We start from the raw sequence: 922,746 nt of genomic DNA on the forward strand, positions 1-922,746 counted from the left end.
TAAAGCGATTTTCAAATAGTTCTTTCATGGCGTTTTACTTGATTATAAATCCGATGAACATTCCCAGTGCCATTGCTACTATCATCCCGAGGGCGAAGCCTTTTCCATTGTCATCCTCTTTTTGGATCCCTGCTTCGAATCCCTCTTCATATTTGGCACTGGCGAAGGTTTCGCATACCTGAGTGTAGATGGACATTCTCTCGGCTGGATACAGGTTTTTCCAAGGTTGCCCGTAGCGTTGCTCTGCGACCAGGTCTTTGGCTTTATCGAGTGTCACGGCTGTACCTCCTTTCTTAGCTTGAATTGCTCGCCTACTTGGATGGTGTCGGCACGCTCGAAGAAAAACCAGTTGTAGGTGAAGGTGTGCGGCTCTCCGGAGATGTCCTGAAAGATGATCAGCACACGGGATCCGTCCTTGTCGATGACGGTACCTTCTGGCCGGACGGTGTATTTCCGTGGGGCACATCCGCCCATCAGCATAAGCAGCCACATGATCAGGGATAGCAGCGTGGCGTAAAGAGCTCCTTTTCCATGTCTAGGCATTGGTGGCCTCCTTTCCTTTTTGAGTCGTGAGAATTGAGTCGTGAGATTTGAGAATAACCTCGTTCGATGGCCGGCCATTGGTGGAGAGGACTCTGAATTTTATTACCCAAACCAGAGGGTTTGAATTCCACATTTTGTCATTGTGGATGCTAAACCAGATACTTAGAAATCCATTCATGTAGGAATGGGTGGTTTTATAGATCCCTTTCCAGGTTTCAAATTCGGCTCCCTCGGCTTTTGCGCCCTCTTCCGTAATATCCTGGATCCTTTCCATGCGAATATCTTCCACCATCAGCCATATTCGAGCAATTGATTTTGGCATGTGAATGGATGGTTTCCATTTGATTCCTTTTTCTCGCATGGTTTGTTTCCATCCATCAGGATCACATAGGGATTCTGTTTTAAACCGGGTTACTTTTTCCGGCCATACGCTAAACCCTTCTCTCACCCAAATAATGTCTCCCGGTTTTCCGTAAGGGCATTTCAGGTTATCCCAGAAAATCCATTGGGTGCTCAGCGTGCTCTTGAATACTTGCCAACCAGTTTCACTTTCTCTTTTTACAATCCAGAATTTGCCTGGAGTCTTGTTATATTCCTCTAGACCGGTTAGCCTTCGGGTTTCGCTTTTGGAACCATTTAAGGTAGCAATGACCATATCGGTCTGCATCAGCATAGGGATCTCCTTAATGGTGATATCTGGTGTAAGGTGTAGATCAGCCATGGGCGACCTCCTTTTTCTGGGCGTTTGATTTGTGCCCATTGTTAACCCTATTCAGCACAATGGTTTGTACATTCCTTTTAGGTCTGTCCTCGGAAGGATCTACCTCAGCACTAAAAGCTATGATCAATTCAGGCCTTGGGATGATAAGCTGTTTTTCCGCTTTTCTATCAATCACCAATTCACTTTCTGCAATGAGCGCGTTCAACTGGCCTTCGTCAAAGTCAAAAGCTTCATCAATAAGGATACACTCCGTTTCTTTAGTTACTTGACTGAACCCAAAAGTCGCCCTGTTATCAGTCAAAGCCATTCGGTCTTGCAGACGTACCGTTTTCTTACCCTCTGCCAGTTTATTGGCTAGTCTTGATTTACCTGATCCCTTAGGACCATATATCAGAATGGTGTTTGAATCAGCCATTGGATTCCTCCTTTCTCTTGCCGTTTGACTTATATTCTGTTTTTATCCTTTCACCATGATTGGTGAGCCAATTGCCAAATGCTATTAGTTCATTTGGCGTGAATCGAGTGGAGAAGGAAACGGACAGGGAAATGATTTCCCAATGGCGGGAATGCTCCCATTTTTCCTTCTCCAAAACCATAAGGTTTATGTCCTCGTCCAATCTTTCTTTATTAAAAAAGTGCTCTTCTATAATATGTGCCATGGCTTGAATTATTTATCCCAGCCTTTAAAGGCCCGTTCCTTTTGTTGTTTTTTGACGGTCTGTTTCCCGGTGAGGGTCTTGTTAGAATAGCAGGATTGCATGGCCGTCATAAGCATTAGTCCCACTAGCATTTTGATAAGGTATTTCATCGTTTTATAGGATTTGGTTGTACATTATCCGGTATGGGTAACCCGTGAGGGTTGTCGGTATGGTGTCCGGATCTCTTCACCATACTTATGGGGGAGCTTGTCAAAGTCACCTCTCCGAAACCGGGTTTTATTATTTACCCGGATAACAAAGTCCAGGTAGGAATCCATGCAGTCGTATAATCTGGTTTTGGTGATGTTTAGACTTTCTCCCCGATAGCTTAGATCGAGTTGGTAGATGCCTCCGGTAAATACCACTGGCGGCATTTGGTAAGGTGGTGTGTTGAGGATTTGCGCGATCAGCGTATCCATATTACGGGTTGACATGTTCAGGTACTTTTGTGATTTGAATAAATTCTCCTTTATGTTCATCTGCCATCATGATGATCTGATCACCATAGGTGGTGATTCTGACATCCTTGGCGTCTTTTACCGATACATTCCGGTCATATTCCGTTCGCCACCATTCGAATTGCTTTCCCATCTCCTCCATGTTTTTGAAGGGGCTGTCCGTGGTGATGGTCTCTTCACACATTTCCACCCACCCTAGCAGGTGTTTGAGGGTGGTATTGGTGAGCGATGATTTTTCGTGACGTATTTTCATAGTTCGAAAAGGCTTTTGGTTCTTCTTGCTGCTTTTCTGGCACGCTTGGCATGATGTGACACGCGTTGTCCCAGTTTGTAAATGGTGCGGGTTTCTTCCGTGAACATTACAATGGTCGCCAGTGAGATGATGATGAGGCTGACCATGGCGCGGATATAAAACTTCCTGTCTCCATTAGGGTCGAATGGCAACCCTAGATAGTCCTGTCTTTCTTCTATTGTCATTTTTGAAAAGTGTTGCTTTTGAAAAAGGTATTTTACCGTTAGGAAAGCCGATCCGTAGATTAAGCTCAAGCTCTTCATTGATAGACTTGAGCTCCTTTTTGGTCAGCCAAATCAGCTGAATGGTCGAAAAGGGATTTCCCTTTAGTGTCCTGAGTTCAGTCCATAGCCGCTTAAGGTCTTTTTTAAGGATCCGCTGATCCCGCATTAGTAGGCCAATGTTTGATTGGTACATTTTTGTAGGGATTTGGCTTGATCGATCAGGTTCAGCATTTCCGCGCGTTGGTTTTTGAAATTGCTTTCTGCTGTTGGCAGCAATTCCATGATGTAGCCCTGCACTTGATTGACAGCCCTTAGCTGTACCATATCGCTTTCCCGAGCGTAGTGTCCTGCGATCAGCTTGATCTTGGTGATTGCTTTCGCTCGCTTACCGTTCATTTTGCCAACAGCCTGATAGGCTTTTTCCCTGGCATTGGCGAATTTTTTTAATTGAATACATGCTTTCATACGTGAAAATTACTTGGTTAAACCAAAGCGGTTTTTGATTTCGGAAGTCACGGTAGATTGCCCAATAATTTCGTCTGGTTCGATTTCTCTTAATTGCGCAATCCATTCCTTAATGGCTTCGAGTTCTGGCACGGAAATAGGTGTTTTGTTTACATTATCAGTCAGTTGAGTAAATCTCCTGCGTGACATACCCATTTTCCTAAGTGCCTCCTCGGTGGGCCTTACTTCCTCGATCCCCGCCTCTTCAAATAGTTCCTTTACTCTAATAGCTATCATGTATTTTTAATTTGTTGTACAACAAATACATATTTGTTACGTATCAAAATACGTGAATAATGCGTATAAATACAAGTGATATTTATGTAAAACACATATTTTTAGCGTATCTAATTGATTTACAACACGTTATTTTTGCGTATAGCATGTAATAAAAATGTATGGACGAATTCAGAAGTAAAGTAGCAGAGGGGCTAAGGAAGCTCCGACTGGAACGTGATTACAGTCAGGAGTTTGTAGCCGAAAAGCTCGGAAAGAATGACTATACGGGATATCAGCGCATAGAACTTGGGCGTACGGAGCTGAAGTTTGAAGATGCCTATAAGCTGGCGAAGCTGTATGACGTGACCATGGAGCACATCTTCCATCCTGATAAAAATGAGGGGGGCTTATCTAAGGCCCAAGATGCCGCATTGCCCGGGTACACCAAAAAGAATATGGTGCAGATGATGGTTGCCCTAGATGGCTCAGAAGAGCAGCTAAAGCGGCAATTTGACTTTTTAAAAGGAGTCAATGAGGTCATCAAGGCTCAGATATTTTGAAACCAGTTTTGAAACCAGATCACCCTTTTTGAAGCTGAAACCAAGACACAAAACAGCATTTAACTAATTTACAAGCACTTACATGGGTAAATCGGAAAATCCTCTCGTGCGCACAAAAAGGCCTTTCGGTATTTTCCGGAAGGCCTTTCGTGTTTTAAGAGGATTGGAGCTTGGTTTTAGGGATTAAGGATCAAGCGGAAAAGTTGGGGCTGATAGAACGCTGATGACACAGGCTCAAAAAATGTACGCTGATCTTTTTATATTGGAGGACACATTTCTATTGCTTAATAGAAGAGAAATCCGAATTCTCTATTTGATTCTGGGTGTGCTGTGTATTCCATGAGAAATAAAATCTACTGGCAAAAAAGCGTATAATCAAATTCCAGTTTAAGGAAAAAATCAACGCAAATCTTAATCATCTGCGTCATCAGTGTTCTATAAAAAAAAATCGATTTAGCATATAGTGCAATTGCCTTATTGTTAAAATTGCTTCTTTTGATTGCTTTTGAGTTATTGAATGTTTTTCCGTTTGGTTTTCTTTTTGAGCTTGTTTTAGAAGTTGTGTTAATATTTTTAGTTTTATGGTTTTACTTTTTTAAAAAATTAACTAAATAGAGCTCTCGTTATGTTGTTCGCTTCCCCGCAAACGATTAAATCACCATTACTTATGTTTAGATCCTTTGGCATATCGTCATTTATAAAGTCCCCACTCTTGTTGGTTTTATGGCTGGGTGCAGCCTGTAGTGTTTTTGGGCAGGATAGAGTATTGTACAAGCAGGCAAATGTCCCAACGGCACAGCGGGTGGAGGACTTGCTGGCTAGAATGACACTGGAGGAAAAAGTAGGGCAGCTTTCTACTTTACTCGGGTGGAAGATGTACCAAAAGGACGGAGAAGAGGTGACGGTCAGCAAGGCCTTCGAAGAAGCAGTACAGCAGCGGCATATCGGTATGCTGTGGGCTACTTTGCGTGCAGACCCATGGACGCAAAAGACCCTGACGACCGGATTAAATCCCAGACAGGCTGCCGAGGCGACCAATGCGATGCAAAAATATGCCCTTGAAAATACCCGTTTGGGCATTCCCATGATGATGGCCGAGGAATGTCCCCATGGGCATATGGCCATCGGTACCACTGTTTTTCCGACGTCCATCGGACAGGCAAGTACGTGGAACCCAGCGTTGATCAAGGAAATGGCTGCGGCAATTGCCTTGGAAGCAAGGCTGCAAGGAGGGCATATTGGCTATGGGCCGGTGCTGGACCTTGCCCGGGAGCCTAGATGGTCAAGGGTAGAAGAAACCTATGGCGAAGATCCCTATATCAATAGCCAAATGGGGGTGGCCATGGTGAGTGGGTTTCAAGGAGAGGATGTTGCATCCGGAAAAAATGTGATTTCGACCTTAAAGCATTTTACCGCTTATGGTGTTCCCGAAGGAGGACACAACGGTACCAGTGTGAGTATCGGCCAGCGTGAACTGCACGAGAGTTATTTGCCACCCTTCAAGGCCGCGGTAGAGGCCGGGGCACTTTCGGTGATGACCGCGTATAATTCCATCGATGGAGTCCCATGTACTTCCAACGGTTACCTGTTGAACAATGTGCTGCGGGATGATTGGGGATTTGACGGTTTTGTGGTCTCTGATCTGGGCAGTATCAGTGGCCTTAAGGGCAGCCACCATGTCGCGGCCACCTCGGAGGATGCCGCCAAACTGGCGATCAATGCTGGTGTGGACTCGGATTTGGGAGGGTATGGTTTTGATAAGTATTTATTAGAAGCGATAAAATCCCGGAAAGTTTCCCAAGCAGTGCTGGACCAAGCGGTAAGTAGAGTGCTAAAGGTGAAATTTGAGATGGGGCTATTTGAAAACCCCTATGTGGATCCCGAAAAAGCAGCCAAAGAAGTTCGTTCCACAAGTCACGTTGCATTGGCCAGGAAGGTGGCTCGGGAAGGAATAGTACTCTTAAAGAATGAGGACAATGTTTTGCCGTTAAGTAAAACGTTGAAGAGCATAGCCGTGATCGGTCCCAATGCAGATAATACTTACAACCAACTGGGCGACTATACTGCCCCCCAAGCAGAGGAAAATGTGGTGACCGTGCTGGAAGGCATTCAGGCCAAAGTAGGTAATGATGTTCAGGTCAATTATATCAAAGGCTGCGCTATTCGCGACACCACTCAAAGCCAAATTGCTGAAGCGGCAGCTCTGGCTGCTAAATCTGATGTGGCCGTGGTGGTGTTGGGTGGGTCGAGTGCGAGGGACTTTGATACGGAGTATGAAGAGACCGCTGCGGCTAAGGTCAGTGACACTGAAGAAGGCGAAGTGATCAGTGATATGGAGAGTGGAGAAGGCTTTGACCGGATGACCTTGGAGCTGCTCGGTGACCAACTCCAACTCGTCAAGGCAGTGCAGCAAACCGGGACTCCCGTTGTGGTGGTCTTGATAAAGGGTCGTCCGTTAAACCTGAACTGGATCGATGCAAACGTGCCGGCCATTGTAGATGCCTGGTATCCTGGCCAGGAGGGAGGAAATGCCATAGCAGATGTCCTGTTCGGGGATTATAACCCTTCAGGAAGATTGACCATCTCTGTCCCTAGGTCAGTTGGGCAATTGCCGGTATTTTATAATTATAGAAATCCCCAAAGGCATGATTATGTGGAGGGAAGTGCTGCGCCACTCTATGCATTTGGACATGGCTTGAGCTATGCGGATTTTACTTACACTGACCTGGAAATCACTACATCTGGAAATGCCCGATCCCCTAAGGTGACGGTGCAATTTGAGGTGAAAAATAGCAGCAATGTTGATGGCGAAGAAGTGGTCCAGTTGTATGTGAAGGACATGGTCAGCAGTACGGTGAGGCCTCTCATGTCGCTGAAGCGGTTTGAAAAGGTAATGGTTCCTGCCGGGGGATCCAGAAAGATTTCGTTTACATTAGGAGCGGAAGACTTGCAGGTTCTAGGGCAGGATTTGGAATGGCTGGTAGAACCGGGGAACTTTCAGGTTATGGTGGGACGCTCATCGAGGGATATCCGGTTGGAAGGAGAATTTGTCTTGGAGTGATTATGTTAAACCCGGATTATGCGTCAGGAATCGTAGTGAGAGCTGAAATTGCAAGAAAATCAGTTAGTTTGGAGGTATTAGCGTAGCATCGCTACGGTTATGCCGAAAACTAAAGTGAAACGGCTGATTTTGAAGCAGTTTCAGGTCGTAACAGATAGGCTAATGCATATTCCGGGTTAAACGATGAGGATAGCAAAGGGAGCGTGGGAATTGGTTTGTTAGGAAAATAATTAAAAGATGAATATGAAGAAATGGACAGGGGTAGTGATGGTGTTTGCCATGACTTGCGCAGTATTGGGCTGTGTCAAAAAAGAAAGAGGGAATGCAGCGAAAACCATAGCTGAAGCCAATCTTGTGCAGTACGTGAATCCCTATATCGGCTCGGGAGGTCATGGCCATGTTTTTGTCGGGGCCAATGTGCCTTTTGGCGGTGTACAGCTGGGACCGGTAAACCTTACGGAAGGCTGGGATTGGTGTTCTGGGTACCATTATTCTGATTCGACCATCATTGGGTTTGCCCACACCCACCTCAGTGGAACGGGCATAGGAGATCTGGGTGATGTTTTGGTGATGCCCATCGTGGGAGAGGTAGCAGTGGCCAAAGGTAAGCCAGAGCAGCCTGATACAGGATACTTCTCCTATTTTGATCATGAAAACGAAACGGTGGAGGCGGGTTACTACCGTGTCCACTTGGACCGTTATGATGTTAATGCTGAATTGACCGCCACTGAGCGGGCGGGCTTCCATCGGTATACATTTCCCGAAAGTGAAGATTCAAAATTACTGTTTAACCTGAAACAGGGGATTGGCTGGGATGTGTCCACCAAGACTCATATTGAACTGGTGAACGATACCACATTGACAGGGTACCGTTATTCCAAAGGTTGGGCAAAGGATCAAAAGCTGTATTTCGCCGCCAAGCTATCCAAACCAGTGGCTTCTTTTGAGGTCTTTGATGAGAATAAACCTAAAGAGGGGACTTCATATACAGGGAAACAAATAAAAGCGCTGCTGGGATTCTCTACCACTGCTGATGAGGGCATCCTGCTGAAAGTAGGGGTATCCCCTGTAAGCACAAAAAATGCACTGGAAAACCTGAAGCAGGAAATTCCCCATTGGGATTTTGATAAGACTGTCGCGGATGCCAAGGACAAATGGAACCATGAGCTGAACAAGATTCAGGTAGCAATGGGCGATGAGGTAGCGTTGACCAAATTTTACACAGGACTTTACCACACCATGATTGCTCCATCAGTCTTTAATGATATCAATGGCGATTATGCTGGTGACGATGGCAAAATACGAAACGACACCTCATTTACTAACCTTACCACATTTTCCCTTTGGGATATTTATCGGGGTTGCAGCCCACTGTACACGATTTTTCAGCAGGACAGAATGGAAGATATGGTGCAGTCCATGCTGAAGATTTATGAGCAACAGGGCAAGCTGCCCGTTTGGCACTTGGTGGGCAATGAAACCAATACCATGCCCGGTTATAGTGCGGTTCCTATCGTGGTGGATGCCTATCTCAAAGGGATTCCAATGGATCCAGAACTGGCCTATAAAGCGGTGACAACCTCAGCCATGCGCGATGACCTGGGGCTGGACAAGGTCAAAGAGCTAGGATACATTTCTGCGGACGGGGAGGTAGAGAGTGTCTCCAAAGGCTTGGAGTACGCCTTGGCAGATTGGTGTATCGCGCAGATGGCCAAGGAACTTGGGAAGCAAGAGGACTATGAGTATTACGCCAAAAGAGGGCAGAATTACCGTAATTACTTTGATCCCGAAGTGGGATTTATGAGGGGAAGAATTTCTGAAAAGAAATGGAGGGAACCTTTTAGTCCGTTTACTTCCGTCCATATGAAAGGGGATTTTACAGAAGGCAATGCTTGGCAATATACCTGGTTGGTACCGCAGGATGTCGATGGTTTGGTCGGCCTCCTAGGTGGCAAAGAGGCTTTTGCTGCCAAACTGGATTCGCTCTTCATGGTGGAAGGTGATATGGGTGAAGAAGCTTCCAATGACATCACAGGGCTGATAGGGCAGTATGCCCAAGGGAATGAGCCTAGCCATCATGTGACCTATATGTACGCTTATGTGGACCAATCGTATAAAACCGCCGAAAAGGTACGCTATATCCTCAAAAACCTCTATGCCAATGATCCCGATGGACTGAGCGGCAATGAAGATGTCGGTCAAATGTCCGCTTGGTTGGTGCTTTCTTCATTGGGATTCTACCCCGTGGAGCCTGCAGGAGGAAAATATGTCTGGGGCAGCCCAACGGTAAACGACGCAGTCATTAGAATGGATAATGGAAAAACGCTCGAGCTTACCGTAAACAACAATTCACCAGAGAACATCTATATCCAGGAAGTGACCTTTAATGGTAAGCCGTACAGTAAGCAGTTTCTTATGCATGAGGATATTATAAAGGGAGGAAAATTGGTAGTCGAGATGGGGAACTCCAAGGAATGAGAATCTTACTTTATTGAATAAAAATAGAATTGCTATCGATTGCTCATAATTATGCGTTCATAGGATAGCAGATCCCTTATTGAAGAGAGGCCTATATAGGGGGTGTTCTCTGTATAGTATATATTGTTTTTATAATATATTGAAAACAAGCTATTTATTGTTTTTTTCTGGTAAAGAGATGGCTTAATAATGATATTTGAAGGTCGTGAAATATGGGAAGTAGTTGGGTAAAGGATTTGGATTTTTTTGTATGGATTAATACTGTGTAACTGGTAAAGTATGTGCATATAATTTTATAAAGGAAGAAAAATAATACTTTTTCAAGTAAAAAACACTGATTAATTTTGGATAGCTGATTTTTACTCCCTATAATGCAAACGATTGCGCATGCAATCGATTGCACTTAGCCTTTTTTATAACAATAAACCTCTAAAACAATGGCACAAAATGTACCGAAAAAGCCACTTCCCAAGTGGCTGGTCGAAAAGACCGTTTGTTCAATGAAATGGGGGCTGCTATTTCTATTGGGAATAGGGCTTTCCGTTTCGAGTTTTGCACAAGAAGTGATCACAGGTACTGTGATTGCATCCGATGAAGGAGAGCCCATACCGGGTGCTTCTGTCCTTCTAAAAGGAACCACCACCGGAACTACCACTGACTTTGATGGTAATTACAGCATTGCTGTTCCTGATGGGGAAGCTGTTTTGGTCTTTTCATTTATAGGGTATGAAAAGCAGGAAGTATCAGTGGGCAATCGATCCAAAATCGACATTGAATTAGTATCCAGCTTGACAGATTTGGAGTCGGTGGTCGTGGTCGGATATGGCACCATGAAAAAATCCGATGTGACGGGAGCCATTGCCGGCGTAGACAGTGACCTGATTACAGAGCGAGGGACTACCAGCCCCGTACAGTCTCTCCAAGGAAGTGTGGCCGGTGTCCAGGTGAGCAATAGCACAGGACGATTAGGAGATGGCTTCAATATGACCATTCGTGGTAATAACTCCCTTGCTGGATCTAGTCCTTTATATGTAGTCGATGGAGTGGTCACTAATAATATCGACTTTTTGAATCCTAATGACATAGCTAAAATAGAAGTGCTGAAAGATGCTTCTTCTGCGGCCATCTACGGTTCACGGGCCGCTGGTGGCGTAGTGATCGTAGAGACCAAAGGTGGGACGGATATTCCCGATGCGACTACCTTTTCATTTGATACTTTCTATGGGGTAAAAACCCCCGCTAGGCTACCTGAGATGATGAGCCTGGAGCAATGGAGGGATTATCATATGTCCGCTTATTTGGGTACTGAGAATAATGGCGAAGGAAAGACACCCCAACAATATGAAGATGTCGTATTAGGCCCAAATAACCCCGTATTGGCTGAGCGGTTTAATAACCTGGATGGATTTGACTGGTATGATGCCGTCCTCAGAAATGGTATGCAGACCAATAACCACCTGACCATTTCCCATAGAAGTGGGGCGTCTACCTATAATATTGGTGTTGGTTATCAAAAAGAAACGGGTACCCTGGAGCAAGAAAGCTTGGATAAGTACACGTTTAATATGAACATCAACCAGCACATTAATGACAAATTCATGGCTGGTGCAAATATGGCCTTGTCCCATGGAAACAATCAGCGAGGAAGTGGCAATGCCATGCAGGAAGCTTTCAGGCTAAATCCATTTTTGAGTCCTTATGCCATTGATGAAAATGGTGATGAGATAGTGGGTGAATTATTTCCCCAACCGGGTAAGTTGACGTACCCCAACGGAGACTGGGCAGCGAACAAGACGAGTACCTATAACCCCCTATTGGAGATCGCCAATTCCAGTGATGAGACAAGGAGCTTAAGAGGCGTCGGTAATGCTTATTTGCAATATGATCCACTGGATTGGTTGAGCCTGAAATCCACCTTCTCTGTGGGCTTCAATAACAATAGAAGAGGACGTTCTTGGGGAGCACAGACCAATACGGGAATCAACAATGGTAACTTGCCTTCCTCTGAGGTCAGTTATTATAATAATATGAACACTACCTGGGATAATCAGCTGAACATTAGCAAGTCCATCAACGACCATACGTTTAACTTCTTGGCGCTTCAAAGTATCTTTGTGGACCGGACAGAAACGGCCAATATGTCATCTACCCAGCAGCCTTTCGAAACCGAATTCTATAACGTAGAGTCTGGTTTACAAGAGACGTATAACCTTGGGAATTATTTTAGCAAAAGCCAATTGGCCTCATTTGCACTTAGGTTAAATTATTCCTATCTGGATAAGTACTTGGTGACGGTTTCCAATAGATGGGATGGATCTTCCCTCCTTTCTGAAGGAAATAAATGGCAGGCGTTTCCTTCTGTAGCCCTTGGTTGGAGATTGAACAAAGAAGCCTTTTTGGCCAATTCATCCACTGTTTCTGACCTGAAACTAAGGTTGGGTTATGGTACTGTAGGGAACAACAATGTAGCACCCTACAGAACGGTGAATGCCTTGACCAACCAAACGTATTATGATTTTAATGGAACGGCAGCCAATGGTTGGACGCAAAACTCACTTGCCAATAAAGCGCTGACCTGGGAGAAGACTAAGGAAATCAACGTGGGGGTGGATTTCGGATTTATGATGAACCGCATTACGGGTAGTGTGGATTATTATAACCGGCTTTCTGACAACCTGTTGGTTACTCAAAAGCTTCCTTTGGAGATAGGTTTTAGCGATATTGCTTCCAATGCCGCTTCTGTCCGGAACAAAGGGGTGGAAGTGATGTTGAATACCATCAATGTGGAAAACAGCAACGTGACCTGGTCCACTACCTTTACATTTACCAAAAACACCAATTCCATTGAGTCCCTCTACGGACAATCAGAAGTGGATGATGTAGGAAATGGCTGGTTTATCGGAGAGTCCATAGATGCCCATTACAATTTTATCTATGATGGCGTATGGCAAGCAGGAGAAGATGCCGCAGCCTACAACCAAACAGAAGGTCAGGCTAAAGCCAAAGATGTAAACAACGACGGAGCTATCCATCCCAATGATGACCGGGTGATCCTAGGTTCATCCAATCCTTCCTGGACGGGAGGAATCATTTCCAATCTTCAGGTAGGTAATTTTGATATGAATTTTTCAGTGGCCACCCAGCAAGGAGTATTGGCCTATAGTGATTTCCATAGCAATTTCACCAATGTTACCGATAGAGGACGTCAAAAGCTCGCTTTGCCAGGATGGTATGTTCCCGAAAACGAGGTAGGGATCCCTAGCCAGGTATCCAATGAATATCCTCAGCCCAGAAATGAAGGGCAACACTGGGGCAGTGGAATGGCTTACTATAAAGATGCTTCCTTCGTGAAGATCAATAATATCGGTGTGGGCTATACTCTTCCTGAGACACTGCTCAGCCGGGCCAACCTTAAGAAGGTGCGGGTTTATGTCAATGTGCTGAATCCATTTACATTTACGGATTATGATGGATGGGATCCTGAGTGGGCTGAGGCCAGCTTAGGAGTTGGACGTGTGAGTACGATCACTACCCAGTTTGGCTTGAGTGTTAAATTTTAATCTGAAGAATTGAAAAACAATGAAGAAGATAAATTCAATTTTCGCAATGATCTTTCTGCTAGCCGCTACAGGCTGTGCGGAATTTCTGGAAGAAGATAATAAGTCCAATGTGATCGCAGAGGAGTTTTATGAAACTGCGGAGGGCTACGAGGCTTTGATCAACGCCAATTATTCGGCACTTCGTAATATTTATGGTGATGATCCATGGATGTTTGTATGTGGCACAGACCTTTACCAAGAAGGAAGGGACCGCCCTCCACAAGGACTCAGCAAGTATTTTGAGCTAAACAGCTCTTCATCTGGAGTAGATTTCCTCTATGTAAATTGCTACAAAGCCATTCAGTTGGCCAATTCTGCAGTTTATTATGCGGATATCACCGAGCAGACGGGTGTTACTACTCAGTATTTGGGAGAAGCCCGGTTTTTAAGGGCCAATGCCTATTTTCTGTTGGTTCAGTCATATGGCGGTGTTGGTATGATCACTGAGTATGTGGAGGAACCTATTTTGCAGTTTGACCGATCCAGTGCTGAAGAGGTTTATGCCTTTATCATTTCAGAGCTGGAAGGCGCTATGGGGCAAGTGTCCTCAGGAGCTTATGATGGACATGTAAACCAACGAGCCGTAGAAAACCTTCTGGCCAAAGTACACCTGACCAGAGGGTATGAGGAGTTTGGGACTGCCGATGATTTCTCCAAGGCAGCAGCCTATGCCGATAATGTCATCAACGGTCAAGGACTGAACCTTACTTCCGAAGAATTATGGCTACCGGATAATGATATGAACGAAGAAGTGATTTTCTCGGTACAATGGAGTGCCGGGTCGATCAGTTCTGATCCTACAGGGATAGGGAATAAGCAGCAGAGCTATTTCGGCCCCTATATGGGAGGCTCTGAAGTAGCTGGTGATGCACCGTACAAGACCTACACTACGTTGCCAAATCGATTTGCACTCGATCTTTATGAAGAAGGGGATGAGCGTTGGTATGCTACTTTTATGACGGAAGTGTTTGCTAGGTATTATGATTACTTCGATGTAGATGATCACAGTGGCTTGATGGTAGAGGATTTCTACGAGCCAAGGTGGTTTACGGCACAGGACAGTATCGATTATGTCAGTGCCCATCCGGACGTCGAATACCATTCTTACGGCACGACCGATCCTGATGGAGGGGCTGTTTCCCTTGACCGGGCGACCATGATCGTGAAGAAGTTTGATGATCCTAATTCCCTGTTTGGTGGGGCGAGCAGTACACGGGATTTCATCGTGTCCAGATTGGCAGAGACCTATTTGGTGGCGGCTGAGGCTTATCTGCAAGTGGGAGATCCGTCTACAGGCTTGGACCGACTAAATGTGGTCAGGGAAAGAGCTGGTGTGGCTGATGCTAGCCTTGGAGAGTTTGATATTGACTATATTTTAGACGAAAGAGCGAGAGAGCTTTTGGGTGAGTATCACAGGTGGTTTGACCTAAAGAGAACCGGTACTTTGGTAGAAAGAGCTTCTGCTCACAATAGCTGGATTACTCCTTCTAATTTTGAAGGAGCAAATGGTAATCAGAAGATTCTCAGACCAATCCCTCAAAATGCCATTGACCTTAACCAAAACAAGGATTTTCCTCAAAATCCTGCGTATGAGTAAGGTGACGAAAAGTACTTACCTATAAAAGACGGTAAAACGGGTATACGAAAAGAGGTCGGCCATTATTGGTCGACCTCTTTCTTTATCGTCCTCCTAACGATACCTAATTCCAAAACCTTTGTGCTTTGGTGGCTAGAAAAATGACGCCAATTGGTTACCGAAAATAGTGCTCGGCACTAAAAATCATATCATACCCAACAAACCTTCTGATTTTTTTATCCAAGGTCCATATTTTTAGATCATATGTTTTGGCGCATAGGATGATGATCGAATCGATGAGCACTACCCCATGGTGGACCAATTTGTTTTCTTGGGAATAAATACCCGCACCGAAGGCCAACCCTGGATAATCCAGAAGTTTCATATGGCTAAAAAACTCCATGATGAAAGCGACTTCCTTTTTATGCTTGGCTCCTTGCGCCAGTTCCGCAAAAATAACCTCAAGGCTAAAGGCATTGCCCTCTTGGATGAGCTGGAGCCCTGGCTGGATAAAATCCGGGTTGCCCCTGAAGTACTCGATCCAAACCGATGTGTCTACCAGGACTCCGTTCATTTGCGGTTTTGTTCACGTAGATGATCTGCACCGTAGGAAAATTCCAAAGGCTCATTCACAAGTTGCGATGAGAGATGTTGGATCTTACGCTTGGACAGGTAATCCTTGATCGCTACCTTGAGTCCCTCGGTGATGGTCTTGGCGCCGCTTTCTTTGATCAATTCCTCGATCATTCCATCTTCAATAATGGCTGTAATTTTCATAATCGTGCTTTTTAATTCATGAAAATATACGATCCATTATCGTATGATCCAATTTTTTGACTCCTTTTATTTTGTTAACTGGTTCTTTTTTAGGTGTTTATGGTTTTTTTAGAGTGTGTTTGGTGTTATTTAAACCCGATTTCCAGTTGGTCAGGTAGCAGTTTGAAGGATTTGCGATGCAGTGGGGTGGGGCCTAACTTTTGTATACCTGAACGATGTTGTTTGGTGGGGTAGCCCACGTTTTTCTCCCATCCATATCCAGGGAATTCTTTGGCAAAGCCTGTCATCAGGTTATCTCGATGCACTTTGGCCAATATGGATGCGGCAGCGATACTTGCGTATTTTCCGTCACCTTTTACGATGCAGTCAAATGGGGTGTTGAGCTCGGTCTTGAAGCGGTTGCCATCTATCAATAAATGCTCAGGCTTGACAGCAAGTGCCTGTATGGACCTGGTCATGGCCAAAAAAGAAGCGTTGAGAATGTTGATTTCATCGATTTCTTGTACGGATGATTCGGCCACCGCCCATGCGATGGCCTTTTCTTTGATTTCGTCCACGAGACTTTCCCTATTGGCTTTGCTGAGCTTTTTGGAATCATTAATGAGAGCGTGGGCAAAGTCATTGGGCAGAATCACTGCAGCAGCCACTACAGGGCCGCATAAGCAGCCCCTACCCACTTCGTCGCACCCGGCCTCCAGTCGGTCAGCTTCTAAATAAGGTAATAGCTTCATCGATAACTTTTTCTTCTCTTGGGTAATATTTATGGATCATTTCCGCGATTAGGCCAGTCCATCCCGTTTGATGGGAAGCGCCAAGGCCTTTACCGTTGTCGCCATGGAAATACTCATAGAAAAGCAGATAATCCCTGAAATGAGGATCATTTTGCATCTTTTCATTATCTCCAAAAACCGGTCTCTTGCCATCTTTGTTGCGCATGAAGATTTCAATGTTTCTCAGGGAAAGCTCTTTGGCGATGATATCCAGTGTCACAAACCTACCTGATCCAGTGGGGTATTCGATAGGGAAATCCCCGCCATAGTAATAGTTGAATTTCTTCAGGGATTCCATGATCAGCCAGTTGATAGGAAACCAGATCGGCCCCCTCCAATTGGAATTTCCGCCAAACATCCGTGTATTGGATTCTCCAGGAGTGTATTCCACGGTATGTTTTTCACCATTTAGCTTCATGGAATAGGGATGATCCTTATGGTATTTGGATACAGAACGAATCCCATAATCAGAGAGGAATTCTTCTGAATCCAATAACTTCTTGAGCAGGCTCTTCATTCGATGACCTCTCAACAGGGAGAAAAGGTGACGTTTGTCTTTTCCTGGCTCGATCCAGTTGGAGACGAGTGAGGCTAATTTTGGCTTTTCCTTAAGGAAAAAATCCAGTCGTTTTTTGAACTCGGTGAGGTTTTCATACATTTCCTCTTTGATAGGCTCTACCGCAAAGAGCGGAATGATCCCAACGATGGACCGTACCTTCATCCGCATAGGAGCCGAATCATCGATGTGCAGCACATCATAGAAGAAATTGTCTTCATCATCCCAAAGACTGATATTATCACCGGAGATGTTGTTCATGGCTCCTGCGATATACAGAAAATGTTCCAGGAACTTGGTGGCTGTATATTGATAGACTTTGTTAAATTCACATAAGTCCAGCGAAATTCTCAATAAATTGAGGGAGAACATAGCCATCCATGACGTGGCATCTGCTTGCTCCAGTCTACCGCCAAATTTATCCACATGGCTTCGGTCAAAAAGGCTGACATTATCCAGTCCCAAGAAGCCGCCTTCAAAGATATTCTGTCCATCGCTGTCTTTTTGGTTTACCCACCAGGTGAAGTTGAGCATGAGCTTGTGCATGGCCCGTTCCAGGAATTCCTGGTCACCTTTACCGCCGTTCATTTTCTTGTCCATTTGATAGACCCTGTGTACGGCATAAGCGTGAATCGGCGGATTCACATCGTTAAAATTCCACTCGTATGCGGGGACTTGGCCATTGGGGTGCATGTACCATTCACTTAGCAACAATAGGAGCTGCTCCTTGGCAAACTCCGCATCAAGCCGGGCTAATGGGACACAGTGAAATGCCAAATCCCAAGCAGCATACCACGGGTATTCCCACTTGTCTGGCATGGAAATAATATCGTAGTTCTGAAGGTGTCGCCAGTTATGGTTTCTGCCTTTTTTACGTTCTGGAGGAGGCGAATAGCGGCCAGGGTCTCCTTCCAGCCAGCGTTCTACATTATAGTAGTAAAACTGCTTGCCCCACATCATACCAGCATAGGCCTGCCGCTGAATACTGCGAAGCTCCTCATCCGTAACATGCCCTTGCATATCAAGGTAAAATTCATCCGCTTCATGCAGCCGTTTATCAATAATGTTGTCACCGTCCTTGGTGTCGACAGCCGCATTTTTATGGGCCATCCTGAACGTTACGGTGCTTGATCCGCCCGCAGGAATGGTGATTTTATAGACTGCAGCGGCCTTCGTGCCAAATTGCGCTGGGTTAAGGTGTTGGTCGTTACCTTCCACAATGTAGTCGTTGATGGCGTCTTTTAAAAATTGTTTTTGATTGCCAATGTTATAGAGCTTTTCACGGTTGGTTTCATTGTCACAGAACAGCAGCTCGGGTTCTCCATCGAAGTGAAAGTGATAATTGCCCAATTTGGGGTTGGAGGCTAGGATCCTATTGCTGGCATTCTTACTGAGTTTGGGCAGAAAAGGCTCATGCCCTGTAAACCAGGTTTTTCTAAACCAAATGGTGGGCATTGCCCATATTTCGGCAGCTTCTTTGCCTCTATTGTGGATGGTGGCCCTGGCGACAATGTCCTCATGGTCTTCCTTGGCATATTCGATGAATATGTCAAAATAGGAGTCATCATCAAATATACCCGTGTCGATCAGCTCATATTCAGCATCGTGTTTGCCCCTTTTGGCATTTACATCCACCAATTCCTGATAGGGGAATTCACTTTGAGGATACTTATAAAGCATCTTCATATAGCTATGGGTAGGCGTAGCATCGAGGTAATAGTACAGCTCTTTTACATCTTCTCCATGATTACCTTGATTGCCCGTTAGGCCAAATAGTCTTTCCTTAAGCATGGGGTCCTTGCCATTCCAGAATGCCCAGGCCATGCACAGTTTTTGTTTGTGATCACTGAATCCACCGATACCTTCCTCGCCCCAGCGATAGGCCTTGCTTCGGGCGTCATCATGGGTGACGTTTTCCCAAGCGGCTCCATCTAGGCTGTAGTCTTCCCTAACGGTGCCCCATTGCCTTTCGGTGAGGTAGGGACCCCATTTTTTCCAGTGCTTTATTTTGTCGCTATCTTCTTTAAGTCTTGCTCTTTCTATATTCATGGAATTATCATCAAACCCAAAACCCGAATTTACGAGTTTTGTACAAAAACAAAGTGGCAGAATTGGTTAAGCTTTTACGAAAAAAATGTTTTTTTGATTATACGCTTTCTAGTAAGTAGATTCTATTCCTCTCGGAACGCACAGAGCACCCATAATGAACTAAGACTTTTCTGATATTTCCGTGGTTTCTGTGAGAACTAATTTAATATCTCTGTGATTACTGGTGCCATTGCGGATAAACAAAAGTTTGTTATTGAGAATCAATTTTCCCAGTATTTCCCAAATGCCTTAGCACTTAATAGTGGCAAATTGGCTCAATGTTCTGTGCTTAATTTTGGATAGGTGACAGGAGGATCTTCCTGCCAGTTATTTTGGGATGATAAAATTTTCGTAAGCTTATTTCCCAACTGCTCTTGCCAATTTACAAAATTGGAAGGGGTAATGTTACGTGATTTTAAAAAAAGATCAAACTTTTTGAAATCAAATTCATAATGTGCCATGCCAGCGTTGGCTGCTAGGGCATCCAATGCATTGCATGCTTGTTCATACTGGCCGGCTACAGGTACCATCATGACGGGCTTGTTGTAGTACATCGCTTCGCATATGGACTCAAACCCTGCTGTGCTAAGCAAACCTTTACAACTGGCCATTTTTTCCAAAAATAGTTGTTCATTGATATGGTGAAAAGTAAGGTTTGGACTGGCGTGATAGGGTGAGGGCATGTGCTGTTTGTCCCAGAAGGCTTCGATTTTTATCTCAGGATGTTTTTTGCTGAACGAAATGACTTCGTCTGCATAGCCAGAATTGACCATGTAAGTTAGTATGAAGTCTCCTTGAGTTGTTTTGTGTTGTTTTACCTGAGGCCTTAGGAGAGGGGGAATGACAGAGAGTTTTGTTCCGGGGATATCCGGAAGTGGCCTAAAGGATAGGGCCAATAACTTTTGGGCCCCCAAAGCGGTGATGGCAGTATTGAGCTTGAAGAGTGATTTTTGTAAGGGGGATCCAGTGGCAAAAGGAAAAGAAGGATGGTGGATCAAATACTGGTGTCCAATGGCCCAGAATGCTGCTTTTGGGCGATAGATAAAATTATAAATGCCAGCAAGTAAGTCATAAAAATTGATGATATAGTCGGGCTCATGATGTGTGATCACCCGGTCTATTGTTCGGAGACTGTCGATAAACCGATTGCTCCTAAGAAGATTGTGTTGGATCGTTTTCCGGATATTGATAGACTTTTCGTTCTTATCCGCCACAAAGTTAGGGCTGTCAAACTGCGTGATCGCCGTTTTTAATCCCTTCTGTACAAAATCAGGAAGGGTTCTGCGGTGGCTTTTTCCGATCAATACTTCCGGTATGGAGTGTCCTTGACTGGTCAGTAGCTCAAATAGTGCCAGTGCTTGGGTCATGTGCCCGCGACCCTCACCTTGTACAATAAACACAAATTTCATGATCAAAACCGAAAAGGTGGGATTTCTAAGTCGTCACTTGGTTTTTGATAGGATACTGCCGAATAGGAGTCCCTTTCTTGGATCGGAATGATTTTGTCATCTTCAGTGGGCTTGGCAAAATCGATTTCATTGTAATAAATCAGTTGCCAGTTGCCATCATAGTCCTCCGCTAGTGCACTCATGGTCTCTACCCAGTCCCCAGAGTTGAGGTACTCTACACCATCGATTATCCTTGATTCGGCTTTATGGATATGTCCACAGATAATACCATCACAGCCTTTGGTTTTGGCCATGATCGCCAGCTCTTTTTCATATTTGTCAATGTAGGATACAGCCGATTTTACTTTTCCCTTTACATATTGGGAAAGAGAATAATAAGGAAGCCCTTTTTTTCTTCTGTAATAATTGATCTGGCGATTGAGCCACAGTAAGAAGGTATAGCCGATATCTCCTAAGTAGGCTACCCAGCGGAGATTGGTGGTGATACTATCAAAAACATCTCCATGAAGGATATAATAGGTCTTTCCACAGGATTCGTACATCATGTCCTTTTGGATGGATAGATTGCCGATTTTCAGTGGTAGCACCTGATCGAGAAAGTCATCATGGTTTCCCCTAAGGTAATATACCTTGGTGTTGTCATTGTCGATCATCTTCAGGATACGATTAAAAAATCGCGTATGCTTGCGTTTCCATGTGCCTGATTTTTTGAGTTGCCAACCGTCAATGATGTCCCCATTTAAAATCAGGTTGTCGCAGCGATATTTTTTGAGAAACCGTACGACTTCTTTAGCTTTGGATCCCTTTGTTCCCAAGTGGATATCCGAGATAACGATAGTTTTGAATTGTGTCTTCAATATCTTGCCTGTTTTGCTAGCAAGATATAGAACTGGAATTAATTGATGATGAATGACTTATTATCAAAAAGAGATGTTTTTAGATTAAATTGTATTTTCTTGTGAAACAAATGTTATCCAAATGTTAAAAACCTCGTTTACAGCATGTTTTGTGCTTTTGTAGGGCTTGGGTTTTTGTAGGGATATGGTTTTGTGGAGGGAAGAAGGGGACAGAAGCACAGTAACCGTCTGGCGGTTAGGCATTGAAAATGAGCTTAAACGTGGTTCCTTTTCCCGATACGGATTTTACTTGGATATTGCCCTTATGTCTTCTCATGATTTGTTTTGAAAGGCTAAGGCCGATCCCTGACCCTTTCTTCTTAGTAGTAAAGAATGGGATAAAGATTTTATTGAGAGCTTCCTCTTCGATGCCTTTGCCTGTATCGGTGATTTCTATGATGATTTTTCCTGCTTCGTCGATGAAGGCATGTAGGCGGATGCTTTTGTCTTCCGCTTCTTGAACAGCGTGGATGGCATTTTGGATGATATTGATCAGGACTTGTTCGATGAGTGAGCTGTCAGCAAAGAGAAGGAGGTCCCTGGGTTCTATTTTTTTCTCACAGAGAATGTGGTGCTGATCGATTTGATGCTGGAAGAGAACTGCCAATTGATCAAATAGCTCTTCCAATCTGATGGCTGAAAATTTTGGCACCGGGATATGGGCGAGACTTCTGAAGTCACTTACAAAATCTATCAGCCCTTCACTTCGCTTTTCAATAGTGGATATCCCCATCAAGTAGTCTTCAATGTCAGCTACTGGGACAGCTTGGTCTTTTTCTATCTGTGACTGGATGTCCCCTCTGATGGTAGAGGCCAGTGAAGAGATAGGGGCGATGCTGTTCATGATTTCGTGGGTAAGTACCCTGACCAAGTTTTGCCAGGCTTCCATTTCTTTCTCTTCCAATTCACTTTGGATGTTTTGCAAGGATACCAGCTTGAATTTCACTCCGCGTAGTACCAGTTCGATGACATAGACAGAAAGCTGCATGATGCCATCCTGATGGGCGATTTTGACCAGTTCACTTCCTCCTGTTTTGAGCGTTTGAATGGCATTGTGGAGTTCTTTGTTGACTTGTTCGATTTCCTTGATATTGCCAAGTTGCTCGATGTCGAGCATACGCTTGGCGGCTGTATTGAGGATCTGGATCCGACCATCCTCCTCAAAGGTGATCAGTCCGATACTGAGGTGCTGGAACACCGACCTGAAGTACTGGTAATTGGCCTCTTTTTCGGCCTGGTCTTCCTTTAGCTTGGCCAGAATGGCGTTGAATTCTATGTGGAGATCGTCGGTTTCCGTACCGTCAAATTTTACTGGATAGACCGTCGAATAATTGTTCTGCTTGATATTGTCCAAAAATTGACGCACTTTTTTGAAGCTACCTTCAGCATAATTGATCAAAAATATCAATTGTGCAATGACCAGGATGATAAACAGGGACGTGATGAATACCCCAGAGCCATTGAGGATAGCATACGAAAGAATGAAAAGGGTCAGGGTGAGCAATACCACCCTACCGAGTAAGCCAATTTTATAGTCCATATTTTTCCAGTCTTCTGTATAGGGATGCCCTTGTCAGCCCCAGCTCTTTTGCTGCTTTGGAGATATTTCCCCCATTTTTGTCAATAGCTTTTTGAATGACGTTTCTTTCTACTTCATCCAAATTCAGCGTTCCATTATTACTGACTTTTTCGGTGGTGGGTTTAGAAGAAAGGAAAAAGAAATCCCGGCTGTCCAGTTCGTTGCCCTCTGCCATGATAATGGCCCTTTCTATGGCGTGTTGGAGTTCGCGGATATTTCCGGGCCATGCATAGTGTTGCAGCAGTTGTATGGCGGCAGGTTTGAATCCAGAGAAGTCTTTACGGTACTTTTTTGAATATATTTTCAGGAAATGATTGGCAAGGAGTGGGATGTCATCTTGGCGCTCGCGCAAAGGAGGCAAGAAAATCTCCACGGTATTGACCCTGTATAGCAAATCCTGTCGGAAAGTATTGTCCATCACCATATCGTGCACCTTCATATTGGTCGCACTTATCAGCCGGATATCTACAGGAATGGACTTATTGGTGCCGATACGTGTAACCTCACGTTTTTGTAGAACGGTAAGGAGCTTGGATTGGAGGGGCATGCTTAGGTTGCCGATTTCATCAAGAAACAAAGTGCCCTTGTCGGCCACCTCAAACCGGCCGGCCCGGTCTTCCTTGGCGTCAGTAAAGGCGCCCCGTTTGTGCCCAAACAATTCACTTTCAAAAAGGGACTCCGTGATTGCCCCCATGTCTACGCCTACGAAGATCTCATCTTTGCGAAGGGAACGGTCATGGATGGCACGGGCTATAAGTTCTTTGCCTGTCCCATTTTCGCCAAGGATCAGTATATTGGCATCAGTTTGGGCTACTTTGTCTATGATAGAAAAGATGTTTTTCATTGAAGAGCTCTGTCCGATGATTTCAGAAAAGGGCTTCTTCATGTCCGCTTGCAGCTGCCGGGACTTTTGGGAGATATTATCTACTTGGTCATAGCTTTCTTTCAACTTACATGCAGCACTGAGTGTGGCCAGAAGCTTTTCGTTTTGCCATGGTTTGAGGATAAAGTCAGTGGCGCCTTCTTTCAGTGCTTGAACGGCCATTTCCACATCCCCAAAGGCAGTGATCAGGATTACTACAGCTTTGGGATCGATCTCTTTGATCTGCCGGAGCCAATGGAAGCCTTCTTTACCAGAGGTGGTGTCTTCCGTAAAGTTCATGTCCAATAAGATCACATCGTAGTTGTGGTTATTGACCAAAAACGGAATGCGTCTGGGGTCTTTTTCTATGGTGACCTCTTTTGCATATTTCTTTAAAAGCATCTTTGCCGCAAAGAGCAGGTCTTCGTTGTCGTCTACGATCAGGATTTTGCCTAAGCTGGTGTCTTCCATGGGTGTTTGAGTTTTGTTATGTAGTATAACCTTGGCTTTTGCTGAAATGATGCCATCTTTTATTATTGCCTAATTTAGTGAATTAAAACAGGTTTTGTTGTATTTTGTGTTCAAAAATGAACAAAAATAGGTCGATTTTGAACGGTTTATAAATCTACCTTTGGATTCTTTTTAATCCCTTCCAAAATGTATTACCTTTAGCTTTATTCACAAAAAAGAAATAATTAAATGTCTGTAGCAACTAAAGGAAGTACCGTAAAAGTACATTACACAGGTAAGTTAAAAGACGGAACAGTATTCGATTCTTCTGAAAACAGAGAGCCACTACAATTTACTTTGGGAGATGGTAATATGATCCAAGGTTTTGATACTGCTGTAAACGGAATGGAAGTAGGACAGGACAAGAGCATCACCGTCCCTTGCGCAGAAGCGTATGGTGATAAGAGAGATGATATGATGATCGATGTACCTGTAGAGCAAGTGCCTGCAGACATTAAACCTGAGGTGGGCATGGATCTTTCCATTCAGAACCAACAGGGACAACCAGTGCCTGTAAAGGTAGTGGGGGTTGATGAACAAAAAATCACCTTAGATGCCAATCATCCATTGGCAGGTGAGGATTTGGTATTTGATATCAAATTGGTAGAAGTAGAATAAGAAAGTGATTTCTTAGGATTAAAAAACTAAAAGCCCGGTTTAGCCGGGCTTTTTTATTTTTCCAGTGTGCTGTCCCCTTTGTGATCAGAAGTTACCTTGGTGCTGGCCGTGTCTTGCTTTTTGACACCCTGTGGGTTGGCGTAGATGCTCTTGGTTTTATTGTACTTGGAATTGCCTACTTCCACCACAAATAACTCACTGTTGATATGGGAAAAATCATACGATTTCTGTTTCCCGTCTTTGGGAACGATTGTGTCTTCCATGATCAAATTCCCGATAATGTCAAATATTTTTACCGAAGTGTTATTCTGGATATTGTCCTCTAGGATGATCTTGAATTTTTTGGCGCCTGTGGATTTTAAGTTAAAATCTACATCGGGCTTATTCAGGTTTTTCGGGAATGTGATATTGTTTTCCGATTTTTTGAGGAAATTCTGGGCATAGAATTTTCCATAAGTACCGGGAAGTACCCATAGGCCAATGGCCAGAAAAACAATATGTAAAAGCTTACTTGGTAAATGTTTTCTCATCGGGTCGCAAAATTGCAAAAATCAAACCAGATTTCGAATCAATTTCCTGTTTTTATTGGAAATATTCTAAAAAATCTAGCAATTCTTCTGATTAATATTCGTTAAGGGAGGAATATGGGGGTAAAAGTGCTGAAAATAATTCTTTTTATGCCGATAGTAACCTTTTTGTCCATTGTTAAATATGGTTAAAATTGTGGACGAGGTGTAGAGTCTATTCTATGGTGAACAGATTGTCAGGTAAGTCGTAAGAGCTTACATGGTCTATTGTGTAAAAAGCCACCGTTTCCTTTCCTATTGCCACGGCAGTAGCAGGCTGGGGAAGAGGGGTCTTTTTACTGGCTCCACTGAGGTAATTGGTGATGATGAGCATGTTTTCTTCGATATGTAGGAGATGGTTCCCATGCACAGCTAATTTTTGATCCGTGACAATGGGCAGGTTTCCCAGGTAGTTGCTTTGGTTGTCTAGTAAAAAGATGCCTTTTTCTCCTGCATTGATGAAAACCATATTTTTGGATTCCAAGATTTCCCTTACGGTCCAGCTTCCTCCTGGGATGATCAGGTTGAGTGGCTGATCCTGAAGGACCGTATTTCGCTGGTAGTCCCATTGGAGCAAGTGGTAGTTGGATTCATCAAAAAGCCAAATTTTAAGGTTGTTGCCCAGTGAGGCAGCGCGGATATTGCCAAAATTACTGGATGTCAATCTGGCCGAATAAAGTGGCTTTAAGAACCTGTCCAGTATTTCGATTTGCTGAAGATCCCGGGAAAAGGTGAAAATATTCAATGTCTTCGAGGCTTCAAGCTGCTGGAGCATACCTTGGAAGGATGGAGAATAGAGATTGGTAGAGTCAGGGGATGTGTGGTAGAATACCGTTATATTTCCTTCGTTGTCGGCAGTAAAGAGATTGTCCTCATTGTCGAAGTCTACTAATGAAATGGTGAGGGAATCACAGGTCAATCGATGGCTCCACCGTATCTCTTGGGCTAGAATGACCTTTATGGACAATAGTGTCACAAGCAGTGTAAAGCAGGGCCGTTTCATTCTTCAAAAACTGAAAGTTCAAATTTTTCCCCATCAAAAACACCAAATGTGTATTGGCTTACCCATTCACCAAGATTATAATACATGGAGTTTTTTCCGACTTCCAGTGCCAATGGCAAATGGCGGTGGCCAAAAATGTAATAGTCAAAATGCATCTTTTGCTCCACGTCCTTACAATATTGCCAGAGCCATTCATCGCTACCTTTAAAGGTGTCTTCATTTTTGGCCTGATTGCTGATACGGCTACTTCCTGACCATTTTTGAGCTATCCAGATACCGATATCAGGATGCAGCCATCTGAAAAGGCCTTGGCAAAATTTATTGGTGAAGATTTTTTTTAGCAATTTATAGTTGTTGTCCCCAGGTCCGAGTCCATCCCCATGGCCTATTAAGAATTTTTTTTCGCCTATTTCCAAGGTGATAGGATGATGAAAAACGGGTATGTCCAGCTCTTGGGTGAAGTAATCATTCATCCACAAGTCATGGTTGCCTGTAAAGAAAATAACAGGAATGCCTTTGTCTTTTAGTTGGGAAATTTTGCTGATAAATTTGATATAGCCCTTGGGAATGACCTTGTCATACTCAAACCAAAAATCAAAAATGTCTCCGACCAAGAAAATAGCTTCTGCAGTGTCTTCTATATGGTCCAGCCAGCGGATGATTTTATCTTCTCGCTTTTTACTGGTAAGGTGATCTGGAGCCCCAAGATGAAAGTCGGAAGCGAAATAGACCTTTTTGCCGGATGTAAGTTGGATGTTCATGGAGCTCTTGAAGTGTTCCAAAGGAATGGTGTTGAGTTTAACTGGCCGATGTAGACATGTTTGTCGGTACCAGGCCTGTTTTAGTTCGATTTATATAGCAAATGATTAGCCAAAAATAACAATCTTTTGAGATTAGAAAAACGTAGTCTGGGAGATGCAGGAGGTTAGGCTCCCGAATATAAAAAAAGGCCTTCCATTAGGAAAATGGAAGGCCTTTTTGACTAGTTGATATCATTTACTGTTATTCTTTTTTCTCACTAAGGCTTTCTTCGATATCTGAAGGTCCGCTCTTGGAGTTGGAATTACCAGTGGTGTCTTCATTTTTACTGTCTTTCTTGTCGTCCACTTTTTTGGTGAAGGCCTCATAGGTGGTTTCCTTATCAAAAGGACGCTTGCCAATCAGCTTTTCCAAATCGGACTGGAAGATGATTTCTTTTTCCAATAACTCTTGGGCCAATTTCTCCAGTTCAGGTTTTCGTTGATTGAGGAGTTGCTTAGTCCTGTCATAGGCGAAGCTGATCAGCTTCCTCACCTCTTCATCGATTGTCTCTGCGGTAGCTTCTGAGTAGGGCTTGTCGAATTTATACTCGCTGCCTTTGCTGTCATAGAAAGACACGTTACCGATTTTATCATTCATCCCATAAATAGAAACGATGCTATAGGCCATTTTGGTGACCCTTTCCAGGTCACTAAGTGCACCAGTGGATATTTTGCTAAAGATGATTTCTTCAGCCGCACGGCCTCCTAGGGTCATGCACATCTCATCGATAAGCTGCTCTGTTTGATAGAGGAATTGCTCCTTTGGAAGGTATTGGGCATAACCCAAGGCTGCAATCCCGCGTGGTACGATACTTACTTTTACCAGCGGATCTGCATGCTCCAAGAACCACCCTGCTACGGCGTGGCCTGCTTCGTGATAAGCCACGATTTGTTTTTCCTCCGGAGAAATTATCTTGTTCTTTTTCTCCAGTCCTCCGATGACACGGTCCACGGCATCTTGGAAGTCTTCCATGTCCACAGCTGTTTTGTTTTTACGGGCAGCGATCAGGGCCGCTTCGTTACATACATTGGCTATTTCAGCTCCTGCAAAGCCTGGTGTTTGCGCAGCCAGCTTTTTGGGGTCTATGTCTGAATTGGTCTTGATAGGTGCTAAGTGAACCTTGAAAATAGCTTCTCGTCCTACTATATCCGGCTTGTCAATACTGATCTGACGGTCAAATCGTCCAGGTCTTAGCAATGCACTGTCCAATACATCAGGACGGTTGGTTGCTGCCAATACAATGACGCCTGTGTCGGTGCCAAAGCCATCCATCTCTACCAAAAGCGAGTTTAGCGTGTTTTCGCGCTCGTCATTGGAGCCGGGCATTTGGCCTTTTCCACGTGATCTACCGATGGCATCTATTTCATCAATAAAGATGATACAAGGAGCTTTTTCTTTGGCTTGCTTAAAGAGGTCACGGACCCTTGCTGCACCTACACCGACGAACATTTCCACGAAATCAGAACCTGATAACGTAAAGAATGGTACGCCTGCTTCACCTGCTACGGCTTTTGCCAAGAGGGTTTTACCGGTACCGGGAGGGCCTACCAATAGAGCTCCTTTAGGAATCTTACCACCCAATTTGGTGAATTTGGATGGGTTTTTTAGAAATTCTACGATTTCCTGTACTTCTTCTTTTGCCTCATCTAAGCCTGCCACATTGCCAAAAGTGATCTTCACCTTGTTTTCAGCGTCAAACAACTGGGCTTTGGACTTTCCGACATTGAAGATTTGTCCGCCCGGTCCACTTGGGCCTGCCATTCTTCTCATCATGATCCAGAATAGGAAGAATACCAACAACAAGAATCCAAAACTTCCAAACCAGTTGCCCCAGCTTTCTTCCGCCCTTGTCTTGTAACCGATCTGGTCTTCTTCGGGAAGCTTGGCTTCCAGGGTTTCAAAATCTTCGATAAACTTGTCAACCGATGCTACAGTGACTTTGTAATGCGGCCCTGTAGGGTTGAAGAAGGGGTTTTGGGACTCCAGTTCGTCCTTGTATCGTTGGTTTTGTAATGCTCCTTCTTTGAGGGTGACTTCTACATAGTTTTGATTGTAGATCACCTCTACATTTTTGACATCGTTACTCAGTACCATTTCCTCAAACCGCTTCATGGTGACATCGATCATGGCACTGCGTTGGTTAAACCATGTGATGCCTATCAGCACAATCACCGCAGTGACAATCAGCCACAGCTGGAAATTGGGCTTTTGGGGAGGTTTGGGAATGAACTTTTTATTTTTGTTTTTATCACTCATCGTTTAATAATTAATTCAATGACTTTAGGTACAACGAACTGAAAAAATGAAAGTTTACGATACTTAACTTATTTCGGTGATTTTGGCATCACCCCATAATTCTTCAAGTCCGTAAAAATTTCTTTTATCTTTTAAGAAAATATGCGCCACCACATCAATAAAGTCCACCAAGACCCATTGATTGGTGCTTTTTCCTTCATTTCTCCAAGGTTTTTCTTTATGGGATTTGTAAACTTCTTCTTCTACGGCATCAGATATCGCCTCGATTTGTTTGTCAGATGAGCCAGAACAAATCACAAAAAAATCAGAAACAGAATTGTTAATTTCCCGCAAATCCATCACCACTATATCGGAAGCTTTTTTATCTTCCATTCCTTTTACGATTATTTTACTCAGCTCTTCTGCTGTCATACTTTTTGTTTGTAATTTTACTTTTACTTTTACTTTAGGCGTTACAATAAAAGGTTAAATATCCTTATTGTAAGACAAAATAACTAATTATTTTATGCATAAAATCCTTGCCAATACTGTTTTTCTGGGTAAAGATATCATTTACATGACAGAGTGTCACTCTACTAATGATATAGCCTCTGCCAAAATCAAAGATGGTACCGTAAAGGAAGGCAGTATTGTCCTTACGGATAAGCAAACGAAAGGTCGAGGACAGCGGGGGAACAGGTGGTACAGTGAGCCTGGTAAAAACCTTACTTTTTCACTGGTATTGGCGCCCGTTTTCCTTTCTCCTGGGGCTCAGTTTGATTTGAACAGGATGATCTCAAAGGCGGTGAAAGATGCTCTGAACCGGTATGCAGACGGGATAATGGTAAAATGGCCCAATGACATTGTCCATACCACCCAGGGCAAACTTGGTGGTATCCTGATAGAAAACAGCCTGACACAATCGCGCATAGAAACATCGGTGGTGGGAATAGGTCTAAACCTCAACCAAGTGGATTTTGCCCTTCCTGGCCCTGTCTCCTTAGCCGTTTTGTCAGGTCGTCAGGTGGATAAATGGGAATTGCTGAATGAGATCCTCGTGGAAATCGAAAAACGCTATATCCAAGTAAAGAAAGGGAGAGTGGATAAATTGAGAGAAGAGTATTGGCAGGATCTCTATCTCCGTGAAGAATGGGCCACTTATGAAGATGCCAGCGGAATTTACGAAGGAATGATCACCGGAATTACCCCGGAGGGGAGGTTGATCATCAAGAAAAAGGACGGAAAAGTAAACCAATATGCATTTAAGGAGGTTAAATTTCTGTGAGCGAGGTAATATTTCATAATGTCTTCAGGATTGAGTAAATTTGTAAGCTGAAAATTTTGATAAAAATCATAACTACATGTCAGAAACTAAATCAAAGTACGTCAAGTATAAAGTAAAAGATATTTCTTTGGCCGATTGGGGGCGCAAGGAAATCAGATTGGCTGAAGCAGAGATGCCAGGTTTGATGGCATTGAGAGCCGAGTATGGAGCATCCAAGCCGCTGCAAGGTGCCAGAATAGCAGGTTGTCTCCACATGACCATCCAGACTGCCGTGTTGATCGAGACATTGGTGGAGCTTGGGGCTGAGGTGACTTGGTCTTCTTGTAATATCTTTTCCACGCAGGACCATGCTGCCGCAGCCATTGCTGCTGCTGGCATTCCGGTTTATGCATGGAAAGGAATGAATGAAGAAGAGTTTGACTGGTGTATTGAGCAGACCTTGTTTTTTGGTGAAGATAAGGAGCCTTTGAACATGATCCTGGATGATGGTGGAGATTTGACCAATATGGTATTGGACAGATTCCCTGAGTTGGTCAAGGATATCAAAGGTGTTTCGGAAGAAACCACCACTGGTGTGCATAGGCTTTACGAACGGATGAAAAATGGTACCCTTCCTATGCCGGCCATCAACGTCAACGATTCGGTGACCAAGTCAAAATTTGACAATAAATATGGCTGTAAGGAGTCATTGGTAGATGCCATCAGAAGAGCTACTGATGTGATGCTTGCAGGAAAAGTAGCAGTGGTAGCCGGATATGGGGATGTAGGAAAAGGTTCTGCAGCTTCCTTAAGAGGTGCTGGCGCTAGGGTGATCGTGACCGAAATCGATCCTATCTGTGCCCTTCAGGCGTCCATGGATGGTTTTGAAGTCAAGAAAATGATCAACGCTGCTGCTGAAGCAGATATCGTGGTGACCGCTACCGGTAATAAGGACATTATCACTGGCGAGCATTTCAAAGTGATGAAGGACAAAGCCATCGTTTGTAACATCGGACACTTCGATAACGAAATCGATGTGGCTTGGCTAAACGAAAACTTCGGTGACACCAAAGACGAAATCAAACCCCAGGTGGACATCTATAATGTCAATGGCAATGATATCATCCTATTGGCAGAAGGAAGATTGGTGAACTTGGGCTGTGCCACTGGGCACCCATCATTCGTCATGTCCAACTCATTTACCAATCAGACATTGGCACAAATGGAGCTTTGGGGGAATACCGATCAGTACGAAAACAAAGTGTATGTGCTTCCTAAGCACCTTGATGAAAAGGTAGCCGCATTGCACCTAGGCAAACTAAGTGTGGAGCTGGATGAGCTTACCGAAGACCAAGCCAACTACATTGGTGTGGAAGTAGCTGGTCCATTCAAGCCTGATTATTACAGGTATTAAGCTGACAAATACATATAATGTTTAAAAAAGAAGGCCACTTTCGAGTGGCCTTTTTTAACCCGGATTATGCATTAGGAATCGTAGTGAGAGCTGAAATTGCAAGAAAATCAGTTAGTTTGGAGGCATTAGCGTAGCACCGCTACGGTTATGCCGAAAACTAAAGTGAAACGGCTGATTTTGAAGCAGTTTAAGGTCGCAACAGATAGGCTAATGCATATTCCGGGTTTAATGTAGTACCGATTCTTTTTCTTGGGGTAAGATTGTTGGGACCCTCCGGTAGCGGCCGGGGTAGATATCCTGAGGATGGAGCCACAGAAACGTTTGGTAATAACTTGGGAGAGGTAACCCCAAGTTTGAGGGAGCAATTGATCAGAATGAACCTACAATTTTTTATATTGAGCCTATCACTGCTAATCACTGCTAAAATATAAACGCTATGTCATATCTAAACGGAATGCTCAAACCGGATGCCCTGGAAGGAAAAAATATCCTGATCACCGGTGGCGGGACAGGGTTGGGAAGGTCCATGGGGAAATACTTCCTAGAGCTTGGTGCCAACTTGATCATTACCAGCAGAAAGCTGGATGTCCTCCAGGAAGCAGCCAAGGAACTGGAATCAGAAGTCGGAAGAGGAAAGGTCATTCCGTTGGCCTGTGATATAAGAGCGGTGGAGCAGGTGGAGGCCATGTTTGAAAGCGCCGTGGAGCAGCTGGGGCATATCGATGTGGTAGTAAACAATGCCGCTGGAAACTTTATCAGTCCTACCGAGCGGCTTTCAGCCAATGCCTTCCATACGGTCATCGACATCGTGCTCAAGGGTTCGGTAAATGTAACCATGACAGCGGGTAAGCATTGGATCGACAGGAAGCAACCCGGGACTTTTTTGAACATCGTGACCACCTATGCTTGGACAGGCTCTGGATACGTGGTGCCCAGTGCCACGGCCAAAGCTGGTGTACTTGCGATGACCCGTTCGCTGGCGGTGGAATGGGCCAAATACGACCTCCGCTTCAATGCGATCGCTCCCGGGCCGTTTCCTACAGAGGGAGCCTGGAGTCGTTTGCTGCCGGGGGAGTTGGCTGAGAAATTTGATCCTGCCAAAAGAATTCCGCTGAAAAGGGTCGGAGAGCACCAGGAGCTAGCCAATTTGGCGGCTTATTTGGTGTCCGATTTTTCTGCATATGTGAATGGAGAGGTGATCACCATTGATGGTGGTGAGTGGTTAAACGGCGCAGGACAGTTCAGCCATCTGGATCAGATACCAGAAAAGTTATGGGACCAAATGGAGGCCATGCGTAAAAAGAAGTAATAGATAGGCTAATGCATATTCCATCTAACTTCGGAAGGCTTTTGTACAGCGGAATTTGATATGGCCAGAGGGAGGTGTTGAATTTGTCTTTTAGCCTGAGTGGGGGCAATGTTTTTTGGACACATTCCGCAAGGACTTGCCTCGGGTAAATTGATTACCGAATTTTCCCTATTGTGCCCTATGTGTTTATTGTGGTTATCAAATAAGTAGACTACTTTACTCTTTTTCGATGTCTTGGAATCCGGGTTGAATTTACTCGGAAGATTTACTGGCTACAAACTCCTTGGAGCTGTCAAAGTGAAGACCCAACGTATAATCCCAAGTGGGAAGGTAGTTGTGAATGGTTTTGGGATCTAATCCTGACGTTTCGATAAAATACCATTTTCCACTGGCATCATCAGATACCGCAATCAAAATAACTTGACTGATGATCTCTCCTTTTGGAACGTGGATTTTAGATGTTACAGGAACCAAAGCATGTATTTCCCCAGAGGTATGGGTGACCTTTAACGGTTTGCCGACCTCGAAACTCGTCATTTTCATCCCTCTCATCTTTAGAAGGTCATAAGCATCCGTCAAAGCCTTTTTTAGCCCTTCCTTTCCTCCGGATTTTTTGAGCACCAGGGGTAGGTGTATTCAATAAGCGTTTCATAATCCTCCTCCATATTCGCCTGTGCAAACTCCTCAGCGGCTTTTTGAATCCCGACAGGGGGACTTTGTTGGGCTAATAAAGAAGCCGAGAAATAAAGAAAAACAATGGAAAGGGTTAATAATCTGATCATAAGAGTTTTAGCTTAGGTAAAACAAATGTATAACCAGAAAACCTAAAATGCAAAATTGTTAAAAGTAAGTTGTTTTTAGTTGTGAATTTTTATTGTTCTACAGGGTTTGCTAAAAAATAGGTAATTATATCACCCTCCGCTTCAAAATGTACGTCAATAGGCCTACAACATACTTCGCAATCTTCTATGTACTGTTGTGGACTTACACTCAGGTCCAAAACCATCGAAATAGGAGCAAGACAATGGGGGCAACTAAAATGATGTTCTTTGGTCAGCATAGAAGGTGGATAATTTTGTTTGAAGCGGATCAGGTCGCCATACCTGTGCGCCGTGGTCTTGATAGGCTAATGCATGTTTGGGGTAAAGCACAATTGTGATTTGGTATCACTTTATATGTTTAAAATTTACAAAAATTATATAACTTTATAGCAATAAGGTTATTTATCTTTGTGGTGAGCTTATAAAGCAATTATGCGAAAACTTGTCCAAATAGTGCTGTTGATAATTTATTTCTGCTTCAATGCGGGGATGAGTTATTCCATGCATTATTGTGGAGAAGAGCTGGCAAGGATCAATTTTTTTGCAGAAGAAAAAAACTGCTGCCCGGATGGGGATGAAATGCCTGGTTGTTGTGACGATGTCCCGAAAACAGAGCTCCAGAATTCAGATCAAAGCCTGGCCAAATTGGTGGATATGCATTTTTACAATGCCTCCTTATTGCCATTACCTGACTTGATGTCAGAGATTTTGGTGTGTTTGGCCCAGCAAACTGAAAAATATCCCACCATCCGCCTCCAGAGTGAAGCGCCACCGTCGCTGGTTCCCATACATATCAAGCACCAAACTTTTTTGATTTAGTCATTTTTACTGGCCGTTTTATGGCCCAGCCGGAAAGGTAATGCGTGTCCATTGCCTGTTCTGTGATACGCTTCCTATTTTATCCTAATTATCTTTTAGCATTTAAGTTTTAAGCTATGCTCAATGCTGTTATTAAATTCTTCTTGGAGAATAAGCTGGTTACTGTGCTCTTGCTGGTCGTTTTGGTGGCTTGGGGATTGGTTGTAGTCCCTTTTCAGTGGAATACATCCTTCCTTCCCAGTGACCCAGTGCCAGTGGATGCCATTCCGGATCTGGGAGAAAACCAACAAATCGTATTTACCGAGTGGATGGGGCAATCACCACAAGACATCGAAGACCAGGTCACTTATCCATTGACGACATCACTACTTGGTTTGCCCGGCGTGAAATCCATCCGGTCTACCTCCATGTTTGGGCTGTCGAGTATCTATATCATCTTTGATGACGATATCGAATATTACTGGAGCCGCTCCAGGATATTGGAAAAGTTGAATTCCTTATCATCCAATTTGTTGCCAAGCGGTGTGCAGCCAAAGCTTGGGCCTGATGCGACAGCTTTGGGGCAGGTGTATTGGTACACGCTGGAAGGGCGGGACCAAGAAGGCAAACCTGCTGGAGGATGGGACCTGCATGAACTAAGGTCCATTCAGGATTATTATGTGCGCTACGGATTGGCCGGTGTGGAAGGTGTGGCCGAGGTGGCTTCTGTGGGCGGTATGGAAAAGGAATACCAGGTCGACTTGGACCCTGAGGCCATGAAAGTCAACGGGGTCTCGATGATGGAAGTGCGGGAGGCACTCCAATCGACCAATCAAGCCATTGGAGCCAACACCCTTGAAATCAACCAAGTCGAATATTATGTGCGGGCACTTGGCTTTGTAGAAAACGTTCAGGAGATAGAAGAGACGGTGGTAAAAGCCCCCGATAACGTGCCCCTCCGTATCAAAGATATTGCAAAGGTAAGCATCGGTCCTGCAGATCGGGCGATGAAGGGAATCCTGGACAAGAGTGGTGCAGAGGCTGTAGGAGGAGTAGTGGTCGCCAGATATGGCGATAATCCGATGGAGGTCATCAAGAATGTCAAAGCTAAAATTGAGGCCATTAGTGCAGGGTTGCCTGAGAAAGAACTAGCGGACGGCCGTATCTCGAAAGTAACCATCGTACCTTTTTATGATAGGTCTAACCTTATTCTGGAGACATTGGCCACGCTAAATGATGCCATTTTCCTGCAGATTTTGATGACCATAGTGGTGGTCATGGTGATGGTGTATAATCTACGCGCTTCGCTGTTGATTTCGGCCATTTTGCCCTTGGCGGTACTCACCTGTTTTATTTTTATGAAATACACTGGTGTTGATGCCAATATTGTAGCTCTTTCTGGAATTGCCATTGCCATAGGGACCATGGTGGATCTTGGGATCATCCTCAATGAAAATATCCTTCGGCACATGGATGAGGCACAGGGTGACCGACCCCTGATGATCACTGTTTATAATGCGACCAAGGAAGTGGCGACAGCTATTTTGACAGCAGTCACCACCACGATCGTAAGCTTTTTACCGGTATTTACCTTACAAGCAGCCGAAGGAAAGCTTTTTGGACCGCTGGCGTATACCAAAACCTTTGCCTTGATTTCAGCCTTGCTGTTCACCCTTTTGGTCATGCCGGCATTTGCCCATTGGATATTCGGTATTCAGGGAAAAGGTCATTTCTGGAAAAAATGGGGCAACATGGCTTTGGTGGTTTTGGGTGTTTTAGGCCTGTTCTGGTTGCCGCTGGCGGGAATGGTTTTGATGGGTATCGGTATCAATAACCTTTTGTTGTTTTATAAATCCAATACCTATAAAAAATACCATACCCCGGTATTGATAGCGATCGCGGTACTAGCCGTGTCGTGGTTGCTCGCTACTGCTTGGGCACCATTGGGAGCGAGTGTGGCCCGCTTTACGAATTTTCTTTTTGTTCTACTTGTAGTGGGGATTATTCTGGGGATATTCAGCTTGTTTATCTGGTATTACGATCGCCTCTTGGACTGGTGCTTGGCCCATAAAGGCAAGTTCCTGCTATTACCTGCACTGATGATTTTTATTGGGCTCAATAGTTGGATAGGTTTTGCAGGATTATTTGGATGGGTGGCTGATGGATTTGACCGGGTTGGGTGGAATATCCGGACTACAGCGGTATACAGCAGTTTGGTGCATACATTCCCCGGTATGGGGGAAGAATTTATGCCTGCGCTAGATGAAGGGTCGTTTTTGCTGATGCCGACATCCATGCCTTATTCTGGTGTGGAAGCCAATAAAAAAATCCTACAGCAGTTGGACATGCTAGTGACCAGCATTCCAGAAGTCTCCTCTGTAGTGGGGAAAGCGGGCAGGGCTGAGACGCCGTTGGATCCCGCTCCCATGTCCATGTTTGAGAATGTGATCCTTTACAAACCGGAATTTAAGGTTGATGAAAATGGCCGAAAACGTAGGTTTGCTGTGAATGAGCAAGGTGAATTCCTGAAGGATGAGAAGGGGCAATTGATCCCTGATGATCGTGGGGAATATTACAGACAATGGAGGGACCATATCAAAAGTCCCGATGACATCTGGAGCGAAATAGCCAAGGCGACCAATCTTCCGGGCGTCACATCAGCACCTAAGTTACAGCCCATCGAAACCCGCTTGCTGATGCTTCAGACCGGAATGCGGGCACCCATTGGCTTAAAAGTGTACGGGCCTGACTTGGAGACGATCGCTGACTTCAGTGTCCAGCTCGAAAAATACCTCAAGGAAGTGCCGGGTGTCAAGCCAGCAGCGGTCTTCGCAGACCGCTCTTTGGGCAAGCCTTATCTGGAGATCGATCTGGATAGGCAGGCCATAGCTCGGTATGGCCTGCAGGTGAAAGATGTGCAGGAAACCATTTCGGCAGCATTGGGAGGTGAGAAATTGACTACCACGGTGGAAGGAAGGGAGCGCTATGCGATCCGCGCCAGGTATGCACGGGATTTTAGGCAAAGCCCAGAAGCGATCGAAAGCTTGCTGGTCAATGCTTCTTCGGGCGCTCAGGTTCCATTGGGGGAAATGGCCAGCATCCAATACAGGCAAGGGCCAATGATGGTTCGTAGTGAAGATTCATTTTTGGTGGGGTATGTATTATTGGATAAGCAACCGAATGTAGCAGAGGTTACTGTGGTGGAAAATGCCCAAGATTACCTTCAGGGAAAGATTGATAATGGAGAATTGAAAGTGCCTGGCGGGGTGAGCTATCAGTTTTCAGGATCCTATGAAAATCAAGTCAGGGCTGAAGAAAGGCTGTCTATCGTGATTCCGCTGTGCCTGATGGTGATCTTTTTGATCCTTTATTTTCAGTTTAGGTCGGTGCCGGTTACGCTGTTTATATTTTCGGCCATTTCCATGGCTTTTGCAGGGGCTTTTATCATGCTTTGGTTATATGCACAGCCGTGGTTTATGGATGTGGAGGTGATGGGCAATTCCATGCGGTCGCTCTTCCAAATGAAAACCTATAATTTGAGTGTGGCAGTTTGGGTAGGGTTCATTGCCCTATTCGGGATTGCCACGGATGATGGCGTGGTGATGGCCACTTACCTGCAGCAGCGATTTGCGGCCAACCGTACCAAAACGGTGCAGGAAGTCAGGCATGCGGTAAAAGAAGCAGGTATGAGAAGGATAAGGCCTTGCCTGATGACTTCCGCGACCACCTTGCTGGCCCTCCTGCCAGTGCTGACCTCTAGCGGCAAAGGTTCGGACATCATGATTCCGATGGCCATTCCTTCTTTTGGTGGTATGGCGGTGGCTTTGGTTTCGCTGTTCATTGTTCCAGTTTTATACAGCTGGTGGGAGGAGAGAAAGTTGGTGCCAAATAGTACAATTCAGCAGGATAATCCGGTAAAATAATTCATATGAAAAGGGTAAAGAAAAAAGGTTTCGATAGTAGTAACGTAAGGAAGCTACCTCTTGTGATAGTGGTGTCAGCCATGATAGGCTTGTCATCCTTGGCTCATGGTCAAAGTTTAACGGACTATTTACAGATAGCAGCGGAAAACCATCCAGGCCTCCAGGCAGCATATAGCCGATATACGGCTAGTTTGGAGCGAATTCCCCAAGTGGGGAGTTTGCCGGATCCTGAATTGAGTTTTGGTATTTACTTAAAGGACATGGCTACGCTGATGGGTGACCAAAAGCTCAATGCCTCCTTGATGCAGCGGTTTCCTTGGTTTGGCACGCTCCAAGCTGGAAAGGATGAGGCCAGTTTAATGGCCAAAGCCAATTTTCAGGAATTTGAAGCGGAAAAACATGCGTTGTTTTATGAAGTAAAAACAGGCTATTATCAACTCTATTTACTTCACCATCACGAGATGGTCGCCAATAAGAACCTCAAGCTGCTGCAGCGAATGGAGGAATTGGCGCTGAACAAGTTTAAAGGAGGTACTCCGGGCAAGGCTGGGAAAATGACCGATGTGCTCCGCATACAAAGTGAGCTAAAAGCGTTGGAAGCGCGTATTGCGGAGCTGGAGGACGCTCATGCGGTGGCCCAGGTACAGTTTAACCTATTGCTGAACAGACCTAAAGATGCGCCGATCCATATGGACGCATCTTTTTGGAAACAGGAGTTATTGCTGGATAAGGAGGTGGTGTTGGACAGTATTTTGGCGGCAAACCCCCAAGTAAAGAAACTGGAATGGGAAGGGCAGGCCTACCAGAAAAAGGGAGAAGCGGCTAAGCTAAAGGGGCTTCCCAGTTTTGGGTTGGGGCTAAACTACATGATCAACAGCCCTCGTCAGCCAGCAGGAGCCATAGACAGTCCCGTGGGATATACTCCCGGAGGAATGGGCCACAATATGATCATGCCGATGGTTTCGGTTTCGGTGCCGATTTTTCGTGGAAAATATAAAAGTGCACAGCGAGAGTCGGCCTATTACCGGGAAGCTTCAGCATTGGCAAAGGAAAATCTGGGCAATGCGCTGAGATCTTCTTGGGAAGAACAATATCGGCTGATCCGGGAAGCAAAAAGGAATGTAAAGCTATATGAAGATCAAGTGGTTTTGCTACAAAAAACATTGGATCTGATGATTGCAGATTATAGCAGTGCCACGGGGAGCTTTGAGGAGCTGCTCTCTGTACAGCGACAACTGTTGGATTTTGAAATGAAGACAGCAGAGGAAACGTATAAGAAGCTCCAGGCTTTTGCACAACTAGAATCATTAATGGCCAAAGGAATATCACTATGAAATTTATGAGAGTAAGAAAACAACTTATATTTATTGTCCTTGGTGCCTTTGTGTCAGGTGGGATTATTGGCTGGGCATTGACATCAAATGAGCCTAAGGCCGAAGGGTCCATTGAGCATGATCATAGCGGTGAATCCATTTATACCTGTTCTATGCATCCCCAGATCAAGCAGGAGGAACCAGGGAGCTGCCCTATTTGTGGTATGGATTTAGTGCCGCTTTCTACCCTATCGGACAGCGATAGTGCCGATCCCTATGTGATGACCATGAGTCCTGAAGCGGTGGCCTTGGCCAATATTGCGACTTCTACCTTGAAGACAGGAGGAGCGGCAGGAGGTGGGTTGTCACTCAGTGGAGCCATAGAAGCAGATGAACGGAAGGTAACGACTGTTTCTGCCAATTTTGGTGGTCGAGTGGATGCGTTGTTCGTGGCTTTTACAGGCCAGGAAGTGAAGCAAGGCCAGCGATTGGCCCGTATTTACTCCCCAGATCTGATCACTGCCCATCGAGAGCTGGTGGAAGCCAAAAAGGCAAAGGAAATCAGTCCCAAGCTCTATGAGGCCGCTAAGCAAAAGCTGAAACAGTGGCAATTGACGGATGCCCAAATCAGCAAAATGGAACAAGAGGTAGATTATCAGCCGCATTTTGACATTTATGCCACGACTGCTGGGGTGGTGACCGAAAGGAAAGTAGCGTCTGGGGATTATGTGAGCCGTGGGCAGGTGCTTTTTGAAATTACCAACTTGAGCAAAGTGTGGGTCATGCTGGATGCTTATGAGCACAATGTAAGCCAGGTCGATACCGGAGATGAAATCAGGTTCACGGTAAATGCACTTCCGAGTGAAGAATTTACCGCCAAAGTAACCTTTGTCGATCCGGTCATTTCGCAGGACAGCAGAAGCGCAAAGGTAAGGGCAGAGGTGCGCAATGTGACAGGAAAGCTCAAACCTGGTATGTTTGTCACGGCGACCGTGAAAGCAGACCGGGAGGAAAAGACGGGGATGTTTGTGCCGAGGTCATCGATCCTGTGGACTGGAAAACGCTCCGTCGTCTATCGGCAGGTCGGGGATGAGGAGAAGCCTGCTTTTGAAATGGTGGAGGTAGTACTTGGCTCGACTGTTGGGGATATGCAAGAGGTGCTGTCAGGACTTTCAGAGGGAGATCGTGTGGTGAGCAATGGGGTGTTTGCAGTGGACGGGGCGGCACAGCTGAGCGGAAAATACAGCATGATGTCGCATCCTGAGCAACAACAGGTGGAAGTTTCTTCACATTTTGGAGGTGTTATAGACGAGGTAGTGGCCGCTTACTTGGAGATCAAAAACCAACTCGTAGAAGATCAATCAGCAAAAGGCCCAGCAGGTGATCTGTTTCGGCAGTTAAAAGCAGCAAAAACAGCTCTTCAAGGCTCGGCTTTGGAAACTTGGGAAGAAAGCAGGCGTTCTTTGATGGATGTATCCTCTGCGATCAACCAAACTGCCGATATCCAAGAACAACGTGATTTGTTCATGCGGCTTTCCAATGACATGATCAACCTGCTGGATGTTTTTGGGGCGCCGGGAAAATTACTCTATAAAGATTATTGCCCCATGGCCCAAAGTGATCAGGGAGCTTATTGGCTCAGTGAATTTAAGGAAATCAAAAACCCCTATTTCGGAGCCTCCATGCTTTCCTGTGGAGAAGTCAAAAGAAAATATGAATAGACAATAGAGGTTCTATTGTCACATTAAGCATTATTAATTAAACAACTTATAAATATTACCATTATGAAAAAGTTCAAAGTAGTAGGTTCATTACTGGTGCTGACCATGATTTTGGCAGCCAGCTGCAATTCAAAAAAGCAAGAAGAAACCCATCAGCATGGCATGGAAGCTTCAGAACAAACGCCAGCGACCACCGAGAGTGGAAAGGCATTGGCCTTTAAGGAAGAGAAAAGTGATAAGGTCTTCCATCATTATCTTACCGTAAAAAATGCGTTGGTAGAAGGAGATGCCGCTGCTGCTAGCGAAGGTGCCAAGAAGTTATTGGCCGTAGATGGATTCCAAGGGCAGGAAGCGGCCAAGAAGATAGAAGCAGCTTCTGATATTGCCGTTCAGCGAGACGCTTTTGTGGCCTTAAGCGCATCAGTAGAGCAGTTGGTCGCTTCACAAGTGTCCTCGGGAGCTGTGTATAAACAGTATTGCCCTATGGCCTTTGAAGGAAAAGGAGGGTATTGGCTGTCCGATCAGGAAGCGATCAGGAACCCCTACTATGGGGATAAAATGCTGACCTGCGGTCGCGTGGACAAAGTAATGGGAGAGCTTTAAGCTCCCAGGCGAATCGCTTTTAACCCCATGAAGTTATTTAATTCTGGCAAAAAGAGTCAGGCCGAGCGGAGTCGAGGTCCAACGTCTAGCCTTCGACTCCGCTCAGGCTGACATCACTTTACTAATAGTTTAAAAGCGATTTCCCTGTTTAAGCTCCCTTTTTTTCTTAAACACGGTTTATGCATCGTGGCACCGCTACGGTTACAGTAAAAACTAAAGCGAAGCGACTGATTTTATAGCAATTTCAGGTCGCAAGAGATAGGCTAATGCATATTCCGGATTAAACATCAACTGACCATGGAACATCAAGACCATAATTCTCATAAACAAGAGGAACATCATGATCATGGAGGCCATCACGGGCATATGCTCCAGGATTTTAAAAGGAGGTTCTGGGTATCGATGATTCTAACCGTGCCTGTGCTGCTTCTTTCGAAGATGATACAGGAGTGGGTTGGAATGGAGATTTCATTCTCTGGTGATAAATATGTGCTTTTTGGCTTGGCTTCAGCGATATATTTTTATGGAGGATGGCCATTTTTAAAAGGGCTAAAGGAAGAAGTTCAGCAAAGGAAGCCCGCCATGATGACCTTGATTGCTTTGGCGATTACGGTGGCTTATGGTTATAGCACCGCTGTTACTTTCGGTTTAGAGGGTAAGGGCTTTTTTTGGGAGTTGGCCACCTTGATCGACTTGATGCTGCTGGGGCACTGGATAGAAATGAAGTCCGTGATGAACGCCTCGGGCGCACTGGACGAGTTGGCCAGGCTGATGCCTTCCACGGCGCATAAACTTGGCGAAGGGGGAGAAACAAAAGAAGTGAAGATAGCTGACCTGAAAGCCGGAGACCGTGTGCTGATCAAGCCAGGAGAGAAGATCCCGGCAGACGGGAAGGTGGTAGATGGCAGTAGCTATGTCAATGAAGCCATGCTCACAGGGGAGTCCAAGCCTGTCAAAAAGGAAAAGAATGATGAGGTAGTGGGCGGAGCTGTCAATGAGCAAGGCTCTTTACAAATCGAGGTAAAAAAAGTAGGAGAAGAAGCTTATTTGTCGCGGGTGATTGACATGGTAAAGGGCGCACAGGAAACCAAGTCAAAAACCCAAAATCTGGCAGATAAAGCAGCAGGATGGTTGTTTTATATATCTCTTGGAGCAGGAGTGATCACGTTGGTGGTTTGGTTGGTGTTGGGCAAGGAGTTTGATTTTGCACTGGAGCGGATGGTGACCGTGATGATCATCGCCTGCCCACATGCGCTTGGATTGGCCATGCCGTTGGTGACCGCTATTTCCACTTCGTTAGCTGCCAAAAACGGCTTGTTGATCCGTAATAGGACGGCTTTTGAGCGGGCCAGAAAAGTGACCATGGTGATCTTTGATAAGACAGGGACATTGACTGCGGGGGATTTCGGGGTGAAGACCTATAAGAGTCTCTTGGAGGAGTTTACTGATGAGGATGTCCTCAAGCTCACGGCGGCTGTGGAGCAGAAGTCTGAGCACCCCATTGCCACTGGTATCATGAAAAAAGCGAAGGAGGAAGAACTGGATTTCTCTGAGGCCAATGATTACGAAAATATTACCGGTGAAGGAGTCAAGGCTTCTGTGGATGGGCGACAGGTGATGGTCGTGAGTCCGGGGTACCTAAAAAAACACAAGCTGGAAGTTTCCTCGGAAATCAAAGAGGAGGGCGTAGAAACCTTGGTGTTCTTGTTGGTAGACGACAGTGTGGCGGGCTACTTAAAATTAGCGGATGAAGTCCGGGATTCCTCCCAAACAGCCGTGTCCGCCTTACAAAAAGCAAGTATCAAGGTCCTCATGGCCACTGGTGACAATGAAGCGGCAGCCAAAGCCGTCAGTGGTGAACTGGGGCTGGATGGCTATCATGCAGAGGTGCTGCCAGAGGATAAGCAAGCTATCATCAAGGCTGCCCAAGAAAAAGGAGAAGTCGTCGTGATGACCGGTGATGGTGTGAATGACGCTCCGGCACTGGCACAGGCAGACATAGGCGTGGCCATAGGCTCGGGAACCGATGTGGCGGCTGAGACAGCTGATATTGTTTTGGTAAACAGTGACCCGACAGACCTTTCCGCTATGATCGCCTTTGGCAAGGCCACCTATCAGAAGATGATCCAAAACCTATTTTGGGCCACTGCCTATAATGCCATCGCCCTCCCGCTGGCCACAGGTTTTATACCCAAGCTGATGGTCAGCCCGGCATTAGGAGCTGTCCTTATGAGTCTGAGCACCATAGTGGTGGCGATCAATGCCCAATTGCTGAAGAAGAAGTTTAAGCAGGACTGATCACGAAGTGGGATGGTTTACTGACCCAAAGCGCTCAATGATCGATTTTTCGATTACTTCCCGGTGTTCAGGAGCAGCGATATCCATCAGGGCTACGGCTCTCTGGCGAAGGTTTTTGCCATACAGGTAAGCCACGCCATATTCGGTCACTACATAGTGCATGTGCGCTCTGGTGGTGACCACTCCTGCGCCTTCACGAAGGAAGGGGACGATTTTGGAGGCTCCTTTTTTGGTGGTGGCAGAAAGTGCCATGATCGGTTTTCCGCCCACAGAAAGTGCCGCTCCGCGCATAAAATCCATTTGGCCACCTACACCGGAATAGTGATAGGTGCCGATCGAGTCAGCGCATACTTGGCCGGTAAGGTCCATTTCCAGACAGGAGTTGATGGAAATCACCTTGGGGTTTCTTCTGATTACTGCCGTATCATTGACATAGGCAGTTTCATGAAAAGAAAGGATAGGGTTGTCATTGATCCTGTCATATAGGGCTCTGTTGCCTACGGCAAACGAAGTGACTACTTTTCCGGGATGCTTGTCTTTGTATTTATTGGTGAGCGCGCCACTGTCCATCAGTCCCATGATGCCATTGGAAAACATCTCGGTATGGACACCTAGGTCTTTGTGGTGGTGCAGTGCATCTAAAACAGCATCAGGGATAGCTCCTATTCCCATCTGCAGGGTAGAGCCATCTTCAATGAGTTCGGCAATATGATTGCCTATTTTCAGTTCGTTTTCTCCAATCTTACTGGAATAGTCCACTTCAGGTAGCGGGTCATTGGATTCCACTACATGATCAAATTTGCTCAAATGGATCATGCCATCGCCGTGGGTTCTGGGCATATGAGGGTTGATCTGGGCAATGGTTATTTTTGCTGTTTCTACCGCAGGTTTGGCTACATCTACAGATGTGCCCAAGGTGCAATATCCATGAATATCAGGAGGAGATACATTGACAATGGCCACGTCGATGGGGAGGATATTCCGCCTGAACAGAATGCCTATCTCGCTTAGAAAAATAGGAACGTAGCCGCCATGACTGGAATTGACAGCATTCCGTACATTGGCCGAGACAAAGAGCGAGTTAATATAGAAGCTCTTTTGATAAGGTTCTTCGGTCAATGGCATCTCTCCTAAGGTGGTGATGGAGACGATTTCCACGTTTTTTAGTTCTTGATGGCGTTGGGCAAGTGCATTGAGTAATGTGGATGGTGTGGCAGCACTTCCATGGACAAACACCCTGTCGTTGCTTTTGACTACTTTTACGGCTTCTTCTGCAGTGGAAAATGAAACATTCATATATGTTGGGATTTTGCTAAAAATGGATTTCTATTAAAGTTACTAATTGACTTGTCTTTTACCCAAGATTAATATAATAATATGTTTGTTTTTTTGATTTTTATCATGTGAAAAGATGATGTTAAACATATTTTAATGTATATACATCAATTTTACTATTGTTGAAAACAACTTATACGTCTAAAGCCATTTTCATAGTGCGATCTACTTTTAGGGTGGTGGTTTATAATTGCGGTGGAAAGTGATGTTCGACTAGTCAATTTGTCCTAAAATAAGTTGGGTAAAATTACTATATTCGCATGTGCATTAAAGCGGTAAATTTCCCGAAAGAGGGTTCTTTATGTAGCGATAAAAAGTAAAATGACACCCTAATAAAGTAAATTGGATTATTTTTATGACCCAAAAGGCAAAAGCATATAAGCCCAAACATCACGTCAGAATTGTAACGGCAGCTTCTCTCTTTGATGGCCACGATGCTGCCATCAATATTATGAGAAGGATAATTCAGTCAGCAGGCTGTGAGGTAATCCATTTGGGACATAATCGATCTGTCCAGGAAATTGTTTCCTGTGCTATCCAAGAAGATGCCCAAGCGATAGCGATCACGTCCTATCAAGGAGGCCACACGGAATTTTTTAAATACATGTACGACCTTCTCCATGAAAAGGGAGCAGGACATATCAAGGTTTTTGGCGGTGGGGGAGGAACCATACTTCCAGAAGAAATCAGTGAACTCCAAGAATACGGTATCTCTAGGATTTATTCCCCAGATGATGGACGATCTATGGGGCTACAGGGCATGATCAATGACCTCGTGGAGCAAGCAGATTTCCCATTAGGGAATGATTTAAATGAAGCCATATTACCGGATAGAAACCGCCCAGAAGTAATAGCCCGTTGGATTTCTGCAGCCGAGAATTTCCCTGATGCCTACCAGGAGATGCTTAAAAAGCAAGGTGTTGGAGATAGGGGCAAGTCCGTGCCAGTATTGGGAATAACGGGTACAGGTGGTGCGGGAAAGTCATCCTTGGTGGATGAGTTGGCCAGGAGGTTTTTGGTGGATTTTGAGGATAAGCATTTGGCGATTATTTCAGTAGATCCCTCCAAGCGGAAGACAGGAGGAGCACTGTTAGGGGATCGGATTAGAATGAATGCGATCAATGACCCCCGTATTTATATGCGTTCACTGGCTACACGTCAGGCCAATCTGTCCCTGTCAAAACACGTGAAAGATGCGGTGGATATCGTGAAAATGGCCGGGTACGATCTGGTGATCTTGGAAACATCAGGTATCGGCCAATCCGACACAGAGGTGGCCGATCATGCGGACCTTTCCCTGTATGTGATGACACCCGAATATGGAGCCGCTTCCCAGTTGGAAAAGATTGATATGCTGGATTTTGCGGATGTGGTCGCATTGAACAAATTTGACAAAAGAGGTGCGTATGATGCGCTGAGAGATGTGAAAAAGCAGTTTGTGCGCAATCACGGATTATGGGATGCGAAGGACGATGAACTACCGGTAATCGGTACCATTGCGTCGCAGTTTAACGATCCAGGCATGAATAAGCTTTATCGGGAGCTGATGAACAGGGTGGCTACACTTGGCTCCAATGAATTCACCCCATCAGAAGTCCTGTCAACGGAAGAGTCAGAGAAGCTATTTATTATTCCGCCTTCCAGGACGAGGTACCTGTCCGAAATATTAGAAGAAAACCAACGCTTCGAAAAGTGGGCCAGAGAACAGAAGGAAGTTGCCAATCGTCTCTATGGTATCAAAAAGACACTGCAAACGCTGGAAGAGGAGGGGGCTGATGCCGCATTGGTAGAAAAGTTGGAAACCACTTATGCTGCTGTGTCCGCAAAATTGGATCCTGCAAATCAGCAGTGGCTTGAAGCTTGGGCGGATCAAGTGGAAAGTTACCAAAAAGACCATTTTACATTCTCGGTGCGAGGAAAAGAAATCCGCATACAGACCCATTCCAATTCTCTTTCAGGAACCAGAATCCCAAAAGTAGCCCTTCCCAAGTATGAGGCTTGGGGAGACTTGCTTCAGTGGAAATTCAAGGAGAATGTTCCCGGTAAGTTTCCTTTTACGGCAGGGGTTTTTCCCTTCAAGCGTGAGGGGGAGGATCCTACTCGGATGTTTGCCGGCGAAGGTGGCCCAGAGCGCACCAACAAACGCTTTCATTATGTCTCAAGGGACATGCCTGCCAAGCGGCTGTCGACGGCATTTGATTCGGTGACCCTTTACGGTGAGGATCCAGGCTACCGGCCAGACATATACGGTAAAATCGGCAATTCCGGAGTGAATATATGCTGTTTGGATGATATGAAAAAACTGTATTCAGGCTTTGACTTGGCAGATCCCCGCACGTCAGTTTCCATGACCATCAATGGTCCAGCGGCAACGATGACGGCTTTTTTTATGAATACAGCGATCGATCAGCAATGTGAGCGATACATCCATCAAAATGGGCTATTGGAGAAAGTGGATGCCCAGATTGAAGCGATATATAATGAAAGAGGCGTGGAGCGCCCCACTTACCAAGGTGATATTCCAGCAGGACATGATGGGCTTGGATTGTTGCTATTGGGCGTGACAGGGGATCAAGTCCTGCCAGCAGAAGTATACGAGTCCATAAAAACAGCCACCCTGACCAAAGTCAGGGGTACTGTCCAAGCGGATATTTTGAAAGAAGACCAAGCCCAGAACACGTGCATCTTTTCCACAGAGTTTTCGCTACGTTTGATGGGAGATGTGCAGCAGTATTTTATCGATAAGGGAGTTCGGAATTTTTATTCCGTTTCTATCTCCGGCTATCACATCGCTGAGGCAGGTGCCAATCCCATTACCCAGCTGGCACTCACCCTTTCCAATGGATTTACCTATGTGGAGTATTATGTGTCCAGGGGAATGGATGTAAATGCATTTGCACCGAATCTGTCCTTTTTCTTTTCCAATGGAATTGATCCGGAATATGCGGTGATCGGAAGGGTGGCACGCAGGATATGGGCAAAGGCCATGAAGCTGACGTATGGTGCCGATGAGCGCTCGCAGATGCTGAAGTACCACATCCAGACGTCCGGAAGGTCGTTGCACGCTCAGGAAATAGACTTTAATGACATCCGCACCACCCTCCAGGCCCTGTATGCCATTTATGATAATTGTAATTCCTTGCATACCAATGCTTACGATGAGGCCATTACGACCCCTACCGAGGCTTCGGTGAGAAGGGCCATGGCCATACAGCTGATTATTAATAAAGAGCTAGGTTTGGCAAAGAATGAGAACCCTCTTCAGGGGGCATTTATAATTGAAGAACTTACCGACTTGGTGGAGGAAGCCGTTTATGCTGAATTTGAACGGATCACCGAACGTGGAGGGGTGCTTGGAGCCATGGAGACCATGTATCAAAGAGGAAAAATCCAGGAAGAAAGCCTCCATTATGAGACATTAAAGCACGCCGGTACGTATCCTATTATAGGGGTGAATACATTTCTCTCTTCTGCAGGATCTCCCACGGTGACGCCAGGAGAGGTGATCCGTGCCACTAGAGAAGAAAAAGAAGAACAGATCAAGGCAATTGACAATTTACATAAGAAATATAAAACCCAATCGACAGCACTACTGAATGATTTGAAGGAGGCTGCTGTTGATAATGAAAACCTATTTTCGCAGCTGATGGAGGCAGCGAAGCATTGTTCACTGGGACAGATTACGCATGCCCTCTATGAGGTAGGTGGGCAATATCGCAGAAATATGTGAGAAGGCTTCTTTTGGGAATTAACGATCAAAAAATTTGATTATACGCTTTCTTGCCAGTAGTTTTTATTTCTCGCGGAACGCACAGAAAACCCAGAATGAAACAACGCTTTTCTGAGATTTCCGTGGTTTCTGTGAGGACCTATTTCATATCTCTGTGATTACTGGTATCATTGCGGATATACATATCAAAAAAATAAATTACAGTATAAAAGTTTAATTGAGTAAAGAAATGGCAAAAAGAAATGTGACGGTTACGATGAAGGCGGATTATGAATACGAAGCAGTAAATCCGCAGGGAAATAAGGTGCAGATAGACATGTACGATCCTGAAAAGAAGCAACATCAGTCACCTATGGATTTGGTATTGTCAGCAGTGGCCAGCTGTGCTTCTGTGGATGCGGTGCTGATGATGAAGAAAAAAAGAAAGACAGTGGAAGATTTTAAAGTGGAAACAGAGGGTGACAGAAATGATGGTGTCCCTGCATTTTATAAATCCATTCACATGAAGTTTGTCCTTACTTCTCCTGATGCTACCGAGGAAGAGTTTGCCAAGGTGGTGAAATTGTCAGTGGATAAGTACTGCTCGGTTTCGGCATCCCTTAGTGCGGAGATCAGTTACAGTTCGGAAGTGGTCAGGCCATGAGAGTAATCAAAGAGTTTACCAAAAAAGATATTCGGGTTTCCATCTTTTCATGGAACAATAAATACCTGATCAAATATGAACAAGGGATGATCGAGCAGACCTATAAGGTCAACGAAACGGATATCTTGGAAGAAGGGGATTTGGAGGCTTTTTTTTCAGATAAGTTTTTGGCTGAAATCAATAAAAGATTTGAAGAGATGCACCAATCGCTTAGAAATCAAATTGAAAATATTTAAATTTACTTTCTGTTTAAATATTCATAGATGAAATGTGTTTATTTTGTTCTTGTTTCTTTGGTTTTGCTCTTTTCTAATGGCTGTAGAAATGAGGTGGGGAAAGTTCACCCTGATGGGTTTACTGAATTGGACTCCATTATTAATGTGATGGAAGTAGATTTGCGGCCTTTGGAAGGAGAGATTGAAGCACTAGCGTCAATTACCGAATACCTATTTAAGCACCAAGATGAATTTGTTACCAAGGCTTCAAGAGAAGATTACAAATTGTCGGATTCAGGGGTGATCTATAGAAAGGTGGACAATAAAGAGGAAAGTAGTGTGCACGTTTCGTCTATTTTTAAGAAAAAGAACGAGGTGTATGATCAAATTTATATTACCGAAGCCTTGGATTCAGCTTTCTGTGAGGTGTATTCCAAAATACCTGTAGTCTCTCAGGTGTACTTCAATACGAAACTGCAGATGTGCAGGATATACCCATCCTTGGATGTCTTGAATGTCTTTGACGATGATATGGATCTCACTACATTTAACTTTTACTATATGGCGGATGAGGTAAGGAATCCAGAGAAGAAAAGTAAGTGGGTGGAAGATGTCTATGTGGATCCTGCAGGCCGTGGATGGATATTGTCTTTGATTCACCCGGTATATTATCAGGGGGAGTTGGAAGGTGTTATGGGGCTGGATATCACTGTAAATGATATTATTCAGCGGTTTTTGAAGCATAACAATCGAAAGCTCTTGATCATAGACGCATCAGGTAATATCGTAGCAGGCACCAATGATGCGATAGAGGTGCTTAATTTGCCCCCTTTGAGAAACCATACCTATGTACAGACGATCAATTCGGACAATTTTAGAAAGGAGGATTACAATCTTTTTAAGTCCAAAAGCAAGGAGGTTCGTAAGATGGTAGCAAAATTTTTATTGGAGAAAGACAATGCTTATGAGATGAAGGATGATTACTCCCAGCAGGATTACATTGTTTACTGCAGGCAGATGAATTTGTTGAATTGGTATGTTTTGGAAGTGAAAAGCTGATATAAAAAGAAAGCTCATGAAGTATAAGGAAGGATTTAAGCGATTTCATGTATTGACATTAATCTCGGTAGCTTCATTTATCCTTATATTTTTTTTAGGGTATTTTTTCTATAATACTCTTTCAAATAACTTACTGGGAAGCAGTAGGCAGTTTTTGGGCAAACAAGTGGAAATTGCCTCGAATGAGGTCCAGCGGAGGTTCAACACACTGTATGAAGACCTGACCTACTATACCACTAGCCTAGAGGGGAATTCTCGTATTATGCCAGGTGAAAATTTTAAAATGCAATCCTCCCGTACCCGGCAATTGCTGAATTCATATGGTGCTTTGGTGGATACGCTTTATGTGAAGGTGGATGATGAAATGTGGGCTTATTATTTGCGTGACAATAATTATTTCGAAAGAGTCAATGTTGATCCCCAGAGAAGCTTTTCCGATCCCAATAGGTTAATTGTAGTGAAGTCCCATAAGGAATCGATTACGGTGATGGCTTCAGTGAACCTGTTGGGGTTTATGAACTATTATACGTCCAATCATTACCTGGGAAAGGGAGGGTATAAGTTCTATTTTCGAGGAAATGATGTGATCCCACTTGGGGAAACTGAAAAGGCTACAGGTGTTTCATTGTCCTCAAATACCAAAAGTGAGATAAAAAACGAATATTTGGGTGGGTTACGAGGCGTGTACGAAGGGACGATTGTGAAGAAAAACAGTGCAGGAGAAGAGCAGGAGCTAAAGGCCATCGTTGCGCAATATCCATTTAATTTATTCCCTCTTGAAGGTAAATATGCCATTGTTTTTGCGCAAGATCAAAGTATCATCATCTCAAAGCTGTATAATACCTACTTTCTACTTTTTGCAGGATTGTTTGCGCTGTTGATTTTAGTGATCTACTTGCTGATCAGGCATGGCATCAGTATTGATGACAAGCATGTGGAACTGGAGAAAAAATCACGCCAGATCAATAGATTGTTTGACCAACAAACGATGCTTTTACAGGAAACCAACGGTTTTGTTTATTACCATGACTCCTCTGGGAAAGTTTCCCATGTCAGTGATAATGTCAGTAACGTATTAGGTTTTTCTGTGGAAGAATTTTTGGCAAATAATAAGAGCCAAATAGTAGAAAAGGATTTGAAGCGATTACAGGAAAAGGCCCAAAATGCTATCGGAAACCGAGAGGATTACTTGGGTTTTGAAGTGAGTTTTATCAAGAAGGATGGAACCATTATTAGGACAAAAAATTTTGAACGGCTTTTTTATAATGAAGAGGGTAGTTTTGTCAACAGCGTAGGAATATGCACAGATATTACAGAAAAATATTTGGCAGAAAGAGAGCTGATAAAGAGTGAAAATAGGCTGAGAGCAGTGCTTAACAGTTTGCCAGATATTATTTTTATCTATAACAATCAAGGGGTTTATCTTGATTATTATGTCCAAGAAAACAGTATGTTGGTTGATCCACCTGAGGATTCCCTTGGCAAGCAAATCAAGGATATTATCCCTTCTCCATATGGAGAGAAGATGGAAAACGCCTTGTACCGTGCGTCGAGATCCGGTAAGGTCCAAACAGAGCAGATGACGCTTGACTTGCCATCTGGGAAGAAATTTCTGGAAATCAGGTTCTTTAAGTTGGATGACGAAAGAATGATCTCTGTGGGGCGTGATGTTACTGAGCAGAGGCTTTGGGAAAAAGGGCTCAAAGAAGCCAAGGAAGTGGCTGAAGGAGCCAATAGGGCCAAGTCGGAATTTTTGGCAAGTATGAGCCATGAGATAAGGACGCCTATGAATGGCCTATTGGGGATGATAGGTTTATTGGAGTACACTACACTGGATGATGAGCAAGAAAGCATCGTTAAGGTGATCAAGGATTCTGGTGAGTCCCTATTATCCATCATTAAGGATATTTTGGACTATTCCAAAATAGAGGAGGGGAAGCTGGAACTAGAACTTTCGAGTTCCAAATTCCGGGAGGAACTAAGTAAGGTGATCAATATATTTTCTGGGATGGTAGTGGGCAAAGGACTGACGCTGAATTTGGATATCTCCCCAGCTATCCCACAATGGCTGATCATGGACAATGAAAAACTCAGCCAGATCCTATTTAACATCATAGGAAATGCGGTGAAGTTTACACCAAAAGGAGGTGAGGTGAGTATAAAAGTGTCTGGTGAGCCGATCTTAGATAAGAATTTTATGCTCTATTTCATTGTAAAGGATACAGGGGTAGGTATTCCCCAGTCCAAAATTGATAAGCTGATCAATCCATTTACCCAAACAGGACGGGGGATAGCAGAGGAGAAAAGTGGTAGTGGCTTAGGATTGGCTATTGCCAATAAGCTTATCGAACTCATGGGAGGGAGCCTGCAGATAGAGAGTGAGGTAGGGAAGGGCTCTGAGTTTTCTTTTACTATTTTTGCTCGGATATCCGATAGTGATGAGATAGTGGGACAGGATGAATATGAAAAATATGCGAGCGAAGAGCACAAGCTTTCGAATATTGCTGACCAGTATCCTATGAGTATCCTTTTGGCTGAGGATAATGATATCAACTTAAAATTCATGAAATTGTTGATGAAACAATTGGGGTATACAGTTGATACAGTGTCCACTGGAGAGGAGGCTGTCCGGGCGGTTAGGGTGAAGAAGTACGATATGGTATTTATGGATTACCAGATGCCAGTAATGGATGGCTTGGAAGCGTCCAGAGAGATCAAAAAGATGAAGCAAGGAAAGGATGTCCGTATCATTGGCCTTTCTGCCAATGTGTTTAAGGAGGATATAGATAAGGCGTTTGAGGCTGGCATGGACGATTATCTTACCAAGCCCATCAAAATTCAGGATGTGGTGATGAAAATAAAAGAAAGCTCAGGAATGAATGTATAGGCCTAATTGGCGAGGTAGTATATTAAAAGCAGCGGTCAATTATCTTAATGACCGCTGCTTTTTTATTATAGCTTGGTGTTAATGTCGAATGCTTCGAGGTATTCAGCCACCCTTTTGACAAACATACCTCCCAAGGAGCCGTCGACCACACGGTGGTCGTAGGAGTGTGACAAGAACATTTTATGGCGAATGGCAATGGCATCTCCAGTAGGAGTCTCCACTACCGCTGGCTTTTTGGTAATGGCACCTATCGCTAAAATGGCCACTTGAGGCTGCATGATAATAGGCGTGCCCATTAGGTTGCCAAAGGAGCCTACGTTGGAGATGGTATAGGTGCCGCCAGAAAGTTCATCAGCCGAAAGTTTGTTGATACGCGCTCTTCCTGCCAAGTCGTTGATCTTTTTAGAAAGTCCTGTCAGGTTGAGCTCATTGGCCTTTTTGATGACAGGTACGATCAGATTGCCACTAGGAAGTGCTACCGCCACTCCAATGTTAATGTTTTTCTTTTTGATGATTTTGTCCCCATCCACGGAGATATTGATCATTGGAAAATCCTGGATGGCTTTGGCCACTGCTTCAATGAAAAATGGAGTGAACGTTAAGGGTTCGCCCATTTTCTTTTTGTACTCTTCTTTTACTTTGTTTCTCCACAGTACAATATTGGTCACATCTGCTTCTACAAAAGAAGTCACATGAGGGGCGATGCGTTTTGATTCCAGCATTCTTTCTGCAATCATTTTGCGCATCCTGTCCATCTCAATGATCTCGTCACCGGCTGATACGCTTGGAGTAGCTTGTGGGATGGGATTGGAAGAAACTGATGTACGGTTTTTCAAATAATTGAGCATGTCTTTTTTAGTGACTCTGCCCTCTTTTCCTGTACCTTTTATTTGGGCCAGTTCAGCTTTATTAATGCCTTCTTCTTTTGCAATGCTCAATACTAACGGAGAGTAGAATCTACTGTCTCCCTCCGCTTTTTCTGTAGTTGGACTCACGATAGAAGCTGTCTGTGCAGGTGCTGCGGCGAGCAGTTCTTCTTTTTCTTCTGGCGTATCTGTAGTTGGTGCTTGATTCGGTGTTACTGAAGTGCCTTCTTCTTCGTCTTCCTCAGTTTCTAATAGGGCTATCGGGGCTCCTACAGCCACTACATCGCCTTCATTTGCAAGGATTTTTTTCAGTATACCTGCATGTGAGGAAGGAACTTCCGTATCTACTTTGTCAGTAGCTACCTCTAGGACAGATTCGTCCTGCTCGATAGTTTCTCCTTCTTTTTTTAACCATGTCAAGATGGTGCCCTCAATTATACTTTCACCCATTTTGGGCATTACCATTTCTATAGTTGCCATGTGATATCTATTTAATTGGGTCTATTTCTTGATTTTAAAATTATATTTTAATTTGTTAATCGCAAAATAGGTAGCGCCAAATTATTTAATCGTTTTGGTTTTTATTGACTTTTCGCAACAGGTTTAAGACCGCCAGTGCCGAATATTGGATGTTCAGTGAACGATCGTGTGCCAATTGCAGCTTTTTCGTTTTTACACCACTTTGATCTGCTACTGCTATCCACACTGTTCCGACTGGTTTTTCGGGGCTGCCTCCCCCTGGACCAGCTATTCCACTGCTGGCAAGGCCAAAATCAGCTTTGAATTTTTCACGGACCATGCTTGCCATCTCGATCACCGTGTTTTCGCTAACCGCACCATAGGTAGATAGTGTTTCTTCTTTTACCCCAAGCAGATCAGTTTTGAACTGATTATGATAAGGGATCATGGCACCATTAAAATAATTGCTGCTGCCCGGTATAGCCGTGACCAGATGGGAAATATAACCGCCAGTGCAGCTTTCGGCAATGGCCACGGTCTTTCCAGTTACTTTCAGCATCTTGCCGATGGCTTCTGCTATGGATTCCTGATCATAGCCGTAAATATAGTTTTTTATAAGCGGTTTTACCTTTTCGATTTGGTCATTTACTTCATCTTGGAGGTGAGTAATGTCATCACCAAAGGCAGTGAGCCGTAGTTTTACCTCTCCGAGTGAGGGAAGATAGGCTAGCTTGATGTGTTCGGGAAGTTGGTCTTCCCATTCAGCGATCATGTCTGCAAGCCAACTTTCACCGATTCCTGCCGTCTTGATCACCTTGTGATAGATGACCGGTAGCGTGTATATTGATTTGATTTTTGGGAGGACAAAATTCTCCATGAGGTATTGCATCTCATGGGGCACGCCGGGCATGGACATCCATACACAGTTGTTTTCTTCAAACCACATTCCAGGGGCTGTTCCCCTTTCATTTTTTACATAATGACATTTGGAAGGAAGATGGCCCTGAAGTTTGTTCAGGGGTGTCAGCTCACGTCCTCTTTTCTCAAAAAATGTTTTCACATCTGCTATGGCTTCCGAAAAAGGTGCTATAGTACAGTCAAAAAACTTGGCCATGAGCGGTTTGGTAAGGTCATCTTTTGTAGGTCCCAGCCCGCCAGTGATAAGAATGATATTGGCGCGGTTTTGTGCACTATTGAAGGCATGGAGAATGTCCTGTTCGTTATCACCCACAGTGGTTTTTCTGACTACCCTTACACCGATTTGGTCAAGCTTTTTGCTGATCCAGTAGCTGTTGGTATCCATGATCTGCCCATATAGCAGCTCATCACCAATGGCAATTATCTCTGCAGTGATTTGTTTCATGCTTGTGGAGGATTGACTTTTTGATAAGTAACAAAGGTGTAGTCAAATTGGTTTTTTTCGTCCTTTGTATGGGGTTCTTCAGATATTTTCTTCCAGTTTTCTGGAGAAAATTCAGGAAAAAAAGCATCCCCCTCGGGAGTGCAGTTTACTTCGGTAATAATCATCTCATCTACATAGGGGAGGGATTGTTTATAGATCTCCGCTCCCCCGATCACAAACACTTTTTCCTGGCCACTTTCTTTTGCTATGGCAATAGCCTTCTCTAAGCTATGTACCACAAAATGCCCATCGGGAACTTGATAATCGTTGTTTCTGGTGATCACCACAGAGGTCCTGTTAGGAAGAGGCTTCCCCATGGATTCATAGGTTTTTCTGCCCATGATGATGTAGTGGCCGGTGGTATGTTGCTTAAAATGACGGAGGTCAGCAGAAAGGCGCCAAATGAGTTGATTGTCCTTTCCGATTACATTATTGTTAGCTTTTGCTACGATGATGGATAGTATCAATGCCTTTTGGTTTTTGGATGACACAAGATACCAAGGTTTTTTGAAGCATTAAAAAAGGAGGTTTAAAAAGTTTGCTCCAAAGACAAAGCTTGATTACCAAAAAAAAGCCATGTGTGGGATGATCAAAATTATTTAGAGAGAATTGGAGACCTATAACTTCCACATTGTCAAAATGGAGGAGGCTATTGCCCCTCCATCGCGTTGGCGTATTCGGCCATTTCGAAGTCGAACTTTTCCTTGGTGTTTATTTCAGTGATTTTCATATCCGTGATGCTTTCATCTTCCTTGGATTCATAATGGATTTCGAGGATATCACCATCAGGAAGTTGGTCATAATAGCCTTGGTATTTTTGTTGTACTTTTTTGGAGAAGAGAAAATTGTTTTTTGACCAATAGGAAGCATAGCCTTCTATGGGCTGGGTGCTTACCCAGTAATTGGCGGCATATTCATCGTTTTCTGTTCGATATTCTTCACATGGATAGCCAAGGATAGTTTTGCTGTTGCCCGTTTTGACAATATCAAATTCGACTGAATCCGCATCCATTTTTTCCATTTCTTTATCGGCAGAACTCTCCACCATTTTGCTCCAGTCCATTCCGTAGGCCATGTAGTTTTTTTCGCCTTTTTCGTTTTCCATTAGCAGTACGGACGCATTGTTTTTATGGTCAAAAATCATCACGGTCTTCTCAGCCTCTTTTTCTTGGTTCTCCATTTCTATTCCCCAAAAATCAGCATCACCACTTAGAAATGACCTGAACGTAACCGGCTCGATGTCTTTTCCTTTTTCGTCAGTGCCGGTGATCTCCATGTCCGTGTAGCCAGTAAAATGATAGCTGTCCTCTGTGGCCGCATTCATGTCAATACTGCTGATCACTTTTCCGTAATCGTAATCACCTCCTTCATAATCAGATGGTGGACCAAAAATTTGCTCTAGGTACTTGTCCGTCTGTTTCTGTGCAGCATTTTCCACTTCATTAGAAACGCGACGCTCCACGGCATTTTCCACTCCTTCTTGGGCGGCTTTTTTGAGTTTTTTTAAAAACTGCCCTTGGGAAGGCACTGGTAATAGAAAAATAGCTGAAAGTACAGCTAAAAATAATTTGTCAGTTCTCATAGCTAAGTAGGTTATACAATCTTTTTAAATTACGTAAAAACGGTATAATTTACCAAGGCAAAACGGAGGAAGAGGGGTTAGAATTATTATCCCGTTCGTGGTAATGAGTAAACAAAAAAGGCAGGCTTTCATTAAGCCTGCCAGAACAATGTTAGGTGTCAAAATGTGATCAAAGCTGATCAAAGCTTATTGCCGCGCAAAAAATCTTCGATGTTCATCCTTTTTTTGCCTTGCATTTGTAATTCCTTGATCGCTATTGCTCCATCTCCTGTTTGGAAGTGGAGGTGACTTTTATTGTCTGATGAAAATTCTCCTGGAGATTTCCCCTTTAGGCCATCCACTATAGCTGTGGTGTAAATTTTGCAATTTTTGTCCTGGATGGTCGTCCAAGCAGCAGGATAGGGGGATAAGCCTCTGACCAAGTTATGGATTGACCGGGCACTTTTGCTCCAGTCTATCTCGCCAGTTTCTTTAAATATTTTGGGGGCATGGTGAAGGGCTTTCGTTTCATCTTGCACAAACGTGTCGACTTCACCATTGTCAATCTCTTCGATGGTCTTCAATACCAATTTGGCCCCTCTTTTCATAAGTTTTTCGTAAAGTGTGCCAATATTATCTTCGGGTAGAATGGTTTCTTTTTCCTGAAAGATAATGCTCCCTGTATCTATTTCATGTTTGAGAAAAAATGTGGTGACGCCTGTCTCTTCTTCACCATTGATAATGGCCCAGTTGATGGGCGCCGCACCCCTGTAATTGGGGAGAAGTGAAGCGTGAAGGTTAAAAGTACCTCTGGGGGGCATGTCCCAGACCGCTTCTGGCAACATTCGAAAAGCAACCACTACTTGGATGTCGGCCTTGTACCCTGCCAGTTCTTCCAGAAAAGCTGGTGATTTAAGGTTGGTAGGCTGCAACACGGGGATGTTATGATTGGTAGCGGCTTCTTTTACGGGCGAGGGGATGAGTTTTTGACCCCTTCCCTTGGGTTTGTCAGGAGCGGTGATGACGGCTACTACATTCCAGCCATTTTCCACCAAAATTTCTAAGGACGGCACTGCAAAATCAGGGGTGCCCATGTAAATAATGCGAAGGTCTTTATTCATGCTTGTGGTGTTGAATTGTCGAATGGTGATTTCGAAGTTAGTTTGGGGATATTGGCGTTTTTGATTATACGCTTTCTTGCCAGTAGTTTTTATTTCTCGCGGAACGCACAGAAAACCCAGAATGAAACAACGCTTTTCTGAGTTTTTCGTGGTTTCTGTGAGGACCTATTTCATGTCTCTGTGATTACTGGTATCATTGCGGATATACATATTGGCGTTTACTATTTATAAAGCAAGTATTGTTTTCTCATTATTTTGTAGGCATCCAATTTGTTTTTCCATCCCGCCATGATTTCTTTTTCAGATTTTTCTGCGAGGATATCCTTTCGCAACTGGTCAGTTCCTGCAAGTTTGTCAAAGAAGTTGTTGAAAAACTGCTGGCCACCACCGGATTTTTGGTACATTTCCAACAGGTATTTTAGTGTAAACTGGTGTGAAAGGGGCGTTTCCCTCAAGTCAGTGCCGTAGCAGGTTTTGCCTTCATGGGGAGGATGCTTGCTCATGCCGTTGATGCTTTCAGGCGTAAAGGTAAATTCTCCATATTTCGGGTCTGGGGCGCCATAGACCTGAAAAGGGAAATACGTGCCTCTGCCCACGCTTATATTAGTGCCTTCAAAAAAGCACAAGGAAGGATAAAGTCTAATAGATACGTCATTTGGGAGGTTTGGTGAGGGTTTGATGGGAAGTGAATAATGCTGGCTATGATCCCAATTGGCCACTGGGATGACGGTGATGTCTGCTTTGACTTGGTTTTTTAACCAGCCTTCTCCATTGATCATCTGCGCAAGCTCTCCCATGGTGAGGCCATGAACCACCGGGATGGGGTGCATGCCCACGAAACTTTTGAATGCAGGATCCAGGACAGGGCCGTCAATATAATCTCCGTTTGGATTTGGGCGATCCATGATGATCAGGGGCTTTTGCTGCTCTGCACAGGCTTCCATGACGTAGTGCATCGTGCTTATATAGGTGTAAAAACGCAGGCCTACATCTTGAAAATCAAATACCAAGATATCTATATCCATTAATGCTTCCTCAGATGGTTTTTTATTGGAGCCGTAGAGGGAGATGATGGGTATTCCGGTCTCTTTATCGGTGTCGTTTTTTACCACTTCTCCGGCATCCGCATCTCCTCTAAAGCCATGTTCTGGGACAAATAACTTTTGGACGGTGACACCATTTTCAAGTAGGAAATCTACCAAGTGCTGGTTGCCCTTTTGGGTAAGGACACTGGTTTGGTTGGCGACCAATCCTACTTTCTTACCTTTCAGTAGGGGAAGGTATTTTTCAGGTTGATCTGCTCCTGGCAATATGACGGACTGGTGGGGGAGGGGGGCATTCCCGTTTGCGAAAAGTAGACCCGATTTATTCCATCCCATGAGAAAGGTGGGCAAAAATATCAGGAGAAGTATTAATTTTAGCTGCTTCATATTAATTTGCATTTGAATCTTAACAAAATAAAACACTTCATTGAACCTTTCCTACTTCATTGCCAAAAGAATTAGTTTTAAAAGGACTGGCGGTTTCACTGGAACCATACACCAAATTGCCGTTGCAAGTATCGCCATAGGCCTTTCCATTTTGATTATAGCATTTTTGATCTTAGGCGGCTTTCAGCAGGTGGTTTCTGATAAGGTGTTTTCGTTTACGGGGCATTACCAAGTACATAAGTTTACCTCGCATAATGCCTACGAGAATTTCCCGAGCAGTAAGAAAAGCCAATTTTATACCAATTATACTGAATACGACTATATTCGGCATATTCAGGACTATGCGTATAAGCCGGGATTGCTGAAAGGAGACGAGGAAGTTCAGGGGGTTGTCCTAAAGGGGGTAAGCCATAGCTTTGACCAGAAGGCATTTTCCACTTCCATGGTAGAGGGACGTTTTATCCATTTTGAAGAAGAGGGAAGTGCTTCCAATGAGGTGGTATTGAGTAGGAATATCGCCAATAAGCTGATGCTTACGGTCGGGGATAAAGTGGTCATGTACTTTGTGCAGGATCCACCGCGGTATCGAAGGTTTGATATTGTGGGGATTTATGAAACCTATTTGGAGGATTTTGACGATAAGATGATCATTGGCGATATCCAGACCATCCGAAACCTAAATGGCTGGGAAGATGACCAAGTCGGCGGTTTTGAGGTGTTTCTCAAAAACCCAAAGCAGATTGATGAAAAAGAGGAGGCGCTTTACGAAGTCATCGACTATGATCTCAAAGTCGACAAGGTCACGACCATGTATATACAGATCTTTGACTGGCTGAAATTATTGAACAATAACGTTTACGTTTTTTTAGGTCTGATCCTCTTTGTAGCAGCATTTAATATGATCGCGATTTTGTTTATACTCATCATGGAGAGAACTCAAATGATCGGTTTGCTCAAAGCAATAGGAAGTACCAACAGGCAGATCAGGAGGATTTTTGTATGGAACGGGGTACGGATAATTGGTCGCGGGATGTTGATCGGTAATCTAATAGGTCTTGGTGTAGCTTGGTTACAAGATGCCACGCAATTGATCACATTGGATCCGGCAAACTATTATATGAGCTATGTGCCGATTTTGTGGAATTGGCCCATTGTCATTGGGATAAATGTGCTTATCCTTTTGGTGACCACTTTGGTGCTTTTTATACCTGCCATGGTCATCAGCAATGTCCAGCCCATTAAAGCAATTCGGTTTGATTAGGGAATTCTACTTTGTACTTTGTATATTATACTTCGTGCTTTCTGCGGTATCGGCTCTTTTGTAGGGGTTGAAGAGGCTTTTTATCTTCATGTAAATTACCCCCATGACAGCTTCCCTGAATATATTGGTGGACATTTTGGAGGTTCCCTTCGTTCTGTCGGTAAAAATGATCGGGATTTCGACGATTTTATAGCCCAGCTTCCAAGCGGTAAATTTCATCTCGATCTGGAAAGCATAACCGATAAATTTTATTTTGTTCAATTTTATGCCTTCCAAGACACTTCTATGATAGCACTTGAACCCAGCGGTGCTGTCTTTGATGGGCAGTCCGGTGATAAACTGCACATAGACACTTGCAAAATAGGACATCAATACCCTTCCCATGGGCCAGTTGACGACATTGACTCCTTTGATGTACCGTGATCCGATCGCCATGTCATTTCCTTGGTCTGCACAGGCTTCGTAGAGTTGGGCGAGGTCTTTGGGGTTATGGGAAAAGTCAGCATCCATCTCGAAGATATATTCATAGCCATTGGCCAAGGCGTATTTAAATCCTTCGATATACGCCGTTCCCAATCCCAGTTTTCCGGTCCTTTCGATCAGGTGGATGCGGTTTGGATAGGATACTTTGGCGGCTTTTACTAGACCTGCTGTGCCGTCTGGAGAATTGTCATCGATGATCAAGACCTCAAACTGCCCGGGTAATTCCATGACAGTATAGAGAATGTCCTGGACATTTTCCTTTTCGTTGTAGGTCGGGATGATGACGAGTTTGCTGTGATTCATAATTTAAGTCCCAAAAATAGGACTTAAAGCGGGTTTTCGTATAGTAATTAATAAAAAATCACCATGATGCGCTTCTATTTGTAAAGAGCCACTGATGTGAGCGTTCCATCTGAACCTGACAATTAGGGATGAAAATTTTAGATGGTTTGGGGATTGAGGCATCCGCTGCGGCGGGTAGTAAACCTGCCTAGCAGTTCATAGCCGTTAGGCTAACGCCTGTAAGCTGCTGAAAATCTATCTCCTTGTTGATATCTGTGCTCTTTACAAATGGTCTAGGGGGATTTAAAATCCCCATTATTTCGGTTCGGGATTACAAATCCCGAACAGCTAAATTTGTGTATTTTTGGCCGTTGGTGTACAGGTATCCGCTTAAACTGGCGGCTATGCTCTAGCGGCCAGATAGAATAGAAAACAGCAGCGAAGCGACTGATTTTGTCCTTGCGGCGGATCAGGCCATAATACTTGTGGCCGTGGCGTAGATAGACTAATGCATATTCCAGATTTTAACCTAAGAAGAAATCTGTCTGCCGTAGCGGATTCGTGAGAAGCTTTATTACTGGCACAATTCCAATTTTTCTTGGGCATACTTACTGCCATTTTTGGCTGCTTGCTGCAGGTCAAGGCAAGCTTGGCCGGGGTTGGTGCCCATGGAACAAACAGCTCGTCGTGCCAACGCTTCATAATGATCAGGTTTTTTTCCCAGGACGTAATCAAAATCCTCTTTGGCCCAATCGGTCATGCCCATGCGCATGTAGGCAAAACCACGGTTATAATATGCCTTTAGATTGTCTTTGGCATACATGATGTACATGTTAAACTGGGAAGCGGTAGACATGGGGTCACCCAGGTTGGCTTGGACAATGCCTCTGTAAAAATAGATGGATGCATTTTTTTCGTCGATTTCCCTGGCAGATTTCAGGAATTCATCCGCCGAACGATAATTTTCGTTTTTCATCATGGCACGGCTAAGAAGGATCAATAAATCCACATTTTCAGGGTCTTCCTTGGCTGCCAGTAGTAGGTTCATTTCAGCCCGCTTGTACTCTTCCTGCTCCCAATAGATCTTCCCGATGCCGGCATGGGCCTTTCCGTCTCGGGGCTTTAGTTGGAGGATTCGCTTATAATCTGTCAGTGCTTCGTCATATTCCTCTAGTGCCTCATGGCTCATGGCACGCAGCTGTAGCGCTTCTACGTCGGACATCTTCATGAACAATACCCAGTTCAGCTCCGAAATGGCATCATTGAACTGTTGGTTTTCAAAATGCCTTCTTGCTTGGTTGAAGTCACCACCGCATGAACAGAAAGTCAAAATACAAATGGAAGCAAGTAAAAGTCTCATGTCAAATAGTTTAGTTATAAAACTAATTAAATAGTTTTATTGTATCAATACCCCAAGCCATTCTTTATCAAAGTTTTTTGGGATTTCTGGAAGTTTGCTCAATCCAATTCCGGTGTGCCCTGCGTATATTTTTCCAAACAACAATAAAGAGCCATGATCAAGAAAATTATTATCGGTGCTGGCGTAGTGGTATTGCTGCTAGTCGCCACATTGGCCGTTCACATTTATATGGTGACCAGCAGTCGCCCTGACGGGCCAAACTGGGCCATGAGCCAGATAGACTTTAATGAGGACTTGGATTCTTTAAAATCCGAGAAAATAAAGACGGATCTTTTAGCTATCGAAGGTATGCGGGAAGCGCGCATCAACACCAAATCGGATTTTATCATCTTACTCTACGATCGAAAGCAGCATAATCCCCACGATCTGGTCAAGCAGGTAAATACTGGCTATGAGATACAAGCCTCACTTTTCCAGCCGAGCGAAGACCAACTGGCCGCCAGTTGTCCTGCGATCAACAAGAATTCATTGACCTATAAGCTGGGAAGCTATTTCGAGCAAGTATTTACAAACTAATTATTTCACATAAACCTTTAGAAAACATGAAAAGACTCAATCAATTTTCAGTATTGCTACTGCTCATGACGGCAGTGGTTTTCTGGTCTTGCAACGATAAAGACGACATGGACCAGATCAAAGAGCCAGATGATTCATTTTACGCTACCAAACTGGGCGGCGAAATGAAGGTGGCCGATCCTTCCAACCAAGGGCAACAGATCGAGCAAGGCTACTTAAACCTAAGAACGATCGTAACCGGAACAGTGTTGAAGATCGCCTCAGAAGATAAATATGCTGAGCTTCGACCTTATTTTAATGTATTATTAGCCGAAGTAGGCGCTGATGACATGTCCGGGTTCAATGCATTGGTGAAGGATTTTACCGACCTGCTGGCAGAATCCACTGGTGCCAAAAACTTTACTTATTCTGGGATGAGCATGGTTGATGCCCATAATCCAGAGGCCAATGATCGCATGAATGGCTTGATCGATAATGAGGATTTTGACTTGTTTGTGGAAGCCGTGGTAGAAGTAGCGACAGATGCTGGCTTTGGTGACCAGGAAATCCTAGGACCGGTAGGTGAGCTATTGGAAGGTACTAGAGATGCCATCGTGCAGCGGGAAGATGGCACCATGGTAGACCTTTATACCCGACTGGGTGGTACTGTGATGGTAGAAGATGCAGATGGAAATATGGAAGAGGCCGGTTACCTTCCCCTAAAAGCTGTCGTAACAGAGACGGTACTGTTGGTGGCCAGTGACCCTGAGTTTGAGGAATTGAAGCCCTATTTCCCTGTACTACTGGCTGAAGTAGGAGCAGGAGACATGTCTGGCTTCAATACGTTGGTAGAAAACTTCAGTGACCTGCTAGCGCAATCCATTGGTTCTACAAATTATATGTACGATGGAATGAGCATGGCGGACGCCCACAACCCTGATGTCAATTCAAGGATGACAGGCAGGATCACTTCTGCGGATTATGACCTATTTATCCAGGCAGTAGTAAAAGCAGCAACAAACAAGGGAGTGCCTGAATCTGTTATTGCAGAATTTGGAGCATTGCTGACCAGTGAAGGGCTGAAGGGCGCGATTGTCCAAGGATAATAATAGCTGCCAAGGTGATTTACTAAGTTGCTTGATTACAGTAAAAAAGGCTTTCCAGTTGGGGAAAGCCTTTTTTGTTCCTGTTGCTCTTACGCTTTTATAGCACACCTTTGGTGCTGGGGAGTTGGTTAAGTGCTGCGATATCCCTTTTTACGGCCATCTTGATGGCGCGTGCGAAGCCTTTGAAAATGGCTTCTATTTTATGGTGCTCATTGTTTCCTTCGGCTTTGATGTTCAGGTTGCACTTGGCTGTGTCACTGAAGGATTTGAAGAAGTGGTAAAACATTTCCGTAGGCATATCACCTATTTTTTCCCTGTTGAACTCGGCTTCCCACATCATCCAAGGACGTCCTCCGAAGTCAATTGCGACTTGGGCAAGCACATCATCCATTGGCAGCAAGAAACCATAGCGGTAGATGCCCTTTTTATCACCTAATGCCTTGAGATAGGCTTCGCCCAGTGCCAATGCCGTATCTTCGATGGTGTGATGCTCGTCGATGTGCAGGTCGCCATTGACCTTAATCTCCAAGTCTGTACCGCCATGCTTGCCCAGCTGCTCCAGCATATGATCAAAGAAGGGCAACCCAGTGTCAATAGCACATTTCCCTGATCCGTCCAAGTTGACAGTGATCTTGATTTGGGTTTCTGAAGTGCTTCTTTCTACTGACCCCTTTCGGGCTGGAAGTCGTAAAAATTCATAGATCTCATCCCAAGAAGTGGTGCTTATGGCAGCTCCTTCGGCAGCTTCCTCACCGATGAAGATAGCTTGGGCGCCAAGGTTTTTGGCCAGCTGAACATCGGTTTTGCGGTCTCCGATGACGAAGGAGCGAGCAAGGTCATAATCTCCTTCCATGTATTGGGTAAGGAGTCCTGTCCGTGGTTTTCGCGTGGAAGCATTTTCATGCTCAAAGGTCTTGTCTATGTGGATGGCATCAAAGACTACCCCTTCCTGCTCTAAGGTTTTGAGCATTTTGTACTGGGCAGGCCAGAAGGTGTCCTCCGGAAATGAATCGGTCCCCAAACCATCTTGGTTGGTCACCATCACCAGTTCAAAATCAGTTTCCTCGGCGATCTTTCGCAGGTTGGAAATGGCCTTGGGGTAGAATTCCAGTTTTTCCAAGCTGTCCACTTGGTAGTCTACCGGTGGCTCTTTGATGATGGTTCCGTCACGATCTATAAAGAGTACTTTTTTCATGGTTGTAATGTTGTATAATAATTGAAAGAAGCTTGTCTTAGAACTGCACAAAGGCTACAATTCATATGTGCCAAGCTCGCTTTTTAGTTAGCATTTACGGTAAGGAAATGAGATAATGCCTGGATGAGCCGATCATTCTCTTCCCTAGTGCCCACGGAGATTCTCAGGCATTGATCACACAGGATGACCTTGGAACGATCACGAACAATGACCCTGTTTCCTATCAGGTAGTCATACGCTTCCTTGGCAGCCGAAACTTCCACTAGCAGAAAATTGGCATGGGTGGGATGGATTCTTTGCACACCCTCCATTTTTGTCAACGCTCCAAGCAGGTAGTCACGTTCCTCCAGAATGTCATTCACCATTCGTTGCATTTTGGAGGTGTCATCAAGTGCTTCCAGGACAGTTTCTTGGGTCAGGCCACTGATATTGTACGGTGGTTTGATCTTGTTAAGGATCTTGATGATTTCTACCGACGCAAAGGCCATTCCCAGCCGGAGGGCTGCGAGTCCCCATGCTTTGGAAAAGGTCTGCATGACCAATAGGTTGGGGTAATTGCTTAGTTCATTTGTAAAGCTGGGCTCATCACTGAAGTCAATGTATGCCTCATCCACGACGACCAGGCCATCAAATCCCTCGATGATTTTAAAGATGTCTTGGCGCTTAGCTTTGTTGCCGCTGGGGTTGTTGGGAGAGCAGATGAAGATGATCTTGGTGTTTTCATTCACTGCTTCCAAGATCGCATTGGGACGAAGTTGGAAATCCTCCGAAAGATTGACCCGGTTGATGGTGATGTCATTGATGTCCGCACTTACCTCGTACATGCCGTAAGTAGGGGGCAAGATGATGATATTGTCCTTGCCTGGGCGGCAAAATGCCCGCATAAGCAGGTCAATGGCTTCGTCACTGCCATTACCGATGAAAATCTGCTCAGCAGGAACTTGTTTGATCGTGCTGATTTTTTCCTTTAGTGCATGTTGGTACGGGTCGGGGTAGCGATTATAACTTCCCGAAGTAATGGACCCAAAAGGGTTTTCATTGGCATCCAAGAATACTCCTTCTTTACCGGTATATTCATCCCTTGCGGAAGAATATGGTTTCAGCTGCGCAATGTGCGGTCGAAGCAGTTTGTTCAGATCAAAGGCCATGCTTATTGATTGTCTTTAAGGTATTTTAAACGAATGGAAACGGCGTTTTTGTGAGCATCAAGAAGTTCATTGCCAGCCAATACTTCAATGGTCGGCCCAAGCTTTTGAAGGCCTTTCTCCGTGATTTTTTGATAGGTGATTTTTTTGACAAAGCTGTCCAGCGAAACACCACTGTAATTTCTGGCAAAACCGTAAGTGGGCAGTGTGTGATTCGTGCCGGAAGCATAATCCCCAGCTGATTCAGGAGTGAAGTTGCCAATGAATACCGAGCCGGCATTGACGATTTTTGCCACTACTTCGTCTTCATTCTCCACATTGATGATGAGGTGCTCGGGAGCATAATCGTTGATCAGCGCAATGGCTTTTTCCTGATTGCCCATGACCACGGCGACGCTATTTTCCAGCGCCTTTTTCGCAATGGCTTTTCGGGGAAGGTCTTTGAGCTGTTTGTCCACTTCCTTGATTGCTTTCTTGGCCACTTTAGCGGAGCTGGCCACCAAGACTACCTGGCTATCGATGCCGTGTTCGGCTTGGGAGAGGAGATCGGCAGCGATGAAGGCAGGAACAGCCGTTTCATCTGCATAGACCAATACCTCGGAAGGTCCTGCTGGCATGTCGATGGCAATGCCTTTTTTAGTCGCCAGTTGCTTGGCCGCCGTTACATATTGGTTTCCCGGGCCAAATATCTTGGCCACCTGCGGGATGCTTTCGGTGCCATAAGTTAATGCGGCGATGGCTTGTGCCCCGCCGGCTTTGACGATTTTATCAATACCAATCAAGTTGGCCGTGTAGAGAATGGCTGGGTGGACTTTACCTTCCTTGTTTGGAGGGGTGCAAAGGACAATTTCTTCACATCCTGCAATATTGGCGGGGACTCCTAGCATCAATACCGTCGAAAACAAAGGAGCCGTTCCTCCCGGGACGTAAAGGCCTACTTTTTGGATAGGAACACTCCTGCGCATGCAGGTGACACCTTCCATGACTTCCATGCTCAGGTCCTCTGTCTGCTGTGCCTGATGGAATTTCTCAATATTTACTTTGGCTTGTTGAATGGCGTCCTTCAGGGGTTCATCCACCAGTTCATAGGCTTCATTGATCTCTTCGCGTGTGACCAGTAGATTGTCGATTTCTACATGATCATACTCCAAAGCGAATTTTTTGAGTGCTTTATCACCTTGGCGGCTGACTTTGCGCATGATCGGCTTGACGATCTTTTGGATGTCCTTCATCTTTTGAACCGGCCGGGCCAGTTCTTTTTGCCATTCGTTTTGGGAGGGATTGGTTATGGTTCTCATCTGAAACGTGTCTTTGGGGAGCAATTAAATCACCATTTTTTCTATGGGTACCACCAAGATGCCTTCGGCTCCGGCAGCTCTCAGTTCTTCGATATTTTCCCAGAACTGATCTTCTCTTAGCACCGAATGTACAGAAGACCACCCTTCCTGTGCCAGTGGTAATATGGTCGGGCTGCGCATGCCTGGGATGAGCGAAATGATTTTGTCCAAGGATTTATTAGGGGCATTGAGCAATACATACTTGTTGCTTTTGCCAGTTTGGACAGCATTGATACGGAAAAGTAGCTTTTCTACAATGCCCATTTTTTCACTGTTCAAGCCTTTGTGGCTGATAAGCACCGCTTCGGACTTGAAGATTTCTTCGACTTCTTTTAGCCCATTCATCATCAAGGTAGATCCCGAGCTCACGATATCACATATACCTTCCGCTAAGCCGATGCTAGGGGCGATCTCTACTGAGCCGCTGATTTCGTGGATTTCAGCATTGATTTTCTTGGCCTTTAGGTAATCACCGAGGATTTTGGTGTAGCTGGTGGCGATGTTCTTTCCTTCAAAATAGGAGAGTCCCGGGTATTCCTGGCTTTTAGGAATGGCCAAGGATAGACGGCACTTGGAGAAACCCAGTTTTTTGAGCACATCGACGCTTTTGTCTTTTTCTACCAGTTCGTTTTCTCCCACGATCCCTAGATCCGCCACACCATCGGCCACATAGCCAGGGATGTCATCATCTCGAAGATAGAGAAACTCGATGGGGAAGTTGGTAGAAGTGGATTTTAGCTTTCCGGTACCATTATAGAATTTGATGCCACATTCCTTGATGAGGCTTAATGAATCTTCACTTAAGCGACCGCTTTTTTGGACGGCTATGCGAATAATATTTTCCATGAAATAAAGATACGAATATGAATAGTTCTTTTAAGAAATTCCGTGAATCAATCGGGCTGCAAGATGGCTTGCGTACAGCCTCTGGGGCGATATGTAAATAGTCTTCCTCCTTAGGAGGAATGATGGAAATGATGAACAGTCGCAGTCGGACAAACTGTAAAAAGTGGCATAGCGATGATATTTGATTTGCTGCTGTTCATGATAATGCTACAAAATTAAGCAGCTATCGCTATTATCCAAAAAATGATAACGTTTTTTCGGAGAAATTAATGATTTCTTAAAGAAAAGTCTGATTGATCAAGGAATTATAAACTTTCCGTTCATTTTCGTTTTTGATGGACTTTAAGGTCACTACCGTCTTTTTGATGATTTTTTGGATCATGGCATCCATCACCTGCTCATAGTTGCCGGAAGAGGCTTCACTCATCAGGCGTTGATAGCGATCCATCTCTTCGGATTTGATGGTTTGCAGGGCCGCTTTCATGGAGCGGATGGCTTCCAGGTTTTTGTTGTCGTTCTGCCACTGGACAAACTCTTCCAAGTAAGCGTCCAAAATATGCTTTACGTCTTGTATGCTGGCCTTTTTTTGCTCCAGTGCTGTCTGGGTAACCTTACCAATATCATCCATATCGTAGAGCATGACACCTGGTACATTGGCCACATCAGGAGATATACTCCTTGGCATGGAAATGTCCACTAAGACTTTAAATAGCACATCAGTCGTATCAAAATCATTTTTATCCAAAATGGGAGCGGTCACTGAAGGGGAGGAAATGATAATGTCAAACTGGTGCATTTCACTCCTCAGTTGATCCAAAGGAAAATAGCTCAATGCTGTTTTGAATTTTTCATTGAATTGGGTCACTTTTTCTTCAGTCCGGTTGAAGACGGTAAGTTCGGTATGGCCTTTTGAGCAAAGGTGCTTGCATACGTTTTGCCCCATTTCTCCAAAACCGACAATCGCTATCTGGGTGGATTTAAACATACCTCGGAATTCCTCGATCATATCCACCGCCGCATAGGATGCGGAGCTGATGCCTGCTCGAAATTCAGTTTGACTGGATATTTTTTTATTGGCGCTGAAGATTACCTGCATCAGTCTATGAATGTAGGTCCCGGCAGTTTGCGCTTCATCCGCTAGTTGATAGGCTTGTTTGATTTGCGAGCGGATTTGGGCATCTCCCAGAATTTGAGACTCCAAACCTGCCGATACTTCAAATAAATAACGCAAAACCGTTACTTCGTCATGTTCTTGGGAAAAGGCACCTAAAGCGGTGTCGATGTTCTGCAGTTTGACTTGGCACAAACAGTCAAGAAGGTCATGAGCGCCACTTTTATCGCCAAAATAGACTATTTCAGTCCTGTTACAAGTAGAAATAGCCAATACTTCTTCTACAGACGTTACCTGCTTGGCTTTGTCTAGAAATTGACTCACTTCATTTTGGTTTAGCGCAAAACGCTCTCTAACGGCAATGTCAGTGGTCTTATGGGATAAGCTTAAAAGTCTGAACTGAATCATAATGTCTCTTTCTGATTTGAACCGAAAGCACATTGCTTCCTTCCATTATCGTTGTTTGAATTATGTACGCTGCAAAATGGTGCTTTGGATTTTCTGGATGGGGAAAAACAATTATTTGGAATCTTTTTAAATAATGGTAGCGGTGACGGTTTTCTTGGGCCAAGCCATTAAACCCGGAATATGCATTAGCCTACCTACGCCACGGTGCACAGGGGTTGTGGTCTTAATCTGCTTCAAAATCAGTCGGTTAACTGTTTTTTTTGATTCTGCCTTGGGACCCAGAGCCGTTAGGAAAACACATATAAGTTGCTGAAAATCTATATCCCTATTGATGTTTTTGCTCTTCACAAATGGCCTAGGGGGATTTCAAATCCCCATTATTCCGGTTCGGGATTACAAATCTCGAACAGCTAAGAATCATGCCGTAGGCATGAAAGCTTGGTAACGACCTCGATCAACAGTCCTCTGTAATGTGCTGTAGGTAGGTACATCACATTTGACTAATTAAGCTTTGTCAAAAGCCTGCTTCGGTAGGTTAGACTACAGGGCGAACGCATTTAAAAAAGTATCCCAGCTTGAATATATATCTGCCGTTCCTATGGGCTAAAAATGAGTGGATCTCGCTTGTCCACTGTACGAGCGAACTCATTTTCTTACCCCCATCAACTGTCCCAAAACCGAATGCTTCAACGGTCGAATAATGGACTCACATCGAAGCGACTGATTTTGTCCGTCGCGGCGGATCAGGCCGTAATAGATAGGCTAATGCATATTCCGGGCAATGTCGCTTAGTTAGTGTGTATCTGGAAATATTGGTTTAATTATTTTTCTTGCTAAATTCCAAGATAGTATTCATCTCTTTACCTTTGTTACTTTTTTGCTACAGGTCAAAAAAGTAACCAAAAAACCCCGCCGCTGTGCAGCTATTGGTCTAAAATTAAAACCTTCCCTCATGCAGGCAAACTCCTCCTTTTTAGCTGCCAACATTCTTTTTGGCCAGCATTTCGTCAAACAAGGCTGCCTTCTTGCCCACCCGCTTTTTAATTTCTTAACGCCCAATAGCTGCAAGGCGGATCCATTTTGTATATGTTTTAAAAGTCCATGGATTAAAACCATAATTCTCTCAATGGACGATCCGTATTGGAAAAATCTCTTAACTAAACGACATTGATATTCCGGGTTAAACTTATCTAAATCATTCCCCACTTGGGCAGACAGGTGCGATGCTTTTATTCGTTCTCTAAACCAACTGGTGTCCTTGCTCTTACAGCATTTTCTGCGATAGGCTGCTGCTATTCTATTGTACAAACTTGGAGAAAGTGCCAGCGGCACGATGGATTTAGTAACCTGCGGATTCATCCGCTGGATGTTAAGGCCTCCTCCACCTCCAGAAGGAGTGCCAGCGGCACGGATGATAGCGGCCCTACACGAAATTAATATTAAATGCGTTTGCCTTGGGTTAGACTATGCATATTAACTTTTTGTTCCTGTCCAGTAATCCAGTTGGAATACCTGCTTCGTAAATACTGCTAAAGGTTAAAAAAAAGAATGTTGGTTAATTAAAAAAAGATGCGCAATTCTTCATTTGCGTCAAATTTAGTTTGTGGTTCAATTTTTTAAAATGGAAAAGGAGTGGTTTTTTAAACCACTCCTTTTTTCTATCCCCCTGATTTTTTGGCCTTATAGTTAAGTTGGTGCAGGATGTCGAGGACTTTGTCGCGGTGGTCACCTTGGATGAGTATTTCGCCATCCTTAGCGCTTCCGCCCACACCACATTTGCTTTTTAAGGTTTTGCCGAGGTCTTTTAGGTCCTCTTCCGACCCAATGAAACCATCGATGAGGGTGACTTGTTTGCCTCCTCGGGCTTTTTTGTCCAGCATGACTTTAAGGTTTTGCTGCTGTGGTGGAAGGGTTTCCATTGCTTCTCCACCAAGATGATCAAATTCAAACTCGTCACTGGTAGAGTAGACCACACCATCTCGCTTTTTCCAGTCGTTGTTGTTTTTTCTTCCCATAATCGTTACTTCATTTTCATCGTCCATACAGGCCGCTTGGCGTGGTTGACGACATCTTCCGCAATGCTGCCACTGAGAAGGTGCATAAACCCTGTCCTGCCATGTGTGGCCATGGCGATCATGTCAATATTGTTTTCTTCGGAATATTGGATGATGCCATCTTCCTCCGAATCACTGTTATAGATCTCAAAGGTAACATTATCCAAATGGTTTTTGGCTATGAAATCCTTGATTTTGGCTTTGCTGTCTTTTGAGTTTTCGAAACTGTTTGGAGTGTTGATTTTCACTAGGTGAAGTGAGGCGTTCAAGGTTTCTTGCAGCTTTTTCAGTTGCCCGAAAGTCTTGTTGTTTTCGTCTCCAAAATCACTGGCAAAAAGAATATTCTGGATCGATGACGGTTTGACAGGGCCTTTAATGGTGATGACAGGGCAGCTTGCGTGTCGTACTACCTTTTCGGTATTGGAGCCTATGAGCAATTCTTCCAGACCGCTGGTGCCTTTGGAGCCCATGACGATGAGGTCGGCTTTGATTTCGCCTATTTCATTGGATATGCCAGCATAGGGGTTTCCAAAAGTGATTTTGGTACTGAATTTATAAGGTACGTCTTTCAGCTTTTCTTCAATTGCAGCCACCTGTTCCTTTCTTTTTTCTACCAGCTCTACCATAAATATTTGCTGAAAATCCTCATTCCCCAAGCCCACTTCACCTGTCGTGTTGAAGTTTTGCCCCGTAGGGATTTCAATCACATGAAGTAATTTGAGGTGTCCTTGGGTAAGTGCAGCCAGCTCTTTGGCAAAATCAAAGGCATTCTCTGCTTCTTCGGAAAAATCATAAGGTACTAAGATGGTTTTCATAGTTGTTGTTTTTGATTAAAATGTTACACAATCAAATTACGAAAAAGGCGTAATTATAGCCAGTTTCTGTCATTGTATTCTATTTAACGAATTTCATGCCGAACTGGATGTCAAAAAGGGAATTGAAAGGGGGAGGGGAGTTTAGCATACGGAATCGATTGGGCGAGATTTTGATCAAGAAAAGCTCACTAAGCCCACGCCAAAAGCCAATACCCATAGTAAGGTCGAAATAGCCATTTTTTTAAGGTAGGGGTCCAGCTCCGACGATTTGGTTTTTTGTCCCACGTTTTTTCCTATCCCGACCATAAGCGGTAAGACCAACAGGGCTGCCAATGCACCAGGGGCATTTTCAAGCCAGCTGAAAGCCAGTAGCGAAACATTGCCCAAGATAATCAAAGCCCAATTATAGCGCACAGCTGCTTTTCTGCCAATTCTGACAGGGATGGACTTTTTGCCTGCTTTATGATCGGATTCGATGTCCCTGATATTGTTAATATTCAATACTGCAGTGCTGAAAAAACCCAACGAAAGTGCTGGGAGTATCAAGGTGGAAGAGAAGTCTAAGCTATGTAGGAAATACGTTCCCAAGACTCCTACAAGACCAAAAAAAAGAAATACAGAAATGTCCCCCAATCCCATGTAGCCGTAGGGATTAGCGCCTGAAGTATAATTGACGGCCGCAAAAATGGACAGGAGCCCAATACCAATAAAAGTAAAGAACAGCACCCAGCTCTCCAGCGCAACGTATAGCAGCACAACACCACAGAGGAATGACAAGACGCCCAGTAAAATCATGGCATTTTTCATTTCTGTAGGTTGGATGACCCCAGATTGTACGGCTCTGATGGGGCCTTCTCTATCGTCACTGTCTGCGCCATGAACACTGTCGCCATAGTCATTGGCGAGGTTGGACAGGATTTGTAGCAGTGTGGTGGTGAGAGCCGCCAAAACTGTAACCTCCCAGCGGAAGGTGCCATGAAACCAGGCGATAAAGCTGGCCATTAGAATACTGGCAAGTGCCAAAGGAAGGGTTCTCAATCGAATGGCGTGTAGCCAAGCCTGTTTTTTACTGGTAAGCGTGATATCCACGATTTTGTACGTAAGTGGGGGAGGTTTAATAGTAACTATGACCTGCCAGGTTTCACGAGATAATCCGTTTTACTGTCAAGAGAAACGCTAGCAGGTCCTATCTCGTCGATAAACGAAATGGGATAATTATGACTCGATCAATTTGATGATTTCTTCGTCCATTGGATTGACAGCCGATTGGAAAAAGTGCTTGAGTTCACCATTTTCATCGATGTAATACTTGCAGAAATTCCAGGTGGGCTCTTGGTCGTTCCATCCGTTTTGGGACTTGTCAGAGAGCCACCTGTAGAGCGGGTGCTTGTCCACGCCTTTTACAGATACTTTTTCGAACATCGGGAAGGTAATACCGTAATTCCCTGTGCAGAATTTCTTGATTTCTTCATTGGAGCCAGGCTCCTGTCCACCAAAATTGTTGGCAGGAAAGCCAAGGATGGCGATTTTGTCACCATATTCCTTATTCAGTTTTTGGAGGTCTTCGTACTGTGGTGTGTAGCCGCACTTGGAAGCCACATTGACCACAAGGACCTTTTGCCCTTTATATTGGCTCAGGTCCACTTCTTTTCCATCAATGTCCTTTACGGTAAAATCATAGAATGATTTTTTTGTCTGCATATCTTCTTGGTCAAGGGGTTTTGCTTCTGCTGATGTATTGGTTCCAGTACTGGAGCCTGAATTACACGAGGCTAAAGCGACTATCGAGAGGATGAATATCAGTTTTTTCATAATTACATTTTTTCAGGTACATTTATTCCTAATAACTTCATTCCGGACTGTAAAGTTTTGGCCACCTGTGCGCTGAGTGCCACTCGGAAGCTGCGTACTTTCTCATCCGCTTCACTAAAGATAGAAAGTTCTGCATAAAAGCGGTTATATTCCTTGGCCAAATCAAACATATATTGGGCGATAATAGACGGTGAGAGTTCTTCGCCTGCTTGGGCAATTTTCTTCTCATAATCATTCAGCAGGATGATCAGTTCTTTTTCTGCATTTTCTACTTGCTGCAGTCCTTCAAAGCCTGCTGCAGAATAATCTACACCAATTTGGTTGGCTTTGCGCAGGATTGAAGCGATTCGTGCATGGGAATACTGGATAAAAGGCCCTGTATTTCCTTGGAATTCAATGGATTCCTGAGGGTTGAAGAGCATGCGTTTTTTTGGATCCACTTTTAGTAGGAAGTATTTCAGCGCCCCCAAGCCCAGCATTTCATAGAGGGCTTTGGCTTGTTCTTCCGAAAACCCTTCGATTTTCCCAAGTTCTTTGGTATGGCTTTCTGCAGTGTCCACCATTTCCTGGATCAGGTCATCAGCATCCACGACGGTTCCTTCGCGGGATTTCATCTTGCCGGTAGGCAAGTCCACCATCCCGTAAGAAAGGTGATATAGCCCTTCACCGTAAGGCCTGCCCAGCTTCCTCATGATCTTAAAGAGAACATCAAAATGGTAATCCTGCTCATTGCCCACCACATATACGGACTTGTTGATCTTGAAATCATCATACTTGAGGTCTGCTGTGCCCATGTCCTGCGTGATGTAGACAGAGGTGCCATCACCTCGCAGCACAAGCTTTTCGTCCAGTCCTTCTTCTGTAAGGTTTGCCCATACGGAGTTGTTTTCTTTTTTGAAGAATACTCCTTTTTCGAGTCCTTCATTTACGATGTTTTTGCCTAGCAGGTAGGTGTCTGATTCGTAATAGAACTTGTCGAAACTTACGCCCAGTTTCTTATAAGTAGCATCAAACCCTTCATAGACCCAGCTATTCATGGTTTTCCAGAGGGTGACCGTGTCTTCGTCACCAGCTTCCCATTTGCGTAGCATTTCTTGGGCTTCCAGCATCAGCGGAGCCTGTTTTTTTGCCTCATCTTCAGCAAGTCCCTTTTCAGTAAGGGCTTGGATTTCTTCTTTATAGGCCTTGTCAAATAACACATAGTATTTTCCGGCAAGATGGTCTCCTTTCAGTCCGCCGGATTCAGGCGTTTCGCCATTGCCAAAGTGGAGGTAGGCCACCATGGACTTACAGATGTGGATGCCGCGGTCATTGACCAAGTTGGCTTTGATGACCTCGTAGCCATTGGCTTGGAGGATTTCGGCAACGGAAAATCCAAGGAAATTATTTCTCAAGTGCCCCAAATGAAGCGGTTTGTTGGTGTTGGGAGAGCTAAACTCCACCATGACCTTTTGGTTTTTTGGTGGCAACTGGCCAAGTTGCTCGTTTTGGTAGAGTGCTTGGAAAACAGCCATCCAAGACTGTTCGTTGACAGAAATGTTCAAGAATCCTTTTACCACATTAAAAGCACTTACGGCTTCACAATTTTCGACCAAGTACTGCCCTATTTTTTCGCCGCTATCTTCAGGTTTCATTTTGGTAAACTTCAGGAATGGGAATAGCACAAAGGTGTAATTTCCTTCAAATTCCTTTCGGGTAGGCTGTAAGGCGAGTGACTCAGGGGCCACCTGATGGTCAAAAGCTTGTGCAAATGCTTTACTGATGGTTTCCAGTATCTGTTCTTGAATCGTCATTCTTTTTTATATTATAATAACTTCGTCTGATCCTCTTCGGATCAATTGCGTATTTTTTTTAAACTTAAAAGTTGCTGACAAGGGATTTGGTAGTGGATTCGAGTACTTCAAAGGCGTTTTTGGCCATGATGTTCTCCGAGTCCAAGGTAGGGTTTACCTCCACAATTTCCCAACAGCAAACTCGCTTGTCTTTTATCAATTCCGTATTGAGTTTTATGGCTTCATCTACGGTGAGTCCATCTGGGACCGGAGTCCCTGTACCCGCAGAGATGGCGCTGTCCATGCTATCTACATCAAACGAAATGTAAATTTGGTCACAGTTGCTGAGGATGGCCAATGCCTCTTCCGAAATCTTCACCACGCCATTTTCACGGACTTCTTTGGTGGTAAAGTTTCTGATTCCATGTTTTTTGATCAGGTGGTTTTCGGGTTCTTCGGTATCTCGCACAGCGATATAAACGATGTCTTCCGCATTGATCTTAGGGGAATCTCCTCCGATTTTTTTGATCTTTTCCCAATATTCGATCTCTTCCGCTGTAGGCTTTTTTTCCTGGCACTCGAGGTTGTCCTCTTGTAAACACATCCCTAGCGGCATACCGTGCATATTGCCAGATGGGCTGGTATAGGGGCTGTGGATGTCAGCATGGGCGTCAATCCAAATCACACCAAGCCGCTTTTCAGGGTCGGCAGCCTTAATTCCCATGATGGTGCCCGCAGCCGTCGAATGATCTCCAGCCAGTACAATGGGAAATTTCTTTTCCAAGCGTAGTGCTTTGATCGTGTCATGGACATTCCCTAGGACCTCATAGACCCCATCGACGTATTTGGCGTTTGGGTAGGGGTTGTTTTTCCAGAGGTAATTGTTTGCATCCGGCACATTGATGGGGTCAAATCGGGTGAAGAAATCCGACTTTTTTCCCAAGCTGGCCACTTTTAGCGCATCAATTCCCAAGCTGGCACCCCTAGTACCTGCGGCAAGTTCTGACCGTACTTCTACAAGCTTTATATTTCTCATAATGGGTAAATCTCTAGTTTGTTATATTGGGCAAATCCTTTCAAAGAATTTATTGCCACAAAAGTAGTCAAAATTGTGCATTTATGGGAGAGGGAGGTTCTAAAGGTTGGCAGGTTATAGGGGAATGAGTGGGTAGATCGATCAGGGCGGAAGCATTTTAAAAAAGTATCCCAGCTTGAATATATAGCTGCCGTTCCTATGGGCTAAAAATGAGTGGATCTCGCTTGTCCACTGTACGAGCGAACTCATTTTCTTACCCCCATCAACTGTCCCAAAACCGAATGCTTCAACGGTCGAATAATGGACTCACATCGAAGCGACTGATTTTGTCCGCCGCGGCGGATCAGGCCGTAATAGATAGGCTAATGCATATTCCGGGCAATGTCGCTTAGTTAGTGTGTATCTGGAAATATTGGTTTAATTATTTTTCTTGCTAAATTCTAAGATAGTATTCATCTCTTTACCTTTGTTACTTTTTTGCTGCAGGTCAAAAAAGTAACCAAAAAACCCCGCCGCTGTGCATCTAATGGCCTAAAATAAAAACCCTCCCTCATGCAGGCAAACTCCTCCTTTTTAGCTGCCAACATTCTTTTTGGCCAGCATTTCGTCAAACAAGCCTGCCTTCTTGCCCACCCGCTTTTTAATTTCTTAACGCCCAATAGCTGCAAGGCGGATCCATTTTGTATATGTTTTAAAAGTCCATGGATTAAAACCATAATTCTCTCAATGGACGATCCGTATTGGAAAACCTTCTTAACTAAACGACATTGATATTCCGGGTTAAACTTATCTAAATCATTCCCCACTTGGGCAGACAGTTGCGATACTTTATTGGTCCTCTAAATCAACTGATGTCCTTGCTCTTTCAGCATTTGCCGCGACAGGCTGCTGCTATCCTAATGTACCAACAGGGGTGAAGTGCCAGCGGCACGATGGATTTAGTAACCTGCGGATTCATCTGCTGGATGTTAAGGTCTCCTCCACCTCCAGAAGGAGTGCCAGCGGCACGGATGATAGCTGCCTTACACGAAATAATGTTAAATGCGTTTGCTCTGGTAGCTGGGTGGTGAACATGGATGATATCCTGATGGTTTCGTTTGTCGCATAGAAGGTTGGGTTGGTTCTCTCATTCGTACACTTGGTTTTTAACCCGGAATATGCATTAGCCTATCTATTGCGGTATGAACCTACTTCAAAATCAGTCGCTTCGCTGCTGTTTTCGATTTCACCATAGCGGTGCTATGCCTCAATCTCCAAACAGCCTGATTTTCTTGCAGTTTCAAACCTCATCACGATTCCTAATGCATAAACCGGGTATAAGAATACCTGTATGTTAAAATGTTGGTGTTTATTGTAACGATAAGATAGCTGGAAATGCTGTTTTTCAACATAAAAATACACTAAATTACAAATAAATAATAGGGTTGAGGACGTTCGCAATTCCGTTAAGATTGTAATGGCTAAGGGATATATTAGAGTGAAAAAAATAATTCCCTACAAATTCTATAGGGAAATTAGTTTTTGTAGAAAAATGTTGTACCTTTGAAGTAGTTATTAGCGAAAAGCGGAGTAAGCTCAGTAGCTGATTTATAAAGAATAGGGGAGAGAACAGGCTCTAAGAACCTATAGCAACCTATCCCTCTTATAAGAGAAAAGGTGCTAAATCCTGCCGAAATCATTTGAGGACCTATAAATGTAAAAGCCATGAGACGATCAATTCGAATGCAGAACCTGCTAAAAGAGCCAAAAAGATGTTGTTGCTGATCGCAGCAAATCCGCAGAAAAAATTAACTAGTAACCATCACAAATTAAGAAACCATGACAGCAATAGCTTCTAACTATACCAATTCAGTACAGCAAAACAAAATTTTCAGCTTCCAGTCCGTAAGTAGAAACGAGGCAGTAGAAGCCACTTCGCTGACAGCTTATGATTGGTTGGAAAATAATGAATTTGTCCAGCTACAAGGTCAAGGATCTTTTGGATTCCAGAACTATGCTGATGCCAATAAAAAATTCCAAGCAATCTATTTTACCCTGAAAGGGAATTTGGCAGCACAATATGCCTTTTTCCGTGGGATCGTTTTGGCAGGACAGCCTAAGGAAATTTACCTGGAGAATATCCATGAGAACAGGAGCTTTACCTTGAAATTTTATAAAAAGAACGAGGAAGTAGCGAAGCGATATTTGGAAAAGATTTTCAAAATTGTCAATGAAGAAATCAGGTTCAAGCAAGTGTTAAGAAAAGTACTGGTCAATCAGGAGAAACACCGATTGGAAGAGAAGTTGCTCTTTAATGAATTGAGCAAATAAACATTACGATAAACCATCACTAATAACCATAATAAAAGAACCCTTGTCATTCCGGCAAGGGTTCTTTTTTGGTATGCACTATTCTTCTTTTCGGGTTCAACAGGGAGTTCCTTTGGGATAGTTAATCATCCGTATCATAGGGGCGCCCTAATTTTTAACCCGGATTATGCATTAGGAATCGTAGTGAGAGCTGAAATTGCAAGAAAATCAGTTAGTTTGGAGGCATTAGCGTAGCACCGCTACGGTTATGCCGAAAACTAAAGTGAAACGGCTGATTTTGAAGCAGTTTAAGGTCGCAACAGATAGGCTAATGCATATTCCGGGTTTAACTAAACGGCATTACTTCTGGGTTTTACTTGAGTTCGAGAATAAAATCGATTATCAATCGATTATACGAACGCTAGGTTACTTCCAACCTCCGCCAAGACTACGATAAAGTTCGACGTTGGCAATGGCAAGTTGCGTTTTAAGCCTTACCAATTCCATTTGGTTTTCAAGCGCATCCTCTTGGGCATTGATGATTTCAAGGTAACTTGCATATCCCCCTTGGAAGAGCAGGAATGCATCTTTTACACCTTTATTGGTTACTTCAAGTCGTTCGGCGGCGATGGCGTGTCTTTCTTGAAGCTTTTCAATTGTGACCAAGGCATTGGACACTTCACCGACAGCATTGATGATTTTTTCCTTGAAATCCAATTGTGAAATTTCCCTCTCATTGATAGCAATCAGGTGATTGGTCTTTAGCTTTCTGTTTTGGAATATGGGTTGAAAGATGGCACCATTTAGCATCGCAAAGCCTGCCCCGAGTGGATCTAGGAAATGTTGGATTTGGTAAGAGTTCAGGCCGATTCCTCCACTGATGGTCAGGGAAGGGTATTTCATGGCTTTGGTGATGCCTACTCTGGCATTGCTCACGATGAGGTTATATTCTGAAGCAGCTATGTCAGGGCGGTTTTGGATAAGTGCTATCGGTACACCAGTTTGATAAGTGCTGTCAAAAGTGATGTCCTCCAAATGATGGTTGACATCCAGTTCTTGTGGTGATCTTCCCATCAGTTCATTGAGACGGGTTTCTTGGATGGCATATTCCCGTTCGAGTTCGGGAATAAGGGCTTTTGCCCGTAGCATCTGCGATTTGGTCTGTTGGACGGCTAGAGAAGTGGTCTCACCGGCATCGAATTGCAGTTCTACGATTCTCAGGGTGTTTTTTCCCAATTCATAATTGCGTTTGGAGACAGTGAGCTGTGATTTTAGCATTAGCATGTTCAGGTAGGTGGAGGCGACCTCCGCTACCAAGGCAGTTTGTAAGGCCTTTTGGAATTCTTGGCTTTTCATGTATTCGGCCCTTGCTGCTTCTTTCTGCCATCTCAGTTTGCCCCATATATCCAGTTCCCAGCTGGCCTGTAGTGAAGAAACATATTCTTTCCGCTCCGTATAGAAGGTAGTGGGGATATCGTCACCATGATTCCTTCTCGCCCGATTGGAGCCATAATTATTGTAATATTCAGAATAATATTCCCTGTTGTACTTAAATGGAGATGCTCCCAACGACGGTAAGAAGTTGGCTTTGGATTGCAGGAGGTTTTGATAGCCGATGTCCATTTCCATTCTGCCTTTGCGCATATCCAAGTTATTGTCCAATGCAGAATCAATAAGAACTACTAAAGTGGAGTCCTTAAAAAAATCCTTCCAATTGACCGAAGCCATGTTTTTTTTCCCTTGGAGTAAACTATCACGTAGGCTGTCCCCTCCGTGATAGGTGTCAGGAAAATCGATGTCTGGTCTTTTATAGTTTTGTCCCACTTTGCAGCTGGCCATTACGGCCACGACCAGTGCAAAGGGAATGAGTTTTCTTATTGAATTCATAGGTCTTCTTGTTCAATCGTTTCAATCTTGTAATTGTCCTGGATTTGTTGGAAAATATATGCCAGTACAGGAATGAATATGACTCCCAGTGATATGCCGAATATCATTCCGCCCGCTGTGCCAATACTTACTGATTTGGTGCCTTGGGCGGAAGAACCCACCGAGAACATCAACGGAACCAATCCTGCCGTAAAGGCAAAAGAAGTCATCAGAATAGGGCGGATCCTGAGGGCGCAAGCCTCTATGACGGCATCAGCCACATTAAGGCCTTCTTTCCGTTTTTGGGAGACAAACTCCACGATAAGGATCGCATTTTTTGCCAGTAGACCAACGAGCATTACCAGGCCTACCTGTACATAGATGTTATTATCTATACCAGCAAGGTTTATGAATACAAATACTCCTAAGATACCCGCAGGAAGAGATAGGATTACCGCCATGGGCAGCCAGAAACTTTCGTACTGCGCAGCAAGAATGAAGTAGATCAATACGATGCTGATGATGAATATCATCGTGGTATTGGACCCGGATTTCTTCTCTTCCAAGCTCATTCCTGTCCATTCAAATCCTAGGTTGGCGGGGAGCTTGCTTTCGGTCAATTCTTCAATAACATTCATAGCGTCCCCAGTACTGTACCCCTTTGCAGGAGTAATGTTGATTCTTGCAGCACTGTAAAGGTTGTAGCGGAAGACCGTTTCTGGCCCATAGGTTTCTTCCAGTTTTACAAAGGTGTTCAGGGGTACCATTTCTCCTTGGTCATTTTTTACCATGATCGAATTAATGGCATCAGGTGTTTCCCTGTATTGAATGTCCGATTGCATATATACCATGTACTGCCGAGTAAACCTGTTGAAATCCCCGACCCTGGTCCGGCCAAAATTGGACTGGATGGTGAACATCATGTCCTTGACACTGATGCCCATGGATTTGGCTTTTTCGTAATCGATATTGATTTTATACTGGGGGAAATTAGGGTTGTAAGAGGTGAAGGCTTTTTCAATTTCCTCTTGTTTGGTCAGCTCGGCTATAAATTCATTGATCAGCAGACCAAACTCCCCATAATCTCCATCCGAATAATCCTGAAGAACGATCTGCACACCGTCGAAATTACCAAAACCCTGTACAGTGGGGCGGGGGTAGATGTTGATTTTTGCCTCACTCAGGACGCCCAGTTTGTTGGTAAGGTGTTTGACCAGTTCGCCGATTTCTTTTGGACTTCCTCGTTCACTGATTTTCTTGAGCTTGATATAGCCCAGTCCTGTAGAGGAACTTTCTGAGTCATCCACGATATTGTACCCAGAAACGGTGTTGACACTTGATACGGCTTTTTCTTCTCTCAAGAGTGAATCGGCTTGTCTCAAGACCAGATTGGTACGGTGAAGTGATGATCCCTCAGGCATGGTCAAGGCAAAAATCAGGAAATTATCATCCTCGGTGGGAATAAATCCTTTTGGTGTGGTGGTGGCAAGGAAAAAGGTGAGTCCGGAAACCATGACGAGCCCGCCCATTGTCCACCATTTATGCAGGATGGCCCATTTTACGACTTTGAGGTATTTGTCGGTAAATTTATCAAAAGCACTGTCGAATTTCTGTAGTCCTTTGTCCCGAAGGTTTTTGGCGGTGTATGCGGCACGTGAACTTCGGATCCTTTCTATGAGTGGAATTCTTCTTTTTGTTTTTTTAGGATCTTTTTCTTTTAGGATAAGAACGCTTAAGACAGGGACTAATGTAAGTGCATTGACAGCTGATATCAACACGGCAAAGATGATGGTATAGGCAAACTCTTGATAGAATACTCCCACGGGACCTTCCAAGAAGCCGACAGGTAAAAAAACCGCTGCTATCACGATGGTGATGGAGATAATAGCACCGGTGATTTCTGACATTGCCGCTACCACTGCCTGTTTTACTTTCATCCCTTCATCTTCCATTTTTTCAAAAATGGCTTCAATCACCACGATGGCATCATCCACCACTATCCCAATGGCCAATACAATGGAAAACATGCTGAGCACGTTCATGGTGGCACCGATCATATAGAGGAAAAAGAATGTACCAATCAACGACACAGGGATGGATATGGCCGTAATAATGGTGGCGCGGGTGTTTTGGAGGAAAATAAAAACCACCAAAAATACCAGTATAAAAGCTTCGATGAGGGTCTTCTGGACATGGTGCATGGATTCGTCGATCTGGTCGCGCACACTGTAAGAGATCCGATAGTCCATTCCCTCAGGGAAGGCTTTGGCCTGATCTTCGAGCACTTTTCTTACCGCTTTGTCAATTTCCACGGCGTTGGCACCTTGCTGCTGTACGACATCTATCGTTACGGCAGACATTCCGTCGAGTTTATTGTCACTGGCGTAGTTAGAGGCGCCAAATTCCAGTCGGGCCACGTCCTTTAATCTCAACTGTGTACCATCGTCCTCTGTTTTGATCACCAGGTTTTCGTATTCATCAGGTTCGCTAAAGCGGCCGCTGTGCTTCATTACAATTTCGAAAACCTCATCGGAGTTTTCTCCAAACTTTCCTGGGGCTGCTTCAAAACTCTGGTCCCGCACCTGGTTGTAAACTTCCTTCGGCGTCAAGCCGTAAAGGGCCAGTTTTTCAGGGTTGAGCCAGATGCGCATGGCATAATCCCTAGATCGCAGGATCGACGCCTCTGCGATACCACCTACCCTTTTCAGTTCCCGTCGGATGTTCATCCGTGTATAGGCGTTGAGGAATGTTTCGTCATATACGCCATCACTGTAAATCTGAATGGTCATCAACGAGCCTTTGAGCCGTTTGAGCACGACGATCCCCGCTTCCCTTACTTCTGCAGGGATAGATTCCATGACCTGCGATATCCTGTTCTGGATTTCTACGGCAGCTACATTGGGATCCGTTCCCGGTTCGAAGTACACTGTGGATCGGCCACGGCCAGAGTTAGTGGCTGTGGAGTTGATGTAATTCATGTTTTCGGCTCCGTTAATGGCTTCTTCCAGCGGGAGCAATACTGACTTGGCTACGGTTTCGGCATTGGCACCGGGATAGTATACCTGAACACTGACACTGGGCGGAGCGATTTCAGGGAAACGTTCTACCGGCAGCAGCGAAATACTACCTGCTCCAGCAAGTATGAGAAGAATGGAAATAACCAATGCCAGAACAGGCCGGTTGATAATATTTTTGATCATGCGATTTAGTCTTTATCCAACGAGAGATGAAAGGGAGGTGTATGTCGGGCAGGTCAGGGTGTATGGTTTCCTGTTCCAACCCGTATTTGACAGTTGCCCACCATCCACGTCTTTGGTGAAAATTTTTAAATGATCTGTGTAATCCGTAGTGGGTTTACTCATCAGAGGAAAGCAACTGCCCTTTTTCGAGCGGCTTTACCTTTACACCATCGGTGAGTTTGTCCAGCCCTGAAGTGACAATGCGGTCATCACTTGAAAGACTGGTATCGCTAACAATGTACTTTTTACCTGATCTGCCTTCGATCTTAATTTCCTTTCTATTGACCGTATTATCATCATTCAAGGTGTAGACAAATTTCTTGTCATGTATCGATGCGGTAGCTCCTTGAGGGATCAATATTGCCTCTGGATAAATCTGTTCCATTAGGACTTTTCCAGTATTACCTGACCTTAAAAGCGTGTCAGGGTTAGTGAACCGAGCCCTGAGCGCTATGGAGCCAGTGGAACGGTTGATCTGCCCTGAATTGGCATCGATGGTACCTACTTTGTCATAAATGCTGCCGTCAGCCAAGATGAGCTTTACATGTGGATTCAGTTTTTTGGACGTTGAATCCTTTTTCATCCTTTCGTAATACAAATAATCAGATTCGCTCATTGAAAAGTAAACATATACTTCATGCACATTAGAGAGGGTGGTCAGTGGCTCTGAGTCGGTCTTTTTTACGACGTTACCAATGGACCGCGGTATCCTTCCCATAAAACCGTTTACTGGGGCTTTTATAGTAGTGAATTCTAGGTTGATGCGCATATTGGCTGCCATGGCCTCGGCCTGCTCCAGCGCTGACTTGGCTACTTCATAATCGGCCAATGTGGTTTGCATTCTCACATCTGAGATGACCTCATTATCGATCAGCGGTTGAAGTCGTTCAATTTCAGTTTTCGCTTTTCGAAGTTTTGCCTTTTCCAATTCTACATTGGCCTGTGCATTTTTGAGGTCCTCCATGTAGGGCTGGCTGTTGATTTTGAACAGCGGCTGACCTTTTTCTACAAAGTCACCTTCGTCCACGTAGATTTTTTCCAGAATCCCATCTACTTGAGCTCGGATCTCAACATTCTCCACCCCTTCTATGGAGCCAAGGTATTGATATGACCTAGCTGCCTTTTCCTCTTTTAGTGTCATGACAGGGAGAGGTAGTCCTTCGTCTACTTTTTCTTCTTCTTTACACCCAAAAATCATAAGCCCAGTCAGTAAGATGATGGGCAAAGGGAAATGTTTGAAGCTCATTGCTTGGAGTAACATATTTCGTAACATATTTTTTTCGTGCTTATCTTCCGTATTTTTCTATGTTGGATAGTTGTAATAATCATACCATTAGTTTTAACTGCGTTAAAATAACTTAACTGTTTGGTTTTTAATGTTTTAATTGTTGGTTCGGTTGCCTTGGGCTGTGGAGCAATGGTTGGTAAAGTGTGGAATGATTCCCCAGTTTTTTGGTGGCAATATGGGGATACCAAGTAATCTAAATAAATGTTAAAAAGGTTGTTGGGTTTTTCTTTTTTAAAGCAAATATGCTGCCAAAATTCAATTTTATATTCAAATTTGAACATAAACTGCTGAGCGTGTTAAGTGTGGATATTAGTATTTTGATTTCAGCAATTATTAATGCAATTTTCGAGCATTAAAGCTCTAAACATGCACTGCCCAAATGAACAAATACATTGATTTAATTCAGCAGACTTTTGACTTTCCTACAAGGGAGTTCAAGGTAGAAGATGATAACCTGTTTTTTAATGGTGTAAACCTTATGGAGATCATCGAGGAGTACGGTACGCCACTGAAGCTGACCTACCTTCCAAAAATCAGTGAAAGCATCCAAAATGCAAAGACGTATTTTAACAATGCGATGCAGGCACATGATTATCATGGCAATTATACCTATTGCTACTGTACCAAATCGTCCCATTTTAGCTTTGTGTTGGATGAGGCACTTAAAAATGATATCCATATTGAGACTTCCTCCACATTCGATATTCCTTTGGTGAAAAGCCTCTATGAAAAAGGCAAGATTACCAAGGATACGCATATCGTCTGCAATGGATTCAAGCGAGATTTATATAAACAATATATTTCTGAATTACTCAATGATGGTTTCCATAACTGTATCCCCGTATTGGATAACCTGACCGAAATCGACTATTACCTTGAGCATGTCAAGGTGCCTTTTAAGGTAGGGATTAGAATTGCTGCCGATGAAGAGCCCAAGTTCGGTTTTTATACTTCTCGGCTAGGGGTGAGGTATAAGGATATTATTGATTTGTATGAAAAGAAAATCAAGGATAATCCCAATGTAAGCCTTAAAATGCTCCATTTCTTCATCAATTCTGGAATCAGGGATACGGCGTATTACTGGTCAGAGTTGACACGGTTTATCCAAAAGTACGTGGACTTGAAGGCAGTGTGTCCCGAGCTGGATACCATGGACATCGGTGGTGGATGGCCGATCAAAACCAATGTCTTTTTTGATTATGATTACCAGTACATGGCGGATCAGATCGTAAAGAACATCAAATGGATGTGTGCCAAAAATAATACGGTGGAACCAAATATATTTACTGAATTTGGGAGCTATACCGTGGGTGAGAGCGGTGCAGTTTTGTATTCCATACTGGAAGAGAAGCTCCAAAATGACAAGGAGTTATGGTATATGATCGATGGTTCGTTTATTACCCAGCTGCCGGACAGCTGGGGATTAAACCAGAAGTACATCATGCTGGCTGTGAACAATTGGAAAGAAGAATACCACAATATCAACCTAGGTGGATTGACCTGCGATAGCATGGACTACTATAATTCCGAAGCTCACCAATACAATATTTACCTTCCCAAAAAGACCGAAAAAAAGCCCCAGTACATTGGTTTTTTCCATACGGGTGCCTATCAGGAATCGCTGGGCGGCTATGGCGGGATCCAACACTGCCTGATTCCTGCTCCAAAGCATGTCCTGATCGATAGGGATACCGATGGTACGATCAAGCATAAATTATTTGCAGAAGAACAGGATAGTGAAAGTATGTTGAAAAGACTGGGTTATTGAGGAGAAAGTGTTGAGGCGTGAGATTTGAGACATGAGATTTGAGATTTGAGACTTCCTCCCCGTGGCCGCGGGGAGGAAGGTTAGGTGGGGTGTTTTGGAGCAATGGGGGAACCTAAACGAAATTGGTCAACACTTCTGTCAGTAGGCTTTCTGGCCTTTTAAGTGGTCAAGTTTTTCGCCCTTTAAGCTGAAGTATCCACGCATGCAGTCCGCTGTCATGCAGCTGTGGACGGGTAGAATTCCGAGAATATCCCCTATCTGGATGTTGTTGATCAATTCGTCTGTAGCCTTTATCAATCCATGCTCTTGGCTGATGCTTTTCAGGAAGGAAGTAGTGGCAGGAATGGTCCAGCCTTGCTCGGTCAATAGCACTACTTCACCGTAATTATTGGTACCGTCATTGTTGATCAAGACGTCTTTGGCTAGGTGAATACCTCCGCCATGAATGAGGATTTCCCGTTTTTCCTTCCTGATATCCACTACTGGAGCGGCCAGGGCTACGGCGATGTCGGATTTGTCACAGCTTCCAATACTGGCCTGTGTGAGATCATAGAAAGCAAAATTGCCCGGTCCGATTTCATCGATGCCTTCAAAATCTTCTTCTATCGAACAACTTGGCGTGTCTCCGCTCCGCGTAATCAAGTCTGGAAATTCGTCACAATATTTATCTTTCAGCATTCGCAAGGCAGCTTTAGTTTGACCGTGAATAGCGTGGATGCCTTCCTTATTGGCATGGTAGGTATGGCCAGCGTGGATGTAAAATCCTTTGAAATCGAGTTTGTCCGATCTATTGGCGATCCGCATGATCTCCTCGATTTTTCCAAAATCACTTACTTCTACACCAGCCCTGCCGTACCCTGCGTCTATCTCAATAAAAAATTCTACCGGACTGGTGAGGCGATCGGCGAGTGCCTGCGCCACCTCGGCATTGACCAGCTGGATGGAGATGGAGTGATCCTTTACCAATCTGTTCAGTAGGTTGATTTCTAAAGGGTTAAAGGGAAAGGCTATGTGGATGTTTTTCCAAGACTGGCCAGAAAAATAAGCCGCCATCTGAATGGAAGAAACGGTGATTTCATTGATGCCAAATTCCTTGTACCAATTCCCGACTTCAAGGGATTGGTGTGTTTTGAAATGGGGTATAAGGGCTACATGATGCTTTGCTGCTTTTTTGGCCATGCGGGCAATGTTTGCTTTACATATTGCTTCATTGGCCAATAAGGTGGGCGAAGTAATGGGCTTTAAGAGAGGCATTGGGTTATTTGGCTGTTTCGGTGAGCGTTACTTCTTCTTTTTGAGGAACGGGGACTTCCACGATGTTTTCCAGAAAATCAATACTGGACCGAAGTACACCTTCCCAATCCTCAGAAGTGATACTGGAGCCGATCACGTGATTTCCGGATTCCGGAAAGGCCACTTTTCTTTTTAGCTGTTCGGGAGTGCTGAGTTGTTGGTACATTTCTATCATGGCCGGGACAGAGACTACATCGTCTTGGTGTTCTTTGTCCTTATAATAATAACCTAGATATAAGGGTTGTTTGATTTTTTTGAATGTGGCTTCATCCATCTTACTGTATACGAGCTTGGCCAAACTGATGTAGGCATTGATATGGTATTGCTCGGACCAGTATTTGGCCTTGTCGCCTTCTCGGGGATTCAGGATCACGTGATCGTCATTGGTGCCGAATTGTTCAAATAGCCATCCCTGCCAAGGACTGAAGAACGCTTCCAATTGACTGCCGTAATCACGGATGCAGGGAGAGTAGAGTAAGGTCGCTTCGATATCTTCCCGCTCAGAAGCCAGTAAAACCGTCAATGCTCCTCCCATGGAAGTGCCCACGATGATGACTTTATCGCCAAGTTGCTTACCAATCATAAAGGCCTCTCGGGCACCGTCAGCCAACTTTTCGGCAGTAAGGTACTCAAATGCATTCGGTCGATCGATGCCATGTTCGGGAAGTCTGCTCAGGTAGAGGTTGGCGCCGAAGTGCTCGGCCAGTTTCCTGTGCACGGGATCACCTTCCATCTGACTGGCCCCAAAACCATGGATGTAAACGATGGAGTAGGGCGTTTTGGTTTTTGTACTGTCCGCCCAGATGATGCGGGCTTCGTTGTTGGGCTTGAGGCCTTTTACGGTATCCTCTTTTTGCTGGATATAGGCTTCCAGTTGTTTTAAGTCTGCAGGGACTGTAGGGTAGGTTCCTTTCAAATCACTCAATGTTTCTTTGGGGCCTAGCATGTAGCCAATGGCCAATACGATGGAAATGGAAATAAGGATGGGGAGAAGTTTCTTGAACATCGCTTGATGATGGTTTGGAGTATTAACACTATTTGATTACACGTTTTCTTGCCGGTAGATTTTATTTCTCACGAAACGCAGAGAACACCCAGCATGAAACAAAGCTTTTCTGAGATTTTCGTGGTTTCTGTGATGACCTATTTACTATTTCTCTGATTAGTGGTGTCATTGCGGATTTACATTTAACCCGGAATATGCATTAGCCTATCTGTTGCGACCTTAAACTGCTTCAAAATCAGCCGTTTCACTTTAGTTTTCGGCATTACCGTAGCGGCGCTACGCTAATGCCTCCAAACTAACTGATTTTCTTGCAATTTCAGCTCTCACAACGATTCCTAACGCATAATCCGGGTTTAAAACTAAACTGTTTTGTAAAATTATCCTATCATTAGCCCATTATGATTTATGTCATGTTTGTCAGTAACTGCGTATATGTGCGTAGGTAAATGTTTCTTTTTGACTGCGGCGGCGGGTAATTTTGGTGGAAATCAACTATTGTTAATTATGAAAAGCAATATAAAAATAATCTTCGGTGTCTTGTTTTTAGTGAGCCTAATGACCTTTCGTCAAGGCTATAGCCAAGAAAAAAGTCATCCTCCCACTCAGGCCGTGTATGTTGAGCTTGGAGGGGCAGGCTTGGTTTATTCATTTAATTATGATTTTAGGTTTGATAAATCCAATATGAACTCTTGGGGAATGCGTGTAGGTGCAGGAGGTTATTCGGTAACGGATCAATCCCTCTTGACAATACCGGTTCAGATCAATAGATTATATGGAAATGGGAGGCACTTTTTTGAACTTGGCGGAGGGGCTACCTTTGTGTATTACAGGGACCGATGGGAAGACTATCAAGGTTACTATAATGGACGATCCTATTACCATACTACGGTGGATGAAAATTATTATTGGATTTTGGAGACGGGTGATACGCCTGCTCTGATGGGGACGTTGAATTTTGGATATAGGAAGGTGCCCGAAGATGGAGGGTTCTTATTTGGTGTCAACCTGGTTCCTGCATTTAATCAAAATGGCTTCTGGCCACTTTGGGCAGGGGTACGCTTTGGATATGCTTTTTGATTTTATGCTGAGTTTGTTTAGTTAAGATTTATACCAAACCGAATAGGACGATGAAGAAGGTAATGATCATTGCAATTGGATTACTGTTGGCATTGGAGGTGACGGCACAAGAACGGAAGTCCCCAAGGTCAGAAAACATCTATGCCGAACTGGGAGGCCCAGGGCTGTTTACCTTTAACTATGACACACGTTTCAATAGCGAAAGTAATGGGTTAGGGGCAAGAGTGGGTGTTGGCTATATTGGGGTGGACGGTTATAGCTTACTTTCCATTCCCATAGGGCTCAATTACTTGATGGGTAATGAGGAAGAAGGTAAATATTTTGAAGTAGGTATCAATGGTGCCTATACTTCCTCAAGCGATAATTGGTATGAGGATGAAGAAGACCCCGACGGAAGCCATGTATTGGGTTCCTTGGTTTTTGGATACCGTAAGCAGCCCATGGATGGTGGATTCACTTTTAGAGCGGGACTGTCTCCGTATTTTGGACCCAATTACTTTTTTCCATTTGTGCCCTATGTTTCCTTCGGCTATGCTTTTTAGCGGGATAGGATATTGAAAGATTGTGAAATCGAACGTGATTTTGAAGTGAGGCTCACTCATTTCAAAACTCACTTTTGTAATGTCCACGTTAAAATGAACAATATGAAAAAAACAATTTTACTTCTTAGCTTAACTTTAATAGCATCGATTACTTTTGGGCAAAATTCAACAAATGAATTGACGGAGAAATTTTTTAAAAAATACGAGACCAACACTGATGAAGCGTTTGATTATATTTTCGGAACCAATAAATGGATGGGAGAAAATAAAGATGGTACAGAAAAAGTGAAGTTTCAATTAAGGGAATATGCAAACCTTATGGGGGAATATATTGGATTTGAAAAGCTGTATGAAAAGTCTGTTGGTGAGAGCCTAAAGGTTTCCGTATACTTGGTCAAATACGATAGGCAACCATTAAGGTTTATTTTCAAGTATTATAAGGGAAGAGATAAGTGGAAGCTTTTCAATCTTAAATTTGATGAAAACATTGATGAAGAACTTGAGGAAATTATGAAATACGAATACCTAGTTGGAAATGAAGTCCAATAGGTGGCAATTTGGATGAGGATTTTGTTCCGGAATTCCTTAAAAATCAGCCCAGTACAGCTTCGTTTACTGGGCTGATTTGATATAACGTTTCACTATTTTTTATTTCTCTATTTTTCCATAGGAAGCCAATACCCCTTTGACCATGGCGGCGCTGAAGCCGTGGTGTTCCATTTCATTGAGGCCAACGATGGTGCAGCCCTTTGGGGTGGTGACTTTATCGATGGCTGCTTCTGGGTGGATGCCCTTTTTGATGATGAGCTCAGCGGCACCTTTGACGGTTTGGTTGACGATGGTGTTGGCGGTTTTGGCATCGAAGCCTATCTGGATTCCACCTTGGGTCATGGCCCGCATAAATCGAAGTACATAGGCTATCCCACAAGCTCCCAAAACAGTAGCCGCCTCCATCAGGTGTTCCTCGATGACAATCGAAATACCAATGCTGTCAAAGAGCTCCTTGATGGTTTGCTCTGTCGCTGGAGTGCCATTTTTGCCACAGATGCAGGTGATGGACTCTTGGATATCCGCGGCGATATTGGGCATGGCACGGTATATGGCCATATCTGCTGGCAAGAGCTGGTACATTTCCTCCAAGGTCACTCCTGTAGCCAATGAAACGATGGTTTGTTTGTCAGCAGTGATCGAAGGTGCTATTTCTTTTAGAATTAGCGGGATATTATAAGGCTTCACCCCAAGGATGATCAAGTCAGCATCTCTGGCCGCGGACATGTTGTCAGCTGAAACGGTCACCCCAAGTGGTTGAAGATAGTCAAGGTTTTCAGGGTGCCTTTTGGTTACGATGAGGTTTTTTGCATCAAACCCTTCTGTCCCCAGCAACCCATTGACGATGGAGAGGCCAAGGTTTCCGCATCCGATTATGGCGATTTTTAAGTTTTTCATTTGGTGAATTACAGATTCTGTAAATGGTACTTTTGTGCGTGTAAAAATAAACCAATCATTTGGATGATTATTAGTTGGTGTTGAAAAATATTTTGATTATACGCTTTCTTGCCGGCAGATTTTATTTCTCGCAGAACGCACAGAACCCCCAGAATGAAATACGGCTTTTCTGACAATGTAATAAATGAAAAATGCTCCATGCTCCCTTCGACTAGCAAAGGGAACATGGGGCATGAATTTGCCTTATTATTATGTCAATAATTAACCCGATTTTGAAGCAATTTCGGGTTAAACCAACTTGGCCAAGCTTTCTTCCAAGGCCTTGATTTTGGCTTCGGCATCGGCTTGTTTTTTCTTTTCATTTTCGACCACTTGGGCAGGAGCGTTGTTGACAAATCGCTCATTGCTCAGTTTTTTGGATACTGAATTTAGGAAGCCTTTGGTATATTCCAGTTCTTTCTGGATGTTCTCCTTTTCGGCTTCCACGTCGATTTGCTCATTCAGTGGAATAAAGAATTCATCTGATTTTACCACAAAACTCAGCGCACCTTCCACTTTTGCCGCAAAGTCCACTTTGCTAAGGTTGGCCAGTTTTTTAAGAATAGCCTCAAAGGAAGTGTAGATCTCCTGGTTTTGCGTATTGATGGTGAGGTCAAAGGCTTCTTTAGGTGAGATGCCTTTGGAAGCACGGATGTTCCTCACTTGGGAAACTACTTCAAATACCTGAGCGGCATCGTTGATCAGCTTTTCATCATAGGCAGCTTTGGTAGGCCAAGAAGACACGATCAATGCATCTTTGACATCCCTGCCTTTTACTTGGTGCCACAGCTCTTCGGTAATGAATGGCATAAACGGATGCAATACCTTCATAATGGCCTCAAAGTAGCCCAAGGTCTTTTCGTAGGTCTCCAGATCAATTGGTTTTTGATACTCGGGCTTGATCATTTCGAGGTACCACGAGCAGAAGTCATCCCATACCAGCTTGTAGGTGCTCATCAGTGCATCAGAAATTCGGAACTTGCTGAAATGGTCTTCGATTTCTTCCAATGCTTGGTCAAACCTGCTTTCAAACCACTTGATGGCTGTATGGTTATGGTGCTCCAGGATATTGGAATCCACTTCCCAACCTTTGATCAAGCGGAAGGCGTTCCAGATTTTATTGGAAAAATTCCTGCCCTGCTCTACGAGTTTCTCGTCGAAAGGAAGATCGTTTCCGGCAGGCGAACTGAAGAGCATGCCTGTGCGCACGCCATCAGCACCGTAGTTTTTGATCAGCTCCAATGGATCCGGAGAGTTGCCCAGTGATTTGGACATTTTTCTGCCCTGCTTGTCCCTTACGATACCGGTGAGGTAGACATTTCGGAAGGGCTTTTCTCCCATGTATTCGTATCCTGCGATGATCATTCTGGCCACCCAGAAAAACAAAATCTCTGGGGCAGTGACCAAGTCATTGGTAGGATAGTAGTATTTAAGTTCTTCGTTCTTTTCACCTGTGGTAAATACATCGGTGTCAAAGACAGAAATAGGCCATAGCCAAGAGGAAAACCACGTGTCCAGGACGTCTTCGTCTTGGGTGAGGTCGCTTAAGCTATAGTTTTCATTGTATTTTTCGTTGGCGATTTCCAGTGCTTCTTCAGCAGTTTTGGCCACGACATATTCACCGTTTGGAAGGTAGAAGGCGGGGATTTGGTGGCCCCACCAGAGTTGGCGGGAGATACACCAGTCCCGCACATTGTCCATCCAGCTGCGGTACATGTTTTTGAATTTTGGCGGATAAAGCTGAATGATATCGTCCATTACGGCCTTCAGTGCCGGCTTGGTGATGTCTTCCATTTTTAGGAACCACTGTAGCGAAAGCTTCGGCTCGATTACTGCATCCGTTCGCTCCGAATGGCCCACATTGGAAGTGTATTCTTCTTCTTTTTGTAATTGGTCGGCCTCTTTTAGGAGCTTGGCGATTTTCTTTCTGGCTATGAAGCGGTCTTCACCGACGAGGATTTGCGCCTTATCGTTCAACGTACCGTCATCATTGATGATGTCGATTACTGCCAGTTTATGGCGCAGGCCAATTTCATAATCGTTTACATCGTGGGCAGGGGTCACTTTCAGGCATCCTGTACCAAACTCCATATCTACATAATCATCCTCTACGATCGGAATGGCCCGGTTGATCAAGGGAATCAGGGCTTTTTTTCCTTTGAGATGGGCGAAGCGCTGGTCATTAGGGTTGATGCAGATCGCTACATCTGCCATGATGGTTTCTGGGCGTGTGGTGGCGATGGTCAGGTATTCACCTTCACTGCCTTCGATTTTGTAGTTGATATAATACAGCTTGGACTGGACTTCCTTGAAGATCACCTCATCATCGGATAGGGCTGTTTTGCCTTGCGGATCCCAGTTGACCATACGGATGCCACGGTAGATTTTGCCTTTGTTGTGGAGGTCCACAAAAACGCTGGTTACTGCATCGCTCAGTCCTGCATCCATCGTGAACTTGGTGCGGTCCCAGTCACAGGAGGCGCCCAGTTTCTTCAGCTGCTCTAGGATGATGCCACCGTATTTTTCTTTCCATTCCCAGGCATGGGTGAGGAAGTCTTCTCGTGAAATGGATTTTTTGTCTATGCCTTTTTCCTTCAACAGCGCCACGACCTTTGCCTCGGTGGCAATGGAAGCATGATCTGTACCGGGTACCCAGCAGGCGTTTTTGCCTTCCATGCGTGCCTTTCTCACCAATACATCCTGAATGGTGTTGTTCAGCATGTGTCCCATGTGCAGCACTCCTGTCACATTGGGCGGAGGGATGACGATGGAATAGGGCTCTTTGTTATAATCTACTGTCGAGCTGAATAACTTATTTTCCATCCAGAATTCATACCATTTGGACTCGGCTTCTGCTGGATTATATTTTGTTGAAAGGGACATAGTCAATTTTAGTGTTGTCGCAATATGAATCTATCTCAGAGCGCAAAAATAATAGAAATATCTCTCATGACCTTAAAATCTGAATAATTAAGGTCACCTACAGCCAGAAGTAAACCTGAAAATTAACATGGAGTTTGCAGAATTTGGTTATTCGCTTTCTTTCCAGTTGATTTTATTGCTCACGGAACGCACAGCACAGGGCGAACGCATTTAAAAAAGTATCCCAGCTTGAATATATATCTGCCGTTCCTATGGGCTAAAAATGAGTGGATCTGGCTTGTCCCCTGTACGAGCTAACTCATTTTCTTAACACCCTCATCAACTGTCCCAAAACCGAATGCTCCAACGGTCGAATAATGGACTCACATCGAAGCGACTGATTTTGTCCGCCGCGGCGGATCAGTCCGCAATAGATAGGCTAATGCATATTCCGGGCAATGTCGTTTAGTTAGTGTGTATCTGGAAATATTGGTTTAATTATTTTTCTTGCTAAATTCTAAGATAGTTTTCATCTCTTTACCTTTGTTACTTTTTTGCTGCAGGTCAAAAAAGTAACCAAAAAACCCCGCCGCTGTGCATCTATTGGTCTAAAATTAAAACCTTCCCTCATGCAGGCAAACTCCTCCTTTTTAGCTGCCAACATTCTTTTTGGCCAGTATTTCGTCAAACAAGCCTGCCTTCTTGCCCACCCGCTTTTTAATTTCTTAACGCCCAATACCTGCAAGGCGGATCCATTTTATACATGTTTAAAAAGACGATGGATTAAAACCATAATTCTCTCAATGGACGATCCGTATTGGGAAATCTTCTTAACTAAACGATATTGATATTCCGGGTTAAACTCATCTAAATCATTCTCCCCACCTGGGCAGACAGATGCGATGCTTTATTCGTCCTCTAAACCAACTGATGTCCTTGCTCTTTTCAGCATTTTCTGCGATAGGCTGTTGCTATTTTATTGTACAAACATGGAGAAAGTGCCAGCGGCACGATGGATTTAGTAACCTGCGGATTCATCCGCTGGATGTTAAGGCCTCCTCTACCTCCAGAAGGAGTGCCAGCGGCACGGATGATAGCTGCCCTACACGAAATTAATGTTAAATGCGTTTGCCCTGACGCACAGCACTCCCCGAATGAAATAAGGTTTTTCTGGGATTTCCGGGGTTTCTGTGAGAGCCTCTTTCCCATTTCTGTGATTACCGGTGTCATTGCGGGTATAGATATTGCACAATTTGCCAAAATTGGGCAAATCTTCTTGGAGCCAATCGTCCCATAAGTTTTTTTATACATGGATAGTGTTAATTTTGTAAGAACCAGCAAGTATTCTGACAAAGCCAAACCAGTTAAAACGCGCCCTCCCTGAAAGAGGAAAGGTTGGTTTGGGCTGCAAGGTAACTTTTGACCATACCCTAATCACCGAATGCAAATGAAAGAGCAGAAAGTAAAGGCATTGAAAAGCTGGGTGCAAATCCCAAAAAATTCAGATTTTACTATTTATAATTTGCCCTTTGGCATTTTTAAAAACAAAAGACTTTCCCCCAGAATAGGTATGGCCATTGGGGACAAGATTGTGGATCTACACATTCTTCATCAAGAAGGTTTCTTTTCGTCCATGCACTTAGCAGACGATACGTTTTTACAGGATAGTCTCAATGGATTTATCGCGTTGGGAAAACCCATTACCCGCAAAGTCCGGGAGGTGGTACAGCAGTTATTGTTGGAGGATAATTCAGCACTGAAAGATCATCGAGCCCGCGGTAAAGTAATGGTCAACCGTAAAGAAGCCGTGATGCTAATGCCGGTGAAAGTGGGGGATTATACGGATTTCTATAGTAGTAAGGAGCATGCTACCAATGTGGGGACCATGTTTCGCGATCCAGAAAATGCCCTGATGCCCAATTGGAAACACTTACCAGTGGGCTACCACGGAAGAGCCTCCTCCATCGTTCCTTCAGGTACTCCGATCCATCGTCCAAAAGGACAGTTCAAAGACCCCGATGCCGACAGGCCTTCCTTTGGGCCGAGTAAGTGCTTGGATTTTGAGTTGGAAGTAGCTTTTATCACTGGGAAAAACACCAAAATGGGGGAGCGCATCAAGACCGAAGAGGCCGAAGATAGTATCTTTGGTTTAGTGCTTTTTAATGACTGGTCGGCAAGGGACATTCAGGCATGGGAATATGTGCCCCTGGGGCCGTTTTTGGGCAAAAGTTTTGCCTCCAGCGTTTCTCCTTGGGTGGTGACCATCGAAGCATTAGAGCCATTCAGGACGGGTTCGCCCAGCCCCGAGGAGGATTTGCTACCTTATCTCCAATGCGAAAAGGACCACAGCTTCGATATCAATTTGGAAGTTTTTATCCAGCCAAAAGAAGCAAAAGAAACCCAAGTCTGTCGCTCCAATTACAAATACCTTTATTGGAACATCGCCCAGCAGCTGGCTCACCAGACAGTAAATGGCTGTAATATCAATGTAGGCGATATGTATGCTTCCGGAACGATCTCTGGCCCCACAGAAGACAGCTTTGGATCGATGTTGGAATTGGCTTGGAAGGGAACAAGGCCATTGCGACTGGATTGTGGAGCGGAGCGTTCGTTTATCGAGGATGGGGATACCGTGAAGATGAGAGGTTATGCCGAAAAGGACGATGTCAGAGTGGGATTTGGGGAGGTATGTACAGAAGTAATCCCCAGCAATGGTAAGGATTGACCTAAGGTTTAATTAAAAAAGCAATCCGAACGGTCGGATTGCTTTTTGAAAATATAGACTGATGATTCTTTAGGTTGTTTTTACGCTGTTATTTTTTGCTCAGGTATTTTTTTCTAAGCTGTTTTTTCTCCTTTTTTCCAATGCCCAGTTCTTCTTCCAGCATGGTGTCCACATCACCGTATTTCTCACGGATACCATCCCAAGCAGCTTCCAAATAAGGAGCTTTGACCCCCATCATGTATGCTGCACGTTCTTCTGGAATGCCGTACATTTTCAGTTTGGAATGATCGATTTTACCTACCGCTTCATTGGAGCGAAGGTAATCGGCCATGATGGTGTCCCAGTCAGCTCCCAGCGTGTGCAAGATCAGTGAGGAGGCAAATCCCGTACGGTCCTTACCGGCACTGCAATGGAAGAGCACAACCTCATCCTTTTCCAAGAGGTGATCAAACAAGGGCTTAAAGTCTGTGATATTATCCACAAATCCTTTGTTGGCAGCGATCATCAAGCTGTCCACTTGGTCAGTGGAAAAGCTAGGTCCCGTTAATACTTTCATAAACTGCTGCATGGATTTGGGATCGATATTGCCAATGGGGCTGTTGATCCACTCTGCTCCTAGGGAAGTAGGGATATCGTCTGGTTCACGCTCGATCTCATAGTCAGACCTAAAGTCAATGACGGTCGTGATGCCGGTTTCTGCCAGCTTTTCTTTGTCCTCTTCAGGCAAGCTGGTGAAGCTCCCCGACCGATAGATCAGGTGGTCTTTGAGGGTTTTTCCGTTTGTGGTTTCTATGCCTCCGAGTTCGCGGAAGTTAGGACTTGCCTCCAGTCCCAGGTTTTTCTGGGCATGTGCCGAAAAGGAAGCCAATAGGGCTGTGGTTGCGATGATTGCTTTTACTAATTTCATAATTAATTGGTTTAGAAGATGATAAATCTGATTCCGGCTTGTCCATTGGTTGCGTACCACTCGCTGGAGATGATACGGTCCTTGTTGTCACCGAGGTATTGGGCATAAGGTTCATTGGTCAAGTTCCTGATTTCTGCAAAGGCCTTGATTTTATCCGTGATGGAATAGGCAGCAGAGAAATCTACGGTGAAGTTATTGTCCACATGGACATAAAAGTCAGGACCAAGGTTTTGGTTGATGGTCTCCACGGATGCTCCTCGGAAGTTTCCTGCCAGTCGTAGCATCAGCCCACTTTTTTCATAAAACAAGGAAGTATTGAACAGGTTACTGGATTGGCTAGGCAGCGTGGTGATGTCGGTGGATATGACCGACCCTTCATCATCTAGCCTTGGTACTTCCAGTTCGGAATGGATCCTGCTGTAATTGACATCCACTCCAAACCCGCTCCAAAAGCCAGGTAATGTGCTGAATCTTTTGGTGATGCCCATTTCGAAGCCTACCAAATAAGCACTTTGAAGGTTCTTTGGTTGGGAAACAAGGTAACTGGTGCCATCGATGGTTTCGGCCGATAGGTCGGTAAAGATGAAGTCGTCGATGTCCTTATAGAATACCCCAGCAGTGATCATCCCAATATCTGCAAGGAACCATTCCCCCATCAGGTCAAAATTATTGGAAAAAGTAGGGAGCAATTCGGTATTTCCCCGTGAGATGCGCGGAATTCCTGTCGAGGTATCGATGCTCTCAGAAGGGCTGAGGCTACCGAAGTTTGGCCGGCTAAATGTCCTAGTAAAAGCGGCACGGAGGTTTACTTGTTCTTTGGGACTGTATTTTACATGGAACATCGGAAGGAACGCATTGTAGTCGTTGTCCCTAGAGATCGGGTTTACTTCGTCCGTTTCATCATCGTAGGCAAAGCTGTTCATGGTAAGCTTGGTGAATTCATTTCTAAAACCTCCGATTAGCTGAACTTGGTCCGTGAGGTTATAAGTACCCATGATATAGCCTGCATATACGTCTTCGGTACCGTTATATTTGGTGGTGGCATTGGAAGCAGGAGAGTAGTTGTTGATGTCGTTTGCTTCCATAAATTCCGGAGAGAAAATCTCGAAGGTCTGATCCTGTGGCATTGGCTGGATGGCCAAGTCATCAAACTGTCCATTGAGCTCTTGGAAGAAGGTGCCCGGAGCCGGGAAGTCCATCCGCTGAAATTCACTCAATGCGCGCAACGGCGCAGCGCCCGGAATTCCCAATAGGGCATTGGGCAGGAATACGAGAGGAGTCTGCTGGGCTTCGTTTTTCTTAAACCTGAATTTGCCGCCTGCCTTTAGGGTAAATGCTGGATTTACATCCCAAGTGAAGTTCATCTGGGCCACATTGTCCCGATCCCGTTGATCGATCTGATAAATGATCAATTGCTGCAAAGTCAGCCTATTGGGATCTAGAAAGTCATTTTCATTGGTCAGCTCAGGGTCAAAATTGAGCGGAGTGATCCCTTTGCCATCTGGAGCATCGAAGGCGTTGTAGACGTGTCCGTCAGCAGAGCGGCCACCAAAATCCCCTTCTAGGTTTTGGTAAAACTGCGCAATGGGCAGGCCTTTTAGGTCACTCGGCATGCTTGGTGGAGTATCCAGATTATAGTAGCTGTCGTAGGAGGATAATTTCCAGTCCATCTTGAAGTTGGTGCCCAAATGGTGGTCACCGCCTACTTCATAGCCTTTCAGGTAGGTGCGGTATTCAGATTCCCTGTTACTGTAGCGGTAACGGTTTTCGTCGAATTCATAATACGTTTCATATACAGGACGAATGTCATCAAATTGGTCCTGAACGATTCGGGCAAACAGTTTATGGTCAGCGTTGAATTTGTATTCCAGCGCTGCATTGAGTGCAGTGGTGCGGCGGGTTCCAAAGTACCGTTTGGCGTTCATCGTGTTGATGCTGTACCGCTCAGCAGGGACAGCGCTGTTAAGGTTGTAGTCCAATGCAATTTCGTCAGAAGAGAAATTCCTGTTCCAGATGGATGCGGCCAAGATGATCCCAAACTTATCGTTAAAGAAACGGTCGCCATAGACGATGGATGCATTATAGCTTCCGTTTTGGGATTTCTGGTTGTATCCACCTGCTGCGCTGACATTAAGTGTCCTGTCTTGGGGTGCTGATCGTGTCACGAAGTTGATGGATCCGCCGATGGCATCACCTTCCATATCAGGAGTGATGGCCTTGGATAATTGTATGTACTGGATCATCTCGGCGGGAATGGCGTCCAAAAGCGCATTTCTATTGCCGTTAAAGTTGGAACTGGGCAGCCTGGTACCGTTATAAAGCGTGGAAGACCACGAATAGGGCGTGCCACGGACACTGACCTGATTGGCTTCACCGTGGTAACGGTTTACACTGGCGGCAGGAAGACGCTGTACGGCTTCGGCAGCATTTCTGTCCGGCAATTTACCAATGGCATCAGCGGCAATGACATCCATGATGGCCAGTGAATTCTTTTTGATGGAGATGGCCTTTAGCTGGGAAGGTACCATGGTTCCTTGGATCACGTATTCTTCCAGATCGCCAGAAGCTTCTGTTAGCCGTATATCTCCCAGGGAGTTGGTGCCAGCTTTCAGGTCGATTTCCTGGGTGAGGGTTTCAAAACCCAAATAACTGACCCTTAAGGTCGCTTTACCTGTGGGGAGGTTGGAGATTTCAAATTTCCCGCTAAGGTCCGTTGGGGCTCCTTGACTGGTTTCCATCACCAGTACGTTTACGCCAGGAAGGTAGCCCGTCTGATCGGATACACTTCCTGACAAAGATGCCTGACTTTGGGCCATGGTGTGGGTGGCCCAGATCAGTAAGGTCAAGAATAATGGTAAATGTTTTTTCATGTGCTTAGTGATTTTTCAACAAACCTATAGTTTACAGCTATTGAAGTCGTCCGTGTAAATTTATCCGTACTATTCCAATGAGAAATGTACTGTAAGTTGTTGGTTTATAGTCTTTTATTCATTGTTAATTAATGATTATGAAAAAGTGAAGGACGGATAATTTTAGGGTTGAGGGAGATTTTGGTGATTAATTTGAAGGTTTAATAACCTGAGTTTGATCATAAATTGATATCAATACGGGATTGCTCCCTCCGTCCCCTCGCTCCTCAGTCCCCTCACCCTTCGCCCCTGAGCGAAGCCGAAGGGAGCGAAGCCGAAGGGAGCGAGGGACAATGCAATGAAGCAATCTCCTTTTTGGTATACGAGATTGCTTCGTCATGCTTCGATGGCGAGGAATAGAGCTCGATCGAGCATAGGTAAAATGGCTCAGGTAAAGGCTTATGCGTTGACTTGCAGGGATTTTTTATAATCGCTGGGACTGCGCCCAGTTGCTTCTTTGAAGTATTTGTAAAAAGTGGATTTTGATTTAAACCCGCTTTCATAGCCCACTACGGTAAGGTTATCCTCATTGGGCTGCTGGAGGAGGTTTTTGGATTCTTCGATCCGTGCAGCGTTGACGAATTGGTAGAAGTTTTGGCCTAAGTGGATATTGAGTGCCTGGGTGATCTTTAGCTTGGAAGTATCCAGCTCTTTGGCCAGTTGGTCCAAGTTGAATTCCGGATTAAGGAATGGTTTTTTTTCTAGAAAAATATGGTTGATTTTTTCAATTATGGTAGCGAGCTCTTCACCAGAGATGTTAGAGGTTTTGTATTTGGTCTGCGGTTGGATGGCTATTTTAGAGGAAGGTTTTTCAGAAAGTTTGGAAGTGAGGAGCATGCGCATCCTTATGTGAATGACGCTATAGAACATTACCAACATCAGAAAATAATAAATGTATCGAGTAGTGATGGGGAGTTGTATTTCCCAGATCAGCATTATCCAGCCCGAAATCACCAAAAAGGATAGTATAAGGTTACTGGAAGCGATGAGTCTGGCGATAGTGGCTTTTTGTTTAACTAGAGAATCCTCAATAGGAGTACGGTGAAGTAAGTAGAATGTATACAGGCTATAAGCTGAAAACGATATAAAGACAGTTATCAGCACCCCTTGGTGGTAAAGCTCCATGATGGGTTCTGGGGTACTGTTTAGCAAGAGCATTATGACCATCATAATGTTCAGTCCGAATCCAACAAAAAAGGGAGAAGAATGGGCGATTATTTGGAAAGTGGTGATGCTTTTCTGCCGAATGGACTGTACATAAAAGAATAGTAACGGTCCATATAGAAGGGAAAAACAGCCATGTAATTTATCAAAAACTTCCAGGTCATCCACCATCCAATACAAGAGGCTTTTGTACAAAACATGGATAGTGATAATTCCGAAAAAAAGACTCAGATAAAGATCCTCGCCTTTGTATCTTTTATTCAGATAAATCAATAAGCCACTTGTCAACGCCTGTAATGTTACTACTGCCAATATAATCCCCATAACACCTTGATTTTGCACTATTAAAAACGAGCCCAACTTTTTGGTTTGATTTTTACTCCTTGCCGTGGGTAATAAAGCTGGAATCCCTTGCTTGCTAACTCTCAAAAGTACCTTTTTAAGGTTAATTGGGTGTTAATGATATGTTATGTTTGGTGATGTGATAGTTAGGATATCCCGAGTGAAAGGAAGGGACACACAATTCAGGGCGAACGCATTTAAAAAAGTATCCCATTTTGAATATATAGCTGCCGTTCCTATGGGCTAAAAATGAGTGGATCTCGCTTGTCCGCTGTACGAGCTAACTCATTTTCTTAACACCCCCATCAACTGTCCCAAAACCGAATGCTCCAACGGTCGAATAAGGGACTCACATCGAAGCAGCTGATTTTGTCCGCCGCGGCGGGTCAGGCCGCAATAGATAGGCTAATGCATATTCCGGGCAATGTCGTTTAGTTAGTGTGTATCTGGAAATACTGGTTTAATTATTTTTCTTGCTAAATTCTAAGATAGTTTTCATCTCTTTACCTTTGTTACTTTTTTGCTGCAGGTCAAAAAAGTAACCAAAAAACCCCGCCGCTGTGCATCTATTGGCCTAAAATTAAAACCTTCCCTCATGCAGGCAAACTCCTCCTTTTCTAGCTGCCAACATTCTTTTTGGCCAGCATTTCGTCAAACAAGCCTGCCTTCTTGCCCCCCGCTTTTTAATTTCTTAACGCCCAATACCTGCAAGGCGGATCCATTTTATACATGTAAAAAAAGGCTATGGATTAAAACCATAATTCTCTCAAAGGACGATCCGTATTGGAAAACCTTCTTAACTAAACGATATTGATATTCCGGGTTAAACTTATCTAAATCATTCTCCCCACTTGGACAGACAGGAGCGATGCTTTATTCGTCCTCTAAACCAACTGGTGTTCTTGCTCTTTCAGCATTTGCCGCGATAGGCTGCTGCTATTCTATTGTGCAAACTTGGAGAAAGTGCCAGCGGCACGATGGATTTAGTAACCTGCGGATTCATCCGCAGGATGTTAAGGCCTCCTCCACCTCCAGAAGGAGTGCCAGCGGCACGGATGATAGCTGCCCTACACGAAATTAATGTTAAATGCGTTTGCCCTGACACACAATTGCGGGAATTTTTTATTGCCGCGAAATACCTTATCTTATGACTTTTCTTAAACAGATTTAACTATGAATTTAAAGTCAACTACAATTTTTCTTTTCGTTATTTTTGGATTGACACTATCTCCAGTCCATGCGCAAAATACAGATGAAGTAAGGGTTTACTATGGCGTTGCTGCTGCTGAATTTGTCAGAGCACCAATGTATGGAGGTGGAGGTTATGATAATACCGGGTTCAAGGAATTTGGTCTTAGGTACTTGAAAGGTATTTCTGAACGGTTTTTTATCGAAACAGGCGTGAACTATTCCAGTAGCAATGCAATATTCCATCCTGAGTTTATAGGGGAACCGGTAGAGAGCAAAAAAGAGGAGTTTCACCTTATTTCAGTGCCTATCTATGCTCATTACACATTTTGGCGGCATTTCTTTGTCAATGGTGGTCCCCTTCTGGATTTTGATGCATCCGATAATCCGGATTTTATTGATAAGCAAGCAGGCATTGGATATAGCCTGGGAGTTGGAGGGAAATATGAGTTTCAACAGTTTTCCCTTTTTGTCAACCCCAATTTTAAGCAACACGCTTTATTCCCGTTTCAAAAATCCAGTAACCACCAGAAGCTGACCGAGTTTGGTGTGCAGTTTGGTGTGGGCTATCAATTTTAGGTTTGTGATCAATAGACGTTCAGGTGTTTTCCGAATGGTGGGAATGCATGGAAATCCAATGTTTACTAATCGCGTCCATGTTTTTTTAGGAATCGATAGTGCGAACCCAATGCGGTCAAAAAGGAACCGTTATTGATATAGGGAACATTAAATTCTGCAGCGGTATCCCTTAGCATCTTGGAGATGGCAGGGTAGTGAATATGACAGATGGTCGGGAATAAGTGATGCTCTACCTGAAAATTCAGTCCACCACAAAGGAATGTGGCCGTTTTGCTGTTAACGGCAAAATTCGCTGTTGTCCGCATCTGGTGGATGGCCCAAGCTTCTTCGATATTGTTGTCCTTTTTCGGAACGGGCATTTCAGTTTCTTCCACTAAGTGGGCCAACTGGAATACCAGTCCCAAAACCAGGCCCTCCACCATATTCATCAACAGGTACCCGATCAAAAACTGCCACCAAGTAATGTCCATGACCACCAATGGAATGATGATGAAGAGTGTATAGTACATGGCTTTGTAGGCAAATAAGTTGACGTATTCCCTTTTAGGATGTCTATTGGTATGGGAACCAATGGTTCTTTGGAAGAATTTGAGGTAATCTTTTCTGAAAAACCAGGACAAGGAAGTCAGTGAATACAGCATAAAAGCATAGATATGCTGGAAGCGATGTGCCTTGTTCTTTTTGTCCTTAGGGGACAGTCTGATCAGCCCGGGCGCTACGTCCAAGTCACCGTCATGCCCAATAATATTGGTGTAGGTGTGGTGGATTTTGTTATGGGTGATGCGCCAAACGTATTCACTGGCTCCTATGACATTGAATAAAAACCCCAAAGAGGTATTGATCTTGGAATTGGAAGAATAGGAACCGTGCAGGGCATCGTGGCAGATGTTAAAACCAATACATGCCATGGTCACTCCGAGAAACATTGCCAAAACCAAGGTGATGGGGAGGGAAAATAGCTCCGTTAGGATCAGTACATAAAGGAGAACAAAGGTGGTCAGGTAAATAATGGTCTTGGCTATCATGGGGCCATTGGCCTTTTTTGATAGTTGGTTTACTTCAAAGTAGTCATCTATTCGCTTCTTAACGGTGCTGAAAAAAAGAGAGTTTTCATGATCTATAAACTTTAGGGATTGATGCATAATTCTTGTTTTTTTTGGTTTAGCATTCCTTGTAAATAGGACACTTCGACAGGCCTTTACCCTGAGGGCAAAGTGATTTTTATATAAAGGTGGATTTTGATAAGATCGATGATGCTGACATAGGGTTGTCATTCTTGATCAGTAAATTAGTGGGTAAAGAAAAGTGAACTATGACAAAAACAGCTATTGAAACATTTTGCCCAAGCGGCCGCAAGGATTGGCGTCAATGGTTAGAGGATAATCACCAAACACAAGAGGCTGTTTGGCTTATTCAATACAAGAAGGCAAGCAAAAAAGCCTCTCTTTCATGGGAAGAGGCGGTGGAGGAAGCCCTGTGTTTTGGTTGGATAGACGGCAAAAGAAAATCCATCAGTAATGAAAGTTACCAACAGTTTTTTTGCAAAAGAAAAGCTTCCAGCACCTGGTCCCAAATCAATAAGGAAAAGGTCAAGCAATTAATGGATCAGGGACATATGCGGAAGGCTGGGATGGAGGCTATCGAAACGGCCAAGCAAAATGGATCATGGACCATACTCGATGGAGTAGAAGCGTTGGTCATTCCTGAAGACCTTCAAGTTGCTTTTTCAGGCTATCTAGGGTCAGAAGAGACTTTTTCGGAATGGAGCAAATCCACGAAAAAAATGGCGTTACATTGGATTGTTATGGCCAAACGACCAGAGACCCGTAAAAGACGCATTGACAAGGTCGTGTCCATGGCGTATAAGAAAGAGCGGCCAAAGATCTTTAGGTAACTTGAAAATGCTTTTTCCTATTGAATATTGTAATAAAGCGTTCTTTGTGTGTATTGGGGTTTAGCGTGAATTTATAAGCGCTAGGAAGATGATGGCTGCTAAAACAATGAGATTATTTTTGATGTTCACCATGGGCGTTGCCCATGGCTAAGGATGCTATGCCCTTTCAGGGCTTTTTCATGCTACTTGACTTTTCCAGTTTAAGCAAAAAAAGCCCCTAGAGCAAAACGGAGCTCTAGGGGCATAGGTTCAATAGGCGATTTATAGTGTTTTTGAAGTTTAAACGGATTACTAATCCTCTATAATTTTGGTTCGGCATTGAAAATACCGAGCAGCGGGTATAGCGGTACAAGTATTTCCAATCTCATGTCTACCACCTTATTCCTCACCTCAGGGATTACTCGTGAAATCCAGTTTTTTAAGCCCTTTTTTAATCTCTGGTGCTCCCATGAATAGGTTCCACCCGAGTCCAGAGCGGTGGTTTTCGATCATGGCCACGATGGGACCTTGGTCAATGGCCAAGTACCGTTGTGGGTAATAGTTGGCTTCAGGGCTTAGCGCATCATAGAAGCCATAGCGACCAAAAACCTTTTCTCCATAATTGTAATAAAGGTTTTTTAGCACCTTTAGGGATTCCTGTGGTGTATAGGGCATGGATGAAAGCGCTGCGGTGGGAGTGATGACGCCAAGGTCTTGTCCTGGGCGATGGCCGGCGTAGCCATTCACCGAATAGCTGGCTGTAAGACCCCAGAGGTCTTCTCCGTAGCCTTTGTAGCCATCTTTGTTATCGATGCACCAAGCACGGTTGATCAGCGTATGGTTTTTGTTTTCCTGCCAGTAATTGGCATAACGATCTTCCAAGCCTTTTGGATTGAGGCCATGGTAGGAATAGTGTGCCCAGAAGAGCGGTCCGCCCATTTTTTCGGCGCCATTATGCTTTAGTGTCAGTTTATGCCCATAAGCTTCTACATTCGTATTGATACCGCCACTTCGCGCCCAGCCTTTATGGTAAACACTTGCCGGAACGGAGTGTGTGGGAGAGGCTGCAGCGAGAACGTAGGTGATGAGACATTCGTTGTAGCCTTCGAGAGGGAAGTTCATGTCCCAGCCGTAGTTGGGAGACCAGTGCCAAAAAAGCACGTCTTGGCCACCTTGGGTGTACCAGTCCCATTCCATCTCTCTCCATAATTGGTCGATTTTATGGGCAATGGCTTTTTCCTTTTCGGAGCCGTTTTTATAATATTCCCTCACCGCTAGTAGTCCTTGCATCAAAAAGGCAGACTCCACCAAGTCTCCACCATCGTCCTTCTTGCCAAATGCTTTGACTTTGCCTGTTTTACCATGTAGCCAATGGGGCCACACGCCGTGAAAGCGATCTGCCTTTTCCAGAAAAGTGACCATCTTTTCAAATCGTTCGGCTCCTTCTTCACGGGTGATCCACCCACGGTCAATGCCCGCCAATAAGCCATATATACCAAAACCGGTGCCGCCAGTGGTGACCACGTTTTGATCATTTTGGGGATAGTCCCCGTCGATGTGGATGCGCTCTCTGGCCATTCCGGAGTTTGGCTCGGCTCCTTCCCAAAAATAACGGAAGGTATAATACTGGACCATGTCGATAAGTTGCTCGTCGGTAAGGTCTTTGGTCAGCACTTTGGTGCTGCCGATTTCATTGTGCTCACCATCTGATTCAACGGTAGTGATACGGTAATTTAGTTCCAGGTTATTGCCCAGGTCATTGACAAAATCCATGTACATGGTGTCTTTTACCGTGGCCCTTTTGCTAAAATCATTATTGGCGGAGCTTACCCAAACTTCGTATTCATTTACCCCATCTTGAGATGGCCAGGTAAGTTCTACGTGGCGAGGGTATCCAGTGGCGTTTACGGGACTTTTAGTAGTCGTTTCCTCCTGCGTACATCCCCAAAAGGCCAACATGGCCAATACGAGAGGAATGGGGCTTTTGTAGAGAGTATTCATGATGATGTACAGTTATTTATGTTTTGAGAATAGCCAGGGCAATAATTCCGGCTCGGCAAAAGTCGGATCCCAGGCATTGTGATTGGCTTCTGGATAGAAGCTGTATTTCACGTCAGCTCCTTCTTCTTTGAGTACCTTGTATACCCGTTGCGAAAGGATAGGGGGGACGATATCGTCCTTGCCACCATGGGTGATCCACAGGGAGGTGTGATGGGCGTATTTTTTGGCTAGCGAAAGATTGCCTCCACCACAGATGGCGATGGCAGCGGCATACTTCTTTGGCCACCTTCCCAGTGTCTCGAATGTGCCAAATCCCCCATAGACAGTCCCATGACGTAAAGGCGTTTTTTGTCAATCCGTTCTTTTTTGATCAGCTTTTTGGTCAGTTCGTTGACCAGATCCAGTTGCTCGGAGGGCTGCTTCACAGACTGGCTAAAGTCAGGGTCACCTTTGCCGAAGAGCTCCTTGCGGACGCTGATGTCTATCCAGTACTTGTCCATCGGGCATTGCGGGAAGACTACAATAGCAGGGAACTGTTCTCGATTTTCTGGCGATAGGAAAAGGTCAGCACCATTGGAAAGCTGTTTTTCATTGTCACTTCCCCGTTCGCCAGCGCCATGGAGAAAAAGCACCATGGGGTACTTTTTGCCGTTGTCATAGTTTTCAGGATACAGTATTCGGTAAAGGAGAGAGTCACCTTTATGATTGACAAATACCCGTTTTTCAAATAGCGACTTGTCCTGGGCCGATAATCCACTGGAACTGCAGAGTATCAGGATGGCAACCAGAACCGGAAAATAGGTTTTCAATGTATTCATTTATTAATTGTTTTATAACCAAAAGGAGCACAAAGAGCACGGTAATTTAATTGGAAATAAATTGTCCTTGATCTGCTGTCGTTTCGTTTTTATCGTCATCGGCAGGAAGAATGAGGTGGTCATCCCATCTATCGAAGACGAGATGGCTTCACTCTGTTATTCTCCGTTCGCAACGGTTCTACGATTCTCCAATCTTTCAATCCCCATTTCTACAATTCTCCAATCCCTAGTACGTTCTCTGAAAGCGGTGGTCGAGCTTGGGATGGCGGATAGGTTTTAACGGAATTTGGGTTCCGTCGGTGTTTTCTAGCCAGTCCCAGACTTCGTTCCTAAGTCGCTTGCTTAAGTCCCTGTATTCGGGATCCCTGATCAGGTTATTCATCTCGTAAGGGTCTTTTTGGATGTCGTAGAGTTCGTTGATATCCCAGACGCCTTGGTTAAAGATGTACTTGTGCTGATCTGTCCTCACGGCAAATACCGTGGGTGTAGAAGGATAGGCCATTTCCCAATAGTATTCATAAAATACTTTCTCGCGCCAGTCCACCTCTTTCTGCTCCAAAAGTGGCACGAAGGATTCTCCTTGCATCTGCTGGGGAGTACTGCTCATTCCGGCTACTTCTAGTAAAGTGGGAGCGATGTCTATGTTCATGACCATTTTGTCAATGGTGATACCAGGTTTTACCATTTTGGGGTATTTTACCAGCAAAGGTACCTTCATGGATTCTTCGTAAGCATGTCGTTTATCGATCAGGCCATGCTCCCCAAAGGAAAAGCCATTATCTCCCATATAAACTACAATGGTGTTTTCCTCCAATCCCTCTTCTTCGAGCCAATCCATCACCCGGCCGATACTTTCGTCCAGGGCCATAAGGGTTTCCAGATAGCTTTTATAGAAAACATTAAAAGGAAGTTGGCCATGGTACATATAATCCACTCCATGCCAGCTGTATCGTTGTTTTCTTACCCAGTCTGGGATGTCCTTATAGTTTACTTTGGTTTCTGGCGCCCGAATGATGTCTCCGTAAAATTCACTGCTGTCCGTGGCGGTCAGGTACATGGAAGGAGGAGTCACGATGGGCAAGGTGTCGTACATCCCTTCGTGCCTTTTTGCGGGTTGGAATTCGGAATGAACGGCCTTGTGGGAAAGATACAGCATGAACGGCTCTTCTTCCCCAAGGCTGTTCAGCCAGCCCAGTGCCTCATTGGTCAGCAGATCGGAAGTATAGCTGCCTTCTGGTTGGGGGACACGTTCGCCGTTGATGTTAAAGACGGGGTTATAATAGGTGCCCTGACCGCGAAAACTCACCCACTGGTCAAAACCAGGCTGGGGCATGTCGTCGGTATTGCCCATGTGCCATTTGCCAAAAAAGCCTGTTTTATAGCCCATCTCCTGCAAATACTGCGGGAAAAAGGTCAAATCATCCGGTAAAGGAGCCTGATTGTCCACAATCGTGTGGGTATGGGCATACTGGCCGGTAAGGATGGACGCCCGGCTAGGAGAGCACAGGGAAGTACTCACAAAGGCGTTGTTCATATGTGCCCCTTCTGCAGCTATTCGATCCATGTTGGGGGTTTTTAGACCGGGCACTGCTCCGGTAAATCCCATGAAATCATAGCGGTGATCATCAGAAAGGATAAAGACAATATTGGGCTTTGCTGACTGGCAAAACACTTGGGCACCAGACAGCAAGGCAAAAGCCAATAAAAATAAACTTCTTTTAAGCATAATTAATGAGCTTATAGGTTTTCTTAAGTAAGCATGAAGAATTAATTAAGATCGATAGATGAATCAGCTTTTACTAATAGATCCTACAGTTCTTCAATTCCGCCATTCAACAATCTATTAATCTTCCCAATTGACCTTTTGAGTACTTACTTCACTGGAATTGGTGCCGATCATGATTTCAAATTCTCCCGGCTCAAATACAAAGTCCAAGCTGTGGTTGTAGAATTTGAGGTCTTCTTGGCGCAGTTCAAATGAGATTTCTTTGGTTTCTCCCGCTTTAAGGAAGACCTTCTGAAAACCTTTAAGCTCCTTGACAGGTCGGGTCATGCTGCCCACCAGATCCCTCACATAGAGCTGCACCACTTCTTTGCCGTCGTATTTTCCGGCATTGGTAAGAGAGATGCTGGCGGTAAGGGTCTGGTCGCCATTTAGCTGGTCTGTGCTTAGTGCTAGGTTTTTATATTCAAATTCCGTATAGCTAAGTCCATAGCCAAATGGAAACAATGGCTCATTGGATACATCCAGGTAGTTGGAGCGGAATTTCTGGAACCATTGGCCTTCTGGTAGGGGCCGGCCAGTATTCTTGTGGTTGTAATAAATGGGGATTTGTCCCGTGTTTTGCGGGAAGGTCATGGTCAATTTCCCAGAAGGGTTTACCTCACCGAACAGCACATCTGCAATGGCATCCCCAGCTTCACTGCCCCCAAACCACACATTCAGGATCGCAGGGATGTTTTCTGCTTCCCAGTTGATGGCCAATGGACGACCGGTAAATAGCACCATCACGATCGGCTTGCCCGTTTTGGCCAATGCCTTCAACAGACGACGTTGGTTGGCTGGCAGTTCGATGGTGCTTCTGCTGGATGATTCCCCGCTCATTTCGGCGGATTCACCCATGGCCGCAACGATTACATCGGCTCCTTTTGCAGCTTCTATGGCTTCTTGGATCAATTCCTCCTCGGGTCTGTTGTCCCGATAAGTGGGTTTGCCAAAAACGCTCACCCTGGATTCCAATAGGGAGTCGGCCACCACATTGGCGCCACGGGCTTCTACGATCTTTATATCGTTTCCTACGGCATTTTGGATGCCTTGCTTGAGTGAAATGGACTCCTTAAACCTTCCGGCCACGCTCCATGTCCCTGTCATGTTTTCTGCATTGTCTGCCATTGGCCCGATGAGGGCTATGGTGCCATTTTTTTTCAGGGGCAATACTTGATCCTCGTTTTTCATCAGGACGAAGGATTGGGCAGCTATTTCTCGTGAAACTTGCCTGTTTTCAGCATTGAATATTTCTGTTTCGGACCTTTCTGGGTCACAATAGCGATAGGGGTCTTCGAATAGGCCGAGTTTAAATTTGGCGATCAAGATTCTTCTGCAAGCCTCGTCGATTTGCGCTTCGGTGATCGTGCCTTCTTCTAGGGAAGCCTTTAAGGTGGTCAAGAAGCCTTCGCCCACCATGTCCATGTCCACGCCTGCTTTCAGTGCTTTGGCAGAAACTGTCTTGAGGTCTCCGATTCCATGGGCGATCATTTCATTGATGGCGGTATAATCGGTCACTACGAAGCCATCAAAGCCCCATTCATCACGCAACAAATCAGTCATCAGCCACTTGTTGGCACTTGCGGGGATGCCTTCCACTTCGTTAAAGGCGGTCATCACCGTGCCTACACCTGCGTCCACTGCGGCTTTGTAGGGAGGGAAGTACTCATTGTACATTCGCTGACGGCTCATGTCTACGGTATTATAATCCCTGCCTGCTTCTGGTGCTCCATAAAGGGCAAAGTGCTTGACGCAGGCCATCAGGGTGTTGTTTAGGCTCAGGTCATTGCCTTGGTAGCCTTCTACCATGGCTTTGGCAATCTGAGCGCCCAAGTACGGATCCTCACCACTTCCTTCGGATACACGGCCCCAGCGTGGTTCGCGGGAGATGTCCGTCATGGGCGAAAAAGTCCAGTTGATCCCGTCGGCACTGGCTTCTTTGGCAGCAAGTTGGGCTGATTTTTTGATCAAGTCCATGTCCCAGGTGCATGACAGCCCTAGGGGAATGGGGAAAATGGTTTCGTAACCGTGGATCACATCCATTCCAAAGAGTAGCGGAATGCCCAAGCGGCTTTCTTCCACGGCCACCTGCTGTACATCGCGGATTTTTTTTACGGTCTTGATGTTAAAAAGCCCGCCGACTTTACCTGCTTTTATTTTTTCGGCAATATTGGAACTTGACGCTTGGCCAGTGGTGAAATCACCAGCAGCGGGTAGGTTTAGCTGACCGATTTTTTCTTCCAGTGTCATTAAGGCCAAAACAGAATCTGCCTTTTGAATGGAAGGATCTTTGGCGTATGGTTCAGGTGTTTTGCCTGAGGGCTTAAAGGCCATTATGAAGCATCCGATGGCCAGTATAATGAGGATATATTTTTTCATAGTGGTATTTTTTTGTTCTTCTCAATTCACTAATTGTTGGTCTTTACATCTGATCACTATTTATGCTTTGGTCAGTAACTAAAGCCTAGCCGGTCCAAGCCGCTCTGTACTTCCTGATCTTTCATAAATACTTCCCAAAGCAATCCTGTCCGATGATTTTCGATCATGAGGATAATAGGTCCTTGATCGATGGCCAGATAGGAATCTGCATACCAGTTTTCGGTGATGTTAAAGGCATCATAGAATCCATGTTCTCCCCATAGCTTATCCCCAAGTTTATAATAGAAAAACTGTAGGGCATCCATAGAAGCGTCTGGGGTATAGGGGAAAGAGGATAGGGCAGCCGTAGGCGTGATGACTCCCAGGTCATTGGTGGGAGAATGGGCGCTGTAGCCATTAGGATTGTCGCTGGCAGTGAGCCCCCATACTTCGTCCGAATAGCCAATGAAACCTTTCGGGTTTTGCTGGCAATAGGCTTGGTTGATCAGGCTGTGCGCGGTGTTTTGCTCCCAATAGTTCGCATACTGATCGGAGAGGTTTCTTGGATCCAAGCCCAAGAAGGAATAATGTGCAAAGAACAATGGCCCTCCATATTCATCGCCCAAGGGAAGCTGTTGTTGGAAATAGCTGCTGCCATTTTGGATTTCCCCGTTCCTTGCCCATCCGGATTCATAGACATCCTTAGCGATGGGATGCGTGGGAGAAGCAGCGGCCAGGACATAAACAATAAGGCTTTCAATGTATCCTCGGATCGGGAGGTTTTGTTCCCAACCGTAGTTTGGCGACCAGTGCCAGTAAAGTACATTGCTTCCATCTTTGGTATACCAGTCCCATTCTACGGATTCCCAAAGCTGGGTGATTTTGTCGATCAGTTCATTTTCGGCTGTATTACTACTGTCAAGATAAGCCCTGACGGTCAATAGTCCCTGAACCATAAAGGCTGTTTCTACCAAATCTCCCCCATTATCTTTGGTACTGAAAGGAATGGTCTTGCCGGTTTCGCCGTTCATCCAGTGTGGCCAGGCGCCATGAAAGCGATCGGCAGCCGCCAGAAAGTCCACGATCTTGGTCCATCTGTCAAGGGCCTCTTGTCGGGTAATGAACCCTCTCTCCACTCCAACGATCAAGGCCATCACGCCAAAGCCCGAACCGCCAATAGTTACCGTATTGCCAGCAGTATTCCGCTCTCTGACCAGCCCGCTGGTGGGGTGGGCAAAGTCCCAAAAATACCGAAATGTCTGCTCTTGGACTTTGGTAAGCAACGCTTCTTCGGACAATACGGGGAATTTGGGCGTATCATCTATTGCGGAATAAAATTCACTATTGGTTTCTGTAAATTGCTCTCCATTGCTCCCTTGTAGCCTATCTGAAATTTTCAATGTATAGCGACTGAGATAGGTCAGCGGAGAACTGGATGTGACCGTTACCGTCTGATCATTATCGCTCAATTCAAATTGTAAAGCAGGTGAAGTAGGACCCGATAAGTCGAATGCCCCCGGTAGGGTGGATTCGTTTATGGGGTGGTTAAAAGAAAAAGTAGCTTGAAAATTGACCGGCACTTGCTGGATCCTACCTGTTGTGGTGGTGTCACTTTCCAGAATGGAAGCATTGGTGACGGCTAAGGTGCCGAGTTGGGTTGTGAAATTAAAGGTTGTGCCCATAAATGCGCCACCACCGGTGGAGGTTAGTGAAGTGCCTATTTCCAGCAGGTAAGTTGTGGAAGATTGCAGTGTCCCTTCAGGGGTAATGGTGATCGTTTTATTGTCAGAAAGTAGATGGGCAGAGAATGGTACGGATGCCTGATCACTGCTCAATGAAATAGCTGAAGCAATGCTTGACTGCTTGATCGGGTGAGAAAACGACAGGCTAATGGATCGGTCAATAGCGATATTTTCAGTGATGCCAGTTGGGTCAAGAGAGGTGTCTCCAATATGTGCCCCTGTAAGTTCCAAGGCCACCAGTGTTTCGTCGTCCTTATTACACGCAGTGATAAGAAGAAAAAATAGTAAGGTAAATATAGGTCTCATCATTTTGAGCATATCGAGAATTAAGGAGGGTTCCACTGCTGAAACCCTCCTGATATATATAAAATATTACGGCTGTTCGTCGTCCATGATGCCTTGTACTTCAGTTTGGGACAGTGCCTTATTGAAGATGCGAAGCTCATCGATAAAGCTGTTGTCAGACAGGTGTCCCCATCCTGAAAACCGCGGTGCTCCAGAGCCGATGGACATGATGTCACATCCTTCCCAAGAAATGCCAGGGAAAGTGCCTTGGCTCACTGGTTCACCATTGATATAAACGGCACATTCAGTCCCCGAAATGGAGATAGCGATATGAACCCATTCTCCACTGCCAGGATTAATGTCGGCCGTAGCGCCACCATCAAACCAGTTCTCACCGCTACCATTTCCTACATTTAGTTTGATACGTTGGTTGCTTCCTGCTGCTTCCCTAAAAAGCCTAAACCCGGCTGTACGATTGTTTTGGGCATCAGGGTTGTCAGGGTCTGGTGGGCCGATGACCAAGATACCTGCACGGTCTGGGTTGGCATTTACCTTGTACCAAAGTGACGCACTGAATTCACCCTCTGCTAGGTCAGCAGCAGGGAAAGTAAGGTAAGAGTCAGTAGCACCGGCATAGGCATTGGCGCCCGAAGCACTCTCACCTGCAAAGCCGGGTTCTCCCACTGCGGTGGCTTCGCTTACACTGACCAATTCCAAATATTGACCATCAAAAGGCATATAGAAAACCTCTCCGTCATATTGCGGAATATAATCTTCCGGTTTTTCAAATTCCACTGTATTGGTGGTGGTTTTTCCTGATAAGTCATTGGCAGTGACCGTAAGGGTATGGTCGCCGTTGGTGAGGTTTTCATAAGGCAGCTTGATGGCGGCCTTACGGTAATCCCTGAAATCTGTATAATTGCCAATTTCCTGCCCGTCCATGGTGACGATGATGTCCTGGATCTCGATATCGTCCATTACTTCAAAATCGATGTCGATCGCCATGACATCCTCCGGAACCCACGTCAATGGGCCGGGGTCTGGAAAGTTGATCGCTACTTCAGGAGCAGTCTCATCATCACCTTGTGGTACGGGGGTGATATCATCTATATAGCCGTCATTACAGGAGAGGCTGGCTGCCACTAAGCCTGCAATAAGTATTTTAGAAGTTATTTTCATGTCTTTTGGGTTTGAATATTACCAATGAGAATTACTGATTGCTTGCTTCTTGAAGTTGTGGTAGAATGTCCACCTGATCAAGTGGGTAGGGGAGGAAACGGTCGCCCTCTTGATAGGATCTCCCTTCATAGCTCAGGTCGTCAGTTTGGCCATGCCTTACCAAGTCAAAGAAACGCACGCCCCATTCCATGCCAAATTCAGCGAATTTTTCATCCAGGACATCGTCTAAGGTGACCCCGCTCAAGGTGCCGAGGTTTGCCCTTGACCTCACTGCGTTCACAGCTTCGTCTGCTGACATGACACTGCTTGATGCTCCACTTACGAGTGCTTCGGCATGTACCAAGAGAATTTCAGCGTATCGGATGGCAATCATATTTTTGTTTTCACCATAATTAAATCTCCCTGGTGTCAGTTGGGTAGTGGGCAGATAGTGCTTGCCGCTAAGGAACTTGTACCGAGGGGCGTTGCCAAAGGTGTCGCCATCAGGGGTGACATTAGTGACCCAGTTGGGTAGATCCGCATAATCGGGATCAGCCTCAATGTCACTGATGCCGTCTGGGGTGAAAAGGACAGTAGTCGCTAAACGCTTACGGTCATTTCGATCAAGCATGAATTTAATGTACTTCTCCGTTGGCTCCCAGAAGCCCCATCCACCAGCGGATTCAGGTACAGCAGGTTGCCAACCAACCGCCTGTGGTCCGTAAACTTGCCAAGGGAATTTTTCAGAGGTACCGCTTTCTGCACCGTAATCAGAGTACTGAAATTCCAGGAGATTTTCACTGTTTAGTTTTCCAGGGATTTTGAATAATTGGTAGTAATCCTGTTCGAGCATAAATTCTCCGCTACCGATAATCGTCCCTGTGGCCTCAGCAGTGGCTTGATAATTCCCCATTTCCAAATTGGCCAATGCCTTAACGGCCAATGCGGTGTATCGAGTGACGCCTCCCGTGATATCGGTTCGTTGATTTGGTCGTATATTGGGAAGATTGGGTATGGCCTCGTCCATTTGATCAGAAATGTACTGCATGACATCATTGAAGGGTGTCAGTTCGACTTCATAGAGATCATTGGGGTCAGATGATAGGGGGATGAGGATGTCGTTCCATAATCTGGCCAGTTGCAGCATATTATACCCTTTCATTACTTTGATTTCGGCGATGTACTGTTCTGCGTTGGAGGCACTGGCACCAGCTTCCTGGTATTTCCTGATTTCTTCTATGGCCCCATTCCAGTACATGATGTCAGAGTAAAAATTGAGCCAAGTGGAATTGTATATCCAGAAACTGCGGCCGTAATTGTATTCGTCTGTGTCGAACAGTACCTGTTGGTCACCGGCAGGGTTGACATCATCTCCTCTTACAGATATGAGCGGATAGGTTTCCCATTCAAAGTCATAAAACTTCGCATAGGATCCATTGAGTAGGAGAACCATGTTCTGGGATTGGCTATAGTCGGTATCATCTGCCAATATTTGGTTTTCCAATGGAGCGTTCAGGTATTCACTGCAGGAAAAGGTGGCCGTCAGGGATAATACCATGGCCAAGGTTATAAGTTTATATCTAAATCTTTTCATGACTGTGCTTAGGTTATTGTTTTTAGAACTTAAGGTTTAGGCCCACAGTATACACTGCAGGAATTGGGTACACTTGACGGTCAATGCCGTTGTCCACTTCTGGGTTAAATCCATTGTAGTTGAAGATGGTCAATGGCCGCTCGGCTGTCAATGTGATGCGTGTTTCTGGCATCATCAGCCCCATTACCTCTTTGTCTAAGAGCGAATAAGACATGCGTACATTTTGGACCCTAAAGAATGATCCGTCCTCTACAAAGTAGTCGCTGAAGTTTTGGTTCCACCCTTTGCGAAGTCCAGCAGCTGAAGGGTATTTATTGGAAGTTCCCTCTCCACGCCATAGATTATCGGCAAGTTCTGCGTCTATATTGGTGTCATTGGTAAAGATGATTTCACCTCTTTTTCTGTTCAGGATACTGTGTCCGGACTGCCCTTGGATAAGTACCGAAAAGTCAAAGTTTCTGTACCTAAAGCCCAGGTTGCCACCGTAGGTGAGCTCGGGCAGATAAGAGCCTAATACGACCCTGTCCAGGTCATCGATGACCCCATCGCCATTTTGGTCCTTGAACATAAAATCTCCAGGTACCAATCCTGTTTCATCAATAAAACCTTGGGTGTATCCACTATTGCTGATGTCGGCTTCGTTTTGGAAGACACCGGCTACTTCGTATCCGTAGAAAGCCTGGTAGGGTTGACCGACAATGGATCGCTGACGGAACTCCGCTGATCCAGCATTCAGGTATTCTGGCCCACCCAAGTCGGTAACCGAATTTTTGAGGGTGGCAATATTTCCTCCAATATAATAGGAGAAATCTTCTGTTACTTGGTTTTCCCAATTTAGGCTTACTTCTAGGCCTTTGTTTTGGATTTCGCCTACACTCCTTCTTACAGAACCTCTGAAAAGTGGTTGCAAGACGGTGACCGCAAGGCTTTGGGTGTTTCTGATGTAATAGTCCGCCTCTAAGGAAAGTCTATTCTGGAAAAACTTCGCAGTAAGGCCAAAATTCGTTTCTTCTGTAGTCTCTATCCGATTGATAAGGTCATAAGTAGGGTTTAGCGTGAAGCCCGGTACACGCACATCATTGATGGCCGTAAAGGTGCTTTCCAAAGTGGGCTGGCCTACTGATGGATCTATGCCGTCATTCCCGAGTTGTCCCCAAGAGGCCCTGAATTTCAGGAAGTCGATCCCTTTCACATCAAAGAAATCCTCCTCAGTAGCTACCCAGCCTGCCCCAACAGTGAAGAAGTCTTCACTGTCGACTTGGAATTTATTGTAGTTGTCCATCCGATAGGTGGCATATAGCAGGTACTTTTCCTTATAGTTATAAGCAAGCCTACCAAAATAAGAGAGGTAAAAGATCCGACTTCCGTCGTCAGTGGCCGTATTGATGTCATTGGCTTGGCCATTATTGAGGTACCACAGTTCTTCATTACCAAATGTAGGATTGGGATCCAAATCATTTCGGCTACCGCTGAGTCTTTCGAAAGTTTCACTTCTAAAGGACTGGCCCAGTGTAGCGGTAATGCCATGGTCACCAAAGTAATCCTTATAAGTCAGGTAGTTATCGATGATTTGGTCAAAATATAGGCTATTGGTCCTAGAAATGCCAGATAGTGGGTCTAGGACACCGTCATTGTAGGTGAAGTTTACATTACGGGCATTGATGATGTCCAGTTTGTAATTATAGGCCGATCTGAAGGTTAGCTTGTCAGGGATAAAAGTAAGTTCTGCGTGAAGGTTACCGTTTACCTTATTTACCTTATTTCGACTGTCATTGTAGAGCAGCGGATAGAAAGGGTTTTGCCTACTTCGGTAGCCAAGACGCTGGGCATTGGACAGTGGTACGGGGGTGGCACCATATTCCTCATCATATTTAGGCAAAATAGGTACGGCAAAGTAGGCGTTGAACCACGCTGCGTCTGAGCCTACGTACTGTTTTGCTGAACTGAAGGTGAAATTACCCCCTACGGTGATCCAGTCTTTTACCTTTGAGTCGATGTTTGCTCGGATATTTACCCGTTCGTATTCGTTTCTGGTTTCATTGAGCAATCCATCTTGGCTAAAATAACTACCACCAATAGAGTAGCGCGTTTTGGCACTACCACCGGAGAAGGTCAAGGTGTGGTTTTGTATGGGAGCAGGACTCATGATCTCGTTATACCAGTCAGTGTTGACTGCTGGGATATTGGGGTCTACCCGGCTTCTGCCATAAAACTGCATGGCATTGTCGACAAAGGCCATGTCTGCAGCAGATCCTGTTTCACTGACATACTGGACAAATTGCTGGCTATTGGCCATTTTGAGTATGTTTTGTGGATTTTGGACCCCATAGTAGCCGTCATAGACGATTTCTGCTTCCTGTTCGTATTCACCGGATTTGGTCTCGATCAGTACGACTCCATTGGAAGCCCTGGCGCCATAAATAGCAGATGCTGAGGCATCTTTTAGGACGGAGAGAGTTTTGATATCATTGGAGTTGAGGAAGTCAATATTGTCAAAAAACATCCCATCCACCACATATAGGGGAGCTCCGCCTCCTTCAAAGGAGCCGATGCCTCTTACCCTTACTGTTGGTGAAGCACCTGGGGCACCTTTACTGACGATCTGCACACCGGCTACTTTTCCTTGCAAGGACTGCATAGCGTTAGAACTTGGTGTTTTTACAAGATCATCCGTTTTGAGGGTGGTGATGGCAGAGGTCATTTCCTTCTCGGTCTGTGCACCATAACCGATCACCACTACTTCATCGAGTCCCGTCAACTCCTCTTGGAGGGTGATGTCCAGTTGGGTCCTTCCATCCAATGGGATTACTTGGGGCTCAAATCCGATAAAAGAAAATTTTAAGGTGGCATCAGGTGAACTGACGGTGAGGGAGTAGTTACCGTCCAAGTCAGTGATGGTACCGTTACTGGTGCCTTGTTCGAGGATATTGACACCTGGGACTGGTTCTCCACTAGGGTCTAGAACTTTACCTGTAACATCAGTATCTTGGGCTATCGCGGTGCCGGATATGGCCCAGATGGCCAAAACCAATATCATAGAAAGCTTTCCTATAAAAGGTACTTTGGGTTTCCATGATTCCTTACTTATGCGTAAATGCTCAATCATAAGTGTATAACATTTTGGGTTTTAAGAATAGGTAAAAATCAAACGTTTGCAGAGCGCATTGTTTGATGTCGAAAAGGTATAAGAAAGAAAAATGAGAACGCTAAAAATTGTTAAATTCTTGGTGTTTTTCGAGCCTATTTAGTAGCTGTGGAAGTAGGCGTATTCATGGTTGAGTACTAGTTAAAAACACCTTTTACTGGCCTTTTGAGCGTGTTTCATGAGGTGATGTAACGGTAAAATACTAAACTGCGTAGTTTGCCCATGCGAGCACCTAATTTTACCTTTAGACACGCTCAGGACAGGGGTAAGAAACAGCTTAATTGAGTCAGTGATTTAACGCTTGGCGGGTTATCCCTTGCCCCCTAATAAGGGGGATTTGGCCTTTTTTTGTCTCAAGACTCAAATCTCATGTCTCAGTACTCATACCTCACTACTTATTTCTTCCCGTTTACTTTTTCCTCGGCCATGATCAGGATATCATCCCAATGTGGGTTGTTGATATTGTGAGCTTCGATGTTTTGACGGGTCTTTTTACGGAAATTCCAAACCGTATTTTTGCGAAGTTCCAGCAATTCTGCCAATTGTTCCAATGTTCTTTTTTCCGTGTTAGCAATCAGTTCATAGGTGATATAGAATGCTTTTTCGAGCGGGAATTTGACGCCGTGAAAAATGGTGCCGGCGGTGACCGAGTCAATATGGCCGCATTTAGAGCACCGTCTGGTAAAGAGTTTGGGGCCTTTGGAGCTTTTGGTGTTTCCGCATTGCCTGCATTCATAGCCTTGGCCCCATTTGAATTCCTCCAGATAGCGCAGGCAAGCAGATTGGTCTGGGAAGATGCGCTGAAATTCCTCGAAAGACAGGAGCTTATTGCTGAGTCTAGCTTGGAAGGATTCCTTGATACTGCTTTTGAGTTTCCAGTTGTCCCTGTCCAGCAGGGAATTGATGCGCTTGATTTCCTCGTCTTTATCGGTCAGCTGTTGGTTGTATTCTTCGAGTAATTTGTTTTTGTGTGCCAATTCTTTGGTCCTTTCGCTCACTTTAAGTTCTAGTTCCCGATTGACTTTTTCTTTAAGGGCAAAGTTGTCTTCCATTTGCCGAATGGTCCTGCGCATGGCTCTGTCTCGGTTGTCCTTTAGGATCTGGATACGGTCACCAAGGGCAAAGGTCAGCAATAACATCTCCACTAGAAAGGCCAAGTGGAGGCTATAGTAGACCAGTGTCATGTGGGGGATAATGGCGGCATTGACCAGTACTTTGACCACTACACCAATAAATAACACGCCATAGGCAATCACAAAGAACCGGGCCACTTTATACCCCCTGGACCAGATGTAAATACTGGCTATGAAGATGAAAAAGAAGGGTATGATATCATAGTACCTTATTTCCAGTAATTTAGGCTCCCAGAGCAAGGCAATAAGGAATATGACCGACTTGATCCCCAAGATAATGATCAAGGCTTTGTGTATTCTGGGAGATCGGAAACGTGTGTTCAGGAATTTTATGGAAAACAATATGGCCCACAGCACGATCGAAAAGCTAAAGACACCATTGGCGATTTGGTTCCATTTGGGAGAATTGGGCCAAAGGTACTGGAAGGCGATGCCGTCTACACTAAGGGCGTAAATACCCACGCTGATCAGATAGAACGTGTAGTAGAGGTATTTGGTCTCTCTGATCACGGTATAGACGAGCAGGTTGTATAGGCCAATGATCAGTATCATGCCGTAAAAGACCCCGTAAGTAAAATATTCGTTTAGCGCATAATAGATAAAGCGATTGACCGAGCGAATGGCGATGCGTATGTCTGCTTTTTGGTGGGATTGGATTTTGACGTAATAGTTGCTGATCCCTTCACTGGTGTTTTTTATCAGCAGTTCAAAGTTCTTGTGCTTGAAAGCCCTGGAACCAAAAGGGATGGCGTCCCCCATGAGGATCTTATCATAGCCTCCCCTTCCGTCAGGAGCATAAACCTCTACGACATCGATGGTTTGATCATAGAATTCCATCAGCCACTTTTTGTCACTTTCTGGGGTTTTGTCTATGGAGAGTTTTACCCAATAGGTATTGTCAATATTAAATTTATTTTTGTTGAATGATGGCCGGATCTTGAAGTTTTCCTGAAAATCAGGTTGGATAATGTCCCTAAATCCCAAAGTGCTGGTAGTGTCTTCAAAGAACTCCAACTGGGCAATGGAAAAAATACGTTCGTCGAGGTTATCGTCTATTTTAAGCGTAAAGCTGCCGGAGATCCGCTGTGCATGGACAAGTTGTATGCCGGCAACAACGGTAAAGAGCAGTAGGAAGAGCGTTAAAAGGATTCGCTTCATTAGGCTAGGGTTAGGTTGTTTTTTTAAGGTGATCTTTCCTTAAATTATAGTGCGATAACTACTATTTCTTCCAAAGTTAAAGATTTCTGTTTAGTAGCTGGACGTTTAGTTTAGAAGGATCACATTGGATCGTGCACTTATGATAAAAACAATCGATCCCAAAAAAGTTTCCGTAGGAGCATTTTACCGCTACATGCTGGGCTCGGTTAATTGCCTTCGTGAGCACCATGGAAAGTGCTGGCCAAGGAGCTACTGAAAGACGGTAAGGTTGGAGATGCTTGGTTGGGGTTGTTCCAAGTATTGTAGGTTTGTGTGGTCGTAGTAATTGCCCCTTAAGGGAATAAGTTGATTTTTTATTGGGGGGTGTATGTGTGTTTGTTGAACTAATATCTTTATTTTTGTGTACCTTATATGGTACATTTAAATTTGAGCAATATGTTAGTAATCAGTTCAAGAGAATTTCGGGACAATCAGAAAAAATACCTGGACATGGTGGATAATGACCAGCATATCATCATTCAGAGAGGAAAAGACAAAGCGTATGTACTTTCTCCAGTGAGTGAGTCAGATGAGTATTTTATGGATCCTAAGGTCATGGCTCATGTGAGGGAGGGAATTGCAGACTATGAAGCAGGTAGAGTTGTTAAAATGACCAAAGAAGAGCGGAAAAAAATGCTTGGGCGATGAACTTTGAAGTGGACTTTACTGAAAGGGCGCTTAAGGATATCAAGCGGCATATAAAGTCTGGAAACAAAAGATTGTTGGACAAGTTAGATCAGCTGTTGGATGAACTTGAATATCATCCTGAAACCGGAACTGGAAAACCGGAGAAGCTCAAACATATTTCCGGTTATTGGTCGAGAAGGATAAATAAGAAGCACCGTTTGGTTTATACAATTGACGGTAAGAAGATTGTTGTTACCGTCATTTCTGCCTATGGCCATTATGAAGACTGATGGATGAAATGCTGACGGAATTATACATATTACTTTACGATCTCACTGGTTTTTGAATCCAGCAGTTTTCCTTTTTCGCATTTAAGAATCCTATAGGGGTACTTGTTGAGCAAATCATGGTTATGGGTGGCCATAAGTACCGCAGTTCCCTGTTTGTTGATTTCTTGAAAGAGTTTAAAGATACCGTCGGCCACTTCGGGGTCAAGATTTCCGGTAGGTTCATCAGCTAGGAGAATAGAAGGATGGTTGAGCAGGGCACGGGCAATGACCACCCGCTGCTGTTCGCCGCCGGAGAGCTGATGGGGCATTTTGGTCGCTGCACCGCCCAGTCCGACGCGCATGAGCACTTCTACCATTCTGGTTTTCATCTTGGACTTATCCTTCCAGCCTGTGGCACGCATGACGAAGTAGAGGTTTTCGGCGACAGTCCTATCGGTAAAGAGCTGAAAGTCCTGAAACACAATGCCAAGTTTTCTGCGGAGGAAAGGGACTTCTTTGGTTTTGATTTTTTGAAGGTCGTATCCAACGATTTTGCCATAGCCCATCTTCAGTGGTAGATCGGCATAGAGCGTTTTTAGGAGGGAACTTTTACCGCTGCCGGTCCTTCCGATAAGAAAAACAAATTCATCCTTATCAATGTCAAAGGACACATCTTGTAAAATAGCCGTAATGCCTTGGAAGACGCAGGCTTTGTCAAGGCGGACAACAGGTTCGCTGGAAAATACCATATTTTTAGAATTCTAGCTTTTGTAATTTACCAAAAGGAAGCGCTTTGATCAAGCGTTCCATTTCTTCTTCTTTGCCTTCCAAACCGTATTTTTCCAGGTTTTTGAGCGGACGGTCGGCTCTAAAATAGGCAATAAGCACAAAGTTTTCGTCCCTGATTTGAATGTAATCCGGAATCTTTGCTTTGCCCTTGACCTTAATAATATACATGTAATTGAATAGCTGTGTTAAGAAGACGAAATTTAAATGATAACGCTATGAGATAAAAATATTATGTCAATTTAAATGGGGAATTAAAAAAACCACCACCCCAAACATCAAGGAGATGATAGGATGGTGGAAAAATATAAAGTCTTTGTCAGTTTATTTTCCAGCAGCTTTAGCGTGGTCTGCTAGGAATTTGGCCAATCCAGCGTCAGTAAGTGGATGTTTTAGCAAGCCAGTGATCACGTTAAGCGGACAAGTCACCACATCTGCACCGATTTCGGCACATTTTATCAAGTGCATGGTATGGCGCACAGAAGCGGCCAATACTTGCGTATCGTAACCATAGTTGGCATAAATGTGAACGATTTGCTCGATCAGTTCAAGACCATCAAAAGCGATGTCATCGAGACGTCCGATAAATGGAGACAGGTAAGTAGCGCCTGCCTTAGCCGCCAAGATAGCTTGTCCTGCGGAAAAAACCAGGGTGCAATTGGTCCTGATGCCTTCTTCACTGAAATATTTGATCGCTTTTACGCCATCCTTGATCATAGGGACTTTTACGACAATCTTGTCGTCAATTTTGGCAAGTTCTTTACCTTCTTTGACCATGCCGTCAAAATCGGTGGAAATCACCTCAGCACTTACCTTGTCATCTACGATGTCACAAATGGCCTTGTAGTGAGCTCTTACATTATCGTCTCCAGTGATGCCTTCTTTGGCCATCAGGGATGGATTGGTGGTCACACCATCCAGTACGCCTAGGTCGTAGGCTTCTTTGATTTCATCGAGATTGGCGGTGTCAATAAAGAATTTCATTTGTAAAACGGTTTTTTGGTTTTGATGAATATGGTTGGTCATTGCCTGTGTTGACCGACAATGACAATTAATGCAATGTGCAAATTTTACTAAATATTTCAGTAAAACGCTCAAATAACGTTCATCGCCTTCCTTCTGAAAGCGGTAGGTTAATTGATTAATTTCTTTAGAGTAGTAAAGTTAGGTGTTTATTTTGAAAGATGGCCAAAAATAATAAATGTATTTTTTACATTTATAAGAAATGGCAAAAAAGAAGCGGCATCGCACCGCTACAACCGCCTACCCTTGCTTCCTTCCGGACCTGGGGGATTTGGCAGGAGCTGGTCGTGCCGCTTGAGTACAAAGGTACGGCAAAAACTTTCCCGCACAAAACTACAAGCCAAAATAAATTCTTAATTGGTTTAAAGCCTTCTCAGTCAATCCAAAAAAATGTTTGGCAATATTATTGTAAATATAATCTTGATTAAAAATTTAACGTATTATGAAAAAACTACTATTTATCCTACCCATTTTGGCAATTGCACTTTTTGCTTCTAGCTGTTCATCAATGAAAGGAGCCTCCAACTACGAAGTAGGCATGGAAGAAAGTGACTTTCTTAAAATCCATCCAGAGGCCGTGATCAGTAGCCTGGAAGGAACGCAGAAGACCTATAGGGTGGTAAGGGATGAGCGATTTTATCTCCTTGCGACATTTGAGGATGAACGTCTGATTAAATTGGAGGAAAAAGAATTGCCTCCTTATTGGAATAAAAAAACTGCTCCAACAAAAGAAGAAGAGCAGTAGAAAAACAGCAACTAAGCCAGGCCCTTTAGGTACATGTTGAATTCTAAGGGGCTGCATGGTTCAAACTCATCAACTTCAAGATCATCATAGATTTCTTCATCGAATTCCATGGTGGTCTTTTCTATTTTACCGTCGGGGTGTATAATGAGTTCGATACCGGTAAGGTCAGCAGGGTTCACCTTTACAAGGACTTTATAATCGTCAAAGGTTCTCTTGAAATAGGTAGGGAGATTATCCATAATAATTATGTAGCTGATTATTTATAGGACAAAGGTAACGGATTTTTTGAAGTGTAGAACTGTAAGCACGAAGCAATGAAAGACGATTGTCCTTGTGTGAATTGTGTGAAGATGAATATTTTTGTGAAATTTTATAGTAAATGTTTTTTGCAAATAGAATCCATTTTTATATTTGCCCTGAAGATAAAAAAATGAAACAAATTAATACTCAATATTGGTGGTGGCAAATGGAACTTCTGACAGGGAAGAACAGCTGACCATTGCCTATATGTAAAAGAGTAAAATAATATTATCTCATAAGGCTTGCTGGAATTCCCCGGTAAGCCTTTTTTTATTTTATCCGATAGTTTAACCATGGACACAAGACAAAGATTTAAGATCAACACACGGTACAAGAAACGCCTGGCGGACACCATTACCCCAGTGAGTATTTACCTACAGGTGAGAGATAAGTTTAAGAATCCCATTTTGCTGGAAAGCTCTGACTATCATGGACAGGATAACAGTTATTCTTACATCTGTTTTAACCCGATGGCTACCTTTTCTTTTGATGGTAAGACGATAAAAGAAACCTTTCCAGGAGAGGGGAAGAACCAGTTTGACCTGGTCAAAGGCGAAAAATTGGTCGACAAGCTGAAGGCATTTTCCGCTCGGTTTGAGGAAGAGCCCAATGACTTTAAATTTATCACCAACGGCCTTTTTGGCTATATGCAGTACGATACCGTAGGTAGTTTTGAGGATATTCAGCTCAACAACACAAAGGCATCCGAGGTGCCTCAAGCGTATTATGCGGTCTATAAAAATGTAATTGTAGTGGATCATTTCAAAAATGAACTCCACATTTTTGACTACCATGTCAATGGTGAGGATGATAAGATCAAAGAGATCGAAACCCTACTGAACAACCGCAATATCCCAACCTATTCATTTAAGGTAGAAGGAGAAGAAACCTCTAATTATACCGATAATGAATTCTTGGACATCCTCCGACAGGGGCGTGAGCACTGCTTCAAGGGTGATGTATTCCAGATCGTCCTTTCCAGGTGCTACACCACTGGATTTAAGGGAGATGAGTTCAATGTCTATCGTGCATTGAGGTCTGTTAACCCATCGCCGTATTTGTTTTATTTTGATTACGGTTCTTATAAGGTGTTTGGCAGTTCTCCGGAAGCGCAAATTGTGGTGAAAGGCAGAAAAGCTACAATCTATCCCATTGCGGGGACCTTTAAGCGAACAGGAAATGATCTGGCTGACGCCGAATTGGCTACCAAGCTTTATGATGATCCCAAGGAGAACTCAGAGCATGTGATGCTGGTGGATCTCGCCAGAAATGACCTGAGCAGGTCGTCAGAGAAAGTGGAGGTGGATGTATTTAAGGAGATCCAATATTATTCCCATGTGATTCACTTGGTGTCCAAAGTGACAGGAGTGCTTCCAGAAACGGCCAATCCACTACAATTGGTCGCCGACACCTTCCCTGCGGGGACGCTTTCAGGCGCACCAAAATACCGGGCCATGGAGATCATCGATAAGCTCGAAAATACCAGCCGCAAGTTCTATGGAGGAGCGATAGGTTTTCTTGGTTTCAACGGGGACTTTAACCATGCCATCCTGATCAGGTCTTTTGTGTCAGAAAACAACCAGCTTCGCCTACAGGCTGGAGCAGGGGTGGTCGCCAAATCTTCCATCGAAAGCGAACTCCAAGAAGTGACCAACAAGCTCCAGGCCCTCCGCGTCGCCCTCAAAGCCGCCGAAGAAGTTTAAGAGGGAGTTTGATGGATTAAAAAATTTGAAAATTGTAAGATTGGCAAATTATGGCAAAGATTGACTGCTTTGAGGAATTGGATGTTTGGAGGCATGCTGCTGAAATTGGAATAGAAGTTTATGGTTTAGCTGATGAGTTGCCATTATCTAAAGACTTTAAATCAAGGGACCAACTAATTGGGGCTGCAATTTCAATATCAAACAATATTGCAGAAGGTTTTGAGTATAATAATAACAAGGATTTTATTCGATTTCTAGCGTACGCAAAAGGCTCAGCAGGGGAGTTAAGGAGCCAAGCATTTGTTTTGTACAAAGCGGGTAGGATAAAAGAAGAAGACTATTGGGGTTTAAAAGAAAGCCTTTTAAATATTTCGAAGGAAATTAAAGGGTTTATCAATTACTTAAAGGCATTTGAAAACAATAAAAAATGAGGTGAAGAAAATGGATCTTGGAAAATAAACAATTTTTCAATTTTCAAATTTTTCAATCTTTCAATCAAGATACCATGAAAATACTAGTACTCGATAATTACGATTCATTTACCTATAACTTGGTTTACATTGTTCGTGAGCTGGGGTATGGGGCGGAGATGGACGTCTTCCGAAACGATAAGATCAGTGTGGAAGATGTGGCTGCCTATGACAAAATTCTGCTGTCACCAGGGCCGGGAGTTCCTGCCGATGCGGGTATCATGCCCGAGCTGTTAAGGAAATATGCCAGTGAAAAGGATATCCTTGGCGTTTGTTTGGGACATCAGGCCATTGGGGAGGCTTTTGGAAGTGGGCTAAATAACCTGACCGAAGTGGTGCACGGTGTCGCTTCTGAGATAAAAGTATTGCAGGAAGACCTGCTTTTTGAAGGAGTGCCCAATAGCTTTAAAATAGGCAGGTACCATAGCTGGGTGATCGATGAGTCTACGCTGTCCAAAGACCTGGAGATCACAGCCAAGACCCCAGATGGACAGATCATGGCCGTAAGGCACAAGAAGTATAAAGTGAGAGGGCTGCAGTTTCACCCAGAAAGTGTCCTGACTGACCATGGCAAGCAGATCGTCCAAAACTGGATAAATGACTGATTTTTGTCAGTTAATCAGTAAATTACGCAGTAATTAACCATCATCATTCATACCGAAGCAATTGGCTTTGGGGCAATTAAACAGTCTGATAATGAAAGAGATTCTAAATCACCTAATAGAACATAGGACCTTGGGAAAGGAAGAGGCGAAGGAAACGTTGAAAAAAATCACCTCAGGAGAGTATAACCAAAGCCAAATGGCGGCGTTTATGACCGTCTATATGATGAGGAGTATCACCGTGGAGGAATTGGAGGGATTCCGTGAAGCGATGCTAGAGCAGTGTATCCCCGTGGAGATCGCAGCATATGATGCCATGGACCTGTGTGGTACCGGAGGCGATGGTAAAGACACCTTTAATATCTCTACCCTCTCTTCCTTTGTCGTAGCAGGTGCGGGGCAAAATGTAGCCAAACATGGAAATAACGGGGTTTCTTCCATTTGTGGATCCTCAAATTTATTGGCCCATTTTGGTTATGAATTTACCAATGACATCGATGTGATCCGTAAAAACCTTGATGAAGCGGGGATTTGTTTTCTGCATGCGCCGTTATTTCACCCTGCCATGAAAAATGTGGGGCCTATACGGAAGGATCTAGGTGTAAAAACTTTCTTTAACATGCTTGGGCCAATGGTAAACCCAAGCTTCCCAAAGAAGCAGTTGGTAGGTGTCTTTAGCTTGGAATTGGCGAGGCTCTATGGCTACTTGTATCAAAATAGCCGCATAGATTTCAGTATATTGCATTCACTGGACGGATACGACGAAGTGTCCTTGACAGGAGACTTTAAAATGATTTCCAATGCAGGGGAGCGGGTGATTTCGCCAGAGTCCATTGGCCTGCCCAAGGTAAAGGCTCCGGCCATTCAGGGAGGGACGACCATCGAAGAGTCTGCAAGGATCTTCCATAATATCCTGAAGGGTGAAGGCACTGAAGCCCAAAAGGCAGTAGTTGTTGCCAACTCCGCAGCTGCCTTGGTTACGGCAGATCAATCCTTAAGTTTTGAAGAGGGAATTGCCAAGGCCACAGCATCCCTTGACAGTGGAAAAGCCCTTCAGACCTTTGAAAATTTGGTCAACCCAAAAACCTCCGTTTCATTAGCAAATTCTTAATCCATGAATATCCTAGACAAAATCATCGCACACAAAAAAGAAGAGGTGGCTGAGCGAAAGAGCTTGGTGCCTACCAAGTTGTTGGAAAGAAGCGTCTTTTTTGACAACAAGGTGGTCTCTATGAAGAAATACGTGACTCATCCTGAGAAAACCGGCATCATTGCTGAATTCAAACGAAAGTCACCCTCCAAAGGAGCCATTAACAGCGCTGCCAAAGTGGAGAAAACCAGCATTGGTTATATGCAGTCAGGGGCTTCGGCACTTTCCATTTTGACCGACAAGGAGTTTTTTGGAGGTTCCAATGAGGACTTGGCCACTGCCAGAAAATTTAATTTCTGCCCGATATTGAGAAAGGATTTTATCATCGATGAGTACCAAATTGTCGAGGCCAAATCCATAGGGGCAGACTGCATTCTGCTGATTGCTGCCGCGCTGGAGCCAAAGCGGTTGGAGGAACTGGCCACCTTTGCGCACAAGCTGGGGCTGGAAGTGCTGATGGAAGTGCACGACCAAGAGGAACTGGACCGGTCACTGAACGATCAATTGGATTTGGTGGGGGTGAACAACAGAAGCCTAAAGACTTTTGATGTTTCACTGGATACATCTTACAGCTTGGTGGATAAAATTCCTGATCAATTTGTGAAAATCTCTGAGAGTGGAATCTCTGATCCCCAGACCTTGGTAGACCTGAAGAAAGGGGGATTTGATGGATTCTTGATCGGAGAGAATTTTATGAAATCCATCCGACCTCATCAGGCAGCCTATAATTTTATGAACAAATACCGGGAACTAAGTCCGGATTTCAAAACGGAGGCAGTTTAACGATGTTGGTGAAAGTGTGTGGCATGCGTGATGCGGAAAATATCAGGAGCCTGGATGAAAAAGTCCAGCCAGACCTGATGGGGATGATTTTTTATCCAAAATCCTCTCGGTATGTTGCTGATGCTGCCACCATTCCTTCTACCAAAGCCGCCAAGGTAGGTGTGTTCGTGAATACGCCCATCGCCGAAATCGTAGCCAAAGTCAATGCGTTTGGTCTGGCATACATCCAGCTTCATGGGGATGAAGATGCGGTTTTTGTGGAGGAATTAAAAAAACAGGCTGCTGCTGAGATCATAAAGGTCTTTAGGGTGACCGAGGAAGTAGACTGGACGTACCTGAAAGGTTTTGAGCCACACGTGGCGTATTTTCTGTTTGATACGGAAACGAAGGGATACGGTGGCTCCGGAAAAAAGTTCAATTGGGAGCTTTTGGAAAAATATCCCTTGCAAAAGCCATTTTTGCTCAGTGGAGGGATTCAGGAGGAAAGTGTAGCCGAAATCCAGCACCTGCAGCAAATACAGCCCAAGCTGGCAGGGGTGGATATCAATTCTAAATTTGAGCTTCATGCGGCCTTTAAGGATGTGGACAAAGTTATCCGCTTTGTAAAGGCCTTACAAGAAAATAGATAAGCATTTAAATATAGCCTTCTTCGGGGGGACTTGATAAAACTATGGTTAAAGTAGATGAAAAAGGGTTCTATGGGAAATTTGGGGGAGCTTACATTCCCGAAATGCTCTATCCCAATGTGGAAGAACTTAGGATCAATTATGAAAAAATCACCGAATCGGATGAGTTCAAAGAGGAATTTCATGCGCTTCTAAAAGACTATGTAGGACGTCCGACACCGTTGTACTATGCCAAGCGGCTGTCTGAGAAATATGGTGCAAAAATCTATCTCAAGCGGGAAGACCTCTGTCATACAGGCGCCCATAAGGTAAACAATACCATTGGTCAGATCATTTTAGCAAAGAAGCTGGGCAAGAAACGCATCATCGCCGAAACCGGAGCTGGCCAACATGGGGTGGCTACGGCGACCGTTTGTGCCCTGATGGGGATGGATTGTACGGTCTTTATGGGAGCCATTGACATGGAGCGCCAAAAGCCCAATGTGGAGCGGATGCGTATTTTGGGAGCGAAGGTGGTGCCCGCCACCTCCGGCAGCCAGACCCTCAAAGACGCTACCAATGAAGCCCTCCGGCAGTGGATCAATAATCCTGTGGATACCCATTACATCATTGGTTCTGTCGTAGGCCCGCATCCGTATCCGGAGATGGTGGCACGGTTTCAATCGGTAATCAGCGAAGAAATCAAATATCAGCTAAAGGAAAAAGAAGGCAAGGAAGATCCTGACTTGGTGATCGCCTGTGTAGGTGGTGGGAGTAATGCCGCTGGGGCTTTTTACCATTATTATAATCGCTCTTCCGTTAGGTTAATTGCTGTCGAAGCCGCTGGACTAGGCATAGCATCGGGAAAATCCGCAGCGACTACAGTGTTGGGTACACCGGGAGTTTTGCACGGCAGTAAGACCCTGCTGATGCAGACTGAAGACGGGCAGGTGGTAGAGCCACATTCGATATCTGCCGGGTTGGATTATCCAGGCATCGGGCCTGTCCATGCGCATTTATTTGATTCCAAAAGAGGTGAGTTCTTTGCCGTGGAAGATGAGGATGCGATGAAAGCAGGAGTGGAGCTGAGCAGGTTGGAAGGGATCATTCCGGCTGTCGAATCTGCGCATGCACTTTCCGTATTGAAGCAGGTGAAGTATAATGCTAGCGATGTGATCGTAATCAACCTTTCTGGAAGAGGAGACAAAGACCTGGAAACGTACATCAAGTGGGGAGGGTACTGAGTATAGCGTATCACGTAGTTAGTATCAAGAGTCAAGAGCAAAGAGTAAAGAGCCAAGAATAAAGAGAAAAGACAAGGAGAAGTTGGAGAAGTTGTGTTACCAATCTTCCGATTTTACAATTTCCAATCTTTCAATCAACTATGAACCGAATAGATCAATTATTTAAAGAGAAGCAGGGGAATATTCTTTCCATATATTTTACAGCAGGTTTTCCCAAATTGGAAGATACGCTCGCCATTATGGAGGCTATCGAAGAGGCGGGTGCCGATATCATCGAGGTGGGGATGCCCTATTCAGATCCTGTCGCCGATGGCCCTACCATTCAAGAAAGCAATAAAATAGCCCTTGATAATGGTATGAACATGAAAAAAATGTTTCAGCAGCTGGAGCATATGAGGGAATCGGTGACGATACCAGTAGTGCTGATGGGCTATCTTAATCCGATTTTGCAATATGGCATCGAGGCATTTTGCAAGAAATGCAAGGACGTCGGTGTGGATGGGCTTATTGTGCCGGACTTGCCGATACAGCAATATCAGGATGATTATAAAGCGTTGTTTGATGAATATGATCTTCGAAATACCTTCCTGATTTCTCCGCAGACAAGTGAAATGCGCATCCGTGAAATCGACCAGCAGTCCGATGGGTTTATCTATATGGTCTCTTCCCACAGTATCACTGGGGCAAAGTCGGGTATTTCTGATGAGCAGGAGGCGTATTTTGAAAGGGTAAAAAACATGAAACTGGAAAATCCTCGATTGATAGGTTTTGGCATTTCCGACCATGCTACATTCTCCAAGGCCTCGGCCTACAGTCATGGGGCTATTATCGGCAGTGCTTTCATCAAGGTGCTCAGAGATGCCAAAGACCTTAAGACAGATATCAAAAGTTATATTCAAGCGGTAAAACAGGGATAGTATTGCTGGAGAAAAAAAGTACCAAGAAGCTAAATCAAAGATAGTATCTTACCGTCAACCTGAAGCCTTTCAGTCTCACGACATTATCACCTATTAACCTCCAAACCTTCAAAAACAAGTAAAAATGATCATACAAGTAAAACAGGACATCACCGAAGCACAAAAGGAGAGCCTGATCAAAGAAATCAATCAAGTAGGGTACAAAATCACGGAAGTGATCACCCAAATGGGAACGTACCTAGTGGGGATCGGTAGTGCGGAGTTTGATATTCGTAAATTTGGACATCATGAGGGTATTCAGGATATCCATATCGTGTCCGATGCCTATAAATTGGTTTCTAAAAAGTGGAAAGTAAACCCCACTTCCATTGATTTGGGCGATGGGGTATTCATCAAGGAAGGTGATATGGCCGTGATGGCAGGCCCTTGCTCGATCGAGAGTGAGGAGCAAATCGTAAAAGTGATCGACCACCTGAAGGCCAATGATATCAAGATCATGCGTGGTGGAGTATATAAGCCTCGAAGCAGTCCATATGCATTCCGTGGATTGGGGATAGAGGGATTGAAGCTATGGCATGAACTGGCCAGCAAAGCCGGAATCAAGATCATCACAGAAGTGATGCAGGTTTCGCAGATCGAGGAGATGATGGATTATGTGGACGTATTCCAGGTAGGCGCCAGAAATACACAGAATTTCAACCTGCTGGATGAATTGGGCAAAGTGGATAAGCCGGTAATGATCAAGCGCGGGATTTCCGGTACGATCGAGGAGCTGCTACAGTCAGCGGAGTATGTGTTCTCTGGAGGAAATGAGAAGCTGATCCTGTGTGAACGAGGTATTAGGACCTATGAAAAAGCCACTAGGAATACCTTGGACCTGAATGCTGTGCCAGTGCTGAAGGACAAGTCTCACCTTCCCGTAGTGGTGGATCCATCCCATGGTATTGGTATACGTAAATTTGTTCACCAAATGGCCTTGGCTGGAGTGATGGCCGGGGCAGACGGCATTATCTATGAAGCGCATGAAATCCCGGAAAAGGCCTATTCAGACGGTCAGCAGACACTGGATTTCTCCCAAAGTACCCAATTGACCAGCCAAATCAGGCAAACTTTCGCAATGAGGAAGACGTTTGATTTGTTATAAATCTCGATAGGTACCATTATTGAGCGTGGAACGAAAGTGGCGCGAAGCCATCTCGTAAAATCATGAAATATGTGTGTCCGCATGAACACCAGTAATCAGAGAAAAAGTAAATAGGTCCTCACAAAAACCAAAAAAATCTCAGAAAAGCCGTATTTCATTCTGGGTGTTCTGTGCGTTCAGTGAGAAATTAAATCTACTGGCGAGAAAACGGATACTAAGATTGCGAAACAAGGGATTTTGATTAGAAGAAGTAACTTGTTATCTTTGTGATTCAAGATGAAAAACCTATCCGTAAAATATTACAGCTATTACTACCATTTTCTCCCCAAAAAGGATTAGGTGTAATGCTGTGAGCTTTACTGTAAAAAAATATACAAAGGCCTAATCCTACTCGGGGTTAGGCCTTTTTTATTTTAACCCATTTTCAGAATATACGTAAATTTAAGTAGTACTAACCCAAATATAAGATGGCAGGTAAACCAGCTGATTGGGTCTTCCAAGACCCTCGATTAAAAGAAATGCATCAGGATTATGGTGCTTATACCCAAGAGGATTTTGCAGTATGGAAAACCCTTTACGAACGGCAGATTGTGAACCTTCCCAAAGCTGCTTCACAGGCCTATCTGGACGGTATCAAGGAGATCAACTTTAGTGCTGACCGCATTGCCGATTTTGCTGAGGTAAATCGGATTTTGAGCAAGTCTACGGGATGGGGAGTGCAGGTTGTACCGGGATTGATTGACGATGATTTGTTTTTTGGTTTGCTGAAAAACAAGCAGTTTCCCTCTTCGACATGGCTGCGTAAAATGGAACAGTTGGATTATTTGGAAGAGCCAGACATGTTCCATGATGCCTTTGCGCACATGCCACTGCTCACCAACCAGCCATATGTGGATTTTTTACAGAACCTTAGTGGGATTGCCCTTAAGTACATTGACGATAAGTGGGCGATTCACTTGCTGTCGAGGATCTATTGGTTTACCATTGAGTTTGGATTGATCCGTGAGAAAGGGGAGTTACGGATTTACGGAGCAGGGATTTTGAGCTCTGCCGGTGAAACCAAATTCAGTCTTTCTGATGATCCTGACCATATCGACTATGATGTCAGAAGGATCATGCAGACGGCCTACTGGAAGGATAAGTTTCAGGACAAGTATTTTGTGATAGAAAGTTATGAGCAGCTTTATAATTCCATTCCGGAGATTGAGAAAGTCCTGGCGGAGGAGCTGATTGCCAGTGAAGGAGCTGAAAACGAGTAATAAGGACATGGTGAGAAGTTTTGAGTATTAATCTTTCTGCCAAATAGATTGGATAATACCTTCAAAAATAGGATATAATGTTTATTTTTGAGCTGCGAAAATACAGGCGATTCTATGCTTGTACAGTCAGATCAAAAAGTTCACAAACCTAAGCGATAGACCTCAAATTTTCCTTTGGGACTTTGAGGTCTATTTAGCTTTTAAGTAGTAGTAAAGTAAATGGATGTAGCCATTATAAAATATAATTCCGGGAATGTGCTGTCGGTGCTATATGCCCTAGAGCGTCTCGGGATCAATGCCAAGCTTACCGATGACGTAGAGGAGATCCAGAAAGCCGATAAGGTGATTTTTCCCGGTCAGGGAGAAGCCAGTTCGGCCATGCGGTACCTTCGTGAGCGAAAACTTGACCAGCTTATCAAAGAGCTAAAGCAGCCTTTTTTTGGGATTTGCTTAGGGCAGCAGTTGTTGTGTGAATATTCGGAGGAGAATGATACCGAGTGCTTGGGGATATTCCCTGTGAAAGTGAAGAGGTTTCCGCCGCAGGATAAAGTGCCCCATGTGGGCTGGAATAGCCTGCAGGATACCAAGGGGCCACTGCTGGAAGGGATCAATGAGCATGATTATGTTTATTATGTCCACAGTTATTTTGCTGAAATTCACCCTGAGTTTACCATTGGAAAAACCCATTATATAGAGGGTTTTAGTGCCTTATTGCATAAGGACAACTTCTATGCGATGCAGGCCCACCCTGAAAAAAGCAGCCTGTCAGGCCAAAAAATATTAACCAACTTCTTGAATTTGTGATCATGGAAATCATTCCAGCAATAGATATTATCGGGGGCAAATGTGTCCGTTTGACCCAAGGAGATTATGGACAGAAAAAAGAGTACGCAGACAATCCGCTAGAAGTAGCCAAAAAGTTTGAGCAAGCAGGCATCAAACGGCTTCATTTGGTGGATTTGGACGGGGCTAAAGCAAAGACCATCGTAAACAAAACTGTGCTGGAAAGCATCACATCCAATACTTCCCTTAAGGTGGATTTTGGAGGAGGTGTACAATCGGATGAGACCATCCAAATGGCTTTTGATGCGGGTGCCAGTCAAGTGACGGGTGGAAGTATAGCCGTGAAGAACCCAGTGTTGTTTGAAAGTTGGTTGGTGAAGCATGGATCGGAGAAGATCATTCTGGGAGCAGATGCCAAAAATAGAAAAATCGCCATTAGCGGCTGGGAAGAGACCACCGAAGCAGATGTGGTGGACTTCATCAAGGCCTATCATGCCAAAGGAGCCCATTATGTGATCTGCACGGATGTGGCCAAAGACGGTTTGCTTCAAGGACCTTCGGTGGATTTGTACAAAGAAATCATTCAAGAGATCCCCGGCATTCAGTTGATTGCCAGCGGTGGTGTTGCAGAGGTGCAGGACTTGGAAGAATTGGAGAAGATCGGTGTGTATGGAGCCATTGTAGGCAAAGCTTTCTATGAAGGGCGAATTAGCCTTGAGCAATTGGCGGCTTTTGCGGGGTAGTGATTAGGTTATTTAGTTACTAAGTTATAAAAGTTGAATCGACAGAAGCAATGCTTCGTGCTTCCGAATGCTGATTGTAAAAATATGCTGACAAAAAGAATAATACCTTGCCTAGATATAAAAGACGGCCGCACGGTAAAAGGGGTGAACTTTGTGGATTTGCGCGATGCGGGAGATCCTGTGGAACTGGCCAAAGTGTATTCGGATGAAGGAGCCGATGAGCTGGTGTTTTTGGATATCACGGCGACAGTGGATAAGCGCAAGACGCTGGCAGAGCTGGTGACGCGAGTGGCCAAGGCCACCAATATTCCCTTTACCGTAGGTGGAGGGATCTCTACTGTGGAAGATGTAAAGGTGCTGTTGAATGCCGGTGCGGACAAGATCAGTATCAACTCCGCGGCTGTGAAAAGACCAGAAGTCATTGATGAGATGGTTGCTGAGTTTGGTAGCCAATGCATCGTGGTGGCGATCGATACACGAAATGTGGACGGAGTGGATTTCGTACATACCCACGGTGGAAGAAAACCTACTACGATCCAAACCCAGGCCTGGGCGAAAGAGGTAGCGGACAGAGGTGCAGGAGAGATACTCTTGACCAGCATGGATCATGATGGCACCAAAGCGGGGTTTGCCAATGGGCTGACCAGTGAGATTTCAGCAGCGTTGACCATTCCGGTGATTGCTTCTGGAGGGGCAGGAACCATGCCGCATTTCAAGGATGTTTTCACAGGAGGAAAGGCCGATGCTGCTTTGGCGGCCAGTATTTTCCACTTTAAGGAAATCGGGATTCCCGATCTGAAACATTATTTGGCAGGAGAAGGAGTTACGATGAGGATATAATGTCCGGTGCCGGATGTATGTGGTTGTGCCGAGAGGTGCGCACCGGCACGGTGAAAATTGAGCTTTTAGCTCAAATAATGAGCCGCAGGCTCAATTTTAGTTATCCCGCGGCACAACCGATGGGATAACTGCGAACAGAGGAATGAAATGCTGATAACGCGGACTGAGCAGATGAGCACTGATGATGATATCTGTGAAACCCTGCTTGATCAGCGTCATCTGCATCCTGTTAACTCAATCAATAACGAATAACCGCTTACTCAATAACGAACATTCAATGGAAGAATTAAAGATAGATTTTGAAAAAGTAAATGGCTTGGTGCCCGCCATCATCCAAGATGCGAATACCAATAAAGTGCTTATGCTGGGGTATATGAACGAGGAAGCGCTTAAGAAAACCCAAGAGGACGGAAAAGTGACCTTCTTCAGCAGGACCAAGCAGCGTCTGTGGACCAAAGGAGAGACATCTGGAAATTTTATGCATGTCCAATCCATCAAAGTAGATTGTGATAATGATACATTATTGGTGAAAGCCAGTCCTGTCGGACCAGTGTGCCATACCGGATCTGACACTTGCTTTGATGAAGAAAATACCTCCAAGACTGCTTTTATCGACCATTTACGAGGCATCATCAAAGACCGTAAAAACAACCCTTCTGATTCATCTTATACGGCTTCGCTATTCGCCAAAGGCATCAATAAAGTAGCCCAAAAAGTTGGCGAAGAGGCAGTGGAAATTGTCATTGAAGCCAAGGATGACAATAAAGACCTTTTTATGGGAGAAGCAGCGGATTTGCTTTTTCACTATCTAGTGCTCCTTGAAGCAAAAGGCTATGAGCTCGATGAGGTCATGGATGTCCTTGTCAAAAGACACAAAGCCTGATATCAGTAAACCAAATAAAATTGCTTAAGGATTAGCCAAGGGGGGACGAACCCTGTTTTTATTGGTGTATTCGTGTCCATGTTTTAGTAGATGATATTGACAGGTTTGGTGTTTTTATTCTTGTAGGTGATGGCTGTTTTTTGTCCTTCGATGATTTTGACTACGCGCTTTACAGTTACAATGCTGATAAATACAGAATCTCCTTTATCTAATTGTGAATGATCACTGTAAAGATCTGCTGGAGAAAAAGTAAACTGATTATTCTTGGCTAGCGTGGGGTAGGTTGATTCTGAGTATAAGGTTGGAGTACTTCCATAAACCTCAAAGTTCTCTTTAGGGAGTATTTTTAGGGCAAAGTAGATGCTGTCGGATGGATTTGCTTTAGAGAATGAAATAGTGGTATTTTCAGACCGGGATAAGGTATCAGGATATTTATGAATGGTTACCTGTTGAGGGAGGTCATTCATTTGTACGATATATCTTTGTGATTTATCGCGCGGGATAAAGCTCCATTGCAATTGTGAAGATTCATCTAAGCTGTTTTCTAGCTGCCACATGTTGCCATTAACGTAGTTGTTGTAATTCATCTTTTCTTTTCGAAAAACACTCATATTCTTTCCGTTTAAAGTAGCGTTATAGATGAGGATGCCCTGATAATTAGCGCTAAAACGATTGTCATTAATGTGATAATAAGGCCACTCTTTGTCTATGGTAATGGCATTTTCGATGAATTCAAATTCATTGTCAGTGTGAATGTCATAATGAGCCATTCTAGGGACCATGATGTCGGAAGTGTCAGCATTGACATAGGTTAAGGGTAATGAGCGAGGGATAAAACCGCCTTCCAAAGGTTCATATTTAGGAAGAATTAGTTCAGACTCACACGAAAAAATACTCAAAACAGGTATGAATAAACAAATATAAGTAATTAGTTTCATGGTATAAATAATGTATTGTTAATTACTTTAAATGTAATTATTTTGTTCAAAAAAATAACTTATTACTTTTTTAATACACAGGAAATTCTTTTTCCAGTCCCTCAAAATCGTCAATCATCAACCAGGATGGGGGGAGGGGTTGCTTTCGGCCCAGAGCAGGGAAGCTTCCTGTCTCAATATAGTGGAGGGCTGCCGCTAATCGTGGCTCTGCCGGATCCCCCCAATCGTATGATATGCCGTCTATAGCCTCATAATCTACTGGAAACCCATCAAAGTAGGCTGCCGTGCCATTTGCATTGGCGGTCGAGAAGGTGATGGGAACGAGCTCTACGTTACGCTCCTTGAGGTGTTTGTTAAAGTCTGATATTGGGAAAGCTCCTACAGGCTTGCCATAGGTGTTTTGCCCGACCAATTTGACATCCATATAGGGAGTGAGACAGTTGATCGTGAGTTCACTGGCAGAGGCAGATCCTCCCGAGGTGATGAAGAAAATGCGGTTGAGTGACAGGTTTCCATTTTTCTTAAAAGAGACATTTTCATTCATTTCCCTTTTGTTGCGGTTGTGCTGGTCGGTGTACATGATGGAGCCATCTGCGGTAGCAGGGATGATGCTGTTCATGAGCTGCTCGGCCACGCGGACAGAACCTCCGCCATTATAGCGCAAGTCAATGATCAACTCTGAAATACCCTCTTCTTCCAGCTTGTTCATGGCCTCTTCGACCTCCGTACTTTGGGTGGGTTTAAGGCCTGCTGTGGCCTTGAAGCTATTGTAGACGAGGTAACCTGTTTTTTTGCCATTGACATCTATGGTGGATTGATGTAATAGGGAGTTTGACTGGTAAGCCGCTTTGCTATTGGTGCGTGTAGTGGTCGTCCCGTCTGGCAATTCAAATGTGAAGGTGTTGCTGATACCACTTTCTGCAGGGCCCAGTTGGAAGTTATAGCCAGTGTTGGTTTTGTAATCGTCGATGGGCTTGTCATTGACTCGGGTGATTTTCCAGCCCCTTTTCCAGCCATCCTTACCTGCGGGAGCGTCGTCGTAGACAAATGTAAGGTAAAGGTTCCCGTCTTCGGCAAGCCCCCAGCCAAAGCCATGGCCAATATTTTGGCCTGTGAAGGCCTGGTCAAAAGCATCTGGTGTCGTCAGGTACGACCATCGATCCAATTCTTGGTATTTTAGGGCTTCCAAAAGGTCGTCATACGTCGTGTAGGCATCAAAGTCCACTTTGGAAGGCATCTTGTCGTTCCAGAAATACCATTCCCCCATACTGGCATAAATTCCCGCTTTTACGATGCCGTCTGTAAAACGAGGATCATCGAGGTCATCATGGCATGATATCATGGTCATGATCAACATGACAAGCAGGGGAAGCCTACTAATAGGTGTAAAGGCAGGTTTTTTCATAAGGGATACATCTTCAGGGATAAACGGAGAAAACTGCTTTTTAGATTTATAGTACACTCGGTTTTTCCCGTTTCCAAAAATACTGGATAAATCATTGAAAACTAAAACCTACAGAAAGGTTTTGGTGTTACTACTAATGAGTAAACCAGACAAGACTATGGAAAAGACAACTGCAAAGAAGCCAACCAAAATTGACAAGCGGGCAAAAATCATAGATGCTTATAAAACCTATGTTCTGGAGCATGGTAAGTCTCCGGCATCGGTCTTTAAGTTTACGAAGGAGCTTAAAATGAAAGAAGTAGATTTTTACGCTTTTTTCTCCAGCTTTACCGCTGTCAAAAGAGCCGTGTGGCAAAATATCTTTCAGGTCACTCTTACGGCACTGGAATCCCAGAAAATCTATAAAGAGTATTCGTCAAGGGAGAAGTTGCTGGCATTTTTTTATACGTGGATAGAGGAGTTAAAGCATAATAGGAGCTATTTGCTGGTGCTTTATGGAGCGCATCAGCTTCCCAGCCATTCATTGCCCCAAGAGCTCAAAGGATTTAGAAATGATTTTAAAGAATATGCGAGCGGTGTCCTAGCCGAAGGGGAAGAGAATGAGGAAATCGCTAAGCGTCCTTACCTTAGCGACAAGTATGATGAAGCCTTATGGTTGCAGGTGCTTTTTGTGTTTAGGTTTTGGGTCAAAGACCAATCCGATGGTTTTGAGAAAACCGATGAAGCCATCGAGAAATCCGTGAACCTGGCCTTTGACCTGATGGGAAAGAGTGCCTTGGACACCTTTGTGGATTTTGCCAAATTCCTTTACCAATCCCGTTAACCGATTTTACCAGTGGAAAAGAAAGAACAAGTCAGCATTCCTGTGGGCAAGGTCCAAAGGGCAACAAAATTTATCAAAACCGGTGCTAAGGTCGGGGGAAATTACGTAAAGCATTATGCCCGTAAATTTCAGGACCCGACACATTCACGTGAGCAACTTGACAACGATAATGCAACAGATATATATGGATCGCTGAGCGAGCTGAAGGGAAGTGCACTGAAAGTGGCCCAGATGATGTCCATGGACAAGAACCTATTGCCCAAGGCCTATCAAGAGCAGTTTGCCATGGCACAATATAGTGCGCCACCTTTATCTTATCCCTTGGTGGTCAAGACTTTTCAGAAATATTTTGAGAAAGTGCCGGAAGCCATTTTCGATACGTTTACCCGCTCTGCCGTGAATGCCGCTTCCATCGGGCAGGTGCACCAAGCTACGTTGGATGGGAAGAAGTTGGCGGTGAAGATCCAGTATCCCGGTGTCGCCAATAGTGTGAGTTCGGACCTGAAACTGGTGCGGCCTTTTGCCCTTCGGTTGCTGAATATTAGTGAAAAGGAGCTAAGTCACTATATGGCCGAAGTAGAGGAACGTTTGCTAGAAGAGACAGATTATGAGCTTGAGGTGAGGCGATCAAAGGAAATCTCTTCTGAATGCAGCCACATCCCACATCTGGCCTTTCCCACTTACTATGAGGCACTCAGTTGCGAACGTATCATCACGATGGATTGGCTGGAAGGAAAGCACATCAAGGAATGGCTGCTGACGGATCCTTCTCAAGAAGCAAGAAATCGCATCGGGCAAGCTTTGTGGGATTTCTATCATCACCAAGTGCACGAACTCAAGCAAGTCCACGCTGATCCACATCCCGGTAATTTTATCATGATGGAAAATGGAGACTTGGGCATCATTGATTTTGGGTGTGTGAAAGTGATCCCTGAAGATTTTTACCAAGGGTATTTCAGCTTGATCAAAAAAGAACTGGTCGCCAATAAAGAAGAATTGGATAAAATATTCTATGACCTGGAATTTATTACAGATATGGATTCGGCCGAGGAAAAGGTGTTCTTCAAGTCCATTTTCAAAGAGATGATTTCATTGATAGGAAGACCTTTTCACGAGGAGTGGTTTGATTTTGCTGATGATACTTATTTCGACCAGATTTTCGAACTGAGCGATCGGGTGTCCAATGACAAGATGTTCAAAAAATCAAGACAGGCAAGGGGATCCAAACATGGCTTATATGTGAACAGGACGTATTTTGGCTTGTATAGCTTGCTTAACCAGCTGCAGGCAAAAGTAAAAACGACCAAGCCGGAGTGGTTGAAGTAAGTGAGGTTGTGAGCAAAACTTCCATGATGGAGGAGTTTTGTTGATTTTAAAACAATTTCAGGTTGCTGCCGTGGCAGTCGCCGAGCTAAATGAAAACGCCCGCTTTTTGGTGGTTATTGCACTAAAAAGCGGGCGGAGTAATATGTTTTCGATGGGATGATGGATTGAGCCTTGGTTAAGGCTGGTTATAGCTGATGCGATAAATACAACCGGCCATATCATCAGAGACGAGAAGGCTGCCGTCTGGCAGTTCCTGCACATCCACAGGACGCCCCCAAACTTCCTGGCTGGCATCGTCCAGCCATCCTGAAGCAAATACTTCTTCACCTGCCACCTCGCTGCCGTCAAGTGAGACATTGGTGACGGTATAGCCACTTTTTTTGCTTCTGTTCCAAGAACCGTGTTTGGCCACAAAAATGGATTTTTTGTAGGTGTTAGGGAACATGCTGCCAGCATAAAAACGCATTCCTAAAGGAGCCACGTGAGGGCCTAGCTTTGCTTTTGGAGCCACATAGGCTGCTTGATCTTCGCCGGCCTCCCCAAATTCAGGGTCTTTGACATCTCCTTGGTGCCAGTACGGATAGCCAAAGTGCTGTCCCGCTTCAGTCACGGCATTTAGCTCGCATTCGGGGACATTGTCGCCCATTTGGTCACGGCCATTGTCTGTAAACCAAAGGTTGTTGCTGTCAGGATGCCAGTCAAAGCCCACGGTATTTCGCACGCCATGTGCTACGATTTCCGGTGCTGGGTTGTCAGCATTTACATCCAGGCGCGTGATGGAAGCAAAGATTTCTTTTTCTGGTTCGCAGATATTGCAAGGAGCGCCGATAGGGACGTATAATAGCCCATCAGGCCCAAATGCAATAAATTTCCATCCATGGTGGCCTTCAGTAGGGTATTGGTCATACACCACCTCGAAGCTTGGATCAGTCAAGTGGTTCTTGATATCGGGAAACTTGAGAATACGGTTGATTTCGGCCACATAAAGGTCTCCGTCCTTGTAGGCTACGCCATTGGGAGAATTAAGGTCTTCGGCAAGGGTGTACCGGAAATCAGCTTTGCCATCGCCATTTTCATCGACTATAGCGTAGACGTTTTTTTCCTGACGGTTGCCGACAAAAACGATTCCCTCTTCGGATATGCTCAATGATCTGGCATTAGGGATGTTGGCGGCCCAGACGTCAATCGTGAAATTCTCTGGTAACTGGATGGTTTCTAGCTGTACATCAGCAGAATCCGATGAGATATCCACGCGGTTTTCACCGTCAACAGCTTCGATCGGTTTGAGTTTGTTTCCTTGGTCGGTGTCACAAGAAAATAATAAGATGCTTATGGATAATGCACCAAATAAGGTTTTGTGATATTTCATGCGTTAGGGTTTCTAGTATTTGATAATTCTTGAAGTTAAGAAAAAGCTGAATTTTTTCATCATAATGATTTATAAACGGGAGAATCCTTATTTTTGCAGCATGTTATCCATCAATAATTTATCCTATTACATCGGTGGGAGGGCATTGTACGAAAATGCTTCCCTTCATATCAAACCAAAAGACAAAATCGGCTTGGTAGGCCTCAACGGGACCGGCAAGTCCACGCTGCTGAAAATCATCAATGGAGATTATCTGCCAAGTAAAGGTGAGATTCAAAAAGCAAAGGATTGTACCATCGGTTTTCTGAACCAAGATTTATTGTCTTATCAGTCTGAAGACAGCATTTTGGATGTTGCCTTGGAGGCTTTTAAAGAGACCTTGGCGCTTCAGGACCAAATCGATGTGGTGCTAAAGCAAATGGAAACCGATTATTCCGAAGAGATCATCAATAAACTGGCGCACCTACAGGAGCGGTTTGAGGCGAATGAGGGCTATACGATTAAAGCCAAAGCAGAGGAAGTGCTGGAAGGAATTGGCTTTTCCACAGGTGATTTGAGTAGACCATTGAAGACCTTTTCGGGTGGGTGGAGAATGCGGGTGATGCTGGCCAAGTTGCTGTTGGAGAAGCCGTCATTGCTGATGCTTGATGAACCTACCAACCACCTTGACCTGCCTTCCATCCAGTGGGTAGAAAATTACCTGAAGACCTACGAAGGAGCAGTGATCGTGGTATCTCACGACCAGACTTTCTTGGACAATTGTATCGAGATTACCGTGGAAGTATCCCGGCAATCACTGACTCCGTATGCGGGCAATTACTCGTTCTTTAAAGAACAGAAGGTAGAGCGTGAAGAAATTCAGCAGAATGCCTATGAGAATCAGCAAAAGATGATCAAAGATACGGAGCGTTTTATCGAGCGTTTCCGGGCCAAAGCTTCCAAATCCAATCAGGTACAGTCGCGGGTCAAAGCACTGGAAAGAATGGAGCGCGTGAATGAAGTGGTGAGTGATAATATCTCGGTGAATTTCAAATTTAAGTTCTCTAAACAGTCCGGTCGGGACGTGGTGACATTGGACAATGTGTCCAAGGCCTACGGAGATATCAAGATCCTGGAAAACTCCACCGCTCGTATCGAAAGGGGCGATAAGATCGCACTGATCGGAGCCAATGGAAAAGGGAAATCCACCCTGTTGCGGATCATCGACGGTTCTGAGCCTATTAATGGTGATCGAAGTGAAGGCTATAATGTGGTGAAATCCTTCTTTGCGCAGCACCAACTGGAAGCCCTCAATGTCAATAATGAAATCCTGCAGGAAATGGTACAGGCAGGGAGTGATAAAACCGAAACCGAACTGAGAAACGTTTTGGGTTGCTTCCTGTTTACCAACGATGATGTGTTCAAGAAGATCAAGGTGCTATCAGGTGGAGAGAAGTCCAGGGTGGCACTGGCCAAAACGCTGATATCGGAAGCCAATTTCCTACTGCTCGATGAGCCTACCAACCACTTGGACATGCAGTCAGTCAATATCCTGATCCAGGCCTTGCAGCAATACGAGGGGACCTTTGTGACGGTTTCTCACGACCGGCATTTTATAAAGGGAGTGGCCAATAAAATTTGGTACATCGAAGATCATGAAATCAAGGAATATCTCGGGACATATGAAGAGTATGTTTTCTGGCGATCTCAGCAAGTAGAAAAAGCAGTGTCTAGCGGCCCCAAGAAAGAGAAAGCACCAAAGCCAAAACCTGTACGCTCCAACACGGAGGTGACTCAAGCTAAAAACGACCTAAAGAAGAAAGAGCGTGAGCTCGAAGAAGTGGAAGGACGAATTATGGCGTTGGAAGATGAAAAGACGCAACTGGAAAAGCAACTGGCCGATCCGTCGGTTTTTCAAAACGAAGAAGAGTCCCAAAAAGTAAATAAGGCGTATGGAGAAGTGAAGAAAAAGGAAGAGGAGCTTACGGCCAATTGGGAAAGACTTGCAGAGGAAATTCAGGGCCTTCAGGAAACGGTTTCTTAAACATTACACTTAGATGATTATAAATGCCAGTTCTACTTTACTGTGGAACTGGCATTATTTTTTATCTTGCTTATCGAAAATAACCAAGTTGAAAATGCGGATAGTAATAGTATTGTTTTTTTTGATGGGTAGTCTGTGTTCATTTTGTCTTGCCCAAGAAGCGTTAGAGAACAAGGTGTATGAAGAAAATATACAGACCGTGCAGCTTTATCGCAGTGGAGGAAATAAGGCTTCCCAAATGAATGCTCCTATCATTTCTCTGGGGGGTGGACAATTGGTGTTGGAGTTTGACGACTTGGCCTTTGAGCCTGACAGATATGCCGCCACCTTGATCCATTGTGATGCAGACTGGACACCCTCCGGGCTCAAATCAGCCGATTACCTACAGCGGTACAATGAATTTAATATTACCGAGTACGATTATTCGATCAATACGCGAATTCCTTATGTGCATTTCACTTTTCCTGTCCCACAGGTGACCAAGTCAGGGAATTATATCCTGAAGGTCTATCGTGGCAGAAATGAGGATGAAGTGATCATCACGCGGAGATTTATGGTGTATCAGGACCAAGCCAAAGTAGGTGTGCAGCTACTACCACCTACCATGATAGAGGACCGAATGAGTGGTCAGCAGATCGATATTTTAGTGAACTATGGCGCTAGGGAACTAAAGAACCCATTGGAAAATGTCCAAGTGGTCGTACGTCAAAATCAACGTTGGGACAACGCCAAAGTAGGAGAGAAACCTTCCTTTATCAGGCAGGATAAGAGCCAGTTGGAGTACCGCTTTTTTGCCGGGGAGAATATTTTTGATGCAGGAAATGAGTTTCGTTTTATCGACCTGCGGTATGTTCGGACCACTGGGCGTAACATTGCTTCGATCGAAATGAAAGATGATGTAGTGTATGCTTCGGCTGCGCTAAATGAGCCTAGGAGTACCGCTAGTTATTTTGAATATCTGGACCTGAATGGCCAGTATATTGTGGAGAACTTGGAGCGTGGGAATCCAAAATTGGAAAGTGAATATGTATTGGTGACGTTCAGCGCTGATATGGGCGAGGTCGTCGGGGAACCTTACCTTTTTGGAGCATTGACCAATTGGGGGCGATCTCCACAAGCGAAAATGACCAAAAATGAATCGGGTGGACAATACCGAGCCTCGGTGTTGTTGAAGCAGGGATGGTACGATTATCAGATAGCCGTTAAAAAAGAAGGCGAATGGAATACTTCCTTGGTGGAAGGAAGTCATTTTCAAACTGAAAATGAATACGATGTTTTGGTGTATTACCGGGATTTTGGCTCTAGGTATGATGAACTTATCGGTTATACCTCTATTAATGCCAATAAAAGGCGGTTTTGATATAAGTACGGAGGTAGAAGTATGAAGATAGAAAAACTAGGTACAAAGTAACTTATAATGAGACCAGAGGTGGACTAAGGATGGCTGCGAGGAATGGTGTGGCAGATTTTTACTGTTCGGGTTTTGAAATCCCTAATCGGAATAATGAGGACCTGCGCCGAAAGTATTCCTTTTGGGGGCGTTACTCTTGAGTCAGATTGAATTTACCTGATAAAAAAAAGCCCGGTCAATATTGGCCGGGCTTTTTTTGGGTGTGTTACTCTTGTTCGTCTTCATCTTTTGGACCGGATTGGTCTTGCTGTCTGGATTTGTACGGAACAAATCCTTCCCTTTTGAATTTGTAGGGCTCTGTCCTTTGGCTCGGGGAGTTATTGGCCAGATCAAGCATACCGAAACCTTTGTGTGTAAAGGCTCCCAGTCCGCATTTGAACACGAAATCTTGGACTTCTTCTGCTGCATAAAGTGTAAAAGGCAGGGTGTAGCCTCTTACTTCATACTTCACATCCATGTCATACACGGAATAAATCCTAGCAAATTTCTTTTGCTGTTCCTTCAGCTTATTTACATAATTCATGTCCGGTACCACCTGAAACTTATAGAAAGATTCCATTTGTTCTTGGTTGTACCATCCAGAGCGTTCCATTCTGGTCAAGGTGGATTCGTATAACAAATCCGAGAACTCGTCCGTGTCTGGGTTGATGAATCTTTTTCCAGAATCATCATCGAATGTAGGCGTCAACAGTACCAAAGGAGAGATACAAACAAATTTGTTTGCACTTTCCAATACTGGTTCAGATTCCTTTTCTGTGTACTCGGGGGAGATGATGAGATTTCCCAACTCAATTTTTGGCGTTTTGAACACTTGCTCCAGCAGATAGTCAAGGAAGTCTTCATTGGGTGATGAAAGCACTAAGGTAACTAAGCTTGAGTAATAATGTAGGCCACTTCGACTTACTTTGGTCTGGCCCTTGAGACCAGAGAAGTTGAAGTAATTGTAGTTGAAAAACTCTTCACGACCACCTTTTACAATCAGACCTTTAAGAAACTGGGCCAAAATGTACTGGTGATGAAAGGGTAAATAAGCGCCTTTGTTTTTTAACGAAAATATTAATCTAATTCTCACGGCATTAAAAATGAAATGTTAAACAATAATTAATTTTTAATCCTCTTCTTATATCTGTAACGATATAATAATCAATTCATTCGCAAAATTATAATAAAATTCCAATTTATGTTAAACATTGAACCTAAAATGCATAATATCGCCGTCTTTAACGACATATTCCTTGCCTTCTACAGCGATTTTTCCGTTTTCACGACAGGCTGCCTCGGTCTTAAACATTTCATAATCTGGTAATTTTATCACTTCTGCCTTAATAAATCCACGCTCAAAATCTGTGTGGATCACACCTGCTGCAGCGGGTGCTTTCCAACCTTTTCTGATGGTCCATGCCCTAACTTCCTGCTTGCCAGCAGTGAAGTAAGTGATCAGGTCTAGTAGTGAGTAAGCTGCCCTGATCAATCTGTTGAGGCCACTTTCTTCTAAACCGTATTCACTCAGAAATAATTCCTTTTCATCAATATCTTCAAATTCAGCGATTTGAGATTCTATGGCTGCACAAAGCATAATCACTTCGGCATTTTCATCTTTTACGTTTTCTTTGAGCTTTTCTACATGCTCATTGCCGTTTTGGATGCTTGCTTCATCGACATTGGCGACATACAGCACTGGTTTGATAGTGAGTAAATGGATGTCCCTAATGGCTTCTAAGTCTTCCTTTTCTACTTCTATGGCCCTTGCGTTTTTGCCTTCTTCAAGCCCAGCTTTGAATACCTTTAGGATTTCAAGCTCTTTTTTCGCTTTAGCATCTCCTGACTTAGCTATTTTCTCAACTCTGACAATTTTCTTTTCGACAGAATCAAGATCTTTTAGCTGAAGTTCGGTATCTATTACCTCTTTGTCAAATATTGGGTCTACATTTCCTGCTACATGGACCACATTGTCGTCATCGAAGCAGCGAATTACATGTACGACGGCGTCGACTTCGCGTATATTGGCAAGGAATTTATTGCCAAGTCCTTCTCCTTTACTGGCACCTTTTACCAGACCTGCAATATCTACAAATTCAATGACAGTGGGCATTACTCTTTCTGGATCCACCAATTCTGACAGGATTTTCAGCCTGTTGTCAGGTACGGTCACCACGCCGACATTGGGTTCGATGGTGCAGAAAGGGAAGTTTGCTGCTTCTGCTTTTGCACTGGAGAGTGCGTTAAATAATGTTGATTTTCCGACGTTGGGCAAGCCAACGATGCCACACTGTAATGCCATTTATTCTTTTAACTATTTAATTTTAAATATGCGGTACTCTTTGTAGCCCCTATAGAACTCCTGAATAGAGACCCTGAAAATCGTATAAACGGGGATTGCGAGGATCATTCCGAGCACTCCGCCAATTTTTGCTCCTGCAAAGATAATAACAAATATTTCAAGTGGATGCGCTTTTACAGATTTAGAGAAAATTAACGGCTGCAAAAAGAGGTTATCGGTGAGTTGGACCACTGAAAACACTGCTAAAATCTTCATGACGAAGAAAGGCATTTCTTCTGTGCCAATAAAATCTCCGGTGATAAGCCCCACCAATACACCAAATGTGGCGCCCAGCATGGGGCCGGCATAGGGGATGAGGTTGGCCACTGCTGCAAATACCCCAATGGTGAGGGCGTAGTCCACACCTACGATGGCCAGACCTGTGGAGGCAATGGTGAAGATCGCCGTCATCTGAATGAGCAGTCCTACTAGGTAGTTGGAGAGCAGTCGTTCTACCTTGTGAAAGGTGGCCACGGAAAGCTCAAAGTATTCGTTGGGAACCAAGTTGATGATATTTCTACGCAAGAGGCCGTTTTCTAGGAGCAAAAAGAACGAAATGAAGACCACAGCCAGCACAGTGATCAGCACAGAACTGGTGGCATTGATCAGGCCATTGAGGAAGCCTTGAAAGTTGATTTCACGGATACTGGTGAGGATGGTGTCTTTTACTTGCTCAAAAAGGTGGCCAGGGTTGTTGCTGATTAAATTGAATTTTATCAAAAATGCCTCCACTTTACTGATGGGGCGTTGGATTTGTTCGTAGAGAAATTCGATATTCACATTTTGGATGACTTCCACTTGATCGATAATCAAGGGGATAAACAGCATGGTGATCAGGAAAAGAATCATGCCTATGGTAGCAAAGGAACAAATAATTGCCATCCATCTAGGGATATGATGCCCAAAAACATGGACGCTATTGATTCGATTGGTCATAGGGCGCAAGGCCGCAGCGATGACCAAGGAGATAATTAGGTAAAATGCAATGTTTGAAAAATACCACCCCAGCAGTAACAGGATGATGACAAAGGTCAGGACGGAAATAATAAGTTTCTGCATGCCATAAAAATAAAAAAAGAGATCGAACCCTTACTACTTCAGCAAAAATATTTTGCATAAAGTAAAGTATCCTGCTTAGGCAGGTTTGTCTTTAGGAAAGGTCCGATCTCAAGAATGTTTTTTAAGCAGGACTTAATCCCACTTCAAATCATCGCCGAATTTGTCTTCGGAACTGGCCTCTGCTTCTACCTCATATTGAGAGAAATCAAAGTCGGCCATCAATTCATTTTTGACGTGATCTACGGTATCCTGCAAAGCATTGACGAATTTGTCAAAATCTTCTTTATAAAGAAAGATCTTGTGCTTTTCGTAAACGAAGCTGTCATCACGGACTTTTCGCTTACTTTCAGTAATGGTCAGGTAATAATCGTTTGATCTTGTCGATTTTACGTCAAAAAAGTAAGTTCTTTTTCCAGCTTTTACTTTTCTTGAGAAAATTTCCTCTCTGTCGTTTCCTTTATGCTCTTCCACTTTCCAAAATTTTTAATTACTTGAATCAAGGATTTTAATACGATTGCCAAGTTAAATCAATTCATGATTTAATTTCAAGGTCTTGGAAGGTTTTTTTTTGAATGGGGAGTGTTTTTTTATCTATTAGGCTAAAAATCAGTGTTTTTTTTGATAAAATAGTAAAAATAAAAAGAGTGGCCTTGGCCACTCTTTCGTTTATTCTGCGTGTAGGTATTGTTTCTTTTCCAATAATTCCTCTTCTGACTCTGGATGATCAGGGTCATCTACGCAACAGTCCACTGGGCAGACTGCTGCACATTGGGGTTCTTCATGAAATCCTGTGCATTCCGTGCATTTCCCCGTTACGATGTAATAAAATTCATCAGAAACGGGCTCTTGAGGTTCTTCTGCATCAACTACTGATCCGTCTTCCAGCTTCACTTCCTTGAGCTCAGTACCACCACCCCAAGTCCACTCAAGTCCGCCTTCATAGATGGCAGTATTGGGGCATTCGGGCTCGCATGCACCACAATTGATGCATTCATCAGTTATCATTATTGCCATTATATTCTCCTTTTTTAATTAGAAATACAAAATTAAGAAGCATATAACAATATACCAATACAAATATTGCTACGCTGAATAATTTATAATGAATCTATGTTAATTTTTCGAATTCTACTTTGTAAACTATCTGCTTACCATAAAAGTTCTTTTTTTGATTGCTTTATTTACTATTCTATTTTTATCTATTTATGTAGCTAATTAAGATAGTGCATCAAGCTAGATAAGACTACCAGCTTCTTGGTTAGTTCAATGATATAAAATGATATTGGAAAACCAAACTAATGCATAACCCGAGTTGAAATTTAAACCCGGTTTATGCATTAGGAATCGTGATCGCCTGTCCCGATAGCTATCGGGAAGGTTTGAAACTGCAAGAAAATCAGGCTGTTTGGAGATTGAGGCATAGCACCGCTATGGTGAAATCGAAAACAGCAGCGAAGCGACTGATTTTGAAGTAGGTTCATACCGCAATAGATAGGCTAATGCATATTCCGGGTTAGATGGACTTGCCCTGAGAATATTGGAATGAATTACCCAGTATTATACTCAAAATAGGTATCTTTGTGGCCTGAAACATTTAAACGATTGCCCCATGACCCTTCAGGAGAGAGCAGCAGCATTTGTGGCCCTTGGTAAACGTATCGCCCAAATGTCTGATGCAGCATTTGACGAATTGGCTATTAGCGTAGAAAACAACAATAATTGGTTTACGTCGGATCAAGTGAGATTTGCGTTGCAAGGATTGTCGGCGATGTTGGAGGAGGAAAAAGTGAATGCATGGCTTGGTCGGTATGAACCAAAGGAGGTAGGCATACCAAAGCGAGTAGGTGTTCTTATGGCCGGAAATATCCCCGCAGTGGGATTTCATGACTTGATGATGGTGTTGGTCTCTGGCCATATTGCCCATGTCAAGCTTAGCTCATCCGATCAGGTGTTGATAAAATGGCTCGTAAATGAATTGGTGGATATTGCGCCAAGTCTGGGCGAAAGGGTGGTTTTTGAAGAAATGCTGAAGGCCAAGGATGCTTATATTGCTACCGGAAGTGATAATTCAGCCAGGTATTTTGATTATTATTTTGGAAAGTACCCTAGCATCATTCGCAAAAACAGGACATCAGTAGCCGTATTGGATGGGAGGGAGACAGAGAAGGATTTTCAGGAGTTGGCCAAAGATATTTTTCAGTATTTTGGTCTTGGTTGCAGGAATGTATCCAAGGTTTTTTTGCCCAATAAAGAACTGTTACAAGCCTTTCTTAAAGCCATAGAAGGGTATAGTTTTACATGCAGTCACCATAAATACCTCAATAATTACGAATACAATAAATCCATCTATTTGGTGAATTGCGATCGGCATTTGGACAATGGTTTTCTCCTCTGCAAGGAGAGTGAAGAACTGGTCTCACCAATAGCCGTGCTTTATTTTGAAGAGTATGCGAATACAAAGGAGCTTGAACAAAAGCTGGTGGGGCAACAAGAGAAAATCCAGTGTATCGTCAGTAAGGAAGCTTGGTATCCGTCCAGTGTGGCATTTGGCCAAGCTCAGCGGCCAGAGATTGATGACTTCGCCGATCATGTAGATACGTTTTCCTTCTTGCAAGGACTTTGAATAATCAGTGTTGGTAAGGGGGTGGTTATTGGCCTGTTTTTCCTGAATAAATGGTACTGTTTTGTGAGGCAAAACCAAGGTAAAATCCACCTAAGCAACGGTATAAGGGTTATTTTAAACCCGTATAAATAAGTAACATTACTTAGGTTTTGCTTCTATTTTTCGCCTAAAAATGTATCTTTGCCAACGATTTAAAATGAAATCAAGTTATCACTAAAAATAATTCATTTCAAATGGCATTTGATATAGAAATGATCAAGGCAGTATATGCGAAGTACCCTGAGCGTATCGCAGCTGCCCGAAAGACAGTGGGCAAACCGCTGACTTTAGCAGAAAAAATACTTTACGCTCATTTGTGGGATGGAGATGCTACGCAGGCATTTGAAAGAGGGAAGTCCTACGTGGATTTTGCTCCGGACCGAGTAGCGATGCAAGATGCGACTGCCCAAATGGCACTTTTGCAATTTATGCAAGCGGGTAAAGAAAAAGTGGCTGTGCCTTCCACAGCTCACTGTGATCACCTTATCCTGGCTCAGAAAGGTGCTGAAGAAGATTTGAGGAGTTCACTTACTGCCAGTGGAGAGGTGTTTAACTTTTTGGAATCTGTATCCAATAAATATGGTATAGGTTTCTGGAAGCCTGGTGCTGGTATCATTCACCAAGTGGTATTGGAAAACTATGCTTTCCCAGGAGGAATGATGATAGGTACAGATTCACATACCGTAAATGCGGGTGGCCTGGGTATGGTCGCTATCGGTGTAGGTGGAGCTGATGCGGTGGATGTGATGGCCGGCATGGCGTGGGAACTAAAGTTTCCTAAATTGATCGGTGTGAAGCTGACCGGAAAAATGAACGGTTGGACTTCGGCAAAAGACGTGATCTTGAAAGTAGCGGGGATTTTGACCGTAAAAGGCGGTACTGGCTGCATCGTAGAGTATTTCGGTGAAGGAGCCAAATCACTTTCTGCTACCGGTAAAGGGACGATCTGTAATATGGGAGCTGAAATCGGTGCGACCACTTCTACGTTTGGTTATGACGAGTCTATGGAGCGTTATTTGAGGTCCACTGATCGTTCGGATGTAGCAGATCTTGCCAACGAAGTAAAAGAGCATTTGACAGGAGACGACGATGTATATGCCAATCCTGAGCAATATTTTGACCAAGTAATCGAAATAGACCTGTCCACACTGGAGCCACATATCAATGGTCCATTTACTCCAGATAGAGCTACTCCTGTGTCTCAGATCAGAGCTGAGGCAGAGAAAAATGGATGGCCTACCAAGGTGGAGTGGGGCTTGATCGGTTCTTGTACCAACTCCTCTTATGAGGACTTGTCCAGGGCTTCTTCCATTGCCCAGCAGGCTGTGGATAAGCAGCTGAAGACCAAAGCCGATTTTGGTATCAATCCAGGTTCTGAGCAGGTAAGGTTTACCGCCGATAGGGATGGGCTGTTACAAATCTTTGAGGAGTTGGATGCCACCATCTTTACCAATGCATGTGGGCCTTGTATCGGACAGTGGGCAAGAACTGGTGCTGACAAGCAAGAGAAAAACACCATTGTTCACTCCTTTAACAGGAACTTCTCCAAACGTGCTGATGGTAACCCGAATACCCATGCATTTGTGACTTCTCCTGAGATGGTAGCTGCCATCGCCATTTCTGGTGATTTGGGCTTTAACCCCCTGACCGATACGCTGACCAACGCTAATGGTGAAGAAGTCAAGCTCGATCCTCCAAAAGGTGATGAACTTCCGGAGAAAGGCTTTGCTGTAGAGGACAACGGATACCAATCTCCCGCGGAGGATGGAAGTGGAATAGAAGTGAAAGTAAACCCTGAATCCAAGCGCCTTCAATTGTTGACGCCGTTTGATCCTTGGGATGGTAAAAATATCACTGGAGCTAAGTTGCTTATCAAAGCATTTGGCAAATGTACAACGGATCATATTTCTATGGCCGGTCCTTGGCTGAGGTTTAGAGGCCACTTGGACAATATTTCTGACAACTGCCTGATCGGAGCGGTGAATGCCTTTAACGAAGAGACTAATTCTGTAAAAAGTCAGCTGACTGGTGAGTACGGTCTCGTACCTGCTACCCAGCGAGCATACAAAGCTGAAGGGATTCCTACCATCGTAGTGGGGGATCACAACTATGGTGAGGGGTCTTCTAGAGAGCACGCTGCCATGGAGCCAAGACACTTGGGCGTGAAAGCGGTGTTGGTGAAGTCCTTTGCCAGAATCCACGAGACCAATTTGAAGAAGCAGGGTATGCTAGCCCTTACATTTGATAATGAAGCGGACTATGATAAAGTGCAGGAAGATGATACGATCAACTTCCTTGACTTGGATCAGTTTGCTCCCGACAAGCCGTTGCAATTGGAGTTTATCCATGCAGATGGTTCCAAGGACGTGGTCGTGGCAAACCATAGCTACAATGATGCGCAGATCAAATGGTTTAAGGCAGGTTCTGCACTTAACCTGATCAAGGAACAACAAAAAAACAATGCGTAACACCTAGAAAAGTAACAGTTACTGGTAAAAAGGGCTTGATGATGATTTCATTAAGCCCTTTTTTTATATATATTTAGGTATACTTAATACGATTTTTTATGGATAAAAGGTGTTTACTAATATTGATTTTGTGCAGTTTGTCCTTGACTGCTTTTGGGCAAGCGACAGATACCATTCCCAATAAAGACCAAACGGAGATAGGGATATCGGAAGATGATTTTCCGGACGATGCCCTGAAGCTTCTCGGGGATATTTCCAATGTGGAAAAATACAAATACTATAAAAAAGACAGTTTGGGCGAGTCAGTTTATGAGGCAAAGTTTAAACTAAAAGGGGAGCAGTATGCCGTGCTTTTTGATTCGGTAGGCTCACTCAATAGGGTAGAAGTGACAATTGGACAAAAGGAAATCACCCCTGATGAAAGTCTGTCAGCTATAAAAGAGTACTTTGATGACTCCTTTACGCGGTTCAAGCTGCTGAAGGTGAAAAAGCAGTTTTTGCCAAAAGGGGATGGATTGGAGGTAAATACGGTCATTGAGGCCTTTACAGAGGATAAGGACATGTCTTTTTGTACGGTTAGGTATATGGTGCAGGTTTCTGGAGATGTAGGGAACGGGACGGCCAAACTTTATGAAGTGACTTTTGATAAGGATGGCCAGTACCTGAAAATGGAAAGTGCAGCGATACAAAATATGGATAATATCATTTTTTAGTCCTGTGGTATGAGAAAATTTTTTACAATAGTTTTTTTTCTAATAGTCATCCAAAGTTCTTTCGCTCAGGGACATAAACGTGATTATTTTGGTACGCAGATAGGTACTTCATTTACTTATCCATTACCAAGGGGATGGAAGGCGAACGGGAAGCTGTATACCAGGATATTCTGGGCCAAGGATGGTCAAAATAACGAGGAATTGGGTAAGAATGCTCCTGCCATGGATGTAATCAGGTTTACCTTGGCCGTTGCAAAGAGCCATTCCCCCTTTTTTTCCTATGGCATGGGATACCTTATTGGAGGAGAGCAGGAGTTTGGTGGAGGCTATGACAGGGAAAACCGATTGTTCCAACAGGTGACTTTCTCGCAGCTATTGAAAGGGAGGGCAAGGCTTGCTCAGCAAATCAAGCTTGAGGAGCGCTTTATGGAAAGTGGAAACCGGGTGCGGCTCAGGACCAAATTTTCCTATGAGCTTCCGCTACAGGGCAAAAACCTGGACCCAAGTGAATGGTACCTGCTTGGAGAATATGAGCTACTTATGGATCTAAGAAATAAGCAGGCCCGCAACGCTTTTTTTTACGATAATAGGCTTCAGCTTAATATTGGGAGGTACACCATGAAAATGAAAAAAATCGAATATGGTATTGGGTATTATTTGACCACGATATCCAAATCATCTGATAAAGAGCAGTTTTGGTTTTTACGGTTTGGCTTGTTTTTAAACTGATTATTAGAAAAATACAATAATTAAATATTGTGGGGTATAAATTTTGGTTTTATCCAAATTTTAATCAATTTTAAGTATTCTTCCTTTGTGATAAATGAGACCAACATTGAGCAATACTTTTAGGACTATTTTGGATCAATCTACAGATTTGGTTTTTATTGTAGAAAAACAACAGCCGCACAGAATTGTGTACGGAAACAACTCCTTTTATTCACATATTGGCAATAGATTAGCAGAAAAATCATTGGTGGGAATGAAGGTGGACGGGGGGGCTTTGTCCCTAGAGGAAGAGTTTATTCTGAATTTTGAAAACCAATATTTCTCATTTTTTTTAGAGGAACTCCCAGAAGATGGGCTATACCTATTTCATAGAGGAGCCAAAATCAAAGTAGCCAGTTCTATTGAAAATGAAGAAGCCAATTCTCCTTTGGATGCTAGGGTAGAGGAACAGTTTTTCAAGTTGTTGATCAATAAAGTGCCAAGTGCCAATTTCCAATTGGTAATGGACGGTGAAGGGAAGTTGTGTTTTACCTATTTGAGCGATAGGATCAGGAAAATGCTGAAAGTAGGAGGGGCCAACGAATCATTTACAGGGTTGGATTATTTATTGAGCATGTTACATCCTATGGACGTGGGGAGAGTGCTCAAGTCCATCGTACACAGTACAAGGGTACAGGCTAATTGGGAATGTGAGTTCAGGATAAAAGTAAGGGAAAATATTGAGCCGATTTGGGTGGTAGGCAGGGCTGTTCCCGAAAAAGAAGGGCAAAACATAAACTGGTATGGATTGTTGTTGGATATCACGCCATTGAAAAACCAGCAAATGGCCATGGAAAAAGCCAAGCATGAAGCGGAGATTTCGAGTAAGGTGAAGTCTGATTTTATATCCACTATCATTCATGAAATCCGAACGCCTCTCAATGCAATAACAGGTTCTGTTTATTCACTTTTTGAAGAAGGTTACGCCCCTGTCCAGCGGCCTTTGCTCAACAATATTAATTTTGCTGTAGACAGTCTGATCATCATGGTCAATGACCTTTTGGATTTTCAGAAGACGGAGGCAGGGAAAATCCAACTGGATATGCAGCCTTTTAACTTGAGAGAGCTGCTGGCACAAGTGACGGGTGGGCTTAAATACCAAGCTCATGAGTCCAAAAATTCCCTTAACCTGATTGTCTCAGACCGATTGGATATCGACGTTATTGGTGATCGTTTACGCTTGGCTCAGGTGTTCAACAACTTGATCTCAAATGGCCTTAAGTTTACCCATGAAGGAAAGGTAGATGTTACGGCGACGATGGCAGAAGAAAGTGACCGAGAGCTCCGGGTGTATTTTGAAGTGAAAGACACAGGGATTGGTATAGCCCGCGAAAACCTCAAAAAGGTGTTCAATGAATTTGAGCAAGTGCGACAGAGTTTTGATGTCAAGTATGGCGGTACCGGGCTGGGGATGCCTATTACCAAGAAGCTTCTGATGCTAATGGGCAGCGATATTCAGGTAGAATCCGAGGAAGGGAAAGGCAGCACTTTCTTTTTTGAGCTTACTTTTGTAAAACCAGTTTTGTCCGATCAGGAAAATCAACTACAGTTGGAAGGTAGCCGGGATCCTTATCTACTTCCGAGCGGCCTAAAAGTGCTTTTGGCTGAGGATAATGATGTCAATGCCATTGTGATCATGAAGATTATCAAGCGCTGGGGCATGGAATGTGACCGTGTATGTGATGGAGAAGAGGCGATACAGGCCATGGAGCATCAGGAGTATGATATTATTTTGATGGATATTCAGATGCCCAAGATCAATGGGTGTGTAGCAGCCCGTGTTATTAAGGAGCGTTCTTCTGTACCCATTATTGCGCTGACAGCGGCGTCAAAACAGGAATTTTGTGAATCGGCTGATATCAATAGTTTGGATAGTTTTGTGTCCAAACCCATCAATGCCAAGGAACTCCAAAAGAACATTTATCAACTGGTAACCACTCACATCTCCTGAGCCAGGTCCAGGTATTTTTTAGTTAATTTGATGGATGAATCTTTTTGATTCACCTCTGTTAGGTACTTTAGCGCCAGTGTCTTATCATTTTTGAAATAATAGTATAAGCCTTTGTTTCTTAGCGCATAGAGGTTTTTGCTGTTTTGTTTGAGACTAAAGTTGATATCTTCAATACCGGCGTCCAGTTGATTGTCAAAAAGTAAATATAACCCCCTGTTGTTGTAGAAATAAGCTTGGCTGGAATTAAGGTCAATTGCTTTGTTTACCGATTTAATGGCTGTCGATATGTCGTCTTTTTCAAAAGCGATCAATGACCGAAGGTTGTATATGTTGGCCTCTTTCGGGTTGAGGTTTTCGGCTGTTTCGAGATCGGATTCAGCAGCAGGGTAATTGCCTTCATAGTAGTGGATGGTTGCTTTATTGACATATAGATCGACGATGGACTCGTCCTTTTGGATGGCTTGGTCAAAGGCCTGTAGTGCGGTTTTATAATTGCCCAAGGTCTCTTGGACCAGTCCTCTCAAAAAGTACCCGCGATAATCACCTGGAGCGATGGCGATCAATTTGTCAGCATCCGAAAGGGCATTATAATTGGCGCCATTGTCAAAGTTAGTGAGGCCTCGGTGGTAAAAGGCATCAGCAAATTTAGGCGATAGCGCTATGGTTTTGTTAAAATCACTGATGGCCAATTGGTATTTAGCCATGTCAGCATAGGCAAGTCCCCGGTTGTAGTAGGCATCGGTAAAATCTTCATCTAGGGCTAGTGCTTCATTGTAAAATGCGATGGCTCCTTGGAAGTCATTTTCCAGCATTTTGTTGTTTCCTTTCAATAAAAACCGTCCTTTTTTGTCCTCTACGGAATCGCAGGAGCTCAAGGAAACGATGGCGATAAGGAAGATAAGTAGTGATTTGAGTAGTTTCGTACTGGTAATCATAATGATAAGTTATGGGATAAAGATAATAATTGCTGGTTAAAAATCACTTAAAATCTGTAACCTTTGAATGTTAGGGAAGGTGAACAGGTATATTTGTAATAAGAAGTAGGTGTTTTTATTTAGAGAGAGAATGGCTACTTTTGAGCGTGTTTTGAGGAAACATAGCCATCAGGGCGCTGTTTCTTGCCAAGAATCCCGGAAAGAGATCCGGATCTATTTTCAATCATTAAATCCAAATACAACGATGAGTAAGGTGAAGATTTTTCATAATCCACGATGTGGAAAAAGCAGAGAAACACTTAAAATTGTACAAGAGCAGGTGGCCGAAGAGGAGATAGATATTATAAAATACCTAGAAGAGCCCCCGTCCACTGAGGAGCTGACAACGATTCTTTCTCTATTGGGGATCAAAGCGGAGGAACTTGTCAGAAAGAATGAACAGCTATGGAAAGATAATTTTAAGGGGCGGGAATTTTCCGAGGAAGAATTGGTAAAGGTGATGGTAGAAAACCCTAAATTGATCGAGCGTCCTATAGTGGTCAAGGATGGCAAAGCAGTCATTGGAAGACCTCCAGAGCAGGTGAAGTCTATTTTGTAGTTGTATGAGTCATTAACATCACTTTCCTTGAAAAATCCCAAAAAGCATTGGATCCTCGCTTCTTTTGTGCTCAGTTTACTGTTGCTTATACTGAAGTTTTATACGTATTACCTTACAGGGTCCAATGCCATCCTCACTGATGCGCTTGAAAGCATTGTTAATGTGGTCGCTTCGGGTTTTGCACTGTACAGCATCCATCTCAGCTCCTTACCACGGGACCAAAACCATCCTTATGGTCATGGTAAGGTGGAATTTTTCAGTGCTGGTATTGAAGGGGTGTTGATTATGTTGGCTGGGATGTTTATCATTTATCAGGCTATTGTTGGTTTTATTTTTCCTCCAGAACTGACTTCATTGCCTTTTGGTATGGCCTTGATTGGTGTTTCTGGGCTTGCAAACGGTGTCTTAGGCTACATGCTGATCGGTAAAGGCAAGACATATGACAGCCTGACGCTTGAGGCAGATGGGCGGCATATTTTGACAGATGCTTATAGTAGCTTTGTGCTGATTTTGGGTGTAGGAATTATCTACTGGACAGGAGCAGTGGTCCTTGATAGTATCCTTTCTATCATGTTTGCCCTTTACATCATTTTTAACGGTTACCTGCTGGTTCGCAGGTCGGTAGCAGGCTTGATGGACGAGCGTAACCCTGCATCCATGAGTACAGTGATCAAATTGCTCAACAGGCACCGTAAAAACAACTGGATAGATATCCACAATATGAGGGTTCAGCAGTATGGTGCAGATAAGCACATTGATCTTCACCTGACCCTGCCTTATTATTTTGAGTTGACAAAGGTGCATGACGAAGTGGAGGGAATGGAAAGTGTCTTGGAAAATGGGCTTTCTGGTCATGTGGAGGTGTTTGTGCATGCGGATCCTTGTATTCCTGAGAAGTGTTGCCATTATTGTATGGTGAATAATTGCCCGGTTAGGAAGTATGCCCGAACCAAGAAAATCTCATGGGATACCTCAAATATGACCAAAAACCAAAAACATTATCATGAGCTGATTAGTGATATGGATGAGAATGAATTTTGATGTATTGTTTTATATGAGCCTCCTGAATCTTACACGTAACCAAACTTCGAAAGCAAATTTTACAATGGTTCCATTGCGTGAAAAATCACGGATACATTTATTATTTATGGTGTATTTGATTGGTTTAAAGGGTTTTGTATTGGTGTTTTACTTGTTTATTAGATGAAAATTTCGTAGCTTAAAAGAAAAACGAGATGAGCAGCGATAAAAAATTCAAGGTTTTTCTGGCAGGCTCGACCATCGCTTGGTTAACACTAGTGGTGATGATCATTGTAATGTAGCCTCCAGATAAAAAGGATTATGCCATTGAGCACTGTTCGCCATACAGTAGGTTTTTTTTAAATGGAAAAGATTTTTGAAGGTGAAGAAGCGGGATGTAACGACATCCCGCTTTTTATATATCTGAATTTGGGATTTTTTTAGCTGATTGGGGTATGAAGTTTATTGGGCTTTTTCAATATCATCGAAGAAGAAAAATTGGTTGTAGAAAGGATCATTTGTTAGGATTGATACTTGAGTAGCCAGTAATTGCCGAATTTATCTTGGACTTCACCAACTAATGCTCCCCAGTAGTTTTCTTCAAGCGGAGCGATGAGTAGGCCTCCTTCCGATAGGTTGGACAAATAGGTACGGATTTCATTTTGGCTGCCACAATCGATCATCATCGAAACCGAATTCCCTTTTTTTAATCCATTATCACCTACCATATCTGTTCCGAGGAGTAAGGCCTGCCCATGTCTTAGGGTGGCATGAAGGATGCATTTTTTGAAGGCCGATGGAAGGTTGACTGATAAAGGGGACTCCTCTATGGTTTGAAATTCCAGTGTCCCTCCCAAGCAGGCTTGGTAAAATCGCATGGCTTCCCGACAGTTACCGTTAAAGGTGAGGTATGTGATGATTCTGCTCATAGGACAGCTGAGATTAGTTAGGTTTGATCAAGCAGCACGATATAAAGGTCGGTAATATTATTTCGTTTTTATGAGGTGAAAGACGGCAAAAATAGGGGTTGAACTCGCCATATAATCTGGTTATCTTGTGGCATGAAAAGCGTGTCCATATTAGTGCCAGAATCCTCTGTTATGGAGGCCATTGCCGATCCGAGATATATGTTTGCGGCGGCCAATCAGTTTTTGGTGGCCGCAGGCAGGAAACCACTTTTTGAGGTTCAGCTTGTTGGTATGCACAGGGAGGTGAAACTTGGAGATGGGGCTTTTTCCGTCTTTCCTGACGCGATGTGCGATGAAGTGAAAGTAACCGACCTGATTATCATCCCGGCACTTTTTGGTGATATGAAGGAGTCCATAGCATCCAATGGAGACTTGATCCCATGGATTATAAAACAACATGCCCAAGGAGCCGAAGTGGCATCATTGTGTGTCGGTGCATTTTTATTGGCGGCCACAGGACTTCTGGAAGGAAAGAAATGTTCCACTCATTGGGCATATTGTCAAGAATTCAGGGAGACATATCCGTCTGTAGAAGTAGTGGATGGGAGCATTATTACGGAGGAATGCGGCATTTATTCCAGTGGCGGGGCCAATTCCTACTGGAACCTATTACTGTATCTTTTAGAGAAGTATACTGACCGTGATACGGCCATTTTAGCAGCAAAGTATTTTGCCATTGATATAGACCGGGATAGCCAAGCGGTCTTTGCCATATTTAACGGACAGAAAGACCATAATGATGAAGAGGTGAAGCAGGTCCAAGAATATATTGAAAACCACTATGATGAAAAGATCACGGTAGATCAACTGGCCAGTATGGTGGCTTTGAGCAGAAGGAGTTTTGAGCGACGGTTTAAGCAAATGACTGGAAATACGGTGATAGCATATTTCCAACGTGTGAAAATAGAGGCTGCCAAGAGGAGTTTTGAATCTTCGAGAAAGAATATTTCTGAGGTGATGTTTGATGTGGGCTACACCGATTCCAAGGCCTTTAGAGCGGTCTTTAAGAAAATCACGGGATTGACACCTGTCGCTTATAGAAATAAATACCACAAGCCACTGGTGTCCCCTCAGGGAAATCGCTTTTAACTCCATGAAGTTATTTAATTCAGGCAAAAAGAGTTAGACCGAGAGGACCTGTCTATCCTCCAGGTAAAGTCGAGGTCCAACGTCTAGCCTTCGACTCCGCTCAGGTTGACATCTCTTTACTAACCTGAGCTCGACTTATTTTTAGTATAAAAAGCGTCATTGCGAACCCTTTTTAGGAGGATGTGGGTTGGAAAAGGGTGTGGCAACTCGCCGCGGCGAGCTGCCACGGCATCCACCCGCTCAGACCTCACTCTAAGCCTCGAAGTGCATGTTCCGACCACTGTACGGAAACGGTTTTATAATCGAACTGAGGTTACTAATAATTTAAATGCGTTTGCCCTGCTTGACCCCCGGAATCAGTGCCCCTTAGTTTTTGGTTTTATCTGGCTGCTAGACCATAGCCGTTAGGCTACCGCATGTATGTTGATAAAAATAGGGTGCTGTTTTGTGAAAAAAGTTTTCTTTCTTGATCAGGGTAGGAGCATTTCAAGGTGTCTTATCATCAAGGGTATAGGGGATATACGGAAAACCAAAAAAAGTAATCAATTGATAATACCCAAGGGTTAACCTTATGGCCAAGGATGCCGTTAATCGGTTTTGTTTGTGTTATTTTGCAGGAATTAATACTGAACAGAAAAATTGGTTTTTCGAAGTGAAAACATCTTTGGATATTATTAGTTATAAATTTTTAATAATAAAATTAACCAGACTAATGGGGAAATTTAGGAGAACAAGCCGTGAAGGCCTGTTGAAAAAATTATTGCTTCTAAGCATCTGTATAGGGCTAGGAAGCATTGCTGCGTTGGCGCAAACAAAGCATACGATCAGGGGTACGCTGGAAGATGCTTCCACTGGTGAGGGGCTCATCGGTGCGACAGTATTTGTAAAGGAGCTTAGCACAGGAGGAACGAGTAACGTGTATGGATTTTATTCCCTTACCATTCCAGAGGGAGAATATACGGTAACGTATAGTTTTGTAGGGTACGAATCGGTAACGAAGACTATCTCACTGGATGATGATAAGACCATTGATGTGGAATTGGAGCCTGGATCTGCCGAACTGGAGGAAGTGGTGGTAAGTGCTGAACCAGAGGATGCAAATGTGCGCTCTACCCAGATGGGTGTCAATAAACTGGACATGCGGGAAGTGGAGTCGATTCCGGTGGTATTTGGAGAAAAAGATATCGTAAAGACCATCCAGCTGCTTCCAGGCATCAAAGGCAATGAAGGAAGTGGTGGGTTCTTTGTCCGTGGAGGAAGTGCTGACCAGAACCTGATTTTGCTGGATGAGGCACCCGTATATAATGCCTCCCATTTACTGGGCTTTTTCTCGGTATTCAATTCGGATGCGATCAAGGACCTTTCGATCTACAAAGGTCACATCCCCGCAGAATATGGCGGACGGGCCTCTTCTGTTTTGGATATCAAAATGAAAGAGGGAAACACCAAGAAGTTTGCCGCACAGGGCGGGATAGGCTTGATTTCCAGCCGTGCCACCATTGAGGCTCCGATAGTGAAGGACAAGGGATCATTTGTGGTCTCAGGCAGAAGGACGTATGTAGACCTGTTTTTGAAGCTATCCAATGATGATGATATCAATAAATCCACCTTGTATTTTTATGACCTGAATGCCAAGGCCAATTATAAATTTGGCGATCGTGACCGGGTGTTTGTATCAGGATATTTTGGTAGGGATAATTTTGGCTATGCAGATCTGTTTGGATTTGACTGGGGCAATGCCACGGGGACTATCCGCTGGAACCACCTCTTTAATGACCGGCTTTTTCTAAACTCCACTGCGGTATTTAGTGACTATAATTACGTGGTGGATATTTCTGGAGAAGAAGATGAGGATGATGGCTTTAAGGTGACGTCTTCGATCAGGGACATCAGTCTAAAGGAAGACTTTGAGTATTACATCAATCCAGACAATACTTTGAAATTTGGAGCGGGAATTATCCGTCATAATTTCGTCCCAGGGGAGATTTCGCCGCAAGGAGATAGTTATATCAATGCTCAGACATTGCAGAATAAATACGCTTGGGAAGCAGCGGCCTATGTCTCGGAGGAGCTGAAAGTTTCGCCTTCACTGAGTGTCAATGGCGGTCTCCGCTATTCGTGGTTTGCCCAAACGGGGCCAGGTGAGATATTTACCTATGACCAAGACGGTGATGTGGTGAGCTCCGAAACTTATGGCAAAGGGGAGATAGTGGAGACTTATGGAGGACTGGAGCCTCGACTGGGGATTACTTATATGCTAAATGACGAAACCTCCCTCAAGGCTTCCTATGGGAGAAATAGACAGTACCTGCATCTCGTGTCCAATTCCACTTCAGGCACTCCCATAGATCTATGGATTCCCAGTAGCAACAATGTGCAGCCGCAGATAGCTGACCAGATTGCCATGGGATACTACAGGAATTTTAAGGATAATATGTATGAAACCTCCGTGGAGGTCTACTACAAGGACATGCAAAACCAAGTGGACTACCGTACCGGTGCCGAATTGGTTTTCAATGAAAATGTGGAGTCACAATTGCTTTTTGGGAAAGGTTGGTCTTATGGAGCCGAGTTTCTCCTGCGCAAAAACACCGGAAGGCTGACGGGCTGGGTGAGTTATACCATCTCCAAGACAGAGCGGGAATTTGCAGGAGTCGATTATGGAGAAGTCTATCCAGCCAGCTGGGACAGGCCACATGATTTTTCAGTGGTGGGGATTTACCAACTAAACAAAAAATGGAACCTTTCTGCTTCATTTGTCTATCGCTCAGGCAATGCGGTGACCTATCCGATAGGAAAGTATGAAATGAAAGGAGAAGTGATCAATATGTACGGTAAGCGAAATAATAATCGAATGCCAGATTACAATAGACTGGACATCGGCGCCACGATGAAGCTTAAGGATAACGAGAAGTTTAGCTCTGACCTGAACTTCTCCATTTATAATGTTTATGCCAGAAAGAATGCCTATTCCATTTCGTTCCGCGAAAACAGAAGTGATCCGACGAAAACCGAGGCTGTAAAGATCGCCCTCTTCAGCATTTTGCCTTCAGTAACCTATAATTTTAGATTTAAATGATCATGAAAAAATATATCGGATTAATCTTATTGCTGTCCATTACCTTGATGGGGTGTGAGGACGTGATCGAGCTGGACCTTGATGAAGGAGAGGCCCGAATAGCTATAGAGGGAATCGTTACCGATCAGCCTGGCCCATATACGGTGACCATAACCGAATCAGTAGGTTTTTATGAAGACAATGTTTTTCCTGCGATTAGTGGAGCCCATGTGGAGATATCGGATGATCAGGGGAATACAGAGGTGTTAGTGGAAACCGAAGAAGGGGAGTACCAGACAACTGATCTTCAAGGCCAAAGAGGCGTGACATATACACTTACTGTGGAGCACGAAAACCAGACCTACACCGCCCAAAGCCGTATGCCAGCGGAACAGGTATTGATTGACTCCCTGGGTTTCCGGTTTGAAGAAGAGTCGCTACTTTATGATGAGGGATACTATTTTAAGGCTTATTTTAGGGATCCTCCCGGTTTAGGGGATAACTATAGTTTCAATGTCTTTGTCAATGGAGAGGTGTACGTCTTTGATTTTGATGGTGACATGATCGAAGATGATAATTTTTGGCTTTATAATGACAAATTCACTGATGGGAATGCCCAAGATTATGATTTCCCACATACCCTTGAGGAGGGTGATGACGTTTATGTGGAATTAAGGCATTTGGATAAGTCCACTTATGATTACTATCGCATGCTTGTGGATGTCATCGATGGCGGGGGGATAGCCCCTTCCAATCCTATTTCCAACTTTGGTGACACGGCCTTGGGGTACTTCGGGGCTTTTTCGGTCAGTAGTATAGAGGGAACGGTAGAAGAATAGTTTACCAAGCCGTTCGACAGAGCCTACTTTTTGTCGGACGGCTAGTTATTATCAGTTTCGCTCTAAGCCGTGATGGTGGATTGGAGGATTTCGTGCTACTGGGATGTGACGAATAGTAGAGGATTTTCTATGAGTCGAAGAGGCTTGTGGACAGTTGTCAGTAGATAGGTGGCTACAGCTATAAGCCTGAGTGATTTTAATCATCTTTTTCATTAAACTCACTATCATTTTTTTTTGACCAACTTAGATTGCATAATTTTGTGAGAATTAGTGTGTTTGAAAAGTGGAAAATCACCAATAAACGGCTAGTGGGTATGTTTTCCTAGTTGTTGTAAAAGATAAAATAATGAAGATTTATATAATGATTATCGTGGTTTTTTTTGCCATGGAACGAACCATTGCCCAACAAGATACTACATGGTTTGACAGTGATTGGAAGGAGACGGATAAGGGCGGTGCGTCTTTTTATCGTCCCACCCCCCAACCAAAAGACGAAGGATACTGGATGGTGGATTACTTCGCCTCTGGAGCCAAGCAGATGGAGGGGCTTTCCCTGTCACAAGATCAGGAGGTCTTTGAAGGTACTGTCGAGTGGTACCATGAAAATGGCCAGTTAAAGCAGAAGGCCAATTATGAAATGGGAGTGCTGATTGGGGAATTTGTCACCTACTATAACGGAAAAGCATACGCTACTGCCCAGTATGTGGATGGAAGGGTGTCCAATGGAAAACTACTCACCTTTATCGAGTCCTATCAGTGTTACCGACTTTTGGAATATCAAGATGGTAATCCCATCCACGAAAAGTTGTTTTTGGAAATGCCAGAGAAAGGGATGATTGAGGATAGCCGAATGGTGAAAGGTGAGTCTGGAAATATTTTGAAGATAAATTATTTTGACGGTAAGGGGAATGCCTTGGGTGAGCTTCAGATGGATGCTGATAATACCCAGGATATATCTACTTACGATGGGGTTCAGGTAAACTACTTCTATGATCCTCTAATGAAGAAAAGAGAAGTTTCTTATAAGCATGGAATATTCCAAAAAGGAACAGTGTGGTATCCATCAGGCGGAATCCGGGAAAAGATTCATGTAGATAATGATACGGTTTATACCGTCTATTTTGATGAGGAAGGAATAGAGCTTGGAGAGCTTGTAGGTAGGCAAGAGGCCGGAGAAGGATGGTATGGCCTACATGGTGTTCCTATAAATGGAACCCGGATCAATTTTACGGAGTCCTACTTTCATGAATCACCATCTATTCTAGATATCGAGGAGTTCCGAAATGGAAATGTCATCGAAAGAAAGGAATTTCAAGAAAACGGAAATTTACTGTCGGTGAATATTTATGGTGAGAAGGGGTTGGAAAAGACAGTGTCCTATGATGAAGAAGGGCATGTAGAACATGAGTTGGTCTATAAAGGCGGGGAGCCCTTTGAAGGGACTATGGTGGACCAACAGAAAAATGTGACAACCACCTATGTCCAGGGAGAATTGACCGAACAAATCAGCTACTATGGTGACGGTGCCAAATTTGAAAGTCGGGAAGGCGATGAGAGTGTTTTTTACGATCGAAAAGGAGATATCATAGGTAAGCTGACTTATAAAGAGGATGAAAATGGTAAGAAGAAACCCTATAACGGCACGTTTTATCAATTGAATTACAAAGGAAAACTGTATATAGAAGAAGATTATACTAATGGGGATCGGTCCAGGTATGCTTTCTATAATTCTTCCATTGAGAAGGGTAGGAATTCTAAAGAATCAGAAACATTCTATGATGAAAAGGGCACTAAGACCCGTTATAAATTCTATTATAAAAATGGTGCTTTGAGGGAAGATATCACGTACGCCCGCGGTTATGAAAAGAAGGATGCCAAATTTTATGATAACGAAGGGGATTTACTAGGAGAAATGGCATATCTCCCCAAGAAGCATGGTACTGAATACGAGTTTTTTTCTGATACCAGTGTGGTACGACATATTAAGAAATACGATGAAAGCGGAGAGTTGGTATATAAAAAGAGTTATGCTGAAAATTATACCAGAAGAGATGAGAACGGAAACTATCCAATGTTTCTTGAAGAGGAGATCGATTATAATGGAAAGGCCCGCTTTTATGATCAAGACGGAGGACAGCTAGGGGAAGCAGTCTACAAAGATGGAGCACCGTGGACGGGGGTCGTAAAAAAAGGTACCGTGTATGAATATAGGTTGATACCTTACCAGTTTGGGCAAAAGCAAGGTGAAGAGAAGTTGTTTTTAAATCCGGAAGGTGGTGTGCCCAAGCTGATTGAAAGAACAAGTTATGCAGAAGGTAACCGCCAAGGCAAGCGTTTCACCTACTATCGGAATGGTCAACCCGAAAGCGAGGAAACGTATTCCCGAGGTAGACTGGATGGTGAATGTGTGTATTACAAAAAGGAGGGAGGAGTACGTAATGAAATAGTATATACAGCTGGTGAACCCACAGATGGCTTGCTGGTGTCTTCTGATTACCCAGGGCATACCAAGAAATCATTTTATAAGTCAGGGGATCTTCTGAAAATAGAAGTATGGCAGGATAAGCAGCTGCTTAAGCAGATGGAGACTGATGATAATCAATTACGTGCTACCGTATATGATACTACAGGTATTGAAACGGTAATTTTCAAGGTCTCTGATGTAGAAAATAAGACCGGTGAGGTGATTTATAACCGAGGAGACGGGGTTGTAGAAAAAGGCGTGTTTAAAGATGGCCTGCCAGTGAGCGGTACTTTTTATCTTTCTGAGTTTATGGCTGGCTATCAAAACTCCAAGTGGGATGAGAATATTGCCAAAATAAAACTAGAGACGACTGATGAAGAGTATCGAGTAAGTGCACTGAATGAAGGTGGAGAAGTGCTTTTCTCAGTCACGGAAATGAAGGGCTTAGAAAGTTCTTATTATTTTGAAAAGGTACTGGATCCGTATTCGTTTTATTATAATGTGATGCCGGAGTTTTAAACTTGGCTCAAAGCAATTTCAGGTCGCAATACCTGGCCGTGGCGTAGATAGGCTAATGTATATTCTGGGTTCAATACCGTTTAGTTAGTGTGTATCTGGGATATTGGTTAAATTATTTTTCTTGCTAAAACTCGGTTTAGTATTGAGCTAAGAGCGTAGCACCGCTACGCTCTTAGCTTACTGTTGTTCCGACAGCTATGCTGCGGAACAACTAGCATTGAGTTTTTAACTCAAAACCACTATTCGGTGGTTTGATGGGGAGCTTGGGACGGAGTATCATGGAGGTCTTACTATTATTGGCTCATGAGCATCAATGACACGTGTTGACCTATTTTTTACGTGCACTTTTAAGGATAGTCCTATTAAATTAACATTACTTTTAAAAACACTTCACCATTAATTAATCAGTTCACCAATGCAATCAGGTATTTTTATAATAAAAATAAAGATAATATGGCCATACCTATACGACCCAATAATGATTCATACATGGATTTCAATTTTCATGAACATATCATCAATAACTATCCAACTGAGTCCATTGGAAAAGTAAGGGAGATGGTCATAAAAAAAAATGATTATATCTATGATCCCTCTTCCAAGCATTCGTATCTATATGAGATTTTGGAAGGTGCCGTGAAGTTAGGGAGTTATAAAGAGGACGGAGAGGAGTTTACTTTTGATGTGGTGTTCAAGAATGATTTTTTTGGTGATCTAAAATATTTAAATAGCCAGTTTTTTGAACATTCCAAAGCATTGATAGACACAAGGGTTAGGGTTTATGATCGGGAATTTTTCAAACAGATGGTAATACAAAAGCCACATGTCTCCGAATGGTTTATTTCATACGTGGTAAAAAGGTGGTGCAGTGCCGAAAAGAAGTTGAAAAAACTCAATGAGAAAAGAGCAAGTGAAAGATTGATTTTCCTGAATTCATTCTTTGACATCCAAGTCATGGATATCCATAATACCCCCTATTCGTTGTTAGACCTGCTTACCCAAAAGGACTTGGGAGACATGATGGGAATGACCAGGCAGACGGTGGCCAATATATCCCGTGGTCTTTTTCAAGAAATATAATATGAGGTGCGCCGAAGGTTTTATTAACACACAAAAACCTATTTGGATGTACCTTTTATGAGACAAGTATCTTTTGGTTTATTATCATTTTGTTACCACATAGAGGCATGTTAATTTTTAACATGTGATAGGAAAGTTGACTGATAATTTTGGGAAAAAATTCACCTATTATCACATCACTATGAGTCAAAAGACCTTTATTCAATTTACTACACGGATTGTGTTATGTATGTTGTTTTTGGGAATATCGGCAAAGGCCTACTCCCAAGCGACGAATGCTTCCATTTCTGGAAATGTAACTGACAGCCAAGGTGAGTCACTTGTGGGTGCAGCTATCTTGGTCACCAACAAACAGACGGGCTTTACCGCCTCTGCCATCACCAACATCACCGGAAACTATGTGGTCAACCAACTACCACTCGGTACTGACTACTCCATTACCTGTACATTCCTTGGCTACGGAACCAAAGTTTTCAATGGCTATGAACTTAACCAGGGTGATCGAATAAGACTGGACATCCAGCTGAGCGAAGAAGCACATAGCCTAAGCGAAGTCAGCGTAGTGGCCAATTCCCTTTCCAATAGCATAGACAGGTTTGGGAGCTCTACGGCGGTGACGGCAAAAGACATGGCCACATTGCCTGTAAATGGACGGAATTTCAATTCCTTGGTTGATCTATCGCCCGTGTCCAAGGGAAGTAACTTGTTAGGCCAACTGTATTCATCCACCAATTACACCATTGATGGTATGACCAATAAAAGCCCCTTGTCAAGTGGATCCACCAACAGGGGGCCATTTTCTATTTCGATGGAGGCGATCAGGGAATTTGAAGTAGTTACAAATGACTATGATGTCACCAATGGCCGAAGCGGTGGTGGCATTGTCAGTGCTGTGACCAAGTCTGGTTCCAATACGCTCAGTGGCTCCGTCTTTCTTTACAATAGGGCGGACTGGCTATCCAGTAATTATGATACCCGAGGAAATAAAAGAGAAGATGAGTTTTCCATTCAGCAGTATGGTTTTACCTTGGGTGGGCCCATTATCAAGGACAAGCTTCATTATTTTGTCGCATATGATGGCCAAAGAGATGCCCGGCCATTATATATAGCAGACATCAGGACTGCCGAAGATGAAAACAGGTATAACCTTTCCCAAGAATCACTTGACAGGTACCTACAGATCGGTCGGGACAAATACGGCCTTGCCGACTCACCTCAGACAGGGAGCTTCAGTAAGAAAAGGTACTCTCATACTGCTTTTGCAAGGATTGATTACCAAATCAACCCAGCAAACCTCTTGACGATCAGAAACAACTTTTCACGGGATCTAAATAGCCAAGGGGTCTCGGATAACAGCGCTATCAATTTATATGAAGTATATGGCGACCACCTTTCTACTGCAAACAGCCTAATGGCGTCGTTAAGAACTGAAATAAACAATCAATTGACCAATGAGCTAAAACTCCAGTACCTCTATACGCTAGATGACGGTAGGCCAAATGAACAATTGCCTAGCACCAATATTCCCCGTGCTATTGTCCAACGAGTAGAGTCTGATGTGGATGGAAGCAATGTCAATACAACCATCCAGTTAGGCGGGCAACGATACCTTCCCGAGCGTTTTGAATCGCATGTATATCAGTTGGTCAATAACCTGTATTATACCAAGGGAAACACCAATTTCACGTTTGGGGCGGACTTGCTGCTCAATAACCTGACCTCTCTTGCCACTAGTGAATTTAATGGACGGTTCTATTTTACAGGATTGGAAAATTTTGACAACTTAACCCCATACAGGTATGCAAGGGAAGTAGCTACTGAAGACCCCACTGTCCAACAACGTATTTTTGGAGGCGGGATATATGCTCAAGCGGACACTGACCTTGGCAAAGGCATGAACCTGGTCCTTGGCTTAAGGGGAGACCTCACCAGCTATCAAAACAGCCCGACATTTAACCAAACGGTATATGACGAACTCGGTTTGAGAACTGATGTAAAGACGGGTGGTTTCCAAATCCAGCCACGGTTTCAATTCACTTGGGATATCAATGAAAAGCAACAGGATATTTTGAGAATAGGCGGTGGTGTTTTTGGTTCCGCACTGAACAACTACTCAGATGTGAACAACCTCCAGTTTGATGGTACCAAAATTTTTGCCGTGGACATTACAGGAGACCAAGTGCCTGTACCCGACTTTCCAAGCTACAGAGATGATCCAAGCACAGCCCCGGGCATTGACCTGTTGGAGAACCCGGAAGTGACTCCGATGACCACGATCAATATGAACAGTGAAGACCTCAAGGTACCTACAGTGTATAAGGCAAACCTTATGTACAATAGAATATTCAATGACAGGTTGCGTCTAGGCATGAATTTCATTGCCTCTTTGGCTAGAAATAATTACATGTATGTGGACAGGAATATGGTGGACCAACCATACTTTACCTTATCTGACGAAGGCAACCGTGGGGTATATGTTCCCGCAGCATCCATCAGTACTACCAACGGGAACGCCGATTGGACCCAAGGTAGAAAAACAGATGATATTGGACGGGTACTGGAGCTCAACAGCGAAGGAAAAAACAACACCTATACAGTAGTCATAGATGGAAGCTACCGCTATTACAAAGACGGACAGATCACGGCGAGTTACACTTGGAATGACAGCAAAGACAATACATCATATAATGGAAATGTGGCCAACAGTGCTACGCTTTTCCATATGGTAGTGGACGACCCCAGAGACCTCTCTCGTATGAGTTATTCAAATGGCCAATATCGAAACAAAGTAGTCGTATATGGTACGTTACCATCATTTAAAGGATTTACGGTAGGGGTAAGGTATTCCGGAATAGGCGGAACTCGGTATTCCCTTCGCGTCAACGGAAATGTTAATGGTGACTTTGTAAATTCAAATGACCTGGCATTCGTTTTTGACCCAAGTACTGCAGGCTTATCCGAAAGCATGGTAGAGGGGATGAACAACGTGTTGGCCAATCCTGACAACCTTGCCAAAGACTACATTCGGCAAAGCTTGGGATCGGTAGCACAACGCAATGGAGGCGTAAACGGATACTATGGAAATTGGGATTTACGTGCGACCAAAAAGATCTATTTTGGAGGAAACAGAAAATCAGGTATAGAATTGGGGATGGACATATTCAATATTGCCAATTTGCTTAACAAATCATGGGGAACCAGCAAAAACCTCGGCAACCAGAACCTGCTGACCATCCGTAATTTTGACCCTGAGAGCCAATCCTATATCTACGAAGTTAATCCAAACGTAGGGGTCACTACACCGGGAGGTACTCCGTTCCAGTTACAGCTATCAGGAAAAATATTCTTTTGACCCGTCTTATGCATTAGGAAGCGTAATAGCCTGTCCCAACGATTGTCGGGACAGGCTTGAAACTTCAAGAAAACCAGTTTTCTTGGAGATGGAGGCATTCACTGCAGCGGATCAGGTCGTAATACCTGTGCGCCGTGGCATGGATAGTCTAATGCATATTTGAGGTTTAACCCAGGTTAAAGCTAAAAGAAACACCATTTTCCTTAACGAAAACATCCCTTTTAAAAATCAAATCGAAAGATGAAAAATATAAGATTAAAAAGATGGATGCAGGCCGTCATTGCCTGCATTGCCCTACTGATGTTCCAACACAGGAGCCATGCCCAACATACAGCACTATCTGAGCATGTAGTACTGATATCAATTGATGGTTTTAGGCCTGAGTTTTATTTAGAAAAAGAATGGCCTTCTCCAAATCTCCAAGCGATGGCCAAAGAGGGAGTCAGGTCCCTTGGAGTTACGGGTGTATTTCCTTCCGTTACCTATCCGTCCCATACGAGCATCATCACCGGTTATCCTCCTGCCGTGCACGGTATATATTATAATGCGCCATTTGAGCCTGATGGACAAACGGGGAAATGGTATTGGGAAAGTGAACTGATCCAAGCACCTACACTATGGCATGCCGTACGTGAAAACGGCATGAAAAGCGCCAGTTTCCTATGGCCCGTATCTGTCAATGCCCCTATTGACTATAACATCCCGGAATACTGGAGCCTGGAAGGATATGGAAGAATAGAACCCATGAGAGAAATGGAAAATCCTAAAGGGCTAATGGCCGAAATGGAATTGAATGTACTGGGAAAACTAAATGAAAAGACCTTCAATGGCGATTATCTAAACCGGGAAGACCGGATTGGAGATATGGCCGGATATGTGTTGGAAACCTACCGCCCCAACCTAATTACGGTTCACCTGATTGCAGCAGACCATTTTCAGCATAGTGAAGGGAGAGAAGGCCCCATGGTCTATAAATCAATTGGAGCCATAGATAGGGCCATTGGTAAGATCATGGAGGCTGCGGACAGGGCCGGACTAACGGAGAAAACCACCTATATCATCACTGGGGACCATGGTTTTGTCAATACGCACAGTGCGATTTCTCCAAACATTTGGTTGGTAGAAGCTGGACTAATGGAAAATCAAAAAGACAGAGGGGACTGGAAGGCTGCCTTCCATACCAGTGGTGCCTCGGCCTTCTTGCATTTAAAAGATCAAGACGACCACGAATCCCTAGAAAAGGTGAAAGAAATTTTGAAAAATCTACCTGCTTCTACAAAAAAACTATTTCGGGTAGTCGACAGGAAAGAGCTCGATACGGTTGGGGCTGACCCCAATGCCGTTTTGGCCTTGGCCCCTATCCAAGGTATTAGCTTCTCAAGTGCTACCCAAGGGCCGATCATCAAGCCTGCCGTAGGTGGAACTCACGGGTATTTCCCGGATTTTGACGAAATCGAAACTGGGTTTATTGCTTGGGGAGCGGGGATTGAAGGCAATGTGGAAATTCAGGAAATGAAATTGGTGGATATTGCTGCATTGGTAAACCAGCTTCTTGATCTATCTATGGAGCTACCAGAAAGTACATACTATCCAGGGATGATAAAAAAATAACTGGTATAATCAATTATATAGGAGGCAGGGTTTCCTGTCTCCTTTTCTTTGATAGTATATTTTTCTGCTTGTGCAATACCCCCAAGCCATTGTCTCGGGTTAAAAACCCAAACTTACCTAGCCCCGCAGCCGAGCTGTCGGAACAACAATTGCCTTGGTGGCTTACCTTTTTTAGCCACAAAGTCTCGAAGCCACCAAGAGGGATGAAATGGAGCTTGTCGTGTACTTGGTCTATTACTCTCCAAAATACTTGGCGTCTTGGCGACTTAGTGGCTTCCTATTAATCACAGGAAAATTAAATAGGTGCTCACAGAAAACATGGAAATCTCAGAAAAGCCTTATTTCATTCTGGGTATTCTGTGTGTTCCGTGAGAAATAAAACCTACTGGCAATAAAGCGTATAATCAGGAATCCCGGGTTTAACCCGGATTATGCGTTAGGAATCGTAGTGAGAGCTGAAATTGCAAGAAAATCAGTTAGTTTGGAGGCATTAGCGTAGCACCGCTACGGTTATGCCGAAAACTAAAGTGAAACGGCTGATTTTGAAGCAGTTTCAGGTCGCAACAGATAGGCTAATGCATATTCCGGGTTTAAATGTGTTTGCCCTGTTGTTTTAATGCCTAATCATTTACCTCTTCGCTAAAATCACTACTTTTGCTTTCGACTTGTTTTATTGTGCTAAAACACAAGAAGAACGTATATCGGGCTGGCCTTGCCTTGTTTATGCATTAGGATCGTTATCACCTGTCCGCCTCAGGAGGAGGGCATAGATAGTTCAATGCATATTTCGGGTTCAATTGTGGGCCACTCTTTTTTTGAACCTTATTGATTCCAAATGATTAGTATAACATTCCTAAATAGGCAGTGTATGGTCAACTATTCCATGCTAATATTCATTGTCCTGTGTTCTTTAAAAACAACTGTAATGGCTCAGTCACCTGACAAAAGCCTTTACTTTAAGCAACCTGCCAAAAATTACCTAGAGGCCTTGCCCCTAGGCAATGGGCAGTTAGGGGGAATGGTTTTTGGCAATCCCAATAGCGAAAGGATCGTCTTGAATGAAAAGACCTTGTGGTCCGGAGGAGTACAGGATGCCGATAGGGAAAATGCCCATGTTCATTTGGGTCAGATTCAGCAGTATCTTCTCCAGGGAAAAAACAAAGAAGCTGAACAGCTGCTGCAGGAAAATTTTGTTTCTAAAGGAGATGGGTCAGGCCGTGGAAAAGGGGCAAACGTGCATTATGGCAGTTATCAAACTCTTGGAGACTTATGGATCAACTGGCAGGATACAGCCTCGGCCTATTCTGACTACACTCGTATACTGGACCTGGACAGGGGAGTGGCCACGACGAGGTGGAAAAGAGAGGGGACTTCCTTTTCCCAAATTGGTTATGTAAGCTTGACAGATGATGTGTTGGTCGTCCATTTGACAGCATCTGAGAAAGAGGCCATCTCTTTTTCTCTTGGGCTGGATAGAAAAGAAAATGCCGAGACATACAGCGTGGATACTGATCAGTTGCTAATGCTGGGAGAGTTGCCGGACGAAGACACTACGGGAATGCGGTTTGCTTCGATGGTGAAGATATTTCCAGTTGGTGGTGAGCTCATCCAGAAGGCAGACCAACTGTCCCTGAGGGGAGCAGATGAATGCTTGATCGTATTGGCAGCGGCTACGGACTATGATATAGATAACCCTGCATTACGGGGTGCTGATCCCAAAGAGGAAGTACTTCAAGTTATTAATGACTTTAAACCTAATGGAGCTCAGGCAAGACATGAAAAGGATTTTGGGGCGTTATTTGAAAGGAATAATTTTCAGCTTGATAAGCACGAAAGTAGGGTGGTGAGTCTGAGTACTCCCGAACGGCTTTCTAGGTATGCCGAAGGACATCCAGACAGCCAGCTGCCAGTGCTGTATTTTAACTATGGAAAATACCTTTTGATTTCGTCCTCACAGCCCGGCCAGCTGCCTGCAAACCTCCAAGGAATCTGGGCACCGGAATATCAGGCTCCTTGGAATGGAGATTATCACTTGGACATAAATATTCAAATGAACTATTGGTTGGCAGAGCCGCTCGGCTACGGTGACTTGGCAAAGCCGCTTCATCAATTCACGTCCAATCTGGTGGAAAACGGTCAAAAATCAGCCAAAGCCTATTATAATGCGCCAGGATGGGTAGCCCATGTCATTAGCAACCCTTGGTATTTCACATCTCCTGGCGAGGGAGCCAGCTGGGGATCCACCATGACGGGTGGAGCCTGGCTTACTGAGCATTTGTGGGAGCATTATCGTTATTCCTTGGATACGGCTTTTTTGGCCGCCTATTATCCTGTCCTTAAAGGCGCAGCGGAGTTCCTTTCTTCTGTACTTATCGAAGAGCCTGGGCACCAATACTTGGTCACCGCCCCGTCCAACTCACCTGAGAATGCCTACCTTAAACCCAACGGCTATAAAGGACATACCGTCATGGGACCCACGATGGATATGCAAATCTGCCGGGAGGTTTTTGGGAATACCATTCAGGCAGCCAATATCCTTGGAGAAGATCAGGGTTTGGTCGATCAGCTTACCAAGAAGATGGCGCGATTGGCCCCGAATGAGGTAGGTGAAAAAGGTGATTTGAATGAGTGGCTCCATGATTGGGATGATGCTGATCCACAGCATCGGCATGTTTCGCACCTCTATGGCTTACACCCCTACGATGAGATTACCCCTTGGGGCACTCCCGAATTGGCCAATGCCGCTAAGGCTACCTTACTGCAGCGAGGTGATGGAGGTACGGGATGGAGTAGGGCTTGGAAAATCAACTTCTGGGCAAGATTGGGCGATGGAGACCATGCCTTGGTACTGCTCCGAAAGCTCCTTCAGCCAGCAGCTGGTGACGGGACCAAGATCGTTATGAGCAATGGCGGTACCTATCCCAATTTGTTTTGTGCTCACCCTCCATTTCAGATAGATGGAAACTTTGGCGGAACGGCAGGGATTATCGAGATGCTCTTCCAAAGCCATGGGGAGCAAGAGACCATTCGGCTGATCCCTGCGCTACCTGCAGACGCATCTTGGCAGGCAGGCGAAGTAAAAGGCATGCAGGCAAGGGGCGCATTTACAGTGGATTTTAAGTGGGAAGAAGGAAAAGTGGTCTCAGGAAGAATCACTTCTCTTAAAGGAAGGGAATGTAGTTTGTTATTGCCAAAAGGAATGATGCTTATAAATGAAGAAGGGGCTACTATTGTTACCAACCAACTTGATGGCGACAGTGAAGTAGTATTTGAGACCCTTCCCAATCAAACCTTTTCTTTGATGCCCCTTTAGCCCGGAATCAACGCTGTTTAGTTAAGGGTGTTTTTCCCTTTTAATGTGTATATGAGCTCTTTTTTTACTTTGGCCGCGAATCCCCTATCATCTTGGCGGGTTTGGAAGTGAACTTGGTGTTGACTACGGGGATCGTCCCCTCAGTGAGGGTGATATGTGCTTGGATTACGTCTTTTTTTTGATGCTCAATGGGATCACTTAGTTCGTCATCTATATGGAATTGCTTGGAAGTTTTGATAAATATTTCCTTGGCTTTTATGGTTTCTATTTCTGGTGTAGCGTAGTTGGAGTAGTGAGATTTTAAATAATTGCCTAATTTTTTCCTCTCATGTGCTGCCACCAAGAAAACATCCAGAAAACGGTCATGGCTTACTGCATCCGGGGCTAGCGAAAGTGCTGGTCCCATGCGTTTGGAATTCATGATTTCGACCCATAAGTAGTGTCCCGAATAGTCTCGTGAGTCCAAAGTGATTTCGTAGTTGGAAGGGGTCAAACGGGAATATTCTTTTAGTGCTACCTTCTTGCCTGCCTGGATTTTATTGGTGTCGTCATTATGTTGATGAAGATGATCACTGTCCAGCAGGTTTTTGAATAGCCCCCAGCCGATGGATTCTACAAAATAATAGGAGGTATGAGGAGTCGTTGCCTTCCCGACAGAAAGAGGGTAAAAGATGCCCTTATGCCAAGATTTTAGTGTTGCTGCCAAGTTGTTTTCCACGCACAGTCCATTTGCAATATTATTGGCATTTCCAAAAGGAAGAATGGCAATAGGGTTGGTTATTCCCTGCTTTTTCATTGCTCTGATGATTTTTTCGATGGTACCGTCACCGCCTGCGATGATGAGAAGGTCAGCTGGTGAGTTCAAGGCATGGCGATAGTCGTCCTCTTTGGTGTTTATGGCCAGGATATTGGCGCTGTAGTTGGTCAGGAATGCCAAAGTACTGTCCAGATCAAATTCCCCTTTTCCTGCTGTTGGGTTGTACAATAATGTTATGTCCATTTTAATTAACCTATATAGTTTGTCATTCTGTTCCTGCGATGCTTTATAGCAGCGCATGCATTAGTCTATCTACGCCATGGCACACAGGTACTGCCATTTGATCCGCCTCAGTGGATGCTAACACCTCCAGACTATCTGATTGCGCTTTCACCTCTTCCCGGAATCTTTTGGGGGAGGCTATAACGATTCTTAATGCCTAAATCGAGCTTAGCCGCTTATAAATGGAGAAAAAAGCCCAGGAAACCATCCGGGGCTTTTTGGTTTGCATCATAAAGTGAAATGGAAAATCTACAATACGTTTTTGTTTTCGGAAACGCCATAGTAGGCGTTTACTTTATTTATAAAATCATACTGGGGGCCAGTTGGCCAATTGTCCTTGTCAAATCCCGGGGATTTTTCCAGACTTTCTTTATTTACATCCAAAATAATGACTTCGTCTTGGTGATTGTCCAAGGAAAGTGCCTGCCAAGGAATGGCAAAATACTTACTTCCTAGGTTAAGAAAACCTGTGTCAACTTCCAGTACCACATAAGCGATATGGCCAGTACTTGTTTCTATCATGAGGTCTTTGATACTGCCAATTTTTTCATCCTGTGGCGTCTTTACGGTGGTTCCAGATAGTGAACTGGATGATAAGATCAAATCATTCACTTCGTTTCTCATCGTTTTATGGTTAAATTGGTAAATATTCAGGTACCTGATTATATTCAATACCCATACCAATGAGGGTGGACTTGGTAGGAGGGTAAAATAGCGCAGTATAGGCCCGGTAAGGATGTAGGAAGCCGGGAACACTATTCTGAGAAAAGTGGCACATTGTGGCCAAAGAAAATAGCAGGATCACCCATAAGACCTGTTCTGTTAAGAGCTTTATTATGAACTAACCAACTTACTTAATATAGAAATCCCCGAGAAATATGGAGATCAATTTGAAAATTGACTTGAATGTACTGTGTAAAACCATCGTTAAGGAAATGTTGGAAGAGGAAGGGATTACCTATGAACTCCAATCCTCCACTACAGTAAAGGTGCTATCCTCCCCAAGCGTAGAAAAACTCAATCATTTGGCCCAGCGGATGAAGCCTTATGGGATTACTATCATTGATGACCAAAAGGAGGCAATGGTGCAAAAAATAAAAACCATCATCATCGATATGGTCAGGGGAGAGGGAGGTAGCCTGCCGGTAAATACCTCTTCGTACTTAAGTGAAAAACTGGGGTTTAGTTATGGTTACCTTTCCAATCTTTTTTCTGAAATGACCATGACCACTATTGAGAATTTCCTTATTATGCAAAAGATCGAGATGGTGAAGCACTTGTTGTCCACCCACAATTTAACACTTACCGAAATCGCCTACCAGTTAAACTACAGCAGCGTCGCCCATCTGTCCAATCAGTTCAGAAAGACCACTGGTCTGACCCCATCGGCTTTTCAAAGGATACTGGCCCGAAAGAGAGCAACACAACAGGCCTAAACTGAGGTGAAGTAATCAGGTAATAATATAAAACTGGATGTAAATGATGTAATCCTTTCGCCTGTGTTTGGCTCCATAATTGGATTGTTTGAATATAAAAAGACAATTATGGAAGAAAATAAAGGAAAACCCGGACAGGTACAATCGCACCAACCAGGGAAGGAACATAAAATGGATCCCACACCAGAATACCTCAAGCCTAATTACAAAGGTAGTGGTAAGCTTAAGGATAAAGTGGCCATTATCTCTGGTGGTGATAGTGGAATAGGAAGGGCGGTAGCGGTGCTGTTTGCCAGTGAAGGAGCAAAGGTCGCCATAGCTTATTTGGAAGAAGATAGAGATGCAGAAGAGACCAAACGACTGGTGGAAGAGCAGGGTGGCAGCGCTCTCCTTGTCAAGGCGGACCTCAGTAAGAAGTCTGCCTGTAAGAAGGTGGTTTCGGAAACGCTGGAAACGTTTGGCCAATTGAATATAATAATCAATAATGCCGCCCAACAATATGTGCAGAGACAATTGGAGGATATCGATGAAGAGCAATTGAGGAAGACCTTTGAAACCAATATTTTCTCTTACTTTTTCCTAACACAAGCAGCCCTTCCCCATTTGAGCAAGGGCGATTCTGTGGTTAACACAGCCTCAGTAACGGCGTATAGAGGAAAACCAGAATTGATCGATTACTCATCCACCAAAGGGGCTATAGTAGCCTTCACTAGGTCACTTTCTACCAGTTTGGCATCTAAAAATATACGTGTAAATGGCGTGGCTCCTGGTCCGATTTGGACTCCGTTGATTCCTGCTTCTTTTTCCAAAGAAGAAGTTGGGGAGTTTGGCGTTCATGTGCCGTTGGGCAGACCCGGTGAGCCTTCGGAAGTGGCTCCTGCATTCTTGTTTCTTGCTTCTGATGAAGCCAGCTATATTACAGGCCAGTTTATCCATCCGAATGGCGGTGAAATCCTCAACACGTGATTCGCAGCGCCTTAAGTAATAATGATCCCATTCGTTAATAAACTCAAAAAATCAATAGTATGAAAAACCAACAATTATTTCCTTCAGCGATCTATGAAAATCTTGTGCAAGTGAAGGAAAGTAAACAGAAAGAAGCCAACGACCGGAATGGTTTTAATACCAATGACCGGTCTAGTGATAAAAGAACCGAGGATGTGAATAAAGAAGAAGCCTCCTTTCCAAGTTCAAATGGTAAAACGAAAAATAAAACGTATCCCGAAAGGCCATATGGAAAACGGTCAAAGTAATTTTATAGGATCAAGCCATATTTCTGGGGAACGATAAATTTCTTTATTTATCGGAACAATGATACGCCACCGAGGCTCCAAAATACAACGCAACTATAAATCCCTTTCAGTACAGCTTTCAGTACGCACTTGGTGTCTTTGGGATTATGTGGCCTATTTATATAAACGACCATTCGTGGTTTTACCATTAGCAAACTGGCAGTCCCCAGCTTTTATGCTTGGTCCATTTTATTCTGGGTTTAAGCTGCTATCCACACACCAGTTACCACAAATACAAGCCCTAAGCTGTTCGGGGTTCGCAACCCCGAACCGAGATAATGGGGTTTTAAAATCCCCCTAGGCCATTTGTGAATAGTACATAAATATAGCCAATGGCCCTGCGCTTTACGGTGTATTTTGGCATGGGGCACTTTGGCTATTTTTTTATCCTGTAATTCTTATGGCCTGTCCCCATTACGAGGGCGTTGAAGCAATGTAGCTTCTGGATTTATTCTGATTCTCCAGGAGATTCTTTGATGGTAGCCAGATTACCCTGAAGGTAATCTTCACAAGCAGAGGCACAAGCACGGCATGCTTTGGCACATAGGTCACAATGATCGTGATCATGCTTTTCACATTCATCAGCACATGCTTCACATATCGTTTTACAATAGGCCACCAGTGGTTTTACATTGGAGAAAGAGGTGCTCAATATTTTTGAAACCAAGGAGCAAATGTCACCGCACACTTTACAGTTACGGATACATTCAGCCATACCACTGGGTTCGTCCAGACAAGCATCCGCACAGTAGAAACAAGTGGAAGAACATTCGTTTAGTATTCTGAAAGTTTGGGTATTGATCATAATAGTTGAGGTTTAACCCGGATTATGCGTTAGGAATCGTAGTGAGAGCTGAAATTGCAAGAAAATCAGTTAGTTTGGAGGTATTAGCGTAGCACCGCTACGGTTATGCCGAAAACTAAAGTGAAACGGCTGATTTTGAAGCAGTTTCAGGTCGCAACAGATAGGCTAATGCATATTCCGGGTTTAAGTATACATTCATCATAAATCAAAATCCCTGCCTGCTAGGTCGCAATAGAGATAGTATAGGGAGGCAGTGTAAAAGTTTTTTGTAACATATTGGCAAATGGCAGTTGGGGCTATGTCGTTTAGTTTGATTTCGGTGTGATTATTTCATGAATGCTTTTGCTTTTTAATAGTATGAAAATGTTTTGTCGCTTTTATATTACACTTTGTAGGGAATGGTTCCCATAAAGGATATTAATTATATAAACCTTGGGTAAAATAGTGTAATGTAATGGGGGATATATCAACTTAACTTTATAAAACACTAGCAATAGAGCTAAAGAAATTTTATCCATTCATTTAATTATAAAGTCTTATGGAAAGCATTCTTATCGTTGATAATCAAGTCTCCGTTTGTAATTTGTTAAAAAGATACCTGACCGATAACGGTTATACGGTGGATACAAGCACCCAGGCAACACATGCCATCCAGTTGATGAAAGATAATCATTATCAGTTTGTTATCAGTGATTACCGGTTGCCCAAAATGGAAGGGAATGTGTTTTTTCATATGATCAAGAGTATCAGCCCTAAGAGTAGGGTGATTTTTACTTCCAATCAGGTAAATCTAAAGAATGTGGTCAATATGATTCGGGAGGGAGCTTCAAGTTACTTGGCAAAGCCCTTAAATCCGGATGAGCTGGTGGAAGTCCTGAAACAAAAGCCTAGATCAGTACCCTCCCCATCAGCATCAGAGAAAAAGGAGGCTGCTGTAGAAAAAATGCCAGATTATGTAAATGGTGAAAGTAAAAGGGCCAAAGAGGTAGAATTTAAAGTAGGCAAAGTAGGCCCAACTAACTTTTCGGTAATCTTGGAAGGTGAGACGGGGACAGGAAAGGAATCCTATGCACGATTGATCCATCACTGTAGTGAGAGAAAAGAAAAGCCTTTCGTAGCAGTTGATTGCGGCTGCCTGTCTCGGGAGTTGGCGGGAAGTGAGTTGTTTGGTCATGAAAAAGGAGCTTTTACAGGCGCAGTCACTCACAAGACAGGTTTTTTTGAGATGGCCAATGGCGGCACCATATTTCTAGACGAAATCGCCAATCTCAGTAGTGAGATCCAGATGGCTCTTTTGAGAGCACTGCAGGAGAAGATCATCAGAAAAGTGGGAGGTACCAAGGAGATTCCGATAGATGTAAGAATTATAGCTGCCACAAACGAAGATTTGTTTTCTAAGTCAGGGACAACTGGCTTTCGCGAAGATCTATTTTATAGATTGAGTGAGTTTGTCCTTAAAGTCCCACCACTAAGAGAGAGGGGAGACGATATATATCAGTTCATTGATTTTTTCCTGAAAAAAACTACGTTGGAGCTGGGGCAGAAGGAAACCCCGAGATTTACGGATGAAGCGATGGCTTGTCTTGTTGAATATCAGTGGCCAGGAAATATCCGAGAGCTTAAAAATGCCATCAGAAGGGCCAGCCTTTTTGCCAATAGTAAAAATCTCATCCCTGCCTCTGCACTTCCTGAAATGATCAGAACCAGTAAGCTTAGGAATGCTTCGCTTTCCTTATCCAGGGAGGGCAATTCTGAACCGGTAGGTAAGCAAGAATATAATGAGCGAAAAGACCTGAAATCTGTTGCATTGATGGCTGAATCAGAAAAGATCAAAGAAGTTTTGGAAGATGTAAAATACAACAAGACCAAAGCCGCACAAAAGTTAAACATTCATCGAAAAACACTATATAGCAAGCTGAAAGCCCTTAATATTTCTTATTGACCAAGCCCTTGCTTGCCAGTACCTTTTGGATGCGTGGCTGGAGGAACCACAGCCCAATGGGAAATACCAATGCCATGATAAACTCGCTGAAATATTCAGTCTTATGTGGCTCACGGTTTCTTTCGGCCATTACCAGCAAATAGGCCAGGTGATTTAGACTGATCAACAATAAGGAAAGGGATATAAATAATATGATCGCTAGGATGATGGTCAGCGATGGAGATTCTTCGACGATATCTTTTTGATCGATAAAGTCCTTTGACATAATCCCCCCTGTATGAAAGTAAAAGAGGGCGAGGATACCAAAAACGAACGAGACCAATAGGGCTAATGAAAAAGTGGAACTGGCCGTGATCTTTTTGGTATCCATGGCCTTGCTTAGGTGTAAAATGACCGACCATATCCATAAGTAAAAGGTGATCACACCTATAAGTAGGCCTGCCAAATTGATATTTGACAAAGTCTGAGGAGGCAAACTGGCACCGGATAGGTAGGTGATGTTGGTTCCCAGACTCGTGATAAATGGAATCCCCGCAATGATCAGGAAAATCACGTAATGTTTCATTTTGATCAATAGGTCCATGATATAGTTTGTTTAAACGGGCGTTAATTACATTTTTTCTTTGTGAGATGTGGTGCTCCAAGCCATTAGTCTGTTCCCTATTTCATTTTCGATCCGGAGATTTTCTTTTAGCAGTGGCAGCGCCTCTGTTTGATTTAACTGTCGTGCTATTTCTTCCATCCAGCGATAGGAAAATTGCACCATCGAATTTATGGCTAATATGGCCTGCGATAGCTGAAAATGGTCTTGTGGCAGTCCATTGGTGCTCGTTCCATGAGCGAAACATTGGTCCAAAAGAAAATCCATTAATATGTTTTTCTTGCCACCTATAGGTAAGTCAATGAGCAAAAATGTTTTGTGTAGGTTTTCTATTTGGATGGCCTTACCAAGTTGGAAGTTGGCCAGCAGCTGATCGGGTAGCCACCTGTCATTGTGGATGCGAAGGATATTGATACATTTTAATAACTTCATTTCACCTTGGTGGACTTCCATACACTTGTACATAAACCACTGGTGAAGATCACCATTTGGATGTTCGATAGGATGATGCGGAGTGGGGGCGTCTTCAAAAATCATGGGCATATATTTTATAGTTGGAATAAGGTAGGTAAGTCGATGATATCTGGTTCTTTACTTCCTATCGTTTATACTCTACTCTATGATTACTGCGAATAATAGACCACTTCATAAACTGAATAAAAATATGTTGTCTAATTTTAAAATTAAATGACCCAGAAGATTTGAACGGTAGTGCCTGTTGTTTCGAGGGAGATTTGAAAGGTAGATTTCGAGGATTTTTGGCGGATTAATAGTAGTAAAGGCGAAGTCCTGTTTAAGGCATGTTACAGGGGAGTTACAAATTGTAGCTTTGGATTGACAGCTGCATAATGGAAGGAATATACGTATATATCCAATATTTCGGTGTTTGTGTATGGTTTTGTTGGGTTTTTAATTGAAAGTAAATAAAGTGAATTTTATTATAAAATATTGAATAAATTAAGCGGTACTGGTAAAAAATTACTTGTTTTAGATTTTTTATACTACTAAATTAGACAGCGCCGTTTAAAGACCCTGTGTGTTTGTAAATGCAATAAATCCCAATTCACCATTCACTTTCTATTTATCAGGTCAATTAACCTGTGTGCCGAAAGTGTGATCACATTATTTCTGTACTTAAATTTAAAATTGACCTAATGAACCAAAAGACGATTCGGATATTGTTGGCTGATGATGATGAGGATGATAGAATGATGTTTAGGGATGCCATTATGAAGGTGCCACTGAAGACGCAGGTGGAGACCGTAAATGATGGAGTGGAGCTATTGCAATATTTGGCCAATTCCAGTAGGGATTTACCACATATCCTTTTTTTGGATCTTAACATGCCCAGAAAAAACGGACTGGAATGTTTAAAAGAAATAAGGTCAAAAGAGAATTTACGGGATTTGTCCGTAGCGATTTATTCCACTTCAAATGCGGAAAAGGATGTGGAAGAGGCGTTTGTTAGTGGGGCTAATATTTATATAAACAAGCCGAATGACTTTGGTTGCCTTAAGAAAGTTTTGACAAAAGTACTCTCCGTAAATTGGCAATATGTTACTTCTGGCATGGATAGAGATACTTTTTTATTGAGTGTATGAAGGAAAAATAGGATATGCTTAGACACCTTGGCCGTTCAGAAATCATCCTAAATTTTATATTTATTTCGACTGTTGTATTGTTGGTGGTGATTGCTGGATCCAGCTTTATCCAGCACCAACTGCTCCTCAAGAGTCAAAATGACATCATCCAGTCACACCATTTCAATTACTCCTTGCAAAACCTTATCGTAGAGGTGTCCGATATGGAGTCGGCCGAGCGTGCCTATGTAGCATCTGGGGATAAACGATTTTTAAATAATTATGGAGCTATCAAAGACTCTGTTTATAATACCATACGAGAGATCAGGCAGCTGGCCATTTCGGCCAATGTCCCCCCCGCCACAGTGGATTCACTTCAGTTTATCGTCCAGGGTAAATTGGACCATTTGGAAAAAGTAATTGCATTATATGGTGACGGTAAGACCTTCGTACAGTTACAAGATGAATTTGTAGAGGGTGACAGTCTTATGCGCAATATAAAGACAGCTACCAGTATGATGGGCTATGTGACTTATATGTTGTTTCAAGACAGAAAACAGTACTTGGAAAAAAAGAACAAAGACTCTCCTTATTTCACGGTTATTACTTTTCTGTTTTCACTGGCCTTGTTTACAACGGCCTATTTCAAGATAGGCAATGATTTAAGAAAGCAAAAACGTACGCTTAATCAACTTGAAATTAACCATGAGATCTTCGAGAAGGCCGAGGCAATGGCAGAAACGGGCCATTGGAAATTTGATCCCGAGGAGCGGGAAATCACCCTGTCCAATAATCAATATAGGCTTTTAGGGTATGAGCCGAAGGAGATTTCCCCAGATTTTTGGTTTTTTATCCGTCATGTGGATAAAAAAGACAGAAAGCAGGTCGTAAATGTCATAAGAAAGGTAGAGAGTGGCCTGTCGGCAGAATCCATTGATGTCCGCATATTTACTGCCTCTGGGCAAGAAAAATGTCTTCAAATGGTGATTAAGATGCATGTAGATGAATTTGGTAAGAAAACCGTTATTGGCGTGAACAGGGACCTTACCAAGATCATCGCATCCAAACAAGAGCTTCAGGAGTTGAATAAGAAATTGACTGTTCAGAACAATGCCTATAATAATGCAGAAACAATAGGCCAAATGGGGAGTATTTCCATGGATTGTAATACAGGTCAATTATCCGCATCTGATAACATGTTTGGGTTACTTGGGATGAGCAGTGCGGGAGATCTTTCTGATATTTCAAAATTCAAAGCCTGTATCCACCCAGAGGACCAAGCAGATTTAGAAGGGTATTTTACCTGTAATTCTTCTGCTACTGATCACGACTGGGTGAGCTTTAGGTTGATGAGGGATAGTGGTGAATATATCTATGTAAGTTCTCTCAAAAAAATAGTGGAAGAGTCTTGGGGAAAAATACTGACCACTGTAGTCCGGGACATTACTGCCGAGCGGGAAGCGGAATTGAAGTTAAAAGAACAAAATGCAGAGTTGAAAAAGATCAACGAACAGCTTTCCTCTTTTAATCATATCGCAAGCCATGACCTACAAGAGCCACTAAGGAAGATCCAGACGTTTATTTCCCGTATCAATGAAGACATCGATCAGGTTCCAGAGGACCTGGTCTATTACTTTGTAAAAATCCAAAAGTCTGCTGAAAGGATGCAGCAGTTGATCTTGGATTTACTTGATTTCAGTAGGGTGAGCAGGATAGAGGATGAGTTCAAGACAGTGGCGCTAAATGAGCTGGTGAGTAAATCGATCAATGAAATGGCTGTTGCCATTGAAGAAAAAAAGGGAAAAGTCCATTGCGAAAAGTTGTCAACCATAAAAGTGATTCCTTTCCAGATTATTCAGCTATTCACCAATTTGATCAGTAACTCCCTTAAATATTCTGCTCCAGATAGACCGCCTGAAATCCATGTTTCCGCTAGTCCGGTGAATGAAGAAGAAAGAGCGGCAATAGGTCGTTCAAAACCTGAAAAATTGGTGAAGATCATTTTTGAAGATAATGGAATTGGGTTTGAGCAAGAATTTGCAACGACTATTTTTGAGCTTTTTCAGCGACTGCATCCGAAGACCAGTTACTCCGGAACAGGAATAGGCCTGGCGATATGTAAAAAAATAGTTCAGATCCATCGGGGAGAGATTTTTGCCAATAGTGCACCTGGAAAAGGAACGAAGTTTACGATTATTCTTCCGGAAAATTGAACATTTCTTTATGAAAATGGTGCAAATAATCTATAAAATGATGTAACACATCGTGGGTAAAAACTATTTACCTTCACTTATAAAGATAGGCACAAAAAGATAGTTTGACATAACCAAAAAATGGAGGAATTATGAATAAAATTAGCTTAATAGTAGGTTTAGCTCTTTTTTTATTTGTGGCAGCCTGCGATGAAGGAAATAATAATACAGACCAAGCCTACGAGTCTCCCAATACGGTGGCTCCAGGGCCAAAGACGATAGATATGGATCCTTTTCAAGTGACATATGAGGACATAGAAGAGGAGAATATGAAGCTTGGTGATGATCTCAATAAGCTGAAGGCAGAAAAGTCTGAACGTGCTCTAGGCAATGAAGGTGCTGAGTTTGACCAGTTGGTAAGCCAAGCTGAAGAAAAAGTAAATGACCTAGAGAAGAAGGCCGAGGAGTTTCAATCTGCTGCCGAAGAAGAGCAAAAAGAAATCTATGATGAAATTAAAGAAATGAAAAAGCAGGTAGAAGATAAAATGGATGAGATCGAAAACCGCTTTGATAAAAACAATTCATAAGCCCGTATAGCGTATACGTCCGCCAATTTTACACAGCCTGTAAGATAGGTGTAACTGACAGCTGAATAAGCCCCTCCTTGAATATCAGGTAATGGTAGTTCAGGGAGGGGCTTTTTGTGTCTTAACAAATTGTGTCTTAGCAAAAGTGGGAACGTGAACAGTCCAGTCTTGGCTGAATAGGGATAATGGTAATCATACAAGATCACAGCGTAATGGTGTAATATGTTCGGTACTGTAAATAAGTAAATTGTATTTAAATCTTTACACCGATTTGTGGTGCATCAACCAAAAAAAACAACTAGTTATGAGAAGTATCTTGTATATAATTGTCGTGATTGTATTGATCAGTTGGGTAATGGGTGCCTTTGTTTATGATGTAGGCGGTTTGATCCATATACTGCTGGTCGTAGCCTTGATTGCATTTATTTTATCCTTTATTAAAAGACCCCGCTGATGGCTGGCGAAACCAAAAAGTTAGGGTAGAGCTGTTGGTTGGTGTTTGTCCCCGTAGAATAAATGCTATGACAAGCTACTAACGGATAACAGTGTCCTTGTCAGCAATAATGCTAGGCGCTTACTTGGCCATCGGCCAGGACTCAGCCATATGATAAAAGAGGTTGTCTCAAGTTAGTTAACTACAAGAGACAACCTCTTTTTGTGTTTGCTGTTGATTTAGAGGTTCCACCCAGGTTTAATCTTTATAACCAAGCGGTATTAAACCCGGAATCAATGCCGTTTAGTTAGTGTGTATCTGGAAAATATGGGTTCTATATTTTTTCCTTGGGCAGTTATTTTTCTAGCTAAATTCCTAGGTGGTTTTCATCCCTTTACCTTTGTTACTTTTTTGCTTCAGGTCAAAAAAGTAACCAAAAAACCCCGCCGCTGTGCATCTATTGGCCTAAAATTAAAACCTTCCCTCATGCAGGCAAACTCCTCCTGTCTAAAGCCAAGCAGGCCTATCTAAAGCCCGGTACCTTCTTTAGCTGCCAACATTCTTTTTGGCCAGCATTTCGTCAAACAAGCCTGCCTTTTTGCCCGCCCACTTTTTAATTTCTTAACGCCCAATACCTGCAAGGCGGATCCATTTTGTACATATTTTAAAAGGCCATGGATTAAAATCATAACTCTCTCAATGGACGATCCGTATTGGAAAATATTTTTAACTAAACGGCATTAAACCCGGACTATGCATTAGCCTATCTACGCCACGGCGCACAGGTATTGCGGTCTGAAACTGCTTCAAAATCAGTTGCTTCGCTGCTGTTTTCGATTTCACCATAGCTGTGCTATGCCTCAATCTCCAAACAGTCTGATTTTCTTGCAGTTTCAAACCTTCCCGATAGCTATCGGGACTGGCGATGACGATTCCTAATGCATAAACCGGGTTAATTCTGGGTTGAGGAGGTGGACTGTCTAGCCAGTACCCTCTTTGCTAAGCGATCAAAAGGGATTTATGCTGGCTTATAAGAGAGCTAAACAGGGAGGTCTCCGGCTTCCTCACGCTTCCAAAACCTGTAATTGGCGACAGCCTTTATAAATTGGTCAATTTCACCATTTAGAACAATCCCTTCACTGGCATTTTCGTTGTTGTCAACCAACTGTGCCGAGCGAGTGGATCGCCACAGAAGAGACCCCATGTCATCCATTCCGATTGCCTTGCAATGTTTGAACATTTCTTCCACAAAAAGGACAGCAGCAGGGGTTTTGCTCAAAAGCTCATCACTTTTGGTTCCTTTTGGTAAGTATAGCGCATCAAAAAGTACCGAAGCAGTGGAATGGAGCGTTTTCTGGATATCAATGGATTGGTTGTCCATGGTTTTTATCTTGCCAAGGGTGGGAGCGATGATGGTGATCTTTGCCCCTTCGGATTTTGCCTTTTGCTGTAGTTTTTCGATAGAATCGATATTAATTCCTTCCGCTACCAGTACTGCGATGTTTCGACCTTGGATAGAGTCCGTTGTAATGTGCTCCATGCTGAGTGCGGCGGATTTTTCTATGGAAGGTGAGGCAGGACCGGATTGAAAATCCTCAGGATTGCCATCTGCTGGTATACTTTGGTTCAGCTCATTATCCAGTTTGACGGGTGTTTCTACCCCGATGTGTTTGGCCACTTCATCGGCCAAGTCCATATCGACTTCCTGCAACTGAGCAATCATGCGCTCTTGGATTGCTGGCATGCTCACCTTTCCGAGCTCAAATTTAAGCGCATTGGCGATATGTTTCTTTTCTACCTCGGTTTGGCTATTATAGAACAGCTTGGCCTGGCTATAATGATCATGGAAACTTTTGCTTCGCTCTTTGGTTTTATTTCCTGAAACTGGCTCGGCATAGTGAGCGTAGCCTCCTTCATGCATGGCCGCTTGAAAAGGGCATCCACCGCCTGTTTGATTGGGGTGATAACTGCTCTGGCCAGCGTTTATCGTTTGGCGCATATGCCCGTCCCGTTGATTGTTATGGACTGGAGTAACGGGCCTATTGATTGGGATCTCATGAAAATTGGGGCCACCTAACCTGATCAGTTGTGTGTCGGTATAGGAAAATAACCTGCCCTGAAGTAGTGGGTCATTGGAGAAATCTATACCGGGCACCAAATGGCCTGGATGAAATGCCACCTGTTCGGTTTCTGCAAAGAAGTTAGCTGGGTTCCTGTTGAGGACCATTTTGCCGATGATCTTTACAGGTACCAGTTCTTCAGGAATGATTTTAGTAGGATCCAATAGGTCAAAATCAAACTTATGCTCATCCTCTTCACTTACCAACTGAACTCCCAATTCAAACTCTGGATAGTTTCCATCCTCGATGGATTGCCAAAGGTCCCTTCTCAGAAAATCAGGGTCATTTCCTGAGATTTTCTGTGCCTCATCCCACGTGACAGAATTCACTCCGAGTTTTGGTTTCCAGTGGAATTTTACAAAATGCGGCTTCCCTTCACTGTTTATAAACCTGAATGTATGGATGCCAAAGCCCTCCATCATGCTAAAACTTCTTGGAATGGCCCGATCACTCATCACCCACATGACCATGTGTGTGCTTTCGGGCATTAATGAAATAAAATCCCAAAAGGTATCATGAGCGGAAGCTGCCTGGGGGATCCCGTTATGCGGTTCGGGCTTGACAGAATGGATCAAGTCTGGGAATTTTACGGCATCTTGGATAAAAAATACCGGCATATTATTTCCAACTAGGTCGAAATTCCCTTCTTGCGTGTAAAATTTCACCGCGAATCCCCGCACATCCCTTGCGAGATCTGTAGATCCTTTGGAGCCAGCTACCGTGCTAAAACGGACAAAAACAGGCGTCTGGGTGCCTGCTTCCTGAAGAAAACCAGCTTTGGTATATTCTCCCATATTTTCGTAAGCCTCAAAATATCCATGAGCTCCGGCACCTCTGGCATGTACCACACGCTCGGGAATACGCTCATGGTCAAAATGCGTCATCTTCTCACGGAAATGAAAATCCTCCATGATAGATGGCCCCCTTTGGCCGGCTTTTAATGTGTTTTGGTCATCGTTGATACGGGCTCCTTGATTGGTGGTCAGGAATTGATCCTCCCCATTCGCCGTGTGGGAGTTGAGCCCTTTTTCTTTATCTTTTGCAGAAGACTGTTGATTTTCTTTTTTTGACATAGGTCTGTGATTTAATGGTTGTTAAGTACTGTGTATATTATAAAGTGATTTTTCAAAATATCTGCGGAAAGAGAAGAACGGCACACCGGGATTTAATGTGCAGTAGTCTACTTTCAATAGGTAAAAATTAACGCTATCATCATGCCGATCATGTCCTTATTTTAAGCACAGGAATGGCCAAGGCGGTTTTTTAAATCCATAGGCACGATTAGCTGACAAATTTATGTTTTGCTAAATAAATAAATAGGGTGATAGCATAGGAATGGAGTGTAGCTGATGTGACAAATTGTTGATACCAGGTAACAAACTTCTTGGTGGGTTTGTATTGGTTTTGCCATGTTGAAAAGCGTCTCCAAGTATCAGCTTACTTGTTTCTTGTTGGTTTAGAAAAGCAATAGATAGGCTTATGCCTGTTTTGGTTTAAACTTTACAATATTGGATTGAATTATTGTAATAAAATAGGGAGGGTTTGGAACAGAACTTGGATGATTATACAGAAACTAAGTGAAGTTATCGATCATCTCAATACTGGAGCAGAGAAACCAAAAAATGACCTGTCTTCAAATCCAAGTTGAGAAGTTAACTTGATTATAATGAAAGACTTAAGTGTTGGTCTTTTGTTGCTGGAATTAAGGCTTTTATCAAACTAACCAAAATAAAACAACCATGAGTGAAGCACAAGAAAAAATCAAAGGAAACTGGAACGAGTTGAAAGGAAAACTCAAACAGGAATATGGAGAGCTCACTGACGATGACCTGTATTATGAAGTCGGCAAGGAGGATGAGCTCTTAGGTAGGATCCAGAAGCGTATAGGTCGGCCAAGAGAAGAACTGGAAGGCTTGATCATGCGAACAACGATAAGGTAAGTTGGCCCGCATTATGCAGTAAATAAGCTATTGAGGTTTTAAAATAGCGTTGAACCCCGGTTTATGCATGAGGAATCGTCATGGCCTGTCCCCATCCATAATGTGAGATTCAGGGATTGGGAAGGAGTTTGCTAGGTGATCTTTTGTTGACCATGGTGGAGCTTCTTCATAGAGACAATCGAACCGGTCAGACTGTCTTGTTTTTTTGTGGAAATAATTAGTGCAAATATTTAGAAATGGGGTTAACCTAAAATGAACATGGAAATAGATTCTTATGGTAAATCAATAGAAACGGTGGAGCGGATTTTAAGGCAGCTAAAAAAAGGTAAGGCAGCGCCCGATGAAATCCTTAAAATGACCAAAACCGCAAATGGAGAATTAAAAGGGTGCCTTAAAAAGATAGAATTCTTAGAGAAAGAATTGAATAAATGGGTGGACAGTTCTCTGCTGTGACTTTTGTGTTTTGGACGAAGGATGCTTCCTGATAGTGCCAATGCCGTCGGTGTTGGAGTACTGTATATTGTTGTCGACATCTATGTAGCTAAATATCTGATTGACTGGCAACTGATTTAAAAGCAATTCAGAACTGCAATGCCTGTGCGCCGTGGCTTAGGTAGGCAAATGCCTATTTCCATCTAACTTCGGAAGGCTTTTATAACGTGGAATTTGGTAGGGCTAGATGGAGGTGTTGAACTAGGCTTTCAGGCGGAGTGAGGGCAATGTTTTTTGGGCACATTCCCCAAGGACTTGCCTCGGGTTAATTGATTACTGAATTTTTCCTGCTGTGCCCTCCTATGTGTCTAAGGTGGTTGCCTAATAAGTTCGCTACTTTGCGTTTACGTTACTCTTTTTTCGATGTCTTAGAATTAGGGTTAGGAATTCCTAGGGAAGAAATCAAGCTGAAAATAAATTAAAAGATATGACTATTCTAATTGCTAATGATGATGGTATCCACAGTCCGGGCTTGCGAGCATTGGCAGAAGTAGCTTCTGCTTTTGGAGAGGTGAAAATCATGGCTCCTGACGCAGAACGCTCGTCTACTGGCCATGCCATCACTTCTGGTCGGCCTTTGAGCATGAAGAAAATGGATATTGGTGATTTTGACGCGTACAGGGTAGATGGGACTCCAGCGGACTGTGTTTCGTTGGGGTGTTTCTACTGGGAGAATATTGACGTGGTCCTATCCGGTATCAACTTAGGCCCAAACATCGGCAATGCCATGTGGCATTCAGGGACATTAGCTGCTGCTAAGCAAGGGGTGTTATTGGGAAAGAAGGGCATTGCCCTCAGTACACCGAGTAAGGATGGTAAGTATCACTTTGAAGCGATAAGGCCATTTGTCCAGAGGGTAATGGACTTGTTGCTAGACGCCCAAGCACCGCAGTTGGTGAATGTCAATTTTCCTGCCGACCCAAAAGGCCTGGCATGGACAAAGCAATCGGTGAGGCATTATGATGGGCAGGTAAAACCCGGCGAGGACCCAATGGGAAGAGAACATTTTTGGTACACTGTAGTACCGATAGAAGAAACTGACAAGGGAACCGATCGATGGGCAATGGAGCAGGGGATTGTTTCCCTGACTCCACTACGACTGGATTTGACTGATATGGATACCTTGAAAGCTGTCAAGGATAAAGGGATCTAGACATAATTAGATGAATTCCTTGACATTGCGATGTCATTCATCAATCTACCTTGTACATTTTATTGGCAGCATTGATGTATTCCAGTGGATTGAAGGCAGTGTCAAAGGCGCTTTTTAGGCTGTTTAGTTTGGTTTCCAAGTCACTCATTCTTGGACCGATGTGTTTGGCTTCTTTGTATTTGTCGACCAGGCCATTATACTTACTGATGTTTTCACTGATCCGAAAGGTAATTCCCCCAAAACGGATCTTTAATGATTGGATTTCGGCCATTTCATTATAAAATGTATTCTTCCAGTTTTTGGCATTGACCTCCCTTTCTGTCTTCACCCTCTTGGCAATAATGTTGGTCAGTTCATTAAGGTATTCGTACCGTTGATTAGCATCATTTTCATTGCTATAGCTTCGTTCAAAATCCTTTTGGTCGATGCCTAGGATCTTGAGATTTTTGTCCAGGTTTTGGGCATATAGCTCCTTCAGCTCCTCCAGCTCCGTATCGATGGCTTCCCATTCCGTTTCGATGAGGTTTTTGTCATTGGTGTAAGCGCCAAGCTCCGCCACAAGTTCAAACATCTGTTGGCTTTGTTCTTTCAGCTTTTTATCCCTTTTTCCCAAGTTGTCGATATAATTGGACATCCCCATGAACAGGGCTTGGCTAAAGGTGCCAAAAATAGGTGTCCCAGCGGATAGGTCACCAGTAAGGCTCACCAGATTGGATACAACTGATAGCGATGGGTTTTCCTTTTTGTTGTCCTCTACGTAGGCCTGAAAACCTTTGTACCAGTTATTGAAGCCTGGATACTGTGTGGGGTTTCCGATAGCATCAAGGGTTTTGAAAAAGTCCCGTGCAGCACTGAAGAGGATTAGCGGCCTCAGCTCCCTCTCCATGGAGACCAAGTTAATGATAGCTGACTGGTAATTTCCCTGATAGATATTGAGTTCAGCGTCTTTTTCGGCTTGTTGGAAGTCCTCGATCAGTTTCACCCGCTCGATCAACTTTTCGATTTTTTGTGCTTCACTGCTCGTTTGATTGAGGGATTTGTCCAGCAGCTGGATCCTGTCGTCCAAATCAGAAAGCTTGGTACCCAATTGGTCATCCAAAGAGTCTGTTTTCACTTGGATGCTTTTCAACAGGCTCTGTTTGAGCGATTGCTCCAATGAAACCTTCATGCTGTCTGTCTGGCCAAACGCACGTGCCCCGCTTAGCAGGATGATCAATGTCAAAAGGTAAATATTACTTTTCATACATAACTATTTTCAGTGTAGCTAACGAATTTTGTGCCATAAATACCAGCAATGAAGGGAATTGTAAACATAATTCGTTTTCAAAATTAATACTAAAGACCAATAATAAATGGAAATTTCATTTTCAAGCCAAAGATTTTTGCCAATAAGGCCCTAACTTGTTGATTAATAATGTATAACCAAGTTGCTCATAGAACGGTCCTTCTGTGACAAGTAACTACCCTAGTGAATTCCCCGTACAATCTGAAAGAAAAAATATTTACTTCCCCCATTGATTGTACCTGAAGAAGTGAAATGATAATTTTGTATAGAGGAAATCACTGGATGATTTTCGCCTTGCAATAGTCCTTTTAAAAGAAGTATAAATGGGTTATATTGATTGTAAATAAATACTGCTATTTTGAGATAGAAAACCCAAAATAAATGACGATGAAAGAATTTCCCTGGTTTAAGTTCTACCCCAAATCAATCCCTCAAACGGTAGATGTAGAGGCCTATCCAAGTGTGGTAGGGCTTTTTGAAGAGTGTGTTCAGAAATATGGAGATACAGTCGCCTACGAGTGCATGGGCAAGACACTGAGCTTTCATGAAGTCGACCAGTTGTCAAAGGATTTTGCTTCCTATCTTCAGAATGAACTCAAGTTACAAAAGGGAGATCGAATTGCCATTCAGATGCCCAATTTGCTTCAGTATCCTGTAGCCATGTTTGGGGCGCTGAGGGCCGGGCTCATTGTCGTCAACACCAATCCTCTGTATACCCCGCATGAAATGAAGCACCAGTTTCAGGATGCGGAGATTTCTGCTGTGGTGATTGTGGCCAATTTTGCCAGTAATCTGGAAGAAATCCTTCTGCAGTTGGATGTGAAGCACGTCATCATCACAGAGATAGGCGACCTTCTGGGAGGTCTAAAAGGAGGGATTGTCAATTTTGTGGTCAAGTACATCAAAAAGATGATACCTTCCTACAATTTGCCCCATGCCATAAAGTTCAAGGAAACCCTCAATATTGGCAGTCACTATAGCCTTCAGGCTGTTGACCTTAGCTTGGATGATACAGCCTACCTCCAGTACACGGGCGGCACCACTGGCGTATCCAAGGGAGCCGAACTGACCCATGGGAATATCATTGCCAATATGCAGCAGATCTCGGCTTGGATGAGACCAAAACTAAAAGAAGGGGAAGAACTGGTCGTGACGGCACTGCCCATGTACCATATTTTTGCCCTTACGGTAAACTGTCTGGCCATGCTCAAGATCGGGGCGCACAATCTGCTCATTACCAATCCCAGGGATATGAAAGCGTTTTGTAAAGACCTTCGCAAGCACAAATTCAGTGTAATCACTGGAGTAAATACCCTCTTCAATGGCCTGCTGAACCAAGCGTCCTTCAGAAGCTTGGATTTTAGCTACTTGAAAATTTCTGTAGGTGGAGGTATGGCAGTACAAAAGTATGTGGCCGAAAAGTGGACTTCGGTGACCGGAACCCCATTGGCCGAAGGCTATGGGCTGACTGAGACATCCCCAGTGGCCTGTTGCAACCCGATTGATGGGACAGAGCGCATCGGTACCATTGGGCTTCCTCTTCCCAATACCGAAGTGAAAGTAATAGATGACGAGGGTAATGAACTCCCCAATGGCGAAAAAGGTGAACTCTGTATCAAGGGACCGCAAGTAATGAAAGGCTATTGGAACAGGCCAAAAGAAACCGAAGGTGTCTTGCTCAATGACTGGCTAAAGACCGGCGACATCGCCATAATTACCGATGATGGGTTTATTAAAATAGTGGACCGCAAAAAAGAAATGATCTTGGTGTCGGGCTTTAATGTCTACCCGAACGAAGTAGAAGATGCCATTGCCACACATGATAAGGTCATCGAAGTGGGGGTGATCGGAATGCCGGATAAACAATCCACCGAAAAGGTAATTGCCTATGTCGTGCCCAATGATAACTCCATTACTCCGGCCGAAATCATCAAGCATTGCAGGGAAAGTCTCACCAACTATAAAGTGCCGAGAGAAGTTTACTTTGTGGATGAATTGCCCAAGTCGAATGTCGGCAAGATCTTGCGAAGGATCATAAAAGAAGATCATATCAAAAAATCTGCATAAAAAAATAGTGCTGCACCAATTGCAGCACCACAAGTCAGCTCGACGGTCATGCTGACCAAAGCAAGGTGCTCAACTACCTCCTTCTAAAAGATAAAACCCGCATTCCAAGTTTTGGAGTGCGGGTTTTAGGATAATGATGGATTTTCTCTATTGTCGAAAAGACATTTTACTAGGCAATCCCTTTTTTTATCAAAGCCTTATCAAACACTTACTTCTTGGTCTTTAAAAGCCTTTCTCGGCTTAAGGTTGAGTGTTTGGAAGAGTTTTTTATCCATATCCTCTTCAGGGTTAGGGGTGGTTAGCAGCTTTTCGCCTGCAAAGATCGAATTGGCACCAGCCATGAAGCAAAGAGCCTGTTCTTCTGTGTTCATGCGTACACGACCAGCAGAAAGCCTCACCATGGATTTTGGCATGATGATTCGAGCGGTAGCGATCATTCTGACCATCTCCCAAACTGATACCCGTTCCTGCTTTTCCAGTGGCGTTCCTTCTACAGGTACTAGGGCATTGACAGGAACTGATTCTGGATGCGATGGCAGTGTAGCGAGGGTGTGCAGCATTCCTACCCGGTCATCCAAGTCTTCACCAAGGCCTATAATACCTCCTGAGCATACAGAAATATCTGCTTTACGCACATTGTCCAATGTGCCCAGCCTATCATCATAATTCCTGGTAGTGATGATTTCGTTATAATGTTCTTCACTGGTGTCCAAGTTGTGATTATAGGCGTACAGACCCGCATCCTTGAGCTTTTGCGCTTGCTCTTCGGACAGCATACCGAGTGTACAGCATACTTCCATGCCCATGTTGTTGACGCCTTTGACCATGTCCAGTACTTTGTCAAAGTCCCTGTTGTCACGCACTTCTCGCCATGCCGCGCCCATACAAAAACGGGTGCTTCCGGCGGATTTGGCATCTGCCGCACGCTGGATGACTTCTTCTACTTCGAGTAGTTTGTGCACCTTGACATCAGTATGGTACCGAGCCGCTTGAGGGCAGTAGGCACAGTCTTCAGGGCATCCCCCGGTCTTGACAGAAAGTAGCGTACATACTTGTACTTCCTTTGGGTCATGAAATTCTCGATGCACCGTTGCGGCTTTATACATCAATTCCATAATAGGCATATCAAAGATCTCTTTGATCTCTTCTCTTGTCCAGTTGTTTCTAATTTCAGTCATCAAATTAGGATTTGATTGAGAGCTTAATAAACTTTAAAATTATAATAATTTGGTAAGGATACCGTATTTTTCAAGAGTAAATACATGCTTACTGTCCTTATCGTATTGGCGAACAGTATATTTTCTTCCTCCAAAGGTCAAAGTGAGACACGCTTGGCTTGCTCCAAGTGTCTCCGCTCATGTGTGGTGATGATATCCAAGGCCGTTTCCAAGGGATAAGCAATGAGCTTATTTGCCGGAGATTGGATTACTTGACCTTGTTCTATGGCTGGTCCAAGCTGCGGCAACCACTCTGAAAATGCCGTTTGATGGGCTTCAAAAGCCTTCAGCAAATCTTCATTCTTGACTGAATGGTACTTTGCAGGGTTCCAGACGGGGATGGTCTTGATTTTTTTTGGATTATCGGGTGTTACGGATTTCAGGATCATCTTACCTATCGCCTTGTTTAGAAAGCCGATTTTTCCAATAAAGGGCTTTTGATAAGTCCCTTCGATCACTTTCTTGAAAATAGGGAAATAACTACTGTTGATAACGATGAGGTGTTGGATGTTTTCAGCAATGCTCCATGTGTCAGCGTTGGGCTTTTGGTACAGTTGCTCTGTATCAAGGTGCTGGAATGCACTTAGAAAATCCTGAGTAGTGGTCGCTAGGCTGTTTTGCCAGTAATCTATTTTATTTGTCATCTTGGTAAAAGGGATTGAGAAAACCTTTAGGCTCAAGCCCAGTTAATATTTTGGGACATTTACAGTCAAAATTCGTTATAATGATTGACAATTCATTAAAATTGAGCTGTAAATTTATCCCGGTTTATGCATTAGGAATCGTAATAGTCCTAATAGAGGGACTAATGCGTATTCTGGGTTTGAGACAATGACGAAACCATCATTTGGGACCAAAGCCGCACTTCTGAGAAAGTAGGGCCAGTTCAGGATGTTTGGCCAATTTCCATGGAATGAAATATGCAATTGTAGATATTGAGACGACCGGAGGGTATGGCAGACGCCATCGCATCACAGAGGTGGCTGCCGTAGCCCATGATGGGAGAGAAGTGCTCGGGACATTTCAAACTTTGGTCAATCCAGATTGTGAAATCCCCGGATATATCACTGGTCTCACTGGTATTGACCAGTCCATGGTCCAGGATGCTCCTTATTTTGAGGATATTGCCGAGGAACTGTACACATTTTTAGAGGATAAAATCTTTGTGGCCCATAATGTGAATTTTGATTACCAATTTATCCGGTCAGAGTTTGAGCGGGTGGGTAGGTCATTTGACAGGCCAAAGTTATGCACGGTAAGACTCAGTAGGAAAATTTTTCCCGGCCTAAAATCATACAGCCTAGGCCGTATTTGTGAGCACAAAAACATCGAAATCAAGTCCAGGCACAGGGCTTTTGGTGATGCTGAAGCTACTGCAATACTCTTTGCCAAACTGATCGAGTCAGATGACAATGGAGTCGTCCAAGAGCTCTTAAAAAGGAATTCGGGCGAAGCATTTTTGCCTCCCAACATCACAAAAGAGCAGTTTTTAGAGCTTCCAGAGGATATTGGCGTTTATTACTTTCACGATGCCAATGGCAAAGTCATCTATGTGGGTAAGGCCATGAATATCCGAAACCGTTTCAAAGGGCACTTCTCAGGGGCAAAAAAAGGCAAACAAGGCATCAAGTCACAGATCCACTCGGTGAGCTACCAGTTGACAGGAAGTGAGTTTTTGGCACTTTTAGTGGAAGCTTTGGAGATAAAACGTCACTGGCCAAAATACAATAGAGCCCAAAAAGTAAAAGGCTCACCATGGGGCATCTACAGGTACCAAGATGGGGCTGGTTACGAGCGTTTCCAAGTGGCTAAGATCAATCGCTTTGCCAAGCCACTTTTGGGCTTTCGGTCACATCATGAGGCATGGTCATGTTTATTGGAAAAAATCGAGAAGTACCAGCTTTGCCCAAAGCTCTGTGGCGTCCAAAAAACACCTGCGGCCTGTTATGACCATCAAGTTGGTGTATGTTTGGGGGCATGTTGTGGACAAGAATTACCGGCTACATATAATGCGCGCGTTCAGGAGTGGCTTGGACAAATCAAACAGGAAAAAAACCGATTATTGATCCGAGAAAAAGGGCGAAATAAGGATGAGCAGGCTGCGATCTATTTTGAAGAAGGGGTATTGAGGGCTTATGGTTTTGTCCCAGATGATGTGGATTTTGCTACAGATGAAGAAGTTATTGATAGCTTGGAGCCGGTAAAGCCTGTGTCCGAGACTTCTTCTATTCTGGCACAGTATCTTGCCAATAACCTCATGAAAAAGGTGAGTGTCCTTCCCTGACGATTATAAAAACACTTCTTTTTGCCATGACTAAACCTTGCTGAGTGAAGTCCTTTTAGATAACGTAAAAAAAGGTGGGAAATTTTGAAAAATCAGAACAATTTTAGTCATTAACCTTGATTGATGTAAAATCAGCACAATATATTTTCATATTTTTTACATATACAGAATAATTTTTTATATTAAGTGAAAGAGATTCAAAGCATTGTTTTGTAAACCCAAAATATCTACGATATGAAAAAGTTGTTTTATTTCGTCCTGATTTTCGTTTTTATGTATCGTGGCGCAGATGCGCAGGAAAGCCACCAATACCTGGTGATCGAATTCATCAAGGTGTCTTCAAATCAAATGGTGGATTATTCGGAGAACAAAGACTTCTTGGAAAAAATCTACCAGCAAGCAGTAAAACAAGGGGATGTCCAAGGATGGGACTTATGGTCGCTCCAATCCGGTCCTGATCAAGGAGGATTTCAATATGTCACCATTACTTATTATGATGATCCCGTAAAAATGATGAACGGCATGACAGATGATAATTTTATCAATTATGCCAAGCGGGCTTATTCAGATAAAATGAGCGAAATGGAAATCGCCAAGGAAGTAGAAAAAGTCAAGGCCAATAGGGATCTTGCCATGCGTGCTTACATGACTGTTGTGGCTGAGACAGAGGACAGCTTCAATATGCAGCCCGGCGTACTTGCCTCCTTTGATCTCATGAAAGCTACTGAAGGCCAATTTAACGAGTATGAACATGTCGAGGAAGACCTGTACCAGCCGTTTCATCAAAAGAAAGTCGAAGCCAATATGATGGGGAGCTGGAAGTTTCTAAGGACCGCAGTCCCCATGGGCAGCGAAGCGGATTACACGCACATGACACTTAATTTTTACAACAACTATATGCAGTTCTTCAACTCGATGGAATATGAAGACATGGAAGCTTCCGAAGAACAGCTGGTGGCCATGGAGGAAGGACTGAGCTCCAGAGACCAAAAATGGGTATACATGGCGACATTGGTCAAGGCGATAAGGTAGGGCTGGTATTTTTACCCCCCTTTTTACGCTCTCAAGAAAAACCTGACTTTTCGATAAGTCAGGTTTTTCTTTTTCCCATATAGATATTTTGGCAGGGAGAAAAACAGTCCTATTACTATTGCTCTTTATGGTAACTTAATGAAGTAGTGATAGTCCAAAATTGACAATTGCAGTACTAAATAATAGTAAAATTAGGGAGGCCAAACCTTGAGGTGAAAAGGTAATAATATGACAATCTCCCCTTAATACCCCGATCAAAAGAAAGCCTTAGATTGAAATTCAAAATATACACAATGAGACAATTTTCTAAAACATCCAGAAGAAGCTTTTTAAAAAAATCAGGCATTGCCACAGTAGGTTTTATGGGCCTGTACCAGTTTGTTCAGTCCGGGTCATTTGCCGGGGGAGTAATGGACAATATCGGTTATGGAGCGCTTCAGCCAGACCCAGAGGGCATCCTCAACCTGCCAAAAGGATTTTCCTACAAGATCATATCCAAAGCAGGCCAGCCAATGAGCGATGGCCTTCTCGTTCCGGGCAGCCCCGACGGCATGGGGACCTTTTCCGGTGAAAATGGCAGGGTGCTCATCGTCAGAAACCACGAAATCAGCCCCGATGATTTGGAAAAAGGAGCTTTTGGCAAAGAAAATGAGCTGTACTCCAAGGTCTCCACAGACCTTCTCTATGAAACAGGCAAGGGACAGCTACCCGGACTCGGAGGGACCACAACGATGGTATATGACCCCAAAACCGGAGAAGTAGAAGATGAGTTTCTAAGCTTGGCGGGCACTGTCAGAAACTGTGCTGGAGGTGTCACCCCTTGGAACAGCTGGCTGACCTGTGAAGAATCCACCGTGACTTCGGGATCATACGATGGAAAACTGGACCTTAATCACGGTTACGTATTCGAAGTGCCTGCGCTGGCAGATCGGCAACTACACAAGGCCATTCCGATCAAGGAAATGGGGCGCTTTAACCATGAAGCAGTGGCAGTGGATCCTAAAACCAGTATCGTATACCTCACAGAAGACCGTGGTGATGGGCTTTTTTATCGCTTTATCCCCAACGAGCCGGGAAAACTCTATCGTGGCGGAAAGCTGCAAGCCTTGGTTGTTTCCGGTGAGAAAAGCCGAGACACCAGAAACTGGAGTGATCTTGAGGTCCCTAAATTTCCCAAAAACCAGTCCATGGCTGTAAGCTGGATTGACTTGGACGATATCGATGCTCCTGAAGATGACCTAAGACACAGAGGAGCAGAACAAGGGGCTGCATGTTTTGCACGAGGAGAAGGTATATGGTTTGGTGATGGCGAACTCTACTTTGCCTGTACCAATGGAGGGGAAATTTCCGCGGGCCAGGTATTTCGGTATACTCCCGGAGCTAATGAAGGCCAAGCCAATGAAGCTGAGGCACCGGGGACTCTTGAGCTTTTTGCAGAACCAAACGACAAGGAAATCCTCAAAAGCTGTGATAATGTAGCCATAGCGCCTTGGGGAGACCTGTTGCTTTGTGAAGATGATAAACACCCTTTTGTAGTGGGCATTACACCAGCTGGTGAATATTATAAACTGGCCGAAAACGTAGGCTTCCGAACGGAATTTGCCGGTGGTGTCTTCTCTCCTGATGGAAGTACGTATTTCGTAAATATCCAAGGTGCAGGGCTGACGCTAGCGATCACTGGCCCTTGGAACAACAACGCTTGAATCGATTAAATAGGGTTAAATATTAACTGAGCCGTTTCCATTCTATGGAAATGGCTCTTTTACTCTTTGAGGATTTTAGTGGGCTTTTTGTCTTCATCAATGGCCACCAAGGTAAATGTCCCGCTGATGGCCTTTTCACGACCTTCTTCGTACATCTGCTCAATGAAAATGTCTACTTGGACCTTTAAGCTGGTATTGCCGATATGGATGATATGTCCCACCAGTTCGACGATTGTACCCGCAGGAATAGGGACCGTAAAATCAATTTTGTCACTGGAGACCGTAACCATACGCTGTCTGCTAAAACGTGTAGCAGCAATAAAGGCCACTTCATCCATCATGTGCATGGCCGTGCCTCCAAAAAGCGTGTCATAGTGGTTTACGGTATTGGGAAAAACAGCTTTGAAAATCCGGGTTTCTGCTTTTTTGATCTTCTCTTCTATTTTGTTCATTCTTCTTTTTCAAGTGCCAAAAGATGTGTTATTTCTCCGTTTTTGTTCCACAAAGGAAATATTCGGATCGCACAAATATAGGTAGATTGATTTTTTTTATAGTTCAGAAGCCGGGTTTTAAACGGACTTTCTCCCTGAAGGCCTGTCCTGATGTGTTTTATTGCCAATGGAGAGGTAAGGGGACCTTGCAAAAAAACCGGGTCTTTTCCAATGACATCATGAGGGGCATAGCCCGTCATATGCTCAAAACCTGCATTGACCCAGACAATCTTCTTTTTGAGGTCTGTCAAGACGAGGGCTTGGTAGTGGTGAAGATAAAGATCGGGAAATCCGTTCCAATTGAATTTTCCCTTATAAAAAGCCATTACCTGATGGTCTTTTTCCTGTTTTCCTTTTTCTTTGCCGATTAGAATCGTCGGAGCGAAAATATCCCAGCACTTTAAGGGCGCTTTATAGGGCTGTGGGCGATTTTTGAGATGCTTCATGGTTGAAATCAATTAAACCCGATTTATGGACCTGTCTGACTTAGCTGTCAGGGCTTTGTAATCCCAAGCCGGGATAATGGGGATTTGATATCCCCCTAGGCCATTTGTGAATAACACACATATGACCACCTTTCCCAGCTAAAGTCAATCAAAAAAGGCCTCTTAGATACATAAAAAGGAGGAAATACCCTTAAAATGGTATTGATTCTAGGTTAATTCCGGACAGTTCTATAACTGTCCGGAATGCAGAATTGTTTATTGGGCTGCAAGTTCAGCCGCTACTTCCTTACGAAGTACTTTTGCGGCATTCACCATGCGTTTCAGGGCTTCTTCTGTTTCTTCCCAAGCCCGAGTCTTGAGGCCACAGTCAGGGTTTACCCATAGCTGATTTTGCGGGATCACCGCTTTGGCCTTTTGGATCAATGTAATCATCTCTTCTATCGATGGTACCCTTGGAGAATGAATATCATACACTCCAGGGCCAATCTCATTGGGATAGTTGAATTGACCAAATGCATCCAATAGCTCCATTTGCGAGCGGGAACACTCAATCGTAATCACATCAGCATCCATCGCTGCGATATGGGTGATGATGTCGTTAAATTCGGAATAGCACATATGGGTATGGATCTGCGTGCTATCGGCCACTGCTGAAGCAGAAATCCTAAAGCATTCGACTGCCCATCGTAGGTAATGGTCCCAATCTGCTTGCCGTAGAGGCAATCCTTCCCGCAAGGCGGGCTCGTCTATCTGAATGATATGAATACCGGCTTTCTCTAGATCCTTTACTTCTTCGCGAATGGCCAAAGCAATTTGTTGGCACGTAACTTTTCTGGGCTGATCGTTTCGGACAAAAGACCACTGTAAGATGGTGACAGGCCCTGTCAACATTCCTTTTACAGGTCTGTCTGTAAGGGATTGGGCATACTGGGTCCAGAACATGGTCATTGATGCTGGACGCGTGACATCACCGTAAATGATTGGAGGCTTTACGCAGCGCGAACCGTAGCTTTGGACCCAGCCATTCTGGGTAAAGGCAAATCCTTCCAGCTGTTCTCCGAAATATTCCACCATGTCATTTCGCTCAAACTCACCGTGCACCAAAACGTCCAAGCCTATTTCCTCTTGCCACTGGATGGCTTTTGCTGTAGCCTCTTTAATCCGCTCGTTGTATTGATTTTCAGTCAATACCCCTCTTTTGAGCTGGGATCGCCATTGACGAACTTCTTTGGTCTGTGGAAATGAACCAATGGTGGTGGTGGCAAACAGTGGCAGGTGAAGGTGTTCGTTTTGAAGTTTCGTACGCTTGGAAAATGGGCTTTGCCGCTGACTGTGCGCTGGCGAAAGCTTCGCAACGGCTTCTTGGACGGAAGGCTTGTGAATACGGCTGGAATCGGCCTTGCTGCTTATCGCTGCTTGATTTTCTTCTAGTAGGGCATTGGACTGGGGGGAGTCACTGTCCAGTGTAAGAGTCTTAAGGACCGTGATTTCAGTGACTTTTTGACGGGCAAAGGCCAGCCAACTTTTGATGGTTGTGTCCAATGAATTTTCGTTGGTTTCTTCTTCTAGGTCACAGGGGCTGTGCAATAGTGAACAACTTGGCCCTATCAAAAGGCGGTCGTCATCCTTTTTTTTCTGGGCCTTTTTGATCAGCTGAAGTGATGACTGATAGTCATTTTTCCAGATGTTTCTACCATCGACCAGTCCCAGTGACAAGGTCATATTGCCAGGGATTTTTGATAAAATTGCGTCCAGTTGTTCTGGATGGCGAACTAGGTCTACGTGAAGCCCGCACACAGGAAGGTCAGCGGCCAGTTCTAGGTTGTCCTCCAGCGCACCAAAATAAGTTGTCAATAGTGTTTTGACTCCTGGTACTTGCTTTTTGATTTCCTTATATGCCCACACAAAAGCTTCTTTTTCTTTCTGGTCAAGATCCATTGCCAAAAAAGGCTCGTCCAGCTGCACCCAATTCGCATTTAATGCTTCCAGCTTTTTTAGAATATCGATATAAACTGGTAGTAACTGTTTTAACAAATCAATACGATGAAATCCATTTTCCTTTTCCTTACCCAGTAATAAAAATGAAACCGGCCCCAGCAGTACAGGTTTGGTAAGGACACCCAAGTGTTTAGCTTCTTTAAATTCATCCAGCACTTTGGTGGAGAAAAGTTTGAAGTGTTGTTCTCTGGTGAATTCAGGGACGATATAATGATAATTGGTATCAAACCACTTGGTCATCTCCATGGCAATGATATCAAGGCCGTCCTTCTGGTAGCCTCTTGCCATCGCAAAGTAGAGGTCAAGTTCCGGTTTGTTTAGTTTTGTAAGGATCTCATGATAGCGATCAGGGATGGCTCCTACCGTAAAAGCCATATCCAATACCTGATCATAAAAGGAAAAGTCATTGGAAGGAATGAGGTCCAGTCCAGCATCTTTCTGCAGCTTCCAGTTTGTGATGCGGACTTCAGCAGCAGCTTTCTGAAGATCATTAAGCGGGATTTTTCCAGCCCAGTAAGCCTCGCAGGCTTTTTTTAATTGTCTTTTGCTACCAATTCGCGGGTAGCCAAGATTGTGCGTTAGCATAGTGTTCAACTTTTAACGTGATAAATGGTTCGTCAAAAGCCCTTAGCCAAACTTCACAATGCTTTTGGAATGGCACGGTAAGAAGGTGCTGAGAAATAGACATACTTTTCCCTTGGGCACAGTAATCCCGGAGAAGAAAGAAAAAGCGTGAATACCCGACAGTAGCTTCAAATCGCGAAAGCATTGTCACTCCCATCTGCCGGCTTAGGCAGATAGGTCAATACAGGCAGGTCTCCTGGCTCATGACATTCTTACCGTCCTTCCCATTCTGAAACTGATCAGAACAGTGGACAACAAAGGGCAAGAACTTATTTGGTCACTCACAGTTGCGCGACAGCCCGTGATTTTCACACGGTTCCCTATTATCCCCGACCTTAGTCGGCGACCTATATTGGTGATTGAAGTAAATATGAAAAGAACTTTGGCTGCAAATATAGGAATTAGAATTGGATTTGGTGTAGAAATTAAAATTGTGATGACATATTTAACCCGGATTATGCGTTAAGAATCGTAGTGAGAGCTGAAATTGCAAGAAAATCAGTTAGTTTGGAGGCATTAGCGTAGCACCGCTACGGTTATGCCGAAAACTAAAGTGAAACGGCTGATTTTGAATCAGTTTAAGGTCGCAACAGATAGGCTAATGCATATTCCGGGTTTAACCTATTCCCTGATTTTGGTAGGCCAACCAACTTATCTATGGCCAGCTACGAACCAAAATATCAGGAACCGTGAGCTCCTGACACGATCCCGAAGAATCAAATCCATTCAATCGAAGTTCACCATAGCCAAAAAAAGCAAAGTGGAATTGTATTTTTTTTGTAGATTGGAGAGGAAAATCGAATAAGAACTCAACCTGATTTTATGACATCCACTCAGATAGGTCTTGGCATGGCTGCTCTTGGCCGGCCAGAATACATTAATATTGACCCAAAAGACAAAAGGGATAAATCAGAAGAAGCCTTTTATAAGAATGCATTTGATGTGTTGGATGAAGCTTACCGGTCCGGAATCAGGTACTTTGATACCGCAGCTTCTTACGGAAAAGGGGAATCCTTTTTGTTAAAATGGCACCAAAGGAGAAAACATTCGGATGTGCTTTTTGGCTCTAAATGGGGCTATACTTATACCGCCGACTGGCAGCTTGGCTACCAAGGAAAACATGAAGTCAAAGAACATAGCTTGGAAAAGCTAAAAGAACAATGGGGTTTTTCCCAAAAACTACTTCCTGCGCTGGACATCTATCAGATCCACTCAGCCACCTTGGAGTCAGGTGTTTTGGAAAACACAGCGGTTCTCGAAGAACTCGCCAGTATCAAACGATCTACAGAGGTGAAAATTGGTCTTACTACCAGTGGACCCCAGCAAAAAGAGGTGCTCGAAGAAGCAATGCATATCGCTGTGGAAGACACTCCATTGTTTGATACCTTTCAGGTAACCTTTAATATCTTCGAACAAAGTGCTCTTTCTATGTTAGAAGATGCCAAAACCAATGGTGTGAAGATTATCATTAAAGAAGCTATGGCCAATGGTCGTGTCTTTCCAAATAAAAATTACCCGCATTATGCCCATATTTATACCTTTATCGAGCAGCTGGCCCAAAAATACCAAGTGGGGGTTGATGCCATAGCCCTGCGGTTTTGTATGGATAAAGTCAAACCCGGATATGTCCTTAGTGGAGCCAGTACAGTCCAGCAGGTAAAGGAGAACTTAAAAGCCGCTACTTTTCAGCTTACCACAGGTGAGTTGGAGCAGCTCTCCGAGATGGCAATAAACTCGGAGGATTACTGGCAAGAGCGATCACTTCTCCAGTGGAATTAGAATAGCACTGGTTTATTTTGAAATAGATAAAAAAACTATTTTATTTGCAGCACCTAAAGCGCAAAAGCACTTTGGTCAATTAGGATGATCATGACAATGGGGCATGGTTATCTAAAAAAGTGAGTGTAGCCTTTCACCATAAAGGATAGATGATAATCGGAGTGTAGCGCAGCCCGGTAGCGTACTTGCATGGGGTGCAAGGGGTCGTGGGTTCGAATCCCGCCACTCCGACAAAAACAACAGGTAAAATGACCACCAAACCCCTTCAGATCACATGATTTGAAGGGGTTTTTGGGTTCAAGCGGAAAATCTGGGGGTCTGATGGAACGCTGATGACGCAGATGATTATGATTTGCACTGATTTTTTGCTTAAGTTGGAAAAGACAAGTAGCATAAAAAAGCCCTGAAAGGGCGTAACATCCTTAACCATGGGCAACGTCCATGGTAAATATCAAGAATAATCTCATTGTTTTAGCAGCAATTACCTTCCTAGTGCTTATAAATCCACGCTAAAACCCAATACACACGAATAGCGCTTTATTCCAAAAATCAATCGGGAATAAATTTCAAGAAAGTGTGTCTAAAATTTTTTCCCCCAGAAATATTGCTTGATCCATGGTATGTGTTTTGTGATTATTAAGGCCACGTTTTAAAAAAATCACATATTGTCTTACAGAAACATGGAAAATAGAAATAGGTTTCCGCATCCGTTGTTTTATTTGTTCCCTTTATACGCTATAGGCCTTTATTTTTTGGTTTTGGGTGTTATTAATGCCTATGTGTTCCTAGCTCCTATAAGTATTGCGGCTTTAATGACCATGATCTTACTTCCTGTAGTAAGGAAGTTTGAAAATTGGAAGATTAACCGCTTCTTATCGACTTTCCTGGCCACTTGTTTAGCATTAAGCCTATACTTATCGATGTTCGTCGTTATTTCCTTGCAAGCCAACAGCATCTATGAAAATTGGGATACGGTCAGTGGGAGAGTCCAAAATACGGTACAAAAAGTACAAGAATCTATCTCGGGAATATCAGGTGTAAGTCCTGACAAGCAACTTGAGATTCTTAACATTCCCCCTTCGGCATTATCTTCTGATAGCACCAATGCCGTTAATAGTCAGAAAAGTGAAAAGGACAGTACTTCTAAAAAAGGAGAAACCAAAGAAAGTACCGCTAAACAAAATAGTGGTGTCAAAGCTGCTATTACCAATTTTCTTGACTTTGTTGGTTATTCCTTGCTTACGTTTATTTACATTTTCTTTTTCCTTTTTTATCGAACAAAAATCAGGCTGTCCATTGTCCGTTTTTTTCCAGAAAACCAAAGGGATAAAACCAATAAGATTTTAAATGGGTCATTATCCATTGCGAAGCAATACTTGGTAGGCCGGCTTATTCTGATCTTTTTTCTATGGATCATTTACAGTGTAGGAATGGCCGTTTCAGGGATTGATAGCCCTATCCTGATTAGTCTAATAGCGGCTGCGTTATCTTTGATCCCTTATGTGGGGACGGTAATTGGGTATGTTATTGCGATGATGATGGCGGTAGTGTCAGGAGGCGAAACTGGCCAATATATCGGCGTGTCCATCACTTATGGACTGGCCCAATTTGTGGAAACTTATATCCTGGAGCCTTTCGTTGTCGGGGATAAAGTAGACCTGAACCCTTTGGTGACTATCATTGTCGTAGTGCTTGGAGGGCTGGTCTGGGGAGTCGTTGGGATGGTTATTTCCATTCCCCTTTTTGGCATGTTGAAAATATTGGCCGACCAGGTTACGGTGTTGAAACCGCTAGGTTATTTCCTAGGGCAAGATGATATGGGGAGCAAGGATGATGATTTCTTAGGGGCCATCGCCAAAAAACTCAAAAGGATGTTTAAATAACTTTAGTCAGCAATTACTTTCCAAAAAGACAGGTATTGGCATAGAATCGGTACAAAACCATAATGAACCTTAAACCCGAAATATGCATTAGTCTATCTGTTTAGATCTGAAATTGCTTCAAAATCAGCCGCTTTGCTTTAGTTTTCGGTTCTATCTGGCAGCTAGCCATGGAGCCGTCCGCTGCGGGGGCGCTCACACCTCCAAACTAACTGATTTTAGTGCACTTTCAGTCCTTCTCGATAGCTACCGGGACAGGCGATAACGATTCCTAATGCATAAATCGGATTAAAACCACAAAACATCATGATGACTTTACGATGCATCTTAATTCTTTCTTTATTTTACTGTGTTTCTTGTGGCGGAAAAGTAACGAAAGAAGAAAAAGAAAAAATTTCTAAAGAAGAACCAGATACCGTACAAACGGCAGTAGGTGAACTCATTTTACCTCCCCCTTATTCTAGCGAATCTGTGACCAATGAAAGCAAAATGGTCGACTGGCCTGAAGGAGGCAAACCCGATGCTCCAGAAGGTTTTTCTGTAAGTCTATTTGCCAAAGACCTAAAGCACCCCAGAAATTCTTTTGTGGCACCTAATGGAGATGTTTTTGTCGCAGAAAGCAGTACCAAAAACAGTGCGGATCGAATTACAGTTTTTCAGGATAAGGATAATGATGGGGATTATGAGGTACAAGAAGTTTTTCTCGAAGGCCTTAACCAGCCCTACGGCATATTAGTGCTTGGCGAATACTTCTACGTCGCCAATACTGACGGATTATATCGATATCCCTACCAAGCTGGAAAGGCGAAAATGGAAGCCGAAGGGGAGAAAATAGTAGACTTGCCAGCAGGTGGCTATAATAATCATTGGACAAGAAATCTACTTGCAAGCCCAAACGGGGATAAAATTTATATTTCTGTGGGTTCAGCCAGTAATGCGGGTGAATATGGGATGGATGAAGAAAAGAGACGCGCCCGTATTCTGCAAGTAAATCTAGACGGCAGTGCTGAGATTACCTACGCCAGTGGGCTGCGAAACCCCGTGGGTATGTCAGTCAATCCTCTTACTGGGGAATTATGGACGGCAGTAAATGAACGTGACAAGCTGGGAAATGATCTCGTGCCAGATTATGTTACCAGTGTAAAAAAAGGAGGGTTTTATGGTTGGCCGTATGCGTATTATGGTCCTATTCCTGATCCGCGGATGGAGGGAGAAGCCCCGGATTTGGTCAGTAAAACATTGGTCCCCGATGTGCCTGTAGGTAGTCATACGGCTTCTCTTGGCCTGACTTTTTATACACATGACGCCTTTCCTGAAAAGTACCAAAAAGGGGCGTTTGTAGGGCAGCATGGTTCATGGAATCGCAAAGAACTTAGTGGTTATAAAGTGGTGTTTATTCCCTTTTCGGAAGGGAAGCCTTCTGGCAAACCTGTCGATTTTCTAACCGGATTTATTTCGGATGCTGATCAATCGGAAGTATACGGAAGGCCCGTAGATGTGACACTGATGCCTGACGGCGGGCTATTGGTCAATGACGACAATGGAAACAGGATTTGGCATGTAAAGGCCAATAAATGAACTGTTCAGCTTCTTAGTTACCACCTCCCCATGGTGTTACTTTCAAGTGACACCATGGGGAGAAAGGGAGACGATTGCTAAAATGTCGGTAACTATTTGACCGTATGAAATGTGGGCTGACTTGACTTTTCCCTAGAGTAATAATAGCCACATGGCATTGCTCCATTTTTTTGAGGCCATTGGGGTAGTGGAAGTACAGGTAAGAGAGGTTGTCAATGTCTGATCAGTTAGAAAAGGTCTGGCCGTATAATGTCAGCATTTTGTGCCTGTTTCTTCATCCCGGGGGTTAATCTTCTGTCTGCATTCGCTTTTTGAGCAGTTTTACCCGCTCTACAATGGCATGTTGCGTGATGTCAAAATTGTCAGAGGTAGCCTTTAGGAAATCTTTTATAGCACCTTTATGCGGCTGTATTTTACCATCTGCCAGTCCTACATACTTCAGAGTGGTCCATAGGACATTTTTCAATTCCTTTTTGCTGTCATCTGTCATATAATACTCTACGACTACGGTGTTTTCATCATGCCATAGAATACGGCTCATAATGCGAACCCATTCGCCTACCATGGCCGGTCGGACGTAGGAAATGTTATGGTTGTAAACGACCCATGCGGCCTGGTACTTTTTGATCATGTCAAACATCTCCACACCATATAGCTTAGGTACTTGGTCTTCACGGGCATTGAAATAATAATCAAAGTACTTGGCGTTGTTCAGGTGCCTCATGGGGTCACAGTCCTGAAATCGGATCAGTGACCTGCTTTCTGTTTCTTTGGGGTAGTGTTTATCTGGGTTATACTCAAACATAATTAGTTATGGGGGTATGGTTATAAAACTGTAATGATTGAAAATTATGCTGATTTTGCGTTAGCCTGCTTCATTGGTCTTCGGCTTACTCACTTTACTCTCCACTCAATATCGTTCGCGCAAAATCTGCATGTGATGCCTAAAGTGTCCCGGGATGATATGCAAGAACGAACGAACGCTCATGGTATAATCATTGGCAGTACCTGTGTAGGTGTAGGCTTCTTCGGGCAGGGACCTGAAGAAGCTCCGAATGACGTATCGTGTCAGCTCAAACTCCTCTAAGAGCTCGGCAAGGGGCCTGTCATTGAACTGAGCCGCTTTTACATAGGCTTCCTGATCCATGCCGGGAAGCTCTTGCCCGTCCTTTCTGGCGATGGCCAATGCCCTGAAGAGCATGACCTTTTCGGTGTCGTTGATATGGCCAACGACCTCCTTGAGGCTCCATTTTCCGTCTTCGTAGCCTTTGGTGGCGTCTTCCTCCGAAACTCCTTCAAAATATTTCCTCAATTCCTCTACCTGAGAAAGCAATAGCTCCTCGACATTTTCCCCACGGACTTTTGAGACATAAGTGTCGTAGAACGGGCCATATTCGTCCACTTCTGGAATAAGTTTTTCGTTCATGTAATTATTTTTTTATTTCTGGATCAATAGTATAAATTTAACCTAAACTAACACTTTAGCCTTCCTATCATGAAGAAAATTTTATTGGTATTCACTTTCTTTCTCCCTTTTTCGACGATTGCACAGGTGCAAAGTATTCATCGTAACACCAAAATCGAGACCATGGTTCAGGAGATTTCTCCGGTCAAACTGGAAGAATATATCCAAGGTTTGGTGAGTTTTGGTACACGACATTCGCTGAGTGAGGAGGAAGAAGGGCGAGGCATTGAAGCCGCCAGGCAATATGTGCTGTCCACGTTTAAATCTTTCGAGGCAGCATCAGAGGGAAGGCTGAGCTCCAAGATCGATTATTTTACGGTGGAGGTAGACGGGAGAAGGATCCCTGAGGATGTCCGCATGGGCAATGTCATGGCTACACTGAAAGGAACTGATCCAAATGACGATAGGATGTTCATTGTCAGCGGGCACTTGGACAGCCGTGTTTCGGATGTGATGAATGCAGAAAGTGACGCTCCGGGAGCAAATGATGATGGCTCTGGAGTGGCTGCACTTATGGAAATGGCCCGGATCATGAGCAAAAGATCTTTTTCGGCCACGGTTATTTTCGTGGCAGTTTCCGGTGAGGAGCAAGGACTTAAGGGAGCTGCCCACTTGGCCAAGAGGGCCAAAGAAGAAGACTGGAACTTGGCGGCAATGGTCAATAACGATATGATCGGTAACAGTGCTTCCAGCGGCACCAAGTTGCGGGACAATACCCGTGTAAGGGTGTTCAGTGAAGGGGTGCCACTTTATGAAACTGACGAAATGGCCAAGCTCCGCCAATACACCAATGGTGAAAACGACAGTAAGTCCAGACAGCTCGCCCGCTATATCAAAGAAGTCGGTGAGCGCTATGTGGACCAGCTTGAAGTGAAGTTGGTGTACCGTAATGACCGTTTTTTACGAGGGGGTGACCATACACCGTTTTCTAGGGAAGGCTTTACGGCAGTGAGGATCTGTGAATACAATGAAAATTATACCCAGCAACACCAGGATCTTCGTACCGATGAAGGGGTGGAGTATGGGGATTTGCCCGAGCATATTGATTATGAATACCTTCGTAAAAACACCGGTATAAACCTGGCCGTTTTGGCAAGTTTGGCTTTGGCCCCATCGGTGCCGCAAGAGGTGGGGATTGATGTAAGCCAGCTGACCAATAACACCACCATCAGGTGGGAGGCACCTGAAAATGGTAAGGCAAAAGGATATTATGTTTTGATGAGAGAAACCAGTTCCCCCGTTTGGGAAAAGAAGTTTTTTACTGATAACACTTCGCTCACACTTCCCTACAGTAAGGACAACTATTTCTTTGCGGTACAAGCTGTTGGGGAAGGAATGGTGGAAAGTAGGGCCGTTTTCCCCAAGCCGGTACGGTGATAGAGAAGGTGCTAAGAAGGAAGGAGGAATCCGCAGGTTCCAAGATTTATCGTACCGCTGGCGCTTTACCGCAGTTTGAACATTAGGAATAGCAACTGGCACAAAATCAAAGTAAGGCAAACCAATTCGTTCTCGTAAACCCAACCACTTAATGTGAAGGATGCTCCATGGCCTAGATTTTTTACCTACTTTTTCATCAATAGCCTGCCCCGAAAGCTTTCGGGGGAAAAAGTAGGAAAGTCCAATAAAGCATATGAAGTTAAATTCCATAGGAACAGCAGATATATTCACACTGGGATACTTTTTTAAATGCGTTTGGCCTAAAGGGGTGTCCTGCTTTCCTTGTATCTCAAAGGGAGAATCTTATCTTTACCCTTGCATTTTCGTAAATGCATGGAATGACAATAAAAAGCGAAGACAACACATGAACCCATTATTGGAAAAGTTCAATACGCCGTTTGATACGGCGCCATTTGATAAGATCAAAAACGAAGATTTTTTACCTGCCATAGAAGAGGCGATAAGTGAGGCCAAAGCAGAGATTGGGGAAATCAAAGCTACCGATAAGCCTAGTTTTAGGACCGTTATTGAGGCATTGGATCGCTCAGGAGAACGCCTGGATATTGTTTCCAGTATTTTCTTTAACCTCAACGCCGCAGAGACCAACGACGAGATCCAAAAGCTGGCCAGGGAAATTTCGCCCATACTTACGGCATATTCCAATGATATCCTCTTGGACCAAGAGCTTTTTGGGTTGGTAAATGAGGTCTTTCAGCAAAAAGAAACGCTTAAGCTGGATGAAGAACAGGAGACATTACTGGATAAAACCTACAAGTCATTTGTTAGAAACGGAGCTAATCTGTCCGAAGGAGACAAGCAAAAACTGAGAGAAATCGACAGGGAACTGTCTCAAAAAAGTCTTGCATTTGGCGAAAATGTCCTGTCGGAAACCAATAAGTACGAGTTGGTAGTAGAAAAGGAGTCGGATCTTGCCGGTTTGCCGGAGGCTGTAAAAGAGGCTGCTGCACAAACAGCTGCCGAAAAAGGGAAAGAAGGCAAATGGGTGTTTACTCTGGCATTTCCCAGCTATGTGCCGTTCATGACCTACGCCGAAAATAGAGAACTCCGCAAAGAGCTTTTCTTGGCCTATAATACCAAGTCCTGCAAAGGAGATGAGCTGGACAACCAGCAAATCATAAAAGAGATCTTGGAGTTGAAAAACCAGCGTGCCAATTTACTGGGCTATCCGCGTTATGCAGATTTTGTACTGGAGGAGAGGATGGCCAAGAGTGCTCCTGAAGTCCAGAAATTCCTCGGGGACCTCCTTGAAAAAGCAAGGCCAAAAGCAGAAGAGGAGCTGAAAGAGTTGACCGAGTTTGCTAAGAAGCAGGGAGGACCGGATGTACTCCAGAAGTGGGATTTCGGTTATTATTCCGAAAAACTCAAAAAGGCTAAGTTCGAGGTGGATGACGAACTGACCAAGCCTTATTTTGAGTTGGAAAATACCATCCAAGGGGTGTTTAAGACTGCTGCAAGGCTTTACGATTTGGAGTTTGTCAAGAATGAATCCATCCCAGTTTACAATGATGAGGTAGTGGCCTATGAGGTGAAGGATGCGAAAAGTGGCAAGCACTTGGCCGTCTTTTATGCCGATTTCTTTCCGAGATCAGGCAAGCGTAATGGCGCTTGGATGACCGTGTACCGCGGCCAGTCCAAAGTCAATGGTGAGGATAAACGCCCTCAAATATCGATTGTGTGCAATTTCTCGCGGCCTACCAAAAGTACTCCCTCGCTCTTGACCTTTAATGAGGTGACCACCTTGTTTCATGAATTTGGGCATGCGCTGCACGGAATGCTGGCCAATGGCACCTATGGCTCACTTTCTGGAGCAAGTGTTTATTGGGATTTTGTGGAGCTGCCGTCACAGATTTTTGAGAACTGGTGCTATGAAAAAGATTGCTTGGATCTCTTTGCCCGCCACTATAAAACCGGAGAAAAGATTCCTGAGGAACTGGTGGAGCGGATTAAAAATGCAGCCAACTTCCATCAAGGCTATCAGACCTTACGTCAGGTGAGTTTTGGGTTGTTGGATATGGCCTACTATAGCGCAGATCCAGCGGATGTTGGTTCGCTGTTTGAGTTTGAGAAAAGTGCCATGGAAGCGACAGAGCTGCTGCCTTCAGTGGAAGGGATCATGATGTCCACTTCATTTTCCCACATCTTCCAAGGGGGCTATGCAGCGGGGTATTATAGCTACAAATGGGCGGAAGTGCTGGATGCCGATGCGTTCGAGTTGTTTTTGGAAAATGGCATTTTTGACCCTGTTACGGCACAGTCTTTCAAGGAAAATATTTTGTCTGCTGGTGGCAGGGTGCATCCTTCCATTTTGTATAAGCGTTTCCGTGGAAGGGACCCAAAACCAGATGCATTGCTAAAACGAGCAGGGTTGATTTAATACACTTGCAAAATTCTATGATAAGTGAAGCTATCTTCTTGGTGAAAGGTGGCTTTACTTTTTTGATGCCACACCCTTTTCCAACGCACATCCTCCCAAAAAGGTGTCGCTTCCTAATGACGGCCCTTGGTGTGCCTGTTTTCCAGCCGATGGTGGAGGGCGTTAAGAAAGGGGAGTTGGCTCGCGTCGTGGAACAGCGAGACCCACTCACTTTTAGGCCGTAGCCATCGGGTGGAAATTAAAATGGGTGACGGATCGCTGTCGTAGGGTAAATCCATGTTACATTTTAAAAGGGATACCACCGGCCTAGATTTTTTTCTTTGCTTGATACCTGTTTTATATAGAGGACAGATGGCGCAGGTTTTTGCTGATTTTTACCAGTTTCTGTGACGTTTTGCAAAAGAAGAAATGTTTAATCAAAATAAAGTAGCTGTTTACTGGTTGTTTTACATGGGATTACCATTGAAAATTTGGCAATAAAACTACCTGTTTTGAGGGTCTTGTTTTACTGATTTGCTATAGAAATCGTTGCCTGATTATTGATAATGTAAATTTTAAATATTTTTGTTGATATTATTTGAATTAATTGCTGCTGTTGTTAACTTTGTAACATAAGGAAAAGACAAAAGGTCTTTTAGATACTGTAGGGTGATGAAATTGGCAGACATGCCCCCCTGTCTCGGGGGTGGGGAGTTTGGGATAAAGCAAACATGGAGCTCGTGTTTTGCCTAACTGCCCCGTGGAGGTTCGAGTCCTTCTCCTACAGCAGGTTATTTTGGGTTTATTGTTAATTGACTAAAGCTATGAGATTTTGTTTCATAGCTTTTTGTTTTTATAGCGGTCGGATGTAGATGTTTTTCCATCGGACGCTCATTGGCGTTTCTTTTTTGCCTACACCATGTACTTGCAATCCAATAAAACCTTCCGGATTGTCGGCATACCTTTCGGGATCATAGTCTAGGTCTGCGACCAATTGGCCGTTAATCCATGTTTTGATGCTTCTTCCGCTGGCTATTATTCTATATTGATTCCATGTGTCATTTTTGAAATAGCTATGGGTGTTTACCTTGGGGTCGTCGGACTGTGGTTCGGGAGATTGCCAGCCACCAGCTGCTTCACCATAAATATAGCCTGCCTGGCCGGGGCTTTGCTCGATTTCGACTTGTGGGCCATACACCCTGCCACCATATTCCTCGCCTTTCAGCTTTGCCCTGATTTGCACTCCTGAATTAAAGAATTGGTCATATTTGACCATAAAGGTCAATTCAAAGTCTTTAAACTCCTCCTCCGAGCATAAAAATGTGTTGGGGCTATTGGGAACAGTGGTTCCGACGATTGTCCCATCTTCTACCTTGTAAGCCGCCTTGCCGCTTTTCTTGGTCCATCCATTGAGTGTTTTGCCATCAAAGAGGAGTTGCCAACCTTCTTGCTGCTGCTTTTTAGAAAGGTGATTGTCTTTGTTGTTGAATGGGATGGTGCAAGCCAGCGTCGTGATGCAAACGATGATCGCCAGTAAGGGTGCTAATTGTTTTTTCATGGTTATTTTGGTTATTGGTTATATGATTATCCACAATGATACCAGTAATCACAGGAAAATTAAATAGGTGCTCACAGAAAACATGGAAATCTCAGAAAAGCCTTATTTCATTCTGGGTTTTCTGTGTATTCCGTGAGAAATAAAATTTACTGGCGAGAAAGCGTATAACCAAATTTGGAGAATATTGATTGAAAATAAAACGAAATAAAGTAAATAGTCAATAAAAGATGTCTTCGAAGTGCCTGTGAAGCTGTCTGATACTTTTTATTCACTGATGCTTGTATTACCGATTTCAAAGTTGTTGGGACGCTTCTTCACTGGAAATGGTGCTATTCCACTTTTTTGTAGATGAAGTCCATGATTTTTTCAGGATAGTTGCTGATAAATAACCTTTTTTGGGTGACCAGTCCGTCAGCATTGTAATTGTAGTAAAACCTTAACCGTTTTTCTTTGATAGTGGGTTCTCCTTCGTCGTTGTATTGGGTTTCAGTGATGGTGAGTCTGGTGGGATTGTTTTTGGGGAGGAAAGGAATGTGATCAATGCGAATTGGAAACATTTCAGCTTGTCCACCATAAAAGGTGATGTCAAGAAGATCAACATCATTAAAATTAAGAGCTGAGTAGGGGGTGGGGTGATCGTCATAAGCAGTGAAAACGATATTGTATTTGTATTTTAAACCTTTCCCTTCCCGTCCATCTATGCTTTCTGTATTGATCGTTGAAATGTTACCAATGCTGTCAAGTGTTATGAGTGTTCGCACGGTATCTACTCGGGCATCATGTACCTTCCTCAGTTGTACTATTTCCCTTACGTTTTTATGATATCGGTAAAATCCCTCTATATGAAACCTATCTACTTTTGACCAACTCAATCTTCCTTTTTCATCATACCTAAAATGCCTGATAGTTTCTTCTATATTGGAATCTATTCTGAAAGCACTGTAGGGCATGGCACTTTCCAGTTGGTTGTGCTGATTATAATGAAGTGCCAGCGTGTCTCTGTTATCATAGGATGAATCTTCATATTTGGTCCAACTTGCTACAGAGATAGGTCTATAAAGTGAATCATATTGAAAGGTTTTCTTGGTCAAGCCTCCTATCCAAGTGACATTATAGGATAGGTCGGCTTCGATCAGTAGCCACTCGGGCTTTTCCGGGTTTATAGGGACTCCAGGGGTGGTGGGCAACAAATCACAGCCTGTCATCAGTAAAAATGTGCAAACTACCAAATAGTGGCGTGCAGTTTTGATCGCATTTAGCATAGCGGATAGTTTTTGTGAATAAGGTAGTTGTAATGTTGGTAGAAATAAAATTGACGTAAGTAGGTTGTTTTAATATGTATATCAACTGTAATTTTTTCGGCAGTTTTATTTTACCGATTGGACATTGTAATTTGTGGTCTGAAAAGTAAACTGATAGTATGAAACCTTTGCTGTTCAAAATCGCCAAGACCAATGAAGAAGCTGTACGGATTTTACAGGAGGACTATCCTTATTTTTATGACAAGTGGCATTACCATGTGGAGACCCAGATCATGGTGATTGTGGAAGGGGAAGGTACTTATTTTATCGGTGATGCCATTGGCCACTTTAAAGCAGGGGACATTTTTATCCTTGGATCTAACTTGCCCCATTTTTTTAGAAGTGAGCAGCAGTATTATCAAGGGCTTTCCACCCTGCATTCAAAGAATATTTCGGTGCTTTTTGCTTTGGAATCCATGGGGGAGCGAATGCTGGATCTTCCGGAGTTTTTTGCCGTGCGAAAGCTATTGGAACGCAGTAAACGGGGGCTGATGCTAGAGGGAGATATGAGAAAAAAGATGTTTGATGCTGCCCATGTCATGGCAGGGAAAGAAGGTTTGGAGCGTATTATTTACCTGTTTGACCAGCTTCACAGTTTATCGATAAGCAATGAACTTAGGGCACTGAGCCATGTTAATTTTGAGCCTGGCCCATTGCCTTCCGATACCAAAAAAATCAATGGGGTGATTCGCTTTATCATGGAGAATTTCTCTAAAGAGATTACCGTTTCGGATGCCGCCAATGTAGCCAACCTCAGCATTCAGGCTTTTTGTAGGTACTTTAAACTGCATACAAGAAAGACTTTTTCTCAGTTTCTAAACGAAATAAGAATTGGGCACGCATGCAAGCTCCTGATAGAAGATGGATATAGTAAAAAGGAAATAGCCTTCCAAAGTGGCTATGATAACATTTCTTATTTTAATAGGCAGTTCAAACAAATCACTTCCCTGACTCCTTCTGAATATGCGAGGGCTCATCGGATCAATCATAATCAAGCCAGTTAATCCCGGAATATGCATTAGCCTATCTATTGCGGTATGAACCTACTTCAAAATCAGTCGCTTCGCTGCTGTTTTCGATTTCACCATAGCGGTGCTATGCCTCAATCTCCAAACAGCCTGATTTTCTTGTAGTTTCAAACCTCATCACGATTCCTAATGCATAAACCGGGTTAATGGGGTTGTTTTGGGGTTTAACCCAGGTTCTCAGACATCCATAAAGAACAACATTAAGTAGCTAACTTATTTCAGAACCACATTAGGCACACAGGGCACAATAGGGAGAATTCGGTAATCAATATACCCTGTACTTTTAGATGTGATATTTATACCAGCTGGAGGAAGGTAGCAAGCGACTTAAAAACGTGTTTTATTTAAATAAAATCGCTTTTGGTCAATATAGCTGATGGCCTTAATCACATTAACCCGAGGCAATGCCTTGCGGGATGTGTCTAAAAGCAATCCCCTCACGCAAGCTGAAAGCCTAGTTCAATACCTCCCTCTAGCCATGGACGTGTTATCAAAAGCCAATTAATTGGTAATATTTTCTATTTTTAGGTGATCCTATGCAAAAAATTATAATTCTTACCATCTTCCTCCTGTTTCTAACCACCAAATGCCCTCCTTTTGTCTAGTTTTACTTAGTGGCAATGCCCATAAGGGGCTCGCTGTGCAGTAAAATATCATCATTTACCACTATGATCATGAAACATTCAAAATTACTTACCGCATTCTTATCGGCATTAGTGATGCTGATGAGTAGCCAGTATCTCGTGGCACAAGTAAAAAGTGACTATGATAAGGATACTGATTTCGATCAATACAAGACCTATTCTTTTGAAGGATGGCAAAAGGAAAGTGACCAACATCTGAATGAATTTGACAAGAAGCGAGTCTTGGAGTCGTTGAAATCGGAGTTTGCGGCTAGGGGGATGGTGCATGATGAGGAGAATGCTGACGCCAAAATCGCCTTGTATGTGGTGCTGGACCAAAAGACAAGTACTACGGCCTATACTGATTTTATGGGCGGGTATGGTTATGGTCCGCGATGGGGCTGGGGCATGGGGGCTGGTAATGTTTCCGCAACCACCACCTACAGTAATAATGATTATACCGAGGGTACCCTGGTCGTAGATATGTATGATGGCAAAAGCAATGCCTTGATCTGGCAAGGGATATTGACCTCTACGGTGACCGAAAAGCCAGAGAAAAGGGAAAAGACCATCCCTAAGAATATCAAAAAACTCATGAAGAAATTTCCGGTAGATAAAGTAAAATGATCCATAATTTTTAATCAACATCATCAACTTAAACTATGCAGACTATGAAAAAGGTTACGCTGATTTTGTTTCTAGGGATGTTCGTAGGTGGGGCTGCTTATGCTCAGGAGGAGCGGGTGGTCCTAAAAAAAGTAAGCGAAAGTGAAGTGCCCGCCGAAGTGGTAGAAGCCATTAAAAAGGATTTTCCCCAATCGGTGGTGGACCAGATCAAGATTTTGCCTGCTGATGGAATTGATGGCTGGAAGGTGACAGATGTGCAAAACACCATGTCACCAAATGATGAGATGAGCTATTATGCGATTGATTTTTATGGAGATGGCGTTTCTGGTGAAGTCTTGTATGATGAGGATGGAAATATGATTGTTTATAAAAAGGTCATTACCAACGAGGCCTTGCCACCATCAATCAGAAACCATATAGGGACGACCTATTCTGGATGGGCGTTTATAAAGGATAAGGAAGTGATCAAAAAGACCCCTAATAGCGCCACCGATGTATATACCGTCGTGATCAAAAAGGGCAAAGAGAAGAAAATACTTCACTATGATAGTGCTGGGAATCCCCTCGATTGAGATTGATCAAGTACAATGGCCGTCGTGAAGGTGGCCGTTGCACTTATTTTCAATGGGCAAAAGGTGCATAATGGATGAGTTACTTTTAGATCCCCAGCATGTTGGAGTGATAGAGGTGATTTTTTTCTGTTGCCGATTTGCCGACCATTTGACCATGACACCATTCAATTTCCGAATAGTAGGGAATAAACGATTATATTGATGAAGAGACTTTTGCCGATACTTTTATGTTTGTTGATTTGGTCACTGCCCAGCATTGTCCAAGCACAAAAATCCAAAAAAAAATTCAGTATGAAAGTCTTTAAGGATTCGCTGGATGGTCAATTGGATATGAGTGATTTTTTGATTGACTTCCATGGGTTTATTCCCGTGCCCCAACTGATTACCGAGCCGGCTGTGGGGAGTATTGGAGGGGTCTTTACGCCTATATTTATCCAACCAAACAAGCACCAGGAAGAAGGTAGGTACATACCGCCTGATATCACGGCGGGATTTGTGGGCTACACAGCCAACAAATCCTGGGGGTTTGGGGCAATAAGAATGGCCTCACTTCCCAAGCACCATTTGAGATATCGCGTGGCGGCATTTCATGGAGATGTCAATATGGATTTTTACAGGACACTTCCCATCGTAGGAGAGCGAGAACTGGGGTTTAATCTACAGACCAATGGTTTTTTTGTATCGCTGCTACGGCAGATTGCGGACACTGAGCTTTATATGGGCTTGGATTATTCCTTTGCCCATATCAATGCCAGTCCGGATTTTGGAATAAGCGAGTTGCCGGAATTTATAGAGGACAAGGAGCTGAGCAGCAACTTAAGTACCATCAGCCCAGATATACAGTATGATAAACGTGACAATGTATTTACCCCTAATAAGGGGATTTACCTGGTGTCTACCTTCCGCATCAATGCCAACTGGACAGGGAGTGACTATGACTACCAGAAGCTGAACTTAGCAGGATTTAAATTCTTCCAGCCCAGTCCCAAATGGGTGAGTGGCGTCAGGCTGGAAGGCTTATGGCAATTTGGCGATCCTCCGTTCTATGCAAATCCTTTTGTGGATATGCGCGGCGTTCCCATGGCCCGGTACCAAGGAGATCAGGTGTATATGTTGGAAACCGAGCAGCGCTATGATTTTAGCTTGCGGTGGAGTGGGACGCTGATAGCAGGACTGGCCAAAGCACCAACAGCTGAAGTTAATTTTAATGCTTCCGAGTTGATCTATACCTATGGAGCGGGATTTCGCTACTTGTTGGCCAGGAAGTTTGGCCTTCGCACAGGTGTCGATGTGGCATGGTCCAATGATGATTTTGGTTGGTATATCGTCTTTGGGCATGCTTGGAACAATAGGAATTGATGATAAAGAAATATAGAGTCAATAATAGATAAGTTGGTGTTAAACCGGGTTAAATGATTAGTGATATGAAAAGTAAACAGGATTTAATTGCTCTTTTTTGCGGATTGGCTCTTTGCCTAGGTTTGGTTTCGTGCTCATCAGAAACGGAAAAAATTTCTGAAGAACCGACCAACTCCAGGGAAATTGCTGGCGCAAGTGCAGCCCTTCCTTCTTGGAATGATGGGGATACGAAGCAGGCCATAATAGGTTTTGTGGAAGAGGTGACCAATTCCGAGAGCCCCAATTATATCAAGCCAGAAGACCGTATAGCCACTTTTGATAATGACGGCACGCTATGGTCAGAGCAGCCGGTTTATTTTCAGTTTTTCTTTGCCATCGACCGAATCAAGACCATGGCTGCAGACCATCCCGAGTGGAAAGACCAACAACCGTATAAGGCGATTCTAGAAAAGGATATGCCGGCACTGATGGAGCAGGGCAAGGCGGGTCTGCTTAAGGTCGTGATGACCACGCATGCGGGAATGACTACAGATGAATTTGAAAAAATCGTTTCAGATTGGATTGCTACGGCAAAACATCCCACCAAAAACCGCCCCTATACTGACCTGATCTTTCAGCCCATGCTGGAGTTGGTGCAGTACCTCCATGCGTATGATTTTAAGGTGTTTATCGTCTCAGGAGGAGGCATCGAGTTTATGCGGCCTTGGGCAGAGGAGGTTTATGGCATACCTAGGGACCGGGTCGTTGGGAGCAGTATCAAAACTGAATATGACTATAACGATGGCCAGCCCATCATCAAAAGGCTGCCTGAAATTGACCTGATCGATGATAAGGAAGGAAAGCCCATAGGCATCCATCGGTACATTGGTCGGAAGCCGGTTTTTGCAGCAGGCAATTCTGATGGGGACCTTCAGATGCTCCGGTGGACAGCTGCCAATTCGGCAAAGAGTTTCAAGCTGTATGTACACCATACAGATGAAGCACGGGAATGGGCCTATGACCGGGACTCCCATATCGGGACATTTGACAAGGGCTGGGACGAAGCCAAGGAAAAAGGTTGGACACTTGTGGACATGAAAGAAGACTGGAAGGTCATCTATCCCCATGAGCTGGATTCAGTAGATTGATTAAACCCAGCAAAGGTTATTTGCTCTTATTAAAATGGTTCATGGAGGTTAAGGTGAGAAAGATATCGGCATTATTCGTACTGTTATTTTTGTCTTGGTCAGTGATGGCTCAGGAGACAGAAGAGAAGACATCTGTGGAGCTGTCACAGCAAGTGATCAACCCTGCTACGTTAGCTTGGCAACTTCAGCTAGAGGAGTTTGGGATTTTCAAGACCAATAATGCAGATGGCTTTGCCCAGAATTTTCGTCTGAGAGGCATTATCCCTTTGGAGAAGGGAAAGCTGCTGCCTTTCCCACAGCTTATCCGGGTAATTGCTTTTTTGAATACGGCTCCAGGAGGGCCTACAGGCTTGGGAGATATTACGATCAATCAGTTCTTTATCCTTGCCAAAGAGAGCTGGGGACAGTTTGGGGCGGGTTGGAATTTGCAGATACCTACTGCCACCTCTCCTGAGCTAGGGTCTCCACAGTGGGAGCTAGGGCCTGCTTTTACGGTGACCTTTACGAATCTGGGCAATTGGCAGATGTACTGGATCTGGCAAAATTTCTTTTCGATCAGCCATAACAGTGAGTATGGCAACCGAAATGTCACCGCCCTCCAACCGAATATTTTCTATACCTGGTCAAATGGCATATACGCTGGTATGGAGCCATTGTGGCAATTGGATTATGAAACGGGAAAAGTAGCCATTCCACTAAACCTGCGCCTTGGCTATGTCTGGGCAGGAAAGCTAAAGTACAATGCCTATATCGAGCCGGAATTTATGGCTTATCGCTCTGAGGGGTTTCCGTATAACCAAAATGACTTTGGGATTCGCCTCGGCTTCCGATGGTATCTTCCCATAAAATCGAATTAATGTTCTAACTGAAAAACGACAAAGCAATTGATCGCTTCAAGTGTTGACCTATGATAAACCGCAATGAGTATGAAACCAATAATCCAACTTAACTCGACAATGCACAGAGGACGGTTGCCGCCTTCCTTGTCACCTCGCAGGAGGTTTTATGTCCGCTAGACCTGCTTTCAAAAAGGGAAAGAGGACTAGATATGATTTTAAAAATAACGCTTACCTAAAATTAAACAACGATGAAGTTACGAACTATTTTATCCTTTTTGGCCGTCGGCGGATTGGCCGGCCTGTCTTGGGGGTGTTTGCCTTCAGGGCCTGATTATGTGGAGGACATGGATATTGTCTACACCACGTATCAGGAAGATTACGATTTCCAGTCCAAGAGTACGTATTCCATGCCTGATCAGATCGTGACCGATGTAAAGGTCGATGACGGTGACACTACTTATGTGTATATGGATGCGAAGTTTGCCAATCCCATTCTATCGGAAATCGAACAGAATATGGAAAGTTATGGCTGGACACGAGTGGGGGTGGAAGAAACGGCTGATATGCTACTGATGCCTGCGGGTACTTCTACTACCAATTATTACTATTACTGGTGGTATGACTGGTGGTGGGGAGGATATTACCCCGGCTGGTGGGGCTGGTATTATCCGCCATATTACCCAGTCAGTAGCTATACGACAGGATCCCTGATCTTGGTGCTCACAGATCCCAGTGCTGCCGAGACCAACCCGATCAATAAGTCAAATGCGGCTTGGCTATCTGTCAGCAACGGTATCCTTACCTATTATAATGACATAGAAAGGGTGACTGACGCTATCGACCAGGCTTTTGACCAATCTCCTTATCTGCAAACCCAATAATTCTTAGCGCAATGAAAAAAATAGTGATAATGCTTGTTTTGGGGCTATTTGTTTCCCTCCAAGCTTCCGCACAAGAGAGTAAGGTGACCTTATCATATCCCATCGGATTTGCCATAGGTGACGTGAGTGATTATGTAAAACCTAGCAGCTTCAGAGGAATAGCGATTGATTACAGGAAAATGATCAATGACAATGTAGGGGTGGGTTTTTCTACGGGTTGGAACGTGTTTTATGAAGAATTGGCCTATGATACGTATGAGTTTGAAAACCAGGCCGTGTCCGGTAAGCAATACCGCAACAGTAACCATGTGCCCATTTTGTTTAATGGAGCATATTATATGGAGCCACGGGCGGCGGTCAATCCATTTGTCAGCGTAGGGATAGGTACGGTGTATACACGGAGAAATACAGATATGGGACAGTTTACCATGGAGCAAGAAGCTTGGAATTTTGCATTGGCACCTGAAGTGGGCATGCTGATAGAGTTTGCCAGTGGATTTGCTTCATCAGTATCGGTGCAGTATTACAATGGCTTCCAAGCGGGAAACGAACTGAACGATCCCCAATCCTATTTTGCACTTAAGATAGGTTTTGAGTTATAGTGACTTTCTGTTCCCTATTAATACCAAATCATAGAAAATAAAGATAAACACGGTGGAATGGCTTATTGTCCATTCCACTGGTTCTTGTAGAAGTACGTACTGTTTGCGCATTGTGAAATGGCCAATGGGAAGTGCGCAAGCCGAGTTTATCCATTTTACCTATTTTATAACTAATTAAAAATAATCCATACTATGAATACAGGAGCCAATCGCTTAGAAAAAACCATTCGCCAATGGTACATATTGTTTATTGTCGGCCTTGTTTTTATCGGGCTAGGCGTGTATACATTTGTGACACCTGCGAAGGCTTATTTGGCATTGTCCATTGTTTTTAGTCTGTCATTCCTTATCACAGGTTTAGGGGAAATTTCCTTTTCATTGATTAATAAGCGGATTTTTGATCGTTGGGGATGGATTTTAGCATTTGGGTTGCTAAATTGTCTAGTGGGAATATTATTGCTCAGCCGTCCAGAGGTGTCCTTGGCTACCATGCCACTTTACCTTGGTTTTTTAATTTTGTTCAGATCAGTCGGCGCCATTAGTTATGCCTATGAGATTAAGCAAATGGGAGTTACTGATTGGTCAGGAGTACTTTCACTAGGAATCTTAGGAGTGATATTTTCATTTATTCTTATATGGAACCCTATTTTGGGCGGCCTTACGATAGTGAGCTGGACAGCACTGTGCTTTTTATCCATCGGGATTCTCAGCGTTTATTTGTCTTTACAGCTGCGTAAGTTTGGTAAATGATAGTATTGAAAATAAAATAAATCAACTACTTAAAATAAAAAAAATGAAGATTCGCCTTATTACTTTGTTCTTTCTGGCTTCTATATTCTCTATGAAGGTTTATGGTCAGGAGAGTGGCGCGCCCCAAAGTGCAGCCCAGGCCAATAACCCTTTGGCCAATATGACTGCATTGAATTTCCACAATTATTATATTCCCCGCTTGACAGATGCTCCTAAGGATGCCTATTTGAACAATGCCTGGGTGCGGTTTGCAAAACCTATTTCCGAAGGGAAATGGCTGCTCAGGGTGTCTGCGCCACTAAATACAACTGGCATACCCGATCCTGTAGATGGGACGGTCAATTCAATTAATGGCCTAGGGGATGTCAATGCTTTTATGTCCTATAACTTTGTGTCCAAGCCGACCGCCACTGTTGGGATAGGGCCAAATCTCACCGCTCCGACAGCCAGTGAATCTGCCTTGGGAACTGGCAAATGGCAAGGTGGTTTTGCGATGGTCGCTTTTATTGCGAAGTCAGCCGTCTTTCAGTTTGGTGGACTGGTGACATGGCAGACCTCTTTTGCGGGTGACAGTGACCGTTCCGGTACCAATGTAGCAGCCGTTCAGCCCTTTTATTTCTGGCAGTTAGGAAAAGGAACCTATCTTCGCGGAGCCCCCATTTGGGCATTTGATTTTAAAAATGACGCCCTTTCTGTGCCCTTGGGCCTCGGTATCGGGAAAGTAGTAAAGGTGGAAAACACGATGTTTAACTTATTTATCGAGCCACAATACTCCTTACTACATGCAGGTACACAGCCGCAGTTCCAGTTATTTACTGGGATCAACTTGCAGTTTATGGGGAAATAGAGCCAAGAATACCAGAAATTCGATTTTGGTTTTACGTAACTGACCTGCCAAGGAGTGTGCAAAACCCTTGGCAGGTTTGTCCTATCAGCTAGTAATCGTACATTTGAAACGGATCAAATTTACGCTTCATGCACAATCACGTAACAATCACATATTGCACCCAGTGTCGTTGGATGCTCAGGGCGGATTGGATGGGACAGGAGCTGCTGACGACTTTTGAAGAGGAGCTGGATGAGCTTAGCCTTCGTCCTGGGACGGGCGGTGTCTTTGAAGTAGAGGCCAATGGCCAATTGGTCTGGTCACGCAAAGAGAATGGCCGGTTTCCCGAAATCACCGAACTAAAGCAAGTGGTGAGAGATGTGATCGCCCCTGACAAAGGCTTGGGGCATGCGGATAGGAAAGAAAAATGATTGATATGAGTAATTTTCAACAGCCTTAAAGGCTAATCCTGCTTTGTTTTGGGTATTTTAGAACTCCTTCCTATCGACAAAAAAGCCTGTCCAAATGGAATGCCTTAGCAAAGTGCGCAGTCATTCGCCATGGGGATTTTTTAAAGCAACTGTTGAATTTGACAAAATAGGGCAATGTAAACAGCCATAAACTAAAGGAGGGTATTTTGCTATTTGATAGGAAGGATGTTTTTTATAAATACGATAATTACAGATAGTTTAATTTAAAGTACATTTTTATATATTGGTAATAGCGAAGTGATTGTACTACTACTTTTTCTGTTCTGAAGCCTTCATTTACCACCGAGAATTCACCATTTGTTTATTTGCAATTTTATCTTTAACGAGTAATTTTGTTACTCTTGAGTAATTTTTTTACTCTTATTTTATGGATATCACGGAGTGTGATTGACCTGGCGAAGCTGTACTTGGGAAGAAAAAAGTCAAATTCAAAGAGGCAGGAACCGATCAAGAGCATCAACAGCTATTCAACTTAGAAGATCAAACCATTCAACGACCCACCTTGGAACCAAAAATAATTGAGCCATCGAAAGGATGGAAATTGGTAGATTTTAAAGAGCTTTGGAGATACAAAGACCTGCTTTATTTCCTGACCTTGCGGGGCATCAAGGCGCGTTACGCACAGAGTATCTTGGGAGTGTCCTGGGCGATCATCCAGCCACTGTTTACGACGCTGGTATTTACTGTGGTGTTTGGCAACCTTGCCAAAGTGGATTCTGACGGGATGCCTTATGTGCTATTTTCCTACTTGGCGCTGTGGCCGTGGAATTATTTCTCTGGCACCCTCACCGAGTCAGCCAACAGCCTTATTGCCAATTCCGGGATGATCACCAAGGTGTATTTTCCAAGGATGGTGCTGCCACTGGCCTCGATATTTTCCAAGTTGTTGGACTTTATCATTGCCTTTTTGGTGGTCGTGGGGTTTTTGATCTATTTTCAGGTGATGCCGGGTTGGGGATTGGTTTTCCTGCCACTGTTGATTGTCCAGTTGCTGCTGACGTCTTTGGGCATTGGTATGATCCTGTCCGCTATGGCCGTGCAGTACCGCGATGTCAAGCATGCACTGACTTTTTTGGTGCAGTTGCTGATGTACACCGCACCGGTGGTCTATAGCACGACGGCCGTACCTGAAGTTTACCGTCCATTTTATATCCTGAATCCCATGGTCGGGGTGATCGAAGGCTTTCGCGCGGCCTTCCTAGACCGTCCGCTACCTTGGGAATGGATCTGGCCTGGAGCAGTAGTGGCTATGGTGCTTTTTGTCTTTGGGATGTTTTATTTCAGACGGATGGAGCGGGTGTTTGCAGATGTGGCGTAGGGGAGAGTACAGCGTAGCTAGATGCAAGTATCCAGTAGTGGGATAGGAGTAGTGAGTCTTGAGATATGAGTCTTGAGACTTGAGATTTGTACAATGACAATGAGCTTTGTTTAGTGATAACAGATGGAATGGCACTAATTTTATAGCCTTGGAAATAAGAAAGGATAATGAACGAAGAAAATAATGTTTTCCCGACCGAATTTAAGATTCGTCAGTATGATCGGGCAAAGCTATTGGAGCAGCAGCCTTTGTTGATTTGGTTTACGGGGCTGTCAGGGTCAGGGAAGTCTACCTTGGCCAATGCCACAGAGTTTGCGCTACACCAAAAAGGGCTGAAAACCTATCTTCTGGATGGTGATAATTTGAGGTCTGGGCTGAATAAGGGGTTGGGGTTTTCGTCGGAGGATCGGATCGAAAACCTCCGCCGGGTAGGTGAGGTGAGCAAATTGATGCTGGATGCAGGTTTGATAGTGATTGCGGCTTTTATTTCACCCTTCAGAAAAGAGCGTGAAATGATCAAGGAGCTGGTAGGTAAAGAGAACTTTATAGAGATCCATGTGAGCTGTCCCCTCGAAGTGTGTGAAAAAAGGGATACGAAAGGCCTCTATCAGAAAGCAAGAAAAGGGATCATCAAGGATTTTACTGGCATCGATTCCCCATATGAGGCTCCCATAGAAGCAGACCTGAAGGTGGATACGGACAGCAAGACTGTAGAGGAATGTATAAATAATATTGTAAGTGCCATTGGGAAAAGATGTCAAAGCTATGGTCATAATATCAGCTAAGAGGAACACTTTGGAGAATAAGCGATAGTGGGAAAAAGTATTATCCAAGTAGAAAACTTGTCTAAGCGTTACCGGCTAGGCCTTAAAGAGAAGCGGTCCAAGACCTTGGCCGGACAGGTTGGCAATATCATCAAGTCCCCATGGGAAAACTTTCAGCGGCTTCGGAAGTTGAGCAAGTTTGGAGAAGAGGATGAATCGGTTTTTTGGGCGCTGAAGGATATCAGTTTTGAGGTGAAGGAAGGGGAAGTGCTGGGCATTATCGGTAAAAACGGTGCGGGTAAATCGACCTTGCTCAAGATACTGTCCCAAATCACAGAACCTACTTCAGGTAAAATCACCCTGAATGGCCGTGTGGCCTCTTTACTGGAAGTAGGCACTGGCTTTCACCCTGAGCTGACCGGTAGGGAAAATATCTATATGAATGGAACCATCCTCGGTATGACGAGGCGAGAGATCGACCGGAAATTGGATGAAATCATTGACTTTTCGGGCATAGAAAAGTTTGTGGACACACCGGTAAAGTTTTATTCCTCGGGCATGAAAGTGCGTCTAGGTTTTTCGGTGGCAGCTCATTTGGAGCCGGAGATTTTGATCATCGATGAGGTGCTGGCCGTGGGGGATTATGAATTTCAGCAAAAGTGTCTCGGAAAGATGGAGGATGTAAGCAAGAACCAAGGACGGACGGTGCTCTTTGTGAGCCATAATATGGCGGCAGTGCAGAATTTGTGTAGTAGGGGGATATTAATGGGAAATGGCAAACTGCACTTTGATGGAGTAACAGAAGAGGCATTGAAAAGCTATATTGGAGGCAATACCAGTACATGCTTTTTGGATTTGGAAAATGCCCATATCAAAGGAGAAGGGAACCAAAAGATAAAATTAAAGTCCATTAATCTCTCTAGCCGTTTGGATGAAGATATACCGGTATTCCCGAGGAAAGATGTGTATATTTCGCTGGATGTAGATTTTAAAGAAGGCTTTAAAAATCAAGGAGAGAGGATAGATATTCGGATTGATAACCGACTGGGACAACGACTTATTTGGTGTAGCACAAAAGCCGATAACAGGCTAAAGTTGGGGACGGGAAAAATAACTTTCAAAATCCCCCAATGCCCATTGGTTCCCGATGAATATGTCCTTACAGTATTTATTCACGATGGACATGATGTGGCCAATTGGTACCCTCAAGTAATGAATTTTAAAGTGGAAGAAGCAGCATATTTTGATTCTGGGATGACCATTCCTAATGGACAAACCAGCTTTATTTACCCTTTTGAACTTACTAATTCCTAAAAATGATAAAAAAAATAAGAGATAAACTGTTTGGAATAAGTAAACTAGGCTATTTGATCTCCGAGGAGGGAAAGCGGAACAGGGAGCTTTCCAGCTATAATATGAGAGAGCTGAAGGCGATTGAATTCCTTAAAGACTACTTTCCTGAAGGCTTTCTTTTTGAAACTGGTTTTTCTCTGTCTTTTCAGACGATACAGCACATCATCAATGATCTTACTATTTATAAGCCCAAGGTTGTTCTTGAATTTGGTTCGGGACTTTCTACCCAAATACTAAGCAATTACATCAATAAGCATCAGCTTAGTTGCAAGCTTATAAGTATAGATGATGATCAAGAGTGGCAGGATAACTTAAAGCAGGCTTGTAAAGGGGTGGATTTTCACACTTTTACACTGAAGGATGATCATCCCTATTCTTATGGCGGAAAAGGAAAATGGTTTGACATTCCCAACAACCATGCAATCAATACAGTTGAATTTGACCTGATCATCGTGGATGCACCAAAAGGAGGGCTATGTAGGCAATCCAGAATTGGTTTTATTCCTTTTGTCAAAGACAAGCTTTCGAATTCTCCGATCGTTTATTTGGATGACACACATCGTCAGGAAGAGCAGGAAATTGGCCATTTTTTGGTGGAGACCATCCCAGCGTTTGTAGGCAAGATTAATGGGTTCAATTACACAAGGTATTCTTTTGGGGATAAATTACATACTGCACCTTCATGAATAGAGAAGCTCCTTTGGTTTCCATTCTGATCCCAAATTATAATAAAGCACCTTATATAAGGGAAACATTGGACTCTGTGCTAAACCAGACCTACCAGCACTGGGAGTGTATTATTGTCGATGATCATAGCACGGACGAATCATGGGAAATTCTAGAAGAATACTCTGCTAAGGATGATAGGTTTAAAGTTTTTCAAAGACCAGACCATTTAGCAAAGGGAGGGAATGTATGTAGGAATTATGCTCTTAGATTATCGCTAGGGGAATATATTCAGTTTTTAGATTCTGATGATATTTTAGCACTGACATGTTTGAACGAAGAATGTCGTTTTGTGAAAAAATATCCCCAAAAGGATTTTTTGGTTTTTAATTCTGAATTATTTGATAAAAGTCCTGGTGATTTAGGTGTTTTATGGAATATCGATAAAGAAGAAAATGATTTTTATAGGTATTTGAAAACAGATGGAGTTTGGCAAACAGCTGGAGCTCTTTATAAGAGAAGTTTTTTTTTATTGAATTTAGCCTTCAATGAAGATCTTTCTATTTGGCAAGACTTTGACCTTCATTTTAGGGCCATATTGGTGTCAAAGAATTACAAGAAACTTCTAGGTCTTAAACCTAATATTTTCATAAGAAATGGGCTTGAAAATTCTATAAGTAGGACTAAAGATAGAAAGGTTGTACTTGATCAGTTAAAAAATAGGTTTATAATATATTTATCGTTTAAAGAATTGATAAGGAAGGGAGGGCTTGATTTTGATAAACCCGGCTATTTTATATATAAATCCGTTTGTTTTTGGTTTGCGGCACAGTTTTATGTTAAATATGGAAGATGGGATGGTTTTATTGAAAGCCTTAACCAACTAAGGAAATCTCAAAATCTACCATTTTATAAATGTGAATTATATAAGGTTCATTGTTTGATGCTAAAGGTGGCTAATAGGTGGAGGCCTATGAAGAAATTGTTAGTGTTTTTAGGGGGAATAAAATAACGCTTGATTTTTTTATTCAAAGGGAAAATACAATGTGGAAGGAAAGAATGGAGGGACATGTATTGTAAGTTTACTTCTTTACTGAACTTTTTGATTACACTATACAAACCATCAAAGAGGAAGTTTATTCCAACAGGTTATAATGGTGATAAAAAAGCTCTTATTGATATTTATACTATTGCATTTAACAATGCTGAGTTTATCAAAAACCAGATTTTACTTATTAAGTTAAGGTTTAAGGATCCCCATAAGCATTTTATAATAGATAACTCATCTGATGTTTTGATTAGGGAAAAACTTATTAAAATATGCAAACAGCACCAAGTCGCATATATTGGGCTTCCCACAATCAACTATAGTCCCAATAAATCACATGCAATGGCGATGCATTGGACTTTTGCCCATCTCATAAAGAAAAGAAAACCCAAGTTCTTTTGCTTTCTGGATCATGATATATTCCCAATTAAAGACTTTTCGTTTTTAGACAAAATGAAAAATGGAATTTACGGAAGAATCATGCATTTATATACCCAGAATGGATATGTCGAGCAAATATCGAATAGCTACCCATATTGGTCTATTTGGGCTGGCTTTTGTTTCTTTGATTATAAATTATTTAAAGATATTAAATCATACAAGATTAATTTTTTTTCAAAGAGATTTGAAGGGAAGGGTTTTTTAGATACCGGAGGAGGACTCTGGGAGAAAATTTATTCGAAAATTCCTTATCCAAAAAAAATGGCAAATTTTGAAGTTTTGAATTTCAGAGAGGGAGCCAAGGAGGATCTTCAATCGAGTTCTTTTGAGCTTATTGATGGCTGGATACATTTTGTGAGTTTATCTAATTGGAGGCCCACAAGCAATTTAGAAGAAAAGATTGAAAAATTTAATGAAATTATTGGGAAGTTGGATAACTAAAATTAAAACTTTTGAAAAATATAATATTTACCCTATGTTCTAATAACTATTTGGCACATGCAAAAGTGTTGGGAACATCCATTAGAAAGCATGCTTCTGACTGTCATTTTGTAATTGGCCTTGTTGACCAATGGGATCAAGAGATTGATTATTCCATTTTGGGTGCTGAAGTGGTGAAATTTGATGCCATAGGTGCACAGGTTTTTCCAGAAATGCTTGGGCGTTACAATATTATTGAATTTAATACAGCGGTAAAGCCATTTTACATTGAATATTTCTTCAATAAGTACGGTGGAAATACCAAGGTGTATTATATAGATCCGGATATTAAATTGTACCACTCTATAGAGTTGCTTCATCACTCTCTCGACTTGCACCCAATAATAGTTACACCTAATCTAACTGTGACACCTGATAAGGTGGTGACAGGTGAATTAGCCTCTTTAAGACATGGTATGTTTAACTTAGGGTTTATAGGGCTGAAATGCTCGGAAGAATCAAAGGTTTTTGTACAATGGTGGAAGGAAAGACTTCAAAATTACTGTAAAATAGATAAGGCAAGAGGCATTTTCGTAGATCAAAAATGGGTTGATTTAGCCCCTTTATTCTTCGATAATATTTATAGCATTAAACATCAAGGCTGTAATATGGCATGGTGGAATTTCTCCGAAAGGGATTTAAAAAAAGACCACAATGGGTATTATGTCAATATTCCAGAACAAAGGCTGATTTTTTTCCACTTTAGTGGGTTCGACCCAAATGGTAATCAGACTACCGTCCGTATGAATAATCATTCCTTTAAATTGGAAGACTATGTTGAATTAGACGGCATTTTTAAAGAGTATGCAGGTGAGTTAAAGGAAAATGATTATGACAACATCTCTAAGTTAGTGCCGAAATTAGCTTTTTACAAGAAACCAAACGGCATGAATGTCAAGATCAGAAGACGACTTGGATGGATAAGGAAGGGGCTTTTCGGAAAGGTGTAAGATGCTAGGAATAAGTGTAGTAGTGTGCACATGTAATGGTGCCAACCGCCTGCCAGTTACCTTACAGCACATTTGCCAGCAAAGGTGTACGTATAGCTGGGAATTGATTGTGGTGGACAATTGTTCGACAGATAATACTACAGCCGTGTGCACATCTTTTCTCAAAGACAAGGAAATCGATTGGGTGATTGTACATGAATCTCAGCCAGGTCTGGTGAATGCTCGGCGGTGCGGACTAGAAAAAAGTAAATACGATTTCATTCTTTTCTGTGACGATGATAATGCTTTGAATGAACAATATTTACACTATGGGGTTAGCTTGATGGAACAAAATCCTCAGATTGGTATATTGGGAGGTTTTGGAGCGGCAGTCATTGAGGGGGGAAAGCCTGAGTGGTTTGACCAGTACAGCCACAGTTATGCTGTTGGGAAACAGGCATTATCTAACGGTAAAATAAGCTCTTCTAAAGCAGAAGTTTATGGAGCGGGAGCAATAGTTCGAAAGGAGCCAATATGGGAGTTGTTGCAAAGAGGTTTTGAAACAGTCATGGAGGGAAGGACTGGAAAGAAATTGGGAGCAGGGGATGATGTAGAATGGTGCTACATCTTCCAGCTATTAGATTATGAGATTTGGTTTGATGACAGGTTGCTATTTGATCATTATATTTCAGCGTCCCGATTGACATGGGAATATTATTTGAATCTTAAGGCAGGAATCGCCTCTGGTTCTGGTTTACTATATCCGTATGGTTTGTTGTTGGATGCAAAGAGAGTAAATGTACCTCCATTTTGGAAGGCATACTTGGGTAGAACCCTTATAAGTTTGCTGGTTTGGCTAAAATCTATTTTTATGGTGTCAATTCCAATAAAGGTATCTTCCCAACGGAGATTGGCCCATCGGATTATCACTGCTCGATGTAGGGCATACTTGGTTGATGCTATCCGAGCCAAAAGACATTTTGATCAATTAAAACGGAACTTTCAGTAATTTATTTCGTGGAATCCCAACCTTTTTTTTCAGTTATTATTCCTGCATTTAACAGGGGCCATATTATTGGCCGGGCCATAAGTTCGGTTCTAGGTCAGTCTTTTCAAAATTTTGAACTTATTGTAGTTGATGATGGATCACAGGATAATACAGGAGAGGTAGTAAAGCAGGTTGGAGATGAACGTGTAAGATATTTTTACCAAACCAATAGTGGAGTTTCAGCTGCAAGAAATATAGGTGCCAATGTGGCTAATGGAATAAATTTAATTTTTTTAGATAGTGATGATGAATTAGGTGAAGAGGCTTTGGCAAAATTTAATTCAGTCATTCATCGAGGTGAAGTTATACAGTTTGGGTTTGTGAAAGTTAATGAGACCTCATCGATTTTAAAGTATCCTGAAAAAAATAAGTTTATGAGTAAGTTACCGGGGAGTTTTTGTATAAAACGAGATGTTTTTAAAAGTATATCGGGTTATGATGAACGTTTGGCCTACAGTGAAAACACAGAAATGTTTCATCGGTTGAGTTTAATAGGGGTAAGGATTCATGAGGAACAATTTATAAGTTTAAGATATTACGAGAGTATCACAGGAGGGTCAAAGAACAGACACAATAAAATAGCTGGATTAAAGTATATTTTAAAGAAGCATGATAAGACAGTAAGTAAAAACGTGAAATTTTTATATAACCAGATCATCGGGGTAGAGAGCTTCAAGGTTGGTGATTACCAAATGGCAAGATACTATTTGTTTAAAGCATTAAAAATTCATCCGTGGGCATGGAAATGTATAATGAGAATATTGAACACCTATATAATTCAAAGTTCTCAAAGGATATGTAGTAAAACAGAGAAGAATTGACACGAATAGGAGGTTTTTTAATTACTTACAACCGACCTCAGATAGTGGTAGAAACAATTTTAAGTCTCGAGGCGCAAACACAACCTCTTGAGGTTATTTGGATAATTGATAATTCATCTAACTACAATACAAAGGAAAGTGTATTATCTCTGCACAACCCAAAAATTCGGTATTTTAATGTAGGGTACAATGCAGGACCAGCTGGGGCTGCAAAAATAGGTCTTAACCTGTGTATAAAAGAAAATTTAGATTGGATTTACTGGGGAGATGATAATGATCCACCTGTATTTCAGGATTCATTTGAAAGACTATTAGGGGAAGTATCAAAGGAAACAGATAGATGTTCAATTGGGATTGTTGGTACGGTAGGACATTTCTTTGATAATAAGAGAGGGGTGATCAACAAGACTTCCCTAGATTTACTTTTGGGAAATGGTTTATTGGAGGTGGACAGTGTGGCAGGAAATATGACCATGATGGTTAATAAACGGGTTTTAGAGGCTGGTATATATCCAGATCCCACTTTGTTTTTTGGGTTTGAAGAACTGGATTTTTGCCTTAAGGTAAAAAGGAAAGGCTTTGGAATCTATGTTGATAAGGTACAATTTAGAGAACTAAAGAATTATTTTAATAAAACGGGTGCTAACAGAAGTTTCTATAATAAAAAGACTTTAAATAGTTTGCCAAGGGAATATTATACTGTGCGTAATTTGCTTTTCATTGCGTCCAAATATGGTTTTAAAGAGATGAAAGTAAGGTTGATTATAAAGTGTATGGTTAAATCACTATTTGGGTTTAAATATGGGTTTAAATATGGAGTTGAAAATGCAAAATATTTATTAATGGGGCTATTTCATTTTTTGATGAACAAAAAAGGGGGCACTATGACACTAAAGAATGGACTTTAAGATTTCAGTCATCATTCCGGCATATAACCGAGAAAAATTTATCGGCAGGGCGATAGAAAGTGTACTTGAACAAAGTATTCAGGATTTTGAATTGATAATTGTCGATGACCAATCCTCAGATGATACGCTCAGAGAAATTGAACGCTATACTGATGAGAGGATCAAAGTGATCCAGACAAAAAAAAACGGAGGGAACGCTGTAGCCAGAAACGAAGGGATACTGAACTCATCTGGTGAGCTTATTTTCTTTTTGGATAGTGATGATTTTTACACTAAAAATTTTCTAAAGGAAATGATTCATTTTATTCATGAAAATGGAGACCATGATTTTTTTTGGTGTGGAATAAATCTAGTCGATGAATCAGCAAAGAAGTTTGGAGAGCAATTTTGGATCCCCAAAGATACGTTGCCTAGCAATACTTTCTTTGATTCATTACATATCGGTACAAATAACGGTATTTGTTTCAAAAGGAAGGTGTTCGATACCATAGGGTATTTCGATGAATCCATCCGTGCAGCAGTTGACCGAGATTTTCTTCTGAGGGTTTCCGCTTTTTTTTCTGGAATTGGATTCAAGAAATTTTTGGTTAATTGCACCATTGGAAGACATGATTCGGTGAGAAAGAATTACATGAATCAAGCCAATGCATATCATGCAATTGCGCATAAACACAGTTCTATAATAAAAAATAAACGCTCTCGAAAAAAGAAATGGTTTCACAAATGTATGTGGTTACATTTTTATGCAGGAAATAAAGAAAGGGCTGTGACTTATTTCTTCAAAATACCGTTTAATTTAACCTCAATTTTTCTCTTTTTTCTTTTTCTTTTTCTTCCATTGTCTGTTGGAAGAAAAATACATCGAAAATTTGGCAGTAAAGGTATCAATCAGTGAAAGTACTTTATCTCATAGATACATTACAAACAGGCGGGACTGAGAAGAGTTTGTTGTCTATCGCGAGGAGATTTAAAGAAGTGACTCCTTATTTCTGGGTGATCTTTAAGGGAAATCATCGTCTATTAACTGAATTTCTTGAAGCTGGAATTATTGTAAAAACTTGGGACTTTTCGACATCTAGCTCGAGCAGCAAAATTGCTAGGAAATTGAATAAGTCTATTGCAGAACTTAAACCAAATATTGTTCATGCCTCTTTGTTTCGTTCAGAAATGATATCAAGGAAACTGCAAGGAGATTTTTTATTGGTGAACAGTTTGGTTAACAATTCATATCACTGGAGGAGATATAGAAAACTACCAATTACCTCTTTTTTTTCACTGCTAATCGTTCATATGAGGGATTATTTGACTTCTTCAAATGTGGATTACTGGTTTTCCAATTCTCCTTATTTGAGTGAAGTCCATCAAAGAACTTTAGGTATACCAAGTTATAAAATAGTTAACATTCCTAGAGGAAGGTCAAGGCAAGAATTTATCCCTCCAAGGACAAAACATCAAGACAAAACTATTTTTATTACCGTGGGAAGGCTTATTCCCCGAAAAGGTCATTCGGAGTTACTAAGGGCTTTTGGGCATATTTTAGAGAAGTCTCCTACATCAAATCTTTGGGTCGTGGGAGAAGGCCCTGATTTGGTTAAGTTAAAAGCTTTGGCAGAGAAATTAAAAATAAGCCATAACGTGACTTTTTGGGGGGATAGCAACAAAGTTCCTAATCTTCTTTCAGAAGCAGACTTTTTTGTGTTCCCAAGCCATTATGAAGGTTTGCCAGGAGCTTTGATAGAGGCTATGTTTTCCAAACTACCTATTATTGCTTCGGCTATTCCTGAAAATGAATCCTGTGTACCTCTAAATAGTGGGCTTTGGTTCGAAGTATTTAACTGGAAAGACATGGCAAGGAAAATGGAAAAGGCAATTGAAATTGAAAGTTGGGAGGCCATAACAAACGAAGCCTATAGCCATGCTATGGAAGTATTTGATGCACAAAATGTTTCAACACAATACGAAAATGCATACAACGAACTTTTTGAAATTCCTTATCAAAAGAAATGAGAATTGTTCATTTGATCCAAAAGCCACAACTTCGAGGAGCAGAATTGTTTGCGGCTCAATTAGCCCAATGCCAAATGAGGAATGGACATGAAGTTTTATTGGTTTGTGTTTTTCGTGGAAAGGCATCGTTTCCCTTCGAGGGGGAGATAGTTTGTATTGACTGCAAAGAGAAAAATAGGTTTTGGGAAATTAGGGGATGGAGAAGGCTTAGGGATATAATAGCCCATTTCAGGCCTGATATAGTGCAGGCAAATGCATCCGATACCTTGAAGTTTTCGGTTTTTAGTAAGATGATTTTCAAATGGGACACACCAATTGTCTATAGAAATGCCAACAAAATCAGCGATTTTATAAAAGGAAAGAGCCACTTAACATTCAATAAATTTTTATTTAGTAAAATCAATGGAGTCATTTCTGTTTCCATAGGCTGTAACCAAGATTTCAACCATTGTTTCAATAGCTTGAACATCCCAAATTGTACCATTCCTAATGGAGTGGATTTTGGTGAAATGGATAGAAAGCTGCAGGATGAAGTTCCAAATACACTTAGAGAAAAAGAATATGTACTGATGGTGGGAGCTTTCGTAAAAGAGAAAAACCATATAGGATTACTTCACATTTTTAATGAAATCCATAAGAAATTTCCACAGCTGTACTTAGTGTTTGTTGGAGCAGGAAAATTAGCGGCTGAAATAAATAGTCAGGCTGCCAACATGGAGAGTGCTGATCGGGTTTTATTTATGGGAAATTTGGATAACGTCCTCCCTGTTATGAAGAATGCTAAGGCCTTGCTGGTTCCCAGTAAGATAGAAGGATTGCCGGCGGTTATATTAGAGTCGATGTACTGCAAAGTTCCCGTAATAGCGTATGATGTAGGAGGAATCAGTGAAGCCGTATTGCATGATGAGACTGGCTTTTTGGTACCTTTTGAAAACAGGAATCTTTTTAGAAACTTACTGGAGAGGGTTTTATCGGATAATCATCGGATACCTTCAGACATCTTGGATAATGCCAGAACAAAAGTGATCACCCACTTTAATATTAATGTCCTTGCCCATTATTTCCTCACCTTCTATCAACAAATAACTGACACCAAAAGAGCGTGACTTCCCCAAAGAAAACCCGTATTCTCCACCTGATAAAATCCCTTGGCAGGGGAGGGGCCGAGAAGCTGATTCCTGAAACTGCAGCATTGCATGATAAGGAGGAATACTCCTTTTATTGCCTTTACTTCCATCATCGGCCTAATAGCCTTATCGATGAACTGGAAGAGGTGGGAGTGAAAGTAAGCTATTTTCCATCCTCCAATCTTGCGCTTCCGCTCCAAGTCGGTAAGGTGGTGGAGTTTGTGAAAAAAAATCAAATTGACATTATTCATTGCCATTTGCCTTGGGCGGGAGTGCTGGGCAGGTGGGTAGGCCAAAAGACCGGCGCCAAGGTCGTCTATACCGAGCACAATATGTGGGAAAGGTACCATCCGCTTTCCCGTAGGCTAAATAAATTGACCTTTGGATGGCAGCAGGGAGTGATTGCAGTTTCCGGGGAAGTAAGGAATAGTATTTTAAGACACTATAAACCGACCGTTAATAGCCCTGAGATCAAGACAATACCAAACGCGGTAAATACAGAGAAATTCCAGAAAGATCTGATAGGGAAAGGTAGCATCCGAGAGAAGTTTGGAATACCTAATGATGCTCCCGTAATAGGTCAAGTGGCCGTTTTAAGGAGCCAAAAAAGGCTTGATCACTGGATCGCCGTGGCAAAGGAAATTGCCCAATCCCATCCCAGCGTTCATTTTTTATTGGTAGGTGATGGACCGGAAAGGGAGTTGGTAGAAAGTACTATTGGAACAGGTGATTTTGCATCGAAAATACACTTGGCGGGAGCGCAAGAAGCTGTTATTCCTTATCTTTCTGCCATGGATGTTTATATGATGACATCGGAGTTTGAAGGATTGCCAGTGGCAATGCTGGAGGCCATGTCGTGTGGATTGCCTGTGCTGAGTACTGAGGTTGGAGGAATTAGGGAGGTGATAACCGACGGAGTGGAGGGGATGCTATGTCCAAAAGACCATACAGAAAACTTGGTTTTTGCCGCTTCTACGCTGTTGACAGATCCGCTAAGGTGCCAAGAAATGGCCAAGAGGGCCCGCCAACGGGTGATCTCCCATTTCAGCATGAAACGGATGGTAAGGGACTTGGAGGAGTTTTATCAAGAAGTGCAAAAGCTGAGCTAGGCTTTCAGCCTGCATAGAGATAGCTCACTGTTCACACCCCAAGGTGTTGCCTTGGGGTGAGATGCTATAAGGCTTTCAGCCATTGCTGTATGTCAGATTTAGTGTTGATTGACAATGGTACAGTCCAAGTCTGTGGTAATCTTTGGTATTCAGACGAATGTAATTTCCCCCTGAAAGGGGAATTCAAATCAGCCCAATGGATCCCATTGGGTTTTAAATGTGTGAGGAACTTGCTGCGCCCTGTAAGGGCAAATAACTTTGCCTTTAAGTTGAAAAGGGAGGCAAAGTATTTAGCTAGGCTTTCAGCCATTGCCGAATGTCAGAATTAGTGTTGATAGACAATGGTACAGTCCAGGTCTGTGGTAATCTTAGGTATTCAGACGAATGTAATTTCCCCCTGAAAGGGGAATTCAATTCAGCCCAATGGATCCCACTGGGCTTTAAATGTGTGAGAAATTTGCTGCACCCTGTAAGGGCAAATAACTTTGCCTTTAAGTTGAAAAGGGAGGCAAAGTATTTAGCTAAGCTTTCAGCCATTGCCGAATGTCAGATTTAGTGTTGATAGACAATGGTACAGTTCAGGTCTGTGGTAATCTTTGGCATTGAGACGAATGTAATTTCCCCCTGAAAGGGGAGTTCAATTCAGCCCAATGGATCCCATTGGGCTTTAAATGTGGAGGAATTCGTAGCGCCCTGTAAGGGCAACTAAAGCCTTGGTCCATGATAATTGGAAAATTGTAATGATAGAACAAAGCCAAAAAACAACTATTATCAGTAAATGATAGGCGGGATCATTTTGATCGGGATACTTTACGCCGTGAGCCTGTCGCTATTGCAGAGGCTGAAACGGAAGTATAGGACACTGAGCATCCGTACCATGACCAACCTGTATTGGTACCATATGCTTTTTGGGCTTATTTATTATACCTATGCCATTTTCCGGAATTCAGATTCCCACGCATATTTTCATGATGCGGCCACAGCCGAAAGTTGGTGGAAACTCTTTTCCCACGGCACCCATTTTATCGAATGGCTAGCAGTCCCTTTTGTGCAGTACCTTCATTTTAGCTATGAGATGATGATGGTACTTTTCGCTTGGACGGGATATGTTGGGTTTGTCTATTTCTATTTGTTTTTCAAGGAAAACCTACGATCAACTATTAAATTCCGTGGGTATGATGCTGTTAATTTGTTGATGTTTTTGCCCAATATGCACTTCTGGACGTCCTCATTGGGAAAGGGAAGCCTGATTTTCTGTGGAATAGGGCTGTTGGTTTTTGGGCTTTCATTACCTGCGAAAAGAAAAGTGTACATTGCTTTGGGAGGACTGTTGACCTATTTTGTGCGTCCACATATCTTTTTTGCCATTATGATAGGTATGGGGATGTCATTTATGCTGGGAAGAGAAAAGATGCCCATGTACCAGAAGGTTTTGATCGCCATCGGTGGGATAGGCATATCAGCATTTATTTATGATGAATTATTGGTGTTCCTTCGCTTGGATGAGGACAATGTGCTGGAGAGTTTTATGAACAATACGGCATTTATTGGAGGCCAATTGCAGCATGCAGGCTCGGCGGTGGATATGCAGAGCTATAGCCTGCCCGTAAAGCTGTTTACCTTTTGGTTTAGGCCGTTGTTTTTTGATGCTCCCAATTTCCTAGGGATCTTTGTGTCATTGGAGAACCTCCTGTACCTGGCGTTTTTTGTGAAACTCTTCCAAAAAGGATTTTTTAGATTTATCAAACAAGCTTCCGCAATGATCAAAATGTCGGCGGTGGTGTTTTTGAGCATTTCCTTTTCCATGACCTTCATCATGTCCAATTTGGGCATCATCATCCGTCAAAAAAGCATGATCATGTATTTCATGTTTTTTGTCATTGTGGCTTTTCTGGATTGGAAAAAAACCGAGGCAATTAAAAGAAGAATGAAGCGGATCAAACGAATGAAAAAAAAGGAGCATTTAAAGGTCCAGAAAAGGAATTACTTTCCTGATCATTTAACAAACTAGCACCATGTCTTTCTTGGTAATATCACTGGATTTTGAACTGCACTGGGGGATTTTTGATAAGGTTTCCTTGGCGGAGAAAAAGGGAGATTTCAATAGGACAAAAGCCGTCACCCCGAAGGTTTTAGAGGCGTTTGAGCGTCATGGAGTGGCCGCGACTTGGGCTACGGTAGGTATGCTGCTGACCGAAAGTAGCGAGGAATGGGAGCATTATAGTCCCGAATATTTACCTACCTACCAAAATCCACAGCTATCCCCATATCATTGGATCGCACAACATGCCTACGATCCAGCAGTTCACAGTGGCTTTTCGTTGGTGAAACAACTATTACAAACCCCCAATCAGGAACTGGGAAGCCATACTTTTTCGCATTATTATACTTGTGAGCCAGGGCAACAGCTGGAGCAGTTCAGGTCTGACTTGAAGGTGGCCAGAAGAATTGCCCAGGAAAAATGTGGAGTGCACCTTCAGTCCTTGGTGTTTCCCCGAAACCAATTTGACCAGAACAGCCTGAAAGTATGCAAGGATGAAGGTTTTAGCGTGGTCAGGGTAAATCCTTCCAATTGGTTTTGGAAGGATCCGCAGCATGCGGGGATTATGGATAGGATTTTCAGAACGGGTGATACGCTCTTGCCGCTTGGTAAAAGGACTTCTTTTCCTACAAGGTCAATACTAGGTAGCAAAGATTCTCCAATCCAATTGCCTGCATCGCGTCTTTTAAGACCTTATAGTATGACTAGCAAACCATTAAACAAAGGCCGGATAAACCGGATCATCAGTGAGATGACTTATGCAGCCAAGCATAATTTGGTTTACCATTTATGGTGGCATCCTCATAATTTCGGCAATGCTCCACAGGAAAGTATGCAGGAACTCTACCAGCTGCTGGACACTTTCACTAAGTTAAAGGACCAATATGGGATGCGTTCCGTCAATATGGGGCAATTGGCAGCGGAGCTGAAGGCTTAATTGGAGCCCTTGATTTAATTTACTTGATCGCTTCGGTGGAAGGTTAGCAATTTAAGCCTTAATTTGTGCACCGATCAGTGGTGCCTGTGGGGCAAAATCTCACTTCGCAGCGCTGATCGCTTACCGTCAATCCAAAAAACCATAAAATGAAGAGATTTTCCCTAACCATCCTTTTTATAACGTTATCCCTTTCGGGATTTGCTCAAGAAACATCCTATACCACCAAGCAAAATATTCCCTACTACGATGCGGGCGTTCGTGAGAGGGATGATTATATCGAAGAGCGTTGTGTGCTAGACCTTTATTTTCCATCCGATAAAGAGGGTTTTCCTACAGTCGTGTGGTTTCATGGAGGAGGGTTAAGTGCAGGACAGAAGGAGATTCCTGAAGCATTAAAGGAAAAGGGGATCGCTGTGGTAGGGGTGAATTATAGATTATATCCCAAAATAGGTGCTCCCGTGTACATTGAAGATGCCGCGGCGGCCATTGCATGGACGATGAAGCATATTGAAGCTTATGGAGGCGATCCTTCATTGGTTTTCTTGTCCGGCCATTCGGCTGGAGGTTATTTGGCGGCGATGGTGGGGATGGATAAAAAGTGGTTGGCCAAACACGGCTTGGATGCCAATGATCTAGCAGGATTGATTCCTTTTAGTGGTCATATGATCACCCATTTTACCGTAAGAGAGGAGCGTGGAATTGCCGGAACGCAGCCCATCATCGATGAGTTGGCACCGCTCTATCATGTGCGACCGGATGCTCCGCCGCTGCTGCTGATTACGGGTGATAGGGAAATGGAAATGCTAGGAAGGTATGAAGAAAATGCTTACATGATGCGCATGATGAAAGTGGCCGGCCATCAGTCAACTACCCTTTTTGAAATGGACGGCTATGGCCATAACATGACCCATCCTGCCTTTCCGTTGCTGCTGAATGAAGTGAAGCGGATTGTTGAAAAACAGGAATTGAAAGATTGACCCGTTTCTTGAGTTACTGAAGGAAAAACAATCTATTGATCCTACTTTTCCAATTCCCGTTTTCTTGAAATGTAGCTCGTTCCGTTATTTTACACCACAATAAATACGAATAGGGTAATGTAGATAAATTCCATTTGCTTCCCTGCTTGCATCGATCCCTAAACGGTTTACATCGATGTCATTTTGGATCATTTCTCTTAATTTTTTGGTATCCACTGCAAAAGATGCATCGAGCTGTTGCTCTAGCCCAATCTTCATGCGGTATTCATAGTTTTTGATGGCTTTCAGTCCAGAAAATTTCATCAAATTGTCCAGTTCTCGATGGGATAACGCGGCCGTATGAGAAGTGTCACGGATCTTTTCCATAACATTGTAATGGTCTACTTTGCTTTCAGGAAGGCATACATCGGCCACTATGACCCGCCCTCCGGGTTGACATACCCTGATCATTTCCTGCAGTACTTTGTCGGGTTCCAGAAAGTGGTGAAAAGAGAACCTAGAGACGACTACAGAAAATGCCCCCTCCTCAAAAGGCAGTGGATTCGCGTTGCCAAGATGCCAGACAATATTTTTGAGATTCATCTTGTTATGCAGCCGTTGGGCCTCCTTCAGCATTTCTGTTGTAATATCTATTCCAGTTACCTTTCCTGCAAATCGGGCAAATTCACAAGCTACCATTCCAGTGCCGCAAGCTACGTCCAGCACACTATCTTCTGATTTTACCGCTGCCATTTGCACCAGTTTATCCAATGCGTTTCGATGGCTGGAAATGGAAGAATACCCTTTGGCCTGTTGTGTAAATTGGCGTATAACTCGATCTTGATGTCCTTTGTTGTCCATATTGTATCAATTTTTAGTTGTTTCACAAAGTAAGTAAAGAATCGAATTGTCTTAATTACTATATTTAGCCAATGAATACAGATTATAAGACAATCATCTCAGTGGACTTAGGTTTTGAGGTCAACCCTAATAGGCCCATCACTTCTTTTTCCAGATTTTTGACCGAGGCCAAATGTGGAGAAGTACATGCGCATCCCAGGGCGCAGCTTCTTTTCGCTTCCGGTGGAATAATGAAAGTAGCGGTGGAAAACCAATTATGGATCGTTACACCCGTGCAGGGCATCTGGATTCCCGGAGGTCGCCAGCACCAAGTTTTTTTTCCTGAAAATGTCCAAGTAGCCACGTTATTCATCGACCCAAGTTTTAGCCCTTCCTTATCGACAGATACCTTCGCGTTTGAGCTTTCTGTATTCTTAAAGTGCCTGGTCAAAAAAAATGGTGGCTTTTGGAAACCCATCTTCTAGCTCCCCAGAACAATGGAGATTGGCGGGTGTTTTATTGGACGAGATGGCGTTGATCAGCCCCTCTGTCACTTTTTTACCGACAAGTGATGATCCGCGTATCAAACGGGTAACTGACCAAATTATCCATAAACCCGCAGCTAACCCAAGCCTAGAAGAAAGTGCAGAATTGGTATGTGTAAGCCCAAGGACACTATCTCGACTGTTTTCCAAGTACCTGGGCATGGGATACGGAGAATGGAAGACCAGATCAAAGATGGTAGAAGCCCTTAAACTCTTGGAAGAAGAGGTGCCTATTAAAACTATCGCTTACCAACTGGGCTATGAAAATGCTAGTTCATTTATTTATGCCTTCAGAAAGCAATTCGGGAAGTCTCCAGGTAATTATTATCATAAGTAATTTTTTATCAGTTAGCTTATGCCTAGGGTCGCCGATTTAGAACGAATTTTACCTGCCTCATTCATCCAAATATCCGAGCTTAAAGGTGGAATTGGTCACATGTTCTGCCCGTAGGAGGGAATCCATTTTTTGGATAATGGCGGGGTGCTGGTCAGCCACATCGGTAGTTTCTCCCAAGTCTTTTTCCAAGTCGTACAGTTCAATGGCTTGATTGCCCTCTCGAATATCCTTTCTTACTGCTTTCCACTTGCCCATTCGCACCGCTTGTTTTCCAGCTTCACCATGGTATTCCCAGTAGAGGTGAGGGTGTTTTTGCTGCTCGTCATCATTTCCCAATATCGTAGGGAGCATGGAGATGCCATCGCCATGCTCAGGAGCTTTGGTGCCAGCAAGGTCTGCAAAGGTGGCCGTAAAGTCCCAAAAAGCAGATGGATGGTCATTGGTGCTGTTTGCTTGGATGCGTCCGGACCAGCGCATGATCAGCGGTACCCTGATTCCACCCTCGTACAAGTCTCTTTTGATGCCTTTTAGCGGGCCATTGCTGTCAAAAAACTCCGGATCTCCACCACCTTCGATGTGCGGGCCGTTGTCAGAAGTGAAGATGATCAATGTATTATTGGCTATGCCAAGCGAATCTACTGTTCTCATGATTTCACCCACTTGGTCATCCAGTACTTTTACCATCGCTGCAAAAGCTGCATGGGGTTTTTCTTGGGAACCCAATCGCCCTTTCCGAAAACCTGGACCTTCATCTGTGCCCTTATAAGGTTCTCCTTCCGTAAGCTTCCCCTCAAAAACAGCCATTTCTTCTGCTGGTGCGAGCAGCTCAGCATGGGGAAGCGGAGTGGGGAGAAAGAGGAAAAATGGCTCCTTTTGGTTAGCCTGGATAAACTTCAAGGCTTCCTGATGCATCAATTCGGGAGAATATGCACCAAATTTTCCGTTGTCGTTTCCATGGAGCATGATTTTTTCCTGATTGTTCCATAAGTGGTCGGGGTAGTAATTATGGGCAAGTGACTGGCAGACATAACCGTAAAATTCATCAAATCCTTGGTTATTGGGCTCTCCTTCGGTATCAGGGCCGCCAAGACCCCATTTGCCAAAGGCACCAGTGACATAACCGGCTTTTTGTAGCATCTCCGGCATGGTATGGATGGAGTCGGCGAGTGGAAACTGCCCCTCTCTTTGTCGGAAGCCGTAAGGCGAAGGATCTAGGCTTCGGTTGTCCCGGATGGCTACATGGCCAGTGTGCTGTCCTGTCATCAACGTGGCGCGAGAAGGCGAGCACACAGCAGTGCCTGCATAATGATCGGTAAACAACATGCCCTGTGTCGCCAAGCGGTCGATATTGGGCGTTTCGAACTTTTGCTGCCCGTAACAGCTCACATCCGCATAGCCAAGATCGTCGGCAAGGATAAAGATGATATTGGGAGGAGTCTCCGGTTGGGGTGGTTGCTTTTCGTTGGAAGCATTTTTGCTTTGGCAAGCCAGCAGTGTAGCTACTGCCAAGCATGTAAAGAACAGGCTATTGTTAGGTTTCATAATTGGTCATTTCAATTATTGAATTTAGACTTTACCATTTACTTCATTGTCCTGCACTGTGATGACTTTTTTAAGGCTAATCGTACCGGGGCGCAGCCCTCGGTACAACCGAAATAATTTAGATGCGTTTTACCTAACCCCAAATACCACGTACCACATACCACATACCACATACTACATACTACATACTACATACCAAATACCAACGAATCGGTACTATCTTCCCCCTTTCCTCTAATCATCTATCAACGGCATGATCATAATATCACTTTCGGTCAGCAAACTGGAATTGAACAGCAGCCATTTGCCGTCCGGGCTAATAGAATGATGGGAATGTGCTTCACTGGAAAAGGGGCTTTTGCTGGTGAGGCGGTGGCCTGTGGTCAGCAGTGTCGTATGATTGGGCTGGCCGTATTCGATGAGGTAAATATCGCCATTGAAGGTGTCGCCGACGATCCATTTTAGGTCCGTCGTACCGGCAGTATGCCAATATCCTCCCCAGTTCTGTTGACCGTGAAAGGTCAGTTTGTCCGTGCGGATATTCAATGAATAAATGCCATTATCCCCTTTTTGCAGCCTGTCCAAGTGTCCCATGACATTGAAGCCAATGTGGTCTTGGTCAAGGAACACTTCATGGGTTACCCAAGTCTCATCTGACTCATGATAGAGGGGGCGATTGGTTACTTGTCCATCGCTGTCGATGCTGGCCATCCAGATCCGTTGTGGAGCATCTCCGCCTGTTTCCCAGCAATACATCATTTCACCAGTTTTGTAGGGGTTGGCTTGTAAATGGCCAATTCTGAAAGGAACAGTAAGCACCTCGGAGATATTCCCCGAAGCCAGGTCCACTTGATAAATAGAGGATTCACCGTCCATTACCCGAGTGGAAAAATATAGGCTTGCTTCATCATGGTCCAAGGCCATCCCGTTGGGGTGTAGGTGTTGGTCTATTATCCCAATTACTTTTTCGTAGGAGGATTTATTGGCCACGTCACCAGCATCGCTGTCTTCCAGCAGAGCGTTCAGGTCTAGCCTTATCAGGGAATCGTTACGGAAGTGATAGGCATGGTTTTTCTTCCAGCCAAGGTGAAAACTGCTTCCATCATCTCCAGAAGCAATCTGGGTGATTTCATGGTCGTCCACCGAGATGGCATAAGTCAGTCCTTTTCCCGAGCGATCCGATCGGAAAACAATGTGTTTTCCATCAGGTGTCCACTGGGGGTGGGTTTGGTAGATTTTGGAGTTTTGATGCCTGGAAGTGGTCAAGGCGATGACCTTTTTTCCAGTCACTTCATCCTCAAACGTGAAACTCTCAGCGGGAAACCGCTGCCCAAAGGCATTGGCGCCGACCATGTCAAAGGTCTTGTCCACCTCACTTCTGGCGGAATAATCCTTCCCTGCTACGGTCTGTGCATGTACAAAATGGGCCCCAGAGAGGCCCATGATGATACTGCCCGTTACCATGAGTTTTTTCATGGACAGGGCAGAAAGGTTGGTGGTTAATGGTTTTATTTTCATTGGTATCCTGGGTTTTGTTGTAGGTTAGGATTGGCGTCGATCGCTGTGGTGGGGATCGGGTAAAGTGTCCGGAATGGTTCGGAAGCTTCCTTAAATTCCCATGCGTCATTAAACTTGCCAAATCGGATCAAGTCCCTTCTTCTGGCCAGCTCAAAGGCCAATTCGCGACCTCTTTCATTCAATATATCTTCCAAGGAGACGGTAGAAAGCGTGGAGGCATTGCTTCGTTCCCGGACTTGGTTCACCAAGGTGGTTGCTTCTCCCATATTTCCCTGCCTTGCCAAGGCTTCCGCTTTGATCAACAGGACGTCTGCATAGCGAAAAAAGGCAATGTCATTGCTGGCATTTCCGCCATTGGTGTTGGGGTCTATCCCCCATTTTATCCATTTGATGCCTGCGTTCATAGGTTGGTTTCTGATGCCGGTGGCAGGGATGATTTCGTAAGGAACCGGGCCTTCTGACGAAGAGCCTTCGCGGTAAAGGTTGCTGTTATTGTCCGGTACTATTCGCTCCACCATCACTACTTCTCCATTTCGAGGGTCTTTCATGGGGCCATAGCCAAGAAACATGTCTTTCCTGTGATCTTGGTCTTCGTAAAGGTCAAAGATGGAGGGTCTGGTGCCAAAGCCATTTTGTGGGGTGTAGGGTAATCCAAACAAGCCTCCGCTGATCCCTGGAAGTACTTTCTGAACCAGTGGATGGCCGATCCCCCCTGGGATATTGGGCGTGTAGATGCCACCGAAAATAAACTCTGCGTTTTCTTCATTGTCATGGACAAAATTGTCAAAGTAATCCGGCAGCAACTGATAGGCTCCCGAGTTGATGACCATGTCGGCATATGTTATGGCTTTGTCCCACTGAGCAGTGCCGGTATACACTTCTGCATTAAGATAGAGAGTTGCCAAGAGCGTATAACCTGCCTCTCGTGTAAAACGTCCGTAGTATTCGCTTCCCACGTCAGTTTGGGAGGGAAGGTTGGGCAGGGCGGTTTCCAGTTCGGAAATGATAAAATCCACCACTTCTGCTCTCGTATTTTGCGTGGGTAGGCTTAATGGATCCACTTTTGGAGCGGTGAAAATAGGGACATTGCCGTACAGGTCGACCAAATAGAAATAGGCAAAAGCCCTTAGCGCCTGCAATTCTGCCCTTGGCCCTTCGATGCCTTCCAGTCCAGAAGCGTCCAGGGCGTCAATCAGCGCATTTGCTTGGCCAACGGTGCCAAATAGGGTGTTCCAAGTGCCTGCAATATAAGCGTGGGTGGCGTCCCATTCATGCTCCATCAGCTGTTCAAAATCACTGTTGGCCCACCAGCCTTGGATTTTGCCATGGACGACCACTTGGTCAGCTGATAGTTCCAGGGTTCTGTATTCTGCACCCATTCCGGTGATCTGTGCAAAATTACGGTAAACTCCTGACAGCGAAGACAACACTTCTTTTTCATTGGAGTAAAAAGTCTCCGGTGTGTAGATGGAGTACACTTCTTCGTCAAGCGAGCAGCTTCCCAATGTGCCCAGTACCAATGCCGAAGCGAGGGTAAGCGTTTTTTTATAGCTATTGATAATATTTTTCATTGTAAGTTGATTTTAACGGTTTTAAGATCACTTTCCTTGGCAAGAACTATCAGAAGGCAAAGCTTCCTCCCAGCATAAACACACGAGGACGCGGATAAGCCAAGTAATCGATACCAATGGCAGCATTGCCACCACCGTTTGTATTGGTCCTTACTTCTGGGTCAAAACCACTGTAGCCGGTAAGCACAAAGAGGTTTTGGCCAGTGACATAGAGTCTTGCCCTCTTAAGAAAGCCAAGCGCCGAAACATCGAAGTTGTAACCAATATTAATATTGTCCAGTCTCAAATAACTGCCATCTTCAATCCACCTTGAGGAGAATTGGGCGGTTTGGTCCCTGCTTACTCCAGAATTTAGGGAGGATTCAAGGATGTTGATACCGGGAGTGGAATTGGTGTAGGAAAATTCCGCTGCGGTGTTGTTCAATACATCATTGCCCACTACGCCCCGAAGGGTCAATGAAGCGTCAAAGTTGTTCCAAGTAAAGCGATGCGTCATCCCATAGATAAAGTCTGGGTTGGCATTTCCGATTACCACAAGGTCAGCACCATCTACCCCGTCTTCGTCCAAGTAGGTTTCCATACCATTTTCATCCACCCCAGTGTACTGACGCCCATAGAAGGTGCCCAGTGGCAATCCGGGTTTAATGATTTGTGAGAAATCCTTTGGGGTGATCACACCTGAGAGGGGGGAAGTCCTGATTTCATCCCGCGAAAACTGCTCGTTGGAGAGGGAAGTCACTTCGTTGCGGTTGAGGGAGAAGTTGACGTTCATGTTCCAAGTGAACGGACGATCGATCATCAGGTCGGCATTCAGGGAGAGTTCCAGCCCTTTGTTTTCTACCTCGCCTACATTGGCCCATTGGGTGTTGACCACCGAAGGAGCTGCTGTGGAGAATTGGAGTAAAAGGTTGTTGGTGTATTTCTCATAGTAATCAATGGTACCGCTCAGACGGTTTTCCCAAAAGCCAAAATCAACACCAATGTTCAGCTGATTGGTCTGTTCCCATTGCAGGTCGGGGTTGGCATAATTGGTGGGAAGGACGCTGGGAATGGCCTCGCCGCCCAAAACATATACGGCTGATCCCGCGATCCCCAGTTGCTGGCGATAGAGGTCGTTGGGGATTTCTTGGTTACCGGTCACCCCGTATCCCAGGCGCAGTTTCAGCTGGTCAAAGGCACTAGATTTCATGAAATTCTCCTCTGCCATGTTCCAGGCAAATGCCCCGGAAGGAAACAGCCCCCATCGGTTGTTTTCACCAAACCGACTGGAACCATCATTTCTCAGGGTAAGGGTAAATAAATAACGGTCCTTTAACCGTAGATTGGCTCGGCCAAAGACTGATGCAAGTCGGTTTGCGGACTTGTAGGAGGTATTGGAAAGGATATTTCCAGATTGGATCAAGTTCCATTTTACAGAAGAAGAAACAAAATTGTTGGCTTCTGTAAACGTATATTCGGTCACAAAGCGCTGAAAGGAGTATCCACCAAGCAGGTTTAGGTTGGTGTTATTGCCCAGGTCTTTGTTGTAGGTCAAGGTGGCTTCCATGACCGAACTGTAATTTTTCAATTTATTGATGGAAGCTCTTCCCCCGTCAGTTTCCCCAGAAGGGTGAGTAGCGGGCATGTTGGTGAATCGTTCCACGTATTGGTCATTGTGGCCCATGTTTACCCTAAAGGTAAGTTCGTCCATAATGTCAAAAGCCACATCCACATTTCCCAAAAAGAGGTTGGTGTTTCGCTCATCGTCTACCTCTACCCATGATACTGGGTTGATGCGAAGCTCGCCGATTTGGTAATATGAGCCATCAGGATTGGTGACCGGTAGGGTAGGAGCCCATCGGATGGCATCTTTCAGGATATTGCCGCCCTCGTTGTTGATATTTGAAGAAATGGGTGTGTTGTCCTCAGCGGTTTTGCCATAAGTCATATTGACACCCAGTCGTAACCTACCTTCCAGTGCTTTGTGCGTTCCGTTAAATCGGGCGGTGTATTTTTTCAGGCCAGAGGAAAGCAAAATTCCTTGCTGGTCAGTATAGCCTAGGGAAGCTCGGAAAGTACTGGCAGCAGAACCACCGCCAAAAGCGACATTGTGGTTTTGACTCACAGCCGTTCTGAAGATCTCATCCTGCCAAAAGGTGCTGGCACCTTCATCTGGGTACACCAAGTCGTTGGATTCGGCATAATTCCGATATTGGTCTGCCGAAAGTACGGGCAATGTTTTGCGGATGTTGGACACTCCGACGTAGGTGTCATAGGTGAGTGTCTCTCCACCGCTTTTGTTTTTAGTGGTGATGATGATGACGCCATTGGCCCCTCTGGAGCCATAAATGGCCGTGGCAGAGGCATCTTTCAGGATGTCGATGGATTCGATATCAGAAGGGTTGATGGAGTTCAGTGGATTGGTGCCTTCAGATGAGAAGGGTGAACTTCCTTGCATGGAAGACACGAAATTATTGGCAGAATTAAACTGCATGGGCACCCCATCGATGACGTATAGTGGATCGTTGCCTGCAGAGATGGAGTTGACTCCCCGGATCCTCACCGTGGAGGCTGCCCCAGGCTGGCCACTGTTTTGAGTAATGTTTACGCCAGCCACTTTGCCTTGCAAAAGCTGTTCAGGAGCCACGGACATGCCCGTGTTGAAGTCCTTTTCACCTACAGAAGCTACTGCTCCGGTGATGTCTTTCTTACGCTGGGTGCCATAACCCACCACGACTACTTCGCCAAGCTGTTGAAGATCGGCTTCCATGGTGATGTTTAGCGTGGCCTGACTCCCCACTTCCACTTCTTGTTTGACAAATCCGATCGAGCTGAAGATCAAAACAGCTCCTTGATCAGGAACTTCAAGCGTAAATTTTCCGTCGATGTCTGTGACGGTTCCTGTGCCTGAACCTTTTAGCAAAATGCTTACACCAGGAAGTGGGTTGTTATCTTCACTGGAAACGACAGTACCAGTGATCACTTTTTCCACCTCACTCATACCGCTTATAGCAGTCAATGGTGTGTGGATCTTAGTACTAGCATAGGCATCCGAAATGCCCAAACTACAGGCCGTGGATAGCAAAGCGAGCACACCTTGCCTCCATGGCAATCTTAGGGTAATTACTTTTTTCATTGGTTAATTGGGTTTAATGATAATTGATTAACCTTACTTTTTACATCACCCAATGTATCCAATGATTTTAAGGAATCTGTTCTGGACTGTGATGTATAATAAATGAGTATAAGTGGTTAAAAATGATTTTTTTTGGCGTGATATAAGTGATGAAGGGTGTGTTGGGTGTTTGATATTTATGGTTATCCGCAATTACAGGAAAATTAAAAAGGTGCTCACAGAAAACATGGAAATCTCAGAAAAGCCTTATTTCATTCTGGGTGTTCTGTGCGTTCCGTGAGAAATAAAACCTACTGGCAATAAAGCGTATAATCAGATTAATATTTAGCATTCCTAGTCCCATACCTCCAAACTAGCTGATTGTCCTCTCCTGAAAATTGAGGTAGAACCTCAATGCTAATCGTACCGGGGCACAGCAGGGCAAATGCATTTATACCTGCCGTTACTATGGAACTTACCCTTTTATGTGTAGCCATTTTTGGTGCAGGTGACATTCTGCACCTTCTATATGATCCTCCGCCAAAGGCGGATTGGAAATCATGCGCAGTCGCTAACTACAAAACCCATACTATCCTTTTTCCGATATAGGCCAACCGCCATACTTGCGCAGAAAGGTGCGACGGTTTATTTGCCCCCCAAAAATCAACTAATCATTCTTTCAGCCTATCCCGCCATTCGGCAAGATAGGCTACTACGGTTTCCAATGTACAAATCGGGGCAAAGTGCCAGCGGCACGGATGATAGCTATGCCTACACGAAAATTGTTTTCTTTCGATACACTAAACGCATTTGCCCTGCAGGGCACAGCCCTCGGTACAACTGATTCCGTTTTTACTTTATTCTTTGCTCTTGGTTCGTTCTTCTTTCTTTACCATCCATGCCCCGGCAAGAAGAGGGAAGAGCATAAAGAGGCTTTTCATGCGCATCATGATGCCTAGATTGCTAAGAATGTTCATATAGACCAGTGAAGATGCGAAGAAGAGTAGCAAGCCAAATTTCAAAAATAGGGGTAGGCTTTGCCAATTGCGCCATTGACTTTTTATGATCATTGTGGTAATCCCTACCATCAAAATGAGGTTTTCAATGGATGCGAGAAAGGAAGTGATATTATGTGCGTCCCAAAACAACGGCCTGAACCAAAAGGTAAATAGCCGCATCAAAAATGAATAGTCGGCCATGTCCACGGAAGACCCGACACCTTTACCGGAAAGCATGGAAAATTGCTGTTGGATGATTTGTTGGATGGCCGCTAAGCTGAAATGCTCCATTCCCACGTACCAGAGCAATGCTGGAAACGCTGCCAGTGCCAGCAGCGAGCAGGATATTCCCCACCATAGCCTATATTTCTTGGAAGGACCAAACAGCAATGCCGCACCACCAAAACTAATGAGTACCAGCCAAGCGAAATAAGTCCTGACCATAAAGATCAGCACCAATCCGATAAAAGCTCCCGTCCACTTTTGCTGACTGATCCCTTTCATGATCAAGACCAAGGCAAAAAAACATAGCGCTTCCTTCCCTATTCCCCCCGTCCAAAAGTGGAGGTTGGGGAGATAAAGGATATACACGGGCCAAGGCAAGCCGAGAAATGGTTTCATGCCTTGATGGTCCGTAGTCAGCTTTAAGAATAGCCACCTGAAGCCTATAAAGCTGAGCATGGAATACAAAAAGAACCCAGAGAGCATATCCCATCCAAAGTAGCGAGAGGGAATATAGTTTAGCCAATACATAAAAGGATAGCCTATTCCGAAATAATCCCACCATCCGTTGGCATCTGGGTTGGCCAGCGGGCCGTTAAGGTTCCAGTAAACGATGGCATCCCCGCCAAAAGCCATTACATACCGATAAAAGAAATAGCTGAATCCAAGGTGATAGATGAGTAGGATGTGCAAATGGAGGGTTTGCTGGGGTGTACAGCCATGCTTTTTTCCCAAGTAGTGATTGGAATAATGTAGCAGTAAACTCAACGTAAGTAACAACAAAGCCTGAATCATAGCGGTGGCAATAACATCCCGTACAAAAATCAGGTATTGCAATGGAAAAAAATAGCAGAGGCTAAAATATTCCCCTTGATTCCCCCTATTTTAGGCCTATGCATTTGAGAGAAGCAAAGCCAACAGATCAGGAGGCGATAGTAGATTTATTAAAACGCTCCTTGGGAGAAAGTCTCTTGCCAAAGAGCGTGGCGCTATGGCGGTGGAAGCATGTGGACAATCCTTTTGGGGAATCCCCGGTACTAGTGGCGGAAGAACAAGGGGATATTGTCGGAGTGCGTGCTTTTATGCAATGGGAATTTTCGCAGAGAGGACAGAATATCAAGGCACTAAGGGCGGTGGACACAGCGGTTCATCCTGATTATCAAGGTAGGGGTATTTTCAAACAACTGACCGATAAATTGGTTCAGGAATGTAGTGAGGAGGAATTTCAATTTATTTTTAATACCCCCAATGCCAAAAGCATGCCCGGCTATATCAAGATGGGCTGGCAAAAGCGAGGGAATTTACCGCTAAAAATGGCTTTGGTAAGGCCATTTGGGGTATTTTCCGGAAGGAGCGCTAGGGAGTCTACGGAAGTCATGCAGCAGGAGTGGCCTGAGAGGTTACTGGCCAAGGTTCCTTATAGTGCCGATTCGGTTGGGCTGCAGACACCTATTTCTCCCGAATATATGCACTGGCGATACGTAAAGAATCCGCTATTTCGGTATGGGTGGTTTTCTGATGGGGAAAGGTACCTGTGCATTTTCAGGATAAAAGCACATCGGCGATTTCAGGAGTTTCGGATATGCGAATTACTTCCATTGGATGCTGATCGTCAGTTTGCTGATAAAGATTTTAACAAACAATTAAAGGAGCAGGTGAGAAATTATCACACAGCTGTCATCACATTTTCCGGGGAGTCATCTGTTCAATTTCGTTCATTTGGGAGGTATCGGTTTTTCCGCCTTTCCAAAGGCCCCTTGGTGACCCTGCGGAACTTGGGACTGGAGAAGGAGCAGTTTGAGGGGTTACTGATGCCGAATGGCATAGCATTTAGCTTGGGGGATCTGGAGCTTTTTTGAGGAATGCTTAAGGAGGTATTTATCGTTTTATTTTGGGGAAAATGTATGGTCTAATATCACTTGTTGTGGGGATTTATTTTATACTAATCCAATTTTTTTCATTTTCCAAAAGCATTTTTCCGTGACATTAATGTCAATTGAGGCATCATGTGCATCATCAAAATCTTCTCCGAATAATTTCATGTGTAATTCTGATAATTTAGGCCACTTATAGCCATAAAGTCCTGGTAGCCTACAATAATTAGTCGATGATTGCATAGTACATAGTTTCCTCTTTCTATTAAAACCACTTTTAATTTTTTTTCTCAATAATTCTGCTCCTATAATTTTCTCATCAAAACCGATGTTGTGAGCAACTAGAAAGTCTGAACGTTCAACTAGCTCATTAAATTTGGTTAAAACTGTTGAAAGATCTTCTCCTTCATTGTTTGCTCTTTCTGTCGAAATTCCGTGTACTCTGGACGCATCTCTTGGGATTTTAAAGTTTTCGGGTCTAATTATAAAATCATCAGTTTCTACACGATTTCCTTTGGCATCACATAGAATCCATGCTATTTGAATCATTCTAGGCCAATTATTCAAATCCGTTACTGGTGCTTTCCAATTCCGCGGTAGTCCTGTGGTTTCTGTGTCAAAAAATAGATACATATTTTCGTTTTATTTATTATGCTAAATTTTCTTGCATTACGCACCCTGGTCTAGTATGAGAATTGTGGCGGATTTGAAACAACTAATTTTTCCTTAATATACAGACCTTATTTATATTCACTTATTTTTTTAGCGATAAAACCACTCTTTTATATAGATTTTCGGTGTATCCAGCATGGACATCAGGTAGTGATGATACCAAAATAATTCAACAGGTGAAAAGCCTGTACTGATGGTTATAGGCGAAGCCCATACCTGCGATGGTGCTTTGATAAGCTTAGTAAGTAGGTGTAAGGTGCTCCCTGTCAGAGGGCGACAAGCGTGTTGTACTTCCCCTAACTTAAGAGCATTGAGAGGAGTGTAGTGGGGCCGTCGGCTCGACTGTTCGTTCTCTCAGTTTTAATTTGGCGAATGGAGTCCGATTTTATTTCCCTCTGAGTCGTGGAAAATGGCAAAAAATCCACTTTCATCAGCGTGAGGTGTTTTTGGGGTAATGATATTTCCACCATTCTTTTCTACTTTGTCAAGAATAGTTTGCAGGTTATCTCCGCCATTGAAGTAAATAGTAACTCCGTTGGCGGAAGGTTCGTAGCCTTCTCCTTTCATAATTACTCCTGTCACCATTTGGTCGTGGTAGGGGAATAGCCCCATTTCCATTTCTGGGAAATCTAACCTTTCAATTTCTACTCCTAAAATTTCTTTGTAAAAGGTGATGGCCCGTGAAATGTCCGTTGCTGGGATTTCAAAAATTGAGATGTAACTGTTCATGTCCTTTACGCTTTTTGTATTTGTTTCCTTAGTTTGGCTAGATTCGGAAATTGAAGAATTTTTGTTTTTACAAGAGCCAATGATTACTATCAAGGCAATAATTGCAATGCCTATTTTTTCTTTCATTACTAATTAGTTGTTGACGGGACAATATTAGCAGTAGAAAGTCGCTTGAAATTGTAAAAATGCGACACGCAGAATTATTTGTAAAAAAGAGCAGAAAGAGCCAGACTTTCGTGTGCGAGAAATTCTTTGGGATTTATTCCCGTAAAATCCCTAAAGTCTTTTATAAAGTGTGCTTGGTCAAAATATTCACTTTTATAGGCAATATCGGTCAGGTTTTTGGACTTTTGGTCGAGCAACATTTTTAAAGCTGTCTGTAGTCGAATTACCTTTCCCAACTGTTTAGGACTAACCCCAATTTGCTTTCTGAAGTTTCTTTCAAGTTGCCTCCGTCTGGAAGGGTTATCTTTAAAAATTGATGTTATTGAAGTACTTCCGTTGGTAGATAAAAGGGCGTCAACGGTGTTTTTTACAATAGAATTAATTGTTTTTTCGCTATTAAGCCTGTTTAAAAGAAAATTTTCGATAATGCTTATCCGTTGTGCTGTGTTTTCTGCTTTGAATATTTTTTGTTCCAAACCATCTGCGGTTTCTATTCCAAAAAGTTGTTTCACTGGCGTTTCTTTATTTACCAAGTTTTTGATTGGTTCAGAAACAAAATTGGCAAAACCATAAGGATAAAAGCGGACAGCAAATGTATTGACGAATCCTGTTGGTTCAATGTAAAAAGGTTCAATTGTTTGTCCGAGTACCATTGCACGAGGTTGAAGTATAAATTCATTTTCGGAAGTGTACCGCTTTATATCGTCTCCGAGAATAAACGCCATTTCAATACAACCGTCAGGGACTATTCGTTGTTTTTGCGGTTCAGACTGTTTGGGCACTTCTAACGTCCAATAGCAGCTAACAAGCGGCTTTAAGTCAATATGTGCTTCGTATGTTTGATAGTTCATTTATCGTTCGGAAGTTACCTAGAGTGACGCTTAATGGTACTTGGCAAAGAAACGTTGGGCTTTTGAAGTGATTCACTGTCCACAGAAACTGAAGTTTTGCAAAATGAAAAAACTTTTATGAATGCCTTATCATAGGTACCGGAAAGGGGGGCTGTAATGAACAGTATTCCTTCTTTATGAACCGCTGTATATAGCCTGTACTGATGGGTGTCGGAAAGACCCGTTTAGATTATCCTAATTGGCCGATGGGTACGGTGGTACTTTGATAGGCTCTGCAGACCTGTGTGAGCTTCACCCTGAGCCAATGGGCCCATGTTGGGCTGCACGATTACCATGCATTTTATTTGTTAAATTTTCCTTTTCTCTTGTTCAAATCTCGCGCTATATGATGAATTGTTAGAATACTTACAGATTCTTCAGATTTTCTTCGATAAATAATTCTGTAATTACCTTCTACTAGTTCCCTGATATTGGGGTCATTTATCTCAGGTGTAATTTTTCCAGCACGAATTTGCTCTTTGAGCCTTGATTTTGTAATCATATTCTTAAATTCAGTAGTTAAATTTACAAAAATATCATCAATACAATTGTAAATACATGCTAACGTTTTACATATAGCTTGCAGCGGTTTCTGAGTGCTTTCTTGCTTTCCGAAGCCAAGCACGTGGTAAGGTGGTATGGAGTGATCCATGCACTGAAGTAAGTCAGACTGTGGTGTCTGAACTGACGAGCAAAGCCTGTCCCGGCAAAACGGGAAACCAAATGCCGGGGCTATGAGGTTCCATGGGGTAGCACATCATGCCAAAATCCATAGCACTGAAAAAGGGACAGCACCATAATAGTAGATGTGGCAGGATAAGCAGGACAATGAGCTATTTCCCATCGTGGGTTTATGGCTCTCGACTTTCTTCTTGATTTTGCTTATTGCCTATTTTTGTGATTTCTACTTCAACCTGTTCTGGGTTAAGGGCAAGTCCATAATTGTCAAGTAGATAACTTTTAGCTACATCAATGTTTTCGAAAGGAAATTTTAATTCAAAATATCCATTTAATTTGGTCTTATCAATGACGAAAATTTCGAATCTATTTTCCAATTCATCCACTAAATCTTGTATAGTGATGCCATTTCCTTGCCAGGAGGTGCCGTTTGAAGAGGTTCCTTTTGCAGAATAGACTTTTGTCGTGTCAACTGCATTATTAATAAAGAGGTTATTATTTGATACCTTCAGGACATAACCTTCTACTTCCTTTTTCTCAATAGTCAGTTGATAATCCAATTCATGCAATAATGATCTGGTTACTGCAGCCCTTCTTTCATTATGGGGCAAATCCTCAGGGAATTTAAAGCGAACATCGTAGCGGTTTTGGTCGGCAACTGAAATCCTGCTTTTGCTTTTTTTGAGGAGGAAGGTTAATATTTCGTCAAGCGGTTGGTTGGCGATGCTCAATTCCCAGGAATTGGATTGCATACCAACTACCGATCCGTCCAAGTATTCATTTTTAGTGACAGTGATGGGGTAGAGATGGTTGGTGTTTAATTCTTTGTTTGGGGCTGGATGCTGTTGATCCGCCATCACCTGCGGGTAATACTTCTTGTGGAGCAAAGCATCTATCATATCGCTGGTAAGAAGTGAAGGATGCCCTCTCCACTTCAAAATCCCATTTTCATCAATTAAAAATGTCGTTGGATAAGCATTTACTTCATAGTTGTTTATAGTTTGATAGGCTGTATCAGTTCCTACAGACGCCAAAATTTTCTTTCTGGATAGGAATTTAGATACATCGTCCTCATTTTCATAGGTGAGGGCAATAAATGAAATGTTTTCATTTTTGTATTTTTCCGTAAGGTCGTTCAGATGGGGAATAGTATATACACACGGAGCGCAATTCGTAAACCAGAAGTCCAAAACAATCGCTTGACCTGTTGTTTTCAGTTCATCGCCGTCGGCATTATTTACCCAGGTATCCACGACAATGGCAGGAGCTTTCTCTCCAATATGCACTTGGGCATAAGCATTAACGACTGCTAAAAATAATATATTTATTAATATTGTTTTTTTCATAAAAGCCATATTTTATTCTGGGTATTTTGTGCTTTCTGTGAGGGATAGAATCTACTGGCAAAAAAGCGTATAATCAACATAGATAAAATCGTTCACTTCTGTTTACTATTAGATATTCTCGAAAAGTACCGAATCTTTAGGTCTTAAAAAAATACCCCAAATTTGGTGTTTCCCAACATTCAATTTATCCACACATTAAAATTCCATTAGAAATGAACCATTATTTGCAATTTCCCGTCCATACTACTTAATATTGATTGGAAATATATACCCTTTAAGACAGATCAGTGAGAAAAATATTGCTTGTAGAAGACGACAGCCGTGTCAGTGCATTTATCATAAAAGGCCTAAAAGAAGAGGGCTATGATGTAGCCCTTGCCATGGACGGAAAGATGGGCCTTCAAATGGCACTTCAGGGCAATTATGACCTGATCATATTGGATATTATGATTCCTGAGATGAACGGAATAGAAGTCTGCAAGGAGATCAGAAAGCAGGATGCCACTGTCCCAGTACTTTTTTTGACTGCCTTGGGAAGTACCGAAAACGTGGTGATGGGATTGGACAGCGGGGCAGACGATTACCTGTCCAAACCATTTAAATTCATCGAACTGCTGGCAAGGGTGAGGACCTTGATGAGAAGGTCTTCCTATAGCAGTGGAAGTGAAAGTAAGTCCGAAAATACGTATAGGTTTGGTGATTTGGAATTGGACGATGATACCAAGACGGTAACAAGGGATGGAATGACCATTAGCCTGACCTCTACCGAGTACAGGTTGTTACTGATGTTTATGAAAAATCAGCGAAGGGTGCTTTCCCGCATTGATATTTTGGAGGAAGTTTGGGGAATTGATTTTGACATGGGCACCAATGTGGTGGATGTTTACGTGAATTATTTGAGAAAGAAACTGGAAAAATACAATGGCTCTCGCCTTATCCAGACGGTCATAGGAATGGGATATGTATTAAAAGAAGCAGAATGAAAACGCAGAATAAAATCGTCTACGTCCTATTGATCGTATTTTTTAGTTATACGTTATTGTTCAGTGGATTTATTTATTATTCGATTTCCAATTATGCTTTTACGGATTTTTATAAGCGACTTGAGATCAGGGCGATTACCACGGCCAAGTCCCAGTTGGAGAATGAAAGCGAGGGAAATATCATTCGAGAGCTGAGGCAAGAGTACCTTGAAGTGCTTCCCGATGAGGAGATAAAAATGTACAAATTGCCAGAAAACGGTGAATGGCAAGGGGTAAGCGGACTTGAAAAGTTCAAAAGTGGCTTTATTGAAGAGATATTGGAGGATGGTACCAGTATGTATAATGACAGCCGGACTTTTTTTTATGGCACTACTTATACTACGGTGGGAAAGGCCACCTATTTGGTCATTATTTCTGCCGAGAACTATTTCATCACGCACCATGTGCACTATTTGCGGAACCTTTTGTTTACTTCCTTGGCGATTGCTTTTGTGATCATATTGGTGGTGGCATTTTTGTTTACCCGTAAATACATCCAGCCGATCAATGACATCATCGAAAAGGTGAAAGAAATCAGTTCTGAAAATCTCCACCTGAGGCTCAACCAAAAGTCAAAAAATGATGACACCATCTCCCAGCTTGCACAGACGTTTAATGACATGCTGAACAGGCTGGAGACCTCTTTTGAGACACAGAAAAACTTTATCAGCAATGCCAGTCATGAGCTGAACACCCCCTTGACGAGTATTATCGGTGAGGCTGATGTGACCTTAAGCAAGATAAGACGACCGGAAGAATATATCATGTCGCTACAGACCATTTTGGAGGAGGCCGAGAAGCTGGATAAAAAAACCAAAGCCTTGCTCATGTTGGCCCAGACAGGTTTTGATGGCAAGCGGCAGAAATTCAATATGCTGCGTACCGATCAGCTGATCATGGATGTCAAAGATACCGTCGAAAAGATCTATCCAGGGAGTAAGATCAGCATCGATTTTAGCCTATTGCCGGAGAACCCTTATAAGCTGAAAATCAATGCCAATGAAGCTCTCCTTCACCTTGCCCTCTCCAATATTATCCTGAATGGTTGTAAATATTCCGATTTTAGCCCAGTGCATGTGGCCTTGGGCGTCTCTGAAGGAAAGGTAATTGTCATTGTAAAAGATGAAGGAATAGGTATACCGGATACAGAAATGAAGTATATCTATGATCCCTACTTTAGAGCTTCCAATACCAAAAATCACGAAGGATACGGCATTGGGTTGCCGTTGGCACGGAATATCGTCCGAATGCACAGGGGGGAACTAGTAGTCACCTCTACAGAAAATGAAGGAACTACCGTGCAAATCACCCTTCCCTGTTTTTTTACATCCCAAGAAATCAATGAAGGTAAAGCCGAGCAAATTGTGAAGGCTTATCATAAGGACCGGAATAACTTCCTGAAAAACCAAAGTCATTAGCCCGTAGGCAATGATTCCAGGAGGAAACAACCCGATAGGATTACGTGGCAGCCTGTTTGACCAATATTCTAATCCCATCCTAATCTCATTCTTAGCCCCCTCTAATTGGCAGGGTGTAGTTTTGCTTACGATCATAAAAACAATGTGATAGATGAGAAAAACAGTGCTAATACCAACTGACTTTACCGTAAAATCTTTGAACTTGGTGAAATCTGCTCTAAATGCCAATGATGATTGCCAATTGGAAATCATTCTTTTACATGGAATATATCTTCCTGATTCTATCTCAGAGCTATTGTTTTTTAGGAAGAAAGAAGTCATTCGGAAACTGGAGAACACGGCTTTTAAAGAATCATGTGAGCTGTTACTGGGCAAGTATGGTTCGCGCATCGAGAGCATTAGTGCAGACTTGTTTTCTGGTTATAACCAATCGGCTTTTGAGAATTATCTGGAAGGGAACAGGGTGGATGAAATCTATGCTTTTTCAGAATACGATTTTAGGGCTTGCCATAAGCGAAGCTTTGACCTGATGCCACTGATCGAAAAAACAAGCGTACACCTTACCAAAGTAAAATGGGTGGACCATGGGAGAAGACATGACCTTGACAAAAATCAGTTGGCAGCCCTCTTTTTCGGGCATTTTAGTCCATCATAACCAAACTATGCCATGAAGATAAAATTGATGTATGCCGGGGTGATTGTATTGCTATTTGGGGTGGTGATTACCCTAGTGGCCAATGATGTCAGCCCTGAACGAAAGCTGATCGGAAAGTGGGAGGAAGTCATGTGGAAGTATGAAAAACTTGATAGTCCTGAGGGCAATGTTTTGGATTCATTTCATATTAACGATCAACTAAAGCAAGAAATAAGCAGAGAGCTGGTAATCCACAAGGCAGAAACCTGGGAGGTGAGGCCTGACGGAACCATTCTATTGCATAAGAAAGGTGAGGAGGTAGATGAGTTGCATTGGCGGTTAAAGGGCCGTGGGCATGTGCTAAAACTGTTTGGCCACGGAGATAGTCTGGAGCATTACCAGATCCAGCAACTTACGGATGACACCATGGAGATCCATTTCAATTCAGATTTGCAGGCACGTGGCATCATCAAAATGGTCTTCGTAAAAGCTAAAAATTAAAACCAATGCTCAGAAAATTCAGCAATAGTAGAACGCTAAGCGATAATATTAAACTGGGGAGCTTGACAGCTTTTTCTGCAGGAATGGTCAATGTGGTCTCTGTGATGTTGTTCTTCGCTTTCACTTCTAATGTGACAGGCCACTATGCGGTCTTGGCTGAGGAAATAGCCAAGGGAAACTGGTACCAGGCCGGTGTGGTGGCTGCATGGATCATGTTTTTCTTCCTTGGTGGGTTTACCTCCAATTGTATCATTATCCATTTCAATAAAAATTACACTTATTTATCACATGCTGTTCCTGTGATTTTGGAGATCTTATGTCTACTGGTTGTGGGCACTTATGTGCAGTTTTATTATGCAGAGACATTGCTTGAAACCGAATGGTTGGTGGGCTTGATGCTCTATGCTATGGGTCTTCAAAATGGCCTGACTGCAAGTATTTCCAATTCTGCAGTCAAGACAACACACTTGACAGGTTTGACCACGGACCTGGGCATGTTATTTTCCATGTTTACCAAGAAGGAATACCGTCAAAATCCACAACTGAGAGGCAAGCTGAAGATTCAAATGTCCATAATGGTCAGCTATTTATCCGGCGGTATTACGGCAGGGTATATTTATATGACCATTGCTTATAATGTCTTTTATATCGTTTGTCTATTCCTCTTGGTTGTCATTGGCTATGATTACTATAAATTGAAATATTATGAACTGGTCAATCGGCGTGAGCTGAGAAGTAAAAAAGATCATTACAGATATATAGCACCAAAGAATAAAAAGAAAGTCCTCGAAAAAGCCTGAACATATGATGGTGGTAGTCAAAAGACAGGCTTAGTTCAGACACCTGCGAGTTATGTTACTTGTAGGTGTTTTTTTATTTTCTTTTTAAAACCATTTAGTTAAGGGCTATGGAGTATCACCAAGTTTTACTATTGCCTAAAAAACGCCATGCCGTAGGCATGAAAGCTTGGTAACAGTCATGACCATCAGTCTTATGTAATGTGCCGTAGGTACATTACATTTTTTACCGCATGCACCATTATTTTAGTGGTGGAGAGGAGGTGAAGGGAGTTATTCTATCATCAGCACTTTTTTGATCACATCTTGCTGTTCGGAATCATCAGCCATGATCATAAGCGTATCGTTTCCTTTGAGCTCTGTTTCGCCATTGGGCGTGATGAACTTTCCGTTCCTGCTGATCAAAACGATAAGGCAGGTGCTTGGAAAACCAATTTCAAGGATTTTTTTACCTATTACCCCTGCGTTTTCGGGTAGGTCCACTTCGATCAGTTCATTTTTGACATCCTCGGAGAGTTCTATGTCCAGCAGTGATTTTTTCTTAAGTCCTTCAGGAAGAGCCAGTCCTAGGATCTTGGCCGCCAGCGAGAGGGTGGTGGCTTGTACGGCTACAGAAGTCAACACGATAAAGAAAACGATATGGAAGATTACATCTGACATCTCCACACCATGAATCATGGGAAAGGTAGCAAAGACAATAGGTACCGCCCCCCTGAGTCCTACCCATGATATAAATAGCTTTTCCTTGAAGTTATATTTAAATGGAAGCAGTGTCAGGAAGACACCTAGAGGTCGGGCGATCACTATAAGGAATATTGCTGCTGCCAGAGCCAGGCCAATTACCGGAAGCATCTGAGAAGGGAAAACCAAAAGCCCCAATGTGATAAACATCACCACCTGCATGAGCCAAGCAACACCATCAAAAAACTTCATCATGCTCCTTTTATGCAGCATTTTTCCGTTGCCTACGGTGAGGGCACAGATGTAAACCGCCAAGAAACCATTGCCGCCTAATAGATCCGTCAGGGTATAGGTGAGCATGACCAGAGAAATCATCAGCACTGGGTACAGTCCTTCCGTGTCTAGTTTTATTTTATTTACAATAAGGACAATCCCCCTTCCGATTAACCATCCCAAAAGTGCACCAACGATCATTTGTGTGAAAAACATGGGGATAATTTCCTTTATCGAAAAATCTTGAATGGTGATCAAGCTGGTCAATGAAATCGTCAGAAAGTAGGCCATCGGGTCATTGCTCCCACTTTCCAGCTCCAATAATGGACGGAGGTTTCCTTTCAGCCCGATGCTTTTGCTTCGTAAAATGGAAAATACCGCAGCGGCGTCAGTAGAGGAGACGATCGAGCCGAGTAAGAGGCTTTCTAGTAGTGTAAGGTCTGAAATCCAATAAACGAAACCTCCCAAGGATATACTGGTCAGTAATACCCCTATGGTGGAGAGCGAGATCCCTTGTGCCAAGATGGGCTTTACAGAAGGCCATTTGGTATCTAGACCACCAGAAAAAAGGATAAAAGTAAGGGCAATAATACCCAAAAACTGTGTCAATGAAGGATCATCGAAAACGATCCCACCAATACCGTCCGAACCCGCCAACATACCTACGCCGAGGAATATCAACAGCGCAGGAATGCCTGTTTTGCCTGAAGTCTTACTTGCTATTACCCCGGCAAAAAGTAAAAGGGAGCTGATCAAAAGGTTGTTTTCGGTTGTAAGAATCATAAATAGGTATGGTAAAGAATCGAAATAATTCATGAATTTAATAAACTGTCGGTGCAATACGGTTTATGTGGAATTGTTTTTTTGTGGTGTCAATTCGGGCGAAAAGAATTATGGTAATAATTGATCAATTTTGACTAGATAGTTTTTGCAACATTGTTTCAATAATCGTGTTTTGTTCTTATATTTGCAATATTGTTGCATTAACTAAAGATGATGTTGTCTGTTGGATTGGTATTTCTTATGATGGTAAAGATGGGATATCCCACCTATACCTTTGATGCGCCTCTGGAGCAGAGGGATGTTTTTTTGGGGAAAAGGAAACCTGAATCCGTTTTCCGTGATACAGTCATCGCCGATAAGTCGCTCAAAACCTATGACCTGGAGGGTGTTACGATATCCGACGAGGGCTTGGGACGAGAGAAGGAAGAGTCCTCTAATATTGCTTTTATCAAACAGGATTATATTCGTGAGCATAGAGGGGGGAGTTTGATGAAGTCTTTGGAGAAGCTACCAGGTATCAGCACCATCGGCATAGGCTCTGGTGCCTCCAAGCCTTTGATCAGGGGATTGGGCTTTAACCAAGTAATGGTGGTCACCAATGGGATCAAACATGAAGGGCAGCAATGGGGGGCAGATCACGGACTGGAGGTGGACCAATATGCCGTGGATGAATTGGTCATCGTCAAAGGACCTGCTTCTATCCGCTACGGTTCAGATGCCATTGCCGGGGTGGTGGATATAAGAGACCACTCGGTTCCTGAAAAGGGGGAAATCGGTAGCACCCTTTCCTTCGGAGCTAAATCCAATAATGGATGGCTGGGTACTTCAGTCAATACATTTGGTCGAATGGGGCACTGGTATTATGACGCCCGGGTTACCTATACAGATTATGGCGATTTTAGGGTGCCTGCGGATACAGTTTATGTATATGATTTTGGTGTTTCCTTAGATAATAATCGGGTTAGAAATACCGCAGGAAGGGAAATGGACTGGACGGCGAGAATCGGTTATGTGAGTGAGCGCTTTCGCAATAGCATTTCCCTGAGCCGAGTGGCCACGAAGTCTGGTTTTTTTGCCAATGCCCATGGACTGGAGCCGCGAAATGTAGACGAAGAATTACATGACCAATCCGGAAGTGACATGTTGCTGCCTCGCCAGGAGGTGCAGCATTATAAGGCAATAGACAGGCTTTCCTATCGCTTTGCAAATCATCTTTTGGAAGCTGATGTTGGCTTTCAATTTAATAAGAGAAAGGAGTGGAGCCAATATGTAAACCACGGTTTTATGCCTCCCAATTATCCCGCAGAGCTTCAAGCTCCTTCTACCCTTGAAAGGGCTTTTGATAAAAAGGTATATAGCCTAAACCTCCGTGATGAATGGTTTCTCGACCGTCATCAATTGCAGCTGGGGCTGAGCGGCGAGCTACAGAAGAATGAAATAGGTGGCTGGGGATTTTTGATCCCAGGCTTTACACAGCGGTCAATCGGTTTCTATGCCTTGGATAAACTAAAAATCAACAAGGAATGGCGGGTGCAGGCTGCGGCAAGGCTAGATCACAGCCATATCCAAATTGATTCCTATCAGGACTGGTTTCCTTCTACTGAAGAGGAAGTGGCAGGACCCGAAGATTACCTTTTCAGGGCAGAGGAGACTTCCAGGACTTTTAATAGCCTAGTGTGGTCAGTGGGGTTTAATTATGTTCCCGGACAGTGGAGTTTTAAGGGGAATGTAGGGACTAGTTTTAGGGTGCCCATAGCGAAAGAGCTCGCAGCCAATGGAGTAAACTATCATTATTACAGATTTGAAAAGGGAGATGCTGACCTTTCTCCTGAGCGGTCTTTCCAAGTAGATTTGGGTGCAGCATGGGAGCATGAAAAATGGAACGTGACGTTCAGCCCCTTCTTTAATTATTTCAGCAATTACATTTATCTCAATCCTTCAGCCGAGTACGATTATCTGTACGGGGCAGGAAATCAAGTGTTTTATTATACACAGGCCCGAGTCAGCAGATATGGTGCTGAACTTTCGCTACTCCATCGGATCAATAATTCCTTCGAGGTGCAATTGCAAGGAGAGTATGTATACAGCGAACAACTCAATGGTGATAAAAAAGGATATACGTTGCCTTTTTCACCACCACCATCATTATTGGCCAATGCTACCTACAAGCCTGCCCTTGATTTTGGCATGGGTGCACCTTATTTGGCCCTGGATTTTCGTGTGACGGCCAAGCAGCAAAACATCGTTCCCCCAGAGAAAATCACACCAGGATATCGAGTGGTTGATTTACGAATGGGAGGACAGTTTAGGGTGTTTAAACTGCCCTTGAAGGCTGATATTCAAGTACGCAACCTGCTCAATACCCGGTATATGAGCCATACCAGTTTTTACCGATTGATCAATCTACCAGAGCAGGGCAGAAGCATTAATGTATCCTTTCAATTAGAAATATAACGTACGATGAAAAAGAAAAAGTACCTAGGAGTAATCATGTTGTTGGCTCTTGGCTGGCTTTCGACGGCCTGTTCTATCGAGGAGGAAAACCCTGAGTTACCTGTGCCGACTGCAAAGAATGTAGAGATTGGTTATGATAATAACAAGCAGGGCATTATAGGAAAGGACTTTCACTTCAACGCTGATGTACAGGCTGGCGATAAAATAGCTGCAGTTGCTGTGCTCATTCAGCAAAAGACCGATGAGGAATTTGAAGATGAGTGGTCGCTATCTTTGGAGTGGGAGGAATATGAAGGATTAAAAAATACGACTATCCATAAGCATTTTACCATTCCGGATGATGCCATAGCAGGCAACTATGATTTCATATTTACAGTAGTTGACACCAATGGAGAAACGCTGGAGTTGGTGGAAGATTTTATAATATTAACTGAATAGATTATGAACTATCGTGATATAAGAAATATTCCCTTGTTCGTATTGATGATTACTTTGGCGGTATCGGGATGCGAAATGAATGAAGATGAAAAAGATGTGGATCCACCCGTAATCGACAATACATTTGCCGGTGCATTTCCCACCCAGTGTGCAGTAATTTCCCGTGGAGCGTCTTTTGAGTTGAAGGTAGTTTTTAGGGATAATATGGAGTTGGGCAGTTACAGTTTGGATGTTCACCATAATTTTGACCACCATACACATAGCACGGAGGTTAATGATTGTGAAATGGATCCTGTCAAGAGTCCCGATAATCCATTTTTGTTGATAGATACCTACTCAATTCCATCAGGACTCCAAACCTATGAAGCTGTTCAGCAAATAGCAGTGCCGGCTGATGTGGATCCGGGAGATTACCATTTTATGATCAAGGTGACAGATAAGGAAGGTTGGCAAACGATCCAAGGAATCAGTATCAAAATCAACTGAACCCAATAAAAAAAGCATAGAAACACAAGAAATGAACTTTACAGCCCCCAGTAAAGAGGGATTGCTGTGCCAAAAAATTTAATTGCAACTATATTGCATTTTTATTTTGAAAACAATCAATTTTAAATAACAAACACAAACAGATTTATTATGAGACAAGTTACTAAAGGGCTTCTAGCGCCAGTGGTTTTGGCTTCGGTTTTTACCTTTTCATGTACAGATGACGAGGAACCGATCATCGCTCAAGAGGGTGTCGAGAAGGCCAATTTGGTGTTTACGGAGATCGAAGGAGACGACCACCTCAGCGCCCATGGGGACCATTTTCATGGGCTAGATGAAGGGACAGAAGGGGAGTCTTTCGTAGTTGAATTTGATGCGGATGGACATGCTGTCAGTGGAGGGCATCTTCATCTGCATGCGGATGGTATCTACAAGATGGAGCTTCAGGCATGGGACTATGAAGGGAATCGAGTAGAGGAGGATTTTATTAAGGACAAAGCTACTGCCGACCTGTACAAAGCCTTTTTAGTAGGTGGTGATTTGGTGCTTAATCCGGATACTGAGGATGAAACAGGGGCTATTTTTCAGCCTAGGGAAAAGGAATATGCAGATGGTACTGCTGTGGATGGTAAGTATGAAACTACAGGTGTACTTAGCTATTTTACCATAGGAGAAGCCAACGAAGGAGAGACAAAGGCGGTGGATTTTGTCCTTCGTAAGTTCAATGATGCTGCTACCAAGTCACTGGTAGAACGTGTGGACTGGAATGCTGAAGACTATGCGGAGCGATTTGCAGGTGAAGATGTATTGACCTTGGAGTTTGAGATCCATGCCGAGCACGAAGAGGGCCATGAAGAAGAAGGTCACGACCATTAATAACCTCAGTTCGATTATAAATTCGTTTCCGTACAGTGCGGAACATGCACTGCGAGGCTTAGGGGGGAGATTTGAGGGGTGGAAGCCGTGGCAGTCTTCGTATTTGGGGATTGCCACACCCTTTTTCAACCCACATCCTCCTAAAAAGGGTTCGCAATGACGCTTTTTATACTAAAAATAAGTCGAGCTCAGGTTAATAGGGGATAAGCTATTGTTTTGGTTAGTTGAAGTGGAAAAGGCCGGTCTTGTTTGGGGCCGGCAATTTTTTTTTCTGCCAACTTAATCATTTGTTAACTTCTTTTTGATCATTGGAGATAGCTGTTGGTATATATTTGTATCTTTATTTACTTCATTAAACCATTTTAGCGCGCAATATTTCTGCTTATTACATGGTAAAACCAAATTGTAGTTTGCCATAAAAACAGTGATAAAAAGAAATATAGGATAAGGGAAAATGGGGTATAAATCAGAAATTACCATGATAAAAACAGCACTCGTCAGTTGCCTTATTTTCCTTGTGTCATTTTCCGCTTTTTCACAGCAAAAAGCAGCATACAAGTTTCACTCCCATAATGATTATTTGCAGTCGGCTCCTTTTTGGACTGCTTACGCCAATGGTGCCGCTTCCATAGAAGTGGATGTCATCCTACAAGATGGCCAATTGATGGTGGCCCATGAAATAGAAACGATCCAGCCGGAAAGAACCTTGGCGTCACTTTATCTTGACCCCATCCGTCAAGCCAAAAAACTAGGGATAGGCCAACTGGATTTTCAATTGCTGGTGGATATCAAAACAGCTGCTTACCCGAGTATGAAGGTACTGAAGGAGGTGTTGGAGGGCTACGATGATATATTGGCCATTCCTGGTAAACAAACAGGGGTAAGGGTGGTCATATCGGGAAACAGACCCGCAGTCGAAGATTATGACCAATATCCTCCTGCAATTCTGTTTGATTACCAACATACAGAATTCCCTGAAAACTTGCCGTGGCAGAAAATTGCCTTGGTAAGCCTCCCTTTCCAGCGGTTTTCTGAATGGAACGGCAAAGGGCGATTGGTACATGCTGAGAAAAAGAAATTGGATGAGTTGATTGCCAAGGTCCATGCAGTGGACCGCCCAATTAGGTTTTGGGGAGCACCCGACAGCAAGACAGCTTGGAAGGCTTTTGCTGATATGGGAATAGATTATATCAATACGGATATGCCCTTTGAAGCCAGTGAATACCTGAAAAGTCTGCCCCAAAATGTGGTAGGCAGTAGTCATAGGCATAATATTTATCATCCAAAATATGAAGTCGATGGAGCTACTGTTCCGGTCAATCAGATCATTCTGATGATCGGTGACGGGAATGGGTTGGCGCATATTTCTGCAGGAATGTATGCCCACGGCAATGAGCTAAACCTTACCCAGCTGAGACATATTGGTCTGGTAAAGACACAGGCAGCGGATGATTTTACGACTGATTCTGCCGCTGGAGCCACCGCCTTGGCGACTGGACATAAGGCCAATAACAGGGCCATTGGTTTTTCACCCGAGGGAAAGGCGTTGTCCAATCTCCCCGAACTATTGGAAAACTACCAGTTTAATTCTGGGATTTTAACAACTGACCACCTCACAGGGGCTACGCCGGCTTCGTTTTATGCGCACTGTGAGGATCGGGGCATGACGGTTGATATTGCGAATGATCTGCGGGAGAGTTCGTTGGATCTTTTTATCGGTGGTGGCAAAAATGATTTTTTACTGCAGGGAAGAGACTTGATCGCTCCATTGAATCAGGCAGGTTTTACGATCGTAAAAAGCCTCGAAGAGTTGAATGATCCTGCCATTGGTAAAGCAGGATATTTTGCCAGTAATCAAGGGTTGCCTACGGTCATGAAAGGGAGGGAAGGTTTTCTAAAGACCGCCGCAGAGCAATCCCTGGCCTTTTTGGGTAATAAAGAACAGCCTTTTTTCCTATTGATTGAGGGATCCATGATTGATACCGGAGGGCATTGGAACAGTGCTGAAACGGTGGTGGAAGAGGAAATTGACTTTGATGAAGCGGTGGGAGAGGTGATCGCCTACGCAGATGCGCATCCCGGTACATTGGTATTGATTACTGCTGATCATGAGACTGGAGGAGTTACGCTACCCCAAGGAAATATGGGCAATGCTGAGGTGGAACTGAATTTTGACACCAATGACCATACAGGTATCATGGTGCCACTGTTTGCTTATGGAGCGCATTCCGGGGAGTTTATGGGAGTATATGAGAATACAGAAATCTTCAAGAAGATAATGCAGCTTGTGGACCAATACCACGAGCGGTAGGGGGAAGTGGTCATGCTTGGATGCCCAGCGTGTCAGTCTGTGGGGCTACCTTTTACAGCCAACCTCCACCCAAGATAGGCAAAAGGCATATAAGCCAAACCAATGTCCAGTATTCCAAACCAAGCTGGAAGGGGCAGTAAGATGATGGTAATCATTCCACCAATCATAAAACAAAAGCCAACGATAAGAGCGTAGCTTATTTTGTGACTGACCGCAATAAGTGCAGTCAGAAGGGAGCCAGCAAGAGTGCTTATTGCGTGGGCAATGAATGGAATCAAAAAATGCCTGATCTCAAATAATGGCAAAGCCATTTTGAGATTTTCCATGGTTGTGAGATCCATTTCGGCAGGAAATGATACGAACATACCGCTGTTCATGACAAGCCCCATATTGATCGCATTACCCACGGTCAACCCAACCAGTATGCTGATGATATTTCTAGGAGCCATATTCATGAGGAGAGAGTACAGTCTCTGTAAAAGCGCCGAGATGCAGAAATTATTATCATTGGAACAGTGTTTCGGTGTATGTCAATAGGCTTTTATCCCCCCATTTTCCATGGCCTGGAATGACCAATTGGAGGGTTGGATAGGCGGCAGTGATTTTGTTTACTGTAGTCGGCCATGCCGTGATATTGGCATCTTCCAGATTGCCCTTACCGGCACCATCAGCTTTGACCAAGCAGCCACCAAAAAGCACCTGGTCATCTGGGAAATAGCCGATGACATTGTCTTCTGTATGTCCTTCTCCAAAATAGTGGACAAAAACCGATCTACTGCCGACTTTTAGTGCCAATTGATCCTGAAAACCCATTTTTGGTTGGGGGAAGCCATGTTGGGATGCGAGCGAAAGGGTGTTTTTGAAAGCATAGGAAGGGATTTCTCTGGCGTGGAATGCTTCCAGGCCTCCTAGACAATCCATGTGAAAGTGGGTTGCTACGACTGCCTTGATTTGAAGTTTTTCCCCCTCCAGAAAGGTGATGAGCTCCTCTGCTTCGTTAGAAGTGCTTGGGGTGTCAAAGATGATCGCTTCACCATCACTGATCACGATCATGCCATTGCATTCTACCTTACCGAAGCTATCGGTATCTAGGAAGGAAACATGAACATAGGTGTTGGGACGGATTTGTTTGATGATCAGTTGGTCCGAAGTGTAAATTTCTTTTTCCGTGTAGTTGGTATGTTGATCCTGTGATAACTGCTCATGTGATTTTTCACTCTTCCCACTGCAAGCGGAAAGGACCAGTAATAAGGCTGCAATAATGAGTTGACGATTCATTTTTAACTATAATTGAGTGGCTAATATCATAAAAATAATACCTCACCCCATTAGTTACTAGTAACTAGTAAAAAAGCATAAAAAAAAGCATCCGCCGCAGCGGATGCTTTTTTTTATGCTTTATAAAGATGGGTTTTATTCACGAATCTGCCCATCACCAAATACATAATACTTGTTGGTGACCAGCTGCTCTAGTCCTAGTGGACCACGGTGGTGAAGCTTGTCTGTACTGATAGCCAGTTCTGCACCGACTCCCATTTGACCTCCATCGGTAAATCTGGTGGAGGCATTATGGTAAACAGCAGCACTGTCCACTTGTTCCATGAATTTGGCCGCTTTCTCCTTATCGGTGGTCAATATAGTGGCAGAATGTCCACCACTGTATTTGTTTATTTTAGCGATGGCTTCATCTATTCCATTGCTTTTACCGATGAGTGCTTTTAGCGCCAGGAATTCTTCATACCAAGTGTCCTCTGATGGGACCTCCTTAGCGCCGTCCAGAGAACCTACCAGTTCTTTTTCGGCTACAAGTTCTACTTTATATTCTGCTAGGTTCTTGGCCAAATCAGCTAATTTGGATTCGAAATCAGGCAGTTTTTCATCAACCAAAATTTTATCAAGGGCATTGCAGCCGGAGATTTTGTCAGTTTTGGCATTGATAATCACTTTTTTGGCTTGTTCCCAGTCGGCATCTTCAGCTACATAGGCGAAGTTATTGCCTCGTCCACTTACGAGTACTGCACATTGGGCATGCTCTTTCACAAAGGCAATTAACCTTTCTCCTCCTCTAGGCACGATAAGATCGAGCTTTTCAGATGGGTTTTTTAGGAACTCTTGTGTTTGCTCCCTGTTAAGGGTAAACAGCTCAATCCAGTCTTTGCTCAAACCATTTTCCTCAAGGGATTCGTGCCAGCACTCTACTAAGACCTTATTGGAATGGACTGCCTCCTTACCACCTTTGAGGAGGATTTTACTGTTGGCTTTAAATGCCAGGACAGCAGCTTCAATGGTGACGTCAGGACGGGATTCATAGATGATCATTATGGTGCCAAATGGCGCAGTACGGTTAATGATCTCCAGTCCATTTGCCAGTGACCTCTTAGAGATTTCCTTTCCTACAGGGTCTTCTTGGTCTTTCACTTCCTGAACAGCTTGGATCATGCCGTCTATTTTGGCGTCATTTACGACGAGCCTGTCATAGAGTGCTTGATCATCTCTCTGGAAAGCCTCCAGATCAGCTTTATTGGCTGTCAGAATTTTTTCACGGTTTTTGTCGATGATTTTGATCATCGACGCCAACACGTCATTTTTTTTCTGTGTGCTTAATATTTTCATGTCTATGGTGTCTTTTTATGGTGTTTACGGTTTCTAAAACAAAAGGTGACGCTTAGGCAGTAGAAATGCCCCATATACCATTAATCGATAGAAACCTTGGTGCCTACTTCTTTGCCATCGACGATGTCAAGGATCATATTGTCAAGATTGCCGTTGGCAATATAAGTAGGGATGTTTTTTCTGGCGGCTTCTTTGGCTACATGGAGCTTCGACTTCATGCCGCCTCTACCTTCTGCTTCTCCCTTGGTGGATTCCTGGATAAAGTGTTCTACTTTTTCGTCGGTTCCCACATGGGCGATTCTTTTGGTGTTTTCATCATCTGGGTGACCATCGTACAGTCCGTCGGTATCAGTGAGCAGAATCAGCATATCGGCATGGATAAGTTCTGCTACGAGACTGGCCAACTCGTCATTGTCCGTAAAAGTGGACATGGAAAGAGAGACTGCATCATCTTCATTGGCAATGGGGATAATGCCTTCAGAAAGCAATCCCTCATAGCAATTGATCATGTTTTCCCTATGCTTGCCCGGGTCAAAATCCCTCTTGGTAGCCAATACTTGGGCGCATCGCATGCCATAATCTTGGAAGATATTGTAATAGTGTCTCATCATTCGGGGTTGGCCCACGGCAGAGAACACTTGTCTTCTAATGATTCTATCCTTGATTTTTACCTTACTTCCCAAGACTTCTTTGCCAGCGATGACAGATCCTGAGGACACAAGGACGGACATGATACCTCTTTCATAAAGTATGGCGATTTGATCGACCATCTTTTTAAGGACGTTATTGACAATACGATTATCTCGGTTGGTCATCACATTGGTACCTACCTTTATGACGATCCTTTTAGGTGCATCAGTTTTATCCATTTCTGTATTCTTTACCAAGTTCAACAGCTCTGTTAAATGCAGCGTATGCAGCTTCTTTGATCATTTCTTTGACATTGTTGTCTTCCATAGAGTCCAATGCTGCCCGTGTAGTGCCACCTTTGGAGGCTACCCTGTCCATCCATGCTTCTGGATCGAGGTCAGAGGAACCGAACAATTCTACTGCACCGGCAAATGTTTGTTCTACCAAAACCCTGGAATCGTGTTTGGAGAATCCCATTTTTAGAGCTGCTTCCAGCATGGATTGCATAAAATAGAAGATGTATGCAGGCCCACTTCCAGAAATACCGGTGGAAGCATCGATGTCGTTTTCAGTGTCCAGTTTTACAGAACGTCCCGTAGTATCGAGAAGGTTTTCTACAGTGGATAATTCCAATCTGGATACTTCATCAGATGCTGTAAAGGATGTCAACCCTTTGCCTACTTGTGCGGGTAGGTTAGGCATGGCACGAACCACTTTTTTTCGCCCAAGCCCTTCTTGAATAGCTGCTATAGAAACCCCTGCCATTAGTGAGATGAATATTTGTCCCTCAGCAGTGAGCTTTCTCATGCTTTCCATCAGGGAGCTGGCGTGATATGGTTTTACAGCAATAAAAATCACGTCGGCAGCTGGAACGCACTCTTCAAGCTTTTCAAATACCGCAAAGTGACTTCTTTTTCTTAGCTCTTCAGTCTTTTCTTTGGAATTGTCAAGGATCATAAGGTCCTTATCCTTTAAAAATTTTGATTTGGCGATTGCCTCAGCGTATGTCAAACCCATATTGCCACCACCGATTACAAGAACTTTCATATTTTTTTAGAAAGGTTTTTATTTAAAAACAGGGACTATCCCTGTCGATCTTCTTTTACCCTAATGCCACAATCTTCGTGCAGGGATCATAATTTACAAAAAAAGTTAATTACAATCGCTATTTAATTGTTAAATCAGCATGACGGGCATAGTTTTATTGATAAAAATTTATAAATATGAATCGGTTATGTAATTATATGGCTGTTGGTTTGTATTGTTTTGCGACGATCTTGTGAGGCTGAAAATTCGTCAGTGTTCAAAATAAAATGGCAGAAAACACCTAACTTGAGCAGGACATTTTGTCACTTTTCGCTAATTTTTATGTTTTTTTACCTGTTGGGGGACGTAAGAAATGTGCCGCGAATTGATTGCGAATAGGGGCGTAAGACGCTTGCGGCAGAGATTACTGATAAAAACGTAGCCCTACTTTTACATCCAATCGCAACAGACCTTCTTTACTGTCTTCTTCTAGGGGGATGGTCCGTGTATTGATACCGTCAGTATAGGTTACTTTCGAAAGCACCCCAGTGGTCAGTATAAGCCCAAATCCAAGGGCGAAATTTTGTGCAATTCCAATGTCACAGGAAGCATCTAACATTGCTCCCAAAGTACCGCCTTTTAAGGTGAAGTCACCGTCATAGGAGGTGTAGGCATTGTCCTTGTACCCTAGGTAACCAAGAGAAACACCGAGTAGGAAATAGTTTTTGTCATTATTGGTATACCTGCTGTAGTAGGTCGGCCCCATATAACTGACAGTGATGTCATCTTTCAGGCCAGGAGCTTCGCTTTTTGACCTGAAGCTGCTATAGGTAATTCCTAAGCCGTTTTGGCTGGGAAAAAAATATTGGCCTTCTACCATGAAGTGATGCCCGTTTTTAAGGTCTTCAGCATAACTGCTTCCGGAGATGGACTCATGGCTTTTGGATAATCTCCTGCTGTAGCCACCGCTTATCCCAAACCTCCAAGCGTTCTTGGCCTTTATCTTGGGAGATTTTTCAGCCTTCTTCTGCAAATAGCTTCTTTCAGTGTAGGAAGTTACCTTTTCTGGAGGCATGAAGGTGTCGGTGTCTAGGCCTTTTTCGTCAATTGAAAAATCGACGGTGCCGTTTTCGACTTTGGAGATAGTGGATTGAACAGAATTGCCCGTATTGGTTGCCAATAGGTTTTGGGCATGCGAATTTAAGGATATACTAAAAAGTATCCCTAGTAGAAAAAAAGTTCTCATGTAGTTTCTTTTTATTTAATCTTGAAAATATGGCTCTAAAAATAAGGAAAATCTAATAGAAAAGCAAATTTGGTGTAATTACCGAAAAGGAATAATTGTGTAGGAGAAAAAAAACTGCCCCAATATTGGCCCTGTTTTGTCTCGCTTTTTTTAAAAGCTTCGGCAAAGGTGCCTACCATTGGGGCAGCTGTAGTTACTAAGTTCTGTATAGACTAGTTTACTGATTCGTCTATTTCTTCTTTGGTCTCTTCTGCTTTTTTCTCTACGTCATCAGCAGCGTCATCAACGGCTTCGCCAGCATCTTCCATAGTGTTTTCTACGGCATCACCAGCTTCTTCCATTTTGTCTTCTGCATCGTTTTTGTCATTTCCACAGGAATATAATGAAAGCATTCCTGCTACTGCGAATAATGCTAATACCTTTTTCATAGTCCTCAATAATTAAAGATTAGTGTTTAGATTCATTGTAGTATGTTACAAAGCTTATACCAACTTTTGATTATGGGGATAATTTTTCGAATTCTTAATAATTAGACACAAGAGGTCTTTTAATGAAATTTTGTTCTTTATCATCTTTATGTCATCCCGTAGGTCTTCTAATTCATAATGTGGGCTAATGTAAAGAAGTTGTGACGTTGATCTGCTCATAAAATAGTGAAAATGAGAAAAATACCATAAAAGTGGTATTTTATGACAGTATAAAAAAACGTAACTTAGTGTTAACAATGCCACACATTTAGCACCACATTTTTAGAAAAGGGTCTTCCTCCTTTTGCTATCCTTTAAATAGCATGAATTGTTCTTACCGGTATTTGTCCACGCCCATTAGCCGCAAAAGAGAGGATCGCCCCATGTTAGGTTTTGGACCCAATAGATAATGCTATGGTAAATCGGTGGAATTTGATGGAATATGTAGCCGACCGTTACGGTAAAGTGCAGCCTGTCTTCGAAGAAGCTGCCCGGAAGCTGCAACAGGTAAAGGCCAAAGAGATACCTCTCCTGAGCTTAGAAGATGACCTGGAGAGGATAAAGCTCAGAATGGCCCGTGAAGAAGGTGAAATACCCATCATTATGGAGCGTATCAATGGCGGGGTGGACTTTCAGGACAGTTACATATTGGAGATGCTGTCCAAACTGTCCAAGGCCGTATGTCGGATTACACAACATGGGAGTGCATTGGGTACGGGATTTTTGATTGCCGATGGTGTGATCATCACCAATAATCATGTGATCGACCACCCTTCTGTTGCCAATGGAATGCTTGCAGAATTCAATTATGAACTGGATGAAAATAAAACAATGAGGAAGAGCTTTTCTTTTAAGCTTGATCCTGGCAGCTTCTTTCTTACTTCCTCCTATATCGCTGATCCGGAAGTGCCTTATTCAGGGCTGGATTTTACTATGATTGCTATCGGAGATGATCAAGACCAGGTACCAATATCGACCATAAAACCCATTTTCTTGGATGGGGTAAGAGGGAAGATCATTAAAGGTGAATCATGCGTGATTATCCAGCATCCCCAAGGAATGCCCAAAAAGATTGTCCTAAAAAACACGGCGTTTTTCTCCGAAACCCGCACCCGGATTGTTTATGAAAGTGATACCTTGCCCGGCTCTTCAGGGTCCATGGTGGTGGCATTGGGTACGGGAGAGATAATAGCCCTGCACCATGCTGGCCTTCCGAGGACGGACAGTCAAAATAGGATCCTTACCAGGGCGGGTACTATTGCCACAGCCAGTACGCCAGATGGTGAGATCGACTGGATTGGCAATGAAGGGATCAAAATCAGTAGGGTGATCGATGCGCTGGCAAATGCCGATTTGCCAAGCGAGATGCAGGAAATTAAAGAAAAACTCCTTCAAAAGACGGAAAAAACCCAAGGAGAAATCAAAACTGGTGGTGACCGAAACGAGGCCACTTTTCATGAAACACCTGCCCTTCCCAATTCTTCCAAGCAAGCCCCCAAGAACCCCATGTCAACACCTTGTCAAAATAAACAGGATTTTATATTTACTGCAAAATACACCCCCGACGAATTGGGCGCAATAAAGGGGCTACTGCTCGCCAGGTATGGTGAAGAGCCTGTTATCAAATTGTCGATGCCTTCTTTTGCCTCCTTAGGAAATGTAGAACTGTTTTCACTCAGTGTACCTGTATGTGGCAATATCGAAGATGAAGCAAGAAGCCTCAGTACCATTCCGGGAATTATCAATGTAGAGACCGACATTCCCTTACAGTTGAATTCAAGTGTGGATAAGACTTCCAGGCCTTCCTCCCAGTACGAAGGGATTGTGGAGGAGGGATACAATGCTCCCAATGAAGACGACTTTTTGCGAAAATACCGTGATGAGCGTCAAAGTAACTATGTAGTAGGGAAATCTGTGATGTATCACCGAAAATGGAACTGGTACGCAACGGCTTTTGATAAGGTGCTGGCCGACGATAAGGCCGTCTCCCCCACAGATAAAGGCATCAGGATAGTCCAGTTTGATACTGGGTTTACCGATCATAGTAAGATTAGAGGAGGTTTTGACAAGGAGTTGGATGTTGACTTTGTGGATATTGATGATGAGGCAGAGGATAGTTTTACAACAGGTATTTTAAAGCATCCCGGCCATGGTACACGGACGGGGAGTTTGCTTATGGGGAAGGAGATTACGTTGCTCCCAGGAAATGGTAACAGTGGTCTGCTCAGCACTTTTGATTTTAAGTTGATCCCTTATCGTCTATGCAAAAGTGTGATCTTGATCCGTCGGCAGCAGGAATTGGCCAATGCCCTAGACCTATGCATGTCACAACGGTATCCGATTATTTCCATGAGCCTGGGATTGCCGCCTACTTTGGCAACGGCAGTCATGGCGAAGAAAGCCTATGATGCAGGGGTGATTTGGTGCTGTGCTGCCGGCAATGTGGTGCAGGTAGTAGTGGCGCCTGCTGTCTACCCAGGAACCATCGCCGTGGCAGCATCTAACCCAATGGATGAAGAATGGAAAGGTTCCAGCAGAGGTAGTACGGTGGACATTACCGCTCCGGGGGAAGATGTCTATGTGCCGATTTTTTTGAAACCGTCAGGTGGTGGCCAGCCAGGTGAAGCTTTTTTCTATGGCAATGGCACTAGTTATGCCACTCCCCATGTGGCGGCGGCAGCTGCCATGTGGTTGGCCAAATATGATGACACCCTCTGTAAAAACGAGTACGCAGGATGGAGAAAAGTAGAAGCTTTCAGAAAGGCATTGGAGGTTTCGGCCAGAAGGAAAAACAAGCTTCCCCGTGTGGGATTTGGCCATGGGATCCTTGATGTGGAAAAACTCCTGAAGACGCCCCCTGAGACCCCTGATAAGTTGAAATATGCCTATGAAAATACCGAGGATGGCAGGCTGAATGAGGTGACACAGGCATATGGCGAGATGGTCAAAACGGTTTGGAACAAAATTCACGGGTGGGTCTTTGGTGTCAAAAGGGGAGGACAGGAGTCCTTTATCACTGATAAACAAGTACTCACGCCTTACTCCAAAATGCTGGAAAAGGAATTGTGGCCAGGGCAGTCATCTACATTGGAATCTTCCTCAGCACCGTCACAGGATGAATTATTGGCTCTTTTTTCCAAAGTGCACCATAAAATTGAATCACAATTAAAGCAATGAGCCATGCAGAAGATATTTGATTTTCACTTTCACCTGCTGTTTAAACATTATATAGCAGACCCAAAACTAAAGCTGGATGTTGATCAGGGATTTAAAACATCGGGCGTGGCCAAGGTCCTCAATGAGCTTGTGGGAGGTTCTTTTGATAGCCAATCGTCACCCTCACAGGTAAAGGAAAGTCCGCTTTTCCTTGGGGTCATATCCTTAAGTAGTGTGGAGTATGCGTTTGCAGAACGCATATTGTCTATTTGTGGTAATGATTTTTCGTTTATCCTTCCTGTCAAACACCAAATTTTTGATCGAATCAAACAGCATCAGACCACGTATTGGAAGGACTTTATGGGAATAGTCGCCCAGCACCGCAAAAGCATGCCCAAGCTTGCTAAAGCTCCATTCTCCATTGAGTTTTTGAAAAGAAATGATTTTAAAGGTAAATCTATTGAGGCAATAGAAAGCGCACTTACAGACGGGAACAGGCGCAGTTTTGCCTTGGCCATCGAAGGAGGGCATAACCTTTCGGACGTCCCCTCAGGAAATGAACAATCGATCCTGTCAGCAAATCCCCATCATCAGATGAAAACGCTTCAGGAAATGAAGGACTTCGATTTTATGTCTATCAACTTATGCCACTTGAGTGATATTCCTGAGCAGCGGCTCGGGGGATTTGCCCAAGGTGTCAATAAACTGTCACAAAGAGCTTTTAAAAGTGATTACTTCCTTCCTTCTGTAGGACTTGGGTTGACAGAATTAGGAAAAAAACTTATAGGGCAGTGTCTTTTGCATCCTGAAAGACCCGTGTTAATAGATGTAAAGCACATGAGCCTGTACACTCGGCTGGAATATTACAGGTTTAAGGATCGTTTGGCCCAGGATTCACCGGATGTGGCACGTTTGCCGGTTATTTCGAGCCATACTGGTTTTACCTTCACTTCCATTGACCAATATCTTAACAGTCAACGTTACAGGTCCTATGTGAATGAGGGGGACAGTGGGAAAGAAGCGATGATCGAACCTGAAAACCGTAAGATCGGACGTACCGATGATAAGATTAACAAGGGACTCTATGCTAATCCTTGGACCATTAACCTGTTTGATGAGGAAATTGCGGAAATAATGGCTTCTGGAGGAATGATGGGCATTAGCCTTGACCAACGGATACTGGGTGCTTCTAATCCGGCGATGGATGCTGTTCGTGATCACTATTACGAAAAAGAGCAAGTAGCTTATTATGAATTCAAGAAACTGTTCAAGGAAGGACGGTTACCGGGGGAAGAGGGATTTATCCAAGCTTTGGGGATAGCGCCCAGTAAAGAGGAACGGCACTTCATGCTGTTGTGCATGCATATAGTCCATGCGGTGAAGGTGGGTTATGATAAGTTGCCTTGGCATGAAGGAACTTCGCCTTGGGATCATATCTGTATCGGGTCGGACTTTGATGGGCTGATTAATCCGATCAATGGCTATGAAAACATCACCAAGATGGGGAAGTTGGGCAAAGACCTCAGGCACTACTTGCCTCTTGCGGACAAGTTCCATTTGTATGATAAGGACCTTACCGCTTTACGGTATAATGAAGATGGATCGGTAAATGAGGATTTCCTAAATACTGCTATTGAGAAATTTACCTATAGGAATGGGCTAAGGTTCATTGCCCGCTATTTGACCAATTGGTCCGAAAAAGAATGGGAAACAGCCAAGAAGAATGCCACTTCCGCTGAAGCACATTCTTCTTAGAGGTTTTTATCGTTGATCAATGGGGGATGCAAAAATAACCGTATTCCCCAGTTGTCAATGGCTGTTTACAATTCCCAGCCTAGGCCAGTTTGAAGGACGTAATCCGCTTTTCCAGCACCTTCGACGGGTTGGTTGTCAAAGTTCAGTGAGAATCCGACTTTTACGTACAAGTCTAAGGGAAGATCGTATTTGGTGTCGATATTGTAGTCCACCCGCCATCTGCCACCTTCTGTAATCCCTGGGTAAACGGTTCCCCGCGTTAGGAGGGTCAGATCGCCAATATCATAGAGGTTAAGCTCTGCACCGAAATAAGCCTCCATACTGTTTTTCTTTGGATCTTCGGTGGTATAGACTTCATTAAGGTAGGAAACACCCGCTTCTACACCGAAATAGGAGTCATTGGTATGAACGATATATTTACCAAGCCCGGCAGAGAAAGTGCTCCTGACATCTATCAACTGCTCGGTATTGGAGAGATAGCCGTAGTTAGCGGGAACATAGAAATCCTTGGGAAGGAATTTTTTATAATTGAGGTTGGCATCTTCCCTTCGTGTGGGCTCGACTTCATCTTGGTTTGACCGGATGAGGTTATAGCCTGCACTGGCTGACCAGCTGGACGCAACATAGCCCAACGCACTCCTGATCCCTGCTTGCGTGAAGTTATTGGCTTTGGTAAAGCTATAGCTGAAATCCACAGAGGCGGACAATCGACTCCAGAAATCATTTTCATACGTTTTGAAATAAACGATGTCCTCTATCCTCACCTTCATACTGTCCCCAGAAGTGAGGTGAAGGGTGACGTGTGTAGGGTCGTAGGTCCAGAGTGATCCGTTGTGCCGTTCTCCTGACATCAATGTGATCAGGTAGTTTTGCTTGGAGTAGACTTGTTCTACTTCCTGCCATTCGATCTGAAAATCGCTGTCACTATAATCTGTTTCTATAGTGATCACTCCTTTGTCAAGTGATTTTATCTCACCGACAATGACGTTTTGATTTTTGAACACCAACGAATCCCTTACATCAGCAATGGAAGTCTGGTAAACACCTATCAAAAGAATAAGAAGGGTAAATAACTTTTTCAAAACAATGCTTATTTAAATTTTACTAATTGGTAATATTCGGTCATAAACAGTAGCTAAACTGTACCTGATGCTTATTTATTGGGGTTTTTCATGAAGCCTGGAAAGCGATAATTTAGGTTGAGCAAGAACTGGCTCCTTTTGCCAAACACGCCGAGCTCACTCCTTAACATGATATTTTTGTTGAATTGGTACTGCGCACCCAGAATGATGTTAAAAGGGGAAGCTACTTTCTTGTCTAGCGTGTAGTCAACGACAGCATTTCCGGGGTCTATACCATTGGATATATCCTCCATTTTGTCAATGATCTGATTGGCCACGACACGCTGCCCAGGGGGCAAGGTAGTGGCCCAGTCACGCATATAATTGATCAATCCCCCTTCACCAATCTCAGGGAAGATTTCCTGAATGTTGATGCTTCCTTTGGTGTCATTGGAAATGGATTGATAAAATACCCCTGCCCATACAGAAAGGGATTTTTCCGGATTAGAAGGGTTCAAAATAGAGTGACCCAATCGGAAACTACTGTTAAAAGCCGGGATGGGCTCCACCACCACATCCACATCGACGAAGTTGTAGTTATTGTCCCATGCCATCCAAAATGGACCGACAGCACCGCTAAGTGTGGCTCCCAATCCAAATGAACTTGCCTTGAAATGCTGGTTTGTCTGTAGCCCAATCGGTTCCAATAAACTGACATTGGTATCGGTGGTACCACCGCCGATCATGCCGTAAAGGTTCAAGAAAGGCAAAACCCAGATATCCGGACGGATCGTGTAGGCATTGGTCGCTGCTGTGGTGGGGCCAAAGGTGATGAAATCGCTAAAGTCCAACTGTTCACTTCCATTGAAGCCCAACAAAATGGACTGGATGACAATTTCCTGTGTTTGGGTAAAATAGATACCGCTGATTCCATATCCATATGGAAGGTCATAGCCTTTTTTATAGGCTTGTTTCCCAAGGATGGGGAATGTATAAGGCCATTCCATGGTCTTTAAGCTGTCAAAATAAGGCTTATAGTAGGGGTTTTCCGATTTGTTCATTCCCTGTGCGGAAACCGCGCTTGCGATACAAAGTAAAAGGAGAGATAATATTCCAATTTTATACCATTTCATGATCATTGGTTTAGTTTACTTTAATTAATAGGGTGTTTTGACGGCGTCTTTTTCTGCTTTTCCGGCACCGATAGGGATGCCTACGCTGAGGTATAGTGATCGGTTGTAGTGATCATTTGGCATCGATTTATTGATGTCCACCATGCCTAGGTAATACCGAATGCCCAAGTTCATCCCGTGTCCTTTCATCAGGCGGTAACCTATTCCAGCCGTCATCCCAAAGTCCAATCGCTTGAAGTCATTTTTGATTTTACGCTCATATAAAAGATCATCATCTTCCAGAATGCTGTCCGAAAACTCGTCAAACCCTTTATGGAGCCAGCCCAATTGTGGGCCTGCTTCTACGTAAAACTGGCTGTTTTTAAATTGGTATTTTACCAAGGCCGGGATATTGAAATACCCTAGTTTTCTTCGTACAGTAGCATTGGTCAAGAGCTGATCAAGCTCATCGTCACCTAATGGATAAGAAGGGAGGGCTTTGGCTCCCATGGTGGATTTTACGATCACTCCCGTGTGCAGCTTGAGCCGTTCCTTTAGATAAAAGTCAAAATAGAACCCAAGGTGCAGCGCATTGGCCATGTCCGAAGAGGGAGGGCCGTGCAGTTGGCTGAAGGCGATGCCGCCATCCAGTCCAAATTCGATTTTGTCAGAGTTCAGCTTATCCCCGAACAGCAATGAAATCAGCACTTGTCCATGGGCCATTTGGGCCATGACAAATAGTGAAAAGGTGGTTACTAAGTGTTTTTTTATACTGAAATTCATTTATGATCGACGCTTCAAATGTTCCTTTATGAGATTATAGATCCCCGCTTTTGGCATCTTCTTTCATGTCTTCATTGGCAAAAATGGCCATCTCCACCCGTCGGTTTTTGACCCGGTTTTCTTCGCTGTCATTGGGATACTTGGGCTGGGTTTCTCCATACCATTTTTCCACAAGTCTGGCTTTGTCCACTCCGTTTTGTGCCAAAAAAGCAGAAACGGCTTTTGCCCTTTTTTCCGAAAGCTGCATATTGAACTCATCCGATCCGCTATCATCAGTATGCCCTTCGATCAGGATATTGGTGTCAGGATATTTCTGGAATACGGGAATGGCGTTGAGGAGGTCTTCCTTGTAGCTGTCGCTGAGGTTGGCAGAATTGATATCAAAGACCAAGCTGGCATCAAAGGTGACGTTGATCCCTTCATTTACCCGCTTTACCTCAGCTGTTGGGATGGCCTGTTGGAGCTCTTTGGCTTGCTGGTCCATCTTCCTCCCGATCAGGTTGCCCGCAGTACCGCCAATGGCAGCTCCCGCCAGAACTCCCCATATACTTCCCTTGGATACGGCTGCTCCCACGGCTGCACCACCCGCTGCGCCAATGGCCGTTCCTTTTTGTTGATTGTTCCAGTTGGCACAGCTGGCCATAAGCAGGACGATGATTGCGTAAATGGTTAACTTTTTCATAGTGAGTGTTTTAGTTGTGATGAGTCTATTGGCAAATCATGGCCGAAAACATATCCATGCTCATGTCCTTCCAGCCTAAGTCCAGCCCTTTTTGGATGTCAGCGCAAAGGGTGGTTTTTTCCGCTGCGGTCATTTTATTTTTAAGTTCTTGGACCTTAGTGGTGCCGTACTTGTTTTCCATCTTTTTTAGGCCCACTTGTGTCCTGCTCTGGTAGATATCAAGCGGGTCATGCCCGTGGTCCAACGCCTCGTCATAAGCGGCGTATGCCTCGTCATATTGGTTATAATAAAGGTGTAAATCCCCCTTTTGGATGATGATGTCCGTGTTTTCTGGAGCTAGGCCAATGGCCTTGTCCAAGTAATACATGGCAGAATCCTCCTCGTTGAGCTGACGGGCATATACCCTGGCCATTAGCGCGTAATTATTGGCCCTCTCTGAGGTGTTTTGGTTTTTTTCTGTCAGTTCTATTACTTTGGATAATTCCTGCTTCGACCCTTCCGCATCACCTAGGTGCTGGAGCGCAATGCCTTTTTGGAAGTGGCCTTCCAGACTTCTGTCCTTGGTGACATCAAGAGCATAATCTGCTTCCTTGATGGCGTTTTCATATTGCCCCAAGTTATTGTAGGCTTCGGCTTTGGCTACTGCTCCTTGCTCTTTGGCATCTTTGGTTTTACAGTTTCCGGTAAACTCATCCAGTTTTGCCAATGCCTCCGTATAGGATTCCTGATCCAGCAGTGCATTGGCTTCCGCCAATGTTGCCCTGCATTTTTTTCCCATCGTGAAGGTTTGGGCACTGGCGCTGGCTATTAAGTAGGGACTTAATAATATGCAAAGGGTTAGTAAATAAGGTTTCATACTGAATTGGTCTATAAGTGTTGGACTAATGCGTATAAGGTACTTGGTCTAAGGGCTATTGTGCTCATTGGTCTGCGTCTTGTACATCCGCTACTTCATATTTGTTTTTATTATCTACCTGAACAGGCTGATAATAGGTTTCACCATATTTCACGTAAGTTTGGTCGCCTACCTTTACTTCTTCGGCGCCTTCTGGAAGGTTGGTGACCACGGCTCCGGACGTAGGAGGAACCACGGTATAGCCTTCATCAGACTTTTCGTAATACGTCCCGCCGTAGTAGTAATTATTGGTGGTTTCATTGATCACCACTTGCTCTGATCCACCTGGGATGGTTTTTACAGTGGCACCGGATGGTGCTTCCACGACGGTATAGCCATTGTTGGACTCTTGGTAAAAAACTCCTTCATCATAATGGTATTTTTCATTTTCTATGGAAATGACTATAGCGGTGGCGGCCAGACTTGCTATGAAAAAGCCCCAAGGATGCCATACCGGCCCCCAATAATACGGTGTGTATGGATGGTAATAGTAGGGGTGATAACAGAAGAAACTAAATCCACCGTAACGATAGGGTGGCCTAGGATATGGGCGTGGGTTACGAATGACTACTGTGCTTCGTCTGTTGACATTTCGGCGGACGTTTCTATTGACGTTAATATTGGTGCTGTTGTCAATATTGACGCGGTTATTATTACCTACTCTGTTATTACTTTTTACATTAGATACCCGGGTATTGTTGTTACGGCTGTTATTGTTCCGGACGTTGGTGTTTCGATTAGTATTGTTTCTTTGATTACCGATATTCGTGTTAGTTCTATTCCTGGTGTTGTTGGAATAACTTCGGCTTTGGAGATTGGAAGGGCGGGACGGAGATCTGGTGGCGCCTCCATTGATGCTGCGGTTGCCGGATGGCCTAGCAGCGGCTCCTCCTCTGGACGCTCCCCCTGAGTGACGGAGCCGTTGGGCCTCAGCGATATCAGGAAGTCCCAGCATGGCAATGATTCCACAAAACAAAAGCAAATTGGATAGTTTTTTCATTGTGCGTTTCATGATGTGTTCAATTAATGGGGTTTTGGAAGTATGGAGATGAGTCTGGCACCAGGAGGTGGAGTGAATTCAAATATTGAAGGTGGCAGGTCGGGATTGATTTTCCATTCGTGGAAAGTGGCTTCATATTGTGGTGCCAAGGCTTTTTCTTTATCAGTGATGATTAACTTTACCGGTAGGTTCATGGCGTCGTTGGCCACCCATATTTGGACATTTTGTTTTTCATTACTGGCAGCGATGTGAAAACAGTCCTTTCCTTCCACGTACTTATTGCCCAAGTACACCAACGTGTCAAAATGGTCCAAAAGGTCATCCGTAAGAGTGGGGTAAAAGAAGTCCGCAGCCGGAAACTCCACTCCATATTGATAATTCATAGAATCGATCATGGAGATAATATTGTCAGGAGCATGGACAGTGGTGTAGTTGTTTTCACTATACGAATAGTGCGTGAAGAATTCCCCGTTATAAAAGAATCCCCGGTGACCCTTGTGGCCCTTCTGATGCACCAGCATTTTGTCCGGGCCTTGCATGAACACTTCGTTTTCGGTGTGCTCCTTTGTGTATTTTACATCTGCTGCCGGCTTGTCGGTGGAGGTGGATAGCTGGTAGCTGCATGATTGTAAGTCACCGATCACGGCACTCATGTGATCAAGGATAAATACCGCCACGGAATCTATTTTTTCCCCCTGGGCAAAGCTGCTGATAGGAAGGATGAGATAAAATGCCAATAATAGTTTTTTCATTGTGAGATCGACTTTTAGGACCTAAAATTTACTCTTGCGAGATGATTTTATGCCATTGCGCTATATATACATTAAGGTAAGAAGTATTTGGCTGGTTGGCTTATCAATAAAATGAGTACATGCCAACTTTTATATATTTTGGCATGCAATGACTTAGCGCCGGCTGCGGTACTTGAGTACAGAAGTAAAAGTGCTTGTTTTGTAAACATTATTTAGACTTAGAAGAAATGCTTGATATAGTCGGATGGGTTATATCCCGTATGTTTTTTAAAAGAAGCAATAAAACTGTTTCTATCCATGAAGCCACTCTGTTTGGCAAGCATGTCCATTGTCATGTCGTGATAGGCTTTTTCCTTGATGATGTTTTGGCTATATAGGATACGCTTGATATTCAAGTATTCATCAAATTTCAGGTTTTTGCTCCTTAGGTAAGCGCGAAGTGAGCTTGAGCTGATACCTATTTCCAGCGCTAACTTGTCTACGGTGATGCCATTATTTAGGTAAGGGCGGTGTCTGGAGACGTACTTTTCTATTTTTTCTTCTTCATAAGAAAGAGGCTGTTTACTTCCCTCTAGGCTTTTGGCTACTAGGTTTTGATGGAGTCTATCTGAAAAATCCCTTGCTTTGATGTCTCTGATGCCGAACAGTAAAAAGGGCTGAAAGAATAATGATAGACAAAGTAAAAAGCCACTACAGACCTCAATGATGGAGGGATGTAAGTAGGCCGGGACCTGTATGCCTCCTAAAGTAATCAGGAAATAAGGCAAAAATAGCAGCACTTGGAGAGCCAGGTAGCTGACAGTCCATTTTAGCCAATGGGTATTGATATGGATAAAACCTTTCTTGCTCACCGCCATTAACTTCAGGATCAGATTGACCTCCATGATCCAATATGCGGTGATTTGAAAATGAATAAGGAGAAGTGCCAGATCCGAAAAGGCATCCGACCTGTTCCCAGAATGGTAGATGCTGATAATTCCCACGGTCACTGGCAGGATTAAGTGGACAATTACCGACCTGTTAAAATTGGAATAGGCCAAGGTGTGGAAATACAGGTAATTGAGCGGTAAAAATAAGGACATGCTCACTAACATCCCTGTTTTACTGATGTGGTAGAGGTGGGTGTGCTGATCAGAAAGACCGAAGAACTGAAAAGTATGCCAAAGAAACAACGCCAAGAAGGCCAAAGAAAGGATCCTTTTGGTCTTTTTTTGGCCTTCTGCTACATTGGGGTACCACCAGAGGATCACGGTGATCATGATCGAGGTGACTGCCACAACGAATAGCATTGAAGTATAAAAGGTCAAGTGTTCTGGCATTGGTAACTGATAAATAAACTAATGGGTTGATAGCCTTATTTAACGATGTCATATGTGATTTACCAGAAGGGGATATACTATGTGTACTGGTGAATGATTCAGAAAACATCATTTGGTTAAATTTAAAAAGTTGTTGTCTTATTATTGACAGATATAAACGTATTGATGCCAAGAATTATAATGTTGTGAAAATCAGTGGGGATTTATAATAAAATGTGCTGGGGCAAGCCAGTGGACATCGTCAAAAAATGATGTGTTGACCTGGCGTAAGGCTTTTGTATTTACTCCAGCTTCCCAAAGCACTGAAAAAGTAAAGCAAATGCCAGCAACTGATAGCTCTTAGGGCAATAGAGGGTATGGTCAACTACCTCTATTGCTTTTTATTTATAGTCCTTGATGAATTCAGAAGGTGTTTTGCCTACCCATTTTTTAAAAGCAGAGGTAAAGGAATTTCTGTTGGAAAAGCCACAGTCATAACCAAGTGCCTCCAGCGTAATGTTCTTCCATTCACCTTCCTTGATTTTTTGTTTGCAGTACTCTATTCGGTATTTATTTAGAAAATCATTGAAGTTTACTCCTTTTTCTTTATTGATAAATGAACTGATGATATAAAGCGGCACATCCAAGTCATCGGATAGATCCTTCAGGTTATAGCCTTGATTGAGGTAAGGGGTGTTGTTTTGGATATGCTCAGAAAGCTTGGAGTCCAATTCGATCATCCTGGTTTTGCTGAGGAATTTAGAAGAGTAGCTGTCGACTTTTTCCTGTTGAATAACTTTCGCATTTTCTGTTTGAATGTTATTGGCAGGCGCTAGGACTTCTGTGAACCCATATAAGATTTCTGGCTTGCAAAATAGGTACCCAGCACAAAAGATGACACAAAGTGCTCCCCCTATTTCACTGAAATCGGCATAGATAGACATTTCAAAGGGGTTGTAACTATGGACAAAATAAGGGTAAAACAGCAAGAACTGAATGCTACAAAAGAAAAATAACCAATTTACTGCATGGCTGTTTTCTTCTTTTATATCTGCATCACCGTGCTTGATAAAGGAGATAATAATCCATACCTGCAATAACCAGTAAATACCAAAAACGATATGGTATATGATCACATTGACTTCATTGGGGATCATGATTAAGGTATGTGCTGCAAGCTGGCTACTTACTCCATCGAAAATTTGTTCTTGGAGAAGGGCCAATTGTTTTTCATAAGGAAGTATGAGGTAAGGGATGTTATTGATAAGATACAGGGCGAAGGGTATGAAATGAAGCACATCCTTTAGCCGTGGAGATTGCTTGTTCAGAACGGACCTTACATATAAATAGGCCATTGGCATAAACAAAAAGCAAATGACACTTCCAATACTGTAGGCAATAGGGATTTTTAGAATATACTCACTTTGTATAAGCGTGGCATATACCAAACTAACCGTCAATACGAAAAAGGACCAGCTGAGCAGTTTGCGTGATTGGTTTTTCCGGTTGGGAAAAGCCCACAATATGGCGATGGTGATTACTCCCACTGTGATGGCCAGTAGGTGGGTCAGAATGATAGGGGCAAAGTCAAAGTTCATGGTCCAAAAAAGCTTAGGTTAATAATAACAGTTAATATATCTGTTCTCTTAGAGGAGGTGTTGGTGTGGTGTTCAGATTATTCTATTGTATTATATTGGTTTTTTCGTGTATCTGGTTAATTTAAAGTTTTCTGTTCTTTAATTTTATGTTTGTGCATTCTTTACAATTATTTTTTGATTAAAAATAGTAAAATATATAGATAAAGTCGGTTAAATACAAATAAAATTACCAGTTACTGTAGTGTATATGATGACCCTTTATAGTCGATTAATAAATCGAGGCAAATATACAACACTGTTAAGTTATAAAAAATATTTAAATTTTTAATGATTGTGCATTATAAAAATCTGTTTGCTATAGGGTACTGAAATGATGAATTATGTGGATATATAGTAGGATTTAATTTTTTTAAGCAGGTACTAAGTGGGCTTAAATTGGCGATTAACGCATAAATTGCAAGATATTTTGCAAAGTTTTAGCGAATTATTCCAAGTATTGTCATCACTTGCTTTTGAATTTAAATTTTTTAGGAAATATTGACAAAGACCTTTTGTGTTGAAATCAGTTTTTAGGCCAAAAGGTGATTTTAATTAGTGAATTGTTCTTTACTCTATAATGGAGAAGTTAAACTATTGGCATTCAACGAAAAGCTGATTTCTCCCAGTACGCATTGATTTCAATCCAGATTATGCATTAGGAATCGCTATAGATAAGCTAATGCATATTCCGGGTTCAACAGATAAAAAGGGAAAATGAACGGGAAAATATCCCTTTCTCTCAAAACTATTTATGCTTATGGTTGTGGTTCGCAATACGCTATTACTTTTCATGATACTTTTTGGCTTGGTAAGGATGCCATCTGCTAATGCACAATTCATTACTACGGACATGCAGGTCAGCATGGTGGTCGATAATGCCTCTCCTAATGTCGGTGACAATGTCGTATTTACGTTGACGGTCCAAAATGCGGGAGATTCACCTGCGTCTGGGGTGATTGTTACGAACACCTTGCCCAATGGGCTCAGCTATGTCAGTGATAATGGTGGTGGTGATTATGACCCATCCACAGGAAATTGGGGTCTTGGGATCATGGGAGCCGGTGCCACAGCATCCTTGCAGATCGTCGCCGAGGTCAATCCTAAAGGTAATTATACAGCATCCGCATCAGTAAGTGCCAATCAGAACGACAATTTCCCTGGCAATAATACTTCCAATGTCACATTATCCCCGATTCCTGTAGCGGCTACTTCTATCACACAGACTGTATCCACCACTAGCCCTCAGATAGGTGAGGAGGTTACTTTCACGATAACAGTGGATAATGCAGGCCCCTCTACGGCTACAGGGCTTCTGATGGCGGGCAGCTTGGGAGATGGGTTGGAGTATGTGTCCAGTAATTCCAGTTCCGGAAGCTTTGATCCTGATGCAGCGACTTGGCAAATCAATGATCTGAGCGCTGGAAACCAAGCCACCCTTAATATAGTGGCGTTGGTATTGCAACCCATTTCGCAGAATACTTCCTATCAGCTAGAAGCAGCCATCACCAACCAAAATGAACTGGATCCTGATACGGATGACAATACCTCATCTGTCACCTTATCGCCTCTAGCCAGCCCTTCATGGGAGATTGATAAATCAGCTAGCGATGACAATTATGCGGTTCCGGGTGACCAAGTGGGATTTGAGATTCGCTTGGAGAATACAGGCAATGTGAATATCAGCAATGTACAGCTCTCCGATGAGCTCGTAGACGCTGCTCCCGTGCTGAGCAGTGGGGACAGTAATGGTGACGGCGTTTTAAATCCCAGTGAGACATGGATATATACGGCCACCTATACGGTTACCCAAGAGGATATTGATAATGGAAATATTACCAATGCCGTATCTGCCCAAGGGACGCCATTGGATGGAGACCTTACCGCTGCAACTGATGAAGCCACCGTAGCAGCCCAACAAAATCCCAATTGGGTGCTGACCAAAACCAGCGCCACTTCACCCAATGAATATGCCGATCCAGGTGATGTGGTGACTTTTGATTTTACATTGGAAAATACGGGGAATGTTTCCATCTCGGAGGTGGATCTCACCGATGCCCAAGTCAGCGAGGGGCCTTCCTACCTTGGTGGAGACCTGGATTCGGACCAAGTACTGGATGTGGGAGAAACGTGGACTTTTGCCGCCAGCTACACCGTGACACAAGAAGATATTGACAATGGCAGCTTCACCAATTCCGCCACGGCTTCAGGAACTCCCGCTGGAGGCGACCTTGATCCTGCCAGTGATAACGAAACCATCGATGCGGTACAAAACCCTTCTTGGACGTTGACGAAGTCAAGTACTTCTTCCCCTAACGAATTTACCAATCCTGGAGAGGAGTTGTCTTATCAGATCATCCTTGAAAACACAGGGAATGTTACTATCAGCAACGTGGATGTAAGTGATCCTTCTGCCAGTAATGGGCCGGATTTGATAGGGGGAGATGACAATGGTAACGGAGTACTCGATGTGGGAGAGACCTGGACATTGGAGGCTACGTACACCGTTACACAAGCAGACATCGATGCTGGTGAGTATACCAATACTGCGACTGCATCAGGGACACCCGCAGGAGGTGACCTGACGGATGTAAGTGATGATGAAACGGTCCCAGCAGTACAAAATCCCTCTTGGGCCATCGAAAAAAACGCCACCACTACCGGTGGGTATACCAATCCCGGGGATGTGGTCGATTATGAAATTACGGTAACCAATACGGGGAATGTGTCCATCGAAGAGGTAGCTGTACTTGATGGAAAAGCCTCCAATGGGCCTGTTTACGTCTCAGGAGATGGTGACAATGATCAGGCCTTGGATGTGGGTGAGGAATGGGTATTTAGTGCCAGCTATACGGTCACACAGGAAGATATCGACAACGGTAGCTTCACCAATACCGCTACAGCGACAGGGGATCCTGCAGGAGGGGATTTGGAAGATGTGTCAGATGACGAAACGGTCCCTGCTATCCAAGAGCCTGCTTGGACGATAGAAAAAAGCACTGAGGAGATCAATTATACCCAAGTAGGTCAAGTATTGAGTTATACCATCGAAGTGACCAATACGGGCAATGTTTCTATTTCGGGCATTAATGTGACAGATCCCCAGGCCACCAACGGCCCTACTTATATCTCGGGAGATAGTGGAGGGGATCAGGTCATGGCTCCAGGGGAAACCTGGCAGTTTTCGGCTACCCATGAGGTGACCCAAGATGACCTGAACAATGGCTCATTTACCAATACCGTGACGGCAGATGGAAATCCTGCTGGGGGAGAGCTGGACGATGTAAGTGATGAGGTGACTGTTCCTGCGGTAAAAGACCCCGCCATCCGTGTCCTTAAAGTCTCTGATAAAAGTGGCTATAGCCAAGTGGGAGAAGAAATCACCTATACGGTTTATGTTCAGAACAGTGGAAACGTATCGCTTTCTGATGTCACTGTTACTGATCCATTGACGGATTTTACCGATAATATTGATATCATCAATTCCGGGGAAATCATCGAGTTTACGACTACGTACACCGTTACCCAAGAAGATATTGACAATGGAAGCATAACGAACACCGCTTCTATCTCAGCCACCGACCCCGATGGCAATGAACTGCCCAGCGAGGACAGTGAAATCATCAATGCATCCCAAACTCCCAAAATTTCACTAAGCAAAAACACCGACCAAACAAGCTATGATGCGGTAGGAGAGGTAATTACCTATGAAATCGTAGTGGCCAACACGGGAAATATCACCATCGAAAACCCGGTAGTCGACGATCCACAAGCCACTACCGGACCCACGTACACCTCCGGGGATGATGATGGGGATGGAACGCTGGATGTAGGAGAATCATGGGTGTACACCGCCACCCATGAAGTGACCCAGGAAGATATCGATGCGGGAAGCTTTACCAATAACGTTACGGCCAATGGTGATCCAGCTGCAGGCACCCTAAAAGAAGAAACGGCCAATGAAACAGTGGATGCTGATCAACTGCCGGAATGGGGCATTACCAAGACCAACACCAACCCATCCAATTCCTACGCCCAGGTCGGTGATGAACTTACCTATGATATTGTAATCGAAAATACCGGAAATGTCTCTATCAATAATGTGAGTGTTTTTGACCCCAAAGCTACTTCCGGCCCCACTTATGTGTCAGGTGATGACACCAATCCGGAGGTCTTGGATGTGGGAGAATCGTGGACATATCAGGTCACTTATACTGTTACCCAAAATGATATTGACAATGGCGGCTACACCAATACAGCTTCTGCCAGTGGCAATAGCATAGGAGGTACATTGCCTGAGGTCTCTGATGATGAAACTGTTCCTGCTGAGGTTTTACCTAGCTGGGCGATCACCAAAACCGCCGCTCAGCCTACTTACCAGACGGTAGGCGAAAATGTAACCTTCACCATAGAGGTGGACAATACCGGGAACACTTCCATTCTTAATCCAGTAATAGACGATCCATTGGCCACTTCTGGGCCGACTTACCAATCTGGAGATACGGATGGTGACGGACAGATTGACCCGGATGAGACATGGACCTATCAAGTGACTTACCAGATCACCCAAGAAGATATCAATAATGGCAGCTTTACCAATACGGCCACTGCTTCAGGAGACCCTAGCAATGGCACCTTGGATGATGTCACAGACGAGGAGACCATCGATGCGGTGCAGATATCCGAATTGAGCATTGATAAATCGGTCGATCCATCCACTTATGACACTGCCGGTGAGCAAATCCAATTCACGATCGTGGTGACCAATACCGGTAATATGCCGCTCAATAATGTGGTGGCTACTGATCCTATGCTGGGCGTAAATGAGTCCATCGGCACCCTCCAACCAGGCGAAAGCAGGACCTTCACGGTGCCTTATATCGTGACGCAAGAGGATGTGGACAACGGTAGCATCACCAATACCGCCTCGACCAATGGACAGGACCTGGACGGAAACCCACTAGAGGACACAGACGATGCTACCGCCAATGCTGACCAAAATCCATCCGTTTCTATTGAAAAGTCACTTGGTGACCAAGGGTATACGGGTGTAGGGGATGAACTGAACTATACCCTCACGGTCACCAATACCGGAAATGTCACCTTGACCAATGTGGTGGTAACGGACCCTCTTACTGGCTTAAATCAGACCATCCCTGAGTTGGCTCCAGGGGAGACGGTGGAAATACCCGTGACCTATATTGTGACACAAGCGGATGTGAACAATGGCTCTGTGACCAACACCGCTGAGGTGACGGCTGATGACCCTACAGGACAGCAGGTCGATGACGATGAAGTGACCATTAATGGCGGAAAGACTGGCCAGGTAAATCTTATCAAAACTGTCGATGAAAGTGCCTTCTATCAGGCTGGTGATACTTTACATTATAATATTGCTCTGGTCAATACTGGTAATGTGGACATTACCGATGCCACGGTGACAGACCCCTTGACTGGATTTACTGAAGATATTCCGCTATTGGAGGCGGGAGATACACTTTTGTTTACGACAGAGCACATCGTCACCCAAGAAGAGGTAGATGCTGGTACAGTGGTCAATACAGTGGAATTTGATGGGCTGGATCCCGATGGCAATGAGGTAGTCGATACAGATGAGACCACTACCAATGGTGCCAAAAATCCAGAACTGACCGTGAATAAGTCCTCTGTACAGGATGAGTATACTGATGGAGAGGTGATTACTTATAACATCACGGTGACCAATACGGGCAATGTGACCTTGACCAATGTGGTCGTTACCGATCCGCTGACAGGTATGAATGAAACCATACCGACCTTGGCACCGGGGGAGACAGTAACCTTCACCGAACAATATACCGTCACAACAGCGGATGTGACAAATGGATCCATTACCAATACTGCCACTGCTGAAGGCCAAGATCCAGACGGTGATGATGTGACCGATGGTGATGACAATACCATACACCCATCTGGTGAAGATAGACCAGAGCTTAGGGTCATTAAAGAATTGGAGGAATTCGGGTATAGTGATGATGGTCAAGAGCTCCATTACACCGTGACTGTTATCAACTCGGGGAATGTCACCTTAACGGACATCACCGTTACCGATCCGCTCACAGGATTGAATACCACCATTGCCTCCTTGGATCCTGGTGAAAGTGAGGTGTATGAATTGACCTATACTGTTTCGCAAGAGGACGTAGACGATGCGGTGATTTCCAACACCGCCACAGCCGAAACCTCCACTCCAGAGGTGTTGGCAGATAGTGATACCAAGATCATTTATGGGACGCAGACTCCGGATATTGAACTCAGAAAAGGCGTCCGTGAAAAAGGATATAAATCGGTAGGAGATGTTTTGAACTATGCCATCCTTGTAAGGAATGAAGGTAACGTGACGCTCAGCAATGTAGAAGTGACGGATCCGACCATGGGGATTGACCAAACTTTTGCCACGCTGGCTCCCGACGAATTGCAGAGGATTGACTTCACTTATACGGTTGTTCAGGAAGATTTGGACAGGGGGTACGTAGAAAATATTGCCGATGTTACTTCTACGGCTCCTATGGGAGAAGTACTGATGGACCAGGATACCGTCAGGATCTCTGCTGCCCAAAATCCGCAGTTAAGCTTTGAGAAATCCGCAGCTGAAGCTTCCTATGCAGCTGTTGGTGATGAGATCAATTATACCATTACTGTTAGCAACACCGGCAATATTTCTTTCTTTGACTTAGTGGTTACGGATCCGTTGACAGGCTTGGATACCAATATTGGCACCCTTTCCCCTGGGGATGTGGAGCAGGTAACAGCCACCTATACGGTTACCCAGGAGGATTTGGATAATGGCAATGTGACCAATTCAGCCGCAGTGGATGGGGTCGATTATGATGATAATCCGGTCAATGAGACCAGTACCGTAGTGGTGCCTGCTGTACAAAACCCTCAATTTACCGTTACCAAAACACCAGATATCAGCGAATTTGATCAACCCGGACAATTGATCAATTATGAAATTACCGTCACCAATTCCGGCAATATAACCATCAGCAATGTAAATGCATCCGACCCTCAGGCGGCCAATGGTCCAGATTACCAGTCGGGTGATACCAATGATGATGGCATCATGGAAGTGGGCGAAACCTGGACTTATTCGGCAGATTATACGACCACACAAGAAGACGTGGACAATGGTGGCTTTACCAATACCGTTACCGCTTCCGGGACTCCTGCAGGAGGTAATCTCTCCAATGGAACGGCCTCTGCGACCGTTTCAGCTGTGCAGAATCCATCTTGGACAATTGTGAAAACCAGTACTACTTCACCTAATACCTACAGTAACCCCGGTGATCAGCTGACTTACGAAATTGCCGTGCAAAATACCGGTAATGTTTCTATCAGAAACATTACGATTTCTGATCCTGGAGCGGATAGTAGTCCCGTTTTGGAAGGAGGGGATACTGATGGAGACATGGAATTGGATGTGGATGAAACTTGGGTCTATGAAGTAGCCCATGCTGCGACACAGGCGGACTTGGACGCAGGAAGTTATAACAATACAGCCACTGCCTCAGGAAATCCCGCGGGTGGATCCTTGGCCGATATCAGTGATGATGAGACCGTTCCGGCCGCGTTAAACCCTGCTTGGACACTTACAAAAGTCAGTACGACACAGCCCAATTCCTTTAACAGTCAGGATGATTTGCTGATTTTTGAATTGCAGTTGGAAAATACCGGTAATGTCACCATTAGCGAAGTCCAGTTATTGGATGGACAGGTCAGCGAAGGGCCTACCTACAGAGGCGGAGATGTGGATCAGGACAATCAATTGGACGTTGGTGAGACGTGGAATTATTCTGCCAATTACAGAACGGTGCAGGCAGATGTGGACAATGGGGAGTTTGTCAATACCGCTACAGCCTCGGGAACAGTAGCCGCCGGAAGCTTAGAAGATGCCACAGGAGAAGCGATCGTCCCAGCCATCACCAATCCTCAACTGACCATTACAAAATCCGTAGAGGAAACAGGATTTACCGCTCCTGGCGAAGTACTTAATTATACCATTACGGTGACCAATACGGGTAACCAGACCATTGCCGAAGTAGAAGTCCTCGACCCATTGACAGGCTTGACAGAGACCATTCCTTCCTTGGCGCCAGGAGAGGTGTATACTTATAATGAGACCTATACCGTTACCCAAAATGACCTGGATGTCGGGTCTATAGAAAATACGGCCTCTGCCACGGGACTGGATCCTGACGGCAATACGGTTACCAGTGAGGATATCGAAGTGATCAATGGCTCCCAATCACCTGCACTAGACCTGATCAAAGGTGTTTCAGAAAATGGATACATTAACGCAGGAGAGGTGGTCCATTATACCTTGGTCACCCAAAACACCGGCAACGTCACCTTGTTCGATCTCACCATCGTAGATACCTTGATCAACCAAACCATTGAAATTGACCAATTGGATCCTGGGGAAAGGCAGCGCTTTGACGAACCATATACGATCACACAGGAAGATGTGGATAGAGGGGAGATCGCCAATACGGCCACGATAACCGGTACCGATATCAATGGCAATGAATTGACGGATTCAGATTCAGAACTGCTTATAGGGACGCAATTGCCAAGCATGTCAGCTTCCAAGGCCAGCTCCACCAATAACTATGACGCAGTGGGTGACACCATTCGCTATACGTTTACGCTGACCAATACCGGCAATGTCACCCTCTCGGATGTGTTGGTCGATGACCCTAATGCAGAAATTACCAGTACCAATCCCGTAGCCTCCATTGCACCAGATGAAAATGTGGTACTCAATGGCATTCACATAGTGACACAAGAGGATCTCGATGCAGGGAAATACACCAACCAAGCTACGGCAATAGGTGACGATACAAATGGAAATCCCATCAGTGCAACGACGAACAGGGTGACCGTACCGGCCATCCAAAACCCACAATTGACGGTTACCAAATCAACCACAACGGGCGAGTACGATGAGGTAGGAGACGTGATCGACTATGCCATCACGGTGGAGAACACAGGAAATGTGACCATCTCCAATATCAATGTGACTGATCCCAAGGCTGACTTCCTCGGCAGCACTAATATCGCCCAATTGGCACCAGGGGAATCCATCACACTGGATGCCCAACACGTAGTGGTACAGGCGGATTTGGATGCTGGGGAATACGTCAATATCAGTAAGGCGACCGGTAAGGATCCAAACAACAAAAATGTCACCGACAACTCCAATGAGGTAGTCGTTCCCGCTATCCAGAATCCCGCAATGGAAGTGGTCAAGTCTTCCTCCAAGACTACCTATAGCACAGTAGGGGAATCGATACCGTATACCATTGTGGTGACGAATACCGGTAATGTGACCATGCATGATATAGAAGTGACGGATCCAAAAGCCGAAATTATTTCTGGTAGTCCAATAGCAAGCTTGGCCCCAGGTGCATCGGCAGAGATCAGTGCCGAACACGTGGTGGTGCAGGCAGATATAGACCAAGGTAGCTATACCAATCAGGCCACGGCTACCGGCAAAGACCCCTTGGACAATTCCCAATCAGTAGTCTCGAATGAGGTGACCTTGACAGCTATTCAGACTGCTTCCTTCGAAATTACAAAAGCTACTACCACACCGGTTTATGAAGCCGTTGGCGATGTGGTTCTTTATGAACTGGAAGTGGTAAACACCGGAAATGTCACCTTGCACAATATTGTGGTGACAGATCCAAAAGCCGAAATTACCAACGGTAGCCCTATCACCACACTCTCTCCTGGAAAAACAGCCCGTGTCACTGCCGAACATAGCATTACCCAAGCAGACCTGGATGCAGGTAGCTATACCAACCAAGCGACCGCTTCGGGATTGGATGTCAATGACCAGCGGATCACCAATACGTCCAATGAGGTGACCGTTACGGCCATCCAGTCTCCAGAAATAACGGTCACCAAAACGGCCTCACCACTAAATTATGAAGCAGTTGGAGAAGAAATCGCCTATACGATAGTGGTGACCAATACCGGTAATGTGACACTTTCAGCGGTCACTGTAGAGGATCCCTTGACGGGGCTGGATGAGTCGATCACTACTTTGGCACCAGGAGAGCGCGAGACTTATGAGTTTACGATTACCATAGACCAAGCGGACTTGGATCAGGGAGAAATCACCAATACGGCATCTACCACTGCCTCGGATCCAAACGGTCAGGAAGTAAGTGACAGTGACGACGCAATTGTCTCTGCCATCCAAAACCCAGCGATTGAGCTCACCAAGGAAGGGGATAGGTCCTCCGTGTTTGAGGTGGGCGAGCGCATCAACTACACCTTCACGGTAACCAATAGCGGTAACCTGACACTCTCTGATGTGGTGGTGAATGATCCGCTGACGGGCTTGAGTGAGACAATCGAGGTATTAGATCCAGGAGAAACGCTGACGTTTAACGACAGCCATGTGGTCACCCAAACGGACATGGATAATGGCCGAATCCCCAATACCGCTACAGCTAGCGGTACCGCTGCCAACGGAACGCTGGTCAATGATTCGGATGACTTTTTGGTGACGGCCGATCAGATCAAAGCAATCGAGGTGACCAAAGAAGGAGACCGCTTCACCTATGATGAGGTCGGTCAGGTGATCCAATATGAGTTGGCTGTCACCAATACCGGAAACGTGACACTGAGCAATGTCACCTTTACCGATCTACAACTTGATTTTGAACAAAACCTGGGTGAATTAGCACCGGGGCAGACCAAGACTTACACGGCCTTGGAATATGAGCTTACCCAAGCTGACCTGGACAATGGCAGCTTCCTAAACACCACCACGGCCACTGGCGAGGCCCCAGATGGAGAAACGCTCAGTGATGAGGATTCCTTTGAGGCGGATGCGTTGCAAGCTGGTGCCATTGGAATAGAAAAATTCGGCACACCGAGGTACTTTACCAAGGCCGGTGATCAAATCACCTATACCGTTAATGTGATCAACCAAGGTAACGTCACCTTGACCAATGTAACGGTCATCGATCCTATAACAGGACTTAATGAAACGATTCCGAGTTTGGCACCTGGGGAGTATGAAACCTTCAATACTTTATATGTGGTTTCCCAAGCGGATGTTGATAACACCACCTTACTGAATAGAGCTACAGCGACAGGTCAAATGCCCGATGGAGAAGAGGTAAGTGACTTTGATGAATTCCGCGTTTATTCCTACAGTGTCCCCGCCATAGAAATTACCAAAGAGCCAAACGTAAACACTTTTGCAGAAGCAGGCGATGTCATCGAATATACCTTGAGTGTAGAGAATGTAGGTAACCAAACACTAACTGATGTAGTGGTGTCCGATCCATTGACGGGCTTCAGCCAGACCATAGCGACTATGGCTCCTGGCCAAGTTGAAACGTTCAGCACCACTTACACCACCACCCAAGAAGACGTGGACAGACGTGAGCTGGCCAATACGGCGACGGCGACAGGAACTGCTCCTGATGGGGACATGGTGACTGATGAAGACCGTGCGGTCGTTGTTCCTTTATGGTCTGCCAGCTTGGATCTTCAGAAAACTGCGGATCCGCTATTGATCAGTCAAGCTGGGGAGGAAATCACCTACACATTTGTCCTTACCAATACCGGCAATATTACCCTCACGGAAGTCAGGATCTCGGATTCCTTGATCGGGGCGGAGCAATTGGTAGGCACCATGGAGCCAGGCGCTTCACAGACTTACACGGTTACCTATCAAGCCACCCAAGCCCAAATCGATTATGGTAGAATAACCAACGTGGCCACTGCCACAGCGGTGGCTCCAAACGGCCAAAGTGGAACGGTAGAGGACCGGGCTATAGTCTTGGTAAGGCGATCGGGTGAAATCCAAGTCACGAAGACTGCTGATATAGGTACTGTCAATGCGGCTGGGGAAGAGATCAATTATGAAATTGTGGTGACCAATATCGGAAATGTAACCCTCACAGATGTGGTCGTAACAGACCCGCTTACGGGGCTTACTGAAACGATTCCAAGCATGGATCCTGCACAAAGTGAACAGTTCTCCACCACCTATACGGTCACCCAAGAGGACATGGATGCAGGCGAAATAGCCAATACGGCCATTGCCAACGGAACTACACCTGCCAATCAAAATGTAAGTGATGCGGATGAGGAAAACGTACTCGCAAAACGATCAGGAGAGATTACTGTAGAGAAACTCCCTCAGCTTCCATCCTTTGCTTCGGTAGGGACTACCATTCCGTATGAAATAACCGTAAGCAATAACGGGAATGTTACCCTTACCGATGTCATTGTAACGGATCCCCTTACGGGGCTGAACCAGTCGGTGGGCACGATGGAACCTGGCGCTAGCCTGACCTACAATACAGCATACCTAAGTACCCAAGCGGACTTGGACAATGGTGTGGTGACCAATGTGGCCACTGCCGAGGGGAGAACACCCAATAGTTATCTTTTGATCGATAGGGATACCGCAAATGTCCCTGCAGAGCAAACTCCAAGTCTTGAGCTTGTGAAAACAGCCGATGTGGATGAATATTCCTCAGTGGGTGAAGTGATAAACTACACCCTGACGGTGACCAATACAGGAAATGTTTCCTTGACCAATGGAAGTTTGACAGACCCATTGACGGGCATCAACCTCAATGGAGGGGAGTTGGCTCCAGGGGAGACCAAGGTCTTTACTGCTTCTTACACAGTCACCCAAGAAGACCTTAACAGAGGTAGTATCACCAATATTGCCACTGTCAGGGGCAATACTCCGTCAGGAGACCGTGTGGAAGATGAGGATACATTGGTGATCAATGGCATACAAAACGCAGCCATTGACCTGACCAAAGGAAGCAGTATCGGTAATTTTGATCAGGCAGGTGATGTCATCAGGTATTTCCTTACAGCGGTCAATACTGGTAATGTGACGCTCAATGAGGTGACGGTAACCGATCCTTTGACAGGCTTGGACGAGGTGATAGGGTCACTGGAACCGGAAGAGCGAAAAACCCTCGTCACACGATATACTGTGACACAGGCTGATATGGATGCAGGGCAAGTGGTGAACGATGCAGTGGTCATCGGGACTGCGCCCAATGACCAAACAGTTACGGATAGTGCATCGGTAGTCGTCACTGGCATTCAGACAGCTGATATTTCACTTATAAAAACCAGTGATGTAAACGAATATGACCAAGTAAATGATGTAATCAATTATTCCCTTGAGGTACACAATACCGGGAACGTTACATTGGCCCCTGTCCAAGTTACGGATCCGTTGAGCGGTACAGACCAAGAGATCGGAGAGCTATCACCAGGGGAAACGGTCACGGTAGATGCATCTTATACTATTGTACAGGGAGATTTGGATGCCGGATCGGTGATCAATAATGCAGCTGTAAGTGGACTTTCTCCCGCAGGAGATGAAGTGTCAGACGAAGATAGCGTTGAGGTGCTTGCCGTCCGCAACCCCGCAATTCAGTTGGATAAAACCGCCAATGTCACAAGCTTTGGTGAAGTAGGACAGATCATCACCTACACATTGGTGGCGACCAATATAGGTAATGTGACGTTGGAAGAAGTCGTCATTAGCGATCCCCATAACAGCTTTACAGATACCGTGGGTATCTTGGCTCCTGGCCAGCAAGTGGAGGTCACCAGTACCTACATGGCCACACAAGTAGATATGGATCATGGTAATATTACCAACCATGCAGTTGTGACCGGAGTGGGTCCTTCAGCTACACAAGTAAGTGATGAAGCCACCGTGGTAATTCCTGCAGATCAGTTAATAGAGCTTTCCCTGAATAAAACAGCAAATCCGAAGACTTATGCTGCGGAAGGGCAAGAAATCACTTATACCTTGTCCGTTACCAATGAAGGAAATGTCACTCTCCATAATGTCCTAACGGATGATCCACTAAGTGGCTTTAGTCAAGTTACGCCACAATTGGCACCGGACTCTACAGTTACCTTCACAGTGCCCTACACGATCACCCAAAATGATCTTGATGTAGGTACTGTGGTCAACGAAGCCACCGCCCAAGGCAATGCTCCTGATGGCACGCAAGCAGCTGACACAGACATGGCCACGATCATTGCGAAGCAGGCTCCTGGTATCGAGGTAGTAAAAACGGCCTCCCCAAAAACCTATAGTAGCCCAGGGGAAGTAATTACCTATACCATCGGAGTGACCAATATCGGAAATGTCACCTTACAGGAGGTCAATGTCGATGATCCGCTCACAGGTTTGGATAGTTTTGTGGTTACATTGGCACCTGGTGAAAGTCGCACGTATACTACCAGCTATACGGTGTCACAGGCAGATATAGATGGAGGAATTGTAGAAAATACGGCCATGGCAGATGGGAAATCACCTAGTGGCGAAAGGGTGTTTGACGAAGATACTGAAGAGGTGGATGCCTTGAGGGCCGGAGCCATTACTATTGATAAGACGGCTGATCCCAAGATTTTTGATGCCGCAGGAGATGTGGTGACCTACACCATCACCGTAAGCAATGCCGGAAACCTTACCTTGACCGATGTGGACATAGTAGATGATAAGGTAGGGTTTAACGAGAGCATCCCCGGTCTTTCCCCTGGCCAATCCGAAAGCTACACACTCGATTATACCCTTACCCAAACAGATATTGATGGGGTGATTGTGGTCAATACCGCTACAGCATCAGGACTGACACTGGATGGGCAGGAAGTGGAAGACGTGGATAAGGCCACCATCGTGGCCCGCGGGGAAGGAGCCATAGAGCTGAACAAGTCCGCCTCCGTAAAAATTTACTACGCTCCAGGAGAAGTGATTACCTACACCTTGACAGTGGAGAATATCGGGACCGTCACTCTTACTGACGTGACGGTCAATGATCCGCTAACTGGTTTTGACCAGACTATTGGTGGGTTAGCTCCCGGTGAGGTGCAGACTTTCACGGCCGATTATACCGTTACCCAACAGGATATTGACAATGGAAGAATCATAAATGTCGCTACTGCGGAAGGATATACACCGACCGATCAATTGGTGCAAAGCGACGACCGGGCCTTGACCGAATCGGTGAGAACCGTGGATTCTGGAAAAATAAGTGTAAGTAAAACCGCAGCTACCCAAACCTTTGATGAAGCAGGTGATGTGATCAATTACCAAGTGGTGGTGACCAATGCAGGCATCGTGACCCTTACCGATATTCATGTGACGGATCCATTGACGGGCATGGACGAAACAGTACCGACCATGGCTCCAGGAGATACCATCACCTATACCACTAGCTATTCCATTTTACAAGAAGACCTGGACAGCGGTGAAGTGACCAACTTGGTCTACGCCGAGGGCACCACACCAATAGGAAGAGTGGTAGAAGACACCGATGATGCACGCGTGAGGGGATTACAAGCCTCAGCCATTCTCTTGGAAAAAACAGCTGATCCTATGGTGTATTATGAGGTGGGGGATGAAATCACCTATACGTTGGTTGCCTATAATATTGGAAATACCACCCTTTCGGATGCTGAGGTGAGTGATCCGTTGACGGGCTTTGTGAGTACTGGTGAGGTCATTGCTCCGGGGGACTCGGTGCTTTATACGACCACTTATGCCATCACCCAAGAAGATATCGATGGAGGAAGGGTGATCAATACGGCTACTGTGACGGCCGTTGATCCTGGACAGGTGGAGATTACCAGCGAGGATGAAGCTAGGGTAACTGCGCTGCGATTGGGAAGGATGAGTATAGAAAAAACCAGCACGACCACCAGCTATGATGAAGTAGGGGATGTGATTGACTATACAGTGACAGTGACCAATATTGGAAATGCTACGCTTAGTAATGTGACCATCAAAGATCCTCTTACTGGAATGGATGAGCAGGTACCTCAGTTGATCCCGGGGCAAGAAGTAATATTTACTACTGAATATACGGTCAGCCAAGCTGATCTTGACCATGGAGAGGTCCACAACACAGCCACGGCCAAAGGATATACGCCGATAGGTAGGCAAATAGAAATCAGGGACGACGTTTTGGTTCCAGCACTGGAAAATCCCGCTATAGCGCTCACCAAGACTCCTGATGTAGTAGAATATAGCGCCGTGGGAGACCTGATAAACTACACCTTGGAGGTGGTCAATACCGGAAATGTGACCTTGTCAAGTGTTGCGGTGACCGATCCGTTGACTGGGCTAGACCATAATGTGGGGACATTGAGTCCTGGTCAACGCGCTGCTGTCCAAAGTACCTACAGGATTTTGCAGGCGGATATGGACAAAGGCTCTGTGTTCAATACCGGCCATACCAGTGGGGTATCGCCAAGTGGAAATACCATAAGAGAGACGGCAAATGCTGAGGTATTTGCGGTACAAGAACCGGCTATAAGCTTAGTGAAAGAAGCCAATAAAGATACTGTGAGCCAAGTGGGCGAACGGGTGGTTTATTCCCTTACCGTGACCAATACCGGTAATGTATCCTTGTATGACCTAGCGCTGATAGACTCTATGACCCGCTTTAGGGAAACAGGTGCGGTAATGGCGCCGGGAGTGACGGTGACGCTACAGGCCTCCTATGAAGTTACCCAGGCTGACCTTGATGCTGGAAGTATTCAGAATGTAGCCTTTGTGGAAGGGCTTGATCCAAACCAAACGCCTGTGACCGATCAGGATACGGCTATGGTAAATGTGTTCCAGATCCCTTCTATTTCGCTCGAAAAGTCTGCCGATAGGGATACCGTCTATGAAGCAGGCGAAAATATCCTTTACTCCCTTACTGTAATCAATACCGGTAACGTGACCTTGGAAGAAGTGTCCATAACCGACCCTCTGACAGGAATGGATGATGTGATCGGTGTTCTCCAGCCAGGAGAAAGCACTACCCTGGAAAGTAACTATGCCAGTACACAGGCAGATATGGATGCCGGACAGATCAATAATACGGCTGTAACCCAAGGGACATCCCCTGGTCAAGTGATAGTAGAAGATGAAGATTCCTTCCAGATAGTAGCCGCACAAACAGCCAATCTATCACTTACTAAAACAGCCAGTCCGACCACGTATAGTGAGGTGGGAGAAGTAATAACCTATCAGCTGATTACTACCAATAAAGGAGCGGTAAGCCTTGCTCAAGTAACGGTGCAGGATCCCCATACAGGCCTAATGGAAGAAATTGGTGGTTTGGCTCCGGGAGATACAAGCTCCCTGACGACGACCTATACCATAACCCAAGAGGACCTGAATAATGGCAGTGTGACCAATATCGCCACTGCAAGTGGTCTGCCTCCAAGTGGTGTAGCTATCGAAGTGCAGGATTCGGCCAAAGTCAGTGCCCTACAACATCCACAGATTAACATAGAGAAATCCGCTGACAAACCAATCGTGTACGAAGATGGCGAAGTGATCACCTATACTTTAGTCGTGAGCAATACGGGAAATGTGGATTTAACAGAGGTGTCCGTGGAGGATCCGTTGACGGGATTGGACGAAACCATTCCGGGGCTTGCGCCAGGAGATACCATTAGCTTTACGGAAGCATATACGGTGACTGTTGTTGACCTGGCCCGTGCCCTTCCGATAATTAACACTGCCACGGCAACAGGGCAGGGGATCAATGGTGAAGAGGTGGAAGATACAGACCAGGCGACAGTTCAGGTCGGTTGTGAAGATAATACGCTCCTAACTGGTCGTGTCTTTGACCAGGGCAGTGATTTGCCGTTGAGCAATGTCCCAGTGATTTTGGTACCTGAAAACAATGAACTTGGAGAAGGATTGATGGTGCTGACAGACGATGATGGCCAATACGTTTTTGAAGGAGTGGGAGTAGGTCGGTATACGTTGCAGGTCTTCGATAGGAATTTGAACAAAACCCAAGAACTCTACCCGGTGAATGGCAACTCCAAGGTCATCACTGTTCAGAACTGCGGCTATCTGACGTTTGATTTCCCTTATGCACCTTCAGGAATCCCTGTGATCAATGGCTACGTTTGGTATGACCTGAACAGTGATGAGGTCCAAAACGAATGGTTTGACGCTAATGGGGATGGACAAGTTACCCAAAACTCATTGACACCGAGAGCAATCGTCGATATCAGCTCTTGGGAGTGGTTCGACTTCAATGGTGACGGAAGCTATGAAGGTCCTGAAAACGAAGGTGAACTTAATAAGGCCGGCTTTGGTAATCCTCAAGGAGCCAATATCGAAATAGAAGGACCGAATGGTTATTTCCGTAAGGCGACCATAAATGCCTACGGTTTCTGGCAGCATGCTCTTGAGAACGCTGATCCTTACGGCGAATACACCATTACATTGGTTCCTGACAGTACTTTTGCTCGAAACGGCATAGGGCTGGCCGCCACAGGACTGGTGTCAATGCTGCCAAATAGCGGGGCGAGGCTTTCTGCGATTCAGGAAAACTTGATCTGTGAGTTTACTACTGAGCAAGTACTGGCCAAGATGGTCACACCTGGAGACGTTCCGGATTTTGACTATGGTTTGAGCTGTAGATTGGAGGAAGAGGAGATCATTGCCAATGATGATGATTTCGGAGAATTCGTCCTTAGCTATGATGCGGTCATGGGCAATGTACTGGACAATGACTTATTCAATGGTGAGTCTGCTAGGCCGGAAGATGTCACGATAGTGGTCACTGATAATGATGGGCTTTTGGGGCTCAATGTGGCAGATAACGGAAACCTCACTGTGGTGCCGGGAGTCAATGAACCAAGGAACTATGAATTGGCCTACGATCTATTGGAAACTGGTGATGAGGAGAATTTCGATGCTGCCATTATTACTATCACGTTGGTGAATGATGAAGTGGACCTGGCCATCACCAAAACGTCTTTTGATGCAGCCATATATGAAGGTGATGAGTTTGAATATGAACTAGTGGTGACCAATAACCATGATACGGACGCTACCAATGTCATCATCAGTGATGTGCTGCCGGATGAGTTGACCTATTTGGGGTCTGATATAAGCACCAGCAGTGATGATATCGTAGTCAATACCAATGTAAATGGCCAGCAGATGGCCTGGGCAATGCCGTCACTTCCTGTGGGTGGTGTGGTGACCATTACCATACAAGTGGAAGCGGGCAGTCCAGCGATGATCACCAATACGGCTGAAGTAGAGGCGTTTGAAGACGATGTTAACCCGGATGATAATACCGCCACGGACATCAATGAGATCAATCCATTCAGGATACCAAATGTGATCACACCAAACAATGACGGTGACAATGACACCTTTGAGGTACTGGGACTGGGCAAGTTTGACACCAATAGGATCACGATTTTCAATAGGTACGGTGACCATGTGCTGGAGCAGGAAGATTACCAAAATGATTGGGATGCTCCGGGACAAGCGGCGGGTACTTATTATTACATTCTCTTGTGCTATGATGAGGATGGTACCGAACATGAGTTTAAAGGTTGGATACAGGTAATTAAAGACTAGACGATGAAAAAGCTGTTACAAATAATCACGTTTGCTTTTGGACTGGGAATGATGACAATCATTTCAGGTTATGCCCAACAATTACCACAATTCAGCCAGTACATGTTCAATGGCCTACATATCAACCCAGGATATGCAGGCTATAAAGGTGAATCTTATATCCAGTCCACCTACAGGAGTCAGTGGGTCAACTTCCCAGGGGCTCCCAAAACCTTTACCGTTACGGGTGATTTCAGTGCCAATGAAGGTACGATGGGGTTTGGCTTTTCGGTGTTGAGTGATCGACTAGGCCCCGTCACGACCAATGGGGTTTTACTGACCTATGCTTATCGGATACAGACGGGCATGCGGTCATTTTTGGGCTTGGGAGTAAGTGCCGGGGTATCAGAATACGCCATTGATGGCTCCATGCTGGATCCCAATGATCACCCAGATACTGAGCTACCAGTGGGAAGGGTGAACTTATTTACACCTAATATGAACGCTGGGATTTTCTTTAACACCCCTCGGTTTTATGCTGGACTGAGCATGTATAATTTAGTGGGTAAAAAGTCCCTCGAGAGGGAGGATATTGCCTTGGCCTACCATGACTTTCACTACTATCTGACGGCAGGAGCGATCCTTCCGATCTCCGAAAATGTCCAGATAAAACCCTCGTTTTTGATCAAAGAAGTAAAAGGTGCCCCCACGAGTTATGACCTGAATGCCATGTTCTTGTTTTTTGAAAGGGTATGGCTGGGCGGCTCCTACCGCTCCAATATGAAATTGGGCAAAGATAATTTGCCTGAAAACCTAAGCAACAGGAATTCCCTCGCCATGATCATTGAGTTTTTTGCGACCAATAATTTACGCATTGGCTATGCTTATGATCATAATCTTAATGTGCTGGACAGCTATCGCAATAACTCACACGAAATTTCGATAGGGTATTATATTTCTCCTAAAACCACCAGAATGCGCAACCAGCGTTGGTTTTAACCCAGCTTCTAAGACACCGAAACAGAGTAACATAAAACAGCTAACTTATCAGACAACCCCATTAGGCACATAGGAGGGCACGATAGTGGAAAATCCATAATCAATTTACCCAGTACTTTTAGATGGGATCGTTACACAAGCTGATGGAATTTTGCCAGAGCCTTATAAACGAGTTTTATTTTAAATAAAATGGATTTAGTAATTCCTTATTTATTTTGGTAAATAATTGATGGTTAATGGATTATTTTGTTTGATCTCTGGTGATTATTGATTAAATTTTACTAGAACACGGTCTAGGGACTTTTCCAACTATTTTTCCAATGCATCTTTCAATGAACGGTTACTATGAAACGATTTGTGGGACTTTTGGTCGTTGCCATGGTGTTGGTGTTGGTTCTGGTATTTATTACCAATCCTGAATTGATATCAACTATCTGGCTTTACCTGGTAGGCTTTATCGGGTACATTGTGGCATTGGGCGAAAAGGGCTTTCGATCGGTCAAAAAGGCCTTTATAAAGGACGAACCACCAAAGAAACCAAGTAGCGCAGTCTTGCCGCAGCTGAAAAAGACGCCAGACTCAGCCGAAGTGGACAAGTTGGAGCAAAAGATTCACCAATTGGAAGGGCAGCTGGGGGCCGCACAGCAGGAAGGGAAGCCATTGGCCGCTGGGACGGTGACGGTTTTGCGTTATATGGATGATGGTGAGACGACGTTGGGATTGCTGTTTCTTCGCAATAAATTTTTTGCCTACACCTTGGAGGATACTTTCAGGGTGGAAAAAGTGAAGCATGAGACACGGATACCGGCAGGTAAATACCAGTTGGATTTTAATAGGCAGGTTACGCCCATGACGGAGAGGTACCGCCATCGTATGCCATGGTTTGATTTCCATTTGGAGATCAAGGACGTTCCTGATTTCAGTCAGATTTGTATCCACATAGGCAATACCCATTCCGACACCAGCGGATGTGTTCTGATTGCCGATGGGGTCAGTGCAGGTCTTCCCAGGTCGATAGTCCAATCGACCTTGACCTATGAGAAATTTTATAAAATTATCCACGGCTTATTGCAGACCAATGAGCAGGTAACCATCCAGGTTCACGACGAAGACTGGATCAAGAAAAGTAAAATTGCCACCATATGATACAGTTTATTTCCAAACATCGCCTTCCCATCATTCAGGTCATCACCATCATCGTGATGATCCTGCTCTTGGGGATATTTGTAGCGCCTATTTTTAAGGGCTATATGTTTTTAGCTGTAGGGATCATCATCGTCATTGGTATGGGGATGATCTATGGCGTCATTGCACGGTATTTTAGGACCCCCGATGAAAAACGAAAGATCTATCGGAATAAGTACCATGATGTGTTTTTTAAAGGAACGGTGATTTTTGCCATTTTGCTGGCCGTGTTGGGGATTATGTATGGCTTTATTTCCTATGTAGAAGGGGGAAACCCCTATCGGATTGTAGGATTGCTGATGACAGTGATATGGGTAGCGGTATTTATGATCTATTTTGTTTGGTCGGTTTATTTTTACAATATCAATTATGGCTTAACAGACGAGGAGTGGGAAAAGATAGCCAAGGCCAAAGAGATGAGTGTTTATGGAGTGGAGCAAGTGGATTCGGAAATTGCAGAACCGTTATACAATCCCTACAGAAGCCAGACCTTTGGACTTCCTCCCGGCACGGTGAGGGGAATGATTGCATTTACGTTGTTGATTGGTGGGATGTCCCTGCTGATCAGTAGCTATGGTATGGACTATATCACCAATGCAGAAATGGCGCTAAGGGCAAAACAATTTGAATTTTTTGAGACGGCCTTCTTGATGATGATCGCTTTTTATTTTGGGGACAGGTCATTAAAATACTTACGGGATCGCTGGGCCATTTCCTCAGACAAAAGCAAAGAACCGCCTTCAGCTCCGACGGACAGTAGCCCGAGCACTTCCCCGCAAACTTCTTCCACTGCCCATTTTGATTTTCCTGTTTCTGATCCGGTAGGGATGGATGATCAGGCATTTCGAGAGGAGGATTTGATATTCAAAGAAATCAACCAGCCAGAAAGTGCTTCCAAGCCATTGACAGGCCTGAAGAAAGCCTTGCTCAAGGGACCCGAAATGATGGAGTCCATGGGGTCGGCCTATGTCCAGATCAGGGACAATACCACACAGAAAGTCTTGGCTGACGAAGAAATCAAGGAGGCTTTGGAAAAGCTATGGAATGAAAAGGAGATCAAATTGTCCTTTCCGGTGATCAAGGCAGTAGTGGCGGTAGAGTCCTCGGGCAGGGGACACCTACCGGATGGAAAGGCCAAAATACTCTTTGAAGGCCATAAGTTCTGGTATTGGCTCAGCAAAGTGGGCAAGACCCAAGCCGAGCTAGAGGAGCTCCAAAAGCAGTATCCCGATATCGTATACCCATCATGGTCCAGGGAGCATTATCTCTTGGGAGCCGAGGAGTATAAACGCTTGGAGAAAGCCAAGGAAATATGCAAGGGGATCAATGATAAAGCTGCGGTATATTCAGCTAGTTGGGGGTTGTTCCAGATCTTGGGCGAAAACCTGGACCATTATATCAAAGGAAGGAATTACAAGGATTGGAAGGATTTTGAGCAGAAGCAACATGAAGCTGAAAGTTATCATTTTTTGGACTTTTTGGCATTTATACAGACCAAAAAACTCAATGGGAAGCCATTGGTAAGCTTTATTTCAGAGGAGAATAACGGGAATTATGATTGGGCTTCCTTTGCCTATGGCTATAACGGCCGTGGTTATAAAATGAACAACTATGACAAAAAGCTGGCTGCTGCCTACCACCGATTTAAGTCACAAGGAATATGAAATGCTGTGCCACATATTGGTCTTGGCTGTTAGTGATGGTGTTTTTGTCCGGCTGCAAGAAAGACGATCGAGCCATGGTGGTGGGCAAGATCCAGCAGGCGAGTGACCTGGCCACCACGGAGTTTTTGATCGATAAGGTAGTCTTCGGTACCAAGACGAAAAAGCTCCTGTTTTTGGATATTAGCCAAGCCCGTTTTTTGGCCTATTCCAAAGCCAGCGTAAAGACTGGGGTGGACCTCAGCAGTCTCAGTGCTGAAGATGTCACGATCAAAGGAGAGATGATTTCGCTTAAGCTCCCTCCGATAGAAGTGGTTAATTTTTCCTATCCACCTGCTTCGTTTCGGGAGGACAGTCTTATCTCTGACACCAAGGCTTTCCTGAATACCATAAGGGTAAGAGATCAGGAGGAGTTTTTTAGGCTTGCAGAGCTGGATATACGCTCCAATTTGCAATACATGGGGATCGTCAAAACCTCTCAGCAGCACACCCGAAAAATGTTTGAAACCTTGCTGAAATCCCTGGGGTACCGAGAGATCTACATTGCTTTTAAAAGTGATGACCTACTGATCCCTCAAGTGAACCTGTTGGAAGAGCCTGACCAATTAGTCAACCCATGATAAGCTTATTGGTCAAATATTGGCGATTAATTATTGATATCCTGCTGGTATTCGCCTTGGTGATCCTGTTGTTTTGGTGGAATCCCATGGGGATTTTTGGAGGAGGACTACGGCTCGAAGATACCTCTAATCTGGTCACCGAGGTCAATGAAATCCAAGAACTGGTCACTGCCGAGTACTATGGAGAGGTCATCTCCTCTATAGAAGAAGCCCGTCTCAATCCCCTGGAAGAAGAGGAAATCAAAAACCAAGTAGCGCTGCTTTATGGAGACCTCTTAGTGGCCCTCCAAAATCTAAGGGATTTTCAGGATATTCCTGTGGACCAAAGAGTAGACGAGTACAGGGAAGGGGAGAAGACCAGCAGTTGGAGGAGGAAAGTAAAACATGATGTGGACAGCCGAAATATCCTGGACAAATTGGAGTATCTCGAAAGCTTGGAGGAATTGACCATTGATCCTTATTATTCCAGTCTGGTGGGGTTTTTATGGCGTCATTTGGACGGTAAAAATTTGGATGATCTTCCTAGTGACCGGGATATTGGTGCTACGTTATTGGTGCTCTACCGTAACCCTGCCTTGCACTCCGTGCTGGAGAAAAACTGGGGTAAGTTTATGGAAGATTTTTATTACCAATTTCAGGAATCCTTGAGCAGGAGGGAATCCCGTAAAAAACTGACGATGATCGGTAGGGGTTGGGTGAAGGCTGGTTTTGATTTCAGTGAGCTGGGGCCCGAATCCATCGTCTATTATAAGGAAAGCGGTATTGTTCATCTGATCGGTATAGCGCCAAAAATACTGAATGCGGATATCAATCCATGGTTTGTTCCAGAAAAGGGCATTCCGGGCTTTCAGATTTTGGACGATCGTGGTCCTGTAGATTTTCATGATGCCAAAAGGGTAAAACAATATTGTATCGAAAAACTGACCGTTCAGGCCTATCAGGCACGTATTTTGGAGAATGCCCACCAGCAAGGCCAAGAAACGTTAAAGGCTTTTTTCAGCTTAGTGACTGGAAATAAAATCGAGCAGGTCATATTTCACAGTAGCCCATTTACCTCTTTTGCGAGGGAAGTGGGGCGGGATGAACTGATTACCTATGCGGAGGCGTTTATGTTGGATTCTTTATTGGAGCTAGAGGTCCGTAAAATCGACTCGTTGAGCAGCACTGTCCACAATCGGTCTGTCAATGGGGGCTTTGCGGACGAGAATAGGAAGGTGGTAAAGCAGCTGTTAAAGGACTTGGGGAGATATCCATATCAAGAGGGTAGTTATCCATTTGGTTTTTTCTCCAAGCTGACAACAGACATTGCGGCAGATAGCCTGCTTGATCGGCAGGAGGTGGAGCTTTTGAAACAGTTGAGGTATTCGCTTGATTTTGGTGATGTATTGGATGAGATTTCATTAAAGGATTCGAGTAGTAGGGTGGATTATTGGGTGGAGAGCGCATTTGATTATTGCCGCCAATACAATGAGATGATCACCCAACTCAAAGAAGGAGGAGTTTTGCCAGAGCCTTTCGATACGGTCAGGGTTGTATTCAGGGAATTCCACCCAGAAAATTACCTGGACAGTGTCCGTTTGGTAAGTTACGGGCATATTGATACTGATTCAATTGAACTGATCTATAGTGATCGGTTGGCCTATAGTCGGTTTTATCAAGGGTTGTTTTATCCATTTGAGCCAAAGTTTATTGATTTGGAGCATTTCATTGGAGCAAAGGGGGAGGGATACGATTCAGTGATCTATCCCAAAAGCAGAAGGCTTCCGGCCTTGGATTCCGGGGTTTGGATTTATGACCAGAAAGTAAACGATAAGTATGCCTATAAGTTGACGGTAAAGCCAGAGAGTATGCTTGCTAAAGCCCTTTATCGTGAATTAACAGATGAACGGCTGCTTTATACTTCGGACACGGCATATTTTGGAATTGGTAGGCAGCAATCGTTGCCCGTTGATAGTTTGGACAGCCAAGGTGTTGTTTTGAGCCAATTTCAAACTGCGGAGCTCCAAGCTTTTGTGAGGACACTATTAAGAACAAGGCAACAAGAGCAAAACAAGGGGTTTGTGCAGAAGACCACCGACTGGTTAAAATCAAGGGCATCTTCTTCAGACCCAAAAAACCTGTATGTTGGTAAAAAAGGCATATGGTTTCAGGAGTGATTATCCTGTATCTTTCTTAGCGGAAACCAATTCAAGACTTTTGACGATGATAACTATCCCTGAATGTTTTTACAGAATTAGCGTAAAGGCACTTATCCTAGACGAGGAAGGTCGTTTTTTATTGATAAGAGAAGATAATGGAATGTGGGATTTGCCCGGTGGAGGTTTGGATCATGGTGAATTGCCACACCAAGGATTAAATCGGGAAATGCAGGAGGAGATGGGGATTGTTCCGGAGGTTATAGCTGATGATCCAGCGTTCTTTTTCACTTTCACCAATCCCAAGGGATTGCCTGCTGCCAATGTCATCTACCGAGCCAAGATTTCTCAATTGGACTTTATCCCTTCTGCGGAGTGTGTAGCTCTTCGGTTTATTGGATTGGAGGAAGTCGAGAACCTAACAGTTTATCCAAATATCCCGATTTTAGTACGTTTACTACGTGAGGTGGAGAGCAGAAAGTAAAGGGTGTAACTCCTGCCTTGGTTATTTGCCATGGCAGGAGTGGGCTTATTTTGATAATTTAATCCTTAGTGCGGCATTGAGTCCTATAATCAGTTCGTCGTTTTCATCAAACCGCTCCCTGTAAAAAGAAAAGGCAGGATCTATGACATCATAATCATCGGCATACCAGATCCACGAGGCACTTGGTCCGGCCACAAACTGGACACGAGGGCTGAGGTTGGCTCCAATATTAAAACTTGCCCGGGTAATGTTGTTTTCGGCGTGGACCTGATATTGGTAATATGCCTCTGGATTTATGAAAAATACTGGACCAACAGAGATAATGCTTCCCAAACCAGCACCGACGGCAAATTCATCCTCAAAATCAGGGTTGAAGGATCCGTTAAAAGTGGTGTAGAAGGCCGGGATGCCAATTTTTACAGACAGGTTATAGGGGAACAATTCGTTATAACTAACCTCAATGGCCTGATAGCCTCCTTTTCTTACGATGGACAGAAAACCGATAGGTAGCCCACCTTTTTTGAGGGAATCGGCATAGTTTACGAATCCCAACTGCAAGGTACTGAGTTTTCCAGTAGTATTGACAAAACCAATTTGGGCTCCTGTCACTTCTTTTGGATTGAGGTTGACAAAGCCCAGCTGAGCACCGTTTAGTTTTCCGGTGGAGGTATTGATAAAACCTGCCTGAAGACCGGTAGACTCATGCACTTGCGTATTGATAAAACCTAGTTGGGTGCCGTTGACTGAATCAGTACTGGTATTGATAAAGCCTGCTTGCATGCCGTTTACAGGGCCATTGGTGGTGTTTACAAAGCCGACTTGTAGGCCATTTTGATACGCTCCGATGGTATTGACAAAACCAACCTGTGCGCCAGTGAAAGCTCCGCTATTGGTGTTGATAAAGCCAATTTGGGCACCTTTATGGCTTCCTATGGCATTGTTGACAAAACCGATCAATGGGTAATTAAAGCCCTCTGGAGCTTGGTTGTACATGACAGTATAAATGGGAATAGAGTCGTTTTGCCCATATGACCACTGGCTGATCAGTACCGATACAGCTACTAATAAGGTTCGAATAGTTTTCATGAATATTGATTATTATTGCTTTGTATCTAAGACACGCCAGGACGACATTACCCTGACAGGTTTTGAAAAAAAGTATCAAGAAGAAAAAAAGCAGCCTTCTTGGCGTAGAGGTTATTTTGATGGCTTGATGGCTTATTTTATTGCCACGAAGACACGAAGTCACCAAGAGGTGAGTTGGGAAGTGTCATGCAGTGGGTGCCCTTATTGCAAAAAAACCTTAGTGCCTTGGCACCTTTGTGGCTTAGTTTATTGCCACGAAGGCACGAAGTCACCAAGGGGGTGAGTTGGGAAGTGTCATGCAGTCGGTGCCCTTATTGCAAAAAAAACCTTAGTGCCTTGGAGCCTTTGTGGCCTACCCTTAATAGCAGACTAAAACAGTGAAGATACCACTAAGCTAACCCGGTGAATGACCCCTATTGTGCCCTATGTGTCTATGAGGTGAATCTAAAATCGTAAAAGCAGTGGTATTGCGTTAAAGACCCAATGTTCGTGGTTCAGCAGCACAGCTGTCGGGACAACTGGCGCCAAGTGATTGGCAGCTAGATAATGACGAATTGCAACCCGACACTCAAGCCCATATACCAAGCCTGAACGGCTGTGGCATTGGAATTGTCTTCGATGACCCAGCCGGGGATGTGGTTTTCTTCAGGATTTTGTCTCATCAAGAAATTCAGCGAAGGACCACAAAACAGTTTGATGTTTTTATGTGGAGAGAAAGCAGGTAGCAATTTCATGGATGCTAGGCTAAGGGTAGTTTCTGGAGGGCCAAATGAAGTTCTCGATACCAATTCCCCATCCAGGTCAAACCACTTCGTATTGACCAAATGGAGGCCAAGGCCGGCATCTATTGCCCAGTTATAGGTGCGATCTTCTGTGGCATGGGCAAGGCCGACAATTCCATAACTGTAAGTACCACCAGTCCGAACGGTAAACATAGAATATTTCAACTCATCATAACCTAGCGTAAAGCTTTTTTCGCCAGTTTTGATGATATTGATAAGACCAATGGGATAAGCGCTTGAGTCGGCTATGTTCAGGAGAGAGGTGAGTTGGAAGCCGGTGACGTTTTTGCCGATATTGATCAGTCCCGATATTTGGTTGTCGGTGTTTCCTTCACTGATGTTCATCAAACCGGCCATTTGGAGGCCTGTGGAGGAGGCTGCTTCATTGTAGAGTCCGGCCAATTGAAAGCCGGTAAAAGGCCCTGTGTGATTATAAAGGCCTGCTGCCTGAAAACCAGAGGCTTTTCCCAATGCCCTATTGGATAATCCGGCCAGCTGGACACCCGAAACATTTCCTCCCACAAGATTAAAAACACCTGCCACTTGTAGGTAGTTGGCGTCTTTACGGTTTATATTGAAAATTCCGCCCAATTCCACACCGTTGGTGCCAGCAGTATATCCACCGATAATATTAAAAGAAGCATGGTTGATGGTCTGGCTGTTCATCATCCCATGAGTGCTCAGCCGAGGAACCAAGGACACTTGGGCGGGCATTTCAGCGAAGAAATTACCGATATTCAAGCCTTGCATTTGCTGTCTAAAGCCGATCATCATCCGACCAAAAAAGGTGCTTTGGAGGTTTTGCTCGTCACCGTTTGGGTAGTAGTGCAGTTTGGCCTTTTTTCGGGAAGCTTCTATGTCAAAAGGAGGAAGAAGCATAAAGGTGGTGTCACGATAATCTTCCTTGCTGACCGTGAGAAGTACCGATTCGTTGGGATCCTTTAGCTTTAGCTCAAAATAGCCGTTCTTGTCGGTCATGGAAGACGTAAGCATCGTTTGCTCATAGACACTTGCATAGGCGATCAGTTCATTGCTATTAAGGTCCTTGATTCTGCCTTTTACTATCCAGTTATTGCCTATTTGCTCATCATCGCCCTCCTCCAAGTATAGTCGGTTGGGGGCATAGCGGATGACGATGTACCCAGGGGTTTCGATAAACTCATAGCGGTCACCGAGCATTTTTACCAATAGATTTCTGATGTTTCCATCATAACCGGCTACATTTACCATACTGTCTTCAGGCACAATATCGCTGTTGTAGGAAAAGAAAAAATCTTGGTTTTTGCCGGCCTCCTGTAATGCCTGGCCTATCGTCAGGTTTTGTTTGTTGTCTAAAGCAACTGGTTTATCCAAATTCCCTTGGGCCAATATGGTGAAACTACACCCCAAAAGTAACGTAAACAGCACGAAAATGCGTTTTATGAGCCTTATTAAAGCCATGTTTCTGAATGTCGGTTATTTGATGATAATTCGGTGAGGCTTTCGGATCACTGTCAAACCAAAAGTGGCTTTAAGTACTTCCAGGTTGTTTTCCAACGAATCGTTTTTGAAGGTAGTAGTTAGCGGTAAATTACGCAAGCGTTCGTTTAAAAGGATGATATTGGCACCGTAGGCTTCGTTCAATACCTCTATCACACGCCAAAGTGGAGTGTCATTGGCTTCGAAATAATCACCGACATAATAGCTGTACAGTTCATCTTCAGCCGTGGAGCTGGTCAAGAGGCCCTTGACTTGGTTGATCAGAAGCTTATCGCCGGGTTTGAGAACCCGTTCCTTGTCTTCATAGTTTACCCTTACAGCACCTGACTGAAGGATCACTTCTACTTGTTCACCATGTTTTTTTACGTTAAACTTCGTCCCAAGTACAGTGATTTTCACTTCTCCCGCCTGTACTTGGAAGGGGCGGTTTTCATTTTTTTCCACCTGGAAAAAAGCCTCTCCGTTAACTAGCTTGGCCTTTCTTTCTTTGTTGAAGATCGATTGGTTAAAAGCCAATTGGCTGGACTTGTTCAGCGTAATGACGCTGCCATCAAAGAGGGTGTCAGAAACGGTTTTTTGTTCGGAAGCCAAATGGATATTGGAAAGCAGGGCATTATCAGGTTCCAAAAAGCGCACATACACGAAGGCAGTTGCTATCAAAAAAACAACCGCAGCAGCAGCCACTTGGTACCAAGGGTAGAGGCTGACGTGTTTTGTTGTTTGGGGTGAGCGATGATCTCTTCTTTTAAGGAAATCCTGCCAGGCTTGCTCCGTACTTATTACTTTGGAAGGACGTACGAACTGGCTTTTTTCCCAGACGTATTGGACCCTTTCATATTTTTTTTTGTGATTGGGGTGTGCCGCTATCCATTGTTTGATTTCCTGATTCTCCGCTTGATCAGTCTCCTCAAGGATGTATTTTATCAATTTGCTTTCGTCCATAAGATCAACTATTGGTAAACAGGATAATTAGTAAGGGAAGGAAATCCGCCAATTCTACCCTAAGGTGTTTTAGCGCTTTGCCCATGTGCGTTTCTACTGTTTTTACGGATATGCCCAGTCGATCAGCGATTTCCTGATATTTTAGGGTTTCATACCTGCTCAATAAAAACACCTTTCGACACTTTTCAGGCAAGCCTTGCAGTGCTTTTTTCAGGGCATCCATAAGCTCGTGGTCCTGGCCTTCATCCATTTGGAGACCATTGTCGTTTATTTGGTGTAGGGTGATATCTTGGTGCTTTTGTTTCACTTTCTGGTGCCTGATATGGTTCATGCTATCCCGGTAAACCATCTGGTACAGATAGGCTTTTAATGAGGAAGTTATGGCGATGCTTTCGCGCTTTTCCCAGATTTTCAAAAAGACGGTCTGTACGATTTCCTCTGCTTCGTCCTCGTCTTTGACCAGCATACAGGCATAGGCATACAGGGCTTGAAAGTGACTGTTGAAAGACGTTTCAAACAAGACTTCGTCTATTGGTACACTGATCGCATTTTCGGAAGAATACGCCACCTGGTAGGGATTAAATGTTCAGTTAAATTTACTTGTTTTTATTCCTTATATAAATAAGACACCCAAATAATAGTGTACCCTGAGTGGGGAATGAAAAAAATATAAGTCCCCGGTTATCTTGGAAGTGATCAGTCGTGATTTTCCCACCAGTTGTTAGGTGTACCCAAGTCGTCCAGCGTCCATATAGCACCTAGGGATGGTGTGAAAATAGCCTGACCGTGTTCTTTGGCGGCTTGGACAAAACGTTGGATAGGATCTTTCCAGTGGTGCGGAGCCAGGGCAAAACCTCCCCAGTGAATGGGTACAAGCACCTTGGCCTTGGCGTCGAGGCCTGCTTGGATGCTTTGTTCCGGAAATAGGTGGATCTGTGGCCAGTGTTTATAATATTGGCCACACTCTACAAACATCAGGTCAAATGGCCCGTATTTATCACCAATTTCTTTAAAATGATCGTCATAACCACCATCACCGCTGTGGTAAATGGTGTGGTCGGCTGTCTGGAATACAAACCCTCCCCATAGCGACTGCGCCCGGTCAAAGGCTCCCCTGCCAGCAAAATGCCTGCTTGGGGTATAGGTCATTTGGATGCCATTAAAATCAACTTGGTCCCACCAGTCCAGCTCCGTAATGTGCGATTCGTTCAGTCCCCATTTGGACAAGTGACGCGCCACTCCAAGGGCCACAAACCATTGGTCGACTAGGGGAATGAGCTTTTTGATGCTGTTGAGGTCCAAGTGATCATAATGGTCGTGAGTAATCAGGATGGCATCGATCTGTGGGAGTGTATCGATGATGTCCATGGTGCTGTCACTGAAACGCTTGGTTTTGATCGGTGCTATGGGGGAGGCATCATCGCCAAACATGGGGTCTATCAAGATGTTTTTGCCTGCTAGCTGAAGCAGCAATACCGAATGACCGTACCATACGAATTTGGGTTTTCGGTCGTCATTATGAAATTGATCCGGTGCAAATGGCTTGATGGGCAATGCTTTTTTAGGCATTCTGATTTGTCTAATGGAAAAATTGTCCTTGAGCATTTCTGGGAGATTTCCAAGGCTAAACCCCATAAGGGTGGGCGAAAGGTTATGGAATTTATTGTTCTTCCATGTCAGCGACGCCTTGAATTTTTCTACGTCTTTTTTACGTAATGATGCCCCAAATTGTGCTTTTAATGACATATATATGTTTATTTTAGGAAAAGTAATGAAATTGGTATAAGTTCACGAAAAGCAAACTAGAACCACAAATAGTAGTTTCTTTTTTGATTAACCACTAAAAGCTAAATGTAGTTTACATATACGCCAACAGTTTTTATTATGTTGTATAAAGCGCTGATAAAAAAAGGATATCGTCCTTTGACCGACAATATACGGGAATTACTGTCTATGATGGGTTTTGATGTCATTGCGCCTAGTTCAGAAAAGAATTCAGCGTCTGATACACAGGAAAAGCCAGACTTGGTGGTGGATATGGTAGATGAAGAACTTCCTTATGAGGAATTTATGGAAATCTATGGTGGTTATCATTCTACAGGTATACCGACGATCTTGATTACCGATACCGAGTTTAACAGTAACTTGGTCAATAACCTACCTGATGGCAGTGACATTTCGATTTTATCACGGCCCTTTACTTACGAAAAGCTCAAAAAAGCAGCGATCCCCAAAGTGAAAAAGAACGATCCCAAATAAATACCAGTGGGGCCAAACGCCATGAACACAGCAATGGTTTTGTCATGCGGAAGGAGTAAGTTGCTGCAGTTTTTTTGACTGTTTTACTAATCCAAATTTATTGTGGGAAATACTGGGCTCGAACCAGTGACCCCTACCTTGTCGAGGTAGTGCTCTAAACCAACTGAGCTAATTTCCCAAGAAAATAAAAACCCCGGCTTCCCGGGGTTTGTGGGCCCACCTGGGCTCGAACCAGGGACCCTACATCGCGAGTAAAGGTAATAATATTATTTTTTAAAGCCAAATATGCTTATGTGTCTAATCATCAGTGGTTTGTAAAATTTGGTTTGTTGTCTTTTTGCCTGTTTTTATATTTTAGGGCTATTCTTTTTACCAATTTATTATTTTCTATATGTCAGATAATAAGAGTGTTAAGGTAGAAAAGTGAGTTGTTTTGTCTTTGGATCTTTATATAAGAAGAACAAAGTCCAATTGGCTATTCCCTTTGAAGATTATTATCTACTCTGTACATACTAAGAAAAACATGTATTATGGGACAGGCCATGATATGGGAGTGGTATCTAATAGCCTGTCCCAAATACCTGGCAAAAACTGCCTTCAGGTATTATTCGTTAATGAGATTTTGTTAGTGATAGGGTGAAATGCAGACGAACGTATTCTCCGAGAGGTTGTGATTGCGGAGGTCTTTACACATAGATATTAACAACGATAAATGAGGAGTCTACTGCCTTCGGAATGGTTATGAATTTAGACGGAAAGCATAAATCATATTGTGTGGTGGGTGTTGTTTATTAGAGGTAAATATATCAATACCTTGTGATGAAGAATACATTCAAAAATAGGAAAACCTTATGAAAGTAAATTCATCATCCCTTATCAAAGAGTTAAAAACCAATCTGTTAAAAATGAAAGATTCTCTTTCAAAGAAACAAAAGTGAACATTCCCTACCAACTATTAAATGTTATAAATTCCTATACACCCCATTTTAATAGATTTTTATTTTGCTATCTAATAAGAACATCCGTCAGGTTAAGTAGATATTACTTCCATAACAATGCATTACGTTTTGGCAAAAGCAAGATGTAGTTTTGTATACAAAACCCTCTTTTCAGCCTCTCAAGTCGGTGGGAAAGGTGCTCGGGACTCGCAGCCTTTGGATGGGGGTGATGGTTGATAGTACCTCAGTCAGGATGGTCGGAATATTGGGGAAACATGATTACTGTTCCAAGGTTATTTTTTCCAGGGGACTTCAAAATTGCCGATAGGTGCTGCCTCAATCCATTTTCCCTCAATAGATAATAACGCGTTTTTGGAAATAGGACGGTGAGGGGGTAGGTCTAAATATTATATGGTATAAATAATGAAATGCTATTGATTTTATCTTCATAAATGAGCAATTCAAATAATAAATTTACTTTTATTTGAATTTGGCTTACTATAAAATTATATTTTCATTATGTTTAAGTAACGCTATTAGAACAACACCTTGAACCAAGGAGCCCCTTAGGTTCCCAAGCCTTATTCCCAAAGTGGCCTGCTTAGTATTTTAAGCACATCATTGCTTTTAGCCCCAACCCTTTATTGTACAAGCTATGCATGAATATTCTAATGAAGAAATGCAGGAATTTTGGGATCGCTTTGTGAAAAATGGAAAGCAATCCGATTTTAAAACCATATACGACCATTATTGGATGAGGATGTATAAGGTGTCTTTGAGTATTTTAAAAGATAAAAGCCTCGCAGAAGATGTGGTGCAGGATATTTTTACCATGCTCTGGAACAAAAGAGATGGTGATGCGCAATCCATTTATCAAATAGGGCATTATCTAATGCGGTCTACCAAGCTTAAGGTATTCCAGTACCTTAGAAATAGTAAGACGCGAAATGAACACCTGAAAAGAATGGATAAGCTTCTTTTGGTGAATACTGTAGAAGAAACAGTCGCCTTTAATGAGACGAGTCTCATCCTAGAACAGTGCATTGGGCGATTGCCAGCCAAATGCCGTAGGGTATTTACGTTAAGCAGAATTGAAAATAAATCAAATCAGGAAATTGCAGAGATTATGGAGATTTCGAATAAGACCGTTGAAGGACATATAACAACGGCTCTTAAGGCCCTGCGAAATGAGTTTACGGCTTATGTAAAGACGAGTTGAATTATTTACAGTAACGTATAGAATGGGGCATTAGAAAATTTTTTTAGATTTTTTTCAAGGGGTAGAGCTAGCGAATGGAACCTACTTATAAATAGCTGAAGTGAAAGAAGAAGATTTCAATAAATTATTGGAAAGGTACGTAGAAGGGAGCCTTTCTCCAGAAGAGTCCAAGCTTTTAGACGAATTCTTTGATTCCTATTTAGAGCAGGAAGATGAGGGGATGGGATCAGGTACAGCGCTAGAGAGGACCAAGGAGACGATGTTTCAGAAAATCACATCAAAAGGTAATAAGGAGGAAGTAGTTCGTAAGGAGCGAATACCTACTTACATGTTATTGGGTCTATTGGCCATTATCCTTTTGTTGTGGACTGGAAGCACGCAGCTATGGAACCAAGATACAAAATGGATAGTAGAGACAGCTCCATTCGGAGAGAATAGGTCGATTGTATTGGACGATGGCACAGAGGTGTTCTTAAATGCAGGAAGTACACTTACATATCCAGAACGGTTTCAATCCAATAAGAGGGAGGTAAGGTTGGAAGGCGAGGGGTTTTTTAAAGTGACTCCTGATAAATTAAGGCCATTTGAGGTGATTTCCGGACAATTAAAGACTACTGTACTGGGCACAAGCTTTAATATAAAGGCTTTTCAAGAATTCCCAATAACCGTATCGGTACTTACCGGAAAAGTGAAGTTGAGCGAAAACGGTCAATCTGTTGATGTAGAAAGTGGGTGGCAATCGGTATTCAAAGGCGTGGACCAAAAGTTTAGCCTGTCCCAAACTGATGTGGAGAAGTCCATTCTATGGAGAGAAGGAGTGATCTCTTTTCAGGATACAGAATTAATAGAAGCATTAGAGGTCATAAAACGCTATTATAACGTACATTTCCAGGTAAACTCTCCTTTGCCAACAGACAAATACATCACTGCTGAATTCGATCAAGAACCTCTACCAAATGTGCTACAGACCTTTAAATATGTAATGGATATTGACTATAGCTATATCAATGATTCCACCATTTTGATAAAATAACTAGCCTATGAAACATAAAAAATGAGGTAGTCAAACTTTGCCAAGTCTTCGGACTACCTCATCACTTATTTAAGTTTAATTAAACTCGAACAAAACTATGCAAATTTATTTACCTAACCAATTAAAAATTGGATTGGCCGGGGGGATTGCGTCCTGTTTACTTGTCCTGCTTATTATTCCCCTTCAGGCAACTACTTACTTGGATAAGTGGGGATATCCCCGCCAAACCGTATCCATAGATGTAAGTGAGAAGTCCTTATTGGAGATTTTTGATACTATTGAATCAAAATCCGATTACGTTTTTGCCTTCGACAATAAAAACCATGATTTCAGAGCGGTTCGCTTAACATTGAAATTTGATCAAGCGCTTATCGATGATGTTTTGAGGTCCATTGAACAAAAAACCGCTTTCGAGTTTAACCGGATAAATAAGGTTATCTCGGTCAGGAAAAAGCGAGTAGATCAGCCATATTTGGAAAGGGATCTGAAAGGGTTGGTGAAAGATGCATTGGGAGAGACTCTTCCGGGAGTCAACGTCATGGTCAAAGGAACAACCATGGGGACTGTAACTGATATTGATGGAGAATTTTCAATTTCCATCCCAGATGAAGAGGAAATCATATTGGTCTTTACCTTTGTAGGTTTTGGCAGCCAAGAGATTGCTGTGTCCGACCAATCTTTTTTGGAAGTGGTCATGGAGGATGATGTCCAGGGACTGAACGAAATTGTGGTCACTGCCGCAGGGATAGAGAGGAATTCAAATACCTTGGGTTATTCAGTATCCACACTGAATTCCGATGAAGTTTCCCAAAGGAACGAGCCTGATCCTATCCGGTCATTAACGGGGAAAATTGCCGGGGTCAATATCCAAGGTGGAGGTGGAGTAGCTGGTGGTACCACCAATATCACCATTCGAGGAAATTCTTCCCTTGGAAATAACAACCAACCACTTTTTGTCGTCGATGGGGTTCCTTTTGACAATTCGTCTTTTGGTCCAGTTGATGGCGAGAACCAGACGCAGTCAGCACAATCGACTACCAACAGAAGTTTTGATATTGACCCGAATAATATAGCCAGCATGACTGTACTTAAAGGAGCAGCAGCAGCGGCACTTTATGGTTCTAGAGCGGCAAATGGTGCCATAATTATTACTACCAAGACAGGTTCGACAGGTAGAAAAGGATTTGAAATCACCTTTAATTCTTCTTATTCACAAGAGCGTATCTCAGGTTTACCGGAATACCAGCGGGTATTCGGACAGGGAACCAGTTGGGATTATCGTCCTGGAGTATATGGATCATACGGAAGTCCCTATTCCAGTAGGGAGACCATCCCTCATCCACTTAGCCCTTCTTATACCTCCGAGGACTTTCCGGAATTTTACCAAGCTGACGGTGTGACCCCTTTGGAAGTGCCGTATCAGTCCTATGCCGGAGAAAGCCAGAAGGATTTCTTTAGGGTAGGAAACTTATTGGAAAATGCCATTTCCATCAATACCGGGAACGAGAAGGGTGGTTTGATGATCGGGGTCAGTAGGATGGATAATAAGGGAATAGTTCCCGGTAACGAAGTGAGTAGGACCTCATTTAATGTGGGGGGAAATGCAGACCTTGAGAACGGATTTTACGTAAGGGGAACCATCAGTTATGTAAAGACCAACCAACAGTCCCCTCCAATTGGAGGAAGGTCTTCGGTTATGGAGAACTTACTTTACCTCGCCAACAGTTATGATCTCACCAATCTTCCCTATGAACATCCTTTAACGGGAGACAATGTGTTTTACCGGGCAATCGATAACCCTTATTGGTCAGTAGAGAATAGTTTGTCCACCAGCGAGGTAAACAGGTACTACGGCAATATTTCTCTCGGAAATCAAATCACCCCTTGGCTGGATGTCAAAAATACCTTTGGCTTCAACGGTTATACTGATGAGCGCACCAGCGTATTGGGGCAAGGGTCAAGCAGGTATGCGCCAGGTGCGATCAATACGGACCATATTTTTCGGCAAGAACTGGACAATACGCTTTTGGTAACCGCCGAATTAAATCCCACTGAAAATTGGTCGTTCAGGGCGATTCTTGGGAATAACATCAATCAACGGTTGACCAGAAGGACAGCTTTCCAAGGAGACCAGATCATTGTTAGGGGGATTGACGATATTCGGAATACCACAACAATTACATTAGCGGATATTCCCAATAACCAAGCACTGGTAAAGCAACGTTACTATGCTTTCTTTGCTGATCTTACCTTTGATTACAAGACTTTCGCATCCATTAATTTTGTGGGAAGAAACGATGTTTCTTCCACGTTGCCAGCAGAAAACAGAAGTTACCTGTATGGTGGCGTTAATGGTTCTTTTGAGTTTACCGAGGCATTCAACCTAAACGGAAGGACGGTTAATTTTGGTTCATTGAGAATAGGTTATACCAAGGTAGGTAATGAGGCACGCCCCTATCAGACCATTAATGTATTCAATGCCAATAGAGAATTCGGAGGACTCGGCTCTCCTTTTAGCAATGCCAATAACTCCAATGTGAGTACCCAGACTATGTCTGACCTGATGACCAATAGTGAGTTACAGCCTGAATTCATCACCGAGTTTGAAGTAGGTTCGGAGATACGGTTATGGCAGAGTCTGGTGACCTTGGATGTTACTTATTATAACAAGAAAAGTACCTCCCAGATTTTTGTGGTGAATGCAGCCCCGTCATCAGGTTACCTTACCCGGATAATCAACTTGGGAGAAACATCGAACAAAGGTGTGGAAATAGGGCTATCCGCAAGTCCATTGATGTCTGACAATGGTTTGAACTGGAACATAAATGCCAATTTTACCAGAAACAGGAACAAGGTTGAGGATATTGGTGATTTTGCCCAATTGACCTATGGTGGGAATGTCCACATCGCAGGAATGCCCTATGGGATGATCTACGGAACGGGCTATGCCAGGGACCAAGACGGGGAAATACTGGTCAACCCCCAAACAGCAAAGCCTATTGCTTCTGCGAGCAGCATTCCTATCGGTGATCCCAATCCTGATTTTATGCTAGGGTTTAGCAATTCTCTTTCATGGAGGGGGATCAACTTCAATTTCCTGTTCGACTGGAAGCAAGGGGGAGACATCCTGTCAACGACTATCGGACAGATGTATGCAAGGGGAATGATCAAGGATTCAGAAGATCGGCCCCATATGATTCATCAAGGAGTGATGGGAGATGTGAATACAAGGACCCCACTGTTGGATGAGAATGGAAACACCATTCCCAATAATACTGCTATCAGTTATAACGAGTACTTTTTTAGCTCAGGTTTTGGTCCGGGGGGGCTGGATGCGGCCAATGTTTTTGATGCCACGGTCATTCGTTTAAGAGAGGTCTCGTTAGGCTATGAATTTCCAAAAAGTCTTTTGGCTAGTACTCCTTTTGGAAGTGTAAATATTTCTTTGAGCGGCAGGAACCTATGGTATTTGGCACCAAACACGCCCGAAGCGATGAACTATGACCCTGAATTAAGTACCTCTTCCTCAAATAACATGGGATATGACCAATTGGGGGTGCCTCCTACAAAAAGGTATGGTGTCAACTTAAGCGTAAGTTTCTAATCATAAAAATAAGATGATGAACTACTTTAAATTTATTAAAACAACCATAAGCATTGGAACTTTCATTTTGGGATTGTCCTCATGTGAAGAGTTTATTGATATCAATGCTGATCCCAGCAATCCGACCGTTCCGGAAACGAATCTGCTCCTGCCGGCAACACAACTGGCTATAGTTGGGAATTTTGACGGGGTGAACCGGGGCGCATCAGCGGTGGCCCAGCATCGGGCATCGGGAAGCTTGAATCGATACAACCAAACCGGTGCCACCTTCGAGAGCTCTTGGATTGGTTTTTACACTGAGGCCATTCCAGACCTTGAAACGATCATCCTTCAGGGCAGCGTAGAAGAAAATTGGGGGTATGTGGCCATTGCGAAACTCCAAAAAGCCTTTTTGTTTAGTGTAATCGTGGACTTATGGGGAAATGCACCCTATTTCCAAGTGGCAACGGAACCTGACCCGGTCTTTGATGATGGTGCAATTATCTATGAGGACTTAATGACCTTGGTGGATGAAGCCATGGTAGATATGGAAAGGGACTTTAATGTGCTGAGTTCTTCGGACCTGTTTTATCAGGGCGATAGGGGGAAATGGGTGAAAATGGCCAATTCCCTAAAACTTAAATTGTTACTTCAGACCAGGAATGTCGACCCTGCGGCTTCGCGTGCGGGCATACTTGAACTGCTGGAAAATGGAGAGTTCATTAACGATAATGAAGACGATTTCACCTTTTTGTATGGAAGCAATACCGCTCCGAATTCCAGGCATCCATGGTATGCAAATGGATATTCTACTAGCAGGGATGGGTATATGAGCATGGTGGTAGTGGACAGGTTAAAGGAACAGGACGATCCTCGCCTGCGATATTATATCTTTCGGATTGACGAAAATGCAGGTTTGGCCAATTCACAAGTGGGAGAAGGGTATTATGGTAGATATCCTGGTGATGGCACCTCCTCACCGGCAGATTTGACCACAAGGGCCATTACCGGTCTTTATCCGGCAGCTGGCCTGTACGATAATGGAGTGATACCCTCCTTGACGGAGGACAATATCTACCTCAATAATATTGGGGCGGTAGAAGGGGCCTCCTCCAATTCATTTATCAATGCACTGTTTGTAAACGGTGATGGTACCGGAGCAGGTGTCCAACCCTTTATTACCAACTGTATGGTGAAATTTTATAGGGCTGAGGCAGCACTCACACTTGATACCGGTGAGGATGCCGGTGAGTTGCTTCGTCAAGCAGTTGAGAGCCATTTTGAGACCATTAACGAAATGTCGACATCGTTTCCTGTTTCCCCAGAGTCTGTACAAGGATTTATTGACAGGTTATTGGAAGAGTTTGACGCTGCCGATGATCAAGGGAAAATGGAGATTTTAATGATGCAAAAATGGATTGCCATGTATGGTAACGGTGTCGAGTCATATAATGACTATAGAAGGACGGGACTGCCCGAACTGGAACCGTTAATGGCCCCATTAGATGTTTTTCCAGAGCGGTATTTCTATGCAGAAACAGAAATGACTTCAAACCAGACGGTGCTTGGTGACAGGGAACAGATCCAACGAAATCAACAGATTACACCGGTGTTTTGGAAGGAATGATGAATTGATGTTTGTACAACTAATTTAAAGAAAATGAACTATTTAAAACATATAAAGGCGTTGCCATTACTGTTATGTTTATCGGCATGTACTTCTGTGGACTATGACTGGGAAAAGTTTAAATTGGCTGGAACCCCTAGGGTCACCCTAGACACGGAGGCTTCGGCATTGCCTACCTTCCAAACCGCCAAGGTGTCGTTTTTCGATATGTCCCAGCCCAATTATGCGTCCGATCAACAATTTGAATGGAGTTTGGACTACTATGATCAAGAAGGCAGGGTAGAGGTCACGGAAATCCAAGTTTATTTAGGGTTTTACAAAGCCGAATCCACGGTTCCAGCTTATCCGATTGTCCTTTCACATGCCGAGGTGAACCCTACCGAAAGCCAATTTCCCCTGCCGAGTATAATAGAAGAAGGAGATATGCTTTTTGACCAGGTGACCGAATTTCCAAAATCCTACAGCTTTACGGCCTCAGAACTTGCCGATCTGGTAGGTATGGACCTGTCGGAGATCGGTGAAAATGATTATTTCCTCTTCAAGTTTACACTGACCATGAGCGATGGGACTACTATTGTTACTTATAATTATAAGGATTGTGACGAAGCAAGAGGAGAGCGGTGTGACTGTAGGGTGGGGGCAAGGTTTAAGAATGCTCCTGAACAGTAATAAGTGCCTATTAGCCAAAAAAACATTGAAATACACTACAACCATAAAGCTATGAAAAAAACAATGATATTAGCGATTTTCCTTCTTTCTTGGAGTTTAGCCAAGCCGGCCATGGCCGATATTACGAAGGAAAAGGCCATAAAGACAGATACCGCCTACTTTAGTACGCTGAAATTTAGAAATGTCGGTCCCACAAGAGGAGGAAGAGTGACTACTGTCGCTGGAGTGGAAGAAAAGCCGGGTACCTTTTATATGGGTAGTACCGGTGGTGGGGTATGGAAGACTGATGATTATGGGGTCACTTACCATAATCTTAGCGATGGATATTTTTCCTCACCTTCTATAGGAGCTATTGCCATCTACCAAAAAAATCCCAAAATTATCTATGTGGGAACAGGATCTGATGGTCTGAGATCCAATGTGATCGCTGGGAAAGGAGTTTATAAAAGTAATGATGGTGGAAAAAGTTGGGAGCATATTGGCTTGCCCAATGCAGGGTTGATAGGGGCTGTTGAAGTGCACCCAGATAATCCCGAAATTGCCTTTGTGGCCGCTATTGGCCAACCATTCCAGCCCAACGAAGACAGAGGTGTTTATAAAACCGTAGATGGGGGAAAAAATTGGGACAAGGTTCTATTCCACTCCGATACAGTCGGGGCTGTCGATCTGGAGTTTGCACCTGATAATTCTGATATTGTCTATACGGCATTATGGAGGGCCGAACGAAAACCGTGGACTGTAATCAGTGGAGCAGACGGTGTTGGCGGTGTATACAAATCAACGGACGGTGGAAAAACTTGGGAGAAAAAGACCTCGGGATTACCTACTGGGTTAATTGGTAAAATTGACCTGGCAGTATCGAAGGCAGACCCCAACAGACTTTATGCCCTAGTGGAAGCACCTGGTGAAGAGGGGGGACTATATCGCTCCAATGATCGGGGCGAGAGTTTCGAGTTTGTCAGCAATAAGGATGGTCTTCTCGACCGCCCATTCTATTACACCAATATCGAATCCAATCCAAAGAATGCCGACGTAGTGTTTTCCATGTCCACCCGGTTTTATAAATCAGCTGATGGAGGGAAGAACTGGAAAATGATGAGAACGCCCCATGGGGACAACCATGACATCTGGATACATCCACAGGACACTTCTTTGTTTATCCAGGCAAATGATGGAGGAGTAAATGTGACCACAAATGGTGGCAAAACCTGGTCTTCCCAGCACAATCAGTCCACTGCAGAGCTATATCAAGTGGAAGTGGATGACCAATACCCGTATTGGCTTTACGCAGGCCAACAGGATAATACCACCATAGCTGTACCAAGTGTCCCCCCTTACAGCGCACCCGCCGGGCCACAAGGGTATTGGTTGAGTGTAGGTGGATGTGAAACAGGGCCAGCCGTTCCCAAGCCAGGAGATCCAAATATTGTGTTTTCCAATTGCAAGGGTAGGTTTGGCGTATACGATAAACGGACCGGTCAAGAGCAACAGTTCTATGTTGGCGCTACCAATATTTATGGACATAGCCCGGATGACCTTACCTATCGTTTCCAACGGGTCTCTCCGGTACATGTCTCTCCCCATGATCCCAATACTGTTTACCATACTTCCCAGTATGTCCACCGTACCAAGGACAACGGGATCACATGGGAACAGATCAGCCCGGATTTGACTGCAAATGAACCGGACAAACAGGTTATTTCTGGAAGCCCAATAACCAGGGATGTTACTGGTGAAGAATACTATAGTACGATTTATGAAATCAATGAATCGCCCCTAGAAAAAGGTGTGATTTGGGTGGGAGCCAATGATGGACCGATACATGTAACACGAAATGATGGGAAAGACTGGAAAAACGTTACGCCAGAAGGACTTCCGGAAGGAGGAAGGGTGGACTGCATTGACCCAAGTCCTCATCAGCCCGGAAAGGCATATGCGTCCATTTTAAGGTACCAACTTGGGGATTGGCATCCCTATATATTCAAAACAGAGGACTATGGTGAAAGCTGGGCCCTGATTACCAATGGCGAGAACGGTATTCCCCAAGATTTCCCCACAAGAACCGTTAGGGAAGATCCTGATCAAGAAGGTGTCCTGTATGCAGGTACGGAATATGGATTGTTCCTGTCACTAAATGATGGTAAGGACTGGCAGCCGTTTCAACAAAACCTTCCGATCACCCCAATAACTGATATAAAGGTGTTTAGGAAAGACTTAATTCTCTCCACTATGGGAAGGGGATTTTGGATCATGGATAATATTTCCCCTGTCCATCAAATTGCCGAAGCCAAAAATACCGATGGCCCTTTTCTTTACCAACCCAAGGATAGCTATCGGTTTCATTACCGAGCCAATGGAGAAGAAAGTACCCCTCATTATCCGGACGCTGGCCTAGCATTGGACTATTTTCTTCCAGAAGGAATTAATGGAAAAGTAGGGATAGAAATTGTCGATGGATCAGGTGAGGTAGTAAGGAGTTTTACCAGCAAAGAGGAGGGCACCGAAAAGGAAGAATCCGATATGTCCACTAACTTTTACTTTAGGGATGTTCGTTCTGAAGTAGGTGCTGAACCGGGCCTTCACAGGTTTCAATGGGATTTGAAGTACCCCGGGCCATGGGATGAAGATTCAAGTAGGGCCTTCCAAAGAGGACCAATGGTCGCTCCAGGGAAGTATCAGGCCCGGTTGACCGTTAATGGGAAAACCATTAGCCAATCTTTTGAAGTGATGGCTGACCCCAGGCTAGAAGATGTTTCGCAAATGGACATGGAAGCCCAAGTGGCTTTGGTGAAACGGATTGTTGAACTCGAATCAGCGGTGAAAAAGGTAGCTGCAAAATTAAAAGAACGAAAAAATACACTTTCAAACGATAATAGCAGGAAAGCCGAAAAGGAACTGGAAAAGTTGGATTGGGTAGAGAGCCAGTTGGAGACCGCAGAAGGTACTTACAGGCAGCCGATGTTGATTGCCCAACTGGGATACTTAAGATCTATGTTGGAACGCGCTGATCAGCGACCAGGAAAAGATGCCTATGATCGATACGAGGAATTGAGTGGAGAGTGGGAAAAAATCTCCTCTGATCTTGATGAAGTGAATATCAATGAAGCTGAATTGGGAGGTATGGCCAAGGATTAACCGTTAATTCAACCTTTTATTTTAACCTTTATATGTTTTGAGGTTCCCCAATTTCGGTTGTGGGAACCTTTTTTAATCCATCGATGAACATAGAAATAATGTTATGCTGTATCTGTTAAAATCGGGAAAGATCGTAAATACCTTAAGAAACTACAGGAAATACCACAGGTGGATAGGGGTGTTTTTATCCATGTTCATTTTGATCAGTTCACTGACAGGGATATTACTCTCTTGGAAAAAACAAAGCGACCTGATACAGCCACCTACACAATTGGTGAAGCAAGAAACCAATGAACCTTGGCTTGCTATTGAGGAAATGGAAATGATAGCAAGTCGAGCCCTGAAAAAGCACCAACCTGAAATCCAAAACAAGATAGATAGGATAGATATCCGTCCGGGTAAAGGGGTCGCAAAGGTACTCTTTGAGCAAGGATATTGGGAGGTTCAACTCGACGGTTATAATGGAGGGGTGCTATCGGTAGAGAGGCGGTATTCGGACCTTATAGAACAGTTGCATGATGGATCTTTTTTTGGTGAGAATTTTAAGCTTTTGGCCATGAATGTCCTGGGGACAGGACTGGTGGTTATGGTAATAACAGGCCTGGTATTATGGTATTGTCCAAAAATAGTCCGTAAACGGAAGAAACATCCTTTTCGGTAATAATCGGCCACTTGTTAAAGATGGAAATTTAAAGCTACAAGGAAATTTCGGCCCGGTCCTGATATTCCTGCGCTATAAGGACGGTAACGCTGATCGGTTATGTTTTCAAGGCCTATGGTAAGGAGTAGATTTTTGCTCACGGCGTAGGTTCCTTTTAGGTTTATCGTATACCAAGATGGGCTATAGTTGTTCCCATTTTCATCCTTGGCATAAATTTCATCTTTTGTCTGCTCCCCAATGGCAAGGTCCTCAAAGTTCCGTTGTCCTTGGTATATCGCCATCAATTCTATGTTGACTTTGTTATGGCCGTAACTAATTGCCGACCTTCCAAAGAAGGGAGGCGCATGTCGGGATGGGCTGACATTTCCTTCGTCGAGTTCTTCTGTCCCCCGTTGATGATTCAGTCGAGTGGAGACGTTTAAGTGAAGGGGAAGTTCCACGTCCATAGAAAGTTGAAAACCATATACCTTGGCAAAGGCAGCGTTTTGAATGGCCTGCACCTTGCTCATTGTGCCATCATAAAGGATACTATCTTGCCCATCCAGTTGGTAATCCCTTCTGACCATAGCGTTTTCCAAAAGCGTATAATAAACCGCTGCATCGAACTTTATGGCTTCGCCTATCTGGGTGGTTGTTCCAATCTCGAGGTTATAGGCATATTCGGACCTAAGCGATGGGTTTGGCACCACTACTGCACCAGGTTCCGAGTCGAAAACCTTTCCCATATCATCCACGTTCGGTGACCGGAAAGCTGTTGCTAAATTGGTCCTGAAACTGGTGTGTTTACCAGAAGCATAGACCAGGCCTATGTTACCGGTGAGTGCTCCATGGTCTATTGTGGCAGACTTGAAGGGGAAATTATAAAAGGTAGTATCAAATGCGGCGGTAAGCAGGTAACGATTATAACGTATGCCGCCCTGCATGGTAATGGCTTGTCCTATAGGGTGTTCGGTGCTGACAAAGGCAGCAATGGAATGCCAGTCCGATTTTGGATAACGTGAAGCCCCAAGAATCGAGCTACCTGTTTCTATATCCTGGTCGAACCCTTGGGAATTTACATGGTCATATACATGTTCCACTCCATAATAAAGTGCCCCGTTGTTATTGAGGTATTTAGAAAAATCGAGGTTAAGTGAATAGGCGTCTACGCGCTCCCTCCTTATTTCACGTGTAATATTGTTCAATGACCTGCTAATTCGACTTTCCCCAAACCGTTGATGGGCAAGTCGGATGCTTATCTTATCATAGAGTTTTTTCGGGCTAATGTGATTTGCTTCCAAATGGTTCATGATCCATTTTTGGGGACCATAGTTCCATTCACCATATCTGGGAAGTCCATCTCGCATTCTGTTATGGCGGTCGTATCTACCATACTGGGAGGTGTTGGAGTAGTGAAAACCATACTGTAAATCCCAATTATTGCCAGGGCTATATCGTACTTTCTGCATGATATTTATTTGAGAGTACCCTGATGGTAGTTGCATTAAGGGATCATCCTGCTGAACGACGCTGTCCTTTCCATTGATCCGTGCCACATAAAAAGGTTTTAAATAATCTTCTGGCCCCTTACTGCCTTGTTTGAGATCATCATAATCAGACACAGTCAAGCTGGTTGCTGTTGCCCATTTTTGGCCTGAAAAGGTTATATCTATATGTCCTGTCCGTTCATTGTTAGCTGATGAATGCCTGAGGGTGGAGTTTACATGCCAAGCGTTTTTTTTATCATCGTGATAGGTGGGCGTCAGTGTGGTGAAGTTCATGACACCACCTATAGCATCACTTCCATAGATGATTGACCGGGGACCGAAGAGTACTTCTGTACTTTCAATTGCGAACGCATCCAAGGAAATGACGTTCTGTAAATTGCCGCTCCTGAAAATTGCATTGTTCATGCGCACACCGTCAATTGAGTATAATAGCCTGTTGGTAGAGAATCCCCGGATCATCGGACTTCCTCCGCCCAACTGGCTTTTTTGGATAAAGACTTCTCCAGTTGTGGCCAAGTGGTCAGCAGCAGTTTGGGGTTGATGAAAAAGCATATCTTCCTGGGACAGGGAAGTCACCTTAAATGGAATATTGTCGCTTAACTGTGTCCATTTTGACCCTGAAACCACGACTTCAACCAATTCCACATCCGATGGTTCCAACCGGACAATAAAGTTAATGGATCGAAGTTGGTCGATGCTCAGTTTTTGCGGGCTGAACCCGGTAGCCCTGACAATGATGTATTGGGATTTGGACGAAAAGGGCAATTGGGCCCTGCCAAAGGTATTGGTTAAACCCTCCTTGAAAGTTGCTGAAGATATTATCAAGGCATTCTCAATGGGGTTGCCTGTTGATACGTTCAAGACTTCCAACGTTTGACAAAATCCGAAACGCACGGCAACTATAAGAAGGGCTAAAATGAATATTCTTTTTGACATGAGGTGTTTTTTAATAGGATGAATAAATACCTCCCATTGCTGGGTCAAAAAGAAAGAAGTTGGAAAGTTGGTGTTAGGTAGGCTTTCTTACTGGAAGTATGGGTTTACAGGATGTCATAGCGAAGAAATGCAATTAGTCCAAGATATGGAAAATAAAAATGTAATAAAATAGGTGATCACTTACAGTGGAGGTTTTGTTCTTTCAATGGTTCTTGGCAGGTTTGGATGGAATTATGTTTTGCCTTCCAATAAGCACTGTAATGAATAAATTAAAATTCTTGTTAAAAACCGAGGGTAGGAAGTGATTCAGGGAACCTATAGATGAAAGAAAGAATGTTGATTTGGTTTAAGTAGGTTAAAAAAGAGTGCTCTTAAAGAGATGAAAGGAGGATGTCTTAAGCAAATTCCTTTATCAAGGTTGGGCGCTCTTTTTTATAGTTTCACGCTCATTATATATGGCTTTGATAGCCTAAAGACATTCAAAAAAAGTAAATCCGCCAAAAGATTACTCCCCGCATTGGATGATGAGTATAGAGCTAAAATCCTTAAATGCTAATAGCGATTTCCGTGGTAAGTTGTATTTTATTAGGGAAGAGATAGAAAATTGGATAACGTCAAAACAGAAATCAAGCAGAATAGAAGGGGTGTTTTTAATCCTATCCGAAACTATAAGGATCGTGGGTTTAAAAAGAAGTAATCAGATACGCTATAAAGCTGGAAATTGCACACCGTGGCATGCCCTCAATATGGTCCAAGGTTTTGATTTTAAAAATACTATGAGCTTTGCGTTGCTAAAAATTAGATAACATGAAGCCCATTAACTTTTAAGTCAATTGGTGTCAATCTTTATATTTAAACAAATGTAATTCATTAATTTACCATTAAATCAATTACAAAAACGATAAAACATGAAGTTCGCAATTGTTGATGGTAAGAAAATGGAGGCCAATAAAGGTTTAAAGGGTATTTGTCCATGTTGTAAATCGGAAGTCTTTGCCAAATGTGGCGAAGTAAAAATTAATCATTGGGCACATAAACGTAATTGTGACATCTGGTGGGAAAATGAAACGGAATGGCATAGACAATGGAAAAATCATTTTCCGGAAGATTGGCAAGAAATTATACAGTTTGACCGAAACGGTGAAAAGCACATCGCCGATGTAAAAACAGAAAAAGGTTGGGTACTGGAAATTCAGCATTCATATATCACAGCTGAAGAACGGAATTCAAGAACCCATTTTTATTCTAAATTAGTTTGGGTAATTGATGGCTTAAGAAGAAAAACTGATAGAATACAATTCCAGAGAATTTTGGAAGAAAGTTCTAGAGCCCCAGTTGGCAACGTTAATATCCGGAAGATAAACTTTCCAGAAGAATCTCGACTTCTAAAAGAATGGCTTAATTGTAGGGTACCAGTATTCTTTGATTTTGATAAATCGGGATTATGGTTTTTACTTCCTCTACATATTAAAGATGAAGCCTACTTGATAGATTTTTCTCGGGAAGAATTTATCAAAGTTCATAATAAAGAGGGATTTGACGAATTGATGAATGAAATCATTCCAAATATCCGAAATATGATAGTTGAGTATAAGAGGAAAATTTCTAATCGGTCTGTCAATGACCTGCTTAATCCTAGAAGAACAAATACTAAAAGACGTCGATTTTAAATCTCTAATAAAAGCACTGGAAACCAAATAATGGGCTGATCCTGAATGTATAATCGGGTGATGTTGCCATCGATCGGGCTATCCCGACCACAGCAAAATATCCGCCGAAAATACCTGACTTTTTGACCTCAACCCTTCCAAAATACAAATGAGAAAAATGGCTTTCCCATAATCACCTCATCCGCAGCACTTGTTCGTTCAACACTGCATCCATGTTCGGCCGTTCCGGCCACACAAATGCTTAGTTATTGTAGCTAGTTTTTTATTAGACATCTTGACTATATTTTTTTGTCGTAAATTTTGGTTAACCGAATATACAGGTTTATCAGCTTAGGTTGAAGTTTTGAATTAAGAAAAATGTCAACGTTTTTGTCACTTCCATGATTTGTGATTATTTGTTTTAGTCGAGCATTAATATTGTGTAGGTCTTCGTCTTTTCTAATTCTTTTTATTTTCAAATTTTCTTGAATATGTTCGTAACCATTCTGAAAAATATGGCAAACACCGTGTCTTCTATATTCTATGTAATCTTTTTCCTCTTTTGATAATTCATGTTTAATTTCATTTAGTCCGTCTATAAGTGAGTTATACCATTCTCGCTTATTTTCATTGTATCCTTTTTCTAGACTTTGCAAAACTTTAACGGCAAAGACTAATCCTTCTGTAAGTACTTCATAAAGTTTTATGTAAAACATTTCTTGATATATGAAGTCCCAATTTTTTGTAAGTTCATTATTAAGATAAAAAAGAGACTTTAACCACTGCTCAAACTGCGCTTGCTGGACAAAGGTTTTGATTTTGAAATCTCTTAGAAATTCATCTTTAGGAAATCTATCCATTTTGGTTTAGATTGGTGAAATTGCCTACAACGCTTGTATAAACGTAACTCCATTAATTTTTATACCCACATACAAGCGGATAATTTTTAAAATTAAGCCTTCCCCACTTTCCAAAATATCCCCAAACAAGGTGTTTTCAGTAAAGGGATGCTGCGAAATCAATGGTTTATTTATCCCCCAACGGGTTGTCTGGGCAAATAAAGACTTTGGAAACGCCGCGGCCATGGCTAGGTGAGTGTGTGGTTGCATATTGAGTAGTAGTGTTATTTGTCAAAAAGCGGCTATCGCCAAATCAAATATAGAAATTTTTAACATTTTCAAAAATACAAGAAGGCTTTGAGTACTAATTACCCCTAAGAATTACTACAAAATTTGAGATCTATTAAATTTAATTAGGATCAATTCTTTACTACAAAAAACTAGGGAAACCGAATTTTACCAGAGACAGAGAAGAGACAGAAAATTGGATAAATTCAAAATAGAAATCAAGCAGAATAGAAGAGGTGTTTTTAATCTTATCCGAAACTATAAAAACCGCGATTTTAAAAAAGAAGTAGCGAAATCTTATATTATTATACCGCCCTAACTATCAATCGATTACTACATTGTTTTACTTATCAAATCCTTGACTTTCAGCTATCCGAAATCAGGTGCAGTTTTTTGCAAATATTTTGCAAATAAAAAAGCCACTTACAATTTTTAATCGTAAGTGGCTGATTTTCAGTGGGCCCACCTGGGCTCATATTATGAATACTTTTAAAGGTTTTTAAACTGTTTTTTGGATAATTGTTTTAGTTTGGTTTAAATTTGGTTTCAAAGTATTTAAAACTATTCGTTTTTTTAGTCGCTTAAATATTCGCTATGAAACCAGTAAGTGTAGGTTTTAACCTCGATAAAGCAAGTAACATTCAAAGTGGTCTTCGTGCCAGATTCTCCTATAAAGGTAAGCAATTCCTTTACAGCACCGGTATAATTGTACTGTCCGAAAATTGGGAGAAGTCTAAGCAAAGGATGAACCCTAAAAAGGAATTTGGCTGGGAGGTCAATGACCAGTTGGATGAAATTTCGAAGGTCATTAAAAAGGTAGTGATAAGTCTATATATCCATAAATCGGACGTTATTACCAGTAAGCAAATGAAATTTCTTATCGATGCTGCACGACAGGCAAAACAGGAAGAAGCCAAACCTGTCAGCAGCACCAATAGTGTCAAGGAGTTTTTTGAAGATTGGATAACAAAAAAATCTAAAGGGAAGGACGGATACTTTAAGCGCAGGTGGAAAACCACCGTAAATAATGCTTTAGAAATCTATCCATTGTTACGGTTTACTGATATTAACGAGGCTTTCTTTTCTGATTACGTGGAGAATCTGGCGGATGTAGAGCAGAATGTTAACAACACGATTAACGGAAAGGTCAAGCGAATGCAGCAACTATGCAGGGAGGCAATGAAATACGGATATACCGTAAATCCACATTTCAATGATTTCCGTTTCCCTGGTGAGAAATTACCACCGGTATACCTAACCTGGAAGGAGGTTGAAAAGATAGAACAGCAGGATCCGGACTTTTATTCTGATGCATTCCTTTTCCGGTGCTATACTGGTGTTAGATTCTCGGATATGAAAAACCTAAATCAATACATGATCCAAAAAAATGGAGGTAAGATGGTCTTAAGGTTTGATATCGTGAAGCAAAGAAAACACCACTTGATATTCCTTCCCAAACAAGCTTACAACCTATGGAAGCGGAATGACTTTAATTGGTCCCGTAATAGAAACCAGACCGAGAACGAGCAAATAAAGATCATCGCCAAGCGTGCCAAACTCAGGAGGCTTGTACAGATCATGAGGCACCGTAACGATAAACTAGAAGTAAAACAGTCCCCTATCTTCGATATCATAAGCACACACATGGCCAGACGTACATTTGCCAGGGAATGGTACGAACGGGGCGGGGATCTTAATAAACTTAGGGAGTATCTAGGACACGCTGAACTTGCAACGACACTGAACTATATAGGAGTAGAAAATGATGAGGTAAATAACGAGGCTAGTAGGTTGTTCGGGTGATATTACTTGATATTGTTCAGGTCTTCAATAAGCTCAATTATTCTATCTGGAAGGGAGTGGTTGTCACTTTCTTTTTTGAGTTGTTTGGCAATTCTTAAAAACTGGTCATTCTCAAGGACAAGGTCCCTGTAATGTTCATTGCTATGTGCAGCATCCCGGACAATGTCCTGTATGTATTTCTTTATATCTGATAATTCATTTTGAAGGTTCTTATATATAGATATATTAGGGTCTGATAATATTCCTGATGATTTTTTTATACCAAACAGATCCTTGAGTTGCTTAAAGTTCTCCCCTTTTGGCTCGCTTTTACCCAGCTCCCATTTTGACACACTTTGTGTGGACACTCCTAGGTATTTCGCCAATTCTGATTGGCTCCATCCTTTATTCTCCCTTGCGTTTTTTATCTGCTCAGGAAGTGATTTATCATAGGTTTTAGTCATTATTTACACTTTTGGTTTAAAAAAGTTGAATATTAGTTGTTTTTTAGTTGTAATACCTGTATGTTTGATACATGCTATAGACGCCATAGCACTCATAAAGGTTTTAATAATTTAAAATTGATATAAAAATGGTTGAAAAACAAGATTCTGAAAAGAGAGTTGCGCAGCAGGTAAGAATTTGGCTTTCCCCTGATGAATACGCCAAGCTTAATGAATTGAAATTCAAGGAAAAAAGGATTCATCAAGAGACAAGAGACTTCGCAAAGGAACTGATATTAGAAGGTATCAGTAAGAGGGATAAAAAATAGACATATTTTTTTGTCCTTATCATCAACTAAAATAACCTAAAATCAACCAAAAATACATCGTTATGGAAACTTTAACATATCTAGGCTATTTCCTAGCAGCCTGTTTCTCAATCCTATTTTTTGTGTTCAAACCAAGGAAAAGTAAAGGATGAGATTTTATTACAGATATCGGTCTGGATTTATGGCCATGGCAGTAAGTATGGCCTTATCCCTTGGTTTTGTGAGTGTGATATCCTCGTACGTTCCAGGAATTAAACTGGAAACACTAAGGAGAAAAGGAAGCCGTAGGGCCAGAAGGTTGTTTGACTTTGAATGGGAGGAGGAAGATGAATAGATTAAGCCTTAGACCCAAATCACAGGAGATCCTTTCTTTACTGGATTACATTGGCCTAAAGGACAATGTGAGGGTTCAGCTTAATAAACTCTCTCCTGATGTAATAGGCGAAATAGCTGGATACTTCAAATTGAAGGTATACACGCCTGAGGACCACCCAATGGATTTCTATTTCTGCAAAGGATATTTTGATCCTAGTGGTAGGGTTATTCCCACGAAGCGAAATTCAACTGGTAGTTTCTCCCTTAGCTCTGTAAGCAACCTGCCACAAGAAATATTCCTATGAAATGGAGTGGTACCGATAAGGTAATTATGAGAGTATACTACCCAATAAAAGGTATCGGATGGATGGTTAAGGTACTTGGTAGGAGTGAAAGCACTATCAGGAACCGAGCGACTAAAATGGGGCTTCAAAAGACCAACGAGTTTAAGAGAAACATTTACAGAGAGGTTTATGAAAACAGGAAACGTACTGGTAATAGAATACGACCAGCTTCCTTTGCTCGCAAGAGAACTTGCGGGGATGATCAGGAACGAAATTGAACGGGAAGACAATGATATTTATCTAACTGCCCGCCAGCTATCGGAACGTATACCAGCCATGAGCGAGGACAAGATTAAGCGCCAGATCAGGGCAAAAAAATACGGTAAGAAAATGAGTGACAACGGGGTACTTGTTGCCCGACCAAGTGAAGTTTTGAAATATAACAAACTCAATTGAAATGGACGCAATAGACAGAATAAAACATGAGCTTAGCGTGGAGGTGAAACAGGCTTTCCACCATATCAATTATGGCACTGAAAGGCTTGTCGAATTGGACATGATTGCCCAGAAGGCAGGAATGCAAGTGAACTGGCAAGACCAGTGCTTAAAGGAAATCCAGCCAGAGGACAGTGTTATCCTTAAGGTTGATTTTAACAGGCAGAAAGCATGAGATCCCAATCAAAGACCCTACGTGATGAATTCCTTATCGTATGGGGTGTTGTAGGAGGTTTAAGCAGCGTAACCACTGCCATCATTATCAAGTTAGCTACTTCCTATATCAAGGAGATTATTTTAACTATATCCTCAATATTATGACATCAGAAACAAGATCGGTCCTTACCGAAAAAGCGGTAAAGGAGATTATTCCTAACAGGTTGAAATGGTATAAGCAGTTAAGTCTAAAACCAGAGATGAAAAGAAAAATAATCTTGGTTTCAAAGAAATACGGACTTAATCCTGAAACCTTAACCAAAATAGTACATGGCTGAAATGACACTTATTACAGTAAAAGACAGGGTAGCCCAGAGGAACGGATTTAGAGACTGGTCCCATTTCCTTTTCAATAAGCCTACAATTGAAAAAGTTCTAATCTTCAGTGACCAAATAGCAGAGCTATATGCAATGAATAAGGCCGTGGAGGCAACCAAAAAAAGGGATAATGGCCAATAACATTTGGATAGATCACCTACAAAAGGTAGAAGAAGTAAGGGAGCTTCAGCGTAAGTATTTCGAGACCAAAAGCAAGTTGTACTTAGCAAAGTCAAAGGTTGCTGAGGTGGAACTGGATCAGATGACCAGGAATTTAAAGAAAATAGCAATTGAAAAAGGTATGTATAATTAGAGGGTAATATTTTTTTACCCTATTTATCAACCAAAAGTTGAATTTAGTTTATGGAAAGTTTGTATAGACAAAAGTACCAAGATAAAAAGCTAAGCTGGCTGTTGGAAAAAGCTCAAGAAGCCTTTAACAGGTATATCAGAAAGAGGGATAACAACAACCCTAGAAAGGGATTTTTCACATGTATATCATGCGGAAAGGTAAGGGATGAAAAGTACCTTCAAGCTGGCCACTATATGCCGGCAGGATCCAACGCTCCTGTAAGATTTGACGAAATGAACGTACATGGGCAGTGTGTAGAATGTAACACCTATCTGCATGGTAATCAGGAGGCATACAGAAGGGGCCTAGTAAGGAAGTACGGAGAAGAGGCGGTGGAGGATCTGGAACTTAAAGCCAAACAGATGTGGAAATGGTCCAGGCCTGAAATAATAGCAATCATTACAGATTACAGGGCAAAGGTGAAGGAGGTGAACTATGACTAATATGAATAGCAACGAAATTAGAATAGGAAACCTGGTTTACCCGAAAGGATCATCCACCCTATCCCATGTCACCGGAATCTTTGAAAACCTATGTTGCCTTTCTGGAATAAATAATAAATATTCCAAGCACTACCTGTTTGAACAAATCTCTCCTATTGAATTGTCAGAAAGTATACTGGAAAAATTCAAGTTCAAGAAAGACGAACATGGGTACTGGTGGATAGAATTTGATAGAAGGTACTTATCACTGATCCCTAGTCAAGATGGATATTGGTACCCTGTTCTGGTCCAATGCCCTGAAGTATCATCAGAGAGCGAGCAACATGTATCAATCAACAGGATCAAATACGCACACCAAATACAGAACCTGTTTTTCTCCATTTCACACCTAGAGTTAGTTTTTGAAACCAAAATACAGATAAATGAAAACGCTAAAAATTAAGCAAGACAATGTGGTAAATGCTTACCAGTCCGCTGATCAGGAGGGCAAAAAGCTTTTGGAATCCCTTTTCCCTGGACAATTCTTCTCCATGGAAGCGATCAAGACTTTTGAGGATCTATGCAGGATAGCCGGTGTAGATCCTAAAGACTATGAATGTGGTGACCCATTTCTAACTGCCTGTAATAAACTGCAGCTAATTTACCGTGTATTCAACCAAGGATGGGAACCCGACTTTTCAAACTTGTCAGAATGGAAATACTACCCTTGGTTCAAGTATAATGCGGGTTCCGGCTTCTCGTACTACGACTACGATTTCACGTACTCGGACACGGACGTCGGTGCCCGCCTTTGCACGGACACGGCCGAAAAGGCGGAGTACATAGGTAAAACCTTCGCTGACATTTACAACGATTTTCTAACCATCAAATAACCCATATCATGGATATCAAAGACCAAATCAACAGCTATGAGGATGCTTGCAAAATCCTCGATCGAAAGCCTCTTACCTTGGAAGAATTCTCATTCCTTCCAGAATCGGAAAGACAATCTTTTTATTCCCTTCACAGGATCCGAACTGGTATTGAGGCTATCAATGAAGGACATGTGTTTGATTGGAATAACTGGGATGAAAGTAAGTATTACCCATGGTGGGACCTGGAAACCTATAATGATGATCCTGCGGGTTCCGGCTTCTCGTACGGCGACTGCGCTTCCGCGGGCACGTGCGCGAACGTCGGTGCCCGCCTTTGCACGAGAACACGGGAACACTGTGGCCACATAGCGAAGGTGTTTTTTGAAGACTACCGCAACTGGATAAAGCAATAACAAACCAGGTTGTATACTGTCTGTGCTGTCCGTTCCGAGTGCAGGTTCCAGCTTCTCGTACAACGACTACGATTACACGAACACGAACACGAACGTCAGTGCCCACCTAAGCAATTCCATGACAGTATAGACCTTGCCAACAGTGCAAAAAATCACGAGTACAGAAGGGGCTTTGGTATCAACAGAGAACAAGACCCTAAAACAGCAAAGGCAATGAAGAGACTGAATAATCTATTTGATAAAGTGGTAAGCATGGAAAACCTTCAGCTAGCAGATCAATTGGCCAGTAAGGGAAGTCAAAGCAATACGGGGTGAAGGTTCATAGGGAGAACCAAGAATCAAACCTTATACTTCTTCATCGGATGTTACTGGACGGATCATTTAGGACCTCAGAATACGACACCTTTAAGGTTTACGAGCCAAAGGAACGTGAAGTATTCCGTCTTCCCTACTTCCCTGATAGGATTGTCCACCACGCCATTATGAACATCTTAGAACCGGTATTTGTATCCACCTTTGCGGCTGATAGTTACAGCTGCATCAAAGGGAAGGGAATACATGCAGCTCAAAGGGCCGTGATGAAAGCCCTCAAAGATGTACCAGGTACAAAGTATTGCCTAAAGATGGACGTAAAGAAATTCTACCCGTCCATTGACCATGAGATCCTAAAAACCCTGCTCCGGAAAAAGATTAAGGACACTCGGTTACTATCCTTACTGGATGAGATCATAGACAGCACCCCTGGCATTCCAATAGGGAATTATCTGAGCCAGTATTTTGCAAACTTCTACCTCACCTATTTTGATCACTGGGTAAAGGAAGTGCTGAGAGTAAAACACTATTTCAGGTATGCTGATGATATGGTAATCCTTGCTGACAATAAGCCTTATCTACATCGGCTCCTATCGGAAATAAGCACCTATATGAATGACCGGTTAAAGCTACAGGTTAAATCCAATTACCAGGTATTTCCAGTGGAGTCCAGGAGCATTGACTTTTTAGGATACAGGTTTTACCACTCCCATACCCTACTCAGGAAATCAATCAAGAAAAGCTTTGCCAGGAAAATTGCCAAAGGTGCCTCCAAACAGGTTTTAGCTTCCTATATGGGTTGGGCCATTCATTGTAACAGTAATCACTTAATTAAAAAATTAACAAATGACCGCGCAAAGATTCAGTGATTTTGGGATAAAGTCCCCATCACAGGTTTTCACTGGGGATAAGGTTAAAATATTCAGGATCCTAAACAGGGAGATACAAGTATGTGACTATCGTATTGAGCCTTCCAAGTATTCCGAGGGTGGTAAATGTCTCTACCTTCAGATAGACGTGGAGGGTGTTAAGTCAGTGGTATTTACCGGGTCCAATCACTTGATACAACAGATTGAAATGGTACCCAAAACAGGCTTCCCATTCAACACAACCATTATACAAGAAGATCAGCGCTTTGAATTTACTTGATATGAGACTAACACAAAAACAAGAAAAGGTAATCCAGTTCATAGTAGATGGACGTGGAGAAATTACGATATCAGAGGCGGTAACCTTAATAGGTGACCAATACCACAACCAATCAAAGTATGTGGGCGAAACCCTAAGCAGGATGGTTCGTAGGGGTGTCCTTTGCCGTGTTCGTAGGGGTGTGTATAAGCTGGCCACAAAGGTTAGTGGTAAAAAGGATACGTATGTGGTCAGTCCATCACAAACGAGGTTATTTGAACAAGTGGAGGCCGCATCATGACTAGAGAAGCATTGATAAATTTTTCATCCAGCAAGTCACTTTCAAGACTATACGTTGATTCTAGAGGAAAACTTTGCTTTGATGAGGAACCAAAATTTTTCTACATCGATCTTTTTTGTGGTGCGGGTGGAGTGAGTTCAGGTATAGTTAGAGGCGGTGGTAAGGTAATATATTGCATTAATCATGACCCCCTGGCCATCGCAAGCCACAGAGCTAACTTGCCTGGTGTATTCCATGCTACTGAGGATATAAGAACATTTAATTTGACCCCATTAATTAGGGTAGTTGAATTTATCCGGAAGAAGAATCCAGGCGCCTTTATCTGCCTGTGGGCTTCTCTGGAATGTACCCATTTTAGCAAAGCAAAAGGTGGTGAACATAGGGAGGCTGATTCCCGGACTTTGGCTGAACACCTTTATCGGTACATTGATGCACTCGACCCTGATTACATTGATATCGAAAATGTTGTGGAGTTCATGAGCTGGGGACCACTTAGAATGAAGTGTGCCAAAATGCATAAACATAAGTGTGATCTCAGCTTTGACAGCCGATTTGCTTACCAGTATGAAAAGAAAAAAAGGGGTAAAAAGAAAAGAATAGCTTGCGAGGAATATCATCCGGATAGATGCGAGTTGAAAATGAAGCATATCCCTCATTACAAAATGGTACCTAAATCACGGGATAAGGGTAGGGATTACGTTAGATGGTTCCAGGATATTTGCGAACGGTTTGGTTATGACTATGATTATAGGATCCTGAATAGTGCTGATTATGGTGCAGTGACAGCACGTACACGGTATTTCGGACAATTCAAAAAACCTTTTCTTCCATTCACTTGGCCAAAGGCGACTCACGCAAAGAACCCAAAAAATGAAGGTCTTTTTGGTAGTTTAAAGCCCTGGAAAGCTGTTCGGCCAATGCTAGATCTAGAAGATGTGGGGAGGAGTATTTTTGGCCGGAAAAAAGAACTATCTGAAAACACGCTGAAAAGGATATATGCCGGTTTGGTGAAGTATGTAGCTGAAGGAAAAGAGCCGGAATTCATTATGAAATACCTTTCCAACGCTCTTAAGACCGGTATTTCAAACCCTGTAGATTTGGATAATGTGGCTCCGACCGTTACCACTCAGAACCGATTAGCTTTTGTTAATGCTCAATTTATAGCAAAACACTTCTCTGGAAAGCCGCATCAAAAAGTACATCCATTAAGTGAGCCGGCCAGAACAATTACAACGTCAGCAAATCAAAGTCTAGTTTCTACCGAATTTCTATTGAAGTACCATGGGACAGGTGATAATGTTCTCCCTATGTCAGGGCCTTCAAGTACAATTACGACTAAAGATAGGATGGCAGTTATTTGGCTTGATAAGCAATTCCGTAGCGAACTAAATCACCAAGACATAGATCGACCTGCAGGTGCAATTATGACAAATGACAAGCATTGTAAAATGACTGCCGTTTGGGTTGATAAGCATTACAGCGGTAAACACAATCACCAATCAGCTGATATGCCTTTAGGATCTATTTTAACAAAAGACAAATACGCAAACATTCAATGCTTTGTCATGAATCAGTTTTCTGGTGGTGGTCAACATAGTTCAGTAGATAAACCTTTAGGAGCAATCACAACAGTACCGAAATCTAATGTAATCCAAGCTGAAAGGTTCCTTTTCAACCACAATTACAGTAACGGTGCAACAGATATCGATAGCCCGGCACCAACCTTATTGGCTAGCAGAAAGCATTACTATTTGCTCAATCCACAATACCAGTCCAAAGGAGGTGACATTGACCGTCCATGTTTCACTCTTATTGCCCGTATGGACAAAATGCCTCCATATTTAATGGAAGCTGACAAAGGTGAAGGTGATGCGGCCATAATCATATACGAAGATGACTGTGAAACAATGAAGAAAATTAAGCTTTTCATGGCCATTCACGGAATATGTGATATTAAAATGAGGATGCTTAAAGTGCCAGAGCTTTTGAGGATTCAAGGATTTGGAGATAAATATATTCTGAAAGGTACCCAAACTGACCAAAAACGGTTCATTGGTAATTCCGTGGAAGTAAACTTGGCGAAATCTAAAGTTGCTGAAAGGATTAGGGTGTTTCAAGAAATGTATAGGCAATACCAAAACCAGCATGTAGCATAAAAGAAAATAAATCAAAATCAAAAACATGGACTATAGAAAATTAATCCTATCCGGCAATCTAGTATCAGATGCCGAGGTAAAGCAGAGTGAAAAAGGAAATTGGACGGCTTTTAAAATAGCCTGTAATCCAACGAAAGAAGAAACGGTGTACTACTCCATAGCCATCAATGGAGATAAGCTTGCAGAGTGGCTAAAAAAGGGTAAAAAGGTAGTAGTAGAAGGTACTCCCCATGTGGAGGCAAAACAGAACAAGTACAATGTAACTGAAATTTACCATTCCGTGAAGAATGCACGGGTAACCATGATGTAGTATGCAAGTAACAAAAGAACAATTTCACGGGAATGACATGTCCCGAGAAGAAGCGGAACGCCTGTACAACGAGAACTCAAAAGAAGCTCAGTCATTAGGTAGAAGATCAATCCGGGAAATGAGGAAAAAAGAAGGTGCACCCAGTTTTTCTATGAGAATTAAAAAAATGTTTAACGTTAAAAATCAAGTAAAATGAACTGGAAAGAAATGAAAGAATTTTGCGAAAAACTTAATGAAAATCAGTTAAGTAAGAATGTAGTATTATGGAGGGAGGATGAAGCAATCACTGATATTCACCCAATGCAACTAGAAGAAGATCATTACAGAGAACATGACTCCATCTATTGTATGCCTGAATCAGAAGCAAGGGAAATCGTAAAAGGTGAGCCGGAGTATCCAAATGGGTTAAGCGACATGAAAAAGGTTTATGAAAAAGGGCATCCTATTTTATGGGAGAAATTTTAACTCAAAATGTACAAACAGATGAATCCAAGAGAATTAAGAATAGGAAATCTATTTCGTGACCGCCAAAGTGGTGATATCATTGAGGTAGTTGAATTGAATGAAAACACTATAACCTTTGATGCAGGTAAGTGCCTTGAATCCGGGTGGCAAGCGGAGCCAATAGCATTAACAGAAAAGTTGTTACCGAAACTAGGGTTTATATGGTGTACTGGTAGGCATGGCGAATATTACATGCATGAACAACAGGAGTTGTTTAGGGTTTGGAGACATTCTGAAGGTTCATTCGGAATTGGACGAAAAGACTTGGAATCAAAAGATAGAGAGTTTAATACTCACTGGATGACATTGAATTGTAAGTATGTTCATCAGTTGCAAAACCTATTTTATGACATTACAGAATTAGAGCTATATGTAAAGGAGGTTAAAAATGGCTAAGTACAGACACGTACATTGCGAGTTCTGGAATGATGAAAAAGTAGAGCTAGAGATGACACCAGAGGATAAGTACCTCATGTTGTATTTACTCACCAATGACAGGACGAATAGCATAGGGATATACCCTATTACATTCAAGAGAATGGCTTACCAAACAGGATATAGTATGGAGAGTGTTAATAACATTGTGGAAAGACTTGAGAGATTGAACTTAATAAAGTATGACCATGACCACAAAGAAATTTGCATTCTAAATTGGGGAAAATGGAACCTGAAAAAGGGAGGAAAACCGGTGGAGGATGCAATCAAAGTCGATCTTCAAACGGTTAAAAATAAGTCGTTTATATCAATTTTACTTGATAGTATTGATAATAAAAAACTTGTTCAAAAGGTGATTAGTGAACTTGGTCATCACGATACGTCCACGATACGTCCACGATACGTGGACAAAACTGAAACTGAAACTGAAACTGAAACTGAAAAGGAAAACAAAACTGAAACTGAAAAGGAAAACCAAAAAGAAAAAAGGGAGGCGGATAAACCGCCTATCTATGAATCCTTATTAAGTTATAGTTTTAAGTTATTTTCTGAAAGTTCAATAGAGGGTGTTTTCTTTGAAAAAATGAAACAGCTACATGAACTGAATGATGAACAGGTTTCTGAAGCTTTTGTTAAATGGAAAGCTAAAAAAGAAGCTGTTGGAGAAGAGTTTAAAACGAAAAAGCATTTGAAAAATTCTTTCAATAAATTCCTTGATTACAATGCTAAAGAATTTAAATCAAGTGGAGGGGCCTCTAGTGAAAGTTTTGAGGACTTAGTGGCTGAAATGGAACGCCATGCGGCTAAGACAGAAGGGAGGAGGTTATGAACAATCAAGAATTGACAGAGGCTAGAAAGCTTCTATTGAACTGGTTGGAGAACAAACTACACGCCTATTCCGGTCTTAGGCAAAAAGAGAAGATGTCCAAGCAAGAGAAAATGGAATGGCCCATCATAACAGAGGGTGCGTACAAAGACAAGGCGTGGATGACTATTGGGAGGCTTGATCTAATCCTTTCCCGAGGGTGTAGTGGAGATTACGGTGATTTTACAAGCCTAAATAGGAACACTCTTCGGTCATGGGTCAATCAATTCTACAGGGACAACCAGAATGACCTGGACAAGGAAATGAGAAAAGAAATAGCTAAAACTAGGTCAGAAAGGGAAAAAGAGGTGGAATACTGGTACGAACTAGGACTTAGGAAATTCAAGGAAACTTATACTAGACTTAAGGGAGAACTGAAAGGAAAGGAGGATATATCCTATCACTCCATACCTCAAGACATAGAGTACGCTGATGTGTGGTGGAAGGTGTTTGAAGAGGCTGGTTTGATTGGCTGTACCCCTGAGATAATGGACGGTATGTTGAAAGCTCAACAAAGGCAAATGGATGCAGAGGTAAACAACAATAAAGAATTCCACACCACAGTACATCCTATGAGCGTTACCAAGCGAGTGAATAATATTCTCGTGCGTATGGAGGTAGCCAAGTGGATTATGCAGGATGTTGATATTGATGATTTGTTCAGAGAGTTTAAAGTCGAATCAATTAGGAAAAGAAATTTTTTCTCTGATTTATCAACTAAAAGTTGATATTAGTTTAAATAAAGTTGATATTTAACACAACAATCGTAGTAGATATGCCTACCATAAACACAAAGCAAGTCAAAGTCCCATGGGTGACACCCGCTAGAAAGAGTAAGAAGAGCTGGGGTTTTGATACACAATTCTACAGAAGAAAGAAATGGATTAATCTGCGTAGATTCTTCCTATCAAGAAACCCTTTCTGTGCTGAATGTGAGAAGAATGGGGAGTTAATAAGTGCTACTGTTGTTGATCATAAAATACCAAGAAAGGAGCGAAAAGATCTGGAATATGAGCTTGATAATCTACAAGGATTGTGCGAATCATGCCATAATTCAAAGAGTTCAAGAGAAGGGAGGGGCGGTCAAAATTCTAAAAATGGCCCTTCCCTGAACCGATGAGCTTCCTTTTTTTCACACACATGCAAATCTGACAAATTGAAATACCATGGCAGGAGGAAGACCAAGACAACCGGACGAGCTGAAAAAACTGAAAGGAACTTTGCAACCATGCAGGGTCAATCAGGAAGCCCCTAAGACATTACCGGGAATACCGGAAGTGCCCTCTGGCCTTGACCACATGGGAAAAAAGGCATTTAAGGAAATCTGTGAAGACCTTTACCAAATGAAGGTCATAACCACCCATGACAGGCATATTCTTTACCAAGCTGCTGAGGCGCTAAGTGATTACAGGAGGTACAAGAAAACCTTGAAAAAAGTAGGTGAGGTTTACGAGAACACCAACCGTAAGACCGGCATCACCCATTACCATGCCCGTCCAGAAGTGAAGATGAAGAAGGATGCATGGGAACAATTTCACAAATGTCTTACCCAATGTGGGCTTACCCCAAGTATGAGGGCTAAGGTTAAGGTAGTGAAGAAGGAAGAAGAGAACCCTTTTGAAGCAATGATGAACAGTTGATGCAAGCAGTTGACCAGTACATATCGGAAGTACAGAGCGGTGAGATAGTTACCTGCAAATGGGTGAAGCTTGCAGTAGAGAGACACTTGGATGATTTGGAGAATGGTGGAGAGCGTGGTTTGGTTTTCGATCCGTCAGCAGGTGAAAGGGCCATCAAGTTCTTTTCTTTCCTGAAGCACTACAAAGGGTCATACGCAGGTAAGCCCTTTGAGCTGTTACCATGGCAGCAGTTTATAATCTTCGTTCTTTATGGCTGGAAACTCACATCAGGAGAACGTAGGTTTAGGTATGCTTACGTGGAAGTGTCAAGAAAAAACGGAAAGACCACATTCGCTTCCGGTCTTTCCCTTTATTCGCTGATAATGGACAGGGAGGATGGAGCAGAGGTGTATACATCGGCTACCAAGAGGGACCAGGCGAAGATTGCTTTCAATGATGCCAAGGCCATGACCGAGAAGTCCCCCCATCTTGCCAAGTACATTGATGTTTACCAACATAACCTGCATGTGCTCGCCACCCACTCCAAGCTTGAGCCGCTTAGCTCAGACCAAAATACCCTTGATGGACTTAACCCCCACTTCGCCCTGGTCGATGAATACCATGCCCACAAAGATGATGGCCTATACAACGTACTGAAATCCGGCATGGGGTCCCGGACACAACCCATGTTGTTCACAATCACCACAGCAGGATTCAATAAGATGGGACCATGTTACGCTCTTCGTAAGACCTGTACGGAAATACTGGAAGGTGTAAAGCAGGATGATAGCCAATTTGCCATCATATTCACGCTTGATAAAGACGATGATTACACGGACGAAAAGGTATGGATCAAGGCAAACCCTTCACTGAACCATTCTATTTCCATCCAATGGCTTAGACAGGAAGTGATTCAGGCAAAAAACAACCCTACACAGCTGGTCAATCTGCTCACCAAGAATTTTAACGTTTGGACGGATGCATCAGAGGTATGGATAGAGGATAAGAGATGGTTAGAGTGTGCTGGGGAAATTGACCAAAACGATTTGGAATATGATCCGGCCTACGGAGGTCTTGATCTTGCAGCTGTCAGGGATATCAATGCCTTTTCCCTGGTATTCCCAGTGGAAACCGTAGGAAAGTACATGACACTTACCTGGTACTGGATACCTAAGGAAACCATGATGGAACGAATTAACCGAGACGGTGTGCGATATGATCTATGGGTAGAAGAAGGGTGGATTATCGAGACAGAGGGGAATGTAACCGACTACAGGAAGATCAAACAGGACATCATGGATTTATGTGAACGATTCAATGTAGAAAAAATAGCCTTTGATCGCTGGAACTCAAGCCAGCTGATTATTGAGTTAACAGAAGAAGGGCTCGAGATGTATCCATACGGACAGGGGTTTGCCAGTATGTCACAACCTACCAAGACCTTGGAAACTTGGATCATGTCCCAGGATATTGTGCATGACAGTAATCCAGTGACCAGGTGGATGCTGGGCAATGTGGAATTAATGAGGGATGCAGCGGGGAATATTAAACCAGATAAGGCGAAATCCCAGGAGAAGATTGACGGAATAGTATCCATCATCATGGCCATTGGTGTAATGCTGGCCGATGGTGCGGACATGGCCAATACCGGTCCATCCAAATACGACAAAGAGGAAGGGGGCCTCATTTCCATATGACAGAGGAAATGATGTTGGTCCCCAAGAGGGTTTTAAAGATGGTGTCTGTGGATGGGTTTATCAGCTGCTACTATTCGATGATGAAAAACAGAAACACAAGGGAAGAGGCGTATGAATCCTGTGAAGATCTGCACGAAAAGTACTTTGGAAGGCGGAAATACAGCGGATTTGATTCTTTTAAAAAGATTTTATATCGTAAAATAAACAGAAAATGACACCTCAAATCATTCTAATAGTCATACTTGGAATGTTGATCTACAGCAAGATCAAGCGTTCCAACCAGTCAAAAAAGCACCAACAGGAGCTTTTTAATATCATTTTGGGAGAAATCATACTCATAATCTTACTGATATGGGGAGGTTTCTTTAATTCATTGTGGCCATGGTAGCCCTTTACGCTGTTACCAGTCAATGGCATGGATGGCTAATTGACATTCATAGATCCGATACGGGGGATAAACTTTTTACTATGATTTTCCCACCGGAGGGATGCTAATCGCATAAGAAGGTGGATTTTTTAAACTTTTTTTCAACAAAGGGAACAATGTCCCCCCTAATTGGAAAATCATTACCCTAAAATTGGGTAATGAAAATTCAAAAGACCATAATCAGTGCCGGAAGGACAATACTTAGAAGTGTTGGAGACACTGTTTCCAGTATTTCTGGATTGATCACTCCCGAAGGATGGTTAAAGGATTATTTCATGATGGGCATTGCTTCCAGTGGAGTGCCTGTCAATGAAAAAAGTATCAACCAAATAACCGCTTGGACTTCAGGTGTTAGGTTGATTGCAGAGACCATAGGCTCTTTGCCCTTACAAAATATAAGAACAAGTGGCGATAGGCATATAAAAGAGAAGTCCGACATATGGTTTTTGATGGCCAGAAAGCCTAACAGCTTCATGACCTCTAATATATTCTGGGAACTGGTTGCAAAGTACTGTATCCATCGTGGAAATCACTTTTCGGTAATCATCAGGAACAATGACTATAAGGTTCAGGAGGTAATTCCAATACATGAGGACAGGTCTGTAGATGTGATATTCTCCAACAACAGGAAATACTACCGTATATCCGGCATTTCTGAGATTCTTGACCAAGATCAGGTACTTCACTTTATGGCCCTTGGGGATGGAATCAAAGGGATTTCACTGATTGAATACATCGCCACGAGCGCGGGGATTACCCTTGCTTCGCAGAAGAACGAAGCAACTTTCTTCAAAAACGGCTCCCAGCTTCAAGGGGTATTGGAACACCCTAAGCAATTAAAGAAAGAATCAGCGAACAGGTTGCGAAAAGACTGGCACCAGATCTACCATAATCCAGAGGGAAGTGACAACAGGGTAGCCATTCTGGAAGAAGGTATGACCTATAAAACAATCTCCATTGATCCTGCAGCCGCTAAGTTGCTCGATACATTGAAGAAAGGAAATATTGACGTGTCTCGAATTCTTAGACTTCCGCCATATATGCTCATGGAAATGGACGGAGCGACCTATTCCAACATCGAGCACCAAGGTCTTGAGTTTGTCAAATACACTCTTACTACCTGGTTATCCAGATTTGAGCGTGAGATGTGGGACAAGCTTTACACGGAAAAAGAAAAGCGTTCGGATGAACTAAAATGGAAGTTCAATGTAGAAGGGCTCCTAAGAGGTGATTTCAAAACACGAATGGAGGGTTACCGGGTGGCGATAAATGCGGGGCTTAAATCTCAAAATGAATGCCGGGCCCTAGAGGATATGGATCCTTTCGAAGGAGGTGACAGGCGATGGATACAAATGAACATGATGCCCCTTGACAAGGCCGACCAGATTCTAAACAGGTCTACAATCGAAGAACTACTCAAAAAAGCACAGGAAAATGAAGAAGCCAATAATTAGATATTTCGAGCCTGAGATAAGGGCTGTCAATGAAGAAGAAAGATCTGTGGAATTTGTGATTTCCACTGAGCAGCCCGACACCTATGGTACGGTGTTCCTGGCGGATGGTGCAGAAACGGAGCGGTATTCGAAAAACCCCGTCTTTACCTACCAACATGATGATTGGAGCAGCGACCCGGACATTGTTTTGGGTACATCCGAAATCAGGCAGGAAGGTAAATCATGGGTTGCCAAGGCATTTTTTGAAAACCCAGAGGAGACAAAGAACGAACTGGCGGATAAGGTTTTCAGAAAGATAAAGGCACAGACCCTTAGAATGGCTTCCATTCTTGCAGTGCCTACAGAGGGATCGTTCGGGGCAAGTGACAGAGGTGAAGACCCTGACCTATTCTACTTCAGGAAATGGGAATTTTTTGGGTGGTCCGTGGTGGTCCATGGTTCCAATCCGGGAGCGCTGGCCAGAAGTGCAGAGGAAATAAAGTTTATCGAGGAACATACTCCCGATCAAGATAAAAATCAAAGAGTGTCATATGACGACTTTGACGCTCGAATCTTCAACATAAACAAATCAATAACAGGATGAAACGAACATCAAAAGTAATCATCGAAGAGAGAGCAGATAAATATGATGCTCTGGAAGCCTTGAACCAAAAGCGAAAGGACGAAAAAAGGAACTTCACGGAAGAGGAAGTCACCGAGTTTGAAGACTTGGAGAAGGATATCAGCAGCCTAAATGAAGAGCTACGGACGGTTCAGGCTCAGGAAAAAGCGGACGCCATTGCAGCAGCCCGTCAGGCAGGAAATCCGGTAAACAAAAGTTTTTCGGAGAAGGAAGAAAAGGATATGTCCCAATATTCTTTGCGTAAAGCCCTGTTGTCACTTACTTCTCGACATGAAAAGCTAGAAGGTATCGAGCTGGAAATGCAACAGGAGGCAGAGAAGGAAATGAGGCAATTCAGTAAGTCTCTTAGCGGTGACTCTATCGCCATTCCTTCCCATATGATGGGCAGATTGTTCGCAAAGCGTGACATGACCGCTACCGGTGGTACTGACGGTAACCAGGGAGGCCTTACCATCGAGAACGAGGTAAGGGGATATATCGAGGCTCTTCGTGAAAGGTCGTTGGCCCTTCAGTTGGGCTGGGACTTTATCCCTGGTCTTGTAGGCAACTTTGATATGCCAAGGGAAAATGCCTTGTATACTCCCGGATTCAAGACGGAGAATGCAGCAGCGGATGAAAGCAATCCTACCCTGACAAAGGTTTCTTTTGCGCCAAAAAGGGCAACTGGTTTTGTGGACATTTCCAAACAGCTTCTTATCCAAAGTGCTGTGGGTATCGAAATGCGAATTCGTACGCAAATCCTTAGAGGACATGCTGAGCTTCTTGACAGGGTGATCTTCAATGGAGATTCAGGCGAAGATGAGCCAGTAGGTATATTGAATGATCCTGATGTTACCGGTGTGGCCATCGGTACGAATGGTGGTGCCATGACCAAAGCCACCTTGGATGAACTTATCCAAGTGATCGAGGAAGCAAAAGCCTGGAACGACAACACCCGTTTTGTCACCTCTCCTATCGGTAAGCGTCACATGAAGAATGTGAACATCGATTCAGGTTCCGGAAAGTTCCTTTGGGAACGAGGTAACACCTTGGACGGTGTGGAGGCGTTTGCAACTACCCATGTACCAAAAGACCTTGCCAAAGGAACCGGTACAGATCTTACCGCTTTGATCGGTGGTGATTTCAGGGGTGGACTTGCCGGACAGTGGGGCGGTACAGAAATCACGGTAGATCCTTACACCCAAGCGGTGAACGGCCTGGTTAGGTTTGTTCCTTGCCAGTATGTGGATTCCCATGTGATCAATCCGAACCTTTTCAAGGTAATCAAGGACATTGATCCTGCATAGTTAACGGGCCTTCGGGCCCATTAAACCCTTAAATCATGCCAAAAATCAAAGTAGAGATAGTAAAACCAATTGGAGGATTGGGGTATTTCAAGGGAGATACCGCAGAGATCGAGCAGAAAGAAGCCGATAAATACCTCAAAAAGGGAATGGTAAAAGCGGTTATGGAAGGCGCTAAAACCACTGTAACGGTCAAAAAAGAGGCCGCTAAAGGCAAAAAGTAATGGAAATAGTAGGATTCAAACTGAAATCGAAGGACTTCACGGGAATTTTAACCCGTGATGAAGCGAAGGAGCACCTTCGTATTCCTGCCCCTGACACTTCGCAGGATGACCAAGTAGACCTTTACATGTCCGCGGCCATCGCCCATGCTGAAAGTGAAATGGAAAGGAAGCTCAGTTTGACCACCTACGAATTCAAGATAAAGCCCGAAAGGATATCCTTTGCCCTGCCCTATCCGGATTTTAAGTCTATCAGTAAGATGGTATCGGTTTCGGGTGGTACTTCTACCACTCTTTTCGAAGAAGGCCAGCCTGGTGACCTTTCCGATTTCATGGAAGTGGACGACTTCAGGGAGTTGGCACAGTTGACCATATTGGATTACCCGGAGGACTCGGATTACCTGGTGATCACAGTAAGTTTCCAAATGGATCCTTTGCCGCTGAATGTGCTTCAAGCCATAAAGATGATCATCTACCACTGGTATGACAACAGAAGCGAAGTAGAAGTGGGCAGGACGGCCAATCAGGTCCCCATGGCTGCCAAGCGTGTGTTTGAACTCGAACGTTTTTACAGGTTCTGATATGGCGTTTGACAAGTTCATAGAATTCTCCCAACCGGTAACGGTAAAGTCAGCTTCAGGAATGGAAACGACCACTTTCCAGAAGCTTGATATCCCCAGTTACGGGGAACTGGTCACCAAGCCGGGCGGAGAGAAAAACGAGGGAAAGCAACTGGTAGCCAGTAGGCAGGATACCTTTAGGATCAGGTACAGAGCTGACATAAATGAAACATTCATTATGGAAGTCCTGGGAACAAAATACGATATCTATTGGATTGAGCCTGAAAACAGACGGGCATATATCCAGATCACCGCTACAAGGAAGGACAATGATAGGTAACTCCATATACGCACTGTTAATGGCCAATCCTGTAGTAGACACTTACGTATCTGACAGGATATATCCGGTACAGGCACCGCAGAGGGACATGGGCAACCTGATCATTTATGGGATTGCCGGAACCAAACCAGAGGAGACCAAGCAGGGTCCCAGCAAGGAAGACTGGGTAATGGTGGACATAGTGGTCTATTCAAAGGACTATGACGAGATGCACACCATTGCAAAGGCCGTGCGTGAAGCTCTGGACTATCAGAACGGAACCATTGCCGGTAATGAAATATCCAATATCGTATTTGAGGATTACAGTGATTCCTGGCAGACAGACCGGGAATGTTATGAAGGATTATTGCAGTTCACAGTCATATCGAAACCATGAAAGTAAAACTCTTAACAGACATCAAATCCAAATCACTCAAACGGGTAATCCTGAAGGGTGAAGAGGTCACGGCCGAGGATCTAGTGGCAAAGGTCTGGATCAAAAAAGGCTATGCAACGGAAGTTCAACCTACTAAAGACAAAAAATCATGAGCTACAACGGAACACAAATACTGATCAAGCTCGCCACGGAAGCCATCCTCGGACAGACCAGCTCCAACCTGGACCATACCTGGGACATGATCGAGACCACCACGAAACAGTCTACGGCTCGGGCTAAGACCTACGAGACGGGGGAAAACGGGTGGACGTCATCTTGTGAAACCAAACTAAACATCACTGAAGGGACGGCGCTGAAAGAATTAATGGACGCTGCCGACTTAGGAACCGCCCACGACTTTGAATCCGGTTCGGGAGTAGTGGACAGCATGACCACCACGGGACAGGTGCTGATTTCTGGAATCAGTATTTCAGAACCCCAAAATGATGTAATCACAGTGTCCTACACCCTTCAGGGAACAGGGCCGGTAACCAGAACAATTGAAGCAGTATGATAAAGGAAGTCAAATTCAATGGGGAAAAGAAAACCTTGAAGCTTGGATATAAAGCTATCAAGGCAATGTCGGACGCCCAGAAAAAAGGGATGTCTGAAATGGAGGTAATGGAGACAGCTGCTTTAGCTGGGTTTCAGTCTGCAGATAGGTCAGAAGGCCGTGACCTTACCACTCATGAAGAGTTGTTGGACTGGCTTGAAGAGGATGATGATTTCTTTTGGGAAATACAAAAAGCCCTTGAGGAATTTAGCGAAAATTTTTCCAACCGGGCGAAGGCGAAGGAGGAGAAAGGATAACACTGGACCAGTACCTGGACGATTGTCTAGGTGCTGCCGTCCAGATGGGTGTATCATATTCCGAATTCTGGCAGATGTGCCCGGAAGAATTCAAGGCTATCGAGAAAATTTGGGAAAGGAAGTACAGGGAACAAATGGAACTATGGAGGTTACAGACCTATTACCAGGCGGCCCACTTCTTTGACCCTAAGAAACCCACTCCTACCCCGCAGAATTGGCACCCGTTACCCTGGGACAAACAGAAAAAGAGCGAAACGCCTTTTTACACCATAGAGGAACGGATAAGGATTTTCAAAGAAAGAGGTAGAGAAGATTGGATACCTAAACACTGGTGGAATGAGCTTGGAAGTGCAGGGTCTGGAACAATGGACCAAGGAAATGAAGGGATTGCCGGAAAAGCTGAAGCGTAAAAAGCTGCTACAGCTGATCCGTAAAGTCACTGGCCCCGTAGAGAAGGCCGCTAAGCTTGAAGTCCAGATGATAGAAAGACGGGCATGGACAGAAGAAGGGAGGGCGACTACCGGAAACCTAGAGGCTTCAATCGGAAGGATCAGAGGTAAATCCAAGGAGTTTCCCAACATCCAAGTAGCACCAAGGGCGAAGGGAAAGTTTCAAGGAGGGCATGGTCATTTGGTTCATTTCGGAACCAAGAAGCGATATGGAAGCGCACGAAGAGGGTTGAGCGGAAGGTATTACCGTGGGGCCGTAAAGCCAAATCCATACATGAAAAGGGCATTTGACAAGACGTTTAACCAATCCCGTGCCCAGTTCGAAAAGGACATGGCCAGATATTTACAACAGGAGCTTAATAAGCTCGAAAAAATGAGAGCAAATGGCGTTAGCTAATGTAAACCTAAAATTTGGTGTAAACCTTAAAGACTTTTCCAGCAAGCTCCAAAATATGGAGAAGAATGTGGAGAAGTTTGGAAATAACCTAAAGAAGGTCGGTGGAGGTCTTACAAAGGGACTTACTGCCCCGATTATTGGAGCTACAGCAGCAGCTACAGCATTAGCCATAAAGGTCGGTGGAGTAGCGGACAGGCTTTTGGACCTTGAACAGATCACCGGCATTAGTACGGACTCGCTTCAGGAATATCAGTATGTGGCCAATCAAGCAGGTGTAAGCACCGAATCCGTAAGTGCGGCAATGGAAGGGTTGACCAGGAGGATCATGGACCTTGAAGAACCTTCCAATAAAGCGGGGATAGCCCTTAAAGAACTGGGAGTGTACGTGAGAAATGCCAACGGTGAACTGAGGACGGGCGACCAGATAATGGACGATGTGATCAATTCATTAGCTGACATGCAGAACCCCGTAGAACGCAATGCTTATGGCGCCAAGATATTTGGAGGAGCATGGAAAGATATGGCTCCTATCCTGAGTATGGGTACCAAAGGTATCAAGGCGGCACGGGAAGAGGCTCATCAACTAGGTATTGTCATGTCCAAGGATAGTTTGAATGGATCAAATGCATTTAGAATGTCCGTTGATAGACTGAAAGCTACTTTTGATGGTTTGTTAAATCAAATGGGAGCTTCATTCGCCCCTATGCTCAATGACACCATCATACCTTTGATCGATGACTTTGTTGTCCCCGCTTTCAGGGCTTTTGCTGGATTTATAAAGAGGATCACGGACGGGTTTAATTCCCTTTCCCCGGTAGTCAAGAACATTGCTTTAGTAGTCACCGGGTTGGTTGCCGCCGTAGGGCCGTTGCTGACAGGGTTGGGAGTACTTACTATGACAGTAATTCCAGCCCTTAAAACTGGTATAATGGTGCTGACCACAGTGTTTTCACCGTTGGTACTAAAAATAGCTGCAGTAGTAGCCATAGTTGGTGGTCTTGCCTTAGTAGTAAAGGGAGTTATTGACAGTTGGGAAACAGTTAAGACTTATTTTAGTCAGTTGTGGGACAGGATAAAGCTATTTTTCATAAAGGGAGTGGCAGGAACATTGGAGGTGTTCAATAAATTCACCTCTGCAATTGGGCTGGATTTCTCGGACACTATAGACGGTCTTAGAGAAAAGTCAAAAGGAATGCAGGAAGCCCTGGACGCTCAGCCAGTGGTCACCCTAGGCGATGTGTTTTCAGAGGTGGGAAGTAGTATTATGAATACATTCACCTCTCTTAAAGATAGTGTAACCAGCTCTATGAGCACTACCAGAGAGGAGGTTACTAAAACCACGGAAGCTGTGAAAGGTTTAGGAGGAGCTGTACAGTCCTTGACATCTTCCGGATTAGGTGATATATCAACAAGCAGTAATAGAAAGTCTATGCTTCCAGAAATCGATGTGGATGCCTTTAATGAAAAACTAGACAGCATTAAACTAGCTGTAGTCAATAAAGGTCACCAAATCAATGACGCAATAGTTTCTTTTAACCAGCAGGCTAGCAGCATAATTACGGGGTCCATCGGATCAACCTTTAGCCAAATAGGGACAGCTATTGGAGAAGGTTTCGTGTCAGGTGAGAATGCCTTCAAAGCTGCTGGTAAATCACTATTAGGATCCCTAGCTGGAATTATGAGCCAGATTGGTGAATTGATGATAGAGTATGGCGCTTTAGCTATCGTGAAAGCCAAACTCGATGCATCAATGGCTATTCCAGGAGCAGGATTTATCACTGGCCCCTTGGCAATTGCTGCAGGTATCGCCCTAATATCTGCCTCTGCGGCCGTTGGGGCAGTGGCCTCCGGTAAATCATCGGGTTCTAGTGGTGGAGGTGCATTAGGCGAAGCCACTAACGTCTCAGGTATGAGAGCAATGGGAGGAACTGTGTCAGCTGGAAATTCTTATATTGTTGGCGAGCGTGGCCCTGAAATTTGGAAAGCTAGTGGTCATGGTAAGATAATACCTAACAATAAACTGGGAGGTTTAAACGGTCCTTTGTTGATCAGGATAGTAGGTGAATTTATCCAACGGGGTACAGACATGGTTGCCACTATTGATCAGACAAAAATGGTTTACGGTAGAACAACCTAAATCCCGGTAACTGGCGTAAGGAGAAATCCAAGTCCCTTACCGGAAACACACCTTTAGCTCAGTTGGCAGAGCAGTGGACTCCAAATCCATGTGCGAGGGTTCGAATCCTTCAGGGTGTGCGGCTAGATGAATGGTTATTTTGGTTAAAGTAAAAAGCCTCGGATAACACCGAGGCTTTTTTGATATCATTTGTTTATTCGCTCTTTACTATTTCCAAAACACGCCCATCCTCCTTAGATACTCTAGCAATAACAGCTTTCAAAATTTTCGCATTAAAAGCGTTCGTTGCTCGGTATTCCATGTAAACCAATAAATGGTCATCCTCTTCCTTGTATGTGGTTTTTACATGTTCAAAGCTTTCAGGATCATTCAATCGGTCTTCAATGTAATATGATAACATGAAATGCATTCCATCCGATGGGGAGAATTGATCATCGATATTCTTTTTGGATTGTTCTTCCGGGGTTAGTGGCTCTTCGTTGCCTGTACACAGAACAACCAGGACACTGAAAATTATTATAATCCCCAAACATCCTATACAGCTCCTTTTGTAGTCTTTTTTATCGCTCATAGGTTGGTAATTATAATCCTGAATCTAATCCAATAGCAATAATAATCCCCGCCAATACCACTACAATTAGGTATGCCCACAAGAAATTAGTAATTACCGTTAACCGGTCCCTGCACTCTACGGTACTGATTAGAATTTTCTCTTGTAGTTCACGGTCAGAGAGTTCTTTTATAGTTTTTTTCTTTTCGCTCATGATTTTAAAAGTCTACGTTAGAAGTACTAATATGCTGGTATAGGCTTGAAGCTAAGTTTTCCATGTCTTTCATTGCTTCTTCTTCAGTATACTTTGGAGCTGTACTCATTTCATAATAGGCCCACTCTTGGGGTGTTATAGATATTCTAACTTTATCATCCTTTACGCGGATATCAATAATAGAATAAACCCTGCTGTCAGATGTAGTTCCATATAGACCAGTGGAAACACCTCCGGACATTAAGTATTTCCCCATTAAAACTCCATCCTCTTTATCACTATGCTGGATAACACTTTCAGCATCATTAAAAGTTTTAATCATCCATTCATTTGCCATTAAGAAAAGATCATCCTGGGAGGTATCCAATGATTCGTAGACCTGTACATATGGTCTATCTTCCATGTTAACAACTTTTGCAGACATGCATGATGACAGTAAAATGATTGAAGTAGCGAGTAGTAAAATTTGATTTTTCATAAATGAGTAGAGTTAAATTGTCAATAAAATGCCAATATAATAAAAAAGGAACAATGTCCCCCCCTCCCTACCCCGCCTAAGTCTAATTTAGCGATATGGCTTATGGACTAAGGTATATTCTTGAATACGACAACAAGTTTGGCACGTGCCGGGACGAGATATACACCCGTGACTTTGAAGGCGCTGCCCAGTACATAGATGGGGGTGCCGTCCCTTTCCTGTTGACCAGGAACAATAGCAAGGATATCAAGCAGCATTTTAAAGGCTCTGATTCCACGATATCACTTTTGTCCAATGTCTCTAAATACTACTTCGATCTATTTGAGGGAGACGAACGCCAACACAAGCTTATACACAAGGAACAGGGTGTGGAGGTATGGAGTGGATGGCTCACACCTGATCTGTTCAATGAAGCATACAAGACAGCTCCTTACGAGACAAAGATAAAGGCCACAGACGGCATTGGAGGGCTTAAGGAAATACCCTTGCCAGATATCACTGCAGACGAATACAGCAGCACGGCTACGGAAAAGGACGTGGTAATAGCTTGCCTGGGAGAAACCGATCTAGAGTTGGACGTGGTAATAGCCGCAAACCTTTACAGTGCCGGCATGACCGACACGGATTGCCCACTGTCACAGAGCTCTGTTAATATGCAAGCTTTTCTAAAGGATGAGGACGGTGAGGAAGACGTACCTATGAGCTGCTATGAGGTATTGGAAAAGATATTGAAGTCCTGGAATGCATTCGTGGCACAGGTGGACAATAAGTGGCATATCATACGCTGGCCAGAGCTTTATGGTAGCTCCATAGCATTTAGGAGATTTGGCCATACGGGAACGCTTTTGGAAAGTGGAACCCATTCCCTTACCAAAACCTTCAATTCGGAAGGAATAAAGCTTAACGGGGCCATGCTACAGACCGATCGGGCATACAAAAAGTTAAGTGTGTCCCAGAATTTTGGTAATATCCTTGGATCAGAGTCCGGTCAACTGATCCCGGACACCAATTTCAATGACTGGAATTTGGAATACCAGGGACCGGTGGCCCAGTTTGGATCCGTATGGAAACTTAACAAATGGACCTACCACGGTATTAATCCCTTTATTAACGAGGACAATGGAGAAGTAAGAAGGGTATTACAGGACTCCGAAACGGGATGGAATACCTGCCTGATCTATAATGCATTGTTGGACTTTCCGGACAATCCTGCCTATGAGGTGTACTTGCAATCCACTCCTGTGTCGATTAAGAAGGAAGTGGAGAATGTAATCGCATTAAGTTTTGATGTGCAGTGTGCCACTAAGGGTTCTAATAACGTGCTTGTAGATGCATACTTTGTAATAGGCGTGCAGCTCGGTACAAAATGGCTTGGTGTAGACGGGAACGGTGGGTATGAATGGAAGAACACGAAGGAATACATCTCATGGAAAGTGGGGGCGACCTATCGATGGGAGGCAATAGACCTTGGTAACCTTCCCGTGCCTGAGGATGGCGACCTATCAGTTAGGATTTTTCCTATTGTGCAGACAGGATCAACCGCCAAGACGGAGTATGTATCTGTGTGGAGCGGGTTTAGGTGTACACTTGTTAATAATCCCGCTCTGATCAACAAGAAGGTTTATTACAAGACGGTAAACCCTGAGAACTTTACTACTAAGCTTGATGATATCTCCTTGGAACTAGGCGACGCCAAAACAATAATGTCGCAGAATGCCAAGATTGTGGGTGGGACTTTTACCGAGGAATGGCACCGAAAGGGTATTTCGGAAACAGAACCACTGGCAAGGCTTATAGCCCGGGAATACCTTAACCAGTACCAGGCGACTACCTATAATATTCTTGGAGGAAATACCCGAACAGGGCTTCATATATTCGCTAATTATCAAGATCTGGATAATGAGCCAGATAGGTATTTCATACTAGGAGGTGGTACCTACGATGCAAAGCAAAGTGAATGGAGGCCTGATTTCTTGGAAATCAACCAGGTCGAGACCTCTCAGGCTATTTTACCGTACGAGGAGGCTTCTGAAGATCAGGGTGTCCCTTCTACAGGCCCAGAGTCCTCGCCTGATCCAGAGACTAGTTTTTCATTTAACCTGCCTGACGGAACTATTCCCCAGGTACAGGATAGTCAAATGACCGAAAGCGGGGCTAGGGTAGTATATGACGAAGGAGGTGAGTTGGAGAGGTTTGAGTTTGATGGCCGGGTAAAAGCTTTAGATGCTATCGAACCTGAAGAACTTTTACCGAAAGGACAGGCTGAAAGTATTTTCTACACCCAAGAAGAATTAGATAATTTCTTTGCTGGAAATGTACCCATATCCGGATACAATAAGGATAATTGGGATGAGGCTTACAGCTGGGGACCTCATTCCGGGGTTTACATACCATTATCTCAAAAAGGGATAGCTAATGGAGTGGCAACATTGGACGGAGGAGGTAAAGTCCCCATTAACCAACTTCCCAACGCTATAATGATATACAAGGGAGTATGGAATGCAAGTACGAACACCCCTTCATTATCAAACGGTACAGGTGAAGCAGGATGGACTTATAAAGTTACTGGGGCACCAAGTCCGGGAGTTAACTTTGATTTTGGTTCGGGTAATGTCCATGTGGAGAACGGGGATTATGTAATCTACAATGATAGTGGGGAATGGGAGAAGTCGGATAACACGGATGCTGTTACCAGTGTATTCGGAAGGACAGGGGTAATCACCGCTCAATCTGGTGACTATTCTGCTTTTTACGAGCCTATATTCACCAAAAACACAGCTTTTAACAAGAGTTTCGGCACGTCTGCAGGAACGGTAGCGCAGGGTAATGACAGTAGAATTTTGAATGGCCAGACGGCTTTTGGTTGGGGCAATCATGCGTTGGCTGGTTATCTGACGAGTGCGGATCTGAATGGCTATGCTACGGAAAGTTGGGTAACATCGCAAGGCTATGCAGTATCCGGTACCGGAGGCGGTCAGGTGCGAACCAATACCCAATTGGATGCAAGATACCAGTTATCGGGCGATTATGTTTTTTCCAGACCCCAGATATCAAGTGGAAATGCTTCTGATGGCGGGACAATTACGGGAGTGACTAATTACACACTATTTACTTCCTCAGCCACTAATCTGCCACTTGCGGAAACCATATGGGTTCAGACTATCCAAAATAGCAGCGTGTCTGCTACAAGTGTCCAAATTGGAATTACCCAATCTGCCAACAGGTTTTTCTTCAGGTCTGGTAACCTGTCCTTAAATCCAGGCACAGCTTGGAGAGAGATGTGGCATTATGGCAATCTATTGAACCCTGCTACAGAATCATGGGTGACATCACAGGGTTATCTAACGAGTTCTGACCTGAATGGCTATGCAACAGAATCTTGGGTTACCTCTCAGGGCTATGCGTTGGATTCTGCGGTTATACATAAGACTGGCGATGAGACCAAAACCGGTGTATTGTGGGGAGCTTCATTCTCACCATTCCGAATTAAAGGGACTGGTTCAGGAGTTAGCAATGTCGGTTACTTTTCAATATATGAGATCGACGGGTCTACCAGGCAAGCATTTTTAGGATTTGGATCATCTTCTACGGGTAGTTTAGATATCAGGAATGATGTATCAGGATCAACTATCCGTCTTCTCGAATCTGGGGGGGTTAATGGGCTTCAGTATTTGGATGGAATTTCAAATCGGACAGTATGGCACTCTGGGAATCTTTCCAGCCCAGCGACCCAGAGTTGGGTGCAAAGTGGTTACGAGCCAAAATTTTCTAAAAACACAGCTTTCAATAAGAATTTCGGCACGTCTGCCGGTACGGTGGCGCAGGGTAACGATAACAGGATTCTGAATGGCCAGACGGCATATAGTTGGGGGGATTTCCGAGACTACGGTTTAGGTTATGCTGTTGTTTATTCGGACTTAAATACAGCTGGGCAAGGATTCTTTTTGGCACCTACTTCGGCAACCGGTGCTCCATCAGGGGCGGTTGGTAACCTATGGGGTATAACTCATATTGGAGGCAGCTCAAGAAGGGTTCAGGAAGTTATGTCAGGTGGTAATTATGAAAGCTGGCAAAGGTACTATGATGGCAGTAGTTGGTCGCCTTGGTATGAAAAGGCCACAATAGGAACAGGATCTGGACAGGTTAGAAATAACGGGCAACTTGATTCTAGATACCTCCAATCTTCCGACCTGACCAGCTATGCAACAGAAAGCTGGGTAACATCACAAGGCTATGCAGTATCCGGCACCGGAGGCAGTCAAGTCCGAAATAATACGCAGCTGGATGCGAGGTATTCACAAAAAGAATTTGTGGCCCCTCTTTATAAACAAACATTACTGCCAATTGCTAATGGATCGAGCCAAACTGTGAGTCTTAATGCAGGGCAGTCAGAAGGTACTTGGATTCTTGCTTTTCTCGAAGTAGGCGGGGATGAGTATGTTAATGTGATCCACACACGTATTAATTCTTCAACATCATTTGTCAATGTTATTGGAAGTTCTGCTGGATTGACAGCTACTCCTGACGGACAAGCAATAAGAATAAGCAACACATCTGGTGTAACTATAGAACTTACATTATCAGATATAAAACTAATCTAATCATGAAAACAATCAAAAAATTACACAAATCGAACGCTCTAAAATTCACATTTCCGGACGCTGTGCACGTCTTCAATAAAGCGGAAATCCGAGAAGCAAAAGAAGATGGCACCACTGACATTTATGTCCAGCATAAAGTATATGCCGATCAGGAGGCACTGGATGAAGGGGCTTCACAAGTGGATTTCGCTGGACAGGTGGTCACGGTGAGTACTAAGGAGCTGGAATCATTTTTAAATCTAATCGAATCTAAAATCAAATAATCATGGCAAAAGCGACAAAAAGAAAACTAACCTCCTTGGAAGTCTTCAGAATCAACACAGGACTGGAACAGATCACGGAATTAAGGCTGGATCCTCTGGTTGGGTATGATGCAGTGGACAATCTCGAAGAGACAAGCAAGCCAGCAAAGTGCCACCAAAAGGCCATGCAATTGGCGTTTGAAAAGTTCGCAGAAAAAGTGACCAAAAATAACGGGGAGGAAGAAATGGAAGTGCCCTTGCACAAGCGTGAGGAGTATGTGGTATACGTGGAAGAAATCAACAACAAGGAGGTAATTCTTCCCCTTACTTATCTTCCCAAGTCCGTTTTGGTGATCAAGGATGGGGACAAAGAAGTGTTATTGACGGGGTTATATAAGCTACTGAAGCCCATCATAACATAAAATTTTATTGAAGAACTACTACTAAAATAAACAATGACTAAAGAGGAAGCTTTGAAGGCATGGAAACAGAAATTTGCACTTAGAATTCTGGGAGGTATGGCCCTTTTGGGACTCACCTACCTTCTAGCTATTTCTTTTATGAAGATCCCTGAAGGAAACGAGCGGATCGTGGACACTACACAGGGGTTTGTAATGGGAACATTGCTGAGCAGTATTATCAGCGTCCTGACTTCATATTTATTACCATCAGAAAAAGAAGATGAAGAAAGAAAAAATCCTAATATATAAGACCTTGATTACCGGGGTTGTTGCTATCATAATGATATCTATGACGATCATGGATATCATTATATCAAACAAGGTGAAAGAATTAATAGCACTATTGAACCCATGAGACTGACAAAGGAAGGTATAGAGTTAATGAAGGAGTTTGAAGGGCTGAGACTAGACGCTTACCAGGACGTTGCAGGTGTCTGGACAATCGGTCATGGCAACACTTATTACGAGGACGGAAGCAAGGTAAAGCAGGGTGATAGGATCAGTAAGGCACGATCGGAAAAATTGTTTATCAATATCGTTGAGGGGTTTGCTGAAGGTGTTCGAGGAGCGATTTTACAGCCAATAGGCGCTAAACCATTCAGCGCGTTGGTTTCATTTGCCTACAACGTAGGACTGCAAAATTTCCGGGACAGTACTTTACTGAAGAAGGTTAATATCAATCCAGAAGACCCTTCTATTAGGTCTGAGTTTATGAGATGGAATAAGGCTGGCGGAAAGGTGTGGGATGGGTTGACAAGGAGAAGGAAAGCGGAAGCAAATTTGTATTTTGATGAGTAGCAAATTAATCATATTCACCTTGGGGGCCATCGCAGCTGCGGCAGTAATGCGAATATTCTTTTGGCCGGAGATCACCGAGCGGGAAGAGGTCACATACCGTACCGAGACAAAGACGGATTGGATACGAAAGGACACCACTATCTACCATTTCCAAGATTCTCTCAGGATACTGGAAGTGGAACGGTACCGGGAGCCCAGTCCGGAGCCTGAGAAGTACGACAGCATACGCCATTATCAAGGAAGCGACCCCCATCTTTACGGCAGAGTAAACTGGAAGGCCACGACCGGAGGATACCTGCAGCACTTGGAGATCAACCCGGTCCTGGACATTCCAATCCGAACGGTTACCAATACCATCGAGCGAAATACAACCAAGGTGATGCATCCGAAAGGATTATACGCTACAGGTGGAATTAGTTCATATTTTAAATACTCAGTCGGGGCTACCTATCTTAACAATAAATCTCTGATTGGCTACGAATACACCCCACAGTTAGATCTTCATGAAATCAAGGTAGGTTTTAAGGTGTGGTAATCGGATATGGATTAATTTTTAGTCGCCAATCTACTCGTAAATTAAAGCAAAAAGCCTCATATGTATCATACGAGGCTTTTTAGTGGGCCCACCTGGGCTCGAACCAGGGACCCCTTGATTATGAGTCAAGTGCTCTAACCAGCTGAGCTATAGGCCCTTAAAGCATTTGTTGAGTGATTGTTCCAAGAATGGATCATTACAAATCCCTTCCCGAAAAGCTTCAATCAGTTTTCCTTGCTTTTGGGACTGCAATGTTACATATTTGATTCCAAAACAACAACATTTGCCCGTATGAAAATAGATAAAAACATTGATTTTTTTGTGTTTGACCTTGGCGGGGTCATTATTGACTTGGATATTCCTTTTACGATCAGCCAGTTATCCAGTTACCTGGACGGGGATGGCAATGATGAGCTCGGGAATTTTATGGCCCACCCTGTACACCATGCCTTTGAGAAGGGCGAAATCAGTGAGGCCATCTTTAGGGATGAAATCAGAAGGTCCTTTAACAAAGAATGGACTGACCGGGAAATCGATGCTATCTGGAATGGAATGCTCAAAAATATTCCGATGCAAAAAATAGAACTGTTAAGGGAGCTCAGAAAGACCCATCCCGTTTATATGCTCTCCAATACCAATGGTATCCACTTTAAAAAAGTAGAGGAAATCTTGCTGAACGACACTGGAATTGATCGCTTTTCTACACTTTTTGACGAGTTGTTCTTGAGCCACGAGATGGGGTGTAGAAAACCGGATGCGGTGATTTATGAAAAAGTATTGGAAAAAGTAGGTATGCCTGCTGAAAAAGGTGTATTTTTCGATGATACTGCACCTAATTTGACAGGGGCACAAAAAGTGGGACTTAATACCGTCCACATTAATCACCCAAATGCGTTAATGGATTATTTCTCGGATGTACACTAAAAAAGAGTACTTACGTCATCTTTTATTATTTATTGTCACCTTTATTTGTACCACTTTAGCAGGTGGTGAATGGTTATTTGGCAGAAGCGTGCTCTCCAGCGAAAAGCCGCTGACATGGGAGTATTTTGTCCGCTCAATGGCATTTTCCATTCCTTTTATCGGGATATTATTGGTGCACGAACTGGGACATCTTTTTACTTCTCTTCGGTTAAAGGTGAAAGCCTCGTTGCCTATTTTCTTGCCGTTTTGGCTGGGATTTATGGGGATGCCCTCTATTGGTACCATGGGAGCTGTAATCAAGATGAAAGCCTTTGTCAATAGCCGAAGGAAATTTTTTGATATCGGTGTTGCTGGACCGCTTGCTGGCTTTGTGATTGCATTGGCCGTGCTCTTTTTTGGGTTTACCCATCTTCCCGAAGCCGATTTTATCTATGAGATCCACCCCGAATACATGGACCCCGATTACGATCCTGATCAAGAGGAAATCATCAATATCCAGCTGGGCCAAAACCTGCTGTTTTATGGAATGGAAAACCTATTGGCTGATCCTGAGAAAATGCCAAACATGAGCGAGGTGATCCACTATCCTTACCTTTTTGCTGGTTATCTGGCCTTGTTCTTTACTGCATTGAACCTTCTTCCTATCGGCCAATTGGATGGAGGCCATATTATTTTCGGACTGTTTCCAAGGCACCATAAGCAGATTTCCCTGGTTTTTTATATTGCCTTTTTGTTCTTTGCAGGGTTAGGGGTGGTCAATCCGTACCTTGAACCCACCTATCTTTATATTGCATTGCCCATATATATTGGCTTCCTGTATATTTGTTTTAAGAAATCCGGTTTTCCGAGACAGACCAAGTGGACCATTGTGCTCGCCATTGTCAGTATCCAATATGCACTCACCTATGCATTCCCCCACTTGCAAGGATATGAAGGGTGGCTACTCTATGCATTTTTGCTGGGGAGGGTGCTTGGTTTGGAACATCCTCCAGTCCAAGATGGTACACGCCTTGATAGACCAAGAAAAATAGTGGCATGGGTGGCTATCATTATATTCATTATCTGTTTTACACCAAGACCCTTTATGATCTCCTAAAAGCCTTACGATTACCTTTACCTGAATAAATACGACAATAAAGAACACCTACCTAACCATTCTTTTCAGCTATACAAAGAGATTTTGTTTTTATCTGTATTTTTATCCCGTTAATACCTTTATTGATGTAGTTTGTGTTTTATGAAAAGGTGTTTTACGCTGGCGGAAGATAATAATGGCCTGAGCTCGACTTATTATTTGTATTAAAAATTCATTGCGAATGCAGTGATAGGGGAGTGAAGCAATCTTTCCTTTGGAGACGGTTTTATAATCGAACTGAAGTTGTCGCAGGCAATGGTTGCGGGTGTAGCATTCCTTTTTGCCCTACCTGACTAAATACAGCTACACAACATTGGTTTACAATTAACTTTTAACCCGGTCTATGCATATTCCGGGTTTAACCTAAAAAAACCTGGAGAAATGAAACTATCAGCTGTGAGTGGGTATTGTTGGACCTGGATAAGCAAGAGGTTCTCCCATGAAGTTACGGAGGAAATGGACTATTCCATTCCCCAAAACTTACATAACTTGTCCAATGATGCCGGAGTTATCATTCGTGCCAAAATGCTCCAAAAACATGCACTAAGGCTGTTTTATATGATTCCGGAAAAGCACCGTTCATCGAATTTGGCCCGAGATGTTGATCAAATGAGCAGAATACTGGGGAGCTACCTGGGAGCCAAAGCGGGTAGTCGTTCCGTTTTTATAAAGACCCCCAACTCCCCGTACGCCCGATTGCTGCCTATGAATGATTACCTGGAAGAGCTGAAGGGTAAACTTCCCCAACTGGAACAGCAGCTTCAAGCACTCGAAACCTCCCTGTTGATATTGAAGAGGAGTTCCTTTGAAAATTATGATACAAAATGGCTCCAATTATCTCCCTTTCTTATGCGTAGTATGTTGGAAGCCGGCCGCTCTCCAAAATGCTTCCTGAACACAAGACACCTCCGTCTGAAGCTAGAAGAGGCGCAGTCGATTACCAATCGCCTGGAAGGCTTGCATCATTTTGATCAACTTACACATCTGGAAGTAGTGGGTGCACTTGATGATCCAAGGGAGTTTAATGAACTTACGGTGCTCCCTGAGCTCCAATCACTCACCATTGAAAAAGGTCCCAAAATCAAATGGCCGGAAAAACGACTTTCCATCAAACAGTTTCCTAATCTACAACAGCTTACCATTAGGCAGGCCAATCGATGGGAAGATTATCAGTTGATTTTTTCACTGTCAAGGGTAGAAAGGTTGACGTTGATGAATTTTTACCCAGAAAATCTCAAAGACATCATTAATATCCGTTGCTTGGAGCAATTTAAGGAGATCAATATTCATTTCACGACTTCTTTTCAGCTTTCCGCTTGTACCAATCCCCTCATCCGAAACCTGATCAAGCATTACCAACTATACACAGCTGTTCATCTCTTTCCCGCAGCGTCACCTACCAATTTACCTTGATAGCTGAGTCTATGCGAAACAGGTATGACGACTGTCCAGTTAGGTAGCCTTTGTTACTTTTTGACTTGAAGCAAAAAGTAACAAAGGTAAAGGGAAGAAATCCCCCTATGCTCTCCTATGTGCCTAATGTGGTTGTCAAATAAGTTAGCTACTTTATATTGCCTTCTCAAAGTGCCTTCTTAAAGTCTTAGGATCCGGGTTTAATTCTGTTTTGACGTGTTGTTATTTTACCTGTCGGAATAGTTAAAGGAAAATCCTATGGAGAGATAAGGCCTGATCACTCCATCTTTGGTGTTGGAGGAGAGCCCTCCCGTAATAGGTCCCAAAAAGGAGTCAAGTGTCAAATCAATTCCATAGCCCCAAATTACCTGATTGGAAAAGAAGTTGTCAAAATCAAACTCACTGACATCAGAAATAGGGGTGTGTTCGCTATGTCCCAGTAAGTTGGTTCCTGCTCGAAAATACAGGTTTTTCATTGGCAACCATTGGAAGTTGACCCCTAGTTTCCCGAAATTTTCAGCCGTAAGTTCAGCATAGTTAAGTCCCCAAGCGGGCATATCGTTAAAATCTACCCGCTGGTACCCTCCAAGGGTAAACTCACTGAAGCTGAAGTCTTCTTCTTGGTTAGAAAGAGTGATACCAAGTGCCACGGTAGGACTTATCTGAAAGCGGTCATTTACTGGGAAGAATTTTACATAATTAAAAAACAAGGAGATAAAGCCATTTGGGGTGATGGTTTCGATGGTTTCATCGAGCACTTCTTTTGGGATTCTTACCGTTTCACCGCCCAGTTCATAGGTCAGGGTGTCGATTCCCTTTTTTAGCTTTATCTGATAGTCACTATAGGCCCTATACACGCCTTCAAAGATTGTCTCAGCACCTGCTGTGGGGTAATTGCGGTCATTGAGGGAGTTTCTGGTATGTAAAAACCGGACGCCCATATAAGTGTAATAGGCTCCGCGAATCTCGGAAGGAATGGCGATATTAAAACTGGACTGTGCCCTAGCGCGTTCATAGAATCCTCCTACCCAAAAACTTTGCTTTAGCGAATGAGTCGTAAGGATATTAGCACTCAGATGTGTTTCTCTGTTCAAGAATAAATCCTGTTTGACACCATCTTCATATTCTGGGATTTGCTTAAAAAGATAATTGTACCGCAGGTTTAGCGCATAGTTTTTTTCGCTCCCGAGATATTTATAATGGTCTATTCTAAACTTGGGATTTTGGGAGATATCCAATATGCCCAAGGTTCGTGAGGGCTTGCCCAGGAGGTCCCGCATGGTAAGGTTAAGGAGGATTCCCGCAGAAAACAGGTTGTCATAGTGAAAGGCTCCATTAAGGATGGTGTTGTGTTTTTCCTTGGTCTTGATCAATAAATCGTAATGTCCCGATTCGGTAGGTTTTAGGTTGTAATCGACCTTTCTGAACCCGTTTACACCGAATACCCTGTCGATACCCGAAAGGAGTTCTGATCGCGATACGGTGTCCTTCGGGGCAATGTCCAATCTGGACCTGACCAGTTCATCAGAAAATAGTCGATTGCCTTTTATAGAAATATCACTTATACGGATGGGGTCGGCTTTCAGCCCTATGCCGGGGTTTTCTTGGTGTATCCCGAGACTGTCTGCCAGCTCTTCAAAAACGGGCTTATTGGCTTCGCCAGCAACGTGGCCAAGTTTCAGTATTTCCTTATAGCTGCTGAAGCTGGCCGTATTGTAATTTTCCAAATCCGGTTTGATGTACACATCACATACAGCGATGTTGTCTGCCAATTTCCGATATGAACTGGCCATGGAGATCTGCATCAGAATGCTGGAAAATGAATCCAGCTCCTTGGGATCCACAAAATCCTCATCGCCCACATTAACGCCAATAATAATATCAGCCCCCATGTCTTTGGCCACATCCACAGGGAAATTATTGACCACACCGCCATCCACTACCATCGTGCTGTCCAGGTCAAAGGGCGTAAAGGCCGAAGGTATGGCAATGCTCGATCGGAGTGCGTCCGGCAAATAACCGGACTCGATCACGATGCCTCTTCCCGTCCGTAGATCTGTCGTGACACAACGAAAAGGAATAGGGAAATCATCAAAATCCTGGAGTCCTATAGAAGGCCAAGTATAATAATGTAATGTTTCCGATAATTTCTGCCCCTCTATCAGTCCTGTAGGGACCGCTATTTTTCCCTTTATGACTGGTAGCTCAAAAAGGTACCTGTTATAATACTCCTTTTCCTCGAATGCAATGGTGTTAAAACTCACCCTATTGGATACGATCAAATCCCAATCGGCCTTCATGATGATGGATTCAAGTTCATCGGCATTGTAACCAATGGCGTAGAGTCCACCTATCACTGCGCCCATGCTGGTGCCTACCACGTAATCCGGCCGGATTCCTGCTTCCTCCATGGCCTTGATTACTCCTACGTGTGCCATTCCTTTGGCTCCGCCACCACTGAGCACCAAGCCTATTTTGGGTTTGCTGGATTCAGGACCCGCCTGTCCATGCAGCACCAGAGGACACATCACGCAAACTGCCCAAATAAAAATCTTGAATTTAAGGTACATGTTGGTTTAAAAGTCAATATGTATAAAGCTAACCAAAAGACTTTAATTTTAAAACACTCCATAGCGATGAAGGTGTATTACAAAAAGAATAATAGGTAGTTGTCTATCAATTCCGGGTTTAAAGATGGGGGATAATAAAATAAACCTAGGTTTGGCCTGTGTTTTTAAGTGTCAATACGTAATTTTAACCCGATTTATTTCAAATAAGTTAGCTGCTTTACGTTACTTTCTCAAGGTCTTAGAATTCAAGTTTAACAAAAATCAAACGGTTATGAAGTTAAAAGTAAACGCTCGCTTCTGGGTAGAAACCGATAAAGGTCCCTTTTTGGGGTTTGGTAGGGTGGAACTCCTTGAAAAAATCGGAAAGTTGGGATCCATATCCAAAGCAGCTTCCTCGATGAACATGTCCAATCGCCAAGCTTGGCACCTTGTGGATTCCATGAATGCCAAAACCCATGATCCACTTGTAATTACCCAGACTGGTGGCAAAGGTGGCGGAGGAGCCCAATTGACTCCCGCAGGTGAGAAAGCCATTAATATGTTTCGGAAATTGGAAAAAGAGATGAGTGAATATATTGACCAAGCTACAAATAATCTTGACTACTGATTTTTTTTATGACCGTTATGCTATCTAAGACATAATGAGGTGGCTAAAGCAACTAAAAAAACAGAAAAACCAATGGATAAATTAAGATGGATCCCCTTTATTGTCCTATTTTTGGTGAGTTGTCATCAAGAAAGGCATGAAGAAATTACCATCGCCACTGCTGCCAACATGCAATTTGCCATGGAGGCTTTAATTGCCGGATTTGAAAGCCAAACGGAGACGACTTGTCAAATGGTGGTCAGTAGTTCTGGTAAATTGACCGCCCAAATAAAGGAAGGTGCTCCTTATGATGTATTTGTGTCGGCCAATATGAAGTTTCCTAAGGCCATTCAAGAAGCGGGCATGGCCTATTCGCCTCCGGAAATTTATGCTTATGGGGAATTGGTCCTGTGGACTGCCGATAAGAACAGAAAGGTGACCTTGGACATGCTTACTGAGCCTATGATAAACCATGTGGCAGTAGCCAACCCCAAGACCGCACCTTATGGGAGCGCTGCAGTGGCCTTGCTTAAGGAAAAGGGGCTATATGGTCAAGTGGAGCATAAGCTGGTGTACGGGGAAAGTATCTCCCAAACCACCCAATACATCCTGTCAAATGCCGCTGAAGTGGGATTTACAGCAGGTGCCGTCGTCAAATCACCCAGTATGAAACACAAAGGAAGCTGGGTAGCTATTGATAGAAAGGATTATCCTCCCATCGAACAGGGAGTAGTCTTGATCAAAAAACAGGGGGAACCCAAGCCCGGTGCGGCCCGATTTTACGACTATCTTTTTTCCCAGAAGGCCAAAGCCATCTTACGGGAATTTGGCTATCAAGCTCCAGGGCAAGCCCATTGAAATGAAACCATTATCCAAATAGACTGTCAGTAATCACTTATCCATCTTAATGAACCAGTTCCCAGGTCATATTACCACCATCAAAAGTAGCGGGCAAATGTCCATTGTCACGGTTCGTCTATCTGATCTCATCGCTATTCAAGCACTGGTCATAGACACGCCTGATACGGCCGACTACTTAAAAGAAAAGGGGCAGGTAGACGTGTTGTTTAAAGAGACTGAGGTGATTGTCGCCCTGGAAGAAGTAAATTCACTGAGTATTGAAAACAGGATTGTTGGGAGCATAGAGGAAATCAAAGAGGGTACCCTCCTTAGTCGATTGGTCATCAGAACAGCTATCGGAAAGGTAGTGGCGCTTATCAGCACTTCTTGCGCTCAGGCGTTGGGGCTGGAGGTCAAGACCACTATCAATGTCATGGTGAAATTAAATGAGGTGATATTAGCACCTATTTCATGAATTGGATACCTATCATATTGACGCTAAAACTGGCGCTGATTACCACAGTGGTGCTTTTTGTTTTTGCATTACCGTTGGCATATTGGCTGGCAGAAACCAAGGTAAAGGCCAAACCAATCATCGAGACCTTGGTAAGTATGCCCTTAGTGCTACCTCCGACGGTATTGGGGTTTTACCTATTGGTGGCTTTCAGCCCCCAAAATACCTTTGGTAATTGGCTGGAAGAGGTGTTTGGGCTAAGGTTTGTATTTACTTTTAGTGGGCTAGTGGTTGCCTCATGTATTTATAGCCTTCCTTTTATGGTACAGCCGTTACAGTCTGGGTTTTCCAGCCTTCCCAAAAGTATGAAGGAAGCAGCGATATTGCTGGGCAAAAGTAAATGGAACATCATGAGAAAGGTCCTATTGCCCAATATTAAGCCTTCTGTGTTGACGGCCTGTATCCTGACCTTTGCGCATACAATGGGGGAGTTTGGTGTGGTGCTGATGATCGGCGGCAATATTCCCGGAAAAACCAAAGTAGCTTCCATTGCAGTTTATGATGAAGTAGAAAGTCTTAATTATGCGGCGGCCAACCATTATTCGTTGATTTTGGTCTTGCTTTCTTTTGCTACATTGTTCATTGTCTATTGGTACAATGGAAGCTATCTCAAACATCTGGGCAAATGATAGACCTAAAGCTAAAAAAGACCTTGGCATCGGAAGGATCCGAAATGGTGCTGGATATTGACCTGAAGGTGGAGAGTGGCCAGCTGGTGACCCTGTATGGTCCTTCTGGGGCTGGTAAGACGTCCACACTGCGGATGATCAGCGGTCTTACTGTTCCGGATGAAGGAAGGCTCACGGTAGATGGTGAATGTTGGTTTGATGCTGCCAAGTCCATCAACTTGGGGCCGGGGAAACGCAAACTGGGCTTTCTGTTTCAAGATTATGCCCTTTTTCCGAATATGAGCGTAAAGGAAAACATCCGTTTTGCATTAGCCAAGGATGCTGAAAAAGATTATTTGGAAGAATTAATTCACACCATGGACCTCATACACCTCCAGGGCTTGCGGCCAGATCAACTTTCTGGAGGACAAAAGCAGCGCACTGCCCTTGCACGTGCTTTGGCAGTGAGGCCCAGTGTATTGTTATTGGATGAGCCGCTTTCTGCCTTGGATCAAGATATGCGCGAAAAACTCCAAACCTATATTTTAAAACTACACCAAAAATTCCAGCTGACCACGATCCTAGTGAGCCATGACCCAGGTGAAATCTTGAAGTTATCGGATCAGGTGATTGAGCTGGACAATGGAAAAATCACCAAAATATGCTCGCCTCAGCTATTCTTTGGTACTGGTCTTACCAGTGCCAAATTCCAGTTTAGTGGTGAAGTCATCCGATTGTATGAAGAAGATGTGGTCTATATCGTTCACGTAAAAATCGGCAATGAAATGGTGAAAGTCGTCAGTGACCTTGAGGAGGCCCGTGCATTGAGAATAGGAGATAAAGTACTGGTAGGTTCCAAAGCCTTTAACCCCATAATTCAAAAATTATGACGACCATGACCGTCCCTTCATGTACATTTGGATTGGCAGTGGTGTTCATGGGGACATTCTCCCTGCTCACTCTTGACTGAACGGTTTTGATCCTTGGTAAAGACAAGTTCAATCAACACAGGGTAAAGCTTACTTCGTTTTTGCTTCCAGTCGGTCTTTTACATATTCGATTTGGTGTTTTCCATGGGCTTTGGGCTGGCCATCTTCGCCGAGATTGACCATGATGATTTCATCGATGGTAATGATGGTTTGCCGGGTCATTTTGTTGCGGACTTCACACTTCAGGGTAAGTGAGGTCTTTCCGAATTTTACTGGCTCTATGCCGATCTCAACGATGTCATTAACACGTGCAGAGGCCATAAAATTGATAGAGGAGATGTATTTGGTGACGACATGTTGGTTTTCCAATTGGATAATGGCGTATAATGCGGCCTCTTCATCTATCCATGCCAATAAGCGGCCTCCAAACAATGAATTGTTGGCGTTGAGATCTTCTGGTTTGATCCATTTTCTAGTGTGAAATTTCATGTTTTTTGTCTTTACGCTTAAACAATGCTGTTTCAGGAATAATTTCATCATTCAACAAAAAAAAACCGCCGCTGTGTATCTATTGGCCTAAAATTAAAATCCTCCCTCATGCAGGCAAACTCCTCCTGTCTAAAAACTAGGTTTACCTGTTTAAAGCCAGGTGAACCTATCTAAAAGCCAAGCAGGCCTGTCTAGCAGCGAGATAGACAAGCCTGCCTTCTTGCCCATCCACTTTTAATTTCTTAACTAAACGAGGTTGAGCCAGAATGATGAGCCCTGCTGAGTCAAAATGGTTTAGCGACCAGTCCATGACCAAGTCCAGTTTAGATTGACCGCAGGGATCAGGTAGTGAATTGGTCAGTAAGAAGTAAGTCGCTGCTTGGTCATCGTCTTAGGAATCAGAAAGTTTGTACTGATGATCATAGCAGAATATCTCTTAGTCCGACTACATTTTCGAGGATGTAATCTGGCTCGGCTGTTTTTAGCTGGTTGGCATTTTGAGCTCCACTCAATACGCCAACTGTCAGGCCGCATTTTGCATTTTTGCCTTCTAGGATATCGATGGTAGAATCCCCCGCTTTCAATACTTCCTCAGGATTGGAAATGGTGCAGATGTCCATGGCTTTTAGGATCATATCCGGCCCTGGTCTGCCTATGGTCACATCGTCTGCCGTCACAAGGCCGTCGATGTCTTTTCCGATCTCCCAGTTAAGTTTGGTAAGCAGTGAGGATGCTGTTTTTCTGTCATAACCTGTGTTGAGGACCACGGCGATCCCTGCACTTCGGAGGGCTTCCATGGTTTCCTTGACCCCCGGAAAGGTTTTGACGTCCAATTGCTCGTAGGCAAGCTTTAGCTCAGGTTTGAAATTGGCGAAAGCACTGGCGGCCGTATCGGTTACGTTTTCGGTATCGGTGCAGGCCACAAGTACATCGGTGATGGCTTGGTGTTTTTCTTTTCCAGCACCGTGTTCCAGGACTTCTTCTAAGGAAACATGGAAGCCTTTATCGTTGATTACCTTTTGGACGGTTTTGTACACTACATTATCTTCGTCCACGGTGGTTCCTGCCATGTCTAGAACGACTAGTTTGATAGTTTTCATATTGTTAAGTTAAATAAATTCTGAATATTTTCTTTGGCATACCCTGCACTACCGGTCATGCCTTTTCCACCTATCCCCGTGACAATGTGGATATGCTCATCGACGGTGGCTTGGAATAGATCCTTGGTCTTGCACTGGGAATACATACCATACCAGCGGTGTGCGATTTCGTAAGTGGGGAGATCGATGATTTCCTTTGCTTTCTGCACCATAAAATCGTCGATTGCCATGTCCATGCCGTGGCCGAGGTCATCGATGTCCTTGGCATCAGCATATTGGTGACTGTCTCCGAGGATGACCGAGCCGTCAGTGGCCTGTTTGAAGAGGATGTGGATGCTCCATTTTTTTTCGGGAGAGCCCTGGGCTTCGCGGCTTTTGATAGCCGAAAATGACGGACACTCACTGAAAGATTCATACCTCCGAATGGAGAGTCCTGTCAGGACCGATCCGGGGAGATGGTAGCCGGAGCCTTGGGGTTTGGTCTGCATCATTTGCAGTTTGGAAACCTGTAGGTCACTTTGGGCAAAAAGTGCTGGGTAGAGGATTTTGAACTCCCTTCCGTTACAGATGACCACTTTGGAGGCTTTCAGTTTATGGCCACAGGCTGTCTCCACGTTCACGATGTTGCCAGTATGTTCGCAGGATGTGACGGTTTTGGCGGTGTAGATTGCTAGTTTCTTTTCGGTCTTCAGAAATTCCAACAGCCGATGAATCATAATGCGAGGCTCTACGGTCACCTCTTCTGGATAGAACAGTCCCCCTTTGGCATAACTACTTTTTAGGCCTGGGTAATTGTCCAGACAGGCCTGTTTGTTCAGCAGTTCAGAAGCATAGCCATTTTGATTATTGATGGCATGGAGTTCTTCGATGAGTTGCATCTCATCCTCATCAGAAGCAAGGTAGACTGTTCCGTTTTGGCGAACAGAGATGTCAAACTGGGACTGGAGGTCCTTATAGATGCGCAGGCTCTCTCGGCCATAATTCTGCCATTTGGTATTCATGCCCGATGGGACTACTTGTCCGAAATTCCGGGTAGTGGCGTCTTGCGGTGCTTTGTCCTTTTCGATCAGTGCCACTTTTAGCCCCGCCTCTAGGGCATGATAAGCATGAAATGCGCCTAATACGCCACCTCCAATTACTATTAGATCGTACATGTTGAATTGTTTTTTAAAAAAGATTTCTTAAATATTTTTATAGTTTAAAGTGATGCGTGAGATGCTATGGCTTGATGCCTACCCGGTAATAGCCCCCTTCATTGCCTGCTTCGAATGCGGAATCCAGCTGTCCAAGAGGGAATTCTTTTCCTACGAGGCTTTCAAAGGGGTATTTTGATGCTGCAGCAGTGAGAAACTCAATGGCGGCGGCCAGATCTTCGGGGATGTAATTGTGCAGCCCCTTGATGGTGAGGAGGTTTCGGACCAGGTATTCCGCATTGACCGATAAGTCCCTTTGCGGAAATACAGCACCCACCAGTACGATTGTCCCTCCAATTCCCAGTAATTGAACACATTTTTCCATTGCTTCAGGTACTCCGGAGGTTTCGATAATGACATCTATTTCTCCATGGGTATCGATCAATTCCTTGCTTTCTAGCCCTTCAAATAGGAGGGTGTGATCTGCGCCAAAAGCCTTAGAAAATGCTACTTTTTCCGGGTCCAGGTCCTGGGCCCATACCTGTGCAGCACCGTTTTCTTTTGCCATGGCGCATGCAGAAAGCCCAAGCATCCCGACGCCATTGACCAGTACGTTTTTACCTTTCAGGTTACCGGCAAGCCGGAGTGCACCAGCGATGGTGGCATGCGTGCAGTTTAGCGGAGCGGCTTCTTTTTCGGTGAGCGAAGAAGGTAGCCTAAAAATGGTCGTTCCTTTTCTTAGATGACAATGGCTGGAAAACCCCCCGTTCAGTTTGTATGTTTCGTTCATCTGCTCGTGGCCATACTTATAGAGCGCCTCTGATTTTTGGGGAAACCCTTTTTTTGAAGTGGGAGACAGCGGATCGTGGGCATAGACGGACCAGGTGATCTTGTCCCCTACCTTCAGTGGTGAGCCAAAGAAGTCTGTAACTCCTTCCTCCGCCAGCGCCTTGATAATACCAATGATCTCATGGCCCAGGATGCTATGTCCACAGGATTGTCGGCGGCCATAAAAAGTATGTAGGTCACTGGCGCAGATCGTTGCATAGTGGTTTTTTACAAGTAATTCACCTTCTTTTAATTGCGGTAGATCTATGGTAGCCGGTGAAAAAGGAGTATTGGCGTCCATAAATACCATTGCCTTTGCGGTTGTTGATGCCATGTTTTATTCGTAATTATCGTAATTCTATAAAGTAGATGACCAAGATGATGGCATCGGTTTTTTTGGTATTGACCGGCACATGGGGGAAATTTCCGTTGAAAAACAAGCTGTCCCCTTCTTCTAGGTCAAATGTGTGCTCACCGAGTTCGTATTTTAAGGAGCCTTTCACCACATAGAGGTATTCAAAACCGTCCGTAGATACCCTTTCGCGCTGGGAATTGCCCCTGATGGTCAACAGGGAGATTTCCATGGAAGATCGTTCTATTTTATGGTTAAGGATCAGTTCATAGTCAAAGCCTACAGCTGCTTCTTCTTTTTTGATGGATTGGTATTGGCTACGCTTTTTGAGTAGGTAACCGGGAAATTCCTTGTCACCCTTAAGGTCGGCAAAGAAAGCATTCAGGTCCACATCCAATGTGCTGAGGATTTGGATCAAAGAGGGGAGGGTAGGGAATACCCTTCCGTTTTCTATCTTGCTGAGCATGGCAATACTGATCCCGCTCTTGTCGGCCAGTTCTCCGAGCTTTAAATTGTGCGATTTTCGGATGTCTTTTATTTTGGCACCAATCCAGCTGGTGAGGTATTCAGAATTCTCCATAATGTACTGTTTTATCGTATCGTGAAAGTACGGCTGATTTTCCTTATATGAAAATTCGGTTGAGGGATGCAATGTCGATATATTTTTCCTTATATGAAAATTAATTTCCCTTAATGAAATATTAACGCTATGATAATACCTTTAATAGCCTAGCAACCACCCGTTAAATCTACCTTTGAAGAAGGATTAGGGTGTAAATTCATGCCTATATTTTAATCGTTAGGAAAAATAACATGACTAAGCTAAATAGAATTTCCATTACCAAGACGGATTTGTTGCTCATGGGGGCGGCATTTATGGCTTACACGGGAATGTATGCAGTGAGGAAGTCCTTTTTGGCAGGCCAATATGAAGGAATGGAACTCCTGAGTGACTTTCATTTTAAGACGCTGTTGATCATCAGTCAAGTGGTGGGTTATATGTTGTCGAAGTTTATAGGCATTAAAGTGGTATCAGAATTACCGGTCCAAAAGCGCTTTGCGGCGCTTGTGGGGTTAGTGGGGTTTGGGTTATTGATGCTCTTGTTATTTGCCTATGCTCCGGTTTGGCTTAAGCCTATTGCCATGTTTTTTAATGGACTTCCCTTGGGGATGATTTTTGGATTGGTGCTGGTTTACCTAGAGGGGAGAAAAAATTCAGAACTGTTGGTGGCGGGATTGAGTGCGACATTTATTTTCTCCACGGGCTTGGTCAAGACGACAGGGGTATGGCTGATGCAGGAGTACCAGGTAAGTGAGGCCATGATGCCCTTTGTGACGGGAGCGATTTATTTTCCAATGTTTGTTCTGGCAGGATACGGGCTTAGTAAAAGTGGCGGGCCGACAGAGAGTGATAAGCTGCTAAGGACAGAAAGGGTTCCAATGAAAAAAGCAGAGCGAAAAGAGTTTCTGCGGCAGCATGGTTCTGCTTTTCTGGGTTTGGTGTTGATCTATGTAGTATTGACCGTGATCAGGGATTTTCGCGACAATTTTATCGTTGAATTCTGGGAGGAATTAGGGCTTTCCGGCCAGCCAGAGTTGATTACATTGACGGAGATCCCCATTGCCTTGATCGTTTTGGTCATATCGGCACTGGGGATTTTGATATTGGATAATAGGAAAGCCTTTAATATTGGGATGGGGATGACAGTGCTGGGAGCTGTTTTGATGCTGGTGTCCACGGTCATGTTTAAAATGGGTCTGATCGGGGCTGTTGTTTGGATGGTCAGTTCTGGTTTTAGCGTTTACCTTCCCTATATCTTGTTCCACTGTCTGTTGTTTGAACGTTTTATCGCAGTACTGAAGTACAAAGGGACGGTGGGGTATTTGTTTTACATAGCAGATGCCTTTGGTTATTTGGCCAGTGTGGGCATTATGATTTTCAAGGAAACCATTCCCTATCACTATTCCTGGGTGGGATTCTTTACCAAGATCAATTTCATAGGAGGTTTGCTCATCGTCTTTTTGGTGGCTGTTTCTATGCTGGTGGTCAATACTGATATCATCAAGGTGAAATTACGAAAGCTATATGGCGCATCGATCAAAGGATAAACCAAGGGCCGAATGGCCATAAAAGTTCTAAAAAGAAAAATTGACAACTATGTAAGAGGTTAGCCAAGAATCTTAAACCTGCGAACCTTTACCTGTTAAAAATAAATGTCCACCTATAAAATATGCCTATGTGAAATCACTCCTTACTCTATAAATGCATGAAGCCCGAAACTTAGAAATTCCGGGCTCCTGTTAAGCTAATTTGTTCCAGTCGGCGATCGACCAAAACCTCGACTGGATGAAGTATCATTTAATGCGAAACATTAAAATCTAATTATCAAAGATATGAAAAAAAATGTATCCCGATTTCTCATTCCCATGAGAATCTTGAAGACATTGGCTTTTTTTTCGTTAATAGGGCCATTATGTCTTTCTGCAAGAGCCGATCGGTTCGATGCACCTTTCGATTACCAAGCCACTAAAAACGTTACTGTCTCAGGGACGGTGGTGGATGAGAATAATTTACCGCTCCCAGGTGTGACCATTTTGGTAGAAGGTTCCGGTAAAGGTACGGTTACTGATCTGGATGGGAAATATCAAATTACTGTTCCCGAAGGTACCCAATTGACATTTTCATTTATTGGCTATACCAAACAGAAAGTAGCTGTTGGGGGGCGAAATATTGTCGATGTCACATTGGAGGAAGATGCCAAGGCCTTGGAAGAAGTAGTGGTTATTGGCTATCAGGAGGTAAAAAAAGAGAACCTGACGGGAGCCGTGGACCAAGTGACCTCTGAGGTGTTGAGTGATCGTCCGATCAGGGATTTGGGACAGGGGCTAAAAGGCCTAATTCCCAACTTGAACATTGGCCTTACTTCTGGCGCCCCGAATTCTACAGCGGATTTTAATATTCGTGGTTTTACAGGAATGAACTCCAAAGGCGCTCCGCTGATATTGGTAGATGGAGTGGCTCAGGATATCAATACGGTGAATCCGGAGGATGTGGCCAGCATCTCGGTGTTGAAAGATGCCGCATCTTCGGCTATATATGGTTCGAGGGCGCCTCATGGTGTGGTTTTGATCACTACCAAATCAGGAAAGGCCGGAGAAATGCAAATCAATATATCTTCTAATGTTTCTTTTTCCCAACGTATCGGTTTACCAGAAGGGATAAATTCTGTAGAATTTGCAAATGCTTGGAATGATGCTTTTGTCAATGCCCAGCAAGCGCCCTACCACAGCGAAGAAACCATTGCTAAAATGCAAGCCTATCTCGACGGAACAAGTGATATAAATGCGGCAATTGACGTAGGTAATGGACGTTGGGGCGCTTGGGGAGACTTTCAGTTTGGTAATACCCAATGGCAAGATGCAGCGTATCGGGACTGGCAGGTCAATCAAAAGCATACCGTCAGCTTTAGCGGGGGGGCAGAAGATGATAAGCTGAATTACTATGCCAGTATTGGTTGGAACCAAAACCAAGGCATTATGCATGAAATGCTCACTGACCAATTTAATCGGTACAATGCCACCCTGAAACTATCCACAAAAGTGAATGATTGGTTAGGGCTGTCATTAAACAATCGGTACAGCAGAAGTGTTTCTGATCGGCCAAGCTACGGGAGTGGAGATTATGGTTTTACCGAGATGGTCGGGGGACGTGTATGGCCGACTGTGCCTTTTTACAACCCAGATGGTAACATGCCTTATAACAATCCTATTTTTAGGTACATGGAAGAGGGGAATGCATTGGATACCAAAGATGATTTTTGGACTACTGCATCCATTGATCTCACACCGGTAAAGGGATTGTTGATTAAAGGATCTTACTCTTTCAATACGTACTCAAGGGATTACTCCAAGGCGCATAACCACATCACGGCCATTACCGATTATACGGACGAAGAAGGTACTTACTGGTACAACGAGTGGGCCTATCAGAATTATCCTAACAGTTATGAATCCCGGTTCAATAGAGAGAATTACTCCCAAATTGATCTTTATGCCAATTATGATTTGAGCATCAATGATCATAGTTTTTCGGCTATAGTAGGTTACCAACAGGAGCTAAAACAGTTGAAAAGCCTATATGGTTATAAGACCAATTTGATAACAGAAGATATTCCTTCCCTAAGTACAGCGATTGGTGAGGCGCCTTCAGTAGATGATGACCTGAGCCATTGGTCAACTAGGGGATATTTTGGAAGATTGAAATACAACTATAAGGAAAAGTACCTGATCGAATTCAACGGTAGGTACGATGCCTCTTCCCGCTTTCCTACAGATACGCGTTGGGCATTTTTCCCATCTGTTTCAGCAGCATATAATATTGCCAATGAAGATTTTTGGTCGGTTGAGCAGATTGGATTACTAAAGATACGCGGATCATATGGTGAATTGGGCAACCAAAATGTCTCGAACTATGCCTATTTGCCGACCATGGGGGTGACGGCCAAGACCCAAAATGTCCTTGGTGGTAGCAGGGTTCCAGCAGTGAGAATACCTGGTTTGGTCAGTCCGGATATAACTTGGGAAAAACCAAGGACGCTGGACATCGGGATAGATATAATGGCCTTTAACGATCGTTTTTCCATTACTTACGATTGGTACCAAAGAACTATTTACGACCAAATCGGCGTAGCCGAAGAGTTGCCGGAGGTTTTGGGGACTAGCGCTCCACAAAGGAATAATGCAGTTTCAGAAACTAGAGGTTGGGAACTGTCCCTAGGGTGGAGAGATAATGCAATATTGGCTGGTAAAGGGCTGAACTGGGGTGCCCGCTTTATTGTGTCTGATTACATTGGCTATGTCGTGGACTATGAAAATGCTTCCGGGTCAATGAACGGGACATGGACACCTGGAGAAAGGTTTGGTGATATTTATGGCTATAAGGTGGATGGCATCGCTTCAAGTAGTGCTGACTTTACCAACAATGCCTCTCTTCACCGGTTGTACAGTGATTATTGGTTTCCTGGTGACCTGGTCTATCAGGACTTGGATGGCAATGGTATGGTAGGTAATGGCACAGACAGCTGGTATAATAAAGGTGATTTGGTAAAACTAGGAAATTCCTCTCCAAGATATACTTATGGGGTTACTTTAACGGCTGATTGGAATGGGTTTGATATGCGGATGAACTTTGAGGGGGTTGCTAAGCAGGATCTTTGGTTCTCGGGTCTGTACTATCAAGGTATAGACACTGGTGGGAGTATGTGGTTTTCTACTTTTATGAAACATAGTTTGGACTACTGGACTCCTGAAAATACAGGAGCTTATTTTCCGAGACCATATATGTCCAGTCAGTACGGGGGTAAGCTAAAAACCAACGATCAAATGCTCACCAATGCTGCTTACCTACGGTTCAGGACTTTACAGATGGGCTATACTTTTCCAAGGGTAATGATGAACAAGCTATTTATAAAGAAATTACGGGTGTTTACCTCTATTGAAAATGTGGGCTTGCTAATGAACAAGTCCCATGTGAAGATTGATCCGATGTTGTTGAACAACAGCGGAGGTAGGACATATCCCCCACAGCGTACTTTCAGCGTGGGACTTAATTTGACATTCTAAGCTATAAAAACTAATAGACATGAATAATTTTATGATCACTAGGCTTCTGGCCTTGGTAGCTTTCGTTGCCATGATGAGCAGCTGTAATGAAGACTTCTTGGAAAGATATCCACAAGATGAGATATCCGATGCGGTTTATTGGACCACGGAAAAAGACCTGGAAAATTATGTAAATGGCTTATATGACATTCTTCCTTCCTACAGGGGATATGCGCCGAAATATGCATGGGAAAATGGAACTGATAATATGATCGGAGATGATAGAGGGGTGTCCATGATCAATGACAGGATTTGGAATATGGACGGAGATGCTCCCGCAAGTAGTAGTACTTGGAATGGTGGCTACGATAACCTCAGAAAAATCAACTATTTTCTAGAGCAAAAAGATAAGGTTGGTGAGGATGTCCTTGCCAATGCAAGTACTCAACACTATATAGGTGAAGCTTTGTTCTTCAGGGCTTGGGTGAACTTTGACCTACTGAAATCCTTTGGAGGTGTTCCTTATATTGATAAAGTACTGGGGACTGAGTCTGAGGAATTGTACACGACTAGGATGGGGAGAAATGAGTTTGCCCAAAAAATCATTGAGGACCTGGATGAGGCGATTCAAAAATTGCAGTGGAGCGGCAATGGGCCAGCTGCGGTATCCATGAGGATTACCAAAGAGGCAGCATTGGGGTTCAAAACCCGGGTAGCACTTTTTGAAGGTTCTTGGGAATACTATCATGACAAACATGACACGCCCTTTAATGCTGAAGGGCAGAATGGGGCTAGTTTCCTTAACCAAGCTATTGATGCCAGCCAAGAGTTGATGGGGTATCTTGGTGAAAATATCTATAGTACTGACTATAGAACACTGTTTAATCAAGACCACTATTATGATATACCCAGCGTATTACTGTACCGCGAGTATTTGCCAAGTGACGGGATTGGTCATAGGTGGTGGAATTACAATGGTGCAGGCGGTGGAGGAATAGGCCTTACCAAATCCCTGGTGGATGATTACCTTATGGCAGACGGAACACCTATCGAGATGAGCGTTGATTATCAAGGAGATGAGCGCCTGGAACTTGTAGTGGCGGGTCGTGATCCGCGATTGGCGCAAACGATTTATCATCCTGGTCAGGGAACGCTGGGAGAGATCATTGGCTCCTCATATGAAGGGACAGCCCCGGGGATTACCAGTACGATCACCTATTACAAGTGTTCTACAGGTTATTTTTGCTATAAAGGTGTGGCACCTCAGGATGCAGTATATAGTGGTTCACCTGCTGGACAAGGGTTGATTTATCTAAGGTATGGTGAGGTGCTCTTGGCCAATGCAGAAGCCAAGGCTATTTTGGGTACGATAACACAGTCCGATTTAGATCAAACGATCAATGTGCTCCGTGGACGTGTGGGAATGGCTCCATTAGATATGGCTGTAGTTGCTTCCTGGGGTGGTGATTATCAGAAACGCTATCCCAATGAGAGTAACCTTATCAATGAAATCAGAAGAGAGCGCAGGGTGGAATTGGCAATGGAAGGGCAGCGTTTTGACGATCTTCGGAGATGGGCATCACTGGATCAACTGATCGGGTGGGTGCCTCGTGGAGCTAAGGGGCAGCAGTACCTGGATTATGCAAATTCTCCTGAAGGCCAATCAGTGGGGTACTCCTTGAGTCCTGCTGATATTTACACCGACAGTAATGGGTATTTACTGCCTATTGGTCACAGGTCTGATTTTCAGGAGGGAGGTACGGGTTTCGTCTTCAGTGCTGAGAGAGATTACCTGAGTGCTATTCCCAGGGCTCAGATCGTGTTGTATCAAGAAAAGGGAGGAGTCAGTTTAGCGCAAAACCCTAACTGGAATTAAGTATTAACAAAACCTTAAATGTTATGAAAAATAAAATTGTATTGGTGGTCTTGGCGCTTGCTATGGTTTCTTGTGGGCAGCGGGTAGAGCTCGATGAAGGTCAGTGGGGCGTTCATGCTGATATTACTAGCGGCGCATTCTTTTATAAATGGGAGTTGAATGACATTACGCTAGCAGAAGGAGATGTAGAAGGAGCCAGAAGGGAAGATGTCACGGTCTCTACTGATGTAAATACCGAAAATCAACAGGTAGTCACCACTATTAATGCCGAAGAGGACTTGAGTAGAATGGCGTGCTATATCTATCATGATGGAGTGAAAGTAGAACCCCTTGCTGGTGCTCCCGCGCTTGGAGTAGTCAGTGATTATTCCACAGGTGAATTTACCTATAGGATTTATTCTGCCAACGGGGAGTTTAAGGATTGGACGATTGTGGTTACCCAATGATAGTTTGTTTGTTTGGATTGGAGAAGGTGGTCAGCCTGTGATTATGGGCTGGCTCCTTCTTTTTTGTTGATTGTTAATTTAGCGTATGATGAATAAATGTAGAGGTATATTGGTTTCTTGCTTTGCGATGGTTTTGGCTACTTTTAGTATTCAGCCCTCACTGGCGCAACTTACGGGGCGAGTGACGGTGGCGGAGAAAGATGATAGCGTGGCTGAAGCACAGGGCTATGCCGGAGCGGTAGTTTCCGATGGTTTCCATGTGGTGGAGACAGATGAAAAAGGTTATTTTACATTGTCTGGATGGGAGAAACAACAGTTTGTGACTATTTATCCAAGTGCAGACTTTTCTGTTGGAGAAAGGTATATTGCTATAGAGGAAGGTCGGGATGACTACAGTTTTGAAGTTTCTTTAAAAGCCGTTAAAAAAACGGTTGATTTTATTCAGATCAGTGATACAGAAACATTTGAGTACGGAGGCTGGGTGGATGACCTGAAGCAATATATAAAGGTTCACCAGCCTGATTTTGTGGTGCATACAGGGGATATTTGCTATGAGTCAGGCATGAAGTGGCATAGCGAAAACATCACCCAAAAAGAATTGGGAGTTCCTGTTTATTATTGTTTGGGAAACCATGACTTGATCAAAGGCGAGCGTGGAGAAGCTTATTTTGAGTCAAAATTTGGCCCTGCTTGGTATGCTTTTGAAGCAGGTGGGGTCGTGAATGTCATTACGCCAATGATGGGCGGCGACTATCTTCCCGGCTTTGATCATGAGGATATTGGCGGTTGGCTGGAAAACTTATTTAAGGTATACGGTGAAGAAAAAACCAAATTTTTCTATAATCATGATTTGTTGACAAGTGGAGACACATTTGAATTTAAAATCAACGAAAATAACGCAATAATACTCAATGATTATGGTCTTAAAGCATGGTTTTATGGTCATCACCATATGAACATGGCCAAGGAGCATGGAGAGGCAGGTGTCCGTTCCTATGGTACTTCTTCCATGCCACAGGGCGGGATAGATCATTCCCCATCTTCTTTTAGGGAAGTGAGTGTAGATCAAGATGGAAATATAAAAAGTAACATGAGATGGACCTATTTAGATCGGGCTATTCAAATCAATAATCCTTCTAATGGGACCGCTGTGATAAATAAGGAAGGGGAGCTTTCTTTTTCTGTAAATGTCTATGATACCGGAGCAGATGTGGACAGTGTCATTTACAGTGTTTGGGGAGCAGAGGGATTTAATTGGTCAAATTCTCTTGATACCGGTGTTTGGGCGAAGATGGGCCAGTTTTCGGATTGGAATTGGCGGGCAGATGTGGAGCTGGACACTCTCGGTAAACATACCTTGGTGGTAGATGCGTATCTGAATAGTGGTGAGGTACTCCATCGCAAAAGCACTTTTCAGGCTGTTTCCAGCAATGTAGTTGAAGAGTTGTCTGGTGATTTGGAATGGCCAAACCTTGGCGGGAACGAATCCCATGATGCTGTAAGTGACCAATCCTTGGCGCTTCCCTTTCAGTTGGCATGGACGAAAAATATTGGCAGTAATATATTCATGAGTTCACCTGTGCTTTATGATGACTATGTACTTTCCTCCAGCTTCGATGATGGCAATGCGACGAATTGTTTTATCGTTTGTTGGAGCGGCAAAACCGGGGAAGAGAAATGGCGCTTTTCTACTCGTAATGGGATCAAAAACCAAATGGTTGTTGCAAAAGGGATGGTTATTGGTACAGATATGGAAGGTTATACCTATGCGGTAGATATTGCATCTGGAAGAAAGGTATGGGAGAGGGATATTGGATATGACCGTAAGTATGGCTTCGTTTCAGGTATTGTGACAGATGGGGAAGTTGTCTATACAGGTTTTTCTGAGAGCCTCACTGCATTACAGGTTACTGATGGAACGCCATTATGGAAGGCAGATAAAAACCGGGGAGGCTATGGAACTACGGCCACCATGACATTGGCAGGGGATGTATTGATTGTTAACCGCCAATGGGGAGGGATAGACGCTTTCCGGAAAGTTACGGGAGAGCATCTCTGGACCCGAAATGATGACGGCCTACGTTTTCGAGATGGTGTTTTGACATATAAGGAAGGGAGTCTTTGGGTGGCAGAGCGAAGTAGTTTGACTACTAATAAGCTTCATGAGATAGCGCCTGCAACAGGTAAGACCTTGACTGTGATGGAAACGGGAATGACCAATACGGGGACTTCGGCACCTATCGTTACCGGTAATAAGCTCGTCATCGCAGGTGCACACCCCGGAATAGCGGCTTTTGATAAAATTCAAAAGAAACAACTTTGGGAATTTCAGGTGGATAAAGCGATGTTTTATACACCATCATATTTTGAAAATCAAGAGCAAAGTATAGAAAGCACCCCGGTTTTGGTGGGGGATTTATTGATCTTTGGTGCAATGGATGGAAATGTCTATGCAGTTAATGTCCATGACGGAAAATTACTGTGGAAAACAAGACTTGGAGCACCTGTGATGACTACAGCTGCCATTTCTTCCAATGGGTTTTACATCAGTGATTTCGCTGGGAATATTTATTGTTTTAGGTCCAAAGAAAGTAACTGAGCCTTGTATAAAGACTTGAAAACTGACCGAGGTAATTCGGGTCGGTTTTCAGGTGTTTTTAATTTACCCGCATTCCAGGATTTGGAAAAAAGTGAACAGAAAAAACACCGCTATGCAGGTGTTGGGCTATGCCTTTAGCTGTTTGGGATTTGAAATCCCGAACTGGCCTAGGGGGGGGATCCCCCTAGGCCATTTTTGAATAGCACAGGCATCAATAAGGATACAGGTTTTCAGCAACTTACATGCCCGTATCGGAATATAGGACACCTAAAGGTGAACTCCCTTGATCCACTTAGGCTAACTCATGCTGCGGTTTCGCTAAAAAACCTTCTGTCCTGTATGGTTATTTATCTTGGATAATCTCATCAGGAACCTTCCCGATCCAAGCCTCTGGTGTTTGTGCGATGTCGAACAGGTGGGCGATGATCGCTGCTGTGTTTGTGTTAGAATTCGGTGTAGTAAGTTCAAAACCTTTCTTGATGCCCGGCCCCTTGATCATCCATGGGACTTCCATTTCTTGAGGGCTCGTTCCTCCGTGACCATTGCCTACCCCACCATGGTCTGTAAATAAAAGGAAGTGAGTGTTTTGGTACAAACCTTTCGCTTTTAATTGCTTCACAAACTCGCCAATCTTATTGTCGACTTCCTCGATGGCCGTAATGTATTCTGGAGACATCCACTGGTGCCGGTGTCCGGCATGGTCTACGTGCACGGAATAAAGGAAAGTCAAGGTGGGGAGGCTTTTGTTATTTTCGATAAAATCCAATGCGGCTTGATAGTTTTCCGAATATTCATCATTCTCCTCAAAATTCACCTCATCCAAATAGGTTTGGTTAATGGGGTTGATGAGGCTTTTCCAGTTGTAATAATAGGCTGTTTTTATGTTGGGGACTTGGTCTTTGACGATTTTAAATATAGAAGGGAAATAGCCTTCTGCATCCATCTCCTGCGGTTCGAGTGAATGGTTTTCTTTTTTCCATCCATTTTCAAATACGCCATGTTGTTCTGGGCCTGCTGCAGTAAGATGGCTCGTCCAGTTTGGCAGTGTTACGGATGGCATGACAGTTCTGGTGTTAAAGGAAATAACCCCATCTTCGAAAAGGGAGTCAATATTGGGATGCGCTGCTGTCTGAAAGCCTTCTACGCTAAGACCGTCCAAACCTAATAGAATGACTCTTTTGGGAGATTTTTTTTCTGTACTGCAACCTACAAATAATAGGACGAAACTTATCGAAAGAACAAGGGCGATGCAATTGCCTGATAGTGGCTTCATAAGACAGGGTAAATTCATTTTATTTTCTTTTAAGGAAAAATTGTTTCTGTAAAAGTAAATATAATTGTGTAAATGGAATATGATTTAGTTTTATCTAACTGTTAAATTGTTGTTATATTGTTTGTGATTATAAATTAGTTGTAGGATGATATTTTTTAAATCGTAGTTTTCCATATAGGAAGCTGCCTATTTATAATGTTTTTAGTTTCTTTTAAAGAAAATATTTCGACTTATTATTTTTATTACATTATATTTTTCGTTTAATTTCATCTTTAATAGCGTAGGTGAAAAGTTTGGTAGGGAACACCCATGACTGATGACGATGCATAGAGAAGGACGTCGAGCAGGTAAAACTTTATGCCTGGAATATACCTTAGCCTATCTACGCCATGTCGCATGCTCACACCTCCAAACTAACTGATTTTCTTGCGCTTTCAGCTCTTTCCGAAATCTGTCAGGACAGACTACGACGGTTCCAAATGCTTAAACTGGAGTTAAGCAATAATTGATAACAAACTATAACTTAACTGTATATGAAATTGAAATTGGTAGGATTGCTGTTTTGCTTTTGCGTGGGTGTGGCAGAGGCGAAAATAGGGCTTACATCAACTATTGCCCGAGAGGGGGGAGCAACACCTGATTTTCCCAATATTGTTTTTTTCTTTGTTGATGATATGGGCTGGCAGGATACTTCCGTTCCTTTTTACACGGAGAAGACTTCCCTAAATCAACGCTACCATACACCCAATATGGCGCTTTTGGCACGTCAAGGGATGAAATTCACCCAAGCTTATGCCAGTGCTGTTTGTTCTCCATCCAGGGTCAGTTTGATGACAGGAATGAATGCAGCCAGACATCGGGTAACCAACTGGACATTAAACAAGGATGTGTCGCCGGACATAGAAAATCCGGTAGTCGAACCACCCAAATGGAATGTAAATGGCCTTAGTCCAGACCCTTCTGTACCTTACACCGTCACGGCCAAAACCTTGCCTTCTTTGATGAAAGAGGCAGGCTATCGTACCATCCATGTCGGAAAGGCACATTTTGGCGCAAAAGGCACACCGGGAGAAGAGCCTTTGAACTTAGGTTTTGATATCAATATTGGTGGTCATGCCGCTGGAGGTCCAGGGAGTTATTTAGGTATACATAAATTCAGCGCTGACTGGAGGGACCCGGGAAACCATATATGGGATATTCCCGGATTAGCGTCCTACCATGGTCAAGAAATTTACCTGACCGAAGCACTGACACGGGAAGCCTTAAAGGAAATTAGTAAGTCGGTGGAGACAGAGCAGCCATTTTATTTGTACATGTCCCATTATGCCATTCATGCTCCTTGGGAGAATGATGAGCGATATTGCCATAAATATATTGCCCAGGGGCTTAGCGAAGATGAAGCCACGTATGCTTCCATGATTGAGGGTATGGACAAGTCTCTTGGTGATATTATGGAGCACTTGGAGCAATTAGGCGTTGCCGATAATACCATTATTGTGTTTATGTCCGATAACGGTGTTCATAAACAAATGCCACAAAATAAGCCCTTGAGAGGCCATAAGCTCAGCCCCTATGAAGGAGGTATTCGTGTGCCGCTATTGGTGAAGTGGCCTGGAGTGGTCAGCCCGCAAACAGTTAATGATGAATATGTCATTATAGAAGATATATTTCCTACCTTTTTGGAAATGGCAGGTCTTAGGAAATATGCCCAGAAGAGCGTTGATGGGAAGAGTTTCGTCCATAAGCTGAAGGGTAAAACCTCCTCCCGGCAACGGCCATTATTGTGGCATTATCCCAATACGTATTATAATCCGCCCTACAGTGTGGTCAGGCTGGGGGGCTGGAAGCTGATTTATCATCACCAAGACCAAAGAATGGAGCTTTTTAATATCAACAAGGATATAGGGGAAACTACCGATTTGAGTAAGGTAGAAGAAGCTAAGACCAAAGAAATGGCTGACTTGATGACCAAACTCCTCAAAGACACCAAAGCACAGATGCCTATTATAAAAGCCACTGGCGAAAGGGTCCCTTTTCCCAGTGAGTTGACTTTATCCTCCTATGTGCATCAGTCACTATTGCGGTCTGGCTCCCCTTCAAAACCCGTCGATAGGCAGCTGTTTTGGGGATCAAGTTCTTCCCGGTATCCGCTGGGACAGACCATGCCGATTCTTAATGCCTCAACTGGGTTTAATCAAAAGAATTTAACTAGATGAATATGAAATTGTCTTTAATAGTGTTGTTCGTTTTTTTTGGGTGTCAGTTAGCTTCTGCCCAGACCTATGTCGAGGTTCAGGATCTGACGATTTCCCTGAGTGAACAAACGTATGCTGCTCCGGTAAAAAACCAGGCAGTGACCGGAGAGCAATTGTCCATAGGTGGAGAAGCCTTTGAAAAAGGCATTGGGGTTCATTCCCACTCGGTGATCAAAATAAACATGAACAATGGAAGCCACTTTTCTGCCAAAATTGGCATTAACGATTCCAAAATTGACTATGAATCAGAAGTAGTAAAAACTATACCACTTACAGACGGTAAGCGGGTTTTTTATGAGGTGACTTCCAGTAAAAAGCAATTTATTGGTGTTGAGGGTGAAAGCGGATCAGTAGATCAGGGGACTGTTATATTTAAGGTGATCCATAATGGAGAGGAAATCTACAGCAGTGGCGTCATGCGCAGAGGAGACAAAGCCAAGGAAGTCAACTTGGATGTAAAGGGAGGTGTACTGGACTTAGTAGTGGAGGATGCCGGAGATGGATCAAGCGGTGACCACGCTGTTTGGGCTGATCCAAAAATCGACTACTTTGAGATTGCTCCCGTTATCATTCCCGGAGATTTTGTAAGCGAAAAAGTAGAACAGAAAAGTGATATCAAGGCAGCTTTACGGGAGAAATTAATGAGGCTGGATCCAGTGGAATTGCCCATCGATCAGCCTAGCTATGATTGGTTGATTGATAATTCAAAAGCCAAGGCACAAGTATATAGAAACGGAAAAGATCACCTGGTCCTGAGCAATGGGTTGATTGCACGGACGTTTACCTTGGTTCCCAATTTGGCAACGATAGATTATTCCAACCTGATGACAGGAGAGACTTTGCTACGGGCTGTATCCAGCGAGGGGGTATTGACCTTGGACGGAAGAAGTTACGATATTGGTGGTTTGAGCCCACAGCCAGAGTATGGCTATACGTTAATGAAATGGACTGACCAGTTGACCGCTACCAATAATAGTTTCCAAATTCAGGATTTTGAAGTGAAGGAAATCACCGATCGACTAGCATGGAAAAGGACTCGCTGGGCCATGAACGAAAAGATGCCCACCGGCAAAGAAGTAGTGTTTACCCTTTCCAAGAATGATATTTTGGTGAAGGTGCACTTTGCTCTGTATGACGGGATACCTACACTTTCCAAGTGGATAGAGGTCATCAATGATAGTGATCTGATGGTGCAGCTGAACAGTTTTAAGCTCGAACAGCTGGCCGTGGTCGAGGGAGAAAACCTAGTGGGAACGCCCGACCATTGGGTGACACCCAACCTCCATGTGCAAAGTGATTATGCTTTTGGCGGGATGCAGCAAAAAACATCCCAGAAGACAACGTATTGGGAGAAAGACCCCCGCTACACCACGCAGACCAATTATCCCATGAACGTTCCTTGCCTGCTGGAAGTCAAGCCGCCCTTGGGACCCGAGACGGCCATTGCTGTCAGTGACACCCTGACCACTTTTAGGGTATGGGAAATGCCAATGGATTCAAAAGAAGAGGAACGAAAAGGTTTGTTTATCAGAAAAATGTACCGGACCATTTCACCTTGGACTACTGAAAACCCCATTTTTCTCCATTTGACCTCTACAGATCCCGAGGTAGTCAAAACGGCAGTGGACCAGTGCGCTGAAGTAGGCTATGAAATGATTATTTTAAGTTTCGGGAGCGGAATGGACATGGAAGATGAGTCCAGTGATAACTATGCGAAGTTCAGCCAGCTCAGGGAATATGCCAATGCCAAAGGGATCGAGCTGGGCGGTTACTCCCTATTGTCCAGTCGGTGGATCAGCGAGGAAGTGGACGTGATCAACCCAGAAACGGGCAAGAGAGGCGGGATGATCTTTGGCTCATCACCTTGCTTGAGCAGTGAATGGGGATATGAGTATTTCCGCAAGGTCAAGAAGTTCTTTGAGAAGACCGGAATGCAGGTATTTGAGAATGACGGATCCTATCCGGGGAATGTCTGTGCATCTACATCGCATGCCCACCATAATGGGCTAGGTGATTCGCAGTGGAAGCAATATGCCCAAATCCAGGGGCTGTACAAATGGATGCGATCGAAAGGCATTTATATGAACGTTCCTGATTTTTACGTCAATTCGGGAACCAATAAAACCGGAATAGGGTACAGGGAAGTCAATTGGTCATTGCCTCGCGAAAGGCACTTGATGCATGGACGACTGAATATTTACGATGGACTTTGGGACAGGACACCAAGTATGTGCTGGACATTTGTCCCTTTGACCCAATACCACGGTGGAGGCGCTGTGGCTACCCTAGAGCCGCTGAAGGACCATCTGGAGGATTATGAAAATCACATGATGCAAAACTATGGGTCCGGTGTCCAAGCTTGTTATAGGGGGGCGAGGTTATATGATGCCCCAGAGACCAAAAAACTGGTCAAGGAAGTGGTGAGGTGGTACAAGGAATATAGGCATATTCTTAACAGTGACATCATTCACCTGAGAAGACCATCTGGAAAAGACTGGGATGGGTTTTTGCATGCCAATCCAACTACGAAAGAGAAGGGCCTAGCCATGTTCTTTAACCCTACCGACCGGGACATGGAGCGTGAGATCAAGCTTCCATTGTACTACACAGGACTTACGGATGTGGCAAAAGTAAGGGAAAAGGAAGGAGATAGTAGGGCTTACACCTTGGACCGAGCGTACCGTATCCGGTTACAAGTTACTATTCCTGCCAATTCCTATACTTGGTATGTTATAGAGTAAGGTCGGTGCCCTGGGCAAGGACATGCTCCGTGGATGATCCATAAACCGGATTTATAGAACCTATTCGGGATTTAACTTAGTTTTCTGGTGGAGATATAGGGCACGATAGGGTAGACATCTTTGTTATCAGCTACGCCCATTTGTTTTGGGGAAGGTCCTACGAAAGAGGATTTTTTCCCTTTTATATTGATTTTTCCGTTTGAAGCAATGGTGATGGTGGCCCATAATGGATCCTTATACGGCGCAGTGTATTTGATCCAAGGATAGTTTTCGTCGACTTGTTCAGAGTAGCGTACGGTTTTGTACTGGTCACCTAGCCAGTAGTAGCTTGCGCTGTTGATCTGGACGTAATGGATGTCGTTGATCTTGTTAAAATAATCTTGGTGGTGGTGACCAGAAAGGACGAGGATTACTTTTTGGAAGCCTGCGTTGGTGTTGGCAGTCTCCAGGAGGTACCTGACCGCCATTCCGTTTTCGATACCGTATCGCTCATTGTCCAATCCTTGATGACAGCAGACGATGGACGGTAGGTTTGTTTTTTGGAGGTCATCTACCAACCAGTCCATTTGGCTGGGAGAGATATACCGGGCATAGCCCTTTGGCCGATCTGAGCTTTCGTTATGTTCATTTCCATCCAAAACGACAAAGTGGAAACCATTTTTGTCAAAAGAATAGTAATTGCCCTTGGCTTCCCAAAACTCCACGACTTGGTCCTTACTGAATCCTCCATCTGTGTCGTGATTGCCAATGACGTGGTGCTTATCACCAGAGAAGGTGTTCCATGCATCCAACAGCGGTTGGTTGGCTGGTTTGGGGACGCAGAAATCTCCCAGCTGAATGATAAAATCTGGCTGTTGTTCCTTCATGTCCCCGAGGAAAGCTTCCAGTCTTTTTTGTCCATCATGCATGATGTCATGGTGCAAGTCAGTGATGACTCCAAACGTAATGTTACTTTTGCGAGTAGGGGAGACAGCATGTGCCGATGGTCTGAAGGTCAGGCTTACTGCTCCCAATGTGCCTAGCTTTATGAATTCTTTTCTGTTCATTTTTTTCTTATAAGGAAAATTAATTGCGATAAATATATAAAAATTTATTTTTAAGAAAAATAATTTACTTTTAAGTAACTATTATCAAGACATAATACCAGCTTCCGGCACGACCGGCTCACCGTTACTTTGACAACTTTTATAAACCTTGGCTAGCGGCGGATGTTTTATTTTCGTGAAACAAGGAGATTACCCTATCTTATTAATGTTAATATAAATTTTTCAATAGTTGACTAACTACAAACCATATAGCATCAACTCGGATCCTACAAAACAACAATATTATGAAAAATGCAAGCCATACTTTTAGTGCAATAATAATAGCAGGACTCCTAGTCGGATGCGGCAGTGACAAAAAAAGTGAAGATGGAGCAGAGACAGTAAGTGCAGGGAGTCCGGTAGAGGTTGAGAATACAGCTTTTCCCGAAAAAGTATTTTGGGGAAGTCAGCATTTACATACGGCCTGGTCTGCAGATGCAGGTGCCTCGGGTACGAGAGTGGGGCCTGAGGAAGCCCTTCGCTTTGCACGGGGAGAGGAAGTCATTAGCAATACCAAACAAAAGGCACAGTTAGCAAGGCCGTTGGACTGGATTTCCATCACCGACCACTCAGATGGAGCCGGGGTGATCAATGCCATTATCGAAGGAGAGCCCGCTGTCATGGACGATCCTATAGTGGCACAGTATCATGAAGACATTAATGCCGGAGGCGAAAAAGGAAAAGCAGCCATGATGGACATCATCAATAGGCAAGCGACCAACAGCCTTCCCGAAATATTTACAGACCCTGAATTTGCCAAGTCCAATTGGGACAGGAACATTGATATTACAGAAAAGTATAATGAACCAGGCAAATTCACCGCATTGATTGGTTATGAATGGACTTCAAATTATGGTGGTGGCAATAACCTACACAGAAATGTCATTTATCGTGATGGTGCAGATATTGCCAAGCAAATGGCACCGATGACCACTTTTGATTCAGAAAACCCAGAAGACCTCTGGAAGTGGATGGCCAATTTTGAAAAGGTCACTGGAGGCGCTGTGCTGGCCATACCGCATAATGGAAACATGTCCAATGGGCTAATGTTTCAAGAAACGGCTTTTGATGGCAGTCCCCTTACGGTAGAGCTTGCCCAGTTGAGGAATAAATACGAAGTACTCTACGAAACCACCCAGGCAAAAGGCACCGGGGAGACCCACCCACTATTATCTCCCAATGATGAATTTGCGGATTTTGAAATCTGGGACAAGGGGAATCTCGTGTTAGTACCCAAAAAAGAAGGCATGATCGAAAACGAGTACATTCGTCAAGCTTTGCAAAACGGGCTTAAAATAGAAGAGAAATTGGGGGTAAATCCATTCAAATATGGGCAAGTAGGTGGTACAGACATTCACACAGGGCTAAACACAGCCGACGAAGACAACTTTTGGGGCAAATATGCCAATGAGGAACCAAGGGCAGAGCGGGCAACCGAAAAAGCACTGGATTTCCCATCGGGCTTCATCATGGCATGGAAACTGGGAGCTTCGGGCTATGCGGGCATCTGGGCCACTTCCAACACCCGTGAAGCACTATGGGACGCTATGAAACGTCGGGAAACCTACGCCACTACAGGGCCTAGGATGACGGTGCGCTTCTTCGGAGGGTTTGAATACACAGAAGCGGACCTTAAGGCCTCCAATATGCCAGAGATAGGATATCAAAAAGGCGTACCAATGGGAGGCGATATAAAAGCAGATGGCGACAAGGCACCGACTTTTATGATCCATGCACTTAAGGATCCTGAAAATGCCAATTTGGATCGGGTACAGGTCATAAAGGGCTGGCTGGATGATCAAGGTGGAACCCACGAAAAAATATACAACGTAGCTTGGGGTGATAGTGATAAACGCACGCTCGACAGCAGTGGGAAACTTCCGGACGTTGGAAACTCCGTAAACTTGGAAGAGGCTACTTGGGAAGATTCCATCGGAGCTGGGCAACTCAAAACGGTTTGGACAGACCCAGATTTCAACCCTGAGCTTTCTTCATTTTACTATGTTCGTGTCATCCAAATCCCGACCCCCAGGTGGACTCTTTATGATCAAGTCCGATTTGATGTGGAATTAGGTGATGAAGTACCGCTTACATTACAGGAGAGAGCCTTTACTTCACCTATCTGGTACCATCCTAACTAGTGGACTTTTATTCGAAAGTAGATGTAATCACATAAAAACCCACCTCATCATGAAGTCATTCCTTTATTTGCTTTTCCACACGATTCAACACTGATTCTTAATCATAAAGCCAATTCACCATGAAAACATCACCACATTATGTACTTGTCCTATTAACGAATGCTTTGGTACATCAGGTATTAGAATGAAAGTACGCCTATTTGCAGGATGGAATTTCTCGGCCGATGAATTAAAACAAAACGATTGGGTGAAGCAGGCCTATACGAATGGCGTGCCAATGGGATCCGATTTGCCGGCAGGCACTGGTAACCCTAAGTTTTTGGTCCAGGCACAAAAAGATCCAGACTCTGGCAACCTTGACCGAGTACAAATCATTAAGGTAACGACCAAAAATGGCCAATCGTCAGAAAAAGTATATGATGTAGTTTGGAGCGGTGACCGCAAACCGGATGCAAAAGGAAAAGTGCCCGCCGTTGGCAATACCGTTGATCTGGAAACGGCCACCTATACCAACACAATAGGTTCTGGAGAATTGATTGGGTATTGGGAAGACCCCGACTTTGACCCTACCGCTTATACTACCTATTACGCTAGGGTACTGGAAATACCAACCGAGATGGAGCACCCAACTTGCCGTTAAAAACAATCTTCCATTAAGTAAAACAGTTCCCCCAGTCATCCAAGAACGTGCATGGACCAGCCCTATTTGGTACAGCCCTAAATAAAGATCAAGAAGGCTTCTATTTTCACATAAAGACTTTAGATAAAACCACCACAAAATTATATGATTACACTACTATGAAAAAATGGATAAAAGAGCCACTCATACATTTTATGGCCTTGGGAGCGATCATTTTTTTGCTGTTCAGCCTAGTGAATACATCCGACGGAGATGAACGCCAAATCGTCATCGATGACGATAGGCTCGAACATATCAATGCGCTTTGGGAAATCCAATGGAAACGCCCGGCCACTCCAACAGAAATGCAGGGCCTGATCGAGAATTACATCCGTCAGGAAGTACTGTACAGGGAAGCACTTAGGATGAACCTGGATCATAATGATGAGGTGGTCAAGCGACGGTTATCCCAAAAAATGGAGTTTATGGCAGGCGATTTAAACAAAATAGTTGAACCTGTCACCGAAACCAAACTGAAAGCGTACTTTGAGGCGCATAAAGAAGACTACCGAATTCCCCCAACCTATTCGTTCGAACATGTCCTGATCTCAGCGCAGGACCACGACAATCCAAAAAACTATGCCACAGCACTTATGGCAACTGTAGATGCCAGCCAAATGGCATCCCTACAGGGAAAAGGTGACCATACCATGCTGCCTTTGCGATTTGAGAATGCAGGTATGGCGACTATTTTAAAGAATCTTGGCAGTGTATTTTATGATGGATTGGATCCATTGCCCCGTAACCAATGGGCAGGACCTGTGAAATCTGGATTTGGACATCATTTGGTTTTTATCACCAATAAGACAAATGCACGTATTCCCGAATTGGCAGAAGTAAAGGATAAGGTGATCCGCGATTACGAATACACTACAGAAATGGCCACTAAGGATGCAGTATATCAAGAGATGAAGGACAATTATGAGGTGGTCGTATCTTCGGAGGAATTAAATGCCGACCAGATAGCCTCCTTACTCGCTAACTTGCATACCCCATGAAGCCTATAATCCGTCTATTTATCGCCTTTCTTTGTGTCGTGCTTCTTCAGCTGGAATCCAAGAGCTGGGCCCATGAAATACGTCCAGCTTATCTACAGATCAACCAAACATCCGAAAACACCTATCAGCTGCTTTGGAAAGTCCCCAGAAGGGGAGATATGGTGATCAGTCTTCGTCCAGTTTTTCCTGATGATTTTACCCTGACCGAGGCAGGAAGCAGGGTGATGTCAGAAAGTGCCGTGATTTTTCATTATACCCTTACGGGCAAACAGCCCCTTGAAGGCAATGAATTAAAAGTCCACAACCTGAACAAGACACTGGTGGATGTCTTAGTGAATGTCAATTACCAAAACGGGGAAAAAGTCACCTTGATGCTTAGCCCAGACAGTCCCAGCACCATGATCCCCGGAGAAACCAAAAAATGGGATGTAATCATGACCTACACCATACTGGGAGTGGAGCATATCTGGTTTGGAATAGACCATTTATTGTTTGTTCTGGCACTGATCATCATAACGGTTGGCTTTAAAAAAATCATCAAAACCATCACGGCCTTTACCCTGGCGCATAGCATTACCTTGAGTATGGCCGTACTTGGTGTGGCCAATTTACCAGGACCGCCAGTGGAAGCGGTAATTGCCTTGAGTATTGTTTTTTTGGCCTCTGAGATCATCAAAAAGCTCCATGGCGAAGAAACATTGACGAGCCAAAAACCTTGGATAGTGGCTTTTACCTTTGGCCTTCTTCACGGCTTTGGCTTTGCAGGAGCCCTAGCGGATGTTGGCTTACCACAAACGGAGATCCCTTTGGCCTTGGCATTTTTCAATATCGGGGTGGAAATAGGGCAAATTATTTTTGTCTTGGTGATCTTAGCCGTACTAAAAGCCCTCTCCTTCAAAAGAGATTGGCCATTGGTACTTAAAAAAGTCCCTGCCTATGCGATCGGAGCCGCGGCGGCATTTTGGACCATAGAACGGATAGTTGGGTTTTGGTAGTGAGTAGTGATCACTACCTGGGAAAGTTTTGGAAACAAATCATTATGTTTGAATAGATTTTTGGAGGGATACCATTTTAAAAACATACACCTTTAATAGAAAAACCATTAGTTAGATGACATCTAGATCGGCTTTGACCACTAAGCGGGAAGCTTTGTCTCGCGTTATTTTTGGCTGTTCATTTTTTCTTCTTACCACCGCAGCAGTTGGACAGGATCTTCGGGGAAGAATAAGGGATCAGCAGAAAGCACCCATAGATGGTGCCTACATCTATCATTCTTCAGGAAAGCATGCCCACAGCAACAGTCTCGGGCGCTTTACCTTATCCCAAATAGAAAAAGGAGATACCCTCTCCATTACCTATACCGGCTACGAACCTGTGCGGTATATCGTCGGGGATCCAGACGATAATGTGACCATCCAGCTTAAGGAAAAAATCCTTTCCCTGGATGAAGTAACGGTATCTCCTGACCTCAATGCCATCAACCTGTTTACCGACATCAACCTACAAACCAATCCTGTAAATAGCTCCCAGGAATTGCTACGACGGGTGCCGGGACTGATCATTGGCCAGCACGCTGGGGGAGGTAAAGCAGAACAGATTTTCTTGCGTGGCTTTGATGTCGACCATGGGACGGACGTTAATATCACCATGGATGGAATGCCCGTAAATATGGTTTCACATGCACATGGTCAGGGCTATGCCGATCTCCATTTTATCATTCCGGAAACGGTCAATAAACTTGATTTTGGAAAAGGCCCCTACTATGCCAATCAGGGCAACTTTGCCACGGCTGGTTATGTCTCCTTCAAGTCCAAGGACCGCTTGGATCAAAGTCAGGTGAGGCTCGAAATGGGGCAGTTTAATACCCAGCGCTTCCTGGGCATGTTCAATGTCCTGAATACAGAAAAGCACTCTGCTTATCTGGCCTCAGAATACCTGCTCACCGACGGTCCTTTTGAAAGTCCCCAAAACTTTGACCGCTTCAATATCATGGGCAAGTATTCAGGGCAATTGGATAATAATGACCAGCTTTCGATCAGCTTCTCCCATTTTACCAGTAAATGGGATGCCTCTGGGCAAATTCCCCAAAGGGCAGTAGACAATGGATCCATCAGCCGGTTTGGGGCCATCGATGATACGGAAGGTGGACAGACAAGCCGCTCCAATTTATTGCTGAATTACACCCATCAAGTCAATGACGCGGCCTATATCACCAATACTGTCTATTATACGCAGTACGATTTTGAGCTGTTCTCCAATTTCACTTTTTACCTAGATGATCCTGTGTATGGAGATCAAATCAGGCAATTTGAAGACCGTCAGCTTTTTGGGGCTTCCAGTGAATACAACCAGTCTTTTAATGCCGGCTCGATGGATGGCCTGATTCAGGCTGGGGCTGGATTCAGGAGTGACCAAAGTAAGGATAACGAACTTAGTCATACCGCAAACAGAAAAACCCCCTTGGACACCATCCAGCTTGGAAACATTTATGAAACCAATATGTTTGGGTACATCAATGCCGAATTTAAAAAAGGGAAATGGTCTTTTAATCCTTCCATTCGATTTGATCAGTTTAAGTTTAACTACGTGGACCGTCTGGCGTCGGCTTATGAAACACAGGAAGAAAACAAAGGGATCATCAGCCCGAAACTCAATGTGCTATACAATCAGTCCGAGACCCTTCAGCTATACCTCAAAGCAGGAAAAGGTTTTCATTCGAATGACACGCGCGTAGTAGTGGCCGAAAATGGCAAGGAAATCCTGCCTGCTGCGTACGGTGCCGATATCGGCTTTATCTGGAAGCCATTCCCTAAATTACTCATGAATACGGCGTATTGGTATTTGTTTTTGGAACAGGAGTTTGTCTATGTAGGAGATGCAGGAATCGTCGAGCCATCAGGCAAAACACGGCGCGAGGGCATAGATTTAAGTTTACGTTATGAGCCCATCAAGGGGCTTTTCTGGGATTTTGATATGAACTATACCCTTGCTCGTGCCATGGATGAGCCGGAAGGAAATGATTATATTCCTCTGGCACCTGATTTTACCATCACCTCAGGGTTAAGTTTTGTGGGCAACTCAGGGTTTTACGGTGGAGCGCACCTGCGTTTTGTAGATGACCGACCTGCCAATGAAGATAATTCGATAGTAGCGGAAGGGTACACCGTGGTGGATATGAATGCTGGATACCAATGGCGTACCCTCGACTTTTCGATCAACATCCAGAACGTGTTCGACACCGAGTGGAACGAAACCCAGTTTGCTACCGAATCACGGCTGATCGATGAACCAGCCCCGGTAGAGGAAATACACTTTACGCCAGGTACACCATTTTACTTTAAGGCTTCGGTTGCCTATAGGTTTTAGTAGTCCCCCTCTTTTTCTGGCAAGAGGTTTTGTTAAGGCAACAAGCATGACAAAACCTCTTGCCCTAAAGATTCTCGACACTTATTAACCTCAGTTCGATTATAAAACCGTTTCCGTACAGTGGTCGGAACATGCACTGCGAGGCTTAGGGGAGATTTGAGGGGTGGAAGCCGTGGCAGCTCGCCGCGGCGAGCTGCCACACCCTTTTCCAATCCACATTCTCCTAAAAAGGGTTCGCTTTTAATACTAAAGTTAAGTCGAGCTCAGGTTATTAATGTCTGTGCTATCCACAAATGGCCTAGGGGGATTGCAAATCCCCATTATCTCAGTTCGAGATTACAAATCTCGAACAGCTAAGCCGCTAAGTGGCGCTTATGCGCATAAATAGGAAGAAATGCCCTCAACTAAACGGCATTAATTTCAGGGTCAAACACATTATTTTTTTTAGGTAAGTTCGGAAAAATCGACCTTTCTTTCGATTCTACAATCAGGCTTGTCATAAAATCACTGTTTTGGTAAAAGTTGACAACTTTTATAATACTTGGCTAGGGGAATATTGATTTTGTTCAAGTAGCGGCTCCTTGGTGTTAACTTAGATTATTACCTCTCCATGAGGTAGGTACTTTTACATCGGTGCGTATCAGCAATCATAAAAAACTTTATTGAATTAAATAATTAGAACCATGAAGAAAATAACGATCATATTTTTGCTTTTGTTTGGAGCAACGGCAGTTCAAGCTCAGGATAAGTCCAATAAACTGCCCTATAATGATCCTGAGTTTCATGGTGAAATAGGACGGACATACAAGGACTCCGAGATGGACTGGCCTGATTTTCCCGAGCCCAAAGAAGGAGCCCCTAACGTCATCGTCATTATGCTGGACGATGTGGGTTTTGGGATGACAAGTACTTTTGGTGGGTCAGTTCCTACGCCGCATTTGGATTCATTGGCTGCGCAGGGGTTAAGGTATAATCGTTTCCACACCACGGCCATCTGCGGACCAACGCGGGCTGCACTGCTCACCGGTAGAAACCATCACAATGCCGCCACTGGGTTTTTGGCCGAGTGGGCGACAGGCTATCCGAGCTATAACACCCTTATCCCCAGAAGTACGGCTACTATGGGAAAAGTACTCAAGTATAACGGTATGAACACCTCGTGGTTTGGCAAAAACCACAACACCCCTGATTGGGAAACTTCCGCCGCGGGGCCGTTTGATCGTTGGCCAACGGGTCTGGGTTTCGATTATTTTTACGGGTTCAATGCTGGGGAAACGGATCAATACAACCCGGTGATTTTTGAAAACACCTTACCCGTAGAGCCCGAAACCACCCCAGAGGAAGGCTACCATTTTATGACCGATATGACCGATAGGGCCATTTCTTGGCTGCACAGTCAAAAGTCACTGGCACCGGACAAACCTGTATTTATGTATTTTGCACCGGGAGCCATTCATGCCCCTCACCATACCCCTAAAGAATGGCGGGACAAGTTTAAAGGGAAGTTTGACCATGGTTGGGACAGGGAACGGGAAATAATTTATGCCCGTCAGAAAGAAATGGGCGTGATCCCCGCGGATGCGAAACTTTCGCCACGCAATGAAAATATAGACACATGGGCATCGCTGTCCGATGATGAGAAAAAATTCTACACGCTGCTACAAGAAAATTACGCTGGTTTTATGGCCTTTACCGATCATGAAATTGGGCGTTTGCTACAGACCATTGGGGAGCTGCCCGATGCTGATAATACCCTCGTCATTTACATCGTCGGAGACAATGGAGCCAGTACAGAAGGTGGCTTGGAAGGCACCTTAAACGAAATTAAGGCACTGAATGGCATCCAAAGTAAATTGGCCGATAATCTGAAAAAAGCGGATGAAATAGGCGAACCCGGATCAGAGCCGCACATTCCGGTGGGCTGGGGCATGGCGGCCAACACCCCATTTCCTTGGGCAAAACAAGTGGCCTCACATTTTGGCGGTTCACGAAACCCTATGGTGGTATCCTGGCCAAAAGTCATCGAAGACAAAGGAACCATCCGTTCTCAATTTCTACATGTGATCGATGTGATGCCAACCATCTTGGAAGCTACAGGCATGGAAGCACCAGCCTACGTGGACGGTGTCCAACAAAAGCCATTGGATGGAAAGTCCTTTCTGACCACTCTTACGGATAAAGACGCTCCGGAAATCCGTAAAACACAATATTTTGAAATCTTATCGAACAGGGCACTCTATCACGACGGTTGGGTGGCTGCGCATCAGCATACCTTGCCATGGAGACAGGATATTGCTCCTGGATATGAAAATGAAACATGGGAACTGTACAACATCAAAGAAGATTTTTCGGAAGCCGTAAATGTTGCGGATCAGTACCCTGAAAAACTAGAAGAACTGAAAGCAATGTGGGAAGAAGAGGCTAAAAAGAACCATGTATATCCCCTTGACGATCGGGGTGCTGCAAGGCTTTCGGTTCCCAAACCTTCACTAACGGAAGGGAGAACGTCGTTTACCTTTTATGAAGGGGCTACACGGATACCGGAAACCGTAGCCCCAAATACCAAGAATACCTCCTGGTCCATGGAAGCCATGCTGGAAACAGCGGCAGGTAACAAGGACGGTGTGGTCAACGCCATTGGGGGATCCAGCGCTGGTTACGTGCTGTATGTACAAGATGGGTACCCCACTTTCCTTTATAATTTCTTCCAAGATGAAATCACTACGATCAAATCCACAAAGAAACTACCCGATGGGCTGGCATCATTGAAAGTGGACTTTCAATACGATGGAGGTGGCCGCGGCAAGGGAGGTGTTTTCACCCTTTATATGAACAATGAAAAAGTAGGTGAAACCCGCGTAGATGCCACTGTCCCCGCCCGGTTTGGGATAGATACTTTTGGTATTGGTGAAGATACAGGGTCGCCTGTGACTACTAATTATGCGGCGCCCTTTGTTTTCCAGGGCAAGATCGCAGAAGTGAATATCGAATTGGAAGAATAAGGAATCTAGGAAGAGAAAAGTACCCCATACAAACTAAAGTAAATTACTGACAAATAATGAAGAAGATCACAATTTCACTGATTCTAGCCTTGGGCATTACAACTGTCAGAGCCCAGGGGCAGACTGTTCCATTAAAAAGTGCAACGCTAAAAGGTGACGAAACCATCGAAACGTCGATTGGAGACATAGCGCTTATCGATAGTTATTTTGATACGGAAGCTTCCGATAGGCTGTATGACGAAATGGACTACCAGCGGGCCAGCCAAGCGTGGATTTGGGGAATGCCCATGGTGAGTATGATTACCCAGAAAAACGGGCTGGAGGAGAAATACGGTCTTTCGTCAGAGCATGATATTGCCGTGCTGAAATCGCTGAAGGAAAAACGAGGAATTGTCACTGGAAACCTTACAGTGCCTTATATGTTCGGGTATGTAGACCTAAAGAAAAGCCCGGTTGTTTTTGAATATCCAGCAGGAGCTACGGCCAGCGGCTTTGTGGATATATGGCAACGTACCGTGACAGACATCGGTCAGACTGGGCCTGAGAAAGCCCAAGGGGGAACCTTCATCATCGTGGGCCCCGAAGATGATGTTGAGAAATACAAAAAACCAGGAGTATATACTTACCAAAGTGTTTCAAATTTTCTGGTGATTGCCCTGCGGATCCTTGACCCTTCTCCGGCGTATTATGAGAAGTTTAAAAGTGAATTCAAAATGGGTCATGTCGGCGAACCATTGAAAAAATTCAACTATATCGAAGACAAAGATGTAGAATGGAGTGGGACGGTGCCACGCGGTATTGATTTTTGGGAAACCCTATCGGACATCATCGATCATGAACCTATCAGGAAGATCGATAAACCGTGGACGGCAATGCTATTGCCGCTTGGCATAGAAAAAGGAAAGCCCTTTGACCCGACAGAAAGACAAAAGGAGATCCTTCTGAAGGGAGGAGCCATGGGAGAGTTGATGGCCAGGAATATTCAGGTAAACCCGCGATATACCAAGCCTTGGTGGGAAGGTACTTCTTGGTACAAAAGCTACGATTTTTCGGTGCCTCAAGAGACCGACACCCGCTTAGAGCTTGACGAGCGTACCACTTGGTTTTATGAGGCCGTCTACAGCTCCAAGGGAATGGTAAATCCCCCTGTGGGAGCAGGGCAGGTCTATATGACCAGCAAGCGCGACAATAATGGCGACCTGTTAAGAGCGGACAAGACCTATGTACTCCATGTACCTTCGGATGTGCCGGTGAAGCAGTTTTGGTCCGTAACACTCTACAGTGAAAATACCCGCAGGCCCTATGACAATGGCGGCACGGAGCTCAAAGACGTGACCTTGGGAAGCCGCAGCCAGCAGCTACAGAAAAATGCGGATGGCTCAGTGGATATTTATGTAGGCGCCAAGTCACCTGCTGGCAAGGAAAGCAATTACCTGAAAACGGTAGGAGATGACGGCTGGTTTGTGTATTTCAGGTTATATGCACCGCTTGAGCCGTTCTTTGACAAGAGCTTTAAGCTTCCCGATTGGGAGATCGTAGAATAGTGAACGTTCTTCTGGGCTGTGAGAAATATCTCAGCGCTATAAAACCATCAACATCCAAATGAAAAGCATGAAACGAATTATTATTTTATTTTTTCTGGTATGGGGTACTGTATCAGTGCAAGCCCAAGAAGCTGTAAAGCCTTACCGTGTCACCGAATATATCCAATGGTATCCGGCCATAAAGCAGGCTGAGATGAGGGACAAGTGGTTAGAGGATTATGAATACGGTGAATGGCAATTTACGGGAATGGTGACGGCAAAGGACCGGACGGTGGTGACACCACAGGCAGATGTGAACTACGGATATTCCTGGTTCAATATTTCCAATGAACCGGTCGTCATCACCATGCCTGATTATGACAAATATTACTCCCTGTCCATTTTTGATATGAATCATTATATGGAAGTGAGGGTAAAACCTGACAAGCCCGTTGTTGTACGTTTGCCACATCAAAAGAGCCCCATTAAGGATGCCCATGAGGTGGTTTTACAGACCTACCAAGGGTTGGCGTTTACCCGTCAAGTTATTGTAAACAATGCAGAAGAGGTAATGGGCCTGGCTAAGAAGATCACCATCACAGGGGGAAATGGAGATTACCCGTTTATTATACCTGACTTTACCAAGGAAGAAGCAGCTGCAGGGTTAGCAGAAATTAAGACTGCAGCAGCATCATTGGAAGGCGGAACGAAGTTATTTGGTTCTGTTTACGAAGGGGTCGGGAATTTGGACAGGGCCTTGGGCGTATTTTATGGCCAGCTTGGCACTCAGGCTCGGTATGCAAATTATCAGCTGTATGCTACTGACGCCAATGGCCAACCATTAAGTGGAAACAAGTCCTATGAAATCACCATTCCGTCGTCTGGAATGATCAAAAACGAAAATGGCTATTGGTCAATTACCGTTTATAATGCAGCGGACAAATACCTTATTCCAAACCAAAAAGAGGTCTATAATGCAAGCTCCTATTCCTCATCAACCAATGCAGATGGAAGCGTTACCGTCCGCATCAATCCAGAGGGAAATGGAGCGAATGCCATACCCACGGAAAGTCAGAATTGGTATTGTGTCTTGAGGGTATATGAGCCCACCGATAATATCCAATTCCCAGACATGACTACGCTAAAATAAGGCTTTATGAAGAGAGCAATCATACATCTATCACTAGCAAGCGCCTTCCTAATAACGGCATGCCAACCGCAAGAAGAGCAGCAAGCAAATGAAAAAGGAACTGATTCATCATCGGATATTGCACTTCATAGTGCAGCATTAAAAGGGAATGAGGACATCGACACTCCTTATGGAGATATCCAGTTAAGGGACAACTACGTGACCAAAGGAGAGGATGTCTTATTTGATGCGATGGACTTCCAACGCGCCAGTCAAGCCTATATTTGGAGCATGCCGATGGTGTCCTTTAAGCAATGGCAGTTGGCTCAAGCCAAGACATTTGATGCCAATAACCTTGGTGATTTTGTGGTGTATGTCACCTTAAAGGAAAAACGGGGCATCGTTACCGGAAACCTGACCACACCCTACGTCATCAATTTTCTGACCCTCAAGGACGGTGCTATTAAAGTAAAAGTACCCCCTGGGCAAATAGCGGGGATGTTCCTTGATGCTTGGCAAAAGCCTGTGGCTGACATCGGGCTCACAGGTCCCGACCAAGGCAAGGGAGGCACTTATATCGTGGTGGGGCCAGAAGACGACTTAGCAAAATATAAAGGCCAGGCCGATTACGTCATCCAGTCAGAAACAAACAATATCTTCATTGGTATCCGCTTGCTCGACTCCTCTCCGGATTTTGAAAAGAAAGTCCAGCAAGAAATGAACGTAGCCCGAGTAGGAGATGCATTTAAACCCATTCGGTTTATAAAAAATGTCGACAAGGAATGGTCAGCCACTGCACCCCGGGGATTGGACTACTGGGAGCTCCTGAGTGAATTGTACCAAGAGGAACCTGTACGTGAGCAGGACAAGGTTTGGGCGGCCATGCTGGAGCCATTGGGCATCAAAAAAGGCGAACCCTTCAACCCCGATAAAAGACAGAAGAAAATCTTGCTCGAAGGGGCGGCTATGGGGGAACTGATGCTACGCAACTTACAGACCAACCCGCGGGTCACCAAACCTTACTGGGACAATACGTATTGGTACAAGTCATTTGATTTTTCAGTCCCCCAAATCACAGATTACAAAGTGGAGCTGGACGAAAGATCCATATGGTTTTATGAAGCAGTCACTTCATCCAAGGGCATGGTAAACCCCACTCCAGGCGCTGGGCAGGCATATATGACCACCAAGCGGGATGGCCAAGGCAACCTTCTCCAAGCCGATAAGACATATAAGCTCCGGGTACCTGCAGATGTGCCGGTGAAGCAGTTTTGGTCCGTAACACTCTATAGTGAAAATACCCGCAGGCCTTATGACAATGGCGGCACGGAGCTTAAGGACGTGACCTTGGGAAGCCGCAGCGAGCAGCTACAGAAAAATGCGGACGGTTCAGTCGATATCTATGTAGGTGCCCAGGCACCTGACGGTAAAGAAAGCAATTACCTGAAAACGGTGGGTGATGATGGGTGGTTCGTCCTTTTTAGGCTGTACGCTCCTACTGAGCCTTTCTTTGACAAGAGCTTTAAGCTTCCCGATTGGGAGATCGTTGAATAATCCTTTTGAATCTATAAACTTCCTGAACAAAGAGCAATAATTATGAAGACAGTTGCCAAACAATTCGCATACAGCTTACTGGTGGTATTAATAGCCTTAAATGGCTGTACGAACAGTAAAAAATCAGAAAACGGTACGGGAGATATTACTTCGGAAGCAAGTGAGAGCAAGACTGTAAATGACGATAACTACGTCATTGCCGAAACAGACTGGAACTGGAATATCCAGCAATCCACAACCCCCATAAACGAATGGCTTCACAAAGAGCCCGTCACCATGAAAAACCAAACGATAATTCGCTCCAATGCGGACGTGGTTTATTCTTTGGCCTTGGTGGATGTAAGGGATGGCGCTACGTTTTCGATACCAGAAAGGGAAAATGGAGCAATGCAGTTGATGCAATTAATAGATGAAAACCATTTTACCGTGAAAGTCATCTTTGCCGGGGAGTCGGCCACATTGACCCCAAAAGACCTCAATAGTGGTGAATACGTTTATATTCTTGCCAGAACAAGGATCTCTGACGACTTGGAAGAAACCAAAAAGGCCCAAAAAAGCATGGTCATCGATGCCAAGTCGGCTGTTCCCTACGAAGGCAAAGGGTATAAGCCAGAAGAAGTGGAAGCCTATCGAAATAAGCTGATCAAAGACGTCACCGAAGATCACTTGGAAATCGTTGGTGCCAAAGGATTTGGAGAAAAACCATCCGATGTGGACAAGGTAAATTACCTTCACTGCGCTGCGATGGGCTGGGGTGGATTACCTCCAAAGTACGCCCAATACACGGCTTTGATAAAAGGCCAAGGCTCTGGAGAGAAAAACCAAACGCTTACTTTTCCCAAACCCGATTTGGATTACGAGAAAGGAGGCTTCTTCTCTATTACCACCTATAATTCAGAATCATGGATAGGCGAAGAAAATTTCTATATCAGTATGGACAGAATGAAGGACAACGGCGACGGCACCATGACTGTGGACTTCAACTCAGACACTCCTTATTCTGTCACTGTCTCTGAAGGTTGGAATGGTACATTACGCTTGTACCTGCCAGTGGACGCGGAGAAGACCATTGAGGAAATCAATCATTTTGTGAACATTCCTATCACCAAGAAATAATAGTGGAACGAGTGGGGTGTGGCGTAGAGGTGCGTATTTAGATAAATTATCAGGAGTCAAGGGCCTCTGCTCTTTACCAAACCCCAAAGGTGCTAACTAGGCTTAGCAATGAATTAAAGCAGGACTAATTAATTATAAACAACATCATAATGAAAAAGGCAATATTGTTTTTGTTTTGTGCCACTGCATTTGTACTGACGAATTGCAGTCAACAGAAAAAAGAAGGGGAAAGTAAAGTCGACGCTGCAGAAAGTACAGCTGAAACTTCCAGTGTTAGTGTGACCAAGGAAAACTTTGCCTTGGCGATGTGCGACCTGGCGATGCAAAAGGAGTTTGCGCAGGGAGCCGACAATACTTGGAACCACCACCGCAAGCCCATGCCGTTGGATGAGCAGCCAGCACCATTGATGAACAGGGATACCAACTATTCCTTTGCGATACTCGATGGAAGAGGGGATATCGCCATTACCTTGCCCGAGACGGATGGACGCTATATGTCACTGCACATCATGCAACATGACCATGTGACCTATAAGGTTTTCTATGGTCCGGGAAGATACGTGATCCCAGCTGATGAGACCAGTGATTTTTTCTATGCCAATGTACGCACCCAAATTGACGCCAGCGATCCAGAGGATGTCAAAAAGGTGAATGGATACCAGGACCAATTGAAAATTGAATTTCTGAACGGCTATAAGCCTGAATCATTCCAGGTGACCAACTGGAACATGGAGGAGTTCAAGCAACAGCTCAACCATTATATAGCAATCGCCCAGAAAGAAGGCGTACTCGGAACGATGGGAACCGTGGGGAACCCCGTCTCCACAGAGGACAAAAACAGGGGTGTAGCCATCGCTACTGGTCTTTTGCCCGATAAGGATGCCGTGTACTTTACCGAGCAATACGATGTGGACAAAGACAAAACCTACAAGGTAACCTACCAAGTGCCGGAGATGAAAGATCCGGACCTGGGATTTTATTCGATCACCATTTACGGAGCCGATCAGCATTTGAAAACAGACAAGGGATCTATCATCAGCGATGACAAGATCACACTTAACCCAGATGGCAAAAGCTTTGACCTGTATTATGTGCCGCAAGACCAGTTTGATGAAGCCGACTACGCCAATAAGGTGCTGGTGCCGTCCAAGCCATTTTGGATTTGTTTCCGTGTGTACATGCCCAGTGAGTCGGTTGTCAACGGAGGTTTCGCACTGCCTACTTTAAAATAAAGTGACATTGGCCTTTTATCATTATCACAAAAACGCTTAGACTATCATGAAAAAATTAAGCACCCTATTTATCCTTTGCCTGTCAGTAGTATTGGTGGCATGCAATGGTACAAAAAAGGACGAAAAGGAATCGACTAAAGACAATACCACCGTGGCTGCTGCTTCCGAGGAGAAGAATGAGGTGGACACAGGAGTAGGTAAAAATGGAGAAGCTTCATCGGTAAATCCCGCTTTCGTAGACCAAGGTGGCGAAGAGGTGAACATGGAGAATGTAATCCGCGCCGAAACAGCCAAGTACCTTGCCGCCGAAACCATGATCAGCGGACCAAACAAATTCCGACATGAGCGCAATGGAATAGACCTGGAAAATCAAACCGTCATTCGTTCAAACTTTGACGCGATTTATTCCTATGCGGTGTACGATGTGTCGGGAGGGTTGGAAATCTCCGTGCCAGAATATGACTTGTACCAAATTGTGCAGGTACTGGATGAAAATTCGGTGACCATCGGTGTGGTGTATCCCGGAGAAACCAAATCGTTTACCAAAGATGACCTGAGCTATGGTGATCATGTGTACCTCTTTATGCGGACCAGACCAAGGACCTATGACGAAAAGGGCATGGAAGAAATGCGCAAGCGTCAAGATGCGGTAACAGTAGAGGCAGGTTCGGCCAACCCTTATGGATCGGAAGTGAAATACGACGTCACCTCGTTCAACAAACTCCGCGGCGACCTGATCAAAAGGGCCATTACGGAAGGAGTGATCGAAGAAGGCTTCATTGATGATATTGATGATATCAAAACCCCTCAATACCAAATGATCAATACCGCGGGCTGGGCAGGGTTACCGGCCAAACATGCCTATTATTTTGTGGTATTACCAGGAGATGAAGGAGCCAAAAACGGCGAGCACAGCTCGGTGACTTTTGAGGAACCGGATTTACAATACGACCGTTCGGCTTACTGGTCGATTACCATCTATGATGAGCAAGGCTGGGTGGTCACCAACCCTTTCAATACCAACTCTACCAAGGCTGTCCCTAATGAAGATGGAAGTATCACCCTTAATTTTAACGGTGGAGAAGATGCGATAAACAATATCAAAGTTCCCAAAAACTGGAATGCACTGTTCAGGTGCTATCTCCCCTCATCTGTACCGAGCATTGTGGAATACAGAAAGGATTTTGTAAAGAATCACAAGGTACTCACAGTAGAATAAGGACATTGGTATATCCCAATTTACCTTAATGACTGGAGTGATCGATCAACTCCTCTTCCGTTACATCGGGAAGAGGAGTTTTTTATAGGTTTTATATTCAAAAAACATTTATCTGTATCTGAAATTTAAATAAATTGATAAGATTGGTTTTTTAAAGATTTTGCAAAAACATTGTGTAAAAATTATGAAATACGAAACCAAGGTTATTTTTATCGAAAAAAACGAAAATTTTTGGAGATGTAATGCCTAACGAGTACTTTTGGTGCTCGTTAGGCAAAGCTGCTTTTTTTATGTTAGATTCTTTGATTACATCCAAGACACGACTGCGATTATTGGTGAAGTTTTTCATCAATGCAGACAACCATAGCCATCTGCGTGGTTTTGCCGAGGAATTCGGAGAATCCACTAATGCCATAAGAAAGGAGCTGAACAATCTGTCAGAAGCAGGGTACTTGCAGAAGGCTTCCCAGAAGAACAGGATCAGTTATAGCGCAAACACCCACCATCCCTTGTTCGATTCCTTACAGGACATTATTCGCAAATACATCGGTTTGGACACCTTGGTAGAAGAGGTGCTAAAGCGCATGGGCGATGTGGAAAGTGTTATCCTCACAGGTGACTATGCCAATGGCCTGGATACGGGGGTTATCGACGTGAGTATCAAAGGCCGTGCCCTCAATGAGGAATATCTCGACAATTTGGGGATGCGTATTCAGGAAATGATTGACCGTAAAGTGAATTTTACGATATTGGATCAAGAATCCTATTCTGGCATCATTTTATATAACAAAGCCGCAGAGTAAGGAACCCGACTTACTTTGCCTTATTAAATTTTACCTTCCCGCTAAGCACAAGATGTGACTGACCGGGCGAAGCTGTAGGCGGGGCCTAAATGAAGAATAAAAAATGACTAATGAGAATACGATGGCTAAAGAAAATGTCATTTTAGAAAAAACGTTTGCTTTTAGCGAGAAGATTCTTGATCTCTATTTTAAGTTCAATCATAAAATCAACAAGAGGATAATTAATAATGAAGAATTTTAAATTATGGTATTTGTCATAAGCCATCCATCATTTTTAATTCAACATTCAACCTTCTAAATTCCTAATTTCAAACAGGCATGTCCATCAATATCAAAACTCTTTACCTTACCCTAATCCTGTTTATTGCTTCGATAGCATTGTATGCCCAGTCCCTATCGGATATCCAGAATGCGAAAGTGGATCAGCTTTCGGATGAGCAGATTGCGACGATAGTCCAAAAAGCGGAAGACCAAGGGATTTCCAAATCCCAAATCCCAGCTTTGGCAAAGGAAAGAGGAATGCCTGCCATGGAAGCAAGTAAATTGGCCACTAGGATTAATCAATTGAGTACATCCGGACTTGAGGGAGAGAACGGAAATGTAGCAAATCCTGCCCAGCGTCAAGTAACCGATTCTGCCAATGTCGGAATGAGCACAGCGGAGCTGGACAGTTTGTCAAAAGAAGAAAAAAAGATTTTTGGTTTTGGGTTGTTTCACAATAAGCAGCTGAACTTTTCTCCCAACTTGAATATCCCTACACCACAAAGCTATATCATTGGAGCTGGTGACCAATTGCTGATCGATATATATGGTGATTCCCAGCAATCATACGACCTCACGGTCAACCCCGAGGGGCGGGTGTATATTCCTAATGTAGGCCCTATTAATGTAGGTGGGGCAAGCATTCAGGCTGCTACAGCAAGAATGAAGAATGAACTGAGCAGTATCTACGCAGACTTAAATAGCGGCAACCCACGGACGTTTATGCAGATCCGTCTGGGCAATATCCGCTCCATACAAGTGGCGATGGTCGGAGAACTCCAAAATCCAGGTGATTATACCTTGCCTTCGTTTGCTTCTGTGTTCAATGCACTCTATACAGCGGGTGGCCCCAATAAGCAAGGATCCTTTAGGAGCATCAAGGTTTTTCGAGATTCCAGGCAAATTGCGGAGGTGGATGTCTATGAATTCCTAATGAATGGCAATCAGCAGCAGAATGTGCGTTTACAGGACAATGATGTGATCATGGTACCGGCAGTAGAAACCCGTGTGGAAGTGCAGGGGCCTGTAAGACGAGAAGGGCTTTTTGAGATCCAAGCGGATGAAGATATCAATGACCTGATCCGCTATGCGGGAGGATTTAAAAGTGAAGCCTATTCGGGTCGATTAGCTGTCCGCAGACTTTCCGACCAAGCCAGAAAAATGGCCGATGTCAGTAAAGAAGAGTTTGGCAGTTTCAAAGTGCAAGATGGAGATGTCTTTTTGATCGGGAAAAAACTCGAGCGGTTTGAAAACAGGGTACAGATATCTGGAGCGGTTTACCATCCTGGAGAATTCGCCTTGTTTGACGGGATGACCGTAAAGGACTTGATAGACAAGGCAGAAGGGCTAAGAGGCGAGGCCTTCCTCAACCGGGCGACACTATACCGTACCCAAGAGGACATGACGCTGGAGATTGTACCAGTGGATATAAAAGGGGTGGTCAACGGTAGTAACAGTCAGGATATTCCTTTACAACGGGAAGATGTGCTGCACATCCCTAGTAAATATGATCTAAAAGAAGAGTATTATATCAAAATCTCCGGTGAAGTCAACCGTCCGGGAGCTTTTGCCTATGCCGAAAATATGTCTGTGGAGGATTTGGTGCTGAAGGCTGGAGGCTTTAAGGAATCTGCCTCCGATGCGTACATCGAAGTGGCCAGAAGGGTAAAGGACCGCACCAATGGGCAAATTGCCGAAATCTTTACGATTGATATCGATGAGAATTTAGAAATAGACGCAGGAGATAAAGAGGTGGTACTCGAGCCTTTTGACCATGTAATCATCCGCAGAAGCCCCGGTTTCCAACGCGAAAAACTGGTTCGCGTGGAAGGAGAAGTGAATTATCCTGGTCAATATACCATTTCGACTGCCAACGAGCGTATTTCTGACCTGCTGAAACGTGCAGGAGGTACCAACCAGTTTGCCTATATCAAAGGAGCTACTTTGATCAGAAGAACGGAATTTTTCACCCCAAAGAGCGACAATGAAATCAAGTCCGAAGACCTTAATGAGGTAAAAGACAATTTGATCAAAGAAGACGGTAAAAATACTGAAGCGGAAAATGCGATTTTGTCCAGAATAGATAATAAAATAGGCGAAAAAGGAGGGGATTTGGCCAATCAAAAAGGCTTGGCTTCTGGGGAGTATAAGATTTCCCGCGTGGAAGAAGTGGCTGCCTCCGATAGTAGTAGAGTGGCAGAAGTGGAGTTTAGGCCACAAGAGTTGATTGGGATTGACCTGAATAGCATTTTAAAGAATCCGGGATCTAGACAAGATTTGATTTTGCAGGAAGGAGATATCCTAAGCATACCCAAAGAACTCCAGACGGTTAGGATGAGAGGAGAGGTACTCTTTCCAACTTCGGCCAGATATGAAACTGGTAATAGTTTTAAGAGATACATTTCCAAGGCTGGAGGGTTTACCGACAACGCTAGAAAAGGAAAGACTTATGTGGTCTATGCCAATGGGGATGTGAAACGGACGAAGAACTTTATCTTCTTTAAAGATTATCCTAGAATAGAGCCGGGGGCTGAGATTATTGTGCCACAAAAACCCGAAAGGGAGCCAATGTCGGCAACGAATTGGATTGGAATAGCTTCTAGTTTGGCGACTTTGGGTATTTTGATTAACACTCTTGCAAATCAATAATGATTAAACAAAAGTCATTTGAATAGAAGTTTTATTAAATTTATAGATACGCTACTAGATACGTATTTTTAGAAATGGAGGGTATACAAAATAGAAAATTAGGCAATATTGGAGAAGAAGTAGATCTTATTACTTTATTGAAAGTGATATGGTTAAAGCGAGTCGTGATATTAAAAATTACAACAACATTTATTGCTCTAGGATTTTTAGTTGCAATTTTAAGCCCTAAAGAGTTTGAGGCTACTTCGAGCTATCTTCCTACTACATCAGATAGTGGAAAAGCGGGTGGAAGACTTTCAAGTTTAGCTTCAGTAGCAGGAATTAATTTGGGAGGAATCGAAGGTGGAGAAGATATCCCCCCCTCTTTATATCCTAATATTGTCAAAAGTATACCTTTTAAAAAGGATATGTTAAATGCGCAATTATCGATAAAAGGGCTTAATAATAAAGTGACTTATCGAGAGTATTATGAGAAATATTTTTCACCAAGTTATTTAGCAATATTAAAGCAATATACTATAGGATTACCTAGAGTTATTATTGGAGTTTTAAAGAGGAAAAAGGATGATCAAGAACAAATATCAAATTCCGATAAAGATATTGTAAGTCTCTCTCCAACGGAAATGGCGCATTACAAACGATTGGATAATCAAATTTTTATTTCTTATAACGAAAAAGAAGGAGTACTGAGGTTGATTTGTAAGATGCCAGAGCCTCTAGCTGCTGCTCAACTGGCTAAATATGCTGAAGGAGTGCTTCAAAAGCAAGTAATTGCATTTAAAGTAAGAAATGCGAAAGAACAATTGATATTTACTCAGGAACGACACAACGAGAAGAAAAAAGAATTTGAGAATATTCAAACTCGGCTAGCTCGATTTAGAGATCGTAATCAAAATATCTCTAGTTCAATTGCCTTAAGTCAATTAAGAGAACTTGAAGCCGAATATAGTTTGACCTTGTCAGTTTTTACGGAACTAGCGAAGCAATTGGAAACTGCTAAGCTACAAGTAAGTAAGGAAACCCCGGTTTTTTCAGTGATTCAACCAATTTCAGTCCCCATGGAGAAGGCTGGGCCAAATAGAATGTTAATAGTTCTAATTTCTATTATTTTGGGGATATTTGTTTCAATATTAATTGTTTTTGGAACGGAATACTTTTTCTTTTTGAGGGAGCAAATAGATAAGGCTAGTTGAAAAATTGATATAATTTGAATTTAGTAAGAATAAAAAAAGCAAACTATGTTAAATAATAAATCAATTCTAATTACAGGAGGAACGGGGTCTTTAGGAAAAGCTTTAACGAAGCATATTTTTACTAAATATCCAGATGTAAAAAGAGTAGTCATTTATTCTAGAGATGAACAAAAGCAATTTCAAATGGCTCAGGAATATCCTAATCACAAATATCCTCAAATTCGCTTCTTTATTGGTGATGTTAGAGATAAAGAAAGATTGATAAGGGCTTTTCAAGGAATTGACTATGTGATTCATGCAGCAGCTATGAAACACGTGCCAATTGCTGAATATAATCCTGATGAATGTGTTAAGACTAATATAGGTGGAGCAGAAAATGTGATCCATGCCGCTTTGGAAACTGGAGTTCAAAGAGTGGTAGCCTTGTCTACTGATAAAGCTTGTGCCCCAATTAATTTATATGGAGCTACCAAACTTACATCGGATAAATTATTTATAGCTGCCAATAATATAAAAGGGAATAATCCTATTAAATTTTCAGTGGTAAGGTATGGTAATGTAATGGGATCAAATGGATCGGTAATTCCATTTTTTATAAATAAAAGAAAAGAGGGTAAACTACCTATTACGGATGTCAATATGACCAGATTTAATATTTCGCTGCAAGGTGGAGTAGATATGGTGATGCATGCTATGGAATATGCCTGGGGAGGTGAGCTTTTTGTCCCAAAAATTCCATCCTACCGTATTCTTGATGTAGCGGAAGCTATTGGTCCAGAATGTGTAAAGCCTGTAGTAGGTATTCGACCAGGGGAAAAGGTACATGAAGAAATGATTACAGCTTCAGATTCGTTTTATACCTATGACTTGGGGAAATACTATGCCATTATTCCATCGACTCCAAAGTGGCAAGTAGATGAGTTCGTTAAAACGTTTGATGCCAAAAAGGTACCGCTTGGATTTAGGTATAATTCTGGAGAAAATGAGGAGTGGGAAACAGTAGAGTCTTTGAGAGAACTCATAACTGAACATGTTGATCCAACTTTCTCTGTTGAATTAAAGGAAGCTTAAGGAAATAGGTGAAATTCTTTTAGATAATTATTATGAGTCAGATCATTCCTTATGGAAAGCAGTTTATAACTGATGAAGATATTCAGGCGGTCGTTGGCACCTTAAAGTCAGATTTCCTTACCCAAGGGCCAAAAATTGTAGAATTCGAAAAAGCATTTGCCAAATATGTAGAAGCAAAATATGCAGTAGCAGTTTCCAATGGAACAGCTGCCTTACATCTTAATGCAATTGCTTTAGAAATTCAGCCTGGGGATAAGGTTATTACTACACCCATTACTTTCGCAGCCAGTGCAAACTGTGTTAGATATTGCGGAGGAGAAGTGATTTTTGCGGATATTGATCCAAATACCTATTTGTTGGACATCAACTCAGTAAAAGAATTACTCCAAAATTCACCAAAAGGTACTTATAAGGGAATTATTCCTGTTGATTTTGCGGGTAGGTCTGTCAATTTGGAAGAATTCCGTGGATTGTGCGATGAATATGGTTTATGGTTAATGGAAGATGCTTGTCATGCTCCAGGTGGATATTTTGTTGATGCTCAAGGCGAGAAGCAGTTTTGTGGAAATGGACTATTTGCGGATTTGGCTATATTTTCTTTTCACCCAGTGAAACATATTGCTGCTGGAGAAGGTGGGATGATCACTACCAATGATGAAAAGCTATACCAAAAGCTATTGTCACTTCGTACGCATGGTATAGTGAAAAATGACAGCCTATATACCAATAGTATTGATTTTGCTGGAGGAAAAGAGACTTATCCACTTTGGTATATGGAAATGCAGGAATTGGGGTATAATTACCGCCTAACTGATTTTCAAGCAGCATTAGGGCTAAGTCAACTTAGTCGTGCCAATGAAGGAGTGGAAAAGAGAAGACAAATTGCCGAAAGATATTATGAGGCCTTCAAAAATGCTACCTTTATGATTAGACAATCAGGGATAGTAGAAGGGCATGCTTACCACCTGTATGTGATAGAGGTAGAGGATAGGCTTGGCCTATACAATCATTTGAGAGAGAATCATATCTTTGCACAAATCCACTATATTCCTACGCACTTAATGCCATACTACAAACAGTTTGGATGGAAGGAAGGGGATATGCCCAATGCTGAACGCTATTACAGGAACTGTTTGTCTCTCCCAATGTTTCCATCATTGTCACCTGATGAGCAAAATAAGGTTATCAATGTCATACAGGAATATTACAATGGCTAATTTATGTATTATACCTGCTAGGGGAGGAAGCAAAAGGATTCCTCGAAAAAATATCAAGGATTTTCTGGGAAAACCGATCATAGCTTATTCTATAGAAACTGCATTAAGTAGTAATCTGTTTGATGAAGTGATGGTTTCTACGGATGATGATGAAATAGCAGATATTGCCATTGAATTGGGGGCAAAGGTGCCTTTTTTTCGCTCTACGAAAAATGCTGATGATTATTCGACCACTTTGGATGTTATAAAGGAAGTTATTTTAGCATACAAAGGTATCGGAAAGGATTTTGATAATGGTTGTTGTATTTACCCTACAGCTCCTTTGGTAGATATTAATGATTTAGAGTTAGGGTACAGGAAAATGTTAGAAGAAGGAAGAAGTAGTGTATTCCCCTTGGTGGCATTTAGTTATCCTGTTTGGAGAGGCTTTGAAAATGTTGATGATGGGGCAGTAAAGATGATATGGCCTGAATATAAAAGCTCACGATCGCAAGATCTAAAAAAAGTTTACCATGACGCCGGTCAGTGGTATTGGTTTAAAATTAACGATTTAATTAAAAGGGAGCAACTTTTTGGTGATAATACCGGGGGAATTGAACTTTCTGAGTTAAAGGTGCAAGATATTGATACCCAAATAGATTGGAAATTGGCCGAATTAAAGTATGAGATCTTACAAGGTATTAAATAAGCAAAGTTTTACTAGGGGGGAATTTCAAATTGTTCCTATTCGATTTGAGGATAGGTTTAAAATTATGAAATGGCGAAATGAACAAATATATCATTTGCGTCAGTCTAAACGTTTGACCAAGGAGGATCAAGATGTCTATTTTTCCGATGTAGTAGAAAAACTTTTTGATCAAGAAATGCCTGGCCAAATTTTATTTTCATTTCTTAAAGAAGGTATTTGTATTGGTTATGGAGGATTAGTGCATATTAATTGGATAGACCGGAATGCTGAGATCTCATTTATAATGAAGACGTCATTGGAAAAGAAGGATTTTGAATTTCATTGGGCCAGTTTTTTATCAATGATTGAAAAAGTAGCATTTGATCAACTTGGCCTACATAAGATATTTACTTATGCATTCGACCTAAGACCAAGACTGTACACTGCTTTAGAGGGACAAGGATTTGTAAAAGAGGCAGTATTAGAGGAACATTGCTTTTTCGAAAACTCATTTATTGATGTGGTTATCCATGCCAAAATTCAACCACAAAAGGCGCTTAGAAATGCAACTTCTGAGGATGTGGATCTAACCTTTAAATGGGCAAATGACGCCATAGTCCGAAAGTACTCCTATAATCAAGAACCAATAGAAAGAAGCAGCCATGATAAATGGTTTAGAGTTAAAATACTATCCAATGATTGTGAATATTATGTCTTGGAATTGAATAATGAACCTGTTGGTTCCATCAGATTTGATATTGAAAGTTTAGGAAGGACAGCCAAGATAAGCTATTTAGTGGATAGTGGCCATACTGGTAAAGGGCTGGGAAAGTATCTTTTAAAGGAGGGTGTTAATAGATTTAGAACCAATATGCCAGGTGTCCAAAAAGTGTATGGCTATGTCCTTAAGGAAAATACTCCCTCAGTGAAGATATTTCAAGGAATGGGGTATAAAAAAGACTGTGAAAATGAATCAGAGATTAAATTTGAATTAACATTATCATGAAAATAGGTGATTTTAAAATAGACAAGAACTCTTCAGTTTTTATTATTGCAGAATTATCAGCAAATCATAACGGTAGCTTAGAAACTGCACTTGAAACGGTCAAAGCGGCCAAAAGAGCGGGAGCTGATTGTATCAAATTACAAACCTATACGGCGGATACGATAACTATTGATTCTAAGAAACCTGATTTTTTGATTCAAGGAACGATATGGGAAGGGAAAAATTTATATGACCTCTATCAAGAAGCATATACTCCATGGGAATGGCATAAAGCTATTTTCGAATCCGCAAAAAGAGAAGGTTTATTATGTTTTTCTTCTCCCTTTGATCTAACATCCGTTGATTTCCTAGAATCGTTAAATGTACCTGCCTATAAAATAGCTTCATTTGAAATCACCGACATTCCATTGATTGAATATGTGGCCTCAAAAGGAAAACCGGTGATTATTTCTACAGGAATAGCTACTGAAGAGGATATTAGTTTAGCTTTAGATGCCTGTAGAAGGATGGGGAATAATGATATTGCGTTGCTAAAATGTACTTCTAGCTATCCTGCTCCAATAAATGAAGCAAATATGGTTATGGTAAAGGATTTGGCCGATCGGTTTGGTGTGATTTCAGGGCTTTCTGATCATACTATGGGCAGTACTGTTCCTATTGTGGCCACTTCCTTTGGAGCAAAGATTATTGAAAAGCATTTTATATTGGATCGCGAAATTGGTGGCCCAGATGCTCCTTTTTCGATGAATGAAGAAGAATTTACCCAGATGGTCAAGGCGGTTAGAGAAGCGGAATCTGCTATAGGCAAAGTTTCTTACGAACTTACTGAAAAACAGAAAAAAGGAAGGGATTTTAGCAGATCGTTGTATGTGGTTGAGGATATTAAAGAAGGAAATTTAATTACAGAAAAAAATGTAAGGAGTATTAGGCCAGGATTTGGTCTGCACCCTAAATATTACGGTGATATACTAGGCAAAAAAGTAAATAGAAGCTTAGAAAGGGGGGATCAATTTAGCCTTGAATTTATTTCACCAAAGTAGATTTTTATTAAGTTTTTTGTGAAAGTAACAAATAGAAATTGTCTAACAGTATAATTAAGAATACCTCATTCCTTTATATTCGGATGTTATTGATAATGTGCGTTACATTATATACTTCCAGAATAATTTTGGACGAATTAGGTACATCAGATTATGGTATTTATAATCTAGTTGCAGGAGTGGTTGCAATGTTGGGTTTTTTAAATGCTTCAATGACAGCAGCTACTCAAAGGTATTTATCCTTTGATATTGGGAAATCAGATATCGAAAGGCTAAAGAAAACATTCAGTGCTGTTTTGTCAATTCACTTTTTTCTAGCCCTTTTTTGTTTGCTAATAGCAGAAACTATTGGACTGTGGTATATCAATAATAAGATGGTATATCCCATTGATAGGACTTATGCTGTCAATATGGTGTATCAGTTTTCAGTAATAACTTTTCTTATGGGAATAATTCAAGTCCCTTATAATTCTCTGATAATTGCAAGAGAAAAAATGAATATTTTTGCATATGTAAGTATAATTGAAGCTCTATTTAAGCTAGGGGCTGTTTATTTATTGATGACACTTAATAAGGATAAATTAATCGTCTATTCCATATTAACATTTTTAGTTGCATTTATTGTCAGGGTAATTTACCAAATTTATTGTAGAAGGCATTTTAATGAAAGTAAGTTTAGGTTTGAATATGATAAAAAATATTATTCTGAGTTATTATCTTATTCTGGGTGGAGCCTTTTTGGAAATATGGCAGCTGTCCTGAGATCACAGGGAAGTAATGTAATATTAAATTTATTTTTTGGAACTGTTATCAATGCTGCATATGGGATTACTTTACAAGTGTTATCGGCAGTTAATATGTTTGTTTCCAATTTTCAATTGGCATTGAATCCGCAGATAATTCAGAACTATGCTTCTAATAATAGAGATAGGGCAATTAATTTGATGATGCAAGGTTCAAAATTTTCTTTTTTCTTAATACTCATGCTAATAGTACCTATAATTATTAACACTGAATATGTCTTACATATATGGTTAAAAGAAGTACCTGAAAACACGGCTGAGTTTATTCAATTGTGCCTGATAGGTATCCTGATTGACTCTATCTCTGGATCCTTGATGACAATGATAACTGCGATAGGAAAGATTAAGCTATATCAGTTAATCTTAGGTTCAATGAATATCTTTATTTTGCCAATTTCATATATGTTTTTGAATGCTGGTTATGATGGTGAAATTATTTTTAAAATTTCTATCATCTTCAGTATTCTTTCATTGATTATTAGATTAATGTTTCTATGCTTTTTGCTTGAGCTAGATCTTAAATTGTTTTTTACTACTGTTTTAGCTAGGATTTTCAGCGTGATGAGTGTTGTTGTAGCTTTGCTGAATTTGGTTAATAATACCTATTATCAGGTAATGGAAGGGGATGAAGTTTTTAAATCATTATTTAAGATTTCGGGTGTTATAATTGCTGTAGTTATTCTTGTAATAGTTTTGGGTACGAATGGACGTGAAAGATCCTTTTTAAGAAATAAAATACAAACTATAGTAAGTTAAGACGGGAGCAATAAGTCAATTTAAAAAAGACTCTTGAAAGAAGTATAATAGCATTAAAAGAATAGGGTAATCATTGTGATCTGTATTTTGATATTCAAATGGTATTTCCAGAAATAATTAGATTGGGCAGCTATCTATATAAATATTGGCCCTTGAACTAATATTAATGGATTAGGAGGAGAACTACAGGTTTTGGCACAATAATAGGATTTAACTTATCACTTCATTCAGCTAATCATCGATATAAGAACTCAATACACATCTCGTATGATCATTTGCAAGAATATAAGAGAGTTAAAATTGGGAAAACAAATGGATAGGGCCAAATGTATTATGTACCGCACATAGAAGCAAATCGGAGAAGGAGGTAATATTGGGCATAGGAGCTGTTGTTGCTGGTGAAATACCTCCTTTGTCAATTGTGATAGGCAATCCCGCAAAAGTGATTTCTTCTAGAGATGAAGAACACTATTTGAAGTTAAAAAGTAAGAATATGATTTACCTTAAAGCTAAGAGCGAAGGTGAGATAAGGCCAGATTATAATACTGGCTATAAAAAATAATTCTATGAAAATTATTGTAAAGGGAGCTTATGGTGAGTCAAATTTTGGTGATGATCTTTTAATGCTTGTGTTTGAGGAATATTTAAATAGGGAGTTTAAGAATTCACAATTAGTTTTTGTTGGAAGAGAAAAGCACTATCCAAATAATTTACTAAAGCATTCAAAGTATAATTTGGAAATTCATCCTGATGTGGTAGTGTATGGTGGAGGGACGCAGTTTTTTTCGTTTGGGGAAAGAAAGAGTAAGAAGACTTTTCTAGAGAAGTTATGTAAGGCGATTTTGAACCCCCAAATGATTTATAATTTTTTAATTAATAAAATAGCCCCATCCAAAGGGAAGTATAGTGATGTGCCAAATGCCTTTATCGGTTTTGGTCTGGGACCTTTTAAAAGTGAAATAGCCATGTTAAATGCGAAACAACATATGAATGGATCGATTTTTATTGGAGTAAGGGATGAAGTATCGTTTAATTATTGCAATGAATGGGGAATAGAGTCCCATCTCGGGGCTGATGTAGTATTCTCTTCGTACTTTCAAATACCGAAACTGATTGGAAAAGATAATGCAAAAAGAAAAATTGGTGTAATTGTTCGTGACTGGAAATGGGAGGAAAGTGGCGCGCTATATATCAAACGTATAAAAGAATTTATTGAAAAGGATAGTTCACCGGTTATATATGAATTTATTGTTTTTGCCCCATTGATTGATAAAGAGTGGTCTAATTATCTCTCAGAGAGAGACCATTTGGTCTGGGATCCAGATATAGATAATGTTGATGTCTTTTTAAAGAAATTGAATGAATATGACGGCTTTATCTCCGCAAGATATCATGGCGCAATACTGGGAGCTATTTTAGGAAAGCCCACTGTTTGTATTGAAATTGAACCGAAGCTAAGGATTCTGTGTGATCAAGTTCCTCAGCTTGAATTATGGAAAAAGCCATTTGATATTAGTGAGTTGACCAATATAATTGCAAATCTTAATTATGAGATTGATTATACTTGGGCATTAGCAGAAAGAAGGAAAATGGCTGATGATATGTTGGATTTATTTGGCGAAAGGCTGTCAAAAGAAATGCTGAAATCCTAAATACTTTACAAAACGAAGTGAATTTAAACAATTTGATAGATGGGATTAATTAAGAATTTAATTGTGTTCGGTACTAGACCTGAGGCCATAAAAATGGCGCCACTTATCAACACTTTTAAAAAAAGGAAAGATGAGTTTGATACAAAAATTTGTGTTACGGCTCAGCATAGGCAGATGCTAGATCAGGTTTTAGATTTTTTTGGTATTGAGCCGGATTATGATCTTAATTTGATGAAGCCAAATCAAAACCTATTTTCATTAACAGCTGATATTTTAACTGAACTAAAGGTTGTTTTGGAGGATTTTCGACCTGATTTTGTATATGTCCATGGTGACACAAGTACCTCAATGGTTGCTAGTTTAGCTTCCTTTTATTTTGGTGCTAAAATTTGTCATATAGAGGCTGGGTTAAGGACATTCAATAAAAAATCACCGTTTCCTGAAGAAATCAATAGGCAGATAACTGGCCGCTTAGCTGATTACCATTTCGCTCCAACCCACTTAGCTAAACAAAATTTGTTAAAAGAGAATGTTGATGATTCTAAAATTCTAATTACAGGAAACACCGTAATTGATGCGCTACTCGAGAGCGTAAAGAGGGTAAAGGAAATTGAGAATAATGAAATTACCTACTTGAAGTCCATTCTTCAGAGTGAATGTAAGCTCATTTTAGTTACAGGTCATCGTAGGGAAAATCATGGAAGAGGTTTTATAGAAATTTGTGAAGCTCTAAAATGTATCGCTGAAAATAATGAAGATGTTCAAATAATTTATCCTGTTCATTTAAATCCCAATGTCAAAGGTCCAGTTTACGAAATACTTTCTGGCATCGATAACATATATTTAATCGACCCATTATCTTACCCCTCATTCGTTTGGTTAATGAATGAATCTTACCTTATCATAACAGATTCGGGAGGGGTTCAGGAGGAGGCACCTAGTTTGGGGAAACCTGTATTGGTGCTGCGAGATACCACAGAGAGGCCTGAAGCCGTCTCTGTAGGGACGGTAAAGCTAGTAGGAACGGATAGGGAAAAGATTGTTTCGGAATCCCAATTTCTTTTACTGAATGAGGATAAATATAGAGAAATGAGTGAGTTGCATAATCCATATGGAGATGGAAAGGCTTGTGCAAGGATTGTTGAATATGTCTCCTTAAAAACGAACGAGGATGAAATAAAAAAGTAATATGATCTGTTATTTCTATTTACCAGCTTCAGCAAAAAATGATGCTACAGTCTTTTTTTGTGAAATTGTTAAGAAAGCTTTTCTGAAAATTGATATTGAAGTTAATGAAATCCATGACTTAGAAAATACCCAAATAGAAAGGGAATCTTTTACATTCACCGTAAGGATTGTCGACTATTTGAAAATCTCCAAATATTCGGAAAACAATATTTTTTGGTTTCAGGGGATTCAACCAGAAGAAACTGTATTAATCAATGATGGCAGTTTGAAAAGCAAATTATTATACTATTATGTTTCATACAAAGAAAGAATAGTTCTAAAAACTTCGTTTTTGAATATATTCGTATCTAATGCAATGAAAGACCATTATATGAAAAAGTATGGTCAATATTCAAGTATGAAGGACGTAATAATTCCATGTTATAATAAAGGAATAGAGGAAGAATTATTTCATTTAGATGGAAAGTATGATAAGCTGAATTTTGTGTATGCAGGAAGTATGAGTAGTTGGCAATGTTTAGAAGAGGCGGCACAAATTTTTGCTGAAATTTTGATTTTAAATAGTTCTGCAACATTTACCATTTTAACTAATGAAGAGAATAAGGTAGAAGAATTAATCAATAAGTACGAGTTGAGGAATGTTTATACGGATTATGTGGCATTAGAGAATTTGCAAGAATATCTAGCAAAGTTTAAGTACGCTTTTTTGTTAAGAAAAAACCACATCGTAAATAAAGTCTCTACCCCTACCAAAATGAATTCCTATTTGGCTAGTGGCATAATTCCGATATATACTGATGCAGTAAGCTCTTTTGAAGAAAACATTGACTTGAAAGAATTTGGTGTAAAAGTATGTTTGGATAATAATAATTATAAAAATATTGCAGATCAGCTATTGGAGCATCACCAGAAGCGAATTGATGCGAAAATGATTATGACTTGCTATAAACGAATTTTTTCAGAATACTATAGCGATGATAAATATGTGGAGCTATTGGGTGCAAAAATTAATGAATTATGCAAGTAAAGATAGATTGTTGGTATTATGGGCATGTAACTGCTCCTAATGGCGTCGCTACTTTTTTAAGGTATTTTAAGAATAAGACCAATAATATACATGGGGTGGGATTTGAGATATTTTCATTAGATAGGGATCAAAATAACAAGGAGGTTACGAAAGGAAGAATTAAGAATGAAGGTATAAAAGCACTTTTAAAAGATAAAATTATGAGATTGGCATTGTTTATACCAATGGCTTCTTATTTTTTTTTAAAAAAAGCATTTATTGATAATGCAAGAGAGGTTGTTGATAAATATGGGGAATCTGATTCAAATGCTGTATTGTTTTTTCAAGATTTTTTCACTTGCTATGAATACTTCAGTAAGTATAAGGATAGTTTAAATGAATCTGTTATTGTACTACACAGTGATGGGGATCCATTAAACATGATATATAAAACTTATCCCTTTCTAAAAAAATCTAAAAAAGCAATTAAGTACCTTGAAAAAATTGTTGAATATTCATTGAGAAAAGTAAGTAGGATTGTGTTTTTAAGTCAACGAGCTAGGTCTACTTTTTTTAATGACTATCCACAATATGACAAGAAATCACGTGTTGTATATAATGGTTTAGACGATGTTCCAATAAATAAACCTAATTTTAATAGAAATATAGACTCAAAAATTAGAATAGTATCGGTTGGCACAGTAGGGGAAAGGAAAGGTTTTGATATTTTGATTGATGCATTTATGTCGTTGCCTACTGAAGTACAGAATTGTTATGAGCTGAATATTGTGGGTGATGGACCTCTAGTAAATAAATTGGTTCATAAATGTGAGAATCAGAAAAATGTAATTTTTTTAGGAAAAAGGGATGACGTTGACAATATTCTTGCTGAAATGGACGTGTTTCTGTTAGTTAGCAGAGATGAAGGAATGCCAATGGCAGTGATTGAAGCTATGAGGCAAGGCAAACCGCTATTCTTGACTAACGTCGGGGGAATGGGAGAAATGGTGAAGCAAGGGGAGAATGGCTGGTTAGTTGATCCTAATAAAGAGAATATATTGAAAGGGTTAATTAAGATGGCTCAAGAGAAAGACAAAATAGGTATTTATGCTATGAACTCTAGGGAGCGCTTTCTTAGTGAATTTCAAGGTATGGACATGATACATAATTATTTGGATATATTTTCTAATCTTAGTTGTAATGCTGAATAGAATTAAAAAAAGTGTATTAGGAAGTAAGGCATTGAGTTCTATTTATTTTTTAGTTATAAAATTGAGAAATAGAGGTGAAGTAAAGGAAATTGAGCGAAGAAAACATACTCCATTGTTTAATTATAAAGAACTAGCACGACCTCTTAATTTATATCCTTACTTTAATATAAAAGATAATAATTTATATGGTATAGGTAAGGTTTTTCAGGAGGCAGGTTTAGAATTAGATATAGACAATTGTTTGATAGAACATGGCTTGATTTTAGGGGATCTAGTCCAAAAACATAACCATGCAAGCTATGTGCCTAAAATTGTAACGTTTTCAGAATATCGCAGACACAAACTGAGGAAGAAATTAATTCAAAAAGAGGTGTCGTGTGTTGGCCCGTATATAAAATATGCAAATACTATTTTAAAAGAAGAGGATATTGCAGCATTAAGGAATAGTTTGGGAAAGACATTGGTTGTATTTCCTTCGCATTCAAATGATGTGACAATAGTTGATTTTAATAGCAATGATTTTATAAAGAAAATTTGTGAAATAGCGGTTGATTATGATAGTGTAATTATATGTATGTATTGGAAGGATATTGAATTGGGTCGAGCAGAGGAGTATATTAAAAAGGGGTTTAAAGTCACATGTGCTGGTCATATATATGACAGGTATTTTTTAGACAGATTGAAGACGATAATACTACTATCTGATTTTACAATGTCCAATAATGTAGGGACTCATATTGGTTATTGTATATGTTTGGGAAAAGGTCATTTTTTATTCCGCCAAAACCTGGCGGTGGATCATGGATTAAACTTAAATGAGGCTAATCAAAGAGATAAAACCGATTGGGATACTTATAATTTCGATGTTGAAATTATAAGTAAATGTTTTATTAATAATTTTAATGTTAATCCTAGTCTTGAGCAAATTGAAATTGTAAGTAAATATTGGGGAGATATATCATAATGGGAATCTATTTATTCATTTATTTATGGGTAGCTTCGTTGACTTTTGTTTACTTTGAATTAACTGAGAAATATAGAAAACAGCTTAAAATAGCCTTCTATCTTTTAATTATTTTTTTAATTTTTGTTACAATTCTCCGTAGGGAAGTGGGAACTGATTACGAAACTTATTTACGTATTTATGAAAATTCTCCAACACTTTCTCAATTTTTCAGAAAACCTTTCAATGGAGTTATTGAACCAGGGTATAGTTTTTTAAATGTTATTGCAAAAATTTCAAGCTTAGGTTTTCCTTTTGTAAGTTTTGTTTGTATTTGTTTAATACTATATAATTATCACGCTGCTTCTAGGCATTTCAATTTAAATTTTTATTTGGTATTCTTAACATATGTAGGTCTGTATTTTTTTTCACATAATTTTAATGTCATTAGACATGGAGTAGCGACTTCTTTCATTTGGCATTCATTTTCATTATTGGTAAATAAAAATAATAAAAAAAATAGTATTGCTTTATTGGTGATTAGTTCCTTCTTTCATTATATGTCTTTATTGTTTATTCCATTTTTATGGATTATGAATAAAAAGATTTCATACAAAATAATAATTGGCACATTAGTTTTTTCTATTTTTTTAATTTTAACGAAGCTGGACTTGGTAACTAAAGTTCTTGATTATCTTTTCTATTGGAGTCCTAAATACCAGTTTTATAAATCCGTATATTATATTAATGTCGGTGCAGAAGGAAACTATGGAATTGCTATGGGGGTAATATTTAATTTACTTTTAATATTTTCCTTGATTATTGTAAAAGCTAGAGAAAATACCTCTAAGAGTAGCAGTGATGTAAATAAAATAATATTTAATGGATTTTATTTTTCTTTGTTGTTTCTGCTTTTGTTAAGTTTTAATGGGGTTTTTGCTGAGAGAATAGGCGGAGTATTCTATGTATCGCTAATTTTTCTTTTACCGCTAATATTTAAGATGTATTTCGATGAAAGAAAGGTTAGGTTCCTCTTCAGTATGATTTTTGTGTTATACATAGGAATGTATTATTTTAAAGGTATATCAGTCAAGGAAGCAGATGGCGAGTATCAATATTTGCCCTATAAAAGTGTTATTAATTTAAATGGATAAGAAATATGAAGTGCCAAATAATTTTATTTTGTTTTATTTGTTTGATTGGAACCGTAAAGGCTCAATACAAAATTGATCTTATGGATGAGAAAGTCATAGCAAAAGCGGAAAATGAAGAACCTTGGGGGCATTTCCAATTTCCGACTCTTTCCATCTCAGATGACGAGTTTTATGTTTCCTGGAGTATGAATGAAGATAATATTTCAAATTTAGGAAAAGGGAAGACGGTTAGGATGATGTCCTCCAATGAGGGAAAAAGCTGGAAGCCGATAACTTGGGATAAAAGCAAAGAAGGAGTCCTCTTACCAAATGGATGTAGGATAAAGCTTTATACGAAACCATCCGTTAAGCTTCTTGATTCTATTAAAGAAAAGAGTATTGGGGAGTTAAAAAACTCCTATTCTAGAAGGAAAGTAAGATTTTATTATGATAAAGATTTACCACCTAAATATCAAGGAGCATATTTAGCAAGAAATTGTAATGGGAAGTTTCAGCCATACAAAGTAAATATTAAAGATCCGGATTTTATTCGATACGAGCAAGATGGAATTTTGCCTTTTGTGTGGTGGGGAAATATAATTTATGATGAAAATTCACAAATCCTCTATGCTGCTATGTCTCCAAGTTATTACATCGAAGATGGCACGGTAAAACCATCAGGTGTAATAATATACGAGTCCTCAGATTTTGGAATTTCATGGAGTAAAAAGGGTGTCATTAAATATTTTGTAGATCCTAAAAAGGATAAAGTTAAACAGGCATATAGTATTTCTGATGGATTTATGGAACCATCATTCCTTATACTGAAGGATGGTACATTTGTTTGCGTTGTAAGGTCTACAAACGGGTTTGGTAATAGGCCTTTGTATTTTACCAAATCTATTGATAAAGGTGCGACCTGGAGTAAACCCAAGGTTATTGCTAAATCTGGAGTGATGCCAAAATTAGTTCAACTTGAAAATGGAGTAATAGTCTTATCTACGGGGAGACCTGGCATTCAACTTTATTATAGTAGTGATGGAGGCGATTCATGGAGTGATAAATATATAGTGTTAGATGATGATAAAGGCACATGTGGTTATACAGGATTGAAAAGTGTTAGTAATAATAGATTTATGCTTGTTTATTCAGATTTTACAAGGAAAAACTCTAATAACTTGGACCGTAAAGCTATAGTAAGTAAAACATTTAGCCTAATAAAGGAATATTAAATGGAGAAATTTTCTGTGCTGATTTCAGTTTATATCAAAGAAGACCCTGTTTTTTTTACCGACGCACTTGCCAGTATTTTTAATCAAACATTACCTCCAACGGAATTATTGATTGTCAAAGATGGGCCGTTAACTGAAGAACTTGATAATATTATTTTAAATTTTATCCATGAATACCCAAGCAAAATTAGAGTTTTTCCACTTGAGGAAAATGGAGGGCTAGGGAAAGCCTTAAGAATAGGGGTTGAAAATTGTAAATATAATATTATTGCTAGAATGGATACGGATGATATTTGCGTTTCAGATAGGTTTGAAAAGCAAATCGGATATTTAAGTAATAACCCGTCAGCTGTTTTAGTAGGTAGTTTTGTTGAGGAGTTTAATAAGGTGCCAGGGGATTTGAAGGTTATAAAAGAAGTACCTGAAATTCATGATCAAATAATTAAATATTCCAAACAAAGGAATCCCTTTAATCATCCATCGGTTGCATTTCGCAAATCTGCAATTATAAATGTGGGGTCTTACAAAACCATGATATATTTTGAAGATTACTATTTATGGCTGCGATTATTAAATAATTTAAATGGTTATATAGTATATAACATTCAGGATCCCCTTTTGTATTTTAGAATTGGAAATGATATGATCGGAAGGAGGCATGGTATAAATTATTTAGTAAAAGAAATAAATTTTTTAAATCTTGCTTTTAAGGAATCTTTAATTACATTTTATGAATTTTGTAGACTCATTGTCACAAGAGTTCCCCTAAGAATTTTACCCAAGCCCTTACTGAAATTGTTTTATAAAATTTTGTTAAGATGAGTTAACTTCATCTAGAATTTTTAAATTTACTTCTTAGAAAATGATTTCCTTTAGTTATACAACTAAATTATAAACTTTATCAAAAAGGAGGGTAGTTTTAAAACCTAGAATCTAAAAATGATGTGTTAAAAGTGTTCATTACTCAATATGCAAGAAAAAAAAATAAATATTATCGGAGGGTCAGGGTTTATTGGTACGAGACTGTGTAAACGCTTAACAAATAGTGATAAGATTTTTGAAATTTTTGATAAAAATCAAAGTAAATCCTTTCCAAATTTAACAACAATAGTTGATGTACGAGATAAAGATTTGATTGATTTGATTCAAGGTGGTACAATTATAAATCTAGCTGCAGAACACAGAGATGATGTTACTCCAATATCTCTGTATGATGAAGTGAATGTCGATGGAGCTAGAAGGGTTTGTGAAGCCGCTGAGAAAAAGGGGGTAAATCAAATTATCTTCACCAGCTCTGTAGCAGTATATGGTTTTGGCCCTATAGGAATTGATGAGTCAGGTGAAATAAATTATTTTAATGATTATGGGAGGACGAAATTTTTGGCCGAAGAAGTATATAGAGAGTGGCAAGCTAAAGACACAAATAACCGGTCATTAGTTATTATTAGGCCGACTGTTGTTTTCGGAGAGCAAAATCGAGGCAATGTATACAATTTGCTTAAACAAATTGCTTTAGGGAAATTTGTAATGGTTGGCAGTGGGGAAAATGTAAAATCAATGGCGTATGTGGAAAATGTTGCTGCATTTTTAGAATATGCTATAGATTTTAAGCCTGGAGTTCATCTATATAACTATATTGATAAACCTGATTTTACCATGAATGTTTTGGTCAAAAAGGTATTTAGAGCACTTGGAAAAAGCGAAAAAATTGGATTGCGAATCCCTTATCCAATTGGTTATGGAATGGGGAAAATCTTAGATTTAGGATCAAAGATTTCAGGTAAAAAGTTGCCCATTAGTTCTATAAGGGTTAAGAAATTTTGTTCCAATACTTGTTTTAATACAAATATAGAACAATCAGGATTTAAAGCTCCTGTATCGATAGAGCAAGGTTTAGCTCAAACATTACAATATGAATTTGTGGAAAAGAAAGAAGGTGAGCTTTTTTATAGCGAGTAATTTGAATTTTGGTGTAGTTATTAAATGAAAATGACGTTTAAGGGAGTTTTTCAAAAGTTTTTATTCGTAGGAGTTTTAATTCTTTTAACCAATTCTACTACTATCTATGGCCAATCTATTCCTGCAGGAATGCCATTATTTGAGGAAGCAATGCGGCGAAGACAATTGTTGGGAGAATTGGATTCGGCTATAAGTTTTAATATTCGTCCACTTCAACCATCTTTATTTTATAATAATGAGGTATTTAATGATTATACAGGATTTCAAATAGGTAGTGATATTGGGCAAAAAAGTGGAAATGTAGATAAAAAGTACATCAGCTACCTACCTATAAGAAATACTATGACCTATAATTCGGGTAGACCCTATGGCTGGGGAGACGGGCCTATGATCCCCAATGTAGGATTTCAAAATATGCTGACAGGGGGAATAGCAGCTAAATTCCATTTCATTAATATCCAACTAATGCCAGAGTGGACATGGGCTCAGAATTCTGATTTTGCTGGCTATCCTAACACCTTTGGCAACAGCGTAAATAGCGCTAGATTTTGGTACTGGAATTATGGGGACAGTCCAGAAAGATTTGGAGAGAATACCTATACCAAATTTGGTTTAGGACAATCAAAGATTACATTAAGTTATGGTTCGTTTGAAATAGGGGCCTCAACCGAAAATATCTGGTGGGGGCCTGGTCAGTTTAATGCATTGATATTCTCAAATAATGCCCCAGGCTTCCCTCATTTAACTTTAAATACTACAAGACCTGCAAAAACCTTTTTAGGATCATTTGAAGGTCAAATAATTATGGGGAGGTTGGAGTCTTCGGGCATTGAACCTAGCCAATGGGAATCCTTAAACCAAAAATACTTTAAAGATCTGTCAATGGATTGGAGATATGTTAATGGTTTTTCCATTAGCTATCAACCAAAATGGATTCCTGGACTATTTCTAGGGGTTAATCGAACATTTCAACAATATAACGAAGATAAAGGAAATTCATTTGGAGATTGGTTTCCTATCTTTGAGACTTTTACAAAAAGTGGATTGTTTGATAATGGTAATTCTGTTGATTATGATAGTAAAGCACAGGATCAACAAGTTTCAGTTTTTGGTCGGTACTTGTTTACCAAAGCAAATGCAGAACTGTATTTCGAGTATGGTAGGAGAGATCATTCATTAACAGCCCGTGAATTTGTGTTGAATCCAGAACATGCAAGGGCATATATACTAGGATTTAATAAATTGTTTAAGCTTCCCTATAAAAATCAATATATCCAACTAAGAGCTGAAATGACCCAACAACAAGAATCAGTAAATAGGTATATAAGATACGAAGGGTTGGGAGGTAACAACACTTGGCACACCCATTATCAGGTAAGAGGCTTCACTAATTATGGCCAACCACTTGGGGTAGGCATTGGCACAGGCAGTAATGTCCAAACCATCGAAGTATCCTTAATCGATAAATTAAATAAATACGGAATAGTTCTTGAACGTTTGGCTAATCATCAAGATTTTTACTACCGAGGCCTTGGCCAGCAGGAAGAAAGACAACCTTGGGTAGATCTTTCCCTTGGCTTCCTGTTTGATTACCAGTGGGACCGGTTTTTACTAAGCTCCCGACTACAGATGATCAATGGGCTGAATTACCAGTGGCAACTGGACCCGGCAAGTACAGAAGAGTTTCCAGTGGGTAAGGATAAATTCAGTGTGTTTGCACAGGCGCATTTGATTTATTTGATTGGGAAGAAGTAGTATGGAGATAGGAGACTTGAGTTTTGAGAAGTGAGCTGGATTACTTTTTAGGTAATGAGTTAGTTTTAAAAAATGATTTTGACTTTCTAGTCACCTTGTGAATAAGGCAATTTGTTTGAAATAATCGTTACTGAAAGATTAGATTTTATTCCCTTTCAGGGGGCTAGGGTGTAACTGATTTTTTCTGCCAGACGAAAAATTGCTTGGCGAACTTAAAAATCGCTTCAAACAACGTTCTTAAATACGATCTCTTAATTCCCCTTTTAAGGGGCTAGGGGTGACCTCAACAACAGACCCTAATAAACAATATATATATAATGCAAACAACAAAACCTACACTTTTGATTTTAGCTGCGGGTATGGGCTCGCGGTATGGTGGAAACAAGCAGATTGATGGCTTTGGCCCTAATAACGAAACCATTTTGGAATATGCCATTTATGATGCCATTCAGGCCGGATTCGGTAAGGTGGTTTTTATCGTAAGGGCAGAGATCCTTGATTTGGTAAAGGACCGTTTTCTCGAAAAGATAAACGATCAGATCCGAGTTGAATTTGTACTACAATCCCTCACCAGCTTGGTGCCTGCAGCATATCAAAACCCTGAACGTACAAAACCTTATGGAACCGCCCATGCGGTGCTTTGTGCCAAGGAGGTCATCCAAGAACCTTTTGCGGTCATCAATGCAGATGATTTTTATGGAAAAGAGGCCATTGAACAACTGGGCGACTTTTTGACCCATCCCCAGACCAAAAACCAACATTGCATGGTGGGTTATGCACTAAAAAATGTCCTTTCTAAGCATGGAACGGTCAATCGTGGGGTCTGTGATGCCAACGATAATGGTGAACTGACCGGGATGACCGAGAGGGAAAAAATCTCTCGAGAAGAGGGAAAGATCATCAGCAGGATGGGAGAGGATGTTTTGGAGATCAATGAAAATACTCCAGTATCCATGAACTGCTGGGGGGTTCAGCCTTCTTTCTTTGCGGAGACCGAAAAGAGATGGAACGTGTTTTTGGAAGAATCTAAGGACAATATCAAAGCAGAATTTTATATCCCGACAGTAATAAACTCCCTTATTGCTGAAGAGAAAGCATCAGTCAAGATTTTGGAGGGAGGAAAGACTTGGTTTGGCGTGACATATCCAGAGGATAGGGTAGCTGTTGAGGCTTCTTTGGTAGAATTGCACCAGCAGGGAACTTATCCCGAGAAGCTTTGGACTGTGGAGCGTGTAGAATTGTAAATCACTTAGAAATAGTTCGTCTCACCTCATCTTTCCCAGTGAAAAATGATGATTTCTGAAACCACGATAAGGTTTTTATGAAAATAAATTTATTAAAAAAGCCATCCACGACAGCGGATGGCTTTTTTTAACCCGGATTATGCGTTAGGAATCGTAGTGAGAGCTGAAATTGCAAGAAAATCAGTTAGTTTGGAGGCATTAGCGTAGCACCGCTACGGTTATGCCGAAAACTAAAGTGAAACGGCTGATTTTGAAGCAGTTTAAGGTCGCAATAGATAGGCTAATGCATATTCCGGGTTTAAGTTTAAGGAATTATAAAACTATCTGTAACGGGCCTTCCTCTCCATGAAGTATGTGGGGTAACACCCAAAAGCCTTGCGATGGTCGCTGCGGTGTCATAGGTCATTACCAAGTCGGTAATTTCGTGGTTGGATTGAATGCCGGGTCCTTGGATGACCCAAGGAATGTAGACTTCCTCAGTGGACTTACCTCCATGTCCTTTGTCAATACCTCCATGGTCCGAAGATACGATGATCACCGTCTGGTCTGCAATACCGGCCTCTTGTACGGCTTTGTATATTGTCTCTATTCGTTTGTCTACATTTTTTAGTTCATCATAGTATTCCGGAGTGTCGTGGCCTATGTTATGGCCTACTCCGTCAGGTTGGTCAAAATGCACAAATAGCAGGTTGGGCTGCTCCTCCTTGATGAGTGATGCTGCTTTTTGTGCGCACCAATCGTCTTTTCCCTCTCCATCGATTACCCAGTCGATAGCATCTTTCTCCAACAATGGGCCAATCCCTCCCCAGCTGTAGATGGCGGCAGAAGTAGCGGAAGGCTGTTGCTGTCTCAATTGACCAAAGATGGACGGGAAAAGGCCATAGTTGTCAATCGTGCCTGAAGGGATTTCTGGGGTTTTGCTTCCCCATTCGGTATATCCGTGGGCGGTAGGACCTGCTCCCATAATCATGGAAGCCCAGTTTACGGCACTGGAAGAGGGAAGCACTGACCTGGCTTCCAATGTCCAGCTACCTTTCTCCATCATTTTTTTGAGATAGGGCATTTCCGCGTTAGGCATGGCATAGGCACCTAGCCCGTCACATCCAATAAGGATGACATGCTTAAGGGCTGGCTTCGAAGGATGCTGCCCGAAGACAAGCAATGGAAAGAGAAGGAGCAATAGAATGAACTTGGTTTTTTTTGTTACGTTTTTCATTTGATCGGTGGAATTTCCACAATTTTGAGGTTGTTAAAAATTTTGTCAGCTGTGGTCTTTGAAGAAATAGATCACCAACATTTTGGCTGTTTTATCAGTTTCATTGATTGGATTATGGGCAATATTCCCATCAAACAATAATGAATCCCCCTCCCTTAATTTTATCGTGTGTGTTTTGAAGTCATAGGTGACTTCCCCCGAAACCATGAACTTATATTCGTAGGCGTCTGTAGTCACGTACTCCCTTTTGCTTCCTGGTGCTATTTCCAGCAGGACAATGTCAATAGTAGTTTTGACAAAGCCTTTGGTGAAAATCCGGTGGTACAGATAGCCTTCGGCAGGTTCTTTTTCGAAGGTTTCGTACTCATCTTTTCGTTTTACCAGGATGTTGAGTCCTTTGTCGTTAAGCGATAGCCCAGCGAAAAACTCCATCAGGTCCACTTCCAAGGAACCAATGATCTGGATCAACACTAGTAAAGAGGGAATCGTCCGTCCATTTTCTATTTGTGATATGAGCCCTTTGCTTACCCTGGCACGTTCTGCCAGATCTTGGATGGTGAGGTTTTTAGAGCGTCGGGTGTTTTTGATTTTATTACTGATCTGAACCAAAACATAATCTTCCATAATACAAAAAAAGGATGAAGTGTACGTGTTTATGTGGACAGCCTCCCATAGTGCCGGTTGTAGATCTAGGGCATATTGGCCATTTTTATTTCTACCCGGATATACATTAGTCTATCTACGCTACGGCGCACAGTCATTGTGACTTGATCCGCCAAAGACAAAATCAGTCCTACGCTTTATTTATCGGTTCTATCTGGCCTAGATAGGTTTAGCTGGCGGTGAGACAAGGTACACCCTTTCGGTGCTAATCCCACACTTCCATACCAACTGATTTCCTAGTGCTTCCAGTTTTTTCCGATATCCGTCGGTACAGGCTACTAAGATTGCTAATGTATAAACTGAGTTCAAAACTTTTGAGCTCCAAGGTAGCAATAAATTACCGATTAAGGGATGATAAAACACGGAAAACCGTCAGTTGACATGATGGCCTTTTACGGTTTTCCATGTTGCTATGATCTGTGGCAAATTACTTCAATATCCACATTACCTGATTCCTGTCGTCGGTTTCAGTACCAAACTGGCTAATCAGGGCATTCCGGTAGTTTTCTTGGTTGATGTCATTTTCTGATGAAGGATACATCCACCTTACTGGGATTTGGTCCACCTCGTTTTCACTGCTGAATTTGTAGCTTGGTATCCCTGTCCTTCTGGTCATGAAAAAGGATTCCCAGTCTGAATTTTCCGCTAAAGCAAGGTACATCTGCTCGTGGATCCTGGAAAGTCCCTCATCACCTGTAATGTAAGGTGCATGGGAATTGATGTATTCAGTAGCAGCTTGTTCTGCGATCCCGTAGAAAGCCATAGAAGCTGTGATACCTTGGCTATAATGAGTAGCTGCGTTAGTAGAAATCCAACCTCTATGAGCGGCTTCGGCCAAATTGAGTTCTTGTTCTGCATAGCCGATCCAAATAGCCGGCTGCCCTATAAAGTTCCAATATTTTTCTTCATTGGGAAATGAAAAATCTCCATCAAGTTTTTTGGATGAATTGACAGTTCCGTTGGCAGAAAAATCCGCTCCTGCATAACTGTCAAAACTGGCACGCACATCACCTTCATTACCGGGATTGGCATCCATTGCATCTTGGGTGGGATCAGCTACGGCCATCAATCTAGGATCCTCGTATTTCTTCAGCATATCGATATAAGTATCCACATAGACAATGGCAGCTCTGTACACGGCATTGTCAGGGTTATAGGTTTGCTTAAAACCGTCCTCATTTCTGTATGTGAGTTGGGCGTTGTCATCCAGTCCATCCAATAGCGGGTATTGGTCAGGTTGGGAATAGAGACGCTGCATTCTACCTGCTATGTCCAAGTCGGCATCTTCTTCCTTTTTACTTAGGCTTACCAATATCCTAATGGTATAGGCATTGATGACTTTTTGCCATTTTTTCAGGTCACCATTAAAATATACGTCGCCTTCCAGGGATTCCCCAGGATTGGTCTGTATGAAATTGCCGAGAGCTAGATTGGCCTCATCTAGCCAATCTAGGGCTTGAATGTACACTGCTTTTTGTGTGTCATAAGCTGGGGTAGGGTTTTCTGCCCCTTTCATCGACTCAGAGAGCGGAATATCGCCCATTCTCCTCGTCATTTCTAGGTAATAGTATGCCCTGAAAAACTTGCCCATAATACTATAGACGGGAGCGTTGGCATGTGCTGCTTCCTCATCCATTTTGTCGATATTCCTGATTTTTTCATAGGTAAAGTTGCCCCTGCCAAATTGATAACTAGGTGCCGTGGCATTATCAGTGGCAATCCACATATGGTATTGGGAAAAAGAATAGGCATCCCCAGCAAAGGAGGACTGCGGTGCAGGGATCAGCTCTGTGAACAGCAAGCTAGGTGGTACCGTTTGCGGATTGTTGGGGTTGTTACGAAGCTGCTCAAAGTCCAAACAGCTAGTGGTCATCAGGACCAAGGCCAGTAAGCAAATAGTGTTTATATATTTCATTGTTTTCGTTTTTTCTAGTTTTAGAACTGCAGGTTGAGATTAAATCCATAGGTCCTTTGGGAAGGCATTTGGAGGTTGGTGTCCCCAGTACTTACGGTGTAAGAATCCAAGTCACCATAAGTATTGTCCTTGGTCCAGTAGAGGAGGTTTCGACCCACAAAGGAGACCGAAGCGTGATTGAAGAAGGTGTTTTCTACTACTGAAGAGGGGATGTTGTAAGACACCACTACTTCACGAAGCTTTACGAAAGTCTTATCGATCAGGACACTTTGCCAAGCTGCCTTGTAGTTGATGGCCCAGGATTGGTAGTCCACCATATAATCATTGGGAGCATATTCCCTGGTGTCGGAGATGATGTTGCCTTCTGGATCATAGGTCACTTCTCCGCCTACTACCTTCACACCGGGAATGAGCATGGTTTTGGCGTCCTCTCCATTGACATAGGCAATATTCGATTGTTCTCTCTCTGGATGGATGGCCTCAGGATGAGAGCCGGATCGCCAAAGATCGCGTTCGTACCTGTCATAGGTAACCCCTCCAAACCTTCCGTCTATCAAGAAGCTTAGGCTTATGTCCTTGTATCGGAAGGTGTTTTGCAAACTTAGGGTGTAATTGGGCTGGGTGCTGCCTTGGTTCACCGCAAAATCCGTTTGTTTGGGCAGTCCACTGGGCAGGATGATCAGCTCACCTTCGGGAGTTTTTTCCCAAGAGGTATACCAATAATCATAAAGACGGTCGCCCACTTCTGTTCTTCCTTCATTTAATTGCGGAGTGCCGTCAGGCAGTGGAGGGAGTGAAGTCAGGTAGTCTGTATATTTACCATAATTGATGATTGCAGACCAGTTGAAATCTTGCTTTTGAATAGGCGTCACATTGATGGAAAAGTCCATTCCTTTTCGTTCGGTAGTTCTTCCGTTTTCACGAATCCCGTCCCAGCCTGAGGCAGTGGAGAAAGACTGTGTGAATATCTGAGGACCATATTCATTTTGGAATACCGAAAAGTCTATGCCTACGCGGTTATTGAACAGCTTTGCTTCAAAGCCATACTCCAATGAGTTGGTAAATGCCGGGGAGAGATTGGGGTTTTCTATAGTCCCCGGGTAGCTGGCGGTTGGTTCATTTCTCCATCTGTTTCCTGTATTGTAGGAATTGGCCGCTGTATATATATCCATATCTCCGCCCACTCGTGCATAAGCAGACCTTAGCTTTAGGTAATTGATTTGCTGTGGCAGCGTAAACACCTCGTTAAGTACAGTACTGAAAGTAACCGATGGGTAGAAGAACGTGTCATTTGACTTGGGCAGTGTGGAAGACTTATCCACTCTGCCGGTAAATCCGAGATAAAACATCTCCTCATAGGACAAGTCCAGTGACGCATAAGCACTATAGACGCCCTTGTACTCTTTATAGCTGGTAGGGGTAACCCTGTCCACGGAATTGCTGAGCTTAAATACCTCAGGAACGATCAGCTGGGTGGTGGAAGCACTCTCTCCCTCTTCACGGAAGTAGCGTTGATTGGCACCAAAAGTGGCATCTAGCCCTATTTTATTGGCAAAATAGTCTTTATAGGTAATTAGAAAGTCAGTGTTGTTTTCAAAATACCTTGTGGCATTATACCTGAACCGTCCTCCTCTATCAGGGATGCTATAATCATAGATGTCCATTGATATTTCCTCATTGTCGGTCAGCGAGTAGGTGTTCAGGGTGGACCTGATATAAGCATTTACCTTGTCGCTGATTTTATAGTTTAATTTCAGGTAAGTAAGGATGTCGTGTTTGGTCCAAGGCTTTTTCCAAGCATGGGACAGGGCATAAGGGTTATTGTATCTCCAGTTTTCTACAAAGTACTGCTTGATCCCTTCTTTGCCCGGTACCCAGTAATCCTTCATGTCCCTGATGTCATAGTGGGCACCTCCCCAAATGGACATTAAATAGATAGGGGAGCTGGGACCGTAGCTGCCCCGGATCCTGTTGTTGGAGTATTGGTAATTGTATTGGAGGGATCCGTCCAGGTTCAAGCGGTCTGATAGGATGATGTTTCCACGTAACCGGGTGGTGTTGATGTCCAGCTTTTGGCCTGGTGTGGAGGCTTTTGAGTATTTGTAGGTATTGGAAATTACAAAACTCCCTTGGTCGGTATTGGTTTGGATGGACAGGTTATTGGAAGACATAATGCCTGTTTCCATGAAGTTTTTTAGGTTGTCTTCACCTCTTGAGATCCAAGGTGTAGGGACACGTTCCCCCGTTTCTGGATCAATAGGCGAATCAAACTGCTTGATCAACTGACCATCAAACTTCGGCCCCCATATCGAATAATCATAATCATTGGTGCCACCTCCTCCAGCGGCTCCAGTGCCAAACTCATACCTGCCTGTATTGCCTGGCCCATAGGCTGTTTGCGCATGGGGGATTCTCAGAAATCCAGTTTGGAAGGTGGTTGAGCTATTAAAGGAAATAGAGGTTCCTTTTGGTAGGTTCTTTCCTGATTTAAGGGTGATTTGGACTGCGCCGTTTTCTCCCAGTGAGCCATACAGGGCAGAAGCGGATGCTGCTTTCAGCACGGTTATGTTCTCAATATCATCAGCACTGATGTTCCATAAATCATTGTTGGGCTGGGGCACCCCATCTACTACGACCAATGGTTTACTACCTCTTAGGTAAAGTTGGGGGTCCGAAAAGAAGTCGCCGCCATTGCTGGTTACGATCAGCCCAGCTACTTTCCCAGAAAGTGACTCCACCACATTGGGGGTGACGGCCTTTTGCAATGATTCCCCTTTTACTTCCTGGACAGCATATCCCACTTTTGAGCGATCCTTTTCGATCCCTAGTGCGGTAACGACGACCTCTTCCAAGCCCAAGGAAGAAGGGGAGAGGATCGCATTGATCATGTTTTTGTGCTGGACAGGAATGGACGTGGTTTCATACCCTACAAATGAAAACACCAAAGTATCCTGTTCGGAGACTTCAATATCATAATTGCCGTCCAGGTCGGTAATGGTGCCCTTTGCTTGGTTTTTGATCAATACACTTACCCCAGGGACGGGCAAGCGCTCTTCTGAATCGGTAACTTGGCCTCTCACGTGATGTTGGGCATAAGTTAGGTTTGTCAGGGCTAACGAGATGATTATCAGTCCTGTTAGTTTAATGTACGATGTTTTCATGAATTGGTCTTTCAATAAAATGTAAATAGTGATGCATGGATAGTTTAGTATTATTAAACAAAGTTAATAACCTAAACATGGAAGGGTGTTATTTAAAAATGAACAAATCTTTATCTATATAGGAGTGTCTGGAAGCAGGTTTTAAACTCCGTTTATGCATAGACAATTGTTAGGAGAGGCTAGAGCCAAGACCAGATCTGTTATCAATTAGATTGGCCTGCCTGCAATAGGCAGGTCCTTTTTGGTTACTTTTTGACCTGCCAGAAAGTAATAAAAGTGAAGGGGTGAAAACAACGCAGGAATTTGGGATAAAAAATAGTTTCAGGGCTATAAAAAAATAAAGGCCACTTCTAAGAATAAAAGTGGCCTTTAAAAGATGATATAAGGAGAAATATGATTTCAGACTACATTTTCCTCTTTGGTTTTTGAACTGTCTTTCTTGAACAACTCCCCGCTTTTCAGTTTTTTGAGATAACTGTTCATGTCATTGCGGACTTCGCCGCTCATGATATAAAGACCGATGATATTGGGGAAGGACATGGACAAGATCATCATATCCGAGAAGTCCAGCACCGCTCCAAGGCTGATGGAAGCACCGATCACCACGAAGATCACAAATACCAGTTTATAGGCCAATTCAGATCTTTTACTCTTTCCGAACAAATATGTCCAAGAGCGCAGTCCATAATAAGACCATGATACCATGGATGAAAAGGCAAATAACAAAACGGCAATGGCCAATAGGTAAGGGAACCAAGAGATCACGCTGGCAAACGCCTCGGAAGTCAGTTCTACGCCTCCCATGCCTTGGGCTTCATGTTTTCCTGTAAAGATGATGACCAAAGCCGTCAAGGTACATACCACAATGGTGTCCACAAAGGGCTCAAGCAGACCGACAAATCCTTCGGATGGGGGGTGATTGGTCTTCACTGCACTGTGGGCGATGGCCGCCGATCCGGTACCTGCCTCATTGGAAAATACTCCTCGCTGGAATCCTACCACCAGCACACCGATGAATCCACCTTTCATGGCCGTGGCGTTGAAAGCGCCGTCCCAGATGGCCGTGAAGGCCTGACCGATATTGCCGATGTTCACAAAAATCACAACCAATGCTCCGAAAATATACAGGCCTGCCATGAACGGAACGATTTTTTCGGTCACTTTGGCGATGCTTTCGATACCTCCGATGATTACCACACCTACCAAAATAGCAAGAATGACACCTACCCAAAAGCCAAACCCTTCCAGTATGGGGAACTGTGTGGCAAGGATCTTATAGGACTGGTTGGCTTGGAACATATTGCCGCCTCCAAAAGAGAAGGCTACGCAGAAAATGGCAAAAACTGCGGCAAGTACCTTGCCTAGATGTTTCATATTTCTTCTTTCCAGTCCATGCTTCAGGTAGTTCATCGGGCCACCAAAGATCTTCCCGTCTTCAGCAATGTGTCTGTACTTCAGTCCTAGGGTACATTCGGTAAACTTGGAAGACATGCCCAAAAATCCTGCAACGATGATCCAGAAAGTAGCTCCCGGTCCACCGAGCGAAATGGCGATGGCCACGCCGGCGATATTCCCCAGGCCTACCGTGGCAGAGGTGGCTGTGGCAAAGGCCTGAAAATGGGAGATTTTACCTGGCGCATCGTCTTCATCAAACTTCCCTCTGGCCAAGCCAATGGCATGTTTGAAGCCTCGGATATTGATAAAGCCCATCTTAAAGGTGAAGAATGCAGCACCTACCACCAGCCAAATTACGATAAAGGGAATCGGATGGGTTTGGGGGGAGCCATTGGGGTGGGAGAGGATGACGGGTTCGTCATATTTGATTTGCCCAAAAACATGAGCGTTGGTCTCAATAAGATCTTCGGGGTTTTGGGCATCGAAAATAACCGTGCCTTCTTCTAGGGAATGCTTGATGGTGCCGTTTTCAGGAGCGATTACGGCAATGGCTCCATCATTTTGAGATTGGACGGTGGCGATCGTGTCCCCTTTGTTGACATGTTGTTGATCCCCTGTTTTCCATTCCTGAAGGGTGAATTTGTCCTTTACGTCGGCTTTCCAACCAGGGATTTCGACATTTTTGCTTTCATTATAGACCACAGGGTCATAGATGCCTATAGCGGCAAAGGGATCCCAGAAAAGGAAGTCCGTCAGCCCTTCCACCAGCGGAGTAAAAGCCCCGTTAAACGTCTCTGTGACTGATTGGGATTTTACTTTGGCTTTGGTGGTGGCGGTTTTTCCATTACTGTCTTCTACGGTAAGGGTGTAATTAATGCCCTCTACCAATCCCACAGCTTTATTGGCATCCAATGGGGTGGAAGGGTTGCTCCATTTATACGTATAAGGAGGAGTGCCGCCTTTTACCTCAGCTTCGATATATCCGTCATTGATTAACGTTGTGGGATTTCCCGGCTTGGTGATGATTTCCAAATCCTGGGCGTGGAGATTAATTAAATGTAAGGTGAGAATGATGGTAAATAAATATTTACACATGGGTATAAACATGTTTAATGGTTTTAAAATCGCAATAATATTGACGTATTGCTTATTAACATTCCTAAACTGCTTTTGCTTTTAATGGGCTTATTTCAAGTGTGTTAAAGAAAAAAAAACGGCCTGATACCCTAAAAGATTCCTTCAACAATTTTTAATATGGATTGACAATATTCCTGACCATGGTGAATGGTGTTGGTAGAGTAGCCCAATACCTAATTAATTTAGGTAGTGGACTTAGGGCTTAGAAAATAATAGAATTAAGAATTCCCGAATGGGAATTTCGAACGTAATTCATCGACATTGTTTTCTTGTTTGTTACTCCTGTGCGACCAAGCTAGTGTTAACACTTTCCCGTCATAAGTAACTTTGAGCACACTTTCTTGACAAAGGTAGGTAATATTAATGAAAATACAGCCATAGCAGCGGTTAAATCAATGTAGCAAGATTTGTTTTTCAATTGGATTTGATGACAGAATTTTATACCGTTTTATCTTGTGTAAACACCTGAGTTCGATAATAAAATCGACTTTCAACCGGCATTCGAATCCAAAAACTGGAGATGGGGCCGTTGTTCTGACAGCTATGCTGCTGAACCATTAGTAGTGAGTTCTTAACTCAAAACCACCAATTCGGTGATTTCAAGGAAACTAGGTACGAGCGCCTCCTTTCTTAGTTGCCAACCACCTATATGAGCAGCATTTAGTCAAGCCAGCCTTGCGACCTACCCGCTTTTTTAATTTCTTAACTCCTAATAACCAGTTGGATAGTGATTGGTTTTCGATGACTCAGTACCTGGTGAAAAATAAATTACATTGAAAGAAAATCCCTAGAAAAAATTTTTTTTGTAAATATTTTAATAACTTTTGTAGCAGAATCATTTTTTATCACGTCTAGTCGTTATATATAGAGACATTACACTGGACCAACAAACTAAATTAATTGCTGTATGAGAATTGGGTTTGATGCGAAGAGGGCTTTTAAAAATTTTACAGGATTGGGCAATTATAGCCGATTTGTCCTAAAATCACTTAGTGATAACTTCCCAAGTAATAATTATTACCTGTTTACCCCTGTAAGAGGGCATAAAAGTGAGGAAGTGTCCATAGCCTGTAAGAATCCCAATCAAGAGATTGTGTTGCCAGGAGATATGTGGAAACTACCCGTGTTATCCAGTGCATGGAGAAGTGTCTTTCAGGGAGTAAAACATTTTGATAATCAACTTGAGATTTTTCATGGACTTAGCAATGAAATTCCTTATATCAAAAACAAGGATACCAAATATGTAGTAACGGTGCATGATTTGTTGTTTTGCAGGTATCCCGAAATGTTTAATCCCATAGATGTCCAAATCTATAAAATGAAGATGCAGCGATCCTGTAAGGATGCCGATCAGGTAATCGCTATCAGCCAACAGACCAAGGCAGACCTTATTAACTTTTTAGGGATTGAGGAGTACAAAATCAGGGTCGTTTACCAAGGTTTTCATGAAAATTACAAAAGGGATATTTCTGAAAATGAAATCAAGCGTGTCAAAACTAAATATAGTCTTCCAGATCGCTTTTTGTTTTTTGTAAGTACGATAGAACGGCGAAAAAACGTCCAACTTGTTTTGAAGGCAATGAAGTCTCGGCCGGACTGGAATATGCCTTTGGTGGTAGTGGGAAGGGCGACCTCCTATATCCATAATTTAAGAGCAATGGTGGAGGAGTACGGTCTTCAGGATAAGGTGCTGTTTCTGCATGAGGTGTCTTTCGAAGATCTTCCTGCGATGTATAAAATGGCGCATGTCTTTATTTACCCTTCTTACTTTGAAGGCTTCGGTATACCTATCATTGAGGCGCAAAGTATGGGGACTCCGGTGATTACTACGACAGGTTCCTGTTTTCATGAGGCAGGTGGAGACGCAGCTCTTTATGGAGATCCTGATTGTCCTGATACCTTGGTGTCTCATATCGAAAAAATGTCCAAAGAGGATGTCAGGGCGGAATATATCTCAAAAGGATATCAAAATATCAAGCGTTTTGACGAATCCGTCATTTCGAATGATCTGATGGATATTTATAAGGAAGTGCTGGAGGCTTGCTCAACAGAACCTGTCTTGGCTACATGATCATGCTTGATAGAGGTGGTATAGTCTAAAGGTGGTAAGGTTAGGAAGTTGTAAGGTTGGGTATGGCCATCAGTTGCTTGTTGTTCCGACAGCTGTGCTGCGTGATCTCTAGTAGTGAGTTTTTAACGCAAAACCACTTATAGGAATTATATAAATAGTGGTTAACTACATGAAACATCGTGATATAGTGTATGGAGAGAAGAGGCCGTTTGGGGCAAGGTAGCGTTAGTAACGAGGTTGGAAATCTCCTTATCAATTAAAAGATCGGGATTACAAACCCCGATCTTCTTGGATGATGATTTCTTACCCATTAACTAGCCCCCCATAACCAATTACTAATTCATCCTTATCGCTTTTGTTTTTTTAGCTTCGGTAATTTGTTTCATGACAAGCATAAAATACAGCGGGCCTTCAGAAAGGTATCTTTTTCCCAGTCGTGCAGGTTGGTCCAAGAGACGGTAGAGCCAGCCAAAGCCAGTCTTTTTGATCCACTCTGGTGCCATTTTTTGTACCCCTGCCGCGTAATCAATAGACGAACCCAGTCCAAGACTAACAGGGATGTCATAGGCCTTCAGGTACTTGCTGATAAACCGCTCCTGTTTTGGTGCTCCCAATCCCACGACGAGTACATCAGAAGTACTTTTCTGCAATAATTTCACTATTTTATCTAGTTCATCAGGATCATTTTCAAATCCAAAAGGCGGGCTATACGTTCCGCTGATGGTCAGGCCAGGATACTGCTTTTCCAGTTTTTGCTTGGCAATGTCCCCTACGCCAGGTGCAGCACCGAGGAGAAATACCCGCATGTTTTTTTGTGCGGACACTTCACACAGTTTGAAGAAAAGCGACGAACCACTTACTTTTTCTGTGAGGGGCTGTTTCAGCCATTTGGATGTCCAGACGAGGGGTTTCCCATCAGGCACAAGCAGACCAGATGTGTTGAGCACATCTTTGTATTGTTGGTCTTTGTGCGCCGCGATCAACAGGTTGATGTTTGGCGTGAAGATGGAAGTTTTCTCTTTGTTTTTGACCGCATCTACGATGTAGTCAATGGTATCTTCGAAAGAAACGTCGGCCACTTGGACTCCAAGGATGTCGACTTTGTTAAACTTTTTCATAAATAGGCTCTTTGATGGACGTTTTCAACAAATTGTTCCAGGAGAGAGTAGCGTATTCATGAGAGTGGTAGTTTACAATAAGGTCCCTAGCAGACTGGGACAGCTTTTGGTATTCATCATCAGTGAGGGTCATCGCATTTTCGATGGCGTTGCTGATGAGAGTTGATTCAGGTTTTTCGATTAAAAAGCCTGTTTCTTTATTGACAATATCCGAGATGTCTGCAACATCCGTACCAAGTGCTGGAAGACCACAAGCCATGGATTCCATCATGGCGCAAGGGATGCCTTCTACCTTAGAGGTAAGGATAAAGAACCTTGACTGATGGATGAATTTCACCACGTGTGGGCTGTGCCCTGCGAAGTGAACTTGATCTTCCAGTTCCAGCTGTTTTACTTGAGCTTGGAGGGCTTCCATCATGGGGCCTTTGCCTACCACGAGAAAACGCGGCTTCAGGCCTTTTTTCTTTAACATGCCCAGTGCTTCAATGATCAAGTTGACATTCTTTCTTTCTTCAAGCACACCGATATAGATAAAATCAAATTCCTTGGGTGTCCTCGGAGAGGGCAGAAAGTCCTCTTTTGTATTGATCGTACTGTGCAGGATAGAGATTTTTTCTTCAGGAATACCCTGTTCCAGCCAATAATTTTTGGTGTTGTTGCCAGGTACATTGAGGTGTTTGGCCTCATGCATGGCACTGGAGATGACATTGCCTACAGGCCATATTTTCATATAATCCTGGGTGAGGTTATCGATCTCGCTAAATATAAATGGTGTAGAGGTAACTTTTGATAAGAGGTAAGAGAAGAAACCGTGCGGTTTGAAGTTATAGCTAAGGATAAGGTCAGGCTTGATCTTTCGGATCTTTGAAAACATAAAAAACGGCGAAAGCATCAGGTAAAAAGGTCTGATCCTTAGTAGTTTTGGTAAGATGATATACTTTAATTTATCAAATTGAGGCCCGTTTTCTTTTCTGATCAAAAATATCTCATCCACCATATCCACCTTGGCCAATGGCTTCAACTTATAAATTACTTGACTGGGCTTCAGGCCTGCTATAACGACAATCTTCATTACTACAAAAATTTTGTGGTTAGTTCACTTACTAGCAAAAGGTTCTTTTGGGAGGGTGTCTAAATTGACTTGTTGTAAATATAGTAAAAAATGTATTTCAAATCATAAAAAACGTAATTTTTTGTAATTAATTTAACGTTAAGGGATTTTACCTTCTTAAAGGTAGTGTCATTGATAAATGTGTTGATAGTTTGGTAATCAGGTGTTTGTGATTATCTGTAGATTTTTCAGTATTTTTCTTAAAACAACTACCCTCATCATTTTATTGAGGGTAGTTGTTTTTTTTGGCATGGTTTTGGGTTTGATTTGGTACTTTATAGTTGGTATTTGGAATTACCGCAAATTGTGTATTTTTTTTACAACAAAACTAAATCAACTCATGCGAAAATTTTTAACCATTGGCTTTTTGGCTGTAGGAATGTATTCTTGTCAGGAAGAAGAGGCCATTCGCCCAGTTATATCTGAGGATAGTACAGAAAAGGAGACTGTTTGGGAGTCACAGACCAAGTCTACCAGTTATACCGCGTTTCCATTTTTGAAAAGAGATAGTTATATGCAGTATCCGGGGGCATTGATTACCTTGGAGAGTGTGATGACTCAGGATTTCAATTATGTATTTAACTATACCTATAATGAAGTGGATGTAGTTTCCAGTTTAGAAGGAGCGGATCCTGCATCCAAAACATTAATTCCGAGTTATGCTAGTTTTGCTGATTTTGAGAATGCTTCCCTATATTTGAATCCCAATCCCTCGGTTTCAGTCAGGGAAGACACCGTTTATCATGAGCAGTGGGTCAAGCCGATTTATTCAATGGATCATCTGTATACAGCGTTGGGCGGCAATGCGCATATTTTAAATGCCGAAGTAGCGGGTGAAATAGCCTATGGAAAGAAGGATGGTAAGAGTAGAGGAATGGTCTATATGGAAGCTATTTTTTATTCCTATGATTTAGAGATTCCAGCGGGTTCTTCCCTCATCGAGGAGTCTGCTGATGATGGAGCATTTGAGGAGGGGACACCAGTCTATGTATCCAAGATAAACATGGGAAGGATGGCCGTTGTCTTTTTTGAGTCTGCCAGTCCTTATGAGGAGGTGGAAGCAGCCTTAACGACATTGATAGATGGTGAAGGGATTACTGAAGAGCAACTGGAGCTGTTGGAGAACACGAAGTATATTGTCAGTGTTTCCAGGGGATGGAACGGTCTCGAAATCCCGGTGTCCATTGAAGGAACAAATGATTTCGGTCACCTCGAGCGGATGCTGGAAGCAGAAGGAGAAGACCAGGTTTATGGAGAGGGAAAATACGGGGCAATCATCAGCTACGAATTACGGCATATCGATACCAACGAATTAGCAGAGGTTACTTTTATGGCAGAGTATGAAGTACCGAAGGTGGTGGAGTGAATTGGCTCTAGTACATTTTGTGAACGGCAGATGAACCAGATAGATTAAAGTAACTTCAAATTGCGGTTGTCCTATTTCTTTAAAGTTTTTTATCCATTACTAAAATCAAGTATAATGCGTAATTATTTTATTGTCAGTATAATAACATTGGTGCTTTTTTCGTGCCATGAAGAAGTAGAGCCTATTGTAAATAATGAAGAAGAAATGGCGCAGGAAATTATCTATGAAACCCGGGATTTGTCTTCAGAATATAATAATATTGTTGCCTTTGATTTTCCGGAAATATCGATTTATCCAGGATCAATTTTAAAACTAAGTTCCCTTAAAGAGGGAGAGGCTATTGAAATGAGTGATTTTTCTAAAAGAAAGGTTCCTCTCATAGGTGACTTGTTTATTAAAGGAATTAGTACGGTCACTGAGATAATCCCTTCGTACAATAATTTTATTGAGTTCCATACTAGTCTTGTTGAAGGAAACCGACCCATCGACAATAATTTTTCAACATTTTATTATAATGCATTGCCCATTTATTCCAACAACCATTTTAAATACATAATAGATGACTATCAGGGTGAAATTTTTGACGAGTCACTTGAGCAAATAGATTTTGATAAGAAAGACCTAACGTCAAGAGGGGTGTTGTATGCAAGAAGATACAATTACAATTACTCTTTGTCAAATCCAGAGGATGGGATGTATGTTGAAGAGGACCTTCAAAATGATGAATTTGAGTATTTAGATGCGGCCCTGATTGGTACAGTTTTATATGGGCGTGTAGACTTGATACTCTATGAGTCTGAACACGCTCATTATTTGGTACATGATATTGTTGGTTCGGCGATGAATGGGGAAGAGCTTTCGGATGAAGAAGATGATATATTATCAGAAATTAAAGTGATTTGCTATTCTATTCGAAATGAGCCAGGCGTGAGGAAATTTTATGAGGGTAATGGGGATTTTGGGATTTTAAAGGACTTCTACTTAGGGAAGGGTGAGTACTTGGAAGATGGTGATGGGACAATTATAGGGTTTTTAATGAGAGATATGAAAAAGCATATATCTATAAATTTCGATAAAGAAGTAACATTTGAAGAGCCTGTTGCTTTGGAGTAATATTGAAATAATATATAAATTAGATTCAACTCGGTTTATCCCGGATTAAAGCGCTTATTCAGGGGGGGGCTTCGGGGGATGCAGCTTATGTTTATGTTAATGGCTACGAGGGACTAAAGAATTATGTTAGTCAAGGTGGAGAAATGACCAATGATTCAAGAGGTGCAATCATAGCTTACAAATTGAGGAATTTAAGTACTCATTACACTGGGACGATTACTATTTCTGCTGATTATAGTGAGAAAATTTGTAAAAAGCCAGTTTTTGTGTTCTGGAGTGACCAAGCAACTGATCATTTTTACAGTACTGTAAATGCCCCTACTGCAGGTGGTGGCCTTTGGTCTAACGAAGGAATAGCATTTTTCGGGGTAACATCAAATAGCGAAGGAGCTAAGCCTGTTTACGAATATTGGAACCCCCAAATAAATGATCATCTTTACAGTTTGGAGAATAATCCTACTGCAGGAGGTGGGCAATGGAAAAATCAGTATATAGGATTCTATGCTTTTGATACTCAAATTGAAGGAACGCGACCTGTTTACCAATATTGGAGTTCTAATTCCTTAGATCACTATTACAGTTTCGATGTAGGCCCTACGGCTGGAGGAGATGGACAATGGAAAAGAGAATATATAGTTTTCTATGCTTATCCGTAAAAGATAAATTAAATTTGTTGAGATTAAACTCCCTTCTTGATAGATGCTTGAAGGGAGTTTTTCTATTACAAACTCTAAATGATATGATTTCCATTATTATCTGCTCTGCGAATAAAGCTTACCTAGAAGCTATTAAACAAGACATAGCTAAAACAATTGGGTGTGAACACGAAATTTTGGCTTACAAAAACTCAAATGGAGAAAAAGGCATTTGTGAAATTTATAACCAGGGAGTTGCGGATGCCAAGTATGAAATCCTATGTTTCATGCATGAGGATATAGCATATAAAACCCAAGATTGGGGGCAAATAGTTTTAAGGATTTTTCGTGAGAATCCTTCTCTAGGGTTACTGGGAGTAGCGGGAGGTGATTATAAGTCTCTAGCTCCTTCAAGTTGGTTTAGCTTTGCAGGATCAGAAGGATTTAAAGGAAAATATTACATAAATCTTCTTCAGGGCTTTAAATTTGAAAATCGTGATACTCTGCAGGAATATAGAAACCCTTACAATGAAAGACTATCAAAGGTTGCATGTTTGGATGGTGTTTGGTTATGTTCCACCAAGGAAATTTTTAGCAAAGTACAATTTGATGACTCCATGTTAAAAGGGTTTCATGGGTATGACTTGGACTTATCAATGGCTGTAAATTACCTTGGTAAGGATGTGGCAGTTACTTATGAAATACTCTTACACCATTTTTCCGAGGGGAAATATGATAAAGGGTGGTATTCGGATATTATCAATCTCCATAAAAAGTGGGCGTTTACGTTGCCCATTAGCTATGCTAAGGTATCTACTAGGGAAATATTTACATTAGAGAAGAGAATGTTTCGCCAATTTATTTACGAATGTCTTAGGAATGGTTATAGCAAAAATGAAATGTTAGAACTAATTTGTTATTCAAAAAGATCAAAAAAAATGTCTTGGAAATTGTTCCTAAAAATTGCCTTTTCTATTGTTGTGTATTCAGGAAAAAAATGATTTTCTTCTAATATTGAGCAGCTTCAATTTATAATTTAAAAAAGTCCATAGACCTAGTTGGGAAAGACATTCCCTTAGTTCAGAATAATCATGAATTTTTGTATCTGAAATGATATTTAAAAGTAATTGTTTTTTTAGGTGTGAGTTTAATTTCAACAATTTTGCTTTTAAATTACCTGATATATTCGAGTCGAGAAGTGTTTTATTTAAAACACTTCTAAAAGTAACTTCTCCATATTTTAAAGTTGTTTTGTTAATAGTGATACTTTGATGGTGTCTACGAACTAGGGCGTACGCTTTAGGGTCGATGTAGCAATGTAAACTGGCACCAGACAGAAGGCACCTTATCCAAAAAAGCCAATCCACTTTACTGTTTAGGCGTTCATTAAACCTGATGCAGTGCTTTTCAATAAAGCATCTGGGAATAAGAGGACTACTTATTACAGCAAAGTTGCTGACAAGTACTTTATCTAATAGCTCGTAAGCGAAGTTATTATAATTTGGCATCCATTTCTCACCCTTCATGAAAAAATCAGGAAAAAATTTAGATTGGTCATTATGGTTAAAGTAGTAACTTTCTGTGTATGAAATAGAACTTTTGGAAAGGCTATTTTGAAAAGAAAGTTGAGAGTGTAATTTGTCCTTACTAAGTAGATCATCTGCATCCAAAAATTGGATAAAATGGCCAGAAGCGTTATCTAATCCTATATTTCGAGCTCCAGCATTTCCTTTGTTTTTAATCTTTATATATATAAATCGATGATCTCCAACTGTAGATTTTTTTACTATTTTTTCTGTATTGTCTGTGGATCCATCGTCGACTATTATTGCTTCCCATACGGAATAAGATTGGTTTTTAAGGTTTTCTATAGTTTCGCCTATATAGTGGCCGTAGTTATAAGTCGGGATAATAATGGATACTTTTTTCGTAGAGTTTGTCATAATGAAATAGAATTAGCTAATGTGTTGTATATGCGTAATGATATCAATAATGACTGAGATATTAATAAGTTCCGACGACCTGTTCTGCAGCTCGATTCGAGAAGAAACACTGCATGTCCCGAGAAATCTCAGAAGAACCTCATTTCATTCTCGGTATTCTTCCGACCTTCGGTACTGGACAAGTTGTGAGAAATAAAATCTATGCCATTTGACAACCGCTTCAGACTGGTAAGAAAGCCTACGATCAAATAAGCTAGATATGTAGTTTTTTGCTCCAAATATTTTTGAAAATTCTATTTAATTTACTTGCACTACTTTTCTTACTTATAAAGAAAATTTCTTTTCTATTGACTAGTAAAAGTTTAAACAATTTAAAGTGTAAAAGTTGATTTTTTTTATTTTCAACTAAGTCATGAATTGTTTTTATAAGCATAGATTTTTTACGATTTTTTGAAGAGCCTAGTACTTTTAATATGGATATGTTAGATGAGGAGATGTATTCATCGGATTTTGTAGTGAGGGTGGGAGAAGTAATCGTCCCCTCGTGTTGTCTGTAATGCACTAATTTTTTATCTATATAAGATATAGTACCTACTTGAGTAGCTCTGAAGGCTATCCACCAATCGTAAAAAATTTCTTTGGGAAAAGGTATGATGTCATGGATTAAGTCTTTTTTCATTAATATGGAGTGTCCTGAAACACAATTATTAAAAAGAAAAGGTAGTGGGCTTCCCCCAGAGTACATATTTTTCATGTTACTGATACTATCCTTGAGAGGTTCACCTATTTCATTAACCATTAGAGAGTCGTGATAGACCAAGATATTGTTTTTTATTTCATTAACCTGAATTGCTATTTTGTTTTTATCCCAAATGTCATCTTGATCGGATAGAGCGATTAGGCTTCCTTGGCACAGAGAAATGGCCCGCTCAAAATTTTTAATAAAACCAAGGTTCGAAGGGTTTTGATATAGTTTAATTTTAGTTGAATACTTTTCTTGGTAAGAGCTAAGTAGTTCATACGTGGAGTCTGTTGATTGATCGTCCACAATAATTATTTCTAAATTAGAATAAGTTTGATTTAGAATGCTTTCCAGTTGAATGGATAAGTATTCGGAGCCATTATAGGTACATAGTGCTATTGAAACAAGTGGGGTGTTTTTCATGGATTCAATACTTCTTCTTTGATAACATTTAAATTCCCATAACCCCATTTCGTATCAGGTTCTAGGTGACAGCCCTCAGCCCATTCATTCCAGGCATTTATAAAGAAGAATTGCTTGTGAGCAGGTAGCATTTCTTCGGTATATGCCTTAACTCTTTTTATCCATATTCTGAACTCCTCAGGAGATGAGTTTTTAAAAATGAAGGCAAGTTTCTTTCTTCTGGCCGAATTGTCCCACGAAGGACATGCGCATCTATAATAGGTGTACTTTGGAATAGGTCTTTGAATCATATTATCCCTTAGTCCCGGATAACTGTAAATACCATTTTCATATATGGGGTCATTGCGTAGATTAAGGTTGTGCAGAAGCTTGAATAACAAGTATTTAGGTAGGTTCTGCTTAAATATTTTTTTTGAATTCATGGTATTATCTGGTGCAAACTCCATTGCCGAGTCAAAGCCATAAATAGTTGGATCAATATTCTTTTCAAAGCTTTCAGTCCTAATCAAATATAGACCATCAAATCCAGCTTTCTTCGCCTCCTCTTTCCATAATCTAGTGGCTTCTTTTATATATGGATGGGATTCAGTACGGTACATTAGGAGCATGGGTTTGTTATCAATCTTTATATAGCGTTCATCCTTGAAAAAGCGCATTAAATACTGAATATGCTTTCTGTCATCATCTAAACTATATTTTTGACCAATAAGGAGTTCTTTATCCTTGCCGTCCCACCTTCTGGTCCAATTTTCATTGGCCCACGAAAGACAAAAAGGGAAGTCAATATCTTTATTTTCTAACCATTGGTGCAAAGGCTTTTCCAAAAGTAATTTTCCGTTAAACCAATAATGGTAAAAACAAAAGCCGTAAATTCCATGCTCTTTTGCTATAATCGCCTGCCTTCTCATTACCTCTATATCATCCAGACAATAATAGTCGTCATTTAAGGGGACGTGTGGCTGGTAGTGTCCTTTAAACCGAGGAGTGGTTTTTCGTACATTTGTCCATTCTGTAAACCCCTTTCCCCACCATTCGTCGTTTTCAGGAATGGTGTGAAATTGTGGGAGGTAAATTGCTATTGGTTTAACTTGATTTGTCATTTTCCGACTTATTCTTCTATTTCACTAAACTGTTGCATATTCACTAATTTGCTGTAGAGGCCTTCTTGGGCTATCAGCTGCTGGTGGTTGCCTTGTTCGATGATGCGGCCTTCTTCTAGCACGACGATGATGTCCGCATTTTGGATGGTGCTCAGCCGGTGGGCGATCACCAGGGACGTACGGTTTTTCATCAGTTTGTTCAGGGCATCCTGTACCAGTTTTTCGGACTCCGTGTCCAGGGCTGAAGTAGCCTCGTCCAAGAGCATGATCGGCGGGTTTTTCAGTACCGCACGGGCGATGCAGATGCGTTGCTTTTGCCCTCCTGAGAGCTTCAGCCCTCTATCGCCCATGTTGGATTGGTAGCCTTCCTCACTTTGCATGATGAATTCGTGCGCATTGGCGATTCTGGCAGCTGCTTCCACTTCCTCGGCGGTAGCATTGGGCGTTCCGAAAGCGATGTTGTTAAAGATGGTGTCGTTAAAGAGGATGGACTCTTGGTTGACCATGCCCATCATACTGCGTAGGGAATCCATCGTGATGTGCGCGATGTCTGTGCCATCGATCAGCACTTGGCCTTTGTCCGGCTCGATAAAGCGTGGAATGAGATCCATCATCGTGGATTTTCCTCCTCCGGATGGGCCCACGAGTGCTACCATTTTTCCTTTCGGGATGGTCAGGTTGATGTCCTTTAGTACAGGTCTGCCAGGATAGGAGAAGGACAGGTCTTGGATTTCGATTTTATCGTGGAAGTCCTCGATAGCGACAGCGCCTTTTTGGTCGGTAATCGCAGGCTTTTCGTCGATCAGGTCCAGTACCCTTTCTCCGGCAGCAAGGCCTGAATGGATGGAGCTGAAGGCGTTGGTGAGGGCTTTGGCAGGCCGCATCACTTGGCTGAAGAGGGCGATATAGGCGATAAAATCGGAGGCACTGAGTTCGGATTCGTTATTGATGATCAAGGAACCTCCGTACAGCACAATCCCCGAAACCATGGCCACGCCAAGAAATTCAGACACCGGAGAACTCAATTGCTGCCTTTTGGCCATTTTTTTGCCCAGCGAAGAATACTTGACATTCTCATCATGGAATTTGTCCTTGATCATTTCGGTGGCGTTAAATGCCTTGATGATCTTGATGCCCGAAAGCGCTTCATCCAGGTAACTGATCATCACCCCATACAGGTGCTGCGCTTGGCTGGCTTGTGCTTTTAGTCGCTTGACGATCTGTGCGATGACAAAAGCCGAAACGGGAATCACCAGCAGTGAGAAAACGGTCAGCTTATAAGAAATGGCAAAGAGCATAAATATATACGCCAGCAATTGTAGCGGCTCTTTAAAGATCACCTGCAAGGTGCCGGTTACCGAAAACTGCACCACCTGCACATCAGAGGAAATCTTGGAAATGATATCTCCTTTTCGCTGATTGCTGAAATAGCCCACGTGTAGGTTCATTACATTGTCAAAGACCCTTTTGCGGAGGTTGAGCAAGGTGTGGATCCGGAGGTTTTCCATCACCAACTGACTGAAATACCTGAACAGGTTGCCCAGCATCACCGAGGCGATGATGACGGCACAGACCAGCTGCAGTGCGCCCAGCCCGCCATATTCCATTTTCACTTCATTGGCATAGAAGTTCAGGTAGCCAAAGACATCCGTCCAGCTTTCAGGCTTCACCACCGCGGCATCACCGTTGGTGTTGAAGAGTGTGCTCAACAAAGGGGCCAGCAAGGCCAAGTTCAGCGTATTGAAAATCACTCCCAACAAGGTGAAAATCAAGTAGGGAATGGCAAACTTCTCAATCGGTTTGGCAAACGCCAATAATCTTAAATAGGTTTTCACGTGTATTTATTCTACGTTTTTTTCGGCTTTCCGCCGGATTCATACAGCTTTACTTTCCTGCAAAGGTACATAATTCTAGACTAGTCATTAGTTTGACTAAGCAACCCCGAGTCTTCCCGTCACTGCGAGGAGGGACGACGCGGCAGTCCCCTGTCCCGAAGACGAGATTGCTTCATTCCGCTGTCGCTGCGTTCGTATGACGGGTAAGTGATGTGTTCGCGGTAAATTTTCACCATTTCTGAATATCATCCCACAAATCTTTCCAGTCAGGATTGAATGAGTTTATTAACTCTTTTTTCTTTTTTCGGCTTCCACCTTTTAATTGTTTTTCTCTAATAATAGCTTCTTCAATGGAATGAAAAGTTTCATAATAGACTAGTTTGTTTATATTATATCTGTATGTAAAGGATTTAGTACTTTCAGTGAATTTGTGTTCGTGTATTCTTTTAATAAGGTTTGATGTAACACCTACATAGAGGGTTGTGTTGTTTTTGTTTGTCAATATGTAAATGCATCCGCCTTTTTTCATTTTTCTTTCCTATCGTTATGTTTCCCGTCACTGCGAATCCGAGGAAGGAGGATGTGGCAGTCTCCTGTCCCAAAGTCCATCCTTTTCGAGGGGGTAATGTCCCTTATACGAGATTGCTTCACTCCGCTGCTCTCCGTTCGCAACGTTTTCCTATTTCGTTGCGAGGAGGAACGACGCGGCAGTCCCGTGTCCCGAAGACGAGATTGCTTCACTCCGCTGTCGCTGCGTTCGCAATGACGGGTTTCCATTCCAACCTACTAACTCTTTACCGTATCAAAAACCTCTTTCTTGATGTCAAACAGACTTTTTTGTCCTTGATGTTTTTGCATGAGCTTTTTCAATTTGGTTTTGGAGTGTGCGATCTCAGGTTGTTTTTTCCAGTAGGCCAAATAGGCCTTGATGATCCACCATTTTCCGAGCAGTACCCGTGGCATTATTTCGACTAGGATCAACTGAAAACGCCACTTCCATAGGTCCATTCCATCCAAATGGATGGCTTGTAGGATAAACTTGTTTCTATAAAGAAAGGGATAGAGCTTCTTTTTGGTATGGTGTTTTTTGGTGGTGGAGGAGACTTCGTGATGGCAGATGGACTGGTGGTCATAATAACACTTCCAGCCCATTCGCCAAGCCCTGAAGCTGAGATCCACGTCCTCGACATAGAAAGGAGAGTAGATTTCATCAAAACCACCCAGCTCAAGTAGCTTTTTGCGATCGATAAGGGCATTGGCACCGGAAAGGTAGGCGGTGGACAGCCACTTTTCCGGGTCCTTGGAGTAGTAGAAATGCGTGGCTTTAAACTTCATTCCCTGGAAGGCCATCATCCTGGCAGCGTCTTCTGTTTTGCCTTGGCTATTGATGATCTGCCCCATCACACCAAAAGTGTCCGATTGGTCAAAATACTTCCATAACCTGTCAAAGTAGTCTTTCTCCAAGGCCACATCCGAATTGAGCAACATGACCAGGTCATATTGGGCAGCCTTGATGCCTTGATTGCAGGTATAGGAAAAACCCTTGTTTTCGGAATTGACCAGTACTTGGACACTGGGGAAATGATGAGCTATAAATGCTGCCGATCCATCAGTAGAAGCATCATCCACTACGATCACTTCCACAGAAACTCCTGCTTGTTCAGTAGCTTCCAGTGTAGCAGGAAGGTACTTTTCCAGCAGATGCTTTCCGTTATAGTTTGGGATAATGACCGAAATGCTCCTTTTTTCTGGCATTGTTTTCTGCTTAAATAAGCCGCTAGTGGTAACAGTACGTAAAGGTCAGACAAAATGAGACATCACTTTTCGTTTTTTTACAACCTTTATTCACAAAAAGCCAAAGTTAATATTAATTAGAGGAAGAATGGTTAGAGTCAAGGGAAAAGACAGGGCAAAGGCATTTAAAAAAATGTTCCTATTTGCATTTATATCTGCCGTTCCTACGGAACTTACCCTTTTGTGTGTAATCATTTTTTCAGCCCATCCAGCCATTCGGCAATCTAGTGTCAAGCCAAACCTAAACCTACGTGTAATCCGGTGTGTCTTTTGGCCTATCTCTACGTTGCAAAGACTTCCTTAGCTACGTCTAGGGGCGTTTTTTACGCCTTGATCTCGTCCAAAATCCACTACCGCCTTACCCGTCATTTAAGCGTTGATGACCCTAGGCTACTGCGGTTTCCAATGTACAAATCGGGGCAAAGTGCCAGCGGCACGATAAATTTTGTAACCTGCGGATTCATCCGCAGGAGCTTAAGGTCTCCTCAAGCTCCCGAAGGAGTGCCAGCGGCACGGATGATAGCTATGCCTACACGAAAATTGTCCCCCTTCAAAACACTAAACGCGTTTGCCCTGAGTGAAAAGAAGAAAGAGCAAAGAACAAAATTTCTCCCCTTTTATGGGAAGTTAGGTGGGGTGGTTAGAATGAAAGAGAAACCTTATGAACTAGCCTGTACTAAGCTTGTCGAAGTGCCGTAAGGCTCAATCTGAGATTTATGGAATTCATGTTTTATATCGTTCCTGTGACCTCTAAGAAGGATATTTACCAATAACTGACGTTTTTATACTAATTAATTATAGTGGTTTGAGGTAAATTTGATCAGTGGAAATTCGTAGATGGTTTCTTAGGTTATATTCATTGGCCCAAAATAATTACAATGTTGAACAGTTGTTTTGTGGCATCGATCCAGAAGCGATGCCTTTATAAAAGTGTTTTTTTCCTGCTTTTTTGGTATGATTATGCATGATCGTGTCAGTAACCAACATAATTTGCATTATACACTAAGCTACAACGACTGTGGTCTGGCGACCGTCATCCGTGGCCAGTTTTCCGGCATAAATGACTGGTCAAACTATCCTACAGATATAAAAGCGGATAATCAAAAAACACCAACCTATAAACCTGTTGTTGCCCTAGCTTCACAAACTACCGATTGGGTGGTTTGTGGAGTGAAGGCAAAAAAACGGACACTGTCTATGAAAACACATAATATATTGAAAATTGGTCTTGCCTTCCTGCTGTACAGTTCATCTATAGGGTTATTATGGGCGCAGCAAATGATGTTTGCCGATTCTAGCAGGTTAGGCAGGCCATTTTCCAAGGATCCTCATGTGGTCAGGTTTGAAGGTCGCTACCTGATGTACTTTTCAGTTCCGCCCATTCCCGACCAACCTGGCGGATGGGGTATTGCGGTGGCCGAAAGTGATGATTTGGTCCATTGGGAGCGAATAGGGGAGATAGCAGCGACCGAAGAGTATGAAAAAAATGGCTTCTGTGCCCCAGGAGCATTGGTAAAGGACGGTAAGGTACACCTGTTTTACCAGACCTATGGCAACGGATCCAAGGATGCCATTTGCCACGCCTATTCCAGCGATGGGATTCATTTTACCCGCAATACCAGCAATCCTATTTTCGCACCTCCCGCCAATGACTGGAGCAATGGCCGCGCCATCGATGCAGAAGTGTATGCTTTCAAGGCACATTATTATCTGTATTTTGCGACCCGGGATCCTAAGGGCGAGATCCAGATGCAGGGTGTAGCCATGGCAGATGCAGACACGGACTTTGGCCGGGGTGAATGGACGATGGCAAAAGACGCCTCCATTCTCAAGCCGGAACTGGACTGGGAAGGAAAGTGTGTGGAGGGGGCTTCTATCATCAAACGAAATGGCCAACTCTATATGTTTTATGCCGGCAGCTATAACAATGCCCCCCAACAGGTAGGAGTGGCCGTCAGCAAGGATGGTGTGAACTGGAAGCGGGTTTTTGATCAGCCCTTTTTGCCCAATGGAAAGCCGGGAGAGTGGAATAGCAGTGAATCTGGCCATCCCCATATATTTGATGATAAAGAAACGGGGAAATCCTATCTTTTTTATCAAGGAAATGATGACAATGGCCACACCTGGTGGCTCTCCAATGTGGAAGTGGGATGGAAAAAGGGAAAACCTTACCTGAAGGAATAAGTAGCGAAATCAAAAAGGAAAATGAAAAAAATGAAAACGAACTGGCTTGGTTTTTTGTTGGCTCTTTTGACTGTTTCAGCGTGTCAGTCTACCAAAGAAAAAAGTCAAAATGAAAAGGCAGTCAAGCCATTGGCCATCGTCAATCCCGTCTTTCCGGGAGATCACCCTGATCCGACCGTAGTAAAAGTAGGGGAGTATTTTTATGCTTCTGCCACATCCAATGAATGGGCACCGCTCTTCCCGATCTTCAAGTCAGCCGATTTGGTAAATTGGGAAATCGTAAATTATGTCTTTCCGGAGGGCGCTCCTGACTGGGCAAGGAACAATTTCTGGGCCCCAGAATTGGCCTATGATGAAAAACAAGGGAAGTTTTATGCTTATTACACGGCAAGGGATAAAGAAAGCAACCGGCTTAGCGTGGCGGTGGCCAGCGCAGATTCCCCAGAAGGCAAATTTACCGATCATGGTCCATTGGTAGCCCAAGAGGCAGGCTCTATCGATGCCTTTGAAGCTCGGGACGAAAATGGCAAGCTATTTTTAACCTGGAAGGAAGATGGGAACAGCCGAGGACTTCCCACACCGATTTGGGCACAGGAAATCAACGAAGAAAGGACCAAGCTGCTCGGAGAACCCCATGAGCTTTTTCGCAATGATCAGGAATGGGAAATGCACCTGATCGAAGGCATCAGCATTTTCCGGAAAAATGATTACTTCTACGCAACTTATTCGGCAGGAGCCTGCTGTGACGTGGCCTGTAATTACAGGGCAGGGGTAGCCAGGGCAAAAAACCTGTTAGGCCCTTGGGAAAAGTACGAAAAGAATCCGGTGCTGATGGATAATGCCGATTGGAAATGCGCGGGACATGGCACCGTGGTCAAAAAAGGGAATGAGCATTATCTGCTCTATCATGCGTATAGTACCGAGGGAAGTGTCTATGTAGGACGTGAAGGAGTGCTTGAAAAAATCAATTGGACAGAAGATGGCTGGCCTGTTTTTGAGAACAAGGCTACCTATGACCGGGAAAAAGCTTCGCTGACATTCACCGATGATTTTAGCACAAACCTCAATCCGATCTGGCAGTGGCGAGTGACCCAGGATATTCAGTACTCCACTGGTGACCAAGGACTCCTTTTGGCTGCCTCAGAGGAAAATGAGCAGCTGGGTACCCTGTTGGTGCAGAAATCCACCTCTCCTGATTACTCCATCGAAGTGACGATCGACCCCGCTAAAAGCGACGCTATGGGAGGGATCCTTCTGGTGGGCGGTGCCAATAACGGATTTGGCGCACCTGTGGCTGGAATGGGCATAGCGGTGACTGATGGAGAAGTACAGGTGATCGAAAATCGCGACCAAGAACTGGATGTAAAAGCAACAGAGGGACTGGCAGGAAATACCTTGTTGAGGTTGAAAATGGAGGTGGTCGAAGGGCATTTATTGCGGTTTAGTTACCGTCAGGACGGTGCGGAATGGTCCACTATCGGAGCACAGTATGATGCAGCACATTTGGTTCCGTGGGGCATGGGGTACCGCTTGGGGATTTTTGCCAAAGGCAAGTCAGGTCAACAGGTGAACTATAAGCAGGTAAATATCTCAGCGAATTGATTGATTGGCTGAAGTTTATCCTGTCTGTCATTGGGAGCTTTGTAGGCAGTGATGAAAGGGGAGGGCAGATAGGGGGGCATGAAGCCATCTTGTTTTCGAGCAAAAGATTGCTTCACTCCGCTGTCGCTGCGTTCGCTATGACGGTTTAAGAAGAACAATATTAAGAAATACATATAACCCACTTTATAATGAGAACTACGTTAGCAATAACAGCACTGGCACTGGCCGGGACAGTAGCTTGCCAGTCAAAAACCTCCAACGATAGCACGTCGACTTCAGTAAAAGCCGAAGAGACGAAACGTGCTGGAAACCCGATCGTGGAAGGTTGGTATGCAGATCCGGAAGGAATTATCTATGGGGATACTTATTGGATTTATCCTACTTATTCGGACGACTATGAAAAGCAAGTCTTTATGGATGCTTTTTCTTCTAAGGATCTTGTGAACTGGACCAAGCATGAGCGCATCATTGACACTACAGAGGTAAAATGGGCAGAAAAAGCCATGTGGGCACCAGGTGTCATCAGCAAGGACGATAAGTATTACCTGTTTTTTGCGGCAAACGATGTGCATGAAGGTGAAGTGGGCGGTATCGGAGTGGCTGTGGCAGATCAGCCGCAGGGACCGTTCAAGGATTTGCTCGGTGAGCCCTTGATCAATGAGATCGTAAATGGCGCCCAGCCGATTGACCAGTATATCTTTAAAGACCAAGACGGTACCTATTACATGTACTACGGTGGTTGGGGGCACTGTAATGTGGTGAAGCTCAACGATGACTTTACCGGTATCGTGCCATTTGAAGATGGAGAGTTGTACAAGGAGGTGACACCTGAAGGCTATGTGGAAGGACCGTTCATGTTTATTAAAGATGGCAAATATTATTTTATGTGGTCTGAAGGTGGCTGGGGTGGTCCGGATTATTCGGTGGCCTATGCGATTGCAGATAGCCCTTTTGGTCCTTTTGAAAGAGAAGATATCATCCTCCAGCAAGATGCGGAGGTAGCCACTGGTGCTGGTCACCACTCGGTGCTACATGCTCCGGGAGAGGAAGATTACTATATCGTTTATCACAGAAGACCACTTACGGAAACCCACCATAATCACCGGGCGACCTGTATCGATAAGATGGAGTTTGATGAAAACGGAAAGATCAAACCAGTGAAAATCACGTTTGAGGGAGTGGCTGCTGATCCGTTACAGTAGTTTCCAGACGTAGCGGGAGGAGGAAGTGTATGACGACTTTACTGTTCGGGATTTGTAATCCCGAGCTGGGATAAGGGGGATTTGGAATCTCCCTAGACCATTTGTGAGTAGCACAAACATCAATAAGGATATAGATCTTCGGTAACTTACGTGCATTAGCCTGACGGCTAAGGTTTGTCGCCAGATAGAGAAGTATGACGAAGTTATCTTGGTTTCACTATGTGGGACTGCTGCATTTGCAAGGACGCTACGATTTAACAGGGAAATTCTTGGGCCGATTTAAAAACAATTATGATAAAGAAACCTATAAACCTACTTGCCTCCCTTAGTTTGGCAGTAATGCTGCTGAGCTGTGGAGGTAAGCAACATACAGAAGAAAAAGAAGCAACTATTCAGGAAACATCCTCAGAAGTAAACGGAGAAAGATGGAGCAAGGAAAAAGCCAAGTCCTGGTATGCGGCCCAAGATTGGCTTGTTGGCGCCAATTTCAATCCTAGTAACTCCATTAATCAATTGGAGATGTGGCAGAAGGATACTTTTTCGCCAAAACTGATCGATAAAGAACTGGGCTGGGCAGAAGATATCGGCATGAACACCATGCGAGTGTACCTGCATGACCTGGCATACCAGCAAGACCCTGAGGGTTTTTTGGATCGAATGGACCAAATGCTGGTACTGATGGAAAAACACCACATGAAGCCATTGTTCGTGATTTTTGATTCCTGCTGGGACCCCTTTCCTGAGGCGGGTACACAGCGCGCTCCTAAGCCACATGTCCATAATTCCGGTTGGGTACAAAGCCCCGGCTACTACGCCCTGGAAGACAGTACGCAATATCCAAGATTGGAAAAATATGTAAAGGCTGTCGTGAGTAGATTTGCCAATGATGACCGTATTTTGGGCTGGGATATCTGGAATGAGCCGGACAATGACACGGGCGTTTCCTATAGGGATAAAGAGCATCCAAACAAGGTAGAATATGTGCTTCCCTTGATGAAAGATGCTTTTGCCTGGGCAAGGTCGCAACACCCTTCACAGCCACTGACCTCTGGTGTATGGCTGGGAGATTGGTCTTCTGAGGAAGCGATGACGCCACTCCAATTGGCACAGCTCCACCTTTCTGATATCATCTCCTTTCACAACTATGATTCACCAGCAGAATTTCAAAAGCGCATCGATTGGCTGAAGCGGTATGATCGGCCGATGCTTTGTACAGAATACATGGCCCGTCCAAACGGCAGCACCTTTGAAGGCTTTTTGCCTATTGCCAAGGAGGGAAATATAGCGATGTTCAACTGGGGATTGGTAGATGGAAAAACCCAGACCAAGTATCCTTGGGACAGCTGGGAGAAGGAATATACTGCCGAACCAGCCCTTTGGTTTCATGAAGTATTCCAAACGGATGGTACCCCGTATAAAAAATCCGAGACAGATTTGATCAAGTCCTTGACTGCGAGATGATAAAGGACGTGTGGTTTTTTGGAATAGTAATGGTGATGACTTCCTGCTTTGGTGCGGGAAGTACTCCGGATCCCAACAACTATACGATTCGCTGGGATCAATCCACGGTACAGAAAGTTTCAGGAGATGGGTATCACTATGCAGGCTATGCCAGATGCCGGGAATTGGCAGATGGTAACCTAGGGCTGGCGTATGAAGGCAATGGCAATATATTTTTTAGAATCAGGACAGAAAAGGGGTGGCAAGCGCCAGTTCTCGTGGCTGCTGGGGCTCCTGATGTAGGAATGGCGGTGCCGGATTTTACTGTTTTGGACGATGGAGATGTATTGCTGGGCTATAATCCGCGACCAAGGAGAAATGCCGAGGATAAGCATTTCGGCATTCGTACGGTAAATAGCACGGACAATGGAACGACCTGGAAAGATGACCAGCTTGTGTATGAAGCAGGAGCGAGCTTCGGTGATGGCTGCTGGGAGCCTGTGTTTCTCCAACTTCCGGATGGTGATATCCAGCTTTACTTTGCCGATGAAAGCATCTTCACCCAGTCCGATGAGCAGCGAATAGCCATGATAAGTTCCTCCGATGGTGGTAACACTTGGACTAAAACCCCTAAGACGGTGAGTTTTAGAGCGGGTGCCAGAGATGGTATGCCTGTACCAGTATGGTTAGCAAAAGAAAAACAGGTTGCGCTAGCGATAGAGGACAATGGCAGCGGCCCCTTCAAACCCTATATTCTTTTCAGTGAAGGGAAGGAATGGGAAGAGATCGGGGGAGATTCTGCCCGTCGACGCTATGCCATGTCAGACAGCCTTCCTGAGCAGGATTATGCGGGAGCTCCTTATTTGGCCAAGGCACCCAATGGACTTGTATTACTGTCTTTCCAATGGGGTGACCGGTTAGAGGATGCGCAGATGGCCGTAGCGATAGGGGAAGAAAATGCCCGGAATTTCACCAATACTACTAGGCCATTTGATTTGCCAAGGGGTAAAACCGGCCACTGGAACAGCCTTACGGTATTGGAAGATGGGAAGATACTGGCCCTGACGAGTACCAATGGATATTCTGAAAATGGTAAGACGGAGGTATGGATGATCGAAGGAGAATTGGTCAGAAAATAGTTTAACCCAGATTATGCGTTAGGAATCGTAGTGAGAGCTGAAATTGCAAGAAAATCAGTTAGTTTGGAGGCATTAGCGTAGCACCGCTACGGTAATGCCGAAAACTAAAGTGAAACGGCTGATTTTGAAGCAGTTTAAGGTCGCAACAGATAGGCTAATGCATATTCCGGGTTTAAAATACAGGTGAATTCCCATGAGGTCTTCCTTGGCTTGATACTATTCAGTAAGCATTAAAATTATGAACAATACCATCCAACATCCCCATCTTCTACAGACAAAGCAACATTTTGACATACTGGATGGATTAAGAGGGGTTGCTGCGGTAATCGTGGTGGTTTTTCATTTTATGGAAATCATTATCCCCGATTTTACCGTCAATTTTCTGGCGCATGGATACTTGGCGGTTGACTTTTTCTTTTGCCTGTCGGGATTTGTCATTGCATATGCCTATGACAGTAGGATAAGCAAAATAGGTTGGGCTACTTTTCTGAAATTGCGATTGATTAGGCTCCACCCGTTGGTGGTCATGGGAGCGATTATTGGATTGGTGGCCTTTGTTATCGATCCTTTTGTGCCATTGGTGGATGATTATAGCCTAGGGCAAAACATCGGCATGTTCTTGTCTGCTTGTTTGATGGTTCCTTATCCGATCGTTCCCGAGCGTTATTTTAATATTTTCCACCTCAATCCCCCGACTTGGTCGCTCCTATGGGAGTATGTGGCCAATATCATCTATGCGCTAGTGCTTTTTAAACTCCGGAATAAAATGCTGGGGATACTTCTGGCGATAGCGGCTGTTGTGTTGGTATATACGATTACAGTTTATGGAAACTTAAGCATTGGTTGGAGTGGTGATAATTTCTGGGGTGGCGGGGCTCGGATATTTTATTCCTTTTTGGCAGGGATGCTAGTATACAGGGCTGGATGGATCATAAAATCAAAGTTAGGGTTTAAGTCACTGACAGTCTTGTTAATGCTGGCCTTTTTGATGCCTTATTCTGATGCCACTAATGTGATTTTAGAACCGCTGATTGTTTTGTTTTATTTGCCTTTTTTGGTGGCACTGGGGGCAGGGGCGCAGTTAGCTCCTGGTGATAAAAAGTTGTGTGTCCTGTCTGGACAAATTTCATACCCGCTTTATATGGTGCATTATCCCTTCATTTGGTTGTTTTACAGTTATTGGGAAAGTTCTTCTCCATCCTTTCAAGAGCAGATTTTCATCATGTGTGTGGGTACTGTTTTATTAGTTGGTTTTGCATATGCGGTCATGAAATACCTCGACATTCCGATCAGAAAATACCTGAAAGCAAATCTAAAAAAACGACAAATAAAGGGAAGTACGGCCTAGGGTTAAATGCAGCTTTTTGTGTTCACCCTAGAGTTTACCAGTTATTTCAAACTGTTATGAGTTTTGATACGGATAAGGTAGGGAAGTATTTGTCTGAAGATGAATTGGGTTTTTATCATTGGTCTTTATATACCTGTGGGTTTAAAAAAATGTAAGGATTGATCGCTATTTTTGCGAATAACTGAATTTTTGTACACCTTTAGGGAGATTATCACCCTCACTCTACCGCATTTATGTCCTTTTCAGAACTTAATCAAAGTGAAAACAGTACCATTGAGCAGCTTGTCGATGGGAATGAACAAGCTTTCTCAGTGCTTTTTGAGGAGTATTCCCCTCAGGTGTACTATATCGGACTTAAGTACTTGAAATCACAGGATTTGGCCAATGATGTGGTGCAGGATACGTTCCTTAAACTCTGGAACTACAGGTCACACATCGATGCTTCCCAAGCGATCAAGCCGCTGATCGTAACCTTTGCCAAGCGAATAATTCTCAATCTGATCCGTGACGAAAAAAGGAAAATTGTCAAACACTTGGAGATCTATACCATGTCCAGTAATTCTTCCAACAAAACCGAGGAACAGATTATTTTCAATGAGACCAATCAGGTGTACCAAGAAGCGGTAAAGTCCCTTCCCGAGCGGAGGAGAGAAGTTTTTTTGCTTAAATCTGCCCAAGGAAAAAGCAATGAAGAAGTGGCTGAGGAGCTGGGCTTATCTGTCAATACCGTCAAATCCCAATACACCAAAGCCCTGCAGGCCATCCGGGCATTTGTCTCCAACTACTACTCCGTCCTGGCCATTGCAGTAGCAGCGGCCGAGAGGTTGTAGTTTTGAAGTGAGCATGAAAATAGTGCAGTCTGGAAACTTGGTGCCTTCGAGCCTTTGTGGCCAATGAGGTAAGTGGTATTGAGTTTAAAAACTCAATGCTCGTGGTTCCGCAGCACAGCAGTCGGAGCAACTGGCTTTGTTTTTTTGAAGTGAGCATGAAAATAGTGCAGTCTGGAAACTTGGTGCCTTCGAGCCTTTGTGGCCAACGAGGCAAGTGGTATTGAGTTTAAAAACTCCATGTTCGTGGTTCCGCAGCACAGCTGTCGGAGCAACTGGCTTTGTTTTTTTGAAGTGAGCATGATAATAGTGCAGTCCGGAAACTTGGTGCCTTCGAGCCTTTGTGGCCAACGAGGCAAGTGGTATTGAGTTTAAAAACTCCATGTTCGTGGTTCCGCAGCACAGCTGTCGGAGCAACTGGCTTTGTTTTTTTGAAGTGAGCATGATAATAGTGCAGTCCGGAAACTTGGTGCCTTCGAGCCTTTGTGGCCAATGAGGCAAGTGGTATTGAGTTTAAAAACTCCATGTTCGTGGTTCCGCAGCACAGCTGTCGGAACAACAGGGACTTATGACCGTTTCCTTTACAAAATCAATTTGTTCTGAAGGGATTTTATTATACGTGTAATTTTTTTAGCTTTACGTAAAGAAAATAGTGATTAAAAATGGATACTAAAATAACGCTTTCCTTTGAAAAGGAGACGATTAATAAGGCCAAGGATTTTGCTAAGAAAAATAATATCAGCCTATCCAGGTTGACCGAGTACCTTTATGATCAGATCACTTCTGGAAACTATCAATCCCTAGAAGAGCTGCCCATTGCCGATTGGGTGAGTCAGGTAGCGGAAGGGGAAGCATCATACATCAAAAGAACCGATAGGAAGCAGTTAAAAGATGAATTTTTGAAATCAAAAAAATGAAGCTTTTTTTGGATGCCAATGTACTGGTCTCCGTCCTGAACAAGGAGTATCCGTTATTTCCTTTTTCGGCGAGGGTGGTAAGTTTGGTCGATAGGAAGGAATATCAAGTGTATACTTCACCGATATGCTTGGCCATTGCGTTTTACTTTTCAGAGAAGAAATATGGAACGAAAGTAGCACGCCATAAAATACGCATGTTAAGTGCAAAACTATCCATTGCGTCTGTGACCGCTGAGACAGTCCTTCAGGCTAGTACAGATGACAAAGTACATGATTTTGAAGATGGATTGGAGTATTATTCAGCTATGGAGGCAGGTTGTGAATATATCATCACTGAGGACCGTGGTGGATTTTATTATGCTGCGATTCCCGTGATGGATAGTCGGACGTTTATCATGGAGTTTTTTGGAAAATCAATGTAGTCACCTTCAAAAGTGCCCTTCGTCAGCCACAGCTGGGAGCATGATAATAGTGCAGTCTGGAAACTTGGTACCTTCGAGTCTTTGTGGCCAACGAGGTAAGTGGTATTGAGTTTAAAAACTCAATGTTCGTGGTTCCGCAGCACAGCTGTCGGAACAACGGGTTGATTCACGTCTATTGTTTTTGATGTTAAACACCATGACCCAAAGTCTGAAGACTTGGTGGGTTTGGGTCGAAGTCTGAAGACTTTGACCATTCGAGATGGCATTGTGTTTAAAAACTCAATGCTCGTGGTTCCGCAGCACAGCTGTCGGAACAGCAGGTGATACCTTAACCTCCCAACTTTGCAACATTACTACCTCCCAACTTTCTAACCTTACGACCTATTCCACAGTTTTTTAAACTTTTTTTAACATTGGGGTAATACTCGGGGCATGCTGGGGTGTATACCTACCAAACACCCCAAGTCAATGAACCGACCTACTGAAGAGCAGTTATCAGATTATGTTAACAATCACCTGAGTCCGAAGGATGCCAAGAAGGTGCTGGAATGGCTTTCTACGTCTGATGGACAAGCCTATCTAAACCAGCGACTGGAAGCGGATTTTGCGGCATTGGACCAGGGACAGAAGACATTGCTTAAGCCCAAAGTGACTGCAGATGATATTCTTAGAAGTGCCGAATCCCAGCAAAAACAACCTGCGATGGTCAAGCAACCCCCCAAATGGGGAGTGGCCAGACTAGCGGCATCTGTCGCTCTCATAGTAGCCATGCTAGGTGGACTGATCTATTTCCTTACCGGATGGACTACTTATGAAGAGTACCAGACGGCTTTTGCGGAATCGGCAGATGTACGTCTCCCTGATGGATCGATAGTGCACATGAGTGGAAACAGTAAGCTGAAGTTTGCCAAAGAATGGGGGAAGGACGAAGCCCGTGAGGTATGGTTTGAGGGAGAAGGGTACTTTGATGTGGTAAAGAAGCAGGCTGCCAATAAGTTTACCGTGAAGACACCACGAAACTTCGACGTGCAGGTATTGGGCACGACCTTTACCGTCACTGCTCGGGAGTCCGCATCACGCGTCGTGCTGGAGACGGGGGCCATTGCTCTCCATGTCGCCAATGACAGTGGTGCCGATCAGATCATGATGGCGCCTGGGGACTTGGTGGAAATGGACCAGACCAATGACCTTTTGATCAAAAAAGAAGTCCGGCCGGAAATCTATACCAGTAGAAAAGACGATAAGCTGGTTTTCGATAAAACACCCCTAAAAGAAATTACCCGAATTCTTAAAGATGACTATGGCTTTACCGTTGTGGTCAATGATTCCGAAATCCTCGAGGAGAAATTTACAGGTGTAGTGCCATCCAAAGACGTGGAAACCTTACTGGCGGGCCTGCGGAGTTTGTTGGATGTCAAAATCATCCGCGATAAAAACATCATAAAATTGATTCACTAACCATTTATCCCATAAACTTATGAAAGTAAAGTTTTTACCGATTATGGGCTGCCTTTTGATTGGGAACATGGGTTGGGCCAATGTGCAACAGCAGAAGGCCCTTTCCTATAACTACCAAATCGAAAATACCAGCCCCACAGCTATAAAGAAGGTCAGTTTGACAAGCCTTCTCAAGATGGTAGAGAAAAAATATGACGTGTCCTTTCTCTATAAAGATGAACTTAGCCATGAGGCCATTCTTGGTGATGCCACATTGCTCGATGGATTGTCCTTCGGGGAGGCGCTAAAAATGATCAACAGTAAAAATCCCGACCTGGAATTTAACCGTATAAAAGCTGATTTTTATACGGTTAAGCTAAAGGAAACCAAAACGGGATTGCCACTGGCAGCTGGACGGAGACCTGAGAATGCTACGTCCAAAGCTTCCAAAAGCATCGCCAGGAATATTTCCGGTACTGTAAGTACAAGCGACGGAGAAACACTGCCGGGTGTCAGTATCATGATCAAAGGCACCACCAAAGGCACCGTTACCGATCTGGACGGAGGTTTTACGCTTAGTGCTCCGGATGGCCAGGTGACCTTGGTGATCTCCTTCGTGGGGTATAAGAAAAAGGAAGTGGTCGTTCCTGCAGGAGAATCCACCGTGGAGGTGGTCATGGACAATGACGTCCAATCGCTGGATGAAGTGGTGGTGGTCGCCTATGGAGAGCAGACCAAAGCCTCCTTTACCGGTGCAGCGGTGGACGTGAAAATGGACAAAGTACAGGGTGCTCCCCGTGCATCATTTCAGGAGAGTTTGCAGGGAAATATAGCGGGGGTACAGTCTGCCGCTTCTTCAGGCCAGCCAGGTTATGCACCAAACATCCGCATCAGGGGTGTAGGCTCCATCAATGCGAGCTCGGATCCCTTGTATGTGGTCGATGGAATTCCTGTGGTAGCGGGAAATATTTCCCAGATTGCTACAAGTTCCAATACCATTGCCGGCTTAAATCCCAATGATATTGCTTCAATGACGGTGCTGAAGGATGCTTCTGCCACTTCGATCTATGGATCCAGGGGGGCAAATGGCGTGATCCTTATTACCACCAAGCAAGGGAAGTCTGGAAAGACAAAGTTTGACGTGAGCATGCAGCGCGGTACCAGTCAAGTGCTGCTGGATGATCGCAATAAGCCATTGTCTACCCCAGAGCTGGCAGAGCTATTGGTAGAATCCAGGGTAAACAATGGGGATACGCCGCAAGAAGCCGAAGACTATATCTATAGCCGAATAGATGAAAGTATCAATACCAATTGGTTTGATGTCATTTCCCGGGACGGAACTTACCAGCAATATTATATCAGTGCATCCGGCGGGAATGAGAAGACCAATTTTTATTCTTCCATTGGCTATTATGATCAGGAGGCACCTATCATTGGTATTGATTATGAAAAGCTCAATGCAAAAGTGAATGTGCGCCATGCAGCCACTGAAAAGCTCACGCTGGACTTCGGATTGGCGGCCAATACGCAGCTGATGCATACCAATAGTGAAGCAGGAAGCGCCAATAATCCGGTGAGAAGTATGTTCAGGGAAGTACCTTGGGAGCCCGTTTACAATGAAGACGGTAGCTATAATACGGACATCTTATTGACCTATAACCCTGTAGGGCTGGTCAATGAAAATATCAGGGAGACCAGATTATACAATGCGTTGGGAAATGTGGGGCTGAAGTACGACATCATGGATAATTTTTCCTTCGAGACGAAAGCTAATTTAGATTTTAACTTAGCGGATGAATTTCGGTATGATAACCCATACTTTGGCGAAGGACGTAATGATGGAGGCCGTGGTCGTGCCTATACCAATATTGTGGTCAACTGGAATGTTACCAACCTCCTGAAATACCGTTGGGCGATAGATGATAATAACAGCATTGCCTTTACCTTGGGGCAAGAAGCGCAGAAGATTTCTGCCAATTCGGTGTATGCATACGCCAGTAATTACGGTGCCCCAGGCTTGACCACACTGGCCAATGCCTCTGTTTTTAAAGATGCTTCCTCGGAAAAAACCGCTTCTTCCATTACCTCATTTTTCCTAAGCGCTAATTATTCGTTCTCTGACAAATATTACTTTAACGTAACAGGAAGACGGGATGGGTCGTCGCGTTTTGGTTCGTCTGTCCGATATGCAAATTTCGGCTCAGTGGGACTTGGATGGAATATCCATAGAGAAGAATTTTTCGATGTGGGTTTTGTGGATGAGCTGAAGCTCCGTGGGAGTTACGGTATCAACGGTAACCAAGGAATAGGTGATTTTGAATCCCGAGGATTGTACAATACGGGGAATGATTATAATGGCCTCCCCGGATATGCTTATTCCCAACAGTCCAACCCTTACCTGACATGGGAAAAAAACAAGCCACTGAACATTGGTTTGGATTTCAGGATCTTTGAAAGGCTAAGTGGTACGGTCGAATATTATAACAGAATGACTTCTGACTTACTGCTAAATGTGCCGATTTCAGGAACAAATGGTATCACAAGTTACATGGCAAATATCGGAGAGATGCAAAACAGAGGTTTGGAGTTTAGCCTGAGTTCTGTGAATATCCAACAGCCCGATGGGTTGCAGTGGACGACCGATTTTAACTTGACCACCAATAAAAATGAAGTGGTAACGCTAAAGGATGGAGAAGATATCGTCGACGGACAATATATCCGTCGCGAAGGAGCTGACTTCTATACGTTCTACATGCCTGGTTATGCTGGGGTGGATCCAGACAACGGTGATGCACTCTGGTACACGGATGCATCCGAAAGTGAAACGACCAACGATTATGGAAATGCCGATCCGTACGAGCATGGAAATGCGTCGCCTAAGTTCTTTGCCGGATTGAACAACACCTTTAATTATAAAGGTTTTGGCCTGTCCTTCCTCTTTTACCTGAACTATGGCAATAAGGTCTATGACTACTGGGGCAGGTACCTGGCCAGTGATGGAAGTGCCCAGCTCAATGACCGAGGTAATATGAGCAGAAAAATCTATGAGCGGAGATGGCAAGAGCCCGGGGACATGACAGACGTGCCCAAAGTGGTATGGGGAAATACCCAGTCGGGAAGCTCCAGCCAGCATTCTACGCGCTTTCTGTATGATGGCACCTATATTCGTCTGAGGGATGTGACCCTTTCCTATAACCTTCCCAATTCACTGCTGAGCAAGTTGAAAATCAACAATGCGAGGATCTACCTTCGAGGCAATAATGTCTGGACTTGGGTGAAGGATAAAAATCTTGAGTCTGATCCAGAAGTGGGTATTGCGGGGATGACTGACTTGAGAATCCCTACATCCAGACAGTATTTGTTGGGCATTGACTTTTCATTCTAAACCACTGAAACCATGAAAAAATTACATTTATATATGATCACAGGAGCGCTCACGGTGGGAAGTATGTCTTCTTGCAGCGAGTCCTTTCTTGAGATTGATCCAGAGCAAAGTGTGTCCACCAATAACGTGGTGACCGATGTCAATACCCTTCAGACGGCCCTTAACGGGGTTTATAGCAAACTGCAGGATGATGGGTACTACGGCAGGTCGGTATATGTGATCCCAGAACTAATGGCGGATAATCTTTACCTAAGCCTTAGGAATACGGGAAGGTACTTGGATTACCATAATTTCATCGTTCGTGAGCAGGATTCCTATGCAGAGGACCTCTGGAATACTTCCTATGAAGTAGCGATCAATGCCACTCGTGCCATTCAGGGTGGAGAGGCCTTGGAGGTGTCCGGCGATCAGCAGAATACTGCCAACCAATTTATCGGAGAGGCATATGCCTTGAGGGCTTTGGGGCATTTTGACTTGACCAGGTTCTTTGCCCAGCCGTATAATTTTACAAGTGATGCCAGCCACCTTGGTGTGCCGGTAATTGCCAGCATCGGAGATGATCCGATCTCTCCGGCAAGAAACACGGTAAAAGAGGATTTTGACCTGATCATTGCCGACTTGAACCAAGCCATCAGCATGATGAGCAGTGGAAGTGCCAATGGAACATTTTCTGTCAATGCTGCCAAGGCTTTGCTTTCCAGGGTGTACCTTTATACAGGACAATATGACCTGGCCGCCCAGCATGCCACCGAGGTGATCGATAGTGGCGATTATGAGCTAATGTCAGCCGCCAATTACAGCACCATATGGGCGCCGGATTACAATTCTGAAATCATCTTCGAAATCGTCAATACCTTGGCCGATAATGCGGGAACCAACGGATTGGGACATTTCTTTGCTGAGGAAGGTTATGCGGATGCCTTGGTTACAGAAGAGCTGTTTGGACTGTATGCTGATTCTGATGCACGGAAAACGGCCATTGTCCGAAAGCCTAAAAATGGGGCAGAAGATGATGCCTTGTTTGTGATGAAATTTCCCCAAGGAGCTTTGCAGGATGACAATGTAAAGATCCTTCGGTTGGCAGAGCTGTACCTGATCAGAGCGGAGGCCTATGCGAAAACCAATCAGCCTGCCCTCGCACTTGAAGACCTGAATACCATCCGGCAGACCAGGGATCCTGAAGCGGCTCCGGTAGCGGCCAGTGGGGATGAATTGCTTGGGAACATCTTGGAAGAACGCAGAAAGGAACTGGCTTTTGAAGGACATCGCTTGTTTGACCTCAATCGTAACAAGATGGATGTCACTATCGATCAGGGAGAAGAAGTCATCGAAGCTTCCTACCCGAATGACCGATTTATCCTGCCCATTCCATTGTCAGAGCTGAATGCAAACCCGAATATAGCACCTCAAAACGATGGTTATTGATTAACTGGTTGAGGAAACGGGCGAGGGGATACTGGTATTCCCTCGTTTGTTTTATATTGCCCTCATATGCATTATAAATTGACTATATAGGAATCAAACCTTACCCTTAGTAGTCGGAAAAGGCCCAATGCGGATGGAACAAAGAATAATAGACCAATTGATGAAAAAGAAATACATAAGCTTGCTGATAGTGGGGTTACTCTCGTTCACACTGGCATGCCAAAGGAGCAAAGTGGTTTTTGAAGAAGGCCATCCCAAGGCAGAAAAGTTGGACAGCCTATTTCACTATTTATATGCTGAAGACCTGTTTAATGGAGCCGTGGCGGTAGTGGATGAAGGGGAATTGATCTTCAAGAAGGCCTACGGACTGGCCAATCTGGAAGACAGCAGTGCTTTCGAGACCAACACTGCTATGGAGGTGGCTTCTGTTTCCAAGCAGTTTACTGCTTCGGCAATCATGCGCCTTGCCCACGAGCACAAGCTTTCCATAACAGATGATATCCAGGCCTACCTGCCTGATGGATTTCCCTATGAAGGCATTACCATCAAGCATCTCTTGAGCCATACTTCGGGCATGCCTGATTATACCGGGTATTTCATTGATCATTGGCCCGAAGATCAGCTCGCAAACAACAAGGACATCGTCGCTTATTTCATCAAGCATCAACCTCCTGTGAAATTCGCTCCGGGAACAGACTATGATTATAGCAATACCGGCTATGTGCTGCTAGCAGAAATAGTAGAAAGCGCATCTGGAATGCCACTGGACACCTATCTTGAAGATGAGCTTTTTGGGTCTTTTGGATTGGAGCATGCAGGGTTTTATCAGCGTGCTGAGATTTATGGTATGTCCCACTACGCACCCTCATTCAGGTGGTCTGCTGATTCGTGCAGATATATTCGACCGGAGCATCTGCCGGGCAAGGCCTATTATTCATTCCTTAGTGATCGACTGGGGCCGGGGAGGCTTTCATTGAGTGTGGAAGACCTTTTGCGCTGGGACCGGTTACTCTATACCGATGATTTTCTCTCAGAGGAAAATAAGGAATCCATGTTTACTCCCGTGGAATATGAAGGGGTGGATACCGATTATGGTTTTGGCTGGCACAATTATGAAGATGATCAAGTGGGGCCAGTGAGCTATCACACAGGAAGCTGGGCCGGTAACAAGAGCTATATCAAGCGGTTTAGAGCGGTGGAAAGCACTGTGATCCTCTTGAACAACACCCAAAGCCCTTACATGACGGAAATACGAAATGCCGTGGATGCCATAGTGACGGAGCGTTCATTGAAGCCGATTCACCCTTCCTTAAAGGAGCAATTTACCAAGCTTTCCTGTCAGCAGGGGTTTGATGTCGAAGGTTGGCTGGAGGGGATTGACCTGCAGGAGTATAGCTTTACGGCTGAAGAATTAGATGAAATTAAAGATACTATTAACCATTAACCACGCATAGCATGTTAGACCGTAAAACAGGAATTTGCGTATTGGCCATTCCCTTTTTGATCAGTTGTGGTCAAGGAAAAGTGGAGGAAAAAGTAGCGGAAAAAACTTCCGATAATCTGCCGATAGAAAACGCCATTTTGGAGCAGCAAGAGAGTTTTTATTATGTGGACTTTGCACAGTACCCAGCAATGGACAAAGGGCTGCCAATAGGTGTCTTCGATTCCGGCACCGGAGGACTTACCGTCTTGGATGCGATCGTACGGTATGATGATCATCAGAATGAAAACAGGTCCACAGGAGCCGATGGGGAGCCTGACTTTGATAAGGAAACGTTTATTTATTTGGCCGATCAGGCCAATATGCCTTATGGGAATTATTCAAGTGAAGGCAAGACAGACTTGTTGGTGGAGCATATTCTCAAGGATACCCAGTTTATGCTTTCCAATAAATATTATAAAGCGGCCAATGCCAGTGACTTCAGCAAAGACAAGTCGCCGATCAAGACGCTTGTGATCGCCTGCAATACAGCAACAGCATATGGCAAAGAACTGATCGATGAGTTTATCGAAAAGGCAGGCATAAATGTCCATGTAATAGGTGTAATCGATGCTGGGGCGAGGGGAGTCCTGCAGGTTTTTGGCCAATCAGGGGAGGGATCCATTGGCGTGATGGCGACAGTGGGTACAGTAGCTTCCAAGGGCTATGAAAATACCATTTTGAGAATCAAAGAGGAGCAAGGATATACTGGGGAAATCCGTATATACAACCAAGGCGGGCATGGAATCGCAGAAGCCGTGGATGAGGAGCCGGACTTTATTAACCATGAGGCCAGCAAGCCAAGGGATAATTACAGGGGGCCTTCGCTGGACAACCCGGAGTTTGAAATTGACAAGACCTTATTGGATATCTATAATTTTGATTTTGACCATTCCAAAATGCTTTGCGATGCCAAGGATACGGATGATTGCACCGTGTTGCAGTTGAACGATACGGAAAATTATGTACGATATCACTTGGTTTCTTTAATGGAAAAAATCAGAAAAGATCCGGAAGCTTTACCACTGAAGGCCATAGTTTTAGGGTGTACACATTATCCTTACTTGACGTCTGATATCGAGACGGTCTTGGAGGAACTTTATGATTATGAAAAGGAAGGGGAATTTATTTATCGGGATTTGATGGATAAGGATGTCGCCATTATCGATCCGGCAGTCAGGGTAGCGCAGGAACTGTATGTTTACCTGCAAGAAAATGACCTTTTCAACCCCGCAGGTGATATGCATAAGAGCCAGTTTTTCATCAGTGTTCCCAATACAGATAATCCCAAGGTATCCACAGACGAAAATGGTCGCTTTCCCTATGCCTATAAATACGGAAGGAGTGCCGGGGAGGTCCAAGAATATGTAAAAGTGGTGCCATTTGCACCTTCCAATATACCAGCGGAAACCGTTGATCGGCTTTCAGGTTCGATCCCAGCGACTTTTCAGCTAATACCCGCGCTAAATTCAGAAGAGAAAGTATTGAGTCACCATGGAGAATAGGATAAATCGTGCGATTTGGGGGGTGCTGCTGAGTTTTTTGCTGATGGCGTCATGCAAGCCATCGGTGGAAGTGGATGTGTTGATCACCGGAGGGATGGTGCTTGACGGCAGTAATGCTCTCGCAAAACGTATGGAAGTAGGCATTACCGATGATAAGATCAGCTATGTGGGGGCTCCCGGAGAGCATAGCATCTCCAGTCAGCAGACAATCGATATTGCTGGCTTGTACCTGGCGCCAGGGTTTATTGATCCGCATACGCATGTGGAGCGGGAGCTGTCAGATCCTGAGCAAAAGGCCAATTTGCGCTATCTGAGACAGGGAGTGACGACCGTTTTTGCAGGCAATGATGGCAGTAGCCCAATGCCCATCAAGCGGAAACTGGATGAGTGGGAGAGAAATGGCATCGGCACCAATGCAGCTTTACTCGTCGGCCATGGATCGGTAAGAAGAGTGGTCATGGGAATGGAAGCAAAAGAAGCCAATCCAAAGGAGCTAAAGGAAATGGAAGAGGTGGTCAATAAGTCGATGGAAGAGGGAGCTTTTGGGATTTCTACAGGGCTTTTTTATGCCCCGGGGAGTTTTGCAAACATGGAGGAGGTAATAGCCCTGTCCAAAGTCGTGGCCAAGCATAATGGCATTTATGATACGCATATGCGTGATGAAGGCTCTTACAATATTGGCTTGATGAATGCGGTCAGGGAAACGATTGCTATTGGAAAAAAATCTGGTGTGGATGTGCATATATCCCATATCAAATGTCTTGGTACAGACGTATGGGATAAGAGCCCCGAGGTAATCAAGCTGATAGAAAAGGCTAGGGAGCAAGGCGTCCAAGTGACGGCAAACCAATATCCCTATCTGGCGTCCAGAACTTCACTTAAAGCCGCTTTGGTGCCCCGTTGGGCAGAGGATGGAGGCTATGATAAAATGGTGGAGCGGTTTGATGATCCTGCATTACGAGATACTTTGATAGCTGGGATCACCGAGAACCTTCGCAAAAGGGGCGGCCCCGAATCGCTGATATTTTCCGATGCCGTGGAGGCCATCATGAACGGGAATAGTTTGGGCGAAATGGCCAAGGAGTTGGATATGAATTTGCCGGAGGCCACCATGGAAATCCTCAGAAATGATGGAGGTATCAAAGTGATTTCTTTTAACATGAAAGAGAGCGATTTGGAGCGGTTCATGCAGCAGCCGTGGGTGATGACAGGTTCTGATGGTGGCGCAGGACACCCGCGCCAGTTTGGTACATTCCCTCGAAAAATGCACAAGTACGTGGCGGAAGATAAGGTTATCGATCTGCCCTTTATGGTCCATAGTTCATCTGGACTTACTGCCGAGACATTTGGTGTGAAGGAAAGGGGATTTGTAAAAGAAGGGTACTTTGCCGATTTGATTGTCTTTGATCCAGAGAAGGTGAAAGATAGGGCCACCTTTGAGGATCCTTATGAGGAAGCTGAGGGGATGGAGTATGTTTGGGTAAACGGAGAACTGGTGATCGATGAAGGGAAATATACAGGTAAATTGGCAGGAAAGGCCTTGAGGAAATGAATTTATGAAGTGCCAAGTAGGTAGCATTTAGGATTTGCTGCGCATTTTTTGCTGTTCGGGGATTTGTAATCCCTCAGTGCGTTTGAACATGGCCTTTAACTACTGATATATTCAGATAGGTTATTTTTCATTTAAGCAATAGAACTAAGTATTTGATGTGAATTAAAAAATATTTCAATTATTTTATTGAATTATTTGCAAAACAAATACAGTGTTATTACCTTTACATCATAAGGAAAAGGCAAAAGGTCTTTTAGATACTGTAGGGTGATGAAATTGGCAGACATGCCCCCCTGTCTCGTGGGTGGGGATCTGGGATAAAGCAGACATGGAGCTCGTGTTTTGCCTAACTGCCCCGTGGAGGTTCGAGTCCTTCTCCTACAGCAGGTTATTTTGGGTTTATTGTTAATTGACTAAAGCTATGAGATTGTTTTCATAGCTTTTTTTTATTTAGAACGCTGATAACACAGATGATTATGATTTGCGCTGATTTTTTCTTTTAAATTGGAATAGCCAAGTAGCATAAAAAAGCCTATTAGGTACATCAATAGGGTTAAACAGGATGCCTAGTTGCTAACGAATAAAATTCTTTAACCTGCGAATTCATCCCGCAGGAGGTTAAGCGCTCCTCAGCCTCCAGAAGGAGTACCGTCGCCACGAATGATAGCCGCCTTGCCCGAAAAGTTTCACTTATTTAAGATGGAAAAGTACCAATAGTTGGCGGATAATTTTGTGAAGTAAATCAATAATTCAACTACTTTTGATTATTGTCAACTACTGAAAATATTTATGAAGCGTTACCCATTTGACCACTTGACTCCACAAGTTCTTTTCCTTGTGACGGCTGTTTTTCTTTTTGCTTGTAATGCAGAAAAGAAAGAAAAAGCGTCTACAAAAGTGCAACCAAAGGAAGAAAATACCTATAGCAACCCCTTGGATGTCGCTTTCGGAGATCCTTATATTCTCAATGATGGTAATGGTAAGTACTATATGTATGGTACCGGTGGAGGTGCGGAAGATGGTTTTGCGGCCTACTCGTCAGATAACCTGGTGGACTGGAAGTTTGAAGGACAAGTTTACCGCGGTAATACGGAAGCGTCTTGGGCATCGAAATTCTTTTGGGCACCGGAAGTTTATAAGATGGAAGGGAAGTATTACATGTTTTTTAGTGCCCAGTGGAAGGTTAACCCTACTAATGAAGAGGAAAATTTCATGATTGGAGTGGCAGTAGCAGATAGCCCGACAGGCCCATTTAAAGAAATGCATGACCGCCCGATCTTTGATCCCGGGTATCCCATCATCGACGCCAATGTGTATCAGGAAGACGGAAAATATTACCTCTATTATTCCAGGGCTTGTTACAAGCATCCTGTAGAAAGTGAAGTGGCCGATTGGGCGCGGGAAAAGGGTTGGTATGAAGAGATAGAGGAGAGCTGGGTGTATGGGGTGGAACTGAAGCCTGATTTTTCCGGTGTTATCGGAGAACCAGTGCTGTGCTTGCGGCCTCCATTAAAAATGGATGATGCACAGGCAGAGTGGGAGAGTAGATCCGTGACCAAGCAGGAAATCAACCGACGGTGGACTGAAGGGTCAGTGATTTTTAAACATGATGATACCTATTACATCATGTATTCCAGTAATTATTATGCAGGTCAGCATTATGCCGTTGGCTATGCTACTGGAAAAAGCCCCCTGGGGCCATTTACCAAGGCAAGTAACAATCCTGTGCTGGAGCTTAATACCCATAAAGGAGGCGAGGTTACCGGAACCGGACATAACAATATTGTCTTTTTGGATAATGGAGAGATGTACTGTGTCTACCATGGGCGCACCAAGGAATCCGGACAGGATAGGGTAGTGTTCTTGGACAAAATGGAAATCAAAGAGGATGGAACCTTGGTCGTTCATGGCCCCACGACCAGTGCCCAGCCAGTGCCTTTAAAGAAATAGGGCAAAGTAGTTAATCTTGAGACTTGAGAAGTGAGAAGTGAGACTTGAGATAAAAGCTGTTTGGGGATTTGTAATCCCGAACCCTAATATTGGGGATTTGTAATCCCCCAGTGCGTTTGAGCATTGCCATTAACTACTGATATATTCAGATAGGTGTTTTTCATTTAAGCAATGAAGTCAAGTATTTGATATGGATTAGGAAATATTTAAATTATTTTATTGAATTATTTGCAAAATAAATACGGTGTTATTACCTTTACATCATAAGGAAAAGGCAAAAGGTCTTTTAGATACTGTAGGGTGATGAAATTGGCAGACATGCCCCCCTGTCTCGGGGGTGGGGATCTGGGATAAAGCAGACATGGAGCTCGTGTTTTGCCTAACTGCCCCGTGGAGGTTCGAGTCCTTCTCCTACAGCAGGTTATTTTGGGTTTATTGTTAATTGACTAAAGCTATGAGATTGTTTTCATAGCTTTTTTTTATTTAGAACGCTGATGCCGCAGAGGATTAAGATTAGTGCTGATTTTTTTTAATTGGAAAAGCCAAGAGGTGTCAAAAAGCATCATGATAAAAACCTTATCGACTTCAAAGCGTGTCAGCGCCCTTACTGAAATCCTTGGGCAGTTCACCAAATTGCTTTTGGAAGCATTTTGAGAAGTAAGATGGTGAGTTGAAACCTACTTTTTCGCTGATTTCTGTCACGGTATAGTGTCCCTTTTGGAGCATTTCTGCTGCTTTTTTCAGCCTTACCAGTCGGATGTAACCGTTGGGCGTCATTTTAGAAACCCCTTTGATTTTGCGTAGTAGGCTGGATTGGCTCATGCAGAGGATATCTGCCAGTTCATTGACACCAAAGCTTTCATTGTCGAGGTTTTCGAGTATTGCTTCGTTGGCTTGGAATAGGAATTCCTCATCTGCTCTGGTATGGGCGATGGTCTCCACATTGACCATTGGCTGATTGGCAAAGGCCTGGCGGACCTGATCCCGATAATGGAGTAGATTTTTGATCTGTAAACTCAAATGGTCCATACTGAAGGGTTTTTCGAGGTACACATCAGCACCCATTTCCATGCCCTCTATTTTTGATTGTAAGGTGTTTTTTGCCGTCAGCATAATGACAGGAATATGACTGAAGTTGACATCGGACTTGAGGATGTCACAGAAAGTAAATCCATCCATGACAGGCATCATCACATCAGAAATGACGAGGTCGATCGGTTTTTCTTTTAACTGCTGGAGGCCTTCTTGTCCGTTTTCTGCTCGGTAGATATGGTATGCTTCTTTCAGCTGATCATATATGAACTTTTGTAGCTCCTTATTGTCTTCCACGATAAGAACAGCCCCTTTTGACGAGGAAGGTTTGGGCTGTTTTTGCACTTTTTTCTGTTCGTCCACATCACGGTCCTCTATAGGGGAGGCTGTGATCTTTATGGTGTTTTTTTGTTTGACAGGGAGCTCCAGTATAAAGGTGTTTCGTCCTTTTGGGTTGCCGGGGTCTACCTGCAGTGTGCCGTCATGCATCTCGGCAAGAGACCTTGCAAGGGGAAGTCCTAGACCTGTGCCTGATGCGTTGTGCTTATTGGGCTCACCTCCAACTTGGAAAAACGGCTCAAAGATTTTTTCTCGGTTTTCTGGACTTAAAAGGTTGCCGTCGTTACTTACGATCACTTTGAAATGGGCATCAGCGAGAGAAATGACCATTTCCAGCTGTGCGGTGCTTTCTGCATTTTTGATGGCATTGGAGAGGAGGTTGCTGATGATTTTGGTGAAAGCCTCCCGGTCGATATCCGCGAAGAAAGGCTCTTCTCTTTTTATAAAGTGGAAGTTGATGTACTGCTGTTCGGCGCTGCCTTTGAAGCGGATATAAATACCTTCCAGTAACTTTCCTATTTCACTTCTGGTAAAATTCAGGGTAAACCCCTTTTTTTCCGTTTTTCTAAAGTCTAACAATTCATTGCTCAGTTCGATCAGCCTATTGGTGTTTTTGTTCATGATCCATAGGCTTTCTTTGACTGTGGGGCTGATGGAATCTTCCTTTTTCAGGATACTTTCCAAAGGGCCTTTGATCAGGGTTAGCGGTGTTCTGATTTCATGGGTGATATTGGTAAAGAATTCAATTTTTGATTGGTAGACTTCACGTTGTTTTTCATCTTCCAGACGCTTGAATGCTGCCGCTTGTCGACGATGGATACGATCTTTGTAGAACTTTAAAATGAGGAACATCATTAAAATAATCAACACCGCATAAAGTATATAAGCCCAATTGGTTTTCCAAAAAGGCGGAAGTATGGTGATGTGCAAGGTAGCTTCACGATTGCTCCACTCCCCAAAGATATCGGCTGTTTTGACTTTAAGGGTATAATCACCAGGGGGCAAATAGGAGTAGTTGATGCGTTGGTTTTGGGGGAGGTAGGTCCAGTTTTTGTCGAAGCCTTCCATTTTATAGGCATAGGGTAGGGCATCCGATGCTGTATAGCTTAGCGCTGCAAAATCAAAACTCAAAGAAGATTGGTTGTGGTTAAGTGTGATTGCTGAGGTTTTGGTAATAGATGCGTTAAGAACCGGATCTTCACCACCAATAGGCACTGGTGTATTAAAGACCTGGATACCCGTAATGACTACCGGTGGATCATACTCGTACGGTTCAAATTCCCTCGGGTCAAAGGAAATAAAACCATTGAGGCAACCAAAATAAAGTGTGCCGTCTTTTGCCCGATAGCCGCTTTTATAGTTGAAGGAGTAGGGCATTAGGCCATTGTCCTTGGTAAATAGTCGGTACTCGGTAGTCTGGGGGTTAAATTCCAAGAGGCCGCGATTACAGGTGATCCACAGGTGACCTGAGATATCTTCCAGAATTTTATAGATACTATTGGAAGGAAAACCATTATCGGTGTTAAAAACCGTGAAGTCATCGCTTTTTTCATTGTAAATACAAAATCCGCCTCCTTCCGTGGCGATCCAAATCCTGTTTTGACTATCCTCGTAAATATTGATGATAGAATTGTGTGGCAAGGAATTGGGGTTGTTTGGATCTGGCCGGAATGTTTTTATGTTGCCCGTCTCAGGGTTATAGCGAATCAGTCCATTGGAATAGGTGCCCAGCCACAAGTTGCCTTCATGATCTTCTATCATGTCATATATGAAACGGTTTCCGATTTCATTGACAAAATTCACCGTATTGTCCTCTTCATTGAGTTTCAAAAGCCCTACCACAGTTCCTAGCCATACTTGTTTGTTGTTGTCTACAAGGAGACTGTGCATTTCATTGTCATCAGGTGTGTTAAGTTCGCTATGGATTCGAAAGTTTTCGATCTTGTTGGTGTTGAGGTTGATGCGGTTTAGTCCGATCGCAAACGTCACGGTACCTACCCAAAGCTCATCATCTTTTCTTGCCAGTCCATGAACATTGTGGTAAGAAAGACTTTCAGGTGAGCTGTTGGGAAGATAGACGGTATACATGTCTGATTTGGGATCGTAGTGGTTTAGTCCTGCATCTTCGGTGCCTATCCAAATGGTGCCGTTTTTGCCTTCTTCAAACTCCCTGACACGCTGTCCACTGATGGTGTTGGAGTTGGGGATGGGGTAGTGTTTTTTGAACTTGGTGGGATGGTTGGGGAGAAAATTCAATCCTCCAAAATAAGTGCCTACCCACATTCCTCCTTCTATATCCCGTTCGATGCAGTAGACGGCATTGTCGGAAATGGAGTAGGGGTCGTTCAGGTTTTCCGTAAAATGGTTGAATTTATTTTTTTCGAGGTCATAGATGAAAAGGCCTGACTCCGTAGCGATCCACAGTTCATTATCGGAAATTTTGCAGAGATCTCTAATGAAGAGGTTCTTTCCATTAGGAGCTTTGGTAAGTAAGGGAGTAACTTCCCTGCTGTTTTTATCCATTACCCAAACGCCTAGGTCCTTGGTGCCCAGTAGTATATTGCTGCCGTGGTCTTCCATTTGTAGCACGGCGGCTTTTATCACCTCAGGATGGGAAAGGTATTGTTGGAATTTTCCGGATTCAGGAAGGAATTTATGGACACCGAGCCTTGAATTGGCTACCCATACTTCTCCTTTTTCATCTACCAAAACATTAGTGGTATTATTGTCATGGACGCTGACATTGGTTTGACTGATTTCTTGATGCTGGAAGAGGGAATCGCTTTTCAGGTTATACCGAAAGAGCCCTCTGCTGTTGACAGCAAAGTAGATATTACCGTCAAGGTCTTCGGTTATTTCACCCACTGTCCCGTCAATCTGATTTCCCTGATTTGATACTTTATCGAAATGACGAAATTGTTCTGTAGATGAATTATAGGTGTACAAGCCGTGCGCAGTTCCCACCCAGATGGTTTCCCGACTATCCTCAAACAGTCCATAGATAAAGTTGTCTCCTAGACCTGATCCACTCCTGGCTTCTGGACTGAAAACCTTAAAATTATGCCCATCGTAACGGTTGAGTCCATTTTTGGTACCAAACCACATGAAGCCCTGCTGGTCTTGAAGGATGGAAAAAACAGTACTTCCCGAAAGCCCCTCCTCCATGGTGATGTGCTCAAAATAATAGTCTTGGCTTTGGCCAAAACCTTGCAGGAGGATTCCTGCACAACATACTAGTAATAGTGGAGCAGTTTTGATAAATGATCGCATAATTGACCTTTCTGGGTTTATTCGGTGGATAAATGTACTAAAAAGCCTTTCATCAGCAGGTAAGCTTACTGTGAAATTGCATTTTGGATGGGGATTTTGAAGGAATTTTAGGGAGGTTTGACGGATTTTTTTCATTCAAGGACCCTGTCTTGCAGATTGAATTTAGCACAATATTTTGGAGCTGACCTCAATTCGATATTGATAGAAAACGGGTATGACCCCATTGCAGGCTCTCTCGTTTGCAAATGAAAGATGGCCTTACTCTGCTAAAGCATTTAAAAAAATGTCCCAAGTTGCATTTATATCTACCGTTCCTATGGAACTTAACTTTTTGTTTTTTACGATTTATGATTATCCGCAATGATACCAGTAATCACAGGGAAATGAAATAGGTGCTCACAGAAAACATGGAAATCTCAGAAAAACCTTATTTCATTCTGGGTGTTCTGTCCGTTCCGTGAGTAGTAAAACCTACTGGTAATAAAGTGGATAATCAGATTACAATTTTAGGTGCAGGTTATTCCCTACACCTTCTATATGATCCTCTGCCATAAGCTGTCTAGAAGTCATTTACACCCCTAAAAGCCCTTAAAAAGCATCTATTCAGCTAATAGCAGGAAATGTTACATTATATGAAGGATTTGTGATAAGGCCTTGATTATGGCTGCTGTAGATTAGCATTGTAATAAGAATTGCTAAAACCATTAAGTCAACTGGTTTTTGATGAAGTAGTCAATAGCAGTACAAAGGTATTGGCCATTAATAACCTTGTAAAATCCCAAAATAATGAAATATTTATCCTGCCAACAATTCATGTCGATGATAAAGCAAGGGATCTTCAGAAATGGATTTCGCCAACTCCCTTCGCTAGGAATGACCAATAACGGCAAACAGTGGCCGCTAACCCTTGCGGTTTACCAATCACCGCAGCTAATTTATGTAGTAAGCCATTAAGATTGACACCGGGGAGCCTGCTTATGCTACCCTAGGCACCACGCCAAAAGACGCTCCTCTGACTATTCATTATTGTATTTACTGCTAAGATGTTGCTTTCACTACGACTAGTGGATGCAACGCATAAATGTATGCTGGTGTGCAGCAGCGTGTGTAGAAATCCCGAGCTGTATCACTATGGTAACAGGTAAAACCAACTGCCTGTTTGGAAAATGAAGTATTAACCTTAACCCAAAATCTATTAATTACATGAAAGAACAATTACAAAGAAGTAGCAGTTTGATTGTTATCCTGCTATGTGTTTTGGTGTTTTCTGCAGCTGCCCAATCGCGTCAGGTAGTAGAAGGCACCGTAAAAGAAAAAGACTCCGGGCAGCCCATACCCGGTGTCAGTATTCTGGAGAAGGGCACTACCAACGGTACTGTGACAGGTATTGATGGAGAATTTAGATTGGAAGTAACTGGTGACAATCCGGTGTTGCGTGTCAGCTTCATCGGTTATAAGACACTGGAAACTGAAATAGGAAACAAGAGTGACTTTGACCTTCATCTAGAGAGCGAGCTTGGTGACCTGGAAGAAGTGGTGGTGGTAGGTTATGGCCAGCAGAAGAAGGAATCGATTACAGGTTCTGTGGCCAATATCACCAGCCGTGACATCGAGCAGGTACCTACTGCCACGGTAGGAGGTGCCCTGGCGGGGAAGCTGCCGGGCCTTTCATTTCGCCAACCTGATGGACGACCGGGCGCTGGAGCACAGCTGAGAATTCGTAATCTCGGTAATCCACTATATGTAATAGACGGTATCCAGAAGGATGAGACACAGTTCAATAACCTGGCTCCAGGAGACATAGAGAGTATATCTATTCTTAAGGATGCTTCTGCTGCGGTATATGGTTCACGCGCTGCTAACGGTGTAGTGGTGGTCACCACTAAGAGAGGTAGCCGTGGAGAAGAGCCTCAGATCTCTATCAATGGTTATTACGGCATCCAGAACTGGTCCAGGTTCCCTGAAGGTGTAAATGCCTACGAATGGATGCTTGGTCGCGCAGATGCCGACATGAACCAGTTCGGAAGTACCAATATCACCCGTGATGAGCTGGACAAGTGGCAGGCTGGAACAGAGTATGGCTACCGTTCATTTGACTGGAGGGATTTTATCATCCAAGGTAACGCACCGCAAAGCAATATCAGCGCGAGTGTGTCCGGAGGATCCGAAAAGACCAATTATTACTTGGCCATTACACGGTTTGACCAAAAATCGGTGTTCAGTGATGAATTTGAATTTAACAGGACCAACCTGCAGTCGAATATCACTACGGACGTGACTGATCGTATTACGGTAGGACTCCAGTTGAATGGTCGATTGGAAAACAGGGAAAACCCAGGCGTACCGGGTGGCGATGATTACTGGCAGCCAAGGTTTGCATTGTTCAGAAACCGGCCTACAGAACGGCCATATGCCAATGATAATCCGAATTACCCAGCAAACATCAACAATATTGAGACCAATTGGGCATTGCTTAATTATGACCGGACTGGATATTTTACCAATTATTGGAAAAACTTTCAAACCAACTTCACTGCAGAATATGACATTCCGGTGGAAGGGTTGAAAGCAAAAGGACTCTATTCCTATTATTATGCTGATCAATATGAAAATACCTTCGAGTACACCTATGATGTATTTGATTATATCCCCGAGGACGATGAATATATCAGAACAGGTGGAAATGATAATCCTTACAGGGACAGGAACCAACGTAAAATTGAAGAAACGGTAACACAACTTCAATTGAATTATGACCGTGTATTTGCCGAAGATCATAAGCTGGCGATCCTTGGATTGTACGAGCGTATCCAAAGAAGGGACTATAGAAACTTTATCCATTCCGTACCTACTAATAACTACCTTTCTCTGGTCCAATTTGCAGATATGGACCAATATGATGATTACGATTATGAGGAAGCAAGGATCGGTTATGTAGGCCGTATCAATTATGAATACAAAGGAAAATACCTCTTGGAAGTTTCTGGAAGGTATGATGCATCATGGAAATTTGCCCCAGACAAACGATGGGGTTTCTTCCCGTCCGTTTCTGCCGGATGGAGGATCAGTGATGAAGCGTTCATGGATAACCTATCTGCCAAGACCAATTTGGACGAATTGAAGCTGAGGGTTTCCTATGGTGAGCTGGGGGATGACAATATCAATGCAGGGATTGATTCAAGCGATCCACGTTATATTGGGCCATTTGATTACCTGAAAGGTTATAATTATGGTGTATCCACCGTGATCTTGGATGGTGAGAATGTACAAGGCTCAAGAAATACCGGTCAGGCGATCGATAACCTATCCTGGTATACCAGTAAGATGTTCGATGTGGGATTGGATTTTTCCTTTGGCGCTGGAAAGATCACCGGTACGATAGACTATTTCCATAGAAAGCGAGAGGGGCTAAGGGATATCAGGGATGACGTATTCCTTCCGCTTGAATTGGGCTATGGATTGACAGACGAAAACCTTAGCAGTGACGCTACGCTAGGTGGGGATTTTGGTATCAACTATAACGGAAAAGTGCAGGACCTTACCTTCAGGATTGGCGGTACCTTCGGTTATGCCCGTGGTAAGTTCCTGAATTCCTATAATCCTGCGTTTAGCAGCAGCTGGAACCATTACCGCAACTCAGGAGAGAACAGGTGGAATGGGATTTTCTGGGGATATGAGACCATTGGTCAGTTCCAGTCCCAAGAGCAGATCGATAACTATGACGTAAATATCGATGGTCAAGGAAACGGCACCCTGTTGCCGGGAGACCTGATTTATAAGGATGTCAACCAAGATGGCAAAATCGATGGTTATGATGAAAGGCCCATTGGGTACAGCCTAGAAGGGACGCCTAGCATCAGCTATGGTCTAAATATGTACTTTAATTATAAAAACTTTGATTTGACCATGGACTTCTCCGGTGGGTCATTGGCTTCTTATAACCAAAACTGGGAAATGAGATGGCCTTACCAAAACGGCGGTAACCTTTTGGCCTACATGTACGATGACAGATGGCACCGAGAAGATCCCTACAACTTGGACAGTGAATGGATCCCAGGTGAAAACCCGCCATTGCGCTATAATGCAGGAGGCCACAGTAACTACAACAAGAATTCTACTTGGTGGCTGACCAATGTGAAATACATCAGGATGAGAACGGCTTCCATTGGTTATACCCTTCCACCTAAAGTATTGAGCAAATTGAAAATAGAGCGTGCGAGGGTTTATTTTACTACCTACAACTTATTCTCTATCGATAATGTCCACCAGTTTGGTATCGATCCGGAAGTAAGGGATGAGAACGGTTTGCAGTATCCGCAAAACGTGAACATGAACCTAGGGTTTAATTTGACCTTCTAAAATGAGACTGACCATGAAAAAAATCATATTAAGTATATGCGCATGCGTAGCCTTGTTTACTGCATGTAATGATGAGGAATTTCTAACCCGTGAGCCACAGGATATCCTGTTGGAAGAGCAGGTTTGGGAAAGTGAGGATTTGGTATTGTCTGTTTTGGCAGACCTGTATAATAGAATTCCCGATTACCAACAGCTGGAGAGTTGGTGGAACTACACCAATTTTGATGAAGCGTTTGCTTCCAATGCCGGTGATTATTGGAGACACCAAAACCAAGATTACGGGTATGGAGACTGGGGGATGTGGGATTACGGATTTATCCGTGACCTTAACCTCTTTATAGAGAGTGCCGAGGCGGCTGATCAGCTTGACCCGAATGTAAAGGCCAGGTTCATTGCCGAAGCCAAGTTCATTCGTGCGATGTCCTATTTTGAGCATGTCAAAAGAATGGGTGGCGTACCGCTTATTTTGGAGTCATTGGAGTATGATTATAGTGGCGATCCTACGTACCTACAGTACCCTAGGGCCAAGGAGCATGAAATCTATGATTTCGTGATCGAAGAAATGGAAGCCATCAAAGGGGACTTGCCTGATGGAGGCACCGTATCCCGGGCCACAATGGGCGCTGCATTGGCTTTAGAGGCCAGAGCAGCCCTATATGCCGCCTCTATTGCCAACTATGGACAGACTACGCCTAACGTGTCCCTTCCTGGCGAAGAGGTAGGTATTCCCGCTAGCATGGCAGATGGTTACTATACTACTGCCTTGCGTGCAGCAGAAGAGCTGATGGGTATGGGTACCTACCAGTTGTACAATAATGATCCAGATCCTGCAGAAAACTTTGCCAATATTTTCCTGAACAAATCAGCGAATAACGAGGTGATTTTTGCCAAGGACTATTTGGTGCAGGCCCGAACACATTATTTCACCATCGAAACCATTCCGAGATCCCTTCGCGAAGAAAACACAGTAGGGGGCAAGTTGAACCCTTCACTGAATTTGGTACAATCTTTTGAGCTATTGGACAATACCTTTGCGCCGCTGCCTACTACTGATGAAAATGGTGATCCTATTTATTATGAAAACCCTGAGGACATCTTCGCAGGCAGGGATCCAAGGTTGGCCGGTACTGTTATCTTTCCGGGCGCAACCTTTCGTGGCAGTCCGGTAGATATCTGGGCTGGATGGAAAACCGAGGACGGTAGCTTGATTACTTCCGACCAGTTGGGGGAAGAGGTGAACTGCCAAATGGTGAAAATGACCAGCTAGTAGGCTTTGATGGTCCGATCCCTAACTTGGAATGGTCTGCACAGAATGGCTTTTATATCAGAAAGTTTGTGGATACCCAAGTAGGTTCAGGGCAGCGTGGAACAAGGAGTTCCGTATGGTGGATTCGTTTTCGCTATGCAGAGGTGCTGCTGAACGCCGCAGAGGCGGCATTCGAACTTGGTGATAATGCTAAGGCAGCCCAGTACATGAACGAGGTAAGGAGAAGAGCTGGTATGCCAGAGGACTTGGCTCCTTCCGAAATCACCTTTGATAGGATCATACACGAACGTAGAGTGGAGCTTTCTTTCGAGAACCATATCTTATGGGACTATAAACGATGGAGAATAGCACATCAAGTATGGAATGGTGAAGCGGTACCGCTTACCAATGATCCTAGCGAAGCACAAGCTATCAGTACCCGTGTATTTGGTCTGAATCCTTATAAAGTGTATGCACCGGGCACTCCTAACCATGAAAAGTGGGTGTTTGAGGAGTTTTTACCGACACCGGTATTTAACCCGCACCGATTCCGACTGGGGAATTATTATTCCCAAATCGGTGACGATGTACTGAACGGCAATCCGAAAATTGTCCGAAACCCTAACCATTAAGGATAAAAGAAGAACACATGAAAAAGAATATAAAATATCTTGCGGGACTTTGCCTGATGGCTTTGGGCATGAGTTCTTGTGAATATGACAACTACGACGAGCCTAAGTTACTTTTGGATGGCAATATCGTGTATAACGGAGAACCCATTGGCGTAAGCTATAATGACGTGTACTTCCAGCTATGGGAAGACGGTTGGCAGACCTTTGGAAATATTGGTGTGGCCATTGACCAGGATGGTTCATTCAGTTCCCTGTTGTTTGCAGGTGATTACAAGTTGATCGTCCCTGCAGATCAGGGACCGTTTATGAACTTGACCAATCCTGAATCAGGTTCTGATACGATTCCGCTGAACCTCACTGGCAGCATGAACATGGACATTGAGGTACTTCCCTATTATATGATCCGCAACGTGGATATTTCGGGCAATAGCAGTGAGGTGACCGCCAATTTTGGTTTGGAGCAAATCATCACTGATGCCAATGCCCGTGGTGTAAACGAAGTGGTACTTTACCTGAGCAAGACAGCCTTTGTGGATGGACGTACCAGTATCAGCTCTGCCAGGTTGGGCGGTGGAGATATTGCTGATATGTCCAGTATCCAATTGTCCACTGAGGTGCCGAACATGACGCCTACACAAGGTTATGTCTTTGCCCGAGTAGGGCTGAGGATAGAAGGAGTGGAGGATATGATCTTCTCATCTATCGAACGGATAGACTTCTGATGATAAGCATTATGTCATTGCAAGGAGCTTGTGACGTGGCAATCCCTTCTTCAAAAGGAAAGATTGCTTCACTGCGCTTTCGCTGCCTTCGCAATGGCGTAATCCAGTTCTCATTGCGATGCGGTAGGAGGCCATTTTATCTTATGATAGGAGGTGGCCTCACACCGTTCGCAATGATTAATTGGGCTGGATTTGTTATTGCCAATTGACCCTAAATCAAACCAAATTATGAGACCACTAGTATTTATCTTTTTGAATGTTGCCGCTTTTTTATCCATGGTGGGCTGCTCGAGCAGTGCTCAGGAGCCTGTTCCTGATCCTGTCGATGATGATGAAGACATCCAAGACCAATACACCAACCCAGTGTGGGAGCCGGTGCTAGCAGACCCCACGGTGGTGAAATCTGGAGATACTTTTTATGCCTATGGCACCGAAGACAATTGGGGCGATGAAGGTGGCTATCACCTGGTCCCCGTGATCAAATCAACAGACTTAATCCATTGGGAGTTGGTGGGGGATGCCCTGTCCTCCAAACCCACATGGAAGCCAGAAGGTGGCATTTGGGCGCCAGATGTCACCAAAGTAGGCGACCAATATTTTATGTACTATTCTTTTTCTACTTGGGGAGATGCCAATCCCGGGATTGGCCTGGCCATAGCGGACAGTCCTGAGGGACCTTTTGAGGATTATGGGAAAATTTTTGATTCCCAGAGCATTGGCGTAAACAATTCAATTGATCCCTTTTTTTATGAAGAAGAAGGTCAAAAATACCTGTTTTGGGGAAGTTTCAGAGGACTTTATATGATCAAGCTTACTGAAGACGGAAAGGCTACGGTGGGAAAGAAAGTCCGAGTAGCGGGCGATCACCTTGAAGCTAGCTATATCTTTAAGAAAAACGGTTTTTATTACCTTTTTGGCTCTTATGGTTCCTGCTGTGAAGGCGCCAATAGCAGTTACCAAGTCTGGGTGGGAAGGTCAGAAAAGTTAGAAGGCCCCTATCTGGACAAAGCAGGCAACAAGCTCTTGGATGGGCACTATGGAGAACTGGTGGTCAAGGGAAACTTGGGAGATAGCGGTTTTGCTGGACCCGGCCACAATGCAGAAATCGCCACCGATAAAGAGGGAACCGATTGGCTGATTTACCATGGTATGCTAAAAAGCCACCCACGGACCAATAATGGCACCAATAGAAGGACACTCTTGATCGATCCGATTCTCTGGAAGGACGGTTGGCCGATGCTGGTAAGGCAAGAACCAAGTACCAAAGCCAACGATGGCCCAGTATTTTAAACAACTAAAAATGATCCCATTAAAGCCTATGCCTCCTTTAAGATATTTGATTTTCGGTTTTTTATGTTTAGTGCCTTTTGTGCTTAATGCTCAAGTGGAAACTGTTCTTGCTGACTTTGACAAGAAAGGAGACGCCACGGTGGAGAGTACCTCTAGTGGTTTGCTCGTGTCGTGGCCAACTGGAAATGCGCAACATGGTAAACTCGCTATTAACACCAAAAGTGGTCAGCCGCTTTTTGAATCCTTCCAGTTGGAGCGGGCGGGTGAACCTGTAGAACTTGCCAAGAGCATTGATCCAATGTTTTTACTAACAGTAGGAGAGCGTGATTTGAGCAAGGAAAGTGGTTGGAATATCTTTTTTGACCGTACCGCCTATAAACCCCATGAAACCTACCGGGTGCAGTTGGAAAAATCCCATTTCGAAGTAATGAGCGATGGGCAGCGATCGGTTATTAAAGTAGGCGATCTGACCGCAGGGAATTTTTCTGGCTGGTTAGAAGTGACGCTTTACCACGGCAGTCCTTTGGTCAATATCGCTGCTGTCATGCACACCGAAGAGGATGCCAAGGCTATCATTTATGATGCCGGCTTGGTGACCAAAGATCAAGCATGGAATGAGGTGTTTTGGTCTGATACAGAGGGGTATTTGCAGTCAAAGTCCGCAAGTCAGCAGGTAGGGGAAAGTGAAAATCTAGCCGTAAAGTACAGGACCATTATTGGCGAAAGCGAGCATGGGAGCATGGCGGTATTTCCTGCACCACACCAGTTTTTTTATCCTTTGGACAATGTGTACAACCTCCAATATGTATGGTCTGGCGAAAATTACAGGGATGAGGTAGATGGTTTTGGCATCGGCATCAGACATGACCTTATGGGAGACAACAGGCACGTGCCTTGGTTCAATGCCCCGCCCCACACCGATCAGCGGCTCAATTTCTTTGTTTACCTCAGTGACACCAAAGACGGGCAGGTCATGGAGCAGGTAAAGGAATTTACCAGAAATGATCAGTACAAACCATTGCCTGGTTATAGGACCATGGCCAGTCACTTTCATACCGAGCATATGGATGATATCCTTACCCATAAACCGGTGCCTAATATTCCCGGTCACGTGAAAGCCTTGCGCTCTATGGGGGTAAATATCATGCATCTGGGAGAATACCACTTGGCTGGAAATCCACGCGATCCGGGGCCTAGGAGATTGCCGGAACTGGATTTGATGTTTGCCGAATGTGAACGGCTGAGCACAGCGGATTTTCTGATGCTCCCCGGAGAAGAACCCAATTGCCACTTTGGTGGACATTGGATGAATATTTTTCCAAACCCCGTTTATTGGATCATGTCGAGACGGGAAGGAGAGCCTTTTGTGGAGGATCATCCAGTCTATGGGAAAGTTTATCGTGTAGGAAATAAGGAAGAGATGCTAAGGCTTCTGGAAGAAGAAAAGGGACTGGCTTGGACCGCCCACGCCCGTACCAAAGGCTCCACAGGTTATCCAGATGCTTATAAGGATGAGGATTTTTTCCACTCAGACCGCTTTAATGGTGCCGCCTGGAAATCACTTCCCGCAGATCTTTCCAATCCCAACTTGGGCCAAAGAGTCCTTAAATTAATGGATGATATGGCCAATTGGGGAGAACGAAAATATGTTATCGGAGAAGCAGACCTTTTTAAATTGGAACCGGATTATGAGATCTATGGCAATATGAATGTCAATTACCTTCAATTGGACAAACTTCCAAAATTTGAAGATGGTTGGCAGCCCGTGGTGGATGCGATGGAGTCAGGAAAGTTCTTTGTCACTACTGGAGAGGTGCTTTTGCCGGCTTTCGCTGTCAATGGTAAAGGAAGTGGAGAAGTGTTGAAGCTGGATGGCAGTGGAAAAGCCACGGTCAAGGTGAGTGCAGAATGGACATTTCCCCTCCAATACGCAGAGATCATTTCAGGAGATGGGGAGCAAGTGTATCGAGAGACTATTGACCTGAAAGCAACCCGTGCGTTTGGTGAAGATGAATTTACTTTTGAAGTGGACTTGAAAGACCGTACTTGGGTAAGGCTGGAAGTGTGGGATGCAGCAGTAAATGGTGCTTTTACACAGCCAGTATGGATAGAATAAGGGAGTGTCTAATATTTAGTGGCAAGTAGAAAGATGTGAGACTTGAGATAGGAGACATGGGACGTTGAATACGGAGCAACAACGTCTCCTCTTTTAGGAATCGGTAAGCGTAAAGAAATCAAACTTAATTAAACCTATTGATATGAATTTTAGTATGAAAAAATGGGCAAAGCTACTGTTAGCGGGAGGAATGGCCTCGCTAGTGAGCTGTCAAAATGCGGCGCAACAGCAGTCCAACGGAGTGGTAGCAGAGGAGATGAGTAACCTTCGTCCACCGGCTTATCCGCTGATTACGGTGGATCCTTACCTGAGTGTCTGGAGCATGGGCGATGAACTTAACGGTGATGCTACGCGTCACTGGACTGGAGTGGCCAATGACCTTCAGGGAATCATCCGTGTAGATGGGAAGTCCTATTATTTTTTGGGCGAGGAAATGACCGAAACGGAGACGGTACTTCCGCTGGCTGGATTGGAGGAATCGTGGAACTATTCACTCGAAAAGCCATCAGATAAGTGGAAAGAATTGGCGTATGAAGAAGGTAACCAATGGAAAACCACCAAAGGGGCATTTACCAATGGAGACGACAGCCCAGCCCCTAACCAGTGGAATACAGAGGACATTTGGGTCAGAAGGACGTTTGAGCTAGAAAAGACTGATTTTTATGACCTATTGCTCAATGTCCATCATGATGACAATGTGAAAATATACCTGAACGGTGTGCTAGCATATGAAAAGGAAGGCTGGGTAAGCACACCAGCGACAGTAGCGATCAACGAGGAAGCCAAAAATGCCTTAAAGAAGGGAGAGAACCTGTTGGCTATTCATTGCCAAAATACGACGGGTGGAGCATTTTTGGATGCGGGATTGGTCGAAGTGCTACAGCCCTCAGTAAGTATTGCCCATGCTGATCAGACTTTTTCAAAAGTAAATGCCACCGAAACATTATACTCCTTTGATGCCGGTGGGGTGGAGCTGGATGTGACGTTTACGGCACCCATGCTTCCCGATAACCTTGAAATAATGACAAGGCCTGCCAATTATGTGAGCTTCGAAGTACAGGCCAAGGATGGAAAGGAACATGAAGTGCAGGTGTATTTCAGCGCAGCAGGTAATTTGGCGGTAAATACCATGAACCAGCAGGTGACATGGGAGCGACCCCAAATAGCAGGCCTGAAAGCCATGAAAATCGGCACGAGCACCCAGCCGGTTTTAGAAAAGAAAGGGGACAATGTGAGAATCGACTGGGGATACTTGTACTTGACGGCTGCAGACCAGGAAAATATCACCTCCCAAATTGATGTGAATACCAACAGTGTGGCGGGATTTGCCAAGAATGGTAAGCTTAGTGATAAGGATGCCGACCAAAAGCCCATCGCATTGGATGATCAGATGATCACTTCCGCTTTTTCTTTTGATTTTGGAAAAGTAGGGGACTCCAGTCAGCATGATTTTCTGACCTTGGCTTACGATGACCTGTACTCGGTGCAGTTTTTCAATAAAAATCTAAAAGCGTGGTGGAAAAAATATGGAATGACCACCGAGCAGATGCTTCAGGCAGCACAAACTGACTATGCAAAATTAAAGGCTGCTAGCGAACAATTTGATAAGCAGCTGTACCAGGATGCTTATAATGCAGCTGGAAAAGAATATGCCGAAATGTGTGCACTGGTGTACAGACAGGCAGTGGCCGCCCACAAAACCGTGGAAGGTCCTGATGGAGAGCTGTTTTTCTTTTCCAAAGAAAATTTCAGTAACGGGTCCATCGGCACGGTGGACGTGACGTATCCTTCTGCTCCTTTATTTTTAATCTATAATCCTGACCTGCTCAAAGGGATGATCGAGCCGATTTTCTATTATAGTGAAAGTGGAAAGTGGGCCAAGCCTTTTCCAGCCCATGATGTGGGTACTTATCCGCTTGCCAATGGCCAGACCTATGGTGAGGACATGCCGGTGGAAGAGGCTGGTAACATGCTCTTGCTTACGGCTGCCATCGCCAAGGTGGAAGGAAATGCCGATTATGCCAAGAAGCACTGGGATATCATGACCACTTGGGTGGAATACCTTGCCAAAGAAGGATTTGATCCGGCCAATCAGCTGTGTACGGATGATTTTGCCGGTCACTTGGCACACAATGCCAACCTTTCTGTCAAAGCCATTTTGGCCATAGCAGGTTACGGTCAGCTGGCCGAAACATTGGGGAAAACCGCAGATGCTGAAAAGTACACTGCCTTGGCAAAAGACTTTGCCCAAAAGTGGATGGAAAAAGCCGAGGATGGTGATCATTATAGCTTGACTTTTGACAAAAAGGGGACGTGGAGTCAGAAGTACAACATGGTTTGGAATAAATTGTTGGGGCTGGATATTTTTCCTGAGGAAGTAGCCCAAAAGGAAATTGCCTATTACCTCACCAAACAGAAAGATTATGGGTTGCCATTGGATAGTCGTAAAAACTACACCAAATCAGACTGGGTGATCTGGACAGCGGCTATGGCGGATGAGGAAGCGGATGAAAAAGCACTTATCGAGCCAATGTATACCTATATTGACGAGACACCAAACAGAATCCCAGTCAGCGACTGGCACGAAACCACCAATGCAGAATCCGTTGGGTTTAGGGCTAGATCGGTTGTAGGAGGGTATTTCATGCCAGTGCTAAAGGATCAATTATTGAAAAATTAAAAATTATAAAGTGGGAAGGTGCTAATCAGGATTTGTAATCCCCATTGCCAATAAATTGGATTGGCAATCCATCATAATGAAATCAGGCCACCACCAATCAATATCTCACATCTCAAGTCTCACTACTCATGACTCATTACATTATACCCAAAATAATCTCCAGTGCAGTGTTAGTTGCTTTTCTCTTTTCGTGCGAAAAGGGAGGGCAGGACACTGTCGTTTCAGTCGTGGAGCGAATTGATACCACCGCTACCAACGCTCATTACATCAGCAATAGAGCCCCACTAAAACCCAGTGCATTGATCAAATTGCCCGTAGGGTCGGTCAAGCCGGAAGGATTTCTGAAGGAATACTTGGTGCGCCAAAAAAACGGATTGACCGGTCATCTGGGTGAAATCAGTGCTTGGCTACAGAAAGAAGACAATGCTTGGCTCAGTAAGGATGGTGAAGGAGACTGGGGATGGGAGGAAGTGCCTTACTGGCTCAAAGGCTACGCGAATATTGGTTATTTACTGGAAGACCAACAGATGATCGATGAAGCCAAAATCTGGCTGGAAGGTACCATGAACAGCCAGCGTGCCGATGGTAATTTTGGTCCGAAACACTTCGATGGAGACAACCAGGATTTTTGGGCCAATATGATCATGCTCTATTGCCTTCAGTCCTATTACGAATACTCCAATGACGAAAAGGTACTGGACTTGATGACCAAGTATTTCAAGTTTCAATTGACCGTTCCTGATGAACATTTTCTCAATGGCTATTGGCAAAAACTACGTGGCGGAGACAATCTCCGAAGTGTTTTTTGGCTGTATAACCGCACTGGTGAGCCTTTCTTACTCGAATTGGCAGAAAAGCTCCATCGAAACACTTCCGATTGGGTAGGGAGAGACCATGACCTGGAGGATATTCATAATTACTATGAAGTACGCGATGGAGGGGAGGTGCCCGACTGGTACCGTGACCAGATCGACTGGCACAATGTCAATCATGCGCAGGCATTTAGAGAGCCTGCGCAGTATTATTTGCTGAGCCACGATGATGCACACTTGGAAGCTACTTATGATAATTTTGACATTATTCGAGCCCATTTTGGGCAAGTTCCTGGTGGGATGTTTGGCAGTGATGAAAATGCCCGACCAGGTTATGCAGATCCGCGTCAGGGAGTCGAAACCTGCGGCATGGTGGAGCAGATGAACTCCGATGAGCATTTGCTGCGTATTACGGGTGATCCATTTTGGGCTGATCATGCCGAGGAGGTAGCGTATAATACCTATCCAGCGGCGGTGATGCCGGATTTCAAATCGCTGCATTACATCACTTCACCCAATATGGCACTGCTTGATGCCGAAAACCACGCTCCAGGTATTGCCAATAGCGGTCCATTCTTGATGATGAATCCTTTCAGTTCGCGATGCTGTCAGCATAATCATTCCCAGGGATGGCCGTATTTTGTGGAAAACCTTTGGATGGCTACTCCTGATAATGGGTTGGTGGCTGCGATCTATGGCCCAAGTAATGTGACGGCCAAAGTCGGTGATGGACAGGAAGTGACCATTCAGGAAACTACCCAATATCCATTCCGTGGACAGTTGGCGTTTACCATAAAGACCGCCCAGCCCACTGATTTTCCGCTTTATTTACGTATTCCTCATTGGACTACAGGTGCCACGGTGAGCGTAAATGGCAAGACGGTAAAGGAAAATGTGAAAGGAGCAGGCTATGTCAAACTGGCTCGTGAATGGAATTCCGGTGACAAGGTGAGTTTGACCTTGCCTATGGAAATAGAGGTAAAGACGTGGGAAAAAAACAGCAATAGCTTTAGCGTAAGCCGTGGCCCGTTGACCTATTCGCTAAAGATCGGAGAAGATTATATCCGAAAAGAAAGTGATGAAACGGCCATTTGGGACTCCAAGTGGCAAGAAGGCGTGGACACCAAAAAGTGGCCATCTTGGGAAATCCGTCCCACTACCGATTGGAATTATACTTTGGTATTGGATAAGGAAAACCCTGCCGCTTCACTGGAAGTGGAAGAACGGCCTTGGCCTGAAAGTAATTTTCCGTTTACGCCGGAGAATGTACCTATCATGATCAAGGCAAAGGGGAAGCAAATGCCTACTTGGCAGCTTGATCAATATGGACTGGTGGGTGAACTGGAGGATTTGCCGGCTACTTCGGACCAGCCTGTGGAGGAGGTGACACTACTTCCAATGGGAGCAGCAAGGCTAAGGATCACCGCATTCCCCAATCTAAAATAACCAATATCCCAAGTCTCAGGTCTCACTACTCAAGACTCACTACTCAATACTCAATACTCAAATCTAAACATAAACAACATGAAAAAGTCACTATTGCTAGGTGCCAGTCTGCTCCTTGCCCAGTCATTCGCTTGGGCACAAGAAAGCAACTGGGCACCTGCCGAAGGTAAAATTATGACAGAGTGGGCCGAAGAAATCGACCCCGAAAATGTCCATCAAGAGTATCCACGGCCACAATTGGTTCGGGAAGATAACTGGCAAAACCTCAACGGGCTATGGCAGTACGCCATTCAATCCAAAGGAGGACAATCGCCATCGTCTTTTGATGGGGAAATATTGGTGCCGTTTGCTGTTGAGTCCGCACTTTCTGGTGTCGGAGAGCGTGTAGGAGCCGAAAAGGAGCTATGGTACAAGACTACTTTTGATGCTAAAAAGTCCAGCAAGGAACGCGTGTTGTTGCATTTCGGTGCAGTGGATTGGGAAGCTGAAGTATTTGTAAACGGCACCTCAGTGGGCGTTCACAAAGGAGGCTATGCACCATTTTCTTTTGATGTCACCGATGCACTTAAAGGCAAAAAAGGCAACGAACTGATCGTAAGGGTCTGGGATCCTTCCAATGATGGTCCACAGCCCAGAGGCAAGCAAATCAAGAATCCACACGGAATCTGGTATACGCCTGTGACGGGGATATGGCAGACGGTTTGGACAGAGAATGTTCCTTCCAGCTATATTGCCAGTACCAAGAATACTCCGGACGTGGATGCAGGTACGCTGACAGTAGAAGCCGATGTGAAGAACGCCCAGTCTGGTCAGAAAGTACGTGTAAAAGCACTTGCTGAAGGACAGGTGGTCGCTGAAGAAGAAGTGGAAGTAGGCCAGCCGGCTGTGTTGAGCATTGCGAATGCCACACTTTGGGAGCCCGGAAATCCTTTCTTGTACGATCTGGAGGTGAGTCTGGTAAACGGTAACCGTGAAGTAGATGCTGCCCAAAGCTACGCAGCCATGAGAAAGGTAAGTATGGAGCTGGATGACGATGGTGTACAGCGAATGCTTGTCAACGATAAGTTTATTTTCCAATACGGTCCATTGGACCAAGGGTGGTGGCCTGATGGTTTGTACACTGCGCCTAGCGAAGAGGCCTTGGTATTTGATATCATCAAAACTCAGGAAATGGGCTTTAATATGATCCGTAAACACGTAAAAGTGGAGCCTGCAAGATGGTATTACCACTGTGACAAGATGGGGATGCTGGTATGGCAGGACATGCCCAGTGGTGACATGGGCAACCAGTGGAACCCACGTCCAGGGATCGTAGGGGTAGGTACGGAGCGTGACCGAACTCCCGAGTCTGAGGCGATATTCAGGACTGAATGGAAAGAGATCATGGATGATTTCCATAATTTCCCCTCCATCATCGTATGGGTACCGTTCAATGAAGCTTGGGGGCAGTTTAAGACGGAGGAAATCGTAGAATGGACCATGAAGTACGACGAAAGCCGTCTAGTAAATGGTGCCAGTGGCGGAAATTTCTTCCCTGTAGGACAAATCATGGATTTGCACAATTACCCCGAGCCAGCCATGCCGAATCCTAAGTTCTTTGGTAAGGATATGGTCATTACTTTGGGAGAATTTGGTGGTCTGGGATTACCTGTGGAAGGCCACACTTGGCAAGAAAAAGACAACTGGGGCTATCAAAGTTTCAAGTCTGTGGAGGACCTCGAAAACCGCTATGCAGAGATGATGGAGTCTTTGGCGAAGTTGATCCCAAGAGGACTCTCGGCGGCCGTTTACACCCAAACCACCGATGTGGAGGTAGAGACCAATGGCCTGATGACCTATGACAGAAAAGTGATCAAATTGACACCTGCATTCCTCAAAAAAGTGCACGAGCAGCTTTATGATGCAGAGTAAAGGAGCTTTTGGTTAAACCCGAAATATGCATTAACCTCATAACGATTCCTAATGCATAAATCGGGTTAAACCTAAAGTTAGTTTTATAAATTATATCAAAAAAGCCAAGGTGAAAATCGCCTTGGGCTTTTTGTGCATATAGCTTTACCTGGATTAGCAATGTCGTTTAGTTAGTATGTATCTGGAAATATTGGTTTAATTGTTTTTCTTGCTTAATTCTAAGATGGTTTTCATCTCTTTACCTTTGTTACTTTTTTGCTTCAGGTCAAAAAAGTAACCAAAAAACCCCGCCGCTGTGCATCTATCGGCCTAAAATTAAAACCTTCCCTCATGCAGGCAAACTCCTCCTTCTCTAGCTGCCAACATTCTTTTTGGCTAGTATTTCGTCAAACAAGCCTGCCTTCTTGCCTACCCGCTTTTTAATTTCTTAACGCCCAATACCTGCAAGGCGGATCCATTTTATACATGTTTAGAAAGGCCATGGATTAAAACCATAATTCTCTCAATGGGCTATCAATAGGTTCAATATGTCGTAAAGTTACAAATTGGCTGCAGCCATTGATAACTCTCCGAGCCAATGGGAGAGCCATCCGGTACAGGTGCTGTAGGAAGCTTTTCGGTAGGTTCTATGGGTTCATGGTCTAGTTTGGCCACGATACGGTTGACGTAGCTTTGGTGGGCGGTTTGTGCTGCAGATCCATTGGAAGTAATACTGTCATTTAATTTTTGAATCCCCTGATAGGCCAATGCTCTTGCTTGTGCGGAAGCTTGTCCACTTCGATAAAGATCAATCAGCTGGCCTAATAATGCTTTTTGGACAGTACGGGAGATCTCTTCTTCATATTCCGAGGAAGCAGGAAATCCATTTACGGTTTGGATGGTTTTGTTCATGATTTCCATCAGTCCGGGAAGCGCTGTATTCACTGCATGCTGCGCAACTAGCCGGCTTGCCCTATGAGGGTGGAAAATAAATGAGAAAGTCATCTCTGCCGCTACTTGTGGCGGGGTGAGCGGGTCAAATGTCAGCCCTGTTTTTCCTTGGAAAGTTTCTCTGCTATTGGCACTGTATCCATAAGGTCTGGGCGGAACAAGTTCCAGCACTTTTGCAGGCACTTCGAGGTTTTCCGGTGCTACGGTAGCCAAAAGCGCATCCAAGGCATTGATTTGTGACTTGGCATTGACAGGTGTCGGAGCACTGCTACCGTCGCCTCTCACCGCATACTGATAGTTGACCCCAGCGATCAACTTGGAGGCGGCATCCACCTGGTACCGATGAAAAAGGTACATCGGTACAAAGACCTCTTCTAAAGTGGCCATAGGTTGTCCCATTTTTATTTTCTTTTCACTGAATTCAGCTAGGACATGTTTTCTGATCTCCATGACTCGGTTCAGTTCATCGACTGAATTGGAGCCGTTGTCCCAGAGGTGGGTGGATGGATGGGCACTTCCTGCTGGACGGGCATCTTGGTCCGAGAGAAAGTCCAGCCCCTTCGTTCGGTAGGATGTTACAAGTTTGTCGATTTCTTGAAGTTCATCGCTGCCCGCTGGAAATTCCCCGTAGGCCATTTCAATGGCGACTTGGTCCCATTCACCAATTCCCGCATCATAGGCATCGGAGAGGTCTAAGTTGCCGTCACCGTCCATCTGTACAAGCGGATGGGGATAATCCATTACGGAAGCCCTGTCTTGTGCACTGGCGACGTAATTATGTGGCAATCCAAGGGTGTGTCCTACCTCATGGGCGGCCAGTTGGCGCATTCTGGCCAAGGCCATATCCAGCATCGCTTCATCTTCCACTTCGCCCGTTTCCAGGTAATTGGCAATGAGCCCTTGCGCAATGAGAAAATCTTGACGTACACGAAGGGAACCAAGCGTTACTTTACCCTTGATGATTTCGCCCGTTCTGGGATCTGTGATTCCACCGCCGTAGGACCATCCACGGGTAGACCGGTGCACCCATTGGACGAGATTGTAGCGGATATCCATGGGATCCGCATCTTCGGGGAGGAGTTTTACTTGGAAGGCATCGATAAACCCTGCTGCTTCGAATGCTTCCGCCCACCATTGTGTGCCTTCCATAAGCGCAGAGCGAATAGGCTCAGGAGTACCGGGATCGATGTAATATACGATAGGTGCTATCACTTCACTGGGAGCAGTGCCGGGATTTTTTTTGGTCAGCCGATGTCTTCTGATGTATCTTTTGACGATAGGCTCGTTAATCGGTGTGGCAAAATCGTAAAAGCTTACTGCATTGACGCCAGCCCTAGGGTCAAAGAGACGGGGAGTGTACTTGTCATCAGGGAGCTTGACAAAGGAATGGTGCATCCTCACGGTGACCGCATCGGAAGACGGCGTGACGCTTCGCAGATAACCTCCAGCCCCACTTCCCGTAAGGGTGATGGTCGCTTCTATTTCTGTGTTTTCAGGAAAGCTTTTGGTGCGTGGCAAGTAGATGGCAGAGCGCTTGGGGGCTATTTTATAATTGCCTTGGTTCCTTCTGCTGATAGCTGATGAAGCCCCCACTGCATCCTGTAAGGCAAATTCCGTGGCGTCCACCAAATAGTGTGTAGTAGATTGTGCCGCAATGTCAAATCCCCACAAAACGGATTCTGCAAAAGACTCTTCAACGGCTTTTTGTTCCATGGTATTATCAGTGATGGCCCGATAGTCATAATTACTTTCTGCCATCAATAGTTTTTTTCCTGATTTTCGGAAATTTACCACATGAGCACCAGAGAGCCTGCCTCTGTCCAGTCCGATGTCATTGGATCCCAGACCGGAGGCGAGGGAAGGGTAGTAGAGGATTTCTTCTTCGGTTTTGGGAATCTCTAGCCATATTTTGCCGGTATTGTCATCCCAATAAAGAGGGAAAAAACCCGGCTTTTTTTCCATGCCCGCTACCAATTCGGCAATGGTAGGGGACGGATTGGATTGGGAAAATCCATGGTGTACAGCAATGGTAAATAGGATGAGGGATAGTGTGAAGGTTAGTAAAGCTTTTTTCATAAATGGTTATGGTCAGAAAAATGGAAATAATAGGATGTTCTCAGTAGGTATTTGGGATGAATAATAATCCAAAAAAATAGGCGGATAAACTAATGGAAATACATGAATGGTAAGAGGTAGAGACTGTTAGCAAAACAGTCTCTACGGTGAGGGGGCAAGCAACTTTTATAATTTAATCGTAAAGTAGAAGGAGATTACGGAATAGGGACTTCTTCTTTAGGCCTGTTTCCTCGCTGCCTGTTCATTCTAAAAAGCTGTTTGATAAATTCCCTGTCCGCTTCCTGAAGCAAGAAAACCTGTTTGGGACTGAGTGTTTCAGAGAACTTTTCAATCGATTTTTTTTCAAGGTTAAGCAATTCCTCTTGTAGTGCTATTTTGGAATTGATCAGTTCGGTAGCTTTTTCGTTGGTAAGGGATGATTTCTCCACTTGGGAGATTTTCCGCATTTGGTGGTGGATGTTTCTCCGCTTCTCTTCAAACTCGTTGTAGACTGGCCAAAACTGCTCTGCCTGATCAGGAGTAATGTCCAGTTTTTGGGTAATAAAGGCAATTTTTGCCGCTTCCAACTTTTCACTGTCATAGCCAAGGTCTCCACCTCTTCGCTGCGCCAAAAGGCTAGAGGAAATCAAGGCCATCCATATCAATAAACTTAACTTTTTCATGATTTTTAAATTTTCCGGTTCCTACTGATTTCCAAGGTTAATAATACCATAGTTCCTCTTCCAGTTCACTTTCACTGAATTGATAAGATTGCCATTGTTCTTCAACTAGCTCGTTCAGGATGGCATTGGGATCATCAGAAAGCGACAATACATCCTCCGCACTCCACTCGCCCTGATCGATTAACAGTTCAATTTCATCTTCCACGGCCAAAGCAGTGGGGGTCGTTGTTTCCGTTATGCTCTCTGTTTCGAATTTAAAGATAAATAAAGAAGTAGACAGCACAACCATTGCAGCAGCTGCCCAACTAATCCAGATCGTCCGCTGCTTACCTTGTGCATTTTTTGCCATTACCTGCTCAGGAAGACTTTCAAAGTAGCCCTCTGGTACACGGAAAATTTCGCCTTTTGGAATGTTCTTTTTCATAACCTATATTTTAGACAATGGATACTGGAAAAGGTTTAGTCGCCATTGATTTGATTTTCGATTTTTTTCACGGCATGGTGATAGCTGGCTTTTAATGCCCCCACAGATGTTTGCGTGATTTCGCTCATTTGTTCATAGCTCATATCCTCATAATACTTCATATTGAAGACCAGTCGTTGCTTTTCAGGAAGTTTCAAGAGTAGCTTTTGAAGCAATAACTGAATGTCGTCTCCCTCAATATGTGGGGAATTGTCCAAGTACTTGACCATTTTATTTTCATGGTCTTCAAGCGTCAGGAATTGGCGTTTTTTCTTTTTATTCAGGAAATTGAGACTTTCGTTGACCGCAATCCTGTAAAGCCATGTAAACAGGGTTGAGTCGGCCTTGAACTTGTCGATAAACCTAAATGCACGAATGAAGGTGTTCTGAGTGATATCGTCTGCATCTTCGTGAATGATCACCATCTTCCTTATGACGCTATAAATGCGCTTTTGGTAGTAGGTTACAAGCAGTCGATACCCCTCTTCCCTCGTGTTGGGGGCTTTTATCAGTGCCAATAATGATGCGTCGTCCAATGGATTCATTTCCTGCTTAGACTGATAAGATACCCATAAGTTTAATGGCATCACAAGAAAAAATGAAGCGAGTAAGGTAGTTAATTGATTATGAGTTAGGGACAGTGTGGTGTTCTCTGTTTTTTTAGTATACTCTTTGGTTAGTAAAACATTGGCCAAAAGCTAATTTTCACAAAGCAAAAGAGCCAACAAGCAATCACGCCTTTGGCTCTTGTATACCTTGATTAAAGCATATTCCGTGGTTAGTCACCATTTAGTAAAGAGGTGGTGACTAGATCTCCAAGATATAATCCAAAATGCCGGCATTTTTTCCTTTCGGCCTAGTGACGACCAAAGGGTATTTTTCATTCAACTGGATCAAGCGTTCGGCAATGCTTCCGATGAAAAGGGCCGTCGCAGCTGTCCGTCCTTTGGCACCGATGACGATCCCATCCACTTGGAGTTCTTCTGCTTTGAGGATAATATCCTCTACGGGGTCATCATTGTTGTCCACGGTGTAGACGGGTGTAATAGTTAAGTTTTTGGTGTCGATTTTTCGAATAAACTTTTTGTAGTTTACTTCGGCATTTACCTTCATGACTTCGGCAAATTCATCATAGCTCTTGCCAGTAAGGTGGTAGCCTGACGGGACAGAGAATACGTTTTGGCAGATAATGTCCACGTTGCCACCATTTTTTTCTGCTATCATTATGGCTTCTTCTAAAGCGTCCTTTGAATAGTCGGAGAAGTCTATGGGTACCAGTAATTTGTCGATTTTTGGAGAAGTGATGGTTTCCGGGACGATAGTGAGTGAGCAGGATGCCCGTCGAGCCAATCGTTGGGAAACCACGCCGCTGCCTGGCAGGGTGGTCTTTCTACCTACCAAGATCATGTCCGCGGACTTTTCATGAGCTAGTTTTAATATTTTCTTTGACAATTGCCCTTCCTTGACCACGTAAGATAGTTCTGTATCTTGCTTCTTAGAAAAATGCTCGTCGACGACTGTTCTCATTTGCCCTTTTCTCTCATCCACCATGTTTTCCACGAGGTTAGGAAACTCTTTTAAGATATCCTTGGGGATTTGAAGATTACGGATGACATTGGTGAAATAGATCTTTTTGGTGTGGTTGATCTGCGCGATAAAGGATGCGAATTTAACCAACGTGACGTCCATTTCGGATAGGTCCAAGCAAACGATGAGTTTTTTGATTTGATACATTTCCTAAGCAGCTAATTTTGATGTCCTACGAGATAGTTTTTTATACCGTAAAAGCAGTTAAAAGTTAATATATGGTAAAATTAAGACAACGCCAGAGACTTGCCAACTTATCACCGAATATAAGATTATTGTTTAAAATTTACCAAGGATTCCTTGTTCAACTGTTTAAGTTGGTGATTTTTTGACGATAGCCTTTTTTATTTCGGTACATCCAGATCGAAGTAGTAGGATGTTGCGATATATTGTAAGTAGTGGTTTATGTTGGTGTGTATTTTGGTTGTAAGGTCAATATACAGTTCTTTGTTTGGTTATTGTTAAGATGGTGTAATAATATAACTAATTGATTGTAAGTGTATTATTGTGTTTTTTTAGATATTGAAAGATAATTTATCATTCCCGGATCAAATTTGTATATTTGCAGAGGCTCGGGCTGCAGACATGTTCAAACTTCACAATTAAGGAAAATGCCGAGTGAAGCCTTTTTTCAAAACCAGGCCTCATCCGCCACGGCGGACCTCGTTTCTTCGGAAGCAGGATAACAGTGGAAGGTTGCGAAATTCGGGCAGCTCAAATCTTGTCTATAAAGAGGTTTTGTAACACTCCAAGGCCCGGGCTTTACTTTTTATATATTTCCCTTCCATAGCTCCTTAATGCTTATCAACAAAAAAAGAGAGCAATGTAAATCATTTACCCTCTTTTCGATTGTTGTGGTTATTTATGTTTTTAAAATAGCTGCTTTCCTTAACCTCAGGCAAAGAAAGCAGCATGGTTTTCATTAATATAAAATCCTGAATCGGATGGTGCCTTCAATTTCTTTAAGGGCATCGATCACATCATTGGAGTACTGTTTGTCAATGTCCGTGATGACATAGCCAATTTTTTCGTTTGTTTTGAGGTATTGGCCGACAATATTGATTTTATAATTGGCAAGAACTTGATTTATTTTTGCCATTACGCCAGGTGCGTTTTGATGAATATGGATCAATCGATGCGCATCCTTCAGGAAGGGTAGTTGGATGTTCGGGAAATTGACACTGTTGAAGGTGTTTCCCGAATTGATGTATTCGATGATTTTACCTGGTACAAATTGCGCAATATTTTCTTGTGCCTCCAGCGTACTGCCACCGATATGAGGTGTCAGGATGGTGTTGGGGCAGCCTTTCAGTTCGGATTCAAACGGCTCGTCATTGTTCTTGGGTTCAGATGGGAATACATCTACTGCTGCACCAGCCAAATGGCCGTTTTCCAAGGCTTCTTTAAGGGCCGGTACTTCCACTACGTGTCCTCTGCTGAGGTTGACAAGGATAGCACCTTTCTTGATTTTGGCGATTTTTTCCTTGTTGAGGATGTTTTTGTTCTCTTTTCTTCCATCCACGTGAAGGGAAATGATGTCGCAGGTTTCCAAGAGTTCATCCAAAGAGTCGATCTTGGTGGCGTTGCCAAGAGCCAGTCTTTCTACCACATCATAGTAAAATACATTCATGCCCATGCTTTCTGCCAACACAGAAAGTTGAGCACCGATATTACCGTATCCTATGATGCCAAGTTTTTTTCCCCTTACCTCAAAACTCCCAGAAGCTGACTTGTTCCATATTCCTTGGTGCATTTTCATGGTTTTGTCATGAAGGTTGCGCATCAGGAAGATGATTTCTGAAATGGCCAGCTCTACGACAGAGCGGGTGTTGCTAAATGGCGCATTAAAAACGGCCACGCCTTTTTCCTGACAAGTTTCCAAGTCTATTTGGTTGGTGCCGATACAGAAAGCTCCTATGGCCATCAGTCTGTTGGCGTGATCCAGTACTTTTTTAGTGATCTGGGTTTTTGATCGGATACCTATTATGGAGACGTTTTTGATTTTCTCGCACAATTCTTCTTCCGACATTGCAGAGCCTACTACTTCTACATTGTAGCCTTCCTGTTTCATGATCTCCACGCCGATAGGGTGGACATTTTCCAGTAGGAGCACATTGATACGGCTCTTTGGATAGCTGAATTTTTTGTTCATTTTATTAACATACAAAATTTCATCCAAACTTGGGGCAATATGGTCCGCTTTTGATGAAACCTTAGGTCTATTGATATTTTCAGTAAATGCGTAAAATTTATTGGCCAGGCCAGAAGCCTTTATTTCATAGTCGGTATAGCCATCGCCAATGACGTAAACATCTCCTTCTAATTTTAGACTTTTGATGGTGGCAGGCTTTCCGTTGTTGTTGGAGAGTAGGTTGTCCTTGTTCAGGTCTACAATATTGCCCTCTCCATCATAGATGAAATCATTGGCAAAGACATTTTCTTCCTTAAGACCATAGGCTGCTACCACTGGTGTGATAAAGTCCTTAAAGCCATTGGACAGGATATAGATATTGTCTGCATTTTCCTGAAAGAACTCCCGGTTGCGTTGGAAGGACTTGGACACTTTTTGGTTAAGTGCATCGATAAGCTCGGCAATTTGCGACTTGTTTGCCTTCAGGATTTCGATACGTCTTACTAAACTTTCGCGGAGGTTTAATTTCCCTTCCATGCCCAGATCGGTAATGTCCTTTATGGCCTGTAATTTTTCATCTCTTTTGGGATCATTTCTTAAGCTGATCTCTCCCAAAATATCCAATGCCTCTACTTGAGTGAATGTGCTGTCAAAATCGATGATAAACTTTTTATCAATGGTCATTTTGTGGTGAACTTTTAATGATTTGGCCGTAAATTTAGTATTTTATTAAATTATACGAATGTTTGTTGCCAAAAATACTTTTAAAAATTTTCAAATGATTTTTAGCATTTAGTTTGTTAATTTGTGAAATCACCGAAATAAACGAGATAGCCATGAAAAATCACTTCTACCTGTTGTTGATCGTTTTTTTGTCTTTTGCAAAATTCACTTGCGAAGCTGCCGAAAAGACCCCTCAATTAACACAAAAAGATACCGTTCCAGGTAATTATGGAGAGGAGTTTAAAGTCGAGGGAATGATTCCTTTGTCTAAGATGTTAGAGGCCTTGACCACGCAGGAGGAAGTTGAAGGAAAAATAAGTGGTACGATCCAAGAGGTATGTGTCAAAAAAGGGTGCTGGCTTACCTTAAACTTGCCCAATGGCGAACCTATGCGTGTAACGTTCAAGAATTATGGTTTTTTTGTGCCCAAAAATGCCCATGGCTATCCGGTGGTTTTGGAAGGAAAGGCTGTCAAAGTGGTGACAGATGTGAAAACACTCAAACATTACGCAGCAGATGGGGGAGCTTCTCCAGAAGAGATTGATAAAATTAATGAACCAAAAGAAGAGTACACCTTTGTGGCAACAGGGGTGCTTATTCTGCCTAAAATATAATAACGATGGCAATAGCATTGGATAATTTGAGAGTGGGACGGATATACTACCTGACCAACTATGGTGAAAATCGCCATTTGGAAGTTTTGGAAAGAATTGGAAGGGATAATTTTCAGGTAAAAGACTTAGATACATTGGAGATTTATGAGCTCGAAGAACTGCTTAGGTGGGGGATCGGGAAGGATTATGATTTGGACGAAGTCCGGTGACGGAACCCTAGCATTTTTTATAAAACTGCCAGAATATTGAACTAGCGATTTTTTACAGAAGCTTCCGTTATAGGGATTTGAGTTAATCGAATTTTAAGTTTTTTTGGACTATTTTTAATGATTACATATTGTGAAATGGATTGCTTTTGGAATAGTATTTGTGGCTTTTGAGTTATTGTTGAAACTTTGAGATAAAATTATTACCGATCGTGTAATAAAATAACCGTCGGATTGCAAAAAATATATTTTTGCAAGACACGATATTGAAAGTGACCAAACGGGCTGCTTGGAAAAAGTACAAATTTTCGTTTTGTTTGCTTTTAGTTTTATAAACGTTCATTTAATTCCTTAAAAGTGAATGTCCAATTAATTATTTGGAACTGCACTAAACCATACATGCACTTCTGATTGGCTTACTGGATTACTGTGAAATGCGCACCCTAAAAAATGGGCCAATACCGCTCACAAATTTCACTTCCAGTACCCAGAGGGTTAGGGATTAACTGAATTCTTTGTCTGATAACAATCACCAAAATTACCTTAGCTTGCCTCTATCCGGACATTATCCGGTGAAAGGGAATGGTTTGGTTTGTTTTCGGACCCCCATAATGAATATATCTACTACTTAATAATTCTACACCCTTTATGAAAGTACTGTCAATGCAACGAATTTCTTTTGGCCAATTTATGGCCATGCTGATGACTTTGGTTTGTTTTCCAATGCTATTCAGCTGTAATGAAGGCAATTCAAGGGAATTTAAAAGAAATAAGCCCTTGGATATCCCTACCATGAAATTGATCCATAAGAATATCGAAGTGCCACAAACCTACATTTGCGATATCCAGGCGGTCCAGTTTGTGGAAGTCCGCGCAAAAGTAGAGGGGTTTGTCGATGAAATCTATGTGGATGAAGGACAATACGTCAGAAAAGGGCAATCTCTTTTTAAACTCAGCTCGGCTGAGCTGCAGGAAATGGTCAATAGTAACCAAGCAAGATTGATGCAGGCAAAGGCTGAAGCCCAAGCAGCCAAGCTTGAAGTGGAGCGGCTACAGACCTTAGTGGACAAAAATATCATTACCTCTTCTGAACTTGAGCTGGCTCAAGCCAAACTTGAAATGGCTGAATCAGGCATTATGCAAGCTACTTCCATGCTCAATAATGCCCAAACAGGACTTTCATATACCACGATCAAAGCGCCATTTGATGGTATCGTAGATCGTATTCCTTTTAAGACGGGTAGTCTGGTTACCACCGGTGAGCTGATGACGCACATAACAGATATCTCAGAGATTTTTGCATATTACAAAGTAAATGAAAATGAGTATCTCCGGTACATGCGTAAAAAAATGGAATCTGGTGAAGAAGAGGTACTGGAAAAGGAGTTGACATTGATTTTGTCTGATGGTCAGGCTTATCCCTACAAGGGCAAACTGGAGACGATGGAAGCGGATTTTGAAAAGGGTACAGGTTCCATTGCATTTAGAGTGAGGTTTCCCAACCCGGACGGCTTGATCAAACATGGCGCCAGTGGGAAGATCCAGATGACCAACGAGATGAACGATGTGTTTTTGATCCCACAAAAATCATGTTTTGAAATCCAAGACTATACCTATGTATATGTCCTTGACAAAGAGAATAAAGTACAGGTAAGGAGCTTTAGGCCGATCAAGCGGTTTGGATTGTTTTATGTGGCGGACAGCTTCAAGGATGGTGATATGATTGTTTATGAGGGTATCCAACAAATCAAGGATGGCGCAGTCGTCAATCCTGTTGGCGTATCTGAAGAAGAAGCCTACGACACCCTTTATCATTCTCTATAATTTTTATTGAACCACCATTTATTTCTGAAGTAAGCTATGTTTGAAATATTTATCAAACGGCCGATCCTGTCTACGGTCATTTCGGTGATCATCACCTTGGTCGGCATGTTGTCCTTAACATCTTTACCGGTCACACAGTTTCCCGAGATCGTTCCTCCATCGGTTACAGTGACGGCGCAGTATACTGGTGCCAATGCGGAGGTACTTGCCAAGGCCGTGGCCACCCCACTAGAAAGGGCCATTAATGGCGTGCCCGGCATGATCTATATGAACTCCGTAAATACCAATGACGGTATGACAGTGATCACCGTGGTCTTCAAAGTGGGAACGGATCCAGATCAAGCGGCTGTAAACGTACAAAATAGAGTGTCCACTGTGGTGGATGAGCTTCCTGAAGAGGTGATCAGGGCGGGTGTGATGACCGAGAAAGAGGTCAACAGTATGCTGCTGTATCTCAATCTGATGAGCTCCGATTCGACCCAAGATGAAAAGTTCGTGTACAACTTTGCCGATATCAATATCCTGAGGGAATTGAAGCGGATTGATGGAGTTGGATTTGCCGAGATCATGGGGTCAAGGGATTATGCCATGCGGATCTGGATGAACCCTGATAGAATGGTGGCTTACGATATATCCCCTCAAGATATCATAGATGCCATCAGGGCCCAAAACGTGGAAGCTGCCCCTGGTAAGTCAGGAATCAGTTCTGATAAGGACCCACAGATGCTTCAGTATGTCCTACGGTACACTGGAAAATTCAGCGAGGAGGAAGACTATGAAAACATAACCATCAAAGCCATGCCCGGCGGCTCCTTGCTTAGGATAAAAGATGTGGCAGAGGTGGAGTTTGATTCCGAGGATTATAACATGGTGTCCATTACGGACGGTAGTCCTTCTGCTTCCATAATGATCAAGCAACGGCCGGGATCAAATGCCCGTGAAGTCATCGGTGCTATCAAAGCGAAGATGTCGGAACTACAGGATAGTTCATTTCCTCCTGGCATGTCCTATAATATTTCTTATGATGTTTCGCGGTTCTTGGATGCTTCCATTGTCGGAGTGATCAAAACCCTCATTGAAGCATTTTTATTGGTTTCTATTGTTGTATTTATATTCTTACAGGACTTTAGGTCTACGCTGATTCCTGCCATTGCCGTGCCGGTTTCGCTGATTGGTACATTCTTCTTTATGGAACTATTTGGCTTCTCCATCAACCTGCTGACCCTGTTTGCGTTGGTGCTGGCCATTGGTATTGTGGTGGATAATGCCATCGTGGTGGTGGAAGCAGTGCACGTAAAAATGCACGAGGATAAGATGAACGCAAAAGATGCGACGATCGCTGCGATGAAGGAAATAGGCGGTGCCATTATCGCTATTACCATGGTGATGTCTGCAGTATTTATTCCTGTGGGCTTTATGACTGGTCCAGTGGGGATTTTCTATAGACAATTTTCGTTGACCTTGGCCATCGCCATTGTGATATCTGGGGTGAATGCCTTGACCCTTTCCCCTGCACTTTGTGGAATGTTACTGAAACCACCTCGCCATGATGAAGAAAAATCCAAAGGCTTCGTGCAGAAGTTTTTTGATGGGTTTAATCACAGGTATGAACAACTTTCGGGTAGGTATGCCAATGTCCTGAAGAAGATCGTAGGGAGAAGGACGGTTACTTTTGGCCTGCTTGGCTTGTTTATCATTGCTACTATTGGGATCAGTAATATTCTGCCGACAGGCTTTATCCCTACAGAAGATCAGGGAATGATCTATGTCAATGTGACTACGCCTCCGGGAGCGACCGTGGAGCGGACCAAGGTAATCTTGGATGATGTTCAGGGGGCTCTATTGCCACTGGATGAGGTGGAAACGATCTCGACATTAGCAGGTTATAGTCTACTGACAGAGACGGCTGGTGCATCTTATGGTATGGGGATGATTAACCTGGTCTCTTGGGGAGATCGGGATAAAAGTGTAAATGAATTAATAAAGGAATATCAGGACAGGGTGAGCCATATCACCGGAGCGGAGATACAGTTTTTTCCCCCTCCCAGTGTACCTGGTTTTGGTAATGCCAGTGGTTTCGAATTGCGGTTGATGGATAAGTCGGGTGGGCCGCTCAGCATTACGGCCAAGACCACCGAGGATTTTGTCAAAGCCCTGAACGACAAGCCTGAATTGAATGGGGTATTTACTAACTTTAACCCTAATTTTCCTCAATATATTCTTCATGTAGATCATGATAAAGCTTCGAGACTGGGTGTATCTGTGGATGATGCCATGCAGACCTTGCAGAGTTTTATCGGGAGTTTTTATGCTTCCAATTTTATCCGGTTCGGTCAGATGTACAAGGTCATGATTCAGGCGGCTCCCGAATACCGGACCAATCCTGAATCTCTTCTCAGGATGTACGCCAAAAGTTCAAGAGGAGATATGGTGCCTTATTCCAATTTCGTAACCTTGGAACGAGTGTATGGGCCAGAGCAGCTCACAAGGTACAATATGTTTACCTCTGCCATGATCAATGGCGAACCGGCCGAAGGATACAGTAGTGGTGATGCTATCCAAGCAGTAGAGGCTACGGCCTTGGAGTTTTTGCCAAGAGGGTTTGATATCAACTGGTCTGGGATGACACGGGAGCAGATTGAATCTGGTAACCAAGCGATCTACATTTTTGCGATTTGTTTGGTGTTTGTGTATTTGCTTTTGGCAGCCCAATATGAGAGCTACTTACTGCCACTGCCCGTGATTTTGTCACTACCAGCAGGTGTCTTCGGTGCCTTTTTACTGCTGAAGCTTACCGGACTGGAAAACAATATCTATGCCCAGGTGTCCTTGGTGATGCTGATAGGCCTCTTAGGCAAAAATGCGATTCTGATCATTGAAATTGCCATTCAAAACCGAAGCAGGGGAGTGGGTATTCTGCAATCAGCAATAAACGGCGGTGTGGAGCGCTTAAGGCCTATTTTGATGACCTCATTTGCCTTTATTTGTGGTTTGATTCCGTTGACCATCGCCTCTGGGGCAGGAGCTATTGGTAACAGGACTATCGGTACTGCTGCGGCAGGAGGGATGCTTATCGGAACACTGGTAGGGATTTTCCTTATCCCCGGATTATATGTGGTCTTTGAGTCCCTGTCCACGCATTTCAAAAACAAATCAAAAGACGAAGTAGCAAAAGCATAATGAATAAAAGATATATCATCGGTAGTGCACTGTTAGCCTTGTTGGCCTGGGGATGTAAAACAGGGGAAGTGGTCCAAAACCCACCGCTGGAATTGCCCGTGGCTTATGGGGTGAAACGTGATTCCTCTGCTAACTTGGCAAGCGAAAATTGGCGGATGTTTTTTGAAGATCAGAAGCTGAAGCGGTTAATATCCAATGCATTGGAACATAATCAGGATGTGCGGAAGACCTTGGAGAGGATAGAAATAGCCAATGCACAGATGTTGGCAGGAAAACGCGGTTGGCTTCCTAGCGTAAATGGCGTAGCAGGAGCGAGCCAAAAGAAGTTTGGTGACTATACCATGGATGGTGTGGGCAACTATGATACTAATTTTTCGGAAAACCTCACCGAAGACCAGCATATTCCCGATCCTTACAAGAACTTCATGGTGGGAGCAGAATTTTCTTGGGAATTGGATATTTGGGGAAAATTCAAACAGCGTAAAAAGGCAACAGTGGCGCGTTGGTTGAAGTCCCAGCAAGCAGCCAATTTGGTAAAAACCCAGTTGATAGCCAATGTCGCTAAGATTTACTATAGAATCGTAGGGCTTGATGAAGAGATCATTATTCTTAGGAAAAACATATCTCACCAGGAAACTGCCTTTCAGCTATCAAAGGACCTAAAAGAAGCCGGCAAAGAAACGCAACTGGCAGTGGACCAGTTTGAAGCACAATTGCTGAACTCCAATTCACTGCTCATCCAAAAAGAAAGGGAGCTGCGTTCTTCGGAATTGGCGTTAATGGCTTTGTTGGGAAGTTATGAAGGAGGCTTGAATCGCACCACTTTATCCCAAGTGGAGTTTATGCCAGAGGTGTTGGAAATTGGCGTACCGGCTGATTTGTTGCAGCGTCGGCCAGATGTCAGGCAGTCAGAATATGAGTTAGAGGCCAGCAAGGCAGATGTGCATGTAGCCAGGGCTGCTTTCTTCCCTTCTTTGAGGTTATTTGGGTCAGCTGGTTTCAATGCTTTTGAAATGAGTAAGCTGTTGCTAAGCCCTGCATCTACCTTTTATGAAGCAGGTGCCGGATTAGTGGCCCCCATCTTCAATCGCAGTCAGATAAAAGTGGCTTTTGAGCAAGCCAAAGCCTCCCAACGAATTGCCTTTTTGGATTATGAACAAACCGTTCTCAAAGCCTATTTGGAAGTACTTGATATGGTCAATGTATACAGTACCCTTGATGAACAGTTGGCATTGAAAACCGATGAGGTGCTGGTGTTGAGAAGGTCTATATCCAATGCAAATACCATGTTTTCCGTTGGCTATGCCAATTACCTTGATGTGATCAACTCCCAAAACAGGGCTCTCCAAGCAGAATTGGATTATGTGGCCTTAAAGACTGAAAAGCTGCAGAGCATTGTGAAACTTTATCGTGCACTTGGCGGTTCGATGAGTGCACCAGAAGAACTGGCAGTAGCTACTGATCAAGCTCAGGAAGAAGACGATGTTCAGTAAAGGTTAGCCCCAGTAAATAATATAGAGCAAAAAAAAGCTGTTGCACTTCTGATGCAACAGCTTTTTTTTGATAGAAAGTGGAGTGATAACTTAACCCGGATTATGCGTTAGGAATCGTAGTGAGAGCTGAAATTGCAAGAAAATCAGTTAGTTTGGAGGCATTAGCGTAGCACCGCTACGGTGATGCCGAAAACTAAAGTGAAACGGCTGATTTTGAAGCAGTTTAAGGTCGCAACAGATAGGCTAATGCATATTCCGGGTTTAACCCGGATTATGGTGACCAAAAGACTATTTGATCACTACATCAAATGGCAATCGAGCTTTGATGCCTTTCATCTGCTGGATATTTTCAATTTTTTGGAGCAATTGATAAGTTTCGCCAAATCGATAGTGCATATAGCGGGCTTCGATATCAGTGCCCAATTCCGTCATGATTTGTTCCAGAATGGTTTTTTGTTTAGGGTAATAGAGGACACGGTATTCGTCCTCGATGCCTGATTTTTCTGCAGCGATTTGGATCGCATCATCCAGCCCGCCAAGGATGTCTACCAGCCCGTTTTCTTTGGCTTGGAGTCCACTCCAGACTCTTCCTGAAGCTACTTCTTTCACTGCTTCTTTGCTCATTTTCCTGCCATCGGCCACTCTAGTGATAAAAGTGTCATAGCCTTCCTCGATCTGGTTTTGGATGATGTTTTTCTCCACTTCGCTCAGCTGACGTGTAGGGTTCATAAAGTCCGAAAACTCACCCGTTTTGGCCACATCGGTGGTGATGCCCAGTTTGTTGTTGAGCAGGCCTTCTGCATTGAACCACATTCCGAAAATCCCAATTGATCCGGTGATGGTATTGGGCTGAGCAACGATGGTGTCCGCTGGTGCAGAGATGTAATAACCACCAGAAGCGGCCAAAGAGGACATGGATGCGATTACCGGTTTTACTTTTTTGGCTTCGTTCATTTCTCTCCAGATAACTTCAGAGGCGAGCACTGAGCCTCCTGGGGAATTTACCCTGAGCACGATGGCTTTGATGTCATCGTCTAGCCTTGCTTTTTTTATTTCCTTGGCAAATACCTCTGAACTGATGGTGCCTTCTACTTCTCCACTGACAATCTCTCCTTCTGCTACTATCACTGCAATCCGGTTCCTGGCGGTCAGGTTTTTAGTCTTCGCGGTTTTATTGATGCCCGTAATATTGATGGTGGGGATTTCAGCATCTGCTTCCAGTTCGAGTTTTTCCCTTAATAGGTCTTTGACCTGGTCATCGTACCAAATACCATCGACCAAACCCAAATCGGCAGCATCTTGGGGTTCTCGCACGAGCATTTGATCATTGACGTTTTTCAATTCTTCGTAATCCAAAGCTCGGCTTTCTGCTACTTGTCGGACCATGTAATTGTTCATGTCGCCAAGGAATGACTCGGTTTGTCTCCTGTTGGCATCACTCATTTGGTCGAGGATGAAAGGCTCCACTGCACTTTTATACTCACCTACCCGAAAGATAACAGGCTCAATCTCCAGTTTCTCCAATAAACCTTTGAAAAACAGGGTTTCGGAAGACAGGCCATTGAATTCAAGACCTCCCATTGGATTAAGATAGGTTTCACTTGCTGCGGAAGAGAGAAAATAACCTCCTTCACTGTATAGTTCTGAATACGAAATGATGAATTTTCCAGACTCCTTGAAGTCCAACAGTTCATTTCTAAGTTCTGTCAGGGCTGCTGGATTCGCCATTACCGTCCCCGCCTGCAGGTATATTCCTTTTATATTCTCGTTTTCTTTCGCTGTTCGGATGGCCTTTTTGACATTTGTCAATCCTATCTGATGAGCTGCAGGGATAGGTCCAAACGAGGAGAGGTCGATATTGTCCTCGGCAGTCCTTTCCACTAACATGACGTTTTCCAGGTCGATATGGAGAACGGTGTTGTCCTGAATAGTGACTTGCTCTTCTGCAGTGGACAATGTGATCAGCCCGGCAACCAGAAAGAAACCGATGAGTGAGAATATCATCAACCCCACGATTACCGCCAGAACATTGCTTAAAAATTTCATACTCTACTTAATATTTGATTAGCTCGAAAATACGTCTTTTTTCTTATTTCTGTATAGTTTTGAGGGGTGAAATTAAATCGAGCCATGAAGCAAGTAGTTCTTTTGATCGGAGGTAATCTAGGTGATCGGTCCAAGCTGATCCAAGAGGCAAAGGATATGCTCCGACAGCACGTTGAATTGATAAAGGGTTCATCGCTTTATGAAACAGCGGCCTGGGGAGGCAAGTCTTCCGGTAGTTACCTGAATCAAGCTTTGGTAGTGGAGACCGAGCTGGAAGCAGAAGCGGTGCTGGATATTACCCAGGGAGTGGAAAATGCACTGGGGAGGGAGCGCTTGGCAAAATGGGGCGACCGTACCATGGATATTGATATCATCTATTTCGGTGATGAGGTGGTGGATACGGCTCGGTTAAAAGTGCCTCATCCTCTGATGACAGAGAGAAGGTTTGTATTGACGCCTATAGTGGAAATTTTGCCGGATTTTGTCCATCCTGTTTTGCAAAAAAACAATAGGGAGCTATTGGAAAGCTGTACCGATGAGAGTGCGGTGGCCAAAGTATACTAATGGCCATGACTGTGAAAATGCTATTTTTTTATTGGAAGTAAGCAGGATATTTTTAAAATTTGGGACATCATGAAGTCATAATAAACGTTAGCGGAAATTTTAGACCCTCTAGGGTCATGATTGCAGTGTCCCGTTCGTCACGGTAGTACATTGCTATTTTTCATTGTTACCATTACTTTATTATGACTTTAATTAAAATAATCCATCATTTTAAGAAAGCCTTAAGTGGCACAGAGGAAGATTATACCGTAGGAAGTATTCGGAAGGCGATCTTTTATTTGTCCATTCCCATGATCTTGGAAATGTTGATGGAATCGCTGTTTGCCGTAGTGGATATTTTCTTTGTGGGAAAATTGGGCGTTCAGGCTGTGGCCACGGTGGGCTTGACAGAATCTGTCCTTACCATTGTGTATTCAGTGGCCATTGGCCTGAGTATGGCGGCTACTGCTGTAGTGGCCAGAAGGATAGGCGAAAAGAAAAAGAAGGCGGCTTCGGAGGCTGCTTTTCAAGCCATCACCATCTGTGCAGTTTTGGCTATTTTCATAGGTTTATTGGGCTTGCTGTTTGCAAAAGACCTGCTGACGCTGATGGGAGGAGAGCCCGAATTGGTGGCCAGTGGCTATCGATATACCCAAGTGATCTTTGCAGGAAATATCAGTGTGATGCTACTTTTTCTGATCAATGGGGTGTTTCGAGGTGCTGGAAATGCGGTGATTGCCATGCGGACATTGTGGCTGGCCAATGGTATCAATATCGTCTTGGACCCTATGCTGATCTTTGGGATTGGTTTCTTTCCGGAAATGGGGCTTGAAGGGGCTGCCTGGGCCACAACTATTGGCAGATCAGTGGGGGTACTGTTCCAGTTGTCGGTGTTGCTGAGGGGCAAAGCGATCATCAGTTTTGACTGGGAAGTGTTGCGTTTCAAATGGCATACCGTCAAAAATATCCTGAAAATTGCCCTTGGGGGAATGGGGCAGTTTTTGATCGAATCGGCCAGTTGGATTGTACTCATGAGGATTGTGTCCAATTCAGGAAGTGTGGCATTGGCTGGGTTTACCATTGCCATTCGGTTGATTATTTTCGCATTGCTTCCAGCCATGGGTTTTTCCAATGCTTCGGCTACTTTGGTAGGACAAAACCTAGGTGCCAAACGCCCAGAAAGGGCAGAACAGTCTGCTTGGAAGGCCGCACATTATACAGCGGTTTTTTTGGGAAGCATTGGTTTGTTGTTTTTCCTTTTTGGGGAATACATTATCAGTTGGTTCAATGATAATCCGGCTGTCATCCAAATAGGGAGTGAGGGACTCGGTATCATCTGTTTGGGCTACGTTTTCTTTGCCTACGGTATGGTCATGAGCCAGTCCCTCAATGGTGCCGGTGATACCAAAACCCCCACATTGATCAATATCGTAGTGCTGTGGTTATTTCAATTGCCCATGGCCTATGTGCTTTCCAATTGGTTTGGAATGGGAGCTACTGGGGTTTTTATAGCCATTGCAGTGGGACATTCTGTCCACGCACTGGTGAGCGGCTATATCTTTAACCGTGGCAAGTGGAAGCTGATGGAGGTGTAGGATTGGTGGCTACGACTACTGGTCATTTCTTTTCCAGTGCCGTGCCTTCGAAGATAATTCCTTCCCAGCCGCTTTTGATGAAATTACGGATGTTTTGGTGATCTTCTCCATTGGGATTTCCCAAAACATCCTTTCTGTAAATATCTCCAAACAGATTTAACGTTTGTTCAGCGCTGAGGCATAGGAACCTGCCGAGGGCAAAAATTTTGCATGAACCATTGTTTTCGCCGGCTTCATTGATGGTATTCCCATTGGCGAAGCGGGTAGGGGTGAAGTGGTAGTTTTCTTCTATGTAATCAATCGTTTCCTGAAAGGAAATGGCTTCTGGGTTTTGGCTTATTTTGTCAGTAAAATTCATTGTTGCTTCTAAAGTTTGCCCAAAAATAATGGGTTTTATTGATTTATGGCAAGGAGATTTGATTATACGCTTTCTTGCCAGCAGATTTTATTGCTCACAGAACGTACAGAACCCGCAGAATGAAATAAGGTTTTTCTGTGATTTCCATGGTTTCAGTGAGAACCTATTTGTTGTTTCTGTGATTACTGGTGTCATGGTGGATATACATGCAAGAAGATAGACTGTGCGTTGTGAGAATGTTGGTTTAACCCGGTTAATCATCCTTTGTGCCTAATGTGGTTGTCAAAAAGTTAGCTACTTTACGTTACTTTCTCAACGGCTTAGAATCTAGGTTCAATAAGTTTTGTATATTAAACCCGGATTATGCGTAAGGAATCGTAGTGAGAGCTGAAATTGCAAGAAAATCAGTTAGTTTGGAGGCATTAGCGTAGCACCGCTACGGTAATGCCGAAAACTAAAGTGAAACGGCTGATTTTGAAGCAGTTTAAGGTCGCAACAGATAGGCTAATGCATATTCCGGGTTAAACATTGAATGTTGTTTTTTGGATAATGAGGATAACTAACCCACAATAGAAAGAGCTTGCAGACTTATTGAGAGAGGCTGGGTTGAATGTGGTGGATTTTGAAGTTTCAGGTATATACAAGGAGTTTAAGGTCAAATACAGGTATGATTACTTTTCATTTTCAATCAGTCGATTGGATTTACAGAAGTACTCCATAGGTGTATTGCCTGTGAATTCTACTAAAACGGTTACTGAGAGAGGAGATTGGGAATACTTAAAGACACGTTATAAAATCTGGGTAGACCAACTGTCAAAGGAACTGGACACCCCTACAGGATGGGAGCATTTTCAAAGCGAAAATTACCTTGGGCTGGAAAGGCAAGACTTGAATGTCCCGTTTACCTCGGATGAAAAAAAGCAAACTAGGAATGACCTCAATTCCTACAGCCAATATGTCCATCATCAACTGAATATCGGAGCAGGGGACAAACGTATTATTTTAGAAAAACTTGAAGAATTGTCCAGTAAGGTGGATGAGATGAACAAATTTGATTGGAAGTCTTTATTGGTTGGGACACTGGCCAATGTGATTATGGTACTGGGGCTTCCTTCTGAGGTAAGTGGGATGATATGGGAAGGGCTGAAAAATACATTCGGTGGCCTACGTATAAATGGATAAAAAAGGCTTTTCGATCATTATGTCGAAAAGCCTTTTTGGTAAGGTTTCAATTGTTATTTATTTTTCCAGAAACTCCAATAAGAGCTTATCCACTTCTTTTCTATGCGTAAGGATCAATCCATGGGGGCCACCTGAAATGACATGATATTCATTGGCCGTAATTGCTTTTGCGGCTTGATCACTGGAAGTCTTGATGGGGACGATGTTGTCCTCGTCTCCATGGATGATGAGTGTCGGTGCGGACACGTTTTTTAATTCAGGCCTGAAATCCGTTCCTGCCCAAGTTTCAGCACACTTGATCGTGGCGATCGGCGACGCATGGGAGGCAATGGAGAAATCATAGTCCAAATTGGCCCGCGACATTCGGTCCGTATTGCTTTCATAATTGTAAAAGTTCTTATGGAAATCCTTCAAAAAGCTAAGGCGGTTGCTTTTTAAGGCATCCATAATACCGTCCAGCATTTCCGCAGGCACACCATCAGGGTTGTCGGGTTTTTGGGCTACTAGCGGGATAATGGAGCCAATGAGTGCAGCTTTGCTGATCCGGTCACCTTCATAATCCGTAAAGTACCGCACGACTTCACCGCCACCCATGCTAAAGCCGACGATAGTTACGTCCTTAAGGTCAAGTTGTAAAATGATCTCCCTGAGGTCGCTGGCAAGCGCTGAATAATCATACCCTTCCAGTGGTTGGGAGGAAAGTCCAAAACCCCTTCTGTCATAAGCAATTACCCGATATCCAGCCTCCAGCAAGGTTTGCATTTGGCCTTCCCAAGCTTGGTGGCTAAGCGGCCAGCCGTGAATCAGTATGACAGGTTTGCCTTGTCCATAGTCTTTGTAATATAAGTCTACAGGATCTTTTCCTGTTTCGTTAATCAAAAATGGCATCGTTTTAGTTTTTTGGTTAGAAATGGTTTTCTATAACTATAACGATTTGCAAGGGCTGATTGTTGGATAAAATGGAGATAAAATTAGCTGCCTGATTGGGCTCCTAAAGGTGTTTTTTGCTGTAGGCAATTATGCTTTCGGACATGGCAGTGGTGAGTTTTTCCAACTCGTTTTGGGTGATGACAAAAGGAGGCATGGTGTAGATCAGTTTGCCAAAAGGTCTCAACCAAAGTCCCCTTTGGGTAAGTTCATCTTGGATGGCTTTCATGTCCACGGGTTCTTTCATTTCCACTACCCCAATCGCTCCCAAAATCCGCACCTCCTCAACAGTCTCCAAATCTTGGAGATGAGCCAGAGCAGCTTTTAAATGCTCTTCTATAGCTCCGATTTCTTTTTGCCAGTCCCTGGAGAGCAATAATTCCAAACTTGCTAGGGCAGTGGCACAGGCCAAGGGATTTCCCATAAAGGTAGGGCCGTGCATAAACACCCCCGGAGCACCAGAAGAGATGGTGTTGGCTACATCTGCTGTGCAGAGCGTGGCTGCAAAGGACATGTAACCACCTGTCAAGGCCTTGCCAATGCACATGATGTCGGGCGTGATCCCCGCATGTTCACAGGCAAACAACCTTCCCGTACGCCCAAAACCTGTGGCGATTTCGTCTGCGATCAGCAGGATGTCATATTTCTCGCAAAGTGATTGGAGTGAGGCAAGGTAATCTGGATGGTAAAATCGCATGCCTCCTGCACCTTGGACAATCGGTTCGAGAATAAAAGCAGCGATTTCATGGTGCTGGCCTGCGAGTACATTTTCCACTTCTTCCACTTCTCCAGGGGTCAGCTCGCCATCAAACTTGGATGGTGGAGCCGGTAAGAATATCTGCGGAGAAAGACGGTTGTTAAAAATGCTGTGCATGCCTGTCACCGGGTCACAGACTGACATATCATGCCAAGTGTCTCCGTGATAACCATTCCGAACGGTGGCAAAGCGGTTTTTGTGGCCCTGACCTTTGGAGTGCCAGTATTGGAGTGCCATCTTCATGGCTACTTCCACGGCTACGGAACCTGAGTCACTGTAAAATACATGCGCTAAACCTTTCGGTACCACTTGTAGCAACTTCTTGGTCAGTTCAGCGGCAGGGCGGTGGGTAATCCCTCCGAACATCACATGGGCCATGTTTTCCAATTGCTGCTGAATCGCCTCATTCAGCTCGGGGACATTATATCCATGGATGGTAGACCACCAGCTGGACATCCCGTCCATCAACTGGGAGCCATCTTCCAGCTCCAAGAAAACTCCGCTTGCCTTCTTTACGACCACATTGTCTACGGCTCTTGATGCAGAAGTGTAAGGGTGCCAGATGTGCTTATGATCTATGGAAAGGATTTCTTCTTGGGTCATAAGTGTGGAGTAATTGTGATGTTGTTGATGTTTTCTATCGCTTTGATAATGAACGAAGGGGATGGCAAATCCCCTTTGTTTAGGAGTTCCTGATTGGTGATCAAGAACAGTAATGATAACAAAGAGACCGCTTTATAAGCAGTCTAATGTTTCACGTCTATTGTCTGCTATCTATTCCTTAAAGTCCGGAAACTTCAGCTTCTCTGTGGATTTTTTTAACCAATCCTTGCAGTACTTTTCCAGGGCCACATTCCACAAAATCGCTTGCTCCATCAGCGACCATATTTTGTACAGATTGGGTCCATTTTACTGGAGCGGTGAGCTGGGCGATAAGGTTTTGCTTGATCACGGTGATATCTGTCTCGCCTTTGGTGCTCACATTTTGATAAATGGGGCAGACAGGCTGCTTGAATTCAGTGGAAGCGATGGCTTTTTCCAGCTTTTCCCTGGCAGGCTCCATTAGTGGAGAATGGAAAGCACCACCAACAGGTAGTGGCAATGCCCGTTTGGCACCAGCTTCTTTGGCTTTTTCACAGGCGGTTTTAATGCCTTCATTGGAGCCAGAAATGACCAATTGTCCGGGGCAGTTGTAGTTGGCGGCCACGACGATTTCACCTTCTATGCTGTTGCAGATTTCTTCTACTTTTTCGTCGTCTAGGCCGAGGATAGCGGCCATGGTAGAAGGGTTGATTTCACAGGCTTCTTGCATGGCTAAAGCCCTTTGGTAAACCAGCTTGAGCCCATCTTCAAAAGACAATGCTCCGGTGGCTACTAATGCAGAAAGCTCTCCCAAAGAGTGTCCTGCAGCCATGTCCGGCTTGAAATCTGCCGTAGTCTTGGCCAAGATGACCGAATGGAGAAATACCGCTGGCTGGGTTACTTTGGTTTCTTTGAGTTCTTCAGCAGTACCGTTAAACATGACTTCACTGATCTTAAAGCCTAAAATCTCATCAGCTTGATCAAACAGTTTTTTGGCTTCATCATTGGATTCGTACAATTCTTTGCCCATCCCTGGGAATTGTGCTCCCTGACCGGGAAAAATATAAGCTTTCATATCATTAATATTATTTATGATGCAATCTGAAAATCAACGGCTTATAAGCAAGAGTCGATTGCCCTGCCCATATGCGCTACATTCGTAAGGCCAAATATACCAAAAAAATAGGGCTTAGGAGGAAGGCTGCTTTAATTTCGTTTCTTGATACTTTCAGAAAAACCTAAGCTCTTGAACCCACAACACAGCTGTCGAAACAACAGGCTTTTATAATTGACTACTTGCTTTTAAGGTCTTCTTCGCTCAAAAACTTCATTTTGTCTTCTTCGGTAGGGAAGCGGCAGGTCTCCCTTTTGCCAAACCACTTATAGCGGTTGCGTGCGATCCAGTCATAAAGTGGGTCGCGTAAAAAATTTGGGATAATGATAAAACCATACGACAGGGGCCATAGGCCCTTCAATTTCTTGGCGATTTCCAGTGCTGCCCGGCTTTTGTAATAAACCTTGTCCCCTCGAAGCAGAACAATGGAATCCAAATAGGATTCATCAAGTGATTTGTCTTGGAGCAGTTTTTTACTAATGTCATCCTGTAAGGAAGCCATTTTAAAATGGTTGTTAGGATCACGTTGGATGATGAAGTCTACCGCCTGATTGCACAGGTTGCAGACTCCATCGAATAGAACGATATCGTATTGTTGATGTACTTTTGTCATTTGATGATTTGTATGTGGCCTTTCAGTTCCTCCTGGCCAGCACTTTCATCATTGGTGTCATAGAGGACGGTTGCCGAATAGAAATAAGTGCCCGCTGGAAGGTCGTTTCCATTTTGGTCTCTACCATCCCAACGAATATAAATGTCGTTTTCGTTTGAAGTGGCACTGTTATATTCGAAAACCAAGCTTCCCCATCTATTATAGATAGTTATTTCTACTGCTTCTACAAATCGCGGACAGCGAGGGAATGGATTGTCAAAGGCCATGAACGTATCGTTGGTGCCGTCTCCATTTGGGGTGAAGGCATTGGGCAGTTCATAATTGGGGCAATTGTCCACGCAAACGATGTTGCTAGGCTCACTCTCATTGCCGGAACGGTCCACTGCAGTAATATAATAGCAGCCTTTATAGTCTTCCAACTCGGTAATGGTGGCTTCACGACTCAGGGAGCTTTCAGTACTGATCAGCTCAAAGGTGCCTTCATCACCGGTAGGAGAGAAGTAGATATTAAAACTTCCCAGTTCGTCGTCACAGTCACCGGAAAAGTCTGGTTCCCAGCTCAGGTCATGATAGAATGCACTGAAGTTACAGTCTTCATTGGCCAATAGTTCTTCACAGACTGGCCCATCAAATGTCAGTACTGGTGGACAAGGCAGCCTATTATCGTCAGGACGTGCACAGATGATCTGGGATTTGTTTTCCAATGGATAGGTGAGCATGTCCACGTTATAAGCACCTTTGGTAACCACATAATAGCAGTATTCGGTTTCCCTGCTGAGTGGTACACCATTATGGCTGCCATCATCTAAGAAGGTGAAGCCATCTGCCGATACGTCCACCTCAGCGATCAGCTCGAAGGTGTCTGCATCACTGGCGTCTGGATCTGTCCTGTTCCTGTATACTTCATGGGTATACTGACTTATGTTATTGTTCCAGGGAACATTAAATTCCCAATTGAGTTCGATGGCTTCATTGATGATGGTGGGCTGTAGCCATACCGAAGACGCTACACTGGAAGTGTCGATCGCTTGTCCACCATCGAACAATACCACTTTATAATTATAGACCAAGCCTTCCGTGTTCAGTCCTGTATCGGTAAAGAGGGTGTCGTTGGTCGTTGTTAGTGGTTGGATGTTTTCGTCTCCACTAAAGCCTTCTGACCGGATCAGTTGGTATTCATATGGGCCAGGGTATTGTTGGGTATCTATATCGTATGGGGGCGTCCATTTGACAAAGACTTCTCCATTTTCAGGGTCAGTTTCTTCGATACTTACATTGGTGATGATGGGGACATCCACATCAATGGTCAAGCAGAATTCCTCGGATACTTTACTTTCTCCACCTCTCGGCTGGGGATAGACAGCCACCAATCGGTAGCAATAAGTGTTTCCAGGGGCCAGTCCTTCTCCATCATTGTCATCAAGAAATTCGAAGGTTTGCATATCGGTGGTGCCAATGAGTTCATAGCCATCCCGAATTCCCGTTTCACAGGAATCAGGTGTGTAGGGATTGCTGTTGACACTACGCCAGATTTGCATGCTTTCGGCACTGTTTCCGCATGAATAAGGGTCCCAGTTGATCGCAGCGGAGCGGCCAACATCCTGGTCCACCGATTGAATGACGGGAGGAGGGCCTATGACCCGGATGTTCCAGGTTTTGATGTCTACTAGTGCAGGCCCGGATTCGGGATCGTCCGTAATCCTGATCCTCACTTGATATTCTCTGGACCGTACATGGTTACATACCGTCTGCCAGTCAAAGTTTACAATGCCGGGAGAAGATTGGTACGTCTCTTCAGGATTATAGGAAGCGGGGGAAGAAGAAATCTCGATGGGGTCACCAAAAACTTCAATCTTGACATCATCACCATCTGGGTCACTGCCTTGGATGATTTCCTCAATGTTTTCACCCGCTATCACGCAGAGGTCTTCCGGTACTTGGAGCTGTGGACGTTGATTGTCGGAGTTTTCGATGATGATCTGCATATCGCGGACCACATAGCCTATTTTCTCATACTTCCCATCGATCTTTCGCCATTCTTCGATATGGAAAGCGACGTTATACTGTCCAGCAATGCCCGGGGCATCCCAAATCAGGTCTCCCGTTAATGGATCCATCGATATATAAGGATTGGGTGAGCCATCTTCCCGGTTAAAAGAGAACTCATCGGATGCGGGGCTGCGATAGTTGCCTACTGGTCGTTGGAAATCCTGTAAAGGTACCACGTCATCAAAGCGATAGGCGATGCTGTCGCCGTCCGGGTCATAGGCTCCCGGATTGTGGATGTAGCGGGTGTTGATCTGGCCATTGTCCACCGGCGGAATGGTCAGTACCGGGGAGTTGTTGACACCGACAAAAGGGTCGATGGTGATCATGGTTTCAATGTAAAAAGGGGTCTCTACGGAGTTGTCCATATTTAAGGTCAGGTCGTTTCGGTTAAATTCCTGAAACCTGATGGTGTATTCCCCTGGTCCCTGATACGTATGGGTGATGACAAAAACGTTTTTCTCGATTTGATTTCCCAAGGATTCTACGGTGCTAAATTCACTTTCCGTATTGAGGTTTTCTACCACCCTCCCATCGCCAAACTCAATCCTTCCTGGGCCGAACACTACTGAAGACCTCGTGTCGGTATAGCCGACAACTGTGATACGGTAAGTGAGGGATTGGGTGGAAATCCTTTCTGCAATGATCTCTCCTGCCCGGATGTGGGTAGCCATGGACTGTTGCAGTCCAATGAAGAATAGGATGGTGGAGAGTAGGAGAAAAGCTTTACATTTCATATATCTTATAAGTTTTAGCACGCATACTCCTGTAGGTTTTACATTTTACAGGGTACTACTTAAAAATTTTAACGTAATTTTACTTAAATATTGTGTACGTAGTTAACTCGAATTTTTATACAATTTGTAATTATATACGGATTAAAGTTAAGGAAGTGTCCCTATTTATCGAAATACAACCCAAAAATTAAGTCATTAAGGTGTGAAAAGTTTAAAAATATGCCAGAAATCCTCGTTTTCGAGTTATTTAGAACCTTTTAAAATAAGCTTATTACGTATGAAGTGGATTGTTTGCTAAGCTTTCGGCATTTAACTTTGTTCATCAGATTATAAAATAAAACCATCTACATTAAATAAAGAAAAACGTTTATGAGTTGGGTAACCAAAACCTTTACTAGCACTTTGGGACGAAAGTTGCTAATGGCCCTAACAGGATTATTCCTGATACTGTTTTTAGTTGGCCACGTTTCAGGAAACATGTTATTGTTTAAGGATGACGGCGGTCAGGCATTTAATGAATACGCCAAATTTATGACCACCAATCCTGCTGTGAAGGTACTTTCTTACCTTACCTATATTTCCATTTTAGCCCATGTGGTTTTTGCGATTATATTGGGAGCTAAGAATAAAAAGGCAAGACCAGTTGGATATGCTGAAACCAAAGCCAGCACCAATAGCAGTTGGAACTCCAGAAATATGGGGATATTGGGTACGATCATATTAATTTTTATTGTCGTTCACCTTCAGAATTTCTGGGCAGAAATGCATTGGGGAGGTATTCCTAAGGTAACCTACGAAACGGGAGAATTCAAAGATTTGTATTCTGTGGTGTATGGTGCTTTTGCGAATATCGGTCTTGTGGCCTTGTATGTGGTAGCAATGGCATTTTTGGCTTTCCACTTAAATCACGGATTTGCAAGTGCTTTCCAGACCCTAGGGCTTAATCATAAAAAGTATACGCCTGCGATCAAGTTTATAGGAACTGCATTTTCTATTATTGTTCCGGCATTGTTTGCTTCCATGCCGATTTACATCTATTTCTCAACTTTGAATTAATAACTAGCCAATATGATACTTGATTCTAAAATACCAGCAGGTTCATTAGCTGAAAAGTGGACGAAACATAAATTCAACATGAAGTTGGTCAACCCGGCCAACAAGAGAAAGTATGATGTGATCGTTGTCGGAACTGGTCTGGCCGGAGCCTCTGCCGCAGCATCGTTGGCGGAGTTAGGCTATAATGTGAAGGCCTTTTGCTTTCAGGACAGCCCACGTAGAGCGCACTCTATCGCTGCCCAAGGTGGTATCAACGCTGCCAAAAACTATCAAAATGACGGTGACTCGGTATATCGTTTGTTTTATGACACCATCAAAGGTGGTGACTACCGCTCCAGAGAAGCCAATGTACACCGTCTAGCAGAAGTATCTGTCAATATCATTGACCAATGTGTGGCACAAGGTGTTCCTTTTGCCCGTGAATATGGTGGGCTATTGGCCAACCGTTCCTTTGGTGGAGCACAGGTGTCCAGGACGTTCTATGCAAGGGGCCAAACTGGTCAGCAGTTGCTCTTGGGTGCTTACTCAGCACTAAGCCGTCAGGTGGCGAATGGGAAGGTGAAGCTTTACCCACGTACCGAACTGATGGATGTGGTGACCATCGATGGAAAAGCCCGAGGGATCGTCACCAGAAACCTCATCACCGGAGCTATAGAGTCCCACAGTGGCCATGCCGTATTGCTGTGTACCGGAGGATACGGAAACGTGTTCTTCCTCTCTACCAACGCCATGGGGTCTAATGTGACCGCCGCTTGGAGAGCACATAAGAAAGGCGCTTTCTTTGCCAATCCTTGCTATACGCAGATTCACCCAACCTGTATTCCAGTATCAGGCGACCACCAGTCGAAGTTAACACTGATGTCGGAGTCACTACGGAACGACGGTAGGGTATGGGTACCTAAGACAAAAGAACTAGCAGAAAAGCTTCGCAAGAAGGAAATTCTGCCAAAAGACATAAAAGACGAAGACAGGGATTACTATTTGGAGAGAAGGTATCCTTCTTTCGGTAACCTCGTTCCTCGTGATGTGGCATCCCGAAATGCCAAATACGTATGTGATGAAGGCAGAGGCGTGAATGAAACGGGAGAAGCGGTATTCTTGGATTTCCGTGATGCGATTTCCCGTGACGGAGAAGACCTCATCAGCGCCAAGTATGGTAACCTCTTTGACATGTATCAGCAGATCACCGGCGAAAATCCTTACCAGACGCCGATGAAGATTTATCCTGCCGTTCACTATACCATGGGAGGGCTATGGGTAGATTACCATTTGATGACCTCAGTGCCGGGTCTGTATGCATTGGGAGAAGCGAACTTCTCCGATCATGGTGCCAACCGACTAGGAGCTTCTGCGTTGATGCAGGGACTGGCGGATGGTTACTTTGTGATTCCTTATACCGTAGGGGATTACTTGGCAGGAATGGCCAACGAAAAAGTGTCCACTGACCATGAAGAGTTCAAGAAATCAGAAAAAGCCGTTCAAGATAAGATCCAACGCCTTCTTAGCATCGATGGCAGCAAGACCGTGGATGACTTCCATAAGAGATTGGGTAAAATCATGTGGGAATACTGCGGAATGGCGCGAACTGCTGAAGGCTTGGAAAAAGCCATTGGCATGATCCAAGAGCTGAGAAAGGAATTCTGGAACGATGTAAAAGTCTTGGGAGCCAATGAAGAACTGAACCTTTCCTTGGAAAAAGCCCATCGAGTGGCCGACTTCTTGGAATTGGGTGAGCTAATGGTAAGGGATGCACTGCACAGAAATGAGTCTTGTGGTGGTCACTTCAGAGAAGAATATCAGACCGAAGAAGGCGAGGCCCTTCGGGATGACGAAAACTTTGCTTACGTGGCTGCTTGGGAGCACATGGGAGATGGCGTAGCGGAAGAGCTCAACAAAGAAGAGCTCAAATTTGAAAACGTGAAGTTGACCCAGCGTAGCTACAAGTAACCATTTCAAAACCTTAAAATTCATCACTCTTATGAACTTAACACTTAAAGTTTGGAGACAACAAAACAGCTCGGACAAGGGCAGTTTTAAAAATTATACGTTGACGGGGATTTCGGAACATATGTCTTTCTTGGAAATGCTGGATGTACTGAACGAAGAGCTTTCTGAAAAAGGAGAGGATCCCGTGCACTTTGACCACGACTGTCGCGAAGGCATCTGCGGTATGTGTTCCCTGTATATCAATGGCAAGCCCCATGGCCCACAGCAGACGACGACGTGTCAGCTGCACATGAGGTCATTTAAAGACGGCGATACGATCGTGATCGAGCCTTGGAGAGCGGCGGCTTTTCCAGTAGTAAAAGACTTGGTAGTGGACAGAGGTTCCTTTGACCGCATCATCCAAGCTGGTGGATACGTATCTGTCAATACGGGCGGTGTGCCGGATGCCAATGAAATCCCTATCCCCAAGAGGATCGCTGATGAAGCGTTTGATGCGGCGACCTGCATTGGCTGCGGTGCTTGTGTAGCGGCCTGTAAAAATGCTTCTGCCATGCTGTTTACTGCCGCCAAAATCTCTCAGTTGGCGATGTTGCCACAAGGGAAAGTGGAGCGTAAAGAAAGAGCCGAGAAAATGGTGGCCCAGATGGACGATGAAGGGTTCGGTGCCTGCACTAATACTGGTGCCTGCTCGGCTGAATGCCCGAAGGGAATTAGTCTGACGAATATCGCTCGGATGAACAGGGAGTATTTCTCTGCTTCAGCTAGCAGTGAAAACGTATAGATGATCAAGTTATAGTTATAGTAAATGAAAGCCGGTTTATCCGGCTTTTTTTTTGCTATAAAGAGTCTCTTTTGGATAAATTACCATCATTATTCTATGCAGTGTCATAACTCTTTTTAACCCGGATTATGCGTTAGGAATCGTAGTGAGAGCTGAAATTGCAAGAAAATCAGTTAGTTTGGAGGCATTAGCGTAGCACCGCTACGGTTATGCCGAAAACTAAAGTGAAACGGCTGATTTTGAAGCAGTTTCAGGTCGCAACAGATAGGCTAATGCATATTCTGGGTTTAATTATTCCTAGGATTGCTGCCGTTGTAATAGTACATTTTTATAAAATGTCCCTTTAAAATAGGAAAAAACAAACAAAACATTAAATTAGATAATCCAAGTGAAATAACCATTATTAGCAGAACCGATCCCTGAATGGAAATAATAGACATCCTGATTTTTGTCATTTACATGATTGTCATGCTTGGAGTGGGCGTTTACTTCATGCGTAACAATGAGGGGAACGATGATTATTATGTGGGTGGTCGGAACATGGGAGCTTGGCATATCGGCCTGTCGGTCGTAGCTACGGACGTAGGAGGAGGCTTTTCCATTGGATTGGGAGGGCTGGGATTTGCGATGGGGTTGTCTGGTAGCTGGATGCTTTTTACAGGGCTTTTGGGGGCTTGGTTAGCCGCTGTTTTTTTGATTCCAAAGGTCAAATCCAATCCCGCCTTTGCTAAGTTCTACACTTTCCCCCAGATATTCCAATACCTGTTTAATCGAAAAGTTGGAATTACAGCGGGAATTATCTGCTTTGTGGGGTATTTGGGATTTACCTCGTCACAGTTATTGGCGGGGGCTAAGCTGGCCTCTGGCACCTTCAAAGGGCTAGATCTCAATATGGCGTTGCTCGTTATGGGGGTAATAGCAGTGGTCTACACGGTCATGGGAGGGTTGAAGGCGGTGATTTATACGGATACCATTCAGTGGATCATTTTATTAGCAGGGTTTATCTTTATCGGTTTACCGATCGCCTATTTTCACGTGGGAGGATGGGAAGAAATCAGTAAGACCTTACCTGATGAGTATTTCAGTTTAACCAACCTTACTTGGCAGGATTTGGCCAATTGGGGCATCACCATTTTGCCGATTTGGTTTGTGGGCATGACACTTTACCAACGGATATTTGCCAGTCGGGATGTCAGGACAGCAAAAAGAGCCTGGTACATTGCGGGGATATTTGAATGGCCGATCATGGCTTTTATGGGCGTTTCCTTGGGTGTTTTGGCCAAGGTGGCCTTCGAGCAGGGACTCATAGCGGAAGCGACAGAAAATTTAGATCCTGAAATGGGATTGCCGATATTGTTGAGCCACGTACTTCCTGCGGGCATCATGGGCTTGATGATGTCGGCGTATTTCTCGGCGGTACTTTCCACCGCTGATTCGTGCCTGATGGCAGCTTCAGGTAACTTGACCACAGATTTATTTGGTAAATGGCTCAGCAAACAACCTGAGGAAAAATCCGTCCGCTTCAGCCAATTGTTTACATTGCTCATTGGTACGGCAGCGCTATTGATCGCTATGCAGATGACTAATGTCTTGGAACTTATGCTGTACTCCTATGCTTTTATGGTTTCAGGATTATTGGTCCCCATATTAGCAGGCTTGTTTTGGAATAAGCGAAATCCAACAGCAGCCATTGCTTCCATGATCCTCGGAGGAGGGGTGACTGCGGGGCTGGCTTTTAGTGGTTTAGCACTTCCTTTAGGCCTTGATGCCAATTTATTTGGGCTTTTGGCATCTTTAGCAGTGTTTTTGCTGGTGGATAATTTATTGATATTAAAGCAAAGGAAAATTAGTGGGAATTAACCATTATGTCGGGAGTCAGTAGAACCTTCAAACAGGCTTTAACGGCGGAAGTGCCCACAAAACTAATTAAACGTATTATGAAAATCGAATCACTTTCTACAATAGATAATGCCACTTATTTACAAAAAAAAGAAATAGCCGATTTCCTCTTTGAGAACTTGGACGAATACGGTGACCCTCATGGTTATATTATGAATTGTTTGGATTATGCACTGGATCAAGCGGTGGACAAAGGAGGTTTTGTGGTAATGGGGCGTGAAAATGGTAAAATTGTTGGGGCAGTAGTGGTAAATAAGACTGGTATGTCTGGCTATATTCCAGAAAATATACTAGTTTATATAGCAGTAAGTTCCAGCCAACGAGGAAAAGGATTGGGTAAAAAGCTGATGGAAACAGCCATCAATATGACCACTGGGGATATAGCCCTGCATGTGGAGGCGGACAATCCGGCGAAAGGCTTATACGAAAAATTGGGCTTCACGAACAAATACTTGGAAATGAGGTTGAAAAAATAACATGGCTTTTTTAAATCTTCATAAAGATAATCTTCACAAAAATTACCAATTCCTTAAGGAAAAATTCAATGAACACGGAGTAGCTTGGGGAGCTGTTTCCAAGATGCTATGTGGAAACGAAATTTATATTAAGGAATTGATTGATCTTGGTGTGGATGAAATCCATGATTCCAGAATCAGTAACCTGGCCAAGGTAAAAGACATCAATCCTAAAATCAAGACCGTTTACATCAAGCCTCCGTCCAAGAGGAATTTGGCAGATGTGGTGACTTACGCTGATGTCAGCCTTAACAGCGAGCTGACGACCATCCGGTGGATAAGTGAAGAGGCTGTCAGACAAGAGAAAAAACACCAAATTATCATTATGGTGGAGACGGGAGATCTTCGTGAAGGGGTGATGGGTGAGGACTTGGTGGACTTTTATGCCAAGATTTTTCGATTGCCCAACGTGGAGGTCATTGGTTTGGGTACTAATTTGAACTGTCTTAACGGCGTGATGCCTTCTACCGACAAGCTGGTCCAGCTGTCGCTTTATAAGCAAATTATTGAGCTGAAATTTAACAAAGAGATCCCGTGGGTTTCTGCGGGAACTTCGGTGACCATTCCTTTGATGCTAAATCACCAGCTTCCCAAGGGGGTAAACCACTTTAGGGTGGGGGAGACTTTATATTTTGGTGCCAACCTATTTGACGAAAGTACCATTCCTGGGATGAATGACAGCGTATTTGAGCTGTGTACGGAGATCATAGAAATGCAGGAAAAGCCACTGCTTCCTACGGGAAACTTGGCAGCCAATCCTAAAGGTGATATCATGGAAATAGACGAATCGCTTTATGGCCAATCTTCTTTCAGGGGAATTCTTGATATTGGTTTGCTTGATGTGGACCCTAAGTATTTGATCTATGACAAAGATGAATTTGAAGTATTGGGCGCAAGTTCAGATATGTTGATCCTAGATCTAGGGAAAAATCCAAAAAACTACAAAGTGGGAGACCTGATCCGTTTCAAGTTAAAGTATATGGGAGCATTGGCCATTTTAAATTCCTATTATATTGAGAAGAGAGTTATCTGATTCACCCACAGGGGATTTTGTGTTTTAATGAAGGTAGTGGGTTCGAGACTGCCTTTTTTTATGCGCTTTTGGCATAGAATTAGTATATGAATGCATGAACCAACTATATCAATGACATGAAAAAAGTAATTTTTGCATTTATCGCAGTTTCATTATTTGTATGGGATGCCAATGCGCAGAGAAGAACACCTGCCAGTGCACAGAACAGTAGTTTTGGTATCCGGGGCGGTGCGAACTTCTTCAATTGGGGAGGTGATGACGGCTCCAATAACGATTATACCAACAGGGCTGGCTTTCACGCCGGGATTTATGGTAACATGTTTGTGACCGATAATTTCGCCATTGAGCCAGGGGTGTATTATTCACAGAAAGGTACCACAGCAGATAATTTTGCAGAGTCCAGGGCTGTTTTACAGTACATCGATGTGCCGATCCTTTTGAGATTCTACGCCAGTGATGGGTTTAATATCTTTGCTGGTCCCCAAGGGTCTATTTTGACCAAGGCAACTTATGAGGGAGATGCATTCGGTAACACCTTTGAATTTGAGACGGACGATGTCAATGACCTGGATGCAGGTCTGGTATTCGGTGTGGGGTATAACCTGCCCGTGGGCCTTAATGTACAGGGTAGTTATGACTTAGGCCTGACTCCAGTATTCAAAGAGTCTGATGCCAAAATTTACAATAGAGGATTTAAAGTCTCGCTAGGCTATAGTTTCTAACGAAACGCATATGCAAATAAAAGGGGTTTCTGATAAAAAGGAAACCCTTTTTTTTAGTTCAAGTTGAGCTGACTTCAAAGTAATAATTACTAGATTGAAAAAATTTTATAATAAACAATACCTTTTTTAGGTGGTTTTTTACGTTATAGGTTATATTCAAGTGAAGTTCTACCTAACTGTTTTATTTATTAGCATACATTAAACAAAACCAACTCGATTATGAAAACACGCAGTATAATTTTATTCATCGTATTGATGTGCGGCTTCCAGCAGCTTTATGGACAGACAGGAATCAGGGCAGGTTGGAATTATTCTGATATCAAAGGAATAGGGTCTGATGGGAGCTCAGGGTTTCATGCGGGGCTATATCACAAGATCAATTTAGGACTTTTGGCAATAGAGCCAGGGATTCAGTACACTCGTAAAGGATGTAAAGTGGACGATATGGGTTCTACCGGTAAAGAGCGGCTGCACTATTTGGATGTGCCCGTTTTGGTCCGATTAGGTTTTCTGCCACTGTTCAATGTATTCGCAGGGCCCCAAGCTTCAGTTCTACTAGCTAGGAGCTATGAAGGGACCACTGATATGACCTCCTTAGACGGGTTGACCAAGTTTGACATAGGCGGTGTCGTCGGAGTAGGGTTAAACCTTCCTCTGGGCTTTAATATCCAAGGAAGCTACGATTTTGGATTTGTGGACATGAATTATAATGATGTCGACACCAAGAACAGTGTGTTTAAGGTTTCGCTTGGCAAAAGCTTCTGACCGATTATACCAATTTTAGCTATTATGCCCCATCTGTTATAGCGGATGGGTTTTTCTTTTTGTATCTTATTGAGATGGGAGTAGTGAGTAATGAGTCTTGAGACGTGAGACATGAGACATGAGACAAATGTAATGAGACCCTGTTCCGGATTGCATTCCGGAACTACAAATAAAGAGGATTTGTAATCCTCTAATTCAGTTTACGAAGCTAAGACACCATGACTCGAAAGCTGTATCTTTTTACATGCTAAAAGAGTGCTTGGAAAGCCATCAAACATTTAGGGTTTTTGCCTATTTTATCTTGAACTAAGTAACTTTCAAACCAATTAAACCTAATCAAACCATGAAGCGACGACAATTTATCCAACATTCTGCTTTGGCCTCGGCTGCCTTGAGTTTTCCTAATATTTCCTTTGGACAAAAAAAGGACAAGCTTGGAGTGGCGTTGGTGGGACTTGGGGGATATAGCACGGGTCAGTTAGCACCGGCACTTCAGATGACGTCCCATTGCTATCTGGCAGGTATCGTGACAGGTACCCCGTCCAAAGCTGAAAAGTGGCAGGAGCAATACGGTATTCCGGATAAAAACATTTACAATTACGAGAACTTCGAAACCATAGCTGACAATCCTGATATTGATGTGATCTATGTCGTTCTCCCTAACAGCATGCATACCGAATATGCGATCAAAGCCGCAGAGGCAGGCAAGCATGTCTGGTGCGAAAAACCCATGGCCAAGACTGTTAAGGAGTGTCAACAGATCATCGATGCCTGTAATAAAAACCACGCCAAGCTCTCGATAGGCTACCGGATGCAGCACGAGCCCAATACCCAGCAATTTCGGGAATTTGTAAAAACCCAAAAATATGGCGAGCTGAAGATGCTGGAAGCGGTAGCAGGCTTTTATATGAACAGCAGTGGGATTTGGCGATTGGACAAGGAAATGGGCGGTGGAGCGATGTATGACATGGGCGTCTATCCGATCAATGGCGTTCGCTACATCAGTGGACAGGAACCGATTTCTGTCATGGCCTATGAGAGTGTCATGCGTCCGGAGAAGTTTGATGAGGTGGACGAAACCATGAACTATATGCTCGAATTCCCAAATGGTTTGATGGCCAATTGTGCCACGAGTTTTGGGATGAACATGGGGCGGTTGACGGTGACCTGTCGCAGCGGTAATTTCAGATTGGAGCCCTTTCAGTCCTACAGTGGTATCAAGGGCTTTGCCAGTGACGGTACACAATTTACCAATCAAGTGAAAAGCCAGCAGGCGGTGCAGATGGATGATGATGCGCTGGCCATATTACAGGACAAGCCTGTGATGGTGCCTGGAGAGGAAGGTCTTCGAGATGTGATGGTGGTAGAAGCTGCTTTTAAATCTGCCAGAGAAGGCGTGCGGGTACCTATTGGGTAAGACTGTATAGAGGGCCATAAGTATTAATGCCCCCTTTTTATCAACTGCCTTTTTGTATGGCCTGAATTTGTTCAGCCTCATACCGCGGAGTCCCGCCCTTCTGTGTAGCCACCAAAGCACCGAGCGCACAGGCAAAATCAAGGATTTCGGCCGGTTGTTTTCCTTGGAGGAATTGGTAGATGAAGCCACTGAGAAAGGCATCTCCCGAACCCACCGTGTCTTCTACTGCCACCTTATACCCAGCATGATGGTGCATATCATGGCCGTCAAAGATCATGGCACCATATGCTCCTTTGGTGATGCATACCATCTTGAGGTCAAATGTCTTGGTGAGTAGTTCGATGCTGGCCTTTTCACCCTTTGGCAAACCAAAGCTTTCAGTAAGAATTTCCAATTCATCATCATTGATCTTGAGCACTTCAGCCTTATTGAGAAGCTGCTGGAGGAGGTCTGTGGTATAATGCGGTGCCCGAATGTTGATGTCCAGTACTTTTAGTGTGTTGGTTTTTAGTAATTTGAAAAGGGTATTGCGGCTTTGTTCACTTCTGGCCGCAAGACTGCCAAATACAAATACATCAGCTTCGCTCACCTTTTGCTGCATCTTTTCATTCCACTCCATAAAGTCCCAAGCTACTGGCTGGACGATTTCATATTTGATGTTCTCTTTGTCGGAGTTGTCCACCACTACGCGACTGGTCTCATGAGCGTTGTCTTCTTGAATAAATGTGCCGTCAAGCCCATTTTTTGCTACAAATGACAACAAATCCGCCCCAAGTTGGTCATGGCCTGTTTTGGAGATAAAAGTGGTTTCGATTCCCAGGTGCTGAATGTGTAAGGCGACGTTCATGGGAGCACCGCCGGGCAGGTTTTTGTCAGGGAAGCAATCCCAAAGCATTTCACCGAAGATTACTGCTTTTTTGTTCATGTTGTTGGATGTTATATTGACTTTTTCTAGGTGCCTACAAGTCTGAAGACTTGGGGAGGTTGCGGTCGCAGTCTCCAGACTGCGACCAATAGGTGTCCAATAAATACTAGGCCAAGTACGAAGTACTTCCGAAATATTATGCTACTTTGATGACTAATTTTTTCCTGATGCGAGGTCCTGTTGGATTTCTTCCAATGACCTTCCTTTGGTTTCTGGCATTTTGGTCATTACCCAGATCAGCTGTAAGCCCATCATGACCGCAAAGAACCCAAAGATGCTTACAGCACCGAAGGCATTGGCGAAGAAAGGGAAAACATTGGCGATGACAGCTGCCAAGATCCAATGGGTAAAGCAGCCGATGGATTGTCCATAGGCGCGGGTTTCGTTGGGGAAGACTTCCGAAATGAAGACCCAGATCACACTTCCCTGTCCTACGGCATGGGAGGCAATGAAAATGAAGACAAAAATCGGCAAGAACGATGTGCTAATGATCCCTCCCGAGAAGGAATAGGCAATGAGCAACAGGGAAATAATATACCCTATGGAGCCTATAAGCATCAGTTTTTTTCTTCCGATCCTATCAATAAGGTATAGGCCAATCAAAGTGGCGACCATATTAACGGCTCCTATGCCAATGGTAGAAAGCAAGGCACTTTCTTCGTCGATTCCTGCCATTTCGAATACTCTTGGCGCAAAATAAATGATGGCATTGATCCCCGACAATTGGTTGAACATGGCAATCAACACGGCCAGCATGGTGGTTTTGAGATGACTGCTCTTGAAGAGTACCGCAAATCCGATTGTTGATTTTTCACGGTTGCGTTCTTCTATGGCCAGACGGATGGCTTCATCCACCCCTTCAGGGTCTGTCCTGGTGAGGATGGCAGTAGCCTCTTCCACGTTATTTTGGTGTGCGATGAGCCAGCGGGGGCTTTTAGGTACCTTGATGGAAAGTACCGTGTAGACCAAGGCTGGAATGGCCTCCATGCCCATCATCCAGCGCCAGCTTTCGTTCAGATCGGCTATCCCGATCAGGTAATTTGAGAAATAAGCCATCAGGATCCCAAAGACAATGTTGAATTGATACAGCGCCACCAGCACTCCACGGTTTTTGGCAGGAGCGATCTCACTGATGTACATCGGGGCCACCACTGAAGAGGCACCCACACCCAATCCTCCTATAAACCTAAAAAACATAAAGCTGAAGACTTCCGGGGCAAGGGCAGAGCCCAGTGCGGAAACAAAGTACAGCACGCCAATCCACAGCAGGGAAGTCTTCCTCCCGAATTTATCAGCCGGAATACCACCAAACAAGGCACCAATGACCGTCCCGTAGAGGGCGATGGCGACGGCCATGCCATGTGTCCAGTCACTGAGTTGCCATTTTTCCTGGATAAATCGTTCTGCACCGGAGATGACCGCCGTGTCAAATCCAAACAAGAAACCTCCCAATGCGGCGACAATGGAAAGAAAGATTACGTACTTTTTACTATTCATTATTGGTTTATTTTAGGCTAGCCTTAAGGCTTATTTTTTACCTGATCAACGCCCTCTTCTGGGGTTTTGAAGTCAGACGTTACTCAATATAATCGCTAAAGCTAGCCAGAAGTATGAGGATTTGAAACAATTTATAATGGCTTTGTTTCAATGGTCCCAAATTGACGCTAAATAATGCACTTTTGCATTCTCATTAAAACCCTCAAAGTCCAGTTTTAAATAAGGAGCGTTGGGGAAAATGATTTCGGTCATTACCAACTCTCCGTCATTGATAAAAAACTCCAAAGATGAGCGGTCAGCAAAGACGCGGAGACTTTTTATGTCCACACCAGAAAGGGGAGCGGTGTGGAGGTTCCCGAAACCTGCTTCAAAATCAGTTTTCCCAGAGCTACTACGGTCAAAAGCCAACTGATCACCGTCTATTTTAAAGACAACTTTTTCACCTAGCTCATTGCTAAGTGTAAGGCTTGCCTTTTCGTGATTTGCTTTTGTCAGTTCCAGTTCAAATAAAGGCGCTTTCAATTGATGTGTTGGGCCTTGAATAGACTCGGAAGAACTGCGGAGACCCTTTGTCTCACGGATTGGGCGCGAAGCCAACCTGTCATCTCCCTCCACTGAAACCAACTCCAATTCCCGTGGCAGCGTCATGGCCGATCTCCAAGCAGTGGTGGGCACGATAGTAGCATATTGCCAATTGCTCATCCAGCCAATAAACAGCCTTCTGCCATCTTCTTTGGGGATATTTGACCAAGTGACTCCGGCATAATCGTCAGCTCCATAATCGATCCATTTGACTTTCTGGCCTTCTGTGGTAAACTGCTGGCCGTCAAAATTACCCGTGAAGTATTGGGTGGCTGATCCTCCGTTAGGTCCCCCGGGATTGATGCTGACCAAGAGCACCCATTTTTCCTCTCCATTTGACGCCTCCAGTGGAAAGAGGTCCGGACATTCCCATACGCCCCCATAAGCCGCCCACTCGGGATTAAAATCACTTTCATGCGTCCAGTCAATCAGGTTTGGAGAAGAATAAAAGCTGATTTTGTCCTTTACGGCTAAAGTCATGATCCACTTCCCTTTGCCATTTCCTTGGTCGTACCAGCTTACTTTTGGATCTCTAAAATCCGGTATTCCAGGGCTCTTCAGTACGGGGTTGTCACTGTACTTGGTCCATGATCGTCCTTTGTCATTGCTGAAGGCGATACCTTGACTTTGCCCGTCTTTGTCATGATGATAGGTGTAAATGGCCACCATCGGATCCTTGCCGTTTTCTCCCAACCCTGTGGTGTTACCATGGTCTATGACGGCACTTCCTGAGAAAATATACCCAAGGCTGTCTGGATAGAGTGCTATAGGCAAATGCTCCCAGTGAAGGAGGTCTTTCGAAACAGCGTGGCCCCAGTGCATCGGTCCCCAGACATTGCTGTCAGGATAATGCTGGTAGAATAAGTGATATTCACCATCAAGGTACACCATGCCGTTGGGATCATTCATCCACTGCTGAGGAGGGGAGAAGTGATATTGGGGGCGAAACTGCTCATCAAAGGACTTTTCATCCTTTTTCTCTTGCTCGCTAGTGTTTGGCGAGCAAGAGAAAATGCTCGCCAAAACTAGGATAGGTAGTATAGGTTTGATCAGATTGTTCATTATATCGTAGATTATTAAAAGGTGTTTTGAATTTATTCCCAAATGGATGCTGCTTTAAACACCTCCAGGTTTTTGATGGTGATGTTATTTCCCCAAAAATGGAAGCCTTCTTCATTGCTTTCCTCTGGAGTTCTTGGCATGACCAAGGTAAAGGCTCCTTCATCGACAAATACTTCGATGCTGGTCTTATCGATGTAGATATCAGCGGTGATTTCCATGCTGGTCGGATCATCGGGAGAATAGAAAGCATCATTCAGTTTGTTGAAGTTAAGGTCATAATCAATGATGTGTTGACCAAAGAGGTTGAGCCCAGCACTGGTGGCATGGGAGAGTTGGATGCGGGTCTTGATTCTTAATGTCCCTTTTTCCGCGTATTCTTCTAAGGCTTCATTGGCTTCTTCGGTACTTAGGTTGCTCCATCGGTTGACTGAGGTGAAGAGTTGTTCGGTTTCTTTTACAGGTTGGTTAAAGAGCCTCGGGCCGTCGTTGGTATTGCGGAGGTGAAATTCCGTAGGGAGCATCATCATCCCTTTAAAGGGCATACCGGGATGGCTGATCTGGCCCCATCCCATTTGGATTCTTCGTCCATCCTTGACATTCGTAAAGGTCTGGGCGGCGTATACGGGACCGGATACATAGCGATATTTTCCAGCAGTGGGAGTAAAGGCCTTGCCGTCAAATTCACCTAGCATATAGGTTCCTGATGCACCGTACATCACCCATTTGGTGTGCTCAGGATCTCCGTCCACGGGTAGTTCGAAGAGCTCTGGGCATTCCCAAAAACCGGTGGTATGGCTTTGGTATTCCCAATTTTTAAGGTCCTGCGAAATATAGATCGAATGCCCATCCCGTTCATTGAGTACCATTACCCAGTGATCACTAGGTTCATACCAAAATACTTTGGGATCCCTAGTGTCCACACTGTTCCATTTTTCTTTAGAGTCGATGACCGGATTGCCTTGATATTTGGTAAAGGTCCGTCCCTTGTCCAAGCTATAAGCGATGCCTTGGGTTTGTCTTTCGGGGCTTGCAGCAGTGTAAGCGGCCACCAGGGCAGGTGTATCTCCTTCGTTCCAGCCTGCGGTATTTTGATAGTCGATGACGGCTGAGCCCGAAAACATGGTTCCTAGCTCATCAGGGTAGAGGGCATCTGGCAGTTCTTTCCAGTGGATCAGGTCATGGCTGACAGCATGGCCCCAGTGCATGTTTTCCCATTCCCTTTCGTAGGGATTGTGCTGGTAAAATAGGTGATATTCTCCATTATGATAAAGTAGCCCATTGGGGTCATTGATCCATCCACGGCGGGTGGTAAAGTGAAACTGTGGTCTGTTGTGTTCTTGATAAAGGCTATCTGCACCAGCGATTTCATTGTCTTGGTAGATTTGGGACAGTGCCGCTTGATCTCCCTCGTAGCTGATGGTAAGGGTTTTTCCTTTTAGGTTGGAAACATCCTTAAAGACCCAATAGTCGGGTTCTCCGGCAGTAAGTCTGATGACGATATTCAGTTCTGGCTGACCTTCACTTCGGAACGTCATTTTATGCCGTACTTCGTGCTGGGAAACAGGGAAGTTAAGGTACCTTTTGGTGATTTTCAGTTCTATTTCGCTGGCCAAAGCAGTGAAATGGCACATTAGCAGTATAGGTATTGCTAACAGGATATTTTGAGTGTGTTTATTCATCTAGCGATGGGTCTTTGGATTATTGATTCCTTAGGTTTCCGAATTTGATTATATGCTTTCTAGCCAGTAGATTTTTCTTTTCACAGCACAGCCAGAATGAAATAAGGCTTTTCTGGGATTTTCGTGGTTTCTGTGAGCACCTATTTACTATTTCTGTTATTGCTGGTGTCATTGCGGATATACATATCTGCGAAATATAGGGTGATTCAAACATTGCAAAACTTTTCCATATTCCGAAATTCATGACTCATTAATTGATATATCGGTTTAGCAGCTCCTGTTGTGAGGGGGGTAAATGCTGTGAGGAACTGGTTTTGTTCCCCACAGCATAGGCTTAACCCGTGATTAATAACCAGGGTTTTGCTTATATATCCCACCTGTAAAATCTATCTCACGTTGCGGAATAGGATAATATTCATCCCTGCCAGATGTAAAGGCTGCGTTGGAAAGAAAATCTCTTTTCGTTTTCTCTTCATCCAAGTAAGCGCTGAGCACCTCGGAAGCTTCGCCCCATCTCACCAAATCAAAGAAACGGTGACCTTCCATGGCGAATTCCAGCCTTCGTTCAAATTTCAGTGCTTTCCAAGCGTATGTTTTACTTGGAAAGGAGGTGTATTGGCCGATGTGGTAAATATCACTGGCACCGGCATCAAGCGGTCTTTGGGTGCTGGCAGCAGCACGGGACCTTACTTCATTGATGATGGGAAGCGCTTCATCCCATCTGTCAAGCTGGATCAGCGCCTCTGCTTTCCACAGCAAGACATCGGCATAACGAATGAAGTCGACATTTTTGGATGTGCCGATGAATGGTCCTTCTTTTTTGTAGCAAGAACAATCAGGCGCCTGTTGTTCTTTCATGTTGCCAAAGTAGCCATAGACACCCGGATCTCGTGCCCAACTAAAATTATACACCATATCCCCTGATTTGTTGACAGTATTGCGGTATTTGAACGGTCTTCCTGGAATCCCCACCGTATGATCAAGCCGTGGATCTACCGTCATTCCTTCGGAAGGAGGAGTGGTGCCATCTGGAAGGACAGTAGTGAAGATATCCGTTTCGTTAAAGCTGTCCAGCATCGGGAGTCCGTTATCATCGGTTTGGAAAGCATTGACCATGTTTTGGCTGGCCAGATGGAAGCCGCAGCAGCCGTATAGCACATTTCCATGGGGAGAATTAAGGCCTGTAACATAGCTTAAGCGACCCACTGTAGTCCCATCATTGATGGAGAACTGTACCGCCCAGATAGATTCCGGTCCATTATCAAATCCATCCAGAAAGTTATTGCCAAAATCATCCTCTAAAACGCCAGTCACTTCATCGGCATACTGGATGACTTCTTCCAAGCGTTCACGATTGATGTTGATGACCTCATGCTGATCGTTCTGTTCATATGCTTGGTACAGTCTTACTTTTGCCAGATAGGCTGCTGCCGCATTTTTGTCGGCCCGTCCCACCTCATCTTGGGAAGGGGGGAGGTTTTCATAGGCAAATAGAAAGTCATCTGCGATCTTGTTCCAGAGTACTTCATCAGAGGCATCATTACTTACCAAGGCAATTTCCTCTTGTGTGAGGTCTTCTGTGATATAGGGGATTTTGTTAAAGAGCGTTTTCAGGATAAAATGCGAATGAGCCCTGAGAAATCGCAATTCAGCTTGTCTGGTGGTCTTCATGGAATAGTCTGTCTCAGGAATGTCCTCAATGACCTGTAGGGCAAAATTAGCCCTGGAAATGGCTTTGTAAAAGTCTGTCCAGGTTCTTGGAGCCATGGCATCACCCTGATCAGGAATGGTCAGGTTATACTGTTCGTAGCGATCGATTTCGGCCACGTCACCACGTCCTCCACCGCCTTTGTACGCATCATCAGATCGGACGCTTCCATATACCCACATGGAAGTCAAAGGACCTATCATTTCGTCATTTCCAATGCCGGCATAGGCGGCAATGACCAAGCCTTCGGCATTTTCGGGTGAGGAAACATTTTCACTTGATAGTACCCCTTCTGGTTCGTATTCAAGAAATTCATCGGAGCAAGCACTGATGCTTAATCCCAATAGTGCTGAAGCAATGTATATTTTATAGTTTTTCATGAGTTCCTAATATTAGAAGTTTACATTAAGTCCCAGTGTGAAGGTAGTGGGCACTGGGATGCGATTGACATCGGTACGCTCAGGATCGGATCCGATATAATCTTTCGGGGTAAACCAGAATAGGTTTTCACCTTGGAAATACAATCTTAAGCGGGACATACCTGCCCATTGGCTGATCATTTCCTCAGGGAAAGAGTAGCCAAGCTGAAGGTTCCTGATTTTGAAATAGGCATTCTTTCTGAATAGATAATCGGAAGTTCTGGTGTCGTTAAATGCCAAGGAAAGTGAAGGAATCGAAGAACCTGAATTCTCTGGAGTCCATGCATCCAGCACGCCCAAACCTGCATTTTCACGCCCTTGGACGAAGTTGTTCCAGAAGATGTACGGGTCTTGCCCTATTCTACCAGCTACACCAGAGCCAAAAATAGAAAAGTCAAAATTTTTGTACTTGACGTCTATACCAATTCCGTATTCGAGATCGGGTAATGTCGTTCCGATGAAATCCCGGTCGTCCGAATCGATCACGCCATCATTGTTGATGTCCTTGAATTTAAGCCCTCCTGGCCGTGCACCATCCTGATCGGGGCTGTTGTCGACATCCTCTTGGCTTTGGAAAAGACCGTCGGTCTGGTAGCCAAAAATAGAAAACTGTGAGTGGCCAAGGATGGAGTTGTTTATTGTGCCGGGAAAGGCAGTTCGTACCTCTTCGGGCAGATAGGTGATTTCATCTTTGAAAGCACCAAAATTGGTGTTTACGGATAAGGTGAAATCACTGTTGAAGTCTTTTGCCCAGTTCAAGGCAAGTTCCCAACCATTAGTGGCAGTAGAAGCGCCATTGAGCACCCTTTGCTGTCCTTCTCCAATCACCGACGCAATGGGCGGAGTGGTGAGGATGTCTGTTGTCTTACGGTTAAAATAATCGAATGAACCGTTGATGGCATAATTAAACAGGCTGAAGTCGACCCCGACGTTCCATTCCTGTGTGGTTTCCCATTTGAGGTCGGGGTTTTCGGCTTGGATGGAGACAAAACCCGAAGGCAGTGTTCCCGAATCATTGCCATTGATATCATAGGCCGTACCGACATTATAGTATGTTTCAAAAAAGCCACCGCCATATTGCGCTTGGTTCGGGCCATAGCGCGATTCATAAAGCCCAAAGCGCGCCAAGTCACCAATCTCTTGGTTGCCTACTTCACCGTATCCAAGCCGGAGTTTTAGGTCAGAGATAACTTGGCTGTTTTTCATAAAGGCCTCATTACTGATTCTCCACCCAACGGTCGCAGCCGGAAATATCCCGTAACGGTTGTTTTTACCGAAGCGTGAGGAGCCGTCTCTTCTTAAGGTAAACGAAGCTAGGTACCTATCCGAAAAGGCATAGTTGATTTTTCCAAACTGGGAAAGTAATCGACTGCCGGTGGCGGAGCCACTGTTGGTACGGGCTCCAGAAGCGGCGTTCAGGACAAAGTAGGATTCGGATTCTACCGCGAAACCATCCGCTTGGGATAGAATACTGTTAAAATCATCTTTGATCGATTCTACACCCAGCAGTACATCCAACCGGTGATCGCCCATGGTCAACTTGTAGTTAAGGGTATTGGAAAATACCAAGCTGGTGAATTTATTGGTATCCCAAATCAGCCGGTTATTGTTACGGTTAACAAATCCATTACTCACTTTTGGTTCGATATCCTTGCGCTGATAATCACTGAGGTCAAGGCCAAGGCTGGTCTTAAATGTAAGGTTTTCCAAGATGGACCATTCTGCAAAGACATTTCCGTAAAAGTTGTTTTTACGCGTATTGTCCCATCGATTGAGGTATTGCATCAGTACAGGGTTATTCCTATCGGAGTATCCTGATCCAAGTGGCCCGGCAAAGTTGCCATTGGCATCGTATACCGGTATGGTAGGAGCCAAGGTTATGGCCAGCCCTGGGGTAGGGGCGCCGCCTACGTCCATGGCAGCGAGCAATTCATTGGAAGAAGAGAACTGGGTGTTTATCCCAAATCTCACCTTGTCGTTAAATAACCACGTATTGGCATTTAGGCGTGCAGTATACCGCTCAAAATCGGTGTGCTTGAGCATTCCCGTATTTTTGTAATATCCCAAATTGACCATTAAGGATGATTTTTCTGAATTGGTGGTAACCGTCAGCTCGTTATTGAAGGCGTATCCTGTTTCGTATGTTTCATCCTGCCAATCGGTGTCCCCAGCCGGTATGGATTCATCGCCGCCCACAAAGGGCTGCACGGTTACACTGTTCAGCACGGGATTGTCAAAATCCCCATTCCAATCAAAATCATAGATTTCTCCATAGCCACTGGCAGGATCTGCACCGTCATTGACAGATGCTCTCCAAATGGCCTCTCCCCGTTGCTGTGCATTCAGCATGTCGTAGCGTTGTTGTTTTTCGGAAAGAACAGAGAAGGTAGAGTTAAAGCTTACGCCCAGTTTATCTCCTCCAAGGGTCTTGTTTTTGGTGGTGACCAGGATGACGCCATTGGCTGCCCTAGAACCATAAATAGAAGAAGCGGAAGCATCCTTGAGCACTTGAATGGACTCAATTGCGTCAGGACTTAGGCTGGCAAAGACCTCAGGACGTTTGGTGGGAACACCATCAATCACATACAGCGGATCATTATTGCCCAGCGTGGAGACCCCGCGAATCAACACCCTGCTGCTGGCACCGGAAGGATCCCCTGATTTTTCTACATATAGGCCTGGCACTCTTCCTTGTAAGGCCTGCATAGGGTTGCCGTTGCTCATGCTCTGCCCTTCTATGGGAGTCAGGTCTACAGCGACGATGGCTCCGGTCATATCTGATTTTTTCTGGGAGCTGTACCCGACCACGACCACTTCATCCAAGTTGGACACGTCCTGACCAAGCACGACATCGATAGTGCTTCGATTTCCAACAGTTTCTTTGGCTGTTTGATAGCCAATAAAGGAAAATAACAATACATCTTCTGTAGTTGCAGAAATGCTGTATTTTCCGTCCAGATCCGTGACGGTACCTGTTCCTGTGCCTTGCACCTGTACGGTGACGCCCGGAAGTGGGTCACCACTCGCGTTGTCTGTTACGGTGCCTGAGATTTCACTGTTTTGGGCCCAGCTGGGTAAGACCAGTAAAACCATGAATAGGAAATTTAATATGCTTGTTTTCATAAGGTAAATGGGTTTGTCATGTTATTGTTTGAATGTTTAGAAAGTTGTAATGTGATAAGGTAAAGCAGGATGAAATCACACTGTCCTGCCCATTCCGGTCTTTCACCTTCCGTTTTTTGTCTTGATACTTGTGTCTTAATTCATGGCTTAATAGGTTGTTTTTTTTTGTGTAATTGATTTTGAAGATTTTCTAACTCCACTCCTTTGGTCTCCGGCATGATAAACCAGACAAATCCCAGTTGCAGGGTCATCATGCCCAAGAAAACAAGGAAGATTTGGGAAGGTGCTAGGTTATCGATCAATACTGCTCCAAAGAGTGTGATCATGGCAGCAGCTCCCCAGTGAACTCCCGCACCGAAGGATTGACCCATCGCTCGGACTTTGTTGGGGAAGATTTCTGAGATAAATACCCATATTACCGCCCCTTGTCCTATACCATGCGCTGCAATGAAGATGAGGATACTTGTCAGTATGAATAGGGGAGAAGTGTTATCATAAAAACCGTAACTGATCAGGCCTAAACTGATGATATAGCCGATGGATCCGATGAGCATCAATTGCTTCCTGCCGGTCTTGTCGATTAGGTACATCCCGATCAAGGTGAATACTAAATTGGTGCATCCAATGAATACAGCGCCCAACAGTGAGGAAGAAGTTACAAAACCTGCCTTTTCCATGATCTCGGGAGCATAATAAAGGATAAAGTTGATGCCGCTGAGTTGGTTGAATACCGCGATGATGCCAGCAAGCAGCAGCGGGAGTCTGTTTTTGGCAGAGAAGAGTTTCATTTTTTTTGATCGCAGTGAATCACGCTTAATGGACAATAGTAGCGGGTCGATATTGCCCGTAGTGATCTTTTTAAGGACCTTTATTGCAGCAGGTTCATCCTTTCGCTTTAAGATCAACCACCGAGGGCTTTCAGGAATATCCAGGATAAAGGCCAGGTAGATGATTGCCGGTATTATTTCTGCGGCCAGCATCCAGCGCCAGTCATTGTGGCCTCCTACTCCTTGAAGCAAGTAGTTTGAAATGTAGGCTACCAAAATCCCTGTGACAATATTGATTTGGTAAAGCCCCACTTGGCGGCCTCTTTTATAGGCTTGGGAGATCTCCGACACATAAGTGGGGGCTGCGATGGAACTGGCCCCAATGGCCATTCCTCCAACAAAGCGGTAGAAAGAAAACACATAGGGATCTGTCGCCAATGCTGTGCCTACAGCGGAAACCAAAAACAGTACTCCAATCCAAAACAGGGTGTTTTTCCGACCTAAAAAGTGGCAAGGGATTCCTCCCAACAATGCGCCGATCACCGTGCCCCAAAGGGCCACGGACATGATGTAAAAGCCATGGAACCAATCAGAAGTTTGCCAAAGTGCCTTAAGTGGTAGATTGGCACCAGATATTACGACGGTATCAAAACCGAATAGAAATCCGGTGAGGGATACAATAAATGCGTAATAGGTGGTCAAATTCTTCACGTTTTTTGGGTTTTATTGTTGATAATAGCGCAAGGCAACTCTAGTGAATACCTGAAGATGGCCATGAACTATTGATCTCAATCTAGGTGCGATGAGGGGAAATAATTTTTAATCCTGTACCAAAATTTTATAATTTCAGATGACAGGCTAAAAGGGGAGGAGAAAGTAGCTTGGAAGTGTTTGTGAGCCTTATTTTGAAGAAACTATAGGGATGAGGTTATTTCAATATTGTCTCAAATTTTTAAAATTGTACCATTTTTTTGAAAAGGAATGGACTAGCCCTTTTTGCATTGGTCTCTAAACTCGGAAGGAGTACTTCCGAAATAACTTTTAAAAGCAGTCGAAAAATAAGCGGAAGTGGAGAAGCCTACCTGAAAGGCGATATCAGCAATGGGGGCGTCATTTTCAGCCAATAAGCGTTTGGCTTTTTTCATGCGTACTCTGTTGATATAATCATTTACACTATATCCTAGCATGGTTTTCACTTTTCGGTAGAGTTGTCCGCGTGAAAGCCCTATTTCTTCACATATAGTGTTTACCCCAAACTGAGGGTTGCTGAGATGCTGCTCAATGATTGCATTGAACGAGTTGATGAACTTTTTATCAGTAGCGATTCCTGGGGTTTTGGATTTTTCTATGGGAAGTTCATGGAGGTAATGTTCTCTTAATTTTTGCCGATTGGCCAGTAACATTTTGATTCGCTCAAGCAGCAATGTAAAACTGAAAGGTTTGGAGATATAGTCATCCACACCAAGTTTGATTCCTTCAATTCGCTCCTCCAAACCACTTTTTGCGGTAATGACAATAATAGGAATATGGGATGTCCTGACATCATCCTTGAGCTTTTTGATAATGTCAAAACCATTTCCTTGTTTTAGCATCAGGTCGCAAGTGATCAGGTCAGGAAGCTTGTCAAGCGCCTTGGCAATACCAACTTCAAAATTCTCTGCCTCCAGGATATTATAATGAGCAGAGAGTTGCTGGCAAAGGTACTGCCTTATCTGCTGATCGTCTTCAATGATCAGCAGTGTCTGCTCCTTGTCTTCCTTCGTACCGCGGGACACGTGGGGAGCGACCTCTTCCAATAGGCCAATGCTTTCTTCGGAGAAATACTGGGTAGCGGTGCCTTTTAGTATTTCCGCTTCGTTGAAATGAGCCTTCCCCATTTGTAAGGTCACCTCAAAGGAAGTGCCTATGCCGGGTGTGCTTTCTAGGTGGATCTCACCATGGTGCAGTTCGATAAGCTCTTTTGATAGTGCCAAACCAATACCGCTTCCCGTGGCAGAATAAGTTTCCCCTTGATAAAAACGATCAAAAACATGGCTGGCATCTTCCTGGGACATGCCAGTGCCTGTGTCCTCTACACGGATGCACACGCTATTGGAAAGAGGTTTTTCGGTAACTTTTACGATAACACTACCATGATCGGGAGTGAACTTGAAGGCATTTGAAAGGAGGTTAAACATTACTTTGTCCAGCATCATAGGGTCATACCAAACCTTTAAGGTGCGGTTATCTGCCAATAGCCTAAGTGTGATTCCTTGGTTTTGGGCAGTTTTATCGAAGGAATTTATAATGTCTTCCAGAAATGGAATGAGTTCCTGCTCCACGGCTTTTACCTTCATCTTGGCATGGTCTATTTTTCGCAAGTCCATAAGCTGGTTTACCAGTCGTAGTAGGCGCATGGTGTTTTTACGGATGAGCAAAAGATCAGGCTTAAACGGTGCGGTATCTTTATTGGCCAAGAGGTCTTCCACAGGGGCCTGTATCAGGGTAAGTGGTGTGCGGAATTCATGGGAGATATTGGTAAAAAAGTCAAACTTTTGTTGCGTAGCTTCTTCTGCTTTTTTGGAGAGGGTGAGCACTTTGTCTTTTTGTTGGAGGATTTCATCGTTTTTGTTTTTCAGCTCTTCGTTGATTTCTTGTTTTTCACGAAGGGATTTAAACACATAAGCGAGTGAAATGATGGCCACAAAAAGCGTAAGACCAAAGCCAAAAAGAAAAGTGCGTTGGTTCCTGTAGATCTCCATCTGCACATCGATGCGTTCCTTTTGCCTGGTGATATTGTTCTGTTGGTCGATGATTTTATCCGTTTGCTGCTTCATGATACGGATATTGGTGGAGTCTACCACAGCAGTCTGGAGGATGTTTTCCTTTACTACTTGCTCGTCAGCGAGGATCTTATGTGCGATTTCAATGGCCACGTCGCCCCCGGTAGGGTAGAGAAAAGTAGCGTCAAGTATACCGTCAGTTACTGCCTGGATGCCTCCGTATGGACCAGGAAGAGCATCCACACCGATAAATTTCTTTTCCTCTATCCCAAGGTTTTTGCATATTTCCTGTGCACCAATGGCCATTACATCATTATGCCCGAAGATCAAGTCAAACTCGGGGAATTCGTCAGATTCGAAATGTTGTTTCAGCCTGTTTTTGGCGGTATCTTTTTCCCATTCACCTTTGATACTCGTAACAATCTCGATGCCTGATCCTTGAAAGCCTTTTGTTAATCCGTTATGCCTTTCTATGGCGGGAGAGCTTCCTTGGAGTCCCCAGATTTCTAAAACCCGTCCTTGACCTTTTAACAGGTTTCTGATGTATTGCCCAGCCGTTTGGCCCACCTCATAATTATCACCGCCTATATAAGCCGTATAGAGGTTAGAACTTGTTTTTCTGTCTATCACGATTACTGGAATGCCGTTCTGAAAGGCCTCTTCTACAATTGGAGTGATAGGCTCAGATTCATTTGGCGAAACGATCAGCAAGTCAATGCCTTCGTCCAAAAACTCCCTGATTTGTCTGATTTGGGTGGCATTGTCCCCTTTGGCATCTTTGATCTCCAGTGTGAGCTCGGGATAGAAACTGAGTTCTCGGTACATTTCTTGGTGCATGGCCCTTCTCCATGCATCGCCGCTTACACACTGGGAAAACCCAATTTTGTAGGTGGTATCATCTTTTTCTGGATTACAGGAAAAGAATGCGGCAACAAGAAGCATAACTACCCAAAGCTGGATTTTCATAGGATGAGTTTGAGGTTATTTCAAGCAGTAAACAAATATGCAAAAAATGACCAACAGGTTTTAGCATTTCAAAAAAAAAGGCCGCTTACTAAGCGGCCTTTCGAGTATTTTATTTGATAAAATAGCTGTTTACTTGTCCTCCTCTTCCTCTTCGGAGTCTTCCGTATGATCCTCCTCTTCACTTACTTCCTCTTTGATTTCTATATCTTCCTCGGAAGGCTCGTCTTCGATCGTGGTTTCGTCTTCTACGGGCTCTTCTTCCTCTTCTTCAGGAGTGTGGTTTTGTTGATTTTCTGCCCGTGCTTCATCCCTTCTTTGCTGATCAGCCTTCACTTCGCTGACAGGTTTGAGGTGAGAAGGTGGTGGAGGGAGCAATTCTTCGTCCTCACTTTCATAAGGGAAGATTTCTACGATAGGGCTCTCATTGATATCTGGAACCCGGAAGGTAACCAGCATATTGCTAAGGCTTTCGTGAATGCGCTCATAGGCTTCTTTCACATCGTGAGCCGTCACCAGCATGTATTGGGTGACCTTTTTTTCTTTTCCACTGTCGGCATCTGCCACCACATAGGTGATCTTGCACTTGTGCCATAGGTCTATATCGTCATAAAAGAATACATCCACGATATTACTCTTGCTGATATTGGTCACCTGGAAGTCGCCACGGATGACACTTCCCAGCATATCATAAATACGGGCTTCTGCTTCTGTAAAAGATACCGCATCGATGAGGTATTGTTCTGTTACATTTTTAAGCAGTCCCTGCTCATTTTCTTTCGCGTATTTTACTTTACACAAAAACCAAGTTCTCATTTTTTTTCCTTCTTTTTGCTATTCGGATGGCTAAGGTAACACCTAATCAAGAAAGCCCAAATAGAAATTTTTAATACTTTGATTTCTTGTCCGATAAAGCGCCTATCAAACCCTTGCTATCACTAAACAATCCGTTAAAAAAGTGTATATTAACTTCAAAAATACACCATTTATGTGGCATAGGGTTTCGCACAGTTTTCCGGTACAATTGCTTAAGCTACACTTGAAAAAGAATTTAGCGCTGGTAGGGATTTGGGTGCTGTTGGTGTTGGTCTTTTCGGACAATTTTGGGAAAGTGCTAGGCATTCCGTATCTGTTTTTGGATCCAGAGTACCTGAATAGCGTGTCATGGATGGGGTTCTTTTTGATGGGGATAGGTTTTGCCGTTTTTACCATGGCCTTTCATATGACCACCTATATTATGGATGCCGCCAAGTTCCAGTTTTTGGCCACGCTTTCTCGGCCATTTATTCGGTTTTGTGTCAATAATAGCCTTATCCCATTGGTCGCTTACCTGATCTATATCGTTAATGTGATCACCTTTCAGACGGACAATATCAGTGAAGATGGTTGGGGGATATTCAGGTACCTGATAGGGTTCTTTGCAGGTAATTTGGTGATGTTTTTATTGCTGTTTGGTTACTTTGCCGTGACCAACAAGGATTTCTTCGTCATGTTTACAGACACGTTGGACAAGCAGCTGAGAAAAGTGAAGGTGTCCCGTGCCAATGTGATGAATAGATACAAGGACCGAAAACTGGCTAAGGGCTCAGTGACTACTTATTTGGATATCAACTTGCGACCTACTAAGGTCAGGGAGGACCTGGCGAGGTTTGAAGGGCATAAGCTGCTCAAGGTTTTTGATCAGAACCACCTTAATTTGGTTATTATAGAAGGTGTTTTGATATCTACGATTTTGTTCTTGGGTTTTTTTAGGGAAAATGAGTTCCTTCAGTTTCCGGCCGCAATGAGCGTCATGTTGATCTTGTCTATTTTGACCTTGTTGGTGGGGGCACTTACTTTTTGGTTGAGAAGTTGGTCTACTTTTGTGGTGATAGCCTTGTTTGTTTTACTCAATGCCAGCTCCAAGACTTCTTGGCTAAACCGGCCACACTCGGCTCTAGGGATGGACTACAAAGCTGATAAAGCGTCTTATAACCTGGATCGTCTTCAGGCATTGCTGCATCCTGATACCTTAAAAAAAGACAAGCAGAAAACCTTGGAAATTTTGGAAAACTGGAGAAAAAAATTCCCGGAGAACCATCCTCCAAAAATGTTGCTGGTGGCCTGTAGTGGAGGTGGACAGCGTGCTGCTTTGTGGACATTGCATGTCCTGCAGCAGATGCATTTGAGAAGCAAGGGGAAGTTCCTGTCGCATACCCAGCTGATTACAGGTGCCTCTGGAGGAGTTGTAGGTGCTGCTTTTTTTAGGGAGTTGTTCTTACGGGCACAGGATGATATATCCATGGATATCGCCGATCCTAAATACCTGAGCCAAATTTCCTCGGATAACCTTAACCCTATCATTTTTACACTGATGGTGAATGACCTTTTGATCAGGAATCAATACGTCCAATACAATGGCCGTCATTACCTTCAGGATCGAGGGTTTGCTTTTGAAAACCAATTGAATATCAACACAGGAGGGATATTGGACAAGCCCCTTCATGCTTATGCTACACCGGAATATCAAGCAAAAATCCCCATGATGCCCGTGGCTCCCTTAATAGTAAATGATGGGAGGAAGCTCTATATCTCACCCCACAGCATGAGCTATATGTGCGTGTCAGAACACTCCGATATCACTTTGGATGAAAAGAGCCAGGCGATTGATTTTTTGAGGTTTTTTGAAAAGCAAGATGCCGAGGATTTGCGTTTTATCAGCGCACTTCGGATGGGGGCGACATTTCCCTTTATCACACCCAATATCCAGTTGCCTTCTGATCCCCAGATGGAAATTATGGATTCGGGACTTTCAGATAATTTTGGGGTGAAGGATGCTTTGAGGTTTGTCAGTGTATTTGAAGAATGGATTGCCCAAAATACCTCTGGAGTAGTTTTGGTGACGATCAGGGATTCTGAAAAGAACCTGGAGATAGAAAAAAAGACACCGCCTACCATCATGCAGAAACTGATCATTCCCCTGAAGAACATCTATGTAAACTGGGATAATGTACAGACCATCAATAATGAGACGATGTTCAATTATATGAAAAGTAAGGTAGACGTTGACTTTGAGCGAATCGAATTTGAGTATTCGACCAAGGATTTTTTGGCACGTCAAGGAGTGACCGACCTTTCAGGAGACGTGAAAAGCAAAGAGCTGGAAGTACAGCGTGCATCCCTCAATTGGCGGTTGACGACACGGGAAAAACGGGATATTTTAGAAAGTATCCACAGCTATCAAAACCAACAATCGCTGGATAGGTTGGAAGGAATAATGCTTGACGGCCCTGCGTTAAAATAGCGCCATTGGTTTTACTCACCAATGGCTTTTTCGAATTCACTGAGTCCGTCTGGTTTTCCCACCACATACACGATATCTCCAAATTTCAGTTTGGTATCGCCATCAATATGGGAGGTTGTTTGGCCTTCTCGCTTTAGCGCGACCAAGTTGACCCCCAAGGTCTCTCGTAAGTTGACTTTTTTGAGGGGTTTGTTGATGTATTGACCACTATCCCTGTCTACTTTTAGCGAAACGAAGTTGATTTCGGGAAGATCGATATTAAGCCTGTCCCGCCCTCTATTCTGTGTAGCACGGAACATTTCATAATTGTGTGACCTTACCTCTTCTGTAAAATCCTCAATGTCATCCTTGGCAATAAGGTACTTGTTGAGTACACGAGTGAAAATTTCAATGGATGTTTCGAATTCCTCTGGGATGACTTCATTGGCTCCCATGGAGAGGTTGGCCGCTATTTCATTGACATAGCGGGTGCGGACGATGATGGAGGCGTTTTGGGTCAGGAGCCTGATGGCGGTGATGATGCTTTTAGTGGCGTCCGAATTGGAAATGGCGATCACTACCACGCGGGATAAGTGGATATTTACATGTTTGAGCACCATTTCATTGGAGGCATCTCCATAAATAATAGGCTCTCCTTTTTCTCCTTCTGTCCGAACGGTTTCTGGATTCATCTCGATAATGGCGTAGGGGATTTTTGCCCTTTTGGCGGCCTTTGAAAGGTTACGGCCATTCAGTCCGTAACCAACGATGATCAGATGATCAGCCATTTCCTCACCCTCCATATTGGCCATGGAAATATTGCCAACGGGAGTGGTGAGGTGTGTTTTTAACTTTTGAGGAAGTGGAGCATCCAGCATTTTGAAGGCGAGTTTCTCTCGGTTTTTAATGACAAAAGGCGTTATGGCCATTGTCAAAATAGAAACAGCCAGAAAATACTGGTAGTGGGTTTGATTGATCAGGTCCATCTCCACCCCTTCCTGGGCCAGCAATAGGGAAAATTCCCCGATTTGGAAAATGGAGAATCCAACGATAAAGGCTTCCTTAAAATCTATCCCAATAGCGCGAACAGCGATGACGGTCATGGTAAATTTAAAAACCAGTACGAGCAGCAAAATGCCAAGGATAGTGTCGATATGCTGGAAGAGGAAGGTGACATCAAACAACATTCCTACCGAAACAAAGAAAAAACTCAGGAAGATCTCCCTAAAGGGAAGGATTTTTCCTGTGGCATGGTGGCTGTACTCGGATTCGCTGATAATCAGTCCAGCCAAAAATGCGCCCAATCCCAGTGAAAGCCCCAAGAGCGAGGTCAAAAAGGCCACGGAAAAGCATATCACAATAATACTCAATAGAAACAGCTCTTCATTACGGGTTTTTGCCACCCAATACAGTAGCTGCGGGATGAGGTATTTGGCAGAAAGAATGGTGAAAAGAATTACCAATCCTCCTTTTACGGCCATGTAAAAGAGAGATAGCAGGATGTTTTCGGATTCACCAGCGAGCATGGGCGTGAAAAGCATCAGCGGGACTATGATGATGTCCTGAAAGATCAATATCGCCAAAATCGTTTTTCCCGATAGGTTATTGACCTGCCCGGTTTCTTGGAGTATTTTCAAGACAATAGCCGTACTGCTCAAGGCCAAAAGGAAACCAAAAAATACTGCAACATTCCAATCAAAACCAAAGAAATAGGACGTGAGCGTGGCCACTAAGATAGTGAGGGCGACCTGTAATGAGCCTCCTAGAAATACCGCTTTCTTGATGGACATGAGGCTCTTTAATGAAAACTCCATGCCGATCACAAATAGCAATAAGATGATGCCTATCTCAGAGAGTACATCCACTGTTGCGGAGGCATTGACCAACGATAATCCATAAGGGCCGGCGATGGCACCTGTCAATAGGAACCCAATAATGGTAGGGATCTTCAGTCGGGTGAAAAGCATGATTACCAACGTGGCCAGACCAAAGATGATGACGATTTCTGGCAACATGGGGATGTCTGCAGAAGCAAGTAAGATACGGATCATTTGTAAGGGTTTGGTATATAAAAATCTATGTAAAAATACAACAACATTATTGATTTTCTTCAATTCTGGCAAAAAATGCCTTTAGTAGGAAAAGCCGAGTCGTTTGTAAATAAAATGCATTAGCCAAGCCGGACCGATCAATAAAAACTGAACGTCTTTAAGGAAGGAAGGTTTTTTGCCTTCTATTTTATGACCATAGAATTGAATAACCCAAGAGACCAAAAATATAACAATACACACCGACCAAAGGGGTACTGGAGAGATGATGGTGATAAAATTGGCAAAAAACAAGCAGAGTGCTGAGAACAAAAACATGCCCAATGACAAAGGTGGTGAAAGGGTATAGTAATAGAACAAGATAACCATCAAAACCAGCGTGGCCCAATTGGCAAAGGATCCCATATAACCCTGCAAAAAGCTTATCGGACCCGCAGGGATGCTGTAAATAAGCCCCACCACGCTGAAGAAAATTGCAGGCACACAAAACCAGTGGATCACTTTATTGGTTGGGTTTTGATGGCTTATACCATATTCTTCTAATAATTGATCAATTTTTCTTAAGTTAGTTTGCGCCATGGCCTTAAGTATGCTAAAACAATCATAATACAGGTCAATAATTTAATAATTCTTCACGTAAAAGGCACTAAATAAGAAAAATATGTTGAGCTATTGGGAAAAGAAGAACCTCATCCAGTATGATCTGACCATAGTGGGAGCGGGGTTTGTCGGGCTTTCTACGGCCATCCATTATAAAGAAAAATACCCCGGTCGATCCGTGTTGGTGTTGGAAAGAGGGGTGTTTCCGAGCGGGGCAAGTACGCGGAATGCAGGTTTTGCCTGTTTCGGGAGCTTAACGGAGATTGCTGGAGATTTGGAAAGTTACCCAGAGGAAGAAGTTTTTGCCCTCGTGACCAAGAGAAGGATGGGGATCAAAAACATCCGCAGGGTTTTTGGAGATGAGGCGATCGATTATTCATCTAACGGAGGTTTTGACCTGATCAGGGAGCAAGAGCTCCGTTTCATGGATAAAATGGATGCGATCAATGCGCTGCTCAGTCCTGTTTTTGGATCCAATGTTTTTGAAGAAGTAGCTCACCAGTCTTATGGTTTTTCTGATCAAATCAGCCATTTGGTAAAAAATAAATTTGAGGGCCAACTTGATCCTGCAAAATACATCCAGTGCCTATGGCGGAAGTGCCGTGAGCTAGACATCAATGTGCTTACGGGCGCAGAGGTGGTGAAGCTCGACGAAGACAATTGTCGCACATATGTCAAGTCCTTTTACGGAGAGGAGATCGCTTTTCAGAGTCGGCTCATCGGTCTCTGCTCCAATGCTTTCATCAGGCAGCTGCATGAAGGGGTGAACATTAAGCCAGGAAGAGGCATGATCATGGTCAGCGAGCCGCTACAGGATTTTGACATGAAGGGTACTTTTCATATGGATAGGGGATACATTTATTTTAGGAATGTGGATGGACGTCTTCTGGTGGGAGGTGGTAGAAATATCTCCGAAGAGGATGAAATTACCACAGACAGGGGAATAAATGAGGATATTAAGGCTTATCTTCAGTCGGTCACCAGTGAAACCATCTTTCCCGAAAAGAAGATTGTCTGGGATATGGAATGGTCGGGTACCATGGCCTTTGGAGAGACAAAAAAGCCTATTGTCAAGCAAATTAATCCCAGAGTGGCCGTCGGTGTGAGACTGGGAGGAATGGGAGTGGCCCTAGGATGGGAAACCGGAAAAGATCTAGCGAGTTTACTTGGAGACTGATTAAATGATATTTTTTGCTAATTTTATGTTTCTTTAGAAAAAGTGTGAATGCACTGATGGGAACCTTTACTGTTCCGATCAATCTTCTTTTCATACGATCAGGATAACGACTAAACTGAGATCCATTATACAGTAAACGCATTTCAATGACGAAACCTCAACAAAAAGCCAGTCTGTGGGAGGCGATGGTCCCCATCTTATTTCTTATCATTTTGTTGGTCATCAATATCCGGATTTTTGGGACCGACAGCCTGTCTGGCTCCAATCAGATGGTATTGATCCTTTCGTCAGGCGTAGCTTCGCTAATAGCTCTTTTTAGGCTGAAGATAAGTTGGGATACTTTACAAAAAGGTATTGTCAATAGCATCAGTGCTGCGATGCCATCCATTCTGATATTACTGCTGATAGGTGCCTTGGCAGGTACTTGGCTGTTGAGTGGTATCGTCCCGGCAATGATCTATTATGGGCTAAAGATCCTCAATCCAGGGATATTTTTACTCGCAGCTTGCGTGGTGAGTGCGATTGTGTCAATAGCTACAGGCAGTAGTTGGACCACTGTTGCCACGGTGGGGGTGGCACTGCTTGGTATAGGCAGGGCCTTGGGATTTGAAGAAGGAGTGATAGCGGGAGCGATTATTTCGGGAGCTTATTTTGGTGATAAGATGTCGCCCCTTTCAGATACGACTAATTTGGCCCCGGCGATGGCAGGTACTGACCTGTTTACACACATCAGACACATGACCAAAACGACGGTTCCTTCTATTTTGATAACATTGGTCATATTTGGGGTTTTGGGTTTTACGATCAGTGTGAACGGATCCGTGGAGCAGGTAAAAGATATCTCAGAAGTGATCTCCTCCAAGTTTAATATTAATGGGTGGCTTTTTATTGTTCCGGTATTGGTGCTGGGAATGATCATTAAAAAAGTACCCGCGGTGCCTGCTTTATTAGTGGGGGCTTTGCTAGGGGGTGTCTTTGCGGTGATTTTTCAGCCGCAGATCATAGAAAGTATCGCTGTGGAGCCAAATGCTGGATATATGTACCAATCATTCAAGGCGGTAATGATGTCCTTGTATGGTGATATCAGTATTTCTACCAGTAATGAAATGGTCAATGAGCTGCTTTCTACCGGCGGGATGGCAGGAATGCTATTTACCATCTGGTTGATTATCAGTGCGATGATTTTTGGTGGGGTAATGGAGGAAAGCGGAATGCTTCTGGTCATTGCTGAAGCAGTGATCAGAAAAGTACATTCCCTAGGTTCTTTGATAGCCTCCACCGCTGCGACCTGTGTGTTCTTCAACCTGACCACTTCGGATCAGTATTTGGCGATATTGGTACCAGGAAGAATGTATGCCGATATTTATAAAAAGAGAGGATTGAAAGGCGAAAATCTAAGCAGGACATTGGAGGACAGTGCTACCGTTACTTCGGTGCTGGTGCCGTGGAATACCTGTGGTGCCACACAGGCCTCAGTACTTGGGGTCGCCACCATTGCGTATGCTCCGTACTGTTTTTTTAATATCATCAGTCCCTTTATGACGATACTTTATGGATACCTTAAGCTGGGTATCAACTATTACTCAGAGGAAGAAATGAGAGAAATTCAAAAAGAACTGGCCGTATGATTCCATATAAAATAAGCAAAGACGAAGTAAATGAACTTCCCTTGGGGCATTTTGAAGGAGATATTGTGTTGATCGAAGATGAAAAATTGGTACCTGAGGCTGTAGAAGAATTAAGTAAATATTCAAAGATCGGATTTGATACCGAAACACGGCCGTCTTTTCGTAAAGGGGTTCATCATGAAGTTTCCCTTTTGCAGTTAAGTACACCTGAAAAGGCTTTTTTGTTCCGGTTAAACCATGTTGGCTTTCCATCGTCGGTAAGGAGGATTTTGGAGGATCCCAATCGGGTAAAAATAGGCGCAGCAGTTAGGGACGATATCAAAGCCCTCAAAAAACTGGAGCCTTCTTTTAGTCAAGCAAGTTTCTTTGACCTTAATGAAGAGCTGAAAAAAGTAGGCTTTCACAATGTAGGCGTCAGAAACCTGAGTGCAATGGTGCTCAACATCCGGATATCCAAGTCGGAGCAGGTGTCCAACTGGGAGGCTGAGGAGTTGACCCCCAAGCAGCAGCTGTATGCCGCCACTGATGCCTGGGCCTGCTTGGAGATTTTCAATGAACTTTACCGAAAAGGCTATTTGGACAACTTGTTTTCTAATCAGTCTTCTTGAATGAAGGAATATCTTCAAGTTTGGTAGTGACTTCTTCCCAAAGCTTCTCTCTGATCCTTAGCGTCATGCTACAGGTGTTGTCAAAATCTTGCTTGATGATCTCAAGGTCATAATCCTTTATCAGTCGCATGACATCGTTCATGTCGAGGTAATCAAATCGAAAACAGATCTTTTTGGTGACGATGGCCGTTACGATTTCATTTGCTGTGATGGCCTCGGCGGCAGCGGTCTTATAGGCAGTGATCAGTCCACCCACACCAAGCTTGGTACCTCCAAAATACCGAATTACAACAATCAGTACATCACTGAGCTCATGGGAACGGATTTGGCCTAAAATGGGGTCGCCAGCGGAGTGATTGGGCTCACCGTCATCATTGGCACGAAACTGTGACTGGTCTTTTCCTAGGATATAAGCATAGCAGTGGTGCCGGGCATCGTAGTATTTTTTTTTAAGGCCTTCCAGCCGTTCCTTGATTTCATCTTCATCCTGAACAGGATAAGCAAAGGCCAAAAACTTACTTCCTTTTTCTTTGTATAAGCCCTCTGAAGTGTTCTTCAGTGTAAAAAAGGTATCATCCATTCATCACGGGTTTTGGTAAGGGGTATAAACAGCATCCAAAAGTAAATGTTGCATGATGAAATGGCAAAAATGCGGAGATGTTTCCAATAACAAATGTGCTGGTTTTGCCCTGAATGTTAAGCTTGGGCTATTATTTTTTTAATTCTTGTAACGAAGGGACGGAGTGCAGCAGGTTTTTGTTTAAATTAGCTTTTGAAGTGAGTTTTTGTATTTCAACCCATAATAAGGCACCCATGACCAACCCCTATGTTTTTCACCTTGGTGAGGTGAAGAATTGCTCCGGAAAGCTTAATTTTTGGGAACGCGAAAAGCTTCCTTTTGGAGCAAAGAGGGTGTTTTGGATTACTGGTGTTCCGGAAGGCGGCGTTCGTGGAGAACATGCCCACAAGGTGGACAATCAGGTAACTATCTGTATCCAGGGAAGTGTGAACGTCGTCCTTGAGGATTTGGAAAATAATCACCTTGAATACACCCTACAGGATTCCAGTGAGGCTCTTTTCTTACCCCGGTTGGTCTGGTCCAAATTCACCTTTGCTGCAAATAGTGTGTTGTTGGTGCTTTCAGAAAGTGATTTTGATGAATGCGATTATATTAGAAATAGAGAAGAATTTGAAAAGCTGAAAGATGGACATAGCGAAAAACTATGATTTTGTTATACAGGAAAACCCTCCAATTGATCACCCATATTTCTTGCATGATTATTTGATCGGTAAGGGGGAGAGGTACTTCTGTGCCAGACTGCTCAAGAAACAAAAAGTAAAGGCCTTGGTGTATCTGGTGCTCAAATCTGACGGGACGGCCATATCCATAAAAAATGCCCCCTTCGGAGGTGTATGGACAGAGAAGAAAATAGCTTCTGATAGTCTACAGCTTTTAATTTCTGAACTTCTACTTGCCCTGAAAGCCCTTGGTGCGAAGCGGTTCAAGGTGGTACAGCCCCCAGATGCCTATGAGGACAATAATCCATTGGTCCACTATATATTAAAAGCTCAGGGCTTTCGGTTGGAAGGGATATTGCTCCATCATTTTTTAGAGGACAAGAAGTTCATCAAAGGGTTTATCCATGCCAAACTGTCCAAACATAAAAAAAAGATCAAGAAAATCAATTGTAATGTGGAGACTGGCAGCATCAAAACGTTTAATTTTCTGAAGGACATCAAGTGGTGGCGTACACAACGGGGGCACGAATACAATGTAAATGAAGAAAAACTCATCCAACAGGTGAGTGCATATCCTGACCGTTATTTTTTGGTGTCGCTTTATCAAGGGGAGCAAGCTGCAGCGCACGCATTGTGTGTCAAGCTGACTCCCAATAGCCTTTATTATTATCTACCCGCCATCAACCCCGACCTGCAGCATGCCTATACCGGGGAGGGGCTTTTATTTGAGGTGATTCGTATGGGAGAAGCTTTGGGAGTGGATTTTATTGACTTGGGATCCTCGGACCTGGATGGACAGCCTAACCATAACCTCATTCGTTACAAAATGAAAAACGCCAACGGTACCAGTAATAAGTTGGTGTGGGACATTAAATTTTAACCGATAGAATGGGGCAGCCATTAGTAAGTATTATTGTCGTATGCCATAATCAAAGTGACTTTATATTTGAAGCACTTGATAGTGCCTTGGGTCAGGACTATCCCCTGTTGGAGATCATCATCGTGGATAATGGGAGTACCGATGGGAGTGTAGAGAAAATCAAGACCTGGTTATGGATGTATGACAAGGGGCGGTCGATCAAGACTTTCCTCTATGAGGAGCCGATCAATTACTGCGAGGCATTCAATGAAGCATTGGAAACGGCACAAGGGGAATATGTAATTGATCTTTCTGGAGATGATGTATTACGTCCTATGCACGTAAAAACGTCAGTAAAAACCTTGCTGGCACGTCCCGATGCTGGACTATGTTCCAGTAATGCATATTTGGTGAAAGCAACAGGTGAAAAAATCGATGCTTTTTTTCCCGTAAGCAAAAAAGGAGAAACGATGGGAGAGGTGCCCCAAGGCGATGTTTATGAAAAAGTGATCATGCGTTATTTTGTGAGCACGCCAACCATCGTTTTTGACACCCTGAAACTGAAGCGGATCGGTGGTTATGATGAGACCTTGGTCTATGAGGATTTTGATATTATTACCCGTTTGGCAAGAAAGTACCCGTTTGTCTTCAGTGACCATATTGGTGTAGAAAAACGAATTCACAAAAAATCCTTTTCAGTACAGCAGTACAGTTCCCGGTCATCGGCGATGCTTCACTCTACAGTAAAGGTTTGTCGGAATATTGCCATTATGAACAGGTCTTCTTCGGAGCGAAAGGCGTTGATATTTCGATGCATACATGAGACGAAACATGCGCTGGCATCAGCGAATTTTGAAGCAGCAGGCCAGCTGATCGACCTGGCTGAAAGTCTCGGTGCCAATGGGCTGGCCATTAAGCTATGTAAACTATGGCAGGGAATGAAGCTGGATGTATCTTTTTTGTATGAGAGACTGAAAAGGTGACTTGTGCCCCACTCACCAAAGCAATAGAGGTACGCACATTGGCCGTCTGCTTGATCATGTAAGCTTTATCCGGGTGCTAAGACGTTGGGGAAGTAACATATAGTTAACTTATTAGACAACCACATTAGGGCATAAACTGGGGTTTAACCCGGATTATGCGTTAGGAATCGTAGTGAGAGCTGAAATTGCAAGAAAATCAGTTAGTTTTCGGCATTAGCGTAGCACCGCTACGGTAATGCCGAAAACTAAAGTGAAACGGCTGATTTTGAAGCAGTTTCAGGTCGCAACAGATAGGCTAATGCATATTCCGGGTTCAATGCCGTTTAGTTAGTGTGTATCTGGAAAATATGGGTTCTATATTTTTTCCTTGGGCAGTTATTTTTCTAGCTAAATTCCTAGGTGGTTTTCATCCCTTTACCTTTGTTACTTTTTTGCTTCAGGTCAAAAAAGTAACCAAAAAACCCCGCCGCTGTGCATCTATTGGCCTAAAATTAAAACCTCCCCTCATGCAGGCAAACTCCTCCTGTCTAAAGCCAAGCAGGCCTATCTAAAGCCAGGTAAACCTTCTTTAGCTGCCAACATTCTTTTTGGGCAGCATTTCGTCAAACAAGCCTGCCTTTTTGCCCACCCGCTTTTTAATTTCTTAACGCCCAATACCTGCAAGGCGGATCCGATTAATGAGTTTCTTATGGATAAATTATCATCATTATTCCATGTAGTGGTATATTTTCTTAAGAAACCAAGTTGAGCGAGAACTGTAAGCCCCCCTGAGCCAAAAAAGGTATCGCTTCCTTATTACGGCCCTTGGTATGCCTGTTTTCCAGCCGATGGTGGAGGCCGTTAAGAAAGTGAGTTGGCTCGCGTCGTGGAACAGCGAGACCCACTCACTTTTAGGACGTAGCCATCGGGTGGAAATTAAAATGGGTGACGGATCTCGGTCGCAGGGTAAATCCATGTTCCATTTTAAAAGGCATACCAGCGGCCTAGATTTTTTTCTTTTTTCATCAATAGCCTGCCCCGAAGGCTTTCGGGGGAAAAAAGGAAAAGGATAAAATCCACCAAGATGATCAGGTTTCCCCAGCCAAAGTCAATCAAAAAAAGGACTTTTAGGTATATGAAAAGAAGGAAATCCCCTTAACTAAACGGCATTGATTCCGGGTTTAACCAACGACGACTTCTTTGATATGGTCGGTGTCGAAGTATTTTTGGCCGACCTCCATAACTTGTTCGGGGGTGAAGCTCTTGAAAAACCGCAGTTGATCCTCATAGAAGCTGTAGTCAAGACCTGCATAGTGGATGGTCTTGAACCTGTTAATGAGATCAAAAGCGTTGCTGAAGCTGGAAAGGAAGTGTCCTGCCATAAAGTTCCTGACGATTTCTATTTCCTCCTTAGAAACTGGAGTGTACTTCAGCTTTTCGATTTCAGCATATACTTCTTTGATGACCTCATCGGCAAAGCCTTTCTGCACATCTGCCATGACTACCCAATAGTCTGATTTTTCAAGACTTCCGATAGAGCTATAGATCCCGTAAGTAAACCCTTTGTCTTCCCGGATGTTCTTGATCAATCTACTCCCGAAATATCCTCCAAGAATGGTGTTGAATACCGTAAGGGCGTGATAGTCTGGGTGCTGTTTGGGGATGAGGTGTTGTCCTAGACGAATACTGGACTGGACTGCTTTGTCCTTGATTTCTGACACCCGTTTTTCTGGCCAAATGATAAATTGCTCAGGTGTTTTTTGGCTTTCATGGATAATCAGGTCTTCAAAAGTAGACATGATTTGGTCAATTTCAAATTCGTTGAGATTGCCGATGACAAACAGTTCTGGGGTAATCAGAAATTTCTCTTTGTAATAGTGGGCGAGTTTTTCCCTGTTGACCGCTTGGACATGCCTTTCTTCTGAAATAAACCCAAAGGGATGCTTAGTACCGAAAAGTGCCTTCCTGTAAAGTTGGTTGGCACGGGCACCATTTTGCTCCTGCTGCATGGAAATGGTAAGCGACTTTTGGGATTTTCTCTTCTCGAGTTCTTTTTCCGGAAAAACGGCTTCTGTCAACAGTGACCTGAATACGGGCAAAACATGTTGGAAGTGCTTCTTGGTGGTCAAAAGCGAAACCCCTTGCTGTTCAAAAGTGGAAATGGTGTCCACTTCTGATGCGTAAAAGTCAAAAAAATTATCCAACTCGGGAGAATTCATCGTTTTGGTGCCTTCCATGAGCATGTTGAGCGTAAAAAAAGGCACCAGCCCATCTCCTTCTTCCAGCAGCTGTTTATTGGACTCAGTGATGATTTCCAGTTTGACGGCATCGATCTCAGGAGTAGGAATAAAATACAAAGGGACTCCGTTTTTAAGAGTCCGCTTGATGGGTTTGGTGAGTGCTATTGATTCGGGAATCTTAAATTCCGGTGCTTTTGAACGATCAAGTACAGTCATTACTTAGGGATGTTATAGGCCAAGGAAAATCTCAATGTCTCGGCCAGTGGGTGATTTTGTTTTTGGGGTACCAGGTAAGAGAAGTCAAAGCCCAAACGCTTGAGATCAAACCCTACGCCCATGGTGAAATACTGCCTGCCTCCTTTGTGCTTGTTTTCATAGAAATAGCCAGTCCTCAGCGCAAATTTCTCGGCATACTCATATTCCACACCAAAGGAAATCATCAGCTCCTGCATCTCTTCACTGAAGCCATCCGGCGCATCCGCAAAGGAGCCGAACATGGCGCTTAGCAGGGGGCGGTCTGGGTCTTTGCCGCGGTCTATTTCAGGCTTGTCGTCTGCTCCAATTATGAGAGAACCATCCTCATTGGTCTTGTAGACTGGAGGAGTAGGGACCATCAGTTTGTTGAAGTCAAGGGCGAAGGTCAGGTTATTGTTTTCGTCTAGGGCTGTTTCCAGAGCTGTTCCTATCCGTAGGTTGGTAGGGAGGTAATCGGCATCGTCGGCACTGTTGTAGGTGAGTTTAGGGCCGATGTTACTGATATTGGCTCCCCAAGACCAGTAAGCTTCTTTATTACTGAACAGGATTTCTTTACGTTGGTAGACACCTACATCCACGCCTACGCTGACACCTGGTTTGCTATCGCCGTTGCCGTTTGAGGTGATATTGCCTGCTATATTGGAATGGATAAACCGTGCGGATATACCAAGTGAAAGTGTTTCCGAAAGCTTCCTAGAGTAGTTGGTACCGATGGCAATATCCCTCGGGTTGAACTGACCTATGGGCTCTCCTTGACCATTAGTGAGCTGGATGTCTCCCATGTTAAAATACCGCAAATCTACTCCGAGAGTGGACATATCATCGATCCGCATGTAGCCGGTCAAGTAGCTCAGTGACATATCGGGAACCAGTTTGCCCAGCCAAGGGGAATATGAAAGGGAAAAGCCCATGTCGTCTTCCACAAAAGCCAGCTTGGCAGAATTCCAATGAATAGAGTTGGCATCAGGGGTGGTAGCCACGCCGGCATCCCCCATGGCGGCATGCCTACTGTCAGGAGCAAAGTTCAGGAAAGGTACTGCGGTAATGATCACCCGGCGGCCTCCGTCCTGACCAGAAACAACAGTAGAATTTTGAGCTTCTACAGACAAAGCCATAAAGATGAAAGCAGGTAAAAAAGTAAGCGCCTTTAAATAATCACTTGATTTTTTCATTGAATATTGATTTTTCCAATTGCCTGGTCCGAGGTTCCGTCCCTTTCGCTTGTTAGCCGTAATTTGTAAATATAAGTTCCTTTTGCGGGAATTTTTGTCTTGTTTCTTAAAAAAATCCATTCGATATCGGTGATTTCATTTTCTGCTTTTGGATAACGTTTTTCCATCGAAAAAATTGTGCTTCCCGTTAAACTATAGATGTCCAGATTCAAAATTATATTTTCATTAGACCGATTATGTTTTATTTTGAAATAACTTATGTCATTTGTAGGATTTGGATAATTAATAAATTCCGTGATACGCAGATGGGTACTTCCGTAAACTTCGACTTGAATCGATTGGGAATTGCTGTTCCCCGCATTGTCATAAGCCACCAGAGTGAGGGTATTGAGACCTTCTTCTAGCCCGGATACCGGTATTTCGAGATGTCCACGACGATAATCCTCGCCAAAGGCCCTAAAATAATCGCTAAGTGAGATAGGAGAATGGCCATTGACCGAGAGGCTGATACCATGTTGAAGGCTTTTGGTAATTTGGATACCACTGGTGTCGTAGAGATTTGCAAGAAGCATAATTTCGGTGGATGAAGTGGTTCTTGTGCTGTTTAGGCTATCATTGGCAAATAAGTGGATGGTTGGCCCTAGTTGGTCTTCGTTATTGGTTTCGTCACCTTCTGCAATAGGGATTTTTTTGGCGGCCATGGCTTCGAATGAGCTTTTCTGTGACGATGCAAAAACCCTTATCTGCCCTTGGTCAATGACATTGTCAATAGAAGGATTGATCATTATTTCTGCTAAAAAGCGACCGTTGGAGATTTGGCCTACGCCTCGATAAAGCGTCTGGTTGAGCTCATGATAGGTTCCAGGAGGGCCTTCATCTCCTAGGGTAGTGACTTCATGGGGTTCATCGAGGATTTCAAGCAAATACTCCCCTTCAAAATTCTCCACAGTAAGCCCGGTAACGGGGTCAATGATGCTGCCTTGGATGATCGCTGCTTCTCCAGCCGGTATGGTGTCCAAGGGAGTGCCGTCTTTGGATTGAATTTGCCATTGCACTTGTAGCTCAGGAATAGCCAATGCAAGGCTGGGGTCTCCAAGAAGGGAAAAATTACGGTTGTATGAGCCATTGAGGCTGTTGTTTTTGGTAGCCTTGAAAATGTCCCCCAAGGTAAGCGGCTGCTGTTTCTTTTGTTGAAAAGCAGCGATAAATGCCTTGTTCAATTCAAAGTTTAGGCTGCTATAGACCGGTCTTCCGGTAGTGAGCAAACCTATGGCTCCTTTGTCCTTTGCCATGAGGAGCTCTTCGGCACCTGAGCGAAGATACGGGCTGTCGTGTCTTCCAAACTCACAAGTGGCAGTGATGATCAGTGGGAAATGATCAGAAATAGGCCAGTTCTCTAAGTCACTCACTTGAAACACCCTTTCGGCAGCAAGGGTGCTTTCGTTGCCATGGCCTATATAATTGACGAGTAGGGTGCCTTCTTCAATTATTTGTGCAAGAGCAGCTTTTGCTTCCGGCGCACTTTGGTAATTCCCTTCTTGGCTTTGGTCAAATCCATCCAGATATAGTTTGTCGATTTGGTAGGAGGGACTGTTTTGGTGAATAGTGGTTGCGTGGGTTTCGCTGTGACGAAGGTGGATGTTATTGTCCCCATCATCGGCTACAAAGAGCATTTTACGTTTCCATTCCCCAAGCTGCAGTGGGTGGTTTTCATAATGGATGATTTTTTCGACGACATTCCGGGCTTCTTCGAAATTGATCACAGGAATTCTTCCTACACCAATAGACAAGGACAAATCCCCCTGCTCACTTTCGGCCCACTCACCTTGCCCGAATTCCAGAAATCCATAATAATCATCAGAACTGTACGATGTCAACGGATGAAGACTGTTTCTGCTGCTGTAAACGGGGACGAGGTTAGGGCGTCCAGCGCTGTTGTTTTTGTAATCAAAAGTTCCTTTCCCAAAAAGTAACACGTGTTCGAGCGTCTTGTTCTTATGGTAGTGATCTGCCAGAAAATTCCTGATAGCGGTGACATCTCTGGTACCATAATTATAGGCATCATAAATTTCTTGAGTGGTAACTACAGCTGTGGAGATCCCTTTCTTTCGTTTATGATCAGCCAGCTTGTTTACCTGAAACAATAGGGAAGGAGCCGTGATGATGATGAGTTTTGCAGCTTGGACATGACGGGCTTCCATGTTTACAGGACGAATGGAATTGATAGTGGCTATTTTCTCAGGGTCGGCTACGATCATTCGCTGACCAGGTTCCAGTGCTAAGTTTCCTCCATTGTCAGAAAGTGAAATTGGGGCAGAAGTCAGCGTGATGTCCCATTTCATCAGGCCCTGTTCTGTCATAACGGACACAGGTGAGCCAGAAGTGAGATGAAAATATTCGCCCGTACGAAGGCCATGAGGGCCATGGGGCAACCCCAACAGGAAGTAGTCCAAATATCCAGCGGCATTGGGGTCGGTACTTTCCAACTCGATATTAAACTGCGTGGGATTACCTACTTCAAAATGGTCAAGAAAGCCCTGTGCCAATTTTTCACCTCCTTTAAGTCCATAGGTGGTGTTGGGCACCGCATCAATGGAAGCGGTGAAGAAGGTGTTTTGCTGGCTGCGGAGGCTTAGTTTGGCAGTGGTGGTAGATTGGGCCATGACATTGGCCTGATAAAAAACGGGAGCTTGGTCATAAGGCTCCACCAGCATGTTAAAGGAGGTAAGCCCTCCGGCCATTACGCGGTTGCCATACCATTTTCTTCCCGAAGAGAGCAAGTTGGTCGTTTCTTTTTTGAAGGGATAGATGGCGTAGAGGGGGGCAGTTGCGGAAGGTGCATTATTCTCGGGAGAAGACGTTGGGATCCTTTTTGGTGTAGGGACACCGGTTTGGATCAGGTAGTAAGCAGTATCCACGTAGTGATGATGGGTGTACCGAAGACTGTCATCAGTATAATGGAGAGTATGCGGACCTTCTAGGTAGACATAGAGGTGGTCATTGCTATGGAATGATGGGATTTCATGAAGTTGGAATGCGGCGCTGTCCAGTTTTTGGGGGAGCATTCCATGATTTCCATAAAAGGCAATGTTTTCCAGTGTAGCACCGCCCAGTTGGGAAGCAGCAGTTTTGGATAGTTTATAGATGCCAGCTTCGGTAACGGGAAATTTAAAATAAGAGGATTGGCCATGCAGCTGACCTCCTAGTTGAATAAAAAGATAACAGGTAAGAAAGAACGCAAACAGTATGTTCGGTTTTTTCTTCATGCAGGTTTTACCTGGTTTTCAATGATGGAGAGGAGGATATATCCTACGATCACGAAAGGCACGCCGGCCAGTCCCAGTCCCAGGATACTGACCACTGCTATGGCGATTACCAAATAGCGAAATATATTGTCTGCCCATCCGAAGTTTTTGAATTTCAGCGCTATCAATGGTAGTTCAGCAGTTAATAACATAGCCAATACCAAGGTCATCGCAAGAAGAAAGATACCATTCTGGATCATACTGTCTGCCCAAGAAAACCGGTCTGCCAGAAAGGGGAGCGTGCAGACCAAAAGAGCATTGGCGGGAGTAGGCACACCGATGAACCGGTCCGATTGACGGGTGTCGATGTTGAACTTAGCCAATCTCATGGCAGATTGGATGCCAATCAGGAAAGCACAGAAAGGCAAATAACTATCAGGAAAGGGGACTTTCATCAACTGGAAAAGTACAAATGAGGGCAAGACCCCAAAAGTCACCATGTCTGCAAGTGAATCCAGCTGCTTGCCGATCTCGCTATGGACTTTCAGTAACCTCGCCACCATTCCATCCAAAAAATCAAACATCGCTGCTGCCAAGGTAAAGTAGGTAGCGGCATAGAGATTTCCTTCCAGTACATAATATATTCCCGCCATCCCACTGGCCAGGTTCATGCAGGTAATTGCGTTGGGAATGTTTTTTTTGATGTTCAAAATTGAGCGTTTTTGCCAACGAAGGGATTGTGGTTTTTTTCATGTCCGATGAGCGTGGCCGGACCGTGGCCTGGATATACTTTTACATCATCAGGTAAGCTAAAAAGCTTGGATTTGATGGCATCAAGCAAGGTCTGATGATCACCTCCGGGAAGGTCTGTTCGGCCGATGCTTCCTTGAAACAAGGTATCTCCACCAATACAGGTTTTGCTCTCGGGGTGATAAAACACCACATGGCCTGGAGCATGGCCGGGAACCCATATGACTTCTAACTCCGTATTGCCAAATGAGATTTTATCCCCTTCTTCCAAGAATTTTTCAGCTTCACAAGCCGTGTAGCCGGGGAAGCCATAATTGGAAGCGTAAGTGCCTACTGCTGCCAAGACTGGCTCATCTTTGGGGTGGATCTCGAGGGAAAGTCCATAGGTGTGGTTAATGAAATAATTACCTAAAACATGATCGATATGACAGTGGGTGTTGAGAAGCCGTACTGGCTTCAGCCCATTGGAATCAATAAAGGCCTTCAATGTTTCCTGTTCTTCTTTTGCGTAACAGCCTGGGTCAATGATCACTGCGGTTTTAGTGTCGTCGTACAGGATATAGCAATTTTCTTGAAAAGGATTAAACGTGAAAGTTTGTACATTGAGCATCTTCGAAACATTTTTGAATTCATGCCAAAATAACAAAGAAAGAAATTAATTTTGGGTATGGATGTAGATTTTTTACTCATTGGACAAGGTTTGGCTGGTACCGTGCTATCATATCGCCTGATGGACGCTGACCAATCCATTTTGGTTATTGATCAACCAGCCGGCAATAACAGCAGCCGTGTAGCGGCGGGTCTGTTTAATCCAATCACTGGACGCAAAATGGTGAAGACATGGAATGCCGACCGGCTATTTCCGTGTATCAAGCCCCTATACGCCGAACTTGAAAAACTGATCGGTCAGCGGCTGATTTATGACAAGGCCATTTATCGCCCTTTTTTTGGTGTGGACGAACAGAATGAATGGATGGGAAAGAGCTGTGATGAGGATGTACAAGCCTATCTGGAAGAAGTAAGGACACAGCCTCTGTATGACGAAGTACACGACCCTTATGGAGGGATCGTGCTCAAAAACTCCGGCTATTTGGATATCAATGTCCTTTTGGATGAATACAATGCTTGGCTAAAGGCAAAAGGGCGAATAAAAGAAGAGAATTTTGATGAGGAGCAGTTGGTCCATGAAGGCGGGAAGTGGCGGTATCAGGGCATCACTGCCAAGGCCATTATTTACTGCAATGGTCTGGGAGCTGCCCAAAGCTCGTATTTTCAATGGTTGCCATTTGCGCCTGTCAAAGGAGAAATATTGGAAATGGAAAGTGAATTTGTCCCTGAAGAAATCATCAACAGGGGCGTTTTCAGGATTACCATGCCCGATCTGCGGGTTCGGGTAGGGTCTACGTATAGTTGGCATGACTTGGATATAGGTCCTACGGAGCAGGGAAAAGAGGAGATATTGGCGCGGTTGGAGAAAATTGTACAGGGGCAGGCAGGAGAGGTTTTGAGTCATCGGACAGGGGTTCGGCCCGCCACTAAGGACCGAAAACCTTTATTGGGCAAACATCCATCGGCCAAAAACGTTTATATCTTCAATGGATTTGGTGCGAAAGGGGTTTCTTTAGTACCTTATTACAGCAATATCATGCTCGACTTATTGTTGGAAAATGCCGAACCTGAAAAAGATGTTAATATAAGTCGATTTTTTAAGTATATTTAAAACAAAGACAATAAGAACAGTTCAATGAAGGTAAAATTAGTTTTTATTTATTTTACACTACTCTGGCTAGGTTCCATTTCCGTTTCTAATGCCCAATTTGACCAGGAACGATTCGGTAAAAATAGGATCCAGCACCACGAGTTTGATTGGTATTTTTTTTCATCCAATAATTTTGAGGTCTACTACTATGGGGGAGGCCGGGAAAACGCCCGTATGGCGATAGATTATTTGGAAAATGAGTTTGAGCGGGTCACGCAGATGATTGGCTATGTCGCCTATACCAAACCGAAGATCTATATATATAACAGCAGGGAAGAATGGCTGGAAAGCAACTTGAACTTGGAAGAGGATAATTATACAGTCAATGGCGAGACATTTTTTTCCAAACTACTGGCCGAGGTTCCCTATACAGGGGGTTGGGCCTCTTTTAAGGATGAGCTACTGTACCGCACGATCAGGGTCATCCTTGAGGAAATGCTGTATGGAAGCACGATTGCAGATGCCTTCCAGTCCAATTTGATCAACAGTTTCCCAGAATGGTTTGTAGACGGTACGGCCCTTTATCTTGCCAAAGGATGGAGCTTGGAAATGGATGATTACGTGCGTCATTATCTCAAAGAAAATGAGGCTCCAAGGCTTTATAAACTGAACAAAAGGGAAGCTTCTTTGGTAGGTCAGTCTATTTGGAATTTTATTGTCCAAAAATATGGTAAGCGCTATGTGTCGAGTATTTTGAACCTAAGTAGGATCAATCGAAATGAAGAAAATAGTATATCCAATACCCTAGGGGTTGGATATAAGGACTTTACCACTGAATGGCGGGATTATTATACCACGGTCAATGAACCGGTGTTTTCGACGTTTAAGGAACCCGCCACTGATCACGTTATCGCATCGACCAAAAGGGATGAAAACGGTGCAATCAATGATATCAAATTCAGTCCCGATGCTGAGCACTTGGCCTATGTCGTCAATGATAATGGTAAATTTAGAGTGATTGTGAGGAATTTATCATCCAATAATGAGGTGACTGTTTTTAGGGGAGGTAGCTCCGCAGAGGATCAGGAGCCCAATTTTACCAGCCCTGTTATAGCTTGGAAGGACACCTTGAACCTGACGATAGCGACTTTTAAGCGAGGGCTGACCACTTTGCGGATGAGAAGTATCGATGGTAGCAGTCAGGATAAGATCTTTTTGAGAAACATCACCCAGATCAATAGCTTGGACTTTTCGCCAAACGGCAAAACCATGGTGCTGTCTGCCATGTCAGGAGGGAAGACCAATATCTATACCCTAAACCTCAGGGGGAGAGGAAGGAGATTGACCAATGATGTCTTTGATGATATTACTCCGGTATTTGTCAATGATTCGACCATCGTTTATGCCTCCAATAAAACCAATCTTCCCGATAGTGTGCTCACACGTACTCCAGATGTAAGGGAGCTGCCTGAGTATTTTAACTTGTTCAAACTAGAGCTTGGGGATAGCTTGGTAACGACCAAGTTGACCAATATGAATTCCAAGAATTTTATGCCTCGACCGATGAACCAGAATTTTGTATTGCACTTAAGTGACCAGAGTGGGATTTATAACTTGATGCGGTACGGTTTGGGCAGTGAAGTGTCCAGTCAGGTTTCTGCATTCAATACCAGTGTGGAAAGTTTTGATTTTGCCCCGACAGTCAATAAGTGGGCGTATTCGTATAAGGATGGAACGGGAAGCAAGTTGGTGCTGGAATCTTATCCAAATTTGGACCAATTTACCCCGGGGACTCCTAGGATTCAGCTTAATCAAGCGAAGAAACTGAACGAAAGACTGGCGGAGAGAAGACTTGAAAAGCAGGAAAATGATCAACCTGTTGAAGAGAGCCCCGTTACAGCGGAAGAACCAGATACTGCACCTGAACCAATCACAGAAATCGACTCTATCAGCCCCCCTTCCAATAACACGGGGACTATCAACGTGGATCGGTTGCGATTTGAGCACCATGCGGGGATCAATACGGAGAAATATTCCTTCGATACGGTACCTACGCCCCAAGAAAAAAGAGAAGGTCGTTTGGCTTCCGGAAGGAGTGATATTCTGGAAGCTTTCAGAAAACAAAGCCTTAAAAACACCGTCAGAGGCCCTAGGGAGTACATGCCCCAAGTGCAGGCCAATAGCTTGAGAACTACCTTCGTGGTGGATCCACTTCGTGGGTTTGGACTGAACATTGAAGGGAAGATGACAGAGCTACTTAATGACCATGTCTTTCAAGGAGGAATCATGACACCGTTGGACTTTAGGTCAGGAAGTGACGTGTACTTTGAATACGAGTACCTGAAGAGCAGGATTGATTACAGGGCTAGGTTTGACCGGAGAGCACTGGTGATCTCGGAGGGCGACGAGACGTACCAACGTTATGTGCTGACCAAGGGTGAGTTGGGCTTTTCCTATCCTTTTACTGAGCACACCCGATTTACCCTAGCGCCGTTTTATGCCAAGACACAGTACTTTAACCTTAATGCGGATTCCTTGATTATGGGTAGTGAAGGCCCCCAAAACCGATTTGATGTAAATTATGTCGGAGGAAAAGCGGAACTGGTGGTGGACAAGACCCGATTACTGGGGCTGCACATGGAGCAAGGCTTTAAGGGAAAGGTGGGTTTTAAGCACTATCAGGGAATAGACGAAGGAGACAGGTCATTTAGCAATTTTTACCTTGATATAAGAAATTATCAGAAAATACATAAGAACATTACCTTTGCGACAAAGCTCTTTGCTGGCTCTTTTATGGGAAACAATCCACAAAGTTATTTGGTGGGCGGCATGAAAAACTGGCTGTTCAATGAGTTTTACGAGCCACCGTCCAATCGCCCTGAGCCATCCCCAGTGAGAAATCGAGATGGAGTTGAAAATTCTAACATCCTCTTTGCGGAGTTTGTAGACCTTAGAGGCTATGATTATGATGAAATACGGGGCAGGAATGTGGTGACCTTTTCTGCGGAGCTGAGAATACCATTGTTTTCTTATTTGTCCAGAGGGAATATAGCTTCCAATTTCATTAAGAATTTCCAATTGGTTGGTTTTTATGATGCAGGTTCGTCGTGGGATGATGCCGCACCGTGGGAGCGTGTAAACGACCAGAATACCGAAGTGATCAATACCGATGGCTCGCCGTTTAATATTACCCTGAATAACTTTAACAACCCTTGGCTACAAAGCTATGGTGGTGGATTAAGGACGGTGTTGTTGAATTATTATGTCAAGTTTGATGCTGCTTGGCCCATCCGGAATTACAGTGTCGGTGATCCCCGGTTTTACGTGACCTTGGGATATAATTTCTAAAGTGATTTGAATTGTTTAAGTTTGCTTCATGATTAAATCCATGACCGGCTATGGTGTAGCCAATTTTGAAAACGACCGCTATATTATTAGCGCAGAAATCAAGACCCTGAATTCTAAATTTCTGGACTTTAACCTGCGCAGTCCGCGGCAGTTTTCTGACCGTGAAATAGAAATCAGGAGTTTGGTGTCAGGTATTTTGGAAAGAGGAAAGGTGAACCTGAATATTGAGTTCACGGCTAAATCCAGTACAAATCTACCTGTGAGCATTAACCAAGAACTCTTCGAGACGTACTTTGATACCTATAAATCGATGGCTTCAAAAGTGGGGGTGAATGACAGCACGGATTTATTCCGATTGGCCATTCAGGCCCCAAACGTGGTCACCACCGTTTCGGACAAATCAGATGACCAAGAAGAGTGGGAGGCTGTAAAAAAAGTGGTGATGGAAGCAGCACAAAAATGTGATGACTTCAGGAAGGATGAAGGGGATACACTCTATCACAAGTTTAAAGAAAACCTGGACGTCATCGCTAAAGGGCTGGACGAAATCCAAAAAGAAGAACCCAAGCGAAAAGAGCGCATTAAAAACCGGATCAAAAATAACTTCAAAGACTGGATGGAAGAAAATTCCTTTGATGAAAATCGATTTGAACAGGAATTGATCTACTATTTTGAGAAGTTGGATATTACCGAGGAAATTGTCAGGCTTTCTACGCACCTCAACTACTTCGATAAGACCATGGCCGCTTCCAATAGCCAGGGCAAAAAACTGGGCTTTATCAGCCAGGAGATCGGCAGAGAGATCAACACCATAGGCTCCAAGGCCAATGATGCAGCCATCCAGCGGCATGTCATCATTATGAAGGATGAACTGGAGAAGATCAAGGAGCAGGCGCTTAATATTATATAAAATGAAACAATACCATCAATTACTACAGCATATTTTGGACACAGGCGTTCAAAAGGGAGATCGGACGGGAACAGGCACACAAAGCGTGTTTGGGTATCAGATGAGGTTTGACCTTCAGGAAGGGTTTCCGTTGGTGACTACAAAAAAATGCCACCTAAAGTCCATCATCTATGAACTGCTGTGGTTTTTGAAAGGAGATACCAATATCCAGTACCTGAAAGATCATAAGGTCAGGATATGGGATGAGTGGGCCGATGAAGATGGTGACCTCGGGCCGGTGTACGGTTATCAGTGGCGCCATTGGCCTGACGGGAAAGGTGGAGAAATCGACCAAATCAAGAATTTGATCAACCAGATCAAAAATAACCCCAATTCCCGAAGGCTGCTGGTAAGTGCTTGGAATGTGGCCGATGTCGATAATATGGCCTTGCCGCCTTGCCATACCATGTTCCAGTTTTATGTGGCGGAAGGAAAACTTTCCTGCCAGCTTTACCAGCGTAGTGCTGATGTGTTTCTAGGTGTGCCTTTTAATATAGCTTCCTACGCACTTTTTACGATGATGATCGCCCAAGTTTGTGATCTGGAGCCCGGAGATTTTATACATACATTCGGTGATGCCCATTTGTATTCCAATCACATTGAGCAAGCCAAGTTGCAACTTTCGAGGGACTGTAGGCCACTGCCCACCATGAAGATCAATCCAGCGGTGAAGGATATCTTTTCGTTTGAGTTTGAGGATTTTGAATTGCTAAATTATGATCCACATCCACACATCAAAGCAGCTGTGTCAGTTTAGGGATTGAAAGATTACCATATGATGAGATGGGAAGCTAACGGTTGTTCTAATTGAACAGGCTTTCTGCCAATTCAATGGGGCTGGTGTCAAATTCCGTGTTTTCGATATGTTGGAGATAGGCGATACCGGAAACATTGGTCGTAAAGACCTGCTGTGCAGAAAGGAGGTCGGCTTCCGAGAATTTTCCTTCCAATACCGAAATCCCTTGTTGGTTTAGGTGCTTCAGCAAGGCTCCCCTTGCGACGCCTGCTATACAGCTACAGTTTAGCGATGGTGTGTAGAAGGCGTCTTCTTTCTTCCAAAACAAGTTGGCGATACCCGATTCGGAAATATAACCTGATGAATCCTTTAAGATGACCTCGTCCATTCCTCGCTCATGACGTTCGATATTGGCCATGACATAGGTGAGTGCGTTGAGGGTTTTGCAATGGGACCAAGGGCTTTTGGGTACAGTGATTTCAGTACTGAAATAAGCCGTTTCTTTTACTTTTGGGGGTGTTGTAGCTTTTTGGATGAGGATAAGTTCGCGTGCTTCGTGGTTTTGGGGAGTGTACTTCCCCAATCCATCCCGGTAAACATTCCATCGTATCCTTAATGGTGCGCCACCAAATTGTTCACGTAAGAACCTTTCCAACGCAACGATGGAAGTCAAGTTGTTATTGCTGATTCTTAATTGCTTCAGCCCTTCTTTCAGTCGGCTCCAATGTCCTTGGCGAAAACGGATTTTCCCCTTGTTGAAAATCATGGTTTCAAATAGGCCATCACCAAAATAGGCAGCCCTGTTTGCCAAGTTTGATGGTGCATGAATAAACTCCCCTTGGGGGAAGGGTGAATCAAAATTGTATCGTTATCGAACGGTTGTGTGTTCATTATCGGTCAATTTAGCTGGCTATTCAACTATTTGGTAGGTGAATTTAAGTTAAAATCAATGGATATTGTCAATCATTTGTGGATTTAAAACCATATTCAGTGATAATTGAATCATAAGTATTAGATTAGCACAGTACTTGAAAATGTAAACCCCAAATATGACAAGAAAAAGTAGTGTCTTTGATATGATAGGACCTGTGATGATAGGCCCTTCATCCTCCCATACGGCAGGTGTGGTGCGGATAGCAAGGGCAGCGATTAAGGTATTGGGCGGGATTCCCGATGAGGCCGTGATTACCTTTTACAATTCATTTGCGAGGACGTATGAAGGCCATGGCAGTGACAAGGCCATCATAGGAGGTCTCATGGATATGAAGACGGACGATGCTCGTATAAAACAGGCCTTTGAGCTGGCAGAAGAGCGGGGGTTGACTTATGTTTTTAAGTCCATCGGCAATGCTTCGGTATTTCATCCCAATACGATCAAGCTAATCCTGACCAAAGGAGAGCACACGGTAGAAGTAATCGGAGAAAGCTTGGGAGGAGGACTGATCAATATAAAATCCATTGATGGATTTCATGCCGAGTTTTCCGCGCAAGAGCACACGTTGATCATCAAGGCCAACGATGTGTCTGGGGCCATTGCCTTTATAACCAGTATTTTGGCGCAGGAGCAAGCTAATATTGCAACGATGTCGGTGTCAAGGAAGGGCAAGCGGGATATGGCCTGTCATGTGATCGAGATGGATTCCGGCCTTAATGCCATAACGATTAAGTATTTAGAGAGTATTAGTTGGATTCATGAATTAATTTATATTCCGGATATTGACCTATAGCTATATATTATGATGAAGAAATTTTTTACTGCAGTGGTATTTACTTGCGGTTTTTTGAGTGTCCTACATGCGCAGGACATCTCCTCCATGTCCTTGGAAGAATGTATCCAAATAGGCTTGGAGAATAATTTGGAACTGCAGCGAAGCTTGCTAAACCAAGTCAACAACGAGACCAATCTCAAGGAGGCAAAGCTAAGAAGGTATCCTTCTTTGTCGGCTTCGTCATCCTATCGATATAACTGGGGAAGGTCCATAAACCCGGTGACCTCAGTGGCTTCCTTGGTGGATTTTGGAAGTGCTGGTTTGAGCGCATCCACTAATATGACCCTGTATGCCGGTGGACAGGTCAACCATTCTATCAAGCAAGCAAAAAAAGACCTAGAAGCGGGAGAGATGAATGTGGAAGCAGCAAGGAATAACATTACCCTCAATATTGTCAATTTATTTGTGAATGTGGTCTTTGCCAAAGAACAATTGAACGTAGCCGAGGCACAACTGGAAGTAACCAGTAGGCAGCTGGAGCGGACACAGAAGTTGGTGGATGCAGGAGCCCTTCCGCTCTCAGATCAGCTGGATCTTGAAGCTCAAAATGCCACCAGCGCTATGGAGTTTACCAATGCCAAGAACAACTTGAGGCTGGCGAAATTGGATCTTTCCCAAGCGATGCAGCTTCCTTTTGAAGAGGAGTTTAACGTGGCGGTACCAGAACTGGAGGCTGAAAATTATATGATCAGTAATGATGATGTAGATGAGATTTTTTCGATTGCTGTCACTTTAATGCCAGAAATAAAAGCGGCTGAGTTAGGGATGGAAAGTGCCGAATATGGCGTGAAAGTCGCAAAAGGAGGGCTTTTGCCTACCCTTGGTCTGGGAGGTAGTATAGGGACCAACTATACCGATAATTTTGAGGATCCACAGACAGGAGAACCCCGTCCTTTTAAGGATCAGCTCAGCCTAAACTTAAACGAGGGGCTGGGGTTAAGCTTGAACATTCCCATTTTTAATAATGGCAGCAATAAGGCGGCTTTACAACGGGCAAGGGTACAAAAATATATGAGTGAGATATCCCACCAAGAAGCCCGTAACCAACTGAGACAGGATATAGAGACCGCTTATACCAATGCAGTGGCTTCCCGACAGTCCTATGAATCTTCCACGGTACGGGTTTCCTCATTGAAAGAGGCTTTCCGAATGGCCCAGAAGCGCTTTGAGGTAGGGGTGATCAATGCGGTGGACTTTCAGGTAGCACAAAACAATCTTTTTAATGCCCAAGCAGATTTATTACAAGCAAAATATGAATATATTTTTAGGGTAAAAGTATTGGACTTTTACCTAGGTAATCCCCTAACACTTTAATTTGAAGAACCATGGCTAAGAAGAAATCAAACAAGTTAATCTACATTTTAGGAGGTATAGTGGGGGTGTTAATACTGTTGATCATCATAGGTCGTGCAGCCGGATGGGTAGGTGGTGCTGCGGAGGTAGAAGCGGAAGTCACCAAAGCCGCCAAAAAGACGATTGTGGAGAAAGTCAGTGCCTCTGGGGTGATCGAGCCGGAAACGGAAGTGAAGTTGAGCCCGGATGTGGCGGGTGAAATTATAGAATTGAATATCAACGAGGGAGATTCCGTGAAGCAGAATGACCTCTTGGTGAAGATCAGGCCTGATAATTTTATGTCGGCCCTAGACAGGACACGCGCCAACTTGAACCAGCAAAAGGCCAATTTGGCTCAATCCCAAGCAGCCTTGAAGCGTTCTGAAGCACAGTTTGAGTGGTCCAAGTTACAGTATGAAAGGAATAAGTCCTTGTATGAATCCAAGGTGATTTCAGATAGTGAATTTGAGCAGGCTACTGCAGATTACGTTTCTGCAGAAAATGACCTTGAAGCTGCCCAGCAATCCGTAGAAGCGGCAGAATACGTGGTAAAAAGTTCACAGGCTTCTGTGGAGGAAGCCAATGAGAACCTAAGATTGACCAATGTGTTTGCACCTACTGACGGGGTCGTTTCGAAATTATTGGTAGAAAAAGGCGAGAGAGTAGTGGGGACACAACAAATGGCCGGTACCGAAATGCTACGCATAGCCGATCTCAGCGTGATGGAAGTGGTAGTCGATGTCAATGAAAATGATATTGTCAGGATATCCTTGGGAGACACGACGATCATTGAGGTAGATGCTTACTCACATATTGGAGAGAAATTTACCGGAGTCGTTACTTCCATTGCCAATTCCGCCAATGAAAAAGCCACGCAAGATGCGGTGACCGAGTTTGAGGTGGAAATCAGGATCCTTAATGAGTCCTATGAGAAATTGATCACCAAAGAGAACCGGTATCCATTCAGGCCGGGGATGACGGCAAGTGTAGAGATCATCACTGAAAAGAAAGAAGATGTGCTCTCGGTGCCTTTGGCCGCCGTAACTACCAGGGATCAAATCCGAGTGGATTCTACCAATGCAGAGAGCGATCTTCAGGAAATCATCTACATGACAAATGGTAACAAGGTAAAGATGACAAGGGTGAAAACGGGGATTTCGGATTTTGAAAATATTGAGGTCCTAGAAGGAATTCAAGAAGGAGAGGAATTGGTCTCTGGACCTTACTTCGTAGTGAGTAAACAGTTAAAAGATGGCGACTTGATCAAGAAGAACAATTGATCATTGTTATCTCCTTAGAAATAGAAAAAGCCTTGGGGATTGATTTCCAAGGCTTTTTCTATTTCTAAACTTAGTTGGAGTGTCCACAACAGGGATAATCATCGTTTGTCACGTTCGATGACGATCATACGTTTATAGTATAGAAAAAACGTAGTTTAGCTCAGAATGGCATGTTTGGAAACTGGCTAACTAAATAGCATTTCCTTCCAGTAGGGCCTTGGTCTCCACGACTAAATCAAATGGGCCATGTTGGAAGCTACTAAGGATTCCACGGAGATTTTTTTGTCTATCAGTCCAAGCTCTTTTAGGGTATCCATTGTTTTTTCGAGGGTGGCTTTTTCCATTTCAGGCTTAGTGGCCCAGGTGGTTTGTTTTAGCCATTCGAGGATATCGGTTTCTTGAAGGTGGTAGGTTTTGCTTAGCAATGCTGGTAATTGCGAAGAAGCTTTAAGTGTCTCGGATTGGGCATATAGTCTGGAGAGCAGCTCAGGAAGGATGGCTGAGTGATCCTGTAGAAGTTTTTCGTGAGCCACAATGACAAAGCAAGGCCAAGGAGTGGGGAATTCAGCGATTCTTCTGAAGTGGCCAGCATCGACCAATGGCTTAGTGGTGAATTTTTCCCAGAGGAAACCTTTTGGCTGTTGGTCGGCAAATGCTTCCAAGGCCCCGTCCATATTACCTACTACGTCAAACTGAAGAGTCTCGGGATTCCAGTCATTTTTCTTGGCCAGTAGATACGTCATCAGGTGCGAACCAGAACCATACCGGCTGATCAGGAAGGGGGCATTTTGGAGGTCATTGATGGTTTTTACGGGCGATTTAGCTGGCACATGGATTCCCCAATTGAGTGGGGACAAGACGTGATATCCGATGATTTTTCCAGGATTTCCTTCAATTTTGTCCTTGATAAAGCTCTCAGTCAAAATGATGGCGATGTCAGTCTCCTCTTCTTTGAGTGCCTTGTTCATGGCTCCTGATCCGTTGGATTCATCCTTCCATTCCAAGGTATAACCAGCTGCGGCCAAAGGCTGTTCTTCAATCAGCTTGAGCCAAGGGAAATTAAAGTGTTCGGGGACACCTGTTATCTTGATCGTTTTCATTGCCCAAAGATAAAAAAGCAATTTGTAAATAAAACCCAGATTCCAAGGCATCGAAAAAAAGTATTGCAAATCGCCTAGCTTATCTGATAACCACATAGATCCATTGGTCACAGTAGCGTAAGGTTCCGTGATCAATTTAGACTTTCAGGCCAACTGGCGGAACGTAAAGCGGGTGCTCCGTTGCTAACGCATAAAATTCTCTAACCTCACCCAAGCCAACTGCCATACATGGGCAGACAGCTGCGGTGGGTTATTTGTCCTCTAAACAAACTGATGTCCTTGCTCTTTCAGTATTTTCCGGGACGGGGGCTGTTGCTGTTTTTAATGTACAAACTGGGGTAAAGTGCCAGCGGAACAGATAATAGCAGTGCCTACACGAAAATTATTTCTTTTCAAAACACTAAAGGCGTTTGCCCTGGCGGGTGCTATAAATGAGCAGGGTTTAAAGAAAATCAGGTGTAGTCATTATGGATAAGGACTTCAATCACCTTAACTTGGAACAAGTGTCAGGCTAATTATATTAACGGTCTGTCGAAAGTGGGGGGCATTTTAACAAGCCCAAAAACCAATACAAAGCATGTAAATGATCGACATGATCAGGAGCTGAATTGCCAGCATAAGCTATGATGCTTAGGTTGCCTTTAGAGGCTTTTGCCAGTTGTTGCATACCAAGAGGTCCTTCTGCGAGAAGTGGCTGTAAGTCCAGGCCAAGTGCTTTGGTCAGGTAATCGGCACATTCGGTGGTACTGGCATAGGTGCCGGGGAAAACTTCACTATGGGTGAAGATAAACTGCGTTTTCCCTTCTAATGATGATTTGGCAAAGTGCATGAACGGTGACAGGTCGTTCCGGTCAATTTTACCACCATCGGCCAATGGAGTACCCTTGGGAATATATCCGGCGTGCATTCCATCCAAAAGGATAATGCCATTTATGGTGTGTTTATTTTCACTTCTTAGGATGCTTCTGATTGCTCCATAGCCAGCACTCCAGCCCGAAAGGTATATGGCTCGAATGGGTTTTTTAGAGGTTTTTGATGCGGTCTCGATGAGTTTATCTAAGGTTCTATCATCTGAAAAAGGACGTGCATACACAGATGAGCCGCTTCCCAGGTTTACTGTAATGGCCGCCCAGCCGGAATTTTGGCTGATGGCAAAATTGACCACATTTTGTGAGCCATGAAAATGAATGAGAAGGTTGATCGAGTCACTTTCTGTGTTTTCTGGACAAAAAAAATGTACTGTTTTTGGTAATAGATTGGGCCATTCCTCATGTATTCCGGTGATGGATACATCAGACACCCTATTGTGAGGCCTGATATTCTCTATCATTGGAGAAGGGTTTTGGGAAGCTATTTTAGGCTGTTGCCGTGCCGATACGTCGATATGGATAAAAGCCAAGAAGGAAAGCAGGAGCCCTTTTTTGATCATTTGCCAATATCCTCGTTCCATAAAGTAGGTTGGTCTTTGATAAACTGTGTCATGAGGTCAATGCACTGCTTGTCATCCATAACGATGACTTCTACACCACGGGAAGAGAGAAACGCTTCTTCACCTTTAAAGGTGACATTTTCTCCAATAATGACTTTAGGTATTCCATAAAGCAGGACCGCTCCGGTACACATGGAACAAGGAGAAAGGGTGGTGTAAAGCACGCTTTTTTTGTATACGTTGGCGGGCAATCTCCCTGCGTTTTCCAAGGCATCCATTTCACCATGAAGTATGGTACTGCCTTTTTGGACTCTTCTGTTGTGGCCACGGCCGATGATCTTATCCTCATGTACCAATACGGACCCAATGGGGATTCCTCCTTCCTGTAGCCCTTTCTTGGCTTCTTCGATTGCGGCTTGTAGGTGTTTGTCCATGCTTTTGTCGTTTCACTAAATTAGCAATAAATGCACGAATTGTCCTCAGTTTCTGACACTATTTGGAGAAACGTGAACTGCATAATTGATTAAACCCGAATGCTAAAACAACGAAAAAGAGTAACATCAAGTAGCTGACTTATTAGGTGACCACATTGGGTACATAAGGCACAATAAAGGAAATTCCTTAATCAATTTACCTTATACTTTTTAATGGGATCTTTGCACCAACTGATGGAACGTAGCAAGAGCCTTAAATCGGGTTAAAGCACCTATTACATCTCCATTTTAATCCCTTAACACGTATTAAATAACTGGAAAACCTCCCGTAATAAATTATTATCGTTAATTTTAGACAGTTAACAACGATGTCACCAAGTATTTTTAGGACTAATGGAATTTACACTTAGCGCATATTCACTATCGCTGCTGATATTTGCAGTCTTGATACTGCTGTTTGCTGTGTTCTTGTTTGCTCGGTTGAGCAAGGATGTCCGGTGGTTTGGGGCGATGATGGTGGCAGTGTCTATTTGGGCAGCCTCCGACGGTATCATGGTGGGGATGGATCAACTGGAAACCATGTTATTTGTCGTGAATTTTGAATACGTGGGTATTGCATTGGTTCCTGTCTTTTGGTTGTTGTTTGTACTGAAATTTGTGGGTAAAGAGGCATGGCTTAACCGAAAACAAATAGCCTGTCAGTTTATTTTTCCATTGCTCAGTATTATTATGGTATGGACCAACGGACTTCACCATCTTCATTACCAAAAAGCAGTGGTCAAAGAAATGGATGGCTTGTACGGGCTGCTTACGTCAAAAGGCCCTTGGTATATCATCCACACGAGCTATTTTTATTTGGCTATAGGATTTGGCGTGTATTTACTGGTGAAGAGACTGCTGAGTACCGAAGGGGTCTATAAAAAGCAAACTTTTATTATCCTATTAGGTACATTGGTGCCATGGATCGCCAATATTTTGGTGGTTTTTCAAGTAGGACCTTTTAATGGCATTGACCCTACGCCACATGCTTTTATGATCACCTGCATGATCGTGTTTTTCGGATTTTTTGAATTGGGGTTGTTTGATGTGAAGCCGATTGCAAGAAATTTAGTGGTGGATTCCATGAAAAATGGTATGCTAGTCATTGATGATGCCCTAAGAGTGGTGGATGTCAACCCTTGTTTTACCAAGTTGATCAATAAAAGTACGGGGGCTATTACAGGAAAGCATGTCGATGACCTTGGCTTTGACAAAAGTGAGTGGGGTGAATTGCTTCAAAGTCAAGATGAAATCATACGTGAAAAAGTCATCACTGTCAATGGGAGTCCAAGGTACTTCGAAATTAGTAGTAAGTTTTTAAAAGAGGGAAATAAGAGGTATCAGGGCAGGTTACTGCTGTTCAGGGATATCACTCAATATATCCAAGACCAGAGAGTGTTAGAGCACCAGGCCCGTGAACTGACTGAGCTGAATGCTACAAAAGACCGCCTGTTGTCCATTATCTCACATGATTTACGCAATCCATTGAATTCTCTAACGCAATTTTTGGATATGGTGGAGTCAGGTTGGATTACGGAAGAGGAATTTAAAGAAATGCTTCCGGCTTTTGCCAAAAACCTCAAGCATGTGTCTGGGTTTATGGAAAACTTGCTTGAGTGGGCCTATACCCAGATAAAGGGAGAAGCCATTAAAGTGGAGGCGATTGATATAGAAGGAGAGATCGAAGAAATTATTTCCCTCTACAAAGGGAACATAGATGAAAAATCGGTAAGAATTATCGTTTCCAATGAGTGCTCCAATCAGGCGTATGGGGACCTGAACATGATCAGGCTAGTACTACGCAACTTGATCAGCAATGCTATTAAGTTTTGTGATAGGGCAGATGAAATAAGGTTGGCCGTAATATCCCGGGGAGAATTTATAGAAGTGTCCGTAGAAGATACCGGAATAGGTATCGATCAACAGAATATAGAGAAGATTTTCTCCAGTACCCCCTTCACCACTATCGGTACCCATAATGAAAAGGGCACCGGACTAGGGCTTATGCTCAGCAAGGACTTTGTGGAGAAAAATGGTGGAAAGATTTGGGTAGAAAGCGAATTGGGCATAGGAACCAAGTTCTGTTTTACCATTCCCTCCGTCTTAAAGGAGCCTCAGATAGCATCATCCAAATCCCTTCCCTGAGCTGATGAGGAAAGGGGGATGTCGTCATTGTCGTCGACAAAATAGGTCAGTAAGGCACCTATGATCAGTAATAGGCCTGCAGTGAAAATGGCGTATATAGCCTCTCCCCCGTACAGGTTTTTGACAATATAGCCACCTATAAATCCATTTAGAATTTGTGGAGCAGTGATGAAGAAATTGAATATCCCCATATAAACTCCCATTTTCCTAGCGGGAATAGCACCTGCTAGGATGGCGTATGGCATCGCAAGGATGCTGGCCCAAGCGATTCCGACACCGATCATCGAGAAGTTCAGCATCCATTTCAGTCCTGGGTCTGTGATCCATAAAATGGAAATAAGCCCAATTCCCCCTGCGATCAGGCAAAGGGCATGCGTCATTTTTCGCCCTATTTTAGCGGCAATCACAGGCAATGCCATTGCAAAAATCGCAGAGACCAAGTTATAGACACCGAATATAACGCCTACATAATTTCCCGCTTCGTTAAATTCCAAGGAAGAGTGATCAGTACTGGGGAGTCCCCAGACATGTTGCGCCAGTGCAGGGGTGGTAAACACCCACATCGAAAACAGTGCAAACCAAGAAAAAAACTGTACCAACCCCAACTGTTTCATGGTTGTTGGCATTTTAATAAAATCCGAGAAAATACTCGATAAGCCATTATGGGAAGCATGTTCCTGGTCTTCGTCAGCATCCCATTTATCCTGTACTTCTGGAGGGTACTCAGTGGTACGGATTACGGTCCATAAAATAGAAACCACCAAGACAGTAGCTCCAATAAAAAATGCCCAGAGGACATTTTGGGGTACGATGCCCTCATTTGCCGTAGTGGCCACGCCAAACCATTCGGTAAGGGTGTAGGGCAGCCAAGAGCCGATCACGGCACCCAGACCAATGAGCAGGGTTTGGACTGCAAAGCCCAGGGTTCGCTGGTCAGTCGGCAGTTTATCGGCCACCAATGCCCTGAAGGGTTCCATGGCAATATTAAACGACGCATCCATGATCATCAGAAACCCAGCTCCCACCCAAAGTGCAGGCAAAAAAGCAACAAACAGAGAGGCATTGGGCAACAGCACCAGGCCGATGGCAGCGAGAATAGCTCCGGCCAGAAAGTACGGTCTTCTTCTGCCCAGCTTGGTCCATGTGTGATCACTGTAGTGACCAATGATGGGCTGGATGATCATGCCGGTGATAGGTGCCACCAACCAAAATAGGGACAAGTGCTCTACGTCTGCACCGAAGGTCTGGAGAATGCGACTGGCATTGGCATTTTGGAGCGCAAAGCCCATCTGGATGCCCAGAAAGCCAAAGCTCATGTTCCATATCTGCCAAAAACTTAATTTCTTCTTGTGTGTATCGGGTTGCATTTAGCAGTTATATAAGGTTTTAAGGTTGTAAAGTTTGAAGGTTAGTACCTGTCCTCAATAGGGATTAATTGTCCATCAACTCTTATGTCCCAAAAGTAAGGATTATTTCTTCAGCGTGATGGGGCAGGGTGACAGTCGGCAATCCTGCTATTTCATGATAGGGGAGACGGTTGTCCGGTAGGGGATCAAAATCGGAGATTTTATGAAGAAAGGCGATGTTTTCCCTAGTTAGCGGCAGTTTTTCCCCTGCAGAAGTTACTTCGTTGATTTCAAACCCATGAAAAATAACGCTGAGCTGCTTATAGCGGCTTGCGAAATCCCCCGTGGGCTTTGTTAACCGAAGGGTTTGTCGATCACTGTCCAAGAGAATTTCCCTTTTGTAAAAACCTCCCTTTTTGTAATCCAAGCTTCGTCCATCATCTTCATAGTGGAAATAGCTGGAAATTCCTTCCCCTTTGTACACATGAAGGCGTAAGATGCTATCGTGCTGTTCGGCAGTATGGGATACGGGGGACTGCAGTGGCACAATACTTCCTCCCTTGACGAATACGGGCAAATAATTGATAGGCGTGTCCACGTAAATTTCTTGGCCACCTAGATAGGATTGATCATGGAAGAAATAATACCAATTTCCCTCTGGAAGATACGCTTTGGTGATTTCTTTATGGGATTCCGCAGGAGCCACCAGCAGCGAATCGCAGAACAAATATTGGTTTTGAAAGCGGCCATCATAGATGTTTTCATCAAATGGATAATCAATGGTCAGGCTTTTGGCCAAGGGCAAACCATCTTGGCTGCTCTTGTGAAAGGCAGTATACAGCAGCGGGAGCATTTGGTAGCGAAGTTTGAGGTAGTTTTTGGAAATCTCCTCTACTTCTTCTCCAAAGGCCCAAGGTTCGGCGTCGTTGCTATTGATCATGGAATGGGCCCTGTACAGCGGTGAGAAGGCTGCGATGCTCATCCACCGTGCAAAGAGCGATTTGCTGGCTTCTCCACAAAACCCACCCACATCGTATCCTGCGAAGCTTACTCCGCTAATTCCGAGGCTGTTGACCAGTCGGATGCCTGCCATCATATGTTCCTCACTGGAGACATTGTCCCCTGTCCAAGCTGCTGCAAACCGTTGGATGCCAGAAAAACCAGCCCTCGTAAGGGTAAAAGGCCGCTCCTTTCCATTTTTGAAGGCGCCTTCCTGTGCGGCTCTGGCCATCTGCATACCATATACATTGCGGGCTTTTCGGTGGCTGACTTGCTCGCCTTCGTAATCAAAATTGATCAAGTTAGGCGTATGCTGGCCCCAAGATGCCGGTTCATTCATGTCTGTCCAGAATCCATCCACGCCAGCATCAGTGTAAAAGGCCATTTTTTCTGCCCACCACTGGCGGGTTTTGGCAGAGGTAAAATCAGGAAAGGCACACCAACCCGGCCACACTTGCCCTTCATAGGTTTCTCCATCCGGGTAGTTCAGGAATAGGCCTTTGTCCTTTCCCTCTTGATAAGGAAGATAGTCTTTTTCGACCTTGATGCCCGGATCCATGATGACCACCACGCGGAAGCCTTTTGCTTTCAAGGTCTGAATCATCGACTTGGGGTCCGGGAATTTTTCCCCATCGAAGGTAAATACCTTGTATTTTTCCATATGGTGGATGTCGAGGTAAATGACATCTGCCGGCATATCCCTGTCCCTGAAGTTATCGGCCAGGGCGAATACTTCGGATTCAGGATAATAGGAATAGCGGCATTGCTGAAAACCCAATGCCCAAAGCGGGGGCATGCTCATTTTTCCCGTAAGGGATGTGTAGCCACTGATAATCTCTGCCACGGTGTTTCCTTGGAGGAAATAGTAATCCATATCACCATCTTCCGCGGAGAAATAGGAAAAGCGGCGGTTGGAAGCGCCAAAGTTAAAGGTGGTTTTATGGGTGTTGTCAAAGAAAATCCCATAGGCACGCTCGCCGTGAATGCCGATATAGAACGGGATGGACATGTATAGCGGGTCGTCATTCACGCCATAGGCAAAATAATCCGTGTTCCAGTTGGTAAAGGCTTGCCCAGCACGGTCGATGCCCCCCGTTTTTTCTCCCAGCCCAATGAATTTTTCGTCGGGCTGGAGTTTTTTATAATTGGTGACTTCCGTGCCCAGCCAAGATACCCCAAATGCTGGATCGTCCTGATTGAGGAGGTTCCCCTGTTGATCATAAAAGCTCAGTGCCCATTCGTTTTTGGTAAGAACGATTTTAAGTTCGGTAGTTTCCAACGTTAATGCCTCAGGTGTCTCCGAGACGTTCACTGAGATTCCTTTGGGGGATTGTACCACACTGTAAGGGTTGGAGGAAAACTGCTCGTAACGACTAAGTTGGATGCGGACAGTGGTGTCTGTAAATAGGCTGATTTTAAAGTACGAAGCTTCCGTTCTGCCGGTTATTCCATGGGTTGTTGGCTCCCAAGACAGTACTTTTCCGGCAGACTGGTTTTGGGCACGAGTTACTGAAGTGGCTACAGTAGTCATTTAGGTTACTTTAGTAAGTTGTAAAATGCAATTGTTCACAGCTTCCGAGGTAGGATTTGGAAGACAAGTATCACCTGATTCATGGGGTTCGCTGGTGACGGCAGCTTGCAGAATGACAGGTACTATGCTGCTAATTTAGAAAGGATTCTGGAAGGAAAAAATTAAGTTTTTGTTGTGCAATGAGATATTTGGGGCGTTTTGGACATGAAAACCATCCTTATTGACCTATTCAATCGTGTGCATAAAAAAAATAAAATCAGCCTAAAAAAAACGGATGGCACGCAGATGACGCAGATTGCTTAGGATTCGCACAGATAAATATCGGCGGTTGTCAGCTATATCCGCGTCATCAGTGTTTTGTTTATGGCACGTAGGTGACGCTGATTATTTAGGATTCCCACAAATAAGAATCAGTGATCATCCGCTATATCTGCGTCATCAGCGTGCTATCCTTTCCTTAAGGAGGATTTTCGAATGACCAAACCTGTTTCGAGCATCTCTGTGCGTGCTGTAAATGCTTCCTCATGTTCGGAGTCGATCATTTCCAGCAGTAATTGAGCTGCTTTTTCGCCCATTTTGAAGCCAGGCTGTGAGACCGAAGAGAGGGGAGGGGCTATCATTGAAGAAAACTGCCAGTCGCTAAAGCCTACAGCGCCAAACTCTTCAGGAAGTTTTAATCCAATAGCTTTGGCGGCTTGCATGGCTCCGGCTGCGGCGATGTCATTTGAGGCAAATACCGCATCCGGCCGGTCTGAGGGATGGGATAATAATGCTCGGCAAATAGTCTCACTCTCTTCCGGAGTGCCTTTGGGGCATGGGATGATCCAATCTTCGCGAATAGGAATGCCTGCTTCCTGCAGTGCTTTGAGATATCCTTCTTTTCGGTCGATGCTGATTTTTAGGTTTTCCGGGCCAGCCAAATGAATGATTTTGGTATAGCCTTGTTCGATGAGGTGTTTGACGGCTTTATAAGCACCAGTGTGATCATCCACGGTGACATTGACCGTGTCTGGTAGGTTTGGAAGGCGGTCAAAAAACACAATGGGGTAATGATAATCCATCAGTTTTTTGAAATGGTCAAAATCGGATGTCTCCTTGGAGAAGCTCACCAAAAGCCCGTCTATTTGGTTACTGATGATCGTGTCCACTGCTGCGATCTCTCTGGTTACATTTTCATTGGTCTGTAGGAGGATGACATTATAGCCGTTTGCGTAGGCTACTTCTTCTATTCCACTGATGACGGTGCTAAAAAAGAAGTGGACCACCTCAGGAATAATCACACCGATGGTGGAGGACTTGCTCTTTCTGAGGCTCAAAGCCACGGCGTTGGGGCGGTAATTAAGTTTTTTCGCTAGTGCCTTTACCTTTTCCTTTGTTTCCTTGCTGATGCCCGGGTAGTCTTTCAGGGCTCGTGAGACGGTGGAAGAGGAAATGTTCAGGGCTTTTGCTATATCCTTGATCGTGGCTTGTCCTAGTTTCATGATTAATTTAGACTTTTCTAAGATTCTAATATACTGTTTTACCGGTAAAATAAAATGGTGTACCCAATCAATCAACAGTCAATAATGTACGAATATGGATGAAATTGAATTTTTGGAAGATAAATTTTTATCCCCTATGAAAACGTTTGCGGCGACGTTTGCATAAAAATTACCTGATTTTTTTTGATTCAAAAACTTGCCTGTGCGGCTTCTATTCCCTAATATTTCATCACAATCTCGGGAATAACACAATGATCCAGCTTATCGGGTTTTTTGATGAGTTTCAAGGTTAAAGAGTTAAATAGTATTATTTAAATATTTTATTTACTCTTAAAAATTAACAATTAATCCAAAAACAAACCATTATGCGAAAGATCTCTACCGTCTTAAAAGTAGCGGTAATGTGTCTGGCACTATTAAGCGGACACTTAATTTATGCGCAAGCTCAGACAGTGAAAGGAACTGTGACAGATACAGATTCCGGCGAGCCTTTGCCCTTCGTGAATGTTCTGCTGAAGGGTACCACAAAAGGTACCACGACAGATATTGATGGCAATTACTCTATTGATATCAATTCTCCAGAAGATGTATTGGTTTTTTCCTTTATAGGTTTTGAGGCCAAGGAAATGACCGTAGGCAATCAATCAACAATCAATGTGCAGTTGCAGGGGAATACCAAGCAGCTGGACGAAGTAGTGGTGGTCGGTTATGGCACCCAGAGAAAAGCTGATTTGACGGGATCAGTGGGCTCTGTGGATCGTGACGATTTCAATGTCGGCCAAGTAACCAACCCTGAACAGTTGATCACCGGTAAGGTGGCAGGTGTTCAGATCACGCCAAATGGCGGTGCTCCTGGGTCTGGAGGTAGGATCCGGATCCGGGGTGGCGCCTCCCTTAATGCTTCTAATGATCCATTGATCGTTATTGATGGTGTGCCGCTGGATAACTCCAAGACCTCCGGCACGGCCAATCCCCTCAATTTTCTGAACCCTAACGATATCGAAACCTTTGATATTCTGAAGGATGCCTCGGCCACCGCAATTTATGGCTCAAGGGCTTCCAATGGCGTGGTGTTGATCACGACACGGAAGGGTAAGGAAGGGCAGCCGCTACGGGTAAATGTGAATTCGATGGTGTCTGTTTCCCAAGTGACCAATACTGTGGATATGCTAGATGCAGATCAATTTAGAGCAGTGGTGGCCGAGCAGGCTTCGCCGTCCCAAGCAGCCTTGGTAGGAGAGGATGCAACGGATTGGCAGGAGGAAATTTATAAAAATGCGGTGAGTTTCGATAATAACGTTTCCATCTCAGGAGCTTATAAATCTCTGCCTTACCGTGTCTCTGTCGGTTACCTGGATCAGGACGGTATCCTCAAGACCGGAAACCTGAAAAGGACCTCTGCCAGCGTCAGCTTAAACCCCAACTTCTTTGACGATAAGCTCCATGTCAATTTTAATGTCAAGGGAGTGATTACCAAAAGCCGCTTCGCCAATCAAGACGCGATCGGAGCAGCGGCAGCTTATGACCCTACCCATCCGGTGCACGATCCCAATGGAGTAGGAGGATATTGGGAATGGCTCAATGAAGATGGAGCTCCTCAGACCCTTGCCCCCAATAACCCTGTGGGCTTATTGATGTCAAAGAACGATCGTGGTACAGTAAAACGAAGCATCGGCAATTTACAGTTGGATTATGAACTTCCTTTTCTCGAAGGACTTAAGGCCAACCTGAACTTGGGCTATGATGTGAGTGCGAGTGAGGGACGTACGATCATTGATGCCAATTCCGCTTCTGGATATTTTGAAGGCGGTAGCATAGCCCCTTACGAGCAAAGCAAGCGTAATTTGCTCGCCGACTTTTATTTGAACTATATCAAGGATTTCGGCGCTAGCCGACTGAATTTTCTGGTCGGGTACTCCGCTCAGGACTTCTTGATCAAAAACCCCACCTTTGCCAGGTTAAATGCAGAAGGGGATACCTTGGCTCCTGCTGGTGTGGTAAGCCGTCCACAGTACCGTCTGATCTCGTACTTTGCCCGTGCCAATTATACCATTAACGATAAATACCTCTTTACCGCCACGGTAAGGGCTGATGGTTCTTCACGGTTCAGTCCGGATAACAGATGGGGCGTTTTCCCGTCCCTGGCCGCTGCTTGGCGGATCAGCGAAGAGGATATGCTGAAAGCCAATACCACCCTTACTGATTTGAAATTGCGTCTTGGTTATGGTGTGACGGGGCAGCAGGATATCGGATCTTATTTTCCTTACCTTCCCCGTTATGTCCAGAGTGACGATGCCACCCGGTACAGTTTTGGGGATACCTATTACACCACCTTACGGCCAGAGGGCTATGATGAAAACATCAAGTGGGAAGAAACGACTACCTATAATATTGGCTTGGACTATGAGTTCTTGGATGGTAAACTCTACGGTACCTTGGACTACTACTTCAAGAAGACAGACGATTTGTTGGCGGTGATTCCTGTTCCCGCAGGTACTAACCTGACCAACCAGCTGTTTACCAATGTAGGGAGCATCGAAAACCAAGGGCTGGAAGTAGCCTTGACGTATAATGTGATCAAAACCACTGATTTCAATTGGGATATCGGAGGAAACTATACCCATAACAAAAGCACCATCACTAGCCTCAGCAATGTGGAGGAGGATGCTGTCGGGATCTTGGTGGGAGGTATCAATGGCGGTACCGGTAACACCATCCAAGTGCACACGGTAGGTTATCAGCCCAATTCCTTCTATGTCTATGAGCAAGTGTATGATGAGAATGGCGCACCGTTGGAAGGGGTCTATGTGGACCAGAATGGTGACGGGATGATCAACGAACAAGACCTTGTGAGGAATGGGTTTCCTGATGCACGCCATTACTTTGGCTTTAACAGCTCCATGAGGTATAAGAACTGGAATTTTGGCTTTGTGCTGCGCGGCAATGCAGGCAATAAGGTTTACAATAATGTGGCGTCTTCCAATGCTGCCTACCAAGGCCTTCGTTTCCCCGGTTATATGAACAATCTGCCAGCTGATGTGCTCAATACGAACTTTCAGAACTATCAGTTACGGTCAGATTACTACATTCAGGATGCTTCTTTCCTAAGAATGGAAAACATCTCACTGGGCTATGATTTCGGAAACCTTTTTGATTCGAATATCAATCTGAGGGCAAGTGCCACAGTTCAGAATGTTTTTGTGATCACCGATTATAACGGGGTGAGCCCCGAAATCGCCCCAGGCGTAGACGATGCCACAGGAGGGGGGATTGACAATAACTTCTATCCTCTGCCACGCATATTTTCTTTCGGTGTAAACTTCGGATTTTAACCTTAAACCCTGAACAGCAATGAAATTAAATTGGATATATAAAATGACCATGATGCTGGGACTCTTCAGTGCGGCATCATGTACAGACCTGGATTTAGCACCTTATAATGAGGTGACCTCCATCCAAGTGTACGAGGATTTTGATAACTACAAGGCGGTCTTGGCAAAGCTATATGCAGGGCTGGCCGTCAGTGGACAGCAGGGGCCGTCCGGTAAACCTGATATCAGCGGGCTGGACGAAGGTGCGTCGACGTACATTAGGGCGTATTGGAAGCTTCAGGAATTGCCGACAGATGAGGCAATCATCGCTTGGAATGACCAAGGATTGCCCCAGCTGAATACCAGTGAGTGGACTTCGGAAAATAACTTTATTGCGGCCATGTACTATCGGATTTTCTACCAGATATCCTTGGCGAATGAGTTTATAAGAGAGACAAGTGATGAGAAAATGGCTTCTAGGGGGATCTCCGAAGCAGATCAGGAAACAGGTAGGATTTACCGTGCAGAGGCCAAGTTTTTACGTGCGCTGAGTTATTTCCATGCATTGGATATGTATGGCAATGTGCCTTTTGTGACAGAGTCAGATGCAGTAGGGGCCTTTTTTCCTGAGCAAACCAACAGGGGAGATTTGTTCGCATATATCGAAAGTGAACTGATGGAGATTTTACCAACTTTGGTAGATGCCAGGCAGAATGAATATGCCCGCGCAGACAAAGCTGCCGCCTGGATGTTGCTTTCCAAATTGTACCTGAATGCGGAAGTGTATATTGGTGAAGGCCATTTTGATGAAGCCTTGACCTATTTGAATGAAATCATCGATAGTGGTTATTCCCTTGAACAGGATTATAATCAGTTGTTTTTGGCAGATAATCACTTGTGCCGGGATGAGTTGATCTTTTCGGTAGCATTTGATGGCGTGAATACCACCACATTTGGCGGAACTACCTTCTTGGTGAATGCTGCTGTAGGGGGAACGATGGATAGAGAGGAGTTTGGTATCCCTGGTGGATGGCAAGGGCTGAGAACCCGCCCTGAGATCGTAGCACTCTACCCAGTTACAGACGGGTCTACTGATGCAAGAGCCTCGTTCCATACGGATGAGCAAAGTCTGGATATAGAGGATGTTGCCATTTTCCAGAATGGCTATGCGGTGAAGAAGTATAAAAATGTCACCAGAGACGGACAGCGAGGCTCCAGCCCAGGTACCGATATCGTGGATACTGATTTTCCAATGTTCCGTCTGGGGGATGTTTACCTGATGTATGCCGAGGCGGTACTACGGGGAGGTAGTGGAGGCAGTCAGGCACAAGCCTTGGCCTATATCAATATGCTTAGAGAAAGGGCCTATGGGGATGCTTCTGGAAATATCACAGCAGGTGATCTGACCTTGGATTTTATTTTGGACGAACGTGCAAGGGAACTGAAGTGGGAAGCACACCGCAGAACCGACCTGATCAGGTATGACAGGTTTACTGGCGATGATTATACGTGGCAGTGGAAAGGTGGGGTTTTTGAAGGGTCGTCAGTGGAGAGCTTCAGGAAGCTTTATCCTTTGCCAGTGGCCGACCTGACAGCCAATCCCCAACTCAAGCAAAATGATGGTTATTAATCCCAAAAGCCTTTAAAGATGAAGAGATTAACGAAATATATATTGGGCGCATTGCCGCTGATTTTGGCAGCGTCTTGTTCGGAAGATTTGGACCCAGTGATCAATAGTGACCCTACCGCGCCAGTTTTAATGAGTCCTGCATCCGGTTCTTCGCTTGTGCTAATGGCCGAAGAAGCGGAAAAGGAGCTGGTTGTTGTTTATGAAAAGGCGGATTATGGCTTCTCAGCAGCAGCCACTTATACTGCGCAATTGGATTTGCAGGGCAATGAATTTGCAGCACCATTGGAGGTGGCCACATCCACATCGTCTGAGATGCTGGTGACCTATGCGGCGTTTAATCAGAAACTATTGGCCAAAGGACTCGTGCCAGGTGAAGAATCTGCCATAGTGCTTCGAATAAAATCAACCATTAACAGTGCGGTAGCAGACGAGTTTTCGGAGGTGATCGATATGCTCGTGACACCTTATGAGGTGGCTTTGGAGTACCCTAGGCTTTACCTTCCGGGGGGATACCAAGGCTGGGATCCCGCTAACGAAAATACGGTCATTTATTCTGTGGAATCCGATAATGTGTATGAAGGCTTTATCCATGTATTGGGAGATTCTGGAGAATTCAAAGTCAATGAAGGCCCCAATTGGGATGTGAACTATGGCGATGATGGTGGCGATGGTACGTTGGAGGAAAATGGTGAAAATATCATTGCCGATGGGGTGGGCACATTTAAGCTGACCGTGGATCTGACTGCCAAAACCTATACACTCGGGGAGCCCTTGTATTGGGGGATTATTGGTGATGCTACCCCTAGTGGCTGGGATGCGTCCACACCAATGGCGTTTGATGCCGACGAAAACCTGCTTACCGTTACGGCCGACTTGGGCACTGGAGTGATGAAGTTTCGCGCAAATGATGCTTGGGATCATAATTACGGCGATGATGACCTGGACGGCGTTTTGGAGCCTGGTGGTGCTGATATCCCTGTCGAGGAAGCGGGAAATTATACCATAACCCTTGATTTTAAGGTTCCCGGTGAAGTGTCCTATACGCTTGTGAAGAATTAAGTGCGATCTGAGATGTGAGACTTGAGATATGAGACAAATGGCAATTTGCGATCCCCAGAGTGGGGGAGTTACCATGGCTGTTTCCGTGAAGGTTCACCGAGAGCCTTTTGATAAGTTTCAGTCATATGTAAAAATGAAAACAAACAACTGATCCGGTCAAAACTAGTCGAGAATGTACACCTAAGTGGATCCGACTTCCGGTAATAGTTAGCTAAATGCTTTGGAATATTGAATTCGGGGAAAAGACAGTGTCTTTCGCGGAATTAGGTATGGTTTGAAAGGAGAAATTGCCAAAATGATAACATTTAGTCTTTCAATTAAAGGATATTAGACTAGGTCTTTATATCTTTGAGCTTACTGACAATGATCAGTAGCGTGAAAGCATTTTATCAAAAAGTAATCAAACCATTAAACCATTCAATTATGAAATTCAAACCAGGAATAAAGTTCGGTGAAGAATTGAAAGACCTATTGGAGTATGCCAAGGAGAGTGAATTTGCTTTACCGGCTGTCAATGTGATCAACACCAGTACTGCCAATGCAGTGTTGGAGACAGCCAAGAAAGTAAATTCTCCTGTAATCGTGCAGTTTTCCAATGGTGGCGCTCAGTTCTACGCTGGAAAAGGGCTGGCGAATGATAAACAACAAGCTTCTATTGCTGGAGCGGTGTCTGGTGCTATGCACGTACATAAAATGGCTGAAGCTTATGGTGTGCCTGTGATCCTTCATACGGACCACGCTGCCAAAAAGCTGATCCCATGGGTGGACGGTATGCTGGAAGCTGGTAAGGAGCATTATGCTGCCTTCAAGAAGCCACTTTTCAGTTCTCATATGTTGGATCTTTCTGAAGAGTCTATCGAAGAGAACATCGAAACATCGGTGAAATACCTTGCTGAATTCAAGAAGCTGGAAATGGCCCTTGAAATCGAACTAGGAGTGACTGGTGGTGAAGAAGACGGTGTGGACAATACCGACATCGATAGCTCCAAGCTGTATACGCAGCCAGAAGAAGTGGCTTATGCTTATGAGAAACTGAAAGAGCAGAGTGAGCTGTTTACCATTGCAGCGGCATTTGGTAACGTGCACGGTGTGTACAAGCCAGGAAATGTAAGCTTGCAGCCAAAAATCTTGAAAAACTCCCAAGATTATATCTGTGAGAAATTCGGGCTATCCGGTAAGCCAGTAAGCTTTGTTTTCCATGGCGGTTCTGGATCTTCTGTGGAAGAGATCAGAGAGGCTACTGGATATGGCTCTATCAAAATGAACATCGATACCGATATGCAATGGGCATTCTGGGAAGGTGTTTTGAAATACTACAAGGAGAAAGAAGGTTACCTTCAAACTCAGCTTGGAAACCCTGAGGGCGCTGATAAGCCTAATAAGAAAAACTACGACCCAAGAGTATGGCTAAGAAAAGGCGAAGAAAACTTCGTAAAACGTCTTGAAGTAGCTTTTGACATGCTCAATGCGGTGAACAGAAACTAAATTCCATCGGCCGTTTGCCATTGATGGTTAACGGTAATGGCTTCTTAGGCCGTCTCAGGAGTTGATTTTAACGATATTTTCCAAGGTGTTTCTTCATGAAACTGCCAAGGCTAAGTAGTTAAAAAACTTCTGAGGCGGTTTTTTTATGCCCAAAATTTAGATCAATAGGGTGTTTGCTCAGCTGGTTTAACCCGGATTATGCGTTAGGAATCGTAGTGAGAGCTGAAATTGCAAGAAAATCAGTTAGTTTGGAGGCATTAGCGTAGCACCGCTACGGTTATGCCGAAAACTAAAGTGAAACGGCTGATTTTGAAGCAGTTTAAGGTCGCAATAGATAGGCTAATGCATATTCCGGGTTGAATGTGTCGATGTGGAGGCTGTTGTAGGGGAATTGCCCGCTGGGATGCCAAAGCTACCTGTCCCTTCTTGTAGTGTCTTTTAAAAAGAAAATAACTTAATAACACAATTTGATTATACGCTTTCTTGCCAGTGGATTTTATGTCTCACCGAACGCACAGAATACCCAGAATGACATAAGGCTTTTCTGAGATTTCAGTGGTTTCTGAGAGAACCAACTACTATGATTACTGGTGCCATTGCGGATAATCATGATAACACAATAACCTATTTGAAAAGATGCAAAACCTATTGAAATTGTTTACCTATTGTGGGCTAATTGGAATGGCCTTTGGCTGTAACCAAGTCACCGACGAAGAAATGGAAGTAAAAAACTATTGGCCAGAAGCTGGCGTGACGTACGAGATTTTTATCCAGTCGTTTTATGATACCGATGGAGATGGGATTGGTGATCTCAATGGCGTCACCACGAAGCTGGATTATGTCCATGAACTTGGTGCCAATGCCATTTGGTTTATGCCGCTGATGCCATCCCCTTCCTATCATAAATATGATGTGACCGATTATAAAGGAATCCATCCTGACTATGGTACCATGGAGGATTTCAAGAAGATGCTCGGTGAGGCGCATAAGCGGGATATCAAAGTGGTGATCGATATGATCATTAACCACACCAGTGACGAACATCCCTGGTTTATAGAAGCGAAGAAGGGCAGGGATAATCCATACAGGGACTACTATGTCTGGGCAAAATACGACACCATCCAAGATTATCTGGACAAAAAAGTGGTGACGCTGGACAGCGATAATATCCGCCAGTGGCATGATCCGGGGCAGGGAGAAGATTATTATTATGGTTTTTTTACCGGAGATATGCCCGATCTCAATTTCGATAATCCCAAGGTGAGGGAAGAGATTTATGAGATTGGCCGTTATTGGCTGGAAGAAGTAGGAGTAGATGGGTTCCGCTTAGATGCAGCCAAGCATATTTATCCTGATGACAGGGCAGCTGACAATCATGCTTTTTGGGAGGAATTCAGGGCTGAAATGGAGAAAATCAAACCTGACGTGTACTTGGTAGGAGAGGTTTACGACATGAAGGAGGTCGTCGCACCTTACCTCACGGGATTGAGGGCCTTGTTCAATTTTGATTTTCACTATACCCTTTTGGAGGCTTATAAGAAACAGGATGGGATGCTCTTGGCCAAAAAGCAACATGATATCCTGACATTCTATAATGGAATTACCGATGATTTTATCGACGCCACAATCTCTTCCAATCACGACCAGCCCCGCCTGCTCAATGAATTGGGCAAGAGTAAGGCTAAACTCAAGCAGGCAATAGCGATACTGATGACCATGCCTGGAGCACCATATATATATTATGGTGAAGAAATCGGCATGTTGGGCAAAAAACCAGATCCGAATATCCGTGAACCATTCCTGTGGGATGTGGCCAATAAAGATGCTGGGCGAGCAACATGGATAACGCCTAAATTTTCGACTGATAGTACGGTGACCCCTCTGGCTGTCCAGCGAAAAGATGCTGATAGTTATTTTAACCATTATAAAGAGGTGATCCAGTTGAGAAGTTCATATCCGGCATTGGCGATAGGAAGTCTGGAACTGCCAAAGGCAACCTATCCGAAGGCAGTAATGGCTTATCGTAGAAAAGCGGAGGGGCAGGAATTGTTCGTTTTCCATAACCTGGGTAGTAAACAGGTGGAAGTTTCGATGCCAGAGGGTTTTGGTCAGAAAGTGTATGCGTTGAAAGGTGTGAAGATAAAAGGAACGAAAATAGCGCTCCCTGCATACTCAAGTATTGTGTTGGGAAAATGAATGTTTCTAAAAGCAGGCTTCGGCCTGCTTTTTAAAGTTCCTCTATACTATATAGGTGATTTGACTGAAATTGAATTTTTCAATATACAAATCTTCCAATTTTTCAATTCTACAGCCAGCAGCTTTGGCACTGTCCATTAGGGCAATGCCATGATTGCATTTTAAATTTTAACGAGTAAATTTGTTACTCGCATATCACTGCTTTTATTGATTCATTTGAGAAATTTTCATGCTAGATATATTGATTACATCCAAGACCAGGGTAAAACTGCTGATCAAATTTTTTGCCCACGAAGCCAATAAAGGGTATTTGCGTGGATTGGCGGAGGAGTTTAACGAATCTACCAATTCCGTAAGGGTAGAGTTGAACAGATTATCCGAGGCAGGGATTTTGGTTTCTGAGCATGAGGGGAACACCAAGTCGTATTCTGCCAATAAAAAGCACCCGCTATTTCAAGAAATGAAAAATCTCGTGGCCAAATACCTTGGGCTGGACCGGCTGGTAGAAGTGGTGATAGATAAGCTGGGAAATGTAGAGAAAGCGATCGTTGTGGGCGATTACGCTAAGGGCATTGACAGTGGGGTAATCGAACTGGTATTGGTGGGAAGGGAGATCAATAAGGAATATCTCGCGTTTCTCATCGAAAAGGCGGAGGCGAAAATTAGCAGAAAAGTAAAGGTGGTGATTTATGAAAACGAGCCGGAAGGAATAAATGGGATGCTACTGCTGGAGCTATAGTGAGTCAAAATTGTAAGTAGTTGGATTTTTATGCTTTAGATCCTTTGAGGGTAAGTTTTGTAATTATTGTTTAAAGTGGTTGTTTTTTTAACCAGTTTTTTAATTGATTTTTAAAAATTTAATAAATACAGTTTTAATTTAAACCTAATTTTTATACTTTAACGTAAAGTTGATCAATAATGGTTGTTTTTATTCATTGTTATTGATTCGTCTTCACCCATAGATCGGTATAAGGCCGTAAGAAAATAGTGTCAAACTAATCCCCCTACCACCCATGAAAGAAATCGAAACGAGATTACTGGAACAGATCAGAAAAGGGAATGAAATGGCCTTTGTGGAGGTTTATGACAAATATTGGAAGCAGTTGTTCAATAGTGGTTATAAACGGCTCCAGAAGAAAGAAATTGTGGAGGGACTGGTGCAAGAGGTGTTTGTGGAGATGTGGCAAAAACGCGAGGTGCTGATGGTTCACACTTCCCTAGGTGCATATCTGTTCACAGCCCTCAAGTATAAAGTCATCAACCAAATGAAGTCCCAAATGGTCAAGGAGAAGTATGTGGCCTTTGTGACGTCAAGAAAATCCAATTTTGGAAGTGAAGTTGAAGAGAAGATTTTTTATAAAGAACTGGATGACGCTTATAAGCAGGAGATCTCCAATTTGCCGACTCAGGCAAAGCGGGTGTACGAACTTAAAAATTCAGATGGAATGAGCTATGTAGAAATATCCCAGGAAATGGGTATTTCTGTAAGTACTGTAGAAAAACACATGATCAAGGCGCTTAAAATTTTAAGGGAAAACCTGAGGGGGTTCAGTCTCAGGTAGGTTTCAGATGGAGGGGCAAAAAGAGGTAGCTGGGAAGGTTTATTGAGAAAACCTTAGAGATGTTCTGTGTTTTTTGTCTGTATTAAAAGATAATCGAATATTTTTTAGCTTTTTTATATTTAAAGATGGAGGTTAGGTAGTAGGAAGTTGACTTAAATATAGAAAAGCATTAAAAATGAACCGAGAGGAGATCAATAAACTACTGGATAAGTTTTTGTCGGGAGAAATTAGCCCTGAAGAGCAAGAGGACTTGGACCGATGGTTTGAGGACTTTGATGATCAGGAGGGTGCTACCGATGGGATGAGGAAAGAAGAGGAGTGGGAATTGAAGAGTAGGATGTTGGGAAAGATCAAAGAGGAGACTTTCGGAAGAAGGTCAGTAAAAGAAGAAAAAGCGAGAGGAGGCTTGTCCAAAGTGCTGGTGATGGCAGCTACTCTTGTACTGATCTTAGTAGTGGGTTTTGTGTTCTACCGACAGCATGCCAAGCCGGTGATTTATCGAACAGACCTTGGAGAGGTGTTGATCCTTAAGTTGCCAGACAGCACGGAGGTCACCTTAAACGGCAACTCCCAACTGAGCTATGAAAAGGGATGGTTTGGTGGATTTGGTAGGAAAGTGAACTTGAAAGGAGAGGCTTTTTTTGATGTAGTCCATACGATTGATGATCGTCGGTTTACGATCAATGAAGGTCTAGGGATGGGGATAGAGGTGTTTGGTACAGCCTTTAACTATAGTGTAAGGGAAGGAGTCAATGCCGTTGCCCTACAGTCGGGGAGTGTGAAGGTCACCTTGCCAAAAGAAGTAGAAGAAAAGCGGAATTATCACTTCCTAAAGCCTGGAGAGTTGGCCGTATATGATCACCGAAACAAGGAGGTGGAGATCAATACGCCTACAAATCTGGAAAGTTATTACGCATGGAAAGAAGGTAAGTTGATATTGGATTACTCAACATTGCCCGAAATCATCCAAAAGATAAAAGGTACCTATGGCTTAAGGGTCTCAATGGATACCGCTAGCTGGAGAGCGCATAAAGTGTCCGGAACTTTACCGCTTACCAGGGATCCGGCTATCCTCATCAAAAACCTGGAGCAGCTATTTGATGTGGAGATAGCCATAACAACTAAAGAGTAAGTGCACTTCAAGTGGCCTAGTAGATAGGTCGAAAATTAGAATACTTAAGGGAATGTCCCGATTGATCGGGGAGGATGGAAAGTTATGCAAAAACTTACCCTGGAAGGATATTGCCTTATTTAAAAATAACGAATACACGTGTGTGGGGTTTGGTAAGGCTTGTTTAGCAAAAATTGTCACTAGCAATTTTATGCCCAAAATAGCGAAAGTTTAACCACTTTAACCATTAACCAAATACCTATGCTAAACACCTTTACAAAGCGCCTAGTCGTGCTTTTGGTTGCCTGTATGGCCGTAGAAGAGACCAAAGCACAGCTGTTGGCTGAGTTTGCACAGGTTCCTGATCGATACTCGATCTCCAGAGAACCTTCACTGCCAGAAGTCCTGCGAAAGCTGGAAACCATCTACAAGGTTTCTATCGCTTATCCCTCAGACCTAGCCGACCAGAAATGGTCAACGGAATTCGCCCCGAATCGTGACCTTACCATTGACGAAAACCTTTCGAAGTTACTTAAAGATTCAGGGTTGAACTATCGTCAAGGTGTGGGGAGTTTTTACGTCGTCGTGAAAGAAGAGAACGTACCCAAGCCAAAGGAAACACTGTCTGCCACCGTAGCCCAAAAGGATGAAGCCTTGTTGGAAGAAATTACGGGCGTGGTAGTGGATGAGGAAGGCCTTCCTATCCCTGGAGCCAGTGTGCTTGTGAAAGGTACTATGGTGGGGAGTGTAACAGACCTTGACGGTAAATTCTCACTTGAAGTAGATGCACCTGATGAAGCGATTCTGGTGGTGTCATTTATAGGGTTTGAGAGCAAGGAGGTGACGATAGGCTCTGAGAGCAGTATGACCATCGTGATGAGCTCCAGTACCATGGCGCTTAATGAAGTAGTTGTAACGGCCTTTGGGCTCGAACGTGATAAGAAAGCTCTTGGCTATGCAGTGCAAAGTGTTAAGGGCAATGAGATCACTGAAGCGCAAAACCCCAATGTGGTCAATAGCTTATCAGGAAGGGTCGCTGGTGTTCAGATCAACAGTAACTCCATGCCGGGAAGTGGATCCCAGGTGATTATCCGGGGTTCATCCTCAGTGGCAGGGAATAACCAGCCGCTCGTGGTGGTGGATGGGGTTCCGTTGGACCAGACTTCTTCCCGTACTTATGGCAATGGCCTTTCAGAAATCAACCCAGATAATATCAAGGAGATGAACGTGCTCAAAGGAGCCACCGCTGCAGCCCTCTATGGATCGAGGGCTGCAAACGGTGTGATCATGGTTACTACCAAAGATGGTAGTGGGACCAAGGGCATCGGTGTTTCGATCAACTCAAACATGACATTTGACAACCCATTGGTCAAGCCTGATTTCCAGAATACCTATGGAGGTGGTTCAGGTTACAGGACTTACTATGTGGATGGACGAAATGGCTTCGATGAGCAAGGTGTCAGGGGTACTGCGGGAGTTGATGAAAGCTGGGGTGCGCCCATGGACGGAAGTTTAGTGCCTCTTTGGTATTCAGCGCCTGAACTGGTCCCGCTTACTCCTCAGCCAGACAACTGGGAGGATTTCTGGGAAACTGGAAAAACGGTATCCAATAATATTGCCATTTCGGGTGGCAATGATAAGGGTAATTTTCGGCTTTCTGTCGGTCGTTTGGATCAGAAAAGTATCATGTGGAACAACGATTACTACAGAAACAACTTCAAGCTGAACACGGGATACAACTTTACCGATAAGCTGAACGTGACCATCAGTGCTGAGTATATCAAATCAGGTTCTGATAATAGGAGGTTTTCCAGTAGCTCGGACTTTATTTGGTCCCACCGCCATACTGATTTTACTAAACTATTTAACTGGAGGGATTATTATGGCATCCAGCGGGAAACCTTCCGAGAAGGTGATGATTATCCCTATGCCAACTGGCAACATGAGTATTTTTCTAACCCTTATTTCTTACAGGAATATTACACCAATGCCAATGAAAAGGACCGCATGGTCGGAAATATTGCGGTGAATTACCAATTTAACGACGAACTCAGCTTGATGGTCCGTTCAGGTACAGACTTCTGGACGGATACAAGGCTGAACGTAACAGGAGTGGAGCGGACCAAGAACTTTGTCACCACAAAAGGGTCTTATACTGAAACAGTGCTCAGAAGTCAAGAAACCAACAGCGACTTTATCTTTACCTACGACAAGGAATTTTCCAATGCTTTTTCACTCAAGGCCCAAATGGGGGGGATCAACAGGACAAATTATTATAAGCGAAATTATGTGGACGTGACGGAATTGACCATCGATGGATTATATAACCTGAGCAATTATGCCAGCCCCGTCACGCCAGAAAGTACCATTCGCAAGCAGGAAGTGAACAGTTTGTTTGGTTCTGCCACATTCGGTTTTAATAACTACCTATTTCTTGATGTGACGGGGAGGAATGATTGGTCCAGTACCTTGCCAGTGGATAACAACTCCTTCTTTTACCCTTCAGTGGCCCTCAGTGCAGTGGTGGCTGATATTTTCAATGTGCAGAGCCGGGTGCTTTCATTTGCGAAGCTCCGGGCGAGCTGGGCGCAGGTGGGTAGCGATGCCAGTCCTTATATGCTCAGTCAAGTGTACAACTCTGAAGGACTTTGGGCGGGGACTACACCTACTTATGCCAACTCCAGTGAAATAGCCAATGTCAACCTAAAGCCAGAGATCACTACTGGTAAGGAAATAGGGCTGGATATGAGGTTCTTGGAAGGGCGAATTGGGGTGGACTTCACCTATTATCACCAGTCGACAACAAATCAGATATTGGCAGTAGCGATCTCTAGCTCATCAGGATACGCCAGCCAAGTACTCAATGCCGGAGAGATCACCAACAAGGGCGTCGAATTGATGGTGTATGGCACACCGATCAAATCGGAGGCAGGCTTGACTTGGGACATGTCCTTTAACTTTTCGAGAAACCGCAACTTAGTCGTAGAACTGGCGGAAGGGTTGGAAAACTACACCTTGGCAAGCCAAAACAGTTTGACGTCGGAAGCAAGGGTGGGACAGCCTTACGGAACATTGTATGGAAGAAGGTACCTAAGGTCGCCAGAAGGTGAAATCGTATACAGTGATGGTCTTCCCCAATTGGAGGCCGGAACCTATGCCTTGGGAAACATCCAGCCGGATTGGATGGGCGGATTTTCCAATAACTTCACCTATAGAAACTGGTCATTAGGTGCGTTGATAGATATTCGAATGGGTGGTGACTTGTTTGATGTAGGTACTGGTCTGGCACGTAAGACCGGACAATATGCCGAAACTGCCATAGGCAGGGAAGAAGGAGTGATCGGTGCAGGAGTGATGAACGTAGGCACAGAAGAATCTCCCGTGTATGTTCAGAATGACGTAATTGTGGATGCGGGGACTTTCTGGAATGCCCAAAACCCCAGGACCTATCACGAGGCAGGGATCTTTGATGGAAGCTATGTAAAATTGAGGGAGCTTACCTTGGGATATTCTTTTCCTAAAAACTTCCTAGGTAATAATTTCATCCAGTCCATGAAGCTATCTGCTGTGGGTCGGAACTTGGCTATTCTGTTCAAAAATCACCCCCACATGGATCCTCAGGTGGATATGAAAGGTGGCAATGCCCAAGGGTTTTCCTATGGTGAGCAGCCTTCTACCAGAAGTGTAGGTTTTAACCTCAACGTCACTTTTTGATCCTGTGTAACCCCTTAAAAAAAACGTGCTATGAAGAAAAGTCTAACAAAATTATATGCCCTTTTCATGATTCCTGCAGCTGGTCTGATACTGAATAGCTGTACTGGAGATTTTGAAGAGATGAATGTGGATCCGAACAACCCGACGAGTATATCGCCGGCCTTATTATTGCCCAATGCCATTCAAGTGTCGGTGGACCGTTATTGGGGACACAGTACGCGATTTGAGCGATTGAATATCGACGCGGCGATGTGCTGGATGCAGCACTTGGCCAGAAATATCTATATCAATGTCGAAGGAGATAGCTATGAGATACCACTTACGGTGTCCTCAGGAACCTGGGATGCACTCTACAATGATGCATTGGTGAATTTCGAAAGTGTTCAGCGTCTGTCCGGACCAGGAAGTGAATTCGAAAACAGCAATTATTACGGTGTGGCTTTGGTGATGAAGGCATTTACGTTTTCCTATATGACGGATGTTTTTGGCCCGATTCCTTACTCTGAGGCGCTCAAAGGAACAGCCGAAGACCCCATCAACTCACCCAAGTATGATTCTATGGAGGAGATCTATGCTGGATTGATAGAGGATTTGAGACTGGCCAATGAAAGCCTCAGTACCGATGGCCCTGCTATTTCGGGGGATATTCTATTCGATGGAGATGTCATGCGCTGGAAGAAGTTTGCGAACTCCCTACGCCTGAAACTGGCCAACCACCAAGCAGCCCAGAAACCAGCTGAATCTCAATCAGTGATGGCTGAAATCCTGGGAGACCCTGCTACTTATCCTGTTTTTACAAGCAATGGAGATTTTGCCCAGCTGATTCATGTAGATGTAATCGGCAGCAGGAACAAGATGTTTGATGTGTTCTCTACCCGTTCTGACTGGAATATCAGCCAGACGCTGATCAATATGCTCTTGGAACTCGATGATGAAAGGATCACCGTATATGCACAGCCTTTGGCAGATGGTTCCTATGCAGGACTTCCCAATGGGCTTACGGATGCGGCTGCAGGTAACTATTCCGCCAGTACTATTGGGGCCAAGTTCTTGGACCCTACCGCTCCGAGTATTTTGATGAGTTATGCCGAATTGCTTTTTATCGAAGCCGAAGCAGCATTGGATGGGGATATCGACGGAGATCCTGCGGCATTATTGGAAGAGGCCATAGCCGCTTCTTTTGACCAACATGATTTGGAAATGCCAGCAGATTATATGTCTCGGATAGGAGAGGTGGACAAGGAAACCATCATGACTCAAAAATGGCTGGCCTTATTTGGTCAAGGAGTAGAAGCGTGGACGGAGTACAGAAGAACAGGCTATCCGGTGTTTCCACCACCCAATCCTGATGCAGTATTCTATAATGAAGGAGTGCTGCCAACAAGGCTAGAATACCCTACTTCCGAATACTCGCTAAACAAAGCGGCACTGGACGAGGGCTTGAGGCTGCTGGGAGGGGAAGACAATATGCGGGTACCACTTTGGTGGGCAGAGTGATGTCCAAAGGGTAGTGTTCACAGTTTAATAACATTCTAAATTCTGAAATCATGAAAAATAAAACATATAAAATATGGGCAGTGCTATTGGCGTGTCTGCCCTTGCTGTTCTCATGTGAAGATGCCGTAGAATTGGCCACTCCCAATGTGGCCTCACCGGTATTGGTGGTGGTAGATGGAGGTGCTTTTCCGTCTGATAGCGAGGTGACTGTCACGGCAAAATTCATGGAGCTGGACAAGACTGGTATTCTGGATAATACTGTTGGGATTGATTCGATCCCAGTGAGTGATCTGGAAGTTACGGTTTTTATCAACCAGACCGAAGAAGTGTCCACTGTGGTGACCGATGGAGGGGGTGAGGCTGGTTTAAGCGTGAGTTGGGCAGCACTCGGGCTGGAGGTTCCTGGCAGTGGGGATCAGGTGAGGCTGGAATTTGCTGGGACGCACGATAATATAGCTTTTAGAAAATACCACACGGTAAGAGTTGAATAACTATGTGCATCAAAGATTAGTTAGTGATTAGTAATGGGTAATTCTATAGGTCAAAAACCTGGACGGTACAGCTGTTCAGGTTTTTTTTATTTGAACCCAGAATATCAATGTCGTTTAGTTACTGTGTATCTGGAAAATATGGGTTCTATATTTTTTCCTTGGGCAGTTATTTTTCTAGCTAAATTCCTAGGTGGTTTTCATCTCTTTACCTTTGTTACTTTTTTGCTTCAGGTCAAAAAAGTAACCAAAAAACCCCGCCGCTGTGCATCTATTGGCCTAAAATTAAAACCTTCCCTCATGCAGGCAAACTCCTCCTTTTTAGCAGCCAACATTCTTTTTGGCCAGCATTTCGTCAAACAAGCCTGCCTTTTTGCCCGCCCACTTTTTAATTTCTTAACGCCCAATACCTGCAAGGCGGATTCAGTTAATAAGTCCCAAAAAGGTGTTGTTTCCATATGACGGCCCTTGGTATGCCTGTTTTCCAGCCGATGGTGGAGGCCGTTAAGAAAGGGAGTTAGCTCGCGTCGTGGAACAGCGAGACCCACTCACTTTTAGGTCGTAGCCATCGGGTGGAAATTAAAATGGGTGACGGATCTCGGTCGCAGGGTAAATCCATGTTCCATTTTAAAGGGCAGACCACCGGCCTAGATTTTTTTCTTTCTTTTTTCATCAATAGCCTGCCCCGAAGGCTTTCGGGGGAAAAAAGGAAAAGGATAAAATCCACCAAGATGATTAGGTTTCTCCAGCCAAAGTCAATCAAAAAAAGGACTTTTATGTATATGAAAAGGAGGAAATGCCCTTAACTAAACGACATTGCCCGAAATATGCATTAGCCGATCTCCGCCACGGTGCACAAGTATTGCGGCCTGATCCGGTACGGCTGACAAAATCAGCCGCTTTGCTTTAGTTTTTGGGTCTATCTGATAGCTACCATATTAACATAGTCGTCCGGCTAACTTGTGTAAGTTGGCGAAAATCTATGCCTTATTGATGTTTATGCTCTTCACAAATGGCCTTGGGGGATTTTAAGTCCCCATTATTCCGGTTCGGGATTACAAATCTCGAACAGCTAAGTCGAGGCCATCTCATTTTCAGTATACAAGATCGCTTTATTCTGCTGTGGCTACATTCGTAATGCGTTGTTGATACTGGTCATAAGTTGATGTTTGGGTGGTTTTTAGTGTTTATTTTACCATGGTTTTTAGGTTATGATGTTTTTTTATTAAAAATAGGTTTAAAATTTATCTTGGTGTGGAGGTTTTTGTTGGGTTGGGTGACATATAAGTAGAAGCCCGAAATAATTGATGCAAAAGTACCAGAAGCCTCGTTCTGGTTTTGACTGTACAGTAAGCCCATTACTAGTAGGAAGTTTAGTTATCGAATTCATCAATTTTCAAAATACTTAACCATTTCAACCATGACAACAAAAATCAATAGAAGAGCTTGGCTCAAGTCCAGTTTATTGGCCGCAGGCGGAATAGGATTAGCACCCAGTTTGGTGTCAGGTAGCTCAAGAGTTTCCTCCCATGTAGCTCCGATAAATCCCCAGAGTTTATTATGGGAGCATGACCCCATGTATAAAGACAGTGCACCAGCGTTAAGGGCGCGTCTGCTTGCCAATGAGAACCCATATGGCCCGTCAAAGAAAGTGGTTTCGACCATTTCTGAGGCAGTATCTTTAGGGAACCGTTATGCACATGGCGATGCGGCTACTTTGATCGACATGATCGCTGAGAAAGAAGGTGTGACCAAAGACCATATTATGCTTGGGCCAGGTTCCACTGACTTATTGGAAAAAACCGCCATTGTACGTTTTCTGGAAGGAGGGAATATTGTTTCTGCAGATCCTTCCTATATGTCGCTGATCAATACGTCCAGAAGGATCGGTGCCACTTGGAAGCCCATTCCACTGACGGCTGATTTTTCCCATGATCTGGATGGAATGGCCAAGGCCGTAGACAGCGAAACCAAATTGGTGTACATCTGTAATCCAAACAACCCGACAGGATCTATCACAGAAGCGGGCAAATTGAAAAAATTCTGCAAGTCTGTAGCTGCCAAAACCCCGATTTTTGTGGATGAAGCATATTTGGAGTTTATGGATAAGCCAGAGGACAATACCATGGTCGGATTAGTGGCCGAAGGACATGATGTGATCGTGGCCAGGACATTCAGCAAGATCCATGGCATGGCCGGGCTGAGAATCGGCTATATCGTGGCCCAGCCAGAGAGAATCGGAAGCATCACGGATATGGTGCGCAGTACCATGGGGCTGTCCGTGACCTCACTGAAAGGAGCTATCGTGAGTGTACAGGAAAACAAGTTTCTTGAGGAGTGTAAAGCCATGAACAAGGAGTGCCGGGATTATGTCTTTAGCGAATTGACTGCCATGGGGTATGATGTCATTCCGTCCAACACCAGTTTTATGATTTTCCCTATTGAGATGGATGGGAAACAGTTCCTTAAATCCATGTTTGCTGAAGGAGTGGGAGTAAGGTCTTATAACTTCTTGGACAAGCCCTGGTGCCGTGTAAGCATGGGGACAATGCCCGAGATGGAGATTTTCCTAGAAGCCTTCAAAAAAGTTACTGCCTAATAATAAACTAGTCTATCATGAGTATAGCTATACAAAAAACCCTTTCACTTTTACTATTAATAGCGATTGGTTTTTTACTTAAAAATAAATTAAACAAGGAAGAACACAAAAAGGGGCTAAAGATCATTATCCTTAATATAGCCTTACCGGCAATTATATTTGTGGCCTTGCTTAAGATACAGATCCAGCCGGATTTGTTGTTTTTGCCCATACTGGCATTGGTGTTTAATTTGCTGATGTTGGTTGTCGGTAAATATGTCCTTCCGCTTTATGGGATAGAAAACGACACACCGACCATGCGGACACTGTTAATGCTGTTGCCCTCTCTGGCGCCGGGGCTTTCCTGCTTCCCGTTTTTGGTGGAGTATTTGGGAGATGAAGCGTTGGCTTGGGGGGCCTTGGCAGATATTGGCAATAAGGTATTTGTCCTAGTTCTTACCTATCTATTGGCCATGCAATGGTACTATAGAGTAAACCAGTCGGTGAACCATAGTGGTAATCAGAAGGTCAGAGGTCTTTTGATCTCCATGCTGAACGAACCTATCAATATGGTCATGATCGGGGCTATAATATTGTTGAGTTTTGGGTTTACGTTGGACAGCTTGCCGTATTTTCTAAGTGATGCAGTACTACAGATGAAAAACATGATGACACCGCTGATCTTGATCTTTATCGGTGTAGCAGCGGTGCTTAAGTGGGAGCAGCTCAAAATGATAGTCGCTTTGTTGGCCTTTAGGTCAGGGATTACATTTTTGATCAGTGGGCTACTGGTGACATTCCTTCCATTGCCCAATGAGGCAGCCATTTTGCTGGCTGTAGTGTTTCCTCAGAGTGCCTGTAGCTTTTGGCCATTTGCACATATGTCGGCTGTATCAGCTTTGGAGAAAAAAGATAGCAACGGAAGCAAGACGTTTGACTTGACACTGGGATTAAATATACTGGCAGTATCTCTACCTTTCAGTACCTTGGTGATCTTAGGCGTGTTTTCATCAGGTAATTACTTTCTAAATCCTTACCATATTTTCTTGGGTGGTTTTAGTCTGATGCTCCTGGCCGCAGTGCCTGTAGTCATCCAACTACTGAAAAAATCGAGTGTAAGCTATAAGCTTTCCGAAGAAGAGCCAGCTGAATAAAATGAAGATAGTTGAATGTTGTTAATTTGTGGGAAGATAGGAGCCTCGCTACAGCGGGGCTTTTATTTTTTTGCTAGCTTTTCATAGAGATCTTTAATGTACAGTTTGTTGTTGCTTAGCTCTTTTACTGAGGATCGATAGGTTTTGATTTTTCTGAGGTCTGGTAGACTCAATTTGTTTTTTGAAATGGAATAAGCAATGATCAGTGTAGGGTAGTTGACAACTAAAATGATGCTATAGATGCCTTGGGTAGGCACTGAACGAAACCCCAATCTCTTTGCTGCATTTTCTTGTAGGATATAAGAAGTCCCTTCCAGCATCACATCCTCTTTGCTACTCTCGTGTTGTTCTATAAAATTCAACAGTCCTTCTAGGTATCCAGACAGTATTTCACGTGTCCGCTGAGGGCCTGGAAGGCTAAAGTCCAGGGCAAAACAATAATCGAAAAGTGTCCCTCCATGAAAGATGATTTTATGGTTTTCTTGTCTTTCGGTGATAAACATGGGGGAATAATAGATGAGTTTGCCTTTCTTTTTGCCCATCGGGGTATCAATGAAGGGAGCCGCAATCATAATGAAGGGAGCAGTAATGAGGCTGATCCAGTAAACCTCGGTGATAAAAGCAATCAGGAGCGTACCCACAAATAATATACTCACAGCAAGCGCCACGAAAAATATCAACTTTTTTTGTTGGCTTTCGGGTTTTTCGTAGAAGCTATGAACCATTTTTTGAGTGATGATTTAAGGTTGGAAGGCCATTTTGGATAAAGTTAGAAAAATTATATTGAATCAGTGAGAGGGCACTGTATTTGATAACCTGTCGTTGGTAGAGATGACCTGTTTTATAAAAAAGTTACTTTTTTTTTATAAAGAATATTGTTTGGTTACTTACTTGAGATATTGTTAAGGTTTTGTTGGATGATTGTTTTATGTGTATTTAGGAAGAAAAAATTTTGATAATACTGGTGGATTCTCTGTCTGTTATGTTTTTTACAAGGAGAATTAATGATTGGAGGTAATCTGGTTTTGGGTTAAAGTGCGTACATAATTCCGAATCGATTCACAAAGGTGGATTCCGAAAAGCCTTCAATAGAGTAGGAAACTTTAACCAAAAATTTTAACGTAATGAAATTTCAAGAATTGAATCAATCAGAATTAAAAGAAGTAAATGGTGGATTGTTGGGCGGCCTTTTGGGCGGCGAAGAAGGAGGTACACAAGGAAGCCTTTTGGGTGGATTAAGTGTACACTTTAGCTCTGAGTCCAAGGACGATGATGGTGATATGCAAAAAAGCAGCTTTGGCATTGAACTTTCTGACTTGGGGTCTTTCGAAAACATCTTCAGGGACTAACCAATAGCCATGATGAACAAAAGACAGCATTAACGTGCTGTCTTTTTTTGTCTTTTTGAGCCATGAGCAACCAGATTTTCCCTTCGGATATTGTCAAGCACACATCGGATTTCCACTTTAGGTACTATAATGGCAATACGCTAGTAGTATACAGAGTGATTTTGGCTTTGGTGATAGTGGCAATGCTGTCGCTTTTCCTTATCAAGGTGGACGTTTCAATAAAGGGAGCAGGTATTCTGAAATCAGAAACTCCCAGAACGACGGTACGTTCATTGGTAAGCGGAAGGATCGATGAGGTTTATGTAAAAGAGAACGATGAAGTGAAGGAAGGGCAGGTACTTTTTACGATACAGTCGTCCATTCTCAATGAAAAGAACAAACTGTATGATAGCCAGATCAAAGAGCTTGAAGGTAAAACCACAGACCTAAGGAGATTGATAGGCAGGTGTCGCCAAAACCGATGGGAAGAGGTTCCAAGCATGAAATCATCCCAATACCAGCAAGAAGCCAACTATTTTTATCAGAAGCTGTCAGATACACGTTCCCAATATGCGATAGTCCAGAAGAATTATGAACGGTCCAAAACCCTTTATGAAGCTGGAGCAATATCAGAACTCGAAATGGACAAGGCGACCCTTAGTCATGACAATGCCAAAAGTAATATTTATGTGGCCATAGACCAGCAAGCCGCTATTTGGCAATCGGTGCTTACGGAACTTGAACAAAAGTTAAAACATCTTCAGTCGGAAGATTCCCAGCTGCAGCAGCAGAAGGAATTTTACCGCGTAGAAGCACCTGTGGCCGGATATATACAGAATATGGAGGGGATAGCATCGGGGGCAGCAGTTGCGCCCAATTATCAATTGGGAGAAATCTCCCCCATTGGAGGGATGGTGGCCGAAATAATGGTTGCTCCAGAGGATATAGGGCTACTTAAAAAGGGCGGCCCAGTGTCCATCCAAGTAGACTCGTTTAATTATAACGAATGGGGGCTCTTGGAAGGAGAGGTGCTTTCCATTTCCAACGACGTTTTTATGGAAAACGGTCGGGCTCCCTATTTTAAAGTTGTCTGTGCGGTAAACCAAGATTATTTGGAGTTAAACAATGGATACAAAGGCTATCTAAAAAAAGGAATGACACTTCAGGCGAGGTTTGTCCTTACTGAGAGACGGTTGATACAGCTTTTGTTTGACCAGGCTGACGACTGGGTAAATCCCCATTTGGCAGAGAAATAGTCAATCGACCAAAGCAACAATAAAAAAACAATAAGGATGAACATTTGGAAGCTCGTTTTTGGGTACCGTAAGCGATATAGGCGAACAGAAATAAAGCAGCACGATTACACAGACTGTGGCGCAGCGTGTTTGGCTTCAGTGGCTTCATTTCATTACCTGGAAATGCCCATAGCCAAAATCAGACAAATGGCCTCTACAGACCGCAAGGGGACTAATGTGCTTGGGTTAATTGAGGCGGCGAAGAAATTAGGTTTTGATGCGAAAGGAGTACGGTTGAAGGTCGATCAGTTGGACTTGGTGCCCGTGCCGGTGATCGCCCATGTTATCGTCAAAAAAGTCCTGCATCACTACGTGGTGGTCTTGGAAGTAAGAAAGGAAACTGTGCTGTTGATGGATCCTGCAGAGGGAAAAGTAAAGGAAGTCAAGCGGGAGGAATTTGAGGAAATATGGACAGGGGTAATGTTGCTGCTTCAGCCAGGAGATACCTTTGAGCAAGGGGACTTTAAGGCAAGTGTCTTTCAGCGATTTTGGTTTTTGTTGCGGCCTCACAAAAAGGTCCTGCTCCAAGTACTGCTTGGCTCCATCGTGGCCACGATTTTGGGCTTGGCATCTTCCTTTTATTTGCAAAAGATCATCGATAATGTGCTTCCGGAAGGAAACCAAAACCTCCTCAATCTCATGGGGATCTGCATGGTGGTGATTTTGATTTTTAGAATTATTATAAGTTTTACCAAATCCTTGCTCACTGTCCAGACTGGTCAGAAAATCGATGCAAGGTTGATTTTGGGTTATTATAAGCACTTGCTGAAACTGCCGCAACAGTTCTTTGACAATATGAGGACAGGCGAAATCATCTCGCGGATAAATGATGCAGTAAAGATCAGGACATTTATCAATGATGTCATTATCGGATTTGTGATCAACCTGTTTGTGGTGGTTTTTTCCATTTCACTGATGTTCGTTTTCTATTGGAAATTGGCCTTGTTTGTATTGTTGATCATTCCTGTCTATGCAGTGATTTACTATTTCTCCGATAAGGTCAACAGTAAAACCCAGCGTCAACTCATGGAAAACAGTGCCGAGCTCGAATCGCAGCTAGTGGAGTCCGTAAATGCTGTGAGTACCATCAAACGCTTCGGTCTTGAAGACTTTACCAATATGAGAACAGAGTCGAAGTTCGTTGGCCTATTAAAATCAGTGTATGAATCCAGTATCAATAGTATTTGGATAGGGAATTCAAGTACATTCAGTACTTCCTTATTTACTATTTTGCTGTTATGGATAGGGAGTTCTTTTGTGTTGGATAATGAATTGACAGCAGGGGAGTTGCTTTCTTTTTATGCGATTATGGGGTATTTTACCAAGCCTGTGGCCAGTTTTATAGGGATGAACAAGTTGATTCAAGATGCTTTGATTGCTGCGGACAGGCTGTTTGAAATTATGGATGTGGAAGTAGAGGATGAAGGGAAATCCATGATGTTGACAGCAGAAAAACTGGGTGATTTACGGTTCATAGATATAGAATTTCGCTACGGTACTCGCAAGGATGTGTTTGACAAATTAAATCTGGAAATTCCTCTAGGAAAAGTCTCCGCGATAGTAGGAGAATCAGGATCAGGCAAATCCACACTACTTTCTCTGCTGCAAAAAATCTACCCACTGAACGGCGGAAGGATCACCATCGGAGAATATGACTTGAAATATATCGACCAGTTTTCCCTGAGGAAGCTTATTGGTGTGGTGCCGCAGGATATTCACCTGTTCGCTGGTTCTGTGATGGACAACCTAGCTTTGGGAGAATTCAACCCTGACATGACCAAAGTGATCAATATCTGTAAAAAACTGGGGATGTTGGAGTTTATCGAATCCCTTCCAAAAGGCTTTGATAGCTATATTGGAGAGAATGGTGTGACACTTTCAGGCGGACAAAGACAGCGACTCGCCATAGCCAGGGCCTTGTATAAGGACCCGGAGATTTTGATTTTTGATGAAGCTACTTCTTCTCTCGATTCTTATTCTGAATCCTATGTCAACAACGCATTGAAAACACTTCAAGAAGAGGGGAAAACAGTTATAATTATTGCCCACCGACTCAGCACCGTAATGGATGCAGATAAAATAGTAGTGCTCAAAGAGGGCAAACTGATGGAACAGGGAAATCATGAGTCACTTATCAGCGCCCAAGGGGTCTATCAAGAAATGTGGAAGAGACAAGTTCCATCCAGCGTAACAATGTAGGAATAGCTAGTAGATTTTATCCATAAGCTCCTGATACAAGATGGTTTTTATTTAGCTAACTATGGCATAGGCTTACGCATATTCCGGGTCAAATCAAAAGTGATTTTTTGTCGACCCTTTTTTTGAAGGTGGTTGGTTTTGTTTGTAAGGAATTGTTATTCAGTATTTTGGTGGTTTTTGTAGGGTTGGATCATAAATCCTTTTTCCAGCTACAAGCAGAATGGTATTTGGTGAAGCAAGTGATTATTGGGGAATTGCTGTCGGGAAAGGCTTAGTTTCATTAAAAAAAGACTAATTTTGGGTGAGTATAGGAACTGGGGAATTAAAAGGAGCCTGCCATCTGTTTTCAGTGTGGGCGCTTAAACAATTTGAATATGAAAATAGGAATTGCTGCAGATCACGGAGGCTTTGATCAGAAAAAGGAGGTGTTTGAATACCTTAAAAATAATGGACATGATGTCACTGATTTTGGAGCCGATAAATTTGATGAATCGGATGATTATCCTGACATCGTAAAGCCCTTGGCAGTGGCAGTTGCCAATGGGGATATCCAAAAAGGCATCGCTATCTGTGGAAGTGGGGTAGGCGTCACCGTTGCGGCCAATAAAGTTCCAGGTGTTCGGGCTGCCTTGATCACCGAGCCCTACAGTGCCCACCAAGGAGTGGAGCATGACAATATGAACCTTATGTGCCTTGGGGGCAGGGTCATCGGAGGAGTGTTGATCAAGGAACTGGTAGAGATTTTTATTACTGCCGAGTATGTAGAAAAAGAGCGCTTCCAGCGCAGGCTCAGAAAAGTCCAAGATTTAGAAGACGAGTACAGGAAATAATACAAAAATCGCTAGTAAGAGAAATAATTATAAATGGAACAATTCGACTTTGGCATTGTAGGCCTTGGGGTAATGGGGAGAAATCTCCTGCTCAATATGGCCGACAATGGCTTTGCAGTGGCCGGACTAGACTTGGATGAAACCAAAGCCAAGTCCTTGGAGAAAGAAGCAGCTTCTGGTCATCAAGTAAAGGGATTTATCGTTGCTGAAGACTTTGTCAAATCCCTCAAAAAACCCAAAGCCATCATGGTGCTAGTGCCAGCGGGCAAGCCTGTAGATGCTGTGATCAGCTCTATACGCCCTTTTTTGAGCGCAAATGACATCGTGGTGGACGGTGGTAATTCTTATTTTCCTGATACCGATAGAAGATTTTCCGAACTGGCAAAAGACCATATCCATTTCTTTGGGATGGGGATTTCTGGGGGTGAAAAAGGAGCACGTTTCGGCCCTAGTATGATGCCAGGAGGTGATGAAAAGGCCTATGAGCGACTGCGACCGGTGTTTGAGGCGATTGCTGCGAAGGTCGATGGCGAGCCCTGCGTGACCTATCTGGGCAAGGGGTCTGCCGGTAATTATGTCAAGATGGTCCATAATGGGATCGAATATGGCATCATGCAATTGATCGCAGAGACATATGATGTGATGAAGCGGGGACTGGGGATCGGTGATGAAAGGATCCAAGAAATCTTTGAAACGTGGAATACGACAGAGCTGTCCTCCTTTTTGGTAGAGATCACCGCTACGCTTTTGAAGAAAAAAGATAAAAGTACAGGGCAGCAGCTGGTGACCTTGGTGTCAGACCGAGCGCGGTCCAAAGGCACTGGCAAATGGACCTCCCAAAATGCGATGGATCTGCAAGCTCCCGTGCCGGTAATCGACATGGCGGTATTGATGCGTGATATTTCCAAGTACAAGGAGGAACGCGTGGCAGCTGCCAAATTGCTCCCTTGGGAGGCTGAAGGAGAAGAGGATGTAGCTATTGAAAGTCTGAAAGATGCACTTTATTTTGCGATTATCACTACCTACGCACAAGGTATGGTACAGTTGAAGTTGGCTTCTGATGAATATAAGTATGGGCTAAACTTAGAGGAAGTAGCCAAAATATGGAGAGGAGGATGCATTATCAGGGCGGCATGTTTGGAAGACTTTAGACAGGCTTATAGGCGTGATTCAGCGCTGGCCAATCTCCTTCTTGATGAAAAAATAGCAGAAGATTTGGTGTCCCGGCAAGGTGCCGCCCGCGAGGTGATCAAGGTCGCCGTGGACAAGGGAGTTCCTGTGCCAGCGTTGATGGCTGCTTTGGCGTATTTTGATGCCTATAGAAGTGAAACATTGGCCACTAATGTGATCCAGGCCCAAAGAGACTATTTTGGAGCACACCAATTTGAACGAATAGATAAAGAAGGTCTGTTCCATGTACAGTGGGACGAAGTGACGGGATAAAGCGTTTAGATAAAATTATGAGCGAAAAAATAAAAACAACCAAAAAGGCAGCACCTACCATTATTGTGATTTTTGGAGGAACCGGAGACCTGGCCAAACGTAAATTGGTCCCGGCCTTTTATAATCTGTATTTGGATGGATGGATGCCCAATAAATTTGCCATCATTGGCCTGGGGCGTACCGAACTGGATAACGAAGCTTATCGGGAAAGACTGCATGATGGACTCGCAGAGTTTTCCAGAAATGGCAAGCCTGAGAAGGATAAGTGGGAAGTATTCCATCCTTCTATCAGTTATTTTCAATCCAATATCAATGATGGGAAAGCCTACGAAGAGCTTTCTTCCCAATTGGATAGCATAGACAAAGAATGGGGAGAACGGGCCAACAGGCTTTTCTATCTCTCTGTAGCCCCACGGTTTATAGAGACAGTGACGCTTAACCTGAAGGATTCGGGACTGGCAAGCAATGAAATCAAAGACCGTATCATTATCGAAAAGCCCTTTGGTACCAATAAGGAAACAGCCATAGAGCTCAATAATATGCTGAGGAGAACCTTTCAGGAAGAGCAGATATATAGGATCGATCATTACCTAGGTAAGGAAACGGTCCAGAATATCTTGGCTTTTAGGTTTGCCAATGCGCTTTTTGAGCCACTTTGGAACCGTAATTACATCGATTACGTCCAGATCACGGTGGCCGAACAAGTGGGAGTGGAAGACCGGGGAGGCTACTACGAAGAATCAGGAGCCCTCAAGGACATGATCCAAAACCACCTCTTGCAGATCCTAACGATGGTGGCCATGGAGGCTCCAGTGTCTTTTGATGCTGAGGAAATCCGAAATAGAAAGGCTGATGTTCTCCGTGCTGTAAGGAGAATAAAACCCGAGGACGTGCACAAATTTGCCGTAAGGGGACAATATGGCCCTGGATGGGTAGAAGGCAAAAAGGTGCCAGGATATCGTGAAGAAGGTGGGGTGGATAAGGATTCTGGTACGGAAACCTATGCTGCTATTAAGTTTTATTTGGACAACTGGAGGTGGCAAGGAGTGCCCTTCTATTTGAGGACGGGCAAAAGAATGCCGGTGAAGACCTCTTCTGTGACCATTCAGTTTAGGCCAGTTCCACATAGTACCTTTTCAAGGGAACAAGCCGATAGTGTGATGCCCAACAGGTTGACCATCAATTTGCAGCCTCAAATGGACATTAGATTAAGGTTTACCGTAAAACGTCACGGGCTGGAAATGAACCTGAACCAAGCAGATATGATATACGATTATGATGCATGCAGTACCCAGACGCCAGAAGCTTATGAGACCTTATTGCTGGATGCGATGAGAGGAGATCCTACCTTGTTTATGCGTTCGGACCAGGTGGAGGAAGCTTGGGATGTGATAGATTCCATTTTAGATGTTTGGGAAAATAGGCCTTCTTTGGATTTTCCAAATTATGCTGCTGGTGCTTGGGGGCCTGAGAATGCTGAAGCACTCATTGCAAAAGACGGCCATGTTTGGGCTTTAAATCTTCAAAAAGACTAATTCAATATGATCCAAATAGAAAAAGACCCGGCTAAGCTGGGAGAGGTAGCTGCAGCCCTTTTTGTCGATGCAGCAAAAGCAGCAATCCAAGAAAAAGGGAAGTTCAATGTGGCCCTGACTGGAGGGAGCTCACCAGTGAAGCTTTACGGATTGCTGGCTGAAGAGCAGTTTAAATCCCAAGTAGACTGGGACAAGGTGAATGTGTTTTGGGGTGATGAGAGATGGGTTCCCCTTGATAATGAGCAGAGCAATGCAGGCATGGCTTATGAGACGCTGCTGAAAAATGTGCCAGTCCCTGAAAAGAACATTTTCCCAATGTGGGCTACCGGCATCACTCCTGAAGCCAGGGCCCAAGAATACACAGGGTACCTGAAAAAGGAATTGGGGGAATCAGGAGTTTTTGACCTGATCCTATTGGGGATGGGAGATGATGGTCACTGTGCTTCGCTTTTTCCAGGTACTGCCGTGCTTAATGAACAAGAAAAGTGGGTGGAAGGTTATTTCCTCAAATCCAAGGATATCCACCGGATTACCTTAACGGCACCATTGATCAATAGGGCCAAGAAAATTGTGTTTTTTGTGTTTGGCGAAAACAAAGCCAATGCGCTATATGAAGTGCTGGAGGGTGAGCGAAACCCTAGTTTATACCCATCACAGATGATAGCTCCTGTAAATGGAGAGGTCCAGTGGCTCGTGGATGAAGCTGCCGCCAACAGACTGAACAATAATTAATGGCTGGTCAAGCCATTGTTATTTTACTATAAAGTATAAAAAAGGAGGTGGAGACCTCCTTTTTTATTGTTAATTTACCCTAGGTTAGGCATTAACCTCAGTTCGATTTAAAAATCGTCTCGGTACGAAATAGGAACAGGTCCTTGATACTATCCTATGAGCCGAACACAGGTGAATGGATAGGTTAATCCCGGAATATGCATTAGCCTATTTGTTGCGACCTTAAACTGCTTCAAAATCAGCCGTTTCACTTTAGTTTTCGGCATAACCGTAGCGGTGCTACGCTAATGCCTCCAAACTAACTGATTTTCTTGCAATTTCAGCTCTCACTACGATTCCTAACGCATAATCCGGGTTAATGCATATTTTGGTTTTAAGCAACTTTTAAGAAATGATAGTAAAAAACGACAATATTGGCAAGGGAGGAGTTTTTATTGCTCTGGAAGATGAAGAAGAAGCAGGTCGGATGACCTATACTTCAGCCGGGGACCACAAGTTGATTATTGATCATACCGAAGTGAACCCCGATTATAAAGGCCAAGGAGTAGGGAAATTAATATTGATGAACCTGGTGGATTATGCGCGCCAAAACAATTATCAGGTGATTCCACTTTGTCCCTTTGCAAAGTCAGTATTCAGTAAAGAGCAAAAGATCAGGGACGTCCTTTTTCAGTGATTTTTTGTGATGGACACAGGTTGCCTGACTTCGTGTCTTTGGGCCATATTTTTTTGTTCGTAACAGTTATTGTCCATTAGTAGATTTTTTTGTAGCACAATTCAATAATATAGTTATCTTTAAAAATGGACCTTTCCCATGTTTTATGGTAAACCTGACATTGGACCCAAGTTAAATTCGAAATATGCATTAGCTTATCTACGCCACGGCGCACAGGTATTGCACTTTTACCTCTTCCCGACGTCAGTCGGGACAGGCTACTACGATTCCTAATGCATAAATGGGGTTAAAAAAAATAGTAAAAAGGGCAGATAAACCCATTGATGTTAACCAAATAACTATGAAAAAAAAGAATAGAATGGATGTTAATCCAGCAAGCGAAAAGCGTAGGGATTTTTTAAAGAAGGGCGCATTGGCTTTTGGGGCGGTGAGTATTGTCCCCAGTCATGTGCTTTTTTCCAAACCAGAAATACGGGACAAGCATGGCAAGTTACTTCAGAAAGCTTCTTTGGTCCCCAGTGATCGTGTGAATTTGGCCTGTGTGGGAATTGGCAACAGAGGAGGCCAAGTGATCAATGCGATAGATGAAACAGGTCATGCTAATATCGTCACCCTTTGTGATGTAGATATGGGGGCTGAGCACACCTTGGAGAGCATGAATAAGTTTCCTAAGGCGACACGTTTTCAGGATTTTAGGGAGATGCTGGAAAAGGACAGCCAGAATTTTGACGCTGTGATGGTGGCTACTCCTGACTTTTCCCATTTTCCCGTGACCATGGCTGCTATGGCTGCAGGTAAAGGCGTCTATGTGGAAAAGCCGTTGGCCAGGACCTTTAATGAAATAGAACTATTGATGAAAGCGGCTGACAAACATGGTGTGGTGACCCAAATGGGCAATCAGGGACACTCTGAAGCCAATTATTTTCAGTTTAAGGCTTGGGTGGACGCTGGTATCATCAAGGACGTTACGGACATCACTTGTCATATGAACGGCCGTAGGAGATGGCATGGCTGGGATACCAATATGAGCAAATTTCCAGCAGCCGAGACTATCCCGGACACACTGGACTGGGATACTTGGTTGGCCACTGCGCAGCACCATGATTACAACCATGATTTTATCAACGGACAATGGAGGTGTTGGTACGATTTCGGAATGGGTGCTCTGGGAGACTGGGGAGCGCATATTATGGATACTTTCCACCAGTTTCTGGATCTTGGGCTGCCTTATGAAGTCGATCCGGTGAAGATCGAAGGGCACAATGCGTTGTTTTATCCACAGGCCACCACATTGGACTTTAAGTTTCCCAAAAGAGGGAAAATGCCTAAGGTAAATGTCAGTTGGTACGATGGAATGGATAATATCCCAGAGGTGCCAGAAGGTTATGGTACTTCAGATTTGGATGCGGACATTCCTGCTGCCAGCAACGGGAAAATTCAGCCGGCCAAACTCAATCCGGGAAAAATCATCTACGGTAAAGACCTGACTTTTAAAGGAGGCTCTCATGGTAGTACGTTGTCGATTATTCCGAAAGAAAAAGCCGAAGCAATGGCAGGGAAATTACCGGAAGTGCCCGAAAGTCCTTCAAACCATTTTGCCAATTTCTTGTTGGCCTGTAAAGGGGAGGAAGATACCCGATCTCCATTCTCCATCGCTGGCCCACTGAGCCAAGTGTTTACCTTGGGGACACTCGCCCAAAGGCTTAATGCCAAACTGGAGTTTGACCGTGATAAAAAAGTCATTACAAATAATAAATTTGCCAATGCCTTGCTAGTAGGGCCACCACCACGAAAAGGGTGGGAGGAGTTTTATAAAGTATAAGGAATGGCGGGTTGTTTGACTTCCTTCATCAACCCGCCATACACTTTTTATCTGACCCAGCTATTTGTTGGATTGTTAAAAATGGAGCGGATTTAACCATCCGTTTTTCTTGTGTCTGTTGACTACTTTTTACCTAGGAAATAATTGATCCCTAAGGAAAAATGCTGTCCGTTACCACCAAAGTTTGATGTGTTGTCGGTTTTTTGGTTGCTGTTCATGTCCTTGGAAACCAATAGACCGCCCGGTGTATAGTAGGCTTCAATGCCAAACCGAGGGGAGAGGCGATACTGCGCGCCAAGTTGGAGGTCAGCGGTAAAGTTGTTTTGATTATAGGAATAAGGTTGACCTGGAAGTTTTTCATCTCCCTTTTCTTTGTAAAACGTATTGCTTAGACCTACAAACGGTGTGAATCTTTCGGCGACCTTGAAATACTTTCTTAATAAAATTCCTCCGCCGTATATCGTACTATTGGCATTGGTAGTATTACCGTCAGGCAAGGAGGTGTATTTTTGCGATCTTGCGCCGATTCTTCCCTCTATGCCGGCATAAAAACCATTCCCAAAAAACTTCCCGATACCAGGCGTGAAATAGTAGCTGAATGATGTTAGCTCATCACTCATGTTTTCAGGTAGGGAGTATGGGGAGCCTTGTTTATTGTACTGGAAGTTTATCCCTGACCGGGTTACTAGATCGTCCTCATTGAATTGAGCATTGGAAATCGTAGTTGAAAGAAGGCTGATCATTACTGTGAAAATTGAAATAAAACAAAAATACCTGTTCATAATTAAAAGAGTTTATAGTTTACATAATTATATGGTTTTGAAATTATAATAATTGAATAGGATTTTTAAATTGGATGGGTTAAAAAATGTTAGGGTTAAGTTTTATTAACGAAATCGTAGGCCGATTTAAGGCCATTTAAGATTTCCAATCACTTAATCGCCTGCCCGTTTTGTTTTTGATGAACTTATAGAGGTGGCTTTCGTCCACAAAGCCAAATTCAACAGTTATTTGTTTATAGCTCAATTGACCTTTCTGTAACAATTTTAAGATGAGTTTTAGGCGGTATTGGGAGACATAATCTTTAAGTGAAATGCCAATGTTATGTTTAAACCAAGGCCCAATATAATTGGGACTGAAGTAAAACCGATCTGCTAAATGTTGCAAGGTTAATTTTGATGGTTCACGAATATGGTGATCGATGTATTCCAGTATTTCTTCAGCAATGGGCCTGTCAATGGGCGCACTTTCGATGGTGAGTGATTTTAAGTTTCTGTCCAAAATGATCATTATGGACACCATCAGTTGATAAATAAGGGCGGGGTCATCGTTTTCTGCTTCTTCCGACACGATGAGGTCAAACAATAAAGAGATTTTGGCCTTGTCAGAAGCAATGGTCAATAGGCTTCCTCTTTTTCTCTCAGGGTGTTTTAGCACGTAACTAGTAAGCTGATTCCATGTTTCCGGTACATTTATAGCTGGGGGGTGACTGATATACCTTTTAGTGAATTTGAAGTAAACGAATTTAGTTTTTTTGTCAATGATGAATTTATGCTTGTCCGAAGGACCTAGCATAAATACATCTCCCATTCCATAAGTGACCACACGACCGTTCAAGTGATGTGACCCTTTACCGTGCTTTATAAAAATGATTTCGTAATGGTTATGATTGTGGATGGGATGTTCCCATTTTACAGTCTCAAAAACCTGGACGATGACATCGTCAAATTGTTTGTACCGCTTCATCATTGATTTTTACCTAAATACCATTGAAATATACATAAAAATATACGGTTCAGATGCGTTGTATATACATATCATTTGTAAGAAAAAAAAGACAACATTGCTTCATCGTTGAGGCTAAAAACTAGAATAGCATGGATTTTCAATTAAAAGGTAAAAAAGTATTGGTGACGGGCTCCACCGCCGGAATAGGCCATTCGATTGCCCAAGTGCTGGCAGAAGAAGGCGCCAGTGTCGTTATCAATGGTCGGAAAGCGGAAGATGTTCGACAAAAAGTGGCCGAGCTCAAAGCAGAAACGGGTAATCAAAACATCACAGGAATAGCAGGTGATTTTGCCAAGAAAGATGAGATAACGGCACTGCTTGAAGAACTTCCGGAAGTAGATGTTTTGTTGAATAATGTCGGTATCTTTAATCAAGTTGATTTTGAGGATATCTCCGACGAAGCATGGCAGGAGATGTTTGACATAAATGTCATGAGCGGGGTACGGCTTTCACGGCATTATTTCCCAAAAATGCTTGATAAAGACTGGGGGAGGATCATTTTTATCTCTAGTGAATCAGCGCTCAACATACCGACAGAAATGGTACATTACGGCATGAGCAAAACGGCTCAATTAGCCATCTCAAGAGGACTGGCGCGACTCAGCAAAGGAACCAATGTAACGGTAAACGCCGTGCTTCCTGGCCCCACTTGGAGCAGAGCTAATAAAAAGGGAATAGAAGAGCAAGCACAAGAAGAAGGGAAACCAACAGAAAAAGTCCTTGAGGAATTTTTTGAGAATCGCCGACCCACTTCCTTAATCCAACGGTTTGCGGAAAGTAGGGAAGTGGCAAATTTGGTGGCCTATGTAGCGAGTCCATTATCCTCGGCGACGAATGGAGCTTCCCTAAGGGTAGATGGAGGTGTAGTCAATTCAATCGTTTAAAACATAATAATCTATGAAAGTTCTATTGATCGGTGGTCAGGGTACCATCGGAAAACACATTGCCAACAAGCTGGATAATCATGATGAAGTCCTTACAGTGGGACGTAGTTCAGGAGATTTTCAGGCAGATATGCAAGATGTCAATTCCTTGAAAGATCTCTTTGAAAAAACGGGTAAAGTAGATGCGGTTGTTGTTACAGCGGGATCAGCTCCCGTCAAGCCTTTGAGAGAGTTGTCTCCGGAGGATTTCCATGCTGGTATAGCGGATAAGATGATGGGGCAGATCAATGTAGCATTGGCGGCATTTGATCAGATAAATCCCGGAGGAAGTATTACCTTGACCACAGGAATTCTGGCAGAAGATCCTATTCCCAACGGCACCATACTCAGTACGGTAAACAATGCCGTAAATGGTTTTGTGATTGGCAGCTATGGGGAATTGATCCAGTGTAATATCCGGATCAATGCAGTCAGTCCTGCTTTGGTAGAGGATTCTTATGAAGCATTGGGAAAGTACTTTCCTGGACATACACCCGCCAAAATGGGGCATGTCGCGGATGCTTACGTGTAAAGTATAAAAACATTAATTACCGGTCAGATTATAAAAGTCGGATAAGTTATGGAAAAAAGAAGATTAGGAAATACGGAGTTATATACGACGCCAATTGTGTTTGGCGGAAACGTATTTGGGTGGACGCTGGATGAAAAGGAGTCATTTAAGATGTTGGATGAATTGGTGGAAAAGGGCTTAAATACCTTGGATACCGCTGATGTTTATTCACGTTGGGTGGAGGGTAATGAAGGGGGAGAGTCAGAGCGCATCATTGGCAAATGGCTTAAGAAGTCTGGGAAAAGAGCGCAGGTGAACATCATCACCAAGGTAGGTTCCGATATGGGGCAAGGAAAGAAGGATATTTCCAAATCCCATATTACCAAAGCCGTGGAAGCGTCCCTCCAACGACTACAGGTGGAGACGATTGACCTCTATCTGACACACTGGGATGATGACCATACGCCAGTAGAAGAGACGTTAGAAGCTTACCAAGAGCTTATCCAGGCTGGAAAGATAAACTATATAGGAGCTTCTAATCTGAGTCCAGAGCGACTAAGTGTTAGTTTAGAGGCCAGCAATAAGGAAGGATTACCACGGTACGAGGTGTTTCAGCCAGAATATAGTTTATATGCTCGCCAGGAATTTGAGGAAGGTGTTGCTGAAATTTGTCAAGAAAATGGTTTGGGGGTAATCAGTTATTTTTCCTTGGCCAGTGGGTTTTTAACAGGTAAATACCGTAGTCAGGCGGATTTTGATAAAAGTACGCGAGGAGGAGGTATGGACAAGTACCTTAATCCACGCGGGCTAAGGATTCTGGAAGGCCTGGATGAAGTGGCAGCAGCACATGGTACATCTGCCGCAGCGGTAGCTTTGGCATGGCTGATAGACAGTCCACTTGTTACAGCTCCTATAGCCAGTGCAACCAAGAGTAGTCATTTAGAGGCATTTAGGGATGCACTAGCGCTCAAACTATCTTCAGATGAAACTGAAAAGTTGCAAAAGGCTTCTGCCTATTAGAAAAGTGTGATTTACAGCCAGTTTTTAGGTAGGGCTGTCTTATAAGTCGGAAATATGTTTTGTTGTTCCTTTGGGGCACATGTTAACGAGTGATTTGCATGATCTAGACGTACTTTCATGGATCGTCCCAAAAGCAGGTATCTATCATTATCCATTGGGATGGGGTAGAAGTGTATTTATAAGACAGCCTTTTTTTAAGTTCTACCCAACTGGAAGGCAGGGTCACCATGGTGATGCTAGACTTTAAACTCCAATAGGCTGACTTTCTTGTGGTTTCTATTCTTCCAGACATCCGTCGGCAATTTATAATGCAAGTTTAAATATCCATGGTTAGCATTCCTTCAGAACTGGAGTCCAACTGCCGTATGATATTTCCATGGTCATCCCAAAAGGCGCTTTTTCCGGCACAATGGCCTCCGTCAGCTACTCCTACGCAATTGACCATGGCCACTGGCAATTTGTTATTCTTGGCGATGTCAGGTAGCTGTTGATAGGCATTGATTACTCCCCTTTGATCCTTTGCCACACTGGAAAGAAAAAAAGAAGGGTGCGTGGCCATTACATTTTGGATATGTTCAGCAACTGAGATTTCATAGCAAATGCCCAGTCCTATGGCAGTACCATTAACCAGTAGAGACTTACGTTGACCCGGAATAAAAAAGGGCACTTCATCGTCATGCAAGAACTGTTTGGAGTAAACTTGGATCTCCTTTTTGGGATGAAAAATCAGTAAGCTGATAGTTGTACCATTGGAGCATTGAACAGGGGCTCCAACAGCAATGATGATTGCCTTTTTATCGCTTATTTCTTGGAATATTTGGAGGCGGGGATCATCCTTAGTAACGGCCAGTTGTTTTGCCAAGGTAGGTTCATAGCCTGTAAGTGAAAGCTCTGGGAAAATGACCAATTCGGAACGCTCGGATGCGGCTTTTTCAATCCACTTGATATGGTTGATGATGTTTTTATCGATTTCTCCTGCGGCAGGGCTGAGCTGGATCAGGCTTGTTTTCATTTTTTTGTATTGCTTTTATTTGCTAAAGGCCTGAAAAGGTAGCATGAAAATTTTAGCAATCATTGAAAAAGTAAGGTCAATGGCAAATCCCAATAAACGGAAAGGCAGTATTAGTAACCAAATAATCGGATATAGCAGCAGGAGTAGCAAGGCTACGGGCCAGCATAGGACAAAAAGAATGGTCCAAAGTACGAGATTGAGGAATAATTTCATATTTATCGTTTGTTGATGTATAAAAACCATGGGAGCCATAACGGAAACCAAACCGTCTCAGGGCATTAACTTGCCCTTCACCTGCCTAAAAGTGTGCCATGTGCTTTGTCGGCTGTACAGCGTGATTTTCATACCGAGGGTGTTTTATTATCGGACATTTTTTTGGCTATAATCGGACAGTGAAAAGCGCGTAAGGGTACGGCGATAAGACAGGAAATGTACTTTGATAATGGATGTGTAAAGGTCGTTTTTTAGGTAGGGTTTGTGGTGTTTTTTCTGGTCGGATCAGTCCTATTTGACTAGTTTCAATATTTCATGAATGTTCTGCTTATTTATATTAAAATGTTTTTTAAATACTTAAAAATGTTTTACATTTGATTATCTACTTAAAATAATCATTAAGAAACTATGAAAGCTACATTTTTAAGGGCACTTTTCTTGTGCTGCGTTTTAGGGACATTTGTGTCCTGTTCAGAAGATTTGGGAGAACTTATCGTACCACCTTCAGTGGTGGGAAATTGGAAACTGGAAAGCTTGGAATATGATGTGGTCACCACAGGTATGAAGGATGGAGAAGCCTTTGTTTTAAACCATTCAGGTGAAGGGAAAGAAATCAGTCTGTCCATCGATATTAGCAATGATCCTACCAATAAATTTGTTTCGCAAGGGTGGTACCTTGTGGAGGTTCCGGCTGATTTTGATGCTACCACTTTCTCAGATGTATTTCCATTTACAGATGTGCACAAAAGCGGTACTTGGTCCAAGGAGAGCGATAAGTTGATGTATTTTAATTTCACGGGAATTCCTGTAGTCAAAGCGGAAATAATCAATTTTACCGATAAAAAATTGGTTATATCGTATGACGTTAAAGTAGATTCAGCAATCGAAGGTGTTGCCTGCATCAATACCATAAGTGGATTGTACACGTTCCAAAAGCAATAACCCAGAGACATACCATGAGCTAACTGACCATTTTTTAGGATAAGTTGGATTGTGAAGAAACGTATTTTACTTATTTTTTGGGCTGCTCCATTCAGGGGCAGCCCATTTGTTGTTTTGTTAAATAAATATTCCTAGGGTGGCGGGTCAATCTATATGTCTAGGGGAGAGGAAAGACAGGAGCAAACTGATATAGTGGTGTGATCATGACATACTCTCCATGGTTCTGGAAGATGGAGAGGTCCTGCTGTTTTTCAAAATGGATAATGCTTACCCATTGGTCAGTATAGAATTCTTGTTGTGTGTAATTGTATTGACTGGCGTATTGTTGGATCTCTGGAAGGAAGTTACGCTCCTCTGGATACGCATGTTTGAAGTAATTATAAACCAATACCGTAAATTTTTCAGGTAGTTGATTGGTGCCCGCTTTTTCCTTTAACGCGGTGAGCGAAAGTAACGGGAGGGGGGCGTTGTGGTTTTCGACAAGTACATGGCTGCTGTGAACCACAAAATCGTGGGAGATCAGTGGATTATTGCTATTGGCATTTTCAATGCTCTTTTGGAATACAGCTTTAAAGTGATCGTAGTTTTTTAGGTTTTTTTGATACGATACCGAAGCTAGAATAGGGAATAGCATCAAGACGGCCAAGCAAGGTACTTTCCACTTGATGGGTACAAATAATAAAACGACAGAAAATGCAAAATAAAACAAGGCCAACTTCCAGTCTAGCAGTCCCAATGCGACGATTCCCCCAAAAGCGATCCATAGGCTCCCGAATCTATTCCAGAAGAAATTTCCTGTCCATCGTTTAGCCTCCAGTGCGATATTGACTGACAGGGAAGGTAGTAAAATAATAAGGTGCCGTGGATTGAGATGTAGGGGATTATAAGAGGAAAAACTGGTCGTCATAAGCCAAAAACCTATTAATAGGCACAAACTAGCCGCACCAAAGATCAAGTGCAAGTCTTTGTCATGCTTAAAGGCCCTCACCATTCCCGGTACCGCTAGGACGATCCAAATCCAATAGGTCCTTTCGATAAAGGTAAGAATGGGGGTGAAGGTAAGTCTTGCAGCAGTTTCTTGCCAAGGTTTGTCATAAAAAGAGAATGCTGATACATAATGACCGTTTTCGATGCTTGTGAATCTAAAAAAAGGATCATCAAACCGTAGTTGGAAATAGCCCAAATAGGCCAATGCAATTACTGTGATACAGCAGGAGAAATAGGCATAAAATGGGCTAAGACGTTTGTTTTTGTAGTCGGCGATGAACAGTATGATTGGTAAGGGAGCCAAGAAGACAACGGTTTCTTTGGTGCAAAACCCAATGAAGAAAGCGACCGCCATCACTGCAGCTGCTGCTAGCGGCTGCCTCCTTCTGTAGATGGCACTAACGGGAATCAAACAGACCCAAAATACCAATATGATGTCTGGGTATACTTTAGGAAGAAAATGCAACAGGTAAATGGAGCTACAGAAGAATACTACAAAGGTGTCTCTGGCCAAATTAGCAGGCAAGATTTTCCAGATGAGCGTCAGGGCCAATATGCAAAAGAACAATGAAGAAATAGAGGCAAAGTGGTCATTGAAACCAAAAATATAGGATATTAACCCTGGGAGAAGGTAAGCCCCCCACCGGAAAGTGAAAATGTCTGTTCCTATGACCTGCTTCCCTTCCCAGAAATTTCTCCCTATGGTAAGGTAGGAGACGTCATCACTGAAGGTGATGCCATCATACCCAAAGTACCAAAAAACAAGTAAAAATAAGATGCCTGCCCATAGGGAATATGGAAAGGAGAAATGTGTTTGTTGTTGCATATGGTCAAAAACTAGTTCATCTTCTTTTTGGTGTACTGATAAAAAATGACAATTTGTGTCGTAAATATGGCCTTTTGTTTACAATAAGCTAAATTGCAATGGGAAATTTAACAGGAGATGAGTAAAACAAAAAGCGTTGAGCAGCAAAAGATTCTACGGGTATTCAAATTAATCAACCTATTACGTTCCAATATAGGTAAATCGGTCAATAGTTTGGCAGAAATTCTAGGTACTGACCGACGTACAGTATACCGGTACTTTAAGCTTCTGGAAGAATTGGGTTTTCGTGTAGAGAGAGTGTACGGGAAGTTCAAAATAGCTGATAGAGTCGGGCAAGATAAAAATAGTTTCTATGGGACCTTCTCGGATGATGAAGCGGGGTATTTAGTGGAGTTGATGAATAAAAGTGGTAAAAAGAACTTGCTCAAAGAATCTATCCTGGAGAAAGTACAAGTAAGGTCTGACTTTCAGCAAAGCGTATCACAGTTGTTCAATGCAAAACTGGGAAGGTTTGTGGATGAAATTGGGGATGCTATCAAGAATAAGTTTCAGGTAGTCCTCAAGGACTATTATTCCCTAAGCAGTGATTCGGTGAGTGATCGCCTCATAGAACCCGTGGTGTTTTCGAATAATTTTGAATCCGTCTATGCCCTAGAGGTGGCCAGTAAGGAGATGAAAATGTTTAAGCTGGAAAGGATCAGTGAGCTGAAGGTGAGCCAAAAACGCCACCTTTATGAAAGCCTGCACGAACCTTTGGAACAGGGGCTTTTTGGCTTTACGGGAAAAGACCAGTTTTCGGTTCGTCTTCGGCTTTCCAAAAAAGCTTACCAACTCCTTATCGAAGAGCATCCAGATGCTAAACCCTATACGTTTATGAAGGGGGTACATGAGTACTATTTTGAACGGGATGTTCCGGAATTACCGGGAATAGGCCGGTTTGTGTTGGGGCTTCCGGGAGAAATTCTTGTGGAGAAAGGTGAAGCGTTAAAAGCGTACTTGGAGCAACAAATGAAAAAGGCTGAAAACATGTTTTCAGCCTTTGAACAGGATAAAGTATAACTTGTGGTAGTTTACTTTAGCTGGATTAATTTAATTGTATTGTTTTCATCGTGTCTGAAAATCCCAAACACTTCACTTTCAGTTTCCAAAGATATTTCTAAATCATCACAAAGCGTAGAACACTCAATGGGGATTTCCCCTAACATTTTGTAGCCAAGTTCCACATTTCCGAAAGCCAATGTTGCAGGTTGGAAATCGGGGGATTTAAGCGGCAGCTCAAAGGTGATGTTAGGGCTTACCATTTCCTTTGATTCCTCAGAAAGATAAGTATACGTAGTATAATAATCATCTGTTGCCTCGTTATAAGCTTCTTTTTTTCTGATATTTATGACATAATCATAGCCCATTTCATAGTTGAAGCCATTGATGGCGTTGATAGGGATTTCTTCCCATTCCTCAGTGCCTTCTTGGTGACTGAACTGCACTTTAAGAAATAACGAAGCATTGCCAGCTTCATTGTTCTCCACCACAGGATAGTGCTTTACACTTATCGCTTCTTCCTTATGTGGCAGCTCGTTAAAGCAGCCCCAAGTGACCATGGAAAGGCCTGATATCAGAAAAACAGCCCAAAATGCCGAATTGATTTTCATTTTTTGATAGTTGATGGTAGTTATACGTTTAGTTTCAGTAAAATCAAATTTGCAAGAAGGATGCCACCGCTTGGCTAGATGAGCAAGTGAAGGCCAACAAAATATTTGAGGGGTTGACATCAATTATTCGCCACCACTGTGATATTTGTTTATTGGCAGCCGGATAATTTTTATATTCAGCCTTTACTTAAACTATATTTTATGAAAAGATCAGTACTGATTATGTTAGTAGGGTTGTGCTTTTCCTTTGGGGCAGCAGCACAGCAATTGCTCAATTCAGATTCTTCAGCTGTTTCAAGCCATCAGGTGACCATAAAAGGAAAGAAGGTCCCTTATACCGCAACAGTGGGTACCCAGCCAGTATGGGACAATGAAGGGGAAGAGGTCGCCTACCTTTTTTATACCTATTATGAACGTAGTGATGTGGATGACTTGGCGAAGCGCCCATTGGTGGTTTCTTTTAATGGAGGCCCTGGGTCTGCTTCTATCTGGATGCACATAGCTTATACTGGGCCGGTTTTGCTAAATATCGATGAGGAAGGCAACCCTATCCAGCCTTATGGTTACCAGGAGAATCCCCATTCGATTTTGGATGTGGCAGATATCGTTTATGTGGATCCTGTGAATACGGGCTATTCGAGGATTACAGATAAAGAAGCCGATAGAAAGCAGTTTTTTGGTGTTAATGCCGATGTAAACTATCTGGCAGAATGGGTAAGGACATTTGTCAATCGTCAAAACCGCTGGGCTTCACCAAAATTTCTAATTGGGGAAAGCTATGGTACTACCCGTGTTTCAGGCTTGGTAAATCGCCTCCAAAACAGTCAATGGATGTACTTTAATGGAGTAGTACTGGTGTCTCCAACTGACTTGGGCATAAACAGGGAAGGACCTGTGGCCGCCGCTAACTATCTGCCGTATTATACTGCCACAGCTTGGTACCATGGGGTGTTGGAACCTGACTTGCTAAACAAGGACCTGGATGAGATATTACCAGAAGTGGAAGCCTTTACCATCAATGAGCTTATTCCGGCAATGGTCAAAGGTGGGTTTATAGAAAAGAGTAAGAAAAAGGAATTGGCCAGTAAAATGTCCCGTTATGCTGGCTTGAGTGAAAAGGTCATCTTGGAGCATAATTTGGCCGTGCCTACTAGTTTTTTCTGGAAGGAATTACTGAGAGATCAAGGTATGACGGTGGGGAGACTGGACAGTAGGTACCGTGGGGTGGATCGACAGGATGCCGGAAGCCGCTATGATTATGATCCGGCACTTTCCAGCTGGAACCATGCTTTCGCTCCGGCCTTTAACCACTACATGATCAACGGACTTGATTTTGAAACTGATATGAATTACTTCCTTTTTGGCCCTGTGCATCCATGGGATAGAAGTGGAGACCGGACAGGTGAAAACTTACGGTCAGCCCTAGCGCAAAACCCATATCTTCATGTCATGATCCAGTCAGGGTATTTTGATGGCGGTACGGATTACTTCAACGCCAAGTATTCCATGTGGCAAATGGATCCAAGTGGAAAATTAAAGGACAGACTCTCATGGAAGGGCTACCGTAGCGGTCATATGATGTACCTGAGGTCAGAGGATCTGGAAAAAGCCAATGACGATATTAGGGAATTTATCAAGAAAGCCATTCCTGAAGAAGGAACCCCGGCAAAGTATTAAGCCTATTTATCAAAAAAGCTGTCTCGATAAAATGGATCAAGGCAGCTTTTTTTGGTTGTAGGCCTTTTCAAAATCATCTAAACTGCTGATGTGCTCATCAAAACCCATAAATTCACCCAGCTTACCGTAGATATATTCTTTGGTTTTGCCAGCAGCACGAAGGCCTTTAACGGAAGTGCTTCCGGCACTTTTGGAGAGTTTTTTACCGCCGGATTCCTCTACCAATGGATGATGGTAAAAAAGGGAGCTGTTAAAAGTGCTTGTTGGTAATTGATTGGCCAAGAACAGCTGTGCCCAACTGGAGTCATAGAGGTCCTTACCGCGGACGACCAAGTTGATGCCAAAATGGATGTCGTCCACGACAGAGGCCAGCTGATAGGCTGGAGCACCGTCTTTTTTTCTGATGACGAAGTCCTGCATAACAGCAGGTAATTTTCTTGAAACACCTTCGTTTTCGTCCTTCATGAACAACTGCTCTTGGTTGGTTTTTATTCGCCAATTGACTGTTTTTTGAGACAGATCAAGGTTCTTTGGTCGGCAAGTTCTCGGGTATATTCCATTCGAGGCCGTTTGAGATATTTCCTTTCTACTGCAATTGCAGGCATAGACAAGTTTTTTTTGCACCAATTGCTCCAAAGCGTCATGGTAGAGCCCCATGCGGTGAAGTTGGGAATAACGATCTTGGTATTCTTTTTCATTTTTCGGACCATATTGCCAAGGAATCTCCATGAACCAAAGGGTTTCAAAAATGTCTTTAATGTATTCATTTTTCACCCGGTTTTGGTCTAAGTCATCAATCCTTAGCATGATGTTGGCACCGTGTTTTTGGGCCAGTGCATAGGTAATAGCAAAAGATAGTACATTGCCCAAGTGTAAGTAGCCACTTGGAGTAGGCGCTATTCGGGTAAGTTGTTGTTTTGAAGGGTTTGTGTGCACTTTTATAAGAAGTATTCTGGTTTAGGAACCAAAATATAACGCCTTTTTGGTAATTGATTTACTGGAATTGCCGATGAATTGTTATACTTTACTACTTTCGGGATAATGTAACACCTATAACAGCCTGTATGCATTAGGAGTCGTTATAGATCATAATAGATCGGCTAATGGATCTCCTCGGCTTAATATAGAAGTAGGTTTTCTAATGCGTTTAGCGGGTTTAAACTAGAAATAAAAGAGATGGAAAACGATTTGAAATTGGCCGTGCTGATAGACGCGGATAATATACCTTCCGGATATGTCAAGGAAATGATGGAAGAAATCGCCAAATATGGCAATCCCACGGTAAAACGGATTTATGGTGACTGGACACAGCCCAATTTGGCAAAATGGAAAGGGGTGCTTTTGGAAAATGCCATTACGCCCATGCAACAATACAGCTATACCACTGGCAAAAATGCCACTGACTCGGCGATGATCATTGATGCGATGGATATTCTTTATTCAGAAAGGGTAGATGGATTTTGTATTGTTTCGAGTGACAGTGATTTCACCAAATTGGCCACCAGGCTTCGAGAGGCCAGTATGAAGGTCATCGGAATAGGAGAGAAAAAGACGCCAACGCCTTTTATCGCTGCCTGCGATAAGTTCGTCTATCTGGAAATCTTAAAACAAGAAGAAAAGAAAGAATCGCGGCCTACAGCTGGAGCTCCCAAGCAAAAAAATCCGGGTGTAGATCAAGTGACCACAAAAGTCATCAAGCTGATCGCCAATACTATTTCAGACTGTGAAGATGATGATGGATGGGCGTATTTGGGAGATGTTGGTAATTTGCTTCAGAAGAAACAGCCGAATTTTGATTCCAGAAATTACGGGTTCCAGAAACTCACTCCGATGATCAATTCCGTCGACAAGTTTGAAATAGAGCAACGGGAAGGGCAGCGGGGCCGGCACAAGTTGATTTATGTAAGAAATAAGAAATGATCGCCGGTAATAGCGGTGTAAACCATTAAAATATCCGAAATATATTACCTGACCTATGAAATCTTCGTGTAATTTTACAGGAGAAAAGTGTTCGTCAGGGCAGTCTGCTATTTCGTGACTTCTGGCACCTTTTTTGGTTAATTAGGATGAAACAATTATACTATTAATATGCTAAAACGGATATCAGTTTTATTATTTGCAGGCTTGTTCTTTTATAGCTGTGCCACTGTCCCGCTCAGTGGCAGGAAGCAGCTCAGCCTGGTAGACAATTCGGAAGTCTTGCCTATGTCCTTCCAACAATATAATGAAGTAAAAGGTGAAAGTAAGGTAGTGACCGGCACGGAGGATGGCGAAAGTGTGGTGAGGGTCGGGAAACGTATTGCTTCGGCAGTAGAAAGATACCTCAATGACAACGGTCATGGAGAAATTTTGAATGGTTTTGAGTGGGAATTTAACCTTATTCAGGACGATCAGGTAAATGCTTGGTGTATGCCAGGAGGTAAGGTGGCTTTTTATACAGGTATTATGCCTGTCTGTCAAGATGAAGCCGGTATAGCAGTGGTAATGGGACATGAGGTGGCACACGCTATTGCCAGTCATGCCAGAGAGCGAATGTCCCAAGGGATGGTCGCCAATGGACTTCTTGGAGGAGTGCAGGCAGCCATGGGGCAAAATCCGACCTTGACAGAGTCGATCTTTATGCAGGCAGTCGGTATGGGCAGCCAAGTAGGTATGCTGAAATTCTCTAGAGACCAAGAGCTGGAAGCCGATCAATTGGGATTGATCTTTATGGCAATGGCAGGATATGACCCTAGAGTGGCTCCTGAATTTTGGCAGCGAATGGAGGCCAAGTCCAGTGGTGAAGCTCCACCCGAGTTCTTGTCTACCCACCCCGGGCCAAATCGAAGAATAGATGAGCTGAACAACCAAATGCCGGAGGCATTGAAATACTATAAGAACTGATCCGCTCAAGGTGAAGATCACTGAATGGAGAAGCCAAAGCCTGAAAATGCTTTGGCTTTTTTTTATGCGTTGATAAAAATATATGCATACCCGTAATGACACCAGTACTCACAGAAACCACGGAAATCTCAGAAAAGTCTTCTTTCATTCTGGGTGTTCTGTGCGTTCCGTGAGAAATAAGACCTACTGGTAAGAAAGCGTATAATTAAATAAAAATATCACTGAAATCAGGGACGGTGATTGCTGGTTATTTTTGTTATTTGACACAGGAAGTTTAGAAATTAAAATTGATATGAAATGAAGATAAACCAGCTGGTCTTGGTCGTTTTTATGGTGGGCAGTTCTTTCGCCTCTTTTGGCCAAAAATTAAAAGAAGATAAGAAGTTATTGGCAGGGTTAAATGTCCTGATGGAGGATTTTGAGGGGACAGCAGGAGTCTATGTGGAGCACCTTCCTTCCGGGAAATTTGCAGCGATCAATGCAGACACTGTTTTCCCGACGGCAAGTATTGTGAAGATTCCTATATTGGTTGGAGTTTTTGATAAGATCGAAAAGGGAGTACTGAGTTACCATGAACCGCTGGTATATAGGGATTCGCTCAAATACGGCGGGTCAGGCTTGATGCAGTTTTTTGATGACAGTACCAAGACCGATCTCAGCACTTTGCTAGCCCTTATGATCACCTACAGTGACAATACCACCTCTCTTTGGAATCAAGCTTTGGCCGGTGGAGGGGAGACTATTAATCCGATTATGGATAAATACGGCATGGAGTTTACCCGCGTTAATTCCCGTACCCAGGGCAGGAAGGAGAACTGGGAAAAATACGGTTGGGGACAGACCACCCCTCGGGAAATGGCCACGTTACTCAAGAAGATCAGAAAAGGAGAAATCATCAGCCCAGCCGCTTCAGAACGCATGTACCGACTAATGACCAATGTGTACTATGATGATTACGCACTTTCGCAGATCCCTCCTTACATCCAGACGGCGGCCAAACAAGGAATGGTCAATGCCTCTCGCTCCGAGCTGGTGATGGTCAACGCTCCCCATGGTGACTATGTGTTTTATATTGCTACTAAAAACAACAAAGATACCCGCTGGGAACCTGACAATGCGTCTTGGGTGTTGGCCAGGGAAGTATCCGCTTTTTTATGGCAGTATTTTGAACCAAGGGATAACTGGAGGCCCGCTGAGGGAAGTGAGAAATATCATGAAGGATTAGCTTATTAGAGATGAAAAAAATAGATGTTGAGTTGGTCAGTATCCAGTTTGGGGTGGAGAAGATGGATGTGACAGCTATCCACCATTACCTATCCGAGATATCGTATTGGGCACGCGGAATCAGCTCGGACAAGGTAAAACTGTCCATAGAAAATTCTTTTTGTGCAGGAGCATTTTATGGGAACAAGCAGGTTGGTTTCGTAAGGGCTGTTACGGATTATTCCACCTTTGCTTGGATATCAGATGTATATGTCCTTGAGGAATTTGCAGGTGAGGGAATTGGAAAGAAAATGTTGGGTGAGTTTTTTGCCCAAGAGTGGTTTGGCGAAGTTCGAAGGATCATGCTGGCCACCAAAGATGCCCATTCGCTGTATGAGCAGTTTGACTTCACGGCACTTGACAGGCCAGAAATGCTTATGCAGGTGTTGAGCGATAAGTTTACACTTTTGTGAAAAAGAAGCTGTACCACTTTTAGAAAATCTGTCATTTTAAGTGGAAACAGCTCCTGTATTCTGTTAATTGCTAAGATTCCTGTACTTTGTAATTTCCAGGCACCAATCCAAATGACCTTACCATTCTGTTCCAAGAATTGATCTGAATGACTTCCAGCGTGAGCATGGCAATTTCAGCCTGACTGAAGTGTTTTTTTAGCTTGTCATGTATGGCGTCACTTTGTTGTTCGGACGGCATATGGGTGAGCAGTTCAGCAAACTCCAAAACCGCCTGCTCTTTAGCCGAATAATAAGGTGTTTCTCTCCAGGCAGTTAGCGATATCAACCGAAGTGGACTGTCCCCGGCATGGATCGCTTCCTTATAATGCATGTCAATACAATAGGCACAGCTATTGATCTGCGAAACCCTCATCTTGATCAAGCCTTTCAGCGTGGGAGGCAAGCCATTCTTGTCCAGATAGTTTTGTGTCTGTTTTAGTGATTCATAGAGCCCTTTGGGCAGGTCCTTTTGTGCAATGCGCTCTTTCATACTATTAAGTTATTGGTCCTGCCCTAATGACACTCTTCTACTGATTATGTGACAGCTTGGGACGTTTTTTCTGCAGAAAAATCAACTTGTCAGGATTACGGATAAAAAATATCTGGGCAACCCTGTTTCCGTCGAATACCATTACCTGGCAATTGATCACGCGGCCTTCAGGAGAAAGGTACAGCAAGGCCGGGGTATGGTTAATGGTAACTAATTGGATGGTAATGTGCTGGTAAAATTTTTTATATAGCCCTTGTAGCATAGCCATAACGTTGCTTTTTCCAAAGATTGGTTTGGTGCCGGCAGGTACCTTCCCTCCACCATCGGAAGTGAGCGATATATCCTCCAACAGGAGCTTTTCAAGGGCTTCGGCATCCGCATTTTGAATGGCAGATAGGTATTCCTTCAGGTTGTTATGATCAAGTGTGCTTGCGTGCGAGGGGAAGTGGCCCTTTAGTTTCTTTTTTGCACGTGAAAGGGATTGTCTGGATACCTCGGGAGTGATGTTCAATGTCTGACATATTTCCTTGTGGCTGTATCCAAAGGCTTCCTTTAGCAAGAAAATTGCTCTTTGTCTTACCTCTAGTTTTTCGAGCAAAAGAATCATTGAATAGCTGAGAATGTGGTCATGAGAAGGGGTTTCCGTTAGAACAGGTTCTGGTAGCCAGTCATTTGGATAAGATGCAATAGCCCCCTTCAGTTTTTTCTTTTGGTTAATGGCGTGGTTAATGACCATACGAATAAGGTAGGCTTTCTCATTTTTAATCAAGTTTTTATCGATAGTCAAATACCGCTCGTAAACATCCTGTACCACATCCTCAGCATCCATGGCGGCCCCTAAAATATTATAGGCATAGGTGAAAAGTAAAGGACGGTAACTCTCCATAACGTAAACTAGTTTATTCTTTTTGCAAATTACGGGAGTTTTTAGGTTCTCAAGATCGCGGGATGATTTTTTTTAAAATTAAACTATAAGAAGTTATATTTTGCTTAAATTTTATTAATATGACAAAAGTCATGTTTTCTAACTACTATTTGGGGTTACTTTTGTCACACCAATTATTTAATAAAGGAGACTGTCATGAGTAAAAAAAATACACCGTGTGAGCTCTGCATAAGTAGGAAATTTTCCTTGTTTTCGGATTTGGCCGATGAGCATTTATGTAGTTTGTCAGAAAGTAAAAATTTGATAACCCATCAAAAAGGACAAGTGCTCTTTTATGAAGGGACAAAACCCTTGGGGATTTTTTGCATAAGTTCAGGGATTGTCAAGGTATATAAGACCGCCTCTAACGGTAAGGATCAAATCATAAGGCTTGCCCAAAAAGGGGATTTTCTGGGATATACCTCCTTGCTTGGCGAGGACGTGTATTCCAATTCAGCCTCTATTGTCGAAGATGCTAATATTTGCTTTATCCCTAAGGAAACATTCCTGAACATTCTATCAAAAGATAATAATTTTCAAAAGCGGTTGACCAAATCCATCTGCCAATCATTAGGGCTAATGGAAGAAAAGCTAACTGATGCCACCCAAAAGACTATTCGTGAGCGGTTGGCTTTTACGCTCCTGAAACTTAGTGATTCCTATGGGATAGATGGTGGAAAGAACCAAAAAATCAACCTCAACCTGTCCCGAGAGGAAATTGCGGGGCTGGTTGGTACGGCCACGGAAACAGTTATTAGACTGTTGTCTGAATTTAAGAAAGACCAAATGGTAACTTTTGAGGGTAAAAAGATCATTGTGCTGGATAGGGATGCATTAATACGTCTTTCGGATTTTTATCAAAGTTAAATTTTTTCAAATTATCCATTTAATAAGTATAAGTTTTGATAAAGGGATGTCAGAGTAGGGGGGCGTTGCTGAGATTTCGGTTCCCTGATAATTGGGGTAGTTTCCCATGAATGTTAGCTGAACCATTTATCCCTTCCTTTGGTGGGGTAATAGTTTGTTCTTATCAAAGAAGAAATTATTGATAGTCCTTAAATCAATCGCCATTTATATTATACCTATAGTATTTTTTAATTGCCTAGAAATCATACTAGAAACGGTAAAATCAAAGAGTGTTTTACCTTGTTCAAAAGGTGTTTTTTGGTATGTAAGTGATTATAGTCATGTTTGGTGATGGGGATGCATCATCTCTTTTTGATGGTCCAAGAGGTACCTTTGTCAAGGTAGCAAAATGGATTATAATGACGGGAAAATATTTAGAACTAGGTGAAAACTCAAACAGTTTTTGGTCGGCCTTGAAGAAGGATGAACTTCCTTTTCAGCCAAGTGTACTAGACCTTATGGGCAGTGAATTCATCAATCAACCCCAGCCGAAACTACTAGTTGGTAAAATGGCTAACCTATTTTCTTTGTATAAGCAAGAGATCCTTCAGGCTTATAAATTGAAGTGCCGATTAGGCTTGCCTGTGGTGATTTTTGATAAAAAAATTTCACTTGAAAAAATCCTGTTACACTATGATGGGAAAGAACAGTCAGCGAGAAATATCAAGTATTTCGTTTCAATGTTTGAGAATGAATTAAAGCAAAGCCAGGTAACCATCATTTCTCCTGATTTTATTCCCAAGTCCAGAATCCCGAAAGAAGCGTCCCTAGTTCAGTTATTGTCAAAAAAGTCCAGTGAGACGAGTTTTATAAAGTTCAATTTTACCCAAATCGAACAATTTTGGAATTATGGTATGAGAGAAAGATATACTATGATCGTAACATCTAAGAATTATATGGAAGAATTCATAGAATTATCAGGCTTGCTTTGCAAAGAAAAACATGAAGATGTAAATAATTGCCTAAGTATCTATCTGGTCTAGTAATTTTTGATAAATAATTTGCATTTAAATGCTTGATTATTGCTTTTTATATTTAATTTAAGATGTAACCATGATGTATATGAAGCCAATTGATAATAATATTTTTGAGTTGTGTTATCATTGTGGTGAAAAATGCCAAGAAGAGTCCCTGAACTTTGATGAAAGAAATTTTTGCTGTCCAGGGTGTAAGTTGGTATATGAAGTACTTCAAGAGCACGACCTTTCCAGCTATTATGACTATGGCTCCCGCCCTGGTACCCGCCAGTCAGCACTGGGTCATGCATCAAACCAATTTGATTACCTGGACGAACCTGAGGTCATCCAAAAACTGGTTGATTTTTCGAATGATAAAGAAACTCATATCACTTTTAAAATCCCAGCCATCCACTGTGCCTCCTGTATTTGGTTGCTGGAAAACCTCCACCAACTGAAAGATGCTATTTTTTATTCTCGTACTGACTTTGTAAAAAAGGAATGTCAGATAAAATTTTATACCTCAAGAACCAGTCTTAAAGAAGTCGTAAAGCTCCTTTTTAAGATCGGGTATATGCCGACCATTGACCTGTCCAGTTATAGTAATGAGAAAGAGGTCTCCCAAATAGATAAGAGGCTGATTTATAAGTTAGCTGTTGCGGGATTTTGTTTTGGGAATATGATGTTTTTCAGCTTGCCCGAATATTTTAGTGAAGTGACCTTGCTGGAAGAGCAGTTCAGAGGGCTCTTTGGATACCTTAATTTGGCGCTGTCCTTGCCGATTGTATTTTATGCCGCCACTGACTACTATAGGTCGGCTTGGTTTGCCCTCAAGAATAAAACCGTCAATATGGATGTGCCCATTGTCATGGGGATTGCCGCTTTATTTTTTTACAGTTTGTTTGAGGTGTTTGGAGGAGGAACAGGCTACCTGGATTCTTTGGGTGGATTGATTTTCTTTTTATTGATTGGTAAATATTATCAGCAAAAGACCTACGATACCCTGTCGTTTGATCGGGATTACACTGCTTATTTTCCATTGGCGGTCACTAGGATGAAGCAGGAGAGAGAGGAGGTAGTCTCATTGCCCAAGCTTCAAGTTGGAGATACCATCAAAGTAAGAGGAGGGGAGTTGATTCCAGCAGACAGTCTACTGATCCAGGGCGATGCGCAGATTGATTATAGTTTTGTGACAGGAGAGGAAATCCCCGTGTCAGTGCGTAAAGGACGTGTGATCTATGCAGGGGGAAGGCAGCAGGCAGGAGCCTTGCTCTTAAATGTCCAGAAAGAGCCTTCCCAAGGATACTTGACAGGGCTGTGGAACCATGATAGTTTTAAAGAAGTACAGCGGGAAGACCTCAGTACATTGGCCAATAAAATAAGCGGCAAATTCACCGTGGCCATACTGGTGATCGCGTTGGCGACCTTTGTTTTTTGGAGCGTTAGCGATATGGCTTTTGCGGTCAAGGCTTTTTCCAGTGTACTCATTGTGGCTTGTCCTTGTGCATTGGCACTTTCTACGCCTTTTACATTAGGAAATACCCTGCGGATTATGGGCAATAAGAAGTTTTTTCTAAAAAACGGACAGGTCATCGAGCAATTGGCAGGTACTACCGATTATGTCTTTGACAAAACTGGGACGCTGACTGATCCAGGCTTGGCTCAAGTGGAATTTATAGGGGAAGTTCTTCCTGAAGAGCTAAAGAGTGCCATTAAAATGATGGTAGGCCAATCTTCCCATCCCCTAAGCCATCGCATAAACAGCTGGCTTCCCCGATATGAACCAGTGTATATAGAAGGTTTTGAAGAGCAGGTAGGTAGCGGGTTAGAAGCGATTTATCAGGGTGATATAGTTCGGCTGGGATCACCTGAATGGCTGGGATTAGGAAAGATCAAGAGCCTAGATGGAGGTAATAGGGTATATGTGGCCATTAACGGAAAAGTGATCGGCTATTTCCATGTGCTCAGCACCTTGAGAAAGGGTGTGACCCAAACCATTCAGGATCTACAATCCAGTGGGAATGTCCATGTGCTTTCAGGAGACAAGACCACAGATGCCAAAAAACTAAAGGAGTTATTGGGAGCAGCGGTGATCTTTAATTTTGACCAGAGTCCGATGGATAAGCTGGAATACCTACGTAAGCTCAATACCAAGGGGAAAAGCACGGTGATGATAGGAGATGGGTTGAATGATGCCGGGGCATTGCAGGCCAGTACAGTGGGGATCGCGGTGACGGATCAGGCGACCTATTTTTCCCCTGCCAGTGACGCAATCATGGATGTGGAGGTCCTTTCTCAGTTACCTGCTTTTTTGAGTTTGGCCCGTAGTAGCAAGCAGGTGATCATCGCCAGTTTCATCATCAGTTTTCTCTACAATATAGTAGGAATCAGCTTGGCCGTACAGGGACTTTTGAGCCCGGTGGTTTGTGCAGTCTTGATGCCGCTGAGCAGTATTTCTATTGTGGCGTTTACCTCGGTTTCGATGAATTACCTGGCCTATAGAAAGGGCTTAAAGAACAATTGGCTATGGAAGTAATATTTGTTTTGATAGGCATCAGTTTGATTTTGGCAGTGACGTTCTTGGTCCTCTTCATCAGGGCATTGAAGTCAGGGCAATATGACGATACATACACACCGTCCGTAAGGATGCTTTTTGATAAAAACAAACAGTCAGATACACGCAAACGAACAACTAAATCTAAGTAAATATGTCAGAACCACTACTGGAAAAGTTCAGTTACGACAATAAGATCGTAAAGTACTTTGGAGCTGCCACCATCATATGGGGCGTAGTCGGGATGCTGGTTGGAATTTTGGCCGCCACCCAGCTTTTTCTTCCTGAGGCCAATTTAGGAAACCAATACACCACTTTTGGTAGGATACGTCCGTTGCACACCAATGCGGTGATCTTTGCCTTTGTGGGCAATGCGATTTTTGCAGGGGTGTATTATTCCATGCCGCGGCTGCTCAAAGCCCGGATGTGGAGCGACACCCTCAGCTGGGTCAATTTCTGGGGATGGCAGCTGATCATCTTGTCAGCAGTGATAACGCTTCCCCTAGGACTGACTACCTCAAAAGAGTATGCAGAACTGGAATGGCCGATTGATATTGCCATTGCTGTGGTGTGGGTGGCTTTTGGTGCCAATATGATCGGTACCTTGATCAAGCGAAGGGAACGTCACATGTACGTGGCCATTTGGTTTTACTTGGCGTCTTTCGTGACAGTAGCAGTGCTGCACATCTTCAATTCACTTGAACTGCCTGTTTCCCTGTTTAAGAGTTATTCGGCCTATGCTGGCGTTCAAGATGCTTTGGTACAGTGGTGGTACGGGCATAATGCTGTGGCTTTTTTCCTGACCACTCCCTATCTGGGATTGATGTACTATTATTTGCCCAAGGCAGCTAACAGACCGATTTATTCATATAAACTGTCCATTATCCACTTTTGGGCACTGATCTTTATTTATATCTGGGCTGGTCCGCACCACTTGCTCTATACAGCATTGCCCAACTGGGCGCAAGTACTTGGTGTGGCTTTCTCGATCATGCTGATAGCTCCTTCATGGGGCGGCATGGTGAATGGACTGCTGACCTTGAGAGGTGCTTGGGACAAGGTGCGGGTAGATCCCGTGTTGAAGTTTATGGTGGTGGCCGTAACCGCCTATGGGATGGCCACTTTTGAAGGCCCCCTGCTTTCGCTCAAAAGCGTCAATGCCATCGCCCACTACACGGACTGGATCGTGGCGCACGTCCATATTGGTGGGTTGGGCTGGAATGGTTTCCTGACGTTCGGTATGCTCTACTGGCTATGGCCGAGGATGTGGAATACCAAGCTATATTCCATCAAGCTGGCCAATGCCCACTTTTGGCTAGGTACACTAGGGATACTGTTCTATGCGCTGCCGATGTATGTGGCCGCGCTGACACAGAGTTTGATGTGGAAAGAATTTAACGAGATGGGCAGATTGGCTTATCCCAACTTCCTGGAAACTACCTTGGAGATAGTGCCGATGTACATGTTCAGGGCGTTCGGTGGTGTGCTTTATTTAAGTGGTACGCTGATCATGATCTATAATCTAGTGAAGACGACCAAGATGGGTACATTTATCGCCGAAGAACCGGATGAAGCTCCCGCGCTGACCAAGCCCGTAGCCAAGAAAGGCGAGTACTGGCACCATGTCTGGGAGAGAAAACCGATCTTCTTTACTGTTTTGGCGACGGTGGCCATTTTGATTGGAGGAGCCATAGAGATCATCCCGACCATTCTGGTCAAGTCCAATGTGCCAACCATTTCAAGTGTGGAGCCTTACACGCCGCTAGAGCTGCAGGGACGGGACATTTACATCAAAAATGGTTGTGTAGGATGTCATTCCCAAATGATCCGCCCATTCCGTTCAGAAACGGAGCGATACGGGGAGTATTCCAAAGCAGGTGAATTTGTCTATGACCGACCATTCCTTTGGGGCTCCAAACGAACGGGACCCGACCTGCACCGTGTAGGAGGTAAGTATCCAGATAGCTGGCATTATCACCACATGCTGGATCCTCGAACGATGTCGCCTGGTTCGACGATGCCAGCCTATGACTGGATGATCACCGAGATGATGGACCATGAGGACCTACCTGCCAAAATCCGTACACTACAAAAACTAGGTGTGCCCTATCCGGAGGGATACGCAGAAGGCCCCGCCATGGAGGACCTGAACCAGCAAGCCAATACCATTACGGCTGGGCTGAAGGAGGCGAATATTGAGGTAATGCCCCATTCGGAAATCGTGGCATTGATTGCTTACTTACAGCGATTGGGTACCGATATCAAAAAGCTGGATGCACCTACTGAATCGGCCAGCGAGGCAAAATAAACCAAAACAATTATGCAAAAGGAAATATTAAGTTCGATCGAAAACGTAGAGGTATACCCCATCATTTCACTACTGGTCTTTGTACTTTTCTTTGTAGGTATGGGATGGTGGGTATTGCGCACGGACAAGCAATACATAGAGCACATGAAATCCCTGCCAATGGATGAGGGTCACCAAAATGAAGAAAGCCATGAGAAGAAATAAAATAGCATTATTGACCACTATTATGGGATTAGCTTCTTCCACAGCTTTTGCCCAAGAAGCAGAGGAAGCCAGTTTTTGGGCGGCCTTGGGGACCATGGACAGCAGTGAGCTGATGCTGTTGCTGATGATTATGGTGATGCTGGGCGTGCTGGTAATGTTGCTCATACTTATGATTTACCTGATGTCCTTTATCGTGACGCTTCTCAAACAGGAGAATCCAGAACTGGCCAACCAACCCAGCTGGTGGGAGCGCTTCAACGAGCGTTTTGTGTCCGGTAAACTCAAGCCAGTGGAGGAGGAAGAGGATATCATGCTGAGTCATGATTATGACGGCATTCGGGAGTTGGATAATTTCATGCCTCCTTGGCTTAGCTATTTATTTTATGGTTCTACGATAGCTGCCATCTTCTATTTGATCAATTATTCAGCCATCGGATGGGGCAAGACACCCGAAGAAGAATACCAAGCTCAGCTCGCAGCAGAGGAAATAGCGGCCGAAAAACGCAAGGAGATGGCCTTGGCTTCTATTGATGAAAGTAACGTAGAGATGGACCAATCGGAGTTTGTCCTTATAGCTGGTGCTACAGTGTACCAAAATAACTGTGTGGCCTGCCATGCCGCCGATGGTGGCGGAGGAGTAGGACCAAATTTCACAGATCAATATTGGATACATGGAGGAAGCATCAAGGATGTCTTCAAGACGGTGAAATATGGAGTGCCTGACAAAGGAATGATTCCTTGGCAGGACCAGCTCAGTCCCGAGGAAATCATGCAGGTATCTAATTTTATACTGTCACTGAAAGGTACCACTCCGGCCAACCCTAAAGAACCACAAGGTGAGCTTTATGTTCCTGAAGGAGATGATGGTGGTGAAACGGCGGCTGACTCAGCCGTGGTGAAAACAGCTTCCGAAACAGAAGACGCATAAAATAACCAATCACAATGAGTGAAAAGCAGCAACATGACCAAGAAGCTTTTAGGGATTCGTTGTCCACGGTAAAGTCCGATGGTGGACGTAACTGGATCTTTCCCAAAAAAGTCACGGGGTTTTTCTATCGGTGGAGAACCTGGCTTTCTTGGCTATTGTTGGGTGTCCTGTTTGCTGGGCCTTTTCTGAAAATTGATGGTGAGCCTTTCCTTCTTCTCAATGTTTTTGAACGGAAGTTTGTCATCTTTGGTCAGGTGTTCTGGCCTCAGGATACCTATATTTTGCTCTTTCTGCTGCTCATTTTGTGTGTGTTTGTCATACTCTTTACCGTTGTCTTTGGGAGGGTGTTTTGTGGATGGATCTGTCCGCAAACACTTTTTATGGAGATGGTTTTTCGCAAGATCGAATACTGGATCGAAGGCGATGCCAATCAGCAACGGAAACTCAATGCCATGCCTTGGAACAGGGAAAAGGTAACCAAAAAGGGGATAAAAATGGCGATCTTTTCAGTGATATCGCTGCTCATTGCCCATACCGTCATGGCGTACTTGATAGGGATCGAAAAGACCCTAGAGACGGTCAGTCACCCGCCAAGTGAAAACTTGGCGGGTTTTATGGGGCTGCTGTTTTTTGCGGGGGTATTCATGTTGGTATTTAGTCTGTTTAGGGAACAGGTGTGCACAGTGGTATGTCCGTACGGTAGACTCCAAGGGGTGTTGCTGGATACCAATTCCATTAATGTCACCTATGACTATGTAAGGGGCGAGCCCCGTGGTAAGATCAACAAGAAACAAACCGATGCCCCACCAAAAGGGGACTGTGTCGACTGTACATTATGTGTGCAGGTCTGTCCCACGGGAATCGATATCCGAAACGGTATCCAGATGGAATGTGTGAATTGCACCGCCTGTATGGATGCCTGTGACGAGGTCATGGAAAAAGTCCATCGCCCCAAAGGCCTGATCAGGTATGCTTCCGAAAATAGTATCGTAGAAGGCCGTCAGAAATTGATCACGCCTAGGGTAATGGGGTATTCGGCAGTATTGGTGCTGTTGATTGGTGCATTTGTGGGGCTATTGATGATGAGAACGGAGCTTTCGGCCACCATCACGCGCTTTAGGGGGATGACCTACCAAGAGCGTACTGATGGCCAGATAAGCAATTTATACGAAGTGACCTTCATCAATAAGACGTTCGAAGAACAGCACGTACAAATAAAAGCAGAAGATGACCGATTTCATCTAGAGGCCAATGATGAGGGCAACTGGATCTTGGAAGGGCAGTCCAAACTGGAAGGTAGGTTTTTCTTGGTGATCCAAGGAGCGGATGTCCATGAGATCAATGAGAAGGTAACCCTTTTGCTATTACAAAATGGAAAAGAAATCGATAGGGTTTCGACCAATTTTATGGCTCCATTGCCAGATTGAAAATTTAACTGAAGAAAAAATGAACTGGGGAACAGGAATAGTATTGTTTTTTGTGGTGTTTGTATCGTTCCTATTTACCATGGTGGGCATCTGCATGAAGCAGGATGATCTCCACTTGGTAACCAACAATTACTATGAGGAAGAAATCAAGTACCAAGAGCAAATAGAAAAAGCCTCCAATGCCGCAATGCTCGATCATGAAGTGATGGCGTTTGATGTAGGCGAGAAGAAAATCATGGTTCACTTGGAAAAAGGAGCAAAAGGAACTCTATGGCTCTTCAGGCCTTCTGATGCCCGACTGGACCAGAAGGTACCGCTGTTATTTGATACTGGTAAAGAGCAATCTGTAAGCCTTCGTGAGCTGAAAAGCGGTTATTGGAAAGTGAAATTGGCTTGGGAGAAAGACGGTGTGGCGTTTTATGAAGAGAAGAAAATCACACTCTGATGATTTGGACAGCGCTGATATTGGGTTTTTTGGGATCATTCCACTGCCTGGGGATGTGTGGTCCTATTGCGCTCGCTGTTTCAGCGGCTGATTCCAAAAGTTTTTGGTGGCGGAAGCTCTGGTATAATTTGGGAAGGACGCTTACCTATGGTGCCTTGGGGCTTTTGATAGGCTTTGTCGGACAGGGCTTCCAACTGGTAGGACTCCAGCAGTGGGTATCTATTTTGTTAGGAGGAGTGATCATTATTTTCGCTTTGCTGTATAAGCGTAGTGAGCGGGCACTGGCCAGTGGAGGCATGTATGGCTTGGTCGCCAAGGTCAAATCCTCTTTGGGCTATTGGCTAAAAAAAGGTGGTACTACGGCCTTTTTTATGACTGGTCTGGTGAACGGTTTTTTGCCTTGTGGTATGGTATATATTGCGTTATTGGCCTCGTTGGCCTTGTCAAACCCTTGGCAAGGAGCCATGTACATGGTGGCTTTTGGGCTTGGCACACTTCCGTTGCTATTTCTATTGATGGTCGGAAGTGATGTTTTTTCGCCGATGTGGAGGCAGCGACTCTTTAAGATGATGCCCTATTTTGCCGTTTTGATAGGGGTACTTTTTATTTTTAGAGGATTAGGATTGGGGATACATTTTTTAAGTCCGGAATTGGGCGGTTTTGACCTGACTGCGGGAGCTTCGGAGATGACCATTTGCAAATAATGGTAGGAGGGACTTTACTGAACGATTGGTAAAAGATAATTTGGGGATAAATGGCAGGGCAAACGCATTAAGTATATTGAAGGGAAACTTCGTGTAGGTTAGGTATTATCCGTGCCCCTCCGTAAACTAACATGATTTTTTGGTAAATTATTGAATACTTTCAGTTTAGCACGCAACCTGAAGCCAGCATGTGTTGTATAGGCTGGCGCAACCCTTTTCGAAAAAGTGGATCAAGATCTATCCAAATCGCTCATAACTGGACTTTGTGAAAATAACACAAAATCCCAAGAGCTGCTTTATCGGCAGTTTTACAGCTATGGTATGAGTGTATGCTTACGGTACACTTCCAGCAGGGAAGAGGCGGTGGAAGTGTTGCATGATAGTTTTATGAAAGTGTTCACCAAAATCCATCAATATGATCAAAACCAAGCGTTTAAGAGTTGGTTTAGGCGGATCCTGATCAATACTGCAATCAACCATTACAAACGCGAAAATAAGCATTGTAATAAAACGGAGACGCTCGGTAGCGCCATTCAGGTGAAAGGGAATGAAGGGGATGCCGTGGCTCAGCTGAATTACCAAGAGATGATCCAAGTGATCCAGCAATTGTCACCTGTGTATAGAACGGTTTTTAACCTGTTTGTAATCGAAGGTTATGGGCACGATGAAATTGCCGAAAAGCTGGGGATTTCCGAAGGGACATCTAAGTCCAACCTTTTCAGGGCAAGGGCAAAATTAAGGGAACTACTAACAAGAAATCATGAAAAAGGACTGGCGAAATATGAGCGATAAGGAGCTGGATGATTTCTTTAAGCAGCAATCTGAACAGCCCGACATCCCATTTGTCCCTGAGGATTGGGACAAAATGAAGCGGCAACTTGCCTCTTCATCAGCTAACGGTGCCGCTAGACCTTGGTATAAGCGCGGAGGAATGTGGCTGGGACCCTTGCTACTGCTGTTGTTGGTCGGAGGATGGATGACTTGGAGTCTTGGTGATTTTGAAAATGAGTCAATTGGCACAGTGGAAATTAGTGCTGAAGCACCCCTCGCCACCAATAAGGAAAGTGGAAAGAAACAGGTAGATGCCGATAAAGTATTGCAGGGAGACCAATCTAGAAAGGTCGGTAAATCCGTAAATAACAGTAGTCAAGATGAAAGTGATGGAGACGGTTATGGGGCATTTTCAGCGGATCGCACATCTAAAGCGAAAGGGGGAAATCCCAAAAACACCATTCAGGATGAAAATGGACGATTGATGAAGGAGGCTATTTTGTCACCGGTTAGAGGTGTGGCGGATATTCCGGTTCCAGAGTTTGGGGTACAGTGGATGCTTGATAATGGGAAGTATGCTCTTCCATTAGAAAGTAACCATGTTAGGGAGCCTCAGAAGGAGAAGAAAATGTCATCACCTGAATTTTGGCATGATCGCCGATGGAGTGTAGCAGGGTTGCTTTCTCCCGATATCAGTGCGCTAAAATGGAAAGATATCCACGGAGTAGGGACCAGTGCTGGCCTAGTCCTCGAATATTTTATCCACCCTAAATGGAGCGTCAATGTAGGTTTTATGTATGCATTCAAAACCTACCAGGGAGAAGAGGATTACAGTGCATTTGGCTATTATGGTGCGGGCAAGGTAGCCTTGAAAGGAGACTGTTATGTGTTTGATGTGTCCACTGATGTTCGGTATTATGCATTCAGCCGAGATTTGGACAGGTGGTACCTTGGTGCAGGTTTATCGTCCTATTTTATGCTGAGGGAAAAGTATGATATAGAATATGAATCTGCTAATGGTTATCCCACTCATAAAGAGCTGGATATTAAAAGTGAAAACAATCACCTTTTTAGCGTTGTCAACCTCAGTATAGGTTATGAGAGAGACTTGTCAGAGAGGTTGTCGCTTCAGGTCGCTCCTTATTATAAAACACCTTGGCGCGGGATTGGGGAAGGTGATGTCAACCTTAAAAGTGCAGGAGTGATGATCGGCTTGAAATACAGCTGGTGAGGATTCCTGATAAATAAACCACAAACATTTCAAATAGCATCAGGATGAACTTCCAGGCTGAAAATAAAAAACAGCGCGAAGTTCGGTGGAATGCTATGGTCAAAATTGAACGAACTTTTACCAAAACCAAAGAGACAATGAACAAGCTAAGATTAATGATTATCGGGGTTTTATTGGCTGCAGGGATGTCCTGTAGTAGTGAAAATGAAGATGATATTCAGCCGGACCCTTCTGGAAACAGGTGTGAAGATGTGTCATCCACATTATCGGGCGATGTGCAGTCGATCATTACCAGTAACTGTGCGACATCCGGCTGTCATGTGTCAGGGACAGGAAGGGTAGACTTTACTGACAAGCAAAATATCATCGAATATGCATCCACTATTAATTCCTACACCCAAAGTGGTTTTATGCCACCATCAGGTTCTGGACATAGTCTGACAGCAGGAGAGAAGGATAAGATATTTTGCTGGGTATCAGCTGGAGCCCAAGACAATTAAAACAGGAGGAAGCTATGAGAGTGTTTTTGATCGTAATGCTAGTATGGACAGTTGGTTTGTCTGCAGAGGGCCAATCCTACCGCACAGAAAAATGTGCTGTGAGGTTCTTTTCAAGTGCTCCACTGGAAGATATCAAGGCGGATAATAAAGAGGCCATTGGAGTGTTCAATGCTGATTCTGGGGATTTTGCATTTGTGGTGCAGATCAAGGGATTTCAATTTGCCAAGTCATTGATGCAAGAGCACTTCAACGAAAACTTTATGGAATCGGATAAATACCCTAGGGGGACATTTGAAGGCAAAATCGACGGGTATGATCTATCTGCAAGCGGTGAGCAACAGGTGATGGCCAGTGGCAAAATGAAGATCCATGGAGTGGAGCAGCAGATGGATGTCGATGGAAAACTGATCGTTCGTGGAGGAAAGGTGTTTATGGATGCGGTGTTTCCTGTCAAACTGGAAGATCACGACATTGATATTCCCAAAATCCTTTTCCAAAAAATCGCCGAAGAGGTAGAAGTGACGGTACATTTTGAATTTAAAGAAGATTAAGACATGGGATTTTTATTTCGTTTTGGAGCTGTTTTTGGGTACTTGGTCTTGATGGCAGGATGTGCCTACGGGCAGGATAGCCTTTTGGATCAACTGGAAGAGGAAGCCTCACCAATAGAGGACCTCACGTATGGGACATTTAAAGGAACCCGCCTTATCAATGGTCATACGATAGAGACACGCGGAGCAGGTAATTTAGATTTTATCATCAGCCACCGATTCGGAAGGGTCAATTCTGGTGGGTATAATTTCTTTGGCTTGGATGATGCCAATGTCCGATTAGGATTAGCGTATTCTTTTACGGATAACCTGACGGTAGGAGTCGGAAGAAATTCTTTTCAGAAGGTTTACGACGGATTCGTGAAATATAAGCTGCTGAAACAGCAAAGCGGGAAAAAGCAAATGCCTGTAACGATGACTTGGTATTCCAATATGTCCGTCAACACGTTCAAAAGACCTGAGCTTCCCATGAGCTTTGAAAGACGATTGGCGTATGCGAATCAGTTGTTGATCGCCCGTAAATTTTCTGAAGGATTGTTCCTACAGCTGATGCCAAGCTATGTCCACCAAAACCTCGTGCCATCTGCGATGGACAGGAATGACCTCTTTGCCCTTGGGGTAGGAGGAAGGCTGAAACTGACACCGCGCACCTCATTGAACATGGAGTATTATTACCGTGTCAATCCCTACGAAGATGATGGCTTCTACAATTCCCTGGCCATAGGCTTCGATATCGAGACAGGAGGGCACGTCTTCCAACTTCAGTTGACCAACGCCCAGTCCATGACCGAAACGGGGTTTATCCCCGCCACGACGGGTAATTTCTGGGATGGGGATATCCATTTTGGGTTTAATATATCGAGGTCGTTTCAGCTGAAGGAAAAAGGTAAGAAATGGTAATAGGGGGGAGTATGGAGATATGAGACTTGAGATGTGAGACTTGAGTATTGAGAACTGTTGAGAACTCTGTGGTTGTGCTGGGTCTCTGCCCCAGCACGGTGAAGAATTGCGTCTCTGACTCAAATAATCGATGAGATACCCATAGCTATTTTTAACTCTGAATATGCATTATCCAATCCATTGGGGTCGGAAACTACTTCATGAAATAAGTCGCTTCGCTGCTGTTTTCGATACCACCATCCGTGGCGGATGCCTCAATCCTGTGGTTGTGCTGGGTCTCTGCCCCAGCACGGTGAAGAATTGAGTCTCTGACTCAAGTAATCGATCAGATACCCTTAGCTATTTTTAACCCGGAATATGCATTAGCCAATCCATTGGGGTCGGAAACTACTTCATGAAATAAGTCGCTTCGCTGCTGTTTTCGATACCACCATCCGTGGCGGATACCTCAATCCTGTGGTTGTGCTGGGTCTCTGCCCCAGCACGGTGAAGAATTGAGTCTCTGACTCAAGTAATCGATCAGATACCCTTAGCTATTTTTAACCCGGAATATGCATTAGCCAATCCATTGGGGTCGGAAACTACTTCATGAAAGTAAGTTGCTTCGCTGCTGTTTTCGATACCACCACCCGCGGCGGATACCTCAATCCTGTGGTTGCGCTGGGTCTCTGCCCCAGCACGGTGAAGAATTGAGTCTCTGACTCAAATAATCGATCAGATACCCTTAGCTATTTTTAACCCGGAATATGCATTAGCCAATCCATTGGGGTCGGAAACTACTTCATGAAAGTAAGTCGCTTCGCTGCTGTTTTCGATACCACCACCCGCGGCGGATACCTCAATCCTGTGGTTGTGCTGGGTCTCTGCCCCAGCACTGTGAAGAATTGAGTCTCTGACTCAAATAATCGATCAGATACCCTTAGCTATTTTTAACCCGGAATATGCATTAGCCAATCCATTGGGGTCGGAAACTACTTCATGAAAGTAAGTCGCTTCGCTGCTGTTTTCGATACCACCATCCGCGGCGGATGCCTCAATCCTGTGGTTGTGCTGGGTCTCTGCCCCAGCACTGTGAAGAATTGAGTCTCTGACTCAAATAATCGATCAGATACCCTTAGCTATTTTTAACCCCGAATATGCATTAGCCAATCCATTGCGGTCGGAAACTACTTCATGTAAGTAAGTCGCTTCGTTGCTGTTTTCGATACCACCACCCGCGGCGGATGCCTCAATCCTGTGGTTGTGCTGGGTCTCTGCCCCAGCACGGTGGCGAATTGAGTCTCTGACTCAAGTAATCGATCAGGCACCTTTAGCTATTTTTAACCCGGAATATGCATTAGCCAATCCATTGGGGTCGGAAACTACTTCATGAAAGTAAGTCGCTTCGCTGCTGTTTTCGATACCACCATCCGTGGCGGATGCCTCAATCTCTGATCACTCCTCCAGAGGACGGGATAGTTTTAGAAAATCGAAAAAATCTTTTATGATTATCCGCAATGATACCAGTAATCACAGGGACATTAAATAGTTGCTCACAGAAAACATGGAAATCTCAGAAAAACCTTATTTCATTCTGGGAGTTCTGTGTGTTCCGTGAGAAATAAAACCTACTGGCAATAAAGCGTATAATCAGAAAATCTTTTCTCCTCAATGCAAGACCGCTTCTAGATAGGAGTCTACGTTTTCAGCAGTAATCACCTCCAAGGGAAAAAGCTCTTTGGAGGGGGCACTTTTCTTAAAGAGGAGGTGATTGGCCAAATGGTGGATGCCTCGGAATAGTTGTCGGCTGGGGTTTTGGTGGATTAGAAAGTTAATTTTATCGTTTTTGAGTAAGTCGATATTTTCTTTGAGCAGGTCGTATCCCACAATACTGATGTGCTGAAGGCCATTTTTTTCAAGTGCATTTGCGGTTAATTTAGCCCCAGAAGAGGTGGGGATAAACAGCCCTTTGATGTCATGTTTTTTGATGCCACGGATGAGTTTTTCCTCAAAAGTGTCCATGTCATTTCCCTCTATAGTTATTGCAGTTACAGTTTGGGAAGGCGACATAGCCCCGAAAAAATCCCTAAAACCCCTTTCCTTTTCACGGAAATGGACGGAATGCTGTACACTTTCCCGGATGTGGAGAATAGCAGGACTTCCCGTTTGATCTTTGGTCAGCAGGTGGAGTAGGGATGCGCCGAGCCTTCCACTTTGATAGGAATCTTGACCGATAAAGGAGAGTGGGGAGACTTCTGATATCATGGTGTTGAAGTGGACATAGGGTATGCTAAGCTGGTCAAGTTGCTTAAAAAAATCAACCGCCTCATGTAAGAAGATCGGTGCACTCACTACGGCATCAGGTGAGTCTTTAAGTAACTGCTGAGCTGCTGCAGTAAATGACTTGGCGTTTTCCAGCTCGAAGAAATAAGGCTGGAGTTCCATGTGGTAGGGTCTCCATTCTTTTTGTGCGATGTCCAGTCCAGTCATGGAAAGCTTCCAGTACGGGTCTTGCCCCGGATGTGGGACCAGAAGGGCAATGGTATACACCTTATTGGAGCCGAGGGTTTTGGCGAGTAGATTGGGCGTATAATCTATTTCTTGAAGGACTGATTCTACCTTTTCCCTAGCTTTTTCAGAAACCTTTCCTCTTTTGTGAATCACACGGTCCACTGTTCCCACGGATACACCGGCTAGCTTGGCGATGTCCTTTATTCGTATCATTTTTTTATTCATAGGGCCATTAGTGTTAGGGTATTGTTAGTTGGTTTCGATTGAAAGTAAAGATAGTCGATTACAGATCGAATAATGAATATAGAAATCAGAATTGAATTAGTTGTCATTTTTGAAATCGGTAACGTTTCCATGATCTGATTTTTGATTATGTCGAGATGGAATAATTTCATTTAAGAATTTTTAAACAAAACTAATGTTTAGGTCATTTTCACTAATTTAAAAGCTTGTCTTTTTATGTCGTGTTTCCGCAAACAAATAAATTGTGTGCGGAAACATTATCAAAATTTCTTTTGAAAAGAACATTATAATTTCTACTTTAGTCAGGTAAAAAAAATCAATAAAGTCAAGTTAATTATGTTAAATAATTGTTTTAATAACCGTACTAACAGCTAGATTTTATTGATTTTCATGACACACATGCATAACATAAAATGCAAACGGGTAATCAGTGTTAGCTATACTGATTTAGATCTCGGAAGAAAAGCTGAAGAGAGTAAGGAACAACAAAACACAAAGCAAATCACTTTAATTTTATGAAGCACAAACTTTTACTTACAACAATGCTGTGTTTATTGCTGGGATTTTCAGCATGGGCACAGGGAACCGTAACAGGAACGATCACCGATGACAATGGGGAGCCGATTCCTGGAGCGAGTATCAGGGTGGTGGATACTAACCTTGGTACCATTACCGATTTGGATGGGATTTATACTATTGAGGTTCCAGCCGGTAAGACTACGCTGACCTTTTCTTTTGTAGGTTTTGAGACCAAACAAGAAGAGATCGGAGGGAGGACAAAAATAGATGTGACACTTTCTCCAAGTGTCAGTGACCTTCAGGAAGTGGTGGTCACTGGAGCCATGGGTATCGAAAAAGATCCTAGAAAATTAGGGTACGCTGTATCAACAGTAGACTCCAAGGATATTCTTCAGTCTTCCCCGACTAATGTGGCTTCAGCCCTTTATGCCAAGGCGCCCGGAGTGACCATTTCTACCAATCCTGGTGGTGCTACTAGTGCGGTGGCCGTACAGATACGAGGGCTTAGTTCCATTAGTTATCAGCAGCAACCGTTATTGGTCGTGGATGGTGTGATTTCACGAAATGGTGATACCAATAATGATGGTTATTGGAGCAGCCCAAGGATTAAGGGCAACGGTATTTTGGACATTAACCCTGAAAATATCGAGAGCATCAATATACTAAAAGGCGCTGCGGCATCTGCACTGTACGGATCCGATGCTGCCGCTGGCGTGATCGTAATTACCACTAAGGATGGTGGCAAATCCAATGGTTTTGGATTAGACTTTAATGTGTCCTATGGTGTAGAAAAAGTAGGTGTATTGCCTGATGTCCAGAATGTATTCGGACCTGGATATGACCGTGCGTCCAATATGTCACAGGGTGCAGATGAAAATGGATGGGTAGAGAGAGAAGTGAATGGCCAAACCGTACAGTCTCCTTTATTCAATGCATGGGGGCAATTTGGACCTGAAATGGACGGTAGAGATGTGTATTTCTGGGATGGCCAGATCAGGCCTTATGTGGCTTATGAAGATAACATGAGGAACTTTTACAGAACAGGACACAGCGGGATCTATAACGTAGCCATATCTAACGGTACAGAGAAATCAAACTACAGACTTTCTTACACACGAAATGACTATAAAGGTGTGATGGAAGGTGGTGAGCAGAATAAAAACACCTTTAACCTAAACTCTAAGTATCAAGTGGCTCCAAAAGTAAATGTGGACCTGGTAGCGACCTATATTAGTGAGAAAGTGACCAACCGTCCATGGATGGTGGATCGAATGAGCAATAACTACAGTGGATTCCTTAATCCAGCTACAGATATCAGGTGGTTTGAAGAAAAATATCAGACCAGCAAAGGTTATAAATATATTCCGGCTAATGGGAATTTGTATGATCTAAGCGAAGCATTTGCTTTAAATACTTCCGGAACACCTTATATGGATTATTATTGGACGCAAAGAGCACGTCAATTTACTGAAAACACCAATCGCCTGATGGGGGCCATGACAGTTACCTATGACATTTTGGATAACCTGACCGTAAGAGGTCGTGTAGGGACAGATTATACAGGTTATGCCACAGAAAATAAGGAGCCTAATACAGTGCCATTATCTGTAGATAATTCAGGTGCCTATGGTACTAGCCAAGACCAATATCGGATCTTCTATGGAGATGTCTTAGTCAGTTATAATGCATCCTTGGGCAATGGGTATGACCTTAACCTGAGAGCAGGTTATCAAGCTAGGGAAGAAAACTACCGATATACTTCGCAAAACACGCAAGGTGGACTGACTGAGGAAAACTGGTTCAGCATGAATGCGTCCAGACAAAATCCGCGAGGGTATTCTACCCGGTCTTATTTGGTGAAAGACGGACTCTTTGCCATGGCCTCATTGGATATAAAGGATTATTTGTTTATCGAGACCTCGTTAAGGCAAGAAAGGACTTCAACGCTATATTATGATAATAACAAATTCCTTTATCCATCTGTAAGTGCAGCTTTTGAATTAAGCAAAGTGGCTTCACTTCCTGAGTTTATCACTTACAGTAAGATCAGGAGTTCTTACGGTGTGGTAGGAAATCCTGCCCCAGCCTATCAGGCCAACGTGGTTTACAATGCGGCGAGCATTGACGGAAGGCCAGCGCTTTATCCATTGGAACAGTATGGTAACAATGGCCTTCAGAATGAGCTGAAGCATGAGGCAGAGATTGGTTGGGAAAATAAGTTTGCTAACAATCGATTGGGGTTGAACTTGACGTACTATCAAAATACTATCAAGGACATGATCCTTCCACTACAAGTGCCTTCATCAACAGGTGCCAACACGATCTTGTCAAATGTGGGGAACATGAAAAACTATGGATTGGAAGTTGGTCTTTCCGCCACGCCAGTGCAGACGGAAGATTGGATGTGGGATATTCAGTTTAATACAGGGTTCAATAGAAACCAAGTGACAACTTTGATGCCCGGATTGGAAACATTGATCCATAGCCGCCCGGATAATGGGTCTCTGCAGATCGTCTCTCAAATTGGTCAGCCAGCAGGTGATATCTTAGGATATACCCTGTCCAGAGACGAAAATGGCAAGTTATTGGTAGGAGATGATGGATTTTATATCCCAGATTATGACAACTTGGTAAAACTTGGCAATGTGCAGCCAAAAGCAGCCGGTGGTTTTATAAATAATGTTGGATACAAAAACTTTAACCTAAACGCAGTTATCGATTACAAGTGGGGCGGACAAGTTTATTCACCTTCTATCCAATACATGAGAAGTGCAGGGATGCTTGAAGAAACCCTTTTTGGCAGAAGTGAAGCATACGGTGGATTGCCTTATTATGAAAACGCAGACGGAGAATTCGTTAGTGCAGAAGGAATGTCCCAGGGGCCAAATGGTGAGTCCATCTATCACGATGGGATGGTCATGGACGGAGTTACGGCTGAAGGAGAGCCGAATAGCACTATCGTCGATGCGCCAAATTATTATCTGAACACCTACTATTGGGGCTCCTATCCAGGTTCTGGCCTGAATGGTACTTATGAGTCAGCGGTGTTTGATAACAATTATATCAAACTACGTGAATTGGTCCTTTCTTATACCTTCCCTAAGGTGGCAGTGAGCAAATTCAAAATCCAAAACCTGACAGTTTCGGGCTATGGCAGAAACTTGTTTTACATCTACAAGTCACTTCCTCATTTGGATCCCGAAGCAGCAGTAGGTACCAATTACCTCACTAGAGGTGGTATTGGAAATGGTGGCGCGGCATCCCGCTCGTACGGATTTTCCATCAGAGCTTCTTTCTAATCCCTATTTCACAAAAACGCGATAAAAATATGAAAATTAACTTAAGATATATAGGCTTCTCACTCTTGGCTTCTTTAGGAGTGATGAGCTGTACAGAGGCGGATTTTGAGGACAATTACTACGACCCAGAGAAATCTGTCACAGCAAGTGTTGAAAAGCTGTACACAGGCTTGTTGTACAATGACAACTTAGAGAATAGAAATACCACTTTCCCTAGATATTGGAATCTTTTTACATTCCAAATTCCGATGCTGGGCACCTATTCACAGACCAATGGCTATACCAATGGTCAAAAGCTCTATGAGCAGGCCACAGCGTATAATCAGGACAGGTGGGATTATTATTACTCCGCTTTTATTTCCAATTACCGGGAAATGGAAAACCATTACAATGCGATAGAGGATGCAGAGAAAAAAGAACAATTCCGTCTCTTTATGGAAACTGGAAAAGTCCATTTGTATGACCAGACTTCGCAAATGGTAGACATCTGGGGGGACATTCCTTTCAGCGAAGCAGGTGGACTGATCACTACCGGAGGGGATATCGTAAGACCAAAATATGACAAGGCTGAGGATATCTATACTACCATGATAGATGATTTGAAAAGTATCGCTGATTTCCTCAATTCCTATGAACCGGTTGGTTTTTACAAGGCAGCTTTTGACAATGCCGATATCCTGAACCAAGGAGATATAGAAAAATGGAAGATTTATGCCAATTCCCTACGGTTGAGGTTGGCCATGAGGATTTCTTACTACGATGAAGCCAAAGCACAAGCAGTAGTCGGCGAGATATTGAATAACCCTGGTACATATCCGGTGGTTTCCAATGTGGACGAGACAGTACAATTCGTCGCTAGGGGAGAGCAATTAAACTCCCTACTTACCCACCACGGCGGGGGGATCAAGGATGCCACCATTGGGCTTACTGCGCCAGGTTATATGGTGAATGATTTGATGGTGCCAAGTGAAGATCCTCGCTTAAGGGTGATGTTTGCTGAAAATAAAAATGGCGACTACGTGGGAGTGCCAAATGATTGGGCAGGAAGTAGGGTGACTGATTCCACACAAGTAGAGTATTTCTCTCGATTGGATACTGCCACCTATAGTAGAAATGACAAATTCCCTGGTATCATTATTACTGCGGCCGAAGTCAGTTTGTTCAAAGCGGAAGCCGCTGAAAGGTGGGCTATAGGAGGAGATGCTGCGGAAGCTTATGAAACAGGTGTACGTCAATCCATTGAATTCCTGTTTCATATCAATGAGCTGAATGACAATGCGGACGGTACCAACTTTATACCGGAAGTAAAACCTACCGCTGCAGAAATAGAAGATTTCTTAAGCAGTGAACTGATCGCTTATACTGGAGCGACGGATGAGAAGTTGGCAAAAATCGGTACACAACAATGGTTAAACCACGGTTTGATGTATGCCTATCACGCTTGGGCAGAATTCAGGAGAACAGGTTACCCCGCATTGGAGTTTGTGGAAGACCCGAGTTCTAATCAGTCTTCTTTGCCACCTATGAGACTGTTCTATCCAGAAACAGAAAGGACACTCAATACCGAGAATTACAACGAAGTAGCAGCTGAGGATAGGGTAGATGTACCTATCTTCTGGGATGTCAACTAGTCAGAAAACATTGTAATTGGTTGAAACAGTGATAGAGGTCCTGGAGCTTTTGGTTTCAGGGCCTCTTCGTTTTGTCTTGGTTTTGCGGTTGATTATTTGCTAAATATATCCCTTGTTTATCAAGTTGAATTATTTATTTTGTTGGTTTTGTCGATATTAATTAAAAATAATGTAAAAAATGATAAAAATTTTTAATATAATTTGAATTTATAGCCGCTGTTGTTAACTTTGTATCATAAGGAAAAGATAAAAGGTCTTTTAGATACTGTAGGGTGATGAAATTGGCAGACATGCCCCCCTGTCTCGGGGGTGGGGATCTGGGATAAAGCAAATATCGAGCTCGTGTTTTGCCTAACTGCCCCGTGGAGGTTCGAGTCCTTCTCCTACAGCAGGTTATTTTGGGTTTATTGTTAATTGACTAAAGCTATGAGATTGTTTTCATAGCTTTTTTTCGTTTTATAGGCTGCTAAGGACACACCAGCTACCACAAATACTTTTGTTTGGATCAAGCGGAAAAGCTGAGGGGCTGATGGAACGCTGATGACGCAGATGATGATGAATTTGCGCTGATTTTTTGCTTAACCTGGAAAAGCCAATTTGTATAACAAAAGGAAAGGGAGTCACCTCCATCGTTGCTGTTCGGGATTTGTGATTCCGAACCGAGATAATGGGGATTTGAAAACCCCCTATGCGCTACTTAACTCCTAGAAAGGTCGATTATTCGGGTAAATAATCAGCTAAATTACCTTTCAGGCATAGAATCGCCTCATCAAATAGCCCACAACCCAATCAACATGATAATGTAATCTTCCCAATTATTTTGCTGGTTTGGTTCTTTCTTTGAGTTATATCCTGTTTATATTTTTGTAATAAAACGAAGAAAATTTGTTTTGATTCGTTATTTTTAATGTTGTAACTAAAAGTGAACTACTATGCGAATTCAGATTTTTGTCGGTTGTTTTGTGGCATCTTTATTTATGATGGGATGCCAGTCCACTGCTAATAAGACGACAAAAGAGCAAAGCAAGCCCAATATTATTTATATCTATGCAGATGATATGGGGTTTGGTGAAGTTGGTGTAAACGGGCAAGAAAAGATCAAGACTCCCAATTTGGACAAGATGGCCGCTGAGGGGATGGTTTTTACACAGCATTACACGTCGTCTCCAGTTTGTGCTCCTGCCCGTTGTGGGTTGATGACGGGCTTGCATACGGGACATGCCTATATTCGAGGAAATAAACCTGTGTTGCCTGCAAGCTTTACCGATGAGGTTGAGAATGGACAACAACCACTCCCTGAGGGCACGGTTACTATTGGCAAAATGCTTCAGGATGCTGGGTATGTGACCGGCGCCATTGGTAAGTGGGGGCTTGGAATGACAGGTAATTCTGGTGCGCCCAATCGCCAAGGCTTTGATTACTTCTACGGATACCTTGATCAGCGACAAGCACATAATTTTTACCCCACCCATCTATGGGAAAATGACCAATGGGACAGCTTGGCCAACCCATATATTTTTGTCCATGCTCCTTCCGACCGGGGAAATAAAGCCAACGCACAAGCAATGACCAACTTTGCAAAAAGTGGTTTGAAATATGGAGATGAAGGTTTTTTTGATGCGTATAAAGGAGAAGAATATGCGGTGGATAAAATGACTGAGAAGGCCACCCAGTTTATTCAGGGTCATAAAGATCAACCTTTCTTTCTTTACTTACCTTACACCATTCCCCATGTTTCCCTTCAGGTGCCTGATGCCGCTTTGGATCCCTATCTGGGCAAGTTTGAAGAGGAACCCTATTTAGGTCAGCAAGGCTATGCGCCCCATGAGTTTCCAAAATCTGCCTATGCTGCGATGATCAGCTATTTGGACCAAGAGGTAGGAAAGATCCTTCACTTGTTAAAGGCTGAAGGGCTGGATGAAAATACTTTGGTGATATTTACCAGTGATAACGGACCTACCTTTAACGGGGGAGTGGACGCACCCTATTTTAATAGTACTGCAGGATTAAGAGGGCTCAAAATGGACGTCTATGAAGGAGGAGTTCGTATGCCGATGATAGCTAGATGGCCAGGGAAAGTGCCTGCAAACAGCAAAACCGATCATGTCTCGGCCCAGTACGATGTGATGGCTACATTAGCAGATCTTGTTGGGACAGAAGCTCCCAAAATGACGGATGGTGTTTCCTTCTTGCCGGCCCTTTCGGGTGATATAGTTAATCAGGAGCCTCATGAATTTCTTTACTTTGAATATCCTGAAAAAGGAGGACAATTGGCTATTCGGATGGGCAAGTGGAAAGGCGTCAAAACAGGACTGAAGAAAGAACCTGATGCTGCATGGGAGTTGTATGATTTGGAAAATGATGTCAATGAGACCAATGATATAGCTGCAGCAAACCCAGCTATCGTTAAAAAACTCGATGCCATTGCAAAAAAGGAACATAAAGAGCCAGCATTTGACCAGTGGGGTTTTATGGAGACAGTCTTGGGGAAATAGAAGTAACTTCTTGCGGATTTCTCTAAATATCTTGATTTTGCCCTTTGTTTTGAACCTTTTAAAAATTACACGCAGCAATGATAGATATGGCAAAATTGGTGGTGGTCTTTTTGGTTTTTGGACTTGCCCACTCTTCTTTAAAGGCCCAGGAGTTAACTTGGCATGATCCTTTGTCAGGAGATTTTACGGTGGTGGAGGGTCAGGGCTGGGAAAATATAGCCTATAATCGGCTCCCAGATAGCGCAAGAGAAGTGGTCAGAGGGCCAGTTTGGGGACTTTCCCAAAATGCAGCCGGGTTACAGCTAAGGTTTACCACTGGAGCTAGTGAAATCAAGGTTGAATTTACACCTGGGCCAAGATTATCCATGCCTCATATGCCTTCTACAGGCGTGTCTGGTCTGGATCTTTATGCCAAGAATGAAGCGGGAAAGTGGATGTGGGTCAGGGGCAAGTATCATTTTGCCACGGATAGTGTCAGCTATTCATTCATCACACCAGGTAATCCTGCTGGAGACAAAGAATACCTGCTTTATCTTCCGCTCTATAACAGTTTGAGCGATCTTAAAATTGGGGTAGAGGAGACCAACGATTTTGCATTTATTCCCAAAAGGGAGGAGCCACCAATCGTCGTTTATGGAACCTCCATCGCCCAGGGAGCCTGTGCGAGTAGACCCGGAATGGCTTGGACCAATATCGTTGGAAGGACCCTTGGGGTACCTATGGTCAATTTGGCATTTTCTGGAAATGGGCGCCTAGAACCAGAAGTGTTGGCGTATGTAAAGGCCATCGATGCCCGTGTGTTTGTGTTGGATTGCCTGCCAAATCTTGGCCCTTGGGGAGGATTTACGGAAGAGATGGTAAAGGACAAAATCCTCCAGTCTGTCAAAGCAGTAAAAGCAGCCCATCCAGCTACTCCCGTTCTTTTGGTCGCCCATGCGGGGTATTCGGATGGATGGATTGATATGGATAGGAAAAGTGCCTATACAAACCTGAACGCATGGACGGAAAGTTGTTTTCAGGAATTGAAGGAATCTGGGCTGCAAGGGTTATATTTCCTTTCTTACGAAGACATTGGCATGGGGAATGATGATTTTGTGGATGGAACCCACCCTACGGACTTGGGCATGCAACGATATGCAGATGCTTATGTAAAGAAGTTCAGGGAAATTTTTAATAAATAAGCAATAGACAGCTTCGTCAAAGAACTGTTTCTTCCGGCGTGATCACATGGCTCCGCCCAAAGCCACGTATAAATTTACCCGTTGCAGGATTTTTTCAGTTTGTATCCGAAGGAGGCTGATTTGGGAAGAGTAAAGGTCCATTTGCTGGATCGTAACATTGCGCAAGTCCGATTTGCCTACTTTATAGGCGATTTGCTCCAGCTCAAATGCCCTTTGGTTATGTTTGACTTCTTGGGAGAGGATTTCTTCCCGTTCATCGATGTTTTGGACTGTTTCCAAGGCCACTTCCACGTCATTGATCGCGGCGAGTACAGTTTTGGCATAAGCGGTGGTGGCCTGTTCTTGCTCCATCGTTTTGATTGCTACATTCTCTTTGAGCATTCCGCCTTGATAAATAGGAGCGATCAAAGAACCGCCAATACTTCTGATGGGATTGGAAAATTCCGGTACCAAGGAAACAACTTGACTGTTGATGGCGCCAAAGTTACCTGTTAGGCTCAGTTGGGGGAGTCTTGCGGCCTTGGCAGACCTGACCCGGTGAAAGCTGGCATTGAAGCGATGCTGCGCTGCCAGTACATCCGGCCTGCGCTCCAGCAACTGCAAGGGAATGCCAGCTGGAATAGTGCTGTTTATTTTCAGCAAGGAGGCTGAAACGGCTACCTCTGCTTGGGGATATCTGCCCAATATCAGCTCCAATGCCCTTAATTGATTATGATGTGTCAATTTCAGCAGCTGACGTCCATCTTTTGCGCCACTAAGGTTTGCTTGGGCTACTGCCAAGTCTTTTTCGTTTCCTATGCCTACTTCAAATCGCTTTTTGGCTACTTCCACAAGGGTGGTTGAGAGCGCCACCATCTCCTCGGCGAGTTTCATTTCAAGGAATAATTCAGTGGCCAGGTAGTAGTTTCTTACTACCGCAGCGGCCAAAGAGAGCCTTGCAAAACTGACTTCCATTCCCAAAGCTTCATATTCTTCTACTTGTGCCTGTTTGGTGTTTCTGAGTTTTCCCCATATGTCCAGTTCCCATGAAGCCGAAAAAACACCCCCATTCAGCCCACCAGCGAAACTCCCTCCCAGCTTACTGTTTTCCCTGGCCAAGATATTAAGGGCAGGTCTTAATGCTCCTTGGGCCATTTTCACATAGCCTTGTGCTTGGGCAAGTCTTGACTCACTGATTTTTAGATCATTATTATAGACCAAGGCCTCTTTGACCAAGGTGTCCAAGATGGGGTCTGAGAATTCTGTTAACCAATTTTCCGTAAATTCTGTGGAGTCTGACTGTCCTTCTTGGGCCTCTTGCCAAGTGGAAGGAAGTATGAAATGTGCAAATGCCTGTTCTTGTAGCTCTTCGGTGGAAGGAGGAGATTTTACTTTGCACGAGATGGGGATTAATCCCAGCAACAGCAAAAGGAGACATATGAAAGAGAATAATGATTGCTTCATCTTATCAATGCAGTTTGAGGATCAGCCAATCCAGCTTCGTGCCCACACGGATGATCACCTTCCGGATCAAGTGGATCAACTTTCCATGCTCGGTATAAATAGCTCCTTGTCCGATAGCTCCTGGGGCAAGGAATATATCCTCATCATCATTTATAGTAAGCCTCACGGCGAACTTTCCTTCGTGATGTCCTTGCTCACGGGTATCGGGAATCCGGCCTGAGGCGGTCAGTTGTCCTTGTGCGTTGGCCCAGACGATGTGATCCACGGTACACCTGATGATCCTGTTGGGGTGGGTGCGAAGGGCGATTTCCGCTTCGTTGCCCTCTTCGACCATTCTTAGTTCATTCTGTGCATAAAGGGCCACGACCCATTGTTCGTCCTCTACAAATGTCATCACTGGTTTGATGGGAAACTGGACAGCCATAGCGCCAGTCCTCAATTGTAGATTGACTACCCTTCCATTGGCCGGAGCACGGTAAACGGTCTGATCCAGTTCCCACCTTGCTAGTGCCAGGTCAGATTTGGCCTGTTCAAGCGCTGCTCGTGCTTCCGATATTTCGGCCAATTCACCTTCATCAGACTGGGCGGAGAGTTTTTGGATGATTTGGGATTTCTCAGATTCGGCCACTGCCAGCTGAGCTTCTAAATTTTTGAGGTTGGTTTCTGCGTCTTCATAATCAAACCTGGTCCCTGCACCACTTTGGGCCAATTCACGGGTTTGGTCCAAGCGTTTTAAGGCCAGCTCTATTTGGGTGTTGATGACCCTGATGTGGTTATTGGCGGTGGTGATTTGGGACTCTAACTCCCGATCGAAAGCCTCTGCACTGACCAAATTGGCCTCTAATCCCGGAAGTTTGGCTTCCAAGGTGTTTACTTTTAGCTGAAATGGGGTAGGGTCTATTCGGAAAAGCGTATCGCCTTTCTTTACATGTTCATTGGGTGCTACAGGTACGTCCACCACTAATCCGGTCACCCTTGGTACCACTTCTACATTATAGTTCATCACCCGGACATCATGGGAAGAGGGGGCCATTAGGTTGAGAAAAAGAATGAGCAGGGTGAGCGCCACCACAGGTATGGTAATGACAATAACCTGGGAAACAGTGTTCCAAGGCAGGAGTTTTAACTTGAAAAATATCAACCAGACAATACTGGCATATATAAGCAGTAATAATATTTCCATTGGTCAAAAGTAGAAGTTGGATTTACAGGAGATAATGGTTTGTGTGCGACATTCAGGGTTTGCCCTGATCTTTATTTTTACTTTGATTAAATTCCTTTAATGTCTCTTCATGATAATCACCCTTGTCCGTGCCATAGGCCATTTTGTAGAAAACAGGCATGGAATAAGCCCATAACCAAGCCAATGGCCATAGTACCCCTCCGAAGAACAGTGATAGGATACAAAGTGTCTTGATTGCCTGGGCTTGGGGGTGCTGTCGTTTCTCAGCAATTTTTTCTGGAAGGACATGCACCATAAGGAAGGCGCCGATTCCTACAATAGGAGCTACGATAAGTGCTACCCAACTGATCACATCTGCGATCTTGTCTTCGAAAGTTTGGGCCTGGGCCAGTAAAGGCCAGTATAATGCCAAAACTAAGGACAGTATCCATCTTGACTTTTTAGGTGTGATTTTCATGGAATAACGTGTTGGGATCCTAAAAACTTCGAAGTGTACCAGCTTGGAGTAAAGGACCAGCTAGCTTCACCTTTTCGAATTTACATTTAAGTTAAACTAAAAAGTGCCACAAGTTACCGGAACGGATAATTGGCTTGAGTAAAATTATAAATCTATGCAATTTTAACCCGGATTATGCATTAGGAATCGTAGTGAGAGCTGAAATTGCAAGAAAATCAGTTAGTTTGGAGGCATTAGCGTAGCACCGCTACGGTTATGCCGAAAACTAAAGTGAAACGGCTGATTTTGAAGCAGTTTCAGGTCGCAACAGATAGGCTAATGCATATTCCGGGTTTAAAAGATGTCAGGCATTTTTTGGGCTGCTAGCCAAGGTAAATGCATTTGGTGTTTTGAAGAGAAATCATTTAAGTCCATTTCCTTACCCTACAGACTGTTCCTTTATAATCTTCCAATTGAAGTTTAAGGTTATCCTACTGTGGCCTTGCAGTGGCTTTTTGGTTTTGAGGAAAGCTCTTTTTTGCGTTAGCAGGGCCTCATTTACCTTAGTGTCCCTTACCAGATTATGGTGGGACTCTCCTTCAATCTCCTTATGCTCTCTCACAGATACATAATGACGTCTAAAAGTCTTGAACTTGGTTTTTAGGGCCTTTTGTAGTTCCATGAAATAAATGTCTTCATAACCATAATGGCCACAAAACTGCTCGTCCACACCAAGGGATTTGTAAAAAGTGGATTTGCTGCAAAAGAAGGTGTTTGGGTGTGGGTGGTGGGGTTTTCCGTTTTTATATCTTCTGAAATTGTAAATATGTTTGGGAATAGGGTGCGCAATCAAATGACGCAACGTCTCTTCTGGAAAAGAATGGTCGAGGTCTGTAAGTAACAGCTTCGCTGATTTGGATAAGAGGACACCTAGGTTTCTGGCACCACCTTGATTCCAAGGGATATCATCAGAAATGCGGGCTATCGTAATATTAAGTTTGGAGGAAATGATCTCCAACTTTATTGGGGAGCAATCATCAACTAAAACGAAATGAATTTTTCTCAATACCTCATGGTCATATTCCTCATATTTGGAAATGAATTTTTCTATGATCTGCGCCTCTTTGTTCTCTATATAAACAGGGACGACGTAGGTGAGCTCAATGTCAGAAAAAGTAGATATGGTCATGAGAGATAACTGTTGAGACGGTGAATGTAGCGGAATACCTGCATGAATACAAAAAAAAATAAACCCGCAACCGATTTTAGACTGCGGGTTTTGTTTATTAGCTAAGCATTAATGTTCCTTTGGGAATTGAGGTGGCTTTGATGCCTTTCTTTTCCCTGGTGTTTCCAGTGTCGCCATCTATGACCCGTACGGTAAATGTCCCTTTTTTAAAGACCTTTGGTGTAAAGGTGTTTCCTCTTAGTGAAATGCTATAGGCGCTTTCCCCTGTAGCTTCATCGATCACCTCTAAGATAGGGTTGGTCATGCCATTGACCTTTACCTCAGGTAGCCAAGCGACCGCCTTTTTGCCGTAGTTGTCCTCTTGTCGTACGGTGATTGGCCACCCTGCATATTGGCCATCTGGGTATTGGGATGGATTCACGTATTTTGGCCAGCATTCTGTAGTGATGGTTCGGGCTTTTTTGTCAAAGGTAACGATGCCGTAGCCTGTTGCCCGGTCATAGACGATGGCCGGTTCCCTACCTGTTTTTCTTGGATTGGCTACGGCTTTTACGGTCATTTTATTGCCGAATCCGTCTTCATGATTTCCATTATAGAGGGGATTGTCCAACGAATATTCTTGTGGGTTAGCGACAGGCGGCCACCATCTTCTTGGCCATATATTGTTGAGTGCGGGCCCTGCAAAAGCAAAACCACTATCACCGTATTCATCCACACCATATTGCGTAAAACTGGCGAGGTGCTGATCTCCGGCTATGTGAAAGGCAAAGCACTTTCTGATCTTTTCGATGGCTTTGTCCCTGCCTACTTGTGGCCAGCCATTGCTGTCCATATCTCCGTTGATTTTATCTCCGGTTACATATTCGCCCAGTTGAGGGATTTCCATTTTAGGGACTACAGAATCATCTACTGCCTCGGCCGGTAACGTGGAGACCGTGTTGAAGATCGTCTGACTCACGAGTGCTTTCATCTGTACCTCTCCTGACCAATCGCCAGCCCAGTGGTCCAGGAAGGTCAATTGTCGGTCACCAAGTAGTTTTGCGTCTTTGACCCGGTGTTTTTTAATGTCAAAATCAGGATTTCTGATCCAGCCATTCCAGATGTCTGCTTCTTCGGGAAGGACGTGTTTGGGGGCCGATTTCCATTTTCTGTCCTCCAAAATGGCAAAGCTGATCCCTCCAAAAACCCAGTCCGTATAGTACACTTCAATGCCGTGCTGGACAGGGGTGGCGTCATAAGGATCGGGGAGGTGTGATGTTTGGCATTTTTGTACCATATTGACCCAGCGGGGCTCCATTTTATAACCACCAGAGTCCTGGGCAGGAGCACCCCAGCCCTTGGAGATATCGGCGGCTTTACCGGCTTCTCCCCAGATATTGCCATGATAGACATCATGGTCATCAGGAATGATGGCGCAGGGGATGTGGCGGTATATATCCCGATAGGACCAGCCAAACATCATCCACTTGCGAAGGTAATCCAGCGCTGCCTTGTCCACAGGGGATTTTTGGATGCCAAAGCCTCCTGTGCTTTCATAAAATTGGTCACCTACGAAAAATGCCAGATCGGGATGATGGTGATCTACATATTCGGGAACTTCACTATCCGGGAATCCATAGTCGCAATTACAGCTAAAAACAGCTGCTTTTACTTGTTGTTGCTCCTTAGGCAGTGGGGTGATGCTTCCTTCATAATGGTATTCTTGCTGGTGGTCCTTGAGTGGAAGCATTAATGTTATTCGGTAAGGAATAGCGGTTTTATGGTGCCACTGCTCATGGCGAAAATGAACTGTCCTTGACAGCGGATCGATGGGGGAGGTGCCTACATCTTTCCAGTGACCGTCCATTTTCAACTGCAAGGATACCACATGTCCTTGAACCTGTTCGACGGGGGCCAACTGCCCAGTGAGTTTTAGGATTCCCTTATGCAAGGTATACTGCGCAAAGCAAATGGGGCCGTATTCATGGGCACTACTGGAGGTGAGTTTTGACCCTGTCATTTTCCAATTGGAAAAGTCCGCAGAAAAGTCCGCTTCATTACCCGTGTCTTTAATGGACGATACTAAGGCGATGTTCCCCGCTACGTTGGCGGGGGAGATGGTTTTTTCAGGAAGGGCGACTTCTTGGGCATTCCCTTTAGATGTCAAGGTTACCTTGCTTTTGGTGCCATCGGTGACCTCTATTTGTAAGGTGATCCAATCCGATAGCAAGTTTTTGTTGATGGCGAAAAACTCATCTTTTATTTTAAGCTTACCTGAAGTGGTAATGGCGATGTCCGTGCCCTTGCCATGAACTGCGGCCGAACGGTAATCATCGAACTTCCCTTTTACCCCCAGTCGGATGCCGATATAATTGTCATCGGCAGGAGGGAGGTCTTGCGCTAATTTTATATCCACGGACGTTTTTAAAGTGCCTTTGCCTGATTTGACCTGGGTGGTTAGACAGTGAAGCGTCCGGTTGGAGGCATTTACCTGACAGATGGCATTGCCGTCTTTGATTTTCCAGTCTTGAAGGCGGTTGCCCCAGTATTCAGGGCCTACCCAATCCATGTCCGGCCATTTATGCCAATCACTTTCAAAATGCAGGCTGGTGGTTTTATCTACTAAACGAACGGTCTCCGTAAGAGGTGATAGGATACCCGTTCCAGGCGTCAAAGCGCCCAAGGCCATGATTTTAAGTGATTTCCGTCTTTTCATTTATTCCGTTTACTGATAGAGGTGGTGATTAATTAGTCCAAAATACCTATGAATTAAGCTATAAATAGGTTTAAAAGAAAGGGAAATGAAGATTAATTTTATTATTGGAAATGAAATGAAAATAAAATTCCCCAACAGGAGATCGCATCAATAAGCGGGCGATAGAATGGGAAGCGGAAACGCAGGGGGCTGATGGAACGCTGATGACGCAGATGATTAAGATTTGCGCTGATTTTTTTCTTAAATTGGGAAAGCCAAGTAACCTGAGCTCGACTTATTCTTATAATCGAACTGAGGTTTTAAGTTTATAAAAAAACTTACCATTACTGAGGTTAGGTGTTAAGCAATCAAGCTGTCAAAGAAAAACTACACAACATTAAGCAATTCTTCACCAAGTTTATGGATGCCGTCTACTACCTTTTTCCTATTCGCTGGCCGTGGCGTTACTCTTCCTGTCAAATAGTGGCCGAGCTGTCTTTCGTTGATCCCCGTGGCTCTGGATAGTGCCGCTCGGGTAAGTTTACCGTCCAGAGATTTGAGCAGAGCCTGAGTGTCTAGTTCAAATTCAAGGGTGTATATCCGCTGAAGTTTTTCGGGGATTTTGTCCCCGTCTTCACGCATGCCCTGTAGGTGATATTCAAGAGCGGAGGCATATGATACTTTGACTCCTTCCAGTGTTTTATGGGTGGCGATGCATCCTGGTACTTCTTTACTGTGCGCACCGTAATTGTCCTGCCATGAGATGATTACTTTTACCGGTTCCATGATATTATGATTTACGATTTATATCCTTAGAAAAGCAAGAGAGCTTATCTCCACCCTGCTTGTTTCCAAATGCTATTGAGAATCATTTGAGGGACCGTGTCATTCGGTTTCCCGTTTACCGTGCCCCTTCCTTTTTGGGTGGGATGCTTGAACTGTCTGTGGCTCCCCACCTGACTGTGAAGGTACCACCCGTCTGCCAGCAGCATTTTGATGACCTCCTTTGTCTTGTGCCTTTTCATCTGTTGGGCTGTTGTTTGACATGTTCAAATGTAGTAAAAATACTATGTTTTATAAGGTTTTTAGGGATTTTTTTTCCATTTTCTGCCTTCAACACTATTTTGTAGACCAAACTTTTACGAAACTATGGTGAACCCCCTTAAAGTCCTGTTTATGCTTTAGGAATCGTTATTGCCTAGTCTGATTTTAGTTGATTGATTATATTTTAAAAAATGGAATATGATTATCCACAATGATACCAGTAATCACAGGGAAATTAAATAGGTGCTCACAGAAAACATGGAAATCTCAGAAAAGCCTTATTTCATTCTGGGAATTCTGTGTGTTCCGTGAGAAATAAAACCTACTGGCAATAAAGCGTATAATCAAAAAATGGACAAACCAAAAAGTGCCAAAAAAAACCTGATGAAACTAAATCACCAGGCTTAACTTGTACGCAATATACGGGCGCTGGCCAAGGAATTTCCCAAGGTGGCCGATAAGCAGTTTCAAGAACGATTCAGGAAACTCAAGATTGGTGTTACCGGTGAACTGATGAACAGCATGACTTTTCGGGGATCAGTCTGGAGGATGTGGATGCAACCAGGCTAATCGGTTCTGGCCGGAAGAAAAAGAACTGGCCTAAAGGCCTCGCCCACATGCGGTATCATCTCGGAGAGCTATACACGGAAGTAGTGGCCGATGAGCTTTCGCAGTATGTGAATGAGAACTATGATCGGACATTGAGGTTTAAGTTGTAAAAAGAAAAAGCCCTCTGTTGAGGGCTTTAAATTATGCTACTAATATATTAGCTTCTTGAAGTTCCAAAGCCAACCGGTGAAGGGTGTCCTCGATTCTCTTAGCCTGTTCCTTTGATGGGTTTTTCGCCCCAGAGACATATTGGCGAAGTAAACCAGGGTTCATTCCTGCATGTTTGGCCACAGTGGATATTTTCAAGAAATCAAATCGCTGAAATAGCGCATATACATCAAATAAGTAGACAAACTCCACGGTATCAGGATCAACATCCTCAAAGTCCCTAAGTAAGGTCTTTATTTTTGCTTCCAATTCAGGGACTGTATTTGCATGATCTGTGATTAGGTTGTCATTGTAATTGACTCTCCCCCACAGTTCTTTGCCGCCCTGTCGTTCGATTACTAATTTTACAGTTTCCATTTCTTTAGAATTATCTATATGTTTTACAATTTCTTATCCAAAACAAGGGAGGGGCTATTTAAGCCCCGCTTGTTTTAGGATGGAATTTAAGGTTCCTATTGGAATCTCCCCACTGTGAATGGGGACGGTTACTTTTCCAGGCTTTTCCGGGTTCACAAGTTGAAGATGGCTTCCCTTTTGCGTTTTTTCCACCCAGCCATCTTCCTTAGGCATCTTGAGAAGTTGTTTGCATTTCATATTTCAGAGGTAGCATTTTTGTTACCTTAATGCAAGTTTTTAAGTAGCAAATATGTTACTTTTATTTAAAGTAGGCTTATTATTGTAGGTTTACACCATCAACCAATTTTTGTAAACTAGAATTTTAAAATCATAAATAAACTACTGTTTATTCTAATAGTACCCGCACTCCGGACGCTTTCTGGTTTTTTCCACTGATCCAGGATCTTTACGTATTTTTCAGATTGCCGGGTATTGGTGTGTCCCATGAAGCTGGCCAGTACTTCTAATTTTCCGTCATGTTCCATGTAAAGTGTGGCGAAGGTTTCACGGGCGATTTGGAAGCAGATTTTTTGTTTGACTTCAAGAATATTGCTAATGCTGTTAATGATTTCATTCTGCTTTTGCTCCGTAGGGTATTGGAACATTTTATGGTCTCCCACTTCGTCAATTTCATCTGCAATCAAATCTATTGCCTCTGAGGTTATGGGCATCCTTACCCTTGTGCCATATCGAGAGGTTTTCTTTGGGATGAAATTGAAAAACTCGCCATCTATCCAGTCTAGGTTAAACCTTCTCAAATCTCCATGCCTCATACCCGTTACACAGCATAGCAGAAAAGCCCGTAAAACTATTCTATAGGTGGAGTGAATTAGTGGATCCTGGTAATGCTCCCAGAACTGTAGAAACTCATCCTTCGTAAGTGGCCGGTACCTTCCCATTTCGGATTTCGCTCTGAAGAAGTTATAAGGATGAATAAAATGGATTTCATCGTTTTGGGCGTAGTTTAGGTAGGTTTTGAAATTCTTGTGATGGCAAGCCCGTCCATTAAGACTTTTGCACTTTGTTTTCCTATACATCCATTGGTCAAACTGTTGAGCGGTCTTATTGGTCAACTCTGAGAACGTAAGTGTAGGCTTCCATTCTTTTAGTTTGTTCAAAGTAGTTATGTGATTTCTTTTCGTGAGGTCAGCTATCTCAGCTAGTTTGTACCGTTGCATTACCTTTTGTTCGTAGTAAGCATAAAAATCCTCTGTGCTGAGTTGGTTGTGGTACTCTTTTAAAAATAAATCCAACGTGAGTGGTTGGCGTTTGAGTCTGTATTTGACAATTACCTCTGTGGCCTTTGCTTCAGCATCTTTGATTATGATGTTATAGTCATTGCACAACTGATCATTTTTAAATCTCTGGTTGCATTTCCCGTTCTTTTTATCGAACCGATCGTGCGGCCAGTGGATTCCCAAATCAATGTCTTTTTTATTCCTGTCAATAATCACCCGCAGGTAAAGAAGTACAGTGCCGTCTTTACGAATACGCTGGCGATTAAACACTATTTTATAACTAGCATTAATCATGTTGAAACAATGTTGAAACAAAGATGTCAAATATCACTAGAAACCGTATGTCTCTATGACCTCCAAACCCGCTTTTTGAGCGAGCTGGGAGGATTTTTATTGTAGAAGTACGCGCGGAAGGCTTACACATAGTCTTTGATTTTCAGGTTTTTACGTCTTGATGTTGAAACAATGTTGAAACATTTCAGGTGGTTAATAGCCTGATCAATTCATCTTTTTTTGATGGATCCACCTGAAAGGTTACTGAGATGGGGCTCATAGTTTCATCCTTTTTTTGGTAGTTATTAGGGATTTCCTCCTTCATCATGGACTTTTCTTCATCGCCTATTATATCGTCATATTCCTTTCCATCATATATTCTGGATAGCACCTTGTAAATGTTTACGCCAAGAACTTGGGCATAACTGTCAAGCACGCTCATGTGAAGACTATCCTTCTCAAAATCCTTACGGACAGCTGTGTCCGACTTATTTACTTTCTGTGCCAGTTCAGCTACGGAAAAGCGTTTCTTCTTGGCGATTTCTCGTAAATAGTTTCCTACATGCATAAGTTTTAGGGTTGATTTGCGCAACTATTTGTTACAAATCTGATAAAAAGTTTTCTTAAAAAGGCGAGAATTTCACCCTGAAAAGTTTGACTTTTCAACCTAAAAAGACACGTTTTTTAAAACAAAAAGTTATTTTTTCTCTCAAAAAGTTTGATAAAATCGAACAAAAAGTTTTAATTTGATCCAAGATAAACGAAACAAAAAGTTCTGAAATGAATAGGATCAAAGAAATCATCAAAGAAAAGGGCTATGAAGAGGTTCGGCCAAATGAAGAGATCCTCACGAAGCTGGGCATCAAAATCAATACGTGGACGAAATGGGTGGAAAAGAGACAAGACCCTTCTCTTACCCAACTTCCTGTCATCGCTGATTTTTTACAGGTCAGTGTGGGCGAGCTCATCCAAGAACCCAACCCGGTAAAGTCATGAAGTCGAAAGTTGCTGACACCCTCACCCGGTTTGCCAATGCGAGGGAGCGAGCTTATAGAGCTTCTGGCTCCCTCAGCATGGCCAAGGCAAACGCCATCCACAAAGTGAAGAATGTAGCGGCTTACTTCTCCGAAAAAAGCGAAACGGTACAGCTGAAGGCTGTCAAGCAAATCGAGGGGGAGCTTATGCTCATCATCCCTCATGAACAGAGCCGGTTCAAAGGACTACGAGAAAATATCATCAACCTAATCCAACAATGTCATGCAGTTCGAAACAATAGCCAAAGCCAAGTTCAAGCAGCTGAATAAGGTAATGGCCGATATAAAGGCTAACAGGGTAGCCTATCACATTTGCGAAGACGAAGTGGTAAAAAGGCAAATCGCTTGGACAGTCTATACAGACTTGAAATTCCAAATGCGCCTGACGGCATACCTCGCCTCTTTTGTCACTGACAATGACCTGGAGCAATTCCTTTTATCTCAAAACTTAACCATCAAATCATGAAACTATTTAATGTCTTTCTGGGAGTGATCTTCCTGGTATTTATCCTTTCGATTTGCGGCAAGCTGATGAATTTTCCTTGGCTTGGTTCGCTACCATGGCTTTCCATTCTCGGGTTACCGGTAGTGGTGGTCATTGTGTGCCTCATCATTACGATGATCGGTTTCCTCTATTTCCTGATCAAGCAACTTTTTAACGAGATGAACCATGGAAGCAAGCAGAGCAGTTGAGCTATCCCTTTTGGGAATAAAAATACGGGGCAAGGAAAGCCGAATCTATAACGCCACCATCATCATCGGGTTTGTCATGTTTTTCGCAGCCGGATCACTAGCCGTGGCCACAGATCTCCTTCCCGATAAGAAGCACAAAATAGTAAGGACAATGCGGGTCATCCGCAGAGCCGGTAAGAAAGCAAAAGAAGAAATCTTGGACGTATGGATTTAACCATGACCACCACTATTAGCTCCGACAATCAGGGGGCGGACGATATGCTTTTCAATTATCTACATGGGTACATGCGGCATATCATGAGGAAGGATCACCACGACCTTCGGCGCAATATGGAACAGCTATTTGTCACGCTGGAACAACTTATAAAAGACTTTCATAAGTCCAATCCCGGATACCGGAAGCCAGTAGGGCTACACATCACCTTTAACAGGCCATCGTGCTGTCCTGCCACTTTCCGGATCAGTTACCTAAAAAATGAAATCATAATCAAACCAAAACACCATGAAAAATCTAATCAGAATAATCACAGTGCTGTCCCTGTTGACAGCGACCACCTCATGTTACTCAGAGAGGATTCTCACGGGAAAGCAGACCGTGAAGAAGCTGCAAAAAGAAAGAAGTTTTAAAGGCTGGGATAAATAATAGGTGCCATGAAAAAGGAAATACAAATAACCATAACAGGTACCCATGGATCGGGTAAAAGCAAAGTGGCAGCCATAATACTGGAAGCACTGAAGGAAAATGGATATCGCCATGTAGTACTATACCCAACTCCATTCGCAGAGGAGAGAAAAATGATATGGGATGATTTTCATACCATAATGATGGAGTGCAAGCAAGAAAGGGAGGAGGTCACCAATGGCTGACCACGGAAAATCCGCACTGGCCATGACCATCATAGGGATGATTTTTTGGCTAATAGCATTTTTGATTATGTCAGGGTGCACCGTCTCGAGACCTGCGGTAAGCCCAGCGGGGACGGTGATCGATAAGGATGGTCCGAGAGTGCTGATCCTGTTTGATGACCTCTCCGGAGAGCCTCATAAATTCGCTTACAACTGGTTTTACTTTCAGCAGTCCGATTCCATCGAGATCGGGGATAGAATGAAGATAAGAAAGGAGGCTTCACCATGAAAGGGCAATTCAAAAAACGATTCAAGGAGCAGTTTGGGAAGCATCTTACTAATCTTTACCTCCCAGCATTGGGGCAAGGTAAAATGTTTAGGATCATCATGTACCACTTGATGAACGTCTCTGCTGACCTTAACCATACCATCCACAAGATGGAAATCACCGAAATAGCCGACATGGAGTTTCTTATAAAGGTTAACAACTCGATCGAAATATGGTACCTCATCGATACCAGAAAGGAGGCCGGCCATGAAAGATAATCCAAATCGGGACATTATTCTGTTAGCAGGAATTGTCCTAGGCATGGCCATAATGGGAATGATCACCTATACCGTATGGGTGATCCACTTCCTGATGATCTTGGAGAAAGGAGGTGCAGGATGAGTATGGTCATCGAGAAGCTGAAAGAAGTCCGGGAGACATTGATCAGCACTATTAGGGTGATTAAGACAGATCACGACCGGAAGCAAACACGCATTAACTCATTACAAAAGAAGAAGTATGAACTCACACACAAATACAGAGCAGCAATCAATGCCCTCAATGCAGAAATCAAGCAAACCCGAAACCGAGAAGACTTCAAACCATCCGAAACCATCCATTATCGATTTAGTAGCCGCAGAAGATCGCAGACAAAAGTGGTTCAACAGGATGAGCCTGGCCAGAACCGAAAGTGCATTTGAAATCGCCACAGAGGGGTTCAAAAAGTCTGCTCAAGCTTTGAGCCAATTAGAAAAGGAGGCGGCCAGTGAATAAAGAATACAAATGGACGCTGGAGACTGGCTCTAAGAAGTATCCTTGCCCGGGCTGCCAGAAAAAGACCTTTGTGCGGTATGTGTTCGCAGATACCAGACAGCATGTAGGCGAGCAGTTCGGCAGATGTGACCGGGAGAACAATTGCGGTTATCATCGAGCACCGGAGAAGGATGTTGAATTCCCCCCACACCCCCCGACTAAAAGGAAACTTCCGCCGCCTACCGTGATTACCCCTGATGAGGAGTACATGCAGGGTATCAAAAATAAGCAAGCCACGAATTTTCACGATTTCGCAAAAGGTAAACTGGGCATTACTGCGGAGCACCTTCAGGCATGGGGTGTGGGGACTAAGTGGAAGTTCACCGCTTTCCTCTCCACCACCAAAGATCAGAGGACAGTCAATGCCAAGTTTGTGGCCTACACTTCTGAAGGAAAGCGGAACAAAGAAACGGGGACAGACGGCACGCCGAAATTTATCCCACATTACCTGGGCAAGGCCTATCTCCGTAATATGAAAGTAGAGACCGACAATGCCCGGCTAGAGGACTGGCAGGACTATTACAAATTTGAAAGGTGCTTTTATGGTGAGCACCTTTTTGATACGAAAAGAGACACCTGCCTGGTCGAATCGGAAAAGACGGCGGTATTGGCGGCTTTCTTCTTTCCCAATTACAATTGGCTGGCCACGGGTGGCAATAACGGGATGACCTTCGACCACTTCAAACTCTTCTATGGCTATACGGGAAGGATCTGGAACCTCGTGGACAATGACCAGGCAGGAATAAAGAAAAGCAAAACCGTGGCTTGGCTGGATAAACTGGCCGAGATGCGGGATAATAAGGAGAAGATCCTTTCGGTAAACCTATTTGAAAAGAAGCCAGCAGGTTGGGACTTGGCCGATGCCATCATATTCGATAAGTACCGGGATCCTGCCCAATTCGAAAAAGATTTAAATGAGGCCATCGATTGTCGCCAACAATACGATATCGACATGGAGAGTGGCGAGGTTAGGATCAAGCCCAAATATGAATCCAAGGCGTGGAAGCTGGATGAGAAGGAGCTGAAGCGCGCCAGGCAGGTGGCCAACCGAATATTTGAGGAGCAGGTGGATATCATTGCACCAGATCTACATTGCAAGCAACGGCTAATGATTGCTTTCACCAGCTTTAGGGAAGATGGTTTGCCATTGGCGATCAAGGTATTTGGCCAGCATCCGGGAGAAAGTGAAGAGTCCATTGAAAACTTCTTCCACTTGGTTTTGAAAAATACTCCCGGCGATGATGCCAAGGATTTCTTTAAAGTGGCCAAGGCTGCCGGAGTGGAAACCAGGTATGTCAAGACAGCAAGGAGTGAAGCCGCTGAGGGAGCCGAAGGCATCGATGCGCATGAATGGAAAATTACTTGGCCGGATGATCTGGAGCATCAAGATCACTTCAATGAATACGAATATCGTGAGCAGACCTTCAGCTATTCCTATATCGAGCATAAGAATTGTATTTGGTATGCCACCTTTAATAATAAGGATCGGGAAATAGGCTTTTACAAGATATCCAACTTTGTGATTCGCCCGCTCTACCTGATCAAGTCCAAGACTGATCCCAAACGCTTGTTTGAAATCAAGAATATATTTGGGGTAAAGTACATCATGGACATTCCTACCAAGGCACTGGTTTCTCTCACCGAGTTCCAAGTGTTCTGTGAGTCCAATGGCAATTTCCTTTTCGAAGGTTCCAAACAGCAGTTTACCAAGATCAAGCGAAAGCTCTATGATGAGACCAAAGATGCCGAAGAGGTGAAGATGCTCGGTTGGCAGGATGAAGGATTCTACGCCTTCGCCAATGGCTCCTACAACTCGAGGTTTTCCAAGGTCGACCAATACGGAATCATCAAACACCTAGTGGAGAAGAGCGCAGAGGAAGCAGAGGAAAAGTATTTTTTCATTCCGGCAATGTCGAGCATTTACAAGGACGAAAAAGACCAGTACGATCTTGAGAAAAAATTTGTATTCATTCCACGTCCGGAGGTGAAGTTTTCGGATTGGGCACAGCTCTTTCACGATGTATATGGAGAGAATGGCGTGGTGGGTTTGAGCTTTTATATTTCCAGCCTTTTCCGGGATATGATCTACAGCCGGTTTAAGTTTTTTCCGCACCTGTTCCACTTCGGACCTCCCGGGACTGGTAAATCTACCATGTGCTGGAGCATCCAATATATGTTTGGATTGGAGCGAAAACCGTTTATGCTGAATGCCGGTACTGCGGTGGGTTTCCACCGGACATTTGCCCAGTTCCGCAATGCGGTGGTGTGGTTCGATGAGTACAATAATACCATTGAGTATAAGCGGGTGCAGGACTTGAAGTCCGCTTACGATGGCGCCGGCCATGTGAAAGGCGAGTGGTCAGCTTCGGGAGGAACTTCCAATAAGACCACCACCACACCAGTGGAATCGGCCTGTAATATTTCCGGACAAGAGCTGCCCATTGCGGACAATGCCCTTTTCAAACGCTGCATTCTACTCCAGTATTACAAAACCATCTTCTCCGATGAGGAAAAGATGCGTCTTACGGATCTGCAAAAGCTTCAGGAGAAAGGCCTCAGCCACATCACCGGTGCGCTGATGCGCTTTAGGGAGAAGATGGAGAAGGAGTACTTCCAAGTATTTGACCAAGTGGAAAAGGAAATCATGGAGGCCTTGGAGCATGACGAAACCATTGAGTCCAGGATCATTAAAAACATGGCGGTGGTGGCCACTACCTTCAAGGTACTCGAGCATGAACTACCATGGCCATGGAACTGGCCAAAGATGAAGGAGGTGATCGTGAAGAACATCAAAAGCCAAAACGGCCTGATCAGCAATGCCAAGGAGACCAATCAGTTTTGGGATGCGGTGGACTACTGCATCAGTGAAGGGGAGCTAAAGGATGGAGAGGACTTCAAAGTGGAATACTGCTCCTCCATTAAGATCACTGTAGATAGGAAGCCGGTAGAGCGGAACTTGGTACCACCGCAGAAAGTACTCTTTATCCGCATCGCCACCGCCCACCCCAAGTACATGGAGGCTCTCCGGAAGCAGGGTGAAAAAAAGGGCATGGACAAAGGATCCCTTGCCCACTACCTCAGCCACAGTCCTGGTTTCCTCGGCATGGTGGGAAGTACCCGGTTCAAGAAGGGAGAAAAGAGTTTTACCTCCAATGCCTACGCCTTCGAATACAAGGGACTTGAAGACCAGGGCTACAATTTTGACCGCTTCGATGAGGAGGAAGCCGAGAAAGAGGAAACCGAAAAGAAGGAGATGGCTGTGAAGTTTGGTGATGATCAAGAAGTGAATTTCTAAATGCCCCTGCCTTGAAAGTCATCCCCTATAGGGGGAGCGAGGGGGGGGGAACTGTAGCAACGAATTTCAAAGGATTCATCTAATGGATCCTTTTTTAAAAAGCCTTTTGGTAACGCCTCACACGAGGGCAGATTCTTGTCAAACTGTTCAAACAGATCAAACAAGGTATATAAATATCAATGTAAATAATAATAAGAGGGATTTAGATAGAAATGGAGCGGTCTGGCTGTTTGACAGCGTGCGACACCGTTTGATCATGTTTGAACAGACTCCTTTTGTCCAACAGCGTTTGAAAAGCTGTCCTCTGAAAAATCGCCCTATATGGCTTAATTGAAGCGATTTGGGGCTTTGTTTGAACTGTTTGACAGGTTTGAACAGAAAGTGTGTGGTAGAAAAATTAATATGTATCATTTATGAAAAATCCATGCGTAAAAATCGAACTGCAAGTGGTGGAAGATATCCGGGAACTGATGAAGCAGGATTGGCAAAATAACCTGGTCCGCAATGTGGGGCTCCTATACTTCCAGCTGCTCGAGGGTGGCGGTTTCGTCACCAAGGCCGTCAACCACACCGATTCAGGTGACTGGATGAAGAAGATGGTCAAACAAAAAAGAATCTATTTACCTAAACAAGCGATTTATGTCGAAGAAGAACATTAGGCCTCGGCTCCGCTCAGCCACCGAAACCAATCCGCTCCCTGAGCGAAGCCGAAGGGATGTGATCATCGAATACGATTCCTGCTATCGTGGGAAGATCGAAATTCACCGGTGTAGGGAAAGTGGGGAGGTAGTTTATCATAAAATAATCAGGTGAAAATTATCTTGAAACCTCAAATTAATTAATTACCTCAAGCGCCCTTTCCAAAATTTCCTCATTATTGATAATGATTAAATTCAATTTTCTCCTTGTTCTTGACATAATTTGAATAAGCATTTGTGTGGGATGATAATAGGGAGTTCGAGCATATCCTCTTGTTGATAAATCATTCCTTTCATTGTAAAAAAAGTGTGAATCAATAACAGCAATAACTTTATCAAATTCCTGCCCAATAACATTATGAGCATTATCCTCTCCATAAATTTGAAATTTTGTATAAGGATGCTCTGTAACGGAGTCAGGAGTATAATTTATTGATTTCCAGCCTTTTTTTGTCTGTGTTTTAATATAATTTTTAGCATCAATATTTTTCTTGAAATAAGTTAGTTCGATATTAGATTTATCTCCACCAGAATGGATTTTGTTTTTTCTATTTAGTATACCCATAATAAATGAGGCTATTTCTTTATTTGTTCGAATTTTGGTTGTTAATTGATAGTGAATTCCACTAGTGTTTTCTTGAATAAAATTTTCAATGTTATTTTTGGCCTCCTGCTTTTTCAGGTATTGTTGCATATCAAAAGAAAATATACAATTTATATTAGATGCTTTAATACTAGAAATTATTTGTTTAAGTTGATTGGGGTAAATTCTTTGCGTTTCATCAATTATAACTAAAAAATACTTTGATAAATCTCTGTCACCTAAATCTCTTATAGCTATTATCTCCCAAGAAAATTCTTCCAAAAGCCTTTGATGACCTTGATTTAAAATTCCACAATGAATCACCAAGCATTTATGTCCTTGGTTCATAATTTCTTTTCCAATGTCATAAGTTAATAAAGTTTTCCCTGTACCAGCTTTTCCTGAAATTGATATAAAACATGTACCACTAGATGATATGTTTTGTAAAGATTTTTTTTTGATTTCCTCTTGTTGGTTTGTAAGAAAATAATTTCCCCGCATAAATCTTTCTGTCGAATTAAAGGGGGAAACTAAATAGTTCGAGGGGTTAAATATGGTGTCAATATTATATAGGGCTTTAGCTTCTTGACCTAATATTAATCGTAATAATTTTTCGAAATCATCTTCAATGAGGTTACCTTGTTCATCTAGAACGTACAATTTTCGAGACCTACTTTCAAAACAAAAATTTATAATATCTTCTTCTAAAAAACTTAAATAGTATTTATTTTTTTTAAGTTGGTAGATTATTTTTTCTTCCGTGCTTGAACTTTTTAGTTCAATATTTAAAGTGTAATTTTTTCCAAACCTAAGTAGATCAAATTCTTTGCTGATTTGGGGTATGGTATACCCTATGTAAAAACTATTAAAACAATCTTCATTCAGTGAAATAAGGTTAAGTTCTCTACAGAAAATCATTAAATCGTTTAATTCTTGATCTTTGGGAGAAATACCAAAAAAATTACAGTAATTCTGAAATAATTGTTGTTCTAAGAACTTGTGAGCGTATATTAATGACTTTAGGTTAATCTCTTTCATCAATTTTTTGAATAATAAATGATTAGTTATCACGGTATTTTCCGCTAAATTAAATCTTTTGCCCAATTTCTATTATTTGGATTAAGCCCCCTTTTTTTCCACCACCTGTCAGAGGCATTTACAGGTTGAATTTTGAGCGATTTAAATCCTTGGCATTTTGCTTCTTCCTCAATCAATTTTAAGAAGTAGGATCCATTCCCTTTATTTCGGAATTTAGGAAGGGTTTCGAATAGAACGATTTCTAAACTTGGAAAACTCTTGTTAAGCTTAGCATAACATACCACTTGTTCTTTTTTCTCAAATATCCATAATCTACTTTCTTCAAGGGCTGGATATAGTCTTTCAAAACTTCCAAATAAGGTATCATCATCATATCGATAATATTCATTTAGAATATTCCTAATAGACTGTGAAAATTCAGTTGAACAAAGTTGTAAATTCATATTAATTAGATGAGTCTATGTTCATGATTTTGTCATAAAAATCATATCCGTCAGGAGTTATTTGATAATGGTAGTCACTTCCACTTCCTTCGTAACTTTTAATAATGAAACCTTCCTTTTCCATTTTTCTGACCAAAAGATGGGAAGGTGACAATGATTGTTTCTTTTCAATTGTCTTAAATATGGATTGAATCAAGTCTATGTCATTCTCCTTACTTAGGGAGGATAAAACTCTTTTTGTTTGATTGTCAATGGAAAAATTACTTTCACCATTATCGATGTCGGATGATTCGTCCAATAGCTTTTTAAATTCCTTACCTATTTCCGTTAACTCAAATTTTTGATGTCCTAAACTTCCTTTTCGAGATGTGGGCTTTATTAGTTCATTATATAATGCGGAACCAACAATATCACTTTCTGAGGATAGTGGTCGATCAGAAAAAATTTCTTTAAACAATTCAATTATTGATTTTTTTTCTTTGTCATTAACTTTTTCAAATAAACGCTTTGCTTCTTCAGAAATAACAGGGCTTGTGTTAGTCGAATGGTTTGAGTTAATTTCAGCCGGAATTGAGGAGACTCTTTTTTCCAATTCATCAATTTCCCCTCTAAGCTCAGCTCTTTCGGTCTTAAGGCTTGAAATTTTTTGCTGAAGGTCAATGTTTTCATTGACCATTATATCAAAATCAGATTTTGGTACTACACTTTGGAAATCAATAAACTTTAAAATTTGTGGCCTAATTCTCTTATCAAAAAATGTCACAATGGCTAATGTTAAATTCGAGAAGAAGTAGGTAACAAATATTAGTGTAATTGAAATGCCAACAGTAATTAGGAAATCAAGAATCCAAGGTAAAGTAAAATAATCTTTTAAAATTGTAATTCTCTCCAATCTTTCATCACCATCATCAAAAAAAAAGAAAGTGTAAAAGGCTTCCCAATGACGAATAATCCAAACTATGATAAATGCCCCTATGAAGGGATTCCTTGATTTATCTCGGATATCTACCTTGACCGCTTGCCAAACTGAATCAATCATAAAATTTAATTTTCACATATATCTACCACAATACTTTTGTCAAGAGATATCTTAACTCTTTTGCCAATAAGTTGAAAAATTGCAGCTTCAGAAACTTCCTTTAAATTAACTGTGAATGTTTCTGTCCCAATTTTATGGATACTAAGTTGGATTGAGCCTGTCGAATATTTGAGCAATATACCTTCTTTTGTATGTGTCATGATTTAGTTAAATAAGCTATCAAAAATGAAATAATTGAATTTAATAACAGGATCACCCACCAATATTTTACTTGGAATACTGATCCTTTTAGGTTTTTGATCTCTAGTTTTTCCCGTTCTTCTTTTTTCCGTTCAGCTATTGCATCAATTTCTCTTTGTTTTTCAAATCCCGGAAAATTTAATCCCTCTTCGGTGATGGTTAGAATTGGATCCCTCGATGCTCCTTTTAAAATAATCAAACCTCTTTCTTCAAGTAATGAAATTAAGAACTGTAATTCCTGCATTTTTATCGAGCCATCCGCATCATTATAATCATGGTAAATCACTCCTTTAGGTACAGTTTTTCGTTTATTAATTAGATTGAGAATTATTTCTGCTTTTTCTTCTTGAGTACTAGTCATAGAGGTTAAGTATCAAATAAAGTAAAATCTAAAATAAGCCATTCAAAAGATATTGCATAGCCTACGGATAACTCAAATAGATGTCCCTAACATTTTGTATCAAAAAAAACTTTTTGTTACTTTAATGGAAACAAAAAGTTACTAGTGAGACGTTCTTTTTTACTCGAGATCCCGATCAAACCACACCTTAAGAAGTACCTTGAGGAGTTCTACACCTTGCCCTATTCGCTGAATCAAAAGGATGAATTGGGGCTTTTTCTTTTTCACCTGCTGAGAAGAAGGGAGTTTCGATCTGAGGAATACTTTTCTATTAACCACTGCACGGAAAGCTTGGAGGTAAAGGTGAGTTCATTCTACACTTTTGATAAAGGCTGCAAGTATATGAGTGCCTACCAGGCGCATTTGCTGAACAAGTACCTAGAGGAGATGATGATGCGCCATTGTTTGACGTGGATAGAAGCTTTGGAGATGGCCAATGTGCCTAACCGGAGAGCAATTTTTGAATGGATAGAAAAGTACGAACTGGATGGAGGCAGTAAGGATTGGTACCATCTGATCAAGCAGCGTTACTTTAGGCACAGAAAGTACAAAGAAAACCGAAAAACAGCCGTGCGCTGTGTCCCTAAATTTTAACAGCAGATTTATAACCTTTGGGTATGAATCTGACCTTTCCTGTCACCGGTGATAATTATGGCGGGGTTGACCGCTTTTGGTTTATCCATGAGGATGATATTTCCCATTTGGATACCAATGGCATGATCATTCCCAAGGAAGGTGCTTTTTGGAACCTTGGAAAGGCTACTAAGTACACACTTGATTTCTCCAATCCCGGGCAAGTGAAAAGAGGCGGTACTATTTACAGCCCTCGCCTGACGGGTACGGTGAAGAAGTACCGCCCGGAACTGGAGGCGGTATTGGAGCAGATGCGAGGAGAGCGGTTTGCGCTTGTCATTAAGGACAAAAACGGCTATTTGGTGCAGGTGGGGCGACCGAATGAACTGCTTACTTTTTCAGCGGACCAGGCCACTGGGGGATTGCCTTCTGATAGTAATTCCTATGACCTTAATTTTAGAGGAGAAACCACCATTAAGCCCATTCCTTACCTGCTTGAGATAGAAACGGATCCAGAGACACCCACCGATCCCGTAACCGGAGCACCGGTCACGATCACCGTCAATGGCCAGCCTTCCTTTACCGTTCCCGCCGGAGGAACCTTGGCAATTACCACAGAATTCACCCTTGAATACACCATATTATGAGCACTTGGAATGACGTAAAATCTTATGTGTCCACTCAGCTAAAGCCCGGCGTTCTTGGCAATACGGATGTACAAAAAATACTCAATTCCATCAATGCGGTAATCAATCAACTGAATGCCGGTTCGCTGGATCCGCAGAACGATGCCACTTGGAATCCTGCTACAAGCTATCCGGCAGATACCCAACCCGTCATTTATCGCGATACCTGGTTGCTCAGCAATGTGGCCAATAACCAAGGAAATGAACCCATTAACAGTTCTGGCGTGGTTCATCCCACTTGGCGTGTGGTCAATGCTTCTTCCGGATCAGGGATTAAAGCTTGGGAGGCAGGTGTTTATCCCAATTCCCTCGAGATCGTTTTTTATGCAGGTACCCTTTATTACCTGAATCGTGGCGTAGTAGGCGCATCGCCATTTTCGAGTACAGACATCGATGCCGAAATAGCAGCCAACCAATGGACGGCCATGAGTGGTGAAGGGGGAGCCGGTGGCAATTATGTCATTAACCCGGGGACGTTTGAGCAGACCGATGCTACCAATTCCAGTTTGACAGGCGTGGTGTATGTCTTGGATGGGTCTACTTATAATGTAGATCAAAGTTTTTCCACGCAGAGCACGCCATCCTCTGGGAATAGCCGGTGGGAAATGTACGTAGGTAAAAATGATGGTACCATCGATTACCTGTATGGTGCCGAGGCCGCAGACCCTTCCCGTCCTTCGCAGCCATCGGGTACCATCGCGATCCGTGAAGTATTGAGACTGGACAGTGGTGAAGTGCGGGAGGAAATAGAGGTCAGCGATTTTATAGAGACCAAGTTCCGGACGGCAGTCACATCCAATAGTACAGGAAAGTACGCTTTGATCTGGCGGGGCAATATCTCCGGAGTGAATAATTACGGCATCCAGATCGATTACATCATGCCTGCCCAGCACGATGATGCTAGCACTGGCCGGATCGGTACACTAAACCTAAATGTGACCTGTCAGGGCGGATCACCGGAAGCAGTCAAATTCGAAAACCAAGACAGTAACGCCCAAGCGGGTGATTTCGAATTGCTGGAATTCAATGACGGTACCTTAGGGATCTACCAAAAATCAACCCACTGGTGGGGAAGGGTCGAAGCCTTGCGTGTACGTAATAACACGGGTTTGGTACTGGAAACTGACTTTTATGATAACCAGCCTTATGCTGCTTTGCCGTCCAGTGAGAATTCATGGAGTAGTGCTCCATCTGGATCTGGTGGATCAGAAGCCAATAACTTCACACCCACCACGGGTACCACGATTACCTTTGACCAATCTCGTAAATACGGGTTCAATGGTACGCCTGTAACAGGAAACCTGACCATAGGGGTCACCGGAGCAAAGGAAAAGAACATGGCCAAGGTACTCCATAACGACAGTACCGAACCTACCATTACCCCTCCGGGGGGGTGGATCTAATTTTAGAGGCGGGTGAATATGTAGCAAATGAAGAGAACAGGTTCCGCTTTGTCCTGGACATGAATGACGCCGGAACTGTTACGGCAGTTTGTTACACCATCAGTCAAAATCAGCTATGATGTTTCAGCAGCAGTATTACCAATCTATAATAAAGAAAAAACCTAAGGGGGAGGGGTTTCTTGACGAGGTGGCGGGGGCTTATAGGGCATTTAGTACTAGGTTGGTATATTCTGACTATTCTGGTTATTGCCTAAGGATAACTGACGGAACAAATGTCAAAGACATTGGATTTGTTAATTCAATAATTGACATTGGAAGTATTAATGACTTCATTTCTAATTTTTCACCAACAATTGTAACGGTAGATATTTGGTACGATCAAAGTGGAAGCGGAAGAAATTGGTTCCGGCTGTCAAATGGGTGGCGTATTTGGACAAGTACAGATGGTTTTTATACAATTAACAATGTTCCTTTTTTGTATGCCAATACATCTGTTAGCATGTTTTACACTCCTTCCGAGTATCCGTCAAACTTGAATTTCTTTTATTCTTCTGACTTTGATAATACAGAAACATCATTAAGAAACCTCATTTCTGCAAGCGCACAAACGCCAGCTCAATCGCATGGTCTAATATCTACACAGGGAAGTACTAATACTACCTATCATAGGAACTATGGTCCTCCTGTATTATATAAAAACAAGTCATTGTTTTCTTTGTCTGACAGGGGGGATGTATATGATCTATGGAACGGTGCTGGAGTAATTTGCGAAAAAGACGTAGATATTAGTTTCAATTGGTCTCCAAACGATATTGTGATAGGTTCTGCTACTGCTGGAGGATCGAATGGTCATCGAATAAATGACTGGATCGAGTTTAAAGAGGATATGGAGTTTTCTAAAATCGAAACTGTTTCTGATAAAATTAACCTTGCTTATAATTTCTACTGATATGAATATTCAACACGACACACCTATCCCTGACACCCTTTCTCCATTTGTTAAGAAGCTAACTGCCACGAAACTTGTGCGGGACGATGAATTTACAATTTCCGTGAAGGTAGAGTACTTCGAGGATGATAATAATGGCGGGTTTGGTGATCCGGCCATGCTATGCATCGAAAATGACCAGAACTGCACAGCAGATCAGAAGGCAGTATTGAAGTCCAGATACCGCCCATTTTTCAAGGAATTCAGCACCCGAGGAAATAAGGTGGATGAGTACGGGAACCTCGTGGAAGTGGACCAGTCCGGAGAGTATCCTGATGGATCCATCGATGAGCGGGAGCACTGGGAAAGTTATCTTGCCAGTGAGGTAGCTGGTATTACAGTGATGGAAAAAGAGGATACCTTGATTAGGCTTTGCTTGTCTAATTTGGTGGTTAGGGGGAGGATATAAATTTACATTAAATCAAAAGAGTGATTTTGGAAAACCAGATAAATGTTTATTATTTTGAGGATGAAAAAATTTTTCTATTTAAAGCTATCTCTTTTCCTCCTTATATTATTGTGGATTCCTTTCATGGTTAAATTGAGGAGTGCAAAGCTTGAAATATATCCATCTATAATGCTGCCTTCTGGACCACAGGTATCAAATACTAAAATTGCTGTGCTGGAATTTCAAAAGAATGAGATTTGGGGCATTAAGTCAGGAGAAGAATTCGAGGTGAATTTAAAAGAGATTTTTAATGGAATTCCTGAACAGTACTATCCATATTTCTACTCAACTGAATTTGGTACCAAACCTGTTGAAAGCTCAATGATCTTATGGGGACATTTCCTATTAATTTATATTCTAGGTTTAGCTTGGATAACTCTGCTATAGCGAAGGATTTTTTGATTCGAAAGGTTGAGGAAGAATATGGTACAATAGACTATTTAAAATTGAAAAAAGTATCATTGAAAATAAATCGTTCAACTAGAGAAATTATTTTGAGAAATATCGATTATGAAAAACGTATTGGGTTTAGTAGATGATTTTTTTAGAGGATTATTTAATAGAATTGAATCTAACACTAGCTTGGACAATTATGAATTAGGGATTTTAAGAATTTTTTCGGGTTTATTTTGTTTAGTTTATTTTTTGCCAAAATTTGGTTGGTTGAGTGAATTCTCGGATTCTTATTTTCGACCTGGATATTTTAATTTTACAAATGTATTTAACGGATTCTTACCGGATTGGTATTTTAGATTGTCTGATTACCTGATTATAGGGTTATTAGTTTCTGTATCCCTAGGTATTTTTACTAGGGTTTCACTTCGGATTCTATCTATAATTCTAATTTTCAATTATGGGTTTCAGTATAGCTTTGGAAAGGTGGATCATTTAATATTGTTTCCTCTTTTATTTTTGTTTCTAAGCTTCACCAATTCAGGATGCCAGATTGCTTTTATAAAAGATCGAGAATCAAAATTTGGATCTTTATCATTAGCTGTTTTTTCAATCTGTATAGTATTTGCTTTTTTTACTGCGGGGTTTGAAAAATTATTTTCTTGGATTGATTTTGACCTTGGAACAAGTGGAGTTCTGTTCTGGTATCAGTATGGCTATTTAGTTTTAGATAGACAGTATCTTTTGGCAAATTACTTCTCTTCCCTTCATCCGATTATCTATGAAGTTATGGATTATTTAGCTGTGGTATTTGAGCTGTCTGGAGTGATATTTTTATTTGGAACTAAAAAAAGTTGGAAAATTTATTTACTTATAGGTTCAATTTTTCATTTCATAAATACATTAGTACTGAATATTCCTTATACCCATCACTTGATCGTATTTTCAGTTTGGCTTAGCTTCCCATTCCTAAAAAGGTGTAATTTTCTGTTTATATTGTACCTAGTTCCCCTATTTTTTGAAGGGAATTTAAGGGATGCATTTCTTTGGGGAATCATGATAATTTTTGGTTTTTTAAACGTTTTCATATATCATAAGGAGGTGTCTACTCCTGAAAATTTCAAGCAAGATGTGAATTGAATAAATTGGACAAATCTTTATATTTTTAGGTATGGAAAAATTCGAAGAAAAGTACCTAACTTGGATTGCTTGGGGATTGGCAGGGATTTCGTGCTTTATGTTTGTTATGCCCGATATTTTGTGGGATTCATATACTATTAGTGAGTATGGGACTTTTGTAGGAGGTACAGCTGGACCACTTGCAGCATTAGCAGGCTTTATTTTTATTTATAAAACTTTGAAAAATCAGCAGGAACAGATGTTTTTGCATGATGAGCAATTCGAGGTAGAGAATTTTGAAAATACTTTCTTTAAACTCATTGATTATTTTACTGAGATGTCAAAAGAAAGTAGAATTAGGCAAGACAATAATCCGTTCGTTAGAGTACTTGATCGGGTACATGAGGAATATCATGATATAGTTGGATTGGTTAATATGTTGAATGAAGGGGATACTAAGTCTCAGGTTGAACTTTTTAAAAATCATATCCTTCCAAAGTTTAAAGGAGGATTCATAACTTGGAAAAACCTTCTAAACCTCGTAAAAATCATACTTCATCAAATTGAGGAAAATAATAAAATAGAGGACTATCATCATTACAGAACCATTTTTTTATCAAGATTTACAATTTGGGACTGTAGGTTGGTGTTTTACTTTTATATTATGTACTACGATGAATTAAATAAACCAGATAGAACGGTATTGTTTAATTTTATAGCAATGTTTGACAGTAGCAACCTATTTGATTCAGATCATTTTTTATGGTTAGATGATTTCAAACCTTAACTTTTCCACTGTCCTCTAACCCCTCATAAGCTCGAATTACCTTAGTAACCTGAACAAATGCTATAACGCAGGTTAACTAAAACTAAGGTAAATGTGAGCAATTCGAATACTTCTTTTGGTGCTACTTTTCGATTGATGGCGATCCATGACGATTTCCTTCAGGAGCACTTTGTCCGTTTATCCGAAACCGAATCCTTCAGACCGCATTCGATTGATGACATGTATCATCAGCATGAGGCCTCTTTGGCCATTGGCCGGGACTATGAAAATGGTCTGCTGTATTTGAAGGCAAATTCCCAAATAGCGGTCATCCCCATAGTCGGTCCTACTGACAAGTATGGCGGATGGTACTCCATGGGCTATATGGGCATGAGCACTATGCTTTCCCGGGCAAAACAGTCAGAAAAATACAAGGCCGTACTTTTTTATGTCGATTCCCCTGGTGGTACCGTGGACGGGATCAGGGTCATTTCGAATGACATCATGAACGTAGGAATGCCCACACTTGCCTTTATTGATGGCCTTGGAGCTTCTGGTGGCATTTGGCAGTCACTTTCTGCTGACCGTGTGTTGGCAAACAGTCAGAACGACAATATCATTGGAAGCATTGGTGTCCAGACCCTCCATGTGGATCGCAGTAAAGTGTTGAAGGAGACCGTTGGGGATGTCACCGTACTCCGAGCTAGACAATCCACCCTCAAGAACAAGGTAAATTCCTATGAGCCGCTTTCCGCTGAAGGGAAAAAGCAGATCGAGGACAGTCTTTCCGAATCTGCGGCACAGTTTATCGCCTTTGTCCAATCCCGCCGTCCTGGTATCAAATCTAACAGTGATGTCCTGAAGGGGGAAATCTACTCAGGAGCACAAGCCCTCAATGAGGGATTGATTGATGGCCTGTCCACTTTGGATGAGGCCATTGCTGAATTGGAGGCTAGGATCAAGACCGGCAAAAGCACACCGAAAAATCAAAATTCATCAAATAAACCAGAATCAAACATGAAGTTTAAAGCTGCCCTGACGTCCATTTTGGCGGTTCTTGGTTTTGCGAAAGTCACCTCAGAAGATGAGGCTCCGATGGTAACGGAGGAGCGACTCGAGCAGATCAATGCCGAACTGGCCGCCAAAGACAAGAAGGTTTCCGAGCAGGACACCGAGATCACTCAATTGAAAGCGGATCTAAAGACCGCCAAGGATTCCCTTGCCACTGCTGAGTCGGACAGGGACAAGTACAAGGCCGATGCCGATAAATTCGGTAAGCAGGCCGGGGCTTCCCACGCTAATCCTAAAAAGGAAGGCGCAGAGGGAGGAAATACCGAAGAGGATGAAAATTCCTCCGCCATCGCCAAGCTGCCACACAATGCGGCCTTGGACAATAATCCAATGTTCAACTAAGCCAATCTTTTTTACTTATGGATGTACAAGATATCATAACCGAATTTGGAGCCTATTATATCAACCAAGGCCAAAACCTGTCAAGACTGGTAAAAATCTTGAATGAAAAAAGTGTCACGGAGAACGCTTTTACCACGGTAGTTACCGATGATACCCTTTACAGGGGCGGTAAATCCACTATCGGTAGGCTCCTCCAACCATTCCAAAAAGGCTGGACGCCCATCGGAAACGTAGGGTTTACCCCTATTGCTATTCCCCAATATCCATTCAAAATGGATCATGAGGAGTACCCTGATGACTTGGAAGCCACTTGGTTGGGTTTTCTTGCTGACGAAAGCCTGAACAGGAGTGAATGGCCGTTTATCCGTTGGCTCGTAGAAGTGCATTTGCTTCCTCAAATCAAAGAGGATTATGAACTCAACGAGATTTTCTCCGGAGTGTATGTGGCTCCTACCCCTGGCACTGCCGGTGCTGCTGGTACGGCCATGAACGGGATCAAAGAAATCCGTAACACGCATATTTCTGATGGTCGAATCACCCCGATTACCATTGGTGCGTTGGAAACGGATCCACAGGCTTTTGTGGAACAAATCGAGTCATTTTCTGACCAAATCAATACCCGATATTGGATGCAGAATATGGAACTGAACATGAGCCAGACGTTGGCCAAGCGTTATCGAAGAGGATACCGGAAGCTTTACGGTAAAGACACCGACTTCGACGGAGTGAAAAGCTCTGTAGAAGATACTAATATCATGGTGGTTGGTAAGCCTTCCCACGAAGGATCGGACATCATCTGGTGTACACCAAAAAGCAATGCCATCCGCTTGCTGAAAAAGTCCCAGAACATGAATCGTGTGAGAATCGAAACTGCCAAGAGGGAAGTTTCCATTTTCACGGACTTCTATAGTGGCATTGGGTTCCTGATCCCAGAGATCGTGTTCACCAATGACTCGGAATTGCCGGTTTAAACAATTGATCGGGAGCCTTGACGGGCTCCCTTTTTTCCATTTCTAATCTTAAAACAATGGCTGAAAAAAAAGAATTGACCGCTGAAGAGATCAAAGCTCTTCAGGATAAGAATAAAGCACTGGAGGCTGAATTGGTAACTGCCTATTCAGCACAGGCCAAGGCCGAGGAAGCACGAAAAGAAGCTGAAGAAGCTAAGGCCAAGGCCGAGGAAGACAGTAAGGCGAAGGATGCGATTATCGAGGAACTCAATGCCGAGATGGCCAAGAAAGATGCGGCAGTGGCCGATGCCAATGAAAAATCCGCAGGTAAGCCGATCATCAAGGTTGGCAAAGAAAGCTACAAGTTTGTGGTGAAGAAGTTTGTCCATAACTATAAGGGCAAGCGTGTAGAAGTCGATGAGGAAACCCTCAGAAAGGACAGCGATTTGGTGAAGGAACTGATAAAAATCCGTTCCGGTGTTTTGGTAAAAATGGAAGGAGGTAAATAATGGGATTTGAGTCTTTAAAGAAAAACAAAACCCGCGACAATGCACCTGGTTTGAGAAAAACCATGTGGTTGGCCGAGCGGGATTGGTTTATGGCGGATACCGGTCTGGCGGCTCCGGTAGCACCTTTTGAGAATCCGGGAGATTCCTTGAGGATCAGTGACACGCATACTTTTGAAACCGAGTTTGGGTTTGTGCCTTTTCACACCACCTTGGCGACCGGTGAGCTGACCGGGGAAATGGTCGGTGACCGTGAATCCAGAACCAACAATCCAAATCTTGTGGGGAAACACCCCGGCCTGACCGCCGAAATTGTGGAGTTTTTCCAACAGAAGAAAAATGGTGATTGGATCGTATTGGTGCAGACCTTGGAGGGTGAACTCATCCAATTGGGTGAGGATGGACTTGAATGTGAAGTGAGCTTTAGTTTCGGTTCCGGTACCGTAGAAGGCGGATACCAGGGCGTGACGGTTACCATCACCAACTATGGTAAATTATTCTTCTATGAGGGTGATATTACCGAATACCCTGAGCCAGTTGTTTAACCCAAATCAGTTGATCATGTCAAATAAGAAGCTTCCAGAGCTGCCCAAAGAGGTAGGGGAAAAATATGAATGCTCCATCACCCCAACGGTGGTGCATATCCGGAAACCCAAAGAGTTGGCCGGACGGTATGACTTTAGGAGAATCAGCTTGGCACAAGCCGAGAAGCTTGCCAAGGCCGAAAAGTACTTCAAGAAAAAGGAGACGGCAACTGCCGTAAAGAAAGGTTAATGGTTATTAGTGGTTTGAAAATGAGGAAAGCCTCCCTGATCATCGGGGAGGCTTTTTTATGTGTCCTCTAAATGGCAATTGCCAACTGCTAGTTTCGAATATGGATGAAATAAACAATTGGTTTAAGGGAGATCAGGAGTACCAGGGCGGTGTAGATCTGTACAGAAAGTACGGAAAGGATCCAGTCATGCTTTCTCTTTTCAATCTTCCTGAGACTTCCTTTACCCGAGGGAAATTGGTGGATGCCTTAAAGGGGTTAAGCCCGCAAGCAACCAATGAGGAAAACGAAAAAGATCAGTCTGAATCCAAGGCCAAGCTTCCCAAGCAAGTGCTTGAACTGATACAAAAGCGTAGCGTGCTCCATGGAGAGTCCTTCCACCTAAAATCCAAAACAGACAGGCACAAGGTGGCCAATGCCATTTTAGCGATCAGCAGCAAACTAGATAGTTACTTTGACCATGGGGAGCTGCCTGAAGAAGCTACGGGAGGCCATTCAGAAAGTGACCTTCCAAACAATGGGTGGGAGCTGCATATGCTGATCAATACCAATGCGGCCTATATCGCCAAGAATAAAACCAAGGATAACAAACAGGGTGAAGTGAAGCGCAGGGAGCGCCAAAATACATCCATTGAAGAGCGGTTAAAATCAATCAACTATGAAACTACAGGATAAAGTAATCAAGGCGGAGAAAGTAGACTGGAGGTCACTCAAGTGGCTTCAGTCTGAAGAACTCAAGACACCAGTGGAAATTGATAAACTGGTGGAATCACTGATGAAAAACCACCTTATTAGGGGGTTCCACATTTGGGAGGATCTGGACGGAGAAAGATGGATCCTTGACGGTCATCACATGAAAATGGCCTTGGAGCGGATCGATAAAGACGGGCTGATGGAAATTCCCGACCTGCTGACCGGGTATTTCATCAATTGTGCTGACCGCAAAGAAGCCGGTCGGATCGTGCTGCTCCATTCTGCCAGTTATGCCAAGCTATCTGCCACCGGTGTCATGGATCACCTAGCTTCCTTTGATCTTGATTTGGATGAATTGGGTACCATGGTAAGCCTGGACGCTTTCGATTTTGGTTCGGTCGAGCAATTGGCACTGGATGAGCTGAACCGTGCCAATGGTCTGGATGAGGATGCTGAGGACGGTTTTGAGAGTATTCTTCCAAAGGAAGGTGTAACCAAGGAAGGCGATTTGTATGAATTGGTGAGTGGTTCGGGAATGGTACATCGGATCATTTGCGGGGACAGCACAAGAGCCGAGGTGGTCGAAAGGCTGCTGGATGGCCAAAAGCCTGTATTAGTCGTGACCGACCCTCCTTACGGTGTGAATTATGATCCCAATTGGCGGCCAATAGCCACCAAAGGCAAAATTAAGAGCACGGGAAAAGTCAAGAACGATGACCAGGCAGATTGGGCGGCCACTTATCCACTATTTGATGCCCAAGTGATGTACGTATGGCACAGTGCGATTCATTCCAATACGGTTTATCAAAACTTGATCGATTGCGGCTATAAGATCATTTCGCAGATCATTTGGAACAAGCAAAGCCCTGCCATGTCTCGAGGTGATTACCATTGGAAGCATGAGCCGTGTTGGTATGCCGTGAAAAAGGGACAAAAGCACAATTGGCAGGGAAGCCGAAAAGAGCTGAGCGTTTGGGACATCAAAAACCTCTCTGCCAAGAGCGTCCAGGAGGAAGAAGGCCAGACCGGCCATGGTACCCAAAAGCCCATCGAGTGCATGCGGAAGCCCATGGCCAATAATTCCAAGATCGGTCAAATCGTAGCAGATCCATTCCTTGGTTCGGGCAGTTCCCTGATTGCTGCCGAGCAATTGCACCGAATTCTTTATGCTTCTGAGTTGGATCCTCGCTATGTAGATGTGGAAGTAACCCGCTGGATCAACTGGATGGAAAAGCAAGGAGTCAACTGGTCTGTTCGGCTCAATGGGGTGGAACTGAACGAATCTGAAATCAAAGAAATCACTGAAAATGTCGAACGGGCTATTTCCGCAGCATAAAGGAAAACTGGATGTAAAACTCGATACTCCGGAGGATCGTATTGCGGCCTTTATGATCTCTAAGATCGATAAACACGAGCTTCATAAGGGGGATGAGCGGATCATGCACCGGTGGCTGAAAATCTGGAACCTTTTGCTAAACTATCATTCTCCATCCCAAGCGGTAACCGCACACGTGAAAATGTGTGCGGAAGATCCGTCCATGGAGGCGATATCAGAGCGTACTGCTTGGTATGACCTCAAGAATGCTACACGAATATGGGGCAAGCTGAATGAGGTGCCATATCATGCCTCCTTGGTGCTCCTTTCTGAGTATGCCATGAAAACCTTCCAATTGGCCGCTCAGCAACGGAACGTGAAAGAGATGAACCGGGCAATTGCCGAAATGCGGGAGATCAAAAAAGACCTCCATGCCATTGCCGAGGTAGGCGATACCGATACGCCGACCAGCCGTTTTGTATTGGTGATCAATACTGCCGATGGCCAGCCACGGACGATCGATCTAGACAATTACGAGGAGTTGCCGGAGGATGTGGCTGCTGATGTGATGGAAGCGGTGCAGGGACAGGAAACCAGTACGGACAAGTTTATGGAAATCGTGGATGATTCGAATACGGAGGATTAATGCAGACCAAGCAGACAATATTCAACAAACCCCAGCAGATTTTTCAGGTCGCCAAGCCCTACAGTGCCAAAAACATCTGGTCCAGGGGAACGGGCAAATCTTTTTTGATTGCGTGGCTGATCCATATGATTGTGAAATGGACGCCCCGATCCTCTTGGGCAATAGTGGGCAAATCCTACAAACAGCTGCTTACCCGGACGCTTCCCACTACAATCGCTACATTGGGGCTATTTGGCTATAAGCAAGACAGGGATTTTTTCGTAAGGCGAAAACCGCCCAAGAATTTCCGCTTTGACAGTCCACTTTCACCGCCCTTGGATTATGACCATTGTATCATTTTCAGAAATGGCACTTTTTTCCATTTGGTATCATTGGACGGTGGCGGATCCACCATCAGGGGGCTTTCCATTGATGGATATTTAGGGGATGAGGCTTTAGAGATCAATAAGGAGAAAATGGACTCCGAAGTGGTGCCTACCAATAGGGGTAATTTGCGCTATTTTAAACACATCCCTTTCCATCATGGCAGCTTCTTCTTCTCCTCGATGGGGTATGGCCATGAATTCAAATGGATGCTTGAGGGCGGCCAATATTATGAAGAGGATGGTTATAATTTTCGGGCAATAAGGCAGCAGATTGTTCAGAAGGAATTGGAATTGGTGGACTGTCCGGACAGGTCTAGAATTGCCAATTTATGGGAGGAGATACTTGCCCTAAAGCGGAAATTGCGGTGGTACCGTAATAAGAGCGGATTCCTGTATATGGAGGCCGATGTTTTCGACAATATTGAGAACGTGGGGTGGAAGTACATCAAGGAAATGCGCAGAACGCTCCTGGACTTCATCTTTATGGTGGAGATGCTCAATTGGTTTCCTGAAGGTGTAGAAGCAGGGTTTTATTTTCTGCTAAACAGGAATGATCACGGCTATTCCAATAAGTTCGATAAGGGGTTTATCGGCAATCTTGAGCAGGATGCCGATGCACTGAAGAAGCCCGATTGCAGGATGGACAGTGACCTGGTAGCAGGGCAGCCCCTTAGAATAGCAGTGGACTGGGGATCCCATATCAACTCCATGACTGTGACCCAGTACCTGCTTTCCATTAACACACTAAGGTTTCTCAAGAACTTATATGTGAAAGGGGAGACCTTGGATAATCTGGCCAATGATTACTGCGACTATTATGATCCGCACAATAAGAAGGAGGTGTTCATGTCCTATGGCCACGATGGTAACGTGACCCATGCCAACAGTAAGCTGACCTACGCCCAGCAGTTCGCCAAGGTACTCGAAGGCCGTGGATGGACGGTGCACATGAGCAATGAGCCGGTACCGCTTACCCAGATGGAGCGTTACCTGTTGTGGCAAAAGATCCTGCATAATACTACCAACCATAAGCAGGGTAAGCCCACCGATCCCTCACTTCCATTGGTGGAGTTTAACCTTGACAATTGTAACGAGACCTTTGTGTCAATGCAGAATGCTCCGGCCAAGGAAGGAAGGAATGGAATAGAGAAGAACAAGAACTCCGAGCGAAATCCTTTGATCCCACAGGAGGAAGCTACCCACCTAAGTGACACCGCTGATTATAACCTGACCGCTGTGGTCAGTGATCCGTTCAGCGTGCTTCCTCCATACATTGGATTCTAAAGTTTGATCCGTTTGATCACCGTGAAGGATATGCGCCCCGTTCGTATATCCTTTTTTTTGATGGCAGTTGCCGTTTTCCCACAGAACACAGGCAGGGCATGGATTGAGGTTTTTGCAGTAATAAGAATCCGTTTAACATTCAAATATCAGTAAATCAGTGGTTTGTGATTTTTTGCTTTGCAGTAGAAAAAATATTGAAAAAAATCTGCTTTTGACTGTCCTCTAAATCCGGAGAAGTACTCGGGATATTCGAGTATGAAAATTATCCACCTCAATGAAGCATTGGAAGAGATGAAGAAGCCGGAGCCTTTTTCCATCACTTTCATTACCTGTGACAAGAGCAGGAAAACGGGTGGAGATATTCTCACGCTGGATAGGGTATTGCTTTCAAGGAATGAGGATGCAGGGCATCGGCACAATTTCGAAAGCCCAGAGCCAAACGTCACGCAATGGACTAAACGTCCTAGTCACTACCGAAACGCTACCCGAAACGTCGTCCTGCCCAATGGGCACAGGAGGAAGTTTCACATCCGGCTTTTATTGTATTTCAATGGCAAAAAGGTCTTTTATTGATGGAACATAATTTAATCCAAGGCAATAGTCTGGACGTGGTTTACTCGCAGCGGTCTGGGTACGTTTACCAGACTATTGAGAAGAAGGCAGTAAAGCCATTGAAGGTGGATCCCATGAAGAGCCATGAGGATTCCTATATCGTTCCATGGGGCGTGAACAATAATTTTCCGCAAAAGGTGCTCAAGGAGATCCGAAAGAATACCATCATCGGACCTACCCTGAAGAAGCAAGCGGAAATTGCCTATGACCAGATCGTGTATGGTACCGAAGAACCCGCTGAGGAAGGAGGAGAACCGAAGTTCCGCAGGATCTATGATCCCAAGGTGGAAGCCTTTTTTAAACGCTCTCGAATTCACCGTTATGGTATTGAGGCCTTACGTAACTTCTATTTTTTCTATTTCACCGTTCCTCGCATCATCTTCACCGCTGATCGCTCGGAGGTTTATTCCCTGAGCTGCTATAAAACTGCCCACTTCCGATTTGGGAAACCCGATAAGCAGGGATTTATCCGAAACGGTTATGTATCCGCATCATGGGAGGACAGGCCTTCCATGAGTGGGGAATATGTAGAGCGCATTCCCTTGATCGATATCTATGCTGATCCGGAGATGTACAAGGAGGAAGGGACGGATTTTAAATACATCTATCCCATTGCCTATCCAACAGAGGATGAAATAAATTATCCACTCGTGGACTGGAATGCTGCCCGTGAATCCGGGTGGCTCGATGTCGCCCAGTCCATTCCGATTTTCAAGAAAAACCTTATGAAGAACCAAATCAATTTGAAGTACCTCATTCAGGTGCCTTCTTGGTGGTGGGACTGGAAGTATCCTGGCTTTTCTAAAATGGATGAAGCCAAGCGCAGGAACATCATGGATCTGGAAGTTGACCGATTCGAGAGCTTTACCAAAGGCGAAGCCTCGGCAGGCAGTTCCATGATGGTATCCTTTATCTCTGATCCTGCCCACAACAAGGAGTACCAAGGTTGGAAGATCGAGGCCATTGATGACAAGATCAAGGATGGGATGTATATCGAGGACTCCAATGAAGCTTCTTCCCATTTGCTCTATTCCCTCGGGATGGATCCAGCGATTATCGGTAGCCAACCAGGCAGCAAGCTTGGAGCCGGCTCAGGATCGGACAAGCGGGTGGCATTCAATATTTATGTGGATACGGTAAAAGCCCATCAGGATTTGATACTGGAACCGCTTTCATGGATTGCCGAGTACAACGGGTGGCCACCCTATACTTTCAAGTTCGCCAATGCACTGACCAGCGAAGAGGCCGCACCGTCCCAACCCAGCAAATCACCCCTTAACGAACCCCAACAACAAGCAGACTAATGGCAAAACTGATCACCGACATATCGGAAGTCCAAAAGTATATCAGGGTAAGCAATGCCCTCCAATATCCTACGCTCGAGCCATCGCTCAACGAGGTGGAAATGCAGGAACTGACATTCTATCTGAGTGAAGGTCTATTGGCTGAGATCATTGCGGAGAAGAATGCCGGTACCTATACACCAAGGATAGAAAAAATTGCGGAGTACGTGATTGCCGCCGAGGCTTCTTTGGCGGTGTATAAAGGTGCTCCGGAGATCGAAGTGATGATTTCTGATAATGGCATCAACCGATCAGAGACACAGGATGAAAAGACCGCTTATGGAGGACAGATCAAGCGGTTAAGGAACTTGGCTGCCAATCGTGCCTACATGGCACTGGATACGGTACTCCGCACCTTGGAGGCTTATGAGCAGGATTATCCCGAATGGCAAAACGCCGGATACTATGCCCTCAAGGGAGGGATGTTCATCCGGTCGGTAAATGATTTCGAAAAGTCCGGAGAGAACATCAAGGGATCTGCACTGACCTTTCAGGCCTTGGTGCCCATCATGAAGGACATCCAAGAGCAGCGGATCATGGCCGCCATGCCCATGGCCATGTATGAGGAGATCCTCACCCAACTGGACACGGGTACGCTTACAACTGATAATAAGTATTTGCTGGCCAAATACCTGAAACCTGCCATTGCCAAGCTCACCATTCAGGAGGCATTAACAGCACTGGCGGTGGACGTGGATGCACAGGGTATCCAGATCAACCAATTGGAACTTGCCGGGGATTCCAGAACCCAAAAGTCGGCATCCATGTCAGCCATTGAAAAGAAAGCTTGGTCGGTTCGTGGCCGTGGGGAGTTCTACCTCAGCAATATGAAGGAGTACCTGAATGAAAATGCGAGTGACAGCAAGTATCCTTTGTGGTTTAACTCAGGTTGGTACTCCGAAACCCTCAAGGCACAAATTGAAAGAGACTCACTACTACCATCTGAAAGAAAAATCTATAGGGGATGATTTACCTGTTTATCCAGCATATGCAAAGGCATTTTGACAATATCGGAGAGGCTATACAGCAGCCAAAACCATGGCTGATCATTACTGCCGTGTTCTCCATTATCAACCAGTATATATTTTCGCAATGGAATTTTGCCATTGCCTTCTTCATCGTGTTTTTGATCGACACTGGAGGTGGTGCCTATACCGCGTGGCGCACCAAAAAATTTAGCATCAAGCTTTTCAGGGATAAGCTGATGGACAAGTCTGTGGCTTATTTCTGCATCATTATCGGTTATTCGGTCTGTACCAAAATGGTATTGGAAGGCAAGTCCACCAATGTGATCGAATACCTCGATATCCCTTTTTACTCGCTATTTGTCACGGCCGAATTGTTCAGCATTATCCGCAATTGGTACCGATATAAGAAATGGCCGGTGCTGCTCAAGATCATGAGCCACTTTGAAGGATTCGACAGCGAAACCGGAAAGGAGAAAGGTAATGAATAGCCTGGTATTGATCCGCACCCACTTTGAGGAGAAACAAACCCTTGGACAGCTATTTGTCTTGAATGATCAAGCCGATGAGCTTTTCTCCTGCTTTACCTTGGAACTTCCTTGGAAGGATAACGAGCAATTCGTTTCCTGCATCCCTGCCGGGAGGTATAAGGTTGTACCTCGAAACTCTGAAAAGTACGGTGACCATCTACACATCCTTGGAGTTCCTGATCGAAGCTTAATACTGATCCATGAAGCCAACTTTTATTTTGAGTTACTTGGCTGTATTTGTATCGGTAGAAAGCAGCTTGATATCAATGGGGATAGCCTAAAGGATGTTACTAGCTCCGTGGCCACGAAAAACAAACTGCTTTCATTCATCACCCAACCAACGGAAATATCTATATCATGAAAAAATTATTTCTATTACTCGTATTATTGATATCGCTGTATTCCTGTAAGACACCACAGGTGACTACGCAGGTCATCACCAAGGATTCCACAATTGTCAAAGAGATCCCCCGCATCATAGAGGTGCCTGGTAGCATGGTGGAAAGCCCATCGATCAATATTGATTCCCTTGTCTCCATGATCAAGGCAGGTATCAGTCTGGAATCCATCAACCAAACCCTTATCAAAGAGGATCCCGAGACAAAACTAAAAGTGGGGCTGCTCATCGATCAGCTTGGTAATCTTACCGCCGTATGTGAACAACAAGAACGACAAATTGAAATTATGGAAAAGGAGGTACAGCGATGGAAATCCCGTTATGAGCAAGTGACCGTTGAAAAGAAGCCTTCATTTTGGGAGAATTTGAAGAAAGGGATTAATTCATTCGCTATCATCATCCTCATAATAATCGCTATAGTATTCTTTGTATTCAGAAGATGACCACCATTGAAATCAAATATCCATTCTTAAAGTACTTCACTTGGACACATCGGGTGAAGCTGCCCGGTTCATGGAATGAGCTCAGCAGGAAGCAATTGATTACTGTGGCCGGTCTGCTCCATGATGATCATAATAGTATCCATCACTTTCGGGTAAAGGTGCTGAAAGCCTTATTAAAGTTAAGTCACTTACAGGTCATGATGATCGGGGCGGCGTACTTTGTAGAGCTTTGGAAGTACATTCCTTTTTTGGAAGAAGGCAATGAGCTGACGGATAACAAGGTGCTGACCATCAAAACTCCGGCAGGAAAACTATATGGTCCGGTCGGTAACTTCGAAACGCTTACCGCCAAGGAATGGACGGAAGCTGATGAAGCGTTTTTGGATTTTCACCAGACCAAGCAGATGGCAGATCTGGACAGGTTGGTGGCCATCCTGTACAGGCCAAAGAAAAAAGGGCTCAAGCCTGATTCCCCTGATTTCGAAAATGATTATCGGATACCATTCAATGAGTTTCAGGTGCCCAAGCGATCCTTTGCCCTTAAGACAATCCACCCCGATATAAAATTGGCCGTCCTGGTATGGTACCAAGGGTGTCGAATGGAATGGGAAGCGGTATTTGAACGAGTGTTTAAAGGTGCCCAGTCCGAAAGGGAGAACTTTGGATGGCAGGAGACCATTCAGAAACTGTCCGGAGAGGCTTTTGGTGATCATAAGGAAACCGAGAACACGTCCATGTACAAGCTCATGCTGAACATGGAAATTACCCTCAAGGATGAGGAGCACAGAAAGGAAATGGAGAAAGCTAACCGAATGAAACATGCTCATTAAAGACCATAAAACCTACACGGATTTCTTCAGATTGATGGCCACCCATCATAAGAAGATCCATCACAGTGAACAACATTTCGCTTTCGCCCGGATGAACCTTTCTGCACATCCAATTTTGGCGAAAGAGGACATCCATGAGTTTATTAATGGGATACGGAGCAAGCTTCATTTTCCCTGCTTGCTCCTGAATACCTTCATGGCCAAGCCATCCAGTGACGATTCCTATGATGCCAAGAGAAAAACCATTCAAGGGGAATTCTTTATCCTGGACAGGGGAGAGCAAATGAACTGGGATGATCAGGAGGATATCTTTGACAGCACCGAGGAAATCGGGACGGATATCATGGCCTTTCTTGGTGATTATTATGAGGATGCGCCACAGGAAGGAATATTTCAGTGGTCTGATGCGATGACGGAGAAGATTTCCAACCTATCCAAGGATAAAAACCTATCCGGAACCAAGTTTTATTTCACCATCGACATTCCCAATGAGGTGGCTTTCCAATTGAATACTGATGCTTTTGACCCTGAATTGTTTGAATAATGGCTACTAAGACCTACGCATACGAATATGGAGGAGTCCCCGGAACGGTAGATGTCACGGTAAATATTACCGCATGTATTGTCCATCCGGTAGACACCAACCTTACCCAAGGCTTTTTAAATATTGAGGTAGAGCTTTCCGAAGCATTGCCTTTTGGGCTGCCTATCCATTTTGATGTAGATTATGTGATTTATACCCAGACGGGGAATAGAACGGGAACTTTTCCCATCACTTTGGAAATGCCGGCAAATGAAACTTCCCACACTTTCGAAGATCAGCAGTGTTATTATGAGGTCAACGATCCTTATGACCGGGAGCAGCTGGATTATAATTTTGTGGATCAGCCCGAGCCATATGTGGAAGGAACACCGCTTGCTGTCTCCGTAATCTCCCAAGAAGATGCCACTTGTCATGGTCAGGCCAATGGCTCCATTACCGTGGAAGCCTCTGGCGGATCCGGGGGGTATTCCTATACCTGGTCGGATGGGGGTGCGGATTCCCCATTGAGGACTTCCATTCCTGCCGGTACTTATTCCGTGATAGTGGAAGATAGCAATGGAAATACAGCCTCGGTGACGGACATCATTGTGGGTGAGCCACCTCAAATCGAATTGGCTACAGATATAACGCCGGTAACTTGCTTTGGTGGAAACAACGGAGCGGTGGACATCACTCCATCGGGAGGCAATGGTGCACCCTATACCTTCCAGTGGTCGGATGGATCCACCGCCCAGAACAGGACAAATCTCACCGCAGGGAACTATCAGGTGACGGTAGTGGATTCGGGTGGTTGCAGCAGATCTTTTGTCATTCCTGTGATCCAACCTACACAGATCACCATTACGGTCAACCAGTCTGGCAGGGATGTGGTGAATGACGTAGCAGGTGGTACAGCACCCTATACCTACTATTGGTCGGATGGTTACATTATTAAGGACAGGGCGGATATTCCGGTGGGTACTTATACATTCACTGTGACGGATGCCAATGGCTGTCAGCAGAGCACAATCATCTCCATTCAGGATACCAAGTTCTATTTCTCCAAAAATCCCGTGTGGCTCACCCTTCAGGCAGCGGATCCGGAGACGAAGCCAAACCTTTCCTTTGTATGTGAGGTGTTCTTGGAGGAGGATTACGAATCAGAAAACTTCCTGAACAAATTCGAGTCGGAGCATCCCGCCCGGGAAGATGGCAGCACGGACTTTAATGTCGAGCAGGTACTTAATGCCTTTCTTGATGCCAAGGTGCCGGAATTTGGGGATACTGAGGTGAAGATGGTTGGGGAAGCGTTCAAACGGTTCTACTTGAGGTACTATGAAAAGTATGGAGAACCTCCCCTACCGGATGCCACCTCACAAGTGGATACCTATTATATATTGTACGGTGGTTTATCCGAACAGGAATTTGCCAAACACACCTTCTTTGCGACCTATTTGGACAATCAAAAGCCTTTCCTGACTTGGCAGCCCAATGCCATACCGGTGGCCACTGATCAGCATGCTTACCTCCATTTTGTATGTGTAGATGAGGCGGTTAATGACCTCATCCTGAAAGTATATGTGTATTATAACGATGGTACAAGCGTCACAGCGAATGTGAAGAGTATCACCTCTGTGAAGCCTTATGAGCTATACCGCTTCCCTTCCGGAGTGCCACAATTGGAAATCGCTGCATTGAACCCCGCAAAGACGATCCATTATTATGAGCTGCAGCTCTTTTCGGGAGCCGCACAGGTCAGTGAAAAACGGAAGTTTGAAGTCTATAAGCCAAAGCGCCATTTCAAAAAGTTGCTTTTCCTGAACTCGGTCGGCGGTTGGGATTCGGTGCTATGCCGTGGCCGTGGCAGCCAATCCCTTCGCACAAGTGAGGAGACCATATCCAGAGAAATGCCGGTGGGCTTTTCCTACCAGGACAGGGAAGAGGAGACCGTATCCAAGCAAGGAACGATCACGGGAGACTATGTGATCGCTAATATGAATGGATACACCAGGCGTCATCTTATCGATCTGGCCATATCTGAGAAGGTCTATGAACAGACCAATTCCGGTTACTTGCCCGTGCTCGTGAAGTTTGATTTTGATCCGGAGGAGGATTATGAGAACATCGATGAGGTGAGCATTGATATCATTTACCCGACCATTCGAAGATACACCCCTGAGCTATGATTACCGTTACCGTAGATGACCAGCCAATAGACCTGAAGGAGAGCACAAGCTTTTCCATTGGTGCCCGTTCACCGTTCACCTCACCTGGTGAGCTGTGGGGTCCGAAAGTCTATAACGTGGCTGCACGTGATAGCCGCAGAAATAACCGGGTATTCAAGTTTTCCAAGATCCTGAACAATACGAGCCGGGTGAAGAGCTATCCCAATACCCGAATTGCTTTTGGTGACCTGCTGTGGAAGGTGGGCACGATGAAGCTGCGGGATTTTTCCGATGTGTATAATTTCAGTTTCCATACGGATGCCGGGGACATCGAGGCAAGGATCAAGAACCTTACCCTTCGTGATCTGGACTTGGGCACCGATGTTCCCGACATGACTGCTGGGAACATCTATCCAGCAGCTAACCATACCTTTTTCACCATCAAACACCCTAATTTCTACGGGGATAGGAATCCGGATTACGAGGGTTATGTCAATCTTTATAATTCAGCTGAGTCCCGGTTTTATTCCAATGAACTGGATGGTGGTGGGCTGAACAAGTACAATATGGTGCCATTTCCTTTTCTCCTGTACGTACTGGATCGGGTGTTTAAGGAATTGGGCTATTTTGGTATTTCTGGGGACTGGACTACCGATCCCAATATCCAACGGGTGGTCATGTACAATGATTATGACCTTGCCGAGATGGACGGGGGAATCAATGTCTATGCGGATACCATTACCTATACCAACCATGTGCCCAATATCAGTGTCGGTTCCTTCCTGATCGATGTTGCCATGTGTTTTGGGATCACTTATAAGGTCAATCCGGTAACCCGGTATGTTGAAATCGTGAAGATTAAGGACTGGCTCAATGATCAAGGGTTCACTAACTTGAACTACCGAGCAAACCAGTCCTATAAAATGGAGCCAAATGAATCGGATGGCTTCCTATTCAAAATGGCCGTTCCTTCAGATGATGAGCTTTTTGACACTGCCCCTGGATGGCTGGAGCTGAAGCAAGGGAATGGCCAGGAAGAAGTAAGTACCGAGGCTAGCACCTTGGCCATGATCGATGAGACCAATCCAAATGATGGCGATTGGAATATCCCAAATGTGCTTCAAACAGGTAGCGGATCCGCCTTTGAATTAGATCCGGAGAGTAAGACAGGGCTCCGGTTTATGCTTACCGATGGCGTGAAGCAGGACACCATGGGCAATGATTATCCTTCTGGCCACTATATGAGGACGGGATTTTCCCTGAGATGGGAAGGCACGGACGGCATCGTGAACCGCTGCTATTCTGAGTGGATGGACTGGAAATCCTACACCGAATATATGGAGCGGACGGTGGAGCTAACCTTGGTAGAGCTGCTACAGCTCGATACCCAACGCAAAATCATGATCGATAACCTAAAGTGGGTGGTGGACGAATACGATGCTTCCATAAAGTCTGGCGAAAAAGTGAACCGTATCAAAACCAGTCTCAAGCTATATTCCATAAAACTATGAAATACAACATCCATCAGAAAATCAATATCCGGGCACTAGCCAAGGAATTTCCCAAGGTGGCCGATAAGCAGTTTCAAGAACGATTCAGGAAACTCAAGATCGGTGTTACCGGTGAATTGATGAATAGTATGGGTTTTCGGGGATCCGTATTGGTGGATGGGGTGATGGTGGAGATAGATTATTTTTACTATGGTATTTTCACGGCCTACGGGGTAGGGAACGGGATCAGTCTGGAGGACGTGAATGTCACCAGGCTGATAGGTTCTGGCCGGAAGAAAAAGAACTGGCTGAAAGGCCTCGCCCACATGCGGCACCGTCTCGGGGAGCTATACACGAAAGTGGTAGCCGATGAGCTTTCGCAGTATGTGAATGAGAGTTATGATCGGACATTGAGGTTTAGAGTTTAATTTTTTTATTTTACAAATTTTCCTATTTTTATTTTTTTAATAAATAAAATATGGAAAAAAAGACTCCTGTTGCGAAGTATAAAGGTCAATTAGAAATTGAGCCATTTAAAATTTCATGTGCTGTTTTAGACGATGGAAAAAGGATTTTAGTTGATAGAAGCCTAGCAAATGCCTTGGGTGTAAAAGGAGGCGGAGCATATTGGCAGAGGAAGAAAGAAGAAAACGGCGCTGTACTTCCGGAATATGTGTCGGCAAAATATTTAGAGCCTTTTATTACTAAAGAAGTTAGAGAAAAACTTTCTATGCCTTTGATTTATAGAGATGAAGAGGGGAATTTAAATGAAGGTTTACCTGCGACTGCTTTAATCGATATCTGTGATATTTGGCATCAAGCTGATAAAAACGGCGCTTTGGAAAATAGGCTAAATGCTAAGGAAGCAGCGCAGAATGCCTATATAATATTTAAAGGATTTGCCAATGTAGGAATTACTGCTTTGGTTGACGAGGCAACTGGATATCAATATGACCGTGAAAAAGATGAGCTTCAAAAGATACTTAAGGCTTATATATCCCAAGAACTTCTTCCTTGGCAAAAGAGGTTTCCTGATATTTTTTATAAAGAACTTTTTAGATTAAACGGTTGGGATTTTACAGTAAAAGGTATTAAAAAGAGACCAGGAGTTATTGGAACTTGGACAAAGAAATTAATTTATGAGCAGTTGCCAGATGGTGTATTAAACGAGTTGGAAAGTAATGTCCCGACTAGTTCTGCTGGTAATAAAACTGTAAGATTACATCAACTTCTAACTGAAGATATTGGAAATCCGCATCTTAATGCCCAAATAAATCAAGTGGTTACATTATTTCAGCTATCAGATAACATGGAACATATGTGGCGTCAGTTTGAAAAGTTAAAGATGAGACAAAGTGGTCAGTTAGAGTTGCCATTTCAATTTGATGATTCAGGTCACACTATAGAATAAATAGAAAAAAGAAACCCGGACTAATTCTCCGGGTTTCGTTTTTTTAAGGACTCCAAGATTAATTCTAGATAAATGTCCTCTAAATTCTTTTTTATTCCCCGATCCTCATAATCTAGCTTTATGCGCTTGATTTTTCGATGGATATCATCAGGTATATTTCGTAAAGTAATTGCCGCCATTTTTACATCCTTTGTTTCAAATATAGTAAATGATGTAACTCATGTGAGATTTGCAATATTTGTAGTAAACACTATATTTACATCATGGAAAAGGATGAAAAGAGCCCATTGCAGTTATTGAGGTCTGATATTCAGAAAAGCTGCCCTGCATTAGCGGATCATCAAATTATCAGGCTTTGTGAGGACTATGGGATTCAGTATGATATCCCAGATGCTAATACTTTACGGATATTTATGCTATTGGCTTCTGCTGAACAAAAGCTTCTTGAGGATGAACAGTAATTGCCACCTTTTTACTGTCCTCAAAAAGCCCCATAATTGGGGCTTTTTTTATGCCATAAATCCAATATTATGGCTTCCAAGACTGAACAGCGCAAATTACAGATCCTAGCAGACGGCTCCCAAGTGAATGCCACTTTTAACGATATGGCTGCCGCTGCCAAGCTCCTCCAAAACCAACTCCGGAAGCTCCCCCCCGAATCAGAGGAGTTTGCCCAGAAATCCGAGCAGCTCAAGGGCATAAAGACCAATATGAATGACCTTAAGGGGGATGTATTTGGTACTGAAAAAGCCCTAAAGGACATGAACGAGGAGTTTCTCCAGATGACACCATTTGGTGGTATGATCAATACCATCACCGGCGCCATGGGTAAAATGAAAACAGGGCTTGCTTTCCTTACCAAAGGCTTCCATACCCTAAAGGGAGCCATTGTCAGTACCGGCTTAGGAGCTTTGGCCGTTGCGCTTGGATTGATTGTGAATTACCTCATGTCCACTCAGGATGGCATAGACAAGGTGAACAAAGTCCTAAAGCCCATGATTGTGCTCTGGGAGAGGTTCTTTGGTGTGATCCAAGAATTGGGAGGTTACCTCCTTAATGGATTTATGGCCGCCATCAATAATCCAAAGAAGGCAATGATGGATTTTGCCGATTTCATTAAGAACAACTTTATGAACCGGATCAAGTCCATCGGAGTGGCCTTTGAAGGCGTGCAGAAAATTATATCAGGTGATGTATGGGGAGGATTGCAAAGTTTGGGTGATGCCATGATACAAGCTTCCACTGGTGTAGAAGATGGAATCAATAAGATTGGTAAAGCGGCTCAGGCCACAGGGGAATTTATTGGTGAATCCGTAGATCAAGGCCTTGAACTGGCTGAACTCAATAAGACCATCGAGGAGACTGAAAACCAGTTAATTGTCTCTAGAGCGAAACTCAATGCCGAATTTCAGGAATCCCGTGAGATTGCCCAAGACGTGTCTAAGTCGGAAGAGGAACGCTTGGCGGCTGCTAAAAGAGCACAGGAGGCTCAGAACGAGTTACTGGATCAGGAGCAGGAATTTATGGATTTGAAAATCCAGCGTAAGGAGTTGGAGAACTCTTTTAATGATACCTCCAGAGCGGATGAGAAGGAGCTCATGGAGCTGATTGCTCAGCGTACTGATTTTGAGGCTCAGGCAGCTCGAAAAAGAATGTCTGCTAAAACGCTTGAAAACCAAGTGAACAAGCAGATTCATACGGAAAACATGAAGCGAGCTGATGAGGTGAGGAAAAAGGAGGAGGAAAACCAAAAACGGATTGATGAGCTCAGGAAGGAGTACTTAAAGGCTACCGTTGAGGCCGAGCAGAAAGCGGAGGATCTCCGGATATCACTGATGGATGAAGGAGCTGATAAAAAAATGGCCAAGCTCGACCTTGAATTAGACCGAGAATTGGAAAAGCTTGAGGAAAGGCGGGGGAAGTTATTGGAGAATGAAGCTCTCACAGAGGCAGAACTTCAGCAGGTTAGGGATCAGTTTGCGGAGCTGTCAGAACTCAAGAGGCAGGAGCATCGCCAGAAAATAGCCGAAATTAAAGAGGAAGAAAGGGAGGCGGACATTGAGAAGCAATTCGAGCAATTTGATGAAGATCAGGAACGGGAAATGCTACTGGTAGAAAATGCCGTGATCAATGCCACGGATGCAGAAACCAGAAAAAAGGAAGCCCTTCTAGAGATACAACGGGAATACTTGAATGAAAAACTTGCCTTACTTGAGGAATCTGGACAGGGAGAAACATTGCAAGCCTTAAGGCTGAAAAATCAACTCGCTCAGATCGACAAAGATATTGCTGATAATAAAATAGCAGAGGCAGAAAGAGCAGAGAATTTTAAGATACAGGTACAGCAAACTGGATTGAATGCGGCTAAAGAGTTCCTCCAAATGGGCTTGCAGCTTATGGATGAAGAGGCGAAAGGTCGGAAAGCATTGGCCACCACATTAAAAGCATTAGAGATCGGGCAAATTATTACCGATGGAATTCGCGAGGTAGCGGCAATCTGGAAGGGAGCTGCCACACTTGGCCCTATAGCTGGCCCAATTGTAGGAGGAATCCAAACTGCTGCTGCTGTGGCCAGAACTGGTGTTGCGGTCAATAAGATTAGAACCACCCAGTACGCCACCGGTGGTGCTACCGGATCCGGCAGGGTGATCGATATGATGATGGGCAGCGATGGTTCTTGGTCTATGCCTGATGGAACCAGAACCGGTTGGGTGGGCACCTATGCGAAAGGTGGCCATATAAATTCTCCTTCCTTTGGCGTGATTGGTGAAAAGGGAGCTGAGTGGGTAGGTCCGAATTGGATGCTTCGCTCTCCGAAATACGCCAATATATTCGGATACCTTGAGGCAGAGCGGCAGAAAGCCACTCCTTTCGCAACTGGTGGAGCTACCGCATCCATGGCACAGCAGATTCCGCAGAACTCTAATGCTACAGCCGATCTACAGGAATTCATGGCCATGATCGAGCAGTTTGAAGAAATGAAAATGGTCATGGAAGATATAAGATCCCTAATTGCTAGGTGGCCATCCACTATACGGGTTATCAATGATCCGAGAGACATCGTTGATGGAATTCAGGTATTAAATGAAATCGAGTTGGACAGCCGAATCAATCGGTAGGTAAAAATTTCATCCGTTTGAAGGTTTTAAAAACACCTTTGGAATTGATTCCTCGTAGTCAATAAAGTCAACCTCTAGGGCATCTTCCTCAAGGATTTCTAAAGCTTTACTAAACTCACTTTCATTTTGAAAAATATTATCCCAATCGGTCATGTATTGGGTTCCTGGATCAGGAATTTTTTTGACTTTATCATTTAATATGATTTTAGGGTTAGTAGGAAAAACAATTTTAATGGAGATCATGGCTTTTTTTGTTATTTTCCCTTAAAATAATCAATATTTCAAAATGTGCGGACGATACGGTATAAATAAAGACAAAGATATTTTAGAAGATAAATTCAAAGCAAGGGCTATTTCTGCTTTTAATAGGTGGAATAAAAAGGTAAATATTGCACCTACCCAGGAGGCTCCAGTAATTATTGCTGAGCGACCCGATGAGCTTAACCTAATGCATTTTGGGTTAGTCCCTCATTGGGCAAAAGATACAAAATCTAGTTTTCGGATGATTAATGCCAAATCTGAAGAAATCATGGATAAACCCAAAACTTATACTCCTCTGTTAAAGCACTCTAAACGTTGTTTGGTTTTGGCGGATGGATTTTACGAATGGAAAAATATCGATGGTAAAAAGCATCCATTTAGATTCTGTATTCCTGATCGTGATATTTTTACATTTGCGGGACTTTGGTCAAAGTGTATTTTAGCAGATCAATCGGAGTATTTTTCCTTCACAATTCTCACAACCAGCCCCAATGAACTGACAAAATCAATCCATGATCGGATGCCTGTTATCCTATCTGAAGAAGAATCCAAATACTGGATGGATATGGATCAAAATCCAAATGATCTTTTGGGAATTTTAAATCCATATCCAGCTGATGCAATGGTAAAATATGAAATTTCGATGGCTATTAATAGTGTGAAAAATGAAGGGGAAGAATTGATTAAACCAGTCAATTAGTCAAACGCCGTCCAACAACAAGAGGCCGCATCAAACTTGATATTGGCCTGTATTGGCTGAATTGTCGTTGTTTGATCCGTTTGATGTGTTTTAGCAAAATCAGTCCCTAACAATAAACTGGCTAATGCGTAAGGACTCCTGTTTTTTTCGCTGATCCATGATCTTCACGTATTTTTCAGATTGCCGGGTATTGGTGTGCCCCATAAAACTGGCCAGTACTTCTAATTTTCCGTCATGCTCCATGTATAGGGTGGCGAAGGTTTCACGGGCTATTTGGAAGCATATTTTTTGTTTGACTTCGAGGATATTGCTAATGCTGTTAATGATTTCATTCTGCTTTTGCTCCGTAGGGTATTGGAACATTTTATGGTCTCCCACTTCGTCAATTTCATCTGCAATCAAATCTATTGCCTCTGAGGTTATGGGCATCCTTACCCTTGTGCCATATCGAGAAGTTTTCTTTGGGATGAAATTGAAAAACTCGCCATCTATCCAGTCTAGGTTGAACCTTCTCAAATCTCCATGTCTCATACCTGTGACACAGCATAGCAGAAAAGCCCGTAAAACTATTCTATAGGTAGAGTGAATTAGTGGATCCTGATAGTACTCCCAGAACTGGAGAAACTCATCCTTAGTAAGTGGCCGGTACCTTCCCATTTCGGATTTTGCTCTAAAGAAGTTATAAGGATGAATAAAATGGATTTCATCATTTTGAGCGTAGTTAAGGTAGGTTTTGAAATTTTTGTGATGGCAAGCCCGTCCATTAAGACTTTTGCACTTTGTTTTCCTATACATCCATTGGTCAAATTGCTGAGCGGTCTTATTGGTCAACTCTGAGAACGTAAGTGTAGGCTTCCATTCTTTTAGTTTGTTCAAAGTAGTTATGTGATTTCTTTTCGTGAGGTCAGCTATCTCAGCTAGTTTGTACCGTTGCATTACCTTTTGTTCGTAGTAAGCATAAAAATCCTCTGTGCTGAGTTGGTTGTGGTACTCTTTTAAAAATAAATCCAACGTGAGTGGTTGGCGTTTGAGTCTGTATTTGACAATTACCTCTGTGGCCTTTGCTTCAGCATCCCTTAGCATGATATTGTAATCATCACATAGCTGGTCACCTTTATGTCTAGGTTTACACTTCCCATTTTTTTTGTCAAAGAGATCGATAGGCCAAAAGAGCTTTAAATCAATGTCTTTTTTTCTTCGATCAACGATGACTCTAAGGTATAGCAGGACTGTGCCGTCTTTTCGGATGCGCTTTGGGTGGCATACTATTTTCGAACTAGCATTATTCATGTAGAAACGAGGTAGAAACAAAGATGTCAAATTTCACTAGAAACCGTATGTCTCTATGACCTCCAAACCCACTTTTTGAGCGAGCTTGGAGGATTTTTATTGTAGAAGTACGCGCGGAAGGATTCGAACCCTCAACCCTCGGAGCCGAAATCCGATATTCTATCCAGTTGAACTACGCGCGCATGAAACCGATTTAGAGATGGTCATCTCCAAATCGGTCACAAATATAAACTATTTTTATGCGTTTTTAAGCACTTCCTGTACTTTTTCTGCAGCTTCTTTTAGGGTAATGGCAGAGGCTACTTTTAGTCCGGATTCATCGATGATCTTGGCACCTTCTTCAGCATTGGTTCCTTGAAGTCTTACGATGATCGGTACGCGGATGTCACCGATTGATTTATAGGCTTCTACCACACCACTGGCGATTCTGTCACACCTTACGATACCACCAAATACATTGATAAGGATGGCTTTTACGTTAGGGTCTTTAAGGATGATTCTGAAGCCAGCTTCTACGGTAGTGGCATTGGCTCCGCCACCTACGTCAAGGAAGTTGGCAGGCTCTCCACCAGAAAGCTTGATCATGTCCATGGTCGCCATGGCCAGACCTGCACCGTTTACCATACAGCCTACGTTACCGTCGAGTTTTACGTAGTTTAGATCAGATTTGCCTGCTTCTACTTCCAAAGGATCCTCTTCAGAAATATCACGTAGCTCAGCTAGATCACGATGTCTGTAAAGTGCATTGTCATCCAAGTTTACTTTGGCATCCACCGCCAAGATTTGGTCATCAGAAGTCTTCAACACAGGGTTGATTTCAAACTGAGAGGAGTCGGTGGCATCGTAGGCTTTGTAAAGGGAAGAGATAAATTTCACCATTTCCTTCAGGGCATTTCCGGAAAGTCCAAGTGCAAAAGCTACTTTTCGGGCTTGGAATGGCTGAAGACCTACTTTGGGATCGATCCATTCTTTGATGATTTTTTCCGGGGTATTCTCTGCTACTTCTTCGATGTCCATGCCACCTTCGGTAGAAGCCATGATGACATTGCATCCTTTGGCCCTGTCCAAAAGGATGGATAGGTAATATTCTTTAGGCTCGGAATCTCCTGGGTAGTATACATCCTGAGCTACTAAGACCTTGCTTACTTTTTTTCCTTCTGGGCCTGTTTGGTGTGTTACCAACGTCCCTCCTAGGATGTTTTTGGCTTTTTCAGTTACTTCGTCCAATTTCTTGGCCAGTACGACGCCATTTGAGTCAGTTTGCTGAATTTTACCTTTTCCACGTCCACCTGCATGGATCTGTGCTTTGATCACATACCATGAGGTACCTGTTTCTGCGTTGAGTTGCTTGGCTGCTTCTAGTGCTGCCTCCGGGGTATTGGCTACAATACCTTCCTGGATTTTGACACCATAACCTTTGAGAACTTCTTTAGCTTGATATTCGTGTATATTCATCCTAGCGAAAATTTTTGCCCGAAGTTAACCACCACAAGCCGATTATTCAAGTAATAAACGGGTCTTTTTGCTAAAAATATAGATGTTATTGTTGTGTCAATTTTCCAGTTGTCTCTACCTGTTCATTATTTAAAAATACGATAAAGGGGATAACTCCTTGATGCTAGGAAGGTTGGTGTGACAGGTGGGAAGTATGTCAGTCCAAATTAGGTTGTTTACCACCATATATTACGTGGAGTCATAAAGAGTCGCATCGCTTTAAAACCTGCGCAAAATAGGACGATTCAGACAAGAAGTTTTATCTTTGGATTCGTTTAATTTTATCATTATGCTAAAAGCTAAGGGCATTCATAAATATTACGGAGACCTCCATGTGTTAAAAGGGGTGGATGTGGAAATTGCCTCTGGAGAGATCGTGTCGATAGTAGGTGCATCAGGAGCAGGAAAGAGTACTTTGCTACATATTTTGGGTACTTTGGACAATGCTGACCAAGGCGATGTAAGTGTAGGGGACAAGCTACTTACTCGCCTAAAGGGCGATCAGCTGGCTATGTACCGTAACTTGGAGATTGGCTTTATTTTTCAGTTTCATAACCTGCTCCCTGAGTTTACCGCTGAAGAAAATATCATCATACCGGGCTTAATAGCCAAAAAAGAGGAGGTGCAACTAAAAGCAAAAGCCAAAGAGTTGGCCAAGCTTTTGGGGATTGAAGACAGGCTGGAGCATAAACCTGCTGAGCTTAGTGGTGGCGAGCAGCAGCGAGTGGCGGTAGCCAGGGCGTTGATCAATAATCCCAAAATAATTTTTGCGGATGAACCAAGTGGAAACTTGGATACCCAAAGTGCCGAATCACTTCACGAGCTGTTTTTTACTTTGCGGGACCAGTTTGGGCAATCTTTTGTTATTGTAACCCACAATCGGCAATTGGCACAAATGGCCGACCGAATGCTTACCATGCAGGATGGATTGATTGTCTCGGAGTAGGATTTGGAGAAGGGATCATTAGGTATCAAAAGCAATTGTCAAGACACAGAGGGGCATGAGTTCCTAGACCAGACCACACCATTACGAGGAGCCTTCAAGAAGGATAATTGAACCCGGAATATGATTAGGCTATCGGTTCCCCAATTCCTTCACCTCCTCCATCATGGACTTGACATGGGCTGGGCCATCAAAAAGCCCTTCGTGAATGGCCACTATCTCATGTGCATCGTTGAGGAGATAAGTGATCCTTTTGGGGATTTTGATCAGGGGCATGAGGGCCTTGTATTGTTTGCAGACACTTCCATCTTCATCTGATAACAATTCAAAAGGTAATTGGTGCATTTTCTTAAATTCCTGATGGCTTGCGATGCTATCCCTGCTGATGCCGACGAGGGAAATGTCCAATGAGCTGAATACTCCGAAATTATCGCGGAAGCTACATACTTCTTGGGTGCAGCCTTTGGTCTGGTCTTTAGGGTAGAAAAAGATCAGGGCCGGTTTACCCTTGAAATCTCCCGCGAGTCGAAAATCTTTTCCAGCAGTGGAAGGGAGTGTGAAATCAGGCGCTTTGGTGTTTTTTTTAAGTGACATGTTAGAAATTGAAATAGAGGTGTTTAATATTGCCCAATGTATAAAATTTTGCCTCATAGAAAGAACAAAATCCTTCGAATGATGTTTAGTGGGCAGTGTGATTTTGGTGAGCAGAAGTTCGGAAATAAAAAGATTTGGGCTATTATTACTGGAAGATTTGGAGAATTTGTGCTTATTGGGGATTATATTTAGGGGAGTAGTGAGGGGAAGAAATACTAAGTTTGACTAACTGGAGCCTGGATTTGGCGAATGACCAAGAAACGGTTTAACCCTGTTTATGCATATTCTGGGTTTAAGATAAAATCTTGATTTAAAAGACAACGAATGACAACGACTATTATCATAACGCTGTGTTCACTTTTGCTGATAGCGTACCTATTTGATTACAGTTTTAAAAAAACCAAAGTACCTTCAGTGATCCTGTTGTTACTATTGGGCTGGCTGGTGCGCCAAGGTACAATGCTGTTTGAGCTAAAGCTACCAGATCTCTCTGCGATATTGCCGATCTTGGGGACTACAGGATTGATTTTGATCGTCTTGGAAGGTGCCTTGGAGCTAGAGTTGAACAAATCAAAAATCACCTTGATCAGAAAGTCATTTTTAGGTGCTTTGGCTCCCTTGTTGGCCTTGTCCTTCTTATTGACCTATATCTTTGAGCAGTATGGGGGCTATACGTTTAGGGACAGCCTGATCAATGCGATCCCTCTGTGTGTGATCAGTAGTGCTATTGCCATTCCCAGTGTGCGTAATCTGTCCAAGTCCAACAGGGAGTTTGTGATTTATGAAAGTAGCCTTTCTGATATTTTGGGTGTGGTATTCTTTAATTTTATACTTCGTAATGAAACGGTGGGATTGGATTCCTTTGGCGTTTTTGGGCTACAGTTAGTGGTGATTTGTGTCATTTCCTTTGTGGCTACGATTGGTCTTTCCTTCTTGCTCAGCAAGCTGGAGCACCATATTAAATTCGTTCCTATTATCCTGCTTACCATTCTGATTTATGCCATTTCGTATGTTTATCATCTGCCGGCATTGATCTTTATCTTGATTTTTGGACTGTCTATCGGTAACCTTAATGAACTCCATAACCTGAAGTTTTTCGATGTCATCAGAACAGACATCCTCAATAAGGAGGTAGATAAGTTTAAAGAACTTACCGTAGAAGCTACATTTTTGATCCGGTCGCTGTTTTTCTTGCTGTTTGGGTACCTTCTGGAAACATCAGAAATTCTTAATACATCTACGTTGATATGGGCAGTAGGGATTGTTGTTTTGACATTTTCTATCAGGGCGATTCAGCTTAGGCTGAGTAAGATTCCTTTAAAACCACTACTTTTTGTGGCCCCAAGGGGACTGATCACTATTTTATTGTTTTTGTACATCAGTCCTGAAAATATGATCGGCTTGGTGAACAAATCCCTTATTATCCAGGTGATTGTCCTTACTGTATTGATCATGATGGTTGGGATGATAACCAATACCACTCCTCCAGAGGAAGAAGAAACCACTAAACCTGCCCCTGCGCCAGAAGGGGCTTCGGAAAAACCCTCAGATAATCAAATTGAAGAGGAGAACGGATCCAACTAATCTTTTGGGGTAGGGAACCATTTGGGCGATTTATTGATTGGGGTTAAAATTAAACTTTCACTCCGGAGATTTGTTGAGGCAATGAACCATTAGGGGGCACTGGCCACTGGCATCATCCGGGAAATTGCGAGAAAAGTTGAGTCAAAAAAGCGTCCAACATATGTTATTGGCAGGGATATTTTTTGCCATTATGCAAGTAATGGTAAAGTATGTCCCTCATCTGCCGGCTGTGGAGATAGTGTTTTTTAGGTCACTGTTTAGTTTGGTGGCGAGTTATGTCATTCTGAAGAAACAAAAGGTTCCTCTTTTCGGAAACAATAAAAAGCTTCTAATACTTCGTGGAGCCTCTGGGGCACTTGGTCTGATCACTTTCTTTTATACTTTACAGAATATTCCACTCGCAAGTGCGGTAACACTTCAATACCTGTCGCCAATTTTTACTACCATCTTGGGGATATTTATCGTCCGGGAAAAAGTCAACCCTGTCAGGTTTCTATATTTCGCCATTGCGTTTGGAGGGGTATTGGTCATAGAGGGCTTTGATCCACGGATCTCTATTGAGTATACCTTGATAGGGGTCTCTTCAGGCTTTTTTGCTGGATTAGCCTATAATATTATCCGAAAACTGAAGGGGACAGAGCATCCACTGGTGATTGTCTTTTATTTTCCACTTGTGACCTTGCCGATTGTGGGAATCTGGAGTTACTTTAACTGGGTAATGCCCACCGGCTGGGATTGGATGCTGTTATTGGGAATTGGGGTATTTACTCAACTGGCACAATATTTTATGACCATGGCCTACCAACATGCCAACTTAGCGAAAATTACCAGTCTAAATTATATTGGAATCCTGTACGCACTGGTTTTTGGTTTTATCTTTTTCGGGGAAACCTTTAACTTGCTAACCTATTTGGGGATGGCTTTGGTGCTGGTGGGAGTGATTTTAAACATTAGATCAAAAAAATGAAGATAACCAGGGACTTGTATCAGGGCTCTTTAGCCCTGTTGACAGATTTTTATCAATTGACCATGGCTTATGCTTACTGGAAATCCGGCAAAGCTGAACAGGAAGCGGTCTTTAACTTGTTTTTCAGAAAGAATCCGTTCCAAAGTGGCTTTACCATTGCCGCAGGCTTGGATTATGTGATCGATTACTGTCGTAATTTTAAGTTTGATGAAAACGATCTGTCCTATTTGGGTGAGATGAAGCAGGCTGATGGCACGCCTACGTTTGATCCGGCTTTTGTCCAGTACCTTCGGGAATTGGAGTTTAGCTGTGATGTAGACGCCGTGGAAGAGGGATCCGTGATATTCCCCAATACACCTATGATCCGCGTAAAAGGCCCTTTGCTGCAATGCCAGTTGCTAGAGACTCCTATGCTGAATATTATCAATTTCCAAACCTTAGTGGCGACGAAGGCTGCAAGGATCACATTGGAAGCCAAAGGAGACCCCGTTTTGGAGTTTGGTCTCAGGAGGGCCCAAGGAATCGATGGTGCATTGGCTGCCAGCAGGGCCAGCTACATTGGAGGCTGTTCATCTACCAGTAATGTCATGGCAGGTAAACTCTTCGGAATTCCGGTGTCTGGTACGCATGCGCACAGCTGGATCATGGCTTTTGAAAGTGAAATAGCTGCATTTGAAGCTTATGCCGCTGCTTTCCCTGATAATTGTATCTTCCTAGTGGATACCTATGATACCATTAAGGGCGTCCAAAACGCCATCAAAGTGGGCAATGCGCTCAAGGCAAACGGTAAAAAATTACTGGGAGTACGTATTGATTCAGGGGATTTGGCCTATTACAGTAACATGGCCAGGGAGCTATTGGATGAAGCAGGATTTACCGACACTAAAGTGGTCGCAAGTAATGACCTGGACGAGCATATTTTATCCTCACTGAAGATGCAGGAGGCTTCTATCGATATATGGGGAATAGGTACCAAACTAGTGACGGCTTATGACCAGCCAGCACTGGGAGCGGTCTATAAGATGGCTGCCCTCAAGGATCCAGATGGAAAATGGGTGCCCAAAGTGAAAGTTTCCCAGCAATCCATAAAGATCAATATTCCCGGTTATCATAACGTAAGGCGTTTTTATAAAAATGACAAGGCCATTTCGGATATGATATACCTCGAAAATGGAGAGAAATTGGCCGAGGAGCTTACGATTATCGATCCTTATGATCCCACGAAAAGAAGGAAAATTAATCCAGGATCCATGGAGAGCAAGGACTTATTGGTACCGATCTTCAAAAACGGTGAAAAGGTCTATTCTAGGCCTAAGTTAGAAGAAATCCGAAATAGGACACTGACGAACTTGGAGAGGTTTGACAAGGCTCACAAAAGATTGATCAACCCACATATTTACCCTGTTGGCTTGGAAGAATCGCTTTACCACCTAAGAACAGATCTGGTTTTGAAAGCCAAAAACTATAGTTAATTTAGCTTCCAGCAAACAAGAATAGCAACTAGCTCTGAGGCTGGAATTAACCTTAACATAAGCAGTGACCAATAACCCAGTAACCTAATAACTAAGTAACTCAATAACTAAGTAACCAAACCATGAAAGCATTGTTGATTGTGGATGTGCAGAATGATTTTTTGCCAGGAGGGGCATTGGAGGTAAAGGAAGGAGATAAGATCATTCCTGTTATCAATAAACTTCAGGAAAAATTTGATTTTATATTAGCTACCCAAGATTGGCATCCTGCAGATCATAAGAGTTTTGCGGCCAATCACCCTGGTAAGCAAGCTGGAGAGGTGATTAAACTGGGAGGAACGGACCAAATGCTCTGGCCAGTACATTGTGTGCAGGAGAGTGAGGGCGCCCAGTTTGCAGAAAAACTAAAGCGGGACAAATGGAACAAGGTGTTTAGAAAGGGGCTAAACCCACTTGTGGATTCATATAGCGGTTTTTTTGACAACAAAAAAAAGGAAGATACTGGGCTTACGGCTTATCTGCACGAACATGATATTTCAGATCTTTATGTGACGGGCCTAGCGGCTGACTATTGTGTGAAGTTTACCGTCTTGGATGCGCTAAAAGAAGGCTTTGATACTTATTTGATTTCTGATGCCACCAGGGCTGTTAACTTATCACCTAGTGATTTTGATGAATCATTAAAAGAAATGAGCAAATCAGGGGCAGAAGTGGTCAGTAGTGCAGCGGTCTCTTTTTGAGATATGGTCATAAATACCTATTTTCATATTCAATCCAATCCATTTTCACTATGCAACTTCCCATTGTCACTGTTGATGCGTTTACCGACACACCATTTTCGGGTAATCCAGCTGCCATTTGTTTACTTCCAGGGCCATTGGCAGAGGAGGGAATGCAGCTCATCGCTTCCGAAATGAACCTTAGTGAAACGGCTTTTCTAGAACAGACTGGACCCGCTTCTTTTGATCTGAGGTGGTTTACTCCTATGCGAGAAGTGGACTTATGTGGACACGCAACACTGGCAAGTGCCTACATGCTGTATGTGGAGGAAGTGGTAGAAATGGATCAGGAAATTGTGTTTGCTACCAAAAGTGGCGAGCTACGGGTGCATATGGAAGGGGAAGAAATCGTGATGGACTTTCCATTGATCACCATCCAGCCGGGGCAGCATCCCTATTTTATGGATGATTTTTTTGGTCAAAAAGTCATCGGAGCAGCTTCTCTAAAAGGTAATTGGATACTGGAACTGGAAAATTATCATATCTTGGAATATGTAGAGCCTGAGTTTCAGGTGTTGGCTTTGCACAGTGAACAGGGCATTATCATTACAGCAAAGGGGAATGAAGACTACGATATCTATTCCCGCTATTTTGCTCCGAACCTAGGAATCAATGAAGATCCCGTTACAGGTTTTGCCCATTGTGCCCTGATGGATTACTGGCACAAAAAAGATGGAAAGGAAGCGCTAAAAGCTTACCAAGCCAGTAAGAGGGAAGGGGAAATGAGACTTGAAATGCAGGGTGACCGTGTAATGATTTATGGTAAGGCGATTAAGATTTTTGAAGGCTTTTTAGAAGTGTAAAATGTTAGGTTATAATGTTTTGGTGAGCAATAATGCTGCGACAGTAAGCATACTGTTTCTATTGGGTGATTGACATTAATACGCATAATATTGCTAAAATTAGACGAAAATTGGCAATGCTTTATAGTGATCTTTTGTCATAACTGATACTAAATTGCTTATATTTGTATATCTTACTATTATATTTTAACTTGAAATAATTAAACAATAAGACTAAACCTAATTTTTAAACTAAAGTTAACAGCAATGAAAAAATTATTACTAGTATTTACCGTGTTTTTGATTTCCTATGGCCTACAGGCTCAGGAAGTTGGTGTTCGCTTCGGAGAAGGAGCAAATAATGTAGCCATTGATGGGATTTTCTCCATAGGAGAATTCAGTCGTGTCCATGGTGATATTAGTTTTGGAGATGGTGTAGGCCTCGATTTGCTTTACGATTTTCTGTATCGGCCATTTCCAGATGCAGACGGTCTGGATTGGTATGTAGGTGCAGGTCCCTCATTCTATTTTAATGACCCCTTCTTCTTTGGTGTATCAGGTGAAATAGGCTTGGAGTATCACTTTGATTTTCCATTGGCGGTTGGGTTGGATTGGCGACCGACGTTTTGGATAGTCGAGGATACGGATTTCAATGCCAATTACTTCGGTCTCAATGTCAGGTACGTCATAGGCAGGTAAAAGTATAAATAGACAACTGAACATACGATGCTCCGTCAATTTTTGGCGGAGCATTTATTTTTATTGTTGGCGTCCGAGTAAAGGTTTTTGTTTTATAAACAAGAAAAGCCCGGGTTGGCTTAGCAACTCCGGGCTTTGAACTATAAAGATGATGTTTGTTTTTAATCAATATTAGGCTGAGGAGTGGTTCTTAGGTAGGGCTTGATTTCCTTGTGGCCTTTTGGAAATTTAGCAGGAATCTCTTCATTGCTGATCGCTGGTGCAATCACCACATCCTCACCATGCTTCCAGTTGGCTGGAGTAGCTACGGAATAATCGGCAGTCAGCTGTAATGAATCGATTACCCTGAGCAGCTCGTTGAAGTTTCTGCCAGTGCTGGCTGGATAAGTGATGGTAAGCTTGATCTTTTTGTCCGGACCGATGATAAATACAGACCTTACGGTGAGCTTTTCATTGGCATTGGGGTGGATCATGTCATAAAGCTCGGCTACTTTTCGGTCCTCATCAGCAATGATCGGGTAATTTACCTCTGTCTGCTGTGTTTCATTGATGTCTTTTACCCATCCATGGTGGCTGTCGATCCCATCTACACTGAGAGCGATCATTTTGACATTTCTTTTTTCAAATTCCCCTTTCAGCTTGGCGGCAGTACCTAATTCGGTGGTGCATACAGGGGTATAGTCTGCTGGGTGGGAAAATAATATACCCCAGCCATCGCCTAAGTATTCATACAAATTGATTTTTCCTGCAGTACTGTTAGCAGTAAAATCCGGTGCGGTGTCTCCTAATCTTAATGACATAGTGATAATTTTTTTTTACGGTTAAATACAAAGTATACTCTATAGGTTTTGTAGGAAAACGTGTTTTTCCAAGATAAAGTTTAGAAAAACCCCACAAAATTGATAAAAGTGCGGAGATTAGTCAGGGCAAATGCGTTTAGTGTTTTGAAGGGAGACAATTTTCGTGTAGGCATAGCTATCATCCGTGCCGCTGGCACTCCTTCGGGAGGTTGAGGAGAGCTTAAGTTCCTGCGGATGAATCCGCAGGTTACAAAATTTATCCCGAATTCAATGCCGTTTAGTTAGTGTGTATCTGGAAAATATGGGTTCTATATTTTTTCCTTGGGCAGTTATTTTTCTAGCTAAATTCCAAGGTGGTTTTCATCTCTTTACCTTTGTCATTTTTTTGCTGCAGGTCAAAAAAGTGACCAAAAAACCCCGCCGCTGTGCATCTATTGGCCTAAAATTAAAACCTCCCCTCATGCAGGCAAACTCCTCCTGTCTAAAGCCAAGCAGGCCTATCTAAAGCCAGGTAAACCTTCTTTAGCTGCCAACATTCTTTTTGGGCAGCATTTCGTCAAACAAGCCTGCCTTTTTGCCCACCCGCTTTTTAATTTCTTAACGCCCAATACCTGCAAGGCGGATCCGGTTAATAAGTTTCTTATGGATAAATTATCATCATTATTCCATGTAGTGGTATATTTTCTTAAGTAACCAAGTTGAGCGAGAACTATAAGCCCCCCTGAGCCAAAAAAGGTATCGCTTCCTTATTACGGCCCTTGGTATGCCTGTTTTCCAGTCGATGGTGGAGGCCGTTAAGAAAGGGAGTTGGCTCGCGTCGTGGAACAGCGAGACCCACTCACTTTTAGGTCGTAGCCATCGGGTGGAAATTAAAATGGGTGACGGATCTCGGTCGCAGGGTAAATCCATGTTCCATTTTAAAAGGCATACCACCGGCCTAGATTTTTTTCTTTCTTCATCAATAGCCTGCCCCGAAGGCTTTCGGGGGAAAAAAGGAAAAGGATAAAATCCACCAAGATGATCAGGTTTCCCCAGCCAAAGTCAATCAAAAAAAGGACTTTTAGGTATATGAAAAGGAGGAAATCCCCTTAACTAAACGGCATTGATCCCGAATTATGCATTAGAATAATTAAAAGGGGGGCTTAGGTTTTGAATTTGGGAGAAGATGCCATCCATCCAGGGTCTTTTTTTGACGGGTAGTGATATTTTCAAGACCTGTTTATCCCGGGTTATGCATTAGGAATCGTAGTGAGAGCTGAAATTGCAAGAAAATCAGTTAGTTTGGAGGCATTAGCGTAGCACCGCTACGGTTATGCCGAAAACTAAAGTGAAACGGCTGATTTTGAAGCAGTTTCAGGTCGCAACACCTGTGCGCCGTGGCGTAGATAGGCTAATGCATATTCCGGGTTTAAATGCCTTTGCCCTGGGAGATTAGTAAAAGAATAGGAATTTTGTCTCTATACTCAAGTCTCACATCTCAAATCTTGCCTTCAATCACCATTTTCCTCTATCGATTGTAAAATAATGGCACAGGCCTTTTTGATCTCTTCCTCAGTGATGGTCAGCGGTGGAGCAATGCGCATGCTGTCTTCACAAAATAAAAACCAGTCTGTAATGATCCCCAGCTCGATCGCCCGGTCAATGATGGGCTTAAGGACTTCGAAGGATTCAAATTCCACGGCCATCATCAGCCCTTTATTGCGGATACCTTTGATCTTGGAGTGCTTTAAGTTTTCTTTGAAGAGCTTGGCTTTGCTTTCCACTTGTTGGATAAGTTGTTCTTTGTGAAGGACCTCAATGGTAGCCAGTGATGCTGCGCAGCTGACCGGGTGACCGCCAAACGTGGTGATATGTCCAAGGAGTGGGTTGTTTTTGAATACAGCCATGATGGACTGGGAAGCGATGAACGCTCCGATGGGCATTCCTCCTCCCATGCCTTTTGCGCAGACCACGATGTCAGGAGCAATATCGTAGTGTTCAAATGCCCAGAATTTACCCGTCCTGCCAAATCCTGCTTGGATTTCATCGAGGATAAGCAAGGTGCCCATTTCATTGCAGCGCTGTCGCAAGGCTTGGAAGTAGGCTTTTGACCCGACTCTGATGCCTGCTTCTCCCTGGACGGTTTCTATGATAACTGCGGCAGTTTCTTCCGTGATCAGGTCCAATTGGTCAATGGCATTAAAATCAACGTTTCGGATTCCGGGGAGCAAGGGACGATAGGCCCTTTTGAACAGCTCATTTCCGCCTACGGAAAGGGCCCCGTGTGAAGAACCATGGTAGGCATTGCCGCAACTGATGATTTCCCTTCTGCCAGTGTATCTTTTGGCGAGTTTCAAGGCACCTTCTACGGCTTCACTGCCACTGTTCACCAAGTACACGTTGTCGAGACTTTCCGGAAGGGTGTCCGTGAGGGCTTTGGCCAATAGTGTCTGGGGGGATTGCACATATTCTCCATACACCATCAGGTGCATGTACTTGTCCAGTTGCTCTTGTATGGCTGCGACTACTTTGGGGTGGCGGTGTCCTACATTGCTGACACCGATCCCAGAAATGAGGTCAATGTACTTTTCGCCGTTTGGGCCGTACATATAAATGCCTTCTGCTTTTTCGATTTCGATGAGCAAGGGGAAATCGGTGGTTTGTGCAAGGTTGGATAAAAAGAGCTGACGGTTATTCATCTGATCGTTTTGTTGATTACTTATCCAAAATTAAGGGCTTTTATCTGAAAATGGCCAAAATATGACGTGGAATCCATGATTTGGTGAATTGATGACCATTGTTACTTGGGAGGAGGCTTCCGGTGAGTAGTTGAATGGCGAAATCATTTAGCTGACGGTCCCTTAATTGCGATATATACATTATTGCAAAAAGAATATATGGATGGATTATAACCGAAATGTGTGGTAATATCTACATAATGTGTTTTATTTGGGGAAGTTTTACACACTAACTTCCTATCCCGACATGAGTGATTTTGATGTAGCCATTATTGGTAGTGGTCCTGCAGGCGCTTCTGCGGCATACCAACTGGCAGAGCAGGGCGTTTCTACTGTTTTAATTGAAAAGGAACTACTTCCTCGTTACAAAACCTGTGGCGGTGGCTTTGTTTACCGTGGAAGACGGAGATTGCCATTCGACATCTCTGACGTGGTGGAGCGAGAGTTTATGCAGATCAGCCTTTATTTTGAGGATGAATCGATGATGCTGACCACCAAAAGGGATGTGCCAGTGATCAGTATGGTGATGCGAGATGACTTTGATAATTTTATCATCAAAAAGGCTCAAGAAAAGGGCGTTGTTGTCAAAGATGGCCACAAGCTTACCGGGATTACTTTTGGTGATATTCCTGTTCTCCACACCAATCAAGGAGACATTAAGGCAAAAATGATCATTGCGGCAGATGGGGTCTTAAGTCCTACGGCAAAAATCGCCGGATGGAAGGAAACCAGGACGCTGATCCCTGCACTGGAATATGAGGTGGAAGTAAGTCCTGAAGATTTTGAGCGGCTTTCTAAGGAAGTTCGCTTTGATGTGGATACCATCCCGTATGGGTATGCCTGGAGCTTTCCGAAGAAAAATCACCTTTCTCTTGGGGTCGCTTCCGCAAGAAAAGTGCGGATCGACCTAAAAGCACACTATAGAAAATACCTCGATAAGCTGGGGATAGAAAAAGTGATCAGTGAAAAAGCCCACGGATTTCAAATCCCCGTCGCTCCAAGGACAGATGGGTTTTATCGTAATGGTGTTTTTCTGACCGGTGACGCAGCGGGATTTGCTGACCCGATTACTGCCGAAGGGATCTCCAATGCCTTACTGAGTGGTGAAATGGTGGTAGAGGCCATTGTTAAAGCAAATCTAGCCCCTGACATAGCTGGTGAGCTTTACGAAAACAGGTTGAAAGCGGAACTACTCCCTGAAATACAAACAGGGATAAGTGTTTCCAAATGGTTTTATAGCCAACGTAAAATCCGCAATTTCTTAATGAAGCGATACGGTGACTATTTTATTTCAGCCATGACAGACGTGTTTATAGGAGAAAGAAGCTATCCGAGAGATTTGATGAAAAGCCTTAAAAAGAAGGTCAGGGAATTGGTATGACATGGGATGGTAGGGGCTCTCTTTTCTGCTTTTTTTATCCATACTTGTTGGAAATAACATAGAGCACAGCAGTATAGAAATTCATCTAATCAGCTTAGTGGGAGATCAAGTGCGGATAGGTTATGAGGGGATTATGGTCGGTCTCGGTACAAGCCTGATTCGCTACGGTGCCAAGTAATGATGCTATGTGCTGGTTTTGAGTCACAATAGAGAGACTAAGGCATATTTTTTCTCACCAGTCTCCAGTACCTAAGTCACTGTCAGGATGCGACACCCACTATAATGGTACCGTTGATCATTTTGTGTTTAGGATTGCATGATTTGCCTTTTCATTTTAGCCCAAAACCCTTAACTTCCACTTTTATATTAATAAATAAAACCCAACCATAAAATGAAATTAAACCTATTGTTTCCTGTATTGGCAGGAAGTCTGCTGGCTATGCCGGCGCTAGCCCAACATGATCCTGTCCAGTTGCCACCAGAAGCTACAGAAGTGTGGGAGCCAGAACCACCGATCGTTACCCCCGGTGAGGAGAACCATTTGCCCCCTTCGGATGCTATTGTGCTTTTTGATGGGAGTGATTTGGATGCTTGGAAAAGTGTAAAAACAGACGGAGAAGCTGAATGGACCGTGCATGACGGCATATTTACCGTAAAGCCAGGGACTGGTGAGATAGCCACTAAAGAAAAATTTGGGGATGTCCAATTACATATTGAATGGAAAGCACCAGATGTGGTCAAAGGTAAAGGACAGGGAAGAGGAAATAGCGGGTTGTTCTTTTGTGAGCGCTATGAGGTTCAGATTCTGGATTCCTATGATAATCGCACCTACTCCAATGGACAGGCGGCTTCACTTTATAAAGAAGGCATCCCATTGGCCAATGCCATGCGCTCTCCCAAAGAGTGGAACACGTACGATGTTTTTTTCACTGCTCCGAGGTTTAATAAGGACGGAATCGTAATTTCTCCTGCTTATGTGACAGTCATCCATAATGGTGTTTTGGTGCAGAATCACTATGAAGTAAAAGGCACTACCGCGTATATTGGTGTTCATAAATACGAGGCCCACGAATCCGAATTACCGATCAAGTTACAAGATCATGGCAACTTGGTAAACTTCAGAAATATCTGGGTGAGGAAGCTTTGATTGTCAGCTCCCTGCGAATACAGTGACCTAGATGTACAAGACAATGACTGACCAGTGTTTTGGATTGGTAAGTCATTGCCCATAGATTTTCTGTGCGTTTCGGGAGAAATAAAAACTACTGGCAAGAAGGCGTATAATCATAAAAACTATTAACTCATTAACCAAATAACAAATAACCTAACCATGTCATCAAGAAGAAAGTTTTTACAAAATTCACTGTTGGCTTCAGCGGGGCTTGCTTTGCCCACAATGATGTCCGCCAAAGATTTTGGGCAGTTTACACGTACGATTTCTGCCAGTGACCAGATTAACGTAGGGCTGATCGGAGCGAAAGGAATGGGCTGGTCCAATATGAACTCGTTCCTTAAAATGCCTCAGGTCAATTGTGTGGCCATTGCGGACATTGACCAATCTGTGTTGGATATGAGAGGGGCAGATGTTGAAAAGAAGAGAGGCAAGAAACCCATACTGTACAAAGATTACAGAAAGCTATTAGAAAATAAAGACGTAGATGTGGTGATCATCGGTACTCCTGATCACTGGCATTGCCTGACGCTCATCGATAGTTTGTCAGCAGGTAAACATGCCTATGTAGAAAAGCCTTTGGCCAATTCTATTGAGGAGTGTAACCTGATGGTAAAAGCAGCAGACCGGTACGGAAAACTTGTGCAGGTGGGGCAGTGGCAACGAAGTGGTAACCAGTATGACGACGCCATATCCTTTGTGAAGTCCGGTCAGTTGGGGAATATCCGCTTGGTGAAATGCTGGGCTTATCAGGGATGGATGAACCCCGTGCCCGTAAAGCCGGACAGTACACCACCTCCGGGAGTAGATTACAAAATGTGGCTTGGTCCAGCCCCTGAGCGGCCATTTAATGAAAACCGTTTTCACTTCAATTTCCGCTGGTTTTGGGATTATGCTGGAGGCTTGATGACCGACTGGGGGGTGCATGAAATCGATATTGCACTGTATGCCATGGGCGTGAGTGCTCCGAAATCAGTGATGGCTTCGGGTGGTAAACTGGCGTACCCAGACGATGCATCCGAAACACCGGATACCTTACAGACCGTGTATGAATACGATGGTTTCAATATGCTGTGGGAGCATGCTACAGGTATTAATGGAGGGAATTATGGCTACACGGAAGGGATCGCCTTTATTGGCAATAATGCCACGCTGGTGGTCAACCGTGGCGGATGGGAGATTATCGCGGAAAAGAAAGACGGCAAATCGTTGATAGAGGGGATGGCAAGGGTGAAACCAGAGGGGAATGCCTTGGATAAACATACCGTCAACTTCGTGGAATCCATTAAGGCCAATGACGCTTCCCAACTCCACTGCGGTATCGAGACAGGTAGCGTGGCGGCCATCAATGCCCATATGGGAAATATCGCCTACAAAACAGGCAAAAAAATCTATTGGGATGCTGATAAAGGGCTATTTACGGATAAGGATGCCAATAAACTGGTCACCGCCAATTATCATAACGGATGGAAATTGCCGAAGGTGTGATGAGGCAGAGTTAAGCCGGTTTAAATGCCGTTTGGTTAAAGACATTCCCCTTTTTACGTGCAAGAAGCTCTTTTTTAAGTTTAACTTTTGCTGAGGGATCTTGATTGTTTTGGTGGGATTTTGAAATGGATGGTAAGTAGGAAAAGCGCGTGGCAATCTCTGTCTATATGAGATTGCCACGGCTCCTTTCCGTAAATCACACAATCGCTTCATCGTACTTGTCCTGGCTGCTGTACGGAGAAGGTTTTTAAACTCAGGTTATTAGACAGTGAATTCACCTATGAGTCGGCCTCTTCTCCGTATTCCTGCGGGATTTTTTTGCCTAGAATTCCTTCTCTCCAAATTCACTTTTGATAAACCTGGATTTATTTTTTAGTTGGTTAAAGGTATAGCTAATATTGAGCATGATCATGTCCACTTCATAGACGTAATTGGTCGTGGTGTAGAATTCGTTTTCTGACCAGGTGGTGATCCGTTGCTCATTGGTGTCCAGTAGGCCCATGTCCATGTTGAGCCATTGCAGCGTGGTACTGAGCCTTCCATCTAGGAAGGTCTTGGTGACAGTAAGGTTGGGGGAGAAGAACCTACTGTCTTCACCCTGGGCCGTCACACGGTCGGAGAGATAATTAAGCGACCACTGGAGACTTAGGCTGGATGAAATGTCAAAGTTGGTGTTGGCATTAATGGAATATACCCAGCTGGAGGAATCAATAGGACGATTGTTGAATTCACCCTTGATGTGATATTTGTACAGGTTGCCACCTGCAAATAATTTCCACCAAGAGGTGGGGTTGAGCTCTATACCTGATTCTAGTCCTATAGACTTACCAGAGCCGACATTAGAATAAATACGGTTGAGAATGGTGTCATTATAGATGGTATTTACCCGATTGACCAGGTTTTTGATGTCATTATAATAGGCCGTTGCATAAAAGGAATTGTCACCAAAATCCTTGATTACTCCTAACTCTACCAAATCAATAAATTCCGGAAGTAGTGTTGGGTCGCCCTGTTCGAGTGTTTCGGAGTGTTCTCGCTCAGGGAAAGGGTTCATTTTGAAAGTAGTGGTTCGTTGTACCCTCTTGGTATAGGCAGCTTTTAGGGTCAGTTCATCATTGACTTGATATTGGAGGCTGGCAGAGGGGAAAGGCTTGACGAAATCATAGGTGTATGTCGTGTCCACGGTTCCGGCTTTGTCCCGGAGATCGAGTTCCCTGTCCATGTATTCCAGTCTCAAACCTGCCGAATAAGACCACTTCCCTTTTTCACCGGAAAGAAGGCCATATCCCGAATGGATCTGTCGGGTAAGGTCCACATTACTGGAAAAATCCGGAACGAGTTCCCAAACACCGGTTTCATTGTTTTTTCTTTCATAAACAAAATCCCCTGTGTGGTTCAGGTTCCGAAATTGATATCCTGCTTCAAACGTTCCGATTTTCCATGGAGCCGCTGTGTAGTCCGTTTGGAAGCGGATACCATGTAAGGGATTGTCATTGGTATTGTATTCATCTTGATAGACAAAATCAGTGTCTGGGTACCCTAGGTTTTGGTTAGTAGTGGGCCCACCGAGCATGGTATATTCATAAAGAAAAGATGAACTTACCTTGGATGTATTGGAGAAGGTGTGTTCGTAATCGAAACTGCCAATCACAAAGTCACTCCGTCTGATGCGCAAGTTTTCGTTGTAGTACTGCATTTGGTAGATGTCCTCACCGTTCATCTCAGCATGATTGTCATAATAGATAATATCAGCAGTCCTGTCTTTGCTTCTCTTACCCCCATAGAGGCCAAGGCTGAACTGGTTACTCTTGTTAGGAGTATATCCAAGCGTAAATCTTCCCGAATACATTTCTTCCTCAAAACTTCTCTCACCATATGAGGGGAAATAAGTGGTGGTGTCACCGATAATGGTGTAGACATCACCTTCCCGGCGGCCAGCCAGATCGTTACGTAGATAGCTCCCGCCTACAGACAAGTCCCAGTCCCCTTGGCGGTGGTTAATGGTGAAGTCTGCACCATACCGTTTTGGGTTCTCCTTGTTGTCGTAAGGCTCGATGCTCGGTAGGCCAAACTTGGTGTTGATTTGGACAAAAGTGCCTTCTCCTACTGGCTTGGAGGTGATGATGTTGATCATTCCTGCTTTGCCTTCGGGGTCGTATTTTGCAGATGGGGCGGTGACCACTTCTATGTTTTTGATGCTGTTGGCAGGAAGTTGGCTTAATATTACGCTTGGATCGGTCTGGATGGGCTTGCCATTGATCATGACCACAAATCCCGTGGTACCTCTCACACTGATGTTGCCACTTGCATCTGTGCTGAGCCCCGGTAGATTGCGGAGCAGGTCAGTGGCTGTACCACCTTTGCTGGATTCAAAACTGTTGGCTTCAAATACTTGTCGGTCGATTTTATGCATCGTGGTAAACCGATCGCCACTTACTTCCACTTGGTTTAGCAACTGCTCATTGGGGGCTAGGCTAACTGGGGGAAGAGCTGTTAGTTCGGATTTCCGGACAGTGATGTCTTCAATGGTCTTTTCATTATATCCCAAAAAACTGATGGTCAGGTAATAGGAGCCCTTGTCCACCTTGGTAAGCTCGAAGCTACCGTCTGTGTTCGTGACAGCGCCTTTGACCAAAGTGCTGTCAGGTAATGAATATAGCGCTACATTGGCATATTCTAGTGGATTGCTAGTGGTTTGGTCTATTACGCTGCCTTTTACCCCGGTCTGGGCTATGGTCTGTCCATAAATACATAGTAATAATAGGGTCGAAAATATTTTATACATAGGTTTATTATTTTCCGTAAAGGAAATGAATTGAGGATGGTTCGTACGGTAAAATTTTTCTATTTATGGTATTATTTGACTTTTGCACCAGAGCGGTACTCCAAGGGAGTCAATGTAGTTTGTGCTTTGAAGAACTTTACAAAATTGGAGGAATCTGTAAAATTCAATTGAAAGGCGATTTCTGCTACAGTGATGTCGGTGTGTGTCAATAGGTTTTTTGCTTCTATGAGTAATCGCTCCTTGATTACCTCCCTTGCTGATGCATTGACAGCTGTTTTACATATTTTGTTGAGTTTTTTGATGGTCAGGTTCAGCATGTCGGCATAAGGCTCTACATGCTTGATTTCTGCAAAATTTTCATTGAGCAATTGCTTAAAGGCAGCGAATTCTTTGGTTGCACTGGAGAAGGTACTGTTGCTGGCTTTGGCAAATGAACTACTTTTTATAATGATCAAATTCAGGTATGCTGTGAGGAAATCCAGTTCATTTCCAGCTTTATATTCCATGTAGAAAGCATCCAATAGCTGAAAAAAATCGAAGTCATCTGTAATACCAAAACGCTTTGGGAAGTCAAATAGGCAGCTTTGTGCTTTGGGGTAAAGGGAGAGGATATCTTCTTTGAATAGGATGACGTAACCATCCGGGATTTTAGAAAAGTCCCAACAGTGAACTTGGCCTGGCCCAAGGTAAAAACCCGTTGGCGGAACGACATCAAACGCCTCGTCTCCGATGGTGTGCTGGCCAGCTCCCTTGGAGAGAAAAATCAATTCATGATACCCAGCGTGCTTATGTGGTTTAGTTGGTTTGATAACGGGCTTCATGCGTGAAACCTTCAACGTTAGTTCGTCTTCTAGCTTTTTCTTTAAACCAATTTCCATGTTTACGGTTATGATGAGCCCGCAAAATTACGAGGAAATCTCAATTGGCAAATTATTATTTTATAAGTGGTGGCCGGTATTTATGCTGTTGCAGTTAAATAAAAGGAGCAATTTCACCTTGTATATAGCTTTTTTGTTTCTTCGGAGCATTACTCCTGGTACCTCTAGTCTTGTCTAAATTGGCGATAATACTCATCTATTTCCTCCGTGCTACATTGTCTATGCACCAATATCATATTGCTAAAGTGAACCGGTTTGGATTTGGGCAAAGCCGTAGGTTCATTTCCTGGGAAGGCCATATTCTGCATGCTGTTGGCGCTCCGCAGGATCCATCCTTGGTAGGAAGGAAGCTTATCCGGTTCTCCCATGATGGTGATATTAGCTGGTTTTTTGCCATCGAATGTCCCCTTGAGATTCATCCAAGGGCCAGCTTTTATAGGGAGGTTTTGAGGAGTGACCGTCTTTCCTTCGGAGTGAAAAGTAACATCTTCTGGAAGTTTGATCCTAGGCGAAAAGCCCCCATAACCTTTGGCATCCTCCGAACCTCCAAAAGCTAATTCGTCCACAAGGGCAGTCATGGTGATTTCAAAAGTGATGGAATAAGCATCTTCTTTCAGCCGTTCGAAGGTGATGTTGACCATTTCTTCCAAAACAGGTTCGTTTTGCAGACTATCCGCCAGCCAAAGAACAGTTGACTGGATGGTGGCTTTATTGCCATGGATGGATTGCTCCGTACTGTTCACCTTCCAAGAAATGCCCTCACAAAACCAAGGATCAGCGATTCGTTTTCCGTCGACATAGAGCTGGTGCCAGGTCCAGAAGATGCCACGGTGGTGAAAATGATCCTCTGGAAAGTCTTCTGTCAGTACTTCTCCATCTAGTCCATAAAGCGGATGGACGTAGTTTGCTCTAGGGTAATTACCGTTCAGGGATTTGGTGGTAGTTTGGTAGTGAAAACGAGTAAGGTTATCCTCCGTTAACGTGATGCCTTCAGTATTCTCTTTAAATTGAAGCTTTTGGGCAGAAAGGGAAAAAGAAACAAATACGGCTATGATGAGAAAGATATTCTGGATGACCTGTTTCATTTTTATAATTTAAGTGATTATGTAATAACAAACCACAGAATGTAAAAAAAAGACCAGTTTAGCAAAAAGTAAATGGAGCAAAACTGGTCATAAAAGGTGAGCTGATTGGTTACCTTGCTATGCGTACATTGCCAAAATATACAGCAGCATCTACATCATACTTGTATGGAGCACTAATATAAAAGTACTTATTGGTACCTTTGGCAAACATTTTCGTCTCCAGTATTTTTTTATTGTCGATATATAAAACCATCAGTTGGCCTTCGACCGAAATGGCCACCGGAAGCGTACTATTACTGTAGTTTGCTAAGGGGAAATTGGTGTTGTTGCTTACATCCGAGTCGCTGCTAGCATTGACGATGTCTTGGTTGTGAAAGTGTAATCTTGTGCAGGTAATGGCATTGTCGTTATAGGCATCTCGGATATAGTCCTTTGCTGAATTGTCACGACTAAATCCAAATTGCATTGCTCCTATGTCTTCAGCACTCTCACTGCGCGTAATGAGCTCAAATTCGACAGTGAAATTTTCAGGCAACTGTAGCAAAGAGTCTATGCGATAAACTGCCCCAGCATTCAATTTAAGCCACTTACCACGTTCAGCAGGGATTTCTACAATGCTTCCGCCCAAGTTGCTTTTCCAATGAGACGGCATCCTGCCGTTTTTCTCCAAAGCGAAATTTTCATAGAAAATCAACGAATCCAAGGCTACAAAATCATAGGTTTCCTCAATTGGTGAGGCGCCCTTGCCGGTACCTTCTTGGCTTTTTTGGGATGAATTGGAGTCCTCGTCCAATACATTATCTACTGTACTTTCTACTGTATTTTCTACTTTTTTTTGAAGCTTTTTAAGGAATTGGGCATTTGAAACTAATGGTGCAAAACAAAGAATAAGCATAACGCCCTTAATACTAAAAGATTTCATTTAAATAGGTCTGGTTTAATTGGTTTGTTAAACAATAATTTGCGATAAAGTTAAAAAAGGACTAGTGGAAAAAATAGTTTGGATGGTAATAAAGGAGTGTTTTAATAAAAAAATAACACCAATGCACTGTGGCATTGGTGTTAAATGTAATCTTGTTTTATTTCCTACTGATGGATTTTTTTGCTGCCTTAACGATATTATTGGCATCCAGTCCATATTTGTCCAGGAGTTCCATTGGCTTGCCTGATTCACCGAAGGAATCATCGACACCGATAAACTCTTGTGGGGCAGGATTGTTCCTTACCAAGGTCTGGGCGACGCTATCACCAAGGCCACCGTTGTACTGGTGTTCTTCAGCAGTCACGCAGCAGCCAGTTTTGGCGACGGATTCCAAGATGGCCTCAGTATCCAATGGTTTGATGGTGTGGATATTGATGACCTCAGCGTTGATGCCTTCCTCTCTCAGCATGGCTTCGGCTACTACCGCTTCCCATACCAAGTGGCCAGTGGCAAAAATAGTTACATCTTTACCTTCGATCATTTTCCACGCTTTACCGATCTCAAATTTCTGGTCAGTAGGAGTGAAGATAGGCCATTTTGGACGGCCAAATCTCAAGTAAACCGGTCCATGGTAATCAGCGATGGCCATGGTAGCCGCTTTTGTTTGGTTATAGTCACAAGGGTTGATGACGGTCATGTTTGGCAACATCTTCATCATGCCCAGGTCTTCCAAGATTTGGTGCGTAGCACCGTCTTCACCAAGGGTCAGGCCAGCGTGGGAAGCACAGATTTTTACGTTTTTCTCAGAATAGGCAATGGACTGGCGGATTTGGTCATATACCCGGCCAGTGGAGAAATTGGCAAAGGTACCGGTAAAGGGGATTTTACCATTGATGCTCATTCCGGCGGCAAGGCCCATCATATTGGCTTCTGCGATCCCTACCTGAAAGAACCGCTCTGGGAATTCTTTCTGGAAGGCGCCCATTTTAAGTGAACCAATAAGGTCGGCACAAAGCCCTACAACATTAGGGTTTTTGCGACCAGCTTCCAACAGCCCATCTCCGAAGCCGGAGCGGGTATCGCTTTTTTCTGTATAGGTGAATTTTGTATCTAAAGTCTTTTCCATGATCGGTCAAATGTTGAATTGTATAATTGTAGAATGATATTAAATACCAAGTACGATATACTCAATACTGATACTTAATAGTCGCCAAGGGTTTCTTCCAGCTGACCAAGTGCATCCGCCAATTGCTCATCGTTTGGAGCAACTCCGTGCCACTTGTGTGTGCCTACCATGAAGTCCACTCCATAGCCCATGTCGGTATGGAGCAGGTTCAGTACAGGCTTGCCTTTGCCAAGAAGGGTTCGGGCATATTCCAAACTGGAAACTACAGCTTCCATATCATTGCCTTTCAAGGTGTCAATAACTTCCCATCCAAAAGCTTCCCACTTTGCTTTTAGGTCATTGAGGTTCATTACTGCATCAGTAGGACCGTCGATCTGCTGGCCGTTAAAGTCAATGGTAGCGATCAAATTGTCCACTTTGTGGTGTGGAGCATACATGGCAGCTTCCCAGATTTGACCTTCTTGTTGCTCGCCGTCGCCCATCAGGGCGTATACGACACCGTCGTCACCATCGATCTTTTTGGCTTGGGCAGCTCCGATGGCTACGGATAGGCCTTGGCCCAAAGATCCAGATGCTATGCGAATGCCCGGAAGGCCTTCCTCTACTGCTGGGTGTCCTTGCAGACGGCTGTTGATTTTTCTGAAGGTCTTTAGCTCATCTACGTTAAAATATCCACTTCTGGCCAATACACTGTACCAAACTGGGGAAATATGTCCATTTGAAAGAAAGAAGAGGTCTTCGCCTTTTCCTTCCATGGAGAAATCACTATTGTGTTTCAATTGGTTAAAGTACAGGGCTACGAAAAATTCAGTACATCCCAAAGATGCTCCAGGGTGTCCTGACTGTACATCATGCACCATACGCACAATGTCCCGTCTCACCTGTGAGGCGGTTTTCTTAAGTTGTTCGGTTGATAGTTTTTCCATTTTAAAGGAATTATTTAAGGATTTGATTTGAATGTTCTTTGGTTTTTACCTTTTCGATGATGTCAGCGATATTACCTTCTTCATCGATCACAAAGGTGGTACGGACGGTGCCCATGTAGGTCCTGCCGTAGTTTTTCTTTTCTCTCCAAGTATTATAAAGGTTGTGGACGGTTTTGTCCTCGTCAGCGATCAGCGGAAAGGGCAGCTCATGTTTCTCTATGAACTTTTTGTGCGATTTTTCAGAATCCGTGCTGATGCCCAATACCACATATCCTGCATCCAAAAGGGCTTGGTAATTGTCCCTCAAGTCACAGGCTTGGGCAGTACATCCTGGGGTGTTGTCTTTTGGATAAAAGTATAGAACCACTTTTTTGCCTTTGTAATCCGACAGTTTTATGGTGTTACCGTCCTGGTCTTTCGCTTCAAAATCAGGTGCTTGATTTCCTGTTTCCAATGACATAAGTTAAGTGTTTTATAGGTTTAAGTGTTTTTTTGACATTTAAATTTCTGAAATATTATTCAAAAACCTAAAGTTTACGACTAAAAACTGAATAATTGCCTGCGTTATCCGTGACTTTTAGTTCGAATTGGCCTTTGAAAGGTGCATTGTCCTGCTTTTGGGTCCAAATTACACCGTTTTTATGTTCAAACCGCAAGATCACCCATTTTCCGTCAATCCTGGCTTCGAAGCGCTTGATTCCGGAGAGATTGTCCCTGATCGAAAAGCGCAACTGGGAGGAGTTGACACGGATGGCGCGGATACTTGGGGCTGTTTCGTCCTTGACCAATACAAAAGTACCAAAATATTTCGTTTTGAAAGTGATATGCCCATCATTCCATGTGCCTCCAAGAAATCGCTTGTAGCCATTATTGTAGAGCTGGTACACATACACATGTTCTCTAGGGCCCGTATAATCACTTACGTCCATGCTTACTTCTATTTCATTCCTTAAATAATCGCCTCGATCGTCATTGACTTTGACGGAAGGGCGGTTATAATAGGTGCTTCTCTCGGTTTGGAGAAACAGGGTCTCCAATAGGGCATCTTTGGGAAAATGGATGGCGGTATGGCCATCATTGAAGTAATATTCCTTGTTAAATGGGATTTTGGCCTGCAGTGCAGGCTGGATCATTTCCGAGCAGACATCTACCGAGTCCGGAAGCCCAAAGTCCATGTCCCAAATATAAGTCCTGAACCTGGGATCTTCATAGGACATCATTACATCCATCATCATGCCATTGACGTAAAACTTGGCCAATTTGTGCCCTTCTGTTTTATCCGCCCGAATGATCATCCAGTTACGAATATACTCCACCTTTTTGCGGCTAGCGCTGTAGCTGCCCACATCATGGGTTTCCTTTTCACCTTTGAAGCTCAGCTCAAGCAGGCTTTCGTTTCCGAAAACGTCCTCCAAGCGGACCGTTACCTCCTTTATACTGTCGGCAGCCACTTCGATGGCACCGCTGTATAAACTATCCGGGCTGTAGAAATCAAATTGGTTGAAAGCTGTAGTGTAAAGTTTTGTATAGCGGTTTTGGTGCGTATGGGTCAATAGAAACCTGCCTAAGTTAAAATCGATTCTATCGATATTGACATCAAATGTTTTCTGGCCTTCCTCGTAGATTTCAAAGTGGGGAAAACCATTGGGATTATAGGCACCATCCAGCTTGTCGTATCCACTGACTTCGATGCCTACTTTTCCGGTTATGGAGATATTGCCATCTACTACGAACTTATGGTCACGGTAATTTAACCTGAGCACGGTCCGTTCGAATTTTCCATTGATCCTGCTTTCTAGCGTAAGCGGGGTGATGGCCACGGCGCGGACAGTGGGAGAGGTGCTGTCCTTGACTTCACTGAAGCCAAACTTCAGTGGGTCAAGTGCCCTGTCCAAGGAGTCCCTGATCTCAAAATGAAGGTGCGGCCCTCCAGAGCTGCCGGTATTTCCCGAATAAGCGATTATCTCCCCTTTTTTGACAGGAACTGCCATGGAGTCGGGATAGATCTCTAGGTCATTTTCCTCTGCCGCTGTCATTTTTTGCCACATAAACTTGGCGATGCGGGCGTTAAAGTCTTTGAGGTGCCCGTAGAGGGTGTATTGGCCATTTGGGTGTTTGAGATAGAGGACATTGCCATAGCCATAAGAGGATACCTTCATGCGGTATACGTATCCATCCGCAGCGGCATATACGGGCAACCCCTGACGACCTTCCGTCTTGATGTCAATACCACTGTGGAAGTGATTGGGACGGATTTCACTCATGTTGCCTGAGAGGTAATTGCGCTCTCCGGGTTTTATGGGGAATTGGTAATATCCTTTTTCTATTTGGGCAAATAAAGAATTGCTATTCCAGGTACATAAAAACAGCAGTAGAAGTAAACTACTTAATCTCAAAATCCATTAGTTTTTGGTCTTCGATATAGGCTTCAAGTCGGTCACCGGCGGTTACTTTTCCTACTCCCGCAGGAGTGCCAGTAAAGATAAGGTCACCTTTTTTTAACGTAAAAAACTGGGAAACATATTCGATGATCACTCCAAAATCAAAAAGCATCGTCGAAGTGTTGCCTTTTTGCTTGAGTTTACCATTGATATCCAAGTGGAAATTAATATCTGCAAAATCCTTGAAGTCACTGACAGGTAGAAATCCTCCTATAGGTGCTGAGCCATTGAATGCTTTGGCTATTTCCCATGGCAACCCTTTTTCCTTACACCGCTGCTGCACATCCCTCGCCGTAAAATCAATGCCAATTCCTATCTCCCCAAAATAACGATGGGCAAACTCCTTCTTGATAAACTTGCCTTCTTTGTTTATTTTCAATACCAATTCCACTTCGTGATGTACGTCATTGGAAAATTCAGGCAAGTAAAATGGCAGGTTGTTCTTTATGATCGCCGTGTCTGGCTTGAGAAAAACCACTGGTTGCTCAGGTCTTTCGTTTTCTAATTCCTCGATATGCTTGGCGTAATTTCGCCCTATGGCTATGATCTTCATGAAAAGATAGTATTGGATTTTTTAAGTTTTCACAAATAAACAGTATAAGGGCGGATTAATAAAATGTTTGAGAGGGATAATGGTAGATTATGCTAGGAATAAAGTAGTAAATATGGGGATTTGTGCTGATATAAAAAGGCTCACCAAGCCTACGGCCATGGGATATACGAATCATCGCCTTTTACCATTGGCCAGTCCTTACTTTTCCATTTTGCTTTGGCTGTTTCGATGGTGGACTTTTCACTGGCCACGAAGTTCCACTCAATGAAGCGCTCTTCTGGAAATGCAGGGCCACCAAATAAGATGATGTGGCTGTCTTTTTTGACCTTGAGGGCACATTGGTTGTCGATCTTGGAAACCAGCAGATTGTCCTTTCTTACCACATTGTCACAGGCATTGACTTCGCCCGTGACGATACAGATCCCAATCTCCCCTTCCAAGTGTCCAACGATTTCTAAATCATAGTCAGCGGAGGTTTTGATATCGATCATAAATAGCTCCGAATGCACGGGAACGGGGGAAGTTTTTCCATAACCTTTGCCCGCTACTAGGGTGAAAGATGCACCTTGGTCTATCCACTGTGGTAGGTCTTTGGCATCGATATGATGAAACTGGGGTTCTATGAATTCTTTTTCTTTGGGGAGTGCTACCCAGATTTGATAGCCGTGAATGGGGTAGGTTCCACCATTTCGCATGTCAGGAGGTGTGCGTTCGGTGTGCGTGACACCACGGCCTGCTGTCATCCAGTTTACCGAACCCGGAGCGATACGTTGCTTGGTACCCAAGCTGTCTTCATGGACCATTTCCCCTTCCAGTAAAAAAGTAAGTGTAGAAAGGCCTATGTGGGGATGCTGTCCGATATCCATATAGTGGCCAGGCTTTACTTCAGAAGGACCCATATGGTCAATAAACACAAATGGACCAACCATTCTTTTGGTTCTGAAAGGTAATAGTCGTCCCACTAGAAAGTCACCGATATCGCGGCTTCTTTCGGGAATAATCAGGTCTTTATTGGACATGTTGCATTAAGTTGGAATAAGGACTATAATTTAGCCAGATTCCACTTAAGTACCAATGGTTGGGGAAAGAGAAAGTTCTTAATTGCCGTAAAGAAAAAGCGCTTGCCTTTCTGTTCGAATTGTTCCTTATGTTGTCTATGTTGACGTTCTTTGGCTTTTTTCAAATTGTTCAACGAGAATAGTTTTACGGTAAATGTTCGTTGAAATACTTCTACTTCAGTGATATCCAGTTCGGTTTCTCCGATTTCCTGATTACCGTATATCATGGTGATCTCAGCATTTCCTTGTAGAGCAGGATGATCCATTGATGAGAGCAGTTTATGGTGCAGTTCATCCGTTTGGATGGAGTTGTCAGCTGGATTGTTTTCTGAAAGGTATACTTGAATACGGTTATTTTGTTTCAGTACTATTTTGGAAATGGAAAAGCCTTCTGTGATGAATAGTCCAGGTAGGTATTCAACTTTGATAGGCATTTTAGGTGTCAGCTGCAAGAGCTGTATAAAATCTTTGGCTTTCATATCGATCTCCTTCTTTTATATGATATTACGGATTTTTTTAACCCTGTGGTCACAAATATGACTAAAAAAAGTGAATGATGTGAAATAGATAAGTTAGAATAATCATACGATTTATGGCTTAAATAATAGAATTGTTCATGGTTTTAGTGTTTCGTGTTTTGAAAATTGCATTTTATATAAAGCAAAGTGAATAATGTAGTGTTTTTAGGGTTAATAAAAATTAACAAAAAAATATAACTGTTTATATACTAATAAGTTAAAAGTGCTTTTTTTGAGGTGGACAGGCAAATTAGACTGGATTTGTTGAGGCATGATTGTTTTTTTTAAAAATGCTGTTGGTTTCTGTACGATAAAATGGACTATGTGGCTTTTCTGTTTGGTTAAAGGGTGTTTTTAAATGCGAAAAGTTATTCAAACTTGTTCTAAAGTAAAGGAAATTAACCTTTTTTTGACACCTATTTTAGATGAATTCCGTAAAACATAATAAGTTTGTTAAATTATTGTTAATCAGTTAAAAATGTTCAATTATAGCAGCTAGTGGACACGGGTTGATTGTCGGTTGTGTAGCTGCGAAAACAGGACATGGGAACGTATTATGAAATGGATATATAGCATCAAGAACAGAATGACCATTGCCATCCTTTTGATGGTGTTGTTCGTTTCGGTGTTTGTCAAGAACATGCTTGACGAAGAGAATGTGTCAGACCTGACCACATCATGTTCGACCATTTATCAGGACAGGTTATTGCCTGAAAGCTATATTTATCACCTGTCCGACTTTCTGTACAAAAAGGAGCGGTTACTGGATGACTGTGTGAGTAAAGTCGACTATTTGGACCTCAGTGAAAAGAACATTGGGTATAATACCTCTATGGATTCGATCATGGTGGCCTTTGAAGAGACCTATTTGACCCCTGATGAAGACGTAGTCTTAAGTGACCTGAAAGAGAATATCCACGGTATATACGTGGTGGAAGGTGTTTTGACAGGCGGAGGTGATTTGGCATCTTTTGATCAGGCAAAAGAGGATGCAGAGGTGTTGATAGCAAAAGCGGCCAAAAACCTGGAGGACTTATCGGATATCCAACTTACCGTAGGGAAGCAAGTAAATGACGATTCCAAAAGGATAATGGCTGGCAGCTCCATCCTCACCCGTTTTGAAACGGCCATTTTGGTGATATTGGGAGTGGTGATCAATGCATTGATTTTTGGCGTTATTTCCAGCAGGAGTAAAATGAAACAACGACCACACTTGAATTAAACAATATACTAAGAACTAATAAGGGGCAATTTTCGTTGAGAATTGCCCCATTTTTATGCGCAATATGTCAAAGAATAAGAACGAAAGAAAAGTAACCATCGGCCATGTCTTCAAAACCCTCATTTGGCCCAGGAGGAAACAACTGTTTATTGGTCTTTTCTTGATCATCATCAGCCGATTGGCGGGATTGGTGCTTCCAGGAGCGAGTAAATACCTGATGGATGAAGTCATCCCCAACAGCAACATGCAGCTGTTGAAGTGGTTGGTGATTGCTGTCGGAGTGGCCGTGACGGTGCAGGCGGTAACGAGCTTTGCCCTTACCCAGATTTTGAGTGTGGAGGCACAGCACCTGATTGCCAAGCTAAGGGCAAAAGTTCAGCGTCATATTATCCGCTTACCACTCCGTTTTTTTGACAATACCAAAACCGGGGAGCTGGTATCCAGGATCATGACGGATGTAGAAGGGGTACGTAACCTCGTAGGTACCGGACTGGCACAGATGGTAGGTGGAGTACTGACGTCGGTGATCTGCTTGGGACTGTTGATTTATATCAGCCCAATGATGACGCTTTATGTGTTGGTTCCGGTAATTATCTTCGGCTTGATTTCTTTAAAGGCTTTTGGGAAAATCAGGCCTATTTTTAGGGAAAGGGGAAAGATCAATGCTGAGGTGACAGGAAGACTCACGGAAACTCTAGGAGGCATTCGTGTCATCAAGGGCTTCAATGCAGAAGACCAAGAAGTAAAAACATTTGAAGATGGCGTGCTGCGATTGTTCCTTAATGTCAAATCAAGTTTGACCACCACGAGCATGGTCACCAGTGCTGCAACATTACTGTTGGGGCTGGCCTCAGCGGGGATCATGGGCATTGGCGGGTATATGATCATGCAGGAGCAGCTTACTTTTGGGGATTTTCTGGCTTTTACCTTGTATTTGGGCTTTATGATTGCCCCGATCGTACAGATGAGCAATATCGGGAGCCAGCTGACAGAGGCCTTTGCAGGGCTTGACAGGACAGAGGAGATCATGAACATTCCCTTGGAAGAAGATGATAAAAATAGAAACATCCAATTGCCCGCCATCAAAGGCGATGTAAGGTTCAGTCAAGTGAGTTTTGCTTACGAGGAGGAAAAGCGTGTGGTAAAGGAAGTTAGTTTTGAAGCAGATGCTGGTACGATGACGGCTTTGGTGGGGACATCTGGATCAGGGAAGACCACTATTGCGGGATTGGTCGCTTCCTTTCTAAACCCCGAAAGTGGGGTGATTACCATTGACGGGAAAGACCTGCAGCAAGTCAGTTTATCCAGCTACAGGGGACAGCTGGGAGTGGTGCTGCAGGATGATTTTCTCTTTGAAGGTACTATTAGGGACAATATTTTATTTCCTAGGCCGGAAGCGAGTACAGAGGAGTTGATGCAGGCCGTTTTTGCTGCCCATGTGCATGAGTTTACAGATCGGTTTGAAGATGGCTTGGATACCATGATAGGGGAGCGGGGAGTAAAGCTCTCAGGGGGACAGAAGCAACGAATAGCCATCGCCAGGGCTATCTTGGCTGATCCTCGTATTTTGATCTTGGATGAAGCGACTTCTAATCTCGATACAGAAAGCGAGACCCTGATACAGGAGAGTCTTAAGAAATTGATGAAAGGGAGGACTTCTTTCGTGATTGCCCACCGCCTAAGTACCATTCGCCAAGCCGATCAGATTCTGGTGGTAGAAAAAGGGGAGATTGTAGAGCGTGGCCAGCATGATGAATTGATGGAGATAAAAGGCAGGTATTATGAACTCTATACTTATCAGGCAAGAATATAGGTAGGGTAAGGAGAAAGTAGTGGGGGATGAGTTTTGAGTCTTGAGTATTGAGACGTGAGTCTTGGGGTTGAGACCTCTGCATAAAAGTGAATGGTGACGGATTTATTGGTCAGTGAGCACTTCAGATGGGGGCTTGACATTGTATTTTTCTATTTTCCATTGAGGGATATTGCCATAAATTTGCTGTAGTTCACTGAGTTTTCCGCCCAATTGCCCAACGTATTTTTTTGGATGCTTTTGGTGTTCGTAATAGATTTCAAGGGCTCTTTTATAGACGGAAATCCCGTCATAACCCGTTCTGTTAAGGAAATAGGCCCAATAAAATTCATTGTTGGTCATTAAATGAACCTCTATTTCATAGTCGTATTTCTCTCCGTTGGTTTTCGTATAGTTTCTTCGATAATTCCACAAGGCAATGTCTTCCTTTTTGTATTTTTTCAATTCGCTTTTTGAGATTTGCTTTCTATCCACCCAGACAGCGTATTCTGGGTTATTACTCCATTCTTTAAGTTGGAAATTTGTGGGATGTTTTTTGTCCAAGACGGGAGGTGCAGGAATACTGCTCATTTTAGGTGCTTTTTCTTTTTGTTGATTGGACATTAAATCCCATAATTGCCTCATGCGGTCAATGTCTATCTCTCGGAGGTCGACACTTCCATTTTTATCCATACTATCTTCAAAACGCTGATAGTGCGTTTTAAGCTCCTCTAAATATTCATTTTGTCCGCCAATTGGCTCGTGAGTATTTATGAGAGGTTTGGAAACTGATTTGGGTCTCTGTGGCTTCATGCTGAAAAGAAGCGTTAATCCCAAGGCTATGGGGATAGCTATAAAGCATTTTGATAGAATGCTGGTTTTATTGGTGGTTTTGTACATCATTTTCATTCTATTTTTGGTAAGTGAATGATTTGAATAGCTGGCAAAATGGCATTGCTGTTGTTGGCTGGCGTAGGAAAGTAATAGGAGTTGATAGTCTTTGATATTCCCAAATTGACGGTTCACGGATTCATCGGCCAAATACTCGTGATTGAGCTGAATGGCTTTTTTGTAAAAGCGTAGAATGGGATTGAACCAAAAAATAGTTTTTAAGAGCTCAATGAACACTATATCAAGGCTGTGCCATTGTTTGGCGTGCGTTATCTCATGATGGTATAACTGGGCATCCAATCGGTTGTTTTTATATTCTGAGCTGTTCACAAAAACATAATTCAAAAAGGTAAACGGTGTACCTTTATCGGTGTCCATTACTACCTTGATTCCGTCTTGATCAACTATTTGACAGGTTTTGATTCGCTTATGAAAGCTCCAAATGCCTCTGACAAAACGAAATAGGGAAATCATGAAACAACAACCATAAATAAAACTGAACATTTGCTCAATAGAGAGGGCAGGTGAAATAGGTGGTGGATCAGAAAGTAAGGGCTGCTGAACTGGTGCTTCCAGCTCTTTGGGGAGGTGCGAGACGGATTCAACAAGGACAGGGAAGTGTTTTAGCTCGGGAGTGGATGAAAAGGGTGAATGAAAAAGTGGAGCCGTAAAGGAAATTATCAAACTGCCAATGAGGTAGTAGCGATTGAACCAGAAGATTTTTTCCTTTGAAAGAAATACATGGTAAGCCAAATAAAAGAGCAAAAGTCCAATGGCCGACTTTATAAGGTAAGCAATCATGGTTTTTTGTTTTTAAGTTGCTGGTCGATGAGCCTTTTGAGGTCCTGTAATTCCTCCTCGCTCATATCTGTTTCTGATGTAAAGAAGGATGCAAACTGAGCCGGGGAGTTGTCAAAGAAGTTCTTGATCAATCCTTTTACGTGATAGCCGAAATAGGTGTTTTTTTTGATTAGCGGATAATATTCCCGCGAATTGCCGAAGGTTCTGTACGCTACGAATTTTTTATCAGCCATTCTTTTGAGCAAAGTGGCCACTGTGGTGGGGGCTGGCTTTGGATCAGGATAGGCAAGGAGTAAATCCTTCATAAATGCCGTCCCCATTTTCCAGAGGTAATTCATCAATTGTTCTTCACTTGCAGACAGCTTCATTTCTATGTTTTTAGAGTCGTTTCTATAAATGTAGAAACAAAGCGCCAGAAAGTCAACTATTTGGTTAGTTAAATTTATTCTCTATGAATATTGGACTCTAGGAGGGATAAAAAGAACTACAATTCAAATACTTTCTTCATGACTTGCCATTTTTCGCCTTGAGGTACGCCGGGCAGGCCTTGCTGGTAAGTCCACATCAGGTCTTCCCATTCCTTTACTTTTGGATTGGAAGCGTCCATGGCGGCTTTTTTCTCAAAAGAAAAATCTTCATCTGTTTCCATGATCATGAAGAGCCGGTTTTCCCAGCGATAGATTTCCATCATGTGGATACCAGCCTCCTTGATGCTCTTTTGGATTTCCGGCCAGACGGCTTGATGGTATTCTTCGTATTCTGCGATTAGCCTTGGATCATTTTTCAGGTCCAGTGCCATGGTGTATCTCTTTGACATATTTCTAATTAGTTAACCTTGGATCAAAATGGAATGGTTGTCGATCGATAATTTTGACTTCTTTATAAGTTGGGTTTTGGCAATTTAATATGAAGTTGTGAGAGCTATGGATGATACAGCTGGGAACTTTTAGGGCTACTGTTTTATTTTTTGTTACCCATTTTTCACCTAATTCTGCAAGGATAGTGGGGGCAGGATAGGCTTTCCAATTGGGAGGTAATTCTTCAACGGACAATGAAGTGATATTGTCTGGGCATTTGAGAATGACGATATCCAGTTCAGGAACAAGCATTGGAGGAGTATGGACGATTGTTTCCAGCAGAGCGATTTCTTTGTTTTCTCCAGTGTAAAGAACAGGCGTTCCCTTTTTGTTCCAGCGTCCACCGAACAATGCAGCTCCTGTGCCAGATAGATCTCCTGCGTATTTGCGGTTTACAATCCTATAAATAAGCATATCCCCTTAACTATAAACCCCATGTTCAATTCTACCTAGTATATCCCTTACTTTAGATATACCCCCTGGTACTTCCAATAACTCGTGTGGTTCTATACCTCCAAGGGCAGTATTGGGAAGATTGAGCCATTTGTTGAAATTTTCTTTACTATCGAATACTTCAATACCATAAAGAAATAAATCGGTAAGCTCGAATAGTAGAATGGAATAATTACGGTCTAAAGGTTTTTTGGCTTTGATCCATCTGTAAAGTGTTGGAGAAGATATGTTCAACATGTGAGCGGTATCTTCTCTTGATATATTGAAGTAGTCCTTGAAGTTTTTTACAATGGATGAACTGATGCCTTTCTTAGCGATATGGATAAAATCGTAAGGACTGTTGATGGTCTCTTTTACATGATCTTTTCCTAGTACCTCTACAAGCTTTTTATAGTGTTCGGTAGTTTGATGGCTATCTTTGATCATTTGACAAATTATTTTATTAAATGAACGAAATTTGTGCCGTATTGTTTCAGTTCAGTACCAAAAAACAATTATCAAATACCATAAAACCCTGCAGCCGTATTTCCCATAATGTCGGCTTGCTCGTGTTGACTTAGCTGGTGGATGTAATTCTCGACGATGGTTACATTTAATGGATAGTCTGCTGCTACTTGGGCCACTGGCCAGTCACTTCCAAACATCAACCTTTTGGTGCCAAAAGCCTCAAAAACCACATCCATGTATGGTTTCAACCCCTCTTTTGTCCAATTGCTCCAATCCGCTTCTGTGACCATTCCGGAGACTTTGCAGAAGACGTTTTCCCTTTTTGCCAGCCGGTTCATCTTTGTGGCCCATTCGTCTATTTTGCCATCTTTGATATACGGTTTGGCTAGATGGTCGATCACAAAGGGCTGTTGGGGGAATTGGGTCACCAGATCGGTGGCCTCGTCCAAGTGGTGGGGGAAAATGAGGATATCGTAGGTGAAACCGAATTTTTGGAGATGGCTGATCCCATTTCTGAAGGACGGTGCTGCCATCAGCTCGGGAGGTTGGCCTTGGAGGATCATCCTGAATCCTGTCATATTAGGTTCTTGGGCATATTTTTCTAGATCCATCAAGATGTTTTCTGAGGATAGGTCCACCCATCCCACTACTTTTTTGATCCAAGGGTTTTGGCTTGCTAGATCGAGCAAAAAAGTATTTTCCTCAAATGATTCGTCAGCCTGAACCACCACGCTTCCATCAATTCCTTCCTTATCCAAAAGGGGCTTTAAGTCCGCTGGCAAAAAATCCCGTTGGATGACCTGCATGCTGTCATCTATCCAAGCATGTTTATCTGCGTTATACTGCCAAAAATGCTGATGAGCATCGATTTTCATATTGTTTACGTTGGTTTTTGGGTTTAACCCGGAATATGCATTAGCCTATCTACGCCACGGCGCACAGGTGTTGCGACCTTAAACTGCTTCAAAATCAGCCGTTTCACTTTAGTTTTCGGCATAACCGTAGCGGTGCTACGCTAATGCCTCCAAACTAACTGATTTTCTTGTAATTTCAGCTCTCACTACGATTCCTAACGCATAATCCGGGTTGAAAAAAGAAAGCCTGCCAATCGTTTGACTGGCAGGCAAAGCAATCGTTGAAATTATCCTTTATAATTCACGGCCTTTTGACTGGAAGTGCCGAGTCCATCGATGCCCAGTTCAACCACATCACCTTCTTTTAGGTACGTAGGCGGGTTCAGGCCGAGTCCTACGCCTGCAGGTGTTCCGGTGGAAATGATATCACCAGGTAGCAGTGTCATATAGTTGCTCAGGTGACTTACCAAGGTAGGGATGTCGAATACCAAGTCAGAAGTATTGCTGTCTTGGAGCATCTTGCCATTGAGTTTTAACCAAAGTCTCAGGTTGTGTGGGTCCTTGATTTCGTCTTTGGTAACCAAGTATGGTCCGAGTGGAGAGAAGTGGTCATTGCTCTTTCCTTTTACCCATTGCCCACCATGATTGAGTTGGAAGTCACGCTCTGATACGTCGTTAAGCAGACAGTATCCGGCTACATAGTCCATGGCGTTGTCCTTGTCCACATAGCTGGCTTTTTTACCGATCATTACGGCAAGTTCCACTTCCCAGTCGGTCTTTTCGGAGTTGCGCGGGATGATGATATTGTCATTCGGGCCACATAGGGAAGAAGTAGCTTTCATGAAGATCACGGGCTGCTTAGGCACGTCCATTCCGCTTTCTTTGGCGTGAAGGGAGTAGTTCAGTCCGATGCAGATAATTTTGGATGGGCGCTTGATGGGAGGGCCGAGGCGAACATCACCGCTGATTTCCGGACAGTTGGCTTCGTTGCTTTCCAGCCATGTAGCGAGTCTATTGAGACCGTCTTTGTCCAAGAAGTCTTCTGTCCAATCTTCTCCGAAGGCACTGCAGTCTATGCGGGTTCCATTGGCTTTTTCAATACCTGGTTTTTCTTCCCCAGGGTTTCCAAATCGTAATAATTTCATGTGTAGTTATTAGGTTACTTAGTTGCTTGATTTTTTGTCAGGGGATTTGCCCATCCCCTTTAGTCGGGCTCAGGATTTTAAATCCTGAACCCGCTGGACTGTCATAAGATCAGTCAGGGCCGAAGTTACATCTTCAAGCTGACAAACCCTCCGTCTATCGGGTAGTTTCCGCCAGTAAGAAATGACGCCTCATCTGAGCTGAGGTACAGGGCCATCGCCGCAATTTCCTCTGGTTTGCCCATTCTTCCGATAGGCTGGGTAGCGGCTAGCTTGTCAAACATTTCTTTTTCTTTGCCCGGGTAGTTTTTGGCCAAGAAGCCATCCACGAAAGGGGTGTGTACCCGTCCCGGGGCGATGCTGTTGACACGGATATTGTATTCGACATAATCTCTGGCCATCGAAAGGGTCATGGCAAAGACAGCCCCTTTGGTCATGGAATAGGCAAATCGATCTGGGAGTCCCATGGTCGAGGCAATAGAGGCCATATTGATGATGGAGCCGCCATTTTCTTTCATTTTGGGAAGTGTGCCCAAGCTGCAGTTATAGATCCCTTTGACATTTACTTGATAGAGCCTGTCAAAGTCATCTTCCCCTGTGTTTTCCAAGTTTCCAATATGTGAAATCCCTGCGTTGTTGACCAATACGTCAATATTTCCGGGAATAGAAGCAATGGTGTCCTGCATTTCAGAGGTCTTCGACACATCTCCTTGGAGAAAAGTAACCGTAAGCCCTTTTGCGATGAGGTCATTGGCCGCTTTTTCCCCTGCCTTTTGGTCATAATCAATAAAAAAAACGTTGGCGCCTTCTTCGGCAAAACGAGTGGTCATGGCCAAGCCAATGCCACTTGCCCCTCCTGTAATTAAGATGGTTTTATTTTTCATAATTATATTTCGTCCAATTTTCTGTATGGCAAGCTAATCAGTTTCACCTAAAAGCCTGTCCTGTGGAATGCTGAAAATTTTTGGCGGTTTTCACCGTTTATTGAACCCAGAATAGGTATTAGATAATCTATTACGGTTTAGGCCTTGGCAGTTTCTTCATTCCATACAGGCCCAGTGGCAAAGTCATATTCTGCCAAGGATTCCGCTTTGATTTCGATGCTGTATCCCGGGAGTTTTGGAGCTTGGTAGCGACCGTTCTTGATGATCACCGGATCAATGAAGTGTTCATGCAGGTGATCGACATATTCGATGACACGGCCTTCCATGGTGCCACTGATGGAAATAAAGTCTACCATGGACAAGTGTTGCACATATTCACAAAGTCCGACTCCTCCGGCATGTGGACATACTGGGATGTCAAATTTTTTGGCAATGAGCATTATGGCCAAATTCTCGTTTACACCGCCTACGCGGCAGCTATCGATCTGGCAGATTTGGAGTGCTCCTGCTTTCATGAGCTGTTTGAAGATGACCCTGTTTTGGCAGTGTTCACCAGTGGCTACCAAGATAGGATGAACTGCGTCAGCAATGGCCTTATGCCCTAGAATATCATCCGGACTGGTTGGCTCCTCAATCCATAGCGGATTAAATTTAGCCAATTCTTTCATATTTTCAATGGCTTCTGCTACTTCCCATCGTTGGTTGGCATCCATCATCAGGTACATCTCGTTACCGATTTCTTCTCTGATGATCCCCGCCCGACGGATGTCGTCCTGCAAGTTGGCACCGACCTTCATCTTAATGTGTTTCCAGCCTTCTTGTTTGGCTTCGCGACATAGTCTTCTGATTTTTTCATCAGAGTAGCCTAGCCACCCAGCAGAGGTGGTATATCCTGGGTACCCGTTTTCTTCAAGGTACCTGACCCGTTCTTCTTTGCCTTCAGCAGTTTCTTTCAGTATAGCAAGGGCTTCTTCCTTGGTCAGTACATCGGTGATGTAGGTGAAGTCGATGCAGGATAGCAATTGCTCAGGAGTCATGTCACCCAGAAGTTTCCATAACGGTTTTTCTTCCACTTTGGCATAAAGGTCCCATACAGCGTTTACCAAGGCACCAGTGGCCAAGTGGACTACGCCCTTTTCTGGTCCAAGCCACCTGATCTGACTATCACTGTTTACCTCTCTCCAGAATGCTCCCATATCAGCGGTAAGGTCTGAGAGGTCTTTGCCAATCACATGATGGGCAATTGCCTCCAATGCAGCACAACATATTTCGTTGCCCCGGCCAATGGTGAAGGTAAGGCCATGGCCTTCTAGGTCCGTTTGGTTGGTTTTTAGAATAATGTAGGCTGCGGAATAATCCGGGTCTGGGTTCATGGCGTCTGAGCCATGTTTTTCCTTGCTGGTAGGAAACCGAATGTCTTTGACTTGATAGTCAGTAATTTTAATGCTCATGTATGAAAACTTGATAGGTTTAACTTTCTACTTTAAATGGTCTTGCAAGTTGGAGTTTTAGGGGCTTTTATTCTACATTAATCTTCGTTATATGTGATACTATTTTTGCGTTTAATCTGTTTTTATTGTTTCTGATAGATAATATTTGTATTATTGAATGTTCTTTGTTGTTGGAACAGACTACTCACCCAGTGATTATGAAAGCCAAGTTATTAGAAAGAAAAAGTCCTTTTGGTCGTTCATTTATGGTGGCACACCATTCCTATCCATACTTTTTGGATGTCTGGCACTATCATAGTGAACTGGAACTGGTGTACATTACCAAAAGTAGCGGCACGAGGTTTATCGGGGACAATATCGAGCAATTTAAAGAAGGTGATTTGATCCTAATTGGAGAGAATCTTCCCCACCTTTGGCAAAATGACCCAGAATATTTCTCTTCCAAAGAGGAAGGCGGTGCGCAGGCGTATAGTATCCATTTCAAAAAGGATTTTGCAGGGGCGGAGTTTTTGATGCTGCCTGAGATGAAGGACATTCGTTCACTGCTTGATAGGGCCAATCAAGGAATAAAGTTTACTGGAAAAATCCATGATAATGCGTTGGAAATTTTTCATGAGCTGTCAGTGCTGGAAGGCATTCACAAACTGGTAAAGCTCATGGAGTTTTTAGCGGTCCTGGCCGAAGAGAAGGATTATGAAATACTTAGCACGGATGGCTTTAGCTTTCCGCTTCACATCTCTGGGGACGACAGAGTGGATAAGGTTTTTTCATTTACATTTAATAATTTTAAGCGTAACATTTCCCTTGAAGAGGTGGCCGATCTGGTGCACTTGAACCCGACAGCTTTTTGCCGGTATTTTAAAAAGGCAACGAAAAAGACCTATTCAAAATTTCTCAATGAAATCAGGGTGGGGTATGCCTGCAAATTGCTGATTGAAGAGCGGTTGAATATTTCGGAAGTAGGCTATGAATGTGGCTTTAACAACTTGTCAAATTTTAATCGCCAATTCAAAAACGTGATGGATATTTCTCCTTCAGAATACCTCAAAAAGCACAAAAAACACCGATAGTATTATGCGTACCGCATCACAGATTTCCCGTTTGGATTTTAGCAATGAGGTTACTTTTAAGACTGCCAAAAGCGGTGGTCCCGGAGGACAAAACGTCAACAAGGTCAATACCAAGGTTCAGTTGGTTTTTGACGTGAGAAGCTCCCAAATCCTTACAGAAGAAGAAAAAGACAAGGTGTTGGAGCAGCTGGGCACAAAACTCAATGCCGACGGGCATATCCAAGTGGTGGTGCAGGAAAGCCGGTCGCAGCTACAGAATAAAACCTTGGCATTACAAAAGTTCGGTCAATTGATCAGCAAGGTGTTTGTAAGAAAGAAAAAGCGGAAACCCACCAAGCCTACCAAATCCGCAGTCAAGAAACGCCTTGACAACAAAAAACGAAAAGGCGAGAAGAAACAGTGGAGGAGGAAGCTGTAGATAATGTGTTTTTTATTATAAACATGAACTCGATTTATTATTCGTATTAGAAATCAGGCTCTTGGGAAATTTTATTGATCCATAGTGATGTACCTACGGCACATGACCGAAAGCTGATGGGGGTGGCTGTTACCAAGCTTTCATACCTACGGCATGAAGGGCTTAAGCCTATGGTAAAGGTTTGGTGATACTCTATAGCAAGCTCCGCATGAAACCACTGGCTAGGTGGATTTGAGTTGAAAACTCCAGGCTAGTGGTTCCGCAGCATAGCGGTCGGAACAACCATAGCCTTCAGGCTAACGCATGGAACTTTATCAGGAAGTGGTCGCAGAAGAGCCAGGGTATTATTATATTTACCTCAGCAATGACAGCCGGAGGCTTTCTGAGGCGTTTCTCGATAGTCATACGGGACAGGCTTTTGATTATTTTGAGGTGGAAGTATCCGAAGGTCCCGTGGTGCAGATGACTGAGGGCCGAGCGTGAAGAATCAGTCCGGTGGACTGATTTAGCGAGGAGCCAGCTTGCAGGGGAGGAAATGGCCTTATCTCCCAAAACTGGGTCCGTGAAGGAGAAGCCTTCACCAAGGAACTGTTCCAGTCCAAGACCCTAGATGTAAAAACCGGTTGGTATGACTTCCATGCCAGACAGTATGATCCGGCATTGGGAAGGTGGTTTGCGGTAGATCCGCAGAATCAGTTTATAAGTCCTTACCTGGTGATGGGGAATAATCCAATAGTTGGGATTGATCCGGATGGGGAGTTTGTGGTTCCTGCACTAATTGGGGCTGCAATTAGTTTCTTAACAAATGGAATTGCAAATGTATCAAGTGGAGAAGGTTTTTTTAAGAATGCCGGCTTAGCAGCTATTACAGGAGCAGTTGGTGGGGCAGCTTCGTTCGGAATAGGGCAGGTAGCATCTAGTTTATCCGGAATAGGAAAGGTTGGATTTCAGGCTGGTGCACATAGTTTGTTAGGAGGTTCTATGAATGCTGCTATGGGGGGGATTTTGGCTCTGGTGCATTATCGGGGGCTTTAGGTTCCCTCGGAGCAAGTGTTACTCAAGGCTTTACTTCAAATGTAAATAACAAATTTATTAAAGGTGCTGCAGGAATAGGTGGTGGGGCACTTCTAGGAGGAATAGGATCAACAGCGTCTGGTGGAAGATTTTGGGATGGATTTAGAAATGGTGCTATTAGTTCTGGGTTAAATCATGGAATCCATACTGGATTATTTGGTGATGGTTTGATGGCTGCAGCAATTTCAGGAAAAACCAGGCACTTATTTTATGCTGATGGATATTTTGTTGGCCTCACGGTTGATGCTAGTTTTGGAGGTGCTATATCCACGGAAGCAGGTGGATTATTAATAACAAGAGGCGATGATAAAGGTTGGCACATACTTAGAGATAAAGGGGCAGGAATGATATCCGATATTCAGGTGTCCGGAGGAATCGAAGTCTCTAAATTTTATTTTACTGGATCGGTAAATGATTTAAATCTTTATACTTTTGGAGGTCTACGAGGTGAAGCTAATTTAAATTTAACCCTTTTACCATTTGTATCTGCAGGTGTTACAGGATCATATGCCAATGTAAAAGGAGGAAAGTTGTTTAGTTTGGGGAATACCATTTCTATAGGAGCGTCGGCTTTAGAATTTCTTTTTGCAAATGTTGGGTTAAACTATGGACAATCAACTGTTCAATATGGAAATAAATGAAAAATTTAATATGAAACTATTTGTTATCGTTATAATTGCTTTCTTTTTTATTATTAGCTGTGAGGAGCCAAAAGAACTGTGGGTAGATTGTCAAACAAATTTAGATACTACTTGGATTTTAAATGAACAAGAGAGAGGTGGTTGGTTTGTTAATGACAGCCTAATCCTTTCGGCTGGTATTCAGCCGTATGATAAAAGCCTCTGCGATAGTATTGGGATTAGGTCATTGACACTTTGGACTCCTTCAGGTAAATCGAGGCCATGCAGTTTAGGTGATTTATTTCCTCCATTTCAAATATATAAAAAAGCTTGGAATGACTCTTTATTTGTTCTCCAAGATAATATGGTAATTCTATTTCAAATCCCAAAACACTTGTGCAATTGATTAAAACTGGCATTTGGTAGTTACCAATTCTGGTGGGGAAGCTTCATCTGGTCCAAGTCTTCAGCGCAGCGGTGACTTGGACAAGATACTTACCAAATCTTCCGACTGGAAGAATAAGGAATTTATTTCTTTAAAACGGCCTCCTTTAACTCCCTGTTATCTTCCTTTAGTTCCTGAATGTCAGCTTTCATTTCGATCATGTGGAGGGTCATTTCTTCCATTTTTTGAGCAGGAGTAAATTCATTTCCTTAAGGTTGATGCCTTCTTTCTCCATTTTGGTAGCCGAAGGGATTTCGGGAAGGTGCTTGTATGCCTTGATGTAGGCCGCTGTTTCTTCCAGGGAGGGGAGAGGATAACCGGATGGGGAGCTAGCTTGGTTTGTGATTCCTGCAATAGTTGGGTTTTTTTTGTTACAGAATGCCTTGCAACTTAGCTTGCTTGATAAAAGCATCGAGCAGGGCAAATACATGGTTCTTATTTTCAGGGGGCATTTTTTGAATCCCTAGGAATCCTATTCATTTAATTTTATCGGTTTCGCCACATTTGTCGGTAAGCGGTTTGGTCAAGGAGTTGAAGGGTAAGAGTAGCTGGAAGGTGTTGAGTGAGTTCAAGAGCTTGTCAAGACAGTACTGGGTTCGTTATTTCTGGGTTCGAGGCTATTTTGTGGAGAGTTCGGGAAATGTGACCGATGAGGTAATTATGGAATATATTAAGAACCAAGACGTAGAGAAAGAGTCAGACGATGATTTCAAGATTAGCGATTCCTGAGTCGTCATTTGACGACTTTCCCACCAACCCACCAACATTTGTCGGTGGTAGTTTAGTAGACTGATCTTTCTCATTTAATACCTAAGTTCATAACTTGACGTTAACTCGGACCAAAATTCATTCTGAAGGTGGCTGTACAGAAACGCCATCCGATGGGGTGAATCAATTGCAAAAATAAATCGTTAACTTTAACGTGCAAAATTATGATAGATATGGACGTACAATCTGTTAAAATCGATCTTATCCACTGGCTTACCGAGCTTCAGGACAAGTCTGTCCTTAAAAAACTTCAAGGGTTAAAAGAACAGCAGGAAAGTTCTTTTGAATTAAGTGCAGAACAGAAGAAGGAACTGGACAGCAGGCTTGAGAAGTATGAAAACGGGGAAATGAGGTTCTCCTCATGGGAGACGGTAAAGGACAGGGTAAGAAAGCGTGCAAAAGATGCCCTATAACTATCGATTATCCGAAGAGGCGGAATCGGATGTTTACGACTCCTATCTTTGGTATGAAAAGCAAAAGGAAGGTTTGGGAGAGGATTTTTTGAATGCACTTGATGCAGTGGAACAAGCCATAACCGACAATCCGACAACTTATCGTAGCCGTTACAAAAAGAAAGTCAGGGCTTTTGTAGTAGACCGTTTTCCGTACCAGGTTTTGTATGTTGTCAATGGGAATGATATTGATGTCATATCCGTGTTCAACACAAATCAGCACCCCGAAAGGTGGAAAAAACGGGTGAAATAGCCCTGCTCTACAAAGTGACGTTTGGAGTAACGATGACGGTCACGGGTAAAGCGGCGTTCGTTATCATCATCCGGCCAAAAACCAAACCAGTATCCCGTTATTCCGACAGCTATGCTGCGGAATGGTGTAAGTGGAGTCTCCGACTCCAAACGAAACCAATGTGCCCCATGAGGAACTTTATCAGGAAGTAGTGGCGGAAGAGCCGGGATATTATTACATTTCTGCCACGGCAGACAAGTACCTAAGTAGCGACAGCAAGCGGCTTTCTGAGGCGTTTCCCGATAGTCATACGGGACAGGCTTTTGATGATTTTGAGGTGGAAGTATCCGAAGGTCCCGTGATTCAGATGACTGAGGGCAGAGCGTGAAGAATCAGTCCGGTGGACTGATTTAGCGAGGAGCCAGCTTGCAGGGGAGGAAATGGCCTTATCTCCCAAAACTGGGTCCGTGAAGGAGAAGCCTTCACCAAGGAACTGTTCCAGTCCAAGACCTTAGATGTAAAAACCGGTTGGTATGACTTCCATGCCAGACAGTATGATGCAGCAATTGGTGCGGTTTCTTATATATTTGAGGTTTACATACAGAGAGTTAGCAAGAGGCCTAAGAAGAGCTGTTTGGGGAATCCAATGGCTCCATGGCACATTGCTCACCTGGGAGTTCTACTTCGATGGTATGGTGGGAAAAGGGGTAATCCTTGAGGAGTTTTTTTAAGGCCTTCTTTAGTGCGAGCATTTCGTCAAGGCCCTGTACTTCTTTGAGCTTAATATGGGCAGTGAAGACGTGTTTTTCACCGTCCAGTGACCAGATGTGGACATGGTGCAGGGACTGGACATGGGGGAGTTGGAGTAACTTTTCTTTGATTTCTTTTTCATTGATTTCACTTGGGCTGGCCTGTAAGAAAATCATGAGTGTTTCCTTCAGCCTTTTGATGACATTCCAAAGGATATATAAGGTGATCAGAAGTGAAAGCACCGGGTCGATATAGGGAGTATCCACAAAAAGCATCACGATGGAAGCCACCAATACCGCAGCCCAGCCCAACACATCTTCAATAAGATGCCAAGAAATCACCTTTTCGTTTAGGGTTTTGCCATGGCTCAGGCGATAGGCTGCATAGCCGTTTACCAGCACTCCGATGATGGCAAAGACCAGCATGCCTTGTGCATCGGATGGTTCTGGGTGGATGATGCGAGTGACGGCTTCTTTGATGATAAAGACCGATCCGCCAAACAGGATAAGCCCATTGATCAGTGCGCCAAGAAGCGTGAACCTCTTATATCCAAAGGTGAAGGTTTTGGTCGCTTCTTTATCTGATTTGCGGGCAAGGTACCAAGAAAGTCCTAGTGATAAGCTATCTCCTAAATCATGCAAAGCATCCGATATGATCGCAATACTGTTGACGTACAGTCCTCCGAAAAACTCCAAAACAGTAAAGGCCAGATTAAGAAAAAAAGCCAGTTTGATGTTTTGGTGCCCATGGTGATGGTGATGATGCGACATACGGTGTTTCTTTTCATTGGTGCGCTACAAAACTAGCAGGAAATGGAGTTAACACAGTTGCAGAAAAGGAATTTGTACTATCTGGTAGGACAAAACCATCACCTCCCCAAGTTGTTGTAATACTTGATTTTTTCGTTGAGTATTTTAAAATCCAAGGTGCCCTTTGCCTCCTTGAGGTGCTCTACGATGGCCAAGGCTTTATTCAGTCGGCTGTTGCTGTTTTTTACCTTGGTGACGATATAGACCAAGCTTCTTTGCTTGCCCATGGTCAATGAGCGAAAATACTTGTTTCCTTCCTCATCTTGATCAAGGAGGACCTGAAGCTCCTCGGGCATGTCATGACCAAATTCAGATCGGTCTTTTTCGAGATTGATGGTCACCTTTTTCCCCTCTTGAATGCCCAGTTTTTCTCTCAGGGTGGTGTTGAGCAGGATAAACCAATAGGCCTTGCTTTTCATAAGCGCTGCATGAAATCGAATAGTCGCGATTTTACAGATTACCCGACGGTCATCTCCTTCTATAAAAGCAGTGGCGACATCATCTGGCACTGGCAAATGGTACTGCCAAAGATTGGAATCAAATTTTTCCAAGGTGGTACTGACGGTCTTCATGAGCGCTTGTTTTTAGTCAAAACGGCTGATTTTCCCAATGAGGTCAACCACTCGGTTCGCATAACCAGACTCATTATCATACCAACCGATGATTTTGATCAGCGCACCATTGGCCTCGGTGAGGCTGGCATCGAAAATACAGGAATGGGGGTTTCCGATGATGTCTACAGACACCAATGGGGCTTCCGTGTATTCAATATACCCCTTCATGCTCGAATTAGCGGCCTCAAGCATGGTTTTGTTGATTTCTTCTTTGGTGGTGGCTCTCTTTAGTAGCACATTCATTTCGGTGAGCGATCCATCAGGAACGGGCACTCGATAGGCCATGGCGTGGAGTTTTCCTTTGATCTGGGGAAGGACGAGCTCGACCGCTTTGGCGGCATTAGTGGTGGTGGGAATAATGGAGCAGGCAGCAGCACGTGCCCTTCTCAGGTCACGGTGTGGAGCATCTTGTAGGTTTTGGTCAGCCGTATAAGAATGTACCGTGGAGACAAAGCCTTTTTCAATACCAAAATGGTCTTCCAATACCTTGACCATAGGTGCCAGGCAGTTAGTGGTACAGGAGGCATTGGAGACAATCGGTTCGTTTCCTGTGAGGATGGCATCGTTCACACCGAGCACCACCGTGGGCACATCCCCCAAAGCAGGAGCAGAGATGATCACGCGTTTGGCACCGGCTTGAAGGTGGCCTTCTGCCTTTTTCTTTTCGACAAATCGCCCCGTACATTCGACCACGATGTCCACATCCAATTCTTTCCAAGGGAGTTTGCTGGGCGATTGCTTACCGTAGATTTGAATGGTTTTACCATCTATGAGAAGAGAATCGGGTTGGGGGGTGATTTCAGCCTGAAATTTCCCATGAACGGAATCGTACTTGAGCAAGTGCGCAAGGTTGGTGATGTCCATCAGGTCATTGATGGCCACTACGTTGATTTTTGGATGTTGCTGAAGTAGCTTAAATACATAGCGGCCGATCCGCCCGAAGCCATTGATGGCCACATTGACTTTAGTCATGCTCTTAACCTAATTTGGGTCCTTTATATATTATGGGAGGGTGAAATTACGAAAGAACCGTCATATTGACTACAAACCAATGGTGATTTGGAGGAGGTATTGTATTTAACCACATAGGAAGATAGAAAACATAGGTTTTTTGAATAATGATGGAACGCTGATAATGCAGGTTTTCACTGGTTTTTAAAAGAACCACATAGGAACATGAGGACACATAGAGGAGTTGGTATCCCTATGTTTTTATTGATGAGGCTAACCTCAAACCACCTCCCCAAGAGCGGCTATGATAATTGGAGGTGAGTTAAAAACTCAATTTTCGTGGTTCCGCAGCACAGCTGCTGTAACAACAGGCTCCTGCTGTGCCCTATGTGTCTATGTTGTTCAACTACATTTGGCAAAGCCCATAAAACGCCCAAGACTGATTTTTAAAAGAACCACATAAGAACATGAGGACACATAGCGCAGTGTGTACCCCTATGTTTTTTATTGATGAGGCTAACCTCAAACCATCTCCCCAAGAGCAGCTCTCATAAGTGGAGGTGAGTTAAAAACTCAATTTTTGTGGTTCCGCAGCACAGCTGCTGTAACAACAGGTTCCTACTGTGCCCTATGTGTCTATGTTGTTCAACTACATTTGGCAAAGCCCATAAAACGTCCAAGACTGGTTTTTAAAAGAACCACATAGGAACATGAGGACACATAGCGCAGTGGGTACCCCTATGTTTTTGATTGATGAGGCTAACCTCAAACCACCTCCCGAAGAGCAGCTCTCAAAGTGGAGGTGAGTTAAAAACTCAATTTTCGTGGTTCCGCAGCACAGCTGCTGTAACAACAGGATTCTGCTGTGCCCTATGTGTCTATATTGTTCAACTACATTAGCTGTTTTGGTTACTTCTTTTTTGGGATCTTGGAATAAGGGTTACAAAAGGCAAGTACATTCTTCTTCAGTACGGCTGGAATCGACTTTTACCTTGGTATGGGAAGTAGCTAAAGGCTTGGGGACATGCAGAGGGAGGCGGATTATGGCGATTTCCTTTAATATTGTAACTGGCCTAAGTTCTGTAATGCCAAGGCTTTTAAAGGCATAATCCACTTTTCCAGGGAATGTCATCATCAGCATTCCACATGTAATAATAGCAATCATTTTTAATTTATGGGTTCGTCTCATAATTCTTTCCTGTTCCAGGAATTTTAATAAAGAAAAATACAGGTTACCCTGTTGTGATTGATAATACTGTTGATCGTAATGTGATGTGTGTAGCTGTGTGAGAGTAAATATACTGCTATTCAGTGTTTTATGAAATACCGTGAAAGTGGTATTTTTTACTAATTATGATCAATTTGTCCATTATTGTAGTGATATTGATCTGGAGAGTAAGTGTGTGTTTACAAGTTGTTGATCATTAGAAGCTTACAAAAGTGTTGATAACGAGGTGCATAAATTGTTTAAAATGTTTGAAGTAAAGCCATTACATTTGTTGTTATGGCAGAGAGAAACACCGCAGGATGGGAGCGTAATCCGCTCCGGAGAAAGAATAACTTAGAGCAAAACATGGCAGGCGGCGTGGGAAAGATCCCACCCCAGGCCATTGATTTGGAAGAGGCTGTGCTTGGTGCTCTGATGCTGGAAAAAGAGGCCATCACCACAGTGGTGGACATTCTTAAGCCAGACAGTTTTTATAAAGATGCCCATAGGGAAATCTATGATGCTATTTTGCAACTTTTTAATGAAAGTGAGCCGATCGACTTGCTTACCGTCACCAATAAGCTAAGGAAAAACGGAAAGCTAGAAGTAGCAGGAGGGGCTTACTACATCACGGAACTGACCTCAAAGATTTCTTCCGCCGCCAATATTGAATATCATGCCCGGATCATCACAGAGATGGCCATGAAGCGCCACATGATCCGCATATGCTCAGAGATTCAGAAGGAAGCTTACGAAGAGACGACGGACGTGTTTGAGCTACTGGATACTATGGAGCAATCGCTGTTTGAGATATCGGAAAACAATATCCGCAAGAACTACGCAGACATGAAGTCCATCATGCGTGAAGCCATTACGGAGCTGGAAGGCAAGAAAGACTTGGCGGATGGACTTACCGGAGTGCCGAGTGGATTTACGGCGTTGGATAGGGTGACATCGGGCTGGCAAAAATCCGATTTGGTGATTATAGCTGCCCGTCCGGCGATGGGTAAAACAGCCTTTGTGCTTTCTGTACTTCGGAATGCCTCGGTGGATCACAGTAGGCCAGTGGCGATATTTTCTTTGGAGATGTCCGCAGTTCAGTTGGTCAACCGTCTGATCTCTTCAGAGGCAGAATTGGACTCTGAGAAGATCAAAAAAGGAAACTTGGCGGATTATGAGTGGGAGCAGCTGATCCATAAGACCAGTAAACTTTCCTCGGCACCTTTGTTTGTGGATGATACGCCAGCCTTGTCCATTTTGGAACTCCGGGCAAAGTGTCGCCGATTGAAGGCACAGAGTGATATCCAAATGATCGTAATCGATTACCTTCAGCTGATGTCTGGCGATTCCAAAGCCAGTGCTAGTGGTAACCGTGAGCAGGAGATTTCCAGTATTTCCAGGGCCCTTAAGAAAATTGCCAAAGAGCTTGAAGTGCCGGTGATTGCGCTTTCCCAGTTGTCAAGGGCAGTGGAGACAAGGGGCGGAGACAAGCGGCCACAGCTGTCCGATTTGAGGGAATCCGGAGCGATCGAGCAGGATGCGGATATTGTAATGTTCCTTTACCGTCCAGAATACTATGGTATCAATGAGGATGAAGAAGGCAATAGTACTATGGGCACAGGAGAGGTGATTATTGCGAAGCACAGGAGTGGTTCTTTGGAGACGGTCAAATTGCGATTTATCGGTAAATACACCAAGTTTACGGACTTGGACTTGAATGTGCCTTATCAGCCGCAAGGTCAGGAAGCCATGTATGGCAATAAATTCCCGAGCGCTGCTGGTGGCAAAGATTTTGACGATAGTAACATGATCAGGATCCAGAGTAAAGCCAACGGCCCTGATGAAGAGGATGGTTTCCCAGGAGGCATGGGGAGTAATGAGCCTGCGCCGTTCTAGTCTTTCGGCTACGCTCAAGAACACCTTCGGCTACGCTCAGGAGCACTTTCGGCTACGCTCAGGAGTACTTTCGGCTACGCTCAGGAACACCTTCGGTTACGCTCAAGAACAGCTGCAGCTACGCTCAGGAACACCATCGGCCGCGGTCAGGGAAACCTTCGGGTACACGCAGGAATACTACCCGCGCTAACTGCCGTGTAGACAGTTCTGCTCATGGGGCGGGAAGTGCACAGATGAATGAAACAACCAATAACCACATAACTAATAACCAACTATGCAAGGACTTGTTTTAGATCAGGAAAATACTTCAGGAATCGCTATCAAAGAAGTGACTTTACCCAACTTAAAACCCCAAGAGGTGAAAGTAAAAGTAAAAGCTGCGGCTTTGAACCACCGTGATGAGTGGTGCCGGCAAGGGAAATACCCCAATATCAAAAATGGGATCATTTTGGGATCCGATGGTGCCGGAGTGGTGGAAGAAGTAGGAGAAAAGGTGGACAAAGGTTGGTTAGGCAAGGAGGTCATCATCAATGCTGCTAATTTTTGGGGGGATAAACAAGAAGTCCAATCGGGCGAGTTTCAGATATTGGGAATGCCCGGAAATGGCACCCTCGCAGAATATGTGCAAGTGGATGCTTCTAGGTTATGTAAAAAACCGGTTCATTTATCATTTGAAGAAGCGGCGGCATTGCCATTGGCAGGCTTGACGGCATATCGAGCGGCCTTCTATCATGGCCAGCTTAAGAAGGGAATGAAGCTTTTGGTTACCGGGTTTGGAGGCGGTGTGGCCCAATTTGCGACCCAATTCGGTATCGCTGCAGGTGCGGAAGTTTATGTGAACAGTGGGAGTGAGGAGAAACTGAAAAAAGCGACAGCATTGGGAGTGTCTGGTGGCTTTAATTATAACGATGAAAACTGGGCTCAGCAAGCGGTGGATCAAACAGGTGGATTTGAATTGATCATCGATTCGGCCATGGGGGCTACTTTTTCTAACCTGATCCAAGCATTGCAACCAGGCGGTAAGTTGGTGTTTTATGGAGCTACGCTTGGCAATCCTCCTATGCTGGATGCTAGAAGGGTTTTTTGGAACCAACTGACCATTCAGGGGACTACGATGGGAAGCGACAGGGATTTTGAGGAAATGGTGCAGTTTGTCACTGAGCAAGAGATCACTCCAGTGGTGGACTCGGTTTTTGATTTTTCGAATGCGGTGGAGGCTTTTGAGCGAATGTCAGCAGGAAAGCAGACGGGCAAAATCGTGGTAAAATTATAAAGTTTACTATCAGTTGGATTGGGGCAATGTCTATCTTCTCTCCAGAAACAGTTATTCATCCAAGTCATTTTCGAACAAGAAATTCTGAAAGGCATTTTTGAGTTCCCTTAGTGCATGTTGGTCATTTTGGGATTTGGCAAGCTCAATGCCTGATTTGTAGATGGAAAGCGCCTTTTCGATCTCTTCTATTTCTGCATTCAAAGCAGCGGCATGGAAGTAGGTAGGAAGGTATTCTGGGTGCTTATCCAACAGTTGATCAAAATAGCCTACCGCTTTTTTTAAGTCGATGTTTTGATATTCTAGCGCCAGGGCGTAGATGTTAAAAGGATTGTCAGGTTCATCTTTTACAAATTGCTGCAATAATTCTATTCGTGATGTATTCGCCATAAGCTGTCGGGTCTTCAATGATGGGTAAAGTGCAAATATAAGGTAAAAAGGATGTTTTGAAAGCCCATTTCATTGTGGTGGATAGCCTGATTGTAGATCAAGTGTAAAAGTTGGGGATTGGAGGTGATTTGGATAGCACGCTGATTCCGCGGATGATGATGGTTTGCGCTGATTTTTTTGCTTATACTGGAAAAGCCAAGTGTATAAAAAAAGCCCTGAAAGGGTGTAGCAACCTTAGCCATGGGCAACACCCATGGTGAACATCTTTTTAAGAGGAGGTGGGTTGAAAAAGAGTGTTGCAACTCGCAGCGGCGAGCTGCCACGGCTTCCACTCCCTCAAATCTCCTCCTAAAACCCTGTTTGGTTCCAGACAGGCCTGCCTTTGGCTTCAGACAGGCTCGCAGTGCATGTGCCGATATTGTACGGGGACGGTTTTATAATCGAACCGAGGTTATGAAGAAAGTGTGTCGAAAATCATTCTCCCAAGAGATATTGCTTGGACCTTGATTTTTTTGGCCCAATGGTTCAGAAAACGGTTCAGTCTTAATGGAAGGTAGTTGGATTTATCAAGTGGTGTATAGCTAGTGGTAAGGTATAACCATAAATTATTGTCCATAGCCAAAATCAATTCATTCGGGATAGGTATTGAACGGCCTTTTTTTTATTTTTGGACATTCTATAGCGAATGAAAAGCTATCCAATAGTATCGTACTCAAAAGGCAAGCCTGCAAGATCTATTTTTGATGATGTTTTCCAATGAAATTATCCAGGCCATTTTATCGTTATTATAGACAGTACTTGTCATGAGTGATGATGCTTATAGGAGGCGACATTACCCAATAGGCGTTTTTGAAAAAGAATTTAGTAGACAACTAACAATATAAAATATATGAAAATTCTGGTTTGTATTACACACGTGCCGGATACCACATCCAAAATCCAATTTACAGACAATAACACTAAATTTGATAAAAACGGTGTTCAGTTTATTATTGGGCCTTATGATGACTATGCACTTGCCAGAGCGGTGGAGCTTCGTGATCAGACGGGTGGCAAGCTCACGGTACTTAATGTAGGCGAAGCCGAAACTGAGCCAACCTTAAGGAAAGCCTTGGCGATCGGTGCCGATGAGGCCATTCGAGTAAATGCCTTTCCTTCCGATTCACTATTTGTGGCCAATCAAATCGCTCATTATGCCAAGGAAGGCGGCTATGATTTGATCTTGATGGGCAGGGAGTCGATCGATTTTAATGGCGGTATGGTACATGGGATGGTAGCTGAAACCCTCGGTATGCCATCTGTCTCTCCTGTGATGAAACTGGACTTAGAAGGAGAAGTAGCGAAGATTTCTCGTGAAATAGAAGGTGGAAAAGAACAGTTGGAAGTGAAGCTGCCTTTTGTGGCGGGATGTCAAGAACCCATTGCAGAATGGAAGATTCCCAATATGCGGGGAATAATGTCCGCACGTACCAAGCCCTTGAACGTGGTAGAGGCAGTTAGTGATGAAGCAGCTACTGAGACGGTCGGTTATGAACTGCCACCTGCAAAAGGGGCTGTAAAGCTGATCGATAAGGACAATGTGCAAGAGTTGGTGCAATTGCTGCAGACCGATGCTAAAGTTCTTTAAATTTTTCCTTCATTAAAAAACTGAATTAACATGTCTATTTTAGTATATATAGAGCACGCAGAAGGTGCTATCAAAAAAACATCACTAGAAGCAGTCTCTTATGCGAGCGCCTTGGCCGAAAAAGAAGGCAAGGAGGTAGTGGCTGTTGCGCTGGGAGCCATCGAAGAGAATGAGCTGGCAAAAGCTGGTACAGCAGGAGCACAAAAAGTACTGCACATAGCCGATGAAAAACTCAATGCCGGTGTGATCCAAGCTCATGCCAGTGCGGTAGCCCAAGCGTACGAAAAAGCAGGTGCGGATACCTTGGTATTGGCCAAATCTTCTCTTGGAGACGCTGTGGCAGCTCGGCTGTCAGTGAAGCTAAAAGCTGGATTGGCTTCCAATGTGGTCGCTTTACCTGATGAAGATGGTGGATATAAAGTGAAAAGGAGCATTTATACCGGCAAGGCATTTACCAGTACCCTTATCACTACACCCCATAAGATACTTGCAGTAAAGAAAAATGCCGTTCCTCTTAAAGAATACGGTGGCGCTGCCACAGTAGAAGCGCTTGATGTGACATTGGAAGAGGGGGATTTTGCTGCCAAGATTACTTCGACGGATAAGGCTACAGGTGAGATTTCGCTGCCGGAAGCAGATATTATCGTATCGGGAGGTCGCGGCATGAAAGGCCCTGAAAACTGGAACCTTATCGAAGATCTCGCAAAAGCAATGGGAGCGGCTACTGGGTGTTCCAAGCCCGTTTCTGATAGTGGCTGGAGACCTCACCATGAGCACGTAGGACAGACAGGTGTAAAAGTAGCACCAAGTTTATACGTAGCAGTTGGAATTTCAGGCGCTATTCAACATCTTGCAGGTGTAAACGCTTCCAAAAACATTGTAGTGATCAATAAAGATCCGGAAGCACCATTTTTCAAGGCTGCAGACTATGGGATAGTTGGTGATGCTTTTGAAATTTTGCCAAAACTTACAGAGGCTATCAAAGCAATAAAATAAAAGCGAGTGGAGAACACAGTAGAACTAGAAATATTAGGTTTATCATCGAATCACTCCCAGTCAGGCTCATTTACACTGGTGATGGGAGAGACTACTGGCACGAGAAGGTTGCCGATTGTCATTGGGATGTTTGAGGCGCAAGCTATTGCCATCGAAATAGAAAAGATCGTTCCCAATCGTCCCATGACACATGATTTGTTCAAATCTTTTGCGAGCAATTTTGGGTTTTCGGTGGGGTACATCTTGGTTTCGGACATGAGAGAGGGTGTTTTTTATGCCAAAATTGTCTGCAAGGATGGGAAGAAAAATGTGGAAATAGATGCGAGGCCTTCTGATGCTATAGCAATAGCTGTCCGTTTTGATGCTCCTATCTATTGTGAAAACAAAGTAATGTCTGAGGCTGCTATCGAATTCAATGAAGAAGAGGAAGGAAAAGGAGATGAAAAGGCCAAGCCTGAGGGTAAGAAAGTAGCTTCTGCCAAACCTCGGCAGCACGAACCCCTCAAGGATTATAGCTTGGATAAGCTTAACCAAATGCTTGATAAGGCCATAAACAGTGAGGATTATGAACAAGCTGCCCGGATCAGAGATGAGATAAACCGAAGGAATTAACAGTATGAAAAACCTGGGCAATAAAAGCTCAGGTTTTTTGTTTCTATTCATGCCTTAAAATACCTTATATTTACTTTTTATTTAATTGGGCAAGCCAGCGATTGTTGGCCAACAAATGTGAAATATGGATTATTTGAGAGGTGTAATAGGGATTGTAGCGCTTCTGGGCGTTGCTTTTCTTTTTTCAGCAAATAGAAAATCGGTGGATTGGAGATTAGTGGGGATCGGCGTGGTGTTGCAGATAGTGTTTGGGTTTTTGATTACAAAAGTGGCGTTTGTTGAAAAAGTTTTTGCCAGTGTGAGTGGTGCTTTTGTCAAGCTATTGAGCTTTGCGCAAGCTGGAGCGATTTTTCTTTTTGGTGATTTGGCCACAGATTCGTTTGGGACCATATTTGCCTTTCAGGTATTGCCTACTATTATTTTCTTTTCGACAGTCTCTGCTGGGCTCTATTATTTAGGTGTCTTACAGAAAATCGTATATGGCATCGCTTGGGTGATGGCTCGTACCATGAAGCTTTCTGGTGCAGAAAGCCTTTCAGCAGCAGGTAACATATTCCTAGGTCAGACGGAGGCACCGCTGCTCGTCAGGCCTTTTATTCCTACGATGACCCGATCTGAACTGATGTGCCTCATGACCGGAGGCATGGCCACCATTGCGGGAGGCGTGTTGGCTGCGTATGTGGCATTTCTAGGAGGAGACGATCCCGCAGAACAAAGTAAATTCGCATCTTACCTATTGGGAGCAAGCATTATGAATGCCCCCGCTGCTATAGTAATGTCAAAGTTGATCATCCCTGAGACCAATAAGGAAAACTTGAATGATAAGCTGCAAGTGAACAGCGATGGTATGGGGGTAAACTTAATCGATGCCATGTCGATAGGAGCTTCCGATGGGTTGAAGTTGGCATTGAATGTAGGCGGGATGTTGCTTGCCTTTATAGCTGTGATTGCGATGCTCAACTACCTTTTGTCGGGTGTGTTGGGGGACATGACTGGGCTTAATGAAATAGTGGTCAGTTCTACCAATGGTAGATTTGATGGGTTTTCGTTGGAGTATATCCTAGGTCAAGTTTTTCGTGTATTTGCTTGGTTGATGGGCGTGGAGTGGCAGGACACCCTTCAGGTTGGCTCGCTGTTAGGTCAGAAAACAGTGATCAACGAGTTTGTGGCATATTCTGATTTATCATCCATGAAAGCGGAAGGTAACTTATCTCCAAAATCAATCATCATTGCTACCTATGCCCTTTGTGGGTTTTCTAACTTTAGCTCCATTGCCATCCAAGTGGGGGGGATCGGGAGCATTGCACCGGGACAGCAAGGTGATCTTTCAAAACTGGGCATGCATGCGCTTTTAGCAGCGACATTGGCCTGTATGATGACTGCGACGATAGCGGGAATGTTATTTAGTTAGACAAAAAAATAAGAGGCTAGTTGAACCCGGAATATACATTAGCCTATCTGTTGCGATCTGAAACTGCTTCAAAATCAGCCGTTTCACTTTAGTTTTCGGCATAACCGTAGCGGTGCTACGCTAATACCTCCAAACTAACTGATTTTCTTGCAATTTCAGCTCTCACTACGATTCCTAACGCATAATCCGGGTTGAACAGCTTCCTATGCGAAAAATGGTTATTCTGTTTCAGAAATAATGATTTTTTCGATTTTGTCGCCTTGGCGGATTTGGTCAATTACATCCAGGCCTTCTACGACTTTTCCAAAACACGTATGGTTTCTGTCCAAGTGAGCGGTATTGTCCCTGCTATGACAAACGAAAAATTGCGAGCCACCGGTGTTTCTACCAGCATGGGCCATCGATAGGACGCCACGTTCATGGTGCTGGTTATCTCCATCTAGTTCACAATCAATGGTGTATCCAGGTCCGCCTGCGCCATTCCCTTTGGGACAGCCTCCTTGGATAACGAAGTTTGGAATTACTCGGTGAAAGGTAAGTCCATCGTAAAATCCTTTTTGAGAGAGGTCTACAAAATTCTTAACCGTATTGGGAGCGTCTTTTTCATAAAACTCCACCTTCATGGTCCCTTTTTCTGTTATTATTTCTGCTGTTTTCATGAATTAATTGTTTCATGCAAATATAGTAAAACTTCCTGTGATGATAACAGATTAATATTGGTGTAAATAGCTTATTTTGTATATTTTTTACCAAAAAAATCCTATTTTATTTATTTTGGTGTGTTTTTTGATTATCTTATGTTAACCAAACTTATTTAATCATGAATAATAGAGAAAAGTTAGAGAAAATGGACAGAGCTTTGAGGTTATTGGATGACCTAAAACATAGCCAAGTGGCTTTGATAGAGAAAGCTTCCCAGCTCCAACTTGATGCCATGGAGTTCAATTTTTCAAACATGGAGAAAAATATGGGAGATTTGTATACGCGCTACAATGAGTCCCTTGATATACTCAATGAAGAGTTAGAGCGATTTGAGATCAGAAGAAATAAATTTGAACAAGAACACGGGTTGGATAAGGAAGAAGAATAAGAAAAAGCCCTCCACATTTTATGGAGGGCTTTTTTTATGAGTTGGGAGCTCCCGCCATGATTTCACCAGATGCGAAGTCCTCGAATTGTTTGAAGTTTTCTGCAAAGGCCAAGGCCAGTTGGTGAGCTTTGTGGTCATACTCCAAAGGATTTTCCCATGTGTCCCTTGGATTGAGTAGGTTACTAGGGACATTAGGGCAGGTTTGGGGAATGGCTACATTGAATATCTCGTGGGTTCGGTAAGTTACATTTTTTAAGTTGCCTTCCAGGGCTGCAGTGATCATTGCCCTTGTGTAGCTTAGCTTTATGCGTGTGCCAATGCCGAAAGAACCACCCGTCCAGCCAGTATTGACCAACCAGACATTGACGTCATGATCTTTCATTTTCTTACCGAATAGTGTAGCATACATTGTGGGGTGAAGTGGTAAGAATGCCGCACCAAAACAAGCAGAAAATGTTTTTTTTGGTTCAGAAATGCCCATTTCCGTGCCTGCTACTTTTGAGGTATATCCTGAAATGAAATGGTACATTGCTTGGCTATTGTTGAGTTTTGAGATGGGAGGTATCACTCCAAAGGCATCCGCGGTGAGCAAGAAGATGTTTTTGGGAATAGTGCCCAAGGGTGGTACAATCGCATTTTGTATGTGATGGAGAGGATAGGCCGTTCGGGTATTTTCCGTGAGGTGCTTATCCGTATAGTCTACGGTCCTGGTTCCGGGAAAGTAGCGGGTGTTTTCCAGGATAGCCCCGTACTTAATGGCATCCCAGATTTCGGGTTCTCGGTCTCTGTTGATATCCACTACTTTTGCGTAGCATCCTCCTTCAAAATTAAATATTCCGTTATTGGTCCAGCCATGCTCATCGTCTCCTACGAGTTTTCTTTCGGGGTCTGCGGACAGTGTGGTCTTTCCTGTTCCGGACAATCCAAAGAATACTGCGGTATCACCAGCCTTACCGATGTTTGCCGAACAATGCATGGACAATACCTTTTCTTTTAATGGCAAGAGGTAATTCATGACGGAAAAGATCCCTTTTTTGATCTCGCCAGCATAGGCAGTGCCACCGATCAATATTATTTTTTTACTGAGATGGATAATGGTGAAGTTCTTTCCTCTGGTACCATCTACAAATGGATCTGCTTCGAATTCAGGGATACAGATTACCGTATATTCGGGTTTGAAGTGTTGTAATTCTTCCTGGTCAGGTCTCAGGAACATGTTATGGCAAAATAAATTATGCCAAGCCAACGTAGTGTAAACCCGAATGTTTAGTCTGTACCTTGCGTCAGCCCCTGCATAAACATCTCTTGCGTAGAGGGGTGATTTTTTGAGATAAGAGCACATCCTATCGAGGATATTGTCAAAATGAGATTCCGAAAGAGGAATATTGATACTTCCCCACCAAATATTTCCTTTGGTCGTCTCGTCAGAAACGATATATCGGTCCTTTGGGGATCTTCCTGTGAATTTTCCTGTGTCAGTCATCAGAGCACCAGTGTCTGTAAGGGTGCCTTCTTTTCTCGCGAGAGACTGCTCGAGGAGTTCAGCTGGAGTAAGATTGAGTTTTACCTGACCATTGTCCAATTGCTCGTGCAATTGCGACTGATCAGTAGTAGGGCTTGTACTGAACATATAGCTATAAAGTTATTTGGGTTATACAAAAAAGGTATTGTTACAAATATATAAGAAATAGCATTTACCATAGCTGTATTGTTGGAAAAAAAGTGCTTTTTCAAACGATTTCGGAGGGTGTTTTTAACGTGCCTGTTGAGGTAGTCATGTAACGGCATGTTAGATAGAGGATGGTGCCAGTGTTCCTAAATCGATTAATATGATGGTGTAACAAAATGGGACATTTTTGATAGATTAGGAAAAAATCTCTTATCATTGTAGGATTAAATAGCTAATTAATTCAGGAATTATATACCCAAATGTTACAGAACGAAGAAACGAAAAACCACGAAATTGACAGAGGTTTTGATGGGCCATCCATGTTTGGCCATCCGAGAGGATTGATGACATTGTTTTTTACCGAAATGTGGGAGCGCTTCAGTTATTATGGAATGAGGGCGCTTTTGATCTTGTTTATGACCACTGCGGTAATAGACGGGGGGCTTGGTTTTGATGACAAGACATCCGGTGCTATATATGGTTTGTACACCATGGGAGTTTACCTTTTGGCATTACCGGGAGGCTGGCTTGCTGACAGGCTTCTAGGACTTAAAAAATCGGTGTGGTATGGTGGGATTATCATTGCCTTAGGGCATTTCACTATGGGATTACCGGGGATTCTTTCACTTTTGGATGGAGGTCATGAAGCAACATCAGCGTTGAGCTCCTTGGATACGACTTCCTTCTTTTTAGGTTTGATTCTAATCGTAGTAGGGACGGGGCTTCTGAAACCGAATATCAGTTCTATCGTTGGGCAGTTGTACCATGACGGTAGCTCCAAGCGTGACGCAGGTTTTTCCATTTTTTATATGGGGATCAATATCGGTGGATTTATTGCACCGATTATTTGTAGTACTTTTGCGGAAATTGACTGGCATTTAGGTTTTGGAGCTGCAGGCTTTGGTATGATCCTAGGGTTGATTCAGTATAGGTTGACTTCAGGGACGCTAAGGGGCAAGGGAGACTTGGCAGAGCCGCAGTCAGAGGAAGAGATCGCCCATAGGAGGAGGTTAAGGTTATTTACATTCCTTACGGTAGTAGTAGTAGCGGTTGTGCTTTTTCTAATGTTTCAAGGAGTAATAGTCATTAATGCTGCAATGATAGCTGACGCTTCTTATAAAGTGATTGGAGTCGTCGCTGCGGCGTTCTTTATTTATATTTTACTGTTTGGAGGCTTGACCAGGGATGAAAAGAAGAAAGTAGGCGTAATTGCTATTTTGCTTTGTTTTGGTGCCCTATTTTGGTCTGGATTTGAGCAGGCTGGCTCCACGCTGAATCTTTTTGCTGAACGGTTTACAGATCGGCAAGTGATGGGATGGGAGATACCATCAGGGTATTTCCAGTCAGCAAACTCCTTATTTATAGTGATTTTTGCCCCGATTTTTGCTGCATTATGGGTTTGGCTGGCCAAGCGGCATTTGGAGCCGAGTTCACCGATCAAATTTGCCTTTGGTCTGTTGTTGTTAGGGGTTGGGTTTTTGGTGATGTATTTTGCTGCGAAGGTAGCTGCTTCAGGTGATATGGCAGCGCCCAGTTGGCTACTGTTCACCTATCTATTTCACACTTTTGGCGAGCTGAGTTTGAGTCCGGTGGGTTTAAGCCTTACGACTAAGCTTGCGCCGAAGAAGTTTCAGGGACAAATGATGGGCATGTGGTTCTTGTCCGTGGCACTAGGAAACCTCGTAGCGGGGATTATAGCTGGAGAGGCCAGTGGAGAAACCAAAGAGGCTGTAGCCGAAATGCCCGATCAATATATGTTGATCGTAATGGTGTCCGTGGGAGCAGGGCTGCTTCTTTTACTGATCACCAAGCCAATTAGAAAATTAATGGGAAATGTAAGATAACAAAAAAGGGAGCTGATTCAGCTCCCTTTTTTGTTGCATTTATCGTGGATTGATTAATCCTCTTTCTTGTCTCCTTTGAAAAGCGTATTTCTAATATCTATATTGGAAATTCCTGCTCCTAAACCAATGAGGATACATACTATTAATATAAATAACTGGGCTCCTGAGCCAAGGGGGGAATTGAATATTTCCAGTAACATATTTATAATGTTTAAATGAATGCTAAATCTTCCGCAATTTAATACGTCGATGGCATTGGTCAAAATATAATAAAGAAAACTGGCCAGTCATTTTAATATGAAAGGCCAATTGGTCACCAATCAGTCAAAATCATCATCGAAATCATCATCGAAATCGTCCAAATCATCCTCTTCATAATCGATTAGATTTTCTTCTAATGCTTCATCATCGTCCAGATCATAAACATCCTCGTCAAAGTCATCTGGAGTGAATTTTTCGTCTTCCTCGAAGTCGTCAAATTCGTCGTAATAGTCTTCTGTTCCTCGTGCCATGGTATGATTATTTGTAAGTGGTTTTTTTGGCAAGATTTTCCACTATTTACGGCAAAAAAATTATTTGATCAACAAAAATAATAAATAATAACGAACAGTAGTTTAGCCCAGATTCGATGCCCCTAAGGTTAGTGTGTATTTGGTAATATTGGTGTTGATTATATGCTTTAACAGAAGCCTCCTAATTCTTAACAAAACAGCATTGATTTCGGTTTTAAGGAGGACGTGCCATATATCGTTTAGAGTTGACCTAGGTTGGATTGTGAATTATAAGTGGAAGTGCTTGATTTGTTTATGAATTGATAAATTTGTTAAGGGATTGTTGATTAATTTTTATCTTAGGGAGTATTATGGTGTTTATTTGATTTTTGGAGATTTTTTTTTCTCAATGTATTTTTTGAAGTTGTATAAATCTTGAAATACGTATGTTGATGATTAAGGCTCGTATGTTTACGTTTTTTTTGAATACCTGTACAGAATTGCTTCAATCGGATGTGTTTTTTAAACCATGAAAAATGTTTTTTAAATTAATTTTAATGTATTTTGTTTGCATTCTTGTGTTGCTTACTCTAAATTAGTGTTGTGTAAAAGGACACTGCGTACCAGTGAAAACAGCATATAGGATATTTGTGTATCAAATAAAAACAAAAGGAACATGGAAGATTCTCTACAGTAATGATTAGACATTAGGAGATATTAGGTTGCTTCATTGGTATAAAGCCTCAAGGAGGTGGATTGCAAATATTTATCTAAAAATGACAGTTGTAAATTTTTATTTGACTCTATTATGAATAATGCTAATAAAATTGTCGCGGGTTTTTTCTTCATTTGGGACACCGTAATATTAGGGATTACTTTCCTCGTTTCACTATATATCTTTAAAGACACTGGTGTGCAAGGGTTGGATTGGGCTCTTTTCTTGGGTTTGGTCTCTATTTGGTTTGTTATTGTTAAGTGGAGAAAGCTATATTTCTTTGATCTTAATGGGGACTTTTCCAAAAGGATTTTAAACTACCTAAAATCAAGTGCCATTCTGGTGGTGGTGCTAGGTTTAGTGTACTTGCTATTTACCTTTCCTCCCACCTTTAGGAAAGTAGTACTTTCCTTTTCCATAGGATTTCCTCTGATCGGGATTGTTACCAATTTCGTGATTTTGAGTATAATCAATAGATTAAAGAACAACGGAGGGGTTGGTAAGAATGTGTTGGTGACTGGGCAAGGAGAAATGGTCGGAAGAGTGAATTCTTACTTTAAGGAAAACCCCAACAAGGGATACCAGGTGAAGGGCATGGTTAAATACCAGAATGCACCTGAGCCACAATTGGCCGGAGAAGAAAGTTATATTGGTGACTTGGATACTATGGGGGACTATCTTAAAGAGAATCCAGTAGACGAAGTAATCGTGGCTATGCCAATACAGTATTCCGAAGAAATCAAGAGAATATTGACCACTGCAGATTATTACGGTACAAGAGTGAGGTTTGTGCCCGATTATCAAAACTTGTTGGGTGAAGAATGTAAGGTGGTTCGCCAAGGGAACATGGACATGATCAATGTTAGACAAATGCCATTAGACGATAAGCTTTCCTTTTTCATAAAGGAATGTTTTGATTGGTGTTTTTCGAGTTTGATTTTGTTGATGTTGTCCCCATTGTTTTTTGTAATTGTTCTACTGATTAAACTTGATAGTCCGGGACCGGCATTTTATTGTCCGGTTAGGATAGGAAAAGGGGGGAAGCCTTTTAGGGTTTTTAAGTTCAGAACGATGAAAGAAAATGATAATACTGGAAAAGCCTCTACAGTCGAAAACGACCCTCGTATCACAAAGGTGGGTAAGTTTCTTAGAAAATACAGTATCGATGAATTGCCGCAATTTGCCAATGTCTTCATGGGTGATATGAGTGTGGTGGGCCCTAGGCCTCACCGTTCATACTTGAACGAAGAGTTTCAACGTAGTGTAGATAAAGCCATGGTGAGACATTACTTTAAGCCTGGGGTGACAGGATGGGCTCAAGTGAGTGGCTGGAGAGGTCCTACTGAGACAGCTGAGCAAAAAGAGCAGCGCATAGCTCATGACCTTTGGTACCTTAAAAACTGGTCAATGAAATTAGATATCAAAATAATATATTTAACCATTTTTGGTCGTAAAACACACGGGACTGCTTTTTGATAGAGAATTGTTGGCATGGAGGATATTAGTATTCTCCATGCTTATTGTTGATTTTGTCCGGCCTTATTTTTTATTTGTTAATTAGGTATTTGTTTATTTTTATGATGTTTATATGTCTTATTTCCAATAAAATTTTGTTTGAAACTTGATTTTTATATCTAGAAAATCACTGGTTTAGGTGTATTGTACTGTTTTTTGTTGAGGAAATAATATCCAATATGTGGAATTTACTCTACAGTGTATGTCTCGATTTAATTATTGTTTGTTTTACAGAATTCAAATTTTTGCTGTATTATTTTAATTATTCAAATAATATTATTTGTTTTTTATCGATATGAAAAATCCTGATAATTTTATTATATTAATAAATAGATTTTAAATTGTATGATATTTATTATTTCATTGTTTAGTATAAATATTTTTATTTAATAATTTTTATTTCATTTTTTTGTTCATTTGTTTACGGTATTTATTCATTTGTTTACGTAGTTGTGTTGTTTGTTTTTATTTAGCTAAGTCCTTCAAATTCAAGGTGATGATGTGGTATAGATGTTGGCAATAGATGGCTGTTAGCATTTAATCACCCTATTGATTTTTGCTTTTACAACAGTTTATCAACCAACATACCACACTTATGAAAACTACCATTAGAGAAGGCCCACCTTATTAGCTTGCCTCGCATTGTAAACACTTAAAAAGTAATTATCACCTAACTTATTTATTAATGAAATCTATTACCACTTTACCTTGCAAGAGTTTTCTTGCGGGGCTAACTACAGTCTTTTTTGTGAGTTCTTGCCAACTAGATGAATCACAGCAATTAGAAGTACAGGAGAGTGAAGAAGTAGCAGAAGTTACTACTAAATTGTCCGGTTTATTATTTTCCGAAGACTTTGAAGGGGATGATCCTCTCAGAGGAGTGCATTACCAAGGAGCCGAAGATTATAGCTTAAGGGTCGTTTCTTGGCGATCATTTGAAGGGGACAAATCAGCCATGTTCAGGTTGACTTCATCAGACGATATGGTTGCTAACGGAACTAGATCCGAAATATTGGTCAATGATAAGGCATCTTCTCAGGATATGTGGTACAGCTTTGCTGTTTATTTTCCAGAGGATGGTTACGAATATGATAAGACCAATGAATCTATTTCACAGTGGAGACAAAGCTCTGGCGGACCATCACTGTCCTTAAGAACCGCTAAAGATGAGCTATACATCCGTGTCGTATCTCCTAAGGATGAAGATAAATGGGAAACCATTAACTTAGGCCCTATAATAAAAGATGAATGGACAGAATTTGCTTTTCACGTCCAGCATTCATCTGACAGTGACGGTTCTGTTGAGGTCTGGAGAGATGGGAATAAAATCCTCAACTATAAAGGCCCTAACCTGTACAAAGGACGAGGACTTCCCCATTGGAAAGTAGGTATTTACAAATCAATCTGGAATTATACAAAAACTGATAGTGATATTCGCGCAATATATATGGATAATATCAGATATGGTGATCAGAATGTATCATTATCAGATTTGGTTACAGGAAGTATTCTAAATTTAGCAGATGTTGTAATTAATAATCCTAAAGAACCAAAATTAATTATTGCTAATGCTCATACAGAATCACTATGGGAAGATTTACATCCAGGAAAGATAATCTATTTTTCTAGGTTAGGTACGAATAAATTTAGTTTATATGCTGATGTTGATGAAAGAGTTGAAAGCGTTAGATTTGATTTGTATAGAGAAACTAGCAATGGGTATAAATTGATTCATTCTCTGCATGATGGCGGGTATCCATTCCTTCTATTTGGAGATAATGGAAAAGGAAATTTCTATTATGGGAATAATTTTCTTGAGTCAGGAAGGTACAAAGTAGAGTTTGCTGCATTTGCTGATGAGAAGGGTGTAATACCAATTGGAGATAAAACGTCTTCGACATTTAAAATTTATTGATTTAAAAAAGGCTTATCCCATTTTGGGATAAGCCTTTTTTGAATTTTGGGAAGAGGAAAGATTTGTAATAGCAGGTTCTTACTTTTTGAGGGCTTCCATAGGTACTTCAGTAGGGCTTGCTTCTGCGGGATTTTTATGCTTTAGGACTTTTGCTGGTATTCCTCCGATGATGCAATTGTCCGGGACGTCTTGAGTGACCACACTGCCAGCTGCTATCGTGACATTGTTTCCTATATTAATTGGTCCTAGGATGGTCACACCTGTTCCTATATAACAGTTGTCTCCTATATTTACTTCAGGGTTATCTATTCCCGGCTTTTTTTTACCGATGAGTACCCGGGGAAGGACAGTACAGTTTTTACCTATTTTAGCAAAGACAGCCACTCTTACAAAGCCCGAGTGAACCAGATGAAAGCCTTCATCAAGCGTGTTTGGGTGAATGTAAAAGCTGTATTTCAGTTTCATTCTCCTATGGTTCCAGTACCTCCATGCCAAAGGAATATAGTCCCACAAAAACTTCTTTTTGTTGAGGTAATATTCCAAATACCTGAGATTTTTGAAAAAGCGATAAACCCTATAGCCTTCAGAATAAGTGATTCGCATGATAAAGGGCCTTTTTATATTAAGTTTCTCCTTTTCAACTTTCAATACCCTTTTTAAATCTGCTTTGGTTTTTATAATGTCCATTGGTTTATATGAAGATCTTATAAAATTATTTGTTCTCTCAATGAATGCTTCTCAAGCCTTAGGTGAATTTTCATTATTTCATGACTTTCAAGAGGAACTTAATCCCCGATTGATATGGTTTCCCCAGGAGATTAGATCAATAGGTGCTTTGCCACAATTTTCTCGCAGGTAAAAGAAGTGGATTAATACTTCCAATTAAGAGGAGATCCTGCCATGTTATATTTAAGCAAACCTGTCTAGGGCGGGATAGGCCGACAAGTAACTTCCTTACTTGATCTCTTCACGACCCCAAATAGCTACAAAAAAGGAACGTGCGCAGAAGCATTCTTTCAGGATGACTATACCAGAGAGTATATATTGTTCTGAAGACTTTGTCTATAGATGTCCTAGGTAACGATTTGTTTCAGATCGATTTAATCTTATATAAAATAGGTGTAAAAAAAACAGTGGAATTGTATGCTGTCAATGATGCTCTGGTATCTCCAAGGTAGCTGCTCTTTGCTTTACTTTTTGGAGAGCGGGAGATTTTTTGATCTGTCGAGGGGCATACGCTAAGACCTTTTCTATCATATAACTTGTCGTGTCAATGCAATTGGCGAGAAGTTTTTTTCTTCTTTCCTTAAATATCCACTCACTTTCTGGGTTTGATAGTATTTCTATCGCCTTACTGATGGCATTTTCCTGGTCTTGCGGAGCTTCCGTGAAATTATAAACTAAACTATATTCTTTTTCTTGTTCATCGGTATACCCTCTACCATCGTTGTCAAGAAATATAGCAGGCGTACCTAATACTGCAGCTTCTGAAGCCATCGTCGCACTTTCCCCAAAGAGCAGGGAGCTATAAAACAAGGCATGATGGATCTTGTCAATTGGTATTTTAATTCTATATTTTTCTAGATCTTCTGGAAGTGGCTTTTCAGAAGTAATCAGTACTTTGGCATGTTTGGATATCTCTTTGATGGCCTTTCGTTTATTGTCCAAAGACATGCCTGAATGTCCGAAATCATGGACTGAACCCCATGCTACGAATCTCACAATGACAAATTTTTCATTTGGCTTAACTCCGATGATGTCCAAAATCCCAGGGTCAGGAGTGAAATAGTTGGGATGCAAATAAGATAATTCCATAAAGCCCTGAAATCTATGCTGTTTTTCTCCTAGATCTGTCCTATAGCAGGATGGCGTGTGGATGGCTGTCGCATAGGGAACGGTCAACTTAGCATGTAACGTAGCATGTTCTGTGTCACTGAACACAATAGAAGGCTTGTTCATCAACTTAGCAATATGCGAAGGATAAGGGTGTAAAAAGTTGAGAAACACATCAGGTTTGAACTTTTTCGCTATTGATAATAGCTTAAAGTCAGCATAAAGAAGGTACAAAAGTTTGCCGATTCGGCCGTTTTTACCTTTGCCTCGATCTACGTATGGAATATCATGGGCTTCCAATAATTTGTGTTCTATTTCTTTATTTCTAGAAACAACTACTAATTTGTGCCCGTTTTCGGTCATTATCTTGTAGAAATTTCTAAAATAATGAACATGTGCAGGATGGTTTATGTCAATTAGTATTTTCATTTTGAGGAATAGTATTTATTTCAAATAGATGAATCGTAGTGTCGAATAAGGTAGTTTGTGGACAATAGGTAGTTTATTATAAAATTTAAAAAAGGGGTATTGTATTTAATTCTGCGGTATGTAAAAACTGTGAACTTTGTTCCCAGATTTAATGTACTGATTAGTTTAAAACAGTTTGATAAATGTTTTTTAGTCGCGAAGCTACTTCAGGAACTGAGAGCTTTAAATCAAATAATCTTTTACGACCTTCACATTCCTGTGAATATACGACATTATTTATTTTATCAAAAAGATCTTCTGGTGAAAAATCACATATTTGATATCCTTTTGTATTATTGATAAGGTACTTCACATCACCTACATCGGTAAATACACCCTTGCAGTTACAGGCCATCGCTTCTTTTACTACATTAGGTGATCCTTCTTGGAATGAGCACATGATCAATGCATCTACCGAATTAAGGTATTTGAAGACCAAACTGTGGCTTATCGGGTATGGAGCGATAACCTCTATGTTTTTTTCTGCCAGTTGATCCTTGATAGCATGTAGCTGCTGATAGTTTTTCCTTAGGTCTTTTGGATTCCCCAAGAACAAAACATACTTTTTGTCGGGGGCAAGATTAAGCTCTTGCCTGAAATCCTCTTCAAACGGGTGCAAATTCTCCATGTTGACACCATTTGGTAATAAGTGACTCTTTTTTTTCTGCCAGACCACCTGTTCTATATTGGGTGATTTAGAGATGATTTTTTTCACAAATGGCTGTATCAGAATACTCAGTATAGTAAGGTAATTAAGGCTTGGCTTGTTTTGCGACAATTTATTGACCCTTCCGTAGGCATCTGTTCCCATAAGTGAGAGCACGATAGGAAGGTTTGGTTTGGCGAGGACGGCCACCCATGCTGATAATGTGAAATGGGCATGAATAAGGTCATAGTTGTTTTTCCTTAAATGTCTACGTAATCGTTTCACATTAGAGAAATAGCCTTTGATCCCTTTGCCAAGGACTCTGAAATAATCCACTTCAATATTTTCGCTGATCAAAGAATCACCTTGTACTTTTATAAAAGGAGCCACCTCAAAGTTTTTAAGGTTACCTGATGAAACAAATAAAACTTTCATTTTGCTTTTTGAAATTACTTTTGTTCCGTTGTGGTTTTCTTTTAAAGTGGCAAAAGTGGTTGTGCTGATGTTTGTTGCCATAGTATTATCCATATTGTATGAAAACTAAAAGTAAGAATGTTAATCCTTATTTTTTTTAAGGGTTTGTAAGCTTTAGTGCATCTAGGTAAATGGATTTTAGCTTTAATGCGATGTTTTTGGTATCTAGTTTTTTATCTATAAGCCGATTCCGGCCTTGACATATCGGCATAGCGTCCACTTCCAGTATTTTGTCCAGTAGGTCTTCTTTCTTAAAAGAAGTAATGCCGTACCCTGGGGTGTTGCCGACTACTTCTCTGACATCGCCCACGTCCGTAAATACACCTTTACAGTTGGAGGCCATCGCTTCTTTGACCACATTTGGGGACCCCTCTTGAATGGAGCACATGACTACCATGTCGACACAGCTTAGGTATTTTATAATTGTTTGATGGCTGACAGGGTAGGGGGCAATTACGGTAAAGTTGAGTTTGGCCAGTTCATCCTCGGCTTCTTTCAAAAATTGAAAATTCTTGTTCTTATCTGCTTTATTGCCTAAAAAAAGGATGTACTTTTTGTTCTCATCCAAGTGGAGTTCTTTTCTGAAATCGGTTCTTTTTCCATCAAATTTGGCTAAATCCACTCCGTTGGGAAGAATATATGATTTCTTTTTGATCCAAACATGCTTGTCAATATTGATCGATTTGGAAATTATTTTTTTCACAAATGGTTGGATGGCGTACGTGAGCATAGTTAGGTGATTGAACACTTTGGCAATTTGCCATTGGCTTTTGACACGTCCTAGTGCATCTGTGCCCATCAGTGAGAGAATAAGCGGTTGTTTGGGAAAGGTAAGGGCGGCCACCCATCCCGAAAGTGTGAAGTGCGCATGGATGATGTCAAAATTATTCTCCTTAATGAATTTCTTGAGGTTTTCTATATTGTTGATATAGCCTTTGGATCCTTTACCCTTAATTTTAAAATAGGTCACATTTATACCCACTTGCGAAAGCGATTCCCCTTGTACTTTTATAAACGGAGCAAGATCAAAGTTTTTTAAGTTTCCGGAAGAAACAAAGAGGGCATTAATGGTCTTTTCTGGGGGATAAATTCCTGAATTATTCGTCTTGCTAAACTCGATAGCATAATTAGGATCATCCGTTTCGTCCATTAACGTTTCATCTAAGTAATTGATTTTTCTCATATTACGTTATTTGGGGATTTTTAGTAGGGTTAAGTATAGTAGTTTGTTCAATTAGTTTTTAAATGTTGACTTGGAATACCACACTCCCATTATGCGGCATAGGTTTTCTTCCCAGGATGCTCCCTCCAAAAACCCCAATCTAGGAAGGGTATAAGGAGTCTTAAAATCATCCCTTGTCAAGGGAACTGCTTTTGTGGAAAAGCCTATTTTAAAATCTTTTTTCTTTAGTAAATCTATTTCCCGATCTCCATAATCCCCATTTGGGTAGGCGAATGTGTCCACTTCCATACCTGTCCACGATGATACCTTTTCTTTGCTAATTTGCACTTCAAGATGGGCTTCTTGGTCAGTACAGTTCGGCAGTATCGGATGGGTATGGGTATGTGCTCCAAAAGTAACGAAAGGGTTGTTGGTTATGGATTTGACATCTTGGATCGTCATCGCTTCTCTTTCACCCAGATCAGTTTTTTGTTGTAGGTTTTGTAGGAGTACAGATCTTTCTGCGTTGGGAAGTTTTTTCATTTCTTCCGAGCTTGGGAATCCTAAATTTTGTTTGCTTGCTTTTTTTACTGTGGAAAACCAATAATATCCTATTTCAATGGCTTCTGTGGCAAGAAAAATAGTGATGGGGGTTTGGTGTTTTTTGGCTATGTGGGCCATGTTTTCCACATTGGAAGACCATCCATCATCCACTGTGATCAATACGGCTCCTTTAGGAAATGGAGCGTTTTCATAAATGATTTTCTTTAGGGCACTGACACTGATAAAATGGAAGCCATTGTTTTTTAGCCAGATTATCAATCCCTCAAACTCCTCTTTAGTGGGTTTGTGAAAATATATGGATAAGATATGGTCACCATTTAATGCCTTGTTTTTGGCCCGCTTTAATAACCCAAGGTTAATAACAGCTTTTGCGATTTTTTGAGCAAAAATGTTCCGGCGTTTTTTATTCATGGTAATATCTTTGGTGATTTCCTTATGATAAGGAAAACGTATTGAAAAGTGGTAAGCCTTACTCGAGGATAGGGAATTTGAAATAAGAAATGTCCATTGACGAAACTAAGCTTGGCGACAGGTGCTCATCTTGAATGATCGTATTAATGATTTCTTGAGGGCTTTCCAAGCTTGGCGATAGGTAGGAAAACTCCAAGTTGTCTTGTTCTCTTTTATTTCCATTCATCTCTTTGGTGCCAGTGGGGATAAACCAAAGCGTTGCAATGAGCAATTGCGCTGATTTAACAGCATAAAAATGCTGGCCATTTTCTATTCGGTACATTGCGTCCGAGAGAAAAGCTATTTTTTGTTCCTCCAGTGGGAAAATGAGGAGGTCAGCAATATTGTTTTTATGATAAGTATAATTTGATTTTGATTCAACAACACTCGTTTGGTTTGTCTTTATATTGAACTGATCACCTTTTAAATTGAAATAAATAGCTTTGTGTTGGCTTTCCGATGGGTTGCCTTTGTTCGATCCGAAAAAAAGAGTGGACAGTAAAGTTGGCTTTTTCGGCTTTTTGCCAATTAGGTTTTTTGCTGTTGATTTAATCGAATCTTTGACTTGTTTCTTTTTGGTCTCGAATACGGAGTCCATTTGTAGTTCATGAGTGGAATAATAGCTGGTGGCCAGTTTGGATTTATAGCCATCTATGCCTCCGGGTGTCAGGTCAAAATAATCAAAGTTGTCCTTTTTAAGATCGATTCCCAGCATGAGAAAATGGAGGATACCTGGACTGTGTTTTGCATAGAAAGGAGAGTGGGTGTTTAGTCCTTGTAAGTGGACAGTGTTTCCTGTGATAAACCCGACATTAGAGGCGATTATTTCATTGTTCAATTTTAAAATGCTGGCATGGAGCAGCCCCTTTTCAAAGACCTTGTCAAGAAAATCCACCCTTCTGTGGTCATCTAAAAAGGCCAACTTGCCATAAATGGCGCCTTTTCTAAACTCATTTTGCTCGATTAGCTGTGGAAGAATATCGGTAAAGTCTGTCGGAGAAGTTATCCGTTGAAAGGATAATTCACCTTGTCTTTTCAGTCGGTTTATTTTTTCTTTTTTGTTTTTCTTTTTAAGCTCGATATCAAGTCTTTCTTCATTACATTCCATGATAGGCTGGGCATATTCTTTTAAGAAGATATGTTTTTTTAGCCGACTATGGTCATCTAACCAATCAAGTGGGCTTTCAGAAGGGAGGTACTTAAGGTGCAGGGAATAGTCGTTACGGATTAAGTCCAAGGCGCCTTTAATGAATGAAGTATTGTTCTCCTTAGTGGATAACCATGCTTGGTATTCAGCTAGATTATTTCCTGGATAGGATAGTTGGTCAGCTGTCTGGATGAGAGGGAATATCCCGGTCATGGAATCACCGTTCCAGTCTGTAATGATGATAGGAGTCTGATCATCGAATAGCTCATACCAAGTCAGTACGAATTCCTTTTGCTGAAAAACAGTGGCCCAAGGGCATTGCCTGGCCAACCTGTCCCAGCTTTGAAGAAAACTTGGCTGCTTTATGATTTCCAGTACGTCCTTGCCTTTATGAATTTTCATGATGGGAGGTTGGTTTTTCAGATGAAGTGCGATTGGACTCAGATTCTATTACATAGTTCTCAAACGCCCGATTGTTGTTTTTGAATGAGGTGTGGAAGTAACTGTCTGCAATGGAAGGCATAGACTCATCATTGGATGGTTTTTCATCATCCGATGTTATCCAGATACTGGCCAATAATTTCTTGCCGTCCGAAATCGAATAGAATTCAGCCCCTCTGCTGACAAGGGAAAAGGCCCTTTCCAAAAACTCCCACCTGGACTGTAGGCCGTTGCGGTCATTATACTTCAGCAGGTCTGTAATACTGTTTTTTTTGACGGACAAACCAGCATCTTCCGAAGGGAAGCTATACGATGCCATAGTTTCGTTTGCAGAAAAAAATGATTTGGTAATTCCTTTTGTTTTTTCCTTTATCAAATAGATCTTCTTCTTCATGTTGAGCTCGAAGGACATCGGTCTCACATCAAATTTCACGAGCGTATTGTGGAGGTTTTTTCTTAGGAATTTTTTTACCCCGTATTTCAGGTTTTTGCTTAGGTGGAGCTCCACCACTTCGTCTCCACTTGTAGAGAAGCGTTCTTTGTACCCATCATAGCCAGGAGTAAGGTCAAATTTGTGGTAACCTTCTTCCTGGAGCATCTTGCCCAACATGTAAAGGTGTACAAGGCCCGGGGAATGTTTGGAATGGAAGGGAGAATAACTGATCAATCCGGCCAAGTGCATCCAGCCTTTTCCTTTCATGCCTATTATGGAAGAGATCGTTTCTCCATCTAGTTTTAGAGCAGTCACATGGAGAAGGTCCTTTTTGAAAAGCTCTATGAGGAATTTATGGCGGTTTGGGTTGGACTTTGAAGGTAGTTTATTAAACATGGCTGCTTGGCGAAAATCCAAATAGACCAAGATTTCGTCCAATATCTGAATAAATTCATCTATCTCAGTGACTTTACTGAATGCGACCTGTCCAGCCCTGTGAATACGGTTATATTTGGCCTTGAGATGTCTTTTTCGAAAAAGCTTTTGTTCTTCTACCAGTGCAAAATCCATTAAAGGACGATGGTGCTTATGTAGAACAATGTGTTTTTCCTTGATCGAAGTTAGGGACTTTAAGGGCTCGATAATGCTGGGATCAGGGATAAACCTAAGACTCAGTTTGCATTGGGGGAATTCATTGAACAGCGCCTCGAAGCCATTTTTGATAAAGATTTCGTTATATCCATCCTTTACGATCCAAGTTTGGTACTCCGCATCGAATTTGCCAGCCCCGGTTATTTTCATGGACCTGTCCTTTTGGAATTCACCGTTGGTTTTGGAAGTAGTCAGTGCTAATAGGCCGACTAATTCGTCGTCTTCAAAGACAGTGAGCAGAATGGGGGTGATTTCTTGCTGATTAGCATAATACCAACTTTCTACAAATTGCCTTTCCTGAAAGATTGTAGCCCAACTGGTGGTTGCATATAACCTATCCCATTCTCTTTGAAAGCCGGTGTCCTTCAGAATGTCAAAAACGCAATTTCCAATGAATGTCCTTGAAATTGTTGATGTTGTCATCTTGTTAAAAATGTATCCTAGCATAAATAGTTTATTTTTGGCCAATAGGATATTTCCTGAAAACTGTTTTTCAGGTTATTTGGGTTTTGGAAGTGCTTGACGAGTAGGGAGTAGGGACAAGCAACTTCCCAATGGATTTTTTTAACAGTTTGTAATAAGATCCATACTAAGAGGCCTTTGGAAGTTAGTTTCTTTTTTACAAAGTAGATTTGTGTCTGTCTGGTGTTTGTTTATGAAACCATCGATACTCAGATGTCTTTAGTTGTGCTTAGTTAGATGGTGTTGATTTCGAATGATATTTCCAAAATATGATTATCCTCAATGATACCAGTAATCACAGGAAAATGAAATAGGTGCTCACAGAAAACATGGAAATCTCAGAAAAGCCTTATTTCTTTCTGGGTGTTCTGTGCGTTCCGTGAGAAATAAAACCTACTGGCAATAAAGCGTATAATCACATCCAAAATCACTAATTAGAAAAATGATGCGGATATAATAATTTTGTAGGACTATCTAATAAGATAGTCCTACAGTTAGGCTGGAATTTTATCACTATGAATAACTTCACTTACAATAAAATCAATCTGATCTTCAACGAGTTTTGTACACTCATCTATTTTGTTGCTGATTTTTGCTGTTAAAGGTTCGTGATTTTCCAGTACATACGATATTTTTTTATCCACCTCTTCTAGGAGAGGAGACTGATCACCCCATGTTTGATTTCTGGATTCTACGATGAGATCTGGTAGCTCAAGGCCTCTACCGATCACTCCAGCGTATTTTTCGCTATAGGCAAGAGAGATGGCAGGCTTTTTCATAAAGAAAGTGGATACTGCAGCATGCATCCTTCCGGTAATGACCATTAAGCTTCCTCCTAGGATTTGTCTGGCTTCTGCCGGTTGGATAGCTTCAGTAATGAAGATCAGGTTTTCCCGCTCTTCTGGTGCCATACTTTTTTCGATTTCTTTGATGACAAAACGATCATCTGATTTTGCTGGAGCGAGCACGTGTCCTAGAATTACAAACTTAAAATCCGGAAATCTCTTGGAGAGGTTAAGGATCAGTTTTTTCCATGTTTTGATGTAGCCCTCTTTGTCCTCTGTATACTTATGCCATAGGCCGGAAGGAACCATGGTAAAGTACTTGTTTGGCTGTAACTCGGGATAGTTCTCTAGGATTTTTCCAAATTCCTTCTGATTTGGCAAAGTCATCATGGCAAGATCCCTACTTTTTACCAGCTTCTTAATGCCAATGCTCTTGGAGAATTCGTAACTATTATCATCACGGGTAATAATGCTAATATCCTTATAGAAGTTTTTGACCATTGTCCTGGTAGTACCAAAGAAAGGCCCAAACGATTGGCCGGCAAGGATTACTTTACATTTCTTGTTGATGGATTTGTAGACTGATCCTTTTAGTAGAGCTCCTTTTTTATACGTTTCAGAGAGATCATCACCACCCAATACAATTAGGACGTCAAAGTTGTCAGTGATCTTTTTGATGGACTCATCACTACCGAATATATAGCGTTTTACCTTGGTGATCGGAGTTAATTTGGTGTTGAACAACGCATCGAACTTTTTAAGATCATGAACGCCGGTCCCTACTTTTAGCCTGTCCAGGTTATAGTCATCGCATTCACAGTAAATTTCAGCGTCCGGAAGTAATGGCTTCATCCTGCTGATGAGGTTCAATGCCATCATGGCGCTTCCATAGTTTAGTGTCTGGGAAATGTGGGTAATAAGAATTCTTGTCTTCATAGTTTATTAATAATAAAGTGGATCTAGGTATAAAAGGTTATTTGGGACTGAAGGACGATTATCGTAAAAGGTTATTGAGATAATGTTTAGACGTTGATAGGCCTAAGTGGGTATTTGGGTGGTCGATTGACTAAAGTATTCTTGACAGGTATTGATCTTTTTATTTTCTTAGGTCTACTGGCTTTTACTGCACACAAAAGAAAGATGATGAGCGGTGCAAAAGTAAATGTGCCAATAAATCTCCCCGGAACTAAAACTATCAATAGCATTACTAATAATGGATAGAATATGCGTTGATTTTCTTTGTTCATTTTGTTGTTTCCAATCATAAAATAATGAATGAAAAATATTAGAAATAGGAGCATTCCAAAGAGACCGGTGCTATATATTAACATATTAATATCACTGTGAATACTTCTTCCATATCCAAAATTCTTAATCCCAAAATCAATGGTGTCAAATAATTGAATTCCAAATAATAATTCCGAAGGGTCCTCGCTATTTTTGAAGTGTTGATAAAGAAAGATAGTTTCCATATATCTTGGCTCGGTTTCAGAATAATTGTCGACTTCTGTAATCCTCTCTCTCTCTGCTAATTGAGCGTTTAACTGTTCTTGATATAGTGGATAAGTAAGTACCATGATAGCTAAAAATGAAACCACAACCATAGCTAGCTTAAAAACGATTTTCCGGTTAAGTACAGCGTAAGCAATAATAGCAAAAGCTAGCATACCTACAGAAGTTCTTCTAGTGATCACCACCAAGAAAATTATATTTAAGGTTATAAATGAAATGTCAATGATTCGTAAAAACATCGAACTTTTTTTACTTTCGAGCACATAATGGATGGAAATGAAAATTACAATAGGTGCAATGTACATCCGTGAGGTGCCTAAAAAGCCAGTTGTAAAACTACCACCATACACAGCTTCTCCAATATGGAGGACATTGGCCATAATTAGATATAGTGGGATTGCGATAAGCATGAATCTATTGTAGGGCTCAAATTCCTTAATAAAATCTCTTTTAGAGCCGAAGAAATTCCCGACAAGTACCATGCTTAAGGAAATGATCAGAGCAAAGGCTGTTTTTGCTGATAGCATGAAATTTCCCGGATTAAACATCAGCAAACCTATAATGTATACAGTGAGTATTAAAAATATCCAGTCTCCTTTTTTAAATGCTTTATTGGCTATTATGTATGCCATAACCATGATCAAAGGCAATACGTACCGAATACCTGCAAATACTTTTAGGTCTTTATAAAAGCCATCAAACATGTCAAATACCAAGTAAAAGACCATTAAGGCATAGATGAAATTTTTCTGGTCAAAAATGAAATAACCAATTAATACCAAGGATAAAAATATAAGAATCATGATGCTGATTTATTTGACTTAACAACTGCCTGTTTGTACGCTAAAACCATTTTCTTTACGAAAGCAGGAGTTCTGTTTAGGAGGTATAACTTTTTCCAAGAATGTTGTACATCGGAATAGTCATTAATGTACTTGAAGTCTTTTTCTATTTTCCTGCTTTCGGACAAATATCCTCCCCAGGCGTACCGAGTGCCTTTTAGAATTGCTTTCATAGCAATGTATTTGTTTACATCGTTATTACCTTCTTGGAAGAGGTCCTGCCACGATTCCTTGCAGTTGTCTTTTTTGTTGCTGCGGCCTACAATGGTTTCGTCTTGTTTGATATAAATAGTTAGGGAATCAGGGTGGAAAGCCACTGGATATTGGAGTGCGATCTTGGCCCAGGTATAAACGTCCTCACCGGAAATCATTCCCACTGGAAATCCACCTACTTTATCAAATACGTCCTTTCTTACTATCGTGGCACTGGTCCATGCAATGACATGGGTGAGGCAGGTTTTAAAATAATTTTCAATAATTCCCCGTTTGATATCATGATCCATGTCATAGGCTTTGCCTTTATAGATCACTGAATGGGCACAATTATACATTCCTGCTTCTGGATATTCTTGGATAATCAGGGCCATTTCTTCCAAGTAGTTAGGTTTCCAGAGATCATCGGCATCTAAAAATACGATGTATGGATTTTTGGCTTTTTCAATACCGAAATTCCTGGCATCAGAAACACCACCGTTTTTTTTGTGGTACAGCTTGATCCTATGGTCATTGACTTCTTCTACTTTTTTGACACTGTTGTCTGTCGAACCATCGTTAACGATTACTATTTCATAATCCGTATAGCTTTGTTCCTGTACTGACGCCAAGGTCTTTGAGATGTTTTCTTCTTTGTTATATAAAGGAATTACTATGCTGAACATGTGGGAGTTCGGATTAAATGGAATAATTAGTGGTGCTCCTTGGGTAGAGCTTCGCCCCGTCAGTCCCATCACGTAGAACCTAGCAGGGAAGTGTGTTGAAGGTGTTGTGTTGGAGCTGCCCCGTGGTATGGGCAGCTCCTTGGTAATTAAGTTTGGTAAAAGGACGAACTATCTAGCAAACAAAAAGGCTGAGGTTATACAGCAGCTCTTCCGCTTCCTCCTTTGAATATTTTATTGATCATGCTGGATTTATTCTTGTCATCAGAATAGTATCCATATCCATATCCACCATAATTAAGTTCCTTGGAAGGGACGTCATTGAAGACGGTGTAGATATTTCTGAAACCTTTCTTGTCTTTCAGGCTATTGATGTCATCGATGAAGCTCTTGTCACTGTAGTTATGCCTGATTAGACATAGGGTGACATTGACCATTTTTAACACAGCAAGCGTCTCACTGGTCAGTCCTATTGGAGGCGTGTCAAAAATAATCACATCGTACTTCTCTTTCAGCTCATTTATCATTGTCTCAAATTGACTTCCGATGAGAAGTTCGGCAGGATTTGGAGGTGTCGGCCCCGCGACTATCAGGTCCAGGTTAGGGTAGGGGGATTTTTGAATGACGGCATTTACATCATTTACCTGTTTGCTGAGATAAGTGGATAATCCAACCGTATTGCTTAATTTAAAGTCATTGAAAAGCTTTGGCTTATGCATGTCACACCCCACTAGTATGGTTTTCTTTTCGGCTATCGAATAGGCAGATGCCAAGTTGATAGACGTAAAGCTTTTTCCTTCCCCTGCTATAGAGGACGTAATGGCTATTGTGATTTTCTCCTCCTTGGGTACGATAAAGGTCAAGTTGGTCCGTAGGGACCTGAACGCCTCGGCAATAGATGATTTGTTCTTATTGAGCACTACAAGGTTGTTCTTGTTTCTGTTATGGCCAATGGAAGTTAATACTGGATTATTGAGCTTTGCTTCTAGCTCTTTTCTCTCCTTCACCTTGACATTAGAGAAGATCAAAATACTGATAATCAATACAGGCAGAATAAATCCTATTGCTATGCCCAATATGTAATTGGTCAATGGCTTCAAGGGAAGCGGAATATAGGAAGGCTTTGCACTTTCCATAATTTTGTCCGGTGCAGTGGTAGAAACCATGGAAATAGCCGCTTCAGCCCTTCTTTGCATTAAGAAGGTATAGATGTTTTCGTTCAATGTAAATGACCGCTGGATCCTCAATAGGTCCTGCTCGGTACTAGGTAATTTCTTGAATTCACTTTCTAGCTTGTAGAGTCTATTTTGAAGACTAGACACCAGCCTGTCCGAGTTATTAATGGTGTTTTTGAGGACCTCATTAATGGACTTGTTCAGGTCTTCGATCTTTTTGCTTACTTCTCTTACATTTGGTGCAGAGGCAGTTTGGGTGGCAAGGTATTGTGAACGTTCTGATTGGAGAAGAATAAGGTCTTGGATTAACTTGTTTAGAATCGGATCTTCTATCCCAATACCAGATGGAAGGATGATATCACTATAATCTTCCTTTGATAGGTAACTTTGCAGGTTTTTGTAGTACTCGTTCTTGAAGTTCTCTTGATTGAGTTCTGATTCGAGTTCAGTGATTTTTTGAAAAATAGAACTTCCTTCTGTTCCGATGTTGTAGGTTTTATTTTTACTCCTAAACGATTCTAGCTTGCTCTCTATGGTTGATAAAGTGTCCGATACGCCACTGATTTGGTTGTCGATGAAATCAACCGTTTTCCGAGCTTGCAAGTTTTTCTCTTCCAGTGAATTGTCAAGGAAGGTTTCCAATAGGGTGTTTACATAATGGCTGCCTTTTTCTGGAACAGTAGTGATCAGAGAGATGTTCAGAATAGAGCTCATGGCATCCATAGGCGCTATGGTGAGGTTTTCACCGGTATATTGTCCGAGGAGGCTTTTCCTGTTTCTTAGTATCACCTTTGTTGCTCCTGGTGCGCTCGTTTGCAGGGGAACTACTCTGATCCTGGCATGAGGTGTTTCTATCCATCTATTAAAGGGAAAGGCCTTAGGTGTGGTGTTGATCTCTATTGGAGTCAATTTATTGTCCTCCGGGGTTTGAAGTACGTATTCGGGACTAGTATAAGTAAGAATGAAGTTATCAGCGTTTTTCCATTCGATCTTAAACTTGTTTTCGGTCAATTGTGGATGGTTCCAGTCCACTTCCACCTTAATAGGTGCAGATTGATAGATTTCTACGTCCTTGAACGTGGTTTCTGTATAATATTCTACATCAAAATCTACCAAATCAAGTACCTCATTGGCCAAGTTATAGGACTTCAATTGGTGGCCATCATTGGCCATTTTATTGATGAGTGAGTTATTGAAATCTTGAGGCATGTTGGTGAGGTTGAGTATATTGCCTCTTTGTGCATCTTCTTCAATCAATAATTTTCCGCTGACTTTATATTCAGAAGGCTGTGTTTGGTTATAGAAATAGGCAGCTGCTCCAAATACCACCATCGATAAGATGATGATAGGCCAATATCTCAAGTACTTTGAGAACAGCTCCTTGAAGTCAAAAGTATCGTTACCTCCCTCAGTATAGTGTTCGAATTCGTTGTTGCTCATGGTGAAAATAATTTAGTTGTTATTGGTGGCATTATAGATCAATACTCCAAGAGTAAGTGTGGTGACGAGTAATTGGAAGGTCTGTACGAATGTAGCGCCAGTTCCAAGCTCTCTTACTTTCATCGGTTCCACGTATATGAGGTCATTTGGGCGTAAAAAGTACAGGTCAGATTCCATGATCCGCTCATCCAGAAGGTTCATTTTGTATACTTTGGACCCTTCTGGATACTGACGAATAAGGGTGACTTTATGTCGGTTGGCGACTGTAGTCATTTCGCCAGCATTGGCAATAGCTTCGAAAATGGTTACTCTATTCTGTAAAATGGTGTATTTTCCAGGGTTGTTGAATTCTCCTAATGCACTGTAGCGCATTCCTCCCAAGCGTACACGGACAAAGTAATCAGATGCTGAATTCACATACTGGATCACTTCTTCCTCGACTATCGTTTTGGCCTCTTCTACAGTAAGGCCCACTACTTTGAGGTTGCCGATAACCGGTAGCTCTATATATCCTTCATCGTCAATAGTGTAGCCTGTCATGAAATAGACATCTCCACCATCTGCAAGGCCACCTCGCATGGCGTTACTGCTTGATGATGCGTCCGAATCATTAAAAAGTAAATTAAGTTCGGGACTTGTGGTTCTGATGTTTACATCTAGCACGTCATTTAATTGCAATTTGTAATCTTCGTATTTATGTACTTTTAGATCGCCTGAAGTGGCCACCATTTTGTCAGCATCCTGCTCTTGCAGATAGATTAACTTCTTGTTGGATATGCAACTAAAAGAAAGTAGGCCGACTAAGCAGAAAATTGTAAAGTTTCTTATTTGTTTCATTGTATTTAGGTTGGATGTATCTGTAAAAGTTTTGTCCGTTAACAATGCTTAAAGGTAAAAAAAAAATATTCGATAAAGCAATTTTAAATTAAAAAAAATGATGTTTATATACATAAAAAAGTTGAAGATTGCTTACTGATGCATTTCAAGGTATGTTTTTTGTTTTTTGTGTTTACGGGAAATAGTCGCCTAAAAGCTATTTAACACCAAATACTTCGTAGCATTTTTTAATTCTTATGTACTTTTGGGAAACTTTAAATAAGAGAATGCGATGAGCAAACCTGATTTTGATGATATTTTTATGGAATTGGCGGTCAATCTGGCCAAGCGTTCGCATTGTATCAAAAAGCATGTAGGAGCTGTCCTTACCAAAGAAACAAGGATCATTTCCATAGGATATAATGGTCCTCCATCTGGTACTCATAATTGTGACGAGGAATTTCCGGAGGATGGATGTAGCCGGGATAGTAAGGGTAGTTGCTCATTGGCCATCCATGCCGAACAGAATGCGATTCTTTATGCGGTAAAGAACAATGCTTCAGTGGAAGGATCCACTTTATATGTGACACTGGCGCCTTGCTTGGCATGTGCCAGGATCATCTATTCCATGGGCGTAGCGAAAGTGGTTTATATGTATTCCTATGCGGAATATAAAGGACTTCCCTTCGACGAGGGGGTAGAATTTCTGAAAAAATTCGGTGTAGAGGTGGAAAAATACGAAAAGAAGATCACCTATGAGGATCACCTGATTTAACCCGGTTTATGCAATTAGGAATCGTTACCGAAATAGATAGGCTAATGCATAAATCGGTTTTAGCTTGAAAACATCAGATGAAATTGACTTCAGGGCTTAAGACCACACCAAACCTCTCCTTGATGTCCTTTTGGATTCTTTCAGAAAGGGCTTTGATCGCTTCACCTTCTCCGTTACCGTAATTAACCAAAACAAGGGGCTGGTTTTTATGAACACCGATATTCCCAAAAGTCCTGCCTTTCCAGCCTGACTTTTCGATCAGCCAAGCGGCAGGGACTTTTATTCCTGCTGCGTGGGGGTAATGAGGGATTTCCGGAAATTGCTTTTTCAATGCATTGAAGTGATCCTTCGATAGCACAGGGTTCTTAAAAAAACTTCCCGCATTGCCCAAAAGGGCCGGGTCCGGAAGTTTTTCCTGCCTAATCTGTATGACTGCATCGCTGATGTCTTTTATACTATAATCATCTCCAATGCCCATGCTGTCCAATGTAGAGCGAATGGCTCCGTAGCTAATATTGAAAGTTGGTTTTTTGGATAGCTTATAGATGACGTGCGTAATGATGTACTGGTCCTTTACCACATTTTTGAAGATGCTTTCCCTATATCCAAAATGGCATTGGTCTTTATCGAAAGTGGTCGATGTTAAGGTTTTTCTATGGATTGCTTCAAGATGGTCAAAGACCTCTTTGATTTCTACTCCATAGGCACCGATGTTTTGCATTGGGGAAGCCCCCACTGTACCGGGGATGAGGGAGAGGTTTTCGACGCCGGCCCACTGAAGACGGATCGCATGGTTTACAAAATCATGCCATATTTCTCCAGCGCCTACTTTTGCCCATACATGATGTTCGTCTTCCTGGATGACTTCGATGCCTTTGATATTTATCTTGATCACCAGGGCAAAGATGTCTTTGGTCAGTAAAATATTGCTGCCGCCACCGAGGATAAAGACCGGTAACCGTTGGTCTTTGGCCAGCGTGAGGGCTTCCTTGATTTCCTCGGCTGAATTTACTTCTACAAAAAATCTGGCTTTTTTGTCAATTTGAAAGGTATTATATGGTTTTAAAGAAATGTTTTCTTGTATATTCATGTATGATTATTGCTTAGTAGTTTGATACAAAGCCTTTCAGTTGTAACGGAATAATTGAACTATTTATGCTCTTTTACCAAAGACTTTTGCGAATTAAATAAGATTTTAAAAAAAAGAAACCAGAATCCAAATAAAGATTTCTAGCAAGTATGAAAGAAATGATAATTAATGGCATTAGGATTCGACCTGGACAATCAATCAATATTGAAATTGCCATTGCCAGATTACCTACGCATACATTAATTGATCTCCCTGTATTTATCCGAAGAGCCAAAGAGGACGGACCAGTGGTCTTGATCAGCGGAGGAGTGCACGGAGATGAAATCAACGGAATAGTGGCTGTGAAGAGAATGCTCGAAGAAGACCTTTTTCAGCCTGTGCGTGGTACGATTATATATATACCATTAGTGAATGTGTATGGTTTTTTGAGCAATAGCCGAACGTTTCCAGATGGAAGGGACCTGAACAGGAGCTTCCCAGGAAATAATAAAGGGTCTCTTGCTTCTCAGATAGCCTATATCCTTACGACCCAGATTATCCCTGTGATAGATTTTGGGATAGATATCCATACAGGAGGACGAATGCTGGGGAATTACCCTCAAATAAGAGTGGACTTTAGGGATAAGGTGGGATTGGAAATGGCACAGGCATTTGGTGCACGATTTGTCCTGAATTCTTCACACATTGATAAGTCCTTTAGAAAGGAAGCTTTTAAGAAAAAGAAACATATTTTAGTTTATGAAGGCGGTGAGTCCATGCGATTGGATGAATTCTCTGTCGACGAAGCAATAAGGGGCACCAAGAGATTGTTGAGCCATCTTGGCATAATCGAAGAGGAAATATATCCAGAAGAGTCCATCATTATCAAGGAGAGCTCCTGGACCAGGGCCAAAATATCGGGGATTTTTACCCCTGCCGTGCAGATAGGTGACCAAGTGAAAAAGAGACAGGTGCTAGCGCGCATTTCAGATCCTTATGGTCAAGTGAAAGTACCAGTTAAAAGTAGCTCGAACGGGTTTATCGTAGGGCTCAACAATTCCCCGGTAGTTAATGCGGGTGATGCACTGTTTCATATAGGGAAAGATTAGGGGATGCGCCCCTTGCATAAATGTTGTTAGGCATTATTATTGTAAAATTCAAGATGATGACTTTTGACCATTATAAACAAATCAGGGAAAGAAGCGAATACCTTTGTTCCAATTTAGAAACAGAGGATTTTACCATTCAGGCAGCTGAACACGTGAGTCCAGCAAAATGGCATTTGGCACATACCAGTTGGTTTTTTGAGACCTTTGTGCTAAAATCCTTTCTTCCGGACTATCAGGAATTCCACCCGGATTTCAGCTTCTTTTTCAATAGTTATTACAATGCCGTAGGAGAGAGGACGGCCAGGCATCACCGGGGACTGATGACGAGACCCACTACCGAAGAGGTATTTGATTACAGGGGGTATGTCGATGAGCAAATGAACTTCCTTATCGATGGATACTTGACCGATGAAGTGATAGAGATTGTTTTATTGGGGCTTAATCATGAACAGCAACACCAAGAACTGCTCCTTACAGACTTAAAATATAACCTATGGCAAAACCCTCTTTTGCCAGCAGTCCTTAATATTAAGGAGTATCCAAAACAGCCAGAACGTAGATGGATACAAATTAAGGAAGGCGTTTACGAAATTGGCCACCAAGGAGAGGGGTTTTGTTATGACAACGAAAGGGCCAATCATAAGGTCTATTTGGAGAGTTATTCGATCGCCGATCGGTTGGTGTCCAATAAGGAGTACTTGAAATTTGTCCAAGAAGGGGGGTATGATCGCCCTGAATTTTGGCACTCCGATGGATGGGCTTGGTTGAAAGCGGAAGGAGTAAAGTCACCTTTGTATTGGCTGGTGAATAATGATGACAATTTTTGTTATACGCTGGATGGTAAGCGGGAGCTGGACCTAGAGGCGCCTTTGGCACACGTCTCCTTTTATGAGGCCGCTGCCTATGCCGAATGGGCGGGGTATCGTCTTCCCACAGAAGCAGAGTGGGAAGTGGCCAGTAGTGAGTTTTCGTGGGGAAAAAGGTGGGAATGGACCAATTCTGCTTATTTGCCCTATCCAAGATATCAAAAGGCGCCGGGGGCCATAGGTGAGTACAATGGGAAGTTTATGGTGAACCAAATGGTGCTCAGAGGAGCATCCGTCGCCACGTCTCCCGGACATTCCAGAAGTACATATCGTAATTTCTTTCACCCGCACTATCAGTGGCAGTTTACTGGAATTAGACTTTGTCAGAAAATAAACTAACCCAATATTTGATGGAATACGCAATAAATACCGAAACTGAGTTTGCCAGAGATGTTCTGGAAGGACTTACTGCTACAAATAAGCATTTATCGTCAAAATATTTTTATGACCAGCGTGGCGATGTTCTGTTTCAAAAGATCATGAAATTACCTGAATATTATTTGACACAAAAGGAGTTCTCCATTTTAGACCAATATAAAGACGCTATCCTCCAACCGTTTTTATCATCAGGACAGCCCTTCAATTTGGTGGAAATGGGGGCTGGTGATGGCTTGAAAACTAAAATCTTATTACGCTATCTACAGGATAGTGGCTGCAACTATACCTATTATCCGATTGATATTTCTGGGACAGTACTCGAACAGCTCAAATGTGATCTGAAACAAGACTTCCCCTCTATGTGCATCACACCGATCACAGGTACGTATAAACGGGCACTTGAAGAACAGAAATGGGAGGAAGGAAGGCGTAATTTGTTCCTTTTTTTAGGGGCGAATATTGGTAATTTTGATAGAGAGCTAGCGGTAAATATGCTAAGGCGCATTTCGGAAGCGTTGAATGCGGGGGATTATTTGTTGATTGGCTTTGACCTGAAGAAGGATCCAGAGGTGATCCTCCAAGCTTATAATGACCCTAAGGGAGTAACCCGTGATTTTAATCTCAATATACTTTCGCGAATAAACAAGGAACTTGGTGGGGACTTTGACCTTGCCAAATTTAAACATTGGCCCATGTATGACCCTCTGACGGGGGAATGCCGCAGTTACTTGATCAGCATGGAAACCCAAAAAGTCACCATTAGCGGATTGGACAAAGAAGTATATTTTGAAAAGGCTGAACCTATTCATACAGAAGTGTCAAAAAAATACAACAATTACGAACTTGGTCAGCTGGCAGAGGAAAGTGGTTTTGTGATAACGAGGGATTTTGAAGACAAAGAGCATTTCTTTACAGATAGCCTTTGGCAGAAGCAGTAAGGGTTTTGTTTCTTGTGGAGCTGATGGTTACCTTCGCGATTCGTTAAAGAAATACCTTATGCAAAGCAAGCCCTTTACCTATTTATTCTATGTGCAGTACCTTGGTTTTCGGTATCACGGTTGGCAGAAACAACCCGGGGTAAAGACTATCCAAGAAATGCTCGAAAGGAGTTTTAAAGGGTGGCTGGGACATGGGGAGTTTAAGCTTCTGGGTGCTGGAAGGACAGATGCTGGAGTGTCTTGCATCCAAGGGGCTTTCGAGCTTTTTTCAGCTTATGAGGAGCAGCTGGAGGGAATGGTGAAAGGAGTGAATGCTTTTCTTCCTGATGATATTCGCCTCCTATCGGCATCGACTATTGGGCCGGACTTTAACATTATTCAAGACGTTAGGGAAAAAGAATACCGTTATTATTTTTCTTTTGGAGAGAAACCTCATCCTTTTTCGGCTCCCTATGTAGTGGTATTTCCCGAAGTCCTTGACATTCCATTGATCCAAGAAGCGGCCCAACTTTTTGAAGGGATGAACGATTTTAGGAATTTCTGTACCAAACCGAAGCCTGATGCGGTGTTTTGTCGTGAAATCACCTCTTCATCCGTGACTGCATTTAAGCAGCCTGAATCCAATTGGGAGATTGAGTCTGCGATCTATTGTTTCAGCGTTAAGGGGAAAGGTTTTATGAGAAACCAAGTGCGGTTAATGATGGGGACACTCTATGATTTGGGGCGGGGGAAAATCACTATCCATGAGCTAGATCAAGCCCTGAAAGGGGCAAATGATGTGTTCCCGTTAAGTGAAAAAGCTCCAGCACGGGGATTGGTGTTGCAAGAGGTGCTATTCTAAAACAAAAGAGCCCTCTTCAATAGAAAAGGGCTCTGATGATCAAAAGTTGTTTTATCCCGATTTATCCAAAGAACTTTTTGAGTCCTTCGATTTTCTCTGCAAGAGAGGCTTCTACTTTTCTGTAGGCGTCTCTGTTTGGAAGGTGTTCGTTTACTGATATATAGTATTTGATTTTTGGTTCAGTCCCAGATGGTCGAGCAGAAATCTTGCTGCCATCTTCCAGATAGAATTGGATGACGTTGCTTTTGTCCATGACGAGGTCTTCTTCTGTTCCTTCTGCGATATTGTATAGTTTGCTTTCTTTTACATCGACCACTTTTACCACTTTGATGCCATTGATGGCTTCAGGTCTGTTGGTCCTGAACCCGTGCATCAGTTGCTGGATCTGCTCGGCACCGTCTTTGCCTTTTTTGGTAACGGAGATCAGCGACTCTTTGTAGAAGCCATATTCTTGGTAGATATCGGCAAGGACGTCAAAGAGTGTCATGCCTTTTTCTTTATAATAAGCTACCACTTCTGCCAGCATGGCACAGGCAGAAACGCCGTCTTTGTCTCGTACGGCATCACCTACCAAGTAGCCATAGCTTTCTTCTCCACCACCGATAAATTGCTTTTTGCCTTCAAGTTCACGGATGATGGCCGCGATGTTTTTAAAACCTGTCAATACCCTGTAGCAAGGGATGTTGAATCCGCGACAGATTTCCTCGATAAGTTCGGTGGTGACAATGGTATTTACCATGAATTGCTCTCCGGTAAAGAGGCCATGTTCTCTCCACTGGTTCAGTAGGTAATAGGTAAGGATGCTGCCTGTTTGGTTTCCATTGAGAAGCTCATATTCGCCTTTTTCATTGGGGATGGCAGCGGCATAGCGGTCACCATCAGGGTCGCAGGCAAGGACCAGCTCCGCATTGACTTCTTTGGCAAGCTTCAGTGACAGGCTAAGGGCTTCAGCTTCTTCTGGATTGGGATAAACCACTGTAGGGAAAGTCCCGTCAGGTTGCTCTTGTTCTTTTACGACATGTATGTTTTCAAACCCAAACGTTTTCAGGGCAGCAGGCACCATTTTTCCTGAAGCACCGTGAATGGGAGAAAATACGATGCACATGTCCCGCTGATTAAGAATGGCTTTGGGAGAAAGGCTGAATTTTTTGATCTCATTCAGGTAGGTCAGGTCCATCTCTTGGCCGATGTATTCGATCAACGCATCATTCTTGTCCCATTTTACATCATCGATGGACTTGATTTTCTGTACCTCCATGATGATGTTTTTGTCATGAGGTGCCACGATCTGTCCACCATCTTCCCAGTAAGCCTTGTATCCATTATATTCCTTTGGGTTATGGGAAGCGGTGATCATCACACCGCTTTTACAACCATAATGCCTGATCGCATACGATAGCATGGGAGTAGGGCGCATTTCTTCAAAATACTTCACCTTGATGCCATTGGCGGTAAGGACATTGGCAGTGGTTTCTGCAAAAAGCGTGTTGTTTATCCTAGAATCATGGGTGATGGCTACTTTTATTTCTTCACCAGGAAAACAGGCCAGCAGGTAATTGGCCAAACCTTGTGTGGCCATTCCTACGGTGTACACGTTCATACGATTAGAACCGATTCCCATTACACCGCGAAGACCACCGGTTCCGAACTCCAGGTCCTTATAAAAGGAATCTACAAGTTCCGACGAATCTGATGCGTCTAATAGTTGTTGGATTTTGCTTTTGGTGTCTTGGTCGATGTTGCTGTTTAGCCACGATTGGGCTTTACTGATAATGGATGCGTCTGTCATGTTTAGTAAAAAGCTTATAAATGAAATTCTAATTTAAGCATAAATGCTTTCAATGCCACTGTCCGGTTTGACAGATAATGAAAAAGTAAAAAAAAAATTACTTTTTGTAAACCATTGTATTTGACAAACAGTAAATCAATGGTGTGTTTTTAAGTAATCCTCATTCTTGTCTACTATCCATGGCTTCAAATTGCGCTTTAACCCGAACTTCAAGACATCGGAAAAAGTAACGTAAAGTAATCAACTTGTTTGATAACCACAATAGGGGAAGTTCCGTAATCAATTTACCAGAGCCTTAAAAAGCGAATTTTGTTTTAAAAAAAATAACTTATAGTCATTATAGGTGAAGGCCTTGGGGAGTGTCTCCAAAACCATTTCCCTATATAGAATTCCACTTGATAGGTGAAAAGTCGATTTTCACAGCGACGTAATTTGGGTTTATGTGCCTTCATACTGAGATCTTAGTAATGATAACATTTATATTGCTTCTTTGTTAAGCCGTCTTTTGCCTGATTTCCACCATAAAATAATTGGTTTATTTTTGTCTTATTTGGGTAGCTGTCAAAATATTTTGTGTAGGGGGAGATGATTTTTGAAATATTCAAGTTTTCTTGGCAGTTTTGATAGGGAAAGGTGTTTTTTAAGTTAGGTGAGAATTAGTGTTTGTTTTTGGAAACTCACCACGGATTATCTAATTTCATGCTTCATTTGAAAAAACAAGCAAAATAATAATGGATTTAAATAAGTTAGATAAGGACCTAACCGCTATTGTAGAGAAGAGAATCGAGCTCAGCAAGTTGACCTATGCAGATGAGGATTATGATGATATCGAAGAGGAAATGCATGATCTGGAAGACGACTTTAACGAGGAATATGGTGACGAATTAGAGGGAGAACTGGAGAAAATTTATGATAAGTTAGACTCAGACACTGATATTTTGCTTCCTTCTGCCTATCTGGCCAATAAATATACCCCAATGCTTCCTGATGCGAAGGGGGTAATCTCTTATGAAGTAAAAGGAAAAGAAGGTGTGCCGATCGAGTCGGAGCAGTTTGATGGTCAAGATGTGCGCATCATCATCATACCCAATCCCACGCGCTTTGTGATGCAGATCAATGGCGTCCCGATGAAGGACTTGTGGCGATCACGATAAATCAAAAAAAGCGGAATAGTGGTTTACATTATTCCGCTTTTTTTATGCTAAAGTGGTAAAAGAGTCCCTTTTAGGAAGTCGTTTTCAATGTGGTGATGCTTGCCATTTACCGTAATAGAGAAGCTTTTATGTGCAGGATTTGGTGAGGTCAGTGTAAGTCCGGAAGAGGATTTTATAAAGTACACTGGCACATCAGTTGAAATGGTCAATTGGCCGACCTTGAAGTCTTCATTTGGAGTCCATATAACGCCTGCCAAAACACCGTCCTCAAATTTGATCGCTTGTAGGTCTTCCGAATTGCTAATTACCTCCCAAAAAGGTTTGTTGTGAAGTTGTTCTGCTGCTTCCAAGGATGCTACATCCGCTACATAATAATCGAAACTTCCCTTTTGCTGCTTGATATAGGGGAGGAATACTTTTTTGCTATACGGATCTTCACCTTTATATTTAATATTAATATCTCCCCAAGAGCCTTTGTTTTCGGTTAATTTTACGCCTAGTTTTTGAGCTGAAGGTGAACCATATGAGAATCCACCATGGTACACCCATCCTGTGTTGGTAATGTCATGATCACCGCTAGTAGGAAAAATTTTCTCGCCAGATTTTACCCATCCAGCCCACAGGGACTGATCGAGGGAAGTTATCGATTCTTTTTGGGATGTTTGAAGATTTGATACCAATGCTATCATGACATTTTTATGCGTAAACCATGATTTTTGGGCAGAGAGTGTACTGTTGCCATCTTTATCTTCCAATTCATAGTCCATGACCGACACGCCCGTGCCCTCTGCAGAGAGGCTTCCTGTAAACGGCTTCCGGCTGTAATCCTCTGTTCCTTGGACAAATGTATATCCAGGCAATAAATTCCAATCCCAAAATGGCATTAGATTATAATATTCCTTTCCGTTTTTCAGAAAGTAAGTATTGCCATAGTTCATGAGTTTGCCCTTCTTGTTTTCTCCATTAATGCTCTCCACAGGGAGTGTCCTTTCGGAGAGTGTTTTTATGAAAAAACTGGCGTTTTCGGAGTGATGAGTGAGGAGGTCGGCCTTATAGAAAGCTTTGGAGCCTTTTGGAGTAATGGGGAGTGGCCCACTAAGGCTTTGCAGCATTCCTTTATATGGGGTGGGATTATTAGGATCAAGGTCCTTGAGGTAGTTGACGGTTTCTGTAGATACAGTACTTTTTAAGGAATTCCTTCTGCTGCACGCCCTGTCAATGGTAGGAGGGACGGTGTATTCTCCTCTCGCCATCCACCACATGCCTTCTGTCAGGAATTTCCGTAATATATCGACCTTCTCCTGCGGAAATGCATAGGATGTACCATCAAGTTCCCAAGCTATCCGCGCACTGATTTCTAAATAAGCACCGCCGTAGCTGAATTGCTGAAGGCGTTCTTCGTGGTGGTAAAAGCTATAGTCTTCTTGAATGCCAGAAGGAGCGCCTATCTGAATTTCATTGACGATTTTACCTATTGCCATTTTGGCCTTATTTTCATCATCCACGAGTAGGGCATAGTGTAATACATTGTCAGCCAGCCATATCAAGTTAGCACCTGCTTTATAAATCTTGACCTTTGAAGCATAATCCAAAATGTTCTGGAAATTGGCAGGGGTGAGCTTGTCTCCCAAAAGGATGGCTGTATTGAGCAATGATCTAGGAATGGACACTTCCATCGGAAACCAGTTCCTATTTACATACTGTGCGTTTAGCCAGTGGTCTAAAGATAAGTTGATGACGGTGATGAGTTGATCATCTTTGAAAAAATCGGACCTTGAATCAAAATAGGCATAACTCAGGTAAGAGATACGATAAATGTGTGTCGAGGGGTCCCAACCTGTTTTGTCTTTATCTTGGTAGTTGAGATCCTTCCATTTTCCAGTATTTTCATCAAAGCGATCGACAATATTGGAGACGTTGTTGTCTTTTACTTTGTTTTCCAGAAGAACCGAGCGGTATTTTTGAAGTATGATGTCTGCTTCATTGACCTCCTGAGCATGGCCAAAAGTATGGAGTAGGGATAAAAGGATGAGTAGTATGTTGGTTTTTACCGTGAAAGACATTAGTAATGGTTAAGATGCTAGGAATGCTATTCAGATGTAGTAAGATAATTTGACTGAGATTTTATTTTGCTTGCGATATCCGCTGAAAAAGCAAGAGCCCCCGTTCGGTTCATGTGGTTTGGGTCGTTATAGAACGTTTTGTTCTCGGTAAACATTGTGTCATTGAAATAATCCAGAAAGATGATGTCCTTTCTATTTTTGATATGTTCCAAGGTTTGTGTACTGATCACTTTTTCTTTGTAGTTAGGAGAGGTGACCACATATACTTGTGTCCCCCTATTTCGCAAAGAAGTAATAAATTCGTCAAAAAGCGCTACATATTCAGGGTTCAGTTGATTTTTCTCGTGAACGACTCTTTGCTTGTAATTTTTTGATTTCAACTTACCGTGCTTGGGTTTCCATCCGTCGTCTTCGATCTTGCCGTCCAATCCTTCGATGGCATAAGGTCGAAGGAGATAGTAATAAGATGAATTATAGGCGTACAAACTGGAGTAGTTTAAATAGGGCTCCGCGTATGAATTATGGTTCACGATACTTCTTACCGCTGAATGGTCCGTATAAAACGGCCTTAACAATCCTGCTGCTCTGTCAAAAAAAGGGTGTTCCTTTTCTGTATATTCCAAAAATATATCTTCCACATTGATGATGGCGATTTTTGGGGAGTGCCTTTGTGTGACGGCTCCATTTAGCGCATACATAAAAGGGAGGCTTTGTCCACCTCTGCCCGAATTCCAACAAGTAAGGCCCAAAGAATCTTCAAACACCTTGGGAGAGTAATTGCTTTCTGCCCTGGAGCTGCCATAGATAATGATATCATCTGTACAATCGGCTAATGTGTGTTGGATTTTGTAAAACCTTCCGTCAGGGCTGTTTTTTAAGGTGGTATCCAAGATGAGCCCCACTGTGTAATCTACCAATAGAAAACTTACTGAGATGATAACAAGGTTTTTGATTAACTTTTTCATAGCTCCAAGGTTTTAAAATTGAAAGTAGATAAACTGACTATTGTCAAACACCCCAAAGGTCGTGATGAAGACCATAAGCACTACTATGGCTGCATACCTAACGATAGGGCTCCGATGGTACAGGAATTGGTAATCGGGCTTGAATTCCAGTACATAATCATGGAGCATTAGGATAGAGAGCCCCATGAGCCCAAAAAGGAAGATGCCCTTGTCTCCAAAATACAGGCCGGAACCTTGGAAGGTGACGATCCTTTCTAGGACAGTCATGGCATCTCCGACTGAAGGCGCCCTAAAAAACACCCAGGCTAAGCAGGTAAGTGAAAAGACAATGAGCCAATTGACCGCTTTGGGAAGCTTGAACTTAAGCACGTATTTTTCCATAATTTGATAGAAACCATGGAGTGCACCCCAAATGATATATGTCCAGTTAGCCCCATGCCAAAAACCACTAATAATAAAGGTGACCACTAGGTTGACACCAGCGCGAAAATTGCCTTGCCGGTTTCCTCCTATTGGGATATAGACGTAATCTTTAAACCATGTGGAGAGGGAAATATGCCACCTGCTCCAAAACGACTTGAAGGATGTAGCGAAGTAGGGGCGACGGAAGTTATCCATCAAATGGAAGTCAAACAGCTTAGCGCATCCTATGGCGATAAGCGAGTAGCCTGCAAAATCACAATAAATCTGAAAGGCAAAGAATGCATGGGCGGTAAATAAAGTCAACCAAGAGTGCTGATCCAATAAAACATAGACATCATCTACATAGACCGCCAAACGATCCGCTACGACTACTTTCATGAATAAGCCCCAGAGCATCAGCTTGCCTCCTTCTGAAACCTTGTCATAGGAGAAATTTCGCTTCCTTGAAAACTGGGGCAGTAAATGACTCGCCCGCTCAATGGGGCCTGCTACGAGCTGGGGAAAGAAACTGACAAAAGTAAAAAACGCCACAATATCCTTTGTGGGCTCAAGCTTCCTTTTATAAATGTCAATGGTATAGCTCAGGGTCTGGAAGGTATAAAAACTAATGCCTACAGGTAAAATGATGTTTAGCCTGCTGGATTCCAGTGGTTTTCCGAGTAAGGTAAATGCTTCATTCAGGCTATCCAGGAAGAAATTGAAGTATTTAAAATAGCAGAGAAAACCAATATTGATAAATACACTTAGAAACAGCAGTAACTTTCGTTTGGATTCTTTAGTGGCTTTGTGGAGGTTAAGTCCAATGGTGTAATCGACAACCGAACTGAACAGTATCAGAAATAAAAATCTCCAATCCCACCATCCGTAGAAAAAGTAACTGGCTACTAGTAGCCAGATGTTTTGGCCTTTTACTGTGTTTTTAAGTACTAGCCAGTAAATAAAAAACACAATAGGAAGGAAGAATGCGAATTCTATGGAGTTGAACAGCATATTCGTGGTAATTTGTTAATAAAAAAAGCAATATGATTGTTACGAATGTAGTAAAAAGTATTTTAAAATGTAAAAAATGTATTTTAAATTATTAATAAAAAAGGCCAAGTTTTAAACTTGGCCTTTTTCCCCTTATTGATGTCTGACGGTTACCTGTATCCTAGCTTCGCTCTGACTCTGTTTAGCGTAGTTTGCGCTATTTCACGAGCTTTGGCTTCTCCTTCTGCCAGCTTGGCATCCAGTTCATCGAGGTTGTTCATATAATAATCGAAGATATCACGCTCCTTCGCATATTTTTCCATTATCAATTGCAAAAACTCTTTTTTAGCATGTCCATAACCAAAGTTCCCACCCAGGTACTTTTGTCGAAGCGAGTCGGTCTGCTCAGGTGATGCGATCAAACTGTAGAGCTTGTAGACATTACAAGTGTCGGGATCTTTAGGCTCTTCCAGCGGAGTGCTGTCTGTTACGATACTGTTGACATTTTTCTTGAGCTGTTTGGCAGGTAAAAAGATGTCGATATAGTTATTGTAAGATTTGCTCATCTTTTGGCCATCCGTGCCTGGGATGATCATGACATTTTCATTTACCCTGGATTCGGGTAATGATAGGATTTCTTCTTCCGTTCTGTGGTTAAAGGCACTGGCAATATCCCTAGTCATTTCCAGGTGCTGGAGTTGGTCTTTGCCGACGGGCACAATGTCTGCATCAAAGATCAAAATATCTGAAGCCATCAGTACAGGATAGGTAAAAAGACCTGCATTGATATCAGAAAGCTTATCGGATTTATCTTTGAAGCTGTGCGCATTGGCCAGCATGGGGAAAGGCGTGAAGCAGCTTAAGTACCAAGTCAACTCGGCTATTTCCGGTATTCTGGACTGACGGTAAAAGGTGGTTTTGCTAATGTCCAATCCAAATGCCAGCCAGGCTGCTGCCACTGCGTGCACGTTTTCTTTTCGTTGAGCCCCATCTTTGATAGTAGTCAGCGAGTGAAAGTCAGCGATAAAAATAAAAGAATCGTTATCGTCCTTTTTAGTAAGCTCAATGGCCGGGACGATAGCCCCTAGGATATTCCCCAAGTGAGGCCTGCCCGAACTTTGAATTCCTGTTAATACTCTTGCCATCGGTTAAATTTTTGACGCAAATTAAGGAAAATAGGACACAATTCGCCTGAATTTTACCGTTATTTGTGTGCATGAAAAATATCCTGTTCATACCCATTTGCTTACTTATTTCTGTTGGTTTTTCTTTACCTGTTCATGCTCAGGCGATTGCGGATTCTCCGCTGATCTGGGAAAGGCAAAAAGCCTCATTAGGCTCAGTCATGGAGGAATATGGAAAAGTCACCACAGAATTTTTTGTGGTCAATGACGGGACATCGCCTGTGGTCATTGAGGAAGTGGAGACGGACTGTGGCTGTACCACGGTAGATTTTATCACAGATACATTGCTGCATGACCAAATTGGGGCCGTCAAAGTGGATTATCAACCTACTGGTTTTGGTGGGACTTTTGAGAAAAAAGTGGTAGTAAAAACCAATATCAAACCTGCTGGAGATACGCTCTACCTAGAAGGGTTCAATATTCCTTATCCAGAAAATGTCGCTTCTTACTATGATTACAAGGTAGGAAATCTTGGTTTTAGGTTTAGCTCTATCAATATGGGAGAAGTCTTCACCAATGCACCAAAGGTGAAATATGTGGACTTTTATAATTTTAAAGATCTCCCTATCACCTTGGATGATGCTCACAGTGGATTACCTCCGCATGTAAAAATCAATATGATCCCCGCTATCGTTCCAGCCAAGTCACGTGGCCTGCTGGCCATCCAATATGATGGCGCGGAGAAAGATGACCTAGGCTTCTTCGATGAAGAGGTGACCTTTCAGATAGAATCCAGCGGTAATGAGGGGGTAGCGCTTAGACTGTTGACAACGGTGCAGGAGTACTTCGCGCCAGTACCAAAAAGTGAGGTTAATCAGGTGCCTAGACTTGGGGTTTCAGAAGTGGACGTGGATTTGGGGAAAATTTCCAGTAAAGAACTGGTGCAGCGTGAAATCACGCTCAGTAATATGAGTCCTGAGCCAGTAAATATACGCAAAGTCGTGACCAATTGTGATTGTATGCAGTTTGACTTGCCTACTTATGATCTTGAACCAGGAGAGAAGACCACCTTGAAGCTTAGCTTTGACCCTTCTGGCAGACTTGGAATAGACCATAAAATGGTGTCGATATTCAGTAATGATCCCTTGAATCCCACCAGGACCATAGTGGTGAAGAGCAGGATAGATTAGTGATTTCATTTAAACGCCGGGATTCCCGTAATTTCATTTCCTAAGATCAACAAGTGAATGTCATGTGTGCCTTCATAGGTGATGACTGATTCGAGATTCATCATATGGCGCATGATTGGATATTCTCCTGTGATTCCCATGCCACCGTGGATTTGCCTCGCTTCGCGGGCAATGTTCAAAGCCATGGCCACATTGTTTCGTTTGGCCAGGGAGATTTGTGCTGAGCTGGCCTTTCCTTCGTTTTTTAATGTGCCCAATCTCCAAACCAATAGTTGTGCTTTTGTGATTTCTGTAAGCATTTCAGCCAGTTTTTTTTGTACCAACTGAAAGGAAGCGATGGGCTTATTGAACTGAATGCGTTCCAGCGCATATCTTTTGGCAGATTCATAGCAGTCCATGGCTGCACCGATGGCGCCCCATGAAATTCCATACCTGGCAGCGTCCAGACACATCAGTGGTGCGCTAAGACCTGATTTTCCCGGCAACAGGTTTTCTTTGGGAATCTTGACATTATCAAAAACCAACTCTCCAGTACAGCTCGCTCTTAATGACCATTTATGATGTGTTTCTGGAGTGGTAAATCCTTCCATGCCTCTTTCCACAATCAAGCCATGAATCCGCCCATTTGGGTCCTTGGCCCATACCACAGCAATGTCCGCTTCAGGAGCGTTTGAAATCCACATTTTTGCACCGTTGAGCAAATAGTGGTCTCCTTTGTCTTCAAAATGGGTTTTCATGCCGCCAGGATCGGAGCCATGGTCTGGTTCGGTGAGACCAAAGCACCCCAGCCATTCTCCTGATGCTAGTTTGGGCAAGTACTTTTTACGTTGTTCTTCTGTTCCCATGGAATAGATGGGGTACATGACGAGTGAGCCTTGGACCGAAACAGTGGACCGCATACCCGAATCGCCTCGCTCAATTTCTTGCATGATCAGTCCGTAGGAAATATCGTCCAAGCCACCGCCTCCATATTCAACGGGAATCTGAGGGCCTAAAGCACCTACTTCGCCAAACTTCGGTACTATTTCGGATGGGAAATGGGCGTTTTGGGACCAGTCTTCGATATAAGGGGATATTTCTTTTTTGACAAAGTCCCTCATGGACTGCCGGATCAGTAAATGTTCTTCTGTCAACAGGTCGTCGATGCCATAAAAGTCCACACCTTCAAAGAGATCTTTTTTCGCAGAAGTGTTTTGAGTTTGAAATGACGACATATAATTTTGGTTTATTGGGTTTTTAGACGGAATTTTGCACTTTATATTTTGGCAACTATTTCTCTAAAGCTTCTAAAAGATAGCCAAGAAGTTTGAAAAAAAGACAGCTAAGCTGCAAAATAATCCATGAGCAAGGAGCAACCACCTAAAGAGATCATCGAGAAAATTCAATTGTTACATGAAAAGTACAAAGCCTCTGGTCAGGATATGCTGTCTTACTTGGAGGGGCTATTGTATGCCGATTACCTTACTTACTGGGACTATATCAACCTCGACACGCTGCTGACTTTGCAGCAGCCAAAGACGTCTTTTAAGGACGAAAAAATCTTCATTATCTACCATCAGATCACGGAGCTTTACTTTAAGCTGATCATATGGGAGCTGGAGCAAATATGTGAGCAAGAAGACATGAACAAAGCTTTCTTAAAGCAGCGTTTGGAACGGATCATCATGTACTTTGATCAGTTGATTTCTTCTTTTTCGGTGATGTGGAAGGGAATGGAAAAGGAACAATTTCTGAAATTCAGGATGTCATTATTGCCATCAAGTGGGTTCCAGAGTGCCCAGTACAGGATCATTGAAATCATGGCCACCGAGATCCAGTACCTGGTGAATCTCCAGGAAAGGGAGGATTACAGTGATATTAACCTCACCAACGTGGACAGTCTTTTTGATATTCTTTATTGGCAGTTTGGGGCCAAAGAGCTGGCGACGGGTGAGAAAACCCTTACCTTGAAGACATTCGAAGAAAAATACGGGAAGCAGCTTAAGGAACTCATTCTAAAATATAGAAAGAAAAACTTATGGAAGATCTATCAGCACTGTCCTGAGATCGACGATGAGCTGACCGATTTGATGAGGACATTAGACCTTAAGGCAAATGTCTATTGGCCACTGGCACATTATAAATCTGCGGTGAGGTACCTTCACAAGGCCCCCGAGGATATTGCTGCTACAGGAGGGACCAACTGGCAGAAGTACCTTCCACCCCGCTTTCAGAAAGTTGTTTTTTATCCGGAATTATGGTCAGAAAAGGAAATCCAAGAGTGGGGAAAAGGATGGGTGGTCAAGGAGGTCTTTGGCCAAGATGAATAAAAAATGGTCCATTGACGGGTAAGTTGTCGGCCGGTTCAGTTGGGCTTTAGCCCTTGGTGCCATTAATGTTAAAAAGGAGAAAGTCTCACATCATGAAAAAGGAAATACAGCTTAGGCTTAATCCAGAAGTGGCTTTTGACGAGAAGCAGTTCGTAGAAGCAGTTTGTCGTGCAGAGGGACTCAGTCAAGCAGCGGATCGTATAGAGGTCAGGACATTGAAACGCTCCATAGATGCAAGGGGGCGAAAGGTGAAAGTCAATGTTTCTGCGGAAATCTATATCAATGAAACACCCCCTTCGCGAATTACAGCAACCAAAGACTACCCAAACGTACATCATGCCGATCCAGTCATTATCGTTGGAGCTGGTCCGGCAGGGCTTTTTGCGGCTTTGCGGGTCATAGAGTTGGGAGGCAAACCCATTGTCTTGGAGAGAGGTAAGGATGTAAGGACGAGACGGAGGGACTTGGCTGCGATTAATAAAGACCATGTCGTCAATCCAGAATCTAATTACTGCTTTGGTGAAGGAGGGGCAGGCACCTATTCGGATGGAAAACTATATACCCGATCAAAGAAGCGAGGGGATGTTCGCAGAATACTGGAAATAATGGTCGCCCATGGAGCCAGAGAAGAGATTTTGGTAGATGCACATCCGCATATTGGCACCAATAAACTTCCCCAATTGGTAAGTGATTTACGTGAAAGTATTTTGAGAGCAGGTGGAGAGATCCATTTCGATACCAAGGTGGTGGATTTTATAGTGAGCGATGGCCAGATGAAAGGTGTGGTAATAGGAGAAGGGGAAAAGATCACTGGCCTCGGGGTGATTTTGGCAACCGGGCACTCTGCACGAGATATATTTCAATTGCTCCACAAAAAGGCCATTCTTGTGGAGGCCAAACCATTCGCACTAGGGGTTAGGGTAGAGCATGACCAACAGTTAATAGACCAGATCCAATACCATTGTTCGGGAGAAAGGGGAGCCTACTTGCCTGCTTCTTCCTATGCACTGGTGCAGCAAACGGATTTTGATGGAAAACAACGCGGTGTCTTTTCTTTTTGCATGTGTCCTGGCGGATTTATCGTTCCTGCTGCCACATCACCAGGCGAATTGGTGGTGAATGGGATGAGTCCAAGCAGGCGGGACAGTAAGTATGCCAATTCAGGAATTGTATCAGCAGTCGAGTTGGAGGATATTCCTTTGGAATACCAGCAATATGGGCCTTTGTCAGCGATGATGTTCCAGGCTGATATTGAGCAGGCCGCTTGGAAGGCTGCAGGAGCCACACAAGTCGCTCCCGCTCAGCGCCTGGAGGACTTTGTGAATGGGAAAGATAGCCAGTCGCTCTTGGATACTTCTTATCAACCGGGGCTCACAGCGGTAAACATGACCAAGGAAGTTTTGCCGGATTTTATTGCTTCAAGGTTAAGGCAAGCGTTTAAAGGGTTCGGGAGGAAGATGAAGGGGTACTTGACCAATGATGCCCAGATAATAGGGGTGGAGAGCAGGACATCCTCGCCTGTAAGAATTCCTCGTGACAGGGAATCTTTTGAACATACTGAGATAAATAGGTGTTTTCCCTGTGGGGAGGGTGCTGGCTATGCAGGTGGCATTGTTTCTGCTGCAATGGATGGAGAGCGATGTGCAGAAAAACTAATGGAAAAATATGGCTGATAAACCAATGAAAAAGACCGTAATCATAGGGGCGACGAATAAGTCCGGTAGGTATGCTTTTATGGCAGCAAAGATGCTGGCTGAGCATGGTCACACTTTTGTTCCCCTGAGTATCCATGATGGCGAAGTATTGGGCGAAAAAATCCTCGATCTCAAAAGTAAACCTGCTATTCCTGATGTGCATACCGTAACAATGTATGTCAACCCCGCCCACCAAGAGGAATGGGAAGATTATTTGGTTTCGTTGGGGCCAGAGAGGGTGATTTTTAATCCTGGATCTGAAAACCAATCATTTATAGACCGGTTGGAGAAGGCAGGAATCGAGGCCGTAGAGGCTTGTACTTTGGTAATGTTAAGAACAGGGCAATTTTAGCTTGATTCCCCGAACAATGAAGGGTGATTTTTTGGGCTTTTCTCGCTGTTTTGTGCCAAAAATGTCGTATTATTAGAGGCTGAAACAGAAATTGAAGTAAGGGGATTTAATCCTCTTTATTCTTTTATAAATCCAATTATGAGTAAAGAACAAGCGTCGAATTTAGGAGATTATTCCGCAGGGAATATTCAGATTTTAGAAGGATTAGAAGCGGTAAGGAAAAGACCTGCCATGTATATTGGTGATGTGGGGGTAAAAGGCCTCCATCACCTTATTTGGGAAGTAGTCGATAACTCCATTGATGAGGCCCTTGCCGGGCATTGTGATACGATTAATGTCACGATACTAGAGGATAATTCTGTTCAAGTGGAGGATAATGGTCGGGGGATTCCGACAGACATGCACGAAAAAGAAAAGCGGTCTGCACTGGAAGTGGTCATGACCGTTCTCCACGCAGGAGGGAAGTTTGATAAGGACACTTATAAGGTTTCCGGTGGTCTGCACGGTGTGGGGGTTTCCTGTGTGAATGCTCTTTCTATCCACCTAAAGGCTACTGTTTATAGAAACGGCAAGGTATTCGAGCAGGAATATTCAAAAGGCATTCCACAAACCCAAGTGACGGAAGTTGGAGAAACGGATCAGAGAGGGACGGTCATTCACTTTGTGCCGGATGGAGAGATTTTTAATATCACGGAGTACAAATATGAAACCATAGCCAATAGACTTAGAGAAATGGCCTTCCTCAATGCAGGGATAAGGATATTCCTTAAGGATATGCGAGAACTGGATGAAGAAGGAAACCCTAAATCGGATGAGTTTTTCTCGGAAGGTGGTTTGGTAGAGTTTGTAGAATACCTGGATGAGACAAGAGAAAAAATCATCCAAGAGCCAATTTATATCGAAGCTGAGAAAAACGGCGTCCCTGTCCAAGTAGCCATGAGCTACAATTCTTCCTTTTCTGAGAATGTCGTTTCCTATGTCAATACCATCAACACTTACGAGGGAGGCTCGCACGTGTCTGGGTTTAGAAGGGCACTGACTCGTACGCTAAAGGGGTATGCTGACAAATCCGGAATGCTGGATAAGGTAAAGATCGACGTTTCTGGCGATGATTTCAGAGAGGGGCTTACCGCTGTAATCTCCGTCAAAGTGGCCGAGCCGCAGTTTGAAGGACAAACAAAGACCAAACTCGGAAACTCTGATGTGGTAAGCGCTGTGGACAATGCTGTGTCAGAAGTGCTCCAGTATTGGTTAGAAGAACACCCGAAAGAAGCCAAGGTCATTGTAGGTAAGGTCGTGCTGGCCGCTCAAGCTCGTCATGCTGCCAGAAAGGCACGTGAGATGGTGCAGAGAAAGAATGTGCTGGGTGGTGGAGGACTTCCAGGAAAATTGGCGGATTGTGCCAATACCAATCCTGAGGTCTGTGAGCTTTACCTAGTGGAAGGTGACTCCGCAGGTGGATCTGCTAAGCAAGGCCGGGACCGTGATTTTCAAGCGATTTTGCCACTTAAAGGTAAAATTCTGAACGTGGAGAAGGCGCATGAACATAAAATTTATGATAATGACGAAATAAAAAACATTCTTACCGCTTTGGGCGTTAAGTTTGGAACGGCTGAGGACGAGAAGGAGCTTGACCTTACGCATTTACGTTATCATAAAATCGTCATTATGACCGATGCCGATATTGATGGGTCTCACATTAGGACGTTGATTTTGACCCTTTTCTTTAGGTATATGAGGTCGTTGATCGAAAATGGCTATGTGTACATCGCCTTGCCTCCGTTATACTTGCTCAAAAAAGGCAAGGATGAACGTTATTGCTGGAGCGAGGACGAACGTGTCAAGCTTACCAAAGAAATGACGGGTGATGGCAAGTCGGACAATATTGGTATCCAGCGGTATAAGGGTCTGGGTGAAATGAATCCTGAGCAGTTATGGACCACTACCATGGATCCGCAAAGCCGTACTTTGAAACAAGTGACCATTGATTCTGCCGCAGAGGCCGATCATTTATTTAGCATGCTGATGGGCGATGAGGTAGCTCCTAGGAGGGAATTCATCGAGAAAAATGCAAAATATGCTAAAATTGACACCTGATTTGAAAGGTTAATATAAAATTAATTTTCAGGGGCTATATGCCCCTTTTTACTTATATTATTTTTGCATTTTTATCAGTATTTTTCCAGTGCCGGATATAGGTAAAATGCGATACTAAAACGGGAGGTTTTAATAAGCTTCGGTTACAGGGCATTGGTTTGGTTATAAAAGAGAAAGAAAATATGGAGCAGCATACTATGGAGACTTTAGAGAGAGATAGAATGGACGTTAAAATCCAAAGTAGTGATTTGATCAGTAGAGATTTGAGCTGGATCAAGTTTAACTACAGGGTGCTGGACCAGTCTCAGAAATTATCAAGGACGATTTTTGAAAAGCTCAAATTTTTGGCAATTACTGCTTCGAATTTAGATGAGTTTTTTATGATCAGGGTGGGATCTTTATATAACTATCTTGATTATGATAAGGAGCGAATCGACTATTCCGGTTTGAGGGAAGATCCGTTTAAGGCCAAATTAATGGATGATGCACAGGGTTTTCATTTTGCCCAACATGATCATTTTCAGCATGAAATCCTCCCCAAGACCAAGGAGTCGGGTTTTGAATTGAGCAATGTCAAAAATCTCGACACTGATGAACAGGAAATCATCAAGGAATACTTCTTTAAGGCAGTGTATCCCATGTTGACCCCGATGGTGTTTGATGGTTATCATACCTTTCCGATCCTGATGAACAAGCTTCTGATCTTTGGGGTAGTGACCATTAACCCAGGAGACAAGAAAGACAATAGGAAACTTTCCTTTGTGCAAATACCCTCCAACATACCACGTTTTTTTGAAATAGAACGTGAGGATGAGGTGGTCTATATCCCCATAGAGGAGGTGATCAGGGAGCACATTGTTTCCTTGTTTCGTAACGTGATCATCGAAAGTATAAATCTCTTCAGAATCATTCGTAATGGTGATTTTACCTTGGAGGAGACGGAAGACATGGATTCCAATTTCTTGGAGGAAGTGAAACGTAAACTGAACGAACGTAAAACAGGGCGAGTGGTACGTGTCGAAGTAGAGGAGGGGTATAGCAAATGGATGATGAATTTGCTGAAAGATCGTTGGAATATCCAGAATGATTCCATATTCAAGATAAAGAAGGAAAGCATGCTGGATTTTACCAGTTTTTGGCAGATCATAGGAAACAAGAGGTTCAAAGACCGAATTCCACAGCCTCCAATGCAGGTGCCACCTTTAAGTTATCCGCTTACCGGAAGTCAGGATGTCTTCCAGGTCTTGAAGCAAAAGGATGTGTTGCTACACCATCCTTATAATAGTATGGAGCCTATTTTAGACCTTATCTACAAGGCGGCAGAAGACCCTAATGTGATGGCCATTAAAATGACCATTTATAGGTTGGCAAAACATTCAAGGATCACACAGGCACTGTTGAAGGCTGTTGAAAACGGAAAGCACGTTTCGGTACTGTTTGAAGTTAAGGCCCGATTTGATGAGGAAAACAATATGCAGGAAGCCAAAAGGCTACAGAAGGCAGGTTGTTTTGTGATTTATGGAGTGAGTAATTTTAAGACGCATACCAAGTTATTACTTATCGTCAAAAAGGATGAAAATAAGGTGACTAGGTTCGTACACCTTGGTTCTGGCAACTATAATGAAGATACGTCAAAACTTTACACGGACCTGGGGCTACTTACTACCAACGAGGTTTTGGCCAATGATGTGTCTGAATTCTTTAATGTAATTACAGGTCATTCCATGCCCTCAAATTACAAAAACCTGATCACGGCTCCGCAGGGCATGCGTAAACAGCTTATCGAATTCACCGAACATGAGGCCGAGAATGCTAAAAGAGGGTTGCCTTGTGGGATTGTGATCAAAGTGAATAGTTTGGAAGACAGTGAGATTATCTATGCCCTTTATCGCGCCAGTCAGAGTGGTGTTTCCATCAAATTGATTGTGAGGGGTATTTGCTGTTTGAGACCTGGTAGGAAAGGCTTGAGCGAGAATATTGAAGTTTATTCCATTGTAGGGGACTTTTTAGAGCACAGTAGGATCTATCATTTTCACAATAATGGAGATTCTAGGACCTATGTAGGAAGTGCTGATATGATGGTCAGAAGCTTTGAGAAAAGGCTCGAGTCCCTTTTTCGGGTGCAAGATTCTTTCTTGGAGAAACAGTTGAAAAACATATTGGCTTATAACCTAAAGGATAATGTGAATGCATATATCATGCAGGAGGATGGGTCATATCTGGCAAAGTCACCAAAAGAAGGAGAGGCTGAGTTTAATATCCATAAGGAATTTTACAGGGTCACCCATGATATTGTGGACAATGTAAAATTGATCTAAGAAAAAGACCGGGTGAAAATCCGGTCTTTTTTTATAATGATAATTTGCTTTTGTTTTTTTCGTACAGCACATTCATCACGCCGTCTTTTAGCCCCACATCCGGGACAATCATCCTTTTTGCATTGGCTGCTTCCATGGCCGCAAGATAGATGAGAGCGGCAGGAATGATGACATCTGCCCGGTCTGGGTTAAGGTTAAGGATGTTTACCCGCTCTTCAAAGGTAAAGGAGGCAAGGTATGCTTGGATTTCCTTTATTTTATCAATGTCCAGGTATCGCTTGTTTTTTCTGGGAGCAGAGAGTTCAAAAATTTTGTTGATATTGCCACCTGTCCCGATACAGGTGATGTTGTGTTTTTTGTCTACATTTTGTTGGATAAAACCCTGCATTGCTCGCCATACTAATGGGGATTTTTTATGGTCAAGAGACCTGACAGAGCCGATTTTGAACGATTTGGAAGCAACTTTTTGATTGTTTTGATAGATGTTTAGCTCAGTGCTTCCTCCCCCTACATCGATGTGCAAATAAGGTTTATGGTCAATGTAATTCCGTAGGGCAATATTGATCAGGTCGGCTTCTTTGTTTCCATCGATGATTTGGATTTTCAAGCCGATTTTGTGCTTTACCTCTTGCGCTATTTGGCGTCCATTTTCAGCTTCTCTCATGGCGGAAGTTGCGCATACCATATAATCATCTACTTCATACAGATCGATGAGCAATTTATATGCTTTCATCAGTTTGATGAATTTTTCCCGGCTGCCTTCACTAATGGATTTACTGTGAAAGACATCTTTCCCAAGACGCAGTGGGAAGCGGACGTATTCTAGCTTTTTAAAATTAATTTGTTCGTTATAGTGCGTGATGTGGGTGATTTGGAGCCTAATGGCGTTAGACCCAATATCTACTGCTGCTAACTTCAAGATGCAATTAGGTTAGTGGTTTTGTTATTTGTATTGGACGATTACTTCTACGACAAAATTATAAAAAGTAAGGGAAAGTCATTTTCTTTTTTACAATCAACCACTATTTTTTACGTGAAGTAAACATATACCCCCTCCCTCATGCAAGTACCAAAACAATCAATGTTCCTCGGTCAAAGTCAATCAAAAACGGGGCTCTTAACCTCAGTTCGATTATAAAACCGTTTCCGTACCGCACGGGATATGCACTGCGAGCCTGTCTGATGCCAAGGCAGGCCTGTCTGGAGCCAAAGGCAGACAAGTTCGCAACGTTTTTAATACTTAAAATAAGTCGAGCTCAGGTTATAAGGCTTTATTAGTAAGCAAATAACCTAGCAAATAGTTGATTGGCTTTTTAATGGTATAGTTTCAGGTCTTAAGAGGCTTGTTTATGTGCTCTGTAACGAATAAGCGAAAGTGTGATACATATGGCCAATATAAAGCCCACCACGAGTAAGGACATAGTGCTAGGGAAATGATACAGAGGAGCGATGACCATTTTTATCCCGATAAAAACAAGTATAAATGCCAAGCCATGTTTGAGGTAATAAAACATATCAAATGCTCCTGCTAGAAGAAAATACAGGGCACGGAGACCGAGGATGGCAAATATGTTTGATGTATAGAGAATGACGGGGTCATTGGAAATAGCAAATATGGCTGGAATGGAATCCACGGCAAATAAGAGGTCGGTAAACTCTATCACTGCTACCACCACGAGCAACTGCGTAGCGAAACGTTTTCCGTTTATACGTGTGAAGAAACGGTCTCCGTGAAAATGAGGGTCTACTTTGAAAAGTTTGTGGATGAGTTGGGTGCCAATGGAATGGGAGTAATCACCAGTTTCTTCTTTTTCAGGCTGCCATGATTTCCATCCCGCATAAATAAGGAAGAGTCCAAATAGTGTCATAACCACATTGATCTTGAGGGTATGCCCAGCAATATGGATAGGAGGAAGGTAGCTAAGCTCTATCAGTGTGACACCAAAGAATATAAAAATGGCCCGCATAAAAATGGCTCCCAGGATGCCGTAAAAAAGCACTTTGTGCTGATAAGCATCTGGAACTTTAAAAAACCTAAATACCATGATGAACACAAAAAGGTTGTCTACGCTTAATGCTTTTTCGATCAGAAATGCCGTGTAATACTGGGAGGCTTTGTCAATCCCCATGTCCCAATAGATGTACAGTCCGAACAGCACACCAAGTCCAATCCACATAATGGACCACTTGAGGGCTTCTTTGATACTGACTTTATGCGACTTTTTATTGAAAATAAAAAGGTCTACCAATAGTAATGCGATAATGAGGATGCCAAAGACCAGTAAAGTGGTGCCTTCTTGTTGGATGTATTTCACAGCTGGATGTGTTTATTTTGCAAAAGTAGGTAATTTATATTGTTGGTTAAATTCGTTTTATGCTTGTCGTTATCGCCTGCCCCGATAGCTACCGGGAAGGTTTGAAACAGCAATAGATGTGCTAATGCATATTCATGGTTGAAGTATATTTTCCCTAAAAAGGGAAGAACATTGGGATGCAAATAGTAGCAATGATCCAATAAAGAATGTTTAACGGGGTACCCACCTTTACATAATCCATGAACTTGTAGTTTCCAGGTGTGTAGATCATCGTGTTGGTTTGATACCCCATTGGAGTCATAAAACTCAACGAAGCAGCAAATGTAACTGCCATTAAGTATGGGCGGTCACTGACCTCCATGGTATTGGCAATACTTATTGCTATGGGGGCTAGCAGAGCCGCCGTGGCATTGTTTGACATGACATTGGTCGAGAGGAAGGTGACCAAGAAAACAGCACTCATGATAGTTCTTGGGCCATAGCTACCCAACTGATCCACTAAGGTCGTGGCCAAAAGGCTGGCTGCACCGGTTTTTTCTAAGGCTGTGCCCATGGACAATATCCCAGCCAGCATAAAGAGGACTTTCCAGTCTATGGACCGGTAAGCTTCTTCAGAGCTGATGGATTTAAATAGGATTAAGAGGACTACGCCCAGAATTGCGGCAATGGGAATTGGTAGCCATTTAAGTGCCGCTACAGTGACTACTGCGACGACGATAAAGAGGGTAAAGGCGATTTTTTTCCAGACCATCCTTGGTGTAGCGTTCTCGGAAATGACAAGAAGATGGTCACTTCCCTTTAACTGATCGACCATTTCTTCATCGCCCCGTACCAATAGCACATCGCCGGCAGAGATCTTTGTGTTTTTTAATTTTGTATGTAGGATATCATTCCGGTGCCTTATGGCCAGCACGGTCAGCCCAGGATAAGTCCTTCTGAAATCAATGGACTTTACCGTGTTATTGATAAGGCTGGAGTTGGGAGGGACGACCATTTCATAGAGTTTGTGTCCTTGGGAGCGGAAGTCTTCATCTTTTAGTTTTAGGTCTATTTTGAGCTCTATCCCTTGGATATTGCGTATTTGCGTAAGGGTGTCTTTGTCACACCTCACCCGGATGGTGTCTTCTTCTCGGATGACGGTGTATTTATAGGCGTTGATCACCTCTCCGGTTTTACGGATGATTTGGATGGGATCCATGTTATAGTCTGTGAACAAGCGCGACATCTTTATGGATTTTCCGGTATCCTCAAATTTTTCCGTGACAAAGATTTCCGTGATATAGTCTCCCATGTCGAAAGTTTCGGAAATGTCACGGCTAGGCTGTCTTTTAGGAATGATCCATTGGCCAATAAGCACCATATAAGCAATGCCAGTGGCTAGAAAGACCAGTCCCATTCCACTCATTTCGAATATTCCAAAAGGCTCCACTCCATGGCTTTGTGCAATACCACTTACGAGAATGTTGGTGCTAGTGCCCAGCAAGGTACAGACGCCTCCCATAAGTGCCCCGAAGGAAAGCGGCATTAGTAACTTAGAGGGTGCGATACCAGTGTCCTTGGCGATTTTGAGCACAGCGGGCATCAGTAAGGCTACTACAGCGGTATCATTGATGAAAGCGGAAAGTACACCGGAAAAAACCATGAGGGCAAGCATGAATACAAATTCACTTTTCCTCCTCATCCGTAGGAACATAATATTGACCGTATTAAGGGATCCCGTCCTGAAAACAGCAGCACTGATGACAAACATGGCTCCTACAGTGATGGTAGCGGGATTGCTAAAGCCTGCCACGCCTTCTTCAAACGTAAGGATACCGGTCACCATGAACGATACCATTACCATTATCGAAACCGTATCAATCGACCATTTTTCAGTGAGAAACAAGACCATCGCTATCGCTACGATAGCGAGTACTGTGATGATTTCGGCTGTCATAGGTTACATTTTAGCATAGTGGCCCCGTTTGATTTTCCTTTTGATAGTGAAGAAATTAATAAATCCAACCACTAAAAATACGACACTAATTACAAAGGAAATATACCCAAGACCTTTTATATTTTCTAAGTCTTCTACCTTGACCAAGGCGGTGCCACTGACCAAAAAATAGAGACTCGTTCGGATATAGGAAAGTAATGTTCTGTCATTTGCTAGTTTTGTGCGCTGGCGAGCTAGATAATCTCTTACTATTAATTCATTTTCAGATTCTTTTTCCATAATTTTGGAGCGTATATTTATTTTAATATCATAATAAATCTATTAATAATGTTTTTTTCAAAGAAGAAATTTATCGCTGTTTTGTCATTCACCTCTTTGCTGGCAATGGGAGCCCATGCACAGGATCTAACGGACAGTGTTTCCCAAGTCGCCTCAGACACATCCTATTGGACTAAAGAGTTTTCTGCTGGCCTTAACTTTAACCAAGGGGCTTTCAGTAGTAACTGGTCTGCCGGTGGTGTGAACTCGGTGGCACTAGGAGCTATATTGAAAGGAAAAGCCAATTACGCCAAAGGAAAATGGAGCTGGGATAATCAAATGGAACTCTTGTACGGTGTGGTCAAGAATGAAGGAGAAGTTGGAAGAAAGTCCAATGATAGGATATTCTTGGATTCAAAAGTGGGTTATAGTGTTTCAGAACACTGGGACGCCTATTTCTCCGCAAACTTCCTTTCCCAGTTTGCCAATGGGTATAATTACGATGAAGACCCTAGGACATTGATTTCCGGATTTTTGTCTCCAGCATACCTGACGACTTCTCTTGGTTTTGAGTATAAGCCAAATGATGACTTTGTGTTGAGAATAGGGCCCTTGTCTCCAAGATGGACTTTTGTGAATGACTTATCCATTGCTGACAATGTAGAGGAAAATTACGGTGTGCCAATTGGTGAAACGGTAAGAACAGAGTGGTTGGCAATGCAGATTTTTGCCGAGTGGGACAAGGACATCAGTGAAAACTTCAATATTCTGTCCAGGTATCAGATGTATGCCAATTATGAAACATTGTCTTTTAAGGAAATTGACCACCGACTAGATGTAACCCTTACTGCAAAAATCACAGAAATCATCAGCGTGACATTTACGAGCATTAACCTATACGATTATGATCAGGATCCAGGTATCCAATATAGCCAAGGTTTGTCCTTAGGACTACTGTACAAAGTGAGCAACAAAAAAGAGTAGATAACATTCCTTTTTAGATAAATATTTTGTTTGTTGCAAGAATTTATTATTTTTGTTTAACTGTGGTAGTTAAATAATAGTTGGTTTAGTTTTCAAAGTAAAGAGCAGGGGACATTTCCCTGCTTTTTTCTTTATTATAACGGTTTAGCAAAATATTCAAATTAGATAACATTTTTGACCTCAAATTTCAAGGAACTAGCAATTTCCTTTTTGGGGTAATATTCGGTACACTTTTTTAAATTTATTTTCCCTGTAGATTATTTTCATTAATGCTCCAAAAGCATGGCTTGGGCCGGTTTCGTTCTGACGGGTGCTCGACAGGTTTACTTGGTTTTTCCAGTTTTGGAGCAGACAACAAGACATCGAAACAACAGTAACCTGATCTGCCGTGGGACACTCACGCCTGGTTCCATTAGCTGCCGACTTGAGCCTTATTCAATCCGGAATATGCATAAACTGGGTTCAAGATCCATTCTTAACCAAAGCTCTTACAAATTGGAGAGGTGTTTTTGGCAAAATCATAGCCTTCTTGCCACCAAGTTCTCATTTGGTTGGGGTCAAAGATCAGTGAGTTTTCTGTGAGGACTTTTGGAGGATAGTAAAAATTCAACTTGACCTGTTTTTGGGAGCCTTGGAGCTTTCCGATTGTGATGTCGTCGTTGGATATTTGATTGAGCATAAAGTCAAAAGTCCTAGTGGTAAGTTCTAAGGCGTTTTTTACTGGGTTTTTTGGAGAGGTAGGTTTATTGGTTTTGAGGACGATAATGTCGATTTCTTTTGCTCCTCTTCTGATGGATTCCGATATGGGAATAAGGTCCGCCATTCCGCCATCTGCATACTCCATATTGTTTTTTTCTACTAGGCTCATGAAGGGTACCATATTGGCAGAAGCCCAGATCCAGTCACAGAAATCATGATAGGCACATTCTTTCAAGGACTTATATTCAACTTGATTAGTGCTTAAATTGGACACAGTAATGACCACTTCAGCACTGTTGGCTTTCATTTTTTGGAAGTCATTTTTGCTAATGCTCTTTGCGATGAGTTTGCGTAAGTTGCTGGTGTCACCAAATGTTTTCTTTTGCTGCACAAACATTTTGATGATTCCCCAGTGGTTGATTCGACTTCTAAAGGTGCCGTCTTCTTTGGTGATGATGAACGGGCAGATCTTAAAGATGTCTTTTTGCGTAACAGTGGTATAAACGTTTTTGATTTTCTCTATATGATCGATAGATAGGTGGGGAATAAGGAGGCTGCCCGTGGAGGTGCCTACGAACAAGTCATATTCCAATTTACATTCTCTTAATAAAAATTCAGCTATACCGCCGGCATAAGCGCCTTTGCTGCCTCCTCCTGAAATTACCAATGCACGCATAAAAAAGGTTGATTGATTTATAAACGAATGTACTTGTCCAAGCACTGGAGAGATTTCCGGTAGGTTGGACAAGTACTGGTTATAAATTTACTGTTTTGCTGCGAAAAGCCAACTATGAAGATTGATGTTGTTCTCTTAATAGGTCATTGATGGTTTTTACGGGATTAAAAGTGGCAAGAGGGACTTCTACGAAGATAGAGTTCCAGTCAGCCATAGATCCGTTCCACAATCCCGGCAACTCTTGGGCTTTCAGGTCTTTTCCGTTTTTGGATTTTTGGGTAATAAAACCTGTTTCTGGGTCACGATACTGTAGCAGGTCAAATTTATTTCCTTCGTAATCTTTTACTCCACACACCAAGTCTGTAGGGTTAAAGTGTGATGAGCTTCGGAATATTTTGGTGGTTTTGCTGTCATTGAGATCCAGTTGGGCCGTTTCGCCAATTTGTAGGGAGAATGAGCCGTCTTTATCCTTTACCCAGAATGGCCCTCCGCCCGGTTCGCCAGTGTTTTCCACCATTCCACAGACACGAAGTGGGCGGTTGAGTTTGGTTTTAAGGAAGTCGATTTTTTCGCTATCAAGCAATTTGTTGAATTGAGGGGATAGCCTAAGGCCAAGGTCGTTTTCCAAAAATGCCTCTGCGGTATTGATGACTTCTTTATTTGGGTCTTTGTGTAGCTTCCTCAACAGTCCAAAAAGTTTCTCCTGCGTTTCAAGCAAGATAGAGGCAATTACTATTTTAAACTTCTTGGTAGTTTCTTTGAGGTGGTCGGGGACTACGTTATCGATGTTTTTGATGAAAATTAGATCAGCATCGATTTCATTTAAGTTCTCCAATAATGCTCCATGTCCAGCTGGCCTGAAGAGAATTTCTCCATTGTCCTCCATGAATGGAGTGTTGTCCATATTCACCGCAATGGTGTCTGTAGAGGGCTTTTGTTGAGAAAAAGTCACGTCAAAATTAACCCCGTATTTTTCAGTTAGTGTTTTCTTGAGTTCATTCACTTTAGCTTCAAACCGAACTTGGTGCTCAGGGGAGACGGTAAAGTGAAGCCTTACCGTATTGTTTTTTCCTAAGCCGTACTGTAAGCCTTCGATAAAATGCTCGTATACCGGCGTTCTACTTCCTTCCTCATAATTGTGAAATTTGAGTAGACCTTTTGGTAGCTTTCCATACCCAAGACCTTCGTCAGAGAGAAGGTAAGTGATGATGGTAGCATAATCTCCGCTGTCCAGAAGAACGTCTATGCTTTTGCCTTTCTCGGAGAGTTTTTCCTTCAAGTCTTTGTAAAAGGCAAATGAGCTTAGGTTGGAGATGAATGTTTTTACAAAGGGATTGGCCTCTAAGCTTTGATCCTCACTTTCCAGATAAGCAAAAAGATTCTTGAACATCCTTGTAGCGGCACCACTTGCAGGAACGAATTTCACCAGTTCTTTTTCTGCGGTCATAGAAGGGTAGCTCTCTTCATAGGCAGAAATCTGCTCCTCGGTGATTTCTTCTATCCCGTTTCCAATGGTGGCCGGCTCATCGATCGCTAAAAATGGGAATCCATTTTTGAAGCTGACTATTTGCGCTTCAATTTTCTCGGGGTCTCTCCCTTGCAGGGCGATTTTCTCTTTTACTGCTTCCTCAATCATTTTTGTACTAATTAAGATTAAAAACTATTAGTAAAATGGTAAATTTTATCTATAAATAGATTGTTTGCTGTGTTAGGGTAATAACGACTAGTGCTTTCAAAATTCTTATTTTTGTCAATTTTATATAAAAAAATGTATTTTAACTAATTTTTAATGCTTTTTATGCATAAATAGTTCGTTTTGATTCATTAGCGAAAATACAGGTTATTTTAGTATTGGTGAAAGGCTTGAGAAACGAACGTTAATACTAAAGGTAAAGATTTTCTCCAATAAGTCCAAGTGTGCCCGCCATCTCTTACCCTAAATTCATGCGGAATTTCTTGTTTTCTCATGGCAATATGGACGAGACTGTTTCCTTCATAGAGAAAATCATCGTCTCCACAGTCAATATACCATCTGACAGCTTTTTTATCCTGTTCAGAAACCTGTTCGATCAAGGATAGTGCATTATGGTTTTCGAAATAAGTTTGGATTTCTTGGTCAGTGAATTTCTCGGTGTCCATTCTTCTTTTCAATTCATCCAGAGAAAGCGGCCCCACGTAAGCGCTCAAGGGGGCTGAGGAAGAAAATAGTTCAGGATGACGCAGGGCATAGATCAAGCTTCCACCGCCGCCCATCGAAAGACCGGCCACAGCCCTGTACCTTTTTTCGGCCCTGATGCGGTAGTTGCCTTCGATGTAGGGCATAAATTCTTCAAAAAAGAAATCTTCATAGTTCCAGTTTCCATCTAGTTGGTTAAAATACCCTCGGCGTCCGCTATCAGCATCGGGCATGACGATAATCATTGGAGTAGCGGTGCCTTCTTTGATGGCCTTGTCAGTGATATGGAGCACTTCTCCAAATTGTACCCAGCCCGTCTGGTCATCACCTGCACCATGGAGGAGGTAGAGTACTGGATAGCTCCTTTCAGAGGTCTCGTAATCCGGTGGAAGGTAGATGGCGTATTTCCTTTCACCCCCCAAGATGCTGCTTTCCAAGGTGAGTTCGTCAAACACTTTTCCCGTTTGCCCTTGGGCAAGGACAGGGAGCAACAACCATATCAAACTGAAGAAGAGGATAACATGTTTTTTCATTTGAAGCCTTTCCATTTTATTAAAGATAGTCTTTATCCTTAATAATTGCAGGATTATCCCCCCGATTTTGTGTTGCCGTAGCAATGTTCGGTGCACTTTTATTCTTGAAGTGCTTCTTCGACGCTAGTGATGGCCTCGTCCAGCTGTCCCATGAAAATGATCTTTCCGTCCTTATTTAAGACGACCACCGTGGGATAGACATAGATGCCGAAATCATCCATGATCTTTTGATCACCTTGCAAGACATTGAAATCATATCCTTTTTTTTGGATAGACTCAAATGACTGTCCGGGATGGTCACTGGCCATTGGTCTGTTGATCGCAAAAATGGCCACTTCAGGATGATCTCCGTATTGCTCATGGAAGCGCTGTAAGTCGGGAAATTTTTTCCAACATGGAGCACAGCCGATAAACCAAAAATCCAAAAGGACTACTTTTCCTTTCAGCTGTTCACTGTTTACTTCTTTGCCATTTTTATCCAATGCCGAAAATGGCACTGATCGGAGTGCTGAGACTTCCCCAGAAGTATTGCCGAATTCTATATAGTGTACCCAAGTGGAATAGATGTTTAGATTGAGCAAGAAGGGGAATAGCGCAATGAGAAAAGTGTAGAGATAACGCTTACGGAGGCCCGACGCGTACACCGCTGCAGCCAATACGCCAAGGACAAAACTGATGACGGTAGGAAGGACCTTGGTAGCAAACCGAAGGCTTGGCAGACTGATAAAGGCGAATAGCAATACCCCAAATAGTGAGATAAAAATGGTCCACTTAGAAGGTAGAAATTTAGCTAGCTGCTGAATGTACAGCGTGTCAATTACAAAAATCAGTATAAACCCCAGCAAAGCCCCAACACCCCAAAGACTATAGTCTCTGGATATGGATAGCAATTGGGCACTTAGGTAAAACGTGACTATAAAAAGCAATGTGGCGAGAAAAAAACTCAGAATACCTTTTTTCATGAATACAATTAAAGTAATGATGTTGGCTATTAAACGTGATTTTAACAAGCTAGTTCCGATCAACTGCCATTTTTAACCCGGTTTATGCACTATGAATCGTAATAGATAGGCTAATGCAAGCCTTGTCCACTAGACCGTGACGATCATACTACCATTCATTGATCAATATAAACCTGATTTTGTCTCCTTGTTTTTTTTGGGAGAGGCACGATATTCCCTGTTCGGTAAGCTGCAAAATACGCGGATATCCTCCGGTAACTTGGGCATCTTTCATCAATATCATCGTTTTGCCTCCTGGAGTGAGCTGGACAGTTCCTGGGTAGACAGGGGACGTTAGGATTTCCTGTAACTGGTTTTCAATCTTTTCTTCAAGCTGTATACCCATTCTGTTTTGCTTGGCGGATAGGTGAAAATCAGTTGAGAAGAGCTTTTCAAAAGAAGTGTCTCCCATTTCTGAAGCTTCTGGCCCTGGGTATACCTCAATCTTTTGGTCCTCGAAGAGGGCATCGTCCATAGCTACCTTGGCAAGGGCTCTGGGAGGTTGGGTGGTAGCGGCAGAAAAAGGCAAATGCATACCTTCCTGAAGGCGATCATGTGGAGTAATGCCAGCATACCAACTCCGGCTACCAAGGACTGAGGGCGTCTGAAATCCGCCATGCACACCAAGATACATCCTACAACCGGACTTTACAGGAGAAAGTTTCAGTCGATCGCCCTTGGCTATTTCGATGACATGATTAATTGGGACAGTCTGTTGGTTTACCTGAATGCTTGCTGGAGCGCCTGTAAGAACGGCCGTAGTGGGATGGTGGAAGAGAAATTCCCCGCCTATCATGGTCAGTTCCAGACAGGCTGCATTGGGTTCATTTCGTAATAAGTGGTTGGCGAGTTGGTAGGATTGCTGGTCCATCGCGCCGGCGGCAGGTATGCCCCAGTGTCCGTACCCCGTTCGGCCAAGATCTTGGACTGTTCCATAAAAACCAGCGTTGACCACTTCTAATTTTCCGTCAGGTGTTTTCATAGCGTATTTGATAGTTTTTCTCTGCTATTTGGGTCGATATTGTGTGAAAATCCTCTTTTGAAATGGCTTCAAATTTTATTTCGTCGCCAGGCTGTGGCTGCAATGGAGGGTCTTTTTTGATATTGAACAGCTGTACAGGTGTTTTTCCGATGACATTCCAGCCACCAGGACTGTCCATGGGGTAAATTCCAGTTTGTTTCCCGCCAATGGCCACAGCCCCCTTTTCAATCAACGGGTCAGGTTGCGTCTTCCTTGGGGCAAAAAGCCGCTCGTCCAGTCCTCCTAAGTACATAAACCCCGGCATAAAGCCATAAAAATAAAGTAAATAGGGATGTTTTTTATGGAGGTTGATGATTTGATCTGCTGATAAGCCGGTATGTTCCGCTACCATATTCAGGTCTTTGCCACTATACCATACTGGGATAAGCCATCGTTTTCCCGAGTGCTTGGAAGCTCCTTCTGCGCTGGTTTCGGCGATTTCCTCCAGTTTATTGATGATGTCGTTGAGCTGAAATGGGGCTTTGAACCTAAGACTTAGGCAGTGATAGCCCATTATGACGTCCAGCAAGTCTTCCTGCCACAGTTGCTGCACAGTTGCTTTCAGTGAGGTCATTTCCTTCAAGGTAGAAGGGGCGATCTTTGGGGGCCAATACAGTTCAAGTAAGGTGGGCGATATGTGCTTGTACTTAAATTGATGTGACATTGATCAGGATGTTTTAGGATCTGTTAAATGATTTCGTTAGCAGTTTTATGGCATCTTGACTGCTTGGTATATGGCCTTCGTCAAGGCCAATGCTTCAGGATGATCTCCGTGAACACATACGGTGTCGGCAATGATTGGGAATTGTTTGCCTGACAAGGTCTTTACTTTCTCATCATTGATCATTCTTTCCAAATGGCTAAGGACCTTGGCTGTTCCCTTAATGATGGCATGAGGAGCTTTTCTGGATACCAATGTCAGGTCATCAGTATAATTCCTGTCGGCAAAGACTTCATTCCACACTTGCAGGTTGTTTTCTTTGGCCAGTTGGCCTATTTTGGAGCCAAATGGTGCAAATAGGATGGTGTCAGGATAATTTTCCTTGATCAAGTCCACTAGCAATTGTGCCGTTTTAGTGTCTTTTGCTGCTTGGTTATAAAGTGCTCCATGAGGTTTGATGTGGTGAAGTGGAGCGTTTTGCTGTTTAAGGATTTTGTCGAACATTTGCAACTGTTCAAGGATACTGGCGCTAAGCTGCGAATGAGGAATGTCCATGGTCTCACGGCCAAAGTTCTTGCGGTCCGGGTACGAGGGATGAGCACCGATTTTTACGTGATGCTTCAGTGCCAAGTTAATGGTGGCTTGCATGGATGCTTTATCTCCGGCGTGTCCTCCGCAAGCGATATTACAGCTGGAGATGTATGGCATTACATCAGCATCTGTCTTCATTCCTTCACCCAGATCACAATTAATATCTATTTTCATAAATTCCAATTTTGGACTACATTCAAGATACTTTTGATACCTAAAATACAAGTGATGATCCAGATGCCCAAGCCCAATAGGTTAGCCCACCACGGATTGGTGTTTTTGCCCATCAATTGCCGCTTATTGACCATCCACAGTATAAAGGTACTTAAAACAGGCAACAATATCCCATTAGTTAGCTGTGCTATGCCTATCAACCGTACGGGGTGGATTCCCAAGGAGGAAAAAATAATACCTAGTAGCAAGATAATGCTGAAAGTCCACCGCATAGGTGAAGTAGTTAGGCCATTGTCCCATCCAAAACAGCCACATATGACCAACGCTCCAGCCAAGGGAGCGGTGATCGATGAAGTGATCCCCGCTGCAAAAAGCCCCAGCCCCAAAAAATACGGAGCAAAATCACCCAAGAGTGGTTTCAGGCTTTCGCTAAGATCTGTAATGACTTCTATTTTGTCGGCATTGCCCAACGCACCTGTTACCATGATCGCCATGGAGACCAAACCTCCTACCAATACAGCAAGGTAGGTATCCATCCTTACATACCTAAGGTCTGACGGAGCATGCCATTTTTTAGCCACCAAAGAGGAGTGGAGAAAGAGGTTGTAGGGCACGACCGTGGTGCCAATAAGCGCCAATATGGAAAAGGTGTTTTCAGAAGTGATCGATGGGATGAAACCGGTAATTAGTTCAGAAAATGGAGGTTTGCCTACTAATGCAGTGACCAAAAAGACCATGCTCATGAAAAGCACAACGCCTACCATAAATCGCTCGACAGTTTTATAATTCCCTCTCATCAGCAGTGCCCAAGCCAGCAGCCCTGTGAGTAGGGGGAAGGGTTGGAAGGCTATTCCAAATGGAAGAGGAGAGGTAGAAGGAATAAAGGCTTCCAGTCCCATTACGGCACCGGTGAGATTACCAGCTTCATAAGCCGCATTTCCCACCACAATGGACACTATGACTAAGCCGAGCGCCATCAACTTGGGCAATGGCTGCTTTATACTTGATCGAATGGCTTCAGGAAGGCCTTTTTGGGTGATCAGCCCAATTCTCGCAGCCATTTCCTGAAGCATGGCGGTGGCAATTATTGAAAGCAATAGTGCCCAAAGTAATTCATAGCCAAAGCGCACACCTGCCATGCTGCAGACTGTAACAGTTCCTGGTCCTATAAATGCTGCTGCTACCAGCGGTCCAGGTCCGATCTGCTTTATCCATTTATTTTTCAAAGGTCAATAGGATTTATAAAAGTGGTCAACTGTAGTGTTCTTTTCATACATAAATCAACTAATGGTGATATTCACCATTAATATATGCATGATTCTGTTGAATTGGGGAGTGGTGAGGAGAATTTTGCTGAAAGTAACCGACGTTCCTGATAAAAATCATCGGTAGACGGTAGTTAAACCCGGATTATGCATTAGGAATCGTAGTGAGAGCTGAAATTGCAAGAAAATCAGTTAGTTTGGAGGTATTAGCGTAGCACCGCTACGGTTATGCCGAAAACTAAAGTGAAACGGCTGATTTTGAAGCAGTTTCAGGTCGCAACAGATAGGCTAATGCATATTCCGGGTTAAATTATGTGTGACATTAACTGTCCCACTTTAGCCGATTGGGGATAGTTAATACCAGCTGCGTGATTTAATTTGCATAAAATAAAACAGTGAGATATGGAATGGATGGTAATAGCGCTGATTGGGGTGAATTTATTGTTGACCATTTTGGTGCTGATCAGGCACAGTAGGTCAAGGTCTGATCAAAAGGCAATCGAAGACCGCTTCAATGTCCTAAAAGAGGATTTTAGAAGCCAGATGGCAGAAAACAGAAAGGAAATGGGACAACATATCCATCAACAGTTTCAGTTGGTCATGGATATGATGAGAGAATCAAGCAAAGACCAGAATGATACACTGCGTGATTTTGGGAAGCTATTCAGGGAAAATGTCCGTGAGTTCAATGAACTGCAACGGGAAAAATTTTCCGAGCAGGAGCGGAGACAGGAGAAGATGCTATTATCCACTGAAGCGAGGCTGGACAAGATGCGGGAAACTGTGGACGAAAAACTCCAAAAAACCTTGGAGACCCGGCTAGGTCAGTCCTTTGAAGTAGTCAGCAAGCAGCTACAGGCTGTCCAAAAGGGGCTAGGGGAGATGCAGAGCCTGGCTACAGGTGTTGGGGACCTCAAGCGGGTGCTGACCAATGTCAAGAGCCGTGGGATTTTGGGAGAATACCAATTGCAGAGTATTTTGGAAAACATATTGGCACCTGATCAATATGTGAGCAACGCCGTGATGAAAAAGGGATCAGCAGAAAGGGTGGAGTTTGCAGTACATCTTCCTGGCAATAATGAGGAACCTGTTTTTTTACCGATAGACGCTAAGTTTCCCCAAGAAGCCTACCATCGGTTACTGGAAGCCTATGAGACGGGAGAAAAGGAGCAGATAGAAACAGCAAAGATTGGCCTTTACAGGGCCATCAAAAAGTCAGCACAAGATATCAGCCAGAAATATATCAATCCGCCTTATACCACTGATTTTGCGGTCATGTTTTTGCCGATGGAGAGCTTGTATGCTGAGGTTATCCGTGATGGCGGGCTTTCCCAGCAGCTACAGAGGGATTATAAGGTAGTGGTGACAGGCCCTACTACCCTGGCAGCCATGCTTAACAGCCTACAGATGGGCTTCAAAACCTTGGCCATCCAAAAACGCAGCAGTGAAGTATGGAGAGTACTTGGTGCAGTGAAAACAGAATTTGGTAAATTCGGTAATTTAATTGAAAAAGCCCAAAAGAAGCTTCATGAGGCCAATAGTGAACTGGATACGCTAGTCGGCACCCGAACCCGTGTGATCCAAAGGAAACTGAGGGATATCGAAGAGCTTCCGGAAAATGAAAAAGGAAAGCTATTGGATAATTGACCGCGGATTTTGTGGTATATATATAGCCTTCGACTCCGCTCAGGCTGACATCTCTTTACTAATAACCTGAGCTCGACTTATTTTAAGTATTAAAAGCGTCATAGCGAACCCTTTTTAGGAGGATGTGGGTTGGAAAAGGGTGTGGCAATCCCCAAATACTAAGACTGCCACGGCTTCCATCCCTTAAATCTCCCCCTAAGCCTCGCAGTGACGATTTTATAATCGAACTGAGGTTAGTGGGTGCTCACAGAAAGATCCGAAATCTCAGAAAAGCCTTGTTTCATTCAGGGTGTTCTGCGCGTACCGTGAGAAATAAAATCTACTGGCAAGAAAGCGTTTAACCCGGATTATGCATTAGGAATCGTAGTGAGAGCTGAAATTGCAAGAAAATCAGTTAGTTTGGAGGCATTAGCGTAGCACCGCTACGGTTATGCCGAAAACTAAAGTGAAACGACTGATTTTGAAGCAGTTTCAGGTCGCAACAGATAGGCTAATGCATATTCCGGGTTTAACCAAATTGTGGTATTATCATCCAGGCGTATGCAACTTTGTGAAAGGATGATCGTTTTTTTCTATAAAAGAAGAAACTATGAAATGGAGAATATGGCTAGGCCTACTGCTCTTGGTAGTCGCAGCAGTGGCTTGTAATCCGGTAAAAGTTTATTTGGAAAAAGACGAGGTCAAAGCAGATCGCAAGTATGATACCTTTGTCATTATCAATCAATATCAGGGTAAGGAAGCATGGAATTCCCCAATGTTGGACAAAAATCTCAGGGAAGGCCTAGCGAAAGGAATGGAGGAAAGAGGATACAAAGAAGATGCCCATCAACCTGATCTTATTTTGCGCTATAACACCTTGCTCAGTGAAGGGGAAAAGGAAGTGAGAGATACGGACTATTATGGAATGTCTCCTTATGGGATGTACAATCCTTATATGTACCGATCCCCTTACGGGATGCCTTATTGGCCAAGTAGTACTGAAATCGAGAAATATAATTTGGGTGAAGTAGTCATTGATTTTATAGACCCTATGGCGGATGAGGTGATCTTGCGGATCAGTGCAGTGGGAGAAGTGAATAATGTGAAGCAAAAATACAAAAACATAGATGCTTCAGTAAGTAAGATTCTCAATGAATTTTTCCGAAATATGCCTTCGTGATGGTCCAGCACGAAATTGTTGTTACTACGGTGCCTTGCCATTTCCTTTTGTGACGGAAATGGCAAGGCTTTTTTTTGGCGATATACAGGCGGTGAAGTGTTGGTTGGCTACATTGCTGATTAAATTCCTGCTCCAATCAATTCAGCACTCACCATAAATGATTTAGCACCTTGTTTTTATTGCTATAGAGTTTTTTTATATTGAAATAAAACAATAGACCACGACATCACCATACGCTACATGAACTATCATAATAAAACTTTTAAATCCATTTCCAACAGTGAAAATGGCCAAGTATCCCCGGAAACGGTGTTCAATTATCAGCAAGAAGGAAATATACTTTCCGGCCATTATTCAGGTGGTGGGATCAAAAAAGGAAACCTTATAGGTATTGTGGATGGAGATGGAAAAATAGACATGCGATACTGCCATATAAATTCCCAGGGGGAAATAATGACCGGAAGATGTTTTTCTAAGCCAGAGTTGACCCCAATTGGGAAAATAAGGTTATATGAACGGTGGCAATGGACATCTGGTGATTTGTCCCAAGGAGAATCAATTGTTGAAGAAGTTTAGGTGGAAATGCCTAGCTCAAAAAAGGTTATTGTGCCAAACACCACGTTGTATTAAAAATAGCGGTATTTTAAGCGCTAGGTTGTACTGAAAGTGCAATAAAAATTGAATTACAATTTTGTCATTGAGGTTCAAAACCACTTATCTTTACGCCCATGGCTATGAATATCGTAATTGCAGGAGCTGGTGATATGGGATTTCATCTCGCAGAGTCATTAAGCTATGAAAACAAGGATATCACCTTAATTGATACAGACAAGGATATTTTGGAGCATGTGGCTTCAAGGTTGGATGTCTTGACAGTGATAGGGGATTCTGCTTCCATAGATGTCCTCAAGAATGCCAATGTGAAAGATGCCAATATGGTAATGGCTGTGACCACCTCCGAAAAAACCAATATTGTGACGGCCATGTTGGCGAAGCAATTGGGTGCAAAGAGGGTGATTGCCAGGGTGAGGAACCACGATTATTTGCTTGAGGATAATGTCGGTTACTTTCATAACCTCGGGATCGATGATATCATTTCTCCGACTATGCTTTGTTCTGGGGAGATCTACCGAATGGTCAAGAACTCCACCTTTTCGGATATTTTTGAATTTGAAGAGGGAAAACTGAATGTGATGGGTGTCATCCTGGATCAGTATTCTTCTTTGGTCAACAAACGATTGGCAGATACACGAGCCATGTCGATTTTTGAAGATGTAAGGATCATAGCCATCGTCAGAGACCAAATGACCATCATTCCGGGAGGTAATACCCTGCTTCGTAATAATGATCATGTTTATTTTGTGTCCAATAAAAAAGCCAGTGAATCCATTGCGCAATTGACCGCACAGCGAGAAATTGATATCAAAAATGTGATGATTATCGGGGGAGATGACTTGGCTTTTACTTCAGCACTGAAGCTAGAACCAGAATATAAGGTGACACTGATCCATAACAATAAGGAGCGGTGCAAATGGCTGTCAGAGCGATTGGGTTCTACCTTGGTGATCAATGGCGACTATAAGAACATAGAATTGCTGATCGAGGAAGGACTGGAAGAGATGCAGGCATTTTTGGCTTTGACGGAGAGCTCCGAGACCAATATCATTACCAGCCTTAGCTCAAAAAACCATGGTGTTTACAAAACCATTGCCCATGTGGATACTAGAGAGTACATCCATATTTCGCATAGTATCGGAGTGGATTCCTTGATCAATAAAAAACTGGTCGCCGCTAACCAAATTGCCAGACACCTCAGGAAAGGAAAGGTGGAAGCAATCTCTGGAATTTATGGTGTGGACGCTGAATTTATCCAATATGTGATTTCAAAAAATAATCGGCTTACCAAAAAGAAACTGCGCGAGCTCCACTTTCCCGAAACCGCAATCGTAGCAGGTGTGATTCGGGGAGAGGAGGTTTTTATCCCTGATGGAGATTTTAATCTACAGCTCAATGACAAGGCTATCGTACTGGCACTTCCATCGGCCAAATCCAGTTTGGAAAAATTATTCAATTAGCGTATGATCCATTTTAAAGCCATTGCAAAAGTAATGGGAGGCTTGTTGATGCTGTTGGGCCTATTGATGCTTCCAGGCATAGGTTTTAGCTTTTATTACAAAAGCGGCGATCAAATGCCCTTAATTTATTCGGCTTTTGTCTCCATTGCTATGGGAGGTCTTTTGTTCTTTTCGTTTTCCAAGCAAGACCAGAATATCCGAAAACGTGAGGGCTACCTGATCGTGGCCTTAAGTTGGATATTTATGTCGCTCTTTGGGATGCTGCCGTATTTGGTAAGTGGTACGTTGACCAGTCTATCGGATGCGATTTTTGAGACAGTTTCTGGATTGACTACCACCGGAGCTTCTGTACTGAACGATATCGAAGCCCTCCCAAAAGGGATCTTGTTTTGGAGGAGCATGACACAATGGATTGGCGGTCTAGGGATTATTGTTCTTACTGTGGCCATATTTCCACTGCTTGGAATTGGAGGTATTGAGTTGTTTGTGGCCGAGTCTCCTGGCCCGACCTCCGATAAGCTCCATCCCCGCATCCGTGAAACAGCTAAACGGCTTTGGTATGTCTATGTAGGCCTTACACTGCTTTGTGCAGGGCTTTTTTATGTAGGCGGAATGGACTTTTTTGATGCTATTAACCATGCTTTGACGACTTTGGCCACAGGTGGGTTTTCGACAAAAAATGCCAGCATGGCTTTTTTTGATGTGCCGTTTATTCAATATGTGGCCATTATTTTTATGTTTTTGGCCGGCACCAATTTCACGGTGATTTATTTTGGGTTATTGGGAAAGTTTGATAAAGTCTGGAAGAGTGATGAGTTTAAGGCCTATGTTTTGGTCGTGGGACTTATCATTGTTGGATTGTCCGTGCCAGTTTTTTTGACCAGCGGGTTGGGAGTCGAGAAGGCATTTAGGGATACGGCCTTTCAAGTGGTTTCTTTATTGACCACAACAGGCTATGTGACGGCAGATTATACCAGCTATGGGCACGGGCTTACCATCCTGTTTTTTTTACTGCTCTTTGTCGGAGGTTGTGCCGGTTCGACTGCTGGCGGTATCAAGTTTATCCGTCACCTTACTTTTTTTAAAAATACCATATTGGAGTTTAAGCGAATTGTACACCCTCGTGCCGTGGTGCCGCTAAAGATCAATAACGAAAGGGTGTCTGGGAAAATCATTACCCATATCATGATTTTCCTTTTGATTTATTTAATGGTTTTTGTGGTAGGGAGTGTGGTGATGTCCGTTGTGGGATATGATATGTTGACCAGTTTTGGGGCGGTGGCCACTTGCTTGGGAAATGTAGGGCCTGCAATAGGACGTGTAGGCCCGTTGGATAATTTTTCCTTTTTCGATCCCTTTACCAAAATCTTCCTGTCTGCAATTATGTTATTGGGCCGCCTTGAACTGTTTACAGTTTTAGTGCTTTTCAGCCCGTATTTTTGGAGAGCCAATTGATCATAAAAAAAGGGCGGTAGAGAGATTTTTATAGGTCTGGTGAACTTGTTTACTTTGTAAGGAGGTTACATAATTATAGTATTATTCACCAAACCCATTTTTCAAGTTATGGAAATAGATTATCAGGTTATTTCAGTTTTTACGGACCAAAACCGAGCGTTTAAGGGAAACCCTTCCGCAGTAGTAGTAACGGAAAAGTTGCTGTCCGAAGGAGAAATGCAAGAAATAGCCAAAAGGCTCCATCAACCTGCGACGACATTTTTGGCCAAGATGGCCGATGAAGGACGTTATGCCATAAGGTGGTTTGCTCCCGATGCAGCCATAGGGCTTTGTGGTCATGGTACAGCAGCGGCTACAGCATATTTGGGCACGAAGAAGCGTCAAGACAGTGCGTTTACTTTTGTGTATGCTGATGGTTTGATCCACGGAAAATTAAATGCAGACCAGACCGTGTCCATCAGTACCGCCTCCATTAAGGTGGTGGAAGAACTTCCTGAAATTCCGGAAGCTATAGTGGAAGGGCTTGGTATCCCACTTTTGTCCATGTACAGAACGGCCAATAAATATATCATTTTGGTGAAGAGTGAGACTGATCTCCGTCGAATGGTTCCTGATTTTGAGCGATTGAAAGATTGTGCTGTTTTTGGTTATGCCATTACTGCCCAAGGTGAGGAAGTGGACTTTGTGAGCAGGACGCTAGTACCGCATACCGTCCAAAAAGAAGATCATGCCACGGGTTCATCCCATGCCATGCTTGTGCCTTTTTGGGCTGAGCGACTTGGTAAAAAACATATGCTATCCTTACAGTTTAGTGAGAGGGGAGGAGCATTTGCTTGTGCGTTGGAGGAAGATGGATTGGTGGTACTTACGGGTGCATTCTTGATGGAAGAGTCTGGTAAGTTATCCTTGTAAGAGGTGTTTTCTTATTTGATGAAGAATGGTTTCTAATAGGTGGTAAAGTCAGCATTTAAGGCGATTGCCGTTTTGGAATGTCCAAAACGGCAATCGCCTTTTGGTATTATTTAGCTGTGGGTTTTCCTTCTTCGATGTTTTTGACTTCTTTTTCGGTAACCTTTTTGGTCGATTTATTCCCCCAAGTATTGAGGATATAATTCATGACATCCGCTACTTCGTCATCGTAGAGTCTGAGGTTGGTCATCGTGTTATTGTAGGTTTGACCATTGACCGAGATTTTTCCACTGAGACCGTATTTTATCGCATGGATACTTTCCTTACGTTTTTCCAATAAGAAATCCGCTCCAGCCAAAGGAGGAAATGTACCTTCGACCCCTTTACCGTCGGGCATATGGCAAGTGATGCAAAAATCCTTGTAAACTTCTTCGCCACGTTTGATACTGGCTTTTAGGTCGTCTTGTGGAGGGAGACTGATGGCTCCCCAGCCTAGATAAGTGAAGACGAGGACAGTGGTGAGAGCTGCTTTGATCATAAACTTAGGGGTTCGGTATGATTTTTACAATTCCTTTTCCTTGGATGCCTACATAAATATGATTGTCCGGGCCTATTTTAACATTCCGAAGTCTACCCATACCGTCCAGTAGTTTTGTCCTTTTGGTTACCTGCTTTCCATCAAGGGTAAGCATCTCTAAGTATTGGAATTTCAAGGAGCCTACGAGTAAGTTTCCTGCCCAATCGGGGTAAGTATCCTCTGGTACCAATGCAAAACCACATGGAGCAATAGAGGGTACCCAATAATAAAGTGGCTGTTTCATGCCTTCCCGGTTGGTATCCTCCGTTAATATAGAATCATCATAATCGATCCCGTAGGATACTTCTGGCCAACCAAAATTGCCTCCTTTTTTTACTACATTGATCTCATCACCGCCTTGTGGTCCATGTTCATTGACCCAAATCTCATGGTAAAGAGGGTGGAAGAGCATTCCCTGTGGGTTTCTGTGACCGTAGGAATAAATGGCCTTTTTGGCATCCGCTTCATCATAGAAAGGGTTATCTTCGGGAATGGAACCATCTTCATTTATTCGATAGATTTTTCCACCATCTCTGGTAATATCTTGCGGGTTTACGTCTCTTTGCCCCCGTTCACCGACAGAAAAGAACAGGTACCCTTCATCGTCAAATGCCATCCTGGATCCAAAATGCTGGCCTTTTCGGGTGTTTGGACTGGCCTTGTACAAGACTTCTTGATCGGTAAGGCTGTTTCCGTTAAATTTTGCACGCATGACTGCGGTATGGGCTCCATCACCACCTTCTCCAGAAGAAAAAGTAAGGTAAATCCAGCCATTTGTGGCGTAGTCAGGGTGGAGAATAATGTCCAATAATCCTCCCTGGCCTCTTGAAACCACCTCGGGAGTTCCGGAGATGACCTTTTTTTCACCATCTTTGGCATAGATGAGTTCACCATCCTTTTCAGTGATCAGCAGTCCACCATCGGGCAATAATGCCATCCCCCAGGGATTATTGATGTCTTCTACTATCGTTTCTACCGTATAGCTTTTGGGATCATCTTCGATAGGCGGAGTGTCTTCCAATACTCCAGGTCGATTATCTTGTGCACATGAAGAGCCAATATTAAAGACAAAGGTAAATAGGGTGATTCTTAGGGTGATGGAGAATGCAGTTATGGGGTTTTTCATTTCAATAGGTTTGATTATAGGTTTATAATAGTATAAATATAATCAATTTAACCCGATTTATGCATTGGAAACCGCAGTAGCCTGTCCTGATATACGGTAAGAGCTGAAGGTGCAATAAAAAAAGTTTAGTTTGGAGGTGTGAGCGTCAGCTGCAGCGGATCAGGTAGCCATACCTGTGCACAGTGGCGTAGATAGGCTAGTGTATATCTTTGGTTCAATGCCGTTTAGTTAGTGTGTAGGAGGTGTTGAACTAGGCTTTAAGTCTGTGTGAGGGAATGATTTTGGACACATTCCCAAGCTTAGCTGTTCGGGATTTGTAATCCCGAACCGGAATCAGGGGGATTTGAAATCCCCCTAGGCCTTTTGTGAAGAGTACATACATTATAGATTTTCAGCAATTTACATGCGTTAGCCTGACGGCTATGGTTTAGGCCGTCAGGCAGGACTGCCTAGCAGCGAGATAGACAAGCCTACCTTCTTGCCCACCCGCTTTTTAATCTCTTAACGTCCAATACCTGCAAGGCGGATTCATTTTATACATGTTTAGAAAGGCCATGGATTAAAACCATAATTCCCTCAATGGATTAGAATTCGGGTTAAGCGTCCAAAAATTTGTTCATCACTAAGGTGGTCCAGTAAAATGGGTACATAGCAAGGATCAAAGGGAAGTAGACTTAGGCTCTTGGGTAAGAAAATTTAGTGGATTTTGATAGTCCAGCGAAGCATAGATCGTATATTTAACCCGGATTATGCGTTAGGAATCGTAGTGAGAGCTGAAATTGCAAGAAAATCAGTTAGTTTGGAGGCATTAGCGTAGCACCGCTACGGTTATGCCGAAAACTAAAGTGAAACGGCTGATTTTGAAGCAGTTTCAGGTCGCAACACCTGTGCGCCGTGGCGTAGATAGGCTAATGCATATTCCGGGTTTAACCCGTATTATTCGTTTTACTACTACCTAGAGGGAATATGAAGAAGTTAATCGGTTTATTGATTTTGGTATCCATCTTTTTTTCGTCTTGTAGCGAATTAGAGGATTCACTTTATGAAAAAGAGGCGCTGGCCTATGATCTCCAAACGGTGAGTGCCGAGTACGGTTATAGTGGAGAAGCAACTTTTAGGCAGTTTTCGAATGGTTCGGGGCTAGAGATCACTATCCAGCTTTTTGGGGAGGCGTCAGAGGATGAGTATTATTTTCCGGCGCATTTGCATTTTGGACCTTATGAAGAAGAAACCCATGCCGGTATGGCCGAAATGCTCAGCAGTGTCGATATAAGGCCACTGAAGAGTGTAACCGTGCTGGAAGGGTATACATTAGCTGACCTGAAAGAAAATGAATACCACATCAAAGTCCATCTGGCAGCAGATGGGCCAGAATATGACGTGATCCTTGTGGCCGGCAATGTCGGTAAGACGACAGAGTAAAAGAGTCGGAAAAGGAAGTGATAACCTGAGCTCGACTTAATTTTAGTATTAAAACCGTCATTGCGAACCCTTTTTAGGAGGATGTGGGTTGGAAAAGGGTGTGGCAATCCCGAAATACTGAGACTGCCACGGCTTCCACCCCCCAAATCTCCCTCTAAGCCTCGCAGTGACGATTTTATAATCGAACTGAGGTTGATAAGTATTGTAACTGATAGTTTGAATACAATGCAAAAAGCGCGATGATCATTACATCATCGCGCTTTCTGTATTTTTAACCTGTTTTAAGTATCCGGTTATCCGTAGTTTACTTGCTGAGATATCGTTCCTTTTGGAGTGAATCCTAAAAAGTTACCGGAAAATCGATGTCCAAGTCACTTTCTCCCCCAGCTTGTACGAAATCCGACCAGCTTGGATTGTCGGCACCTTCATAGTCCTTGTTCAAATCGTGACGGAGCACGAGGTTAAACGTGCCAGTATTACTGTTGATGGTTTCGTTTACCGTGACATATCCCTCTAGGCCGACAGGATTACCATCTTCATCTTGGTCATCATATTCATACATTAGCGTGGCATTGTCTCCGACAAAGGCACTGCCTACAAAATAGAACTGATGGTGGTCGCCTTCTTCTTCGATTTCCTCGGTGATGTCTTCATTAGCAATACCATTATAAGCAGAAATTTCTAATAAGTACTTTTTCCCTGCTTCCAAACCGTTGATTTCGTCTATCTGGACGTCACCTCCAAGTTCGATGCCTTCGCTGGAAGACGCAACGTATTCCATGGAGGTGCCTAAGTTGCCGGCTTCGTCTATTTCAGTAAACGTAAGCGTTACTTCGGTGATTACTTCCTGGTCCAGCTCCGGTACAGGGTCATCTTTGCCACAGGACAACAAGGTCACGGAAAAAAGCGTGATTAATGTGATAATGGATAGCTTCTTCATGAGTATTATATTGTTTTGGTTAAAATTCATAATTGATTCTCAAGGTAATGTTCCTGCCCATTTCATGGGTGAAGTACCTGAATCGATTCATGTAATCTTTGTATTCTGTATTTAACAGATTGTTTACAGTAAGACTGCCATTGAGTCTTGACTTTTCATTTTCTATGAAGGATTTACTTATGCTGATATTCCAAAGGTTGTATCCTGGGGGCGCTGGTGCAAGGTCAAAATCCGGTTCTCTGCGCTGTTTGAAGGCGGTTAAGTTGCTGAAGGTGAGCTTACCGATGGCATTGGTTTCATAGACGAGCCCCGTCTCAACCCTGTCTGCTGGTATGAATGGCAGGTAGTTTTGTTCAGATAGGTTTTTTGCCCGTATCATACTGCCTTTCACAAACCAAGAAAGTGGTGGTAGCAGTACGTAATCTGTGCTCAGGTCTATTCCCCAGAAAGATGCGTCTGTCTGCAAATATTCAAAAACATTGAAAGTCCCCCTAAGGGACACATATTCCTCCCCAGTGGGATTGAGGTAAATATAGTTGTTGATTTTGTGGTAATATCCCGTCAATTCGGCAGTGAGTTTTTCATTGTCGAAATTTATGGTGTTTACCCATTTGATCGCTTGTTCGCTGACCAAGTTAGGGTCACCTATCTCCACAGCGGCCGCTCCATGGTGAAGTCCCTGACTAAACTGCTCATTGATATTTGGGGGTCTCCAAGCTGAACCCAGGTTCGTGGTGATCAGCCATTGGTCACTGAGGCTGTAACCGGCTCCAAGAAAAGCACTGAAGTTTTGGAAAGTAAAATCCTGTTCATCCAATTCGCCCTGATTGTAACGGGCTGCATCTACATAGCGGTAATCATACCGGGCACCTCCTTCAAGTTCTAATGGCCCTTTGGTGTACTTTTCGATAACAAAAGCCCCCAAGTTGATCATATCATAATTGGGAATGAGCGGGGTTACTCCGGTTCCAGGAATATTGTTGTTGGCTTGTTGAATGGCATTGATCCCAAAGGATCCGTTCCAGTTGTTGTTTGACGGGTGTTCGTAAGAGAGATCAAGGGTGTTGGTGAAGAGTTCGAGGTCTAGCGCGGCACGGTCATTTAGACTTCCCCTTCTGACGTCGTATTCTTGCCTGTTGTTTTGCTGGAATGCATACTTGAGATTGACGACACCGTCATTGTTAAGATGGTAGTGGCCTTTGGCCTTGAATAGCTGATGGACGACTTCCTGTCTGGGGTTTTCGACTGTGTAGCTAAAGTCAGGATCAGAAAAAGGCCTTCCATTGGCGATCAGCTCTTCCAGGTCGCTCGAATTACCGGTATGGGAATCACTCAAGATACCTATAGTGGAAGCAAATCGACTGTAAAACAATTCCATTCCCAGCTTTTTTGTATTGTAGCCGACAGCGCCAGAAAAGTTCAGCTCACGCATTCCCGTATTGTCTTGGTAGTACTCTGGAGTTTTGATATTGCCACCTATTCTGGAGGAGGCTTGAATGCGGTACCCAAAACCTTGTAGCTTTTTTGCTCCGCCTTCCAGGCTAAAAGCTGCTGCGCCGTTCCATCCATTAGTGGCGCCTACGACAGTGGCTGATCCATTGATGCCTCCCGAAACAGGCAGTTTTGGTGGGGTGACCAGGATGACACCGCCCATTGCTTCCGGACCAAAACGTACCGTCTCAGCACCTTTGACGACAGAGATATCCTCGGCCATAAACGGGTCCACTTCCGGAGCGTGCTCACCACCCCATTGCTGGCCTTCCTGGCGGACTTCGTTATTGAGGATCATGATGCGGTTACTGTGCATGCCATGGATCACCGGTTTGGTGATGTTGGCCCCTGTCGAGAAAGTGGTGACGCCCGGCAGTGCTTTAAGTGTCTCTCCCAAGTTCACACCACGGTTTTCCTCCATGATGTCCTTCCCGAGGTGGCTGATATTGTTCAGGGTATTGACAGCGTCTTTATGTCCTATGATTTCGACTCCGTCTATGAGGTATTCTTTTGGTACAAGTCGCACGGTCATGTTTACTTGCTCGTGGACGTTGAGCTGAAGTTGTTGGCTGGTATAGCCCAAAAATTCTACACTGAGCTGATAGTGCCCTTCACAGATGCCTTTAAGATGAAAGTTGCCGTTTTGATTGGTGACGGTTCCTTTTTCCAAATCTGATATCCAAATGTATGCACCTTCGATGGGTTCTTGGCTTTCTTGGTCCACTACTTTTCCTTTCACTTCGAAGTCGCACTTTTCTTGTGATATAGCTTGAAAACAAACTAACAGAGAGAAGAAAGTGAAGACGTGCAGCTTTAGCTTTTTGATCATTGGTCGCAAATATAGTGCAATAACGTTGCTTAATGCAATATGGTTTCATTAAAATTCACGGTTATCTATATTTTTTCCTTGGGCAGTTATTTTTCTTGCTAAATTCCAAGATGGTTTTCATCTCTTTACCTTTGTCACTTTTTTGCTTCAGGTCAAAAAAGTAACCAAAAAACCCCGCCGCTGTGCATCTATTGGCCTAAAATTAAAACCTTCCCTCATGCAGGCAAACTCCTCCTTTTTAGCAGCCAACATTCTTTTTGGCCAGCATTTCGTCAAACAAGCCTGCCTTTTTGCCCGCCCGCTTTTTAATTTCTTAACGCCCAATACCTGCAAGGCGGATTCAGTTAATCCCGGATTATGCGTTAGGAATCGTAGTGAGAGCTGAAATTGCAAGAAATTCAGTTAGTTTGGAGGCATTAGCGTAGCACCGCTACGGTTATGCCGAAAACTAAAGTGAAACGGCTGATTTTGAAGCAGTTTAAGGTCGCAACAGATAGGCTAATGCATATTCCGGGTTAATAAGTCCCAAAAAGGTGTTGTTTCCATATGACGGCCCTTGGTATGCCTGTTTTTCATCCGGCATGTGAAAACTGGGAAATAGCCTTAACTAAACGGCATTAATTCCGGGTTTATCAGCTTAAGTATTCCTGCAAAACGCAAAAGGCTATATGATATGTTGGGATCAACGAATCATACAGCCTTGCTATCATTTTATAGACTTTTATATCAGTTTTCGTATTGTGGTTGATTGCCTCCAAAAGCCCTGAGGTTATAGGTCAGGGTTAACATGAAAAACTGTCTTAATACATCGGTTCTTTCTGTTTCGATATATACATCGGTGACACTTCTATTGATACTGGTGTTTTGGTTGAGAAGGTCAAAGACGGTCATTTTTAGTTCCAGATTTTGTGTAGGAGGGAAGCGGTATCCAAAGTCAGCGTTCATTAGCCAGACAGACTGGTCATATTCCTCTCCTAAGCCAACATAAAACTGGTTATTGACATTGGTACTCACAAAAAATCCCTTCCAGAAATTCCAGTACAGGTCTAGCCTTGTTTCATGGGAGTAGTATTCGGTATTTCTGTTTTCTTGTATGGAGCTTTTTACAAGGTTATAGTTGCCAGAGGTACTCAGGTTAAAGTCCAGGTTCTCGCCTACATTACTGCTGATCCCAATACCTTGGCCAAGTCCAAGGTTATGGTTGTTGTTGAGCTGGTCATTGATAAGGCCAGGGGTATTCGAATAGCTGATTCTTGTGTCCAGGTTAAGATTGCTTTTCATAAAGCTCAGTGGGAAGCCAAACGAGATGCTGGTATTGGCATTCCAGGCCCTGCTAAGATTGACGGGCATGCTGAGTTGGCCTCCTTGTCTCAGCAGTACATCATTTTGGATCAAGGTGTCCTGTGTAGCGATATACGTGCTTGTTCCCATGTAGTTGTTTCGGAGACCAGCGGAGAACCACATGAAAAATGACTTCGAATTTTCAAGGTTGATTTTTCTGATTCGGGTAAAGAGACGGTGCTCATATTCCTGCTCCAATTCCGGATTCCCCATGCTTATCTGTAGCGGGTTGCTATTATCGATTACGTCTTGCAATTGCCTCACTGACGGGGCATCGGTATCTGTTCTGTACCCCACACGTACGCTCAGTGACTTACTGGGTTCATAGTCTACATATAAGCGAGGGACAAAGTTCTTAAACGTTCGTTTAGTATTTTCATATCCAGGGAAGAGACGATCACTGTTGAGCTTTGCTACTTCATAATTTAGCGAAGAATACACCCTCCAAATTTCTCCTGCATAGCGATAGCCCAAGCTGATTTCGTTTCTTTGGTAGCTGTTTTCAAATTCGTTGCTCAGTGTGCTGTCCCTTTCGAAAACCGTGGATTCCATTTCCCGTTGGGAGACATCCTGTATATTGTCACTTTTGTCATTCCCTATTTCATATTCCACTCTTACCTGCGAGTTTTCACCGATAGGTTCGGTGTATTCGATTTCTACTTCATAGTCAAAAGAGCCATTTTTATTATTGGTTTTTTGTATGAGGCTGTCCAGGTTGCCGCTTTGGTAGTTTTGGTTGACAGAGACCAGGCGAGAGTCACTTTTATTGTCCCTGTATCCGGTTTCAATACTGGTTGAGATCGTCCTTCCAGGTTTGTTGAATTTATAGCGGTAGGTGAAGTCATTATCAAAGCGGAGTGCTTCTTCGGTGCTTTCTGTCGCATTGACCGTTTCACTTATTGGGGTAGATTGGTCAAATAGGTTGACGGCGGCCAGTTTGCTTGTTGAGTTGGCTTTTTCATATGAAAAACGTGGTCTCCATATGATGGCATGCTTTTCTGAAATATCATATTCCAGCTTCATGTTTAGCCGGTGCAATTGGCTGTTGTTTTCTTCCTGTCTTTCTTCCTCGTAAAACTGTAAACTATCGCTGGGAAGGATGTATTCGCGAGTAGATCTGCGTCTCAGGGTATTTTCACTGTCATTGAAAAAATAGTTGCCGGAAAACCTGGCTTTACCATCGTCAAACTTATCGGTAAAATTGGTACCCAATGAATTTGTTGTCGTTATGCCTGGTCTTTCGCGAACGGTAATATCATCACTGTCCCTTCTTCTCCATCCGCGACTGTCGCCAGATCCAAAGGCACCTGTGAGATCATCGGCAGAGAAATTCTGTTGGTTGATGTTATTGCTCAGGCCCAGTAGGGAGAGGCGCTGGGCTCCTTCAAAAAAATGGACTGCACCGCCTACCAGGTAGTTGTCATCAGTACCATATCCGGCAAAGAGCTGGCCGAATTTTCCCCCACGGGTTTCCTTTTTGGTGACGATGTTGATGGTTTTTATCGTTTCGCCGTCATCAAACCCGGTAAGCCTTGCTTGGTCGCTTTTTTGATCCAGGAATTCAATCTTGTCAATGACAGCCACTGGGAGGTTTTGCATGGCCATGGCGGGATCATCTCCAAAGAACGGTTCGCCATCTACCAAGACCCTGCCCACGGTTTCTCCTTGTACTTCGATGGTACCACCGTTCATTCTTACCCCGGGCATTTTCCTGACCAATTCGCCAGCACTTGCTTGGGACCGAGTTTTATAGGCATTGGCATTAAAGGCCACTGTATCACCTTTTACTTCTCCAGTCATGACTTTACCTTGGATTTCCACTTCTTGAAGTTGTGCCGCATCTTCTTGGAGTGATATTGTCCCGAGATTTTTTGAGGTGACCCCGGAGAGAGGTTTCCGAAGGGTCTTGTAGCCAATAAAGCTCACTTCCAAAATAAAGCTGGATAGAGCAGGGTTGGAGATCTTAAATTCTCCATTTTCATCAGTGTAGGTGTTTCCTAGGGTATTGTCATCATTGTCCTTCAAAAAAATGTAGGCACCAGGTAAGGTTTCGCCGGTTTCATTATCCACTACCTTTCCATTGAGCATTTCTTGCCCCAATAGGTTCCCATGGAATAATAGAAAGGAAAAAAAAAGAAGGTAAATTTTACGCATAGTGTTGCTTTTGAGTTGGTTGTGATTGTTTTGTATTGGTGAGTTCTTACTTATTACACTACTAAATTACGTAAAGGTTTACCTTATGACCAGTTTATTGTATGAATGGAAGGTAGCTAAGGTGAGTGGGGTAATTTTATGGTGGAAATAGAACGTCGTATGTCAAATTCCATTTTGCTAAATGAAACAGTAACTGTAATCAAGTCCAAAATCAATTTTCATGATAAATGTTGTGGCTCATTGGGGACGTTAATTTTTTTGGGGGGGATTTGATCATTGTCTTTTTCTGACCATTTGATGAAAAGCCATTCAAGTGTACAGTGTCTTCTATTATGTTTGTTTAAAATACAAAAAATATAGTTTGAACAATTTTAAATTGTTGGTTTTTGGGATTACCTTGCGTAATTGAATATTGATTTTTTGTGAAACGATTAGATTGGAATTATAATGATTTGCTTGATTCGCAGGTGTTTTTTAGGCCTGTTTCTACTACTAGTGGGGTGGTCATGTCAAAATGAACTGCCCGATCCAGAAGGTCTTCAAAAAGACATATCGGTAACCTATGTGCCTCAAGAGATGGACAACAGGTACATTGCCGTACTTTCAGAAAAAGAATGCAAGGACAAATTGGTAGCTGTACAATCAACTACCAATTTTCCTGACGAAAAAATTCCTTGGGAAATCATCGGGCAATTTGACGTGGCGGAAGAGCGGATCGCACATATCTACAGCAACGGCTTTTTAGGATTTTCGGCTTATTTGACCAAAGAAGAAGTAGAAAAGCTGGATCAATCTCCTTTCGTGCTTCGAGTAGAGAAAGACGTTGCGCTCAATTATCCAGCACTCAATGAAAAAAGCGGGGCCAAAGCAGCGTACGTATCGCCTTCTACTTTGAAGAAAGGCCGTGGAGATTTGGTGCCTGATGGAGTGAAGAGAGTAGGAGGCCCAGTGAACTACAAAGGGAAGAACGTGGTCTATATTTTTGATAGTGGGATTGACTTGAAAAATAAGGAACTGAATGTGGAGGTCTCCAGGGGATTTAATGGAGTTTATTCAGGTGAAGATAGTAAAAGTTTGCAGGATTTAAATGGGCACGGCACACATGTGGCAGGCATCATAGCCGCAAAAATGGACGGGGTGGGGATAGCAGGTGTGGCGGCAGGTGCAAAGGTGGTACCCATTAAAATTTTGGACAAAAACGGTAACGGTACCTATTCGGGAGTGTTGGCGGCATTAGACCATATAATAAATGATGGGTGTGAAGGAGATGTGGTGAACATAAGCCTGACGGGGCCTCCAACAACAACATTGGAAACGTCTATTTTGAAAGGAGCCAAAAAAGGCATTCGTTTTGTTTTTGCAGCAGGCAATAATAGTGATGATGCCACTAATTACAGCCCGGGGAGGTTAAATGGAGAAAACCTCTATACCGTGTCGGCGATGGACGAAAACGATGTTTTTGCTGAATTTTCCAACTATGGATCTCCTCCAATTGACTGGTGTGCACCTGGTGTCAGTGTTCTTTCCACTTGGATCAATGATCAATACAATTTCAGGGACGGTACCTCCTATGCAGCGCCGCATGTAAGTGCGATGGTTCTGATGGGCGGGCCTGCAAAGGACGGTTTGGTAAAAAACGACCCTGATGGGATCTGTGATCCCATAGCAGTGGTCAAATGCCCATAGGATTTGTGATGTATGAGTGGGCGAAAGTGCCGCTAGTGATTTTGGAGACGCTTTTTTAGTTCGGTCAGCAAATATTCCAGTCCATTCACCCTGATTTCGTACATGGTGTGAAGCCACATGCCGAGTTTGCCTTCGGGGAATCCCTTTCCATGCATCCACACTAGGTAATGCTCCGGAATATCACATATTAATTTGCCCTTGTATTTCCCAAAAGGCATCTTTTTGGTTACTAGGTCCACCAGTATTTCTTTTTGCATATGCGAAGATATTCTAAATTCCTTTTAACTTTAAAAAGAAATGAAAATACTCCCTTCATTTTTACCAGCAGCAATATATAGGGAGTCTAATTTTGGTTTTATGCGATTATTTAAAACAATTGTTTTTTTAATTCTTCTATTTGGGATGATGGGTAAATCAGTTTTATGTGCCCAAAGTGGAGCGGAAGGAGATTGGAAAGGGGTCTTGGAGGTGATGGGGCAAAAGTTGCCATTGGTATTTCATTTGAATAATACCGGCGAAAAGTGGGAGGGAACCATGGACAGTCCCGCACAAGGGGCTACAGGGATTTCTTTGGATGAGGTTTTGATCGACTCTTTGAATGTGTCCTTGGCTATTAACGGACTTGGTATCCACTATAATGGTAAGATGGAGCATGATACCATCCGAGGTACGTTTTCCCAAGGAGGAATGGAAATTCCCCTCATATTGGCACGGTTACCAAAGGGTGATTCGGGGATGGGCAGAAGGCCCCAGGAGCCAAAAGGGCCTTTTGACTACGATCAGATCGAGACTTCTTTCGATAATGTTTCTGAAGGGATTACCCTTAAGGGGACCATCACCAAGCCTAATGGCACGGGGCCGTTTCCGGCAGTCGTACTGGTCAGTGGCTCTGGCCCCCAAAATCGAAATGAAGAAATGTTTGGCCATAAGCCATTTTTGGTTTTGGCCGATTACTTTACACAAAATGGAATAGCAGTACTAAGGTACGATGAACGTGGAGTCGGGGATTCCGGTGGCGAATTTAAAGATGCTACTACCTTTGATTTTGCCGATGATGCCGCGGCGGCCATGGCCCATCTGAGAAAATTCCCATTTGTCGATCAGCTAAAAGTAGGGGTAATAGGCCATAGCGAGGGAGGCATGATCGCTTGGATGATGGCAGCGAAGTGCAAGGAGCTCCGCTTTGCGGTTTCTATCGCTGGACCTACGGTTCCAGTGCCCCAGTTGATGAGACAGCAAGCCAAAGACTTTTTAGCATCCGTGGAAGGTTCAGAGGAGCAGAAGAAAAGAGAAGAAGAAGTCGTGGGAATCATTTATGACGTATTGTCTCACACCAACGACTATGATAGTCTGGAGATAGTACTTCCTGGTCGATTGGATGAATACCTCAAGCATTCAGGGGAGAATTATACCGAGGAAGAGCTTGAAGATTTTGTGGCAAAATATGCGAATATTCTTAACCCGTGGTTTTTTGCATTTGCTAAAATCAATCTTGAGGAATACATCCAGAAAACTGAAATCCCAGTTTTAGCCCTTTTTGGCGATAAAGACATTCAGGTAAATGGCAGTATCAATGCAGAGTTTTTGGAAAGAATAAAACAAGAAAATGGAAAAGAGGATTTTACCATTAAATTGTACCCAGACCTCAACCACCTTTTCCAACAAAGCAGCACTGGGGCAATGGCCGAATATGGAGTCATCGAGGAGACGTTTAGTGAGGAAGCCATGGAAGATATTGTCGAGTGGGTATTGGTACAATAGCTGATATTGGATGTCAGGTAAGTGAAGTGGTGGATAGTGGGGGGCTGTTTTACGGTATTTGTACCAAATTTCGATTTTTAATGGAAATATGGTTATGAGACGGGCGAAAACTAGGAAAACAAGGTAGATTATTGTGGGCTTAATTTCTTTACTAAATTTTAATTCAATAAATTTGGCCTAGCAAAAAATCACCATCCTATACGAGGTTGTACGATGTTTTTAGCATGCGAACCACTTTTGTGTTTGGAATGTTAGCAAGTGGGGAGTGAGACGAAGGATTTATAAAAACAACATAATTTTACCTATTAACCTTAATTAAAAATGACAAAGATTAAAGTAGGAATTAACGGATTCGGAAGAATAGGAAGACTGGTGTTCCGAGCAGCTCAGGAAAGAGATGATGTTCAGATCGTAGGTATCAATGACCTTGTCGATGTGGATTATATGGCTTATATGTTAAAATATGACTCTACTCACGGTTTGTTTAAAGGTGAAGTAGAAGTGAAAGACGGCCAGTTGGTGGTTAATGGAAATGCTATCCGTGTGACTGCTGAAAAAAATCCTGCTGACCTAAAGTGGTCTGACATCGGTGCGGAATATATCGTAGAATCTACTGGTCTTTTCCTTACCAAAGAAAAAGCCCAAGGCCATATCGAAGCGGGTGCCAAGAAAGTGGTTATGTCTGCTCCTTCCAAAGACGACACACCTATGTTCGTAATGGGAGTAAATGAATCTTCTTACACTTCTGATATGCAGTTTGTTTCCAATGCATCTTGTACTACCAACTGCCTAGCGCCGCTTGCCAAAGTGGTAAATGACAACTGGGGAATCGAAGAAGGCCTGATGACTACTGTACACGCAACTACTGCTACGCAGAAGACAGTGGACGGACCATCCATGAAAGACTGGAGAGGTGGACGTGGTGCTGGACAAAACATCATCCCTTCATCTACCGGTGCTGCCAAAGCGGTAGGAAAAGTGATCCCTGAGCTTAATGGTAAACTCACAGGAATGGCTTTCCGTGTACCTACTCCAGATGTGTCTGTAGTGGATCTTACTGTAAGACTTAAGGAGGCTGCTTCCTACGAAGAGATTTGTGCCAAAATGAAGGAAGCTGCTGAAGGAGACCTGAAAGGTGTATTGGGATATACTGAAGATGCAGTAGTGTCCAATGACTTTATTGGTGATTCCAGAACTTCTATTTTCGATGCTGGTGCTGGTATCCAATTGAGCGACAAGTTTGTGAAGCTGGTATCTTGGTATGACAACGAGTGGGGTTATTCTAATAAAGTGGTAGACCTACTTGCCTATATTGCGAAAAAAGGTTGATTAATACCTTTCTAAAATAAATCTAAAAACCCGGTAGCGTTCATGCTGACCGGGTTTTTTTATGCCTTGATTTTTTGGTGCCCTACTGGACGGACCTGTCTGGTCAGATAGAGCAGATATCTAACCATTGCTCCCCTCGGTTTTAGATTATCCAGCGCCTGGCTGTGTGAGCTGGTCAAAGTGTAAAAAGACGTAGACCGACCTCTGTTATGTTCAATATTCCCTAAACAGCATTTACTTAGGTATATATTGCCTATGATTAGTATAAATTATTAAAATTTACTTTTTCCTGTCTATTTGAATTCAAGTTTTATATATTTACGGAAAATACATTTTAAATATATAAAAATGCACATGAAGAATTATTTTTTGCCTTTTGTGTTTTTAGCGGTGTTTTCATTAAACTCCTGTATTTCAAATAAAAAGGTGACTTATCTACAGAATAAGGAAGAGAAAGCCGAATTGGAAGAAGATAAATTGCTTAGTTATCAAATTCCAGAATACAAGCTCCAATATAATGATATCATCGACGTAAAAGTGCTTACGGCTGAGGACATGATCGAAAAGGGGTTTAGTGCGGGGGAAGAAGGGAATACGATGAACCGAAGTGGTATGGGGCAGAATGGTGGCGATATTTACTATATGACGGGATATACTATTGATAAGGATGGTAATATCCGCTTGCCTTTGGCAGGAAATGTAAGGGTAAAGGATATGTCACTGGAAGAAGCTCGTTTGGCCATTGAAAAATCGCTCAGGAAGTATGTCAATACAGAGCTTTATGTACGCGTAAAGCTAGGTGGAATTAGGTATACGGCCTTTGGTGAGTTTCGTAAGCCTGGTAAGTATGTGGTGCTGCAGGATCGGATGACGATTTTTGAAGCCATTGCCAATGCCGGTGATATGACTGTCGTGGCCAAACGTGATGAGGTGATGCTTATAAGGCAGTACCCTGAGGGAACGAAACTTCATATGGTGGACCTTAACGACCGGAGTATCATTCAGTCTCCCTATTATTTTATCCAACCGAATGACCAGATTTATGCTGAACCGATGAAGGTCAGGGAAATCGGAACTGGTGAGAATACCGCACAAACCCTTGCATTGGTTTTTTCTGCTATTACAGCAGTGGCGTTAATAATTAATTTGAGCAATTAAATATTATGGATAATCTTCAAAATAACCCAGGTGCCCCATCACCTGTTTTTCAATTTAACAACGAGAATACTTTTGATTTCAGGTCTATTTTGGTAAAATACCTGGGTTATTGGCCATGGATCGCTTTATTTGTGTTTTTGGGAATGGCCGGGGCATTTTTTGTCAATAGGTACAGTACACCGATTTGGTCTGTGGAGTCCACGGTATTGATCAAGGACGAGAGCAGTGGGATGTCCATGGATCTTTTTGAAAATACTGGATTGGTGAAATCATCCAGTAATATTGAAAATGAAATTGGGATATTAAAATCCTATACACTTGCAGAAGAGGCCGTCCAGGAGCTTAATATAAATGTCCAAGTTTATAAGCAGGGTGTCCTTGGGATGGTTCCTGTGTACGGTAATCAGTCCATGCTCGTGGAGGTGGATTGGAATCACCCTCAAATGGTAGGTGGAGTGATGAAATTGGTTAAAAGTGAAGGTGAGGGGTTCATTCTGACATTGGAAGAGGATAATTTCCAGACATTCAATCCCGGTGACCCGTTTTATAAAACAACTATAGAAAACATAAGCCTGAATGAAGGTGAGTACGCATACGGGGAGTGGATCGAAGGAGTGAACTTTAGGTTTAAGGTCGAGAATGTTTCCGCACAGACAGGAGATGAATTTTTGTTTCGATTACAAGATACACCGTCTCTCGCGAAGCGTTATAAAAACGAATTGATGGCGGGGCCCATCAATAAGGAAGCGTCCATTCTTAGTCTCAAATTGGAAACTCCAGTGAGAAGACTCGGGGAAGATTATCTCAATGCACTGATGGAAGTGTACCTTCAGCGAGAACTCAATGAAAAGAACCGTACTTCCGATAATACAGTCAGGTTTATTGAAAACCAGCTGAGTGATATTACGGATTCACTGACTTTTTTTGAAGATAGGCTGGAGCAATATAGGACACAAAATAAAGTGTTTAATCTTAGTGAAGAGGGAAACCAGATTTTTGAGCGGATGCAAGAACTCGAAACCGAACGGTCCCAGATGGAGATTAATCTAAAGTACTATCAGACGCTCCAAAACTACTTAGACCATAATAATGAAGGCGACCTATTGGTCCCCTCTGTTGTGGGGATTTCGGATCCTTTGCTAAACTCTCTGGTGCTGAACCTGGGGGAACTTCAAGCTGAACGTGTACGATTGTCCTCCAACTATTCCAATGAAACTCCGGCCGTGAGAGAGATCAAAAACAAGATCGATAATACAAAGAATGTACTCAGGGAAAATGTGAGTTCGGCGATAAGAAACACCCAGTCGATGATAGGTGAACTAGGAGGAAATATCCGTCAGGTGGAGCAACAGATCAATGTACTGCCTGAGACAGAAAGGCGTCTTTTGGGGATCCAAAGGAAGTTTACCATCAATGAAAACATCTATGTCTATCTGCTCCAGAAAAGGGCAGAGGCAGAGATCACCAGAGCTTCCAATTCACCCAACAATTCTGTCCTGGATTGGGCAAAGGCAGGAAACCTACCCGTAGCTCCCAAGACCAAGGTAAATTATTTATTGGGCATGTTGTTGGGCTTTTTTATTCCGTTGGGTTTTGTAGGGCTTAGGGATTTTTTTAATGTGAAAATCCAAGATGTAAAAGAGCTCGAAAAGCTGACGAAGATTCCCGTGGTGGCCAAAATAGGCAGGGCCAAGTATGGAGCCTCTGTGCCTGTGCTTACCGAGCCCAAATCATCGGTGACGGAAGGATTTAGAAGCCTCAGGGCAGATATGACCTACCTAAGCCCGAAAAACAAAGAGCACCTCACTATCTTGTTTACCTCTACTGTGTCAGGAGAGGGGAAGACGTTTTGTAGTGTCAACACCGCTTCGGCATTTGCATTAAAGGGAAAGAAAACCTTGCTGATGGGGCTGGACTTAAGAAAACCCAAGATTGCGTCAGATTTCAAACTTAAAAATGACAGGGGGATAAGTACGTGTTTGAGTACCGATGTTTGTTGGAGAGAGGTCGTTCAGCAAAGCGGAATGGACAATTTGGACATACTGTTGTCAGGCCCTATTCCACCAAACCCTGCTGAAATTTTGCTCCAGGACAGGTTCGAAGAGATTATGAAAGAGGTAAAAGAACAGTATGAAGTCGTGATACTCGACTGCCCTCCTGTAGGCTTGGTTTCTGAAACTAAAGAACTATTTCGATATGCGGATATTAACCTCTTTGTGTTCCGCCAGCAATATTCGAGAAGAGAAAATGTGGAACTCGCAAACGAGCTTAGTGAAAAGGGAGGGGTGAAAAAACTCTACGGTCTACTAAATGACATTCATCTCAATGGAAGGGGAGGATATGGCTATGGATACACCTATGGTAGAAGTTACGGTTACCATGATGACCAGCCTGTTTCTTGGTGGAAGAAGCTATTGGCAAAGGGCTAGGTGCGTAGGGCATGATAGGCTGAAATTCTTTGTTTAATTTACGCTGAACCGTCAGATGGGGGCTTTGCATGTTCTTAACATTGTTTTTTTTCCGGCTGTTTAGAGGTTGACTCATGGCACCGTTATGGTGAGCCTGTTTGGCCGCCCATGGCCATCAGGCTAACGCATGAAAGTTGATTAAACCCGGAATCAATGCCGTTTAGTTAGTATGTACCTGGAAATATTGGTTCTATTGTTTTTCTGCTAAATTCCAAGATGGTTTTCATCTCTTTACTTTTGTCACTTTTTTGCTTCAGGTCAAAAAAGTGACCAAAAAACCCCGCCGCTGTGCATCTATTGGCCTAAAATTAAAACCTTCCCTCATGCAGGTAAACTCCTCCTTTTCTAGCTGCCAACATTCTTTTTGGCTAGTATTTCGTCAAACAAGCCTGCCTTTTTGCTCACCCGCTTTTTAATTTCTTAACGCCCAATACCTGCAAGGCGGATCCGATTAATAAGTTTCTTATGGATAAATTATCATCATTATTCCATGTAGTGGTATATTTTCTTAAGTAACCGAGTTGAGCGAAAACTATAAGCCCCCCTGCGCCAAAAAAAGGTATCGCTTCCTTATTACGGCCCTTGGTATGCCTGTTTTCCAGCCGATGGTGGAGGCCGTTAAGAAAGGGAGTTGGCTCGCGTCGTGGAACAGCGAGACCCACTCACTTTTAGGTCATAGCCATCGGGTGGAAATTAAAATGGGTGACGGATTTCGGTCGCAGGGTAAATCCATGTTCCATTTTAAAGGGCATACCACCGGCCTAGATTTTTTTCTTTCTTTTTTCATCAATGGAAAAAAGGAAAAGGATAAAATCCACCAAGATGATCAGGTTTCCCCAGCCAAAGTCAATCAAAAAAAGGCCTCTTAGGTATATGAAAAGAAGGAAATCCCCTTAACTAAACGGCATTGAACCCGGAATATGCAATAGCCTATCTGTTGCGACCTTAAACTGCTTCAAAATCAGCCGTTTCACTTTAGTTTTCGGCATAACCGTAGCGGTGCTACGCTAATGCCTCCAAACTAACTGATTTTCTTGCACTTTCAGCTCTCACTACGATTCCTAATGCATAATCCGGGTTAAACGATATTGCCCGGTTTATGCATTAGCCTATCTACACCATGGCTCACGGGCATTAGGATCTGATCCTCTGCGGCGACCAAAAATGTAGCCGATAATCTTTAGTTTTCAGAGATCTAGCTATTTTTCTGGGGGCGATCCGCTTTCTTCATAACCTGAGCTCGACTTAATTTTAGTGTAAAAAACGTCATAGCGAACCCCCTTTTCCATCCCCTCAAATCTCCCCTAAGCCCTGTTTGGCTCCAGACAAGCCTGCCTTTGGCTTTAGACAGGCTCGCAGTGCATGTTCCGACTACTGTACGGAGACGGTCTTATAATCGAACTGAGCTTATTAAGATCCCCGCGAATTCTTGGGCACATAAGCCAACCGCGCAAAATGCATATTTAAATGAATGGGTGTAGGGGAAGGGAAAGAAGCTGCCAATTGTTAAGGTGTGTAGAGTTGAACTAATTCTTTTATTTTACTTGTTTTTATTGATAGTAAATATTTTTGATATGATTTTGTTTGAAAACTATGGTGATATTTCTTTATAGTGTGGTTTTTGATTATTTGAAGTTTATCGAATTGTTCTATGTATGAATAAAGTTTTTTAAAAATATATATAATTATAATAAACGTATATTTTTTTGATTTATAATGCTTTTTAGTGCATTTATGGTTTTTTATAATTTTGATAGTGTTTCATTAGTATGTAATAAAACAAATAAATTATATAAAATATATATGTGTTTTGAGCATATTTACTATTGTATTATTCTATATAAATATATGAATTTAGTGACTAATAGCTGTTTTATAATCGTAAATCGATTGTTCATTTACTTGAATAATATATTTTTATTTAAAAAAAAGAATATTTATTAATATTTGTCAAAAATACTCGTTTTCGGGTATTTTATTTTTTAATAGCATTTAAAGATATTTAAAATGCGTTTTTTCAAGTTAAAAAGTGCATATTTGTACTGATATCATTGAGGTGGTAATCAGGTAGTGCCCTGATGAAGGTAGGTTTTTATGATGTCAGCTATAACTAATGTCCCAGAATAGCCTCAGTTTTTAATAATACTATTTTTTATAAAGTATTTTTAATAAAACTATGTGGCTTACGTGGCGAAGCTATATTTATCAGACTAAAAAGGATAAAACTATTTCTAATTATAAAAAATTATAAAAAAACAATAATAAATTTTACACCTATTGTTTTCACTGGAAAAGCTAATTTAAAGTGTATATGTTTTAAATTATGGCTTGTTCCGTTTTTTGATAGTTGATAACTAAAATGATTTTAAATTACTAATGGATATTAAGCAACTGAAAGTGTATATCGCTGGTCATCGTGGGATGGTAGGGGCTGCTATATGGAGAGAACTGGAGGCCAAAGGGTATGCACGTCTTATTGGAAAAACCAGTGGTGAACTGGACCTTAGAAATCAAAATGAAGTAAGGGCCTTTTTCAATGAAGTCCAACCGGATGTGGTAATCGATGCCGCTGCCCGAGTAGGGGGAATCTTGGCCAATGATACATATCCCTATCAGTTTTTAATGGATAATCTCCAAATACAGAACAACTTGATAGATGCGTCCTATGCCAACGGAGTTTCTAAATTTATTTTTCTTGGATCCTCCTGCATATATCCCAAACTAGCCAGTCAGCCCTTAAAAGAAGAATATTTGCTGACGGGTAGTCTGGAGCCGACCAATGAATGGTATGCAATAGCAAAAATTGCTGGGGTGAAAGCATGCGAAGCCATAAAGCGACAGTATGGCAAAGATTATCTGGCACTGATGCCCACCAATCTGTACGGACCATTTGATAATTTTGACTTGAATACTTCCCACGTCCTTCCTGCTATGATCAGGAAGTTTCACGAAGCCAAAATTCAAGGCAATTTGCCTGTTACCCTTTGGGGATCAGGAACGCCGATGAGGGAATTTTTGCATGTGAAAGATCTTGCGCGGGCAGTACTGTTTGCAGTGGAAGGGGAGTTAAAAGAGAGCCTTTATAATGTGGGTACAGGAAAAGACTTGACCATTAGATCTTTAGCGGAAACGATCCAAGGGGTGGTGGGACATAGAGGTGAAATTATTTGGGATTCATCTAAGCCCGATGGGACTCCACGTAAGTTACTGGATGTGTCCAGAATGGCCAGTGAAGGTTGGCAGGCCGAAATAGCCTTGGAGGAAGGTATTTCTAAGACCTATGAATGGTTTAAGGAGAACAGTGAGCAAATCAAGGAAGTACAGTTTTAGCAGATGAATACGCTTTTGATCTAGCATATACCAATGTCATTTTTTCCTATGGGAAAAGGACTGATCACTTAATTACATATCGTTTTTTGTCTTTAATCAATTTACCAGAGATAGCACTTTTTTATAATCATCATTTCACAGAAACCACAAAATAAGTATGGACACCAACCAAAAAGTCGCGTTAATCACGGGAATAACAGGCCAAGATGGGGCCTATCTTGCAGAGTTGCTTTTGAGCAAAGGGTATAAAGTACATGGTATTAAACGTAGGTCCTCCTTGTTCAATACGGATCGTATTGATCATTTATATGAAGATCCACATACAGCTGATCCTCAGTTGATCCTTCATTTTGGGGATATGACTGATTCCATGAACCTGACCAGGATCATTCAGGAGACGCAGCCTGATGAGATTTATAACCTTGCGGCGATGTCCCATGTGAAGGTCTCTTTTGATACTCCGGAATATACAGCCAATGCAGATGGTATAGGGACGTTACGGATTTTGGAGGCGATACGGTTTTTGGGACTGGAAGAGAAGACGAAGGTATATCAAGCGTCCACTTCTGAGCTGTTTGGTCTGGTACAGGCTGTTCCGCAAAAAGAGGATACCCCTTTCTATCCACGCTCGCCTTACGCGGTGGCCAAGATGTATGCTTATTGGATCACGGTCAACTACCGGGAAGCGTATAATATATTTGCTTCCAATGGTATTTTGTTTAACCACGAGTCACCGTTAAGGGGAGAGACATTCGTGACCAGAAAAATCACCAGGGCAGCGGCGAAGATCGCCTTGGGGCTTCAGGATAAGCTGTACTTGGGAAATCTAGATTCGAAGAGAGACTGGGGGCATGCCAAGGATTATGTTCGGATGATGTGGATGATTTTACAGGCTGAGAAGGCAGAGGACTGGGTGATCGCCACAGGAGTGACCACTACCGTGAGGGAGTTTGTTAAGCGAGCATTTGAATTTGTTGGATATACCTTGCGGTTTGAAGGCAAAGGAGTGGAAGAAGTGGGGATATTGGAGGACATCGATGCACTGAAATACCAAGAAGCTACTGGGAATATCCTACAGACTTATCAGTTGAATCAAATTGGCGATACCATCGTTCATGTTGATCCCAAATACTTCCGTCCTACTGAAGTAGACCTCCTTATTGGTGATGCCACGAAAGCATATAAAAAACTAGGCTGGACCCCAGAATATGACCTTGCCGACTTGGTCAATGACATGATGGAAGCAGATGTGGCCCTCTTCCTGAGAGACCTGTACCTGAAAGAAGGCGGCCATAAGATATTGGTGCAGGCAGAGTAGAGGGACATGGGGTTAATTAATAGTCGATTTAGATTTGGAGGCAAAGAAGATAGTTTCTGGTGTTAAGTGGACCAGTATTCAGTTTGTAATAGGGACTGCTTTCAGGTTTTCGATTAAGCTCATTTTGGCTAAGCTACTCCTTCCCGAAGAGTTTGGGCTTGTCGGGATGTGTTCGATTTTTATTGCCGTAGCATCTGCCGCATCTGAAATAGGAATGTCCGCTGCACTTATTCAGCGTGAAAATGATGATGAAGTCCTGCCCATGTATTCTACTGCATTTTGGACTGGGATAGGCTGGGGGCTAGTGGTCTTTGCAATTATGAGTGTTTTGATTGGGCCGTTTGCAGCAAACTTTTATGGTCAGCCAAGATTGATCCAATTAATACCTGTGTTAAGCATTGGTATTTTAATTAAACCATTTGGTATGATTCATACGGTTATCCTTACCCGTCGCATGGACTTTAAAGTTATTACTAAGGCATTGAATATAGCAGTTTTAATCGCTGGGGTAATAGCTATTATCTCAGGCTTTTTAGGCGCTGGCGTTTGGGCCTTGGTGGTTAATAATGCATTGGCGCCCATTTTGGCATTGCCGACCCTCTTTTCTGCGACAAACTGGAAGCCTAAAATTGAATGGAAAAAGGATCAGTTTAAGAGCATTTTTGGTTTTGGAGCATATTCTTCTGGGACACAGATTTTCAGTACGTTAACCTATAATGTTGATAATTTATTGATAGGTAAGATGTTGGGATCTAGTTTATTAGGTACGTATACTTTGGCCTTTTCACTGACGGAGCAGGTTAGACAGACAGTAAGTAGTGTACTGAACAAAGTGATGTATCCAGTATTCGGCAAACACCAACAAAATAAAGGTGTCTTGCGAAAATACTTTTTAAATATTGTACATCTTAATGCCATTATGTTGTATCCATTAATGGGCTTTATGATGTTATTTGCCAATGAGATAGTGTTGTTTTTTGGAGCCGAATGGGTGGGAGCGGTTATTCCTTTACAATTGCTCTCATTGGCCATCATGATACATTTAATGGTTAATTCTTTCGGGTCTATCATCCGTGGTATAGGAAAACCTAAGTTGGAAATGAAGATCATAATGGGGTTGACCTGTTTTATATTAATTCCTGGGCTGATAATAGGGATCACGAAGTTTGGTTTGGTAGGGGCAGCAGTAGCTATATTGATCAATAAACTGGCGTTGTCGATTACCGGAATGATTGTTTTAAAAAAACACATTGGGCTTTCTGCCAAGGAGCTGTTAGGGGTTTTGGTGAACCCGGTACTGGCAGTAGCAATTAGTTCTGTTTGTGTATACATTCTGAAAAACACTATTGCCAATGTTGGGTTTTTTATACCGGCGGTGGTGTTTTTAGTGATTTCTTATGGAAGTATAGTAGTGAAAGAAAAGGACAATTTGTTCAAGTTGGTAAAACTTATGGCGTAATAATGAAAAAACTTTTGACAAAAGGTTATAATATTTTTGTTGGTGTTAAGGATAATAGATTACCATTTTTATTTGTAAACTCACCAGTGATGAGTGGTATATATTATGCACTTTTTTCCAATAAATTCAGAAGGGAGCAACATGCTGTTTTGAAAGGTAAGGTCGCGCATTTACGTGATTTACGTATTAATAAGGCCAATATCTATACCCTTATTCGTAATACCCATCGATTAGAAAAAGGCTTGTTAATGAGGCCGAGAAAACCCGTCTTTGGATTGGATTACATAGGGGAGACCGTGGATGCTTTTGTTAATATCTGGGAGCCAAATAAAATACAGACAGACGCACAGTATAAGTGGTTCTATGAAGTATTGGAGGAGTATTTTACTACTTCTGGTCCGCACCAAAAAGTGGAAACACTAAAGAGTAAGTTTAAAAACAAAGTAAACGGCTTTCGGCTTGATGATAGCTGCACGGATAAGATGAAGTATATTCCTTATGCTAGGCAAGAGCAAAACAAGAGCAATATTACCTACGAGGAGTTTTACAAATTAACTAAGTACAGGAGGTCTGTCAGGTGGTTTTTAAATAAGCCTGTGCCTCGCGAACTTATAGATAAGGCAATATTGGCGGCTAATCAATCACCTAGCGCCTGCAATCGTCAGCCTTTTGAATATCGGATTATTGATGATCCAGATTTGCTTAAAGAGGTGACCACTTTACCCATGGGTATCAGAGGATATGAGCATAATATACCAATGCTTATAGTGGTAGTAGGAAATCTTGGTGCATATTTCGATGAAAGAGACAGGCATGTGATATATATAGATGCCTCTTTGGCTAATATGTCATTTATGTTGGCTTTGGAAACATTGGGAGTAAGTTCTTGCTCCATTAATTGGCCTGATATTGAGCATTTGGAAATGCAGATGGAAAGGATTTTAAATTTAGATAGAAGCCAACGTCCCATTATGTGTATGGCGGTTGGGTTTCCTGATCCAATTGGAAAAGTCGCTTATTCAGAAAAGAAATCAATAGAAAAATTCAGAAAATATAATTAGGTGAAAAAGGTTACTATTCAAATTGATGGCACTAACACGTTGAATAAAGGAGCAGAGTTGATGCTACACTCCGTGGTAGAGCAAATAAGAAAAAAGAATGAATCCTATCAAATAATCTATAATTCAAATGTGCCTTTTACCGATAGTGTGGGATTGCCCAAGAAATTAAATATCCAGAAGCGTGCAGCAATGAAATATGGCAAAGTGCCTAGGGCCTTGTTAGGCAGAATGAATATTAACACAACCTATTTTTCTAACTTTTATGCTTTAAAAGACATTGATATCGTCTTAGATGCAGGAGGCTTTCAGTTTTCTGATCAATGGAAATATTCGACAAGGAAGATGGATCTCTGGAAGGGCTATTATGAATCATTAAAAAAAGCGGGGACCAAAATCATATTACTTCCCCAGGCCATGGGGCCTTTTAATACGAAGGGAGGAATAGATTCTATAGAAATGGTGAATAGGTATTGTGATATCATTATTGCCAGAGAAACTATCTCCAAACAGCACGTGCTGAATGCAGGTGTAGAACCTGAACGAGTTTGGTGTTATCCAGACTTTACTTCTGTTACAAAAGGAGCAGCTAGTTCTTATGCTGACTATGCCAAAGGTAAAGTTTGCGTCATACCAAATAAAAAAATGATCACGCATGTATCTGAAAGTAATGTGAGTTATTTTGAATTCTTTAAAAATATCATTCAGTGCTTAATTGAATTAGGTGAAGATGTTTTTATTCTCAATCATGAAGGGAAGGGGGATTATGAAATATGTAAAAGGCTGAATGCTGATTTTGATAATAGATTTACAGTTATTTCAGATTTGGATGCGCTAGCTACAAAAGGGGTAATCGGAGCTTCTAAATTTACCATCTCTTCAAGGTTTCATGGGGTGGCGAGCTCCTTGAGTCAAAATGTACCATGTCTTTCTACTAGCTGGAACCATAAATATGAAATGCTCTTTAGCGAGTATGGAATAACTGACGGAGTGCTGGATCTAAATACAAAATATGAGAATTTGAAGGAGCGAATTCGAAAAGAATTGGCCTGTGTTCCTGAAAGTGTGATAAAGTTGGAGAAATTTTCAGTGGAGCAGTCAAGGAAAGTCCATGAAATGTGGGATAAAGTGTGGGAAATCGTAGAAAAATGAATCCAGCGATAGTCGTTATAGGATATAACCGCCCCCAATCGTTATTGCGATTACTGAAGAGTATTGCTGCTGCTAAATATCCGTCAGAACCGATTACACTTATCATCAGTATCGATTATTACGATGGACCCAGACATGATGAAGTGGTGGGGATTGCGGAGGAGTATGACTGGAAATATGGAAAGAAAATCGTCTCGGTCCAAAAAGAAAACCTGGGGTTAAAAGCGCATATTTTACAATGCGGCGACTTGACCGAAACTTATGACTCGGTGGTTATCTTGGAAGACGACCTGATCGTTTCTCCCCAGTTTTATGAATTTTCGAGCAATGCCATTCAGTTTTACCATAGCGAAAGCAGGATTGCGGGGATTTCATTATATGCCTATGAATACGAAGAGCTGGGGTGGTTTAAGTTTTACCCGAGAGACATAGGAACAGCAACCTATTTTATGCAGTGGTCGTCTTCTTGGGGCCAGATCTGGACCAGGAGTCAATGGAGGGAGTTTCGTAAATGGTATACTGCCAAGGTGGATATAGAAGGTATAAATGCTCCCGACCAAGTGAAAAACTGGAAAAACTCCTGGAAAAAATTCCATATCCTCTATTTGGTAGACACCAATCGCTTTTTTGTGTTTCCTTATAAGTCTTACACTACACTGATGGACGGAGCAGGGACACACCACCAACATGACACCAGAACCAATAATGTAGCCTTGGTGGGAGAAAACAAGCAACCTGTGGAACAGAAATTTTCCTCTTTTCCAAATGAAGACATCAGCTATGATAGTTTCTTTCAGCCTCTTTCACGTTCGGTATTCCTCGAGCAAACCGGTAAAGAAATGTCGGTTGATTTTGACCTCTATGGTACCAAGCGGCTCCATAATTTTAAGAACGAACTGGTTTTTGGTATGAAGCATTCCGATAATCCAATTTTGAAGTGTAGCAATAAGCTGATCCCCTTGGAGGACAATCTGTACCATGCCCTGGAAGGGGAGATATATGATCTTGGGTACTTACATGATCTACGTCCCAAAAGCAGTGTTTATTTACAGGGAAAAAAGCTCTATTCGAGCAGAAAAGTCTTCGCCATATCTGAAATGGCCAAGGTGGTATTGTACAGGGTGTTGAGTAAAATGAAGGTTGGAGGATAATATGATATTGGTTTTTGATCCGCAGTTGACGGGACACCATTCCGAGTATATCGGGCATTTGGTAGAGCATATTTACCAGAGACCCCAAGGTATGAAGGTGACATTTGTGGTCCATCCTGAATTTGCTTCTAGGTTTCCGGATATTAGGCACAAAGCAAAGCGTTCCCCTGAGATAGAATGGATAGGCCTTCACCAAGAAGAAATCAGTAAAATCACGCAAGGTAATATGGCCTCTCGGTCGAATGCTGAATTCCGTATAATGGATAAATATGCCACGACATTCCAAGCAGATCATGTCATTGCCCTTTACTTTAATACGATCCAGTTGGCGCTTTCCTACCAAAGGCCTCGATACAGTATCAGCGGAATTTTGTTTTTGCAGTTCTTTAGAATGGAAAGGGGCAATTTAAAGGATAAGTTAAAGTACTATCGAAAGTACCTGACCACTTGGCTGTACACCAAAAACAAGCGGCTGACCAAAGTGTTTATCCTTAACGATGATCAGACAGTGGATTTTCTTAATACAACTTTCAGGACCAGCATTTTTGAAATGCTCTCCGACCCAATCCCCAACCTGAAGCCTTTAGAAGGGTTTGATATTTACAGTCATTACAAAATCCCCCCTACCCGAAAGATACTACTCCATATAGGTTCACTTGGAGACAGGAAAGGCACCTACGAAACATTGGCGTCTACCCGGTATATTGATAAAGAAGCACAGGCTGATTACACGCTGTTACTCGTGGGAAAGGTAAGGAGCAAAGCAGAATCCGTCAAATTGAATGAAGCCATCAGTGCCTGCCAAAAAGAAACCGATTGCCAGATTATATGGGACGAACAGTTTGTGTCCAATGACATGATGAAGAGTTTGTTTGATCGGTGTGATGTGGTCCTGATGCCTTATAAAAACCCCGAGGCCAGTAGCGGAATACTAGGGCATGCTGCCAACTCCGGAAAGCCAGTGGTCACTGTAGACAAGGGGCTTTTGGGGCATATCGTAAAGCGGGAAGGCTTGGGTGTATTGGTAAATAACGTAGACCCCGTGGAATTAGGAGCGGCCATTCCCAGAGCGGTTAGGTTTCGTCCATCACGAGAACGGCTAGGAGAATTTGTTAAGAAGGGCAGCCAAGAAGTTTTTGCTGATTTACTGATGACTTCATGAAAAGTAGCTTCTTCAGATACAGTTTGTACTTTTTATTTGGGTTTATCTGTTTATCCACTTTTTCTACCTATTTGTCTCATCTATTGGGTTTTCCCATAGGAGTTCCAGAGGTTTTTGCTTGTCTATTTATCCCTGTGTTATATAAGGAATTTACTTATTTAAGGACTTCTCCTGTTACTGGAGGTTTTATCATTGCTTTTTTGGGACTTATCATTTTGGGAATTATGTTCAGTGGGGATGTCTATGCAGTAGTAGGCACTTCACGAGTTTACTTTTATATATTTTATTTTGCATTACTTTTTTCTAGGATAGACAAGATAGATACTACATCACTATTTATGGTTTCGGCAGGAGCCGTGATTGGAAGTGGATTTAGTAATTACCTGCTTGTTCTTCAGTTGGGACAAGAGGAAGTAAGGGGGTATTCTAATTTTATTGCCCTTTCTGTATTTGTCATTTATCCTTTGGTGAAGAAGAAAGTGATCTTGTTTTTAATTTGCTTAGGAATCGCTATTGTATTGGCTTTTTATTCGGGGCTTCGTCGACAGATCGTAGAGGTTGTTATCAGTTTGGTTTTCGGTTTGCTGATCCTTATGCTCTATAGAAAAGGGAAGTCGTTAAGCCTTATGTTTGTAGCTGTTGTTGTCGGTGTTTTCGCCTGGGCCAATATCTCCTTGATCGAACAATATTTGCTTGAAAATCATTTCTATTTGTGGCAAAGGGTCTTTTATAAAACTCAGATAGCAATGGAGGATGGAGGATCGGAGGGGTCACGGTATGAACACTTGGGATTGTTGCTTGATTATTTTGCGGAATGCATTTTTCCAAGAGGTTTTTTCCCGAGAGGGTCGAGTTTTTCTGTAGGAGATCATGGAGGTAGCACACTGGATTTTCCTCTATTTGAGTTATTATATACATTTAGTGCTTTTGGGATGGTGGTATTTATCCTATGGATGGTTTCCAGTTACGTGAAAAACCTTATGGTGCTTCTGTCTTTACCCAAAGGAGGCTATAGTGAAGAGTTAATGATTGTACTTTCATGTATCCCAGTGTTGCTGTTTGCTACATTTTTTGATGGTAGTTTTATTCAGTATTCCTTCGTAGCACCGTTTTCAGGGTATTTGTTTGGGAGGTTGTTTAGATTTTCATTTAGGAATGTTTACCAGAATTCACCCCGGATTTACCAGTGGTCGGCTTATACTTCAAATTCAAAAATGGAATGAATTCTAAACAGGAAATTTGCCTAATTTATAATTATGCCCAACACTACAGAGAAGGGGTGTTTACTGAGATGGACAGGGAATTGTCCTGTGATTTTTATTTCGGAGATAAGATGGGGGACGTCCGAAAGATGGATTATTCATTATTAAAGAATTTCAGAAAAGAAGTCAAGAACGTTAAGTTATTGCCACCGATTTACTGGCAAAAAGGAGCTTTGGCACTAGGCAACAAGCCCTATAAAAAATTCATCGTATTGGGAGAGTATTATTGTCTCTCGACATGGCTTCTTGCCTTCTGGTGTAAGGCAAATAAGCAAGAAATTTACTTTTGGACCCATGGATGGTATGGGAATGAGTCGACAACAAAGAAAATCGTAAAGAAAATATTTTTTGGTCTAGCAGATGGATTGTTGCTGTACGGCGACTATGCCAGGCGGTTAATGGTCAAAGAAGGGTTTTCGGATAAAAAATTAAAAGTTATTTATAATTCCTTGGACTATTCCCTGCAAGTAAACCTTCGGGAAAAACAGAGGGTAGATACTATTTATAGGGACCATTTCGGCAATAGTGACCCTGTATTGGTTTTTATTGGGAGGCTTTCGAAAGTTAAAAAGCTGGAAATGCTGATCCTAGCGATGAAGAGGTTGGAGATTTCGTACCATCAGCCAGTTAATTTAATCTTGGTAGGTGATGGGGAAGAGCGAAGTTTCTTGGAAAAAGAAGCGGCTAGATTTGGGCTTTCCGACCGGGTTTGGTTTTATGGCGCATTATACGATGAATCCCACATAGCCAATTTAATCTATAATGCGGATATCTGCGTAGCTCCGGGAAATGTAGGGTTGACTGCAATGCATTCCATGGTTTATGGGACACCGGTCATTACCCATAATGATTTTAAGTTTCAAATGCCCGAGTTTGAGGCCATTTCTCCAGGGGTAACGGGTGATTTTTTTGACAAGGGTGATCATGAACATTTGGCAAAAAAAATATACGAATGGCTTGAAAATGATTGGGATAGGGATGAGGTCAGGCTAAACTGTTTTAAGGTCATCGACACATATTATACCCCTACTTTTCAAATTAATGCGATTAAGGAATTCATATTGGATGAAGCAGATCATAAGGAAGTTTTACAGAAACACTAGAATGGCGCTTTTGCGTCGTCAAAAAAAATTAAAGTTTGTTCACAGGACATTTTATATGGGAAAAGGAGTCCGGGTTTCCGGTGATCTGAGAGCGGGGAGGTACGCGTATATTGGCCCGCATTCCATTATATACCCCAAGGTGACCATTGGGGACTATACCATGTTGGCCAATGACGTGTCCATTATCGGGGGGGACCATGATTACCTAAAGGCCGGCGTTCCTATCATTTTTGCGGGAAGAGGGCTGTTAAGTCCCACCAATATAGGAAAGGATGTGTGGATCGGTGCTCATGTAAAAATAAAAGC

The 922,746-nt window shown here is 43.4% G+C and carries 761 protein-coding genes, 5 tRNA genes, 1 other RNA gene, 1 pseudogene and 2 riboswitches (2 of these 770 running past the window's edge); of the genes and pseudogenes, 468 read left to right on the top strand and 300 right to left on the bottom strand.

Annotated elements, in window-relative coordinates; translation table 11 throughout:
• From DN752_RS17980 to DN752_RS18030, 12 genes are all read right to left on the bottom strand, one after another.
• Positions 1-28 carry the 5' end (the start) of a hypothetical protein gene (locus DN752_RS17980; protein WP_112785243.1) on the bottom strand. 230 nt of this gene lie to the left of the window's left edge, so the window shows 28 of its 258 coding nt (coding positions 1-28); the start codon lies at positions 26-28; its stop codon lies beyond the left edge, outside the window.
• Positions 29-34: 6 nt separating this feature from the next.
• The gene (locus DN752_RS17985) at positions 35-277 is read right to left on the bottom strand and encodes a hypothetical protein (protein ID WP_112785244.1); all 243 of its coding nucleotides are present in this window, start codon (positions 275-277) and stop codon (positions 35-37) included.
• On the bottom strand, positions 274-543 hold the full coding sequence (locus tag DN752_RS17990; protein ID WP_112785245.1) for a hypothetical protein: 270 nt from the start codon (positions 541-543) through the stop codon (positions 274-276). Before DN752_RS17990 ends, DN752_RS17985 begins: the two co-directional genes overlap by 4 nt.
• Positions 536-1,264: a hypothetical protein gene (locus tag DN752_RS17995; RefSeq protein WP_112785246.1), complete on the bottom strand. Its 729-nt coding sequence runs from the start codon at positions 1,262-1,264 to the stop codon at positions 536-538. Before DN752_RS17995 ends, DN752_RS17990 begins: the two co-directional genes overlap by 8 nt.
• Positions 1,257-1,679: a P-loop NTPase family protein gene (locus DN752_RS18000; protein ID WP_112785247.1), complete on the bottom strand. Its 423-nt coding sequence runs from the start codon at positions 1,677-1,679 to the stop codon at positions 1,257-1,259. Before DN752_RS18000 ends, DN752_RS17995 begins: the two co-directional genes overlap by 8 nt.
• The gene (locus tag DN752_RS18005; RefSeq protein ID WP_112785248.1) at positions 1,672-1,923 is read right to left on the bottom strand and encodes a hypothetical protein; all 252 of its coding nucleotides are present in this window, start codon (positions 1,921-1,923) and stop codon (positions 1,672-1,674) included. The genes DN752_RS18000 and DN752_RS18005 overlap by 8 nt, the downstream gene beginning before the upstream one ends.
• A gap of 8 nt (positions 1,924-1,931) precedes the next feature.
• Positions 1,932-2,072 (bottom strand): hypothetical protein, encoded by a 141-nt coding sequence (locus tag DN752_RS24565; protein ID WP_162633261.1) that lies wholly within the window; start codon positions 2,070-2,072, stop codon positions 1,932-1,934.
• Between the two features lie 24 nt (positions 2,073-2,096).
• Positions 2,097-2,396 carry a hypothetical protein gene (locus tag DN752_RS18010; protein WP_112785249.1) on the bottom strand — a complete coding sequence of 100 codons (300 nt, stop codon included), beginning with the start codon at positions 2,394-2,396 and terminating at the stop codon, positions 2,097-2,099.
• Entirely contained in the window at positions 2,383-2,673 is a 291-nt protein-coding gene (locus DN752_RS18015; RefSeq protein ID WP_112785250.1) for a hypothetical protein, read from the bottom strand. Before DN752_RS18015 ends, DN752_RS18010 begins: the two co-directional genes overlap by 14 nt.
• Positions 2,670-2,897: a hypothetical protein gene (locus DN752_RS24570; protein ID WP_162633262.1), complete on the bottom strand. Its 228-nt coding sequence runs from the start codon at positions 2,895-2,897 to the stop codon at positions 2,670-2,672. The genes DN752_RS18015 and DN752_RS24570 overlap by 4 nt, the downstream gene beginning before the upstream one ends.
• Positions 2,898-3,101: 204 nt before the next feature.
• Complete coding sequence (locus DN752_RS18025) at positions 3,102-3,401, bottom strand: hypothetical protein (protein ID WP_112785252.1); 300 nt, start codon at positions 3,399-3,401, stop codon at positions 3,102-3,104.
• A gap of 9 nt (positions 3,402-3,410) precedes the next feature.
• Positions 3,411-3,677: a hypothetical protein gene (locus DN752_RS18030; protein WP_112785253.1), complete on the bottom strand. Its 267-nt coding sequence runs from the start codon at positions 3,675-3,677 to the stop codon at positions 3,411-3,413.
• 161 nt (positions 3,678-3,838) lie between these two features.
• Here DN752_RS18030 and DN752_RS18035 point away from each other — a divergent pair, with 161 nt between their 5' ends.
• The 5 genes from DN752_RS18035 (at position 3,839) to DN752_RS18055 (ending at position 14,954) form a co-directional block, all read left to right on the top strand.
• Positions 3,839-4,219 (top strand): helix-turn-helix transcriptional regulator, encoded by a 381-nt coding sequence (locus DN752_RS18035; RefSeq protein WP_112785254.1) that lies wholly within the window; start codon positions 3,839-3,841, stop codon positions 4,217-4,219.
• Between the two features lie 667 nt (positions 4,220-4,886).
• Positions 4,887-7,280 carry a glycoside hydrolase family 3 N-terminal domain-containing protein gene (locus tag DN752_RS18040; RefSeq protein ID WP_112785255.1) on the top strand — a complete coding sequence of 798 codons (2,394 nt, stop codon included), beginning with the start codon at positions 4,887-4,889 and terminating at the stop codon, positions 7,278-7,280.
• A 237-nt stretch (positions 7,281-7,517) separates the two neighbouring features.
• A complete protein-coding gene (locus DN752_RS18045; protein WP_245949297.1) occupies positions 7,518-9,758 on the top strand; it encodes a GH92 family glycosyl hydrolase in 2,241 nt (746 codons plus the stop codon).
• A gap of 437 nt (positions 9,759-10,195) precedes the next feature.
• Positions 10,196-13,318, top strand: coding sequence for a SusC/RagA family TonB-linked outer membrane protein (locus DN752_RS18050; RefSeq protein ID WP_112785256.1), 3,123 nt, complete (start codon positions 10,196-10,198; stop codon positions 13,316-13,318).
• A 19-nt stretch (positions 13,319-13,337) separates the two neighbouring features.
• Positions 13,338-14,954: a RagB/SusD family nutrient uptake outer membrane protein gene (locus DN752_RS18055; RefSeq protein ID WP_112785257.1), complete on the top strand. Its 1,617-nt coding sequence runs from the start codon at positions 13,338-13,340 to the stop codon at positions 14,952-14,954.
• 154 nt (positions 14,955-15,108) lie between these two features.
• Here the strand turns inward: DN752_RS18055 and DN752_RS18060 are convergent, their stop codons facing one another.
• From DN752_RS18060 to DN752_RS18095, 8 genes are all read right to left on the bottom strand, one after another.
• Complete coding sequence (locus DN752_RS18060) at positions 15,109-15,507, bottom strand: PIN domain-containing protein (protein WP_112785258.1); 399 nt, start codon at positions 15,505-15,507, stop codon at positions 15,109-15,111.
• Positions 15,504-15,710 (bottom strand): DUF2191 domain-containing protein, encoded by a 207-nt coding sequence (locus DN752_RS18065; protein ID WP_112785259.1) that lies wholly within the window; start codon positions 15,708-15,710, stop codon positions 15,504-15,506. Before DN752_RS18065 ends, DN752_RS18060 begins: the two co-directional genes overlap by 4 nt.
• Positions 15,711-15,835: 125 nt before the next feature.
• Entirely contained in the window at positions 15,836-16,441 is a 606-nt protein-coding gene (locus tag DN752_RS18070; RefSeq protein ID WP_112785260.1) for a ribonuclease HII, read from the bottom strand.
• Positions 16,413-19,085 carry an MGH1-like glycoside hydrolase domain-containing protein gene (locus tag DN752_RS18075; RefSeq protein ID WP_112785261.1) on the bottom strand — a complete coding sequence of 891 codons (2,673 nt, stop codon included), beginning with the start codon at positions 19,083-19,085 and terminating at the stop codon, positions 16,413-16,415. Before DN752_RS18075 ends, DN752_RS18070 begins: the two co-directional genes overlap by 29 nt.
• A gap of 314 nt (positions 19,086-19,399) precedes the next feature.
• Entirely contained in the window at positions 19,400-20,533 is a 1,134-nt protein-coding gene (locus DN752_RS18080; protein WP_112785262.1) for a glycosyltransferase family protein, read from the bottom strand.
• Between the two features lie 2 nt (positions 20,534-20,535).
• On the bottom strand, positions 20,536-21,390 hold the full coding sequence (locus DN752_RS18085; RefSeq protein WP_112785263.1) for a UDP-2,3-diacylglucosamine diphosphatase: 855 nt from the start codon (positions 21,388-21,390) through the stop codon (positions 20,536-20,538).
• A 235-nt stretch (positions 21,391-21,625) separates the two neighbouring features.
• Positions 21,626-22,969, bottom strand: coding sequence for a sensor histidine kinase (locus DN752_RS18090; RefSeq protein WP_112785264.1), 1,344 nt, complete (start codon positions 22,967-22,969; stop codon positions 21,626-21,628).
• Positions 22,959-24,341, bottom strand: a complete 1,383-nt coding sequence (locus DN752_RS18095; RefSeq protein WP_112785265.1) for a sigma-54-dependent transcriptional regulator — start codon at positions 24,339-24,341, stop codon at positions 22,959-22,961. The genes DN752_RS18090 and DN752_RS18095 overlap by 11 nt, the downstream gene beginning before the upstream one ends.
• A 228-nt stretch (positions 24,342-24,569) precedes the next feature.
• Here DN752_RS18095 and DN752_RS18100 point away from each other — a divergent pair, with 228 nt between their 5' ends.
• On the top strand, positions 24,570-24,998 hold the full coding sequence (locus tag DN752_RS18100) for an FKBP-type peptidyl-prolyl cis-trans isomerase (protein WP_112785266.1): 429 nt from the start codon (positions 24,570-24,572) through the stop codon (positions 24,996-24,998).
• A 53-nt stretch (positions 24,999-25,051) separates the two neighbouring features.
• Here the strand turns inward: DN752_RS18100 and DN752_RS18105 are convergent, their stop codons facing one another.
• The 5 genes from DN752_RS18105 to rsfS form a co-directional block, all read right to left on the bottom strand.
• Complete coding sequence (locus tag DN752_RS18105) at positions 25,052-25,528, bottom strand: T9SS type A sorting domain-containing protein (RefSeq protein ID WP_112785267.1); 477 nt, start codon at positions 25,526-25,528, stop codon at positions 25,052-25,054.
• A 211-nt stretch (positions 25,529-25,739) separates the two neighbouring features.
• On the bottom strand, positions 25,740-26,567 hold the full coding sequence (locus DN752_RS18110) for a hypothetical protein (protein WP_112785268.1): 828 nt from the start codon (positions 26,565-26,567) through the stop codon (positions 25,740-25,742).
• Complete coding sequence (locus tag DN752_RS18115) at positions 26,564-27,328, bottom strand: UDP-2,3-diacylglucosamine diphosphatase (protein WP_112785269.1); 765 nt, start codon at positions 27,326-27,328, stop codon at positions 26,564-26,566. The genes DN752_RS18110 and DN752_RS18115 overlap by 4 nt, the downstream gene beginning before the upstream one ends.
• 241 nt (positions 27,329-27,569) lie before the next feature.
• Positions 27,570-29,624 carry an ATP-dependent zinc metalloprotease FtsH gene (ftsH, locus tag DN752_RS18120; RefSeq protein WP_112785270.1) on the bottom strand — a complete coding sequence of 685 codons (2,055 nt, stop codon included), beginning with the start codon at positions 29,622-29,624 and terminating at the stop codon, positions 27,570-27,572.
• A gap of 63 nt (positions 29,625-29,687) precedes the next feature.
• Complete coding sequence (gene rsfS, locus DN752_RS18125) at positions 29,688-30,035, bottom strand: ribosome silencing factor (protein ID WP_112785271.1); 348 nt, start codon at positions 30,033-30,035, stop codon at positions 29,688-29,690.
• A gap of 94 nt (positions 30,036-30,129) precedes the next feature.
• On the opposite strand from rsfS, the gene DN752_RS18130 reads away from it, so the two are divergent.
• The 3 genes from DN752_RS18130 (at position 30,130) to DN752_RS18140 (ending at position 33,590) form a co-directional block, all read left to right on the top strand.
• Positions 30,130-30,888: a biotin--[acetyl-CoA-carboxylase] ligase gene (locus tag DN752_RS18130; RefSeq protein WP_112785272.1), complete on the top strand. Its 759-nt coding sequence runs from the start codon at positions 30,130-30,132 to the stop codon at positions 30,886-30,888.
• Positions 30,889-30,964: 76 nt separating this feature from the next.
• Positions 30,965-32,281 carry an adenosylhomocysteinase gene (gene ahcY / locus DN752_RS18135; protein ID WP_112785273.1) on the top strand — a complete coding sequence of 439 codons (1,317 nt, stop codon included), beginning with the start codon at positions 30,965-30,967 and terminating at the stop codon, positions 32,279-32,281.
• Between the two features lie 436 nt (positions 32,282-32,717).
• Positions 32,718-33,590, top strand: a complete 873-nt coding sequence (locus DN752_RS18140) for an SDR family oxidoreductase (RefSeq protein ID WP_112785274.1) — start codon at positions 32,718-32,720, stop codon at positions 33,588-33,590.
• Positions 33,591-33,842: 252 nt separating this feature from the next.
• Here the strand turns inward: DN752_RS18140 and DN752_RS18145 are convergent, their stop codons facing one another.
• The 3 genes from DN752_RS18145 to DN752_RS18150 all read right to left on the bottom strand — a co-directional run bounded on the left by DN752_RS18145 (position 33,843) and on the right by DN752_RS18150 (position 34,650).
• The gene (locus DN752_RS18145) at positions 33,843-34,211 is read right to left on the bottom strand and encodes a hypothetical protein (RefSeq protein ID WP_112785275.1); all 369 of its coding nucleotides are present in this window, start codon (positions 34,209-34,211) and stop codon (positions 33,843-33,845) included.
• Positions 34,178-34,372 carry a hypothetical protein gene (locus DN752_RS24575; RefSeq protein ID WP_162633263.1) on the bottom strand — a complete coding sequence of 65 codons (195 nt, stop codon included), beginning with the start codon at positions 34,370-34,372 and terminating at the stop codon, positions 34,178-34,180. Before DN752_RS24575 ends, DN752_RS18145 begins: the two co-directional genes overlap by 34 nt.
• Before the next feature lie 89 nt (positions 34,373-34,461).
• Complete coding sequence (locus DN752_RS18150; protein ID WP_112785276.1) at positions 34,462-34,650, bottom strand: CPXCG motif-containing cysteine-rich protein; 189 nt, start codon at positions 34,648-34,650, stop codon at positions 34,462-34,464.
• A 193-nt stretch (positions 34,651-34,843) separates the two neighbouring features.
• Between DN752_RS18150 and DN752_RS18155 the strand changes: the two genes are divergently transcribed.
• From DN752_RS18155 to DN752_RS18180, 6 genes are all read left to right on the top strand, one after another.
• Positions 34,844-35,230: an HYC_CC_PP family protein gene (locus DN752_RS18155; RefSeq protein ID WP_112785277.1), complete on the top strand. Its 387-nt coding sequence runs from the start codon at positions 34,844-34,846 to the stop codon at positions 35,228-35,230.
• Positions 35,231-35,346: 116 nt separating this feature from the next.
• Entirely contained in the window at positions 35,347-39,132 is a 3,786-nt protein-coding gene (locus DN752_RS18160; RefSeq protein ID WP_112785278.1) for an efflux RND transporter permease subunit, read from the top strand.
• A gap of 5 nt (positions 39,133-39,137) precedes the next feature.
• Positions 39,138-40,466, top strand: coding sequence for a TolC family protein (locus tag DN752_RS18165; protein ID WP_112785279.1), 1,329 nt, complete (start codon positions 39,138-39,140; stop codon positions 40,464-40,466).
• Positions 40,463-42,166, top strand: coding sequence for an efflux RND transporter periplasmic adaptor subunit (locus tag DN752_RS18170; RefSeq protein WP_112785280.1), 1,704 nt, complete (start codon positions 40,463-40,465; stop codon positions 42,164-42,166). The genes DN752_RS18165 and DN752_RS18170 overlap by 4 nt, the downstream gene beginning before the upstream one ends.
• Before the next feature lie 63 nt (positions 42,167-42,229).
• Positions 42,230-42,769 (top strand): DUF3347 domain-containing protein, encoded by a 540-nt coding sequence (locus DN752_RS18175; protein ID WP_112785281.1) that lies wholly within the window; start codon positions 42,230-42,232, stop codon positions 42,767-42,769.
• Between the two features lie 297 nt (positions 42,770-43,066).
• Positions 43,067-45,067 carry a copper-translocating P-type ATPase gene (locus tag DN752_RS18180; protein ID WP_112785282.1) on the top strand — a complete coding sequence of 667 codons (2,001 nt, stop codon included), beginning with the start codon at positions 43,067-43,069 and terminating at the stop codon, positions 45,065-45,067.
• Here the strand turns inward: DN752_RS18180 and DN752_RS18185 are convergent, their stop codons facing one another.
• On the bottom strand, positions 45,068-46,363 hold the full coding sequence (locus tag DN752_RS18185; RefSeq protein ID WP_112785283.1) for an acetyl-CoA hydrolase/transferase family protein: 1,296 nt from the start codon (positions 46,361-46,363) through the stop codon (positions 45,068-45,070).
• Between the two features lie 394 nt (positions 46,364-46,757).
• On the opposite strand from DN752_RS18185, the gene DN752_RS18190 reads away from it, so the two are divergent.
• From DN752_RS18190 to DN752_RS18210, 5 genes are all read left to right on the top strand, one after another.
• On the top strand, positions 46,758-50,132 hold the full coding sequence (locus DN752_RS18190) for a methylmalonyl-CoA mutase family protein (protein WP_112785284.1): 3,375 nt from the start codon (positions 46,758-46,760) through the stop codon (positions 50,130-50,132).
• 229 nt (positions 50,133-50,361) lie between these two features.
• Entirely contained in the window at positions 50,362-50,775 is a 414-nt protein-coding gene (locus DN752_RS18195; RefSeq protein WP_112785285.1) for an OsmC family protein, read from the top strand.
• Positions 50,772-51,011, top strand: coding sequence for a hypothetical protein (locus DN752_RS18200; RefSeq protein WP_112785286.1), 240 nt, complete (start codon positions 50,772-50,774; stop codon positions 51,009-51,011). Before DN752_RS18195 ends, DN752_RS18200 begins: the two co-directional genes overlap by 4 nt.
• 27 nt (positions 51,012-51,038) lie before the next feature.
• Positions 51,039-52,049 carry a cache domain-containing protein gene (locus DN752_RS18205; RefSeq protein WP_112785287.1) on the top strand — a complete coding sequence of 337 codons (1,011 nt, stop codon included), beginning with the start codon at positions 51,039-51,041 and terminating at the stop codon, positions 52,047-52,049.
• A 16-nt stretch (positions 52,050-52,065) separates the two neighbouring features.
• The gene (locus DN752_RS18210; RefSeq protein ID WP_112785288.1) at positions 52,066-54,936 is read left to right on the top strand and encodes a PAS domain-containing hybrid sensor histidine kinase/response regulator; all 2,871 of its coding nucleotides are present in this window, start codon (positions 52,066-52,068) and stop codon (positions 54,934-54,936) included.
• A 65-nt stretch (positions 54,937-55,001) separates the two neighbouring features.
• Here DN752_RS18210 and DN752_RS18215 read toward each other — a convergent pair whose 3' ends face one another.
• The 6 genes from DN752_RS18215 to DN752_RS18240 all read right to left on the bottom strand — a co-directional run bounded on the left by DN752_RS18215 (position 55,002) and on the right by DN752_RS18240 (position 61,775).
• Positions 55,002-56,282 (bottom strand): dihydrolipoamide acetyltransferase family protein, encoded by a 1,281-nt coding sequence (locus DN752_RS18215; protein ID WP_112785289.1) that lies wholly within the window; start codon positions 56,280-56,282, stop codon positions 55,002-55,004.
• 85 nt (positions 56,283-56,367) lie between these two features.
• Complete coding sequence (locus DN752_RS18220; protein ID WP_112785290.1) at positions 56,368-57,624, bottom strand: competence/damage-inducible protein A; 1,257 nt, start codon at positions 57,622-57,624, stop codon at positions 56,368-56,370.
• On the bottom strand, positions 57,621-58,154 hold the full coding sequence (locus DN752_RS18225; RefSeq protein ID WP_317048502.1) for a dihydrofolate reductase: 534 nt from the start codon (positions 58,152-58,154) through the stop codon (positions 57,621-57,623). Before DN752_RS18225 ends, DN752_RS18220 begins: the two co-directional genes overlap by 4 nt.
• Before the next feature lie 158 nt (positions 58,155-58,312).
• On the bottom strand, positions 58,313-59,245 hold the full coding sequence (locus DN752_RS18230; protein ID WP_112785291.1) for a DUF4412 domain-containing protein: 933 nt from the start codon (positions 59,243-59,245) through the stop codon (positions 58,313-58,315).
• Between the two features lie 179 nt (positions 59,246-59,424).
• Positions 59,425-60,345, bottom strand: coding sequence for a methionyl-tRNA formyltransferase (gene fmt / locus DN752_RS18235; RefSeq protein WP_112785292.1), 921 nt, complete (start codon positions 60,343-60,345; stop codon positions 59,425-59,427).
• Between the two features lie 221 nt (positions 60,346-60,566).
• The gene (locus DN752_RS18240; protein ID WP_112785293.1) at positions 60,567-61,775 is read right to left on the bottom strand and encodes an exo-beta-N-acetylmuramidase NamZ family protein; all 1,209 of its coding nucleotides are present in this window, start codon (positions 61,773-61,775) and stop codon (positions 60,567-60,569) included.
• A 40-nt stretch (positions 61,776-61,815) separates the two neighbouring features.
• Here DN752_RS18240 and DN752_RS18245 point away from each other — a divergent pair, with 40 nt between their 5' ends.
• A complete protein-coding gene (locus tag DN752_RS18245; RefSeq protein WP_112785294.1) occupies positions 61,816-63,036 on the top strand; it encodes an ABC transporter permease in 1,221 nt (406 codons plus the stop codon).
• A 6-nt stretch (positions 63,037-63,042) separates the two neighbouring features.
• Here DN752_RS18245 and DN752_RS18250 read toward each other — a convergent pair whose 3' ends face one another.
• Both DN752_RS18250 and DN752_RS18255 read right to left on the bottom strand, forming a co-directional pair.
• The gene (locus tag DN752_RS18250) at positions 63,043-63,822 is read right to left on the bottom strand and encodes a polyprenol monophosphomannose synthase (protein ID WP_112785295.1); all 780 of its coding nucleotides are present in this window, start codon (positions 63,820-63,822) and stop codon (positions 63,043-63,045) included.
• A gap of 553 nt (positions 63,823-64,375) precedes the next feature.
• On the bottom strand, positions 64,376-65,161 hold the full coding sequence (locus DN752_RS18255) for a tetratricopeptide repeat protein (RefSeq protein ID WP_112785296.1): 786 nt from the start codon (positions 65,159-65,161) through the stop codon (positions 64,376-64,378).
• Between the two features lie 153 nt (positions 65,162-65,314).
• Here DN752_RS18255 and DN752_RS18260 point away from each other — a divergent pair, with 153 nt between their 5' ends.
• Positions 65,315-65,737, top strand: coding sequence for a heavy-metal-associated domain-containing protein (locus DN752_RS18260; protein WP_112785297.1), 423 nt, complete (start codon positions 65,315-65,317; stop codon positions 65,735-65,737).
• Positions 65,738-65,763: 26 nt separating this feature from the next.
• A complete protein-coding gene (locus tag DN752_RS18265; protein WP_112785298.1) occupies positions 65,764-66,822 on the top strand; it encodes a globin family protein in 1,059 nt (352 codons plus the stop codon).
• Between the two features lie 97 nt (positions 66,823-66,919).
• Here DN752_RS18265 and hisB read toward each other — a convergent pair whose 3' ends face one another.
• The 12 genes from hisB to DN752_RS18330 form a co-directional block, all read right to left on the bottom strand.
• Positions 66,920-68,017, bottom strand: coding sequence for a bifunctional histidinol-phosphatase/imidazoleglycerol-phosphate dehydratase HisB (gene hisB / locus DN752_RS18270; protein ID WP_112785299.1), 1,098 nt, complete (start codon positions 68,015-68,017; stop codon positions 66,920-66,922).
• 83 nt (positions 68,018-68,100) lie between these two features.
• Entirely contained in the window at positions 68,101-69,165 is a 1,065-nt protein-coding gene (gene hisC / locus DN752_RS18275; RefSeq protein WP_112785300.1) for a histidinol-phosphate transaminase, read from the bottom strand.
• A gap of 2 nt (positions 69,166-69,167) precedes the next feature.
• Entirely contained in the window at positions 69,168-70,460 is a 1,293-nt protein-coding gene (gene hisD, locus DN752_RS18280) for a histidinol dehydrogenase (RefSeq protein WP_112785301.1), read from the bottom strand.
• 24 nt (positions 70,461-70,484) lie between these two features.
• Positions 70,485-71,345, bottom strand: coding sequence for an ATP phosphoribosyltransferase (gene hisG / locus DN752_RS18285; RefSeq protein WP_112785302.1), 861 nt, complete (start codon positions 71,343-71,345; stop codon positions 70,485-70,487).
• Positions 71,346-71,622: 277 nt separating this feature from the next.
• On the bottom strand, positions 71,623-72,864 hold the full coding sequence (gene hemA / locus DN752_RS18290) for a glutamyl-tRNA reductase (RefSeq protein ID WP_112785303.1): 1,242 nt from the start codon (positions 72,862-72,864) through the stop codon (positions 71,623-71,625).
• Between the two features lie 852 nt (positions 72,865-73,716).
• Positions 73,717-74,223 (bottom strand): hypothetical protein, encoded by a 507-nt coding sequence (locus tag DN752_RS18300; protein WP_112785305.1) that lies wholly within the window; start codon positions 74,221-74,223, stop codon positions 73,717-73,719.
• Positions 74,224-74,522: 299 nt separating this feature from the next.
• Positions 74,523-74,879, bottom strand: a complete 357-nt coding sequence (locus DN752_RS18305) for a translation initiation factor (RefSeq protein WP_112786606.1) — start codon at positions 74,877-74,879, stop codon at positions 74,523-74,525.
• Positions 74,880-74,884: 5 nt separating this feature from the next.
• Complete coding sequence (locus DN752_RS18310) at positions 74,885-75,733, bottom strand: universal stress protein (protein WP_112785306.1); 849 nt, start codon at positions 75,731-75,733, stop codon at positions 74,885-74,887.
• 174 nt (positions 75,734-75,907) lie between these two features.
• On the bottom strand, positions 75,908-76,822 hold the full coding sequence (locus tag DN752_RS18315; RefSeq protein ID WP_112785307.1) for a 1,4-dihydroxy-2-naphthoate polyprenyltransferase: 915 nt from the start codon (positions 76,820-76,822) through the stop codon (positions 75,908-75,910).
• Positions 76,823-76,948: 126 nt separating this feature from the next.
• Positions 76,949-77,545, bottom strand: a complete 597-nt coding sequence (locus DN752_RS18320; protein ID WP_112785308.1) for a glutathione peroxidase — start codon at positions 77,543-77,545, stop codon at positions 76,949-76,951.
• A 2-nt stretch (positions 77,546-77,547) separates the two neighbouring features.
• The gene (gene argS, locus DN752_RS18325) at positions 77,548-79,338 is read right to left on the bottom strand and encodes an arginine--tRNA ligase (RefSeq protein ID WP_112785309.1); all 1,791 of its coding nucleotides are present in this window, start codon (positions 79,336-79,338) and stop codon (positions 77,548-77,550) included.
• 64 nt (positions 79,339-79,402) lie between these two features.
• Positions 79,403-80,353, bottom strand: a complete 951-nt coding sequence (locus DN752_RS18330) for an arginase (RefSeq protein WP_211324066.1) — start codon at positions 80,351-80,353, stop codon at positions 79,403-79,405.
• Between the two features lie 1,584 nt (positions 80,354-81,937).
• A riboswitch (SAM riboswitch) is annotated at positions 81,938-82,049 on the top strand.
• A gap of 122 nt (positions 82,050-82,171) precedes the next feature.
• Between DN752_RS18330 and DN752_RS18340 the strand changes: the two genes are divergently transcribed.
• Positions 82,172-82,663: a hypothetical protein gene (locus DN752_RS18340; RefSeq protein WP_112785312.1), complete on the top strand. Its 492-nt coding sequence runs from the start codon at positions 82,172-82,174 to the stop codon at positions 82,661-82,663.
• Positions 82,664-83,068: 405 nt separating this feature from the next.
• Here DN752_RS18340 and DN752_RS18345 read toward each other — a convergent pair whose 3' ends face one another.
• The 3 genes from DN752_RS18345 to DN752_RS18355 form a co-directional block, all read right to left on the bottom strand.
• The gene (locus DN752_RS18345; protein WP_112785313.1) at positions 83,069-84,529 is read right to left on the bottom strand and encodes a TolC family protein; all 1,461 of its coding nucleotides are present in this window, start codon (positions 84,527-84,529) and stop codon (positions 83,069-83,071) included.
• Positions 84,526-87,708: an efflux RND transporter permease subunit gene (locus DN752_RS18350; protein WP_112785314.1), complete on the bottom strand. Its 3,183-nt coding sequence runs from the start codon at positions 87,706-87,708 to the stop codon at positions 84,526-84,528. Before DN752_RS18350 ends, DN752_RS18345 begins: the two co-directional genes overlap by 4 nt.
• Positions 87,709-87,862: 154 nt before the next feature.
• The gene (locus DN752_RS18355; RefSeq protein ID WP_245949299.1) at positions 87,863-89,008 is read right to left on the bottom strand and encodes an efflux RND transporter periplasmic adaptor subunit; all 1,146 of its coding nucleotides are present in this window, start codon (positions 89,006-89,008) and stop codon (positions 87,863-87,865) included.
• 406 nt (positions 89,009-89,414) lie between these two features.
• Here DN752_RS18355 and DN752_RS18365 point away from each other — a divergent pair, with 406 nt between their 5' ends.
• The gene (locus tag DN752_RS18365; protein ID WP_112785317.1) at positions 89,415-90,803 is read left to right on the top strand and encodes an arginine decarboxylase; all 1,389 of its coding nucleotides are present in this window, start codon (positions 89,415-89,417) and stop codon (positions 90,801-90,803) included.
• 138 nt (positions 90,804-90,941) lie between these two features.
• On the opposite strand, the gene DN752_RS18370 is transcribed toward DN752_RS18365, so the two are convergent.
• Positions 90,942-92,057 carry an alanine racemase gene (locus DN752_RS18370; RefSeq protein WP_112785318.1) on the bottom strand — a complete coding sequence of 372 codons (1,116 nt, stop codon included), beginning with the start codon at positions 92,055-92,057 and terminating at the stop codon, positions 90,942-90,944.
• A gap of 4 nt (positions 92,058-92,061) precedes the next feature.
• Positions 92,062-93,102 carry an alpha/beta hydrolase gene (locus DN752_RS18375; protein WP_112785319.1) on the bottom strand — a complete coding sequence of 347 codons (1,041 nt, stop codon included), beginning with the start codon at positions 93,100-93,102 and terminating at the stop codon, positions 92,062-92,064.
• A 504-nt stretch (positions 93,103-93,606) separates the two neighbouring features.
• On the opposite strand from DN752_RS18375, the gene DN752_RS18380 reads away from it, so the two are divergent.
• From DN752_RS18380 to DN752_RS18390, 3 genes are all read left to right on the top strand, one after another.
• A complete protein-coding gene (locus DN752_RS18380; RefSeq protein WP_170134463.1) occupies positions 93,607-94,179 on the top strand; it encodes a hypothetical protein in 573 nt (190 codons plus the stop codon).
• Positions 94,180-94,229: 50 nt separating this feature from the next.
• A complete protein-coding gene (locus DN752_RS18385) occupies positions 94,230-94,721 on the top strand; it encodes a hypothetical protein (RefSeq protein ID WP_112785320.1) in 492 nt (163 codons plus the stop codon).
• A 102-nt stretch (positions 94,722-94,823) separates the two neighbouring features.
• A complete protein-coding gene (locus DN752_RS18390; protein ID WP_162633264.1) occupies positions 94,824-95,270 on the top strand; it encodes a hypothetical protein in 447 nt (148 codons plus the stop codon).
• Positions 95,271-95,369: 99 nt separating this feature from the next.
• Here the strand turns inward: DN752_RS18390 and proC (DN752_RS18395) are convergent, their stop codons facing one another.
• Together proC (DN752_RS18395) and DN752_RS18405 are read right to left on the bottom strand one after the other, a co-directional pair.
• Entirely contained in the window at positions 95,370-96,167 is a 798-nt protein-coding gene (gene proC, locus DN752_RS18395) for a pyrroline-5-carboxylate reductase (RefSeq protein ID WP_112785322.1), read from the bottom strand.
• Positions 96,168-96,455: 288 nt separating this feature from the next.
• Positions 96,456-99,089 (bottom strand): valine--tRNA ligase, encoded by a 2,634-nt coding sequence (locus tag DN752_RS18405; protein ID WP_112785324.1) that lies wholly within the window; start codon positions 99,087-99,089, stop codon positions 96,456-96,458.
• 1,426 nt (positions 99,090-100,515) lie between these two features.
• Here DN752_RS18405 and fahA point away from each other — a divergent pair.
• Positions 100,516-101,793, top strand: coding sequence for a fumarylacetoacetase (gene fahA, locus DN752_RS18420; protein WP_211324067.1), 1,278 nt, complete (start codon positions 100,516-100,518; stop codon positions 101,791-101,793).
• 88 nt (positions 101,794-101,881) lie between these two features.
• On the opposite strand, the gene DN752_RS18425 is transcribed toward fahA, so the two are convergent.
• The 3 genes from DN752_RS18425 to DN752_RS18435 form a co-directional block, all read right to left on the bottom strand.
• Complete coding sequence (locus DN752_RS18425; RefSeq protein ID WP_112785327.1) at positions 101,882-102,700, bottom strand: tyrosine-protein phosphatase; 819 nt, start codon at positions 102,698-102,700, stop codon at positions 101,882-101,884.
• Positions 102,701-102,711: 11 nt separating this feature from the next.
• The gene (locus tag DN752_RS18430; RefSeq protein WP_112785328.1) at positions 102,712-105,570 is read right to left on the bottom strand and encodes a TonB-dependent receptor; all 2,859 of its coding nucleotides are present in this window, start codon (positions 105,568-105,570) and stop codon (positions 102,712-102,714) included.
• A gap of 438 nt (positions 105,571-106,008) precedes the next feature.
• Positions 106,009-107,097, bottom strand: coding sequence for an AraC family transcriptional regulator (locus DN752_RS18435; protein ID WP_112785329.1), 1,089 nt, complete (start codon positions 107,095-107,097; stop codon positions 106,009-106,011).
• Positions 107,098-108,288: 1,191 nt separating this feature from the next.
• Between DN752_RS18435 and DN752_RS18440 the strand changes: the two genes are divergently transcribed.
• Positions 108,289-108,882, top strand: coding sequence for a porin family protein (locus DN752_RS18440; protein ID WP_112785330.1), 594 nt, complete (start codon positions 108,289-108,291; stop codon positions 108,880-108,882).
• 65 nt (positions 108,883-108,947) lie between these two features.
• Here DN752_RS18440 and DN752_RS18445 read toward each other — a convergent pair whose 3' ends face one another.
• Positions 108,948-110,024: a fatty acid desaturase family protein gene (locus DN752_RS18445; RefSeq protein ID WP_112785331.1), complete on the bottom strand. Its 1,077-nt coding sequence runs from the start codon at positions 110,022-110,024 to the stop codon at positions 108,948-108,950.
• Positions 110,025-110,194: 170 nt separating this feature from the next.
• Here DN752_RS18445 and DN752_RS18450 point away from each other — a divergent pair, with 170 nt between their 5' ends.
• Entirely contained in the window at positions 110,195-110,776 is a 582-nt protein-coding gene (locus tag DN752_RS18450) for a YdeI/OmpD-associated family protein (RefSeq protein ID WP_112785332.1), read from the top strand.
• Between the two features lie 390 nt (positions 110,777-111,166).
• Here the strand turns inward: DN752_RS18450 and DN752_RS18455 are convergent, their stop codons facing one another.
• From DN752_RS18455 to DN752_RS18495, 10 genes are all read right to left on the bottom strand, one after another.
• Positions 111,167-112,756 (bottom strand): glucoamylase family protein, encoded by a 1,590-nt coding sequence (locus DN752_RS18455; RefSeq protein WP_211324068.1) that lies wholly within the window; start codon positions 112,754-112,756, stop codon positions 111,167-111,169.
• 12 nt (positions 112,757-112,768) lie between these two features.
• Positions 112,769-113,050 carry a carboxylesterase family protein gene (locus DN752_RS25265; protein ID WP_317048535.1) on the bottom strand — a complete coding sequence of 94 codons (282 nt, stop codon included), beginning with the start codon at positions 113,048-113,050 and terminating at the stop codon, positions 112,769-112,771.
• Positions 112,984-113,574 carry a carboxylesterase family protein gene (locus DN752_RS18460; RefSeq protein WP_245949301.1) on the bottom strand — a complete coding sequence of 197 codons (591 nt, stop codon included), beginning with the start codon at positions 113,572-113,574 and terminating at the stop codon, positions 112,984-112,986. The genes DN752_RS25265 and DN752_RS18460 overlap by 67 nt, the downstream gene beginning before the upstream one ends.
• Before the next feature lie 226 nt (positions 113,575-113,800).
• The gene (locus DN752_RS18465; protein ID WP_112785333.1) at positions 113,801-115,300 is read right to left on the bottom strand and encodes a sulfatase family protein; all 1,500 of its coding nucleotides are present in this window, start codon (positions 115,298-115,300) and stop codon (positions 113,801-113,803) included.
• 117 nt (positions 115,301-115,417) lie between these two features.
• Complete coding sequence (gene bglX / locus DN752_RS18470) at positions 115,418-117,718, bottom strand: beta-glucosidase BglX (RefSeq protein WP_112785334.1); 2,301 nt, start codon at positions 117,716-117,718, stop codon at positions 115,418-115,420.
• A 71-nt stretch (positions 117,719-117,789) separates the two neighbouring features.
• On the bottom strand, positions 117,790-119,748 hold the full coding sequence (locus DN752_RS18475) for a glucoamylase family protein (protein WP_245949303.1): 1,959 nt from the start codon (positions 119,746-119,748) through the stop codon (positions 117,790-117,792).
• Between the two features lie 63 nt (positions 119,749-119,811).
• On the bottom strand, positions 119,812-120,903 hold the full coding sequence (locus DN752_RS18480) for a LamG domain-containing protein (RefSeq protein ID WP_112785336.1): 1,092 nt from the start codon (positions 120,901-120,903) through the stop codon (positions 119,812-119,814).
• Between the two features lie 31 nt (positions 120,904-120,934).
• Positions 120,935-122,476 carry a RagB/SusD family nutrient uptake outer membrane protein gene (locus DN752_RS18485; protein WP_112785337.1) on the bottom strand — a complete coding sequence of 514 codons (1,542 nt, stop codon included), beginning with the start codon at positions 122,474-122,476 and terminating at the stop codon, positions 120,935-120,937.
• A gap of 22 nt (positions 122,477-122,498) precedes the next feature.
• The gene (locus DN752_RS18490) at positions 122,499-125,582 is read right to left on the bottom strand and encodes a SusC/RagA family TonB-linked outer membrane protein (protein ID WP_112785338.1); all 3,084 of its coding nucleotides are present in this window, start codon (positions 125,580-125,582) and stop codon (positions 122,499-122,501) included.
• 434 nt (positions 125,583-126,016) lie between these two features.
• Positions 126,017-127,912: a 7TM diverse intracellular signaling domain-containing protein gene (locus DN752_RS18495; RefSeq protein WP_112785339.1), complete on the bottom strand. Its 1,896-nt coding sequence runs from the start codon at positions 127,910-127,912 to the stop codon at positions 126,017-126,019.
• 435 nt (positions 127,913-128,347) lie between these two features.
• Between DN752_RS18495 and DN752_RS18500 the strand changes: the two genes are divergently transcribed.
• Complete coding sequence (locus tag DN752_RS18500; protein ID WP_112786610.1) at positions 128,348-128,599, top strand: type II toxin-antitoxin system Phd/YefM family antitoxin; 252 nt, start codon at positions 128,348-128,350, stop codon at positions 128,597-128,599.
• Entirely contained in the window at positions 128,596-128,868 is a 273-nt protein-coding gene (locus DN752_RS18505) for a Txe/YoeB family addiction module toxin (protein WP_112785340.1), read from the top strand. The genes DN752_RS18500 and DN752_RS18505 overlap by 4 nt, the downstream gene beginning before the upstream one ends.
• A 29-nt stretch (positions 128,869-128,897) precedes the next feature.
• Here DN752_RS18505 and DN752_RS18510 read toward each other — a convergent pair whose 3' ends face one another.
• From DN752_RS18510 to ffs, 4 genes are all read right to left on the bottom strand, one after another.
• Complete coding sequence (locus tag DN752_RS18510) at positions 128,898-129,596, bottom strand: cell division ATP-binding protein FtsE (RefSeq protein ID WP_112785341.1); 699 nt, start codon at positions 129,594-129,596, stop codon at positions 128,898-128,900.
• A 4-nt stretch (positions 129,597-129,600) separates the two neighbouring features.
• Positions 129,601-129,804, bottom strand: coding sequence for a fructose-6-phosphate aldolase (locus DN752_RS18515; protein ID WP_112785342.1), 204 nt, complete (start codon positions 129,802-129,804; stop codon positions 129,601-129,603).
• Positions 129,805-129,957: 153 nt separating this feature from the next.
• Positions 129,958-130,617 carry a fructose-6-phosphate aldolase gene (gene fsa / locus DN752_RS18520; RefSeq protein ID WP_112786611.1) on the bottom strand — a complete coding sequence of 220 codons (660 nt, stop codon included), beginning with the start codon at positions 130,615-130,617 and terminating at the stop codon, positions 129,958-129,960.
• Between the two features lie 247 nt (positions 130,618-130,864).
• Positions 130,865-130,955: signal recognition particle sRNA small type (gene ffs / locus DN752_RS18525), an RNA gene on the bottom strand.
• Between the two features lie 143 nt (positions 130,956-131,098).
• On the opposite strand from ffs, the gene DN752_RS18530 reads away from it, so the two are divergent.
• The gene (locus DN752_RS18530) at positions 131,099-131,401 is read left to right on the top strand and encodes a hypothetical protein (protein ID WP_112785343.1); all 303 of its coding nucleotides are present in this window, start codon (positions 131,099-131,101) and stop codon (positions 131,399-131,401) included.
• A gap of 11 nt (positions 131,402-131,412) precedes the next feature.
• On the opposite strand, the gene DN752_RS18535 is transcribed toward DN752_RS18530, so the two are convergent.
• Positions 131,413-131,640 (bottom strand): hypothetical protein, encoded by a 228-nt coding sequence (locus tag DN752_RS18535; RefSeq protein ID WP_112785344.1) that lies wholly within the window; start codon positions 131,638-131,640, stop codon positions 131,413-131,415.
• Between the two features lie 354 nt (positions 131,641-131,994).
• On the opposite strand from DN752_RS18535, the gene DN752_RS18540 reads away from it, so the two are divergent.
• The 14 genes from DN752_RS18540 (at position 131,995) to hisIE (ending at position 144,827) form a co-directional block, all read left to right on the top strand.
• Positions 131,995-133,404: an anthranilate synthase component I family protein gene (locus tag DN752_RS18540; protein ID WP_112785345.1), complete on the top strand. Its 1,410-nt coding sequence runs from the start codon at positions 131,995-131,997 to the stop codon at positions 133,402-133,404.
• A 50-nt stretch (positions 133,405-133,454) separates the two neighbouring features.
• Complete coding sequence (locus tag DN752_RS18545) at positions 133,455-133,835, top strand: four helix bundle protein (protein ID WP_112785346.1); 381 nt, start codon at positions 133,455-133,457, stop codon at positions 133,833-133,835.
• A 74-nt stretch (positions 133,836-133,909) separates the two neighbouring features.
• The gene (locus DN752_RS18550) at positions 133,910-134,479 is read left to right on the top strand and encodes an anthranilate synthase component II (RefSeq protein WP_112786612.1); all 570 of its coding nucleotides are present in this window, start codon (positions 133,910-133,912) and stop codon (positions 134,477-134,479) included.
• Positions 134,480-134,570: 91 nt separating this feature from the next.
• Positions 134,571-135,587 carry an anthranilate phosphoribosyltransferase gene (gene trpD / locus DN752_RS18555; RefSeq protein WP_112785347.1) on the top strand — a complete coding sequence of 339 codons (1,017 nt, stop codon included), beginning with the start codon at positions 134,571-134,573 and terminating at the stop codon, positions 135,585-135,587.
• A gap of 3 nt (positions 135,588-135,590) precedes the next feature.
• Positions 135,591-136,409, top strand: coding sequence for an indole-3-glycerol phosphate synthase TrpC (gene trpC, locus DN752_RS18560; RefSeq protein WP_112785348.1), 819 nt, complete (start codon positions 135,591-135,593; stop codon positions 136,407-136,409).
• 2 nt (positions 136,410-136,411) lie between these two features.
• Positions 136,412-137,038, top strand: a complete 627-nt coding sequence (locus DN752_RS18565) for a phosphoribosylanthranilate isomerase (protein WP_112785349.1) — start codon at positions 136,412-136,414, stop codon at positions 137,036-137,038.
• Positions 137,039-137,079: 41 nt separating this feature from the next.
• Positions 137,080-138,258, top strand: coding sequence for a tryptophan synthase subunit beta (trpB, locus tag DN752_RS18570; RefSeq protein WP_112785350.1), 1,179 nt, complete (start codon positions 137,080-137,082; stop codon positions 138,256-138,258).
• Between the two features lie 140 nt (positions 138,259-138,398).
• Complete coding sequence (gene trpA, locus DN752_RS18575; protein ID WP_112785351.1) at positions 138,399-139,175, top strand: tryptophan synthase subunit alpha; 777 nt, start codon at positions 138,399-138,401, stop codon at positions 139,173-139,175.
• A 124-nt stretch (positions 139,176-139,299) separates the two neighbouring features.
• Positions 139,300-140,319 carry a 3-deoxy-7-phosphoheptulonate synthase gene (gene aroF, locus DN752_RS18580; protein WP_112785352.1) on the top strand — a complete coding sequence of 340 codons (1,020 nt, stop codon included), beginning with the start codon at positions 139,300-139,302 and terminating at the stop codon, positions 140,317-140,319.
• 467 nt (positions 140,320-140,786) lie between these two features.
• The gene (locus DN752_RS18585; RefSeq protein WP_112785353.1) at positions 140,787-141,578 is read left to right on the top strand and encodes a phenylalanine 4-monooxygenase; all 792 of its coding nucleotides are present in this window, start codon (positions 140,787-140,789) and stop codon (positions 141,576-141,578) included.
• A gap of 219 nt (positions 141,579-141,797) precedes the next feature.
• Positions 141,798-142,382, top strand: a complete 585-nt coding sequence (gene hisH, locus DN752_RS18590) for an imidazole glycerol phosphate synthase subunit HisH (protein ID WP_112785354.1) — start codon at positions 141,798-141,800, stop codon at positions 142,380-142,382.
• 2 nt (positions 142,383-142,384) lie between these two features.
• Positions 142,385-143,104, top strand: a complete 720-nt coding sequence (gene hisA, locus DN752_RS18595; protein WP_112785355.1) for a 1-(5-phosphoribosyl)-5-[(5-phosphoribosylamino)methylideneamino]imidazole-4-carboxamide isomerase — start codon at positions 142,385-142,387, stop codon at positions 143,102-143,104.
• Positions 143,105-143,188: 84 nt separating this feature from the next.
• A complete protein-coding gene (hisF, locus tag DN752_RS18600; RefSeq protein ID WP_112785356.1) occupies positions 143,189-143,944 on the top strand; it encodes an imidazole glycerol phosphate synthase subunit HisF in 756 nt (251 codons plus the stop codon).
• A 277-nt stretch (positions 143,945-144,221) separates the two neighbouring features.
• Complete coding sequence (hisIE, locus tag DN752_RS18605) at positions 144,222-144,827, top strand: bifunctional phosphoribosyl-AMP cyclohydrolase/phosphoribosyl-ATP diphosphatase HisIE (RefSeq protein WP_112785357.1); 606 nt, start codon at positions 144,222-144,224, stop codon at positions 144,825-144,827.
• 83 nt (positions 144,828-144,910) lie between these two features.
• On the opposite strand, the gene DN752_RS18610 is transcribed toward hisIE, so the two are convergent.
• Both DN752_RS18610 and DN752_RS18615 read right to left on the bottom strand, forming a co-directional pair.
• The gene (locus tag DN752_RS18610) at positions 144,911-145,765 is read right to left on the bottom strand and encodes a hypothetical protein (RefSeq protein ID WP_162633265.1); all 855 of its coding nucleotides are present in this window, start codon (positions 145,763-145,765) and stop codon (positions 144,911-144,913) included.
• A 70-nt stretch (positions 145,766-145,835) separates the two neighbouring features.
• On the bottom strand, positions 145,836-147,227 hold the full coding sequence (locus DN752_RS18615) for a S41 family peptidase (RefSeq protein ID WP_245949304.1): 1,392 nt from the start codon (positions 147,225-147,227) through the stop codon (positions 145,836-145,838).
• 100 nt (positions 147,228-147,327) lie between these two features.
• On the opposite strand from DN752_RS18615, the gene DN752_RS18620 reads away from it, so the two are divergent.
• A complete protein-coding gene (locus tag DN752_RS18620; protein ID WP_112785359.1) occupies positions 147,328-147,993 on the top strand; it encodes a TetR/AcrR family transcriptional regulator in 666 nt (221 codons plus the stop codon).
• Positions 147,994-148,005: 12 nt separating this feature from the next.
• Complete coding sequence (locus tag DN752_RS18625; protein ID WP_112785360.1) at positions 148,006-149,319, top strand: ABC1 kinase family protein; 1,314 nt, start codon at positions 148,006-148,008, stop codon at positions 149,317-149,319.
• Between the two features lie 175 nt (positions 149,320-149,494).
• Here DN752_RS18625 and DN752_RS18630 read toward each other — a convergent pair whose 3' ends face one another.
• Positions 149,495-150,688 (bottom strand): PQQ-dependent sugar dehydrogenase, encoded by a 1,194-nt coding sequence (locus DN752_RS18630; protein WP_112785361.1) that lies wholly within the window; start codon positions 150,686-150,688, stop codon positions 149,495-149,497.
• Between the two features lie 100 nt (positions 150,689-150,788).
• Between DN752_RS18630 and DN752_RS18635 the strand changes: the two genes are divergently transcribed.
• Both DN752_RS18635 and DN752_RS18640 read left to right on the top strand, forming a co-directional pair.
• Positions 150,789-152,711: an ABC-F family ATP-binding cassette domain-containing protein gene (locus DN752_RS18635; RefSeq protein WP_112786614.1), complete on the top strand. Its 1,923-nt coding sequence runs from the start codon at positions 150,789-150,791 to the stop codon at positions 152,709-152,711.
• A gap of 94 nt (positions 152,712-152,805) precedes the next feature.
• Positions 152,806-154,071: a type IX secretion system plug protein gene (locus DN752_RS18640; protein WP_112785362.1), complete on the top strand. Its 1,266-nt coding sequence runs from the start codon at positions 152,806-152,808 to the stop codon at positions 154,069-154,071.
• Positions 154,072-154,327: 256 nt separating this feature from the next.
• On the opposite strand, the gene cas6 is transcribed toward DN752_RS18640, so the two are convergent.
• The 5 genes from cas6 to DN752_RS18665 form a co-directional block, all read right to left on the bottom strand.
• Positions 154,328-155,194 carry a CRISPR-associated endoribonuclease Cas6 gene (cas6, locus tag DN752_RS18645; protein ID WP_112785363.1) on the bottom strand — a complete coding sequence of 289 codons (867 nt, stop codon included), beginning with the start codon at positions 155,192-155,194 and terminating at the stop codon, positions 154,328-154,330.
• A gap of 111 nt (positions 155,195-155,305) precedes the next feature.
• Positions 155,306-156,403: a redox-regulated ATPase YchF gene (ychF, locus tag DN752_RS18650; protein ID WP_112785364.1), complete on the bottom strand. Its 1,098-nt coding sequence runs from the start codon at positions 156,401-156,403 to the stop codon at positions 155,306-155,308.
• Positions 156,404-156,415: 12 nt separating this feature from the next.
• Entirely contained in the window at positions 156,416-157,501 is a 1,086-nt protein-coding gene (locus DN752_RS18655; protein WP_112785365.1) for an AI-2E family transporter, read from the bottom strand.
• Positions 157,502-157,633: 132 nt separating this feature from the next.
• Positions 157,634-157,972 (bottom strand): DUF3276 family protein, encoded by a 339-nt coding sequence (locus tag DN752_RS18660; protein ID WP_112785366.1) that lies wholly within the window; start codon positions 157,970-157,972, stop codon positions 157,634-157,636.
• Between the two features lie 195 nt (positions 157,973-158,167).
• The gene (locus tag DN752_RS18665) at positions 158,168-158,515 is read right to left on the bottom strand and encodes a 4Fe-4S binding protein (protein WP_112785367.1); all 348 of its coding nucleotides are present in this window, start codon (positions 158,513-158,515) and stop codon (positions 158,168-158,170) included.
• Between the two features lie 595 nt (positions 158,516-159,110).
• On the opposite strand from DN752_RS18665, the gene DN752_RS18670 reads away from it, so the two are divergent.
• The 5 genes from DN752_RS18670 (at position 159,111) to DN752_RS18690 (ending at position 166,063) form a co-directional block, all read left to right on the top strand.
• Positions 159,111-160,124, top strand: coding sequence for an acyl-CoA reductase (locus DN752_RS18670; protein WP_112785368.1), 1,014 nt, complete (start codon positions 159,111-159,113; stop codon positions 160,122-160,124).
• A 233-nt stretch (positions 160,125-160,357) separates the two neighbouring features.
• Positions 160,358-162,631 carry an aconitate hydratase gene (locus DN752_RS18675; protein WP_112785369.1) on the top strand — a complete coding sequence of 758 codons (2,274 nt, stop codon included), beginning with the start codon at positions 160,358-160,360 and terminating at the stop codon, positions 162,629-162,631.
• A gap of 98 nt (positions 162,632-162,729) precedes the next feature.
• Positions 162,730-163,344 carry a hypothetical protein gene (locus DN752_RS18680; RefSeq protein ID WP_162633266.1) on the top strand — a complete coding sequence of 205 codons (615 nt, stop codon included), beginning with the start codon at positions 162,730-162,732 and terminating at the stop codon, positions 163,342-163,344.
• A 9-nt stretch (positions 163,345-163,353) separates the two neighbouring features.
• Positions 163,354-164,073, top strand: coding sequence for a DUF2490 domain-containing protein (locus DN752_RS18685; RefSeq protein WP_112785371.1), 720 nt, complete (start codon positions 163,354-163,356; stop codon positions 164,071-164,073).
• Positions 164,074-164,167: 94 nt separating this feature from the next.
• Positions 164,168-166,063, top strand: coding sequence for an ATP-binding protein (locus tag DN752_RS18690; RefSeq protein ID WP_112785372.1), 1,896 nt, complete (start codon positions 164,168-164,170; stop codon positions 166,061-166,063).
• Here the strand turns inward: DN752_RS18690 and DN752_RS18695 are convergent.
• Positions 166,051-166,998 (bottom strand): tetratricopeptide repeat protein, encoded by a 948-nt coding sequence (locus DN752_RS18695; RefSeq protein ID WP_112785373.1) that lies wholly within the window; start codon positions 166,996-166,998, stop codon positions 166,051-166,053. The two genes, DN752_RS18690 and DN752_RS18695, sit on opposite strands and share 13 nt — an antisense overlap.
• A 244-nt stretch (positions 166,999-167,242) precedes the next feature.
• On the opposite strand from DN752_RS18695, the gene arsC reads away from it, so the two are divergent.
• Together arsC and DN752_RS18705 are read left to right on the top strand one after the other, a co-directional pair.
• The gene (gene arsC, locus DN752_RS18700) at positions 167,243-167,596 is read left to right on the top strand and encodes an arsenate reductase (glutaredoxin) (protein WP_112785374.1); all 354 of its coding nucleotides are present in this window, start codon (positions 167,243-167,245) and stop codon (positions 167,594-167,596) included.
• Between the two features lie 27 nt (positions 167,597-167,623).
• Positions 167,624-168,637, top strand: a complete 1,014-nt coding sequence (locus DN752_RS18705) for a cation diffusion facilitator family transporter (RefSeq protein WP_112785375.1) — start codon at positions 167,624-167,626, stop codon at positions 168,635-168,637.
• A 500-nt stretch (positions 168,638-169,137) separates the two neighbouring features.
• Here DN752_RS18705 and DN752_RS18710 read toward each other — a convergent pair whose 3' ends face one another.
• Positions 169,138-169,545 (bottom strand): VOC family protein, encoded by a 408-nt coding sequence (locus tag DN752_RS18710; RefSeq protein WP_112785376.1) that lies wholly within the window; start codon positions 169,543-169,545, stop codon positions 169,138-169,140.
• Between the two features lie 132 nt (positions 169,546-169,677).
• On the opposite strand from DN752_RS18710, the gene DN752_RS18715 reads away from it, so the two are divergent.
• The 8 genes from DN752_RS18715 to DN752_RS18750 all read left to right on the top strand — a co-directional run bounded on the left by DN752_RS18715 (position 169,678) and on the right by DN752_RS18750 (position 186,909).
• Positions 169,678-170,673, top strand: coding sequence for a GlxA family transcriptional regulator (locus DN752_RS18715; protein WP_112785377.1), 996 nt, complete (start codon positions 169,678-169,680; stop codon positions 170,671-170,673).
• A 712-nt stretch (positions 170,674-171,385) separates the two neighbouring features.
• Positions 171,386-173,752 carry a TonB-dependent receptor gene (locus DN752_RS18720; RefSeq protein WP_112785378.1) on the top strand — a complete coding sequence of 789 codons (2,367 nt, stop codon included), beginning with the start codon at positions 171,386-171,388 and terminating at the stop codon, positions 173,750-173,752.
• Positions 173,753-173,754: 2 nt separating this feature from the next.
• Positions 173,755-174,570 carry a DUF4249 domain-containing protein gene (locus tag DN752_RS18725; protein ID WP_245949305.1) on the top strand — a complete coding sequence of 272 codons (816 nt, stop codon included), beginning with the start codon at positions 173,755-173,757 and terminating at the stop codon, positions 174,568-174,570.
• A gap of 346 nt (positions 174,571-174,916) precedes the next feature.
• A complete protein-coding gene (locus tag DN752_RS18730; RefSeq protein ID WP_112785380.1) occupies positions 174,917-177,553 on the top strand; it encodes a toxin-antitoxin system YwqK family antitoxin in 2,637 nt (878 codons plus the stop codon).
• 453 nt (positions 177,554-178,006) lie between these two features.
• Positions 178,007-178,633 carry a Crp/Fnr family transcriptional regulator gene (locus DN752_RS18735; protein ID WP_112785381.1) on the top strand — a complete coding sequence of 209 codons (627 nt, stop codon included), beginning with the start codon at positions 178,007-178,009 and terminating at the stop codon, positions 178,631-178,633.
• A 181-nt stretch (positions 178,634-178,814) separates the two neighbouring features.
• The gene (locus tag DN752_RS18740; RefSeq protein WP_112786615.1) at positions 178,815-181,985 is read left to right on the top strand and encodes a TonB-dependent receptor; all 3,171 of its coding nucleotides are present in this window, start codon (positions 178,815-178,817) and stop codon (positions 181,983-181,985) included.
• A 240-nt stretch (positions 181,986-182,225) separates the two neighbouring features.
• Positions 182,226-183,596 carry an alkaline phosphatase family protein gene (locus DN752_RS18745; protein ID WP_245949306.1) on the top strand — a complete coding sequence of 457 codons (1,371 nt, stop codon included), beginning with the start codon at positions 182,226-182,228 and terminating at the stop codon, positions 183,594-183,596.
• Positions 183,597-184,521: 925 nt separating this feature from the next.
• Positions 184,522-186,909 carry a glycoside hydrolase family 95 protein gene (locus DN752_RS18750; RefSeq protein WP_245949307.1) on the top strand — a complete coding sequence of 796 codons (2,388 nt, stop codon included), beginning with the start codon at positions 184,522-184,524 and terminating at the stop codon, positions 186,907-186,909.
• Positions 186,910-186,973: 64 nt separating this feature from the next.
• Here the strand turns inward: DN752_RS18750 and DN752_RS18755 are convergent, their stop codons facing one another.
• Positions 186,974-187,909, bottom strand: coding sequence for a diacylglycerol/lipid kinase family protein (locus DN752_RS18755; RefSeq protein ID WP_162633267.1), 936 nt, complete (start codon positions 187,907-187,909; stop codon positions 186,974-186,976).
• A gap of 288 nt (positions 187,910-188,197) precedes the next feature.
• A complete protein-coding gene (locus DN752_RS18760; protein WP_112786617.1) occupies positions 188,198-188,572 on the bottom strand; it encodes a PRC-barrel domain-containing protein in 375 nt (124 codons plus the stop codon).
• A gap of 254 nt (positions 188,573-188,826) precedes the next feature.
• Between DN752_RS18760 and DN752_RS18765 the strand changes: the two genes are divergently transcribed.
• The 3 genes from DN752_RS18765 (at position 188,827) to DN752_RS18775 (ending at position 190,637) form a co-directional block, all read left to right on the top strand.
• Entirely contained in the window at positions 188,827-189,384 is a 558-nt protein-coding gene (locus DN752_RS18765; protein ID WP_112785384.1) for a helix-turn-helix domain-containing protein, read from the top strand.
• Between the two features lie 108 nt (positions 189,385-189,492).
• Positions 189,493-190,350, top strand: coding sequence for an SDR family oxidoreductase (locus DN752_RS18770; RefSeq protein WP_112785385.1), 858 nt, complete (start codon positions 189,493-189,495; stop codon positions 190,348-190,350).
• 59 nt (positions 190,351-190,409) lie between these two features.
• Positions 190,410-190,637 (top strand): hypothetical protein, encoded by a 228-nt coding sequence (locus tag DN752_RS18775; protein WP_112785386.1) that lies wholly within the window; start codon positions 190,410-190,412, stop codon positions 190,635-190,637.
• Positions 190,638-191,124: 487 nt separating this feature from the next.
• Here DN752_RS18775 and DN752_RS18780 read toward each other — a convergent pair whose 3' ends face one another.
• A complete protein-coding gene (locus tag DN752_RS18780) occupies positions 191,125-191,481 on the bottom strand; it encodes a four-helix bundle copper-binding protein (RefSeq protein ID WP_112785387.1) in 357 nt (118 codons plus the stop codon).
• 538 nt (positions 191,482-192,019) lie between these two features.
• Here DN752_RS18780 and DN752_RS18785 point away from each other — a divergent pair.
• Positions 192,020-193,423: a sigma-54-dependent transcriptional regulator gene (locus tag DN752_RS18785; RefSeq protein WP_112785388.1), complete on the top strand. Its 1,404-nt coding sequence runs from the start codon at positions 192,020-192,022 to the stop codon at positions 193,421-193,423.
• On the opposite strand, the gene DN752_RS18790 is transcribed toward DN752_RS18785, so the two are convergent.
• On the bottom strand, positions 193,407-194,006 hold the full coding sequence (locus tag DN752_RS18790; RefSeq protein ID WP_112785389.1) for a hypothetical protein: 600 nt from the start codon (positions 194,004-194,006) through the stop codon (positions 193,407-193,409). The genes DN752_RS18785 and DN752_RS18790 overlap by 17 nt on opposite strands.
• 27 nt (positions 194,007-194,033) lie before the next feature.
• Positions 194,034-194,561: a hypothetical protein gene (locus DN752_RS18795; protein ID WP_162633268.1), complete on the bottom strand. Its 528-nt coding sequence runs from the start codon at positions 194,559-194,561 to the stop codon at positions 194,034-194,036.
• 617 nt (positions 194,562-195,178) lie between these two features.
• Here DN752_RS18795 and DN752_RS18800 point away from each other — a divergent pair.
• The 4 genes from DN752_RS18800 to DN752_RS18815 all read left to right on the top strand — a co-directional run bounded on the left by DN752_RS18800 (position 195,179) and on the right by DN752_RS18815 (position 198,837).
• Complete coding sequence (locus DN752_RS18800; RefSeq protein WP_112785391.1) at positions 195,179-195,625, top strand: response regulator; 447 nt, start codon at positions 195,179-195,181, stop codon at positions 195,623-195,625.
• Between the two features lie 14 nt (positions 195,626-195,639).
• Positions 195,640-197,817, top strand: a complete 2,178-nt coding sequence (locus tag DN752_RS18805) for an ATP-binding protein (RefSeq protein ID WP_112785392.1) — start codon at positions 195,640-195,642, stop codon at positions 197,815-197,817.
• 131 nt (positions 197,818-197,948) lie between these two features.
• On the top strand, positions 197,949-198,383 hold the full coding sequence (locus tag DN752_RS18810) for a hypothetical protein (protein ID WP_112785393.1): 435 nt from the start codon (positions 197,949-197,951) through the stop codon (positions 198,381-198,383).
• 304 nt (positions 198,384-198,687) lie between these two features.
• The gene (locus tag DN752_RS18815; RefSeq protein ID WP_112785394.1) at positions 198,688-198,837 is read left to right on the top strand and encodes a lmo0937 family membrane protein; all 150 of its coding nucleotides are present in this window, start codon (positions 198,688-198,690) and stop codon (positions 198,835-198,837) included.
• 1,018 nt (positions 198,838-199,855) lie between these two features.
• On the opposite strand, the gene DN752_RS18820 is transcribed toward DN752_RS18815, so the two are convergent.
• Positions 199,856-202,009: a catalase gene (locus tag DN752_RS18820; RefSeq protein ID WP_112785395.1), complete on the bottom strand. Its 2,154-nt coding sequence runs from the start codon at positions 202,007-202,009 to the stop codon at positions 199,856-199,858.
• Positions 202,010-202,675: 666 nt separating this feature from the next.
• On the opposite strand from DN752_RS18820, the gene DN752_RS18825 reads away from it, so the two are divergent.
• From DN752_RS18825 to surE, 3 genes are all read left to right on the top strand, one after another.
• The gene (locus DN752_RS18825; RefSeq protein WP_112785396.1) at positions 202,676-202,876 is read left to right on the top strand and encodes a CsbD family protein; all 201 of its coding nucleotides are present in this window, start codon (positions 202,676-202,678) and stop codon (positions 202,874-202,876) included.
• 258 nt (positions 202,877-203,134) lie between these two features.
• The gene (locus DN752_RS18830) at positions 203,135-203,329 is read left to right on the top strand and encodes a hypothetical protein (protein ID WP_162633269.1); all 195 of its coding nucleotides are present in this window, start codon (positions 203,135-203,137) and stop codon (positions 203,327-203,329) included.
• 466 nt (positions 203,330-203,795) lie between these two features.
• Positions 203,796-204,521, top strand: a complete 726-nt coding sequence (gene surE, locus DN752_RS18835; protein ID WP_112785398.1) for a 5'/3'-nucleotidase SurE — start codon at positions 203,796-203,798, stop codon at positions 204,519-204,521.
• A gap of 40 nt (positions 204,522-204,561) precedes the next feature.
• Here surE and DN752_RS18840 read toward each other — a convergent pair whose 3' ends face one another.
• Positions 204,562-205,764, bottom strand: a complete 1,203-nt coding sequence (locus tag DN752_RS18840) for a hypothetical protein (RefSeq protein ID WP_112785399.1) — start codon at positions 205,762-205,764, stop codon at positions 204,562-204,564.
• A gap of 429 nt (positions 205,765-206,193) precedes the next feature.
• On the opposite strand from DN752_RS18840, the gene DN752_RS18845 reads away from it, so the two are divergent.
• The gene (locus DN752_RS18845; RefSeq protein ID WP_112785400.1) at positions 206,194-207,873 is read left to right on the top strand and encodes an AMP-binding protein; all 1,680 of its coding nucleotides are present in this window, start codon (positions 206,194-206,196) and stop codon (positions 207,871-207,873) included.
• 200 nt (positions 207,874-208,073) lie between these two features.
• Here DN752_RS18845 and bioB read toward each other — a convergent pair whose 3' ends face one another.
• Entirely contained in the window at positions 208,074-209,051 is a 978-nt protein-coding gene (gene bioB / locus DN752_RS18850) for a biotin synthase BioB (protein ID WP_112785401.1), read from the bottom strand.
• Positions 209,052-209,188: 137 nt separating this feature from the next.
• On the bottom strand, positions 209,189-209,734 hold the full coding sequence (locus DN752_RS18855; RefSeq protein ID WP_112785402.1) for a DinB family protein: 546 nt from the start codon (positions 209,732-209,734) through the stop codon (positions 209,189-209,191).
• Between the two features lie 269 nt (positions 209,735-210,003).
• Between DN752_RS18855 and DN752_RS18860 the strand changes: the two genes are divergently transcribed.
• From DN752_RS18860 to DN752_RS18870, 3 genes are all read left to right on the top strand, one after another.
• Positions 210,004-211,374 (top strand): exonuclease domain-containing protein, encoded by a 1,371-nt coding sequence (locus tag DN752_RS18860; protein ID WP_112785403.1) that lies wholly within the window; start codon positions 210,004-210,006, stop codon positions 211,372-211,374.
• A gap of 234 nt (positions 211,375-211,608) precedes the next feature.
• Positions 211,609-212,406, top strand: a complete 798-nt coding sequence (locus DN752_RS18865) for a hypothetical protein (protein ID WP_245949309.1) — start codon at positions 211,609-211,611, stop codon at positions 212,404-212,406.
• Positions 212,407-212,699: 293 nt separating this feature from the next.
• A complete protein-coding gene (locus DN752_RS18870; protein ID WP_112785404.1) occupies positions 212,700-214,109 on the top strand; it encodes an alkaline phosphatase PhoX in 1,410 nt (469 codons plus the stop codon).
• A 59-nt stretch (positions 214,110-214,168) separates the two neighbouring features.
• Here the strand turns inward: DN752_RS18870 and DN752_RS18875 are convergent, their stop codons facing one another.
• From DN752_RS18875 to metE, 3 genes are all read right to left on the bottom strand, one after another.
• The gene (locus DN752_RS18875; RefSeq protein ID WP_112785405.1) at positions 214,169-214,561 is read right to left on the bottom strand and encodes an acyl-CoA thioesterase; all 393 of its coding nucleotides are present in this window, start codon (positions 214,559-214,561) and stop codon (positions 214,169-214,171) included.
• Positions 214,558-215,046: a PAS domain-containing protein gene (locus DN752_RS18880; RefSeq protein WP_112785406.1), complete on the bottom strand. Its 489-nt coding sequence runs from the start codon at positions 215,044-215,046 to the stop codon at positions 214,558-214,560. The genes DN752_RS18875 and DN752_RS18880 overlap by 4 nt, the downstream gene beginning before the upstream one ends.
• A 255-nt stretch (positions 215,047-215,301) precedes the next feature.
• Positions 215,302-217,629, bottom strand: a complete 2,328-nt coding sequence (metE, locus tag DN752_RS18885; protein WP_112785407.1) for a 5-methyltetrahydropteroyltriglutamate--homocysteine S-methyltransferase — start codon at positions 217,627-217,629, stop codon at positions 215,302-215,304.
• Positions 217,630-217,837: 208 nt separating this feature from the next.
• Positions 217,838-218,034, bottom strand: a riboswitch (cobalamin riboswitch).
• A 456-nt stretch (positions 218,035-218,490) separates the two neighbouring features.
• Between metE and DN752_RS18895 the strand changes: the two genes are divergently transcribed.
• The 4 genes from DN752_RS18895 (at position 218,491) to DN752_RS18910 (ending at position 222,905) form a co-directional block, all read left to right on the top strand.
• A complete protein-coding gene (locus DN752_RS18895; RefSeq protein ID WP_112785409.1) occupies positions 218,491-219,447 on the top strand; it encodes an aldo/keto reductase in 957 nt (318 codons plus the stop codon).
• Between the two features lie 157 nt (positions 219,448-219,604).
• Positions 219,605-219,678: transfer RNA gene (locus tag DN752_RS18900), tRNA-Pro, on the top strand.
• A 449-nt stretch (positions 219,679-220,127) separates the two neighbouring features.
• On the top strand, positions 220,128-221,330 hold the full coding sequence (locus DN752_RS18905; protein ID WP_112785410.1) for an AI-2E family transporter: 1,203 nt from the start codon (positions 220,128-220,130) through the stop codon (positions 221,328-221,330).
• Positions 221,331-221,636: 306 nt separating this feature from the next.
• Positions 221,637-222,905 (top strand): PQQ-dependent sugar dehydrogenase, encoded by a 1,269-nt coding sequence (locus DN752_RS18910; protein ID WP_211324256.1) that lies wholly within the window; start codon positions 221,637-221,639, stop codon positions 222,903-222,905.
• A gap of 286 nt (positions 222,906-223,191) precedes the next feature.
• On the opposite strand, the gene DN752_RS18915 is transcribed toward DN752_RS18910, so the two are convergent.
• Together DN752_RS18915 and DN752_RS18920 are read right to left on the bottom strand one after the other, a co-directional pair.
• Complete coding sequence (locus DN752_RS18915) at positions 223,192-223,710, bottom strand: acyl-CoA thioesterase (RefSeq protein ID WP_112785412.1); 519 nt, start codon at positions 223,708-223,710, stop codon at positions 223,192-223,194.
• Between the two features lie 105 nt (positions 223,711-223,815).
• A complete protein-coding gene (locus DN752_RS18920) occupies positions 223,816-224,331 on the bottom strand; it encodes a DinB family protein (protein ID WP_112785413.1) in 516 nt (171 codons plus the stop codon).
• Positions 224,332-224,400: 69 nt separating this feature from the next.
• On the opposite strand from DN752_RS18920, the gene DN752_RS18925 reads away from it, so the two are divergent.
• Together DN752_RS18925 and DN752_RS18930 are read left to right on the top strand one after the other, a co-directional pair.
• Positions 224,401-225,747, top strand: a complete 1,347-nt coding sequence (locus DN752_RS18925) for a M28 family metallopeptidase (protein ID WP_112785414.1) — start codon at positions 224,401-224,403, stop codon at positions 225,745-225,747.
• Between the two features lie 424 nt (positions 225,748-226,171).
• The gene (locus DN752_RS18930; RefSeq protein WP_112786619.1) at positions 226,172-228,202 is read left to right on the top strand and encodes a M3 family metallopeptidase; all 2,031 of its coding nucleotides are present in this window, start codon (positions 226,172-226,174) and stop codon (positions 228,200-228,202) included.
• Positions 228,203-229,034: 832 nt separating this feature from the next.
• Here DN752_RS18930 and DN752_RS18940 read toward each other — a convergent pair.
• Together DN752_RS18940 and DN752_RS18945 are read right to left on the bottom strand one after the other, a co-directional pair.
• Complete coding sequence (locus DN752_RS18940; RefSeq protein ID WP_112785416.1) at positions 229,035-229,739, bottom strand: 3-keto-disaccharide hydrolase; 705 nt, start codon at positions 229,737-229,739, stop codon at positions 229,035-229,037.
• A gap of 329 nt (positions 229,740-230,068) precedes the next feature.
• Positions 230,069-231,001 carry a hypothetical protein gene (locus DN752_RS18945; protein WP_162633270.1) on the bottom strand — a complete coding sequence of 311 codons (933 nt, stop codon included), beginning with the start codon at positions 230,999-231,001 and terminating at the stop codon, positions 230,069-230,071.
• A gap of 158 nt (positions 231,002-231,159) precedes the next feature.
• On the opposite strand from DN752_RS18945, the gene DN752_RS18950 reads away from it, so the two are divergent.
• The 28 genes from DN752_RS18950 to DN752_RS19095 all read left to right on the top strand — a co-directional run bounded on the left by DN752_RS18950 (position 231,160) and on the right by DN752_RS19095 (position 258,739).
• Positions 231,160-232,044: an AraC family transcriptional regulator gene (locus DN752_RS18950; RefSeq protein ID WP_112785418.1), complete on the top strand. Its 885-nt coding sequence runs from the start codon at positions 231,160-231,162 to the stop codon at positions 232,042-232,044.
• A gap of 698 nt (positions 232,045-232,742) precedes the next feature.
• Positions 232,743-233,318 (top strand): DUF4136 domain-containing protein, encoded by a 576-nt coding sequence (locus tag DN752_RS18955; protein ID WP_112786620.1) that lies wholly within the window; start codon positions 232,743-232,745, stop codon positions 233,316-233,318.
• Between the two features lie 44 nt (positions 233,319-233,362).
• Entirely contained in the window at positions 233,363-233,890 is a 528-nt protein-coding gene (locus DN752_RS18960; protein ID WP_162633271.1) for a PepSY-like domain-containing protein, read from the top strand.
• Between the two features lie 201 nt (positions 233,891-234,091).
• Positions 234,092-235,249 (top strand): BamA/TamA family outer membrane protein, encoded by a 1,158-nt coding sequence (locus tag DN752_RS18965; RefSeq protein WP_112785420.1) that lies wholly within the window; start codon positions 234,092-234,094, stop codon positions 235,247-235,249.
• Positions 235,250-235,314: 65 nt separating this feature from the next.
• Positions 235,315-236,376 (top strand): HAD family hydrolase, encoded by a 1,062-nt coding sequence (locus DN752_RS18970; protein WP_112785421.1) that lies wholly within the window; start codon positions 235,315-235,317, stop codon positions 236,374-236,376.
• A gap of 41 nt (positions 236,377-236,417) precedes the next feature.
• The gene (locus DN752_RS18975; RefSeq protein ID WP_162633272.1) at positions 236,418-237,233 is read left to right on the top strand and encodes a hypothetical protein; all 816 of its coding nucleotides are present in this window, start codon (positions 236,418-236,420) and stop codon (positions 237,231-237,233) included.
• Positions 237,234-237,463: 230 nt separating this feature from the next.
• Positions 237,464-238,096, top strand: a complete 633-nt coding sequence (locus DN752_RS18980) for a DUF4136 domain-containing protein (RefSeq protein WP_112785423.1) — start codon at positions 237,464-237,466, stop codon at positions 238,094-238,096.
• 11 nt (positions 238,097-238,107) lie between these two features.
• Entirely contained in the window at positions 238,108-238,698 is a 591-nt protein-coding gene (locus tag DN752_RS18985; RefSeq protein ID WP_112785424.1) for an outer membrane beta-barrel protein, read from the top strand.
• 192 nt (positions 238,699-238,890) lie between these two features.
• Entirely contained in the window at positions 238,891-239,448 is a 558-nt protein-coding gene (locus DN752_RS18990; protein ID WP_112785425.1) for an HdeD family acid-resistance protein, read from the top strand.
• 43 nt (positions 239,449-239,491) lie between these two features.
• Positions 239,492-240,295 carry a hypothetical protein gene (locus tag DN752_RS18995; protein WP_112786621.1) on the top strand — a complete coding sequence of 268 codons (804 nt, stop codon included), beginning with the start codon at positions 239,492-239,494 and terminating at the stop codon, positions 240,293-240,295.
• 128 nt (positions 240,296-240,423) lie between these two features.
• Positions 240,424-240,705 carry a SelT/SelW/SelH family protein gene (locus tag DN752_RS19000; protein ID WP_112785426.1) on the top strand — a complete coding sequence of 94 codons (282 nt, stop codon included), beginning with the start codon at positions 240,424-240,426 and terminating at the stop codon, positions 240,703-240,705.
• Positions 240,706-241,267: 562 nt separating this feature from the next.
• Positions 241,268-242,083 carry an ABC transporter permease gene (locus DN752_RS19005; protein WP_112785427.1) on the top strand — a complete coding sequence of 272 codons (816 nt, stop codon included), beginning with the start codon at positions 241,268-241,270 and terminating at the stop codon, positions 242,081-242,083.
• 167 nt (positions 242,084-242,250) lie between these two features.
• Positions 242,251-242,868, top strand: a complete 618-nt coding sequence (cysC, locus tag DN752_RS19010; protein ID WP_112785428.1) for an adenylyl-sulfate kinase — start codon at positions 242,251-242,253, stop codon at positions 242,866-242,868.
• 27 nt (positions 242,869-242,895) lie between these two features.
• Positions 242,896-244,161: an ABC transporter ATP-binding protein gene (locus DN752_RS19015; RefSeq protein ID WP_112785429.1), complete on the top strand. Its 1,266-nt coding sequence runs from the start codon at positions 242,896-242,898 to the stop codon at positions 244,159-244,161.
• Between the two features lie 2 nt (positions 244,162-244,163).
• Entirely contained in the window at positions 244,164-244,886 is a 723-nt protein-coding gene (locus DN752_RS19020) for a hypothetical protein (protein WP_112785430.1), read from the top strand.
• Entirely contained in the window at positions 244,883-245,878 is a 996-nt protein-coding gene (locus tag DN752_RS19025; RefSeq protein ID WP_112785431.1) for a glycosyltransferase family 2 protein, read from the top strand. Before DN752_RS19020 ends, DN752_RS19025 begins: the two co-directional genes overlap by 4 nt.
• 90 nt (positions 245,879-245,968) lie before the next feature.
• On the top strand, positions 245,969-246,796 hold the full coding sequence (locus DN752_RS19030; RefSeq protein WP_162633273.1) for a hypothetical protein: 828 nt from the start codon (positions 245,969-245,971) through the stop codon (positions 246,794-246,796).
• Between the two features lie 11 nt (positions 246,797-246,807).
• On the top strand, positions 246,808-247,785 hold the full coding sequence (locus tag DN752_RS19035) for a glycosyl transferase (RefSeq protein ID WP_162633274.1): 978 nt from the start codon (positions 246,808-246,810) through the stop codon (positions 247,783-247,785).
• Between the two features lies 1 nt (position 247,786).
• Positions 247,787-248,773, top strand: a complete 987-nt coding sequence (locus DN752_RS19040) for a glycosyltransferase (protein WP_112785434.1) — start codon at positions 247,787-247,789, stop codon at positions 248,771-248,773.
• An 8-nt stretch (positions 248,774-248,781) separates the two neighbouring features.
• On the top strand, positions 248,782-249,633 hold the full coding sequence (locus DN752_RS19045) for a glycosyltransferase family 2 protein (RefSeq protein ID WP_162633275.1): 852 nt from the start codon (positions 248,782-248,784) through the stop codon (positions 249,631-249,633).
• Positions 249,630-250,541 (top strand): glycosyltransferase, encoded by a 912-nt coding sequence (locus tag DN752_RS19050; RefSeq protein ID WP_245949311.1) that lies wholly within the window; start codon positions 249,630-249,632, stop codon positions 250,539-250,541. Before DN752_RS19045 ends, DN752_RS19050 begins: the two co-directional genes overlap by 4 nt.
• Positions 250,531-251,436: a glycosyltransferase family 2 protein gene (locus DN752_RS19055; protein ID WP_112785436.1), complete on the top strand. Its 906-nt coding sequence runs from the start codon at positions 250,531-250,533 to the stop codon at positions 251,434-251,436. The genes DN752_RS19050 and DN752_RS19055 overlap by 11 nt, the downstream gene beginning before the upstream one ends.
• Positions 251,433-252,548: a glycosyltransferase family 4 protein gene (locus tag DN752_RS19060; protein ID WP_112785437.1), complete on the top strand. Its 1,116-nt coding sequence runs from the start codon at positions 251,433-251,435 to the stop codon at positions 252,546-252,548. Before DN752_RS19055 ends, DN752_RS19060 begins: the two co-directional genes overlap by 4 nt.
• A complete protein-coding gene (locus DN752_RS19065) occupies positions 252,545-253,654 on the top strand; it encodes a glycosyltransferase (protein WP_112785438.1) in 1,110 nt (369 codons plus the stop codon). The genes DN752_RS19060 and DN752_RS19065 overlap by 4 nt, the downstream gene beginning before the upstream one ends.
• Complete coding sequence (locus tag DN752_RS19070) at positions 253,651-254,784, top strand: glycosyltransferase (RefSeq protein WP_112785439.1); 1,134 nt, start codon at positions 253,651-253,653, stop codon at positions 254,782-254,784. The genes DN752_RS19065 and DN752_RS19070 overlap by 4 nt, the downstream gene beginning before the upstream one ends.
• Positions 254,785-255,580: 796 nt before the next feature.
• Complete coding sequence (locus DN752_RS19085; protein WP_245949313.1) at positions 255,581-256,795, top strand: hypothetical protein; 1,215 nt, start codon at positions 255,581-255,583, stop codon at positions 256,793-256,795.
• A gap of 4 nt (positions 256,796-256,799) precedes the next feature.
• A complete protein-coding gene (locus tag DN752_RS19090; protein ID WP_112785443.1) occupies positions 256,800-257,762 on the top strand; it encodes a polysaccharide deacetylase family protein in 963 nt (320 codons plus the stop codon).
• Between the two features lie 146 nt (positions 257,763-257,908).
• Positions 257,909-258,739, top strand: coding sequence for an alpha/beta hydrolase (locus DN752_RS19095; protein WP_112785444.1), 831 nt, complete (start codon positions 257,909-257,911; stop codon positions 258,737-258,739).
• An 84-nt stretch (positions 258,740-258,823) separates the two neighbouring features.
• Here the strand turns inward: DN752_RS19095 and DN752_RS19100 are convergent, their stop codons facing one another.
• On the bottom strand, positions 258,824-259,579 hold the full coding sequence (locus DN752_RS19100) for a class I SAM-dependent methyltransferase (RefSeq protein WP_112785445.1): 756 nt from the start codon (positions 259,577-259,579) through the stop codon (positions 258,824-258,826).
• 71 nt (positions 259,580-259,650) lie between these two features.
• On the opposite strand from DN752_RS19100, the gene DN752_RS19105 reads away from it, so the two are divergent.
• On the top strand, positions 259,651-260,043 hold the full coding sequence (locus tag DN752_RS19105; RefSeq protein ID WP_112785446.1) for an AraC family ligand binding domain-containing protein: 393 nt from the start codon (positions 259,651-259,653) through the stop codon (positions 260,041-260,043).
• Positions 260,015-260,440: a helix-turn-helix transcriptional regulator gene (locus tag DN752_RS19110; RefSeq protein WP_112785447.1), complete on the top strand. Its 426-nt coding sequence runs from the start codon at positions 260,015-260,017 to the stop codon at positions 260,438-260,440. Before DN752_RS19105 ends, DN752_RS19110 begins: the two co-directional genes overlap by 29 nt.
• Positions 260,441-260,497: 57 nt before the next feature.
• Here DN752_RS19110 and DN752_RS19115 read toward each other — a convergent pair whose 3' ends face one another.
• The 5 genes from DN752_RS19115 to DN752_RS19140 form a co-directional block, all read right to left on the bottom strand.
• Positions 260,498-261,982, bottom strand: coding sequence for an arylsulfatase (locus tag DN752_RS19115; RefSeq protein WP_112785448.1), 1,485 nt, complete (start codon positions 261,980-261,982; stop codon positions 260,498-260,500).
• Positions 261,983-262,216: 234 nt separating this feature from the next.
• Positions 262,217-263,500 (bottom strand): oligogalacturonate lyase family protein, encoded by a 1,284-nt coding sequence (locus tag DN752_RS19120; protein WP_112785449.1) that lies wholly within the window; start codon positions 263,498-263,500, stop codon positions 262,217-262,219.
• The gene (locus DN752_RS19125) at positions 263,497-265,071 is read right to left on the bottom strand and encodes a RagB/SusD family nutrient uptake outer membrane protein (protein ID WP_112785450.1); all 1,575 of its coding nucleotides are present in this window, start codon (positions 265,069-265,071) and stop codon (positions 263,497-263,499) included. The genes DN752_RS19120 and DN752_RS19125 overlap by 4 nt, the downstream gene beginning before the upstream one ends.
• A gap of 49 nt (positions 265,072-265,120) precedes the next feature.
• Positions 265,121-268,186: a SusC/RagA family TonB-linked outer membrane protein gene (locus tag DN752_RS19130; RefSeq protein ID WP_112785451.1), complete on the bottom strand. Its 3,066-nt coding sequence runs from the start codon at positions 268,184-268,186 to the stop codon at positions 265,121-265,123.
• A gap of 836 nt (positions 268,187-269,022) precedes the next feature.
• Complete coding sequence (locus tag DN752_RS19140; protein WP_112785453.1) at positions 269,023-270,180, bottom strand: hypothetical protein; 1,158 nt, start codon at positions 270,178-270,180, stop codon at positions 269,023-269,025.
• Positions 270,181-270,284: 104 nt separating this feature from the next.
• Here DN752_RS19140 and DN752_RS19145 point away from each other — a divergent pair, with 104 nt between their 5' ends.
• Positions 270,285-271,244, top strand: a complete 960-nt coding sequence (locus DN752_RS19145) for a GNAT family N-acetyltransferase (protein WP_162633276.1) — start codon at positions 270,285-270,287, stop codon at positions 271,242-271,244.
• A gap of 78 nt (positions 271,245-271,322) precedes the next feature.
• On the opposite strand, the gene DN752_RS19150 is transcribed toward DN752_RS19145, so the two are convergent.
• From DN752_RS19150 to DN752_RS19170, 5 genes are all read right to left on the bottom strand, one after another.
• Positions 271,323-271,892 carry a 3'-5' exonuclease gene (locus DN752_RS19150; protein WP_112785455.1) on the bottom strand — a complete coding sequence of 190 codons (570 nt, stop codon included), beginning with the start codon at positions 271,890-271,892 and terminating at the stop codon, positions 271,323-271,325.
• A 399-nt stretch (positions 271,893-272,291) separates the two neighbouring features.
• Entirely contained in the window at positions 272,292-272,786 is a 495-nt protein-coding gene (locus DN752_RS19155; RefSeq protein WP_112785456.1) for a VOC family protein, read from the bottom strand.
• Positions 272,787-272,860: 74 nt separating this feature from the next.
• On the bottom strand, positions 272,861-273,676 hold the full coding sequence (locus DN752_RS19160) for an AraC family transcriptional regulator (RefSeq protein ID WP_112785457.1): 816 nt from the start codon (positions 273,674-273,676) through the stop codon (positions 272,861-272,863).
• A 340-nt stretch (positions 273,677-274,016) separates the two neighbouring features.
• Positions 274,017-274,367: a type II toxin-antitoxin system RelE/ParE family toxin gene (locus DN752_RS19165; RefSeq protein ID WP_112785458.1), complete on the bottom strand. Its 351-nt coding sequence runs from the start codon at positions 274,365-274,367 to the stop codon at positions 274,017-274,019.
• A gap of 199 nt (positions 274,368-274,566) precedes the next feature.
• Entirely contained in the window at positions 274,567-275,739 is a 1,173-nt protein-coding gene (locus tag DN752_RS19170; RefSeq protein WP_162633277.1) for a redoxin domain-containing protein, read from the bottom strand.
• Positions 275,740-276,026: 287 nt separating this feature from the next.
• Here DN752_RS19170 and DN752_RS19175 point away from each other — a divergent pair, with 287 nt between their 5' ends.
• The 5 genes from DN752_RS19175 to DN752_RS19195 all read left to right on the top strand — a co-directional run bounded on the left by DN752_RS19175 (position 276,027) and on the right by DN752_RS19195 (position 280,114).
• A complete protein-coding gene (locus DN752_RS19175; RefSeq protein ID WP_112785460.1) occupies positions 276,027-276,722 on the top strand; it encodes a response regulator transcription factor in 696 nt (231 codons plus the stop codon).
• Positions 276,719-278,179, top strand: coding sequence for a sensor histidine kinase (locus DN752_RS19180; protein WP_112785461.1), 1,461 nt, complete (start codon positions 276,719-276,721; stop codon positions 278,177-278,179). Before DN752_RS19175 ends, DN752_RS19180 begins: the two co-directional genes overlap by 4 nt.
• A 151-nt stretch (positions 278,180-278,330) precedes the next feature.
• On the top strand, positions 278,331-278,834 hold the full coding sequence (locus tag DN752_RS19185; protein WP_112785462.1) for a hypothetical protein: 504 nt from the start codon (positions 278,331-278,333) through the stop codon (positions 278,832-278,834).
• 12 nt (positions 278,835-278,846) lie between these two features.
• The gene (locus tag DN752_RS19190; protein WP_112785463.1) at positions 278,847-279,314 is read left to right on the top strand and encodes a hypothetical protein; all 468 of its coding nucleotides are present in this window, start codon (positions 278,847-278,849) and stop codon (positions 279,312-279,314) included.
• A 5-nt stretch (positions 279,315-279,319) separates the two neighbouring features.
• Positions 279,320-280,114: a YoaK family protein gene (locus tag DN752_RS19195; RefSeq protein ID WP_112785464.1), complete on the top strand. Its 795-nt coding sequence runs from the start codon at positions 279,320-279,322 to the stop codon at positions 280,112-280,114.
• Between the two features lie 270 nt (positions 280,115-280,384).
• Here the strand turns inward: DN752_RS19195 and DN752_RS19200 are convergent, their stop codons facing one another.
• The gene (locus DN752_RS19200) at positions 280,385-281,848 is read right to left on the bottom strand and encodes a potassium/proton antiporter (RefSeq protein WP_112785465.1); all 1,464 of its coding nucleotides are present in this window, start codon (positions 281,846-281,848) and stop codon (positions 280,385-280,387) included.
• A gap of 210 nt (positions 281,849-282,058) precedes the next feature.
• On the opposite strand from DN752_RS19200, the gene DN752_RS19205 reads away from it, so the two are divergent.
• The 5 genes from DN752_RS19205 to DN752_RS19230 all read left to right on the top strand — a co-directional run bounded on the left by DN752_RS19205 (position 282,059) and on the right by DN752_RS19230 (position 288,413).
• Positions 282,059-284,302 (top strand): TonB-dependent receptor, encoded by a 2,244-nt coding sequence (locus tag DN752_RS19205; protein ID WP_245949315.1) that lies wholly within the window; start codon positions 282,059-282,061, stop codon positions 284,300-284,302.
• 6 nt (positions 284,303-284,308) lie between these two features.
• Complete coding sequence (locus DN752_RS19210) at positions 284,309-284,740, top strand: DUF4625 domain-containing protein (RefSeq protein ID WP_112785466.1); 432 nt, start codon at positions 284,309-284,311, stop codon at positions 284,738-284,740.
• A 3-nt stretch (positions 284,741-284,743) separates the two neighbouring features.
• The gene (locus tag DN752_RS19215; protein ID WP_112785467.1) at positions 284,744-285,226 is read left to right on the top strand and encodes a DUF4625 domain-containing protein; all 483 of its coding nucleotides are present in this window, start codon (positions 284,744-284,746) and stop codon (positions 285,224-285,226) included.
• Between the two features lie 150 nt (positions 285,227-285,376).
• Positions 285,377-286,102: a hypothetical protein gene (locus DN752_RS19220; RefSeq protein ID WP_112785468.1), complete on the top strand. Its 726-nt coding sequence runs from the start codon at positions 285,377-285,379 to the stop codon at positions 286,100-286,102.
• Positions 286,103-286,580: 478 nt separating this feature from the next.
• Positions 286,581-288,413 carry an alkaline phosphatase gene (locus DN752_RS19230; protein WP_112785470.1) on the top strand — a complete coding sequence of 611 codons (1,833 nt, stop codon included), beginning with the start codon at positions 286,581-286,583 and terminating at the stop codon, positions 288,411-288,413.
• 32 nt (positions 288,414-288,445) lie between these two features.
• Here DN752_RS19230 and DN752_RS19235 read toward each other — a convergent pair whose 3' ends face one another.
• From DN752_RS19235 to DN752_RS19265, 7 genes are all read right to left on the bottom strand, one after another.
• A complete protein-coding gene (locus DN752_RS19235; protein ID WP_112785471.1) occupies positions 288,446-288,868 on the bottom strand; it encodes a hypothetical protein in 423 nt (140 codons plus the stop codon).
• Positions 288,869-288,917: 49 nt separating this feature from the next.
• On the bottom strand, positions 288,918-289,691 hold the full coding sequence (gene bla / locus DN752_RS19240; protein WP_112785472.1) for a subclass B1 metallo-beta-lactamase: 774 nt from the start codon (positions 289,689-289,691) through the stop codon (positions 288,918-288,920).
• 135 nt (positions 289,692-289,826) lie between these two features.
• Positions 289,827-291,026: a glutamate-5-semialdehyde dehydrogenase gene (locus tag DN752_RS19245; RefSeq protein WP_112785473.1), complete on the bottom strand. Its 1,200-nt coding sequence runs from the start codon at positions 291,024-291,026 to the stop codon at positions 289,827-289,829.
• An 80-nt stretch (positions 291,027-291,106) separates the two neighbouring features.
• Complete coding sequence (proB, locus tag DN752_RS19250; protein WP_112785474.1) at positions 291,107-291,895, bottom strand: glutamate 5-kinase; 789 nt, start codon at positions 291,893-291,895, stop codon at positions 291,107-291,109.
• Positions 291,888-292,703, bottom strand: coding sequence for a pyrroline-5-carboxylate reductase (proC, locus tag DN752_RS19255; protein WP_112785475.1), 816 nt, complete (start codon positions 292,701-292,703; stop codon positions 291,888-291,890). The genes proB and proC (DN752_RS19255) overlap by 8 nt, the downstream gene beginning before the upstream one ends.
• Before the next feature lie 403 nt (positions 292,704-293,106).
• Positions 293,107-293,928, bottom strand: a complete 822-nt coding sequence (locus DN752_RS19260; RefSeq protein WP_112785476.1) for a hypothetical protein — start codon at positions 293,926-293,928, stop codon at positions 293,107-293,109.
• Between the two features lie 212 nt (positions 293,929-294,140).
• Positions 294,141-294,356 (bottom strand): hypothetical protein, encoded by a 216-nt coding sequence (locus DN752_RS19265; protein WP_112785477.1) that lies wholly within the window; start codon positions 294,354-294,356, stop codon positions 294,141-294,143.
• A gap of 474 nt (positions 294,357-294,830) precedes the next feature.
• On the opposite strand from DN752_RS19265, the gene DN752_RS19270 reads away from it, so the two are divergent.
• Both DN752_RS19270 and DN752_RS19275 read left to right on the top strand, forming a co-directional pair.
• Positions 294,831-297,572 carry a S8 family serine peptidase gene (locus DN752_RS19270; RefSeq protein ID WP_162633278.1) on the top strand — a complete coding sequence of 914 codons (2,742 nt, stop codon included), beginning with the start codon at positions 294,831-294,833 and terminating at the stop codon, positions 297,570-297,572.
• Between the two features lie 3 nt (positions 297,573-297,575).
• On the top strand, positions 297,576-299,306 hold the full coding sequence (locus tag DN752_RS19275; protein ID WP_112785479.1) for an amidohydrolase family protein: 1,731 nt from the start codon (positions 297,576-297,578) through the stop codon (positions 299,304-299,306).
• Positions 299,307-299,371: 65 nt separating this feature from the next.
• On the opposite strand, the gene DN752_RS19280 is transcribed toward DN752_RS19275, so the two are convergent.
• The 9 genes from DN752_RS19280 to DN752_RS19320 form a co-directional block, all read right to left on the bottom strand.
• Positions 299,372-300,388 (bottom strand): DUF481 domain-containing protein, encoded by a 1,017-nt coding sequence (locus tag DN752_RS19280; protein ID WP_112785480.1) that lies wholly within the window; start codon positions 300,386-300,388, stop codon positions 299,372-299,374.
• A gap of 71 nt (positions 300,389-300,459) precedes the next feature.
• Positions 300,460-301,500, bottom strand: a complete 1,041-nt coding sequence (locus tag DN752_RS19285; RefSeq protein ID WP_112786624.1) for a hypothetical protein — start codon at positions 301,498-301,500, stop codon at positions 300,460-300,462.
• A 24-nt stretch (positions 301,501-301,524) separates the two neighbouring features.
• On the bottom strand, positions 301,525-302,262 hold the full coding sequence (locus DN752_RS19290) for a porin family protein (RefSeq protein ID WP_112785481.1): 738 nt from the start codon (positions 302,260-302,262) through the stop codon (positions 301,525-301,527).
• Positions 302,263-302,296: 34 nt separating this feature from the next.
• Positions 302,297-302,944, bottom strand: a complete 648-nt coding sequence (locus DN752_RS19295; RefSeq protein WP_112785482.1) for an OmpA family protein — start codon at positions 302,942-302,944, stop codon at positions 302,297-302,299.
• A gap of 25 nt (positions 302,945-302,969) precedes the next feature.
• The gene (locus DN752_RS19300) at positions 302,970-303,722 is read right to left on the bottom strand and encodes a tetratricopeptide repeat protein (RefSeq protein WP_245949317.1); all 753 of its coding nucleotides are present in this window, start codon (positions 303,720-303,722) and stop codon (positions 302,970-302,972) included.
• A 142-nt stretch (positions 303,723-303,864) separates the two neighbouring features.
• Positions 303,865-304,851, bottom strand: a complete 987-nt coding sequence (locus DN752_RS19305; protein ID WP_112785484.1) for a DUF6515 family protein — start codon at positions 304,849-304,851, stop codon at positions 303,865-303,867.
• Positions 304,852-304,862: 11 nt separating this feature from the next.
• A complete protein-coding gene (locus DN752_RS19310) occupies positions 304,863-305,591 on the bottom strand; it encodes a DUF2092 domain-containing protein (RefSeq protein WP_112785485.1) in 729 nt (242 codons plus the stop codon).
• Positions 305,592-305,809: 218 nt separating this feature from the next.
• Positions 305,810-306,910 (bottom strand): helix-turn-helix domain-containing protein, encoded by a 1,101-nt coding sequence (locus DN752_RS19315; RefSeq protein ID WP_112785486.1) that lies wholly within the window; start codon positions 306,908-306,910, stop codon positions 305,810-305,812.
• Between the two features lie 380 nt (positions 306,911-307,290).
• Positions 307,291-308,487 (bottom strand): helix-turn-helix domain-containing protein, encoded by a 1,197-nt coding sequence (locus DN752_RS19320; protein ID WP_112785487.1) that lies wholly within the window; start codon positions 308,485-308,487, stop codon positions 307,291-307,293.
• 829 nt (positions 308,488-309,316) lie between these two features.
• Here DN752_RS19320 and DN752_RS19325 point away from each other — a divergent pair.
• The 7 genes from DN752_RS19325 (at position 309,317) to DN752_RS19355 (ending at position 335,030) form a co-directional block, all read left to right on the top strand.
• Entirely contained in the window at positions 309,317-327,967 is an 18,651-nt protein-coding gene (locus DN752_RS19325; RefSeq protein WP_245949318.1) for a DUF7507 domain-containing protein, read from the top strand.
• 3 nt (positions 327,968-327,970) lie between these two features.
• Positions 327,971-328,945 carry a PorP/SprF family type IX secretion system membrane protein gene (locus DN752_RS19330; RefSeq protein ID WP_112785489.1) on the top strand — a complete coding sequence of 325 codons (975 nt, stop codon included), beginning with the start codon at positions 327,971-327,973 and terminating at the stop codon, positions 328,943-328,945.
• A gap of 345 nt (positions 328,946-329,290) precedes the next feature.
• A complete protein-coding gene (locus tag DN752_RS19335; protein WP_112785490.1) occupies positions 329,291-330,091 on the top strand; it encodes a DUF5675 family protein in 801 nt (266 codons plus the stop codon).
• Positions 330,088-331,794: an N-acetylmuramidase family protein gene (locus DN752_RS19340; protein ID WP_112785491.1), complete on the top strand. Its 1,707-nt coding sequence runs from the start codon at positions 330,088-330,090 to the stop codon at positions 331,792-331,794. The genes DN752_RS19335 and DN752_RS19340 overlap by 4 nt, the downstream gene beginning before the upstream one ends.
• Entirely contained in the window at positions 331,791-332,411 is a 621-nt protein-coding gene (locus DN752_RS19345; RefSeq protein WP_112785492.1) for a DUF4230 domain-containing protein, read from the top strand. The genes DN752_RS19340 and DN752_RS19345 overlap by 4 nt, the downstream gene beginning before the upstream one ends.
• On the top strand, positions 332,408-334,567 hold the full coding sequence (locus DN752_RS19350; RefSeq protein WP_112785493.1) for a DUF4230 domain-containing protein: 2,160 nt from the start codon (positions 332,408-332,410) through the stop codon (positions 334,565-334,567). The genes DN752_RS19345 and DN752_RS19350 overlap by 4 nt, the downstream gene beginning before the upstream one ends.
• A gap of 46 nt (positions 334,568-334,613) precedes the next feature.
• Positions 334,614-335,030, top strand: coding sequence for an NUDIX hydrolase (locus DN752_RS19355; RefSeq protein WP_112785494.1), 417 nt, complete (start codon positions 334,614-334,616; stop codon positions 335,028-335,030).
• A 45-nt stretch (positions 335,031-335,075) separates the two neighbouring features.
• On the opposite strand, the gene DN752_RS19360 is transcribed toward DN752_RS19355, so the two are convergent.
• From DN752_RS19360 to DN752_RS19385, 5 genes are all read right to left on the bottom strand, one after another.
• Positions 335,076-336,116, bottom strand: a complete 1,041-nt coding sequence (locus tag DN752_RS19360) for an LA_2272 family surface repeat-containing protein (RefSeq protein ID WP_112785495.1) — start codon at positions 336,114-336,116, stop codon at positions 335,076-335,078.
• 539 nt (positions 336,117-336,655) lie between these two features.
• Positions 336,656-338,305 (bottom strand): carboxypeptidase-like regulatory domain-containing protein, encoded by a 1,650-nt coding sequence (locus DN752_RS19370; protein ID WP_245949320.1) that lies wholly within the window; start codon positions 338,303-338,305, stop codon positions 336,656-336,658.
• A 48-nt stretch (positions 338,306-338,353) separates the two neighbouring features.
• On the bottom strand, positions 338,354-339,319 hold the full coding sequence (locus DN752_RS19375) for a FecR family protein (RefSeq protein ID WP_112785498.1): 966 nt from the start codon (positions 339,317-339,319) through the stop codon (positions 338,354-338,356).
• Positions 339,320-339,323: 4 nt separating this feature from the next.
• Positions 339,324-339,887: an RNA polymerase sigma-70 factor gene (locus DN752_RS19380; RefSeq protein ID WP_112785499.1), complete on the bottom strand. Its 564-nt coding sequence runs from the start codon at positions 339,885-339,887 to the stop codon at positions 339,324-339,326.
• A gap of 128 nt (positions 339,888-340,015) precedes the next feature.
• Positions 340,016-341,065 carry an MBL fold metallo-hydrolase gene (locus tag DN752_RS19385; RefSeq protein WP_112785500.1) on the bottom strand — a complete coding sequence of 350 codons (1,050 nt, stop codon included), beginning with the start codon at positions 341,063-341,065 and terminating at the stop codon, positions 340,016-340,018.
• A 138-nt stretch (positions 341,066-341,203) separates the two neighbouring features.
• Between DN752_RS19385 and DN752_RS19390 the strand changes: the two genes are divergently transcribed.
• Entirely contained in the window at positions 341,204-341,578 is a 375-nt protein-coding gene (locus tag DN752_RS19390) for a hypothetical protein (RefSeq protein ID WP_112785501.1), read from the top strand.
• 103 nt (positions 341,579-341,681) lie between these two features.
• Here the strand turns inward: DN752_RS19390 and DN752_RS19395 are convergent.
• Positions 341,682-341,756 (bottom strand) — tRNA-Val (locus tag DN752_RS19395).
• A 1,415-nt stretch (positions 341,757-343,171) separates the two neighbouring features.
• On the opposite strand from DN752_RS19395, the gene DN752_RS19400 reads away from it, so the two are divergent.
• The 7 genes from DN752_RS19400 (at position 343,172) to DN752_RS19430 (ending at position 354,443) form a co-directional block, all read left to right on the top strand.
• Entirely contained in the window at positions 343,172-343,735 is a 564-nt protein-coding gene (locus tag DN752_RS19400; protein ID WP_112785502.1) for an RNA polymerase sigma-70 factor, read from the top strand.
• Positions 343,736-343,835: 100 nt separating this feature from the next.
• Positions 343,836-344,768, top strand: a complete 933-nt coding sequence (locus DN752_RS19405) for a FecR family protein (RefSeq protein WP_112785503.1) — start codon at positions 343,836-343,838, stop codon at positions 344,766-344,768.
• A gap of 97 nt (positions 344,769-344,865) precedes the next feature.
• Positions 344,866-348,372, top strand: a complete 3,507-nt coding sequence (locus DN752_RS19410; RefSeq protein WP_112785504.1) for a SusC/RagA family TonB-linked outer membrane protein — start codon at positions 344,866-344,868, stop codon at positions 348,370-348,372.
• Between the two features lie 13 nt (positions 348,373-348,385).
• Positions 348,386-349,978: a SusD/RagB family nutrient-binding outer membrane lipoprotein gene (locus DN752_RS19415; RefSeq protein ID WP_112785505.1), complete on the top strand. Its 1,593-nt coding sequence runs from the start codon at positions 348,386-348,388 to the stop codon at positions 349,976-349,978.
• Positions 349,979-350,011: 33 nt separating this feature from the next.
• Positions 350,012-350,647 (top strand): hypothetical protein, encoded by a 636-nt coding sequence (locus DN752_RS19420; protein WP_112785506.1) that lies wholly within the window; start codon positions 350,012-350,014, stop codon positions 350,645-350,647.
• Between the two features lie 51 nt (positions 350,648-350,698).
• Positions 350,699-353,782 (top strand): WD40/YVTN/BNR-like repeat-containing protein, encoded by a 3,084-nt coding sequence (locus DN752_RS19425; RefSeq protein WP_211324069.1) that lies wholly within the window; start codon positions 350,699-350,701, stop codon positions 353,780-353,782.
• 103 nt (positions 353,783-353,885) lie between these two features.
• On the top strand, positions 353,886-354,443 hold the full coding sequence (locus DN752_RS19430) for a PepSY-associated TM helix domain-containing protein (protein ID WP_112785508.1): 558 nt from the start codon (positions 353,886-353,888) through the stop codon (positions 354,441-354,443).
• A 14-nt stretch (positions 354,444-354,457) separates the two neighbouring features.
• On the opposite strand, the gene DN752_RS19435 is transcribed toward DN752_RS19430, so the two are convergent.
• A complete protein-coding gene (locus tag DN752_RS19435) occupies positions 354,458-356,791 on the bottom strand; it encodes a TonB-dependent receptor plug domain-containing protein (RefSeq protein WP_245949322.1) in 2,334 nt (777 codons plus the stop codon).
• 983 nt (positions 356,792-357,774) lie between these two features.
• Here DN752_RS19435 and DN752_RS19445 point away from each other — a divergent pair.
• Complete coding sequence (locus DN752_RS19445) at positions 357,775-358,536, top strand: competence protein CoiA (RefSeq protein ID WP_112785511.1); 762 nt, start codon at positions 357,775-357,777, stop codon at positions 358,534-358,536.
• 278 nt (positions 358,537-358,814) lie between these two features.
• Here the strand turns inward: DN752_RS19445 and DN752_RS19450 are convergent, their stop codons facing one another.
• Positions 358,815-359,375 (bottom strand): hypothetical protein, encoded by a 561-nt coding sequence (locus tag DN752_RS19450; RefSeq protein ID WP_112785512.1) that lies wholly within the window; start codon positions 359,373-359,375, stop codon positions 358,815-358,817.
• Between the two features lie 861 nt (positions 359,376-360,236).
• On the opposite strand from DN752_RS19450, the gene DN752_RS19460 reads away from it, so the two are divergent.
• Entirely contained in the window at positions 360,237-361,445 is a 1,209-nt protein-coding gene (locus tag DN752_RS19460; protein WP_112785514.1) for a tyrosine-type recombinase/integrase, read from the top strand.
• Between the two features lie 2 nt (positions 361,446-361,447).
• Here the strand turns inward: DN752_RS19460 and DN752_RS19465 are convergent, their stop codons facing one another.
• Positions 361,448-361,888 carry a helix-turn-helix domain-containing protein gene (locus DN752_RS19465; RefSeq protein WP_112785515.1) on the bottom strand — a complete coding sequence of 147 codons (441 nt, stop codon included), beginning with the start codon at positions 361,886-361,888 and terminating at the stop codon, positions 361,448-361,450.
• 128 nt (positions 361,889-362,016) lie between these two features.
• On the opposite strand from DN752_RS19465, the gene DN752_RS19470 reads away from it, so the two are divergent.
• The 38 genes from DN752_RS19470 (at position 362,017) to DN752_RS19655 (ending at position 384,447) form a co-directional block, all read left to right on the top strand.
• Entirely contained in the window at positions 362,017-362,196 is a 180-nt protein-coding gene (locus tag DN752_RS19470) for a hypothetical protein (protein WP_112785516.1), read from the top strand.
• A gap of 148 nt (positions 362,197-362,344) precedes the next feature.
• Positions 362,345-362,530 (top strand): hypothetical protein, encoded by a 186-nt coding sequence (locus DN752_RS19475; RefSeq protein WP_112785517.1) that lies wholly within the window; start codon positions 362,345-362,347, stop codon positions 362,528-362,530.
• Positions 362,523-362,816, top strand: a complete 294-nt coding sequence (locus DN752_RS19480) for a hypothetical protein (protein WP_112785518.1) — start codon at positions 362,523-362,525, stop codon at positions 362,814-362,816. Before DN752_RS19475 ends, DN752_RS19480 begins: the two co-directional genes overlap by 8 nt.
• 168 nt (positions 362,817-362,984) lie before the next feature.
• Complete coding sequence (locus tag DN752_RS19485; RefSeq protein ID WP_112785519.1) at positions 362,985-363,251, top strand: hypothetical protein; 267 nt, start codon at positions 362,985-362,987, stop codon at positions 363,249-363,251.
• 1 nt (position 363,252) lies between these two features.
• On the top strand, positions 363,253-363,465 hold the full coding sequence (locus DN752_RS19490; RefSeq protein ID WP_112785520.1) for a hypothetical protein: 213 nt from the start codon (positions 363,253-363,255) through the stop codon (positions 363,463-363,465).
• A gap of 311 nt (positions 363,466-363,776) precedes the next feature.
• Positions 363,777-363,965 (top strand): hypothetical protein, encoded by a 189-nt coding sequence (locus tag DN752_RS19495; RefSeq protein ID WP_112785521.1) that lies wholly within the window; start codon positions 363,777-363,779, stop codon positions 363,963-363,965.
• Positions 363,955-364,137, top strand: a complete 183-nt coding sequence (locus DN752_RS19500; RefSeq protein WP_112785522.1) for a hypothetical protein — start codon at positions 363,955-363,957, stop codon at positions 364,135-364,137. The genes DN752_RS19495 and DN752_RS19500 overlap by 11 nt, the downstream gene beginning before the upstream one ends.
• Before the next feature lie 50 nt (positions 364,138-364,187).
• Complete coding sequence (locus tag DN752_RS19505) at positions 364,188-364,619, top strand: recombination protein NinG (RefSeq protein ID WP_112785523.1); 432 nt, start codon at positions 364,188-364,190, stop codon at positions 364,617-364,619.
• Between the two features lies 1 nt (position 364,620).
• Positions 364,621-365,061, top strand: coding sequence for a hypothetical protein (locus tag DN752_RS19510; RefSeq protein WP_162633279.1), 441 nt, complete (start codon positions 364,621-364,623; stop codon positions 365,059-365,061).
• A complete protein-coding gene (locus DN752_RS19515) occupies positions 365,042-365,491 on the top strand; it encodes a hypothetical protein (protein ID WP_112785525.1) in 450 nt (149 codons plus the stop codon). The genes DN752_RS19510 and DN752_RS19515 overlap by 20 nt, the downstream gene beginning before the upstream one ends.
• Before the next feature lie 8 nt (positions 365,492-365,499).
• Positions 365,500-365,886: a hypothetical protein gene (locus tag DN752_RS19520; RefSeq protein WP_112785526.1), complete on the top strand. Its 387-nt coding sequence runs from the start codon at positions 365,500-365,502 to the stop codon at positions 365,884-365,886.
• A 311-nt stretch (positions 365,887-366,197) separates the two neighbouring features.
• Positions 366,198-367,067 carry a reverse transcriptase/maturase family protein gene (locus DN752_RS19525; RefSeq protein WP_211324070.1) on the top strand — a complete coding sequence of 290 codons (870 nt, stop codon included), beginning with the start codon at positions 366,198-366,200 and terminating at the stop codon, positions 367,065-367,067.
• A complete protein-coding gene (locus DN752_RS19530; RefSeq protein ID WP_112785527.1) occupies positions 367,045-367,347 on the top strand; it encodes a hypothetical protein in 303 nt (100 codons plus the stop codon). The genes DN752_RS19525 and DN752_RS19530 overlap by 23 nt, the downstream gene beginning before the upstream one ends.
• 1 nt (position 367,348) lies before the next feature.
• Positions 367,349-367,627, top strand: coding sequence for a type IV toxin-antitoxin system AbiEi family antitoxin domain-containing protein (locus DN752_RS19535; protein ID WP_112785528.1), 279 nt, complete (start codon positions 367,349-367,351; stop codon positions 367,625-367,627).
• Positions 367,624-369,783, top strand: coding sequence for a DNA cytosine methyltransferase (locus tag DN752_RS24580; protein ID WP_162633280.1), 2,160 nt, complete (start codon positions 367,624-367,626; stop codon positions 369,781-369,783). Before DN752_RS19535 ends, DN752_RS24580 begins: the two co-directional genes overlap by 4 nt.
• A 25-nt stretch (positions 369,784-369,808) precedes the next feature.
• Complete coding sequence (locus tag DN752_RS19545) at positions 369,809-370,093, top strand: single-stranded DNA-binding protein (protein WP_112785529.1); 285 nt, start codon at positions 369,809-369,811, stop codon at positions 370,091-370,093.
• Position 370,094: 1 nt separating this feature from the next.
• Positions 370,095-370,289, top strand: a complete 195-nt coding sequence (locus DN752_RS19550; protein WP_112785530.1) for a hypothetical protein — start codon at positions 370,095-370,097, stop codon at positions 370,287-370,289.
• Positions 370,286-370,558 carry a hypothetical protein gene (locus tag DN752_RS19555; RefSeq protein WP_112785531.1) on the top strand — a complete coding sequence of 91 codons (273 nt, stop codon included), beginning with the start codon at positions 370,286-370,288 and terminating at the stop codon, positions 370,556-370,558. The genes DN752_RS19550 and DN752_RS19555 overlap by 4 nt, the downstream gene beginning before the upstream one ends.
• Before the next feature lie 18 nt (positions 370,559-370,576).
• Positions 370,577-370,993, top strand: a complete 417-nt coding sequence (locus DN752_RS19560) for a hypothetical protein (RefSeq protein WP_162633281.1) — start codon at positions 370,577-370,579, stop codon at positions 370,991-370,993.
• A complete protein-coding gene (locus tag DN752_RS19565; RefSeq protein ID WP_112785533.1) occupies positions 370,986-371,861 on the top strand; it encodes a cyclic nucleotide-binding domain-containing protein in 876 nt (291 codons plus the stop codon). Before DN752_RS19560 ends, DN752_RS19565 begins: the two co-directional genes overlap by 8 nt.
• Entirely contained in the window at positions 371,858-372,625 is a 768-nt protein-coding gene (locus DN752_RS19570) for a hypothetical protein (RefSeq protein ID WP_112785534.1), read from the top strand. Before DN752_RS19565 ends, DN752_RS19570 begins: the two co-directional genes overlap by 4 nt.
• Before the next feature lie 47 nt (positions 372,626-372,672).
• Entirely contained in the window at positions 372,673-373,017 is a 345-nt protein-coding gene (locus DN752_RS25380) for an HNH endonuclease (protein ID WP_112785535.1), read from the top strand.
• A gap of 46 nt (positions 373,018-373,063) precedes the next feature.
• Complete coding sequence (locus DN752_RS19580; RefSeq protein ID WP_112785536.1) at positions 373,064-373,537, top strand: phage terminase small subunit P27 family; 474 nt, start codon at positions 373,064-373,066, stop codon at positions 373,535-373,537.
• A complete protein-coding gene (locus DN752_RS19585; protein WP_112785537.1) occupies positions 373,537-375,213 on the top strand; it encodes a terminase large subunit in 1,677 nt (558 codons plus the stop codon). The genes DN752_RS19580 and DN752_RS19585 overlap by 1 nt, the downstream gene beginning before the upstream one ends.
• A gap of 585 nt (positions 375,214-375,798) precedes the next feature.
• Positions 375,799-377,094 carry a phage portal protein gene (locus DN752_RS19595; RefSeq protein WP_112785539.1) on the top strand — a complete coding sequence of 432 codons (1,296 nt, stop codon included), beginning with the start codon at positions 375,799-375,801 and terminating at the stop codon, positions 377,092-377,094.
• Positions 377,075-377,677, top strand: coding sequence for a hypothetical protein (locus DN752_RS19600; protein ID WP_112785540.1), 603 nt, complete (start codon positions 377,075-377,077; stop codon positions 377,675-377,677). The genes DN752_RS19595 and DN752_RS19600 overlap by 20 nt, the downstream gene beginning before the upstream one ends.
• Entirely contained in the window at positions 377,674-379,002 is a 1,329-nt protein-coding gene (locus tag DN752_RS19605; RefSeq protein ID WP_112785541.1) for a phage major capsid protein, read from the top strand. The genes DN752_RS19600 and DN752_RS19605 overlap by 4 nt, the downstream gene beginning before the upstream one ends.
• Before the next feature lie 35 nt (positions 379,003-379,037).
• A complete protein-coding gene (locus DN752_RS19610) occupies positions 379,038-379,223 on the top strand; it encodes a hypothetical protein (RefSeq protein ID WP_112785542.1) in 186 nt (61 codons plus the stop codon).
• Positions 379,223-379,801 carry a head-tail connector protein gene (locus DN752_RS19615; protein ID WP_112785543.1) on the top strand — a complete coding sequence of 193 codons (579 nt, stop codon included), beginning with the start codon at positions 379,223-379,225 and terminating at the stop codon, positions 379,799-379,801. Before DN752_RS19610 ends, DN752_RS19615 begins: the two co-directional genes overlap by 1 nt.
• Position 379,802: 1 nt before the next feature.
• Positions 379,803-380,120 carry a phage head completion protein gene (locus tag DN752_RS19620; RefSeq protein WP_112785544.1) on the top strand — a complete coding sequence of 106 codons (318 nt, stop codon included), beginning with the start codon at positions 379,803-379,805 and terminating at the stop codon, positions 380,118-380,120.
• Entirely contained in the window at positions 380,110-380,496 is a 387-nt protein-coding gene (locus DN752_RS19625; RefSeq protein ID WP_262511682.1) for a DUF3168 domain-containing protein, read from the top strand. Before DN752_RS19620 ends, DN752_RS19625 begins: the two co-directional genes overlap by 11 nt.
• Positions 380,493-380,648: a hypothetical protein gene (locus DN752_RS24585; RefSeq protein ID WP_162633283.1), complete on the top strand. Its 156-nt coding sequence runs from the start codon at positions 380,493-380,495 to the stop codon at positions 380,646-380,648. Before DN752_RS19625 ends, DN752_RS24585 begins: the two co-directional genes overlap by 4 nt.
• Positions 380,645-381,049, top strand: coding sequence for a phage tail tube protein (locus DN752_RS19630; RefSeq protein WP_112785546.1), 405 nt, complete (start codon positions 380,645-380,647; stop codon positions 381,047-381,049). The genes DN752_RS24585 and DN752_RS19630 overlap by 4 nt, the downstream gene beginning before the upstream one ends.
• Complete coding sequence (locus DN752_RS19635; protein ID WP_112785547.1) at positions 381,046-381,345, top strand: hypothetical protein; 300 nt, start codon at positions 381,046-381,048, stop codon at positions 381,343-381,345. Before DN752_RS19630 ends, DN752_RS19635 begins: the two co-directional genes overlap by 4 nt.
• Before the next feature lie 44 nt (positions 381,346-381,389).
• The gene (locus DN752_RS19640; protein ID WP_112785548.1) at positions 381,390-381,755 is read left to right on the top strand and encodes a hypothetical protein; all 366 of its coding nucleotides are present in this window, start codon (positions 381,390-381,392) and stop codon (positions 381,753-381,755) included.
• Positions 381,682-382,191, top strand: coding sequence for a hypothetical protein (locus DN752_RS19645; protein WP_162633284.1), 510 nt, complete (start codon positions 381,682-381,684; stop codon positions 382,189-382,191). Before DN752_RS19640 ends, DN752_RS19645 begins: the two co-directional genes overlap by 74 nt.
• Entirely contained in the window at positions 382,178-384,328 is a 2,151-nt protein-coding gene (locus DN752_RS19650; protein ID WP_112785550.1) for a phage tail tape measure protein, read from the top strand. Before DN752_RS19645 ends, DN752_RS19650 begins: the two co-directional genes overlap by 14 nt.
• Before the next feature lie 47 nt (positions 384,329-384,375).
• A tRNA-Trp gene (locus tag DN752_RS19655) sits at positions 384,376-384,447 on the top strand.
• A 74-nt stretch (positions 384,448-384,521) separates the two neighbouring features.
• Here DN752_RS19655 and DN752_RS19660 read toward each other — a convergent pair.
• Together DN752_RS19660 and DN752_RS19670 are read right to left on the bottom strand one after the other, a co-directional pair.
• The gene (locus DN752_RS19660) at positions 384,522-384,899 is read right to left on the bottom strand and encodes a hypothetical protein (protein WP_112785551.1); all 378 of its coding nucleotides are present in this window, start codon (positions 384,897-384,899) and stop codon (positions 384,522-384,524) included.
• Positions 384,900-385,096: 197 nt separating this feature from the next.
• The gene (locus DN752_RS19670; protein ID WP_112785553.1) at positions 385,097-385,570 is read right to left on the bottom strand and encodes a DUF4468 domain-containing protein; all 474 of its coding nucleotides are present in this window, start codon (positions 385,568-385,570) and stop codon (positions 385,097-385,099) included.
• Between the two features lie 95 nt (positions 385,571-385,665).
• Here DN752_RS19670 and DN752_RS19675 point away from each other — a divergent pair, with 95 nt between their 5' ends.
• From DN752_RS19675 to DN752_RS19700, 6 genes are all read left to right on the top strand, one after another.
• Positions 385,666-390,171, top strand: a complete 4,506-nt coding sequence (locus DN752_RS19675) for a pyocin knob domain-containing protein (protein WP_112785554.1) — start codon at positions 385,666-385,668, stop codon at positions 390,169-390,171.
• A 2-nt stretch (positions 390,172-390,173) separates the two neighbouring features.
• Positions 390,174-390,434, top strand: coding sequence for a hypothetical protein (locus DN752_RS19680; RefSeq protein WP_112785555.1), 261 nt, complete (start codon positions 390,174-390,176; stop codon positions 390,432-390,434).
• Between the two features lie 2 nt (positions 390,435-390,436).
• Positions 390,437-390,835, top strand: coding sequence for a hypothetical protein (locus DN752_RS19685; protein WP_112785556.1), 399 nt, complete (start codon positions 390,437-390,439; stop codon positions 390,833-390,835).
• Positions 390,836-390,868: 33 nt separating this feature from the next.
• Positions 390,869-391,123 (top strand): hypothetical protein, encoded by a 255-nt coding sequence (locus DN752_RS19690; RefSeq protein ID WP_112785557.1) that lies wholly within the window; start codon positions 390,869-390,871, stop codon positions 391,121-391,123.
• A 102-nt stretch (positions 391,124-391,225) separates the two neighbouring features.
• Positions 391,226-391,672: a lysozyme gene (locus DN752_RS19695; RefSeq protein WP_112785558.1), complete on the top strand. Its 447-nt coding sequence runs from the start codon at positions 391,226-391,228 to the stop codon at positions 391,670-391,672.
• The gene (locus DN752_RS19700; RefSeq protein WP_112785559.1) at positions 391,665-392,207 is read left to right on the top strand and encodes a hypothetical protein; all 543 of its coding nucleotides are present in this window, start codon (positions 391,665-391,667) and stop codon (positions 392,205-392,207) included. Before DN752_RS19695 ends, DN752_RS19700 begins: the two co-directional genes overlap by 8 nt.
• Before the next feature lie 83 nt (positions 392,208-392,290).
• Here the strand turns inward: DN752_RS19700 and DN752_RS19705 are convergent.
• Positions 392,291-392,364: transfer RNA gene (locus tag DN752_RS19705), tRNA-Ile, on the bottom strand.
• Positions 392,365-392,498: 134 nt separating this feature from the next.
• Here DN752_RS19705 and DN752_RS19710 point away from each other — a divergent pair.
• The 3 genes from DN752_RS19710 to DN752_RS19720 all read left to right on the top strand — a co-directional run bounded on the left by DN752_RS19710 (position 392,499) and on the right by DN752_RS19720 (position 395,679).
• Positions 392,499-393,131 (top strand): HAD family hydrolase, encoded by a 633-nt coding sequence (locus DN752_RS19710; protein WP_112786625.1) that lies wholly within the window; start codon positions 392,499-392,501, stop codon positions 393,129-393,131.
• Positions 393,121-394,227, top strand: a complete 1,107-nt coding sequence (locus DN752_RS19715; protein WP_112785560.1) for a site-2 protease family protein — start codon at positions 393,121-393,123, stop codon at positions 394,225-394,227. Before DN752_RS19710 ends, DN752_RS19715 begins: the two co-directional genes overlap by 11 nt.
• A 420-nt stretch (positions 394,228-394,647) precedes the next feature.
• Positions 394,648-395,679 carry a hypothetical protein gene (locus tag DN752_RS19720; RefSeq protein ID WP_112785561.1) on the top strand — a complete coding sequence of 344 codons (1,032 nt, stop codon included), beginning with the start codon at positions 394,648-394,650 and terminating at the stop codon, positions 395,677-395,679.
• Positions 395,680-395,906: 227 nt separating this feature from the next.
• Here the strand turns inward: DN752_RS19720 and DN752_RS19725 are convergent, their stop codons facing one another.
• Positions 395,907-398,249, bottom strand: a complete 2,343-nt coding sequence (locus DN752_RS19725) for a patatin-like phospholipase family protein (RefSeq protein ID WP_112785562.1) — start codon at positions 398,247-398,249, stop codon at positions 395,907-395,909.
• A 271-nt stretch (positions 398,250-398,520) separates the two neighbouring features.
• Between DN752_RS19725 and DN752_RS19730 the strand changes: the two genes are divergently transcribed.
• From DN752_RS19730 to DN752_RS19750, 5 genes are all read left to right on the top strand, one after another.
• Positions 398,521-398,856, top strand: a complete 336-nt coding sequence (locus DN752_RS19730) for a winged helix-turn-helix domain-containing protein (protein ID WP_112785563.1) — start codon at positions 398,521-398,523, stop codon at positions 398,854-398,856.
• Between the two features lie 72 nt (positions 398,857-398,928).
• A complete protein-coding gene (gene modA, locus DN752_RS19735) occupies positions 398,929-399,693 on the top strand; it encodes a molybdate ABC transporter substrate-binding protein (protein ID WP_112786626.1) in 765 nt (254 codons plus the stop codon).
• 49 nt (positions 399,694-399,742) lie between these two features.
• Positions 399,743-400,150, top strand: coding sequence for a TOBE domain-containing protein (locus DN752_RS19740; RefSeq protein ID WP_112785564.1), 408 nt, complete (start codon positions 399,743-399,745; stop codon positions 400,148-400,150).
• Positions 400,147-400,818 (top strand): molybdate ABC transporter permease subunit, encoded by a 672-nt coding sequence (gene modB / locus DN752_RS19745; protein ID WP_112785565.1) that lies wholly within the window; start codon positions 400,147-400,149, stop codon positions 400,816-400,818. Before DN752_RS19740 ends, modB begins: the two co-directional genes overlap by 4 nt.
• Positions 400,815-401,687 carry a sulfate/molybdate ABC transporter ATP-binding protein gene (locus DN752_RS19750; protein WP_112785566.1) on the top strand — a complete coding sequence of 291 codons (873 nt, stop codon included), beginning with the start codon at positions 400,815-400,817 and terminating at the stop codon, positions 401,685-401,687. The genes modB and DN752_RS19750 overlap by 4 nt, the downstream gene beginning before the upstream one ends.
• A gap of 129 nt (positions 401,688-401,816) precedes the next feature.
• Here DN752_RS19750 and DN752_RS19755 read toward each other — a convergent pair whose 3' ends face one another.
• The 5 genes from DN752_RS19755 to DN752_RS19775 form a co-directional block, all read right to left on the bottom strand.
• Complete coding sequence (locus DN752_RS19755) at positions 401,817-402,215, bottom strand: acyl-CoA thioesterase (RefSeq protein WP_112785567.1); 399 nt, start codon at positions 402,213-402,215, stop codon at positions 401,817-401,819.
• A gap of 419 nt (positions 402,216-402,634) precedes the next feature.
• Entirely contained in the window at positions 402,635-403,315 is a 681-nt protein-coding gene (locus DN752_RS19760; RefSeq protein WP_112785568.1) for a phosphonatase-like hydrolase, read from the bottom strand.
• Entirely contained in the window at positions 403,312-404,469 is a 1,158-nt protein-coding gene (locus DN752_RS19765; RefSeq protein WP_112785569.1) for a TIGR03364 family FAD-dependent oxidoreductase, read from the bottom strand. Before DN752_RS19765 ends, DN752_RS19760 begins: the two co-directional genes overlap by 4 nt.
• A gap of 64 nt (positions 404,470-404,533) precedes the next feature.
• Positions 404,534-405,610: a zinc-binding dehydrogenase gene (locus tag DN752_RS19770; RefSeq protein ID WP_112785570.1), complete on the bottom strand. Its 1,077-nt coding sequence runs from the start codon at positions 405,608-405,610 to the stop codon at positions 404,534-404,536.
• Between the two features lie 13 nt (positions 405,611-405,623).
• Entirely contained in the window at positions 405,624-406,208 is a 585-nt protein-coding gene (locus DN752_RS19775) for a helix-turn-helix domain-containing protein (protein ID WP_112786627.1), read from the bottom strand.
• A 233-nt stretch (positions 406,209-406,441) separates the two neighbouring features.
• Here DN752_RS19775 and DN752_RS19780 point away from each other — a divergent pair, with 233 nt between their 5' ends.
• From DN752_RS19780 to DN752_RS19800, 5 genes are all read left to right on the top strand, one after another.
• Positions 406,442-407,737 carry a DUF5690 family protein gene (locus DN752_RS19780; protein ID WP_112785571.1) on the top strand — a complete coding sequence of 432 codons (1,296 nt, stop codon included), beginning with the start codon at positions 406,442-406,444 and terminating at the stop codon, positions 407,735-407,737.
• Positions 407,738-408,022: 285 nt separating this feature from the next.
• Positions 408,023-411,250, top strand: coding sequence for a SusC/RagA family TonB-linked outer membrane protein (locus DN752_RS19785; RefSeq protein WP_112785572.1), 3,228 nt, complete (start codon positions 408,023-408,025; stop codon positions 411,248-411,250).
• 19 nt (positions 411,251-411,269) lie between these two features.
• Positions 411,270-413,105, top strand: a complete 1,836-nt coding sequence (locus DN752_RS19790; protein WP_112785573.1) for a RagB/SusD family nutrient uptake outer membrane protein — start codon at positions 411,270-411,272, stop codon at positions 413,103-413,105.
• 23 nt (positions 413,106-413,128) lie between these two features.
• Positions 413,129-413,551, top strand: coding sequence for a DUF5018-related domain-containing protein (locus DN752_RS19795; protein ID WP_112785574.1), 423 nt, complete (start codon positions 413,129-413,131; stop codon positions 413,549-413,551).
• 85 nt (positions 413,552-413,636) lie between these two features.
• The gene (locus tag DN752_RS19800; RefSeq protein ID WP_112785575.1) at positions 413,637-416,150 is read left to right on the top strand and encodes an outer membrane protein assembly factor BamB family protein; all 2,514 of its coding nucleotides are present in this window, start codon (positions 413,637-413,639) and stop codon (positions 416,148-416,150) included.
• 343 nt (positions 416,151-416,493) lie between these two features.
• Here DN752_RS19800 and DN752_RS19805 read toward each other — a convergent pair whose 3' ends face one another.
• Entirely contained in the window at positions 416,494-417,423 is a 930-nt protein-coding gene (locus tag DN752_RS19805) for an alkaline phosphatase family protein (protein ID WP_112785576.1), read from the bottom strand.
• A 533-nt stretch (positions 417,424-417,956) separates the two neighbouring features.
• Here DN752_RS19805 and DN752_RS19810 point away from each other — a divergent pair.
• Positions 417,957-419,639 (top strand): sulfatase, encoded by a 1,683-nt coding sequence (locus tag DN752_RS19810; protein ID WP_112785577.1) that lies wholly within the window; start codon positions 417,957-417,959, stop codon positions 419,637-419,639.
• Between the two features lie 2 nt (positions 419,640-419,641).
• Positions 419,642-422,419, top strand: coding sequence for an NPCBM/NEW2 domain-containing protein (locus DN752_RS19815; protein ID WP_112786628.1), 2,778 nt, complete (start codon positions 419,642-419,644; stop codon positions 422,417-422,419).
• A gap of 71 nt (positions 422,420-422,490) precedes the next feature.
• On the opposite strand, the gene DN752_RS19820 is transcribed toward DN752_RS19815, so the two are convergent.
• Positions 422,491-423,465 (bottom strand): metallophosphoesterase family protein, encoded by a 975-nt coding sequence (locus tag DN752_RS19820; protein WP_112785578.1) that lies wholly within the window; start codon positions 423,463-423,465, stop codon positions 422,491-422,493.
• A 284-nt stretch (positions 423,466-423,749) separates the two neighbouring features.
• On the opposite strand from DN752_RS19820, the gene DN752_RS19825 reads away from it, so the two are divergent.
• From DN752_RS19825 to DN752_RS19980, 32 genes and pseudogenes are all read left to right on the top strand, one after another.
• Positions 423,750-425,645 (top strand): DUF3604 domain-containing protein, encoded by a 1,896-nt coding sequence (locus tag DN752_RS19825; protein ID WP_112785579.1) that lies wholly within the window; start codon positions 423,750-423,752, stop codon positions 425,643-425,645.
• 184 nt (positions 425,646-425,829) lie between these two features.
• Positions 425,830-426,370 (top strand): annotated as a pseudogene (locus DN752_RS19830) (DUF3604 domain-containing protein).
• 73 nt (positions 426,371-426,443) lie between these two features.
• Positions 426,444-427,322, top strand: a complete 879-nt coding sequence (locus DN752_RS19835; RefSeq protein ID WP_112785580.1) for a peptidyl-prolyl cis-trans isomerase — start codon at positions 426,444-426,446, stop codon at positions 427,320-427,322.
• Entirely contained in the window at positions 427,319-428,317 is a 999-nt protein-coding gene (locus tag DN752_RS19840; RefSeq protein WP_112785581.1) for a HupE/UreJ family protein, read from the top strand. The genes DN752_RS19835 and DN752_RS19840 overlap by 4 nt, the downstream gene beginning before the upstream one ends.
• Positions 428,318-428,432: 115 nt before the next feature.
• Entirely contained in the window at positions 428,433-430,688 is a 2,256-nt protein-coding gene (locus tag DN752_RS19845) for a TonB-dependent receptor (RefSeq protein ID WP_112785582.1), read from the top strand.
• Between the two features lie 683 nt (positions 430,689-431,371).
• A complete protein-coding gene (locus tag DN752_RS19850) occupies positions 431,372-433,690 on the top strand; it encodes an arylsulfatase (RefSeq protein ID WP_112785583.1) in 2,319 nt (772 codons plus the stop codon).
• Positions 433,691-433,746: 56 nt separating this feature from the next.
• On the top strand, positions 433,747-435,234 hold the full coding sequence (locus tag DN752_RS19855) for a DUF1254 domain-containing protein (RefSeq protein WP_112785584.1): 1,488 nt from the start codon (positions 433,747-433,749) through the stop codon (positions 435,232-435,234).
• Positions 435,235-435,301: 67 nt separating this feature from the next.
• A complete protein-coding gene (locus DN752_RS19860) occupies positions 435,302-436,363 on the top strand; it encodes a DUF1214 domain-containing protein (RefSeq protein ID WP_162633286.1) in 1,062 nt (353 codons plus the stop codon).
• A gap of 6 nt (positions 436,364-436,369) precedes the next feature.
• Entirely contained in the window at positions 436,370-437,896 is a 1,527-nt protein-coding gene (locus tag DN752_RS19865; RefSeq protein WP_112785586.1) for a DUF1254 domain-containing protein, read from the top strand.
• A gap of 42 nt (positions 437,897-437,938) precedes the next feature.
• Entirely contained in the window at positions 437,939-439,012 is a 1,074-nt protein-coding gene (locus tag DN752_RS19870) for a DUF1254 domain-containing protein (RefSeq protein WP_112785587.1), read from the top strand.
• 149 nt (positions 439,013-439,161) lie between these two features.
• Positions 439,162-440,244 (top strand): DUF1254 domain-containing protein, encoded by a 1,083-nt coding sequence (locus tag DN752_RS19875; RefSeq protein WP_112785588.1) that lies wholly within the window; start codon positions 439,162-439,164, stop codon positions 440,242-440,244.
• Between the two features lie 46 nt (positions 440,245-440,290).
• Positions 440,291-441,463, top strand: coding sequence for a DUF1254 domain-containing protein (locus tag DN752_RS19880; protein WP_112785589.1), 1,173 nt, complete (start codon positions 440,291-440,293; stop codon positions 441,461-441,463).
• Between the two features lie 290 nt (positions 441,464-441,753).
• On the top strand, positions 441,754-442,266 hold the full coding sequence (locus DN752_RS19885) for a helix-turn-helix domain-containing protein (RefSeq protein ID WP_112785590.1): 513 nt from the start codon (positions 441,754-441,756) through the stop codon (positions 442,264-442,266).
• Positions 442,267-442,584: 318 nt separating this feature from the next.
• Positions 442,585-445,176, top strand: a complete 2,592-nt coding sequence (locus DN752_RS19890) for an SLBB domain-containing protein (RefSeq protein WP_112785591.1) — start codon at positions 442,585-442,587, stop codon at positions 445,174-445,176.
• Between the two features lie 74 nt (positions 445,177-445,250).
• Positions 445,251-446,369, top strand: coding sequence for a Wzz/FepE/Etk N-terminal domain-containing protein (locus DN752_RS19895; protein ID WP_112785592.1), 1,119 nt, complete (start codon positions 445,251-445,253; stop codon positions 446,367-446,369).
• A 45-nt stretch (positions 446,370-446,414) separates the two neighbouring features.
• Positions 446,415-447,440, top strand: a complete 1,026-nt coding sequence (gene pseB / locus DN752_RS19900; RefSeq protein ID WP_112785593.1) for a UDP-N-acetylglucosamine 4,6-dehydratase (inverting) — start codon at positions 446,415-446,417, stop codon at positions 447,438-447,440.
• Positions 447,441-447,472: 32 nt separating this feature from the next.
• Entirely contained in the window at positions 447,473-448,657 is a 1,185-nt protein-coding gene (gene pseC / locus DN752_RS19905) for a UDP-4-amino-4,6-dideoxy-N-acetyl-beta-L-altrosamine transaminase (protein ID WP_112785594.1), read from the top strand.
• A complete protein-coding gene (pseF, locus tag DN752_RS19910) occupies positions 448,629-449,345 on the top strand; it encodes a pseudaminic acid cytidylyltransferase (RefSeq protein ID WP_245949325.1) in 717 nt (238 codons plus the stop codon). Before pseC ends, pseF begins: the two co-directional genes overlap by 29 nt.
• Complete coding sequence (locus DN752_RS24595) at positions 449,320-450,330, top strand: GNAT family N-acetyltransferase (RefSeq protein ID WP_162633287.1); 1,011 nt, start codon at positions 449,320-449,322, stop codon at positions 450,328-450,330. The genes pseF and DN752_RS24595 overlap by 26 nt, the downstream gene beginning before the upstream one ends.
• Positions 450,327-451,370 (top strand): pseudaminic acid synthase, encoded by a 1,044-nt coding sequence (gene pseI / locus DN752_RS19920; protein ID WP_112785596.1) that lies wholly within the window; start codon positions 450,327-450,329, stop codon positions 451,368-451,370. The genes DN752_RS24595 and pseI overlap by 4 nt, the downstream gene beginning before the upstream one ends.
• 128 nt (positions 451,371-451,498) lie before the next feature.
• A complete protein-coding gene (locus DN752_RS19925) occupies positions 451,499-452,929 on the top strand; it encodes an MATE family efflux transporter (RefSeq protein WP_162633288.1) in 1,431 nt (476 codons plus the stop codon).
• A 566-nt stretch (positions 452,930-453,495) separates the two neighbouring features.
• The gene (locus tag DN752_RS19930; RefSeq protein ID WP_112785598.1) at positions 453,496-454,581 is read left to right on the top strand and encodes a polysaccharide pyruvyl transferase family protein; all 1,086 of its coding nucleotides are present in this window, start codon (positions 453,496-453,498) and stop codon (positions 454,579-454,581) included.
• Positions 454,582-454,620: 39 nt separating this feature from the next.
• Positions 454,621-455,769 (top strand): non-hydrolyzing UDP-N-acetylglucosamine 2-epimerase, encoded by a 1,149-nt coding sequence (gene wecB, locus DN752_RS19935; RefSeq protein ID WP_112785599.1) that lies wholly within the window; start codon positions 454,621-454,623, stop codon positions 455,767-455,769.
• Position 455,770: 1 nt separating this feature from the next.
• Positions 455,771-456,796 (top strand): glycosyltransferase family protein, encoded by a 1,026-nt coding sequence (locus tag DN752_RS19940; RefSeq protein WP_112785600.1) that lies wholly within the window; start codon positions 455,771-455,773, stop codon positions 456,794-456,796.
• Positions 456,787-457,986 carry a glycosyltransferase family 4 protein gene (locus DN752_RS19945; RefSeq protein ID WP_112785601.1) on the top strand — a complete coding sequence of 400 codons (1,200 nt, stop codon included), beginning with the start codon at positions 456,787-456,789 and terminating at the stop codon, positions 457,984-457,986. Before DN752_RS19940 ends, DN752_RS19945 begins: the two co-directional genes overlap by 10 nt.
• The gene (locus DN752_RS19950; RefSeq protein WP_112785602.1) at positions 457,976-458,950 is read left to right on the top strand and encodes a hypothetical protein; all 975 of its coding nucleotides are present in this window, start codon (positions 457,976-457,978) and stop codon (positions 458,948-458,950) included. The genes DN752_RS19945 and DN752_RS19950 overlap by 11 nt, the downstream gene beginning before the upstream one ends.
• A complete protein-coding gene (locus tag DN752_RS19955; protein ID WP_112785603.1) occupies positions 458,950-460,083 on the top strand; it encodes an EpsG family protein in 1,134 nt (377 codons plus the stop codon). Before DN752_RS19950 ends, DN752_RS19955 begins: the two co-directional genes overlap by 1 nt.
• 80 nt (positions 460,084-460,163) lie before the next feature.
• Positions 460,164-461,294: a sialidase family protein gene (locus DN752_RS19960; protein ID WP_162633289.1), complete on the top strand. Its 1,131-nt coding sequence runs from the start codon at positions 460,164-460,166 to the stop codon at positions 461,292-461,294.
• A complete protein-coding gene (locus DN752_RS19965; protein ID WP_112785605.1) occupies positions 461,295-462,116 on the top strand; it encodes a glycosyltransferase in 822 nt (273 codons plus the stop codon).
• A gap of 147 nt (positions 462,117-462,263) precedes the next feature.
• Positions 462,264-463,253 (top strand): NAD-dependent epimerase/dehydratase family protein, encoded by a 990-nt coding sequence (locus DN752_RS19970; protein ID WP_112785606.1) that lies wholly within the window; start codon positions 462,264-462,266, stop codon positions 463,251-463,253.
• Between the two features lie 30 nt (positions 463,254-463,283).
• Positions 463,284-465,008, top strand: a complete 1,725-nt coding sequence (locus DN752_RS19975) for a capsule assembly Wzi family protein (protein ID WP_112786629.1) — start codon at positions 463,284-463,286, stop codon at positions 465,006-465,008.
• A 317-nt stretch (positions 465,009-465,325) separates the two neighbouring features.
• Positions 465,326-466,252: a nucleotidyltransferase family protein gene (locus tag DN752_RS19980; protein WP_112785607.1), complete on the top strand. Its 927-nt coding sequence runs from the start codon at positions 465,326-465,328 to the stop codon at positions 466,250-466,252.
• Between the two features lie 304 nt (positions 466,253-466,556).
• Here the strand turns inward: DN752_RS19980 and DN752_RS19985 are convergent, their stop codons facing one another.
• The 5 genes from DN752_RS19985 to DN752_RS20005 form a co-directional block, all read right to left on the bottom strand.
• Positions 466,557-467,468: an alkaline phosphatase gene (locus DN752_RS19985; protein ID WP_112785608.1), complete on the bottom strand. Its 912-nt coding sequence runs from the start codon at positions 467,466-467,468 to the stop codon at positions 466,557-466,559.
• A 45-nt stretch (positions 467,469-467,513) separates the two neighbouring features.
• A complete protein-coding gene (locus tag DN752_RS19990; RefSeq protein ID WP_112785609.1) occupies positions 467,514-468,092 on the bottom strand; it encodes a helix-turn-helix domain-containing protein in 579 nt (192 codons plus the stop codon).
• 466 nt (positions 468,093-468,558) lie between these two features.
• Positions 468,559-470,046 (bottom strand): SusD/RagB family nutrient-binding outer membrane lipoprotein, encoded by a 1,488-nt coding sequence (locus DN752_RS19995; RefSeq protein ID WP_112785610.1) that lies wholly within the window; start codon positions 470,044-470,046, stop codon positions 468,559-468,561.
• 20 nt (positions 470,047-470,066) lie between these two features.
• Entirely contained in the window at positions 470,067-473,207 is a 3,141-nt protein-coding gene (locus DN752_RS20000) for a SusC/RagA family TonB-linked outer membrane protein (RefSeq protein WP_112785611.1), read from the bottom strand.
• Positions 473,208-473,606: 399 nt separating this feature from the next.
• A complete protein-coding gene (locus DN752_RS20005) occupies positions 473,607-475,697 on the bottom strand; it encodes an amino acid carrier protein (protein ID WP_112785612.1) in 2,091 nt (696 codons plus the stop codon).
• Between the two features lie 949 nt (positions 475,698-476,646).
• Here DN752_RS20005 and DN752_RS20010 point away from each other — a divergent pair.
• The gene (locus DN752_RS20010) at positions 476,647-477,810 is read left to right on the top strand and encodes a glycosyltransferase family 4 protein (RefSeq protein ID WP_112785613.1); all 1,164 of its coding nucleotides are present in this window, start codon (positions 476,647-476,649) and stop codon (positions 477,808-477,810) included.
• A 335-nt stretch (positions 477,811-478,145) separates the two neighbouring features.
• On the opposite strand, the gene DN752_RS20015 is transcribed toward DN752_RS20010, so the two are convergent.
• Positions 478,146-478,928, bottom strand: a complete 783-nt coding sequence (locus DN752_RS20015) for a WecB/TagA/CpsF family glycosyltransferase (protein WP_112785614.1) — start codon at positions 478,926-478,928, stop codon at positions 478,146-478,148.
• A complete protein-coding gene (locus DN752_RS20020; RefSeq protein ID WP_112785615.1) occupies positions 478,915-480,000 on the bottom strand; it encodes a glycosyltransferase in 1,086 nt (361 codons plus the stop codon). The genes DN752_RS20015 and DN752_RS20020 overlap by 14 nt, the downstream gene beginning before the upstream one ends.
• 379 nt (positions 480,001-480,379) lie before the next feature.
• On the opposite strand from DN752_RS20020, the gene DN752_RS20025 reads away from it, so the two are divergent.
• The 4 genes from DN752_RS20025 (at position 480,380) to DN752_RS20040 (ending at position 484,154) form a co-directional block, all read left to right on the top strand.
• On the top strand, positions 480,380-481,405 hold the full coding sequence (locus DN752_RS20025) for a thiol-activated cytolysin family protein (RefSeq protein ID WP_162633290.1): 1,026 nt from the start codon (positions 480,380-480,382) through the stop codon (positions 481,403-481,405).
• A 114-nt stretch (positions 481,406-481,519) separates the two neighbouring features.
• A complete protein-coding gene (locus DN752_RS20030) occupies positions 481,520-482,518 on the top strand; it encodes a hypothetical protein (protein ID WP_112785617.1) in 999 nt (332 codons plus the stop codon).
• A 143-nt stretch (positions 482,519-482,661) separates the two neighbouring features.
• Positions 482,662-483,174 (top strand): hypothetical protein, encoded by a 513-nt coding sequence (locus DN752_RS20035; protein WP_112785618.1) that lies wholly within the window; start codon positions 482,662-482,664, stop codon positions 483,172-483,174.
• A gap of 83 nt (positions 483,175-483,257) precedes the next feature.
• Positions 483,258-484,154, top strand: a complete 897-nt coding sequence (locus DN752_RS20040; RefSeq protein WP_162633291.1) for a glycosyltransferase — start codon at positions 483,258-483,260, stop codon at positions 484,152-484,154.
• On the opposite strand, the gene DN752_RS20045 is transcribed toward DN752_RS20040, so the two are convergent.
• The 6 genes from DN752_RS20045 to DN752_RS20070 form a co-directional block, all read right to left on the bottom strand.
• Positions 484,140-485,096 (bottom strand): glycosyltransferase family 2 protein, encoded by a 957-nt coding sequence (locus tag DN752_RS20045; RefSeq protein ID WP_112785620.1) that lies wholly within the window; start codon positions 485,094-485,096, stop codon positions 484,140-484,142. The genes DN752_RS20040 and DN752_RS20045 overlap by 15 nt on opposite strands.
• A 253-nt stretch (positions 485,097-485,349) precedes the next feature.
• Positions 485,350-486,261 carry a glycosyltransferase family 2 protein gene (locus DN752_RS20050; RefSeq protein WP_112785621.1) on the bottom strand — a complete coding sequence of 304 codons (912 nt, stop codon included), beginning with the start codon at positions 486,259-486,261 and terminating at the stop codon, positions 485,350-485,352.
• Positions 486,258-487,361 (bottom strand): glycosyltransferase WbsX family protein, encoded by a 1,104-nt coding sequence (locus tag DN752_RS20055; protein WP_112785622.1) that lies wholly within the window; start codon positions 487,359-487,361, stop codon positions 486,258-486,260. Before DN752_RS20055 ends, DN752_RS20050 begins: the two co-directional genes overlap by 4 nt.
• A gap of 8 nt (positions 487,362-487,369) precedes the next feature.
• Positions 487,370-489,196 carry an ABC transporter ATP-binding protein gene (locus tag DN752_RS20060; RefSeq protein WP_112785623.1) on the bottom strand — a complete coding sequence of 609 codons (1,827 nt, stop codon included), beginning with the start codon at positions 489,194-489,196 and terminating at the stop codon, positions 487,370-487,372.
• A 229-nt stretch (positions 489,197-489,425) separates the two neighbouring features.
• Positions 489,426-489,725 (bottom strand): GIY-YIG nuclease family protein, encoded by a 300-nt coding sequence (locus DN752_RS20065; protein WP_112785624.1) that lies wholly within the window; start codon positions 489,723-489,725, stop codon positions 489,426-489,428.
• 257 nt (positions 489,726-489,982) lie between these two features.
• Entirely contained in the window at positions 489,983-490,951 is a 969-nt protein-coding gene (locus DN752_RS20070; RefSeq protein WP_112785625.1) for a glycosyltransferase family 2 protein, read from the bottom strand.
• 1,236 nt (positions 490,952-492,187) lie between these two features.
• Here DN752_RS20070 and DN752_RS20085 point away from each other — a divergent pair.
• The 16 genes from DN752_RS20085 to DN752_RS20160 all read left to right on the top strand — a co-directional run bounded on the left by DN752_RS20085 (position 492,188) and on the right by DN752_RS20160 (position 514,805).
• A complete protein-coding gene (locus tag DN752_RS20085) occupies positions 492,188-493,174 on the top strand; it encodes a family 43 glycosylhydrolase (protein WP_112786630.1) in 987 nt (328 codons plus the stop codon).
• Positions 493,175-493,195: 21 nt separating this feature from the next.
• Complete coding sequence (locus tag DN752_RS20090) at positions 493,196-494,776, top strand: family 43 glycosylhydrolase (RefSeq protein ID WP_112785628.1); 1,581 nt, start codon at positions 493,196-493,198, stop codon at positions 494,774-494,776.
• Positions 494,777-494,964: 188 nt separating this feature from the next.
• Positions 494,965-495,978 carry a glycoside hydrolase family 43 protein gene (locus tag DN752_RS20095; protein ID WP_112785629.1) on the top strand — a complete coding sequence of 338 codons (1,014 nt, stop codon included), beginning with the start codon at positions 494,965-494,967 and terminating at the stop codon, positions 495,976-495,978.
• A 291-nt stretch (positions 495,979-496,269) separates the two neighbouring features.
• Positions 496,270-497,439, top strand: a complete 1,170-nt coding sequence (locus DN752_RS20100) for a cellulase family glycosylhydrolase (protein ID WP_112785630.1) — start codon at positions 496,270-496,272, stop codon at positions 497,437-497,439.
• Positions 497,436-498,557 (top strand): sialidase family protein, encoded by a 1,122-nt coding sequence (locus DN752_RS20105; protein WP_112785631.1) that lies wholly within the window; start codon positions 497,436-497,438, stop codon positions 498,555-498,557. The genes DN752_RS20100 and DN752_RS20105 overlap by 4 nt, the downstream gene beginning before the upstream one ends.
• A 238-nt stretch (positions 498,558-498,795) precedes the next feature.
• Complete coding sequence (locus DN752_RS20110) at positions 498,796-499,905, top strand: acyltransferase family protein (protein ID WP_112785632.1); 1,110 nt, start codon at positions 498,796-498,798, stop codon at positions 499,903-499,905.
• Between the two features lie 233 nt (positions 499,906-500,138).
• On the top strand, positions 500,139-500,735 hold the full coding sequence (locus tag DN752_RS20115) for an RNA polymerase sigma factor (RefSeq protein ID WP_112785633.1): 597 nt from the start codon (positions 500,139-500,141) through the stop codon (positions 500,733-500,735).
• Positions 500,736-501,394: 659 nt separating this feature from the next.
• On the top strand, positions 501,395-501,649 hold the full coding sequence (locus DN752_RS20120; RefSeq protein WP_112785634.1) for a DUF6364 family protein: 255 nt from the start codon (positions 501,395-501,397) through the stop codon (positions 501,647-501,649).
• Positions 501,646-502,071, top strand: coding sequence for a PIN domain-containing protein (locus tag DN752_RS20125; RefSeq protein WP_112785635.1), 426 nt, complete (start codon positions 501,646-501,648; stop codon positions 502,069-502,071). The genes DN752_RS20120 and DN752_RS20125 overlap by 4 nt, the downstream gene beginning before the upstream one ends.
• Positions 502,072-502,539: 468 nt before the next feature.
• Entirely contained in the window at positions 502,540-503,529 is a 990-nt protein-coding gene (locus DN752_RS20130; RefSeq protein ID WP_112786631.1) for a FecR domain-containing protein, read from the top strand.
• A gap of 19 nt (positions 503,530-503,548) precedes the next feature.
• A complete protein-coding gene (locus DN752_RS20135; RefSeq protein WP_112785636.1) occupies positions 503,549-506,893 on the top strand; it encodes a SusC/RagA family TonB-linked outer membrane protein in 3,345 nt (1,114 codons plus the stop codon).
• 12 nt (positions 506,894-506,905) lie between these two features.
• Positions 506,906-508,318: a RagB/SusD family nutrient uptake outer membrane protein gene (locus DN752_RS20140; protein WP_112785637.1), complete on the top strand. Its 1,413-nt coding sequence runs from the start codon at positions 506,906-506,908 to the stop codon at positions 508,316-508,318.
• Positions 508,319-508,451: 133 nt separating this feature from the next.
• Entirely contained in the window at positions 508,452-509,762 is a 1,311-nt protein-coding gene (locus DN752_RS20145; protein ID WP_245949328.1) for a serine hydrolase domain-containing protein, read from the top strand.
• 11 nt (positions 509,763-509,773) lie between these two features.
• Positions 509,774-511,303, top strand: coding sequence for a glutamate racemase (locus DN752_RS20150; RefSeq protein ID WP_112785638.1), 1,530 nt, complete (start codon positions 509,774-509,776; stop codon positions 511,301-511,303).
• Entirely contained in the window at positions 511,293-512,855 is a 1,563-nt protein-coding gene (locus DN752_RS20155; RefSeq protein WP_112785639.1) for an N-acyl-D-amino-acid deacylase family protein, read from the top strand. Before DN752_RS20150 ends, DN752_RS20155 begins: the two co-directional genes overlap by 11 nt.
• 789 nt (positions 512,856-513,644) lie before the next feature.
• The gene (locus DN752_RS20160) at positions 513,645-514,805 is read left to right on the top strand and encodes a glycoside hydrolase family 43 protein (protein ID WP_112785640.1); all 1,161 of its coding nucleotides are present in this window, start codon (positions 513,645-513,647) and stop codon (positions 514,803-514,805) included.
• 585 nt (positions 514,806-515,390) lie between these two features.
• On the opposite strand, the gene DN752_RS20165 is transcribed toward DN752_RS20160, so the two are convergent.
• Entirely contained in the window at positions 515,391-519,446 is a 4,056-nt protein-coding gene (locus DN752_RS20165) for a hybrid sensor histidine kinase/response regulator transcription factor (protein ID WP_112786633.1), read from the bottom strand.
• A 1,203-nt stretch (positions 519,447-520,649) separates the two neighbouring features.
• On the opposite strand from DN752_RS20165, the gene DN752_RS20170 reads away from it, so the two are divergent.
• The 9 genes from DN752_RS20170 to DN752_RS20205 all read left to right on the top strand — a co-directional run bounded on the left by DN752_RS20170 (position 520,650) and on the right by DN752_RS20205 (position 536,660).
• Positions 520,650-523,805, top strand: coding sequence for a SusC/RagA family TonB-linked outer membrane protein (locus DN752_RS20170; RefSeq protein ID WP_112785641.1), 3,156 nt, complete (start codon positions 520,650-520,652; stop codon positions 523,803-523,805).
• A 13-nt stretch (positions 523,806-523,818) separates the two neighbouring features.
• A complete protein-coding gene (locus DN752_RS20175; RefSeq protein WP_317048503.1) occupies positions 523,819-525,072 on the top strand; it encodes a RagB/SusD family nutrient uptake outer membrane protein in 1,254 nt (417 codons plus the stop codon).
• A 26-nt stretch (positions 525,073-525,098) separates the two neighbouring features.
• Positions 525,099-525,683, top strand: coding sequence for a RagB/SusD family nutrient uptake outer membrane protein (locus DN752_RS25270; RefSeq protein ID WP_317048504.1), 585 nt, complete (start codon positions 525,099-525,101; stop codon positions 525,681-525,683).
• 17 nt (positions 525,684-525,700) lie between these two features.
• A complete protein-coding gene (locus tag DN752_RS20180) occupies positions 525,701-526,405 on the top strand; it encodes a DUF3823 domain-containing protein (RefSeq protein WP_112785642.1) in 705 nt (234 codons plus the stop codon).
• 228 nt (positions 526,406-526,633) lie between these two features.
• A complete protein-coding gene (locus DN752_RS20185; protein WP_112785643.1) occupies positions 526,634-527,695 on the top strand; it encodes a family 43 glycosylhydrolase in 1,062 nt (353 codons plus the stop codon).
• A 10-nt stretch (positions 527,696-527,705) separates the two neighbouring features.
• Positions 527,706-529,811 carry a CehA/McbA family metallohydrolase domain-containing protein gene (locus DN752_RS20190; protein WP_245949329.1) on the top strand — a complete coding sequence of 702 codons (2,106 nt, stop codon included), beginning with the start codon at positions 527,706-527,708 and terminating at the stop codon, positions 529,809-529,811.
• A 142-nt stretch (positions 529,812-529,953) separates the two neighbouring features.
• The gene (locus DN752_RS20195) at positions 529,954-532,491 is read left to right on the top strand and encodes a glutaminase family protein (RefSeq protein WP_245949330.1); all 2,538 of its coding nucleotides are present in this window, start codon (positions 529,954-529,956) and stop codon (positions 532,489-532,491) included.
• A gap of 128 nt (positions 532,492-532,619) precedes the next feature.
• Positions 532,620-534,749 (top strand): beta-L-arabinofuranosidase domain-containing protein, encoded by a 2,130-nt coding sequence (locus DN752_RS20200; protein WP_112785646.1) that lies wholly within the window; start codon positions 532,620-532,622, stop codon positions 534,747-534,749.
• Between the two features lie 78 nt (positions 534,750-534,827).
• A complete protein-coding gene (locus DN752_RS20205; protein WP_112785647.1) occupies positions 534,828-536,660 on the top strand; it encodes a glycoside hydrolase family 2 protein in 1,833 nt (610 codons plus the stop codon).
• Between the two features lie 522 nt (positions 536,661-537,182).
• Here DN752_RS20205 and DN752_RS20210 read toward each other — a convergent pair.
• The 6 genes from DN752_RS20210 to serA all read right to left on the bottom strand — a co-directional run bounded on the left by DN752_RS20210 (position 537,183) and on the right by serA (position 545,193).
• Positions 537,183-539,666: a zinc-dependent metalloprotease gene (locus DN752_RS20210; RefSeq protein WP_112785648.1), complete on the bottom strand. Its 2,484-nt coding sequence runs from the start codon at positions 539,664-539,666 to the stop codon at positions 537,183-537,185.
• A gap of 194 nt (positions 539,667-539,860) precedes the next feature.
• Positions 539,861-540,328 (bottom strand): Spy/CpxP family protein refolding chaperone, encoded by a 468-nt coding sequence (locus DN752_RS20215; protein WP_112785649.1) that lies wholly within the window; start codon positions 540,326-540,328, stop codon positions 539,861-539,863.
• A 37-nt stretch (positions 540,329-540,365) separates the two neighbouring features.
• The gene (locus DN752_RS20220; protein WP_112785650.1) at positions 540,366-540,752 is read right to left on the bottom strand and encodes a hypothetical protein; all 387 of its coding nucleotides are present in this window, start codon (positions 540,750-540,752) and stop codon (positions 540,366-540,368) included.
• A 35-nt stretch (positions 540,753-540,787) separates the two neighbouring features.
• Positions 540,788-541,336 (bottom strand): RNA polymerase sigma factor, encoded by a 549-nt coding sequence (locus tag DN752_RS20225; protein WP_112786634.1) that lies wholly within the window; start codon positions 541,334-541,336, stop codon positions 540,788-540,790.
• Between the two features lie 262 nt (positions 541,337-541,598).
• Positions 541,599-542,525, bottom strand: coding sequence for a universal stress protein (locus DN752_RS20230; RefSeq protein ID WP_112785651.1), 927 nt, complete (start codon positions 542,523-542,525; stop codon positions 541,599-541,601).
• A 775-nt stretch (positions 542,526-543,300) separates the two neighbouring features.
• A complete protein-coding gene (serA, locus tag DN752_RS20235; protein WP_112785652.1) occupies positions 543,301-545,193 on the bottom strand; it encodes a phosphoglycerate dehydrogenase in 1,893 nt (630 codons plus the stop codon).
• Between the two features lie 152 nt (positions 545,194-545,345).
• On the opposite strand from serA, the gene DN752_RS20240 reads away from it, so the two are divergent.
• The 5 genes from DN752_RS20240 (at position 545,346) to DN752_RS20260 (ending at position 552,549) form a co-directional block, all read left to right on the top strand.
• Entirely contained in the window at positions 545,346-545,846 is a 501-nt protein-coding gene (locus DN752_RS20240) for a DUF4920 domain-containing protein (protein ID WP_112785653.1), read from the top strand.
• Positions 545,847-545,851: 5 nt separating this feature from the next.
• Entirely contained in the window at positions 545,852-546,055 is a 204-nt protein-coding gene (locus DN752_RS20245) for a hypothetical protein (RefSeq protein WP_112785654.1), read from the top strand.
• 720 nt (positions 546,056-546,775) lie between these two features.
• Positions 546,776-547,876 carry an efflux RND transporter periplasmic adaptor subunit gene (locus DN752_RS20250; protein ID WP_245949544.1) on the top strand — a complete coding sequence of 367 codons (1,101 nt, stop codon included), beginning with the start codon at positions 546,776-546,778 and terminating at the stop codon, positions 547,874-547,876.
• A 36-nt stretch (positions 547,877-547,912) separates the two neighbouring features.
• Entirely contained in the window at positions 547,913-551,056 is a 3,144-nt protein-coding gene (locus DN752_RS20255) for an efflux RND transporter permease subunit (protein WP_112785655.1), read from the top strand.
• The gene (locus DN752_RS20260; RefSeq protein WP_112785656.1) at positions 551,056-552,549 is read left to right on the top strand and encodes a TolC family protein; all 1,494 of its coding nucleotides are present in this window, start codon (positions 551,056-551,058) and stop codon (positions 552,547-552,549) included. The genes DN752_RS20255 and DN752_RS20260 overlap by 1 nt, the downstream gene beginning before the upstream one ends.
• A gap of 288 nt (positions 552,550-552,837) precedes the next feature.
• Here the strand turns inward: DN752_RS20260 and sppA are convergent, their stop codons facing one another.
• Entirely contained in the window at positions 552,838-554,595 is a 1,758-nt protein-coding gene (gene sppA, locus DN752_RS20265; protein ID WP_112785657.1) for a signal peptide peptidase SppA, read from the bottom strand.
• Positions 554,596-554,679: 84 nt separating this feature from the next.
• On the opposite strand from sppA, the gene folK reads away from it, so the two are divergent.
• The gene (folK, locus tag DN752_RS20270) at positions 554,680-555,159 is read left to right on the top strand and encodes a 2-amino-4-hydroxy-6-hydroxymethyldihydropteridine diphosphokinase (protein ID WP_112785658.1); all 480 of its coding nucleotides are present in this window, start codon (positions 554,680-554,682) and stop codon (positions 555,157-555,159) included.
• A 182-nt stretch (positions 555,160-555,341) separates the two neighbouring features.
• The gene (locus tag DN752_RS20275; protein WP_112785659.1) at positions 555,342-556,733 is read left to right on the top strand and encodes an MATE family efflux transporter; all 1,392 of its coding nucleotides are present in this window, start codon (positions 555,342-555,344) and stop codon (positions 556,731-556,733) included.
• Between the two features lie 22 nt (positions 556,734-556,755).
• Here the strand turns inward: DN752_RS20275 and DN752_RS20280 are convergent, their stop codons facing one another.
• Positions 556,756-557,091 carry a HopJ type III effector protein gene (locus tag DN752_RS20280; protein WP_112785660.1) on the bottom strand — a complete coding sequence of 112 codons (336 nt, stop codon included), beginning with the start codon at positions 557,089-557,091 and terminating at the stop codon, positions 556,756-556,758.
• Positions 557,092-557,682: 591 nt separating this feature from the next.
• Between DN752_RS20280 and DN752_RS20285 the strand changes: the two genes are divergently transcribed.
• Positions 557,683-558,273 (top strand): hypothetical protein, encoded by a 591-nt coding sequence (locus tag DN752_RS20285; RefSeq protein WP_162633292.1) that lies wholly within the window; start codon positions 557,683-557,685, stop codon positions 558,271-558,273.
• Positions 558,274-558,330: 57 nt separating this feature from the next.
• On the opposite strand, the gene DN752_RS20290 is transcribed toward DN752_RS20285, so the two are convergent.
• From DN752_RS20290 to DN752_RS20310, 5 genes are all read right to left on the bottom strand, one after another.
• Positions 558,331-559,161: an alpha/beta fold hydrolase gene (locus DN752_RS20290; protein ID WP_112785662.1), complete on the bottom strand. Its 831-nt coding sequence runs from the start codon at positions 559,159-559,161 to the stop codon at positions 558,331-558,333.
• A gap of 103 nt (positions 559,162-559,264) precedes the next feature.
• Positions 559,265-560,560 carry an adenosylmethionine--8-amino-7-oxononanoate transaminase gene (bioA, locus tag DN752_RS20295; RefSeq protein ID WP_112785663.1) on the bottom strand — a complete coding sequence of 432 codons (1,296 nt, stop codon included), beginning with the start codon at positions 560,558-560,560 and terminating at the stop codon, positions 559,265-559,267.
• Positions 560,561-560,738: 178 nt separating this feature from the next.
• Positions 560,739-561,614: an ACP S-malonyltransferase gene (gene fabD, locus DN752_RS20300; RefSeq protein ID WP_112785664.1), complete on the bottom strand. Its 876-nt coding sequence runs from the start codon at positions 561,612-561,614 to the stop codon at positions 560,739-560,741.
• Positions 561,615-561,831: 217 nt separating this feature from the next.
• Positions 561,832-562,266, bottom strand: a complete 435-nt coding sequence (locus tag DN752_RS20305; RefSeq protein ID WP_112785665.1) for a thiol-disulfide oxidoreductase DCC family protein — start codon at positions 562,264-562,266, stop codon at positions 561,832-561,834.
• Positions 562,263-565,049: a T9SS type B sorting domain-containing protein gene (locus DN752_RS20310; protein ID WP_112785666.1), complete on the bottom strand. Its 2,787-nt coding sequence runs from the start codon at positions 565,047-565,049 to the stop codon at positions 562,263-562,265. The genes DN752_RS20305 and DN752_RS20310 overlap by 4 nt, the downstream gene beginning before the upstream one ends.
• A 369-nt stretch (positions 565,050-565,418) precedes the next feature.
• On the opposite strand from DN752_RS20310, the gene DN752_RS20315 reads away from it, so the two are divergent.
• From DN752_RS20315 to DN752_RS20355, 9 genes are all read left to right on the top strand, one after another.
• Complete coding sequence (locus DN752_RS20315) at positions 565,419-566,105, top strand: succinate dehydrogenase cytochrome b subunit (RefSeq protein WP_112785667.1); 687 nt, start codon at positions 565,419-565,421, stop codon at positions 566,103-566,105.
• A gap of 12 nt (positions 566,106-566,117) precedes the next feature.
• Positions 566,118-568,052: a fumarate reductase/succinate dehydrogenase flavoprotein subunit gene (locus tag DN752_RS20320; RefSeq protein WP_112785668.1), complete on the top strand. Its 1,935-nt coding sequence runs from the start codon at positions 566,118-566,120 to the stop codon at positions 568,050-568,052.
• A 31-nt stretch (positions 568,053-568,083) separates the two neighbouring features.
• The gene (locus tag DN752_RS20325; RefSeq protein ID WP_112785669.1) at positions 568,084-568,833 is read left to right on the top strand and encodes a succinate dehydrogenase/fumarate reductase iron-sulfur subunit; all 750 of its coding nucleotides are present in this window, start codon (positions 568,084-568,086) and stop codon (positions 568,831-568,833) included.
• 423 nt (positions 568,834-569,256) lie between these two features.
• Positions 569,257-570,693: a sodium:solute symporter family protein gene (locus tag DN752_RS20330; protein WP_112785670.1), complete on the top strand. Its 1,437-nt coding sequence runs from the start codon at positions 569,257-569,259 to the stop codon at positions 570,691-570,693.
• A gap of 77 nt (positions 570,694-570,770) precedes the next feature.
• Positions 570,771-571,208: a GNAT family N-acetyltransferase gene (locus DN752_RS20335; RefSeq protein ID WP_112785671.1), complete on the top strand. Its 438-nt coding sequence runs from the start codon at positions 570,771-570,773 to the stop codon at positions 571,206-571,208.
• 1 nt (position 571,209) lies between these two features.
• A complete protein-coding gene (locus DN752_RS20340; RefSeq protein ID WP_112785672.1) occupies positions 571,210-572,280 on the top strand; it encodes an alanine racemase in 1,071 nt (356 codons plus the stop codon).
• 116 nt (positions 572,281-572,396) lie between these two features.
• Positions 572,397-573,002, top strand: a complete 606-nt coding sequence (locus tag DN752_RS20345) for a porin family protein (protein WP_112785673.1) — start codon at positions 572,397-572,399, stop codon at positions 573,000-573,002.
• Between the two features lie 219 nt (positions 573,003-573,221).
• Positions 573,222-573,767, top strand: a complete 546-nt coding sequence (locus DN752_RS20350; protein ID WP_112785674.1) for a porin family protein — start codon at positions 573,222-573,224, stop codon at positions 573,765-573,767.
• A gap of 343 nt (positions 573,768-574,110) precedes the next feature.
• Positions 574,111-575,184 (top strand): Gfo/Idh/MocA family protein, encoded by a 1,074-nt coding sequence (locus DN752_RS20355; protein ID WP_112785675.1) that lies wholly within the window; start codon positions 574,111-574,113, stop codon positions 575,182-575,184.
• A gap of 40 nt (positions 575,185-575,224) precedes the next feature.
• On the opposite strand, the gene DN752_RS20360 is transcribed toward DN752_RS20355, so the two are convergent.
• The 9 genes from DN752_RS20360 to DN752_RS20400 form a co-directional block, all read right to left on the bottom strand.
• A complete protein-coding gene (locus tag DN752_RS20360; RefSeq protein ID WP_112785676.1) occupies positions 575,225-576,109 on the bottom strand; it encodes a carbohydrate kinase family protein in 885 nt (294 codons plus the stop codon).
• Between the two features lie 153 nt (positions 576,110-576,262).
• Positions 576,263-577,606 (bottom strand): sugar porter family MFS transporter, encoded by a 1,344-nt coding sequence (locus DN752_RS20365; RefSeq protein ID WP_112785677.1) that lies wholly within the window; start codon positions 577,604-577,606, stop codon positions 576,263-576,265.
• A 147-nt stretch (positions 577,607-577,753) separates the two neighbouring features.
• Positions 577,754-579,250, bottom strand: coding sequence for a glycoside hydrolase family 32 protein (locus tag DN752_RS20370; RefSeq protein ID WP_112785678.1), 1,497 nt, complete (start codon positions 579,248-579,250; stop codon positions 577,754-577,756).
• Between the two features lie 32 nt (positions 579,251-579,282).
• A complete protein-coding gene (locus DN752_RS20375) occupies positions 579,283-580,929 on the bottom strand; it encodes a glycoside hydrolase family 32 protein (RefSeq protein WP_112785679.1) in 1,647 nt (548 codons plus the stop codon).
• A gap of 345 nt (positions 580,930-581,274) precedes the next feature.
• Positions 581,275-583,017, bottom strand: a complete 1,743-nt coding sequence (locus tag DN752_RS20380) for a RagB/SusD family nutrient uptake outer membrane protein (protein ID WP_112785680.1) — start codon at positions 583,015-583,017, stop codon at positions 581,275-581,277.
• A 12-nt stretch (positions 583,018-583,029) separates the two neighbouring features.
• On the bottom strand, positions 583,030-586,179 hold the full coding sequence (locus tag DN752_RS20385; RefSeq protein ID WP_170134464.1) for a SusC/RagA family TonB-linked outer membrane protein: 3,150 nt from the start codon (positions 586,177-586,179) through the stop codon (positions 583,030-583,032).
• Between the two features lie 140 nt (positions 586,180-586,319).
• Positions 586,320-587,657 carry a sugar porter family MFS transporter gene (locus DN752_RS20390; RefSeq protein ID WP_112785682.1) on the bottom strand — a complete coding sequence of 446 codons (1,338 nt, stop codon included), beginning with the start codon at positions 587,655-587,657 and terminating at the stop codon, positions 586,320-586,322.
• Positions 587,658-587,932: 275 nt separating this feature from the next.
• Positions 587,933-590,674, bottom strand: a complete 2,742-nt coding sequence (locus DN752_RS20395; RefSeq protein WP_112785683.1) for a hybrid sensor histidine kinase/response regulator transcription factor — start codon at positions 590,672-590,674, stop codon at positions 587,933-587,935.
• Between the two features lie 129 nt (positions 590,675-590,803).
• Positions 590,804-591,487 (bottom strand): DUF4494 domain-containing protein, encoded by a 684-nt coding sequence (locus DN752_RS20400; RefSeq protein WP_112785684.1) that lies wholly within the window; start codon positions 591,485-591,487, stop codon positions 590,804-590,806.
• 172 nt (positions 591,488-591,659) lie between these two features.
• Here DN752_RS20400 and DN752_RS20405 point away from each other — a divergent pair, with 172 nt between their 5' ends.
• Positions 591,660-593,954, top strand: a complete 2,295-nt coding sequence (locus DN752_RS20405; RefSeq protein ID WP_112785685.1) for a patatin-like phospholipase family protein — start codon at positions 591,660-591,662, stop codon at positions 593,952-593,954.
• 11 nt (positions 593,955-593,965) lie between these two features.
• Here the strand turns inward: DN752_RS20405 and DN752_RS20410 are convergent, their stop codons facing one another.
• Positions 593,966-595,984 carry a cation:proton antiporter gene (locus DN752_RS20410; RefSeq protein WP_170134465.1) on the bottom strand — a complete coding sequence of 673 codons (2,019 nt, stop codon included), beginning with the start codon at positions 595,982-595,984 and terminating at the stop codon, positions 593,966-593,968.
• A gap of 81 nt (positions 595,985-596,065) precedes the next feature.
• On the bottom strand, positions 596,066-596,560 hold the full coding sequence (locus DN752_RS20415) for an Mpo1 family 2-hydroxy fatty acid dioxygenase (RefSeq protein WP_112785686.1): 495 nt from the start codon (positions 596,558-596,560) through the stop codon (positions 596,066-596,068).
• An 82-nt stretch (positions 596,561-596,642) separates the two neighbouring features.
• Here DN752_RS20415 and DN752_RS20420 point away from each other — a divergent pair, with 82 nt between their 5' ends.
• The 3 genes from DN752_RS20420 (at position 596,643) to DN752_RS20430 (ending at position 599,994) form a co-directional block, all read left to right on the top strand.
• Positions 596,643-597,758, top strand: a complete 1,116-nt coding sequence (locus DN752_RS20420) for an NAD(P)/FAD-dependent oxidoreductase (protein ID WP_112785687.1) — start codon at positions 596,643-596,645, stop codon at positions 597,756-597,758.
• A gap of 146 nt (positions 597,759-597,904) precedes the next feature.
• The gene (gene nhaC, locus DN752_RS20425; protein ID WP_112785688.1) at positions 597,905-599,386 is read left to right on the top strand and encodes a Na+/H+ antiporter NhaC; all 1,482 of its coding nucleotides are present in this window, start codon (positions 597,905-597,907) and stop codon (positions 599,384-599,386) included.
• Positions 599,383-599,994 (top strand): 3'-5' exonuclease, encoded by a 612-nt coding sequence (locus DN752_RS20430; protein WP_112785689.1) that lies wholly within the window; start codon positions 599,383-599,385, stop codon positions 599,992-599,994. The genes nhaC and DN752_RS20430 overlap by 4 nt, the downstream gene beginning before the upstream one ends.
• On the opposite strand, the gene DN752_RS20435 is transcribed toward DN752_RS20430, so the two are convergent.
• Positions 599,978-600,574 carry an IMPACT family protein gene (locus DN752_RS20435; RefSeq protein WP_112785690.1) on the bottom strand — a complete coding sequence of 199 codons (597 nt, stop codon included), beginning with the start codon at positions 600,572-600,574 and terminating at the stop codon, positions 599,978-599,980. The two genes, DN752_RS20430 and DN752_RS20435, sit on opposite strands and share 17 nt — an antisense overlap.
• 233 nt (positions 600,575-600,807) lie before the next feature.
• Between DN752_RS20435 and DN752_RS20440 the strand changes: the two genes are divergently transcribed.
• The 4 genes from DN752_RS20440 to DN752_RS24600 all read left to right on the top strand — a co-directional run bounded on the left by DN752_RS20440 (position 600,808) and on the right by DN752_RS24600 (position 604,127).
• Positions 600,808-601,221, top strand: a complete 414-nt coding sequence (locus DN752_RS20440) for a sugar 3,4-ketoisomerase (RefSeq protein WP_112786637.1) — start codon at positions 600,808-600,810, stop codon at positions 601,219-601,221.
• Positions 601,199-602,113, top strand: coding sequence for a GNAT family protein (locus tag DN752_RS20445; RefSeq protein WP_112785691.1), 915 nt, complete (start codon positions 601,199-601,201; stop codon positions 602,111-602,113). Before DN752_RS20440 ends, DN752_RS20445 begins: the two co-directional genes overlap by 23 nt.
• Before the next feature lie 8 nt (positions 602,114-602,121).
• Positions 602,122-603,075, top strand: coding sequence for a glycosyltransferase (locus DN752_RS20450; protein ID WP_112785692.1), 954 nt, complete (start codon positions 602,122-602,124; stop codon positions 603,073-603,075).
• 809 nt (positions 603,076-603,884) lie between these two features.
• Entirely contained in the window at positions 603,885-604,127 is a 243-nt protein-coding gene (locus DN752_RS24600) for a hypothetical protein (RefSeq protein WP_162633293.1), read from the top strand.
• Between the two features lie 108 nt (positions 604,128-604,235).
• Here DN752_RS24600 and DN752_RS20455 read toward each other — a convergent pair whose 3' ends face one another.
• The 5 genes from DN752_RS20455 to DN752_RS20475 are packed head-to-tail and all read right to left on the bottom strand — an operon-like array spanning position 604,236 to position 611,326.
• Entirely contained in the window at positions 604,236-605,510 is a 1,275-nt protein-coding gene (locus DN752_RS20455) for a M16 family metallopeptidase (RefSeq protein ID WP_112785693.1), read from the bottom strand.
• Complete coding sequence (gene porV, locus DN752_RS20460; RefSeq protein WP_112785694.1) at positions 605,510-606,721, bottom strand: type IX secretion system outer membrane channel protein PorV; 1,212 nt, start codon at positions 606,719-606,721, stop codon at positions 605,510-605,512. Before porV ends, DN752_RS20455 begins: the two co-directional genes overlap by 1 nt.
• Positions 606,718-609,987, bottom strand: coding sequence for a type IX secretion system sortase PorU (porU, locus tag DN752_RS20465; protein ID WP_112785695.1), 3,270 nt, complete (start codon positions 609,985-609,987; stop codon positions 606,718-606,720). The genes porV and porU overlap by 4 nt, the downstream gene beginning before the upstream one ends.
• A complete protein-coding gene (gene pssA, locus DN752_RS20470) occupies positions 609,984-610,676 on the bottom strand; it encodes a CDP-diacylglycerol--serine O-phosphatidyltransferase (protein WP_112785696.1) in 693 nt (230 codons plus the stop codon). The genes porU and pssA overlap by 4 nt, the downstream gene beginning before the upstream one ends.
• The gene (locus tag DN752_RS20475) at positions 610,673-611,326 is read right to left on the bottom strand and encodes an MBL fold metallo-hydrolase (protein WP_112785697.1); all 654 of its coding nucleotides are present in this window, start codon (positions 611,324-611,326) and stop codon (positions 610,673-610,675) included. The genes pssA and DN752_RS20475 overlap by 4 nt, the downstream gene beginning before the upstream one ends.
• Positions 611,327-611,383: 57 nt before the next feature.
• On the opposite strand from DN752_RS20475, the gene DN752_RS20480 reads away from it, so the two are divergent.
• The 4 genes from DN752_RS20480 to DN752_RS20495 are packed head-to-tail and all read left to right on the top strand — an operon-like array spanning position 611,384 to position 617,469.
• Positions 611,384-612,436 carry an NAD(P)/FAD-dependent oxidoreductase gene (locus DN752_RS20480; protein WP_112785698.1) on the top strand — a complete coding sequence of 351 codons (1,053 nt, stop codon included), beginning with the start codon at positions 611,384-611,386 and terminating at the stop codon, positions 612,434-612,436.
• Between the two features lie 24 nt (positions 612,437-612,460).
• Positions 612,461-615,763, top strand: a complete 3,303-nt coding sequence (locus tag DN752_RS20485) for a biopolymer transporter Tol (RefSeq protein ID WP_112785699.1) — start codon at positions 612,461-612,463, stop codon at positions 615,761-615,763.
• A gap of 28 nt (positions 615,764-615,791) precedes the next feature.
• Positions 615,792-616,673, top strand: coding sequence for a YicC/YloC family endoribonuclease (locus tag DN752_RS20490; protein WP_112785700.1), 882 nt, complete (start codon positions 615,792-615,794; stop codon positions 616,671-616,673).
• Position 616,674: 1 nt separating this feature from the next.
• Positions 616,675-617,469: a thymidylate synthase gene (locus DN752_RS20495; protein WP_112785701.1), complete on the top strand. Its 795-nt coding sequence runs from the start codon at positions 616,675-616,677 to the stop codon at positions 617,467-617,469.
• Positions 617,470-617,515: 46 nt separating this feature from the next.
• Here DN752_RS20495 and DN752_RS20500 read toward each other — a convergent pair whose 3' ends face one another.
• Positions 617,516-618,214, bottom strand: a complete 699-nt coding sequence (locus DN752_RS20500; protein WP_112786638.1) for an aminotransferase class IV — start codon at positions 618,212-618,214, stop codon at positions 617,516-617,518.
• 283 nt (positions 618,215-618,497) lie between these two features.
• On the opposite strand from DN752_RS20500, the gene sdaAB reads away from it, so the two are divergent.
• The 3 genes from sdaAB to DN752_RS20515 are packed head-to-tail and all read left to right on the top strand — an operon-like array spanning position 618,498 to position 621,829.
• The gene (sdaAB, locus tag DN752_RS20505; protein WP_112785702.1) at positions 618,498-619,175 is read left to right on the top strand and encodes an L-serine ammonia-lyase, iron-sulfur-dependent subunit beta; all 678 of its coding nucleotides are present in this window, start codon (positions 618,498-618,500) and stop codon (positions 619,173-619,175) included.
• Positions 619,176-619,184: 9 nt separating this feature from the next.
• Entirely contained in the window at positions 619,185-620,531 is a 1,347-nt protein-coding gene (locus DN752_RS20510) for a TolC family protein (RefSeq protein WP_112785703.1), read from the top strand.
• Positions 620,532-620,542: 11 nt separating this feature from the next.
• Positions 620,543-621,829 (top strand): efflux RND transporter periplasmic adaptor subunit, encoded by a 1,287-nt coding sequence (locus tag DN752_RS20515; protein WP_112785704.1) that lies wholly within the window; start codon positions 620,543-620,545, stop codon positions 621,827-621,829.
• 230 nt (positions 621,830-622,059) lie between these two features.
• On the opposite strand, the gene DN752_RS20520 is transcribed toward DN752_RS20515, so the two are convergent.
• From DN752_RS20520 to DN752_RS20530, 3 genes are all read right to left on the bottom strand, one after another.
• On the bottom strand, positions 622,060-622,929 hold the full coding sequence (locus tag DN752_RS20520; RefSeq protein ID WP_112786639.1) for a substrate-binding domain-containing protein: 870 nt from the start codon (positions 622,927-622,929) through the stop codon (positions 622,060-622,062).
• Between the two features lie 520 nt (positions 622,930-623,449).
• On the bottom strand, positions 623,450-624,379 hold the full coding sequence (locus DN752_RS20525) for a hypothetical protein (protein ID WP_245949331.1): 930 nt from the start codon (positions 624,377-624,379) through the stop codon (positions 623,450-623,452).
• The gene (locus DN752_RS20530) at positions 624,355-624,792 is read right to left on the bottom strand and encodes a nucleoside deaminase (protein WP_112785706.1); all 438 of its coding nucleotides are present in this window, start codon (positions 624,790-624,792) and stop codon (positions 624,355-624,357) included. Before DN752_RS20530 ends, DN752_RS20525 begins: the two co-directional genes overlap by 25 nt.
• A gap of 393 nt (positions 624,793-625,185) precedes the next feature.
• Between DN752_RS20530 and DN752_RS20535 the strand changes: the two genes are divergently transcribed.
• The gene (locus DN752_RS20535) at positions 625,186-626,976 is read left to right on the top strand and encodes a sensor histidine kinase (RefSeq protein ID WP_112785707.1); all 1,791 of its coding nucleotides are present in this window, start codon (positions 625,186-625,188) and stop codon (positions 626,974-626,976) included.
• Here the strand turns inward: DN752_RS20535 and DN752_RS20540 are convergent.
• From DN752_RS20540 to DN752_RS20550, 3 genes are all read right to left on the bottom strand, one after another.
• Positions 626,946-628,343, bottom strand: a complete 1,398-nt coding sequence (locus DN752_RS20540) for an MFS transporter (protein ID WP_245949333.1) — start codon at positions 628,341-628,343, stop codon at positions 626,946-626,948. The genes DN752_RS20535 and DN752_RS20540 overlap by 31 nt on opposite strands.
• Before the next feature lie 82 nt (positions 628,344-628,425).
• Positions 628,426-630,852 (bottom strand): glycoside hydrolase family 31 protein, encoded by a 2,427-nt coding sequence (locus DN752_RS20545; protein WP_112785709.1) that lies wholly within the window; start codon positions 630,850-630,852, stop codon positions 628,426-628,428.
• A 446-nt stretch (positions 630,853-631,298) separates the two neighbouring features.
• A complete protein-coding gene (locus DN752_RS20550) occupies positions 631,299-632,333 on the bottom strand; it encodes a LacI family DNA-binding transcriptional regulator (protein ID WP_112785710.1) in 1,035 nt (344 codons plus the stop codon).
• Positions 632,334-632,698: 365 nt separating this feature from the next.
• Between DN752_RS20550 and DN752_RS20555 the strand changes: the two genes are divergently transcribed.
• The 14 genes from DN752_RS20555 to DN752_RS20625 all read left to right on the top strand — a co-directional run bounded on the left by DN752_RS20555 (position 632,699) and on the right by DN752_RS20625 (position 654,118).
• Positions 632,699-635,665, top strand: a complete 2,967-nt coding sequence (locus DN752_RS20555) for a SusC/RagA family TonB-linked outer membrane protein (RefSeq protein WP_112785711.1) — start codon at positions 632,699-632,701, stop codon at positions 635,663-635,665.
• A gap of 19 nt (positions 635,666-635,684) precedes the next feature.
• Entirely contained in the window at positions 635,685-637,274 is a 1,590-nt protein-coding gene (locus DN752_RS20560; RefSeq protein ID WP_112785712.1) for a RagB/SusD family nutrient uptake outer membrane protein, read from the top strand.
• A gap of 18 nt (positions 637,275-637,292) precedes the next feature.
• Entirely contained in the window at positions 637,293-638,333 is a 1,041-nt protein-coding gene (locus DN752_RS20565; protein WP_112785713.1) for a SusE domain-containing protein, read from the top strand.
• 423 nt (positions 638,334-638,756) lie between these two features.
• A complete protein-coding gene (gene fbaA, locus DN752_RS20570) occupies positions 638,757-639,818 on the top strand; it encodes a class II fructose-bisphosphate aldolase (RefSeq protein ID WP_112786640.1) in 1,062 nt (353 codons plus the stop codon).
• Between the two features lie 636 nt (positions 639,819-640,454).
• Entirely contained in the window at positions 640,455-642,014 is a 1,560-nt protein-coding gene (locus DN752_RS20575; RefSeq protein WP_112785714.1) for an alpha-amylase family glycosyl hydrolase, read from the top strand.
• A 229-nt stretch (positions 642,015-642,243) separates the two neighbouring features.
• Positions 642,244-642,753 (top strand): helix-turn-helix domain-containing protein, encoded by a 510-nt coding sequence (locus DN752_RS20580; protein ID WP_112785715.1) that lies wholly within the window; start codon positions 642,244-642,246, stop codon positions 642,751-642,753.
• A 274-nt stretch (positions 642,754-643,027) separates the two neighbouring features.
• Positions 643,028-643,576, top strand: a complete 549-nt coding sequence (locus DN752_RS20585; RefSeq protein ID WP_112785716.1) for an RNA polymerase sigma factor — start codon at positions 643,028-643,030, stop codon at positions 643,574-643,576.
• A 175-nt stretch (positions 643,577-643,751) separates the two neighbouring features.
• On the top strand, positions 643,752-644,708 hold the full coding sequence (locus DN752_RS20590; RefSeq protein ID WP_112785717.1) for a FecR family protein: 957 nt from the start codon (positions 643,752-643,754) through the stop codon (positions 644,706-644,708).
• A gap of 240 nt (positions 644,709-644,948) precedes the next feature.
• Complete coding sequence (locus DN752_RS20595) at positions 644,949-648,401, top strand: SusC/RagA family TonB-linked outer membrane protein (RefSeq protein ID WP_112785718.1); 3,453 nt, start codon at positions 644,949-644,951, stop codon at positions 648,399-648,401.
• 30 nt (positions 648,402-648,431) lie between these two features.
• Positions 648,432-649,898, top strand: a complete 1,467-nt coding sequence (locus DN752_RS20600; protein WP_112785719.1) for a SusD/RagB family nutrient-binding outer membrane lipoprotein — start codon at positions 648,432-648,434, stop codon at positions 649,896-649,898.
• Positions 649,899-649,948: 50 nt separating this feature from the next.
• Positions 649,949-650,389, top strand: a complete 441-nt coding sequence (locus DN752_RS20605; protein WP_112785720.1) for a hypothetical protein — start codon at positions 649,949-649,951, stop codon at positions 650,387-650,389.
• A 33-nt stretch (positions 650,390-650,422) separates the two neighbouring features.
• Positions 650,423-650,848, top strand: a complete 426-nt coding sequence (locus DN752_RS20610; protein WP_162633294.1) for a hypothetical protein — start codon at positions 650,423-650,425, stop codon at positions 650,846-650,848.
• A gap of 958 nt (positions 650,849-651,806) precedes the next feature.
• Complete coding sequence (locus DN752_RS20620) at positions 651,807-652,985, top strand: pyridoxal phosphate-dependent aminotransferase (protein ID WP_112785723.1); 1,179 nt, start codon at positions 651,807-651,809, stop codon at positions 652,983-652,985.
• A 17-nt stretch (positions 652,986-653,002) separates the two neighbouring features.
• A complete protein-coding gene (locus DN752_RS20625; protein ID WP_112785724.1) occupies positions 653,003-654,118 on the top strand; it encodes an AEC family transporter in 1,116 nt (371 codons plus the stop codon).
• A 62-nt stretch (positions 654,119-654,180) separates the two neighbouring features.
• On the opposite strand, the gene DN752_RS20630 is transcribed toward DN752_RS20625, so the two are convergent.
• Positions 654,181-654,843 carry a hypothetical protein gene (locus DN752_RS20630; RefSeq protein ID WP_112785725.1) on the bottom strand — a complete coding sequence of 221 codons (663 nt, stop codon included), beginning with the start codon at positions 654,841-654,843 and terminating at the stop codon, positions 654,181-654,183.
• Positions 654,844-655,242: 399 nt separating this feature from the next.
• Between DN752_RS20630 and DN752_RS20635 the strand changes: the two genes are divergently transcribed.
• The 9 genes from DN752_RS20635 to DN752_RS20675 all read left to right on the top strand — a co-directional run bounded on the left by DN752_RS20635 (position 655,243) and on the right by DN752_RS20675 (position 665,978).
• Positions 655,243-655,467 carry a hypothetical protein gene (locus DN752_RS20635; RefSeq protein ID WP_112785726.1) on the top strand — a complete coding sequence of 75 codons (225 nt, stop codon included), beginning with the start codon at positions 655,243-655,245 and terminating at the stop codon, positions 655,465-655,467.
• Between the two features lie 62 nt (positions 655,468-655,529).
• Positions 655,530-656,702 carry an HlyD family secretion protein gene (locus DN752_RS20640; protein ID WP_112785727.1) on the top strand — a complete coding sequence of 391 codons (1,173 nt, stop codon included), beginning with the start codon at positions 655,530-655,532 and terminating at the stop codon, positions 656,700-656,702.
• A gap of 36 nt (positions 656,703-656,738) precedes the next feature.
• Positions 656,739-658,940, top strand: coding sequence for a peptidase domain-containing ABC transporter (locus DN752_RS20645; RefSeq protein ID WP_112785728.1), 2,202 nt, complete (start codon positions 656,739-656,741; stop codon positions 658,938-658,940).
• 374 nt (positions 658,941-659,314) lie between these two features.
• Complete coding sequence (locus tag DN752_RS20650; RefSeq protein WP_112785729.1) at positions 659,315-659,770, top strand: RpiB/LacA/LacB family sugar-phosphate isomerase; 456 nt, start codon at positions 659,315-659,317, stop codon at positions 659,768-659,770.
• A 33-nt stretch (positions 659,771-659,803) separates the two neighbouring features.
• Positions 659,804-661,213 carry an NADP-dependent phosphogluconate dehydrogenase gene (gene gndA, locus DN752_RS20655; RefSeq protein WP_112785730.1) on the top strand — a complete coding sequence of 470 codons (1,410 nt, stop codon included), beginning with the start codon at positions 659,804-659,806 and terminating at the stop codon, positions 661,211-661,213.
• A 17-nt stretch (positions 661,214-661,230) separates the two neighbouring features.
• Positions 661,231-662,748 carry a glucose-6-phosphate dehydrogenase gene (gene zwf, locus DN752_RS20660; protein WP_211324073.1) on the top strand — a complete coding sequence of 506 codons (1,518 nt, stop codon included), beginning with the start codon at positions 661,231-661,233 and terminating at the stop codon, positions 662,746-662,748.
• A 6-nt stretch (positions 662,749-662,754) separates the two neighbouring features.
• On the top strand, positions 662,755-663,480 hold the full coding sequence (gene pgl, locus DN752_RS20665) for a 6-phosphogluconolactonase (RefSeq protein WP_112785731.1): 726 nt from the start codon (positions 662,755-662,757) through the stop codon (positions 663,478-663,480).
• Positions 663,481-663,871: 391 nt separating this feature from the next.
• A complete protein-coding gene (locus DN752_RS20670) occupies positions 663,872-664,156 on the top strand; it encodes a GNAT family N-acetyltransferase (RefSeq protein ID WP_112785732.1) in 285 nt (94 codons plus the stop codon).
• Between the two features lie 340 nt (positions 664,157-664,496).
• Entirely contained in the window at positions 664,497-665,978 is a 1,482-nt protein-coding gene (locus DN752_RS20675; protein ID WP_112785733.1) for a Gfo/Idh/MocA family oxidoreductase, read from the top strand.
• A 122-nt stretch (positions 665,979-666,100) separates the two neighbouring features.
• Here DN752_RS20675 and DN752_RS20680 read toward each other — a convergent pair whose 3' ends face one another.
• Together DN752_RS20680 and DN752_RS20685 are read right to left on the bottom strand one after the other, a co-directional pair.
• A complete protein-coding gene (locus tag DN752_RS20680) occupies positions 666,101-666,760 on the bottom strand; it encodes an outer membrane beta-barrel protein (protein ID WP_112785734.1) in 660 nt (219 codons plus the stop codon).
• A gap of 136 nt (positions 666,761-666,896) precedes the next feature.
• Entirely contained in the window at positions 666,897-667,727 is an 831-nt protein-coding gene (locus DN752_RS20685; RefSeq protein ID WP_112785735.1) for an AraC family transcriptional regulator, read from the bottom strand.
• A gap of 128 nt (positions 667,728-667,855) precedes the next feature.
• Here DN752_RS20685 and DN752_RS20690 point away from each other — a divergent pair, with 128 nt between their 5' ends.
• The 3 genes from DN752_RS20690 to DN752_RS20700 are packed head-to-tail and all read left to right on the top strand — an operon-like array spanning position 667,856 to position 670,220.
• Positions 667,856-668,650 (top strand): SDR family NAD(P)-dependent oxidoreductase, encoded by a 795-nt coding sequence (locus DN752_RS20690; protein WP_112785736.1) that lies wholly within the window; start codon positions 667,856-667,858, stop codon positions 668,648-668,650.
• A gap of 13 nt (positions 668,651-668,663) precedes the next feature.
• Positions 668,664-669,221: a short chain dehydrogenase gene (locus DN752_RS20695; protein ID WP_112785737.1), complete on the top strand. Its 558-nt coding sequence runs from the start codon at positions 668,664-668,666 to the stop codon at positions 669,219-669,221.
• A gap of 48 nt (positions 669,222-669,269) precedes the next feature.
• Positions 669,270-670,220 carry an aldo/keto reductase gene (locus DN752_RS20700; protein WP_112785738.1) on the top strand — a complete coding sequence of 317 codons (951 nt, stop codon included), beginning with the start codon at positions 669,270-669,272 and terminating at the stop codon, positions 670,218-670,220.
• A 316-nt stretch (positions 670,221-670,536) separates the two neighbouring features.
• Here the strand turns inward: DN752_RS20700 and DN752_RS20705 are convergent, their stop codons facing one another.
• Complete coding sequence (locus DN752_RS20705; protein ID WP_112785739.1) at positions 670,537-671,232, bottom strand: carbon-nitrogen hydrolase family protein; 696 nt, start codon at positions 671,230-671,232, stop codon at positions 670,537-670,539.
• Positions 671,233-671,853: 621 nt separating this feature from the next.
• On the opposite strand from DN752_RS20705, the gene DN752_RS20715 reads away from it, so the two are divergent.
• A complete protein-coding gene (locus DN752_RS20715; RefSeq protein ID WP_162633295.1) occupies positions 671,854-672,387 on the top strand; it encodes a hypothetical protein in 534 nt (177 codons plus the stop codon).
• Between the two features lie 157 nt (positions 672,388-672,544).
• Here DN752_RS20715 and DN752_RS20720 read toward each other — a convergent pair whose 3' ends face one another.
• A complete protein-coding gene (locus tag DN752_RS20720) occupies positions 672,545-674,200 on the bottom strand; it encodes a hypothetical protein (RefSeq protein ID WP_112785741.1) in 1,656 nt (551 codons plus the stop codon).
• Positions 674,201-674,317: 117 nt separating this feature from the next.
• Here DN752_RS20720 and DN752_RS20725 point away from each other — a divergent pair, with 117 nt between their 5' ends.
• Positions 674,318-675,259: a helix-turn-helix transcriptional regulator gene (locus tag DN752_RS20725; protein ID WP_112785742.1), complete on the top strand. Its 942-nt coding sequence runs from the start codon at positions 674,318-674,320 to the stop codon at positions 675,257-675,259.
• An 11-nt stretch (positions 675,260-675,270) separates the two neighbouring features.
• On the opposite strand, the gene DN752_RS20730 is transcribed toward DN752_RS20725, so the two are convergent.
• The gene (locus DN752_RS20730) at positions 675,271-675,849 is read right to left on the bottom strand and encodes a DUF4377 domain-containing protein (protein WP_162633296.1); all 579 of its coding nucleotides are present in this window, start codon (positions 675,847-675,849) and stop codon (positions 675,271-675,273) included.
• A gap of 201 nt (positions 675,850-676,050) precedes the next feature.
• Here DN752_RS20730 and DN752_RS20735 point away from each other — a divergent pair, with 201 nt between their 5' ends.
• Positions 676,051-677,526 (top strand): S10 family peptidase, encoded by a 1,476-nt coding sequence (locus DN752_RS20735; protein ID WP_112785744.1) that lies wholly within the window; start codon positions 676,051-676,053, stop codon positions 677,524-677,526.
• 36 nt (positions 677,527-677,562) lie between these two features.
• Here DN752_RS20735 and DN752_RS20740 read toward each other — a convergent pair whose 3' ends face one another.
• The gene (locus DN752_RS20740) at positions 677,563-678,462 is read right to left on the bottom strand and encodes a glutamate--tRNA ligase family protein (protein ID WP_170134466.1); all 900 of its coding nucleotides are present in this window, start codon (positions 678,460-678,462) and stop codon (positions 677,563-677,565) included.
• 240 nt (positions 678,463-678,702) lie between these two features.
• On the opposite strand from DN752_RS20740, the gene DN752_RS20745 reads away from it, so the two are divergent.
• The 4 genes from DN752_RS20745 (at position 678,703) to DN752_RS20760 (ending at position 682,085) form a co-directional block, all read left to right on the top strand.
• On the top strand, positions 678,703-679,446 hold the full coding sequence (locus DN752_RS20745; RefSeq protein ID WP_112785746.1) for an NYN domain-containing protein: 744 nt from the start codon (positions 678,703-678,705) through the stop codon (positions 679,444-679,446).
• A gap of 168 nt (positions 679,447-679,614) precedes the next feature.
• Positions 679,615-680,409 carry a M48 family metallopeptidase gene (locus DN752_RS20750; protein ID WP_112785747.1) on the top strand — a complete coding sequence of 265 codons (795 nt, stop codon included), beginning with the start codon at positions 679,615-679,617 and terminating at the stop codon, positions 680,407-680,409.
• A 297-nt stretch (positions 680,410-680,706) separates the two neighbouring features.
• The gene (locus DN752_RS20755; protein WP_112785748.1) at positions 680,707-681,642 is read left to right on the top strand and encodes a serine hydrolase; all 936 of its coding nucleotides are present in this window, start codon (positions 680,707-680,709) and stop codon (positions 681,640-681,642) included.
• A gap of 2 nt (positions 681,643-681,644) precedes the next feature.
• On the top strand, positions 681,645-682,085 hold the full coding sequence (locus DN752_RS20760) for a GNAT family N-acetyltransferase (protein ID WP_112785749.1): 441 nt from the start codon (positions 681,645-681,647) through the stop codon (positions 682,083-682,085).
• A 70-nt stretch (positions 682,086-682,155) separates the two neighbouring features.
• Here DN752_RS20760 and DN752_RS20765 read toward each other — a convergent pair whose 3' ends face one another.
• On the bottom strand, positions 682,156-682,614 hold the full coding sequence (locus tag DN752_RS20765) for a carboxymuconolactone decarboxylase family protein (RefSeq protein ID WP_112785750.1): 459 nt from the start codon (positions 682,612-682,614) through the stop codon (positions 682,156-682,158).
• Positions 682,615-682,651: 37 nt separating this feature from the next.
• On the bottom strand, positions 682,652-683,500 hold the full coding sequence (locus DN752_RS20770) for a sigma-70 family RNA polymerase sigma factor (protein ID WP_112785751.1): 849 nt from the start codon (positions 683,498-683,500) through the stop codon (positions 682,652-682,654).
• Positions 683,501-683,695: 195 nt separating this feature from the next.
• Here DN752_RS20770 and DN752_RS20775 point away from each other — a divergent pair, with 195 nt between their 5' ends.
• The 15 genes from DN752_RS20775 (at position 683,696) to DN752_RS20845 (ending at position 697,924) form a co-directional block, all read left to right on the top strand.
• Entirely contained in the window at positions 683,696-684,406 is a 711-nt protein-coding gene (locus DN752_RS20775) for a Crp/Fnr family transcriptional regulator (RefSeq protein ID WP_112785752.1), read from the top strand.
• A gap of 320 nt (positions 684,407-684,726) precedes the next feature.
• Positions 684,727-685,428: a hypothetical protein gene (locus DN752_RS20780; RefSeq protein WP_112785753.1), complete on the top strand. Its 702-nt coding sequence runs from the start codon at positions 684,727-684,729 to the stop codon at positions 685,426-685,428.
• Between the two features lie 79 nt (positions 685,429-685,507).
• Positions 685,508-687,937, top strand: coding sequence for a heavy metal translocating P-type ATPase (locus tag DN752_RS20785; protein WP_112786643.1), 2,430 nt, complete (start codon positions 685,508-685,510; stop codon positions 687,935-687,937).
• On the top strand, positions 687,928-688,107 hold the full coding sequence (gene ccoS, locus DN752_RS20790; protein WP_112785754.1) for a cbb3-type cytochrome oxidase assembly protein CcoS: 180 nt from the start codon (positions 687,928-687,930) through the stop codon (positions 688,105-688,107). Before DN752_RS20785 ends, ccoS begins: the two co-directional genes overlap by 10 nt.
• Before the next feature lie 2 nt (positions 688,108-688,109).
• Entirely contained in the window at positions 688,110-690,263 is a 2,154-nt protein-coding gene (gene ccoN, locus DN752_RS20795) for a cytochrome-c oxidase, cbb3-type subunit I (protein WP_112785755.1), read from the top strand.
• Positions 690,264-690,275: 12 nt separating this feature from the next.
• Positions 690,276-690,467, top strand: coding sequence for a cbb3-type cytochrome c oxidase subunit 3 (locus tag DN752_RS20800; RefSeq protein ID WP_112785756.1), 192 nt, complete (start codon positions 690,276-690,278; stop codon positions 690,465-690,467).
• Positions 690,454-691,395 carry a cbb3-type cytochrome c oxidase N-terminal domain-containing protein gene (locus DN752_RS20805; RefSeq protein WP_112785757.1) on the top strand — a complete coding sequence of 314 codons (942 nt, stop codon included), beginning with the start codon at positions 690,454-690,456 and terminating at the stop codon, positions 691,393-691,395. The genes DN752_RS20800 and DN752_RS20805 overlap by 14 nt, the downstream gene beginning before the upstream one ends.
• Before the next feature lie 14 nt (positions 691,396-691,409).
• The gene (gene ccoG / locus DN752_RS20810; RefSeq protein WP_112785758.1) at positions 691,410-692,822 is read left to right on the top strand and encodes a cytochrome c oxidase accessory protein CcoG; all 1,413 of its coding nucleotides are present in this window, start codon (positions 691,410-691,412) and stop codon (positions 692,820-692,822) included.
• Positions 692,823-692,841: 19 nt separating this feature from the next.
• The gene (locus DN752_RS20815; RefSeq protein ID WP_112785759.1) at positions 692,842-693,267 is read left to right on the top strand and encodes a FixH family protein; all 426 of its coding nucleotides are present in this window, start codon (positions 692,842-692,844) and stop codon (positions 693,265-693,267) included.
• A complete protein-coding gene (locus DN752_RS20820; protein WP_112785760.1) occupies positions 693,267-693,971 on the top strand; it encodes a sulfite exporter TauE/SafE family protein in 705 nt (234 codons plus the stop codon). The genes DN752_RS20815 and DN752_RS20820 overlap by 1 nt, the downstream gene beginning before the upstream one ends.
• Before the next feature lie 225 nt (positions 693,972-694,196).
• Positions 694,197-694,763 carry an RNA polymerase sigma factor gene (locus DN752_RS20825; protein WP_112785761.1) on the top strand — a complete coding sequence of 189 codons (567 nt, stop codon included), beginning with the start codon at positions 694,197-694,199 and terminating at the stop codon, positions 694,761-694,763.
• On the top strand, positions 694,732-695,973 hold the full coding sequence (locus DN752_RS20830; protein WP_112785762.1) for a porin family protein: 1,242 nt from the start codon (positions 694,732-694,734) through the stop codon (positions 695,971-695,973). Before DN752_RS20825 ends, DN752_RS20830 begins: the two co-directional genes overlap by 32 nt.
• A 137-nt stretch (positions 695,974-696,110) precedes the next feature.
• On the top strand, positions 696,111-696,473 hold the full coding sequence (locus tag DN752_RS20835) for a 2-polyprenyl-6-methoxyphenol hydroxylase (protein ID WP_112786644.1): 363 nt from the start codon (positions 696,111-696,113) through the stop codon (positions 696,471-696,473).
• A 14-nt stretch (positions 696,474-696,487) separates the two neighbouring features.
• Complete coding sequence (locus DN752_RS20840; protein ID WP_112785763.1) at positions 696,488-697,024, top strand: YceI family protein; 537 nt, start codon at positions 696,488-696,490, stop codon at positions 697,022-697,024.
• Positions 697,025-697,027: 3 nt separating this feature from the next.
• Entirely contained in the window at positions 697,028-697,924 is an 897-nt protein-coding gene (locus DN752_RS20845; RefSeq protein ID WP_112785764.1) for a DUF5777 family beta-barrel protein, read from the top strand.
• A 1,647-nt stretch (positions 697,925-699,571) separates the two neighbouring features.
• Here DN752_RS20845 and DN752_RS20850 read toward each other — a convergent pair.
• Positions 699,572-700,627, bottom strand: coding sequence for a LacI family DNA-binding transcriptional regulator (locus DN752_RS20850; protein WP_245949336.1), 1,056 nt, complete (start codon positions 700,625-700,627; stop codon positions 699,572-699,574).
• Positions 700,628-701,172: 545 nt separating this feature from the next.
• Between DN752_RS20850 and DN752_RS20855 the strand changes: the two genes are divergently transcribed.
• The 4 genes from DN752_RS20855 (at position 701,173) to DN752_RS20870 (ending at position 709,782) form a co-directional block, all read left to right on the top strand.
• On the top strand, positions 701,173-704,475 hold the full coding sequence (locus DN752_RS20855) for a SusC/RagA family TonB-linked outer membrane protein (protein ID WP_112785766.1): 3,303 nt from the start codon (positions 701,173-701,175) through the stop codon (positions 704,473-704,475).
• A gap of 29 nt (positions 704,476-704,504) precedes the next feature.
• The gene (locus tag DN752_RS20860) at positions 704,505-706,106 is read left to right on the top strand and encodes a SusD/RagB family nutrient-binding outer membrane lipoprotein (protein WP_112785767.1); all 1,602 of its coding nucleotides are present in this window, start codon (positions 704,505-704,507) and stop codon (positions 706,104-706,106) included.
• A 932-nt stretch (positions 706,107-707,038) separates the two neighbouring features.
• On the top strand, positions 707,039-708,601 hold the full coding sequence (locus tag DN752_RS20865; RefSeq protein WP_112785768.1) for an arylsulfatase: 1,563 nt from the start codon (positions 707,039-707,041) through the stop codon (positions 708,599-708,601).
• Between the two features lie 77 nt (positions 708,602-708,678).
• A complete protein-coding gene (locus DN752_RS20870; protein WP_245949338.1) occupies positions 708,679-709,782 on the top strand; it encodes an SGNH/GDSL hydrolase family protein in 1,104 nt (367 codons plus the stop codon).
• Positions 709,783-709,824: 42 nt separating this feature from the next.
• On the opposite strand, the gene DN752_RS20875 is transcribed toward DN752_RS20870, so the two are convergent.
• From DN752_RS20875 to DN752_RS20925, 11 genes are all read right to left on the bottom strand, one after another.
• Complete coding sequence (locus DN752_RS20875) at positions 709,825-711,225, bottom strand: TolC family protein (protein WP_112785769.1); 1,401 nt, start codon at positions 711,223-711,225, stop codon at positions 709,825-709,827.
• A gap of 4 nt (positions 711,226-711,229) precedes the next feature.
• The gene (locus DN752_RS20880) at positions 711,230-712,408 is read right to left on the bottom strand and encodes an HlyD family secretion protein (RefSeq protein ID WP_112785770.1); all 1,179 of its coding nucleotides are present in this window, start codon (positions 712,406-712,408) and stop codon (positions 711,230-711,232) included.
• A 52-nt stretch (positions 712,409-712,460) separates the two neighbouring features.
• The gene (locus DN752_RS20885) at positions 712,461-712,865 is read right to left on the bottom strand and encodes a DUF3302 domain-containing protein (protein WP_112785771.1); all 405 of its coding nucleotides are present in this window, start codon (positions 712,863-712,865) and stop codon (positions 712,461-712,463) included.
• A gap of 418 nt (positions 712,866-713,283) precedes the next feature.
• Positions 713,284-714,033 (bottom strand): glycosyltransferase, encoded by a 750-nt coding sequence (locus tag DN752_RS20890; RefSeq protein ID WP_112785772.1) that lies wholly within the window; start codon positions 714,031-714,033, stop codon positions 713,284-713,286.
• A 97-nt stretch (positions 714,034-714,130) separates the two neighbouring features.
• Positions 714,131-716,728, bottom strand: a complete 2,598-nt coding sequence (locus tag DN752_RS20895; protein WP_112785773.1) for a metallophosphoesterase family protein — start codon at positions 716,726-716,728, stop codon at positions 714,131-714,133.
• Positions 716,729-717,094: 366 nt separating this feature from the next.
• Positions 717,095-717,493 carry a type II toxin-antitoxin system HicB family antitoxin gene (locus tag DN752_RS20900; protein WP_112785774.1) on the bottom strand — a complete coding sequence of 133 codons (399 nt, stop codon included), beginning with the start codon at positions 717,491-717,493 and terminating at the stop codon, positions 717,095-717,097.
• A 44-nt stretch (positions 717,494-717,537) separates the two neighbouring features.
• Positions 717,538-717,732: a type II toxin-antitoxin system HicA family toxin gene (locus tag DN752_RS20905; RefSeq protein WP_112785775.1), complete on the bottom strand. Its 195-nt coding sequence runs from the start codon at positions 717,730-717,732 to the stop codon at positions 717,538-717,540.
• A 769-nt stretch (positions 717,733-718,501) separates the two neighbouring features.
• Positions 718,502-718,885 carry a hypothetical protein gene (locus tag DN752_RS20910; protein ID WP_112785776.1) on the bottom strand — a complete coding sequence of 128 codons (384 nt, stop codon included), beginning with the start codon at positions 718,883-718,885 and terminating at the stop codon, positions 718,502-718,504.
• A gap of 54 nt (positions 718,886-718,939) precedes the next feature.
• A complete protein-coding gene (locus DN752_RS20915; RefSeq protein ID WP_112785777.1) occupies positions 718,940-719,122 on the bottom strand; it encodes a type II toxin-antitoxin system HicA family toxin in 183 nt (60 codons plus the stop codon).
• A 116-nt stretch (positions 719,123-719,238) separates the two neighbouring features.
• Positions 719,239-720,456, bottom strand: a complete 1,218-nt coding sequence (locus DN752_RS20920) for a site-specific integrase (protein ID WP_112785778.1) — start codon at positions 720,454-720,456, stop codon at positions 719,239-719,241.
• Positions 720,457-720,640: 184 nt separating this feature from the next.
• Positions 720,641-721,003, bottom strand: a complete 363-nt coding sequence (locus DN752_RS20925; RefSeq protein ID WP_112785779.1) for a helix-turn-helix domain-containing protein — start codon at positions 721,001-721,003, stop codon at positions 720,641-720,643.
• A gap of 212 nt (positions 721,004-721,215) precedes the next feature.
• On the opposite strand from DN752_RS20925, the gene DN752_RS20930 reads away from it, so the two are divergent.
• The 13 genes from DN752_RS20930 (at position 721,216) to DN752_RS20985 (ending at position 728,043) form a co-directional block, all read left to right on the top strand.
• Positions 721,216-721,431 (top strand): helix-turn-helix domain-containing protein, encoded by a 216-nt coding sequence (locus DN752_RS20930; RefSeq protein ID WP_112785780.1) that lies wholly within the window; start codon positions 721,216-721,218, stop codon positions 721,429-721,431.
• A complete protein-coding gene (locus tag DN752_RS20935; RefSeq protein WP_112785781.1) occupies positions 721,428-721,739 on the top strand; it encodes a hypothetical protein in 312 nt (103 codons plus the stop codon). The genes DN752_RS20930 and DN752_RS20935 overlap by 4 nt, the downstream gene beginning before the upstream one ends.
• A complete protein-coding gene (locus DN752_RS20940; protein WP_162633297.1) occupies positions 721,693-721,935 on the top strand; it encodes a hypothetical protein in 243 nt (80 codons plus the stop codon). The genes DN752_RS20935 and DN752_RS20940 overlap by 47 nt, the downstream gene beginning before the upstream one ends.
• Positions 721,932-722,162 carry a hypothetical protein gene (locus DN752_RS20945; RefSeq protein WP_112785783.1) on the top strand — a complete coding sequence of 77 codons (231 nt, stop codon included), beginning with the start codon at positions 721,932-721,934 and terminating at the stop codon, positions 722,160-722,162. The genes DN752_RS20940 and DN752_RS20945 overlap by 4 nt, the downstream gene beginning before the upstream one ends.
• Positions 722,140-722,376, top strand: a complete 237-nt coding sequence (locus tag DN752_RS20950) for a hypothetical protein (protein WP_112785784.1) — start codon at positions 722,140-722,142, stop codon at positions 722,374-722,376. Before DN752_RS20945 ends, DN752_RS20950 begins: the two co-directional genes overlap by 23 nt.
• Before the next feature lie 2 nt (positions 722,377-722,378).
• Positions 722,379-722,789, top strand: a complete 411-nt coding sequence (locus tag DN752_RS20955) for a hypothetical protein (protein ID WP_112785785.1) — start codon at positions 722,379-722,381, stop codon at positions 722,787-722,789.
• A 24-nt stretch (positions 722,790-722,813) separates the two neighbouring features.
• On the top strand, positions 722,814-723,029 hold the full coding sequence (locus DN752_RS20960) for a type IV secretion system DNA-binding domain-containing protein (RefSeq protein ID WP_112785786.1): 216 nt from the start codon (positions 722,814-722,816) through the stop codon (positions 723,027-723,029).
• Positions 723,022-723,297, top strand: coding sequence for a hypothetical protein (locus DN752_RS20965; RefSeq protein ID WP_112785787.1), 276 nt, complete (start codon positions 723,022-723,024; stop codon positions 723,295-723,297). Before DN752_RS20960 ends, DN752_RS20965 begins: the two co-directional genes overlap by 8 nt.
• Positions 723,294-723,554, top strand: coding sequence for a hypothetical protein (locus tag DN752_RS20970; protein ID WP_112785788.1), 261 nt, complete (start codon positions 723,294-723,296; stop codon positions 723,552-723,554). The genes DN752_RS20965 and DN752_RS20970 overlap by 4 nt, the downstream gene beginning before the upstream one ends.
• On the top strand, positions 723,544-723,678 hold the full coding sequence (locus tag DN752_RS25205; RefSeq protein ID WP_262511684.1) for a hypothetical protein: 135 nt from the start codon (positions 723,544-723,546) through the stop codon (positions 723,676-723,678). Before DN752_RS20970 ends, DN752_RS25205 begins: the two co-directional genes overlap by 11 nt.
• On the top strand, positions 723,630-723,977 hold the full coding sequence (locus DN752_RS24605; protein WP_162633299.1) for a BAR domain-containing protein: 348 nt from the start codon (positions 723,630-723,632) through the stop codon (positions 723,975-723,977). The genes DN752_RS25205 and DN752_RS24605 overlap by 49 nt, the downstream gene beginning before the upstream one ends.
• A gap of 65 nt (positions 723,978-724,042) precedes the next feature.
• A complete protein-coding gene (locus DN752_RS20980) occupies positions 724,043-727,384 on the top strand; it encodes a DUF6371 domain-containing protein (protein ID WP_112785790.1) in 3,342 nt (1,113 codons plus the stop codon).
• A gap of 413 nt (positions 727,385-727,797) precedes the next feature.
• The gene (locus tag DN752_RS20985; RefSeq protein WP_112785791.1) at positions 727,798-728,043 is read left to right on the top strand and encodes a hypothetical protein; all 246 of its coding nucleotides are present in this window, start codon (positions 727,798-727,800) and stop codon (positions 728,041-728,043) included.
• Between the two features lie 13 nt (positions 728,044-728,056).
• Here DN752_RS20985 and DN752_RS25210 read toward each other — a convergent pair whose 3' ends face one another.
• The 6 genes from DN752_RS25210 to DN752_RS21010 are packed head-to-tail and all read right to left on the bottom strand — an operon-like array spanning position 728,057 to position 731,786.
• Entirely contained in the window at positions 728,057-728,182 is a 126-nt protein-coding gene (locus DN752_RS25210; protein WP_262511685.1) for a hypothetical protein, read from the bottom strand.
• Between the two features lie 36 nt (positions 728,183-728,218).
• Positions 728,219-729,703: an ATP-binding protein gene (locus tag DN752_RS20990; RefSeq protein WP_112785792.1), complete on the bottom strand. Its 1,485-nt coding sequence runs from the start codon at positions 729,701-729,703 to the stop codon at positions 728,219-728,221.
• A gap of 44 nt (positions 729,704-729,747) precedes the next feature.
• A complete protein-coding gene (locus tag DN752_RS20995) occupies positions 729,748-730,146 on the bottom strand; it encodes a GNAT family N-acetyltransferase (protein ID WP_112785793.1) in 399 nt (132 codons plus the stop codon).
• Position 730,147: 1 nt separating this feature from the next.
• Positions 730,148-731,185: a hypothetical protein gene (locus DN752_RS21000; protein ID WP_112785794.1), complete on the bottom strand. Its 1,038-nt coding sequence runs from the start codon at positions 731,183-731,185 to the stop codon at positions 730,148-730,150.
• Positions 731,186-731,190: 5 nt separating this feature from the next.
• Complete coding sequence (locus DN752_RS21005; RefSeq protein WP_112785795.1) at positions 731,191-731,385, bottom strand: hypothetical protein; 195 nt, start codon at positions 731,383-731,385, stop codon at positions 731,191-731,193.
• Positions 731,382-731,786: a hypothetical protein gene (locus DN752_RS21010; RefSeq protein ID WP_112785796.1), complete on the bottom strand. Its 405-nt coding sequence runs from the start codon at positions 731,784-731,786 to the stop codon at positions 731,382-731,384. The genes DN752_RS21005 and DN752_RS21010 overlap by 4 nt, the downstream gene beginning before the upstream one ends.
• 144 nt (positions 731,787-731,930) lie before the next feature.
• Between DN752_RS21010 and DN752_RS21015 the strand changes: the two genes are divergently transcribed.
• The 31 genes from DN752_RS21015 to DN752_RS21165 all read left to right on the top strand — a co-directional run bounded on the left by DN752_RS21015 (position 731,931) and on the right by DN752_RS21165 (position 759,973).
• A complete protein-coding gene (locus DN752_RS21015) occupies positions 731,931-732,419 on the top strand; it encodes a hypothetical protein (protein WP_112785797.1) in 489 nt (162 codons plus the stop codon).
• 23 nt (positions 732,420-732,442) lie between these two features.
• Positions 732,443-733,045, top strand: a complete 603-nt coding sequence (locus DN752_RS21020) for a hypothetical protein (RefSeq protein WP_112785798.1) — start codon at positions 732,443-732,445, stop codon at positions 733,043-733,045.
• Positions 733,042-734,487 carry a hypothetical protein gene (locus DN752_RS21025; RefSeq protein ID WP_112785799.1) on the top strand — a complete coding sequence of 482 codons (1,446 nt, stop codon included), beginning with the start codon at positions 733,042-733,044 and terminating at the stop codon, positions 734,485-734,487. Before DN752_RS21020 ends, DN752_RS21025 begins: the two co-directional genes overlap by 4 nt.
• A 115-nt stretch (positions 734,488-734,602) precedes the next feature.
• Entirely contained in the window at positions 734,603-735,436 is an 834-nt protein-coding gene (locus tag DN752_RS21030; protein ID WP_112785800.1) for a hypothetical protein, read from the top strand.
• A gap of 1 nt (position 735,437) precedes the next feature.
• Positions 735,438-735,884, top strand: coding sequence for a hypothetical protein (locus tag DN752_RS21035; protein ID WP_112785801.1), 447 nt, complete (start codon positions 735,438-735,440; stop codon positions 735,882-735,884).
• Positions 735,885-735,944: 60 nt separating this feature from the next.
• Complete coding sequence (locus DN752_RS21040; protein ID WP_162633300.1) at positions 735,945-736,310, top strand: hypothetical protein; 366 nt, start codon at positions 735,945-735,947, stop codon at positions 736,308-736,310.
• A 123-nt stretch (positions 736,311-736,433) separates the two neighbouring features.
• Complete coding sequence (locus DN752_RS21045; RefSeq protein WP_112785803.1) at positions 736,434-737,456, top strand: hypothetical protein; 1,023 nt, start codon at positions 736,434-736,436, stop codon at positions 737,454-737,456.
• A gap of 31 nt (positions 737,457-737,487) precedes the next feature.
• Complete coding sequence (locus DN752_RS21050; protein ID WP_112785804.1) at positions 737,488-738,222, top strand: hypothetical protein; 735 nt, start codon at positions 737,488-737,490, stop codon at positions 738,220-738,222.
• Positions 738,223-738,315: 93 nt separating this feature from the next.
• On the top strand, positions 738,316-739,614 hold the full coding sequence (locus tag DN752_RS21055) for a S49 family peptidase (RefSeq protein WP_162633301.1): 1,299 nt from the start codon (positions 738,316-738,318) through the stop codon (positions 739,612-739,614).
• A 17-nt stretch (positions 739,615-739,631) separates the two neighbouring features.
• On the top strand, positions 739,632-740,585 hold the full coding sequence (locus DN752_RS21060; protein WP_112785806.1) for a hypothetical protein: 954 nt from the start codon (positions 739,632-739,634) through the stop codon (positions 740,583-740,585).
• A gap of 56 nt (positions 740,586-740,641) precedes the next feature.
• On the top strand, positions 740,642-741,073 hold the full coding sequence (locus DN752_RS21065; protein WP_112785807.1) for a hypothetical protein: 432 nt from the start codon (positions 740,642-740,644) through the stop codon (positions 741,071-741,073).
• Positions 741,073-741,615: a hypothetical protein gene (locus DN752_RS21070; protein WP_112785808.1), complete on the top strand. Its 543-nt coding sequence runs from the start codon at positions 741,073-741,075 to the stop codon at positions 741,613-741,615. The genes DN752_RS21065 and DN752_RS21070 overlap by 1 nt, the downstream gene beginning before the upstream one ends.
• 16 nt (positions 741,616-741,631) lie before the next feature.
• Positions 741,632-741,844, top strand: coding sequence for a hypothetical protein (locus DN752_RS21075; RefSeq protein WP_112785809.1), 213 nt, complete (start codon positions 741,632-741,634; stop codon positions 741,842-741,844).
• A 100-nt stretch (positions 741,845-741,944) separates the two neighbouring features.
• Positions 741,945-742,517, top strand: coding sequence for a hypothetical protein (locus tag DN752_RS21080; RefSeq protein ID WP_112785810.1), 573 nt, complete (start codon positions 741,945-741,947; stop codon positions 742,515-742,517).
• Entirely contained in the window at positions 742,501-743,871 is a 1,371-nt protein-coding gene (locus DN752_RS21085; protein WP_112785811.1) for a DNA-methyltransferase, read from the top strand. Before DN752_RS21080 ends, DN752_RS21085 begins: the two co-directional genes overlap by 17 nt.
• Positions 743,843-744,496 carry a hypothetical protein gene (locus DN752_RS21090; RefSeq protein ID WP_112785812.1) on the top strand — a complete coding sequence of 218 codons (654 nt, stop codon included), beginning with the start codon at positions 743,843-743,845 and terminating at the stop codon, positions 744,494-744,496. Before DN752_RS21085 ends, DN752_RS21090 begins: the two co-directional genes overlap by 29 nt.
• Complete coding sequence (locus DN752_RS21095; RefSeq protein WP_112785813.1) at positions 744,496-746,145, top strand: hypothetical protein; 1,650 nt, start codon at positions 744,496-744,498, stop codon at positions 746,143-746,145. The genes DN752_RS21090 and DN752_RS21095 overlap by 1 nt, the downstream gene beginning before the upstream one ends.
• 255 nt (positions 746,146-746,400) lie before the next feature.
• Positions 746,401-746,718, top strand: a complete 318-nt coding sequence (locus DN752_RS21100) for a hypothetical protein (RefSeq protein ID WP_112785814.1) — start codon at positions 746,401-746,403, stop codon at positions 746,716-746,718.
• Positions 746,718-748,061, top strand: coding sequence for a hypothetical protein (locus DN752_RS21105; RefSeq protein ID WP_112785815.1), 1,344 nt, complete (start codon positions 746,718-746,720; stop codon positions 748,059-748,061). The genes DN752_RS21100 and DN752_RS21105 overlap by 1 nt, the downstream gene beginning before the upstream one ends.
• The gene (locus DN752_RS21110) at positions 748,061-749,068 is read left to right on the top strand and encodes a DUF6712 family protein (protein ID WP_112785816.1); all 1,008 of its coding nucleotides are present in this window, start codon (positions 748,061-748,063) and stop codon (positions 749,066-749,068) included. The genes DN752_RS21105 and DN752_RS21110 overlap by 1 nt, the downstream gene beginning before the upstream one ends.
• Positions 749,065-749,556, top strand: a complete 492-nt coding sequence (locus tag DN752_RS21115) for a phage holin family protein (RefSeq protein WP_112785817.1) — start codon at positions 749,065-749,067, stop codon at positions 749,554-749,556. The genes DN752_RS21110 and DN752_RS21115 overlap by 4 nt, the downstream gene beginning before the upstream one ends.
• Positions 749,549-749,956: a DUF5675 family protein gene (locus DN752_RS21120; protein ID WP_112785818.1), complete on the top strand. Its 408-nt coding sequence runs from the start codon at positions 749,549-749,551 to the stop codon at positions 749,954-749,956. The genes DN752_RS21115 and DN752_RS21120 overlap by 8 nt, the downstream gene beginning before the upstream one ends.
• Positions 749,953-750,435 (top strand): lipocalin/fatty acid-binding family protein, encoded by a 483-nt coding sequence (locus DN752_RS21125; protein ID WP_112785819.1) that lies wholly within the window; start codon positions 749,953-749,955, stop codon positions 750,433-750,435. Before DN752_RS21120 ends, DN752_RS21125 begins: the two co-directional genes overlap by 4 nt.
• Positions 750,432-751,265, top strand: coding sequence for a hypothetical protein (locus DN752_RS21130; RefSeq protein ID WP_112785820.1), 834 nt, complete (start codon positions 750,432-750,434; stop codon positions 751,263-751,265). Before DN752_RS21125 ends, DN752_RS21130 begins: the two co-directional genes overlap by 4 nt.
• Complete coding sequence (locus tag DN752_RS21135; RefSeq protein WP_112785821.1) at positions 751,255-751,809, top strand: hypothetical protein; 555 nt, start codon at positions 751,255-751,257, stop codon at positions 751,807-751,809. The genes DN752_RS21130 and DN752_RS21135 overlap by 11 nt, the downstream gene beginning before the upstream one ends.
• Complete coding sequence (locus DN752_RS21140) at positions 751,809-753,974, top strand: SprB repeat-containing protein (protein ID WP_112785822.1); 2,166 nt, start codon at positions 751,809-751,811, stop codon at positions 753,972-753,974. Before DN752_RS21135 ends, DN752_RS21140 begins: the two co-directional genes overlap by 1 nt.
• The gene (locus DN752_RS21145) at positions 753,971-755,464 is read left to right on the top strand and encodes a hypothetical protein (RefSeq protein WP_112785823.1); all 1,494 of its coding nucleotides are present in this window, start codon (positions 753,971-753,973) and stop codon (positions 755,462-755,464) included. The genes DN752_RS21140 and DN752_RS21145 overlap by 4 nt, the downstream gene beginning before the upstream one ends.
• Entirely contained in the window at positions 755,461-755,871 is a 411-nt protein-coding gene (locus DN752_RS21150) for a hypothetical protein (RefSeq protein ID WP_112785824.1), read from the top strand. The genes DN752_RS21145 and DN752_RS21150 overlap by 4 nt, the downstream gene beginning before the upstream one ends.
• A 50-nt stretch (positions 755,872-755,921) precedes the next feature.
• Positions 755,922-756,854, top strand: a complete 933-nt coding sequence (locus DN752_RS21155; RefSeq protein ID WP_112785825.1) for a P63C domain-containing protein — start codon at positions 755,922-755,924, stop codon at positions 756,852-756,854.
• 263 nt (positions 756,855-757,117) lie between these two features.
• Positions 757,118-757,315 carry a hypothetical protein gene (locus DN752_RS21160; protein WP_112785826.1) on the top strand — a complete coding sequence of 66 codons (198 nt, stop codon included), beginning with the start codon at positions 757,118-757,120 and terminating at the stop codon, positions 757,313-757,315.
• Between the two features lie 69 nt (positions 757,316-757,384).
• A complete protein-coding gene (locus DN752_RS21165) occupies positions 757,385-759,973 on the top strand; it encodes a hypothetical protein (RefSeq protein ID WP_112785827.1) in 2,589 nt (862 codons plus the stop codon).
• 9 nt (positions 759,974-759,982) lie between these two features.
• Here DN752_RS21165 and DN752_RS21170 read toward each other — a convergent pair whose 3' ends face one another.
• The gene (locus DN752_RS21170; protein ID WP_112785828.1) at positions 759,983-760,216 is read right to left on the bottom strand and encodes a hypothetical protein; all 234 of its coding nucleotides are present in this window, start codon (positions 760,214-760,216) and stop codon (positions 759,983-759,985) included.
• Between the two features lie 43 nt (positions 760,217-760,259).
• Between DN752_RS21170 and DN752_RS21175 the strand changes: the two genes are divergently transcribed.
• Positions 760,260-760,934, top strand: coding sequence for an SOS response-associated peptidase (locus tag DN752_RS21175; protein ID WP_112785829.1), 675 nt, complete (start codon positions 760,260-760,262; stop codon positions 760,932-760,934).
• 99 nt (positions 760,935-761,033) lie between these two features.
• Here the strand turns inward: DN752_RS21175 and DN752_RS21180 are convergent, their stop codons facing one another.
• The 3 genes from DN752_RS21180 to sucC form a co-directional block, all read right to left on the bottom strand.
• Positions 761,034-762,224: a site-specific integrase gene (locus DN752_RS21180; protein WP_112785830.1), complete on the bottom strand. Its 1,191-nt coding sequence runs from the start codon at positions 762,222-762,224 to the stop codon at positions 761,034-761,036.
• A 108-nt stretch (positions 762,225-762,332) separates the two neighbouring features.
• Positions 762,333-762,406 (bottom strand) — tRNA-Arg (locus DN752_RS21185).
• A 55-nt stretch (positions 762,407-762,461) separates the two neighbouring features.
• A complete protein-coding gene (gene sucC, locus DN752_RS21190; protein WP_112785831.1) occupies positions 762,462-763,679 on the bottom strand; it encodes an ADP-forming succinate--CoA ligase subunit beta in 1,218 nt (405 codons plus the stop codon).
• A 328-nt stretch (positions 763,680-764,007) separates the two neighbouring features.
• Here sucC and DN752_RS21195 point away from each other — a divergent pair, with 328 nt between their 5' ends.
• Positions 764,008-764,664 carry an ABC transporter ATP-binding protein gene (locus DN752_RS21195; RefSeq protein ID WP_112785832.1) on the top strand — a complete coding sequence of 219 codons (657 nt, stop codon included), beginning with the start codon at positions 764,008-764,010 and terminating at the stop codon, positions 764,662-764,664.
• A gap of 129 nt (positions 764,665-764,793) precedes the next feature.
• Here DN752_RS21195 and DN752_RS21200 read toward each other — a convergent pair whose 3' ends face one another.
• Complete coding sequence (locus DN752_RS21200) at positions 764,794-765,255, bottom strand: peroxiredoxin (RefSeq protein ID WP_112785833.1); 462 nt, start codon at positions 765,253-765,255, stop codon at positions 764,794-764,796.
• A 324-nt stretch (positions 765,256-765,579) separates the two neighbouring features.
• Here DN752_RS21200 and DN752_RS21205 point away from each other — a divergent pair, with 324 nt between their 5' ends.
• The 6 genes from DN752_RS21205 to DN752_RS21230 all read left to right on the top strand — a co-directional run bounded on the left by DN752_RS21205 (position 765,580) and on the right by DN752_RS21230 (position 771,538).
• Complete coding sequence (locus DN752_RS21205) at positions 765,580-766,839, top strand: cation:proton antiporter (protein ID WP_245949341.1); 1,260 nt, start codon at positions 765,580-765,582, stop codon at positions 766,837-766,839.
• Positions 766,840-766,975: 136 nt separating this feature from the next.
• Positions 766,976-767,806, top strand: a complete 831-nt coding sequence (locus tag DN752_RS21210) for a DMT family transporter (protein ID WP_112786646.1) — start codon at positions 766,976-766,978, stop codon at positions 767,804-767,806.
• Positions 767,803-769,278, top strand: coding sequence for a nicotinate phosphoribosyltransferase (locus tag DN752_RS21215; protein WP_112785834.1), 1,476 nt, complete (start codon positions 767,803-767,805; stop codon positions 769,276-769,278). Before DN752_RS21210 ends, DN752_RS21215 begins: the two co-directional genes overlap by 4 nt.
• A gap of 122 nt (positions 769,279-769,400) precedes the next feature.
• Positions 769,401-770,018 carry a bifunctional nicotinamidase/pyrazinamidase gene (gene pncA / locus DN752_RS21220; protein WP_112785835.1) on the top strand — a complete coding sequence of 206 codons (618 nt, stop codon included), beginning with the start codon at positions 769,401-769,403 and terminating at the stop codon, positions 770,016-770,018.
• A 50-nt stretch (positions 770,019-770,068) separates the two neighbouring features.
• Positions 770,069-770,860 (top strand): PhzF family phenazine biosynthesis protein, encoded by a 792-nt coding sequence (locus DN752_RS21225; RefSeq protein WP_112785836.1) that lies wholly within the window; start codon positions 770,069-770,071, stop codon positions 770,858-770,860.
• Between the two features lie 246 nt (positions 770,861-771,106).
• Positions 771,107-771,538, top strand: coding sequence for an outer membrane insertion C- signal (locus DN752_RS21230; protein ID WP_112785837.1), 432 nt, complete (start codon positions 771,107-771,109; stop codon positions 771,536-771,538).
• 161 nt (positions 771,539-771,699) lie between these two features.
• On the opposite strand, the gene DN752_RS21235 is transcribed toward DN752_RS21230, so the two are convergent.
• A complete protein-coding gene (locus tag DN752_RS21235; RefSeq protein WP_112785838.1) occupies positions 771,700-772,338 on the bottom strand; it encodes a peroxiredoxin in 639 nt (212 codons plus the stop codon).
• A gap of 763 nt (positions 772,339-773,101) precedes the next feature.
• Here DN752_RS21235 and DN752_RS24610 point away from each other — a divergent pair.
• Complete coding sequence (locus DN752_RS24610) at positions 773,102-773,344, top strand: hypothetical protein (RefSeq protein WP_162633302.1); 243 nt, start codon at positions 773,102-773,104, stop codon at positions 773,342-773,344.
• A 484-nt stretch (positions 773,345-773,828) separates the two neighbouring features.
• Here the strand turns inward: DN752_RS24610 and DN752_RS21240 are convergent, their stop codons facing one another.
• Positions 773,829-775,016, bottom strand: a complete 1,188-nt coding sequence (locus DN752_RS21240) for an aspartate aminotransferase family protein (RefSeq protein ID WP_112785839.1) — start codon at positions 775,014-775,016, stop codon at positions 773,829-773,831.
• Positions 775,017-775,302: 286 nt separating this feature from the next.
• On the opposite strand from DN752_RS21240, the gene DN752_RS21245 reads away from it, so the two are divergent.
• From DN752_RS21245 to DN752_RS21255, 3 genes are all read left to right on the top strand, one after another.
• On the top strand, positions 775,303-776,436 hold the full coding sequence (locus DN752_RS21245; RefSeq protein WP_112785840.1) for an NAD(P)/FAD-dependent oxidoreductase: 1,134 nt from the start codon (positions 775,303-775,305) through the stop codon (positions 776,434-776,436).
• Positions 776,437-776,827: 391 nt separating this feature from the next.
• Positions 776,828-777,583 (top strand): 3-keto-disaccharide hydrolase, encoded by a 756-nt coding sequence (locus tag DN752_RS21250; protein ID WP_112785841.1) that lies wholly within the window; start codon positions 776,828-776,830, stop codon positions 777,581-777,583.
• Positions 777,584-777,766: 183 nt separating this feature from the next.
• Entirely contained in the window at positions 777,767-779,095 is a 1,329-nt protein-coding gene (locus DN752_RS21255) for a Gfo/Idh/MocA family protein (protein ID WP_112785842.1), read from the top strand.
• Between the two features lie 322 nt (positions 779,096-779,417).
• Here DN752_RS21255 and DN752_RS21260 read toward each other — a convergent pair whose 3' ends face one another.
• From DN752_RS21260 to DN752_RS21315, 11 genes are all read right to left on the bottom strand, one after another.
• Positions 779,418-781,880 carry an outer membrane beta-barrel family protein gene (locus DN752_RS21260; protein WP_112785843.1) on the bottom strand — a complete coding sequence of 821 codons (2,463 nt, stop codon included), beginning with the start codon at positions 781,878-781,880 and terminating at the stop codon, positions 779,418-779,420.
• A gap of 71 nt (positions 781,881-781,951) precedes the next feature.
• Complete coding sequence (locus DN752_RS21265) at positions 781,952-782,758, bottom strand: AraC family transcriptional regulator (RefSeq protein ID WP_112785844.1); 807 nt, start codon at positions 782,756-782,758, stop codon at positions 781,952-781,954.
• A gap of 164 nt (positions 782,759-782,922) precedes the next feature.
• Positions 782,923-783,843: a DUF6807 family protein gene (locus DN752_RS21275; RefSeq protein WP_112785846.1), complete on the bottom strand. Its 921-nt coding sequence runs from the start codon at positions 783,841-783,843 to the stop codon at positions 782,923-782,925.
• A 109-nt stretch (positions 783,844-783,952) separates the two neighbouring features.
• Positions 783,953-784,765, bottom strand: a complete 813-nt coding sequence (locus DN752_RS21280) for a hypothetical protein (RefSeq protein WP_162633303.1) — start codon at positions 784,763-784,765, stop codon at positions 783,953-783,955.
• Positions 784,766-784,922: 157 nt separating this feature from the next.
• Positions 784,923-785,891: a transketolase family protein gene (locus tag DN752_RS21285; RefSeq protein WP_112785848.1), complete on the bottom strand. Its 969-nt coding sequence runs from the start codon at positions 785,889-785,891 to the stop codon at positions 784,923-784,925.
• A gap of 74 nt (positions 785,892-785,965) precedes the next feature.
• On the bottom strand, positions 785,966-786,817 hold the full coding sequence (locus DN752_RS21290) for a transketolase (RefSeq protein ID WP_112785849.1): 852 nt from the start codon (positions 786,815-786,817) through the stop codon (positions 785,966-785,968).
• Between the two features lie 10 nt (positions 786,818-786,827).
• Complete coding sequence (gene bcp, locus DN752_RS21295; protein WP_112785850.1) at positions 786,828-787,277, bottom strand: thioredoxin-dependent thiol peroxidase; 450 nt, start codon at positions 787,275-787,277, stop codon at positions 786,828-786,830.
• Positions 787,278-787,344: 67 nt separating this feature from the next.
• Complete coding sequence (locus DN752_RS21300; RefSeq protein WP_112785851.1) at positions 787,345-789,213, bottom strand: M23 family metallopeptidase; 1,869 nt, start codon at positions 789,211-789,213, stop codon at positions 787,345-787,347.
• Entirely contained in the window at positions 789,200-789,811 is a 612-nt protein-coding gene (locus tag DN752_RS21305) for a fumarylacetoacetate hydrolase family protein (RefSeq protein ID WP_112785852.1), read from the bottom strand. The genes DN752_RS21300 and DN752_RS21305 overlap by 14 nt, the downstream gene beginning before the upstream one ends.
• A 149-nt stretch (positions 789,812-789,960) precedes the next feature.
• Positions 789,961-790,830 (bottom strand): pirin family protein, encoded by an 870-nt coding sequence (locus tag DN752_RS21310; protein ID WP_112785853.1) that lies wholly within the window; start codon positions 790,828-790,830, stop codon positions 789,961-789,963.
• A gap of 23 nt (positions 790,831-790,853) precedes the next feature.
• Positions 790,854-791,348: a hypothetical protein gene (locus tag DN752_RS21315; protein WP_112785854.1), complete on the bottom strand. Its 495-nt coding sequence runs from the start codon at positions 791,346-791,348 to the stop codon at positions 790,854-790,856.
• 595 nt (positions 791,349-791,943) lie between these two features.
• Here DN752_RS21315 and DN752_RS21320 point away from each other — a divergent pair.
• Together DN752_RS21320 and DN752_RS21325 are read left to right on the top strand one after the other, a co-directional pair.
• Positions 791,944-792,609, top strand: coding sequence for an MCP four helix bundle domain-containing protein (locus DN752_RS21320; protein WP_112785855.1), 666 nt, complete (start codon positions 791,944-791,946; stop codon positions 792,607-792,609).
• 64 nt (positions 792,610-792,673) lie between these two features.
• The gene (locus DN752_RS21325) at positions 792,674-794,422 is read left to right on the top strand and encodes an ABC transporter ATP-binding protein (protein ID WP_112785856.1); all 1,749 of its coding nucleotides are present in this window, start codon (positions 792,674-792,676) and stop codon (positions 794,420-794,422) included.
• A gap of 102 nt (positions 794,423-794,524) precedes the next feature.
• Here DN752_RS21325 and DN752_RS21330 read toward each other — a convergent pair whose 3' ends face one another.
• The 9 genes from DN752_RS21330 to DN752_RS21370 form a co-directional block, all read right to left on the bottom strand.
• Positions 794,525-796,090 carry a M56 family metallopeptidase gene (locus tag DN752_RS21330; RefSeq protein ID WP_112785857.1) on the bottom strand — a complete coding sequence of 522 codons (1,566 nt, stop codon included), beginning with the start codon at positions 796,088-796,090 and terminating at the stop codon, positions 794,525-794,527.
• On the bottom strand, positions 796,087-796,458 hold the full coding sequence (locus DN752_RS21335) for a BlaI/MecI/CopY family transcriptional regulator (protein ID WP_112785858.1): 372 nt from the start codon (positions 796,456-796,458) through the stop codon (positions 796,087-796,089). The genes DN752_RS21330 and DN752_RS21335 overlap by 4 nt, the downstream gene beginning before the upstream one ends.
• Positions 796,459-796,574: 116 nt before the next feature.
• Entirely contained in the window at positions 796,575-796,907 is a 333-nt protein-coding gene (locus tag DN752_RS21340; protein ID WP_112785859.1) for an L-rhamnose mutarotase, read from the bottom strand.
• Between the two features lie 4 nt (positions 796,908-796,911).
• A complete protein-coding gene (locus tag DN752_RS21345) occupies positions 796,912-797,361 on the bottom strand; it encodes an RES family NAD+ phosphorylase (protein ID WP_112785860.1) in 450 nt (149 codons plus the stop codon).
• 6 nt (positions 797,362-797,367) lie between these two features.
• A complete protein-coding gene (parS, locus tag DN752_RS21350) occupies positions 797,368-797,826 on the bottom strand; it encodes a type II RES/Xre toxin-antitoxin system antitoxin (protein WP_112785861.1) in 459 nt (152 codons plus the stop codon).
• A gap of 71 nt (positions 797,827-797,897) precedes the next feature.
• The gene (locus DN752_RS21355; RefSeq protein WP_112785862.1) at positions 797,898-798,722 is read right to left on the bottom strand and encodes an amidohydrolase family protein; all 825 of its coding nucleotides are present in this window, start codon (positions 798,720-798,722) and stop codon (positions 797,898-797,900) included.
• A 266-nt stretch (positions 798,723-798,988) separates the two neighbouring features.
• The gene (locus tag DN752_RS21360) at positions 798,989-799,846 is read right to left on the bottom strand and encodes a fumarylacetoacetate hydrolase family protein (protein WP_112785863.1); all 858 of its coding nucleotides are present in this window, start codon (positions 799,844-799,846) and stop codon (positions 798,989-798,991) included.
• A 125-nt stretch (positions 799,847-799,971) separates the two neighbouring features.
• Positions 799,972-800,727 (bottom strand): SDR family NAD(P)-dependent oxidoreductase, encoded by a 756-nt coding sequence (locus DN752_RS21365; RefSeq protein ID WP_112785864.1) that lies wholly within the window; start codon positions 800,725-800,727, stop codon positions 799,972-799,974.
• Between the two features lie 137 nt (positions 800,728-800,864).
• Entirely contained in the window at positions 800,865-802,178 is a 1,314-nt protein-coding gene (locus tag DN752_RS21370) for an L-fuconate dehydratase (protein ID WP_112785865.1), read from the bottom strand.
• 197 nt (positions 802,179-802,375) lie between these two features.
• Between DN752_RS21370 and DN752_RS21375 the strand changes: the two genes are divergently transcribed.
• The 6 genes from DN752_RS21375 (at position 802,376) to DN752_RS21400 (ending at position 805,766) form a co-directional block, all read left to right on the top strand.
• A complete protein-coding gene (locus DN752_RS21375; RefSeq protein ID WP_112785866.1) occupies positions 802,376-803,248 on the top strand; it encodes an AraC family transcriptional regulator in 873 nt (290 codons plus the stop codon).
• Between the two features lie 4 nt (positions 803,249-803,252).
• Positions 803,253-803,666 (top strand): alternative ribosome rescue aminoacyl-tRNA hydrolase ArfB, encoded by a 414-nt coding sequence (arfB, locus tag DN752_RS21380; protein ID WP_170134467.1) that lies wholly within the window; start codon positions 803,253-803,255, stop codon positions 803,664-803,666.
• Between the two features lie 303 nt (positions 803,667-803,969).
• Complete coding sequence (locus DN752_RS21385; RefSeq protein ID WP_112785868.1) at positions 803,970-804,149, top strand: hypothetical protein; 180 nt, start codon at positions 803,970-803,972, stop codon at positions 804,147-804,149.
• Between the two features lie 105 nt (positions 804,150-804,254).
• A complete protein-coding gene (locus DN752_RS25025; RefSeq protein WP_262511704.1) occupies positions 804,255-804,701 on the top strand; it encodes an RHS repeat domain-containing protein in 447 nt (148 codons plus the stop codon).
• 209 nt (positions 804,702-804,910) lie between these two features.
• A complete protein-coding gene (locus DN752_RS21395) occupies positions 804,911-805,381 on the top strand; it encodes a hypothetical protein (protein WP_112785870.1) in 471 nt (156 codons plus the stop codon).
• Positions 805,347-805,766 carry a hypothetical protein gene (locus DN752_RS21400; protein ID WP_112785871.1) on the top strand — a complete coding sequence of 140 codons (420 nt, stop codon included), beginning with the start codon at positions 805,347-805,349 and terminating at the stop codon, positions 805,764-805,766. The genes DN752_RS21395 and DN752_RS21400 overlap by 35 nt, the downstream gene beginning before the upstream one ends.
• Positions 805,767-805,974: 208 nt before the next feature.
• On the opposite strand, the gene DN752_RS21405 is transcribed toward DN752_RS21400, so the two are convergent.
• Positions 805,975-806,217 (bottom strand): hypothetical protein, encoded by a 243-nt coding sequence (locus DN752_RS21405; RefSeq protein WP_112785872.1) that lies wholly within the window; start codon positions 806,215-806,217, stop codon positions 805,975-805,977.
• Positions 806,218-806,288: 71 nt separating this feature from the next.
• Here DN752_RS21405 and tnpA point away from each other — a divergent pair, with 71 nt between their 5' ends.
• The 4 genes from tnpA to DN752_RS21425 all read left to right on the top strand — a co-directional run bounded on the left by tnpA (position 806,289) and on the right by DN752_RS21425 (position 807,645).
• Positions 806,289-806,534: an IS200/IS605 family transposase gene (gene tnpA / locus DN752_RS21410; RefSeq protein WP_262511705.1), complete on the top strand. Its 246-nt coding sequence runs from the start codon at positions 806,289-806,291 to the stop codon at positions 806,532-806,534.
• A gap of 212 nt (positions 806,535-806,746) precedes the next feature.
• A complete protein-coding gene (locus tag DN752_RS21415) occupies positions 806,747-806,986 on the top strand; it encodes an addiction module protein (protein ID WP_245949346.1) in 240 nt (79 codons plus the stop codon).
• Complete coding sequence (locus tag DN752_RS21420; protein WP_112785875.1) at positions 806,976-807,278, top strand: type II toxin-antitoxin system RelE/ParE family toxin; 303 nt, start codon at positions 806,976-806,978, stop codon at positions 807,276-807,278. Before DN752_RS21415 ends, DN752_RS21420 begins: the two co-directional genes overlap by 11 nt.
• A gap of 160 nt (positions 807,279-807,438) precedes the next feature.
• Positions 807,439-807,645 (top strand): hypothetical protein, encoded by a 207-nt coding sequence (locus DN752_RS21425; RefSeq protein ID WP_162633305.1) that lies wholly within the window; start codon positions 807,439-807,441, stop codon positions 807,643-807,645.
• Positions 807,646-807,877: 232 nt separating this feature from the next.
• Here the strand turns inward: DN752_RS21425 and DN752_RS21430 are convergent, their stop codons facing one another.
• From DN752_RS21430 to DN752_RS21445, 4 genes are all read right to left on the bottom strand, one after another.
• The gene (locus DN752_RS21430; RefSeq protein ID WP_112785877.1) at positions 807,878-808,777 is read right to left on the bottom strand and encodes a cation diffusion facilitator family transporter; all 900 of its coding nucleotides are present in this window, start codon (positions 808,775-808,777) and stop codon (positions 807,878-807,880) included.
• A gap of 98 nt (positions 808,778-808,875) precedes the next feature.
• Positions 808,876-809,388, bottom strand: coding sequence for a YdeI/OmpD-associated family protein (locus DN752_RS21435; protein WP_112785878.1), 513 nt, complete (start codon positions 809,386-809,388; stop codon positions 808,876-808,878).
• A 12-nt stretch (positions 809,389-809,400) separates the two neighbouring features.
• Complete coding sequence (gene gap / locus DN752_RS21440) at positions 809,401-810,402, bottom strand: type I glyceraldehyde-3-phosphate dehydrogenase (RefSeq protein WP_112785879.1); 1,002 nt, start codon at positions 810,400-810,402, stop codon at positions 809,401-809,403.
• A 919-nt stretch (positions 810,403-811,321) separates the two neighbouring features.
• A complete protein-coding gene (locus DN752_RS21445; RefSeq protein ID WP_162633306.1) occupies positions 811,322-811,546 on the bottom strand; it encodes a hypothetical protein in 225 nt (74 codons plus the stop codon).
• A gap of 339 nt (positions 811,547-811,885) precedes the next feature.
• Here DN752_RS21445 and dnaB point away from each other — a divergent pair, with 339 nt between their 5' ends.
• Both dnaB and DN752_RS21455 read left to right on the top strand, forming a co-directional pair.
• On the top strand, positions 811,886-813,484 hold the full coding sequence (dnaB, locus tag DN752_RS21450; RefSeq protein ID WP_112785881.1) for a replicative DNA helicase: 1,599 nt from the start codon (positions 811,886-811,888) through the stop codon (positions 813,482-813,484).
• A 274-nt stretch (positions 813,485-813,758) separates the two neighbouring features.
• Positions 813,759-814,757, top strand: a complete 999-nt coding sequence (locus DN752_RS21455; RefSeq protein ID WP_112785882.1) for a quinone oxidoreductase family protein — start codon at positions 813,759-813,761, stop codon at positions 814,755-814,757.
• Between the two features lie 51 nt (positions 814,758-814,808).
• On the opposite strand, the gene DN752_RS21460 is transcribed toward DN752_RS21455, so the two are convergent.
• Positions 814,809-815,144 (bottom strand): tetratricopeptide repeat protein, encoded by a 336-nt coding sequence (locus DN752_RS21460; protein ID WP_112785883.1) that lies wholly within the window; start codon positions 815,142-815,144, stop codon positions 814,809-814,811.
• 889 nt (positions 815,145-816,033) lie between these two features.
• Between DN752_RS21460 and DN752_RS21470 the strand changes: the two genes are divergently transcribed.
• From DN752_RS21470 to DN752_RS21485, 4 genes are all read left to right on the top strand, one after another.
• A complete protein-coding gene (locus DN752_RS21470) occupies positions 816,034-816,771 on the top strand; it encodes an electron transfer flavoprotein subunit beta/FixA family protein (RefSeq protein WP_112785885.1) in 738 nt (245 codons plus the stop codon).
• A 30-nt stretch (positions 816,772-816,801) separates the two neighbouring features.
• A complete protein-coding gene (locus tag DN752_RS21475; protein ID WP_112785886.1) occupies positions 816,802-817,767 on the top strand; it encodes an electron transfer flavoprotein subunit alpha/FixB family protein in 966 nt (321 codons plus the stop codon).
• 6 nt (positions 817,768-817,773) lie between these two features.
• Positions 817,774-818,379 (top strand): bifunctional nuclease family protein, encoded by a 606-nt coding sequence (locus DN752_RS21480; protein ID WP_112785887.1) that lies wholly within the window; start codon positions 817,774-817,776, stop codon positions 818,377-818,379.
• Positions 818,380-818,503: 124 nt separating this feature from the next.
• Positions 818,504-819,790 carry a NupC/NupG family nucleoside CNT transporter gene (locus DN752_RS21485; protein ID WP_112785888.1) on the top strand — a complete coding sequence of 429 codons (1,287 nt, stop codon included), beginning with the start codon at positions 818,504-818,506 and terminating at the stop codon, positions 819,788-819,790.
• Between the two features lie 218 nt (positions 819,791-820,008).
• On the opposite strand, the gene DN752_RS21490 is transcribed toward DN752_RS21485, so the two are convergent.
• Complete coding sequence (locus DN752_RS21490) at positions 820,009-820,449, bottom strand: peptidylprolyl isomerase (protein WP_112785889.1); 441 nt, start codon at positions 820,447-820,449, stop codon at positions 820,009-820,011.
• Positions 820,450-820,610: 161 nt separating this feature from the next.
• Between DN752_RS21490 and DN752_RS21495 the strand changes: the two genes are divergently transcribed.
• Positions 820,611-820,880, top strand: a complete 270-nt coding sequence (locus DN752_RS21495; protein WP_112785890.1) for a hypothetical protein — start codon at positions 820,611-820,613, stop codon at positions 820,878-820,880.
• A 34-nt stretch (positions 820,881-820,914) separates the two neighbouring features.
• Here DN752_RS21495 and pckA read toward each other — a convergent pair whose 3' ends face one another.
• Complete coding sequence (gene pckA / locus DN752_RS21500; protein ID WP_112785891.1) at positions 820,915-822,510, bottom strand: phosphoenolpyruvate carboxykinase (ATP); 1,596 nt, start codon at positions 822,508-822,510, stop codon at positions 820,915-820,917.
• A gap of 299 nt (positions 822,511-822,809) precedes the next feature.
• Here pckA and DN752_RS21505 point away from each other — a divergent pair, with 299 nt between their 5' ends.
• Complete coding sequence (locus tag DN752_RS21505; protein ID WP_112785892.1) at positions 822,810-824,393, top strand: peptide MFS transporter; 1,584 nt, start codon at positions 822,810-822,812, stop codon at positions 824,391-824,393.
• A gap of 320 nt (positions 824,394-824,713) precedes the next feature.
• Here DN752_RS21505 and DN752_RS21510 read toward each other — a convergent pair whose 3' ends face one another.
• Entirely contained in the window at positions 824,714-824,905 is a 192-nt protein-coding gene (locus tag DN752_RS21510; protein ID WP_112786647.1) for a hypothetical protein, read from the bottom strand.
• A 787-nt stretch (positions 824,906-825,692) separates the two neighbouring features.
• Here DN752_RS21510 and DN752_RS21515 point away from each other — a divergent pair.
• On the top strand, positions 825,693-827,075 hold the full coding sequence (locus tag DN752_RS21515) for an undecaprenyl-phosphate glucose phosphotransferase (RefSeq protein WP_112785893.1): 1,383 nt from the start codon (positions 825,693-825,695) through the stop codon (positions 827,073-827,075).
• A gap of 724 nt (positions 827,076-827,799) precedes the next feature.
• Positions 827,800-829,029: a polysaccharide lyase gene (locus DN752_RS21520; protein WP_112785894.1), complete on the top strand. Its 1,230-nt coding sequence runs from the start codon at positions 827,800-827,802 to the stop codon at positions 829,027-829,029.
• A gap of 78 nt (positions 829,030-829,107) precedes the next feature.
• Here DN752_RS21520 and DN752_RS21525 read toward each other — a convergent pair whose 3' ends face one another.
• The 12 genes from DN752_RS21525 to DN752_RS21585 form a co-directional block, all read right to left on the bottom strand.
• Complete coding sequence (locus DN752_RS21525) at positions 829,108-829,716, bottom strand: serine O-acetyltransferase (RefSeq protein ID WP_112785895.1); 609 nt, start codon at positions 829,714-829,716, stop codon at positions 829,108-829,110.
• 462 nt (positions 829,717-830,178) lie between these two features.
• The gene (locus DN752_RS21535) at positions 830,179-831,291 is read right to left on the bottom strand and encodes a DUF354 domain-containing protein (protein WP_112785897.1); all 1,113 of its coding nucleotides are present in this window, start codon (positions 831,289-831,291) and stop codon (positions 830,179-830,181) included.
• Positions 831,292-831,451: 160 nt separating this feature from the next.
• The gene (locus DN752_RS21540; RefSeq protein ID WP_245949348.1) at positions 831,452-832,411 is read right to left on the bottom strand and encodes a glycosyltransferase family 4 protein; all 960 of its coding nucleotides are present in this window, start codon (positions 832,409-832,411) and stop codon (positions 831,452-831,454) included.
• 136 nt (positions 832,412-832,547) lie between these two features.
• The gene (locus tag DN752_RS21545; protein ID WP_245949349.1) at positions 832,548-833,633 is read right to left on the bottom strand and encodes a glycosyltransferase family 4 protein; all 1,086 of its coding nucleotides are present in this window, start codon (positions 833,631-833,633) and stop codon (positions 832,548-832,550) included.
• Between the two features lie 51 nt (positions 833,634-833,684).
• Positions 833,685-834,587, bottom strand: coding sequence for a polysaccharide deacetylase family protein (locus tag DN752_RS21550; protein ID WP_112785898.1), 903 nt, complete (start codon positions 834,585-834,587; stop codon positions 833,685-833,687).
• Positions 834,588-834,645: 58 nt separating this feature from the next.
• On the bottom strand, positions 834,646-836,175 hold the full coding sequence (locus DN752_RS21555; protein ID WP_112785899.1) for a GNAT family N-acetyltransferase: 1,530 nt from the start codon (positions 836,173-836,175) through the stop codon (positions 834,646-834,648).
• Positions 836,162-837,721, bottom strand: a complete 1,560-nt coding sequence (locus tag DN752_RS21560; protein ID WP_245949351.1) for a GNAT family N-acetyltransferase — start codon at positions 837,719-837,721, stop codon at positions 836,162-836,164. The genes DN752_RS21555 and DN752_RS21560 overlap by 14 nt, the downstream gene beginning before the upstream one ends.
• A gap of 533 nt (positions 837,722-838,254) precedes the next feature.
• Positions 838,255-839,481, bottom strand: a complete 1,227-nt coding sequence (locus DN752_RS21565) for a polysaccharide pyruvyl transferase family protein (RefSeq protein ID WP_112785901.1) — start codon at positions 839,479-839,481, stop codon at positions 838,255-838,257.
• An 86-nt stretch (positions 839,482-839,567) separates the two neighbouring features.
• Positions 839,568-840,860, bottom strand: coding sequence for a hypothetical protein (locus DN752_RS21570; protein ID WP_112785902.1), 1,293 nt, complete (start codon positions 840,858-840,860; stop codon positions 839,568-839,570).
• On the bottom strand, positions 840,857-841,777 hold the full coding sequence (locus DN752_RS21575; protein ID WP_112785903.1) for a glycosyltransferase family 2 protein: 921 nt from the start codon (positions 841,775-841,777) through the stop codon (positions 840,857-840,859). The genes DN752_RS21570 and DN752_RS21575 overlap by 4 nt, the downstream gene beginning before the upstream one ends.
• Before the next feature lie 194 nt (positions 841,778-841,971).
• Positions 841,972-844,389 (bottom strand): GumC family protein, encoded by a 2,418-nt coding sequence (locus DN752_RS21580; RefSeq protein ID WP_112785904.1) that lies wholly within the window; start codon positions 844,387-844,389, stop codon positions 841,972-841,974.
• A gap of 12 nt (positions 844,390-844,401) precedes the next feature.
• Positions 844,402-845,226 (bottom strand): polysaccharide biosynthesis/export family protein, encoded by an 825-nt coding sequence (locus DN752_RS21585; protein ID WP_245949353.1) that lies wholly within the window; start codon positions 845,224-845,226, stop codon positions 844,402-844,404.
• Positions 845,227-845,497: 271 nt separating this feature from the next.
• On the opposite strand from DN752_RS21585, the gene DN752_RS21590 reads away from it, so the two are divergent.
• Positions 845,498-845,980: a deoxycytidylate deaminase gene (locus DN752_RS21590; protein WP_112785905.1), complete on the top strand. Its 483-nt coding sequence runs from the start codon at positions 845,498-845,500 to the stop codon at positions 845,978-845,980.
• Between the two features lie 73 nt (positions 845,981-846,053).
• Here the strand turns inward: DN752_RS21590 and murB are convergent, their stop codons facing one another.
• Positions 846,054-847,070: a UDP-N-acetylmuramate dehydrogenase gene (gene murB / locus DN752_RS21595; protein ID WP_112785906.1), complete on the bottom strand. Its 1,017-nt coding sequence runs from the start codon at positions 847,068-847,070 to the stop codon at positions 846,054-846,056.
• A 149-nt stretch (positions 847,071-847,219) separates the two neighbouring features.
• On the opposite strand from murB, the gene DN752_RS21600 reads away from it, so the two are divergent.
• From DN752_RS21600 to DN752_RS21615, 4 genes are read left to right on the top strand one after another with little or no spacing between them, the layout of a single operon-like run.
• Positions 847,220-848,158: a succinylglutamate desuccinylase/aspartoacylase family protein gene (locus tag DN752_RS21600; RefSeq protein WP_112785907.1), complete on the top strand. Its 939-nt coding sequence runs from the start codon at positions 847,220-847,222 to the stop codon at positions 848,156-848,158.
• A 53-nt stretch (positions 848,159-848,211) separates the two neighbouring features.
• Positions 848,212-849,363 carry an ergothioneine biosynthesis protein EgtB gene (gene egtB, locus DN752_RS21605; protein WP_317048506.1) on the top strand — a complete coding sequence of 384 codons (1,152 nt, stop codon included), beginning with the start codon at positions 848,212-848,214 and terminating at the stop codon, positions 849,361-849,363.
• 11 nt (positions 849,364-849,374) lie between these two features.
• Entirely contained in the window at positions 849,375-850,340 is a 966-nt protein-coding gene (egtD, locus tag DN752_RS21610) for an L-histidine N(alpha)-methyltransferase (RefSeq protein ID WP_112785908.1), read from the top strand.
• Positions 850,291-851,181, top strand: coding sequence for a tRNA pseudouridine synthase A (locus DN752_RS21615; RefSeq protein ID WP_245949354.1), 891 nt, complete (start codon positions 850,291-850,293; stop codon positions 851,179-851,181). Before egtD ends, DN752_RS21615 begins: the two co-directional genes overlap by 50 nt.
• A 61-nt stretch (positions 851,182-851,242) precedes the next feature.
• On the opposite strand, the gene DN752_RS21620 is transcribed toward DN752_RS21615, so the two are convergent.
• Positions 851,243-852,970, bottom strand: a complete 1,728-nt coding sequence (locus DN752_RS21620) for a phospho-sugar mutase (RefSeq protein ID WP_112785910.1) — start codon at positions 852,968-852,970, stop codon at positions 851,243-851,245.
• A gap of 731 nt (positions 852,971-853,701) precedes the next feature.
• Between DN752_RS21620 and DN752_RS21625 the strand changes: the two genes are divergently transcribed.
• Positions 853,702-854,124: a hypothetical protein gene (locus DN752_RS21625; protein WP_112785911.1), complete on the top strand. Its 423-nt coding sequence runs from the start codon at positions 853,702-853,704 to the stop codon at positions 854,122-854,124.
• A gap of 47 nt (positions 854,125-854,171) precedes the next feature.
• On the opposite strand, the gene DN752_RS21630 is transcribed toward DN752_RS21625, so the two are convergent.
• The 4 genes from DN752_RS21630 to trpS form a co-directional block, all read right to left on the bottom strand.
• Positions 854,172-856,187 carry a polysaccharide lyase family 8 super-sandwich domain-containing protein gene (locus DN752_RS21630; RefSeq protein WP_112785912.1) on the bottom strand — a complete coding sequence of 672 codons (2,016 nt, stop codon included), beginning with the start codon at positions 856,185-856,187 and terminating at the stop codon, positions 854,172-854,174.
• A gap of 26 nt (positions 856,188-856,213) precedes the next feature.
• Positions 856,214-857,152, bottom strand: a complete 939-nt coding sequence (locus tag DN752_RS21635) for a hypothetical protein (protein ID WP_112785913.1) — start codon at positions 857,150-857,152, stop codon at positions 856,214-856,216.
• Positions 857,153-857,164: 12 nt separating this feature from the next.
• Positions 857,165-858,565, bottom strand: coding sequence for an MBOAT family O-acyltransferase (locus DN752_RS21640; RefSeq protein ID WP_112785914.1), 1,401 nt, complete (start codon positions 858,563-858,565; stop codon positions 857,165-857,167).
• Positions 858,566-858,714: 149 nt separating this feature from the next.
• Complete coding sequence (gene trpS / locus DN752_RS21645) at positions 858,715-859,689, bottom strand: tryptophan--tRNA ligase (RefSeq protein ID WP_112785915.1); 975 nt, start codon at positions 859,687-859,689, stop codon at positions 858,715-858,717.
• A 71-nt stretch (positions 859,690-859,760) separates the two neighbouring features.
• On the opposite strand from trpS, the gene DN752_RS21650 reads away from it, so the two are divergent.
• Entirely contained in the window at positions 859,761-860,858 is a 1,098-nt protein-coding gene (locus tag DN752_RS21650) for a DUF1573 domain-containing protein (RefSeq protein ID WP_112785916.1), read from the top strand.
• Positions 860,859-860,863: 5 nt separating this feature from the next.
• Here DN752_RS21650 and DN752_RS21655 read toward each other — a convergent pair whose 3' ends face one another.
• The gene (locus DN752_RS21655; RefSeq protein ID WP_112785917.1) at positions 860,864-862,072 is read right to left on the bottom strand and encodes an acyl-CoA dehydrogenase family protein; all 1,209 of its coding nucleotides are present in this window, start codon (positions 862,070-862,072) and stop codon (positions 860,864-860,866) included.
• 126 nt (positions 862,073-862,198) lie between these two features.
• Between DN752_RS21655 and DN752_RS21660 the strand changes: the two genes are divergently transcribed.
• From DN752_RS21660 to ppk1, 5 genes are all read left to right on the top strand, one after another.
• On the top strand, positions 862,199-863,167 hold the full coding sequence (locus tag DN752_RS21660) for a tryptophan 2,3-dioxygenase family protein (protein WP_112785918.1): 969 nt from the start codon (positions 862,199-862,201) through the stop codon (positions 863,165-863,167).
• Between the two features lie 92 nt (positions 863,168-863,259).
• Positions 863,260-864,840, top strand: coding sequence for an NAD(P)/FAD-dependent oxidoreductase (locus DN752_RS21665; protein ID WP_112786652.1), 1,581 nt, complete (start codon positions 863,260-863,262; stop codon positions 864,838-864,840).
• A gap of 7 nt (positions 864,841-864,847) precedes the next feature.
• Positions 864,848-865,213: a CoA-binding protein gene (locus DN752_RS21670; protein ID WP_245949355.1), complete on the top strand. Its 366-nt coding sequence runs from the start codon at positions 864,848-864,850 to the stop codon at positions 865,211-865,213.
• A 138-nt stretch (positions 865,214-865,351) separates the two neighbouring features.
• A complete protein-coding gene (gene gyrB / locus DN752_RS21675; RefSeq protein WP_112785920.1) occupies positions 865,352-867,310 on the top strand; it encodes a DNA topoisomerase (ATP-hydrolyzing) subunit B in 1,959 nt (652 codons plus the stop codon).
• Between the two features lie 182 nt (positions 867,311-867,492).
• The gene (gene ppk1, locus DN752_RS21680) at positions 867,493-869,628 is read left to right on the top strand and encodes a polyphosphate kinase 1 (RefSeq protein ID WP_112786653.1); all 2,136 of its coding nucleotides are present in this window, start codon (positions 867,493-867,495) and stop codon (positions 869,626-869,628) included.
• A 31-nt stretch (positions 869,629-869,659) separates the two neighbouring features.
• On the opposite strand, the gene DN752_RS21685 is transcribed toward ppk1, so the two are convergent.
• The 4 genes from DN752_RS21685 to DN752_RS21700 all read right to left on the bottom strand — a co-directional run bounded on the left by DN752_RS21685 (position 869,660) and on the right by DN752_RS21700 (position 874,158).
• The gene (locus DN752_RS21685) at positions 869,660-870,547 is read right to left on the bottom strand and encodes a Ppx/GppA phosphatase family protein (RefSeq protein ID WP_112785921.1); all 888 of its coding nucleotides are present in this window, start codon (positions 870,545-870,547) and stop codon (positions 869,660-869,662) included.
• A 415-nt stretch (positions 870,548-870,962) separates the two neighbouring features.
• Positions 870,963-871,943: a TerC family protein gene (locus DN752_RS21690; protein WP_112785922.1), complete on the bottom strand. Its 981-nt coding sequence runs from the start codon at positions 871,941-871,943 to the stop codon at positions 870,963-870,965.
• 154 nt (positions 871,944-872,097) lie between these two features.
• The gene (locus DN752_RS21695) at positions 872,098-873,879 is read right to left on the bottom strand and encodes an SLC13 family permease (protein WP_112785923.1); all 1,782 of its coding nucleotides are present in this window, start codon (positions 873,877-873,879) and stop codon (positions 872,098-872,100) included.
• A 3-nt stretch (positions 873,880-873,882) separates the two neighbouring features.
• Positions 873,883-874,158 (bottom strand): DUF202 domain-containing protein, encoded by a 276-nt coding sequence (locus DN752_RS21700; RefSeq protein ID WP_112785924.1) that lies wholly within the window; start codon positions 874,156-874,158, stop codon positions 873,883-873,885.
• A 48-nt stretch (positions 874,159-874,206) separates the two neighbouring features.
• On the opposite strand from DN752_RS21700, the gene DN752_RS21705 reads away from it, so the two are divergent.
• Entirely contained in the window at positions 874,207-875,121 is a 915-nt protein-coding gene (locus DN752_RS21705) for a DUF3078 domain-containing protein (RefSeq protein ID WP_112785925.1), read from the top strand.
• Positions 875,122-875,596: 475 nt separating this feature from the next.
• On the opposite strand, the gene DN752_RS21710 is transcribed toward DN752_RS21705, so the two are convergent.
• The 8 genes from DN752_RS21710 to DN752_RS21745 form a co-directional block, all read right to left on the bottom strand.
• Positions 875,597-876,496 carry a patatin-like phospholipase family protein gene (locus tag DN752_RS21710; RefSeq protein WP_112785926.1) on the bottom strand — a complete coding sequence of 300 codons (900 nt, stop codon included), beginning with the start codon at positions 876,494-876,496 and terminating at the stop codon, positions 875,597-875,599.
• Positions 876,497-876,608: 112 nt separating this feature from the next.
• Positions 876,609-878,132, bottom strand: a complete 1,524-nt coding sequence (locus DN752_RS21715) for a DUF4301 family protein (protein ID WP_112785927.1) — start codon at positions 878,130-878,132, stop codon at positions 876,609-876,611.
• 209 nt (positions 878,133-878,341) lie between these two features.
• Positions 878,342-879,205 carry an alpha/beta hydrolase gene (locus DN752_RS21720; protein WP_112786654.1) on the bottom strand — a complete coding sequence of 288 codons (864 nt, stop codon included), beginning with the start codon at positions 879,203-879,205 and terminating at the stop codon, positions 878,342-878,344.
• Positions 879,206-879,303: 98 nt separating this feature from the next.
• On the bottom strand, positions 879,304-880,167 hold the full coding sequence (locus DN752_RS21725) for a TlpA disulfide reductase family protein (RefSeq protein WP_112785928.1): 864 nt from the start codon (positions 880,165-880,167) through the stop codon (positions 879,304-879,306).
• A 148-nt stretch (positions 880,168-880,315) separates the two neighbouring features.
• Positions 880,316-881,188 (bottom strand): 5-oxoprolinase subunit C family protein, encoded by an 873-nt coding sequence (locus DN752_RS21730; protein WP_112785929.1) that lies wholly within the window; start codon positions 881,186-881,188, stop codon positions 880,316-880,318.
• Complete coding sequence (gene pxpB, locus DN752_RS21735; RefSeq protein ID WP_112785930.1) at positions 881,175-881,891, bottom strand: 5-oxoprolinase subunit PxpB; 717 nt, start codon at positions 881,889-881,891, stop codon at positions 881,175-881,177. The genes DN752_RS21730 and pxpB overlap by 14 nt, the downstream gene beginning before the upstream one ends.
• Before the next feature lie 45 nt (positions 881,892-881,936).
• The gene (gene pxpA, locus DN752_RS21740; protein ID WP_112786655.1) at positions 881,937-882,653 is read right to left on the bottom strand and encodes a 5-oxoprolinase subunit PxpA; all 717 of its coding nucleotides are present in this window, start codon (positions 882,651-882,653) and stop codon (positions 881,937-881,939) included.
• Complete coding sequence (locus DN752_RS21745; RefSeq protein WP_112785931.1) at positions 882,650-883,879, bottom strand: Nramp family divalent metal transporter; 1,230 nt, start codon at positions 883,877-883,879, stop codon at positions 882,650-882,652. Before DN752_RS21745 ends, pxpA begins: the two co-directional genes overlap by 4 nt.
• 441 nt (positions 883,880-884,320) lie before the next feature.
• On the opposite strand from DN752_RS21745, the gene DN752_RS21750 reads away from it, so the two are divergent.
• The 6 genes from DN752_RS21750 to DN752_RS21775 all read left to right on the top strand — a co-directional run bounded on the left by DN752_RS21750 (position 884,321) and on the right by DN752_RS21775 (position 891,166).
• Positions 884,321-885,565, top strand: a complete 1,245-nt coding sequence (locus DN752_RS21750; protein WP_112785932.1) for a DNA recombination protein RmuC — start codon at positions 884,321-884,323, stop codon at positions 885,563-885,565.
• A gap of 589 nt (positions 885,566-886,154) precedes the next feature.
• Positions 886,155-886,724, top strand: coding sequence for a DUF4136 domain-containing protein (locus DN752_RS21755; RefSeq protein WP_112785933.1), 570 nt, complete (start codon positions 886,155-886,157; stop codon positions 886,722-886,724).
• A 240-nt stretch (positions 886,725-886,964) separates the two neighbouring features.
• Positions 886,965-887,300: a n-acetylglutamate synthase gene (locus tag DN752_RS21760; protein WP_112785934.1), complete on the top strand. Its 336-nt coding sequence runs from the start codon at positions 886,965-886,967 to the stop codon at positions 887,298-887,300.
• 152 nt (positions 887,301-887,452) lie between these two features.
• The gene (gene trkA / locus DN752_RS21765; protein WP_112785935.1) at positions 887,453-888,799 is read left to right on the top strand and encodes a Trk system potassium transporter TrkA; all 1,347 of its coding nucleotides are present in this window, start codon (positions 887,453-887,455) and stop codon (positions 888,797-888,799) included.
• A gap of 3 nt (positions 888,800-888,802) precedes the next feature.
• Positions 888,803-890,254, top strand: a complete 1,452-nt coding sequence (locus DN752_RS21770) for a TrkH family potassium uptake protein (RefSeq protein ID WP_112785936.1) — start codon at positions 888,803-888,805, stop codon at positions 890,252-890,254.
• A gap of 108 nt (positions 890,255-890,362) precedes the next feature.
• Positions 890,363-891,166, top strand: a complete 804-nt coding sequence (locus DN752_RS21775; protein ID WP_112785937.1) for a PhzF family phenazine biosynthesis protein — start codon at positions 890,363-890,365, stop codon at positions 891,164-891,166.
• 106 nt (positions 891,167-891,272) lie between these two features.
• Here the strand turns inward: DN752_RS21775 and DN752_RS21780 are convergent, their stop codons facing one another.
• Complete coding sequence (locus tag DN752_RS21780; RefSeq protein WP_112785938.1) at positions 891,273-891,701, bottom strand: c-type cytochrome; 429 nt, start codon at positions 891,699-891,701, stop codon at positions 891,273-891,275.
• 4 nt (positions 891,702-891,705) lie between these two features.
• Positions 891,706-892,866, bottom strand: a complete 1,161-nt coding sequence (locus DN752_RS21785; RefSeq protein ID WP_112785939.1) for a PQQ-dependent sugar dehydrogenase — start codon at positions 892,864-892,866, stop codon at positions 891,706-891,708.
• 966 nt (positions 892,867-893,832) lie between these two features.
• Between DN752_RS21785 and DN752_RS21790 the strand changes: the two genes are divergently transcribed.
• Complete coding sequence (locus tag DN752_RS21790; RefSeq protein WP_112785940.1) at positions 893,833-894,288, top strand: hypothetical protein; 456 nt, start codon at positions 893,833-893,835, stop codon at positions 894,286-894,288.
• 340 nt (positions 894,289-894,628) lie between these two features.
• Here the strand turns inward: DN752_RS21790 and DN752_RS21795 are convergent, their stop codons facing one another.
• From DN752_RS21795 to DN752_RS21805, 3 genes are all read right to left on the bottom strand, one after another.
• Positions 894,629-895,228: a hypothetical protein gene (locus tag DN752_RS21795; protein ID WP_112786656.1), complete on the bottom strand. Its 600-nt coding sequence runs from the start codon at positions 895,226-895,228 to the stop codon at positions 894,629-894,631.
• Positions 895,229-895,247: 19 nt separating this feature from the next.
• Positions 895,248-897,548, bottom strand: coding sequence for a TonB-dependent receptor (locus tag DN752_RS21800; protein ID WP_112785941.1), 2,301 nt, complete (start codon positions 897,546-897,548; stop codon positions 895,248-895,250).
• 726 nt (positions 897,549-898,274) lie between these two features.
• On the bottom strand, positions 898,275-901,043 hold the full coding sequence (locus DN752_RS21805) for a TonB-dependent receptor (RefSeq protein ID WP_112785942.1): 2,769 nt from the start codon (positions 901,041-901,043) through the stop codon (positions 898,275-898,277).
• 447 nt (positions 901,044-901,490) lie between these two features.
• Between DN752_RS21805 and DN752_RS21810 the strand changes: the two genes are divergently transcribed.
• Positions 901,491-902,729: a S8 family serine peptidase gene (locus DN752_RS21810; RefSeq protein ID WP_112785943.1), complete on the top strand. Its 1,239-nt coding sequence runs from the start codon at positions 901,491-901,493 to the stop codon at positions 902,727-902,729.
• Positions 902,730-902,761: 32 nt separating this feature from the next.
• On the opposite strand, the gene DN752_RS21815 is transcribed toward DN752_RS21810, so the two are convergent.
• Positions 902,762-902,986, bottom strand: coding sequence for a DUF3820 family protein (locus tag DN752_RS21815; RefSeq protein WP_112785944.1), 225 nt, complete (start codon positions 902,984-902,986; stop codon positions 902,762-902,764).
• A 145-nt stretch (positions 902,987-903,131) separates the two neighbouring features.
• Here DN752_RS21815 and DN752_RS21820 point away from each other — a divergent pair, with 145 nt between their 5' ends.
• From DN752_RS21820 to DN752_RS25275, 15 genes are all read left to right on the top strand, one after another.
• The gene (locus DN752_RS21820; RefSeq protein ID WP_162633307.1) at positions 903,132-904,490 is read left to right on the top strand and encodes an alpha/beta hydrolase family protein; all 1,359 of its coding nucleotides are present in this window, start codon (positions 903,132-903,134) and stop codon (positions 904,488-904,490) included.
• A gap of 321 nt (positions 904,491-904,811) precedes the next feature.
• Entirely contained in the window at positions 904,812-905,819 is a 1,008-nt protein-coding gene (gene gap, locus DN752_RS21825; RefSeq protein WP_112785946.1) for a type I glyceraldehyde-3-phosphate dehydrogenase, read from the top strand.
• A gap of 354 nt (positions 905,820-906,173) precedes the next feature.
• Positions 906,174-906,977: a polysaccharide biosynthesis/export family protein gene (locus DN752_RS21830; protein ID WP_317048507.1), complete on the top strand. Its 804-nt coding sequence runs from the start codon at positions 906,174-906,176 to the stop codon at positions 906,975-906,977.
• Between the two features lie 5 nt (positions 906,978-906,982).
• Complete coding sequence (locus DN752_RS21835) at positions 906,983-909,406, top strand: GumC family protein (protein ID WP_112785948.1); 2,424 nt, start codon at positions 906,983-906,985, stop codon at positions 909,404-909,406.
• A gap of 626 nt (positions 909,407-910,032) precedes the next feature.
• The gene (locus DN752_RS24615) at positions 910,033-910,314 is read left to right on the top strand and encodes a hypothetical protein (protein ID WP_162633308.1); all 282 of its coding nucleotides are present in this window, start codon (positions 910,033-910,035) and stop codon (positions 910,312-910,314) included.
• A gap of 1,507 nt (positions 910,315-911,821) precedes the next feature.
• Positions 911,822-912,775: a GDP-L-fucose synthase family protein gene (locus DN752_RS21845; RefSeq protein WP_112785950.1), complete on the top strand. Its 954-nt coding sequence runs from the start codon at positions 911,822-911,824 to the stop codon at positions 912,773-912,775.
• A 157-nt stretch (positions 912,776-912,932) separates the two neighbouring features.
• Positions 912,933-914,093, top strand: coding sequence for a GDP-mannose 4,6-dehydratase (gene gmd, locus DN752_RS21850; RefSeq protein WP_112785951.1), 1,161 nt, complete (start codon positions 912,933-912,935; stop codon positions 914,091-914,093).
• Positions 914,094-914,127: 34 nt separating this feature from the next.
• Positions 914,128-915,552: a lipopolysaccharide biosynthesis protein gene (locus DN752_RS21855; RefSeq protein WP_112785952.1), complete on the top strand. Its 1,425-nt coding sequence runs from the start codon at positions 914,128-914,130 to the stop codon at positions 915,550-915,552.
• 2 nt (positions 915,553-915,554) lie between these two features.
• A complete protein-coding gene (locus tag DN752_RS21860; RefSeq protein WP_112785953.1) occupies positions 915,555-916,613 on the top strand; it encodes a nitroreductase family protein in 1,059 nt (352 codons plus the stop codon).
• Positions 916,614-917,762 carry a polysaccharide pyruvyl transferase family protein gene (locus DN752_RS21865; protein ID WP_112785954.1) on the top strand — a complete coding sequence of 383 codons (1,149 nt, stop codon included), beginning with the start codon at positions 916,614-916,616 and terminating at the stop codon, positions 917,760-917,762.
• The gene (locus tag DN752_RS21870) at positions 917,759-918,913 is read left to right on the top strand and encodes a glycosyltransferase (RefSeq protein WP_112785955.1); all 1,155 of its coding nucleotides are present in this window, start codon (positions 917,759-917,761) and stop codon (positions 918,911-918,913) included. Before DN752_RS21865 ends, DN752_RS21870 begins: the two co-directional genes overlap by 4 nt.
• A 1-nt stretch (position 918,914) precedes the next feature.
• A complete protein-coding gene (locus DN752_RS21875) occupies positions 918,915-920,075 on the top strand; it encodes a glycosyltransferase (protein WP_211324074.1) in 1,161 nt (386 codons plus the stop codon).
• Positions 920,072-921,298 (top strand): hypothetical protein, encoded by a 1,227-nt coding sequence (locus DN752_RS21880; protein WP_112785957.1) that lies wholly within the window; start codon positions 920,072-920,074, stop codon positions 921,296-921,298. Before DN752_RS21875 ends, DN752_RS21880 begins: the two co-directional genes overlap by 4 nt.
• On the top strand, positions 921,295-922,440 hold the full coding sequence (locus DN752_RS21885; RefSeq protein ID WP_245949357.1) for a glycosyltransferase: 1,146 nt from the start codon (positions 921,295-921,297) through the stop codon (positions 922,438-922,440). Before DN752_RS21880 ends, DN752_RS21885 begins: the two co-directional genes overlap by 4 nt.
• Positions 922,441-922,495: 55 nt before the next feature.
• On the top strand, positions 922,496-922,746 hold the 5' portion of the coding sequence (locus DN752_RS25275) for an acyltransferase (protein ID WP_317048508.1). 205 nt of this gene lie beyond the right edge of the window; the window shows 251 of its 456 coding nt (coding positions 1-251); the start codon lies at positions 922,496-922,498; its stop codon lies off the right edge, out of view.

Source organism: Echinicola strongylocentroti (assembly GCF_003260975.1).
Lineage (GTDB): Bacteria > Bacteroidota > Bacteroidia > Cytophagales > Cyclobacteriaceae > Echinicola > Echinicola strongylocentroti.

Coding starts and splice junctions, on each gene's coding strand:
- DN752_RS17990 (WP_112785245.1), bottom strand. CDS start 543: ATGCCTAGACATGGAAAAGGAGCTCTTTACGCCACGCTGCTATCCCTG.
- DN752_RS17995 (WP_112785246.1), bottom strand. CDS start 1,264: ATGGCTGATCTACACCTTACACCAGATATCACCATTAAGGAGATCCCT.
- DN752_RS18000 (WP_112785247.1), bottom strand. CDS start 1,679: ATGGCTGATTCAAACACCATTCTGATATATGGTCCTAAGGGATCAGGT.
- DN752_RS18005 (WP_112785248.1), bottom strand. CDS start 1,923: ATGGCACATATTATAGAAGAGCACTTTTTTAATAAAGAAAGATTGGAC.
- DN752_RS24565 (WP_162633261.1), bottom strand. CDS start 2,072: ATGAAATACCTTATCAAAATGCTAGTGGGACTAATGCTTATGACGGCC.
- DN752_RS18010 (WP_112785249.1), bottom strand. CDS start 2,396: ATGTCAACCCGTAATATGGATACGCTGATCGCGCAAATCCTCAACACA.
- DN752_RS18015 (WP_112785250.1), bottom strand. CDS start 2,673: ATGAAAATACGTCACGAAAAATCATCGCTCACCAATACCACCCTCAAA.
- DN752_RS24570 (WP_162633262.1), bottom strand. CDS start 2,897: ATGACAATAGAAGAAAGACAGGACTATCTAGGGTTGCCATTCGACCCT.
- DN752_RS18025 (WP_112785252.1), bottom strand. CDS start 3,401: ATGAAAGCATGTATTCAATTAAAAAAATTCGCCAATGCCAGGGAAAAA.
- DN752_RS18030 (WP_112785253.1), bottom strand. CDS start 3,677: ATGATAGCTATTAGAGTAAAGGAACTATTTGAAGAGGCGGGGATCGAG.
- DN752_RS18035 (WP_112785254.1), top strand. CDS start 3,839: ATGGACGAATTCAGAAGTAAAGTAGCAGAGGGGCTAAGGAAGCTCCGA.
- DN752_RS18040 (WP_112785255.1), top strand. CDS start 4,887: ATGTTTAGATCCTTTGGCATATCGTCATTTATAAAGTCCCCACTCTTG.
- DN752_RS18045 (WP_245949297.1), top strand. CDS start 7,518: ATGAATATGAAGAAATGGACAGGGGTAGTGATGGTGTTTGCCATGACT.
- DN752_RS18050 (WP_112785256.1), top strand. CDS start 10,196: ATGGCACAAAATGTACCGAAAAAGCCACTTCCCAAGTGGCTGGTCGAA.
- DN752_RS18055 (WP_112785257.1), top strand. CDS start 13,338: ATGAAGAAGATAAATTCAATTTTCGCAATGATCTTTCTGCTAGCCGCT.
- DN752_RS18060 (WP_112785258.1), bottom strand. CDS start 15,507: ATGAACGGAGTCCTGGTAGACACATCGGTTTGGATCGAGTACTTCAGG.
- DN752_RS18065 (WP_112785259.1), bottom strand. CDS start 15,710: ATGAAAATTACAGCCATTATTGAAGATGGAATGATCGAGGAATTGATC.
- DN752_RS18070 (WP_112785260.1), bottom strand. CDS start 16,441: ATGAAGCTATTACCTTATTTAGAAGCTGACCGACTGGAGGCCGGGTGC.
- DN752_RS18075 (WP_112785261.1), bottom strand. CDS start 19,085: ATGAATATAGAAAGAGCAAGACTTAAAGAAGATAGCGACAAAATAAAG.
- DN752_RS18080 (WP_112785262.1), bottom strand. CDS start 20,533: ATGAAATTTGTGTTTATTGTACAAGGTGAGGGTCGCGGGCACATGACC.
- DN752_RS18090 (WP_112785264.1), bottom strand. CDS start 22,969: ATGGACTATAAAATTGGCTTACTCGGTAGGGTGGTATTGCTCACCCTG.
- DN752_RS18095 (WP_112785265.1), bottom strand. CDS start 24,341: ATGGAAGACACCAGCTTAGGCAAAATCCTGATCGTAGACGACAACGAA.
- DN752_RS18100 (WP_112785266.1), top strand. CDS start 24,570: ATGTCTGTAGCAACTAAAGGAAGTACCGTAAAAGTACATTACACAGGT.
- DN752_RS18105 (WP_112785267.1), bottom strand. CDS start 25,528: ATGAGAAAACATTTACCAAGTAAGCTTTTACATATTGTTTTTCTGGCC.
- DN752_RS18110 (WP_112785268.1), bottom strand. CDS start 26,567: ATGAAACGGCCCTGCTTTACACTGCTTGTGACACTATTGTCCATAAAG.
- DN752_RS18115 (WP_112785269.1), bottom strand. CDS start 27,328: ATGAACATCCAACTTACATCCGGCAAAAAGGTCTATTTCGCTTCCGAC.
- ftsH (WP_112785270.1), bottom strand. CDS start 29,624: ATGAGTGATAAAAACAAAAATAAAAAGTTCATTCCCAAACCTCCCCAA.
- rsfS (WP_112785271.1), bottom strand. CDS start 30,035: ATGACAGCAGAAGAGCTGAGTAAAATAATCGTAAAAGGAATGGAAGAT.
- DN752_RS18130 (WP_112785272.1), top strand. CDS start 30,130: ATGCATAAAATCCTTGCCAATACTGTTTTTCTGGGTAAAGATATCATT.
- ahcY (WP_112785273.1), top strand. CDS start 30,965: ATGTCAGAAACTAAATCAAAGTACGTCAAGTATAAAGTAAAAGATATT.
- DN752_RS18140 (WP_112785274.1), top strand. CDS start 32,718: ATGTCATATCTAAACGGAATGCTCAAACCGGATGCCCTGGAAGGAAAA.
- DN752_RS24575 (WP_162633263.1), bottom strand. CDS start 34,372: ATGATCAGATTATTAACCCTTTCCATTGTTTTTCTTTATTTCTCGGCT.
- DN752_RS18150 (WP_112785276.1), bottom strand. CDS start 34,650: ATGCTGACCAAAGAACATCATTTTAGTTGCCCCCATTGTCTTGCTCCT.
- DN752_RS18155 (WP_112785277.1), top strand. CDS start 34,844: ATGCGAAAACTTGTCCAAATAGTGCTGTTGATAATTTATTTCTGCTTC.
- DN752_RS18160 (WP_112785278.1), top strand. CDS start 35,347: ATGCTCAATGCTGTTATTAAATTCTTCTTGGAGAATAAGCTGGTTACT.
- DN752_RS18165 (WP_112785279.1), top strand. CDS start 39,138: ATGAAAAGGGTAAAGAAAAAAGGTTTCGATAGTAGTAACGTAAGGAAG.
- DN752_RS18170 (WP_112785280.1), top strand. CDS start 40,463: ATGAAATTTATGAGAGTAAGAAAACAACTTATATTTATTGTCCTTGGT.
- DN752_RS18175 (WP_112785281.1), top strand. CDS start 42,230: ATGAAAAAGTTCAAAGTAGTAGGTTCATTACTGGTGCTGACCATGATT.
- DN752_RS18180 (WP_112785282.1), top strand. CDS start 43,067: ATGGAACATCAAGACCATAATTCTCATAAACAAGAGGAACATCATGAT.
- DN752_RS18185 (WP_112785283.1), bottom strand. CDS start 46,363: ATGAATGTTTCATTTTCCACTGCAGAAGAAGCCGTAAAAGTAGTCAAA.
- DN752_RS18190 (WP_112785284.1), top strand. CDS start 46,758: ATGACCCAAAAGGCAAAAGCATATAAGCCCAAACATCACGTCAGAATT.
- DN752_RS18195 (WP_112785285.1), top strand. CDS start 50,362: ATGGCAAAAAGAAATGTGACGGTTACGATGAAGGCGGATTATGAATAC.
- DN752_RS18200 (WP_112785286.1), top strand. CDS start 50,772: ATGAGAGTAATCAAAGAGTTTACCAAAAAAGATATTCGGGTTTCCATC.
- DN752_RS18205 (WP_112785287.1), top strand. CDS start 51,039: ATGAAATGTGTTTATTTTGTTCTTGTTTCTTTGGTTTTGCTCTTTTCT.
- DN752_RS18210 (WP_112785288.1), top strand. CDS start 52,066: ATGAAGTATAAGGAAGGATTTAAGCGATTTCATGTATTGACATTAATC.
- DN752_RS18215 (WP_112785289.1), bottom strand. CDS start 56,282: ATGGCAACTATAGAAATGGTAATGCCCAAAATGGGTGAAAGTATAATT.
- DN752_RS18220 (WP_112785290.1), bottom strand. CDS start 57,624: ATGAAACAAATCACTGCAGAGATAATTGCCATTGGTGATGAGCTGCTA.
- DN752_RS18230 (WP_112785291.1), bottom strand. CDS start 59,245: ATGAGAACTGACAAATTATTTTTAGCTGTACTTTCAGCTATTTTTCTA.
- fmt (WP_112785292.1), bottom strand. CDS start 60,345: ATGAATAAAGACCTTCGCATTATTTACATGGGCACCCCTGATTTTGCA.
- DN752_RS18240 (WP_112785293.1), bottom strand. CDS start 61,775: ATGAAGCAGCTAAAATTAATACTTCTCCTGATATTTTTGCCCACCTTT.
- DN752_RS18250 (WP_112785295.1), bottom strand. CDS start 63,822: ATGAATCACAGCAAACTCGTCATCATCCCGACCTACAACGAAAAGGAA.
- DN752_RS18255 (WP_112785296.1), bottom strand. CDS start 65,161: ATGAGACTTTTACTTGCTTCCATTTGTATTTTGACTTTCTGTTCATGC.
- DN752_RS18260 (WP_112785297.1), top strand. CDS start 65,315: ATGATCAAGAAAATTATTATCGGTGCTGGCGTAGTGGTATTGCTGCTA.
- DN752_RS18265 (WP_112785298.1), top strand. CDS start 65,764: ATGAAAAGACTCAATCAATTTTCAGTATTGCTACTGCTCATGACGGCA.
- hisB (WP_112785299.1), bottom strand. CDS start 68,017: ATGAAAAAAGTACTCTTTATAGATCGTGACGGAACCATCATCAAAGAG.
- hisC (WP_112785300.1), bottom strand. CDS start 69,165: ATGGCCTTTGATCTGAACAAACTGCTTCGACCGCACATTGCGCAGCTG.
- hisD (WP_112785301.1), bottom strand. CDS start 70,460: ATGAGAACCATAACCAATCCCTCCCAAAACGAATGGCAAAAAGAACTG.
- hisG (WP_112785302.1), bottom strand. CDS start 71,345: ATGGAAAATATTATTCGCATAGCCGTCCAAAAAAGCGGTCGCTTAAGT.
- hemA (WP_112785303.1), bottom strand. CDS start 72,864: ATGATTCAGTTCAGACTTTTAAGCTTATCCCATAAGACCACTGACATT.
- DN752_RS18300 (WP_112785305.1), bottom strand. CDS start 74,223: ATGAATCCGCAGGTTACTAAATCCATCGTGCCGCTGGCACTTTCTCCA.
- DN752_RS18305 (WP_112786606.1), bottom strand. CDS start 74,879: ATGGGAAGAAAAAACAACAACGACTGGAAAAAGCGAGATGGTGTGGTC.
- DN752_RS18310 (WP_112785306.1), bottom strand. CDS start 75,733: ATGAAAACCATCTTAGTACCTTATGATTTTTCCGAAGAAGCAGAGAAT.
- DN752_RS18320 (WP_112785308.1), bottom strand. CDS start 77,545: ATGAAAAAACTGATATTCATCCTCTCGATAGTCGCTTTAGCCTCGTGT.
- argS (WP_112785309.1), bottom strand. CDS start 79,338: ATGACGATTCAAGAACAGATACTGGAAACCATCAGTAAAGCATTTGCA.
- DN752_RS18330 (WP_211324066.1), bottom strand. CDS start 80,353: ATGAGAAATATAAAGCTTGTAGAAGTACGGTCAGAACTTGCCGCAGGT.
- DN752_RS18340 (WP_112785312.1), top strand. CDS start 82,172: ATGACAGCAATAGCTTCTAACTATACCAATTCAGTACAGCAAAACAAA.
- DN752_RS18345 (WP_112785313.1), bottom strand. CDS start 84,529: ATGAATTCAATAAGAAAACTCATTCCCTTTGCACTGGTCGTGGCCGTA.
- DN752_RS18350 (WP_112785314.1), bottom strand. CDS start 87,708: ATGATCAAAAATATTATCAACCGGCCTGTTCTGGCATTGGTTATTTCC.
- DN752_RS18355 (WP_245949299.1), bottom strand. CDS start 89,008: ATGTTACTCCAAGCAATGAGCTTCAAACATTTCCCTTTGCCCATCATC.
- DN752_RS18365 (WP_112785317.1), top strand. CDS start 89,415: ATGAACAAATACATTGATTTAATTCAGCAGACTTTTGACTTTCCTACA.
- DN752_RS18370 (WP_112785318.1), bottom strand. CDS start 92,057: ATGCCTCTCTTAAAGCCCATTACTTCGCCCACCTTATTGGCCAATGAA.
- DN752_RS18375 (WP_112785319.1), bottom strand. CDS start 93,102: ATGTTCAAGAAACTTCTCCCCATCCTTATTTCCATTTCCATCGTATTG.
- DN752_RS18380 (WP_170134463.1), top strand. CDS start 93,607: ATGAAAAGCAATATAAAAATAATCTTCGGTGTCTTGTTTTTAGTGAGC.
- DN752_RS18385 (WP_112785320.1), top strand. CDS start 94,230: ATGAAGAAGGTAATGATCATTGCAATTGGATTACTGTTGGCATTGGAG.
- DN752_RS18390 (WP_162633264.1), top strand. CDS start 94,824: ATGAAAAAAACAATTTTACTTCTTAGCTTAACTTTAATAGCATCGATT.
- proC (WP_112785322.1), bottom strand. CDS start 96,167: ATGAAAAACTTAAAAATCGCCATAATCGGATGCGGAAACCTTGGCCTC.
- DN752_RS18405 (WP_112785324.1), bottom strand. CDS start 99,089: ATGTCCCTTTCAACAAAATATAATCCAGCAGAAGCCGAGTCCAAATGG.
- fahA (WP_211324067.1), top strand. CDS start 100,516: ATGAAAGAGCAGAAAGTAAAGGCATTGAAAAGCTGGGTGCAAATCCCA.
- DN752_RS18425 (WP_112785327.1), bottom strand. CDS start 102,700: ATGAAATTAGTAAAAGCAATCATCGCAACCACAGCCCTATTGGCTTCC.
- DN752_RS18430 (WP_112785328.1), bottom strand. CDS start 105,570: ATGAAAAAACATTTACCATTATTCTTGACCTTACTGATCTGGGCCACC.
- DN752_RS18435 (WP_112785329.1), bottom strand. CDS start 107,097: ATGGGGATTATATTGGCAGTAGTAACATTACAGGCGTTGACAAGTGGC.
- DN752_RS18440 (WP_112785330.1), top strand. CDS start 108,289: ATGAATTTAAAGTCAACTACAATTTTTCTTTTCGTTATTTTTGGATTG.
- DN752_RS18445 (WP_112785331.1), bottom strand. CDS start 110,024: ATGCATCAATCCCTAAAGTTTATAGATCATGAAAACTCTCTTTTTTTC.
- DN752_RS18450 (WP_112785332.1), top strand. CDS start 110,195: ATGACAAAAACAGCTATTGAAACATTTTGCCCAAGCGGCCGCAAGGAT.
- DN752_RS18455 (WP_211324068.1), bottom strand. CDS start 112,756: ATGAATACTCTCTACAAAAGCCCCATTCCTCTCGTATTGGCCATGTTG.
- DN752_RS18460 (WP_245949301.1), bottom strand. CDS start 113,574: ATGAATACATTGAAAACCTATTTTCCGGTTCTGGTTGCCATCCTGATA.
- DN752_RS18465 (WP_112785333.1), bottom strand. CDS start 115,300: ATGCTTAAAAGAAGTTTATTTTTATTGGCTTTTGCCTTGCTGTCTGGT.
- bglX (WP_112785334.1), bottom strand. CDS start 117,718: ATGAAAAAATATATCCTCATTATACTGGCCATCGGATGCTTCATAATG.
- DN752_RS18475 (WP_245949303.1), bottom strand. CDS start 119,748: ATGATGAGACCTATATTTACCTTACTATTTTTTCTTCTTATCACTGCG.
- DN752_RS18480 (WP_112785336.1), bottom strand. CDS start 120,903: ATGAAAATAACTTCTAAAATACTTATTGCAGGCTTAGTGGCAGCCAGC.
- DN752_RS18485 (WP_112785337.1), bottom strand. CDS start 122,476: ATGAAAAGATTTAGATATAAACTTATAACCTTGGCCATGGTATTATCC.
- DN752_RS18490 (WP_112785338.1), bottom strand. CDS start 125,582: ATGATTGAGCATTTACGCATAAGTAAGGAATCATGGAAACCCAAAGTA.
- DN752_RS18495 (WP_112785339.1), bottom strand. CDS start 127,912: ATGAAGCGAATCCTTTTAACGCTCTTCCTACTGCTCTTTACCGTTGTT.
- DN752_RS18500 (WP_112786610.1), top strand. CDS start 128,348: ATGTTAGTAATCAGTTCAAGAGAATTTCGGGACAATCAGAAAAAATAC.
- DN752_RS18505 (WP_112785340.1), top strand. CDS start 128,596: ATGAACTTTGAAGTGGACTTTACTGAAAGGGCGCTTAAGGATATCAAG.
- DN752_RS18510 (WP_112785341.1), bottom strand. CDS start 129,596: ATGGTATTTTCCAGCGAACCTGTTGTCCGCCTTGACAAAGCCTGCGTC.
- DN752_RS18515 (WP_112785342.1), bottom strand. CDS start 129,804: ATGTATATTATTAAGGTCAAGGGCAAAGCAAAGATTCCGGATTACATT.
- fsa (WP_112786611.1), bottom strand. CDS start 130,617: ATGAAATTCTTTATTGACACCGCCAATCTCGATGAAATCAAAGAAGCC.
- DN752_RS18530 (WP_112785343.1), top strand. CDS start 131,099: ATGAAAAAACTACTATTTATCCTACCCATTTTGGCAATTGCACTTTTT.
- DN752_RS18535 (WP_112785344.1), bottom strand. CDS start 131,640: ATGGATAATCTCCCTACCTATTTCAAGAGAACCTTTGACGATTATAAA.
- DN752_RS18540 (WP_112785345.1), top strand. CDS start 131,995: ATGGACACAAGACAAAGATTTAAGATCAACACACGGTACAAGAAACGC.
- DN752_RS18545 (WP_112785346.1), top strand. CDS start 133,455: ATGGCAAAGATTGACTGCTTTGAGGAATTGGATGTTTGGAGGCATGCT.
- DN752_RS18550 (WP_112786612.1), top strand. CDS start 133,910: ATGAAAATACTAGTACTCGATAATTACGATTCATTTACCTATAACTTG.
- trpD (WP_112785347.1), top strand. CDS start 134,571: ATGAAAGAGATTCTAAATCACCTAATAGAACATAGGACCTTGGGAAAG.
- trpC (WP_112785348.1), top strand. CDS start 135,591: ATGAATATCCTAGACAAAATCATCGCACACAAAAAAGAAGAGGTGGCT.
- DN752_RS18565 (WP_112785349.1), top strand. CDS start 136,412: ATGTTGGTGAAAGTGTGTGGCATGCGTGATGCGGAAAATATCAGGAGC.
- trpB (WP_112785350.1), top strand. CDS start 137,080: ATGGTTAAAGTAGATGAAAAAGGGTTCTATGGGAAATTTGGGGGAGCT.
- trpA (WP_112785351.1), top strand. CDS start 138,399: ATGAACCGAATAGATCAATTATTTAAAGAGAAGCAGGGGAATATTCTT.
- aroF (WP_112785352.1), top strand. CDS start 139,300: ATGATCATACAAGTAAAACAGGACATCACCGAAGCACAAAAGGAGAGC.
- DN752_RS18585 (WP_112785353.1), top strand. CDS start 140,787: ATGGCAGGTAAACCAGCTGATTGGGTCTTCCAAGACCCTCGATTAAAA.
- hisH (WP_112785354.1), top strand. CDS start 141,798: ATGGATGTAGCCATTATAAAATATAATTCCGGGAATGTGCTGTCGGTG.
- hisA (WP_112785355.1), top strand. CDS start 142,385: ATGGAAATCATTCCAGCAATAGATATTATCGGGGGCAAATGTGTCCGT.
- hisF (WP_112785356.1), top strand. CDS start 143,189: ATGCTGACAAAAAGAATAATACCTTGCCTAGATATAAAAGACGGCCGC.
- hisIE (WP_112785357.1), top strand. CDS start 144,222: ATGGAAGAATTAAAGATAGATTTTGAAAAAGTAAATGGCTTGGTGCCC.
- DN752_RS18610 (WP_162633265.1), bottom strand. CDS start 145,765: ATGAAACTAATTACTTATATTTGTTTATTCATACCTGTTTTGAGTATT.
- DN752_RS18620 (WP_112785359.1), top strand. CDS start 147,328: ATGGAAAAGACAACTGCAAAGAAGCCAACCAAAATTGACAAGCGGGCA.
- DN752_RS18630 (WP_112785361.1), bottom strand. CDS start 150,688: ATGAAATATCACAAAACCTTATTTGGTGCATTATCCATAAGCATCTTA.
- DN752_RS18635 (WP_112786614.1), top strand. CDS start 150,789: ATGTTATCCATCAATAATTTATCCTATTACATCGGTGGGAGGGCATTG.
- DN752_RS18640 (WP_112785362.1), top strand. CDS start 152,806: ATGCGGATAGTAATAGTATTGTTTTTTTTGATGGGTAGTCTGTGTTCA.
- ychF (WP_112785364.1), bottom strand. CDS start 156,403: ATGGCATTACAGTGTGGCATCGTTGGCTTGCCCAACGTCGGAAAATCA.
- DN752_RS18655 (WP_112785365.1), bottom strand. CDS start 157,501: ATGCAGAAACTTATTATTTCCGTCCTGACCTTTGTCATCATCCTGTTA.
- DN752_RS18665 (WP_112785367.1), bottom strand. CDS start 158,515: ATGGCAATAATGATAACTGATGAATGCATCAATTGTGGTGCATGCGAG.
- DN752_RS18670 (WP_112785368.1), top strand. CDS start 159,111: ATGACCCTTCAGGAGAGAGCAGCAGCATTTGTGGCCCTTGGTAAACGT.
- DN752_RS18675 (WP_112785369.1), top strand. CDS start 160,358: ATGGCATTTGATATAGAAATGATCAAGGCAGTATATGCGAAGTACCCT.
- DN752_RS18680 (WP_162633266.1), top strand. CDS start 162,730: ATGGATAAAAGGTGTTTACTAATATTGATTTTGTGCAGTTTGTCCTTG.
- DN752_RS18685 (WP_112785371.1), top strand. CDS start 163,354: ATGAGAAAATTTTTTACAATAGTTTTTTTTCTAATAGTCATCCAAAGT.
- DN752_RS18690 (WP_112785372.1), top strand. CDS start 164,168: ATGAGACCAACATTGAGCAATACTTTTAGGACTATTTTGGATCAATCT.
- DN752_RS18695 (WP_112785373.1), bottom strand. CDS start 166,998: ATGATTACCAGTACGAAACTACTCAAATCACTACTTATCTTCCTTATC.
- arsC (WP_112785374.1), top strand. CDS start 167,243: ATGAGTAAGGTGAAGATTTTTCATAATCCACGATGTGGAAAAAGCAGA.
- DN752_RS18710 (WP_112785376.1), bottom strand. CDS start 169,545: ATGAGCAGAATCATCACATACCTCACCTTTAACGGTAACTGTCGGGAA.
- DN752_RS18715 (WP_112785377.1), top strand. CDS start 169,678: ATGAAAAGCGTGTCCATATTAGTGCCAGAATCCTCTGTTATGGAGGCC.
- DN752_RS18720 (WP_112785378.1), top strand. CDS start 171,386: ATGGGGAAATTTAGGAGAACAAGCCGTGAAGGCCTGTTGAAAAAATTA.
- DN752_RS18725 (WP_245949305.1), top strand. CDS start 173,755: ATGAAAAAATATATCGGATTAATCTTATTGCTGTCCATTACCTTGATG.
- DN752_RS18730 (WP_112785380.1), top strand. CDS start 174,917: ATGAAGATTTATATAATGATTATCGTGGTTTTTTTTGCCATGGAACGA.
- DN752_RS18735 (WP_112785381.1), top strand. CDS start 178,007: ATGGCCATACCTATACGACCCAATAATGATTCATACATGGATTTCAAT.
- DN752_RS18740 (WP_112786615.1), top strand. CDS start 178,815: ATGAGTCAAAAGACCTTTATTCAATTTACTACACGGATTGTGTTATGT.
- DN752_RS18745 (WP_245949306.1), top strand. CDS start 182,226: ATGAAAAATATAAGATTAAAAAGATGGATGCAGGCCGTCATTGCCTGC.
- DN752_RS18750 (WP_245949307.1), top strand. CDS start 184,522: ATGGCTCAGTCACCTGACAAAAGCCTTTACTTTAAGCAACCTGCCAAA.
- DN752_RS18755 (WP_162633267.1), bottom strand. CDS start 187,909: ATGGACATAACATTATTGTACAACCCAACAGCAGGAAAAGGGGAATTT.
- DN752_RS18760 (WP_112786617.1), bottom strand. CDS start 188,572: ATGAGAAACGAAGTGAATGATTTGATCTTATCATCCAGTTCACTATCT.
- DN752_RS18765 (WP_112785384.1), top strand. CDS start 188,827: ATGGAGATCAATTTGAAAATTGACTTGAATGTACTGTGTAAAACCATC.
- DN752_RS18770 (WP_112785385.1), top strand. CDS start 189,493: ATGGAAGAAAATAAAGGAAAACCCGGACAGGTACAATCGCACCAACCA.
- DN752_RS18775 (WP_112785386.1), top strand. CDS start 190,410: ATGAAAAACCAACAATTATTTCCTTCAGCGATCTATGAAAATCTTGTG.
- DN752_RS18780 (WP_112785387.1), bottom strand. CDS start 191,481: ATGATCAATACCCAAACTTTCAGAATACTAAACGAATGTTCTTCCACT.
- DN752_RS18785 (WP_112785388.1), top strand. CDS start 192,020: ATGGAAAGCATTCTTATCGTTGATAATCAAGTCTCCGTTTGTAATTTG.
- DN752_RS18790 (WP_112785389.1), bottom strand. CDS start 194,006: ATGGACCTATTGATCAAAATGAAACATTACGTGATTTTCCTGATCATT.
- DN752_RS18795 (WP_162633268.1), bottom strand. CDS start 194,561: ATGATTTTTGAAGACGCCCCCACTCCGCATCATCCTATCGAACATCCA.
- DN752_RS18800 (WP_112785391.1), top strand. CDS start 195,179: ATGAACCAAAAGACGATTCGGATATTGTTGGCTGATGATGATGAGGAT.
- DN752_RS18805 (WP_112785392.1), top strand. CDS start 195,640: ATGCTTAGACACCTTGGCCGTTCAGAAATCATCCTAAATTTTATATTT.
- DN752_RS18810 (WP_112785393.1), top strand. CDS start 197,949: ATGAATAAAATTAGCTTAATAGTAGGTTTAGCTCTTTTTTTATTTGTG.
- DN752_RS18815 (WP_112785394.1), top strand. CDS start 198,688: ATGAGAAGTATCTTGTATATAATTGTCGTGATTGTATTGATCAGTTGG.
- DN752_RS18820 (WP_112785395.1), bottom strand. CDS start 202,009: ATGTCAAAAAAAGAAAATCAACAGTCTTCTGCAAAAGATAAAGAAAAA.
- DN752_RS18825 (WP_112785396.1), top strand. CDS start 202,676: ATGAGTGAAGCACAAGAAAAAATCAAAGGAAACTGGAACGAGTTGAAA.
- DN752_RS18830 (WP_162633269.1), top strand. CDS start 203,135: ATGGAAATAGATTCTTATGGTAAATCAATAGAAACGGTGGAGCGGATT.
- surE (WP_112785398.1), top strand. CDS start 203,796: ATGACTATTCTAATTGCTAATGATGATGGTATCCACAGTCCGGGCTTG.
- DN752_RS18840 (WP_112785399.1), bottom strand. CDS start 205,764: ATGAAAAGTAATATTTACCTTTTGACATTGATCATCCTGCTAAGCGGG.
- DN752_RS18845 (WP_112785400.1), top strand. CDS start 206,194: ATGAAAGAATTTCCCTGGTTTAAGTTCTACCCCAAATCAATCCCTCAA.
- bioB (WP_112785401.1), bottom strand. CDS start 209,051: ATGACTGAAATTAGAAACAACTGGACAAGAGAAGAGATCAAAGAGATC.
- DN752_RS18855 (WP_112785402.1), bottom strand. CDS start 209,734: ATGACAAATAAAATAGATTACTGGCAAAACAGCCTAGCGACCACTACT.
- DN752_RS18860 (WP_112785403.1), top strand. CDS start 210,004: ATGAAATATGCAATTGTAGATATTGAGACGACCGGAGGGTATGGCAGA.
- DN752_RS18865 (WP_245949309.1), top strand. CDS start 211,609: ATGAAAAAGTTGTTTTATTTCGTCCTGATTTTCGTTTTTATGTATCGT.
- DN752_RS18870 (WP_112785404.1), top strand. CDS start 212,700: ATGAGACAATTTTCTAAAACATCCAGAAGAAGCTTTTTAAAAAAATCA.
- DN752_RS18875 (WP_112785405.1), bottom strand. CDS start 214,561: ATGAACAAAATAGAAGAGAAGATCAAAAAAGCAGAAACCCGGATTTTC.
- DN752_RS18880 (WP_112785406.1), bottom strand. CDS start 215,046: ATGAAGCATCTCAAAAATCGCCCACAGCCCTATAAAGCGCCCTTAAAG.
- metE (WP_112785407.1), bottom strand. CDS start 217,629: ATGCTAACGCACAATCTTGGCTACCCGCGAATTGGTAGCAAAAGACAA.
- DN752_RS18895 (WP_112785409.1), top strand. CDS start 218,491: ATGACATCCACTCAGATAGGTCTTGGCATGGCTGCTCTTGGCCGGCCA.
- DN752_RS18905 (WP_112785410.1), top strand. CDS start 220,128: ATGGAAAATAGAAATAGGTTTCCGCATCCGTTGTTTTATTTGTTCCCT.
- DN752_RS18910 (WP_211324256.1), top strand. CDS start 221,637: ATGACTTTACGATGCATCTTAATTCTTTCTTTATTTTACTGTGTTTCT.
- DN752_RS18915 (WP_112785412.1), bottom strand. CDS start 223,710: ATGTTTGAGTATAACCCAGATAAACACTACCCCAAAGAAACAGAAAGC.
- DN752_RS18920 (WP_112785413.1), bottom strand. CDS start 224,331: ATGAACGAAAAACTTATTCCAGAAGTGGACGAATATGGCCCGTTCTAC.
- DN752_RS18925 (WP_112785414.1), top strand. CDS start 224,401: ATGAAGAAAATTTTATTGGTATTCACTTTCTTTCTCCCTTTTTCGACG.
- DN752_RS18930 (WP_112786619.1), top strand. CDS start 226,172: ATGAACCCATTATTGGAAAAGTTCAATACGCCGTTTGATACGGCGCCA.
- DN752_RS18940 (WP_112785416.1), bottom strand. CDS start 229,739: ATGAAAAAACAATTAGCACCCTTACTGGCGATCATCGTTTGCATCACG.
- DN752_RS18945 (WP_162633270.1), bottom strand. CDS start 231,001: ATGCTAAATGCGATCAAAACTGCACGCCACTATTTGGTAGTTTGCACA.
- DN752_RS18950 (WP_112785418.1), top strand. CDS start 231,160: ATGAAACCTTTGCTGTTCAAAATCGCCAAGACCAATGAAGAAGCTGTA.
- DN752_RS18955 (WP_112786620.1), top strand. CDS start 232,743: ATGAAACATTCAAAATTACTTACCGCATTCTTATCGGCATTAGTGATG.
- DN752_RS18960 (WP_162633271.1), top strand. CDS start 233,363: ATGAAAAAGGTTACGCTGATTTTGTTTCTAGGGATGTTCGTAGGTGGG.
- DN752_RS18965 (WP_112785420.1), top strand. CDS start 234,092: ATGAAGAGACTTTTGCCGATACTTTTATGTTTGTTGATTTGGTCACTG.
- DN752_RS18970 (WP_112785421.1), top strand. CDS start 235,315: ATGAAAAGTAAACAGGATTTAATTGCTCTTTTTTGCGGATTGGCTCTT.
- DN752_RS18975 (WP_162633272.1), top strand. CDS start 236,418: ATGGAGGTTAAGGTGAGAAAGATATCGGCATTATTCGTACTGTTATTT.
- DN752_RS18980 (WP_112785423.1), top strand. CDS start 237,464: ATGAAGTTACGAACTATTTTATCCTTTTTGGCCGTCGGCGGATTGGCC.
- DN752_RS18985 (WP_112785424.1), top strand. CDS start 238,108: ATGAAAAAAATAGTGATAATGCTTGTTTTGGGGCTATTTGTTTCCCTC.
- DN752_RS18990 (WP_112785425.1), top strand. CDS start 238,891: ATGAATACAGGAGCCAATCGCTTAGAAAAAACCATTCGCCAATGGTAC.
- DN752_RS18995 (WP_112786621.1), top strand. CDS start 239,492: ATGAAGATTCGCCTTATTACTTTGTTCTTTCTGGCTTCTATATTCTCT.
- DN752_RS19000 (WP_112785426.1), top strand. CDS start 240,424: ATGCACAATCACGTAACAATCACATATTGCACCCAGTGTCGTTGGATG.
- cysC (WP_112785428.1), top strand. CDS start 242,251: ATGAACGAAGAAAATAATGTTTTCCCGACCGAATTTAAGATTCGTCAG.
- DN752_RS19020 (WP_112785430.1), top strand. CDS start 244,164: ATGATAAAAAAAATAAGAGATAAACTGTTTGGAATAAGTAAACTAGGC.
- DN752_RS19025 (WP_112785431.1), top strand. CDS start 244,883: ATGAATAGAGAAGCTCCTTTGGTTTCCATTCTGATCCCAAATTATAAT.
- DN752_RS19040 (WP_112785434.1), top strand. CDS start 247,787: ATGCTAGGAATAAGTGTAGTAGTGTGCACATGTAATGGTGCCAACCGC.
- DN752_RS19055 (WP_112785436.1), top strand. CDS start 250,531: ATGGACTTTAAGATTTCAGTCATCATTCCGGCATATAACCGAGAAAAA.
- DN752_RS19065 (WP_112785438.1), top strand. CDS start 252,545: ATGAGAATTGTTCATTTGATCCAAAAGCCACAACTTCGAGGAGCAGAA.
- DN752_RS19090 (WP_112785443.1), top strand. CDS start 256,800: ATGTCTTTCTTGGTAATATCACTGGATTTTGAACTGCACTGGGGGATT.
- DN752_RS19095 (WP_112785444.1), top strand. CDS start 257,909: ATGAAGAGATTTTCCCTAACCATCCTTTTTATAACGTTATCCCTTTCG.
- DN752_RS19100 (WP_112785445.1), bottom strand. CDS start 259,579: ATGGACAACAAAGGACATCAAGATCGAGTTATACGCCAATTTACACAA.
- DN752_RS19105 (WP_112785446.1), top strand. CDS start 259,651: ATGAATACAGATTATAAGACAATCATCTCAGTGGACTTAGGTTTTGAG.
- DN752_RS19110 (WP_112785447.1), top strand. CDS start 260,015: ATGGTGGCTTTTGGAAACCCATCTTCTAGCTCCCCAGAACAATGGAGA.
- DN752_RS19115 (WP_112785448.1), bottom strand. CDS start 261,982: ATGAAACCTAACAATAGCCTGTTCTTTACATGCTTGGCAGTAGCTACA.
- DN752_RS19120 (WP_112785449.1), bottom strand. CDS start 263,500: ATGAAAATAAAACCATTAACCACCAACCTTTCTGCCCTGTCCATGAAA.
- DN752_RS19125 (WP_112785450.1), bottom strand. CDS start 265,071: ATGAAAAATATTATCAATAGCTATAAAAAAACGCTTACCCTCGCTTCG.
- DN752_RS19130 (WP_112785451.1), bottom strand. CDS start 268,186: ATGAAAAAAGTAATTACCCTAAGATTGCCATGGAGGCAAGGTGTGCTC.
- DN752_RS19140 (WP_112785453.1), bottom strand. CDS start 270,180: ATGATTCAGGCTTTGTTGTTACTTACGTTGAGTTTACTGCTACATTAT.
- DN752_RS19150 (WP_112785455.1), bottom strand. CDS start 271,892: ATGTATCTATTTTTTGACACAGAAACCACAGGACTACCGCGGAATTGG.
- DN752_RS19155 (WP_112785456.1), bottom strand. CDS start 272,786: ATGAAAGAAAAAATAGGCATTGCAATTATTGCCTTGATAGTAATCATT.
- DN752_RS19160 (WP_112785457.1), bottom strand. CDS start 273,676: ATGAACTATCAAACATACGAAGCACATATTGACTTAAAGCCGCTTGTT.
- DN752_RS19165 (WP_112785458.1), bottom strand. CDS start 274,367: ATGGATCACTCCATACCACCTTACCACGTGCTTGGCTTCGGAAAGCAA.
- DN752_RS19170 (WP_162633277.1), bottom strand. CDS start 275,739: ATGAAAAAAACAATATTAATAAATATATTATTTTTAGCAGTCGTTAAT.
- DN752_RS19180 (WP_112785461.1), top strand. CDS start 276,719: ATGAAAACGCAGAATAAAATCGTCTACGTCCTATTGATCGTATTTTTT.
- DN752_RS19185 (WP_112785462.1), top strand. CDS start 278,331: ATGAGAAAAACAGTGCTAATACCAACTGACTTTACCGTAAAATCTTTG.
- DN752_RS19190 (WP_112785463.1), top strand. CDS start 278,847: ATGAAGATAAAATTGATGTATGCCGGGGTGATTGTATTGCTATTTGGG.
- DN752_RS19195 (WP_112785464.1), top strand. CDS start 279,320: ATGCTCAGAAAATTCAGCAATAGTAGAACGCTAAGCGATAATATTAAA.
- DN752_RS19200 (WP_112785465.1), bottom strand. CDS start 281,848: ATGATTCTTACAACCGAAAACAACCTTTTGATCAGCTCCCTTTTACTT.
- DN752_RS19205 (WP_245949315.1), top strand. CDS start 282,059: ATGATGTTGTCTGTTGGATTGGTATTTCTTATGATGGTAAAGATGGGA.
- DN752_RS19210 (WP_112785466.1), top strand. CDS start 284,309: ATGAAAAAGAAAAAGTACCTAGGAGTAATCATGTTGTTGGCTCTTGGC.
- DN752_RS19215 (WP_112785467.1), top strand. CDS start 284,744: ATGAACTATCGTGATATAAGAAATATTCCCTTGTTCGTATTGATGATT.
- DN752_RS19220 (WP_112785468.1), top strand. CDS start 285,377: ATGAGACAAGTTACTAAAGGGCTTCTAGCGCCAGTGGTTTTGGCTTCG.
- DN752_RS19230 (WP_112785470.1), top strand. CDS start 286,581: ATGATAAAAACAGCACTCGTCAGTTGCCTTATTTTCCTTGTGTCATTT.
- DN752_RS19235 (WP_112785471.1), bottom strand. CDS start 288,868: ATGAATATGGCTCCTAGAAATATCATCAGCATACTGGTTGGGTTGACC.
- bla (WP_112785472.1), bottom strand. CDS start 289,691: ATGAATCGTCAACTCATTATTGCAGCCTTATTACTGGTCCTTTCCGCT.
- DN752_RS19245 (WP_112785473.1), bottom strand. CDS start 291,026: ATGAAAATATTAAGCACACAGAAAAAAAATGACGTGTTGGCGTCGATG.
- proB (WP_112785474.1), bottom strand. CDS start 291,895: ATGGATAAAACTGATGCACCTAAAAGGATCGTCATAAAGGTAGGTACC.
- proC (WP_112785475.1), bottom strand. CDS start 292,703: ATGAAAGTTCTTGTAATCGGTGGTGGCAATATGGGTTTGACATACGCT.
- DN752_RS19260 (WP_112785476.1), bottom strand. CDS start 293,928: ATGAGAACTTTTTTTCTACTAGGGATACTTTTTAGTATATCCTTAAAT.
- DN752_RS19265 (WP_112785477.1), bottom strand. CDS start 294,356: ATGAAAAAGGTATTAGCATTATTCGCAGTAGCAGGAATGCTTTCATTA.
- DN752_RS19270 (WP_162633278.1), top strand. CDS start 294,831: ATGGAATATGTAGCCGACCGTTACGGTAAAGTGCAGCCTGTCTTCGAA.
- DN752_RS19275 (WP_112785479.1), top strand. CDS start 297,576: ATGCAGAAGATATTTGATTTTCACTTTCACCTGCTGTTTAAACATTAT.
- DN752_RS19285 (WP_112786624.1), bottom strand. CDS start 301,500: ATGAAATGGTATAAAATTGGAATATTATCTCTCCTTTTACTTTGTATC.
- DN752_RS19290 (WP_112785481.1), bottom strand. CDS start 302,262: ATGAATTTCAGTATAAAAAAACACTTAGTAACCACCTTTTCACTATTT.
- DN752_RS19295 (WP_112785482.1), bottom strand. CDS start 302,944: ATGAAAAAGTTAACCATTTACGCAATCATCGTCCTGCTTATGGCCAGC.
- DN752_RS19300 (WP_245949317.1), bottom strand. CDS start 303,722: ATGGGAAAAAAATGCAGGGCAACATTGGCGGAAGCCAATGCACTGCTG.
- DN752_RS19305 (WP_112785484.1), bottom strand. CDS start 304,851: ATGAAACGCACAATGAAAAAACTATCCAATTTGCTTTTGTTTTGTGGA.
- DN752_RS19310 (WP_112785485.1), bottom strand. CDS start 305,591: ATGAAAAAACTATTATTGGCATTTTATCTCATCCTTCCTATCAGCAGC.
- DN752_RS19315 (WP_112785486.1), bottom strand. CDS start 306,910: ATGCCAGAACACTTGACCTTTTATACTTCAATGCTATTCGTTGTGGCA.
- DN752_RS19320 (WP_112785487.1), bottom strand. CDS start 308,487: ATGAACTTTGACTTTGCCCCTATCATTCTGACCCACCTACTGGCCATC.
- DN752_RS19325 (WP_245949318.1), top strand. CDS start 309,317: ATGATACTTTTTGGCTTGGTAAGGATGCCATCTGCTAATGCACAATTC.
- DN752_RS19330 (WP_112785489.1), top strand. CDS start 327,971: ATGAAAAAGCTGTTACAAATAATCACGTTTGCTTTTGGACTGGGAATG.
- DN752_RS19335 (WP_112785490.1), top strand. CDS start 329,291: ATGAAACGATTTGTGGGACTTTTGGTCGTTGCCATGGTGTTGGTGTTG.
- DN752_RS19340 (WP_112785491.1), top strand. CDS start 330,088: ATGATACAGTTTATTTCCAAACATCGCCTTCCCATCATTCAGGTCATC.
- DN752_RS19345 (WP_112785492.1), top strand. CDS start 331,791: ATGAAATGCTGTGCCACATATTGGTCTTGGCTGTTAGTGATGGTGTTT.
- DN752_RS19350 (WP_112785493.1), top strand. CDS start 332,408: ATGATAAGCTTATTGGTCAAATATTGGCGATTAATTATTGATATCCTG.
- DN752_RS19355 (WP_112785494.1), top strand. CDS start 334,614: ATGATAACTATCCCTGAATGTTTTTACAGAATTAGCGTAAAGGCACTT.
- DN752_RS19360 (WP_112785495.1), bottom strand. CDS start 336,116: ATGAAAACTATTCGAACCTTATTAGTAGCTGTATCGGTACTGATCAGC.
- DN752_RS19375 (WP_112785498.1), bottom strand. CDS start 339,319: ATGGACGAAAGCAAATTGATAAAATACATCCTTGAGGAGACTGATCAA.
- DN752_RS19385 (WP_112785500.1), bottom strand. CDS start 341,065: ATGTCATTAAAAGCACAATTTGGGGCATCATTACGTAAAAAAGACGTA.
- DN752_RS19390 (WP_112785501.1), top strand. CDS start 341,204: ATGTTGTATAAAGCGCTGATAAAAAAAGGATATCGTCCTTTGACCGAC.
- DN752_RS19400 (WP_112785502.1), top strand. CDS start 343,172: ATGCATGAATATTCTAATGAAGAAATGCAGGAATTTTGGGATCGCTTT.
- DN752_RS19410 (WP_112785504.1), top strand. CDS start 344,866: ATGCAAATTTATTTACCTAACCAATTAAAAATTGGATTGGCCGGGGGG.
- DN752_RS19415 (WP_112785505.1), top strand. CDS start 348,386: ATGATGAACTACTTTAAATTTATTAAAACAACCATAAGCATTGGAACT.
- DN752_RS19420 (WP_112785506.1), top strand. CDS start 350,012: ATGAACTATTTAAAACATATAAAGGCGTTGCCATTACTGTTATGTTTA.
- DN752_RS19425 (WP_211324069.1), top strand. CDS start 350,699: ATGAAAAAAACAATGATATTAGCGATTTTCCTTCTTTCTTGGAGTTTA.
- DN752_RS19430 (WP_112785508.1), top strand. CDS start 353,886: ATGCTGTATCTGTTAAAATCGGGAAAGATCGTAAATACCTTAAGAAAC.
- DN752_RS19445 (WP_112785511.1), top strand. CDS start 357,775: ATGAAGTTCGCAATTGTTGATGGTAAGAAAATGGAGGCCAATAAAGGT.
- DN752_RS19450 (WP_112785512.1), bottom strand. CDS start 359,375: ATGGATAGATTTCCTAAAGATGAATTTCTAAGAGATTTCAAAATCAAA.
- DN752_RS19460 (WP_112785514.1), top strand. CDS start 360,237: ATGAAACCAGTAAGTGTAGGTTTTAACCTCGATAAAGCAAGTAACATT.
- DN752_RS19465 (WP_112785515.1), bottom strand. CDS start 361,888: ATGACTAAAACCTATGATAAATCACTTCCTGAGCAGATAAAAAACGCA.
- DN752_RS19470 (WP_112785516.1), top strand. CDS start 362,017: ATGGTTGAAAAACAAGATTCTGAAAAGAGAGTTGCGCAGCAGGTAAGA.
- DN752_RS19475 (WP_112785517.1), top strand. CDS start 362,345: ATGAGATTTTATTACAGATATCGGTCTGGATTTATGGCCATGGCAGTA.
- DN752_RS19480 (WP_112785518.1), top strand. CDS start 362,523: ATGAATAGATTAAGCCTTAGACCCAAATCACAGGAGATCCTTTCTTTA.
- DN752_RS19485 (WP_112785519.1), top strand. CDS start 362,985: ATGAAAACAGGAAACGTACTGGTAATAGAATACGACCAGCTTCCTTTG.
- DN752_RS19490 (WP_112785520.1), top strand. CDS start 363,253: ATGGACGCAATAGACAGAATAAAACATGAGCTTAGCGTGGAGGTGAAA.
- DN752_RS19495 (WP_112785521.1), top strand. CDS start 363,777: ATGGCTGAAATGACACTTATTACAGTAAAAGACAGGGTAGCCCAGAGG.
- DN752_RS19500 (WP_112785522.1), top strand. CDS start 363,955: ATGGCCAATAACATTTGGATAGATCACCTACAAAAGGTAGAAGAAGTA.
- DN752_RS19505 (WP_112785523.1), top strand. CDS start 364,188: ATGGAAAGTTTGTATAGACAAAAGTACCAAGATAAAAAGCTAAGCTGG.
- DN752_RS19510 (WP_162633279.1), top strand. CDS start 364,621: ATGAATAGCAACGAAATTAGAATAGGAAACCTGGTTTACCCGAAAGGA.
- DN752_RS19515 (WP_112785525.1), top strand. CDS start 365,042: ATGAAAACGCTAAAAATTAAGCAAGACAATGTGGTAAATGCTTACCAG.
- DN752_RS19520 (WP_112785526.1), top strand. CDS start 365,500: ATGGATATCAAAGACCAAATCAACAGCTATGAGGATGCTTGCAAAATC.
- DN752_RS19530 (WP_112785527.1), top strand. CDS start 367,045: ATGACCGCGCAAAGATTCAGTGATTTTGGGATAAAGTCCCCATCACAG.
- DN752_RS19535 (WP_112785528.1), top strand. CDS start 367,349: ATGAGACTAACACAAAAACAAGAAAAGGTAATCCAGTTCATAGTAGAT.
- DN752_RS24580 (WP_162633280.1), top strand. CDS start 367,624: ATGACTAGAGAAGCATTGATAAATTTTTCATCCAGCAAGTCACTTTCA.
- DN752_RS19545 (WP_112785529.1), top strand. CDS start 369,809: ATGGACTATAGAAAATTAATCCTATCCGGCAATCTAGTATCAGATGCC.
- DN752_RS19550 (WP_112785530.1), top strand. CDS start 370,095: ATGCAAGTAACAAAAGAACAATTTCACGGGAATGACATGTCCCGAGAA.
- DN752_RS19555 (WP_112785531.1), top strand. CDS start 370,286: ATGAACTGGAAAGAAATGAAAGAATTTTGCGAAAAACTTAATGAAAAT.
- DN752_RS19560 (WP_162633281.1), top strand. CDS start 370,577: ATGAATCCAAGAGAATTAAGAATAGGAAATCTATTTCGTGACCGCCAA.
- DN752_RS19565 (WP_112785533.1), top strand. CDS start 370,986: ATGGCTAAGTACAGACACGTACATTGCGAGTTCTGGAATGATGAAAAA.
- DN752_RS19570 (WP_112785534.1), top strand. CDS start 371,858: ATGAACAATCAAGAATTGACAGAGGCTAGAAAGCTTCTATTGAACTGG.
- DN752_RS25380 (WP_112785535.1), top strand. CDS start 372,673: ATGCCTACCATAAACACAAAGCAAGTCAAAGTCCCATGGGTGACACCC.
- DN752_RS19580 (WP_112785536.1), top strand. CDS start 373,064: ATGGCAGGAGGAAGACCAAGACAACCGGACGAGCTGAAAAAACTGAAA.
- DN752_RS19585 (WP_112785537.1), top strand. CDS start 373,537: ATGCAAGCAGTTGACCAGTACATATCGGAAGTACAGAGCGGTGAGATA.
- DN752_RS19595 (WP_112785539.1), top strand. CDS start 375,799: ATGAAAATTCAAAAGACCATAATCAGTGCCGGAAGGACAATACTTAGA.
- DN752_RS19600 (WP_112785540.1), top strand. CDS start 377,075: ATGAAGAAGCCAATAATTAGATATTTCGAGCCTGAGATAAGGGCTGTC.
- DN752_RS19605 (WP_112785541.1), top strand. CDS start 377,674: ATGAAACGAACATCAAAAGTAATCATCGAAGAGAGAGCAGATAAATAT.
- DN752_RS19610 (WP_112785542.1), top strand. CDS start 379,038: ATGCCAAAAATCAAAGTAGAGATAGTAAAACCAATTGGAGGATTGGGG.
- DN752_RS19615 (WP_112785543.1), top strand. CDS start 379,223: ATGGAAATAGTAGGATTCAAACTGAAATCGAAGGACTTCACGGGAATT.
- DN752_RS19620 (WP_112785544.1), top strand. CDS start 379,803: ATGGCGTTTGACAAGTTCATAGAATTCTCCCAACCGGTAACGGTAAAG.
- DN752_RS19625 (WP_262511682.1), top strand. CDS start 380,110: ATGATAGGTAACTCCATATACGCACTGTTAATGGCCAATCCTGTAGTA.
- DN752_RS24585 (WP_162633283.1), top strand. CDS start 380,493: ATGAAAGTAAAACTCTTAACAGACATCAAATCCAAATCACTCAAACGG.
- DN752_RS19630 (WP_112785546.1), top strand. CDS start 380,645: ATGAGCTACAACGGAACACAAATACTGATCAAGCTCGCCACGGAAGCC.
- DN752_RS19635 (WP_112785547.1), top strand. CDS start 381,046: ATGATAAAGGAAGTCAAATTCAATGGGGAAAAGAAAACCTTGAAGCTT.
- DN752_RS19640 (WP_112785548.1), top strand. CDS start 381,390: ATGGGTGTATCATATTCCGAATTCTGGCAGATGTGCCCGGAAGAATTC.
- DN752_RS19645 (WP_162633284.1), top strand. CDS start 381,682: ATGAGCTTGGAAGTGCAGGGTCTGGAACAATGGACCAAGGAAATGAAG.
- DN752_RS19650 (WP_112785550.1), top strand. CDS start 382,178: ATGGCGTTAGCTAATGTAAACCTAAAATTTGGTGTAAACCTTAAAGAC.
- DN752_RS19660 (WP_112785551.1), bottom strand. CDS start 384,899: ATGAGCGATAAAAAAGACTACAAAAGGAGCTGTATAGGATGTTTGGGG.
- DN752_RS19670 (WP_112785553.1), bottom strand. CDS start 385,570: ATGAAAAATCAAATTTTACTACTCGCTACTTCAATCATTTTACTGTCA.
- DN752_RS19675 (WP_112785554.1), top strand. CDS start 385,666: ATGGCTTATGGACTAAGGTATATTCTTGAATACGACAACAAGTTTGGC.
- DN752_RS19680 (WP_112785555.1), top strand. CDS start 390,174: ATGAAAACAATCAAAAAATTACACAAATCGAACGCTCTAAAATTCACA.
- DN752_RS19685 (WP_112785556.1), top strand. CDS start 390,437: ATGGCAAAAGCGACAAAAAGAAAACTAACCTCCTTGGAAGTCTTCAGA.
- DN752_RS19690 (WP_112785557.1), top strand. CDS start 390,869: ATGACTAAAGAGGAAGCTTTGAAGGCATGGAAACAGAAATTTGCACTT.
- DN752_RS19695 (WP_112785558.1), top strand. CDS start 391,226: ATGAGACTGACAAAGGAAGGTATAGAGTTAATGAAGGAGTTTGAAGGG.
- DN752_RS19700 (WP_112785559.1), top strand. CDS start 391,665: ATGAGTAGCAAATTAATCATATTCACCTTGGGGGCCATCGCAGCTGCG.
- DN752_RS19710 (WP_112786625.1), top strand. CDS start 392,499: ATGAAAATAGATAAAAACATTGATTTTTTTGTGTTTGACCTTGGCGGG.
- DN752_RS19715 (WP_112785560.1), top strand. CDS start 393,121: ATGTACACTAAAAAAGAGTACTTACGTCATCTTTTATTATTTATTGTC.
- DN752_RS19720 (WP_112785561.1), top strand. CDS start 394,648: ATGAAACTATCAGCTGTGAGTGGGTATTGTTGGACCTGGATAAGCAAG.
- DN752_RS19725 (WP_112785562.1), bottom strand. CDS start 398,249: ATGTACCTTAAATTCAAGATTTTTATTTGGGCAGTTTGCGTGATGTGT.
- DN752_RS19730 (WP_112785563.1), top strand. CDS start 398,521: ATGAAGTTAAAAGTAAACGCTCGCTTCTGGGTAGAAACCGATAAAGGT.
- modA (WP_112786626.1), top strand. CDS start 398,929: ATGGATAAATTAAGATGGATCCCCTTTATTGTCCTATTTTTGGTGAGT.
- DN752_RS19740 (WP_112785564.1), top strand. CDS start 399,743: ATGAACCAGTTCCCAGGTCATATTACCACCATCAAAAGTAGCGGGCAA.
- modB (WP_112785565.1), top strand. CDS start 400,147: ATGAATTGGATACCTATCATATTGACGCTAAAACTGGCGCTGATTACC.
- DN752_RS19750 (WP_112785566.1), top strand. CDS start 400,815: ATGATAGACCTAAAGCTAAAAAAGACCTTGGCATCGGAAGGATCCGAA.
- DN752_RS19755 (WP_112785567.1), bottom strand. CDS start 402,215: ATGAAATTTCACACTAGAAAATGGATCAAACCAGAAGATCTCAACGCC.
- DN752_RS19760 (WP_112785568.1), bottom strand. CDS start 403,315: ATGAAAACTATCAAACTAGTCGTTCTAGACATGGCAGGAACCACCGTG.
- DN752_RS19765 (WP_112785569.1), bottom strand. CDS start 404,469: ATGTACGATCTAATAGTAATTGGAGGTGGCGTATTAGGCGCATTTCAT.
- DN752_RS19770 (WP_112785570.1), bottom strand. CDS start 405,610: ATGGCATCAACAACCGCAAAGGCAATGGTATTTATGGACGCCAATACT.
- DN752_RS19775 (WP_112786627.1), bottom strand. CDS start 406,208: ATGGAGAATTCTGAATACCTCACCAGCTGGATTGGTGCCAAAATAAAA.
- DN752_RS19780 (WP_112785571.1), top strand. CDS start 406,442: ATGACTAAGCTAAATAGAATTTCCATTACCAAGACGGATTTGTTGCTC.
- DN752_RS19785 (WP_112785572.1), top strand. CDS start 408,023: ATGAAAAAAAATGTATCCCGATTTCTCATTCCCATGAGAATCTTGAAG.
- DN752_RS19790 (WP_112785573.1), top strand. CDS start 411,270: ATGAATAATTTTATGATCACTAGGCTTCTGGCCTTGGTAGCTTTCGTT.
- DN752_RS19795 (WP_112785574.1), top strand. CDS start 413,129: ATGAAAAATAAAATTGTATTGGTGGTCTTGGCGCTTGCTATGGTTTCT.
- DN752_RS19800 (WP_112785575.1), top strand. CDS start 413,637: ATGATGAATAAATGTAGAGGTATATTGGTTTCTTGCTTTGCGATGGTT.
- DN752_RS19805 (WP_112785576.1), bottom strand. CDS start 417,423: ATGAAGCCACTATCAGGCAATTGCATCGCCCTTGTTCTTTCGATAAGT.
- DN752_RS19810 (WP_112785577.1), top strand. CDS start 417,957: ATGAAATTGAAATTGGTAGGATTGCTGTTTTGCTTTTGCGTGGGTGTG.
- DN752_RS19815 (WP_112786628.1), top strand. CDS start 419,642: ATGAAATTGTCTTTAATAGTGTTGTTCGTTTTTTTTGGGTGTCAGTTA.
- DN752_RS19820 (WP_112785578.1), bottom strand. CDS start 423,465: ATGAACAGAAAAGAATTCATAAAGCTAGGCACATTGGGAGCAGTAAGC.
- DN752_RS19825 (WP_112785579.1), top strand. CDS start 423,750: ATGAAAAATGCAAGCCATACTTTTAGTGCAATAATAATAGCAGGACTC.
- DN752_RS19835 (WP_112785580.1), top strand. CDS start 426,444: ATGAAAAAATGGATAAAAGAGCCACTCATACATTTTATGGCCTTGGGA.
- DN752_RS19840 (WP_112785581.1), top strand. CDS start 427,319: ATGAAGCCTATAATCCGTCTATTTATCGCCTTTCTTTGTGTCGTGCTT.
- DN752_RS19845 (WP_112785582.1), top strand. CDS start 428,433: ATGACATCTAGATCGGCTTTGACCACTAAGCGGGAAGCTTTGTCTCGC.
- DN752_RS19850 (WP_112785583.1), top strand. CDS start 431,372: ATGAAGAAAATAACGATCATATTTTTGCTTTTGTTTGGAGCAACGGCA.
- DN752_RS19855 (WP_112785584.1), top strand. CDS start 433,747: ATGAAGAAGATCACAATTTCACTGATTCTAGCCTTGGGCATTACAACT.
- DN752_RS19860 (WP_162633286.1), top strand. CDS start 435,302: ATGAAACGAATTATTATTTTATTTTTTCTGGTATGGGGTACTGTATCA.
- DN752_RS19865 (WP_112785586.1), top strand. CDS start 436,370: ATGAAGAGAGCAATCATACATCTATCACTAGCAAGCGCCTTCCTAATA.
- DN752_RS19870 (WP_112785587.1), top strand. CDS start 437,939: ATGAAGACAGTTGCCAAACAATTCGCATACAGCTTACTGGTGGTATTA.
- DN752_RS19875 (WP_112785588.1), top strand. CDS start 439,162: ATGAAAAAGGCAATATTGTTTTTGTTTTGTGCCACTGCATTTGTACTG.
- DN752_RS19880 (WP_112785589.1), top strand. CDS start 440,291: ATGAAAAAATTAAGCACCCTATTTATCCTTTGCCTGTCAGTAGTATTG.
- DN752_RS19885 (WP_112785590.1), top strand. CDS start 441,754: ATGTTAGATTCTTTGATTACATCCAAGACACGACTGCGATTATTGGTG.
- DN752_RS19890 (WP_112785591.1), top strand. CDS start 442,585: ATGTCCATCAATATCAAAACTCTTTACCTTACCCTAATCCTGTTTATT.
- DN752_RS19895 (WP_112785592.1), top strand. CDS start 445,251: ATGGAGGGTATACAAAATAGAAAATTAGGCAATATTGGAGAAGAAGTA.
- pseB (WP_112785593.1), top strand. CDS start 446,415: ATGTTAAATAATAAATCAATTCTAATTACAGGAGGAACGGGGTCTTTA.
- pseC (WP_112785594.1), top strand. CDS start 447,473: ATGAGTCAGATCATTCCTTATGGAAAGCAGTTTATAACTGATGAAGAT.
- pseF (WP_245949325.1), top strand. CDS start 448,629: ATGTCATACAGGAATATTACAATGGCTAATTTATGTATTATACCTGCT.
- DN752_RS24595 (WP_162633287.1), top strand. CDS start 449,320: ATGAGATCTTACAAGGTATTAAATAAGCAAAGTTTTACTAGGGGGGAA.
- pseI (WP_112785596.1), top strand. CDS start 450,327: ATGAAAATAGGTGATTTTAAAATAGACAAGAACTCTTCAGTTTTTATT.
- DN752_RS19930 (WP_112785598.1), top strand. CDS start 453,496: ATGAAAATTATTGTAAAGGGAGCTTATGGTGAGTCAAATTTTGGTGAT.
- wecB (WP_112785599.1), top strand. CDS start 454,621: ATGGGATTAATTAAGAATTTAATTGTGTTCGGTACTAGACCTGAGGCC.
- DN752_RS19940 (WP_112785600.1), top strand. CDS start 455,771: ATGATCTGTTATTTCTATTTACCAGCTTCAGCAAAAAATGATGCTACA.
- DN752_RS19945 (WP_112785601.1), top strand. CDS start 456,787: ATGCAAGTAAAGATAGATTGTTGGTATTATGGGCATGTAACTGCTCCT.
- DN752_RS19950 (WP_112785602.1), top strand. CDS start 457,976: ATGCTGAATAGAATTAAAAAAAGTGTATTAGGAAGTAAGGCATTGAGT.
- DN752_RS19955 (WP_112785603.1), top strand. CDS start 458,950: ATGGGAATCTATTTATTCATTTATTTATGGGTAGCTTCGTTGACTTTT.
- DN752_RS19960 (WP_162633289.1), top strand. CDS start 460,164: ATGGATGAGAAAGTCATAGCAAAAGCGGAAAATGAAGAACCTTGGGGG.
- DN752_RS19965 (WP_112785605.1), top strand. CDS start 461,295: ATGGAGAAATTTTCTGTGCTGATTTCAGTTTATATCAAAGAAGACCCT.
- DN752_RS19970 (WP_112785606.1), top strand. CDS start 462,264: ATGCAAGAAAAAAAAATAAATATTATCGGAGGGTCAGGGTTTATTGGT.
- DN752_RS19975 (WP_112786629.1), top strand. CDS start 463,284: ATGACGTTTAAGGGAGTTTTTCAAAAGTTTTTATTCGTAGGAGTTTTA.
- DN752_RS19980 (WP_112785607.1), top strand. CDS start 465,326: ATGCAAACAACAAAACCTACACTTTTGATTTTAGCTGCGGGTATGGGC.
- DN752_RS19985 (WP_112785608.1), bottom strand. CDS start 467,468: ATGAAAAACGTAACAAAAAAAACCAAGTTCATTCTATTGCTCCTTCTC.
- DN752_RS19990 (WP_112785609.1), bottom strand. CDS start 468,092: ATGGAAGATTATGTTTTGGTTCAGATCAGTAATAAAATCAAAAACACC.
- DN752_RS19995 (WP_112785610.1), bottom strand. CDS start 470,046: ATGAAATATATAAACACTATTTGCTTACTGGCCTTGGTCCTGATGACC.
- DN752_RS20000 (WP_112785611.1), bottom strand. CDS start 473,207: ATGAAAACATCGTACATTAAACTAACAGGACTGATAATCATCTCGTTA.
- DN752_RS20005 (WP_112785612.1), bottom strand. CDS start 475,697: ATGTGTAAATATTTATTTACCATCATTCTCACCTTACATTTAATTAAT.
- DN752_RS20010 (WP_112785613.1), top strand. CDS start 476,647: ATGAGAATTGGGTTTGATGCGAAGAGGGCTTTTAAAAATTTTACAGGA.
- DN752_RS20015 (WP_112785614.1), bottom strand. CDS start 478,928: ATGAAAAAGTTTAACAAAGTCGACATCCTTGGAGTCCAAGTGGCCGAC.
- DN752_RS20020 (WP_112785615.1), bottom strand. CDS start 480,000: ATGAAGATTGTCGTTATAGCAGGCCTGAAGCCCAGTCAAGTAATTTAT.
- DN752_RS20025 (WP_162633290.1), top strand. CDS start 480,380: ATGCGAAAATTTTTAACCATTGGCTTTTTGGCTGTAGGAATGTATTCT.
- DN752_RS20030 (WP_112785617.1), top strand. CDS start 481,520: ATGCGTAATTATTTTATTGTCAGTATAATAACATTGGTGCTTTTTTCG.
- DN752_RS20035 (WP_112785618.1), top strand. CDS start 482,662: ATGACCAATGATTCAAGAGGTGCAATCATAGCTTACAAATTGAGGAAT.
- DN752_RS20040 (WP_162633291.1), top strand. CDS start 483,258: ATGATTTCCATTATTATCTGCTCTGCGAATAAAGCTTACCTAGAAGCT.
- DN752_RS20045 (WP_112785620.1), bottom strand. CDS start 485,096: ATGACAAACTCTACGAAAAAAGTATCCATTATTATCCCGACTTATAAC.
- DN752_RS20050 (WP_112785621.1), bottom strand. CDS start 486,261: ATGAAAAACACCCCACTTGTTTCAATAGCACTATGTACCTATAATGGC.
- DN752_RS20055 (WP_112785622.1), bottom strand. CDS start 487,361: ATGACAAATCAAGTTAAACCAATAGCAATTTACCTCCCACAATTTCAC.
- DN752_RS20065 (WP_112785624.1), bottom strand. CDS start 489,725: ATGAAAAAAGGCGGATGCATTTACATATTGACAAACAAAAACAACACA.
- DN752_RS20070 (WP_112785625.1), bottom strand. CDS start 490,951: ATGCCAGAAAAAAGGAGCATTTCGGTCATTATCCCAAACTATAACGGA.
- DN752_RS20085 (WP_112786630.1), top strand. CDS start 492,188: ATGAAAACACATAATATATTGAAAATTGGTCTTGCCTTCCTGCTGTAC.
- DN752_RS20090 (WP_112785628.1), top strand. CDS start 493,196: ATGAAAAAAATGAAAACGAACTGGCTTGGTTTTTTGTTGGCTCTTTTG.
- DN752_RS20095 (WP_112785629.1), top strand. CDS start 494,965: ATGAGAACTACGTTAGCAATAACAGCACTGGCACTGGCCGGGACAGTA.
- DN752_RS20100 (WP_112785630.1), top strand. CDS start 496,270: ATGATAAAGAAACCTATAAACCTACTTGCCTCCCTTAGTTTGGCAGTA.
- DN752_RS20105 (WP_112785631.1), top strand. CDS start 497,436: ATGATAAAGGACGTGTGGTTTTTTGGAATAGTAATGGTGATGACTTCC.
- DN752_RS20110 (WP_112785632.1), top strand. CDS start 498,796: ATGAACAATACCATCCAACATCCCCATCTTCTACAGACAAAGCAACAT.
- DN752_RS20115 (WP_112785633.1), top strand. CDS start 500,139: ATGTCCTTTTCAGAACTTAATCAAAGTGAAAACAGTACCATTGAGCAG.
- DN752_RS20120 (WP_112785634.1), top strand. CDS start 501,395: ATGGATACTAAAATAACGCTTTCCTTTGAAAAGGAGACGATTAATAAG.
- DN752_RS20125 (WP_112785635.1), top strand. CDS start 501,646: ATGAAGCTTTTTTTGGATGCCAATGTACTGGTCTCCGTCCTGAACAAG.
- DN752_RS20130 (WP_112786631.1), top strand. CDS start 502,540: ATGAACCGACCTACTGAAGAGCAGTTATCAGATTATGTTAACAATCAC.
- DN752_RS20135 (WP_112785636.1), top strand. CDS start 503,549: ATGAAAGTAAAGTTTTTACCGATTATGGGCTGCCTTTTGATTGGGAAC.
- DN752_RS20140 (WP_112785637.1), top strand. CDS start 506,906: ATGAAAAAATTACATTTATATATGATCACAGGAGCGCTCACGGTGGGA.
- DN752_RS20145 (WP_245949328.1), top strand. CDS start 508,452: ATGGAACAAAGAATAATAGACCAATTGATGAAAAAGAAATACATAAGC.
- DN752_RS20150 (WP_112785638.1), top strand. CDS start 509,774: ATGTTAGACCGTAAAACAGGAATTTGCGTATTGGCCATTCCCTTTTTG.
- DN752_RS20155 (WP_112785639.1), top strand. CDS start 511,293: ATGGAGAATAGGATAAATCGTGCGATTTGGGGGGTGCTGCTGAGTTTT.
- DN752_RS20160 (WP_112785640.1), top strand. CDS start 513,645: ATGAAGCGTTACCCATTTGACCACTTGACTCCACAAGTTCTTTTCCTT.
- DN752_RS20165 (WP_112786633.1), bottom strand. CDS start 519,446: ATGCGATCATTTATCAAAACTGCTCCACTATTACTAGTATGTTGTGCA.
- DN752_RS20170 (WP_112785641.1), top strand. CDS start 520,650: ATGAAAGAACAATTACAAAGAAGTAGCAGTTTGATTGTTATCCTGCTA.
- DN752_RS20175 (WP_317048503.1), top strand. CDS start 523,819: ATGAAAAAAATCATATTAAGTATATGCGCATGCGTAGCCTTGTTTACT.
- DN752_RS20180 (WP_112785642.1), top strand. CDS start 525,701: ATGAAAAAGAATATAAAATATCTTGCGGGACTTTGCCTGATGGCTTTG.
- DN752_RS20185 (WP_112785643.1), top strand. CDS start 526,634: ATGAGACCACTAGTATTTATCTTTTTGAATGTTGCCGCTTTTTTATCC.
- DN752_RS20190 (WP_245949329.1), top strand. CDS start 527,706: ATGATCCCATTAAAGCCTATGCCTCCTTTAAGATATTTGATTTTCGGT.
- DN752_RS20195 (WP_245949330.1), top strand. CDS start 529,954: ATGAATTTTAGTATGAAAAAATGGGCAAAGCTACTGTTAGCGGGAGGA.
- DN752_RS20200 (WP_112785646.1), top strand. CDS start 532,620: ATGACTCATTACATTATACCCAAAATAATCTCCAGTGCAGTGTTAGTT.
- DN752_RS20205 (WP_112785647.1), top strand. CDS start 534,828: ATGAAAAAGTCACTATTGCTAGGTGCCAGTCTGCTCCTTGCCCAGTCA.
- DN752_RS20210 (WP_112785648.1), bottom strand. CDS start 539,666: ATGAAAAAAGCTTTACTAACCTTCACACTATCCCTCATCCTATTTACC.
- DN752_RS20215 (WP_112785649.1), bottom strand. CDS start 540,328: ATGAAAAAGTTAAGTTTATTGATATGGATGGCCTTGATTTCCTCTAGC.
- DN752_RS20220 (WP_112785650.1), bottom strand. CDS start 540,752: ATGAAAAAGAACATTCCAAAAGGCGAAATTTTCCGTGTACCAGAGGGC.
- DN752_RS20225 (WP_112786634.1), bottom strand. CDS start 541,336: ATGAATCCATTGGACGACGCATCATTATTGGCACTGATAAAAGCCCCC.
- DN752_RS20230 (WP_112785651.1), bottom strand. CDS start 542,525: ATGTATCAAATCAAAAAACTCATCGTTTGCTTGGACCTATCCGAAATG.
- serA (WP_112785652.1), bottom strand. CDS start 545,193: ATGACCATTGATAAAAAGTTTATCATCGATTTTGACAGCACATTCACT.
- DN752_RS20240 (WP_112785653.1), top strand. CDS start 545,346: ATGAAAAATCACTTCTACCTGTTGTTGATCGTTTTTTTGTCTTTTGCA.
- DN752_RS20245 (WP_112785654.1), top strand. CDS start 545,852: ATGGCAATAGCATTGGATAATTTGAGAGTGGGACGGATATACTACCTG.
- DN752_RS20250 (WP_245949544.1), top strand. CDS start 546,776: ATGCTATTCAGCTGTAATGAAGGCAATTCAAGGGAATTTAAAAGAAAT.
- DN752_RS20255 (WP_112785655.1), top strand. CDS start 547,913: ATGTTTGAAATATTTATCAAACGGCCGATCCTGTCTACGGTCATTTCG.
- DN752_RS20260 (WP_112785656.1), top strand. CDS start 551,056: ATGAATAAAAGATATATCATCGGTAGTGCACTGTTAGCCTTGTTGGCC.
- sppA (WP_112785657.1), bottom strand. CDS start 554,595: ATGAAATTTTTAAGCAATGTTCTGGCGGTAATCGTGGGGTTGATGATA.
- folK (WP_112785658.1), top strand. CDS start 554,680: ATGAAGCAAGTAGTTCTTTTGATCGGAGGTAATCTAGGTGATCGGTCC.
- DN752_RS20275 (WP_112785659.1), top strand. CDS start 555,342: ATGACTTTAATTAAAATAATCCATCATTTTAAGAAAGCCTTAAGTGGC.
- DN752_RS20280 (WP_112785660.1), bottom strand. CDS start 557,091: ATGAATTTTACTGACAAAATAAGCCAAAACCCAGAAGCCATTTCCTTT.
- DN752_RS20290 (WP_112785662.1), bottom strand. CDS start 559,161: ATGCCATTTTTGATTAACGAAACAGGAAAAGATCCTGTAGACTTATAT.
- bioA (WP_112785663.1), bottom strand. CDS start 560,560: ATGACCCAAGAAGAAATCCTTTCCATAGATCATAAGCACATCTGGCAC.
- fabD (WP_112785664.1), bottom strand. CDS start 561,614: ATGAAAGCTTATATTTTTCCCGGTCAGGGAGCACAATTCCCAGGGATG.
- DN752_RS20305 (WP_112785665.1), bottom strand. CDS start 562,266: ATGACAAAAGTACATCAACAATACGATATCGTTCTATTCGATGGAGTC.
- DN752_RS20310 (WP_112785666.1), bottom strand. CDS start 565,049: ATGAAATGTAAAGCTTTTCTCCTACTCTCCACCATCCTATTCTTCATT.
- DN752_RS20315 (WP_112785667.1), top strand. CDS start 565,419: ATGAGTTGGGTAACCAAAACCTTTACTAGCACTTTGGGACGAAAGTTG.
- DN752_RS20320 (WP_112785668.1), top strand. CDS start 566,118: ATGATACTTGATTCTAAAATACCAGCAGGTTCATTAGCTGAAAAGTGG.
- DN752_RS20325 (WP_112785669.1), top strand. CDS start 568,084: ATGAACTTAACACTTAAAGTTTGGAGACAACAAAACAGCTCGGACAAG.
- DN752_RS20330 (WP_112785670.1), top strand. CDS start 569,257: ATGGAAATAATAGACATCCTGATTTTTGTCATTTACATGATTGTCATG.
- DN752_RS20335 (WP_112785671.1), top strand. CDS start 570,771: ATGAAAATCGAATCACTTTCTACAATAGATAATGCCACTTATTTACAA.
- DN752_RS20340 (WP_112785672.1), top strand. CDS start 571,210: ATGGCTTTTTTAAATCTTCATAAAGATAATCTTCACAAAAATTACCAA.
- DN752_RS20345 (WP_112785673.1), top strand. CDS start 572,397: ATGAAAAAAGTAATTTTTGCATTTATCGCAGTTTCATTATTTGTATGG.
- DN752_RS20350 (WP_112785674.1), top strand. CDS start 573,222: ATGAAAACACGCAGTATAATTTTATTCATCGTATTGATGTGCGGCTTC.
- DN752_RS20355 (WP_112785675.1), top strand. CDS start 574,111: ATGAAGCGACGACAATTTATCCAACATTCTGCTTTGGCCTCGGCTGCC.
- DN752_RS20360 (WP_112785676.1), bottom strand. CDS start 576,109: ATGAACAAAAAAGCAGTAATCTTCGGTGAAATGCTTTGGGATTGCTTC.
- DN752_RS20365 (WP_112785677.1), bottom strand. CDS start 577,606: ATGAATAGTAAAAAGTACGTAATCTTTCTTTCCATTGTCGCCGCATTG.
- DN752_RS20370 (WP_112785678.1), bottom strand. CDS start 579,250: ATGAACAATCTGATCAAACCTATACTACCTATCCTAGTTTTGGCGAGC.
- DN752_RS20375 (WP_112785679.1), bottom strand. CDS start 580,929: ATGAATAAACACACTCAAAATATCCTGTTAGCAATACCTATACTGCTA.
- DN752_RS20380 (WP_112785680.1), bottom strand. CDS start 583,017: ATGAAAAACTATAAAATATACATTGCTTCAGCACTATTGGGATTAAGC.
- DN752_RS20385 (WP_170134464.1), bottom strand. CDS start 586,179: ATGAAAACAAGCATATTAAATTTCCTATTCATGGTTTTACTGGTCTTA.
- DN752_RS20395 (WP_112785683.1), bottom strand. CDS start 590,674: ATGAAAATCCAGCTTTGGGTAGTTATGCTTCTTGTTGCCGCATTCTTT.
- DN752_RS20400 (WP_112785684.1), bottom strand. CDS start 591,487: ATGAGAACTTGGTTTTTGTGTAAAGTAAAATACGCGAAAGAAAATGAG.
- DN752_RS20405 (WP_112785685.1), top strand. CDS start 591,660: ATGTGGCATAGGGTTTCGCACAGTTTTCCGGTACAATTGCTTAAGCTA.
- DN752_RS20410 (WP_170134465.1), bottom strand. CDS start 595,984: ATGATCCGTATCTTACTTGCTTCTGCAGACATCCCCATGTTGCCAGAA.
- DN752_RS20415 (WP_112785686.1), bottom strand. CDS start 596,560: ATGGCGCAAACTAACTTAAGAAAAATTGATCAATTATTAGAAGAATAT.
- DN752_RS20420 (WP_112785687.1), top strand. CDS start 596,643: ATGTTGAGCTATTGGGAAAAGAAGAACCTCATCCAGTATGATCTGACC.
- nhaC (WP_112785688.1), top strand. CDS start 597,905: ATGACGAAACCTCAACAAAAAGCCAGTCTGTGGGAGGCGATGGTCCCC.
- DN752_RS20430 (WP_112785689.1), top strand. CDS start 599,383: ATGATTCCATATAAAATAAGCAAAGACGAAGTAAATGAACTTCCCTTG.
- DN752_RS20435 (WP_112785690.1), bottom strand. CDS start 600,574: ATGGATGATACCTTTTTTACACTGAAGAACACTTCAGAGGGCTTATAC.
- DN752_RS20440 (WP_112786637.1), top strand. CDS start 600,808: ATGACCAACCCCTATGTTTTTCACCTTGGTGAGGTGAAGAATTGCTCC.
- DN752_RS20445 (WP_112785691.1), top strand. CDS start 601,199: ATGGACATAGCGAAAAACTATGATTTTGTTATACAGGAAAACCCTCCA.
- DN752_RS20450 (WP_112785692.1), top strand. CDS start 602,122: ATGGGGCAGCCATTAGTAAGTATTATTGTCGTATGCCATAATCAAAGT.
- DN752_RS24600 (WP_162633293.1), top strand. CDS start 603,885: ATGCCTGTTTTCCAGCCGATGGTGGAGGCCGTTAAGAAAGTGAGTTGG.
- DN752_RS20455 (WP_112785693.1), bottom strand. CDS start 605,510: ATGACTGTACTTGATCGTTCAAAAGCACCGGAATTTAAGATTCCCGAA.
- porV (WP_112785694.1), bottom strand. CDS start 606,721: ATGAAAAAATCAAGTGATTATTTAAAGGCGCTTACTTTTTTACCTGCT.
- porU (WP_112785695.1), bottom strand. CDS start 609,987: ATGAAGAAAAAACCGAACATACTGTTTGCGTTCTTTCTTACCTGTTAT.
- DN752_RS20475 (WP_112785697.1), bottom strand. CDS start 611,326: ATGCTCAATGTACAAACTTTCACGTTTAATCCTTTTCAAGAAAATTGC.
- DN752_RS20480 (WP_112785698.1), top strand. CDS start 611,384: ATGGATGTAGATTTTTTACTCATTGGACAAGGTTTGGCTGGTACCGTG.
- DN752_RS20485 (WP_112785699.1), top strand. CDS start 612,461: ATGAAGGTAAAATTAGTTTTTATTTATTTTACACTACTCTGGCTAGGT.
- DN752_RS20490 (WP_112785700.1), top strand. CDS start 615,792: ATGATTAAATCCATGACCGGCTATGGTGTAGCCAATTTTGAAAACGAC.
- DN752_RS20495 (WP_112785701.1), top strand. CDS start 616,675: ATGAAACAATACCATCAATTACTACAGCATATTTTGGACACAGGCGTT.
- DN752_RS20500 (WP_112786638.1), bottom strand. CDS start 618,214: ATGATTTTCAACAAGGGGAAAATCCGTTTTCGCCAAGGACATTGGAGC.
- sdaAB (WP_112785702.1), top strand. CDS start 618,498: ATGACAAGAAAAAGTAGTGTCTTTGATATGATAGGACCTGTGATGATA.
- DN752_RS20510 (WP_112785703.1), top strand. CDS start 619,185: ATGATGAAGAAATTTTTTACTGCAGTGGTATTTACTTGCGGTTTTTTG.
- DN752_RS20515 (WP_112785704.1), top strand. CDS start 620,543: ATGGCTAAGAAGAAATCAAACAAGTTAATCTACATTTTAGGAGGTATA.
- DN752_RS20520 (WP_112786639.1), bottom strand. CDS start 622,929: ATGAAAACGATCAAGATAACAGGTGTCCCCGAACACTTTAATTTCCCT.
- DN752_RS20525 (WP_245949331.1), bottom strand. CDS start 624,379: ATGGAACGAGGATATTGGCAAATGATCAAAAAAGGGCTCCTGCTTTCC.
- DN752_RS20530 (WP_112785706.1), bottom strand. CDS start 624,792: ATGGACAAACACCTACAAGCCGCAATCGAAGAAGCCAAGAAAGGGCTA.
- DN752_RS20535 (WP_112785707.1), top strand. CDS start 625,186: ATGGAATTTACACTTAGCGCATATTCACTATCGCTGCTGATATTTGCA.
- DN752_RS20540 (WP_245949333.1), bottom strand. CDS start 628,343: ATGCAACCCGATACACACAAGAAGAAATTAAGTTTTTGGCAGATATGG.
- DN752_RS20545 (WP_112785709.1), bottom strand. CDS start 630,852: ATGACTACTGTAGCCACTTCAGTAACTCGTGCCCAAAACCAGTCTGCC.
- DN752_RS20550 (WP_112785710.1), bottom strand. CDS start 632,333: ATGAAACTAGGACAAGCCACGATCAAGGATATAGCAAAAGCCCTGAAC.
- DN752_RS20555 (WP_112785711.1), top strand. CDS start 632,699: ATGCGAAAGATCTCTACCGTCTTAAAAGTAGCGGTAATGTGTCTGGCA.
- DN752_RS20560 (WP_112785712.1), top strand. CDS start 635,685: ATGAAATTAAATTGGATATATAAAATGACCATGATGCTGGGACTCTTC.
- DN752_RS20565 (WP_112785713.1), top strand. CDS start 637,293: ATGAAGAGATTAACGAAATATATATTGGGCGCATTGCCGCTGATTTTG.
- fbaA (WP_112786640.1), top strand. CDS start 638,757: ATGAAATTCAAACCAGGAATAAAGTTCGGTGAAGAATTGAAAGACCTA.
- DN752_RS20575 (WP_112785714.1), top strand. CDS start 640,455: ATGCAAAACCTATTGAAATTGTTTACCTATTGTGGGCTAATTGGAATG.
- DN752_RS20580 (WP_112785715.1), top strand. CDS start 642,244: ATGCTAGATATATTGATTACATCCAAGACCAGGGTAAAACTGCTGATC.
- DN752_RS20585 (WP_112785716.1), top strand. CDS start 643,028: ATGAAAGAAATCGAAACGAGATTACTGGAACAGATCAGAAAAGGGAAT.
- DN752_RS20590 (WP_112785717.1), top strand. CDS start 643,752: ATGAACCGAGAGGAGATCAATAAACTACTGGATAAGTTTTTGTCGGGA.
- DN752_RS20595 (WP_112785718.1), top strand. CDS start 644,949: ATGCTAAACACCTTTACAAAGCGCCTAGTCGTGCTTTTGGTTGCCTGT.
- DN752_RS20600 (WP_112785719.1), top strand. CDS start 648,432: ATGAAGAAAAGTCTAACAAAATTATATGCCCTTTTCATGATTCCTGCA.
- DN752_RS20605 (WP_112785720.1), top strand. CDS start 649,949: ATGAAAAATAAAACATATAAAATATGGGCAGTGCTATTGGCGTGTCTG.
- DN752_RS20610 (WP_162633294.1), top strand. CDS start 650,423: ATGGGTAATTCTATAGGTCAAAAACCTGGACGGTACAGCTGTTCAGGT.
- DN752_RS20620 (WP_112785723.1), top strand. CDS start 651,807: ATGACAACAAAAATCAATAGAAGAGCTTGGCTCAAGTCCAGTTTATTG.
- DN752_RS20625 (WP_112785724.1), top strand. CDS start 653,003: ATGAGTATAGCTATACAAAAAACCCTTTCACTTTTACTATTAATAGCG.
- DN752_RS20630 (WP_112785725.1), bottom strand. CDS start 654,843: ATGGTTCATAGCTTCTACGAAAAACCCGAAAGCCAACAAAAAAAGTTG.
- DN752_RS20635 (WP_112785726.1), top strand. CDS start 655,243: ATGAAATTTCAAGAATTGAATCAATCAGAATTAAAAGAAGTAAATGGT.
- DN752_RS20640 (WP_112785727.1), top strand. CDS start 655,530: ATGAGCAACCAGATTTTCCCTTCGGATATTGTCAAGCACACATCGGAT.
- DN752_RS20645 (WP_112785728.1), top strand. CDS start 656,739: ATGAACATTTGGAAGCTCGTTTTTGGGTACCGTAAGCGATATAGGCGA.
- DN752_RS20650 (WP_112785729.1), top strand. CDS start 659,315: ATGAAAATAGGAATTGCTGCAGATCACGGAGGCTTTGATCAGAAAAAG.
- gndA (WP_112785730.1), top strand. CDS start 659,804: ATGGAACAATTCGACTTTGGCATTGTAGGCCTTGGGGTAATGGGGAGA.
- zwf (WP_211324073.1), top strand. CDS start 661,231: ATGAGCGAAAAAATAAAAACAACCAAAAAGGCAGCACCTACCATTATT.
- pgl (WP_112785731.1), top strand. CDS start 662,755: ATGATCCAAATAGAAAAAGACCCGGCTAAGCTGGGAGAGGTAGCTGCA.
- DN752_RS20670 (WP_112785732.1), top strand. CDS start 663,872: ATGATAGTAAAAAACGACAATATTGGCAAGGGAGGAGTTTTTATTGCT.
- DN752_RS20675 (WP_112785733.1), top strand. CDS start 664,497: ATGAAAAAAAAGAATAGAATGGATGTTAATCCAGCAAGCGAAAAGCGT.
- DN752_RS20680 (WP_112785734.1), bottom strand. CDS start 666,760: ATGAACAGGTATTTTTGTTTTATTTCAATTTTCACAGTAATGATCAGC.
- DN752_RS20685 (WP_112785735.1), bottom strand. CDS start 667,727: ATGATGAAGCGGTACAAACAATTTGACGATGTCATCGTCCAGGTTTTT.
- DN752_RS20690 (WP_112785736.1), top strand. CDS start 667,856: ATGGATTTTCAATTAAAAGGTAAAAAAGTATTGGTGACGGGCTCCACC.
- DN752_RS20695 (WP_112785737.1), top strand. CDS start 668,664: ATGAAAGTTCTATTGATCGGTGGTCAGGGTACCATCGGAAAACACATT.
- DN752_RS20700 (WP_112785738.1), top strand. CDS start 669,270: ATGGAAAAAAGAAGATTAGGAAATACGGAGTTATATACGACGCCAATT.
- DN752_RS20705 (WP_112785739.1), bottom strand. CDS start 671,232: ATGAAAACAAGCCTGATCCAGCTCAGCCCTGCCGCAGGAGAAATCGAT.
- DN752_RS20715 (WP_162633295.1), top strand. CDS start 671,854: ATGAAAGCTACATTTTTAAGGGCACTTTTCTTGTGCTGCGTTTTAGGG.
- DN752_RS20720 (WP_112785741.1), bottom strand. CDS start 674,200: ATGCAACAACAAACACATTTCTCCTTTCCATATTCCCTATGGGCAGGC.
- DN752_RS20725 (WP_112785742.1), top strand. CDS start 674,318: ATGAGTAAAACAAAAAGCGTTGAGCAGCAAAAGATTCTACGGGTATTC.
- DN752_RS20730 (WP_162633296.1), bottom strand. CDS start 675,849: ATGAAAATCAATTCGGCATTTTGGGCTGTTTTTCTGATATCAGGCCTT.
- DN752_RS20735 (WP_112785744.1), top strand. CDS start 676,051: ATGAAAAGATCAGTACTGATTATGTTAGTAGGGTTGTGCTTTTCCTTT.
- DN752_RS20745 (WP_112785746.1), top strand. CDS start 678,703: ATGGAAAACGATTTGAAATTGGCCGTGCTGATAGACGCGGATAATATA.
- DN752_RS20750 (WP_112785747.1), top strand. CDS start 679,615: ATGCTAAAACGGATATCAGTTTTATTATTTGCAGGCTTGTTCTTTTAT.
- DN752_RS20755 (WP_112785748.1), top strand. CDS start 680,707: ATGAAGATAAACCAGCTGGTCTTGGTCGTTTTTATGGTGGGCAGTTCT.
- DN752_RS20760 (WP_112785749.1), top strand. CDS start 681,645: ATGAAAAAAATAGATGTTGAGTTGGTCAGTATCCAGTTTGGGGTGGAG.
- DN752_RS20765 (WP_112785750.1), bottom strand. CDS start 682,614: ATGAAAGAGCGCATTGCACAAAAGGACCTGCCCAAAGGGCTCTATGAA.
- DN752_RS20770 (WP_112785751.1), bottom strand. CDS start 683,500: ATGGAGAGTTACCGTCCTTTACTTTTCACCTATGCCTATAATATTTTA.
- DN752_RS20775 (WP_112785752.1), top strand. CDS start 683,696: ATGAGTAAAAAAAATACACCGTGTGAGCTCTGCATAAGTAGGAAATTT.
- DN752_RS20780 (WP_112785753.1), top strand. CDS start 684,727: ATGTTTGGTGATGGGGATGCATCATCTCTTTTTGATGGTCCAAGAGGT.
- DN752_RS20785 (WP_112786643.1), top strand. CDS start 685,508: ATGAAGCCAATTGATAATAATATTTTTGAGTTGTGTTATCATTGTGGT.
- ccoS (WP_112785754.1), top strand. CDS start 687,928: ATGGAAGTAATATTTGTTTTGATAGGCATCAGTTTGATTTTGGCAGTG.
- ccoN (WP_112785755.1), top strand. CDS start 688,110: ATGTCAGAACCACTACTGGAAAAGTTCAGTTACGACAATAAGATCGTA.
- DN752_RS20800 (WP_112785756.1), top strand. CDS start 690,276: ATGCAAAAGGAAATATTAAGTTCGATCGAAAACGTAGAGGTATACCCC.
- DN752_RS20805 (WP_112785757.1), top strand. CDS start 690,454: ATGAGAAGAAATAAAATAGCATTATTGACCACTATTATGGGATTAGCT.
- ccoG (WP_112785758.1), top strand. CDS start 691,410: ATGAGTGAAAAGCAGCAACATGACCAAGAAGCTTTTAGGGATTCGTTG.
- DN752_RS20815 (WP_112785759.1), top strand. CDS start 692,842: ATGAACTGGGGAACAGGAATAGTATTGTTTTTTGTGGTGTTTGTATCG.
- DN752_RS20820 (WP_112785760.1), top strand. CDS start 693,267: ATGATTTGGACAGCGCTGATATTGGGTTTTTTGGGATCATTCCACTGC.
- DN752_RS20830 (WP_112785762.1), top strand. CDS start 694,732: ATGAAAAAGGACTGGCGAAATATGAGCGATAAGGAGCTGGATGATTTC.
- DN752_RS20835 (WP_112786644.1), top strand. CDS start 696,111: ATGAACAAGCTAAGATTAATGATTATCGGGGTTTTATTGGCTGCAGGG.
- DN752_RS20840 (WP_112785763.1), top strand. CDS start 696,488: ATGAGAGTGTTTTTGATCGTAATGCTAGTATGGACAGTTGGTTTGTCT.
- DN752_RS20845 (WP_112785764.1), top strand. CDS start 697,028: ATGGGATTTTTATTTCGTTTTGGAGCTGTTTTTGGGTACTTGGTCTTG.
- DN752_RS20850 (WP_245949336.1), bottom strand. CDS start 700,627: ATGATACGAATAAAGGACATCGCCAAGCTAGCCGGTGTATCCGTGGGA.
- DN752_RS20855 (WP_112785766.1), top strand. CDS start 701,173: ATGAAGCACAAACTTTTACTTACAACAATGCTGTGTTTATTGCTGGGA.
- DN752_RS20860 (WP_112785767.1), top strand. CDS start 704,505: ATGAAAATTAACTTAAGATATATAGGCTTCTCACTCTTGGCTTCTTTA.
- DN752_RS20865 (WP_112785768.1), top strand. CDS start 707,039: ATGCGAATTCAGATTTTTGTCGGTTGTTTTGTGGCATCTTTATTTATG.
- DN752_RS20870 (WP_245949338.1), top strand. CDS start 708,679: ATGATAGATATGGCAAAATTGGTGGTGGTCTTTTTGGTTTTTGGACTT.
- DN752_RS20875 (WP_112785769.1), bottom strand. CDS start 711,225: ATGAAGCAATCATTATTCTCTTTCATATGTCTCCTTTTGCTGTTGCTG.
- DN752_RS20880 (WP_112785770.1), bottom strand. CDS start 712,408: ATGGAAATATTATTACTGCTTATATATGCCAGTATTGTCTGGTTGATA.
- DN752_RS20885 (WP_112785771.1), bottom strand. CDS start 712,865: ATGAAAATCACACCTAAAAAGTCAAGATGGATACTGTCCTTAGTTTTG.
- DN752_RS20890 (WP_112785772.1), bottom strand. CDS start 714,033: ATGACCATATCTACTTTTTCTGACATTGAGCTCACCTACGTCGTCCCT.
- DN752_RS20895 (WP_112785773.1), bottom strand. CDS start 716,728: ATGAAAAGACGGAAATCACTTAAAATCATGGCCTTGGGCGCTTTGACG.
- DN752_RS20900 (WP_112785774.1), bottom strand. CDS start 717,493: ATGGAACCGGTAAAAGTAATCATCTCATGGCAGGACAATTACGGTGCG.
- DN752_RS20905 (WP_112785775.1), bottom strand. CDS start 717,732: ATGAAAAGGCACAAGACAAAGGAGGTCATCAAAATGCTGCTGGCAGAC.
- DN752_RS20910 (WP_112785776.1), bottom strand. CDS start 718,885: ATGGAAACTGTAAAATTAGTAATCGAACGACAGGGCGGCAAAGAACTG.
- DN752_RS20915 (WP_112785777.1), bottom strand. CDS start 719,122: ATGAAATGCAAACAACTTCTCAAGATGCCTAAGGAAGATGGCTGGGTG.
- DN752_RS20920 (WP_112785778.1), bottom strand. CDS start 720,456: ATGATTAATGCTAGTTATAAAATAGTGTTTAATCGCCAGCGTATTCGT.
- DN752_RS20925 (WP_112785779.1), bottom strand. CDS start 721,003: ATGCATGTAGGAAACTATTTACGAGAAATCGCCAAGAAGAAACGCTTT.
- DN752_RS20930 (WP_112785780.1), top strand. CDS start 721,216: ATGAATAGGATCAAAGAAATCATCAAAGAAAAGGGCTATGAAGAGGTT.
- DN752_RS20935 (WP_112785781.1), top strand. CDS start 721,428: ATGAAGTCGAAAGTTGCTGACACCCTCACCCGGTTTGCCAATGCGAGG.
- DN752_RS20940 (WP_162633297.1), top strand. CDS start 721,693: ATGCAGTTCGAAACAATAGCCAAAGCCAAGTTCAAGCAGCTGAATAAG.
- DN752_RS20945 (WP_112785783.1), top strand. CDS start 721,932: ATGAAACTATTTAATGTCTTTCTGGGAGTGATCTTCCTGGTATTTATC.
- DN752_RS20950 (WP_112785784.1), top strand. CDS start 722,140: ATGGAAGCAAGCAGAGCAGTTGAGCTATCCCTTTTGGGAATAAAAATA.
- DN752_RS20955 (WP_112785785.1), top strand. CDS start 722,379: ATGACCACCACTATTAGCTCCGACAATCAGGGGGCGGACGATATGCTT.
- DN752_RS20960 (WP_112785786.1), top strand. CDS start 722,814: ATGAAAAAGGAAATACAAATAACCATAACAGGTACCCATGGATCGGGT.
- DN752_RS20965 (WP_112785787.1), top strand. CDS start 723,022: ATGGCTGACCACGGAAAATCCGCACTGGCCATGACCATCATAGGGATG.
- DN752_RS20970 (WP_112785788.1), top strand. CDS start 723,294: ATGAAAGGGCAATTCAAAAAACGATTCAAGGAGCAGTTTGGGAAGCAT.
- DN752_RS25205 (WP_262511684.1), top strand. CDS start 723,544: ATGAAAGATAATCCAAATCGGGACATTATTCTGTTAGCAGGAATTGTC.
- DN752_RS24605 (WP_162633299.1), top strand. CDS start 723,630: ATGGGTGATCCACTTCCTGATGATCTTGGAGAAAGGAGGTGCAGGATG.
- DN752_RS20985 (WP_112785791.1), top strand. CDS start 727,798: ATGAAAAATCCATGCGTAAAAATCGAACTGCAAGTGGTGGAAGATATC.
- DN752_RS25210 (WP_262511685.1), bottom strand. CDS start 728,182: ATGATAAACTACCTCCCCACTTTCCCTACACCGGTGAATTTCGATCTT.
- DN752_RS20990 (WP_112785792.1), bottom strand. CDS start 729,703: ATGAAAGAGATTAACCTAAAGTCATTAATATACGCTCACAAGTTCTTA.
- DN752_RS20995 (WP_112785793.1), bottom strand. CDS start 730,146: ATGAATTTACAACTTTGTTCAACTGAATTTTCACAGTCTATTAGGAAT.
- DN752_RS21000 (WP_112785794.1), bottom strand. CDS start 731,185: ATGATTGATTCAGTTTGGCAAGCGGTCAAGGTAGATATCCGAGATAAA.
- DN752_RS21005 (WP_112785795.1), bottom strand. CDS start 731,385: ATGACACATACAAAAGAAGGTATATTGCTCAAATATTCGACAGGCTCA.
- DN752_RS21010 (WP_112785796.1), bottom strand. CDS start 731,786: ATGACTAGTACTCAAGAAGAAAAAGCAGAAATAATTCTCAATCTAATT.
- DN752_RS21020 (WP_112785798.1), top strand. CDS start 732,443: ATGAATCTGACCTTTCCTGTCACCGGTGATAATTATGGCGGGGTTGAC.
- DN752_RS21025 (WP_112785799.1), top strand. CDS start 733,042: ATGAGCACTTGGAATGACGTAAAATCTTATGTGTCCACTCAGCTAAAG.
- DN752_RS21030 (WP_112785800.1), top strand. CDS start 734,603: ATGATGTTTCAGCAGCAGTATTACCAATCTATAATAAAGAAAAAACCT.
- DN752_RS21035 (WP_112785801.1), top strand. CDS start 735,438: ATGAATATTCAACACGACACACCTATCCCTGACACCCTTTCTCCATTT.
- DN752_RS21040 (WP_162633300.1), top strand. CDS start 735,945: ATGAAAAAATTTTTCTATTTAAAGCTATCTCTTTTCCTCCTTATATTA.
- DN752_RS21045 (WP_112785803.1), top strand. CDS start 736,434: ATGAAAAACGTATTGGGTTTAGTAGATGATTTTTTTAGAGGATTATTT.
- DN752_RS21050 (WP_112785804.1), top strand. CDS start 737,488: ATGGAAAAATTCGAAGAAAAGTACCTAACTTGGATTGCTTGGGGATTG.
- DN752_RS21060 (WP_112785806.1), top strand. CDS start 739,632: ATGGATGTACAAGATATCATAACCGAATTTGGAGCCTATTATATCAAC.
- DN752_RS21065 (WP_112785807.1), top strand. CDS start 740,642: ATGGCTGAAAAAAAAGAATTGACCGCTGAAGAGATCAAAGCTCTTCAG.
- DN752_RS21070 (WP_112785808.1), top strand. CDS start 741,073: ATGGGATTTGAGTCTTTAAAGAAAAACAAAACCCGCGACAATGCACCT.
- DN752_RS21075 (WP_112785809.1), top strand. CDS start 741,632: ATGTCAAATAAGAAGCTTCCAGAGCTGCCCAAAGAGGTAGGGGAAAAA.
- DN752_RS21080 (WP_112785810.1), top strand. CDS start 741,945: ATGGATGAAATAAACAATTGGTTTAAGGGAGATCAGGAGTACCAGGGC.
- DN752_RS21085 (WP_112785811.1), top strand. CDS start 742,501: ATGAAACTACAGGATAAAGTAATCAAGGCGGAGAAAGTAGACTGGAGG.
- DN752_RS21090 (WP_112785812.1), top strand. CDS start 743,843: ATGTCGAACGGGCTATTTCCGCAGCATAAAGGAAAACTGGATGTAAAA.
- DN752_RS21095 (WP_112785813.1), top strand. CDS start 744,496: ATGCAGACCAAGCAGACAATATTCAACAAACCCCAGCAGATTTTTCAG.
- DN752_RS21100 (WP_112785814.1), top strand. CDS start 746,401: ATGAAAATTATCCACCTCAATGAAGCATTGGAAGAGATGAAGAAGCCG.
- DN752_RS21105 (WP_112785815.1), top strand. CDS start 746,718: ATGGAACATAATTTAATCCAAGGCAATAGTCTGGACGTGGTTTACTCG.
- DN752_RS21110 (WP_112785816.1), top strand. CDS start 748,061: ATGGCAAAACTGATCACCGACATATCGGAAGTCCAAAAGTATATCAGG.
- DN752_RS21115 (WP_112785817.1), top strand. CDS start 749,065: ATGATTTACCTGTTTATCCAGCATATGCAAAGGCATTTTGACAATATC.
- DN752_RS21120 (WP_112785818.1), top strand. CDS start 749,549: ATGAATAGCCTGGTATTGATCCGCACCCACTTTGAGGAGAAACAAACC.
- DN752_RS21125 (WP_112785819.1), top strand. CDS start 749,953: ATGAAAAAATTATTTCTATTACTCGTATTATTGATATCGCTGTATTCC.
- DN752_RS21130 (WP_112785820.1), top strand. CDS start 750,432: ATGACCACCATTGAAATCAAATATCCATTCTTAAAGTACTTCACTTGG.
- DN752_RS21135 (WP_112785821.1), top strand. CDS start 751,255: ATGCTCATTAAAGACCATAAAACCTACACGGATTTCTTCAGATTGATG.
- DN752_RS21140 (WP_112785822.1), top strand. CDS start 751,809: ATGGCTACTAAGACCTACGCATACGAATATGGAGGAGTCCCCGGAACG.
- DN752_RS21145 (WP_112785823.1), top strand. CDS start 753,971: ATGATTACCGTTACCGTAGATGACCAGCCAATAGACCTGAAGGAGAGC.
- DN752_RS21150 (WP_112785824.1), top strand. CDS start 755,461: ATGAAATACAACATCCATCAGAAAATCAATATCCGGGCACTAGCCAAG.
- DN752_RS21155 (WP_112785825.1), top strand. CDS start 755,922: ATGGAAAAAAAGACTCCTGTTGCGAAGTATAAAGGTCAATTAGAAATT.
- DN752_RS21160 (WP_112785826.1), top strand. CDS start 757,118: ATGGAAAAGGATGAAAAGAGCCCATTGCAGTTATTGAGGTCTGATATT.
- DN752_RS21165 (WP_112785827.1), top strand. CDS start 757,385: ATGGCTTCCAAGACTGAACAGCGCAAATTACAGATCCTAGCAGACGGC.
- DN752_RS21170 (WP_112785828.1), bottom strand. CDS start 760,216: ATGATCTCCATTAAAATTGTTTTTCCTACTAACCCTAAAATCATATTA.
- DN752_RS21175 (WP_112785829.1), top strand. CDS start 760,260: ATGTGCGGACGATACGGTATAAATAAAGACAAAGATATTTTAGAAGAT.
- DN752_RS21180 (WP_112785830.1), bottom strand. CDS start 762,224: ATGAATAATGCTAGTTCGAAAATAGTATGCCACCCAAAGCGCATCCGA.
- sucC (WP_112785831.1), bottom strand. CDS start 763,679: ATGAATATACACGAATATCAAGCTAAAGAAGTTCTCAAAGGTTATGGT.
- DN752_RS21195 (WP_112785832.1), top strand. CDS start 764,008: ATGCTAAAAGCTAAGGGCATTCATAAATATTACGGAGACCTCCATGTG.
- DN752_RS21200 (WP_112785833.1), bottom strand. CDS start 765,255: ATGTCACTTAAAAAAAACACCAAAGCGCCTGATTTCACACTCCCTTCC.
- DN752_RS21205 (WP_245949341.1), top strand. CDS start 765,580: ATGACAACGACTATTATCATAACGCTGTGTTCACTTTTGCTGATAGCG.
- DN752_RS21215 (WP_112785834.1), top strand. CDS start 767,803: ATGAAGATAACCAGGGACTTGTATCAGGGCTCTTTAGCCCTGTTGACA.
- pncA (WP_112785835.1), top strand. CDS start 769,401: ATGAAAGCATTGTTGATTGTGGATGTGCAGAATGATTTTTTGCCAGGA.
- DN752_RS21225 (WP_112785836.1), top strand. CDS start 770,069: ATGCAACTTCCCATTGTCACTGTTGATGCGTTTACCGACACACCATTT.
- DN752_RS21230 (WP_112785837.1), top strand. CDS start 771,107: ATGAAAAAATTATTACTAGTATTTACCGTGTTTTTGATTTCCTATGGC.
- DN752_RS21235 (WP_112785838.1), bottom strand. CDS start 772,338: ATGTCATTAAGATTAGGAGACACCGCACCGGATTTTACTGCTAACAGT.
- DN752_RS24610 (WP_162633302.1), top strand. CDS start 773,102: ATGCCTGTTTTCCAGTCGATGGTGGAGGCCGTTAAGAAAGGGAGTTGG.
- DN752_RS21240 (WP_112785839.1), bottom strand. CDS start 775,016: ATGAATAACCGTCAGCTCTTTTTATCCAACCTTGCACAAACCACCGAT.
- DN752_RS21245 (WP_112785840.1), top strand. CDS start 775,303: ATGAGTGATTTTGATGTAGCCATTATTGGTAGTGGTCCTGCAGGCGCT.
- DN752_RS21250 (WP_112785841.1), top strand. CDS start 776,828: ATGAAATTAAACCTATTGTTTCCTGTATTGGCAGGAAGTCTGCTGGCT.
- DN752_RS21255 (WP_112785842.1), top strand. CDS start 777,767: ATGTCATCAAGAAGAAAGTTTTTACAAAATTCACTGTTGGCTTCAGCG.
- DN752_RS21260 (WP_112785843.1), bottom strand. CDS start 781,880: ATGTATAAAATATTTTCGACCCTATTATTACTATGTATTTATGGACAG.
- DN752_RS21265 (WP_112785844.1), bottom strand. CDS start 782,758: ATGGAAATTGGTTTAAAGAAAAAGCTAGAAGACGAACTAACGTTGAAG.
- DN752_RS21275 (WP_112785846.1), bottom strand. CDS start 783,843: ATGAAACAGGTCATCCAGAATATCTTTCTCATCATAGCCGTATTTGTT.
- DN752_RS21280 (WP_162633303.1), bottom strand. CDS start 784,765: ATGAAATCTTTTAGTATTAAGGGCGTTATGCTTATTCTTTGTTTTGCA.
- DN752_RS21285 (WP_112785848.1), bottom strand. CDS start 785,891: ATGGAAAAGACTTTAGATACAAAATTCACCTATACAGAAAAAAGCGAT.
- DN752_RS21290 (WP_112785849.1), bottom strand. CDS start 786,817: ATGGAAAAACTATCAACCGAACAACTTAAGAAAACCGCCTCACAGGTG.
- bcp (WP_112785850.1), bottom strand. CDS start 787,277: ATGTCATTGGAAACAGGAAATCAAGCACCTGATTTTGAAGCGAAAGAC.
- DN752_RS21305 (WP_112785852.1), bottom strand. CDS start 789,811: ATGAAGATCATAGCCATAGGGCGAAATTACGCCAAGCATATCGAGGAA.
- DN752_RS21310 (WP_112785853.1), bottom strand. CDS start 790,830: ATGTCCAATAAAGACCTGATTATTCCCGAAAGAAGCCGCGATATCGGT.
- DN752_RS21315 (WP_112785854.1), bottom strand. CDS start 791,348: ATGAAAGCCAAAGATTTTATACAGCTCTTGCAGCTGACACCTAAAATG.
- DN752_RS21320 (WP_112785855.1), top strand. CDS start 791,944: ATGAAATGGATATATAGCATCAAGAACAGAATGACCATTGCCATCCTT.
- DN752_RS21325 (WP_112785856.1), top strand. CDS start 792,674: ATGTCAAAGAATAAGAACGAAAGAAAAGTAACCATCGGCCATGTCTTC.
- DN752_RS21330 (WP_112785857.1), bottom strand. CDS start 796,090: ATGATTGCTTACCTTATAAAGTCGGCCATTGGACTTTTGCTCTTTTAT.
- DN752_RS21335 (WP_112785858.1), bottom strand. CDS start 796,458: ATGAAGCTGTCTGCAAGTGAAGAACAATTGATGAATTACCTCTGGAAA.
- DN752_RS21340 (WP_112785859.1), bottom strand. CDS start 796,907: ATGTCAAAGAGATACACCATGGCACTGGACCTGAAAAATGATCCAAGG.
- DN752_RS21345 (WP_112785860.1), bottom strand. CDS start 797,361: ATGCTTATTTATAGGATTGTAAACCGCAAATACGCAGGAGATCTATCT.
- parS (WP_112785861.1), bottom strand. CDS start 797,826: ATGATCAAAGATAGCCATCAAACTACCGAACACTATAAAAAGCTTGTA.
- DN752_RS21355 (WP_112785862.1), bottom strand. CDS start 798,722: ATGAAAATCGATGCTCATCAGCATTTTTGGCAGTATAACGCAGATAAA.
- DN752_RS21360 (WP_112785863.1), bottom strand. CDS start 799,846: ATGAAATTATTACGATTTGGAAACCCTGGGGAAGAAAAACCAGGTATT.
- DN752_RS21365 (WP_112785864.1), bottom strand. CDS start 800,727: ATGAAAAATAAAACCATCTTAATTACAGGAGGGGCAAGTGGCATTGGC.
- DN752_RS21370 (WP_112785865.1), bottom strand. CDS start 802,178: ATGAGCATTAAAATTACTGACTATCAAGTCAAAGACATTCGGTTTCCT.
- DN752_RS21375 (WP_112785866.1), top strand. CDS start 802,376: ATGAAAGCCAAGTTATTAGAAAGAAAAAGTCCTTTTGGTCGTTCATTT.
- arfB (WP_170134467.1), top strand. CDS start 803,253: ATGCGTACCGCATCACAGATTTCCCGTTTGGATTTTAGCAATGAGGTT.
- DN752_RS21385 (WP_112785868.1), top strand. CDS start 803,970: ATGGAACTTTATCAGGAAGTGGTCGCAGAAGAGCCAGGGTATTATTAT.
- DN752_RS21395 (WP_112785870.1), top strand. CDS start 804,911: ATGGCTGCAGCAATTTCAGGAAAAACCAGGCACTTATTTTATGCTGAT.
- DN752_RS21400 (WP_112785871.1), top strand. CDS start 805,347: ATGGACAATCAACTGTTCAATATGGAAATAAATGAAAAATTTAATATG.
- DN752_RS21405 (WP_112785872.1), bottom strand. CDS start 806,217: ATGCTTTTATCAAGCAAGCTAAGTTGCAAGGCATTCTGTAACAAAAAA.
- DN752_RS21415 (WP_245949346.1), top strand. CDS start 806,747: ATGGACGTACAATCTGTTAAAATCGATCTTATCCACTGGCTTACCGAG.
- DN752_RS21420 (WP_112785875.1), top strand. CDS start 806,976: ATGCCCTATAACTATCGATTATCCGAAGAGGCGGAATCGGATGTTTAC.
- DN752_RS21430 (WP_112785877.1), bottom strand. CDS start 808,777: ATGTCGCATCATCACCATCACCATGGGCACCAAAACATCAAACTGGCT.
- DN752_RS21435 (WP_112785878.1), bottom strand. CDS start 809,388: ATGAAGACCGTCAGTACCACCTTGGAAAAATTTGATTCCAATCTTTGG.
- gap (WP_112785879.1), bottom strand. CDS start 810,402: ATGACTAAAGTCAATGTGGCCATCAATGGCTTCGGGCGGATCGGCCGC.
- DN752_RS21445 (WP_162633306.1), bottom strand. CDS start 811,546: ATGATTGCTATTATTACATGTGGAATGCTGATGATGACATTCCCTGGA.
- dnaB (WP_112785881.1), top strand. CDS start 811,886: ATGGCAGAGAGAAACACCGCAGGATGGGAGCGTAATCCGCTCCGGAGA.
- DN752_RS21455 (WP_112785882.1), top strand. CDS start 813,759: ATGCAAGGACTTGTTTTAGATCAGGAAAATACTTCAGGAATCGCTATC.
- DN752_RS21460 (WP_112785883.1), bottom strand. CDS start 815,144: ATGGCGAATACATCACGAATAGAATTATTGCAGCAATTTGTAAAAGAT.
- DN752_RS21470 (WP_112785885.1), top strand. CDS start 816,034: ATGAAAATTCTGGTTTGTATTACACACGTGCCGGATACCACATCCAAA.
- DN752_RS21475 (WP_112785886.1), top strand. CDS start 816,802: ATGTCTATTTTAGTATATATAGAGCACGCAGAAGGTGCTATCAAAAAA.
- DN752_RS21485 (WP_112785888.1), top strand. CDS start 818,504: ATGGATTATTTGAGAGGTGTAATAGGGATTGTAGCGCTTCTGGGCGTT.
- DN752_RS21490 (WP_112785889.1), bottom strand. CDS start 820,449: ATGAAAACAGCAGAAATAATAACAGAAAAAGGGACCATGAAGGTGGAG.
- DN752_RS21495 (WP_112785890.1), top strand. CDS start 820,611: ATGAATAATAGAGAAAAGTTAGAGAAAATGGACAGAGCTTTGAGGTTA.
- pckA (WP_112785891.1), bottom strand. CDS start 822,510: ATGTTCAGTACAAGCCCTACTACTGATCAGTCGCAATTGCACGAGCAA.
- DN752_RS21505 (WP_112785892.1), top strand. CDS start 822,810: ATGTTACAGAACGAAGAAACGAAAAACCACGAAATTGACAGAGGTTTT.
- DN752_RS21510 (WP_112786647.1), bottom strand. CDS start 824,905: ATGGCACGAGGAACAGAAGACTATTACGACGAATTTGACGACTTCGAG.
- DN752_RS21515 (WP_112785893.1), top strand. CDS start 825,693: ATGAATAATGCTAATAAAATTGTCGCGGGTTTTTTCTTCATTTGGGAC.
- DN752_RS21520 (WP_112785894.1), top strand. CDS start 827,800: ATGAAATCTATTACCACTTTACCTTGCAAGAGTTTTCTTGCGGGGCTA.
- DN752_RS21525 (WP_112785895.1), bottom strand. CDS start 829,716: ATGGACATTATAAAAACCAAAGCAGATTTAAAAAGGGTATTGAAAGTT.
- DN752_RS21535 (WP_112785897.1), bottom strand. CDS start 831,291: ATGAAAATACTAATTGACATAAACCATCCTGCACATGTTCATTATTTT.
- DN752_RS21540 (WP_245949348.1), bottom strand. CDS start 832,411: ATGAAAGTTTTATTTGTTTCATCAGGTAACCTTAAAAACTTTGAGGTG.
- DN752_RS21545 (WP_245949349.1), bottom strand. CDS start 833,633: ATGAGAAAAATCAATTACTTAGATGAAACGTTAATGGACGAAACGGAT.
- DN752_RS21550 (WP_112785898.1), bottom strand. CDS start 834,587: ATGAATAAAAAACGCCGGAACATTTTTGCTCAAAAAATCGCAAAAGCT.
- DN752_RS21555 (WP_112785899.1), bottom strand. CDS start 836,175: ATGAAAATTCATAAAGGCAAGGACGTACTGGAAATCATAAAGCAGCCA.
- DN752_RS21560 (WP_245949351.1), bottom strand. CDS start 837,721: ATGACAACATCAACAATTTCAAGGACATTCATTGGAAATTGCGTTTTT.
- DN752_RS21565 (WP_112785901.1), bottom strand. CDS start 839,481: ATGAAGACAAGAATTCTTATTACCCACATTTCCCAGACACTAAACTAT.
- DN752_RS21570 (WP_112785902.1), bottom strand. CDS start 840,860: ATGATTCTTATATTTTTATCCTTGGTATTAATTGGTTATTTCATTTTT.
- DN752_RS21575 (WP_112785903.1), bottom strand. CDS start 841,777: ATGTTCAGCATAGTAATTCCTTTATATAACAAAGAAGAAAACATCTCA.
- DN752_RS21580 (WP_112785904.1), bottom strand. CDS start 844,389: ATGAGCAACAACGAATTCGAACACTATACTGAGGGAGGTAACGATACT.
- DN752_RS21585 (WP_245949353.1), bottom strand. CDS start 845,226: ATGAAACAAATAAGAAACTTTACAATTTTCTGCTTAGTCGGCCTACTT.
- DN752_RS21590 (WP_112785905.1), top strand. CDS start 845,498: ATGAGCAAACCTGATTTTGATGATATTTTTATGGAATTGGCGGTCAAT.
- murB (WP_112785906.1), bottom strand. CDS start 847,070: ATGAATATACAAGAAAACATTTCTTTAAAACCATATAATACCTTTCAA.
- DN752_RS21600 (WP_112785907.1), top strand. CDS start 847,220: ATGAAAGAAATGATAATTAATGGCATTAGGATTCGACCTGGACAATCA.
- egtB (WP_317048506.1), top strand. CDS start 848,212: ATGATGACTTTTGACCATTATAAACAAATCAGGGAAAGAAGCGAATAC.
- egtD (WP_112785908.1), top strand. CDS start 849,375: ATGGAATACGCAATAAATACCGAAACTGAGTTTGCCAGAGATGTTCTG.
- DN752_RS21620 (WP_112785910.1), bottom strand. CDS start 852,970: ATGACAGACGCATCCATTATCAGTAAAGCCCAATCGTGGCTAAACAGC.
- DN752_RS21625 (WP_112785911.1), top strand. CDS start 853,702: ATGGATTTAAATAAGTTAGATAAGGACCTAACCGCTATTGTAGAGAAG.
- DN752_RS21630 (WP_112785912.1), bottom strand. CDS start 856,187: ATGTCTTTCACGGTAAAAACCAACATACTACTCATCCTTTTATCCCTA.
- DN752_RS21635 (WP_112785913.1), bottom strand. CDS start 857,152: ATGAAAAAGTTAATCAAAAACCTTGTTATCATCTCAGTAAGTTTTCTA.
- DN752_RS21640 (WP_112785914.1), bottom strand. CDS start 858,565: ATGCTGTTCAACTCCATAGAATTCGCATTCTTCCTTCCTATTGTGTTT.
- trpS (WP_112785915.1), bottom strand. CDS start 859,689: ATGGCAAGAGTATTAACAGGAATTCAAAGTTCGGGCAGGCCTCACTTG.
- DN752_RS21650 (WP_112785916.1), top strand. CDS start 859,761: ATGAAAAATATCCTGTTCATACCCATTTGCTTACTTATTTCTGTTGGT.
- DN752_RS21655 (WP_112785917.1), bottom strand. CDS start 862,072: ATGTCGTCATTTCAAACTCAAAACACTTCTGCGAAAAAAGATCTCTTT.
- DN752_RS21660 (WP_112785918.1), top strand. CDS start 862,199: ATGAGCAAGGAGCAACCACCTAAAGAGATCATCGAGAAAATTCAATTG.
- DN752_RS21665 (WP_112786652.1), top strand. CDS start 863,260: ATGAAAAAGGAAATACAGCTTAGGCTTAATCCAGAAGTGGCTTTTGAC.
- DN752_RS21670 (WP_245949355.1), top strand. CDS start 864,848: ATGAAAAAGACCGTAATCATAGGGGCGACGAATAAGTCCGGTAGGTAT.
- gyrB (WP_112785920.1), top strand. CDS start 865,352: ATGAGTAAAGAACAAGCGTCGAATTTAGGAGATTATTCCGCAGGGAAT.
- ppk1 (WP_112786653.1), top strand. CDS start 867,493: ATGGAGCAGCATACTATGGAGACTTTAGAGAGAGATAGAATGGACGTT.
- DN752_RS21695 (WP_112785923.1), bottom strand. CDS start 873,879: ATGACAGCCGAAATCATCACAGTACTCGCTATCGTAGCGATAGCGATG.
- DN752_RS21700 (WP_112785924.1), bottom strand. CDS start 874,158: ATGGAAAAAGAATCTGAAAATGAATTAATAGTAAGAGATTATCTAGCT.
- DN752_RS21705 (WP_112785925.1), top strand. CDS start 874,207: ATGTTTTTTTCAAAGAAGAAATTTATCGCTGTTTTGTCATTCACCTCT.
- DN752_RS21710 (WP_112785926.1), bottom strand. CDS start 876,496: ATGCGTGCATTGGTAATTTCAGGAGGAGGCAGCAAAGGCGCTTATGCC.
- DN752_RS21715 (WP_112785927.1), bottom strand. CDS start 878,132: ATGATTGAGGAAGCAGTAAAAGAGAAAATCGCCCTGCAAGGGAGAGAC.
- DN752_RS21720 (WP_112786654.1), bottom strand. CDS start 879,205: ATGAAAAAACATGTTATCCTCTTCTTCAGTTTGATATGGTTGTTGCTC.
- DN752_RS21725 (WP_112785928.1), bottom strand. CDS start 880,167: ATGAAAAAAGGTATTCTGAGTTTTTTTCTCGCCACATTGCTTTTTATA.
- DN752_RS21730 (WP_112785929.1), bottom strand. CDS start 881,188: ATGAAAACACCTGACGGAAAATTAGAAGTGGTCAACGCTGGTTTTTAT.
- pxpB (WP_112785930.1), bottom strand. CDS start 881,891: ATGTCACATCAATTTAAGTACAAGCACATATCGCCCACCTTACTTGAA.
- pxpA (WP_112786655.1), bottom strand. CDS start 882,653: ATGAAAATAGATATTAATTGTGATCTGGGTGAAGGAATGAAGACAGAT.
- DN752_RS21750 (WP_112785932.1), top strand. CDS start 884,321: ATGGAATGGATGGTAATAGCGCTGATTGGGGTGAATTTATTGTTGACC.
- DN752_RS21755 (WP_112785933.1), top strand. CDS start 886,155: ATGAAATGGAGAATATGGCTAGGCCTACTGCTCTTGGTAGTCGCAGCA.
- DN752_RS21760 (WP_112785934.1), top strand. CDS start 886,965: ATGAACTATCATAATAAAACTTTTAAATCCATTTCCAACAGTGAAAAT.
- trkA (WP_112785935.1), top strand. CDS start 887,453: ATGGCTATGAATATCGTAATTGCAGGAGCTGGTGATATGGGATTTCAT.
- DN752_RS21770 (WP_112785936.1), top strand. CDS start 888,803: ATGATCCATTTTAAAGCCATTGCAAAAGTAATGGGAGGCTTGTTGATG.
- DN752_RS21775 (WP_112785937.1), top strand. CDS start 890,363: ATGGAAATAGATTATCAGGTTATTTCAGTTTTTACGGACCAAAACCGA.
- DN752_RS21780 (WP_112785938.1), bottom strand. CDS start 891,701: ATGATCAAAGCAGCTCTCACCACTGTCCTCGTCTTCACTTATCTAGGC.
- DN752_RS21785 (WP_112785939.1), bottom strand. CDS start 892,866: ATGAAAAACCCCATAACTGCATTCTCCATCACCCTAAGAATCACCCTA.
- DN752_RS21790 (WP_112785940.1), top strand. CDS start 893,833: ATGAAGAAGTTAATCGGTTTATTGATTTTGGTATCCATCTTTTTTTCG.
- DN752_RS21795 (WP_112786656.1), bottom strand. CDS start 895,228: ATGAAGAAGCTATCCATTATCACATTAATCACGCTTTTTTCCGTGACC.
- DN752_RS21800 (WP_112785941.1), bottom strand. CDS start 897,548: ATGATCAAAAAGCTAAAGCTGCACGTCTTCACTTTCTTCTCTCTGTTA.
- DN752_RS21805 (WP_112785942.1), bottom strand. CDS start 901,043: ATGCGTAAAATTTACCTTCTTTTTTTTTCCTTTCTATTATTCCATGGG.
- DN752_RS21810 (WP_112785943.1), top strand. CDS start 901,491: ATGATTTGCTTGATTCGCAGGTGTTTTTTAGGCCTGTTTCTACTACTA.
- DN752_RS21815 (WP_112785944.1), bottom strand. CDS start 902,986: ATGCAAAAAGAAATACTGGTGGACCTAGTAACCAAAAAGATGCCTTTT.
- DN752_RS21820 (WP_162633307.1), top strand. CDS start 903,132: ATGATGGGTAAATCAGTTTTATGTGCCCAAAGTGGAGCGGAAGGAGAT.
- gap (WP_112785946.1), top strand. CDS start 904,812: ATGACAAAGATTAAAGTAGGAATTAACGGATTCGGAAGAATAGGAAGA.
- DN752_RS21830 (WP_317048507.1), top strand. CDS start 906,174: ATGAAGAATTATTTTTTGCCTTTTGTGTTTTTAGCGGTGTTTTCATTA.
- DN752_RS21835 (WP_112785948.1), top strand. CDS start 906,983: ATGGATAATCTTCAAAATAACCCAGGTGCCCCATCACCTGTTTTTCAA.
- DN752_RS24615 (WP_162633308.1), top strand. CDS start 910,033: ATGCCTGTTTTCCAGCCGATGGTGGAGGCCGTTAAGAAAGGGAGTTGG.
- DN752_RS21845 (WP_112785950.1), top strand. CDS start 911,822: ATGGATATTAAGCAACTGAAAGTGTATATCGCTGGTCATCGTGGGATG.
- gmd (WP_112785951.1), top strand. CDS start 912,933: ATGGACACCAACCAAAAAGTCGCGTTAATCACGGGAATAACAGGCCAA.
- DN752_RS21860 (WP_112785953.1), top strand. CDS start 915,555: ATGAAAAAACTTTTGACAAAAGGTTATAATATTTTTGTTGGTGTTAAG.
- DN752_RS21870 (WP_112785955.1), top strand. CDS start 917,759: ATGAATCCAGCGATAGTCGTTATAGGATATAACCGCCCCCAATCGTTA.
- DN752_RS21875 (WP_211324074.1), top strand. CDS start 918,915: ATGATATTGGTTTTTGATCCGCAGTTGACGGGACACCATTCCGAGTAT.
- DN752_RS21880 (WP_112785957.1), top strand. CDS start 920,072: ATGAAAAGTAGCTTCTTCAGATACAGTTTGTACTTTTTATTTGGGTTT.
- DN752_RS21885 (WP_245949357.1), top strand. CDS start 921,295: ATGAATTCTAAACAGGAAATTTGCCTAATTTATAATTATGCCCAACAC.